Source organism: Pseudomonas sp. KH_046_1 (assembly GCF_057839025.1).
On record NZ_CM174481.1, the window covers coordinates 3217622 to 4128883 of the forward strand.

Consider the following 911262-nt stretch of genomic DNA (forward strand, 5'->3'; position numbering starts at 1 on the left):
GGCAGCCATGGCCAACTGGACCGACGCTGCACAACCCTGGCTCGATGCCGCGCTGACCGGATTCAGCCTGGTGGCGCAGGTCTGGATGGCGCAAAAACGAGTCCAGTGCTGGCCACTATGGATCGCCCTGGATGTGATTTTCGTCGGGCTGTTCATCTATAAGGACCTGTACCTGACCGCCACCCTGTACGGGCTGTTCTCCGTTATCGCCGTGCAGGGCTGGCGCCAATGGCGCGCCGATCCGGCGTTGCGCGCATGAAAGTCCTGGTACTCACAGGCCCGGAATCCAGCGGTAAAAGCTGGCTGGCGGCCGAGTTGCAACAGCGTTTCGGCGGGGTTTGGGTCGACGAGTATGTACGCTGGTTCATCGAGCAGAATCCGCGGGACACCACCTTGGCCGATATTCCGCACATCGCCCGCGGTCAATTGGCATGGGAAGACGAAGCGCGGGCGCAACAACCGTCCTTGCTGATCCTCGACACGCACCTGCTGAGCAATATCCTCTGGAGCCAAACCCTGTTTGGCGACTGCCCCGCCTGGATTGAACAAGCGCTGCTGGCCCGGCATTACGACTTGCACTTGCTGCTGTCGCCGGAACACGTCGACTGGACGGATGATGGCCAGCGTTGCCAGCCCCGATTGAGTGAGCGCCAGGCATTTTTCGAGCAGACCCTGGCCTGGCTTGAGCGCCACGCACAACCGGTTCAAGTACTGCGCGGAGATTGGGCAGAACGCCGACTCCAGGCACTGAACGCCGTGACCCGATTGCTCGGCACCTGACCGGTGTTTGGGGCAATTTCCCCACCACCCCCCCCTGTCCCGGGGGAAAAGTGTCCGATCCTGAAACACCCTTCCTGCCTCAAACCGCCTGTTTCAGCGCCCTTCACCGCTGGATCACCGGATTTGTTAAGTCATTGATACAACGCCGCTGAAACCCTTGTTCCAGAGCGATTTATCCGCAAATAAGGGCTGCCTGCGCAGGGTTTCGTCTCACCTTTGAAACATTCTCGGCAAAGGCTATCCGGACAATATTCATAAGCCATTGAATCAACGAGATATTCAAAAACCGGCACAGCTTTCGCTCTCTCCTTCACAAAGCCAACCAGAGCCAGCCCACATGAGAAGGAAAGAACGTCGTGGGGATACTCGATAAAAAAGCCTTGACGTGCCTGCTGCTGATCGCGAGCGCTGCAGGCGCGGCTTTCAGTTTTGACGTTCAAGCCGAAGGCAACGGTGTCATCGTGCTTGATCGCACCATTCACCCGACGCCCATCGGTCGCAGCGGCGGCAGAGATCCAAACCCGAACACCCTCAACACCAACCCATCGGCCCGCGTCACCGGCGAACTCAGCGACGCCGACATTGCCGGGGTCACCACCGGAACGGCCCTTCGCCACAGCAACGGACAAAGCCTGGGTGGCCTGCAAGGCATCAACGTCGTCACCAATCCCAACGGTATGCCCGGCATGTCCGTCGGCCACGGCGGTGGCAGTGGCAGCGCGATTTCCGGAACCATCAACCGCGCCATGAGCAGCGGCCTCGGTTCACTGGGCAGAATGGCGGGAGGCCAATGAGATGAGTCGATCCCTGCTATTACTTGCCCTGCTCGGCTGCACCAGCGTGATGGCCGACTCGGGCGTCAGTTCGGTGAACAACGCCACCCTCCAGGATTCCGGTACTCAATACCGCGGCAACTTCAACGTCAACCACGCGGCTGGCGATCAACAGCAGCAGGCCAACGTCCGCGCGATCGCCATTGGTACCCAGGCCGATGCTACCACCAGTGTCAGGCAGAGAATCACCACGCCCGCCAATCCGTCGATGGATGCGACGGCCACTATCGGCGGCAACTCTTTCAGTAATGGCAACGGCGTACTGGGCGTCAACCAGGGCGCCGGGGCGAACAACCAGATGGCCAACGCCATGCGCATCAGCATCAGTGCTGCACCGCAAGCCATTGACGATAGTGCCCTTTCTCAACAGAACGTGGCGTTGTTACCGAGCTCGGGAGCAACCGGCACCCCAAACGGCAGTCGCCAGGTCGTGACAAGCGACCAGGCCTTCACCGGCAGCCGGGGAGTGATCCAGGTAAACCAGAGTGCCGGGGTGGGGAACCGAATGGCTAACACCCTGACCATCCGGGTCGCTGACTGACCCCGAAACAGTGCGATTAGGGAAGTACCAACACCTGACCAACTAATGAGCACGGAGAAACACCATGAACCCGACAACTGCTCTCAAACCTCTGGCTTTCGCTCTGGCAGCAGTGATGGCATTTGCAGCACAAGCAGCCAGCCTTGATGATGATCAAGGCAACGGCCAGAGCGATGGCCAGAGCAACAACCAGCAGCCTAATGGCCCGACGCTGGAACAAATTCTGCAGATTACAGCAGGCGCCGGGGCCTCCGTGCTGGACTCGCAGGAAAGTAGTGACAGCAGCGTATTGAATCGGGACACCAAAAACGACGCTAAAGTCGATAACTCCCTGAACAACTCCAACGGCAACATGGGCGCCAACGTCGCAGCCGGTAACGGCAACCAACAAGACAACGCCGCCGCCCTTGCCACGGCTGACGAAAGCTTCATCTTCGGCACCGCGGTCGCCGTCTCCAGCGCGACTCAGAAGAGCACCGGCAACACCGCCAGGAACCACTCCAACACCAACAACACAACACTCAATAACGCTGGCAACAGCGGTTCCGGCAACCTCGGCATCAACGTGACCACCGGCGAGTTCAACCAACAGAAAAACAACCTGGCGATTGCCGTTTCCGGCGGTCGTGTAGCACTAGCGGCGGCGGCGGCCAACCAAAGCACGTCCGGGCTGAACGTCACCAACAACGCCAACCATGACGACAGCACCCAGACTGATTTCGTAGCCGTGGGTGTACTCGGTCTGGCTGGCGTAACCACTCAACAATTGATGACGCCAGAGGGCTGGAAAGCTCCTGTAACCAACAATGCGTCGATAACGGGTTCGATGAACAACTTCTCCGGTAACGGCGGAGCCAACGTATCGTCGGGTGTGGGCAACCAGCAAAACAACTCGCTGTCCATCTCCGCGGGCTGCAAGTCCTGTCTGTAATCTCGATTGCAATGAAAGCCCCGGCGACGGGGCTTTTCCACAGTCCCAAGGCGTATCGATCATGCGTAAGACTGTCCTGTTCGCCCTGCTCTGCCTGTCTGGCCTGACCCAGGCTGCACAGATGCCGGTTGCCGCCCTGCCGGGTGGCGTGCTGGTGTACAAGCACGTACAGAGTTTGCGCGAGCGCAAGTTCAGCGACATCGTCGAACAGAAAACCGATTTCAGCTGCGGCGCCGCCGCGCTGGCAACGATACTGCGCCAGGCCTATTGGCTCGACGTCGATGAGGAGCACATCATCAAAGGCATGCTGGTCACCGCAGACCAGGACCTTGTGCGTACCCAGGGTTTTTCCATGCTGGACATGAAGCGCTACATAGAACGCATCGGCATGCGCGCCCGGGGCTACAGGATCCCGCCGGAAAGACTCGAAGCCGTGACGATTCCGGTGGTGGTGCTGATGGAAATTCGCGGCTACAAGCACTTCGTGGTGTTGCAGCGGGCGGACAAGCACTGGGTCTATATCGGCGACCCGGTACTCGGTCACAAACGCTACTCCCATGATGACTTTGTCAAAGGCTGGAATGGCATTATTTTCGCTATCGTCGGTCCCGGTTACGACAAGACCAATGCGTTACGCAGTCCACCGGAACCGCTGACAGCCAAGAACAAGATGGATAACTTCAACCCGGTCAAAGACGCCGAATTGATGGATTTTGGTTTCATACAGAGCGACTTCTTTTAATCGCCAACAAGATGATAGGGGGCAGGATGCTCCGGGAGCAGCAAATGAAAACCTCGTATTGGGTGGTCGCTGTCTGTCTGGCAGCGAACACTTCAGGTTTTGCTGATGAGTTCAGACCCATCGAAATCAAGGACCAGGAACTGGCCGAGTTGCGTGGCCGATATGTGATGCCGGGGCGGGTCATCAGCTTCGGTGTCGTCATGAGCAGTACCTGGCGCAATGCCAGTGGTGATCTGATCGGGGCCTCCACCTCGATGCAGCTTCAGGCCGCAACGGTCAAGCCCGAGTTCTATGTTTCAACCATCAAGCAATCCGGTCATGGCAGTTCGTCCAGGTCGGGCAGCGGTCACGTGACGGGGGGCGCAGCCCTGAGCACTTCCCGGGGCATAACCCAGGTCACACGGGCCGCAGGCGATGGCAACAGCGCAAACAACAACATCGCCATCAACGTCAAAGAGGCCAGCACGGCCCCTGCACTGGTGCCGAGCCAGGGCCAGGCGCTGATAGCCGGTCAAACCATTACCGGCAGCAATGCCGCAGGCAGTGTCGCCGTTTCCGCGACCAGTGGCGGTGTTCAGATGGCCATTACCGCCAACAACAACCAGGGCACCAGCCTGCAACAGGTCGCCCAAGGCGGGTTGCTGCAAAACACCCGGTTGCTGGGCAGCAGCAATGTGGTCGACAACATGACTCAACTCAACGTAGTGCTCAACAATAATGGCCCGAGTGCGGGTGCATTGGACTGCAACCTCAACCAACTCGCTGCATTACGGACCATGGGCTATTGAACTACGCTGAGTCTGGACCATTGGGCACAAATGGACGGCTTATTCCATGCACCGATCAGTATCACTGCGTGCAGTTGCATGCTTGAGTGCTCTACTCCCGGCGGCGATGTTGCAGGCAGCACCTGACCCGGAACTGGAGGCTCTCAAACAAGAGCTTCTGGAGTTGAAGCAACGATACGAAGTACAGCAAAAAGCCCTGGCGGTGCTCGAACAACGGGTCCGCCAGGTCGAAGAACAGCCCGCTGCGCCCCCTCCCAAACGCTTGGCCAAGTCGCCAGCGGACCTCAAGGGCAATCCAAACGTCGCCACCGGCACCGGTGCCGCGGCGGCTTCAGGGGGCGCAGCCGGGGGCAGCGGCAGCTCTTATGGACAATCGCTGGCCAATGACTCGCAACCGGCGCAAAGCGTTTCGAACCTGTATGACGAGGCCAGCGGGTTCTTCGGCGGTGGCAAGTTCAGCGTCGAAACCGGGATAACCTACTCCCGATACGATACCCGCCAACTTGTCCTCAACGGTTTTCTCGCCCTGGACTCGATCTTCCTGGGCGCCATCAACCTGGACCGGATCAAGGCCGACACCTGGACACTTGACCTCACCGGTCGCTACAACTTCAACAATCGCTGGCAGTTCGACCTGAACGTGCCGGTGGTCTACCGAGAGTCCACATACCAGTCCGGTGGCGGCAATAGTGGCACCGCAAACGTCACCACCGAAGAGACCGTAAAGGAAGACCCGACCATTGGTGACGTCAACTTCGGTATCGCCTACAAATTCCTCGACGAATCGGCCAACACGCCGGATGCTGTGGTGACCTTGCGCGTCAAGGCGCCTACCGGCAAAGACCCGTTCGGCATCAAGCTGGTTCGAGTGGCCGATAACTCCAACCTGGCCGTGCCTGAATCCTTGCCTACCGGTAACGGCGTCTGGTCGATTACGCCGGGGATCTCGCTGGTCAAGACGTTCGATCCGGCCGTGCTGTTCGGCAGCCTGTCCTACACGCACAACCTGGAAGAGTCTTTCGACGACATCAGTTCCAACCCGGCGGTCAAGACACCGGGCAAAGTACGCATCGGCGACAGCTTCCAGATTGGCGCCGGTATTGCGTTCGCCTTGAACGAAAAGATGAGTATGTCGTTCTCGGTCTCCGACCTGGTGCAACGCAAAAGCAAGCTCAAGGAAGATGGCGGAGATTGGCAATCGGTGGTCTCCAGCGATGCCAACGCCGGTTATTTCAACATCGGCATGACCATTGCCGCCACCGACAACCTGACCATCGTCCCCAACCTGTCCATCGGCATGACGGACGATGCCCCGGACTTCCAGTTCAGCCTGAAACTCCCTTACTACTTCTGAGCCGAACAAAAAAACCGCTGCAATTGCAATCTCAACGGGGTTTTGGTTTCCGGCCGGGGTTCAACGAATCTGGTGCTTGTGCAACAACCGGTAGAAGGTCGGTCGCGACACACCCAATACTTTGGCGGCGACACTCAGGTTATCGCTGTGGCGGTTCAATACATCGCACAACGCCTGGCGTTCGGCCCGGGACTTGTATTCTTCGAGGGTGCCCATCGGCGCGGCGATTGTATGCTGACTGATCAACCCCAGATCACGGGCCTCGATCTGCCGGCCTTCGGCCAACACCAACCCGCGACGAACGCGGTTGGCCAGTTCGCGAACATTGCCTGGCCAGTCGTGTTTGCCCATGGCAATCAACGCGTCGTCGCTGAAGCTGCGTGGGCGGCGCCCGGTTTCACGGCTGTAGAAATGGGAGAAGTGGTTGGCCAGCGTCGCCAGATCGCCATGGCGCTCGCGCAGCGGAACGGTCGACACTTGCAGTACGTTCAAGCGGTAATACAAGTCTTCGCGAAAGCGTTTCTTCGCGATGGCCGCTTCAAGGTCGACGTTCGTCGCCGCCAGAACCCGCACATCCACCGCAATCGGCTGACTGCCGCCCACCCGCTCGATGTGTTTTTCCTGGAGGAACCGCAGCAGGTTGGCCTGCAACTCCAGTGGCAGGTCTCCGATCTCGTCGAGAAACAGAGTGCCACCGTTGGCGGCTTCTATCCGTCCGACCTTGCGTTGGTGCGCACCGGTAAATGCGCCTTTCTCATGGCCAAACAGCTCGGACTGGATCAAGTGTTCGGGAATCGCACCGCAATTGATCGCGATAAAGGGTTTGCTGTGACGCTGGGACAGACGGTGCAGGGTTCGTGCGACCAGTTCCTTGCCGGTGCCGCTTTCACCGCGAATCAACACCGGAGATTCGGTCGGAGCCAGTTTGTTCAACAGTTTTCGCAGTTCACGGATAGGTTTGCTGTCGCCCAGCAATTCGTGCTCGGGCTGGTCAACATGGACCGTGCCCTGCCCGCGCAACCGTGCCATGCCAAACGCCCGGCCCAGTGTTACCTGAACCCGGGACACATCGAACGGCAAGGTATGAAAGTCAAAAAACCACTCACAGACGAAGTCGCCGACATTTTGCAGTCGCAGCACTTCCTGATTGAGTACAGCTATCCACTCGGTGCCGCTGCGGCTGATCAACTCTTTGACAGCCTCCGGATGCTCAAGGTGAAAGGGCTGCAAACGTAACAAGCCCACGTCGCAGGTTCGGTCAGCGGCGTTCTCTAGCGTGCAGCTGTCAACGTCCCAACCAATCGCGCGCAATCCAGGGAACAGACGATAGCAATCGTCACAGGGGTCCACCACTAATAAACGTCGTAAGGCAGGCGCATCGCTCATGACTGTTCCTTGGCGCCAAATTTACGAAAATTTATTAAAAACAGTCATTTGGCGGACCTGGCTGTAACATTAGCAAGAATTTGACAGGGGCTTGTACCGTTTGACTATAGCCATGCAATGCAACCAGTTATAAGTTGCGATTATGTTAGTTGCCTAACGACTCTTTCCTTTCATTCAGCTTTCAATGTCAGGCTCATTCTTGAGCCTGTGAAATAAAGTGGAAATTTCTTTTGATTGTGTGTGACCCAAACCCTGGTTGCGGGCATCAGTACAAGTAACCAGCCGAACGGTAAGCCCAACCGTCGGCACATCACTTGATTGGGCATACAGAGAGAAGACCCTATGAACGCCCCGCTGCGTATCAACGAAGCACTTCTGATTGCCGACCGCGCATTTAAACCATTCAAATGCGTGGCCTGGGCTCCACAGGACGGTAATGGCGAACTCAGCCTGACCGTTATCGACCGCACCAGCACCAGCATTGGCCGCAAGCAGATCCCAAGCAGCGCTTATTCCGATCCCGCACAACTCGAATTGCTGCTGGAACAGGCCCGCGCCGAATTGAGCGAGGAAGGTTACACACTGCAATCGTGGTCGATGCCGCACTGATCGTTTTGCGGATTACTCCGGAGTAATCCGCGCCCTCCTCCTGTCTTTAGCTCGCAGGTTTTTTCTGGCCGCGCGCACTAGTTGACACTGTTTAATTCGAACTTTGCATACGCCTGATACTTTGCAGGCTCGCCATTGGTTCGAAAAGACACTGTTGTGGCACACAACGACCCTCCGTCTGTTAGTTCTTACCGTTGCGCATCCTTTCATTCAGGGATTGAATATTGTCCTTACAAGTCGCCACCCAAACTTCTGGACCAGGACGACTCGCAAGGAGATGCGGCGCATGTCTATCCAGTCCGCTTTTGCCTACCCCACCACCCGGAACAACGCCGGGGCCCTCGATACGACGTTTGCCGCCAACGGCAAAACCCAGGTCTATTTCGCCGACAGCCTTTTCAGCCTGGCCAATGGCGTTGCGATCGATGCGCAAGGTCGCTTGCTGGTAGCTGCAAAAGTCGGCATGGCCGATGGCAGCCGCTTTGGCCTGGCCCGCTTGCTGGAGGATGGTTGCGCAGACCTCACGTTCGGCAAACAAGGCAGTGTCATCGGGCAATTCGAGCCGGGGTTCGAAGCCATGGGCACCAAGGTCCTGATCTTGCCCGACGGCAATATCCTGTTGGCCGGCCTGCAATACGAAAACGCACACCGCACGCTCCCGGCCCTGGCATTGCTGGATCAGGACGGTCGCCTGGTTCGAAGCTTTGGCGATAATGGCCGCCGTGTCGTGCGATTGCCTGGCGGTTTGTCCCTGGGCATGCGCGATAAATGGCTCCCTCCCGGTGTGCCGGGCGCTGAAGCCTGCGATGTCGACGTACAACAAGACGGCCGGATCCTGATCCTGGCCAACCATCACTTCGAACTGGCCGATCACGTCGGTATGTTGATACGACTGGATGTCGAAGGCTCGCTGGACTGCTCGTTCAATGACCGCGGCTTCGTGATGGTCAGGCACCTGCTGATGAATACCTGGCTCAGCAGCCTGACGGTACAACGTGATGGCCGAATCCTGGTCGGTGGATCGATCAACTTTCCCGAGGAAGGCTTGCTGGCACGCTATCACCCTGATGGGCGCCTCGACGACCGTTTTGCCGTGGATGGATTCATGACCTTCAAGGCGCAAGGGCATGGCGCCCGGGTCAGCCGGGTGGTCCAGCAAAACGAAGGTGACGTCCTGTGTTTTGGCAGCAGTAGCGAACCAATGCACTGCCTGACATTTAAAATGCACAGCAACGGCCGCCCCGACACTCATTGCAACGGAGGACACCCGCAGCGTCGGGAAATCGGTTACAGCGGATGCCAGTGGACCGCCGCGCAGTTGCAGCCCGATGGCACTGTGCTGACGGCGGGCGCCACCATCGGCGGCGTCGAAGCAGACTTCATTCTCGGGCGATACCTGCCTAACGGCCTTCCCGATCGCCGTTTTGGCAAAGGCAGTGGCTATACACGTACCCGCCTCGGCCCCAGCCTGGATACCGCCACCTGTATCGCCGCGCAAGCCGATGGCAACATCGTCGTTGGAGGCTATTCGCTGCAAGGAAACTACAAGGCGGTCATCGCTCGCTTCCAGGGATAAACACCGGCATTTTTCCTGCGCTTGATCTTCTCGCGCGCTTACGGCAAGTTGCGCGCTTCTCAAGACAAGGAGCAGCCGATGTCCGGTTCAATGGCCCAGGCGTTCGCGCACAACTTTCTCGGGCACTCGCCCCGTTGGTACAAGGCCTGCATCGTCGGCTTTCTCATCCTCAATGCCCTGGTGCTCTGGACCGCAGGCCCGGTGGCTGCCGGCTGGCTACTGGTGCTGGAGTTCATCTTCACCCTGGCCATGGCGCTCAAATGCTATCCGCTGATGCCTGGCGGCCTGCTGATGATTGAAGCCCTGCTGCTGAAGATGACCACGCCCCAGGCACTGTACGACGAGTTGCTGCACAACTTTCCGGTGATCCTGCTGCTGATGTTCATGGTGGCCGGCATCTATTTCATGAAGGACCTGTTGCTGTACCTGTTCTCGCGCCTGCTGCTCGGGGTCCGCTCCAAGGCCCTGCTGGCCCTGATGTTCTGCTTTCTGTCGGCCTTTCTGTCGGCGTTCCTCGATGCCCTGACCGTGACCGCCGTGATCATCAGTGCCGCCGTAGGCTTTTATTCGGTGTATCACCGCGTTGCCTCGGGTAACGATCCGCGTCAGGACAGCGAGTTCAGCGACGACAAACACCTGCCCACCCTGTACCAGGGCGATCTCGAACAGTTCCGCGCCTTTCTGCGCAGCCTGCTGATGCACGGTGCCGTGGGCACCGCGCTGGGCGGCGTTTGTACGCTGGTCGGCGAGCCGCAAAACCTGCTGATCGGCCATGAAATGGGCTGGCACTTCGCCGAGTTCTTTACCCGGGTTGCGCCGGTATCCCTGCCGGTACTGGTTGCCGGGCTGGTGACGTGCGTCCTGCTGGAAAAGCTGCGCTGGTTCGGATACGGCACGCTGCTGCCGGATAACGTCCGTGCGGTGCTGGCCAACTACGCCGCCGAAGACAATGCCGAGCGCACCACGCGCCAACGTGCAGCGCTTCTGGTGCAAGGCTTTGCCGCATTGATTCTGATTGCCGGGCTGGCGTTTCACATCGCCGAAGTGGGTTTGATCGGTTTGATGGTGATCGTGCTGATCACCGCCTTTACCGGCATCACCGACGAACACCGCCTGGGCACCGCGTTCAAGGACGCCATGCCATTCACCTCATTGCTGGTGGTGTTTTTCGCTGTGGTCGCGGTGATTCACGATCAGCAACTGTTTGCCCCGCTGATCCACTGGGTGCTGACGCTTCCGGCAGACCAACAACCGGGCATGCTGTTCATTGCCAACGGCCTGCTGTCCGCCATCAGCGACAACGTGTTCGTGGCAACCATTTACATCACCGAAGTAAAGCGCGCGTTCATCGCGGGGGAGATGACCCGTGAGCATTTCGAAACGCTGGCCATTGCGATCAATACCGGCACCAACCTGCCGAGCGTGGCGACGCCCAACGGCCAGGCGGCGTTTCTGTTCCTGCTGACCTCGGCGATTGCACCGCTGGTGCGCCTGTCTTACGGGCGAATGGTCTGGATGGCATTGCCATACACCGTGGTGATGGGCGTGCTCGGGTGGTATGCGGTGAGCTACTGGCTCTAACACTGCCGACCCTGTGGGAGCGAGCTTGCTCCGGGCGGCGCTCCGACGATAGCGGTCTGTCAGACACAAGGATGTTGAATGTGCCGCCGCCATCGCGAGCAAGCTCGCTCCCACATTATCCGAGGCGGTGCCAGACGCGGCCGTCACGGGTGAGCAATTCTTCGCCGGTCTTGGGGCCGTTTTCCCCGGCGGCATAGCTCTGCACACTGGAGTCCTGCTGCCAGGCATCCAGGAACGGTTGCACCGCGCGCCAGCCGTTTTCGATGTTGTCGGCGCGCTGGAACAGCGTCTGGTCGCCCGTCAGGCAATCGTAGATCAGGGTTTCGTAGCCGGTGGACGGCTGCATCTCAAAGAAGTCCTTGTAGGCAAACCCGAGCTCGATGTTGTCCATTTTCAGTGCCTGACCGGGACGCTTGGCCAGCAAGTCGAACCACATGCCTTCATTCGGCTGGATCTGAATGCGCAAATAGGTCGGCTGCAGCTCATCGACCTCGGTATCGCGGAACTGCGCATAGGGCGCCGGTTTGAAGCAAATCACGATCTCGGTATCACGCACGCTCATGCGCTTGCCGGTACGCAGGTAGAACGGTACGCCGACCCAACGCCAGTTATCGATCATGACCTTGAGGGCCACATAGGTTTCGGTATTGCTGTCGGGGGCGACGTTGTTTTCCTGGCGATAGCCCGGCAGTGCCTTGCCGTCGATCTCACCGGCGGCGTATTGGCCGCGCACCGAGTTGGCGCGGGCCTCCTCGACTGTCCATGGGCGGATCGCGCCAACGACCTTGGCTTTCTCGCCGCGCACCGCATCGGCACCAAATGCGGCGGGCGGTTCCATCGCCACCATCGCCAACAACTGGAACAGGTGATTGGGCACCATGTCCCGCAGCGCGCCGGTGTGCTCATAGAAACTGCCACGGGTTTCCACGCCGACGGTTTCGGCGGCGGTGATCTGCACGTGGTCGATGTAGTGATTGTTCCAGAACGCTTCGAACAGGCTGTTGGAGAAGCGGCTGACCAGGATGTTCTGCACGGTCTCCTTGCCCAGGTAATGGTCGATGCGGTAGATCTGCTTTTCCGTCATCACCTTGAGCAGGCACGCGTTCAAGGCTTCGGCCGTATGCAGGTCGGAGCCGAAGGGCTTTTCGATCACCACCCTTCTGAAAGCCTCGGGGGTTTCTTCCAGCAAGCCGGCCGAGCCGAGGCGGCGCACCACTTCACTGAAGAAACGCGGCGCGGTGGCCAGGTAGAACACCGCATTGCCGGTACCGCTGTCGGCGATTTTTGCCGCCAGCGCTTGATAAGTGCTGTCGTCCAGGAAATCGCCCTGGACGTAGCTGATGCCTTTGGCGAGCTTGGCCCACAGCGCCGGGTCAAGGGCTTGATCGCCCTTGCCGGTCCTGGTGGCCACCTCGTTGCGGATGAAGTCTTCGAGTTTTTTCGCGAAGCCTTCATCGCTGATGGCGTTGTGGTCAACGCCGATGATCCGCAGTCCATTCCCGAGTAAACCGTCACGGCTGAGGTTGTACAGCGCCGGCATCAGCAGGCGCTTGACCAGATCGCCGTGGGCGCCGAACAGGAACAGCGTAGTCGGCGGCGCGGGTTCAGCCTTGGATTTTCTGCGGATCGTGTGGGTCATTTTTTCGAGGTCTCCACATGGCCGCCGAAGCCGAAGCGCTGGGCCGAGAGAACCTTGTCGCCAAAGGTCCCTTGCCCACGCGAGCGGTAGCGAGAGAACAGCGAGTTCGACAGCACCGGCACCGGCACCGCTTGTTCCATGGCGGCTTCGATGGTCCATTGTCCTTCACCGCTGTCGGCCACGGACCCGGAGAAACCGTCAAGCTTCGGATCGCTGGCCAGGGCGTCTGCGGTCAGATCCAGCAACCACGAGGACACCACGCTGCCACGACGCCAGACTTCGGCGATGTCGGCGACGTTCAGGTCGAAACGCTGGTCTTGCGGCAGGCTCTCGCTGTTTTTGGTCTTGAGGATGTCGAAGCCCTCGGCGAAGGCCTGCATCATTCCGTATTCGATGCCGTTGTGGATCATCTTCACGAAGTGCCCGGCGCCGGCGGGACCGGCGTGAATGTAGCCGTGTTCGGCACGCTCGTCGTCGGACTTGCGGTCCTTGGTGCGCGGGATGTCGCCCACGCCCGGGGCCAGGGTTGCGAACAGCGGGTCGAGGCGCTTAACGGTCTCGGCATCGCCGCCGATCATCATGCAGTAACCGCGCTCCAGACCCCAGACGCCGCCGGACGTACCGACGTCGATGTAATGCAGGCCTTTTTCCGACAGGGTCTTCGCCCGACGGATATCGTCCTTATAGAAGGTGTTGCCGCCGTCGATGATGGTGTCGCCGGCTTCGAGCAAGGTGCTCAGGGTGTCGATGGTTTCTTCGGTCGGTGCGCCTGCCGGCAGCATGACCCAGACCGCACGCGGCCTGGCCAGGCCAGCGACCAGCGCTGGCAGATCGGTGACGCCCGTGGAGCCTTCTGTGGCCAGGGCTTCGACAAAGGCGGTATTGCGGTCATAAACAACGGTGGTGTGCCCGTTGAGCATCAGGCGCCGCGCAATATTGCCGCCCATGCGGCCCAGTCCAATAATCCCGAGTTGCATGTGCTGATGCTCCCTACTACAAATAAAAGTGTGTCAAAGGTTATAGCCCAACGCGACTCATGAGGTTAGTCCAGAGCGTTGGCGTGAAGTTTCCGGGCATTGTGCCCGATCCTGATGGATAACGTCGGGAATCAAACCGAAGACACAACGACCATGAAAAATAAAAAAGTTCCCTTTGGGGGTAAAAGAAATCAAAATTGGCGCCGATAGTAGGTCAGCCCCGGATTTCGAGGCGTACCTACAGTTGAGACACGCCATTTGCGAGGTGAGCAATGGGCACAGTACACACCGCACTGCCAGCACAAACCCTTTACGTCACAATCCGTCGCGATGAATTGCGCCAGTTGAAGGACGAACGCGATCAATTGAAACAGGAGCTGGCGCACTTGCGGCTGCTGCTGCAAACCGGTCAGACGCAGCCCCTGGCTGTGACGCAACGCGCTCCACTGGCCTGACACCCCCTCCTTTCAAGCGGGAGCTGATTGCACTGCTTCCGCACCGGCTCACGCCCTGCCACTCCTGGCAACTCACATAATTTTCACAATTGTTACACGACAATTACACGTTTAGGTCGCCCGATTCCGCGCGGCCCTCGTTCGTCGTCCGCGATATCCAAGTCCCGGCGGTGGTAGTGAATTCTCGGCTGGAGCGCTGAATGTCTTTGTTTAAACGCAGCAAAACGACTGCGGCAGGATTTGATTGGGCCGGATTCCTCTGGCTGTTTGTATTCTTCTGGTACTTTTCCGGCATTACCCAACTACTGATCCAGCTGACTGGCACCTCCGGCTTTACCGGATTCCGCCAGGCCTTCGTCATGAGCGCCATCTGGCTGGCGCCGATGTTGCTGTTCCCCCGGCAAACCCGGGTCATGGCCGCCGTGATCGGCGTTGTACTGTGGGCGTGCTCCATGGCGAGCCTGGGATATTTCTTCATTTATCAGCAGGAATTTTCCCAGAGCGTCATCTTCATCATGTTCGAGTCGAACGTGGCTGAAGCCGGCGAGTACATGACCCAGTACTTTGCCTGGTGGATGGTGCCGGCGTTCCTGGCCCACAGCGCTTTTTCCTGGTTCCTGTGGACACGCCTGCGCCCGGTGTACCTGCCCCGTGGCAAGGCGCTGGTCGCGGCAACAGCCCTCCTGTTCGCCGTGGTCGCCTATCCGCTGATCAAGCAGACCCAGCGCACCGGCAGTTTCGCCGCCGGCTTCGAGAAGTTCGAAACCCGCATCGAACCTGCGGTGCCATGGCAAATGGCCGTGGCCTATCACCGTTACCTCGACACCCTGTCCGGAATGCAGGACATGCTGGAAAGCGCCAGTAAGATTCCACCACTGCACAACCTCAAGGACGCCACGGCCAACACGCCTGCGACCCTGGTGCTGGTGATCGGCGAGTCCACCAACCGTCAGCGCATGAGCCTGTACGGCTATCCCCGGGCAACCACGCCGGAACTGGACAAGCTCAAGGATCAACTGGACGTATTCGACAACGTCATCACACCGCGCCCCTACACCATTGAGGCACTGCAGCAGGTCCTGACCTTCGCCGACGAAGAAAACCCGGACCTGTACCTGTCGACACCATCGTTGGTCAGCATGATGAAACAGGCGGGCTACAAGACCTTCTGGATCACCAACCAGCAGACCATGACCAAGCGCAACACCATGCTCACGACCTTCTCCGAACAGGCTGACGAGCAGGTGTACCTGAACAACAACCGCAACCAGAACGCCGCCCAGTACGATGGCGACGTGATCGAGCCGTTCAACAAGGCCCTGGCCGATGCGGCACCGCGCAAACTCATCGTCGTGCATTTGCTTGGCACGCACATGAGCTACCAGTACCGCTACCCGTCGACCTTCGACAAGTTCCAGGACCGTGACGGCGTGCCTGCCGGCATTCGCGATGACCAGTTGCCGACGTACAACAGCTACGACAACGCCGTGCTGTACAACGACTTCGTGGTGTCCAGCCTGATCAAGGACTACGCCAGGACCGACCCGAACGGCTTCCTGCTGTACCTCTCCGACCATGGCGAAGACGTGTTCGATTCCGTGGGCCACAGCACCCTGGGGCGCAACGAGAACAAGCCGACAGCACCGATGTACACCATTCCGTTCATGGCCTGGGCTTCCCCGAAATGGCGAGCAGCCCATGACTGGAACCTCGCAGGCGATCTCTCGCGTCCTTACAGCAGCTCGTACCTGATCCACACCTGGGCCGATCTGGCAGGCTTGAGCTTCGACGAACTCGATCGCAGCAAGAGCCTGGTCAGCGACAGCTTCAAGGCCCGGCCATTGATGATCGGCAACCCCTATGAGCGTAAGCAACGTGCGTTGATCGACTTCAGTCTGATGAAGCCTGAAAGGCCACCCGCGGTCGCTCAGCAGTAATCCTTCCAGGGGCCGCTTCCGGCCCCTTTTTCATGCACCCGTTCCAGTAATGAAGACCGTTGGTGAAGTTAATTCCCATTTAACCGAATCGGCGGATAATGCCATTTCGACACTGCTTCATTGATTCATGGACGAAAGGCATCCGACATCTGTAAGTGGGAGGCAAACCATGAAACGCACCGCAATGATTCTCGCCGGCCTGATGGCTTTGGGCTCAACCAGCGCTTTTGCCGAAGGTGGAGCCGAACGCATGCGCTATTACTACGAAAGCCTGCGACTGGCCCAGCAACAAGCTCTGGGCCACCCTATCCAAAGCACTGAGCTGCGGGTCCCGGACGATCAAACCGCACAAATGACTGAAACCTACAGACCGAAATGATCCATGGCCTCCTGACTGCGGCTCTACAGTCGGAGAAGACTACAGGGCGTCCTGATCGGCGCCCTTTTTTGCCTGTTGAGTCAGAGGCTCTTGGTCCAGAACAGCATTCGACCATGAGCCGGGTCGAACATGCCGGCAGCGAAACCGGCTTTTTCATACGAACCCTGCGCCACGGCATTGCCTTCCAGCACTTCCAGGGTGAGCTTGCAGCAGCCACGTTGACGGGCGATGTCCTCGACCTTTTGCAGCATCTTCTGGCTCAAGCCCAGGCCGCGAAATTTTTTCACCACCGACACATCGTGCACATTGACCAGCGGCCGGCAGGCAAAGGTCGAGAACCCCTCGAAGCAATTGACCAGCCCGGCCGGCTCGCCACCGACAAAGGCCAGCACGCTGAAAGCGTGGGGGCGCCTGGCGAGCTCTGCCGGGAGTTGCGCCAGTACATTGGCTGGCAACGGCTGACCGCCTCCCATCGGGTCCTCGGCGTAGTGGTTCAACACCAGACAAATAGCCTCGGCATGCACCGGATTGGTGTAACTGGCCTGAAGCACAAGAATTTCTGCGGAGTCCATTTCCATCCTCGATCACACATGAAGTAGCCCCCAGCATGTATTTCACGCTGAAGTGCCGGCAGACCATAGCGCGAGCACCGTGGTACCGACAATCGCAACCGCGCAAATTTTTGGCGCTCAAGCGCCCCAGATCAAGGCTTCGGTCCATCCCAGCTCGGCAAAATCCTCGGCGCGCAAGTGCGACTCTCCGGCGCAGAAAAACTCGTCGAGTTGCGGTGGCTGGACCGAGGTGCCGCTGAGCATGGCGTGAACCTGGCCGCGGTGATGGATCTGGTGTTCAAACAAATGGGACAGCAGGCGCAAACGACTGTCGTGTTGCGGGGTGTCGCGGGCGATGGTCACGATTTTGCCGAGGTCGGCGTCGCGCATCTGTTCGCAGTAGGCGATCAGCCGGCGGTCGACGTGGGCCTGTTCGCCAATCAGGTCCGTTGCCGTGAGGCAGGGCTCGTCTTCCTTGAAAAACACCCGGCAATCGGGATGCGGATCGTCGCCGCGCAGTTCGCGCTCCAGGGCGTCCACATAAAACCAGTCACAGGTGAGGATGTGGTTGAGCGTGGCGCGGATCGTCGGGAAGAAGCTGACCCGGGGTGCGCTCAGTTCCTGCGGGCTCAACTGACGCCAGGCCTTGGCCAGTCGGTGATTGGCCCACGCGTTTTGATAGGCCATGGTCAGCAAATGGTGTGACAGGGGCTGATTCATGTTCGCTGCTCCCGATCAAACTTCGGCAAACCGTTGCAGTTGCATTTCCTGCAATCGACTGAGGGTGCGGCGGAACGGGAACTCCAGATAACCCTCGGTGTAAAGCGACGCCATCGGCACCTGCGCCTCAAGGTACAGCGGTACCTTGCGGTCGTAGCACTCGTCGACCAGGGCAATGAACCGTCGCACCCCGTCGTCATGCACCGACAACTGCGGCAACTCGCGATCTCCCGCGTCCACTCGCTCGACACCGTCCTCGGTGCCGCGGGCAATGCGCCCGGCGCGTTTCTGTGCGCTGAGGTTGGGCACGTCACTCAACAGAATAGCGCCGTAGGTATCGCACAGGGCGATGAAATCCATGGCGGCGAAGGGTTGCTCGCACAACGCGGCATAACGGGTCCAGAGCACTGTCGGGCCGGCCTTGATCACCTCAAGGGAACGGTAGCCGACCTGGATCGGCTCGCTCGATACTGACTGGCCGACGCTTAATACCTGAAACACTTCATCCAGCGCGCCGGGTCTGCCGGGCTCGGCCACCCAATAACGTTGCGAAGCGGCCCCCGGATGCAGGCGATGATCTTCCCCGCCATCCACTGCAATCACCTGCATGTGCTGCTTGATCGCCGCGATGGCGGGCATGAAGCGGTCGCGATTGAAGCCGTCGGCGTACAACTGGTCCGGTGGCAGATTGGACGTGCAGACCACCACCACGCCCTGTTCGAACATCACCTGGAACAGCCGCCCGAGAATAATCGCGTCGCCGATGTCGTTGACGAACAACTCATCGAAACACAGAACGCGCACTTCTTCGGCCAGTTCACGGGCCAACGCCTTGAGCGGATCAGCGGTGCCGGTCAGTTGAAACGAGCGCTGGTGCACCCAGCCCATGAAGTGGTGAAAGTGCTGGCGCCGCGCCGGTACTCGCAGGCTTTGGTAGAACTGGTCCATCAACCAGGTCTTGCCCCGCCCCACCGGCCCCCACAGGTACACGCCGGAAATGGGCGCGCGGCCTTCGTGCAGCGCTTCGTGGCATTTTTGCAGGGCCCACACGGCATGTTCCTGGGCCTCGTCCTGGACGAAGCCCTTTTGTTCGATGGCATGCTGCCAGGCGCTTAAGGGGGAATCGATAGTCATGGGCGGCAGTATGCCATTGCGAATGAAAAACGTGACCGGTGATCGGCGGTTTTATGCAGAAAGGAAAAGCGCCTTGACGCATTAGATTACTGGCATCATATTTAATAGATGTTGCTGGTAATCTAATAAGCCTTGTCGCCATCACTCTGGAGTCATCCCATGCATTACAAAGTTTTCGGTCGTAAAACCGGCTTGCGGGTTTCCGAACTGGCGCTGGGCGCCGGTAATTTCGGTACCGGTTGGGGCCATGGCGCCGAGCGTGACGAAGCCAGACGGATTTTTGATGGCTATCTGGAAGCCGGTGGCAATTTCATCGATACCGCCAACGGCTATCAGGGCGGGCAGTCCGAGGCCATGCTCAGCGAATTCATCGCCGCAGAGCGGGATCGCCTGGTCATCGCCACCAAATACACCCTCGGGACTACACCGGCGGCCGGCATTTCCCACACTGGCAACAGCCGCAAGAACATGGTGCGTGCCGTCGAAGAAAGCCTCAAACGGCTGAAGACCGAGCATATCGACCTGTTCTGGGCGCACATGAGCGACGGCGTCACGCCCATGGAAGAGATCCTGCGCGGCTTCGACGACCTGGTCAGTGCCGGCAAGATTCATTACGCCGGGCTGTCGAACTTCCCCGCCTGGCGCATCGCCCGTGCCGACCTGCTGGCCGAGGTACGTGGTTTTGCGCCGATTGCTGCGATCCAGGTCGAGTACAGCCTCGCCGAACGCACCGCTGAGCGTGAGCAACTGCCGATGGCCGAAGCCCTGGGCCTGGCCGCGACCTTGTGGTCGCCGCTGGGTGGCGGCTTCCTCACCGGTAAGTATCGCAACAGTGAAGGCGACAACCGCGCGAACAAGCTCGGCGTGCTGATTCACGCCGAAAAAAGCGCCCGCGAAACCGCCCTGCTCGACACCTTGATCGATGTCGCCGCCGAACTGGACGCCAGCCCGACCCACGTGGCCATCGCCTGGTTGCGGGAAAAGGCCAGGCGCTCGACCACGGCGCTGATCCCGATCCTCGGCTCCCGGACCCGGGAGCAACTGGACGCCACGTTAGGTGCGCTGAATGTGCAGTTGAGTGCTGAGCATTTGGCACGACTGGACGGTGTCAGTGACGTGGCCAAAGGCGTGCCGCACGAATCCATTTCCGGTTCGTCCGCACGGTTCAGCGGTGGTCAGATCCTCGACCTGCCGATCATTCCGGTGGCCTGACACAAATCAAAACTGTAGGAGCGAGCCTGCTCGCGATGAGGCCCTGCCAGTCAACAGAGATGTTGAAGGCAAGACCGCCATCGCGAGCAAGCTCGCTCCCACAGGGTTTGTGTACTACTTATCGACCTTGTGTTTGGCCGCATACAGACACAGCATCTCCATCGCCAGCGTCGCCGCCGCCAGTGACGTGATCTCCGCGCTGTCATAGGCCGGTGCCACTTCCACCACGTCCATGCCCACCAGGTTGATCCCGCGCAGACCACCGAGAATCTCCAGCGCCTGCACCGTGCTCAAGCCGCCGCACACCGGTGTTCCGGTACCCGGAGCGAACGCCGGATCGAGGCAGTCGATGTCGAAGGTCAGGTACACCGGGTTGTCGCCGACCCGCGCGCGAATCGCTTCGACAATCGCCTCGCAGCCACGACGATGCACTTGCCGCGCGTCCAGCACTTGAAAGCCTTGATGATCGTCGTTGGTGGTGCGCAAGCCGATTTGTACCGAGCGCGACGGGTCCACCAGCCCTTCTTTGGCCGCGTGCCAGAACATGGTGCCATGGTCGATGCGCTTGCCCTCTTCGTCCGGCCAGGTGTCGCTGTGGGCGTCGAAGTGGATCAGCGACAGCGCCCCGTGCTTGCGGGCATGGGCCTTGAGCAGCGGATAGGTGATGAAATGGTCGCCGCCAAAAGTCAGCATCGCCGTGCCGGCGTTGAGGATGTGCTCGGCGTGGGCCTCAATCATTTCGGGCGTTGACTGCGGCGAGCCGTAATCGAAATCGCAATCGCCGTAGTCGATGACAGCCAGGTGATCGAACGGATCAAACGTCCACGGCCAGTGCCGTTCCCAGGCGATCCCGGCAGAGGCGGCACGAATGCCCCGTGGTCCGAAGCGTGCGCCGGGGCGGTTGCTGGTGGCGGTGTCGAACGGCACGCCACTGACGGCCACATCAACGCCACGCAGGTCACGACTGTAGCGGCGACGCATGAAACTGGTGATACCGGCGTAGGTACTTTCAGCAGCTGTGCCGTATAGGCTGTCACGGGTAAGGGCTTGATCGTTCTGCATCGGGACGTCCATTTAAGGCTCCTTCTTTATGTCTTATTGGCGGCTACGGAAAGTGGTCCACAAGCGGGTGCGCTGGCGCATGTCCTTGAGGTTCATGCTGCGGTCGGCGTACAGCCGTTCCCGCACGTCAGCCAACGGGTAGATGTCCGGATCGGTGCGCACCGCTTCATCCACCAGCGGCGTGGCGGCCTGGTTGGCGGTAGCGAAGAACAAGGTGTTGGTCAGTGCCGCGACGGACTCGGGGCGCAACATGAACTCGATAAAGGCGCGGGCAGCTTCGGGGTGCGGCGCGTCCTTGGGGATCGCCAGGTTGTCCTGCCACACGAGGGTGCCTTCCCTGGGAATCCGGTAGGCGATTTCATAGGGTTTGTCGGCCTTGCGTGCCTGGTCGGCGGCCATGCTCGCATCGCCGTTGTAGGTCAATGCCAGGCACACGCTGCCATTGGCCAGGTCGCTGATCTGCCGCCCGGTGGCGACGTACAGCACGTTCGGCTGTAGCTGATGCAGCAACGCCTCGGCGGCTGACAGATCCTTCTTGTCCGTGCTGTAGGGATCTTTACCCAGATAATGCAGCGCCAGCCCGATCACCTCCTGGGGCGAGTCGAGAATGGCGATGCCGCAGTCTTTCAACTTGCTCGCGTACTCGGGTTTGAACAGCAGGTCCAGGCTGTTGAGCGGCACGTCCGGCAAGCGCTGCTTGACCGCCTCGACGTTAATGCCCAAACCCAGGGTGCCCCAGGTGTAAGGCACGCCGTAACGGTTGCCTGGATCGACGGCGGCGAGTTTTTCCAGCAAGTCCGGATCGAGGTTGGCGTAACCCTTGAGGCCTTCGTGGGGAATCGGTTTCAACGCCCCCGCCGCAAGACCCCGGGCCAGCACGCTGGAGGACGGCACCACCACGTCATAACCGCTGCCGCCGGTGAGCAACTTGGTCTCCAGTACTTCCGAAGAGTCGAAGGTGTCGTAGCGCACATGGATGCCGGTTTCCTGCTCGAACCGCTGCAGGGTTTCGGGTGCCACGTAATCGGCCCAACTGTACAGATTGACCACCTTGTCTTCGGCTTGGGCCGAGGCGGCCATGGCAAGGAACAGCGCGGGTAAACACAGCTTGAACATGGGAGCCATGACGAACACCTGACCAGAGGAAGTGGATGCAGGATGCGTCGTCGGATACATTGGTAAAATATCAAGTTAATTAACCTGACTTTATGACGGAGTAATGTTTGATGCTCGGCCAACTCCACGATCTGGATCTGCAATTGTTGCGTCTGTTTGTCAGCGTGGTGGAGTGCGGCGGCTTCAGCGCCGCTCAGGGCGAATTGGGATTGAGCCAGTCGAGCATCAGCCAGCAAATGGCCAAACTGGAAACGCGCCTTGGCTATCGGCTATGCAGTCGTGGCAAGGGCGGGTTCCGGATCACGCCCAAGGGCGAACAACTGCTCAGCGCCACCCGTGGATTGTTCCAGTCCATCGAAGCCTTCCGTCATCAATCCAATGGCGTGGCCGGACGCTTGATTGGCGAAGTGCGCCTGGGCCTGTCCGAAGCCCTGGATCAATCGGTGCTGCAACGGGTGGCCGAGGCGATCCGACGCTTCCGTGAACGGGACGAGTCAGTGCGCATCGAACTGATCAGTGCCATGCCCGGTGAAATGGAGCGCCTGCTACTGCAACAGCGGCTGGACCTGGCCATCGGCTATTTCTCGCAAGTGCAAAGCGCGTTTGACTACCGCCAATTGTTCATTGAAACCCAGCATCTGTATTGCGCCCCCGGCCATCCGCTGTTCACCAACCCGAACCCGGACGATCAGGATCTGCAAGCCTGCGACCGGGTCGACCACCCCTATCGCTTCCTGCGCAGTGACGAACCCTTCCAGGGCAAGTTGTGTTCGGCACGCTCCGAACAAGTCGAAGGCACCCTCGCCTTCATCCTTTCCGGCAGGCATGTCGGTTACTTGCCCAGCCACTTCGCTCGTGGCTGGGAAGACAAGGGTTTGCTCAGGGCCGTGCGCCGAGGCGACATGAGTTTTGATGTCGAGTTTCATCTGGCCCGGCACCGGGCACAGGTGGCCGGCGAGGCGCAGAAGGCGTTCGAAGAGGATCTGCTCGCGGCGTTTGCCTGAATTGGCCTTGGTCTACGCTGTAACAATACCGGACACCGACATGCAAAATTGCACAAATAACCTGCACTTATTCGGGTTGTACAAGGCAAATTTGCACTGATACGATCCTTCATCGCTCGCGCGCGAGCATCTCGATAAAGACAATAAAAGCAGGGAGTTAGTGATGACTGCTCAGGTTTCATCGAAGGGGGCGCAGTTCATGGATGCCCTGCAAAACGAAGTGCTGGCCGAGGTTCGCAACCACATTGGTCACCTGACCCTCAACCGCCCCGCCGGCCTCAATGCCCTCACCCTGGACATGGTACGCAACCTGCACCGCCAGCTCGACGCATGGGCCCAGGATCCGCAAGTCCATGCCGTGGTCTTGCGTGGTGCCGGGGAAAAAGCCTTCTGTGCCGGTGGTGACATTCGCTCGCTGCATGACAGCTTCAAAAGCGGCGACACCCTGCATGAAGATTTCTTCGTCGAGGAGTACGCCCTCGACCTCGCGATTCACCACTACCGCAAACCGGTGCTGGCCCTGATGGACGGTTTTGTCCTCGGTGGCGGCATGGGCCTGGTGCAAGGCGCGGACTTGCGCGTGGTCACCGAGAAAAGCCGCCTGGCCATGCCGGAAGTCGGCATCGGCTACTTCCCGGACGTCGGCGGCAGTTACTTCCTGCCGCGCATCCCCGGTGAACTGGGGATTTACCTCGGCGTCAGCGGCGTTCAGATTCGTGCCGCCGATGCGCTGTATTGCGGCCTGGCCGACTGGTACATCGAAAGCGCCAAGCTGGGCACGCTGGACGAAAAACTCGACCAGCTCGAATGGCACGACACGCCACTCAAGGATCTGCAAGGCCTGCTGGCAACACTCGCCAGGCAGCATCTGCCTGATGCGCCACTGGCGACCTTGCGCCCGGCCATCGACCACTTCTTCGCCCAACCCGATGTGCCGAGTATTGTGAAGCAACTGCGTCAGGTAGCGGTTGCCGACAGCCATGAGTGGGCCGTCACCACCGCCGACCTGCTGGAAACCCGCTCGCCGCTGGCCATGGCCGTGACCCTGGAAATGCTCCGTCGCGGACGCGAGCTGCCGCTTGAACAATGTTTCGCCCTTGAGCTGCACCTGGACCGCCAGTGGTTCGAGCGCGGCGACCTGATCGAAGGCGTGCGCGCCTTGCTGATCGACAAAGACAAGACACCGCGCTGGAACCCGCCCACCCTCGAGGCGCTGGACGCCGAACACGTGGCGAGCTTCTTCAGCGAGTTTGACCAGAGCGAGAACTGAGCCATGCACGATATCGAATTGAGCGAAGAGCAAGTCATGATCCGCGACATGGCCCGGGATTTTGCCCGCGGCGAAATCGCGCCCCATGCCCAGGCCTGGGAAAAGGCCGGCTGGATCGATGACGGTCTGGTGGCGAAGATGGGCGAACTGGGCCTGCTGGGCATGGTGGTCCCCGAGGAATGGGGCGGCACCTATGTCGATTACGTGGCCTACGCCCTGGCGGTAGAAGAAATTTCCGCCGGCGACGGTGCTACCGGCGCCTTCATGAGCATCCACAACTCCGTGGGCTGCGGGCCGGTGCTCAACTACGGCAGTGAAGAACAGAAACAGACCTGGCTGGCGGATCTGGCCAGTGGAAAGGTCATCGGCTGCTTCTGCCTGACCGAACCCCAGGCCGGTTCCGAGGCGCACAACCTGCGCACCCGCGCCGAACTGCGCGACGGTCAGTGGGTGATCAACGGCGCCAAGCAGTTCGTCAGCAATGGCAAGCGCGCCAAGCTGGCGATTGTGTTTGCCGTGACCGATCCGGATTTGGGCAAGCGCGGTATCTCGGCGTTCCTGGTACCGACCGACACTGCCGGTTTTATCGTGGATCGCACCGAACACAAGATGGGCATCCGCGCTTCCGACACCTGCGCTGTCACCCTGAACAACTGCACCATCCCCGAAGCCAATCTGCTCGGCGAGCGCGGAAAAGGCCTGGCCATCGCCCTGTCCAACCTCGAAGGCGGCCGCATCGGCATCGCCGCCCAGGCACTGGGCATCGCCCGCGCGGCGTTCGAAGCGGCGCTGGCCTACTCCCGTGATCGTGTGCAGTTCGGCAAAACGATCAATGAACACCAGAGCATCGCCAACCTGCTGGCCGACATGCACATGCAGTTGAACGCCGCGCGACTGATGATCCTGCACGCAGCCCGCCTGCGCACGGCCGGCAAACCCTGCCTGTCGGAGGCGTCACAAGCCAAGCTGTTTGCGTCGGAAATGGCGGAAAAGGTCTGCTCGTCCGCCATTCAGATTCATGGCGGCTATGGGTATCTGGAAGATTATCCGGTGGAGAAGTACTACCGGGATGCGCGGATCACGCAGATCTACGAAGGGTCGAGCGAGATTCAGCGGATGGTGATTGCCCGCGAACTGAAGAACTACCTGGTGTGAAGCCCTGTAGGAGCGAGCTCGCTCGCGATGGAGGTCAACGATGACGCAGGGCACCTGAATCAACCCGTTGCCCTCAGGTTTTTCGCGAGCAGGCTCGCTCCTACAAGGGATCTCATAAACGCTGAGGTCCAATGTGGGAGCGAGCCTGCTCGCGATGAGGCCCGCAAGACCGCTACTTTACTTGCCTTGGAACTCAGCCTCACGCTTGGCAATAAACGCCGCCATCCCTTCCTTCTGATCCTGCGTCGCAAACGCCGCATGGAACACCCGACGCTCGAAGCGCACGCCTTCAGCCAGGCTCACTTCAAAGGCACGGTTGACGCTTTCCTTGACCATCATCGCAATCGGCAGCGACTTCTTGGCGATCAACGCCGCGACTTTCAACGCTTCATCCAGCAGCTCATCGCTCGGTACGATACGCGCCACGATGCCGCAACGCTCCGCTTCCACGGCATCGATCAAGCGGCCGCTCAGGCACATTTCCATGGCCTTGGCCTTGCCCACCGCGCGGGTCAGGCGCTGGGTGCCGCCCATGCCCGGCAGCACGCCGAGATTGATTTCCGGCTGACCGAATCGGGCGTTGTCGCCGGCCAGGATGAAGTCGCACATCAGCGCCAGTTCGCAGCCACCGCCCAAAGCGAAACCGTTGACCGCCGCGATGATCGGCTTGCGGCGGTTGGCCACGCGATCGCTGTCGCTGAACAGGTCGTCGATGTAGATCTGCGGATAGGTCAGCTCGGCCATTTCCTTGATGTCGGCACCGGCGGCGAAGGCTTTTTTCGAACCGGTCAGGACGATGCAGCCGATGTTCGAGTCAGCCTCGAAGCCATCGAGGGCCTGGTTCAGTTCGCTGACGATCTGCGCGTTCAACGCATTCAGCGCTTGTGGACGGTTGAGGGTGATCAGGCCAACGCGGCCGTGGGTTTCCAGCAAAATCGTTTCGTAGTTCAGCTCTTTGTCGCTCACAGGGGGGACTCCTTCTTATAAGTTGCGCGAAATGACCATGCGCTGAATATCGCTGGTGCCTTCGTAGATCTGGCAGACCCGCACGTCGCGGTAGATCCGTTCCAGCGGGAAGTCGTTGAGGTAACCGTAGCCGCCAAGGGTTTGCAGCGCCGAGGAGCATACCTTCTCGGCCATTTCCGAGGCGAACAGTTTGGCCATCGACGCTTCGACCAGCGCTGGCTTGCCGCTGTCGCGCAGGGCGGCGGCGTAATGCACCATTTGCCGCGCCACAGCGATCTGGGTGGCCATGTCCGCCAGGCGGAAGGCCACGGCCTGGTGCTCGATGATCGGCTTGCCGAAGCTCTCGCGCTCACGGGCGTAATCGCGAGCCGCTTCGAAGGCGGCGCGGGCCATGCCCACCGATTGCGAAGCGATGCCGACGCGGCCGCCTTCAAGGTTGGCCAGGGCAATCCTGTAGCCTTCGCCCTCCTCGCCCAAACGGTTGGCCAGCGGCACCTTCACGTCTTCGAAGAGAATCTGGCAGGTGTCGGACGCATGCTGGCCGAGCTTGTCTTCGACCCGCGCAACGGTGTAGCCCGGCGAATCGGTCGGCACGATAAAGGCGCTGATGCCGCGTTTGCCCGCGCTCGGATCGGTCACTGCAAATACGATCACCACCCCGGCATTCTGCCCTGAGGTGATGAACTGCTTGCAGCCGTTGAGCACGTAATGATCGCCTTCCAGGCGCGCACGGGTTTTCAGGCCACTGGCGTCGGAACCGGCCTGGGGCTCGGTCAGGGCGAAAGCGCCGAGCATCGCACCGCTGGCCAGTGGTTTGAGGAAGCGCTCTTTCTGCTCATCCGTGCCGTAGTTGAGGATCGGCACGCAGCCCACGGAGTTGTGCACGCTCATGATGGTCGAGCAGGCGCCATCGCCGGCGGCGATTTCTTCCAGCGCCATGGCGTAGGCCAGGTAACCGGTGTCACATCCGCCCCACTGCTCCGGCACCAGCATGCCGAAAAAGCCCAGTGCGGCCATCTCGCCGATGGCTTCCTTGGGAAAGCGATGCTCGCGGTCCCACTCGGCGGCGAACGGTTTCAGCCGTTCCTGGGCAAAGTCCCGGGCCATGTCGCGGATTTGTTGTTGGTCGTCATTGGGGATCATGGTGAATCCTTGAATCAAGCTAAATGCGAGTCTCTGTGGGAGCGAGCTTGCTCGCGATAGCGGTGGGTCAGATAACAATAAAGTTGACTGACACGGCCTCATCGCGAGCAAGCTCGCTCCCACAGGGATTGGTGTTGGCCTCAGTAGAGGCATTCCACGGCCATGGCCGTCGCTTCACCGCCGCCGATACAAATCGCTGCAACGCCACGTTTCAAGCCTTTCTGGCGCAGGGCCGACAGCAGGGTCACCAGAATTCGCGCACCGGACGCGCCGATCGGGTGCCCGAGGGCGCAAGCACCGCCGTGCACGTTGAGCTTCTCGTGGGGGATTTCCAGATGAGTCATCGCGGCCATGCCGACCACGGCGAAGGCTTCGTTGACTTCCACCAGATCGACGTCATTGAGCGACCAGCCGGTTTTCTTCATCAGTTTCTTGATTGCACCGATTGGCGCCACCGGGAACAGGCCCGGGGTGTCGGCGAACGCGGCGTGGCCATGGATCACCGCCAGTGGCTTCAGGCCTTGCTTCTGTGCCTGCGACTGGCGCATCAGCACCAACGCGGCGGCACCGTCGGAGATCGAACTGGAGTTGGCCGCCGTCACTGTACCGCCTTCGCGGAACGCCGGTTTCAACGAAGCGATCTTGTCCAGCCTGGCTTTTGGCGGCTGCTCGTCATTGCTGATCACCACCTGCTCTTTGCCGACCGTCACGGTTAGCGAGACGATTTCGTCCTTGAAGCTGCCGTCCTTGATCGCCTGCTGCGCGCGAGTGGTCGAGGCAATGGCGAACGCGTCCTGGGCTTCACGGCTGAAGCTGTTGGTTTCGGCGCATTCTTCGGCGAAGGTGCCCATCAGGCGGCCCTTGTCGTAGGCGTCTTCGAGGCCGTCGAGGAACATCGAGTCCTGCACCCGGCCATGGCCCATGCGGTAGCCGGCACGGGCGCGGTCCAGCAGGTAAGGCGCGTTGGACATGCTTTCCATGCCACCGGCGACCACCACGTCGGCACTGCCCGCCACCAGCATGTCATGGGCCAGAATCGCCGCTTCCATGCCGGAACCGCACATCTTGTTCAGGGTGGTGCAGCGGGTCGATTTATCCAGCCCCGCGCCCAGCGCCGCCTGACGCGCAGGGGCCTGGCCAAGGCCTGCCGGCAGTACGCAGCCGAACAACACCTCGTCGACGCTATCACTGGCAACGCCAGCACGTTCGACGGCGGCCTTGATGGCGGCTGCACCGAGTTGCGGCGCGGTCAGGCTTTTCAGCTCGCCCTGGAAACCGCCCATCGGGGTGCGGACGGCGCTGACGATAACAATTGGATCGTTGGACATTGTCATGACAAATCCTCCTTACTTGGCGGCCATGCGCAAGGCACCGTCGAGACGGATCACCTCGCCGTTGAGCATGCTGTTTTCAATAATATGCTTGACCAGCCCGGCATACTCGCCCGGTTTGCCCAAACGCGGCGGGAATGGCACGCCAGCGGCCAGGGAATCGCGGACTTCCTGGGTCATGCCGGCCATCATCGGCGTCTCGAAGATGCCTGGGGCGATCGTCATGACACGGATGCCGAAACGCGCCAGTTCGCGGGCCGCCGGCAAGGTCAGGCTGACAATCGCGCCCTTGGACGCCGAGTAAGCTGCCTGACCGATCTGACCGTCATAGGCCGCGGCAGACGCGGTGTTGATGATCACGCCGCGCTCGCCATCGGCATCCGCTTCGGTCTCGGCAATCGCCGCTGCCGCAAGACGCAGCATGTTGAAGCTGCCGATCAGGTTGACGTTGATCACCTGGCTGAAACTGGCCAGCGCGTGTGGACCATTCTTGCCGAGAATCTTCTCGCCACGCACGATGCCGGCGCAATTGACCAGACCATTGAGGCCGCCAAAGGCCTTGACCGTCGCCTGCACGGCGGCTTCGGCCGCCGCTTCGTTGCTGATGTCCGCCACCACGCTGTGCGCGCCAAGGCGCTGGGCCTGGGCTGCAACGGCTTCGGCGTTCATGTCCACCAGCATCACTTTCGCGCCAGCGGCGACCAGCACCTCGGCGGTGGCGGCACCTAGGCCGGAAGCGCCACCGGTGACGATAAAAATCTTGTTCTCGATCTGCATCATTGTTTCCCTGGATTCAAGCTGGAAGGTTCTTCGCCGCGGCCTCTTGAGCCTTGGCGATTTCCTGGTTGCGCAAGATAAAGCGCTGCAATTTGCCGCTTGGGGTTTTCGGCAATTCGCTGACAAATTCGATTTCACGGGGGTACGAGTGCGCCGCCAGACGCTTGCGCACGTGTTGGCGCAGCTCTTCGGCCAACTCGGGGGCGGCGCGGTATTGCGCGCTGAGCACGACGAACGCTTTGACCAGTTCGGTGCGCTCCGGATCGGGCTTGCCGACCACTGCAGCCTCGACCACGGCCGGGTGTTCGATCAGCGCACTTTCCACGTCGAACGGGCCAACCCGGTAGCCGGAGGTGGTGATCACGTCATCGCTGCGACCGACGAAGCTGATGCTGCCGTCCGGGTTCCACTCGACGGTGTCGCCACTCAGGTAGTAGTTGCCGACAAAGGCCTTGGTCGGCCCGCCTTCATAGCCGGCGAACCAGCACATCGGCGACTGGCTGCGGTCGATGGCCAGGATGCCCGGCTGGCCAACGCCGAGTTCCTTGTACTCGTCGTCCAGCACCACGATGCGGTGTCCCGGCGAGGCAAAACCGGCGGCGCCCATGTGAATCGGGTGCTCAAGGCCGTGGTGGTTGCACAGCACCATGCCCAGTTCGGTCTGCCCGTAGTGGTCGTGGATGACCACGCCGAGGTTGTCGGCGAACCAGCGGATCACTTCCGGGTTCAGCGGCTCGCCGGCACTACTGACGATGCGCAGCTTGCCCTTGATCGATCTGGCGAATTCATCGCCGCCGGCAATCAGCAAACGGTAGGCCGTCGGCGAACCGGTGAGGTTGGTGATCCCGTACTTGTTGATCACCCGGCAGGTGCTTTCGAGGGTGAACGGGCCATCGTAAAAGGTGATCGGGTGTCCCATGGCCATCGGCCCGGTGACACCGAAATAAATACCGTAGGCCCAACCCGGGTCGGCGACGTTCCAAAACGCGTCTTCCGGGCGCAGATCCACCGCATCGCGGGTGTAGCTCTGGAACGCAACGATGGCCTTGAGCGGCACCGAAAGCGCTTTCGACGGGCCGGTGGTGCCCGAGGTGAACATCAGCAGGAACGGATCTTCGCCGGTCAGCAGCACCGGTTCACAGTCGGCGGAATAATTGGCCAGTTCGGCCCAGAAACTGGAATCGCCACGCACCAGGCCCTGCCCTTTGGCGCCGGTGACGGTCACCGTGGTCGGGCAATCGGCGACTTCGGCGAGTTTCGACCGGTTCACTGCATCGGTCACCACCACCTTGGCGCCAGAGCTGCTCAGGCGATGCTCGATGGCCTTGGGGCCGAACGCGGTAAACAGCGGTTGATACACCGCGCCGATGCGCCAGGTGGCGAACACGGTGATCAACAGTTCGATATTGCGTGGCAACAGGCCGGCCACCTTGTCGCCTTTCTTCACGCCCTGGGCCAGCAGGTAGTTGGCGAAACGCGCGGCCTTGTCCTGCAAGTCGGTGAAGGTGTACGTCGCACCGGTGCCGTCGCGTCCTTCCCAGAACAGCGCAATGCGGCCCGGCAAGGCATGCCGGTCACAGCATTCGACACAGGCGTTGAGGGCCGTCAAATCGCCCGCGAGTGCGGCATCGACGGTGTGCTGATAGTTGAACTGAGAAGTAGCAGACAAGTAATCGCGCATTGCCAGAATCCCTCTGTGTTTTTTATTGGGTTGGGGGAACCGTAATCAACAGGGAAATACTCGCTCTGCGCGGGTTACCGGGCAATGGTCAAAGCTATCAAGTTGTCTGACTGCTTTGGCCAAAGCCCGCAGGGTATCAAGCGATGAAGCGCACCCCGGGTTTGGCGCGCTCGTCCACGGTCAGCTCGAACACATCCGGCCGGGCATAGTGGCCGACCACGTCAAAATCGTAGCGGGCACGTACCAGGTCGTCCGTGTCGATTTGCGCGGTGAGCAGCCCGGCGCTGTCGCGCAGAGGTCCTGCGAGGATGTCGCCCATGGGACCGACGATCACGCTGCCGCCGGCGATCAATGGCCGATCTGACGGCCAGTTGGCGATGTCCAGGCCCAAGGCCTGGGGCGATGCCTGGACCTGACAGGCACTGACCACAAAGCAGCGCCCTTCATGAGCGATGTGACGCATGCTGACTTGCCACATCTCCCGCTCGTCCACGGTCGGCGCGCACCACACCTCCACGCCCTTGGCGTACATCGCCGTGCGCAGCAGCGGCATCATGTTTTCCCAGCACACCAGCGCACCGACGCGCCCGACCTGGCTGTCGATCACCGGCAAGGTCGAGCCATCGCCCTTGCCCCAGATCAGCCGTTCGGTGCCGGTGGGCATCAGCTTGCGGTGTTTGGCCAGCAGCCCGGCCTGCGGATCGAAGTACAGCGCGGTGCAGTACAAGGTGCTGCCAGCGCGCTCGATCACGCCGATCACCAGATTGGCTGCGGTGCGTGCGGACAGCGCCGCCAGCGCCTCGGTTTCCGCGCCGGGTACGTCGATGGCATTGGCAAAATAACGGGCAAAGGCTTCGCGCCCTTGCGGCAGGCGATAGCCCAATTGGGTGCCAAAGCCCTCGCCTTTGGGATAACCGCCCAGCAGCGCTTCCGGCATCACCACCAACCCGGCGCCGGATTCGATGATCGCGTTTTCATAGGACAGGATCTGTTCCAGGGTTTCAGCCTTGCCACCGGGCAAGGCGCCGATTTGCAGAGCCGCAACGATTGATTTGGGCATCTCGGAAACTCCATTCGCATCAGGTGTTGCTCATTCTGCGGCGTCAGGCAATCATCAATAAAGACCGATTCACTGCTGAATGATATGAGCCAAATGAATATCACCGACGTCGACCTCAACCTGCTCAAAGTCTTCGAAGCACTGCACGAAGAGTCCAGCGCCAGCCGCGCCGCACTGCGCCTGGGCGTGACGCAATCGGCCGTCAGCGCGGCCTTGCGTCGGTTGCGCGAGGTGTATGGCGATCAGCTGTTCGTGCGCACCGGACGAGGCCTGGCCCCCTCGCTCAAGGCCAACCAGCTCAAACCGGTGGTCAGCGATGCCCTGAACAAATGCCGGCAAAGCCTGGCGATGGTCGATCCGGCCGCGCACCAGTACGAAGGTCGCTCGGTCACTGTGGGAATGTCGGATGATTTTGAAATTGCCTACGGCCGGCGACTGATCGAAGAAATCGGCCGTAGTGCGCCGAAACTGCGACTGATTTTCCGCCAGACCCACACTCAGATCGTCGCCCAGGCGCTGATGGAGCGCAGCATTGACCTGGCGATTACCGCTGGCGGGTTTGCCGAGCGGCTGCTCAGCCGTCAGGTGCTGGGGGAAGGTGGTTATCTGTGCCTGGCGGACCCGTCGAGCCTGGTCGAGGGCCAGCAGAGCATCAGTCTTGAGGAGTTTGTGGCCCGCGAACACATTCTGGTGTCGTCCGGCGGTTTTATCGGGATTACCGACGAAGGCTTGGCGGCGTTGGGGCTGAGTCGGCGGGTGTGCGCCTCGACCACGCATTTTGCCGCGTTGCCGCATTTGCTCAAGGGCAGCCGGGCCGTGGCGACCATTCCGGCCCATGCCGCCCAAAGCATCGCAACGCTCAGCGGGCTGACGCTGCTGCCCTGCCCCTTGGCCTTGCCACGCTACCCGATCGAACTGGGCTGGCGGACCAGCAACCAGCTTGACCCGGTGGTGTTGAAAGTGCGTGAAGCGATTGTCGCGAGTTTCGCGTGACAGCCGATGTTATTTGCTGGCTGCCATCAGGCGATTGACTTCAGAGCGCACCATATTGGCGAATTCCGGTGGTGACATGCCGTCCAGCTCGGCGCGCACCCATTCCGCCCACTTGCCTTTGCGCTTGGCCCGTTCGCCGAACAACCGCGCGGCCTCACCCTTGGCTTTGCCCAGGTTGTTTTGCCAGAGTTCGAACAGACGGGATTTCTCGTCTTCAAGCGCGGCGCGCTCGGCGAGGGGTTTGTCGGCCAGATTGAAGCTCATGGGAATTTCCTGCTGCGTAAAATTGGCGACATCTTACACTGTAGGGCGAAATGTCCTGCGCCGGTTTTTCAGCAAGATGGCCTCCCCGAGCAAAATAGCTGCAACTTTTCCGACGGCGACTGACTCCATTGTTCACTGCCCACTTACCTGCAAGGAGTACTTCAATGGCCCGCAAAACCGCCGCGCAAGCCGCCGAAGATCAAATCAAGGATCAAGCGTTCAGCGAGCTTCAATCGCTGATCGAAGAGTCGGAAAAGCTGCTCAAAAGCAGCGCCTCACTGGTCGGGGAAGAAGCGGAGACCCTTCACGGACAAATCGCCCTGAAACTCCAGCAGGCCAGGGATTCGGTGAGCAGCGTACGTGACCGGACCCTGCCCGCGGTCGAGGCCACTGAAACCTATATCGGCGGGCATCCATGGCAAACCGTGGCGATTTCTGCCGGGTTTGGCCTGGTGGTGGGGTTGTTGTTGGGGCGTCGATAAACACTGAACCCTGTGGGAGCGGGCTTGCTCCCACAGGAGGTTGCGGTGTATCTAAAGGATCACGCCCCCGCCAACTCCCGCAAGTTCGCCAGCGTCCGGGCATCCAGTTCAATGCCATTGACCTGCGACTTCGCGCGCTGATGATGCCGCCGGTCACCCGGCAAACGCTTCAGGCCGACACCGTGCATCTGCCGCACCAGTTCCTGGCTGCGTTCGGCAAAGCTTTGCCCCGCCGCTTTGCCCGGATCGATCACGATAAGCAATTGGCCAGTCCAGGGGGTCTTGGCGCCAGGGTGGTCCTTCCAGTCGAACTCGAAGGAAAAATTGCCGCCGGTCAGTGCCGCCGCAAGCAACTCGACCATCATCGACAACGCCGAGCCCTTGTGCCCGCCAAACGGCAGCAACGCGCCGCCCTCAAGAATCGCCTTCGGGTCTGTGGTCGGCTGGCCGAGGCTGTCCACGCCCATCCCTGCCGGCAAGCGCTCTCCCTCGCGTGCGGCAATTTGCACATCACCATGGGCAATGGCACTGGTGGCCAGGTCGAAGACAATAGGCTCGCCACCGGCTCGCGGGGCAGCAAAGGCAATCGGGTTGGTGCCGAACAGCGGCCGGTCGGCGCCGTGGGGCACCACGCAGGTCATGCTGTTGACCACGCTCAATGCCACGAGGCCTTCATCCGCGAAGGGTTCGACATCCGGCCACAAGGCCGCGAAATGGTGTGAGTTACGGATCGCCAGCACCGCGATGCCGGCACTTCGGGCTTTCTGCACCAGCAGCTCGCGTGCCGCCGCCAGGGCCGGTTGCGCAAAACCGTTATTGGCGTCGACCCGCACAAACCCTGAAGCCACATCTTCGACCACCGGAACGGCCTGGCCATTGACCCAGCCGCTTTGCAGCGTCGAAACATAACCGGGAATGCGGAATACCCCGTGACTGTGCGCGCCGTCGCGCTCGGCACCGGCGCAGTTTTGCGCCAGCACCCGGGCAACCTCGGCCGACGTGCCGTGACGCAGAAAAATCTTCTCCAGCAAAGCGCTCAGCGCTTCGAATGACAGGTGTGACGGGACCGCGGTAGAGGCGTGATCGTGTGGCGCAGACATCTGAAGCTCCAGACTAATTATTGGAGGGAACAACAGCGTACAAAGACCCGCCGATTAACAACGCGCGGCATGCGACCTGTCAACCTTTCGCTCAGGGTCGATGAGGTATATCCCTGTCACGAATGTCCACGCCCCGTGCGTTATCTATTTACCACCTGCGCCAACGCACCGGCTTTTAGTCTCGAAGCTCAATCCACAGGCGCCTTTGAGTGGCACCTTGAACGAGACTCGACGATGTCTACACCAGTAACTCCGCTGTTTTTCCCCGAGGCGCTGACGTCGCGCGGCCTCTGGAAAGAACTTGGCAAAACCCACGGCCTGACGCAAAAGGACTTCGAATGGTTCAGCCAAATCGAACTGGCCACCCAGGCACTGCGTGATGAGCAGACGCCGCCCATGCTGGCGAAGAAAATCCTGCTGAAAATCCAGGGCCTGGAACCCGTGGCGCTGGCTGGCAGCTTTGTGCTGACCGCGACGCCCGAAGACAATGGCATGATTCTCTACACCCCGTACGCCGGAATCAAAAAATTCGCCAACCGTACGGCCCTGACCAAACAACTGGTGACGCAACTCAAGGCGGCCAGCGAAGACGACGACCTGCTGGCCTTCATGGCGCTGTCTCAACGCAAGACCGTGGTGGACGCCGCCGACATCGAACTGGACTTTCAAACCATCGACGGCGACGTGTTCGAAGACCAGCGCGACACCCTCTCCACCCATCAGCAACTCAACGACCAGGCCCTGCTCGACGAATTGAAAGCGCTGCCGTCCCTGACTTCGCTGCTCGACACATTGCTGAGTCAACAGCTGACGGCGTCGTTCCCCGGTCTGGATCAGAGCCGGACCCAAGTGAACTTCTACCAGGCAACAACGCCAGAGAATGCTGACGAAAGCCATGCGGCGCGACGCTGGGTCAACTCCCTGTCCCTGAGTGAGGCCGTCCTCCTGCACTATCGCCATCAGCGTTGGCCAGCCGGGTCTTCCCCTGAGTTTTCCCATCCGAAAAAGTCCCCGGCAAAAACCGACCAGCCACTCTGGGAGGCAGGCGTCACGACGATCTCGCGCCAACTGATCAGCCTGCTGGTCGGGCAGCTCGAAGGTTTCTGGGCTGCGCCGAGCGCCGATGGCGCATCGCGTCGCCAGCTCTTCGGCCAGGCCATCGCCGATCAGGCGCGAGTGCAACTGCTGCTCAAGCGCGAAGCCGGGATCATCACCCCTGAGCAAAGCCAGGATTTGCACGCGTTGATCTCGACGGCTAGCCGGACGAACGAATCAATGACGGTCGAAACCGTGCGCCTGTGGGAGTACCAGGCCAATTATGTGGAGTTGGCCGGCTCACTGATGGTCAGCGCCAGCAATGCGTTTCTCTACACGCCCACCGCAGGCCTGCAGGTGCTCAAGGACTATCAGGACTTGCGCGATACGGTGCTGAGCAAGTTCAGCGCAGCCGGTCACGAGGATGAGTTCTACGGCCTGCTGAGCCTGGAGGAGCGCCAGTGTTTCATTGGTTTTGACCGGCCGAATGTGACCGGCGAAGTGATTTCCGGCGAGATCTTCCCCAAGCTCTTCGACCGGATCATCGGCAAGCAACTGCAGAACCTGGAATATGCCCTGCAAGTGTTCCGTCACAGTGACGGCAGCGTGGACATCCATGCTCTGTTCGACAAGGCGCTGGATATCCGCTCGATGATCAGCGAGCGCCTGCTGATACTGACTACCGACGAACGCTGGAGCACGCGGCCCGTGTTATCCGGCGATCAGCATCCCTCAACTGTGCTGGCCGATACGGCGGAGACTTTCGTCAAGACCTTCAGCGACATCGAAACACAGATCAACGCAGATTTCGCAGCACAACCGGTCGCTTCTCTGGCCTTGCAACGGGTCTATCTGGAAAACATCAAACCCCGCCTGACCCATGCACTGTCCGTTGGCCTGCGTGGCGAAGCCAGCCTGCGGGTACTCGACTCGACGCTGCGGGATGCGGATCGGGACATTGTCGACACGGTATTCAATCCGGACCAGACCGACCGGCTAAACCGTCCGTCCCTCAAGGGCTTCCGACCCGATGCCTACTCATTGACGCTGGAGTGCTCCGGCCAGGAGGATGCCCTGCCTCTGGCCCATTGCCTACTGTTGACCGAGCGTGGCGGACTCGACCCCTCGCATTCCGGCCGGACGATCCTGTGGACACCCGCCGAGGGCCTGGAAGTCTTTGACACCATCAATCGTGCACGGCTGGAACTGAACCGGCGCCTGCTCGAACCGCAACAACGCCTGGCGTTGCTGGAAAACCTGACCCCGACCCAACGCATCTTTCACCAGCGCTACTCATTGGGTCCGCTGCGGCTGATTGAAGGGCCTGCATTGGAGCGGGTCGCGCAATCGTCCATCGAGCACTTTTTGGCTCGCTGCGAACACGTACGCACTTTCGATCTGAGCGACACGAAGAAGAAAAAAGCCCTTAAAACCCTGACCACAACGGTGCTCAACACCAACCTGCGAAGAGCCACGTCGATCGCCCGGGCGATCAGCCAACAGCAGTCCCTGCCCGCCTGGCTGGGAATGGCTCCGCTGCAAGAGCAGCGACTGCACCTTGAACTGCTGGAGCAATACCGCAACAGCGTTGTTGAGGACAAAGACTATTTACACGGGATCAAACCCCTCAAGTCGTATGTGCATGAAACACTGAAATCGTTGCTCGCCAGCCGCTTCCCCGCCACAGCGCTGGACCCTGACAATATTGAAATCACCCCGAACCTGGCCCTGGTCGGCCCCGCCCGGACCCTCACCGAGTTCGCCTTGCACCACGTCAACATTGCGCAAGGCACCGGGTTCAAGGTCGGGTCGGCAACCACTCAATCGCTGCCCCGGGGTCTGGACCAGGCGGCTGTCCGCCAACTGTTGCTGTCATTGGACATTGCGCAGAACTACGCCAAACAGGTCACGGACAGCTTGTCGAATCAAGCGGCCGACGTCGAAAGCAGGGTGTTGCGCTTCGCCAAACAACTGCCCTGGCAACTGCTGCAACACGCCCACGAACTGAAACTGCAGCAGCGACTGTCCGACAGTGCTTTCGATTTGCTTCGGCAAGTATTCGACATGCCGGACGCCATCGCCCGGGCGGCCGTAGAAGGCGCACACGCCATTGCCCGACCACTGGAACTGCTCAAGACAAGCGGTACCTCCGCCGTCAAGGCGCTGGGCCTGTACCTGGTGGGTCCCGGCGAAGGCAAGGCAGGCCCGCAAATCCTCTATGCCCCCTACCACCCCGGTGGCTCACCGTTCGTTGAGTTTGATAATGAGGCCAGCATTGTCTCGGCGCTCAACACACCGGGGCCATTGCAGGACATGTTGCTCCGTCGCCTGCCGGACAGTCAGCAAACCGTGTTTCGCAACCTGTTCAAGTCCACCGTCGGCCAATCGAGCGAAATCACCCTTGCGTCCAACCCCATCGGTGGCAATCTGCTCACCCGTTTGTTCCAGGACAACACCCAACTGCTGACGCAATTGCTCGGCAGCCAGACGCACGCTAGCGGTCAGGCGGACTGGGAGGCCGTTAAACACCTGTTCGGCTCCGGCATCGTGCGCATCTCAGGCCTGCTGCCGGGCAAACTCGCGTATGTGCAGTTTCTCTGGAAGGCCTACAAGGACGCCCTGAATTCGGCCGAAAACCTGCAGGACCATCACTGGGGGAAGGCAATGCGCGACTTTATCGCCGGGGCGGCGCAAATCGTGTCGTTGGGCCGGTTATCGCTTGAAGGATGGGTCGATACCGCTGAGGCAACCGGCGAAGCCGTTGCGCAACCGATTGCCACCCCTGTTATCACGCAACCCTGGTCACAGGTCCGGTCGACAGCACCGCTGCGCACGCGGCTGCAACCGTTCGAAACATCGGTCGAGCTCAAGGACCTGACGAAAAGCAGCACGGACGGCACCTACCTTGAAACAGCCAGCAAGAAATCCTTCGCCTCCATTGCCGGCAAGGTGTACGGCGTGAACAAGATCGGGGCGGTCTGGAAAATAATCAAAGGCGAGGAAGAAGGCCCCGTGTTACAGGCCGCATCCGACAAGCAGCTGGTGATCGACCCGGACACCCATACCGTGCACTTCGGCAAAGCCGTCTCGAAAATGCACAACCAGTTTGCCTATGCCCATGCCGCCTGGGAGGTGCTGAACATCGAGGCCCGGGGGATGGAAGAAATCCGCGCAAAACATCCCGAAAAAGCCCACATGATCGTGCAGGCCATCGACTTGGCGCGCTTTTACGCGTTCAACAGCCTGCACAACCTGGTACAGCTCAGGAAACTCGTCCCGGGCACACGGCTCGATACCTTCCTCAAACACTTCTTTGATGTTGGTCAGGTCGACAAAGCACTGATCGACAAAATCAAACAAGCCATCGTTCCCATCTGCAACGCGCTGGTCGATCCCGATGAAGACTTGATGAACTCGCAACGCTTTATCGTGGGTTCAAACCGGGACCCGAGGAACAACCTCATCGCGTTTGTCCTGGACAAGGATCAACAGCGCAATGTGCATTTCACCGAAAGGTTCTTCGATCAACAGCTCGACTGGTACAAATCCGGTTTAACCCAACCCTTCGATGTCGACGGCCACAGCCAGGCCGCCACGCTGATACACGAGTTCGCTCATATGTTTTCCGAGGCCGTGGACATTGCACCCCTTGAGGCCAGGCGGCCGTTCAGCGATCTGGTTTCGTCGATCACCGCCTATGGCGCAGAAAGGAAACAGACTCAGCTGGACTTCCAGCGAAAAGCCTTGTCGATGGAAACGCCAGAGGAGGAACTGTTCGCACGCTGGAACAATGGGCTGCAATCGTGGATCAGCCTGGATTCGATTGCGGATTCTTACCATATCGGCAAGGCTATCCTGCGGCTGACTGGCAGCAAGACCATGGATAAGGCACGGGAAGCTTTTTTAAACGTGCAGGATTCGAAGTTCCGAATCGACGTCATTTTGCACAATGCAGACTCGATCGCCTTTTTGATCTGCGAAATGGGCCGGCAACTGGACCCGGTACCGGTCGCTACGACCTCTGAAACCTGATCCTGGCGTAATAACGCGCAGATTCCCGGATCTGCGCTGCACAGCGGTGTTTGTTTTGATCTTTTTTTCACGCGCCCTATGGATACTGCTACCCGATAGCAGGTGTTTCAGAGGCCAGACGTTGAAAAAAAATTACCCATTGATGGTTAAATGCCATGACTGATGTTCTCGCAGACTTCCCCCAAGGTTAGAATGCAGGAAATCAGGAAGGGCCAATGACCGACCACACGCTTTCGGAAGCCGAATACGACGCCATCACCGACGCCGCCGCGCATTGGTGCATGCGTCTGCACGCCAATGACTGTACCGAGCAAGAACGCCAGGCGTTCGAGCAATGGCGTGATGCGCATCCGCTCCATGCCTTCGAGTACGAAGCGATGCTGGAGATCTGGGATGTCGCTGGCGACTTACCCCGTCCCGAACCTGTGGTGCCGCTGGTTCGCACCCAACCCGTAAACCCGTGGCGCCGCCTGGCTATTGCAGCGGCGGTGTGCGCCCTGGCAGTGCCTTTGGCCGGTTATGGCGGCTGGCACCTGGGCTGGGTTCCGAACGCGTACCAGCATTTCGAAGCGTCCGACAATGTTCGAACGGTCACCTTGAAGGACGGCAGCCAGGTGGAACTGAACCTGGGCAGCGAGCTGACCTACAGCAACTACAAGGATCAGCGACGAGTCACGCTGGAAAAAGGCGAAGCGTTCTTCTGGGTCAGCCATGACACCCGTCATCCGTTTGTGGTCAAGGCGGCCGAAGGCCGGATTCGCGTGACCGGCACCCAATTCAACGTCTGGATGTATGAAGACCAGGTCAAGGTCAATCTGATCGAGGGTTCGGTACTGGTCAGCAGCAACGCCGACCTGCAAGGCGACGGTTTGCGCCTTGGCCCGGCGATGCAGGCCAGTTATCGCCACGGCGACTTCATCCCCCGCATCAGCCAGACCTATGACAATGACAGCTCGCTGGCCTGGCGCCAGGGCAAGCTGGTGCTCGACGATCTGGCCCTGAGCGATGCGCTGCCCTTGATCAATCGCTACCTGGACAAACCGTTGATGGTGGCTGACCACAGCACCGGCTCGATCCATATCGGCGGCATCTACAACATCAAAGAGATCAACGGCCTGGTGAAGTCCTTGCCGCGGGTCCTGCCGGTCTACCTGACCCGCAACCAGAACGGCAATCTGGTGGTCAACGCAATTCCGCAAAAGTCCCCGAAAAGCTGAAAAGACCGCCACCCTTGCGGGGTGCGGCCTTCAGCGCTCATGCAAAACTCCACTACTTTACTGCGCGGCCACCTTTGCATCCTGCTGACGGATCGTCTGCACCTGATAGTCCGGATCGGACAGGATCTGTTGCTCGGTGAAAGGCAGCACGCTCCATTGCTTCCTGGAGAATGCCTGTGTCTGGTCCCGTGAGTACTTCGAGGCCGGATCGCTGGACAACGAGAACGCCAGCAGCCCTTTGGCCTGCGGTCCGTTTTCGTCGAAGGTCACCACTTGCAGGTAACTCGTGCCGCTGACCACTTCGCGCTTGCCATCGCTGCGTGGGATGCTCTGGATGGCGTTGTAGACACCCAGCGTCCCCGGACCGCCGTGGATCGGTGTCTGTTGTCCGCCGCTGCTGACCACCTGGATATCGCCCCAACGGCTGTCGGGTTTCAGTCCTGATGCCTTGACCAGTTCAGCCGAAGCCAGCATCGCTGCCCGTAGCGCCTTCACCACTTGCGGTTGATCGACTGCCAGTCCACGCGGCGTATGTAGCGGGTCCTGCGGATCGAATGCCACGCGCCATACGTCCGGCACTGGCTCCAACGCCTCCATGACATTCTGGAAGTGCACAAAGCCCAGACCGCTGCTCAGGTTTGCATTGCGGTCCCAGGCCTTGAGGCTGGCGCACAGTGGCGTGAGCGCTTTGGCATCGGCACCGAGATCCGCCGCGCAGAACTGCAGCAGATCCGGCATCACAAGATTCGCCTGATAAACCTGATCGTCCATGACCATGCGCTGCAAGTCCGCTGCCCCGACCTTGCCGGCCTGGGCCAGCGTGTTCAAACGGTCCAGGGCAAAGCGTGAACGCAGCCCCAATGGCTGGCTGTCCTGGCTGATCAATGGCGAATAGCCGGTCAGCGGTTGCGCCGGGTTGGCCATCCATGCCGAGTCGTTGGCGTGCTGGACAAAATCCTTGCGCAGCAATTGCGGCAACTTGTCCGCTGCATAGATACCCTGTTGTGGCGCCTGTGGGTCGATGTCCCAGGCACAGGCGCTATTGGAGCCGTCAAGAATGATCATCTGCAAGCCAACTCGCGGATCGCTGCATTGCGCCAGCTTGTCGACGCTGACGTTGGGCACCACCGAGAGGTTCATGTACAGCGTCTGCCCCTGATCGTCCGCCGCCAGCGTGTTGACCCACGGAATGCCCTGGATCTTGTGCACCGAGGCCTGGAAATCCTTGAGGTTTTCAGCGCGGTTCATCGCGTACCACTGCTGCAGAACGCGGTCGTTATCCAGATTGGCGTCGCGCAGACTGAAGGCGTACTGACGATCCCAATCCAGTTTTCCCGGCCATTGCACCACCGGACCGAATTTCGAACTGTAGACCACATGTGAAATCGCCTGGACCTGCCCGTCCGCCTGCCTGACGTTGACGGTCACAGTCTGCTTGTCCATCGGCAAGGACTGACCGTCGAGCAGGTAACGGGTCGAATCCTTGGGATCGAGTTGCAGGCGATACAGCGTGAAATGCCTGGACGAATCCACTGTGTGGGTCCAGGCCAGATGTTGATTGAAACCGATGTTGATCAGCGGCAGGCCGGGCAACGCCGCGCCCATCACGTCCAGTTTGCCGGGAATGGTCAGGTGCATCTGGTAAAAGCGCATGCCGCCCACCCACGGAAAGTGCGGATTGGCCAGCAACATGCCGCGTCCGTTGAAGGAACGCTCACTCCCGACCGCGACAGCGTTGCTGCCCCGGTCCAGGGCAAAGCGCTGCATCCGCGTGTCGGCCACCTGGAACGCTGGTTGTGCACTCGACGCCTGGGCCGCGGCTTTGGGTGGCGTGGCACCGGCCAGGGCTTCGGCAAACTGGCCGACGCCACCTTCGACCAACAGGCGCCGGGTCAGCTTGACCAGATCCGAGGGGGTGATGTCGCGCACCCAATCGCCCTGGCACTGCGGCGGCAAACCCTGGGCTCGACGCTCGCTCAAGGAGCGGTTATACCCCGCCACATAACCTTCGACCAACTCACGCACTGGCGGGGTCTGGGCCTGCCAGAAACCGGCGACGGCTTGCGGGGTGTTCAGCCAGGTGAAAAATACATCGCTGACCAGATTCTCCCGCTCCTCAACGGAGAACTGATCCGGCCCGAAGTACCGCGAACGCTCACCGTTGACCGTAGTGATCTCGTTGGCCAGCAGGCACAGGTTGTCCTGGGCGTAGGCATAGCCGATGCCGTACCCGAGCCCGCGCTCGTTGTCAGCGCGGATGTGCGGCACGCCGAAACCGGTTCGGCGGATGTCGGCGCTCGTTTGCGCAGGCGCACCACTCGCGCTCGCCGTAAGGCTCAGCCCCAGGCTCAACCCCAGAGTCACACCCGCCAGGCTCAACCTGGTTAACTGGCTGGAAATAATCACACTCGCTCCTGATCGAAAAAACGATGGCCACAGCTGCGCATATCCACGCGCACCGTGCCTCCCTGTAGGGACGAAGCTCACCACGAAAATTTAAGGAATTACTGCGCAACAACCCATGGTCTGACAGGTTGATCACGCGATGGCGACAAATTTTCTACATTCGAACCTTCATGATTCGGGCTGCTCATACGTCTAGTCCTGTAAGAGCGCCCATTTTTTCCTGATCAGGCTCTGAAAAGGAGTTTTGCAATGTACAACTCGCAACTGCCAACGGATGGCAGCAACGCGCCAAAGGGTACTTCCATGGGAGTCGGCGTATTCGAGCCGCGTACCGATCGCCGCCGCAACGAGCGGATAAGGATCCTGCTCAAAAGCTTTGGCCTGCGAACCAGCCTGATCCGCCTGAAAGTCATCGACGCCCTGCTGACGGCCGCCGAAAACGACCGCAGCCTTGGTGTGCGCGGCGTGCACAGCCAATTGCTGGACCTGGATATTCCCCTGTCCTTTCTCAGCGTGCGTGAAGTGCTAAAGCGCTTGTGCAGCGAAGGCGTGATTGTCCTCAATTCCGACAAGAGCTACAGCCTGCATCCACAGGCTGCTGCCATTTTGCGCAACCGATGATCGTATGATCAGGGCTTGACCTTGCGGCGCATCACGCCATTGATGACCACCACGACCACCGCCACGCCAATGGCGATGTACTGGAACAGTTTTTCGCTGATGACGCCGGTGTTCTGCAACCAGGAAAGGCCAAACATGATCCCCAGCACCACCAGGGAGATCAGAATCGAGTATTTCAAACGTTGCGACTGAGTCATTGCGGGTTCCTGAATCTGAAAATGTATCCGGTTTGTATCGACGCCCATGCCAAACGCTTACACTGTTTCGGGGATAAGCGGTTACGAGCGGGGTCTCATGTTACAGCCGATGAAGAGTTTTAGCTTCATTGCGGCGATAACCATGAGGACTTTCAAATGTTGCGTCGAATCACACTGCTGATTCCCCTGCTGGCCATCCTGAGGTACAAGCACTGGCGGCAGAGAACGGTGTGACGGCGAGCCAACTGGCGCTGGCGTGGGTGCTGGCCCAGGGTGATTACCTGATTCCGATTCCGGGTACCAAGCAACGCAAGTACCTGGAAGAAAACGTGGCCGCTCTGGATGTGACGCTAATCGCCGAAGAACTGCACGCGCTGGAAGCGATCTTTCCGGCGAATGCCACCGCAGGCCTGCGTTATCCGGAAGAAGTCATGAAACTGCTCGACCGGTAAGGGCCGCCGGCCCGCTCAATGAACCGGGCGGGCCGGGCAACATGGCCTCAGGCCTCGTCCGAGAGAATACTGCCTGGCCTCACCATGGGGCCGTTGCTCTTGCCGTAAGTTTCCAGGTTTTGCAGCACGTAGATCGCTTTTTTGAACTCGGGAACCAGGTAGTTGGCGTACTTGTTACCCTTCAGATTGTTATTCTGGATGTTCTCCAGTTGCGTGGCGAAATATTCCAGTGCATTGAACTTAGCGTCAGGGTCTTTGATGCCAAACCGGTCGAACTTGTCACCGGCATTGCTCAGCGTGACCGCCGTCACATCACTGATCAGGCCACGTTCTTTCAGAAAGACACTGAGACTGCCCATGGATTTGACTGAAACATTAGTAGGATCAAAACCCTTCATCTGCTTGCGCAATTTCATCTTGTCCATCTTGACTGTATCCAGTTCAACTGGATTGTCGCCCACCAGGTCAAGCATCTGCCTGACCTTGACGCTCTGGGGAACAGGCTTTGATCTGCTGACGGTATCTCGAACCAACAGGCCCGCTTTCGCGGTCCAGGCGCCGGTATATCCGATAGTCATTGAAAACTCCTTGTTTGGCCAAGTTAGGAGGTCAGGAGTATCGGCCGGAGCACTTGAGGTCACCAAACTTTAATTCAGAGCTTTAACAATTTTCGTACAATTAAGATACATACTGTAAAACTTCTTGTTTATTGGGTCTTGGCACATTAAAGAATGGTCCTTCAGACTTTTCTTACATAGCGGCTAGTTGGTTTTAATCAACACCGATACTTACCCTCGGCATTTCAACCTGACGATTTTGTAATGTGCCCCTCATCTACCTGACAGCGATGATCTACCATTATCGAATGGCAGACCTTTGTAGCAATTCGAAACACTCCTTGAATGTCTGACCAATAAAAATGGTCAGAATGCGTTTTTTTGCCCGTTAGCCGAGACGAATCCCATGCGAAACCCTCTGCGTCTGATCGCCCTGAGCGCCCTGTTCATGTCCTCCCTGGCCCAGGCCGCCGACCTCATTCCGATCGAGGTTCATCGCGACGCCAACTGTGGCTGCTGCAAAAAATGGATCACCCATCTGGAGGCCAATGGCTTCAAGGTCGAAGACCACGTCGAAGCCAACATGAGTGAGTTCAAGCAACAGCACGGCGTGCCGCCGCGCCTGGCGTCGTGCCACACCGCGTTGATCAACGGCAAATTCGTTGAAGGTCATGTCCCGGCCGACCAGGTCCTGGCCTTGAGCAAGCGCGACGATCTGTTGGGCGTCGCTGCGCCCGGCATGCCCATGGGTTCGCCCGGCATGGAAATGGACGGCATGAGCGATGCCTATCAGGTCATCGGCCTGAAAAAGGACGGCACTGACGTGGTGGTTGCGGACTACCCCGCCCATTGATGTCCGGCGCGTACCTCGGGCTGTTTTTCGCGGCATTCGGTGCCGCCACGCTGCTGCCGTTGCAATCCGAAGCCGTGCTGGTCGGATTGCTGCTCAGCGACAGGTACTGGCTCTGGGCACTGCTGGCGGTGGCAACGTTTGGCAACGTTCTGGGGTCGCTGCTTAACTGGTGGCTGGGGCGCGGGATCGAGCGGTTCCGCGACCGACGCTGGTTTCCGGTGAGCCCCCGACACCTGGAAAAGGCCCGACTGCATTACCAACGCTACGGCCACTGGTCATTGCTACTCAGTTGGCTGCCGGTGCTCGGCGATCCGCTGACGCTGGTCGCCGGGGTCATGCGCGAGCCGCTGGGGCGCTTCCTGCTGATCGTCACCCTGGCCAAAGGTGCCCGCTACGGCGTGCTGGCCATGGCGACTCTGGGCTGGATGGGTTGAACCATCAAGGGCGGCGGTTGCCTGTGTTTAATGCCGCCCTAATCGAGTCGATCCAGCATCGGCGGATTTTCCATGGAGCTCTCCCATGTCGCGCCCCTTTTCCCGCTGGTTACCTGGCCTGCTGTTGACCGCCACCCTGCCCGTCATAGCCCACGCGGAAGGACCGGAATACGGTCCCGAGTTGCAGGGTTTCGACTACCCCTACACCCTCAAGCACTTCGCCTTTGAATCCCAGGGCCAATCCCTGCAAATGGGTTATATGGATGTCGCCGCCCACGGCAAGGCCAATGGTCGCAGCGTGGTGCTGATGCACGGCAAGAATTTCTGCGGTGCCACCTGGGACAGTTCGATCAAAGCCCTCAGCGACGCCGGCTATCGGGTCATCGCCCCGGACCAGATCGGCTTTTGCACCTCCAGCAAACCGGCGCACTATCAGTACAGTTTCCAGCAACTGGCGACGAACACCCAGCAATTGCTCAAGGCCCTGGGCATCCAGCAAGCCACTCTGCTGGGGCATTCCACCGGCGGCATGCTTGCCACTCGCTATGCCTTGCTATACCCCGAACAGGTCGAGCAACTGGCGCTGGTCAACCCCATCGGCCTGGAAGACTGGAAAGCCCTCGGCGTGCCCTACCGCACGGTTGACCAATGGTACGAGCGCGAACTCAAACTCAGCGCCGACGGTATCCGCAACTATGAACGCAGCACCTATTACGGCGGCCGCTGGAAGCCGGAATTCGATCGCTGGGTCGACATGCTCGCCGGCCTGAACAAAGGCCCGGGGCATACGCAAGTCGCGTGGAACTCGGCGCTGATCTACGACATGATCTTCACCCAACCGGTTTACTACGAATTCCAGAACCTGAAGATGCCGACCCTGCTGTTGATCGGTACGTCCGACACCACCGCCATCGGCAGTGACATCGCCTCCCCCGAGGTCAAGGCGAAGCTCGGGCACTACGACGTCCTTGGCAAGCAAGTGGCCAGGCTGATTCCCCAGTCCACGCTGGTCGAGTTCCCAGGCATGGGCCACGCGCCACAAATGGAAGAACCGGCACAATTCCACCAGGCCCTGCTCGCCTGGCTGAACAAGACCAACCCCGTGCATTGAAGAGGAAAGGCTGATGCCTGTGCAGATTGCAGTGATTGATGATTGGCAGGATGTGGCGCGGGACGTGGTGGACTGGTCGGCGCTGGACAGCGTCGGCCAGGTGAGTTTTCTCCATGACTACCCCTCCGATACCCCATCCCTGGCCGAGCGCCTGGCCGGGTTCGAGGTGATTTGCGTGATGCGCGAGCGCACCCGTTTCGATGAAGACCTGCTGCGCCGGCTGCCGAAACTCAAACTGCTGGTGACCGGCGGCATGCGTAACGCCGCCCTGGACCTGAAAGCCGCCGCCGCGCTGGGCATTTCGGTCAGCGGTACCGACAGCTACAAACACGCCGCGCCGGAACTGACCTGGGCGCTGATCATGGCCGCGACCCGCAACCTGGTGGTCGAAGCCAATGCCCTGCGTGCCGGCCAATGGCAACAAGGCCTGGGTGGCGACCTGCATGGCAAGACACTGGCCATCCTCGGTCTGGGCAGCATCGGCCAGCGAGTCGCACAGTTCGGTCAGGTGTTCGGCATGCGCGTCATCGCCTGGAGTGAAAACCTCACCGCCGAACGTGCGGCGCAGGTCGGTGTGACCTTTGTCGGCAAGCAGGAACTGTTCGAACAGGCCGACGTGCTGTCGGTGCACCTGGTGCTCAGCGAGCGCAGCCGGGGCCTGGTGGACGCGCAAGCACTGGGCTGGATGAAGCCCACGGCGCTGCTGGTGAACACTGCTCGCGGCCCCATTGTCGATGAAGCGGCGCTGATCAAGGCGCTGCAGAAACAACGGCTGGCCGGCGCCGCACTGGACGTCTTCGAGCAAGAGCCGCTGTCCGCCCTGCACCCGTTCCGGACCCTGGACAATGTACTGGCGACGCCCCATGTCGGGTACGTGAGCCAACAGAACTACCAACTGTTTTTCTCGCAAATGATCGAGGACATTCAGGCCTGGTCGGCGGGTACTCCGATTCGTTTGCTGGGTTGATACCCCAATTTGGGAGCGAGCCTGCTCGCGATAGCGGTGTATCAGTCGACATCAACGTTGAATGACACTCCGCTATCGCGAGCAGGCTCGCTCCCACAACGAATAATTGTTCACGCTGCGGTGTTCTCATCACATCAACCTTGCGCTGCATCTGGCGGGGCGCGACCTGATCCAAAACCATGAACCTGTGGAGCAACGCCCATGAATATTCGCTTTGCTGTTTCGATGCCCCCTCTGTTGCTGAGCGTTGCGTTGTCCGGCTCCCTCGCCCTGGCCAACGGAGGCGGTGGGGACGACGACGCGCCCATCAGGCCCAACTGCCCCAAAGGTCAGGTATTCGACAGCAAATCCAAGCGTTGCGTCAGGCAGACCAGCAAACTGGTGCCGGACGAAGACCGCACCAACTATGCCTATCGACTGGCCAAGGACGGGCGTTACGAAGAAGCCCTGGCCCTGCTCGACACGCTGAAACAGCCAAATACCGCAAAAGCGTTGAACTATCGCGGCTACGCCACGCGTAAACTGGGACGTACCGACGAAGGCATCGGCTATTACCTGCAATCGGTGAACCTCGACCCGCAGTACGCGCAAGTCCGCGAATACCTCGGCGAGGCCTATGTGGTCAAAGGCCGGCTGGATCTTGCACAGGAGCAACTGCGGCAGATCGAATCCATCTGTGGCAGCACTCAATGCGAGGAGTACCAGGACCTGGCCGAAGCCATCAAGGGTTCATCGAAAACCTGACAACCCGAGCGGACGGAGGTCGCCATCGCCAGCGATCAGGCAATACGAACGGAACTGAACCAGCATCTGGCGCGTTTATGGCGCTACGGCCTGCTGCTGTCCCGGCAACGGCATGTCGCCGATGACCTGGTGCAAGCCACTTGCGTGCGGGCGCTGGAACGGGCCGGGCAATACGTGGCGGGGACGCGCATGGACCACTGGCTGCTGAGTATTCTGCATTCGATCTGGCTCAACGAAGTCCGCGCCCGGCGGGTGCGCCAGGGTCAGGGCTGCGTGGACGCCGATCAGGCCTTGTCGTTCGATGGTGAGTCCGTGGCCCAGACCCACGTGTTGGCAGCGCAGGTCATCCGCCGCGTCGATGCGTTGCCCGAGACCCAGCGCGAAACGGTGTTTCTCGCCTACGTCGAAGGCTTGTCCTACCGCGAAGTCGCTGAAGTATTGCAAGTGCCCATCGGCACGGTCATGAGTCGCCTGGCCGCCGCGCGGGCGAAACTGGCTGAATACCCACCGTTGCACACGGTGCCCACCCCCAACCGGGGAGAACATTGATGAACGCGATACTCTCGGACGAACAACTGGTGGCTTACCTCGACAACCAACTCGATACCGAGCAGCGCGCGCGTATCGACGCGGCCATCATCGCCGACCCGATGCTCGGCCTGCGCCTGCAATGGCTGGATCGCAGCAGCCTGCCGTTCAAGGACGCCTACGATGAACTGGCCCGGCAGGCGCCGGTGGATCGCCTGCAAGCCATGCTCGCCACGCTGCCCTCACCCGCCCGCCCCGCGCTCAATCGCCGCTGGTTCCTGGCCGCCGCGGCCGGGCTGTTGGCCGGCGGCGTGCTGGCGGACCGTTTGTTCCTCGTCTGGCAAGCGAGCCGGCAGACACACAACTGGCGCGGCCTGGTGGCCGATTACATGGCGCTCTACGTGCCGGAAACCCTGGATCATTTACCCGCTGATGAAGCCGCCCAACGGGCACAACTGCGGACCATCGATGCGCGTCTGGGCCTCAACCTCGTGCCAGCAAAACTGAGCCTGCCTCGTGCCGAGTTCAAGCGTGCGCAAATCCTCGAGTACGACGGCGCGCCCATCGCCCAGATCACCTACCTCGATCCGGCGCACGGCCCCATGGCGCTGTGCGTCACCCGCTCCAACAGCGGCAGCCGCCAATTCGCCCGGGAGCAGCGGCGCGAGCTGAACATCGTGTATTGGGCTGACATGGAACACGCCTGGATGCTGATCGGGCATCAACCGATCGAGGATCTGGAAGCGATGGCGAAGCTGTTGCGCAGTCGCCTGAGTACCTGAGAAACTTTGGCTCAACGCAGGCGCTGCGGCAGCGCCTGCGAAGCGCGTCAGGCCGAAGCCGGTAACCACAAGCGAAACCGTGCTCCGCCCAGCGGCGAGGCTTCCACCGTCAGCGTCCCACCCTGTGCCTCCAGCGCGCGGCGGCTGATCGCCAGTCCCAATCCGAAACCACCCGTGGCGCGGTCGCGACTGCGGTCGAGGCGGTAGAAGGGTTCGAAGATCCGCTCGCGCTCGTCGTCCGGAATGCCGATGCCGTCATCGTCGACCCAGATTTCACAGCCGCCGACATAAACCTGCACACCGATCTGAATACGCTTCTCGCAGTAGCGCATGGCATTGCGCAGCAGGTTTTGCAAGGCGCGGGCGGTGAGGCGCGGGTCCAGGCTGAAACGTTCGAACTGGCCGTGCAGCAGCACGTCGATGACGATTTCCGGGGACTCCATTTCTTCGTCGACGCTGCCAAGAATGCTGTCGATGAATTCATCCAGCGACACCTCGACCTGCTCCGGTAGCCGCGCCGGGTTTTGCAGGCGACTGTAGGACAGCAGCTCCAGCACCAATTCATCGAGTTCACGAATGTGCGCCACCAGGCTTTGCAGGCGCTCGCGGCTGGCCGCCGGCAAGTCGTCGGACAGTGCCAATGCCAAACCGAAATCCAGGCGCGTCAGGGGCGTGCGCAACTCGTGAGACACCGCATTGAGCAAGTCCCGCTGCTGATTGAGCAGGCTCTCGATGTCGCCGGCCATGGTGTCGAACACACTGGCCAGGCTGCCGATGTTGGAACTCGGGGAGATTTGCGTGCGCTCGCCCAAGTGGCCCTTGCCAAAGCGTTCGGCCGCGCCCTTGAGGCGTTCCAGATCACGCCAGTGCGGGCGCAGCCACAGCAACAGGCACGCGAGCATGGTCGCGCCGATCAGGACGTTGATGCTCCAGTACAACAGGTTGACGTCCAGCGGGTCCGGTGGCACGACCATTTGCACCACGGTGCGCTCATTCAGCGGCGCGACCGCCAGTGTGCGCCAGCCCCAGTCGCCCACGCGCACGACGTTCTCGCCGCGGCGCAAGCGCTGCTGCTCATCAGGGGTCAGGCTGCTGTCGTCATTGCTGCTGAGCACGATGTGCAGAGGAGAGAAGTCCTTGTCCATTTCAGCGGCCAGGGTCGGCCACTGTTCGGCCGGGACCGCGTGGAACTGTTTGACGATCAGCGTTTGCAGCCCTCGCGAGTAATCGAGGTTGTAGGTGACAAAGCGCTCCTGGAACACCTTGACCACCAGGTCCGGCACCAGATAGATCGCCGCGCTGAAAGAGACGATGGTCACCAGGTACAAACGAAAGAGGATTCTGAACATCGGCTCAGCATTCCCACTCGGAGCGGCTGAACAGGTAACCCTTGCCCCACACGGTCTTGATCTTGCGCGCCTCGCCGGCATGGTCGTCGAACTTGCGCCGCAGCTTGGAAATCGCCACGTCCACCGAACGGTCGGTGCCATTGAATTCGATGCCGCGCAGGCGTTGCAGGATCTGGTCGCGGCTCAACACTTCGCCGGCATGCCGGGCCAGCACCACCAGCAGGTTGTACTCACCGCTGGACAGCTCCACCAATTGCTCGCGCCAGGTCACGGTGCGTTCGGACAAATCGATGCACAGGTTGCCCATCAGAATGCGGTCGTTGGCGGTCTGCGGCTCGCTGAGGCTGCTGCGGCGCAACAACGTCCGCACCCGGGCCAGCAGCACCCGCGGCTCGCAGGGTTTGGTGACGTAGTCGTCGGCCCCCATTTCCAGGCCCAGGACCTGGTCGTGGCTGTCGTCGCGGGCAGTGAGCATCAGGATCGGCAAGGTCGCCGAATCGGCGCGCAGCAGGCGACAGACTTGCAAGCCGTCGAGACCGGGCAGCATCAGGTCGAGGATCACCAGGTCCGGCGGATTGAGCCGCGCACGTTCGCGCACATGGTCACCGCGACCGATCACGCTGACGGAATAACCGTTGCGTTCCAGGTAGCTGGCTATCAGTTCGGCGAGGGCGGTGTCGTCTTCGACCAGGAGGATGTTGGGCATGGGGTGTTTCCAGAAAGTGCTGTGGCGTCCGCACCGGCCTCTTCGCGAGCAGGCTCGCTCCCACAGGGGACTGCATTTCAACTGTGGGAGCGAGCCTGCTCGCGAAGGCGGCCTGTAAGGCGCAATAGAAATCAAGGACTGAAGGATATACGCCCTCACTCGTCTCTGAGTAAAACCCTTACACAATTTCACACAGCACCAACAAAGCTTCACCGCTACCCTCGCCGTCGCCCAGTAGGATGCTGGGGGTCTTTATTGGGGTATTACATGTCGAATAATCTGCTTGCCAGGCTCAGCCTGATTGCACTGGCGTTGACACTGGGCGCGTGTGACAAGTCCTCGAACGCCGAGGAACAGGCGCCGCTGGCCACGGTTCGCATCGAAACCATCGAAGCGCGGCCACTGACCATCAGCAGCGAACTGAGCGGGCGGATTGCCGCACCGCGCATGGCCGAAGTGCGTGCCCGCGTGGCGGGCGTGGTCTTGCAGCGCACCTTCCGTGAAGGGAGTGACGTGAAACAGGGCGATGTGTTGTTCCGCATCGACCCGGCGCCGTTCAAGGCTGACCTGGACAGCGCCGAAGCGGCGTTGCGCAAGGCAGAAGCCAACGCGTTCCAAGCCAGATTGCAAGAGCAACGCTACGCCCGATTGATCGACGACAAGGCCATCAGCGGCCAGGACTACGACAACGCCCAGGCCAACGCCCGGCAGACCGCCGCCGACGTCGCCGGCAACAAGGCTGCGGTGGAACGTGCCCGGTTGAACCTCGGTTACGCCACCGTCACCGCGCCGATTTCCGGGCGTATCGGTCGCGCGCTGGTCACCGAAGGTGCGCTGGTCGGGCAGAACGAAACCACGCCGCTGGCGCTGATTCAGCAACTGAACCCGATTCATGCCGACCTGACCCAGTCCACCCGCGAACTCAACGAACTGCGCCGCGCCTTCCGTTCCGGCCAGTTGCAGCAGGTCGGCCAGGACCAGGCCAAGGCCACGCTGATTCAGGATGACGGCAGCCTCTACCCGCTGCCGGGCAAAATGCTGTTCAGCGACATCACCGTCGACCCGGGCACCGGCCAGATCATCCTGCGCAGCGAGTTCCCCAACCCCGACCTCGACTTGCTGCCCGGCAGTTTCGTGCGCGTACGCCTGGAACAAGCGGTCAACCAGCAGGGTATCAGCGTGCCGCAACGGGCCATCCAGCGCGACAGCGCCGGCATCGCCCAAGTGCTGCTGCTCGACGCCGAACAGCGGGTCGGGCAGCAACCGGTCGAACTGGGCGCCGTACAGAACGATCGCTGGATCGTCACCGGCGGCCTGAAAGCCGGCGACCGCATCGTCATCGAGGGCCTGCAGCACGCCCGCCCCGGCGAGAAAGTGCAGATCGACGACACCCCTCTTCCCCTTGCCCAGGTAACTGGTCAGTAAGCAGGACGCTTTTTTATGCCGCAGTTCTTTATCGACCGCCCGGTGTTCGCCTGGGTGGTTGCCCTGTTCATCCTGCTGGCCGGTGCGCTGGCCATTCCGCAACTGCCGGTGGCGCAATACCCGGATGTTGCGCCGCCACAAATCGAAATCTACGCCGTGTACCCGGGCGCTTCGGCGCAAACCGTGGACGAGAGCGTGGTCAGTCTGATCGAGGAAGAGCTCAACGGCGCCGATCACCTGTTGTATTTCGAATCCCAGAGCAGCCTGGGCAGCGCCACCGTCAAGGCCACCTTCCAGCCGGGTACCAACCCGGAACTGGCCCAGGTGGATGTGCAGAACCGCCTGAAAGCCGTGGAGTCACGCCTGCCGCAAGCGGTGATCCAGCAGGGTTTGCAGGTGGAGAAAGTCTCCTCCGGCTTCCTGCTGCTGATCACCCTGACCTCCAGCGACGGCAAACTCGACGACGTGGCGCTCAGCGATTACCTGGCGCGCAACGTGATGAACGAGGTCAAGCGTCTGGACGGCGTCGGCAAGGCGCAGCTGTACGGCGCCGAACGGGCGATGCGGATCTGGATCGACCCGCAGAAACTGCTCGCCTTCAACCTGACGCCGGCGGACGTCAACACCGCCATCGTTGCGCAAAACGCCCAGGTGTCGGCGGGCAGCATCGGCGATCTGCCGACCCGCACCACCCAGGAAATCACCGCGACCATTCTGGTCAAGGGTCAGTTGTCGACCCCCGAAGAGTTTGCCGACATCGTCCTCAAGGCCAATCCGGACGGCTCGACCGTGCGCATCAGCGATGTGGCGCGGGTCGAGATCGGTAGCCAGGAATACCAGTTTTCCACACGCCTGAACGGCAAACCGTCCACCGCCGTCGCCGTGCAGCTCTCGCCCGGTGCCAACGCGCTGAACACCGCGACCCTGGTGCGGGCGAAGATGGACGAACTCAAGCGCTATTTCCCGGCGAACGTCGAGTACTCGATCCCGTACGACACCTCGCCTTTCGTCAAGGTTTCGATCACCAAGGTGGTCTACACCCTCTTTGAGGCGATGCTGCTGGTGTTCGCGGTGATGTTCCTGTTCCTGCAGAACATCCGCTACACGCTGATTCCGACCCTGGTGGTGCCGGTGGCATTGATGGGCACTTTTGCGACGATGCTGGCGCTGGGGTTTTCGATCAACGTGCTGACCATGTTCGGCATGGTGCTGGCCATCGGCATTCTGGTGGACGACGCCATCGTGGTGGTGGAAAACGTCGAACGGATCATGGCCACCGAGGGCCTGTCGCCCAAGGAAGCCACGCGCAAGGCCATGCAGCAGATCACCGGGGCCATCATCGGCATCACCCTGGTGCTGGTCGCGGTGTTCATTCCGATGGCGTTCATGCAGGGCTCGGTCGGGGTGATCTACCAGCAGTTCTCGCTGTCGATGGCCACCTCGATCCTGTTCTCGGCCTTCCTCGCCCTGACCTTGACCCCGGCCCTGTGCGCGACGTTGCTCAAGCCGATTGCCAAAGGCGAGCACCACGAAAAGACCGGGTTCTTCGGCTGGTTCAACCGTCGCTTCGAGCAACTGACCGACCGTTATCAGGGCTGGGTTGCCTATGCGTTGAAACGTACCGGGCGCTACCTGCTGATCTACGGCGTGCTGCTGATCGGTCTGGGCCTGGCCTTCAGTCGCCTGCCCTCCTCGTTCCTGCCGGTGGAAGACCAGGGTTACACCATCACCGACATCCAGTTGCCGCCGGGTGCGAGCAAGAATCGCACGGTGCAGGTGGCCGAGCAGGTTGAAGCGCACAACGCCGGTGAGCCGGGCATTCGCGACAGCGTGGTGATTCTCGGGTTCAGCTTCTCCGGTAGCGGGCAGAATGCGGCGCTGGCGTTCAGCACCCTCAAAGACTGGTCCGAGCGCGGCAGCGACGATTCGGCGGCTTCGATTGCCGACCGGGCCAACGTCGCCCTCAGCCAGATCAAGGATGCGGTGACGTTTGCCGTGCTGCCGCCGCCCGTGGATGGCCTGGGTACGTCCAGCGGATTCGAGTTCCGCCTGCAGGATCGCGGTGGTCTCGGCCATGAGAAGTTGATGGAAGCCTGCACCGGGTTACTCGCGGCGGCCGAAAAAAGCCCGATCCTGATGAACGTGCGCGAAAGCGCCCTGGCCGAGGCACCGCAGGTGCAACTGGTGGTCGACCGCAAGCAGGCCAACGCGCTGGGAGTGTCCTTCGCCGACGTCGGCAACGTGCTGTCCACGGCCGTGGGCTCGGCCTACATCAACGACTTCCCCAATCAGGGACGGATGCAGCGCGTCGTGGTGCAGGCCGAGGGCGACCAGCGCAGTCAGGTGGAAGACCTGCTGAAAATCCACGTGCGCAACACCCAAGAAAAAATGGTGCCCTTGTCGGCCTTTGTGCAGGCCAAATGGACTCAGGGCCCGGCGCAGTTGACCCGCTACAACGGCTACCCGGCGATCAGCATTTCCGGTGAGCCGACGCCGGGCCACAGCACCGGTGAGGCCATGGCCGAGATCGAGCGGCTGGTGGCGCAGGGCCCGGCGGGCCTGGGCCAGGAATGGACCGGGTTGTCGTTGCAGGAACGTTTGTCCGGCAGCCAGGCGCCGATCCTTCTGGGGCTGTCGCTGCTGATCGTGTTCCTGTGCCTGGCGGCGTTGTACGAGAGCTGGTCGATCCCGACCTCGGTGCTGCTGGTGGTGCCGCTGGGTGTGCTCGGCGCGGTGCTGGCCGTGACCTTGCGCGGGATGCCCAACGACGTGTTCTTCAAGGTCGGGCTGATCACCATCATCGGCCTGTCGGCGAAGAACGCGATCCTGATCATCGAGTTCGCCAAGAGCCTCTACGACGAAGGCCACGACCTGATCGACGCCACCCTGCAAGCGGCACGCCTGCGGTTGCGGCCGATTGTCATGACCTCCCTGGCGTTCATCCTTGGCGTGGTGCCGCTGGCGATCGCGACCGGCGCCAGTTCGGCGAGCCAGCAGGCCATCGGCACCGGGGTGATCGGCGGGATGATCACGGCGACCTTGGCCGTGGTGTTCGTACCGGTGTTCTTTGTGGTGGTGATGAAACTGGTGCGCAAGCGACATAAAAACACCTGATCAACACCACTGTCCCAATGTGGGAGCGGGCTTGCTCGCGAAGGCTGCTTAACATTCAACGTTGATGTTGGCTGGAAAATCGCTTTCGCGAGCAAGCCCGCTCCCACAAGGGGATCTCGGTGATTTCAAGATTGGGGTCACCTGGGCTAAGGTGATTGCAAAGCCCCGAACCATCGAGCCTCCATGTCCGTCCTGCCCCGCACCCACCCTCGCCTGTCCGCCGCCATCCTGCTGGGCATCGCGGTGGGCATTCTGGTTCCGGCCGATTCGCCCATCAGCAAGATCCTCATCGGCTGGAATGCCGGCGTCTGGATCTACCTGCTGCTGATGGTCTGGCTCACCGTGCGTTCGAAAGCGACCGACGTGAAACGCATCGCCGAAATCGAAGACGAAAACGCCGGGCTGGTGCTGGCGCTGGTGTGTATTGCGGCACTGGCCAGCCTGGCGACGATCACCTTCGAACTGGCCGGCAGCAAAGACCTGGAAACCACCCGCAAGCTTTTGCATTACGGCTTCACTGCGCTGACCGTCATCGGTTCATGGCTGCTGATCGGGGTCATCTTCAGCCTGCATTACGCCCGGCTGTATTACATCTGGGACGGCAAGGAACCGGCGCTGCGCTTTGCCGAAGGGCTGACGACCCCCGACTACTGGGACTTCCTGTACTTCTCGTTCACCATCGGCGTGGCGGTGCAAACCTCGGATGTCGGCGTCGCCACCCGGGGCATGCGCAAGATCGTGCTGGCGCAGTCGTTGATCGGTTTTCTGTTCAACACCGCCATTCTCGGGTTCTCGATCAACATCGCCGCCGGCCTGTTCGGCTGATGACTGCACAAACGTTCTAGGCATAGCCCTCGGTGCGGGCGTTAAATAGTTCGGCAATCCGTCCCACAGGTGCAGCATGACGTCTCACAACTGGATCGACCTGGCCCAGGATGCCGACACCGGCATCGAGACCCTGCGCGCGCATTTCGAGGGCCACGCCTACGACCCGCACTGGCACGACAGTTATCTGGTGGGCGTCACCGAGCAAGGGGTCCAGCAATTCAATTGCAGACGGGCCAGGCACCAGAGCACGCCGGGCAAGGTGTTTCTGCTCGAGCCAGGTGACATCCATGACGGCGAAGCGCCGACCGCCGACGGTTTCACCTACCGCATGCTGTACCTCGACCCGCAGTGGTTGCAGCGCGAACTCGGCGCCATGTTCGATCATGCCCCCGACAACAGCCAGCTGAGCTTCGCCGCCACCCTGGCCAGCGATGTGCGCCTGGCCCAGGCCACCAGCCTGGCGTTTGAAACCCTGCATCGCGGTGAACTGAAGATCGTCCGCCAGACCGCCCTCGACGGTTTGCTCGAGCGCCTGACCAGCCACTTGCACTGGCGCGCCCGCGATGGCCAGGACCCGCGTCTGCCGCGGGTGGCGCAGAAAGCCCGGGAATACCTGCATGCCAACGCGCAATACGACATCGGCCTCGATCAACTGGCGGCCGTTACCGGCGTCGACCGCTTTCGCCTGACCCGCGCGTTCAAGGCTGCCTATGGCATCGCGCCCCACGCGTATCTGGTGCAATTGCGCCTGGCCACGGCTCGGCGGATGCTGGCCCGTGGCGAACAGCCGGCAGCGGTGGCGATGGCGCTGGGCTTTGCCGATCAGAGCCATCTGGGGCGCTGGTTCATGCGCGCCTATGGCCTGACGCCGGCGCTGTACCGCAAACGCTGCTCAAATCTTCCAGACAGGTAAGCCCGCGGATTGTGAAGATCGACTTCACTGATCTTCACCGGAGTTAGCCCGCGATGCTGCCCTCGTTCCCGACGTTACTGCCTTTCCTTCTGTTTGCCTTCGTGGCTTCGATCACCCCCGGCCCGACCAATATTCTAGTGCTGAGCAACAGCGCTCGATACGGGTGGGTCGCGGCTGTGCCGATCATCGTCGGCGCCTGTGCCAGCGCTGCGACCCTTGTGTTGCTGGTGGGCACGGGCATCGGTTCATCATTGACCGCGTGGCCCGCCGTGCAAAGCGTCATGCAATGGGCCGGCGTGGTGTGGCTGAGTTATCTGGCCTGGCAGATTTTCAGCGCCCCGGCGACGGCCATTGCCGCCCGCAACAGCGAAGCGCGCCTCGGATGGATGGGCGCCGCCAACCTGCAACTGGTCAATCCGAAAACCTGGATGATGGCGCTGGCGGTAGTCAGCGTATTCGCCGAGAGTGGCGAGTATCGCGCAGTGCAGGTGGTGTATTTGTCCCTGGTGTTTTTTCTGGTTTCCCTGCCATGTCTCGCGGTCTGGGCGCTGCTCGGCGCCGGTTCAAGCCGCTGGTTGCGCTCACCCCGTGCCATGCAACGCTTCAATCGCTGCATGAGCCTGTTGCTGCTGGGTTCGGCATGGCTGAGCGTGCTGGTCTGACGGCCACTTGTCGGTCATTTTTCGACAATCAACCATCCGGGGGCTTGACGGCGAAATGGCTTTTGGTGTCTCCTGAAACCGGTTTCAGTGCTATCTCACGAAGCACTCGACCTTATAAATCCAATAAGAAGGTTTCAGACCGTGAATGATTTCTCCGCCGCCCAGCGCAGCCGCGTGACCATGCTCGACGTGGCCGAACACGCCAAGGTCTCCAAGGCCAGCGTTTCGCGGTTCATTGGCGATGATCGCGCCCTGCTCTCCGATGCCATTGCCCAGCGCATCGAACAGGCAATTGCCGAGCTCGGCTATCGCCCGAACCAGATGGCCCGCGGTCTGAAACGCGGGCGCACCCGCCTGATCGGCATGCTGGTGGCCGATATCCGCAACCCTTACTCAATTGCCGTGATGCACGGGGTGGAAACCGCCTGCCGTCAGCACGGCTATAGCCTGGTGGTGTGCAACACCGACCGCGACGACGAGCAAGAGCGCCAGCACCTGGCCCTGCTGCGCTCGTACAACATCGAAGGCCTGATTGTGAACACCCTCGGTCATCATCGTGACGAATTGCACGAACTGCACCGGGAAATGCCCCTGGTACTGGTGGATCGCAAGGTGGAGCACCTTGAAAGCGATATGGTCGGGCTGAACAACCCGCAGGCCATCGACATGGCCCTTAATCACCTTGAAGAACGCGGTTATTGCGATGTATTGCTGGTGACTGAGCCGTTTGATGGCACCAGTTCGCGGATTGAGCGGGTCAGCAGCTTCAAGGCGCAAATCGAGCAACGCCCGGCGCTTCGCGGCACGCACATCGAAACCGGCAGCGAACTGACCGCACAATTGAAATCCTTCCTCGACACTCCAGGCCCCGGTCCGAAGGCGCTGTTTTGCGCGAACGGGATTGCGGCGCTAGCCAGCACCCATGCGTTGCGTGAACTCAAGTGCAACCTGTTCGATGACGTGGGCTTGATCGCCCTCGATGACCTGGATTGGTACCCGTTGGTGGGCAGCGGCATTACCGCCCTCGCGCAGCCGACCACCGAGATGGGTGCCAGTGCGTTTGAGTGTCTGCTCAAGCGGTTGCGCGGGGATGACGGGGCGGTGCGGACGCTGGATTTTTCGGCGCGCTTAATTATTAGAGGGTCGACCCTTGGAAATTCTCGGTGAATGTTCCGGCCTCTTCGCGGGCAAGCCCGCTCCCACAGTGGATTTGCAAATACAGGCCCATCGTGGGAGCGAGCCTGCTCGCGAAGAGGCCCCAGTAGCGCTGATATTTTTTTGAACAAAAATGAAACCGGTTTCAGAGGTAGAAAAACAATGAACAAACCAGCCGTTTCCATCAGCCTCTCCAGCTACGGCGCCGACCTAGTGCGTCAACGCGGCCAGGGCAGCTTCATCGAGATTCTCGCCGCCGCCGGCGCCACGCGCATTGAGTGGCGCGAAGAATTACTGACCATCGAGGACCCCGCTCAACTGGCCGATGCCACTCAAGCAGAAGGCCTGCAGAGCGTGTATTCGTCGCCCATGGAGCTATGGCTGGCCGGGCAATCCAGGCCCAATCCCGAACTGATCACGGCCCTGCAACGCGCCCAGGCGTTCGGCGCCAAATGGCTAAAAGTTTCGTTGGGCTATTTCACCGACAACAGCGATCTGCAAACCCTCGCCCGATTGCTGGGCGAAAGCGCCGTGCAGTTGCTGGTGGAAAACGACCAGACCCTGCACGGCGGCCGCATTGAACCCTTCCAGCGCTTTTTCGCGGACGTCGAGCAGCACACGCTGCCGATCAAGATGACCTTCGATATCGGCAACTGGCATTGGCAGGACCAGTCCGCCGCCAGCGCCGCGCGCTTGCTCGGGCGTCACGTCGGTTACGTGCACTGCAAAGCGGTGACCCGTCGCGCCGACGGCAAACTGGTGGCCATCCCACCCGCTGCCAGCGATTTGCAACAGTGGGAACACCTGCTGCGACACATGGCCCAAGGCGTTATGCGGGCCGCGGAATATCCGCTGCAAGGCGATGACCTGGTGCAACTGACCACCGAGCACGTTACCGCCCTCGCCCACCTCGGCCAGTCGCAGCTGGAGAGTGCTCATGTCTGAGATCGATATTCTGTCCTTCGGCGAGACCATGGCGATGTTCGTCGCCGAACAGGCGGGTGACCTGGCCAGCGTCGGCGCATTCCACAAACGCATTGCCGGGGCTGACGGTAACGTCGCCATTGGCCTTTCCCGACTGGGCTTCAACGTGGCATGGCTGAGCCGTGTCGGTGCCGATTCGTTGGGCCGGTTCGTGGTCGACACGTTGGAGAAGGAAGGTCTGGATTGCCGCCACGTCGACATCGACACCGCCCACCCGACCGGTTTTCAGCTCAAGTCACGCAACGATGATGGCAGCGATCCGGTGGTCGAGTACTTCCGCCGTGGTTCGGCGGCCAGCCACCTGTCGCCGCACTCGATCGTGCCCGAATTGCTCAAGGCCCGACACCTGCACGCCACCGGCATTCCCCCGGCGCTGTCGGAGTCGGCGCGGCAGATGTCGTTCGAGTTGATGACCCGCATGCGCGAGGCCGGGCGCAGTGTGTCCTTCGACCCGAACCTGCGCCCGAGCCTGTGGGCCAGCGAACGACAAATGATCACCGAGATCAACCGCCTCGCCGCCCTCGCCCATTGGGTTCTGCCGGGGTTGAGCGAAGGTCGCTTGCTGAGCGGGTTCGAAGACCCGGCCGACATCGCAGCGTTCTACCTTGACCAGGGCGCCGAAGCCGTGGCGATCAAGCTTGGCCCTCACGGGGCTTTTTACCGCACACAGCTTGATCAAGGTTTCGTGGCCGGCGTACCGGTGCAAACAGTGGTCGATACGGTGGGTGCCGGCGATGGTTTTGCCGTCGGCATGATCAGCGCGCTGTTGGAAAACCAAAGCGTTGTCGAGGCCGTGAAACGCGCCAACTGGATTGGCAGCCGTGCGGTGCAGAGCCGGGGGGATATGGAGGGGTTGCCGACCCGCGCCGAAATGGTCAGCGAATTTGAAACCGCCATTCGCGAGCAAGCCCGCTCCCACAGGGGATATGTGTCGAACGTAGATCCAATGTAGGAGCGAGCCTGCTCGCGATGAGGCCAGTAAAGGCACCAAAGATTCAAACCGTTACCTGCTGCGACAAAAACAACAAGCTCAGGAGCACCACCATGAAAACCGCAACGCTCGCCACCCGCCGCTGGTGGTACATCATGCCCATCGTGTTCATCACCTATAGCCTGGCGTATCTGGATCGCGCCAACTATGGGTTCGCCGCCGCGTCCGGCATGGCCGCGGACCTGATGATCACACCAGGCCTGTCGTCGATGCTCGGCGCGCTGTTCTTCCTCGGTTACTTTTTCTTCCAGGTACCCGGCGCGATCTACGCGCAGAAACACAGTGTGAAGAAGCTGATTTTCGTCAGTCTGATCCTCTGGGGCAGCCTGGCGACGTTGACCGGGATTGTCTCCAATGCCTACTGGCTGATCGTCATCCGCTTCATGCTCGGCGTGGTCGAAGCCGCAGTGATGCCGGCGATGCTGATCTACCTGTGCCACTGGTTCACCCGTGCCGAACGTTCGCGGGCCAACACCTTCCTGATCCTCGGCAACCCGGTGACCATGCTGTGGATGTCGGTGGTCTCGGGCTATCTGGTGCAGCATTACAGCTGGCGCTGGATGTTCATCGTCGAAGGCTTGCCAGCGGTGTTGTGGGCATTCATCTGGTGGCGCCTGGCCGATGATCGTCCGTCCCAGGCCAAGTGGCTCAACGACCAGGAAAAACAGGACCTGGAAAGCGCACTGGCCGCCGAACAGGTTGGCATCAAGGCCGTGAAGAACTACGCCGAAGCGTTCCGCTCACCCAAAGTGATCATCCTGGCACTGCAGTTTTTCTGCTGGAGCATTGGCGTGTACGGCTTCGTGTTGTGGTTGCCTTCGATCCTCAAGGCCGGCGCGCAAATGGACATGGTCCAGGCCGGCTGGCTGTCGGCGCTGCCATACCTGGCAGCGGTGATCGGCATGCTGCTGGTGTCCTGGGGTTCGGACAAGTTGCAAAAACGTAAACGTTTCGTCTGGCCGCCACTACTGATTGCCTCGATTGCCTTCTATGGTTCCTACGCCTTGGGTGCCGAACACTTCTGGTGGTCCTACACTCTGCTGGTGATTGCCGGCGCCTGCATGTACGCACCTTACGGACCGTTCTTCGCAATCATTCCGGAGATCCTCCCGGCCAACGTCGCGGGCGGCGCCATGGCGCTGATCAACAGCATGGGCGCCCTCGGTTCCTTTGGCGGCTCCTATCTGGTCGGCTACCTGAACAGTTCCACCGGCTCGCCCGGCGCCTCGTACCTGTTGATGAGCGGCGCACTGATGTTTTCGGTATTGCTGACCATTTGCCTCAAGCCCGGCGCCAGCGATCGGGAGCGGCCCACGGCCACAGTAACGCGCACCGCAACGGCACATTCCTGAATTGAAGTTGAGATCCCGAAGATGAAAAAGCAGGTCGTCCTGTACAAGAAACTCTCGCCGCTGCTGATGGCTCGTCTGCACGAGCAGACCGAAGTGACGCTGATCGAAAACCTTGATGCCCAGGGCCTGGCCAAACTGCGCGATGCCCTGCCCCGCGCCCATGGTTTGCTGGGTGCCAGCCTGAAGCTGGATGCAGAACTGCTCGATCTGGCACCCAACCTTCAAGCCATTGCCAGCGTCTCGGTGGGTGTCGATAACTACGACATCGACTACCTGACCGAGAGGCGCATCCTGCTCAGCAACACGCCGGATGTATTGACAGAAACCACCGCCGACACCGGTTTCGCGCTGATCCTGGCAACGGCCCGGCGCGTAGTGGAATTGGCAAACATGATTCGCGAAGGCAATTGGACCCGCAACATCGGCCCCACGCATTTCGGCAGCGACGTGCACGGTAAAACCCTGGGCATCATTGGCATGGGCCGCATTGGCGAGGCCCTCGCGCAGCGCGGGCATTTCGGGTTTGGCATGCCGGTGATTTATCACAGCCAGTCACCGAAACCGGCGGTGGAACAGCGGTTCAATGCACGCTATCGAAGCCTGCCGGAGCTGTTGCAACAGGCCGATTTCGTTTGCCTGACGTTGCCGCTGACCGCTGAAACCGAAGGGCTGATCGGCGCAGAACAGTTCGCCCTGATGTGCCCCGAGACCATTTTCATCAATATTTCACGGGGCAAGGTAGTGGACGAAGCAGCGCTGATCGAAGCCTTGCGTGCGGGCCAGATTCGCGCGGCGGGGCTGGATGTATTCGAACGCGAGCCGTTGAATCAGGAATCGCCGTTGTTGCAGTTGAACAACGTGGTGGCGACACCGCACATCGGCTCGGCCACCCATGAAACTCGGGAGGCCATGGCCAGATGTGCGGTAGACAACCTGTTGGCGGCGCTGGCGGGTGAACGGCCGGCCAATTTAGTCAACGCTCAAGCGTGGAAGGCTTGAGGGATTAGATGTTTTACAGATAGCTTTCGCGAGCAGGCTCGCTCCCACATTGGAGTGCGTACTCCTGTAGGAGCGAGCTTGCTCCGGGCGGCGTTCCGACGATGGGGCCCGCACATGCAACACAACGACCTCAGGCCCGCCGCACCTCCAGCAAATCCGTCGCACACAAGGCAATCCGCCGGCATGCATCAGCCAGCTTCATCTGATCCACCACCAACCCGATGCGGATATGCCCCGCCGCACTCGGCCCGAAGGCTTCACCGGCCAGTACCGACACGCCATAGTCTTCCAGCAGTCGTTCGGCAAAACGCTGGGCCGACAACCCGGTCTGGCCTACATCGACCATCACGAACATCCCGCCATCCGGGCGAATCGGCCTGAGGCCCGGACACTGGCTCAGACTTGTACACACCAGGTCTCGGCGCTGGCGATACTCTTCGCGCATCGAGGCCACTTCCGGCAAGTCCCGGTCCAGCGCCAACTGCGCAGCGTTCTGCACGAAATCCGGAATGCCGAACAACATGCTCAGCGACAAATTGACCAGGTGCCCGGCCATGGGTTTGGGCCCGATCACCCAACCCACCCGCCAACCGCTCATGGCATGGGACTTGGACAGGCTGTTGATCGTCGCCGTCCGTTCGGCCATACCCGGCAGGCTCGCCGGGCTGATGTGCTCACCCTCGTACAGCAGATCGCTGTAGACCTCATCGCTGATCAGCCACAAATCGTGGCGAATGCACAGCGCCGCCAGCTCCTGCCAGATCGGCAACGACAGACTGGCGCCGGATGGATTGTTCGGACTGTTGAGCAAGATGGCGCGTGTTTTTGCCGTGATCCGTGCCGCGACATCCGCCGGGTCAACGCGAAACCCGTTCTGCGGACACACTGGCACCGGGACCACTGTGGCCGCGCAAGCGCCGATCACGCCCTCATACGTCACATACATCGGCTCGGCGACTATCACTTCATCGCCCGGATCGAGCAGGCATTGCGCCACCGAATACACCGCGCACTGCGCACCCGGAAAGACGATCACATGCTCGTCATCCACCACCTGGCCACTGCGTTGCCGGTGCCGGCGGGCGATGCTGTCGCGCAGCCCTCGACTGCCGCGCACTTCAGGATAGTGCGTATCACCGGCCAACAGGCTGGCAATGGCGGCCTGGACGATGGGTTGCGGCGTATCGAAATCGGGATCGCCAATTGACAGCAGCAGGACGTCGACGCCCTGTTCGCGCAATTGCAGCGCTCGATCGTGAATCTGCCAGGCCGCCGCTCCGTCACCGGCGATTCGTTGGGTCAAGGCTGAATAGCGCATGTCGGTCTCCTGTCGCGCGGGTGCTCCCAGCCACAACCCTATCTCAAATCACGAAGTGCGCCACCATGGCGTTCAAATCCACCGCCAAAACTGCCATCGGGGCTTTTGTGAAAAACCCTCAGCCGCAGCGAACGGCCATCCGCCAGACACGAGCGATATCGGTCGCCCGCTCACGTAGCAAGCGCGGCGCCTCGGCACAGGCCTGGTCCAGGGTCATCGGCCCGCTCGCCAGGGCAAACGCAGCGTCGACACCATGCTCATAAAGCGCCTGATAACCGTCGCCCAGGGTGCCGGCGATGACGATGACCGGCACGCCGTGTTCCCGGGCGACCCGCGCCACACCAAACGGCGTCTTGCCGCGCAGGGTTTGCGCATCGAAACGCCCTTCACCGGTGATCACCAGATCGGCCCCTGAAACGGCGTCGGCCAGGCCCACGAGTTCGGCAACCACCTCGACCCCGGCCTTGAATTGCGCACCGAGGAACGCCTTGGCGGCAAACCCCAGGCCGCCCGCCGCGCCACTGCCCGGCTCGTCGCGCACGTCATTGTTCAAGGCGGTCGCGCAGTTGTCGGCAAAGTGCCCCAGGGCGCGGTCCAGTTGCTCGACCTGCACGGGCGAGGCGCCTTTTTGCGGGCCGAAAATCGCCGAGGCACCGTGGGGGCCGCACAGCGGGTTGTTGACGTCGGCGGCGATGTCGAAGCGTACCTGGGCCAGACGCGGATCAATCTCGCTCAGATCGACGCGGGCCAACTGCGCAAGGGCGAGGCCGCCCGGTGACAGCGTCTGCCCTTGGGCGTCAAGCAATTTCACGCCCAAGGCCTGCATGGCACCCGCGCCGCCGTCATTGGTCGCACTGCCGCCAATCGCCAGGATCACCCGTTGCGCACCGGCATCCAGTGCGGCGCGGATCAATTGCCCGGTACCGAAGGTGCTGCTGATGCACGCATCCCGTTGCGCCACCGGGACCAACTGCAAACCGCTGGCCTCGGCCATTTCGATGATCGCGGTGTGGCTCTGCGGCAACCAGCCCCACGCGGCTTCCACCGTGGCCCCCAGTGGCCCGCGAACCACGGTGCGGCGCTGCTGGCCTTCGCACGCGGCCAGGATCGACTCGACAGTCCCTTCCCCGCCGTCGGCCATCGGGCATTTGATCAGTTGGGCATCAGGCCAGACTTGCGCCAATCCCAATGCAATGGCATCGGCCACGCCTTGAGCGCTGAGGCTGTCCTTGAACGAGTCGGGGGCGATCACGATTTTCATGGGAATTCTCCAGTTCCAATGTCCACATGCTGCCAGTCGCCATGAACAATAACGCCGGGCCGCTGCACAAGCGGTGTTGAGGATTATTGTTCATTTCCACAAAGACTATGGACAGACGCTCCCACAGGGGGATTTTGTCGCTCACGAAATTGAGTCTGACTCGGGCAGCAGTTGCACCCCCAGATACAACGCCAGCATGCCGTCCAGCCGCAACGGATCAACCCCGCTCAGCTCCGCAATCCGCTCCATGCGATAGCGCAGGCTGTTGCGATGGATGCCCAACGCATCGGCGCAGGCCTGGCTCTGGCCGTCGTGTTCGCACCAGCTGCGCAGGGTTGCCAGCAACTGGCCGTTGTTGTCCCTGGCAATGACCTTGCGCAGCGGATTGAGTAATTCGTCGAGGGCGTCGTCGTTGCGGTGGCGCCAGAGCATCACCGGCAGCCGATAGCGGTTCAGCGTCAGCAATCGGGAGCGCGGCAACACCTCGCGCCCGTAGGCCAGCAAGTCACCGACCCGGCGATAGCAGCGACGCAAGCCCGAAAGTCCATCGGCCTGCCCACCCACGGCAATGCGCAGGATGTTCCAGCCCAGGCCGTCGAGTTTGTCCAGCAAGCGCTCGTTCTCGACCGTCTGGCTCGCCGGCCGGCACCAGAGCAACGAGGTCTTGGCCGAGCTCACGCACCAACTGTCGGGGTGACGAGTCGTCAACCAGGCGCTGAGGGCCTCGACGGTTTGCCCTGGCGCGTGCTCCAGGCCCAATTCGAACAGGTATGGCACCCGGGTCATCTGGGGCTTGAGGCCCAGCTGCGCCGCTTCATCGACCAGTCGCGGAGAATCCCCGGCTTCGCTGAGCAACAACGCCAGCAGATCATCGCAGCGCTGGCGCCGCCATTGTTGTTCGGCCTGCTGATTGCGCTGGCCCACCAGCATTTCGGCGGTCATGCGCACCAGTTCGGCGTAAGTGCGCAGTTGCTCGGGTTCGCCGGTGATGCCCAGTACGCCGATCAGGCGCTGGTCGAGCATCAGCGGCAGGTTGATGCCCGGCTGCACACCCTTGAGATGAATCGCCGTCTGCGCATCGATCTCCACCACCCGGCCATTGGCCAGGACCAGTTGCGCGCCTTCATGCCGGGTGTTGACCCGCTCCGGCTCGCCGCTGCCCAGGATCAAGCCCTGGCTGTCCATGACGTTGACGTTGTACGGCAGGATAGCCATCGCCCGGTCGACGATGTCCTGGGCCAGGTCGTGATCGAGTTCGAACATGCAAGTGATCCTTGAAGACGGTGATGGAACGGGTTGTTCACCCGCACAGGCCTTGGTTGCAAACCCTGTGCTCAGGCACAAAGACAGCCACCCTGAGGGTGGTCGAGACTCTCTGGGCGATCAACGTTACCCTTTGCATCGCAAAAAATCATAATAAAGAGAGAGCCGCCATGACACAGAGCGCCGTAGCGTCCGACGCCATCGCTGACGACAAAAACGCCGTCTACAAGCGCATCACCCTGCGCTTGATCCCCTTCATTTTCATCTGCTACCTGTTCAACTACCTCGACCGGGTAAACGTTGGGTTTGCCAAACTGCAGATGCTAGACGCGCTGAAGTTCAGCGAAACCGTGTACGGCCTAGGCGCCGGCATTTTCTTTATCGGCTACGTACTGTGCGGCGTGCCAAGCAACCTGGCGTTGACCAAATTCGGCCCGCGGCGCTGGATCGCGCTGATGATGATCACCTGGGGCACGCTGTCGACCTGTCTGCTGTTCGTCACCACGCCGACCGAGTTCTATACCCTGCGCCTGTTCACCGGCGCGGCCGAAGCCGGGTTCTTCCCGGGTGTTGTGTTGTACCTCTCGCAGTGGTTCCCGACCTTCCGCCGTGGCCGCATCATGGCCTTGTTCATGTCGGCGATCCCGGTCTCCGGCCTGCTCGGCAGTCCGTTCTCCGGCTGGATTCTCAACCACTTCGCCGCAGGTCAAGGCGGCCTCGCTGGCTGGCAGTGGATGTTCCTGCTGCAAGGCATTCCCACCGTCATCCTCGGTGCGCTGGCTTATTTCCTGCTCAGCGACAGCTACGCCAACGCCAAGTGGCTGACCCCGTTCGAGCGCTCGGTGCTGGAAGCCGACCACGCCGAAGATCTGGCGAACAAGCCGAAAACCACGACCGATTCGCTGCTGGCGGTGTTCAAGAACCCGGCGATCTGGGCCTTCGGCCTGATCTACTTCTGCATCCAGAGTGGCGTCTATGCGATCAACTTCTGGCTGCCATCGATCATCAAGAACCTGGGCTTCAGCGATAACCTGGTGATCGGCTGGCTCAGTGCGATTCCGTACCTGCTGGCTGCGGTGTTCATGCTGATGGTCGGCCGTTCGGCGGACCTGCGCCAGGAACGTCGCTGGCATTTGGTGGTGCCGATGTTGATGGGGGCGCTGGGGCTGCTGATTGCGGTGAACTTCGCCGCCAACCCGGCCATCGCGATTCTCGGCCTGACCATCGCCACCATGGGCGCCCTCACCGGCCTGCCGATGTTCTGGCCGGTGCCGACCGCCCTGCTCAGTGCCGGCGCCGCGGCTGGCGGCCTGGCGCTGATCAACTCGATGGGACAGATGGCCGGCTTCCTCAGCCCGTACCTGGTGGGTTGGGTCAAGGACAGCACCGGTTCGACCGATGCGGCGCTGTATCTGCTGGCGGGCGTGATTGTCTGCGGCAGTCTGCTGGCGTTGCGCATGACCCGTACCTTGCGCGCCTAAGCACCGCAGCCCCCTGTGGGAGCGGGCTTGCTCGCGAAGGCGGAGTGTCAGTCAATATAAATGTCGTCTGATACTCCGCCTTCGCGAGCAAGCCCGCTCCCACATTTGATCTGAGTTGTTAGTTAAATCGGTTTGCCCCGCAGAGCGATTCTGGTATCTGATTGAGCCTTTCCCACTGGTAAAAGGATTTGCTCATGAGCTACCGCACGCTGGGTCATTCGGGTCTGCAGGTGTCCACCCTGACCCTGGGCACCATGATGTTCGGCGAACAGACCAGCGCCGAAGATTCCCTGCGAATCATCGACAAGGCCTGGGACCAGGGCATCAATTTCATCGACACCGCCGACGTCTACACCAACGGCCGTTCCGAGGAAATCGTCGGCGAGGCCATCGCCAGCCGCCGCCATGAATGGGTGCTGGCGACCAAGGTCGGCTTCGGTCCCGTGGACGGTGTCCCCAACCGCAGCGGCCTGAACCGCAAGCATCTGTTCAACGGTATAGATGCCAGCCTGACGCGCCTGGGCACCGACTACCTCGACATCTATTACCTGCACCGCGAAGACCACAATACGCCGCTGGAGGTCACGGTATCGGCCATCGGCGACTTGATCCGCCAGGGCAAAACCCGCTATTGGGGTCTGTCCAACTACCGCGGCTGGCGCATCGCCGAAGTCATCCGCGTGGCCGACAAGCTTGGCGTTGACCGGCCGGTGATCAGCCAGCCGCTGTACAACATCGTCAACCGCCAGGCTGAAAGCGAGCAGATCACGGCGGCGCAAAACTACGGTCTGGGCGTGGTGCCCTACAGCCCGCTGGCGCGCGGGGTGCTCAGCGGCAAATACGCGCCGGATGTGAAACCGGACGCCGACAGCCGTGCCGGGCGCCAGGACAAACGCATCCTGGAAACCGAATGGCGCGTCGAGTCCCTGCGCATCGCCCAGCAAATCCAGCGATACACCCAGGAACGCGGTGTGGGCATCGTCGAGTTCGCGATTGCCTGGGTGTTGAACAACAGCGCCGTTACCTCGGCCATTGTCGGGCCGCGTACCGAAGCGCAATGGGACGCCTACACTAAGGCGCAGGCGGTGAAGATCACGGCCGAGGACGAGGCGTTCATCGATTCGCTGGTGACACCGGGACATGCGTCGACACCGGGGTTCAATGATGTGAGCCATTTTGTGTCTGGCCGTAAACCGCGCACTCCCTGAGTCAACACAAAACCCATTGTAGGAGCGAGCCTGCTCGCGATGGCGGTACTACATTCAACAGAGATGTTGGCTGAAAGATCGCTATCGCGAGCAGGCTCGCTCCTACAGTTGGGCCGTGTTGATTGATTGGTCAATATTCGACGCTAAAACCACGTATCCTCCCCCCCGTTTCACCTTCAACCTTGCGAGGACAGCTTGTCTAAAGGTATCGCTCTATCGGTTTCAGCCTCGGTGCTGTTTGCCGTCATGTATTACTACACGTCGCTGCTCTCCCCCTTGAGTGGCGTGGAAATCTTCGGTTGGCGCATGCTGCTGACCGTCCCGTGCATGACCGTGTTCATGGTGGTGTCCGGGGAGTGGAAACGCGTGCTGGAGATCGTTCGGCGCGCCATGGCCAATCCAAAACTGATGGGCGCGCTGATCGCCTCCTCTGCCCTGCTCGGCGTGCAATTGTGGCTGTTCATGTGGGCACCGCTCAACGGCTACAGCCTCGACGTATCACTCGGCTATTTCCTGCTGCCGCTGACCATGGTCTTGACCGGCCGCCTGGCCTACGGCGAACGCCTGTCCTATCTGCAAAAAATCGCCGTGGTGTTCGCCTGCCTGGGCGTGATCAACGAGGTGTATCAGGTCGGTGGTTTTTCCTGGGCGACCTTGCTGGTCTGCATTGGTTATCCGACCTACTTCATCCTGCGCAAACGGCTGGCGGCGGACAACCTCGGCGGGCTATGGCTGGATATGGCATTGACGCTGCCGGTGGCCTTCTGGTTCGTGCAGAGCGGCGCGCAAGGTTTCGGTGTGTTTGACCAGCATCCATGGTTGTCGCTGTTGATCCCGATGCTCGGCGTGATCAGCGCATCGGCACTGGTGATCTACATCATTGCCAGTCGCCTGCTGCCGTTCAGCCTGTTCGGCTTGTTGAGCTACGTCGAACCGGTGTTGCTGCTGGGCGTGGCGTTGCTGCTGGGAGAAAGCATCAAGGCCGGCGAATGGCTGACGTACATCCCGATCTGGATGGCGGTGCTGGTGCTGATGTTTGAAGGGTTCAAGCATCTGGTGCGGCAGCGCAGGCCTTAACCCCACGCAAAACAAATGTGGGAGCGGGCTTGCTCGCGAATAGGGAGTGTCACTCAACATCAATGCTGACTGACACACCGCTTTCGCGAGCAAGCCCGCTCCCACAGTTTTTACAGCGTCAACAGATTAGTCAGTGGACAACACACCACGACGCACCTGGTCACGCTCGATGGATTCGAACAGCGCCTTGAAGTTGCCTTCGCCGAAACCGTCGTCGCCCTTGCGCTGGATGAACTCGAAGAACACCGGCCCCATCAGGGTTTCCGAGAAGATCTGCAGCAGCAGACGCTTGTCGCCCGACTCGGACGAGCCGTCCAGCAAAATGCCCCGTGCCTGCAGTTGGTCCACCGGTTCGCCGTGGTTCGGCAAACGGCCTTCGAGCATTTCGTAGTAGGTTTCCGGCGGCGCGGTCATGAAGCGCATGCCGATGCTTTTCAGGTGGTCCCAGGTCTTGATCAGGTCATCGGACAGGAACGCAACGTGCTGGATGCCCTCGCCGTTGAACTGCATCAGGAACTCTTCGATCTGCCCGGCGCCCTTGGACGATTCTTCGTTCAACGGGATGCGGATCATGCCATCGGGTGCGGTCATGGCCTTGGAGGTCAGGCCGGTGTACTCGCCCTTGATGTCGAAGTAGCGGATTTCGCGGAAGTTGAACAGCTTCTCGTAGAAGTTGGCCCAGTAGGCCATGCGACCGCGATACACGTTGTGGGTCAGGTGATCGATGATCTTCAGGCCGGCACCGACCGGATGGCGGTCCACACCTTCGATGAACACGAAGTCGATGTCATAGATCGAGCTGCCTTCGCCGAAACGGTCGATCAGGTACAGCGGCGCACCGCCGATGCCTTTGATCGCCGGCAGGTTCAGCTCCATCGGGCCGGTTTCGATGTGGATCGGCTGGGCGCCGAGTTCCAGGGCACGCTTGTAGGCCTTTTGCGAATCCTTGACGCGAAACGCCATGCCGCACACCGACGGACCGTGCTCGGCCGCGAAGTACGAGGCCACGCTGTGGGGTTCGTTGTTGAGGATCAGGTTGATCGCGCCCTGGCGATAGAGGTGCACGTCCTTGGAACGGTGGGTCGCCACCTTGGTGAAGCCCATGATCTCGAAGATCGGCTCCAGGGTGTTCGGGGTCGGCGATGCGAGCTCGATGAATTCAAAGCCCATCAGGCCCATTGGGTTTTCGTATAAATCTGCCATGGTCGGCGCCTCATCATTCTTTTATCAATTAACAAAGGTTAGTTGTAAGCAATGCTGAGACCGGTGGGTGGCGCACAGGAGATGCCCCGCACACTGCGGGCGAGAAAGTCACCGTAGATCAGTTGAAACCCGAATATCTTCATTGTCGACCCAAGGCTCTTGCGGGCGAGGCTTCTGCTGCCAGAAGACGATTATTATTGTATGCGTAAACCGATTCTACACAGCGTAAATCAGTTTGTCCGCCTTCTGTATAAAATCCCCTTTTTCCTGGCCCGCGCAAGGGGTTTGTTGCAGAGGAAAATTCCCGCCAGTATCAGCCCGCCACCCAGGCACATGGCCAGCGTCAGCGGCTCATCCAGTAGCAGCGCGCCAAGGATCACCGCTGTCAGCGGGTTCAAGGCAATGAACACCCCGGAACGGGTCGCACCGATTTTGCGGATGCCGTCGTAGTAGCCGATGTAAGCCAGCGCCGAACCCAGTACCCCCAGGTACAAAAGACTCAACCATTGCTGCGCACCCAGATGGGCGATCGCGGTAACACTCACCTCACCGCGCATGATGCAGGCCATCCAGAGCATGACGGTGCCCAGCAGGATCGAATAGGTCACGGTTTGCACCGGTCCCAGGGTGTGGTTCAGCTCTTTGGAGAACAGCGAGTAGACACCCCAGCCGAGGACGCAACCGAAAATCAGCAGATCGCCGAGCCAGGTATCGGCACCGCCGGCCAGTAATTGCGGGTCGCGACTGACGATCACCATGCTCGCGCCCGCCATGCAGATCGCAATGCCGACGACTTTGGCCCGGTTCAAGCGCTCCTTGAACAGCAGCCAGGAGGCCAGGCCGATCACCGCCGGATTCAACGCCACGATCAAGGACGCCCGTGAAGCGTTGATGAAATGCAGGCCATAAAAGAAGCACAGGTTGTAAAAAAAGATCCCGAAAAAGCCAAGCAATAACAACTGCAGCCATTGCCGGACGCTAGGCCGGACCAGCGGTGTCCGCGCCATGCGTATAAACAGCAGCAACGCCACGCTGGCCAGCAGAAACCGCAGGCTGGCCGCCAGTAACGGGCTGAGGCCGCCAGCCAGATAGCGACCGGCAACGAAGGTGCCACCCCACACCATGGTGACCACCGCCAGTTTCAGATACACCGGCAAATCCGAGGGTTTTGACAGGCTTTGCTCGCAGATCGTCATAAGATTCCAGGACCGGATGTCGGAGAGATGACGTATCATTCGACTAATACCCAGTCATCGTAAAATGAGCAAACACTCATGACCCTCACTCAACTGGAGATTTTCTCCCTGGTGGCCGAACTCCACGGCTTCACGGCTGCGGCCAATCGCCTGGGTATTTCCCAATCGGCGGTGTCCCATGCCTTGAAGTCCCTGGAGCTGGAGTTGGGTGTCGAACTGTTGCGCCGGCATCAATCCCAGGTCGAATTGAGCGACATTGGCCAGCAGCTGTTGCTGCGTGCCCGGGCGATGCTCGGCCTGGCCAACACCCTGCGCCAGGAAGCGGCCGATGCGCGGGGCATGAAACGCGGCACGCTGCGTATCGGCTCCTTCGGCCCGACGTCATCGATCAAATTGCTGCCGTTGATACTGCAGCAGTACCGCGCCGCCCATCCCGGCATAGAGGTGCATATCGACGAAGGCCCCGACCGCCAGGTGCTCCAGTGGCTGGAGGAACGACGGATCGACATCGGCTTTGTGGTATTGCCCGAGGAACGTTTCGACACGGTCGCGTTGATCGAAGACCAGATGGTTGCGCTGCTGCCCGCCGCCCACCCGCTGGCGGTTCACGACAGCCTGAGCCTGAAGGACCTGTGCGATTTCCCGTTCGTGCTGACCGAGGCCGGTTCTTCGGAGCTGGTTTTACGCCTGTTCACGGTGGCCCGACTGGCGCCCAACATCCGATATCGCTGCTCGCAGTTGATCAGCACCCTGGATGTCGTCGCTCGTGGCGACGGTGTGACGGTCGTTGCCGAAGGTTCATTGCCCAATCAAATTGACCGCCGCTGTGTGAAAAAACCGCTGTCGCCGGCAGTGTTGCGCCAGGTCGGCCTGGCGGTGCTCGACCGACGCCAGGCATCACCCGCGACGCTGGCCTTCATCAGCCTGGCCGAAAGCCTTGACTTGCGTTGAGCGGCATAACCGCCAACGGCCAACTATCATGGCCCATACCCGAACTCTTCATGGGAGGCGTTTTGCCCTGCCATCATTTGAGAGCCTTACTTCTTCGTGACAGGATTCGCGAATGCCGTTGAAAGCCAAAACCCGTAGTCGCAACACAAGAATTGCTGTGACCCTGATCAGTGGATTGCTCCCGGTGCTGCTGGGGACCGCCATTCTTTATATGCAAGCAGGGCGTGCGCTCAAACAAGACACCGAACAAACTGCCGAAGAAGCGATTCGCCAGTTCGACCTGATGCTCGACAACACCGCTCAGGCCGCTCGTGAACTACTGCCGCTGGCGGGCCAACGTTGCGCTGACGTCAGTCTGGCCCTGCGCGAGCAGGTCACTCGCCGCCCATTCGTGAGCTCAACCAATCTGGTGTGGGACAACAACCTCTATTGCAGCTCTCTGTTCGGCGACTACCAGGAGAAAGTCAACCCCGGTGACTACACCCAGGGCGCCTTATGGCTCATGAGCGGCAATCCGGTAACACCCGACACCGCCTTGCTGGTCTACCGCCTGAGCGAAGGAAAAAAAGGTGCACTGACGACCCTCTATGGTCATCACTTGAGCAATATCCTGCGCTTGATAAGCCGCAAGACTTTGCTATTGCTGCAAGTTGGCCCGGACTGGATATCCGCCGACGGCAAGGTTCACAGGGGCGCTGCGCCTGACCTGCCCGTTGCGCAAAGTCGATTGATCTCCCAGCATTATGCTTTTGCCGTGGAAGCGGGTTTCCCCAAAGGCGAAACCTGGCGATACATGAGCAGCGAATATCCACCGTTGTTCAGCCTGCTGATTTTCTTCGGTGTGATTGCCGGGGCAATTGGTCACTTCCTGCAAAAGCGCTCATCGGCACCCACCCAGGAAATGCAGCGGGCACTGGAAGCTGCAGAGTTCATTCCGTATTTCCAGCCCGTGGTGCATGGCGACAGCAAAAGCTGGTCCGGCGCTGAAGTGCTGATGCGCTGGAAACATCCGAAGGAAGGCTTGGTGCGTCCGGATCTGTTCATTCCGTTTGCCGAGCACTCCGGGCTGATAGTGCCAATGACCCGCTCGCTGATGCGACAAACCGCCGCCCTGCTCGCGCCGCACTCCGCCAGATTCAACAAGCCGTTTCACATTGGTATCAACATCACCGCCAGCCATTGCCAGGACCTGGAGCTGATCAAGGATTGCCGCGAGTTTCTCGATGCGTTTGAACCAGGCTCGATCCATCTGGTACTGGAACTGACCGAGCGCGAACTGATCGAGCCCACGGCCATCACCCTGCAATTGTTCGAGCAACTTCGCGAACTGGGCGTGAAAATCGCCATCGACGACTTCGGCACGGGCCACTCAAGCCTTGGCTACCTGCGGCAGTTCAATGTCGATTTTCTGAAAATCGACCAGAGTTTTGTCGCCATGATCGGCATCGACACACTCTCCAGCCACATACTGGACAGCATCATCGAACTGGCGGTCAAACTCGACCTTGCCCTGGTGGCCGAAGGTGTCGAAACCCGTGAGCAGAGTGATTACCTGAGCGCTCACCGGGTCAACTTCCTGCAAGGTTATCTGTTCGGAAAACCCATGCCCGGCACGGAATTCATTAGTGCATTAAGCAACCATTAACTAGTGGATTTAACCGACAAAAAAACGATTACGCGCACCAATTTGAATCAAAACACTACTGCCGTTACATGAAAAAAAAGACAGGATTTACTCTTGGCCAATTAACTACTACAATTTTACATGCCTGCGCTAAATTGGCAGGTGAGCCACTATCACCGAGTCGCTTCAAGGCTCTTGGCTTATAGCTTTGTTTGCGGTTGGTATCAGCCAAACACACTATTGGAGTAAAGATATTGTCCAGACTCGCTGAATTCCGTGCAGCCGAAAAGGCTCTTCAAGAACAGCTCAAGCAGCTGGAATCCCTGAAGAACGATGCCGGGCTCAAGAAAGAAATCGAATTCGAAGAGAAGCTCCAGGGCTTGATGAAAACCTATGGCAAGAGCCTGCGCGACATCATCGCCATTCTCGACCCTAACCCGGCAAAATCCGGCCTGCAGCAGGCAGCACCTAAAACCCGCCGCGCCCGCGTGGTCAAGGTTTATCAGAACCCGCACACCGGCGAGCTGATTGAAACCAAGGGCGGCAACCACCGCGGCCTGAAAGCCTGGAAAGAACAGTACGGTGCAGCCACCGTTGATTCCTGGCTGCGCGGCTAACTCTCGCGGCGACAAAAAAGCCCTGCTTATGCAGGGCTTTTTCATGGGTTATCTAAATGCCCGGGGCGGACACCCGTCAACTACCTGACTGCCACCAACTTTGCGCTTAATCCATTTGGATATCTAAAATTTTCTTCATGCATCGAAAAAGCACTGTCGCTGACTAAAGTTTCAGACTGTTACGGGCAGCGTCTATTTCATCCTGGCTCGTCTTATAAGCCTCGGCCTGCCCTGCGTAGGAAAGAACATAGGCCTTATCGGCATCCACCGCGGCCACCAATGTTTGAGAAAGCACATGCCTGCCGTTTTGCGTGATGGTGCAGGTTGTTTCCAGCGCGGCCAATCGACTCAACGTAGTCGAATGAATTCGCGTGCAGACACTTTGATACCCGCCCTGAAAGAAGTCTTTTTGAACCGACTTGCGCATCTCCAGCAATACGCCTTCGAGGTTTACCTGGTGATCGCTTTGCACCGGGCTCATGGTCAGTTCCATCACCATGAGCGGCGATCCATTCTGATCATTTTTTACCGCCCGCTGGCGACTGACCCCCGACGCCGATTCAGGCACGACTTCGACCTGCCAGCCTTCCGGCCAGGTCACTACTGGTGCATCGGCGCGGGCAATGCCAGCCAGCGAAAACACGCTTAGCAGGATGAACAGCACGTTACGGAATCGAATCATTGCAATGGGCACTCAAGGATCAAGCCGTAAAGTCTGGGCTCAGGCCGGCTGTCAGGCAATAGCCGACTGTTTGGGTTTGGTGATGTCCGAACCCTTGCGTATCATTGTCGCCATTCGTTAGCCCACATATTTCCCGGAGGGCCCATGAGCCTGCACGAATTGAACACCTTCCCCGGCGTCACCGCCCAACCGGACGCCGCCACGCAGAAATTTGTCTTCAACCACACCATGCTGCGGGTCAAGGACATCACCAAGTCCCTGGACTTCTACACACGCATTCTGGGTTTTACCCTGGTGGAAAAACGCGACTTCCCGGAAGCCGAGTTCAGCCTGTATTTCCTGGCGCTGGTCGACAAAAACCAGATCCCGGCCGATGCCGCGGCGCGCACCGAGTGGATGAAATCGATCCCCGGCATTCTGGAGTTGACCCACAACCATGGCACCGAGAACGATGCGGATTTCGCCTACCACAATGGCAACACCGACCCCCGCGGTTTCGGCCACATCTGCATCTCGGTGCCGGACATCGTCGCCGCCTGCGAACGCTTTGAAGCACTGGGCTGCGATTTCCAGAAACGCTTGAGCGATGGCCGCATGAAGAGCCTGGCATTCATCAAGGACCCGGACGCCTACTGGGTCGAGATCATTCAGCCAGCACCACTGTAAATCAGTATCAAAAGATCGCAGCCTGCGGCAGCTCCTAAGGAGATCGGTGCAGGAGCTGCCGCAGGCTGCGATCTTTTGATCCATAAAAAACCCCATGATCAATCATGGGTTTTTTTGTTTTCAGCGCCAGGATTTATGCCGGTGCAGAAGTGCGGATCAAGTGATCGAAAGCACTCAGCGAAGCCTTGGCGCCCTCGCCCACTGCGATCACGATCTGCTTGTACGGCACGGTGGTCACGTCGCCGGCGGCAAACACACCCGGTACCGACGTTTCACCCCGAGCGTCAACGATGATCTCGCCACGGGGCGACAACTCGATGGTGCCTTTGAGCCAATCGGTGTTGGGCAGCAGACCGATCTGCACAAAGATCCCTTCCAACTCCACACTGCGCAACTCGTCGCTCTGACGATCCTTGTAGCGCAGGCCGTTGACCTTCTGGCCGTCGCCGGTGACCTCGGTGGTTTGCGCACTAGTAATCACGGTAACGTTCGGCAAGCTGTGCAACTTGCGCTGCAATACCGCATCGGCACGCAACTGCACATCGAACTCCAGCAGCGTGACATGGGACACGATACCGGCCAGGTCGATGGCCGCTTCGACGCCGGAGTTGCCGCCACCAATCACCGCCACGCGCTTGCCCTTGAACAACGGACCGTCGCAGTGCGGGCAGTACGCCACGCCTTTGTTGCGGTATTGCTGCTCGCCCGGCACGTTCATTTCACGCCACCGCGCGCCGGTTGCGAGGATCACGGTCTTGGCCTTGAGCTTCGCGCCGCTGGCGAAGTGGACTTCGTGCAACTCACCTTCTTTGCCAGTGATCAATTTGTCTGCACGCTGCAGATTCATGATGTCCACGTCGTACTGCTTGACGTGCTCCTCCAGGGCCACGGCCAGCTTCGGCCCTTCGGTTTCCTGCACCGAGATAAAGTTCTCGATGGCCATGGTATCCAGCACCTGCCCACCAAAACGCTCTGCCGCGATGCCGGTGCGAATACCTTTGCGAGCCGCATAGATCGCCGCCGAAGCACCGGCTGGCCCACCGCCGACCACCAGCACGTCAAAGGCATCCTTGGCGCTGATCTTCTCAGCCTGGCGCTCGATGCCGCTGGTGTCGATTTTGGCAAGGATTTCTTCCAGACCCATGCGCCCCTGGCCGAAGTTAACACCGTTGAGGTAGATGCTTGGGACCGCCATGATCTGGCGTTCATCAACTTCAGCCTGGAACAGCGCGCCGTCGATGGCGACGTGGCGAATGTTCGGGTTCAGTACCGCCATCAGGTTCAGCGCCTGGACCACGTCCGGGCAGTTCTGGCAGGACAGCGAGAAGTAAGTCTCGAAGTTGAACTCGCCCTTGAGCGAGCGGATCTGTTCGATCACTTCGGCACTGGCTTTGGACGGGTGACCGCCGACTTGCAGCAAGGCCAGCACCAAGGACGTGAATTCGTGGCCCATCGGGATGCCGGCGAAACGCAGGCTGATATCGGCTCCCGGACGATTGATCGAGAACGACGGCTTGCGTGCATCATCGCCGTTGTCGAGCAAGGTAATCTGGGTGGAAAGACTGGTAACGTCTTTCAACAGTTCGAGCATTTCCTGGGATTTCGCACCGTCGTCGAGGGAAGCAACGATCTCGATCGGCTGGGTGACCCGTTCCAGGTACGATTTCAACTGGGCTTTAAGATTGGTGTCCAACATACGGGCGATTTCCTTGAATTCTTGAGACAAAAAAACGCCCGAGCGAATCTCGCCCGGGCGTTTTTATTGGGCGGTGCAGCTTGCTTAGAAGGTGCGGAAGTCCGCCCTGATGAAACGCGTCACAGACTTAGATCTTGCCGACCAGGTCCAGGGACGGCGCCAGAGTGGCCTCGCCTTCTTTCCACTTGGCCGGGCAAACCTGACCTGGGTGAGCAGCGACGTACTGGGCAGCCTTGATCTTGCGCAGCAGCTCGGAAGCGTCACGGCCTACACCGCCGTCGTTCAGTTCAACGATCTTGATCTGGCCTTCCGGGTTGATCACGAAGGTGCCGCGGTCAGCCAGGCCTGCTTCTTCGATCAGCACGTCGAAGTTGCGGGAGATGGCGTGAGTCGGGTCGCCAATCATGGTGTACTGGATCTTGCCGATGGCTGGCGAAGTGTTGTGCCAGGCAGCGTGGGCAAAGTGAGTGTCGGTGGAAACGCTGTAGATCTCGACGCCGAGCTTCTGGAACGCGTCGTAGTTGTCGGCCAGGTCTTCCAGTTCGGTCGGGCAGACGAAGGTGAAGTCGGCCGGGTAGAAGAACACCACAGACCACTTGCCTTTGAGGTCAGCGTCCGAGACTTTTACGAAGTCGCCATTTTTGAATGCGTCAGCTTTGAACGGTTTAACTTGGCTGTTGATGATAGGCATCGTTGACTCTCCGTCAGGGGTTAAGAAGTTGATGGAGAGAACTTTACCCACTCGACGGACGGTTGGCTCATTGGCAAACCTGATGCTGCTGATTGGCTTTCGCTATTAGCCAGCTGTATTAATAGAAGAAAACGGTATCTAGGGGGTGTTCTCAATTAGTTTCCCCTCCGCGTTGTGCCTTAAAGCTGGCCAGGCAAGGCGTAGGCCGCTGGGAATGGTTGTTCCCTTTCCAAGGCCTGCAACGCAGCATGGCCAGCTTTAAGGCACAACCCGAAGGGCCGGGCCTGCTGTTGTGCAGGGCTGTGTTGCTCGAAGCTGATTTGGAATGACCAAACTGCGCTTCTCGCGCCTTGCCCTGCACAACAGCAGACCCGGCGCGGAGGGGAAACTAATTGAGAACACCCCCTAGGGTGACACGGGCTTTTCCGTGATACGCGCCATGCCGAGGAACGGACTGGCTTCGATGTAGCGCATGGCTGACTTCATGTCTTTCCAGCCTACATAGCTCATCAGCGACTTCAAATCCCAGCCACTCTGATGCGCCCAGGTGGCAAAACCGCGACGCAAGGAGTGACTGGTGTAAAGCTCGCCGGCGATACCTGCTCGCGCCAACGCCTGACGTAATAACGGAATCACACTGTTGGCGTGCAATCCCTCCTCGCCCAGACGCCCCCAGCGGTCGATGCCACGGAACACCGGCCCCCGCACCAGTGCCGCCTCGGTAATCCAGTCGATATAAGCCTGCACCGGACACAAGCGTTGCAAGGCCGGCGTTTGATAGGTCTTGCCGAGGTTGTCGCGATCACTCTTGCTGCGCGGCAGATAGAGACTGATGCCGGAACCGGCGCTGGCCTGCACGTGTTCCACCTGGAGCCGGCACAACTCATCGCTACGAAAGCCGCGCCAGAAGCCCAGCAGGATCAAGGCCATGTCGCGCCTGGCCCGTAGCAAACCCGCTCGGTCGCCTTCGGCCCTGGCGGTTTGCACTTCTTGCTCCAGACAACTGACCACCTGTTCCAGATGCTGAAGCTGCAAGGGTTCGGCTTGTTTTTCCTGGGCCGGGTGCAGCGCGCGAATGCCCTTGAACACCTTGCGTACCACTGGCGCCTTGGTGGGATCGGCAAAACCCTGGCTGTTGTGCCACTGCGCCAATGCCGACAAACGCAGTTTCAGCGTGTTGATCGACAACACACCGGCATGGGCCACCAGGTAGCGCGCCACGCTGTCGCCAGTGGCCGGCAGAAAACCGCCCCATGTGACTTCGAAGTGCTCGATGGCTGCGCGATAGCTGCGACGGGTGTTGTCGCGCGTCGCCGCCTGTAGGTAACGATCCAGCTCAGACATGGGGGTCAACTCTTGAATTCATACCGCTTTGACGGGTCAAAAACCGGTATTGGGTGTATCACACGGGGTAATACCAGTATATCCCGTGTCAGTTACATTCAGCATTTAACTTTATGAATTGAATGGTACAATGTGTATTTACGTGGTACGTACCACATCATCAAAACCCTGGAGATCTCATGGCACGCGGCGGTGTAAATAAAGCGGTGGTTCAAGCCGCTCGGTTGGCGATCCTCGCTCGCGGCGAAAACCCCAGCATCGATGCCGTACGCATCGAGATGGGCAATACCGGCTCGAAAACCACGATTCATCGATATCTCAAGGAGCTGGATAACCGGAGCGAACCTGCCGAAGCGCCAGCGGAACCGATTGACGACGAACTGATGGCGCTGGTGGCGCGGCTCGCACAAAGACTCAAGGAGCAGGCGCAAGAACCCATCGACCAGGCGCGTACGCAGTACGAGGAACAACGCAAGGCGCTGGATAACCAGCTCGGCGAAGCGCAAGAGGCCAACAGCGAACTGCACCAGCAATACGAATTTCAAAGCCTGGCACTGACTCAGGAATCCGAAGCCCTGCACGAAACCCGCGCCATGCTGCAAACGGAGCAGACCCGAAACGCCGGGTTGAACCAGGCGCTGGCTGATTTCGAACTGCGGTTGAAAGACAAGGACGAGCAGATCCGCTCCCTTGAGGAAAAACACCTGCACACCCGCGACGCGCTGGAGCACTACCGCAATGCGGTCAAGGAACAGCGCGAACAGGAAATGAGTCGCCACGAAGGCCAGGTGCAACAGCTACAGATGGAACTGCGCCAGGCACAACAAAGCGCGCTGGTACGCCAGGATGAAATCACCCAGTTGCACCGCGACAACGAACGCTTGCTGACTGAAAACCGCGGCACGCTGCGCGAGCTGAGCCTGCTGCAAGAACAGCTCAAGCAAAGCAATACCCGCCAGGATCAGTTGCTGGAACAGACCACCCGCGTCGACGGCGAGCGCACCCTCCTCCAGGAACGCCTGCGTGTCGCCCTGCTGGAAAGCCAGGCACTCAAACAGAACGTCGATGAGCAGTCGCAGCTCAACAGGTCATTGGAAATGGATCTGGCCAAGACCCGGGCGGATCTGGAAGAACGCGTACGTCTGGCCGCGACCCTTGCGGCAGCGGCAGACGCAGCGAAGGACAATTAACCAGCGACCGGCGACCGCATGGTGACGAACTCTTCGGCGGCCGTCGGGTGCACCCCGATGGTTTCGTCGAAGTCGCGCTTGGTGGCGCCGGCCTTCAAGGCAATCGCCAGGCCCTGGACGATTTCACCGGCTTCCGGGCCGACCATGTGGCAACCCAGGACCTTGTCGGTCCCGGCGTCCACCACCAGCTTCATCAGCGTGCGCTCCTGGCATTCGGTCAGGGTCAGCTTCATCGGCCGGAAGCGGCTTTCGAAGATCTGCACCTCGTGGCCGGCTTCGCGAGCCTCTTCTTCGGTCAGACCGACAGTGCCGATGTTTGGCAGGCTGAACACCGCCGTCGGGATCATCTTGTAATCCACCGGACGATACTGCTCTGGCTTGAACAGGCGCCGTGCCACCGCCATGCCTTCAGCCAGGGCCACCGGAGTCAGTTGAACACGGCCGATCACATCACCCAGCGCCAGGATCGACGGCTCGGCGGTTTGATACAGCTCATCGACCTCGACGAAGCCTTTCTTGTCGAGTTTGACCCCGGTGTTTTCCAGCCCCAGATTGTCCAGCATCGGACGACGACCCGTGGCGTAGAACACGCAATCGGCATCCAGTTGGCGACCATCCTTGAGCGTGACTTTCAGGCTGCCATCGGCCTGCTTCTCGATGCGCTCGATGTCCGCATTGAATTGCAGGTCCATGCCGCGCTTGGTCAACTCTTCCTGCAAATGCTTGCGCACGGAACCGTCGAAGCCGCGCAGGAACAATTCGCCGCGATACAGCAGCGTGGTCTGCGCACCGAGGCCATGGAAGATCCCGGCGAACTCGACCGCAATGTAGCCACCGCCCACCACCAACACCCGCTTGGGCAGTTCTTTGAGGAAGAACGCCTGGTTGGAACTGATGGCATGCTCGTGCCCCGGAATCTCCGGAATCTGCGGCCAGCCGCCGGTAGCGATCAGGATATTTCTGGCGGTAAAGCGCTCGCCATTGATCTCGACCTGATGCGGGTCGACGATCTTCGCGTGACCTTCATGCAAGGTCACGCCACTGTTGACCAGCAGGTTGCGATAAATGCCATTGAGGCGATTGATCTCGCGGTCCTTGTTGGCGATCAAAGTCGCCCAGTCGAACTGTGCTTCATCCAGACCCCAGCCAAAACCGGAAGCCTGCTCGAAGTCTTCGGCGAAGTGCGCACCGTAGACCAGCAATTTTTTCGGAACGCAGCCGACGTTCACGCAGGTCCCGCCCAGATAACGGCTCTCGGCCACGGCCACTTTCGCACCAAACCCGGCGGCAAACCGCGCAGCCCGCACACCGCCGGAACCGGCACCAATCACATAAAGGTCAAAATCGTAGGCCATTTTCAATCTCCTCGGCAGGCCAACAGCATACCTGCGGACGGCCGCTGAGCAAGCATTGTGCTGAAATGCTCGGGCCGTGCGATGCGCGGCCCAATCTTCGTTTTCGATCAATACCCCTCTGCAGATTGCGTTTTCGATGTCCGCAGAGTGCGCCAAGCAATCAAAATCGCCATGAGTGCCAAGCCGAACGTCACCCACGAAACCAAACCGATTCCACCTTCGAATGCCCTTCCCGCCTGCGCCATCAATTCCCTTGCTTGATCACCCGACAAGTCTGCCGCCACATGATAGGCGCCAGACAGCGTCTCACTCGCCAGCATCATCTGCACTTCGCTCAGGAACCCCGGAAGCTGCAATGCACCGCGATAGTAGGCGGTGACGACACCGCCGAGCACTGTCGTCCCCAAAACCACACCCACTTCATAGGCCGTTTCGCTAATGGCAGACGCGGCGCCCGCCTTTGCCGGTGGTGCGGCTGACAAAATCACATCATTGGACACCGTCGCGATCGCGCCCACGCCAATGTTCAGCAAGGCAAAAGCCACCACTAGAACGGTCAGGCTACTGCCCATGCTGGCGACCAGCAAAAACGCCGCTCCAGCAAACGCCATCAAAATCGGTATCAGCACATGCACCTGTAATCGCTGTGCGACAGGCACGACCGCCATCCCCACTACAATCGCCATGACCTGACCAGGAATCAACGCGAGGCTAGCACTCAAGGGCGACATCTGAAGAACGATCTGCAGGAACTGAGTGGTAAAGAATACGAAGCCGACGAGAAACGCGAGACTCATCAAATTGATCGCGACAGAGCCGCTAAAGGTGCCACTGCGGAACAGAGTCAGGTCCATCAGCGGCACTGGCAGACGTAACTGTCGACGCACAAACATCCAGCCCGCAACTGCGCCTACTGCAAACGCTGTCAGCGTCATCCAGTCGATACCATTACTGGCGCTGTGTTTAATGCCATAAACGATGGCACCAAGGGCAACCATCGATTGCAGGATGCTAAGCGGATCCAGCGGTCCTGAAGCATCTCGCTCGGATTCGGGCAACAACATTGGGCCCAATATCAGCAGCGGAACCAACACGGGCACCGCCAACAGGAAAATCGCCCCCCAACTGAAGAACTCCAGTAATACACCGCCCACCAAAGGACCGAGTGCCGAACCTACTGTCAATGTTGTTGCCCAGATCGCGACTGCCAGTCTGCGTTCTTCTCGGTCCTCGAACACCGAACGTATCAACGCCAACGTTGAGGGCATCAGCATTGCACTGAAAACGCCCATACAAGCTCGCCCGGCAATCAGTTGCGGGGCGGTATCGGAATACGCGGTTAGCACCGACACAATCGCAAAACCCAAGGACCCGACCAGCAACAACTTACGATGACCGACTCGATCGCCCAGACTACCCATCGACACCAGCAATCCAGCCAACACCAGCGAATAAGCATCGATCATCCACAACTGCTCACTAGCACTCGGACGCAGGGCCTCGGCAATCTTTGGCAACGCGAATCCAAGCACCGTATTGTCAATTGTTACCAGCAGTACCGGTAGCATCAGTACGCTTAGAGCCAACCACCGTTTTAGGGTCACACTTCCTGTTAACGCCATTCACGAAACTCCATTTCCTCATAAAACCCCAGCGACTTTAAGCGCGCCCTTGACCCGACATGAGTAATGCCATGCAAACCGGCTCGGGTATATCCCATTTAATACAGACGTTTTTAGCCGCAACAATCATCGGTGCCCCTGCAATTAACAAATCAGGATTTTCTTTCGCAACTCCCACCGATGGATGTCAGGCGATACCTACCTTCTCACTCCCCTGCATACTTGAGCCCGCACAAAAGCAAACGCCCCGAACAAGTCGGGGCGTTTGCCTGGGCCTTCATCTGTTTGTTGTTACACAACCTGAGAAGGGGAATTCAATACAAGCAGCGCAAGCGTTATCAGTACGCCTTACCCGTCTTGTAGAAGTTCTCGAAGCAGAAGTTGGTCGCGTCGATGTAGCCTTCGGCGCCACCGCAGTCGAAACGTTTGCCCTTGAACTTGTAGGCAATCACGCAACCGTCCTGCGCCTGCTTCATCAGGGCGTCAGTGATCTGGATCTCGCCACCTTTGCCTGGGTCGGTTTGTTCGATCAGGCTGAAGATGTCCGGCGTCATGATGTAACGACCGATGATCGCCAGGTTCGACGGGGCATCTTCCGGCTTTGGCTTCTCGACCATGTTGCGCACGCGGTACAGGTCGTCACCAATCAGGTCGCCGGCAATCACACCGTACTTGCTGGTTTCTTGCGGGTCGACTTCCATGATCGCGACGATGGTGCAGCGATACTGCTTGTACAGCTTGACCATCTGCTTCAGTACGCCGTCACCTTCCAGGTTGACGCACAGGTCATCCGCCAACACCACGGCGAACGGCTCGTCGCCGATCAGTGGACGACCGGTCAGGATCGCATGACCCAAACCTTTCATTTCAGTCTGGCGAGTGTAGGAGAACGAGCACTCATCCAACAGGCGGCGGATGCCGACCAGGTATTTCTCCTTGTCGGTGCCCTTGATCTGGTTTTCCAGCTCGTAGCTGATGTCGAAGTGGTCTTCCAGGGCGCGCTTGCCGCGACCGGTGACGATGGAGATTTCGTTCAAGCCAGCGTCCAGTGCTTCTTCAACGCCGTACTGGATCAGTGGCTTGTTCACCACCGGCAGCATTTCTTTGGGCATGGCTTTAGTCGCTGGCAGGAAGCGAGTACCGTAACCGGCTGCTGGGAACAAGCATTTCTTGATCATATAAGTCCTTGTAAGGGCTGTGCGTGTACGAGTTTCGGCGCAGTCTAATCAGGCGGCGTGCACCTTACAATGCCCCCGCGCTGGCTAACCGATGCCAACATAGAGAAATAAACTTGCCGATAGTTCCCTGCGGGAGTGCGCAGGTCACTGCGCAAGCCCTTATGCATAGCAGAGACTTGCGCAATTGCACGACTTAACCGTCCGGAACGAACCACCATACGCCCATCGACACCTGTTGAGTGCGTTTGGCGGTATCATGGCGCGATTGAACCAGACAACGAGGCAAATAGATGTCGGCAGTAAAAAGCGTCAACGGATTCCTGATCAATCAGGAGAAAGACGGTCAATGGTGGGTGGCCAGTGTCGCCGGTGAAAATATCGCCGGACCTTTCCCTTCCGAAGCCTTGGCAATCGAAGTAGCCTCGGTGCTGGAGCTTGAGCACCCGGAACCCAAGCGACGCGGCAAGGACAAGAGCTGATCGACGTCCGATGCGAAAAGCCCTGCCATTGCGCAGGGCTTTTTTTATGAATGCATGCAATAACGTGGCGTTTGGCTATAACCTTTTGCCTGCGACGCTGTCTCAGACATAGCCCACCCCCCTGATGATGATCAAGCCATGAACAAAATTTTGCCTTTGCTAGCGGTATTGGCCCTGAGCGGCTGCGCAACGTCGAAAGAAACCTATCTGGGTAACGGAGAGCAAGGTCTATCGATTGACTGCTCCGGGGAGGCCAATTCCTGGGCTGCGTGCTACGAAAAGGCCGATGCGTCCTGTGCAGGCAGCGGCTACAAGATCGTCGGAACCGATGGCACCCCCTCGCTCAAGGAGAGCGAAAAGACTCTCGGCGCCGACGTCGGTAACTACAAGAGCCGTAACGTCGTGGTGATCTGCAAGTAAGGCGCCGCGCCCTACATGTGGATTTCGGCGAATTTGATTCCGAGCCCGCGCACGGTATCGATCAGATCATCAAGGCGGCTGAAGGACTCGACCTCATCGTTATCATCCACCAGGAAATAGCTGCGCCCGGCACTTTTCTTGAAAAACACGATCCATTCCCCCAGCTCCGCCGGATTCTGAATCACATGGGTGGCAGAGATTAATCCCTCTGCATGGCGCTCCCGGACCTGCTCTCGCTTCATATTCGACTCCAGAAATAACGATGCCGCCAAAGCAAGGCTTTGGCGGCATCGGTGCTGATGGTCGATAGTCTATCAGCCGGAAATGCACTCGTTGGCGGCATTCTGTACATCCTTTGGCCGCACCGGGACATTGGACATGCTCTCGTGCAGCTTGATACTGCTGCCGCCAGAGCGTTCTTCAATGTCAAACACGGCAGACGGCCCCGCGGAAAACTTGAGCGGCACGATCACGCGCAAACCATCCTTGTGCGGCTGGATCTGCAAGGCGCCACGGCTCTCAGCCAGTTTTTCGCTCAGGCATTGTGCGTATTCATGGGGCTTCTTGCCAGAAATCACGTTCATCGTCGGCAAGGACTCGTCGATGTCCGAGACGTTCGCACAACCACTGATCGTCAATGCCATCGGCAACAACCACAAACCCCACTTCATACCAAACCTCCGATAAAGACCCTCGGACAGCGCAACTGCGATTTTTCTCCGAGACAAACTGCTTTATCGCTCATCAAACGTGAAATAAGCGTTTTTAATTGTCAAAGCGGCCGGATAATAAGCCGTTCGGGCTGATAAACTGCGCCAATCGCCCATGCTATCGTTTTGATTTTGTAGAAAAAGCCCTTCTGGAGGCGCCTCATGAAATTTATCCATCAGCGCGAGCACCTCAATGAAGACGACATTGTCGTCATTCAATGCTCCCAAATGTGCAACATCCGTTTGATGAACGACGCCAACTTCCGCAGCTTCAAGAATGGCGGTCGTCACACCTATCACGGCGGTGCATTCGACACGTTTCCGGCCCGCATCACGGCCCCTAGCACCGGCTTCTGGAACATCACGATCGACACCGTCAACCGCCGCGCTATCAGCGTGACGCGCAAACCCACCCTGACGCACTCGATCAAAATCATTCGCCGCTCCAGCACGAAACTGAGCTGATCAGCGAAACCGAAACACAAGACAGGCAGATACAACCGTGGCCCAAACGACCAAGTACGTCATCAAATACAAACTCAACGGTGAGCGCCGCTTCGAGTTTGCCCAGCTTGAAAACGGCACCCCGGAAGAAGCCAAGGCGGCGCTGGATGCCATTCATGGACAGGACGACGTCATCAGCGAAATCAGCGTCAGCAAAGCGCTGTAACACGATCCGGAGCGACAATGGACGTCGCCTCCCGCTCGCAGTTCGACCGCAAGTACCGGAGTGCCAGCTTCGTCCTTGCCTTGCAGACTGGCCACCTCAACAACAAGAGGCCCGGCAATGAGCGAGCAATATCTGGACAGGCTGGACTGGCCCCGGCTGGAACAGCAACTTGATCAGGACGGTTGCGCCGTCATCCCGTCACTGTTGAGCCACAAGGCTTGCGGGCAAGTCAGCGCCTTGTACCCCCGAACCGAGCTGTTTCGCTCCCACGTGGTGATGGCTCGCCACGGGTTCGGCCGAGGCGAGTACAAGTATTTCAGCTACCCGTTGCCGGAACTTGTGGCCCGCTTGCGCGGCGCGCTCTACCCACGACTGGTGCCCATCGCCAATCGCTGGCATGAACAGATGGGCTTGCCGATCCGCTTTCCTGAAACCCTTCCAGCCTTCCTCGAACGCTGTCATGCCGCTGGTCAGAACCGTCCGACCCCCTTGTTGCTGCAATATGGCCCGCAGGACTACAACTGTTTACATCAGGATTTATACGGTGAGCACGTTTTCCCGCTGCAAGTGGCGATCCTGCTGTCAGACCCCGATGAAGACTTCACCGGCGGCGAATTTGTCCTGACTGAACAGCGCCCGCGCATGCAGTCACGCCCAATGGTCATCAGCCTGAAGCAAGGTGACGGGTTGATCTTTGCAGTCAACCAACGGCCGGTCAAAGGGACTCGCGGTTACTACCGCGTGACCCTGCGTCACGGCGTGAGTCGCCTGCACAGCGGCAAACGGCATACCCTTGGAATCATCTTTCACGATGCGTCATGAACCCATGAACCCGCTGACTTTCGATCTGTTTGCCGACACAGAACCCGAGCAACAGCCCAGGCGCGAGCAGATTGGTGAACAGTCCTACGTGCTGAGAGGCTTCGCCCTGCCCTGGCTGGAACGCTTGCTGCCTGCCCTGGAGGCGGTGCTGGTGGCCGCGCCGTTTCGGCAGATGGTCACACCCGGCGGTTTCACCATGTCGGTCGCCCTGAGCAGTTGTGGTCATTTCGGCTGGACCACTGACCGCAGTGGTTATCGGTACACCCGCGACGATCCACAAACCGGTCAGCCCTGGCCAATGATGCCCGAGGTGTTTTTCCAACTGGCACAAGCGGCGGCGCAGGCAGCGGGTTTCGCCGATTTTGCACCGGATTCCTGCCTGATCAACCGCTACATTCCCGGGGCAAAAATGTCATTGCATCAAGACAAAGACGAACATTCCTACGACGCCCCCATCGTTTCGGTATCCCTGGGGTTGCCGGCGATGTTCCTGTTCGGCGGCTTTGCACGTAGCGACAAAAATCAGCGCGTTCCCCTGTTCCATGGTGACATCGTGGTCTGGGGTGGCGTAGATCGCCTGCGTTATCACGGCGTGTTGCCGATCAAGGACGGCCATCATCCGAAGCTGGGCGAGCAACGCATCAACTTCACGTTCCGTACCGCCAGATAAAGACTTCGAATTTGACCGCAAGCACCGGAGTGTGTGGGAATTACCCCATGGTTAATGTGCAGGCAACCCCTCAATGGACGTGACGCCATGACAACCCAATCGACCAAGATCACCATCGAAAACGATCCGCGCTGGGCCGCCGTGGTCGCGCGCGATCCCAAGGCCGACGGGCAGTTTGTCTATGCCGTGAAGACCACTGGCATTTACTGTAATCCCAGCAGCCTCGCGCGTTTGCCAAAGCCGCATAATGTCGAATTCTTCGATAGCGCCGAACAGGCCCGGGCCGCGGGTTATCGTCCGAGCAAACGCGCGACAAAGGATCAGAGCGAACTCGCCGCGCAACATGCCGCCACCGTGGCCGCCGCGTGCCGCCAGATCGAAACTGCCGAAACGCTGCCTGCCCTGGGCGAATTGGCCGAGGCGGCGGGCCTGAGCAGCTTCCACTTCCATCGCGTGTTCAAAGCCGTCACCGGCCTGACGCCCAAGGGCTACGCCGATGCTCATCGTTCACGCAAGTTACGCGAGCGACTGGCGGACGGCGGCTCGGTGACCGATGCCCTGTATGACGCCGGCTTCAACTCCAACAGCCGGTTTTATGAAGCGGCAGACCAACTGCTCGGAATGAAACCCGGGGACTACCGCGCGTCCGGTCAAAACAACGACATTCGTTTTGCCGTCGGACAGTGTTCGCTGGGAGCGATTCTGGTGGCGCAGAGTGAACGCGGGGTCTGCGCGATTCTGCTGGGCGATGATCCGCACCAACTGGTCTGCGATCTGCAAGACAAATTCCGCCGCGCCAACCTGATAGGCGCCGATCATGAATTCGAGCAATTGATTGCCAGGGTCGTCGGCTTTATCGAGGCGCCGGCCATCGGCCTTGATTTGCCGCTGGACGTACGCGGCACGGCGTTTCAGGAGCGTGTCTGGCAAGCGCTGCGGGAGATTCCCGTGGGCAGCACGGCCAGCTACGCCGATGTCGCCCAGCGCATCGGTCAACCAAAAGCCGTTCGCGCCGTGGCTCAGGCCTGCGGTGCGAACAGCCTGGCCGTGGCGATCCCTTGCCATCGCGTGGTGCGCAGCGATGGCAATCTGTCGGGCTATCGCTGGGGTGTCGAGCGCAAACGCCAGTTGCTGGAACGCGAGTCGCAGTGATCAGCGGTTCACATCCACCACTACGCGCCCGCGCAACTGCCCGGCCAGCAAGCGCGGCGCGGCTTCGATGGCTTCACTCAAGCCGATTTCGCGACTGATCAGCGGCAACAGGTTGAAGTCCAGATCCCGGGCCAGGCGACTCCAGGCCTCCAGGCGTTTGGCTTTGGGCTGGGTCACGCTGTTGATGCCGGCCAGGGTCACGCCACGCAAGATGAACGGTGCAACGGATGCCGGAAAGTCCATGCCCTGGGCCAAACCGCAGGCCGCGACGGTGCCATTGGCCTTGGTGCTGGCGCACGCGTTGGCCAGGGTGTGGCTGCCGACCGAGTCGATGACGGCCGCCCAGCGCTCCTTGGCCAACGGCTTGCCCGGCTCGGACAATGTGGCGCGATCAATGATTTCGCCAGCGCCCAGTTGCTTCAGGTAGTCGTGCTCCGAGGTACGTCCGGTGGATGCGACCACCCGGTAGCCGAGCCTGCTCAGCAAGGCGATGGCGAAACTGCCGACGCCACCGTTGGCGCCGGTCACCAGAATTTCGCCCTGCCCGGGCGTCACGCCGTTGTGCTCCAGCGCCAGGATGCACAGCATGGCCGTGTAGCCTGCAGTACCGATGGCCATCGCCTGGGCAGCGGTAAACGCCTTGGGCAGCGGAATCAGCCAGTCACCGTTCAGGCGCGCCTTCTGCGCCAATCCGCCCCAATGCCCTTCGCCCACACCCCAGCCATTGAGCAGTACTGCGTCACCAACCTTGTAGTCCGGATGCCCGCTGACTTCGACGACACCGGCCAGGTCGATACCCGGCACCATCGGGAATTTGCGCACCACCGGACTGCTGCCGGTGATCGCCAGGCCATCCTTGAAGTTCAGCGTGCTGTAGGCAACGCGCACCGTGACATCGCCCTCGGGTAACCGATCGTCCTGGATCTCTTGCAGCGTGGCCCGGTAACCGCTGTCGTCTTTGTCGATCAAAATACCTTTGAACATTACGGCCTCTCAATGGGATCAGTCTGATGGTGGTAGTGCAATTGAAATAGCACATGGCAACGGATCGCCGTACTCGACCTTAAGCCAATCGGGTCGCCAGGTTGACCTGCTGACGGGCCAGAGCGATCCGAAGGACAAAAAACCGACCGCGAGTACGATGCCCGCTCCTTCGGCAATGAACGCTTCAACAGTTTTCACGACTCTTCCCGGTTTATGGATCACTCCTTCCACCGATGCTGAAGAAAATCGGCCCCGCTGAAATGACGACTGGCCTTGCGCCAGTCGTTGCGTTACAAATCCTGCTCTACCGTCCCTGCCCGGATCCAACGTCGGAGAACACAGCACATGAACCAATGGCCAGATACCCGCATTCTTGACCTGCTCGGGATCGAACTGCCGATCATTCAGGGGCCGATGGCCGGTGCCACCAACTCGTCCATGGTGATTGCCACCTGCAATGCCGGCGGGTTGGGCTCGATGCCAGCGGCAATGCTCAGCACGGATCAACTGCGCGAAGAGCTGAAAACCATCCGCCAACACACCCAGCGCCCGATCAACGTCAACTTCTTCTGCCATCAGCCTCCAGCCCCTGACGAGCAACGCGCACAGGACTGGAAAAACCTGCTGCAACCCTACTACCAGGAGCTCGGTATCGACTTCGATGCGCCGACGCCGGTGTCCAACCGGGCGCCGTTCGATAATGCGGCCTGCGAAGTGGTCGAAGCGTTTCGCCCTGAAGTGGTGAGTTTTCACTTTGGCCTACCGGAAAAATCCCTGCTCGACCGGGTCAAGGCCACCGGTGCGAAGGTACTGTCTTCGGCCACCACCGTCGCAGAAGCGGTGTGGCTTGAGCAGCATGGCTGCGATGCAATCATTGCCATGGGCTACGAGGCCGGGGGCCATCGCGGGATGTTTCTCAGCGATGACCTGAGCAGTCAGGTGGGGACTTTCGCCTTGGTGCCCCAAGTCGTCGATGCGGTGAAAGTGCCGGTGATTGCCGCTGGCGGCATCGCTGACGCCCGAGGCGTCGCCGCCGCCTTCATGCTCGGCGCTTCGGCGGTACAGGTGGGTACGGCGTACCTGTTCACGCCTGAAGCCAAGGTCAGCCCGTCCCATCACAAAGCCTTGCGCACCGCCAGGGAAAGCGAGACGGCCGTCACCAACGTGTTCACCGGTCGCCCGGCCCGGGGCATCCTCAATCGGGTGATGCGTGAGCTGGGCCCCATGAGCGCCAAGGCCCCGGCCTTCCCCCTTGCCGGTAGCGCGCTGATGCCGTTGCGGGCCAAAGGTGAAGCGGACTTCAGCAACCTCTGGGCCGGTCAGGCCTTTACCCTCGGGGTCGAATTGACCAGCGAGGCACTGACTCGAAAACTGGCTGAAGAAGGATTAGCGAGGCTGCTAGGTCGTTCCTGAGCATCAGTTTCGTTAAAATTGTATACAATTTCGCGGCGACACATTCCGTTCAAAGGCAATTCGCTATATATTTATGTACATAACGATTTACCCCTGCCGCAATTGCCTTTAACGGAGCCGTCTCATGACCATTCGTGCCTCACGTTTTGCCCCGACCTGCCTGGCGAGCCTTCTCAGCGTATTCGCCTTCGGCTCAGCCCAGGCGGACGAAGTCCAGGTGGCTGTCGCCGCCAACTTCACCGCGCCCATCCAGGCCATCGCCGCTGATTTCGAAAAAGACACCGGGCATAAACTGGTCGCCTCCTTTGGCGCCACCGGCCAGTTCTACACCCAGATCAAAAACGGCGCGCCGTTCGAAGTGTTCCTCTCGGCAGACGACAGCACCCCGAAAAAACTTGAAGCCGAAGGCGACTCCGTCAAGGGTTCGCGCTTCACCTACGCGGTCGGTACCCTGGCGCTGTGGTCGGCCAAGGAAGGTTACGTCGATGCCAAGGGCGATGTACTGAAAAAGAACGCCTATCAGCACCTGTCCGTCGCCAACCCAAAAGCCGCGCCTTATGGCCTGGCGGCGACCCAGGTGTTGGCCAGGGAAGGTCTGACCGACAAGGTCAAGGACAAGATCGTTGAAGGCCAGAACATCACCCAGGCCTACCAGTTCGTCTCCACTGGCAACGCCGAGCTGGGTTTTGTCGCCCTGTCGCAGATCTACAAGGACGGCAAGATCACCAGCGGCTCGGCCTGGATCGTTCCCGCCAGCCTGCACGACCCGATCAAACAGGACGCGGTGATTCTCAACAAGGGCAAGGACAACCCGGCCGCCAAGGCACTGGTTGACTATCTCAAGGGGCCGAAAGCGGCCGCTGTCATCAAGTCCTACGGTTACGAAATCTAAATGTCGCTATCGAGTGCCGATTTTTCCGCCATCTGGCTGACCCTGAAACTGGCGTCCCTGACGACCGTCATCCTGCTGATTGTCGGCACTCCGATTGCGTTATGGCTGTCGCGCACCCGCTCCTGGCTGCGCGGCCCGGTCGGGGCGATTGTTGCCCTGCCCCTGGTGCTGCCACCGACGGTGATTGGTTTCTATCTGTTGCTGGCCCTCGGCCCTCACGGGTTCCTTGGACAGCTCACCCAGTCACTCGGCCTTGGCACCCTCACGTTCAGTTTTGCGGGGCTGGTCATTGGTTCGGTGTTGTATTCGATGCCGTTTGTAGTCCAGCCGCTGCAAAACGCTTTTTCCGCGATTGGCACGCGCCCGCTCGAAGTGGCTGCGACATTACGGGCCAATCCCTGGGACACCTTTTTCAGCGTGACGCTGCCCCTGGCCCGCCCCGGTTTCATTACCGCGGCCATTCTCGGTTTCGCCCACACCGTCGGTGAGTTCGGCGTGGTGCTGATGATCGGCGGCAACATTCCCGAGAAGACCCGCGTGGTCTCGGTGCAGATCTACGATCACGTCGAAGCCATGGAATATGCCCAGGCCCATTGGCTGGCCGGGGCGATGCTGGTGTTCTCGTTTGTCGTCCTGCTGGCGCTGTATTCCAGCCGTAAAACCAAAGCGGGCTGGAGCTGATCGATGATTCAAATGCGTCTGAAACTACGTTATTCAGGCTTCGCCCTGGACGTCGACCTGCAGCTGCCGGGCCGTGGCGTCACGGCACTTTACGGCCACTCCGGCTCGGGCAAGACCACTTGCCTGCGCTGCATCGCCGGCCTGGAACGGGCCGATCAAGGCTTTATCCAGGTCAACGATGAAGTCTGGCAAGACAGCGACAACAGGGTTTTCGTCGCGCCGCACAAACGCGCGCTCGGCTACGTGTTCCAGGAAGCCAGCCTGTTTCCGCATCTGTCGGTGCTGGCCAATCTGGAGTTCGGCCTCAAGCGCATTCCCAAGCCGCAGCGTCGGGTCGACATGGCCCACGCCACTGAGTTGCTGGGCATCGGCCATTTACTGGACCGGCACCCACAACATCTTTCAGGCGGTGAGCGACAGCGCGTCGGCATCGCCCGTGCCTTGCTCACCAGCCCGAAACTGTTGTTGATGGATGAGCCTCTGGCCGCTCTGGATGCCCAACGCAAAAGTGAAATCCTGCCCTATTTGCAACGCCTGCACGACGAACTCGACATCCCGGTGCTGTACGTCAGTCACTCCCAGGATGAGGTTGCGCGGCTGGCCGACCATATCGTATTGCTCAGCAATGGCAGGGCACTGGCCAGCGGCCCGATCGGCCAGACCCTGGCACGCCTCGACTTGCCGCTGGCAATGGGGGATGACGCCGGGGTGGTGATCGAGGGTCGCGTCAGCGCCTATGACGCCGACTATCAATTGCTCAGCCTGCAACTGCCCAACACTACCCTCGACATTCGTGTGCCGCATACGCCACTGGATGTGGGCCAGGCACTGCGCTGCAAGGTCCAGGCGCGGGATGTGAGCCTGAGCCTGGACAATGCCGGGCACAGCAGCATTCTCAATCGCCTGCCGGTCACCGTGGTCAGTGAAATGAACGCCGATAACGCCGCCCATGTGCTGATTCGCCTGGACGCCGCCGGCACGCCACTGCTGGCGCGGATCACGCGTTATTCCCGTGATCAACTGAACGTCCATCCTGGCCAGCCACTCTGGGCGCAAATAAAAGCGGTCGCGGTGCTGGCGTAAATCCGAAGGCACGACTGCACCGGGCAGAGGCCAGCGCCTGAACCGACGAATTGACCTGCCTATTTTTTGCACGATCAGCAATGACTTCTATAGTTGAACTGAACACGAATCCGCTGCGGAGACGCCATGGAAGACATTTTCGTTGTGAAGCGTTGCAACAAGATCATCATCCATGGCCGCCGTGAAGGTGAAGTTGACCACCTGCCACCGGATGCCGCGGTCTGGTACCGCATCGCCGATACCCGCACCCAAGGCTTTATCGGTGATGGTTACGAGGTTGAAGAGGACGCCCTGCGTGTTTGCCGTCAGTTGAACGCTAAATCACAAGTGACAGCCCGACAAAGTTGACGAGCGTCACCATTTTTTAACGGGTCTATACTGAAATAGTTGAAGGATCAGTAACCCTTTCGGCAGAAAGCTCGCCCCAGGCGGGCTTTTTGCTGCCACACCCAGGTTTCTTGAACGGAGGTGTCTCCCATGTCCGAAAAAGAGTCCATCACCACCCTGCTCACCTTGCTGGACTCCCGTCAGGCTCGCTTGGCAGCGGCCTGCAAGGAAATCGCCGACTGGGTCGATCATCAAGGCGGACACCCCACCGCCCTCAGAATTCGTGATCGCCTGAACGACATCGAGAAGGACACGCCGCTGATCCGGCACACGCTGTCGTCTCTCAAACCTGTCGACCGGCCTCTGCCTCGGTTCAGATGATCCGTCACGGATTTGTGGTGCGAGGACAGGCCCGATCCGGGCAGCATGATCGGTGACAGTGACGTCCCCGAACCGTTGGCTGCCTGTTGCATTTCCATCCTTTCTTACAACCCGGCCTGGCGTCGGGATTTTTTGTTGCGCAAAACCAATCGAACGTCCCCGCTCACGTGGAGTCAACCGCTCACACGTCACGAAGGAGACGTTCCAATGGTCACTCATTTCAAAGTCAGCGGGCACCTGGCCTGCGGTCACCACGGCAATAACCTCGTATCGACCCGAGAACTCAATCGGGTGAAGTGCAGAAGTTGCCGAAACACCGACGCCTACAAAGAAGCACGCAAGACCGAACGCAACGCTGCCCGCCGCGCAGCACGCAAAGCCAAAGCCATGCTCACCGCCAATAACTGGCGTTCAGCCTGGACCGAGCGACTGACCGCGATGGCTGGCCTGCAACGACTGCCCCGTGGCTTTGGCGGCCAACCCTTCGTTTAGGGAAACTGAAACAACCGCCAGGCTTTTACTGCGAGTCGATGTTCCTGCGCGTGGGCTCCATGATCTCGCGTAGGGACATGCGCTTGAACGCCTCGACCAGCGCTCGCCCCTCATCGGGTGCACAAGTGACCGCCAACCGCATGGTCGCCTCCCCCAGGTGCCAGATCAAAAACGCGGACTCCTCGACCTGCTGTTCGTCGCAGTCGGGATAGACGCGAAGCATGGCCTGGGACAGCAGCGCTCCGGCAACCCGGCTCTCCCCCAGTTCAAGCTGCAACAACTGCTTGTCGGCTTGCATGCCGGACCAGATGTCACGCATCACCGGTGTCGCCATCACGATCTCGTAATACTGATCGAGCAGCTGCGAATAGGCGGCCTGCAAACCCCGGGCATCCTCGACGGCCTCCATTGCCTCTGCAATGCAACGGCGGCTTTCAGCGTTGTAGCGCTCGGCCAGCGTACGGATCACGGAACTCTTGTCGGGAAAATACTGATATAGGGAACCAATCGAGATCTCGGAGCGCTCGGCTATTTCACTCATCTTGAGTTGGTCGCTGCCCTTGTCCGCGATCAATTGAGTGGCCATCGCCAGAATCCGCTCCTGACGCTCGCGGCTGCGCTGTTGCGTGGGATTACGTCGAACCGCTTGCGCAGCAGGCTGTTCGAGGGTTTCAGAGGGCTTTTTGCGCACGAGCGAATTCCCGGTCAATAACGTGACATGTACTCACCTTAGCATCGCCACTCTCTACGCCCAATAACAGATGCCACACGTCGGGGAATTCGCTTTGGCCGCTTGACGGCAAAACATGAGGATCTATCATCTTTAAAACATGAGCATCACTCACATTAACCGATGGAGATGAACGCAATGAAAACGGCTCAACCAATCACGCTGGTCCTCGGCGCCACCGGCAAAACCGGACGGCGAATCACACAACGACTCGAAGCGGCCGGCCTGCCCGTTCGCCGGGGTTCGCGCGACGCCAATCCACCCTTCGACTGGGAAGATCGATCAACCTGGGACGCCGTGATCGATGGCGTTCATTCAGTCTACATTTCCTTTCAACCTGATCTCGCCGTTCCAGGCGCCCTTGAAAGCATCCAGGCGTTCACCGACCTGGCGGTGAAAAGCGGAGTCCGCAAACTGGTCTTGTTATCCGGGCGCGGCGAAGTTGAAGCGGAACAGGCCGAACGCGTCGTACAGGACTGCGGGATTGACTGGACGATTCTGCGGGCCAGCTGGTTCTGCCAGAATTTCAGCGAGGCACACTTTCTCGAACCCATTGTGCAAGGTGAACTCGCACTCCCCGTCGGCCAGGTCGCCGAGCCCTTTGTCGATGCAGAAGACATCGCCGAGTGTGCCGTCGCGGCACTGACCCAACCCGGACACACTGACCAGCTCTATGAATTGACCGGCCCTCGGGCGTTGACCTTTGCTCAAGCCGTGACCGAAATTGCCCGCGCCACCGGTCGCAATATCGAATTCGTGGCCGTACCGCCGCACGCCTATCGACAGACAATGGAACAGGAACAACTTCCCCCCGAGTTGATCGATCTGGTGTTGTATCTGTTCACGACTGTGCTCGACGGTCGCAACACACCCGTGGCCGATGGCGTGCAGCGGGCACTGGGTCGGCCGGCCCGCGACTTTAGCGACTACGTACAGCGCACTGCCGCTACGGGCATCTGGGGGAATGGCTGTCCGACGTAAAGCAGTGGCGAGAACCTGCTTCGTCGACTAGGGTTTTTGGCGTATCGAACAGCGGCGCCTTTATTGGCAGGAGCCTGATCAAGGAGGTACCCATGTCACCCAATCGTAGTGCTGAACAAACCTACCGCCAGTGGTCCAGCCCGATCCTGTTGGAACTCAAGGAGCGAGAACATCAAATGAACCCGTCAGACCGCCAGGCCTTGGAAAACGTACTGCTGGAAAGAAGGCTGATCGATACCGGCAACCCGGCCGGCAGCGATCGCCGCAAGGCAGACTCGGCATCCTGAAAAGCATCAGGCAACCACGATCAAGATAGAAATAATGGAGCAGAAACAAACAAGGGCTTGCATCAGTTTTCGCTTGCAGGCCCTTGATTTTATGTGGTGCCCGACACTGGAATCGAATCGACACACCCTTGCGGTCAGGAAAAACCACCTGTTTCAAGTGCCAACGTTCGCTCTGTGTCCGACGTTGTTCCAGCTCTCATTAATCTATTTTTGATAATTATTAATTTCCCTACTCCGCTCCTTTGGCTTTGAATGCGCATCGAGGAGGGTCGGCCAAGGTAGGACTTACAGGTGACGCCTTTGACGGATGCTTCGAATGCAGCCAAGCCTGCATTTGAAGAGGCTGACCCTCCTCACCATGTGTACTATTTTGCCCCGCATCTTCACCCAGGAGGTGCGGGGATTTTTTACAGCAATAAGTACAAGTCAGAAGCAAAGCTGGTAAGCGCTGGCAAGTAGCATGTGCTTCAAGCAGGTTAGATACATACCCCCTACTACCCGACCATCAAACTCACTGGCGCTTTGACTTCCTTTACGACAAAGGAGGTGCAAACGTCTTTGACACCTGGAAAACCATTTATATTGTTTCTGGCAAACTCACTAAATTCAGCCAAATCAGTTGCCAAGACCGTTAACTGGTAATCATAAACACCTGAAATGCAGTGGCAGGCTATAACCTGCTCAAAAGAAGTTATCGATTCCTCGAAAGCCTTCATATGGGTAGTATCCTTTTGACCCAGGGATACCTGTACAAAGGCAGTAATAGCGTATCCAAGCATTTCAGTATTAATGCTGGCATGGTAGCCTCGCACCAGACCTATTTCTTCGAGTCTTTTGACCCGTCTCCAGCATGGCGATGCGCTCAGTGATACCAGCTCAGCAAGTTCCGCACTCGACAGCCTTGCATCCCGCTGGAGCGCCGCCAATATGCGGCGATCCGTAGCGTCTATCTTAACCTTTGGTATGATCATTTCAAAAACCCCAAAAATACAGAATATACATTCCATATCCTCTCAATAGAGTAAGGGATCTTAGCATAAGTTTTTTTCAACAAAGCCGTAGTATCTTCCCACCGGTTCGCATACTGCACTGGGCTGGGATCTCGCTGCCTTGAAACGACCCCACAAGGGACTAGTTCTCGATTAAGCAATAATATCAGTTTAAGCCCGAAGCGCGGCAAAGGCTAAACTTGCTCAAAATCCGAAGTCCTGACGTATAATTGACTTCATTCAGTGGCACCCCGAGCCCCCGGGCTAACGTACGAACTGATGGTGAAGCGAACGGCAAAATTTCATTGAAAACTACTTTCTCAATGTTTGCCTGACAGCGTTAATGGGAATAATGGGCGAAAGCCATTTCGATGCCCCCCGTCACAAACCCCCATCAACATTCCCAAGGGGCTGTTTCGTCAAATCCAATGTCGTATTTTTCAATTGCACGAGAGCAGACTTCAGCACTAAGTTTCCCTTCATGCACCAAGGCCCACAGGGCGCTGAGGACTATCTGATGACGGTCGACTTCAAAAAATTTGCGTAAAGCTGCCCGAGTATCGCTGCGACCAAAACCATCGGTACCCAGAACGACATAGTGATCCTCAACATAGGAACCAATAAGTTGCGCAAGCGCGCGCACGTAATCGGTCGCAGCAATGATTGGAGTCCCCTTCGGCAAACACTCCCCCACATGGCTAGTCTTCTGATCGCCTTCAGGATGATGCCGGTTCCAACGTTCTACTCCTCTGGCGTTCCTGGCGAGCTCTGTAAAACTCGTGACACTCCATACCTCGGAATCGACCTGCCAATCTGCGCTCAGGAGTTCTGCTGCCGCCATCACTTCTCGCAAGATGGTTCCTGATCCGAGCAGCCGAACTTTGTTCGATTCCGTTCCACACTTTTGTTCTGAGAAGAGGTACATGCCTTTGATGATGTCTTTCTCAACATCAGTCGGCAGGCTAGGCTGAGCGTAGTTCTCGTTCATAAGGGTGACGTAGTAGAACTCATCAACCTGTTCCTCCAGCATCTGACGCATGCCATGGTCTAGAATTACGGCAAATTCACCAGCGAATGCGGGGTCATAAGCTCTGCAATTTGGCACCAGAGCAGCCATCAAATGGCTACTGCCATCTTGATGCTGCAGACCTTCCCCGCCCAAGGTTGTACGGCCTGCCGTGGCTCCGAGCAGAAAGCCTCTAGCCCTCTGATCAGCTGCCGCCCAAATGAGATCGCCGACTCGCTGAAAACCGAACATTGAGTAATAGATGTAGAACGGCAGCATGGGCAGGCCATGGGTGGCATAGCTGGTTGCCGCTGCCACCCAGGAGCTGATGGCACTCGCTTCGCTGATACCCTCTTCGAGTATTTGACCATCCAGCGCCTCCCGATAGCTCAGAATCGAGCCAATGTCCTCTGGCTCATAATGCTGACCGACGCTGGAATAGATACCGATTTGCTTGAACAGATTCGCCATCCCGAACGTCCGGGCTTCATCTGCCACAATGGGAACCACACGCCGTCCCAAAACAGGATCTTTCAGCAAGCTGCTGAGCATCCTGACAAAAGCCATAGTCGTGGACATTTCCTTGCCTTGCGCTTTAGTGGCAAAGCTTGCATACACATCCAATCCGGGTACCGCGACCACCGGAACATTCGTTTGCCGGCTTGGCGTAAAGCCCCCAAGGCTTTGCCGACGCTCAAGGAGATAGCGAATTTCACGACTATCATCGGCAGGTTTGTAGAACGAGAGAGTCTCAACCTGCTCATCAGTCAAAGGAAGATTGAATCGATTTCTAAAGCCGATAAGCGTTTCGCGATCGAGCTTCTTTTGCTGATGAGTCGTCATTTTCCCTTGGCCGGCTTCGCCCATCCCATAACCTTTTTTGGTCTGGGCAAGAACCACAGTAGGCTGGCCCTTATGAACAGAAGCAGCGTGGTAGGCGGCATAGATCTTCACCATATCGTGGCCGCCACGTTTCAGCCGATCGATTTGTTCGTCTGTGAAACCTTGGGCAAGCTTTGCCAATGCTTCGTTTTGACCAAAGAAATGATCCCTGCTGTAACGTCCGTCTTTCGCCGCAAAAGTCTGGAACTGCCCATCAACGGTTTCCGAAAGGGCCCGCACCAGACTTCCGTCAGTGTCACGGGCGAAAAGCCCATCCCAATCAGACCCCCAAACCAGTTTTATGACGTTCCAGCCAGCCCCGACAAACAATGCTTCCAGCTCGTCGATGATTCGTCCATTGCCTCGCACCGGCCCATCTAACCGCTGAAGATTGCAATTGACTACCCAGATCAGGTTATCCAGACCCTCCCTTGCAGCCAAAGTAAGAGCTGACATACTTTCCGGCTCATCCATCTCACCGTCACCGAAAACGCCCCACACTTTTCGCTCAGATGTGTTTAACAAGCCACGGTTGTGAAGATACCGCATGAATCGGGCCTGGAAGATCGAACTAATTGGGCCGATGCCCATCGATCCCGTCGGAAACTGCCAGAAGTCCGGCATTAACCAAGGGTGTGGATAGCTGGATAAGCCCTGTACCCCGTGGCCAGAAGCGGTGATCTCCTGCCGGTAATGCTGAAGGTTCTCTTCTCCCAGCCGCCCCTCAAGAAAAGCTCGCGCGTAAACGCCTGGTGCCGAATGAGGCTGATAGAAGACCAGGTCGCCACCAAAAGCGTCGCTCCTCGCTCTGAAGAAATGGTTAAAACCAACCTCGAACAAATCAGCCGCACTCGCGTAGCTGGCGATATGACCACCCAAGTCCCCATATGCCTGGTTAGCACGTACGACCATGGCTAGAGCATTCCAGCGAATTATCGATGACAGGCGTTCCTCGATTGCCAAATCGCCTGGGAATGCAGGCTGCTTTGTCACGGGGATGGTGTTGATGTAGGGCGTACCCAGCGTAGGTTTCCAGCCAATGCCGGGATCACGGACGAGACTGACCAGCTCATCGATGATTTCGCGAGCCCTCTCAGGGCCACTATTTTCAATCAAGGAAAGTAGCGCATCACGCCACTCTGCAGACTCCTGCGTGTCGCTTTCGCTGGCGGAAAACTCCAAACTTTCAGGAGTACCGTGCTGGGAACTATTCATGGTTATCTCACCTCACATCAAGAAGTCTAGCCACCATTAGGAATAGTTGACTGTGGCTCCAGCAATAGCCGCGACATCCTGGTCACCCGACCATCAAACATGGGTCAACCAATGAGCGTACTTTTCATTAGTTCCATGTACTGCGCAGAAGTAGACCTCTTGAAGCTGCTGTGTGATCGGGCCTCGCGAGCCCGCGCCAATTGTCCGACCATCGAGCTCACGAATAGGTGTCACTTCAGCAGCGGTACCTGTAAAGAACGCCTCATCGCAGCAATACAGTTCGTCGCGAGTGATCCGTTTCTCCCGAACTTCGAAGCCCAAATCCCGAGCAATTAGCATAACCGAGTCACGGGTTATGCCATCAAGGCAAGACGCCAGATCGGGAGTGTAAATAACCCCGTCTCGAACCATGAAAATATTCTCGCCAGCACCCTCACTCACATAACCCTCGGTATCCAGTAATAGCGCCTCGTCAAATCCGAGCGAAGTAACCTCTCGGTTAGCCAGGATCGAGTTGATGTAATAGCCACAAGCTTTTGCACGCACCATGGAAACGTTGACGTGGTGGCGGGTGAAAGACGATGTTTTTACTCGAATGCCTTTTTCCATGCCCTCCTCCCCCAAGTAAGATCCCATGGGCCATGCAGCGGTGGCGACATGAATTGTGTTGTTTTTTGCTGCGATACTCAGAACATCTGAACCGATCCAAACCAAAGGACGTAGATAGCATGCGTCGTACTTGTTTACTCGAATGACTTCTTCGCACGAGTTACGAACAGTTTCTTCGTCGAACGGAACTTCCAGCTGAAAAATTTTAGCCGAGTTAAAAAGACGATGAATATGCTCTTTCAGACGAAAGATTGCAGGGCCACGCGCAGTTTCGTATGCGCGCACACCCTCGAACACGCCCATGCCATAATGAAGTGTATGGGTCAAAATATGAGTTTTGGCCTCACGCCATTCAACTAACTCGCCATCTTTCCAGATTTTCCCATCACGATCTGACATCGACATTTACAACCTCCGACACAAACAATGAAAACAACAAATACTCATCGATACCACTCGATATTCAATCAGGTATTATCTTTTGAAGTTAAGAGCATCCAGGGCGTCTGTCGCCCCCTTGGTCAACCAACCTGTATCAGAGTGAAGCGCGATAAAGGTCACGCCCTTTTCCCTATACTGGCGGGCTTCCTCCACCGAGGTCGCAAAGATTCCTACTGCTTTGGAATGCTTGCGGGCAGCTGTCAAGACTCTCTCTACCGCTGCCTTGAGATCATCGTGCCCGGTCTGCCCCAGTAGCCCCATGCTTGCAGACAAATCAGCCGTACCAATGAACAGGCAGTCAATGCCCTCGACTTGAGCTATAGAGTCGACGCTCTCTACCCCTTCCACTGACTCGATCAGGACAATGGCACAAGCCTGGTTGTTTGCGGATTTGACATAGTTACTGTCCAGCCCATACGCCCCCGCTCTGACCATTCCAGCGACGCCTCTGACACCACTTTGATCTGGTAGTGGAAATAACATCGATGCCACTGCGGCTTGCGCGTCAGCCGCACCGTTAATGTTCGGGAAGACAATAGTCTGTGCCCCACAATCCATGGCGCGCTTGACCAAAGAAGGATCATTGGCGGTTACTCGCACAGCACCTACGGCTCTTGCCCCATTAAAAGCCGCCGCATCAATGGCTCTAAGTTGAGCAGCAATATCCTGGGTATCATTAGGGCCGTGCTCGGCATCGATGACCAACCAATCAAAACCGCAATGAGCAATCAGTTCAGCGACCGCAGGGCTCGCGAGCGTCAGCCAGCAACCTAAGGTTGGTTTAGCGTTTTTCAAACTGTGCTTGATTGGATTTACAAAGCGCATGGCAGATCTCCTGGCATCGTGATGCGGCGGTAATCGATGGCTCATGTTAGGCAAATACCAGGGGTATTTTTTTCGCATTTTCAATAACAGAAACGACATGCGACAGAACATTCATTCCACTTTTTTGGTATCCGCGAAATCGTCATGCTGATGTCGGTGAATTTCAGTGGAATGCCGCCGAAACGGAACTTCCGCCAAAACTCACATAGACGTTTTCAGTTCACCGACATGCCAGAACCATTGAGTACATCTGGGTTATTTGTAACGACAGAAATCGTTGAATTGAGAGAACTTGGCAGTGAAGGTCAGATCGACGCAGCCGGTCTAGTCGCCCAATACGTCGGGTTAATCACCCATCGGCCACGCTAAAACCACCCACTCCGATCATCTTCCAGTTCCTGGCGGCATTGCTTGAGTTGCGCGCTGTAAATCTCTGACTGCTTTTGCACTTTCTGGGCAACCTGCATCAGCCACGGTTTACTGCGATAGGAATTGCGGCTAAATCCCCCACGCCCCTCGTGGTAAGCCAGGTACTGATTGTAGGTGTCCCATTTGGAGATTCCGAGCTGACGTTGGGTGCCAGTGGTGTACCAACCGATAAACATGATCGCGTCGTCGAAACTGTCACGCGAACCACCGTTGCCCGTATTGTCCTTGTACTCACCCCACACCGGGTCTTGAGCCTGCGCATAACCGTAAGCCGAACTGACTCGCCCCCAGGGGATCACCCAGAGCAGGTAGTCACGAGGCGGCAATGCGTCCGCCACGTAGCTGCTTTCCTGCTTCATGATCGCCATGGCCACATGCAGAGGCGTTCCATATTCACTCTGCATTTGCAGCGAGTCCTCATACCAGTCGGGATACTCACGGTAAATACTGCAGAGATTGCTTTGATCTTTTGGTGGCGTAGTCGTGCAACCTGTCAAAAACATAAACAACAAAGCCAACAGCAAAACTTGTCCTTGTTTCATTCATCATCCTCAAAAATAGGGGCATAAGGTGCCCTCCGTTTACTGCAAGGAGCCAGAGTCAGGCAGGTGCAGGCAAAAACGTCAGAAGACATCTATCTTGACCGCGTCACCCTTAGCACTACATTCGCAAGCGTAACGGGATGAAGGTGACGGCTATCAGCCAGAAGCGGCCTTTCTCGACCCGTTAAATCCACGTCGCCTCAGGGCAAGCAGCCCCTACCAAAAGCGGTCGGTGAAATCGGGTCGCTACTATCTCCATAAATGGGGCATTACACCCACCCAACCGGGCGTTTATCACCTAATTTGAGGAATACTCCCCGCCTTCACCCTTTCCCTCGCTTGAAACACTCAGAAACAGCCTGTTAATTAATTTGAGCTTTTTCTTCGCCCTATTGAAATGGCTCATTAGTTGCACCACCCCGTGGTACCCGCAACAGCTGTCGTCCCGGACATCATGGATGACGGCGGGGCTCGCCAGATTCGGCATGACGCGAGGGGTGAAAAATGAAACGCGTGACACCGCCATGCAACTCCATTGCCTTGCTGCTCAGGTCAAGCCCGCCCTTTGCGATGCTGCTTACCGACCACAAGGCCGCACTGGCCGTTTTTGTTCACCCTGGTGCTGATGTTCCTCGCTTACATCGGCCAGGCACTGAGCATCTGGCCGAACATCATCCCGCCATCCGCCAGCCTGTGGGCGGCGGTATCACCGGCCACCAGTCGGCTGTTCGCCCTGATCAGCACGCCGTACAACCTGCCGGTGATTCTGATGTACGCCTTCTGGGGCTATTACGTGTTCCGCGGAAAAGTGAGAATTGATGATGGCTTCCTCTGATAAATCAATTGCTCGAATCACAAAAAGGCCGATGCCCCTTTATAAGCAGATCGCTCAGTTGGGCCTGATGTTTATCGCGTTGCTGATGATGCTGGCGTTGTCCGCTGCACTGGCGATGGAGTTGACCCTTGGAACGCTCTGACAAGTCCGGTAAAAAAAGCAAACCATCCTCTTGTTGCGCTTGCGCGCAACGCGCCATGCCTGGCGCACAAATAAAAAGCCCCGGCGTTATGCCGAGGCTTGGTGCGATACTTCTTTGTGGCTTCAAGGCTATTAATCACCGGGCTTGGGGCTGGTGCCAGGATTCTTCTTTTCCTCTTCCAGCGCCTTTTCGCGCAAAAACTGCCTCGTTTGCTGCGCCCAATAAAGCGCACCAACAAGGATGCTCGCCTCCTCCCAAGTGGAAAAGATTCCTGCAATCTTCTCCCCTTCATAAACCACCCAAAGCAACTTCGGAGGGTTTGCTGGAATCGTTACTCCCTCAACCCATTTGCTCTTCAGGCTTTGAATTTGAATGACGTCACGCTGCTTTACTTCAATTAAGCCCATTTACGCTACTCCACGACGACAGTCGCTAGCGTAAAGGCTGAAAAAAATCTAAGCAAGAAAAAGCCCAGCTCAATGGCCAGGCTTCTGAAGTCGCCTCTCATAACGCGCAAGATCGACATGATGGGGTTGATTTACGGCCAATTGGCCACCATGGTCAAGCAGCGTCTACGAAGATTTGTTCCTGATCGAATATCTCGGTCGCATGGATCACTGCGGCCTCTTCCAACTGCTCCAAGCGCTTATGGATAAGGCAGGACTATCGAAAGGATCGGCGCAAGGATCGCCAGGGATACCAGCCACCAAGCGATATTCAAACTGCGCTGTAAATCCTTGTCTGCTGGCTCCTTGAACGCCATGCCGTCCCCCCCACGTTAAAGCTGCCTCCCCGCACCGGGCGGCCTTGAGCACAGGCGCCATACCCTCATCCACACGTGGGATTTGCGGCGTCGCGTCCTCCCACATCCCGTTTGCGCATCCAGGTAGTCCGATTCTCCTGCCCCGATTGGGAGTATCGGGCCATGCCCAATCCCCCGGCCGTTCTCCATGATGGCGTTTAGCAATGCAAGGTCAACGGTCAGGCCTCGATGACCGGAACTCCTCAGGAGAACGTCATGGCTATTACGTTGAGCGGCAGCATCACAACTGATGAATCAGGCGGTTTACAGAACGCCACTGCCACACCCGACATCCCAGGCGACAACACCGATAACGACATTACCGTTGCCGCAATCAACGGCACCGACGAAACCAACGACCTCCCGTTGGCGTTCGAGTCCCGATTGTTCGCGCTGTTGGGCGCCGTTACTCCAATGCAGACTGCGCTGAGTGGCTATACCGGCGCCGCTGGCAACACCGGTACCGACCTGATCACCATCACCGGCAGCTACCTCGATCTCGCCTTCACCGATGCCGAGGGCAAAGCGCTCGGCGACCCGACCAATGCCAATGCCGGTACGGACTGGAGCGGTCTCTATACCCTCGATGGCAGGAGAATCTTCCTGTACACGGACTCCACCAACAACAACATCGTCCTGGGCCGCATAGGCGCTGAGGGGGCCACCGACGCGCCCGAGGACGACGTGGCAGATCCGAGCGGCACCATCGTTTTCTCCGCCTATCTGGAACAGACGGCAACCGGCGCCAAGGTCTGGATGACGCAGTTCGCGCCGCTCCAGAACCCGGACACCTCGAACCCCGACGACGTGGTCGACATGACGGACCACCTCTGGGCCACCGCCAGCCAGGATGCCGCCTTCGACTTCGCCGGTGTGCCGTCCGGGCAGAACAAGTTCCTGATGTTCAAAGCCGGCAGCTCTGACGTGGGGCTCGTCGTCACCGGCCTGGATCCGGACAAGATCGTCAATGGCAAGGATGCGGGTGACACCGTCAATACCAGCCAGGGCGGCGGCGCCACGACCATCGGCACCAACAACCAGGGGGTCGACCCTGGCGAAGGGATGATCTTCACCTTCGTGACCAACCCCAACCCGCTCTACACCGTGCCCGGCCTGACGCACGGCGAGGCGATCGTCGAAGATAACATCGACTTTGGCGGACTCTTCGGCGCGACGGGTGCGACCTTTGTCATTGCGCAGCAGACACCGCCCAAGGCGTCCACGGCTATGATCAGCGCCTACACCACGGATTTCGAGGAGACCAGTGGCTACTACGAGGGGCTCCTGGACGCAGACGACAACCTGGCCTACATCACCAGCGTCACGATCCGCGATGGCAACGGCAATATCATCGCCGGTCTCGACGGCGTCACCGCCAACACGACGGTTGGCAATATCACCGTGACGTTCAACCTCAGCAATGGCGGCGCCGATCGCACCGTGACGATTGCTGGCTTCCAGTCCAAGTACTCGATCGAATACACCACCAGCGAACTGCACAACCGCGTGTTGATCGAGAACATCGGAAATGCGAATGCCCAGCTCAACTCCCCCTTCGATATCGGCGGCTTTCTTTTGCCCAATATCGTCGCCGTGCCCCAGGAAATCGGCAGCGCGGTGAACTTCGAGGACGATGGCCCGACAGCCTCGGCGGCGCTCGGTGCTGGCCTGGTCCGGCACGATGAAACAGCGGGCGATGACGCTGATGCCGACGACGTACTCGACCCGCTTGCCGTGTTCGCCGCCGTTGCCACCGTCAGCAGCGACATGACCGCGGCCTACGCCCAGGGCAGCGCCTCGGTGATCGACTCCAGCGCCAGCATCGGCGGCCAGGATGGTCTGGCCAGCACCGTCTACTCACTCAATGTCGCGAGTGCCGGCGTCGACTCCGGCCTGGACACGACGGAAGGCAATAACATCCTGCTGACCAAGGAAGGCGCGCTGGTGGTCGGCCGCATCTCCGGCGGCGCCGATAACGGCGAAGCCGCCTTCGCCGTGGCGATCGACGCCAGCACCGGCGTGCTCAGCGTCGTGCAGTACCACTCGATCAAGCACCCCACCGGCGGCGCCAGCCACGATGAGTCGCTCGCTATCGACAACGCCGCGCTGCTCGCGGTCGCCACCGTCACCGACGGCGATGGCGACACCCACGCCGCCTCGGTCAGCATCGGCGCCCGTGTCGCCTTCCAGGACGATGGCCCGACAGCCTCGGCGGCGCTCGGTGCTGGCCTGGTCCGGCACGATGAAACGACGGGCAATGACGCTGATGCCGACGACCTACTCGGCCCGCTTGCCGTGTTCGCCGCCGTTGCCACTGTCAGCAGCGACATGACCGCGGCCTACGCCCAGGGCAGCGCCTCGGTGATCGACTCCAGCGCCAGCAGCGGCGGCCAGGACGGTCTGGTCAGCACTGCCTACTCGCTCAATGTCGCGAGTGCCGGCGTCGACTCCGGTCTGGACACGACGGAAGGCAATAGCATCCTGTTGACCAAGGAAGGCGCGCTGGTGGTCGGCCGCATCTCCGGCGGCGCCGATAACGGCGAAGCCGCCTTCGCCGTGGCGATCGACGCCATCACCGGCGTGCTCAGCGTCGTGCAGTACCATTCGATCAAGCACCCCACCGGCGGCGCCAGCCACGATGAGTCGCTCGCCATCGACAACGCCGCGCTGCTCGCGGTCGCCACCGTTACCGACGGCGATGGCGACACCCACGCCGCCTCGGTTGGCATCGGCGCCCGTGTCGCCTTCCAGGACGATGGCCCGACAGCCTCGGCGGCGCTCGGTGCTGGCCTGGTCCGGCACGATGAAACGACGGGCAATGACGCTGATGCCGACGACCTACTCGGCCCGCTTGCCGTGTTCGCCGCCGTTGCCACTGTCAGCAGCGACATGACCGCGGCCTACGCCCAGGGCAGCGCCTCGGTGATCGACTCCAGCGCCAGCAGCGGTGGCCAGGATGGCCTGGCCAGCACTGCCTACTCGCTCAATGTCGCCAGTGCCGGCGTCGACTCCGGCCTGGACACGACGGAAGGCAATAGCATCCTGTTGACCAAGGAAGGCGCGCTGGTGGTCGGCCGCATTTCCGGCGGCGCCGATGACGGCGAAGCCGCCTTCGCCGTGGCGATCAACGCCATCACCGGCGTGCTCAGCATCGTGCAGTACCACTCGATCAAGCACCCCACCGGCGGCGCCAGCCACGATGAGTCGCTCGCCATCGACAACGCCGCGCTGCTCGCAGTAGTCACCGTCACCGACGGCGATGGCGACACCCATGCCGCCTCGGTCGGCATCGGCGCCCGTGTCGCCTTCCAGGACGATGGGCCGACAGCAAACGGCACGCCCGTGACAGCGACGGTGGACGAGGACGGCTTGCCCGGCGGGATCGCAGGCGGGACCAACGATGTTAGTGGGGAGGTCGCGTTCGCCTCAGGCAGCATCGACTCGATCTTCCAGTCCGGCGTCGACAATCCGCTGACCTATGGCCTGTCCACGGACACCAGCAATCTGCTGCAGACGCTGACCTCCAAGGGCGGGGCGGTGAAATATGACGTGACCGGCAACACGCTGACGGCCTACGTGGACGTCGGAGCCAGCGACGGCATTTACCAAGCCGATGACCGCGAAGTGTTCACCTTTGCGCTGACCGCGGCGACCGGCGCCTACGTTTTCACGCAGCTCGACCAACTCGACCACCCGAGCCTGAATGGGGTGGCGGGCGACAACACCGAGAACGACCTTGTCCTCCAGCTCGGCACCATCCTGCAGGCTACCGACGCAGATGGCGATACGGTGACGGCCGCAGCCGAAAAGCTGGTGATCACGGTCGATGATGACTCGCCGTTGGTAACGGCCAAGTCGAACCTGGTCTACCGGAACTCCGCCAATCCGACCCCCGGCGGCACTGGCACCTTCGCTTACGACATCGGCGCGGATGATCGACTGGGAACACTCTACAGCGCCTCGAACAGCGACTTGTCCCTGAGCATGACGGGCGTCTCGGTGGGAGCGAACGCCATTACCAACAGGTCGGTAACCTGGTTCTCTGAAACCGACGCCACGGCGGTGTTCAACATCGCCTTTACCTATGTGTCCAACAACCCGAACCAGGGCGCTACCACCAATGCGACCGGTACGCTGACGTTCGACAAGGTGGCCGACACCTACACGCTGAGCCTGACCGACGAGATCGAAAGCTTCAGCATCCTGCGGACGTCGACCGCGCAGGGCTTCACCGGTTATGCGATCGGCGGCACGACGCCGATCAACCAACAGCCGCCGGTCTCGGTGGCCAAGTTGGCAGACGATTTCTTCGTGCAGTTCAGTGGATTCGCCGAAGCGAGCGGTGGAACCGGAGCCAACAACATCAAGGCGGGTGGCGATAACGCCTTCAGCCCTGGTGAGCTGTTCTCTGCGGCGACGTCCTGGGTGAGTGTTTCCGGGACTGCGGCCGGCGTGGCCGGCGACACCATCCAGCAGGGCGAGGTGATGGACCTGGACTTCTTCACCGCCAATCCATTCGGCGACACCAACTTGGCGCCCACCGCCACGAGCAACGGGATCTTCATCAAGTTCGACGGCATCGGCAGCGAGGATCTGGTGCTGGTGTTGAAGCTGGTCGATCCTGACGGATCCAACAATCCGATCACCCGGGCGATCATTGTCGACAGCCAGGACATCATTCTGAAAACCCCCTCCACCACCAACAACAACTTCCATCCAATTGCGAATCCCGCGGCGTACGGGATCACACTGGATCAGAACGACGGCGCGGTGATCCTCGAGCGCAATGACTACAACTTCGGCACCGAGGACTACGTGATCCAGGGCTTGCAGGTACTGGTTTCCACCGAGGGCGTCACCGGCAACGGGTACAACCTAAATGGCAACGTCGGCGTCACCGGGGCAAGCACGGGTGCCACATTGGCATTCGGAAACGAAGATGGTGAAGGCAGCAAGAGCAATCCCGTGGAGGCCGGCGAAGCAGGAACATGGGACGGCGACGTGGTCAAGATCGTCGACATGGGCTTTGTGACCTCGTCGACGCCTGACGCCCGCCTGACCTTCGACGTGACGGTGACGGATTATGACGGAGATTCGACCGCTGCCCAGACCCTGGACGTGACCATCGCTGGCGGCAAGACCTTCACCGGCGGCGCGGGTATGGACACCTTCAGCTTCAAGTCCCTGGATGCCGATACCGACGCGCTGCTGTCCGCAACGACTAGCGTGATCTCCGCCGGCTTCGTCTCCGGCGTCGACAAGCTGGACTTCACGACGGCAGGTTCTGGAGCCAACTACAGCGAAGTGCTGGCACCCGTTGCCAACCTGGCCGGATTCATCTCGGCCGCCGATGGCGCGCTGAACGGCACCACCAACTACTACTTCGGCGTCATTGGAGGCGACGGCTACCTGGCACAGGACGGTGACGGTGTGGGTATCACCAACATCATCCAGTTGGTCGGTGTGACCAACATGGCAAGCACTGACATTGTCTGAATGCTGCTGCAGGTAGACGGCCTGGCTCCCCCAAAGGGGGCCAGGCCGTTTTCATTGGGCGGCTGCGTTCCTGACCGCCGACCAGTTCCACCAGCTCGCGGCGGTGCCGGTGTCAGTGGAAGGGTTCGCCAATCTCGACACCCCCCGTACACGACGGGCCTGGCAGGGCGACCTCGAAGGTTTCTGCGGGTTTATGGGCTCACCGCGGTGGAAGAGTTCTGCGCGGTTACCCGTGTTCATGTATTGGCCTGGCGCGCCCATCTGGAAATGATCGACAGCATGTCAGGCTTTATCACGTGCCCACCGCCCCTAGAGCTCTGGTCTCGTCAGCACCGACCTTATGCGCAAACTCGTAGGGCGTTATGTGCTCTGCCCGGTTGGCGTCCAGGTAGTCGGCCCACCACGTCATCATCAGTCGGCGCTCTTCCAGGTGTTCAGCCTTGTGGATATAGGCCGCGCGCACGCCGTTGCGCTCTTGGTGGCTCATTTGCCGTTCGACCGCGTCACGCGACCTTAGGCCGGACTCGACCAACGCGGAACAGGCCATAGTGCGGAAACCGTGCCCGCAAACCTCTATCTTGGTGTCGTACCCCATACGACGCAGTGACTTGTTTACGGGGTTCTCCGACATTGGCCGCCAGTGGTAGTGATCGCCCGGCAATACCAGATCAAAACGCCCGCTAAGCCGGCGTATCTGCTCCAGTACTTCAAGCACCTGGCGTGACAACAGGACAAGGTGCGGAGTCCCCATCCTGGCTCCTCGGTGCGACCTCTTGACACCCTCGATTGGTGCCCGTTCGCCGGGAATCGCCCACATGCTCCGGGTAAAGTCGGACTCAGACCAGCGGGCAAAGCGCAGCTCACTAGAACGAATGAACACCAGTAAAGCGAGGCTTACAGCAAGACAGGTAAGGAAGAATCAACAGGCAATATACGCGCGACGCGCGATCAACCTCCAGTCGGTCGCCAATGCCGACGCCCTCCCCCGTTTTGTCGTCGCCGGGTGGCGATTGTGACCATCATTGCTCTCCCCGTTTAGGGATGGTGGTTAGGAATGTACGTTTTGAAGAGATGGAAAAATAGTTTGGCCGCAGGGGCCGATACTGCGAACGCTCAAACTTTTGACGCCGCACCTCCCGGCACTTCCTCATGCTCGCCCAAGACGGCTATTTTCCAAAAAACTATGAATTTATGGTTGAAACGGACAGGGACCGGTCGTTGAGACGAAGGCTCCAGACTTTTAACCTACCCTTCCAGTCGATGAAGCGTCGCGGCGGCTTGTGGTGGAATGGTCATGGGCTACTATCATAAAAAAATCGCCGAAGCGGATGGTTGATGTGGTGACTAAGAACAAGAAGCGGCCAGGTCGATAATACAAAAAGTATCAAACACCGCTGTTCGTAAGACACCACTTTGAGAAGAGCAGGTCAATATGGACATTAAAGCCACCTTACTCGGTACCCTCCCGCTGTTGGCCATCTTCGTGATCGCCCTTCTCATCGAGCGCATCAATCCAGCCCAGGTGCAACCACTAAAGTCGGCTGGCTTTAATCTGCTCTACACGCTGTTGTATGCCTTGGCGCAGGCCGCAATTGTTCCGTTTGTCTCCGCTGCCACCGTTGTCGCCGTCAATGCTGCAGGTGGTGGCTGGATCGATCTGCCGAGCACTGGATGGGGGCTACTATTCGGCTTTCTGCTTTATGCTTTCACGCTCGACTTCATGGAGTACCTATTCCATCGTGCGCAGCATCGCTTTCCGGTGATGTGGGCCATGCATTCGTTCCACCACAGCGATACGGCGCTAAACGCAACCACTACCAGCCGGCATCACTGGGCTGAACACGGGATTAAGATGCTGACGATCTACATGCTGGCCGGGGTGATCTTCAAAGCAAATTCCGCCATCGTCGGCCTATACGCGGCCATCAGTTTCTACAACGTGTTCTCCCACATGAATATCCGAATTGGCTTCGGCCGCATGTCGTTCGCTCTGAACTCGCCGCAATATCATCGCATTCACCACTCGGCGCTGCCTGAGCACTACGACTGCAATTTCGCAGGGCTGTTTCCGATCTTCGACGTGCTGTTCGGCACCTACCGTCAGCCGCGCGCGGGGGAGTTTCCACCCACCGGACTCGACGACAAGAAACCGCCGTCCGGCCTGATCGATGCGATCATCTGGCCCGCCCGGGCGAAGTAACACGGATCAGGTGCAGGCGAACACGACGGCGCGCGGTTCGCGGGCGTCCTTAAGGCTGATATCTGGATAGACGCCCAATGACATGCGAGGCTGCTTGCCATACTAGGAAAACCGGAAGTGCCACGACTTCGTGCCATTGGGGGCCACGAACAGCGACAGACCACTGGCATCCGTGAGGGTGAAGCTCTTGTCTGTCGGCCGGCTTGGCCTGTCGAACAGCGGTATCTGTCAGGGGTATTAGTACATCATCAAGTCAGTCGAACTGAGGAAGTGCTGAACAATGTACTAAAAATGTGCGACAGGTGGTGAAAGAGTGCGAAACTCGGCGCAATAAAAAAGCCGCTCAAGGCGGCTATTTATCAGGGTTTCGTGAAGCTTGATGAAACCCTGTGAAACTGAAGATGGTGCCGAAGCCGGGGTCGAACATACCGCCTACAGGCCGCTATTTTACTGGATTTATCTATTATCAATATCAGCATGTATACCTAAACGTATACCTAAAACGGGAAGTACCCTTATCGTCTCCGCCTCCAGCCGGTCGCCTATCGTGCTGCCCCCCCCGTTTTGCCGTCGCCGGGTGTGATCATCATTACTCTCCCCGTTTTGGGATGGAAGAGATGGAAAAATAGTTTGGGCGTGGGGGGCGCCGATACTGCGAACGCTAATACTTTTGACGCAGCACCTCCAGTATTCCCCCAAATTCGCCCAAGACAGCGATTTCCTAAAAAAACTACGAATTAATGATTGAAACGGGCAGAGAACGGTCCATGGGGTCAGCGCTCCAGACTTTTGCTCCCCCCTCCCCCTAATGACTTTATCAAGCAGTCGGCCGCTCACCCGCTTCCAGTCCGTCTGACGCTTGGAGGCGAATAGCAGCGCAGCTCGCACTGAAGTGACTGGTCAGACGGCTCGGCATATGTCTCTATCGAGGGCTGACGTCGTATGCCTACAGGAGCTCACCGTAAGTAATGTTCGATCCGGTCGTAGTGGTCCACTGCTTTTCATAGCGAAGAGTTCGATACCGGGAGGTTGTCCGCATTTTGTCCGCATTGCATGCGGACCGACTTCCGACGGTTGGCTGACTACATTCCGTTTAATGTCTTTTCAATACGCTTTTGGTTCACGGAAATCTAGAAGGCTACAGCGTCGAGACGGTCGACGACCTGATCAGTTTTCTGGGCGCGCCATGATCGAAGTTGGTTGACTAATCGAAACCACCGGAACCCTTGCTCTTCCTTGCTTGTAGGACAATAGCGGGCTACGAGCCAAGCGCCGGACAATGGACTCAGACCACAAGCGAATCGTCCGCAATCTGTCCGCACCCGATATGGACAAAAAGCGGACTAGAGAAGAGATATACAAACACTGCCTAGCGCTTTAAGCACTGCCACGCCAAAGACCAATAGTTAGATTGCTTTGATCTGACCGAAGATGTGGACCTCCAGAAGTACGGCGGGGTGGCAGACCGGTCGCCCGAGTACTAGATTATCTAGCGTGTGCATCCGCCATTGCATTGGACTTGACCAGCACGCATTGCAGATTGATGCCGATATTCACTGGTGAGCTGCCCGATGCTTTTCGGAGTAGTTCAAATTTTAGAGGATGCCACTCTGTAACCAACTCAAGGCCTGCTTCAGCCAGACTCGTCAGATGCATCAACACCTGACCAATGCCATGGTCGAGCAGACCATGGTCTGATTTCCATTTATCGACAAGGACGTTCCATGCGGGATAACCCGAAACTCTCCCCGTTCGCCCAAGTCGATACCGGCTTGACACGCTTTGTCTGTGGCCTGCTCGGCGGGCTGAAGCACTTGGCGCTCTGGATGCTGGGGCTAATCGCCGTCGCCGACTTCTTCGCCCTGATTTTCGAGTATGGCGAAGGGCTGGCCGATATGGCCCTGCATGAATGGGTCTTTATGCTACTGGTGCTGGCGCTGACCTGGCGACACTGTCATTACGCGCGGCACTTCGGTTACGGCTTCTGGCGTGGTTTGGGGCGCTGGCTGACGGCGCAGGGCGTTCTACTCGCCATAGAGCTGGCCGCCCTCGGGGTGATCGTCTGGCCAAGCCTGGAGTTTGCAGGATACGCAAAGGCGCTCGATTCGCTGGACCTTGTCAACAAAGAGGAAGAAATACTGAGTCTGGCCTTCGCACTACTGGCCCTGTACCTGGGTTCACCGACGAAACCACGTATTGCCGAACAGCCCCGACCGGTGACGGAGAACGCACGTCAGGTGCCCAGCACTTCCCCGACTCCAGACAAGGCGGTCAGCCCGTGAAAACCCACACGTCCCTGCTGACCCTAACGCTGCTGAGCCTGCCGATTCAACTCAGTCTGGCCAGCACCGATCCGGCCCGGCTTATCGAGAGCTGTACCGAGCTGGTTAATATCTACGCCAAGCACGACCAACTGCGCTTTGCCGCCGCGCAAACCACCTCGCTTTCCGAAGCCATGCGTGCCGGCTATTGCCGCGGCGTGCTTGACGAGTACCAACGCAACTACCAATGCAAAACCCGTGACTGGCGCGAGCAGGCCAATACCATCGCTAAGGGCGCACATGAACAGCCCGGTGCACAGGATGTCGACCACTTACTGGCAACAGCTTGTGGCTATTGAACAAGGGCTGACCCTGCCACAGGCGGTGGAGCGCCTGTTTGGCATCAAGCCCGCCCACCACAAGGCCCTACGCAACTCGGTGAACACCTTGGTCGAGGCGATGAAGCAGGCCGGGGTGCTCCAGCTAAACAAGGAAGATATCAGCTTCACGGAAGGCGGACGCAAGCGCTGGTCACTACCGCGCAGTGAGCTGGACGGCCTGCATAATGCCATTGTGTTGCATGGTATCTTCGGCGACCCCAAGACGGTGATCCTCCTGTTCACTCAACCGGCGCAACGCCGACAGCACGCCGATTGGGCCGCAAGCCTGCTGCTGGAACGGCAGTCGGTGGCCAGCCTGGGGCTGATCAACAAACAACTTATGGACCTGCTCGGTATGCTCAAATCGGCGGTCGACCTCAAGCTGGAGCGCTTGCCCAACCCTTTCGACAACGCGCTGCCGCAGATGGGCCTGGACGACTATGGCGGCAATCTGCTCAAGGCCATGGCCTGCCAAACAGCCGCGCTGTCGATGGGCGACAGCATGATGGTGCATTACCTCAACGGTGAACTGGAGCAGGCGCACACCCTGGCAGCAACCCTGCAAACCGAGAACACGCTGCTGCTGCAATATCGGCAGATGATCCTGACCACCTATGAGGAGGCAAGGGCCTTCGACGACCTGCTCGACGCCTGGCGATGAAAGGTCTTGGTAGTGGAATCAACAAATAAATACTGGCTCCGTCATCAAACAGGAGCCAACCATGAACACTATCGAACACATCCTCGCGAACTGCCCACACCAGGTCAGTCCATGCCATCAAGGTAAGGCCATCGAAATCGATCAGGCCCTGCAGGCCGGCACTCCCTTCACTGCTCTCGGCGGCAAGCGCGTGCGCTGCCGCAACGGACTGGTGCGTTTCAAGCTCGGCTGCGCCTGGCGCCTGCTCTACATGACCAGCGTGTACGGCTACTCGCCGCAAAGTCTGGTCAGTCGCCAGTGTTTCGAGCGTGAACTGAAGCGAAGGCGGGCTCTCAAGCCCTGATTCCCTTAATTCACTGGAGACACACTCATGACTGCAATTATTGCCCTGAAACAACCTCTGCTCGCCGCCAACGGCCTGGAAATGCAGGTCAGCCAACTGGATTTCCTGCGTCTTAAGCATAAGTACACCGCTTCGTCCGAAGCCGAAATGAGCGCAGAACAATGGGACGCGTCGGAGCTGGAATATCGCCGTTTCCTGACACTCAAGTGCCTGTATCCAACGGTCTCGTTGGTGCCGAGCAAGCAGGTCGATGCTATCTGGCATGCACACATCCTGGACACCCGTGCCTACCGCGAGAACTGCCTCCAGGTGTTCGGTCGCTTCATCGACCACTACCCGTACTTCGGCATCTACGGCCAGGACGACTACCAGGAACTGAAAAGCGCCTTCGCTCACACGGTGGCGCTGTACGAGCAACACTTCGGCGCCTACCCCGAAGGCGGCTGCGAGGCTCAGGCCATGCGCTGCAAGGACCACGCATGTCACGTCCCCACCACTTGCGCCTGCCGAGTCGAAGGTGCCTGCAAGTAAGCGGGCAATTCATAGCCAACCAAACTCTGGAGAAACTCAAGATGAGCAAGAAACCACAAAACCCCAGCCCTCCATCCCCCGCCCCACGCCCGGAAGTCCCCAATCTACCGAGCACGACCGGCAAAAAGTCAGGTGATGGCCGCGGTAACCATCCTCCGAAAAAATCGTAACGCGTTAGTCGAGTGCGGCAGTCCACCTAGCGCGGTCTGCCGCACTCGTCATTTACCCAAACTCCGGCGCCGGACTGTTTGCTATCTGATCACCTAGAGCAAGGCTCGACATTTCGATACCACTAGATGGCAGCGTTTGGCCGACTTCAGTCGGCCCTAAACGACTGATTTGGGTCGAGGCTATGTAAAAACGGTTTAGAGCAGGTTTGACAGTCAGAACCAGAACGAAAATCGCGTTCCCACGCAAATTTCAGGTCCGCTGATACACCAATCATTGGCAGATTTTACGTAGCGACGCAGACTTCAAAACAGTGTCTGCGTTTTTTACACAGCTTGGACCCAAAGCTGACGGTGGCGATAGGCAAAAATCGGTCAAAAGCGGACGTTTATCCGAACCGGATTTCGCCCGCACCGTCAAGCCAGCTTTCTTTTGTATCAGAAAATCAATTAGTTATATTAATTTCAAGCAAGCTGATTGCGGATTCATCCGGCAAATTCTAAGCTGCCAAAAGTGCCCCTCGATTGATTAATGGCCATGGCGATAGGATCGCAATATCATGATTACGAAAATAAAAAGACTAAAAAACTTCGGAATATTCAGAGACTTTAATGGTGGTTCTTTACAGGATTTTGGGAAGCTGAACTTAATTTATGGTTGGAATGGTAGCGGAAAGTCTACACTATCGACACTGTTCGAATCGCTGGAAAAGCGTCGAAACTTGCACGCAGATATCGATCAAACTTGCGAATTCTCAGTAAGCTTAGAAGATGATACTGTAATTAATGAACAGTCCGTTGCTCAGGTGAGCATTCAAGTTCGCACTTTCAATGCAGGCTTCATTAAGGAAAACATTGATTGGAATAACTCTGTAAAAAGCTTGCTTCTAGTTGCCAAAGAAAAGATAGATGAAAGGAAGCAACTGGAAAAACTAAAGTCAGAACAAGAATCTGATTTGGCTAGTATCCTGACAGCTAAAGCGGAATCGACCAAAGCCACGAACGAACTTCAGAAATTCCTGACCGATAGCGCAAAGCGTACCAAGTCTAGCCTTCAAGTTATTGGAACGGAAGACACTCACTACCTTAACTATAATCGCACAAAGCTAGAAAGCTTCATTAGCGCGCACCAGGAAGCAATACGCGACCAAAAATCGATACTTAAGAGTGAAGATTTAGTAGCGTTGGTTATAGCTGCGAAGCCAGAGGCTAGACCGCAAATTCCAAGTATCACGAACAGACTAGATGCAGCCAAGCTTCAGGATGCCAAGCTGCGGCTGGAAGGACTTCTGAAGCAAACTGCCACTAACGTCGTTCTGACGCGGCTGAAAGATAACCCTGACATACAGAGCTGGGTGCAGGCAGGTCTCGCCATTCACAACGAACACGCTTCCGAAGCCTGTGAGTTTTGCGGTTCTGTTCTTGCTCAGACACGAATCGAAGCGATTAACGCTCATTTCAGCGATGAGTACCGCTTGTTCCAAGCTCGCCTTGTTAGTGCAGAACAATGGATAAATCAACAAATAGTTGACATTGGAGAACTCGCTCAGGAAGACCTTTTATATGAGGAAATGCGTGACGATTTCGGGCAAGCTCGAAGCGAGCTTTCTCGGTACGTCTCTACTATCAACAGCGGAATAGAGTCATGGCAGCTTTTGCTGCAGCAGAAAATTTCTGACCAGTTTAAAACCGACTTCACGGTAATGGCCGTCGACGCAGAAGCCTGCAAAGGTTTCGAATCCGCCCTTGCCGAAATGAACGCCACAATTGCGCGTCATAATGCAAAGACTGGAAGTTTCACTAAAGAAACCGGCGCTGCCAAAAAGAAAATCGAACTCCACTATGCAGCTTTGGAGGTCAAAGATTTCGGATATTTTTCAAAAATCAGCAAGCGCGACACTATTGATAAACAGGTCTCGGACATACAACAAAAAACTAATGAACGTCAGCGGAAGATTCAGCAGCTTGAGGCAGCGCTCTCGAACGAAGTACTAGGTGCTGATCAGTTCAATAAACATCTTCACAACTTTCTCGGCAGATCTGACCTATGCCTTCGATTCAATCCCTCGCTATTAGGATATGAAATAATTCGCGGCGCCGAGCAACGCCATGCTAAAAATTTGAGTGAGGGCGAGAAAACTGCGATTGCCTTTATTTATTTCATCACTAAGCTGTCTGAAGGCGCAAATAGCATTGACAAGCTTACTGTAGTAGTAGATGACCCAATCTCAAGCTTCGACTCCAATCATTTATTTCATGCATATTCGTATTTGCGTCATCACTGCGCGCCAGCGCATCAACTTTTTGTGCTGACCCACAACTTCAATTTCTTTAAGCTTGTTAGGGATTGGCTGGAAGGCACTAATGCCAATCGAAGGGCGAAGGGCAAACCGTTAAACTGCTTCTTCTACGTTATTGAAGCCAGTACCCAGTGCCCTCGAATATCCGCTTTAAAAGACGCACCTAAAAGCCTTCATGATTATAGCTCGGAATATCACTACATATTTACCCGATTGCACGCCTACCGAGAAAAATCCGAAATTGATCGCGACGAGGCTTTTTTAACTGCAAATCTCGCGCGGAAGATTTTAGAGTCTTTTTTCAGTTTCAAGTATCCACTACATAAAGGCGACATGTCTGCCTTGTTTCAACAAGCCCTTGCTGAATGCAAGATCACAACGCCGCAAACTAAGGAAAAGATATATCGCTTCATTAACAAATACTCTCATAACGCTGTTATCGAGATTGGGGAAGACTCTACCGAAAATCTCATAGGAGAGAGTCATAACGTCATTTCTGATATTTTCACCTGGATGAGGGAGGTGGATGAGACGCACTATGAACAAATGGTTACCGCAACCGGAAACGTCGTTTCTCCTTTGAATATCGCGATATCCAATGCTATACAACCTGCCCTAGATACTCCGCAGCCTGTTCCCCAGAACTTTTAAAACGATGCCTGCGTTTCTTTGCATGGCCTGGATCGGAAGCGGTCATAGGCCGTATGTCCGCAATCGCCCCATCACTGCCCCTCACCAGGGGCAGATTCACTCCCTTGGCGACAGGTAAAATCGGCCAAAAGCAGACCTTCGAATGAGCCTAGGAAGCTAGGGGCAATTCAGCCATCGTAATCCACGATTCTTTTCCTACTTACTTCGCCGTGTAGGGATAGTGCTTCTTACCCTGCTCTCGCGCAGCTTTTATCAAATCAGCTGTTGACATGTTCTGGCTTTCGGCATTGTTTTGTTTCGCAAACATTACCGCGTAATGCAGCATGTAGGTCGGCATTCTGGCCTTCTCAATTTTACCTCGTTTGTATTCCGCGAGTAGCTTTGCGGCCAGGTCAGTACCTTCGTTGTCTGCGCACTCCTGGATTTTTTCTAGCGATACAGAGTCGTAGTGCCCTGATGCCGCGGGTGCAATGTTTAATTTACCCATGCAACCCAAAGCAATTAGTTCCTGTGATGCGATTAGGTCTTCATGAATGCCCTGATTGTCGTGAAGGTTCGTCACAAGTTTGGATTCCGGCTGTGCCCCTTCAGCCGCAAGCGCGGTGTTTGCAATCGCTGAAAATGCCAGCGCTATTGTAAAAATCTGTTTCATTCACTTTTTCCTGCTAAACAAAGAGTGTTTGGTCGCGGGCTAGCACATCGTCAATTACCACCTAGGGAACTGGCTCGATACGCTTGCCGCCACCGGCAGCTATGGGTCCGTTTTCTGCCTCTCATGACAGGCAAGAATCGGCCAAAAGCATCCAGTCGGATTCGTCTAGGAGATTAGATATGACTCATAACTCGGATTTATCTTGCCAAACTGCTTTATGAAGGCCTTTTCGATCTAGGATATGCATTACTGAAGGACGGTCGATTTCGAACGATGCATCAGCACTAACTTCATCAATTGCTTTATTCAAGAATACAAACATTGTTTCGGCATTATTTTTTTTTGTTGATATGGATTCGACAAATGCTCGCCTTGCAGAACTTTCGAATCGGTCCCTCATGCCGAGAACAACCAATCCTCCTGGCGGGACCTCCTCTTTCTTAGTGAATACTTCAGCTCTGCCATCTCTAATTGCGAACTGGAACCTATATTCATAAAGCTTGTACTCTCCAGACGCAGGGCATTTCATTCCGGCAACGAAGTCAGTACGCATTCGATTTATTTCGGACTGGTCTAACTTATATCTTCTTGCCGATTTTAGTGCCGCATTGATAGAGTGTTCAATCGTTGCGGCTATTACCTCTGCGGTAAGCAGTCCTTGCATGTGATCACGCAAAAACATGTCATAATCCCATTGATCGGTGGAATTATGTTCCAGAGGGTTCGGCTCGCAGCGCTGCAGTATCGTGTATGTTCCCGGCTGATTGTATCCCATGCCAACAAGGCTGATCTTCAAATTTCCCACATGCTCTATTATGAAGTTTAGAACGTGTTGTGCTGTGAGGGTATTCCCAGCAAATGCTAAGGCAAAATCAGTCTCGCTTTCGGTCTGAAAATAGCCTTGAAAAAAGCGATCTTGAAAATACGGTTTCCAAGCTTTTGCCTTTACATAATAAATTTTTCTGAATCCGCCAAGTATTGCCTTGTTGTTTTCTATGTCTGTAATTGCCGAATCTGCCGCAAAGAACAATCCATCAACAAATGTCTCCGTCGCAGATTCTGTAGCTTCAGGCATTTCTTTGTCTTCGCTCTCAGGAACCACTTCATCAGCGCCAAGTATCTCTTTCACGCTTTTGTAGTCCAAGCTCTGCGACATATTGTGGCCGGCGATGATTAAAGTCATTTTTTCCCTGAGCGGTAATGTATATTGAGGATAGTTTAGATGTGTTGTACGTGAATCGTCCTTATTTTTTGACGCTCAATGACTGCTTCTGACTTTGTTCAGCCGGCACTGACCCGCTGCTTCGGGTCGCACGCTGCCCTTCGCGACAGGCACCGATCGGCCAAAAGCAGACGGTCAGCGTGGTTCTGGATTCGCCCGATAGCGAATGCTCACAGCATGCGACCGCATACCCAAACCCATGTACGGCACCTTTGAGGAATGCCTGAACGCCATCTATGCGCGGGGTGGTGTTGACAATCCAATTCCTACCGATGGCAGCTACACCATGGCCGACTACAAGGCCGCACTCGCAGCATCGAAGCCTGAGACGGTGACGATTGTTGCGCTCGCTCCAAATGGTGCCGCTACGAAAAAGCGTGCGGTGAGTGAATACGTCCTGACGTTTCGCACAATCGACGAAGAATGGCGTAGGGTTGATGGATGTCGCGACGGCCAAGAAGCGGTGTTCGCCTACGATCGTAACGAAGCCATGCGCAAGGGGCGTGACATTATCCGTGACAAGGTAGATCGGCTCGGTCCGAAGACAGCGATTAGTGCTTGCCTTGCGGGCTGAAGCGTAAAAAACGCCTGGTTCGCCGGCCCTTCAATGGGAAGGAATTCAAGTGGCCAACAACATCAAAACCGAAGTTCAGGAAAGCGGCATGGCTGAACAAGTCCGAAACGTTGGACTCTCCGACCTGGCGGTCACTTTCGATCTGCCTGCGACGCGCTTCCAGCGAGAGTTGGCGCTCCTGGGCTGGGGCATGATTGTTCAAGAGGCCACCCGTTTGGCGCACGCGAATGAGTTTGAGCGCAACGTTGGACAGCGGAACATCGATCCAACGAGTCTCGATGTGACGCCGACCTGGGCGCATTTCGTACAAGCTGCGAAAGAAGTCCTCCCGCATCTCGCAGCACGAGCGCCCGGCACTCCAACGAGCCCGGCTGACCGGCTGACCGGCTATGTATATGTCTTGTACGATGGGACGACGGGGCTCAGTAAGATCGGGCATACCAAGACGGAGGGCCATCGCCAGCGCGCGCAGATGAGCGGCCATGGGAGCGTGCTAGCCAATGCGGTCAATGCCAAGGTACCCGACTGCCTTGCGGCCGAGGCGAAGTGTCACGAGCATTTTGCCCAGTACCGCACGAACGGTGAGTGGTTCAGTGCGAAACTCGAAGACGTTCTTCATTATATTCATGCGAAGCTGGATTGGCTGGAGATCGACTACGAGAATCAGGCGCGGCTTGTGCAATACATCTTTCACTGCCAATCCGGTGATAGAGAAGAGGCAAGGGCGGCGCTGATGGAGGGGCGAAGAAAACATTCACGCCTCAAGCCCACCAGCAGCGGTCTTGCCTTTAAAGCCAAATGCAATATTTTTGAAGAAACTCCAGAGACTCCATAAGCTTGGATTTCGTAACAAGTCGTTCAATTTCGCTTCGGCCACTATAATCGTGGTTTTGACTGGAGTCGCCAATCGCACCCACGTTGAGTCGACTTCTGCCGGTCACGACTGGCAGATATCGGCCAGGAGAGGACATTCGTCTAAGGGCTTCTCCCGACCGATTCCGTTGAAAAGTCGGTTATGGTTTCCGCCGCTGAAGAGTACGAGTCTGAAATTGAAATCTTTACTTTCGGCAGGAGTTTCCAAATGCAGATTTCACACAGTTGCGTGAAAAAAAAGGAATTTCACCGGTCAATTATCAGGCAGTTTTGGATGATCGACTTTTTAATAGAATCGACAAAAAGCCGCCAGTGAGATACCGCTAAGAAACCGAGGTGGACTTATATGGTTGATCGAAGATTGATCTGGATGCGGCCATGAACTGTTGATGTTGATGTTGATGTTGATGTTGATGTTGATAACCAGCTCGAGATGATAATTTATACCCTGCAACTCCACTTCCTAGCCTACGCCTTAACTAAATCTTGGAGAAAAATATTTTACACAGTTTCTAAACGGCACGTCTCTCATGTATACCTTGCAGCATTGATAGAGCTTGCATTGCATACTGATCCGCAGGCTCTGCTTGCAACCAAAAATTAACCTTCCCAATAAGAGAGTCTATATAAAAAGGCTTCCTTATTTTCTTCTTTGCCAAATGCGACTCATATCCAAACTTCTGAATAAAGTGCAAATCCTTCTTTAACTCCCGCTTAAAACTTCTGGGAACGCCAAGTGACTCGCCAGCAACGGAAAGACCAGTAACAATTTTCTGATTCCTAGCTATTTGAAGCCTGGTTTTTTCAACGTTAGGCTCCAATCCAAAGTCTGATATTATCGCCCCGACGACACCAATTACACTATGAGGTATATACTCACCAGAAAAGGTCAAGTCATCCGCATAGCGCGTATATTCCATATTATAACTTTTAGCAAGATTGGAAAGACGATGATCAAGCCCACGTAACAAGATGTTAGTCAAATATGGACTTGTTGAAGCTCCTTGTACAAGCCGCCCCTTTTTACAACATAGCGAGGCCAAATAAAAAGATACATTGTCGGCATAACCCATCTGATTAAATAGGTTTGCAACCCAATCAATTTTTATTGAAGGAAAGAAATTTTTTATATCCATCTTCAACAGGCATCGCGCATTTAAGTGCGGAGTGGCATTTGTAAAGATAGATCTTCCAGGTACATATCCATGAACACACGAATGCACGGGGATATTTAATAAAATATTTTTATAAATCCAGTCCTGACAAATCAACAGAGAAGGAAAAGGGCTACTTATTTCCCTTAACCCACCCAGCTTTTTTTTAATATGGAAGGTTCTATAAAAAGAAGATGGTGAGTTAACCATTGCGCGGAATCGGGCTTGATCAATCCCTATGAGCCGAGATAGATGCTCGAATTCAAATATGACCGGGACTGAGTTGCCTACGAGAGTCTTAATGTACTCTGCATAAACTTCAATAAGTGGCCCTGAAACACCCCTTTGCCTGAAATAACCAAGCCAGTTTTTCACAATAGTATTATTATTCATAAATACCTGCAGAGGCTACCTTCTGTACTTTAGCAGCTTTGCTTTTGACTTTGTTTACTCCATTCGTAATTTCGCGCAGCGAAATTGCGGATGGAGTGGACTACGTCAAAACGCGAAGCGTTTTGTAAGTATAGTAACTTCAGCACGCTTCACCGCTGGAGTTACTATAACTTGGTTATCGGGAACCTTACCCGGGGAGCGACTACACTCCAACGTACTAGCCTCTGCAGGCAGAAAAATCATACTATATCTCTTTTTACATTGAAAGTTTTTTTGCTCAATAAATCCACATTCGGTATGTAATAATCACCCATAAGCTTCGGACGCAAAAACTCCGAGGGCGCATCACGCCAATCTTTTCTCATTGAAACCAACCTAGGTAACGCCGCTTTTGCATTAATCTCGCCCGCTTCCGACAAGCGCGCCACACCTGATTGCTCAACAATCAGCTCCAATACTAGAAGCCGGGAGTATCTTTCAAGGAAAAAATTTGAGGATAGCTTACTTCTTCGAAAAATTGTAAACGGCTCCAAACTTCCCGCCGAAGCCAGAATTATATATAGTATTTTTAGGTCTGAAAGAGTAAGATCGCGCCTAACCGAATATGGTAAACTCATGCATCCCCCATAGCCCTTATCATTAATACGCAACGATCTTGATTATGCTTGTCAAATGCCCACCAAAATATAGGGAATACGCTATTTGGGGTGTTGCCATCTTGGCGACAATAAGTAGCTTGAGCATCATTATAGCCGAGACTAGGCATTGCTCTGCCTAGATATTCAGTAGAAAGATTGCCCTCAATGGAGCGCATCAAATCCCTATAGCAAGAAGCTTCTTGAATAGAGTAATAGTCATCTATACCTTTCTTTACGAGACTTTGCGCGGTTATGGGGATACCAGCATCTATTACATTTTTAAGACCAATTTCAGTTGAAACTAAAACCTTTACGGAAATGTTATAATCTACAGCCTTGGCGCTTTCAAATTGAGCGCGAATAGATTTAACCTGTGTTATAACAGTCTGCCCCGATCCAACGAACTCATCAACCAATATAATTTGATTATGGCCTGTGCTTTTACCTTTCCTGTAAGCTGCACTAGAGTCATTAACTGCCATATGACGCCGCCACTTCTTCTGCTCTAAAATTGGCTTAAGTGAATATGCAACATGCTGAGAACTATCTACTCCAGAACTAACGCCCAAGGCGGCAATTAAAGTACTGGCCTCGCGAGCAGAGTACTCAGAAACTATTTCCTGAGCCATACCGGTAAGAAGCCGGTAATTTTCTTCTCTACTCACATAGAGAAAACGATTAACAATTTCAGAAACAAGCTTCCTAGATGTATCGCACTGACAGTCAGAATAAAGAACATGCTTAAGCTCTTCAGTCTTATCAGCCAGCCAAGGCTGACTTCTAACCATGTCAAGCATAAAATTGAATTGTTCTTTTTTCATTGCTGAACCATCGGGTACATATCTGATCTTTCTAGCCTTGCCCAAAGCAAACATGATAGCAGCAAAATCAATGGCCACAAGCCATCAACCTTTTCCGAATACCTTTTTCAAGGGCTCAGCCTTGAAACCTATTCATCTCAATTTGGCAATTTATTGGTGTTGTGTTACGACGAAAAGTGGAGGTTTAAGCCTTGGAACGTACACAGCCTTGATCGCCTCTTCCCTAAAATTCGCAGCCCCTTCGAGTGATCGCTTTTGGCCGATTTCTGTCTGTCACCACCATCAGCCTCACGCCCTGAGGAAGTCAGTCAACCAAATTCGAGGTTCTTGAGGAGCGGGTGCCAGCCACCTTTGCTCAGCCGCTTCTCCACTAGAGCCTTGTACTCCTGCGGCTCAGGCGCGTCCTTGCGCTTATGACGGCGCTGATTGCACCGCTGGCAGGCGGCAGCAATATTGGACTGGGTATCTCTTCCGCCATCCTGCCTGGCGACTAGATGCTCGGCTGTGCACTGGAAGTGCCTAGCTTGCCGAAGGGAAAGGCCATGGCGGCGGGCGAAGGCCTCAGGAGTATCGCGCCACATCTGGAAGCCGCAGTAATAGCAGCGACCACCTTGGCGATCGAACGCAGCGAAACGATGTTTGATAACAGATTTATCGGCCATGGCGGCCTCCTGTATGAAAAAGGAAGTCCGCTGCGCCGAAAGGCGAGAAACGGTACCAGTCGAGTCACTCGAACCGGCCCAACATCGCCCCCTTAAGGGAACGACAAGAGCAAATCTACGCCAAAACAAAAGCAGTGATCAAGTAGTCTGGAGGCAACCTGAACTGGTCAAGTATTCCCTGACACCCATGCAGGCGAAATCATCACCAATCAATTGTGTAAAAGTATAAAGCCCGGTAGTTATCCGGGCTAAACGTCACTCTACATTTGCTTCAGGCCACAGCATTCGGGCTTCAGCCAAGGCTTCGGTATGGGTCATCGGCTCAACGATCATTGTGAAGGGGCTGTACCCAGTCACGAGCACTGTCCAGTGACTGCTGCGGGCTTCACCATCGTTGGCCACAACTTCGACCATCAGCTCCAAACGGTGCAACTTGATATAGCGGCGCTCCTCCTGTGTCAGCCTGCTAGATGGTGAGACCCATAAGCGGTTGCCCACCACCTCGGCACTGAACCCACGGTCATGGAGATAGTCGATAACTCCCATCAGAAGGCCTCCGCATCGGATTCATCGAAGGCCATGTCCGGCGAAGTACTGGTGGTGTTGGGGGATAGTTGCCGACTCGAAGTCTTGCAAGTCCCAATGTCCTGCTCGGGGTGATCGTCTGGCAAGACATCAGGACTTGCAGGACATTGCTTCGATAACTTTCTCCCGATGGCCCACTTCACCGTCCCCCCAGATTTACCTAGGGGCTTGCACTCGATGCCTATCTGCCGAAGAGCGGGAGCGGCACGTCGCAGGGCGTCCCCTAGTCCCTTCGCGGAACGCGGCCACGAATCACAGCCAGTTGGACGGTACTGCTCCAGGATAAGCAGAATCTCTTTTACTGATGCGGTCACTCCTTGCGGGCGCGCCTCGACCAGTTCCACTACGGCGGCAGCTACCGGGCTAGCGTCAATGGTGCGAGCCAGACTTTCCTGCCGACTGGAATTGAACTCGTGCAGGAAATCCTCGGGCTCATGTCCCGCTGCGGCGGCGACAGCCATACCTAGGCGAGCGAATTCAACCAGCCGCGGACGCTCGTCAGCGGGGATGTGCATCTGCGGCGCTAACTCCAACGCCTTGGCGAAAATATCCAGCAGCGCCCCCAGCAAACACGGACGCTCGGCTTCGTACTCCCGCCAAAGGTCTGTCACTTCCAGCCGCTCGCTGATAACTGGCGTCTCGATAGTGATCGTTCTGTCCACCAGATCTTGCGCCGTGACTGACGCAGATATGCCATTCAGCACGACGGGGCGCTTCACGCTGATAACACTTTCCTCGGCATCCGAGTACAGCTTGCGCTTGGCAAAGCCGCCTCCGGTTGCCAATACACACATGGCATCCTGAGTTGCTGCGGGCAAGTGCGAGATGTTCTCCAGGCTCACTACCGCACACACACGAGCAGAAATGAATAGGTCCTCCGCCGACTTCGGTGCGCTGCGTAATGGGCAGGAATTCGGATCAATAAGCTGGCGCAGCGCTGTTTGTGTCGTGCTCTTGGCGCTGCCCTGCTCGCCCAGCAGCTCCAGCACTGGATAAGGTGTATCAGGACGCAGGCATTCAATCAGCCAAGCCAAGGCCAGCAGACGGGAGCCGCGCGGGATGTTCGCCACATGCCAAAGTTGCTCGATCGATCCACCTGGAACTGGAGCCGGAATCGGCTGCATGGATTCAGGCCGAACGAACATCGCCTCAGGTGACTCGACGATCTCCCACTTACCTGACCGTATGCGAACCGCTCGGCTACTGCCTGATACAGCCAGGTCGAGAAAATAATCTCCAGCGGCACCAGCAGTGCGTCGGTTTACCTCCTCGCGGTCTCCATGGAATCGACCGAGGCCGGCCAGAGTGCTCAGCGCCTCGCGGGCCGATTGATCTCGGGGTGCTTTTCCGCTGTCGGAGTAAAAACCAGCAACCAGTGCATCTCGGAACTGGAGCGAGGCTAGATCACGCACTTCGCCGGTCGTTCGGTCCTTGGCAAAAACGTCCTTGTTTTGATCGTGGAACAACTCGAAGCGTTGCTCCACGAACTTGACCAGCAGAGAAGCTTGGCTCTGCTTTTCGTCGGCATCATCACCGGGCTCGAAGTGTTCCTCGACTGGCTGCTGATCGTCGTCTTCGAACTGTTGTTTACTGGGAGCGTCCACCATTTTCAGCAGTTGCTCGACGGTGCCACCCGTGTCCAGCCAGTCGGATACGTCGCCCTTCGGCAGCAGCCCTGGAAGGATGAGCACGCGAACTTCGGCCTCTGCCTGACTCAGCGCCCGACAAACCTTGTCGGCGTGTTGATGTCCCGGCTCGTCGTTATCCGCCAGAATCACTACCCGACGGCGTGCGAAGGACTCATTGAGCGCATCAGGCCACTTGCCAGCGCCACCGGCATTGCAGGTTGCGACCAGCCCCAGCGACTCCAGGCGCAACACGTCCTTCTCGCCCTCCACGACAAACACTGGCGTACCCCAAGGTGCGTGCAGCAACTGCGGCAGACGGTAGGGAACCTGACGCACGCCCTTCACCGACCACACCCAGCCGCCTTTTCCATCCGGGCGGCGCTGGCGAAAGTCCTTTGGTTCGTAGCGGACAACTTGATACAGAACGTTGCCGTCTTCGTCGGTGTAGTCATAACGAGCCGACATGCGACGGCTGGCCGGTAGGACATCAGGACTTTCAGGACATGGCGCCGGCCGCTTTTCTTTTAAGCCTTGCTGCTCAAGCCAGCCCATTTGCTCGGCCCAACTTGTGATGCCGGTTTTCCAGGCAATCAAATCCAATACGCCGCCACCGCGCCCGTCTTCGTGCGAGTGCCATACCCCCTTTTCCAGATCGACGGATAAAGAGCCACGCGCTCCGAATCGAAGCTCGGTCGGCTTGCTCATTGCGGGATTTGGCTCGCCAAGAAGGTACCGGGCTACTGGCCCGATCATGGATTTCAGCCAAGCCGATCCCGTCGGCGCATTGGCGCCGTTTTGACTTTTCATGGGTTACACCCCGAGCTGCTTGGCTTTGCGCCAGGACCAGAGAGCAGAAGACTTGGAGGAATCAGCGTGCAGGGCGGCCATTACGCGAAACTTCCAGGACGCTGTAAGCGATGATGAATGGCTCATACTGCATCCCTCGCTTCGATCTTGGCGCGCAGCCATGCATCCACCTCAGCCACGACGTAATACGCAGCAGCCTGGCGGGTGTCGCCGTCTTTGATCGGCTTCGGGAAGGTCGGGTCTTTCTTGCGGAGTTTGTCTAGGCCGGAGCGGGACAGGTCCAGCCATTGACAGAGCGCTGGCTGACGGATAAGAGCTTTCGGGGGAATTGTTACTGGTTGCATTTGAGCGCCTCCGTATCGGTACGGAGCCATTTTTGTTGAACCCCCGATTGCTGTCGCAGTGCTCAAAAGAGATTAGTTAGAGGCTTTTTTTCCACCTTTTTTTACACGTCTGATCAGTTTTTCGATTTCGACAATATCCTCTGGCACCTCGACCCCTGCGGCAACGAGAAGCTCTCGGGCGAGTTCTGCAGCTCTGCGTTTGGTCATCTTCGCTAAGGATGACTGCCGTAGCTTGTCTGCGGTATCAGCCAGCAAAGCATCTCGCTGAAACTTCGGCTTCACGCCACGAATAGTTGGAGCGGCCTCCAACTTCTGCTCGGTAATATCCAACACATCGGACACCACGGTGGCCTTCGCCTCAAGGTCAGAAAGCAAGCCACCGTTGAAAAAGCACCCATGGCTACGCCAGCAGGCCTCGTTAATGAGGCCCTCGACGAAAGGAGAGAAATTGCTTAGCCGCTGTAGCGCTTCACGAAGATTCAGGTGCGCCTGCTGTATTTCGCGAATTTCTTCGTGGCGCGCGGGTCCTTTTTCCGTTTCGCGGGTGACCGCTCTGTAGGACCCAAGCCTTTGCTTTAACCATTCCTGAAGATCGCCGTCGTGATGTTCGGCCATGTCAGCGATAATTGCCTGCGCAGCATCAGACAGGCTTTCATCGACCAAATCACCTGTACCCCACTCGAGTTGATTGTCGAATACTGGAATTGCCTTTGATCGCTTGCCCCTTATTATTGCCATGCTCGTAGCCCCCTCTCCACGCTCACCACATCGGTGTTCCAGTGTGCAAAATCATAGGGCGTGATGTGCTTTTCCCGATTGGCGTCCAAGTAATCGGCCCACCAGGTCATCATCCGTCGGCGCTCTTCCAGGTGCTCAGCCTTATGGATATAGGCAGCGCGCACGCCGTTGCGCTCTTGATGGCTCATTTGCCGTTCAACCGCGTCACGCGACCACAGACCGGACTCGACCAGCGCGGAACAGGCCATAGTGCGAAACCCGTGCCCGCAAACCTCAACCTTGGTGTCGTATCCCATGCGGCGCAGTGACTTGTTTACGGTGTTCTCCGACATTGGCCGCCAGTGGTAGTGATCTCCTGGCAGCACCAGCTCAAAACGACCGCTCAGCCGACGTATCTGTTCCAGCACCTCAAGCGTCTGGCGTGACAACGGGACAAGGTGCGGAGTCCCCATCTTGGCTCCTCGGTGCGACCTCTTGACACCCTCGATTGGTGCCCGTTCGCCGGGAATCGTCCACATGCTCCGGGTAAAGTCAAACTCAGACCAGCGGGCAAAGCGCAGCTCACTAGAACGAATGAACACCAGTAGAGCGAGGCTTACAGCAAGACAGGTAAGCGGTCGTCCGGTGTCAGCCTCGCAGCGTTGCAACAACTCCGGCAACCGCTCAAGGGGCAAGGCCGGGCGGTGTTTGGTCTTGCGGGTGGCAGTCCCCCCCACCAGATCAAGCGCCGGGTTGTATTCGATGAATTCGCGCTGAACGGCGATTCGCATGATTCCGGCGATGCGCTGGCGCAGTCGCCCAACCACATCAAGCGCGCCGCGCTTCTCTACCGCCTTCAGACAGGCCAGCAGGTCGCGGGTTTTCAAGTCGGATACGGGGCGTTTGCCCAGCATGGGGAAAAGATCGACCTCGATCTCTTTCAACACCCTGACCGCGTGATCCTTCGACCATTTTCCGGACATGCTGGCGTGCCATTCCCGGGCCAGCGCCTCAAAGGTGTTCCCCGCCTCATTGGCCGCCTCGATCTTTGCTTGCTTAGCGCTCTCGATGGGGTCTTGGCCATGCGCCAGCAACTCGAGTGCATCGGCTCGACGCGCGCGGGCGGCTTTCAGGGTGAGGGCCGGGTAGTTGCCGAACGTAGCCAGACCGGGTTTACCGCTTGGCTTTTTATACTTGAAGCGCCAGACCTTGGTGCCGGTAGCCCTTACAAGCAAAAAAAGCCCTTGCCCGTCGAACAGGGTGTAGTCCTTTGCGCGGGGCTTGGCGGCCTCGCATTTGGGGTCGGTAAGGGGGGTTACGGTGCGCGCCATAGGTATACGCCTCGATATCGAACCGATATATACCTAAACGTATACCTAAATCTTGGGGCTGTACAGGAACATACGGGGATATTCAGACACAAAAAAACCGGCTACAAGGCCGGTTTCTCTAGGTTTCAGGTGCTTACGGGAACATCTGAAATCATACTATTGGTGCCCGAAGCCGGAATCGAACCGGCACGCCCTTACGAGCGGGGGATTTTAAGTCCCATGCGTCTACCAGTTTCGCCATTCGGGCGGTAGCGCGGTGAAGCGTCCAGGTTTTGCCAAACAACGATCTGGCAGTTCTGACGCTTGTGCAGCAGAGGTGGAAATATATACATCCAGCCCCGGTGAAGCAAGTTTGCAAATGCCCTTTTCAAGACTAAATCTTGCAGGCTATTGCAAATAAAAAAGCTCCGTAAATCATAGATCTACGGAGCTTGTTTATTAGTGGAGGCCGAGGTCGGAATCGAACCGGCGTAGGCGGATTTGCAATCCGCTGCATAACCATTTTGCTACTCGGCCTCAAAACATCTGCTGTCAGTAGCGCGACATCAAATGCGTACAAACTTGGAGCGGGAAACGAGACTCGAACTCGCGACCCCGACCTTGGCAAGGTCGTGCTCTACCAACTGAGCTATTCCCGCGTCTTGGTGTGGCGCATTCTATAGAATCCAGAAGCCCCGTCAACCCTTTGATTCAAAAAAGTTTTATTTCTTTTCAACGTCGGTCTTCAGATGTGGCCAGGCAGCCCGCAGGTACTGGACCATCGACCACAAAGTCAGGCCGGCCGACACCATCAGCAAGGTGTAGCCCAGCAAGACCCAGAAACTGAAATCCTTGGGATTGGCCAGCAGGATCACCAGCGCCAGCATTTGCGCGGCGGTTTTCCATTTGCCCAGGTTCGACACGGCAACGTGGGCACGAGCGCCCAGTTCGGCCATCCATTCGCGCAGTGCCGAGACGACAATCTCGCGACCGATGATCACGGCAGCTGGCAGCGTGAGCCACAGGTTTCCGTGTTCCTGGACCAACAGTACCAATGCAACCGCAACCATCAGCTTGTCGGCAACCGGATCGAGAAAAGCCCCGAACGGTGTGCTTTGTTCCAGACGGCGGGCCAGGTACCCGTCCAGCCAATCGGTGGCTGCAGCGAATGCGAAGACCGAGGCGGAGGCCAGGTAACTCCATTGGTAAGGCAGGTAGAACAGCAAAATGAAGATCGGTATGAGCAGGACGCGTAGAACGGTAATCAGATTAGGGATATTCATCGGCACAACTGGCTACGAGGTGAGGGGGCATTCTACTCGCTGTGCAGATTTGCATAAATCAACTCTGCGAGCTTTTTACTGATCCCGGGGGCTTTGGCAATTTCTTCGATGCTTGCACGAGACAGCTCCTGCAATCCACCAAAATGTTTCAACAAATCACGCCGACGTGTGGGTCCGACGCCGGCGACGCCCTCCAGTGTAGACGTCCGACGGGTTTTTCCACGCCGGGCGCGGTGCCCGGTAATGGCAAACCGGTGGGCTTCGTCGCGAATCTGCTGGATCAAATGCAACGCGGGAGAATCGCCGCGCAACGTGAACTCATGTGCAGCGTCGTTCAGGTACAGGGTTTCGAAACCGGCCTTGCGCGTCGCACCCTTTGCCACGCCCAGCAGAATCAGGTCAGGCACGGCCAATTCATCGAGCACATCGCGGGCCATGGACAACTGACCTTTACCGCCGTCCACCAGCAGGATATCCGGCAGCTTGCCCTCCCCGTCCTTCAGTTTGCTGAAGCGTCGGGTCAACGCCTGATGCATCGCTGCGTAATCATCGCCGGCCGTAACGCCCTCGATGTTGTACCGGCGGTAATCGGCCTTGATCGGGCCTTCGGGGCCGAAGACCACGCAGGACGCCACCGTCGCCTCGCCACTGGAATGACTGATGTCGTAGCACTCAAGTCGTTGAGGAGGCTCATCCAGCTTCAGCACCTCGGCCAGTGCATCGAAGCGTGCCGTAATGTGCTGACGATTCGCCAGGCGCGCACTCAGTGCCTGCTCGGCATTGGTCACCGCCAATTGCTGCCAGCGCGCCCGCGTACCCCGCACGCGATGGCTGATGGTCAGTTCACGACCGCGCAACTCGTCGATGGCGGCGATCAGTGTCGGAAAATCATCGTGGACCACATTGACGATCAGTTCACTTGGCAAGTCGCGTTCAGGACTGCTGATGAAGTACTGGCCAAGAAACGCGGCCATGACTTCAGAAACGTCTTCTTCAATACCGACTTGAGGGAAGAAGTTCTTGCTTCCCAGTACCCGCCCGCCCCGCACACTGATCAAGTGGACACAGGCGCCGCCCGGGTTGACGAGGGCGGCAATCACATCGACGTCCCCGGTCCCGCCTTCCATGCTCTGTTGATCCTGGACCCGGCGCAGTAATGCAATCTGGTCCCGCAACTCGGCTGCTCGTTCGAATTCGAGATTGATCGCCGCTTCTTCCATCCCGGCGGACAACTCGTCAGTCAGCGCATTGCTGCGCCCTTCAAGAAACATCACCGAATGGCGCACATCTTCGGCGTACACCTGAGGTTCCACCAGCCCGACACAGGGCGCCTTGCAGCGCTTGATCTGGTATTGCAAGCATGGACGTGTGCGGTTCTTGTAATAACTGTCTTCGCATTGCCGAACGAAAAACGTCTTTTGCAGCAGGCTCAGACTTTCGCGTATCGCGCCAGCGCTCGGGTAAGGCCCGAAATATTTGCCCTTGGCCTTTTTCGCGCCGCGATGAATGCTCAGGCGCGGAAACTCTCCGTCGGAGAGATAGACGTAGGGGTAGGATTTATCGTCGCGCAGCAGGATGTTATAGGGCGGGCGCCATTCCTTGATCAGCGTCTGCTCAAGCAGCAAGGCTTCGGTTTCGTTGGCGGTGATCGTCGTCTCGACCTGGGCGATACGCGCTACCAGTGCGGCGGTCTTGGGGGCAAGCCCGGTCTTGCGAAAGTAACTCGAGAGGCGACTCTTGAGGTTCTTGGCCTTGCCGACGTAGAGCAATCGCGCTTCGCTGTCGAACATGCGGTACACGCCGGGGCGCCCGCTAACGGTCGACAGAAAGGCGCTCGGATCAAAGGTTTCGGTCATTTTCAGAGGCTGGCGTCGACCATGCCATGACGAACCGCCAACAGCGTCAACTCGACATCACTGCTGATCGAAAGCTTTTCGAAGATGCGGTAACGGTAGGTATTCACGGTTTTCGGGGACAGGCACAACTTGTCGGAAATGATTTGTACTTTCTGGCAGCCGACAATCATCAGCGCGATCTGGATTTCCCGCTCCGACAAGGCATCGAAAGGCGAATCGTTGGTGGGCTGGAAGGACTTGATCGCCAGTTGCTGGGCAATTTGCGGGCTGATGTAGCGTTGCCCGGCGAACACGAGACGGATGGCCTGGACCATTTCCGGCAAACCTGCCCCCTTGGTCAGGTACCCTGCCGCACCGGCTTGCAACAGCCGCGTAGGAAACGGGTCCTCTTCACACACGGTCACCGCGACGACTTTGATATCCGGATGACTTCGCAATAACTTGCGAGTGGCTTCAAGACCGCCGATACCCGGCATCTTGACGTCCATCAACACCACATCGGGCTTCAGCTCACGCGCTTTGAGCAGGGATTCCTCACCCGACTCGGCCTGGCCGACTACTTGCAGGCCATCGATGTCAGCCAGCATTCGTGTAATGCCTGTACGAACGAGATCATGGTCATCGACTACTAGCACCCTAATCAAGCAGACACCTCGCGATATGGTCTTATTGGTTATCAGACACCTTAGCAAAAAGCATCTGGCAGACCTAGCGGAAAGCGTCAGATTAAAAGTTTCAATTCATCTTGAAAGGCTTGTCGCAAGCGAGTTGCAGCAATCCAGGACAGGGATATCCAGCTGCATCCTCAGGAAACATTCGTCCTTGCCCACCACCCTCAATCCCTTGCGCTCGTACAACGCTCGCGCCGGGTTGTTTTCGAAAACCGTCAGGCGCAACGCCGGGCGCCGCTCCTGGCGCGCCAGAGCCAGTACCTGATCGATCGCCCAGGATCCAGCGCCCTGCCCACGAAACGCTTCGACGATATGCAATTCGCGGATATACAAGGCTCTGGCATCACGGCTCAGGCTGACATAACCCAGCACTCTGTCGCCCGAAGCAATCACGCGGTTGTCCCGCCCGGCCCAGGCCACGTCAAATGCTTCGTCCTGCCACAACAGGTCATGCTCAATGTAGTAACGCAGCATGCCCCTACAGGTCAGTTCGCGAGCGAATTCGAGGTCATCCGGTGTTGCCGGACGCCATTGGTGTTCCATCATTGCAGCTCCACGGCGAGGGTCAGGTACGTCCTTGACGATAGGTTTGTTGTTGCGGCGCAAAGTGTGTCACAACCTTGGGGGCACTCAAGCGATAGAAAGTGCCGTCGATGGCCGATAGCATTTTCTGATTGAATCTGCGTACCGGCCTCTAGTAAGCTCGGACCATCCATCGGAGACAGACCATGTTCAACGCCCTCTTACAGCTTCGTACCGCCAGCGCCCTGCGCTCGGTTGCGGCTGCCCGGGTGAACGACGGTTGTACTCCGGTCAGCTTTTATTTTGGGTATTGGTTTAGCCACTGGCGCGCCTGATACCCACACGGCGCCCACTTTAAACGGGTCGCCACCAGAGAATTCTCAACCCCCGGTCGGCCTCCCGACCGGGGGTTTTGTTTTTTAAGCCCCAACACTTTCAGCGACACACCAGACATTCAGAGGATTCAGAACATGAACTACGCCACTTATTACCGTTACGACAGTTTTACCGCCTGGCGATTTACCACCCTCCGCTCGGGACAGCCTGCCGCCTCCGATCGGTCACCCACAGGTGGCAAGCACACACACGCAGCCAATCCGGCCAATTGTCGAACACCCCAGTAGGGCCGAGCGCGCGGGCACGAACCCGCCACCAGCCCAGGAAGCCTTGAATATGAACTCGTCCGTCTCTGCACTGCCGCTGTCCACCTTGAGCCCTGCCAATGAAGCGCTGACCCTGCGTCTGCCCAGCTCATTGCAACTCAAACAGCAATTGCCCCTCAGCAACGCCCTGTCCCGACAAGTCACCGCCCACCGCCAGGCGGTTCGCGCGATCCTCAACGGTGAAGACTCCCGCCTGCTGGTCATCGTCGGCCCATGCTCGATACACGATCCGAAATCAGCCCTCGAATACGCTGGCAACCTTGCCCGCCTCGCCGCCGAAGTCAGCGACGAAATGCTGCTGGTGATGCGCGCCTACGTCGAAAAACCCCGTACCACGGTTGGCTGGAAAGGCCTGGCCTACGACCCGCACCTGGATGGCAGCGATGACATGGCCGCCGGCCTGACGCTGTCCCGCGAACTGATGTGCGAAATGCTCCGACTGGGCCTGCCCGTTGCCACTGAACTGCTGCAACCGATGGCGGCCGGTTACTTCGACGATCTGTTGAGCTGGGTGGCGATTGGCGCCCGGACCACGGAGTCGCAGATCCACCGGGAAATGGCCAGCGGCCTGGGCACGCCAGTCGGTTTCAAGAACGGGACTGATGGCGGTGTCGGTGTCGCCAGTGACGCCATGCGTTCCGCCGCCCATCCCCATCGCCATTTCGGTGTCGATAGCCAGGGACATCCGGCGATCATTCAAACCCCGGGCAATGCGGATACTCACCTGGTATTGCGCGGCGGCCATCGCGGGCCGAACTACGACAGCGCCAGCGTCGCCCAGGTGAACAGCGACCTGACCAGACTGAAGATTCCGGCTCGAATCATGGTCGATTGCAGTCATGCCAACAGCGGAAAAGACCCGTTGCGCCAGCCATCCGTGTTCAAGGATGTACTTGAGCAACGCCTGCAAGGTGATCGCTCACTGATCGGCATGATGATCGAGAGCCATTTGTTCGAGGGCTGCCAGCCGTTGAGTTCGTCATTGCAATACGGTGTGTCGGTGACCGATGGTTGCCTTGGCTGGGCCGGGACAGAACAACTGCTGCTTGAAGCGGCGGATCGGCTACGAGCGTAAAACTACGCCCAATAGCCGGCATCATCCGTCCGCCCTCCGGCCTTCATTCGAATACTGGAGGGTAAATGGCAATCAATGTCCCATCAGGGACTGCACCTGAACCGGCGTCACCCCGGATTGCTGGAGTGTGCCGTCAACGCGCTCGACTGAATAGGAAACACGGATCGTAGAATCTCGATGTTCCCTCCAGAAACTGTAGGGAACGATGAATACCAACGGCTCGCCGGCGGTGTCTCCGGTTATTTCGCGGTCGTCACGGTGATCGAACTTCTCCCCGTCGCATTCCAGGCATATCAGTTCCCCTTTTTCAGCCTTGGCGTTTTCGATGACGACGGTCACGCCATCCTGCGCATCATGCAGATCCACCCAGCCTTCGTCGGCTTCCAACACAGTGGGTGCTGGCAATGGTCCCCGCTCCATCCTGCCAATCATCAGTGTCGTCAGTTCAGAGTAACGAGGACCATGCCCTGCTTGCTTGACGCAATAATCGACGGAAATGGAGGAGCCCAGATTGGGCGCAATGCACTCCGGGCTGACCCAAAACGACAGTTCGCCCCCCACAGCAAAGGACTCGACCTTGAGTGCATCACTGAAACTTCCTTCGACCGAAACACCCGCCCAGGTCAACAACACCCAGTCGCCCGCCGCCATGCGCGCATAGGGTTTGATCGTAACGATCGCCCCTTCTTTCACCCGATCCGGATCAAGTGTTCTACCCACCGCATCGTTCACCGTCGCAGGCAACAGGTCGGAATGCACGTCACCCACACTCAGTTGCAATCGATGGGAATGCACGGACTCGGCAAAACGGCTGCTCGTGAGTGAGTAACTGATTTCGAGTGAACCACCGTCAAGCGCCGCGATGTGTGCGCTACCCACGGCAAAGATCATCTCCTCGCCGACCCGGTCCTCACTGACAAAACGCGCCACCTGATGATTGCTGGCGAGGCCATCGGCATCCAGACCCGCCCAATTCATTAGCAATTTGTCGCCGCAGGTCATGCCTGGATAAGGCTGGACCTTGATGACGGCTTTTTTGTCAGAGGGGTTCAGAACGCCGTTTTGCGCCTGCTCAAGTATGGGAGGTGGTAATGGTTGCTGCGCGAGATTCAAGGTATCGGGTTCATAAACAGTCATTCATTCGCTCCAGTCCTTGGAATAAACACCGAACGGGTGGCCGGCTTTGGATGGCGTCTATTTAATCTCACGGCAAACAGCCGTGATGTCGGTCACTTACTCCGGCTCGCTCGGAAAATCGATACACACGAAGTAGGTCTTTGATCAGCAGCAAGCTGATTGCCGTGAAAAGTCCTCAATCTGTTCCGACTAAGGCCTCAGCCATTCTTGAGTTTTCGCACTTGTTCTATTCCGTTATCCGCAAGCTTCGGCGGACTTTTCATACACCGCGCCAACCTCGAGTGTTTTAGAGTGAAGTGCCATGCAGTCCCAACGAACTTCTGTGCAAAGGTATGAACATGCAAAGGAATGCAAGCACTTGTTACCCAATACTGCTGGTTCACGGCCTTTTCGGCTTCGACAGAATCGGCAAGTTCGAGCTCTTTCACGACATCAGGCAGGCGCTGAGGAACGCCGGAGCAAGGGTGTTCGTTCCCCACTTGTCGGCCATCCACGACAACGAAGCACGCGGTGGCCAATTGCTCGCGCAGATCGAGCGGGTACTGGAAGGAACCGGTGCACGCAAAGTCAACCTCATAGGCCATAGCCAGGGCGCACTGACCGCACGTTATGCCGCAGCGATTGCGCCACACAGTGTGGCGTCGGTGACCTCCGTCAGCGGGCCGAACCATGGCTCGGAGCTGGCCGATTTCCTGCGCAAGGCATTGATACCAGGCTGCCTGCCGGAACAGGTGGCCGAGACGGTGGTGACCCTGTTCGCCGACTTCCTCGCGACATTGAGCGACAATCAGTACCAACCGAAGAACGCCATTGCGGCCCTCAAGGCGCTGACCACCGAAGGCGTAGGCGCATTCAACGACAAATACCCGCAAGGGCTGCCCAGCACCTGGGGTGGCAAGGGGCGCGAACGGGTCAACGGTGTTCGTTACTACTCGTGGAGCGGCGTGCTGCAGTCGAGTGTTCTCGAGGCAGGGCTCAATGCGTTCGATCCGCTCAACGCCTTCTGCCGGGCCCTTTCCGGTTATTTCGTCACCGAAAGCGAGCAGAACGACGGGTTGGTCGGTCGCTTCAGTTCCCATCTGGGCACAGTTATCCGTTCCGACTATGCGCTGGATCATCTGGACACCATTGGCCAACCGACCGGCCAGTTGCGCACAGGTGTCGATCCGATCGAACTGTATGTTGAGCATGCCGAGCGCTTGAGAGACGCCGGACTTTGAGAAACTGCCTGCCGTGGATCCCGCGTGGAACGGAACTTTGAGGAGAAATAGCTCACTGAATCCGGTAGGCTCAGCACTTTATCGAGTATTGAAAGGAGTATTTTTCCATGGCTAAAGCCACTGCCCGTCACATCCTTGTTGCCTCCGAAGCCAAGTGCAACGAACTCAAGGCCCAAATCGAGGCTGGCGCCGATTTCGCCGAAGTTGCCAAGGCAAACTCCACCTGCCCTTCCAGCCGCCAGGGCGGTGATCTGGGTTCGTTCGGTCCGGGCCAGATGGTCAAGGAGTTCGACACCGTGGTCTTCAGCGCACCGCTCAATGTGGTCCAGGGTCCGGTCAAGACCCAGTTCGGTTTCCACCTGCTGGAAGTGACCAGCCGTCAGGACTGATCGACGCTTGAGCTATTCACACAACGGCCCGCCTTTTGGTGGGCCGTTGTGTTTGCGATGCGTAATACGGCTGGCGAGGGACGCGCCGCTAGCGTACAAATTGTCGTTAACGACCACCCGGCTCCAAGGCTGACAATGCGACTGGCTTTCCCTACCTTGTTGTTCACTGCCGTGACCCTGCTGATGGCTGCCGCGGGTGTGAATGCAGCACAGCAACCGGCAATGACCGTGTACGGCGAACCGGCGAAATACCCTGCCGGCTTCAGTCATTTCGCCTACACCAACCCGCAGGCCCCCAAGGGCGGCACGATGCGGCGCTCAGCGATCGAAATCGGTCAGTTCGACCATGTTTTGCCTTACATCGACAAAGGCATCGGCGTCACACAGATCGACGGCTTGCTCTATTCACCACTGGCCCAGCGCTCGCTGGACGAGCCTTACACCGTGTACGGTCTGGTGGCAGAGAAGATGGAGCGCTCCGAGGACGGCCTGTCCCTGCGCTTTTTCCTCAACCCCAAGGCGCGTTTTGCCGATGGCAAACCGATTACCGCCGAGGATGTGCGTTACACCTTCGACCTGCTGATGACCCAGGGCAGCCTGCGTTACCGCACCCAGTTCGCCGACGTCAAAGGCGTCGAAGTGGAATCGCCACTGACCGTGCGCTTTGATTTCAAGAACAACGAAAATCGCACCCTGCCCCTGGATATCGCGACCTTGCCGGTGTTTCCCGAACACTGGTGGAAGAGCCGTGATTTCGCCGGTGGCGGCGGTTATGAAGCGCCGCTGGGCAGCGGTCCCTATAAAGTCGGCAAGATCGATTCGGGGCGCAGCATCACCTTCGAGCGCAACCCCGATTGGTGGGGCAAGGATCTGCCGGTCAGCCGTGGCCTGTACAACTTCGATCATTTCAGCATCGAGTACTTCGGCGATACCGACGTGGCGCGCCAGGTGTTGCGCGGCGGCGCCTTTGACTACAACCGGGAATTTTCCGCCACCGCTTACTCCATCGGCTACGAAAGTCCGGCCCTGAGCGATGGTCGCCTGCAAAAAGCCCACCTCGCCACAGAGGCGCCGCAACCGGCCCAGGGTTTTGTGTTCAATCTGCAAAAGCCCATGTTCCAGGATCGCCGCGTGCGTCAGGCACTGGTGATGCTGTGGGACTTCGAGTGGAGCAACCGGCAGATGATGCGTGACATGTACATCCGCCAGCAGAGCTTTTTTTCCAATACCGATCTCGCGGCCCGGCAACTGCCGGATGCCGGTGAGCTGGCGATTCTCGAACCGCTGCGCGGGCAGGTTCCCGACGAAGTCTTCACCAAGGTGTTCGAGGCACCGAAGACCGACGGCAGCGGCGTGATTCGCGACAAGCAGCTGCAAGCCCTGGACTTGCTCGAACAGGCCGGCTGGAAACCCGATGGCGACCAACTGGTCAATGCCGACGGCGAGCCACTGAGCTTCACCTTCCTGGTCAGTCAGAACGGCATGAACCGCCTGCTGTTGCCCTATAAACGCACGTTGAAACAGATCGGCATCGACCTGAACATCCGCCGTATCGACTCCTCCCAGTACGTCAATCGCCTGATGAGCCGCGACTACGACATGATCGTCACCGGCTACCCGGTCACTACCTCTCCGGGGGGCGAACTGGTCAATTATTTCGGCTCGGCGGCGGCCACCGACCCTGGCTCCAACAACTACATGGTATTGAAGAGCCCGGCGGTGGACACGCTGATCACCGGGCTGATCCGCGCCAATACCCAGGCCGACATGCTGCATTACGCCCATGCCCTGGACCGGGTGCTGCAATGGAATTACTACTGGATTCCCAACTATTACCCGCCGGGCACCTCGACGGTGTGGTGGAACCGCTTCGGCATCCCGAACGTACAGGCTAGCAATGATGAAGCCATCGAAAGCTGGTGGGAAATGAGCACCACGCCATTGACCAACCAACAGATGACGGCCGAGCGTATCAGCCGTGGCAAACCCGGAGGGCCGCACTGATGTGGGCTTACATATTGCGGCGCCTGCTGCTGATCATTCCGACGCTGGTGATCATTCTCCTGGTCAACTTTGTCATCGTCCAGGCCGCGCCGGGCGGGCCGGTCGAACAGGCCATCGCGCACCTGCAAGGCATTGGCGGCGCCGCGGTTGGCGGCGGTTCCGGCGAATCCATGAGCGGCAAGTCCCGGTCCAGCCGCGGGCTCGATCCGCAACTGATCAAGGACATTGAAAAACAGTACGGCTTCGACAAACCGGCACACGAACGCCTCTGGCTGATGCTCACCAGCTATGCGCGCCTGGACTTCGGCAAGAGTTTCTTCCGCGGCGCCACCGTCACCGACCTGATCCTCGAAAAAATGCCCGTGACCATCTCCCTCGGGCTCTGGGCGACGCTGATCACCTATCTGGTATCGATTCCCCTGGGCATCCGCAAGGCCGTGCACCATGGCAGCCAATTCGACATCTGGAGCAGTACCGCGATCATCATCGGCTATGCCATGCCGGCGTTCCTGTTTGCGATGTTCCTGATCGTGGTCTTTGCCGGTGGCACTTCGCTGAACTGGTTTCCGGTTCGCGGGTTGGTCTCGGACAACTTCGAATCGCTGTCGACCCTTGGCAAGGTGGCCGACTACTTCTGGCATCTGGTGTTGCCGGTGACCTCGCTGGTGATCGGCGGCTTCGCCACGCTGACCGTCCTGACCAAGAACTCGTTCCTCAATGAAATCACCCGCCAGTACGTGGTCACTGCCCGTGCCAAGGGTTTGAGTGAACGACGGGTGCTTTATGGACACGTGTTCCGCAACGCCATGCTGCTGGTGGTGTCGGGCATTCCCCAGGCGTTCATCAGTGTGTTTTTTGCCGGCTCCCTGCTGATCGAGGTGATTTTCTCCCTCGACGGCCTGGGCCGCATGAGCTACGAAGCGGCGGTATCCCGGGACTATCCGGTGGTGTTCGGTTCGTTGTTCATCTTCACCCTGTTTGGCCTTCTGATAAAACTGGTCGGCGACCTCTGCTACACCCTGGTCGACCCGCGTATCGACTTCGCCGCGAGGAATGCCTGATGCTCAAGCTTTCACCGCTGGCGCGTCGCCGCTTCGAGCGGTTCAAGAAAAACCGTCGGGGCTGGTGGTCGCTCTGGCTGTTTGTCGGCCTGTTCGCAATGACCCTTTGTGGCGAACTGATCGCCAACGACAAACCGCTGATGGTCAGCTATCAGGGCCAGTGGTACTTCCCGGCCTTCAAGCGCCACACCGAACAGGAATTCGGCGGGCAACTGCCGTTCCAGGCCGATTACCGCAGCGACTACGTGCAGAAGTTGATCAAGGAGGATGGCGGCTGGCTGCTGTTTCCACCGATTCCCTTCAGTGACGACACGCCCAACTATGACCTGAACACACCTGCCCCCAGCCCGCCCTCCAGCGTCAATTGGCTGGGCACCGACGACCAGGCGCGGGACGTTCTGGCCCGGGTGATCTTCGGGGCCCGGGTGTCGATCCTGTTTGCCTTGATGCTGACCTTTGTCAGTGCCCTGATCGGCATCGCCGCCGGGGCCCTGCAAGGCTATTACGGCGGCTGGGTGGACTTGCTCGGCCAGCGTCTGCTGGAGGTGTGGTCCGGGTTGCCGGTGCTGTACCTGCTGATCATCCTGTCGGGCTTCGTCGAGCCGAATTTCTGGTGGCTGCTGGGGATCATGGCGCTGTTTTCATGGCTGGCCCTGGTGGACGTGGTGCGCGCCGAGTTCCTGCGCGGGCGCAACCTGGAATACGTCAAGGCCGCGCGCGCGCTGGGCCTGACCGACCGCAAGGTCATCGTGCGACACATTCTGCCCAACGCCATGAACGCGACCTTGAGCTACTTGCCGTTCATTCTGACCGGGGCGATTTCCACCCTGACGGCACTGGACTTCCTCGGCTTCGGCATGCCTGCGGGCAGCGCTTCCCTGGGCGAACTGATCGGCCAGGGCAAGCAGAACCTGCAAGCGCCGTGGCTGGGGCTGACAGCGTTCTTCACCCTGGCGCTGACTCTTTCTTTACTGGTGTTCATTGGCGAAGCCTTGCGCGACGCCTTTGATCCACGATCTTGATCCACGATCTTGATGCGGATGTTGATATGACCAACCTGATCGAAATCCGTGACCTCAGCGTGGCCTTCAGCGGCCAGACCGTAGTGCGCAATCTGTGCCTGGACATCCACCCCGGCGAATGCCTGGCGCTGGTGGGCGAATCGGGCTCGGGCAAGTCGGTGACGGCCCACTCGATCCTGCAATTGCTGCCGCAAACCGATACCGAGACGACGGGCAGCATCCGCTATCGCGGCCAGGAACTGGTGGGCGTCGATGCCGGCAAGTTGCGCCAACTGCGCGGCAACCGCATCGCGATGATCTTCCAGGAGCCGATGACCTCCCTCAACCCGCTGCACAGCATCGAAAAGCAGATCGGCGAAACGTTGCTGGTGCACAAAGGCCTGGCGGGCAAGGCGGCGCAAGAACGGATCCTCGAATTGCTGCACCTGGTGGGCATCCAGAAACCCGAGGAACGCCTCAAGGCCTATCCCCATCAGCTGTCCGGCGGGCAGCGCCAGCGGGTGATGATCGCCATGGCCCTGGCCTGCGAACCGGAGCTGTTGATTGCCGACGAACCGACCACCGCGCTGGATGTGACGGTGCAGCGCAAGATCCTGCTGCTGCTCAAATCCCTGCAACAGCGGCTGGGCATGTCGCTGCTGCTGATCAGCCACGACCTCAATCTGGTGCGCAGCATCGCCCAGCGCGTGTGCGTGATGAAGGCCGGGGAAATCGTCGAGCAGGCGCCTTGCGAAACTCTCTTCACCGAACCCAAGCACCCTTACAGCTGCGTATTGCTGCACGCCGAACCCGAGGGCGAAGCCTTGCCCCGGGACGAGCGCGAAAACGTACTGGAGGTGGACAACCTGCAGGTGCGGTTTCCCGTCGGTGGTGGCCTGTTCCAACGCAAGACCTGGCTGCGTGCCGTGGATGGAATCAGCCTGAATATTCAACGCGGCAAGACCCTCGGCATCGTCGGCGAGTCCGGTTCGGGCAAATCCACCCTGGGTCAGGCGATCCTGCGCTTGCTCGACTCCGAAGGCGGAATCCGCTTTCAGGGTCAGGCGCTGGACGGTTTGACGCAAAAACAGCTTCGACCGTGGCGCAAGAAGATGCAGGTGGTGTTCCAGGACCCTTTCGGCAGCCTCAGCCCGCGAATGTCGGTCGCGCAGATCATCAGCGAAGGCCTGGAAGTGCACAGCCAGTTGAGCACTGAAGAGTGCAATGCCGAGGTGATCCGGGCACTCAGCGAAGTCGGCCTCGACCCACAAAGTCGCCATCGCTATCCCCACGAGTTCTCCGGTGGCCAGCGTCAACGCATCTCCATCGCCCGGGCGCTGGTGCTGAAACCGGCGCTGATCCTGCTGGACGAGCCGACCTCGGCGCTGGACCGCACGGTGCAGAAACAAGTGGTCGCCCTGCTCCGCCAGCTTCAGGAAAAATACGGTTTGACCTATCTGTTCATCAGCCATGACCTGGCGGTGGTGCGCGCCCTGGCCCACGACATGATCGTGATCAAGGACGGCAAAGTGGTGGAACGCGGTGCCAGTCATGAGGTGTTTGACTCACCGCAGCATCCGTACACCAAGGAGCTGTTGGCGGCGGCGTTGTTGGGGCAGGCATAATCAGGCCGTCAGACCGCATCGCGGCCTTCGCGAGCAAGCCCGCTCCCACAGTTGATCTGTGTCGTACACAAATCCCCTGTGGGAGCGGGCTTGCTCGCGAAGAGGCCGGCACAGACAAAACATAATCAGGATCAGCCCCCATGAACACCACCGAAAGCCTCAAGGACTACCAGCGCGTTCGCTTGCTGGCGATCCGTTCGTTGTTCGAAATCATCGAGCAATCGAGTGAAGGCACGGTGATTGTCGACCGCGATGCCAACATCGTCTGGATGAATGAGCGCTATGCCCGGCGCTTCGGCCTGCAATCGGCCGAAGTCGCGATCGGCAAGCCCTGCGAAAGCGTGATCCCCGGCAGCCTGCTGCGTGAGGTGGTGCGCACCGGCCGGCCGATTTTGCTGGATATGCAAGACACCCCCAAAGAGCCGCTGGTGGTCATGCGCCTGCCGATTCACGACGATGCCGGCGTGGTGATCGGCGCCATCGGGTTCGCCCTGTTCGACGAATTGCGCAGCCTGTCGCCGATGCTCAAGCGCTACATGAGCATGCAGGAAGAACTGGCCTCAACCCGCTCGCTGCTGCGGGCGCGGCAGACCAAATACAACTTCGCCCACTTCATCGGCACCAGCGCCGCCAGCCTGGAAGTCAAACGCCGCGCCCGGCGCAGTGCGAGTACCGAATCGCCGGTATTGCTGCTCGGCGAAACCGGCACCGGCAAGGAGTTGTTGGCCCAGGCGATCCACAATGCCTCGCCCCGCGCGCACAAGGCGTTTGTCAGTATCAACAGCGCGGCGATTCCCGAATCGCTGCTGGAGGCCGAATTCTTCGGCACCGCCCCGGGCGCGTTTACCGGTGCCGACCGCAAGGGCCGCGCCGGCAAATTGCAGATCGCCCAGGGCGGCACGCTGTTCCTCGATGAAATCGGCGACATGCCGCTGCCCCTGCAAAGCAAACTGCTGCGGGTGTTGCAGGAAAAGGAATTCGAGCCGGTGGGCTCCAACGAAGTGATCCAGAGCGATGTGCGGGTGATCGCCGCGACCTCTACGGACCTCGAAGCTGCGATCAAACGCGGTGAATTCCGCGCCGACTTGTACTACCGGCTCAACGTATTGCCGATCCAGGTTCCGCCCCTGCGCGACCGCCTGGATGACGTGCCGGCGCTCAGTGAAGCCATTCTCGAAGAACTGCGCAGCCAGCATGAACTGCACCACGAAGCCCTGGAACTGTTGGGCCAACACGCCTGGCCGGGGAACATCCGGGAGCTGCGCAATGTGCTGGAGCGCGCCGCGTTGCTCAGTGATGACTTGCGCCTGACGACAGCGGATATCCGCGCGGCAATTGGTACATTCACGCCGGTTGAGCGCGTGGCACCCTTGACCATCGAACCGCTTGCCCATGAGACGTTCAGTGCGGCGCGAGAGCGATTTGACCGGCAACTGATCGAAACCACCCTCGCGCAATGCGGGGGCAAGGTGATTGAAGCAGCAGCACGATTGGGGCTTGGACGGTCGACGTTGTACAAGAAGATGGTGGCGCTGGGAATTGTTGAGTCTCAATAAAGAGATATTAATCTCCATTATTAGAAAGCCCTTCGCGAGCAAGCCCGCTCCCACAGGAGGCCTTGCTCTCCTGACCAACTCGGTCAACTGTGGGAGCGGGCTTGCCCGCGAAGAGGCCAGCACTGCCAATGCAAGTCTCAGAATAGAGACAAACCTACTCGACAAGCCCACCAACATGAAAATATATCCTTATATTTCAACAACTTAATCATCTGGCACAAAACTCGCTATACGCCTCTCCTACCAGGCTTCACCCAACAAAAATAACAACCCAGGAGACACACCATGAGTGTGATCATTGCCTTGGCAGCCCTCGCGCTGCTGATGCTGGCTGCCTACCGTGGCTACAGCGTTATCCTTTTTGCCCCGATTGCCGCCCTCGGCGCTGTCCTGCTGACCGACCCGTCTGCCGTCGCCCCCGCTTTCACAGGGGTGTTCATGGAAAAAATGGTCGGCTTCATCAAGCTGTATTTTCCGGTGTTCCTGCTCGGCGCGGTGTTCGGCAAGTTGATCGAACTGTCCGGCTTCTCGCGCTCCATCGTCGCGGCGGCGATTCGCCTGCTCGGCACCCGTCAGGCGATGCTGGTGATCGTGCTGGTCTGCGCCCTGCTGACCTACGGCGGCGTATCGTTGTTTGTGGTGGTGTTCGCGGTCTATCCGTTTGCCGCTGAAATGTTCCGCCAGAGCAACATCCCCAAGCGACTGATCCCGGCGACCATTGCCCTGGGCGCCTTCTCGTTCACCATGGACGCCCTGCCCGGCACGCCACAAATCCAGAACATCATCCCCAGCACCTTCTTCAACACCACCGCTTGGGCCGCGCCGTGGCTGGGTGTGATCGGCACGATCTTCGTGTTCTGCGCCGGCATGCTGTTTCTCCAGCGCCAGCGCAACAAGGCCCAGCGTGCCGGTGAAGGTTATGGTTCGGACCTGCGCAACGAGCCGGAAACCGCCGCCGACCTCAAGCTGCCCAACCCGTGGCTCGCGCTGTCGCCACTGCTGGCGGTGGGCATCATGAACCTGTTGTTCACCCATTGGATTCCGCAGGTATATGGCAAGACCCACAGCCTCGCGCTACCGGGCATGGCCGCGCCGGTGACCACGGAAATCGCCAAGCTCACGGCGATCTGGGCGGTCCAGGCCGCGCTGTTGGTAGGCATCCTCATGGTGCTGGCGTTCGGCTACAAGGCGATCAGCCGCAAGCTGGCCGAAGGCAGTAAAAGTGCGGTCAGCGGTGCGTTGCTGGCGGCGATGAACACCGCCTCGGAATATGGTTTCGGTGCCGTGATCGCGTCCTTGCCCGGCTTTCTGGTGCTGGCCGACTGGCTCAAGAGCATTCCCGACCCACTGGTCAACGAAGCGATTACCGTGACCCTGCTGGCCGGCATCACCGGCTCCGCCTCGGGCGGCATGAGCATCGCGCTGGCGGCGATGTCCGAGCAGTTCATCAGCGCCGCCCATGCGGCGAACATTCCCCTGGAAGTGCTGCACCGGGTCGCCGCGATGGCCAGCGGTGGCATGGACACCCTGCCGCACAACGGCGCGGTGATCACCCTGCTGGCGGTCACCGGGTTGACCCACCGCGAGGCTTACAAAGACATTTTCTGTATTACGCTGATCAAGACCCTGGCGGTCTTCGTGGTGATCGGCACCTTCTACGCCACTGGCATTGTGTGAGGTATTCATGACGACTCTTTCGGGCAAGACCGCACTGGTCACCGGTTCCACCAGCGGCATAGGCCTGGGGATCGCCCTCAGCCTGGCCAAGGCCGGGGCCAACCTGGTCCTCAACGGCTTCGGCGATGCGTCCAGGGTGATTGCCGAGGTAGAACAGTTCGGCGGCAAGGTCGGTCATCACCCGGCCGATGTCAGTGATCCGGCACAAATTGCCGACATGATCGCCTACGCCGAGCGTGAATTCGGCGGCGTCGACATTCTGGTCAACAACGCAGGCATTCAGCACGTGGCAGCGGTGGATGAGTTCCCGGTGGAGCGCTGGGATTCGATCATCGCCATCAACCTGTCATCGGTGTTCCATAGCACCCGTTTGAGCCTGCCGGGCATGCGCACCAAGGGCTGGGGCCGGGTGATCAACATTGCCTCGGTGCATGGTCTGGTCGGTTCGGTGGGCAAGTCCGCCTATGTCGCCGCCAAGCACGGGGTGATCGGCTTGACCAAAGTGGTCGCGCTGGAAACCGCGACCACCCAGGTCACCTGCAACGCGATCTGCCCAGGCTGGGTATTGACGCCGCTGGTGCAAAAGCAGATTGATGATCGTGCCGCCAACGGGGTTGACCCGCAGCAGGCACAACACGATTTGCTCGCTGAAAAGCAGCCGTCGCTGGAGTTCGTGACACCGCCGCAACTGGGTGAACTGGTGCTGTTTTTGTGCAGCGAAGCCGGCAGCCAGGTGCGGGGTGCGGCGTGGAATGTTGATGGTGGGTGGTTGGCGCAGTGATCAGCCGCTAAACCGCGATATCGTTCTTCGCGAGCAAGCCCGCTCCCACAGGGGATTGCATTTCCATGTGGGAGCGGGCTTGCTCGCGAATGGATCTACAGACATAAGAAGAGGCAAACCATGTCCGACATCCTCTGGCAACCCGACGCCAAACGCATTGGCAAGACCCGCATGGAGGCCTTTCGGCGCTTCATCAATCAGCGGCACCACCTCAAGATCGACGACTACCCTGCCCTGCACCAGTGGTCCATCGATCAACGCCCGGACTTCTGGCAGTCCATCGTCGATTTCTTCGACATTCGCTTTCACGAGCAACCCGACGCCGTGCTGCTCGAAGGCCCCCGGATGCCCAGCGCCCAGTGGTTCCCCGGCGCAACGCTGAACTTTGCCGAACACCTGCTACAGCGTCGCGATGATGCGATCGCCGTGATAGCCGTTGGCGAAAACGGTCAGCGTGAACACTTGACCTGGGCCGAACTGGCCGAACAGGTCGCCGGTTTTCAGAATGGCTTGATCGCCGCCGGCGTCGGTATGGGTGACCGGATCGCCGCCTGCATGCCCAACACCTGGCAGACACTGGTGGCCATGCTCGCCACCACCAGCCTTGGCGCCATCTGGTCATGCTCTTCGCCGGACTTCGGCACCCAAGGGGTGGTTGACCGTTTCGGCCAGATCGAACCGAAAGTGCTGGTGACCTGTGCCGGCTATCGCTATGCCGGCAAAGAGATCGACCAGACCGCCAAGGTCAACGAAATCCTCGAGCGCCTGCCGTCGCTGCAACAGTTGATCGTCGTGCCTTACACCCGACCACAGGCGCACATAGAAGAATTCCGCACCCAGGCCAACGTGACGCTGTGGGACGACTTCTACACCCCCGGCGGCGAACCGGATTTCGTCCCGGTGCCCTTCGCCCATCCGCTGTACATCCTCTACTCCAGCGGCACCACCGGCGTGCCCAAGTGCATCATCCACAGCACCGGCGGCGTGTTGCTGCAACACGTCAAGGAACACGGCCTGCATGGCGATCTCGGCCCCGGTGAACGGCTGTTCTACTACACCACCTGCGGCTGGATGATGTGGAACTGGCTGGTGTCGGCGCTGGCGACAGGCAGTTCCGTGGTGCTGTACGACGGCTCACCGTTCCAGCCCGAACCGCAACGCTTGATCGACCTGATCGACGACGAACGCATCAGCGTCTTCGGCACCAGCCCCAAATACCTCGCGACCCTGGAAAGCAGCGGTATCAAGCCGCGTGAAAGTCATGACCTGGGCAGCCTCAAGACGTTGCTCTGCACCGGCTCGGCGCTGTCGCCGCACAGTTACGACTTCGTCTATCGCGACTTCAAGGCCGACGTGTGCCTGGCCTCGATGTCCGGCGGCACCGACATCGTCTCGTGCTTCGTCAACGGCAACCCGATGTCGCCCGTGCGGCGTGGCGAAATCATGGGCAAGAGCCTGGGCATGGCCGTCGAAGTGTGGAACGACGAAGGCCACCCGGTGATCGGTGAAAAAGGCGAACTGGTCTGCACCCGCCATTTCCCTGCGATGCCCATTGGCCTGTGGAACGATCCCGATGGCGAGAAGCTGCGCCAATCCTATTTCAGCCTGTTCCCCGGCGTCTGGGCCCAAGGTGATTACGCCGAACAACTGCCCCATGGCGGGATGATGATCCACGGTCGCTCCGATGCCGTGCTCAACCCCGGCGGCGTGCGCATCGGCACGGCGGAAATCTATCGTCAGGTGGAGAAAGTCCCCCAGGTGCTCGACAGTGTGGCCATCGGTCAGCAGTGGCAGGATGATGTGCGGGTGGTGCTGTTCGTACGCTTGCGCGACGGGCTCGAACTGGACGATGCACTGCAACAGCAGATCCGCGAGACGATTCGCGCCAACACCACGCCGCGTCATGTGCCGGCGAAGATTGTTGCAGTGACGGACATTCCCCGGACCATCAGCGGCAAGGTCGTTGAGTTGGCGGTGCGCAATGTGGTGCATGGGCAGAAGGTGAAAAACACCGATGCGCTGGCCAATCCCGAAGCGCTGGAACAGTACCGAAACAGGCCCGAGCTGATGGATTGAAATGGGATTACCTGTGGGAGCGAGCCTGCTCGCGATGGCGTAGAGTCAGGCGACATTGACGTTGAATGTACCGCCCTCTTCGCGAGCAAGCCCGCTCCCACAGTAACCGCTCAAGCCTTCGAATCAACCTGCGCCTGTCACCTGTGCAAGAATAGACGCCAGCTATAGCGAATTGGCGCAGGACTCCCAGATGAACGCAACACCAACCGCCAGCGATGCCCAGGCCTTGATCGCCCGTATCGACTGGGCAAGCAGTCCGCTGGGCGCTGCCAGCACTTGGCCACAAAGCCTGCGAACCGCCGTGGACATCGTCATTCACTCACCGATGCCGATGCTGCTGCTCTGGGGCCCGCAACTGACGCAAATCTATAACGACGGCTTCGCCCTGCTCGCCGGAAGCAAGCATCCACACGCCTTCGGACAACCGACACACCTGATCTGGCCAGAGTTGCAAGACTTTACCGACCCGATTTACAGCGCCGTCCTGCAAGGTCAGGTGCGAACCTACAGCGAGCAGCGCTTTACCTTGCAACACGGGGACCGGGAATCCGACTTCTGGCTCGACCTGACCTACAGCCCGATCCGCGACGAAAGTGCCGAGGTATCCGGGATCCTGGTCACCGCCATCGAAACCAACGAACGCCGGCGCATCGCCCTCGAACTCGAACAGCGCTCGGCGGCCAGCCTCAAGGCCCAGCGTGAAACCGAGGAACGCCTGCAACTGGCCCTCGCCGCCACCGATGCGGTCGGCACCTGGGACTGGGACATCAGCGAGGACCGTTTCATCGCCGATGCGCATTTTGCCCAGTTGCACGGCATCGACCCGGCCAAGGCCAGTCAATTGCCGATCAGTGAGTACCTGCACGGCGTACACCCCGAAGACCGCGCCCTGATCGCCCGCAGCATCAAGCATTGCATCACCCACGGCAGCGAATACGCCGAGGAATATCGCCTGCTGCAAACCGACGGCCAGATGCGCTGGGTGTTTGCCCGCGGTCGCTGCTACAAGGACCACCATGGCCGGCCGATGCGTTTCCTCGGCGCCGCCCTGGACCTGACCGAACGCAAACACACCGAACAGGCCCTGCGCCAGAGCCAGACCGAGTTGCAACTGATCATCAACGCCATGCCGGTCCTGATCAGCTACGTCGACCGCGAAGAACGCTTCCGCCTGAACAATGCGGCGTACCTCGACTGGTACGGGCTCACGCCGCAAGAGCTTTACGGACGAACCATTCTTGAAGTGCTCGGCGAAGAAGCCTATGCGCTGCGCGCCCCGCACATCACTGAGGCGCTGTCCGGCCGGCCTTGCTGTTTCAGCATCAGCACGCCACACCGCGACGGCAGCATCCGCCAGGCCTTGATGAACTACCTGCCACGCCACGGCGCGGATGGCGCGGTGAACGGTTTCTACATCTTCGTGATCGACGAAACCGAACGCAAAAAAACCGAAGAAGCCCTGCGCAACCTCAACGAAACCCTTGAGGAACGGGTTGCCGCCCGCACCCGCCAACTGGCCGAGGCCAACGAGCGTTTGCAAAACGAGATGTTCGAGCGTGAGCGTGCCGAAGACGCCTTGCGCCATGCGCAGAAAATGGATGCGGTCGGCCAGCTTACCGGTGGCATCGCCCATGACTTCAACAACATGCTTACCGGCATCATTGGCAGCCTCGACCTGATGCAACGCTACATTGCCGACGGCCGCACCGCCGAGATTGGCCGGTTCACCGAAGCGGCCGTGTCCTCGGCCAACCGTGCCGCCGCCCTCACCCATCGCTTGCTGGCGTTCTCCCGGCGTCAGTCGCTCAATCGCAAGCCGCTCAACCCCAACGAGTTGATTCACTCGCTCGAAGACTTGTTCCGTCGTACCAAGGGCGACCACATCGAACTCAAACTGCAACTGGCCGAGAGCACCTGGCGGGTCAGCACCGATGTCAGCCAGCTGGAAAACGCCTTGCTCAACCTGGTGATCAACGCCCGGGACGCCATGCCCGATGGCGGCGAGTTGCAGATCGAAACCGCCAATGTATACCTCGACGGCAGCGACATCACGACCCTGGAACCGGTCAAGGCCGGCGACTACGTGATGATTGCCGTCAGCGACAACGGCACCGGCATGACGCCTTCGGTGCTGGCCAAGGCATTCGACCCGTTCTTCACCACCAAGCCCATCGGCCAGGGCACCGGTCTGGGCTTGTCGATGATTTACGGTTTCGCCCAGCAAACGGGGGGCCACGTCAGCCTGTTCAGCTTGCCCGGACGGGGCACCAGCGTGCGCTTGTACCTGCCGCGCCTGCATTCGACCGAGCAGGAAAAAGTCCTGTCGTCCGTCGTCGGCGAGGCACCGGCGGCGATTGCCGGCGAAACCGTGATGCTGGTCGAAGACGATGCGGCGGTGCGCATGCTGGTACTGGACCTGCTCAAGGAGCTCGGTTACCGCGCCCATGAAGCCGAAGATGCCAAGAGCGCCCTGCCGGTACTGGAGTCGGACGTGCGGGTGGACCTGCTGGTGACCGACGTCGGGTTGCCGGGCATGAACGGCCGCCAACTGGCGGAAATCGCCCGCCAGCATCGTCCCGAACTGAAAGTGCTGTTCATGACCGGTTACGCCGGGATCGCCGCCGAGCGCCAGGGTTTCCTCGAAGAAGGCATGGACATGGTGGCCAAGCCGTTTTCCATCGACCTGCTGGCCAACAAGATTCGCACGATGATCAGTCAACCGGACTGAGTTGAGGCATAATCGCGCGCCCCCGCTGCCACCCACATAGCCACCACCGTTGCAAGGTACCGCCACATGAAAGCTCAAGCCCGCCATATTCTGGTGAAAACCTCGGAAGAAGCCGAGCAGCTCAAACAACGCATCGCCAAGGGTGAAGCGTTCGACGTGCTGGCCAAGAAGTACTCGACCTGCCCATCGGGCAAGCGCGGCGGCGATCTCGGCGAAGTGCGGCCAGGGCAGATGGTCGGCGTGATCGATGCGGTGATCTTCAAGAAACCGCTGCGGGTGGTGCATGGGCCGATCAAGAGCAAGTTCGGGTATCACCTGGTGCAGGTGTTTTACCGGGATTGATGCTGTTGGCTTTCGGGCCTCTTCGCGGGCAAGCCCGCTCCCACAGGGATTTATGAGTTGCAATAGATTGCAGCCACACCGACTACCACTGTGGGAGCGGGCTTGCCCGCGAACCGATGGCGCAGCCAGCGGCCATTCACCGCTTACCTTGGAATCAGCGCCCCCGGCACCTGAATCACCCGGCTCGCCAACCGATGCCCGGCCTCGGCGGCGTCCGCCGGGCTGCCACCCTTGAGCCGCGAAGCCAGATACGCCGCGCTGAACGAATCCCCCGCCGCCGTGGTGTCCACCACCCGCTCGACCTTCTGCGCCGGCACCTCGAATGACTCGCCATCACAACGAATCAGGCACGCTTGGGCGCCGCGCTTGAGCACCACTTCCGGCGTACCGATCTGCTCATACGCGGTAAACACCGCGTCACAATCGGCATAACCAAACAACGCCTGCTCGTCATCCACCGTCAGCAACGCCAGATCAACCTGCGGCAGCACACGACGATACGCCGCCCGGGCGTCCTCGACCGATGCCCACAGCCGTGGCCGGTAGTTGTTGTCAAACACAATCCGCGCATCGCGCTGGCGAGCTTCGATCAGGGTTTCCAGCAATTTTTCCCGGCCTTGCACACCGAGTACCGCCAGGGTGATGCCACTGAAGTACAGCACATCGTAATCCGGCAAAGCAGCGAGGATCGGCGCGGCGGCCGGGGTGGTAAAGCAATCGCGGACTGCCGCTTCGTTGCGCCAGTACAGAAAGCGTCGCTCACCGGCGGCGTCAGTCTGGATGCAATACAAACCCGGCAGGCGTCCGGGCAGACGCTGGACCATGCCGAGCCCGATACTTTCCGCCGCCCAGCTCTGGCACATCGCGTCGCTGAAACTGTCATCGCCCAGGGCGGTGACGTAATCCACGGCGCCGTCCTCTCCCAGTTCCCGGGACAGGTACACCGCCGTATTCAAAGTGTCGCCGCCGAAGCTTTGTTGCAGGCTGCCATCGGCGCGATGCTGCAACTCGATCATGCATTCACCGATCAGGGCGATGCGTGGAGTGTTGGGGCCCAGGGTGTTGATGGTGTTCATTGTTGTGGGATCTCTGGCGATTCTTTGTTGTCTGGGCCGCCGCCTTCGCGAGCAGGATCGCTCCCACAGGAGACCTCATTCCATTGTGGGAGCGAGCCTGCTCGCGAAGGCAGCGCTGCGGTTCCGGACTTAGAAACAGGTTTCCATGGTCTCGATGACGTTCAGTTGCTCGTCCACCAGACAGCCGACACGCCACTTGTCGAACGTCAGGCACGGGTGCGAAGTGCCGAACGAAATGATGTCGCCCACCCGCAGATCAACCCCCGGCGCCACGGTCATGAACGCATGCTGGTCCATCACCGCGGTCACTTTGCAGGCGCTCACATCATCGCCCTTGGCCGGCACCACGCCCGCCTTGTAACGCAGCAACGGCACCGGCAAACCGGCATCGTAGGCCACGTCGCGCTTGCCCAGGGCAATCACCGCAAACCCCGGCTCCGGCAACGACTGCACATGCGCCCACACTTCCAGCGCCGGACGCAGGCCCTCATGCAGGTCGCTGCGACGGTCGAGCACGCAGCACTGCGCCTCCTTGTAGATGCCATGGTCGTGAGCCACGTAACTGCCGGGACGCAGCACGCTGAGGAAACGCCCGGCGGCGTTCTGTGCTTCAAAGGACTCGGCAATCAGGTCATACCAGGCCGACCCCGACGCGGTGATGATCGGCTTGGCAATGGCGAAGGCGCCGCTGTCCTGCAACTGCACCGCCAGGCGCACCAGTGATGCGGCGAAATCGCGAATACCGGTCACGGCGTGATCGCCATGGATCACGCCTTCGTAACCTTCGATCCCGGTCAGGGCCAGCGCCGGTTGCGCGCCGATGGCCTTGGCCAGATCGAGCACTTCCTGCTCGCTGCGGCAACCGCAACGACCGCCGACCACGCCGTATTCAATCATGACGTTCAGGCGCACGCCGCGGGAGGCGAAATAGGCGCCGAGGTCGGCGACGTTGTCCGGGTGATCGACCATGCAATAGAAGTCGAACGTCGGGTCGCTCAACAGGTCGGCGATCAATGCCATGTTTGGCATGCCGACCAACTGGTTGGCCATCAGCACCCGGCGTACACCATGGGCGTAGGCCGCACGGGTTTGCGTGGCGCTGGCCAGGGTGATGCCCCAGGCACCGGCGTCCAGTTGGCGCCGGAACAGCGCCGGGGTCATGCTGGTTTTGCCATGGGGCGCCAGTTCCGCGCCGCTGTCGCTGACGAACGCCTGCATCCAGCGAATGTTGTGTTCCAGCGCCTCGCGGTGCAGTACCAGCGCAGGCAGGCTGACGTCACGCACCAGGCTGGCGCCCATGGGCGCGGTGCCTTTTTCCACGGCGGCAGTATTGGGGGCAGAAGACATGGTCGAACTCCTCGTTCACGCGGCCGCAGGCAGCCGCTGTTATTCGTTGATGCGACGGGCCAGGCTGTTGGCGCTTTCGATCAGCACCCGGCGGTAGTCGTTGTAGTTTTTCTTCGCATCGGCCCGAGGGGCGACGATGCACAGGGTCGCGATGGCCACGCCGCTTGGGTCTTTGACCGGTGCGGCGAAGCAATGGGTAAAGGTGTCGGCGACGCTATCGAAGGAAAAGAAACCATCGATACCGGCCTGACGGATTTCCTTGAGAAACTGCTCCAGTGGCAAGCGTTCGCCATCGGGCAGGATGAAGTCATCGTGGTCGATCAGGTCGACGATTGCCTGGTCGCTCAGGTGCGCCAGCAGCAGGCGCCCGGAGGCGGTCCAGGGGATGGGCGCGTTTTCGCCGATGTCCGAGGAAATGCGGAAATGCCGCTCCCCCTCCTTCATCAGCGCAACGGTGTACTTGCGCCCGTTGAGCAGGCACATCTGCGCCGTTTCATGGGTCTGGCTGACGATTTCCTGCAAGGCGTGATCGGCCTCGCGAGTCAGGTCGAAATGCCGCAGGTGTGCCTGCCCGAGAAAGTACAACTGACGACCGAGGTAGACATGACCGTCCTTGCCCACCGGTTCCAGGATCCGTCGTTCCAGCAGCGAGGCCACCAGTTCGTAGACCGTGGACTTGGGGCTGCCGATGCCGTTGGCGATGTCGTTCGGGCGCAGGGGCTGGCCGACTTCCTTGAGGAAATCGAGGATATCGAACGCCCGGTCCAGACCGCGTGCCCGGCGCTTGATGGTGTCTTCGGTCATTTCAGTGGTTCCCATTCAAAGTCGCCGGGAGTGTACCCAATGTGTTGCGTTGAAAGTCAGGCCGCCATCGCGAGCAGGCTCGCTCCCACATTTGGAATGCATTCCCCTGTAGGAGCGAGCCTGCTCGCGATGAAGTCACCTCGGTTCAAGCCTTTTTCTTGTACGCAATACAGTCGATCTCGACCTTGCAATCGACCATCATGTTCGCCTGCACACAGGCCCGCGCCGGGGCGTGCTCGGGCTTGAAGTACTCGGAAAAGACCTTGTTGAAACTGGTGAAATCCCGCGGATCCTCCAGCCACACGCCAGCACGCACCACATCTTCCAGGCCATAACCGGCCTCCTCCAGAATGCCGATCAGATTCTTCATGGTCTGGTGGGTCTGTTCGACAATGCCGCCAGTAATGATCTCGCCGTCCACCGCCGGCACCTGCCCGGAAACGTGCAGCCAGCCATCGGCTTCAACGGCGCGGGCGAAAGGGCGAGGCTGACCGCCAGCGGCGGTGCTGCCGGTGCCGTAACGAGTAATGCTCATGAGTGTTTCTCCTGATTGAACATTGAAGGATCAAAAACGGGTGCTTTTGAGAAATTCCGCCAGTCGTGGCGACTGCGGGCGTTCGAACAGGTCCTTGGGTGGCCCCTGCTCTTCGATTCGCCCCTGATTCATGAAAACGATCTTGTCCGAGACCTCGAACGCAAAGCGCATTTCGTGGGTCACCAGCAGCATGGTCATGCCGTCTTCGGCCAGGCCCTTGATCACGCTCAACACTTCGCCCACCAGTTCCGGGTCCAGCGCCGAGGTCACTTCGTCGAACAGCATCAGGCTCGGGTTCATCGCAATCGCCCGGGCGATCGCCACGCGCTGCTGCTGACCGCCAGACAACTGACCGGGAAAGTGATCGCGACGCTCCAGCAGGCCAACGCGCTCCAGCCATTTCTCGGCCAGGGCCACGGCCTCGTCCTTGTGCAGCTTCTTGACCTTGAGCAGGCCCAGGGTGACGTTCTGCAATGCAGTCAGGTGCGGGAACAGGTTGAACTGCTGGAACGCCATGCCGGTCATGGCGCGATGGCGGGCAATGACTCTTTCCGGGTGGCGAATGCGTTTGCCGTTGACCTCGTCATAACCGATGGATTCGCCGTCGAGCAGGATCTGCCCGCCCTGGAACTCTTCAAGCATGTTCACGCAGCGCAGCAGCGTGGTCTTGCCCGAACCGCTGGAGCCGATCAGTGTCACCACGTTGCCGCGCTGCATGCTCAGGTCCACGCCCTTGAGTACTTCGAGCTGGTCGTAACGCTTGTGCAGGCCGCGAATGTCCAGCAGCGGTTGGCCGTTTTGTGCATTGGTTTGAGCCTGAGTCATGGCAAAGCCACCCGCTTTTCAATGTGCCGGCCGAGTAACTCGATGCCGTAGTTGATGACGAAGAACAGGAAACCGGCGAACAGGTAAAACTCCAGGGTCATGAACGTCCGGGCAATGATCTGCTGGGTACTGAGCAGCAATTCCGCTACGCCGATCACCGACAACAGGGTCGAGGCCTTGACGATCTCGGTGGACGAGTTGACCCAGGTCGGCAGGATCTGCCGCAATGCCTGGGGCAACAGCACGTAACCGAGGGCCTGGTAGAACGTCAGGCCGATGGCCTTGCTCGCCTCCATCTGCCCGAGCGGCAATGCCTGCAATGCACCGCGCACGATCTCGGCGACATGGGAACCGCAGAACAGCGTCAAACCCAGTGCACCGGCCTGGAACGCGCTGATCTGCCAGCCCAGTGCCGGCGCCATGTAAAAGCACGCCAGCACCAGCACGAACACCGGCGTGCCGCGAATCACATCGACATAAAAACGAAACGGCGCGCGCATCCAGAATTTTCCGTAGGTCAGCACCAGTCCGGTGACGACGCCAACGAGCGTGCCGAGCAGAATCGCCAGCACCGACACCTGGACACTGGTCAGAAAGCCCTGCCACAGCACTTCCCGCGCCACCCACAACTCATGCAACCAACTGGGGGATTCGTACATGGGGGCCTCCTATCGGCGAATCGCCAGACGCTGTTCGAGGTAACGCAGCATCATGGCAATGAGGTAACAGGCCGCCACATAGAGCGCCGTGGTCACCAGCCAGGTTTCAATCACCCGGTAGCTCTCGACATTGATCTTGCGCGCGTAATAGGTCAGCTCCGGTACGGCAATCGCGGCCGCCAGCGAGGTGTCCTTGAACAGCGAAATGAAGTTGTTCGACAGCGCCGGCAATACATTGCGCAGCATCACCGGCACGGTGACGTAGGCCTTGACCTGCCACTCCCCCAGGCCAATGGCCAAACCGGCTTCACGCAGGCCCTTGGGAATGCTCAGCAAGCCGCCGCGGAACACTTCAGTCAGGTACGCCCCGGCATACAGCGACAGGGTGATGATGAACGAGGGGATCTTGTCCAGCCGGATCCCCAGGCTCGGCAACGCAAAGTAGATCAACAGGATCAACACCAGGATCGGCGTGTTACGAATCACCGTGACATACACCGACGCCAGCACCCGCAATGCGCGATGCCTGGACAACAAGGCAAACGCCATCATCAGGCCGATCACGCAGCCGATGGCGATCGACACCAGGGCCAGTTCAAGACCCATACCGAGCCCCACCAGCAAGGTGTCGAAATCGCGCCACACGGCGGCAAAGTTCAACTGATAGTTCATGGTCAGCAGTACCTTGAGCGGGGCGCATTTGGGCGCCCTGCTCTCACGGGATCATTTGAATTCGACGGGGAAACCGATGGCCGGGGTCGGCAGATCCACACCGAACCATTGCTTGAACGACGCCGCGTAAGTCGGGAACTCAACACCGGTCATGGCCTCATGCAGGGTGGTATTGACGAAGTTCAGCCAGTCCTGATCGCCGCGCTTGACCGCGCAGGCATAGGTCTGCGGGCTCCAGGCGTAGGCCGGGCTGCGATAACGACCCGGGTTCTGCACCATCAGGTACTTCACCGAGGACTGGTCGGTGGCCGCCGCGTCGGCGCGGCCGGAGTTCACGGCCTGGTACATCAGGTCCACGCTGTCGTATTGATCGACCTTGGCCTTGGGCAGCGCCTGATGCACCAGTTCTTCGGCATAGACGTTTTGCAGCACCGCCACGGTGAGACTGTCACCGGCGGCTTTCATGTCATCGATTTCCTTGTACTTGCTGTTCGCCGGCAGCAGCAGGCCGACACCTTCACGGTAGTACGGCAGGGTGAACGCCACTTGCTGCGCACGGCTGGCCGTCACGGTGATGAACTGGCAACTGATGTCGACCTTGTCGGTCAGCAGGTTGGGAATCCGCGCATCGGACGACTGCACCACGTACTCAACCTTGGTCGGATCGTTGAACAAACCCTTGGCGATCATGTGCCCGATATCGATATCGAAACCCTGCAACTTGCCATCCGCACCCTGGAAGTGCCACGGCGCGTTGGTGCTGCCGGTGCCTACGATCAGTTTGCCGCGGGCCAGAACGCTATCGAGCTTGCTGTCCGCCGCCTGGGCCACGCCCATGGCAGCAGCAGAGGCTGCAAACAGAAAAACACACGCTGTGAACAAGGAAGGTCGGCGATGCATGGCAAGCACTCCAGGGTGATGTTTATTCCGCTATACCGGAACATGGTATGTAACAACGGAATAGACAGCAGAAAGTGTGCCACAGGATGTGGAGGGAATGTGAGCGAGATTGAAATTTGTTTTGAATCAGGGGGATGCGTAAGGAGAGGAAAAAACGTTACCAAACGCACGGAACCCTGACCGCTACCGTTGGCTACAAAGGGCGGGTATCTGGTTCACAACCGGGCGTTTGGAGGGCCGGTACGCCGATGAACAATCCGTCCTGACCTAGTGCTTGAATGACGTCATCACCCGTTCAGCATTTTCATCGCAGCTCATGCCTTCGGGCTTGGCCTGTATGGTGTCGATCCAGCCCAGCAACTGCGCCTTGCTATGGGCCAGGTGCCGTTGCATCTCTTCGATCTGCTCGATCTTGCGATGCAGGCCGGCCATCAACTCATCGTGCTTGAACGCGCCCGTCACAGTATCCGGCAGCAACTGCTTGAGTTCCTCCAGGCTGAAACCGGCTTGTTGTGCGCACTGGATGAGTTGCAGGGTTTGCAGCGCCTGTTGCGAGTAACGCCGATAACCGTTGGAAGAACGCTCGACCTGGCGGATCAAGCCCTGAGACTCGTAAAAACGGATGCGCGATGCGGTCAACCCGCTCAACTGCGCCAATTCACCAATCTTCATTGCGGCCTCATTTACCTGCTTGACATTAAAGTTAACTTTAAGCTTAGCCTCTGCTCATCACTACGAGGAGTCAAGCATGTCGCCCTTCCAAACATTGAATCTGCCCAACGGCCAGACCATCGGCAATCGCATTGCCAAAGCCGCGATGGAGGAGAATCTCGCCAACACCGATCAGGTGCCCGACCAGGCGCTGTTGCGCCTGTATCAGGCCTGGGCCGAGGGCGAAGCCGGCTTGCTGCTGACCGGCAATGTGATGATCGACCGCCGCGCCATGACCGGCCCCGGCGGTGTAGCGCTGGAAGACGAGCGCCACCTGGAGCGCTTCCGCCAGTGGGCCAGCGTCGGCCGCTCCGGCGGTGCGCATTTCTGGGTGCAGCTCAACCATCCTGGCCGCCAGACCATGGCTAACCTCGGCCAGCAAGCCTTGGCGCCGTCGGCTGTTGCGCTGGATCTGGGCCAGTTCTCGAAGATGTTCGCCGAACCCAAGCCCATGAGCGAGGACGACATCCTGGAGGTGATCCGACGCTTCGCCACCAGTGCTGCACTGGCCGAGAAAGCCGGTTTTACCGGTGTGCAGATCCACGCCGCCCACGGCTACCTGCTCAGCCAGTTCCTTTCGCCGCTCACCAATCGGCGCACCGATCAATGGGGTGGCTCCCTGGAAAATCGCGCGCGCCTGCTGTTGTCCGTCGTCGAGGCGGTTCGCCAAGCGGTGTCGCCGCAATTTTGCGTGTCGGTAAAACTCAACTCAGCGGATTTCCAGCGCGGCGGTTTCGATGCCGATGATGCACGGCAAGTGATCCAGTGGCTGAACGAACAAGCGATCGACCTGCTGGAGCTCTCCGGCGGCAGTTACGAAGCACCGGCCATGCAAGGCGAAGCGCGCGACGGCCGGACCCTGGCACGGGAGGCGTACTTTCTGGAAATGGCCGGTGAACTGGCCAGCGTGGCGCGGATGCCAGTGATGGTGACCGGCGGGATCCGGCGTTTGGCAATCGTCGAACAGGTCCTCGACAGCGGCCTTGCCATGGCCGGCATCGGCACCGCGCTGGCCGTGGAACCGCACCTGGTCAAGCACTGGCGCGAAGGCCAGGACAGCCATCCGCAATTGCCGCCGATCCGCTGGAAGCGCAAGCCCCTGGCGGCGCTGGCGAGCATGGCGGTGGTCAAGTTCCAGCTGCATCGCTTGAGCCGTGGGCGCAAAACCCGACCCAAGGTTTCGGCGTTGTTGGCGTTGATTCTGGATCAGTTGTACATCGCCAGGCGGACCCGACAGTATCGGCAGGCGATGGGCAAGTAATCCGGAATTGATGGTGGCTGACACATCGCCTTCGCGAGCAAGCCCGCTCCCACAGGGGGCATTCGGCGTTCACAGACTTTGTGTTCACCCGGACCAATGTGGGAGCGGGCTTGCTCGCGAAGAGGCCGGCCCAGGCAAAGGAGAATTCAGCCAGGAATCAGCTCGTCAATGTGCCGATACTCCGCCTGCAACTGCGCCGCCAACACCCTGCTGCGCCCAAGCCGGATCGGCCCGCGCTCGATGTCGATCAGCAACCCCGGACACTCCAGTACGGGCAACAGCGGCCAGTCCTTGAGCCGGCCATCGGTCACCAGCAACAACCGCTGCTGCTCCGCCGGAAAACGCTTTTGCCGTGCCGCAAGCCATCGACCCGCTTCGCCCAATGCCGCCGGCAACGGCGTACCGCCACCGGCGCCAAGACCATCGAGCCACTGGCGTAATCCGCTGGAAGCTTTCAATCCCTGCACCTGCCACCTGGGTGCAGCACCGCTGGCCGTGAGCAACGCCAGTCGCGCACGCTGGCGATAGGCATCGTCGAACAACTGCGCCAGCAAGCCCTTGGCATCGCTCAATGCCTGATGACGGCGGGTCGAAGCAGAGGCATCAACGATCACCAGCCACAGTTCATGGGGCGAACGAGTGCGCAGCTGAAACAACAGGTCGTCACGCTGACGTGGCCGGCCATTGAGCAATGTGCCGGGCCAGTTGACCGAGCCGCTGCGTGCTGCATGACGCTTGCCCTGTTTACCGTGGTCCAGCCGCCCGGCTCGGGGTCTGGCATTCGCCCCCGCAACGGAGCGAGGGCGAATGCCTAGGGCTTTTTTGGCCAGCTCGGCACTTCACGTCGTGCGCCGACCGCCAGCGCCTGGGCAGGCAACTCGCCCCACTGGCCCTGCCCTTCGCTCGGGTTGGCGTTTTGCGGCGCAGAGGGTTGCGCAGCCTGGGATGGCTGAGATGCCGGTGCGCAATGCTCGCGGCGACGATGGCGCAAGGCGAATTCGGCAACGGCGTCGATATCGTCCTCGGCGATCGCGTTCGCCCCGCGCCAGGCGGCGTGTGCCCGGGCGGCGCGCAGCCAGACCAGATCGGCGCGCAAACCATCGACGCCGGCGGCAAAGCAGCGTTCGGTGATGTGTTCCAGCGCCTGGTCGTCGAGGGGAATGTTCGGCAGTGCATTGCGTGCGTTCTGGCAACGTTCACGCAGAGACGCCTGCGCGGACTCCCATTCAGCGCAGAAACCTTGCGGATCGCTGTCGAAATCCAGGCGACGGCGGATGATCTGACCGCGCTCGGCCGGCGCGGTGTGGCCACCGAGGGCGACGTTCAAGCCGAAACGGTCAAGCAATTGCGGACGCAGTTCACCCTCTTCCGGGTTCATGGTGCCAATCAGCACGAACTTCGCCGAATGCCGATGGGAAATACCGTCACGCTCCACCAGATTGGTGCCGCTGGCGGCCACATCGAGCAGCAGGTCAACGAGGTGATCGGGCAACAGATTGACCTCGTCGACATAGAGCACGCCTCCGTCAGCCTTGGCCAGTACGCCGGGGGAAAACTGTGCGCGACCTTCGCCCAGCGCCGCGTCGAGATCGAGGGTGCCGACCAGCCGTTCCTCGGTGGCGCCCAGCGGCAAGGTGACGAACTGACCGCTGGCCAGCAGGTCCGCCAGACCGCGGGCCAGGGTCGACTTGGCCATGCCCCGCGGGCCTTCGATCAGGACACCGCCGATTTTCGGGTCGATGGCGGTCAGGTACAGGGCCAGCTTCAAATCGTCGGCGCCGACCACGGCGGAGAGCGGGAAATGCGGGGTGTCGGTCATCTTCAATACTCAGTCCTGGTCGGTGATCTATCTACAAAAATTACAGTCGCCTTTATCCCTGTGGGAGCGAGCCTGCTCGCGATGAGGCCATCACATCCACCATCATCGTTGGCTGACAAATCGCCTTCGCGAGCAGGCTCGCTCCCACAGGGAAGTGATTAGCCGTCTTCTTCTATATCCAGCAACAAATTCTCCAGCGCCTCGCGGTACTCGCCGGGCTCCTTCCACATCCCGCGTTGTTGCGCCTCGAGCATGCGTTCGGTCATGTCGCGCAAGGCATGGGGATTGTGTTCGCGGACAAAATCCCGGGTGTCCGGGTCGAGCAAATAGGCATCGGCCAGCAACGCGTACTGGTGATCGTCGATCAACTGCGTGGTGGCGTCGAAGGCGAACAGGTTGTCGACAGTCGCCGCCATTTCGAACGCGCCTTTGTAGCCGTGACGTTTAACGCCTTCGAGCCACTTCGGATTGGCCGCCCGGGAGCGGATCACCCGGTTCAGCTCTTCCTTCAGGGTACGAATCTTCGGCAGGTCCGGCTGGCTGTGGTCGCCATGATAGCTGGCCGCCGCCTCGCCTTTCAGGCTTTCCACCGCCGCGAGCATACCGCCCTGGAACTGGTAGTAATCGTTGGAGTCGAGCAGATCGTGCTCGCGGTTATCCTGGTTTTGCAGCACCGCCTGTACCTGGCTCAGGCGCTGGCTGAACTGTTCGCGGGCAGTGGTGCCTTCGTCGGAACCGCCGTAAGCGTAGCCGCCCCAGTTGAGGTAGACCTCGGCCAGGTCCTCGCGGCTCTGCCACAGGCGACCGTCGATAGCGCCCTGCACGCCTGCGCCGTAGGCACCGGGTTTGGCCCCGAAAATCCGCCAGCCGGCCTGACGTCGCGCAGCGTCTTCATCGAGCCCTGACTGCAGCAGGGCTGTGCGCTCGGCGCGTACCTTGGCCGCCAACGGATTGAGGTCATCCGGCTCATCGAGGTCGGCCACCGCTTGCACCGCGGCGTCGAACAAGCGAATCAGATTGGCAAAGGCATCACGGAAGAAACCGGACACACGCAAGGTCACATCGACTCGCGGACGGTCGAGCAGGCTCAGCGGCAAAATCTCGAAGTCATCGACCCGCTGGCTGCCGGTCGCCCAGACTGGACGCACACCCATCAGCGCCATGGCCTGGGCGATGTCATCGCCGCCGGTGCGCATGGTCGCGGTGCCCCACACCGACAAACCGAGCTGGCGCAAATGATCGCCGTGGTCTTGCAGGTGCCGTTCGAGAATCAGGTTGGCCGACTGGAAACCGATACGCCACGCCGTGGTGGTCGGCAGGTTGCGCACGTCCACCGAATAGAAGTTGCGACCGGTGGGCAGCACGTCCAGGCGACCACGACTCGGTGCGCCGCTAGGGCCCGCCGGGACGAAGCGACCGCTGAGGGCATCGAGCAATCCGCGCATTTCCGCCGGACCGCAGGCGTCCAGACGTGGGGCGACCACCTCGCGCAGGCTATCGATGATGGCTTGCACCTCGATCCAGTCGGCCCCTTGTGGGAGCGGGCTTGTCTCCGGGTGACGTTCCGACGAAGCGGTTGATCCTTCAACATTTATGTCGATTGACCCACCGCTTTCGCGAGCAAGCCCGCTCCCACAGGGGCTGTTCAACGCGTCCGAAATCAACTGCGCGGCGAACAACTCCAGGCGCTCGCGGGTATCGCCCGCCGTGCGCCAAGTCTCGTCGCTGATAAGCAAAAGTGGTTCGGGACGAGGCCCTGTCCACGGTTCGGCCAGCGCACAATCGAGCGGGTCGAAGCCCAACACGAAGGCCTTGGCCAGTGCCCGCAGCAGACTCGACTGCGCGCCCCGGCCATCGCCCCGTGGAATGCGCAACAACGCCAGCAAGGTGTCGATACGCAAACGCCCGGTGGGCGATTCGCCGAACACATGCAGGCCGTCGCGGATCTGCGACTCTTTCAAGTCGCACAGGTAAGTGTCGAGTCGCGGCAACCAGATCGCCGCGTCGGCATCACTGTCGAGTTGTTCGTCCAGCTGCAGTTCTCGGTCGATGTGGGTGTCACGCACCAGTTGCAGGATATCGCGCTGCAACTCTCGGGCGCGGCGCGGATCGAGCAGCTGCGCTTCGTAATATTCGTCGGCCAACAGTTCGAGGTTGCGCAGCGGGCCGTAGGTTTCGGCGCGGGTCAGCGGTGGCATCAGGTGATCGATGATCACCGCCTGGGTGCGCCGCTTGGCCTGGGCGCCCTCGCCCGGGTCGTTGACGATGAACGGATAGATGTTCGGCAGCGGCCCGAGCAAAGCATCTGGCCAGCAATGTTCCGACAGCCCGACGCCCTTGCCCGGCAGCCATTCGAGGTTGCCATGCTTGCCGACGTGGATCACGCCATGGGCGCCGTAGGTGTTGCGCAGCCAGAAGTAGAACGCCAGATAGCCGTGCGGCGGCACCAGGTCCGGGTCGTGATACACCGCGCTCGGGTCGACCTGATAACCACGGGCCGGCTGAATGCCGACGAAGGTCAGGCCAAAACGCAGGCCGGCGATCATCATCCGTCCGCTGCGACACATCGGATCGCTTTCCGGCGCGCCCCAACGTTCGAGCACCGCTGCGCGGTTGGCTTCGGGCAGGGCGTTGAACATCGCCAGATAGTCATCCATCCCCAGGCTTTGCTGGCACGGACGCAGGTCGAGGGTCTCGAGATCGTTGCTGACGCCACCCAGCAACTGCTGGATCAGCGCGGTGCCGCTGTCCGGCAATTCAGCCGGCAATGGATAACCTTCGGCATGCAGCGCCCGCAGGATATTCAGCGCGGCGGCCGGGGTATCGAGGCCGACGCCGTTGCCGATGCGACCGTCGCGGGTCGGGTAATTGGCGAGAATCAAGGCAATGCGTTTTTCCGCATTGAGCACCCGCGCCAGATCGACCCAGCGCTGCGCCAGTTCGGCAACGAAATCCATGCGTTCCGGTTGTGGCCGGTAGCAGACCACATCCGACTGACTGCGCTCACTGCGCCACGCCAGGTCCTTGAAACTGATCGGGCGGCTGATGATGCGTCCGTCCAGCTCCGGCAAGGCTATGTGCATCGCCAGGTCTCGAGGGCCGAGGCCCTGTTCGCTGGCGCGCCAACCGGGCTCGTTGTCCTGGGCGCAGATCGCCTGGATCACCGGAATATTGCGGCGAAACGGGCGCAGATGCGGTGCTTCAGGACTGGATTGGGCGAAGCCGGTGGTGTTCAGGATCACCGAGACGCTGGCCTCATCCAGCCAGTCCTCGACCACGCAAAGACAACCGGGCTCTTTCAGACTGGCCAGCGCGATCGGCAACGGATTCAACCCCGCGGCCTGCAAGCGTTGGCAAAAAACATCAATGAAAGCCGTGTTCGCCGCTTGCAAATGCGAGCGGTAAAACAACACCGCCGCCACCGGTTGATCGGCGTGCCAGTCGGCCTGCCAGTCGCTCAGTGCGGCCGAATGTTTGTGCGGATGGTAAATCGCCGTGCGTGGCAGGGTTTGCGGCTCGCCCCAGGTGTAATCACGCGCCAGCCAGCGGTTGGCCAGACAGCGGAAGAAATCGAGGGCATTGCCCATGCCGCCCTGGCGCAGAAACTGCCAGAGCCGGTCGCGATCTTCTGCACCGACGGTGCTCAGGTCACTGAGCTCCGGGTCCGGGCGATCATCACCCGGCACCAGAATCACCTGCACGCCGCGCTGCGACAGTTCGACCAGGCGCTCGATGCCGTAACGCCAATAGGCGATGCCACCGTGCAGCGAAATCAGGATCACCCTGGCGTGACGCAGCACTTCATCGACGTACAAGTCGACCGAGGCATGGTTCTGCACCTGCATCGGGTTGGCCAGGCGCACGCTCGGGTAATCGTCGGGCAATTGCTGCGCCGCTTCGGCGAGCAGCGCCAGGCTGGAATCGCCGCTGCACAGGACCACCAACTCGGCGGGGGTTTGTCCAAGGTCGGCAATGTTGTCATCCGACACGAAACCGCCGGGTTGGGTCCTGAGCAGGTGCATGGCTTACACGCTGAGCGCGGCGCGCAATTGCGCTTCGAGAACAGTGGCGTCCAGTTCCTGGCCGATCAGCACCAGGCGGGTGACTCGCGCTTCTTCAGCGCCCCACTGGCGGTCGAAGTGCTTGTCGAAACGCGTGCCCACGCCCTGGATCAGCAGGCGCATCGGCTTGTTGGGGATCGCCGCAAAACCCTTGACCCGCAGGATGCCGTGCTGGACCACCAGTTGGGTCAGCGCGTCCAGCAGCAGGCTTTCGTCGGCTTGCGGCAGTTCGATGGAGATCGAATCGAAGGCGTCGTGATCGTGGTCGTCATGATCGTCGTCGCCATCGTGATGATGGTCGTGGTGGCTGTGACGGCTGTCGATGTGTTCTTCGGAGCCGGCCCCCAGGCCGATCAGCACGTCCAGCGGCAGGCGACCGCTGCTGGCTTCGATGATTTTCACCGCTGGCGGCAATTCCTCGGCGACTTCCAGGCGCACACGGGCCAGGTCCGCCGGGTTGATCAGGTCGGCTTTGTTGAGGATCACCAGGTCGGCGCTGGCCAATTGGTCGGCGAACAGTTCGTGCAGCGGCGATTCGTGGTCCAGGTTCGGGTCGAGCTTGCGCTGGGCGTCGACCTGATCCGGGAACGCGGCGAAGGTGCCGGCGGCCACGGCCGGGCTGTCGACCACGGTGATCACTGCATCCACCGTGCAGGCACTGCGGATTTCCGGCCACTGGAAGGCCTGCACCAGCGGCTTGGGCAGCGCCAGGCCGGACGTTTCGATGAGAATGTGGTCCAGATCGCCGCGACGGGCCACCAGTTCGCGCATCACCGGGAAGAATTCTTCCTGGACGGTGCAGCACAGGCAGCCGTTGGCCAGCTCATAGACACGGCCGTTGGCTTCTTCTTCGGTGCAACCGATGGAGCACTGCTTGAGGATTTCGCCGTCGATGCCCAACTCGCCAAATTCGTTGACGATCACCGCGATGCGGCGACCCTGGGCGTTGTCGAGCATGTGCCGCAGCAGCGTGGTTTTACCCGAGCCGAGAAAGCCGGTAACGATGGTGACGGGGAGTTTGGCCAGTGTTTTCATCGGATGCCCTATGGCTAATGTGGCGGGCATACGGGACGACGACCGGCAACGCGGACACGCGTGCCTGAGAGAGTTCGCCACCGGATCACCCCGCCCGGTTGAAAGTGAGAATCTGTGACGAGGCAGGTCTCCTGGCTGACGGTGTGCCGGCCTTGAGCCTGGCATTCGCTGCGCCTTCCCGCCGGCCTCATGGATTGAGCCTGCAGTGGCGTGGCAACGAACATCACCGTTCACAGTTGCGGGGGCAGCCGCGGCATCGACCGCGTTCCCTTCTTAGCTTCGGCAAACGCCGAAGAACCTCGAAAGCGCAAGGCTACGCATGGTATTGGGGCGGGTCAATGTCTTGTGGTGCCCTCACTGGCCCCATCGCAAGCAAGCTCGCTCCCACAGATGACCGCGTTCCAATGTGGGAGCGAGCTTGCTCGCGATGAAGGCGACTCGGTCTTCAGTTGAGAACCCTTGCCAATTGACGCCAAACCCCCGCCCATGCTCTCCTACACACCTTGTTACGGGTGCCCTTCACAGGGTGAAACGGGAAACCGGTGAATCATGTGCTTTACTCTTAAGCCATGTCAGTCCGGTGCTGCCCCCGCAACGGTAAGCGAGCGAAGCATCAGATCCACTGTGCCATTGCGACATGGGAAGGTGATGTTTTCAGGTTCAGGCCCAAGCCTTTGCCCCTCGTGAGCCCGGAGACCGGCCCGCAACACAAAGTGACCAGTACGGTCACTGAACCAACAAACCCGCGGTGGGCGGGCGCTGTTTGAAACCTTGCGCGCCGGGTCGTGCGGGTTTTTGCATGCGCTCTTATTCCCCGCTGACAGACCAGAGGGAAACGCCATGTCGATCATCAGCAGCGCCGAACACACATCCGCGAGCACCACCTCAACCCTGACCCAACGTCTGACCGTCGCCGTCTGCGCGTCGATCCTGGGCGCTTGCCTTGTGTATTTCGCCGGTTTCTCGCACATCGAAGCGGTGCACAACGCCGCCCACGATACCCGTCACAGCTCCGCGTTCCCGTGCCATTGAGAGCTGTCGACATGATCAAGCGTATTGCGCAAACCGCAGGTTTCACCGGGCTGTTGGCCGCCCTGTTGCTGACCCTGCTGCAAAGCTTCTGGGTCGCTCCGCTGATTTTGCAGGCCGAGACCTACGAAAAAACCGAACCGGCCGCTGTTGAAATGCATGAACACGCCGACGGTGCGATGGCTGCCCATACCCACGATGCACAAGCCTGGGAGCCGGAAGACGGCTGGCAGCGCGTGCTGTCGACCACCGGTGGCAACCTGGTGGTGGCCGTCGGTTTCGCCCTGATGCTGGCCGGCCTGTACACCTTGCGTGCGCCGACCAAAACCTCCCAGGGCCTGCTCTGGGGCCTGGCCGGTTATGCGACGTTCGTGCTCGCGCCGACCCTCGGCCTGCCACCTGAACTGCCAGGCACTGCCGCCGCCGATCTGGCACAACGGCAACTGTGGTGGATCGGTACCGCCGCCTCCACCGCCGTCGGTATCGCGCTGATCGTGTTCAGCCGGCACTGGCTGATGAAAGTCCTCGGTGCGGCGATCCTCGCCGTTCCCCATGTGATTGGCGCACCACAACCGCAAGTGCATTCGATGCTTGCTCCAGAGGCGCTGGAAACCCAGTTCAAAATCGCTTCGCAACTGACCAACGTGGCGTTCTGGCTGGCCTTGGGCCTGATCAGCGCCTGGTTGTTCCGTCGCAAAAGCGATGGCCAATACCACGCATGACTGACGTCAGCACAGCGCCGACCCTGGTGGTCGGCCTGGGCTGCCAGCGAGGCTGCCCTGTCAGCACGTTGCTGGCGCTGCTCGATCAGGCGCTGGAGGCACACCAGATTGCTCGTCATGAAATCAAGGCGCTGGCCAGCATCGATTCGAAGCGCGACGAACCTGCGCTGATCGAACTGGCTCAGCAGCTTGGTCTGGAATTGATGTATTTCAGCAGTGAACAACTGGCCGCTTATGAACCGCAACTCAGTCATCAATCGCAAATAGCGTTTGAACGCACCGGTTGCTACGGCGTGGCGGAAAGCGCCGCACTGGCCCTGGCGGAACAACTGGCCCAGGCCCCGGCAAAACTGCTGATTCCACGGCAAAAATACGCCCAGGCAACACTTGCATTGGCCGGCGCTGCGTAAAAAACCGATAATCCCCGCCTTTGATCATGAACATTCTTCATCTGAAGCCCTGTTCAGCCCCTTTTTTCCCACAGGAACCGACGATGACCGTCTACTTCATTGGCGCAGGTCCCGGCGACCCCGAACTGATTACCGTCAAGGGCCAGCGGCTGATTCGCAGCTGCCCGGTGATCATTTATGCCGGCTCTCTGGTGCCTGCCGCCGTACTGGAAGGTCATTGTGCCGAACAGGTGGTCAACAGCGCCGAACTGCATCTGGAACAGATCATCGACCTGATCAAGAGCGCCCACGCCAAAGGCCAGGATGTGGCCCGGGTGCACTCCGGCGATCCGAGCCTGTATGGCGCCATTGGCGAGCAGATTCGCTATCTGCGCGAGCTGGGCATTGCGTTCGAAATCGTACCTGGCGTGACGGCCACAGCCGCTTGCGCAGCGCTTTTGGGTGCGGAACTTACGCTGCCGGACATTTCGCAAAGCGTCATCCTGACGCGCTACGCCGACAAAACCGCCATGCCACCTGGGGAGGAATTCTCCAGCCTGGCGCAGCACGGCGCGACCATGGCGATTCACTTGGGGGTCAATCACCTGGCGAAGATCGTTGAGGAACTGCTGCCCCATTACGGCGCCGATTGCCCGATTGCGGTGGTTCACCGCGCGAGCTGGCCGGATCAGGATTGGGTGGTGGGAACGCTTGAGGATATTGCCGAAAAAGTTGAAGCCAAGGGCTTTCGCCGTACGGCGTTAATTCTGGTGGGTCGGGTGCTGGGCAGCGATCACTTCAGTGAGTCGTCGCTGTATCGCGCGGGGCATGTGCATCTCTATCGCCCATAAGGCCCCTTCGCGAGCAGGCTCGCTCCCACAGTTGACCGTATTCCAATGTGGGAGCGAGCTTGCTCGCGATGGCGTCGGTCAATTTCACCCATAAAAAAACGGCGCTCACGGGGCGCCGTTTTTTTGTTCGCAGCGAACACCTTAGTAGTAGGCGTTTTCTTTCTGCGTGTGGTCGGTCACGTCGCGAACACCCTTGAGCTCAGGGATGCGCTCAAGCAAAGTACGCTCGATGCCTTCCTTCAGCGTCACGTCGGCCTGGCCGCAGCCCTGGCAACCACCGCCGAACTGCAGGACGGCGATGCCGTCTTCGACCACGTCGATCAGGCTGACCTGACCGCCGTGGCTGGCCAGCCCCGGGTTGATCTCGGTTTGCAGGTAGTAGTTGATGCGCTCGTTGACCGGGCTGTCGGCGTTGACCATCGGTACCTTGGCGTTTGGCGCCTTGATGGTCAGCTGGCCGCCCATGCGGTCGGTGGCGTAGTCGACTACGGCATCGTCCAGGAAGGCTTCGCTGAAGTGGTCGATGTACGCGGTGAAGCTTTTGAGCCCCAGCGCGGTGTCTTCGGGTTTTTCTTCGCCCGGCTTGCAGTAGGCAATGCAGGTTTCGGCGTACTGGGTGCCAGGCTGGGTGATGAAGACGCGGATGCCGATGCCCGGGGTGTTCTGCTTGGAGAGCAGATCAGCCAGGTAATCGTGGGCGGCGTCAGTGATGGTAATAGCGGTCATGGAAACTCCTCGCAGGCTTGGGCGCAGTTTACGCCAATCAACGCGCCGGACAAAGTCCTAGTATTTTTGTCGGGAAAGATTTCGACAAATCCCTCTGTGGGAGCGGGCTTGCTCCCACAGGGGATCAGTGGTGTTTCAGAGGTTCTCGTAGCGGTTCATGTCCAGCACGCCCTCTTCCACCGGATCGTTTTCGTAGATATAGCGGCTCAGATCATGGAAATAAGCCCAGAATTGCGGATGACTGCGGCGTATTCCCCAACGTTCGACGATTTTCTCGAAGCTGTCGGTATCCTTGGCGCTTTCCATCGCATCCACAAACGCCGGCACTTGCCCGGCCGGGATGTTGAACATGAAGTTCGGGTAGCTGCTAAGCACACCCGGGAAAATCGTCAGGGTGTCGAGCCCCGGTTGGTAGCGCAGTGATTCACCGAGCAAGAACGCCACGTTGCTGTGGGCACGGTTACGCAACAGGCTATAGACCTCACGCTTGCCGCTGGTGGTTTCGATACGCAGCAGGGTGGCTTCCGGCAACTGGTCGATGACCTTCAGCCCGGCGGCCGGCCGCGAAGTCAGACGGCTCAGCGCCTGCTCGGCACTTTGCAGGTCCGGGTCGATGTTCGGCCGCGAACAGTAAGCGCCATCGCAGCGATTGATCGGGTCGGGCCTGGCATTGAGGTCGCCGTATCGGGCCAGCAGCTGATTGGCAAAGTCACGCTTGGGATCAGTCGAATTCAGATTCAGCGCGGTCGGCGTGTCGTCGTCGATGGTCTCGTAGTCGAGCCACATCTTGAATTTGCCACTGTTCTGATACCAGTCGTCCAGGTAGTCATCCCGGGAGTCGGCGGGCATCAGGCGCAGGAAGTTCTGCTCGGCGCCGTTGCGGATCAAGTCGAAATACAAGCGCGTCTGGGCCTGGTGGGACAGGTTGCCGAACACATCGAAGTTCACCGCCAGTTGATAGTAGGTGCGCTCCAGCAGCGGATAGTCGAACAGCCATATCGTTTGCGGCACCTCGCCGATCAGGCCTTTGGTCACCGAAGCGCTGTCGAAATGGCGGAAGATACTCAGCAGCGCATTGTCGTTGCCGGCCCACAGGGTCGACCAGCTCGGCACTGGCTCGTCGGCGTAGCTGTCCCGGCGCAAGGCTTCGTACTCATTACGCTTATCGCGGTAGTCGTGCCACAGGCTGAGGACGCTGCCGACATCATCGTTCTGCCCCGGCATCGCCAGCAACGGCGTGGCCTGCCCGCGATAGTTCGGATCGGTGACATACAGGTCGTGCTCGGGCGCCTGGAACAGCGCCCAGAAATTATCGCGGATCACGTCCGTGGCGATCTGACCACGACACACTGGCCCACGGATAAAGGTGCGCACAAAGTACTCGGCGTTATCGAGCATGAACTGATAGCGCGCCTGGGCCGGAATCGCTTCGAAGGTGGCGAACGGATTAGCCCGGCTCTGTGGCCCATAGCCCGGCAACGCATCGACCTGCCAGTTGCCGCTGTAGAACAGGCTCTTGACCCGCGCCAGCTTCGCCGAACTCAGCGGATAGGTGATGTGGGTCTTGTGCACGATCACACCCTGCACCGGCCACAAGCGATAGTAAAACTGCGTGCCCGGATCATCGTTCGGGCGACGGGTGTTGATCAGGTCAATCGGCTGGCCGGTCGGGGTGCGCGAACGCACCCACTGGAAGAAATGCCCAGGCTCGCCATCCTTGAAGTAGAGATGGGCGAGAAACCAGTGCTCGTACAGCCAGCGCCCCACCAGACTTTCCCGGGCGCCCGGCGAATTGAGCAGGTTTTCCCATTGCACCACCTGCAAGGCTTCCCTGGCGCTGGGCGCCAGCGCCTGCTGATCGATCGGCGCGCCGGCCGCCAGCCAGCGTTGCAGCGTCTGGTACTGCTGGTCGGTCAGGCCGGTCACTGCCAGCGGCATACCCTCCTTCGAATGCTTGGCGGCATAACCGTCGAACTCCGCGGGCATGGCACACATGTTTTCCCGATTCAGGCCCAGGACGATGTCTTGCGGCAGCTTCGCATTAGGTTGCAACGGAGTCTTGTGGCCAAGCTCCAGCATCCGCGCCATCAGTGCAGCCTGGCTGCCCTGGGTATCGAGCACCGAATAAAAGCCCTTTTGCTGCCAGGCCTGTTTGCCGGAGGCGTCATAGAACAGTCGGGTCGGCGCCACCGCTTTAGTGCGGTCACCGTCATAAACCGGGACTTTCGTCGCACCACGCGCTGCGCCCTCACCGCTGCCCAGGTTGAGCTGACAGGCGGCGTCATTGCAGGCGTGGCAGGCCACGCACTTTTCAGTGAAGATCGGCTGAATGTCACGGCTGTATGAAATGGCAGAGGAAATCGCCGGACTTTGCGCCAGAGCGCCCCAACTTAAAAACAACAACAATGTGCTGATGACGAAGCGATACGACATGTCCCTGGTCCCGGATCCTGAAAAAACGCCGCGATTCTACCGGTCTGTCATCCTTACCAACATGAACGATATTCATGCAATTTCGAGTCATGCTCCAAAAGCGCACAGGTTTGCTATCATCCCGGCCCTTCGTCATGGCCTTACCGAGTAGTCCAAATGTCCGATCGCAGCGTTCGCCTTCAAGCTCTCAAGCACGCCCTCAAAGAGCGCATCCTGATTCTCGATGGCGGTATGGGCACGATGATCCAGAGCTACAAGCTCGAAGAGCAGGATTACCGTGGCAAACGCTTCGCTGACTGGCCAAGCGATGTCAAAGGCAACAACGATCTGTTGGTACTGACTCGCCCGGACGTGATTGGCGGCATTGAAAAAGCCTACCTGGACGCTGGCGCCGACATTCTGGAAACCAACACCTTCAACGCCACCCAGATTTCCCTGGCCGACTACGGCATGCAAGGCCTGGCGTATGAGTTAAACGTAGAAGGCGCACGCCTGGCGCGCAAGGTCGCCGACGCCAAGACCCTGGAAACCCCGGACAAGCCGCGCTTCGTTGCCGGCGTGCTCGGTCCTACAAGTCGCACCTGCTCGTTGTCCCCGGACGTGAACAACCCCGGCTACCGCAACGTGACCTTCGATGAACTGGTGGAGAACTACACCGAGTCCACCAAGGGTCTGATCGAAGGCGGCGCCGACCTGATCCTGATCGAAACCATTTTCGACACCCTGAACGCCAAGGCCGCGATCTTCGCCGTCCAGGGCGTGTTCGAGGAATTGGGCATTGAATTGCCGATCATGATTTCCGGCACCATCACCGACGCCTCGGGCCGCACCCTGTCGGGCCAGACCACCGAAGCGTTCTGGAACTCCGTGGCCCACGCCAAACCGATTTCCGTCGGCCTGAACTGCGCCCTCGGCGCCAGCGAATTGCGCCCGTACCTCGAAGAGCTGTCGAACAAAGCCAACACCCACGTTTCCGCGCACCCGAACGCCGGCCTGCCGAACGAATTCGGCGAGTACGACGAACTGCCGTCGGAAACCGCCAAGGTCATCGAAGAATTCGCCCAGAGCGGCTTTCTCAACATCGTCGGTGGCTGCTGCGGCACCACACCGGGCCACATCGAAGCCATCGCCAAGGCCGTGGCCGGTTATGCGCCACGCGAGATTCCGGACATCCCGAAGGCCTGCCGCCTCTCGGGCCTTGAGCCGTTCACCATCGATCGCAACTCGCTGTTCGTCAACGTCGGTGAGCGCACCAACATCACCGGTTCCGCCAAGTTCGCCCGCCTGATCCGCGAAGACAACTACACCGAAGCCCTGGAAGTCGCCCTGCAGCAGGTCGAAGCCGGCGCCCAGGTGATCGACATCAACATGGACGAAGGGATGCTCGATTCGAAGAAGGCCATGGTGACCTTCCTCAATCTGATTGCCGGCGAGCCGGACATCTCCCGCGTACCGATCATGATCGACTCCTCCAAGTGGGAAGTGATCGAAGCCGGCCTCAAGTGCATCCAGGGCAAGGGCATCGTCAACTCGATCAGCATGAAAGAAGGCGTCGAGCAGTTCATCCATCACGCCAAACTGTGCAAGCGCTACGGCGCCGCCGTGGTGGTGATGGCCTTCGACGAAGCCGGCCAGGCCGACACCGAAGCGCGCAAGAAGGAAATCTGCAAACGTTCCTACGACATTCTGGTCAACGAAGTGGACTTCCCGCCGGAAGACATCATCTTCGACCCGAACATCTTCGCCGTCGCCACCGGCATCGAAGAACACAACAACTACGCCGTCGATTTCATCAATGCCTGTGCCTACATCCGTGACGAACTGCCGTATGCGCTGACCTCCGGTGGCGTGTCCAACGTGTCGTTCTCGTTCCGTGGCAACAACCCGGTGCGCGAGGCGATCCACTCGGTGTTCCTGCTGTACGCGATCCGTTCCGGCCTGACCATGGGCATCGTCAACGCCGGTCAACTGGAGATCTACGACCAGATCCCGGCAGAACTGCGCGACGCCGTGGAAGACGTGATCCTTAACCGCACCCCGGAAGGCACCGACGCCCTCCTCGCCATTGCCGACAAGTACAAGGGCGACGGCAGCGTCAAGGAAGCCGAGACCGAAGAGTGGCGCAACTGGGACGTCAACAAGCGCCTGGAGCACGCACTGGTCAAGGGCATCACCACCCACATCGTCGAAGACACCGAAGAGTCCCGTCAGTCCTTCGCCCGCCCGATCGAAGTGATCGAAGGCCCGCTGATGTCCGGCATGAACATCGTCGGCGACCTGTTCGGCGCTGGCAAAATGTTCCTGCCGCAGGTGGTGAAATCCGCCCGTGTGATGAAACAGGCCGTGGCGCACCTGATCCCGTTCATTGAACTGGAAAAAGGCGACAAGCCGCAAGCCAAGGGCAAGATCCTGATGGCCACGGTGAAAGGTGACGTGCACGACATCGGCAAGAACATCGTTGGCGTGGTGCTCGGTTGCAACGGCTATGACATCGTCGACCTCGGCGTGATGGTGCCGGCAGAGAAAATCCTCCAGGTAGCCAAGGAACAGAAGTGCGACATTATCGGCCTGTCCGGCCTGATCACCCCGTCGCTGGATGAGATGGTCCACGTCGCCCGCGAAATGCAGCGTCAGGACTTCCACCTGCCGCTGATGATCGGTGGCGCCACCACCTCCAAGGCGCACACGGCGGTGAAGATCGAGCCCAAGTACAGCAACGATGCGGTGATCTACGTCACCGACGCCTCCCGCGCCGTGGGCGTGGCGACGCAGTTGCTGTCCAAGGAGCTCAAGGCCGGTTTCGTCGAGAAAACCCGCCAGGATTACATCGAGGTTCGCGAGCGCACCGCCAACCGCAGCGCCCGCACCGAGCGCCTGAGCTATGGCGCGGCCATCGCCAAGAAACCTCAATTCGACTGGGCGAGTTACACACCGGTCAAACCGACCTTCACCGGTACCCGGGTGCTGGACAACATCGACCTCAACGTCCTGGCCGAGTACATCGACTGGACGCCGTTCTTCATCTCCTGGGACCTGGCCGGCAAGTTCCCGCGCATCCTCCAGGACGAAGTGGTCGGTGAAGCCGCCACCTCGCTCTACAAAGACGCCCGGGAAATGCTCAGCAAACTGATCGACGAGAAGCTGATCAGCGCCCGCGCGGTGTTCGGTTTCTGGCCGGCCAACCAGGTGCATGACGACGACATCGAGCTCTATGGCGATGACGGCAAGCCAATGGCCAAGCTGCATCACCTGCGCCAGCAGATCATCAAGACCGACGGCAAGCCGAACTTCTCCCTGGCCGACTTCGTCGCGCCCAAAGGCAGTGAAGTGACCGACTACGTGGGTGGCTTCATCACCACCGCGGGGATCGGCGCCGAAGAAGTGGCCAAGGCCTACCAGGATGCCGGCGACGACTACAACTCGATCATGGTCAAGGCCCTGGCCGACCGCCTGGCCGAGGCCTGCGCCGAGTGGCTGCACCAGCAGGTGCGTAAAGACTACTGGGGTTATGCCAGGGATGAAGCGCTGGATAACGAGGCACTGATCAAGGAGCAATACAGCGGTATCCGTCCGGCACCGGGCTACCCGGCCTGCCCGGACCACACCGAGAAGGCCCAGCTGTTCGCCCTGCTCGATCCAGAGGCCCAGGAAATGCGCGCAGGCCGCAGCGGCGTGTTCCTCACCGAACACTACGCGATGTTCCCGGCAGCAGCGGTCAGCGGCTGGTACTTCGCTCACCCGCAGGCGCAATACTTTGCCGTGGGCAAGATCGACAAGGACCAGGTGCAGAGCTACACCTCGCGCAAAGGCCAGGAGCTGAGCGTGACCGAACGCTGGCTGGCGCCGAACCTGGGTTACGACAACTAAACTGCTTTGCCGACCACAACATCGTGGTTGGCAAAGGCCCTCTGTAGGAGCGAGCCTGCTCGCGATTGCGGAACATCATTCAACATTGATGTTGAATGATGTTCCGCAATCGCGAGCAAGCTCGCTCCCACATTAGTTGTCCAGCGGCTGATTTAGCTGTTCAAGGCCGATATCCCTGGTTGCGGTTCTTCACCCGCCAGCTCCGAGACTTCCTTGCGGGACAACTCGATCATCTTCGCGTTGCGCGCCGCCGCCAGTTCGAAAAGTTGACTCATGAATGCGGCATCATCGGCGCTCTCACCCCCATCATCTTCCCCTCCCTGACTCTCCATTTCATCGAGCGCCCGAAAGACTTCAGGGTATTTCTCCTTGAGATAACCCACCCAATAGTCGCGCTGGATCAAGTCTTCGAAAAACCCGTCGGACCGTTCCGCATTGACGATTTCCACGCGCGCGTGCGCCAGTTGTTGCCGCGTGACGCCCGAGGCATAAGTCATGTGTTTCGGCTGACCCGGCAGGATCAGGCCGTCATCCCAGCCCTCCGTCAGACCGATTCGATAACCCAGGCGCACCTCGGCCTCATCCTCGCCGGAATGAGCCGCGGCTTTGGTCGCCAGATCATCGATCTTGTCCAGTCGAAACAGCTGCCTGGACAGTTTCAGCAGTGCCTGGCCCTTCACACTCAGACCTCCAGGCGGCATGTCGAGCAAGGCATTGTGGGTGAACACTTTGCTTTCCAGCCCGCTGAACGTGAGGATTCGCCCGTCGACACAGGTGCCATGGGTAGCCGAACTGGCGAACAGGACTTCCCGAAGCTCGCTGTTGCTGGCTGCGGCCTCCATCACTGTCCAGACCCGTCGCGTCAAGTCGGCATTGGCCACCCGGAACTCCTGGGTGTCCTGCAATCGCGATAGCAAATGAAAGAACGCGGCATTGTCCGGCTCGGCCGCCAGTTGATCCCAGATCTGGCTTTTACCGGCCAATTCCTCCGGGGTCAGATTGGTTAACCAAGGGGTCTTTTGCGCGGAATCAGGCTCAACGTCAGGCAGCTCTTCATCCGACTCGATGCTGTCGCTTTGGTCGTGAGCATCATCCAGCGACTCGTCGAGTTCAGTCCGCGAGATCCCCAGCACGGTGTCCCGTGCTCCCGAGTCTCGGTAGGCCCTCAAGCGCTCGAGACTCTCAAGCGCCAGGTTGTTGTCGCTCAGGTCGATGCCGATCATCAAGACGTTGTGATTGCCATCCAGAACCTGCGCCGGAACCGATGTGATGTAGTTACCACTCAGATTCAGGACTCTGAGGTGGGCCGCATCCAGCACGCCCCCCGGCCATTGCGTCAGAATGTTATTGCGCAGATCGAGTGTCACCAACGCTTCGAAAACGTCAATATCGAAGGACTCCAGTTCGTTGTAGCCCAGGTCAAGCCACTTCAGACGCTCCAGATTACTCAATGAGGCAGACACGTGTTCGGCATCGTCCAGTCGGTTCGAAGACAGTTCCAGTCGCTCGAGCGTATCCATGTGCTGGACCGGCTCGGGAATTGCGTCCAGCCCATTACCGTTGAGTTCAAGGATTTTCAACCGTGTAAAGGCATTGAGGAATCCATCGGAACCTTGCCGGGTCAGTTTTACGCTCGTCAGGTTCAACGTGCCGACATGCTCGAACGTTGTCGGCAGCTCCGGCAAATCGCCCAGTTGCAGGCCATTGAGATTCAGCACGGCATCGGCAACACCGTCCGCACCGATCAGCCCCTCGCGCCAGCACTCCAGGATGCGCAAGGCACCCAATCTGCGAATGCTGGACGATGTCATCCAGCCCGTTCCCTGAGTTCCACGGGTAAACAGCCAGCCATTCAACTGGCGTGTAAGCGCGTCAAAGGTCTGTTCCCATCCGGCAAGGCGCTCGTCAATTTGCACGTCGGTTGCCCCACGCTGGCGCATCTGTTCCAGCGCTTGGGAGGCCTGCTCATCGACAAGCGCCGGGTTCAACCGTTGCAGGCGCTTTGTCACGACCCCGGACCCTTCTCCCGACGGGACTTGTGATAGCAATAACAAATGCCGTGCGATCGAAAAGCCGCTCTCGGACGGCGGGAAGGCAAGTGGCACCGGCTCCAGGGCAAACAGTTCCAGGACACCTTCTGGCAGTCCCTTGGACACTTCAATTTTCTGCCAGGCAGCCTTCAGCATTGCTTCCGCTTGCGCAGTCAACGGCGCACCGACGAGATTGGTTTTGAGTAATACCTCACTTTCAAGCACCGCCACCGGTAATTCGCTGACGCGGCTGTCGCGCAAATCCAGCCAGGTCAATTCGGGCAGGTCTTGCGCGCCTGCCGGCCACTCCCGCAGTTCCGTCGAGCGCAGATTCAAAGCCCTGAGGTGAGACATTGCACTGACGTCCAGGGTGTTGAGGGGGTTGCTGCTCAGGTCCAGATGTTCGAGTGTTCGCAACCCTTCGAGACCTTGCTGAACCCCTGAATCGACAACAATCCCGTTACTGGAGAGATCCAGCTGAGTCAATTTTCCGAGATCGTTGGGGCCGATGGGGATTTCGGTCAGGCCGCAACTACGCAAGTCGAGTGTTTGAAGTTCGGAAAACCCGCTGATGAAACCGCGAATCTGTGCTACAGGCGCATTACTCCCCCTCAAATACAGCGTTTTCACCTCTGGAAAAGCACCGGCCGGCAGCTCGGGAAAACTACTCAGTCCCAGATTAGGCAAGTCGAGCACCGAGGCATTGGCTGTTGCGCCGTAACGCTTGAATACGCCGTTGCGCCAGCACGCTCTCAGGGAATTTGCCGCTAATGTCCGACCTGTCACTTCATTGATCGCGGTTGGCAGTTTAAGTGCACGATAGGACCAGTCATTGAGGTTGTGATTGAGTACATGGTGTTGTTCACTCAAGGCTTCGATCGCCCCGTACCTCGCCTCGGCGTCCTGCCACTGCTCGACAAACTGATTGAACAAGGCCTCGTGATTCTCGTTGGAGTCCTCCCCAAGGCGTCTCAACTCACCCTTGCTGTAATCCCTGACCATTTCCTCGAGATCAACAAGGTGTGGGGATTGCCTTTTGGCGTACTCATACGCCGGCCTGAAATTTTCACGAAGGACATTCGACCAGTCCAGCGACAGTCCGGACCAGAGCTTTTCATGTCCGTTGAAAATACCGTCGGGCAAGGTCCTGATCCCGGTGCCCTTGAGGTTCAATCGCTCAAGGCGCGGCAGTTCAAGAACCCCGGCGGGCCATTCAAACATCGCAAGTGCCAGCACATCCAGCCGGCGCAGATTGCGCAATTGGCTGACATCCAGCGCAATCGGCGTGAACCCCGAACAATAGACAGTGAGGTCCTCAAGCCTGGTCAGCGCGCTCAGCCTCGACGGCATGTCGACGGCGTAGGGGGCGGCTGAATACAGGCTCAGATCGGTGAGTTCCGGCATCGTGCCTATGACCTCGGGCACATTGCTGAACTGATTGCCCGTGGCGTTGATCCGCAGTCTTCTCAACCTGGGGAAATTGGTCAACAGCGCATCGGCATTGGCGTCCGTGATGCAACGACCCCGGATGTGCAGATCACGCACATGGGAGAAATCCGCCGACAACGAAGGAAGCGGGTCATCACAGGTCAGGTCAAGCAACGTGAAGCGCGCGTGCTCTGCGGCCAACGGCGAGTTGCGCCAGCTATCCTTGAGACTCTGCGCGACCGAGGCCTTGCCGCCCAACATGCGCTCCAGGGCAGAACCCGACGATGGCTCGCCAACCCAATGATCGAGCGTCGCCTCAAGCGTCTCCCACTCGCGCAGGCGGGCCTGCAACAAACCATAAATCTGCGCATCGGTTTTTCCCGCACGCAGCTGCGCCAGGACAAATCCGTTGGCCTGCTGTTCGGTCAGCGCCGGATAGACATCCCGAACCCGCGTCGCCAGCAAAGGATTGATCCCTTGCCCGCGTCCGCTGGCGTAGTACCCCACCAACCGTTCGTTGACCCGAACCGGAGGCTTGAACGTCGCATGCTTGTCAGTACGTGCCTCCAGGCTCTGTGCCAGCTCGGCACGATGGGCGACGGCATGGTCGATGATTGCCGTGCGCAACTGACTGCCCTGAGCCACATGGGGAACACCCAGCGCCTGGCGCGCCGAGTCGGGCAAGGCGTGCATGATCGACGGGTAAAAATTGTCGCCATTTCGAGGAATGCCATTGAGCTCCTCGCCGCGCTCATCAAACGCCTGGTAAGCCGGTCCTTTCTTGACCACGTATTTGCGCGTGACGGCAGTCTGACTGCCAATGCCATCGATCAGCGGCCCCTCGACGTGACCGTCGCGCACTTCCAGGCGCACGCTGTCGGACCAGCCCGGCAGCTTTTCCAGGGAGTGCAGTGCGAGCCATCGGCTGTCCGCCGACGCCATACGCTCCAGATGCAACCCGGCAAAGGCTCGATTGACGCGCCCTTGTCGTGCATACCAGCGGCTCTCTTCAAGCATGCTCAAGGGAATCCGCCGCGTCGTTTGCCACCGCGCCAGTTCCTCGGCATTGGCATCGAGCAACACCCTGTTGGCAGCGGGCTCACTCAGCCCAGGGCAAGCACGCTGCAGCATCGCCACCGGTCCCTTGACCGCCTCGGTGCTCCCCGGGCCAGCCTCGAACGCCGACAACAACTCAGCCAGCCCGGGAGGCGGAGGCAGGTGATCGAGATGCATCTTGCGCAGGGCATTGTCACGGGTACCGCTGGCATCGGCGATGGTGAGCAGTTGTTCGTCAGTCAGGGCCTCGGTCGCATGGCCCATGCGCCGCAACAGGGTCAGGCGATCCCACTCCAGGGGACGCTCCAGCGTATGGTGCCAGGCACCGTGGCCGTTGTGTTCGAGAATCGGCCGCCAGGCCTCGGCATCGGACGGATGCTTGATGCGCCATTTTTTCAGCGTTGAATCAAAGGTGATCTCATACACCTTGCCCGCCTGGCGGATGTAAGTCCTGCGGTTCGCACGAAACTGTCCCAAGGCATTGGGGACGATGTCATCGCCCAGCTCAACGTTGCACTCATAGGCCTTCAGATCGGGTTTCCACAGCCGTGTCGCGCCATCGGGGCGCTTGATGGCGTCCAGCCCTTCGATCACCGGCTCCGGTGCGACCGGCGCAATCTTGCCGAGCACCTTGCCGGCCCCGGCCATCGCCGCGATCAACGCCAGGTTTTCCGCGACATCGATCAGGTGCGCCTTGGCAGCAACGCGATCACCCTCACTCCATTCGATAACCCCTTCGAACGATTCGTACAGCAATTGCCCGGCCATTACCGTCAGCATGATCTCGCCCAGCACTGGTACGAACATCGACACCATGTTCAAGCCCAGCATGCCGATTTCCAGCAGGTGATTGAGCTTTGCCGCCCGAGCCTTCGCATCGACCTCAGCGGTCGGGACGGCATGGCTGCGCGCATCGGCGATGACCTTGGCGCGGTTTTGCTCGTAGAGATAAGTCCACAGATCGGTGTTGGCGGACCAGATTCCGGCTACGTCTTTACGCGTCGTACCCATTGGGTCGAGGTAAGGATCTTCCACCGGTTCGCGCTTGCCCCGGGTTTCAGGGGGCAGCTCCTTGATACCGACGAACGTGGAGATCGGCGGAATGTACTGGGCGACCTTGATCCAGATGGACTGCATCGGATCGCTCGGAGCGTCCGCCGCCTTGCGGGTGAACTGGCTGAAGTAGTAAGGGCGGTCGGCGTAAGCCACGAACTGACTGAAAAAACGCTGGTGTGCGGTCGGCCTGCCATCGCTTGCAGACCGTGAATTGCCGGCGGTGAACTGGCGCTTGAATTCGTCACGCAACTGCGCCGAAGTGTAACGCTTGAGCGGATGCTCGGGATCATGGGGAATGTAGACGATGAAATCGCTGGTGTAGCGATACTGCTCGCTGATGCTGAACACCACACAGCCGGTCATCCGGCGCTTCATCAGGATGAGATCGCGGAACCAGACCTGTCTGTCGCCCATCCGGGGATGGACTTCCCCGCCAATGACCGAAAGGATCATCGAGTAGTCTTGCGGTTCGATGTCCTTTTTCAACAACGCCAGGTCGGCTGCCGCCCTCATTGCGGTTTTCTGGCTGTCGATGAATTGCTCGCGCAAGTTGGCTTGCGCCCGCGTATCGGCTGGCTGAAAAAAACCGTTCACGCAGGTTTGATACTGCGCTCCGATATCCAGCGTTCGGCACAGCGACAAGAACTGCCTGACCGTCATGCCCAGCGCAACATCCTGGAATATACCGGGGGTAGGCGTTTCGACGACGAACCCTGATCCACGGTGGAAGGCCCCTTCTTCACACTCCGAGGCCTCGAAGTTGTGCAATGCCGCCTGAAGCAAAGATAGCTTCAACACCTCGAAAGACGAGACTTCGATATCCAACGCGCCAACCTCCAGGGGGCGCCGCAGGCACACCCAGGTCTTGTTGACGTCGACTTCGATCGAGAACCTGTCCTTGATAGCCTTGGCCAATATCGGCCCGGCGAATGTTTCGGCATCGTGCAGCGCGGACATTGTCTGGTCCAGCCGGGTCTGCGAGATAAAACTGGCGTTGAAACTTGCCCTCAGTGCCTGCTGTTGCACGCCGGATGCGTGCACATACCAGCCCGGCAGGGGTGTTGCGCTATCTTTGATCGCTGCGCGCCTTAGGGACGTCGCGTTGATCAACCAATCGGGAGTCATGCGCTCAAGCGATTCACTGTGCATGCTGCTTTTTCCTGGCAGCAACCGCTTGGATTCTGAACCTTCAATAGGCGACTCTACCTTCGATGTCGGCGGTGAAGTCCGGGATGAAATGCTCATACTGTCTCTCCTGGTAAATGGAGCGACAGGACACCACCCCAGGCCTGAATACCTGCGGTACATAGTTACCGCACGATCGAAAAGGCGAGACAAACCGTTTCAGGCAGCTACGGCACGAATCGGCAGATTGGCTATGCTGTGTGCACCCACTTTCAGACGAGGGATTTATGGACGATCCGGCCGATAACAAGCCGCCGACCTTCTGGCAAATGCTGCACAGCGTCATGGCGGCGGCGTTCGGGGTGCAGAGCGGGAAGAACCGGGCCCGTGATTTCACTCACGGCAAGCCGAGTCATTTCGTGATTCTCGGGATTCTCTTTACGGCGGTGTTTGCATTGATGCTGTTCGGCATCGTCAAGCTGGTGCTGCTTCTGGCCGGAGTTTGATGCGGCTCAGTGCATCAGGGTTTGCAGGGTGAACGGGTAACGCCAGGATGCGGGACGTCCCTTGGCCGAGAGTTTGTGAAAGTCCACGCCGAAATCCTGCGCCGTGCCCATCGCCAGCAGCCGTTTGGCCTGCGTCCGATCAATCAGCTGCAATAACGGAATCTGTCGGTCACGGCCGCCGTACTGGCTGAAGTCCACGCCTTGATCGTAGTCATGCAATTGCACCAGCGCCCAGCCACCGAGGCTGAAGTGCCCGCCCAGCAAGACACTCAGACGACGGTCCAGCAGTGCCTGCAACGCGGCGGGTGAAGTGTTGATCGCGCCGAACAGCACGCCTTTTCCTGGCACACCTCCGGCTTCGACATACGCCTGCATTACACCGAACGCCATCTCGTCATTCGCGGCCCAGACCAGCGACGTCTGCGGGTAGCGCTTGAACAGCAACCTGGCCTGCTCGCAGGCGCGTTGCCGGGTCCAGCCGCCGTACACCAACTGCCGCAAATGCACTTCGGGGTGCTCGGCCAAGGCACGCCGCAAGCCCTTCTCCCGAAACTGCGAGGACGGAGTGATTTTCAAACCGGAAAAGGCCAGCAATTCGATCGTCTGGCCGGGGGCCACCGGGCCGTGCTGTCGGATCAGTTCCTTGAGCATCAGGTAGCCGCCCTCCTCGTCATTGGGCACCAGGCTGCCGAGCAGATCGGGGTATTTGTCAGGGCGTGCGCCAATCAGGTTCATCTGATCCGGGGTCAGGGCATTGTTGACCATGAACAGCTTCACACCGCTGTCTTTGGCCAGCCGCAGGATTTCGGGGGCGATGTATTGCTCGTTGACGAAGACCAGGTAATCGGGACGATGGTGGCCCTGAAGGGCTTCGCGAGCCTGCTGGATGGTGATTTCGGAGACGCGGTCGGAATACTGGATGCGCAAGTCCATTCCCAGGTCGGTCGCCGCGGCTTGCATGAACTGCGAATAACTCACCCAAAAAGCTTCCGTGGGGGTTCCCGGGTTCAGGAACAGCACTGACGCCGCCTGGGCACAAGGTCCCACGACCATACCCAGCGCCAGTAATACGCCACATAGAAACTTCAACATTGATCGTCCGAGCCCCCGGAAATTCGCCGCGCATTATAGCCAGCGAACCTCCGTAAAACGGCGACTTTTCCGGTTTTTGTCAGACAATCGTCGGAACCGGGCCCGGACGGGGTCGCTTACTGATGACTGACCCAGAAAACCGCCGTCCCCACGACCAGAATGATCAGGAACAAAATTGCCCATGCATCAACGGTGCTATCGCTTTTCCGTGCTTTGGTTGGGTTGCTCATTGCATCGCCTCTTGTCGGTTTTATCGGTGATTGCATAAAGACTCGAGCACAGTAAAGACGACGATTGCCCGCACCACAAACAGGGTCTTTGCAACAACGATTCTCATTAGGCGATTTGGTTCTTTACATATGCTCAAACATCACTTTTACGCATAACTGCAAACTGTTATCTTGCCCCGGCTCCGTAGGGAGTGCGCGGCCGTGCGCGCAGAATTGCCGAGGTTTTATCGGACGCCAGCAAGCCAAAAAACGCCGCTGTTTCCGACCGGCCCAAGCCTGAGAACAGGACTTATATGTACGTATACGACGAATACGATCAGCGGATCATCGAGGACCGCGTCAAGCAGTTCCGTGATCAGACCCGACGCTATCTGGCAGGCGAGCTGAGCGAAGAAGAATTCCGCCCCCTGCGCCTGCAAAATGGCCTTTATATCCAGCGTTTCGCGCCTATGTTGCGAGTCGCCGTGCCTTACGGCCAACTGACTTCGCGCCAGACGCGAATGATGGCCAAAATTGCCCGCGACTACGACAAGGGCTACGCCCACATCAGTACCCGGCAGAACGTGCAGTTCAACTGGCCGGCCGTGGAAGACATTCCGGACATTCTTGCCGAACTGGCCACCGTGCAGATGCACGCGATCCAGACCAGCGGCAACTGCCTGCGCAACGTCACCACCGACCAGTTTGCCGGTGTCGCCGCCGACGAGCTGATCGACCCGCGCCCATGGTGCGAGATCGTCCGCCAGTGGACCACGTTCCACCCGGAATTCGCCTACCTGCCGCGCAAATTCAAGATCGCCGTCAACGGTTCGACTTCCGACCGTGCCGCCATCGAAGTCCATGACATCGGCCTTGAGCCGGTGCACAACGCCGCTGGCGAACTGGGCTTCCGTGTATTGGTCGGCGGCGGCCTGGGCCGTACGCCGGTGGTCGGTGCATTCATCAATGAATTCCTGCCGTGGCAAGACCTGTTGAGCTACCTCGACGCCATCCTGCGGGTCTACAACCGCTATGGCCGTCGCGACAACAAGTACAAGGCGCGGATCAAGATCCTGGTCAAAGCGCTGACGCCTGAAGTCTTCGCGCAGAAAGTCGATGCGGAAATGGAGCACCTTCGCGGTGGCCAGACCACATTGACCGAAGCCGAAGTGCAGCGCGTCGCCAAGCATTTCGTCGACCCGGACTACAACGCCCTGGAAAACCAGGCAGCCGCACTGGCCGAGCTCGACCAGCAACACCCGGGCTTCGCCCGCTGGCGCGTGCGCAACACCCTGGCCCACAAGAAGCCGGGTTATGTGGCCGTGACCTTGTCCCTGAAGCCAACCGGCGTTGCACCGGGCGACATCACCGACAAACAGCTCGACGCCGTGGCCGATCTGGCCGACCGTTACAGCTTCGGTCAACTGCGCACCTCCCACGAGCAGAACATCATCCTGGCCGACGTCGAGCAGGACAAACTGTTCGCCATGTGGGGCGAGCTGCGCGAGCAAGGCTTCGCCACGCCGAACATCGGCCTGCTGACCGACATCATCTGCTGCCCGGGCGGCGATTTCTGCTCCCTGGCCAACGCCAAGTCGATCCCGATCGCCGAATCGATCCAGCGCCGTTTCGACGACCTGGACTACCTGTTCGACATCGGCGAACTGGACCTGAACATCTCCGGCTGCATGAACGCCTGTGGTCACCACCACGTCGGCCACATCGGCATCCTCGGGGTGGACAAGAAAGGCGAAGAGTTCTATCAGGTTTCCCTCGGCGGCAGCGCCAGCCGTGACGCCAGCCTGGGCAAGATCCTCGGCCCGTCCTTTGCCCAGGAAGCCATGCCTGACGTGATCGAAAAGCTGATCGACGTGTACATCGAACAACGTACCGAAGACGAACGCTTCATCGACACCTATCAGCGTATTGGCATCGACCTCTTCAAGGAGCGTGTCTATGCAGCGAATAATTAAGAACAACGAGGTCGTCGACGAGACCTGGCACCTGCTGCCCAAGGATTTCAACATCGACGAGATCAGCAACTGCGACGACCTCATCGTGCCGTTGCAGCTGTGGCGCGAACACAGCCGCATGCTCCTGGCCCGTGACGGCGGCCTGGGCATCTGGCTGGACGCCGATGAAGAAGCCGAGGAGATCGGCGAAGACGTTGCGCAGTTCCAGGTCATCGCCCTGAACTTCCCGGCATTCACCGATGGCCGCAACTACTCCAACGCCCGCCTGCTGCGTGACCGTTACGGTTTCAAGGGCGAATTGCGGGCCATTGGCGACGTGCTGCGTGACCAGTTGTTCTACATGCATCGCTGTGGTTTCGACGCATTCGCCATTCGCGCCGACAAAGACCCGCACGAAGCCCTTGAAGGCCTCAAGGACTTCTCGGTGTCCTATCAGGCAGCTACCGACGAACCGCTACCGCTGTTCCGTCGCCGCTGACCGTCACGCCTTGAACCCCGCCCCGGGGCTCAAGGCGTTTTACCCTGCCCGCTAAATCACCGGATAATCGGCCAGCGGCATCGGCCGCCCCATGGCGACCCAATCGCGGTACAGCCGGACTCGATCCTCCAGCACCACGAACAACCGGAACGGATTCTCCGCATCTGCCATCCGCGTTTCGACGCACTGCCGCAACCAACCCCACAGCTCTTCTGACGTATCCTCCTCGTACAGCAAGCGCCACACGCGTGCCTGCAGCGACCGATAACCGACCTGGAAATCCGCCGTCAGGCTCAATCCATCCATGACCCGGAGCAACGTACTGCCCGATGGCTTGACGGCCAATCGTTGCCAGATCTGTTGCCGGACTTCGCGCACGCTTTCATCGCCCTCCTCCAGCCAGGGCGTCGCACTGCCGTAATCGGCACCCGGCTCACTCAGCCACAGATTGATACCGGTGCGTTCGCGATGATCGACCAGGCGCAACAACGTCTCTTCATCCGTCAGCGGATTACCCCACAGTTTCACCCGGTCCCGGGAGACCGCCTGATTGAGTATCGCGTAGGGAACCCGGCTGATCCGGTTGCCTCGCAAGTCGAGCGAGGTGAGGTACGGCTGATCGGCGATGCCAATCGGGCAATGACTGATCCCGGTGTTTCTCAGGTTCAATACACGCAACTCATTCAACCCCAATACCACGGGCGGGACAGTCAACGGGTTGTCACTCAGGTCCAGCACTTGCAAGCTCACCAGATCACGAAATTGCGAAACCGTGTTCTCCTGAAGCTGAAGAAAAGTTGAACTCAGGTTGAGCGTTGTGAGTCGAGTCATTTGCCGAACCGGTGGAGGCAATACCCCCTCCAGCACATCATCTGCATTGAGCCGACGCAGATCCACGCGTTCCAGGTTCAGGGAGTGCAGATTCGGAAAACTTTCGAGAAAAGCGTTCAGGCTCTCGCGCTCGACCAGGTGCAGGCCGTGCATCGATAGCTCGATGACATCATTGAAGCGCACGTTCATCGTCGGCAGCCGATGGAAGTCCTCGAACCCCAGATCCAGCCTGTAGCCGGAAAACACCTCGCCAGACATCACTCTATTGATCTGGGGCGGGCATTTTTGCCAGATGCTCATCAATTCATCGCCCAGCTCAATTCGCGTTTCACGCTCGTAATCGATCACGGTTTGCAGCAGCTCGACATTGTGCGCCGCCACCTGCTCGGGACTCATGCCCATGGCGTCGTCATCGTCCACCGCGAGAAAATCCACGTCCATGTCATTGACATCCAGCGCGGCCTGGTCAACCCATTGACGCAGATCGGCATGCAACTGCCGCACCTCGAGCGTCAGGCGATCCACCAGCGCCTGGGCCCCGGCACCCGCCGTCAGGAGAAACTCGTCCGCCTGGACATTGGAGAATTCCGGATACAGATCCCTGACCTGCATGCGCATGATTTCGTGAGCCAGCACAGCACCCCGTGGCGTGTTCGGAAAGCCGCCGCCGCGCAATCCCCCGGCTTCGAACGACAACCGCGAATCCATTCGATCCAGGCCGAGCAACAGTTCGGCGCGGGACAAGGCATGCGCGCCAATACGCAAACGCAACTGGCTGGCCGCGTCGGGCGAGCTTAGCGACATCGCCGCGCGCTCCTCCCCTGACATTAGATCGACCAGCGCGACAAACAGATCCGAACCCTCGCCGTCGGTAGCCGCCACCGTGGCATACCGATAGCGATCACCGACCTTGATCAAGCGCCGGCAATCCGCCGAATCGAGCGGGCCGCAACGGTCCAGGACCCGGCCACTGATCGACCCGTCGAGCACTTCGATGCGCAAGCCTTTCGGCCAACGGGGCAGGCGTTCCAGGGAGTGCAACGCCAGGACATCGGTTTCTGGAGCGATGACCGAGCGCAAGTACAGGCCTTCATAGGCCCGGTTGAGTCGTACATGCCGCTGATACTCGCGTGCCTTGTTGTCCAGGCGCTTGAACAGTTGCAGCGCCTCGTCAGCATCGATGGGCCGATCGATGTCGACCCCCGAACGATCGAGGATCTGCTCCACGGCACTTTTCGGCAAATCGGGGTACTCGCGCTGAAACAGGCGAATCCAATCCTGGTCCGAGTGCTGGAGCGCCTGATAGCGGGCGTTGAACAATCCGGCCCGTGTTTGCGGATCGCCGACAGTTTCGAGTTCCTGATCGAGCTTGAAGCGTGTGATGGTGTCGGCAAGCGACGGCGTCGGCGCACGACCGGTCTGCATCAGACGCAGCATATCGTCGTCGACCGTGCTGATCCGCGCGATCTGCGCCAATACCTCATCACTGAAGGCCGCAAGCGGTGCGCAAACGCCACGCATCAACTCCACACGTGTCGACACCGGTGCCGAAACCGACCCGGGTGTGGGCTCGGCCGGCGCTCCGGGATGCGGCTCGTTCCCCGGCTCCCCCGGCTCGTGCAGCGTTCCGGCGATTTTTTCTTCGCCCTTGAGTGCCGCCACCGCACCGATCAACGGAAGCGCATTGAGCAAGCCGAACACCGTACGCGTCACGCCCTCGGAGCGCTGCTCCGGTGTTTTACCGTTGATGGCCTGATCGAGGCCGTAACCGGCGTCGATCAGGCCGGCCAGCACCAGGACGCCCTCGCCTCCCGGAATGAACAATGCCAAAGGCCCCAGCCGGTTGATCCACTGCACAAGCGGTTGCACCACCGCGCTCAGGTTGTCGCGATTGACCTGGGCATCGTCACGGATGGTTTTGACGCTGGCCATGGAGGCCTGCTTCATGGTCAGCACCAGTTGCGCAAACGGGTCGGTGTCGGTCGGCGCACGCTCAAGGTCGACGTAGTCCTGCGGGTCCCAGAAACCGTCGTTGTTGAAAAACCCCGCGTTCTTTTTCAGCCAGTGCTCCTTCGGGTAAACCGCCATGCCCTCCAACGCCGTCAACACGCCCGCATGGAAAGTGCCGTCTTCACGATCGTCCTCGGCAAAATGCGCGACCAGCGCTTGCCGTGTGGCGGCAACCCTGCCTTGGTCCACGATCCATTGGCGCAGGTGCCGCCAGTCGGCGAATTCATGCAAGGGTGAGGAGTTGCCGGGAATATTCAACAAGACCCGGCCGCTGTGACGGTGGCGGTAACACCAAATATCGTCCGATGTGTAGCGATAGATCGTCAGCCGACCTACTTCGATCGGCGCACTGACGCGAGTGGGCGCCTGCACCTGATCGATGGACAACGCACTCCAGGCCTGCTCCGCTGGCAAACCGGCGGCCTGCATGGCCAGGGCCAGGCCTTCCTGACTCAAACTGCCCTCCTGATGTTGCAGGCAGGCGCTCATGATAAAGGCGGCCTTGGCCGAGGTTCTCAGGTCGTAAGGCTGCGCCTGGGCGATTCGCTTGTCGGAGGGCCAGGCGCGATCCAGGTAGGCCTGATAGAGGGTTTGCAAATCCAGCTCCCATACCCACTGCTTGAACGCCGCTGGCCTGAGGGCAATTTGCGTTGCCGGTCCATACACCTGAGGCGTGGTCTGGCGATAGATGCCTTCGTAGGTATGGTGATTGCCATTGCCGTGATCGGCGAATTCATCGACATGCTCCACGATGCGAATGGACGGACCGACATCGGGCGGTGTGTACAAGCCGAATGCGCTTTCGGCGAAGCGCCCGTCACCAACGGTCTGGTAGTTCGCCAGCAACGCCTGCACCAGGGTTTGTGTGTTTGCCACCTGGCCTTGCTCGATACCGTCTTGTGGCGGGTGCCCGCGGTAGCGGTAATCCAGAGTGACCAACAGGGCGGTTTGCGGGTCGATGTCTTGTCCCCATTTTTCCTTGATCAACTGTGCACCGAACTGCTCGGGAGACTGCGGTAAAGCCGCGCTCACCACAGACTTCAGTGTTTCGCGCAGCGACGCAAGATCGGGATGAAGCGGTGTCTGATGGTCATTCATATGCATTCCATGGCAACTATTTTTGGAACACCAACATAACCAGCTGCCGCGTTGCCGAAAGCAGGAACGGTCGCCTGCTGCCTACAGAGATTTCGCCGAGCCGTGGAGGACATCGGGCAAGCATTCGCAGGATCGAGTAGGAGGCGGCTTCACAGCCGCCGTCCTCTCACACCACCGTACGTACGGGTCCGTATACGGCGGTTCAGGTTATGCGGTTAAGCCGTTTTATCGTATCCAGTATTGGGACCAGCCCCAGGCTGTCCCACAGCTTCTTCGGCAGCGCGTGATTCATATGTGACGCTCCCGAATTCCACCATGGCCCGCGCCCGTTGAACGCTGATTTGCAGGCGCGTGCTTCGCTGATCCCCAGACGTATCAGGTTGCGCGCCCTCGTTGGGCGCTGCTTCCATTGACGCCAAATGACACAGCGAAGTTTACGGCGCATCCAGCCATCCAACTCCTCAAGGGGGCGGTTGCTCTGGCTGAGCTTGAAGTAACCCGCCCAACCACGTAACACCGGGTTAATCCGTTCAATGACGCTTGCCATCTTGTGGCCCCGCGCTCCGCGCAGCAGTTCTCTGAGCCGATCGCGCAAGCGATTCAGGCTCATCGTAGCTACTTTCAGCCTCGGCTGTTTATGCAGGCTCATCCCGTAACCCAAGTAATCACACGCCCACGGCCGTGCTACTCGGCTCTTTTCTTGATTCAACGTCAGTTTCAGGCGTTGATTCAGGAAGCGCTCAACCCTGACCAGCACTCGCTCGCCAGCACGACGACTGCGCACATAAATGTTGGCGTCGTCGGCATAGCGTACAAAACGATGGCCCCGCCGTTCCAGTTCGCGGTCGAGTTCATTGAGCAGGATGTTCGACAACAACGGTGAGAGCGGGCCGCCTTGCGGCGTCCCTTCCTGCCGTCGGCTGGCGATCCCGCCCGACATCATTCCCGCTTCGAGATAACGACGGATCAGCATAAGCACACGTTTATCTTCGATTTGACGCTCGATGTAGGCCATCAATACATCGTGGTTGACCCGATCAAAGAACTTCTCCAGATCGAGTTCCACGCACCAGCGGTGGCCCGCCGCCACATGGGCGCGGGCGGTTTCGATGGCTTGATGAGCGCTTCTGCCCGGACGAAAGCCGTAGCTGTAGTCCGAAAACAGCGGATCGAAGATTGGCGTGAGCTGTTGCAGCAGCGCCTGCTGGATCAGGCGATCCACGACGCTGGGGATACCCAGCTGTCTTGTACCGCCTTTGGGTTTGGGGATATCGACGGCGCGTACACCTTGCGGGTGGTATTCGCCGGCCAACAGCCGAGTCTTGAGGATCGGCCAATACTGTTTCACGTAGCCCGCCAGCTGGTCGACCGTCATGCCATCGGCACCCGGTGCGCCCTTGTTGCTGACCACGCGTTGATACGCACGCTTGAGGTTGGCGGGTGCAAGCACCCGCACCATCAGCGTGTCCGGCTCCGCGTTCGTCCACGCCACAGACGCCGTCGATGTTTGCGCCCTGTCAGCCTTCATCCTCGGATACCGTCCAGGACCTGGGGTAACAGTTTTCTCTTGGAGAATATTCTGCGTTTCAACATTCGACGAGACTCTGACGCCTACTGGCGGCATAACCTGTTCGGCCCTTGGTGACGCGGTAATCCGCCACTTACTACGGCCTCAGCTGACTTCTATGGGCTCATCCCGTCGCCTCTCGACGCTCGGTAGCACAGTGGCAAACCCACAGATCTCCCAGGGTAATTCGCGCGACCTTCCTGCTTATGCCTGTCGGATCTACGTCACAGCGTTCCGTGCAAGTATTGGGCTTTGAAGATATTGGCCTTCTTACCCCGCTGCGCCGCCTCTATCCGCTTCCTGTTCGTCAGGCCAGCATTTTGCCTCGGGCTTCCTTCAGATTCGCAGTCGCCCGCGACACCCTTGCCTCTGGCTAACACTTCCCCTTGCCGGGTGTGTAGAGGACTTACACCTCCAAGTCACCAGCGAGGCCACCACAGCCAAGCTGGTTGCGCTTCGCGCAACGCGCCATGCCTGGCGCACCAAAAAAAAGCCGGGACAAATGCCCCGGCTGGATGTTTTGCAGTATCTCCTGGCCCGTTACCAGAAGCGTTGCTGGGTCAAACGGCTCCACCAGCTCAGCAGCACGCGATCGACCGAGCCGCTGGCGGCCATGCCAATGCGCTCTGGCAGGCTTTTGCGTTCGGTGTAATGCAAGTGATAGAGCTCGGACTTGCTGGCGCGCTCGGAGAGGTATTCATCACTGGTCTTGAGTTCGTCGACCAGTTGTTTGTCCAGCGCTGCGACACCGAGCCAGATTTCGCCGGTGGCCACTTCATCGATCGCCAGTTGCGGGCGATAGCGCGACACGAATTTCTTGAACAGTTGATGGGTGATGTCCAGGTCTTGCTGGAACTTCTCCCGCCCCTTCTCGGTGTTTTCGCCAAACACGGTCAGGGTGCGTTTGTATTCACCGGCGGTCAGCACTTCGAAGTCGATGTCGTGCTTTTTCAGCAAGCGATTGACGTTGGGCAACTGCGCCACCACGCCAATCGAGCCGAGAATCGCGAAGGGTGCACTGATGATCTTCTGCCCAATGCACGCCATCATGTAGCCACCACTGGCCGCGACCTTGTCGATGCACACGGTCAAGGGCACGCCGGCCTCACGGATTCGTGCCAGTTGCGAGGAGGCCAGACCGTAGCTGTGAACCATGCCACCGCCGCTTTCCAGGCGCAGCACCACTTCGTCCTTCGGTGTGGCCAGGGTCAGCAAGGCAGTGATTTCGTGGCGCAGGCTTTCGGTGGCCGAAGCCTTGATATCGCCATTGAAATCCAGCACGAACACCCGGGGTTTGGCCTCGGGTTTTTTCTTCTGCTTTTTGTCGGTTTTAGCCTGGGTCTTGCGCAAGGCCTTGAGCTGGTCCTTGTCGAGCAAGGTCTGCTCCAGGCGTTCGCGCAGCTCTTTGTAGAAATCATTGAGCTTGCTGACCTGCAACTGGCCGGACGACTTGCGCCGCCCTTTGCTGCGCAAGGCCGCAAAACTGGCCAGGACCACCAGAATGGCAATCACCAGGGTCACGGTCTTGGCCAGAAATATGGCGTACTCGGAAAAAAACTCCACAGGGACTCCTCAAACGATGCGCGGCTTGAACGCGCGCGGGATACCTCCAGCATACCCATGCGCCGACCTTGCGACCAGCCATGAAACCTCTGGCAGCAGGCCTGTAACGGGCATTTCAAACAAGCGTATGTTTTTTCATTGACAGCACACCGCCATCCTCATAACCTCGCCAAACCTTCAACGTACCGGGAAGACGCGGACGTGGGCAGCATCTATTTGATTCGACATGGCCAGGCCTCCTTCGGTGCAGACGACTACGACGTCCTGTCGCCGACCGGCATTCGTCAGGCAGAAATCCTTGGCCGCCACCTGGCCGAACTCGGGATCAGCTTCGACCGCTGCCTGGCGGGAGATCTGCGCCGCCAGCAGCACACGGCCAACAGCGCGCTGGAACAATTCGCCGCGGTGGGCCTGCCGGTGCCGTTGCTGGAAACCGACTCCGCCTTCAACGAGTTCGACGCCGATGCGGTGATCCGCGCGCTGTTGCCGGCCATGCTGCCGGACGAACCCGAAGCCCTGAACATCCTGCGCAACGCCGCGCAAAACCGCGGTGAGTTCCAGCGTATCTTCGCCCTGATCATCGAGCGCTGGCTGGCCGGCACCTTTGACACACCGGGCCTGGAAAGCTGGCTGGGGTTTGTCGAGCGGGTGCAGGCCGGCTTGCATCGCATCCTCGACCAGGCTGACAACACCCAGAAAATCGCCGTGTTCACATCCGGCGGCACCATCACCGCCCTGCTCCACTTGATTACACAAATGCCTGCCCGGCAGGCCTTTGAATTGAACTGGCAAATCGTCAACACCTCGCTCAACCAGCTTAAGTTTCGTGGTCGCGAGGTGTCCCTGGCTTCCTTCAACGGTCATGCCCACCTGCAACTGTTGAAGGCCCCGGAACTCATCACGTTTCGCTGAGTCCGGACTATTGTGACCCTGGCTGTAATCACCCAGCTCTTATTACCCAAGAAAGGATCGAACCATGACCTCCGTAGCAGACGCCGTACAAGCAATGAAAGCCAAGTTCAACCCAGCCGCTGCTGCCGGTCTGGACCTGGTCTTCGGTTTCCGCATCGACGACACCAAGAACTTCTCGCTGATCGTCAAAGACCAGACCTGCGAGCTGCAGGAAGGCGAGAACCCGGACGCCCAGGTGACCCTGGTGATGGACGGCGAAACCCTGGAAGGCATCGTCGACGGTTCGACTGACGGCATGCAAGCGTTCATGGGCGGCAAACTGCGCGCTGAAGGCGACATGATGCTGGCGATGAAACTGTCCGAACTGTTCCCGTCGTAAGCACCTGGCTCCCGAACTTCGGGAGCGTGCCTGCTGCAATCGAATCCCGCCCTTAGTGGCGGGATTCGTCGTTTTTGCCTGCCCTGTGGCGAGGGGGCTTGTCGGATCGCCGCATCGCCCCGTTCGGCTGCGAAGCAGTCGTCAATCCGAAGCCCTGCTATGTTTGAGCGGGTCTAAAGGGTCGCTTCGCGCCCCAACGGGGGCAAGCCCCCTCGCCACAGGTTCGGTGGTGCTCATACAATATCCGCACTCCCCACACCGGCCACCCCATGGACATCGACCTCGCCCGCACCTTCCTCGAAATCGTCCGCCATGGCAGCCTGGCTGCCGCCGCGGAAAAACTCCATGTCACCCAGACCGCGATCACCGCACGGGTGCAAAAACTCGAGAGCCAGTTGGGCAGCACCCTGTTCGTGCGCAATCGTGCCGGCGCCCGCCTGACGCCCAACGGTGAAGCGTTCGTGGTCTACGCCAATCAGTTGGTGCAAACCTGGGAAGCCGCGCGGCGTGATTTGCCGCTGCCCGAGGGTTATCGCGATGTACTGCACATCGGTGGCGAGGTGAGCCTGTGCAACCCGCTGATGCTCGGCTGGGCCGGCGAAATTCGCAAGAACATCCCCAGCCACGCCCTGCGCATGGAAATCCGCGACGGCGAAAACCTGCTGCGGCAACTGGAGTTGGGCGTTCTGGATGCCGCACTGGTGTATCAGCCCGAGTATTGGCCACGTTTGCAGGTCGAGCAGATACTCGAAGAAAAACTGATTCTCGTGCGCCAGGCCGACAAACCCGATCCTTATGTGTACATCGATTGGGGCGCTGATTTCCGGCGCCAGCACGACGCTGCCCTGCCGGAAAAAGCCAAGGCTGCACTGAGTTTCAATCTCGGTCCGCTGGGCTTGCAGTACCTTCTCGAAAACGGCGGCAGTGGCTACTTTCGCACCCGCGTCGTGCAGAGTTATCTGCAAAGCGGCGCCCTGGAACGGGTGCCCAAGGCACCGGAATTCAACTACCCGACCTATCTGGTCTACTCGCGCGATCGTGACTCGCCGACGCTGCAACACGCCTTCGACCTGCTGCGCAAGGTCATCGACTCCGACGAAGACTGGTCGCAGCGCTGGGATCCGCTGACCTGAGACCGGTTTGCACCGGATCATGGCCGTTGTGTGCTCAAGGTTCGGCCCGTCAAATCACCGGGATCGGCTAATCTGAAAGAGATAACAAAAACGACAGGTGATTGCAGTGAGGCAGACCACCGAAGGATTCCGCAGCCGTTACCGCGCCGACATTCATCCGCTCTACAACCCCTGGCTGCACGGCGCGTTTGTCCTGGTGTTCGGGGCAGTGGCGATCAGCGCTTTCTGGAGCAACGTACATCAGGTGCGGCCAGCAGAATGGCTGGCGGTGCCCGTCACGCTGCTGCTGTTCAACCTCGGCGTGTACATGGTGCATCGCCACCTGGGGCATCATAAAAAGAGCTTCGCCCGGCTGTTTTATGCCCGTCACGCAGTCGACCACCACAGCTTTTTCACCCCCGGCCACATGACCTACGACAGCGCCCGCGACTGGCGGGTGATTCTGTTTCCGGCGTGGCTGATCGTGCTGCACACCCTCGCCGTCGCCCTGCCCCTCTGGTGGCTGCTCAAGCACATCAATACCAACGTCGCCGGATTGGTCGGCGGCCTTCTTGTCCTCGGTTACCTGGCTTATGAAGTGTTTCATGCTTGCGAGCATCTGCCGCCGCGCAACCTGGTCACACGCTTGCCGTGGATCCGCCAGATGCGCCGGCTGCACGAACTGCATCACCGCCGTGAACTGATGCAAGAGCGTAATTTCAACATCGTTTTCCCGCTGATGGACTACCTGTTCGGCACCCTCTATTGGGAGCCGGAACCTGCGCCGCTCAACCCGACGAGAACGCCCATGACCCGCATGCAGCATCAGATTGTCATTGCCGGAAACCCGGTCGAGGTACTTGCCTACGCCAGCACCGTGACCCTTTGGCCGCAATGGCATCCGTCGTCACTGCGCATCGATGGGCCAAAAGGTCCGTTGTATGCCGGCGCACGTTTCGAGGAAGACATCCGAGCCGGCGGGCGTGACGGGCACTTGCGCTGGGAGGTGGCGGAGTACCTGCCCGGGCGGCGCTGGAGCGCTGAGGCCCGGGGTGATCACGGCCTGTCGCTGGTGGTGACCTATGAATGCGATGCCACAGGCGAGGACACCCGCTTCGTCCGCACCCTTGAGTATCAGTTAAGCGGCCTGACGATGCGCATTGCCAACCGGTTGTTGCTCAAACGGCGCATCGATCGGGAATCGGCAGCGTCGATGCTGGCGTTGCGCGACATGGCGCAGAAGTACCTGGCGGCGACAGGGGTGGGCGCGTGAGCAGAACCTTCAAATGTCTGTTGCTGGTCATCGTCGTTATCGGCGCCTTCCTGTTGCTGATGCCGACCAAGGTGCGACCGGTGGCCTGGACACCACAACCTGCGCCGTCCCTCACCAGCGGAATCTACGCCGACAATCAGCGGCTCAAGGGGGTGGAACGCGTCGGTGCCGCCGACATCGACGGGCCGGAAGCCTTGTTGCTGGAAAACGACACGCTCATCACCGGCCTGCACGACGGTCGCCTGATCCGCACGAGCCTGGATGGCAAGACCACCAAACTCCTGGCCGTTACCGGTGGCCGGCCACTGGGCCTGGCCCGGCATCCCAATGGTCTGCTGGTGGTCGCCGATGCCGTCAAAGGCTTGTTGTCCCTCGACGCCCAGGGGCGTCTGGTGGCCTTGACCACAGAGGCCGGCGGCGTTCCCTTCGGTTTTATCGACGATGTGGTTATCGACAAACCTGGTCACTACGCTTATTTCAGCGATGCTTCGAGCCGCTTCGGCTATGGCCACGACGCAGAGGCCGTGATCGAACACGGCGGCGACGGTCGACTGCTGCGCTACGATTTCCAGACCGGCAAGACGTCGGTTGTGCTGGACAAGCTGGAGTTTGCCAACGGCGTGACCCTGGGACCGGACGATGCCTATGTCCTGGTCAATGAAACCGGTGCCTACCGCATCAGCCGTTATTGGCTCAGCGGTCCGAAGGCCGGCACCCACGACCTGTTTATCGACAACCTGCCAGGGCTGCCGGACAACCTGTCGTTCAATGGCCGCGACCGCTTCTGGGTGGCACTCTATGCCCCCCGAAACCCCTTGCTCGACGCCACGGCGGCGCATCCGTTGGTACGCAAGATGATCGTGCGGGCCATGACCATCTTGCCCAAGCCCGTGGAAAAACGCGGATTTGCCCTGGGCCTGGACCTTGAGGGCAAAGTGATCGCCAACCTGCAGGATGGCAGCAGCGACAACTACTCACCGATCACCACGGTGCGCGAGTATGGGGACTGGTTGTATTTCGGTTCGCTGAAAGCGCAGAACATGGTGCGATTGCCTTTGAGCAAGGCATTGCAATGAGCAGTACCACTATCTGAATACACTGAAGACCCAATGTGGGAGCGAGCCTGCTCGCGATGACTGAGGCACATTCAACAACACTGGTGACTGACCCTCCGCTATCGCGAGCAGGCTCGCTCCCACAGGAACAGTGTTCAGTTCACTGGGATATTCGGGCGGGGTCATGAGGCACCTCGTTGAGAGCCGTAACATCGGGCTCTGAGCATTCGAGGTGCCGGTTCTGGTTGCCGTTCCAACTTTCCGGCCACCGGTCGTCGGTGGCAGCACGCTGGGTCAGGATGTCGAGCCCAGTTGCTTGACGATCTTGTCCTTGACCAGCAAACGTACCTCCTTGAGCTTCCTTACGGTGTCATCGTTGGACTTGGCCTCCTCTGCTTTCACCACTTCGGCATCCGCCTGGGAATACTTGTTAAGCAGTGAATCCAGTAACGGATCCTTGGTGCGTTTCTGCTGGATTTCTTCCTTTGAGCGTTTCAGATCCTGATAAAGGTCATGGGGCACCGGCATGGAACACCTCCGTTTGTTGATCGGCAGCGAAACGCGATCAATTGCGTTCACCAACTATCAGAATGGCCTCGGTTTGCCCGTTCTGTCGACCACCTGTCAGACCAGCGGTGTCCGTTCGTCGTCCTGTCGCACAGGCGATAAAACCTTTGCCTGCACCGGCACTTCCACTGGTTTCAGCCGTTAAGCACCATGCGCACCATCTGCCTGAGTGCTTCGGGATTGTAGGGTTTGCTCAACAAGTGAGTGTCGGGGCTGAGCTGGTGATTGCGCGAGATGATGTCGCGGGTATGCCCCGAGGTGAACAGCACGGCCACCGGTGGTTCTTGCACTTTCGCCCAGGCCGCCAGGTCCGAACTCTTGATCAGGCCGGGCATGACCACGTCGGTGAATATCAGGTCCACGGTCACCCTTTCCAGCAACATTTGCATGGCGACATCACCGTTGGTCGCCGTCAGAACTTGATAGCCCTCTTCGCGCAACAACTCCACCGCCGACACCCGCACGGCCTCATTGTCTTCGACCACCAGGATGCGTTCGTGCCCGCCCCTTTGCGGCACAACAGGGCCCGGCGTTTCGCTGGGTGCCGCGCGCAAGGTGCGCGGGAAGTACAACTGCACCCGGGTCCCCTGCCCCACGTCGCTGGCGATTTCGATATGACCGCCACTCTGCTTGACGAAGCCAAACACCATGCTCAGGCCCAATCCGGTGCCCTGCCCGTCGGCCTTGGTGGTAAAGAACGGCTCGAATGCCTGGGCCAGCACCTGCGGCGGCATGCCGACGCCGGTATCCGTCACGGAAACCCGCACATAGTCCCCGGCAGCAATGCCCTTGCCGGCGCAAAACTTACGATCGAGGACGATGTTGTCCGCACAAAGATCAATGGTCCCCTCACCCTGCATGGCGTCCCGGGCATTGATCGCCAGGTTGAGAATGGCGTTTTCCAGTTGATTGCGATCGACAAACACATTCCAGGAATCTTCAGGCGCTGCCATGTGCACCTGAAGGGTTTCCCCCAAGGCACGCTGCAACAGTTCCGCCAGGCCATCGAAAATCTGCCGCAACGTGAAGACCGCGGGCGACAACGGTTGGCGACGGGCGAATGCAAGCAGTTGCGAGGACAGTTTGGCACCGCGCTCGACCGCGGCAATCGACGCCGATACCCGGCGCTGCACATTGGGGTTATTCGGCTCATGGCGTGCCAACAGGTGCAGGTTGCCAGCGATCACCTGCAACAGGTTGTTGAAGTCATGGGCCACACCGCCGGTGAGGCCACCGATGGCTTCGAGTTTCTGTGACTGGCGCAGTTGTTCTTCCGCCGCCAGCCTTGCCTCGACCTCATCGGCCACCCGCTGCTCCAGGTTGCGGGTGAACTTGAGCAGGGATTCTTCGGCGATCTTGCGTTCGTGAATATCGATCAGCACGCCGGGGAAACGAAATGCCTCGCCTTGCTCATCGAATTCGCAGCAACCGCTGGCGAGCACCCAGAAGTAACTGCCGTCGGGGCGCTGGATCCGGTACTCGACGTTGTAGGGTTCGCCAGTCTCGACCGCCAGCGTGGCCCGTTCCTGAACCCAGCTACGGTCGTCCGGATGGATCCGCCCTTCGACGATCTCCTGAGACAGGTTGCCCAAGTCTTGCCCGGGTGGATAAGAGAACGTGCGAGCGAATCGCTCATCACCCGACAGCACGTTGGTCTTGATGTCCCAGACAAAGGAACCGAGCAAGGCACCGGCGTTCAATGCCAGGCGTACCCGCTCGTTATCCGCACGATAAGCGTCTTCAGCCACTTGTCGGCGTTGCTCGGATATCACCCGCTCCGTGGTTTCCACCACCATGGACATGACCCCGGCGGGACGTCCGTCATCGTCAGCCACCGGGCTGTAGTAAAGGTCCATCCAGACATCTTCCGGAACCCCGTCACGCAGCAGCTCCAGTTCTTTGTTGCGATAGGACAAGGTGCCGCCCGCCAGGCAGGTGTCGACCACGTGGCGATTGAATTCGGCGACCTCCGGCCAACCCAGTTCTACAGAGGAGCCGAGCAGATATGGATGACGCCCACCGGCAAACTTCGAATAAGCGTCGTTATAGATCATGTACCCGGACTGGCCCCAGAGCATCACCATCGGCAGCGGAGACGCGAGCATCAACTGCACCGCGCTGCTCAGGCTCCTGGACCATGAATCGAGCGGACCAAGCTCGGTCAGGCTCCAGTCGAACGCACGAATGCGCCCGGCCATTTCGCCGTTCCACCCGGAGCACCCGTGGCTATCCTCTAGAAACTGCATCGGCTGGCTCTATCCCGGTAAGTTGCGCCCGTTTGTTTCGAGCATCCTGCACGCTATTCGTTTCATAGAGGTATAGCTGATTCTGAGGCTTCCTTGTCGAGCCGGGAATCAGTGGCCAGTAGAGATTCCCTGTGGGAGCGGGCTTGCTCGCGAAGGCGGTGTGTCATTCACCACATTCGTCTGCTGATACACCGCTTTCGCGAGCAAGTCGGATCGCCGCACCGCCGCTCCCACTTTTTGATCTTCAGTGTCCAGGAAACTGCAACCTACACCTCAATCAGATGCTTGAGCGGGTTGTAACTGCTTTTCAGCGTGGCCGCGACATCCAGAATGGCCTTCTCGATGCCATTCAAATGCATGCAGGTCAGCTCGATGGCCGCACTCTGGTTCCCCGCCTCGATGTACTCGATCAACCGCAGGTGTTCGTCGTCGCGGCAGACCTCGTGGCTGTCGTCATCCAGCGCTGCGGCATACAACGATGCCCGGGAAATCAGCTTCTGGAACCAGTCGAGCAGCACCGGGTTGTTCAGGCTGCGGGCCAGTTTGATGTGGAACTCGCCGAGCAGGTGAATCAGTCGTTCGTGATCACCGCTCTGATGCGCTTCATCTTCCAGCAGCAAGTGATCGCGCAGGTCCTGGGTCACCGCCGTATCACGACGGCGGCACAGTTCGCTGACGATACCGATCTCGATCAGACGCCGGGTTTCGAACAGCGAACGGATCTCTTCGTCACTGGGCAACGACACCGACGCACCTTTATTGGGCTCGGTGGTGACCAGTCCGTCGGCCTCCAATTGCTTGAGCGCGGCCCGGACAGACGTGCGGCTGACATTGAACAGCTCGGCCAAAGAGGCTTCGCCAAGCTTCATGCCCGGACGCAACGAGCGTTTGCTGATCGCCTCGTAAACCCCTTGGTAGACGCGGTCGACCGTGGTTTCCAGTTTCTTTTCCGTCATTCATCAACTCCTGGCGCCCTGTGCAACCGACCCTGGCGAATGAACAGCCATTGAAAAAGGGGCTTGCACGGGCAGATTAATCCGGGTATTTCTAAATTGCATCCAGATTTTGCATACAATAATTAAAGGAATGCACCATAATGGGTCACCCAACAGCAATCGAAGTGCGAAACGTCTCAAAGCGATATTCCGACGATCCGGGACTGACGCCAGCCCTGGACAACGTCTCGGTCGACATCGCCGACAACGAATTTTTCACCCTGCTCGGCCCTTCCGGCTGCGGCAAAACCACCCTGTTGCGCACCATCGCCGGCTTCGAGCATGTCAGCGACGGTGAGATCCGCCTTGCGGGCGAGCCGGTCAACGATTTGCCGCCGTTCAAACGTCGGGTCAACACGGTGTTCCAGAGTTACGCGTTGTTTCCGCACATGAGTGTTGCGCAGAATATCGCCTTCGGCCTCGAGATGCAGGGCCTTGATCGCAAACTGATCCCGCAGCGTGTCAATGAGATGCTCGCGCTGGTGCAAATGCAGCACCTAGCCAAGCGCAAACCGGCCGAACTGTCCGGCGGCCAACAGCAACGGGTGGCTCTGGCCCGGGCCCTGGCGCCAAAACCCAAAGTGTTGCTGCTCGACGAACCGCTGTCGGCCCTGGACCTCAAGTTGCGCAAGGAAATGCAGGTCGAACTCAAGCGCGTGCAGAAAGAAGCCGGGATCACCTTCATTTTCGTCACCCACGATCAGGAAGAAGCCCTGACCCTGTCCGATCGCATCGCCGTGATGTCCGCCGGCAAGATCCTGCAAATCGGCACGCCCAATGAAATCTACGAGCGTCCGCAGCATCAGTTCGTCGCGCAGTTCATCGGCGACATCAACTTCCTTCCCGGTCATATCAAACGTGGCCAACAGAACGAAAAGCTCTTCGTGCCCAACGGCATGCCCGTGGAAATCCCCTGCCCGGCCCAGGGCTTTGACGGCAGCAAGGTGCAACTGGCGTTCCGCCCCGAGCGCTCGCAACTGGTCGAACCGACACAGCCGCATCACCTGCGCGGCGTGATCGAAGCCGTGCTGTATGTCGGCACGGCCACGCTCTATCAATGCCGCCTGAACAACGACATCAAGGTCATGCTGCGCGAGAACAACGAAGGCCTGAACCACGGGCGGGTGGTGGGCGATCGTGTCGCGGTCAACCTGCCGCCCCACGCCTGCCTGTTGATGGAGGCCTGAGATGAGCGTCAGCAGCACTTCCCCAGCCCTCAACCGTGTGCTGTTGCTCAGCCCGGTGGTCCTGACCCTGCTGGCCCTGATCGCCATTCCGCTGGGCATCATGGGCTACATCAGCCTGTTGCCGCGCAACGTCTATGGCGGCGTCGACTGGCAGGCCGACTGGCAATTGCAAAGCTACGTGCAGCTGTTTTTCCAGGAAGGTTTTGATGGCGAACTGGAGCTCAACTGGGTCTACGCCCAGGCGCTGCTGCGTTCGGTGTTCCAGGCCGGTGGCACCACGGTCCTGTGCTTCCTGTTCGGTTTTCCGGTGGCGTTGTGGATGTCGAGCCTGACACCACGTCGGCGCAACCTGATGGTATTGCTGATCACCATCCCGTTCTGGACCAACCTGCTGATCCGCAACTACGCGTGGCTGATCATCCTGCGCGAACACGGCTGGGTCGCCCAGAGCCTCAACGCGCTGTTCCCCCAGGCCGGTGGCATCACCCTGCTCTACAACGACTTCGCGGTCAGCGTCGGCCTGGTCTACAGCTTCCTGCCATTCATGATTTTGCCGATCTACTCGACCCTGGAAAAACTCGACTGGCGCCTGGTGGAAGCCGCCTACGACCTGGGCGCCAACCGCTGGCACGCATTGCGCCGGATCATCCTGCCGCTGTCGATGCCGGGGGTGATTGCCGGAGCCTTGCTGGTGTTCGTGCCAAGCCTGGGTGCCTTCATTACCCCGGCAATCCTCGGCGGCGGCAAGACCTTGATGATCGGCAACCTGATCCAGCAGCAGTTCGGCACCGCGCGCAACTGGCCGCTGGGCAGCTCGCTGTCGTTCCTGTTGCTGGGAATCATGTTGCTGTCCCTGGTGCTCTACGCCCTCTATAGCCGCAATGCCGCCAAGACCCAACGCCCAGGAGCCCAAGCATGATCGCCCTGCACCTGAAGAAACTGCCGCTGACCCGTGAAGTCAGCCTGTTGATGCTGGCCTATCTGTACCTGCCGATCTTTGTATTGATCGCCTACAGCTTCAACGCCAACCGCTCGGCGACGGTGTGGACCGAGTTCTCATTCGACTGGTATGGACGCATCCTGGCCAACCCGTCGATCCAGACGGCGGCGCTGAACTCGATCATCGTCGCCAGCATCGCCACGGTGTGCGCCACGGCGATTGCCCTGCTCGCGGCGCTGGCGACTTACCGGCCGTTCTACGGGCAGAAAATGGTCGAGGGCGGGATCAACCTGCCGTTGATCCTGCCGGAGATCGTCACCGCCGTGGCCACCCTGCTGCTGTTCATGGCGCTGGGGATCAAGCTAGGTCTGCTGACGGTGATCGTCGCGCACATCGGCTTCTGCATTCCCTTCGCTTACCTGCCGATTCGTGCGCGGCTCAATGACCTGGACAAGAGCCTGCTGGAAGCGGCGAACGACCTGTACGCCAACCCGTGGCAGGTATTTCGCCGGGTGACCTTGCCGCTGCTGTGGCCGGCGGTGCTGTCCGGTTCGGTGCTGGCGTTCGTGGTCAGCCTCGACGATTTCATCATGACCTTCTTCGTCGCCGGCCCCGGCTCGACGACCCTGCCGGTGTACATCTTCTCGGCGATCAAGGCCGGCGTGACACCGGAGATCAATGCGATTTCAACGCTGATGCTGGTGATTTCCATCGTGCTGGTGGTGCTGGCCTTCTGGCTGGGACAGCGCGGCAAACAACAATAAGCCTGGAGACTTCTATATGAGCAAGAAAGTGAAAAGCATGCGTTTCGCCGTTGCCGGCCTGGCCTTGAGTTGCTTCACCGCACTCACTGCGTTCGGCGCCCAGGCCGCCGAGCCCAAGGAACTGTTCTTCTACAACTGGACCGACTACTACCCGGTCGAGCTGTTGGCCAAGTTCGAAAAGGAGACCGGGATCAAGGTCACCATGGACGGCTACGACAGCAACGAAACCCTGCTGGCCAAGCTGCAGGCCGGCGGTGCGGCGTATGACGTGATCGTGCCGTCGCAATCGATCATGCGCACCCTGATCAACCAGGACCTGCTGCTGGAAATCGACGCCTCGGCCCTGCCCAACTTCCAGTACGTCAAACCGGCGTTCCGCGACCCGAGCTTCGACCCGGGCCGCAAGTTCTCGGCACCGTACCTGTGGGGCACTACCGGGTTCTCCTATGACAGCGCCCGAGTGCCCGGCGGCAAGCTCGACGACTCGTGGAAAGAGTTCTTCGAGCCACGCAAGGAACTACAAGGCCAGCTCGCCGCCCTCGACACCTCCAGCAGCGTGATCAACGCCGCCAGTCATTACCTGAATGTCGACGAGTGCAGCGAAAACCCCCAGGACGCCAAGCGCATCCTCGAACTGCTGCAAAAACAGAAACCCTTCCTGAAGATGTACAGCTCGGACAACACCGTCGACCGCATGGCCTCCGGTGAAGTGATCATGATGCAGAACTGGAACGGTTCTACAGCGCGGGCCACCTTGCAGAAGAGCACCATCAAGTACGTGTATCCGAAGGAAGGCCTGGCGATGTTCCAGGACAACTTCGCCGTGCCGAAAAGCGCACCGCACCCCGGCAACGCGAAGACCTTCATCGACTGGATGATGAAACCGGAAAACGCCGCCGCCGTCTCCAACGCCATCGCCTACGACAACGGCATCCAGAGCGACAAGCTGATCGATGCCAAATGGCGAGTGATGGACGCCATCAACATGCCCGACGAATTCGCCTCGCGCCTGCGTCCGGAAAAGGAATGCAGCAACAAGGCGCGGGAGCTGCAGGACCGGATCTGGGCCAAGCTCAAGGGCTGATTGTTCGACTTGAAACCGCGGTGCGGCCATCGCAGGCAAGCCAGCTCCCACAGTGATTTGTGTGGATCACACATTTTGTGAACACCTCGAAACCCTGTGGGAGCGAGCTTGCTCGCGATGAGGCCCGCCCGAACACCGCTGATTAAAAGACCTGAATGAGGTTTGTATGACCCAACCCCGCTGGCTACGCAACGTGCGCCCCTACGGCGCCCCTGCCGAAGACCTGCTGATCGAAAACGGTCGGTTCGCCCAACGCCGCCCGGCCTCGACCACCGAACTGCTGGCTACCGACATCGACGGCCAGAACCAGTTGCTCACCCCCGCCCTGGTGGAAAGCCACGTGCACCTGGACAAAACCCTCTGGGGCCAACCCTGGCGCCCCAACAGCGCCGGCCCGACCCTCAAGGACTACATCGCCAACGAACGGCGCATCCTGCGCGAAGTCACCACACCGATTGCGCAACGGGCCGGTTCCCTGCTGGAAAACTGCATCGCCCGTGGCTCGCTGACCATGCGTTGCCATGTCGACATCGACCCGGAATTCGGCCTGCGGCATGTCGAGGCCATGCAACAACTGCGTGAAGACTACCGCGACCTGATCGACCTGCAACTGGTGGTGTTCCCGCAGACGGGTTTGATCAGTCGCCCCGGCACCGCCGAGCTGATGCGCGAAGCCATGGCCCTGGGCGTGGAGAACGTCGGTGGCCTGGACCCGTGCGGTATCGACAACGACCCCATCGCACAACTGAATTTCGTCTTCAATCTGGCCAGCGAGTTCGATCGTGGCGTCGACATTCACCTGCACGACAAGGGTGAGCTGGGTCTGTGGCAGATCGCTCTGATCGCCGACTACACCGAGCGTTTCAGCCGCCAGGGCCGGGTGATGATCAGCCATGCGTACTGCCTGGGGATGTTGCCGTGGAGCCAGGTCAAACCGGTGGCCGAACGCCTGGCGACGCTGGGTATTTCGCTGATGAGTTCGGCCCCGGCCGATTGTGCGGTGCCGCCGTTCCTGGCCCTGCGCGAAACCGGCGTGAATGTGTGTCTGGGCTCGGACGGCATTCGTGATGCCTGGTCGCCCATGGGCAACGGCGACATGCTGGAGCGGGCGATGCTGCTGGCGTTCCGTTTCGATTTGAACAAGGACGAAGAACTCGCGGCAGCGTTCGAGGCCGCAACCGTCAACGGCGCCCAGGCGCTGGGTTGCGAAGCCAATCGCCTGGAGATCGGCCAGCCCGCAGACTTCCTGTTGATGCCGGTACAAACACTGGGTGAGGCGGTGGTTTCGCGGCCGTTGCGTCAGGTCTATCGCGCGGGCCGGTTGATTGCTGCGGGTGGTCGCTTGCTGGACAGCCGTTTGTGAAGCGCATCGGCTTGCGGGCCAGTTGCGTGGTCGGCTTCGACGGCACCCAGCATGTGCTGTGGCGCGATGGCGAAGTGGTGTTCGCAGGTTCACGCATCGAGTTTGTCGGACGCGGTTATACGGGGCCGGTGGATCAATGGATTGATTACGGCAACACGCTGATCGGCCCCGGCTTCATCGATCTGGATGCCTTGGGCGATCTCGATTCCACGGTGCTGACCCTGGACAACGGCGACGAGCGCGACATGGGCCGGATATGGTCAGCGCAGTATCTGGCGCGTGGATCGCGGGAAAGCTACAGCCCCGAAGAAGAAATCTTCAAATACCGCTACGCCTTCACCCAACTGATTCGCAACGGCATCACCACGGCCATGCCGATCACTTCGATGTATTACCGCGAGTGGGCCGAGACCTACGACGAATTTGCGGCGGTGGCAGGCGTGGCGGCCGAACTGGGGCTGCGCACTTACCTCGGCCCTTGCTACATGAGCGGCATGAGCTACTGGCAGGCCGATGGAACCCTGGCGCACCACTGGGACGAAGGCCGGGGCATGGCCGGGCTCGATGCCGCCGAACGGTTTTTCCGGGATTTCGATGGCGTGAACAACGGCCTGATTCGCGGCGCGCTGCTGCCCGATCGCATCCAGACCTGCACCCCGGCGCTGCTGCAACGCACCGCCGCGCTGAGCCGGGAACTGAGCGCACCGATGCGCTTGCACTGCTGCCAGGGCCTCGGCGAGGTCGCGATGGTCGAGCAACTGCGCGGCACCTCGCCACTGGGCTGGCTGCAGCAGCTTGGGCTTTTGACCCCGCGCAGTCTGCTGCCCCATGGCATCTACACCCGAGGCGATGACGACCTGCAACGCGTGATCGATGGCGGCGCAAGCCTGGTGCATTGCCCGGTGGTGTTCGCCCGGGACGGCGAGGCGCTGAATTCGTTTGGGCGCTATCTGGCCAAGGGCATCAACTTCGCCCTGGGCACCGACACCTGGCCGGCGGACTTGCTGGACAACATGCGCCAGGGCTTGAACATCGCTCGATTGATGGAGGGTGGCAACGAGCTGACCAGCACGCAGGACCTGTACAACGCCGCGACCCTCGGCGGCGCCAAGGCACTGGGCCGCGACGATCTCGGCCGCCTGGCGCCCGGGGCCAAGGCCGACATCACCGTATTCAACCTGCGCGGGATGCACCTGGGACCGCTATTCGATCCGCTGAAAAATCTGGTGCTGGCCGGCCGCGGTGACGACTGCATCGCCAGCTATATCGACGGCCGCTGCGTGATGCAGGACGGCCAGGTCGAGGGCGTCGACTACCCCGCCCTGCAACGCCAGGCCCAACGCCAATTCGAAAAACTGATGCGCAGCCACAGCGACCGGGCCTTTGGCCAACCGGACTGGAAAAGCCTGTTCCAGCCAGCCATCCCGTTCGCCGACGACTACAGCGCCCACACGCCACTGAGCGCGATTGATCCACTCCTCTAGAGATTTCTGCCCATGCAAAGCTTCGACTTCAGCACATTGAGCCCACGGGACAAATACAAGATTCTGATCGGCAGCGTCGTGCCACGGCCGATTGCCCTGGTCACCACCGTCGACGGCGAAGGCCGGATCAACGCCGCGCCGTTCAGCTTCTTCAATGCGCTGTCGGCCGATCCGCCCATCCTCGCCCTGGGCGTGGAAAACTACGGCGATCAAAGCCCCAAGGACACCACACGCAACATTCAGCTCAATCAGGAATTCACCGTGAACATCGTCAGCGATGCGCTGGTGGAAGCCATGAACGTCTGCGCCGTGCCCTTCGCCCCCGGTTTCGATGAACTGACCGCCGCCGGCCTCACCGCCATCCCCGGCACCACGGTCAAATGCCCACGCATCGGCGAAGCCCCGGTGGCGCTGGAGTGCCGGCGGATGATGGCCCTGTCCATCGGCCAATCCCGGGAGATCATCTTTGGTGAAGTGCTGATGGCCCATGTGCGTGACGAACTGATCGATCCAAAAACCCTGTACATCGATCAGTTGGGGCTGGATGCGATCGGACGCATGGGTGGGCATGGCTATGCACGCACGCGGGATTACTTCGACTTGCCGACGCGTTCGTTGCAGGCCTGGACGGATGCGCCGGGGGGTGGGGAGCGGTTTTGGCCGATTGCTAAGTAAACCGCGGCTGCACAAAACCTGTGGGAGCGGGCTTGCCCGCGAAGGCGTCGGCACATTCAATATTAATGTGTCTGATACACCGCTATCGCGAGCAAGCTCGCTCCCACAGGTTTTGCGGTATTAGTGAAAATCCCGGCTACGCACAGTAATGCCATCCAACAACGAACTCAGATCACTCAAACGCCCGGCTATCAGATGCCGCACCTCCCCCTCCTTCTCCCAACGCCCATCGACCTTGAGCAATTGCGAGCCGACCAACACCTGGCGCTGCCGCTCGGCCAGGTCGCGCCAGACCACCACGTTGACGTTGCCGAACTCGTCCTCAAGGGTGACGAAGGTCACGCCGCTGGCGGTGGCCGGGCGTTGTCGGCCGGTGACCAGCCCGGCGATGCTGACCGGCCGCCCGTGCTCGACGTCCAGCAACTCCTTCGAACTGCGACAGCGCCGCGCCTTCAACTCACCGCGCAACAGGGCCAACGGATGCGGCCCGAGGGTGGTGCCGACACTGGCGTAATCGGCTTGCAGGTCCTCGCCCACGGTGGGTCTGGGTAATGACACCGCGTCCTCCTCCTGGCTCGGCAGGCCGGCGAACAACCCCAGCTGCTTTTGTACCCCGGCCACTTCCCAGCGTGCCCGATGCCGGTCGCCGGCCAGGCCACGCAACGCGCCGGCATCGGCCAGTTGCTCCTGAGCGCGGGCATCGAGTCGCGCCCGCTCGCCGAGGTCGGCGATGTCGGCAAACGCGCCTTTGGAGCGTGCTGTCTCGATGCGCCGGGCATCGTCCTCGCGAAAACCCTTGATCATGCGCAGCCCCAAGCGAATCGCCGGTTGCGCACCGGCGATCGGCTCCAGGCTGCAACCCCAGTCACTGGCGCGTACGTCCACCGGGCGAACCTGCAAATGATGACGCCGAGCGTCCTGCAGAATCTGGTCCGGGCTGTAGAACCCCATCGGCCAACTGTTGATCAGCGCACAGGCGAAGGCCGCCGGCTCGTGGCATTTCAACCAGCAACTGGCGTAGGTCAGCAAGGCAAAACTGGCCGCGTGGGACTCGGGAAAACCGTAGCTGCCAAAGCCCTTGATCTGCTCGAAGATCTGCGCGGCGAATTCGGCGGTGTAGCCGTTTTTCTTCATCCCGGCGGCCAGCCGTTCCTTGTGCGGTTCGAGCCCGCCGTGGCGTTTCCAGGCGGCCATGGAGCGGCGTAGCTGGTCGGCCTCGCCGGGGCTGTAGTCGGCGGCGACGATGGCGATCTGCATCACCTGTTCCTGAAACAGCGGCACGCCGAGGGTGCGCTTGAGTACCACTTCCAGCTCCGGTGACGGATAGGCCTCCGGTTCTTCCTTGTTCCGTCGCCGCAGGTACGGATGCACCATGCCGCCCTGGATCGGCCCCGGCCGAACGATGGCGACCTCGATCACCAGATCGTAAAACGTCTTCGGCCTGAGCCTCGGCAGCATCGACATCTGCGCCCGGGACTCGATCTGGAACACGCCGATGGTGTCGGCCCGACCGATCATTTCGTAGGTGGCTGCGTCTTCGGACGGGATGGTCGCCAGGCTCAGGTCCAGGCCCCGGTGCCGACGCAGCAGATCGAAACATCGGCGAATCGCGCTGAGCATGCCCAGCGCCAGGATATCGACCTTGAGCAAACCGACCGCGTCGAGGTCATCCTTGTCCCACTGGATGATGGTGCGCTCGGCCATGGCGGCATTTTCCACCGGCACCAGACTGTCCAGCGGCTGCTCGGAAATCACGAAACCGCCGGGGTGCTGGGACAAATGCCGGGGGAAGCCGATCAACTGCCCCGTCAGGCTCAGCACCCGGTGCAGCACTGGGCTTTCGGGGTCGAACCCGCCCTCGCGCAGACGCTCCACGGGCGGTGTTTCATCGCTCCAGTGACCGCAGCAATCGGCCAGGGCGTTGATCTGGTCCGGCGGCAGACCCAAGGCCTTGGCCACATCGCGCACCGCACCGGCCGCATGGTAAGTGCTGACCACCGCCGTCAATGCGGCCCGGGCCCGACCATAGCGCTGGAACACGTACTGCAAGACTTCTTCGCGGCGTTCATGTTCGAAATCGACATCGATGTCCGGCGGCTCGTTTCGCTCTTTGGACAGAAAACGCTCGAACAGCAACGTGGTGCGATCCGGATCGATTTCGGTGATGCCCAGGGCAAAACACACCGCCGAGTTGGCGGCAGAACCACGCCCCTGACAAAGAATCTGTTGCTGGCGGGCAAAGCGGACGATGTCGTGGACTGTCAGGAAATAGCTTTCATAGCCCAGCTCCGCGATCAGTTGCAGCTCCTTGTCGATCTGCACCAGCACTTCGCTTTTCGGCCCTTTTGGCCAGCGCCACTCGATGCCTTCCTCGGTCAAATGACGCAGCCACGAGGTCGCCGAGTGCCCTTGCGGCACCAGTTCGCGGGGGTACTGGTAACGCAACTGACCAAGATCAAAGGTGCAGCGCCGGGCGATGTTCAGCGTTTCTGCCAGCAAGTCGGGCGGATAAAGCGCCTGCAGCACGTCGAGGCTGCGCAGATGGCGTTCGCCGTTGGGATGCAGGCGCAACCCGGCATCGGCCACCGGCAGGTGATGACGGATCGCGGTCATGGTGTCCTGCAAGGCGCGCCGGCCGCGAGCGTGCATGTGCACATCGCCACTGGCCACGGCCGCAATGCGCAACTCCCTGGCCAGGGTCAGCAGATCGTTCAGGCGCCGGGCATCGTCCTGACCGCAGTGCAACTGCACCGCCAGCCACAGGCGCTCGGCGAAGACCTGTTTGAGCCAGCGGCCCTGTTCAAAGGCATCGACAGCGTCCGGCACCCACAACGCCAGCAATCCCGGCAACGGTTCGCTGAAGTCTTCGCGCAGCACCTGATACTGGCCTTTCTGCGTGCGGCGCCGGGCGCGGGTGATCAATCGGCACAGCGCCTGATAGCCCTCGAGGCTCTCCACCAGCAGCACCAGTTTCGGACCGTTGTCGATGCGTATTTCACTGCCGATGATCAGCGGCAACTCCACGGACTTCGCTGCTTGCCAGGCGCGAACGATGCCCGCCAGGGTGCATTCGTCGGTGATCGCCAGGGCTTGATAACCCTGCTTTTTCGCGCGCTGGAACAGCTCGAGGGCACTGGAGGCACCGCGCTGGAAGCTGAAGTTCGACAGGCAGTGCAATTCGGCATAGTCGCTGCTCATGCGAACCAGCCCTGCAACCACAGCGGGCTGTCCTCACCGACCGCCCGGTAGGCCCAGCCCTGTTGGCCGGCACGGGTTTCGATCAGGTAATAGTCACGGCGTACGTCATCGCCGTCCCACCAGCCGGACTCGATACGCTCCGGCCCCATGAGGATGCGCGCCGAGCCCTGATGCACGGCCAGCGGTTCAGTCAGCAGCCAGCCCGGCCGTTTCACCGCGGCCGGCGCCGCGCAGGGCTGGCTGTCGGCACTGGCCTGCCACGCGCACTCGGGGCGGTGATCGGCCTGGAAGCGCAAGCCATGCACCGCATCATCCCCCAGCCGTGCACGCAGGCGTTCGCGCAGTTGTTCCCAGGGCAAGGACTGCTGCGGGCGATCGTCGAACAGTTCCTGATGCTGGGGCACGAAGGTCGGTAAATCCTCGGCACGCAGGCGAAAGCCGCGCACCGGCGCCTCGACCTGAACCTGCTCCAGCCGCCCCCGGGCCAGTTCGAAGAGCATCGCCGCATCCCGCTCGGCGCTGAGCAGGCCGACCTTGATGAGCGTGTCCGGCAACCCGGCGTGCTCCAGATGCAGGTCGAAACGCTGTACGCCGCTGTCGCGACCGCTGAGGAATGCCGACAGGTCGCCGGTCAACCGGCGCAACGGAAACAGCAAGGCTTGGTGAGACTGCACATCGAAATTGAGCTCGATACGCACATCAAAGCGATCCGGCGGCAGGTAGAACGCCAGCGCCAGCCGCCGCAAACCCGAGAGGGCATCCAGATGCTTGAGCACCTGGGCCTCGAAACGCCGGGCCAGGCTATGCCGGGGCAGCGCCTGCACCTGGCTCAAGGTGCGCAGGCCCATGCGCGACAAGGCCGTGGCGACCGGTGCTTCCAAGCCGATCCGGTCAACGGGCATTTGCCCCAGGTGATGCTGCAAGGCCTGATCGTCCGGGACCACCAGACCGTCATAGGCGTTGGCCAGCACCCGCGCCGCCACCGGGTTGGGCGCGGCCACGATGCGGTGCCGAAACCCCAGTTCGCCGAGCTCACGGCGCAAAAGCGCTTCGAATTGCGGCCAGGCGCCGAACAAGCCGAGGCTGGACTCGATCTCGAACACCACGGCCCGGGGGTAATGCACGCTGACCTGGGAACTGAAGCGATAGGCCCAGGCAGCGAGAAACTGCTGCCAGTGTTCGATTTCAGCGGCGTCGTATTCGGCCGTGACAAAGCCTTTGCTCAAGGCCTGTGCCGCGCTCATGGACTGGCCGGGACGCAAGCCCAGCGCCCGTGCCGCACCGTTGACGGCCTGCAGCACCCGGCGCTGGGCCGGGCCGGTCAGCAGCGCCAGGGGTTCATCGGGATCGGCGCGCTGACGCAGTACTGCGTCCAGCGCCAATTGCGGGAAAAGAATACAGACCCAGCGCATGGCAACCTCAATGCCCCACGGTGAAGGCAATCGGCGCCGAACGGGCCAGGCCGCCGCGGCACTTGAGCACGCGCAGTTGTGCCGGTCGGGCATCGATGGCAATGCGCAGGGCCGCTGGCGAAGGGTTGATCGCTTCACCGAGGGGACGATAGGCGAAGGCCAGGGTCTGGCCGGTTTCCGCCGCCACCTGCAAGCGGCGCAAGGCGCGGTCATCGGCCTTGTGTGGCCAGCACAGCACCGCGCCGCAACTGCCCGAACGCAGGCATTGTTCCGCGGCCCACAGCGCATCGCGCTCGCTGGCCTGAATGATCGACAACTGACGCAGATCGACCCCGGCGCCCTGCCACGCCTGGGGGTACGGCACATAAGGCGGCGCCACCAGCACGATGCGCTCGCCCGCCGCCGACAGCCGTGCCAGGGTCGGCCACACCAGTTGCAACTCGCCCACGCCCTGCCCGGCCAACAGAATTTCCGTCAACGCAGCCTCCGGCCAGCCACCGCTGGGCAATGCGGCGTCCAGCGCGGCATACCCAGTGGGTTGCGGGCTGGCGGCCGGTGGCGCAGGCCGGCCCTTCCAGACCTGGCCGCCATTGAACAGCGTATCCAGCGCAACGACGGCACCCATCAGCCTTGCCTCACCAGGCCACAGAACACGCCTTCGATGGCCAGGTCCTGGTCGGCCTCGACAATGATCGGCTGGTAGGCCGGGTTGCGTGGCAGCAGGCGAACCCCATCGCCGACCCGCTCGAAGCGCTTGATGGTGACTTCGCCGTCGAGTCGCGCCACGACGATCTGGCCATTAACGGCCTCGGGGCTGCGGTGCACACCCACCAGATCGCCGTCGAGAATGCCGTCCTCGATCATCGAATCACCCCGCACCCGCAACATGTAGTCCGGCACCCGCGAGAAGATCGACGGATCGAGCAGCAAGCGACTGTGCACCTCGGCATCGGCACCGATGGGCGCACCGGCCGCCACCCGGCCGAGCACCGGGATGTCCAGCAACTCCGGACGCGGCGGCTGCCCGAGCAGGCGAATGCCCCGGGCCTGATTCGGGTTGACCTCGATAAACCCGGCTTCGGTCAGCGCCAGCACATGCTTGCGCGCCACGCTGCGGGAGGCAAAACCGAACGCCTCGCTGATCTCGGCGAGGCTCGGAGGCTGACCGTGCTCGGCGATGCGATCGCGGATGAAGGTCAGGATGGCGGTACGGCGGGGAGTCAGAGTCGTCATGGAGTACATTTGTACTCTTTTGGCTTTTTCCTGGCAAGGACTTGTAGGAGCTGTCGAGTGAAACGAGGCTGCGATCTCTTGAGACCAGAGCAAAAAGATCGCAGCCTGCGGCAGCTCCTACAGGAGGCCGGTTCAAACGTAACGTCCAGCGCTCCTTACTCGAACAAAACGGGCGATCAAAAAAACAAGGTCTACCGTTCGTCGCCTTTCTAAAAAAATTAGCATTTAAAGAAAATAAAAATTCATAAAAAAGTACGAAACGCACATTTACTCCTACAGAAATATTCTACTTAACATAGCAAGACCATTTCTGCTTACCGAAAACTAAAACACAGTTTCAAAAAGGAATTTCACAGTTCCACGCCAGAAACTAGCCACACTAGAACCGAGCCAAACCACTAAAGCGCCTAACATCACGTAGGGCGCATCTTAAAATCTTATAGGAAAAGTCTTACAACACAAAAAACCTCGCTTGCATCCAACACTAAAATCAACTAATTCTTGCAACACCTCCTAATATCAAGCGACAAACCACACGAGCAAAATGAAAAATAACAAACCTAGAAGACACCATTCAATTAACGAAAGAAAAGAAGCAACGACTCCACCCCCACAGAGAAATCAATCATGCCTAAAAATATTTGGCCCAGAGTTTCTTCCCTTGCATCCATATTTATCAAAGAACAATTAAAAGAACCCATCGCTTTTTTCTGGATCATGATATCACCTTGTGCGATGTTCTATTTTCTTGCAACAACCAGGCAAGACCCCAACTATTTTTCGAGCGACTACATAACTATTTCAGCATGGTTTTATGCCTACATATCTTCAAGTGTCGCATTATTCGGATTCGCCTTTTACATAATAGGAAGAAGGGAAAGCAGATTCACCCGATCATTTATTTACTCCAGGGAATCGAAACTGATTTTTCTTTTATCGCACTTCATTGCCTACTCGTTAATATCGATATCTTATTGCGCAACCTTTTACTTAACGACCAAATTCCCATTTGGAAACTATGCCCTCAATGAATTACTGAATATCGCACTACGCTTTTACATCTGCTTTATCATGTTTTGCACTTTTGGGGCTGCATTTTCATTGCTGCCGATCAACTTTCAGAACTCGAACACTTTGCTTTCCATTTTTTCGTTCTGCATGCTGATTCTCGGTGTAATGAGTGCCAGCAGATCAAACCACATTACCGACGCTTTGAACCTCGCAAATCCACTGACACTTGCAAGCCAGATAATGGAACAAGGCCTTGAATCCAACAAACTCATCACGACAGCAATAATTCTTTTATTTATTTCAGTACTGCACAGAACGTTCAAGCACCTGAGAATCAATCCCGTATGGAGCCGATACTGATGAAAAAATTCACGGCGCAGAGCATTGACTTCTCCTATACAGACAAGCCCCTCTTGACCCAGGCATCTCTTGAGGTTGCTCAAGGCGACATTGTCGGTATTCTGGGGCCCAATGGATCTGGAAAAACAACTTTTTTCGATATCGTCTGTGACCTTAAGAAAACAAAATCCGGCTCCATAAAAAACGACTTCAATCACTTTTTATACCTTTCTCAAATCATCACCACTCCCCCACCATTGCGCATGCGTGACATTTTTAAAATGGTGACCGCGCTGTCATCAAGCGAACCCATGACACAAGATAAAACCTTAAAAAAGCTAAGTGCGTGGAGCCCTGCGATAGTTGATCGATATCAAGACATATGGAACAAAAAATCATCGCTATGCAGCTACGGAGAGACACGTTGGTTCTTTACTCTCTCCCTTCTTTCAATTTCTGCAGACTTCGTGATTCTCGACGAACCTACTGCCGGTGTAGATCCGGAATTTCGTCGCTATATCTGGCAATGCCTTCGCGGCGCCGCCAGGGAGGGCACCGCCATTCTGGTTTCTTCGCATAATGTTGATGAAGTAATTAACCATTGTGATTATTTTTACATGATTAGCCAGCAACGCTTCAATCGCTTTGCCAATGGTAGTGAGTTCATGCATCGGTATGGCGTAAAGACTGTGGACGATGCGTTTATCCGAGCCGTTACTGAACCTGTATTCGCAGCATAAAGCCGGTCGACTGCTCGCGAAAACCGCCAAGGCGCACCGACTCCTCCAACTACATCGCTTTATCGTTCACGTCCATCGCGAGCAGGCTCGCTCCTACAGGGGTGAGTTGTGCCAGGTAGGCCCACGGATAAATCCCCCGCTCATGCCCATCGCTGAAGACCAGTTGCAGGCCATACCCTTGAGAGTGCAACTCGATCACCTGAACCCGCCCATCCACCAACGGCACCATCCCCCGCAACCGAAACGCCCGGCACTGCGAACACGGGCACTGTCGACGCAGTTCTGCATGTTCGAACACCTGTTCGCGACCATCCGGCCAGTTCAGGCGCAGCTGCTGTTTGCTGCGGGAATTGCCAATCGCCAGCGGGTTCATTGCAGTTGGCTCAAGGCAATGCGCACGGCCTTGCGCACTTCAGGGTCGCCGTCGTCTTGCGCGTCCTGCAATGCCGCTATGGCCCGTGGGTCGTTCAATTCGCCCAAGGCCAACGCGGCTTCCTTGCGCAGGTTGCTGATGCGGTGACCAAGGGTGTCGATCAGCGCTTCGAGAGCAGGTACAAAACGCAAGCGACCGAGGCTGCGGGTGGCGCGCAGTCGCACTTGCCAGTAATCGTCTTCCAGGGCGTCGATCAGGGCCGGGCCGGCGTCAAGGTGGCCGACCTTGCCCAGAGTGGTGGCGGCTTCTTCGCGGACTTGCCAGGCATCATCGCGCAAGGCCTGGCGCAGGGCCGGTAGCACTTGTGCGTCAGACGCCAGGCCCAGCGCCCCGGTGGCGGCGCGTCGCACGTCGGTGTCCGGGTCAGCGCTGGCCAGCCGCGCCAGTGCCGGCAAGGCCTCGAGTTGCTTGAGCCAGCCGAGCACGCCCACCGCCTCGCGGCGCACGCTGGCGCTTTCATCAATCAGTGCCCGGGCCGCCGCATCGGCGGCATCGGGGCAACGCAACTCGCGCAACGCCCGGAACGCGGCGATGCGCACGCCGCTGTCGACGTGCCCGGTCCACGGCAGAATGACTCGGCCCGCCGCTTCACTCTTGAGCAGGCTGAGGCTTTGCGCAGCGGCCACCTGCACCGCCGGGGATGGATCCGTCAGGGCCTGGCACAACGCTTCGACCACCGGCTCGTCCTCCCAGGCTTCCAGCAGGCGTGCGGCTTCGGCGCGAACGTCTGCAATCGGGTCTTCGGCCAGTCGATCGATCAACCACAGCAGGCCGTCCGGCTCCTCAAGATCGGCCAACTCGATCAGTGCGATACGGCGCACACCGGGGTCGTCATCGGTCAGGCGCGGTTGCAGGGCAAGGATGTCGTCGTTATCGGTTACATCGAATAGTGAGGTCATAGGGCAAATCGCGGCAGTTTGTTTTCAGGGGGAAGTCCGAGCGGGTTCAGGCGCGGCAGTTGCCGACCGTCTTCGTGCCGCAGGAGTTCGAGGCAATGGCGCTTGAGGTGCGAGAATTCAGGACGGGTCACCAACTCCGTGCTGCGCGGCCGGGGGAAGTCCAGGCGCAGGTCTTCGATGATCCGCCCGGGGCGCGAGCTCATGACCAGCAGGCGATCGGCGAGGAATAGCGCTTCGTCAATGTCATGGGTGACAAACACCACGGTGGTGCGGATGCGCGTCCAGATGTCCAGCAGCAGTTCCTGCATGTTCAATCGGGTCAGGGCATCGAGGGCACCGAAGGGTTCGTCCATCAGCAACAGGCGCGGACGGTTGACCAGCACCCGGGCGATTTCCACCCGTTGCTGCATGCCGCCGGAGAGCTGATCGGGCCAACGCCCGGCAAAGTCTTCGAGGCCCACCAGGGCGAGGATTTCATCCGCCGCTTTGTGCCGTTCGGCCTTGCCGACGCCACGCATTTTCAAGCCAAACGCCACGTTGTCGCGCACCGTGCGCCACGGAAACAGTGTGTGCTGCTGGAACACCATGCCGCGTTGTGGCGATGGACCGGAGACTGCGGCGCCATCGACGTTAAGCGTGCCGGTGCGCGGTTGCAGGTGGCCGGCCAGGGCGCCGAGCAAGGTGGATTTGCCGCAACCGGACGGCCCGAGAATGCACACGAACTGCCCCGGCTCGATCTGGCAGTCGAGGCCCTGCACTGCTTCGAAAGCCTCGTGGCCCTCGCCCAGGCTGATCGACAGCCCGCGAATGTCGATACGCCCTTCCAGGTGTTGAAAAACGCTCATCAGGCTTTTCCTCGTGGTAGATGCCAGGGCGTGAACAGCCCGCCCAGACGCTTGATCAACAGACTGCTGCCCATCCCGAGCACGCCGATCAGCAACATGCCGACCACGATGTCGGCGTAGTTCTGGATGGTGTAGGACTCCCAGGTGTAATAGCCGATGCCGAATTGGCCGGAGATCATTTCCGCCGTCACCAGGCAGAACCACGAGGTGCCCATGCCGATGGCCAGGCCGGTGATGATGCTGGGCGCTGCGCCCGGCAGTACGACCTCCAGCAGGATTGCCCGGCGCCCTGCCCCGAGGCTTTTCGCCGAGGCGATCAGCCGTGGGTCGACGCCTTCGACGCCGTGCACGGTGTTGAGCAAGATCGGGAACAGTGCGCCGGTGAAGGTGATGAACACCATCGACAGCTCCGAGGAGGGAAACATCAGGATCGCCAGGGGAATCCACGCCACCGCCGGGATCGGGCGCAGCACTTCCAGGGGCGGCAGCAGCAGATCTTCGGCCCATTTCGAGCGGCCGATGGCCAGGCCCAGGGCCACGCCGATGATCAGCGCCGCGAGGTAACCGGCGAATACCCGGCCGAGGCTGCTGCCCAGGTGCTGCGCGAGCTTGCCCGAGTCGCCGAGGCCGAGGGCGGCTTCAATGACCGCCACGGGTGTCGGGATGTTGGCGAAGGTCACCAGGCCGAGGTTCCAGTGGTGGCTGGCGGCGAGTTGCCAGAATACGAGGCAGAGCAGCAAGGATGCGGCTCTGGGAATCCAGCGTGAATATGATCGGTACACAATTATTCCTCTCAACCCGAGAATCCTGTGGGAGCGAGCCTGCTCGCGATAGCGGACTGACATTCAACATTGATGTCGACTGACCCACCGCATTCGCGAGCAGGCTCGCTCCCACAGGGGATCAGTGGTGTTCTGGGGATTAGCGAACTGCCACGGCCTGGGCTGTGGCATCGGTAAAGTCAAAGACCTTGCCGCCCTGCGCCGTGGCAAATTGTTGGGCCTGACCTTTGAGCAGGAACGCACTCAGCCGCCCTTTGCCATCGGTGGCAAACCACGCCTGATCCGCCAGCAGCTTGATCCCGCTGTCGCTGGCCTGGGCGTACACCGCGCGGATGTTCTTGCCTTCCTGTTTCAGCGCTGTCAGCGCGGTAAATGCCGACTCCGCCGAGGCGTACTGGCGGACTTTCGGCTCGCCGCGCACCCAGATTTCCGCCACGTGGCTGACGTCGGTGATGGCTTGGCCGTTGGCGGCATCGACGGCTTTGAGCGGCGCCTGCCCGTAACTGGCCAGTTGCGCGCTGTAGTCCAGCTTCGAGGCCTTGAAGGCGGCGCGGATGTATTGGTCGTCGATGAAGGTATTGAGATCGAGACCGCGATCCGCCTTCTTCAATAGCTTGAGGGTATCGATGGCGGTGCCCACGGCCTGACGGTACTCCGGCTTCCAGCTCAGGTCGCGGGTCTGCACACCGAGGGGGCCATGGAACAGGTAATTGACCTCGGCATCGACCCCGGTGACCTTGGCGATCAACTCGCTGTACTTCTCCGGCTCAGCCGCCAACAGTTGGTTGGCTTCGATACTCGCCCGCAGGTAAGCGACGACGATTTCCGGGTACTTCTTCGCATAGGCCTGATCGACCAGCGCACCGTGGAAGGTCGGCGCGTTGGCCTGGGCGCCGTCATAAATCTTGCGGGCGAAACCACGGCTGGGGAACAGTTCGGCGAATGGCACGAAGTCGGCATGGGCATCGATCTTGCCGGCCTGCAACGCGGAGCCGGCGACTTCCGGCGGCTGGGCGATGATGTTCACGTCCTTGAGCGGGTCCCAGCCCTGGGCCGCGACGGCGCGCAGCAGCATGCCATGGGCGGTGGAAGCGAACGGCACGGAAATGGTCTTGCCCTTGAGCTCTGCCAGCGACTGCACGCCCGATGCGCTCGGCACCACGATGCCGTTGCCGCTGCCCTTGATGCTGCCCGACAGCACGCTGATGAACAGGCTGTGCTTGCCCGCCGTTTCGAACGCCACGCCGTTGAATGCGCCGGGGAAGTCGGCCATGGCGCCGAAGTCGAGTTTGCCGGCCACCATCTCGTTGGTCAGGGGGGCGCCGCTGGTGAAGTTTTTCCACTGCACGTCGTATTGGGCGTCTTTGTAGGGGCCATCGTGGGGCAGGTATTTGTCCAGCAGCCCGAGTTCGCGAATCAACAATCCGCCGGCGGCGCAGTTGATCGTGGTGTCCTGGGTGCCGATGGCAATGCGGATGGTTTCGGCCGAAGCCGACAGGGTGAATGAAGCCAGTACCAGACCGGCCAAAGCTGCACGCAACATCATGAGTGTTTCCCCTCGAATCATTTATTGGATGTTCGTCTCCGCCACGATCAGGGCGCGGTGGGAAACGAGGGGTGTTTTGAATCAGGCGTCCGGTGGTGCCGGATGGCGTTTTTGGGTTGTCCTTACTGGCCTCTTCGCGGGCAAGCCCGCTCCCACAGGTTTTTCTGGCGTACACAAGATTTGTGACTGGCCTCGATCCCCTGTGGGAGCGGGCTTGCTCGCGAATGCGTCCGTCCAGTCAATGGAGATGCCAGCTGTGCCGGCCTCTTCGCGAGCAAGTCGAATCGTCGCACCGCCGCTCCCACATGGACAGTGTTTCAGCGCAGCAGGTACGGGATCTCGACTTTCACAGCGCCAGTCGGGCAGTCCTTTTCACAGGGCATGCAATACCAGCATTCATCGAACGCCATGTAGGCCTTTTGCGTGGCCGGGTTGATCGCCAACAGGTCCATCGGGCAAACGTCGACGCACACGGTGCAGCCTTTGTGGGCGATGCATTTGTCCTCGTCGACGGTGACGGGGGCGTTGGAACGGAAGAAGATTTCCTGGGCTTGATAGGCCATTTCACGGTCTCTCTCTTGGGTGATGCTCAGGCGGCATCCGCACCGACCCGCAGCCGGTCGTAGGCCTGCATCTCGTCGGCATCCAGCGGGATGATGTAAGGCTCGACGGCTTTCTTGAAACTGCTCATCAAACCGTTTTCGTCTTTCTTCAGGTGGCAATGGCAGAACCAGTCGCGATCGTTGCGTTGTGGGTGATCGACGCGATGGTGGTAAAGCCCCCAGCGGCTTTCGGCGCGGAACAATGAAGCGCGGGCGGCCATTTCGGCGCAGTCGCGGATCATGCTGACTTCCATGGCGCGCATCAGCTCGTGGGCGTTGTGGGCCTTGATCTGGTCGAGGTCGCGCTGGATGTCGCTGAAGCGTTGCAGGCCGATCTGCATCTTCTTGGTCACTTTCGGCGGTTGCAGGTAGTCGTTGACGAAGCGTCGCAGCTTGTATTCGACCTGGGCCGGTGGCAGACCGTGTAAACGATCCAGCGGTGCATAGACCCGTTGTTTTTCGGTTTCGATCTGCCGAGCATCCAGGGCTGAAAACTCGCGCCCGGCGACAAAATCCGCTGCATTGTTGCCAGCGAACCAGCCGTAGGTGAACGCGCCGAGCATGTAGTTGTGCGGCACGGCGGCCATGTCCCCGGCCGAGTACAAGCCCTTGACCGAGGTCTCGGCCTTCTCGTTGACCCACACCCCCGACGCCGAATGCCCACTGCAAAAACCGATCTCGGAGATGTGCATCTCGACCATCTGAGTGCGGTAGTCGGTGCCGCGATTGGCGTGGAACTGGCCGCGACTCGGACGTTCGTTGCTGTGCAGGATCTCTTCGATGTTCTGGATGGTTTCCTCGGCCAGGTGATCGAGTTTGAGGAACACCGGGCCATTGCCGCTTTCCAGCTCCTGATGGAATTCCCACATCATCTGCCCGCTCCAGTAGTCGCACTCGATGAAGCGTTCACCCTTGTTGTTGGCGGTGTAGCCACCCAAGGGCCCGGTGACGTAGGCGCAAGCCGGGCCGTTGTAATCCTTGATCAGCGGGTTGATCTGGAAGCATTCCAGGTTCGCCAGTTCGGCCCCGGCGTGGTAGGCCATCGAGTAGCCGTCGCCGGCATTGGTCGGGTTTTCGTAGGTACCCATCAGGTAGCCCGAGGACGGTAATCCCAGGCGCCCGGCGGCACCGCAGGCGAGGATCACCGCCTTGGCCTTGATCACATGGAAGTCAGCGGTTCGGCAATCAAAGCCCATCACGCCGTTGACCGCGCCCTCTTCATCCGTCAGCAATCGGGTGCAAACCAGGCGATTGGTGATGCTCACCCGCGCACGCTTCAACTGCCGATAGAGGACTTTCTTGATGTCGTGCCCTTCCGGCATCGGCAACACATAAGCGCCCATGTGGTGGACCTTTTTCACCGCATAGTCGCCGGTTTCGTCCTTCTCGAATTTCACGCCCCAGCGGTCCAGTTGCTCGATAGTCTCGAAGCTGTGGGTGGCATAGGCATACACCGCAGCCTGATTGACGATGCCGTCGTTGGCGATGGTGATTTCCTTGGTGTATTGCTCAGGCGTCGAGTGACCGGGAATGATCGCGTTGTTCAGGCCGTCCATGCCCATGCTGATCGCGCCACTGCGCTTGACGTTGGCCTTGTCAATCAACAACACCCGCAGGTCGCGGTTGCGTTCCTTGGCCTTGATCGCCGCCATGGGGCCGGCGGTGCCGCCACCGATGACGACGATGTCGTATTCCTGCTCCAACGTGCTGCGCGTCATGCCTGCTCCCCTTTTTGCCGGTCGATCCGCAGGCGGTACTGGAAGGCATCGCCACGGTAGTAAAGGTGTTCGAAGTCCAGCGGCCAACCGTCGACATCGTGGGTCAGGCGTTCGATGCGCATGATCGGCGAGCCGGGTTCAACGCTCAGCGCCCGAGTCAGGTCGCTGTCCGCCAATACCGCATCGATGGCCAGGTCGGCATGCCCCAGGGTCAGGCCGCAGTCGTTTTCCAGGATCTGGAAAATGTCGCGGGTGACCAGGTCGGCTTTTTCCAGGCGTTCACCAATGGCCTTGGGCAGGTAAGTGATTTCCAGGGAAATCGGCTCGCGATTGATCAGGCGCACCCGCTTGATCTGCGCCACGACCTCGCCTTCGGCCACCTGCAAACGCTCGGCGACGAGCTTGTCGGCGGCAATGAACTTGAAGCTGCGCAGGCGGTTGATCACCTCGTAGCCACGACCGGTCATGGACTCGGCCAGTCCTTGCAGGGTGCTGACGTTCTGGAAGGTTTTCGGCTTGGCGACGAAGGTACCCTTGCCGTGGATCTTGAAGATCAGCCCTTCCTTTTGCAGGTCGCCCAAAGCCTGGCGCACGGTGATGCGGCTGACCTTGAACAACGCACCAAGCTCGCTTTCGGAAGGCATCTGGCTGTCTTGCGGGTATTCGCCGTCGAGGATGCGAGCGCGCAGCACGTCTCGCAGCTGGGTGTGCAACGGGACGCTGCTCAGGGATAGAACGTTATCGGTCATGGCAGATCACTTGTTATAACGAGTTATGACGTGATCTTAGAGAGGTTATGACAGGCTTGAGAAATACCGAATGCGCATAAGGTTAGATGCGCTGCGCAATCCTGAATGTGGGAGCGAGCCTGCTCGCGAAGGCGTCATGCCAGTGATGCAAATGTTGAATGACACACCGCATTCGCGAGCAGGCTCGCTCCCACAGGGGAATTGTGTGGCCGTAGGGTACTAGTTGCGCTTGAGGATCCGGTCCATCACCCAATCGGTCTTCAGCGCCTGCTCGGCCACGGCCGGGTGCTGCGCCTCGCCACGAATATGCGCATTCATGCCCAATACGTGGTGCCACTGAATGTGTGCGTGATGCTCGATGTTCAGGCTGAGGTGTTCATCGATGTGCAGCTCGACCGGGTGTTCATTGAACACTGCCACAACCGATCATGCCCCAGCACACCAGGTTCATAGCACTCCTTGCGGCTCAGCCGATGCGCAATGCGCGCAGGTCCAGTCGACCGTCCTTGAGCGGCGGGCACCAGTAGTAGCCACCGGTGATCGGACGGCTGATGCGGTACAGACCGTCGGTGATGCCGTCTTCCAGGCCACTCATGCGGCGCAGTTGGGCTTCGAAGGCATCGAGGGAAAAACCGAAGGCCAGGAACATCAGCCCGGCGCGGTCACCTTCGATCCACGGCATCGAGCGGCGCACCACGAAGGCCTCGGGCGCAAAGCTTTCCTGGGCGGTGCGTTTGACGTGGGCGGAAACCGGCGCGTCGTCGATCTCTTCGTTATCGCTCAAACGGCGGCCCATGATGTTGTCTTTTTCATCCGCCGACAGCCCATGGAAACCTTTCAAGTCATGCTGCCACTGCTGGATCGCGGCGAAGCTGCCACCCACCGTGCCGTCCGCGCCCTCACCCACCAGGGCGGCGGCCACGGCGGCTGCGTCGTGGGGGTTCTCGGTGCCGTCTTCGAAGCCGGTCAGGTCATGCCCGGTCATATGGCGGAAGGTTTCGTTCATCTGCACCAGACGCAACGCCGGGGCCACCGCCGCTTCGATAGCGTTGCTGCGGTTTAGCAACTCACCACGGTCTTCACCGTGCAGCCAGCACCAGAGCGCGTGCTGGGTCGACGGATTGTCGACGCCGACGCCAGCCAGTGCAGGGAAAGTGCGCAGGCCTTCGATCTGCCCATCCAGTGCCTTGACCAGGGATTCGCCGAAGCCGACGACAGCCGATTTCCCGTCCACCAGTTGCATCAAGTTATCGAGTGCGACCGGCAATGCTTCGACGGATTCGAGGGCGAAGAACATATGGCGGGCTTGAGGCGGAACGGGGGTGGCGAGAATGCCCGGCTGGTAATGGCTCATATGAACTCCTTGAAAAAGAGCATGGAGTTTAACCGGAGTACGAGGGTTTGTGTGCCGTCAGAGGCCAGTAACCTGTGGCAAAGGGGCTTACCCCCTTCACCACAAAAAGATCAAACCACGCTGGGGCTTTCGTTGCGGAACGCACTCGGGCTCATGCCGGTCCAGCGCTTGAACGCCCGGCGAAAGCTGCGCACGTCGCTGTAGCCGACTTCCTCGGTGATGCGTTCGATGGACATATCCGGGTTGGCCAGCAGGCTCATGGTGCGGGCCTGGCGCACTTGTTCCAGCAGCGTTTCGAAGGTCAGCGCGTGTTCGGTGAGGCGGCGGCGCAAGGTGCGGCTACTCATGTTCAGGTCGCCGGCGATTTTCTCGATGTGGCTGCCTTCGGTCAGGTCCCGGGCAATCGCCCGTTCCACCGCCTGGATCAGGTCCATTTTCTGGTGCACCTGCGCGGCTTCCAGTTCGAGCAGTTTCACGGCCTGACGCAGGGCCAGGGAATGGTGATTGGGCAAGTGAACGCCCAGCCAATGTGCCTCGATCACCATGCGGTTTTGCAGGCAACCGAAACGCACGTCCGCCCCCAGCAGGCGCGAATATTCGCCGAGATAGTCCGGCGCGGCATGCATGAACTCCACGGCCATCGGCTTGAAATCCGCCCCGACCAGCGCCCGGCCGTACACCAACAGGCTGGCGAAAAACTCCTCGACCGCGAACAACTGCACGTCGGCGAACGGCAAGCGGCATTCAACGTCGATAAACACCCGATCCCCCGCCTCCTCCACACTCGACACGACAATGCCGCCAGAGGTGTGTTGATGGCGAATGCCCAGCTCGAAGGCATCGCGCAGGGTCTTGCACAGCGACAACACATGCCCCAACAACCCCAGCGTACCGAGCACATTCTGCGCGCCGACCCACAAGCCCAGCCCCTGATTGGGCAAAGCCTTGAGCGCGCGCTGAATCATCGCCACGGCCTGGCGATAGGAAATGCGCTGCGCCGGGTCCTGCAGGTCTTCAAAGGTAAACCCCAACCCTCGGCACAGGCTCTGTGGGTGGATGCCTTTTTGCTCGGCGACTTCGGCCAGGGTCTGCAGGAGAAACGGCGACACCAGCGCCAGTTCAAAGGTGGGATCGATCACTTTCATTTGCATGGGGCCATACATTCCGGGACGAGCTGCATTCTTATTTTTGTAACAGGCTATGTCGAAGGAAGTTAGCACAGGGTTCAAAGGCTGTCCGCAGAAGTCCCCCTAAATGGCCGCCAATACCCTGCCTTGCAGGGCGCAGACAGCTTATTTCTATGTTGCGGCCCTCGTATGGATGCCGGACAGCCCGCTAACAATAATAATGAGTACACCCATGATCCCGACCCGCACGACACTTCCCCTACTGGTCATTGGCCTGGCCGGCGTCTGCGCCCTGCAACCGGCACTGGCCACCGAGGCCGGCGTGGACAACATCGGCACCGGCACCGACGGCTTTTTCATGTTGCCGCTTTCGCCCGACAGCCTTCCGGACAACATGGTTGCGTTCAACCTCTACTACAACCACTACAAAGCCACGAAGCTGAACATCAGTTCACTCGGCGGCAAGGTGCCGAACGTCGAGATCGAGTCCACGGCGGTCATTCCGCGCCTGGATTACCTCAGCCCGGTGCGCGTGTTTGGCGGCCGGCTGGGTGGCTACATCGCGCAGCCCTGGCTCAAGCAGGAAGTCTCGGTGTTCGGCTTGCAGGACACCCGCGAAGGCATGGGCGACACCACGGTCGCGCCGATCATTCTCTGGGACATGGGCCCAAACCTGACCCTCGGCGCCGCCATCGAAGTCACCGTGCCGACCGGCGAATACAGCGTTGATCGCCTGGCCAACACCAGCAACAACTTCTACACCTACAAACCGCTGTTCTCCTTCACCTGGCTGCCGACGGACAGAACCGAGGTGTCGATGAAGACCACCTACAGTTTCAACGAGAAAAACAAGGACACCGACTACAAGTCGGGGCAGATTTTCCACTTCGACTATTCCGCCAGTTTCAAGATCACCGACGACCTGATGCTCGGGTTGAACGGCTACTACCTCAAGCAAACCACCGACGACAAACAGTTCGGCCACACCGTGCAGTTCAATGGCCAGGACGTGAACGACGGGGTGCGCGGGCAGGTGTTTGCCATTGGCCCGGCGCTGCACTGGACCTTTCTCGAATACGCCAGCGCGGAGCTTCGCTGGGCCAAGGAGTTCGACGTGGAAAACCGGCCTGAAGGGGAAATGCTTTGGGCGAAGGTCAGTATTCCGTATGCGTTTTGACTGAGCTGACGCTATCGCGAGCAGGCTCACTCCTACATTGGAATGCATTCCAAATGTGGGAGTGAGCCTGCTCGCGATAGCGGTCTAACAGACTCAGAATCTTCTTCAGGAATACACCGGCCAGCTATCCACAATCTTCCCACCCCGAACCGCCAGCAAATCCCCGAACTGCAACAACACCGACTCCGTCTGGAACGGCCGCAAGAACACCTGATCCTCAACCGTCAGCCCCACCGCCGCCGACCCATTGACCATTTCCTGGTTCGAGCTGCGGCCATACACACCATTGCTCTGCAACCCCGCTGGCGATTCGAACTGCGCCATCCAGTTACCGCCATAGATGAAATACGTTTCGCGCTGATTGATGTCCCACCAGGAAAACAGCCTGGACTTGTCATCCAGCGCCGGAATATTCACCGCCCCGGTGCTTTTCAACACCGGCGTGGCGATGTAAGCGGCCGGCACATGCTCCACCAGTGACGGCAAATCATAATGAGTGGGCTTGAGCATCGCCGTTCCCACCGACACTTCACTGCTGAGCTGTTCATGTTCATGCATGCGATAGCTCGGGCTGCCGGCCGTATTGAGGGTCAGCCCTTCGCGCCACAAACCGGGGTATTGCTGACGGGTAAAATCGACGCAACGGTTGTAGATCACCATCACCTTGGCGAACAGCTCCTCGGGCGCGCCCAGAATCCCCGGCACGCCCATGCCCACGAACGGGTCGTAACCCATGAACCCGGCGAATTCCAGGTGCTGCGGGTGCTGGCTGATCAGCGTCAGCATCTGCCCGAGTGCGCCAAGGTCGCTGACGCCACCGCGATGCAGCCCGACATCCAGTTCGATGTTCACCCGCAATCGCGTGCCCAGCCCCTGCGCCAGGGCGAGGTATTGCTGCAGGCGTTGCGGCGTATCGAGCAACCATTGCAATTGCTTCGAAGGGTCGAAAGGCCCCTTGTGCAACTGATAGAACAACTCGGCCGAACGCACCGGCAGCGGCTTGCCCAACAGAATGTCGGCCTCGGCAAACTGCACCGCGTCATGATTGAGAAACGGCTGGTGAAACGACATCAGGCGTTGGGTGCCGGCGCGCCGGGCGATGTAGGCCAGCAGTCCCGGCGACGGCAGTGATTTTTCCACCAGGCGCAGGTGTTTTCCGCCGCGCTTGACCGATTGCATCACCACATCGATGTTGTGATCCAGCCGATCAAGGTCGATCAGCATCACCGGTCGCATCGGGCCGTGGTCCTTGAGTTCACGGTTAAGCGTACGGAAGTAATCGCTGTACGGCGCGCCTCGGTCACCCGGCCGCAGCCACGCCCCGCCCCCCACCAACAAGGCGCCGACGCCTGCGCTGCCGAGCAAAAAATTGCGGCGATTGACAGCCATCAGCTCACCCCCAGAATCGATGACAGATGCGCATTGAGAAATTTTCCGCTGGGGTCGAGCGCCTGCCGCACCTGGATGAATTCCTGCCAGCGCGGGTACAGCGGCTGCAGGTTTTTCGCGTTCAGCGTGTGCAACTTGCCCCAGTGGGGCCGACCGTTGTACTTCCAGAAAATCGGCTCGATGGCGGCGAAGAAGTTGTGATGATCCATCTGGTAATGCTGGTGGACCGAGATCGAACAGCTGTCGCGGCCTTCGAACATGCTCAGGGGAATGTCGTCGGCCTTGACGTACCGGTATTCAATTGGAAACCAGGTACGCAGGTCCTTGTCCTGGATCAGTTTGAGGATCTCGCGCAAACAGGCCGGGCCGTATTCGGCCGGCACGGAGTATTCCATTTCGTTGAAACGCACCGTGCGCACGTTGGCGTAGATGTCGAACGAGTCACCCACCCGGTCATCGAAACTGGCCAGGTGGCGCAGGCTGTTGAGCATGGTGCGGCGCAGGTCCGGGAAGTCGCTGGCGTATTTGTCGATCTTCTCGATCAGCGTGACAAACTCGTTGCCGCCCTCCTCATCCGCCGGCACCGGCGGTGTGGCCGGGTCGGTGGTTTCGTTCAGGGCGATCGACAAGGCGTAGTCGGAATGGGTCACCACGAGCATTTCCCAGTGCTGGTTTTCCCGGGTGTTCTTGTCCAGGTCTTCCAGCAACTCTTCGGTCTTGGCGATCCACTGCCGTTCCCGCAAGCGATACGCCGGGCGGTTTTGCAGACGCACTTTGGTTGCCACGCCCAACGCCCCCAGGGACACCCGGGCTGCGCTGAACACTTCAGGATGGCGGCTGGTGTCGCAGTCCAGTACCTCGCCGCTGGCGGTCACCAACTGCATGCCGCAGACGTGCGCCGAATAAGACTGAAAGTGCTTGCCGGTACCGTGGGTCGAGGTCGAGATCGCGCCGGCCAGGGTCTGGTAATCGATGTCAGCCATGTTCTGCAGGGCCTGGCCGATGTCCTTGAGCGGCGTGCCCATGCGTGACATCGGCGTACCGGCAGCGAACTCGGCCTGCAGGGTTTTCGGATCGTGATCGAGCAAGCCCGTGAAATAACTCAGCGACAGCAAAGTGCCATCGGTGGGCACCAGCGCGCTGAAGGAATGCGCCGAGCCCACCGGCCGAATCCTGCCGGGGGCCTGGCGCACCACTTGCGTCAACTCATCCAGGTTCTTGGGCGCCAGTCGCGCCGCCGGCAGGCAACTCTGGCCGCCCGACCAGTTGCGCCAGGGAATCAGGCGTGGCGCGCGCAGCAGCTCGGCCAGTGCTGGCGTTGAGCCGAGCGCGGTAAAGGCGCCAATGACGCTCGCCCGTTGCAACAACTGACGCCGTGTCAGGTCCATCGTCATGAATCGCACCCTGCCGTTCTTGTCATTGGATGGGCTGGCCGGACATAAAGGCAATCAGCGCCAGGAACTGTTCTTGCGAACACTGCATGCACATACCCATCGGCGGCATGCCGTTGTAACCGTTGATCGCGTGGTCGAGCAGCGTGTCGGCGCCCTGCAATACCCGTGGTTGCCAGGCCTTGATGTCGCCGGTCAGCGGCGCCCCGGCCGCCGGGTTGGCGTGGCACAGCTTGCAGCTGTTGTCGTAGACCTGCGCCAGCTCGGCGTCGGCGGGCCTCGCGGCGCCTGCTTCGCTGCGAGTCGGCGGGTTGTTCGGCTCCTCGCCGCAGCCTGCAAGCAACGCCGCAAAGACGCACCCCACCAAGGCCAAACAAAGGCTAGGCTTTTCAGTTAATCGGCTTGCCCGCATGGCTGTTCTCTCATTGGCTGCCCGGCCAGTCGGGCACAGCCTTTTTTGTTGTGATCAAGGAGAGTCAACATTAAGGCACCCCGCGCGGGCGGGTTGAGGGCATTGGGGGCCAACAAGGGGAGCTTCTGAGGCCATGACGCAAGGCCCGATAAGTCCCCGAACACCACGCTGTGCGGAAAAACGCTGAGATGAGTCATGACAAGCGTTGCTGAGGTCTGCTAAAACGATTCATCAGTGCATCAGCCAATCCAGAGGGGTAGCGACATGACCACAGCCAATATTCTCCAGAACCTGTTCCCAAGCCCCGCCGACATCCCGGAAAAGTACCGCCTCGACGGCCAGACCGAGCAGCGTGAGTACCTGGTCGATGGCGAACTGAGAACCTGGAACGGGCCGCTGGCCCAGGTCCGCAGCCCGGTGTACGTGGCAGGCCCGAATGGCGATGAGCAGGTGATCCTCGGCAGCACGCCGCTGCTGGATGCCGACACCGCCTTGACCGCCCTCGACGCCGCAGTCCGCGCCTACGACCGTGGCCAGGGCCTGTGGCCGACCATGCGCGTGGCCGAACGCATCCAGCACGTCGAAACCTTCCTCGGGCGCATGCGCGAGCAGCGCGACGCCGTGGTCAAGTTGCTGATGTGGGAAATCGGCAAGAACCTCAAGGACTCGGAAAAGGAGTTCGACCGCACCTGCGACTACATCGTCGACACCATCAACGCGCTGAAGGAACTCGACCGCCGCTCCAGCCGTTTCGAACTGGAACAGGACACCCTCGGCCAGATCCGTCGCGTGCCGATGGGTGTGGCCCTGTGCATGGGGCCTTACAACTATCCGTTGAACGAAACCTTCACCACGCTGATCCCGGCGCTGATCATGGGCAACACCGTGGTGTTCAAGCCGGCCAAGCTCGGCGTGCTGCTGATTCGCCCGCTGCTGGAGGCCTTCCGCGACAGTTTCCCGACCGGGGTGATCAACGTCATCTACGGCAGTGGTCGCGAGACCGTCAGTGCGCTGATGGCCAGCGGCAAGATCGACATCTTTGCCTTCATTGGCACCAACAAGGCTGCCAGTGACCTGAAAAAACTCCATCCGAGACCCCACCGCTTGCGCGCGGCGCTGGGCCTGGATGCGAAGAACCCGGGCATCGTCCTGCCGGAAGTGGATCTGGACAATGCGGTCAGTGAAGCGGTAACCGGTTCGCTGTCGTTCAATGGCCAGCGCTGCACCGCCCTGAAAATCCTGTTTGTCCACGAAGACGTGGTCGAGTCCTTCATCGACAAATTCAATGCCAGGCTCGCCAACCTCAAACCCGGCATGCCCTGGGAAAGTGGCGTAGCCCTGACACCGCTGCCGGAATCGGGCAAGGTCGACTATCTGCATGCACTGGTGGCGGACGCCGAGAGCAAAGGCGCCAAGGTGGTCAACCCCAACGGCGGCGAGGCTCGTGCGTCGTTCTTCTACCCGGCGGTGCTGTACCCGGTCACGCCACAGATGCGGGTTTATCAGGAAGAACAATTCGGCCCGGTCATCCCCATCGTGCCGTACCGTCATCTGGATACCGTGATCGACTACGTGCTGGAGTCGGACTTCGGCCAGCAATTGAGCATCTTCGGCACCAACCCGGTGGCGGTCGGCCGACTGGTGGACACCTTCGCCAACCAGGTCGGGCGCATCAACCTCAATGCCCAGTGCCAACGCGGCCCGGACACCTACCCCTTCAATGGTCGCAAGAACTCGGCCGAAGGCACCTTGTCGGTACATGACGCACTGCGGGTGTTTTCGATCCGCACCCTGGTGGCCACCAAGTTCCAGGAGACCAACAAGGACCTGATCAGCGAGATCATCAGCGGCCGCAGTTCGAGCTTCCTGACCACCGACTATATCTTCTGAGTCATTGGACAGTCAGGCCATTACCGCCGACGAACATCGCCGGAACATCTGACGCCTCTGGGTGACGCTCAGGGCGTCACCGTGCGCCGGAACTTCAGTGACCAACCTTGTTGCATGCCGGCAGCGGCCAGCAGAATTGCCGCGACACCGATCCATTGCAGCGGCTCCAGACGATGGCCGAAAGCAAACCAGTCGACGAAAATCGCCGCAATCGGGTAGATGAAAGACAGTGCGCCCGTCAGCGCAGTCGGCAGTTTTTGTATCGCACCGTACAGCAACACGTACATCACGCCGGTGTGCACCATGCCCAGCGTCACCAGGCTGGCCCACGCGCTCGGCGCCTGCGGCAATACGGAAAGATTCGCGAATGGCGCGAGCAACAACACGCCAGTGCTGACCTGGATCAGCGCGATCAGGTGCGGTGGCGTGCCCGTCAAACGCTTGATGATCAGCGCGGCAATCGCATAGAGAAACGCCGCACCCAAAGCCAAGGCAATGCCCATCAGGTAATCGCTGCCGCTCTCGCCCTCGCCGCCATGGGCGCTGACAATCGCCAGCATCCCGAGAAACGAAACGCCCAGCCAGGTCAGTTTCTGCGCGGTGATCTTTTCGTTGAGAAACAACGCCGCCAGCCCGACCAGCATGAACGGCTGGACGTTATAGACAGCGGTGCCGATGGCAATCGATGCCCGGGAATAGGACGCGAACAACAGCACCCAGTTGCCGACAATCGCCACACCGCTGAGCACCGCCAGCAGGAACGTGGTGCGGGTCAGAATGCCGGGGCGCAGAAAGCCGAAGGCCGCGCAAATCAGCAGTAAGGTGCCGGCACCGAACAGGCAGCGCCAGAACACCACGTCCAGCACCGGTTGCCCGGACACCAGCACGAACCAGCCGATGGTTCCGGAGATCAGCATGGCGGCCGTCATTTCGAACGAACCGCGGCGTAGGGTTTTGTCCATCATCAGACTCCTGTGTTTGTGGTCAAAGTATGCCAATGCACCCAGGGGCTACTCCAGAGCAAAAAGCAGGCTAAACTCTGGATCTGCCTTTTTTATAAAGGCTGTTTTGAAAAAACGCCTAACAGAGGGTTTCGCCATGACCGATGACATCGACCAGCTGCTGATCACGGCGCTGATGGAAGACTCGCGACGCTCGCTCAAGGCCCTGGCGCAAATCAGCGGCCTGTCCTCACCCAGTGTTGCCGAGCGTCTGCGTCGCCTGGAAGAGCGTGGCGTGCTCAAGGGCTACACCGTTGAAATCGACCCGAAATGCTTTGGCTATCAACTCCAGGCCATCGTGCGTATTCGTCCGCTGCCGGGGCAATTGCAGGAAGTGGAACGGCAAATCATGGCCATTCCCGAATTCACCGAGTGCGACAAGGTGACCGGCGACGACTGTTTCATTGCGCGCCTGCATGTGCGTTCGATGGAACAACTGGACACCCTGCTCGACCGCCTCAACACCCACGCTGAAACCAATACGGCGATCGTCAAGAAAACCCCGGTCAAGCGCCGGTTGCCGCCCATGGCGTGAGTGATATTTGTTTCAGCCTGAAGTAGATTGACGGTTTCCGGCGAAGGATTGACGGCATGAAAACTCAGGCAATGCTACTCGTGGCAATGATGCTGGCGGGTTGCGGCACGATTCAGACGGTTGTGCGCAGTGACGAAGTGGCCGCAAAAAGCCTCAAGGAACAAAAGAGTTATTGCGGCGCGGTACCGCGAATCTACAGCGGCGTGACCTACGATTTCTGCTACCTGAACGCGCCCCTCGAGGACGGTCGGGATGCGCAGGTACATGGCCCAGCCCCCGCTATCGTGCTGCTCGACGTGGTCGTGTCCGGGGCGATGGACACACTGCTGCTGCCCTACACCATCTACCGCCAGCAAGCCGATGGCAGCATCGTCATTGCAGAGTAATCCTGGATTTGTGCACGTAATAAAAAACCCGCCTAGGCGGGTTTTTCAGTTCAAGGCCGAGGATCAGTCATCGCGGCTCATGATGCCGAACAGCTGCAACAGGCTGACGAACAGGTTGTAGATCGATACATACAGGCTGATGGTGGCCATGATGTAGTTACGCTCGCCGCCATGAATGATGGCGCTGGTCTGGAACAGGATGCAGACCGAGGAGAACAGCACGAAACCTGCGCTGATCGCCAGTTGCAGGCCGCTGATCTGGAAGAACAGGCTCGCCAGCGTTGCACCCAGCAGCACGAAGAAACCTGCCGTGATGAAACCGCCGAGGAAGCTCATGTCCTTGCGGGTAATCAGCACATACGCCGACAGACCGCCGAACACCAGCGCCGTCATCGCGAACGCCGAACTGACCACTTCTGCGCCGCCCTGCATACCCAGGTAACGGTTGAGGATCGGACCCAGCAGGAAACCCATGAAACCGGTCAGGGCAAATGCCGACACCAGGCCCCAGGCCGAATCACGGAGTTTGTTGGTGAGGAAGAAAAGACCGTAGAAGCCGATCAGCACCACGAAAATGTTCGGGTAGCCAACATGCATCTGCTGGGCAACGTAGGCTGTCACACCGCTGAAAGCCAGGGTCAGGGCGAGCAAGCCGTATGTGTTGCGCAGGACGCGGCTAACCTCTAGCTGCTCAGCCTGCACGCTGTTATTAACTGCGTAATCCTGTTCGCGCATGGCGACACTCCTGTTGGTTTGAAACGTTCAGTCGCAAAGATCATAACAGACGCTCTGTAACAAGCTATGCAGAGAGTTTGACAGTGTGTTTCATTCAGGTATTATGGCGCCCGCAACGCAAACGGAGGTGTGGCCGAGTGGTTTAAGGCAACGGTCTTGAAAACCGTCGACTGTAACAGGTCCATGAGTTCGAATCCCATCGCCTCCGCCATCTTTATACGAAAAAGCCCTGATTTTTCAGGGCTTTTTCGTTTCTGGGATTTGGCGAAAATCTGACCACACCCAAAGCGTTACAAAACTTTTCGGGTGGCGTTACAAAACTATCCCGTTTTCACTGCCTTCCCGCCCCCTGCCAACCCCCTCGATCACCGTCCGAGAAATCCTGCTGCTACGCTGAAACCTTCACGGAGGATTCACAAATGCCAAACTCAGACCTGCTCCCTTCCCTGCTATTCAAGATCAATGAAAACCAACTCGCCCTTGAGGCTGCCATCCTGGAGCTTTCGAACTGGGTGGAGATGCGCGGATCGGCCGACGTCGCTGACAATGTCCGCGGCGCCCTGGACACGATCGATCGCAATGAGGAGTTCATCAAGATGACACTCGCGGTGCTCATGACACCTGAATGATTTCCCGTCTCCAGCTCTGATCCCCGACGTCATATCTGCTGAGCAAGACCTGTCGCGAGCCGAGTGAAGCGGGCCCAATGATGGATTGGACGCAGCACTTCCCCAACACTCCGGCCAGTTTGGCTAATTCGCTGTAAATTATTGATTTTGTAGCAATTTTTAAGCGACGTGTCATTTCTGCCTGTTATGAACACTGCCACTTCTATGCTTGAGTTTTTCTCGGCTATGCTTCATTTATTTCAATATTCACTTGCACCTTTCGGACTAGTCAAAAAATGATGATGAGGAGAATTGTTACCTCCACAAGTATCAAGGAGCTACCTCTTCACTGGGATCGATATATTTCTTATGTACTGTGCGGCGAACCATTGTACGTAGTAGTGGAGGAAACGTTCGCTTCAATAATAAAACTAGGAGAAGTGAAAAGTGGACATTGAAAATTTGAACCCTGCGCTAGTTTCCGCCTCGCTACCACTAGCAACTATAATCCCTTACTCTGGAAATATTAATGAGCCAAGCCGAAGAGCTCTGGCTAGAGCAGGCTGGCTTGTGTGCGACGGAGGCACAATCAGTCGGATAGCGTATAAAGAACTCTACACTGTTATTGGCGACATACATGGTAGAGGTGATGCATTAACCACATTCAATTTACCTGATTATCGTGGAAGATTTCTTCGCGGAGTAGATATCGGTGCTGGGCGTGATCCAGATGCTGGGTTAAGGATTGCTTGTGCCAGCGGAGGCCTTACTGGAGATGCAGTCGGATCTGTTCAAGCAGACTCCTTTGCCTCTCACTCTCATTCAACTGTCCAAATGATAGGGGATGCAAACATTGATGGCGTCGATAGCACTACCGTTCGTAGTGGAGATCATCATAATGAGGGAAGACAAACAAGTACTGTTGGTGGAAGTGAGACACGTCCAATCAACGCCTATGTATTTTGGCTAATATTAGCCGGAGCCCCAGCAGCAACAGACGCTTAACTTTAGTGCGAGCCTCAGATTATATTGGGCTATTGCAGCCCAATATAATTTTGTAGATAGGGATTCGACCCCCTTCTCGTGGGTTCATGGACCGCTCTAAGCCATTAAAATGGGCATTTTCGGATCGAACCTGAGGCGCAATGCGGCCCATAGCGGCCCTGAGTTTTCCCTAATTTTGCCCTAATTTTGCCCTAAATCTTTTCCGCATCCGTACGCCTGGTTTAGTCATCTTCATCCTCTAAAGCTTCCTTTGACTTTCGTTGGCGCGCTATTGCATCGCGCGCGCCCCGAAGTAGTGCGTCATACAGTTCAAATGCGGGCTCAACACGACTGAGCGACTCAAGCATCCTCACGCAGTGCTGTTCTTGCCGGACATCCTCTGGGAACGGCTCACCAGGCACCCCTCCTCGAACACCAGAATATACTGACGCCTGGATTGATGAGCGAATAGCGTCTAGCGCTTCCTCGCCAATGAGTTCCGCCGCGTTGAGGATGTCACGGATAAACTTGGGGTGATCATAGATAAAGGTCGGCTGACTTTCCCGCAGTATTCTGGCTACGAGTGTGGCATGTGTCTGCGAGCCCGATGACATCCACGCAAGGAGTAGATCAAGCAGTAGCTCGTCATAGTCACCGCAAAGGCCAGCAATTGCGCCGCCAAAACGCACCACCTCCCGAGTATCTGCCGATTCGTTGAGCACCCAGTCAAGTAGCTCTCTTATCAGACGTGGCCCCGCTTCGATACTCATGAGCCTAAGGCAGTTTTCGTTGCGCTCTTTGCTTAGAGGCTCATAAGACCAATCGTTTCGACGTGTCGCCTCAATAATGCGTGCCTTGACCAGAGCAACGACAGCAGAAGGATCCTCTTTGATTGACGATGCGAGGAAGGACTGAACCCAGTAGTCATCAAGTGCCTTTATCACTACAAGCTTACCCAAAAGCTCGCCTCGTCTGCTATCGATGTCGACTTTCGGAATGGGTGTCCCGCCGGCGATCAACATGAACATGTCGTGAGTCGCCGCGGTATTCACTTCAAAATTTGCCGAGCAAATGAGCTCGACTGCCAGAGCTGGATTTTTAGCAGCCACCTGGCGCGCCAGATTAGACGCGGCGAACAGTACGTTCGCATCATTAGACTCAAAGATGCGCCTGAACAGGGCAACCTCTTGTGGAGTGTATGACCGTGACGGTTCAAACCTGGCGTATGCCTCAGCGAGTTGAGCCAATACTTCAGTGGAGCCTTCCGAGCGACCTACATAATCCATCACTAACTCTGAGCACCCCGCTTCAACAGCCACACTCAGAGCCTTGCCTACATTTGGGGCGAGATGACCGACTAGGCCCTCGTTGTTTCTGCGAAGCAATTCGGCGGCAAGACCTGGTACGGAACTGAGTAGATGATTCACGAGCAGGAAGGGAGAGCCGTAGCCATAGGGGGCTACACTCTTAATGTCCTGCAAACAGTCATTCAACTCATCAATCAACCCCCCAGCATCAGGGAACGCAGCCATCAATTCGGTCGTCAGGACTATGCGGTCGCTCTCATGCTCTTCACGGTTAAGCGATTGGCTGAGTCTCCAAGTTTCCGTACCCCAGCCGTCGATAAGCGCCCGCAAGAGTCGAGTCCTCAAGTCTCGGTTTAACAAAGCCATGATGGCGCGCGCATCGCCAGATGTCTCAGGCCCACCGTAAAACGCATGCCAGGAGATGGACTGCGCGAGTCGAACCAACACTGTGGGCGGCAAATATACCTCTCGCAGTACGACTTGAAGTTCCTGCAGGAGGCTCTGATGCTCTCGGTTCCATTCTCGGTCAGTAGAGTCGCCGTGCATCGGACCGCGCAAGGCTAGAGCTATCGTCTGAGCTGCGAGAAACGCTCTTCGAGGTGGGCCTTCCCGCAAATACTTGAGCAGTGCTTTCGTTACCTCATCCCTAACGATTTTTGCCGCCTTCAGGGAAAGCTGGTGACGGGTAATAGTTAAGGTCGAGCGAGAGTAACTCGTCGACTCAATCTCAGTGCCCAGCGCTCCCTCAAGGATGGTGAAAGGTGTGTGAACCGAACTAAGCGAAACAGGCCTTTCCAGGAGCGAAAATGCAAAGCGAATAACTTCGCGCACGTACTCGACCGGCTTGTTCAATTCAAACGTAGCCAATTCCTTGAGGATGCGGATGCCGTGACTCGGCTGCTGATTCAGCGCACGGACATCGCTGCGGCCTGCGGTCCAAAGTAGGGAACATGCTTCTTGGAGGTGATCGTACGTATATGCTGCATTACGCACCATGTTGCACACAGCCGAGCTTTCACCATGCTTTTCGGTGATCAGACGTTTCGCGAAGTCCAGTGCAAACCTGGGCTGGTAGTAGGCAACCGCTTCGACTGCTTCTACATGTGGGTTGTTGTATTTCGTGCCCCAACATAACTTGGGGCTGAGACTGGTCAATAACGCGCTGTCGTCAGTCTTTCCTTCGCGTAAGCGCCAGTCCAGCCGGCCAAGATTAACAAACAAGTTTTTCAGGTGGTCGGCATCTGCGAGATCGAAGACCGATGTAACGAGCTCGTTCGCCTTGCGATCCGCATCAAGATAGTTCGAACGAATGATTTCATCTGCCAACAGATCTGGAGCAAGCCGCGAGCGGACCCCGCGCTTGAATAAAACGCCTGCTTCCCCTAACAACCGCATCAGCCGACTGGCGTCTGGTGCCTCAATCCCTTCGACCGTTGACAAGATATTAAGGAGACCCGGGTCGTCCGGAATTATGGGCTGAAGTAGCGCAATGACCCGCAGCACACCCCTGAGCTTCGAAACATCCTGTCCCGAAACCAAGGTGACCGCGATAACGTCCTGTAGACTGGCCAACACATAGGTTTGAAACTCTTCTGAATTACCCAGCAACGTCATTGAAACATCATCACGCGCGACCAACTGCGCCGCCAAAACTGTGACCAACGGCGTCGTGAACGTGGCACGGGCGATTTCGGCAGCGGCCGCCAGAGGACCATTGCACTCGGCGAGAACCGATTCAGCTAATGCTTGCGCTTCATTTCGCGTCTGCTGATGCAAATCGACAAATTTAACCAACGATCCCGAGAGGCTTACATCAGCTGCTTGAAGGCGAAGTCTTTCCTTTCCATAGGGACGAAGTGATAGAAGCAACCGCGTTCTATTTTCCGGCACAGCCGCGTATCTAAGGAGGATGCCGAGATCTTCGCGTTCGTGAGCATCATCGACCACAAGTAGCGTCACCCCACCGAGGCTGTCGCGCAGTTTGTCCAGATGGTGAGCCTTGACGTCTTCAGTCGGTGACACAAATCGAACCAGCAGGGTGGTGCTCTCAGTTATTTGCTTGGTGACTTCGCGAAGAACACGACTCTTTCCAAACCCTGGCGCCCCGACAAGGCAGGTTAGGAGCACCGACTCATCCTTCACATAGCCCACAACCTGCGAAACCTCTGCGTCACGACCAACAAGTGTCCAAGAGTGGTTGAAGAAGCGGTCGGAAACTAGGAACGGCTTGAAGAAGGTCTCTGCGGTTTGGATCGGTCCAGGTTCATCAACTCCTAATAAATCTAGTCGCTGACCGCTGAAGTAACGGTCGACCAGATCCTGGCGGTCGGACATCGCGAGATCATGAAACTTTCGGGTGATGTCCTCTCGATCCCACAACTCCCAGTCAACATGCACAGTCATTGCATCGCGCGCCCTTGGGCTCGCGACGCTGGACAGCAATAGTACCTTGAGATCCGCGACGTAAGTCTGCTCAGCCACGGCGGTGTGGACCTTTTGGGCGCCAAATTCATTAACTCGCTTGCATTGAAATGAATAGGTCCCGAATGAGCCAGTAGCGACGATGTCGATACCATGTTGCTTATGGCCTGTGCCCCCATAACGATGGACTTTTCCACCAATGGGACGGTATAGGCGGTCCAAAAGGGCCGCGCAGAAGCTTTCAAATGTGTCCGGATGCAGAGCAGAGAGCGGCAGCGGACGGTCGTATGATGTGGCCGTTTCGATGCGAAGATCTGCTTTCACTGTCTTATATCCCGCGGCGACTAGGAGTTCGTTTTCCTTAGCTCCAACTAGCCTCTCCAACGAGGGAATGTCACTCGATCGTGGGCGGGCAACCCCTTTCTCCCAGCGACTCACTGATTGCTGGGTTTTCCCGAGAGCTGTGGCCAGTTCTTGCTGCTTAGGGAAACCCGCCGCTATGCGGAGCCGAGCCAGCAGTTCGCCGAATTCTGCGTAGGGTATCGATTTAGGAGCCGCTTTCATTTTTTTGTACCTATTCATGTACACACAAAAAAGTGTACCACAAAAAAACATCAGTAGCGCACCATCGATACACGCGGGTCATAGAGCGATGCGTTACGTAGAGCCGCAGGAATTACCAGATGCCATTAATGGTGCTTTTGACGTCCGGCTAATACACTGCAGCTCGTCGCCTTAGACTCGCATAGCGAGCGACTTTCCTTCCCAATTCGCGAGGCAATGGTTGGACCCAGCCATGCACAAGGAGCGCTCCGAGTAGATGGTCTTGCTCTAGAGTGAGCCGCCCGAGGCGTTCGAGTGGCTCAAGATCGACCGGGCCATTGGCAATGTTCGGAACCAAGGTCCAGATTTGATACGGCTGGCGGAGGACGCGTCCGAGGGCAATTAACTGTTTTAAGTCGCCACCGGTATTTTCACTTTTCTTCGAGCGCAGACTGCCCCCCGATCCGGATGTTTTCCACCCTTTGCTAATGCGTTATTTCGTTAATTCGTTAATTCGCTAATTCGCTAATTCGCTAATTCGCTAATTCACCACTGAAGCAATATGGTTTCAATATCATTTCAACTTACAACGCCTCGAATCACTTCTATCAAATTCCATAGAATCTATTGCTCCTATACACCCCATAACCCTATGGCAACGTCTGTATACCCCCAGCCCTATGGCAAAGCCTGTATATACATCCTTAGCCCTAGGACATAGTCTGCAGGATGATAAAAGTCAGCACTCTTGACGAACCACACAAATTAAAACTAAGGTGCCATCCACCTAACTATACAAGTAAGGCACCACGGCGAACTCAATACGCTGCTCCTCTAATCACCTCGAGAAAGTCAATGAAATTCATTAGCTCCGCACGCCTGTGCCTAATTCTTGCAATTGAGTTTGTTCGACTGCTTCAGCTTCTCGCAAAAAAAATTCCATGGTGAAAACTAAAACAACCCTCCCAACGCAGAAGGTCGCCAGTTCATGATCACTAGTTCACCGCTCACCTCGGCTTTCCCCTGCCGCTGATTGGTGTTGCTGTAGCGAATATCCAGCGTCTCGAAATGAAAGCCTTCGAACACCCGCCGGATGTCTGGGTGGTCGTTGATACTGACCATCACCCTACCCTTACAGCGACGCATGAAATCGGCCATACGCTCGTAGTTATCAAATGGAAAGTCCACCCCATACCCTGCGGTCTGCCAGTACGGCGGGTCCATGTAGTGAAAGGTATGGGCACGGTCGTAACGTTCGGCGCAGTCTAGCCAAGGCAGATTTTCGACGTAGGTGCCGGACAGGCGTTGCCAGGCGGCCGAAAGGTTTTCCTCGATCCGCAGCAGGTTAATCGATGGAGTTGTGGTGGCGGTCCCGAAGGTCTGCCCAGAGACCTTGCCGGCGAAGGCATGGTGCTGCAGGTAGAAAAATCGGGCGGCGCGCTGGATGTCGGTGAGAGTCTCGACGCGGGTCATCTTCTGCCACTCGAACACTTGCCGCGAGCTGAGCGCCCATTTGAACTGACGCACAAACTCTTCGAGGTGGTTTTGCACCACACGGTACAACGTCACTAGGTCGCCGTTGATGTCGTTGAGGACTTCCACCGGTGCCGCCTGGGGTCGCATGAAGTACAGCGCGGCGCCGCCGGCAAAGACTTCGACGTAGCATTCGTGAGGAGGAAACAGCGGGATGAGGCGATCGGCAAGGCGGCGTTTGCCGCCCATCCAAGGGATGATGGGTGAAGACATAGATAGCAAGACCTTTACTGTATAAATAAACAGGTGCTAGGCTCGCTGTGCTTTGTGCACAGAGCAGGAGCCTTGGCGGGACTTGCAGGGACAATCTGCGGGGACGGTGGCCAGGCTGGATGTTGACGCATCCAGCCTGGCCGCTCCTTTTAATTCGGGGTTAAACCCTCTTTGACCCGGGGCGACTCATACGCCCTGGGCAATCAATCGGCCACGTCGAGCACGACTTTCTGCGGCTTACCGGAGGCCTTGGCCTTGCCCTCCTTGCCACCGTTGCACTCCACCGACACCGTCCATCCGGACGGGGTGAAGGTGTGATCCACCGACTCCACCAGGTATTCACCATCGAGCCCGCGCTTGAAGCCTTGCGCCTCAATCATGATTTCGGCAAACAGGTCGGTCCGCCCAGGCAGATCAAGACGCACCGAGGCGGTGGATCGGTTGAACGCCGCCAGGCGCGCCTTCGCCGCCTCGTCGGCCGCCGTGCGGTCCGGGTAGATATGCCGATCAGTGTGCACCGGCGGCAGGCCCTCGGGCACGTTGGGATTGTCCAGGTGCGAAATCAGCAGTTCGCCGCTGGCCGAGTCCTGGTACTGGGTGCTGACCCCTTGATGCGCGCTCCGGTCGCTCAAGCGAAATTGCCAGCGGGTCACGTCACTGCGCTGCAGGGTGATGACCGCCAAGTTCTTGCCACTGGCGCTCTGCCCGCCCTGTCGCGGCAGGACCAGCAGCTTGCCGTCGGCCACCTTGGCGGTGCAGTCGTGTTTTTTGGCCACCCGGGTGATGAAATTGAAGTCCGACTCATTGAGCTGATCCATGCGCGGCACCCGGGTATCGACCGGACACGACGGCTGCCAGCCATTGCGCGCGGCGACGTCGCCCACAATCTGCGCCAGGCTGACATCCTCCCAACTGCCGCTGCGGGTGGTTTTGCCGCTGCCGCGCATGTCGCTGGCCTTGCCGCTGATCACCAGTGTGTCCGGCGGGCCGGAAACCGCCACCTCATCCACGGTGTAGCGGCCCATGCGCGTCAGGTCGGCGCTGGCATAACCCAGATAGACCTCGATGCTCGCGCCACGCACGGGCAGCGACACCGCCCCGTCGCGATCATCAATGCGCAGCTCGAACGAATCCGAGGCCACGCCGGGCCGATCGGATAGCTGCAGCGAGACCAGTCGATCATTGATCAAAGCCGTGATGTCGGCACCGTCGGCGACGATGCGGAAAAGTGGTTGCATGTCGGCACCTCAGACAAAAAAAGGCCCGCACTCGGCGGGCTGGATAACGGGATCAATCCCACAACGAAATGACGCTGTCAGTCTCGACCACCAGGTCCGGCAGCCTGATAAGCACACCGGCCCGGAACGGCTGTGGCTCATCGGCCAGGCCCTGATTGGCTGCCAGCACCGCCTCGACGCTGCGGTTCAGGTGGCCGTAATAGTGGTGACACAGGGTGTCGAGCAGATCCCCGTCAGCTGTTCTGCAGGTCATCGCCATAGCGGACAAACTCCAATGAAAAGCCCTGCTTGCGCGGGATCGCCCCGGGCAGTAAGGCGCTTTGCTCTTCTTCAATATTGGTCAAACACCAGTTTCCCAACACCTCGCCATAACCGGTGGTCAGGTTCAGTGGCAGCAACTTCGCGCCGATGCTGCGCAGCGTTTCCAGCTGCTTCAGCCCACCTTTGAAACTCGGGTAGATCGCGCCCTTGATGGTGATTTTTTCCTCACCCAGGCCCACCGCCTGTTGCGCCGGGCGTCGGGTCAGGCGTTCCTGCGCGGCCCAGCGAAACGACGTCTGCCGACGCAGTTCGTCGAATGCCGCCGTGTCTAGGTTGAAGTAATACGGCCGCTCATTGGCCTTGAGCGGATAGATGATCAGCAGGTGCGGGAATGGCTTCACCGCCTCGGGAATCGGCGTCATGTCGCCAGCAAACCATTCCGTGGGGAAAATATTGCCCAACGCGGCATTGGCCTTGCCGGCGACCTTATTGAATGCCGCGCCAAACCGGCCGATCTGTTGGGTCAGCGCGGTAAAGTGCTCATCAAACTGGGCCAGCGCGCGCTGGGTCTGGTTGTAGAAGCTGGCGACCTTACCAATCTTGGCCTGCGCCGAGTTGATCGCATCCTGCAGACGCCGGGTCTTGTCGCTCAGGTCCTCGCTGATAAAGGGCAGACCTTCCAGCGCATCGGCCGCCCCACTGATCTCATTGAGCGCGCCATTCATGGGTCCAGTCATGGACTCCAGGTCAGTGCGCCCAGCCTCCCCCGCATCGACCATGTACTTCAGCCCGCCTTGCAGGTGTTCCAGGTAAGTTTTTTCATCCGCCATTTCACGTCCTCAACCCACGTGGGGTGCATCAAACAACTGCCGGGCACGTGCTTCCCGGGCGAAGTCTTCAAACTGACGGCGCAGGTACGGCATCAATTCTTGGACCAACTGTGCCGGGTCTTTCACATCGCCGTGCACCTGAAAAACCGGGGCCGGGGCGAAGGTGAATTGCTGATCGACCTTCGGCCATTCGGGTGTCTTTGTTGCGGTGGTCGACATCAATGCTGCCGCCGTGACCGGCGCGGCGGGGGCGCTGTCCATCGAGCGCACGACCGCGCCAACCCCTTGGCCGGCGGCCATGGGAAAGATGCCAAGCGGCGTTTTCGGCAACACGGCTGGCGTGTCCGGCCCGCCAAACAACGCCTTGCCCATGGTCGCGCCCACATCACCGCCGCCCCATGCCCCGAGCCAGGCACCGATCATTCCGCCCACTGCGGTGCCGAGCAGTGGGATGACCGAACCGATGGCCGCTCCGGCCGCTGCACCCGCCAGTCCACCGGCCAGGCTACCCGCCGCCTCGCCATAGCCTTCGGCCTTTTCATCGCGAGTGGTCGCGTTCTGGTAAGTGTCCAACACCTGAACGCCGGCACCGACCGCCGCCAGCGCACCGCCCACTTTCATGAAGCGGGCACTGCGGGATGCCCGACTTCCGGGACCTTTTCCTTTTCGACCTTGATCGTGATCCAGCCCGTCGTCACCGACGTCATTCGCGTTGGTCACGAACACCCGCTGCACGATGTTGGACCGATCACCGGCCGAACCACGGGCGATGTTCATTAGCCCCCGGCCGATCTTCAGCGCGGCCCAGGCCTTGCCCAACACCAACGCACCGGCAGTGAGTGCCGCCAGGCCCAGCACCGCCTTGGGCGTCTCCTCGGACAAGGCGGTCAAGCCACGGGCCGTCGCACCGATACCGGTGGCCAGTGCATCCGTCGCCGGGCGCAGGGCATCACCAATGGCCCGCAGCGAATCGTTGAACGCCTGACCGGTTTCGGCCCAGCGTTGCGCAGACGTTTCACGGCGCTCGCCCAGGTTCTTGTCGAGAATGTCCTTGCGCGGGCCGTTGGGGTCCGCGGCGCCTTTTTTCAGCTCCGCGTAGAATTTTTTGTTCTGGGTGTACGCCATCAGGGCCGTCTTGACCTGCATGTCGGCAAACAGATCGCCGGTACGCAAAGTGGCAGCCAAGGCATCGGCCATCGCTTGCGCCTTGGCCGGATCGGTCTCCTGGCTGATCTGGGTCAGCCCCTGATTCAACTGCTTGGCCTTTTTCGGATCGGTCTTTTCCACATACCGGCGAGCCAGTTCAAAACTGGCTTCAAAGGTCGACAGGCCCTTGCCAATGGCGGCGTTCATCGAGCCCTGATAGTCGATCCCGGCATCGGCATAACCTTTGACCGTTTCCCCCGAGCCGATTTTCGCAATCCAGTTTTTCAGATTGTTGGCCGCCTCATCGGCACTGCCGGCGCTCTTGATCTGCACCTGCAGCATGGCGCCCAACTGAGTCACCGCGTCCTGACCGGTGATGCCGCTGCTGGCCATCTGCGCCAGCAGTTCCGGAAACCACTTGGCCATGTCGGCGGCCTCGAAGCTGCCTTGCTGGCCCAACAACGCGACCGACGCCAAGGCCTGTTCCATTTTCTGGGGATCGGTGATCTTGGCGTTGTTCTGCATCGCCAGAATCATCTTCGCCGTGTCGGTGCCCGACGCGCCCTGCCCGACTGCAAACTTGGCCGCCGCCGGGGCATACTTCAGCGCTTCGGTTAAATCCATGCCGCCACCGACCAGTTGGTTCACCAGGTCCGCTACCTGGGAGTTGGCCATGCCAGTGTCTTTTGAGGTCTGGACGATGTCCCGCGCGGTGTCCACTTCCTGTTGGGTGTTGGCGGTACCGGACTTGATCGCGATGTCGCGAATGATCGCCTGAAAATCCGCGCTGACCTTGGTCGGCACCGCTGCCAGTGTGGTACCGGCCACCGCAGTGCCGAAACCGCTGCGCAGGCTCTCCCGCCCCTCTTCGACCTGCCCCATGCCTTTGGCTTTGAACTCGGCACTGCGCACCACCTTGCCCAGCGCCAGATACTCCTGACGCAGGCGCCCGACTTCGACACCCTGCTTGCGCAGGCTGTTGGTGTTGGTTTCCAGTTTACGCAGCAATGAGTCGGCATTGGCCGCCCCGCTGTCATGGGCTTTTTTCCATTCATCGCGCAGACGCATGGTCTCGCCGATAACTTTCTGCAAGCCCTTGGCGCGGGTGGTTTGCGCCTCAAGCTTTTTCATTTCGCCGCTGACGTTCTTGAAGGCAGCGCCCAGGGATGAATCCACAGCGCCGCCAATCACCAGCCCGAGCGAGAGTTTGTTCGCCATGCGGAGTACCTCTATGCAACGGGGATGGGCTCAGTCCGTGAGCCACCAGACCATCTCGGAAAACGACAGCCCCTGAATCTCGGCCGCCGAGAAATTCAGCTCGACGGCCAAGCGTTTGGCCAAGGCCTTTTGCAGCCGGGGGTTAAACCCCGTCGTCTGCTCCCAGACGAAAATAAGCGGTCTGCAGACGACGGTAATCACGCATCAGCAGCCCCTCCAGATCGCCACGGCCGATGCTCGCCAGGCTGCAGAACAAGACCATCTCCTGCTCTTCTTCGTTGCTGCCACCCTGCAGGGTGGCGGCGCGCATCTCGCGCACCGTCGGTTCGCGCAGGGTCAGTTTGTCGACCTGAATGCCGTTGGCCTGACTCGGCCGGGACAGGGCCACGGTGGCAATGCCATCACCCAGTTGCAGCCACTTGGGCAGGACGTTGTCTTTCACGTTGCTCATGGTGTTGCTCCTTACATGCCCAGGGCAGACCGCACAGCGGCCAATTGGTCGACGCCGTCAATGACGCGGATCGAGTTGAGGGGATCGATTTCAAACATCACGCTGCCGTCGATTTCCAGCTTGTAATAGGTCACCGCGACGGCGTACTTGAACTCGCCTTTTTCACCCGGTTTCCAGTCCCCCGGATCGACTTCCTTGAGGCTGCCACGCAGGGTGGCGACCACCGACTTGACCGAACCTTTCTGGCCTTTGAAGGCACCGCGGAACGAAGCGTTGAACCCGGTCAGGTCGGCCTGGCCGAAGAACTTCAGCACCTCGCGGCGCACGCCGTTGGTGATAAAGCTGGCTTCGAGCTTTTCGGTGCCCATGTCGATCTCGATCGGCGCGTCCATGCCGCCGGCGCGGTACTCGTCGGTCTTGAGGGTCAACTTGGGCAAGGTCAAGCTCGGCACGTCGCCTTGCAGGCTGATACCGTCGACAAACAGGTTGGTGTTGTAGAGTACTTCCGGAATCATAAAGCGGCCTCCTTAGGCAGCGGTGTCCAGCACTTCAGTGATCCACTGATCGGTCACCTCCACGCGGAAGTTCGGGTTTTCGGCCGGCGGTACGTCGGTGAAACGAATGTTCCAGTACACCTTGCCGTCGCTGAGTTCGCTGGAGGTGTTCAGCTCTTCGTCGGCATACACCTCGAAGTTGATGATCGCGCCCTGATTCTTCAGGTCGCGCATGAACGCCTGCAGCCCTTCGGTCACGTCCTTGACGTAGGTCGCGGTGATCGAGCGGTCGACCGCCCACTTGTGCGCATAGAGGATGGCGTCCATGACGATGTCCAGCGTGCGCACGCGGGTGACGAACTTCCATTTCGGATCGCTGGACAGCGTACGGTTGCCCCACAGGCGATAGCCGTCATCCCGAATGATCGTGGTGATGTTGGCGTTGTTCAGCAGGTTGGCCCGGCAGGAGGCATCGCCGTCGAGAAACTCGATCGGCCGCGTGGTGCCGGTGATGCCGACAAACTCCTTGTTCGACGGCGAGGCCCAGAAGCCGTAGGTGGCATCGGTCCAGGCAAACAGGCCGGCGGTCCAGGCCGACGCCGGTGCATTGACCGTGGCACTGCTGCCGGTGTCCCAGAACTGCACGCCCGGATCGACCATGTAAGCGTGTTTACTGCCGAAGTTGTCGGCATAGGCCATCGCGGCTTCGTCGGTGGTGTTCGGTCCGTCGATGATGGCCATGGCCCGCATCTTGTCGCCCAATGCCACCAACTCAGTGGCCACCGCCAGCGTCGACGAGTACCCCGGAGTCACCAACAACCGTGGCTGGGCGTTGAACTTGCTTTTGCCGTTGAGCAACGCCTGCATGCCGGTACGGGTGCCGTCGGCCCAAACGCCGCCGATGATCGCGGACAGCTGCTCGGCCGGGTCGTCCAACAGCGGCACCCCAACGGCGACAATCACCGCCTTGGAGCGCTTGAAAATGGCCTTGCAGTCCTGGGTGATCGCCGCGTCCGGGCCCCAGGCGGCGACCGCTTCGCTTTCGCGGGTGATCAGCAGCAATTCGTTGGCCGCCGCGGTCGCCGGCGGCGCCACGGTGAAGGTGTTGCACAGGCCGATGATCGACGCGGACGGGGTGGCGATATGCCGGGCGCCGGTGTCCACCAAGGTCACGGTGACGCCGTGAAAAAAACTCATAGAGTGATGCTCCAGAAACGAAAAAGCCCCGCATAAGCGAGGCCGTGGGGATGTGCGGTGACGTGCAGCATGGAAAAGAAAACGCCCCGGCAATGCGGGGCGTCAGGGCGCAGTGCGGGTCGATCCGTCCGGCTTTAACGGCCGTTTATCACTGGCTGGAAAGTCTGGCGAAAGAGGCCAGGCCCGCAGTTCATTGCGGTAGGTGCGCCAGGCGACTTCGGTGTTCAGCGCAGCCGGGTCAGCATCCAGATGCTTGTCGATCTCTCTGCCAGCCCAGTGCAGTTCATTTTCGATCCACGATCGTTCTCGCCGGCTCTGAAGCGCCAGATCGAGCGCGGCATCTAATACCCAGTCGAGACCATCCCAGATATAGGCCGAACTCGGTCGCGGCAAGGTCGTCAGCTCGGCCGGTAACTCACCCGGCATCGAGTGCGTCACCTCGGCACCATCAGTGGTGCGGAAAGCCACACCCCGGAAGTCGGGCACGACACCCCATGCATCCTGCTGCCTAACGACCACCTGTTGTTCCGGAGCTTGTGGTGGTTCATCTAGCGTTGCGCCAGCCGGCAGACCGCAGCCACGGCTCACATAGATTTCGTTCTTTCCGAGGTATTCACCAGTGGTTTCACTGAACGTGTAAACGTCGATCCACCCACTCTCATCAAAAAAGCCATTCACTAAAGTAGTCATCAATACATCCTGCAGATGTAGTTGTAAGCCACGTTGCGCATACGGGTTTCCGTACTCACACGGGCGACAGCCGATGGATTGAAAGTTACAGACATGTTGCCCGTTGTACTGACTCGTGGTGCAGCAGGTATATCACTCGTCATGTAACCAGTAGCCGTAAATACGCCGGTCGCGGTATTCACCAGCAACATCGAATCATCGTCCTGTAGCCTGAGTTCACCCGTCATGTTTTGTAGCGTGTCGAGTTGAAGGCTCAACACGGCGCGCCCATAGTCGGGGTCGATTCCGCGCCCGCCATCCAGACCACGAATCGACTCGGCGCGCATGTCTGGCAGCATTCCAGTGGGATACACGGCTGCCAATGCCGGGTACCACTCGACATTGAACGGCTGCCCCCCCATCAAAACGCATTTGTCGGGTGGCGTAGCGGTTGGCCATGGAAACGGCACGCCGACAGGGACGGCAAAAATGGAAGCAGGATCAAAATTGCTCTGGGTCCAGATATGCCCTAAATCCTGCGCATCAACCTGTACTTTTATTTGACCCGAGGCGTTGTGATAGCCGATGTAGATTTTATTGGCGTCTTGACCCGCCCCCCCGCCTTGCTGCACGGGAGTGAAGCCCAACGCAGGTTGGTACGCGGCAGGGTCAAAGTTACTAGTGTCCCAGCCCGTTACCCACGCACTGAATACGTATCCCTCTGGGGTCTGAACGCCGCCACGAGTAATAGTTGTACCGGTGTTATAGCCGATGATTTGTTGCCAGAGGGTGTCTTGACTGACCGTAACCAGCATGGGGGAGAATTGACCGCCCTCTGGAACGTTCGGGCCGGGGTTCACTCGGTAAATACCCACGGTGGTGACTGTATTTAGATCGGTGCCGTCGGGAAGGACAATCCCCCCGTGACCGATGCCATAAGCACCCGTGAGCAATACACGGCCTGGCGTGTCATCTTGGGGGTAGATTTGTTTAACCAAATTGGTTGAGTCCCAGATGCTTTCCCATTCGCCCCAAACACCGGCAGTCAAGGCCCGGCGGTGTAGGGTGTGGTCGGCATTCCCATAAATCTCCTGGAAGGCGTATTGACCTGGTGTAATCGCCGAGACGCGAACCCAACCCTCATAGATCCCGCCTCCTGGCCCTCCTATGCCATTGCTGATGAAATAGAGGGCCGTCTCCGCGTTCAAGACACCGATGTCAACATCACTGACCGCATAGGCGGGCCCGCCCCAGCCGAACGCTCCGACTTTCATCAGCACATCAGGCGTTTCATCGTGCAGATGGACCTGCACAGCAGCGGTCGCGGCGGTGCCCAGCCCGAGGTTATTCCGAGCCTCGACCACATCCGCAACATCGCCCAGGTTTTCACTCACCGCCAGGGCATCGGTGATGCCGTAGCCGTCTAGGGTGGTCGGGTTGGAGCCAGCGATCACACGCCCAAGGGCATCGACGGTGACACTGCGAAAAGTGCCCACACCGCCCCCACTGCCGCCTGCGATCATTTCAAACTGCAAACCGGTGGTGCCGAGGGTGATCGGCGCGTCGGTGACCAACTGCCAGAGGCTGTCGCCGTTGGTCGTGCCCTGCTCGACGTGGATAAACAACCCCGGTGTCACTTCCAGGCTGTTGTCGGCATCAGCGGCCCGCGTCCAGCCTTCGGCGCTGACGACATAGACACCGTTGTTCTGGGTCTCTGCCTGGGCGGTCACCAGCACGCGATCACCGGCGGCCACGGCCACGTCATCGATGGTCTGCACATTGCTCAGGGTGATGGGAACCGTGGCCGCCACCCGCGCTGACTGTTTGTGATCCAGCTTGGCCAGCGCCTCACTGATAGCCAGGTCGACATATTCACGCGTGGCCAGCACCACCGCCGGGTCAATCTTCAGCACGATGTTCGCCGAGCTGCTGACGATGAAGTTCATCCGCACCACTTGGGTTTTGCCACTGCCCTGGTCCAGCAATGGTTTATAGCTCGGTGCGCAGTTGGCCACCGCCACCAGATCACCGTCGACATCGTACAGGCCGATCTCGCGAATCCACTCACCGCCCACTTCCGGCGGAATGATCTGCTCAGTGATCACCGTGTTGGGATTGGCCGGATCGACGCGGATCTGGTTGATCGGCGCCCGGCGCCATTCGTTGATCAGCTGGGTCTGCAGGCGATCGGGAATCGGGTCGGTGCCGTTGGCATCGCCCAGGCCCATCTCGGTGAACATCCAGTCCAGGCCCATGGCTATGGCATTGGCGTGCTTGGCTTCACCGACTGCCGTGAGAATGGCAAAAAACTGACTGGTTTTATCAATCATAGGGATAAACGTCCAAAGTATCGGTTTCATCGACGCAGAGCGCCGGGCCAAAAGTGCCGGTCACGTCGATGTCTTTCGGGGCCGGCGGGTACACGTCGATCTCTTCACCTTCTTGCACGCACACGGCAATGCCCAGCACCCCCTCGGTCTGCAGGCTGAGCGCCAGGTTGGTCATGTGCCGGCTGACCGGACGGGCGTCGTCGATCAACCACGCCAGTTCCTCGTACAGTTCCTCGGTGATGCCGGCGTCATTCAGGCCGACCTCTAGGGCGAAGGTGCCGGGCACGCCTTCAGGCACGGTGTCGAACCACTCGACCACGTCGATCAGGTAGCCCAAAGGCTCGACCACCCGACGCAGCGCACCGATGGTGCCTTTGCGTGCATGCACGTCGTACGCCGAACGGATTGCCGTGCGCTTGGCCTCCTGCGTCCAGTTGTTGTTCCAGCGATCCACCGACCATGCAGACGCCAGATACGGCAACAGGTGTTCAGGGCAGGTATCGGCGTTGTACAAACTGCGCAGCGGAATCAGTGTGTTTTCATAGTTGGCCGCTTCCACAGCCAACTCCAGCGGCGTGCTGTTGAGCGGCAGCTGAGTACTCATGTCAGGCCCCCAGGATCACGCTGTAGCCCGTGCAGTAGGCTGCCTCGGCCTTGCTCGGTTTGATGTCAGTCCAACCCAGCAGCTCGACACGGGCTATCCCGGGAACGTGCAATTGCGCATCGATCCCCGAGCGCGCCACTTCGAGACCCAGGCGGCGGCGTGGGTTGATCCACTCACTCAGGCGTTTCTGGCTTTCGGCCAGGTAGGCTTCGTTTTCGGGCCCCGGTGCCTGCGGGTACAGCACCGCTTCAATGTGGTAGTCGATGACCACAGCGCTCTGCACCGTGAGGCGGTCGGCCACCGGCCGCACGTCTTCGTCATTGAGATGCAGCCGGACCTCTTCCAGCAGTTCCGACGAGGCCGCGCCGCTGCCTTCCAGGCTGAGCACGGTGACCACCACCACGGCCGGTGACGGACTTTCCGCCGTGGCATCGGCCACCAGGCCCGAGGCGTTGCGCGCGTGCAGGATGTAGCTGTTACGTGGTCCCGCCGTGGTCAGCCCCTCATACGACAGCTGGACCCGCTCGCGCAGGGCATCGTCCTCTTCGAGCACCTGTGGTGTCGGCGGCACCGTGCTCGGATCTCCCGCCTGAATCACCAGGCGTTGCAGGTTGACGTTGGCGGCCAGGTGATCGAGGTCGGCACGCTCAGCATGGGCCAACAGCAAGGCCTTGCCCGCATCGTTGACCCGCGCCCGGTTCTGCAAGGCGCCATACGCGGCCTGCTCGATCAACTTGAGTACCGGGTCACTTTCCAGCTCCGCGCTCCAGTTGTCGCCCATGCTCAGGCGGAAGGCTTCCAGTTTCTCCTGGTAAACCTCCTCAAAGTCGAGGTCCTCCAGCACTTGCGGCGGCGGTAGGGCCGCCAGTTCCATGGTCATGCGGACACCTCCAAAGTCACGTCGCTGCCCAGGTACTGCCCGGTCAGCTCAAATGTGATACGCCCGTCGAGGATGGCCACGGCGCGCACCCGGCCCAGCTTCAGGCGCGGCTCCCAACGCCCCAGCGTGCTGGCCACCTCGGCCTGCACGGCGCTTTTCCAGCCGTCATTGACCGGCAGGTCGACAAAGCGCCGTAGCTTGCTGCCGTACTCCGGGCGCATGCGTCGGCTGCCCAAGGGCGTGGACAAGATGTCCTCGATGGACTGGCGCAGGTGATCGAGGCCGGAAATGAGTTGGCCGGTGCGGCGGTCCAGTCCGATCATCCCGATCATGGGATCAGCCCTCGATCGCGACAAAATCCTTGCGGCCATGCAAATACTCGATCGCGACCGTGTCATCCGAGGCCACCGCGACCTGCCCTTTTTCCACTTTCAAGGTGCGCTCGGCCTCCAGCAGAATCAGCACCCGCGAGGTATACAGCGTGTCGCGAAAGAGGCTAAGCGTGGCCGGCGCGGGCGCCTCACTGGCGGCTGATACTTCCTTGGTTTTGCTTGTCATGGATTTACTCCAGGTATAAAAAACCCGCACGCGGCGGGCTGAAGGTGAATGTTTCACTCAATGCGAGTGGTTGCTGCTGTTGCCCCCGGCGTCCATGATCGTGCCGGCGCCGGTGATGTCGCCGGATACACTCAGCGCACCGTCGATGCTCACCTCACCCGCCAGGGTGATCTGGCTGGCCGTCACCCGGACTTGCTCCGGCGTCACGTCAAGCTGCGAGCCACCGACCGTGATCGTCGCGCTACTGCCGTTGGGCAAATCGATGCTGTAGCTGCCAGCTTGCCAGTCATAAACCAGCGAGCCGCCATCGTCGAAGTACCAGGCCTCGACGTGATCGCGGTTATCCGGGGGTGCCCCGGCGTTGCCATACAGCCCCGGGATAAAGGTGCCCATGGCCGGATCACCGCTCGGGCTGAACAGCGCGCCCTGCTCATTCGGGCTCGGTGCACGCCAATGACGGGCCTTGCCGGCGGCCAGGCTGTGCCAGCGCACCCAGGCACTGACCCAGGTTCCGGCCTTGACCCGCACCCGCCCGGCCATCAGATCTACACCAACCACCACGCAGGGCAGCAGCATGGCGGCGATCATCCGGTCGTGTTCGGCGCTGGCGTATCCCATGCCAGATCCTCCGGTTGAAAGTAGTGATCTTCATTGCCGGTACCGGTGCAGCCATCGACGTTCAGGTACAGAGAACCCGGCGGCTCGACTGGCCATAACCATTCGGTTTCGCCGATCTGGAATATCTGCTTCCACTCAACGATCCACACCACAAATTGCGCCAGCTCCGGCATCGAGTCGTCCGGGAATGCACGCACCTCCTGTACCTCTTCGACAAAGTCCAGACCCCAATACTGCCCGCGCAAAATCTTGCTGATCTCAGCGGCCAGAATGGCGGCCTGCAAGGCCGCTTTGCTGATGGTCGAATCGACCATGATGCACACCTGAAAGCGGCCGCTCAGGGAGGTTTTGCCGCTGCCATTGTCGGCGGCTTCGCCGATTTCCGTCAGGGCGAACAACACCGCTGGTAGACCGACTTCAGCGTTCAGTTCAGGGAACGCCTCGACGCTCACCACCGACGGCAAGCCGGCGCGGAACGTCGCCTCGATCGCGTTGTGTAAGGTCGTCAGCTCATCCATTGTTCAAACTCAGTATGAAAGTGACCATGCCGGCGCCGTCCGGCTCGCGCTTGCTGACCTTGTAGCGACCGCCGCCCTGCTCCGCCGGTAGATCGATGGTAAGAAAGGTGTCTTTCTCGATGCCCACTGCATCCACCACGCGGGCGGTGAAGGTCGGCGCCAGGACGTTATCCGTCACGATGGCATTGCCCAGGCGCACGCTCTTCGATTTGCCGCCAACATCCGCACCGACAAAGGGCGAGAAGAACGCACCGGACAGCGGCAGGCCGTCCGGCTTGATGGCGCGATCGCCGAGGCGACCGACCAACACTGCATCCATCCGGGCCGTGATGTCGCGAAAGCGGCCCAGCGTGGTCACTGGATCAACAACGCTTCGGCAATACCGCCGACCGGAGCACTCATCAGCTTGCCGAATGGCACCAAATCACCGGTGGCCGTGAGCGGATCAATCAGCACGCCTGCTTGCAGAGCCACCTTTTGCCCCTGCAGCAGCGCTGCATCGGCAGGCAGACGCCAGACGCCGTCGAGATGGCCGACCAAGACGTCACCCGCCACGCCACTGGCGATCGGGATGACCACCGTATCAACCAGCACCAACGGCACCCCCGCCGTCGCGCCACCGTCTGGAGCCACAAAAGTCAGCGTGCTGCCGGGACCCGAATAATTCTTTGACATGCGAATTTCTCCTGTACAGAAACAACAAACCCCGCTCGCGGCGGGGGTGCTTAGGGAACTATTCAACCGTTAACGGCTGGCTTTCGCAGGTGGCACCACACCGACTGACTTGTTCAGACCGCGATAATCCAGCGCCGCGACCCCGGCATCGATCCGCACCTTGCTCGTCACGCCATCAATGGTGAAACCCTGCTGCTGCTCCATGTAGGGCTGTTCAACGCCGTCCAGGTAAGCGACTTCGATGGTGTCAGCACCTTGGCGGGCGGCCTCATACCAGGTGACCGGCGAATCATCGTCCAGGCGTGGCTCGGCGATCACCGTGGCGAAATTGCGGATCGGGTTGTCGATGCCAGCATTGGTGTCGACGCCAGGCACCGACGCCGAGCGGATCAGTTGGTTGGTCTTGTCTTCCAGCGCCACCGGCACCAGGACAAACGCCGGGCGAATGTTCAGGGTGCGGGCCTTGCCACCCTCGACCTCGGTTTTCTGCAAGGCCATGGCGGTCTTGGCCTTGCTCAGCGCCTCAATCGACATATTGGCGCCGGTACCGGAGAACAGGTTGTTGCGCTCGACATCGAACAGCGCTTTGCCGTCGCTCATCACCGGCGAATGGATCAGCGTGTCATAGACCAGATCGCCGATGGTGCCGCGCGCGGCCAGACCCATGTTGTAAGGCACCGTGCTCAACTGGTCGAGGTCATCATTGATGATCGCCTGCCGGGTGATGCTGAACATCTCACCGTAGGTTGCCAGGCGGATTTTTTCGCCGCGGTCATTGGTGGTGATGTACTTGTATTCAGCCCCTGGGCGAACTTCGCGCAGGCTCGGAAACGCCCCCATGCCGACCCGGGACGCCACCTTGAAGTCACTCAAGCGGCCCTTTTTGGTCCACAAGTGATAGGTCTCCGGCGCCTCGTCCCAGCCGAGCAGGACCGATTTGGCGGCGCTGTCCACCAGGATGTTGCCGAAGTCGCTGGAGTCATGGGTGAACGCCAAGCCGACCATAGCCATCGGATCAAGGGTGGCCACGAGAATGCCGCGATCATGCAGCGAGGCGCGGGCCAGTTCGCGCAGGCTCATGTGGTTATAGGCGTTGTCTTTCTGGTTTTCCGCCTGACCCAAACGACCGGCCAACGAGGCGCGCACCGAATCGCCAACCAAGTTGCCGTTGCTAATGTGGCCATGGTGGTGAGGTCCACCCGTTGGGGTGGTAGTCGAGCCCAGCGCAACCAGCAGTTTTTCCCGCGCCATCTCGGCCGTACAGCTCAGGTCATTGAGGCAGGTGTTGAGCAGCTCGGTGTGGCTGGTGACCAGCGAGCCACAGAACGCGGCATTGATCGCCGTACGGCGAGCACCGTCCGCCGCCATGACCTGGGCACGCATTTGATCCAGGGTCAGCGCGACCGGCGCCGGATCGACCGCCGGGGCTGGGGTTGGGGTTGGTGCTGGGGTTGGAGCGGAAGCCCGCGGATCGAACAGATTTTTTGCCGAGGTAGGCATATTGGTGAACTCCTGCATTCGTTTTGAAGTGAGTTGAGCAGCCGCCTTGAACGGATCAAGCACCTTGTCAGCGAAACCGGCGGCCACCGCTTCGTTGCCATCCATCCAGGTTTCAGCCTTGAGCAGCACCTGGATGTCCTCGATCGATTTGCCTGACTTGCGCATGTACGCCTGAATCAGCGTGCTCTCGACTTTGTCGAGTAAATCGGCGTACTCGCGCATGGCATCGGCATCACCGACCTGACCACCCCACGGCTTGTGAATCATCATCATTGCGTTGGCCGGCATGTTGATTTCATCGCCGGCCATGGCGACCACGCTGGCCATCGAAGCGGCGAGACCGTCGATGTACACCACGACCCGGGCCGAATGGCCGCGCAGCAGGTTGTACATGGTGGTCCCTTCAAACACGTCACCACCCGGCGAGTGGATGTGCAGGTTGATCTGAGACACATCGCCCATGGCGGCCAGATCGCGGGCGAACTGTTTGGCCGTAATGCCCCACGCGCCAATTTCGTCATACAGCATCACCTCGACCACCCCGCGTTGCAGCGCGGCGCTCAGTGAGTACCAGCTTTCGCCGGGTTTATTCGTCGGGGTTATCGAGGCTCTCGGCCTCATCAACGACAGGTTTTTTTGGCTGTTCATCGGTTTGCGTTTTTCCATAAATCTCGTGATAGAAGTCCGAACTGAAGACCAGTCCCTGCTCCCGGTTGGTTTTGATTTCCGAAGCCCGAGAACGCTTGAGTTCCTGCGGATTGCGCTGCCGCGCCCGCGCCACTTCCGACTCGTCGGCAAAGCCGGCCTCGACCAGGATCTTCCAGGCATTGGCCTCATGGATCGGGTTGATCCAAGGCATCACCGGCCCTTGGTAAATCGCGCCAAACACCGTGTCCGGATCGACGTCGACCGGCACTTGGATCACCCCACTGGCGATCGCCATGTGCAGCCATTCGCGATAGACCGGGCGACTCCAGTAGTCGATAAATTCGTGCTGCAGCAGGTCATAACCCGCCTGCCCCTCGACGAGCTCCTGACGCTGTGCGGAATAGGTGCCGTCGTAACTGCGCGCCACACTGGAGTAGGTGCCCCGGGTGCCGGCGGCCACGGCCTTGAGCTGACCGTTGCGAAAGCCTTCCAGAAAGGGGTTGGGCCGATTACTTTCGATCATGCCGACGTCTTCGCCGGGCAACAGGCCGTCGAACACCATGCCCGGACCGATGGGAATGCTGCGGGCGCTGACGCTCTGACCATTCACGGCAGACGGTGCGGTGTAGTCGTCCGGCGTCCCTTTCTTGATGTACATGGCCAGCGCCGCACTGATGCGGGCGGCGACCCGTTCGCTTTCCTCGTAATCCTTGATGTCCGCCAGGCGGACTAGCACGGCATGTAGCAGCGGCTGCCCGCGGTTCTGACCGATGCGCTTTCGGTGCGCGATGTGAATCATCTGCTCGGCTGGCACACGCTTGGTGGCCAGGGTCAGTTGGTAACCGGCGGCGTGCCCGGGGTGATGCTTGACCAGGTGATAGGCACGGACCCTGCGCCACTGATTGCGCTCGATCCCCTGCACAATGCCCTTGGCTTCATCGTTGTATTCCCACGGTAGATAATCCGGCTCCAACAACTCCAGGGCGAAGGGCACCACGTTCAAATGCTCATAGCTGGGCACTCGCCCCTTGAGCTTCTGCGCCAAGGCTTCGCCATCGCGCAGCCAGGTACGGCACACCTGTCGCTCCATCTGCGGGCGGGACAGCTCGCCGGACGTTTCCGGGTGCAACGACCATTCGGCCCAGCGGGCCTTGATCTGCGCCGCAAACTCCAAGTGCACTTCCCCTGCGTAGCTCAAGGGAAACGGCTCGACCGCGATGCCCATGCCGCCCACCACGCGCTCTTCCAGGCGATCGAACAAACCAGTAACGATGTCGTGGTCTTCGTCCAGCTTGCGGCATTGCTCGCGCAGGGAACGCGCCGAACGCTGCAGCGAGCGGTCCGCGCTGGCGGATTGTTTCTTGGCCTGGTGCGTGCGAGTCATCTGCGCAGCTTCAAAGGCCATGATCTTGTGACGGGCATGCAGACGTTCAGCCACCAGCCCCGGAAACACCGGGGCCAGCACGCGATCCAGCAGGTTCATCGGAATGTCGCCAGGGCGTACGGCGGCTGCCCCGCCGCCGCTGACTGTTGCGCTCGCACCCGGCGCTCCCATTCCAGTCGGCCGGCTCGGATTTCTTCCAGGTCATCCATGATCAGCTTGCGACCGTTAAAGAGGATTTCCTTGCCCTGCAGGATGGCCAGCTCGGCCTCCAGATAGCGGTCCACCATGTCTTGAGCGGTTATAGCCATGCGCCTTGTCCTGTATTAAGCCAGCCACCCGACTCGGCGGGCTGGTCGGGTGAATGTTCAGGCTCTACCTCAGGCACCGACACCGTGGCTGGTATCAGAGCGGCAACGGTGGCCGGGTTGCTTTTTTGCTCGATACTCACCGGCACAGCCCAGATGCCTGACGGCAACTGCTGCGCGAGCAGATCGAGATTCATGCCAAAGCGCTGCTGCGTTATGCGTAACGCCGCCAAGGCGTACACCAGGCAATCGAGCGCTTCGTTTCGTCGCCCGCCGGCGTCCCAGCGCTGGACGCGCTGGTGTTTGACGATCACCCACTTGCGGCGCTCGGCAGTCAGTTGCCGCAACTCGTCTTCGCCGCAAATCATCTCGTTAGCAGGCAGGTGGATACAGCCAGGCACAGGCGCACCCGAACCGTCCGGCTGCATCTTGAGACGGCCATAAATCAGCTCTTTGGCATTGTCGGTACCCACTTCGACCAGATACGCTCGTCCGCCTTTGACCTTGGTTTTCTTACGCGGCCAGGTCGCTATTGGCTTACCGTAGGTCGAGGCACCGAACACGGGGATTACCCACTGTGTGCCGTGCTTGATGCATTCCTCACGCACTTCATCGCAGTAGTGACCACCTTGGTCCCAACACCAACGCTCGACGCCCAAAACCGTGCCATCCGCCCGGGTGAAGGTCTTGTGGATCTCGATGCCGACCTTGGCCCGTAGCTCGATGCTACCCGGGTCACCTTGCAGCACGAACTTATGGACCAGCCACGCTTCCTCACCCGCGCCAAACGCCCAGACCCGGCCTTCATAGCGGTCGTCTTGGGTATCAATACCGCCGAACAGGGCAACCGCTTTGGCCGGCACTTGCGGGTAGATCTCCCGGCGCGCGTGCAGCTGCTGCCATTCCAACTGCTCGCCTTGGTCCTCTTCCCACGCTTCGCCTAGGGTGGTGTTGACGAAGGTTTTGAGCTTGCCCCGATCCTTCTTGATCTTGAGCCACTCGGTGACGACTTCAGCCCAGGTCACAAACTCCGAGTACACCGTCCAGATATGGAAAGTCACCGAGCGCGGCGGCTGTATTGATTCGTCTGCAGCGCTGAACCAGGCCATGCCGTCACGCGTCCAGATACCCGTCCGCTCGCAGATGTAGCGACCGTTGACAGATGCCGCGACCATTTCGTGGTATTCGAAGGTACAGCCATGGCCCGACTCGCACAGGTACCAGGCCTTAGTCACCTGCCCTAGTTCATCCACGGCCCACTTGATACCGAACGGCGTAGCCGGGTCGCCCCACTTCAGATACTGCTCGGTACCGCAGCACGGGCACTTGATGTTGAAACGCAAAAAGTGCGGGGAATCATTGGCCGCCCGCGTGATCTGGCAGCCCTCCCCCGAGGTTTCCTCATTGTCGTCAGCGACAACCACTGTCGTCGGGGTCGATCCGCGTATGGATTTTTTGAACGTGGCACCTTCCAAGCGTTTGTCGCCAAGAATGGTCGGGGCCCCCTCACCCTCGATGTCCGCGTTGAACTTCGACAGCTCGTCATAAATCACTTCATCCGGGCTTTTCTCCCGGTAGTTTTTTGCCGCCGTGCCACCCAGGCACCACAGCATCTTGGCGTTATCGAACCGTTTTTCGTCCAGTGTGTTATCGCGATGCTTGACCCCATACCAAGGCGCCAAGGCGCGCACCACGGGACTGTCACGAATCATCGTTTCGATGTGCCGCTTCATCATGCCGTCAGCGTCGCCATCGGTTGGGCACCAGACGATGACGTTGCGTTTCTTGTGCTGGACCTTGTAGCCCATGTTGGCCACCAGCATTTTGGTGTAGCCAACCCGCGCCGATTTCAGCACGTTGACTTCACGGATCAGGTCGTTGCCCATTGCGTTGAGAATCGCGACCTGAAAAGGCGCTGTCGTCCAATCGCCTTCCTGATAGGACGACTCGGACGACAGATAGAAATGCTCATCGGCCCATTCAACCGCTGTGCGCGGCGGCTCTTTATAGAGGCCGGCGAGTCCCTTGCGGACACCCTCAACCAGCGCCCTCATCCAAGGTGTCGACAAACTCATCAAGCAACTCCGGCAATAGATCAGCCAAGCCGACCGCATCGTTACGCGTCACGGCGACTTCGCGCTGGATCGCCTCAAGGTGACGCACCTCGATGTCGGGACACTTGCGCTTGACCTTCAAATGCACGGTGTCGAGGGTTGACCCGAGCTTTGCGCTCAGACGAGACAATGCGAACAAGCAAAAATCAACCGGTACCAGCCTCTTGGCCTTAACCTTGTTTCGCATTTCCTGAGCGTCCGCCTGCTCAGTTGTTAGTCGCAATTTTTGCTGCGCCTGTTTGTATTCAATGAGCGGATCGAGCGGATCACCGTTGTCGTCGACAGGTTGGTCTTTTGTCACCTGATGCTTGAGTCGGTTATCCAGCACAGACCGGACGTCGTAGAACACGTCGCGGCCGATCTTCGCAACGGGCTGAACGCCCCATTTATCAAAGGCCTGAGTCGTGATACCGAGGCTGGTAGCCATGCGCGACTTGTTGAGCCAATGAGGCTCGCGGGAGATGGTCGGATTGGCCATGGACTAAACAACAACCTCGATTCAAAAATGGGTCATATATAGCGAAGCAGCGGGGCCCGAATTACCCCCTAGCCCCACCCCCCTCGGGAGGACCCGTTAAATTCGTGCCAGGCAAACAAGTCAAGCATTACGGCCAGAAAGTGGCCTTTCTTTGCCTGCGATCACGGCTTCGCGGTGGCCATCGCATCGGCAAATGCACCGCGGAACTCGGCGCTGTAGTTGGCCTTGCAGATGTTGTTCGCGATCTTGAAGAACGGGAAGATCGTGCGGTACATCGGCGCGCTCCGGCTGAAGACAAACATCGGCCTGACGGCATCGCCGAACGCCGTCTCTTTGCGCTCCCACACACCAGCCGTTCCCCCGACAACGCCCGAGAAATAACTCCTGGCATTGCCCTTGCGCTGACTGCGCTTGCTGTTGGAGGCGTTGGCCTGATAGCCACGCGAGGTTTCGGCAGCCCCCAAGCCCGACAAGATCCGAGTCATCGTTCCTCGTGAAACGTTGCCATACTTGTCGAGCACATTGGGATTAGGGATTGCGAACTGGCTGGACTTCATAAAGCCGCGCGCGATCAGGGCTTTTTCAAAGCGCTTATGCGGTCGTGGCCCGCCCCTGACAGTCTGCTGAAGATAGGTATCAGCGGGAATGCCCGAGGTCCAAGAGTCCTTGAAAAAAACTTCGGCCGGCTTACTTTTGGTGGCCATTCTGACAAACAAGCTGTTCATCGTAGTCCGAGTTGGCCGGTCCAGACGCTGCGCCATGACGGTCAGTTCGCCCTTCTTGACCCGCTGGGCCAAGCGGGTCGCGGTCAGGGCAAGCACATGCGGAATGTGCTTTTTCTCCAGCTCCAGCAGCGCCTCGGACACGGGCAGCATGTCGGGTGTGATTTTGATTTTGACCATTTAGTTTTCCGCAATAGCCGAGCCATAGCTGTCTGGCGGCCCGTTGAGCGAGTCATAGCAGGCCATCACTGCTTTACCTCGCTATGAATTACGGGAGTTGATACCAGCTTTCCGGGCCAGAAACTGGGTGTACAAACCGCCGGTTACATCAGCACCGATGACCGCGATTACAATGCCCAGGCCGGCGGCAAGATAAAAGTTGCTCCACAGCGCCATCGCGAGCAGCAGCGTGGCCATACCCAACAGGCCAGACGCAAGAAAACGCAGCGCAACACGCTGGAGGATCTGCCGAAGACCAAGGTCAGAACCTGAGGCTCTCAACATCTCCCCAGACAAACCGGCCATGCTCAACAATACCAACAGCCAAAGTGGCACATCGGCGAGAGCCTGATGCTCTGTGTTCATCTGTAGTCCTCGAATAGGTCCGGCCTCCATGTCACTGTCATCCGCTCGAAGCAAAGAGCCAGGCATAGGGCCGAAAACGAAAAAGCCCCGCTCGATGGCAGGGCTTATAAAAAGGCACAAAAAACCCGACTCAATAGTCGGGCTCTTGAAAGGCGTCTCGCTGCGTTCACAGCAACACACGCTGCTATAAAAGCAGGTCTATTCCGTGCGGAAAAGGTCTTTCCGCGTGTATGAGAAAATGCACTCACTTTGACCACGCGTTTGCATCCCACCTAACCATCGGCTGCATGGAATTCGCTCATCATGCTTTTTCCATCATGGACAGAAAATAACGCATGTCAGTCGTGCGCCTCAGACAGTATTCGGCCACAAGCGGTCATTCAAGCTTGATCGAATCAACGAATGGCTTGGCGAGGAGGTAGTGAAGTTCAAGCCCATTGAAACCGATGCCTAGCCTCAAACGGGCCGGCCTTCAAGATGAAATCTGTGAGTTTGCGATTTTGGATACTCATTGCAGATTCCTCCCGGTTCGATCAATCCGCATCCCTAGTTTCGTGCGCTGCCCAGCGCGGGGTGAACATTGAAGCACAAGTCCTCAGCAGGCTCCCCCTGAAGCAGCACCATCTATTCGGCCCTAGGTTCGGGATACTGGGCTACCTTTTTGTACGGCCTCCGCTTCGGCGTTTTGCACCGCGCATTGAATATAGCCATACAGCTCCACGCAGGCATCGGTATAGGCTTTGAGTGCCTTATCGGCCGCTTCACGGGCGGCGGGCAAGTCTTCGGGAGCGGCCACTTCGCGGACCACCAATGCCTTATACCAAGCCGCTTCGGCTATCTGTACCGGTCGCAGGCCGGGCTTGAGGTGTTCGCTGTCGATCATCGGCATGACGGGGCTCCTTTCAGTTCGTTGTTCGTAACGCGGTGGTACTCGCTTGGCCAAAGTCACGCAGAGCGTACCCCTGTCGAACAGCCTGTCAGTTGTCGGGCCAGATACGGCACACTTTTAGCTGCGCAGCATCGATGTTCAGGCTGGCCCCGATCACTGCGCGTGCTTCGTCTAAAGACAAAAAAATCAGCGGGGCTCTCATCTACTTTTACCGGACTCGTCAGAGCACTGCTCCAAGGGTCAACTCCATCGCCACTACAGCGGACAACGCCAGCATCATCACCAACGCGATAAACATCAGGCTCAACTCAGCGAGCTGCTTATAAAGGGGCATCGGCCGTTTCGTGATTCGAGCAATTGATCTATCAGTGGAAGCCATCACCAATTCTCACTTTTGCGTGGAACACCTAATAGGTCCAGAAGGCGAACATCAGGATCACCGGCAAGATGAACAGCGCGCCGATCAGGGCGAACAGCCGACTGGTGGCAAGTGATGCCGCCGCCCACAGGTTGACGGATGGCGGGATGATGTTCGGCCAGATGCTCAGTGCCGGGCCGATGTAACAGAGGAACTTCAGCACCAGGGTGAACACAAACGGCCATTGCGTATGACGTTGGCGCTGGCAGTTTCGGGTCGAGTTTTTCCGTGCCGAAATCATCCAGCGGTACGGCGTTGACGGTGTTCAGGATAAGGGGCATAGCACAGGGCGGGCTTGACCTGGGCAGCAAGGCGATGGAACTGCATGGTGGTGTCGCGCGTTTCATTTCTCACCCCTCGCGTCATACCGAATCTAGCGAGCCCCGCCGTCTCCATGATGTCCGGGACGACAGCTATTGCGGGTCCCAAGGGGTGGTGCAACTAATGAGCCATCTCAATAGGGCGAGGAAAAAGCTCAAATTAATTAACAAGCTGTTTCCGAGGGTTTCAAGCGAGAGAACGAGTGAGGGGGGAATATTCCTCAAATTTGGTGGTAAACGCCTGGTTGGGTGGGTGTAGTACCCCATTTATGGAGAGAGTAGCGACCCAGTTTCACCGACATCGGCCAGGAACGGACGTTTATAGATACGAGCACTGAACCCAGTGCCTGCTGAGATGCTTGTTCGCAACTAGGCTGGGTTCGCTGATGGATTACGCTGCCGTTGGTCGGCGCCTTGCGCAGCAGTGCGATAGAAAACTATAGGAATAAACTCTCGTGCCGATATCAGTGAGGCAAGACCTGAGCGCGCCTGACCTTGAACCTGAGCGAACGAGCACATTGATGAGTGACAAATCTTTGGAAGAAAAAGCGGCAGTGATGGTCGCCCCACATGAAACGATGGCCAGTATCGGACAGATCACTGCCGGGCGCGATGCCCTGCAACAGCGCCTGGACAAGGCTGATCGCGCGGTTCAGGAGCTTCAGGAGCAACTGGACTTGGCAAAGACGCTGATGACCCGTCTGCTGGCGGCGAGTTTTGCGTCGACCGGCAAATCTTCCGCGCCCCTGACAAACTGGGGGCTAAATGAGATCGACGTTGTCGAACGGGAGATGGCCTGCTATTTGAATCCTACCAATGAGGCGAGTGCCGCTTGATAGGTCGCGCACTGAATGCCTACAGGCCGCGTAGATACTGGCTCCAAGCAGAATGCCGCTGTTGGGTTACCACAGCGGTTACCCATCGCGGTGTACCCAACCTGACTGGGCCTGCATGATCGCAGGCCCTTGGCGTTTCAGGTTAGGGTTACTCATGGGTTACCCCCTCACCAGTGACTGCCGCACCCGTATCAATGGATGCAAGATTCAGTTCGGTTGATTCCGGTCCGCTTGAACGAAGGGTTAGGCCTCATGCTGCAACCTTACTTTGGTGGGACGGACTATCTATATTGGGTCGTTCTCTGCCTGTCGCGACAGGCAGCAATCGGCTAATAGCTTAAGCAGCTTTCCGCATTTCATCGACAGCACAATCGATCCACGCGATCCCGGCTCTCACTAATTCCCGCGTCTTCCCTTCACTTATGCCGTAGTGCTTGCCAACCCGAAGCATGGGCCATTTAGCACCGTAGTAAAGCCAAATAATATCGCCCATTTGTCGGTCACGATGTGAGAGCCGCGCAATCGCGCTATCAATAGCTCCGGCCCATTCATCTGTGATGCAATAGCTCTTGCTCGCCGACACTTGCGGCATCGCCTGACGCATTAGCGCAAAAGTCGGTGAGATATAGGTTGGGACACCGGCCCCATCCATCCGCCACCATCCCCACTGCTCCAGCAGGTATTCGGTATCACCCAAAGGTCGGCCTGCCGGCTTTCGAATCATCATGTTCTCAATCCCCTGTGTAATTTGTGCCGCCGGCACCGCGACGGTTGTTCATTTGGTGATACTCGGCCTGGTCAGATATCGACGATCTCTGCTTGAGCACTTCAATTTCACGCTGAGCCCGCTGCAATTTGAAACTCAACTGGGTGACTAACTCGTCCGAAGAAAGCACCAACCTGCTACCCAAAACAACCCAACCTGAGCCGTTGCATGCAGTACAAATCTGCTCATAAAACACCCCTTCCACTACCGCTTTGCGCTTGCAGATCGAGCAAGGCTCCAGCTCGATCCGCTCCCTCTTAATGCCAAGCCCCTGCCCTTTCTGCATGTTTGAATCCTCTTGTAAGATTAATTTCTGTTTTCGGCTTCAGGCCAACCAGCCCGAGGGGTCCAGGGCAACCGGCTTGCTCACGCGTCTTGCTCCTGTCTTGTCCTGCAATGCATCAAAACCCTGTGCGTCGAGCCAGCCGTGCCACCGTTCCAGAGCGTTGCGCTTTACCATCTCGCCCATTGCCTGAAAGTAAGTGCGCTCCAATTCGGTCAGGGCGTGGTTGAGTAGCAGCTTGCCCACCAGCGAATCGACACCGAGGTTGGCCCAGATGGAAGGCGCGAGTTTGCGCAGGTCGTGACTGGTCCACTCGCCCGCCCCCAACCGGGCAAAAATGGCAAAGGCCTGGCTGCGTGACATCGGGCGCCCCGCACGTGAAGTCGCCGGAAACAGGTACGCCCCGTCGTAACCCTCGGCCCGCTGCTGCGCTCGGTAGCGCTCCAGAAAAGTCACGGCCTGCGTGGTCAACGGCAACAGGTGGTCGCGCTTGGATTTCGTGTCATCGGCCGGGATGAACCATTCCCCCGCGTCCAGGTGGATGTTTTTCCACATGGCCAGACGGGTTTCGGTGATCCGCGTGGCATGGGTCAGCATCAACACCAGCAGCGTCACGGCCGCCGGTTCCGCGTTGAACGCTTCGCCCCATTCGGCCAGCAGGTCCACCACAGCGACGTGTCGCAAGCGCGCTCCCTTGGGCTTGATTTTGGCCTTGGTGAAGTGACTGAACGACACCCCGAGCAGTGGATTCACAGTGATCTTTTTCAGCGTTAAGGCGGCGCCGAACACCACCTTCAGTACGTCCAACACCGACTTGACGTAGGACAGGCTGTACTCGGCCTGCATGTGCCAGACCAAGTGTCGGTCCAAGGTATCGGCATTGAGTTTGCACAAGGGTAAATCACCCAGAGCGGGCAACAACTGGCAGCGGATCGCCGACAACGACGATCCCCGGCGGCTTTTGGACAAACTGTTATCGGTTTTCAAGCGCGCGGCGTACCACTCCAGCACCTGCCCGACCCGCTCCCAGCCATCCACTGTGGCTGCTGCCGTCGGATCGGCCAACAACCGGGCCTGCACTACCGGCAAGCTGTCGAGCATCACCCGCGCAGGCACGTCGGGCCAGTTGGCAGCCTTTTTCCATTTCGCGCCCTTGTCGAAACGCACCAGGTGCCAACTGCCTTTGCTGCGGTCGTGACGATAACGAAACCGCAGCGGGTGCCGCGGATCTTTCAGCTCGGTTATGGTCGGGTCGATGGCATGCTGTTTGATGACCGCATCAGACAGTTTCACCGTCAGGGTTTTCAACGGAGCAGTCATTGGTCATCGCCCCTTTTGCTAAGCAGGTCGACCACTTCAAATGTCGAGGGCCACATCCAAGCGCCGTAGCGCTCGGCCATTGCCTGGTCAACGAACAGCGCCAATGCGTGATCGGGGGTGCTGCCCAAGTCCACCTTGTACGAGCAGCAGAACACGGCAAACCGATAGTTTTCCGGATCCGGAGTAGCCAAGCGGCGATCGAGCATCTCCAAGCTGATCCCCATGCGCTTGCCCATTAACCCCCCTTCAGCAGAGATTGCAGAAGCTTGAATTTGTCGAGTGCTTCAGCATTGGTCTCACGCTCTGCCTCGACGGAAAGAGCCACTTCCTCAATGCGCGCCGCCAGTTTTTTCATGCGCTGTCCGACCTCCTCGGCAAAGCTGATTACCTCACTGGACAGCACCGCCAAAGTATCCAGAGCACTGGCATCGGTTTTCTTGATGGTCATAACGGCCGGCTGAGTTTCTATTGACATGCCCTGCTCTCTCGGGGATTTGGTGGTGATGGCGGTACGCTGGAAGTGACCGTTAACGGGTTCGCGAATGAGACCTGCCTCCTTCAACTCGCCCAGGCCGCGACGGACGGCCGGGAACTGGGCGGCCGTGGCTTCGGCAGCTACCAACGAATTAAAAATATCGTGGGCACTCCAACGCTCCTGAATTGGCACGACCCGGAACACTTTACGGGCGAGCGACGATTGCCCGGCGAGCACGTTTTGTTGCTTGGCGGCGTTCATCAGAAGCCCTCCTTACCACGCTGAGATTCCCACTCGAATGGCACGCCAATGCAGCCGTTTTCGCGAATGCGGTCGACACAGCGCGCACCAATGGCGTCGTTCAATTCGGCGGGAGACAGGTTGCTGACGATGATCGTCGGACGGCATTGCTCGTAACGACCGTTGATGATGCTGAACAGGGTGGCCAGCTCGAACTCGCTCTGCTTGGTCGCGCCGACCTCATCTAGCACCAGCAGGTCCGCGCCGATCACTTCACGCAAGATGTGCGCCTCGGACTCGCCTGAGCGATCATTGAACGTCGCCCGGATCTCGCCGATGAGCGTGCCCACCGTGCGGTAAATCGCCTTGACCATGCATTCGTTGATCAGGTGGTTGGCCGAGGCAATAGCCAGGTGGGTCTTACCGGTGCCGACCTTACCCAACAGCAACATGCAGCGACCTTCCCGGCGATGCTTCGAAAAGTTGTCGACGTAGTCGGTGCACGCATCTAGGGCAATCTGCTGGGCCGGATGCGACACGACGAAATCGGCGAATGTCTTTGCCGCGAAACGCTTCGGAATCCGGGCGCTTGATTGCTGAACTATCCGAAACTGACAGCGCTTGTGCTCGAGCTCTTGCATGTCGCGCTTGTTGCTTGCGCAGATGGGACACCCAGACAGGTTGCCACCCTTGAGGATGACCGCCGAGTATTCACCATGATCGAAGCAGCTCGCTGGCTGACGGCCGATGACGCCGAATTTGCGGTCCATGTGAGCGCCGAAGTTAGAGACGGAAGGTGCCATTGGCGTTCTCCTTGGTGCCGGCCTTGTAATCGCGAGTGTCAAAGCCGGAATGGCGACTGGTCGGAAGTGGCGCGGGGATGACTGCTTTGTCGGGGAAGATCCCCGTCCATCCGTTGCTGATCGAAAGGGCCAGAACGGAATCGGGGGCTGGATGGCTCGCCAAGGCCTTGGCCTGTTGTTCGCAGCTTTTGGCGGTGAGGGGTTTGTGGATTTCCTTGCGGTGCTGGCACCAGTCGCCCCAAACCTCGACGCTGACGTTTTCCGGCTTGGCGGTCAGCGGGTCGAATTTTGACGATTTGCCTGGCGCGTTAGCGCCCTGATTTTCCTGATTACTGGTTACCTGATTGGTACCCTGATTACTGGTACCCTGATTTGTCGGAAATTTTTCCGACCCTCCTCGGATTTTTTTCCGACCCTGTTCGGATATTTTTCCGACCTTGCTCGGAGATTTTTCCGAGGTAGATCGGATTTTTTTCCGACCCTCAAACGCCTCAGAGGCCGGATATTTTTCCGACCCGTCCAACTTGCGATTCCACTCTTTGGCCTTTTCGGTCAAACGAAACAAACTGATGTTGGAAGTGTGGGATAGCTCGATCAGCCCGGCGGTCTCGAGCCCTTTGAGAAGTCGGTACGCTGTATCTGGTTTGTCGGTGAGCAAGGGCAATTCCTCCACGATCTTTGCCTTGCTCAAGGCAAAGAAAATCCCGTTATCGGTCTTGATTGGCCTTGCCCAGCTAGGACACTCGTAGACAAACGAAAACAGCAGCGCTTGCTGGGAGTTCAACCCCCACTCCAATGCTTTCACTTGGTTGATAGCGATGGTGTACTGCATAGCAATCTCACTCCTGCTTGAGGAGTTTGTGAAATAGATGTCCGGTGCATCCGTGGTGATTTCTGGGTACCAACAAAAAGCCCCGAGAAGACCGGATATGAAAATCGGTGGCGCGGTTATGGTCAGGCAGCATTTAACGACACGCGGAGAACCTGCAGCGCGTCAATTGCCTCGAGGATTGCTTTATCGCCTTGGGCCTTTTCGTGCTGACTGATGTGGTTGTCTTCGGCAGCATCGAAGATCAGTCGGCCAACATCTCCGCATTCAGCAGAAAGATGCCCCAGCGCAACCATCAGTGGTTTGGCCGGCGGCTTCTCGCGGGGCACCAGGTCAAAGCAGAACTCGTCGGCCAGCGCAGCAAGTGGCCGCATGTCGCCCGAATGCAGCAACAGCGCGTAAAGGTGTTTAACGTTCATCCAGTGGCCGTCGTCGTCTGGATTCGCTCGCTGAAGCAGGCTTACAGGTGGCATATTCATTAGCGTCGCAAGCTTCTTTGTATCAGCGTCCTTGACTACGTCGTGACAGGCCCTAAAGAAACCTTCCATTCGTAAATCCTCAGATTTTTTTCCGTAGCGATTTGCCAGCAGAATGGTAAAAATTCGTCTCACCGAACGGTTCGAGCGGCTTTAAACTTTCCTTTAGAAAGAACCTGAATTTGGTACTGACGAGACTCCGGGATTGTTTCCCCCCACATCGTCACGGCGCTTGGGTGAATACCTAACGCCACTGCTAATTTTTTCTTGCTGCCGAAATGTTCAGCAACCTCACGCGTATTCATTGCGTATTCCTCGTTCAAGCACGCCGCAATTTCAGCATGCTGAAGTTAAGTCGTCAACGAAGATTTCAGTGCTCTGCATACTTAAATTCAGCTAACTTAATATTGGCGTCATGGACAGACACGAACGTATTGCCCGAGCCATCGCGCTCAGCGGGAAAAAAAAAGGCGAAATCGCTTCCCTATGTGGGGTTGCGAACTCCGCTGTGACTCAGTGGATTTCAGGAGAAAGTAAAAGTCTGCGCCCAGAAAATCTTTATGCGTTAGCTAAGGCGACTGGGTTCCGCGCTGAATGGCTCGCTATCGGTGAAGGCGAAGAAACGGAGCTTTCCGATTCGAACGTGAAGGATATTCGTCAACCGGTAGAGTCGTTTCGATACCCGGTAATCAGCTGGGTCGCCGCTGGTGCATGGGCGGAAGCAATCGAGCCCTTCCCTCCTGGGTTTTCAGATCGATACGAGCTATCGGACTACAACTCAAAGGGCCCGGCTTTCTGGCTTGAGGTGAAGGGCGACTCGATGACATCTCCGGTCGGAACAAGCATTACTGAAGGAACGCTGATCCTGGTAGATACCGAGGCTGACGTTCAGTCCGGAAAACTAGTAGTGGCCAAATTGGCTGACAGTGACCAGGCCACCTTCAAGAAGCTTGTGGATGACGGCGGTCGACGTTACTTAAAGCCCTTGAACCCTGCCTACCCTACAGAGATGTGTGCAGAGAACTGCCGAATCGTCGGAGTCGTGGTTAGGGCGCTACAAAAGCTATAGGACATTGGCAGGCTGTCTTGTCTGCCTTGAGAGAGCCCGCCATGCGCGGGCTTTTTCGTCTTCAGTCCACTCAAGTCTTTAACTTTTCTTAAGTCCGCGGCATGCATTTCCCTGCTTTGAACAAAAACTTTTGCAGCTAGCCGAAATGGACTATCTAAACCCGCCATTTATTTGACACTTTATGGGCGTTTCCAAACGATAAAACTAAGGATCATCGTATGCACCGCCCTCCTCCTTCAAACTCAACTGAGACCTCATTTGAGCTTATACGCCGACGAATCCAACGCCTGATCTCTGCACCGCATGCGCAGAAAACCCAATCCATAGTAATCACCCAGTCAGATGAAGAATCTGCCGATGCGTGGCTGCAAATTCTTCATGAAATTGAAGAAACCGATGGGGTCAGAATGGAGCGACTTGAAAGCGGCGCTGTCAGGATTGGATGGCGGCAGTACTGCGAATCATGAATTGAGCCCGCCACTGAGCGGGCTTTTTGTTAGTCATTCATTTCAGAATACTGAATTATTAGTTCAGCATGCTTGACTCTTTAATTTCAGCTTGCTTAAATTAACTCAAGCCAAAGCGACACAGGCGAGCAGCGAAAGCCGCGCCACTCTTTAACAATCAGCGCAACAAACAACAGACCGCATTGCCTCTACCGGCGACCGGCAAGCAGACAGGCCCGAAAGCCTGCCAACGACAGGAACAACCTGGGCGGCTGCTCGATGGTGAACCCCAGAACCGTGTGAATGACCCGGCAAGCAATGCGCCCCGCCCCTCCGGCGGCAATTGGATGGACAGCATCACTGCTGCACCTTGGTGACAGGGTGCATCGGGATGTAAACCAACTCACGCAAGGAAATGGACAATGCTGATTTTGACTCGTAAAGCAGGCGAAAGCATCAACATAGGCAACGACATCACAATCACCGTGCTGGGTGTGAGCGGCCAACAAGTACGCATCGGGACAAGCGCGCCCAAGGAAGTCGCAGTGCATCGAGAGGAGATCACCCAGCGCATTCAAGCGGGCCTGTCCAAACCCCGGTAATTAATCAACTCGCAGGTAGGCGGAGTGCTGACGAATACACGCAACCTACTCCGAGGGATCAGCTATGCATCCATCATTTATAGAGCGCTTCGATGAACTCGGTGTGCTACTGGAAAAAGCCAAGGCTGCACAAGCCGTGCTATGTGGGCGCCCTGATCGGCAAGAGCCATCCAAACCGGTGCGCTTTCAAGTCAACGGGAAAAGTATCGGCATGTACCAGATTAAAGACCGCACCACCGGCAAGACTCGCGCCTTCCGTGACGACTACAAGGCCGCTCACGAACTCGCCATGCAGTTTGAAGCAAAGGCCAATCGCCAGATTGCGGTGACGCTATGAAAAAGCGAAAGCCCAACAACATGCGTACCCGGATAGAGCGAGCGAGCCGGGCACTGCTCAATGCCAATCACGTCGCGGTGGTCCACATCGACCCCAGCGGACGCCAAGGGATGATCAACAGGAAGAGCTGCAAGAGCATCCCGCCAGGACCACGCATGGCCGAAGCAGTCTGCGACTTCCCCCACCGTTGGACGATCTATCTCAGCGTCCAGTGTCGCGATCAACGAGGGCACCGCTACACTAAATCAGTAGAGGTTGCTCCCCAAGGCAACTATCTGGCCGCGCACCTCGAAGACGTGATCGAGGAAACCTACAAAGACTTGGTCGCCGAGAGCAATCCGAATCATCGGGTCGCTTCGGGCTGGATCGCCATCCCCGCCGAGATATCGCTGACTGAAGAGCAGGCCGCACGGGTGTTCGACGCCGTGGGTGTCTGGAGTCAACAGAGGGCAGCATGAGACGAATAAGCAACCAGGTGCGCCAGCGCCGACGCCAGACATGGCTGGATCTACCAGCCCAAAGAATTGAAGAGACAGGCTATGGCCACGGATATTCAGCGGAACAAGCGCGCCAAGGAGAAAGCCTTGCTGGACCGGATCGGCGCCGAGAAACGGTCGCTAATTGTGTCGAAGGCGCTGGCAGATGCACTCCAAGTGCTGGGCGCGCGCCACGACTTCGAGGAGTGGCAGGAGACGGTGTCAACCTTCATTCTTAACCTAGCAGCGGCTCCCACCGAGGAGTCCGCCCGATTCGCCAACATGTCGCGACACGAAATCACGATCAGCGAAAACGTGTCGCGAAAATTGGAACGGGCATACAGGCACGACGAGTTACGCGGCTGCAGCGATGACACCTGACGGTTATTCAGCATCGACTGGAGTGGGCGCCTCAATCACAGCGTGCATGATTGTGGTGAATATTTGGTAGCTGTAGTGATCATCTTGCGGATATACGAGAACCGATCCATCGCTGCTTAAAATCGCTCCATCACGACGAACGCTAAATCGACCCAATTCCGATTTTGAACCTCCGACCTGGCGCAAGAACAATACAGCTTCTGCCAGCCCAGCTTTATGCAGGGAGATTGGGTTGATCTCGATGGAGAACTGTTTACCCAATACTTCTCCCTCGATGCTGCGCTCCTTCGCAGCTATTGAAGTCATACCTGCGAAATGCTTCATCGACAAATCTTGCCAATGCTCAACGAGGTCGAGCAACTCAGAAGAAGCACGAGCCCAGTCCCCTTTGACTGTGGTGATGTAACTGAGGAAATCGTTTGGGTCTCTTGTGAAATCCATTGCACATGCTCCGATTGAGTCCGTTATCGGACGAATTAAGACCATGCCTTTGTAGACCATTCAACATTATTTCGCTACTACGCTGCGCATCCGGTCACGGAGGGCGGCGCCTGATTGCTGAGATGTGGCTGACAGGTACTGGGCGAGCGCCACAGGTTCAACGAAGGGCAGGAGACTGTGTCAACGCTCCTGATCACCCTCGCTACCGTGCCTGCCGAAGAGTCCGCCTGCTTTGCGACCATGTCGCGATCTGAAATAGTCGTTAAGGAAAAGTGGTCGCGTCAGCTCGAAGAGTTCGCCAGGACGGGTATTGAAGCCTGAAACTTCAGTTACTGCGGGGGCATGGTGTCCAATGCCTGCGCATGAGCAACAATCATCACCTGAAGGGCGTTTGACACATGCGGATGCCCAACCCAGCGGTATGAAGCATTTCCAAGTAAGCCGGCTGCCGCGTTGTCCATCAGGCTTTTGACATCAAGCCCGCTGGCGATGGCCGCTCCAATAATTGCTACAAGCGCTTGCTCAAGTGCAATTTCGCGATCAGTGACCATTTCATCTCCTTGACCCGGCTCCATGCCGGCCCTAGAGATAAATAGCTCACAGGCGATCAAAATGCCACTACACCTTGTCGCATCCGGACACGGAGGGCGGTGCCTGATTGCTGAATTGTGGCTGACAGGTGCTAGGCGAGCGCCACAGGCTCAAGGAATGGCAGGAGACTGTATCAACGCTCCTGATCACCCTTGCAACCGTGCCTGCCGAAGAGTCCGCCCGCTTTGCGAGCATGTGGCAACCTGAAATCGTCGTTAAGGAAAAGTGGTCGCGACAGTTTGAAGAGTCTGCCAAGACCGGTGTCGAAATCTGACGGTCTAGTTATTGCACTGGTGCAGTGCCCACTACTTGACTTGATCATATGCATCAATCATCACTTTAATGGCGTTTGATACATGCGGATGTTCAACCCAGCGGTATGAAGCATCTCCAAGTAAGCCGGCTGTCGCGTTGTCAATCAGGCTTTTTACATCAAGCCCGCTGTCGATGGCCGCTCCAATAATTGCTACAAGCGCCTGCTCAAGTGCAATTTCGCGATCACTGACCATTCCAACTCCTTGAACCGACCCCATGCCGGCCTGAAAGATTAATAGCTCACCCACAATAAAAGTACCACCCCCTGTCGCATCCGGTCACGGAGGGCGGCGCTGGTACCACGGTGGTAGTCGCCATGCAGGAGGGTCGCCGGTCGGTGCCGTGCGAACTCAACCCGGGCTGCGGAACCTGGAACGATTGCATGCGCCGCGACATCGCAGCCCTGATGAACTGCGACACCTTGGCAACGCTCCCTGGCTGGGAGCATTCGAAAGGTGCAGGACTGGAAGTGCTGATCGCCGGCTGCCTCAGCATGACGGTTGTGAAGGCCCATGATCTGGTATCGATGGAGACCATCAACCTCACCTTTTGTCGCAAGTCGATTGACTGACAGGGACCTTTGGAGCCCAGTAATCAGCTGGCTAAACCTGATCAGAAGAGAAACACCATGTCGAAGATAACGGTGATATCCGGTGACTTTCTGGCCGGTGATGCTGAATTTCAATCTGGACTGTTCATTTTAAAATCCGCAGTAAAACCTTCTCTTGAAATAAAGATACCCATTTCAAAACTAGAGACTTTAGAAACAGCAACCGAGGAAATAGTTAATAAGAAAGGGAGCGCTATTCGATGGAGTCTGGCTGGAGCATTGCTTTTAGGTCCGGTTGGACTAGTTGCGGGCTGGTGGCTATGTGATAAAGAAAAGGAAATAACTTTCTACGCAAAATTCAAAGATGGCCGCAGCCTTCTTGCCACAACTGATATCAACACTTACTCCAAACTCTCTGCCTCTCCCCACAAGTAACACCACTTTCCCCTTCAAAGTCAGCCGCTATAGCGGCAAGGACGAAGTCATGCCTGAAGAAATCGTTTTGATCCAGCCAGCCCCTGTCGTCCACGATAAGAATGGCAAGCCCCGGCATAGGACGCCCCATGCCCACAGAAAACCAAACCTGTCGCGCCGACATAGGATGAGCGCACGACGGTGATGAAGCGGGTCATCACCGCCATGCAGCATGCACTTCGCCAGATCGAAGCAAGAACTTCTATCTAATCTGAAGTTACCGACTTTCTAGAACGATTCCGCAGGCTGGTAGATCTCTCTTCTGCATCCCGATGTAGTAAGGAAACGTTGTAATCGTAGGTCGATATCAATGGCACAGGCTCCTCATTCCGGGACATATCAAGCCATCGCCTTGTGCGTTCGATGTCGAAGGATTTCTTCTTGAACTTCATCTTCGCAACAAGGTTCGCTGAAACTCTGAAGTGTCCACAACCAGCTGAGCATTTGATCTCTGACCAGTCTCCAGGCGCTTGAACAATCCTGGCGGCAGCCTGACAGATTAAGCACTTCATATTCGATCTCCATATCAGTGACCCATCAATTGTAGCCGATCACCGGCGAAGGACATCCCCATGCCCACAGAAAACCGATTCACCCGGTTTCACCCGGACCCGCAAGACGCTGATTAGCTTCAGCGCAACTGCCGCCGACTTGGCGCCTTCAACAAACGAACTGCCACCTCCACTCACCCACCTTCTGCCGCCCCCCGCGGCATGGAGCATCACATGGAATCCGAAATTCTTTCGGACGAAGAACTGGCGATTATCACCGGCTACAAGGCCAGGGCTTCCCAGCGACGCTGGCTGATCGACCACCAATGGGTCTTCATCGAAAGCCGAGGCAAGCGCCCGTTGGTTGGTCGGCACTATGTCCGCATGAAGTTGGGCATGGTGTCACCTACCGCTCTCAACCCGCCCTCCACTCCCGCGGCGCCAGCATGGACGCCAGACTTCTCACGAGTGAACTGATATGCGCCCCCGCAATGCCGAAACACGCAACTTACCGCCAAGGATGTATCAGTGGACACGTCCCCGGAAAAGCGGAAAAACCTGGATTGCTTACTACTACTTGGATATGTCGGGAAAGGCGATACCGCTAGGCAAAGACTTGGACAAGGCCAGGGTCAAATGGGCTGAACTCGAAGCCAAGGAGGCGCCTCTTGATCTTCGAACCATGAAGGGCATCTTTGATAGGTATATTCGCGATATTGTCCCCAAAAAAGCAGCACGCACCCAGAAGGACAACCTGTCAGAGATTAAGCAACTGCGACCAATGTTCGACAGCGCACCTATCGATGCCATAACACCTGCAGCAATTGCCGGTTACAGGGATGCACGCTCGGCAAAAGTGCGGGCAAATCGCGAAATCGCCACCCTCTCCCACGTATTCAACATGGCACGAGAATGGGGTCTAACCACAAAGGAAAACCCGTGCCAAGGAGTCCGTAAAAACAAGGAAACCCCGCGCGATTACTACGCAAACGATGCGGTCTGGAAGGCGGTGTACCAGAAGGCAGGTCAAGAGCTGAAAGATGCCATGGACCTGGCTTACCTGACCGGTCAACGGCCAGCGGACGTATTAGTAATGCGCAAGGATGACATCGAGGGAGGATTCCTGATGGTTCAGCAAAACAAAACCAGTAAAAAACTTCGAATACAGACTACCACTGATGGATCTGCAAACAGCCTGGGCTTGCTGATCGCCCAGATCGCCAAGCGTAATGCGCAGCATCTGTCGAGTTATCTGATAGTTAGTCAAAGAGGAAAACGGATGACCGCTACCATGCTGCGTAAGCGATGGGATGAGGCAAGAGAGAAGGCGAAGCAGGCGGCACTTGATAATAGTGACAAGCAATTAGCGAGCCGGATCGCAGAGTTTCAATTCCGAGACATCCGACCTAAAGCAGCATCAGAGATCACGGATATTGGTGAGGCCAGCTTGCTGCTAGGACATACCAAAGGCGACATTACCGAGCGCGTTTACCGTCGTGTCGGCGCCATTGCTAAGCCCTCAAAATAGCCCAAAAAGTGTTACAAAACCCGAATACCACCCCTTGTAAAACGCGGCCTGTAGAGGTGGCAAAAAAAATTCGTATTAGAACGAAAAGGAGCTGCACACCGCAGAATAAAGGGACTTGCATATCGGACTTGAAAACCGTCGACTGTAACAGGTCCATGAGTTCGAATCCCATCGCCTCCGCCATCTTTATACGACAAAGCCCTGATTATTCAGGGCTTTGTCGTTTCTGGGGTTTGGTAAAAAGCCCCAGCCCACACTTCAGCCTACACCCTGGATGGAGTCCTGCTTTTCGAGCAGCGGCCAGTTTTTCGAATGGTCTCTTTGTCCCTACCAAAAACGGTCGGTGAAACAGTCGCTACTCTCTCCATAAATGGGGCACTACACCCACTCAACCGGGCATTTACCACCTAAGTTGAGGAATATTCCCCACTCTCCCCCTACTCCCACCTGTAACATTCAGAAACAAATTGCTAATTAATTTGAACTTTTTCTTCCCACCATGGTAGTGGCCCATTAGTTGCACCACCCCCTGATACCCGCAACAGCTGTCGTCCCGGACATCATGGAGACGGCGGGGCTTGCCAGCTTCGGCATGACGCAAGGGGTGGAAAATGAAACGCGCGACGCTACCATGCAGCTCCATCGCCTTGCTGCGCAGGTCACTGCCCTATGCGATGCTTCTTACCCTAACCACCGTCAATGCCGTACCGCTGGATGATTTCGGCCCGCCACCACCGACGGACCCCTCGGCGTTTAGCACCCCGCCGGCCGATCTCGATGCCGCGGCGGATGCCTTACGGGCCATGCCACCCGTCAACCAGGGCGCCATCGCCCTGCCCAATGGCGTTTTTGGCACCCGCACCACGCCAACGGCCGACAACGTGCTGCCGCCAGCCCTGCAGACATCCTTCAAAATCCCCACCAATGGCAAGCCCAGCCCCTTGTTCGGGGCCCAGCCGTACACTCAGCAACTGCTGCTGTTCGAAGAATTCGGCACGGAAAAACTCGACCCGACACTGCCGGCACCGCCTCTGACCTTCCCGGTTCCGCTCGTCGGCCCGGCGCCCACGCAGGACCCGAACAACATTGCCCGCAGCGGCCCTTCGCCCACGGCGCTGGTAGCCTTCATGCGCCAGCCGGGGCTGTTCCCGTTTCCGTCGCAATTTTCCAACGTGCTGGACCGCAACCCGTGGAAAGCGCAGATCGAAGCCTTCCTCAACCGCCATCCGGTCGGCTCGCCGGCCGAAGGTCGTCCACCAGGAAAAGGCTGGTCGCATCAGCGCTGGAACGAGTTTTACCCACAGGTCGGCTTCAAAACCGCTCAAGCGGGCGCCCAGCTCAACAGCGGCATGCGCGACCGCCGACAGTTGCACAACTACGCCGTCGGTGAGTTCGGGCCTGGCGGGCTCTACAACCAGACCTCGAACACCCCGGTCATTGCGGGCACCACCAAAGGCATAAATGTTCGTTTTCACCCCAACATGCCGATTCAGAACCACAAGGCGCTCTGGACCTTCGACGGCACCTTTCCGCCAAAATTGTTGATGGTGCGGTACGGTCAAGCCGCGCTGATGCGCCACTACAACGCCCTGCCGATCGATCCGTCGGCCAACATGGGATTTGGCCTGCACACCCTCACCACCCACGAACACAACGGCCATTCTCCGGCCGAAAGCGATGGCTTTTCCGGTGCGTTTTTCTTTCCGGGACAGTACTACGACTATCGCTGGCCGATACAACTGGCCGGTTACGACACCATCAACACCAGCGCTCAGGATCCGCGTGCAGCGTTCCCCTGCGCCCCGGGCGAAACCCTGTTCGTCAACGATGCCACTCCGGGCCTGAAGACGTGCAACAACGGCAGCATCAAGATCCGTGGCGACTGGCGCGAAACCATGAGCACCCACTGGTTCCATGACCACATGGTCGATTTCACCGCGCAGAACGTCTACAAGGGCAACGCGGTGATGATGAATTACTACAGCGCCCTGGATCGCGGTAACGAAGCCTTAGAAGACGGCGTCAACCTGCGCCTGCCCAGCGGTTCGGCATTGCCCTGGGGCAACCGCGACTACGATGTGAACCTGATGATTGCCGACAAGGCCTGGGATCAGAACGGCCAGCTGTGGTTCAACCCGTTCAACACCGATGGTTTTCTCGGCGATCAGGTCCTGGTCAACTGGCAGTACCAGCCGCGCCTGAATGTGCGGGCGCGCAGCTATCGCTTCCGCATCCTCAATGGCTCGGTGTCGCGCTACTTCAGGTTCGCGCTGGTGCGTGAAGTCGCCGGTACCGGCGGCGAATTCCCCGGCCCGGCCGGTTCCGGCCTGTCCTATAGCCGCGTGCCGTTCCACTTGATCGCCAACGACGGCAACCTTATGGAATATGCCGTGCCGTTCGACGGCAGCATGGACCTGGAAGGTAACGGCGACATGCAGAACCACAACGCCATCCTGCCGACCATGGGCATCGCCGAGCGTTACGACATCATCGTCAACTTCGCGAAAAACGGGATCAACACCGGCGACAAGCTGTACTTCGTCAACCTGATGGAGCACCACGACGGCAAGGGGCCGGAGGCTACAGTGCTGAGCCTGGCCGATGTCCTGTCCGGGACGTACAAGGCGGTGCTCAAGCTGGGCAGCAAAGGGCTGGAATGGGACGGCGGCGACCCGGCGGTGGGCAAGTTCCTGCAGCTGGTGGTCCAGCCTTATGCTGGCCAGGACGTGAGCATGAACCCCGCCGACTACGAACCCGCCAAACCGGGCAAACCGGCCAGCAAGACCATGATCCCGTTGACCCTCAACCGCGACGATCCGGTGGTGCAGGCCAAGCTCAAGGTGGCGCGGCATCGCGAGTTCATCTTCGGCCGCTCCGACGGCACCGACGAAGCACCCTGGACGATCAAGACCGACGGTGGTCAATTCGGCTTCCCCATGGACCCTCGAATCATCAGCGCCGCCCCGCAACTGGCCAACGGCCCGACCCCTGCCGGGTTCTCCGGCGACGGCACCCTTGAGGTGTGGAAAATCAAGAGCGGCGGCAATGGCTGGAACCACCCGGTGCACGTGCACTTCGAAGAGGGGATCGTCCTCCACCGCGATGGCAACCCGCCGCCGGAATGGGAGAAATGGGCGCGCAAGGACGTCTATCGCATCGGCGATGGCATCGACAGCTCGGTGGATGTGGAAATGGCGATCCGCTTCCGGGAATTCGCCGGGACTTACATGGAGCACTGCCACAACACCCAGCACGAGGACACGTCCATGTTGCTGCGCTGGGATATCGAGCACCCCGGCCAGTTCCAGTTGATGCCAGCTCCCCTGCCCGGCTGGGACGGCGTCACCTACGTCAATTCCTCCGCGTTGCCGACCTTCCGCACTGGCGATACCCGTACCAATAACGAAGGCGATAACCAAAAACCGATCGCCAACCCCGACAGCGCCGTCAGCAACAACGGCCAACCGGTGATCATCAACGTGCTGGCCAACGACACCGACCCTGACGGTAACGTGCCACTTAAAGTGGTGGGCCTGGAGCAACCGGACTCCGGCAAGGGCGTGGTCAGCACCGACGGTCTGCGCGTGACCTACACACCACCGGCCACGGTCCCCGCGCCGTTCACCGCGACCTTTTCCTATAGCGCCAGCGATGCCAAGGACGCGGAGTCGGCACCGGCGACGGTGTCCGTAGCGGTCTCGGCAGCGGTCAACGAGAGCCTGATCGTCACCAGCGCCACCGTCACCGCCCGCAGCAACAGCCGCTGGTATTGGGTCCTGTCCGGCACCACCTCGCGTGGCACGGGCAATACCATCACGGCGACGGCCACGACCACAACCGGTACGGTGAACCTTGGCGCCGCCGTCCTGACGACTACGGCTACAGGCGCGCGCTGGAATATAGCAGTGACGACCGCCGGCAGTGGCCCGTCGCCGAGCCCGACGGCGACCATCAAATCGGCCTTCGGCAAAACCGTGACAGTACCGATAAAGGCGAACTGAGTTAAAACCTGGCTTTAGCAATGAGGGCTTCATTGAGCCCTCTTGCTACAAGCCCCCCCACTTCAGCCCAGACCCTGGATAAACCCCGTGCAACGGGAAACCATCGGCCAGAAGCAGTAGTGACAACGAACCCGTCCATTACGCAACGGTCATAACAGCTGAAGGCAGCGCAAATTCACGAGCGATGCCTGCAATTCACACATTTCAGGGTGCGCCGGATAACCTCAGTGGGTTCGGTTCCTGCATGACACAGGCACTTGCCGCTGTGCTCATCCCCCTGCTCCCTCAGCGGAGTACGCAAATGACTCAATCAATGCGCTTCTTCCTCTCGTTCTTCCTCGCGATTGCAACATTGGCATCGGCTGGATTCCTGAACAATGCCGCAGCGGCCACTGCCGAGGATCTGAATGCCGACGCTCGACAAGCGTTGCAGACGCTCTACAAGACCAATCCATTCTCCGAAACCATCTCGCACCAAGCCAAGGCTGTGCTGGTCTTCCCGAACATCATCAAGGCGGGACTTGTGTTCGGCGGTAGCTATGGCGAAGGCGTTTTAATGAAGGGCACGAAAGTCGAGAACTACTACAACTCCGTCAGCGGCTCATGGGGGCTGCAGGCTGGCGCCCAGTCGTACGGCTATGTGGTTTTCCTGATGACCGATAAAGCCGTGGACTATGTCGCCAAAACCAAGGGCTGGGAAATCGGTGTAGGGCCAACAGTCGTGTTTGTGGATGAAGGGGTTGCGAAGAACCTGTCCAGCTCGACGCTGAAAGACGACGCCTACGCATTCATCTTCGACCAGCAAGGATTAATGGCGGGGGTCAGTATCGAGGGAACGAAGATTTCTCTGATCAAGCGCTGAAGTCACCGTCTGACTGGCCATCGGGAGCGAGATGGCAGCCTGTGCCAACCCGGATGGGTTTTCCCGTTTAGGCTAGGCTGTCCTCACTCCTGGCGCACAGACGCACCTGATGATTGGGAAGCCATCTGGATGAGCAAGGCTGTTTCGACCGTTCATTGATTCAGGTCTAAACATTGAATGAGCGAATCCTGATAATGATTTTCCAGTTTTTTAGGTAGGCCTTAAATGACTTCACAGCTCTTCCAGGTTCACGGCCTCGTGAGTTTTACCCTCGCCATCCTCCTGCTTTTTCTCGGCAAGACCCTCGTCCAGCACAACACCTTTCTGCGTCAATACTGTATCCCCGAATCGGTGGTCGGCGGTTTCGTCTGTGCAGCGGTTACGTCCCTGCTTTACTTCGGCCTGAATATCCAGATCGAGTTCGATCTGCAAGTTCGCGACACCCTGCTGCTCTATTTCTTTGCCGGCATTGGCTTGAAATCGGACATGCGCCAACTGCTCAAGGGTGGGCGCCCGCTGCTGATCCTGCTGTTACTCGCCGCTGTGTTCATTCTGCTGCAGAACTCGCTGGGCATGGGTGTGGCCCAGGCGTTTGGGCTTGATCCCAAGGCGGGCTTGATGGTGGGCTCCATTTCCCTCACAGGTGGGGTGGGCACCACCCTGGCCTGGGCACCGCTCTTCGTCGAAAGACTGGGCATCGGTAACGCCCACGAACTGGGCATCGCCAGCAACACCGTCGGCCTGATTGCCGCGTGTGTCATCGGCGGCCCTATCGCCAACCAGCTGATTCGCCGTTATCAACTGACGCCGTCCAGGGATGCGGAACTGGAAGTCGGCATTCTCGAGCAACAACCGGGCAAGGCGCTGGACTATTACGACGTGCTCTGGGCCTGGATGTGGCTCAATCTGACCCTGATGCTCGGCTATGGACTCAACCTGCTGCTGGTCGATGCCGGCATCACCCTGCCCAAGTTTGTCAGCTGCCTGTTCGCGGGCATCGTCATCCACCACCTCGTTCTGGCCTTTGTCGGTGATCAACGACTGAAAACCTGGAGCGGTGCCAGCCTGGGTCTGTCGCTGATCTCCGATATCTGTCTGGGCATGTTTTTGACCATGGCCCTGATGGGGCTTCAGCTATGGCAGCTCAGCGGCGCGTTGATGTTCATTCTGTGCGCATTGACCCTGCAAATCCTGCTGACGGTCGCCTATACGTATTTCGTGGTCTTCCGCTGTATGGGACGCAATTACGAAGCCAGCGTGATTGCTTCCGGATTCGGCGGGATTGCCCTCGGTTCCACGGCGACGGCCATCGTCAACATGTCGACCGTGACGCAAAAATACGGCGCGGCGCACCAGGCCTTCCTGATCGTGCCGCTGGTGTGCGGCTTTTTCATTGACCTGGTCAATGCCGTGATCATCAGCATGTTCAGTGGTCTATAGCGACCTCACCCCGACTCTCGGACGGCCAGACAGACTGAAGAAAGGAAAGCAGACGAAAGGAGCAGCAGGATCGGTGCCGCAAGGATAGGCTCAGAGAAAGAGTGTGCCCCAGCCCTGATCTGGCCAGGTACGATCTCAAATACGCCTCTTGCTACAGGGGAACCGGAATGACGGGAAAAACTGCGCGCCAATACTCGCCATGGATCCTGCTTTCCCTGCTCGCCATCGACCTGGCACTGACAGCGGGATGTTCAGGCAAAGCCACCACGGCTCACTATTCAGCCCCAAGCACGGGTTCAACCTGCTACGCAAAAGCCCTCCCCACTGTCGGCGAAGGTGGCCTCGCCTGGGCCGACACATTGGACATGGCTCGGCAGAAATCCATGAGTAATTGCATACGTTATGCCGGCCGATCCGGTGGCACGCCAAATACCTGCAAAGTGGTGATGGCGGAATGTAAGCATTGATAGAGCGGTTTTTCATTTCTGCGTCGCTTTTGCCTTTCTGTGCGACAGATCCCACTTCAGGGGCTCCCGTTTCACACGCTCGCGGTGTTAGTTTTGAAAAGTTTCTGATCAAGCGATCAGATATTTCTTACAAACCGCCTGCAAAGGAATGCCCCCAGCAATGGATTTTTCCCTCAAGCACCTGGCTGCGACCACCCTGATGCTCGCCAGCCTTTCGTCGTTCACCACCGCTGCCCACGCCAACATCACTCCGCAACAGAGCGCAATCATCCTCAAGACCTTCAGCGATGCATCGGTCAAGGATTTCAGACAGTTCCTGGGAAGCCTGGCCAAGAGCGATATCGCCAAGACCGACGACCTCGGCCCGGCCATCCGTGCGTTCCTCGACAACAAGACGCTTAGCGCTGAGCAGCAAAACGAAATCCATCGTTTGCTTGGCCTCTATGCCCGGGTGAAATACGGCAGCGCGGCCACCGAAACCTTGAAGGAACTGGTGGCCATTCCTACCGTGAACGTGGACGGCGTGGCCCAGCACGACAACCCCGAATTCCTCAAGATTGCCGAGAAGATCAAGGGCCTGGCCCAGGCGTTCAACCTGAACTTTCGCAACATCGACAACCGCGTCTACGAGATCTCCCTGGAAGGCAGCGGCGATGAAGTCGTGGGCATCCACGCCCATGCCGATGTGGTGCCGGTGACGCCGGAAAACTGGGTGCTGCAGGATGGCACCCGCCTCGACCCGTTCAAGGTCACCCTGATCGGCGATCGCATGTATGGCCGCGGCACCGAGGATGACAAGAACGGCATCGTGGTAGCGCTCTACGCCATGAAGATCATCAAGGAAGAGCAGCTGCCGCTGGCCCGCAACTTCAAACTGCTGGTCGACACCACCGAAGAGACCACGGGCGACGCCATCCCCTACTACTTCGAACGCAACCCCACACCCAACTACAACCTGGCGCTGGATGGCGGCTACCCGGTGGTGATCGCCGAGAAAGGCTACGGCACGGTCATGGCCAGCTTCGCCAAGCGCGCCGCGCAAGGCAAGGGCGCAGAAATCACCTCGATGACCGGCGGCCTGGCCACCAACCAGATTCCGTCGACATCGGTTGCGACTCTGGTGACCGACAAGCCCGCCGAACTGGCCGCCAGCCTGCAAAAGGCCGGCACCGAGTATGCCAAGCGCAATGGCGGCAATTTCGAGGTCGCCGCCAAGGTCGACGGCAAGGACGTCAAACTGACGGTCACCGGTGTATCCGCCCACTCCTCCGAACCCGAGTCCGGCGTCAACCCGGTGGCCAGAATGCTCGACTTCATCAATAGCCTCGACGGCAAGGTCGCGCTCAAGCACAACCAGATCACGGACGCTGCCCGCTACGCCGCCGACAACTGGGGGCTGGACTACCTGGGTGGCAAGTTGGGGGTCGGTTTTGCCGATGCGTTCATGGGCCCGCTGACCACATCCCTGACCTATGTCGGGATGGATGACAAAGCCTTCAAGCTCGCGGTCAACCTGCGCGTACCGAAGGGCAAATCCCCGGAAGTGCTCAAGTCCGAAATCGCCGCAAAGCTGGACGCCTGGAGCAAGAAGACCCGGATCGCACCGGCCTTCGACCTGTCGATTGCCGAACCGATGTACCGCAACCCCGAGGGTGAATGGGTCAAGGCCCTGCTCGCGGTGGCCAGCGAAAACCTCGGTATGGAACACAAGTTCGGCACCTCCGCCGGCGCCACCTCCGTGCATGAACTGCCCAACGGCGTGCAATTCGGCCTGGCCATGCCGGACGTCAAATACACCGGTCACAACGACAACGAGTTCAAGACCACCGAGCAGTTCCTGCTGGACTTGCAGATCGTGACCGAGATGATGGGCCGCATCGGGCAATTGCCGAAACTTTGATCCCCCTTCGGACCCGCCGCCCTGGCGGGTCCATTGCTTTCACTTCCACTCCCAAATCACATGCCGGCCCCTGTAGGAGCGAGCCTGCTCGCGAAAAACCAGAGGACGCCGCGGTAAGTCTGGTTTCCCGCGTCATCGTTGGTCTCCATCGCGAGCAAGCTCGCTCCTACACAGATTGATGAACAAACCTCATGAACCCTTGCCGATTTACCCGTCTAGTGCTCATCCGTTAGCTCGCTTACTGTTTCCCCAGCGGTCCTGTACCCAGCCGATACCACTGACGTGCAGCCTGACCATCAAAAGCGGGAGTTTGGGGTGAAACCACGCCTCCCGTTGTGCGCTCGTTCCTGACGGCCCACGACCTCCGCGGGAAAACCATCATCCCCTTCAACACCCACGGCGGCTGCCTCGAAGTTGGCTAACCCGCCTTTAGGAGCAACATTGATGAATCCCTTGATCGCCCCATTGGTGGCCTTATCCCTCATGGCTGGAGAAACCAGCGCCCAGGCCTCCAACGAGATCCGCATCACCCACGCAGGCTCCCAGCCCTCCGTCAAGGGCGCCGCAGAAAACTTCACGGGCACGGTTCGGGTTGATGGCCTGTCCAAGGGTGATTCCCCTGCCCGCATCGGCGGCGGCACCGTGACCTTCGAACCCGCCGCCCGCACGGCCTGGCATACCCATCCGCTGGGGCAAACGCTGATCGTCACCGCCGGGGTCGGCTATGTGCAGCAAGAGGGCGGCCCACGTCAGGAAATCCGTCCGGGCGACATTGTCTGGATCCCGCCGCAAACACGTCACTGGCATGGCGCGACGGCCACCAACGGAATGACTCATATCGCCATCGCCGAAGCCGAGGACGGCAAGGCTGTCACCTGGGCGGAAAAAGTTTCGGATGCACAGTACGAAGGTCAATCGCCCGCGCAGGGCATGTAGCTGTTTGTTGTAGATCAAACCTCACTCGAACACCGCCTGCCAGGCAGTGATGAGCAATGGATGGAGCCTTCCACGATGACCACTGACACACCGATCGCACATCGCAAGACCGGCCCCCTCCCCGCGCTGATAGCCCTGTGTCTGGGCCTCGGGTTGATGTCGGGTGTTGCCACTCAGAGCGCCGAGGCATCGCAACCCATGACCAGTACACAACCTGCGGCCCAAACACTGTCGACCAGGCAACAGGCCATTCCGCTGATCGCAGCATTCATGGCGACCAGCGACATGCCCCAGCTCAACGCTGCGTTGAACCAAGGCCTGGACGCCGGCCTGACGGTCAGCGAGACCAAGGAAATCCTGGTGCAGCTCTACGCCTATGTCGGCTTCCCCCGCAGCCTCAATGCGTTGAATGAACTGATGACGGTGGTGCAAGCGCGCAAACAACGTGGCATCCAGGATTCGCCTGGAATCGAACCTGGCCATGCCATCCCAACCGGTGAGGCTTTGCTTGCGGCAGGAACGGCCAATCAAACCCGAATTTCGGGTGGGCCGGTCAAAGGGCCGGTGTTCGATTTCGCCCCGGTCATCAACCAGTTCCTGCAAACCCACCTGTTCGGCGACATCTTCGAGCGCGACAACCTCGACTGGCAAAGCCGCGAGCTGGCGACCGTCGGCGCGCTGGCCGCAACGCCGGGTGTGGAGTCGCAGTTGCGCTCGCACATGCGGGCGAGCCTGCGGGTCGGGTTGAGCGTGGAGCAATTGCGCGAAGTCATCGAGGTACTGGCGGAGCACGGCGATGAACAATCCGCCAAACGTGCAGGCACAGCCCTGACACTGGCACTTGCTGCCTCGGGAGGTTGAACATGACGACTGGAAAAAACCTGCTGAACATCACCCTGCTGAGCGTGCTTGCCGCCTGTGCAAGCCATGCCAATGCCGCCGCTCCCTTGATGATTCAGGAGCAAGGCAGCTTTGCCGCCGGCGGGACGATGACCACCGCACCGGGCACGTTCAATCCGCGTAAGCCCATGACGCCAGACGGCCAGACCTACCACGGCGACCATGCCTACACCTTCTACCAGATCCCGGTCGATGCGCGAAAACTGCCCATCGTCATGTGGCACGGCGCCGGTCAGTTTTCCAAGACCTGGGAAACTACAGCCGATGGCCGGGAAGGTTTTCAGAACATCTTTCTGCGTCGCCAGTTCGGCGTGTATCTGATCGACCAGCCCCGTCGTGGCGATGCCGGCCGCAGCATGGTCGAGGCGACCGTCAAGCCTGTCCCGGACGAGCAGCTCTGGTTCAACCAGTTCCGCATCGGCCTGTGGCCCGACTATTTCGAAGGTGTGCAGGTTGCCCGGGACGCGCAAACCCGCGACCAGTTCTTCCGCGCGATGACGCCGAACACCGGGCCGTTCGATATGAACGTGGTCTCCGATGGCGTGTCGGCAGTCTTCGACAAAATCGGCCCCGGCATCCTGTTCACTCACTCGCAGGGTGGCGGACCGGGTTGGTTGACGGCGATCAAGAACAACAAGGTCAAGGCCATCGTGGCTTTCGAGCCGGGAAGCAGCTTCGTCTTCGCGCAGGGTGAAGTCCCCGCGCCGATTCCCAGCGCGTTCGACACGGTGCAAGGCGCAGCGGTGCCGATGGATCAGTTCATGGCGCTCACGCGCATTCCGATCCTGATCCTCTACGGCGACAACATCCCGGAGCAGACCGTCGACCTGCCCGCCCAGGACAGTTGGCGCGCCCGCCTCACGATGGCCCGGCTTTGGCGAGATGCCGTCAACCGGCACGGCGGTGACGTGCGGCTGATCCACTTGCCGGAGATTGGCATCAAGGGCAATACCCACTTCCCCATGTCGGATTTGAACAACGTGCAGATCGCGGACCTGGTGTCCGGGTTCCTGACCGAAAAGCATCTGGATTGACGGCCACAGAGCACTTTTTCAAACGCACCCTTTCAATGCTCCGGAGACATTTATGAGAAACACCATTCTGAAAGCTTCGCTGATGGCCGCCATGGTCGGTATGTCTGCTGGCGAAGCCGGTGCCGCCGACTACAAAAAGAACCCGTTCACCCTGGCTTACGACGGTGCAATCACCAAGAACGAGCCCGGCAAGGTCAACATCCACCCGGTCAGCTACAAGCTCAATGGACTGGACATCGCTGCCAACGTTTACACCCCTGCCAACTACGATGCGAAGAAGGTCTATCCCACGGTGGTGGTGGCGCACCCCAATGGTGGCGTGAAAGAGCAAGTCGCCGGTCTGTATGCCCAGCGCCTGGCTGAACAAGGCTACATCACGATCACCGCCGATGCCGCGTATCAAGGCGCAAGTGGCGGACAACCGCGCAGCATCGACAAGCCGGCGTACCGCATCGAGGATATCCACGGCATGGCGGACTTCATCACGCAGTATGCTGGCGTCGACGGCAAGCGACTGGGCCTGCTCGGCATCTGCGGTGGCGGTGGCTACTCGTTGGCCGCCGCGCAAACCGACAAGCGATTCAAGTCAGTGGCGACCGTGAGCATGTTCAACTCTGGACGGGTGCGTCGCAATGGCTACAACGACTCGCAACTGGACACCATCGAGCAACGCCTGCAACAGGCTTCTGCTGCCCGTGCCCAGGAAGCAGCCGGCGGCGCGGTGCTCTATTCAGGTGATGCCAATCTCACCGACGAGCAAATCGCCAAACTGCCGTTCGAGCTGTATCGCCAGGGTTATGAGTACTACTGGAAGACGCACGCCCACCCTGACTCGACCTTCAAATACACCACGAGCAGCCTGCTGGATCTGATGCGTTTCGACGCCACCAACCAGATCGAACTGATCAATCAGCCATTGCTGATGATCGCCGGCAGCAAGGCCGACAGCCTGTACATGACCCAGGATGCGTTCCCCAAGGCCACCGGTACGAAAGACAAGGAATTGTTCATCATCGACGGCGCAACGCACATCGAAACTTACTGGGTTCCCAAGTATGTGGACGCTGCACTCAGCAAGTTGACGCCGTTCTTCGCCAGAACCCTGTGATGGGCTCGTTGGGGTCGCGCATCCATGCGCAACCTGATTACATGGAATAATCCCGCGCTCCGCATGAGAGGCTCTCATCAATGTCCCGCGCCAACCTCAACGATCTGCAAGCCTTCGTGGTCATTACCCGCGAAGGCAGCTTCACTCGCGCCGCCGCACAGCTGGGCGTCTCGCAGTCCGCCTTGAGCCACACCATGCGCGCGCTCGAAACCAGGCTCGGCGTTCGCCTGTTGACCCGAACCACGCGCAGCGTATCCCCTACCGAGGCTGGTCAACGGCTGTATCAGTCCATGGCGCCGCGCTTCGACGAAATTGAACTTGAACTGGCTGCGGTCAGCGAGTTTCGCGATACCCCGGCAGGTAACGTGCGGATTTCAGCTTCCGAACATGCGGCGAACAACATTCTTTGGCCCAAGCTGTTGAAGGTGCTTCCCGACTACCCGGACATCAAGGTCGAAATCACCGTCGACTATGCCCTCTCCGACATCGTCGCGCAGCGCTACGACGCAGGCGTGCGTCTGGGTGATCAGGTGGCCAAGGACATGATCGCCGTGCCGATCGGGCCAGCATTGCGCATAGCGGTAGTGGGGTCTCCCGAATACTTCAAACAGCGGTCCTTTCCGAAAGAGCCAAGGGATTTGGCCACACATAATTGCATCAATTTGCGCCTGCCCACTCACGGGAGCCTGATGCAATGGGATTTTGAAAAGGACGGTCACGAACTCAAGGCACGTGTCGAAGGACAATGGACGTTCAACAGCAGCGTGCCGATCCTGCGCGCTGCCGTCGCGGGTTGTGGGCTGGGGTTCCTGCCAGAAGATATGGTGTCCAGGGAGCTTGCCGACGGTAGCCTTGTGCGGGTACTCGAAGATTGGTGCCAACCCTTTGCCGGTTACCACCTTTACTACCCCAATCGTCGTGAGCATTCTTCAGCGTTCGGCGTAGTGGTGGACGCGCTGCGTTATAAGCGTTGAGTCGTCCATCGTTAAGGTGCCTGGATGGCACGTTAACGGGGGAACTCCGCACAGCAGGTCCGCCATGGAGGACTGCTTAGGGTTGTGGAATGCGGCCTTTCGCGAGAGGCAGCTATCGGCTGTGGATTCAACCGGTCGATGCAACAGATTGGCTAAATCGTTCCGCAGGTGTTTCGTAGTTTAGTGTTTTCCGAGTGCAACTACCGCAGCCACGCAACTGATTGCCGATAATGCGGTGTTTGTCGGTGCTTCTGCCGTTCGTAACACGCCACCATCTGCCGGCGAACATCCATTGGTGGTGCTATCCCACGGATACAGGGGTAACTGGAGCAACCAGATTTGGCTTGCCAGTTCGTTGGCCCATAAGGGTTACATCGTCGCCGCAATCAATCACCCTGGCACCACGACCCATGACCTCAGCCCTCAAGCAGCTGCGCAGTTATGGCAGCGGCCCGTTGATCTGCGCCGAGCCATTGATAGGGTCACGGCTCAACCTGAAAAATTTGGCCTGGTCGCCAATGGCCGAATTGCAGTAGTGGGCCATTCACTCGGCGGCTTGACCGCCCTGGAGATCGCCGGTGCTCGTTTCGATCCAGACCTCTTCGCCCATGACTGCAAAGCCCACCCGCAGTTATCCGGTTGCACCGTTTACGGACAGATAAACCCCGCAAGCACCTCGGAATCAAAGGCCGCGCTGGCCGCCGATTGGCGCGATAAACGCGTCACTGCTGTGGTTACATTGGACCTGGGCCTTTCACGGGGCCTAACCAATGAAAGCCTGGCCGCGCTGCCTGTACCAGCTCTGGTGATCGCTGCCGGCGTACCGTCGCGCGACCTTCCCGCTGAGTTGGAGTCTGCCAACCTGGCCAAACGCCTGCCTGCGGCGTCAAGCCATTACGTCGAGATCAGCGACGCAAGCCATTTCAGCTTCATGTCGATGTGCAAACCTGGCGCGCAGTCATTGCTTGAAGCAGAAGTACCAGGCGACGGCATCATTTGCCGGGATGGCGATAGCGGTCGCGCTCGTGGGTTGATTCAGCAGCAAATTACATCACTGATCGCAGCGTTTCTGGCGCAATCACCTGGCTACAAAAAAGACAGTTTGTAAACTGATAGTACTGACTTGCCGCGGCTCAACGAAAACGCCGTAGGAGCCCACGCAATCTCTCAGATCGTTGGCCTGGGATGAGAGCTGGGCCGAAAGCGGCCATTCGTGAACGGCTGCTTTCGGCTGAAGCTGACGCTCGCTCCGCATTTGGACAAAGCCGCGACATTGAAGTCAATGTCAGCTCGCCCTGTTAATGCAAAATGCGAGACGATGTACGCGTACACGCGCTTGTCCTAGTCGGACTCCCGCTCTGATCGCAGCGCTGCTGTTATGGTGATGAGATGACGTTCCCCCCCTTACACAATTTTAAAGTGTTTGAGAGCGTGGCCCGCTTGGGCAGTTTGGCGGCAGCAGCGGTTGAGTTGCACGTCACCATCGGCGCTGTGAGCCTGCAAGTCAAAGCGTTGCAGGCCAGCCTTGGTATAGAGCTGTTCGAGAAGCGCGGTCGGCAACTTGTGCTGACCGCCAACGGCCGGCTGCTACAAAAGCATGTAGCGAACGCAATGAGCGAAATCAGCGACGCGGTGGCATCAATGCAGACCGGTTCCGCTGCAGAGCAGGAGGTCGTCGGGATCACCTTGTCCATTCCCCCTGCGGAGGGAGTGGAGTGGCTGAGCACGCCGCTGCTGCGCTTCATGGAGGCGTCGCGCTCGGTGCGGGTGAGCGTGATCACCGCGCCGGGCATGCCGCAAGTAGACTGGCGCCGCGCCGATGTTGCGGTGGTCTACGGCACGCCGCCATGGCCAGGCTTATGGTGGCGGCTGCTGCACGGCATTCGCATGACGCCAGTCTGCAGCCCGCAATACTTGCGAGGACCGAAGGCCATTCGCGAAGTGCCGGACCTGGCACGGCATCGACTGCTCCACGAAGACAATGGCAGCCAGTGGCAGCAATGGCTTGTCGATGTCGGCTTCAGCCGTGGCGGCGACGAGGATATCTACTTCGAAGATTTCGGCATGGTCTTGCAGGCAGCACGGGACGGCTTCGGCGTGGCGCTGAGCGATGAAATCGTCTCAGCCCGCGATCTCGATGAAGGACGATTGGTGTGTCCGCTGCCGATATCGGTGCCAGCAGTGCACAATTACTATGTTGCCTGTTCCGAAGGGACGCGCGAACGCCCGGAAATCCGGGCGTTCATCGACTGGTTACTCTCTACGGCCGGGCAGCCCAATCAATAACCGTAGCCACGACCATCAGTGAACTGGATGTTGGTGAGAATGCTGATGTCTTTCTGCACCTTGTAAAGCTCGGAACTCTTGATCAGTTCCGGATCGCTGAAGGCTTCACCCTTGGCGCGCCCACCCTGGATCAGGACCATCTTGTCGCGGATCGCCTGCACGTCGGCGTATGTCATGGCTGGCACCTTGGTTGGGTCCTCGTCAGCGTGAGCGCCATAGATGACGGTCTGCTCATTGATCACCTTCAGCGTGGCGTCGAGAGAAGCGACGTAGTCCTTCAGGTTCCCCGCCAGCAGCCAGGACGGATAGACGTGGTCCCCGGCCAGCAGGATGTTGTGCGTCTCATCAAAGAGCGCCACTTCGTCCTGCGTGTGACCAGGCACGCTGATCAGGCGCACCTTGAGACCGCCCAGGTCGATAATCTCGTCGGGCTGTATCAGCCGCGCCACCTTGAAGGGCGGCACGACCATATGATCGATGTTGCCCAGGTAAACCGGCTCCGGAAGACGGTAGAAGCCATCCTTCCCCCTGAACTGTCGGGTGAAGGGCGTATCCACCAGGTAGATGCTCTGAAAATTGTGCAAGCCACCAAGGTGATCGAAATGCAGGTGTGAGGGCAGCATCGAGAGCGGCTTGTCCGTGATCTTGCGCGCCAATAGGGTGATGTCTTCTTTCTGGTTCGCGCCCGAATCAAACATCAGAGCCCGATCCGTCCCCACCAACAAGTACGAATAGTTCTTCTGGTAGTAGTTGGGCTCGCCGATGGCGTAGAGGAAGTTCGTTAACTTATGCGCCATAAAGGCCGGGCTTTTCGCCTTGGGGGCTTCTTGTGCCTGGGTGGCGAATGGAGCAGCGAGGATAGTGAAGGAAACCAGGGTCAGGATTTTTACGAGCTTGCGCATGGAATGCGAACCTTTTCTCTTATTGTCAACGGATGGCAGAGCACTGTCTGCCGTGCCTATCTCACTGACTCTGGGTTCGCATATCAATGGATGATTTTTAAAGCAGGACACTTCAGTTCAACTTAAGCGTGCGGCAAACAGTCAGCAACCTTATTAGCTCCCTAAAAGTAAAAGTCGAAGATCCAGGCTTTTCAGTCGACTGATAGCTATTGAGCTACAGAGTCGCCCTCCCGACACCATCCATCATATGAATAATGCATGTGCAAACATGTGATTTCCATAATCACCATGGATTGGAGAGTATTTGCTCATCGAAACCAGTCATCTCCAAAGGGGAATGCCATGTTCAGTAAGGCAGTAGCTCTCGCACTAATCCCGGTGGGTACCGCTTTGCTGGCAGGTGCAGTCCTGCCCTTCCAGGCTGCCAGCAATGCAGCCGTCGGCCGAGCGTTAGGGCACCCGCTCTGGGGGGCGTTAACTTCGCTGTTCGTCAGTGCTGTAGTGGTGGTGATTGCACTGTTAGTCCTGCGGGTATCTGCGCCTGACGTCGGCAAGGCTTTGCAGGGGTCTTGGTGGCTATGGATCGGCGGCATTTTGGGTGCCGTGTATGTAGGCAGCGCAACAGCCATCACTCCCCAGCTAGGGGCTAGCGGATTTCTATTGCTCGTCGTAGCAGGACAAATTTTAGCTTCCGTTCTGGTTGACCATTTCGGGCTAATGGGACTCGCCAACAAACCGATCACTTTCACTCGACTGGCAGGGGTCGTGCTCATCTTCGGTGGTGTGTTGCTGGTTCAGGGCATCGGCACTCCAACGATTGAGAACAGCGCTACCCAAATCAGCAAGTAAGCCGCTTTACCCGTTTTATGCTAACCCGCAACGCAACCGCAACTTTCTGACTCACGATGGGAGAAACAAAGATGAACTTCGTAAAACTTCAGTTCAGCGATGGCCGTTCCGATGTTGAAGGTATCGATAGCGTCAACGCTATCTTGCGCAGCGTAGGTGTGCGCGCCAGCACTGTCTCCATTCCCGACGAAGCCAAGCCAATTCTCAAAGCATCGCTGATTAACGCCATCAGCGAAGAAGATCAAAACAAGCTGCTTTCGATATTCAGTCTCAACCGTGCTGAACTGCTGGAGCAAATCCACCTCGCAGGCCGTACTCCTGAGGTACACCGTGGTGGTTACATGGGTACTCGTGAGGGAGATACAGCACCCTATCCAAAGGTTTACGACATGAAAGCCATGACTCCAGAGATGCGGACATGGGCACTGAATCGCTATGGTCGTCTTCATGTAAACACTTCGGACAACGGCGCGGGCATTGATGAAGTGATGACGGTGGTATCCGGTGGTGCTTTCACCTGGATGTTTGTGCTGCCAGATGGCGTCATTGCGCGCCTGACCGTTCATGAGATCAATCCTGAAGGGCCTGCAGTGCGCCTCAGCTATCCAGGCTTCGGCATGCACGCCGGCTACATGGATCCGCACCAGGGCGTAATTGTTGCTTATGCCCATGGGCCGGAAAGCTTCACCATTCGCTTCGATGAACCCAGCGTGCGTTATGCCGAGTTGCTGGATAGCAATCCCTGGGTCGACTTCTCGGGTGAGGTGCCTCAACTGTTTTCCAAGATCAGCTAAGTCGTCGAACTTGACGCATGCATCGTGGAGAGTACCCCTCCAAAGATTCGAAATCTCGATGGGTACTCAAATCAGTGATTCCGACAGGAGAATCGTTATGCGCAGTTTTTCAATTCAACGTATAGACCATGTTGTTCTGCGGGTGCAGGACATCGAGCACAGCCTGGATTTCTACACATCTGTACTTGGATGTGATGTCAAAAAGCGCCGTGACGACCTTGGCATGATTCATCTGAGCGCAGGTACATCCATGATTGACCTGGTTGATGTGAACGGGCCGATCGGTCGTCAGGGTGGACAGCCGGCGGGTAAGCAAAGACACAACGTCGATCACTTCTGCCTTCGGGTTGAGCCGTTTGATGAACAGGCCATTCTCCGCCACTTGACTGATGCCGGTGTAGTCGCTGAAAAGGCAGTGATGCGCTATGGAGCAGAGGGAACAGGTTTGTCGATTTATCTCAATGACCCTGATGATAATCAAATCGAGTTGAAAGGCCCTGCTCTGCAATCCTGATGAAATTCGCCAGGTAGACAGGCATGTAACTAGCAGGAGCAGAAAGGATGACAATCGAGCCGTTCAACACTGAACGCTGAGCTAGATGTCTACGAGGATATCGAGCTAGTCGTGATGGAGCGCAACTTGCGCAGTTCTAGTTTGACGTCAGCTTGGCTGAGAGCACTTGAAGACTGCTTCCCGCAGCCAACGATGTGCTGCATCACCCTCTTTCCTGGTGTGCCAAGCCTGCTGATAAGCGAATCGGGGGATCTCAATGGGCGGTTCGAATTGCCGTAGCGATTTGTGGTTTCGCATCGGGCCGACCGCGCGGCTCGCAACCGTAAGAATCAAATCGGTACCAGCAAGCACTTCGACTGCAGCGCTCCAGTGTGGCAAAGCTAAGGCAATGTGACGCTTTAAGCCTCGGGCGGCCAACGCCTGCTCGATCTCGTCATTCGCATCAGGGCGAAGCGCGAGCATTACATGCGGGCGAGATAGCCAATCGCTCAGTGAAAGACCGCCCTGCGCGGGCAGTACTTTTTTATCGGCGAGACTGATAAATCCTTCGGAAAAGAGATCTTGAAGCGCAATGGCATCCGGTACGTCGGGAAAGATACCCAGTGCAAGGTCGAGTTCGCCATCCAAAAGTTGAGAAATCATCATTTCTCGACTTGCCTGGCTGATAGCCAAATCAATACCAGGAGCTTCTTGACGAACCTTCTGGGTAAGCCGAGGCAGAAGGATCCGCGCTGCATAGTCCGATAGCGACAATCTGAAACGGCCCTTTGCCGTTGATGGCTCAAATGACGGAGCGCCCAACAGCGAGTTCAAGTTGCCCAAAGCATCCTGAAGCGGCTGAGCCAGAGCCTGTGCCCTCGCCGTTAAAACCATTGATCCGTTTCGCCGTATGAGCAGAGGGTCATCGAAATGGGCTCTGAGCAACGCAAGAGCGTGGCTGACTGCTGGCTGGCTTTTATGCAGCCGGACAGACGCGCGCGTGACGTGTTTCTCGGCCAATAACGCATGAAGCGTTACCAACATGTTGAGGTCAATTCTGCGCAGTTCATCCATTGAATGAATACTCGAGTCGCAAAGCAGTGGTTGTCATCAATTTACCACATGAACAGTCACACCCGCCGAGCGCTGATCGGCATGTTTAACGGAGAACTTTATGCCAGGCAAAACAGCCCTTTATCTTTTTCTGCCCATGCTGACAGCCTTCATGGCGGGCACGCTGATTCCGGTACAGGCCGCTAGCAGTGCAACGCTGGGACGTATGCTCGGCCATCCTTTGTGGGGAGCCGCTGTCGCGCTCAGCACCGGCGTCGTTGCGATATTGGTAGTGGCCATCCTTATGCGCTTACCCGTGCCTAAGTTCCAGAGTGCAGTAGGCGGCCCGTGGTGGATGTGGATCGGTGGTGTGACTGGGGCCGTTTACGTGGCTACTTCCTTAGCGCTACTTCCAAAAGTCGGAGCGAGCGGTTTCCTTCTGTCTGTAATAGCCGGTCAGATGATTGCTGCGATGCTACTCGACCACTTTGGCCTGCTTGGATTGACGGCTAAGCCAGTCAGTTTTGGGCGCTTTTTGGGTGTGGGAATCATGCTGCTTGGCCTCGTCGTAGCACAGTTCAGCAGTCCTGGTGTTTCACAGGCTGTGTCGAAGGACAAAGAAGTGCTGACAGAGCAAGCGTCGAATAGAAATACGTTGAATTAACAAGGATACAAGGGGCATCGCTTGAGTCGACCGGTTGAATCCACAGTCGTTTGCAGCCCTTCGAGACAGGCAGCAATCGGCCCAGAGTGTGTAAAAACGTACGTCAAGGTGCATCACATCCAGCTAGCAAGCTGGGCCAACCGGCGGAACGCTCTGACGAACATAATAATTGTCGAATTCACTGCTTTCGACGAATTGGAAGCCATGGCGGGTATAAAAGCGATTCGAAGCGCTTTCTTTGAGAGCACCAACTTTAATAGGGAGCGCAGCCGCATCCGCCTCTTTGAAAATCTGTGTAAGAACAGCAGAGCCTATCCCTGATCCTTGCGCGCTCGGTCTCACATACAAGTGGTCGAGCAAGAGTTCATTGTGGTGATGCTTGACCACTACAAAACCAACCCTCTCTCCAGATACCTCGATGTAGTGTGTGTTGTGGGCTTCAAAACCGCTAAGAAACCGCTCGCGCGCACGCACTGGATCAAATCGCCCAACACGCTCCAGACTGTCGCGCATAGCCTCAATTCGAATGGCTACAAGATTGTCCAAGTCGCTTTGTTGAGCCAGGACCAAAACGACTGGGGAATTTTGATTGGGTGTGACGGGCATATTTTGCACTCTAACTACCATCCAGAGATGGCCAGTATAGAGAGCCTGATATGTGGTTCCCAGTTCGGCTTCACTGTCGAATACATACGTCCACCTCAAATGCGAATGAAGGGCTGCCTCTCTGTACTATTATTTTTGCGTATTCATTTGCAGGGGAAGCCAGTGAATCGCTTCATTCAAGGTGAACATCGAGGTCAGCCACTGTGAAACCATGCGTTTTACGGTAGTAATTGCCGGTGTCGACAAGATCATCGCAACGCAAGAGAGTGGTTAATGGCATGCTGGCCTCGGTCTGTGATTGAGCAATCTCGAGATCAGTACCCATTTCTCATCCATGGGGCAATAGGACGCCGGGGCAGCAGGAGGCATGTAATGGAACTGAAGTTCAGTCACATCGATGTACTGGTCAAGGATCTCGACGAAGCCTGTGCTTACTACGCACAGATACTTAATGCCAGGATCTCCAAAACGCTCGTCTGGGAACGAGGTGGTCTGCATGTGCGCTACGCGATTGCGCTGATCGGTCAAGAGCGTTTCATGTTGGTACAGCCGTTGGCAGGGAACCTGAGGGAGCTATTGGACGCCTCGGGCGAAGGGATGATTTATCGCCACTGCTATTCGACGCCGGACATCGAGAAGGCCTATGACGAACTGATGGTCGCCGGTGTTCAGCCAGAAGACGAAAACGGAAAGCCAATGGCCCGCGCGAACCTGCAATCCCCGTCCGGGACACGCATTATCTGGTTGCCCAAGCGCTTCGGGCACTTCTCTATCGAAATCCTGGAAGACAAGGCGCTAGAGGCGTTTGTAGAGGCTGCATTTGCCTGAGTGATGTCGCCAAATAGTAGTTAGGCGTATTAGTTGGAGGAGTTGCAATGACAACAATCGATGTGAAATCCCGATTCGAAGCAAAGCTTCTTCGTCCGGCAAAGCCTGGTAATGATACGTCGTGGGCGTTCGTAGTACTGCCAAGAGACGCAAGTGAACAGCTTCCGAGGCGAGGAAGGACGACAGTTGAAGGCACAATCAATGGGCACCAATTCCAGGCAACCCTTGAGCCGGATGGTCAGTTGAGCCATTGGCTGCAGGTAAGTAGAGAGTTACTCGAAGCCGCAGGCGCGGCCGTTGGGGATATCGTTACACTAGAGCTAATCCCTGTGAAAAAGGAACCCGAGCCTGACATCCCGCCAGATTTTCAGGAGGCACTGGCAGCCACTCCTGAGGCTCGTAAAGTTTGGAACAATACGACGACCATCGCACGAGTAGACTGGATACACTGGATTACTTCAGCCAAGCAACTTAAGACGCGCGCAAAACGAATGGGTGATGCCTGCGATATGCTTGCATCCGGCAAGAAGCAGGTTTGCTGTTTCGACCAGTCCGGCTACTACAGTAAGGCCTTCCGTGCACCCGAGGCAGAAAATTTTTAAATGGAACATTCCGTTGAATACGCCTGACAATGCGTTCAAATCGTTCGCGTCGTTCACCGCGACCGGCTAAAGCCGGCCTTTTAGCTTAATTGTTATGAATGTCTGCAAAGGGTCGTTTTCAACCGGTCGCGACAGGCAGTAATCATCCAATCCGCTCGTCCCAGAGAGATCTCGCGGCCCTAGTCCCGAAACCTTCTCGCCCGCTTAAACCTTCCAAGCTATCCCCATCCGTTGCTGCTCTAGCAGATTCCTCAACAAAACAAAATGATTGCGCCTGGCCATTTCATGACCGATTGGTATTCACCGTGAACGCTAAATTTGCATGTGTCGATATCAGACAAGAAGGCGACGCGAACAGGTAACTGAAACGTCGGACAAGCCGGGTAAGGTGGCGCATCTTTTCATCGAAATAACCACATCACGAAGATGGGTTTGATAAGAACTGCAGCGTTTGAAGGGTGCCACTTTCAGGAAGCCCAGCAGGCAACAATGATGATCTGTTGCCCCTATCAATTCGCTTAAATGTCGATCAGCAGAGAAAAAAAAACCAATGATTAGCCCGAACTCCAAGGATTCGAGTGGCCAATTGGCGCAGGGCTTCAAGCCTCGTCACGTAACAATGCTGTCTATCGCCGGGATTATCGGCGCCGGTTTATTCGTTGGCTCAGGACATGCCATTGCAGCTGCTGGCCCAGCAGTCCTACTGGCGTACCTATTCTCAGGCCTGCTCGTCGTTCTGGTCATGCGCATGCTCGGTGAAATGGCGGTGGCCAACCCGGACACTGGCTCGTTCTCCACCTATGCCGACCAGGCTATCGGACGTTGGGCAGGCTTCACCATCGGTTGGCTGTACTGGTGGTTCTGGGTGCTGGTGATTCCCATCGAGGCACTGGCGGCCGGCCATGTGTTGAACCAATGGTTTCCCCAGATCGATGCCTGGCTGTTCGCCCTGGTGTCGATCATTGCGTTGGTGATCACCAATTTGTTCAGTGTCTCCAAGTACGGTGAATTCGAGTTCTGGTTCGCCATGGCCAAGGTGGTGGCGATCATCGGTTTCATCGGCGTGGGTTTTGCCGTGCTGATGGGCTGGGTTCCCGATCGGGAAGTCAGCGGATTGAGCGGACTGATGGCCGAGCATGGCGGATTTGCCCCCAACGGCCTGTCGGCGGTAGTCGGCGCTTTCATCACCATCATGTTCAGCTTCATTGGTACTGAAGCGGTCACCATCGCCGCCGCCGAATCCGACAACCCGTCGCAGAATATTGCCAAAGCCACGCGTTCGGTGATTTGGCGCATAGGCGTGTTCTACCTGTTGTCGATTTTCGTGGTCATCTCCGTGGTGCCCTGGAACGATCCGCTACTGGCCCAGGTAGGTTCCTACCAGCGGGCACTGGAAATCATGAACATTCCCCACGCCAAGTTCATGGTGGACGTGGTGGTGCTGATCGCCGTGGCCAGTTGCATGAATTCCTCGATCTACATTGCCTCGCGCATGCTGTACTCGCTGGGCCGTCGTGGCGATGCGCCGAAGGCGCTGAAGGCGACCTCCTCCGAAGGCGTGCCACGGGCAGCAGTCATCGCCAGTACCGTGCTGGGCGCAGCGATCACCGTGTGGAGCTACTTCATGCCCGCCGGGCTGTTTGACTTCCTGCTGGCCAGCTCCGGCGCGATTGCCTTGCTGGTGTACCTGGCCATTGCAGTGTCGCAGCTGCGCATGCGCCGGATGCTACGTCGGCAGAATGTCGAACTGACCTTTCGTATGTGGCTATTCCCGTGGCTCACATGGCTGGTGATCGCGTTCATTGGCGCAGCGTTGGCGGTCATGATGATCACCCCAGAGCACCGTACCGAAGTGAGCTCGACCATTGGCCTGGCGCTGGCGATTTCCTTTATTGGTCTTGTGACATCGCGTCAGCCTGCGCGGGATGCAAGGGCGACGTCGGTGGGATAAAACCAAGGAGGTACTTGCGCCGAACCTGATACTCCCTATGCCGAGGCTGGGGGGTATTACAAGCTCCTGTGTCTCAGGCCGTAATCGCTCTTTGTGAGGACATGACCACGATGTCATCGAACTCCACCGTGTCCGACGGTACGACTCAATCCGTTGGTTTTCTGCTGTTGGACAAATTCACACTGATTTCCCTGGCGTCCGCAGTAGAGCCACTGCGCATGGCCAATCAGTTGTCGGGGCGAGAGCTATATCGCTGGCATACGTTCAGCCCCGATGGAGAGCCTGTCTGGGCCAGTGACGGTGTGCCGATCACTCCGGATGCTTCGTGGAACAATCCATTAGTGGCGGACACTGTAATCGTGTGCGGTGGTGTTGGAGTCCAGAGCGTGATTACCCGCGAGCACATTACCTGGCTGCAAGCCCTGGCGCGTCAATCCAGACGGTTGGGAGGTGTGTGCACCGGTAGCTGGGCGCTCGCAAAAGCCGGGCTGCTCGATGGCTACGAGTGCAGCGTGCATTGGGAATTTTTGGCCGCCATGCAGGAAGCTTTCCCGCGAGTCAGCATCAGCGCGAGTCTCTTCACCCTCGACCGAAACCGCTTCACAAGCTCCGGGGGAACAGCGCCGCTGGACATGATGTTGCACCTGATCGGTCGCGATCATGGTCGTGAATTATCCGCTGCCATCTCTGAGATGTTTGTTTACGAGCGCATACGCAACGAACAGGACCATCAGCGCGTTCCGCTCAGGCATGTGCTGGGAACTCATCAGCCTAAGCTGCAGGAGATCGTCGCGTTGATGGAGGCCAATCTCGAGGAACCGATCGACCTGGATAACCTTGCAGAATACGTTGATCTGTCACGTCGACAGCTAGAACGACTATTTCAGAAATACCTTCATTGTACGCCGTCACGCTACTACCTAAGGTTACGTCTTATTCGAGCGCGACAACTGCTTAAGCAAACATCATTGTCGATCATAGAGTTGGCGTATGTGTGCGGTTTCGTGTCCACACCACACTTTTCCAAATGCTATCGCGAGTACTTTGGTGTTCCACCAAGCGACGAACGTTCCAGCTCTGAATTGAGTCGCAAACCTGCAACGCTTGCGACTACGCAGCAATCATCGACCAGACCGCTGACAGCGCTCGACCAGGCACGAAACGAATCGACTTTTGCCAGTGTTCGGATGATTGATCGTTCTGACTTGGCGGAATCATGTTGATCGGCCGTCCCTGCCGTCCCCATTCATCCGTAGTGCATGGGTTTACTCAATAAGATCACGCAGGAGATTTGACGTGCACATTGGTGTTCCTCTCGAAACCCAGACCGGTGAAACACGGGTTGCTGCAACCCCGGAAACCATCAAGAAGCTGATCGGCCAGGGCCATAAGGTCACTGTACAAAGCGGCGCCGGTATTAATGCCAGCGTTGTCGACAGTGCCTATGAAGCGGCAGGCGCAAGCATTGGCAGCGCCAACGATGCGTTTGGTGCAGAGCTGATTCTCAAAGTCGTCGCCCCCAGCGACAGTGAGCTCGCACTGATCAAGAGCGGCACCATAGTGGTGGGCATGCTCAATCCGTTCAGCAATGAAACCATCGCCAAAATGGCCGAATGCGGGATTACCGCCTTTGCCCTGGAAGCCGCGCCTCGTACCTCCCGCGCTCAGAGCCTGGACGTACTGTCGTCGCAAGCCAACATCGCCGGTTACAAGGCTGTGTTGCTGGCCGCTCACTACTATCCGCGCTTCATGCCGATGTTGATGACCGCTGCAGGCACCGTGAAAGCGGCGCGCGTGCTAATCCTCGGTGCCGGCGTGGCCGGTTTGCAGGCCATCGCTACCGCGAAACGCCTGGGGGCGGTGATCGAAGCGTCTGACGTGCGTCCTGCGGTAAAAGAGCAGATCGAATCCCTCGGCGCCAAGTTCGTCGACGTGCCTTACGAGACCGACGAAGAGCGTGAATGCGCCGTCGGTGTCGGCGGTTACGCCCGTCCGATGCCGGCCAGCTGGATGCAGCGCCAGGCCGCCGCGGTGCACGAACGCGCCAAGCAGGCTGACATCGTTATCACCACCGCGCTGATTCCCGGCCGCAAGGCACCAACCCTGTTGAGCGCGCAAACCGTGGCCCAGATGAAACCGGGTTCGGTGGTCATCGATCTCGCGGCAGCCCAGGGCGGCAACTGCCCGCTGACCGTGGCCGATCAGGTGGTCGTCGAAAACGGCGTGACCATCGTTGGCCCGACCAACCTGGCCAGTGCCGTGGCGGCTGACGCTTCGGCGCTGTACGCCCGCAACCTGCTGGACTTCATGAAACTGTTGTTCGATAAAGAAGGACAACTGGTGATCAACCTTGAAGACGATATCGTCGCCGCGTGCCTGATGTGCCGCGACGGCCAGATCGTGCGCAAGAACGGCTGAGGATAAAAACAATGGAAGACATGCTGATCTCTGACGGTATCTACAACCTGATCATCTTCGTGCTGGCGATCTATGTCGGGTACCACGTGGTCTGGAACGTGACACCTGCACTGCACACGCCACTGATGGCGGTCACCAACGCCATCTCGGCCATCGTGATCGTCGGTGCCATGCTCGCCGCCGCCCTCACCGTGACCCCGCTGGGCAAGACCATGGGCACCCTGGCCGTGGCCCTGGCCGCGGTCAACGTGTTTGGTGGCTTCCTGGTGACCCGGCGCATGCTGGAAATGTTCAAGAAAAAAGCGGCCAAATCGCCGGCTGCCAAGGCCGAAGCAGTCAAGGCCGAGGTGCAGCAAGCATGAGCATGAACCTGGTTACTTCCCTGTATTTGATCGCCTCGGTCTGCTTCATCCAGGCGCTCAAGGGTCTCTCGCACCCCACCACCTCGCGTCGCGGCAACCTGTTCGGCATGCTCGGCATGGGCCTGGCGATCCTCACCACGGTCGGCCTGATCTACAAGCTCGGTACCGAGCTGGCGCAAGACGGTATCGTCTACGTGATCGTCGGCCTGCTGATCGGCGGCACCGCCGGTTCGATCATGGCCAAACGCGTTGAAATGACCAAGATGCCCGAACTGGTCGCCTTCATGCACAGCATGATCGGCCTGGCAGCGGTGTTCATCGCCGTGGCTGCCGTGGTCGAGCCGCAGTCGCTGGGCATCGTCAAGCAACTCGGTGACGCGATCCCGGCCGGTAACCGCCTGGAACTGTTCCTCGGTGCCGCCATCGGTGCAATCACCTTCTCCGGTTCAGTGATCGCGTTCGGCAAGCTGTCGGGCAAGTACAAGTTCCGCCTGTTCCAGGGTGCACCGGTACAGTTCACTGGCCAGCACAAGCTGAACCTGCTGCTGGGCCTGGCCACCCTGGGCCTGGGCGTGACCTTCATGCTCACCGGTGACTACACCGCTTTCGCCGTGATGCTGGCCCTGGCCTTCGTGCTCGGCGTGCTGATCATCATCCCGATCGGTGGCGCGGACATGCCAGTGGTCGTGTCGATGCTCAACAGCTACTCCGGCTGGGCAGCGGCGGGTATCGGCTTCTCGCTGAACAACTCGATGCTGATCATCGCCGGCTCGCTGGTAGGCTCAAGCGGTGCGATCCTCTCGTACATCATGTGCAAGGCGATGAACCGCTCCTTCTTTAATGTGCTGCTCGGTGGCTTCGGCAATACGGCAGATGCGGCCGGCCCGGCGGGTTCGAAAGAAGCCCGTCCGGTGAAATCCGGTTCGGCCGACGACGCGACCTTCCTGCTGACCAACGCCGACACCGTGATCATCGTGCCGGGCTATGGCCTGGCGGTAGCGCGGGCACAGCATGCGCTGAAGGAACTGACCGAGAAGCTGACCCATCGCGGCGTGACCGTGAAGTATGCGATCCACCCGGTTGCCGGTCGTATGCCCGGCCACATGAACGTGTTGCTGGCCGAGGCCGAAGTGCCTTACGACCAGGTGTTCGAGATGGACGACATCAACTCCGAGTTCGGCCAGGCCGACGTGGTGCTGGTGCTGGGCGCCAACGACGTGGTCAACCCGGCCGCGAAGAACGATCCGAAATCGCCGATTGCCGGCATGCCGATTCTCGAAGCGTTCAAGGCCAAGACCATCATCGTCAACAAGCGCTCGATGGCCAGCGGCTACGCCGGCCTGGACAACGAACTGTTCTACCTGGACAAAACCATGATGGTCTTCGGCGACGCTAAAAAGGTCATCGAAGACATGGTTAAAGCCGTCGAGTAAATCCTGCCTCAGCGCAACACTAAAATGAAGCGCCCCCCTATCCTGCGAACGTTACGCTTTCGCAGGATAGGGGTGAAGATTTATAGACGAACGCTGGCAAAAGTTGACTCGTTACGTGCCTGGCTCAAAGCTGACATCGAACCGGCCAACGGCGAGAGCACCAATGCTGGCGGCAGCGGTATCATCGCCACCTGCTGCGCGGTATTGGAACCGACGCGCTCGTCACGCGGCGGGATACCGAAGTATTCGCGGTAGCACTTGGAGAAGTGCGGCGTGGACACGAAGCCACAGATCGAAGCCACTTCGATGATCGACATCGGCGTTTGCTTGAGCAACTGGCGCGCACGGACCAGACGCAGTTTCAGGTAGTAACGCGACGGCGAGCAGTGCAGGTACTTCTGGAACAGCCGCTCCAGCTGACGACGGGACACGTCGACATACACCGCCAATTCGTCAAGGTCGATCGGTTCTTCAAGGTTGGCCTCCATCAGCGCGACGATTTCCTGCAACTTCGGCTGGTTGGTGCCGAGCATGTGCTTGAGCGGCACGCGCTGGTGATCCTGTTCGTTGCGGATGCGCTCGTAGACAAACATTTCCGAGATCGCGGCGGACAGTTCACGCCCGTGATCACGGCTGATCAGGTGCAGCATCATGTCCAGCGGCGCGGTGCCGCCGGAGCTGGTGAAGCGGTTACGGTCGAGGGTGAACAAACGGGTACTCATTACGATCCGCGGGAAAGCTTCCTGCATCGCCGCCAGGCACTCCCAGTGCACGCTGCAATCGAAACCATCGAGCAGGCCGGCGCAGGCCAGGGCCCAGCTGCCGGTGCACACCGCGCCGAGGCGGCAGGCCTTACGGGCTTGGCTTTGCAACCAGGACACGTGTTCACGGGTAACCGTGCGCTGAATGCCGACGCCACCGCAAACGATGATCGTGTCCATTGGCGGGGCTTTGTGCATGGAGGCGTCAGGGGTGATTTGCAGGCCATCACTGGCCCAGACCTGGCCGCCATCAACGGTGAGGGTGGTCCAGCGATACAGCTCGCGACCGGACAACTGGTTGGCCATCCGCAGCGGTTCTACAGCGGACGCCAGAGAAATCAGCGTGAAATTGTCCAGCAGCAGAAAGCCGATGGATTGAGGCGCACGGTTCTGGGGTTGGGCCCCGGAGTTGAACGACGTCATCGCGGTATCTCCTCACACAAAGCAGGCGAATGGCCTCAGGCAAAGGCTCTTTTTATTCTCCCATCCAAAAGTTGGTGGGTTTGTTCCTATTCAACCTGCAAAGCTCATACCCAATTACATAACTTTGAGTGGATCCAAAAACGACATCACCCAATGTCTCTATGCTGAGGGTTTTCAGGGCGGGAGCCATAAGGAAAACGCTTGAATTTGAGCCTGCGCTCATCAACGTTGTGCACATTCGTAGCACATACGCGAGAGATATCTATAAACGACAACTTATTTGTCACCGACACCCACATGTCGGTTTTTGAATAAAATAATAACCAATGCCCCGATTTGGGCTGACACAAAGGCCGGTTTGTTCAATCTGAACGCAGGCTAAAGCGACCGTCAGCTTCACGCCCTGAGGAAGTCAGTCAACCTAAATCGAGGTTCTTGAGGAGCGCAGAACCCTGATATTGAAATGTTCGAGCTGTTCATTCTCGACGCTAATGGCGTGCCTCGCGGCGAGCTGCTGCAACGTGAGGAATTATTGACCGTTTACCAACGCGGGCGCTCCTTGCCCAGCGCCATGCTCGGCCTGACGCTCAACGGCGATGACGTCGAAGACTCGGGGCTGGCCTGGGATGTGGGCGATATCGATTGCCGCGCCTACCCACTGGAGGGCAGCCTGATGCGTATGCCCACGCGGCCGATCCACCGATTTAATTATCAGGACAGGTTTTCAAGCAACTCCAGCGCCTGATCGAAATCGAAACACTCCGCTTGCCGCACAACCCGAAGCAACTGCTCGGTCATCCGCGGGTCTGAAGCCAGCCCCTGCAGTTTGAGCAAGGCCGTCAGCGCCTGGGTGTCGCTCTCGGCCAGCAGAGACCGGACGTGGGCCAATTGCGCATGCCATTCGCTGCCCGGTGGCGCGCTTGATGAGTCTGTGGACGATGTCGATTCGCCGAGCACCGATAAGCCTTCCAGCACCCGTGTCAGGCAACGCTCGACCTCCACCAGCCGATCGGCCAGGTCCTGCTCCACCCCATCGCCCGCCCCATCGTTCAGACACGCCTGCTCCAGCGCGCCGGCTGCACTCGCCACTTCAACAGCACCGATGTTGCCCGCCGTACCGCGCAAGGTATGGGCCAGCCTGACCGTCGCCGAAGGATCGCCTTGACCTCGGGCAGCCAGGAACTCGGCGCAAAAAGCCTGGTGGCTGGAGCGAAACTTGCGCAGCAAGCGCAGATAGAGCTCGACCTTGCCCATGCAGGTGCCCAGGCCGGCTTTCAAATCAATACCGGGAAGGCTGGCTGGCAGGCTCGCCACTGGCACGGTGGTGAGCGGCGAAACGTCGGCCGACATCGCGCCACGGTCAGCTCGTGGATGTATCCACTTGGCCAACGTGGTGAACATGTCGTCGACGTTCAAGGGTTTGCAGATGTGGTCGTTCATGCCGCAGGCCAGCGCCCGCTCACGGTCCCCCGCCATGGCGTCGGCAGTCATGGCGATCACCGGCAGATTCGCCCAGCGTGGCTGCTCGCGTATCTTGCGGGTCGCGGTATAACCGTCCATCACCGGCATCTGGCAGTCCATCAACACACCATCGAAGTCTGCGTCACGCTGCAGTTGCTCGAGCGCTTGCGCGCCGTGAACGGCCAGGCACAGCTCGATCCCGGCGCTCTCCAGCAGTTCACAGGCCAGCTCGCGGTTCAGCTCATTGTCTTCCACCAACAGCAGTCGCGCGCCACACAGGCTGGCCAGGGCGCTGGCGCTCTGGCCGAATTGCTCACTGACCCGGGTATCGGCCTGGGGGATCTTGCCGAGCACCGAGCCCAGCGCCTCAAGCAAAGTGGACGGCGTCACCGGTTTGGTCAGTACCACCGGCAATTGAATACCGTGCCGACTGGCCTCCTCGCGGGCCTCCTCGCGACCGAACGCAGTGACCATGATCACCGACGGCGTTTGCGCCAGCTTGGCGGCCTGCATCTGCCGCACCGTTTCCACGCCGTCCATGCCAGGCATGCGCCAATCCATCAGCACCAGATCATAGGGCAGCACCTTCGCCTCGGCCTCCACCAGCATGGCCAGTGCGGCCCGGCCACTTTGCGCGACGTCCACCTCCACGCCAAAACTGCGGGCCATGCTGGACAGGATCTCGCGCGCGCTGGCGTTGTCATCGACCACCAACACACGGCTGCCCAGCAATTCGTCGGCGGTCACCATGCGCCGCAAATGGCTGTCGCGCTGCACGCCCAGGCTCACCTCGAAATGAAAGGTGGAACCATGGCCCGGCTCGCTCTCTACCCAAATGTGCCCGCCCATCAATTCCACCAGATGCCGGGAGATGGCCAGGCCCAATCCGGTGCCACCGTACTTGCGGGTGGTGGTGCTATCGGCCTGGCTGAAGGGTTGAAACAGGCGCGAGCATTGTTCGGCGCTCATGCCGATGCCAGTGTCACGTACCCAGAAATGCAGCTGCGCCTGCTCTCCTGCTGCGCCTCGCTGCTCTACACCGAGCACGATCTCGCCCTGCTCGGTGAACTTGGTCGCATTGTTGCCCAGGTTGATCAGAACCTGGCCAAGGCGCAACGGGTCGCCGATCAAGGCGGTCGGCAGCTCGGCATCGGTGCTGAACAGCAATTCCAGGCCTTTGTCCTCGGCTTTCAGGCCAATCATGCTGGCAAAGCCGTCGAGAACGGCCTCAAGGTGGAAGGGAATGTGCTCCAGGTGCATCTTGCCGGCTTCGATCCTGGAGAAGTCGAGGATGTCGTTGATGATCACCAACAGGTATTCCGCCGAGCGATGGACCTTTTCGATGTAGTTGCGCTGGCGGTGGTCGAGTTCGGTGCGCAATGCCAGGTAGCTCATGCCGATGATGGCGTTCATCGGTGTGCGGATCTCGTGGCTCATGGTGGCCAGGAAGTTGCTCTTGGCCCGGGTCGCCTCTTCTGCGGCCTCGCGTGCGCGCTGCACCTCAGCCTCGGCGGTCTTGCGGTCGGTGATATCAAAGTACCAATTGGCCCCCATGCCCCGCTCCCCCAGCGTCATCGTGATGGCCGAAACCAATACGTCGACGCGTTCGCCTCCAGCGCGCTGCAGGGTGGTCTCGAAGTTCAGCACTGGACCTTGCGCTGCCGCTGCGAGAAAGCGCTGGTGTGCCTGCGGGTCGACCCAGAACGGCGCCGTATCCGTGCCTTCGAGTTCAGCCAGACGAGTCCCGAACAAACTGTCGAACTGCGGATTACAGTAGGTCGGGCGGCCATCGACGTCCCTGATCACCATGGCCACCGGGCTGCTGTCGAGTACCGCGCGCAACTGTGCCTCGCTGGCCTTGAGTGCCGCCTGCAGATGACGGCGTTCACTCACGTCGCGCACCGAAGCGCACACGCAGACGCCGCCCCCTTCCAGGCTCGGCAAATGCGACAGGCTGATCTCTGCCGAGAACAGACTTCCGTCTTTGCGCACGCCTTGCAGGTCGTCCAGGTTGGCCCCCATCTGGCGAGTGGCGCCGTGGGCCGTGAAGCCCTTGCGCAGCGCCTCGTGGCGCCCGCGACTGGCCAACGGCACCAAACGATCGATGGACTCGCCGAGCAACTCACCGGCGCTATAGCCGAACAGCTGATCCAGTTGGCGATTGGTGCGCAGGATCTGCCCTTCGGCATCCACCACCAGCATGCCGTCCGGCGCCGCTTCGATAATCCCGCGATACCAGGCCTCGGTGGCACGCAACGCCGATTGCTGGGTTTCCAGTGCCTGCGCCTGCTGCTCCAGTTGCAGCGCCTGTTCCGCCATTTCATTGGCCTGACGCCGGGTTTCTGCCAGCAGGGTCTTGACCGCCTGATTGCGCTCCAGAATCGCCATGGCCGCGGCCAGGCGTGGGGTGGCTTCCTGCAACAGCAACAATTCACGCTCGCCCAATGGCTCCAGGCCAGCCAGTTCGAGCACGCCCAGCAGCCGCTCGCCACGCACAATGGGTTGCAGCAGCAGGCAACGGGCCGGGACCTCGCCAAGCGGTGAGCGCAAACGCCAGTATTGCTCCGGCATCGCCTGAAACTGACGCGGCAGACGATCCACCGCACACTGCCCCAACAGGCCATCGCCGAACATGACTTGTGCCTCGGGTGGCCGCTCGGAATCGGTGGCATAGCGGCCCATCAGCAGCAGTGTACCGGCGTCCTCCTGTGCGCTGTACAGCACCCCCTGGCAGATTCCGTGCAGGCTGGCCATGCATTGCAGGAACACCTGCGCCAGTTCGGCTGGGGTTTCTGCCTGCTGCAGATCGACCTGCAATTGGGCGGTATGCGCCTTGATCCAGCGCTGACGCTCAAGTTGTTGGGACTCGGTCTGCAGTTTGGCGATGGCCCGCGCCAGATCGCCGGTTTCGTTGTTCATGTCGGTGTGGGGAATCGGTTGATCGAGCTGCCCGGCGGCCAAGTGGTCTACCGCCACTCGCACCCGGTTGAGCGGATTGCGGATCGACTGGCTGACGACCCAGGACAACAGCAACGCCAGCGACAAGCCACCGAACAACAGTACGTAAGTCAGCATGGTGCTGTGTTCGGCAAACTCGGCAATGTCCTTGGCCGTGTCGCGAATCGAGGCTTCCTTGATCTGGGCGATCGCGTACAAAAGGCTGTCGGCCTGTTGGGCAAGTTGCTGGAACTCACTGCTATTGAGCAGCAACAACGCCCTACTCTGCTGGCCCTGGTCGATCAATACAAAGGCTTGGTCGCTATAACGCTGCAACTGTTGCTGCAGCAGGTCGAACTCGGAGAGACGCGCCAGATTCTCCGCACGCCTGAGGGTCACTTTGGCGTGGGCCACAGCCTGCTGCAGGCCTTCGCGGATTTCATGCAGTTGCTGCAGGGATTCGACGCGAATCTGCGCGCTGTCGGTGCCCACCGCACGTTGCAGTGCTTGCATCATATGGGGCAATTGCACACGGGCTTCCTGCAAGTGCTCCATGCCGACCAGTTCCTGCAGGTAGAGGTTCTGCATGTCCTGCTTCAGCGATTGCTGGGTGCGCAGGCTTTGCACGCCGAGCACCAGCACCAACAGCAGCAGCGCTGCAAAACCCAGGATCAGTTTGTGACGCAGCGCGAGGCGCTCAAGCAGGGTGCGCAATCCGGCCATGACCTGTCCTCGTGGACCTGATGAAAACACTGATATAGGGCAGTAACGGGTTCACGGAGTCTGGCCGATACGCTCCAGGGCAGCCCGCTGGCCGGCCATGTCCTGTTCGGTATCGGCGAAGCGCTCGGCAATGGTCTGGAACTGTTCAACGCAGACCAGGAAGGCATCGCAGATGTCCGGGTCGAAGTGCGTGCCTCGCCCCTGACGAATAATCTCGACGGCCTGCGCGTGGGGCATCCCCGCTTTATAGACCCGACGGCTGATCAACGCGTCATAGACGTCAGCCACCGCCATCAACCGGGCGCTGACGGGGATGTCGTCACCCGCCAGCCCCTGCGGATACCCACTGCCGTCCCATTTTTCCTGGTGACTGTAGGCAATCTCCTTGGCCAGGCTGAGGAACTCGGCGCGAATGCCGAGTTGATCCTCGGCATGCTGGATGGCGTCGCGTCCCAGCGTTGTATGAGTCTTCATGATCTCGAATTCTTCCTCGGTATAGCGTCCCGGCTTGAGGAGGATATGGTCGGGAATGCCGATCTTGCCGATGTCGTGCAGCGGCGCCGACTTGAACAGCAACGCGATGGTGTCCTCGGTGAGAAAATGACTGAAACGCGGATGATCACGCAGATGCTCGGCCAGCACCTTGATGTAATGCTGGGTCCGCCGGATATGGTTGCCGGTTTCGTTATCGCGAGTCTCGGCCAGTGAAGCCATGGCCTGGATGGCCACATCCTGGATCGCAATCACCTCGCGGGTCCGGCGCTCCACTTCCCGCTCCAGATAGTCGTTGTGATCACGCAGGAAGTCTTGCGCCGCCTTGAGCTTGAGCTGGGTATCCACCCGCGCCAGGACCAGCGCCGGCCTGATCGGTTTGGTGATGTAGTCGACAGCGCCCAGTTCCAGGCCATGGATCTCATCTTCGGTCGCGGCCATGGCCGTCAGAAAGATGATCGGAATATCGCGGGTACGCGGGTCGCGCTTGAGCTGCTGCGCCACTTCATGGCCGGACAGCCCGGGCATCATCACGTCAAGCAGGATCAGGTCCGGGAGTGTGTCGCCCTGTAGTACGCGCAAAGCCTTTTCACCGCTATTGGCGGCCTTGACCCGGTAGCGATCCTTGAGCAGATCAGTCATCAGCATCAGGTTATCGGGCGTGTCATCGACCACCAGGAGGGTTGGTGGACTGTAATGACGCTGTTCGGCACTCATGGCGGGGGGCTCCCTTGCCAGACATGGACCATCCCAAGGCAACACTTCCACTGCCGCCCCAGCGCAGGAAAGCTTAGCTGCTGTTCTCCAGGGCTGCCCGGCGTCGAGCGGCGCAGCCATTGCCCTCATATTGCGGGTCAATAGTCTGTTTGAGGTATTACCCGGCGCGGACCTTGAATGACTATGACGCCAGGGATTTTCGGTCATCCGGATGGACCCGGCAGCACGACCGCTGCTCCATCCATCAACCGCAACGAGGAGTTTGATAGCTATGGAAAAAGTCATCTATCTGCTGTGGCGTGATACTCAAGTCAGTCCTGATACCTTCGCCCATCACCTGCGCAGTGAGGTCGCCGGGCAATTGCAGGCACTCGGTGCCCGTGGTGTGCAATTGAACCTGGCCGATGCCGATGTTCTGCCTGCAGCCGGCCTGCGCCAGGAAAACAACCGGCCATTGCCCGATGGCAGCCTGTCGCTGTGGCTGGACAGTGCCAACGGGCCGGCTCGTCGCCCTTTCGACCACTTGATCAGCGCGGCAACGGCGCGCATGGCCGCCTACCTGGTCTGCGAGTCGGTCGCCATCGCCAATACTCGCTTCCCTGCAACGCCCGGTGAGCGTACCCACGGCTTTGCCCAACTGGCCCTGCTGACCCGCCCTCCACGCCTGACCCCCGAGGCCTGGCTGGACATCTGGCGCAACCATCACACGACGGTGGCCGTGGACACGCAAGCCAACTTCCAGTACGTGCAAAACCTGGTGGTGTCGGCACTGACGCATGGTGCCCCACGGATCGATGCCATAGTCGAGGAATGTTTTCCGCCAGCGGCCATGACCGACCCCATGGCCTTTTTCGATGCGGTGGGCGACGAAGCGAAATTCCAGCGCAACCTGGCCGCGATGATGGACAGCTGCAGCCGCTTCATCGATTTCGACAGGATCGACGTGCTGCCCACCAGCCAGTACTGCCTGTAGGACCGGGAAATCGTCATGCGTGAAGGCCCCTCACGCGAATTCACTGCAATAGCATGCCCGCCGGCGCTAATGATCACTGCGGCCGCAGCCATTAATTCCATCGGTTATTTGAGTGAGGAGCATTCGTTCTATTGAGCTTGGTACAGGTAGCTAATCTACTGAACTTGAGAAGGAGCAACCTTCAGAAAGGCGCAAGCATATGGACGAAAATCTGATCGAAACCGACTACCTGATCATTGGTGCTGGCGCGACGGCCATGGCTTTCGTCGATACGCTACTCAAGGAAACCAATGCACGCGTCATGATGGTGGATCGACACGAGCGACCTGGCGGGCACTGGAATGATGCCTACCCGTTTGTCCGGTTGCACCAGCCCTCGGCCTTCTATGGCGTCAACTCACGGGAACTGGGCAGCGCAACGAAAGACCAGGCACAACTGAACGAGGGCTTGTATGAGCTAGCCTCCGGCGCCGAAGTGGTGAGTTACTTCGACCAGGTGATGAATCAGCAGTTTCTGCCGTCAGGTCGAGTCCGTTACTTCCCCATGTGCAACTACACCGGCGACCGCATTGACGACCACCGCTTTACCTCGCTGGTCAGCGGCGCACACCATCAGGTCCGGGTGCACAAAAAGGTGGTGGACGCCACCCATGCCCAGACGGCAGTTCCCTCGACCCACCCGCCCAGGTACAGGGTGGAACCCGGCGTGGAATGCGTGCCATTGAACGACCTGCCGAAGATCCGGCACCCACACTCTGGCTACGTAGTGGTGGGATCGGGCAAGACCGGGATCGACGCTTGCCTGTGGTGTCTGCAAAACGGTATTGCGCCCGAAAAAATCTGCTGGATCATGCCGAACGACCCGTGGTTGATCGACCGGGCCAACCTGCAACCTGGCCTCGACAGCTTCGAACGAACAATCGGCGGCCTCACGGCACAATTTGAGGCCATCACAACCGCAGACTCGATCCCGGACCTGTTCTCCAGACTTGAGGCGACGGGCCAGCTCCTGCGCATAGACAAGTCAGTGGAACCCACTGCTTACCGCTGCGCCACCGTCACACAGGCGGAATTACGTGAGCTTCGACGCATCGACAACATTGTGCGCCTGGGGCGGGTGCGAGTGATCGAGCCAACGCGCATTGTGCTCGAGCACGGCAGCATCGCCACGAGCCCGGGTGCTCTGCACATTGACTGCAGCGCCAGTGCCATCCCGTCACTGCCTGAAATGAGTGTGTTCGACGGCGGCAAGATTAACCTGTTGATGGTAAGCACCTGCCAACCCTTGTTCAGCGCGGCCTTGATCGCTTATGTGGAAAGCCACCTGGACGATCAAGCGCAAATGAACGCACTTTGCACCATGGTCCCCCCGCCTCACGTCCCCACGGACTGGATCAGAATGTGGGCGGTCTACCTGGGTAACCAACTACGCTGGGGAGAACATGAAGGCCTGGCCCGCTGGATCAGGCAGTCGCGTTTGTACTTTCTGACGGCGGTGGTCAGGGGCTTGCAGGAAACCGACACCGAGAAACTGGCACAGCTGCATCGCCTCTCTGTCAGCAGGCAGCAGGCTGCGGCGAATCTGCCGCGGTTGCTGGGGTCCATCGCTTGAATTGCAGGAAGCACACATGAACGAACCACACCTCGAAATACTCGACATCAACGGCATCCGCATGCAGGTCGCCATTCAGGGCTCAGGTCCGTTGGTCTTGCTATGCCACGGATTCCCGGAGCTGTGGTACTCGTGGCGCCACCAGCTTGCTGCGCTGGCGGCCGCCGGCTATAGAGCGGTCGCGCCCGACATGCGTGGCTATGGCGGCACCGAAGCGCCGGCCGAACCCGACGCCTACACCACACTCCACCTGGTGGGCGACATGGTGGAGTTAGTCAATTCACTCGGCGAACAGCAAGCCGTGATCGTCGGCCATGACTGGGGCGCGCTGGTGGCCTGGAGCGCAGCATTGATGCGGCCCGATCTGTTCCGCGCAGTGGTCGGCATGAGCGTTCCCTTCTCGCCACCGGGGCGCGTGGAGCTCCTGAGCGCGCTGGCCTCGCGGGGTATCAGCGACTTCTACATCCAGTATTTCCAGACGCCGGGTGTGGCCGAGGCCGAGCTGCAAAGGGACGTCGAGTCGTCGATCCGGCGCATCTACTTCAATGGCTCGGGTGACGGGCCCGATGGTCCGGTGTTTGGCCGGCTGCAGCCGGGCCAGGGCTTCCTGGGGGGGATGATCGAGCCCGAAACCCTGCCAGCCTGGCTAAGCCTTGCGGATATTGCCTACTACACCCGCGAATTCACCCGCAGCGGATTTCGCGGCGGCTTGAACTGGTACCGCAACATGACGCGCTCATGGGCACTGCTGGCACCCTGGCGCGGTTGCATTATCCGGCAGCCGTCGATGTTCATTGCCGGGAGACGCGACGCCGTGCTGAAGTTTCCGGGCGCCCCGCAGCAGATCGAAGCCTTTGCGCAGACACTGCCGGGCCTGCACGGGTGTCATATTCTCGAAGGTGCTGGCCACTGGATACAGCGAGAACGCGCGACCGAGGTCAATGAGTTGCTACTGGGCTTCCTGAAAAAACTCTGATCAGGAGGTTCAATTTTTACCCATGGTGGGAGGGCCGGTATGGCACCCCTGAGAACCACACCCGCTAAAGGACGAAACCTGACTGCAGAACTCGTCGCTCGCGTTGAGCGTTTTGAGCCCGATCCCGGACCAGAACCGGGCACGACCGAACACACCGAAGCAGAGTTTGATGCGATGGTGGAGGCACTGTTGTTTGAATACAAACCGCAGGAGCTCTGGATCTTTGCTTATGGCTCACTGATATGGAATCCGGAGTTCGATTTTTTGGAGAGCCGCAGCGCCACCGCCTTCGGCTGGCATCGATCGTTCTGCCTCAAACTGACGCGCTGGCGCGGCACACGCGAGTTGCCAGCCCTGATGTTGGCCCTCGACCGGGGCGGAAGCTGCAATGGGTTGGCATACCGGCTTCCAACGCAAGACCATTTCAAGCAATTGGGACTGTTGATGGTCCGGGAAATAGACGCAAACCCACCGACCAATGTTCCGCGCTGGATTTCGGTTAAAACCGAGTCCGGGATAGTGCGTGCATTAGCTTTTGTCGCAGCACGCTACGGAATGGCCTATGCCGGAAAGTTGCCCATGGAAAAGGTTGCCCATGTATTGGCTCGCGCAGCCGGGCACTGGGGCTCGGCGGCCCAATACCTGTTCCGGACTGTGACAATGCTCGAGGAGCATGGCATTCGGGACCGAAATATGTGGCGGATACAAAGCCTTGTCGCACAGGAAATCGAAGACTCCCTGCTTGCTGTGCAATAGCCAGGTTGGAAGAGCGCATCCCGCGATGCTCGCCCTTTGAGGGTTATCCACCCGACAAAACCTGTAATGGGTCGATTGCGGTCCATTGTGACCGCTTGAATCCACAGCCAGGAGCGGACATCGAGATAGCAAACCTCAAAGGGGCCGCACACTGACGCTGTTGGTTATTTAAGCAGCGACCCCTAGAACTTTTCCCTATTTATCGGTCTATGTGAATAGGCACATCCGCTCGGTAAGCGCGAACTCACCTGCTTCCCGCAGCCAGATGATCACACGTCAAAATGTCAATCAGAGGTTGTCTTCGCTCATGAAATTCCATGACCCACGGATGGTGCTCTTCGGCCTGTTCGCGTTCGCGGCAGTGGGCTCGGCATCAGCAACACAGATGAAGCCCCCAACCCCTGTTTTCGCAACTGAAGTCGCAGTAGTTCAGGTTCCGGTCCACGCTGCCGGCAACCCTTGGCCGACCTTGGTCAGTACCGCCGGCAAGCAGCCAGGGCCGTTGCTTGCCCATGACGACCGATACTGGCATGACGACCGTTGGCACAATCGTAGAGACGATTGGCGCCGAGACGACTGGCGTAGAGATAACTGGCGCAGAGAGCAAGCCCGCCGAGAAGCAGAACGCCGTCGTGATTGGGAGCGCCACCAGGATCGGGCCATGCGGCACCGCTACGAGGACGAGCGCCGCTACTATCGTCGCTAGTGCGACGCTTAGGGATCAATCCGCCTGCAACACGGGCGATGCACCGCCAACTTGCGAAACCAGGACTCAAACCGACCTGAAATGGCAGTGCTCGCCCACCAGGATGTAGACATCAAGCGGAAAACGTCGACGAGGTATGAATCGGAAATTTGTTCAGCGCTTCCCAAGTGAAGCCTTACCGTCCGCTTCAGGTCGTTTTCAGCCCTTCGTGGCAGGCAGAAATCGGCCAGAAGCACTCATTCAATATCGGATTTTGTTTTGCCTGGCCTACTGGGAGCGATTGAGGCTGGTGTGACATTACGCCCCCAGAAGATCTTTTAGTGGAAAACAGCCCCTCGCTCCTCGCCCCTCAGGCCCAATGATAGAATCTTGTTTTGGAAAAGGAGTTTCATCTGTGGAGGCTGGAAAAAAGAGTTGCCCCTATTGCGCGGAAGTCATCATGACTGAAGCCATTTTATGCAAACACTGCCAATCTGACCTCAGACAAAAAATACGCATCCCACCAGGGTGGCCACTGCCGTCAGAAAAGAGAATTGGCCTGGTCAGCAAGATCGTCGCCGGAATCATTATCGCCATTACCTTGTACCTGGCTTTTGGTTTTTATGTCAGCAACACATCGCAAGGCAAGGAAAGAATGCAGGCCCGAGATGCCGCCGAACGATGCCGCGAGGAAGTAGACAGCTACTCCGGCCCAGCAGTCGGGAAAGGCGTAATCGCAGAGGTTTGTCGAAAGCTGGAGGACGAATTCCGCAAGAGTCTGGATCACGCGCTATAGGAAAAGCCGATTACGAAGCCCGCCATTAAGCGGGCTTTTTTGCCTTTTGCATCAGGCAGAAATCGACCAAAAGCAGTCGTTGCACTGTTGCCCTGGCTTCGAATCTTCAGGAGTACTGCAACCGACAAGGAGTAGATGACCGTGCCCCTTAAAACCGCAGGATTTGCCGGCGCCTGAAAACGCATATTGCCAGGCGTTGACTACGTCTGTGAGTTCCTCGTCTGGCTTGTCATTGCTCGAATCAAAAGTACCGTCATGATCCCGTGCAATACGACCACTGGCCACAATAAAGCCCCACTCGACTCCCCTGAGATACCAACGTAGGCGAGATAAAGCGTAGCGGCTGCGTTATAGATCAACATCCCGAGCATTGCTGGTCCGGGCCAGCAGGCGATGGCCAATGCGATGAGGGTGATGCCGGCCAAGGGGACGATGACGCCCGTCAGTTCGATGCCAAGCAGAAGTTGCCCGACCAGCGACGGGACAAGTAAGAGCGCCACACCAGTGGCTGCCTCGATGATCGCGGCGAAAACAAGCAGTCCTTTCATCACATGGGCGCTCCGTCCCGGGCTGTATAGGTGCAAGACTGGACGGCCCTGGGGAATTGGTTAATCCGATTGCTACTAAGCCTTAGTGCTTATCGTGATTAGTCTTGGTGGAAAGTTCCGGTACAGCAGCAATACTCCACTCGGCCGCGAAAACTATTCGCAGCATAGCGTGGGGCAATAAGTCATGAACTTAAGCGTCTGCGAAACGAAAGAATCTCGACTTTCGTTAATCAAACGATGCATTCGCCAGCCGCTATTGCACTTTCTAATCGCCGGTTTTGCACTCTTTGTGCTGTACGGAGGTTTACACCGCTCAACCCTTGATCAAGATCCGCAACGCATCGAAATCACCCCAGAAGTTATTCAGCGGATCGCGATTTCCTGGCTGGCGCGATGGCAACGACCCGCATCGGAGCAACAGTTGCAGGGCCTGATTGAGGAGTATGTGAAAGAGGAAATCCTCTATCGCGAAGCACTGAAACTTGGCCTGGATAAAGACGACACTATTATTCGCCGCCGACTGGCGCAAAAAATGGATTTCCTCGCCGAAGATGTAGCGTCACTTCGCGAGCCGGCACCCGGTGTACTTGAGGCCTGGTACAACCAGCATCAGGACCAATATGCTCCGCCGCCACTTGTGACCTTCCATCATTTGTTTTTCGCCTTGGACAAACGTGGTGCGGATGGGCAAGCGCAGGCTCAGTCCGCACTCAGTGGGCTGTCTGACAAGAACAGTGGTGAAGGCGATGCATTCATGTTTAAAAACGCCTACTCAGAACAATCCCAGGATCAGGTGGCGCGGGTCTTTGGTTCAACGTTCGCCATTTCATTGTTCAAGCACACGCCAGGTAGCTGGGTGGGGCCTGTGGAGTCGGGTTTTGGCTGGCACCTGGTGTGGATTGATGCGCTGGCCAAATCACCTCCTCCGCCCTTCGAAGCAGTGGCCCAGCAGGTCAAGTCCGATTGGTTGTCCGAACAACGCAGCGCATCGAAACGCGCAAATTTCGATGCACTGAAAGCACGCTATGAGGTCGTGCTGATGGTACCTGCTTCCGCCGGTGCGATTGCCGCCACACACAAGGAGCAGCCGTGATGCGGTGTACGGTATGGCTGCTGTTGGTGCTCTGGTTCGTGGGGCTGACGGCCACGGCCCATGAGTCGCGCCCCGCTTACCTGGAACTCAACGAAACGGCCTCCGGGCGCTATGACGTACTCTGGCGCACGCCTGTGCTTTCAGGCATGCGGTTGCCGATTGCGCTCCGGTTTGCCGAAGGTGTGCGTACTGTCGTTGAGCCCGTGGAAAGCGAACTGAACGATTCACTGATCGAGCGTCGGGTCATTGATGCCGGCCCCGCAGGACTGGTCGGGCAACGTATTGCATTCATCGGCCTGCAAGCGAGCATCACCGATGTGCTGGTGCGTGTCTCGCGCCTGGACGGCAGCCTGACGACCACCCTCGTTCACCCTGCGCAACCCTGGATAGAGATCGCGGCCACGCCGGGAACGTTTTCGGTGGCCGGTGCATTTCTGGTTCATGGTATCCAACACATCCTGGTGGGCTTCGATCACCTGCTGTTCGTCTTCGGTCTCCTGCTGCTGGTGGGTAATGGCTGGATGCTGGTGAAGACCATCACCGCATTCACCCTCGCCCATTCCGTCACTCTGGCACTCGCTACACTGGGTGCGGTGCGGCTGCCCGGTCCTCCTGTGGAAGCGACGATTGCGCTGAGCATTCTGTTGCTGGCAGTGGAAATCGCCCGCAAGAACCGTGACGAAACCAGTTTCACCCTCCAGTGGCCATGGGTGGTGGCGTTCTGTTTTGGCTTGTTGCATGGCTTCGGTTTTGCCGGTGCGCTGGCGCAAATCGGTTTACCGCAGCGCGATCTTCCGCTGGCGCTGTTCACCTTCAATGTCGGCGTCGAGATCGGCCAACTGATGTTCGTCGCCGTCGTGTTGAGCCTGCGCGCACTGCTGCTGCGTTGTCGACTGCCACGGCCTGCAGTCCTGTATGCCCGACCGATTGCTTCTTACGGGTTGGGTACGCTGGCTGCCTTATGGTTTTTCGAAAGAGTCTCGAGTTTCTTGTCCTGAGTTGCACCCTGCCATTGCCGTATTCCGGAGACGTGGAATATGAAAAACCCTACACACCTCACCGCGCTAACACTGCTCGGTTGTGCCGTGCTAACTGTCAGCACGCTGGCATTGGCAGAGGGCAACCCGGATCGCGAGGTTTACTTTGGCCAGACGCACTCGCACAGCTCCTGGTCGATTGATGCCTACCTGATCGGCAACCACCAGGTCGATCCCGAGCAGACGTACCAATTCTCACTTGGGATGCCGATCAAGCATCCAATGGGGTTTGAAGTGCAACTCAAGGGTCGCCCGCTGGATTTCCATGGCGTGACTGACCACTCGGAATACGTGGGCGTGATCGCCCTGGCCAACGATCCGAAGTCAGACTTCAGCAAGCTGCCCATCGCGCAAAAGCTGATTGTCAAAACCCCGGAAGATTTCAACCGGGTATTCAAATGGATCGCCGGCAGCTTGAGCCACCCGATCAAGGAGCTGATTGATCCGAAGGTTGCCGGCAATATCTGGCAGCAGAGCATCGCCATCGCCGACAAGTACTACAAGCCCGGCAAGTTCACCACATTTGTCGCCTATGAATGGACCTCAGCCCCCAACAATCAAAACATGCACCGCAATGTGTTTTTCCGCGACTCGAAGAAGGTGCCGGACCTGCCCTTCACGGCCCTCGATTCGGACAAACCGGAGGATTTGTGGGGCTGGATGGACGATCAACGCAAAAAAGGCAACGAGGTGCTGGCGATCTCCCACAATGCGAACCTCAGCAACGGCCTGATGTTTGCGGTGGACGTAGATGACCGTGGCCGCCCCATCGATGCCGCCTGGGCCGAGACGCGGATGCGCAATGAATCCCTCACCGAAATTCACCAGGTAAAGGGCACCTCGGAAACCCACCCCGAACTATCGCCGACAGACGAATTTGCCAATTATGAAATCATGAATTTCCTGCTTGGCATCGACAACAGCACATCGAAACTCAATGGCAGTTACATCAGGCAAGCTTGGCAAAACGGCATGGCTTTGCAGCAAGCTCGTGGATACAACCCTTACAAAATGGGCGTGGTCGGCGCCAGCGACTCGCACAATGGAGTAATTCCTTATTCGCAGAGCTACAACTTCGGCTCCCACGGCTTTACCGACAGCACCCCGGCGGCGCGCCTTTCCGGCAAACAGAACTCAGGCTTGTTGGCCTTGCAAACCAGCACGTCCGGTTTGGCCGGTGTCTGGGCCGAAGAAAACACCCGTGAATCGATCTTCGATGCCATGAAGCGTAAAGAAGTCTATGGCACCAGCGGCGTGCGCATCCCCGTGCGCATGTTTGGTGGCTGGGGCTTCGACAGCAGTTTGTGGAATGAAAAAGACTGGGTGCATGCCGCCTACGCCAAGGGCGTTCCCATGGGCGGCGACTTGCCGGCAAAACAGGGTAAACAGACGCCGTCCTTCGTGGTGTGGGCGGTCAAGGATGTCGACGATGGCAACCTCGACCGAATCCAGATCATCAAGGGCTGGACCAAAAACGGCCAGACCTTCGAGAAGATCTACGACGTCGCCTGGTCCGGTGATCGCCAACTGGACCAGGCCACCGGCAAAATCCCACTGGTGGGCTCCACGGTCGATGTTTCCAAGGCGACTTACACCAATACCATTGGTGCCACCGAGCTGAAAAAAATCTGGGTCGATCCGGATTTCGATCCGGCCCGGCACGCGTTTTACTACGCTCGCGTGCTACAGATTCCGACCCCGCGCTGGAGCACCTATGACGCGGCCAAGCTGCAAGTACCGCCGCCGGCCGACGTCTCGGCCACCGTCCAGGAACGTGCGTGGACTTCGCCGATCTGGTACACGCCGACAGTTGAGGACAGCAAGCTTGTCGCTGCTGGCAAAACCATCGATCAGCTGAAAACCGAAGGAGCCAAAGCGCTCACTAACGAGCAGTTGCAAGCCTATGTGGTGGGCAAAACCATCAAGGTGCGCAATACCGTCACCGGCCAGACGTTCGAGATCGTCTATGGCACCGAAGGCCAACGCCTGGTCACCAGCGTCGATGGCAAGCCGCCTACGCATGGGGAATACCTGAACATGCTGCATGACGGCCAGTTTGGCGTGCCGGCCAACTATGAAATCAAGGACGGGCATCTAGTGACAACACTCGGCGGCACACCCTTCGAGGCCACAGTATTCGAGCAAAACGGCAAATACATGGCGGCTCGCAGCAACGAGTTCGGCTATGTGAATTATGAGGTTGAGGAGGTCAAGTAGCGCCGAAGCCAGCACCGATGTTCTGCATACATCGGTACTGGCAGATTGACGCGAACCGATATTGCCGTAGTTCAGAAAAAAAGCTGTTCGCGAATCGGCCCCAATGTACTTATTCAGACATTGATACTTGAATAGGCGCTGTTACCGAAAGCAGTCATCGATGGTAGTTCGCTTTGGGTCGGATACAGCCCTTCACGACAGGCAGCAATCGGCCAGAAGCCGTCAGTTGACGGAGCAATAACAAATGAGTAGCTATGCTTGTTTTGTTGCCAGACTCTGATAGCAACATCGTGAAAGGAGGCGTTTGAGATGCAACTCATCACGTTGAAAATCGATAAGCCGGATGTGACGAACTTCATTTTGGGTCAGACGCACTTCATCAAGTCCGTCGAGGACATCCACGAAGCGCTGGTGAATGCCGTGCCAGGTATCCAGTTTGGCGTGGCCTTTTGTGAAGCCTCTGGCAAATGCCTGGTGCGATGGTCTGGCACCGATACCTCAATGATTGAACTGGCACAGAAGAATGCGAAAGCCATCGCCGCAGGCCATAGCTTCATCATTTTCCTGGGTGATGGTTTCTATCCGCTGAACGTGTTGAACACCATCAAAATGGTTCCAGAGGTCTGCCGTATTTTTTGTGCAACAGCCAATCCAACCGAAGTGATTCTCGCCGAGACGCAACAAGGGCGAGCAATCCTGGGCGTAGTGGATGGCTTCTGTGCCCAAGACATTGAAGGCGATGAAGACATCCTGTGGCGCAAGAACCTGTTGCGGCAGATTGGCTACAAGCTGTGAATGGCAAAGCGAGCACGCTCGGCCCTGCGTACCCTGCACGGGGTGCTGGCCTGACGCCTGTGCAGGGTGCCCTGCCACCAGGCATCACTCCCTGTCGAGCGCATCGATGATAGGGCATACGGCCCCGCCGCCGCTTGCATCGCATTGCCGCACCAGTCCACCCAGCACCTGCTGCATTGCTGCAAGGTCGGCCATCTTTTGCTCGATCAGGGCCAGTTTGCGCACGGCCAGTGCCCGAGTCTCGCTACAACTGCAGGCCGCATCCAGTGTCAGCAGTGCGCCCACCTCATCCAGCGTGAATCCCAGCGCCTGTGCCCGTTTGATAAAGCGCAGCCGTTTGACCTGCTCCGGTAGATAGCACCGATAACCGACGAGCGGCTTTGGCGGCTCATCCAGCAAGCCGCGTCGCTGGTAATAACGAATAGTCTCGATGTTCACGCCGGCAGCTTCCGCCAACTTGCCGATACTCATTCCTGTCGCCATCACGCGCCCCTTGATTCCGTACCTGGGTACGGAGTGTAGAGTGACTCCAGGTTAGAAACCATCAGGTTCGACGTGCGGAACATGACTTGTGCGGTATGTCCGATCACGGTCAAGAGATCGCTGGAGCAGCTGCCCGACGTGAGTACCGTCAAGGTCGATTTAGCCGAGAGGATGGCCATCGTCACCTATGACCCCGATAAAGCCGATCCCGAGGCGCTGACCAAAGCGACGACGAATGCAGGCTATCCCTCCACCGTGCACAAATGAGGCAGCCATGAGTCCCGTCATCCTCGAATCCGTGCTGACCTGCCCGCATTGCAGCTTCGCCAAGCAGGAGGCCATGCCCACAAATGCCTGTCAGTTTTTCTACGAATGTGACAATTGCAGGACTCTGCTACGCCCAAATCCCGGTGACTGCTGTGTGTTCTGCTCGTTTGGCTCGATGAAGTGCCCGCCGATCCAGGAGCAGCGCGGATGCTGTGGCATTCGCACGAATGTTCCTCCACATGCGGGAAATCCCGTTTTCGGGGGGGAGATTCAGGGTCAGCTTTCGTCTGCAGGAAGTAGCCTGGAACGTAGCGCAAAAGGCCCCAGGCTTGCGGACAAGCGTCTTTCACTCAAATGGCTTGATTATTGCGTTATTGCTCATACGAGCTCCCAACTTACCAGGCACCCATGTAAAAGCAGCGGTTATGGGAGGTGTGTCATGTGGAATCAACCTCTGATGCTTGTGGTGATCTACCTTACGATCACCCTCAGCATCGGCTGGTTGTGGTCCATTGCTGTCCTGTATTGGCTTTGAACCAATGGGAAAAGTGAATCACCACCTGATTTTATAAACACAGATGACCGGCAGCTATGGCCATAAAGCAGACGCCCGATGATTTTTCGCAAAACAGAGCGCCCGCTCACCGCTACGACGCTGAATCGCCCCACCCTTCCAGGACGTTTAATGCATCAGTCGTCGTTGTCGTCGCGATCACGGTAGCGACGGTGATCGCGATCATAGTCACGAGAATCATAGCCACGACGATCATAGTGGCGGCCATAACCTCGATCATCGTCATCCCTTTGGTCGTAACCACGTCGATGATCATGGTCGTGATATCGGCCGTACCTTTCTCCATCATCCCAGTGAGGGCCACAGCCTCCCAACAACAAGAAACTGAAAATGGCCAGGATCGTGATGACTGCGCGATTCATAGGAACGTCCAAAACATCGGGGGTATTGAATGGTTATGGCTGCTGGAAATCTTCATCCGGACAACGTTCAGCCGTAACTGTGACCACTGACTAACTTAATGATTCCGTTGAAAAATACAGACAAGTGATGGTCACACTCGTGAACTAATAACCCTTTGACCTGTCGACCAGATTCAACAAAGACATCCCCTCACTCTCTCTTCGCAGGTTCTCGACTATCACCGCCACACCCCCTTCAATCTGCACATCGCTTCGCGAACGACAGGCTATCGCCATGACAAAACGGCAATGTTCGAAGGAACCAGAAAGCAAACCGACGACTTGATGTGGCCGTCATCGCTTCCAGTCATGAACCCGGCTCGTCGTCCCAATATGCGAAGAAACTGTCCTGCTACGCCCATGGCATCGCGCCCGGGATACCTACTATAGGACCGCCACCCCTGCCCAATCAGCAGGAGGCAGTTACCTATACCGGATGCACATATTGCGCACCGCCGTACAGCACGGATTGGAGACAACAATGACAAAAGTCGCCGCAACCCAAGACGCTCCTTCACCCCTCACCCCCTCGGCACCCGCCATTATCCGGTCGTCAGTGCGCCAGCATTCGATCAAGGTGCAGATTTGCTCCCCCGCCATCGGTGCCGAACTCAGTAACGTCAACCTGGCCGACGCTGCCCAGGATCCCGAACTGATCGCGCAAATCAGGGCGCTGTGGTTGAAGCACAAAGTGCTGTTCTTTCGAGACCAGGACATTACGCCCCTGGAACAACAGCACTTCGCCGCGCAATTCGGCGAACTGGAAGGTCATCCCCTGGCACCGAGCCATCCGGAGGCGGACAAGCTGCTGATGCTGTACCGCAACCTTGACCCGAGCAAGCCCAAGACCTTTGTCGAAAAGGCCAGTCGCGAAAACCTCTGGCACACCGATGTCACCTTCAAGCCGGCTCCGCCTCGCGGCGCGATATTGCGCTGCGAACAGGGTCCTGAATCCGGCGGCGACACCCTGTTCTCCAACATGGTGATGGCTTACGAAAACCTGCCCGATACCATCAAGCAACGGATCGAAGGTCTGTTCGCAAAGCACAGTGCCGAGCACTCCTTTGGTGCCCAGTTGCCCCGAGAAGAACGTCACGCAATGGCCCAGAAGACCCCCGCCGCTGAACACCCGGTGGTGCTTATTCATCCTGAAACAGGCGAAAAGGTGCTGTTCGTCAACTCTGCGTTCACCACCCACTTTTCGAATTTCTTCAACTTCGAGGATATCCGCTACGGCCAGGACTTCATGCCAGAGGCTCATCACCTGATGAACTACCTGACCTCTCAGGCGGCGATTCCGGAGTACCAGGTACGCCTGAAGTGGCGCACCAACACGGTTGCCATGTGGGACAACCTGCAAGTGCAGCACTACGCGGTGGCTGACTACGGCAATGCACCCAGAAAGATGCTGCGCGCGACCCTCGCGGGTACCCCGCTTACCTGATTCGAACAGTCTCCCCAGAGAAACCGGGGCACCCGACCAGCAGAAATTGTCGGGCGGCCTTGGCTGCCGACGAAAAGTCGATCTGAACCGCATCATTGGAGAAATGACATGCTCTATGAACACGTCGACACCGCAGTCATCGATGGCGAATCGCTGCCGTGGATACCCTTTACGCCCTATGCACAAAACGTCCTGCTGAAGTACTTCAAGCTTGACCCGATCCGCGGTGAATGGATCGTCATGATGAAGTCGCCGATCGACATGCAACTGCCCAAGCACCACCACACGGGTACGGTGATGGTCTACACGATCGAAGGTCAGTGGAAATACAAGGAGCATGACTGGATCGCCGGCCCCGGCAGTATCGTGTATGAGACTGCCGGATCGACTCACACGCCTGAAGTCGTCAGCACGGGAGGCACAGACGGATATGTGCTCACGTTGGTTCAGGTTAATGGCGATCTCGCGTTCCTGGACGGCAACGACAACATCGTCGCGCTGGAAAACTGGAAGACCGGGTTGCAACGCTATCTGGCTTATTGCGAGCAGCATGACATCGCGCCGAAAGACCTGACGGCATTCAACTGAGAAACAGTCATTGTCGCGAAAGCGCGAATCGGCGCGAGCACACCAGGGCGCTCGCCCCCCATCGTTAGAACTGCTCGAGAAACGTCAGGAGCAATTCATTGACTTGATCGACGCTTTCTTCCGCGGCGCTATGGCCCACGCCGGGTAGCAATACCTTCTTCTGTAGCCCGGGTAGATAAGTGTCGAGCTGTTCGTAGAGCGCGCGGATTTCGACCGGCTCCAGCGAAGGGTCGGCGGCACCGCCAATGAACATACTCGGCTGGCGAACCAGTGCACCGTCGAGAAACGCGGTGATCTCCCAGTTCCGGTCGCGACAGCGGTAGTAGTTCAAGGCACCGGTAAACCCTGTTCGCGTGTATTGCGCGACGTAGTAGTCAAGTGCCCGCGCGCTCAGCCATGACGGGAACTCGCCCTTCGGCTCAGTGAACGCGTTGAGAATGGGCTCACCAGGCTCGACGAACAGGCGCCAGCGTTCAGCCCCGACAGCGCTGCCGGAGATCGAGTAGAAGACACTGCGCAAGGTCTTGCGCGGATCGCAGGCCAACTCGCGGTCCGGCTTGTCGAGCTGCTGGAAATACAGGTGGTGATACACCCTGCCCTTTGCCATTGCCTGCAAACCTACCGTCGGCTTGACCTTGCCCCGCGGTGGCACCGGCGTATTGAGCATCACCAGGCCACGGAACAGATCCGGCCGCAGCATGACCGCCGCCTGGGCCACCCAGGCGCCCAGGTCGTGCCCGATGATCACCGCGGAAGTTTCGCCCAGCGTCGCCATCAAGCCCACCATGTCGCCGACTGCCTGACTCATGTCATAGGCTTCAATGGCATCGGGTCGATCGGTTTGGCCAAAACCCCGTTGATCGGGGACCACGATTCGATAGCCGGCCTCGGCCAACACGGCGATCTGGTGCCGCCACATGTACCAAAGGTAAGGGAAACCGTGCAGCAGGATGACGAGAGGACCTTGCCCCTCGTCGATGTAATGCATGCGAATGCCGTTGAGTTCGGCAAAGCAGTGGTTGAATGCATCGGGGTCGTCGGCGTCCACCTGCGCCCTTGCCGCGAGCGACTGACCGATACCTGTAGCGGTGCGCGTGTCCATTATCTACCTCCACCTTTGTTGTCATTGTCGACGTGAAGGTAGCCCCGAACGGCTGTCCTGCACTAAGCTTCCCGGGACACAATCTGGTGAAACTGGGACACGAGGCCAAGCATGTATACCTTGACGCGAAGCGCCAGCCTTACCGACTTTGAGCAGGTTGCCCGTTCAGTGGGGCTAGATCCATTTCGCATGCTGCGCATGACCAGGCTACCGGCCAGTGTCCTCGACGATCCGAACATCATGATCAGCAGCGATTCGGTAGGCTGGCTGCTGGAGGAGTCAGCCCGCCTGTCCGGCCATGAGGCCTTCGGACTGCTGCTCGCGGAAACCCGGCAGCTTTCCAACTTTGGCATGCTCGCGCTGCTCATCCGCGAAGAGCCAACGCTTCGCGCAGCCTTGCAATCGTGCTTTCGCTATACGCGCTTGCATAACGCCGGTGTGCAATTGTGGCTCGAGGATGCAGGCGACCTGACCCTGCTGCATGTGGGTGTGAACATGCAGGGCCATCATGGCGTCTGGCGCCAGGCGATTGAACAGGCAACCGGCATAATGCTTCGGACGTTGAGCGTTCTGAGCGGCCATACCTTCCGGCCGGTAAGGGTCAGTTTCACTCACGACCAACCTTCCAGTCTGGAAGTGCACCAGCGCGTGCTGGGATCAACTATCGAGTTTTCCCAGGAATTCAATGCCATCGTTTGCCGCAGGCGCGACCTGGACATGCCTATTCCCACGGCCGACCCCGCGTTGCATCGCGAGGTGAAGCGATCGCTGGACATGCAGTTGGCCAACCTGCGCGACGAACCGGCGCAGCGGGTACGCCAGATCGTCAAGATGCTGCTGCCAAGCGGACTGTGCTCTGTCGATGGCGTGGCCCAGCATCTTGGCATGCACCGACGCACCCTTAACCGACACCTGGCGGCCGAGGGAGAGAGTGTCACGACGATCATCAATGCTGTACGCGCCGAACTCGCCGAAGAGTATCTGGCCAACAGCAAGCGCCGACTGTATGAGGTCGCCGAACTCCTCGGCTTTTCCTCTGCCGGTGACTTTTCACGCTGGTTCCGCACGCGTTTTGGCAAGACACCCTCGGCTTGGGCCGTCTCCTACCGAGCGAGCAAGACGGCATCCGGGCCCCTATCGCCTGAATAAAAAAACAGGTTCATGGGCGACTCAAGCCTGCTGGCCAGCCACTTTGCCTGAACCTCGCACACCCCACGTTTCTGCCCCCGCCATCCCGCCGCCAGCGTCCCAAAACGCGAATATTATGTCCCACAATGCTCCTTGCACTGCTCTCGTGCAGCCTACTATGGGTCAGTGGCCCCTGCTCCATTGATGGGGGCCACAACACCTACCGGATACACGTAGACCGCCCAGGATCCTGGGTCCTTGATGGCTCCAGCGGTTGGTGAATTCGGGTCCAGCAACCAATTCGATGGTGATGCAAAAAATACGATCCTGGATCTGATCGCGCTACTTGCAGTCCTCCACCGGGATCGCCCCGGGAGCAGCGCAAACGCCATCAGAACAGCGCCTGATCGCGCAACACATCTTCAATGGAAATGAAACGTCACCATCGGCCGAGGGAAGTCCTACGCATGCCTACGCTTGTTCGCGCCGCCGTTTTGACCAAATACCTGGAAGTTACCCAGGACATGGGATTCAACCCGCACGACGTCTTGGCAGTCGCAGGCCTGAACAAGGCTCAGCTGCAAGACCCCGAATCCCGCATCCCCATCGATGCCGCCGTGCGTCTGCTGGAAGATTCGGCCACCGCCAGCGGTTGCCAGACCTTCGGCCTGAGCATGGCCGAGTCGCGCCAGTTTTCGGACTTCGGTGTGGTCAGCCTGCTGCTCAGTCATCAACGCACCCTGCGCGAAGCGTTGCAGGTGATGGTGCGCTACCGTCATCTGATGAACGATTCGCTGGCCATCTTCGTTGAAGAGTGCGGCAAGATGGTGATCATTCGTGAAGAGATGGTCACCGAGTCGCCGATGCCCAGTCGCCAGGCCACGGAACTGGCCATTGGCGTGACGTTCAGTCTGTGCTCGGCCCTGCTCGGCTCGCACTGGCGCCCTTACAGCGTCAACTTCATGCACCAGCCGCCGGACAACCTGTACCTGCATCGGCGCGTGTTCGGCTGCAACCTGGAGTTCGGCAGCGAGTTCAATGGCATCGTTTGCCCTGCCGCCAGCCTCGATATGATCAACCTCAATGCCGACCCGACCATGGCCCGTCATGCCCAGAGCTACCTTGACTCGCTGCAAAGCCCCGAGAGCACCTCGACGCTGTTCGAAGTGCGCAAGGCCATCTACCTGCTGTTGCCCATGGGCCGCGCCACCATCGAGCAGATCGCCCAGTCCCAGGGCATGAACGTGCGCACTCTGCAACGTCGCCTCAAGGATCACGGCTGTGCCTTCAGCGACCTGATCAACGATGTGCGCCGCGCCCTGGTACTGCGTTATCTGGAAAACCCGAACCACTCGCTGAGCCACATTGCCGACATGTTCGGCTTCACCATGGCGAGCTCCTTTACCCGCTGGTTCATCAACCAGTTCGGCATGCCGCCGGCGGTGTGGCGCAGCGCGCAGAAACAGCCTGACGTCCCAATATGCGAAGAGTTTGTCCCGCAATGCCCATGACGTCGCTATCGAGCAATCTACCATGGGACCGCAATCGCTCTGCTGATCGGGCCAGAGCGTATGCCGGGCACGCGTACCCCCACTCACCGAACCCGCAAAGACTGGATCAACAATAAAAAGCGCCACCGTGTATCAAGGCACGATTTCACCTGCCCCGCCCACGGTCCGGCCATAAACCATCGAAACGGAGACGCCATGCGAGTCGAACAACTGACCTGTGCCATCGGCGCGGAACTGCTCAACGTGAATCTTGGCGACGCAGTGCGCGATGATGGCTTGTTCAATGAAATTTACGCGGCGCTATTGAAGTTCAAGGTGCTGTTCCTGCGCGACCAGGATCTGGACAAGCTCTCGCGCCGCGATCACGAAGCATTTGCCATGCGCCTCGGCCAGCTTGAAACTCATCCGATGCTCCCCAGCCACCCGGAGGCCCCTGGTCTCGTGCAAATCTACAAGACCCCGGAGAATCCGGCGGATCGCTACGAGAATGCGTGGCACTGCGATGCCACCTGGCGTGAGTCGCCTCCGATGGGCGCTGTACTGCGTTGCATCGAATGCCCACCGACCGGTGGCGACACCATGTGGGCCAACATGGTGCTGGCTTATGACAACCTGCCCATAGATGTGAAGCAGGAAATCGACAGCCTGATCGCCAACCACAGCTTCAATTCCTCCTTCGCCGCCGCCATGCCAAAGGAAAAGCGCCTGGCGATGAAGGCGCATTATCCGGATGCCGAGCATCCGGTGGTGCGTACCCATCCCGAAACGGGCGAGAAGGTGTTGTTCGTCAATGCCTACGCTACGCATTTCGTGAACTACCACAGCCAGGGACGTGTGCGTGTCGGCCAGGACTACAACCAAAAAGGCGTCGACCTGCTGAAGTACCTGATCAGCCAGGCCTACAACCCCGAGTACCAGGTCCGTTGGCGCTGGAAGAAAAACAGCGTGGCAATATGGGACAACCGCTGCACCCAGCACTATGCAGTGATGGACTATCCGCCCTGCCATCGCAAGATGGAGCGCGCGGCCATTATCGGCGACAAACCCTACTGACAAGTAAAACGGCCCGGAGTCCAGAGACGCTGCTGAGCGCCTGCTTCACGCCCTGAGGAAGTCAGTCAACCTGAATCGAGGTTCTTCAGCAGCGGTGACCACGCTTCCTCAAGGCATTCAAATAGGTGGTTTCATCGTAGAGCGTCCTGGTCTGCCAGCACCGATACAGAATCCGAATCCACTTAAACGCGAGTGCGCGTACAGCAGCCTGGTAGGTGCTCCCTTTGGCGCGTTGCTGCCGGTAGAAAGCTCCAGCCCAAAAGGATTTATTGATGGTCTGACCCGTCCATTCCCAACTTCTGCTCTTCACCATACGGCTGACCAGTCCATAGCAAGTGCATCCTCGGCGCTAATGGGCTCGCCTTAGAGCATGGTAAACAATATCCATCGCCCAATTCTGCCTTCATCCATTTTATGCCTCTCTGTAAAGTTCCACTCCCCAACTCTTGGGTTTTACGGCAATGATTGAGGCGAACTGTTCTTGATCAGCTATGGTGAATCGGTACACAACGCACTTGGCAGATCATCCATGAACGCGTATCTCACCCTGTTTTTCGGCATGTTCACCACCCTGCTGGCAATCATCAATCCACTTGAGGCCATTCCAGTTTTCCTAGGTCTGCTGCAAGACAAGGACGTCGCTGAGCAGCGTCATGTGGCACGCAAGGCCTGCCTTTATGCGCTACTACTGATGTTTTTCTTTCTGATTTTCGGCAACCTGCTGCTGCGTTTGTTCGAGGTTCCCCTGAGTATGATTCGGGTAGTCGGCGGGGTGATTCTGATGCGCATCGGCTTCGAGCTTTTTGCCCCGTCGCCCAACAGCAACCTGATTCCAAGCGGTGGCAAAAGTGACCAGGACGTATCCTTCATACCCATGGCCATGCCGATCATGTTCGGCCCCGGTGCCATCGCCACAGTGATTGGCCTGACTAGCACCATTAAGGATTCCGACCGCGCCATACTGTCCTTTGCCGTGATCGCACTGGCGATCTGCGCCACCATGTTCGTCACCTATCTGTCTTTGGCTTACGCCAATACCATCCTCAAAAAGATTGGCCCGCAAGGCATCGACGCCGCGACCCGGATCGTCGGCTTTTTCGTTTCGGCGATGGGTGTAGGCTTGATCTTCCACGGGACGGTAGAGTTTCTTCAGTCGTATGGGGTGTTGCTCAACGGAGTAGCGAAGTAGGACTGCAAAAGCTTTGGGTTTTGCCTTGCTCCGAAAAGCAAGGAGTATCCCGACCACTCCTGACTCAATGGCCCTACAGCGTTGCATTCATTTAGGAAACAACAGCGTAAACGCTACCCGAAATCCCCAGCCCTCGGGTCCATCTTCCGGGCTGTCGGCCCAGTAACGCGGGCCGGCTTGCAGGGTCATGGGTTGATGACCCACTTTGAACAACTGAGTGACGAACAAGTTGATCGGCACTGACCACTCCCGGGTTTGCCAATCGTAGGTGGACTCGGTATTGATACCGAAAGTGGTGTAGGTATGGGTGGTGTAGCTGAAGAAGGGTTGCAGGAACGTCTGGTTGACCTTGTCCTTGTCATCCGGCGGGCTGTTTTCCAGCGACCAGATGTGGTTGGCAAGAATACCGCGGGTCCAGCCGTCATGTTGCTTGAGCGCCACCACTGTAGGGCCCAATCCCCATTGCTCGCTGCTCAGCAGTTCGTCGCTGCCGGTGGGCACCAATATGGCTGGGCCTACTCCCCAGATCCAACCGTTGGCGGTTTCCTTTTTGGGTGAAAAAAAGAAGCTTTGAGTGACGTCTCCCACACCTGATTTATCGGCAACCCCGCCGGGCACCAGGCCATGCTGATCGATGACGGGCAGGATGGTTCGGGAAATCAGATTCCATTCCTCGTTGAGACTGAAAGGGAGCACCGGCTGGATATTAGTGACGCTCTGATAGCCCTCACCGCTGGGGCCGAGTTTTTGGTTCCAGTTGTATTGAATCGGCAAACTGTATAGCGCGGCGACCGGGTTCAGGGATTGTTTGGCTAGCTCTGCCTGGCTATCGGCAGCGACGCCAGATTCAGACCAGACCATCGCTAAGGCAATAAAGCGAGCAAGCTGAAAGCCTTTGTTCATTGCCAGCTCCTTTCTCAGGGGGGAGAGAATTGGACAACTGCATCGCTACTGTAAGGCTGAGGGTTAGCCCTAGCGCAAGTTGAGCGTAGATCAGGTTTTTGAACCGTGTTCAGAAAGAACAGTAGATGCAGCCGGGTAATTACCCGTTAAACTGGAAAACCGCACTAGACTCTACCTGCGCCTTAACTTGTGCATGGTCATGCAGTCAGGGGGAAATGATTCTGTACGCAGTACCTAGGCTAATTACTCGGTGGTCAATGCACCAAGAGTCAATGTGGTTGTGCACTCATCACCCGGTTGCCAACACAATGAAACAACGAGGATTGCTGATATGGACAAGCTATCAGATCGTTTCAAGCTGTCTGTCGTGTTTGCTGCATTATTGTCATTGAGCGGGCTTACCCACGCCGCTCAAACGGAAAAAACCAATATCCTGTTTATCGTCTCCGACGACACTGGCTATGGCGACCTCGGTCCCTACGGCGGTGGGGTCGGTCGAGGCATGCCTACGCCCAGCATCGATCAGTTGGCGGCAGAAGGCGTCACTTTTTACTCTTTCTATGCCCAGCCAAGTTGCACGCCCGGTCGGGCGGCGATGCAAACCGGGCGTATCCCCAACCGCAGCGGCATGACTACCGTAGCCTTCCAGGGTCAGGGTGGTGGCTTGCCCGCCGCCGAATGGACGCTGGCCTCTGTGCTGAAAACTGGTGGCTACGACACCTACTTCACCGGCAAATGGCACTTGGGCGAAGCCGATTACGCACTGCCCAATGCCCAGGGCTATGACGTGATGAAGTACGTCGGCCTCTATCACCTCAATGCCTACACCTACGCGGACCCGACATGGTTCCCCGATATGGATCCGGAAACCCGCGCGATGTTTCAAAAGGTGACCAAAGGCGCGTTGTCCGGCAAGGCCGGTGAAAAACCGATCGAAGAATTCAAGGTCAACGGCCAGTACGTGGACACGCCTGTCGTGGACGGCAAACCTGGCGTGGTCGGTATTCCATTCTTTGATAATTATGTCGAAAAAGCCGCACTGGAGTTTCTCGACACCGCCGCCAAATCGGACAAGCCGTTTTTCATCAACGTCAACTTCATGAAAGTGCACCAACCGAACTTGCCGGCACCGGAATTCATTCATAAGTCCATGTCCAAGTCCAAGTACGCCGACTCTGTTGTCGAACTCGATACCCACATTGGCCGCATCATGGACAAACTTAAGGCGCTCGGCCTGGATAAAAACACCCTGGTGGTTTACACCACTGACAACGGGGCCTGGCAAGATGTTTATCCAGATGCCGGCTACACCCCTTTCCGCGGGACCAAGGGCACAGTGCGTGAGGGCGGAAACCGGGTTCCGGCAATTGCCGTCTGGCCAGACAAGATCAAGCCGGACACGAAAAATCACGAGATTCTCGGCGGCTTGGATTTGATGGCGACGTTCGCGTCTGTTGCCGGTGTAAAGCTGCCCGAGAAAGATCGCGAAGGTCAGCCGATCATCTTCGACAGTTATGACATGACGTCAGTGCTCACTGGCAGTGGCCCTTCGCCGCGTAAGGAGTGGTTCTACTTCACCGAAAACGAATTGTCCCCGGGTGCCGCCCGTGTCGGAAACTATAAGGCCGTGTTCAACCTGCGTGGCGACGACGGTGCCCATACCGGTGGTCTGGCCGTAGACACTAACCTGGGATGGAAAGGCGCACAAAAATATGTGGCCACCGTGCCGCAAGTCTTTGACTTGTGGCAAGACCCGCAAGAGCGCTATGACCTCTTCATGAACAACTTTACTGAGCGCACCTGGACAATGGTGCCGATTTCGATGGCGATCATGAAACTTATGAAAACCTACGTCGATTACCCGCCACGCAAATTGCAAAGCATGGGTTACGACGGGCCGATCGAGCTATCGCAGTACCAGAAATTCCAATACGTGCGTGACACCTTGAAAAAAGAAGGCATCAACCTGCCTTTGCCAGCGGGCAACTGATCAATCAGCTGAAAAATGGCGGCCTCATCAGAGGTCGCCCCTTCAATATGATGTTTGCGAGTAGTGTCATTCTTGAGATCCTTAGCCGTCTCCAACGGCTATATTGGGTCGTTTTCAGCCTGTCGCAACGGGCAGAAACCGGCCAAAAAGCGGACATGCTCTTGTCAACTACGCCCAGCACACTGGCTCTAATTCCCCTGGCGTCGCTCTGGTATGAGGCAAGTCTGCTGTTGATTCACGACTCACCGTCAACAAGTCTCACTCTGTGGCAGTCAGACGGTCCAAGTTTTTGACCGTTTGATGAGCGAACATCAATCGGCATCAGAGGCTGGCCGGACTCGTTGTCCATCAGCACAGAACGCGTCTCCTGCGGCTTGAACAGGAAACGTTCGCCCCACTGCCTCAAACAGACCACAACCGGAAAGATCTCCCGTCCTTTGTCCGTAAGGACGTACTCCTTGTAGGCGCTTCCATCTGACGCCGGTCGAACGTCGAATACCCCGACCTCGACCAACGTTTTCAGTCGCGATGCCAGAATATTCTTGGCCACGCCCAAGCTCTTTTGAAACTCGCTGAATCGGCGAATGTCATCAAAAGCGTCGCGGATGATCATCAGCGACCAGCGATCCCCAATTGCCTCCAGTGTCCTTGCTACCGGGCATTCGCTGCTTTGCGGAAAAGCGTCTTTGACCATCTTTTTGACCTTCCGGAATGTGGATTTGCCAAGTCTGTCCATCAGCCTGGCGCAATGTGGTTGCAATTTAAAACCTGATACAGCAACAATTGAATCTAGTTTTTAATTGAAACCAGTTTAACGCCATGGAGGTGTTCATGACAGCAGATGCCAACTCAGCCACCAAACAGCTCTCCAGGCAGCCTTCGGGATTGCGGCATCCGGATACCGGAGAAAGCAGCAGGACCGACCGGACTGCGGGGCTTTCGCCGTTGCTCACGTTGTTGTTTTCTGTCACCTGCGCGCTTGCAGTAGCCAACGTTTATTTCGCACAACCTTTGCTCGATTCAATGGCTCAGAGCCTGGGTGTGACCTCATCAATGATCGGGGTTGTGGTGACGGCTACTCAGGTTGGTTACGCACTCGGGTTGCTGTTCATCGTCCCGCTGGGCGATTTGGTCAATCGTAAGCGGCTGATTCTGACTCAAGTATTGCTGTCTGCGGTTGCGCTCGCGGCGGTCGGCACAGCACAGCAATGGCTGGCCCTGTTGGGTGCCATGATCGTGTCGGGCTTACTGGCAGTGGTCGTTCAGGTGCTTGTGGCCTATGCCGCCGCACTGGCAACGCCAGCACAACGCGGGCATGCCGTGGGGACGGTAACCAGTGGAGTTGTCCTGGGCATTCTTCTGGCGCGGTTTACCTCGGGCCTGATTGCGGACATCGCGGGCTGGCGCGCCGTTTACTTTGTGTCCTCAGGATTGATGCTGACCCTCGCGGCGGTGCTGTGGAGAGTGGTTCCTGACACCCCGTCGCCGAGGCATCAAGACGGCTACCTGGCGCTCATCAGTTCTCTCTTCAAACTGTTCATCACCGAACGCACCTTGCGCACCAGGGGCCTGCTGGCGCTATTGATCTTTGCCGCTTTTTCCGTGCTGTGGACCGCCATGGTGCTGCCGTTGAGCGCCCCGCCGCTGTCGCTTTCACACACTGCCATCGGCATGTTTGGCCTGGCCGGCGTCGCCGGTGCCCTGGCTGCCAGAAGAGCCGGTCGCTGGGCCGATCAAGGTCTGGGACAACGAGTGACCGGCTTTTCGCTGGGGCTCCTGACGCTGTCCTGGTTGCCCATCACGTTTGCCGAGACTTCCCTGATCGCGCTGGTCTGCGGCGTAGTCCTGCTCGACTTCGCGGTGCAAGCAGTACACGTCACCAACCAGAGCATCATTTTCGCTGCACGCCCCGACGCCCAAAGTCGCATGGTCGGCGCCTACATGTGCTTCTACGCGGTCGGTAGCGCGCTGGGAGCCGCAGCCGCGACTCAGATTTATGCGCTTTGGGGCTGGATGGCAGTCAGCCTGCTGGGTGCCTTGATCAGCGCTGCTGCCCTGGTGCTGTGGTTTCTCACATTTCATCTCTCAACGGTCAATCAAGGAAGATCAACATGAAAGCCAGGCACCTGCTACTCGCCATCTCGATTACTGCCATATGGGGCGTGAATTTCTCGGTTATCAAACTGGGGCTCACCACCGTTGACCCATTCATCCTTGCCGGCATTCGCTTCACGCTATGCGCGCTCCCGGCGATCTTTTTCATTCCGAAACCTGATGTACAGTGGCGCTATATCATCGGTTACGGCCTGGTCTTCGGTATCGGACTTTGGGGCATCGTTAACCTGGGCATCAAGTCCGGTCTTTCCGCAGGCATCGCTTCACTGGTGCTGCAGTTCAGCGCGTTTTTCACCATTGTGTTGGGCTCATGGATATTCAAGGAATCCATTTCCCGCTTTCAGTACGCGGGCATGGGTCTCGCTCTGTGTGGTTTATTGAACATCCTCTCCATCGTTGACGGGACAGTAACAACGGTCGGGTTGATTCTGGTGCTCCTGGGAGCGGTCGCCTGGAGTGCGGCCAACGTAATCAACAAAAAAGCCAAGACCACGCAGGTTTTCGCCTTCCTGGTGTGGTCGAGCGCGTTTTCGCCCATCCCCCTTTTCGCACTTGATTACGCTGTGAACGGCTCGACGGGGTACTACGCACTGGTGAATCAACTCGACTACCGCGCCGTCCTTTCGATCCTGTTCCAGGTATACCCCAATACACTGTTTGGCTACTGGGTGTGGAACTCACTTCTGAAACGATATCCAGTGTCCACCGTCGCGCCATTGTCGTTGTTGGTGCCGGTATTCGGCCTGCTCGGTTCAGTCATGATTTTCAATGAGAGCCTGTCAGTCAACAAAATCGTTGCAGTCGTTCTCATCGTGTCGGGTCTTGGCGTCGGCTTATACGGACAGCGTGTCCTAAGTGCGGTGCTCAAGCGTTCTGACCGATGCCCATCGTGATGTAACAGCACGCGCTGGAGCTATGATTTCTGAGGATTTCATCGCAGGGATCGCCCATGAAGCGCTTTGTCCAAGGTGAACATCGAGGCCAAGGCACCTTACTTCCCGAGAGCCTCGACGACTACGTCAGCGATACCAATCCGATGCGCGTAGTCGACGTCTTTGTCGACGAACTCTACCTGGTCAATCTGGAAGATGATGCGAGTCCGAAAACGGACGGTTGAGTATCCCTTCGGGACGCTGAAGGCAGGGAGGGTCGGATTGAGGGTCACACATAAGTGACTCATGGTCGGTCGCGAGCCCGGCGATGCAGTGACTTTCTTTCGCAGATTCGTTGTTGACTCGATCAGCGAAGCCCCTTCCCTTTGTTTATCGGCGGCGAAAGCCTGAGAGGCATTGGCAATTCACCTTTTTTTGGGGGGGGGCCGCCGAGCGGAATCAGCTCCAAGGGCAAATCTGCGTTGATAGGCTCACCACGGGTAACTACTTGAGGCTCCCGGCCAGGAACTGCTGCAACCGCTCGCTTTGAGGCTGTTCCAGCAGCGTGCCTGGCGCTCCCGACTCCTCCACCCGCCCCTGATGCAGAAACATGACGTGGTTCGACACCTGCCTGGCAAACGCCATTTCGTGGGTGACGACCACCATCGTTCTGCCCTCTTCGGCCAGTTGCTGCATGACCTTGAGCACCTCGCCCACCAGTTCAGGGTCAAGGGCTGAGGTCGGTTCGTCGAACAGCATCACCTCAGGTTCCATGGCCAGCGCACGGGCAATGGCCACCCGCTGTTGCTGACCGCCGGACAAATGCACCGGGTACTGGGCCTCGACTTTTTGTGGCAGCCCCACCTTGGCAAGGTAATGACGGGCCCTTTCCAGCGCCTGCGCCCGACTGATACCGAGCACGCTCATCGGGCACTCGATGATGTTTTCCAGCACGGTCATGTGGCTCCACAAATTGAAGTGCTGAAACACCATCGACAACCGGCTGCGCAGGCTCCGTAACTGCCCGGGGTTAACCACACACAACTCGCCCCTTGAGTTTCTGCGGGTGAGCAACTCTTCGTCATTGACGACAATGCGCCCGGCCGACGGTTGTTCCAGATGGTTGATACAACGCAAGAAGGTACTTTTCCCGGACCCGGAGGAGCCGATGATGCTGATCACATCACCCGCCCTGGCCTTGAGCGAAACCCCTTTCAACACTTCATGGCTGCCGTAGTTTTTATGAACATCTTCAACGATCAATTTATACATTTGAGCAAGTCCGATAGGGGTCAGTGCGTCCGCGGTTTGAGGTAGGCCAGCCAATGCAGTTCGCCGCGTCGAAACAGCCAGATCAGGAAAAAAGCACTGGCGGCGTACAACACCCCGGCAATGCCAAAGGCGGTAAAGGATGCATAGGTCGCCGAGTTGACATCCCGGGCAATCTTCAGCAAATCGGGCACCGTGGCGGTAAAGGCCACCGAAGTGGAATGCAGCATCAGAATCACTTCATTGCTGAAGAACGGCAGTGCTCGGCGCAACGCCGACGGCAGAATGATCCGCCGATAAAGCGTGAACCGGCTCATCCCGTAGGCGCTGGCGGCCTCGATTTCGCCGTGAGCTGTCGCTCTGATGGCGCCGGCGAAAATCTCGGTCATGTAGGCACAGGTATTGAGCCCGAAAGCCAGTACAGTGCAGTTGAAACCGTCACGGAAAAACGCGTTGAGAAAGTCCTGGGACCGCACCACATGCAAGCTGTACACCCCGGTGTAAAAGAACAGCAGCTGGATGTACAACGGGGTGCCACGAAACACGTAGGTGTAACACCAGACCGGTAGGCGCAGCAGCGGGTTGCGGCTGACGCGGGCAATCGACAACGGCACCGCGAGCACAAAACCAATCACCACCGAAAGTATGAGCAGCCACAACGTCACCGCCAACCCGGAAAAATATGGCCCGTCACTCCACAGGTAAGCCTGCCAGTAGTCCTGGAGAATACCGTTCATAACGCAGCCTTCCTGACACCGACCGAGTAGCGGTGCTCCAGCCACAGCAACACACCATTGGAAACCGTGGTAATGGCGAGGTAGATCAGGCCGCCGACCAGCGTGAAATAAAAGAACTGCATCGAGCCCTTGCCCGCATCCTGGGTGGCCTTGACCACATCTGTCAGGCCGATGATCGAGACCAGCGCAGTCGATTTGATCAACACCTGCACGTTGTTGCCAATGCCGGGTAGCGCATGGCGCAACATTTGCGGGAACAGGATTTTGCGAAAGGTCTGCCCGTGGGTCATGCCGTAGGCCCTCGCCGCTTCCATCTGCCCCGCTGGGACTGCCTGGAAGGCGCCGCGAAAAGTCTCGGTAAAGTAGGCCCCGTAAATGAATGCCAGCGTCACGACACCGGCCAGAAACGGGTCGATATCAATTTGGGCAATGCCCAGCCAATCGGTCATCCGGTTGAGCACCATCTGCAGGCTGAAGAACAGCAGCAACATGATCACCAGGTCCGGCATGCTGCGGATCATGGTCGTGTAGGCCGTGGCCAGCGTGCGCAACAAACGATTGGACGATAACCTGGAACTGGCGCCCATCAGCCCGATCAGGACGGCGATCAGCAATGAACAAAGCGCCAGTTTGATGGTAGCCAGGGTGCCCAGCAGAATCTGCGGGCCAAAACCTTCCAGAAGCATCTCACTCTCCTTGTTCTTGTTAGGGTGAGGTGAAGGGGGCAATAGAGCGCTCGAACGAGCGCCCTGTTCAAGCTAACGACGACGCGTTAGTTGGCGCCGTTACCGGGCACCGTTACCGGGCACCGTAGACGTCAAAATCGAAGTACTTGTTGTTGATCCGCGCGTAAGTACCGTTGGCGAGAATGGTTGCCAGGGCTTTGTTCAAGTCTTCGCGCAACGCGACATCCTCCTTGCGCAGACCAAGGCCATCACCGACGCCGAAGAAGCCCGGAGCATCCAGAGTGGCACCGGCAAATTCATAGTCCTTACCCGCCGCGGTCTTCAAGAAGCCGTAACTGGCTTGAATGGAACCCTGCAACGAGGCATCAAGTCGCCCCACGACCAGGTCGGCGTACACCTGGTCCTGATTTTGATAGGAAAGAACGTCCACGCCTTTGGAACCCCAAACCGCTTTGGCGTAGGACTCCTGGGTCGAACCCTGCACTACACCAATGCGCTTGCCCTTGAGCAATTCGAGGGTCGGCTGTAATCCCGATCCACGCTTGGCCACTAACCGTGTCGGTGCATTGGACACCTTGTCGGTAAACGCAATCTGCTCCAGGCGTTTGGGTGTGACGGTCATCGACGACGCCACCGCATCGAACTTGCGCGCCAGCAGTGCCGGGATCATCCCGTCCCAACTGCTTTCCACCCAGACGCATCGGGCTTTCAGTTCGGCGCACAACGCCTCGGCGATGTCGACCCCGAAGCCGGTCAGCGTGCCATCCTGGTTCTTGTATTCCAGCGGTGGATACGTCGGGTCCACCCCCAACTTCAACACTTTGCCAGACCAGTCGGCCGCCCCCGCCAGGCTCGAGGCCGTCAGGAACACCAGGGAAACGGCTGCAATCATCTTGTTCATTTTTATTCCTCTTCAGGCCGCAGATTTTTTACCGGCACAACAGGCGAAAATGCGCCGTCTCAACACAGAAAACGTTCGACCAGCTTGACCCAATAGCTCGCACCCACCGGCAGGCAGCCGTCATTAAAGTCGTAGCCGGGGTTGTGCAGCAGGCACCCGCCTTCTCCCTCACCGTTGCCGATCACCAGATAGCTGCCGGGGCATTTTTCCAGGACAAAAGCAAAGTCCTCGCTGGCCGTGAACGGCCGCAAGTCATCGATCAGGTGTTCCTCTCCCAGCCAGTCGCGGGCGACTTCATGGGCAAATGCTGTCTGTTCGGGATCGTTGATCAACACCGGATGGCAATGCTGGTAATCGATGTGGACCCGGGCGCCAAAACTCTCGGCCTGGCCCTTGACCAATTCAGTGATTCTGACCTCCAGCAAGTGGCGAATCTCGGGGGTCAGGGCGCGTACGCTCAGGCTCAGGTCGGCACTGGACGGGATGACATTCGAGGCACTCCCGGCATGCAGGGAACCCACCGTGATAATCGCCATCTCCTGCGGGTTAACGTTGCGCGAGACGATGCTTTGCAGGGCCATCACGATCGAGGCACCGACCACCACCGGGTCGACGGCTTTGTGCGGCACCGCGCCATGGCCACCGTTGCCGATGATTTTGATGTTCACCGTGTCGGCGGACGCCATGAACGGTCCGCTGTAAAACCCCAAATGCCCGACGGGATAACCCGGCACATTATGCATGGCGAAGATCGCGTCGCACGGAAACCGTTCGAGCAGCCCGTCCTCAAGCATTTTCCTGGCACCACCCAGCCCTTCTTCCGCCGGTTGGAAAATCAGGTGCACGGTGCCATTGAACGCCCGTGTCCGGGCCAGATACTGACCGGCTGCCAGCAGGACTGCTGTATGACCGTCGTGACCGCAGGCATGCATGACACCGTCGAGCCGGCTGGCATAGGGCAAACCGGTGGTTTCCTGTATCGGCAACGCATCCATGTCAGCGCGCAAGCCAATGGACCGACCCTCGCCATTTTTCAGGGTGGCAACGACCCCGGTCTTGCCCACCCCGGTGCTGACCTCAAAGCCCCACCGAGTCAAACACGCTGCAACCAGTTCACTGGTGGCGAATTCTTCAAAACCCAGTTCAGGGTGCGCGTGAATGCTGTGACGTATCGCGATCATTTCATCTTGCATCGCGGCAATACCAGGCAGGACCAGGCCGGCATTCATGGGTGTTCTCCTTCGACAGGGGCTGTGCAGCAGCGAAAGCGCTGTTGGGGTCGATCTTAGGGAACGGACGCTGGGCTGGGGAGGCGCAGTTTGGTTATGATGACAACCATGAGTTGTCACCAGGGTGGGCAGATGAAACTGCATCAATTACAGGCGCTGATTGCCAGCGCCGAAACCGGCAGTATCCGCGCGGCCGCGCGTTCGCTGGAGATTTCCCAGGCCGCTGTGACCAAAGCGCTGCGCGAGTTGGAAACCAGCCAACAGCTACCGCTATTTACCCGAACCGCCAGCGGTCTGAACTTCACCGAATACGGCAAAGTGCTACTGACTCACGCCCGGCTGGTGATCAAGCAACTGGAGCACGCACAGACCGAGCTTGATCACATGCGTGGCAAGGCTCAAGGCCGGCTCTGCGTCGGGATCACCCCATGGGTCGCCCTGACCTTCCTGCCCGAAGTCGTGCTGGCTTTTCGCGAACGTATGCCACAAATCAAGCTGGAACTGTTCGAAAGCCTGATGGCCGTTGCCCAACCGCTGCTGCGCGACGGCAGCATGGACTTCGCGATTGGCCAACTCCATCCCACACAATCGGCCCAGGAATTCGCCTGCGAAACCTTGCTCGATTACCAGACCTCGGTGCTGGTCCGCGAGGGTCACGCCCGACAGCATGCGCGATCGATCCACGAGTTACTGGAAGAAAACTGGACCCTGAACTACGCGCCGGACGGGCACGATGGGCTGATGCAGGAACTGTTCTGGAAACACGGCGCGCAGATTGATGAGAATCGAATCGTGCGTGCTCATTCGCTGGCCATTTTGCAGATGATGGTCGAGCGGGCCGACATGTGCACCTGGGGGCCGTCCATCGTGAGCACAGCTCCGCCATTTCTGGGGCGTGTGGTATCCCTGGGGCTGACCGAGCAGTTCGAGCCCCGACAGCTGAGCATCGTGACGCGCCGCAATGGCGCACTGAGCAATTCGGCGGTCTGCTTCACCGAATGCCTGTTGCAGGTCATTCGACGCCATGCGCGCTCGGCCAAAAAGGAAGACCGCGCGCTGTTTGAAACCTTACGGCTGCGGCTGTGAGGTGACCCTACGGTTTTATGTCTGATACCTCAGGACGTCTTTGGGTCAAACATGGCTGTAGGTACCGCCGCCGAGCGTTCACTTCTGACTGATTTCTGCACGTGGCCAGAGGCGGCTCTCGACCATGTGAAGTCATTAGTAGTTGCCACGTAACCAGCATAAAAAGGGACAGACCACGATTTCAGGTAAATGCCGAGCCGTCGTGATCTGTTCCCTGTTTCCGCGCGGCCGTTTTCTATGTCTGGCACAACTACCCTGACATCGGTGGGCCTATACTTTAACGATCGGCACACTCGATGTGGCATGCAGTCGTGTTTGATGTATGGGAGACGCGTCGAGCGATCGTTCACGCAGGTCACGGCCTGCCTTCGTCGTAGGGAGGAAAACATTCATGGCGCGTAAATACATCGACTGCCGCGAGTTTCCGAGCGATTCCCACTGCTCAATCGCACTGTCCGCAGACTCTGAAAACGAACTGCTCGAGGCCGCCGCGCAGCATGCGGTCAGTGTTCACAAGCACACGGACTCACCAGAACTGCGTGCTCAACTGAAGACGATGTTTCACGACGGAACCCCGCCTGTTGAAGCACCGCGTCCTGCTTAGCACCCAAGGGTTTCAGAGGAGTGAATGTCATCGATAAGCACCTATCAGGCTCATTTCGATGAGCTCCGCAGGCCTGAGGGTAGTTTTTTATGCCTGGCACAATCTGAATGACGAATGAGATCCCCAAGGAGCTACCGATGGCTGCTCCTTGGGGGTGCTTTGGAGAGCTTGTTTAATGTGGCTGCGTGTTCATTCAAGCTAAGTTCAAGCTGATGCCGAGGCTGTGTAAAAACGTTTTAGAACACGTTTGACAGTCGGGGCTGGAACAAAAATCGCGCTCCTACGCAAATTACCAGTCTGCTGATTACACAAGCACCAGGAGATTTTACGTAGCAACGCAGACTTCAAAACGGCGCATGCGTTTTTACACACTCTGGGCCAGTAGCGGACGTCAGCCTTCTCGCTAAGACCGCGAATAAAGTTAACGATCAAATTTATGCGCGGCGGTTCGAATCTGGGCTTTAATGTCCGTGCTTGTATGCAACCACATTAATTTCGACTCCGTAGGAAGGTGGATGCGCCTTACGGCGGGGTCAGGTGCTATGCACTTGTCTGATCAAGGAAGAAACGACATTGAAAATAGCTTTCGGCGCCCTGTTGTTGGCTTGGCTGACGACTATCGCATTTGCTGACGAGAACCCCGTCGGTTTCCAATCTGCCACACTGCCGGATCCGCAAAATAACCGCGCACTGGAGATGGTTGTCTGGTACCCGAGTGCAACGACCGCAGCCACGCAACTAATCGGCGATAATGCGGTGTTTGTCGGTGCTTCTGCCGTTCGTAACGCGCCACCATCTGCCGGCGAACATCCATTGGTGGTGCTATCCCACGGATACAGGGGTAACTGGAGCAACCAGATTTGGCTTGCCAGTTCGTTGGCCCATAAGGGTTACATCGTCGCCGCAATCAATCACCCTGGCACCACGACCCATGACCTCAGCCCTCAAGCAGCTGCGCAGTTATGGCAGCGGCCCGTTGATCTGCGCCGAGCCATTGATAGGGTCACGACTCAACCTGAAAAATTTGGCCTGGTTGCCAATGGCCGAATTGCAGTAGTGGGCCATTCACTCGGCGGCTTGACCGCCCTGGAGATCGCCGGTGCTCGTTTCGATCCCGACCTCTTCGCCCATGACTGCAAAGCCCACCCGCAGTTATCCGGTTGCACCGTTTACGGACAGATAAACCCCGCAAGCACCTCGGAATCAAAGGCCGCGCTGGCCGCCGATTGGCGCGATAAACGCGTCACTGCTGTGGTTACATTGGACCTGGGCCTTTCACGGGGCCTAACCAATGAAAGCCTGGCCGCGCTGCCTGTACCAGCTCTGGTGATCGCTGCCGGCGTACCGTCGCGCGACCTTCCCGCTGAGTTGGAGTCTGCCAACCTGGCCAAACGCCTGCCTGCGGCGTCAAGCCATTACGTCGAGATCAGCGACGCAAGCCATTTCAGCTTCATGTCGATGTGCAAACCTGGCGCGCAGTCATTGCTCGAAGCAGAAGTACCAGGCGATGGCATCATTTGCCGGGATGGCGATAACGGTCGCGCTCGTGGGTTGATTCAGCAGCAAATTACATCACTGATCGCAGCGTTTCTGGCGCAATCACCTGGCTACAAAAAAGACAGTTTGTAAACTGGTAGTACTGACTTGCCGCGGCTCAACGAAAACGCCGTAGGCAGTCAACGGTTCCAGTGCAGTAACAACAGCACCAATACAGCCAGGAATACGGTCTCGCCAATCATCAACAGGATCGGCTTGATGCCGACTGCAGCCAGTTCCTTGAGCTGGGTCTTCATGCCTAGCGCGCTGATGGCAATCACCAGGCACCAGCGCGACAGCTCATTGACCCCGTTCTGGATCAGCGCTGGCACCCAGCCGGTGCTGTTGACGCAGGCGAGGATCAGGAAGCCGACGGCGAACATCGGCAGCAGCGGAGGTCTCTTGCCTGTCGGATCGGCACCCTGCATGCGAGTCACGAGTGCGGCGCAGACAATCACCGGCACAAGCATGGCCACCCGCATCAGTTTCACCACGGTGGCGGTGTCTCCAGTCTCGGTGGACATGCTGTAGCCGGCACCGACTACCTGGGCGACATCATGGATGGTGGCCCCCAGGAACACTCCGGCTTCTTGTGGGGAAAGGGCCGCCCAGTTGGCAATCATCGGATAGAGGATCATCGCCAGGGTGGATAGCGCCGAAACACCGATCACAGTGAACAGGGTTGCACGCTCCTTCTGAGGGTGATTGGGAAGCGCCGCGGCGAGTGCCAACGCAGCCGAAGCTCCACAGATAGCCGTGGCACCGCCAGTGAGCAGGCCGAAGATGCGTTTGAAACCCAGGAACTTGGCCGCGATCACTGAAACCACAATGGTCGCCACCACCACGATCACCACCAGTGCCACTGGCTTCCAGCCCAGAGCGGCGATCTGTTCAAGCGTGATACGCATGCCCAACAGCGCCACGCCGATGCGCAGCACATTGCGCGCCGTGAACTCGATGCCGGCCTTGCACTTACCTTCCCCGGCGAGAAAGTTCACGGACATGCCGAGCAACAGGGCGAAGAGCATCACCGGCGCACCGTAATGCTCGGAAAGGAAGGTCGCCGCGGCGGCAACGATCAGACTGACGACGAGGCCCGGCGCCAGCTCACTTGCGCGACTCTGGACACTGGCAAGCACGATGTTGCTCATGGGATGTATTCCTCGGAAACAATGACAATGAACGTTTGGCTGTCGCTGACTTCAACTGGATAACTGGCGACCCGCAGCCGGGTCGAATTGAGCAAATAGCCGCTGCCCAGATCGAAACGTAAACCGTGGGCACAACATCTGATCATTTGCCCTTCAAGATGCCCGCCGCACAACGAAGCCCCCTGGTGCGGGCAACTGTCATCGATGGCGTACAACTGACCACCGACGTTGAACAATGCAATGCTTAAGTCTTCGTCCACGATCAGGATTCGTTCACCGGGTGCCGGCACCTGCGACGTCGTTATTGCGATCCGCCGACTCATGTCACAGGCCCGGTATTGCACTGGACGCGAACAGCATTCGCTGGTGGCAAATAGAGCACCTGCTCCGGTGATAGGCGAATGCTCACCCCGTTTGCGGGTGGAATTATTTTTGTCGCCATCATGTTTAAGGTTCCTTGTCCTTTCAATCAGAACTGATCGGCTTGCAGCTCGTAGAGGCAGTCGCTGCCGGCCTTGGCCGATGCGCTCAACGAGTGGATACGCGGCAGCAACCGGGCGAAGTAGAAACGCGCGGTGGCCAGTTTGCTGGTGTAGAAATCGTCTTCGGCATCGCCGCTCATGACGGCCTTGGCCATGCGCGCCCACATGTAGGCGTACGCGGTGTAGCCGAACACGTGCAGGTACTCGACCGAGGCCGCGCCGATTTCGTTCGGGTTGTTTTGGGCCCGGTCGAGCAGCCACGCGGTCAGGTCGTCGAGGGTGTCGACGGCGGCGTTCAACGGTTGGGTGAACTCGCCGAGGTCCGCGCCAGCGCTGGCGGTGAATTCGCGGATTTCCGAAGCGAACAGACGGTACAGCGCCCCGCCGCTGCCGACGATCTTGCGTCCCGCCAGGTCCAACGACTGGATGCCGTTGGTGCCTTCGTAGATCTGGGTGATGCGCACATCGCGCACCAGTTGCTCCTGGCCCCATTCGCGGATGTAGCCGTGGCCGCCGAAGACCTGCTGGCCGTGGAGGGTGGTTTCCAGGCCCATGTCGGTGAGGAAGGCCTTGGCCACCGGGGTCAGCAGCGACACCAGGTCCTGCGCGCGCTGGCGTGTCGGGGCGTCGTCGCTGTACTTGGCGATGTCCAGTTGCAGGGCCACGTAGCTGGAGAACGCACGGCCGCCTTCGTTCAAGGCTTTCATGGTCAGCAGCATGCGGCGCACGTCCGGGTGCACGATGATCGGGTCGGCGGCCTTGTCCTTGTGCTGCGCGCCGGTCGGTGCGCGGCTTTGCAGGCGGTCACGGGCGTAGGCGACGGCGTTCTGGTACGAACGCTCGCCCTGCGCCAGGCCCTGGATGCCCACGCCCAGACGCTCATAGTTCATCATGGTGAACATCGCCGCCAGGCCTTTGTTCGGTGCGTCGACGATCCAGCCGGTGGCGCCGTCGAAGTTCATCACGCAGGTGGCGGAGGCCTTGATGCCCATCTTGTGTTCGATGGAGCCGCAGGACAGCGCGTTGTTTTCACCCAGCGAACCGTCGGCGTTGACCAGTACTTTCGGCACCAGGAACAGCGAGATGCCTTTCGGCCCGGCCGGTGCATCGGGCAGGCGCGCCAGTACCAGATGGATGATGTTCTCGGTCAGGTCGTGCTCGCCACCGGTGATGAAAATTTTGCTGCCACTGATGGTGTAGCTGCCATCGGCCTGGGGTTCGGCCTTGGTGCGGATCAGGCCCAGGTCGGTACCGGAATGGGCTTCGGTCAGGCACATCGAACCGGTCCAGGTGCCGGCGTACATGTTCGGCAAGTAAGTGGCTTTCAGTTCTTCGCTGGCGTGGGCCTTGATCGACAGGCAGGCGCCGGCGGTCAACATCGGGTACAGGCCGAACGACAGGCTGGCCGCGTTGACCATCTCTTCGACCTGCGCCGAAATCGCCTTGGGCATGCCCATGCCGCCGTACTGCGGATCACCGCCGACACCCACCCAACCGCCTTCGGCGAAGGCTTGATAGGCCTGGGCAAAACCGTCCGGGGCGGTGACCGCGCCGTCATTCCAGGTGCAGCCCTGTTCGTCGCTGGCGCGGTTCAGTGGCGCAATCACTTCGGCGCTGATCTTGCCGGCCTCTTCGAGGATGGCGGCGGCGGTCTCTTCATCGATCACCTCGGCCAGGCCGGGCAATTGTGCCCAGAGCCGGGACACCTGGAAAACCTCGTTGAGGACGAAGCGCATGTCGCGCAGGGGAGCGTTGTAATCAGACATCTTGGCTTACTCGGAAGTGGTCACGACATGCGGCATGCCGGGACGTTCAGTGGATTCAGTGGTTTCGGTTGCCGCGACAGCACCGGGCTGAGGGGCCCGTTCGCGCAGCAGGAAGTACGAAAGCGCGGGAATGAGGATCAGCGCGCCGAGCATGTTCCACAGGAACATGAAGGTCAGCAGGATGCCCATGTCGGCCTGGAACTTGATCGGTGACCAGACCCAGCACACCACGCCCGCGGCGAGGGTGATGCCCACCAGCCCGACCACGCGGCCGGTGAAGGACACGGCGTTGCGGTAGGCCTCGGACAACGGCAAGCCCTGGCGCTGGAAGTGCAACTGCACGCTGAGCAGGTACAAGGCGTAGTCCACGCCGATGCCCACGCCGAGGGCGATCACCGGCAGGGTCGCGACTTTCACGCCGATGCCCATGGCCACCATCAAGGCTTCGCAGAGGATCGAGGTCAGCACCAGCGGCAACAGCGCCACCAGCGTGGCGCGCCAGCTGCGGAAGGTGATCAGGCAGAACAGCGTCACCGCCGCATACACGTACAGCAGCATGGTGCGGTTGGCTTCGCGCACCACGATGTTGGTCGCGGCTTCAATACCGGCAGTACCGGCGGCGAGCAGGAACTGGCGATCGGCGGTGCTGTTGTCCTTGGCGAACTGCTCGGCAATCGCCACCACCGCGTCCAGGGTTTCGGCCTTGTGGTCCTTGAGGAAGGTGATCACCGGCATCAACGAACAGTCGGTGTTGAACAGCTCCGGCGAGTTGACCGAGGCTTGCTGGGCGGCGTAGTTGAGCACGTCCTGGTTGCGCTGGATGCTGTTGAGCTTGGGGTTGCCTTCGTAGGTGCCGGCGGTGATCTGGCGTACCGCGTTGACCAAGGACGCGGTCGCCTGCACGCCCGGATACTGCTGCAGTTCCCAGGCCAGGCGGTCGGCCAGGACCAGGGTCTTGTAGTTCAGGCAGCCTTCCGGCGCGGTCTTGATCATCACCGCGAACAGGTCGCTGGACAGCGCGTAATGCTGGGTGATGTAGGCGTTGTCGCGGTTGTAGCGCGAGTCGGCGCGCAACTCCGGCGCCCCGCTGTCGAGGTCGCCGATCTTCAGGTTCAGGCTGACCATGAAACCGCCGATGCCCATCAACACCGCAACCAGAACCGCGCCGGTGGCCCACTTGGCGGTGGTGAAGCGATCGAGCGCATCCCACAGTTTGCCGAAGCCTTTGTGCTTTTCGGCGCGGTTGTCGATGTTCAGCGCACGCTCGGCGGCTTTCGCGCCGACACCGACGTAGGACAGCGCCACCGGCATCAGCAGCAACGAGGTGAAGATCAGCACCGCGACACCGATGCTGGCGGTGATCGCCAGGTCCTGGATCACCGGGATGTCGATCAGCATCAGCACGGCGAAACCCACAGCGTCAGCGAGCAACGCGGTGACACCGGCGATGAACAGGCGGCGGAAGGTGTAGCGCGCAGCGATCAGTTTATGGGTGCCACGGGCGATGTCCTGCATGATGCCGTTCATCTTCTGCGCGGCATGGGACACGCCGATGGCGAAGATCAGGAACGGCACCAGCACCGAATACGGATCGATGGCGTAACCGAGCCAGGCGACGATGCCCAGTTGCCAGACCACCGCGATCAGCGAGCAGCCGACCACCAGCAGGGTGCTGCGCACGCAACGGGTGTAGCCGTAGATGATGATCAGCGAAGTGACCACGGCCAGGCCGAAGAACATCATCACCTGGATCAGGCCGTCGATCAGGTCACCCATGAGTTTGGCGAAGCCGATCACCCGGACCTTGTAATGGCCGGTGCCTTCGACCCCGGATTGACGCGCAGCGCTGTCGCCGGCGTATTCGATCTTGTCGCGCAACTGCTCTTCAAGCATCTGCGAGAACGCGTGGTAGTTGATGCGCTGGCCACCGGCGGCGGCTTTGTCCATCAGCGGCACGATCAGCATGGTCGACTTGAAGTCGCTGGCCACCAGGCTGCCCACCAGACCGGCGCGGGAGATGTTCTGGCGCAACTGTTCAATGTCGGAAGGCGAGCCCTGATAACTGTCGGGCATCACCGGGCCACCCTGGAAACCGTCCTCGGTGACTTCGGTCCAGCGCACCGCCGGGCTCCACAGCGACTTCATCCACGCGCGGTCGACGCCTTCGGTGAGGAACAGCTGGTCGTTGACCTGCTTGAGCACGTCGAGGTATTGCGGATCGAAAATATCGCCCTCGGTGTTCTCGACCACCACCCGCACCGAGTTGCCCAGACCGCGCAGCGAGTGGCGGTTTTCCAGGAAGTTCTGGATGTACGGCTGGCTCTGCGGAATCATTTTTTCGAAGCTGGGGCGCAACTCCAGGCGAGTCACGGCCATGAAGCCCAGCACCACGGTGGCGAGCGCCATCAGCAGCATGAACAGCGGGCGGTAGTTGAACACCAGCCGTTCGAGGAGGTTGCCGGAGCGCTGGTCGAAATCCCGCAGCTCGCGGATCACCGGCATGGCGTCTTGTTTGATATTGCCCATGTCTGGGTTCTCGCTCTTAGGGTTCGAGGGCTGGATCGGCGGACAGCGTCCGGGCGCCACGGCTGCCCGCTACCACCAACGCGCCAGCGGCGGACTCGGTGGCACCGGCGACCGGGGTCGGTGCCGGTTGCCGCACCAGATGCAACTGCGCGCCCGTCCCTTGGCTGACCAGCATCTGCCCGCCCTGGGTGAACAGGCGGTAATTGCCACGGGCATCGATCAGGCCGGCGGTGATGCTGACGTGCAGGCCGCTGTCCAGTGCGGTCCAGCGCTGGCCGCCGTCGCTGCTGCGCAGCACGTTGCCGCGCAGACCGTAGATCAGCACTTCGCCAGGCTTGCCGAGCACGCCGAAGAAGCTGCCTTGATAAGGCGTCGGCACGGCATTGAAGCGTTGGGCGCTGTCGTCCCACTTGAGCAGCAGGCCCTGCTCGCCAGCGATGTACAGACCGTCGCCGGTGGAGGCGATGGCGTTGAGGTGGAAACCCTGGGGGTTGTCGGTACGGTCCTGGAATGGCGTCCAGGTCAGGCCACCGTCGTCGGTGCGCAGGATCAGGTTGAACACCCCGACCACGTAGCCGGTCTTGTCGTTGGCGAACCAGACGTCGAGCAGCGGTTTGTCCGCGCCCTGCTCGACTAGCCTCTGGCCCTCGGCGACCAGCAGCGGCCATTGCTCATTGCCCGGTTCGGCGCTGGCCAGCGCCGTGTAATGCTTGACCAGCAAGGCGCCGATCTGACGACCGTCGAGCTGCTTGTGCCAGGTCGCGCCAGCGTCGCTGCTGTGCAGCACCACGCCGTCATTACCCACCGCCCAGCCTTGGGTGGTGGTCGGAAAACTCACCGCCGTGAGGTCGGCACTGGCCGGTACGGCGGCCTGTTGCCAATGCTTGCCCGAATCATCGGAAAACAGAATATGGCCACGCTGGCCGACGGTAATCACCCGCCCACCGGCGCGGGCCATGCCGGACAACGGGCTGCTGATGGCCTGAGTGCTCGGTTTGACCGGCAAATCCAGCACATCAACGAAGCTGGCCGCTTGAACGACGCTGTGTAGCGCCAACAACACGACCAACGCCAGCTGCATGATTTTCTTGTTGTAGGAGCACATGACGCGCCCTCATGGCAAAAAGGCGCCGGTGTGCACGCAAGTGCAACCCCGGCGCAAAAACTGTCCGATCACGAATCAGGCAGCATGGAGAGATAACAAGGCCATTAACGAATACCGGCACCCGCGAGCGACTCCGGCGCCCACTGGGTCTTGCTTAATGCCTCGCTGTACTTGATGCCGCCGTAAGGGCCAGGCAGGCCGACGGCGCTGTAGGTTCCACCAATCAAGTCGTAAACCAGATAGGGCGTGGCATCCGGTACCTGCTGGTCATAACTCTGGCTGAGAAAGGTATAAACGCCGCGGTACAACTGCCCCCTCGCATCGTATTGGTCGGAAGCCAGGGCAACCCAGCTATCTTCGTCGAGGTAAAAGCGGCGCTTGGCGTAGATGTGACGGGCACCAGCCTTGAGAGTCGCCTCGACCACCCAGACCCGATGTTTCTCCCAACGCACGAACTCGGGCGCCAGATAGTTAGGGGCCATCATTGGCTTCATGTCCTTCTGATAAGTCACGCGGTAGGTGTTGTACGGAACGATCATTTCCTGCTTGCCGATCAGCTTCCAGTCATACCGGTCCAGTGCGCCGTTGAAGACGAACGCATCGTCCCAGGTAGCGGCACCAGCGGTGCCCGGGTTGGGTGTGTCGTAAGCCAGGCTTGGCGCCAGCTTCACCCGGCGCTGACCCGGCAGGTATTGCCAGCCACGGCGAGGCTGCTCCAAAGGGTTGACCGCGTCGCGTAGCAGCACAGCCTCGCCGGCACGACGGGCCGGACCGGTGTAGGCCAACTTGATCTGGTAATAGGTGTCGGCGGCCGCAAGCGGTTTGGACAGATCGTCATAGGCGGCGTAGTTGATCTGCGCGCTGCCCGTCGTGGCCAGGCTGGCTACACCCGCGGAGTCGACGTTCCAGTTGTCATACTTACTCTGGATGTTGACGCCCTGATAGCGCAGCAGGTGGTTCCAGATGGCCTCGGCGCCGGACTTGGGGATCGGGAACGGTATGCCTGGCAGAGCATTCTCGATGGCATTGCCACCGTTAGTCGAACGAGCCGCGGTGGCATTTTTTACCGTGTTGTCCAACACGCCCCGAGGCAACGCGGCCGTGCGGTGGGTCGGGAAAACCTCGATGCGGAAGCTGGGATAACGCTTGGCCAACTCGGCGGTCACCGCAGTCAGTTGCCCCTTGTATTGGTCGACGTTCTTGCCATCGATCACCAACAGTGGTTTTTCGTTGGCGAAAGGGTCCGGGCGCATGCTGTCGCCCGTCTTGAAGTTGGCTGGAGGGGTGGTCAGGCCACCCTGATACGCCGGAATGGAACCGTCAGCATTTCCGGCTTTTTCGGCGCCGATCAGCGTCAGTTGGTTACCCAGTTTGGCAGCCTCGGTGGCATCGACGGCGGCGTGGGCGGTCCCCGCGAGAACCAGAGCCATAGAGGTAGCCATGAAGGTGTAGGCAAATTTCATTTGTGTACTCCTGCTTGCCTTGAGCAAGGCGTGGATCAAAAAGTGGTTTTCAGCGTCAGGTAAAGAGCGCCACGATCTTCCGTGGCACCTGCGCCGGAGAACGACGCATATCCGCCGCCAAAGCAGGTGTAACGCTGCGTGCCATCCAGGGCATTAGGGGTTGAGCCATCGGTTGCCCCGTTGTCGCACTTCGTGGCTTCACCAAAGGCGTCGACGTACTTGAGGTCGACGTAATACTGGTTGTAGATCGCCGCGCTGACCCCAACGGCGTAGGTGCCGGTATCTTGCGCACCACCGGCGACCACCGGAGAAACACCGTCGAGACCGAGATTGACCGACAGGGGTGCGCTCAGGTCCACACCGGGAAATACCTGGTACCAGGTCGGCGTGAAGTTGACTGCCAGACCCCAGTTGTCACGGGTAGGTTTGTCGATACCGCGGTAGCTGTCGTCGCCCTTGTAAAGCGCCTTGTTTTTGCTATCGAGGCTAAGCAGATTGCTGTAGTACAACTCGCCCAGCAGGCTGGCCGAATCGAACAGCGGCGTGGCAGCGATCGAGACCAGTCCGTTGATGGTCCAGTGCAGCGTGTCGCCAGTGGCGGCCATGCTGTCACCGTCGCGGGGTGCATCGGTGACTACGCCTGTCGCCGGACTCCGTGGCGGGAGCAGACCAAGACCGGACTGTAACCCAGCAGGACCGGCCGAACTGATGATCGCCGGAATACTGGCCAGCGGCATGTTATGGCGCACGTTCAGATCACTACCGACGCTGACCCCACCAAACTCCTTGGCCAGACTGAGGCCGTAGATGTCGATGTCGTCGGCATAGGCGAATTCATACGAGGTGGTGCTGATCGAATTGCGCAGGCCCGCCACCCCGCCAACACTGGTCAGTCCTCGAGTGTCGAGAATCGCTTGAGGAAGAATGTCGGAGGATTTGCGGTAGTAGGCGCTCACCGTGCCGTCCAGCCATTCGGGTGACCATTTGAGCATCAGTCCCCAATCGCCACGATTGTCGGGGGTGTAGTCATCGCCGCGGCGAACGGTTGTCAGTGTACCGTTCGGGCCGGCCAGTCCCGCACCGCCGGTGTGCCCCAGCAGAAAGGACTGAGCACCGAAGCCCACCAGGTCAGAACCACCGTAGTAAGTACCGGCCTCCGGCAAACGCGCGGCATCCCAATCGAGGAAATATTGCGCGCCCACTGTCAGCTCGGGGTTAATGGTCAACGTGGTGGAAATCTGGTTACGCGGCACGAACAGTTCTTTGGCTTCCGTGCCCGGCGAGGCAGCCAGTTTGGCCAGGTCGAGACCGGACTGGCCATAGCTGATCGAATGCACCGGATTGAGAATGGTCTCGCCCCAGAACACGTTGTGTTGACCCGCTTTGACATTGAGCTGGGACTCGTCGCCCACTTCGGTGTTGTAAAACACGAAGGCATCGAGGACTTCACCCGACGGACCACTGTAGTAACGCTGGGCATAGTTGCTCAGGTGCGGGCTGCCAAAAACGGCTGGCGCACCTGGACGCCCGCCAAACCCTGCGATCGACGAAAAATCGTCGTTGCCGTTGGCAAACGGGTTGGAGTTGGAGCCGGCATTGTCATAGGCCTTGTCGTACCAGCTCGCCGTACTGACACGAAAACCGGTCTTGTTCTGGTAGACCACATCCAGTTCGGACAACAGGTCTACACGGTTGGTGATATTGGTGCCGGCCTTGCGGAAATTGTAGTCACCGTCGTTGTTGTTCGGCGTTCCCAACAGGCGCTTGTCGGCCCCTTCGGTGCGCACGCCGTAGTTGTACTTGACGGTGTTGTCGAAACGGATGGAAAAGTCTTCGTTGCCGGTGTCCAGTTCCATAGCATTTGCCGCTGGAAGGCTGACCGTAAGGATGACCGAAACCAGCAACCGGTGCCGCACGGGCAGGAGGTTGTTACTCTTCATTTTCTGATGTGCCTGTGTGTTTTTGTTTTTGTTTTTTTGTAGGGTGTAAACGGAACCTATCGCTCAGGCGGGCAACCGATAGTCACGGAGCATTTCTCGTAACTTCAGTTTCTGTACCTTGCCCGTAGCGGTGTGTGGCAGTTCATCCACGAAAACCACGTCATCGGGCAGCCACCAGCGCGCGACTTTCTCGGTGAGAAAATCGAGCAACGCTTCGCGACTGGCGGATCGGCCACTCTTCAGCACGACGACCAGCAGCGGACGCTCCTGCCATTTCGGGTGGGCAATACCAATCACCGCAGCTTCCGCAACCGCCGGGTGACCAATGACGGCGTTTTCCAGATCGATCGAGGAGATCCATTCACCGCCGGACTTGATGACATCCTTGGCGCGGTCCGTGATCTGCATGTAGCCGTCCGGGTCGATGGTGGCGATATCGCCGGTATCGAACCAACCGTCGCTGTCGAGGATTGGGCCGCCTTCACCGCGAAAGTAGCCACTGGCGATCCACGGGCCTTTGACCAGCAAATGGCCGAATGCCTTGCCATCACGCGGCAAGCACCTGCCCTCGTCATCGATGATCTTCATCGACACACCATAGGGAGCGCGGCCTTGCTTGCCTTGCAGATCAAGGCGTTGTTCGAGGCTTGCATCGACATGTTTAGGCAGCGGATGGCAGACGGTGCCCACCGGTGACATCTCGGTCATGCCCCAGGCGTGCATGACACGGGCATCGAACTGACGCTCGAAGCATTCGACAACCGCACGCGGTGCAGCAGCGCCACCGATGACCACACGGTCCAGGCGCAGTTCGTCGCGCGGTTGCAGACCGGCCTTTTCAACATGTTGCTGCAGCATCATCCACACGGTCGGTACGCCGAGCGCCATGGTCACGCCTTCATCACGCATCAATTCGTAAAGGCTGGCACCGTCCATGGCGGGCCCCGGCAGTACTAGCCGGGCGCCGGACAAGGCGCCGGCATAGGGCATGCCCCAGGCGTTGACATGGAACATCGGCACCACAATCAACGCCACGTCGTTCGCTGACAGGGAAAAGCCGCTGGGTGTGCAGGACATCATCGAGTGCAGTACGGAGGATCGGTGCGAATACAGCACGCCTTTGGGATTACCCGTGGTACCGGAGGTGTAGCACATCGAGGAGGCGCAGCTTTCATCGAGCGATGGCCAATCGAACTGCGGTAATTGGTCGGCGAGCAGCTCTTCATAACAGCGCAGATTGGCTACCTTGATGTCGGGCATGCTCGCCCGATCGCACAGGGCGATGAAGGCTTTGACCGTCGGCAGTTTCGGCGCCAGTTCTTCCACCAGGGCAGAGAAGCTCAGATCGAAAAACAGGTATTGGTCTTCGCCATGGTTGGCAATGAACTCGATCTGCTCAGGGAATAGCCGCGGATTGATGGTATGCAGGACGGCACCCATACCGGATACCCCGAAGTACAACTCCATGTGCCGGTAACCGTTCCAGGCCAGCGTGCCGATGCGCTCACCCGGCTGCACTCCGAGGGTGGTCAGGGCGTTAGCGATCTGCCCGGCGCGGCGGCCGACGTCAGCATATGTGCAGCGATGGATATTGCCTTCTACAGTGCGCGAAACGATTTCGGCATCCGGGTGGGAAACACAGGCGTGTTCAAGCAGCGAAGAAATCAGTAGCGGTTGGTGTTGCATCAGGCCGAGCATCGACGGTCACCTATTATTGTTGGCATGGTGGTTTGGCTGCGCTCAAGGGCAGCACCGCAGCGGGCTACTGCCCGGGACGGGTTGGAGTGAGGAATCTGTCTTTTATGAAGTACGCTCTGCCTGCTGCAGGCGAGCGAGATCATTGCGGTAATGCCGACTGGCCTGCAGGTAGGCGAAAGCCGCGCCGAAACTGGCCAGAGGCACCAGGGTCATGGCGAATCGCAAGTCGAAGGCGTCAGCCAGCACACCGGTGATGAACGGACCGGGTGCAAGTCCGATGATGTTGTTGGCCAGCACCACGACTGCCAGCGCCGAGGCATGGATCGAGGCACTGGTCACATCGCAGATGGCGGCACCGGAAGGCCCGGCGAAACCGGCACCGATCAGCAGGCCGATACCGATCAGTACCAATTGCAGCGGGGTTGGCGGCAGTACAAACGCCGTCAGCATGATCACCGCCGAGATCAGGGCATAGAGCATCGGGACGCGTAGATTGTTGCGATCATCGCGGCGGCTCAGGCGATCGACCAGCATGCCGCCACCGGTCATGCCGATCCCCGCGACCAGCACCAGCAGGCCGGCGCTGGTCGCTGACTGAGTCATGTCCATGCCGTGGTAACGGTTCAGATAGCTGGGCATCCAGGCAATCACCGAGCCCTGGATAAACATCTGCAGACCCGACCCAAGGTAGGTCCATTGCGAGGTCGGTGTGGTCAGCAGTTTGCGCAGCACGGCCTTCAGCGGCATGCGTGCTACCGGGGTTTGAGTGATAGGCTTGGCAGGCTCGCGAACCACCATCGGGTAGATCACCGCGAGCAACAAGCCCCCCGCGCCCACCGCAATAAATGCCATGCGCCAACCGTAATGTTGCGCCAGCACGCCGCCCAGAACCACGCCGAGCACCGAGCCGAACAACGCGGCGGCGAGAAAGGCGCCAATCACCGTGGAGTGCAAGCGACGCGGAAAAACGCTAAGCAGAATCGCACCACCTGCACTGCCGTAACCCGCCTCTCCCAGACCGACCACGGCGCGGGCCATCAGCATTGCGACAAAGTTGCCACTCAGGCCGCAGGCGATAGTTGCCAGTCCCCAGACGATAGCCATGGCCGTGGCACTTTTCACGCGGCCCCAGCGATCGGCCAGCAGGGACACGGGAAAGGTCATGAGCCCCACGGTAAGTGCAACGGCGCTGACCAGCGCGCCGAGCTGAGTGTCGCTCAAAGCCCATTCAACTTTAAGTGAAGGGAAAACGGCATTGATGACCTGGCGCGACATGTAGTCGGACAACATCAAGCCAAATGTCAGCACGAACACCAGCCAGGCGTAGCCACGCGAGACTCGCGGTGCATCATCCACGGCGATGCCAGTGCTGCTGATGGGAAGAGCCATATCGGGCACTCCAGATTGATTCGCAGACAGCGTGATCAAGGGTTTGCGCACGGCAAGGGCCGCACGAAAGATGTCTGCGGTGGAAACCCACCGCAGATTTCAGCCTGGAGCTAGTTCCACATCAGGTTGCCGCGCTGGCCCGGCTGGCGATTCGGTGCCCAGCCAAGTGCCTTGAGCGTTTCATCGGTGCTGGCGTAGCTTTCGCCGATCTTCATGGTGGCGCGGGCTTCGTCGGCAGTGGCGATGTCACGACCCAGGTGCCGGGCCTGCTGCACACACCATTCAATCTGTTGGACGGAGGTCATACGCTCATAACGCGGGCCGGTCAGACAGTCTTCAATGCCGACTCGTACGTGATGCCCCATAGCAATGGCGATGGCATTGGTGGGGTAAATGGTGCGCATGATCGACTCGTTGGTCAGGACCGCACCATCCGGCACACGGCGGGCAAATTCGACCAAATCGGCAGGATGTCGCCCGGCCAGGCCACCACCAATGCCCACGTAACACAGGTTTAGCGGGCCTTTGTACAAGCCGTTGCGCACAATGTGCTCAACGGTTTCCAGCTGATGGACATGACCCAGCATGAAAAATGGCTGGATGCCGTTTTCACACAAGAGGCGCAAGTTGGTTTCATAGAAGCTCGGACCGGCTTCCAGATGCATGTCACGGAATGCAGCCCACATACCTGGATCAGCCAACGATGTACCTTCAACATCCTGCGCCGTCAGCAGCTCGGTGATGTTCATCTGACTGGTGTTGATGGCGATGGTCACCTGATCCGGCTTGACCTCGAGCAACGCCAGGGCGTGGCGCGAGTCATTGGCGGGCCACTGGGCAATGCAACCTGGCTCAGGCGCGAAGGAAATGGACCCGCCCACCTGCAAAATCATTTTTGGCACTGCTTCGCGCAGGCGATGCAACATCTCGTTGAACATCGACATGCGCTTTGAGCCCTTGCCGTCAGCCTCGCGTACATGCACATGCAACAACGTGGCGCCGGCGTTGTAGCAATCAACAGCCTTCTGCACCTGCTCGTCCATGCTTACCGGAATATCTTGCGGAAAGTCGGACGGCATCCATTCAGGGCCGTAGGGCGCAACAGAGATGATCAGCTTGTCCTGGTTTTCCGGGAACAGCGAGTCATGGGTATAAAACATGGTGGTGACCTCGGAATGCGGTATCGAAAGAAATTCAGTAGGTGGTTTGCATTGGGCCGTTAACGGCCAACTTCTGCGCTTCTTCGATAAGCATTGGGGCGCCCACCGCCATGCTGTGGATGCCCAGCACCGAGGTCAGCTGCAACACCGCGAGCACTTCCTCGATGCTGGCGCCGAGCTCCAGGGCCTTGCGGATGTGGCGACGCACGCCTGGGGCATACAAATGAGTGCAGGAGGCATCGACGGCGATCGAGATCAGTTCGATGGTCTTTGGAGCCAGCACGTCGTTGCGCAAGGGATGCACGGCCATAGCGAGGAATTTCTCGATCCACTCGGCGTCCAGTTCGGCCAACGTGTCCCAGGCGGGATTCCAGTTGCCGGCATCGCGCATGGCATCGCAGGTCGGCGTGAAGGGTTTGGACTGATTCAGAGGCATGGACAGTTCCTTTATTTTTGTTAGTGGTTGAACCCACTCTAAGTTCACTGATTCGATTCGGATTGACCGTACGGGACACGCACTTGACCTTTCGGGACATTCGCGTTGGTCACCGCAACTTGCCTCAGATGTAAGTTCCACCCGAGGCATTGATGATCGACCCGACCAAGTAGCACTCGTCGGAGGCTAGGTGGGACACGAGTGCCGCATACTCCTCGGCCTCTCCTATACGCCCCAGCGGAAGGATTTGGTTGAGTACGTTGAGTTGTTCAGGCGATTGCTGATCGAGGAAATGTTCGAAGGCCGGAGTTCGTACGCCCCCGGGGCAGATGGCATTGACCTGAACATTGGCGCCGGCCACCTCATAGGCCACCGAGCGGGTGAATGCGATCACCGCACCCTTGGTCGCGGAATAATGCGGACTGTGAGCGCTCATGGCGGAAATACCGGCGATGCTCGCGATGTTGATGACCTTGCCGTAGCGCTGCGGCTCCATGCGCTGCAAGGCGGCACGGGTGCAAAAGAACACGCCATCAACGTTCACCGCCCAGAAACGCTTCCACTCGGCATCGTCCATGTTGCGGGTAATTTCCAGCGACTGTCGGCGCACCGGCTGCGTGACCAGTGCGTAATGCCGCTTGCGCCGCTCTTCGTCATGGGGCTTGTCTGGCACCAGGGCTGCGTTGTTGACCAGGATGTGTAGTGCGCCGAAACGCGCGTCGATCTGATCGAACATCGTGATCACTTCGCTGCTCGACGAGACATCGCAACGCAGCGCCAGACATTGCGCGCCGCGCTCTTCGATCTCGGCACGCGTGGCCTCAAGCGCCTTTTCGTTGATGTCGCAAATGACCACGTTGGCGCCTTCGCTGGCCAGGCGCAGAGCAATGGCTCGGCCCAGGCCACCTGCTCCTCCGGTCACCAAGGCAACTCGATTGTGCAATTTCATGGGGTAACACTCCGTCATGGTGGTGACGCAATATCGCCCGGTTGCCGGCACGCAACTTGACTTGACGGGACATCAACCTGCTAATCTGATAAATCGCTGTCCCGGATTGGTAAATCACCCATGAGCGGTCTCGTTCGCAGTGCCAGCTTGACTAATTACGCGGAAATAGCCCGATCGCTGCACGTTGATTATCTGCAGCAATTGCGCCTCGTCAGTCTCGATCCGCGATGCCTGCTTCAACCCGACTTGAAAATCCCCACCGAAGCCGTAGCACAGTTGCTGGAAAGTTCGGCACGTGAGGCCGGTGTGGATGATTTTGGTTTGCGCATGGCGGAAACTCGAAAGCTCTCCAATCTGGGACCTCTGGCACTGCTATGGCGCGACGAGCCGACTATCCGTTCGGCACTGGAAGCGTTCCGCGATTTCCTTTACCTGCACAATCAGGGGCTGGTATTGAATATCGAGGAAAGTGGCGGCGTGGTGGTTTTGCGCATGGAGCAGGTCACGGTGGGCAACCTGCCGGTGCGCCAGGCGATGGAGCTTTCAGTGGCGGTGACTCACCGCTTGCTGAAAACCTTGCTGGGTAACCACTGGCATCCCTCAGTGGTTTGCTTCCGTCACGCGGCGCCGCTCGACGACAGCCGACACCGCCGAGTGTTCGCCACCTCCGTGCAGTTCGATAGCCTGATGGATGGCATCGTCTGTCGTAGTGTCGACCTCGACAAAACCCTGCCCAGCGCCGATCCGGATATGGCCCGTTATGTTCATCAGTACCTGGAAAGTATCCGCGAAGACTCCAGGACTGCTTTGCTTGAGCAGGTGCGTCAGATGATCTGGATGCTGCTGCCCACGGGGCGCTGCTCGGTAGAACAAGTAGCGGGCAACCTGGGCATTGACAGACGGACACTGCATCGAAAGCTGGTACAGGAAGGTGAAACATTTTCCTCACTGTTGGATCAGGTGCGAGCAGAGTTGGCAATGCGCCACTTGGCACATTCCAATCATCCTTTGAGTGAGATAGCCGGCGTCCTGGGTTTTTCCGAGCTCAGTGCCTTCTCCCGTTGGTTCAGTCGGCACTTCGATTGCAGTCCATCGACCTGGAGGGCTCGGCAAACGAACGCAACCCTTGGACATGTGTGTGTGGATTCCCTCTGAATTCTGCACCCTCGCCCGTGCGCTGGCCCTGGCCGCGCTCGAGGCGTCATCGCAGACTATTCTTGATCTGGGTAACCGACCGGTCGCACCGAAGGAGGTCGCTCGTTTATGCACTGTGCCCTTTTCGAAACCCGCCGCGGTTCGATCTGATGCATGAAGGCAAATCGATCCGCGCCGTCATCGAGTTCCGATGAACTACCGGTCTGGGGCACGGCCCCAGGCACTTTTGTCTGCCCCCCTGAAACGGAGACGCCAGCATGAGCACCTTGCAACTTCACCCTGCACTGGACAATGGTATCCAACCCGCCGCCGCGAATTTCACAGGTGGCACCCTGCAATGCCTGTGTGCGACCGACAAGGTCGAGGTCAAGATCGACGCACAAACGCTGTATAACCACGCGTGCGGCTGCAGCAAATGCTGGAAACCACAAAACGCGACATTCGCCGTCATCGCCGTGGTGCCTCGAGATAAGGTCAGCGTCATTGCCCACGGCGAAAAACTGGCGATTGTCGACGAATCCGCCACCATCCAGCGCCACGCCTGCAAGCAGTGTCACGCTCATCTCTTTGGGCGCATCGAGAACAAGAACCATGCGTTTTATGGCCTGGACTTCGTCCACACCGAGCTTTCGCCACAGCGCGGATGGGCTGCGCCGGGATTCGCGGCGTTCGTGTCCTCGATCATCGAAACCGGCACACCGCCAGCGCAAATGAAGGCTATCCGCGAGCGCTTGCGCTCGATCGGCCTGGAACCCTATGACTGCCTGTCCCCGGATTTGATGGACGCACTGGCGACTCATGTCGCCAAACAGAAAGGCCTGCTCCCCGCCGCCTGATTGATCGGTCGCCGCGGTTTCTTTTCCGGACCGCGGCTGCGACTCACCTTTGATGTTGTACGCCCCCGCTTGCCCGCGAAAGCTGCGCCGCGGGCAGGCCAGGCGCCTGCAGGTAACGTGACGACCTGGATCAATACTCCGGTTGAAGCTATACCGAAAGGGTTCAGAGTGGGATGGACCACACGCTCGATTAGCGACTGAGGAGAACTTCGCGGTGTCGAATCAGCTGGTCATACGCAACATGACCCGTCCCGAGCTGGACGAGCTCGTCGATTGGGCTGCCCGTGAGGGTTGGAATCCCGGCCTTCACGATGCCGAGCTGTTCTGGGCTACGGACCCTGCCGCCTTCATCGCGGCGTACCAGGGTAGCGAATTGATCGGCGGCGGTGCCATCACCTCCTACAACGGCGAATTCGGTTTCATGGGTTTTTTCATCGTCCGGCCTGAATATCGCGGTCAAGGTCTGGGCAATACCCTCTGGCATGCACGCCGCGAGCGACTCCTCGCCCGCCTGCACCCAGGCGCGAGCATCGGCATGGACGGCGTCTTCGCGATGCAGGACTACTACGCCAAGGGTGGTTTCGTCTTCTCCCATCGCAACATGCGTTTTCGTGCCAATCTCACCGCCCGCCCGACGACCTCGCAGGTAGACGACCAGGACATCGTTCCGTTGGCCACCTTCCCGTTCGATCAGGTTGTCGATTACGACCGCACCTGCTTCCCCGCCGCGCGCGCAACCTTCCTGAGCGGGTGGATAGCCCAGGCCGATGCACTCGCCGTGGGCTGCCAGCGCGAGGGCAGGCTAAGCGGCTATGGCGTAGCAAGGCGCTGCCGGGAAGGCTACAAGATCGGCCCCTTGTTCGCCGATGACGCCCTGGCAGCCAATGCCCTCTACGCGCGCCTGGCGGAATTTGCCGAGGGCGGCCCGCTGTTTCTCGATGCGCCGGAGAATAACCCCGCCGCGATGGCGCTCGTGCACCAACAGGGCATGATCGAGGTTTTCGGCTGCGCACGCATGTACCTCGGCCCTCCTCCGGCGATCGCGCACGAACGTGTGTTCGGCGTCACGACCTTCGAGCTGGGCTGATGTCCGCTCGCGACCTCGTCGGTTATGGCGGCTGCCCACCCCACCCGCGATGGCCCGGTGAGGCGCGCGTCGCGGTCCAGTTCGTACTCAACATCGAAGAAGGCGCGGAGTCATGCATCCTCAATGGCGATGCACAGTCGGAGGCCTGGCTTCACGAGCTACCGGGCCGCCCGCCGCGCGTGGGGGAACCGGACTTGAGCGTCGAGGGCATGTACGAATACGGATCGCGCGCAGGTGTGTGGCGCATTCTGCAGCTGTTCAGCGCCCGAGGCCTGCCGCTGACCGCCTTCGCCGTCGGCCGGGCACTGGAACTCACCCCGGCGATTGGCCATGCGCTCTGCGCTGCCGGGCATGAGATTGCCGGGCATGGCTACCGTTGGCTGGACTATCGCGACATGCCTGAAGACCAGGAGCGGCGCCATATCCGCCTCACCCTCGACGTGATCGAGCAGATCTGCGGTAAACGCCCCACAGGTTGGTACACAGGAAGGGTCAGCCAGAACACCCGTCGCCTGTTGCATGAGGAAGGTGGGTTTCTCTATAGCTCAGACGCCTACAACGATGATCTGCCCTATTGGCTCCCAGGCTCGCCCGCCCACCTGGTGATCCCTTACACATTGGTCAACAACGACGCCCGCTACCTGCTGCCCAATGGTTTCGCCTGCGGTGAAGACTTCTTCCGGCTGCTCAAGGATGCTTTCGACCTGCTGTGGCAGGAGGGCGCGCAACACCCGAAGATGATGAGCATCGGCCTGCATGGGCGGATCAGTGGCCATCCTGGTCGTGCGATGGCGCTGGCGCGCTTTCTCGATTACGTGCAAGGCCACGACGCGGTGTGGATCTGCCGGCGCGAAGAGATTGCCAGGCACTGGATAGCCCAATTCCCCGCCTGAGTGGTAATTGGTTCGGAGCGGCCTGAGCCACGCTGGCGTATCAATGTGGCTATCCTTCACCAAGGTGTAATCGAGGAAGAAGGTAGCCTGGGGGGATATCCTGGTAACCTTGGGAGCAAGCGTTTAGAAAGGCGCGGCTTCCTTCAACTACTGCTTCGTCTTGCCCTGCCCTGGAAACAACGACTCGAATCGCGGCGTCGCCCGGGCAACGAAACCCTGCCCCTGGCGCATGATGAAATAGGCAGCGAGGTCATGCCGCTCGGCGAAGGCATAGCCTTCCTCCGGGCCGAGCACCATCAACAGCGTAGACAAGCCATCGGCATGCAGCCCCGAAGGGTCGACCACCGTCACTGCCGCCAGCGCGTGCTTCACCGGCCTGCCGACACGTGGATCGAAGGTGTGCGAATAGCGCTGACCACCTTCCTCGAAATAGTTGCGATAATCCCCGGAGGTGGAAACGCTGTAGCCATCCAGTGCAATGGCGCGCGCCACTTGCTGCTCGCTTGCGCCGCTCGGCACCTCCAGGGCGATGCGCCAGGGCGAGCCATCCGGCTTGCGGCCGACCGCCTTGAGTTCGCCGGTGATCTCGACCAGATAGGCCTGGATACCCAGGGCCGAAAGCCTATCGCCGACCCGATCCACCGCATAGCCGGCGACCATGCTGTCGAAATCCAGTTGCGCCGCCACATCCTTGCACAGCTTTTCGCCATCCAGGCGCAAGTGCTGATGCCCTACCCGTGCCCGCTCCCGTGCCAGCGCGCCAGCATCCGGCAAGTGCTCCCCCCGTGACTGCGGACCGAAGCCCCAGAGGTTCATCAATGGTTGCACCGTCAGGTCGAAAGCCCCGCCACTCTCGCGGAACAGAAACTCACCGTACGCCAGCAAGCGATGCATATCTTCCGGCAACGCCTGACAGGCGCCGGCCGGCAGATCGTTGAAGCGGGAAACCACGGAGTCGCCGCGCCAGTTGGAAAACTGCTGGTCGAGCGCCCCGAGTATCGTCTCGACTTCGGCCTTTACTCGCTGCGAGTCGGGCGTCTGCGCGGCGGGTACGTACTGGATCGAAAAAGTGCTCCCCATGGTCGGTCCGGAAACGCGCTCGATCCGTTCGCCACAGCCATACAGCAACGTCAACAACATCACCAGCAGGCTTACGCGCATCAATCACCACCTCTCTGATCCCGGCTGCCCCTTCGCGGCGCGCTTTTTTACCCAAACTGCGGGCACCACTGCTTACAAGAGATTAAAGCTGCATTGCCGGAAATAGCGCCCGGCACGCCCCGCACGTTGGCGCTACCCGCCCCGATCACTGCCTGACCGCTCCCACGCGCCCGCACGGGATGACCAACCGTCCATCAGCAAGCCTGATCAAAAAATGAACAAAGCCTCCATTCGGCACTCTGAGTTCCGCGGGTGATCAATTGTCCCCCTCCCTTTCCGCTCCACGTCCCGGAAGCAAAAAAACCATTATGTGCATTAGTGCACAGGGGTGTTTTTTGCCAAAAAATTGGAGGACAGAAAATGTCTAGCCATTCGTTGCAGAGCGTCGAACGCATGCAGAGCCGCGTCCGCGCCCAGCGTCAGCCGCAACAGAAACCCTTCTGGCGCAGCCTGCTGGCCATCGCCTCACCCTCACAGCGGAGTTGGCACGGAGGCGTCGAGCTCAGGGGCTACAAAGAATTATCCAACGCCACGCCGGTTGCCCCGGTCGCGGTCGAAAACATACAGCTGGCGATTCCGCTCGAGCGGGGTCGCCGTTCTGTCCAGCCTTGCGTGCAGCCGGGACAGCATGTGCGCAAGGGCGAGGTGATCGGTATTGGCGATGACAACACCCCTTGGGTGCATGCCAGCACCTCCGGCATCGTGGAACGGATTGATCTCGCCTTCGCAGCCGACTCGGCCGAGCCGGTCATGGCCGTCATTCTGAACGCCGATGGTCTGGATGAGTGGATCGAACGCCCAGTGCTGGGGCTACCGCAAACGCCCGAGGCGCTGGTCGAACGAGCATTGCAGATGGGCATAGTCGGCCTTGGTGGGGCGGGTTTCCCGACGGCCCTCAAGCTGGCTGGCGCCCAGCAGCCCGATCTTCTGCTGATCAACGGTGCCGAATGCGAGCCCTTCCTTACCTGCGATGACCGTCTCATGCGCGAACGTGCCGAGGCGCTGATCGAGGCCGCCGACTATGTCGCCGCGCTGATGGGAATAACGCTGACCCGATTTGGTATCGAAACCAACAAACCTGAGGCGATGGCTGCGTTACGCGCCGCCACTCGCCGGGCGCGCACCCGGGTCGAAATATGTCCGCTACCGGCGCGTTACCCGGCAGGGGGGCAGCCGTTGATGATCAAGAGCCTTAGTGGCCGCAACCTGGCGCCAGGGACCCTGCCCGCCGATATCGGCGTACTGGCGCTGAATGTCGCGACGCTCTACGCACTGGGCCGGGCCATCTTCCACGGCGAACCACTGGTAAGACGCGTGCTGACGCTGACCGGGAACTGCGAGCGCCCCGGGAATGTCCTGGTGCCAGTGGGTTACCCGGTCAGCGCACTGCGCGCAGTTGCTGGCGCGGCCCCCGAAGGCCAGTTGACCCAGGTCGGCGGGCCGATGATGGGACAGCCGTTACCGGACCCCACTGCCGTCATCAGCAAGACCAGTAGTTGCCTGATATTCGGCGCCGAGCGCTACTTGCCGGCACCTCAGCCCGCAGGCAGTTGCATTCGCTGTACGCGCTGTGTGGATGTCTGCCCGATGTTGCTCAGACCGCTGGATCTCTACGCTGCTGCCGAACGTCTTGACAAGGCCAGCCTGCTGGACCTGCGATTGGATGCCTGTATCGAATGCGGCAGCTGCAGCAGCACCTGCCCAAGCAATCTGCCGCTGCGCGAACGTTTCCGCCAGAGCAAGACGGAGCTACGTGCATGAGCCTGATACTCCGTCCTACCGCGCACCGACAACTGCGCACAATGATGCTGCTGGTCAGCCTGTGTCTCCTGCCGGGTACCGCCCTGTACGCCTGGCAATTTGGCATCGTGGTCTGGTTGCAGACCTTCTGGTGCGTGCTGCTCGCCCTGGGCTTCGAAGCCGGCCTGCTGCGCCTGCGCGGACGTAATGTCCGCGAGGGCTTGAGCGACCTGAGCTGGCTGGTGCTAGGCCTGATACTGGCTCGGGCATTGCCGCTGCTGGTGCCGCTGTGGATGATCGCCCTGGCCAGTTTTGCCGCGCTCGCACTGTGTAAACACGGCAGTGGAGGCCTGGGTCGCAACCGCCTCAACCCCGCCATGGTTGGCTTGGGGATCATCGCTATCTGCTTCTACCAGCAACTGTACCCTGCGCCTTCGAACTATGCCCCCTGGACTCTCACCCTGGACGCCAAGGCGGTTCTTCTACAACAGTTGCAGCTGGCGCCACGCCTTAACCTCGATGCGTTCGCCGGCGCCACTCAGTTGGCCAAGAACCAGTTCACACTGATCACCCCCAATCTGTCGGGGTACGGCTACATTGCCGGCGGTTTGCTACTGGCAGTCCTGCGGGTGATCCGAATCGAGATTCCGCTGGCGATGCTCGCGAGCACAGTATTGCTGTGTATGGCAGCCGGCCATAGCCTACAGGAAAGCCTGTACAGCCTCAGTCTCGGTGGCTATCTCTTCACCGCCTTCTTCATCGCCACCGATCCGGTCACCAGTCCCGATACACGCGCCGGTCGCATCCTGTTCGGCGCGGCCATTGGCGCGCTGACTGAATTGATTCGCGAATTCGGGCTTTATGCCGATGGTCTCTGCTTCGCCGTGCTAGCCGCCAATCTGCTGGTACCGCAGATCGACCGGTTGGTGCTGCGCATACAGCGCCCCGTACATACGAACACCTGACACTGAGAGCGTACGCAGCGAGTAGCCAGCGCCTCTTTTGCGTCAGAGCCTCACCCTCAATGAAGTGGCCAGGCAGCTAAATAGCTGCCCTCGGAAAACACTAGACCAGGAAACACCCGCTGAGCGATTTAGCCAGACTGTTGCATTGACCGGTTGAATCCACAGCCAAAAAGCGATCATTCCAGTTCTGTTTGCGCGAATCCTTGGAATTGGCCAACACGCCCTCATAACAATGGCTATACCCAATATCCCCGTGAGGAAGGACAGACCATGACCAGACAAACCGAAACTGCCATTCTCGCCGGCGGCTGCTTCTGGGGCATGCAGGATCTGCTGCGGCGCTATCCCGGTGTGCTGCGCACTCGGGTCGGGTACACCGGCGGCGATGTGCCGAATGCCACCTACCGCAACCATGGCAACCACGCCGAAGCCATCGAGATCGTCTTCGACCCTGCCGTGATCAGCTACCGGCAGATCCTTGAGTTCTTCTTCCAGATACACGACCCCAGCACGCCAAACCGTCAGGGTAATGACCTGGGCCCCAGCTATCGTTCGGCGATCTACTACCTCAGCGAACAGCAACGCGACATCGCCGAGGACACCGCTGCCGATGTCGATGCTTCACACCTGTGGCCAGGCCGAGTAGTCACCGAAATCGAACCGGCAGGGCCCTTTTGGGAAGCGGAACCGGAGCACCAGGATTACCTCGAACGTATACCGAATGGCTACACATGCCACTTCATCCGCCCGAACTGGAAGCTCCCCAAGCGCGCCTGAGAGTCGCGCTTGTGAGGCGCAGAGGTGACCGCTTCTGGCCGATTTTTGCCTGTCGCCACCGTCAGCTTCGGGTCGACTGCAGCCCTTCGCGACAGGCAACGATCGGCCACTAGCTGACAATCGTATTCACTTTTGTATCACCGCTTGAACTGGCTGGCTGCTATCAGTGCAGTTACGGGTTGCGATATTTTCTCAGGCAGTCGCCGCTGCCTGGTTTGGTCGCCGGCACCCCCGGGCTTGCCGAGCCAGCCCGCCGGCCATACGATTCGACTATTCCTCAGGCGGAGGAGTCATTGTGAAGCCGGTGATGCTCCTGACGCGCATCCTGGCGCCTGCCATCGCTCTGGCGCTGGCATCCGCCGGCCTGCATGCCGACGACCCGTTCGCGCCGTTGCGCGACGCCATGGTGCGGGAGATCGCCAATATGTCGTCCGTCACCCGCGACGAAACCGGCAGGGTCGAGTTTGCCGCGCCGGTGATGGCCGCGATGGCCAAGGTGCCACGCCATAGGTTCGTCCCGCCCGACGAGGTGCCCTACGCCTACGAGAACCGCCCGCTGCCGATCGGCTACGGCCAGACCATCTCCCAGCCCTACATCGTCGCCCTGATGACCGACCTGACGCAGGTCGGGCCCGGCGACGTGGTACTCGAGATCGGCACTGGCTCGGGCTACCAGGCGGCGATCCTCGCCGAACTGGCGCAGGCGGTCTACACGATGGAGATCATCGAGCCGCTGGCAGTGCAGGCCGGGGAGCGCCTGGGCCGGCTGGGATATGCGAAGGTGCAGGCCCGGCTGGGCGATGGCTACCACGGCTGGCCCGAGCACGGGCCTTACGATGCCATCCTCGTCACCGCCGCCGCTAGCCATGTGCCGCCGCCACTGATCGCCCAGCTCAAGGTCGGCGGACGGATGGTAATCCCGGTCGGCGCGCCGTTCATGATCCAGTACCTGCTGCTGATCGAGAAGGCCGGCGATGGCAGTGTGTCCACCCGGCAGGTGCTGCCTGTGCGCTTCGTGCCGCTGGTCGGAGGCGGCTGAGCATGCATTCGCCGCCATTGCTCGCCCTGGCGCTGCTGTCTGCCTCCGCGCTCGGCTATGAGGTGCTGCTGCGACTGCTTTCGATCATCCAGTGGCACCATTTCGCCTACATGATGATCAGCGTCGCGCTGCTCGGCTACGGCGCTGCCGGCACCGCCGTGGCGCTGGCGCGGCCTGTGCTGGCGCCGCGCTTCCACGGCGTGTTCATCGGCGGCGCGGTGCTGTTCGGACTGAGCGCCATCGCCTGCTTCAGCCTGGCCCAGCAGGTTCCGTTCAATCCCCTCGAGATCCTCTGGGACGCGCGGCAGTCGGCGCGCCTGCTGCTGATCTACCTGCTGCTGTTCGTGCCGTTCTTCTGCGCGGCGGTGTGCATCTGCCTGACTTTCACCTGCTTTCAGGAACAGATTCATCGGATCTACGCCTTCGACATTCTCGGCGCCGGCGTGGGCAGCCTGGCGATCGTCGCCGCGCTGTTCGCCCTGACGCCCGTCGATGCGTTGCGGCTGCTGGGCGGCACCGGCATCGCCGCCGGGGCACTGGCCGCCATGGCTTGCACGGGGCATAGGCACTGGCTCGCGCCGTTGCTGCTGGCGGCGGCAGTCGCGGTGCCGGCCGGCGTACCCGAGCGCTGGATCGCCCTGTCGCCCTCCGAGTACAAGGAACTGAGCCAGACGCTGCGTATAAAGGATGCGCGCGCAATCGCCCAGACCTGGAGTCCGCTGGGCCTGCTCACGGTCGTCGACAGCCCGACCATTCCCCTGCGCCACGCGCCGGGCCGGAGCCTCAATGCGACGCAGGAGCCGCCCGCACAACTGGCCATCTTCACCGACGGCGACGGCCTTTCCGTGCTGAACCGCTATGACGGGCGCCGCGAACCGCTCGCCTACCTGGACTATCTGACCTCGGCTCTGCCCTATCACCTGCTGCACCAACCCCGCGTGCTGGTGCTGGGCAGCGGCGCCGGTGCCGATGTGCTGCAGGCGATCTACCACGGCGCCAGCGCGGTGGATGCCATCGAACTGAACCCGCAGGTGATCGATCTGGTCCAGCGCCGCTTCGCCGACTTCTCCGGCAAGCCGTACAGCGCGCCCAACGTCCGCGTGCTGATCGGCGAGGCGCGCGGCCTGGTGGCTTCGCGCGAAGAGCCTTACGACCTGATCCAGATCGCCCTGCTGGACTCCTTCGGCACCGCCTCGGGCGGCCTGCATGCGCTGTCCGAGAACTACCTGTACACGGTGGACGCCTTCGCCGAGTACCTGCACCATCTCGCGCCCGGCGGCCTGTTGGCCATCACCCGCTGGGTCACCCTGCCGCCCCGCGATGTTCCCAGGCTGCTGGCCACCGCGGCCGCGGCCATCGAGCGCGACGGGCAGGCCAGCGCGGCGCGCCGCATTGTCATGATCCGTGGCTGGAAGACCGCGACGCTGCTGGTCAGCAACAGGGATTTTGACGTCTCCGGCATCGCCGTGCTGCGAGAGTTCTGCCGGGCGCGCTCCTTCGACCTGGCCTACTACCCCGGGATGACCGTGGCCGAGGCGAATCGCTACAACCTGCTCGACCGGCCCTGGTTCTTCGAAGCGGCGCAGGCCCTGCTGTCTGGCGAGCGCGCGCAGTTCCTGGCGCGCTACAAGTTCGACGTGCGTCCGACCATGGATGACCGGCCGTATTTCTTCCACTTCTTCAAGTGGCGCTCGCTGCCGGAACTGCTGGCGCTGAAGGCGCAGGGCGGCCTGTCAATGCTGGAGTGGGGCTATCCGGTGCTGATCGCCACGCTGCTGCAGTCCAGCGTGGCTGCCGTGCTGCTGATCCTGGCGCCGCTATGGGTGGTGCGGCGGCGCCAGCGGCGCTCTCGGGATGCGGCGTTGGCCAGGTTCGAACTTCGGGTCGTGTCCTACTTCGCCGCCATCGGCTTCGCCTTCATGTTCGTGGAAATCGCCTTCATCCAGAAGTTCACCCTTTTCCTCAGCCACCCGTTGTATTCGGTGGCGGTAACGCTCAGCGCGTTCCTGATCTTCGCGGGCCTCGGCAGCCGTTACTCCGGCCGGCGGCGGGGGGACATTGGAACGGGTGTGGGGCCCCGTCATCCGCTCGCGCGGCCAGTCCTGGCGATCTGCGTGATCGCCCTGCTCTACCTGATCGCCCTGCCCCGGTTGTTCCAGCTGCTGGCGCCGGTGGGGACCCTCGCCAGGTTCGGCATCTGCGCCGCGCTGGTAGCGCCGCTGGCGTTCGCCATGGGCATGCCGTTTCCGCTCGGACTCGGGCGCGTCTCCGCGCGCGCCGAAGCACTGGTGCCGATCGCCTGGGCCGTCAACGCCAGCGTATCGGTGGTGGCGGCCGTGCTGGCGACCCTGCTGGCGATCCACCTGGGCTTCACCGTAGTGTTGCTGCTGGCGTTGCTGCTGTATCTCGCAGCGGCGGTCATGTTTCCCTGATCGCGGCGGTTCGCAACGAAACGTCAACAGACCCTGGCGAGACGAATGGCCTGTTGGAACGCCACTTGCCGCAGTTCGCACGTCTCGCCGTGTCGATCAGCGAGGGTGACGCTTTTCCTGCTTCGAAGCTGAACATTTGAAAATATGGACGTGTGCGTCATGCCAAAGATGAGAGGTTGCGTGCCGCAAGCAATTGGTTTTGGCCGACGCAGTCGAGTCGTCAGAGGTGGCTTTCATCCCATAGCTGCCGGTGGTGACTGGCAGAAACCAGCCAGGAGCGGAAGCGCGGGAAGTTGCATTGCATTTGAGTATCTACGGATTAACCTCAGTGCATCATTACACCGCGCGCAGGGGGACTTGCCGCCAAGGTGTCATTTCCCAACTGACCTCCATTTCACGTTGGCCAAGGAGTCTTATGAAGACCTTCTTGCTAAGGACAGCCCTGTTCGTTGTTTTATTTTTCTTTGCCTTGCTCTGCCTTCTTGTGTCTCTTTCCTCGTACATATTCTCATTACGATAATGCTCGCCCAGGCTTTGATTGCATTCTTTCTGGGATTGGATATCGGCGCCAGGATGGGGCCAACGGCCAAATGGGTTATGGGTGTTTCAATGACCTTGATTCCCTTGTTTTTGGTATGGGGCTTCTACAACCATCGCGTCGGCGCCTACAACGCGTACATACTCCTTGTGCTTCCCCAATTCCCAAGATCGCTTGAGGGGTTTACATCGAGTCCGGCAACAACCACTATCGCATTAGCTATAAGTATCGTTATCCTGGCTTTTGTTTGGTACGTCCGAGGAAAAATCTTTCCAGACTTCGTCTTCGTCAACCCCAGGAAAATCAAAGGCAAGTACTTCTTTGCGGGCTGATCCATCATGCCGCCGGACCTGCCCGAACGGCTGTCCAGGCCTTTGAGTTCAATCGTTAGCGAAGACTGCTTCGGGTCGAAGTCCGACTTTTAACAAAAAACAAGGCCACAGAATGATCTGGCACCTAACAAGCGTTAGATTCCCATTGTATTAGAAGACAGCCCCTTACGAGTTCATAGCCTGAGATGTTGTTTATCGTCAAGGCCATGGACGATGAGAACTTCGCCTCAGCGGTCAAGGCTACGGGGCGCAAGAAACTGATCATCGCCGGGGTCACCAATGACGTCTGCACGGTCTATCCGGCGCTGAGCCTGGTGCGCGATGGTTATGAAGTACAGGTGGTTGCTGATGGCGGCGGTTCCCCTGGCGTAATGGCGGATGATATCGCCCTGCGCCCGAAGGTGGTCAGTTGGTACAAGTCCTGATGACGGCACTTCAAGTGCTAAATCCTCAGGTGGGCAAGAAGGCTCTCTCCTACTAGTTGTTCGAGGCTACCTCCGGCAGTTGCGGGTGCGAGCCACATTTGAGTCGACCTCTCATCGTCCGCATTGGGTTGAATCCACAGCCGAAAGCGGACGTTCCCAGGCACCTGCGAAGTTATGGCGATTTAGTCTTGGTCCGTGGGAAATCAGTGCTCGCCATTAATCTTTCGTGAACATACTCCTCAAATTGTTCGGCTGGCAGTGGCGGGGAAAACAGGAAGCCCTGGTAGGTCTGGCAGCCATGCTTGACCAGAAAGGTGCGCTGAGCTTCTGTCTCCACACCTTCTGCAATCACCGAAAGCCCCAATATCTGGCTCAGGCTCACAATCGCGCAGGCGATGGCGGCGTCGTTGGGATCAACCAGCACATCTCTGATGAAGGACTGGTCGATCTTGAGTTGATCCAGCGGAAGGCTCTTCAGGTATGACAGTGACGAGTAGCCGGTTCCGAAATCATCCAGCGAAAGGCCTATGCCGATCTTTTTCAACTCGATCATTTTGGCGACAGTACCTTCCATATCCTCTATCAGCAGGCCTTCGGTCAGTTCCAGTTTCAATTTCTTCGGATCGGCCCCCGTGTATTTCAGTACTTGCAGTACCTCCTCGACGAAGTCCGGATGGTGAAACTGGCGGGCGCTGACATTCACAGCCATACCCAGTCGGGCGGTTTCCCAATGCTTTGCCCAGGCAACCAGCTGAGTGCAGGCTGCCTGCAGCGCCCAACGGCCTAACGGCAGAATCAACCCCGTTTCCTCTGCCAATGGAATGAACTCGCCTGGAAACACGACTCCGCGCTCAGGATTCTGCCATCTCATCAGTGCCTCTGCGCCAATGATACGGCCCTCACTATTCACCTGCGGCTGGTAATGAAGAAGGAATTCGTTGTCCTGCAAGCCTTGGCGCAAGTCTACTTCCAGTCTGGCGCGTGCCGTGGCAACCGCCTGCATTTCCGGATCGAAGAAGCGCATGGTATTGCGGCCCGCCGCCTTGGCGCGATACATCGCCAGGTCAGCGCGCTTCATAATATCGTCCACTGTGCTCAGCTGCCCCTGGAACAGCGCAATGCCGAGGCTGGGGGTGCTGTGGTGCTCATATCCATCCAACTGGTAGGAAATGTTCAGAGAGTTGAGAATCTTTTCGCCAATAGCCTTGGCCTGGATAGCTGCTTCTGGAGGATTCTCATTAAGGCCATCCAGCAGGACGACGAATTCGTCTCCGCCCAGGCGAGCCACGGTGTCGCTCTCGCGTATGCAGCCGCAAAGGCGCAGAGCAACTTGCTGCAGCAACATGTCGCCTCTGTCATGCCCCAGCGTGTCGTTCAGTGTCTTGAAGTTATCCAGGTCAATGAGAATTATCGCGCTCGTATGCAGGCTACGGGAGCTGCCCGCCAGCAGATGCTGTAACCGGTCCAACATGAGCCGCCTGTTGGCCAGCCCGGTCAACTGATCGTAGAAGGCCAAACGCTGGACCTCTTGCTCAGCGGTCTTACGGTGGGTGATGTCAGTATTGATCGACAGAACGGATTGCGGCTGGCCATCATCGTCTCGCACCAGGGTTCGATGACTTTCGAGCGTGATGGTGCAGCCATCCCGGCGTCGAAGTGTAACTTCGTCCGCCCAGTCACCCGTTTCTATCAGGCTGTTAGTGGCCGCATTGAAAGCGGCGCTACCCTGGTAGATCAACTCCTGTGCCGATTTGCCGAGCGCCTCTTCCTTTGACAGACCGTAGAGACGCTCGGCACTTTTGTTCCAGTACAGGATGCGGTTATCCATCCCGTGAACGACAATGGCGTCCTGGGCCTTGTCCAGCAGCGATGCTTGCTGGCGGGCCTGTTTCTCGCTTTCGCGCAGCACTGCCAGATAACCTTCCCTTTCGGCTGCTTGCGACTCCATTTCGCGCCTGATCTTGCCCCCGTAGATAACGGCCGCACTGACCATCAGTAGCACGAACACCATGATCGCGTATTCGACCCGGCGCAGTTCTTCGACCGACTCAAGCTCCTCCTCCAGGAGCTTGCTTTGAATCAGGCCAACGCGATCCCGCACGGTACTGAGTGAGGCGAGCAACAGGGCAAACTTCCTGTCCATCGTTGCCATGCGTTTGCCGGCATTATCCGACTGCCCCTCCCTGAAGTAGGAAAAGATCAGCAAGGCCTCGTTCACCATTTCGACCATCGCGGCATCAACTGCACCCACCTCATCCTTCAATGCAAGGGTAAAGGCTTGTACATCTGCACTGTGTTCAGCCTCATTGGCGATCCGTACTTCCAACTGCTTTTTGGCCATTGCCAAATGCTCGTTGAAGGCGCGCAAGGCTTCATTCATGTTCCGCGATTCGGCTTCAACATTATGTGTGTCGAACACATTATTGCCCGGCGCATTGACTGTGGAAGCCAGGCTGCCCAGCGTTGAATAGCTCGACAGCTGTTGGACCCACGACTGGTTTGCCTTGATGGAGCGGTGATAGGTATCGACGATCAGGTGATTCAATAGCACGCTCAGCACAACAACCAGCACGTCGAATCCCGCAAGAAAAAAGTACATGCGGTGCCATTTGGTCGAGCGCGGCTTATTTGAACTGGTAGGTATGGCTTCCTTTGCGGCGCTTTTATTCCTGAAAAAATCCATTTCACAATCTCCAAACATAATCCTTCTAAATTGACCAATAGAAGCGGTATTCGGAAACCAATTAACCTTCTGTGCCGACACCTGAACCTGAGAACACACCGCACGTAGCATTAGCCAAATTTTTTCTCTGTTCGGATTCACGCTGGTTTTCGTGAGCGAAGCTCCCGAGACAAGCAACAGCTACCGAAGCTATACGTCTTAAGTGTCACGCCAACCAACTATTCGACACTAAGCAATGCATTTGGCGATGCTAATTTCATGGTGAAATTTTTTACTCTCGGAAGCAGTCTCTTAACATTTCGGCGATAAAACGAAATCATTTTCATTTATTGTGTCTGACATCATCGTTTCAGGTAACGATTCTCCTCGCTCTCCATTGTAGAACTGAACGTCGGCAATCACTTTTGCCAGATGTTCTGTTCCTTTCAATTTCCTCAGCCTCGCTCTGCGCCTCTGGCGAGCGTGCAGACCAAGGCCTGCATGTCTGGGGTGAGCATATCCCCGTTTTCGCAGTGCCCAGCCGCACCGTAGCGAAAGTCGATTCGATCCTGAGTGATCCCAACAAATCTAGTCCAAACCCTGCGCCTGCAGGTGCAGGGTTTGCTCCATGTCTTCCCGAGTGTCGTTGCGAATTTGCGCCCCTGAACTGGATGCTTCACGCAGAATAGTCGGGTGACATAGGGCACGCTGCGGGTCATTTCCGCGCTGCCTGCCGGACTGCCTGATCAGTTTCGATAGCAGACCAAGCATAGCCGCAAATTTGCCATTATTCTGTTCGCCGACTGCTCCAGGTCGGTAGCAGCCATTCAAACAGTACAACAGGCCCAACGGTCTCAGGATAAGGCTGAATGGGATATCTTGTTGAGCTGTCGATCCGTTCAAAACTCCAGGGAAGTCAATGCTGAGTTCACTTGTATCGAATGGTCAGTCACTAACGGCTGACCGATCGGAACTGATGGCCCCATGGTGGAGCTTTACGAAAACAGCCTTGGCCGCGACCGCCCTATCGTTGGTGCGTGATGGGATGGTCGGATTGGATGCCCCGATCCTTGACCAACCTTTCACGTTGCGCCAGCTACTGCGGCATGAAGCAGGCCTCGCCGATTATGGCGAACTTGCGGATTATCACGCTGCCGTCGCTAACAATGAGGCAGCCTGGTCGGCAGCTGAAATGATGCAACGCCTTGATGGTGCTCGGCTTCGATATAGCCCTGGAACCGGGTGGCGTTACTCGAATGTAGGCTACTTTCTCATAGGCAGGCTTATTGAACGGGTAACTGATCTGGCGCTTGAAGAGGCAGTGAGTCGATGTGCACTGACGCCTTTGGGCCTGTCGAGCGTTCGCTTCGCTAAAACGCGATCAGATTTACAAAATTCCCACCTTGGAAACCCATCAAATTATGACCCCGCCTGGGTATATCACGGCTTGCTGATCGGCCCCATTTCGCAAGCAGCGCTTTTTCTGGATCGACTTCTCGCGGGACACCTCCTCTCCCCGGGCTTGCTCCAGGAAATGCAGACAGCAAAAACATTGGGCGGTCCGATTCCAGGACGCCCATGGATTACCCCGGGCTATGGCCTTGGTTTGATGCAGGGTTCGATTGAAGGCGGCTTTACCCTACGCGGACACACAGGCTGTGGGCCTGGCAGTGTCATCGCCGTTTACCGTATCTGCGATGGCAACGCATCGGCCTGTTGCGCTGGTTTTGAGACGGGCGCCAGTGAAGGCGCCGTCGAAGCCCACGTCGTCCGAAGATTGATGCAAGCCTTACAAGAGGGTGCTGAAGACGCCTAAGTCCTGTTAGGGCCTGCCTGATGATTTTTCGAGTGACCGCTTTGGAAGGCTGCCTTTCGCGAGACAACAATCGGCCAGAAGTGGACACTCAGAAACTCAACCGCGCACCAGGTAGGCCCCTGAGGGAACCCGATATCGCAGCTTCTTGCATTTGCCGGGTGCAGGCTGATGCCCCGGCGGACGATCAGGAAACCAAATTCGGCATTTGCCCGGAGGCGGCATATGACCGCGGGGAATCTCAACCTCGGCGTACGCCCGCTCTGGCTCGACATTAGCCATTTGCAATTTTCCTTCGGGCCCGGCTCTGCCAGCCGTCGGTGCATCCGCAACCCGATCTGTCTGTGCGCTAGCGAAGTTGCCAGCTTCGCGCCCAGTGTCCGGAGTGGATTGCTCAACAACCGCCATTTCCGCTTCGCGGCGCCTTTGGGTCTCCTCTTCCAGCCCCTTCTGTACTGCGACCTGGTCCTCTTTGGCATTGGGTGGGGTACCCGAAGATTGGGCCTGCTGCGCCGCCTGGATCAATTGGAAGTTGCGGTTGCGCAACTCGACGTTGCGACCAACCCGCATGTTCGAGCGCGCCGCCAGGGTTTCAGCCTGCTGGTACTGCCCCTGCTGTAGACGCAACACACCAAGGTAATGCAGCGTCGCGGGATTGTTAGGCTGGATATGCAGGGCACGCTCCAGCGTGGCAGCGGCCTGGTCCAACTGGCCATTCTCATACTGCCGCGAGGCGGTTTCGATCAGGGTGGTTGATGCGCTGTTACTTTGCGAGGGCACTCTTCGCTCGGCAGCAACCGAACAAAGCGACGCGACGGCGCAGAACGCCAGGATGAGACCCGACAGAAAACTCTTGGTTGGCATCAGGGGGCGGACTCGGCTGATCTAGGACGGCGCTGCCGTAAAACAGACCACAGCGCTGCTCGGCATCTGCGATACAGGGCTGCAATAGACCTGGCCAGTACCCTGAAGTTCCCGCTTGGGGTGACGACCATTGGCCTTGACCCAAACTTGTACGGCACTCACACGCTACGACGAACCTAAGCGCTGTCCAACGCCTGCCTGGTCATACGAAACTTGAAAGCACCGTCAGGTACCTGGAAATCGAGGTCGACGATGCTCTTGAAATGGCGGAACAGACGGAAGTCTGACTTCCACTGCGACGGTAGTGGTTAGACCGTCGCTTTGCGGCCAGGCGCGGCCTTTCAGGCAATGTTGGAGATGGCCTGAAGAAGTTGTGGAACTCAGGGAATCGAACGGTAGTCCAGCGGTCCAACACCTGGCAGGACAGCGGGCGCCAGATGCCCAAAGTATCGTCTGCCGACCACCATTGCCTTTGGGAGAACCAATTGTTAACTGTCTTTTTGCGTCAAATTTTCCGGTTAGCGATACCGCTCTTTTCCGTTGGCACTTCATCCGCTGTTTTCGCCTGCCCGCAAGGACAGTACCAAGTCTGCATGGTCGCTTGTTTTTGTGCTCCAGGCTCCAAAGAGGAAACTGGGGAGATTTTCGAAAACATGAACCAAATGGCGGCCTCTGGATTGCAGAATTGGATTGTGCAATCGCGCAACACCGCGGCAACTGACGATATTCGGACAATCCCGCTGAATATCCGAGCCCAGCTCGAACCCTACTATGACATCCAAGTGCTCGATTCGGCTCGCTACAAGGTAGGCGATGATGCAGAGCTGAACGCCGCACACACCATGCTGCAGAATCCCGATGTAAGTGCGGTCACCCTTATGGACATCATCGTCTTTCGCAGTCCCGATGATGCACTTAACAATGTCGCGCTATGGGCGCATGAATTGAAGCACGTGCAGCAGTACCTGCAATGGGGCGTTCGCGAGTTTGCCACTCGCTATACCCGTGATTACACAACCGTTGAGGCGCCTGCCTACGAGATTCAAACCCAGGTAGCCAGAGCGCTAAGAGTCAGCGCGGCCCAGCCAGAGCTTCCTCGAAATCCTTGAGTTCAAAGGGTTGCTTGCAGCCCTTCGCGAAAGGCAGCCACCGCCCGATAAACGTCGTGAACACCTGCCGTGGGCTTGCGTCGCTGACGTATACACAGCGCCCTACAACTCCCCGCCAACGCAAGCGAGAAGCGCGTTGCAGGATGAGTGTCATGGGATTTAGAGAGTCGTTAAATCCGTTGGCAATTTAGGTAAGGAACAACTGTTCTTTTACGACAAGCGAAATGAACTAGCCTGATTCGATGGAGGCGTGTATTCGCCCGTCATTAGGGCATACCTATGAACACAACCACCATAGCGACGGATTATCTGGTTATCGGCGCGGGGGCAACAGCTATGGCCTTCGTCGATACATTGCTCGATGAGTCGGATGCGAGTGTGTTGATGGTGGATCGACATGCTCAACCTGGTGGACATTGGAACGATGCCTACTCGTTCGTCCGCTTGCACCAGCCGTCTGCCTTCTATGGCGTTAACTCCTGCGAGCTGGGCTCCGGCCAAAAAGACGAATCCGAATGGGGCGGTGGCTTATATGAATTGGCCTCAGGCGCCGAGGTTGTCAGTTACTTCGATCAGCTTATGCATCATCGATTCTTGCCGTCAGGTCGGGTGCAATATTTTCCGATGCACAACTACGAAGGTGATCGCAGCAATAATCATCGCATCACATCCTTGGTCACCGGCGAAAGTAACCTTGTCCAGGTGCGCAGGAAGCTGGTGGACGCGACTATTGCACAGACAGCCGTTCCTTCGACCCATCCACCGCATTACCGGATAGAGCCCGGGATACGGTGCCTACCGCTGAACGACTTGCCAAAGATCAGACAGCCTTACTTGCGTTACGTGGTGGTGGGAGGAGGAAAGACCGGCATCGATGCCTGTCTGTGGCTGCTGCAGAATGGCGTGGCACCAGGCAGGATTCAATGGATCGTTCCAAACGACCCCTGGCTGCTTGACCGCGCCAACCTTCAACCCGGCCAGGAGAATGTTGTACGAACAATCGGTAGCCTCGCGAACCAGTTCGAAGCAATAGGTGCTGCAGATTCGATCCCGGACCTATTCCTCAGACTCGAAAGTGTCGGCGAACTGGTGCGCATCGATAAAGCCGTCGAACCCACCGCTTTCCGCGCTGCGACCATTTCACAGGGTGAATTGCGTGCACTACGGCGCATAAGCAATGTAGTGCGTCTGGGGCGGGTTTGCGCGATTGAAGCCAGCCGCATATCCCTCGAAAGGGGCTGCATCGCTGGAGATTCCGACGCCCTTTACGTCGACTGCAGCGCAAGCGCGGTCCCAATTATTCCTGATGGAATCGTGAAAGCATTTGATGGCAATCGCATCAACTTGATGACAGTAAGCAGTTATCAGATCTTGTTCAGTGCCGCAGTAATCGCATACGTGGAAAGTCACTTCGACGATCAGATGCAGATGAATAAACTATGCGCGATTGTCCCACTACCACGCTCACCGGTGGACTGGGTCAGAATGTGGGCCGCTTATCTTGGCAATCAACGGCAATGGAAGAACCACGCGGGGTTGTCCAACTGGCTTGCGCAGTGCCATCTGCACCTTTTGCCGATAGTGATGAGAAGCCTGCAGGAGGGGGATCCTGAAAAGCTGGCAGTGTTGAACCGATTTACTGAAGCCAGAAAGAAAGCCTTGGAAAATATCCCCAGGCTCTTGCAGGCCGTAGCAGGTTCAGCGCAAGAGTCCTGAGCGAATGAATCGGGTCGGTTGTTGCCTGCTCCCGCAGACAGGAACCGGCCAAAAACTGTCAGTCTGTGTCGATGAAATACGTGGGTGATTCCAATTTCAAATGAACACCAGGAAATACCCGGTTTGATCCAGGCTTGAATGAAACCACGCGGGAGAAAAACACCATGTCCCTCGTTACCGGAAATCTATTGGCCCTGGCTTTGGGTGTCTTCTTTTGCACAGCCGTGTGCGGGCAAGGGGTAGCAGACACCGATTCCCCACCGGCAATACTTCCATTGGAATCCGAGACTGCGCCAAAACTCATTGCTTACCCGCCGCTTGCAGAGCCGCTCGCCCGCGGTGTTGTCATTATCCAGTATCGAGCAGAACACGCCAGGATCATGCCGGTATTTGGCAAAGCGGCTGTTGATGTATCACCACGTCTCGGTCACCTCCACGTGACCGTCGACGACTGGAAAGGTACATGGGCGCACACCAGCGAAGACCCGATTATCCTGGTTGGACTGACGCCCGGCACTCACAAGGTTCTTCTTGAAGTGGCCGACCCGACTCACAAAATCCTCACCAGTACGACAGTGAGTTTTATAGTTCCGGAGAAGAAACCAACGGATGGTCCCCAGATTGACGATGATCACGCAGTAAAACCATAACTGTTGAGTGTTCATAGCTAACTGCGGTGGTGTGAGCAGGACAGCACGGGTGGGTTCCATCACCACACGTTTTATTAGTTCAAGCCGCTCCACATCAACCTCGTCCCAGTTCAATGAAGTGAATGCAGTACGGCGCATCATCTGAAAGACCGCCAATTGGCCGTCTCCTGTCCTTCGCGACAGGCAGAAGGCCCCGAACAATCACAGCCCCCTACTTCACCGCGGACGATGCGACCCTGGCTACAGGGGGGAAGGCGCATGTCCAGCTTGTGCTGAATTATCCAGGGCGGGGGGCGGAAAAATTGAGTCCATCAGGCTGATCAGGGCCTGACCCGATAGCTCAGAGCACCCCGGGCACCACCAGGGTCAACCAGGCAACACAGGGTCCCACCAGGGCAACCACCGCGCTGTAGATCAGCAGGCTGCGCAACACTTTTTCTCGCTCCTGCGGGGGGGTATTGGCAACCACCAGCGCACCATTGGTGGAGAACGGGCTGGTGTCGACGATAGTGGTGGAAATGGCGATAGCCGCGACCACGCCGACCGCACTGATGTGGCCCTGGCTCAAGAATGGCACGGCCAGGGGAATGATCACCCCTAGCAACGCCGTGGACGAAGCGAAGGACGAGATAATTGCGGCAGTGAAGCACAGCAGCAAAGCGACCAGCAGCGGTTCACCCAAGCCGGAGATGCCATGGGCGACATAGTCGATGGTACCGATGGTCTGCATCACGCCGATGTAAGTGATGATCCCGGTGATCAGCAGAACAGTCGACCAGCTGACCTTGTCAATGGCCGCCTTCTGCGCCTTAGGCGCGAACATGGCCAGGACTACCGCGACCGTCATGGCCACCAACCCGATATTGAACTTGAACACTAATGCCGAGATCGCCAGGGCCAACAGCCCGACCAGCGTCGACAGCTTGGCCCCGTCCAGGCCGCTGAGGGTCTGTAGCGGCGCACCGGCACCCGTCAGGTCAGTACGATGATAAGCAGGGGACGCCGGCGTACCGCCGTGGCCAAGAATGGCCAGCGATGCACCAGCAGCATGCAACTCGGGACCGGACGGGACCGCCACCAATGACAGGCGAGCGCTACGTAAACCACCGAAGACTACGAATACCACCATGGCAATCCCCAGGTTGAACAGCAGGCTGGCGATGAACAGAGTGAACGGCGCATAAGGCAGCCCTGAGGACGCAACGATCTGATTGGTTATGCCACCGAAAATACTCACAGGGGAGAAACTGCCGCCCTGAGCGCCGTGAATCACCATCAGCCCCATGAGCACCGGGTTGATGCGGTACTGCACGGCGAAGTTGAGAGCAATAGGCGCGAGGATCGCTGCCACCGCAGGGCTCAGCGCACCGAAACCGGTGAGCAGCGCCGCCACCACGAACATCACCCAGGGTATCCAGGCGACATGGCCACGCACCATCAACACTGCCCGTTCGATCAGCCAGTCGATGGTGCCGTTGTTCTGGGCGATGCCGAACAAATAGGTGACACCGACCAACGTCAGGAACAGGTCACTGGGAAAGCCGGCGAAGATGGTCGCCGATGTCATGTCCATTATCACCGAACCGACGATAAAGGCCGCTGCGAACGCCAGCGCGCCCATGTTGATGGGCAACACGCTGGCGATGCCGAAAATGACCACTAGCACTAAAATCGACAGAATTTCATTACTCATTTCAATCTGACTCCCCGCATTCGGACGGTCCCGCAGGTACCGTCCTTGTTGTTATTGTTTCGGGATGTTTAGCAATCGACTCACGTCGGGCCGAGCGTGCCGAAACGAGGACGCGTGGCTTGCCTGCGAAGTCGGTCTTACGAACACAGAAGCTTTCAAATCTGTCGTGCTAATTGCCATTAAATGCTGCTGGCCGGCGCTCGGCAAAGGCTGCCAGTCCTTCGCCAAAGTCAGCACTTTCGCAGGCTTGTCGGCGCAGTTCGGCAATCTGCTCCATCGCCTGCACCGGAATCGGTTGCAGGTCTTCGAGGATACGCAGCTGTTCCTTGACCGCCGCAACGGCCAGCGGCGCTTTGCTGGCGATGCCGTGTGCCAGTTCCAGCGCAGTCGCTTCCAGCACATCAGTGTCGACCAGTCGGTTGACCAGACCAAACCGTTGCGCCCGCTGCGCATCGAGCTTCTGTGCAGTGAAAAACATCTCCTTCAACACATGAATCGGCAAATTGTTGAAGAAGCGCAGCAATCCACTGGTGGTGTACGGCAATCCAATGTTCACTGGCGTCATGGCGAAGCTTGCGCTGTGGTCTGCGACGACCATGTCGCAGCTCATGACCAGATCCACCGCGCCGCCCCACACCGAGCCAGACACCAGGGCAATCACCACGCCGGGATAGGCGCGGATGCGGCGCAATACCTGTTCGAGCGGTTTGCCATAGGCAATCGGGTCGCGGTCGTGTTGCAGTTCGCGGATATCGTGGCCGGCACTCCATACGGATTGGCCGACTTCGCTGCCGAGGATCACCACCGGGATGCGTTGTGACGCCAGGGCGACGAGACTTTCGTCGAGCGCCGTCAGCAGTTGCGCGCTGAGTGCATTGCGGTGTGTGGGGTTGCTGAAGACCAGCCGCGCGATGCGTTCATCGACCCGGTTGACGATCACGGTTGCGGAAGAGGCTGGATTCATTGTGCGGCTCCTGTCGATTGCGCGCCGGTCATGTCATCGGAGTTCTGGAACACTATTTTAGCGGCGAGCAGTGCGTTGATCGATGCAGCGTCGAAACCGGCTTCGCGCAATACTTCGACGGTGTGTTCGCCAAGCAGTGGCGGTGGGCGACTGACAACGCTGTCAGTGGCGCAGAACACCGGGGTCACTACCTGACGCAGTGCACCAAGTGTCGGGTGCGTGAGTGTCTCGGTCAGTTGGCTGTGCAGCACCTGCGGATCGTCGAAGACCTCATCGAGTGTGTTGATCGGGCCGGCGGGTAATCCTGCGTCGACGAACAGCGAGGTCCACTCGCGTTTGCTGCGGGTTTTCAAACGACTTTCCAGAATCTCTCTCAATTCGTCACGACGTTCGACCCTCGCTTCATTGGTGGCGAAGCGCGGATCGTCCGGCAGCTCGGGCAAATCGAGCAGTACGCACAAACGCCCCCACATGGCCGAGGTGATCGGCGCCAGATTGAGCGGGCCATCCTTTGTCTGGAACACGCCGTAAGGTGCAATCACCGAATGGGCGTTGCCGGTGCGGCGCGGCACATCCCCCAGGCTGAGGTAGCGTTGGCCGTGCACACTCAGCAACCCGACGAGACTGCCCAGCAGCGACGTGCTGACATGTTGGCCGCGCCCGGTGCGCTCGCGCTCGAGCAGCGCGGCCAGCACCGCTGTCACCAACCACATGCCCGAAGTCAAATCGCCGATGGCGGTGCCGGTGCGTGTCGGGTCGCCATCGACGAAACCGGTCAGGCTCATCAGCCCCGAGTAGCCTTGGGCGATCTGGTCGAAGCCCGGCCAACTGCTCATCGGCCCGTCGGCGCCAAAGGCGTTAATGCTGCCCATTACCAGTCGCGGATTGCGGGCGCTGAGCACCTCATAACCGAGGCCCATGCTTTCCAGCGTGCCAGGCTTGAAGTTCTCGATGACGACGTCGGCGTCATCGACCAGCTGCCGGATGGTGGTCAACCCTTCGGGATTGCGCAAGTCAATGCACATGCCGCGCTTGTTGCGGTTACACGATAAATAGTAGGTGCTCACGCCCCGGTCGAAGGGGCCCCAGGTGCGGCTCATATCGCCAGTCGGGCCGGACTCGATCTTGATCACATCGGCACCGAGGTCTGCCAGCACCATGGTGCAGAACGGCCCCGACAGTGCGCGACTCAGGTCGACGATTTTCACGCCTTGCAAAGCTTGCATGGGATTCTCCATTGAAGGGTTGAATACGGGCCATTGCGCCAAGGCCTTTGAAGCGCTACTCGCCTTTGACGACCGTTAGCGCTTCGTGTTGTGAGACGAGTCTAGGCGCCGTATCTCATATCCTTCAAATATGATATTTCTCTAAACCCATCGGAAATTCCTATGGCTTAGGAGGGTACACATGGACCTGCGCCAGTTGCGGTATTTCATCAAGGTGGTCGAGTGCGCGAACATCACCCGCGCCAGTGAAACGCTGCATATCGCGCAGCCAGCCATCAGCCAGCAGATGCGCAACCTGGAACAGGACATGGGCATGCAACTGCTCGAGCGCAGCGTGCATGGCGTTGTTCCCACGGCGGCTGGGCAAACGCTTTATCGGCATGCCATCGAACTGCTGCGCCAGGCCGACGGCACCCACGAACTGCTGCGCCAGGACGCCGAATTCCCGCAAGGCAAAGTCTCGGTCGGCATGCCGTCGAGTACGGCGCGCATGCTGGCAATTCCGCTCGCGCGCACGATTCGCAGCCGTTATCCGGGCATCAAGTTGGAATTGATCGATGCTCCGAGCGCCGAACTCGGACGTCTGATCACGGTAGGACGAGTGGCACTGGCGGTGAATGTCGATGCGGTCGAAACCCGGGGCGTGGCTTTCCGGCGGCTGTTAACCGAAACGCTGTACTTGGTGGCGTGGCCGGAATTTGCATTATCGGATGAACCGGTGTCGATTGAGGCATTGGCGAAGATGCCGCTGGTGCTGCCCTGTGCTCCGAACACCATTCGCAGTCGGGTCGAATTTGCATTGCAGGAGGCCGGCCTGAAATGCGAGGTTGAATTCGAAGCCAATTCCACCGACCTGTTGTTCTCAGCCGTCAAGGCACAGCTCGGTGTCACGATCCTGCCGTGGGCCGCGGCCCATGTTGAGCTTGTGCAACACAGGCTCAAGCTGGCCAGGATCGATCATCGACTGTTCAAGCGGGATCTTTCGCTGTGCTGGCATGACACGGTTGTAGAGAGCAATGCCGTGCAGAAGGTCAAGTCGACCATTTTCGAGCTGTTCGAGGAATTCGAGCGGCAGCCGGGGTGGGCAGATGAACTGGTCAAAGGAAAGAACCTCCAAGACTACTGACGGGCTGCTTTGGGTCGACTGCGGCCCTTCGCGACGGGCAGTTATCGGCCATCAGCGGTCATTGAGCCGCTGTTTTTTGTCGGTAGTGCAATCTCAATGCTGACCGCCTGACTTTCAACCAAGTATTTGCCGTCGATAGTTGGCGGGTGTGTTGTTTTGCCATCGACGAAAGGCGCGGACTAAGCTACTGGCACTGCTGAAACCCAGCCTGTCGGCCACTTGTTCCAGGCTCAGGGTAGGGTTGGCCAATAGCACCAGGGCTTGGGCCTCACGAGCCTGATCGAGCAGTTGGCTGAACGTCACGCCTTGTTCGCTGAGGTTTTTGCGCAGCAACGGTGTGCTGATTTCCAGCGCCATGGCGAGTCGCTCCAGATTCGGAGCATCCGTAAACATCTCGGCCAAGCGTGCGCGTAAGGCACTGGGCGGCAGCGGCAAGCCGAGTTGCGCCAGGTATTGCAAAATAGGTTGCTCCAATTGCGCCAACAGATGCGGGTTGGCGCCCGGTAGGACCAGAGTCCGGCTCTTGGCTTTGAACACCATGGCACTGCAAGGGCAGCCAAAGATCACCGGCAGTCCCAGTGCCTGCCAGGGGCCCGGATCTGCGGGGGGGTGTCGTGACAGTTCAAGACGACGCAGCAAGTGCCGCGCCTGAAGGCCAGTCTGGCGTTCGAACAGTCGAATGTAGACCCCCTGATAAAAGCAATCGAGCGCCGCGTCGGTGTGGCGGTGCGGGCCATGCTGACGAATTTCCAGACGCAGGTCGCCGTTGGCTTCGGTGGTCAGTTGGGGGAGTGCGCTGGTGGATAACACGCGAATAATTTGCACGTGGCGCTGTAAGGCTTCACCAAAGGTGGCACTGGTACTGAGTGCCAGGTCGATGCCGTAGAACTGCGCTGGCAACATGTAGCGCGCCACGCGCAGGCCAAAGGCTTCATCGCCGGTCAACTCGACACAGCGAAGCCACAGTGGACTGAGGATCGTGACGTTCAGGCGCAACTCAGTCGCCTGCATTACCGCAGGGTCGATGCCAACCCCGAGCAGCACCGGTTCAGGCTCGATACCGTACTCGCCGCGCAGGGTGTTGGCGATGGCACTAACGACGGTAGCCAGGGTTGTCTGGACCAAGGTTGCTTGGGAAGATGCAAGAGGCTTCATGGCAAGAGAAGGAGTCAAGGTTTATCGCGAAGAATGGCTGTCGGTCGAGGGTTTCGCAAGAACAAAAAAAGCGCCCCAAAGGTTCAGTTCAGGGCGGTTCGAGGGGGCATGGCCCCAAGGGTCGATGAAGGAGCGAAGCAATATCCGTCAGACGCGGCTGACGGCTGGACCGGGCCAGGTCAGTGCAGCAAAGTCACCCGTAGGCTCATAGCCCCGCAGGATCATCAGGAATGGTTTTCCGGCCTCGGTCGGTAACCAGTTGGCGGTTTTCTCCTCACCCGGGTCGCTGGTTTGTAGGTACAGGGTGATCGACCCGTCGGCATCTGCCACCAGGTGCGAACGGTTGCCAACCGAGTAACGGTTCAGGGCATTGGGGATTACCGAATAGCCCTCGTAACGGTACAAATGCAGTGACCAGAAAGCATTAGCCTGCGGCAGCTTGCCGGCAGGGAACGTCACGCGATACTGCGCGTTACCATCGAGCAAATGGCCGGTCGCGTCCTTCTGGTAAATCAGGTAGATCGTTTCGCTGATCGGCAATGCTACGGTGCCAAGTAATGCCATGCTGGCCCGATAGGCGTAGTCGTCGCCGTAAGTACCGATGTGCTTGAGCGGATAAAGCCAACCATTGCTCGACAGGTTGCCCGCCATGTTCTTGGTGGTAGTGATTACTTTCGCACGGCCATCAACTTCAGCCCGCATCAAGCCACGGCGTGCGGGCTCATCCAGTGCGGAGAAATCCGGTGTATTGCTGGTGTCCAGGTCAATCGTCGCGAAGCTTGCGAGCAATCCAGCGTCGCTGTGGGGTGGCGGGCATTCGCGCAACATCAGTTGCAGTGTCTTGAAATCGGCCAGCGGGTCAGTCTGTATGCTCGCAGGTTGGAAGACCTGAGCCGGTGGTGCCTGCCAGCCGGACTGTCCGTGCGCACTTAGTGGGAACAATTCGAATCGCTCCTGCAACGCGATGACCTGTTGCCGGTCGGCATCATCAGCGAAGTACAGGCGCAACAGGCCAAACAGCAACGGCGAAGGTGCGCGATAGACCTTGGCCACTGCGCCAGGCAGCGTGCCTTGCCAGTCGGGGCCGACGAGTGCAATCAATGCACCATCGGTGAATTCACGGTGATTGGGCACGCCGAAGCCCACGCCGAACAGATCGCACAGCTGGATGCTCCAGTAACGCGAAGTGATCGGCGGAATGCGCAGCAACAGCGGCTCTTCACGCAGGTCGCCCCAGAAGTTGGAGTAGAGCGTATCGGTCTGTGGCATGCCCGGCACTGCCGGAGTGACCGTATGGCGACGATGAACGAAGGCGCCATAGCGGTGCTTGATCCCGTTCATCGGGTCGCCTTCCATCATCCGCGTATAGCGCAACCGGGCGAAGTAGATCAGCGGATAGCCGTACACGTACGCGGCCATCCCCAACTGATAGGCCTGTTCTTCACGGTTATTGGCGGCCAGTACCCGGCCACCCGGCAAAATGGCGCTCAACCCGCCGATCAGGCCGGCAGCGGCGAAACCCTTGAGCAGGCGGCGACGCTGCTCGAACAGATCATTCACATCGTTGAAATCTTGCATGTGCTTATCCTTTGAAGCAGAAGCGTGGGCAAACACCGGAACCCGACAGACAGGCTCCGGCAGTCGCTTACTTGCCCAGGCGTTTGAGTTGCGCCGGAGTGAATTCGGCTTTCTCGGTGATGAAGCCGACATCCATTTTTTTCTGTACTTCGTTGGTCATGTAGTTGGTTGCGTAACCGCCGGAAATCAGATCATAGGTCGCTTCCAGGGCGGTGAACGGCAACTCGACGTCGTGTTGCTGAGTCAGGTACGACTCGTAGTTGCGCCACAACTCACCTCGGCTGTCATAGATGTCCGACGCCATGATTTGCCAGGTGTCTTCGTCGATGTAGAAACGTCGCTTGGCGTAGACATGCCTGGCCGAGGGTTTGAGCGTCGCCTCGATCACCCACACGCGGTGTTTTTCGTAGCGCACCAGATCCGGGTTGAGGTAACCGGGCGTAAGCAGATCGGTGTACTTGAGGTCTTTGTTGGCAAGTTGGAAGGCGTTGTAGCCGACCAGCATTTCCTGCTTGCCGATCAGTTTCCAGTCGTAGCGATCCGGCGCGCCGTTATAGCCGTCGACGCTGTCCGACACCACCTGGCCGAAGCTGTAACGGGCGCTGTTGTCATAGGCCACCGTCGGCGCTCGACGAACCCGGCGCTGGCCAGGGATGTACTGCCAAGCCGCACGGGGTTCCGCGATCTGGTTCAGCGGTTCCTGGATCAGCGTCACTTCGCCGGAATATCGCGAAGGCGTCTGGGTCAGCACCCGGGTGAAGTAGAGAAGATTGGCGTCCGGCTCGACGTCGGCGACGTTCTCACGAAAGGCACTCAATGCGTCATACGTCACCACCGTGGAATCGCCACGGGCCTGGACTACGGCAGAGGCAAATTCGCGACGGATCGCGCCGCCTCGAAAACGCGTCATGTGATTCCACAGAACTTCCATTGCCTCGGTTGGCTCCGGAAACGGCACGCCGAACGTGTAGCCATTGAGGCCGTAGCCACCCTCTTCCAGCGATACAGCGCTCAGATTGGTACGGCTTTGATCCTGGTACTTCTGCGGCAAGCGCGCGGTGCGATGCGTCGGGAATACACGCATGCGATAGTCGGGGTAGCGAACAAACATCGCTTGTTGCCCCGAACTCAGCTGTGCCTTGTGCTGCGCAAGGTTGCTCTTGTCGACGGTGTAAAGCGGCTTCTCGCCAGCAAAGGGGTCGGCGTAGTTTCCGGTTGCACTCACGGCGGCGGCGCCGGGTTTCAAGCCACCGCTCCAGGCCGGGATACTGCCATCGGCGTTGGCGCCGCGCTCGGCGCCCATGGTGGTAAGGGCACTGTCCAGACGCACTGCATCGGTCTGTTTGGCTTCCACCGAGCTGAGATAGCATGCCGCCAACAGGGAAAGAACGAAGGGCAATCGGGTTATGGAAGTCGTCATCATCAGAAACTGGCCTTGAGGGTGACCGAAGCGAAATCCCGGTCATCGATGGTTGAAAATTTGTTGGTGCCGAAGAAGTCGTTGTAAGCCAGCTCCAACGAGTAGTTATTGCGATAGTCGAACGTCAGCGCCGCGCCGGCAGCCATCTGGCCTTCCTGGAAGTTTGGGCCATAGCCCTCGACGTCATGACGGAAGTTCAATGATGGAGTGACCACTGTGGCCGGAATCAGGCTCTCGTAGGCCAATGCCGCGCGCAGCCGATAGCCCCAGGAAAAGCCGGTGGTATAGCCATGGGTGTTGCAGAAGTCGGCATTCTTGTCGGCAGCCTGCGACGGGCTCAAACCACCCGCCGAAGGCGTGAAACACGCCGCACCGCTGTTCTGCACCCGACCGAACACACTGGCGCGACCGAGCCGTTCCTCATTGAGATTGATGTCATCGATCCAGTTCGCCCCGGCTTCGGCTGCCCAGGTCAACTTCTGCGCACCGAGCACGTTGCTGACGTTGTTGGTGGCTCCCAGGCTGTACTGCCAGACTTTCTTGCGCGTGTAGCCCTGAACATCGCTGCCCAAGGGCGGCGCCACCCCATCGAAGATCGGTGTGCTGGCACCGGAACCGGCGATGGTCGCCACCACATCGGAAGCGTTGAAGGACAGTGGCTGGTTGGGCCGGTAACTCAATTCGCTGAACACCGCCGTGCTACCGACCACCCCGCTGAGACTGATGCCGAACAGGCGAATGTCTTCCGGGTAGACGGTGTTGTAAGTACCGGTGGGCAGCGTGCCAGCGGCGAGGCTGGTGCGCACGGTGCCGTTCACCAAAGGTGTGCGGCTGTGGTAGTTGGCGTAATAGAAACCCAACTCGGCGTCATTGAGCGAATCAAGAGTCTTGCGCAGAGCCAAGCCATATTGGCCGCCGTCGCTCGGCCAATCCGAGGCACCGCGAGTCTCGTAGGCACGGGCCCGGATCGCCTGTGCAGTGGTCAGGTTGCCTGGCGGATTGACGATGACTTTATTGAACTGGCAGCCTTCCTGGGTATTGTCGCTGACCGAGAAGAAAGTACCGCAGCCATCAAAAACCGAAGGCCGGAAATTGTACTGATAGAAACCTTCGAGGCTCAGGGTGTCTGCCAAGTCGTAACTGAAGCTCAGCATCTCGACCGGTAACTGGCCTTCTTTCAGTTCCACGCCGGGACGGTTGAAGGCCGAGGCGTCCAATGGGTTGATGGCGTTGATGCCGTTTTGCAGGAATAGCGCCTCGCCCCACGACAGCACCTGTTTACCCAATTTCACATTGAGCTGGTGATCGTTGACTTCGAAGTTTTTCCACGCATACAGATCCAGCACCTCGAAACCCTGGAACTTGGCCAGATCCTGCCATCCGCTGTCGTCAAACCGGGTGAAGTCGCCGTTTCCGGTTTCGTAGGCGTGGTCGTACCAATACTTGAAACGCACGAAGGCGCCCTGCCCGCCATCGTTCAAGTCAAACTCGGTGAGCCCCTTGAAGACCTGCGAGATGGTGTCGCCCTTGTCGAAGTTGAGCTTGCCGTCGTCGGCGCTATAGTTGATGCCTTCGCCACGCTTGCCGATAGAACGAGCATCGGCGACCGTTAGTTGATCAGGATCGGCGTTGCGCAAGGCCCAACTGTTGCCCAGGGTCAGCGTGGTGTTGGTGGTCAGGCTCCAGTCGTCATTGACTTGCCAACTGGTGGCCTGGGCCATTGGGCAGGCCAGCGCCGCCAATGCAATACCAGCGACCGAAAAGCCCGGATGCAAGTGGTTGATGCGTCTCGCGCGGGTACGTGGTGGTGCAAGCTGCTTCATGCTCATGTTCACCTGTTTTTGTTTTAGTGGTGAGTACGTAACGACGCGCAAGGTGCTGGCGGTTGGCAATTTCAGCCGTACTATGTCGCGCCGCCGAAGACGCAAAAGGGTTGCGCCGCCGGGACAGCCACGATGGGAGGATTTGCTTGAAGATCGTTAATCATTGGCCGACAAATCGTTTCCCGGCGCATCGAAATAGACCGTCGTTATGTGTCGGCATCATCAACTCGGGGGTGCTGGAACTGGAGGCGCGCGGCGTGGACATGCAGCGCCTGCAAAGCGACTGGGGCGTGAGCCTGGCCAGCCTGCGCCAGCCGCATTTGCGTCTGCCGGCATTTCTGGCTCGCCGGTTCTGGGAAGTGGCGCGCGACCTCAGTGATGATCCGGCCATCGGCCTGGCCGCGGCGCGGCAGAACGATCCCGGGCAAATGCTGGGCCTGGCCTATCTCATGCAACTGATGCCCAGCCGCATGCAATCACTGGACATGTTGGCGCGCTATTGGCCGTTGTGGACCGGACATATGAGCTTGCTCGGCGAAGTAAAGGACGGACTGCTGCACGTGGCCCTGATGCCCGAACATGCCTTGCAGCCGGCAGTAGAAGAACTGGATTTCTGGGGTGCCCTGCAAATCCAGCACCTCAAGGGCTTGCCTGGAACCACCAATGCGGTGCGCGAAATCCATTTTTGCCGTACCCGCCCGGAGAACCCCGAGCCTTGGCTGAAGCTCTTTGCCGGCGAAGTTCGGTTCGATGCCGCACGCAACGAAGTGGTACTGGATATGGCGGCCCTGGGCGAACCACGTCCTGGCGGTAGCCCGGCCATTTGCAAGGCATTGGAGGCCGCTTTGAAAAGCTACGCGGAGCAAACTGCACGGGAGTCAGTGTTCGAAGCCGTGGCCAACGCCGTGCTGGCCGATCTTGCACAGCCTCCGGGTCTTGAGCAAATGGCCGAGCACTTGCACCTCACCTCGCGCACGCTGCATCGCGCGCTTCATCGGGAGGGCTGGACGTTCAATGCCATTGTGGAAATACACCGCCGTTACGTGGCGCATGACCTGCTCTCAAGCGGGAAGCTATCGGTGAGTGAAGTGGCTGAGCAACTGGGGTACCGCGAAGTTTCAAATTTCAGCCGCGCCTTTCGCCGTTGGTACGGTGTAAGCCCTAGTAAATTGCACGAGCACTGACGTTCGAAATAAATCGAACGGTAGTTTCCTTCCTGGTGCTTTTCTTGAGTGTCAGCTATGGGTCGACTTTCGCCCTTCGCCAGTGGCAGAAATCGGCAAATAGCGGCAAATAGCGGCAACCCAAACGACTACTGATCTCTCTATGGAAGTACTCGCTATCCCTTGGGAGGGTATCGACAAATTTATTTTCGTCCCCCATGTACCTTTTAGACTCAGGCCCCGACAAGGTGGCTCAATATCTCCAGAAAACGGGAGTTACCAGTACCAACACAGTCAGGATTTCCAGCCGCCCCAGAAGCATTCCAACGGTCAGTAGCCATTTGGCGGTATCCGGTAATGAAGAGAAATTACCGGCCGGTCCAATGATCGTGCCCAGCCCTGGTCCAACGTTACACACCGCAGTAGCGGCACCGCTCAACGCTGTTGTCCAATCAAGTCCAATGAGAGCCAGGCCCAAGGCGATGGCGGCAATAGTGATGGTGAAGAAAAACGAGAAGGTCAAAAGCGAGCGCAAGATCTCCTCGTCGATGGGATGACCGTTGTATTTCTTCTGAATCACGGCGCGAGGGTGGATCAACTGCTTCAAACTACTGACCAGCAGAGCGGCAGCAACCTGAAAACGGAAGATTTTGAGACCGCCTGCAGTGGAGCCGGAACATCCACCGACAAAGGTCAAATAGAAAAACAGCAAGACAGCGAAGCTGCCCCATAACGTGTAGTCGCCAACCGCAATTCCGGTGGTCGTGACGACCGAGGTCACATTGACTGCCACGATACGAAACGCATCCCACCATCCGTAATCGCTGTGAAAACACAGCCAGGTACCCACAGCCAGCGATGTGACGAGCAAGAACCCAATGAATCCGCGTACCTGGTGATCCTTGATCAGCGCACGCCGATTTCCCCGCAATGTCGCAACGTACAAGGTAAAGGGCAGACTGCCCAGAATCATGATGGCCACCGCCACCCAGTGAATCGCAGGTTGCGCCCAATGCCCAAGTGAGGCGTCCGACGTTGAGAACCCCCCGGTAGAGATCAACGACATTGCGTGGTTGACCGCTTCAAATGGCGTCATTCCAGCAAGCCAGAGCGCCAGAGCTCCGATGCCAGTAAGCCCCAGATAGAGCAGTAGGATGTACTTGGCTGCCACATGGGAACGCGGTGTCACTTTCTCCGACCAGTCTGAGGACTCTGTCTGGAACAGACGCATACCGCCTACTCGCAACAGTGGAAGGATCGCCACAGCCATGCCGATAAAACCGATGCCTCCCAACCAATGCAGCATGGAGCGCCATATCAACAAGCCGGGAGATGAGCTATCCAAACCGGTGAGTACCGTCGAGCCAGTGGTTGTGATGCCAGACATCGTTTCAAAGAATGCGTCGGTGTAGCTGATATCGCTGATGAACACCATTGGCAACGCTGCGAAGGTGCACACGACTACCCAGCTTCCAGTTGTCAGCAGGTACATATCCCTCGGGCGAAGCTGGCCAGTATCCGGGCGCCCCCGCACGATCAACAGCAAGCCACAGAGGAAGGTGATCAAACTCGACCAGAGAAAGGCCGACAGATCGTCGCTACGCTCATAGGCCACCAGCGTGATCATGGGAATAGCCATGCTTACGGCCAGCGTGATCAGAAAAATGCCCAAGATGAAGCCGATAAGCCGAATTGCTGCGAGGGACATAACAGTAGCGTTCCAAATTAGCACCACGCAGTATCGGATGCCCCCCCTAAAGCCCCCGTAAATTTTGCGTAAAACTTCTACGAGCAATCAGTCAGGCTGGGGGCGTCAAAGGGCAGCTTCACGCCCAGAGGAAGTCAGTCAACCAAAATCGAGGTTCTACAGGAGCGGTGAAACACGCTTCCTCAAGGCATTCAAATAGGTGGTTTCATCGTAGCGCGCCCTGAACCTTCAAGCTGCGCGAGATGGCGCGCGATACCGAAATCCTCCTCCGGCTTCCTGCCGACCGCCCCACCTTCCCTCCCTCACGATTGGTGACTGCTACGCTGAAATCTCCACGGAGGATTCGCGATGCCAAATTCTGACCTACTCCCTTCCTTGCTGTTCAAGCTCAACTAAAACCAGCTTGCCCTTGAAGCCGCCATCTTGGAGCTTTCGAACTGGGTCGAGCAGCGCGGATCGGCCGATGTCGCCGACAATGTGCGCGGCGCCCTTGAAGCTATCGACAGGAATGAGGAATTTATCAAGATGACGCTCGCAATGATGATGGCGCCGGAGGGACGGCTATCGGCTGTGGCCAATCGCGTCATAAGCAGCTCGAGAGCGACTCGCAAGCCCCTGAATATCTCGTGGTCTAATTAAACTTTTGATACCCATTTAGGCGAGAATGCTTGCCCAATAGAGGCTCCGGATGAGCGGCCCCGGCTCAGGCCGAGAAAAAACTTAACGTCGTGTCCGGGATTAGTTGACCACTACAGTAAGCACATCCAAAGTATTTTTTGGCTAAAATTAGTAATCGTCAATAGGGCGCTAACTGCTCCACGTCAATAGCAGCCCTTGATGATTGGCTGCTATTGGCAAAAAGGCAGCACAAGCCGACACCGACCTACGGCGAGTGTCAGCAATGGGCCGCAAGATTTACTTCGTGACCACCAGCGCCGGTGGCTGCCAGCTGCCGTCGCCAGCGGGAAGAATCGAAGGCGGTGCGGTCTTCGGCCAGTAGAGGCGCATTACCAGGAAGACCGTGTCGTCAGGCGCGGGCAACCAGTTTGCCTCCTTAGCCTTGCCGGGGGAGTCTTTCTGGATGTACAGCGTCAGTGAACCATCCGTGTTTTTCTTCATCGCCGACAGCATCGGCGAATTGATCAGGTAACGGTTGAGCGGATTCTTGACCAGCAGCTGGCTTTTGCCGTCGTACATGGTCACCGACCAGAAGGCATTGACTGGCGGCAGTTTGCCGGCCGGGAAAGTCAGCGTGTACTTGCCCTTGCTGGTATCCAGCGTCTGGCCGGTGCCGTCGGTGCGCGTGTTGGGATACATCGCCTCGACAGCGTCGTTGCCGTAGAGGCCGCCTTTCGCGGCACCGGCACGCTTCAGCCAGTCGGCCTTGTAGAACGTTTGGTCGCCGAAGTACGCGCCGACGCTCCAGCCGTTGATTATCTTCGTCCCGCTCGCGAGGAACTTGTCGACCTTCTCGTCACCGGCCTTCATCCCGAGCAGGACCACGGCCTTGTGCTCGAGCGAGAGGTCCTTAAATTCGAAGCTGCGACCGGGTCCCACCCCAATGCTCGCCAGCTTGGCCCGGATCTCCCGGTCGTCAGCCGATGGCGGCACATACTCCATCGCGGCCGACAGGTACTCGAAGAAGTTGGCCTTGATGCCTTCCGTCGTAGCCGGCACGAAATCAATCTTCGGCGCAGTGGGCGGCGCGGGTTGATGGAGGAAGGCGGACAGCGGCTGGACCTTGTAGCCCGCTTGCACCTTCTCGACATTCGGCATGTCCTTGGCATTGTAGAGCTGAGTCCGAATGGCGCTCACGGCGAAGGGAGTGGTCGAGGTGAAGACTTTTTTGATACCGGGAGGGGGCGCGCCTTTCCAATCGGGACCGACCACCATGTAGTCGCCCGCTTCGTTGCCGGTGGCACGGCTGCCGATGTAACCGTAGTTGTAAGTGTTGCCGTCGATCATCTGCACCGAGTAGTAACGCCGCTTGTCCACTGCCGGCACCGAGATCACCATCGGCTCCGCGCGCAGGTCCAGCCAGACAAACGAGTACGGGGTGTCGCTGTTCGGAGTGATGATGGCCGTGTCTTGGTAGGTGAAGACGCGGGGCTCGTTCTTGATCTGGTTGAACGGCGCCTTGTATTGCGGGCCACCCTTGTCCACAGCATATTCGTTCATCACGGCGTAGTTCATGACCAGCGGTAAGCCGTAAATAAAGCCTTCCTCGGCGATCGCCTTGGTCTGCTCGAGACTCGGCGCGGGTACGCCCTTGGTCACATCCGTCTTGTCTGCCTGCGTGATCGGATCGTTCTTGCTCGCACACCCCGCAAAAAGCGTTGAACCCACTACGACGAGTGCCGCAGCCATTGTCCAGCCCCGGTTAGACTTCCTGTTCATTTCCACCTCGTTAGTTTTGAGCAAGCTGGCACCGTGAGCGTTCATGGCCACGGTGAAATAATTTGAATGCTTGAAACCCTCCCGACTTTTTTCAGTAGTGCCAGGTCAGGTGGGCGATCAGGGCTTCAATCCAGGTGTTGTCGAACTCGCCTGATACACGATTGCCAGACAAGTTTTTTTGCTGATCGACTGGCGTGCCCCCACCCAGACCGCGACTCACTGAAATTCAGATTTATCTCTTTACTTAGCGACTGAGTAAATTTTGTGGCGAAGCGTCTACTCACATGCTCAGGGAGTGTAGATCACAATAAGCCAGCATCCCCTTGCGCAGCTGAGCAGCTCAGATTCAGTTCCGTAATATTTACGCGCCGCCATTACGGACCATTTGGCTTCGAGAACAGCCAATCGTGATCAGCAGCTAAAAAGCGGATAGTCAGAGATTAACTCTTGAGGTCCGCCAAAGACCGCTATGGGTCGACTGCGGCCCTTCGCGACAGGCAGAAACCGGCCATAAGCGGAGTTTCAAACCGGGCGCTTCCGGCCGTCAAGCGCCAGTGGCTGACCCAGGACCTGGACAGCCGTGTACTGACCTTGCCGAGGAGCGGGCGCAAGGCCATTGCCAGCCGTTTCGGCATTGAGGTTGCCATGCCTGCAAGCTCGAGAACCTTGTATTGCGCGGGTTCGCCAAGCCGCCCCAGGGCGATTTGAGGCTTCTGTCGCGGTAGTTACTTCGAACGACTCTAGCGCATATAGCGTAATGGCAAGTTGCCTTTCTTTGCTTGGTCTATCTTCCTACTCGCCTGACCGAGATGCTTTGCCAAGGTCCTCGCGACCACAAGGCTCAAGGTGGCGCGGCACCACGCCTGCAGGTAAGTGTGTGGGGTCGACATAGGGCACGCCCGACGCTTGCGTCGAAACCTTACAAGGAGTTCTCTCATGGCAATTCCTACCACCAGTTGTGACGTCCAGGTGCAAATCTGGGTCGACGACAATGCAGTGACCAATGGCTCCACCGCGGGGGTCTATCTGGTCGATAACCGTATCTCTGCTGGCACCACCAACGAAGGCACCGCCAACCTGAATACTGCTGCGTCCAAAGGCAGCAATGTCTGCTGGGAGGTGTTCCTGATCAATCCCAAGTCGACCTCGCAGGTCTCCATTGCCGCCTTCGGTAACTCGAACGCCTGGGGCTTCAGTGGCCAGCCGCAAACCGCTTCGGATAACCCGAGCGCGTTTACCGGCACCGTGCAGAACGCAGGTTCCGCGTCCTACCCGGTATCCCTCAATGTACAGGTGGCGGGCGGCTCCGGTATCACCGTGAAGCTCAACCCCAGCGTGACTGTCTCTGCCTAAGGAAGGAGCACGACAATGAGTGGCCAAAAAAATACTGCCCAGGTCTGGGTTGCTGATTCGCAGGTGCTTGCCGGCGTCGCCAATCCGCAAACCGCAATCACCATTGCCATCGATACCTCATATGTACTGGGCACTGGTGGCGGGAACATTTCCACCGGTGTGTACATGTTTGACAATCGTCTGAGCAATGACAGCAGCGGCGAAGGAACGCTGGAACTGCGCACCCACTGCAACATCGGGGACTACATCGGCTTCGAGGTGGTACCGATCGATCAGAACGCTGGCGACACGGTGTCCATCACCGGCTTCCAAATTTCCCAGGGCAGCGTGTTCGGCAGCGATGGCTACCCGATGCAAGTCGGTGCCGCTGGTAACTATTGGGTGGGCCTGGCTCGCAACGCATCATCTCAGACCACCTACCAGATCCAGGTCAAGGTGACCTCTGGAGGACTGCGGCCATCGACACGTTTCATCCAATGGGACCCCTTCATTGGTACGAACTGACTAGCTGAACCAGCGGAAGGAGCGTGGCTCCTTCCGTCCCCTTTCCCTTCCCCTTCCCGGCGATAACCTCTCGGCCAGAACCGGTCATTACCGGAAAACACAGATTGTCCGTCAGCCGACGAAACCTCAGGCCCGCCAGGCCGGATTCTCGATCAATAACGCCATGCCCTGCCCGCCGCCAACACAGGCCGCGGCGACCCCGTAACGCAGATTGTGCTCACGCAGTTGTCGCGCCAGGGTCAGCACCAGACGCAAGCCACTGGCGGCCAAGGGGTGGCCGAGCGCCAACGAACCACCCTGGACGTTCAGACGCGAACAATCCAGCTCCAGTTCCTGGGCCACCGCCAGGACCTGGGCGGCCTGGGCCTCGTTGATTTCGAAGCGGTCGATCTGCTCCAGGCTCAAGCCACTGCGCTGCAACAGCAGGCGAATCGCCGGTGCCGGACCGATGCCCATGAACTCTGGCGCCACCCCGACCACCGCGCTGGCCCGCAGCAAGGCTAGCGGTGTATCCCGACAGGCCGAAGCGCGCCCGACCAGGGCCGCTGCCGCGCCATCGACCACCGCACAACTGTTGCCGGCGGTTTGCACCCCGCCTTCGTGCACGCTGCGCAACCGGGCCAACGCCGCGATTTCTCCGGGCCGTGGGTGGCTGTCTTCACTCACCATGGCGACACCGCGTGACAGGCGGATGCCCCGTGGCTGATAGCCTTGCAGTTCAAACACCTGATGGCCCACGGCAACGATCTCGGGTGCCAGCCAGCCTGCTTGTTGTGCCGCAAACGCCCGCTGATGACTGGCACAGGCGTAGGCGTCCACCGCTTCGCGACTCAGCCCATAACGCCGCGCCAGGTTGTCGGCGGTGGTGATCATGTCCACTCCGGGAGCCGGGTCGTACAACGCTTCCCAGAGAAAATCCTTGAACTGCACTTGCGCGCCAAGGCGGAATCCCCCTCGATGGGTATAGGCCGCAATCGGATTGCGCGACATCGATTCGGTGGCCACGCACAGGGCCAATTGCACGCCGTCATCCAGTTGCCTGGCGGCTTGGCGCAGCAGTTCGAAACCGGTGGCGCAGATGCGCTGCACCCCCAGTGCCGGAACCGATTGCGCCACGCCGCTGTAGAGGCCGATGTGCCGAGGCAGCATGTAGGCATCGAAGCTGGCCTGGGCCATGGAGCCCGCCAGCACGCTGTCGACCGCCAGCGGATCGACTGCCGCGCGAGCCAGTACTTCGCGCCCGACCTTGATGCCCAGGTCGATCGGCGACACCTCGGCCAGCGCCCCACCGAGGTCCACCCAAGGCGTTCGCACCGCATCGAAAATCGCCGCATCGGCAAAGGCCGAGTACTGCCCGCCTGCACTCACGACTTCGCTCACGATTTCGCCCCCGCGCGCAGGATGGCCGGATCGAGTCCGCGATACAGCGCCTCGACCTGCTCCGCGCGCCACTGCAATACCGCACGCTGATTGATCGAGCCCTTGTCGGTGATTTCCCCCCGGTCGATGGACGCCGGCTCATCGAGCAAGGCGATCCATTCCAGGCGACTGGCATTGCCCGTGGCCTCGCGATTGAGTCGCTGCAACCAGCCGGCGAACCACTCGCGCACCGGTGCGCTGGCCAGCACTTCGGTGTCGCTGGCACTGGCCGCCAGCCCTGACAGCCGTCGACATTCAAACATCCGCGCAAAGACCAGCGCGCCCAGGCATTCACGATCAGGTGCGGTCACCACCAGGTCCTGGACATAGGGCGAACCTTCGAGCACCGCACGGCTGCGCAAAGGCCCGACGCTGACAAACACCCCGGATGACAACTTGAAATCTTCGGCGATGCGCCCGTCGAACATCAGCCCCAATTGCGGATCGCGCGGGTCGGCGAGCTTGAGCGCATCACCGGAACAGTAGAAGCCCTGCGGATCGAACGCTTCGAGCGTCTGCTGCGGTGACCGCCAGTAGCCGGGCATGATGTGCGGCCCACGAAAGCGCCCTTCCAGTTTGCCGTCCACCGGCACCAGACGCACCTCGCAACCGGGCGCCGGCAGGCCGACATAACCGGCCATGGACAACGGCCCGGTGGTGAAAGTGCAAGACGGCGAAGCCTCGGTCATGCCGAGCCCGGCCATCATGCGGATACGTTCACCGCAGTGCTGTTCGCTGACGCGGTCGAGACGGTCCCAGACACTTTGCGACAGACCGGCCGCGGCAAAAAAGAACAGGCTGATGCGTTTGAAAAAGATCTCCCGCAGTTCCGCGTCCTGCTCCAGTGCCGAGGCCAGTTCTTCCCAACCCTTGGGCACGGTCAGGTAGGCGGTGGGCGACACTTCCTTGAGGTTACGCAGGGTCTGCGCGAAACCCTGTGCCGTGGGCTTGCCGTCGTCCAGGAAAAAGCTGCCACCGTTGTAGAGCACGATGCCGACGTTATGGCTGCCGCCGAAGGTGTGGTTCCACGGCAGCCAGTCCACCAGCACCGGCGGCTCTTCGCCGAACACCGGAAACGTCTGCAACAGCATCTGTTGGTTAGAGCACAGCATGCGCTGAGTGGTGACCACCGCCTTGGGCAGCCTGGTCGAGCCGGAGGTGAACAGGAACTTGGCGATGCTGCCCGGCCCCGTGCTGGCAAACGCGGCTTCGGCCTCGGCCCCGCCCGGCTGCTCAAGCAGGCTGGCAAAGCTGACCTGACGGCGTCCCGCGATTTCGCCCCGGACGGTAATCATGGGCGTTTCAGCCGGCAGCACCGCCTCGATGGCACGCTGGTAGGCCGCGGAATCACTGACAAACACCAGGCCAGGCTGTAGCAGGTCGCAGACGTGACGCAGTTTGGCGAAATCCTGGGACAGCAGCGAATAGGCCGGCGACACCGGGCAGTAGGGAATGCCCGCATACAGGGCGCCGAACGCCAGTTGCAAATGTTCGATGTCATTGCCCGAGAGCAGCACCAGCGGTTTGTCTGCCGACAGGCCGTAGCTCAACAGGCTTTGGGCGATGGCCCGGACACTGTCGAGCATCTCGGCGTAACTGACCCGACGCCACTCACCGTCGGCCTGGCGGGCGGCGATGAAGGTCTGCTCGGGCCGCACCCGGGCCCAATGCACCAGACGGTCGAGCAGTCGCGGCGGATACTCGGCCAATGGCTCCAGGGAACGCATGTGCAATGCGCCCTGTTGCTCTGTCACCTCGACCGCTGCGCGACCGATGGCCACGTGACGGTAGCGCGGCGCGCTGGCCTCGGTGTGGGGTTGCGATCTGAATTCGGAACTCACGTGCTTGTTCTCCATCAAGGCACGCTACCACCAAGCCGCACGAATGGGCATGGCGGTGGCTGCAGCCTTTTTATTGTTATTTCTGCTGTTCAGATCGGGTAATGCCGTGGTCCATGCTGCAAGGTAACCCAGCGCAACTGGGTGAAATGCTCAATGGACGCCTTGCCGCCAAAGCTGCCGTAGCCGCTGGACTTGACCCCGCCGAAGGGCATTTGCGCTTCGTCGTGCACGGTCGGGCCATTGATATGGCAGATGCCCGACTCGACCCGTTGGGCCAGCGCCAGCGCACGCCCGGTATCGCGGCTGAAGATCGCCGCCGACAAACCGAACTCGGAATCGTTGGCCAGGCGCAGCAACGCTTCATCGCCCTCCCCGCGCAACAACACCGCCACCGGGCCGAAGGATTCCTCGCGATACAGACGCATGCTCTCGTTGACGCCATCAAGCAGGGTCGGCTGCAAAATGCTGCCGTCCAGTTGCCCGCCGACCACCAGCCGTGCACCCTTGGCCAGGGCATCGTCGATCAACCCCTTGATGCGCGTTCCGGCACTGACATCGACCAGCGATCCGAGTACCGAATCCGTCAGCGCCGGATCACCGGCGCGCAGGGTCTCGACCTTGGCCGCCAGCTTGGCGACAAAGGCGTCGGCGACCTTGGCATCGACGATCAGCCGTTCGGTGGACATGCAGATTTGTCCCTGATTGAAGTACGCGCCGAAAGCGGCTGCCTCGACCGCCGCATCCAGGTCGGCATCATCGAGCACCAGCAACGGCGCCTTGCCACCCAGCTCCAGCAAGGCCGGCTTGAGGTGGCGCGCCGAGAGCTCGCCGACAATGCGCCCGACATGGGTCGAGCCGGTGAAGTTGACCCGCCGCACCGCCGGGTTGGCGATCAGCCGCTCGACAATCGCCGCGGCATCCGCCGGGGCATTGCTGATGACATTGACCACGCCATCGCCTAATCCTGCATCCTGCAAGACCTGGCCGATCAGGCGATGCACCGCCGGGCTCAGCTCCGAAGCCTTGAGCACCACGGTATTGCCACACGCCAGCGGCATGGCGATGGCGCGGGTGGCGAGAATCACCGGGGCGTTCCACGGGGCGATGCCCAGCACCACACCGCAGGGTTGACGCAGGGCCATGGCAAAACTGCCCGGCACATCCGAGGGAATCACTTCGCCATTGATCTGGGTGGTCATCGACGCCGCTTCTCGCAGCATGTTGGCCGCCAGCCGCACGTTGAAGCCGTACCAGTTGGCCATGGCCCCGGTTTCGCCAGCCGCGGCAATGAACTCGGCGCTGCGCGCCTGCAACTGCTCGGCGGCCTTGAGCAAACGGCTGCGACGTTCATTGGGCGCCAGGGCGGCCCAGGCGGGAAACGCTGCCTGGGCCGCAGCCACCGCGGCATCGGCATCTTCCAGGGTGGCGGCGGCCACCCGCGATACCACTTCACCGGTCACTGGGTTGCGGCGTTCGAAGGTCCGACCGTCGCGGGCAGGCAGCGACTGGCCGCCAATCAGCAGGGGCACGTCCAGCATGGTGATTCCTCTTTATTGTCTTTATCGGGAATGCATTCGAGCGATGCAGAGCGCCGGGGCGCAGATGCACCCGGCGATCAGTCTCAGCGTTTGTAGGCCTGCAGACCGGGCTTGATGCTCTTGTCGTCGAGGAATTGCTTCATGCCCTGCTCGCGGCCACCTTCGGTGTCGAGCAGGCGCGACTGGTCAAGCTTGGCGTACAGGTAATCCTCGTTCTGCTCCCAGGTCAGCTCGCGGCAGCGCTTGAAGCCATGCTTGGCCGCACGCAGCACCACCGGGTTTTTCTCCAGCAGGTTGCGCGCCAGATCCACGGTGACTTCACGCAGTTGCGCCAGGGGTACGCTTTCGTTGACCAGGCCCATCTCGGCGGCTTTCTGCCCACCGAAGGTCTTGCCGGTCATGATGTAGTACAGCGACTGACGATGGCCCACGGTGTCGGCCATGGCCTTGCTCACCAGGTTGCCCGGCGGGATGCCCCAGTTGATTTCCGAGAGGCCGAAGGTCGCTTCGTCGGCGCAGATCGCCAGGTCACAGGCCACCAGCGGGCTGAAGCCGCCACCGAAACACCAGCCGTTGACCATGGCGATGGTTGGCTTGGTGTACATGCGCAGCAGTTTCCATTGCCATTGCGAGGCTTCGCGGCGGATTTTTTCCTGGAGGATCTCCGGGCCCGCGTCCACTTCGCGGAAGTATTCCTTGAGGTCCATGCCCGCGGTCCAGGCTTCGCCGGCACCGGTCAGCACCAACACGCCCGCCGCCGGATCCTGTTCCAGGGTTTCCAGCACATCGATCATTTCCCGGTTGAGTGTCGGGCTCATGGCATTGCGTTTTTCCGGGCGATTGAGAATGACCCAGGCGATGCCTTCTTCGATCTCGACCTTGACGGTTGTCCAGCGACCTTCGTAGTTACTCATGACGTTGCTCTCTTTTTCTTGGCTTGAAGATGACTGGAAATTAAAGGACCGATATAGTTATGTCAATTAACTATTAATCGAATTAACCATTTTTTATCCGCCCGGAAATATCCTCCGAACCCATCGCCATGAACGGCGGGCATAGCTATCAGCGGCCAACCCCGGCAAACTAGATACGCTTGTTAACCTCCACCTCTTCAGGATTCACCCGCAATGGCCAAGCCTTCTCCCCTCGCCGACCAGAGCGAGTCCCCGTCCGCCACCGCCGAGCAGCAGGCACCGCTGGATTCGGCACTGGACGACCTGATCGGCTACGCGATGCGGCGCGCCCAACTCAAACTGTTCCAGAACCTGATTGGTCGCCTGTCAGCCCACGACCTGCGCCCCGCGCAGTTCTCGGCCCTGGCGATCATCGACCAGAATCCGGGGCTGATGCAGGCCGACCTGGCCCGGGCCCTGGCCATCGAGCCGCCGCAGGTGGTGCCGCTGCTCAATAAGCTGGAAAGCCGCGCGCTGGCGGTGCGGGTGCGCTGCAAGCCGGACAAACGCTCCTACGGAATTTTCCTGAGCAAGACCGGAGAAACCTTGCTCAAGGAGCTCAAGCAGATCGCCGCGCAAAGCGATTTCGACTCCACTTCAGCGCTGACTGGCGGGGAGCGCGAAGAACTGCTGCGCCTGCTGAAGAAGGTTTATCAGGACTGAACGCGAAACGCCGGCACACCCCCGAGGGGTGGCCGGCAAGGAACATCGAGCAACTTGGCGTTACCAGATCGGCAAGGTGTAGAGCACCTGGAACCGGGTCTGGTTTTCATCACGAAACGCCGTACCGCTCGGGAAGTCATTGCGATAGATCGCCTTGCGCGCCAACAGCCCGACGTTTTTCAGCGGGCCGCTCTGAATCACATAACCCAGTTCCATCTGGAATTCGCGCTCCTTGCGGTCCTCGGCGTTGTAGGCGGCCAACTCGATATTGTCGCCGCGCACGTAGCGCAACCTTCCCTTCAAACCGGGCACCCCGGATGCGACGAAGTCGTAGTCATAGATCGCTTGCCAGGTGCGCTCCTTGGCGTTGAGAAAATCCGAAGCCATGGTCTGTTCGCTCATGCCCATCAACTCCGTGCCGGAGATGTAGGGCGTCGCGGTGTCGCCGCTCGAATGCATGTAGCCGAGGCTCACCCGGTGCCCGCCGAAGCGGTAGCCGAACAATGCCGAGAGGTTGCGGTTGTCCACCTCACCCGCTTTGGCGGCGCCATCCTCACGGCTGAAAAAACTGCGCAAGTCGCTGGTGAACACACCGTCGCCAAGCGGCAGGTTGTGCAGCAGCGCCAGGGTGTCCTGTTGGTACAGCTCGGCCACCTCGGCATGGTACGCGCGCAGGCTCAGGTCCTTGTTGACCTGGTAATCACCCCCCAGATAAGCCAGGTGCGAGGTGGTGGCAGCGCCGTTGAAACGCCGGTTCGGCGAGGCGATGGTCATGGCCTGATAGTCCGTGGAATCACGCTTGTTGATGCGATCGATGTAGCCGGTGTTGAGGGTCAGGCCATCGAAATCCCTGGAACTGAGCGTGGTGCCGCGAAAGGTCTGTGGCAGTAGTCGCGACGGGCTGGCAAGGGCAAACGGCAGGAAAATCGAGACATCGCCGCTCTTGATCGTTGTCTGGGCAAACCGCAACTTGGCCGTCGGCGCCAGCCGCGAATAGTCATCCGCCGCGCGCTTGTCGCTGGCCGACACCGGCAACAGCTCAGTGCCGCTGCGATCCGGAGCGGAGTCGAGCTTGACCCCCAGCAGCCCCCGCACGTCCAGACCAAAGCCCACCGTTCCTTCGGTAAACCCCGACTCCATGCCCATGATGAAACCCTGGGCCCACTCCCGCGCGGCAGTCTTGGCGCCGCCGTCCTGGTATTCACGGTCAATGTAGTAATTGCGCAGGGTCAAGTTTGCGTGACTGTCCTCGATAAACCCCTCGGCCCGCAGCTGAGAGGGCAGAACGCTGACGCTTAGCAGTGCCACGACCCACCCTGAATGGATACTGAATACGCAGGAGAGCGACGCTACGGAACCGGTGTTCAAGGGGCGTTTTGGCATGTTCGATGTCCACTTTTTATTGTTGTTCGTGGGTGCCGGACCCGCACGGGACTGCCGGCTTCACGATCAGAGAATGGAAACAGCCAAGGGTCGCCGTCAATCGCAGATGACCGATAATCGAACATTAATATTATTATCTATTTTTACATAAACCTCAGAATGCATTCATAACAATTTGTTTTTAAACGCTTTATTAGTCTTTTTTTGCAGTTTTTAGCACACCATTCTTTTTTTAGTTATCTTTGTTATCTTAATTGCCAGCGGTCACTGACGGCGTAGCCAACGCACGAAGGACTCGACTGCATAACAAAAACAACAATGAGGTTCACCCATGGACAGTCCATCGCGTCGCTCGACGCTGACAATCGCTTTGTGCTTTATCGTTGCGCTGATCGAGGGGTTCGATCTGCAGGCTGCCGGCACCGCTGCCGCGGGATTGCGCCAGAGCTTTGCCCTGGACCCGAAGATGATGGGCTGGGTGTTCAGCGCCGGCATCATCGGCCTGCTGCCGGGTGCATTTTTTGGCGGCTGGGTGGCCGATCGTATCGGCCGCAAGAAAATCCTCGTCGGCGCCGTGCTGCTGTTCGGTGTCTTCTCGCTCTGCACCGCCTATGTCGAGAGCTACTCCAGCCTGCTGCTGGTGCGCTTCATGACCGGCCTGGGCCTGGGTGCCGCCCTGCCCAACCTGATTGCCCTGTGTGCCGAGGCCGTGAGCGAGCGCCATCGCGGCACCGCCATCAGCGTCATGTACTGCGGCGTGCCCCTGGGCGGTGCGCTGGCGGCAGTGGTGGCGATGTTTTCCAGTGAACACTGGCAAACCACCTTTATCATCGGCGGTCTGACGCCCTTGCTGGTGGTGCCGCTGATGGCCCTGCTGCTGCCCGAATCCACGGCCTTCCGCCAACAACACGTCACGACCGCCAGCCCACGGTCGTCCACCGCCCAGGCGCTGTTCGGCGAAGGACGCGCACGCTGCACGCTGGCCTTGTGGTTGAGCTACTTCTTCACCCTGACCGTGATGTACATGCTGCTCAACTGGCTGCCCTCGCTGTTACTGGAGCAGGGTTTCACCAAACCCCAGGCAGGCATGGTGCAGATGCTGTTCAACATAGGCGGCGCCATTGGTTCGCTGCTCGGCGGGGTGATGCTGGACCGCTGCAACGGCCTGAAAGTGGTCCTGTTCGTGTACGCCGGGGTGTTGGCGGCGCTGGCCGGGGTCGGCCTGTCAGTGGGTATCGTGCCGATGGCAATCGCCGGGTTTGCCGTCGGGCTGTTCGTCATGGCCGCACAGCTGGTGCTGTACGCCCTGGCGCCCCCTTCCTACCCGACGTCGGTGCGCGCCACCGGTGTCGGCGCGGCCGTGGCCATCGGCCGGCTCGGTTCGGTGGCAGGTCCCCTGGCCGCCGGCCAGATCCTCGCCGCCGGTGCCGGCACCACTGGCGTGCTGCTGGCAACGTCACCGGGACTGGTGATCGCCGCGCTGTCGATCCTGACCGTGATCGCCCGCACCGGAGCGACCACTGAGTCTCAACCGCAAGCAGCAAACTGAGCGCCGCAACCTGGGTTTGAGGAATGAAAATGCCCGGCAATGTGCCGGGCATTTTTTTATGACCACCAGACCCGCTTCAATCAGTCGAAGTACCCCATGGCTCCAAACCCGCGCTGCAAATCCTCGATCAGCGCCTCGAAACAATCTTTGTAATCCCCCATAGAACCGGTCGCCCGCGCCCGCACCGGCTGGGTACTGGTGCGCTTTATCACGCCCCATGCTGATACGTTTATTTTCACGCGTATTGATTATTGATTTTTATTGTGTCATTTATAGCCTCGCCGATCACAGGACTGATCCACCACGCCAACCCGGATGGCAGGCACCCGTTTCCCCCAAATGCCCTCCAAGGAGTCAACAATATGAACAAGACAGAACTTCTAGGTGCTCTGGCGCTATGCGCTTTCAGCTTCCTGGCACATGCCGACGAAGACAGCCTGCGAATCGGTATCGAAGCCGCCTACCCGCCCTTCTCCTTCAAGACACCAGAAGGCAACGTCAGCGGGTTCGATTACGACATCGGCAACGCCTTGTGCGAAGAAATGCAGGTCAAATGCGAGTGGGTCATTCAGGAGTTCGACGGCATGATCCCGTCGCTCAAAGTGCGCAAGATCGATGCCGTGCTGTCGTCGATGTCGATCACCGAAGACCGGATGAAGTCCGTGGACTTCAGCAAAAAGTACTACCACACACCGGGCAAGTTCGCGATGAAGGCCGGCAACGTGATCAATGACCCTTTGGTGGACCTCAAGGGTAAGAAAGTCGGCGTGCAACGCTCCTCGACCTACGATCGTTTTGCCACCGAGCAACTGGAAAAAGCCGGCGTCGTCGTGGTGCGCTACGGCTCGCAGAATGAGGCTTTCCTCGACCTGGCCTCGGGTCGTCTGGACGCCACCCTCGCCGACATCGTCAACACCGACGAAAGCTTTATCAAGACACCGGCAGGCCAGGGCTTCGCACTCACAGGACCCGACATCAACGACCCGAAGTATTTTGGCCGGGGCGCCGGGATCGCCGTGCGCAAGGGCGACAGTGCCAACGTTGCGCGCCTGAGTGCCGCGATTGACGCCATTCGCGCCAATGGCAAGTACCAGCAAGTGATGGCCAGGTACTTCGCGTTCGATATCTACGGCGAGTAAGCCTTACCCGTGCCCCCCTGACCCAAGACCCGGCGACGGCCCGTTGCAGGCGTCTCCCGGGGCTTGTCTTGCGCGCCTCGCGGCGCTCGCTTGAGGAACTTCATCATGCTTCACGGCTACGGATCGAGCATTCTCGATGGCGCCTGGCTGACCATAAACCTGGCCTTGACGTCCATGTCCCTGGCGATTGCCCTGGGCCTGGTCGGCGCGGCCTTGCGATTGTCACCGCTCAAATGGCTGGCCATGCTCGGGGAAAGCTACACCACCCTGATTCGCGGTATTCCAGACCTGGTGCTGATCCTGCTGATCTTCTACGGAGGCCAGGATCTGGTGAACCGCATTGCCCTGGCGCTCGGTTACACCCGCTATATCGACATCAACCCCTTTATCGCCGGCGTCTGCACCATGGGCTTCATTTTTGGCGCCTACCTCTCGGAAACCTTTCGCGGCGCCTTCATGGCGATCCCCAAGGGACAGGCCGAGGCCGGCGTGGCTTATGGCATGGGCGGTGCGCAGGTGTTCTGGCGAATTCTGGTACCGCAGATGATTCGTTTCGCCATTCCCGGGTTCACCAACAATTGGTTGGTGCTGACCAAATCCACCGCGCTGATCTCGGTGATCGGCCTGCAGGACATGATGTTCAAAGCCAAGAACGCAGCGGATGCCACACACGAGCCATTCACGTTTTTCCTCGCGGTGGCAGCGCTGTACCTGATGCTCACCAGCCTGTCCTTGCTGGTGCTGCGCTATCTGGAAAAACACTACTCGGTCGGCATCAAAGCCGCCGAATTGTGAGGGGAGCCACCCATGATTCTCGACTACAACCTGATCTGGGAAAACCTGCCGCTGTATTTCAATGGCGCCTTGTTGACCCTCAAAGTCCTGCTCATTTCCCTGGCCCTGGGTTTGGTATTGGCGATTCCACTGGCGCTGATGCGGGTGTCGCGATCGCCACTGATCAACTTCCCGGCCTGGCTCTATACCTACGTGATTCGCGGCACGCCGATGCTGGTGCAATTGTTCCTGATCTATTACGGCCTGGCGCAGTTCGAAGCGGTGCGCCAAAGCGTGCTCTGGCCTTACCTCTCCAGCGCCACCTTTTGCGCCTGCCTGGCCTTCGCGATCAACACCAGTGCCTATAGCGCAGAGCTGCTGGCCGGCAGTTTGAAATCCACCAACCATGGCGAGATCGAAGCCGCCAGGGCCATGGGCATGTCACGCCTGACCCTGTACCGCCGCATTCTCATGCCGTCGGCCTTGCGCCGGGCATTGCCGCAGTACAGCAACGAAGTGCTGATGATGCTGCAAACCACCAGCCTGGCCTCCATCGTCACCCTCGTCGACATCACCGGGGCCGCACGCACGGTCAGTTCACGGTTCTATCTGCCATTCGAGGCGTTTATCACCGCCGGGCTTATCTACCTCGCCCTGACCTTCATTCTGGTGCGTCTGTTCAAGTTGGCCGAGCGCCGCTGGCTGGCGTATCTGGCACCGCGCAAGCACTAAGGAGCTGCTATGGAGCACATTCAATACCTGTTGCCGTGGAGTGCCTCGGGCACAGAACGAACGCTGTCACTGTTTCGTTTTGGCAGCGGAGCACGCAAGGCCTACATCCAGGCGTCATTGCATGCCGACGAGTTGCCGGGAATGCGCGTCGCCGTCGAGCTCAAGCGCCGTCTTCTGGAACTGGAAACACAAGGCCGCCTGACCGGGCTGATCGAGTTGGTGCCCATGGCCAATCCGATCGGTATCGCCCAGATGTTCCAGGCCACCCACCAGGGACGCTTCGAGTTCTCCAGCGGCAAGAACTTCAATCGCGACTTCCCGGTGTTGGTCGATGCCGTTGCACCGCTGTTGGAAGGCCGATTGGGCGACGATGCCGACGCCAACATCGCACTCATCCGCCGCGCCATGGGCGATGCCCTCGCCGCCATGCCGGCACCGACCTCGGAACTCGACGGCCTGCGCCGCCTGTTGCTGCAGCATGCCTGTGACGCCGATGTGGTGCTGGACCTGCACTGCGATTTCGAATCGATCATGTTGATGTATGCGATGCCGCAAATCTGGCCACGCTTGCAGTCACTGGCCGCCCGCCTAGGTGCCGGGGTCACGTTACTGGCTGAAGATGCGGGCGGCAGTGCCTTCGACGAAGCCTGCGCCATTGCATGGCTACGCCTGGCCGAGCTGTTTCCCGAAGCCAATATTCCCCTGGCGTGCGCGGCCACCACCATTGAATTGCGTGGCATGGCAGACACCGGGCGCGAGCAATGCCTCGACAGTGCACAAGCCATTCTCGGGTATCTCGCCGAACAAGGCCTGATCAGCGGTGACTGGCCAGCGGCACCGCCGAGCCATTGCCAGGCCATGCCATTCGCCGGCGCGCAGTACGCCTGTGCGCCCCATCCGGGTGTGGTGAGTTTTCTGCAACCGCTGGGCGCGCAGGTCAAGGTCGGCGATCCGCTATTCGAGGTCATCGACCCGTTGACCGACCGCCATAGCGTGGTGAGCGCCAGCACCGACGGCATTCTCTATGCCCGCGAACGACTGCGCTTTGCCCAGCCTGGATTGTGGCTGGCCAAAGTGGCAGGCGTCACCCCCATTCGCCAGGGTCGCTTGCTCAGCGACTGATTCCAGAGAGTTCAAACCATGTACAAACTTGAAGTTCAGGACCTGCATAAAAGCTACGGCGCGCACCAGGTGCTCAAGGGCGTGTCCCTGCAGGCACGGGCCGGTGACGTGATCAGCATCATCGGCTCCAGCGGCTCTGGCAAAAGTACGTTCCTGCGCTGCATCAACCTGCTGGAGCAACCCAATGCGGGCAATATCGTGCTCAATGGCGAACCGCTCAAGCTGGTGGCCAACAAGTCTGGCGGGTTGAAGGCGGCCGAACCCAGGCAGTTGCAACGCATGCGTTCGCAGCTATCGATGGTGTTTCAACACTTCAACCTCTGGTCACACATGAGCGCTCTGGAAAACGTCATGGAAGCCCCGGTGCATGTACTCGGCCTGGGCAAGAAAGAGGCACGGGAAAAGGCCGAGCACTACCTGAACAAAGTCGGCGTGGCGCACCGCATGAACGCCTGGCCGGCGCATATGTCCGGTGGTGAGCAGCAGCGCGTGGCAATTGCCCGCGCGCTGGCGATGGAACCGCAAGTGATGCTGTTCGATGAGCCGACGTCGGCGCTCGACCCCGAACTGGTCGGCGAAGTGCTTAGAGTCATGCAGGATCTGGCGCAGGAAGGCCGCACCATGGTGGTGGTGACTCACGAAATGGGCTTTGCCCGCGAGGTTTCGAACCAACTGGTGTTCCTGCACAAGGGCGTTGTCGAAGAGCGCGGCGACCCGCGTGAAGTGCTGGTCAACCCGCGGTCCGAACGCCTCCAGCAGTTTCTGGCCGGGAGCCTGAAGTAAGACTGCAGCCCACCCATCCACTGCTCGGCGCTGCCCTGACAAGGTTGGCTTCGGATACACTCCAGCCAATCTTGTCAGGGCATCAGGCACAGCCCTTCTCCCACCTTCAGGAAATGTTGAGCTGGATATGCCCACCCCATCGAAAGACACCACTGTCTATGCCGCGCCGGTCATGCGCAAACTCACGGAAATCGTTTCCGAACTGCCGCCGTCTCTGCGCAAGGTGGCGGACTTTATCCTGCGTCACCCGCTCAAGGCCGCGACGCTGACCATCGAGGAGATGGCTCACGAAACATTGACCTCACCCGCCGCCGTCAACCGTCTGGCCAAAGCGCTGGACCTCGGTGGCTACAGCGGCATGAAGGCCGAGCTGGTCGCAACGTTGCAGCAGATGGTGTCGCCGGTCGACAAGCTGCGCAACGAACTTGCCCATCGCCCGGGCGGCGCGTTTGGCCTGCATGAGCAACTCCAGAGCGCCAGCAGCAACCTGGCCACGGCGGCAACCAACAACCACGCCGACACCTTTGAAGCGTTCGTCACTCGCCTGACCACGGCACGCAAAATCTACATCCTGGGCTTTGGAAACAGTGTTTACTTTGCCGGTCTCGCCGCCTCGACCCTGATGCCCTTTTGTGCGGACGCCACCGCCATCAGCATGGAGGGCGGCAACGAAAACGCCGCTTACCGTCTGGCCGCAATCACCGATCAGGACGTGCTGCTGGCCATCGCCCTGCCGCGCTACTCCCTCGACACCCTGCAACTGGCACGCTTCGCCAATGAACGCGGCGCATCGGTGCTGGCAATTACCGACTCACCCGCCTCGCCGCTCACCGGCATTGCCCAGCACACGCTGTTTGCACCTTGCGATCACCCGGTGCTGACCAGTTCCAACATCGCCGTACTGGCCTTGATCGAAGGCCTGGTCGCCGGCGTGATGGCGCGCAATAAAGAAGCGGTCAAACTGGCAACCGAACTGACTGAAAGCGTGATGTCGTACCTGCACATCCCTACCAGCGGTAAACCAGCGAAAAAGTGATTGCGTTGCGGTTTTTCCTGCGAGGGATCAACGCAACTTCAGCGGATCGACCATCTGCGCCGCGATGGCCATGCCTACCAGGTCCGGCAACGTGTTGGCCTGCATGCGTTTCATGACGCGCGCGCGATACAGATCAACGGTTTTTGCGCTCACACCCAGTTGCTCCGCGATTTCGCGAGTGGTGTAACCCTGCACCAGCGGTAACATGACATCGCGCTCGCGCGGGGTCATGCTCAGCAAGCGCGTCTGCAAGGCTTCGTGGCCCTGGTTGCCCGAGCGGTTGGTTGCACAGTTGCTGAGTGCCTGTTGCACGCTGTCCAGCAACAGCTGCTCGTTGTAGGGTTTCTCGATAAAATCATGGGCACCGGCCTTGAACGCGCGCACCACGATCGGCACATCCGCGTGCCCGCTGACGAAGATGATCGGCAGGTCCAGTTGGCGTACGCGCATTTCTTCCTGCACGTTCAACCCGCCCATGCCCGGCATGCGCACGTCCAGCAGCACGCAGGCATCGAGACTTGCATCGCAGGCATCGAGGAACGCGACGCCACTGGTGAACGGCAAGGCCTTGAGGCCGACCGACTCCAATAACCAGACCGTCGATTCGAGCATGCCCTGGTCATCATCGACCACGTACACAACCTGCTCCGTTACACCTGCCATTACCTGATTCCTATTGTTGTTGTTTTGTTGGGCCGGCAAGCGGCAAGCGGCAACACATCAGCAGTCCGACAGGCTGGCGCCGGGCATTCAATTCGCCACCGAAACCTTCGATGATGCTGCGGCTCATGGACAGACCGAGCCCCAGGCCATCGGCCTTGCTGGTGTAGAACGGGGTAAATATCTGTTCCAGTTCCGGCTCGCTGACGCCCGGCCCCTGGTCTCGCACATGGATCTCCACGCAGGCGCCACTGCCCTGCTCCACGGTCATCACGATCAGCGAAGGTAGCCCGGGATGTTGTTCACGGTTGGCGTCGATGGCATTGCGCAACAGATTGAGCAGCACCTGTTCCAGCAACACGCGGTCGGCATAAACGGGCGGCAGATTATCCGGCAGTCGATCCTCGATTGTCACTTGGCAATTACTCGCCTCCCAGGCACACAAACGCACGGCTTCGCGGGCGACGTCGGTCAAGTTCAACGCCTGCATGCGCCGCTGCCCCTTGCGCAAAAAGGAGCGTAACCGCCGGATCACTTCGGAGGCGTGGGTGGCGTGATGGGTAATGCGTTCCAGGCCTTGCGTCACCCTTGCAGCGGCCTGGGGATTGGAATCCAGCGTCTGCAAATAGCGCTGGCTCGCATTCGCATAATTGACCACGGCCGCCAGCGGCTGGTTGATTTCGTGGGCGATCCCCGAGGCCAGTTCACCGAGGGTGACCAACCGCGCGGTGTGTGCCAGTTCGTCCTGATGACGGCGCTGTTGCACTTCCCGCAGCTCGCGCTCGGTCATGTCGCGCGCGACCAATGAGTAATAACGCTCGCCGCCGGCGGAACGGTGCGCCAACAGTACCAGCGACACCGGCACGGACGTACCGCCACCCGGTGGTTGCAAGCGCGCATCGGTGCTCCAGACACCGTCGCGCTCGGCGCTTCGCCAGCCATCGCGTTGCAGGCGCGCAAGGTCGCCGCTGGCGAACAACGCGGCCAGGGCCGGCATGGGTTGTTGCTCATCAATCCCGAGGATGCGGCGCGCGGCTGGATTGAGGTAAGTGACCTGGCCCTCGGGGGCGATGAACAACACCGGATCGATATTGGCCTCGACCACTTCGGCCAGGCGTCGCTTGTTCTCCTCGGCCTGCACTCGGGCGGTAATGTCCCGGGATACGCTGACGACTTCGACCACCGCCCCGGTGTAGGTTTCCCGTATCGCCCGGCTGGCAGTTTCGAACCACAGGTAATGGCCGTCGCGATGGCGGATGCGGTAAGTCATGGTGTGATAGCCATCCTGCTCCAGTGCATCACGCGCGCGCTGCACCAGACCGGCCAGATCCTGGCCATGAAACAGGCCCTGGGCCAATTGCCCGCGCAACTCTTCGGGCCAGTAACCGAGCAAGGTCCAGGAGGCCGGTGACGCATCGATAACGTGCCCATCCGGCGTGTGACGGGAAATCAGGTCGGTGGTGTTTTCGATGATCAGCCGGTACAGCCGCCGTGCGGTGGCCGCTTCACGCTCCGCCAGCACTTGGGTCGTGGCGTCTCGGCAACGGGCGAGCACTCGGTTGTCCTGGGGATCGGGGATGAACGTCCAGATCAGGATCTGCGCTTCAAACTGAGCCTCGACGCCTTCGACGGCGCGTTGCTGGTCCAGGCAGGCACGCACCAGCACCCGATGATTGACCGGTAAAAAACCCAACACATCGGTCAGCGACTTCTCGGCGAGCAGCGCCATCAGTGCCGCGTTGAACTCCAGCGGTCGACCTTGTGCATCGAGCAACAGGCTCGGTTGTGGATCGTGGCCCAGCAGCGGCGAACCCCGCAGCATGCCGTTGACGCTGCTCAGCAGCGTCGTCAGCAAATCCTGCACCCAGCCCAGCCAATCGAGACTCACGCCCTCGCACACTTGCACCAGCAACAACCCCGGCTGCCCAGGCTGCAAGGCCAGATCGAATACCTGGCCATGGCTGATCGCGGCCCGCCGCAACCGGCCGGACAACCAGCAATCGAGTTGACGGACTTGAGCCAGGTCCAGGCGCCCGGCCTCGACCAGATGCTCGAAGAGCAACTGGTCGCTGGCCAGCGCCGGGTCGCCAAGTCCCGGCGGAAAATGCTGGGCGGCGCCCTCATGGCTGTAGATCCGCGCATTGGGCTGCCAACTCAGGTAAACCGCCCGCTGCACCTCGGGGCAATCCTGCAGCGCCCGACACAACGCATCGGCCCGGGCGGCCAGAGACACGCCCTCGCGCTGCAGGCGCAACCAACTGTGCAATCGAACGGGAGTCAGGGTCATTGCGGGTCCACTTCGTCAGGGAAACCAAGCATATACCAGCCTCGGAGGGCTGGCGGCGGAGATTTGGAGTCACAAGAATCAAATATAGTATATGTACTATACACCGTAGGTTGTACTTCCATATTCACAGCAGAATGTTATATAAGGTAATCCGGACTTTGAAGGTGACCTCGGCGAGGTCAACCATAGAGCTAACAATCAGCCATCGAGTACCCGCACATGTCTATCTATGACCAAGGCCTAGGCCCTTCGGCTGTCAACCACATTGCCTTGTCTCCGCTCAGCTTCATCGAGCGCACCGCCAGCACTTATCCGAACCACCCCGCCGTTATCCACGGTTCGATTCGTCGCACCTGGGCGCAGACCTACACCCGTTGCCGACGTCTGGCCTCGGCGCTGGCCGGTCGCGGTATCGGCAAGGACGACACGGTGGCGGTGATGCTGCCCAACATTCCCGAGATGCTTGAAGTGCATTTCGGTGTGCCGATGATCGGCGCCGTGCTCAACCCGCTCAACGTGCGCCTCGATGCCGAGGCGATCGCCTTCATGCTGCAGCATGGCGAGGCCAAGGTGTTGATTACCGACCGCGAGTTCCATGACGTGATCCAGGCGGCGCTTGGCATGCTCGATCACCCGCCTCTGGTGATCGACGTCAATGACCCGGAATACGGTGAAGGTCAGGCCGCGAGCGACCTGGACTACGAAGCGCTGTTGGCCGAAGGCGACCCGGTATTCGACTGGAAATGGCCGGTCGACGAGTGGCAAGCCATTTCGCTGAATTACACGTCAGGCACCACCGGCAATCCCAAGGGCGTGGTCTACCACCATCGCGGCGCTTACCTGAGCGCACTGGGCAACCAGATGACCTGGGCCATAGGCAACCATCCGGTGTACCTCTGGACCCTGCCGATGTTCCATTGCAATGGCTGGTGCTACCCATGGACCATCACCGCCCTGGCGGGTGTGCACGTTTTCCTGCGCCGGGTCGACCCACAGAAAATCCTCACGCTGATCCGCGAGCACCAGGTCACTCACCTGTGCGGTGCGCCGATCGTGCTCAATGCACTGGTGAACATGCCCGAATCAGCGAAAGCGGCCATCGATCACCCGGTCAACGCCCTGGTCGCGGGTGCTGCGCCACCGGCCAAAGTGATCGGTGCCGTCGAAGAGATGGGCATCAAGGTCACTCACGTGTTTGGCCTGACCGAAACCTATGGCCCGGTGACGGTCTGCGCATGGCACACCGAATGGGATGAGTTTTCTCTGGAGGAGCGGGCGCAAATCAAGTCACGACAGGGCGTGCGCTACCCGACCCTGGAAGGCGTGATGGTCGGCGATTGCACAACGCTGGAGCCAACCCCGCGCGACGGCCAGACTATCGGCGAGATCTTCCTGCGCGGCAACACTGTCATGAAGGGCTACCTGAAGAACCCGACCGCCACTGCCGAAGCGTTCGAGGGCGGCTGGTTCCACACCGGTGACCTGGCCGTCTGGCATCCCGACGGTTACGTCGAAATCAAGGACCGGCTCAAGGACATCATCATCTCGGGCGGCGAGAACATCTCCACCATCGAACTCGAAGGCGTGCTCTATCGCCACCCGGGTGTGCTGGAAGCCGCCGTGGTCGCCCGTCCCGATGAGAAATGGGGCGAAACGCCCTGCGCCTTCATAACCTTGAAGGCTGATCACCAGGACGTTCGCGAGGCCGACATCATCAGTTTCTGCCGTGAGCATCTGGCCGGATTCAAGGTACCGCGAACAGTGGTTTTCACGCTCTTGCCGAAGACTTCCACCGGCAAGATCCAGAAGTACGTGTTGCGCGACCGGGCCAAGGCGCTCTAACCCCATCTGACATTGCATCCATCAAGCAGCAGGTGTTTTACCTGCTGCTGCGGGTTCGTGCAGGCCGAATTCGGCAGTGCCCTGCCCCTACACAACGACAACAAAAACAATGTGGAGCTACCGATGATCGACATCCATTCAACCGATACCCAACGTTGCGAACGCATTCGGCGCAATCCGAAATTCCTTCAACTGGTGAGCAGCCGTTCACGCCTGGCCTGGACGTTGAGCGCCGTTGTATTGGGCACCTATTACCTGTTCATGCTGGTGGTGGCGTTTGCCCCGCAGTGGCTGCATGCACCACTGGGCGAACATCGGATGTTGACCTTGGGCATGCCGGTTGGCGCGGCAATCATCGTGTTTTCCTGGTTACTGACCGGTTGGTATGTCTACAGCGCCAATACCCGTTTTGACGCCCTGGGCGCAGCCATTATCGAGGAGAGCAAGTGATGACTCTGTTGCGTAAACTGATCCTCGCCGCTACCGGTCTGCTGCCAGCCTCCATTGCGCTCGCCGCGCCGACGATGGGCGCGGTGGAAAAGCAACCACTGAACCTGAATGCGATCGGCATGTTCTTCGTGTTCGTCCTCGGCACGCTGGCCATCACCTGGTGGGCCGCGCGCCAAACCAAATCCACCTCGGACTTTTACACGGCGGGCGGAGGTATCACCGGGTTTCAGAATGGCCTGGCGATTGCCGGCGACTACATGTCCGCAGCCACCCTGCTGGGGCTTTCCAGCCTGGTATTCGCCAAGGGTTACGATGGTTTCATCTATACCATCGGCTTCTTCGTTGGCTGGCCCATCATTACCTTCCTGATGGCCGAGCGTCTGCGCAACCTCGGGCGCTATACCTTCGCCGACATCGTTTCCTATCGACTGGACCAGAACAAGGTGCGGATCTTCGCAGCCTTCGGCTCGCTGACGGTGGTGTGCTGCTACCTGATCGTGCAGATGGTCGGTGCCGGCCAACTGATCAAATTGCTGTTCGGCCTCGACTACCCGGTTGCGGTGATGATCGTTGGCGCACTGATGCTGATCTACGTGATCTTCGGCGGAATGATCGCCACCACCTGGGTCCAGATCATCAAGGCTGTGCTGTTGCTCGTCGGCGGCACCACCCTCGCGGTCATGGCCATGTCGCAGTTCGGTTTCAGCTATGAAACCCTGGCCGAAAAAGCCGTCAGTGTTCACGCCAGCGGCTGGAACATCATGGGCCCGGGCTCACTGCTCGCCAACCCGATAAACACCGTGTCGATGTCGCTGGGCCTGGTGTTCGGGATTGCCGGGCTGCCGCACATCCTGATGCGCTTCTTCACCGTGCCGAGCGCCAAGGAAGCCCGCAAGTCAGTGTTCTACGCCACCGGTTTCATCGGTTTCTTCTTCCTCGTGGTCTGCACCCTGGGTTTTGTCTCGATGGTGATCATCGGCACCGATCCGCAGTACTACGTCAATGGCGAAGTCGGCGGTGCCTTGATTGGCGGCGGCAACATGGTTGCCATGCACCTGGCCAAAGCTGTCGGTGGCAACCTCTTCTTCGGTTTCCTCGCCGCTGTAGCGTTCGCAACCATCCTTGCGGTGGTGTCCGGTCTGGCGCTGGCCGGTGCTTCGGCGATTTCCCATGACCTCTACGCCACCGTGTACAAGAAAGGCACCGCCAACGAGAAGCAGGAAATGCGCGTGACCCGCATGGCCACTGTGGGCCTGGGCATCATCGCGATTGTGCTGGGCATTGTGTTCGAGAAGATGAACGTCGCCATTCTGGTGGGCCTGACGTTCGGCATCGCCGCGTCGACCAACTTCCCGGTGCTGATCATGGCCATGTACTGGAAAGGCCTGACGACCAAAGGCGCGATCCTCGGCGGTTTTGCCGGACTGATCTGCGCGCTGGCACTGGTGATCCTGTCGCCACCTGTCTGGGTGACCGTACTTGGTCATGCGCAAGCGATCTACCCGTACGACCATCCAGCGCTGTTCTCCATGCCGCTGGCCTTCCTGGTGATCATCGTGGTGTCCAGACTCGACCGCAGTGCGCGCGCCGACAAGGAGCGTGACGCCTACGCCGACCAATTCGTTCGCGCTCAGACCGGCCTCGGCGCTGCCGCCGCTTCCAGCCATTGACTGAAGGGGCACGGCCCGCCTGTGCGGCGCTGTGCCCGCAACACAATCGTCCCAACGAGGTTTACGTTATGCCCGAATTCAAAGCCCCGCTGCGCGACATGCGCTTTGTCCTGCACGAAGTGTTCGACGCCCCGGCCATGTGGGCACGCCTGCCGGCCTTGGCCGACAGCATCGACACCGATACGGCAGACGCCATTCTTGAGGAGGCGGCTAAAGTCACCTCGCACCTGATTGCGCCCCTCAATCGCAGCGGCGACGAAGAAGGCGCGCAGTGGCATGAGGGTCAAGTCACCACCCCCATCGGTTTCAAGCAGGCTTACGCAACCTACATCGAAGGCGGTTGGGTGGGACTGTCCGGCAACCCCGGGTTCGGTGGCATGGGCATGCCGAAAATGCTCGCCGTGCAGTTCGAAGAGATGCTCTACGGCGCCAACTCAAGTTTTGCGCTGTATTCGGCATTGAGTTCCGGTGCCTGCCTGGCGCTGGACGCCCACGCCAGCGACGCCTTGAAAAACCTCTATCTGCCACCGATGTATGAAGGCCGCTGGGCCGGCTCCATGTGCCTCACAGAGGCCCATGCCGGCACCGACCTCGGGCTCATCCGCACCCGTGCCGAACCTGAGGCTGACGGTAGCTACAAGATCACCGGCAGCAAGATTTTCATCACCGGCGGCGACCAGGACCTGACCGAAAACATCGTGCATCTGGTACTGGCCAAACTGCCGAACGCGCCTGCTGGTCCGAAAGGCATTTCGCTGTTTGTCGTACCTAAAGTGTTGGTCAATGCCGACGGCTCCCTCGGCGCTGCCAATGCCGTGAGTTGCGGTTCGATCGAACACAAGATGGGCATCAAGGCCTCGGCCACCTGCGTGATGAACTTCGACGGCGCCAGTGGCTGGCTGGTCGGTGAGGAGAACAAAGGCCTGGCGGCGATGTTCACCATGATGAATTACGAACGACTGTCCATCGGCATTCAGGGCATCGGCTGCGCCGAGGCGTCTTACCAGAGCGCTGTCGCCTACGCTCGCGAACGCCTTCAAAGTCGGGCACCCACCGGTGCCGTGGCCCCGGACAAACTGGCCGACCCGATCATCGTGCACCCGGATGTGCGGCGTATGCTGCTCGGCATGAAAGCCATGACCGAGGGCGGCCGCGCGTTCGCCAGTTATGTCGGGCAACAACTGGATCTGTCGAAGTTTTCCTGCGATGCCTGCGAGCGCGATAGTGCACAAAACCTGGTTGCGCTGCTGACGCCGGTGGCCAAGGCGTTTTTTACCGACACTGGCCTGGAAAGCTGCATCAATGGCCAGCAGGTTTTCGGCGGCCATGGCTACATCCGCGAATGGGGCCAGGAACAATTGGTCCGTGATGTGCGCATTGCACAGATCTACGAAGGCGCCAATGGCATCCAGGCATTGGACCTGCTCGGACGCAAAGTGCTCGCCGATAAAGGCGTCGTGCTTCGCCAATTCACCGGCGAGATTCGCCGTTTTGCCGCTCAGCCCGATGCACCCTATGCCACACAGCTGCTCGATGCCGTGCAGCGGCTGGAGGACATCAGCGACTGGCTACACGACAGTGCCGCAACCAACCGCAACGAAGTCGGCGCAGCCTCGGTGGAGTATTTGCACCTGTTCGGTTACGTCGCCTACGCCTGGCTCTGGGCGCGCATGGCTCAGGTTGCCCGGCAAAAACGCTGTGAAGACGAAGATTTCTACGACGCGAAAATCGCCACCGCCGACTTTTACATCCACCGTTTGCTACCACGCATTTTGAGCCTGGAACAATCCGTTCGGGCCGGCAGTGCCTCGTTGTATGGCCTGAGCGCGGAACAGTTCTGACGATTGGGTCGACGCCGCGTCAAAAACTCCTCTCTTTGGGCGTTGGCGTTTTTTCTCCAGTAACCCTCGCCCCTCTGGCGAGGGCTGCTTCACACCTGCACTGCCCCTGGACATCGAGCCCCAGTCGCCCGGTGACAGACCCATGATTCCAAAAATAAAAACAAAGGAGCTTCACCATGGACCGCAACACCCGCATTCTCGCTACCCGAATCCTGCTCACTGGAGGCGTCATCAGCCTTTCAGCTCCGGCCGCTGCTGACTTCATCAAGGACAGCAAGGCCAGCCTTGAACTGCGCAACTTCTACTTCAACCGTGACTTTCGCCAAACCAATGCCGCGCAATCCAAACAAGAGGAGTGGGCGCAGGGTTTCCTGCTGCGCTATGAATCGGGATACACCGAAGGTTTGATTGGCGTGGGTTTCGATGCCCTGGGCCTTGAGGGAGTCAAGCTCGATTCCAGCCCTGATCGCGCGGGTTCCGGCCTGCTCAAACGCCACAGCAACCCCCGTAATGGTTCCCAGGACGAGTATGGCGAACTTGGCCTTACCGCTAAACTGCGCGCCTCCAAAAGCGCGCTGAAACTCGGCACGCTGATGCCTAAACTGCCGACGATATTGGCCAACGATTCACGGTTGCTGCCACAAACGTTCGAGGGCGGTCAGCTGACGTCGCTGGAGATTGAAGGCCTGACGGTGGATGCCGGACGACTGACGCAGGTCAATCAGCGCGACTCCTCGAATTACGAAGACTTGAGCATCACCCGAACTGGCGCCAAAGGCATCACAACGCAAAATGCCGCCAGCGACACATTCGATTTCGCCAGCCTGAATTACAAATGGACCGGCAATCTCGCTACAGCCTACAGCTATGGGCATCTCGACAACTTCTACAGTCAACACCTGGTCAACCTGACCTACATGTTGCCGGTCACCACGGGCCAGTCGCTGAAGACGGATCTGCGCTTCGCCCGTTCTACGGACGATGGCGGCAGCAATGTGGACAACAATGCGCTCGGTGCGATGTTCACCTATAACCTCGGCGGGCACGCGTTTGGCCTGGGCTATCAAGGCATGAGCGGTGACACTGGTTATGCTTACGTTAACGGCGCCGACGCGTTCCTGGTGAACTTCGTGCAGATCGGCGACTTCGCCAGCAAGGACGAAAAGTCCTGGCAGGTTCGCTACGACTACAACTTCGCGGCCATCGGGGTGCCTGGCCTGACCTTCATGACCCGCTACATCAACGGCGACAACATCGACCTGGGCAATAACCGGCCAGAGGGCAAGGAATGGGAGCGCGATACCGACATCGGTTACGTCGTGCAAAGCGGCCCGCTGAAAAACGTCGGGGTGAAATGGCGCAACGCGACGGTGCGTTCGAGCAACTTTGGCAGCGATCTGGATGAAAACCGTTTGATCGTCAGCTACACCTTACCGATCTGGTAAGCGTTCCGCTCTGCGTCACTATTGCCCGGTACACCGGGGTTATAGCTGAAGGCTGCCTTGCGCAGCTTTCAGTTTTTCTCACTCCCGCCTTCATAGGAGTCGGCTAGCCGCGACGCGGCTCAAGGAGTGCGAAGCGCTTTCAGATGCCTATGCCAAACAGGTTGTCGAGGCTCATGATGAAAACCACTGACAAGTCGGGCGGTGCTTCAACGGCTGTGCCAATCCAGAAGGCGTCAACCGGCAGTGCCTGGCGCACCATGCCTGGCGGCATCTGGGCGCTAGGCTTCGTCTCGATGCTGATGGACATCTCCTCAGAGATGATCCATGCATTGTTGCCGCTCTACATGGTGACAGTACTGGGTACCTCCGTCTTGGCAGTAGGTCTGATCGAAGGAATAGCCGAGGCTACGGCCTCGATCACCAAGGTATTCTCCGGGGCACTCAGTGATCGATTGGGCAAGCGCAAACTGCTTGCGGCGCTGGGCTATGGGTTGGGGGCGCTGTCCAAACCGATCTTTCCTTTGGCAGGCTCGCTGGACTGGCTGACCGGGGCGCGCTTTATCGACCGCATTGGCAAAGGGATTCGCGGCGCCCCGCGTGATGCATTAGTGGCCGACATCACGCCACCTGCGATACGGGGGGCGGCTTTCGGCCTGCGTCAGACTCTGGATACCGTTGGTGCATTCCTGGGACCGTTGCTGGCGATTGGTTTGATGTGGCTGACCGCGAACCACTTCAAGACTGTGTTCTGGGTCGCCGTCATCCCGGCCTTCCTCGCCGTCGCGGTGCTGCTGTTGTTCGTCCATGAGCCCAGACAGGTGCAAGGGACGCAACGGGTGCGTACGCCCTTGAGCCCGCGGGAATTGGCCCGACTGGGCGCCGGCTACTGGTGGGTGGTGGGTGTCGCTGCGGTGTTCACCCTGGCACGCTTCAGCGAAGCCTTTCTGATCCTGCGCGGCCAGGCCGTTGGGCTGGCGCCGATGTGGGCGCCAGCGGTACTTGTCCTCATGGGAGTGGCGTACTCGCTGTCAGCCTATCCCGCCGGGGCGTTGTCCGATCGTGTCAGCCGCGTGACGGTGCTCGGCGCAGGCCTGATATTTCTGATTGCTGCCGATCTAACGCTGGCGTTCGCGCCGGGTATCGCCGGCCTGGTCGTCGGCGTCGTTCTATGGGGGCTGCACATGGGGTTTACCCAAGGGACATTCGCTGCCCTGATCGCCGATTGCGCGCCGGCTGAACTGCGTGGGACGGCATTTGGCATGTTCAATCTGCTGACCGGGTTGGCCTTGCTGTTGGCCAGTGTCATCGCGGGGGCGCTGTGGGATACGGTTGGCTACCAGGCTACCTTCCTGATGGGAGGCGGCTTTGCTGTTCTGACTTTTCTGGGGTTGTGGGTGATCCAGGCGAAAGCTCAGGTTCGATAGCAACGCCCAGTCACTACCGACAGGACGGCAAGTCCGTCTGCCTCTGATCGATTGCAGCCCCTCACGTCCTCATCACCCACCGTGAGAGCCAAATCTTTTCTTCTGAGTAAAGTCGAAGTAACGAGCAGCTCAGTGACAGCACCGGACAAGGCAATTACAATTTGATTAACATCTAGCGACTTGAGCGATTGAATACCCCATGGAAAGCAAGACTGCGCGCCTCACTGTGCTCATTGATCCCGTCAAGAAAAAAGCTTTCGAGGAACTCTGTGCAGCACAAGACCTGACGCCTTCGCAGGTTGTCCGTCAACTGGTTCGTGACTACCTGGACACCCACGGTGCCAGCTATTCGACCAAGAGTAAGCATGCCGCCAGTACCAAGTCATAACCTGACACGGGCAGCAAGCCTCTAACTCTAAATGGTCGACGTACCCTCTGCGAGACTGACCGCTTTAGCCAGCGCGGTGTTGAAGTCGGCGTGGTAATGCTCCGTGCCGATTTCTTGCAAGATACCCACCCTATCGAGCTTGTTGAGCACCTTCGTGTTCGCTTCGCAGAGTTTCACCACGATATTGCGCTTGTGCAGTTGCTGAATGACCTCCTCCAGCACCTGCAAGCCAGTGATATCCATAAATGGTACACGCTTCAAGCGAATAATCAGCAGGTGTGGATCGGTATGGGTCTGTGCCAAGACACGCTCGAAGGTCTCAGCCGCGCCAAAGAACAATGGCCCTTCAATCGTATAAATCAATGTCCCTGGCGGCAGGCGAGCATGGCCATTGGCCCTCAGCTCTTCTTCAAGCTCGTGCTCGACTACCTGTTGCACCTCCACAGAGGAGGCCATGCGGCGCATGAAGTGCAGCATCGCAAGAATGACGCCGATATTCACGGCGATCACCAAGTCACTGAACACCGTGAGGCTGAAAGTGATGAGCAGGATAGCTACGTCTGCGTGTGGAGCCCGCTGGACCATACGCTTGAAATGCTTCAACTCGCTCATGTTGTACGCGACCACGAAAAGAATCGCGGCCAGGGCGCACAGTGGGATGTTTGAGGCCAGAGGTGCCAGAATCAGAATAATAAGCACCAACGTGACCGCGTGCGTAATGCCGGCCAGCGGGCTCGTGCCGCCGTTACGGATATTGGTTGCAGTACGGGCAATGGCTCCGGTAGCCGCAAAGCCGCCAAACAATGGCGTGACCAGGTTAGCCACTCCCTGACCGATCAGCTCCTGATTGGAATCGTGCTTAGTGCCTGCCATGCCATCGGCCACCATTGCGGACAGCAGCGATTCGATCGCTCCAAGCATGGCGATAGTGAACGCCGGACCGATCAAATCGATGACGCGAGACAGCGTGATTTCAGGCAGGCCCAACGCTGGAAGGCCTTGAGGTATGCCACCAAATGCGCTGCCAATCGTGGCTACCCCCTCGAAATGAAAGGTTGACTGTATCGCCGTAGCTACCGCCATTGCGACTAATGGGCCAGGTACCCGTTTGAGTCCGGGAATTCTGGAAGCGGTGATGACCAGGAAAAGACTAAGTACAGCCAGCAGGGTCGTGGCCATATGAAGATCCGGGAGCGCCTGGAGCAAATGCCAGAACTTTTCATGGAAATGCTCTCCACTGATCCTCGGTAAACCGAAAAAGTCTTTCCACTGTCCGACCCAGATAATCACGCCGATGCCTGCGGTGAATCCGACGATCACCGGATCGGGGATAAACTTGATGATTGCGCCGAGCCGGGCCATCCCCAGCAATAACAACATGGCACCCGCCATCATCGTGGCGATTTGCAGACCGTCAACACCATGCTTGGCCGTGACTCCCGCCAGAATCACGATGAACGCACCTGTCGGTCCGGCAATCTGCAAGCGGCTTCCGCCAAAGAGTGAAACCAGCAGACCACCGATGATTGCGGTGTAGATGCCTTGCTCAGGCTTGACGCCAGATGCAATGGCAAACGCCATTGCAAGGGGGAGCGCCACGACCCCGACGATCACGCCAGACACCAAATTGCGCAGCCAATGCTTTCGCCCCAACAACCCCGCCTTCCATGCCTCACCTATCGCAATCATGGCTAGCTCCTCAGTGGATGCATGTGCATAATATTAACATACAGTGATAATTGAAATGCCCTGATCCACTGCTTCGTGCGGCTGGAGATGTTTATAGAGAAAGTTCAGATGGAGCTGGGCGGGCATGCACTGCAAATAGAGAATCTTGAGAGCGCGTGTAGCGTGGTGACTGACATGAATCGTAAAACTGTGAAAAGCAAACACGCCGAAGGCGTGACCTTTGACACCCATGTGATCGCAAACCCGACCAACCCCAAGGAGTGGATCGTGTTTTTCAAGAAGGACGCCGGGAGAAGTTATTTCCTGGTTGATGACAACGAGGAAGTCGAGTCTTTCGGGCATCTGGATGACCTGATCGCCGAGCTTCGAGACTTGGGCCTCAAGACCGCTGAAATCCACTTTTAACCCTTGGATCACGCCCTGGAGACATGATCATGTCAGTAAAAGTCGAGTACCTGTCCAGTCAAGGCGAAGCTCTTTGGTCTGTATGTTCTGGCATCAGGCGAGTTCAGTTTCGGCATGAAAAAAGTGCTCACGACTTTGCTGCCAAGCTCAAGGAGAGAATCGAGGCTCCGCATGTTTACCCTCAACGTGATCCGCCAGCGATAAATTAGCTGCCAGGGGCATGCATGTTTGCGTTCAGCGAAGGCAATATAGTGAGCCGGTGCAACGGCGAACCCTGAGTATTCGTCATCGAGCGCAAGCGCACCTGCAGACGACCAGGTTCGCAAACCCTGAGATCATCTGGAGGTAGTACTTTCATCAGGTCAACAGAACGGAAGCTGTTATGGAAAGTAGCGCAGGCAAACGAATTGTTGTCATTGGCGCAGGCATTGTGGGCGCGTCCTTGGCGTATCACCTGGCTGGCAAAGGCGCGAATGTCATCTTGGTCGAGGCTGAAGATATAGCGTCCGGCGTGACCGGAAGCTCATTCGCATGGATCAACACCTCACATAGCGGGCCCGATCCAATCGCAGAATTGCGTAGCGCCGCCATCCAGGAATACCGCCGCCTCCAAACCGAGCTGCCGGGTCTGAAAGTACGATGGACAGGCTCCCTGTCTTACAGCGCGAACCTTGATAGAGAGCTGCAAGACTCAGGCAACCCGCCTTCGGCAACCCTGGTATCTCGCTCCCGGATACTCGGTCTTGAGCCGAACCTCAAGAATCCCCCTCAACATGCCTTATATGAAGCCGAAGAAGGCGCGCTGGACGCAGTGGAAGCAACTCACGCGTTGATCGCAGGAGCCCGGAATCATGGCGCGAAAGTTCTTACGCATACTAAGGTGCTTGGCTTTTCAACTCAGAACGCAAAGGTGATGGGAGTCGAAACCGTAACGGGCATCATCGATGCAGACATTGTCGTACTGGCAGCGGGGACAGGCATCACGAAGCTGACTGAGAAGTTAAAGATATCCCTGCCAATAGAGGCCTCTGCGGCAATACTCATCCGCTACAAGACACAACCCAACCTCGTGAACACCATCATCTCCAGCCCTCAAATGGAAGTAAGGCAAAGCACCGATGGTACGTTGCTGGCGGCGGAAGATTATTTGGGAGACTCCCTGGAAAACCAGCCAGTAGAGATAGCGCTACGAACTGCCCGGGCCATCCAGAACGAACTCTATGGGATTACTTCCATTGATCCAGAATTGGCTTGTGTCGGACTCAGGCCAATTCCTGTCGATGGTATCCCCATCATCGGCTATCTACCCGATATCGGCGGAGTGTACGTTTGCGCAATGCATCCTGGCGTCACTCTGGCGGCGATTGTGGGCCGTCTTGCCAGCGAGGAAATAGTCGATAACAAGGCATCCTCGGCCCTTGACTCGTGTCGTCCCGACCGATTCTTCCAGACATGAGTTCACTTGTCTTTCTCGCAAGCCCACTTCTCGCGATCAACAGTTTGAGTTCGAAGCTGTACTTTTCCAGGCGAGTCCCTCAGCGTGCCACCAGCGGAATCAAGTCGATTTCGTTCAGTCGTAACAGACTGCTATCGGCCAGGAGCGCCCCTTCTCGACCAGTTAAATCCATGTCGCCTTTCTACCCGGCCGCCTGTGCAGGTTCAGCCTCAGCTCGACGCGCTGGCGGTTAAAGCCCCGGCGACCTTGAACTTCAGCGCCATGTCCTCATTCCCAAGCGGAACAGGCGGCGCCGCTCCTTCGCGTCATCCCGTCTCCCCCTCCCAGTAGTCTGAAACTCCCACCCCGCCTGGGAGTATCGGCCGATGTATATCGCCCGGCGTTTATCCATAGTTGTGGCATGTACCTGAAAAAGGTCCACGGTCCGCTTTGGTGACTGCAATTGCTTCGGAGAACGTCATGGCTACTCACAAAAAAAACTCGTCGCTAACGAACGATCTGCCCCCCCTAAACACTCCGTCACTCACCACTGACCTCAACGACTCAGCGGTGACAACGTCGGTTACGGCCAGCGCTTTGGGCGTCGTGGCGACCGGCGCGGACGTCACGCTGGACGAATCGGCCGGGTTGCAGAACGCCACTGCCACGCCAACCCCTGCGGGGGACGCTGACGACAACGACATTCTGGTGGCGTCCCTGCCCACGAGCTTCGCTGACCGTTTGGCCGGACTTGGGGCAGGTACCGCAACGGGCGCAGCCTTGAGCGGCTATACCGGTGCCGTTGGCAACACCGGCAGCGATGCATTCACCATCACCGCTGCCCCCGGAGCAAACATTACCGATATCAGCTTCACCGACAGTTCAGGCGCACCGCTCGATGGCCAGGACAGCGGACTGGATACCCTCGATGGCACCAGCATCTTTCTCTATACCGACACGAACGACAACAACATCGTTTTGGGTCGAGCCGGGGGCCCGGCCGGCGCGATCGTGTTCGCTGCCTACATTGAAGAAACCGGTTCGCCGGTCACGGGCGGCAAGATCTGGGTCGTGGAATACCAACCACTCAGCCATCCAGATAGTACGAACGCCGATGATTCGCTCAATCTGCTGGATAAGGTTTTCATCGGCACCAGCCAGGACCTGGAATTCAGCCTGGCCAATGCGCCCTCCGGTCAGAACCTGTTCCTGATGTTCACGAAATTGAACCCGGAAACTGAAATTGTCGATGGTGTCGCGCGGATCACGGATCCCACCATCATTGCCACCGGCAAGGACCCCGCAGACCAGTCAAGCGGCGTCAACATAAACACTGGCGACACGATCAATACCAGCCAGGCAGGTGGCCCGACCACCTTCGGCACCAACAATCAGATGATTGTGGAACAAGAGGGCATTCGCTTTTCGTTCGTCACGGGTGCCAGACAGGATGTGACCATTCCCAGCCTGGATCAGAACGAAGCAGATCTTGAATCCAACATCGACTTTACCAACGTCTACAACACGACGTCGGCCAATTTCGACGTTGTTCAATTGCAAAGCGGCAAGAGCGCTATCGTAAAAATCAGCGCATTCAGTACCGCTGCTGAACCTGGCACGGATTTCATCAACGGATACGCGGACGATACGCCGGTTGCAATCACCAATGTGCGCGTCATCAACAATAGCACCGGGCTGGTGATCGAGAATTCAGACGGCTCGGTGAATGATCCCGCCATTTCCATCACCTTTACTCCTGAAGGGGTTGCCACCATCACCGGCGTTAAAGCCGGCTACCAGATTGAATACACCACTACGGCGGATCACAACCGCGTGCTCGTCGAGAACGGGGCGGCCGTCAATGCCAGGGGCAATGATCACGCCGACTTTGATATCGGTGGTTTCACGCTGGTCCAAGCCTCTGTTACGACCACCGAAATCGGCTCCCAGATGATCTTCGACGACGACGGACCGAGCATCAGCCCCACCGGCACGGAGCCGACGCTGACGGTGGACGAGACGGTACTGGCGACCAACGATGCCCAGAGCTTTGCCGCCAACTTCAATTCAGAGTTTGGTGCGGATGGGGCTGGCACGCTGACCTATGCGCTGGGCGTGGTGGCCGGAGCCTCCGGGCTGACCGACACGGCCACGGGCGACGCAGTGAACCTGTCGCTCAACGGCACCGTGGTGGAAGGTCGCACGGCCACGGACAACCTGCTGGTGTTCACGGTCAGCGTGGCCGCCAATGGTGTCGTCACGCTTGACCAGATCCGGGCGGTGGTGCATCCCGATACAACCAATCCTGATGATTCGACGAGCCTGACCTCGGACAACCTGGTGACGCTGACGGCGACCATTACCGATGGGGACGGCGACAGCGCCCCGGCGACGTTGAACATCGGGCACAACCTGGTGTTCAAAGACGACGGACCGAGCATCACTACTACCGGCACGGAGCCGACGCTGACGGTGGACGAGACGGTACTGTTGACCAACGATACCCAGAGCTTTGCCGCCAACTTCAATTCAGAGTTTGGCGCGGATGGGGCTGGCACGCTGACCTATGCGCTGGGCGTGGTGGCCGGGGCTTCCGGGCTAACCGACACGGCCTCGGGCGACGCGGTGAACCTGTCGCTCAACGGCACCGTCGTCGAGGGCCGCACGGCCACGAGCGATCTGCTGGTGTTTACGGTCAGCGTGGCCGCCAATGGTGTCGTCACGCTCGACCAGATCCGCGCCGTGGTGCATTCCAACACAACCAATCCCGATGATTCGACGAGCCTGACCTCGGACAACCTGGTGACGCTGACGGCGACCATTACCGACAAGGAGGGCGACAGCGACCAGGCAACGTTGAACATCGGGCAGAATCTGGTGTTCAAGGACGACGGACCGAGCATCACCACTACCGGCACGGAGCCGACGCTGACGGTGGACGAGACGGTACTGTTGACCAACGATACCCAGAGCTTTGCCGCCAACTTCAATTCAGGGTTTGGTGCTGATGGGGCTGGCACCCTGACCTATGCGCTGGGCGTGGTGGCCGGAGCCTCCGGGCTGACGGACACGGCCTCGGGCCAGGCGGTGAACCTGTCGCTCAATGGCACCGTGGTGGAAGGCCGCACGGCCACGGGCAATCTGCTGGTGTTCACGCTCAGCGTCGCCGCCAATGGCAGCGTCACGCTCGACCAGCTCCGCGCCGTGGTGCATTCCGACCCAGCCAATCCCGATGATTCGACGAGCCTGACCTCGGACAACCTGGTGACGCTGACGGCGACCATTACCGATGGGGACGGCGACAGCGCCCCAGCGACGCTGAACATCGGGCATAACCTGGTGTTCAGGGATGACGGCCCGGCACTCGCGTTCGGCAACCTGATCGGGACCGGGAGCGTCCTGGCGCAATCCGGGTTCTGGAATATGGCGGCGGGAGCCGACGGGCTGGGTGCGGTCGGTCTGGATATCTCGTTGGTCAATAACCAGTTCACCCTCGTCAGGCCAGACAACACGACCACGACCGGGACCGGCACGCTCACCGAGCTGTCGCCATCACCGGATGTCAATGGCGCGTACCAGTTCGCAGGAACCTTGACCGGTGACTTCGACAACAACGCCGCAACGGCGAACACCACCGTCGACTACACGCTGACCGCCTATGCCGATGGTCGCTATGCACTGGATCTGGTGCAAGGCTTCAGTTCGACGATCGTGCTCAGCAGTGCCGACGGCTCGCTCGCGGCCGGCGGCCCGGATCCAGTGCGCACATTGTTGATTCCGCAGACGAGTAACCCGGCTATTCCTTCGGCCTCCGAGGAGATTGTGTTCTTTTCCGCGAAGGCGCTTGCGTCGACTGCGGACATCCTGACCGGCATCGGGCTCGGAGCACCCGACCCCACCGAAGCCGCGCTACAAACCAACCCCCTGCCGTCGTACATCGACCCGAGGGCCATGAACGTCAGCACGTCCGGCATCGGCGTCGCCAATAACGTGTTCCAGGGAGATAACCTGGCGGCAATCAGCGCCGCCGATGAAAGTTTCGTCATCAACCCAGAGAGCCTGTTGACAGCAATGAAGGTCTTCATCGACAACTCCGTGGCGGGTTACAACACGGCGACCGAGGACCTGTACTACAGGATCTACTACGCGGATGGGACGTTTTCGGACCGCGTCGAGGTGAACACCCTGACGCCGGAGGCTGGCGGGCAGGTGTCCTTCCTCGTCGAGAAGGCGGGGGCGTCACTGATCGACGCTGTTCAGCTGACGATGGGCCGTGGCGATATCAAGATCCCGGTGATCCAGTTCATTCAGGAGAGCGAGAGTCTGGCCAGCGATGTCCAGCTGGCGTTCAGCGCGACGCTGACGGACAAGGACGGGGACTCGGCGACGAGTGCGTTTGACGCCAACCTGTTCGCCAACGAACCGGCCAACGCCCCCTTCAACTTCACGCTGGCGGGCACGATCGGTGAACAGGATGCGTTCAACATCGATCTGTCAGTCAATGAGATCCTGTACCAGGTCACCGGCTTCGATGTGGGCGCTGACGTGCAAGACAAGCTGGTGCTCAACGGCGACCCGAACGCCGTTGTCCAATCGATCGACAACACCGGCGCAGACAGCGTCGTGACGGTTGCCGAGTCTGGCGGACAAGCAACGACCATCACCTTGGTCGGGGTCGATCTTCAGAGTACCGACATCTTTTTTGGCAGCGTTTGAGGTTTTGCGCGCGTGAACGGATGCGAGGGTGGCCTAGGAAACCACCCTCGCATTTTTTTTGCGGTTCTGATACGAGATCGGCATGATCGCATCCGCGGTGAACTATCGAGCAGCACTTGGCCATAAGCCGGCCTTCAAGCAAGTCCCAGTCACAGTGACATCGGACGAGCACATTGTCTCTTCGCGTAACGGAGCTTGAACAAAACAAGCGATCGAGTCCATGGCAGCATCTGGCCCATTGCACTCAGGAAACCCTCGCGACAAGTCTGCTTGAATTATTCGGCATATTTGGCATTGGATAATGGGAATCTGCTTAAGGTGTTTCGATCAGCAGCAAAGGTGCTACTTCATCAGATCGAATGGGGTTTATTTAGAGTTTACTTAGCAGAAAATCAACTAGCTCAACCGACTAATCAACTCAGCATCAAGCAGAATAGCCACCATACTCAATCATTCAGTTGCGCGAGCAAAAACGCTCGCCGGAGAGCAACTTGAGCATAACTCCAGGATCTGGGCATCCACTTGGGGTGTGAAACTTGTTCGGGCGGAAAAAGGCGCAGGCAATCAAGGCATTGAGGCGGCGGATGCTATTGCGCTCCCTTTGCCAGTAGCGTAACCGACAAGAAGTAACGCGACTCCTCCGAAGTAAAGTGTACCGGCCGCGTTACAACTTACTCTGTTTAATATAGATGCAATGGAACAACGGCGCCAGTGCCAGAGAGTCATATTGCGTAGTTGCATAAACGATCAGCACTAGTTCCATGCTTTCAATGCCCGCTCGATTCAAGCGTCACAATCGGACTGATTGGGCAAGATTCGACTTTAGCTGTCGACTGCGTGGTGCCGGCAAGTGAACTTTCGGCTAACAGGCGGGCAACGGTTGGCCAGTACGCGTCCACCCCGCTCGAAAGGGTATAGGCCAAGAGTTCCCGCCACCCACAAGAAAACTGTACTCGGCAAAGGAAGACACTCATGCACACCATTCGCAACACGTTGGTGGTAGTGGATTCACAGCAGCCCAGGGATCTGATCTTGAACAGAGCCAAAATGATTGCCGGCGCTACCCGGTCGCACCTGCATCTGCTGGCCTGCGACAAGGGAAACCACCATGGCTCTTACCTGAACGACATTCAAGGCGAACTGACACAGGAAGGTTATAGCGTCAGTACCCAGCAGGCCTGGCACGGAAGCTCACACAAAACCATCATCGCCGCCCAACAGGCGGTGGGATGCGGCTTGGTAATCAAGCAGCACCTACCCCACACATCACTGATCAAAGCCCTTCTCACCCCCGAGGACTGGAAGCTGTTGCGATACTGCCCCAGCCCGGTACTGATCGTAAAAACCGCAAGACCCTGGACCGGTGGCACCATTCTCGCGGCCATTGATGCCGGTAACAGTGATGTGGAACACCGCGTCCTGCATTCCGGCATCGTTAGCCACGGGTACGACATCGCCGCAATGGCCGGCGGCACTCTACACATGATGAGCGCCCACCCCTACCCCCTGCTCTCGGCAGCCAACCCCGTACTCCAGCTCAAGGAAAGCATTCAGGCTCTATATCGCGAACTGTGCAAGACGTTCCAGGCAGAATTCAACATCAGCGACGATCGCCTGCATATCGAGGAAGGCTCAGCCGATGTGCTGATCCCGTACATCGCGCACAAGCTCGAAGCCGCACTCACGGTAATCGGTAGCGTGGCCCGTACCGGGCTGTCCGGCGCATTGATCGGCAACACTGCCGAGATGATTCTGGACACCCTGGACAGTGACGTACTGGTGCTCAAGTCGGACGACATCATCGCCCACCTTGAAGAGCTCGCCGCCCCGCCACCGAGCCCATCGGCCGATACCGCGACATCCTCTTGGCCGTATAGCCACCACAACCATCGACCACATACTTAGGAGCAAGTACTGGCCAACCCGGCCAAGGGCAACTGCCCCTGACCGGGCGGCAGGCGACCCTCGCGGGCTTCGCGGATGATTCCCACCCCCCGTGGGCGCCAGCGCATCGCACCACTGCACGCCATGGATGTAACGCCGATCCAGTTGCGCCCCGGAATCCAGTAGCGACGCAAATCCGGCGACGTCCACTTGCGGTTTCAGCTCGACGAATTCGATCTCGTTGACCACCACGCCTTCGCTATCGAGCGTGGTCTTCAACTGCCGCAGCGCCTGGCTGCCCGGCGCCAGCGGGTAAGCGATGCCACCCGCCATGGCCAGGTGCAGACGCAGGCCGACCGAACTGAAACCCGCGCGCGCCGCCTCTCGTACCAGCGCATCGGGCGTCACTGCGCTTGCTCACTGATCTTTGTTATTGTTCGCCGCGGTGGGTAATGCCGTTGCAGTGAAGATACGATCAGGCGATCAATAGCGCTCATACACAGATCGCTCGAACGACGAGATCGAACGCCAGGGCCTGAACCTGTGCTCGATGCTGAACTTCACCAACGCCAACGAAGCGGTCGCCCTGGTCAAGCAAGGCATGGGGCTGACCATCATCGATGAATTCGTGGCCCAGGAATAATGAATGCCACACCACGAAGGCGGAGCAGCAGATTGAACATCGACACCCGAATCAAATTCCGTCATCTGGTGTGTTTTCTCGAGGTCGCGCGCCAGGGCAGCCTGGCACGTGCCTGCGACAAGTTGGCAATCAGCCAGCCGGCGCTTTCAAAAACCCTCAAGGAACTGGAATCCCTGCTGGCTGCCAGGCTGTTCGAGCGCAGCAAAAAGGGCTCGACACTGACCGAGGCCGGGGTGGCCTTTTTGCGTTATGCGGGGCCGAGCGTGCAATCGCTGCGTGAAGGGGTCAACAGTTTGCGCTCCGGTGTACATGAGCCGATTGCCGTACGGCTCGGCGTGCTCTCCACCGTTGAAAGCCTGTTGGTGCCTGAGGTTGTCTGCCGTTTACACGACCGGCATCCCGCCTTGGCGGTCAGTGTCGTGACCGGGCCGAGCGCCTACCTGTTGTCCCGACTGCGTGTCGGCGAGCTGGACCTGGTGGTTGGCAGAATGACCGATAGCCCATCGATTCACGGGTTGACGTTCGAGCACCTTTACAGCGAGTCCATGACCCTGGTGGTACGTAAAGACCATCCAGTGCTGAGTGATCCACCGGGGCATAAAAACCTCGAAGACTACCCGGTGGTATTGCCGCTGGCGGGGACGACGATCCGCAAATTCGCCGACAGCCTGTTTGTGCAGCACGGGATCACCCCCTCACGCCAACGCCTGGAAACCCTGTCGATTGCCCTGAGCCGGCGCTACCTACAAAGCAGCCAGGCAATCTGGGTCGCGCCGTTTGACGCGGTCAGACAGGACTTGAAGCTAGGTGAGTTGGTGGAACTGGGGATGCGTGAAGCCGGTGGTTCCGTGGGGCTCTGCACAAATCCTGTGTTGCCGGTGACACACGCGGCCCAGTGGTGCGTGGAGGCACTGCGCGAGGTCGGGCAAGAATATCGCGAAGAGAAATATCCATAACCATTTGGACATGCAACAAGTCGGTTTTTTCAATTTTGGGTTGGGTCGCACAAGAGGAAACTGGGTTACGCGTCGCTGCCAACGCAGTGCTTGCCTCTGACCAACCATAACAACAGGAAAAACGACATGTCTGATGCGCATGAAAGCCGCTTCGCCATTCGTGACCGTAATTGGCATCCCAAAGCCCTGACACCTGACTACAAGACTTCAATCCTGCGTTCCCCCCGCCAGGCATTGGTGAGCATTCCCCAGTCTGTCTCGGAAACCAGCGGCCCGGACTTTTCCCATCTGAAGATGGGCCAGCACGATAACGACCTGCTGCTGAATTTCAATCACGGCGGCTTGCCCATCGGCGAACGCATCATCGTCGCGGGTCGGGTTTGTGATCAGTACGGCAAGCCGATCCCACACACTTTGGTGGAAATGTGGCAAGCCAATGCCGGTGGCCGTTACCGGCATAAAAAAGACAGTTACCTGGCGCCTCTTGATCCGAATTTCGGTGGCGTCGGCCGTGCATTGACTGACCGCGATGGCAACTACAGCTTCCGTACGGTCAAGCCCGGTCCCTACCCATGGCGCAACGGTCCCAACGACTGGCGACCTGCGCATATCCATGTCTCCATCAGTGGCCCGTCCATTTCCACGCGCTTGATTACCCAGCTGTATTTCGAAGGCGATCCGTTGATCCCCATGTGCCCGATCGTCAAGTCGATCGCCAATCCGCAAGCGGTACAGAGCTTGATCGCCAGGCTCGATATGAGCATGGCCAATCCTATGGATTGCCTGGCTTATCGCTTTGATATCGTCCTGCGCGGCCAGCGCAAGACCCACTTCGAAAACTGCTGAGGAGGCCTGCACATGCCCGTTCAACTTCTGCCTGAAACCCCGTCGCAAACAGCCGGTCCCTATGTCCATATCGGACTGGCACTGGAAGCGGCCGGCAACCCGCCGCGCGAACAGGAAATCTGGAACGTCATGGCAAAACCTGGCGCGCCAGGTGAGCACATTCTATTGATGGGTCACGTTTATGACGGTACCGGCCACTTGATTCGTGACGCGTTTCTGGAGCTCTGGCAGGCCAATCACGAAGGCCTCTACGACAGCGGTTTCGATCTGGAAAAACCCTTCAACTGTTTTGGTCGTACCGCCACCACAGATGCCGGCGAATGGACGATCGAAACCGTCAAGCCTGGCCTGGTGAAAAATGCCTCGGGTGTGCCCATGGCAGCGCATATCAATGTGTCGCTGTTCGCCCGGGGCATCAACATTCACTTGCAGACGCGACTGTATTTCGACGACGAATCCGAGGCGAATGCAGTGGACCCCGTATTGAATCTGATCGAACAGCCACATCGGCGTGAATCCCTGATTGCCAGGCGCTGCACGGTTGACGGGAAGCTGGCCTACCGCTTCGACATTCACCTTCAAGGCGAAGCGGAAACGGTGTTCTTCGACTTCTGACGATGACAGCCTCCCTCTGCGGGGAGGTTGCTTGAGAGACAGGAACGTTATCTTCCGTTGGGCGACACTTATTCCGTTCTGGTCCGGGAATGCCTGTAAAGGAAAGCAGCCTTCCCCCCACAAAATCCTCAAATAAACAGACGATGTGCCGCGTCGATCACAAAGGTAGCGCCCATGCGCCTGATGGCAACGGTCACTTGAGCCCTGCACCCAAGGTGCAATACAGGCGATGGTCTGCGGCTGGGTGAAAGCGTCGGCATCCTCAGCAAAGAACACACTTTCATACGGCCAGTAGTCAGTGCGCCGACGCATTTCACAATCTTCTCGTAATAAAAACGGGCGCCTTATCGGGCCCGTTTTTTGTTTCGACAAACTTTGTTTCACATTTAAAACAAATTCGTTATTTCCACACGCTCAGCGTTACTTAAAAAAGCACTGCCTGCTCGAAAATCATCGAGCCTCGCACAATCGATGTGCAATTTCGTGCCATATAAGAAACTACGTTTCATATATGAAACGCCATCAAATCTTTGAATTCTTATTAACTCATTGTTTTTAAATGGTTTTCCAACATAAAAACGAATCAGCCAATCTCTGGCATTGTTCATGCACTAAACACCGTATCACCTATAAAACAGACCAGAGACCCTTCCCAATGGCTGTGAAAGAGATGTACGCCGTCACCCCTCAATGGAACAACTCCGCTCCCAAGGAAGACCTGGAGCCCACCGAAATTGAATTTCGCAATGTCGGTAAATGTTTCCCGGCCAAGGGCAAGCCCGAAGCGCCGTTCGCCATTCGCGGGGTCAACTTCAAGATTCGCCGTGGTGAAGTGGTGTCGATCATCGGCCCTTCCGGTTGCGGCAAGAGCACCATCCTCAATATGGGTTCCGGCCTCTATCGTCCGACCGAAGGCGAAGTGTTCGTCGGTGGTGAAGCGGTCACCGGCCCGGTCCGTCAGGTCGCGTTCATGCTGCAAAAAGACCTGTTGATGCCGTGGCGCAGTATTCGCCGCAACGTTGAACTGGGCCTGGAAATACAAGGTGTGGCGGCCGCCAAACGTCAGGCCGTGGCCAAAGATCTGCTCGATCGTTGCCACCTGCAAGGCTTTGCCGACCATTACCCGTTCCAGCTGTCGGGTGGCATGCGCCAGCGTGCTGCCCTGGCCCGCACCTTGGCAATCGACCCGCAAGTGCTGTTCCTCGACGAGCCATTCTCGGCGCTGGATGCGCAGACCAAGATGATCCTGCAACAGGACATGGCGCGGATGCTGTTTGATGAAAAGAAAACCGCACTGTTCATTACCCATGACCTGATCGAAGGCATCGCCATGTCGGATCGGCTGCTGGTCATGAGCGCCCGCCCCGGCACCATCATCGAAGAAATCAACATTGATCTGCCGTTCCGCGACAACCCGCTGGAGCGCCGCAAGCTGCCGGAGATCGGCCCGCTGGTCGGTCGCCTGATGGAGTTGCTGCAAGTCAGTGAAGACACCGAACTGCATTGATCCACGCCCGTGTGGCCATCAACCGATTGAGGAGTACGCATGTTCAAGTCTCTGTTTCAACGCTTCAGCCAGGTTACCGGCATCGCGCTCGGCCTGGGCATCGCTTTCGCCGCTCAGGCGCAGTCGACCGACGTGACTTACCTGTTGCCGGCGCCACCGAACTCGCCGGCGTTCGCCCCATGGATCATCGCGCAGCAGAAGGGCTACTACGCCGCCCGGAACCTGAACATGACTTTCATTGCTGCCAAGGGCGGCGTGGACGTGGCGAAACAGATCGGCGCCGGTAACGCCATGCTCGGCGGCGCCATCGGCGATACCCCGATCGTGGTGCGGGCCAACGGGATTCCAGTGCGCGCCGTCGCGGTGCTCGGTGCTGGCGGCGTGACCATGATTGCCACCAATGCCGCGGAAAACATCAATTCCATCACCGACCTCAAGGGCAAGACCATGACGGTGATGTCCTACTCGGACACCACCTACTACGCCCTGCTCGCCTCGCTGCGCAAAGCCGGCCTGAGCAAGACCGATGTGAACATCCAGGCGGCCGGTCCATCGGGCGTGTGGCAGTTGTTCTCGGCCGAAAAATCCCAGGCGATGGCGGGCGTGCCGGACTGGGTGGTCAACGCCGAGGAAGCCGGGGTGAAGATCAAACTGATCCCGCAGGCACAGATTTTCGAAAGCATGGCCCAGGCGATTCTCGCGTCCGACGACGCCATCGAGCATCACCCGCAGATTGTCCGTGATGTGGTCCAGGCCACCCTGCAAGGCATGAACGACATCATTCAAGACCCCAAAGCCGCAGCGGCCACATTCGCCAAGGCGGTCCCGGCTTATGCCGGCAAGGAAGCGTCGCTGGAGAAGGTCTTCAAGCTCTATGTCGAGCACGTCTACGCCAATCAGTTAGTACCGGGGCGCATCGATCCGGCGCGACTTGAAACGGTCCGCCAGTTCTATGTCAGCGAAGGCATCGTCACCCAGGAGCCAAAGCTCGACGACCTGTACACCAACCAGTTCATCGACACCCAAACAGCCGCGCAATGACGGCCAGTGACAACAAGGTACCGACACGATGAAAAACCTTAATAACTCCATGCTCGGCAGCGTTGCCCTGCTGATCCTGTTCCTGGTGCTCTGGCAATGGGGCCCGGGATTGCTCGGCATGCCCGAATTCGTGATGCCGCAGCTGAGCCGCGTGGCCCAGGAAAGCCTGGTGATGTGGCACACCGGCGGCCTGTTGCAACACACCCTGATCACCGCCTTCGAAATCATTGTCGGCTTTGGCCTGGGTGCCCTGCTCGGCGTGGTGATCGGTGTGTCGCTGGGCCTTTCGCCCGCCGCTGAGGCCATGTTGTCGCCGTACATCCTCGCCCTGCAGATCGCCCCGAAAGTCGCCTTCGCCCCGCTGTTCGTCATGTGGCTGGGCTACACCATTTACCCGAAGATCCTGATCGCCATCCTGATCGTGTTCTTCCCGGTGATGATCAACGTACTGTCGGCAATCCGCACCGTGGACCCGGACATGATCAACCTCGTGCGGACCATGAACGCCAGTCGCTGGCAGATCTTTCGCCTGGTGGAGTTTCCCTCGGCCATGGCCGCGCTGTTCTCCGGCCTGCGCATTGCTTCGACCCTGGCCGTCATCGGTGTCACCGTCGGTGAACTGGTGGGCGGCAATCAGGGCCTGGGCTTCCTGCTGGTCGATGCCGAAGGTCAGGGCAATACCGCAGGCGTGTTCGTGGCCATTGTCATGCTCACGCTGATCGGTGTACTCGCTTACGGCGCAGTGGTCTGGACCGAAAAACGTGTCCTGCACTACATGCCCAAAGCCATGCTGAGCACCCAATGATGACGACCTTCAATCGCTTGCTCGAAGGCCGTCGCGTGCTGGTCACCGGTGGCGCCCGCGGGTTGGGTTACGCCTTTGCCCAGGCCATCGGCCGGGCCGGTGCCCACGTGGTCATCGCCGACATTCTCGCCGAACGTGTGCAGCAATCGGCCGCCGAACTGGTCGCTGAAGGCCTGACCGTGCACGGCGTGACGGTCGACCTGGCGCAACCGGATTCGATCGACGCCTGCATCGCCGAAACCACCCGTTTGCTCGGTGGGCTCGACGGTCTGGTGAACAACGCTTCGATCACCAATTCCGGCGGCAAGACTTGCGAAGAGCTGAGCCTGGACACCTGGGATCAGGTCATGCAAGTCAATGTGCGCGGCACCTGGTTGATGACCAAGGCCTGTCTGCCTGCCCTGCGCGCCAGCGGTCATGGCGCCATTGTCAACCTGGCCTCCGACACCCCGCTGTGGGGTGCGCCGAACCTGCTGGCGTATGTCGCGAGCAAGGGCGCAATCATCGCCATGACCCGCAGCCTGGCCCGCGAACTGGGGACCGACAACATCACGGTCAACGCCATCGCGCCCGGCCTGGTGCTGGTCGAAGCCACGGCTTATGTGCCTGAAGCCCGCCACCGTTTGTACAACGACCAACGGGCCATTCAACGCCCACAACTTCCCGAAGACGTCAGCGGCGCCGTGTTGTTCGCGCTGTCCGACCTCGCCCGCTTCATCACTGGACAAACCTTGCCGGTCAACGGCGGGTTCGTCATGCCTTGATAATGGAGACTGTCATGACCGACCTTTCTGCAAACTTGAATACACAGCACGACACCCCGAAAAGCTGGGAACAGCCCGCCGGCAGCGATCTCGAAAGCTGGATGAAAACCCGTATCGCGCGCTACGAAACCCGCAAGTACGACTGGAGCGCCTTGAAATTCCAGGCCGACTACGACCCGAAATTCCGCCGCGCGCAAATGCGCTACATCGGCACCGGTGGCACCGGCGTGACCTCGGACATGAACACTATCCCGTCGGAGAACTTCACGTTCTCGACCATGGTGATTCCGGCCGGTCACGAAGGCCCGCCGCACCTGCACACCGACGTTGAAGAAGTGTTCTTCGTGCTGCGCGGCAAACTCAAGGTGATCATCGAAAAGGACGGCGAGCGTTTCGAAACCATCCTCACCGACCGCGACGTCATTTCCGTGCCGCCCGGCGTGTACCGCGAAGAGATCAACATCGGCGATGAAGACGCGCTGATGTGCGTGATGCTCGGTGCGAAAAAACCGCTGACCCCGACCTACCCGCCAGAACACCCCCTGGCCTCGATCAAGCGCGGATAAGCCCATGTCACACGCCATCGATAATCTCGCCCCGCGGCTCACCGCCGGTCTCCAGGCTCAATTGGCCCGGGACTTTCCCCAGCGCACGCTGGAGATCGCGGGCGCACGCCAGGCCTTTCGCGAATGCGGAAGCGGTCCTGCCATTGTGTTGTTGCACGGGATTGGCTCGGGCTCGGCGTCGTGGTTAGAGGTGGCGCAGGAGCTTGGCCGCAGCGCCCGGGTGATTGCCTGGGACGCGCCCGGATACGGCGACTCCACGCCGCTCAGAGCCTTGGCCCCCGATGCTTCGGATTATGCCGAACGGCTGCTGCAGATGCTCGACGCGCTAGGCATCCAGCGCTGCGTGCTGGTGGGGCATTCACTCGGGGCAATTACCGCCATCGCTTTCGCCAGTGGCGTGCACCAACAGCGCATCAGCCGCCTGGTGTTGATCAGCCCGGCGCAGGGCTATGGCCATCCATCACGCGCCTTGCAGCGCCAGGAAGTGCGCAATAAACGCCTGCGCGCCCTGGAACAGTTGGGCATTCAACACATGGCCGAGCAGCGCAGTGCCTACATGCTCTCCCCCGCTGCCAGCCCTCAGGCACAGGCCTGGGTGCAGTGGAACATGGCGCGGCTCAAGCCAGAGGGTTATCGCCAGGCCATAGAACTGCTGTGCGGCGAGGATCTGCTGCGCCATGCACCGCTTTCAATGCCTTGCGAAGTGCATTGCGGCGAAGCCGACGGCATCACGGCTCCCGAAAGCTGCCAGACCCTGGCCAAGGCCCTGGGCGGTACTTTCGACCTTATCAAAGATGCCGGGCACGCCAGCCCCATCGAACAACCTTGTGTAGTGGCAGGCCGCCTGGCCTTCGCTATCGAAGAATCCCTGACAGGTGCATCGCTATGAACGATTCAGATCTGCTGAAGGACGCTCAGGACAAATACATCGTGCCAGGTCTGGAACGCGGCCTGCTGCTGCTGTGCGAATTCAGCCGGCGCAATCGCACGCTGACCGCGCCGGAACTGGCCCGACGCCTGTCGCTGCCGCGCTCGACAATCTTTCGTCTGCTGACGACGCTGGAAACCATGGGCTTCGTGACCCGCAGCGGCAATGAATACCGCCTCGGCATGTCGGTGCTGCGCCTGGGCTTCGAGTACCTCGCCTCACTGGAACTGACCGAGCTCGGTCAGCCGCTGCTGGCCCGCTTGTGCGACCGCCTCAACTACCCGAGCAATCTGGTGGTGCGCGACGGCCGCTCGATCGTCTACGTGGCCAAGGTCTCGCCGCCGTCGGTGTTCTCCACCGCGGTGAATGTCGGCACCCGCCTGCCCGCCCACGCCACCGTTCTTGGCCGCATCCTGCTCGAAGACCTGTCGCTGGCCGAATTGCGCGAGCTGTACCCGGAAGATCATCTGGAACAGTTCTCGCCCTGCACGCCGAAAACCGTGATGGAGTTGTTTGACATGGTTCAAGCCGACCGTCAGCGCGGATTTATCAGCGGTGAAGGCTTCTTCGAGTCGGCGATCTCGACCGTCGCCGCCCCGGTGCGCGATCAATCCGGGCAGATCGTCGCGGCGCTGGGCGTGACGATTCCGACCACTCAGATCGTTCACGTCAACTTCAACGAATTGCTCCTGCAAGTACGTCGCAGCGCTGACGAACTGTCGCGGTTGCTCGATTACAACACTGCGACTGGCCACGACGGCCACAACCGCGTAACGGCTCTGATGAGGGATTGAGATGAGTCTCTATCAACTGCAAGACAGCACCGCGATTGTCACCGGTGGTTCTTCGGGAATTGGCCTGGCCTGTGTCGAGCTGTTGCTCGAAGCCGGTGCAGCCGTGGCCTTCTGCGGGCGCGACGAAGATCGCCTGCGCGGCGCCGAAGACAAATTACGTCAGCGCTTTCCCGAGGCGCGATTGCTGGCCCAGGTCTGCAACGTCCTTGACGCCGACTCGGTCAACGCCTTTGCCGCCGCCAGCCTTGCTGCATTGGGGCCGGCCAGCGTGCTGATCAACAACGCCGGACAAGGTCGCGTGTCGACCTTCGCCGAGACCACGGACAGCGCCTGGACCGAAGAACTGAACCTGAAATTTTTCTCGGTCATCAACCCGGTCCGCGCCTTCAAGGCACAGCTGCAAGGTGAAGCGAACGCGGCCATCGTCTGTGTCAATTCGCTGCTGGCCAGCCAGCCGGAACCGCACATGGTCGCCACCTCGGCCGCGCGCGCAGGGGTGATGAACCTGGTGCGCTCGATGGCCACCGAATTTGCCGTCGAAGGCATTCGGGTCAACGGCATCCTCATTGGCCTGGTCGAGTCCGGGCAATGGCGCCGACGTTTCGAAGCCCGCGAAGAGCGGGATCTGGACTGGGCCCAATGGACCGCTCAGCTGGCACAACGCAAACACATTCCCTTGGGACGCCTGGGCCTGCCGATTGAAGCGGCCCGCGCAATCCTGTTTCTGGCCTCGCCTCTGTCGGCTTACACCACAGGCAGCCATATCGATGTTTCTGGAGGCCTGTCCCGCCATGCGTAATGAAAATACTGTCACCGTTGGCGCTGCCATCACCGCGTTTCTCGAGCAATGCGACGTCAAGGCCGCGTTCGGTGTGATCTCGATCCACAACATGCCGATCCTCGATGCGTTCGCCGTGCGCGGCAACATCCGTTTCGTCATGGCCCGCGGTGAAGCCGGCGCCACTAACATGGCCGACGCCTACGCCCGTACCACCGGTGGCCTGGGTGTTTGCCTGACGTCCACCGGCACCGCGGCCGGTAACGCCGCCGGGGCGATGGTCGAAGCGCTGACCGCCGGCACACCGCTGCTGCACATCACCGGGCAAATCGAAACGCCGTATCTGGATCAGGAATTCGCTTACATCCACGAAGCCCGCGACCAGCTGACCATGCTCAAGGCTGTGTCGAAGGCGGCGTTCCGCGTGCGCAGCGTCGAAACCGCACTCAGCACCATGAAGCTGGCCGTGCAGACCGCGTTGACCGCCCCCACCGGGCCAGTCAGCGTTGAAATCCCGATCGACATCCAGTCGACATTCATCCCGATGCCGAGCGACCTGTCGCCGCTGCCGGTTCCCGTTGCCGTGCCCGCACCTGAAGCGCTGGACCTGGTGGCCGAGCGCCTGGCCGCGGCCACCCGTCCCCTGTTGTGGCTCGGCGGCGGCGCGCGGCATGCCGGCCCGCAAGTCAAGCGCCTGCTGGACATGGGCGTCGGCGTGATCACCTCGACACAAGGTCGCGGTGTGGTCAACGAAGACGACGAGCGCTGCCTCGGTGCGTTCTCGCAAAACAAACTGGTCGAGCAATTCCTGCAGAGTTGCGACGCCCTGCTGATCGCAGGCTCCCGACTGCGCAGCAACGAGACGTTCAAATACGCGCTGAAGTTGCCACGCAACACCCTGCGCATCGACGCCAACCCGGCCATCGAAGGTCGCAGCTACAACAGCGAATTGTTCATCTGCGGTGATTCGGCACTGGCGCTGGAAGGCCTGGCGGATCGCCTGGAAGGTCGCCTGCAAATCGACCCGACGTTCCTCGCCGAGCTCAAGCACGTGCGTGAAAAGTCCCGCACGCAACTGATCGCCGACCTCGGCCCGTACTCGGCCATGGTCGAACAGCTGCAAGCGCTCACCGGGCGCAACTTCTCGTGGGTGCGCGACGTCACGCTTTCCAACAGCATCTGGGGCAACCGCCTGCTGACGCTGTTCCACCCGCGTGCCGGTGTGCATGCATTGGGCGGCGGCATTGGCCAGGGATTGTCGATGGGTATTGGCGCGGCGGTTGCGGCAGCGGAAACGGCACCTGAGCGCAAGGTCTTCGCCCTGGCCGGCGACGGCGGTTTCATTCTCAACCTCGGCGAGCTGGCAACGCTGGTGCAAGAGAACGCCAACGTGGTGATTCTGCTGATGAACGATCAGCGCTACGGCGTCATCCGCAACATTCAGGACGCGGTGTACGGCAGTCGCCATTGCTACGTCGACCTGCACACACCGGACTATTCCAAGCTGGCCGAGTCGCTGAACCTGCGCCATGGCCTGGTCACCGACCTGAAGGATTTCGGCAAGGTCGTCGACGGTGCACTCGCGCAGCCGGGACCGTTCCTGCTGGAAGTCGACATGCTCAGTGTCGGCAGCTTCGCCACCCAGTTCGCCGGTCCGCCCAACAGCGAAACCAAAGCGCAAAAAGCCACGGCCTGAGGACTTCGCCATGTTGCATATCACCATGATCGGCTGCGGCGCCATTGGCGTCGGCGTGCTGGAACTGCTGGAGAAAGACCCGCAGTTGTGCGTCGACTACGTCATCGCCTCGGCCGGTTCCGAAGAGCTTGTACGTCAAAGGCTGACCAGTTTCAAGCAACCACCGCAAGTGCTGACGGCGCTACCGGCCGACGCGCGCCCCGACCTGTTGGTCGAGTGCGCCGGTCACAAAGCCATCGAAGAACATGTGTTGCCGGCGTTGGAGCGTGGCATTGCCTGCCTGATCGTCTCGGTCGGCGCGCTGTCCGAAGTCGGCCTGGTAGAGCGTCTGGAAGCGGCAGCCGAACGCGGTCAGACCCGCATCGAATTGCTGCCCGGCGCCATCGGCGGTATCGACGCCTTGTCGGCGGCCAAGGTCGGGGGCCTGGACGCGGTGAACTACACCGGACGCAAACCGGCGCGCGCCTGGAAAAACACCCCGGCTGAACAGGCCTTTGACTTGGACAACCTTACCGAAGCCACGGTGATTTTTCAGGGCAGCGCCCGCGAAGCGGCGCACCTCTACCCGAAAAACGCCAACGTCGCCGCGACCTTGTCGCTGGCCGGTCTCGGCCTGGATCGCACCCATGTGACCCTGATCGCCGACCCACTGAGCGAGGAGAACGTCCACCACTTCGAAGCCCGCGGCGCCTTTGGCGGGTTCGAACTGAGCCTGCGTGGTAAACCGCTGCTGGCCAACCCGAAGACCTCGGCGTTGACCGTTTACAGCGTCGTCCGCGCCTTGGGCAACCACGCCCACGCGATTTCGATTTAGGGGACTGCGATGACTCTCGAACAGACTTTACCGATCTGCATTGCTGGCCAATGGCGGCTGGGGCGTGGTGAACGCTACGCCACGTGCTACCCCGCCACCGGCGAAGCCGTTGCCTGGCTCAACGCCGCCAGTGTCGAAGACGTTGAAGAGGCCGTGCAAGGCGCCCACCAGGCGTTTCTGCACAGCGGCTGGGCGCAGCGCAAACCTCATGAACGCGCCTGCGTGCTGTACCGCATTGCCGAGCTGATCCGTGAGCGCAGCGAAGAACTGGCGCAATTGCAGCGCCAGGACAATGGCAAGCCGATCAACGAAACCCGCGCCCTGGTGGCCAGCGCGGCCGGCACCTTCCAGTTCTTCGCCGCGGCCTGTGAAACCCTCGAAGAAACCATCACGCCGTCCCGTGGTGATTTCGTCAGCATGAGCGTTTACGAGCCGATGGGTGTGATCGCCGCGATTACACCGTGGAACTCACCGATTGCCAGCGAAGCGCAGAAAGTCGCCCCGGCCCTGGCTGCCGGCAATGCGGTGGTCATCAAACCTGCGGAAATCACTCCGCTGATGGCCTTGCAACTGGCGCGCATCTGCGAAGACGCCGGGTTGCCAAAAGGCCTGCTCAGCGTGCTGCCGGGCAAGGGCTCGCTGCTCGGCGATGCGCTGACCCGTCACCCGCTGGTCAAGCGCGTGTCGTTCACCGGCGGTACCAAAACCGGCAAGCACATTGCCCACATCGCCGCCGACAAGATGATGCCGGTGTCACTGGAACTGGGCGGCAAATCGCCGACCATCATCCTCGATGACGCCGACCTCGACCATGCGGTGGCCGGTGTGTTGTACGGCATCTTCAGCTCTTCGGGCGAAGCCTGCATCGCCGGTTCGCGGTTGTTCGTCGCCCGCGCACTGTATGAGCCGTTCATGGCGCGCCTGGTGGCAGCGGCAGCCGAGTTGCGTGTCGGTGATCCGGCGGATGAGCGTACGCAAATGGGCCCGCTGATCAGCGCCGGTCACCGCGAGTCGGTGGAACGCTATGTGGCGCTGGGGCTGGCCGAAGGCGGACGTCTGCTGCTCGGTGGCAAGCGCCCGAGCGGCGGCGTTTACGACCAGGGTTATTACTACCCGCCGACCATCCTCGAAGGTTTGAACAACAGCCAGCAGGTGTGCCAGGAAGAAATCTTCGGCCCGGTGCTGGTGGCCATGCCATTCGACGACGAAGCGCAATTGCTGGAGCAGGCCAACGACAGCCTGTACGCCCTCGCCGCCGGCATCTGGACCGGCGACTACAAGCGCGCCTGGGCCCTGGGTCGAAAAATCCAGGCCGGTACGGTGTGGATCAACACCTACAAGCAGTTCTCGATTTCCACCCCGTTCGGTGGCTGGCGCGACAGTGGCCTGGGCCGTGAAAAAGGGCGCCTGGGCATCCTGCAGTACATGGAACAGAAAAGCCTTTATTGGGGCATGAATGAACAGCCACTGGCCTGGGCCGGTGTGCAACGAGAGGTAGGGTTATGAGCGTTTTAGGCATTGATGAAGTCACCTACGGTGTCGAGGACCTGGACACCAGCGCACGGTTTTTCAGTGACTGGGGCCTGAGCAAAGTCAGCGAACAACCTGACGAGGTGATCTTTGAAACCCTCAACGGCTGCCGCGTGGTGCTCGCCGACATCAATAAGGCTGGCCTGCCGCCGGCCATCGAGCCCGGTTCAACCGTGCGCGAAGTGGTCTGGGGCGTCGAAAGCGACGCCGACCTGAAGCTTTACAGCGAACGAATCGCCAACGATCCGGGCTTCCTCGAAGCGAACGGCCGTATTGGTTGCACCGACCCCAATGGCCTGGCGATCCGTCTGCAGGTGACCCGCAAGCGTGAACTGAACATTGAGTGCAGCGGCCATAACACCTGGCAAACCAAGGGCCGGATCAACAAGGCTGCGCCGGTCTACGAACGCGCAACACCCATCGAGGTCGGGCATGTGGTGTTTTTCGTCAAGGACGTCAACGCCTGCGAAGCCTTCTATCACGAGCGCTTCGGCTTCCAGGCCTCAGACCGCTATCCGGATCGCGGCGCGTTCCTGCGCACCGCTGAAGAAGGCGGTCACCACGATCTGTTCATGCTGCAACTGCCCGCCCCTCGCGCCGGCCTGAACCACGTCGCCTTCACCGTGCGCGATGTGCACGAAGTGTTCGGCGGCGGCATGCACATTTCCCGCAGCGGCTGGGCCACTGAAATCGGCCCGGGGCGGCACCCGGTGTCTTCGGCCTTCTTCTGGTACTTCAAGAACCCGGCCGGCGCGCTGGTCGAGTACTACGCCGACGAAGACCAACTGACCGGCGAATGGGAACCACGCGACTTCGAACCCGGCCCGACAGTCTTCGCCGAATGGGCGATTGCCGGCGGCATCGATGGCAATACCCGGCGCCAGCAAAACGTCGAGGCGCCGCAAGGCAAGTTCCTGACTGACAAACCGAAACCCTGAGCAGGCCACGAGCATGAGCGAATCATTGCTGGTGACCGTGCTGCTCAAGCACGACCAATCGAAAAACCTGGAAGACATTCAGCGGCACATGAAACAGCAGGACTGGTGGGAGCGCTTTCCCCCGCAAGGCGTCGAGGTGATGTCCTGGACCGTGGCCATGGGCCTGGGCCAGATCGTCACCCTGCGTTTGCCGCCGAGCCTGCTGCCGACCCTCAACGTCGAGCTCGAACGCTCGGCCTGGGGCGTGTTCAGCACCGAAGTTTTCCCGACGTATGACTTTATCCCCGTGCGCGAAACGATCCGCGAACGGGTACGCAACGGAGGTCAATGAAATGAGCAATACCGAACCCTACCTGCAGCCCAATCAGGCCCGCAAGCGCCCCAACACCCAGTTCGAAGAGTTGCTGGGCGACTCCATCGAACGCGCCTTCGGCAACGGGGTGACCGAGTTGCCCGACCTGCTCGCGCACCTGAACCTGGCGGGTCCGCCCTGCCCCCTGACCACCGGCGAGTGGACACCGGACGCCTATAAAACCCTGATGGCTCGGCTGGGCGAATGACCCGCCGGAGGTAAATAAGAAATGAACATGAACACAACCGTTGATCCTGTAGAAAACCTCCTGGCAAATGGCTTGAAGAACCTCTGGTTCCCGGTCCTGCCGAGCGACCAACTGGGCGAGAAGCCGGTGTCGATCCGTCGACTGGGCTACAAGATTGCCTTGTGGCGTGACAATGACGGCAGTGTGCATGCCCTCGAAGACCATTGCCCTCATCGCGGCGCACCGTTGTCCCAGGGCCCGGTATTGGGTGATCGTCTGCAATGCCCTTATCACGGCGTCGAAGTGCGCTGCGACGGTACCGTCACCAAGGTTCCCGGCAGCCCCGGTTGCAAACTCGAAGGCAGTCGCCCGACCCGGATGTTCCACACCCGTGAAGCCGCCGGCGCGATCTTTCTCTACAACGCCGCCGAACCTCATGTCGAAAATCCACCGGAACTGGTGCTGCCCGAGCAGCTGACTTCCCCGGAGTGGAGCAGCTTCGTCTGCTACGCCGAGTGGAAAGGCGACTACCGCTACGTCATCGACAACGTCATGGACCCGATGCACGGCACCTACCTGCACAAGATGTCGCACTCCATGAGCGAAGGCGAAGCCACCGCCAAGTTCGTCACCCGCGACACCGACAAAGGTTTCTTCTTCGAGAAGGAAGGCCAGCGCGGGGTGAACTTCGACTGGACCGAATTCATGGACGACAGCTGCCACTGGCTACGCCTGGAAATCCCGTATCCGAAAACCGGTGGCCCGGGCGGCAACTTCACCATCATCGGCAGCTACACGCCGAGCAGCCCGTCCTTGTCGGCGGTGTTCCACTGGCGTTGCCGCCCGCTGACCGGCTGGCAACGCGACACTTGGCGTTTCCTCTACAAGAATCGTCTGGAAGCACGCCACTGGGCGGTGCTGGAACAGGATCGGACGTTGCTCGAATTCATGGAACCAGACGCCAACCAGCGGGAAAACCTCTACCAGCATGACCTCGGTGTGGTGCGCCTGCGTCGCTACCTGAAAAACGCGGCCAAGGCCCAACTCGAGCTGATCGACGCGAAGCAATTGTCATGAACGCAGCGGTGCAACGTGTTCAGGCCGACTCGCTGAACGAGTCGGCCAGCAGCACCTGGTCGAATGCCTTGCTGATCGGCCACGAGGTGGTGATGTCCGGCATGACCGGTCATCCCGCCACTCGCCTTGCCGCTGAATCCGGCGCGCCGCTCGATACCTATGCCCAGACCCTGGTGGTGCTGGGCAAGGTTCGGGCGCTGGTCGAAGCGGCCGGTGGGCATGTTGGCAATATCTACCGGCTCACGGTGTATGTCACCGCCATCGCCGACAAGGACGAAGTGGGTCGCGCGCGTCGCGACTTCTTCGCCGGTCAGGCGCTGTTCCCGACCTCCACGCTGGTCGAAGTGAGCGCGCTGGTGTTTCCCGAACTGCGGGTGGAGATCGAGGCCGGCGCGCGTCTCGATCTCGATTTGCGAACTGTCGAAAAGAGGTGACCGATGTCCATTTCCTCCCCCCTCACCGCGCTTGTGCATACCCTGCGCTACGAAGCCGAAGGCATCATCAGTGTCGAGTTGCGGCCCTACGGCGACACGGTATTCGCCCCGTTCGAAGCCGGTTCGCACATTGATCTGCATCTGCCCAACGGGCTGGTGCGCAGCTACTCGCTACTCAACTCGCCGAGCGATCGAGGCCGCTATGTGGTCGGCATCCTGCGTGATCGCAACAGCCGTGGTGGTTCGGAATATGTGCATGGGCAACTGCGGGTCGGCATGCAACTGCCGATTTCGGCACCGCGCAATAACTTCCAGCTCGACCTGAGCGCCAGGCACAGCGTGCTGGTAGCCGGCGGTATCGGTATCACGCCGATCTACTGCATGTTCCGCCAATTGCTGGCACTGGGAAAATCCGCCGAACTGATCTACTGCGCCCGTTCGCGGCAGGAAGCGGCACTGGTGGAAGAACTCAGCGGCCTGAGCGCCAAGGTGGTTTACCACTTCAATGACGAAAAAGGCATGCCGCCGGACCTGAGCGCCTACCTGGCAGGCCAGCCCGACGACACGCATTTTTATTGCTGCGGTCCGACACCGATGCTCGATGCCTTTGAAAGCACCTGCGAAGGCCTGGGTTATCCCCATGCGCATATCGAGCGTTTCGCCGCGGCTGAACTGCCGCCGTCCGAAGACGCGCAGAGCAGTTACAGCGTCGAGCTGAAAAAGTCCGGCAAGACACTGTCGATCGAACCGGGCCTGAGTTTGCTCGATGTGTTGCTAGAGGCCGGTTGTGACATCGAGTACAGCTGTCGCGAAGGCGTTTGTGGTTCCTGCGAAACGCGGGTGCTGGAGGGTGATGTCGACCACCGTGACGGCGTGCTGACCAAAGCCGAGCGTGCCGCGAATAAATCAATGATGGTGTGTGTATCCGGCTGCAAGAGCCGGCGACTGGTGCTCGACCTGTAACACCTCTATTTCACCCGTTAAACAGGCCGACTTTATGTCGGCCTTTTTTATGCGCATGAAGTTACATCGCACAGTTAACGTGCACTTTGGTTACCCCCGCGACCTCACGTTTCACGGGCAATACAAGGAAATGCGTTTCCTATATAAACAATTGTTTTTACTAGGTTTATTCCTGACTGAAAGTGCAGCCAGCAGTTGGCATAGTTTCTGCTCTATATCTATCAGATTCATATGTCATACGCCGTATTACCTATGAAACAGTAAAAATAAAAACCCACGCCACATAGCAACATTCGAACGTTTCCAGCCATTGCCACTTTAAAGGCAAGCGGAGAAGTGTTGCCGGTCACTTTGTAGCGCTCAACATTGCAGGGGAAGTCAGCATGAAGAATTACGTTATAGGTCTGGGACTGTTGATGAGCAGCTGCCTCAGCTTCGCAGGCGAACCCGGTCCTGCTGCGCCAGAGTCATCGGCCACCGCGAAAAAGCCGTTTCCGCATATCGCCTGGCGTAGCGAGGACGGCCAAAGCAGCCTGGACATCGGCGGCGCCTTGCGCACCAACTATCGCGATGAGCATTGGGATACCACCGAAAACAATGGCCGGTTTCTGTTCGACACCTTCCGTATCGATGTGCAAGCGACTTACAAGAACCTCTACAGTGATGTCGGCTACTGGTTCCAGGACGACGGTAAACGTTCCATCGATCGCGGCTTCGTTGGCTATCGCCTGAACAGCAATTCCAATCTGCAAGTGGGGGCGCCGTTCAAACCGTTCGGGCTGGAACCCTACCCGCAATTCGGCTGGAGCTATCACCTGCCCTTCTTCATGGGTTACGGCGTCAGCGCCGGCACCGGTTTGAAGTACAGCTACAAGGACAAGGACTGGGACCTGCAGCTGGGGTACTTCCCGCGCATGTTGCCTTCCGACATCCGCTACTCGCCGGAGGTCGGCCGTTACGCCGATCTCAAGGACAATGCGATTCCCTTTATCCAGTCGCGCCAGGATAACGAGAAGCACAACCAGCTCAACGCACGCGTCGCGCGGACCTTTGTCAACGATGGCTGGAAAACCGAAGTCGGCGCATCGCTGGCCACTGCCCAGCTCTATAACGCCACCACCAAGGATGACGGCGACTATTGGGCCGGCGGCATCCACGCCATCATCAACGCCGGTCAGTGGACCGTCAGCACCCAAGGCATTCGCTACGAATACGACCCGAAAAACCCGACCGGCGTCAGCGACGATTCAATACTCATGGGCGGCAACGGGCTGACGCCCGCTTACCTGATTGCCGCCAAAGCCACCATTGCTTCGCTGAACGTCAGCTACGACATCCCCACGCCGAAACTGGGGCAGTTGAAGAAAATCAAACTGTACAACGACTACAGCCGCATGATGAAAGACAAGAGCGGTTGGGACGACTCGCAGATGTACACTGTCGGTGCACAGTTCCTCGCGATGCCGATCATGGCGTGGGTCGACCTGACCTGGGCGAAAAACGCCAACCCCTATGGCGGTGCAGAAAATGGCACCGGGTTTACCAATACCAGTTCAACAGGCAGTAATCAGTGGTACTACCGAACAAACATCAATATCGGGTACTACTTTTGATTCACGGGTATTTGCCACTGAAGGGAGTCGATTGCTGCCCTTCCCGACCGGCAGCCATCGGCCCACCGAAGGTCTGCCGGTCAAATGGCCCATGGGGGCGCGGGGATAAACTTTGACTCGATCCATTGTTTGAACGCGACGACCACGGCACCCGGAAATTTGGCCGATGGCCTGACCAGGTAGACCCCACCGGCGGTGTCCAATTGCCAGTCAGGAAGGACATGCAACAGCCTCCCGGCAGCAATATCACGACTCATCAACCAGTCACCTGCCCCCAGTATTCCGGCATCGGCGCGGGCCGCTGCCAGTAATGATTCGCTGTCATTGGCCGTCAGGTTTCCTTTGGGAGAAACCGTCTGCAGCTCATTTCCGCAATGGAGTCTCCACTGGGGAAAAGACGCAAGGCCACTGAAGCGAAGGCAATTGTGCCGGATCAGGTCCTGTGGTGTTTCGGGCATGCCGTGCTGTCTGATGTATGCAGGTGAGGCACACAGTATCCGGCGATGGTCACTCAGTTTTTTGGCGATCAACCGGTTGTCTTCCAGTTCTCCGATTCGGATCGCCGCGTCAAAACCTTCATCGATGATGTCGACCAGACGCTCGCTGTAGTCTGCGAGGATCGAGACATGCGGATGAGCCTTGAGAAACTCCGGCAGCATCGGGCCAAGCCAACGCCTGCCCATGGCTGCCGGCAATGCAAGGCGCAAAGTACCGCGGATTTCGCTGGCGCCCTCGGACGCTTGCTGCTGCGCTTCATTTATCAATTCGATGGCCGAGCGAAGGCGCTGCTCCAGCCTGGCACCTGTTTCAGTAATTCGAACCTGCCGGGTTGAGCGCTCCACGAGCCGAACGCCAAGGCGCTTTTCCATTGCGGCGAGTCGTTTCGAGACGACTGTAGGGTGTCGCTGCAATAGCCGGCCAGCCCCGACAAATGAGCCTTGCGAGGCAACGGCCAGAAACGCAGCGATTTCGTCACTGTACTGATTGTTCAGAACATCAAGATTCATGGTTTTAGAATGATCGCCCCCGATGAACGCCCCGACTCCAGATCCGCATGCGCCAATGCTGCGTCAGCCAGAGAGTAGCTTGCCCGAACCCGAGGTTTGATAATTCCCGCACCTATGGCGGCCAACACATCCTGCGCTCGTTCCTGGTACTCGGAGGCACTCGCCGTATGGGCTGCCAACGAAGGACGTGTGAGGAACAGCGAGCCTTTGGCATTGAGTGTCGACAGCTCCACGGCTGACGGCGCACCTGATGAAGCGCCAAACGATACCATCAGACCTCGTGGTCGCAAGCTATCCAGGGATGCCTGGAAAGAAACACGCCCTATCGGGTCATAGACGACGTCGACCATTTTACCCTCGGTGATTCGAGCGACTTGGGAAGCCAGGCTGTCAGCATCGAACACCAGGACTTCATCGCATCCCGACGCCAGAGCTTTCTCGACACTGGCCTGCTTTGAAACCACGCCGATCACCGTGGCACCCAAATGCTTGGCCCACGGCACCATGATTTCCCCCAACCCTCCAGCCACACCGTAAAGGAGAATGGTTGTGCCGGGCCCTACCGGATAGGTGGCTTTCAAAAGGTACTGTGCAGTGATGCCCTTGAACATGACGGCTGCGGCATCGTCAAATGACAGCGAATCCGGAATTTTGACCACCCGCTCTGCCGGATAAAGCCGGGCCGAAGCATAGGAACCGATAGGGCCGGTGGCATAGGCCACGCGATCCCCTACTCGCACGTTGCTGACACCCGCCCCCACAGCTGCGACACGCCCGGCGCCTTCCAGCCCAAGTCCGGATGGCAACGCAACGGGCACCGCTCCCTTGCGCTGGTTAACGTCGAGAAAGTTGACACCTACCGCCTCTTGCTCAAGCCAGACCTCGCCTTGGCCTGGCGCTTGTTCGCTCATTGTCTCCAGGTTCAGTACTTCAGGGCTGCCGAGCTGGTTGAACCGGATCGCAGATACCATGGTCATTTCTCCTTCAGTCACAAGCCGTTATCAAATGAGTGGCCCCAGTGTGAGAACTGATCTGCTGATGAACAAGACTGGTTGATTGCAGGACATTAATGCACTGAATGCAGCAATATAATTGCTGATAGCACGCATTGCTACGTGGAGCATGCTGGGTTCATGTGATTATGGAGAAAGCCAACGGTTGTCTCCGAGAGTCCGCTATGGGTAGTGGATTCTGGTAACCAGGTGCAGGTGGGTCGGACACTCGCGTAGCAGTCGCCAGTCCACTTCGGTGGTCACCTGCCTGCCACCGCATCGTTGAAACCGGGCCTGCTGCACTGGAGAGCTGTAGTTCGATTACTTGGCGTTATGCCGTGGGGGTCCTGACTTTTATCAACTAATCAGCAGCTATCGTTAACGCACGACTGGTTTTCGATTACTAAACCCCTTGTTGATTCAGCTCAACGATTTTCCGGCTCCCAGGCGTAGAAGTACTCTGATTCACCGCCTCCCTTTTCGCTGGAGATTTGCCATGCTGGCAGTCACGCTGATCAATGCACTGGTGGTCATCATCACCGTAGTGATCCACTATGAATGTCTGTTACGCCTGAATGATTGGCTACCCCGGCTCAAGCTGTGGAGCCGTTTCAGAATCGTAGTTGGAGTATTCGGCGCCCTCCTGGCCCACGCGATAGAGGTCTGGTGCTTTGCGCTGGTCTATTACCTGATGGTGCACTCCGACAGATGGGGCAGTCTGACGGGCAACTTCGACGGTACGCTGATGGACTGCGTTTACTTTTCCTTTACGACGTACACGACGATCGGCTTCGGCGATATTTCGCCTGTGGGCAACCTCAAATACTTGACCGGTCTACAAGCCCTTACCGGGCTGGTGCTCATCACATGGACCGCATCCTTCCTGTTTCTGGAAATGCAGAAGTACTGGAAGCGCAACTAATCCCTTTTCTCACTCGTATCAGCCTCAACTGTCGAACTGACGGTGTGCCATCAAGCCCGGTACAGATTCGATCTAGACCGCCAGAACGCAGCATGGCACCGACCTGCCAACCCAAGGAAAGACTTTTCCAGGTCTCTGCGAAGCGCTTTGGTAAGGTCAGCAAGTGTCAGGCCGCCTCTGTGTAGACACCAGCGATTCGCCACCAATGTTCATGGCCGGTTCAGCATGGACGGCATGCCCCTGCAACCGCATAGCTACGTGCGGCCAGCAGCAAAAGCATCATGCCGTCAGGATAAAGTCCGCCTGATCGATACCTGCACTGTTAACACCGACAAGGCGAATAGAGTCCACTCCGATCCCGATCACCGTGTCCGCCCCGTCAGCCGCAATGCTCACGTTGGCAGCGAACGTTTCGTTGCTGATCCCCAGCCCCCCGATATTGAGCAAGTCCTGCCCTCCGACCGGATCGATATCGAAGCCCTGGATCGAGTCGTTGCCGAAGCCTGCCGCAGCAAACATGAAGGTATCGTTGCCGAGGCCGCCGTTGAGCGTGTCGTCGCCCAGCCCGCCGAAGAACAGATCGTCACCCGCACCGCCGAGCAGAATGTCGTTGGCCAGGCCGCCCAGCATCCTGTGGTTTGCCGCCGCGGCATCGTAGGCCAGCTCACTGCCGCTGCCCTCGGCGTTCGCCTGCAAACCCGCCGCCGCGTATTGGCCATTCAGCGCGACCTGCGTCACATGCGCACCGTCGCTTACGCTCAACATGCCGCCGGTGCCGGTGTCATTCGCTGCATAGGTGATCTGCGTATCGGCACCGAACGCAACATCGCCAAATTCCAGCTTGTCACCCGCGGCAAAACCGCTGACGCTGCCACTGAACGCCGCCGACATATCGAGCTTGAGCGTGCCTGCCGCGCCGCTGTCGAACGTCACATGCTGATCGGAGGCTGCACCGAATTCCAGCATCGCCGAACCGCTGATTGTCGCGCTTCCCGCGCCACTGGCATCTCCGTGGACAGTGATATTGCCATCGTTCGCCCACAGGCTACCGCTGTTGAGGAGCGCACTTTCAATCACCAATCCGCCGCTACCGCTGGCTTGCAGCACACCCGTGTTGGTGACGGCGCTGCTACCGGTATCGATCACCAGCGCATTCGCACCGCTGGCAAGGATCAGGCCCGAGTTGACCAGCATCATCTGCCCCGCCCCCAACTGGCCGGCACCCGAGATGGTGTTGTCGGCATTGGTGAGCACCGTGTCGGCGCTGCCGCCGAAAATCACGTTTTGCGCGTTGTCGGATAGCAGCACCTGGCCGCCACCGGTCAAGGTCGCGCCACGGAACAGAATCTCAAGGTTGGTCGCGCTGCCGGTGGAGCCGAGCTCGATGGTGCCGCTGTTATGGATGCTGCCACCGAACGGCATGATCGCGCCGTCGGCAATGGTGAGGGTACCGGCGTTGTTGGTGATCGGGTCCACATCGAACTGGAAGTTCGCTTCGCTCAGGTTCGCTGCATCGACACCTTTCAGGGTGATCGTCTGGCCGGAGCTTATGCTGACCAGTGCATTGCCATTGGCGTCGTTAGTGATGCTCAAGTCAGCAACACCGGTGACACCCGTGAAGCCGATCATGTCGATCTTGTCTGCCGTGGCATCGAAACTGTAGATCTGATTGTTGCCGATCGGCTGGGCGAAGACGAAGGTGTCGGCACCGGACGAACCGGTCAGGTTGTCGTCAGCGGACAAGGCGAAGATCGGCGTGCCGGGGGCAAAGGCCTCGACGTTATTGAATACATAGGAACTGCCCACACTGCCGTCGGCGTTAGTCCAGGTCATGTTGATGTGGAGTACCGCAGCGCCCGCGAAGCCTTCTGGTGTTGTCACGGTCAATGCTCCGGGATCGCTGGTCTGCACTGTCCAGGTGCCGTCGCCGTTGTTGATTCCGGCGTTTAGAGTCCAATTTGACGGAACGTCGGCAATTGTGACAACAAAGCTATCGCTCAGGCCTGCCGATGGATCAGCAATCGCAAGGTTTATTGCTTCTCCGGACACTCCCGCAGGGTAAGTCAGGCTAATGCTTGTTGCAGCACTAACGTTGCCTGCCGCGTCCATAGCCGTGACAAATAGCGTCTTGGTACCCGTAAACTTGCCAGTCAAATCAATATTGGCGAATTGACCGCCGGTATTGGTCGTTCCGGTCCCAATTTCTGTGTCGCCGGCGCCAAACACGCCATTGCCATTGTCCAGGTAAACCTTAATGAATGAATTAGCTTCGGCGCTCCCTGAAAGCTTATGGTTTGTACCGGAGTTGTTGTAAGTCAGCCCAGTCGGTGACGCTGGCGGCGTTGTATCAATCGGAGTTTCAACAACGTTCTGCACGTTTACCGTAATCGTCTGCGTATCGATTCCGCCACTGGCGTCGGCCACCTGAACATCCACAACGTAGGCGTTGTCGCCATCGGTACCACCGACATCCTGGGCATTCTCGTAATCGGGCGCCGAATTGAACGTCAGCACCCCGCTCGAACTGATCGAGAACTTGCTGAAGTCCGTCCCGGCCGTATTCAGGAGCGAGTAGCTCAGCGTCTGCGCCGGCAGATCAGCATCGGTCGCCACCACCGTCGTAACCGCCGTGGTGTTCTCCGCCACATTGACCGAAGCCGTCGTACCACCACCGTTGGAAGTGATCGTCGGTGAGTCGTTGCTGCCGGCGATATGCACGGTGACCGAAGTGAGGGTGCCGTCGGCACTGCTCACCGCGAAGGTGTCGGTGTAGGTGGTGCCGGCGGCGAACTCGTTGTGGGCGGAGTTGGCGACGTAGGTCCAGGCACCGCCGGTGCCGATGGAGAACTGGCCGTAGCTGCCGGCGGTGTTGGTTTGGGCGACGAAGGTTGCGGCGCTGTCGACGTCGCTGATGGTCAGGGTGCCGGCGGTGGAAATGTCGACGGCGGCATTGGTCTCGGTGAGGTTGGCGATGTCGGCGGACAGCACGGCGGCATCGTTGGTGCCGAGGATATGCACGGTGACCGAAGTGAGGGTGCCGTCCGCACTGCTCACCGCGAAGGTGTCGGTGTAGGTGGTACCGGCGGCGAACTCGTTGTGGGCGGAGTTGGCGACGTAGGTCCAGACACCGCCGGTGCCGATGGAGAACTGGCCGTAGCTGCCGGCGGTGTTGGTTTGGGCGACGAAGGTTGCGGCGCTGTCGACGTCGCTGATGGTCAGGGTGCCGGTGGTGGAAATGTCGACGGCGGCATTGGTCTCGGTGAGGTTGGCGATGTCGGCGGACAGCACGGCGGCATCGTTGGTGCCGAGGATATGCACGGTGACCGAAGTGAGGGTGCCGTCGGCACTGCTCACCGCGAAGGTGTCGGTGTAGGTGGTACCGGCGGCGAACTCGTTGTGGGCGGAATTGGCGACGTAGGTCCAGGCACCGCCGGTGCCGATGGAGAACTGGCCGTAGCTGCCGGCGGTGTTGGTTTGGGCGACGAAGGTTGCGGCGCTGTCGACGTCGCTGATGGTCAGGGTGCCGGCGGTGGAAATGTCGACGGCGGCATTGGTCTCGGTGAGGTTGGCGATGTCGGCGGACAGCACGGCGGCGTCGTTGGTGCCGCTGACGGTGACGGTCACCAGCTGGGTGTCCACGCCCCCCAGGCCGTCGCTGACTTGCACCGTAAACACCTCATCATGACTCTCGCCCGCCTTCAGCGACTGCACCGCACTGGCGACACCATCGGTGCCATTGGCCAAGGTGTAAGTCCATTGGCCGGTGCTGTCGACGGCGATCGAGCCATAGGTGCCTGTTGGCGAGCCATTGATAGTCCATGTCGCCGTGGCGTCGTGATCGATGTCGGCCGAGCTGAACTGGCCATCGACGCTGAGCGCGGTGTCTTCCTGCACCGCGCCGGCCTCGTTGCCGGTCGCGAAGCTGAGCACGGGCGCATCGTTGCTGCCGCTGACGGTGATAGTCACCAGCTGGGTGTCGACACCGCCGAGGCCGTCGCTGACCTGCACCGTAAACACCTCATCATGACTCTCGCCGGCCTTCAGCGACTGCACCGCACTGGCGACACCATCGGTGCCATTGGCCAGCGTGTAAGTCCACTTGCCGGTGTTGTCCACGGCGATCGAGCCGTAGGTGCCGGTTGCCGCGCCATTGATGGTCCAGGTCGCCGTGGCGTCGTGATCGATGTCGGCCGAGCTGAACTGGCCATCCACGCTGAGGGTGGTGTCTTCCTGCACCGCGCCGGCATCATTACCGGTCGCGAAACTGAGCACGGGCGCGTCGTTGGTGCCGGTCAAGGTGATCGTCACTGTCTGCGGTGCCGAAACTGCGTTGCCCGCGCCGCTGTCGTCGGTGGCCACCACGGTGTAGGAGAAGCTGATGGTTTCACCGGCGCTCAGGAAGTCCAGGTTCTCGCTGCTGCTGTAGGTCCAGCCTGCCTGATCGACCGAGAAGCCGGCGACCAGCGCCGCGGCCTGCGCCGCACTGAGGGTGCCGCCACTCCAGACGAGGTCGTTGTTGGCGCTTTGGCTGACCGTCACGACGTCGCTGCTGTCCAGATCGGCAAAGCTCAGCGCCCCGCTGTCGCTCAGCGTGGCCGCGCCGTTGCCTTCGTTCATCGCCCCGGCAGCATCGTCGATGGTCAGCGTCGGCCGGTCGTTGGTCCCGGTCAGGGTGATCGTCACGTCCTTGGTCACCGTCGCCCCGAAGTCGTCGGTCAGCGTCACCGTGAACACTTCGGTCTTGGTCTGGCCCTCGGCCAGGTACTGCGCCGCACTGTTGTTCAGCGTATAGGTCCAGCCCACGCTGCCCGCAGCACCGCCGGTGCTCTCGTCGCTGACATTGGCCACCAGCGTACCCAGCGCACCGGATGGCGCACTCACGCTGGCCACATGTGCGTCATCGGCCAGGTCCACGTCGCCGAAGGCGAAGCTGCCGCTGGCCACCGTGGTGCCGTCTTCGGTCACCGCACCGCTTTCGACCTCTGCCGCCGTCACCGTCGGCGCGTCATTGGTGCCAGTGATGGTGACGGTCACATTCTGCGCGACCGACGAGCCATGACCATCGTTGATGGTGACCAGGTAAGTTTCGGTGACTGTCTGTCCCTGGGCCAGGTACTGCGCCGCCGCATTGCTCAGGTTGTACGTCCATTGCACCGAACCGTTGGCCGCGTTCGCTGCTTCGCTTACCGCCGAGAGTTCGAACGTACCAAGATGAGTAGCGTTGCCCGCTGCCGGCGCGAACGTCGCCGTGTGCGTGTCGCTCAGGTCGATGTCATTGAAGGTAATCGTGCCGCTGGCCGTCAGCGAGTCGGTCGTGCTCGCAGTGGTGTCGGCGTCTTCGGTCACTATGCCGGCCTGCGCGCCGATGCAAATCGTCACACCATCATTCACGCCCGAAAACTGCACTGTCGCGGTGGCCCAACTGAGCGTTCCGTTGCCGAGACGTATCGCATAGGTAAAACTGTCCGTCAGGAGCTCGCCAGTCGCAAGCGCCTGGAGTTGTGCCTTGAAAGCCTCTGAAAAAGTAGCGGCGTCGTAGCCGACCTTACCGTCCGAGGTGATCCAGATCTTTGCACCATTCTCGCTGGTGTCAGTACTCGTCGCCTCAGCCCTCGCCGTATCCTGGGCCAGGAGGTCGGTCGGAGCATAAACCTTGGTGGCAGTAGAAAGACTGTCCGCGTTATCGAGTGACCAGAGTGTCTTCGCGCTGCCGCCGAGGTCATTGGACATGACGTCCCAATACACGACCCCCAACAGATTTTCAGTGGAGGTAAAGACATCTTCCTTCGCCTGCGGCGTGTTGGAAAACGAGGTAACGGTTCCGCCGCTGGTAGTTGTGGTGCTAGCCATGTCTTTCTCCCAAGAATTTCACTCTGAGCAAAAAACCGCTGTGGGCCGCTAACAGCCACAAGCCGATTCCTCCTCAACCCACGAACACTTCACTCCACCGGTACCAGCCGGCTGGCCAGCAGCTTCACGCCCACCCCGACCCTGCCGCCCTGCGGCTCAATGCGCACGATTTGTCCTTGCGCCTTGAACTTCATGGGGCCGCCGGGGGTGTCGAGTTCGATCTCGAAGTCAATCAAGCTACCCACCTGCTGCTCGCTTTCGGTTTCGAAATACAAACCGGAGGCGCTGATGTCACGGGTGACACCGCTGCCCCCGCCGGTCAGTTGCAGCGACAGGGTGACTTGTTCACGGGGCTCAATTCGGTGTGCGTCTTTCATGGCTGCAGTCTAAAAACGACCGCTGTTTTTTACATGAGCGCGCTATCCCTTTTTTTCTGGGAGTCAATCACCCATGAAAACAGTGTTTTACGGGACAAATGTCATGGGAGGGGGTGCCTGAAGCGCTATAGAAAAAAGCTACGGGCTGCAACGATTGCTATCATGATCAGCTAACACAACCCGCCTAAAGAGGCAGCGACCCGCATGCCAATTCAAGTCCAGTTAGTCGCTCTACCGCTCGTGGCCTGGGGCCTTGAGCGTCTGGTGGAAAGCGCTCAACCGAGGTTGATGCTGGCGGGCTCGGCGGCGTCGGTGGCGGAGTACCTGCTTTCACTGCACCCATACGCTCCAGATGTGGTGGTGCTGGACCTGGACAGCGAGGACTGTATCGAGTCACTGGCCGAATTGCACAGCCAGACCAAAGCCAAGATTCTGGTAGTGACAGGGTCGAGCGACGTGGCGCTGCATGACCGTGCGGTGCTGGCGGGCGCACGTGGCGTGGTGGATAAGCGGGAGTCGGCATCCGCCTCGACATTGCTCAAGGCCATAGAAAAAGTGCATGACGGCGAACTCTGGATTGACCGCAATGCGACCAGCCGTATCTTCCTTGAACTGGCGCGCAAGAAAGTCGAGCGCGATATAGACCCGGAGCAGCAAAAAATCGCCAAGCTGACGCGCCGCGAGCAGCAAACCATTGCATCGCTGGCCAGCGACCCCTCAGCCCCTGGCAAGTTGGTGGCCGAGAAACTGCACATCAGCGAGCACACGCTGCGCAACCATTTGACATCGATCTACAGCAAGCTGGGCCTGACGAACCGCGTAGATCTGTACGCCTACGCACACAAGTATGGGCTTTCCACAGGCGACTGAGGACTGTGGCCATACGTGGTTCCACCTTGTCAATAAACAGGTGTTGACTCCTCTGACAGCCTGCTGAAACCAGAGAGGAATTCGTAGGCGTCCGATGAGCCCGTGTCCAATGAGATTTCGGGCGCCCTGTTACAGGCTTTGTAGTGGCTAAATCGTGATAAGCAGGTAAGTCGATCACTCCCAAGCAAGATGGGTGTTGTCCGGACCAGACTCACACATCCCGCAGCCCTGCCATACTGTTCAGCATGACCAGTGCAACTTTCCGCTTCTACGAGGAGCTCAACGATTTCCTGCCGGCCGAACGGCGGCGGCAACCCTTCACCTGCCAGTGCGCGCAAGGGGCGACGGTCAAGCACATGATCGAGGCGCTCGGGGTGCCGCACACCGAGGTCGAACTGGTGCTGCTCAACGGTGAGTCGGTGGGCCTGGAGCGGGTGATCCTCGACAGTGACCGGCTGGCGGTGTATCCCAAGTTCGAAGCGCTGGACATCAGCCCGCTGCTGAAGGTTCGTGCGCAACCTTTACGGGTGCTGCGTTTCGTCGCTGATGCGCACCTTGGCGGGCTGGCCAGCCTGCTGCGCATGAGCGGCTTCGACACCCTCTACGACAATGCCTTCGAGGATGGCGAGATCGCCGAGATCGCAGCGCAGCAAGGACGCATCGTGCTGACCCGCGACCGCGAACTGCTCAAGCGACGAATCATCAGCCACGGCTGTTATGTGCATGCCCTGAAACCGTCGCTGCAGCTGCGCGAATTGTACGAGCGCCTCGATCTGGCGCGTAGCGCACGGCCATTCAGCCTGTGCCTTCATTGCAACCTGCCACTGCACGAGATCAGCCTGGAACTGGCCCGGACGCAGGTGCCGCCACGCATTGGCGCCCTCTATTCACACTTCCTGCGCTGCGACGCCTGCCAACGGGTTTACTGGGAGGGTTCGCACTGGCGTGGCATGTGCGCATTGCTGGCACCGCTGCTGAACCGATAGCCGCCAGCCCTTGGCGGACACAAAATAACAAAATTGCCATGTGCTCCCTTCGTTCCTTCTTGCGTCGCACTGTTCATTGCCCGTTCCCGTACGTCTGGAGTTTCCCCAATGCCCTCGCCTGAATACTTGCCCGCTGCGCTGCTGGGCCTGGCCCTTGTTTGTCCGGCCATGACCGAGGCTCAGGGCCTGGAGCTGGGACAAGTGCTGATTGGCGCCGAGGACCAGAGCGACGAAGACCAGGGGATCGAGGACGCCAGGACCCGGCTGGCTCAGGTACCCGGCGGCACCAACGTGGTCGACATGCGCCGTCCGTTGCAGGGCCGCGTGGCCAGCAATCAGGATGTGCTGGCTTACCAGCCGGGGATCTATGCCCAGTCGTCGGGTAACGAAGGGGTGAAGATCTCGATCCGCGGATCGGGCATCAACCGTGCACCGGGCGCCCATGCCTCGGGGCTGTACACCCTGCTCGACGGCCTGCCGCTGACCGGCCCCGGCGGCACGCCCTATGAATTGCTGGAACCACTGTGGCTCGACCATGTGGAGGTGCTACGCGGCGCCAACGGGTTCGACCGGGGCGCTCTGGCCCTGGGCGGGGCCATCGATTACGTCAGCCATACCGGCTACGACGCGCCGAAGTTGCAGGTACGTTACGCAACGGGCAGTCACGGCTATCAGCAGCGCCAGATCAGCTCCGGGCAAGTGCTCGGCGCCTTCGATTACTACGTGGCCATGACCGACGCCAACGCCGACGGCTACGAGGACCACACGGCCAGCGAGAGCCAGGGAGTCATTGCCAACTTCGGTTATCGCTTCAACGCCAACCTGGAAACACGCTTCTACCTGCGCCACCGCCAGACCGACAACGACCTCGCGGGACGGGTGACCAAGCACTCCATCGAGCATGACCCACGGGCGGCCAACCCTGCCTACGTGGCGCGGGACGACCGCCGCGACGAGCCGGGCAGCACCTTTATCGGCAACAAGACCACCTACTACATCGATGACGATTCGAGCATCCAGACCGGCCTTGTCTACCACGACTATCCCATGGACTTGAGCGAGGGTCCCAACCGCCTGAAGGTGGCATACACCGACGTCAGCGGCACGTTCGACTACAAGCGTCGCGACACGCTCTGGGGGCTGCAAAGCCAAAGCACCCTGGGCCTGCGAGTGACCAAACACCTGCCCAACGCCGGTGCCAGCGAGTTCGTGCGCATCCCCACCGGCAACACCGCCGGTTACGCCCCGGGCACACTGATTCGCAACTTCACCTATCAGGGCTCGGATACGGTCCTGCATGCCGGCAATGACCTGGAGATCGCCGACGACCTGTGGCTGACCACCGGCCTCGCCGCGATCTACACCCGCCGCGAAAGCGATGTCACCTACCCGCAGGAAGGTGGCAAGACCAGTCTGCACGACTGGGACTACGCCCCGCGCGTGGGCCTGCGCTACCAACTGACACCGGACCTGCAGCTGTTCGGCAATCTCAGCCGCTCGGTCGAGGCTCCGCACCCATGGTCGCTGATCTATAGCTCGAACATCCGATCCCCCGCAGGCAGCGGCGTCGCCACGGGCGCCCAGCGCCAACCAATCACGCTGCAAAACCAGACCGCCACTACCCTGGAAATCGGCGGCCGCGGTGACAGCACGCTGGGGCAGTGGAGCCTGGCCTGGTACTACGCCCAAGTGCGCCACGAACTGCTTTCGGTGCTGCCGGACGCCAATGCCACCACGCCCTACGAGCTCAACGCCAGCCCCACCGTGCACCAGGGCGTGGAAGCCAGCCTGCTGAGTCCCCTCTGGTCGCCGGACGATGGCGGCCAATTGAGCCTGCGCCAGAGCTATACCTTCAGTGACTTCCACTACCGCGACGATGAGCGCTTCGGCGACAACCGCCTGCCGGGCCTGCCGATGCACTATTACCAGGGCGAACTGCGCTACGACTGGCCACAAGGCTTTTTCGCCGCGGTCAACACGCAATGGGTGTCCAAGGTCGCGGTCGATTACGCCAACAGCTACTACGCCGATCCCTACGCCATATTCGGCGCCACACTGGGCTACAACGCACCCAAGGGCGACTGGCAGACCTGGCTGGACATGCGCAACCTGACCGACAAGCACTATGCCGCCACGGTCACGCCAGGCTACGACGACAAAGGGCTGGACGCGGCACGATCCACCCCAGGCGAGGGCATGGCGATGTACGTCGGGGTGTCGTGGAGCCTGCTCTGAGGCTGCTTGCCTCACTTCGTAAACGCACACAACCGCGCGCGACGACTAAGCTTTTGTAACGTCACTTCGTCCCTCAAGGAGATATCCATGAGCGCCGCCGCCCTGTCCGAACTCGATGCCGCCCTGCCCGGTCTGACCCGCAAGATCCGCGTGCTGGATGCCCTGTCCTGGCCGGATGGCGTCGAGGAAGACTTCCTGGCGAAATGGCGCGGCGGGCGGGCCGAGTTACCCAAGGGCGAGTTGCAGCCCCGCGACCACAGCGCCGACATCGCCGCCCTGGAAACCTTTATCACCCAGTGCGATGTGGGGCATCCGGCCGGGAATTTCCTCGCCATGACCGCCCGTAGCTATGCCACCGCCGGACACATGCTGGGGGCCATTGGTACTCCCGCCTTTACCCAATATTCGTCAGCGCTGTACCGGCGCCCGGATTTCTATTACACGCGCTTGCAACTGAGCATGCTCGACGCGGCCCGTTTCTTCCTCAAGACCACCGACGCCCTGCTGGGCGGTGCGCGGATTCCACCCTGCCCGGCCGATATCCCGGCCAAGGCGTTCGCCGCCTGGATTCAACCGGAACTGGACCGCTTCTTCGGTGCCGGACAGATCACGGTCGTACTCGATCCGAACTTGGCCGCCAAGGCCATCGCCGGATCGAGCCGCATTCGCCTGCGGGCCAGCGCGCTGTTCTCGGAGCTGGACAAGCATCAGCTGTTGCAACACGAGGCCTTCGTGCATGTCGCCACGGCACAGAACGGCGCGCGCCAGCCCAACCTCACAAGCCTGGGCCTGGGGGCGCCCCGTACGACCCAGACCCAGGAAGGCATTGCCACCCTGGCCGAACTGTTCACCGGCAGCATGGACATCAACCGCCTGCGTCGCCTGGCCCTGCGCGTGCTCGCCGTCCAGCAGGCGCTGGAGGGTGCCGACTTCATCCAGGTGTTCGAAGGTTTTCTGGCGGCCGGGCAGACAGAACAGGAATCCTTCCGCTCAACCCAACGGGTGTTCCGCGGCGCCGACCTGCGGGGTGGTTCGGCGTTCACCAAGGATGCCGCTTACCTGACCGGGTTGCTCGGCGTCCACACCCTGCTGCGTATCGCAATTCGCGATAACCGGCCGGAACTGGTCGGGCATCTGTTTGCAGGGCGTCTCAGCCTGGCTGACACCGTGCGCCTGGCCCCTCTTTTCGAATCCGGCTGGCTCAAGGGGCCGGTCTATCTTCCGGCCTGGGCCAGCGACCTGCGTCTGCTGGCCGCCAACCTCGCCTTCTCGGCGTTCATCGCCCAGATCAAGCTGGATGTGCTGGACCTGAAGGTGTTCATGGCATTCGCCGAAGAGCACGAAAGCGATGCCAGCGCCCAGTGATCGAGGCGCAATTTTTCAGGCCGCCTTGATCCTTCGAATCAACTGCTACCATTAGAAAGCGGTGTCGAGGCCGGGCTCTGTGGCTTGCAAAGTCGGCTTCACCTGCCAGGGATAGATCCACTCATTTCAAGCCTGCCTGACCCCATGGGGGGTGCAATGCACAATCCATTACTTTACGCGTTGTCGGCCGTACTGTTTTTGAGCGGATCTTCGTGCCTGGCACTGGGTTCGGATGGGACCGCCGCCGCACCAGCCCCGGTTCCGGCGCCCGCCGCCGCCCCCGCACCGGCACCGGCACCGGCAAGCGCGGCCACTACAGCGCTCGCCGCCCCGGTGACCAAGGATCCGGTATTTACCCAGGAACAGCTGGATCAGATGCTGGCGCCCATTGCGCTTTACCCGGACCCACTGTTTGCACAGGTACTGATGGCCACCACTTACCCCGGGGAAGTTGGCGAGGCAGTCAGCTGGTCCAAAGCTCACCCGGACGCCAAGGGTGACGATGCGGTCAAACAGGTGGCGAACCAGCCCTGGGATCCGAGCGTGCAGGCACTGGTCGCCTTCCCGCAGGTTCTGGCATTGCTGGGACAGGATCCCGTCTGGGTCCAACGCCTGGGTGATGCCTTCCTGGCGCAGCCCGACGATCTCATGGAAAGCGCGCAACGCTTGCGTCGCCAGGCACAGGCAGCCGGCAATCTGCAGAGCAACCAATACCAGAACGTGACGATCCAGAATGTCGCGGCGCCAGCACCGGCGACCACGACTGCGGCACCGGCTCCAGCCCCTGAAGCGGCCCCGGCCAGCAACTCCACCATCATCATTCAGCCTGCCGATCCGCAAGTGGTGTACGTCCCCACGTATAACCCGACGACCACCTACGGCACCTGGCCCTACCCGGCGTCGCCGCCCGCGTACTATCCACCGCCACCGGCCTATTACCCTGGTCAGGCCCTCATGGCCGGACTCGCGTTTGGTGCCGGTGTGGCGATCATTGGATCGTTGTGGGGTGAATGTGACTGGGGCAATAACGACGTCGACATCGACGTCAATCGCTACAACAACATCAATGCCAACAACCGGATCACCAACAACAAATGGCAGCACAACCCGGTGCACCGCAATGGCGTGCCCTATCGAGACAATGCGAGCCGCGCACAGTACGGCCGCCAACTGAACGGCGCCAGTCAGCGTGAAGCCTATCGCGGGGACAATGCCCAACGCACCCAGGCCCGTGAAAATGCCCGCACCTCAATGGACAGGCACGGTATCGAACGACCTGCCACCAGCAACCGCGAAGCCCGTGATCAAACGCGCAAACTCCAGTCCGGAACTTCGGGCGACAATCGGTTACAGGCCGGTGCAGACAGGCCGAAGGCGGCTGACAGAGGCCAGGGTACCGCCAGAAACACCCGGGAAAATCAGCAGCCCAGGAGAGAGACCCAGCAGGCCAGGAACCAGAGTTCCCAGTTGGATCAGCGCAGAGAAGGCTCCGCGCAGACGCGGCAAGCGACGAATAAACGGCCCACCGCCAGTGCCGGCAGTGCCCGCAACAATGCGTTCGCCGGCGCACGTTCACCGTCCCAGGCCAACGTCCAGGCCAATCGTGGGCGGGCCAGCCAGGCATCCGCCCAACGCCCCAGCGCCTCGCGTTCAGCCGGTCACCAGGTCAGTCGGCCGTCCAATCCACCAGCGCGTCAAAGGGGGGGCCGTCGTTGAAAAACCATCCTCGATTGAAGGGACTCACGGGCTTGCTCCCTCATGTCCTGGCGATAGCCGCCGGCTTGTTGTGGTCGTGCATGGCGACGGCACAGCAGGCCTTTCCAACCCCGGAAAAGGCAGCACAAGCCTTTGTCGAAGCACTGGGCACCGAACACTCCGACCAGGCACGCCTGACCGAGCTGCTGGGCAGCGACTGGCACAGCTACATCCCCCGCGAAGGCGTACAGCGCGAAGATGTGGATGCGTTCTTGCAGCAGTACCGCGAGCAACACCACATTGAAAACACCAGCGACCGCAAGGCCATCCTGGCGGTTGGCAGCAAGAACTGGACACTGCCCATCCCCATGACCAAAGCCGCGGACGGTTGGCGCTTCGACATGAAGGCCGGCAGTGCCGAGATCCGTGCACGTCAAATCGGCCGCAATGAACTTGCCGCGGTGCAATCGGTGCTGGCCTACCACGACGCCCAGATGGACTATGCGTCAGTGGATCGAGACGATGACGGCGCACTCGAGTATGCGCAGAAAATCTTCAGCACCCCCGGCAAGCACGACGGACTCTATTGGGCCGAAGACGACAGCGACCAGATCAGCCCGTTGGGGCCTTCGTTCGGCAAAGCCATTGCCGACGAAGAGTGGCATGGTTACCGCTTCCGCATCCTTCATGGCCAGGGTCCTTCGGCACCGGGCGGTGCCTACAGCTACCTCATCGGTGACAAGATGAGCCGGGGCTTTGCGCTGATCGCCTGGCCGGTGAAATACAACGACACCGGCGTGATGAGTTTCATGATCAGTCATGAAGGACAGGTGTTCGAGAAAGACCTGGGCCCCGGTGGTGAAAAACTGGCGCTGGCAATGAAGCGCTTTGATCCGGATGACAGCTGGAAAGAGGTGGCTGAAGATCAGGAGTAGCAGGCGTGACCTGCTACAAGCCTGCGGAACGGTTGAAAGCAGTTATCTGATCGACAGGACGAATCGGTCTTCGCCCCCCTTGTTGTCGTGACAGGAGGGTTGCTCAAGCTTGAATCCGCACCGATCCAGTACTTTTCTGGAGCCGGCGTTTTCCCTGAAGGCATACGCAACCAGTTGCGCAAGTCCCCAGCGCATCCGTGCCTCCTGGATCAGGTGCCTCAGCGCCAGTGTTGCCAGCCCCTGGCCGCATGCGCGCTGACCGATCCGATAGCCCACCTGCGCGGAACCCGTCAATGAGTCGATGCTTTTCAGATTGGCTCGACCGACGATTCTCTGGCTGGAATCCTCGATGACAAAGGGGTGCCAGGCGCCGATGGCGAAATCGGATAAATAACTTTCGATATGATCGGCGACCCCTTGCAACGAGTAAAAGGAAGGGTCGCGCGCATCGATATGGGATTCGAACCATTCACGGTTCTGGATTTCGAAAGCCAGCAACGCTTGAGCGTCAGTCATTTTCAGCTCGCGTACGCTAAATGATTCCATTCACTACCTCTCCTGTGCCTTGTGCCGAAAAGGCTCGAGTCTATCTCATACCTGAACAACCTGGCCGGGCCGAGGCCTCCCCTTCTCGAGCCCGAGCGGCTTGCACAATACATATGGAAAATCGTATATTCGAATAACCATATGTATCGAGCCACGCCAATGCTCAATCCTGCCGCCGTATTCAAATGTCTGGCTGACGAAACCCGCGCCCGGGCCACTTTGCTCATCACTCGTGAAGGCGAGTTATGCGTGTGTGAGCTGGTCTGCGCCCTGGACGACAGTCAGCCTAAAATTTCCCGCCATCTCGCCCAGCTTCGCGGCTGCGGCCTGCTTCTCGACCGCCGCCAGGGGCAGTGGGTGTATTACCGGCTCAACCCCGATCTGCCCGCGTGGGTTCGCGACGTTCTCGAAACAACGTTGCTGGCAAACGCCGACTGGCTTGCGGGCAACAGCACTCGCCTTGCCGCGATGGGCGACCGTCCGCTCAACACTTCCGCCTGCTGCTGACCCTTCACTCATCGAGACTGTGCATGTTTACTGCGTTTAGCATTTTCCTGCTCACCATGGTGCTGGTCATCTGGCAACCCAAGGGCCTGGGCGTCGGCTGGAGCGCCTCCCTGGGAGCCATCCTGGCACTGCTTGCCGGCGTCGTGACGCTGGACGATATTCCACTGGTGTGGGGCATTGTCTGGAACGCCACCGCGACCTTCATCTCGCTCATCATCATCAGTCTGCTGCTCGATGAGGCCGGGTTTTTCCAGTGGGCGGCGTTGCATGTAGCGCGCTGGGCAAAGGGGGACGGACGGCGCCTGTTCGTATTCACGATACTGCTGGGGGCCGGCGTATCCGCTCTGTTTGCCAATGACGGTGCAGCCCTGATCCTGACCCCCATCGTTGTTTCAATTCTGTTCGCACTGCGTTTTTCGCCAGCGTCTACCCTGGCGTTCGTCATGGCGGCCGGTTTCATTGCCGACACGGCGAGCCTGCCCCTGGTGGTGTCCAACCTGGTCAACATCGTTTCGGCCGACTATTTCGACCTGGGCTTCAGCGAGTACGCCGCCATCATGGTGCCGGTCAACTTCGTTGCCGTGGCGACCACGCTCGTGGTGCTGTACCGGTTTTTCCGGCGTGACATCCCCAGGCACTACTCTCTCGATGACGTGATGGATCCGCGACGCGCCGTGCGTGATCCCCTGACCTTCCGCGTCGGCTGGCTTGTCCTGGCTCTATTGCTGATCGGGCTGTTTGCGCTGGAACCCTTGGGTATTCCAGTCAGTGCAATCGCAGCAGTCTGTGCCGCGATGCTGTTCGCTGTGGCAGCGCGTGGGCATGTGATTTCCACCCGACGGGTGCTGCGTGAGGCGCCTTGGCAGGTCGTGATCTTTTCGCTGGGCATGTACCTGGTGGTGTACGGGCTGAAAAACGCCGGACTGACCACCTACATGACCATGGCCCTGAACCGCATGGCCGAATTCGGCATCTGGGGCGCCGCATTGGGCACTGGCCTGCTCACGGCCTTGCTGTCATCGGGCATGAACAACATGCCCACGGTGCTGGTGGGCGCCCTGTCGATTCAGGCCAGCGACGCCACCGGTGTGGTGCGTGAAGCCATGATCTACGCCAATGTCATCGGTTCCGACCTGGGCCCAAAAATCACCCCCATCGGCAGCCTGGCCACCCTGCTCTGGCTGCATGTACTGGAGCGCAAGGGCATCCGCATTACCTGGGGTTACTACTTCAAGGTCGGCGTGGTCCTGACGCTGCCGATTCTATTCATCACCTTGTCTGCCCTGGCCCTGCGCCTGAGCGTTTAGCCCCTGTGCGACTGCAAAGAGGAGTCACCATGCGCGTTCTGTTTATGTGTACCGCCAATAGCTGTCGCAGCATCCTGTCCGAAGCCATGTTCAACCATCTCGCCCCGCAAGGTTTTGAGGCGATCAGTGCCGGCAGCTTCCCCAAGGGCCAGGTGCTGCCCCGCAGCCTGAGCACGTTGCAAGAAGCCGGCATCGCCATCGACGGCTTGAGCAGCAAAGGCAATGAGGCTTTCGAAGCCAACCCGCCGGACATCGTCATCACGGTCTGCGACAAGGCCGCCGGTGAGGCGTGCCCCGTGTACTTCGGGCCGGCACTGAAAGCTCATTGGGGCCTGGAAGACCCATCGGACATCAAGGGCGATGAAGCGACAGTATCGGCGGCGTTCCACTCAACCCTGGCGCGCATCGAAACGCGCTGCCGGGCATTGCTCGACCTGCCTTTTGCACAACTTGACCGCGATGCGCTGAAGCGAGAACTCGACCGTATCGGCACGCTTTGACCGGAGCTCCCATGACCCATCCCCTGCCCCATCTCGACACGTCACTGACCCAGCCCATCGCCCATGGACGCGACGACCAGCACAAGCCGCGCATCCTGTTGCTATACGGTTCGACTCGTGCGCGGTCGTTCAGTCGCCTGCTGGTCGAGGAAGCGGCCCGGTTGCTCGAACACTTCGGCGCCGAGACACGGATCTTCAATCCATCTGGCCTGCCGCTACCGGACGACGCGCCCTCCGATCACCCGAAAGTCCAGGAACTGCTCGAACTGATGCAATGGTCCGAAGGACAGGTCTGGTGCTCGCCAGAGCGCCACGGTTCCATGTCTGCGGTGTTCAAGGCACAAATCGACTGGGTGCCGTTGGCGTTGGGCGCCGTTCGCCCGACCCAGGGAAAAACCCTCGCGGTCATGCAAGTCTGCGGCGGTTCCCAGTCCTTCAATGTGGTGAATCAGCTTCGTGTGCTGGGGCGCTGGATGCGCATGTTCACCATCCCCAATCAATCCTCCGTGCCAAAGGCTTTTCTGGAGTTTGACGACGCCAATCGCATGAAACCCTCGTCGCTGTACGACAGGGTGGTGGACGTCATGGAGGAACTGGTGAAATTTACCCTGCTGCTACGGGATCGCCCCGATCTGGTTGACCGTTACTCGGAACGCAAAGAGTCTGCAGAGGAACTGACTCAGCGCGTGAATCAGCGGTCGATCTGACTGTAGAAATGTTCCCCCAGGCTCGATAGCCGAAAAAAAGTCGCAAACCCCACGACGTTTCAGGGCTTGCGACTCTTTGCCGATACGTCCCTCAAGCTCCCGGGACGTTTTCTTCGGTATGCCTGCCGTGTTCATTGTCGAACGTGCAGGTTCAGTTCTCTACCTCAACCGCGTCGAAATCCGGTTCGTCCGGAGCATCCGGGGCGTCCGCCATATCCTCTCTGGCGTCCTTCGCCACGGCTTTTGCGGCCTCTCTGGCTGCCTTCGCCTCGGCTTTGGCTGCGTCCCTCGCGGCATCCGCGGTAGCCCGGGCAGCATCCCTCGCGGCATCTGCTTCGGCCTTGGCGGCGTCCCTGGCTGCATCCGCGGTGGCCCGGGCAGCGTCTCTGGCGGCATCTGCTTCGGCGCCAGCTACGCCAGCAGCTTTTGCGGCATCCCGGGCGGCATCTGCTTCAGCCCTGGCGGCGTCCCGGGCTGCATCTGCAGTCGCTTTTGCCGCATCACGGGCTGCATCCGCAGTCGCTCTGGCTGCGTCCCGGGCTGCATTGGCATCAGCCCTGGCCGCGTCCCTGGCTGCATCGGCGGCATCGTTGTCAGCATCGTTGTCAGCATCATGATCAGCGTCGTCAGCGTCGTTGTCATGAGCATTGCCCGGGCCTTTGTTCCCGGCTACACCACCATGGTCAGCATCGCCGCGCCCCGGGCCTCCATGACCGTCGCCGTCATGGCCTGCAGCACCATGATCACCACCCTTTCCTCCATCGCCGCCGTCACCGTGACCGCCACCGCCGTCACCACCGTGACCACCGCCTCCGGAGCCACCGCCACCGCCGCCGCCATCCTTGGCATACACGCTGGAGAAACTACCGATGTAATCGGGCACCAGGACAGTCGATGCCGACAGGACTCCGCCGATGGCCATAGCCAACAAACATTTCTTGAGCAGCATGATGCACCTCCGCATGGAGTTGCGTACTCATCTCCGTATCGAACGCAATGTCCAGTGAGTTCCCGGCCGCCCATTGGAGCAGCCGCCCAACCGGCACGGCCATAAATCTGCAGCATTAACGAGCCACTGCGGTATCCGCACGATCCCTCAGAGCCAGTTGGCATCGTTGCGTGGGAAACAATCCCACATTTTTTTTGGATAAGTGCTTTCAGCCCGAGTTCAAAAAAACAGAATCGGGACTGACACATGGAACGAGTGGTTTTTTCAATGGAATAAACCGGGAGCAGACTTACGCGTCCAGAGAACCGGAGTATTTCAAAGACCCCGTCATGGCACAGGCTTCCCTGCCCGTGCTGGCATTGGACGACTGCTCGTCGATCTGCTTGGCGAGGAAGCTATCGGAGAGCCGCTTGGCCTCCAGGGTTTCGATGTGTTGCATCGACCGGTTGAATCCACAGTCGATTGCAGCCTTTGGCCAACGACAGCTTCACACCTTCGTCACACTCACCAAGCACAATGCGATCAGCCAAAGGGATTTGGCCCAACTACAGAGAGCCCGACCATTGCCGGGCTTTTTTCTGCACTTTCACAAGTTTTTCACCACTCGCAATATAGGGTGCACACAGCTCCTTCGTGATTTTTTAGCCCGCGCTCCCCACGCGGGCTTTTCTTTGCCTGCGATTCGATTACCCAGCACCTTCCACGGTGCGGGCATAGGCAACTGTCGCGATCTCTATCAAGGTCTTGCGCTCTTTCGGATCAATAATTCCTTTCTTCCGAAAATTGTCAGCAAGCCGAAGCAGTTCGTCGTACTGCTGCTGCGCATCCATCTGATCTTCGGGGTTCATCAGTAACTCATGCCAAGCGTAAAACGCCCGTGCCTTCACGTCATCGTACATGACCCTTCTCCCAGGTGTTTTTCGGTAGAAGTCGGAACACTTGAGGGAATTCACCGCATTCGACGTACGGCATCAGGCTTTGCGTTTCTGACTCATACGTCCCATACCGGACGGGTGATTCAGAGTGCAGGGTGGTTCAATTCAACCCGCTCTGATGTTGCCCGGCGAATTGTCTGTGGAACCAGTCCGAGAGCATGGCCTTCTCGGAGTAGAGCCTGTCACTTCTGTTGGCACGCCCCGGACGCTGGAGGTAGAGCTGATCCATGACCCTGGCGTCGGCCTGGCTCACGATCTGGCCGTTTTGTTTGAGCACGTAATGTAGATCGATGCTCGGCCAGGTGATGTCGCGCATGAAGCGCACCTCATAGGCATTAGGCCTCCAAGGTTCATAGCGACCGGCCAGGTCGATGTTGCGTATTTCAATTTGCAGGTGCTGGCCGGGGGGCAGGTACCGCTCGCCAAGCTTCCGGATGTAGCTACGCAGCTCTTTCATGACATAAGGATCGGCACCACGTTCATAGCCCGGACTATCAAGGCTGGCATCGCTGAATTTTTCGGGGTTCTTGAAGACGACTTCGACCGAAGTCGCTGCGGTGGCAAGTGGCACCATCAATAGCGCCAGCAGTGCGATCGAGGTGTAAACGGTAATGGAGCGCATGGCTCACCTCCAAGTGCAGCGCTTTTCAATGCATGCTGCACCGTTTTTAGTTTACGCCTGAGGTGCATGTCAGGGCACAGACATGATCTATCGCGGAGACTGTTAATTGACATCACATCAGCAACTCATGCCAGGCGGAAAACGCCAGTGCCTTCGCGTCCTCGTACATACCCCTTCTCCCAAGTGTTTTACGGTTGAAGTCGGAACACTTGAGGGAATTCACCGCATTAGACGTACGGTATGAAGCACAACCGTGCCGGGCTTTTTGTATCTGCCCCGTCACACCTTCGTCACATCCACAAAGCAAAATGCAAACAGCCAAAGGGATTTGGCCCCTCTACAGAGAGCCCGGCCTGATGCCGGGATTTTTCGTTTTCCAGCCCTCCCGGCGCTTCTCATGGATGGCCTTGATATCCCCTCGTAATACGTCGATGAGCTTGTTGATCATCTGGTCGCCATTGAGCGGGGCAATCGAAATGCCTAGTCCGCAGCACTTTGACGTCGCTTGCGGAACTCGGCGACCTTATGCCGGTTTCCGCATATCGCCATGCTGCACCAGCGCCGTTTGTGCGACTTGGTGCGGTCATAAAACATCAATTGATCGAGCAAAAGCCCGTCACCCGCCGCCACTTCCGTCGCCGAACCGCCAGTATCGGGCCGAGCCGACGCAAGCCAATCGCCAGGTGATCAACGATGCCATCCTGCACCTGGAAGGCACACGTTGGCAGTATGTGGCAGACGTGAGCAACCCCGAACTCATTGCACCCGAGGGTTATTATCTGGACGCGTTTTTGTTGGAGCGGCCTGGTAACAAGGACATCCAGCTCGATCTGTTTTATGACTATCAGAACAACCTGCAACTGTACCCGGCGTTCCAGCAATTCTTCCGAGATACCCAAGTGCCAACGCTGGCGATCTGGGGCAAGGGCGATCCGTTTTTCATTCCGCCAGGTGCCGAGGCCTACAAGCGTGACAACCCGAATGCGGTGGTCGAGTTACTGGATACTGGCCACTTCGCGCTGGAGACCCACGCCGAGCATATTGCTCAGCGAATTGGTGAAGTAGTGGGCAGCCATATCAACTGAGATTTGCACTGTCGACGCGCTGCTTTGTTCGTGCCGACAGTGTCTGTACCCCACGTCTGGTTAGACGACGGGCGCTGCAGTCAGTTTTTTAAACTCACTGATGGGTAACCAGGCAGGCTGCACCGACCGCTGTCGCCCGGCGTAACTGCGACATGACGTTCCCCGCCGTAATTACCGCTGTAGGCGACATTGGGCAGCCGCTCGCGGCCAGCGCCTCTGCGACCCAGGTATTGCAGGTATAAAACAGCGAATAGCTACCCTCGGCCTGGTAGAACCGGCTCTCTCCATACAGGCCAGGCCCGAGCACCGCCAAGGTGCCCGTCGCTGAGTGGGTGAAGGTCCCGGCCACGAACACGAGCAGTCGCCGGTAGCCGTCCTCCGTCACCCGCACCTCGATGACCTCGCTTGCGGCGAAACGCCGCCTGGGGTCCCCGTCAATCTTGACCGCATGCAGCACGGTTGCCGTCGACCCGGACAAGGCTCGCAGGGCGAGGCTCAAGGTGGCCTGTGGGGCTCGGTAAAAGTCCTCGTCACCCCAGCCGAACTCAACGAAGTCGCCGTCGCCGAACTCTTCGGCCAGTGCGGGAAGCACCTGAAGTAGATCGGGGCGCGCAATTGCCAACCCGGTATGCAGGCCATGATTCACTACATAGAAGGACCGCCAATCGCCACCCTCGCCCCTCGGCGGGTCCGACGCGGTAGCGCAGCCGAACAGCGTCAGGATCAGGACCAGCACTACAATGCGCATGCACAAGGGTTTGGAGGCTCGCTAACGAACGTGGAAAACCACGGCAGGGGTGGGTGCTGTATACAAGCATAGAAGCTGGCTCGCACCATCAAGCAGGCATCCATGGGCAATCGCGGCAGGCAGAAATCGGCCATAAGCAGTCAGTGGACAGGCTAGGTGTAACCTGATTGCTGCGTTGCGCCATCGTTGTCGACCAACCGGATTGGGGGCAGTTGCACCATTTTACTTGTGCATAGGTAATTGCCTGAGAAGTCGCAATTCAATCCCGAGCAATCTTGTCATTTGCCAAGGCTTAGGGCAGGGTCGATACCACTGACATCTCTGCCAAAGGAGTCACCCCATGTCAAAGCTATATCCCGGTATCGATCCTGAGGGGCTGGTCGAGTACTCAGTGGTCTACACCGACCGCTCGCTGAACCACATGTCGCAGTCATTTCAAGCCGTGATGAAGAACATTTCCAGGACCCTGAAACAGGTCTACAACGCCCAGGCTGTTGCGGTGGTCCCGGGCAGCGGCACATTCGGCATGGAAGCGGTGGCGCGACAGTTTGCCACCGACCAGCAATGTCTGGTGATACGCAACGGCTGGTTCAGTTATCGCTGGAGCCAGATCCTTGAGATGGGCAACATCCCGGCGGCCACCACGGTGCTGAAAGCCCGACCGGTCGACACTGGTCGCCAGGCTGCCTACGCCCCACCCCCTCTGGATGAAGTGCTGGCAGCCATTCAGGCTTCGAGGCCGCAGATTGTCTTCGCCCCCCACGTTGAAACCTCATCAGGGATTATCCTGCCCGACGAGTACCTGCGGGCCGTCGGCGACGCCGTGCATGCGGTGGGTGGCCTGTTCGTGCTGGACTGCATCGCCTCAGGCACGCTTTGGGTTGATATGCAGAAATGCGCAGTCGACCTGCTGATCAGCGCACCGCAGAAAGGCTGGAGCGCCTCCCCTTGCTGCGCCCTGGTGATGCTCAGTTCTTTGGCCCTCGAGCGCATCGAACAGACGCATAGCAGCAGCTTCGCCTGCGACCTGAAAAAGTGGCTTCAGATCATGCAGGCCTACGAACAGGGCGGACATGCCTACCATGCGACCATGCCCAGCGATTCCCTCGCGCGATTTAACGAAGTGATGAAAGAGACGCAAGCCTACGGTTTCGACAAGGTCCGCGGCGAACAACAGGCTCTGGGTGATCGGGTGCGCGCAATGTTGACCGGCAAAGGCATCAAAAGCGTGGCCGCAGCCGGCTTTCAGGCCCCTGGCGTAGTAGTGAGCTACACCGATGATGCCGACATCAAGAGCGGCAAGAAATTTTCCGACCACGGCCTACAGATCGCCGCCGGAGTGCCGTTGCAATGCGACGAGCCGGCCGACTTCCAGACCTTCCGCATCGGTCTGTTCGGACTCGAAAAGCTGCACAATATCGAGCGCACGGTCAGCACCCTCGAGCAGGCACTGGACGAGGTGATGGTTAACTAAGCCCTCATCTCTTTCACGGGGCGTATGATTGGCGGCTGTATGACTTGGATCGACCCAAAGCAGACTGTGGCGACAGGCAGAAATCGGCCATAAGCAGTCAGTCGCAAATGTCCACGAAACCATGTGCGATTCACTCTGGGGCACACAGGCATTCAGCTTCCCTCCGCCCTCGGTTCCCGACTGGGAGCGCGGCGCCTACAAAGTTGCCATTGTCATTTTTCGTCCATCTTTGTTGACGATTGTGGCCGGCGCTCAGTGCTCTCTTCGGCGTTGGGCGCTTCTGGAAAACTCCCTGGCGTGAACACATGGGTCTGCAGGTCGCTGGCATCGACTTCGGCGACACCATGAACCGAACGGGCCAGACCAATGGCCTGTTCACACTGTCTATGAGTGTTGACGCGGCCGCTTAACCCCACTATGCCCGCATGGGTTTTGACATTGATATGCAGGCTAAGGGTCGGATCGGAAAATGCCAGGGCCGACTTCACCTTGGCGGTAATCCATGCATCGTGAACGGCCATTTCCAGACCATGAGAGTAATGCTGGAAGGAGTGAATTTTCATGGCTGAACCCTCTCTCGCGTAATCAGACGTACTGTCCATCCCATTTGCTGTGCCGCCCTCTGCCTCTCAGGTGAACGCTATGGATACCTGATTCGTTTTGGAGCGCTCGCCACGCAAACATAGACAGAAATTAATTATAGTACGGCCGTTGCCTGCGGTCAGAGCGCTGTCCCCGTGAACGTCCGCCTTGGTCGCTCTGTGCCAGGCGCAACACCTACAGAGCACGCCAAACAGTCCTTATTGCGATCAGCCCTGATCAACCCATAGCTGCCGATCTCGACCGACAGAATCGGTCGAGCGCGGAACCTGATTGCTTTCGTAGGGCGTATTACGCGCCAGCGTTATCCGCCGTGGAGGGGCCGGCGTATTACCTATTCCGGGTTATGCGCCCTACGGTACTAGCGATGGTTGCGATAGCGTTCGGTCAAGGACTGCACGAGGGTGACGTAGGATTGCGTCTCGGCGTAGGGAGGCACCCCGTTGTACTCGACCACGGACGCTTCGCCGGCGTTGTAACCTGCCAACGCCAGTACCTGGTTGCCGTTGAAGCGCTTGAGCAGCCAGGCCAGGTAGCGCACGCCGCCACGAATGTTCTGTCGTGCGTCGAACGGATCGTCCACGGCGAAACGCTCGGCGGTGGCGGGCATCAACTGCATCAGCCCCTGGGCGCCGGCTTCGGAAATGGCGTTGGGGCGAAACGCCGATTCGGCATGTATCACTGCGCGGACCAGCGCCCTGTCGACACCATAATGACCCGAAGCGGCTTCGATCTCTCGCCGATAGGACTGGGTGTCCAGGCGCAGTGAGGTGACCTTGAAATCCTTCGGCGCCATGCACAGATAGCAGCCCTTGATGTAATAGAGCTCAAGGACATCGACCCGTGCGGAGATCCCGACGGGGCGCCGGCTCACATATTGACGAATACCCTTGTGGATGAAGGTGTACACCCGAATCCGCACCGCGCCTGAGTCGTCGTCCCGCACAACCCGTGGCAGGGCCATTGCCTTGGCGCCTCTACCTGCGCCCGCCATGCCATTCAGGCGAGTGCAGCGGGCGCTGGCGATGGCTTGGCTGGTGTAGCTGATGGTTCCGTCCCTGGCTTGGCACTTGAACATGGCGCTGGCGCACAGTGGAGCGACCAGCACGGCCAGCTCGATACAGCCAAGAAGGCTCTTGCGAGCCCATCGCCATGCTCTGGAACTCATCACATCGCTCCGCGCCGCAGGCGCCGATCAGGCCTGGGGCGCCTGGCCCGGGCGCTGCCTTTGGAGGGCCTATTCCGGGTGACCCGCCTTTTGTTCTGATAGTTATACCCTTTGTAACCGGCCTTGGAACTTGCGTTGACGTACGGGCTGCCGGCGCTCCCAGGCGAGGCGCAGGCGTGATGTGTTCCCAGGTTCCCTTGAACCCCGCCGCCGCCACGAACGAATCCCCCGGCCCGAAGGTCTTCGCCACGCCGTCCGCATCAGTCAGGCGCACGGTGCGCACTCGCAACTCGGCTGCTTCCTGCAAAGACCCAGCGGTTCATCGAGTTCATACGCGACCATCTCAACAGTGCTTAATGCCTGACGACTGGATAGGGGGCATCCCGACGCAAACGAATGCCTCCTTCTGGCCGATTGCTGCCTGTCGTAAAGGGTAGCTATCGACCCTATGCGAATATCAATCACGTTTTCAATGCCCGAAGTAAACGAATGTCACAGCTGCTGAATTACCCCACGCACCCCGGACCGTAGTCCAAGCTACGAGTGGATTTGGCAGTGCGAGTCTCCCCCTCCTGAGTCACTCACTCTGTGCGGTAGAACATTGTGAAAGTTCACGCCGGGAAGCCTTATGTGTTTCATGATATTTCATCAAGTCACCGGGGGATGACAGCTTTTCAACCCCTCCTGCCCTGGAACTCCGGAGCTAGCCATGTGGCAGCTGTGGAGGGTTGGCGAATGCTCCAGGGCTCATCAAAACTCGGCTGCATTCGCGATAAACGGTGAGGTCAAAGTGGCGTACTTGTGACCCTTTGGCTTGTCTAATTAGCCCCGATCTGCTGTAACGCAGTACACGCTTACCATCTCCATCAACGGAGGGTAGAACCATGGCTACTATCCCTGGCACCCCAGGTGATGACTTTCTGCTCGGCACTGAGGAAGACGACCAAATAACCGGCCTGGCCGGCAACGACACCGTGTTCGCCCTTGGCGGCAACGACACTCTCGACGGCGGTGACGGCAACGATGACCTCTTCGGCGACCTCGGCAACGACACACTTCTCGCAGGCAACGACAACGACACTCTCAACGGCGGGTTAGGCGCCGATATCCTCACCGGCGGTGCCGGCATCGACAGCTACTTCTGGACCGTGGAAACCGGTAACGAGTCCAGCTCCCTGAGCCAGGACCGCGTCACCGACTTCGAAGGTGCGGGTGTGGTCGGCGGCGACATCCTGCGGCTCTCCAGCTTCCCCAACCGCCTGGTCTTCCAGGGCGCCCACAACGGCGTACCCACTGTGGGAACCAGCCTCGGTTTCGGCAATAACGGCTTCACCGAAGTCTTCTTCGCCCTCGGCGCCGCCAGCACCCTGCTGTTCGCCGACTCCAACGACAACGGCATCTTCGACGCCACTGACTTCGCTGTGCAGCTGGACGGCATCCACAACCTGGTCAGGAGCGACTTCGGCACCACCGCCTTCGTCCTGCGCGGCACTGAAGGCGGCGATGTGATCGATGGCACCAACGATCCCGACACCATCTTCGGGTTGGGCGGCGGCGATGTAATCAACGGCAATGGCGGCAACGACATCATCAATGGCGGCGACGGCAACGACACCCTGAACGGTGACGCGGGCATCGACCGGATCTCCGGCGGCAACGGCAATGACATTATCAATGGTGGCGCCGACCGCGACCTTCTGACCGGCAATGATGGCAACGACATCATCAACGGTGGCGCCGGCAACGACACCACCATGTCCGGCGGCGCTGGCAACGACGTCGTCAATGGCGGCGAAGGCAACGACACCCTCGACGGCGACGACGGCAATGACGTCCTCAACGGCGGCGTGGGCGACGACGACTTCTTCGGCGGCGACGGCAATGACCAGATCTTCGGCGAAGACGGCAACGACGAACTGTTCGCCGGCCCCGGCAGCGACATGCTCAATGGCGGCGCCGGCAACGACCTGATCATGGGTGAAGGTGGCCAGGACAGTCTCACCGGTGGCGCCGGCGACGACGAGTTCGAGTTCTTCACCGGCTTCAACCCCAGCTCGCCCTTCGCCACCTTCGACACCCTGGTCGACTTCCAGGGCGCTGGCGTAGTGGGCGGCGACACCCTGGAACTCAACAATGAGTTCTTCTTCCGCGGCCAGTTCAACGTCAATCCGCAACTGGGCGCCGTACTGGTGGGCGGTGGCAACGGCGTGACCGACCTGTTCTACAGCCTGCGCCCGGGCAATACCTGGCTGATCGCCGACGAAAACGACGACGGTGTGCTCGACAGCCTCGACTTCACCCTGCGCCTGCAGGGCACGCACAACCTGACGGCGGGCGACTTCGGTCGTAACACGATCCTCATCACCGCCGGCACCGAGGGTAATGACGTGCTCACCGGCACCAATGGCGACGATCGCATCTTCGGCCTGGGCGGTAATGACCAGATCTTCGGTCTGGAAGGAGCCGACTTCCTCGACGGCGGCAGCGGTGACGACGTCATCGATAGCGGCCCGGGCTTCGACGAGCTGCTCGGCGGTGCCGGCAACGACACCCTGATCGTCCAGGAATTCGCCAATGCCAGTGGCGGTGATGGCGACGACCAGTTGTTCGGGGGCGACGACCCCTTCGGCTTCCAGTCCAACCTCGACGGTGACGCCGGCAACGACACCTTGACCGCGGGCGCCAGCGGCGCCGTCATGGAAGGCGGCGTAGGCGCCGACGTATTGGTGAGCAGCAGCGTCGACGACTTCATGGTCGGTGACGTCTTCTTCGAGCCGAGCCTCGGTGCGGACAAGTTCCAGTTCGGTGCGGTGTGGGGAGCGGACACCATCTTCGACTTCGAGGACGGCACTGACCTGATCGACCTGAGCACCAGCGGTTTCACCTTCGCGAGTCTCACCGTTGGAGAACAGTTCGGCGAGGCCGTCATAACCGTCACTGGTCAGCCGAATGTGGGAAGCATCACCTTGACTGGCGTCCCACAGGCCGCCATCACCGAGGCGGACTTCGCCTTTACCTGAGTGATCGGCGCATGCTCACGCCGAGTGATGGCGTGAGCATGCCGAGTCGCTCGCGTCTGGGCCTGGGGCCTGGCTGGAGTGCTTTGTGGTAGCAGTGAAACCAGAAGGGGAACCAAGGCGTGCTATCCCATCGCTGGATGCTGAAACGTCAACGTTGCTTTTGCGATCAACTGGCCCGCTCCAAAGCGGAAAACAGACTGACGAATTCCAATGAAAGCTTATGGCGTGGCGCCAGGTGGATCATGGGCACCGACGTTTCATGGGACTCCCGCATTTTGACCGTGCTGCTCAAATAATCCGGTAACACCGGCAAGCCTTCGGCCAGCAACTCGTCGATCAGCATTTGGTGCACGCTGGCACGCGCCACAAACTGGTTGACCACCACACCTTCCACGATCAACGACTCATTATGGTCAGCCTGCAACTCGGCCACTTGCGCGATGACGCTGTAGAGCGCCTGACGAGAAAAGCTGTCGCAATCGAAAGGAATCAGCACGCGGTCGGCGGCGATCAGTGCGCTGAACGTATAGAAATTCAGGGAAGGCGGCGTATCGATATAAATACGTTCGTAATCTTCGGAAAGCTCTACCAACAAGCGACGCAGCTTGTTGATCTTGAATTTTGACTCAAGCTTTGACTGCAGATCAGCAAGCTCGTGGCTGGCCGTGACCAGGTGCAGATTGTCGTAGCGAGTATCAGTGATGGCCACCCGGTTCTTTTTGCTGGCCGGGCCGCTGGATAAGGTTTGCTTGAAGAAATCGGCAATCCCCATGGGGATATCATCGCCGGTCAGTCCTGTCAGGTATTGGGTCGAGTTAGCCTGCGGATCGAGATCCACCAGCAGCGTCCTGTAGCCTTCGGCAGCACTGACAGCCGCGAGATTGCAGGCGATGCTTGATTTGCCAACGCCTCCTTTTTGATTGAACACAACTCGACGCATGAGGGAGGTAACCTGAAAAAGTTCTCCCTCGATCATAGGATTGAAATATTTCAGCAATATTTCTAAGCGACAATTTTGTTTCATTTTTAAGACAGTGGCTGCCATGCGTTGACTGCGTCATCCGACATGCAGTTAACCAGAGGCGTGTCTGTACTTATGGCATTACAAGGAGGTCGACAATGCAATGCTCGCCGGATGAAATACGCCACCAGATCCTGGACGCCGAACCCGTGTTGAAAACACTCGATATCGAGATGGAAGGGATTGAGTTTGATCCGCTGGTGCCTTCAAGCGTCACTGCTGCCTACGCCAAGGTGGATCGGGTGATTGAGCATCTGTTGGCCCGGTTCAAAGCAAACCCCATCCTTGGCCCGTTAACGACAGAGCTGAAGTCCCAGTATTTTGATGGTATTCGAGCGAAGGTAGCGCATGCCAGGAATGGCAAGTAGCTGGGATCTTCGTCGGCAGCGACCGTTTATTTTTCTCTTCGACTGGCCGGTGTTGTTTCCCAAGGGGCACAACACCGGCCATTTGGCGCCTGTCTTACTACATGCTGCGCCCCGAAGTGATTGCGCCTGCTACCAATCTGGCGCTCACCGCCAACGCCAACGCCAACAAAGACGCGAACGCGCTGGTTTCGGCCGAGGTGCAAGACAACCCGAACATCTACCCCTCTGCGCAGGTGATAGCCACGCTGTTCACCCTGCAACCGCAGTCCCATGCGGTCGATCGTGTCCGCACGCGCTCCTGGAGCAATATCAAGAACGGCTACTGAGCCGACATCGGCGCGATGATTCAACCGAGCGCTCCTCTTCACTTCGCGAGCGTATGCTCTAACACAACCTCCAATGGATGGCGCAATTGCAGGTTGGCAAAGCGCTTCACCTGACTGCGACAGGAGTATCCCGTGGCCAGCGCCTCGCTGTTTTTGTTCAGTTTGCCGGACCAGGACTGCTCAAAAATGGTTCGTGAGCGGCCTTGGTTACGTGCTTCATGGCCGAAGGTTCCGGACATGCCGCAGCAGCCGGTCGCCTCAGTCGTCAGCTTGAGCCCGAGCCGGGCAAAAACGGCTTCCCATTGCGAAGTGCTGGCCGGGACATTGGTTTTTTCGGTGCAGTGCGCCAACAAACGGAATGTCCCGGTCGCGGGATGCGGGCTTTCCGGCAACGCATCGGACAACCACTCCTGAGGCAGCAAGACCTTCGGGCAATCGTTGAGCCCTGGTACTTTTTGATATTCCTGGCGATAGACCAGCGTCATCGCCGGGTCCAGTCCCACCAACGGTACACCGCAGTCGGCGAGCGCCTTGAGCTGATTGCCGTTGCGGATCGCCGCCTTGGCGAAGGCGCCGAGAAAACCCTGCACGTGCAAAGGCTTGCCGTTGGCGCTATAGGGCGCCAGAAACACCCGATAACCCAACTGATGCGCCAACTGGATAAAGCTCGCCAGCAACGGCGTTTCGAAGTAACGGGTGAAGGCGTCCTGCACCAACACCACGCTGCGCTCACGTTGTGCCACGGTCAGTTCGCGCAGGGCTGGCACGCTGGCGACCGCGACCTTGCAACGGGTCAACGTGGCCTGCAAGTCATAACGGTGGATCAGCGGGCTGTCGAGCATGCCGACCTGTCGCTCAAGCAGGCGGCTCACCCATTTCGAGCCCATCACCGCGTTGTAAAGACCCGGCGCATACGCCATGTATGGAATGGTGAACTCCAGCGAGCCGATCAGGTAGTCACGCAGCGGTCGTTGATAGCGACCGTGGTACAGCTGCAGAAAACGCGAACGGAATTCCGGGACGTTGACCTTGACCGGGCATTGTCCCGCGCAGGATTTACAGGCCAGGCAGCCCGCCATCGCGTCATAGACTTCATGGGAAAAATCCGCCTCGCCCCGCGAGCGCGCCAGGTTGTTACGCAACCGTGCTGGCAACCCGCGCAACCACGACAACTTGCCGCGGGCTGCTTGCAGTACATCAATATTGGCCGCGCCTTGCAGACGCAACCATTCGCGAATCAACGACGCCCTGCCCTTCGGCGAGTGCTGGCGCTCACGGGTGGCTTTCCACGAGGGACACATCGCATCATTGGGGTCGTAGTTGTAGCAGGCGCCATTACCGTTGCAGTGCATGGCGGTGCCGAAGCTTTGCCAGACGCGCTCGTCGATCTGCCGATCCAGATCTCCGCGCAGCGTCACTTCGTTGACCTTGAGCAAGCCCTGGGCAGCATCCGGCGGCGTACATATCTTCCCGGGGTTGAGCTGATTGTGCGGGTCGAACGCGCCCTTGAGCGATTGCAATGCCGGGTACAACTCGCCAAAAAACCCGGGGACGTATTCCGAACGCAAACCCTTGCCGTGCTCGCCCCATAGCAACCCGCCGTAACGCCGGGTCAACTCGGCCACGGCGTCGGAAATCGGCTTGACCAGCGCGGCCTGGGACGGGTCTTTCATGTCCAGCGCCGGACGCACGTGCAACACACCGGCATCGACGTGACCGAACATGCCGTACGCCAGACCATAGCTGTCCAGCAAGGCACGAAACTCGGCGATGTAGTCGGCCAGTTTCTCCGGCGGCACGGCGGTATCTTCAACGAAAGGCTGCGGGCGAACCTCGCCTTCGACGTTGCCCAAGAGCCCGACCGAGCGTTTGCGCATGACGTACACGCGGGTCACGGCTTCGACGCCTTCTGCCAACGTGTGGCCCAGCCGCTCAATCGTCGAGTCGGCCTGCAGATGCGCCACGAACGACGCCACGCGCGTGTTCACTTGCACCACGTCGTCACCGCTGAACTCCACCAGATTGATGCCCAGCGTCGGGCGCTCGACGTCCGTCGGGAAATACTCGGCGACGCTATGCCAGACGATGTCTTTCATCGCCAGCAGCAACACCCTGGAGTCCACGGTTTCGATGGACAATGGCTTGTGCGCCAGTAACGCATCGGCGTCACGCAGCGCATCCATGAAGCTGCCGTAACGCACGTTCACCAGCACCGAATACCTGGGAATCGGCAGCACGTTGAGCTTGGCTTCGACAATGTGGCCCAATGACCCTTCCGCACCGCACAGCACACTGTTGAGGTTGAAACGCCCTTGCTCGTCGCGCAGGTGCGCCAGGTCGTAACCGGTCAGGCAACGGTTGAGTTTGGGGAATACCGATTCGATCAGATCGGCCTGGGTCTCCTGGATATTGCGCGCCACCCGATACACTTCGCCGATACGGCCGGACTGCGCGCAAGCCGCCTCCAGTTCCGCGTCGGACAGCGGATGGCTGTGCAGGCGCTCACCGCCGAGCAGCACGCTGTGCAATTCCAGTACGTGGTCACGGGTCTTGCCATAGGTGCAACTGCCCTGGCCGCTGGCGTCGGTGTTGATCATGCCGCCGACGGTGGCACGGTTGGACGTCGACAACTCCGGTGCGAAGAACAGCCCGTGAGGTTTGAGCGCGGCATTGAGCTGATCCTTGACCACGCCCGCCTGCACCCGCACCCAGCGCTCGGCGACGTTGATTTCGAGGATGGTGTTCATGTGCCGCGACAGGTCGACCACGATGCCATCGGTCAATGACTGCCCGTTGGTGCCGGTGCCACCACCGCGCGGGGTCAGCTTGATCTGGCGAAAGCGTGGCTCGGCCATCAAGGTCGCGATGCGTGCGATGTCATCTGCATCCAGGGGGAACACCGCCGCTTGCGGCAGCCGCTGGTAAATCGAGTTGTCGGTCGCCAACACGGTGCGGGTGGCGTAGTCAGCGCTGAGCTGGCCGCGAAAGCCGCTGGCACGCAGGGCTTGAAGAAATTCCGGGTACTGTGCCGCGAGTGCAACGGTGGGCAACTGAGCGATCATCGCAGGCTGTTCTCTTGTCGGTCTAATCACGGGAAAACTCAAAACACTTGTCGCCTGAGCATTAATGGGTCAGCCTCAGGTCGTCGGGTACGCCAATGATCCTGCAGGCTGTGGCACCAGACAAACGGATAATCCTGCCGCTATCGATGACTTTTACGAATGAATTACCGTCACCTCACCCCTTCGATGTCGCTGCTGCTGGCCTTTGAAGCCGCTGCCCGTCATGAAAGCTATACCCGTGCCGCGATGGAACTGTCATTGACCCAAAGCGCCGTGAGCCGGCAGGTCCAGGCGCTGGAACAGCAACTGGGCCTGACGCTGTTCCGCCGTGAAGGCCGGCAAGTGCAGTTGACCGATGTCGGTCGTCTTTATCAGCGGGAAATGAGCGAAGCGCTCGGACGCATCCGCAGCGCCACGTTGCAGGCCATGGCTTATCAATCAGGCAGCGGCACCTTGCGCCTGGCCACCTTGCCGACCTTCGGCTCGAAGTGGTTATTGCCGCGCCTGCATGACTTCTACAAAACCCATCCCGGCATGCTGGTGCACATCAATTCCCGGATCGATGCCATCGACTTTGAAACCAGTGGGATCGATGCCGCGATCATGGTCGGCACCGCCGACTTGCCGGGACTGATCAGCCATCGCCTGCACACCGAAGAACTGATGGTGATCATGTCTCCACAAGCGGCCGAGGCCCATGACATCTGGACCCCGGAGCGCATTGGCGGACAGACGCTGCTCAACGTCGCAAACAATGCCAACGTCTGGGGCGAGTGGTTCAGCCACCACGGCCTGCCCCATCGGATGATGCGGTTGGGGCCGAGTTTCGAACTCACCTCGCACTTGATCCAGGCCGTCAGGGCCGGCATCGGCATCGGTCTGGTACCGCGTATCCTGGTGGCCGACGAGCTGGCCAACACCGAACTGATCAGCCTCGATCAGCCCTTTGCCAGCCAGCGCAGTTACTACCTGGCCTATCCGCCGCGCAACGAAATGCTGCCGTCACTCGTCGCGTTTCGTACCTGGTTGCTGGAACAAATCTGACGATTACCGCCCAAGGAACGCGTAGCCGAAACCAACCACCTTGGCGTCTTCGCCGTAGCCGCCCAGGAACGAAACACCGACCGGCAGGTTGCCCTCGATGATGCCTGCCGGAACGGTGATCTCGGGAAATCCCGTGGCCGAGGCAATGTACGACGACGCGTAGGTATCGCCGGACTTGCACACGTAACTGTCATCGCTCACACCGTGCACCACCGAAGCCGGGCAGTTGATGGTCGCGAAGAACAGGCTGTCCACCTTGTTCTTCTTCATGACGTCCATCAGTTGCGCGCGCAACTGTGGAATCTTCCGGGAGAGGATGGAGATGTACTGCGGCGAATCGGTGCTGGTGGCACTCGCTAGCGTTTCCAGTCCGGCCAGGCGTGCCGGGTTCATCCCGTGCGCAGCGTTTTGCGCCTGATTTTGTTTGGCCAGGTCGAGAAACTGCACAAGCGTTCGCGGTTGGTTCGGATTGAGGGTGGCGAGGTAGCGTTCGAATTGCGGCTTGAACTCACCCTCTCCTACTGGCCCGAGCACATCGCTCCATAGGGTTTCAAAGGCTTTGGGCAATTCGATGGAGACGACATGCGCACCGCGCTTGCCGAGGGTTTCCTGCGCCGTTTTAAAGACCGCATCCACCTCCGGATTCGCCCCCTTGAAATTGGTGATCACCCCAATGGTCTTGCCTTGCAGCGAGGAACGGCTCAGTGCCGGTTCGAACTGTATTTTATCTGCAGCAAGGTCGAGGGTCGCCGGATCGCTTTTGTCCTGGCCCTTGATCGCATCGAGCACAATGGCCTGATCCAGCACGCTGTTGGTAATGACGCCGGCGGTATCGAACGCGAGCGACAGCGGAATGATGCCGCTACGACTGATCAGCCCCAGCGAAGGTCGAAAACCCACCGTGCCGGTGACGCTGGCCGGCGCCCGGATCGAGCCGCTCGTGTCCGACCCCAACGCGAAGGGGGCAAACGCCGCCGCCACCGAGGCGGCAGAACCGCTGCTGGAGCCGGAAGCATCCCGCTTGGTGTTCCGCGGATTCAGCGTCTGGCCGCCAAACGAGCTGTAGCCAAACCAGCCAAAGGACGCCGCCAGTTCCGACAGGTTGGCTTTGCCGAGCAGAATGGCTTGCCCGTCGATCAGCTTCTTGACGGTGAAGGCATCCTGGCTTGGCACCGACGAACGCAGCACGAAGGAACCACCGGAGGTGACCATACCAGCGGTGTCAAAGTTGTCCTTCACCACGAATGGAATGCCGGCCAGCGGTGCGTATTTAAAAGTGGGGTTTTTCGCCCGTTCAGCATCCCACTTGCGGGCCTGATCGATCGCCTGTTCATTGATGGTCACCAGTGCATTGATGTTTTGGCCCTGGTGATTGTTCGCCTGAATGTTATTGAGGTAATGCCGGACCAGTTGCTCGGAACTGAGGGTCCCGGCATTCAACGCATGACGCATATCGGCGAGACTCATGCGGTCGATACCGTCATCCGCCTGAGCACTTGCCGCCATTAGCAAAAACGCGCACGCCACGAACTTTTTATTCAACTGCATTTTTATTCTCCGAGTGGGTACAGGCGAACGAAACCGGCTCGCACCTGATAGAGGTGCAAGGGAGTGGATGGGAGGCAGGGAAAAAAGGCCGGGGTTATTCCGCCGGCCTTGGAAAGTTCTTAAGACAATGTCGAAGATCGCAGCCTTCGGCAGTTTCTACAGCAACTTGCTCTTTTGCAGAAATTCCTTGGACACGCTCTCGATGGATTCTCGGCCGACATCGACCCGGGAATTGAGACCCGCGATGGTGTCGTCATCCAGCCTGGACGACAGTGCGTTGAGCAACTCGCCGATCTTTGGATTCGCCTTAAACACTTCAGTGCGAATAACCGGGGTCAGCGCGTAGCTGGGGAAGAAGCCTTTATCGTCTTGCAGCACCACAAAGCCGAAGGCCGGAATCCGCCCATCCGTCGACAGGACCAAGGCCAGATCGACCTGCCCGTCTCGAAGCGCCTGATAGGTCAGCCCGCCGTCCATGCGGACGATGTTCTTGCGCTCAAATTCAAACTTGTATGTCTCTTGCAAGGGACGCAGGCCATCAGGCCGGGAAAAGAATTCAGCATTGGAGGCAAACTTGTAGGACTTGCCTGCTTCGATCTTCTGCGCAAGATCGCTGATCGAGGCGATTCCATCCTTCTCTGCCTCTTCCTTGCGCATGGCAAAGGCGTAGGTGTTATTGGCCTTGGATGGGTTCAGCCAGGTGATGCCTTTCTGCGCATCAAGCTCGCTGATTTTCTTGTACGTTTCGTCAGCGTTGAGCTTGTCCGTGACTTTATTGTAAGTAATCAGCGAAGTGCCGGTGTATTCCCAATACACATCGACCTGACCATTCTCTTGCGCCGCGCGCAATACGGAAGAACCCAGGTCCGGACGTTTATCGACACTGTAGCCATTGGCGCGCAGGAGTTGTGTGGTCATCTCGGCAACCAATTGCTGCTCGGTAAACTTCTTGCCGCCGACCACAATCGTGTTATTGGCAGAAGCACTGCCCACAACACCGCAAACAAGACTCAGGGTAAAGATCAGACTGGCCAGCATTCGATAAATCATCGTGCACCTCATATTATTGGTTTTGTCCATGGTCATCGGATTCACTCGCGCCCGGTCAACCTCAAGCCCCGTGACACTGCAATGTTTTGAATCAAGCCGCAGCCCAGATCGACCGCAATCGCCAACAGCGCGGTCGCCGCGGCACCGGCCAGCATCATGCCGAAGTCATTCAAGTCGATCCCGGTAAAGATCAACTCGCCCAGCCCGCCGCCACCGACCAGGAAGGCCAGCGGAGCGGTACCGACGTTGATCGCCAGCGCCGTGCGGATGCCCGCGAAAATCACGTTCATCGCGTTCGGAATTTCAACTTTCCACAGCGTTTCCCGTGGCGTCATGCCCATGGCCTCGGCCGCTTCGACCAAGTGCTGCGGTACGGCGCGCAAGCCTTCATAGGTGTTGACTGCCACGGGCAACAACGTCGCGACAAACAATCCGATGATGGCCGCGCCGCTACCGACACCAATGAAACTCATGGCCAACGCCAGCAACGCGAGCTTGGGAATCGCCTGCCCTACGTTAAGGACCTGCATGCTGGCCATGGCGTAACGCTGGTTCGCCGGACGGCTCATCCAGACACCCAGCGGCAGCGCGATGACCAGGGCCAGGACCCCACTGACCGCCACGATCTGCAGATGCTGGACCGTCAGGTAGCTGATGTCGCCCCAGTAAAACTGCAGCCCTTCCCACAATCTGATCAGTAAGTCAGACATCTTCAGTGCACCACCGGAGTAATGTTTTCAACAAGTCGTGCCAGGATGTCGGCCTGGTGGACATAGCCGATAAAGCGCCCGTCGCTGTCGTTGCAAAGTGCCCAGTCCTGGCCGCGACCCAGCAATTGCGAAAGCACCTGGCGCAGGTCATCTCCCGGCTTGACGATCAGGTGCGAGTGCGAAACAACAGCGCTGTTGCCGCCAACGATCTGCATGTGTTCCCGTGGCGGAACCTTGCTGGCCACGTCAGCCGCACGCAGCAGACGCAGGCGCTTCATGATCCGGTCGCCACCCATGAAGTTCGCCACGAACTCACTGTTGGGCCGGGCCAGCAGATCATCCGAGCTGCCGAACTGCTGGATTTTTCCGTTATGGAACAGGGCGACGCAGTCCGCCATCTTCACCGCTTCATCGATGTCGTGACTGACAAACAGGACAGTCTTGTTGACGAGGCGCTGGATGCGCATGAACTCGTCCTGGATGACTTCCCGGTTGATCGGGTCGATCGCGCCAAAGGGCTCGTCCATCAGCATCACGGGCGGATCCGCTGCCAGGGCCCGGGCCACGCCTACGCGTTGCTGTTGACCACCGGAAAGTTCACACGGATAGCGCTTGAGAAATTTCGACGGATCCAGCGCGACCACTTCCAGCAACTCCGCGGCGCGCTTTCGGCTTTTGGTTTTGTCCCATCCCAACAGATTGGGAACGACGCAGATGTTTTCCTCAACGGTCATGTTCGGGAACAGGCCGACTTGCTGGATCACATAGCCGATGGAGCGCTTGAGGGTGACGCTGTCCAGTTCGGACGTGTCGCGACCACCGATTCTGATCGTGCCGGAGGTAGGCGTGATCAGTCGGTTGATCATTTTCAGCGTCGTTGTTTTACCGCAGCCCGACGGCCCAAGCAGTACGCAGATCTGCCCCTCTTCAACATTGAATGAGACATCTTCTACTGCAGTGATTGAGCCGAATTGCTTGTTCAGGTTTTCGATCTGGATCACGTCGTAGCTTCCTTCATTCGGCCGGTGGCCACTTTGTTCTTGTTCAAGCCTTTTGGCGTCAGCAGGCGCTGCAAGCCGTACAACGCGTAATCGGCCGCAATGGCGATGACACTGATGACGATCGCGCCGGCCAACAGCTGTCGGGTATCCGATTGCGCGATGCCGCGAATGATCAGGCTGCCCAGGCCGCCGGCGCCGATGTACGCCGCGATGGCTGCGATGCCGATGTTGATGACGGTCGCCATCCTCACGCCCGCCATGATCAGCGGGACCGCAATCGGCAGTTCAACCTTGCGCAATCGTTGCCCGGTCGACATGCCCATCCCGATCGCCGCTTCGCGCAAGGCCGGATCGATGTTGGAGATCGCAGTGGTGGTGTTGCGGATGATGGGCAATTGGGAGTAGAGAAACAGCGCAATGACCGCCGGCACGACGCCGATCCCGTAGCCGATCAGCGACAGGGCCGGAATCATCAGCCCGAACAGCGCGGCGGAGGGAATGGTCATCAGGACCGCAGCGAAGGCCAGGACCCAGCGGCGCGTTCTGGGGTGCTGGGAGATCGCGATCCCGACAGGCACGCCCGTCAGAATCGCCATACCCACCGCAACCGCCACGATGAGCAGGTGCTGCCCGAGTAGCAGACTGATCAGCCCGCCGTTTTCCAGAATGAAACTCAAGGTTTCCATGGTTGTTATGCCTTCTGTACGTCATTGTTGTTTTTATCGGTCGCGCATCTGGAATTGAACGCCGGATCTGTAGGAAACATTACCGCGCTACCGTAGGCACTCTGAGCTTCGAGTTCGACGATTTCTATCAAAAAAACGACGTCACGCGGCAAGCCAACTCGCAATGCAAGGCGCAGGGTCGATTGAGGACGCAAGTATGCGGGATCGCCATATGACCCAGGCTTGCCAGAGCGCACCGCCTGTCGGGCCGAGTCATTAGCTTGCTATGGGATTTTGCAGAGAGGATTGGTTCAGGGGTTTTTCAGGGGATTGGCGTTTGTTGACCCATGCACTCGGTGACTGAAATCAGGAGTGAGCATCATCAAATTTCCGCCGCTCTTCACCGGGCGTACATCCCCAGATACGACGGTAAGCAGCACCCAGATGTGACGCTGAGACGAACCCACAGCTGTAAGCGATGGACGCAATGGGCTGGGTGCTCTCACGCAGCAACCGGCGCGCTTCGTTGAGCCTGAGCTCCAGATAGAATTTCTTCGGCGTCATGCCGAAGTGCTGATGCCACAGCCGTTCGAGTTGACGGTGGGACAAATTGCAACGGTCGGCGATCTCTTCGATGCCGACGATGTTCTCCAGATTGTTCTCCATGAAGGCGATGGCGGCTGTCAGCCTGCGATCGTGAATGCCGAACCGCCACTGGATCGACATCCGCTGATGCTCTTCCGGCGCGCGTATCCTGGCGTGCAGAAATTGCTCGGCGATGCTCGCCGCGAGCTGGTTACCGAAATCAAGCGCGACTTGTGCCAGCATGAGGTCGATGGCCGCCGTTCCCCCGGCACACGTCCAGCGGTTGCCATGGTTGACGTACAGCTCCCTGGTGACTTCGATCGTGGGGAATTCCTCCGAAAACTGGCCGATGGACTCCCAGTGCAAGGTGCAACGCTTGCCTTCCAGTAAGCCTGCGCGTGCGAGGATGAACGTACCGGTGCTCAGTGCGCCGACAGTGATCCCGCGGGACGCTGCGCGCTGCAGGAAGCGCAGCATTTTGGGTGGTTTCTGATGCTCGATGTCCAGGCTCGCCAGGACAAACACGCGATCCAGTTCCGGCGCCTGATCAATCGGCACGGTCTGGATTTCGATACCGCTGCTGGAACTGACCGGTCCGCCCGACTCCGTGAGCAGGGTCCACTCATAAAGCGTTTTGCCGGACAGTCGATTGGCCGCGCGCAAAGGCTCGCTGGCACCCGCCAGGGCCATCATGGAGAACTGAGGGAGAATCAGCAGCCCGATTCGCTTGGTTGTGTGGCTATTCACAGACGTCGCTGACTCACTGGGGGCTGTCATCGCCAGATCCTTTCATGGGGGCAGCCGTTCAAGTGAACAGCCTGGGCCACCCGAGGAAGTGGCTTTGCACCCGCCATGTTAGGGGTTGGGCACGCATTCAGCCAGATTCAATCGTTGAGACAGCGAACCAGCCCTGCCGAAGCGTTACGACAGATCAGAACGACGGGAGCAATACACCCCGCGATGCTGGAAATCGCTGCGAGAGCTCGACGCCCGAGGTCTCGCAGGAGAATGGCGAGCGGATCAGCCGCGCGCGCGGATGGCTTCGTCGATGCTCTGGATCATCGACTTGAACACAGGGCTGTCGACCTGATTCTGCTGGCCATGTTGCATGTGCGAAATGATCAGCGCATTCGGGCCGGCATCGCCGGGATAATTCTGGTGCAGACGCACAGACTCCGACGGCATGTGCAAGGTGTTGTCGGCGCCATGGATGATCAGCGCTGGCGGGAAGCCTTTTGCACCTTCGATGGACTGCTCCGGGTCATACGCCACATAGGACTTGTAGGACTTCGCCGTCACGTAAGTGCAGCCGGGCCAACGGTCCGCGCCGCCCGCTTCGGTGTAGCCGCCCAGTTGCTGATCGACATAAGCCTGGGTCTCAGGATCCAGCGGGTAGTAACCGAGACGGGTCCCATCAGTGCCGGTGTCGAATGGAGGGATCGGCGCGTCATCCGCGAGTTGCTGGATGACTGCGTCAGCCGCAGCCTGATCAGCGCGCAAGGCTTGCAGTTTGCGGATGTTGGTATAGCTCATCGGCACCCAGAAGCGGATCTGTTCACCGCCGGCCGCAGCCAGCTCAGCCACTGCACCGAGGCTTGCCACCGAGCCCATCGCCCACGATGCGACCACCGGCATCTCACCGAAATTCTCGCGCGCCCATTCAATGGCACCGAGCACTTCATCTTTCTGGTCTTCGAGGATGACGCTGGTGATGACCTTGTCACCAGCCTCGAGGGTGTTACGGATGTGCTTGTTGGAAAAAAAGCCTGCCACGTCGTAGGTCATGACGCGATAACCCAGGCCTGCCAGGGCGCGACCGAACAGTTGGCCGTACATCGTGACCCCGCCGGTGAAGCCGGAGTTGAAGATGACCGGTGGCAGTTTTTGCAACGCAGCGTCGAGTTGTTCTGGCTGAAAAACCGTGCCTTTGAGGCTCAGGGTTTCATCGCCATACTTGACGGTGAAGTTGATGTCTTTTGTTGTAATGTTCGTCATTGCTGGTTATCTCGAAGTGGGAGCGTGGGCGTAGATCAACTTACCAATTGGCCAGATGCTCCTCGCAGAAGTTGGCCAACAGGAATTCGGGTTTCTTTGGAAACATGCAGTGCAACGGCATCAACAAAGTTGAAAGCCTTGTCCGGATTAAAGAGGTCGGAATACGGAACTCCCTTGTTGTCAGTTCCAACATGAGGTGCATCCGTTGCTTCCAGAAGAATCTTGTCCGCGCCGACTGCGCAAACAATTTGCGTCACGAAACGAGCTGTTTCCTCGGGATGGACGCAAGTGCGGTAGCCAGGGCCCTTGAACCACACGTTGCCTCGTTCTCTGGCTTCAGTGAGTAGCGCGATGTAAGCCGGCTCGGTGATGTCACGCTCGCTGTGACATGTGCCCAGGTGATCGATAATGACCCGCACATCGCGAGGGATCTGGCGCAATACGCGCAGATTCGTCTCGGCTTCTTTCGCGTAAATGTGCAGGTGCTGGCGCGGTTGCAAGCGACCATAAAACGCCGCCCACTGCCCATCGCTGAATTGCGTATCGGAAACCGTTTCAGGCCTTGCATCGTGCAGAACGATCCGTGCGCCAACCACCTGCGGGTGCGAGAGGCGTTCCTGGGTGGCGTACGCAGGTTCTGCCTTGATCGTCCCCACCAATTTGACGTCCCCATAGCGCAGAGGGTTGGCCGCCTGGAGATGCTTGAGTTCGTCAAATGAAGCAAATACGTTTTCTGAATCCGGCAGAATGCTCAAATGGACGTTATTGAGGAGCGTCGGAGCAATTCCGGCATCGATCAATGTATCCAGATAAGCAGTCAGCGGATGCGGCTCAGGTAATGCATAGGGCAGCGAACCGGCCACTCGGCGCAGGTCTTGCGATGTATAAAAATGAACGTGACTGTCTATTCTTTTGATCAGCGGCAGCATGATTATTGTTTCCTGCTTTTGTGCGAAAACAATAATCGTCGTCAGTGCTTCGTCGCTCCCGCCAACTCGACGTGTAGTATCAAAATTTCGCCATGCGCGATTTTGCGGGCAAGGAGGCGTTGGCAATCAGTGCATGGATGTGAAGAGGCGAACTGACCCTTGGGGTTCTATGTCGCAACGCTGGCAGGACTCTAGAGTCGTGAACATGAAACCCGGAGCGGTCGATGGGTAGGCGGTCTGTCAGATGGATGGCGAAAAATTGATGGATTTCGACCGCTGGTGATGCAGTCAGGGCCCGGCCTCCGGGCCCTGATGCTCAAGCCTGTTTCAAGGCGCCATCGAACGCAGGCGTCAGCCCCGACAACTCCAGCTTGCGGACAAAGTCGCAGAGGCGCTGCTGCTTGTAGGCGTCCACGTCCATGTCACGGTAGTCGTAGAAACCCTGGCCATCGCGCAAGCCATTGCGGCCGTTTTGCATGTTGTCGGCGATCACCTGCGGCGATTCGAAACGCGGTGACAGAGCGCCACTCAAGTAGCGCGAGGCGTAGTACAAAATGTCGCCGCCGCCCCAGTCGATGAACTCAAGCAGGCCCAGCACCGAGAAGCGCAAACCAAAGCCGACGCGTACCGCCGTGTCGATATCTTCTGCGCTGGCCACGCCCTCTTCCACCATCCGTGCCGCTTCGTTCATGACCAATGCCTGGATGCGCGGCACGATGTAGCCAGCCACCGGATTGCACACCACGGGCACCTTGCCGATGCGCTTGAGCAGTTGCAGCAGCCGCTCGACCACCTGCGGGCAGGTCGCTTCGCTGCGGCTGACTTCCACCAGCGGCATCAGGTACGCGGGATTGAGCCAGTGCGCATTCACGAAGCGCGCAGGCGTACTGACCATTTCGCTCAACTCGGTGACCAGGAAAGTCGAGGTGGTGGACGCGATGATCGTCGACGCCGGGACATGCTCGCTGACCCAGGCGAAGGTCTCCTGCTTGACCCCGATGACCTCCGGCACTGCTTCGAACACCAGGTCGCACAGGCGCAATGCCTCTGCGGCCTGGGACCGGGATTGCAGCGTCAACCGGGATATCGCTATGTCCGCCTGCTCCAGCTCAAGCACGCCAAGGCGTACCAGCATCTGCAGTTCGCTGTGGATGTTGTTGCGCACTCGCTCGAAGTAGTCGTGCCGCTCATCCTCGGCGCGATCCTTGATATCGATGAGGGTGACCGGCAGGCCCGCATGGATGAACGCCAGGGCAATGCCCTCGCCCATCCGGCCGGCACCGACCACGCTGACGTGAGGCAGCGCGGCGTTCATCAGTTGTAGCCCTTGGTCAGAAGTTCGGTCATCTGCGCCCGACTCAGCGTGGCCAGACCGAGGTTTTCCAGGGTGCGGCCTTCAGCGTAGAGGTCACGACAGGCGACGACCGAGGCAATGCTCAGCAGGCCCTGCGCCACCGGGGTCGGCACACCGGCCCAGCGGCCGACGGACACCAGGAAGGACAGGCCCAGGCGGGTGTCTTCGAGCATGTAGCGATGCTTCTGCAGGTCGATGTCTTCGCGCCAGTCACCGCTGTCGGTCAGCTTGCCGTGGGCACCGCGACCGTACATCCACTCGTCGCCTTCGCTGGTGTTGTAGTGGTCGGCCAGGGGAAAGTGCGGCGCGCCGTAGGTCAGCGCTTCACGCACGGCCATGCGTTCGGCATCAAGCTGGTTGGTCACGCGGCGGATCGACGGCTGGGTGCCTTCGTTGTGAATGTCCCAGGCCTCGAAATGCTCCAGGGGACCTGCGTTCATCATGATCAGCGGCGGGTGGATGATGGGGCCTGCGTTCATCAGCGCCCCGCTCAGGGCGTCTTCAATCGGCTCGACGCTCGGGTAGGCTTCACGCAGTACCGCAAAAGCATGCCCGGACAGGTTGCTGGGGAATACGCCGGTCGGCAGGCGCGTGGCGTAGCCGCTGATCACCAGGTCGCTGGCGCCGTGTTTACGGACCAGGTACGGCAGCGTGCCGGTTTCAGCGAAGGCGACTTTGCTGTGGTTGCCCGCATCGGCCATGGCCTTGGCGAACACGAAGCTGCCGAAGGTGCCCGGCGGCAGGAACACCACCTGACCGTCGTGCAGGTGCGGCGCAACATGTTTGGCCAGGTCTTCGTGGGAGGTCGAAGGCAGTGGAATGATCACCAGTTGCGCGTCGCCCAACGCTTCGGCGAGGTCGTCGGTTAGCGACAGCTTGTCGCCCGGCTGGTCGCCTTGTTTACAGACAGACAACTGGCGAGTGCCCTGATAGTCCTTGATGGTCAGGCTGCCGATGGCCAGCAGCTCTTTGAGCGCGGCGCAGTCTCGACGCCACAGGCGGGTCTGGTGCCCTTTTTCAGCCATTTCGACAGCAGCGGCGTAACAGCCGTGACCACCACCCAGCACGGTAATATTCATGCAGATACTCCTTTTTGTTAGAGACTCGATCCTATCGAGCCGCACCGCCACAGACTCATCCGATTGCGCAGCCGAATGACGGATTGCGCAGGAGTCTCAATGCTTCTGCCGTCGCAAAGTGTCCGACGGCAGGCAGCCATAGCGTTGTCGATAGGCGCTGGAGAAATGCCCGAAGCTGTTGATGCCATGACGCAACAGGATATCGGTGACGGTTTCGCCGGCCCTGCCCTGCTTGAGCGACTCGTGGATCACCGCCAGGCGCCGGTCGCGGATGTACTCGACCGGCGCCTGCTGGAGGAACTGGTTGAAGCCGTTCTGCAGGGTACGCACCGAGACACCGCACAGCTCGCTCAAGGTCGTCAGGCTGATCGGTTGGTCGAGGTGTTCCTCGATGTAGTCACGGGCCTTTTTCACGTGGTGCGGCAGCGGCGCGCGCGAGTCGATCAACAGATCCGCCGAGTAGTTGTGCGGCAACTGTGTGAGCAGCAGTTGCATCAGGTATTCGGACAGGCCGCTGGCGAGACGCGAACCGTCCACGCCGCTGCCGTAGAGCCGGCAGATGTAGTCCAGGGTGTGATAGAGGCTGACGACGCCGGCGCCCAGGTGGTCGACACTGACATCAAAGATCACCGACTGCCGCAGGCTGCGGCCGAGCAGGCGTTGCAGTTGCGTCTCCAGGGCATCACGGTCGACGCGCAGGATCAGGTTGCGGCACTCGCCATCGGTGACGATGCGGCTTTGCGCGAACGGTGAGGAAACACTCAGGTAGCCCGACTGCATCGCCGCGCTGCGCCGCCCGTGGGCCACTTCGCAATGCCCCTGCAAGGTAATGCGAAACAGGTACTGATCGGCAATGTCGCCGATGGTGATCTCCACCGGCGCGCCATAGCGCAGGTCGAGCAGCGCCGAATCGCCGAAGAATACGCCGTTGAGCCGAGTGTAGATCGGCTCGTCACGCAGCACGTTGAAGCTGTGCGGGCACAGGTATTGGCTGACCTTGTCCTTGATCTCGCGGTAATCGGCCGAGCTGAGCAGGCTGTGCCGTTCCAACAGGTGTACATCATTCAACATCAAGGATTCTCCTGACCTGGAGCACCTCGGCCCCGCTCCCTTTAACAGGAGCGAGGCCGGGGCGCCGATCGTGGACTATGACCAATCAAGCCCGGGTCGGGTGCTCACGGGCATAGCTTTCGCGGAAATGACGGCAACCACGCCATAGCAGAAGTACCGTCAACGCCGACGCACCACAGATCACCAGCGACATCGACGAACCCACCGCCGCGGGCGATCCGAAGTAGCGGTCGGTCAACAGCGCCACCAGCGTGGTGCCCAGGCCCAGGCCCAGCAGATTGCTGATCAGCAGGAACACGGCCGAGACCTGTGCGCGCACCTGGTTCGGCGCAAGGATCTGCATCGCCGCCGTGGACGCCGGCATCGGGAACGAAGCGAAGAACATCGCTGGCACCAACAACGTCACCGACAGCCACAGTTGATCGACTTGAGGGAACAGCACGGCCGGCACCGCCATGCCGAGGGCACCGATGACGCCAGTGCGCATGGCAGCGTCCTGATGACCTTTCTTGGCCAGATAATCGGTGAGCCATCCACCGAACAGCACCCCGGCGGTATTGGCCACCAACAGCACGGTGCCGAGCATGTAGCCCGCCTCCATTGGCGACAGGCCGAACTTGCGGATGTACAGCGCCGGGCTCCAGCTCATCAAGCAGAACAGGGCCATGGCGTAGAACGAAAAGCCCAGGTAATGGCAAGTGAAGGTGGCTCGGTGGCGGCCGAGGAAGCGCAAGCCATCGCTCATCGCGACCTTCTTCGCCCGACCCTGCGCATCGACCTGCAAGCCTTTGCGCGCCGGGTCGCGCACGGTGAGCCAGATCAACAGGCCAACCACGATACCGGGCAGGCCGACAATGAAGAACGCCAGCTGCCAGGCCTTCATCGCACCGAGAAAGGCGACCTCGATAGTGTTCATGTCCTTGAGCATCGCGATCACATAGCCACCCACCAGGAAGGCCAGGCCACCACCGACGAACGAGCCGATCGAGTAGATGCCCACTGCGCGGCCGAGTTTCTCCTTGGGGAACATGTCGCTGAACATCGAGTAGGCCGAGGGCGACAGGGCCGCTTCGCCGACGCCGACGCCAATGCGGGCGAGGAACATGTGCAGGAAGTTCTTGCTCATGCCGCAGGCAGCCGTCGCCAGGCTCCAGAACACGACGCCGACGGCGATGATCTTCGGTCGGGAGAAGCGGTCGGCCAGGTAGGCGATGGGCATGCCCATGAACGCGTAGAACAACGAAAAGGCCAGCCCGTGCAGCAAGCTGAACTGGGTGTCGCTGATCTGCAGGTCGGCTTTGATCGGCTCGATCATCAGCGCCAGGATCTGCCGATCCACAAATGAAAAGATGTAGGCGATCATGCACAGGCCGACCACGTACCACTCGTAAATGTAGGTTTTCTTCTTCTGCTGCTGCAGGACCGCGTTATCGACCTGGATATTCACTAGTGTTTGCTCCTCTTGGAATCCGCTCATGCGCGCAGCGCGCCGGGTGACGGTGCACAGCACACCGACTGGGAAGTTGCGAGGCAGATGTAAAGGACAAAGGGTTCGAACATGGTCAGGCCTCTTATTGTTATGGGGTCAAATCCCGGGTGGACTGGGCTTACCAGAACTTCCAGGTGTAGGTCGTGGCGACACGGAATTCGTTGTAGTCGTAGCCGTACTTCTGTTTCACGTCGATGTTGCGCAGGTCCAGCCCCAGGCCTTGCAGCGCCCCGCTCTGCACCACGTAGCTGAGCCCCAGAAAGCGTTCGCTTTCCTGGTTGTCGCTCAGGTTGTTGCCACGGTCCCAGTTGGTACCCTTGATGTAGCGGGTGTAGAGCTTCAGCCCCGGCACGCCCATCCCGGCAAAGTCATAGCTGTAGCGCGCCCCCCAGGACTTTTCATCCGGGCGGACAAACCCCAGGGACGACCAGTGAACCAGATAAGGTTGTGGGATATAACCGTTCATCGTCGGGAACACGCTGTCACCGAGCATGCGCTGGTAACTGAGGCCAAACATGTGTGCGCCCTTGAGCAAGGTGAACAAGGCACCGTAGGAACGGTTGTCGATTTCACCGTTCAACGCATTGCCATCTTCATTGTTGTTGAAGTAGCGCAAATCGGTTTTAAGTTTGTAGCCATTACCCAGATCAGCCATATGCATCAGGCCAAAATAGTGCTGCTGATAAATATCGTGCAACACGCCATAGAAATAACTGGCTTGCAGGTTCTTGGTGATGTCGTAAGTTGCGCCGCCAAAGTCAAGGCCGTCACTGTCGAGATTATCGGTGGAGCCAAATTTGTACAGTTTCTCGTGGTTGGAAGATTCCCGTGTCGCAGCAGACCAGAAACGGCCGCCGGTCATCGTCAACCCATCGACTTCCTTGGACTCGACCACGGCCCCTTGGTAGATGGTATCCAGTTGCCGACTGGGGTCATCGAATGCCACCGGCAGTTGTGGGCGAAGGTCACCGACCTTCAACTCGGTCTTGCTGTAGCGCATCTTCAAGGTTGCACCGGCGCGACTGTAGTCATCGGCCGTCTGCTGGTCACGGACGCTGTACGGCAGCGAACCGTCGTTGCCCGACGAATCCAGGCGCACGGCGTATTGCGCATCCACATCAAGGCCGATTGCCAAGGCTGTGTCGGTGTAACCGGAAGTAAACTGCGCATCGAAACCCTGAGACCAACTATGCACTTCAGAAACCGGCGCATTGTTATTGGTGTAGTTACGGTGCAAGTAGAAGTTACGCGTGTCCACTTTGAAGTGACTGTCATCAATAACATCGGCATAGGCTGCCAATGGCGAACAGATCATTCCCAACACGCCGGCAATACCGAGCCCACGGCAAGATTGTTTTACCTGATACATCTAACTTCTCCACATCTGTATGTGCTGGGCACTGTATTTATAGGAGCAGATTCGAACTAAAAACTAAAAATGCCGGCAGCCGAACACCGAGCCTTCTTGCGCAGGAAGGCGGATTGCATCAGGGATATAAAGAACGGTGGGTTCGAGCATTGTCAGGCCTATTGTTGTTATGGGGTAAAACGCCAGGCGGGCTCAATGGAACAGTCCGCCAAGACGACGCGCCTCTTGTCTACCCAAGGTAAGTCAACAGGCGCTGCGCCGATATCGAGATGAACAGCATCCGTTGGGGGGAAATCTTCAACCCGGCTAAAGGTTTCCCTTAGTCGGCTCAAAAGCGCAGGGCACACAGTGGGAGACGGCAAGCCTGTATTGCATAAGCCTTCCTTTAACGAGGTCTTGTTGTTGGATGGGCCCTAAACTAGCGATTGCACTGCTTGCCAACCTCCCCGATTGCGCAGGCGATTCTCCAATAGCGCAGCCTGATGCAGACCGCCTGAGCACTGCCGCTGCCGTGCAAGCAGCGTATCGTCAGGGCACAAGCCAACCGCAGCCTGGCGCCCTGACGATCCCGTCAGGCAGCGGCATGAATTACACAGGACAGAATGAGAGCTTGCGGGAACACCCGGGCGGGGTGCTGGTGACATGGGGGTATGGGATATGGGGCGAAAGAGTCCTGCAGAAAGAAAATGCAATCTTTCTCACCCAAGTCGAGAATCTGATCGTTGGTGATCCTCGAAAGCCTGAGTCTCCGGGCTGGCGTAAACAGGCAGCAATCGGCTGGAGCAGACATTCATGATGACCGGGATCAACTGCTGAAACAGACGCTGATCACGGAGGTCTTCATGTCTCTTATTCTGCGAACAAACAAGGCCGCCAGTGCGGCCTTGCCAATTCCTTACATCTCAACCTGTGTACCCAGTTCTATCACCCGATTCAACGGCAACTTGAAGTACTTCAGGTTGCTGTTGGCGTTCTTGAGTAAAAAGGCGAACAGGCTTTCTCGCCAACGGGCCATACCGATGCGCTTGGTCGGGATCACCGTTTCCCGGCTGAGGAAATAGGTGGTGCGCATCGGACTGAAGTCAAGTTCAGTCAAGTGACAGAGACTCAACGCCAAGGGGACATCAGGCTCCTCGATAAAACCAAAGTGCAGACTGACCCGGAAGAACCCTTCGCCATACGCTTCAACCTCAAACCGTCGATCAGCACTCACACGAGGGCTGTCTTCAGACACCACAGTGAGCAACACCACTTGCTCATGCAAAACCTGGTTATGCAGCAGGTTGTGCAGCAGCGCATGCGGAACGGCATCGGCCCTGGCCGTTAGAAACACTGCCGTGCCTTGTACGCGATGAGGAGGTTGCGTACGGATGCTACCGATGAATAGCGGTAGAGGCAGCGCGGTTTCATCCAGCCGTTCAACAATGATCTTGCGGCCCCGTTTCCAGGTGGTCATCAAAATGAACAGGCCAATACCGGCAATCACCGGGAACGCACCGCCCTGGAAAATCTTCGGCGCGTTGGCCGCGAAGTACAGGCTATCGACCAGCAAAAATCCCAGCAACATTGGAATGGCCAACCAGCGCGGAGTTTTCCATAGGAGCAGGACCACCGCCGAGGACAAGATTGTTGTGATCAACATGGTGCCCGTCACCGCGACACCATAGGCGGCGGCCAACGCACTGGACGACTCGAAACCGATGACCAGCAGAACAACACCGACCATCAATGCCCAGTTAACCGTGCCAATGTAAATCTGTCCCTGCTCCTGACTGGAGGTGTGCTGGATGAACATGCGGGGGACATACCCAAGCTGGATGGCCTGGTGAGTCAGGGAAAAAGCACCGGAGATCACCGCTTGAGAAGCGATGATGGTCGCCAGTGTGGAGAGTGCGACCATCGGCAGCAGGGCCCAGCCCGGCGCGAGCAAATAAAACGGATTGCGCACCGCCTCCGGATTTTCCAGGATCAAGGCACCCTGGCCAAAATAATTGAGTACCAGTCCTGGCAACACCAATATGAACCACGCGCGGGCAATGGGCTTGCGACCGAAGTGCCCCATGTCGGCATACAGTGCTTCGGCGCCCGTCAGCGCGAGCACCACTGCACCAAGAATGGCCACACCGATTCCCGGATGAGCGATAAAAAAATGCGCTCCCCAGTATGGATTGAGCGCTTGCAGCACTTCCGGCCGCTGCAAAATCCCGTAGATCCCCAGCGCACCCAGCACGACAAACCACAGCACCATCACTGGGCCGAACAGGATACCGATGCGAGCCGTGCCGTGTTTCTGTATCAAGAACAGCGCCACCAGCACGATCACTGACAAGGGCACAACCCAGTGCCCGATTCCGTCAAACGCCAGCTGTAGCCCTTCAACCGCAGAGAGCACCGAAATAGCCGGGGTAATCATGCTGTCCCCGTAAAAAAGTGCCGCACCGAAGAGGCCAAGCAGAACGAGTATTTTACTCATGTGCGGATAAGGTGTGGCCGCGCGGCGGGCTAACGCCGTCAACGCCATGATGCCACCTTCACCCTGATTGTTGGCACGCAGGATGAACAGCACATACTTGATCGAAACGACCCAAATCAGTGACCAGAAGACCAACGACAGAATACCCAGCACGCCGTCGTGGTTGGCCTGAACGCCGTAGTGGCCAGAAAATACTTCTTTCAGCGTGTAGAGGGGGCTGGTGCCGATGTCCCCGTAAACCACACCGACCGCTGCGACGAGCAAGCCCAGTCCTGACGTTTTGGATTGCGGGTTTTCATGTGCTCCGATTGCTGCTTCACTCAAGGGTCGCTTCTCTCGAATTACGGGGAGGAAGTGCATGCCATCCTTGGGCAAAACGATATGCCCAGGCCACTGAGGCCTCAAGGCGCATGGACGTTCTAGAAATTCGCGGCCAGTATCTTTGAGGGCGGAAACAGCAGTCGTAAAGAAAGCGTAAAAAATTTACGGCAGATATTCGAAACATCAGATCAGATCTGGCGGCTTGGGTCTGTTCGACATTGCCGGACTGACAGACTGAGTCGATTGCAGCCTTGCGCGAGAGGCAGCAATCAGCCAGAAGCGGTCGCTCGCTGTAGGCCTCCCGAACGGGTCATGGAAGGGTTGTGTGAATCACAATCTCACCCAGGGACTCCGCGTGATTAATGATGTAGAGAGTCTGCCGCGGGGTGAGGCAAATCACTCAGCCTCACCAAAAAACCCCGCGAATGCGGGGTTTTCTATTGCTGATTCTTCAATCAGAACTGTGCGGCGTCCAGCAGATACAGTGACTCGCTACCGGACTTCACCGACGCGCTCAACGAGTGAATGCGCGGCAGCAGGCGGGCGAAATAGAAGCGCGCCGTGCCCAGTTTGCTGGCGTAGAAATCGTCCTGCACTTCCTTGCCGAAAGCCGCCTTGGCCATCAGGGCCCACATGTAGGCGTACGCCACGTAGCCGAACACCTGTAGATACTCGACCGCCGCCGCGCCGATTTCGTTCGGATTGCTCTTCGCACGATCCAGCAACCACGCGGTCAGTTCATCGAGGGTGGTCACTGCGTCGTTCAGCGGCTTGGTGAACTCGGCGAGGTCCGTGCTGGCGGTCGCCGTGAAGTGGCGAATCTCGTCGGCGAACAGGTTGTAGAACGCCCCGCCGCTGCCCACGATCTTGCGCCCGACCAGGTCCAGCGCCTGAATGCCGTTGGTGCCTTCGTAGATCTGGGTGATGCGCACGTCACGCACCAGTTGCTCCTGACCCCACTCACGGATGTAACCGTGGCCGCCAAAGACTTGCTGGCCGTGTACGGTGGTTTCCAGGCCGAGGTCGGTCAGAAACGCCTTGGCCACCGGGGTCAGCAACGCCACCAGGTCTTCCGCACGCTTGCGGGTGGTTGCATCTTCGCTGAACTTGGCAGTGTCCAGTTGCATCGCCACGTAGGTGGAGAACGCACGACCACCTTCGTTCGAGGCTTTCATGGTCAGCAGCATGCGACGCACGTCCGGGTGGACGATGATCGGGTCAGCCACTTTGTCCTTGTTCTGCGCGCCGGTTGGCGAACGGCTTTGCAGACGGTCACGGGCGTATTCCACGGCGTTCTGGTACGAGCGCTCGCCAGTGGCCAGGCCCTGGATACCGACACCCAGGCGCTCGTAGTTCATCATGGTGAACATCGCCGCCAGGCCTTTGTTCGGCTCGCCGACCAGGTAACCCACAGCTTCATCGAAGTTCATCACGCAGGTCGCGGACGCCTGGATGCCCATCTTGTGTTCGATCGAACCGCAGCTCAAAGGGTTGCGCGCGCCCAGGCTGCCATCGGCATTGACCATGAACTTCGGCACCAGGAACAGCGAAATGCCTTTCGGACCCGCCGGTGCGTCCGGCAGCTTCGCCAGTACCAGGTGGATGATGTTTTCCGTCAGGTCGTGTTCGCCACCGGTGATGAAGATCTTGGTGCCGCTGACCTTGTAGGAACCGTCGGCCTGAGGCTCGGCCTTGGTACGGATGATCCCCAGGTCGGTACCGGCGTGCGGTTCGGTCAGGCACATGGAACCGGCCCAGACGCCGGCGTACATGTTCGGCAGGTACGCGGCCTTCAATTCTTCGCTGGCGTGAGCGTTGATCGACAGGCAAGCACCGGCGGTCAGCATCGGGTACAGGCCGAACGACAGGCTGGCGGAGTTGACCATTTCTTCGACCTGGGCCGAAACGGCTTTCGGCATGCCCATGCCGCCGTAGGACGGATCGCCACCGACACCGACCCAGCCGCCTCCAGCGTAGGTCTGATAGGCCTGTGGGAAACCTGCCGGCGTGGTGACCGCACCGTCCGCCCAATGGCAACCTTCTTCGTCAGCGGCACGGCTCAGCGGTGCGATGCTTTTGCTGGTGACTTTGCCGGCTTCTTCCAGGATGGCTTCGACCGTTTCTGCATCCACGGTTTCAGCCAGTGCAGGCAGTTCGGCCCAGAGTTTGGCGACCTCGAAAACTTCATTGAGGACGAAGCGCATATCGCGCAGGGGCGCTTTGTAGTCAGCCATGATGGAATTGCTCTCGAATGGTTGGGGCATTGACCACGCCCTGATTGACAGGAACATTCTCTGCGGATTGCGTCATGGGCTCGCTTCGAACAGCTTCCACTGCTGTGGCTCGGTATCTGGGCAAGACATGTCCTGGACTGCAAAGCAGGAAATGCGACAGTGCAGGTATCAGCACCAATGCCCCGACCATGTTCCAGATGAACATGAAGGTCAGCAGGATGCCCATATCGGCCTGAAACTTGATCGGCGACCAGGCCCAGGTGATGACGCCCGCTGCCAGGGTGATCCCCACCAGGGCCACGACCTTGCCGGTGAATGCCACCGAGTTTTTATAGGCCTCGGTCAAGGACAGACCGGCACGTTGCTGGGCGAGTTGAACGCTCAGCAGGTACAACGCGTAATCCACACCAATGCCCACGCCCAGAGCAATCACTGGCAAAGTGGCGACCTTCACGCCCATGCCCAGCCAGACCATCAGGGCCTCGCAGAGGATCGAAGTCAGCATCAAGGGCACCACGGCCACCACCACCGCGCGCCAACTGCGGAAGGTGATGAAGCAGAGCACGGTCACCGCGCCATACACGTAGAACAGCATGGTGCGGTTGGCTTCGCGCACGACGATGTTGGTCGCTGCTTCAATTCCGGCGCTGCCGGCCGCCAGCATGAATTGACGCTCGTCGTTGCTGTGCTCACGGGCGAAGGCATTGGCGACCTTGACCACCTGGTCGAGGGTCTCGGCCTTGTGGTCGGCAAGATAGGCCACCACCGGCATCATCGAGCAGTCGTTGTTGAACAGCTCTGGATTGTTCACCGAGGCCTGTTGCGCGCCGTAATTGAGCACGTCCTGATTGCGCGCGATGGTCAGCATCTTCGGATTACCTTCATAGGAACCCGCCGTGATTTGCCGCACCGCGTTGACCAGCGACACCGTGGTCTGCACCCCCGGCTGTTGTTGCAGCAACCAACCGAGGCGGTCGGCCTCGATCAGGGTTTCGTATTTCAGACAGCCCTCGCTGGCGGTTTTGACCATCACGGCGAACTGGTCGCTGGACAGCGAGTAATTGGCGGTGATGTAGGCGTTGTCACGGTTGTAACGCGAGTCCGCCCGCAGCTCGGGGGCGCCCGGGTCTAGATCCCCGATCTTCAATTGGGTGCTGACCATAAAACCGCCTACCGCCAGCAGGCCCGCCACCACGACTGCACCGGTGGCCCAACGGCGTTCGGTAAAGCGATCGAGGAAACGCCAGAGATTGCCCAGACCCTTGCCGTGCAGTTCCTTGTCTGCCTGGCGCAGGGTACGGGCGGCTGCCTTGTGACTGACTCCGCAATAGGACAGCAGCACCGGCAACAGCACCAGGTTGGTGAAGATCAGTACGGCTACGCCAATGCTGGCGGTGACCGCCAGGTCCTGGATCACTGGAATGTCGATCAGCAACAGCACGGCAAAGCCCACGGCATCGGCCAGCAGCGCGGTGAGGCCGGCGAGGAACAGGCGGCGGAAGGTGTAGCGCGCAGCCACCAGTTGGTGGGTGCCGCGTCCGACGTCCTGCATGATGCCGTTCATCTTCTGGGCGCCATGGGACACGCCGATGGCAAACACCAGGAACGGCACCAGGATCGAGAACGGATCAAGCGCATAACCCAGCAGTGTCACCAGCCCCAACTGCCAGGCCACGGCAATCACCGAACAGAGAATGACCAATGTTGTGCTGCGCACACAGCGGGTGAAGTAGAAAATGATGGCGGTGGCGATCAGCGCGGCGGCGGCGAAATACATCATCACCTGGACCAGGCCATCCAGCAGGTCGCCGACCAGCTTGGCGAAACCAATCACACGGATCTTGATCGGGCCTTTGCCCTCCTCGCCCGCCACGCGAACGCTGCCTGCGAATTCGTACCGGGTTCGCAGTTGTTCTTCCAGAGTCTTCGAGAACTGGTGGTAGTCGATGGCCTCGCCGGTGACCGGGTCTTTCTCCAGCAACGGCACGAAGATCATGCTCGACTTGAAATTGTTGCCGACCAGGCTGCCGACGATACCGGAGCGGGCAATGTTCTGACGCAACTGCTCGACGCCCTTGGCCGAGCCGTCATAGATGTCCGGCATCACCGGCCCACCGCGGAAGCCCTCCTCGGTCACTTCAGTCCAGCGCACCGCCGGGGTCCAGAGCGACTTCATCCAGGCACGATCCACCCCTGGGGTAACGAACAGCGTGTCGTTGACCTGCTTGAGGACCTCGAGGTAGTGCGGATCGTAAATATCGCCTTCGCTGTTCTCAACGACCACACGCACCGCATTGCCAAGCCCACGCAGGGACTGACGGTTGTCCAGGTAGTTTTTGATGAACGGCTGGCTCTGCGGCAGCATCTTTTCGAAGCTGGCGGTGAGTGTCAGTCGAGTGACCGCGAAGTAACCGAGCAGGACGGTCATGACCAGGCAGGTCACCACCACCAGCAACCGATTGTTGAAGATCAACCGTTCGAGCAGGTTGCCGGAGCGTGCATCGAAGCCCCTGAGCTCCCGGACGACCGGCATCGTATCGAGTTGGTAATTAGCCATAACGTTTTTTGTCTCTTTTGTTGTACGGCAGTGGGCTTATTCGAGGGGTAATTGACGCAGGCCACGAGCGCCCGCGAGCACCAGCGATCCGGTACCCGATACCAGTGCGCCGGCCACCGGCGCCAGGCCGCTTTGTGACTGCAGTTTGAAGCTGACACCGTCATCGACGCTCACCAGTACATGGCCAGCCTGGCTCAGCAGAACCATACGTCCATCGACGGTCACCGTACTGGCCGTGATGCTCGCGGGCAGCCCCAAGTCGACCTTGCTCCAGCTGCCCCCCCCATCGACGCTGCGATACGCATTGCCACGCAGGCCAAACACCAGCACGGCACCGGGTTTGCCGGTAATGCCGAAGTAGGTGCCGTTGTACGGTGTGGGGATGGCGTGAAAACGCTCGACCGCCGGGTCGAGTTTGAGCACCAGGCCTTGTTCGCCGACGATGAACAGCTGATTGCCGACCGGACGCAGCGCATAGAGGTTCAACGCACTCGGGTTGTCCGTGCGATCAAGCCACGGCATCCAGGTCAGACCACCGTCGTCGGTGCGGAAAATCAGGTTGAAGGCACCAACGATGTAGCCGACATGATCGTTCTCGAACCAGACATCGAGGAATGGCTTGTCGGCGCCCTCGTCGGCCATGCGCCGGGCTTCGATCAGCCGGGTGGCGAGCACCTCATCGTCCGGCCGCGTGGCGGCCTGTTTTTGGTAATAGGCGAGCAAGGTCGGCCCGACCTCGCGGCCGTCGAACTGGCGACGCCAGGTTTCGCCGGCGTCGCTGCTGTGCAGCACCACGCCGTCGTGCCCCACCGCCCAGCCCTGGGACGGACTGGGGAAATGCACGGCGACCAGATCAGAGCTGACTGGGACCTGAGCCTGTTGCCAATGCCCGCCGGCATCATCGGAATACACAATGTGCCCGCGTTGGCCCACCGCGATCAGGCGCTCCCCGGCCCGGGCCAGCCCGGTGAACATCGACCGGGCAGCCAGTTCACTCGGCTGTGCCGGGGTGTCGAGCACGTCGGCAAACTCGCCGGCGACCACCGGGCGGATAAATGGCACGGCCAAGGCAGCCGCCAACGCCGAAAGCAAAAACCACTTGATCATCGTCATTATTGTTATCTCGAATGCACACCACAGCGCCCTTGTGGGAGCGAGCCTGCTCGCGATGAGGCCAACACATTCAACGCAGAGGTCGACTGTCAGACCGATTCGCGAGCAGGCTCGCTCCCACAGAGGGAACCGGTGTGTCAGCGGATGCCGGTACCGGCCAGTGATTCCGGTGCCCATTGGGCCTTGGAAAGCGGCTCGATGTATTTGATACCGCCGTAAGGACCGTAGAGACCCAGGATCGAGTAGCTGCCGGAAACGAAGTCATAGAACATGTGGTTGTCAGCGTTCGGCGCCTGCACGTCATAGCTGTAGGCCATGTGCGCGAAGGCACCGCGATAGAGCTGACCACGGGCGTCGTACTCGTCGGAGGCCAGGGCGATCCAGCTGTCCTCGTCTAGGTAGAAGGTGCGTTTGTTGTAGATATGCCGCTTGCCAGGTTTCAACGTCGCCTCGACGACCCAGACCCGGTGAAGTTCCCAGCGCGCCAGGTCAGGGTTGATGTGGTTCGGTGTGGTGATGTCGGCCGCTTTCTCGTGATAGTTGAGCTTGTAGGTATTGTAGGGAACGACCATCTCCTTCTTGCCGACCAGCTTGAAGTCGAAGCGGTCCATGGCACCGGCGAACACCCAGGAATCGTCATAGGTCGAGCCACCGGCCGAGCCTGGATTCGGTGTGTCATAGGCAATGTCCGGCGCCAGTTTCACCCGGCGTTGCCCGGGCAAATACTGCCAGGCGCGACGGGGCTGCTTCAATGGGTTGACGGCATCCTGCAACAGGATCGCTTCACCGGCACGACGGGCTGGACCCTGGTAGTAGAACTTGGTCTTGAAGAAGATATCGCTCTCATTGGCCGCCGTGGTACGGGCCGGATCGTACAGCGGATATTCGAGATAGACGTTGCCGGTGGTGGCCAGGCTGGCATGACCGGACGAGTCGACGTTCCACGAGTCGAACTTGGTATTGATGGCATGCCCCTGGTAGCGCAACAGGTGATTCCACATGGCTTCATTGCCATCGTTGGGGATCGGAAACGGCACACCCGGCAGGGCATTCTCCAGGGCTACCCCACCCTCGAGGGATTTGGTGCCGATGGCATTTTTCGCGGTGTTGTCCAGCAGCCGTTGCGGCAAGGCCACGGTACGGTGGGTCGGATAGACATCGACCCGAAACGACGGGAAGCGCTTGAGCAATTCCTGCGTCGAGACGGTCAGCTTGCCCGCAAATTGCGCGGCATTTTTCCCGGTGATTACCACCTTCGGCTTTTCCGCCTCGAAGGGATCGGGACGCATGGAGCTACCCTTCTGAAACGAGGCCGGTGGTGTGGTCAGCCCGCCGGTGTAGGCCGGGATGCTGCCGTCGGCGTTACCCGCCTTCTCGGCGCCGACACCGGTCAGGGTGATACCGAGCTTGGCTGCCTGATCCGGGGATACGGCCGCATGGGCGGCGCCGGCGACGGCCAGCGCCAGGGTGGTGGCCAGTAAAGATTTGACGAATTTCATGGGATGTCTCCTGTTGCGGGGCAACGGTTCGATCAAATAGTCGTTTTGAAGGTGAAGGTGACCATGCCGCGATCCTTGAGCTGGGCCGGTGTACCGCCGAACGCGGTGGTTTGTCCGGGCACGCAGTTGTACTGCCCGTTGGCACCCGGTGCCGCGCCAGCGCCTGGATTGCCAGCACTCCCAGGTGAATCGCAGGTATCGAACGGACCGAAGTTGTCCACGTACTTCAGGTCAAAACGGTACTGGTTGCGCACATCCATGCCGACGCCGACCGAGTAGCTGCCGGAGTCCTCGTTACCGCCGAGCTGGACGGCGGAATTACCATTGAGGCCGACGTTGTAAGTCATCGGCAGGTACATATCGATACCGGGGAACACCTGGTACCAGGTCGGGTTGAAGTTGACGCCAACGATGTAGTTGTCCTTGGTGACCTTGTCGGTACCGTGGTACCAGTCTTCGCCCTTGAACAATTGTTTGTTGTCGGTCACGTCCAGCCAGCGGCTGTAACCGAGTTCGACCAGCAACGAAGCGCTGTCCCAGGCCGGTGTGTCGGCAAAGGTGGTCAGGCCGTTGAGCACTGCGTGCACGGTGTTGCCGCGAGCCACGCCGTTTTCGCCGTTGAAGCTGCCGATGAAACCGGGCACGCCGCGGGCGGCCGCAGCCGGATTGACGGTCGTAGGGACGCTGGCCAGCGGCATGTTTTCGCGGTAGTTCAGGTCGAAACCGACGCTGACCCCGGCGATGCTTTTCGACAGGCTGATGCCATAGATATCGATGTCATCGACGTAGAACTGGTTGTAGCTGCCGGCATTACCCGAGATCAGTTGTGCCGGGCCGACGGCGGTCGGTTGCAGGGCCACGTTGGGCAAGATGTCGGAGGTATTGCGGTAGTAGACGCCGAGCGTGCCGTCCAGCCATTCCGGGCTCCATTTGGCCATCAGACCGAAGTCGCCGTGCTTGTCCGGGGTGAAGGTATGGCCATTGCTCAGGCGCAAAAACTGGTTGGCGCCGAGCGGCCCGGGCGCGCCGAAGAACGGATTGACGCCGCCGATCAGCGACAGGTTATGCCCGCCATTCTGCAGGCCGTCGTTGAAGCCCAGATACGTGCCGGATTCGGGCAGCCGCGCGGCGTCCCAGTCGAGGAAGTACTGTGCACCCAGGGTCAGCTCCGGGCTGACGGTAAAGCTGGTGGACAGCTGGTTACGCGGGATGAACAACTCCTTGGCTTCGGTGCCCGGCACTGCCAGCGCCTTGGAAAGGTCCAGGCCGGATTGGCCGTAACTGTTGCCATGGGCAAAGGCCAGGATACTTTCGCCCCAGTACTGCGTGTGCTTGCCTAGCTTGGCGCTGAGCAGTGACTCATCGCCGATTTCCGTGCTGCCAAAGACGAAGGCATCGAGGATTTCGGCCGACGGGCCGTTGTAGTAGCGATCGACATAACCGCTCACGTGACGGGAGTCCGGCCGACCACTATTGAGCTGATTGGTCGCCGCGTTGTCGCTGCCGACATCGTCGTAGGCATGGTCGTACCAGCTGTTGGCACTGACGCGAAAACCTGCCTTCTCCTTGTAGGTCACATCCAGTTCAGAAAGCACGTCCAGGCGCTGGGACACTGCACTGCCCGATGAGAAGTTGCGGTTACCGTCGTTGTTATTCCATGAATTGGCCAGTTTCGAGTTGGCGCTTTCGACGCGCTGGGCGTAGTTGAACTTGAAGGTGTTGTCGAACCGTACAGCCCAGTCTTCATTTCCCGTGTCGATTTCCACGGCTTGCACGGGCGCGATGCCCAAACCGGTCAGGATCGCTGAAGCCAGAAGTCCTCGACGCAGGTTTGCTTGGCAGTTCTTATTATTGTTGTTCATCTAACGGACTCACCTTTTTCTATGATTCATTCGCCCACGTCGATGCCTTCGGCCCTCACCCTGGCCAGTTCGCAGGCCTGTCGGGCAATCCGGCGAGTCGCGGACTGTCTGCTTTCTGAGGCAGCCTGCGCTGGCAAGACGCCAGAGCAGGCTGTCGTGGTGGCGTGGCTCAGTCGCCGTAGTCGATGCTGCCGTCGAGCTTCGGTGGTATCAGCACCTGCTCCCGCTCCATCGCCTTATCCGGCATGCACAGGGTGGCGCCGCGCAGGGCCTGGGCCATGACTGCCGGATCCATTGGCGGGAACAGGGCCGGGTCCGGTGCCTGTTCGTGCCTCTGCCGGCGCGGGCCCATCGAGCTGAGCAGCTTCTCGAGCCCTGGCGGGTGGAAGGTGACCAGAATCAACATGTCCTCGTCGCCCGTATTGACGAAGCTGTGCCGCACCCAGCGGTCGACGTAGGCCAGCGAGCCCGGCCCTACTTCAAGGCGCTGTTCGTCGACCACCACATAGCCGCTGCCCTTGACCACCAGCAGCACCTCCTCGTTGGCGGTGTGCGCATGGCTGGGTATGAAGCCGCCAGGGGGTAGTACCTGGCCGCCTACAATCATGTAGTTGGAGGGATAGTTCTTCGGACTGAGCTTGAGATAGATATAGCCACCCGGCGGCGGCTGCCAGAAGTCGTCACTCTCGTCCGGTCCGACAACAAGGGCTCCGCCCTTCTTCAGTCCGGCCTCGCGCGCTGGCTCATCGTCAGCCCAGCGTGCAGGGCGCATCAGCTCTTTCCAGTTCGCCGGCGCGTCGAAGGGCTCGGGAGCTGCGTCCCCGGGAGTGCGCGGACGGCCGATGGCGGCATAGGCCTCTTCGAGACCCGGCGGCCACACGGTGAAGAAGATCTTCAGATCTTCCTGTCCGTCGTTGCGCATCCCCATGCTCACGTTGCGCCCACCGGCTACCAGGCTCCCCTGGCTGACGCGCTGCGTCTTGCCGTCGACCGTGGCCTCGCCGCTGCCGGCCATCACGTACCACAACTTGTCGCAGGCACGATGGGCTTGCTGCGGAATCTCACCTCCCGCAGGCAAGACCTGGAAACCGTTGGCGATCATGTTGTTCGGAAACGTCGCCGGCACATACTTCAAAGTGACATAGCCACCCATCGGTTGCGGCATCCACCAGGACTCGCCCTCCTCGTCACCGAGCAGACCGGTCGGCCCTTTGTCCCAACCCAGCTGTCGTACTTCGCTACTCATGGCGTTCTCCAGATCAAGCGGACGGCGGAATGACTGCGATGGCCTGGATCTCCACCAGCAGTTGCGGCAGCACCAGTTCGGCCTGGACCGTGGCGCGCGCCGGTTTATGCTCGCCAAAGCACTCCTGCCAGACCTGATCGAACACCTTGTATTCGGCGAAATTCTTCACATAGACAGTGGCACTGACGACATCGGCCAGGCTGGCGCCGGACTCGGCAAGCACCGCAGCGACGTTGGCGATGGTCTGGCGAGTCTGCTCGGCCATTCCTGCATCGCCGGTCAGTTTGCCCAGCGCATCAACGCCGACCTGGCCGGCGACAAACACCAGGTTGGCGGCCTGGATGCCCTGTGAGTAACCGCCCTGCGGTGGCATCACGGTAGTGGGGTTGATTATTTTCATTTGAGACTCCCATTGAGGCTGAACGCGCATCTGCTTGGCGACGCGATAGAACAAGAATGGAGGCTGGCGAGGGACAGCCCCATCCTTCTGATTGACGATTTTTTTGGGGGGAGACTCATCTATTCGGATGAGTAGATCAGCGGTGCAGTCTGCCGAATCAGTCGAGCAAACCACGCTGGCGAGCCGTCAGGATCGCCTGTATGCGTCCGTTGGCTTCAAGCTTGGAGTAGATATTGCGCAGGTGGGTGGCCACGGTGGCCTCGGAGCGGAACAACTTGCGGGCAATTTCCTTGTTGCTCATGCCGGCAGCGATCATTTCCAGTACTTCCACTTCACGGCAACTGAGTACTCCGCGGTTGGTAGCGGATTCCTCGGCCGAGGAAGGAGATTGCCAATCGACATCCAGTTTGCAGGCACCGCGCAGTTCATCGACAAAGCTGGCAGGCAGATTGCCGGGAGTGACCAGCGCGGCATTGAGCGGCGAAGCCAGGACCCAGGGTTCATCGACGAAGGGCTGCACCAGTCGTTCGACGCCGGCATCGGCCAGCGCCTGCTGCATCTGCGCCACTGCCTCCGTTTCGCACTGCCCAACCCACAGTGCCTGCGCCAGTAGAATACGCAATGTCAGTGCGCGCATCAGACGACGCTCCTGCAGCGCCTGGTCGAGCAATTTCTGCAGTTCCCCGGCAGCACTGCCGTCGCCCTCTGTGATTCGGCAACGCAGCTTGCCGATCTGCGGCGTTTCCACATCGTTGGCGAAAGTATTGAGGAATTGCGCCTTACCCCACTTGGCCTGATCGGCCATTTCCAGGTGGCGACGAGCGGCGGCGCTGTTGCCGGTCAGCAGTGCCAGGCGCGCACGCTCCAACCAGGCGCTGGCAACCACTCGCGGCAGGTTGCGCTGCTCGCCTAACGATTCCAACTCGTTGAGCAGTTCGATGGCGCGTTCCGGCTCTCCATCCATCTGAGCGATGCGTGTCCGCACGCGCATTGAGCTGATCAACACCTCGGGAAAGGCACCTTCCTTGATCAGCGGCATGAAGATGTCCAGCAACTCGCGGCTCGGCGTAAAGGCTCGCACCAGATAATTGGCTTCGGCCAACAATGCCGCGATCGTCGTGTTAGAGGTACAGAAGCGCTCGCCCGGCGGATCCCAGCTCTCCAGCGCGCGCTCAAGGTAGACGATTGTGCTACGCACATCGCCCTGCAGCAGGTCGCAAAACGCCACAATGGTGTCGGAGTAAACAATAGAAGCGAGGCCACCTATCTTCTGCAACGCTGCCTTGGCGGTGACGGCCAGCCGCCGTGCCTCCGGCAGGTGATTATTCAGCAGCAGCAGATAGGCCTCACAGTTACGCAGGGTCCACTTCCAGAACAAGGGCTCCAATTGCGCCTCACAGGCCCGGGCCTGCGCCAGACACTGATCGATTTCGTCCAGGCGATCGGACCAGACGACCTGGAAAGCCTGCAGGGCGAGTACCCGCGCGCTACGCGCGTCGTCCAGAATAGGAGATTGCTCAAGGAATCGCTGTATCAGTGCGCGCGCTTCCTCATGCCGATGCAGGGAGATCAAGGACAACGTAGCCGAAGCATGCAGGGCCGGGTTGCGCACGATCAGGTCCACATGGATCAGCTTGGACCATTGCGCCAGCGTGGTATTGCGCCCGGCAGCCATGAACTCCTCCGCACACTCGTTCATGATGGCCGCCGCCAACTCGTGATTCTGCCCGAGCAAGGCATGCTCGACCGCCCGCGCCCAGTGTCCCTCGCCGCGCAGCCAGCCGGCCGCAACTTCGTGCAGGGGCGCCGGTTCGATATCGCTGCGGCGACTCAACTGCTGACGAAGAAAACCAGAGAACATCTGGTGGAAGCGATACCACTGCTGATGGCTGTCCAACGGGGAGATGAACAGGTTGGAATTAACCAGCCTGCGGATCATTTCCCAACTATTGTGTTGCCCGCTGAGCGCATCGCACAGCTCGACACAAAAGGTCTCAAGAATGCTCGTACGCAGCAGGAAATCCTGAACTTCAGCGGGTTGGTGGACGAACACTTCGTGGGCCAGGTAGTCGGCGTTCTGTTCGACCGAAAGCGAGGCGTCCAGCAATGCCCGTGGGCTTTCCTGACTGCCAATCAGGGCCAGCGCGGCCAGCTGAACGGCCGCCGCCCACCCTTCAGTGCGGTCATGCAGGTACTGCATGTCGACTTCTGCCAGCGTGTCGAGCCGGGCCTGTTGCAGAAAGGTACGGGTTTCTTCGAGGCTGAAACGCAGCTTGCGTGCATCCAGCTCCACTGCCTTGCCATTGGCCCGCAGGCGGTGGATGTCGAGCATCGGCAGTTCACGTGTGCCTACCACCAGGCGCTGCCCCGGTCCGAGCACGGAAAGCAGGCGCGCGAGCAGGCCGAGGATATCGGCGTTGTGGACTTCATGCAGGTCGTCGAGAAACAGGGCAAAGGGCTTGTCGCTGACAGCAATCTGCTCGGTCAACTCCATCGCATCGGCCAGCGGACTGTCCGGCACATCCAATGGAGCATGCTCGGCACCCTGCAGGACACGCGCCATCGCGGCACGCAGGTAGGCGACGAAGCGGCCGAACTCGTCGTCGGCACGCTCAAGCGATAGCCAGCCCGTCGTTACGCCGGTGGCCAGCATCCAGTCATGGATCTGCCCCAACAGGGTGGTCTTGCCAAAGCCAGCCGGTGCCGTGACCAACACCAGACCCGTCGGCAGGGCTGTCAACAGCGGTTCAAACAGGTGCGACCGCGCAACGATACGGCCGGGAGGGTGCGGCGGTTGCAGCTTGGCCATGAACAGGCGCGTGTGCGGCTCTCTTTTCGGGGAGTTGCTGTGTGGACCGGCCACTTGGGACATACACCTCACCATCTTATAAACAACGGCCCGCGTTTAAGCGGGCATCTCGGATCGGGTATCCATCCATCATAGTCGCAATCGCAAGATGACGGATCAGCCGGTGCCCATCGGATTTCGGCGTCAAACTCATTCCGCCAGGGCTTGCACCAGGATCCGGTTCTGCTCCAGGCCTCTGCGCAGATCTTCCAGGCGAAACAGGTCCTCGACGCTGTAGAGTCCCGGCGGCCAAGCGCCTTCAGGCTGATCCAGCAAGGCGCGGACGAAGAGTCCGGTCGATTGCACGGTGGAGTTGTAATCGCCCTCGGCAGAGACGCCATTGGCCACCAGCAACTGCCCATTGTGCAAGAGCGCTATGCGCGAGCGCATCGGCTCGCAAGTAAGTCTGGAAGGCATAGGCTTGAGCCTGACCATCGCCGTCAGCGCGGCTTGAGGAAGGCGTGCCAGCAAGCCCAGCTTATTGAGCAGTCGCAACAGGCCACTAAGCGGCCGTTCTGCCACCGCCAGCCAGGTCTGCACGAGGCGTTTGCCGCTGATTTCGGACGACAGCCAGATCTCGTCGTTATCGCTCAGATCGAAACAGGGACGGACACCACGAGGGGCCGGGAACTTGCGGTTTTGTACGCGAAGCCGTGGTTGCGTAGCCAGCAGGCGGTGAATGTAGCGGCTGCCTGCCAATCCGGCAGAACCGCCGGCAGAAATGATGTAGCCCAGCTCAATGCTGGTGGCTTGCGGGTGTTCCTCCAGCAACTGGCGCGCGACGAGCGCTCCAACGCCGGAGAAACCCGAGTTGAGTACCAGCGTGCCCCGTGCTCCGCTCTCGGCCACCTGTTGCAGATGCCGCCGCGCTGAAGCCCGGATGGTCGCTTGAGACAGCAACACACCACCCTGCCGGAGGATCTCCAGTTCGGCGCGCACCTCAGGATCCTCGATACTGCTGACCACCAGATCCACGCCTTGCAAGGCGGCGCTCAGGCTGCCCGGTACATCGAGGTCCACCCATCGAAAATCCTCGGCCGGCTCACGGCGCCGTCCACCTCGCAATACACGATACCCAGCCGCCTGCAAAGCGCGTGCGGTAAATTGGCCGAGCACGCCTTGGGCGCCGAGCACGAGTATGGTTTTTTCAGTCATGGTCAGTCCTTGGGGTTTCAGGCCGTCTGGCTGTCGGCAAAATGGATTTCGTGGTGGACGGCAAACACACCCAGCGCTTGCAACACGGCGTGTTCAAGCGTGGCGCGCCGGGTCGCCGGTACATCGAGCAGGCTGACCCTGGCCAAGGTGCCATGGCGCGCATCCTGGCCAACCTCGACACAGAATCGGTCGATTCCGGCCACGGGGCCCAGGGCGCGAACCAGGGCATCTTCGGTTTCACGCCAGACCAGGGCTGGCTTGAACGGCTTGCCAACCGCCGTCAGCGGGATTTGCTCGATGATATGGATCGCCTTGGGGATGGCCGCCCTTTCATGGATATGTACGGCGGCATGGGCACTCAGTTCAGCAGCGGATACGGTCTGGTCAGCGCGCAGCTCAACGTAGACAACAGGCAGTTCACCGGCGTATGGATCTGGCCTTCCAACGGCTGCCGCGCCGAGTACTGCCGGGTGCTTGAGCAGAGCCTCCTCGATCACCGCCGGATCGATGTTGTGCCCCCCACGAATGATCAGATCCTTGGCGCGGCCGGTGAGAAAGAAGAAACCACGACCATCACGGCGCGCGAGATCGCCAGTCTTCAGCCAGCCGTCAGTGAGGAACAGGTTGCGATTGGCAACCTCATCAAGGTAACCAGGGAAAACCGTGTCACCACGGATCACCAGTTGACCGACCGTCTCATCCGGACAATCGCCCAAATAATTTCCATCGCTATCCAGATCCACAACCTTGACCTCAACTCCGGGCAGGGCCTTGCCAATGGAGCCGACGAGACGTTCGCCATGAACCGGATTCATGGTGCTGGCACAGGTAGACTCGGTAAGGCCATAACCCTCCAGCAGCCGAACACCCGTGGCCCCCTCGAAGCGTCGCATCAGCTCCGGCGACAGCGGCGCCGCACCACAAATGCCATAGCGCAGCGAGCTGACATCGGCATCACCGATCGGAACCTCCAACAGGCTTGAATAGACGGTCGGCACACCACTGAAAAAATTGATGCTGTAGCGTTCGACCAGCTTCCAGAAGTTGGCGATCACGCCTTTGCCTCGGTAGCCGGCGGCGGTCGGCAGCAGTACCGAACCGCCGATGAGAAAAGGCAACAGTCCAGTGACCATCACACCGTTGACATGGAACAGCGGCAGTCCGCAAAGGAACTTGCCCCCCGTCAACTCCAGCGCGCTGGCCAGCGCTTGCGCCATGGTCATTTCATTGCCGTGGGTATGCCGCGCCACCTTGGGGATGCCGGTGGTACCGCCGGTGTGGAAATAGGCAGCGGTGTCGCTGGCTTTGAAACTGCGGCGCATGAGCAGTTGTGCGCCCGGCTGGCTGGCCAGCGCACGGTCGAAATCGCTGACTGCCACATTGCCCAGCCGCTCGGGGAGCACTGCCGGTGAGGCGCCGTCAGTGAATTGCGTCGGGTCGATGCAAAGAATGTGACGCAGGCTGGGTACCTGACGGGCCATTTCTTCGATCTGCGGCCACAGCGCATTGTCGGGCCCTGGCGCCAGTGTCACCAATACCGTGGCCTGAACCCGCTGCATAATCGAGCCCATATGGGCAGCCTCCAGCATCGGATTGATCGGGTTGGCGATGGCCACGGCCTGCGCGCCCCAATAGGCAAAGTGAAACTGTGGCAGGTTCGGCAGCACGATAGACACGCTGTCGTCACGGCCGATGCCGGCCGTGTGCAACCAGTTGGCAAAGCGGGTGATCTGTTCGAGCAACTCGCGATAACGCCAGGTGAACGACTGGGCAGACGGATCTGCATCGGGAAGAAAACGCAATGCAACCTGCTCGGGCAGGCGAGCGGCGGTGGCGGCGATGAGTTCGTAGGTACTGTTCATGGCAGGTTTTCTCGTACTGAGGCTCAATCCGCAAGGCACTGCTTGAGGAAGTTCTGGATACGCGCGTTGGCACTGGCCGCGAGCGGGATTGGCATGGCATTGAAGGCGTGGATGCCACCGGGGTAGATGGCCAGCTCGGCCTGATTGCCGGCTGCGCTCCAACGGCTGGACATGAACAACGAGTCATCCAGCAGCGGGTCGAGGGTGCCCACGCTGAAAAGCGCCGGTGGCAGGCCCGAGAGATCGGCATAGAGTGGCGAGACATCTGGCGAGTACGGATCCGGCGCCGCAAACCATTCCAGATATTGACGGATGATGGGCGTCGACAGCACCAGGTTGCGTTCACCCCAGTTGCGGGCACCCGGCGTCAGCGCCAGATCGTAACAACCATAAGTCAGATAGGCGGCGCTGTAGGGGGTCAGGCCATGACGGTCGCGCAGGCGCAGCAATGTGGTCACGGCCAGGTACGCGCCGGCCGATTCGCCACCGATCATCAGGCGCTGGGTGCCGAACAATTCCTGACTGTTGGCCACCAGCCACAGCGCGGCGGCTTCGCAGTCATCATTGGCGGCGGGATATGGGTGTTCCGGTGTCAGCCGGTAGCCGACGCTGACCACGGCCATGCCGGTGGATTGGGCAATGGCATCGAGGAGGAAGTCTTGCTGGTCATGGGCGCCCAGCGCCCAGCCGCCGCCATGCAGGTGCAGCAGAACACCCGTCGCCCCCTTCGTCGCGAACACGCGCAATGGCAGCGGCCCGGCCGGACCATCGATAACCTGCTCGCTGCCATTGGGCGACAGGACCACCGGGCCGAGGAAGGAGTTGCCATTGGTGCGGGCGTCGCGTGCTGCCTGGGCAGGAATCTGCAGGATGGTCGGCAGACCACCGAGAATCTGCTCCAGCCTGTCGTTGGCGGCCTGGGTGCTGGCGTCGATGCGGGCCGGATCGAAGACGCGCGAATCGATTGCGAAAGTGCTGCTCTGGCTCATGACAGGTCCTCAAGGAAATACGGATGCTTAGAACACCAGGCCACCCTACCTGGCGGTCCTGGGTCTATAGTGCGAACGGACTGGCGGCACGCCCATACTCAGAATTGACGATTCACAACGGATATATGCGCCTGGTTCAGGCCTGGCAGGCCTCAAAGCTGCCTTGCAGGACGGCGGCATCGATGGCACCCGGCGCTCCGATGGCGACGATCCGGTTGACCGCCGGTTGTCCCTGCCAACTACCACCCAAGGCAATGTCCACACGCTTGCCGACCACCTGCAGAATCACCCGCTGATCGGGTACTTCCCGGCAGTACACCACGCCCTTGCAGCGATAAATCTGACTGGGCAGGCGTGCAGCTGCATGGCGTAGCGCATCCAGCGACAGCGGCTGCGCGCTCTGGAAGCTCCAGGTGCTGAATTGCCGTTCGTGGTGGGGTTCGCAGGCAGCCTCGTGGGCATGCTCGTGGGTGTGAGTGCAATGTGCGTCGCAACTGTGCTCGTGAACCTGCGGCTCACGAACGGCATCCAGCCGCCCCGCTGCCAGGAGGATCGCCAATGGCACGACGCAGCGCGTCGTTTCCAGCAGGCGATAACGGTGGAAGTGTTCGTCCAGCCATCCACGCACCCGGGTCAAGTGAGGGGCGTCGACCAGATCGACCTTGTTCAGCAGCAGCAGATCGGCGAACGCAATCTGACGCAGCTTGAGTTCCATCTGCTCGGGGGCTTCGAACACTTGAGCGGCATCGAGGACACAGGTGATGCTGTCCAGACGAATACGCTCGCGCAAGGCGGGGTTGGCGAAGGTGATCGCGATGCCTGCCGGGTCGGCAACGCCGCTGGCTTCAAGGATCACATATTCGGGCTGCTCCGGGCGCGCCAGCACCTGCTCGATCGCCTGCAACAAGTCGTCGCGCACAGAGCAGCACACGCAACCGTTGGCCAGGCTGACCACGTCACTGTCGACGCCGACGACCAGTTCAGCATCGATATTCAATGCGCCGAAGTCGTTGACCAGCACGGCAATACGCAAACCATGGTCTTCGCTCAACAGACGATTGAGCAGAGTGGTCTTGCCGGCACCCAGAAAACCGGTTAGCACGGTCAGCGGAGTGGCCTTGGCGGTGGTGGAAATGTCGAAGTCTGACATGCGGGGTACCTGGCCCGCCTGCGCGGGCCCGTAGCGGGAGAATGGCAGCCTCAGCCGCCGAAGAAACGCGCTTTCACTTTGCTCCAGGCCATCTGCAGCACGTTGATCGTGAAGTCACGCGGAAAGTTTTTGTAAGGTTCGCGGTACAGCCCCGGCGGCGCCGCCCGGTGGCGGTCAATGTGCTGGTCGCGCACGTACTGCTCCTGGACGTCCTCGATGCGATGGCGCGGATTGGGGAAACGTACCTCAGTGTTGGTCGGCCCCAGGTCGAAGAGCTCGGCGGCTTCACTGGCACTGGGGGTGCGCGGACTGGCCGATTCAGGCAGCGCGGCGCGGCGGGTCCAGATCGCGTCCTTGGTCACGTTGACGACGACCACGTCGGGCGCGCCGAACTGGAACAGCCCTTTCCAATGGCTGCGTATGCCCGCCAACAGTTCTGGCACGATGGCTTCGTCCAGACTCAAGTGGGTGATCATGCCCAGCCGCGGCTTGACCTGATTGATCAGATAGCCCGCCTCATAGTGTGTGGTGTGCGCCATGTCGATCGTGCTGTTTAGCATCACCGGCGGCACACCGAACTTGAGCGAGTTGAGGGTGCCCAGATCGGGCTGCAACTCGGTGACGAACACGTCGACACCGGCGGCATACTTCTCGGTGAGTTTGTCTGGCAGGCCATCCCCCGTCCAGACGAAGGACAGGCCATTCCAGTCCAGCCGGTAGGCCACCGCGCCGTCCTTGGTATGGGAACGACGCCAATGGCGAACAGTGACCCCATCCTGGTCGTAGCAGATGCCATTGTCGTCACGGAAGTCGAACTCGTTGACCTCCACTTCGTACCCATCACCGATGGGGAAGCTATTGAAGCTGTCGGTGTGCCAGTGAGTCATGGCCTGCATGCCGGCGACCATCGCCTTGATACCGTCCTTGTCCGTACGCCCGGAAGGACCGTGTACGCGCAACGGCTTCCAGCGCCCCATCCACGGTGCAAAACAGTAGAGGTACGGCAGGTCCGCGTAATGGTCGACGTGCAGGTGGGTCAGAAAGATGTCGTTGACGGTCTGGAACGGCACCTGCATGGCGAAGATGTTGCGCACGCAGCCGGAGCCGAAATCGAAGAAGAAACGTTTGCCATTGCCCAGCTCGACCATGATGCAAGTGCCCGCCTGGCTACGGGTCGGTGGCATGGGCGTACTGCCGAGGAAGGAAATGCGCATCTCATCCTTGCCCAGCTCTTCGGTACCGGGGAAGTAGTTGTTGTTATTGTTCAGAGACGGTGTGGGACGGTAGTAAGGTGGAAACGTGATGCCCGTGCCTGGGCCGCCCCCATAGGGATTGCCGTCCATGCGGTCTGCCGGGGCATCGACTGCAGCCGTTGGTGGGCTGACGGCGGTATCACCGGCAGGAGTGTTGCGCCCGAGAGCAAAACCGGCAACCCCGGCCATAGCCACGCCGAGCGTCTTCAGTGCATTACGCCGCGAGGGGTGGTTGTCAGCCTGTTCACTGCCCTCAGGCATCTGCTGGTCATTCATCTGTGCAATCTCCCGATCAGTAAGTCTCGAAGTGAACCCGACCCTGCTCACGCAGTTGCTGGCGGACGCTGCTCCAGTCCATCCCATGGTGGCTGCAGATATCGATCAGGGCCTGGACAATGCCCTGCTCCATGCTCTTCAGGCCGCAGACATAGAGGTGACATTCAGGATCGCGAAGCAGGCCGGCGATTTCGTCGCCCTGTGTACGCAGGCAATCCTGGACGTACTCTTTGGGCCTGTCGTTCATCCGCGAGTAAGCCAGGTGCAATTCCAGCCCCGGCACACCAAAGTTCACCAGGTCGTCGTGATAGGCCATTTCCTTGGGGGTCCGACCGCCATAGAACAGAATCAGGCGTCCGCCGGACACCGGCATGCGGTGACGCTGTTCGAGCATGCCGCGCATCGGTGCAATGCCGGTGCCGGTGCAAATCATCAGCAAGTGACTGCCGGCATGATTGGGCATCAGGTAAGTGCCACCGAAGGGGCCAAGCACTTTCACCTGATTGCCCTGAGCGAGGTCGCACAAGTGGTTGGAACCCACTCCCCGCACCGATTGGCCAGTGTGATCCGCGACGACCCGCTTGACCGTCAGTGCGAGATCGTTACCAAGCACCTCGCCGCTGCGGGCACTGGCAATGGAGTAATAGCGCGGCGCATGCGGGCGGCCCTGCTCATCGGTCCCGGGCGGCAGAATGGCAATGTTCTGCCCTTCCAGTACCGGAAAATGCTGGTCGCCAAAGTCGAGTACCAAATGGTGAATATCGCTACCGGTGCCATCGCCGGTCAGTCGACGATTGACGGTAATGGTGGCCAGAGCAGGATTTTCTTGAGTGAACAGTGCCTCGGCAGGCGCCGCGGCAGAGTGCGGTGCAGATGGCTGCAACGCCGCTGCCGGATCGGGGGCGCCGCCAATCACCGCGCCGGTTTCCACCGCCAATTGCGCCGGCAAACTGCTCCAGCCGAACTGATCATCGAGGCTATAGACCTCGCTATCAGGCACCAGACGCCAGCTGTCGATGGCACCCGTCGGGCAGCCCCAGGTGCATTCCAGGCAACCGTTGCACAAGTCGGCCTTGACCACATAGTTGTTGCTGTCGTGGGTGATGGCCTCGATGGGACAACTGGACTCACAGGTATTGCAGCGGGTGCACATGGCCGGATCGATCAGGTGTTGACGGATGTACTGGGCGCTCATGGACATGCCTTTGGGGAAGTTCGATGACCGCCGCATTCTCGTCGCTCGTTCGGGTAGTCCGGCATCCTCCATTCAGATGATTCGGTCACCCGCGCCCGGCGCGTCGGGTCTTGAACAGCCGTCTCACCAAAGTGGGGACCCGGTCCCTACTCCATTTGGATGAGTCTGCGAATATCCGGTTTTTACTCCGACTGAAGGATGGGACGGGTTGGACCGGGGGCAGCAGAGTGTCGGTCGTGAATTCACCCGACGGCCTTCACGCATAGCGCGCCGGGGCAACCAATACCTTTGCTGGAGAATCGAGATGCAAGCGAATGAGAAACCGGGCCGGCACGTAATCATCATCGGCGCAAGCGTCGTAGGGCTGATGACTGCAAAACTGCTGTCGCACCGATTCGAAAAGGTCACCCTGATCGAGCGTGACCCGTTCCCCGATACCCCGGGACCGCGCAAGATGACGCCGCAATCGAACCATTACCACATCCTGCTGCGCGGCGGCCTGCTGATGCTCAACGAGCTGTATCCAGACTTCACCGCGCGCATGCTCGAGCTCGGCTCCACCCCTGTTCGTGTCGGAGTCGATCTGCTTTATCACACGCCTTGGGGCACCGGTTATTCGCAGAGCGGGAGCATTCAGGCCCCTCGTGATCTCGACCAGTTGATCCTCGCTCAGAGCCGCAACCTGCTGGAGTTCAGTATCCGCAAGTTCACCCTGGAGAGCGCGAATATCGTAGCCATGCCAGGTTGCACAGCGACCGCGTTGCAACACGAAAACGGCAGAGTGACCGGGGTGGTGGTGCAGACCTCTGCAGGCACGCAGAGCCTGGACGCCGACCTTGTCGTCGACGCTGGCGGCCGTGGCAGCCGGGCTCCAAAATGGTTGGCCGACCTTGGCTACAGCGCACCACTGGAGACCCATATCGGTTGCGATCTGGCCTACACCACTACCAAGTTCCGCATTCCGGCCGGCATCGCCGACTCACATCAGATCCATGCCTTTTATTCGGTGATCCCGGATACCAAGGGCGCAGCCATGATGCACCACATCGAGAATGACACCTGGCATATCAGCCTCCAGGGGCGCGCTCCCGACTATCCTCCGCAAGACGCAGAAGGCTTCATGGAGTTCGCGCGCAATCTGTACAACCCGGACCTTTACGAGATGCTCAAGCATGCCGAGCGCGTGGACGATCTGTATCACATGCGCTTCCCGTCTGCGGTGCTGCGACACTATGAAAAACTCGAACGCTTCCCGGAGGGCTACCTGGTCATCGGTGATGCCATTTGCAGCGTCAACCCGGTTCATGGCCAGGGCATGAGCGCGCATGCCACCACCCTGCGCGCCCTGAACGAACTGCTCGATGCTCGTACCGCTGCAGGCGGCTCTCTGGATGGCCTTGCTCGCGAGTTCTTCCCTCGGGCAGTCGAGTTGATCAACAACCCCTGGACCCTCGCGGCGATGAGCGATTTCATCATGTATTCGGGTACCCAGGGCGACAAGCCGGCCAATCTGGAGCAGGTCTATCAGTACATGCAGGGGTTGGACATGCTCAGCGTCGAAGACGCCGAAGTGCATGCCCTGCTGGCCGACGTGTACAACCTGGTTCAACCGATCAGTGCACTGTTCGGCAATGACTTGCCAGCAAAGGTACAGGCCAGGCTCCTGGCCATGGCAGACGCCTGATAAGCCACTCCCCCTCACACCTGCCCGCCCTGGCGGACAGGTCGCTAAAGAACAAGAACCCAATGGAGCACGCTGCCATGCTGGGCTTAATGCAAGATCAACCCCTGTTGATTTCCTCGGTCCTGGAACATGCGCTACGGGCGCACCCACAGAGCCAGATCGCCTCGCGCACTGCCGAAGGGTCGATGCATCACTGCAGCTATGCCGATATCGGCCGCCGTGCCAAGCAATTGGCCGATGCCCTGACCACTCTGGAGGTGCAGCCCGGCGACCGGATCGCCACGCTGGCCTGGAATGGCTACCGGCACATGGAACTGTATTTCGGCGTGTCGGGCATGGGCGCAGTCCTGCATACCATCAACCCGCGGCTGTTCCCTGAGCAGATTGAGTTCATCGCCAACCACGCCGAGGATCAGTACCTGTTCTTTGACTTGTCGTTCGCCACGCTGGTCGAGCAACTGGCCCCCCGAATGAAGTCCGTCAAAGCCTTCATCGCCCTGACTGATCGCAGCCGCATGCCGGCCATCGAAGTGCCCAACCTGCTGTGCTACGAGGAACTGATTCAAGAGCAGAGCGAACAGTTTATTTGGCCGGTACTCGATGAACGGGCCGCCTCGTCGTTGTGCTACACCTCGGGTACCACCGGAAATCCGAAAGGGGTTCTGTACTCCCACCGTTCTTCGATCCTGCACTCCCTGGCGTTATGCACCCAGGACGGCTTCGGCCTGTCCTCGGCGGATTCGGCGCTGTTGGTGGTGCCGATGTTCCACGTCAACGCCTGGGGCATGCCTTATGCGGCGGCGATGTGTGGGGCGAAGTTGGTCCTGCCAGGCGCGCAACTCGATGGTCAGAGTCTCTACCAATTGATGGATGACGAAGGGGTCACCCTGGCGCTTGGCGTGCCCACGGTCTGGATGGCCTTGCAGCAATTCGTCGAGGCCCATGCGTTGAACCCGGCGATGGATTTGCAGCTCAACCGGGTGGTGATAGGTGGCGCCGCCGCACCACGGACCGTGGTCGAGACCTTCGAAAGGCGTTTTGATGCACGGGTCCTGCACGCCTGGGGCATGACCGAGATGTCGCCGTTGGGCACCGTCTGCCACCTGCTGCCCAAGCACCGTGATGCAACGCTGGAAGAACGACTTGATTTGCAGGCCAGGCAGGGACGGTCGTTGTTTGGGGTGTCGATGAAAATCGTCGATACCACGGGCGCCGAGCTGCCCCGTGACGGCAAGGCTTCTGGCCACCTGTTGGTCAAGGGACCGTGGATTGCCAGTCAGTACTATCGCGCAGAAGATGGGCCGATGCTCGATGACGCCGGTTGGTTCGATACCGGCGATATCGCCACCATCGACCGGGACAACTACCTGCACATCACTGACCGGGCCAAGGATGTCATCAAATCCGGTGGTGAGTGGATTTCCTCGATCGATCTGGAAAACGCCGCAATCGGACACCCTGCAGTGGCGGAGGCCGCCGTGATCGGTATTCCTCACTCCAAGTGGCAGGAACGGCCTCTGCTGGTCGTCGTCCTGAAAACGGGCAAGACCGCCAGCAAGGAAGAGCTGCTGGGGTTTCTGGAGGCCCATGTAGCGAAATGGTGGTTGCCGGACGATGTGGTCTTCGTTGAGGCGCTGCCGCATACGGCAACCGGCAAGCTGCAAAAAATCAAGCTGCGCGAGCAGTTCCAGGACCACTACGCGGCGCTATCAGGCTCGCCAAAAAAACACACTCAGTCTTGAGCTACCCATTTTTCGCATGCCCGAGAAGCACCTCCAAAACAGCGCTGACAGACAGTAGCCATGTCTGATTCAGTCCTGTGGGATTGAAGTTTTGCAGAGTTTATTGTGCCGTTTCGCAGGAAATTCGGGCACACCCTCGGCCCAGGAAATGCAAGCGGGTCCACGGTCCGGAGTTACTGGCCAAACACCGCACCGAATATCGGTAGTCGATTGCGGCCCTTCCCGACAGGCAACAATCGGCCAAAAGCAGCCGGTGACGATTGGCAAAGCGGGGCCAACAACCGTCTCTTACCCTTGAGTATTTTTTGCCGGGGGCGATCATGAAGCGATTCATCGAAGGTGACGGTACCTGCAAATCGACCGGCACATTCTCGAATGGGTTATTGCCGACAACTCACCAACTACCGCGAAAGCATTCGCGGCAGTTGGTGCTGATTGACAAGCGGAACTGCATCACGCCCATAGGGATAGTTGCCTATCGATTAAAGGTGGAAGGCTTGTGCAAATGGACTCCATTAAAAATGGAGTTCTGTCGATTAGTACCGATAGGTAACCTGCACTGAAACTCCATTCGCACTATTGTCATATTTGGCACTGTATTCCGGTTGAAGACCGGAGGTGTTCGACTGCGTTACTGATACTTTGGAATCCCAGAGATAACCATAAGCAAAGTCTATCGTCAGATCGGCATCCGGCGAATAAGCACCGCCCAGGGTCACGGCCTGGCGATTCCCAACCGGAACGCGCACGCTGCGATCGGCATTCCTGATAGGCGACGGATCATAAGCGTAGCCTGCGCGCAGCAGCCATTGTTGGTTCAATTGATAGGACGCGCCAATTGCGGTGGCCCAAGTGTCACGCCAGTTCATTTCTTCGGTCACACGTCCCAGGCCAGCCGCCTGGCCCAAGGGGGAAAGACCGCTGTTGACTGCCTCGACCTTCTTGATCCGGCTCCAACGTTTCCAGGTGGTCCCCAGGTATCCCGTCCAGCGACTATTGAAATGATGGGTGATGGACGTGTCCACTGATTCGGGCATAGTGAGGTCTATCTTGTTGTCATAGTTTCCATCCAGCGGAATAACGCCCGGGGAGCCGGAAACCTCAGTATGCCCTTCGAGTTCATAGTCCACCTTCGAGTGGTAGTTAATCCCCCAACGGGTAGCCTCGGTAAAGTCAACCAAGATGCCGACGTTGTAGCCAAGTGCCGTGTCATCGCCTTTGATGGTAACCAGAGTGTCCTCGCCGTTGTTCAGGGCGCCGGTGGCCAGGTAATTCTGAAGCTTTGCATTGAAACGGTTTATGGTCGGTCCGCCACCAATGGACACGTAATCATTGATTCGATAGGCAATGGTGGGCTGCAGGGTTATTTCCTTTGTCGTGCTATAGGAACCATGGTAGCGGCCCTGAAAAGAGCCCTCGTAATCATTGATCAGGCCACTCGGTGCATAGAGGCCCAGACCAATCGAAAAACGATCGTCAAGCGGCGTCGACATATAGGCGAAGGGCACGCCCCCCAAAGGTACCGAGTCTCCTTTATTCGTTCCTGAGGCACTGCTCTGCGCATCACTGATGTCGTCGCTCACCGAGATGACCGCGACTCCGCCGGAAATCTCACTACGCTTCAACTTGGTCAGGCCCGCTGGATTTCCAAAGATGGTGCTGGCGTCCAACGCGGAAGACGACCTTCCCGCATAAGCAGTTCCCGCACTGCTTGCACTCTGCTCATTAAGGGCAATGCCATTGGCGCCCGCGGTTGTTGAGGCGGTAAGTATTGCAATGGCGCCGGTAAACTTGATCCAGGCAGCAATTGCTCGCGGAGCGGAGAAATAAGGAATCGCACGGCCATTCAGTTTCATTTTCCACCTCTTTATTATTTTTTTGATTGCACACAGGCAAGGCTTCGCCTTCCTGTGCACTTGTCAGTGCCAGTTGAAGTTGACCGAAGTTGTGCAAAGGCCCTGGCGGAACAACACCACGACATGTTTGTTGGGCTTACGGCGGCAAATTCTGGCTCATTTGAGCCATTCCACTTGAAAGCTGTAGCGACCCAGAAGGCGGGCCAGGTTTTCCTCATCGGCCCCGGCCCGTATGCATGCGACTAGCCCACGACGACCATCCTGCACCACGTCTACCGCAATCTCCTGCAGACACAGGTGCTCCACTTCCTGCTGGACTACCCTGGCAATCTCGCGCTGCTGCAAGGCGGGCTTGAATATCTTGCCCACGGCAGTCAGAGGCAGCGCTTCGAGGATTTCAATGCGCTTGGGAACGGCTGCCCGCTCGCTGATGTGGAGTTGAGCGAACGACTCAAGTTCTTCAGCGTTGCAGGTGTGCCCGGGGCGCAGTTGAACGTAGGCGACCGGCACCTCGCCCGAATAGGCGTCGGGGCTGCCGATCGCAGCGGCCAGGGCGACGGCGGGATGCGCCTGCAGAGCCTCCTCGATTTGCTTGGGATCGATATTGTGGCCGCCGCGGATGATCAATTCTTTCTTGCGTCCGGTCAGCCAGAAGTAACCCTGTGCATCCTGGCGACCCAAGTCGCCCGTATTCAGCCAGCGCTGACCGTCGATATCGATCCAGAGGCCCTGGTTATGACGCTCCTCCAGATAGCCTTCGAAGAGATTCGGACCACTGATCGTGATGAGGCCGGTCTCATCCACATCAGCGTCGCGCAGGTACTCTCCAGAGTCATCGAGCAGGACCGCGCGCATATTCTGGTAGGCAATCCGTATCCCGATGGAGCCGATACGGCGCTCGCCATGGGGTGGATTGATTGAGGAGACGCAGGCGCCCTCAGTAAGACCGTAACCTTCAAGGATCTTTACCCCGGTCCGGCGCTCGAACTCGCGGAAAAGCTCAGCCGGCATGGGTGCGGCGCCACACATTGCAAAGCGAAGACTGGACAGGTCGCGGCCCTGCCATTCATTTTGCAGAAGTGCTGCATAGACAGTTGGCACGCCGGAGAAGAGGTTGATACCGAAGTGCTCGACCATCTCCCAGAATCGCGGGATCACTCCCTCGCCACGATACCCCTGAGGCGTCCCGAGGATCACATGGTCGCCTTGAGTCCAAGGCATCAGTCCAGTCACCAGTTGTCCGTTTACATGAAATAGCGGCAGGCCACAAAAGATAACCTGACCACCACTGCGTGGCTGCAAATGAGCGGACACAGCCCATGCATTGAATACTTCCGAACCATGGGTACGCGCGGCGATCTTGGGGAGCCCGGTGGTGCCGCCAGTACAAATGTAGGAGGAGCAGTCATCCTGGCGGATTTGTCGACCGCTTTTCAGGTGTGTGTGCGGCTGAGTACTCATCAGCGATTGCCAATCGTGGATCGCGATATCGCTGTGTAAGTCTCGCTCCTTCAGTGCCATGGCCTTTAGAGCCCCACGCACAGGTTCGGCGACATAGGGCTCCATGCTGACCCAAACGACAGACCTGACCGTGGGTAGCTGATCCAGCTGCGAAGCCAGTTTGGGCCACAGATCACTGCCCGCAGTCTGCGCAAGCGTTACCACCACGGATACCTTCGCGGCATTCAGCAAGCCAGCCATCTGCCTGGCCTCAAGCAGAGGATTGATCGCCATGACGATGCCCGCCGCCTCCCCGCCCCATATAGTGAAATGGGTTTCCGGCAGGTTGGGCAGGATGAAGGCAAGCACCTCTCCCGGTTTTATGCCCAGGTCATGGAAGGCATTTGCCGCGCGGGTGATCTCCGCGAAGAGCTGGGAGTAGTTCCACTCGTAGGTACGTTTGAAATCGGCGGCATCGGCGAAGAAGCTTAGCGCCGGTGCCTCAGGGAAGTACTCGGCCGCCTGTCGCAGCGCGTCATAAGTGCTGCAAGTCAGGCCTCGCTCCGACAAGGGGACTCGTTCGAGACTTTCGATGTCGTTCAGGGTCTGCACAACCATCAGGCTTCCCCCACGACTCGGTTGCGTTGCACTCCGAGGTCGACCACACCATCGGCGCTACGAATGCGCGCCTCGACCACGTCACCGGCCTTGAGGTACTGCGTCCGGCCTTCTTGCGCCTTGAGGAAAAGCTTCCACTTGGTGGCTTCTGGCAAAAGGGCTGCAATGCGCATTTTGCCAGGAGAAGGGATCGTTAGAGCGCAGCCGGCAGGAGTACCGGTGGCGATCAGGTCTCCAACGTCGAGATCTTGCAAGGCGGAGAGTTCGGTCAGGGTTTCAGCGGGGCCGTAAACCAGGTTGGCCGTGCTGTCATTCTGTCGCACCTGATCGTTGACCGTCAGCTTCAACTGCAGTGCCTTGAGGTAATGCATGTCCTTGGCATCCAGAAGGCAGAGGTACGGGCCGACTGGGCCGAAAGTGCGGTAGCTCTTGCCCTTGTAGAATTGCATCTGGGGAATCTGAATGTCACGCGCCGAGTAGTCATTGACAATGACGACGCCTGCAATGAACTCATGCAGATTGGCGTCGGTGACAGCAACAGCGCCGCTGATCGAGCGCTTCATCACAAGGCCCAGTTCGATCTCGTAGTCAAGGAAGCGCACGTGGCGCGGCTTGATCAGGTCGCTGTCAGCCGCTACCAGGCAACTCGTCGCCTTGGTGAAGATCATGTTGAATTTCTTCGCATCCGGGTCCATGCCCGACTCGATCATGTGCTGACGATAGTTGGCGCCCTGGCAGAGGAACTGCTGGTTACGGGTCACCGGCGACAGCAGCTTTACTTCGCCCTCCTCCAGCTCAGGGCCTTTCAGTTGAGCGAGGTCGTCGATACTGTTCTGGCGAATGAAGTCACCGGTGGTTTCGAAAGTACCTGGGACAACCGTGATACGGCCTTGGCGTAGCACGCCCCAATGGATACCGTTCTCGAATTCAAAACGGACTACGTGTACAGCAGACATTGAAGGCACTCCTGGAGCGGCGTTTGTCCCGAGCTCGGTGGCACGAGAACTGAGGTGTTGTTCTGTGGGTGGGCTGGCGATGCTGTAGATCAACGAACCGCCGACGATCAAAGCGCCGGCTTTGAGCACGTCTCGCCGGCCATACCGAGTCGATTTGCCCGACATGACGGCAGCTCTACCCGAACATCCGCATAAGCGTTATCAACTTGCGAAAGGTTAAGTCCGGGCTGCTTCGCAGGTTACGGATCAGTGCTCGCAGATTGATCAAGCTCATCTTGGGTTTTGTGAAACTCTTGGGCATGCGCTGCCCCCACTGCGCCATTGCCTCGGGACTCACGGGATGTATGCCCGTAGGTTGCCTGGCCGTAAAAATATCCCCATCGCAGTAGTGCTCGTGCTTATCACCCCAAGGGTCTTGCCAGTAATCGAAGATCTGACTGCCCAGGATGTGCCGACCGATTCCCCATGAGTGCTCCCAACCCCGCTCTCGCAGGACCCGTTGCCCCATGCCCACCGCGTCTGCGTCGACAACTTCATAGGCGCTATGGCTGTAGGTCGCCATGAACCCCTGCGCGATCGCGAGCGTATGGTGATCCGCGGGCGTTTCACCGAGATCAAGGCGCATGAAGGCGACTATGGGGGTGCCGTCGGGCAGTACCTGCACATCGCTGGGAATAAACCCGAAATGCTGGGTATACCAGGCACAGGTCGCTTGGTAGTCAGCCACCTCAATTACGATGTGACCAAGTTTGATTACTTCAGGCGGTGCAATCGGTGGACGCTGCGTGGCGTTGATTCGCGATTGCTCTTGCGCCAGATTCCAAGGAAGTGGGGCTCTGTGTGCCAGGGTTTTACTTGGCGTCTGGCCACAAACTGCTTCGACGGTAAACCCTGAAGGATCGGTCAGTCTGAGGTAATGCCCGCCGCCAGGATGTGTCGATGTCTCGATCGATGACGCACCTGGAATTTGCGTCAGCTTTTCCAGATCCTTGAGCGATTGGACTGCCAGCCCGAACCCGACAAAGCATGCATTTTCTGCACGCTGGACACGGTAACAATAGGGAGCCGGTTCAGTGCCGCGCAGATAGAGCGTTTCGGCGTTCTGATGACTGACGGCCAGGCCGAAGTCCGTCAGGAAATGCGCCGCCTCATTCAAGTCGGGCCTTTGAAAGATCAGGTGAGTCAGGCCTTGGGCTTTAACCGTCGGTTGCGGATGCCGGACAGGTTGTTGTGTTGCCAACCGGGGCATTTCATTTTTGTTATTCATTGTTCTTGTTTTCCAGTTTTCAGGGCAAAGCGATCCCCGAACCCCTGAAAATTCCAGGGGTGTTTTTTTTTGAGTCGGTTACAGCGCTCAGTCGAGAGGAGGAAGTGCCGGCAACTCTTTGGTTGCCAGTGCTCTAGCCTCCTCGAGAGGCACACCTAATGCCCGCAGCACTAGTTCCGCTGTGTCAGATCCCGATTCGCGCCACGTTCTGTGCCCTTCCAGAACCAGGAAAATCGAGCCCAGGACGCTGCTCGATATCAACGTCAGTACTGAGAGCAATTGCTCCTGCGCAAACTGGTAGCGCCCATTGGAAAGCCCGCTCAGAAGATCCGTAGTCGCCTGGCTGCTAAACATTTCGCGCAACGAAGAATTGCTCATGGCGAATTTATGGATGAACGCTCCCCACTGTGAGTCTTCGTGCGCTCGACGAATGAAGAACCGAATGCCATTGGCAAGGCGCTGAGCCGGATCGGAGAGGGAATTGAAGCTCTTGTTGACGCGCTCATGCATCTCCCTCGCGAGATGGCTGGCGACCGCCTCGAACAGGCTTTCCATGCTGTCGATGTTGCTATAGACCGTTCCGCGCGCCACGCCTGCCTCTTGTGCGAGGTCGAGAATGTTCACTTGTGAGGTGCCTCTTTCAGCGAACAGGCGAAAGGCAGCTTGATGAATGCGGCGCTGTGTTGGATTCAGGGATTCCACGGTTCTCTCTCCAGGATTACCTCATGAAGCGATTGAACACCTGTGTTCATTTTCCGTCAACCATATTTTTAAGCATGTAGTTTTTTCTGCCTGAAAAACGGCCTTAAGCCAGGTCAATTAAAGTCCTACGTTATTGACACAATTGAACACGCATGTTCAATTGTGTTGTATTTCAGGCTTGCCTTCTCGGCACATCAAGCCCTGCGCGGGCTGGCCAAATTCTCATCAGCTGAAGGACAGAACATGACCGGCTCAAAGCTCTTCAAACCGCTTCGATTACCTAACGGCACGGTGATTCCAAACCGAATCGCCAAGGCTGCCATGGAGGAGAACCTTGCCGATGAGGATCACGCTCCTGGGGAAGCACTGGTCAAGCTCTATCGGCGCTGGGCGGAGGGTGGGGCCGGTCTGATCATCACTGGCAACGTCATGGTTGATCGCCACGCCTTGACCGGACCCGCCGGCGTGGTGCTCGAGGACGATCGCAACCTGGGCAAATTCAGGCTGTGGGCCGATGCTTGCCGCTGTCGCGGAGCTCAAGCCTGGATGCAAATCAATCATCCTGGACGGCAGCTATTGGCTTCAATGGGGCAACCGGCAAGAGGCCCCTCCGCCGTTGCGGTCGAGATCCCCGGCCTCTCAAAAGCTTTTGTGCCACCCAGGGCCTTGAATGAGCAGGAGATCGAGGAACTGATTGAGCGCTATACCCAAGCGGCGGTGTTGGCAGAACGTGCCGGATTCACCGGCGTGGAGATTCATGCAGCACATGGCTACCTGTTCAGCCAATTCCTTTCGCCCTTGACCAACCAGCGTAACGACTGCTGGGGTGGCAGCCTGGAAAATCGTGCGCAAATTCTCCTGCGAACCATCGATGCAATACGTCAGCGAGTAGCACCGATCTTTTGTGTCGCTGTGAAGCTCAATTCCGCCGACTTTCAGCGCGGCGGTTTCGATGCCGAGGATGCGGCTTGCGTGGTGGAAATGCTCAACGCCAGGGCGGTCGACCTGGTCGAGTTGTCGGGTGGCAGCTACGAAAGCCCGGCAATGCAGGGGCAGACCCGCGATGGCAGCCGCTTGGCTCGAGAGGCGTATTTTCTCGAGTTCGCGGAGAAAATAGGAGAAATAGCGCACATGCCGCTGATGGTCACCGGCGGCGTGCGTAGAAAGGAGGTGGCGCAGCGAGTGGTGAGCGGTTCGGTGTCGATGGTGGGGCTTGCCACCGCGCTGGCAATCGAGCCGGCCCTGCCAAGCCAGTGGATGGCAGGTCAGGACACCGAAGTGGAGCCCATCGTCGTCCGCTGGAAGAACAAGGCGCTGGCATCGCTTGCAGTGGCGTCGGTGATCAAGAAGCAGCTCGGCTTGCTGAGTCAAGGGAAACGGACAAAACCCAGGACGTCGCCACTCATGGCATTGATCGGCAATCAGCTGAAGTCTCGTCGCCAGGCGAAGAACTATCGGCAATGGGTTGGCCGGGTTTAGCCGGCCAATGTAGGGGGCGTTCTCAATTAGTTTCCCCGCCGCGTTGTCGCCTTAAAGCGGGCCAGGCAAGGCGCAGGCCGCTGGGAATGGTTGCTCCCTTTCCAAGGCCTGCAACGCAGCCTGGCCCACTTTAAGGCACAACCCGAAGGGCCGGGCCTGCTGTTGTGCAGGGCTGCGTTGCTCGAAGCTTATTTGGAATGACCAAACCACGCTTCTCGCGCCTTGCCCTGCACAACAGCAGACCCGGCGCGGTGTGGAAACTAATTGAGAACGCCCCCTAGGGTAGCGGCTTACCGGCGATTCTCTTGGCTCTGGCAGGTGTTACGCCCAGAGCCTTGAGAATCATCTCGGCGACCCGCTGGTCGTGTTCCGCCACTACACGCCCTTCGACAACCGAGCGCATGGCTCCGGTTGTGCACGATACGACCATGTCCAGGGCGACCCCCTCGTCCTCATAAGCGAGAGTCCCCGCGCGCAGACCTTCACGCAGATCGCCCAGCACATGAGCAGCCAGACGCGAGCGCATGGTCTGATCGGAATGGATGATGCGCAGCAGTGCGTTGGCCCATTGATGGTCATACGCGGCCCGGCATACGAACATACGCACACCAATCGAAAGCCGCTGCGCACCGCAGTGCACGCCCGAACTCAGGGCGGAAATGGCATCGGAGAACTCACTCGCCATGGCGATGCCAACCGCCTCGAGTACTTCGTCGCGCGTTCGAAAATAGTTGTAGATGGTGCCGTTGGACACCGCGGCCTCCGAGGCGACATCGAGCAGCGCAATCTCCCCCACCTCCTTACGTGCGACAAGACGCAATGCCGCATCCACCAGGCCGCGACGGGTGCGTTCACGCTTCTTGTGCCCCCGAGTGAGAGGCTCTTGTTCAGTTGCTTCTGAAGGAAAAGTGGGGGAAGGCATCTTCAGGCTCTTAATCGAGGGGGCTCGTTGATGGTAATCGAAACGCTATCGGCTGTGGCGTCGGCGCTAGCCAACAGGCCCATACAGTCTCGAACGAGACTGCCTGCCTCTACGCCTGGGGCGTGGTGCATGATGATACGGTCGGGGCGAACCGCAACCAGCGTGCCTTTGGCAGCCAGCGGCAGGATGCCATGGTTCAGGTCTTCGATGAAGTCGCAACCGCCACCGGAGCGCTGGCCGCAGGGTCCGATCTGCAAGAAGTGGCCGCCCATTTTGTCCCAGGAAACGACCTGAGCGGCGGTCAGCAGTGACATTGGGTCAACACCGAATCCAACCAGGGTCAGGTTGGCTCCAAGCGCATCGTCGCTCAGTTGGATCTGCTGTTGCATGTTGCGAACCCAGGCTTGGGGAAACAGACCGCCACGAACCAGCTTGTCGCCACGACGATGCTGCACGAACAGCCCCTGTTTGAAGATGTTCTTTGGCTTGATGTCCAGCTGCTCGAAGTACTTTCTGGTAGCGGGAGTCAACGCCAGCGTGCGCATCAGGCCGTGGATGAAGAACGCTGCGACCTTGTTTCTCGGCATCACCAGGCGGCCCATGAGTTTCGCCAGATTGATCATCGCCTGGGCATGGGGGCGACGCTCTACGTCATAGGTATCGAGTATTGCAGGCGCGGCATGGCCGCGAAGGACCCAGGCCAGTTTCCAGGCAAGATTGGCTGCATCGCGCAGTCCCGCTACGAGACCTTGCCCGACAAAAGGGGGGGTGATGTGGGCTGCATCTCCCGCGAGAAAGATGCGTCCCTTGCTGAATCTGTTGCAGCAGCGCGCGTGGAACCGATACACCGCCTTTCGCTCGATTTCCAGCTCTTGCGGATTGATCCATGGCGCGATCAGTCGGGCTATGCTTTCGGGGCTTTCCAGCTCTTCCCGGGATTCGCCCGGGTGTAGCATGAACTCCCAACGCTCCCTTCCGCCGGGAGCGGGCATGTGCGGCGTTGGACGCCGTGGATCACAGATAAACTCAACGTGATCGATGGCTGACTTATGCCGGTTCCTGGCATCGACAATCAGCCAATCCTCACCATAGGTCTGTCCTTCGAATTCCTGGCCAATCAGTGCCCTGACCCTGGAGCTTGCGCCATCCACACCTACCAGGTATTGGGCGCGAACGGGATACGTCTGGCCATCATCGCCCCGTACGGTGGCGACGACACAATCTGATTCCTCGACCAGGTTCTCGAGCTCGAATCCTCCCAGGCTGGTCACTGTCTTCAGCCGGGAAACCTGGCTGCGCATCGCGTGTTCGAGGTCGGGTTGATAGAAAGTCACCAGTTTGGGATGGCCGTCGATGCACCCCGCGGTATTGGCCCGACCGAATTGCCCGAGGACCGGGGAGTGCATCCTCACTTCAGGGATAGCGATCTTCTCGAAAGCGTCTTCCGACAATCCGGCGAGTTGCAGGATGCGCAGCGCCTCGTTATCCAGAGCAATGGCGCGGGGCATCAACAGGACCTCATGGGTCTTGTCCAATACCAGTGTCTTTACCCCATAGCGGCCGAGCAGCGCCGCGATTGTCGCCCCTACCGGACCGTTACCGACGACCAGCACATCGACGGCGGTGGGAGGCAGTTCGGTACCTTTCTTGTTGTTGTTCATCTCGAGCCCTTGTTGTGATTGAAGTCGTGAGACGTGGAGATCTCATCGTCAGGCAAGGTGAAGGTAAGTAAAATTGAGGAATATTTCAATATTGATATTCTTGTCATTATTTTTGCAGGATCATTACCGCACCGTGATGAGGCCATGTGAGCTATGCCGAGGGCCAGTTTCCGACCGGTGAGGCTTGGCTTCCGAGCCGATCAGCGTTGTTATTGGAGTGACCACGTGCCATGCCTCACGAGGGCACACCCATGTTTTAGACTTCAGGAATCCAACGTGGCGCGTCCGCAGTCCCATCCGAACCCGGTCCAGCTCTGTTTCGTCGATTTCGAGCTCGACGAGGCCAACGCGTGCTTGTTACGTAACGGAGAAACCGTGCCGTTGGCGCCAACGCCCTTCACCCTGCTGTGTGCACTTGCACGCCAACCCGGATCGCTGGTGACCAAGGATGCCTTGCTTGATGCCGTGTGGGGGCATCGGTTCGTCAGCGATTCAGTGCTGAAGACGGCCATCAGTGATCTGCGCAAGGTGCTGGGCGACGACTCCAGGCAGCCCCGCTTCATTGAGACGGTGTCGCGACGCGGCTATCGCTTCATCGCCACGCCCTCCCCTGCACCTTCGATGCCGCCTGAATCCGCGGCGGTGCCGTCGGTCGGCGTGCATCCATCACCGCCGTTCATTGGTCGCATCGACAAGCTCTCAAGGCTGCATCGGGCATGGGAACGGGCTGACGGCGGGCAACGTGCAGTGCTCTGGCTTGCCGGAGAACCGGGGATTGGCAAGACCACGTTGATCGAGCATTTCCTCGCCAGCCTTGGCGGCATTGCCTGCGCACGCGGCCATTGCGTGGAGCACTACGGCACCGGCGAGCCGTACCTGCCGGTGTTGGAGGCGCTGGCCGATCTGTGCCGCAGCGACCCTGCCCTGCCGACGCTGATGCGCGCCGTGGCGCCGACTTGGTTGCTGCAACTGCCGTGGCTGAGCACTGCGCAAGAGCGAGACGCGTTGCGGCGCGAGCTTGCCGGCATCGGTCCGGATCGCATGTTGCGGGAAATGGGTGAACTGCTGGACCGCTACACCGAGCAGCGACCGCTGTTGCTGATAACCGAAGACCTGCACTGGAGCGATCGGGCGACGGTCCAGCTCATCGACTATGTGGCGCGGCGACGCAGCCGCACTCGGCTTATGTGGCTGGCGAGCTTCCGCGTCGCCGAGGTGGTGGCGCTCGATCACCCGCTCAACTCGTTGCGCCACGAACTGCGCCTGCAACGTCTGTGCGAGGAAGTGGTGCTCGATCCTTTCTCGGAAACCGAGGTCGCTGACTTTGTTGCGCTGCGTTCGGCCTCTCTGGCCCGCGATGAAGCCTTCGTGCGTGCCCTGCATGAGCGCACCGACGGTGTGCCGCTGTTCGTGTCGTCAGTCATCAGCGAAGTGATGGACACCACGGACGACGACGCCACCATCGAGGCCCGGCTGGCGGGGATGGCGGTTCCCGAGAACCTCGCGGCCATCATTGATCACTACATCACCAGGCTCGGCCCGGAGCAGCATGCGCTGCTCTCGGCGGCAGCGGTATGCGGAGTCGAATTCCGGGTTGAGACGGTTTCGCTGGCCCTCGAACGCGACCTCGCTTCTGTGGCCCAGACCTGCGAGGAACTGGTACGCGAGCAGGTGTGGCTCACGCGGTCGCGGGCCGCCGAACCTGAGGAGACGGTGGAGCTACCCTACTCGTTTCGGCATGCCCTCTTCCGTCAGGTACTGTACGACCGCACGCCGCGCTCATTGCGCACCCACCTCCATCGCCAGGTTGGCACTGCCCTCGAACGTGAGCGCATGGCCGGCGTGCCGGTTGCTGCCTCGGAGCTGGCGACGCACTTCGACCGGGCTCGGCAGCCGATGATCGCGCTGCGCTATTACGCCGAGGCCGCAGAAGCCGCGCTGCTGCACTTCAGCCCGGCCTTGTGCATCGGTCTCACTGAGCGCGCATTGGTCCTGCTGCGCCAAGCGCCAGAAGGGATGGAGCGCGATGCACTCGAAATTACCCTGGCCACACTGCAGGGGGTGTCGGCTTTCCACACGTTCGGTGTCGGCAGCGAAGCCAGGAACGCGTTCGAACGCGCGTACACGCTGCTAGCGAATGTACCCGGGCATCCAATGCGCGGTCGCCTGCTGCACGGATTCGGCTATCTGCTCGGTCTGCGCGGCGACTATGCGCTGGCGCTGGAGGTGGCGGAACGCGCCGAAGCCCTCTCGTGCGAGGCGAACGATCCAGTGCTCATGCTGGTGGCGTGCATCGTGCAGGGCGAGGTGCACCATCTCCAAGGTCGCACGCAGACAACCCGCCGTTGGCTAGAGCGCGCCCTCGCGATCGCCGAGCCGCTGGACATCGGGACGAACGAGATCTTTGCGGTCGACCCTCAGGTCATGCTGCACGGTATGCTGGCCATAGAACTCGTGCGTTCTGGCCTGGTTGAGCAAGGCCGGGCCCACATGCAGCGGGCGCGGACCCGCGCGCAAGTGCTTCGCCAGCCTATGACGTGGCTGGTCGCTGCCTGGCAGGAGGTGCTGATCGAGGTGCGGCTGGGGAACCATCAGCGTGTAGCCGCTCTGGCTGACGACATGCAAAAGTTGGTCGATGAATACTCGCTCGCATTGGGGCGAACGGCTTGTCGCTGGTGGCGCGGCTGGGCCGACGCGCGCAACGGTGCACCGCGCGACGGCTACCGTCGCATCCGTGAGGCCTATGAAGAACACACCGGGCTCGGAATGCGCTCCGGTGCCAGCGAGGTGCTCGGCTACGCCACCGAGTCGCTGCTGCTCGCAGGTGATTGCAACGCAGCGCAAGTCGAGCTGCAGGAAGCATTTCGGGTGGGCGAGGAACTGGGCGAGCGCGTATACCTGCCACAGCTATTGCTGCTGGAGGCAGCGATCTCGCGAGCACAGGGTCAGCCCGACGCCGGCATCGCTGCGGTGCGGCGCGCGGTTGCAGAAGCTCGCGCCCAGGAAGCACCGTGGCTGGAGCTGCAAGCGCTGGTCGAACTGTGCGCGCACCCTGACGCTACGGCCGAGGACCAAAAGGCATTGGCCACGCTGGTTGACCAGTCACCCGAAACTGACGGAACCGAGCTGGCGAAACGTGCGCGCTCGCTGATTCACACTGCCAAGCCGGCTTGAAGCGACGTGATTTCTCTGCGGTAAGGGTTACTGTCCAGACCGAAGTCTGACCTTTCGCTTACGACTCGCCCCAGGGAACCGCTTACGCTGTCGTCGAACTTTCCTGCCCCCTGGCCTGCGATGATCCTGAACCCTGAATCCAAATACCCGAGCCGCCGCTCGTACGTAGTGAAGCTGCGTAGCGACGCCGCGCCGGGGGCCCTGGTGGGCCGCCTCGAAAACCTGGTCACCGGACGACAGCGCGAGTTTTCGTCAGCCGAAGAGCTGCTGGAGTCGATTGCCTCGGACCTCGCGTTGGCAGCCGGCGAGCACACGGCCGATGCCGACGGCGAGTGACGTCTCCCACATGAATGTGCGCTCGATATGGCGACCGAACGGCGACGCTTCGCTGACGACTTCGTGCACGCCGGGCCATACGCTGATGCCATCTCGAATCCACACGAGTCCAATGCGATGCCGCGACTTCCAGTTTCCTTTCCACTCCCCCTTCACACCGCTCGGACAACCTTGAAACGGGCCGAGCGCCCGGCCGGGCTCGCCGTTGCGGCCGCCCTTGCCACTTCGATCGCCCTCGCCCTGGCCGGTTGCTCCACGCCGGTCGTCAAGCCGTCGGTCGACCTGCCGAGCAACTTCGCTGCGAGCACGGCCTCTGAGATGGAACCCGAGGCGGCGTGGTGGGAGGTCTACCACGACCCGATGCTGACGGATTTGGTGCGCCGAGCCGCGCGTGAGAACCGCGACGTCAAGATTGCCGCCGAGCGCTTGCGTGCCGCGCGTGCCGGAGAAACCGTCAGCCAGTCCTGGCTGCTCCCGAGCGTCGGCGCATCCGTCTCCGGCAGTGACCGCAGCAGCGGTTACAACTCGACCACGAAACAGGGTTATCCGGATACCAGGACCACCAGCGTGGGCCTGGACGTCTCGTGGGAACTCGACCTGAGCGGCCGCCTGCGCGCCGGTGCAGCGGCGGCTGACGCCGATGCGCTGGCCGCGGAACACAGCATGCGCGGCGTACGCCTGCTGGTGATGAGCGACGTCGTCAGCAACTACTTCACACTGGTCGGTGCGCAACGCCAGGTCGCGACGCTTCGTGCAATCTCAGCGATGCAGGACGAGACGCTGCGCCTGGTGACCGCACGTCAACAGGTGGGGCTGGCATCCGCCTTCGACGTCGAACGCGCGCAGACCGACGCCTTGTCGGCGCGGGCGCAGATTCCGCCGCTGGAAACCCAAGTGGCGGTGGCACGTCACCGTATCGCCGTGCTAACCGCAGATCAGTCTTTCAACACCAAAAACATCCAGCCTTCAAGCGGTGATTTGATCGACGTGCCCGAGGCCAAGCCCGGCCAGCCCGCCGAGTTGCTGCAACGCCGACCTGACGTACTGGCGCTGATGGCACAACTCGACGCCGCCAATGCTCGTCGCCAGCAAGCGAAAGCCGAGTGGTTCCCGCAACTCTTTCTCGGCGCGTCCTTCGGCCGCCAGGGTCTCAACCTGAACGGTGCCGATCTCGGCGTTGCGCGCTTCACCAACGTCGCGGGCCTGCTGGCGATGCCGCTCTTCAACGCCGGGCGCACGCAAGCGATCAACGAAGCGGCCGCAAGTGCTCAACAAGAGGCGCTGCTGCGCGCGGAAGACGGCATCGTACGGGCGCTCGAGGATGTGGAAAACGCCCTCGTCACGCTTGCGCAGGAACGCCGCCGCTCGGGGTCGCTGCAATTGGCCGCCGCGTCCGCGGAGGCTGCGCAGAACCGCGCCCAGTCGCTGTATAACCGCGGGCAAATCGACCTGTTGCCACTGCTGGATTCGCAGCGGGCGCGCCTGGCGGCACGCCTGAATTCCAACGAAAGCAACACCCGCCTGCTGCTCGATAGCGTGCAGCTCTACAAGGCACTGGGCGGGGGCTGGCAGGTGTTCGAACAACCCTCCAACCCAACCGCAACCGCCAAAGCCGACCGGCCACCACTTTCCTAAGAATCTGTCGTTTTCCAAAGAGGAACCGTCTTGAAGAATTCCCTTACTGCGGCCGGCGTTTTGGCCGTCGCCGCCATGCTTTGCGCATGCAGTCCGGATCAGCCGTCCGTGCAGGCACCACGACCGGTACGCACCGTTGAAATCAGCTACGACAATGCTCGCGACATCAGCCGATACGTGGGCACCGTGCAATCGCGGCATGAAGTCGACCAAGCCTTCCGCGTGGGCGGCAAGGTCGCTCAGCGCAAGGTCGAGGTAGGCCAGTTCGTGCGCGAAGGCGACATACTGGCTGTGCTGGATGATAGCGACTACCGCCTCGCCGAGGAAGCGTCGCGACAACAGTGGACGGTTGCCGTCGAGCAGACGCGTCAGGCCGACTCGGACCGCCAGCGCCTGACCGACCTGAAGGCTGACGGTTCGGTCAGTGCGGCCGACGCCGAGCGCGCGCATACCAATGCCCAAACCGCGCATGCAACCGCCGAGGCCGAGGCGCGAAAGCTCGAACTCGCGCGTAACCGGCTCAAGTACACCATGCTGCGCGCCTCGCGTAGCGGCGTCGTCACGGCGGTGCGCTTTGAGGCCGGGCAGGTCATACCGGAGGGGCAACCGGTTGTCGCGATCGCGAACCCGGATGAAGCCGAGATCGTCATCGACGTGCCCGAGGATCAGCTAGCCGTCTTCAAGGACGCGCGTTTCAAGGCCTCGCTGGCCAGTGCGCCGAACGAGATCTTCGATGTCAAGCTGCGCGAGCTGTCGCCACAGGCTGCAGCGCAGACGCGCACCTATCGCGCGCGGCTCAAGCCGTTGCAGACGCTGCCGCTGGGCGCCACCGCCACGGTGATGGCCGAGCGAGTCATGACAAGTGTCTCTGTGGCGGCAGTGCCAGCCACTGCATTGACGCAGAGCGGCGGCCAGCCGGCGCTGTGGGTCGTCACGCCTGAGGGCAAGAATCCGGTAGGCATCGTCGAACTGGAGCGTGTGGCAGTTTGGGGCTACCGTAGCGACGAGGTGCTCGTCTCCGGGCCGCAGGCCGGCGCATTGGTCGTTACCGCCGGGATCCAGAAAATGACGTCCGGATTGAAGGTCGCGCTTCCTGGCGCGGCGATTGTTGACGCAAACACCACGCAGCAGGCAGCCCGATGAACAACTTCAACCTCACCGACTGGGCGCTGCGCCATCGCGCCATCGTCCTGTTCATGCTCCTCATTGTCGCGGTGGCCGGTGCCTTCAGTTTCACCAGGCTCGGTCAACTCGAGGATCCGAACTTTTCCGTGCCCTCCATGACCGCCATGGTCATCTGGCCGGGCGCCACCGCCCAGCAGTTGCAGGACCAGGTCCTCAACCGCATGGAGAAGAAATTCGAGCAGATCGACAACTTCGAGAAAGTGGTCACCTACGCACGGCAAGGCTACGCAGGCATGACGCTCACCGTGCGCGGCGGCACCTCCAAGGCTGACCAGCGCGAGGCCTGGTACCAGGCGCGCAAGAAACTCAACGACCTGAGCCTCGAGATGCCTGACGGCGTGATCGGCCCGATCCTGAACGACGAGTACGGCGACGTGTACGGCCTCATGTACGCGGTCAAGGGTGACGGCGTCGGCCACGCCGACCTGTCGGACGCGGCCGAGGACATCAAGCGCCAGATGCTGAAGGTGCCGATGGTCAAGAAGATCGATCTCATCGGCAAGCAGGCCAAGCGTGTCTATGTCGAGTTCTCGCACGAGCGCCTGGCAGCGCTGGGCATTACACCGCTGGCCATCGCCGAAAGCCTCAAGAGCCAGAACGCGATGTTGCCCGCAGGCCAGATCGACACCCGCGGCGACCGCGTCATGGTGCGCGTGAGTGGCCAATTCTCCAGCGAAGAGGCTATCCGCAACGTACCCATCTCTGCGGGCGGCCGGCTGATCAAGCTCGGCGACATCGCGACCGTTGCACGTGGCTTCGAGGATCCGCCGACCTACACGGTGCGCCACAACGGCCAGCCAGTGCTGATGCTCGGAATCACAATGACCAGCGACGGCAACATCGTGGACCTTGGCAAGGCGATGGACACGGCAGTCGCCAGGATCCAGTCGGAACTTGCGCACGGCGTGGAGCTGGAGCTCGTGGCCGACCAACCCACCACGGTGAAGGATGCTATTCACGACTTCGGGCGCGCGCTGGCCGAGGCGCTGATCATTGTGATCGCGGTGAGCCTGGCCAGCCTGGGCTGGCGCGCCGGCCTCGTGGTCGCGACCACGGTGCCGCTGGTGCTGGGCGGCGTGGCGCTGGTGATGCTGGCGATGGGCTGGAACCTCGAGCGCATCTCGCTCGGCTCGCTGATTATCGCGTTGGGACTGCTGGTGGATGACGCCATCATCGCCATCGAGATGATGGTGGCGAAGATGGAAACCGGCATGGACCGCGTGAAGGCAGCCGCGTTCTCCTATCAGTCCACCGCCATGCCGCGCCTGACCGGCGCACTCATCACCGTCGTGGGCTTCCTGCCGATCGGCCTCTCGCAGTCCACCACCGGCGAGTACGCGGGTGGCATTTTCTGGATCGTCGGCGCCGCGGTGCTGTTCTCGTGGATCTGCTCCGGCATCTTCACGCCGTACCTGGCGGTCAAGATGCTGCCCAACGACTTGGGCAAGCACCTGCATGGTGATCCGTACGACACGAAGTTCTACCGCAGACTGCGCCGCCTGATCGACGCCGCTATCGAGCGCCGCTGGGTGGTCATCGGTGCGACGTTTGGCGCCCTGGTGCTTGCTCTGGCCTGTATCAAGCTAGTACCGCAGCAATTCTTCCCCAACAGTTCGCGTCCTGAACTGGTCATTGACCTGCGCGTCAAGGAAGGCGCCTCGTTCGCCGCGACGACCGAGCAGGTCAAGCGCATGGAGGAGATCCTGGCGAAGGACGAGGACGTGCGTTTCTATACCGCCTACACCGGCGCCGGCGCACCGCGCTTCTATCTCTCGCTCAACCCCGAGCTGCCGAATCCGGGATTCGCCCAATTCGTTGTAATGACCAAGGACCTGGATGCACGTGAACGGGTACGTGAGAGGCTGGTGACCTCGGCTGACCAACAATTCCCGCAGGCGTGGGTGCGCGTGACCCGCCTCGAGTTGGGGCCGCCTGTCGGCTACCCGGTGCAGTTCCGCGTCGTAGGTCCCGATACCCAGGTGGTGCGCCAGATTGCCCGCGACGTGGAGAAGGTGGTTGGGGCCAACCCTAAGGTGCGCGACCTCCAGCTCGACTGGAACGACCCGGTGCGCACGCTGAAAGTGGAGCTCGATCAGGACAAGGCGAGCGCGCTTGGCCTCACGCCGGCCGACGTGTCGCTGGCGACCCAGACCGTGCTGAACGGCGCAACCCTGTCGCAGCTGCGTGAGCGCGAGGACCTGATCGACATCGTGGCCCGTGCCGTGCCTGAGGAGCGCTTGAGCCTCGACACACTCAAAGACATCAATCTCTACACGCGACATGGCACGGTGGTGCCGCTGTCGCAAGTCGCACAGGTGCGCTCTGAACTGGAAGAGCCAGTGCTGTGGCGCCGTAACCGCGATATGGCGATCACGGTGCGTGCCGATGTGAGGGATGGCGAACAAGGTGTATCGGTGACGCAGGAAATCCAGCCATTGCTCAAGGATATCGAAGCGAAGCTACCGTCGGGCTACCGCATCGACGTGGGCGGTGCGGTGGAGGAAAGTGACAAGGCGAACAAGGCGCTGCTCGCGGTGGCCCCGTTGATGTTAATCACCATCCTGCTGTTACTCATGCTGCAACTGCAGAACTTCTCCCGCATGTGGATGGTGGTGCTGACCGCGCCGCTGGGCCTGATCGGCGTGGTGCCGGCACTGCTGGTGTTCCAGTCGCCACTGGGTTTCGTCGCGATACTGGGCATCATCGCACTGGGTGGCATGATCATGCGCAACGCAGTGATCCTGATCGATCAGGTACAGATCGAGATCGCCGAAGGGCGCGACCCGTGGAATGCTGTTCTGGATGCTGCCATTCACCGGGCTCGTCCGGTGATGCTGACGGCGCTGGCCACCGTCCTCGCCATGATCCCGCTAACGCGCAGTGTGTTCTGGGGGCCGATGGCAATAGCGATCATGGGCGGCCTGACCGTGGCGACGCTGCTGACGATTTTCTTCGTCCCGGCGTTGTACGCCGCGTGGTTCAAGGTGGGTCGCCAGACGGCCGCTGGCATCCAACAGGTGATGGGGGACGCCGCGCTCGCTTCTGAGGGATGAGTGCCGTGGCACTGTGCTCCCGACCTCACCGCTATTGGAAAGGTTTGCTCAGTGCCGTTTCTGAAAACAACCGAGGTCTCTGCTTCATCTGCAACACTCCTTCTGCTTACACAGAATTTAGTTGTGTTGCATCGACCGGTTGAATCCACAGCCAAAAGCGGACGGTCGACCGCTTACTTTTCTCGATGGCTATTGCAAAGGCTCGATTGCAGCGCTCCGGGTACCGGCGAACGCACTCGTGCCAAGCCAGCGCCACAGGTTTTCCGCATCCTGCACAGCGCCGTCTACACGCAGCTCTCGCGACTGAAGAACCTCCCTTGGTGTGCGGTCGCCGGTCCACACCTCGGTCAACGCGCGCACGCTAGAGTCCACGACGAGCGTGAGTTCGCGTCCGGGGTCGTCGCGGCACAGATCTGCCACACCATGTTCGACCACAAGCCACCACTCTTGCTCGCCGGACCGCGCGTCGCGGAACTTGAAGTGGATGACCACCGACCGGGACGGGAACATCTCGATGCGCGCGAACCGGCGCACGTCCCACATGAGCAGGCCCGCGTCGAGTTCGTTATCGCGAAGGCGACTGCCGATCCAGCGCGCGCCCCAATGGCCTAGCGCCATTATGATGGGACGCAAATCCTCGCCTGCTTCGGTCAGGCTGTACTCCCAGACCTTGCCTGCGGCTGTGCGATGTACGACACCAATATCTTCCAAGTGGCGCAGCCGCTGTGCCAGCAAGCTGGTGGACATCCGTGGTACGCCACGGTGCAGCTCATTGAAGCGCTTACTGCCGCATAGCAGCTCGCGCACGACCAAAGGCGTCCAGCGCTCGCACAGTGCCTCAGCACCGCGCGCGACCGTGCAAAACTGACCGTAGCTTTCATCCATCGCCTGTACTCCGCAACTACAACGCTTCAGATTCTGAACTAGCCTCGCGACTTCGCCACGTGCACGCTCAAACCTGCGAAAGCCACCGTCCCAGGAGAACGCCATGACCAAGATAGCCATCATTCAGCGGCCGCCAGTGCTGCTCGATCGCAGCGCGACGATCGCCCGGGCCGTGCAATCGGTCGCTGAGGCCGCGGCGGCGGGAGCCTCGCTGATCGTTTTGCCCGAACAGTTCATTCCAGGTTACCCGTCATGGATCTGGCGGCTGGCGGCGGGAAGGGACGGGGCTTTAATGGGCCAGTTGCATGCGCGGCTGCTGGCCAACGCCGTCGATATTGCGAACGGTGACCTGAGCGAATTGTGCGAGGCCGCCAGAGTTCACGCCGTGACGATCGTGTGCGGCATCAATGAATGCGACCGGCGCCATGGCGGCGGCACGCTCTACAACAGCGTAGTCGTTATCGGCGCGAACGGCGAAGTGCTCAACCGACACCGCAAGCTGATGCCAACGAACCCCGAGCGCATGGTCCATGGTTTCGGTGATGCGTCAGGGTTACGCACGGTCGACACACCCGTCGGCCGTGTTGGCACACTCATCTGTTGGGAAAGCTACATGCCGCTGGCACGCTATTCACTGTATGCCCAAGGGGTGGAGATCTACATCGCACCCACGTATGACAGTGGCGATGGCTGGATCAGCACGATGCGCCACATTGCACTCGAAGGCCGTTGCTGGGTGCTCGGCAGCGGCACCTTGCTGCGCGGCAGCGATATCCCCGATGACTTTCCGGCTCGCATGCAACTGTTTCCCGATCCTCAAGAATGGATCAACGACGGCGACTCGGTGGTGGTCAACCCTCAAGGCCGGATTACAGCCGGTCCATTACACCGAGAGGCAGGCATTCTGTATGCGGACATCGACGTCTCACTCGTGGCGCCAGCGCGGCGGACGCTCGACGTCACCGGGCACTATGCGCGCCCTGACATTTTCGAGCTGCAGGTGCGACGCACGCCGGCGACAGCGGTGCGCTACATTGACGGGTGAAGCTAACCAACGCGCAGGCGATCCATCCCAACTTCGGCGGTATGCGTAACAACTGATGAAGGAGTCATTCCATGAGCATTCAAAGGTCTTACAAAGGCAGTTGTTTTTGTGGCGCAGTCGAGTTCACCGTCAGCGGTGAGCCGGCCGCAATGGGCTATTGCCATTGCGAGTCGTGTCGACATTGGTCAGCAGCACCGGTCAATGCCTTCACGCTGTGGAAACCCGAGGCGGTGCAAGTGACTCGGGGGGCTGACAACATTGGCACCTACAACAAGACACCGCAGAGTTATCGCAAATGGTGCAAGAGTTGCGGCGGTCATATCTTCACCGAACACCCAGGGATGGGGCTCATCGACGTATATGCCGCAGTCATCCCGGATCTCGCGTATTCGCCAGGCGTTCACGTCCACTATCAGGAAACCGTACTGCGCATCAAAGACGGGTTACCCAAGCTGAAGGATGTCCCCAGCGAATTAGGGGGATCGGGCGTCAGCGTGGACGAATAGCGCTGGCACGGTAGCGTGTGGCGCTCCTCAAGAGTCTTGATTCTGGTTGACTGACTTCCACAGGGCGTGAAGCGGCCGGTGGCGCCAGGCAATAAACGGCCAGAAACAGTCATTGAGTAGCGTCTACGAAACATGCGTCGACTCAACGAAAGCCTTGTTCTAGAGCCTTTGTTTAATTTTGAAGCACATTAAAAGTGCGCTACTCTCCGCCGTTCCAAACGCATAAGGACGCTGCAGATGAATGTCAAAATTGAAACAAATGAACAAGGAAGCGGTTGCAAAGTCTGGCTTGACGACTCCCCTGTATCGTTCAAGAACCTGGAAGATGCCCAAACATATGTCGCGCAACTGCAAGAGCGGATTGAGGCTGCATCCAGCTCATTTGCTTCAGGGCCAAATGCCCCTGACAGAGCTTGATTATCGTTGAACTGCATGTGCCACTGCGCGCAGCGGCTTGTTTTCGAAGCAGTGCGCGCTCCGTACCGCGCTTGAATCAACAACACCCCGAGTATCAATCCGCAACCTGATCGAACCCGGGGCGACGCATCGTCAGGTTCCGGGCATTGCCCAGGCATCGACCTGACTGGACTTCACCGCCCCGGTACGACCTTCAGGCTATAGCTTGGGCTGCGCACTCAGCGCCGTGACCGCCCTGGTTTTCCTGAAGAAAATACCGTAGACAATCGACAGCACCAGCAGGAACGGCACACCGAACACCAGGGTCATCTTGAAGGCTTCAGTGAAGTAGGTAGTGATCATCACCGCCCCCATCAATACCAGCCCCAACAATGTGCTGTAGGGAAACAGGCGCATGCGGAACGACAGTTTGCGGTTGCCATTGCGTTCGTGAAAACGACGGAAACAGTAGTGCGTGAGGAAGATCATGAACCAGGTAAAGATCGCGCCGAACATCGAGATCGCCATCATCAGGGTGAACGAACTTTCCGGGTACAGGATGTTGAGCAAGGTCGCCAGGGCGATCCCCGAGCTGGAGAGCAACAGCGCGTTCAGCGGGATCCCGGTCTTGCTCAACACCCCCATGGATTTTGGCGCGTAGCCGGCACGGGACAGGCTGAACATCATGCGTGTGGTGATGTACAACTGGCTGTTCATCGCTGACAACGCCGCGATCAGGATCACGAAATTCATCACGCCGGTGGCGCCGGGAATGCCGATGGCTTGCATCACCGTAACGAACGGACTCTGGGCATGGCCCGCCTGGACCCAAGGCACGATCGCCAGCATCAACGCCAGGGTCAGCAGGTAGAACACCACCAGGCGCACGATAGTCCCGCGAAAGGCTTTCTTGACCGCTTGTTCCGGGTCTTTTGCCTCACCGGCAGCCACCGCGATCATCTCCACGCTCAGGTAGCTGAAGATCGACACGATCACCGCGATCCACATCCCTTGCAGACCATTGGGGAAGAAGCCGCCGTGAGCGGTGTAATTGTGCACACCGTATTGCGGATTGCCGGAACCGAACACCACATACACCGCCAGGATGATGAAGCCGACAATCGCGCCGATCTTGATGGTCGAGAACCAGTACTCGAAGGTGCCGAAAGTCTTCACGCTGATGGCATTGAGCACGATCAACACGCTGGAGAACGAGACGATCCATATCCACTCCGGCACGTTGGCAAACCAGTACTTCATGTACATCGCCACCGCCGTCACTTCCGTGCCGACCGCGAGCACAATCGCCGCCCAGTAGGCATAACGCACCAGGAACCCGGCCAGCGGGCTGACATAAAATTCGGCATAGGCACCGAACGAACCCGAGGTCGAATGGGCCACGGTCATTTCCGCCAGGCAGCCCATCAGCAGCAAGGTGATGATTGCGCCGATGGCATAGCTGAGCAACACACTCGGCCCGGCATAGCCGATGGCATAGGCGCTGCCCATGAACAGCCCGGTGCCGATTGCACCGCCAATGGCGATCATGCTCATCTGCCCCGACGTCAGCTGACGCCGCAGGCCGTGTTCACGGTTGGATATCGTTTCGAAACCGGCGTTATCGGTCATTTTTATGTCCTCTGGATTTTGTCTTTCTTGAAGAGCACGTCGTGGATTTAACGGTGGGGATCAGCCACGCACAGCAGGACACGGATCAGAAAATACTCAGTGGATACTCGATGATCACCCGGACTTCGTTGTTGTCCGTGGTGTCGGCGCGGGCGACCTGGGCGGTGGAACGCACACTGGCCTGACGCACGCGTATTGAAAGATCCCGGGCCTTGCCCGACTGCACGACATAGCGCGCCTCGATGTCGCGCTCCCAGCGCTTGCCATCATCGCCGTAACGTCCATAGGCGCCATTGGGACCGCCGTCGTAATGGCTGTCATCGATGTGGTCACCACTGACGTACCGCGACATGAAGCTCAGGCCCGGCACACCGAAAGGCGCCATGTCCAGGTCATAACGCAGTTGCCAGGAGCGTTCGTTGGGGGCGTTGAAATCGAGGACCTGAATCGAGTTGGCGAGGAAAATCGAGGTACCCGGTTGCTGATCGAACCCCAGGTAATCGAACGGCTCGTCGCCATCGACCCGCTGATACGCCAGGGTCAACCGATGGGCACCGAACTTGTACGCGGAGGACAGCGACCAGGTGGTGTTGTCGATCTTGCCGGCCAGGCTCTGGCCGCTGTCGTTGGTGCGATAGAGATTGAAATCCAGGTTCAGCGACTGACCTTCACCAAGGGCATAGGTGTAGTTGGTATTGGCGTAGTACTGGCGCCAGATGTCAGTGAACTGCGAACCGTACAGGCTGACACTCAGTTGATCGCTCAGGGCGTAACTGCCGCCCAGATAATCGACGCTGCGGGTTTCAACGCCGGCGTACAGCGCTTTGAGCGCGCCATTGGCGTTGGTCGAATTACTGTCGTTGCCGGCGGTGAAGTGACCGATGTCCAGTTGCAATGCCTTGAGTTCATTGCTGGTCAGCTGAAAGCCGGTGGCAACACTGGTGAACAGTCGCGCATTGCCGGTGCCGAACACCGGATTGAGCGGGGTCAGGTTGCCGTACTTGAGTTCGGTCTGCGAAATCCGTGCCTTCACCGCACCACCCGCTTCGGAGTACTCGTCCTCAGGGCGGCCATCGGAATCGACCGGCAGCAAACCCGTGCCCGTGCGTCCCTTGCCACTGTCGAGCTTGAGGCCCAACTGCGCATAGGCATCGACCCCGAACCCCACCGCTCCCTGGGTGTAGCCGGAGCGGTAATCGAGCATGATCCCGTGGGCCCACTCGTCCCGATAGTTCTGCCCGCCCGGGTTGTTGAGGTTATTGCGGTAGAAATAGAAGTTACGGTTGGTCAGGGTCAGGCTACTGTCTTCGACAAATCCGTTGTCAGAGGCGGCACAGGCCATTTGGCCAAGGCAACTGGAGATGGCGAGCGGCAAGGCAGGCCAGAGGGACGGTTTCATTCTGCGTGCTCCTTATTATTGTGATTGCAGAACTGGTGGTTGGGCGAGCGAAGCCCTGCCGCGGGGAAAATCCCGCAGCAGGACACGGACGCCGCAGGGTTCAGGTCACGCTGTGGCGAACCTGGAATTGCGCTTGCGACCAGGTGTTCTGATCAAGAATCTCGCCGAGGATCTGTACTGCATCCCAGACTTCGGTGAAGGTCGTGTACAGCGGGGTGAAACCGAAACGCATGATGCGCGGCTCGCGGTAGTCACCAATCACGCCCCGCTCGATCAGGGCCTGGATCACTGCATAACCTTGCGGGTGTTCGAAGCTGACGTGGCTGCCTCGTTTGCCGTGCTCACGCGGCGTGATCAACTTCAGTTCGTGAGCCGCGCAACGCTGCTCGACCAATTCGATGAACAAGTCCGTCAGGGCCAGGGATTTGCGGCGCAAGCTGGCCATGTCGGTCTGGGCGAACACATCCAGGCCGCACTCGACCATCGCCAACGAGGTAATCGGTTGGGTGCCGCACAGGTACCGCGCGATACCGCTGCTCGGCTCGTAATGCGACTCCATGGCGAACTGCCGTGAATGGCCGAACCAGCCGGACAACGGCTGCGGCACCAGATCGCACAACTGCGGCGAAACCCAGACAAAGGCCTGCGAACCCGGCCCGCCGTTGAGGTACTTGTAGGTGCAGCCGATGGCGTAGTCGGCACCCGCCTGATGCAGGTCGACCGGCACCGCGCCCGCGGAATGGGCCAGGTCCCAGATGGCCAGCGTGCCACACTCGTGGCTCAGCGCGGTCAGGGCCTGCATGTCGTGCATGTAGCCGGTCTTGTAATTGACGTGGGTGAGCATGACCACCGCCGTGTCCTGGTCGATCGCTTGCGGCAACGCTTCAGGACTGTCGACCAAGCGCAGGGTGTAACCCTGTTGCAGCATCTGCGCGAGGCCTTCGGCGATGTACAGGTCGGTGGGGAAATTGCTCGATTCGCTGACGATCACTCGCCGCTGCGGCGACCTTGTAGCCTGTACGCGCAAGGCAGCGCTCAGCACTTTGAACAGGTTGATCGAGGTGGTATCAGTCACCACGACCTCACCCTCCCCCGCGCCGATCAGTCCGGCCAGGCGATTGCCCAAACGCTCGGACAGCTCGCGCCAGCCTGCGCTGTTCCAGCTGCGGATCAAGCCATTGCCCCATTCCTCGGCGACCACCGCTTGCGCCCGCGCCAATGCAGCGACCGGCCGCGCGCCCAGGGAATTGCCATCGAGATAGATAATCCCTTCGGGGAGCGCAAATTGCTGGCGCAGGGGCGCCAGCGTGTCCTGGGCATCAAGCGCCAGACAATCGTTTCTTGTCGTCATCGGGTGTCCTGTTTTTTGTTATGCGACGCCATCCGGGCAGGTTGCATCAGCCGGTTCAGGCGCCCTGATTCAAGGCCATTCGCTTGCCTTTCGATGGAGAGATAATGAACGAACCTTTGAAGAATTTTCGTGCAAAGTAACCGGCCGTGTAGTAGTTATTTCGCAGAATATTCGAATCAAACCAAAATAAACGCGGATTTATTCAAACCATGAATCTTGACTCGACAGACCTGAGAATCCTGCATCAATTGCAACAGGATGGCCGTATCAGCAATCAGGAATTGGCGGAGAAAGTCGCCTTGTCACCCTCGGCTTGCCTGCGCCGTTTACGCCTGCTGGAAAGCGAAGGAATCATCACCGGCTATCGCGCGGTGCTGAATGCCGAGCGGCTGGGCATTGAGCTGGAAGCCATCGTTCATGTGTCGCTGCGACAGGACGTCGAGGACTGGCACGAGACCTTCATCAAGAAGGTTCAGCAGTGGCCGGAGGTGGTCACCGCGTATGTCATCACCGGGGCGAGCAACTATGTGCTGCGGGTCCAGGCCCGCAACCTCAAGCACTTCTCGGATTTCATCGTCAATCACCTCAATCGCACCGCCGGCGTCACCGATATACGTTCGGAAATCGTCCTGCAAAAAATCAAGGAGCGCGAGCAATTGCTGGATCTGGTGGTGCGCAAGTAAGGCCGGGGTGGCCCTTCAAAGTCCCTGCTGGCGCCAGGCTTCGTTGCGCTGCAAGGTGGTGCTCGGGATTTCGTCGAACAGCTTGCGGTACTCGGTGGAAAAACGGCCCAGGTGCATGAAGCCCCAGCCCATGGCGATCCCGGAAATACTGCGTGCCGTGCTCGAGGATCTCCTGGCGCACGGCGTTCAAGCGATACTTTTTCAGGTAGGCCATCGGCGACAGGGCGCAGTACTTCTTGAATGCGTCGAACAACTTGAAGCGCGAAACGCCACACCGCTCACCCGAAGGGAGCGCCGGAACCGGGCGCCCGGTTCCGGCGTCCACTTCGGATTTGTTGAATGGGTTACACGCGTTGTGAGGTACTCAACGGCCGCAAAATCGCCCTGACCGGACTGGCGTCCAGATGAGCGAACCGCAGCGGCAAGGCGATCAATTCATAATCCCCTTCCGGAACCTCATCCAGCACGATGCCTTCAAGAATCGCCATGTGATGACGGGCTACGGCGCCGTGGGAATCCATGGTCCTGGATTGCTGCGGGTCCAGCGACGGCGTATCGATGCCGATCAAGCGCACGCCAAGGCTCGCCAACAGGTCGATGGTTTCCTTGGCAACGGCTGTGAAATTCGAATCCCAGGTCGTCAGCGGTGCCTGTCGATAGGTGCGCAGCAGCACACGCTCGGGCACATCGTGCAAACGCCCTTCCAGTTGCCCCGGCTGCACCAACTCACCGCTGTCCAGACAATGCAAAACGCGGCAAGGCCCGATATAGACATCCAACCCGACATCGCCAATCGCCGCGCCGTCAGCGCTGTAGTGCAGCGGCGCATCGACGTGGGCGCCGGTATGCGGCGACAGGGTGATGCGTCCGACATTCACCGGACACTCGGGACCGTAGGTCCAGACACGCTCCTCCCGGAAAGGCGTGTCACCCGGCCAGGTCGGTGTTTCGCTACTCAAGGGTGGACTGATGTCCCACAACGCTGTGTTTTTTGTCATCGCAATGCTCACCGTGGTTTCCGGGTGAAATGATACGAGCGACAGCCGTGAAGATTCGTGCAAAAACCCCAGGTAACCGTGCGGGCTTTCGCACAAACCACCATGGATGGGCTGGATTGCGGCAGGAAATTTCAACGCATGTCGCTTGTGGGTCATTGCACCTGCGACGTAAATCCTCTGTCAGCGATAATGCTGGCTTAACGCAGGTACGGTGATATCGCCTGAATCAGGGCCTTCGGCAGGCTGTGAGAACGTTCATCCAATTGTAAGAGCCCATTTCAGCCACTACACTCCAGCCCATGAAACGCTACCTGCGGTTTTGCATCATCTTCATGATCAGCTTGACGCTTCCTCTCAGCGGGATGGCGGGCGTTCAGGCACCGACAGAACCTTGCCCGATGAAGACGATGGGCATGGCGATGATGGACGACATGGGGATGGACTGCTGCAACGATATGAAAAGCCCTTCCGAGCATGGCAAACCCTGCAAGCCGGGCCAGGAATGCAAGACGGGCGGCATGCTGCAAGTCTCGATCCTCAAGCCTCCTGTAACCGTGTTCAGCCCCGTAGTGGTTTCCTTCTTCAGTGATTCCCTGCCCGTACAAACCCCGTCCGGGGTATGGCGACCGCCTCGCGTTTGATTCCTGTCCAACATTGAGCCTCATTCCGCATTAGCGGGATGGACTGGCTGCGCGCATGTCTTTTGACGCGTGCAGTGGATGATCACAGGAATCGTAAACATGAACTCCAAGTGCTATTGCACAGGTTGGTCCTTGGTGGCCGGTCTGGCGGCAAGCGTACTGGCATTGCCGAGCTTCGCTGCCGCATTGACACTCGATGAAGCGTTGCGGCTGGCTGAAAACAATGCACCGTCGCTGACCGCACAAGATGCCAAAATTCAGGCTGCCAGCAGTGCGGCTATTCCAGCGGGTGAATTACCTGACCCCAAGTTGCTGGCAGGTGTGCAGAACTACCCCATCGGCGGCCCGGATCGCTGGAGCATCGACCAGGACTTCATGACCATGCAAATGGTCGGGGTCAGGCAAGAGATGCCCAACAGTGACAAGCGCAAAGCGCGTATTGAGGTCGCCGATGCGGCCGTTGATCGAGCTGCGGCAGAGCGTCGGGTCGAACGCCTGAAGGTACGCCAGTCCACGGCGTTGGCCTGGATCAGCAGCTACTCGGTCGAGCGCAAAGATGCGCTGTTCCAGGATTTCTACAAAGAAAACCGCCTGCTGACCGACACCGTCCGGGCGCAAATTGCCGGTGGCCGCGCTCAACCCGCCGATGCGGTGACGCCCAAGCAAGAAGCGGCTCGACTGGCGGAGCAACAGGACGATCTGGTTCTCCAGAGAGCGCAGGCCCGAGCGGCCCTCAAACGCTGGATTGGCTCCGCCGCCAACGACAAGCCTGTGGGCACCTTGCCGGAGTGGCCTGTCGATCCCTCAAGCTACGCCCATAAACTGCAACACCACCCCGAGTTGGCAGCGTTCGCGCCGATGACCCGTGAAGCGCAAGCCCAGGTTCGTGAAGCCGTGTCGCAGAAGCAGTCGGACTGGAGCTGGGAACTGGATTACCAGCGCCGTGGCCGTGAGTTTGGCGACATGGTCAGTGTGCAATTTTCCTGGGATCTACCGCTGTTTCCTGACTCTCGTCAAAATCCAAAAATCGCAGCCAAACAGGCTGAACTCAGTCAGCTTGAGGCTGAGCGCGTTGCCCTGTCACGCGAGCACACTCAGCAACTGGAAAACGAACTGGCTGACTATGAGCGCCTGAATCGTGCGGTAAGCCGCAACCAGGAAAACCTGTTGCCGCTGGCCAGGGAAAAGGTCGAACTCAGCATGGCCAGCTACCGTGCCGGCAAAAGCGATTTAAACGCCGTTGTTGCCGCCCGACGTGAACTCATCGAAGCCCGACTCAAACAGATCGACGTGGAAGAACAGCGAGCACTGACCAGTGCGCGTCTGTTTTTTGCTTATGGGGAGTCCGGCCAATGATCCTTGAAAAATGGAACGGGGCATTGCTGGTTGGCATCTCGCTGGCATTGGGTGTTGCCGGTGGCTACTGGTTCGCTCCCCAACGCATGAGCGGAGTACCCAGTACCGCCCCGCAGCAGAGCCTCAATTCACCGGACGAACGCAAGGCTCTGTATTGGTACGACCCCATGTACCCGCAGCAAAAGTTCGATAAGCCGGGCAAGTCACCTTTCATGGACATGCAACTGATCCCCCAGTACGCCAGCGGCACAGGGGACCGTGCGAGCGTCAGTATCGATCCGGGCCTGACCCAGAATCTCGGTCTGCGTTTTGCGACTGTCACTCGTGGAAATTTTGAGTCCAGCCTCGACGTGACCGGTGTCCTGGCGTTCAACGAACGTGATGTCGCCGTGATTCAGGCGCGCACCCCGGGCTTTGTGGAGCGGGTCTATGCCCATGCACCCGGTGATGTGCTCAAAGCCAACGCGGCCTTGGCGGATATCCTGGTGCCGGAGTGGGCGGCCGCCCAGACAGAGTTTCTTGCCCTCAAGCGCAACGGTGATGCCGACCTGTTGGCTGCGGCCCGCCAGCGACTGAGGCTCACAGGGATGCCGGCAGCGCTGAACACTCAGGTAGAGCGCAGTGGCAAAGTCCAGCCGAACCTGACCCTCACCAGCCCCATCAGCGGCGTGCTGCAAGAGTTGAACGTACGTGCGGGTATGACCGTGGCGACTGGCGATACTCTGGCACGCGTCAATGGATTGAGCAGTGTCTGGCTCGCTGTGGCCGTTCCGGAATCGGAAGCCGGATCTATTACCGTGGGGCAGGCAGTTGAAGCGCGCCTGCCAGCCTTTCCAGGGGCAACGCTCAGTGGCAAGGTCAGCGCGATTTTGCCTGAAACCAATCCGGACAGTCGCACGCTTCGCGTGCGGGTGGAACTGCCCAATCCGGACGGGAGCCTGAGACCAGGTTTGACGGCGCAGGTCCGCCTGAATCGTACATCTGGGCAAAGTGTATTGTGGGTGCCGAGCGAAGCGGTGATTCGCACTGGCCGACGTGCCCTGGTGATGCTCGCCGAAGACGCCGGCCGCTACCGCCCGGTAGAGGTGCAACCCGGGCAGGAAAGCGATGGCAAGACGGCGATTTTGAAAGGTCTGGAAGAAGGCCAGAAGGTGGTTACGTCTGGCCAGTTCCTCCTCGATTCCGAAGCCAGTCTCAAGGGCATTGTTGCTCGCACGAAGGAAGAGTCGCCACCCAGTGGAGCAGCCGCCAGTTTGCATGAGGCGGATGGGCAGATCGTCGAGATCAACGACAAAGACGTCACGCTCGCCCACGGTCCTTTCAAGACGCTGGGCATGCCTGGCATGACGATGACTTTCCCTCTCGCCAGTCCGGCGCTGATGCAGGGCCTCAAGGCGGGTGACAAGGTTCGGGTCGCGGTGAGCCAGACCGACGATGGCTTGCGTGTCGAGCGCCTGGATAAATCGGGGGGCCAGCCATGATTGCTGCCCTGATTCGTTGGTCGGTGGCCAACCGATTCCTGGTGCTACTGGCGACGCTGTTCGTCACGGCTTGGGGTATCTGGTCGGTGCAGAGCACGCCCATCGATGCGCTGCCAGACCTATCCGATGTGCAGGTGATTATCCGCACCCCTTATGCAGGACAAGCACCGCAGATTGTCGAGAACCAGGTGACCTATCCGTTGGCCACCACCATGCTCTCGGTGCCGGGCGCCAAGACCGTGCGTGGTTATTCCTTCTTCGGTGACAGCTTTGTCTACGTGCTGTTTGAAGACGGCACTGACTTGTATTGGGCTCGCTCGCGGGTGTTGGAGTACCTGAGCCAAGTACAGAGTCGGTTGCCGGCCAGCGCCAAGCCGGCGCTGGGGCCGGATGCGACGGGAGTGGGCTGGATCTATCAATACGCACTGGTGGATCGCAGTGGTGGACACGACCTGGCGCAACTGCGCGCGCTTCAGGACTGGTTTCTCAAGTTCGAACTCAAGACGCTGCCCAACGTCGCAGAGGTAGCGACGGTCGGCGGAATGGTCAAGCAATACCAGGTGCAGCTTGACCCGCTGAAACTGGCCAGCCTCGGCATCACTCAAGCCGAGGTGACCGAGGCTATCGGCAAGGCTAACCAGGAAACCGGAGGCGCGGTGCTGGAGATGGCAGAGACCGAGTTCATCGTGCGGGCTTCCGGTTACTTGAAGACACTCAATGACTTTCGGGCGATTCCACTCAAGTTGGGTGCGGGTGGTGTGCCGGTGACCCTTGGCGATGTCGCCACGATTCAACTGGGACCGGAAATGCGCCGTGGCATCACCGAACTCGACGGCGAAGGCGAGACGGTCGGTGGCGTGGTGATTTTGCGCAGTGGCAAGAACGCTCGCCAGACCATCGCAGCGGTCAAGACCAAACTCGACGAACTGAAAAGCAGTCTGCCGGCCGGGGTGGAAATCGTCACCACCTACGACCGCAGCAAGCTGATCGACCGCGCGGTGGAAAACCTCAGCCACAAACTGATCGAAGAATTCATCGTCGTCGCGTTGGTCTGCGGGATCTTTCTCTGGCACTTGCGCTCATCACTGGTGGCGATCATTTCGCTGCCGGTGGGGGTGCTGATTGCCTTCATCGTCATGCGCTACCAAGGCATCAACGCCAACATCATGTCCTTGGGCGGGATCGCCATCGCCATCGGCGCCATGGTCGATGCCGCCGTGGTGATGATCGAGAATGCCCACAAGAAGATTGAGGCCTGGCACGTGGCCAATCCAGGGGAGGAACTGAAGGGTGAGCGTCATTGGCATGTCATGACCGAAGCAGCGGCAGAGGTAGGCCCGGCGCTTTTCTTCTGTTTGCTGATCATCACCCTGTCGTTCATTCCGGTGTTCACGCTGGAGGCTCAGGAAGGACGACTGGTCGGCCCATTGGCTTTCACCAAGACCTACGCCATGGCCGCAGCGGCGGGATTGTCAGTGACCCTGGTGCCGGTGCTGATGGGCTACTGGATTCGGGGGCGAATTCCCAGTGAACAACAGAACCCGTTGAACCGGTGGTTGATCCGGATCTATCAGCCGGCTCTGGACGCGGTCTTGCGTCGACCAAAGATCACGTTGCTGGTGGCGCTATTGGTTTTCGTCAGTGCGCTATGGCCAATGTCGCGCTTGGGTGGCGAGTTTCTCCCCCCGCTGGACGAGGGCGACCTGCTCTATATGCCTTCTGCCTTGCCGGGATTGTCTGCGCAGAAAGCCGCGCAACTACTGCAACAGACTGACCGCCTGATCAAGACCGTGCCAGAAGTTGAACACGTCTTCGGTAAAGCTGGTCGTGCCGAAACCGCCACCGATCCCGCACCGCTGGAAATGTTCGAAACCACCATCCAGTTCAAACCACATGAGCAATGGCGTCCAGGCATGACCCAGGAAAAGTTGGTGGAAGAACTGGATCGAGTGGTACGAGTCCCTGGGCTTACGAATATCTGGATACCACCGATTCGCAACCGTATCGACATGCTGGCGACGGGTATAAAGAGCCCGATCGGCGTGAAGGTTGCCGGCACCAATCTGGCGGAAATCGATGCGGTCACCCAGGCGGTCGAGCGAGTGGCCAAGGATGTACCCGGTGTCAGTTCGGCCCTGGCCGAGCGGCTGACTGGCGGCCGCTATATCGATGTCGATATCGACCGCAAGGCCACCGCCCGCTATGGGCTGAACATCGCCGATGTGCAGTCCATCGTGGCCGGTGCCATCGGTGGTGAAAACGTCGGCGAGACCATTGAAGGTCTCGCGCGTTTCCCGATCAACGTACGTTACCCACGGGAGTGGCGCGACTCGCTCGGCGCCCTGGAGCAATTGCCGATCTACACCCCTCTGGGGAGCCAGATCACCCTTGGCACTGTGGCGAAGGTCAAGGTCAACGACGGTCCGCCGATGCTCAAAAGCGAGAATGCAAGGCCTTCAGGCTGGGTGTACATCGATGTGCGCGGCAGGGACATTGCTTCTGTGGTTGCCGATCTGCGTCGGATCGTCAATGAGCAGGTCAGGTTGCAGCCCGGTATGAGCCTGAGCTACTCAGGACAGTTCGAGTTTCTCGAAAGAGCCAACGCACGGCTCAAACTGGTGGTGCCTGCCACGCTGCTGATCATCTTCGTGTTGCTCTACCTGACTTTTGCCCGATTCGATGAGGCCCTGCTGATCATGGCCACTCTGCCATTCGCACTGACTGGGGGGGCATGGTTTCTCTACCTGTTGGGCTTCAACCTGTCGGTCGCCACCGGGGTCGGTTTCATAGCCTTGGCCGGTGTTTCTGCCGAGTTCGGCGTGATTATGTTGCTCTACCTGAAAAACGCCTGGACCGAACGTGAAGACCTCGGTGACCGCACTGAACGCGGGCTGGTGGCGGCGATTCGTGAAGGCGCTGTGCAGCGCGTTCGACCCAAGGCCATGACCGTTGCCGTGATCATTGCCGGTCTGCTGCCCATTCTGTTGGGCAGCGGAACCGGTAGTGAGGTGATGAGCCGTATCGCCGCGCCCATGGTCGGCGGCATGATCACGGCACCCTTGCTGTCCCTGTTTGTCATTCCGGCAGCCTATCGATTGATGCGCCGCCGGCACCTCCTGCCTGTACCCACCACACCTCAAGGAAAAGTCGTATGAAACTCACCCTGACTGCAGTCGCAAGCACCGTATTCGCGCTATCACTTTCTGCCCACGCGCAGGACATGCCAGGCATGAAAATGGACGGCATGGAAGGCATGCAGATGAAGCAGGAAACAAAACAGGCTCCGGTATCCAATGCCGAAGGTACGATCAAGGCTATCGATACTACGAAGCATACGGTGACGATCTCCCACGGCGCCGTTCCCGCCCTGCAATGGCCGCCGATGACGATGGCCTTTTCGGTGACGCAAGATCAGTTGTCGGGGTTGATGCCTGGAGACCGGGTATCGTTTTCCTTCCGGCTAGAGGGTAACAGCGCCTCGATTGTGTCCATTAAAAAGTAAATTCCGGTGGTGGAAGTGTCCGGCACATTTTGTCGTGTCGGACATAACCCATTAAATCCGCTGGTTCGGGAAAAACGGAGGGTTCCGGGTTTTGTGAACGGCTGGCAATTGCTTACCCTTCCAGTTCCGCTTCTTCTTCCGTCATCCTCGTCAGTGTTTCAGACCTGCGACAGACGTCGAAAAAAAGTCGCAAACCCCGCGACTATTCAGGGCTTGCGACTCGTTGCCGATACGTCCTTCAAACTCCCTGGACGTCATCGACGGGTAGGCCTGCCGTGTTCATTGCCGAACGTGCGGGCCTAGTTCTGCACCTCAACCGTGTCGAAATCCGGCGCGTCTGGGGCGTCTGGCGCATCCGGTGCATCCGGGGCGTCCGCCACATCCTCTCTGGCCGCTCTCGCCTCAGCTTTGGCAGCGTCTCTGACTGCGTTCGCTTCGGCTTTGGCGGCGTCCCTGGCGGCATCTGCGTCTGCCTTCGCGGCATCCCTGGCTGCATCCGCAGCGGCCCGGGCAGCGTCTCTGGCTGCATCTGCCTCTGCGCGCGGTACGCCAGCAGCTCTTGCGGCATCCCGGATTGCATCCGCCTCAGCTCTGGCGACGTCCCGGGCTGTATCTGCTGCGGCTTTTGCCGCATCCCGGGCCGCATCTGCATCAGCCTTGGCCGCGTCTCTGGCTACATCAGCGTCATTTCTGGCAACGCCTCTGTCTTCCGCGGCTTCCCTGGCAGCGTCATCGGCGTCTTCTGCGGCTTCCCTTGCAGCGTCACCAACGTCTTCTGCGGCTTCCCTTGCAGCGTCACCAACGTCTTCTGCGGCTTCCCTTGCAGCGTCATCGGCGTCTTCTGCGGCTTCCCTGGCGGCATCTGCGGCGTTATCCGCGTCGTTGTCATCGTCGTTGTCACGCGCGTCTTTGTCTTTTGCTTTGCCTGGGCCTCTATTCCCGACCATACCACCATGGTCATCGTCGTTGTCATGCGCATTGCCCGGGCCTTTGTTCCCGGCTACACCACCATGGTCAGCGTCGCCGCGCCCAGGGCCTCCATTACCGTCACCACCATGGCCTGCTGCACCATGACCGCCACCGCCGTCACCACCGTGACCGCCGCCTCCTGAGCCTCCACTACCGGAGCCACCACCTCCACTACCGGAGCCACCACCTCCACTACCGGAGCCACCGCCTCCACTGCCGCCGTGGCCACCTCCGCCGTCACCACCACCTCCGGAACCGCCGCCACCGCCGTGACCACCACCTCCGGAGCCACCGCCACCACCGTGACCACCGCCTCCGGAGCCACCGCCACCACCGTTACCACCACCTCCGGAGCCGCCGCCACCGCCACCGCCGTGACCTCCACCGCCTCCGCCGCTACCACCACCGCCGCTGCCGCCATCTTTGGCATACACGCTGGAGAAACTACCGATGTAATCGGGCACCAGGACAGTCGATGCCGACAGGACCCCGCCTATTGCCAGAGCCAACAAACATTTCTTGAGCAGCATGATGCACCTCCTCTTGGAGTTGCGTTGTCACCTCCGTATTGAACGCAATGTCCAGTGAGTTCGCGGCCGCCCATTGGAGCGGCCAGCCAACCGGCACGGCCATAAATCTGCAGCAATAACGAGCCACCGCGGTTTCCGTACGATCCCTCAGAGCCAGCTAGCATTTTAGCGTGGGAAATATTCCCACATATTCAGATTAGCCCTATCAGCCCAAGTGTCAACGACCAAATATCAGGCAACGGCCGGGTATCAGAAACCGTGGCCAAGCAACAGTCCAGCCTCGCTATCCGGGCTGGCGTCGGAAAACCCCTTGACGGCATACAACTGAATCTTCCAGTTCTGATTGAGCTTGTGCGTGAGAAAGAGGGTGAGTTCCTTGATCTGGTCGCCCGTGGAAACGACCTTCTGTCGCCAGTCGTAGGACACGCCCGCCGTGGTGCGCGCGAACACCGGCATGGCGAAGCCCAGGCCGGCGAATATCGGGTTGTCGAAGTCGGAGCCCGACGGGTCGCCGAACTTTTTCCAGCCCAGGGTCGCAAACCCGGTCACAGGGCCGAAGGCTTTGGCGACATCGACCTGGGCGGAATAGTCGGTTTTGCCGGTGCCCAGACACTCGTCTTCGTCGGCGGTGGGCAACTTGACCTTGCCGATCAGGTCCACGAACAGCCCGCCAACGCTGCCGTCAAGCACGGCATAGCCAGCACCGGCGACGGTGTCGCCCAAACCGCTTTCCACTTTGCCGCAGCCGCCGGGCAACGGCTCGCCGTCAGGGCCGACCGAAGGATTGGTGATGCGCAGCCAAGGCACGGTGAGCTTGTAGGTCATGGGACCGGTTTCGTATCTGCCCACCAGCGGGACGTACCAGGTTTCGGAAGTCGTACCGGTGCCATAGTCGCCCCGCGAGTAGTCGGCTCCGATCGAGGTCGTGAAGGTATCGGCCAAGACCGGCAAGGCCAGGCTGGCAAGCCAACCGACGAGCAGGATGCGCTTGGGGTCCATGTTCACCTCGTCTCTGGCGTCATCGAAGTTCACACGCAGGTTTTGTTGCGTGACTTACCCAGCCTAGTTACTTATGACGCAAGTGCATCATGGCTGCACTGCTTAACCCGACTTGCCAGAGCGATCGACTTTTTCAACCGGCTCAACCTTCTCGACTTTTTCCACTTTTTCCACTTTTTCTACCTTCTCGACTTTTTCTGGCCGATCAATCTTCTCTACCTTCTCTGGCCGATCAACTTTCTCGACTTTCTCCGGACGTTCGACCTTTTCGACTTTCTGGACCTTCTCTACCCTCTCCACTTTCTCGACTTTCTCGACTTTGCCGGATTGCTCCACCTTCTCGATACGCTCTGACTTGCCGGACTTGTCCACGTCCACGTCCACGCGTTCTATCCTGTCGCCACCGCCATGACTGTCACTGCCCCCCTGGCGAGTATCGTTGACAGCACTGCCTTCGCTCTCGGAGCGGCCGCTCCTGTCACTGCCCGAGTTACCCGAATCCCCCGAACTGCCAGTGTTGCCGGAGCTGCCGGAGCTGCTGGGGCCGCTCGAATCGCTCGAGTTGCCCGAGCCACTTGAGTCGTCGGTGTCTTGCTCGCTGGTGCCGAGTCGTCCGTGCCGGTTGCTGGCTGGTGAATCGGAGCGCTCGCGGGGCAATTCGATACGCGTTGCCTGCACGTCCCGCGCGCCGGTGAACACGCCGTTGATCCGCACACGTCGATCCAGCGTCAGCTGCGAAGCCTGCACACCGACAAACACAGTGTCGCGCGCCAGCGTCACATTAAAGCCGCCCACCACCAAATGGCGGTCCTGCCGGCCCTGTACCAGGCCCTCGATCACCGCATTGTGTGCCCGGCCAATGAAAGGCAGGCTCGGGTCGGGGCGGCTTTGGCTCACGTCCAGCTCGCGACCGGACCAGTGGCCGCGCACCAGCATTTCCTGCGCCGCACCTGAGTGATTGCTGAGTTTGAGCCCCTGGAGATAGCCGCTGCGATCCACCGAGCCGATGGCACTGGCCTCCTTGAGGCCGGGCGCCCGGTCGATGCGACTGGCCACCACTTCGCCACGAGCATCGCGCAGCCCGCTGACCCGTACGGGATCACCCGGACGCAGACCGGCAGCGACCTGGGCACCGTTGGCCAGGCGTACTGGTTGCCCCATGACGCGCATGGGCATGGAATCGCGCGGCAGGGCTGTCAAAGGGCCTTCGTAGGCGTGCAGGATAGAAATGCGCCCGGCTTCCAGCCCTCGCCGGGAGTTGAACGCTTCCACGGCAACCACTTGGCCTACCGCCAGGCGGGTACTGGAGCTGGCAATGCCGTTCTCGCTGACAGGAACGTTGTTGTTGAAGTGCACTTCCACGCCATTGACACAGATCGAGGCAAACCCGGTGATGGTGCCGACAATCCCGGTGCCACCGATTCCTCCGTTATCGTCGCTGATACCCGTGCCACCCACTCCACCTGCAACGGCACCGGTGCCGCCAATGCCGCCAGGGCGTTTTTTCAGCGGTGCGCCGGTACCACCGACTCCACCGTTGTCGGTGTCGATGCCGGTACCGCCCATGCCGCCAGGCGCTGCGCCCGTGCCGCCGGTGCCTCCCGGCGCCTGAATGACCGGCACTTCGCTGGTGCCCGCGTCATTCTGGCTGACACAGGCCGGGGCGGCTTGCAACACAATCGGAAGCGCGAGGCCCAGAACGAGGGCGACTGCACGAATCAGGCGCAATTTGACGGTCATGGTTCAGGGGCTTTTGGCGAATGGGTATCGGTAGCTTCAGTGTAGAAGTACAAGCCGACCGTGATGCGTTGGCGTGGTTCAAGGCTGGGCAGGTCCCGGAATTCCAGTTCGGCGGCGAGTCGGTTGAAGCTCAACAGGGCCTGCATTCCCTCGCTGGCCACGGCCTCGCGCAACGCCTCGACGCTCATCGGGGCCAGTGCGTCATAGTGCACGCTGCGTTCAAAAAAGGCCGGGGCTTCGCTGCTCAGATTGTGTACCGCAGCGCAGGCATGATCGTGCAGGTTATGCCCCAGGTAAGCGGTTTTCTCATCGAAGCCCTTTTGTGGCACGAAGGCCTGGGCTTCAAGGTGAACACGCTCTTGTTCGTCAAGGCGCACGACCCCCAGGCGCAGCCACTCGTCCAATACCACCCGCGCCCTGATATCCGTACTGACCTGCGCCACCAAGGCGTCAAAGGAGCGGTCGCCGCCGACACTGGCCAATCGAGGCAGTGGCAGTGGCTGGCCGGCGTCGTTGCAAAAGGGCGCCTTGGCCCAGGCGTTGACCAGTTGCGCACCGAACGTGATGTTTTCCGGAAGCGTGGAAGCAGCCAGGTCGCTGGTATTGCGCAAGCGCCGTACATCCTTGCGATGCACGCCGGTGAGCAGGCTGATGCGGCTGTCGGTCGGTGCCTTCTCGCCCAAGCGGAACTCACGGTCCGCCACTTCGACGAAAACCTCCTTGAGCAGGTCGGCAAACACCAGGTAGGTGACGCCTTTGCGCAGCATCAGGCGCACCAGCGGCTGCATGACATGCCGCAAGGCTTTGAGGAGCGAAGTAGGCAGCGTGGACGATTGCATTCAGCGAATTCCTGGGTAGACAACCCCAGTATAGCTGCGTGGGAAATAATCCCATGAATTTCCCGCGAGCAGTGCCAACGCAATACGCGTTGCAATCCCTGAACAGCACGGGAGCAATCCGTCAGACTTACAGCTTCGCCTGAATTTTATGCGCGGGAATTTTTCCCGCGCAATGAAGTTAGTTCGGGTTTACAGATGTGAAATACAGTCTGTTGATCGCTACCCCGGTACCGAGGATTTTTGCGCATCGACACTGCCTGCCCTGCTGGCGACTGCCAGTGCCACGCAACAAGCCAGTAACGAGAATGCGGCGAATGCGCCCATCACATGCAGATAAGGCAACACGTGATTCCAGGCTCGAGCCACCCCCAGGAAAGCGGCGAATAGCCAACCGCTCATGGAAAGCGCACCCAACAAGGCGAGCCGCGTGCGGCCTGCGCTGCGCAGTGCGACGAATGGAGCCTTTTGCAGCAGCGGGAAGCCGACTCGATGCAAGAGTGCACCGTTGAGGCTCAGCAGCGCGACGACCGTCACCTTGGCCCAGAGTTTCTGATTGAGCAGATACGCGTCGCCTTCATTGAGATAACCCTGTAGCACCAGCAACAGTCCGCTTGCCCAAAGGGCCAGCAGGGCAAGGCTGACAATCTTCTGGGTTTCATCGAGGTATTCAAGCCTCGCCTGGTCCAGTATTTCCTTGCGCCAACTCCAAAGCTTGTGATCCGCCTGCAACACCCTCCCCAGGGCAATACACGTAGCGAGCAGATGACCGTACACGAGAAGCATTTTGAGCATTGCCTTGACCTTATTATTGTTTTGGCGCTGCGTTCCCTGCTTCGCTGAAGTGAAAACGAATGATACAAATTTGCAATTGCACTTTCAAGATTAACATTCGCTAACATTCGCTGGTACAGACCGCCATACGACTTTCGTCGCACATGGAAACGACTATCTTTCAGGGAACGGTCTCAAGGGGATCGCAGACTTCCCTACTCAAACTCTTGAACCAGGACCAACCAGGAGAACAGCATGCGCACACTGACCGTTGCCGCGTTCGTAAGTCTGGACGGCGTCATGCAGGCGCCCGGCGGGCCTGAGGAGGATTGCAGTGGCGGATTCCGCTTCGGTGGCTGGATCGTGCCCTACGCCGACAAAACCACCGGCCAGGCCGTCCAGGACCTGTTCTCGCAGCCATTCGAGTTGCTGCTGGGACGTCGTACCTACGACATCTTCGCCGCCTATTGGCCGCACATTCAGGCCGACTCAACCCACCACACCATCGCTGACCTGTTCAACGCCGTCCCCAAACATGTGGCCACCCATCGCGCCGACTCGCTGGCCTGGCACAACAGTCACGCGCTGGAGGGCAACCTGGTCGACACGATCAGCGCACTCAAGCGCCAGGACGGTCCTCAGCTACTGACCCAGGGCAGCGGCGACCTGGTGCGGCAACTGCTTGCCGCCGGCCTGGTGGACGAGTTGCGGCTGATGATTCACCCCATCCTGCTGGGGCGCGGCAAGCGCCTGTTCGACGACAACGCACAGGCGTCGGCCTTTACCCTGGTGAATTCGATCAGCTCACCCGGGGGTGTGCTGATCGCCCGCTACATCCGCAGCGGCGAGGTGCGCACAGGTTCGTTCGAGGGCGTCAGGCAGCGATAGATTACAAAACCCTTGATTTGACCAGGATCTGCGCACCAAGGATCGAAAAGTCATCGCGGTCGATTGCACGGAGCAACTCAATCACAGACTGCCAAGGACCGCGTGGCGCTTACAAAAAAGCCCACTGACCGGAGCGGGTTCAGTGGGCTTTTCGCATCAGGCTGATACTGCCTCACTGTTGCAGGATAAAAGTCGCCAGGCTTTTCAGGTCGTCCGCGCTCAACTGCGCGAACGGTGGCATGGGCACATCCCCCCATTTGCCGCTGCCGCCGTGCTGGATGCTGGCCATCAACCGGTCCATGGCCTGCGGGTCCTTGGCATACTTGGCCGCCACATCGCGGTAGGCCGGGCCTACCACCTTGTGATCGATCGCGTGGCAGGACAGGCAGGCGTTGTTCTGCAGCAAGGCCTTGGCGTCGACTTTTGCCACAGCCACCGCCGGGGGCTGGGCCGCCGGGGCGTTCGAGGCAGCCTGAACATCGGCATCATTGGCCTTCGCACTGCCGTAGGTCACCGCCAGGTAAGCGCCGATCACACTCACATCCTGATCGCTGATCGGAGCGCCGTACACGTGCTGCATCTTGCCCGCTTCGGCGGTCCACTGCGCCAGGCTCAGGCCAGGCGGCTGGAAGCTGATGTAATCGGCCGAATGGCAGATGGAACACTTCTGCTGCGCCAAAGCGTAGCCAGGCATCGTGCTGGGCTTGAACGCAGCCGTTTCAGGCGGCAGCGTGATGGACAGAGGCGCGGCGCCAGCCAGGGTGGTGAGAAAAACCGGAGCCGCGCAGAGCAAGGCGGTCATGCATTTCACAAGTTTCATGCAGCCCTCCTCAGGCGACAGTGACGTGGGTGGTTTCGACGACGTGGCGGCGGTAGCCAGCAGGGTTCCAGTCGGCTTGCGGCGGTTGTGTCTCGCCGGCACTGTTGCTGGCTCGCACCATCAACTGCGTGGCGCCCTTGCTGGTAAAGCTGATCGGCAGTGTCCACTCACGGAAGGAGTAACGGCCAAGGTCCTGCCCGAGCGTGGTTTCGCGCCAGGTTTTTCCGCCGTCGATCGACACTTCCACCTTGTTGACCCCAACGCCCCCGTCGAACGCGATGCCTTTGAGCTCCAGGCTTTTGTTCAGCGGCACTACATCGCCGTGTTTAACGCTGGTGATGAAACTGCGCACCGGCAATTTGGAAATCGGCAGGGTTTTCGCCGCCGTGGTGCCGGGGGCAATGCACAAGCAATCGTTATCCGGAACCCGGTACCCCTTGGCCATGAAGAAACCGTCGAAGGTATGGTCGACGACTTCGATCTCACTCAGGTGCTTGACCCAGTACGTGCCGAAATAGCCTGGCACCACCAGGCGAATCGGGTAACCGTTGAGAAATGGCAGGTCGGTGCCATTCATCGACCAGGCGATCATCGGCTCACCGTCCATGGCATGGCTGATGTCCAGCGCCTTGATGTACTCCGGCGTGCTCGGCAGCACGGGTTTATCCAGCCCACGGAAGGTCACTTGCCGGGCCTCGGCTTTTACCCCCGCCTTTTCCAGCACCGCCTTGAGCGGTATCCCCACCCAGCGCGCATTGCCCATGGAGCCATTGCCCAACTGAGCACCGAACACGCGGGGCATCGAGAAGCCACGGCTGTTGCCCGAACATTGATTCACGGCCACCACTTCAACCGGTTCGGCAAGGGCCTTGAGCTCGGCGAGGGAAAGCGACAGCGGCGTGTCGACCGAGCCCTTGATCGTCAGGCGGTAGCTGTCCGGATCGATGCTGGTCGGGAAATTGGCCAGGTGGTAACGCACGAAAAAGGCGTCATTGGGCGTGATCGGCCCTTCGTTGAAGACAGGGAACGGCGTCTCCAGATGCGGCGGCCGCGTGGTCACCAGGGTCAACGGGCGTTTCTGCGGGTATTGCACCAATGGTCGTGGGCCCGCCGCAAAAGTCACTTCCTCGGCAGCCTCACCAGCCGCCCCGGTTCCGTCGGCTGCCCTGGCCAGGCTTGCCAGCGGCGAGGCCGCCAAAGCCAGAGTGAAAGCATCGCGTAGAACCCGCCGGCGGGTCGGTTTGCTGTTGTCTACAAAACTGAACTTCATTCTGCGCTCTCTATGATTGTTTTATTGAGATGCAACTGACTGTAGGAGCAAGCTTGCTCGCGATGGTCGTTAACGAAAACGCGTGCTTACTGACTAAACGTAGCGCACTTGAGTCCATCGTCGGAACGCCGCCCGGAGCACGCTCGCTCCTACAAATTCCCGCCAGGGCGGAGAGGTATCAGGTCTACGGTTTCGCCTTACCGAGGTCGGTAAACAAACCAGTATCCTCAGGGCCAAACTGTCTGCTTCTCATTGAGCGTCAGCGACTTGACAATTGATGACAGAACCCCCTGTCAAGGCCGGCGTAGACACTCCGGGTTCAAGGCGTTGCCTGTGCCATCACCCACAAAAAAACCCACTGACCGTCGCCGGTTCAGTGGGCTTTTTCCCATCAGGCTAATAACCGCCCTCGCCTGCTACTGCGGATCTACCTGATCCAGCACGCGGTTCACCGATAGCTCCGCCAAGGCAATCATCTGTTGAATCCCCAATGCCAAATTGCATTTAGGGCCGGTGAGAATAAACGCCAGTTCACTGGCCATGACACTGGCCGAGGCAAGGGTTTCACAGGCATGAACCAGGAGGGTTTCGTTGTTGACGTTGGGGGCAATGGTGAAGATGGGGTTGGGACGGCGGTCCGCCCCGGCCGGTTTGCGGGACACGAACTCAGCATCGAACTTTGACGAGCTTGGGGTTGCTGATGAATCAGCGTTTTCGTTGAGCATTTGGAACTCCAATGGATTGGGCTCCTATGAAAATCGGGCTACCACACCCGTTCGCTGAATTGGCAGCGACGGGCGAAGGTTAGCGAGGTGGGTTGTGCAGTGCAAGCCCCATGGGATATGGAAAAACTTGAGACTAATTACCGCTTTCAAACCAACAAAAAGTCCTCAAAAGCCGGGCGGGACGCTGCATATGTACAGTAGTGCTCAGCGTTCATCTGGTCACTTCGATACCAAAAAAGATGCTGTAAACCGAGCTTGCTCAACGGGCATGATCCGTATGCTTACCTGAAGGATGTTTTAGCGCGCCTGCCGACGCAGCGGGCGAGTAAGATTACCGAGCTGCTGCCGCATAACTGGCCACCCGCCTGACAACGTAAACCGGGATGTACGGATACTCACGTTGAAACTCCACATGGAAGACTTGGAATGACTCGAATTATTGAAATCCTGATGTACACCTTAAAGCCAGGATCGGGATTGGATTTTCATCGAATAATGCAGAATGTAAGTGTTCCGCTTCACCTGGAAGCTGGCATAGATGTCGTTTCTTATGGCGGCTCATTGCATGATTGTGACAGCTATCACCTGATTCGCGCCTATGAAAGCGAGAGCCATCGCCAAGCATCTCAAGATATTTTTTACGCAAGCGCTGCCTGGAAACAGGGCCCGCGAGCAGACATTATCAGCCTCATTGAAGTCAGTACAACGACAGTTATGGCGCTCACTCAAGACGTAATTGATGCCTTCAGAGCTTCTAGAGCCGAAGCTCGATCCGCGTAGCTGACATCGACAAAGGCAGACCCCGTAGCCTTAAATGCGGGGATCAGGAAGATGTGTTGGCCGGACGGTTACTTTTTTCGAAACGGTTTTACCATATGACTTCAGTTTGCAGCCCGGAATCCAGCAATAGGTGATCTGAGAACACTTACACTGTAAGTGACGACACCGATGCCTGAAAGCAAAGGCATCGGTGTCTCTTGCCTGCTCTGGCAGTCCGTCGGGGGTCAACTCATCTCTGGAACGAGATGACTCATGAACGTCAGGTTTTCAATAGCGTACATATACTCAGAGAATCTCGGATCTCCATCGTTGAACGCCTTTGCCACTTTTTGTGCGTTCTCAAGACTGTCCCACATTGCCAGGTCCGCGAAGATTCGGTCGTCGCTCATAGGGCAGTACGCGTGGTACTCAATCAAACCCGGAAAAGTCTTTAACGTTTCACGAAGCCTCGCGCGGAGTACAGGCACTTGCGCAACGCATTCCGGTTTGACCTTGAAAATGGCTAATTCGAGTACATGAGATGAGCGCTGCATAGGGATGACCTGCTTGTGTTAGGAAGTCCCAATTATCAGTAGCTCATACTGACAGCGTAGTGTCAGTAGTGGTGATCGCTTTCCACTGGCTTGCCTGGTGCTTCATATACGCCTGGAGATCAAGGGCAGGATTGTCGGGTGATGGTTGTTGGGCAATAACGATGGAGGCTATGCGATCGACCCGAAAATCGCGGTAAGCCGCCCTGGTACTACACCAGCTTCCAACCGTCCACTTTCCTCCCCAGTAGAAAAGGCCAAGGGGGGAAATGAGGCGTTGCGAAACCGCACCGTCCAAGCTGGTATAAGTTATCTTCAGCGCCTGAGTGTTTTCGATGGCATTTCGAAGGGTTGCCAAATGACCACGTGTCGAGGAAGGTGTTGTTCCAAGTGCCCTGATTTTTGCTGCGCTGGGGTCAACCTTGTGATGGACTATGGACGCTGAGATTTTACTCAACAACATCCTCGCAGCAGCACTTAGATCGTTATCGGCGGAAGCGGAAAGCATTTCCATCCCGAGCATCAATGCATCCAGTTCGAGCCTGTTCAACGTTAACGGCGGCATCTCAAAATCGGCATCCAAGGCATACCCCACGCCGGCGGTACCATAGATTGGGATTCCACTGAAGGAAAGGTCGTCGATGTATCGATAGATTGAGCGAACGGAAACGCCAATTCGGCTAGCCAGTCGTTCAGCAGAGATTGGCTGATGGACACGAATCAGATTTACCAATTGAAATAAGCGATCCGCTTTACGCACCAGGTGTGCTCAACTGAGAGTCCTTTGCAAGCTCAATGGCCGCGTTAATGGCGGCCCGAGCTTGGGGGCTATTCTTCCAGCAAGTCGACCCCACTGCTGCCGATGCCTGAGCCAGGATGTCACAAGCATTCGCTTTGCTGAGCACAGCTAGCGAGTCAATGCCCATCTGCTCAAGGCGAGCGATAACGGCCGGCCCTACGCCCTTCAGGGCCAACAAGGCATTATGTTCCGTCAGTGGAAATGGCATCCGTAAACTCCTGTTATCGGCCAATGAAGCAACAGGAGTTTGCCCGACAGGTGAGGGCATCTCAATAGATGGACTCCATCGCCCTGAGCGCAGGCATCAGGAAGGTGAGTTCGGCGGTCGCGGTAGGGACGGCAGTTACCTGCCGTCCCTACCGCGACCAAACATAATGCCGATCATGCCTCCAGAATCATTTTCCAGCCCACAAAAAAACCCACTGACCGTCGCCGGTTCAGTGGGCTTTTTTTGATCCGGTCTCTAATTACAGAGCCATATCACTCGCAGCACTAGCCTTCGGAGCCTTCGCATCCGTATCGACAGTCACAGGCTTCACAGCCGGCGCGATCACCGCTGGTGGCGGAGTCAGTTCCAGCACCTTGGCGGTGTAGGCCCACTCTTCAGCGACTTTCTCAGGGCTGGCGTTCAGCTGAGTGCCGTAGCTCGGCACGATCTGGTGCAGTTTTGCCTGCCACTCAGGGGTCGCGACTTTGTCCTTGAACACTTTCTGCAGCACGGTCAGCATGATCGGTGCGGCGGTCGAAGCGCCTGGGGAGGCGCCCAGCAGCCCGGCGATGCTGCCGTCTTGCGAAGCGACGATCTCGGTACCCAGTTTCAGCACGCCACCGGCGGCTTCGTCACGCTTGATGATCTGCACGCGCTGGCCGGCTTGCCACAGGCGCCAGTCTTCAGCCTTGGCGTTCGGGAAGTATTCCTTCAGGGCGTTCATGCGGTCTTCATCCGACAGCATAAGCTGGCCTGCCAGGTACTCAACCAGCGGGTATTCCTTGATGCCGACCTTGGTCATTGGCCACACGTTGTGCGTGGTCGTGGTGGTCAGCAGGTCCAGGTACGAACCTTCTTTCAGGAACTTGGTGCTGAAGGTCGCGAACGGGCCAAACAGGATCACGCGCTTGCCATCCAGCACGCGGGTGTCCAGGTGCGGAACCGACATCGGCGGAGCGCCAACGGAGGCTTTGCCGTAGGCCTTGGCCAGGTGTTGCTCGGCGATGGTCGGGTTCTCGGTCACCAGGAACGAGCCGCCTACCGGGAAGCCTGCGTATTCCCTGGCTTCAGGAATGCCGGACTTCTGCAGCAGGTGCAGGGCACCGCCGCCAGCGCCGATGAACACGAACTTGGCGTCGGTTTCGGTCTTGCTGCCGTCTTTCAGGTTCTTGTAGCTGACACGCCAGCTGCCGTCTTCGTTCTTGGTGATGTCCTGTACTTCGCTGGACAGCTTCAAGTCGAACTTCGGCGTGGTTTGCAGGTGCGCAACGAACTGACGCGTGATTTCGCCGAAGTTCACGTCGGTGCCGAGCGGGCTCCAGGTGGCCGCGATTTTCTGGTTCGGGTCACGCCCTTCCATCATCAGCGGCACCCACTGCTTGATCACAGCCGGGTCTTCGGAGTACTGCATGCCGGCGAACAGCGGGCTCGCCTGCAGGGCTTCGTAGCGTTTTTTCAGGAACTTGATGTTGTCATCGCCCCACACGAAACTCATGTGCGGGGTGGAGTTGATGAACGAACGCGGGTTCTTCAGCACGCCTTGCTGAACCTGCCAGGCCCAGAACTGACGGGAGATCTGGAACGCTTCGTTGATTTCAACGGCCTTCGGGATCGAAACCTTGCCGTTCTCGTCTTCCGGGGTGTAGTTCAGCTCGGCCAAGGCGGAATGACCGGTACCGGCGTTGTTCCAGCCGTTGGAGCTTTCCTGGGCGACGCCGTCGAGGCGCTCGATCATTTGCATCGAGGTGCCAGGTTCCAGCTCATTGAGCCACACACCCAGGGTCGCGCTCATGATGCCGCCGCCGATCAGCAGCACATCGACTTTCTTGGCCTCTTCCGCGTGGACGGCAGACATCCCCATGGACAAAGCCAGCCCTAGCAGGGCCGTGTTCACTTTCTTAAACATCTGTAGCACCTATGATAAAACGCCATCCGCCCTTCCATCCTCACGCGCACAGCCCCATGTTTCACGGCAGTCACGGGTGCGGCACTCAAGGATTGCAGGGTGGGCACACAAGGCCGATGAACCGCATCGACCCCACTTTAATGTCCCTTCTGAACTGACTTTTTATCTTTATTGGCTTCAGCTACTTGAGCGACAGTGATTCCGTCGGCACGTCTCAAGGACACGCAAACTGAATTGATCAAACCAAGTTGTCGCCAAGAATATCACGACAAGGCTTACCCGCGCGTCTGTTCCCGACCGGTTAGTCCGGGTCCGGGCGCCCGGCCTTCTATACTCATCCTGTTTTTCTCCATGAGTGCGTGAGGAACAGCCATAAGCGATAGGAGCAGTCATGAGTGACAAAGACGATCTGCGCAAGTACTCCTCTCAAGTGATCGATGGCGTGGAGGCCGCACCGGCACGCGCCATGTTGCGGGCCGTGGGCTTTACCGATGCAGACTTCACCAAGCCGCAGATCGGCATCGCCTCGACCTGGGCCATGGTCACGCCCTGCAACATGCACATCGACAAGCTGGCGCTCGAAGCTGAAAAAGGTGCGAACGCCGCCGGTGCCAAGGGCGTGATCTTCAACACCATCACCATTTCCGACGGCATCGCCAACGGCACCGAAGGCATGAAGTATTCGCTGGTGTCCCGCGAGGTGATCGCCGACTCCATCGAAGTGGTCACCGGTTGTGAGGGTTTCGACGGCCTGGTGACCATCGGCGGCTGCGACAAGAACATGCCGGGCTGCCTGATCGGCATGGCGCGGCTGAATCGCCCGTCGATCTTTGTCTATGGTGGCACCATCCAGCCGGGCGCCGGCCACACCGACATCATTTCCGTGTTCGAGGCCGTGGGCCAGCACGCGCGGGGCGATATCAGCGAGATCCAGGTCAAGCAGATCGAAGAAGTGGCGATTCCCGGCCCCGGTTCCTGTGGCGGCATGTACACCGCCAACACCATGGCCTCGGCCATCGAAGCGTTGGGCATGAGCCTGCCCGGCTCCAGCTCTCAGGAGGCCATTGGCGGCGACAAGGCCTCGGACAGTTTCCGCGCCGGCCAGCAGGTGATGGAGCTGCTCAAGCTCGACCTCAAGCCCCGCGACATCATGACCCGCAAAGCCTTCGAGAACGCCATTCGCGTGGTGATCGCCCTCGCCGGCTCGACCAACGCCGTGCTGCATCTGCTGGCCATGGCCAATGCGGTGGACGTCGAGCTGACCCTGGATGACTTCGTCGAGCTGGGCAAGGTTTCCCCGGTGGTCGCCGACCTGCGCCCCAGCGGTAAATACATGATGAGCGAGCTGGTGGCCATCGGCGGCATTCAACCGCTGATGAAGCGCATGCTCGATGCCGGCATGCTGCACGGCGATGTGCTGACCGTCACCGGCCAGACCCTGGCGGAAAACCTCGCCAGCGTGCCCGACTACCCGGCCGGCCAGGACGTGATCCGGCCTTTCGACCAGCCGATCAAAAAGGACTCTCACCTGGTCATTCTGCGTGGCAACCTCTCGCCCACCGGCGCCGTGGCCAAGATCACCGGCAAGGAAGGTCTGCGCTTCGAAGGCACGGCCCGGGTCTATCACGGCGAAGAAGGCGCTCTGGCCGGCATTCTCAATGGCGAAGTGCAGCCCGGCGAAGTGATCGTGATCCGCTACGAAGGGCCCAAGGGCGGGCCGGGCATGCGCGAAATGCTCTCGCCGACCTCGGCGGTCATGGGCAAGGGCCTCGGCAAGGAGGTGGCGCTGATCACCGACGGGCGTTTTTCCGGTGGCTCCCATGGTTTCGTGGTCGGGCATATCACGCCGGAAGCCTTTGAAGGCGGGCCCATTGCGCTGGTGGAGAATGGCGACAGGATCATCATCGATGCAGAAACCCGGCAGATCACGGTGGATGTCTCCGATGCGGTGCTGGCCGAGCGCAAGTCGCGCTGGGTGCGGCCGCCATCCAAATATACGCGCGGGGTGTTGGCCAAGTATGCGAAGACCGTATCCAGTGCTTCGGAGGGGGCTGTGACGGATAAGTACCTGTAAGGTTTGAGTCTGGCGCTGTTTGGTCTAATGCCATCGCGAGCAGGCTCGCTCCCACAGTTGATCTCCATATGCCGAAGATCCCCTGTGGGAGCGAGCCTGCTCGCGAAGGCGGCCTGTCAGGCAACCTCTACCTCAAAGCCTGAACCGATCACCTTGCAGTCGTCACCAGTTGCTTTTGCGCCATGCCGCGCAGGGACACCAGCAACAGGCTGGCAAACGCACCGACCACCGCGATGGCCATGTCCTTTTGCGAATCCCAAGGATCGTTTTGCGCGCCGACGAAGGCCTTCGCCGTGTCTTTGCCCAGGAAAGCACCGCCGATCCACTCCACCAGTTCATATACGGCGGATGTCGACAGCATGATGTTCAGGGTCACGAAAAACAGCCAGAACCCGCGCAACGGCGTCAGCCGCCACAGCACTTCACGAACCGGATAAACCAGCAGCAGCCCGTAGCTCAGATGCACCAGTCGGTCGTAGTGATTGCGGTGTGTACCTGCCACCCGGTCGAAACTGAAGCCCAACCACGCCGAAAACCAATGATCGTAAGGCACCCGGGAATAGGTGTAATGGGCACCCAGTTCATGCACGCACAGAAACGCAAACACCAGCGTGATAGACGTCGCCGACAAGCGGAACCGACGAGATACCGCCACCAAAGTCCCCACCAGCAACAGCACCAGCAGGTTTTCCAGCGCCCAGTCCACCCGGCTGCGAGGAGAAAAACCCGACACCACGACAATCAGCACGAACACCAAGAGCAACGTCAGGTCGAGCCGTAAACGCGGGTCAGGCTGCATGGCGCAATACCTCGAAGTCGGGACATCGCCCTTTTAACTTCGAGGCAAGGGTGCCAGGCAAGTTCGCTTTTTTCCTCTGATGCATGCTAAGTTGTACGATGACTGACGAATTATCGTCCAGTCATCGCGCTACTCCTACAACAACAAGGAAACACCCATGAAAAAAGCAAAAGTGCTGATCGGTTTTCTGTGCCTGTTCAGCGGCTACGTCGCCGCCACCCCGGCTGCCACGGACAAGGACGTGGCCCAGGCGGTCGACCATCTGACCCAGGCCATGCTGCACAAGGACATCCCGGAACTGAACGCCTTGACCGCCGAGAACCTGACCTACGGGCATTCCAGCGGCAAGATCCAGGACAAGAAGGCCTTCATCGCCGACATCGAAACCGGCAAAAGCGCGTTCAAGACCCTGGAGATGCAGAACCAGACCATAACCGTCTCCGGCGATGTCGCGCTGGTCCGTCACCACTTCTCGGCGCAAGCGCTCAAAGGCACTGAAGTGGTGCCGACGGAAATCGAAAACCTCCAGATCTGGCAAAAGCAGGAAGGCAAATGGTTGCTGGTGGGACGGCAGGCGTTCAAGTTCTGATGAGTTCGTAAGCCACCAACATAACCTGTAGGAGCGAGCCTGCTCGCGATGGACGTAAATGCACCGCGTTTATTCAGGTAACACGCGTAATCGTTAGCAACCATCGCGAGCAGGCTCGCTCCTACAGGGGTTTTCGGGTGAATCAACTACCTTTCCACTCCCTGGGACTGAGCCCGGTTTTACGCCGAAACGCCCGGGCCAGCGCCGAGGGGCTTTCGTAACCGACTTCCTCGGCGATCAACGCAATCGGCCGACCCTCGCGCAGGCGTTTCTGCGCCAGGCTGATGCGCCAGCTCACCAGGTAATCCACCGGCGTCTGCCCGACCACCCGGCGAAAGTGCTCGGCGAAACTGGCCCGCGACATATTGGCGGCGACCGAGAGTTCGGCCACGCTCCAGGCCTTGGCCGGGGTTTCGTGCATCAGGCTCAGGGGCCGCGCCAGGCGCACATCGGCAAGGCCGGCCATCATGCCCGGCTGCTGGCCGGTGGTGCTCAGGATGTGCCGCAGCAACAGAATCACCAGCAGCTCGAACAGGCGATCCATCACCGCTTCGCGTCCGCACGTACCGTCAAACGCCTCGTTGAACAGCCATTCCAGAGTCCCGGCCAGGGTCGGGATTTCATCGAGCTTGAGCACCAGGTAATCCGGCAGCGCCGCCGCCAGGGCATTGCCCGCACCGCCGTCGAAATCCAGGGTCGCGCACACCAGTTGCGTGCCGGACGCTTCAGACGCGAACAGGCGATGACGATAGGGCCGGGGGAAAAAGATCAGGCTCGGCTCGGACAGTTGCAGGTCCGGCTGATCGCCCATCTTGAGCCGCAACTCGCCCGCCTGAAGCAAGTGCAAATGACCGCTGGTCTGTTGGCCATCGTAGGCGGCGGTGCCGCAAAAAGTACCGCTATGGAAAGTGCCGGCATTGACGCCGAAGTGTGTGAGCAACGTGGACAAACGATCCATGACAGGGCTCCCGAAGGCTATTCTGGACGATCTGTCGCATATCATCGACGATTTGCACCCATTACGCCAGACACACGCCCTAACATCAGCTCCGTTCCCAGCGCATACCGCGCTTCACACCACGGAGTATCACCATGACCCGCATTGCCCCGATCAGCCTGGAACACGCCACCGACGCCACCCGCCCGCTGCTGGAAGCCGTGCAGAAAAAAGTCGGCTTTGTGCCCAATACCTTCAAAGTCCTGGCTCACGCCCCAGCGGTGCTGGCCGCGTACCTGCAAAACTCGGCAGCGTTGGGCAAAACGTCCCTGAGCGCCACGGAAAAGGAAGCGGTGTCCCTCGCCACTTCGCAGGTCAACGGCTGCGACTACTGCCTGGCCGCTCACACACTGTTCGCCAGCAAGACCGGACTGTCGAAGCAGGACATCCTCAGCGCACGACACGGCGAGTTAAACGCCTTCGCCACCCTCGCCCGCCAGATCACCGAAAGCCGTGGGCACCTGACCGTCGAACAGATCGCCGCTGCCCGTGCCGCCGGCATCGACGACAGCAAAATCATCGAGGTGATCGCCCATGTGGCTTCGCAGACCTTGACCAACTACCTGAACAATACAGCGCTGACCGATATCGACTTCCCGGCCATCGATGCCTGAATGACTGGATTGACGGAGGACCCACCATGAACACCGTGACCCTATACACAACCGACACCTGCCCTTACTGCCGCAACGCAAAAGCCTTGCTGGCGAGCAAAGGCGCGGTGATGCAAGAGATCAATATCGAACGCGAGCCCGGAAAAATGCAGGAAATGCTCAACCGCAGTGGTCGACGCAGCGTGCCGCAGATCTTCATCGGCGACACGCACATCGGCGGCTTCGACGACCTGGCCAAACTGGATCGTCAGGGGGGGTTGATGTCGATGCTGGCCTGAACCGGTCAGGTATTGGTTTACCCCCTGGTCCACAGCCGCGTGCTCAACCGCGCGATGGCTGCGGGCAAGTCCTCGACGGCGAACAGCTTGTCCATGACGTTTTTCGGCGGATAGATCGCCAGGTCCTGCTTCACCGCCGGGTCGACGTAGGCATCCGCCACACTGTTGGGGTTGGCGTAATGGATGCTGTTGCTGATGTTGGCAGTCACCTTCGGCTCCAGCAGGTAGTTCATGTAGGCGTAGCCGTTTTTCTCATGCGGCACGTTCTTGGGCATGACCACCATGTCCATCCATAAGGTGGAACCTTCGTCCTGGATCGAGTAGGCAATTTCGATCCCGTTTTTGGCTTCCCTAGCGCTGGCGGCGGCCTGCACGATGTCGCCGTTGAAACCGATCACCGCGAAAACGTTACCGTTGGCCAGGTCGCCCACAGCATCCTCGAACAGTTGCGGACACTCGAAGACCGGCTCGCGCCGCAAAAACGCCCGTTCCGCATTCGCATGCACGTGTCGTTGACGGTGCGCTGGCTGCTGCCCAAGCTGAGTGATTTCTACCGGCACCACCCGGATGTATCCCTGGCAATCGAAACCGTGGCCACCGAAGTGGTCGAGCCGGCCAGTGACAGCGACGCCTACATTCTCTATCTGCCCGAGCCGGCTACGGCGCCCAATTGCCTGACCCTGTTCGAAGAGGCGTTGGTGCCGGTGTATGGGCCAGGGCTGGGCACCCCGACCCGGCCATTGGCTTCACTGGAGGATCTGTCGGGGTTCGCCTTGCTGCACCGCTCTTCCGATCAACATGACTGGCAGGTCTGGCTGTCATTCCATGGCGGCAAGTCGCTGCATGACTATCGGCACATCCCTTTCAACCTCGACGAACTGGCGCTCGATGCCGCCGCCCGGGGCCTTGGCGTGGCGATGTCCGACATGACCCTGGCGGGAGAGTCGATTCAACGGGGCGAACTGGTGATTCCGTTCGGTGAGCCGTTGAAGATCCGGGGGATTTACTCGCTGTGCCTGCAACCTTCGGCGGCATCGCATCCGGCGTGCGCGCCGGTGATGCAATGGTTTGCCGCGCAAGCTGCAAGCAAGCCCCCCTGCTGCGGCGAGCTTGCTCCGGGCGGCGTTCCGACGTTGCGGTGTGATCAGACAACAGTTTGATGTTGAAGCGGCCGACCCTTTCGCTCTCCACCCACAAACCGTACTTAATACAGCTGAACCTTCATTCACGACTCCTGTGCTAAAAGTTACCGCTTAATAAAACACCATTAAAAACCCTATACATTTATAACACACTTATTACTTCCAATCGTATTTTTACCCCCACTAGACATGACCATTAAATATATCGAATCGATTAATCGAAGATTCTAATCAGTCTTTTAAATACAATCCACCCACACAAAACCCTACAACACACACCACAACGAAACATCAAACCCGATGAGAACTTGTACCACAAGGAGCACTGACATGCACCGAAACATTTTTCGACTTTCAACCACACTACTAACAATATATTTTTTTCTATTTTCTGATTCATCAAAAGCCGAAGATGGCTGGATTGGTTATACATGGAGAACCCCACCCCAACCCGATATTATATCCGCCTGCCGGGCAGTAGCAGAAATAGTATATTCACCACCTTCTTGGCCTCACCCACAGGAAGATGTCAAGAAAGAAACCATCCGCATCACGAATATTCGATACCAATTTGTTAACCCTGTAATGGCTTACTGCTCAATACAGCTACGAAGCCCATTCTTTCCGTACGACTTCTATCCGCGGCAAATAACCGTATATAGGTACGGCGTGCAATGCGTTGCTGGAAAGTCATTTAATCCAGGGACAGGTGCATGCGACGCAATGACTGGAGAGATCGATAGAAAACAGCTAGGCATTCCACCATTTCAAAGTTGCGATTCAAATACTTTCACTGGAAACCCGATAAACTACGCAACAGGAAATAAAATTCAGGTCGAGCATGATTACACTGCCTCAAGCGGCTCACCATTGACCCTGGAGAGACATTACAACAGCAAAGAAGGTATTTGGAGACACTCATATTCCCAGCGCCTGTTTATAACTTCTGACAAAGTAGTCATGAGGCAAAATGATGGCAGACAGATCCACTTCACTCGCTCAGGCGATGTGACGACCCCAGAATCAACAGAGCTAGGGCACCTGACTCTACTCGAAAACGGAAATTGGTTTGAGTCAACTTGGACCTATACGTCCTCCAACAATGAAAAATTAGTATTTGATTATCAGGGAAAGCTAATTTCAAAAAACAACTCCCTCGGCCAGAAGGTGATGATCAGCTACTCAGGGGATGCAGTAACCTTGACAGACGAGTACGGAAAATACTTGATATTAAAAGAATACGGGCTAGGCCAGCCCCTTTCTGTAGAGAACCAAGACGTGAAAATTACCTACTCCTATAATGATCATGGACAGTTAAGCTCTGTCAGCATCAAATATCAGGGCGACGAAACCACAGAACACAGGACCTACTTATATGAGGTCAGTACGAACTCAAATCTCCTCACGGGCATAGTGGATGAAAGAGGGGTACGCTTTGCAACTTGGAACTATGACGAGCAGGGCCGTGCCATATCAAGCGAACATGCCAATGAAGCCTATAAAAAAACCATCACATATAACATTGATGGATCGACTTCCGTCACCAACGAACTCGGAAGAACAACAACTTACAAATTCGAAACCATTCAAGGCGTTAAGAGAGTAACATCCATTATTGGCCAGCCATCAAGCAGTTGCCCACTTAGCAATTCAATTTTTGCCTACAATGACCGCGGCCAGATTTCCGAGAGAACCGATGCATTAGGGAATGTTACTGTCTTTCATTACAATAATATAGGATTAGAGGTAAGTCGCACTGAAGCCAGTGGCACACCACTCGCCCGAACAACCATTACCGAATGGGACTCTTCACGCCATTTAAAAACAAAGGTAATCGAACCCAATCAAATCAAGCTTTACACCTACGACGACAACGGAAGACTCTCAAGTAAACGGGTCACCTCAAACTGAGCTTCCTGATTTTAGAAGGATCTAATCATGTCATTTCCTGCGTCCTGCCTCGGCACTCTTTCCGTGTTGCTGGCTTGCACATCGGTAACAATGCGTGCGTCTGCTGATAGTACGATTAACTACACCTACACGGCCTTTGGTCAAGTCGCCAGCATCGATGGGCCGCGAATCGACGTGCCCGACGTCACGCAATATACTTATGATACTCAAGGTAATTTGAACACAATTATCAACGCTCTTGGTCAAGTCGTCGCTCTATCCAATTTTGATAGCCAGGGACGGCCGCAAACAGTTACTGATCCCAATGGGGTTGTAACTACCTTTACGTATACCCGGCAAGGCTGGCTGGCATCCAGCAGTACGGCTGGCTCTACCACTCAATATGTTTACAACGCAGTCGGCGACCTCATTCGAATCACCACTCCAGATGGCAGCTTTCTAGCTTATACCTATGACGATGCTCGTCGCCTGACAGGTGTAACCAATGCCTTGGGGGAGAGCCGGAGCTATACCCTTGATGCAATGGGTAATCGCACGGTAGAGCAAATCAGGGATGCCAGCGGTGCTCTGACGCATCAACAGCAACGTACCTATGATAAACTGGGGCGCTTGTTGACTCATGTCGGAGCTAGCGGCCAAACGACTCGATATGCCTATGACCTCAACAACCAGTTGACCCAACACACCGATGCCCGCAGTAACGCCACCAGTCTGGCATTTGACGCCTTGGGTCGAGTCACTCAAGTGACGGATCCACTCGGTGGAATCAGTGCGCTGACTCACAATACGGACGACAAACTCACCCGGTTCGTGGATCCGCGCAGAGTAACGACGCAGTACGTCTATGACAATCATGGTCGGGTCATACAGGTGCAAAGCCCGGATAGTGGCACTTCATCCTTTACCTACGACAACAGCGGAAACCTCACGCAGAAAACCGACGCTCGAGGTGTGATCAGCACGTACCAATACGACGCGCTGAACCGCCTGGTCGCCCAGCACTATCCGTCAAACCCAGCGCTGGACGTGCTATACACTTACGATCAAAGTACCGCTGATAACAAAGGAATAGGGCGTCTTACCAGCATTCAGGATGCCAGCGGCACAGTCTCTTACAAATACGACGGACGCGGACTGCTCATCGCACAGGAGAGTATCCTGAACCTGAACGAGATCAACGTGAGCATCCCTCAGAGCTTCACCTATGACAGTATTGGACGGCTGACAAACCATAACTACTCTGACGGAATCGCACTGAACTACGCTCATGATGCCGTGGGTCAAGTCAGTGCGGTAAGTGCTGTTTTTATGGGTAAAACATTCTCTATCGCCAGCAATATCGGTTATGCCCCCTTCGGCCCAGTGTCGCAACTGACGTGGGGGAATGGCATGTCGTTGACCCGCACTTACGATCAGGACTACCAACTCACCACCCAAAGCGCCGGCACGTGGCAGAATCAATACAGACATGATGCGGCAGGCAATATAATCGACCAAAAAAACAACCTCTGGGGATCGGTGCAATATCAATATGATGCTCTTAACCGCCTGACGCGGGAGCAGACAACTAACACCCATAAGGACTATTTCCTGGATGCTGGGGGCAATCGCACCCTCCGCACCACAACCGATCTCGGAACCGGCAACATCATCGAGTCTCAGTACACTACCGTGGCTGCGGATAGTAACCAACTCGAGACAGTTAACGGGCTTGCACTCTCCTATGATGCCACTGGTAGTGTGCAACAACACAGCAATGGATTGAGTTACACCTACGACGACAGCGGACGGATGAATGCGGTTTATCAAGAAGGGGCGCAAAAAGTGGCGTCCTATGCTTATAACGCACAAGGTCAAAGAAGCATTCAAATCAATTATGATCCTCTGAGCGGTGCAATCATTAGCGGTAGCGTCTACCTCTACGGAGTGGCGGGAGAAATGATCGGACAGATGGATTACAATCCTATTGGTCAACGAACGCTGGCCTACTATTGGATCTGGCTTAAGGGCATGCCCATTGCACAACTTAAGCTAACTTACAAACAAGGCTCTTATGCTGACAGCGAACTGGTCTACCTTCACTCGGATCACTTGAATACACCACGACTGGCAAGTACAGATCGAGTGGTGTGGAGTTGGGCGAGTGATGCGTACGGCGATGCGGCGCCGAATGAGGATGTAGACGGAGACGGAGTTATCACCCGCATTCCATTGCGATTCCCTGGTCAGTTTTATGACGCGCAAACACAGCTCAATTACAACTATTTTCGCGACTATGATCCGAAGACAGGGCGGTATATCGAAAGTGATTCGATAGGATTGAAGGGTGGATTGAATACGTATGGATACGTGCTGGATAACCCCATTAACTTTATAGATCCATTAGGACTGGCACCCATCTTCTCTGGGGCAGGAGGTATGACCGGCTCTCAGCTAGCTCAATATGCTCAATCCCAGGCAGCAATAAACTCTTCGTCAACCCAAGCAGCAATTCTTGGCCAAGTCTCAGCTCCTGTTATTTACACAGCTGGAGCAATAGGTGCGGTAGGTGACTTTGGAGGCAACTACCAAGCTATGCGATACGCTAATACTATTGGAGCAGACAAGTACTTCCATTGCAAAGCTAATTGCGAAGCAGGTCAGCGCGGGCCAGGTGGCTCTGACATGGCGTGTATTATAAGTGATGCCAGAGAGTGGGCGGACCAAAACTTGAAGGGCGACCCTGCTTCAGCTTCTGCCGCGGATCAAATAGCAAACGGTTATGGAAGAACACGAGGATTTTATAACTCAACACAAAGCTGTAGCGTACTATGTACTATTTTTAGGCCAGCGGGATTAGACAACAGGTATTAAAAATGAAAAAAATTATACTGTTTTTTTTGTTAACAACCCAAATCGGCTGCGAACAGATTAAAATAGATAAGTGCTTGGACAATGGCGGCCGCTGGAACTATGAAAAAAGCCAGTGCGAGTATAAATAATATAGCCATCACTAATTTCCACATTATCTAGTTCTCCGTACTTGCTAGCGGGTACCGACTCTCCCCTCAGCACCGGCCTTGCGCCGGTGCTTTCTTGCCAACACGATTACGGCGCCCCCAGGTTGTAACAGTCATCAAAATCACCTCCTCAAACTAGAGCGTCTCCGGCAACTAGATTGACAATACAGTTCTATTACAACCGAGGCCCCATATTAGTAAATACGCTCACACATTAGTTGCATTTAACTGAGAGACATTCGATGCCATTAATCATCCTCATGCAACTTGATGCCGCGTTTATGCAGCACATGGGGCACCACCAGCACCAGCAGTGTCAGGGCGAGGAAGAACGCCGAGATCGGTTGCGTGAGGAACACCGTCCAGTCCCCTTCGCTGATGGACAAGGCGTTGCGCAGTTGTTTCTCGGCCATCGGCCCCAGCAGCATGCCGACGATCACCGGGGCGACGGGGAAGTCGAACCGGCGCATCAGCACCCCGCCCCAGCCAATCGCCAACATCAGGATCAGGTCGAAGGATGAGTGGCGCATGCCGTACACGCCGATGGTAGCGAAGACCAGGATGCCGGCGTTCAGGTACGGCCGGGGGATTTGCAGCAGTTTGACCCACAGCCCCACCAGCGGCAGGTTCAACACCAGCAGAATCGCGTTGCCGATGTACAGCGAGGCCACCAGCGTCCAGACCAGTTCGGCGGAGGTTTCGAACAGCATCGGCCCCGGTTGCAGGTTGTAGTTCTGGAACGCCGCCAACAGGATTGCCGCGGTGGCGGACGTCGGGATGCCCAGGGTCAGCAACGGAACCAGCGATCCGGTCGCGCTGGCGTTGTTGGCCGCTTCCGGGCCGGCCACGCCTTCGATGGCGCCTTCGCCCTTGTTGGCGGAAAACTCCTTGGGGTACTTGCTGAGTTTGCGTTCGGTGGAATAGGACAGGAAGGTTGGAATCTCGGCGCCACCGGCCGGAATCGAGCCAAACGGAAAACCGATCAGCGTGCCCCGAAGCCACGCGGGCACCGAGCGTTTCCAGTCGGCACGGGTCATCCACAACGAGGTCAGGCGATGCCGTCCTTCGCTTGATTCCTTTTGATAGAGCAGGCTGTACAAGGCTTCGCCCACCGCGAACAATCCAACCGCCACCAGCACCACTTCGATGCCGTCCACCAGTTCCGGCACGCCGAGGGTGTAGCGGGCAATGCCCGAGGTCGAGTCCAGGCCGATCAAGCCGATGGTCAGCCCGACGCCCAGCGAGGCAAACCCGCGCAGCATCGAAGCGCCGAGCACCGCCGACACGGTGGTGAACGACAGCACCAGGATCGCGAAATATTCGGTCGGACCGAAATTCAGGGCCAGCCTGGCCACGATGGGCGCAAACAGCGTAAGCAAAATCGTGGCGAAGGTGCCGGCGACGAACGAGCCGATCGCCGCCGTCGCCAGCGCAGGTCCGGCCCGGCCGTTGCGCGCCATCAGGTTGCCTTCCAGCGCCGTGACCATCGACGAAGACTCACCGGGCGTGTTGAGCAGGATCGAAGTGGTGGAGCCACCGAACTGCGCGCCGTAATAGATACCGGCGAACATGATCAGCGCGCCAGTGGGGTCGACCTTGGCGGTGATCGGCAACAGCAGGGCCACCGTCAGCGCCGGACCGATCCCCGGCAGCACGCCGATGGCGGTGCCGAGCAGGCAGCCGATGAACCCCCACATCAGATTGATCGGTGTCAGCGCCGCGGCAAAACCCATCGCCAGACTTGAAAGAATGTCCACGGTGTCGATCTCCTTTCAAAGCCAGATGTTGATCAGCGACGGCAGGGAAACCCCGAGCCCGGCGTTGAACAGCCAGTAGATCGGCAGGGTCAAGGCAATGCCGATAGCCAGGTCCCGCACGGGATGACGGCTACCGAAACCCCGCGCCGAACATACAAATAGCAACCCGGCGGCCAGCACAAACCCGATCAGGTTGATCAGCACCGCCACCCCGACAAGCCCCGCCGTCACCCAGGCCGCACCGGTTTTTCCACCGGGCACCGTGGCGGAGTCGTTATCCAGCTCGCGAAAGCCGCCACTGACGGCCTGATACCCCAGCAGCAGCCCCACTGCACCCAGAAACGCCGCCACGACATAGGGATAGACGTATGCCGGGAGGATCACGAAGCCCATTTCGGGCGGGAAACGGTAGGCGCCAATCGCCAATACAACGCTGATGGCGATCAGGCCGATGCCGACCGCCAATTGCGTCGGCACCACTGCGCGCTGTGTGGCCATGTCAAAGCAACCCGACCTTGACCAGCATGGCGCGCAACCGCACGTGTTCTTCCTCGACGAATTTGCCGAAGTCATCGCCGGTCAGCACGCTGGGCGTCCAGGCATTGGCCTGGATATTGTCCTGCCAGACCTTGCTGTTGGTGGCAGCCACGACCGCGTCGATCACCTCTTTACGCTGTTGCGGGGTGAGGCCCGAAGCACCGTAAACACCGCGCCAGTTGCCGATCGTCACGTCATAGCCGCTCTCCTTGAGGGTAGGTGCATCAATGCCGGGAACCCGCTCCGGCGCGCCGATGCCCAGGACACGGAACTGACCGGTCTTGATGTATTGGCCCAGCTCGGCGTAACCGCCGGTGATCACCTTGAGCTGGCCACCCAGCGCCTGGGCAACCACCTCGCCGCCGCCACCAAAGGCCACGTAGTTGACCTTGTTGACCGGCACGTCCAGCTTGCCGGCCAGCTCGGCGATGCCGATGTGATCCACCGAGCCCTTGGAGCCACCGCCCCAGGTGATGCTCGTTGGCTTGGCCTTGAAGGCCTTGATCAGGTCATCGAGGGTCTTGAATTCAGATTCCTTGCGCACAGCGATCACGTTGTATTCGGTGAACAGCCGGGCAATGGGCGTCACATCCTTCAGGCTGATCTGCGGTTTGTTCTGTTCGATGCCCGCGACCATGATCGCGCCGACCACCAGCAATGCGTTCGGGTCACCCTTGGTGCTGTTGGCAAATTGCGCCAGCCCCAGGGTCCCGCCCGCCCCGCCCTTGTTCTCGAAGGTCACGGACTTGGCCGTATTGGCCTCGACCATGGCCTTGCCCAGCACCCGGGCGGTCTGGTCGTAACCACCGCCCACGGAGCCCGGGGCCATGAATTTCACGGTATCCAGCGCGAAGGCCGGTGCGACAAGCACGGCAGCGGTCAAACCGGCGGCCATGCAGCGACTGAAACGACGGATCAAAGCGGACATGGGCATCTCCTGATTGCATTGTTTTTATGGGTGCCGCTTGCCCATCGAGATGTGCGATGAACAGGGGCCTGCAAACAAGCTTAGGCCATGGATCCGTGGGTTGATCTGTTTTGCTGAAACCTCCCGCCAATGGCGCCGCAAGCCCCCTGTGGGAGCCCCTTGTGGGAGCGAGCCTGCTCGCGATGACGGAGTGTCAGTCGACATTTTCGATGTCTGACACACCGCTATCACGAGCAGGCTCGCTCCCACAGGGACCTGGGTGCTCCTGCCATCCATTCATTACAACTTTGTCATCAAGCTGTTGGTCGGCTGTCCGGATCACTTCGTTAGCCTGAAATCACTGTCAGGCCAACCACCGGCAGTCACCCTGCCCTTGTAGAGAGAGATTCGTCATGAAAATGTTGATCGCGGGTTTTGCCGCCCTGCTCGCCACCGGTTCGGCGTTTGCCGCCACCCAGTCCACCTCGCCGGTCATCCACGACAAGGTCGGCTTTTATGTCCCGGTAGATGTTGCCAAGGTCCTGTCCATGACCGACCTCAACGGCAAGTGCGGCATCGTTCCGGCGCAGTTCAACTACCTCGACCACCAAGGTCGCGAGCACCAGCTGGACTATCAGGTCCAGGGCGTGGGTTGCCTTGGTGAGAACTGAGCGGATGCCTGTATTCACCGCCGACCGGGCTACACTTTCGCCATTGGCTCGCCCCTGTAGCCCGACCGGATCAGGCAGGTTTGCATGAACATCCTCGTTGTCGAAGACGAACCCAAGGCCGGCAATTACCTGCTCAACGGCCTGCAGGAACTCGGATACACCGTGAACCTGGCGCGGGACGGCGTCGATGGCTTGCACCTGGCCCTGGAACACGACTTCGACGTGATCGTGCTGGACGTCATGATGCCGAAGATGGATGGCTGGGAAGTCCTGCGCCGCTTGCGCAGGGAAGCCGATACACCGGTGCTGTTCCTCACCGCCCGGGATGACATCGCCGACCGCATCAAAGGCCTCGAACTGGGCGCCGACGATTACCTGATCAAGCCGTTTTCCTTCGCCGAACTGGTGGCACGCCTGCGCACCCTGACCCGGCGCGGTCCTACCCGGGAAGAAGAACACCTGCACGTCGACGACCTGCAGATCGACGTACTCAAGCGCCGCGTCAGCCGCGCCGGCAACCGCATCACCCTGACCAACAAGGAGTTCGCCCTGCTGCACCTGTTCGCCACGCATCAGGGCGAAGTGCTGTCACGCTCGATGATCGCCTCGCGGGTCTGGGACATGAACTTCGACAGCGACACCAATGTCGTCGATGTCGCGGTGCGCCGCCTGCGCCTGAAAATCGATGATCCGTTCCCGCTCAAGTTGATCCACAGCGTGCGCGGCATCGGCTACCGCTTCGACACTCAACCCTGAATGCAACCATGAATGTGATGACGCCGCTGCAATCCGCCTCCCGCCTCAGCCACTCCCTGACCCTGCGCCTGGCGCTGGTGTTCGCCCTGCTGGCGTTTGTCTCGCTGGCGCTGCTGGGCGTGGCGCTGTACCGCGACCTGGAGCGCGAGCTGATCCATCGCGACGACATTGCCCTGATCACCCGCATCGACCAGTTGCGCACCTTCCTCAATGACAGCAATACCCTGGACCTGATCAAGGCCAAGCCGGCGCTGTTCCAGAACATGATGGGCAACCGCGAGGCCCTGCTGACCATCGGCACCCCTGGCCAGCCGCCGTTGTTGGTGGTCAACCCGGGCAATCTGACGATGCCGGCGCTGACCCCGGTGGCCATGGATCATCGGCTGACCTTGAGCGACGTGCAGCATTTGCCCAACGTCAACGGCGTGCCGTTTTCCGCCCTGGCGGCGACCATCGATTCCGGTGACCTGGGTAGCCTGCAAGTGGTGACCGGGCGCCTGATGACCGAACGCACCGCCGTGCTCGCCGACTACCGGCTCAATGTGTACCTGTTCGCCAGCGTCGCGGCGATCCTGCTGGCGCTGTCCGGTTATGTGCTGGTGCATCGCGGCCTGTTGCCGGTGCGGCGCCTGGCCCGCCACACCCAGAGCATCGACGTCGGCAACCTCAACGAACGCCTCGACAGCCAGGGCGCGCCGCTGGAACTGCTGCCAATGATAGACGCCTTCAACGCCATGCTCGACCGGCTGGACAAAGGCTTCATCCAGCTGGGCCAGGTATCGACCGACATGGCCCACGAACTGCGCACGCCGATCAACAACCTGCTGGGGGAAACCCAGGTGGCCTTGCAGCAGAACCGCAGCACCGACGCCTATCAGCAGCTGTTGGCCTCGAATGTCGAAGAGCTCGAGCGCCTGGCGCGCATGCTCGACAACATGCTGTTCCTGGCCCGCACCGATCCGCGCAGTGCCCTGCGCCAGCGTCAGGAACTGGATGCCGCCGACGAAATGCAACGCATGGCCGATTATTTCGAAGGCCCGGCGACCGACGTTGGCATCTGCATCGATGCCCGGGGCAGCGGCTTGATCTGGGCTGAGCCGATGCTGCTGCGCCGCGCATTGGCCAACCTGTGCGCCAACGCTATCAAGTACGGCGCGCCGCATTCCGAGCTGTGTATCCACGCCAGCCCGACCGCCGACGGCATCCAGGTGCAAGTGCGCAACCACGGCCCGACCATCCCGGCCCGGCATCTGCCACGGTTGTTCGAACGCTTCTACCGGGTCGACGAGTCCCGCGAACGCTCGGCCCAATCCAATGGCCTGGGACTGTCGATCGTGGCGACGATCATGCAACTGCACAACGGTGCCTGCCACGTCAGCAGTGCCGACGGCGTCACCTGCTTCGAACTGTTTTTCCCGGCGCGACAACAGCATGAGTAGCGCCCAGGCGAAAACCACCCGCGGCACTTGCGACAAAACAATGCTCTCGGGTGCGTGTCTTGACCTAACCTCATTGGCTATGTGACTAACAACCCGTCGAGCTCGCCGATGCGCAATGTCTTGAAGTCAATGATCTACGTCGCCTTCGCGGTTCTGGCGGCAAGCCCGGGATCGCTGTTGGCGGGGGACATGGCCGACGCTCCTGCTCCTGCTATTGCCCCCGCTCCCGCTCCCGCAGCCCCGATCATCAGCATCTCCGACGGCGAATTGCTGGGGGTGCAAAACCAGCTCAACAGCCTCAAGCAGCAGGTTTCCCAGGCCACCAATCACACCCAGCTGGAAAACTCACAGGACCAGATGCAAGTACTGATTCAGGAGATTGAACGCCTGTCCACATCACTGCTGCCTGGACAGGCGCAATTGCAGGCGCAACTGAACGTGCTGGGGCCAGTACCGCTCGACGAGAACGCACAGGTGACGACTGCCATTACCAGCCAACGAGACACCCTCAGCGAGCAAAAAAACAAGATCGACAGCCAACTCAAAACCCTGGCCGCGCTTAAAACAAGTGCCGCCGAGTTGATCACCCAGATTGCCAGCATTCGGCGCAGTCTGTTGGAAGCAGAGGTGACCCAGCAGACCAGCAGCATCCTGAACCCAGGCTTCTGGTCGCCATTGTTCGATCTTCCGATCGAGGACCGCCAACGTTTCAGCGCCCTCATCGAGCAGCTCGAGGCCACGCACCGGGCCGCCTGGCAACCCGGACAACGCGCGATCACGGCCGCCCTGCTGTTGCTGGCCCTGGTCATATGGACCGTGGGTCGAAACCTCGCCGGCCGGGTCCTGGCGTGGCTGTGCTTTCATCGAATGCCTGCAGGCCGGCTGCGGCGCAGCTCCCTTGCGCTGGCGTCGGTGATGGCGACGCTGCTGACCGCCGGCATCGCCCTGCAACTGCTGCATTTTGCCGGGACCCGGCAACTGCCCTACCCCCCCCAACTGGACGACCTGGCGCAATATCTGGAAAAGCTGGCCTATACCTGCGTGCTGATCACCGGGCTGAGTCGCGCGCTGCTGTCGACCAAACATCCTTCATGGCGCCTGCCCGATATTGCCGATCGGGTGGCGCTGGCGATGGAGCCCTATCCGCGGTTGCTGGCCAGCCTGCTGCTGGTGCTGGTAACCCTGGTACAAATGAGCAATGTCACCGGCATGAGCGCCGAAGTGGTGTTGTTCGGTCGGGGCATCGTGGCCTTGGTCGTGGCACTGGTGATCGGTGCGCTGCTGTTGCGCGTCAACAAGACTCGCCGCGACCTGATAGCGGCCGGGGAAAACCCCGAAGGCGTCACCACCTTCGCCGGTCTGATTTACACCTTCACCGGCGCGGCCGTGGTGGTGTCCCTGTTCGCCCTGCTGATCGGCTACGTGACGATGGCCCGGTTCATCACCTATGAACTGGTCTGGATATTCATCATCTTCGCCGGCTTCTACCTGCTCGCACAGGTCTACCAGGACACCTGCGACTACGTTTTTTCACCCCGGCAACCCACCGGCAAGGCGATCAAACAACTGCTGGGCATCGGCAATCCACGTCTGGAGCAGATTTGCACCGTAATGTCCGGGGCTGGCCGCGCCATCCTGATGCTGATCGGCGTCATTGCCCTGTTTGTCGGCGGCGTGGGGACGACGCTCGGGCAACTGGTCACCGGTACCGTGGCCATTCTCGGTGGTGAAGGGCTGCGCAAGCTGAACATCGTCCCGGACAATTTGATGCATGCCCTCCTGACACTGATGATCGGTGTCTACCTGATACGCACGCTGCGCCGCTGGCTGGATAACGAGTTCCTGCCGAAAACCGAGATGGCCCCGGGCATGTGCGCCTCGTTGAGCACCCTGTTTGCCAACATCGGCTACGTGTCCGTCGTCCTGCTCACACTGGCGTCGCTGGGGATCAAGTGGACCAACCTGGCCTGGATCGTCAGTGCCCTGTCAGTGGGTATCGGCTTCGGCCTTCAGGAGATTGTGAAGAATTTCATCTCCGGCCTGATCCTGCTCACCGAGCGTCCGGTGAAGGTCGGCGACCTGATCAGCATCAGCGGGGTCGAAGGCGACATTCGCCGGATCAACGTACGGGCCACGGAAATCCAACTGGCCGACCGCTCGATCATGATCGTGCCCAACTCTCACCTGATTTCGCAGAACCTGCGCAACGTCACCCTCGGCGGCAGCGCCCAGGGCGTGGTGATACTCGAACTGATGTTCCCGCTGAACATCGATCCGGAGCTGGTGCAAAACCTGCTGATGGACACCTACACCGAGCATGAATCCATTCTGGATAAACCAGCGCCGTTTTTGCGCTTCAGTCAGCTGAAACCTGAAGGCATCACATTGACCATCACCGGTTATGTCGGCAGCCCACGAACGGTCGGCGCGATCAAAAGCGAGCTGCTGTTTGAAATTCTCAAGCGGCTGGGTGCTGCCGGGATTGAACTGGCGAGATCGCCTGCCGCGTGATGTTCGATCACGCGGCAGGCGGTCGCTCGATCAATGCGCGATACACACCGACTTGAGCTCGGTGTAAGCCTCGATCACCGCACGCCCGAACTCGCGTCCCATGCCCGATTGCTTGACGCCACCGAACGGCATCGCCGGGTCGAGCAGCACGTGGGCGTTGACCCAGACCGTACCGGCTTCGATGCGCGGCACCAGGTTCATGGCTTTGCCTAGGTCGTTGGTCCACAGGCTGGCGGCCAGGCCGTAGCGGTTGTCGTTGGCCAGTTCGATCACGGCGTCTTCGTCGTCGAACGGCATCACGCCCAGCACCGGGCCGAACACTTCTTCGCGGGCCACGGCCATGCTGTGGTCGATGTCCGCCAGGATGGTCGGCTGCACGAAGAAACCGTCGCCTTCCAGCAGCTCGCCGCCAGTCACCACCCGCGCACCTTGCTGGCGGGCCAGTTCGATGTGCTTGAGTACGCTTTGCTGTTGCTTGCGCGACACCAGCGGGTTGATCGCTGCATCACAGTTCATGCCGGCGCCAATCGGCATCGAGGAGACGGCGGCGGCCAAGGCTTCGACGAATTGGTCGTGGATCGAGCGGTGCACGTAGAAGCGCGAGGCTGCGGCGCAGACCTGGCCGTTGTTCAGCAATCCGCCGAGGATCGCGCCTTGCACGGCTTTTTCGATGTCGGCATCGGCGAGCACGATCATCGGGTTCTTGCCGCCCAGTTCCAGGGAGAAGCGCGTCATGTTTTCCATGCATGCCACGCCGACGCTCTTGCCCACGGCGGTGGAACCGGTGAACGACACTTTGCTCACCAACGGATGCGCGGTCAGCACGCCGCCAACGGAAGCGCCGCCACCGGTGACCACGTTGAATACGCCGGCCGGGATGCCGGCTTCCAGCGCCAGTTCAGCCAGGCGCATGGCAGTCAGCGGGGTTTCCATGGCCGGTTTGATGATCACCGTGCAACCGGTAGCCAGGGCCGGCATCAGCTTCCAGGCGGCGATCAGCAGCGGGAAGTTCCACGGCACGATGCCGACCACCACGCCCACCGGCTCGCGCTTGGTGAACGCGGTGAACTTCGCGCCCGCTGGCAGCGGAATCGACACATCGAAGGTCTGGCCTTCGATCTTGGTCGCCCAGCCGGACATGTAGCGCATGAATTCCACGGTGGCGTTGAGGTCCAGCGCACGGGCCATGTTGATCGACTTGCCCTGGCTCAGGGTTTCCAGTTGGGCCAGTTCTTCGGCGTGTTCTTCGACCAGGCGAGTGAAGTTCAGCAGGATGCGTTCACGATCGGCCGGGCGCAGGCTCGACCACACACCGGACTTGAACGCCTTGTGCGACGACTGCACGGCGCGCTCGACGAGTTCAAGCGGCGCATCCAGGGTTTCGCACAGGGTTTGCCCGGTGGCCGGGTTGACCACGGCGATGCTGTCGCCCTCGGCAAGCACCCACTGGCCATCAATGAAGCAGCCGTGGCGACGCTCAAGGAATGCAGCAACCTGGGGCAGGATTTCAACGTTGCTCATAATTCACCTTTCATTCAGACGAGTTGTTCAGGCGCAGATCCGGCCTGATCAGTGTTGTTCTTTGAGGAAGCAAGCGACCGCCTGGCGGTCGTCGGCGGAAGCCAGGCCCATGTAGGGCATGTAGGTGCCCGGCACGAAGGCCTGGGGCTGGGTGATCAATTGGGTGATGTTCTCGGCTTGCCAGTCGACGTCCTTGTCGCGCATGGCCTGGGAGTAGCTGAAGCCCGCCAGCGAGCCGGACTTGCGCCCATACACACCGAACAGGTTCGGCCCCATCATGCCGGTCGTGCCCTTGGTCACCGCGTGGCAGACGCTGCACTCGGTGGCAAACACTTCGGCACCACGGCGCGTGTCCGGGGCGCACTCGGCGGCGGACACCGCCTGGACCAGGGTGAAGGACAACAAACCGATCAGGGGCAAACGCAGCGAAGTGAACATAGGAAAACGACCTTGAAAATCCACGCGCCCGCCAGCAAGCGAACGCCAACACTAAAAATGCCGAGGCAACGGTGCTTCGGCAGGTTGGTAGGGATTGTCGGTGGTCGCCGGCACGCAGGTTTTGCCCTGCGTGCCAGTTGTGTTGGCCGGGCTGCCAAACCGGGCAATCTGGCATGCACAACCAACTAATTGGCAAACAGGGAAAAGGGCAAACGAAAGTCGCGCCTTAGTATCCGGACAGACCGCAAACCTGCGCTCAAGAACAAGAACGGATGCCACACCATGCTCAAGTCCCCCTTGCTTCGTCTCTCGACGCTCGCGCTGATGATCAGTGCCGGCAATGCCGGTGCCTATGAACTCTATGCCGATGACGACAGCCACCTGAACGCTACCCTCGAAGCCGTATTCGGCATTTTCCACAGCCAGGAAAACTACGCCCTGTCCGGTCGCCTGAGTGAAGGCAGCTCGTCGTGGCGCGAGGGCTACATCAAATACGGCTTGAGCTTCGATCAAGGCCTGGGCGGTGTGGGTACCGCGTACGGCGCGGGGAACATGCTCAGCTCCGGCACCTGGGGCGATGGCGATGCCGCCGGCTTCTCCGATGGTTCGGAGCGCACCACCAAGTTCGAAGACGCCTACCTCGGCTGGCGCTCGGCCGATCTGTTCGGCGCGTTGGGCAGTGACGGCGTCGACCTGTCCTTCGGTCGTCAGAACATTGTGGTCGGCGACGGGTTCCTGATCGACGGCGATGCGCTTAACATGGGCAAGGGCCTGGCCGACGGCGAATTCAACCGTGGCGGCGCCTACTATCTGGCAGCACGCAAAGCCTTCGACGAAACCGCCGTATTGCGTCTGGGCGGCAAGGAAGGCTGGCGCAGCGACCTGATGTGGCTCAAATCCGACAACCGCGCCCAGGCCAAGACCGAAATGTACGTCGGCACCCTGGAGCACGTGGCCGAGGCCGGCACGGTCGGCCTGACCTACATCAAGACCACCGATATCGATGAACAGTACGCCTCGCCGATCCAGCTCGAACGCGACGGCATGAAGACCTACAGCCTGCGTGCGGCGGGCAACGCCGGGGTGAAAGACCTGTTCCTGTCCGGTGAATACGCCAAGCAGGACAAGCCTCACACCACCACCGAAGACGCCTGGTACCTGGAAGCGGGCTGGACCTTCTCCGACGCGGTCTGGACGCCTAGCGCCAGCTACCGCTACAGCCGCTTCTCGGAAGGCTACGACACCCTGTTCTACGGTTTCAGCCGTGGCTACGGCACCTGGTTCCAGGGTGAAGTGGCGGGCAACTACGCCGGGCCGTTCAACAGCAACTCGCGCATCCAGAACGTCACGTTGAAAGTCTCGCCGCTGGAGAACCTCACCGTCGGCGCGATGTACTTCAACTTCGACACCATCGACCGCAACCTGGGCAACACCGATGGCCACGAAGTCGACCTGTACGCCGAATGGCACGTCAACGACCACCTGACCGTGATGCCACTGGTGGGCATCTACCAACCGGACAAGAGCGCCGAAGACGGTGGTACCCAACTGGGTAACAACGACAGGAACGTCTACGCCCAGGTGGTGTTCGCCACCGGTTTCTGATCTCAGCCGAGGGCAACGGCGTTGTCGTTGCCCACGTGGAAGTTGAATCAGTTGGTGGGAAGCTTTCGTAGCTGAGATTTGCAGTGCCTGATACACCGCCTTCGCGAGCAAGTCGGATCGCCGCACCGCCGCTCCCACAGGTTCAGCGGTTGTACGCAGAATCTGCGAACGACACAAAACCAGTGTGGGAGCGGGCTTGCTCCGGGCGGCGATCCGACGAAGGCAGTATGTCAGTCGCCACAGAAGCAACCGGAAAAATGCTATTGATCGTTAATGGATGCACCCGGTGTGGTCGGAGCTGCCGCAAGTGGTGATCTTTTGCTATTGCCTTCAACCAGCAGCGGCAACTCAACCCCAAACCGCCCCGCTACCTCCTTGCGCCCCAACGCCGTCAACGCCAGCGCCCGACTGTCCAGATCCTGGGTCACCCACTTGCGCTTGAGCGCCGCTTGCAGCAACGCCGCGCCCAGCGACCCGCCCAGATGTGGCCGGCGCATGCTCCAGTCCAGGCACGGACAGGCAAAGCGGCGGCGCAAGGTGCTCAAGTCCTGTACCTCGATCCCGAGTCCTTGAAACATTGCCGTACCGCTGTCGCTCAAGCGATAGGCCTGTTCGTCGGTTTCCTCAAGCCAGCCCGCTTCAAGCATCCGGTCATGCAACAGCACGGCCAGGGTTCCCGCCATGTGGTCGTAGCAGGTGCGGGCAAATTGCAGGCGATCCGGGGTCCGCGCCTGGAACCTCGGCGCTGTGTTCTGGCCGATCACCATCAGTGCCTCCAGGGCCTGGGCCACGCGTTTGTCCGCCAGGCTGTAATAGCGGTGACGCCCCTGGACGTGCAGCCGCACCAGCGCCAGTTCCTTGAGTTTGGCCAGGTGGGCACTGGCGGTCGACGCGCTGACTTCGGCCACCGCCGCCAGTTCGGTGCTGGTGCGGGCGTGGCCGTCCATCAGCGAACAGAGGATTTTCGTCCGCGCAGGCTCAGCGATGGCTGCCGCCACCTGCGAGACGCCGATGTCGTGTTGTTCTGCGCTCATATTTCGCTCCCGGACGAATCAATGCCCTTTCGGACTGGAGATAGTAGCAACACTTTCCAACAACAAAAGGCTGTGACCCATGGACCCGATCATCGCTGCGACCCATGCCGATCCTTATTCCTACTACGCACAACTGCGTGCCAACGGTGGGCTGGCTTTTCATCCAGGGCTGAACCTGTGGGTGGCCAGCAGCGCCCGGGCGGTGGCCGCCGTGCTGGCGCATCCCGATTGCCACGTTCGACCGGCGCAGGAGCCAGTTCCCAGGACGATCGCCGACGGCATGGCCGGCCAGGTGTTCGGCCAATTGATGCGCATGAATGAAGGTGAACGCCAGCGTTGCCCACGGTCGGCGATTGCGCCAGGGCTGGAGTTGATCGATGCGCGGGAAATCGAGGCCCTGGTCAGCGCCCGATTGATGACCGCGGATGCCGCTGGCCTTTACAACGCCATGTTTCGTGGGCCGGTGTGCGTGGTGGCGGCGTTGCTGGGGTTCACCCCGGCCCAGGGCCGCGCCATCAGCGAGCTGACGGCGGACTTCGTCGCCTGCCTGTCGCCCTTGAGTGACGCGGCACAATTGACCGCCGCCCACGCTGCCGCCGAGCAATTGAGCGGTTACTGCATCGAATTGCTCGATGATCCGCACAACCACAGCCAATTGCTTGCAGGTATCGGCCAGCGCTTCGCCTGCGGCGCACCGCAAACCCTGATCGCCAACTTGATCGGCCTGTTCTCCCAGACCTTCGAGGCCACTGCCGGGCTGATCGGCAACGCCGTGCTGGCTTTGATTCAACACCCGTCGTTGCGCAGCGAATCAACCCCTGTCGAAGACCTGCTGGCCGAAGTGCAGCGCTTCGACCCACCGGTACAGAACACCCGTCGCTTCGTCGTCGCCCCCTGCGAGATTGACGGCGTGAGGCTGAACGCCGCAGACGTGATCCTCGTGCTGCTGGCCTCGGCCAATCGCGACCCGCAGCTCAACGACAACCCCGACACCTTCCTGCTCGACCGCCCGAACCGGCGCAGCTTCACCTTTGGTGCAGGGCGTCATCAATGTCCGGGGCAACGCCTGGCGTTGAGCATTGCCGGCGCCACGCTCAAGCAGTTTCTGGCAATGGGGCCGGCACTGGAGCAGCTGAAATGGCAATACCGCCCATCCACGAATGGACGGATTGCGCTGTTCCGTGATTGAGCGAAAGCCGCTCAAGCCGTGCGGTATTCGACGGTCAGGTGAGACAGTTCATGGACCGGCGCCAGGCGTTCGCGAATGGTGTCGGCACTGACATTGGCCGCGGCCACAACGCTGACAATCGCGGCCCGCGCCTGGGGGCCGACCTGCCAGACATGCAGATCGCTGATACGCACATCGTCCGATGACTCCAGCAGCTCACGGATTTCATCGGCAACCTGTGTATCCGTGACATCGAGCAACACCGCAGCGCTGTCACGCATCAATCCAACGGCCCATTTCGCGATCACGATAGCGCCCACGATGCCCATCACCGGGTCCAGCCACACCCACCCCAGATAGCTCCCGGCCAGCAATGCGGCAATCGCCAGCACCGAGGTCAAGGCATCGGCCAGCACATGGACATAAGCCGAGCGCAGGTTATTGTCGTGATGGTGATGATGGCCGTGGTCATGGCTGTGTCCGTGATCGTGGCCATGATGACCGTGGCCGCCCGCCAACAAAAAGGCACTGACGATGTTCACCGCCAGCCCCACCACCGCAATCACCGTTGCTTCGGTGAATGCCACCGTCGTTGGCTGAAACAGGCGATAAACGGATTCAGCGGCAATGCCGATCGCCACCAGCCCCAGCACCATGGCCGAGGCAAAACCGGCGAGATCCCCGACCTTGCCGGTGCCGAAGCTGTAACGCGCGTTATTGGCATTGCGCCGTGCGAACCCATAGGCCGCCGCCGCGATACCCAAGGCCCCGGCATGGGTGGCCATGTGAAAACCATCGGCCAGCAGCGCCATGGAACCGGTGATGTAACCGGCAGCAATTTCACCAATCATCATCACGAACGTCAGCGCCACCACCCATAAGGTGCGTCGGGCGTTTTCATCATGGGATGCGCCGAGAAATACATGATCGTGAGCGAAACGCGAAGCCTGGGGTGTCTGTTTCATGGGATTCAGGCCTCTACTTGGCGTAACGACGGATGGCCAGCAACAAGTCTTCCACGCCCTGGGCGCGCTCTTCATCGCTCAGGCCTGGATGGGCCACGTGCTCGCGGGCATGGGCGTCGATGAACTGCTCCAGCAGACCATTGACCGCGCCCCGGATGGCGGCGACCAGGTGCAGGGTCTTGGCGCAATCGGCATCGGACTCAAGCGCTCGCTCCACCGCTTCCACCTGCCCGGCAATCCGTCTCACCCGCTTGATCAAGTCATCCTTGTGTTCGTGAATGTGCGACATACCTATACCCCCTACCCCTATATAGCGCATATGTTCGCCGATAGAGCGGAGCCTGGCAAGGCACAACCCGATGACAGGTCGGCCTGACATCGATTTTCGTCAGCCAGTCGGCCACTAAAGGTCTGGGCTCAACACCCCAACTGCCCGACCCGCTCTGCATCCGGCCAGAACAACGCCGCCTGCCCCACCCGCCCACCGTGTTGATCGATCAGCGTCCACACCTTGCCTTCATGAATCATGAAGGCATTACCCTGCCGATCCACCCGATAGCCACTGTAACCGTGAGCAATGCCATGGGCCGTGACCTGCTCCAGCAGGGTCTGGCGCACGGCGCGGTCCAGTGGCGAGGCGCTGAAGCGTGACGGCATGCCCAGAAATTCCGGGCGCGGGTAATTGAAGCAGGCCAGCGCCTGTTCATTGGCGTAGAAGAACAGGGGGTCGTCTTCAGTACCGTGGGCCAGCAAGCTGTAGGGCGCGTGGGCGTGCAGCCAGTGCAGGCGTTCAAGCCCGGTCAGCGACTGCGGGGCTGGCAGGGGTTCACCGGTCCAGTGCCGATAAGACTCGTCCAGCAGTTCGATGGCCGTGGCGTATTCGTTGATTGGTGACATAGGCCTCCCGGGCAACCGCGGTCAATCATCCCGCGTCAGCACTTCCAGCAATTCAATTTCGAAGATCAGGTTCGAATTCGGCGTGATCTTGCCCATGGTGCGTTCGCCATAGGCCAGGTGCGCCGGCACCAGCAACTTGCGCTTGCCACCGACCTGCATGCCGATGATGCTCTGGTCCCAGCCCTTGATAACCCGCCCGGTGCCGATCACGCACTGGAAGGGTTTGCCACGGCTGTAGGAAGAATCGAATTCGCTGCCATCCTCCAGCCAGCCACGGTACTGGGTGGTGATCAGTGCGCCTTTGATGGCGGCTTTTCCGTCACCCACCTGTAGATCGATTACCTGAAGCTCGTCATTCATTGATTTCACTCGTATGCTCTCTCGCCCTCAAGGGCCTGACGGGCGCCGTTTTCCCAGATTTGCCCTCGATTGGCAACCATTGCCACCTCCCGCGCGACGTTTAAAGCTGTTTGCTGAACTAAAATAATCAACAATTACCCGTACGGTTCACCGCCCTGATGGCCATCCCCGAATGATCCTGCTCTGGACCAGCGTCATCCTTGGTTCAACGACGCTCAGCCTGATCGTCGCGCTGGTCTGGCGCGAACGCTCGCTGCAAAAGCGACTGGCGGAATATCGCGCGATCATCAACAACCTGCCCGAAAGCCAGAGCATCCACCAGGATGGCGACGCCGAACGCTTCAAACGCAGCCAGTACTTTGCCCGCATCGGCACCTGGGATTGGGATGTCGACACCGACCGGTTGTATTGGTCAGATGCCATTTTCGGCATGTTCGGCTTCAAGATCGGCGAAGTGACGCCCTCTTACGCCCTGTTCTGCTCCTGCGTGCATCCGGATGATCGGCCCAGAGTTCGGGCCGGCGAACTGCGTTGCCTGGAAACCGGCGAAAACCATGACGAGGAATACCGCGTGGTCTGGCCCGACGGAACGATCCGCTGGCTGCGCGAAACCGGCAACGTGGTCAAGAATGACCACGACGAAACGGTCAAGATGATGGGCGTGGTACGCGACATCACCGAAGAAAAGGCCTCGGCCAACTACCTCAAGCACCTGGCCCATTACGACCCGTTGACCGGCCTGCCCAATCGCCTGGTGCTCGAAGAGCGCCTGTCTGAAGCGCTGGAGCTAGCGCGCACCAGTGCCACGCGGGTGGCGTTGGTGTTTGTCGACCTCAATGGTTTCAAGGCCATCAACGACCGCTATGGTCATGCGGCCGGCGACCGCGTGCTGGTCACGACCGCCACGCGGCTCAAGCGCATTCTGCGCGGCACCGACACCGTCGCCCGGATCGGCGGCGACGAATTCGTGGTCATCCTCCAGGGCCTGCCCCAGGGCAAAAGCCTGCAAGACGAAGCGCGCACCATCTGCCAGAAAATCCTCGTCGAACTCTCCCCGCCCGTCACCATCGGCAACGACCAGCGCCACATCGGCACCAGCCTCGGCGTCGCCGTGTTCCCCGATCATGCGCCGAGCATTGACCGCCTACTGCACATTGCCGACCTGGCGATGTATGAGGCCAAGCGCAGCGGGAACAATCAGTATCGGCTGGGCACCGAGAGCGTGGTGCGGGCACACAGCGAATAGCGCTTCGGGCGGCACAACTGCATGGATGTAACTGAAGCCCACGGTAGATCTTCAGCGAGCCCAGCCTTTATCCTTGACGCCCCCGCTGTCCCGAGTTCTGGAGTTTCGCCCATGCCCCATGAAGGCAACCTGCTACAAGCCGCTGTCGTATTTCTGATGGCGGCCGTGCTCATCGTTCCCTTGGCCAAGCGCCTGCAACTGGGGGCGGTTCTGGGTTATCTGTTTGCCGGGGTGATCATCGGCCCGTCGGTGCTGGGCCTGATCGACAATCCGCAAAGCGTCGCGAACATTTCCGAACTCGGCGTGGTGTTGCTGCTGTTCATCATCGGCCTGGAGCTGTCGCCGCGACGCCTGTGGGTGATGCGCAAATCAGTGTTCGGCGTGGGTCTGGCGCAAGTGTTGCTCACTGGCACGGTGATTGGCGTGGTGGCGCTGTGGCTGTTTGGCCAGCCGTTGAACACCGCGATCGTCCTCGGCCTGGGCCTGGCGCTGTCGTCCACGGCGTTCGGCCTGCAAAGCCTGGCTGAACGCAAGGAACTGACCAGCCCCCACGGGCGGCTGGCGTTCGCGATCCTGTTGTTTCAGGACATCGCCGCGATCCCCTTGATCGCCATGGTGCCGTTGCTTGCCGGTGGCGATCACAGCACCAGCGCCAGCGAAAACCTGAACCACGGCCTGCAAGTGTTGGCCAGCATCGCCGTGGTGGTGATCGGCGGGCGTTATCTGCTGCGGCCGGTGTTTCGCGTGGTGACCAAAACTGCGCTGCCAGAAGTCTCCACCGCCACGGCGTTGCTGGTGGTGATCGGCACGGCATGGCTGATGGAGTTGGTCGGCATTTCCATGGCCTTGGGCGCCTTCCTCGCCGGCCTGCTGCTGGCGGACTCCGAGTATCGCCATGAACTGGAAGCCCAGATCGAACCGTTCAAGGGCCTGTTGCTCGGGCTGTTTTTCATCAGCGTCGGCATGGGCGCGAACCTGAGCCTGTTGCTGAGCATGCCGGTGGCGGTGTTGGGCCTGACCTTGCTGCTGATCGCGATCAAACTGCCGCTGCTGTTCCTGGTCGGTCGCCTGGCCGGGGGCTTGAAAAAGGTCAGTGCGATCCGCCTGGGCATCGTGTTGGCGGCCGGTGGTGAGTTTGCCTTTGTGGTGTTCAAGATCGGCCGCGACCACGGGCTGTTCGCCACCGAACTGTATGACTTGCTGGTGCTGACCATCACCCTGTCCATGGCCGTGACGCCGCTGTTGCTGCTGCTTTGCGCACGTTTGGTCAGCCCGAAGGTGCAACCGGTGGAAGTGCCAGAGAAGTTCCGCGAAATCGACGCCGACGCGCCACGGGTGGTGATCGCCGGCATGGGTCGCATGGGCCAGATCGTTGCGCGGATTCTGCGCGCACAGAACATCAAGTTCGTGGCCCTCGACACCTCGGTGGAAACCATCGAACTGTCCCGCAGCTTTGGTGGCGTACCAGTGTTCTACGGCGACCCGATGCGCCCGGAAATCCTCAACGCGGCCAAGGTCGGGGAAGCCGAGTATTTCGTGATCGCCACCGACGACCCGGACACCAACATCAAGACCGCCGAACTGGTGCGCAAGCTCTACCCACACATGAAAATCATCGCCCGTGCCCGTAACCGCCAGCACGTACATCGACTGATGGACGTCGGCGCCCACGCCGTGCGCGAAACCTATTATTCGAGCCTGGAAATGAGCCGGCAAACCCTCATCGGCCTGGGATTGACCCAGGCCCAGGCGGATGCACGGATCAAACGCTTCAAGCAGCACGACGAAGAGGTGCTTGAAGCCCAGCATGCGGTGTATGACGACGCCGTGAAAGTGATGCAGACGGCGCAGGAAGCGCGGGTTGAACTGGGCAGGTTGTTCGAGTCGGATCAACTGCAGGAGCAAGCGGGCACCAAATGAGGTGAATTTGAGGGACCCTTCGCGAGCAGGCTCGCTCCTACATTGGATCTTTGTCGCTTACACGCTTTTCTGTGGGAGCGAGCCTGCTCGCGATGAACGATGACGCGGTGTGATGGATCAACAACAATTGCCAGGGAACCACCATGACTGACCAACAATCTCCGGCCCTCAAGGAAATCTTCAACACCGAGCGCCTCCAGCACATCGCCAGCGAAATGACCGCGGTCTATCCGCCATTCGAGGCCTGGCGCTTCCTGAAACTGGCCCAGTCCGGCCTGGCAGACCTCAGCGTCATGCAGCGCATGGCCCGGGTCAGCGAGTGCCTGCACGCCGTGCTGCCCCTGGACTACGAGGGGTCGCTGCAGGTGCTGCGCGCCCTCGCCCCGCGCCTGAACAGCGGCTTCGTCAGCATGTGCCTGCCGCACTACGTCGCCAGCTACGGCGCCCATGCGTTCGAACACTCGATGGACGCGCTGAAGTACTTCACTGCATTTGGCTCTTCGGAATTCGCAATCCGTCACTTTCTGCGCAGTGACCTCGAGCGCTCGCTCAAGCTGATGCATGCCTGGTCGCTGGACGACAACGAGCATGTGCGGCGCCTGGCCAGCGAAGGATGCCGGCCACGCCTGCCCTGGTCATTCCGGCTGGAGACCATCCAGGCCGATCCGACACTGGCCGCGAACATCCTCGACAACCTCAAGGCCGACACGAGCCTGTACGTGCGCAAATCCGTGGCCAACCACCTCAACGACATCACCAAGGATCATCCCGACTGGGTACTCGGCCTGATCGAAGGCTGGTCGCTGGACAACCGGCACACCGCATGGATCGCCAGACACGCCCTGCGCAGCCTGATCAAACAGGGCAACCAGCGGGCACTGGCGATTATCGGCGCAGGCGGCAAACCTGAAGTCGAGATCGTTGATGTGAAAGTCGAACCGCCGGTGATTGGCCTGGGAGAAAAGATCACCCTGTCGTTTGCCGTCAGGTCCACCGTTCAAAGCAGCCAGCGCCTGGTGATCGACTACGCCATCGATTACGTCAAGGCCAACGGCAGCACCTCGGCGAAGGTGTTCAAGCTCAAGGCGCTGACGCTGCCGGGCAACGCTGTCGAAGCCGTCAGTCGCGGCCAGCAGATCAAGGAACTCACCACCCGCCGGCATTATGCGGGGCGCCATGCGGTGCATATCATGGTTAATGGCGAACGGTTGGCCAGTACGGCGTTCGAGATTGTTGGTTAAACCATTAGATCAATTGTGAATCTACCGACGCCTTCGCGAGCAAGCCCGCTCCCACAGGGATCTGCAGCGCTACACAGTCGGTGTGAACAGCACAAAAACCTGTGGGAGCGGGCTTGCCCGCGAAGGCGTCCGTTCAGGCACCCTGAGCAACAGCCCCCAACAACAACCCCTGCTCCCGCTCACACAACCCCACCACATAATCCCACAACACCCGCAACCGCACCGATTTGTGCAGCTCCCGGCGGGTGCTGATCCAGTAGCTGCGCTGGATGCTTTCGTCCGGGAGCAATGGCACCAGACCGGGATCGGCACTGGCCATGTAGCACGGCAACACGGCAATCCCCAGGCCCGAGCGGGCCGCCTGTTGCTGGGCGATCACGCTGGTGCTGTGAAACACCACCCGCGGGGTGCGGCAGAAGCTGTTGAGGAACATCAGTTCCTGGCTGAACAGCAGGTCGTCGACATAGCCAATCCAGGCATGCCGCCCCAGGTCCTCGCGACTGCGCAACGGCGGTGAGCGATCGAGATAGTCCTGGCTGGCATAGAGTGCCAGGCGATAGTCGGTGAGTTTGCGGGTGACCAGCATATCGGCGGCCGGGCGTTCGAGGTGGATGCTGATTTCCGCCTCGCGGTTGAGGATGCTGACAAAACGCGGCACCGCCACCAGTTCCACCTCCAGCCCCGGATAGCGCTCGAACAAACCGTTCATGCGACTGGCGAGGAACATGATGCCCAGTCCTTCCGTCACCCCGACGCGGATCTTGCCCAGCGGCGCGGTGGACTGGGTGATTTCCTCCTGGGCCAGCAGCGCCACGTTCTCCATCGCCTCGGCGTGTTTAAGCAACGCCTCGCCCGCCGGGGTCATCTCGTAACCCTGGGCATGCTGGACGAACAACGCCGTACCGAGGCTCTTTTCGATGGCCTCGATGTGCCGCGCCACGGTGGCATGGGTGGTGTTCAAGCGCCGGGCAGCCGTGAGCAAACGCCCGCTGCGCTGCAATTCGAGAAAAAACCGCAGGTCATTCCAGTCGAACATGAAGCGTCCTTGTTTGTAGCCGTTCGGGATGCTGTTTAAAAACGCACAGCGGCTGCGCAAAAACTAACATTCTTTTGACGAAAGCTAACAACTAGGATGACAGACAACAAGAACAACAACGCGAGGTCAGGGATGCAGACTTCCCTTGATGAATACGATTACATCGTGGTCGGGGCCGGGCCGGCCGGATGTCTGCTGGCCAATCGACTATCGGCCAATCCGCAACATCGCGTGTTGCTGCTCGAGGCCGGTGGCCGCGACAACTATGCGTGGATTCACATCCCCGTGGGTTACCTGTTCTGCATCGGCAACCCGCGCACCGACTGGTGCTTCAAGACCGAAGCGCAACCGGGCCTGCAAGGTCGCGCCCTGAGCTACCCGCGCGGTAAGGTGCTGGGTGGCTGCTCCTCGATCAACGGCATGATCTACATGCGCGGCCAGGCCGGCGACTACGACCGCTGGGCCGCCGACGGCAACCCTGGCTGGAGCTGGCAAGACGTGTTGCCGCTGTTCAAGCAGAGTGAAAACCACTTTGCCGGCGCCGCCGAATTTCACGGCGCCGCGGGCGAATGGCGGGTCGAACGCCAGCGCCTGTCATGGCCTATTCTCGATGCGTTCCGCAGTGCCGCCGAACAAAGCGGCATTGCCAGCATCGATGACTTCAACCAGGGCGACAACGAAGGTTGCGGCTATTTCCAGGTCAATCAGAAGGCCGGCATCCGCTGGAACGCGTCCAAGGCCTTTCTCAAACCCATTCGTCAGCGTCCCAATCTCACCGTGCTGACCGCTGTCGAAGTCGACCGCGTGCTGCTGGACAATGGTCGCGCATCGGCGATCAGCGCCCGCTGGCAAGGCCAGGCGAAAACCTTCAAGGCGCGCAAGGAAATCGTCCTGTGTGCCGGCTCCGTCGGTTCGCCCAGCATCCTGCAACGCTCCGGCATCGGCCCGCGTCCACTGCTGGAGCGGCTGGGCATTGGCGTCGTCCATGAGCTACCCGGCGTCGGTGGCAACCTGCAGGATCACCTGCAACTGCGGCTGATCTACAAGCTGGAAAATGCCCGCACCCTGAACCAGATTGCCGGCAGCCTGTGGGGCAAGATGGGCATGGGTCTGCGCTACCTGTATGACCGCAGTGGCCCGCTGTCCATGGCGCCGAGCCAGTTGGGCGCCTTTGCCCGCTCGGGGCCGGAGCAGACTTCAGCCAACCTCGAATACCACGTGCAACCGCTGTCGCTGGAGCGCTTTGGCGAACCGCTGCATGCGTTCCCGGCGTTCACCGCATCGGTCTGCGATCTGCGTCCGCAAAGCCGCGGCCGGGTGGAAATTCGCTCCGCCGATCCACAAGAAGCCCCGCTGATCCAACCCAATTACCTGAGCCATCCGGAGGATTTGCGGGTCGCCGCCGACGCCATTCGCCTGACCCGGCGCATCGTCGCCGCCCCGGCCCTGCGCGCCTTCAATCCGGTGGAATACCTGCCCGGCGACAGCCTGCAAAGCGAAGAACAGCTGCACGAAGCCGCCGCGCGGATCGGCACCACGATTTTCCATCCAGTGGGCACCTGCCGCATGGGCAATGACGTCGACGCCGTGGTCGATGCGCAACTCAAGGTCCATGGCATCCCCGGCCTGCGCATTGCCGATGCCTCGATCATGCCGCGCATCACCTCGGGCAACACCTGCTCGCCAACGCTGATGATTGCCGAGAAGGCTGCGCAGATGATCCTGGCCCCATCTGTAAACACCAACCCTGTGGGAGCGGGCTTGCTCGCGAAGACGTCGTGTCATTCAACATCAATGTGAATGATCCACCGCTTTCGCGAGCAAGCCCGCTCCCACAGGAACTTCATTAGCTTCACGGACACTGAGCATTACCCCTGAAATGGAACACGCAACACCAGTGGAACAACAAAAACAATCACTGTGAGGGATACCGGTATGTCAGAAAACGTTCAAACCCTGGAAGCCGTGCGTAGCGCGGGCACCAGCCAGGAAACCCAGAAAGTCATCTTCGCTTCGTCCCTCGGGACGGTCTTCGAGTGGTATGACTTTTTCCTCTACGGCGCCCTCGCGGCGGTGATCAGCAAGCAGTTCTTCGCCGGGGTCAACGACACCACGGCGTTTATCTTTGCCCTTATGGCCTTCGCCGCCGGCTTCATCGTCCGGCCGTTCGGCGCGCTGGTGTTCGGGCGGTTGGGGGACATGATCGGGCGCAAGTACACCTTCCTCGCCACCATCGTCCTCATGGGCCTGGCGACGTTCTGCGTCGGATTGCTGCCGACCTACGCCAGCATCGGCATCGCCGCGCCGATCATCCTGGTGGTACTGCGCATGCTCCAGGGCCTGGCCCTGGGCGGTGAATACGGCGGCGCCGCGACCTATGTCGCCGAGCACGCGCCCGTCGGCAAGCGGGGCTTCCACACCAGCTGGATTCAGTCCACCGCGACCCTTGGCCTGCTGCTCTCGTTGCTGGTGGTGCTGGGTTGCCGCTACTTCACCGGCGATCAGTTCGAAGTCTGGGGCTGGCGCATTCCGTTCCTGTTTTCCATCGTGCTGCTGGGCATCTCGACCTGGATTCGCATGAGCCTGCACGAGTCGCCGGCCTTCGTGAAAATGAAAGAAGAAGGCAAGCTGTGCAAACAGCCGATTCGCGACTCCTTCGGCAAATGGGAAAACCTCAAGGTGGTGTTGATCGCCCTGTTCAGCATCAATGCCGGGCAAGCGGTGACCTTCTACGCCGCGCAATTCTATGTGCTGTTCTTCCTCACCCAGTTCCTGAAAATGGACCCAGCGGTGGCCAACGGTCTGCTGATTGTCAGCGTGACCATTGGCGCGCCTTTCTTCATCTTCTTTGGCTGGCTGTCGGACAAGGTCGGACGCAAACCGGTGCTGATGATCGGCCTGCTGCTGGCCACCGCGCTGTACTTCCCGATCTTCAAGACCCTGGCCCACTACGCCAACCCGGCCATCGACCAGGCCAGTCGCCAGGCACCGATCACCGTGATGGCCGACCCGGCCACCTGCACCTTCCAGTTCGACCCGGTGGGCAAGGCGAAATTCGACAGCCCGTGCGACAAGGTCAAGACCTTCCTGGTCAAGCAGGGCCTGCCCTACCAGAGCGCAGCGGCCCCGGCCGGCAGTGACGTGCAGGTCAGCGTCGGTGACATGAAGATCGATGGTTTCGACGAAGCCGCCTTGCGCGGTGCCGTGACCCTCGCCGGTTACCCGAAACAGGCGGACATGCAGCAGATCAACAAGCCGATGATCGTGGCGCTGATCGTCGCGCTGATCATCATCTCCGCGATGTGCTACGGCCCGCTGGCGGCGTTGATGGTCGAACTGTTCCCGACCCGCATCCGCTACACCTCGATGTCCCTGCCCTACCACATCGGCAACGGCTGGTTCGGCGGTTTCCTGCCAACCGTGTCGTTCGCGTTGGTGGTGTACACCGGGGACATCTTCTACGGGCTGTGGTATCCGGTGGTGATCACCGGGGTGAGCCTGGTGGTGGGGATGATTTGTCTGCGTGAGACGCGCAACGTGGATCTCGACAAGAACTGAGGTTATGCCTGCCGACGAGGGAGCAGGCTCCCTCGTCGCACCGATCAACCCCGATCAGACCTCGGCATCAAGCAACTCGAACTTCACTTGATCCGGGTAGAACGCCAGGTATCCACGGATTTGTTCCACCGACACCTTGGGGTCTTCGTAACTCCACACCGCGTTGGCGCTTTCATGCCCCGGCACCTGCAGGCTGAAATAGCTGGCATCGCCCTTGTAGGGGCAATAGCTGGTGTGGTCGGTGCGGGCGAAATACTTCTCGTCGATGTCCTCTCGCGGCACGTAGTACACCGGCGGGTAATTGGCCTCCAGCAACACCAGGGCCCGTGCCGAGGCGGCTACTTGAATACCGTGAAATTTCACCAGCAGACAGCCAGGCTGCTCGGCGATGGTGATGACAGGGCTAGGACCGGAGCTTTTCATGGAAAACGTTCCTCATGACGGTGATGGACCTGCAAATCGATGATGTGGGAGCGTGGCTTGCCCGCGATGGGCTGCGCAGCAGCCCCAAAACCTGAGACCTCGGTTTATCAGGTATAACCCAAGTTTTATCCTCGCGACGGCTTCGCAGCCGAACGGGAGCGACACACAAAGCTGTACATCCATACAGATAAAGATTGCTCCATCGCCCATCAAGCGCCATTCTGTGCACCCTTGGCACATTGATCGACGATGGTGGTTATGCGGCTGTACCTCTGTGAAAAACCTTCCCAGGCCAAAGACATTGCGGCAGTCCTCGGCGCCCGGCGCCGGGGCGATGGCTGCTGGCTGGGAACGGACGTCACGGTGACCTGGTGCATCGGCCACCTGCTGGAAACCGCACCGCCGGATGCCTACGACGCGCGCTACAAGCGCTGGGTGCTGGCCGACCTGCCGATCATTCCCGAAAAATGGAAAATGACCGTCAAGCCGCGCACCGCCAGCCAGTACAAGGCGGTCAAGCGCCTGCTCGGCGAAGCGTCCGAACTGATCATCGCCACGGACGCCGACCGCGAGGGCGAGATGATCGCCCGGGAACTGGTGGAGCATTGCCGCTATCGTGGTCCGATCCGCCGCCTCTGGTTGTCGGCGCTGGACGATGCGTCCATCCGCAAGGCCCTCGCGGCCCTCAAACCGGGGAACGAGACCTTCAGCCTCTATCACTCGGCCCTGGGGCGTTCCCGGGCCGACTGGCTGATCGGCATGAACATGAGTCGGCTGTTCACCCTGCTGGGGCGCCAGTCTGGCTATCAAGGCGTGTTGCCGGTCGGCCGGGTGCAAACGCCGACCTTGCGCCTGGTGGTGGATCGCGATCGCAGCATCGCCGACTTTGTGCCCGTCCCCTATTGGGCCATCGACGTGCAGCTGCTGCACAACGGCACCGCGTTCACTGCGCAATGGCGCGCGGCATCGGAGCTTTGCGACGATCAGGACCGCTGCCTGAATCAGGCATTGGCACAACAGGCGGCCGCCGCCATGAGTGGCGCGGCCAGTGCGCGGGTGATCAAACTGCGCACCGAACGGATGCGCGAAGTGGCCCCGCTGCCGTTCGACCTGGGCACCCTGCAGGAGGTCTGCTCGAAGAAGCTCGGCCTCGGCGCCCAGGAAACCCTCGACATCGCCCAGGCGCTGTACGAAACCCACAAGGTCATTACCTATCCGCGCAGTGATTGCGGCTACTTGCCCCTGAGTCAGCACAGCGAGGCACCGGCCATTCTGGCGGCGTTGCGCCAGGCCGATCCAGCGTTGAACGTCTTGCACGATCACCTTGATCCGCAACGGCGCTCACGGGCCTGGAACGATGCCAAGGTCAGCGCGCACCACGGCATCATCCCCACCGCCGCGGCGAAGAATCTCGACAAGCTGGCGGGCAAACAGCGTGCGGTCTACACCCTGATCCGCGCGCGATACCTGGCGCAGTTCCTGCCCAATCACGAATACGACCGCACCCAGGCCGACTTCGACTGCGCCGGCGAGGCCCTGCGCGCTGTCGGAAAGCAGATCATCGAGCCGGGCTGGAAGCGCGCCCTGCCCGAAGCACTGGCTCCGGCCAAGGGGCGCGAAGCCCCGGCGCCGCAGACTCTGCCCAACCTGGCCGAAGGCATCGATTGCGCAGTGGCCGGCGTGCAATTCAAGGACCTGTGGACGCAACCGCCAAAGCCGTTCACGGAAGGCGATTTGATCAAAGCCATGAAGAATGTCGCCAAACTGGTGCAAGACCCGCTGCTCAAGCAAAAACTCAAGGACACCACGGGCATCGGCACCGAAGCGACCCGCGCGTCGATCATCCAGGGCCTGCTCGATCGTGGTTATCTGGTCAAGAACGGCAAGGCCCTGGCCGCCACGCCGGCCGCATTCAGCCTGATCGACGCAGTACCGCGGGCCATCGCCGATCCGGGCACCACGGCGATCTGGGAACAGGCCCTGGACATGGTGCAAAGCGGGGAAATGAGCCTGGAAGAGTTCGTCACCAAACAGGCGGCGTGGATGAGCAAACAGGTCAGTCGCTGTGCCGGGCTGAGCCTGACCATCAGCGGCCCACCTCCCGGTGGCTCCGCCGCGGCACCCTGGAAGAAAAAACGCAAGAGCACCCCACGCAAACCAGCAAGCGGCACCAAGCGCAGGGCAAAGCCGGCAAGCAAAACCTGAACCCGGCACCGAACCCTGTGGGCAACCATAATGAACGGTGTCCCTGCCCCGGCGTAACTGGAGCCAACCCGCATGCCTTCGATAGAACTGCACGCCGCCGAACGCGATGAACTGGAAACCATCGAGAACCTGATGCAGTTCTACACCTACGACTTCAGCGAATGGTTGCCGCTGAAACTGGGCGAATACGGGTTCTTCAACATCCTGCCCATGCCCGACTACTGGCGAAACCCGGCCACCCGGCCATTCCTGATCAAGGTCGACGGTGAACTGGCGGGCTTCGTGACCGTGGATAACCAGGTCCATCTACCCGGTGCCGACTACAACATCGGCTATCTGTTTGTCAGCCGACGCTTCCGTGGCCAGGGTGTCGCGCGATTTGTCGTTTCCACCCTCTTGAGTCAATTCCCCGGTCAATGGCAGATTTTCCACATCGAGGCGAACCGGCCGGCACGCCTGTTCTGGGCCGCCGTGATGCCGGGGCTCAACGTTGGCGGGCTCACCTTGCGTCAGCAGGTGGTTGACCGTTATCCCTGCACTTTTTACCGCTTTGAGTGTCCGCCTTTGTCGTCCTGACCGACACAACCTCGCCCCCCGCGCTAATTCCCAACAGCTTTGTCCGACAATATGTAGTGACTGAAAATATTCACTACAAAACCGTTGACGCCTCCGGTTTGCCCTTGCATGATGCAGACGTCTCCCCGATCGGGAGTACAGGCAACACGTTTGAGCAAGCTCGTCTGACCGCCGAGCTGTTTTTCCCGGATACACGCTGCCCACAAGGCAGATTGAAGAAGCTGACCTGGCCTGAACGTCCAGTACAAGGGCGAGAAGACTTGGCGAGCAATCCTCATGATGCTTGTGGCCGACCCTGAAAACGTCGGCAGTGGCCTTAAGGTTTTCGCCGCTTCTCTTCGTTGTGACGCTATTGCGTAGCAGTTATTCAACACGACTACATGCAACAGACGCAGGACCCCGCCCGATAAGGCGGTCGAACGCTGACGTCCTGGTTTCGGTGCCAGGGATCAACTAACCGATGGGCTACCTGTATTAGCGAACCAACTTTGAAAGATCACCAATTGGTCAAGGGGCTTTATGATGAATCTGAACAATCAACCAACTATCGATGAACTGGCTCGTATCTTCGCTGCAAAGAAAGACAGCCACGACAACCATATTCTCTGGATCAGCAAGTGTGGCCAGGTTCATATCGACTGCCTGTCGCCGCACGCCCATGAAGCAGAGTTCGACCAGAACAACCAGAACCTGCTGGCCCGACTGAAGATGTACCGTCGCGGCCAGGGCTATGTCGGCAAGAAAGCCGCAGCCGACAAGGACTTCATCGGTAATGTTCTGCAAACCCTGAAACAGGCCTGGGCCTCGATGCAGAATCAGAACGAAGTTCGGGTGATTGACCGGTTCTACTGATTGAAATGAGTCATTAATGACTTATTGATAAACAAGGCCTGCTCCCGATAAGGAGCAGGTCTTTTTTATGCCGGAACGAAAACCAGATGTGGGAGCGAGCCTGCTCCCACAAGGTTCAGCGTTTGACGCCCAGATCGACCTGGGTCATGCGACTGCGAATGGTGAACACGCCATCACCGGAGAGAATCGCACTGCGAGCAAACAGGCGCCCGCTCTCCCAGTTCGAAAGCCCCAGTTCCGGCTTGTTCAGCGCGTACTGGCCGTCGACCCAACGGGTGATGCCGTTGCCGACAAAAGGCGCGTTGACCGCGTTGTAGAAACGCTCCTGGGCCTCGGCACTTTCACTGATCAAGGACACCGTGAATTGCGGGCTGTAGCGATTGAACAAGGCAATGGCACCGTCCAGGTTGTCGACGATTTTCAGGCTGACTTCCGGGGTTTCTTCCCACTCCCACTCACGGCCCAATTGGTCTTCCGGCAACGGCTCGGCCTGCGCCTCGCTCTGATAGCCTTCGGCGCGGTACACCTGCACCGTTGCCGCCAGCCAGTCCTGCGGCAGGTACGACTCGCTGCCTTCGACGATGTGCAGCTTGCAACCCTGGCCCCTTGCGGTGCCGGCCTGCTTGAGTGCGTCGAGGAACAGCGGCACCAGTTCAGCGGCGCGGTCGCGATGTATCAGGCAGACGTTCAGGGTGTTGCAGACTTTGCGGTCCAGGGAGTTGCGCACCACGGCGGCAAAGCGCGGGGCGTCGGCATCGGCGTTGGCGATCAGCCACGCGCCACCGGTGCCGTGCAGGCTGACCGCCGTGCCGGCCTGCTGGGCGATGCTGCCCAACTGGCTGACGGCGCGCCCCGAACCACGGGCAACCGCTAATGACAGACGCCGGTCAGCGAACATCGCCCAACCGGCGGCGTGGTTGACACTTTCCACCAGCGACACGGCACCGGCCGGCAAGCCGGCGTCGCTCAGTGCAGGGTTCAGTGCGTGGGCGACGATCGCCTGGGCGGTGCCCAACGCATCACTGCCGATGCGCAGCACGGCGGTGTTGCCGGTGCGCAATACACCGGCCGCGTCGGCAAACACATTCGGTCGGCCTTCGAAGACGAACGCGACGATGCCCAGGGGCGAGACCACTTGCTCGACTTTCCAGCCATCGTGCTCGACGCAACTGATCACCTTACCACGGCTGGCCGCTGCATCACGCCACGCGCGCAGGCCGCCGATCATGTCGCGACGCATGCGCTCATCGGCCAGCAACCGGGTGGTCGAGCGACCGCGCGCCTTGGCCCGTTCGATGTCGGCCAGGTTGGCGGCTTCGATCAAGGCCCAGCACTCCGGGGTTTCCAGGCGTTGGGCAAACAGGTCGAAGAAGGCGCTGATCGCCTGATCAGACACCGCCGACAGCGCGGTGAATGCCGCCTGGGCGCGCTCGATCGCAACGTTGGCCGCTTGCTGGTCCGCCACGGGGATCAACAGCAACTCACCACTGACCTGCTCCACCAGCAGGTGGTCACCGGGCTGGAAGCGTTGCGCCAGTTCGGGGCTGACGACCGTGACACGATTACCGGCGAAAGGGATTGGCGTGCCAGCGACTAGACGTTCGAGCGCGAGGGACATGAAGCGGTTCACCATGCAGTGGGCGGCCGGAAAATGTATAGCAATTTCCCTGTGGGAGCGAGCCTGCTCGCGAAGAGGCCATTCCATCCAGCATCAATAGCGCCTGACACTCCGCCATCGTCGGATCGCCGCCCGGAGCAGGTTCGCTCTCACAGGGGTGCCGGTTACGTATCTCAATGTATACAACCCCGCCCCAGACACACCCCGAACTCAAAACCCCGCCACAACGACACACCGCAGATACACCCCATTGATGAAATACGCCTGTCGATTGGCCACGCCGATCAAAGCGCTCAACTCACGGGGCATGCCGTTGCCCCGCCGCCCTGACCTGAAAGAGAGCAACGTCCATGAGCACCTCCATTTCTTCGGCCGTCAAAGGCCTGCACCTGAACCTCGACCGTGTCGGCGACTGGGTTGCCCCCCTGGCGCTGCGGGTGTTCCTCGCCTGGGAATTCCTCGAATCCGGCCTGGAAAAATTCAACGGCGAGAACTGGTTCGCCGATATCCAGACGCGCTTCCCGTTTCCGTTCGTCCACCTTCCAGCGACGCTGAACTGGGAACTGTCGATGTGGGCCGAACTGATCTTCGCCTTGACTCTGCTGGTGGGCCTGGGCACACGTTTTTCGGCGCTGAGCCTGATGGTGGTGACCCTCGTCGCAACCGCCGCCGTCCACTGGCCCGCCGACTGGCACAGCCTCAGTGAACTCGCCCAAGGCTATGCCATCAGCAACAAGGGTTACGGCAACTTCAAGCTGCCCTTGATCTACCTTGTAGCCCTCACGCCGCTGCTGCTGTCGGGTGCCGGCAAGTTCAGCATCGATGCGCTGCTGGCGCGTTTCATCTGGCGGCGCTGAAACGAAAGCTGCAATGCGGACAAACAAAAAGGGGACTTCCATGAAGTCCCCTGTTTTTTTTGCCCGGAACTAACCCATCACTTCCTCCAGCCCGGTCTGTTCGGCCAACTTCGGATGCGCGCTGCGTTCATGCACATGGGATTGCGGGGTGCGGTCGATCAGCAGGCTCAGCAGTTCCGGGCGGCTGTAGTGGCCGCGGGAATCCATCATGCGTTTGCGCTTGTCGATCAGGCCCATGTCGAGATCAGCGATCACCTCGCCCTCACCTTCCTGCAACGAACCCAGGACCGTGCCATCCGGGCTGATGATCGCGGTATAGCAACCGCCGGAAATCGGGCCGATGGCGCAACCGGTGTTCGCCATGATTTGCGCCTGTTGCTCTGGGTACAGCCACGCCGTGGAGTTCACCACAAAGCACGCGGCCTCCAGGGCATGCTGGCGAATGCTGACTTCCATTTGCGAGGCGAACAACGGACCTGCAAACGACCCCGGGTACATCGCCGCATGGATCTGTTCGCCATCGGCCATCAAGGCATAACGGGCCAGCGGGTTGAAATGCTCCCAGCAGGCCAGTTGCCCGATGCGCCCTACCGCGCTGTCGACGGCACGCAGACCGGAGCCGTCGCCCATGCCCCAGATCATGCGCTCGTGGTAGGTCGGGGAAATCTTGCGGCGACGCTGGATCAGCGAGCCGTCGGCATCGAACAGCAACTGCGTGTTGTACAGCGTGCCGCCATCGCGCTCGTTGACGCCGATGGACACGACCATGCCCGCTTGCCTGGCCGCAGCGCCGATGGCATCGGTGGCGGCCGAAGGCACGGTGACCGCCTGGTCCAGCAGCTTGAGGTGTTCGGCGGCCATTTGGAAAGGCGACTGCACGTAGGAAAAGTACGGGTAGTACGGCACGACGGTTTCCGGGAACACGGCGAATTGCACGCCCTGTTCGCCGAGTTCGAGAATCTTCTGCACCACTTTGTCGACGGTGCCTTCACGGCTGTAAAGAACAGGGCTGATTTGTACGGCGGCGGCTTTGACGAGGGTCATGGCGGTGATCTCATTGAGGGATACGTTTCAACGAGATCAAGATTACGCTTATAATAAAAAGGCTTGAATGTCGTATACACCACCTTTCAGGACATCACGATTCAGCCCCGACTGGCACGCTGAATCACCTGCGGCGGCTGCCCGAACGCCCGAATAAAAGCGCGACGCATACGCTCCCGATCCCCAAAACCAGTGTCCGTCGCCACCACATCGATGGAGTGCCGTCCGGTTTCCATCATCAACCGGGCCGACTCGACCCGCAGGTTTTCGATGGCCTTGGCCGGAGACTGGCCGGTTTCGGCATGAAACACCCGGCTGAATTGCCGAGGGCTGAGATTGGCCGCGCTGGCCAGCTCCTCCACCGACAGCGCCGACTTGAGATTCTGCTTGGCGTAGTTCAGCGCGGCCTGTATCCGGTCGGTCTTGGGTGCCAGTTCCAGCATCACCGAAAACTGCGACTGCCCGCCGGAACGCCGGTGGTACACCACCAATTGCCGCGCGACCTTGCGTGCAATGTCGGCACCCAGGTCCTTCTCCACCAGCGCCAAAGCCAGGTCCACGCACGCGCTCATGCCCGCCGCCGTCCACAGGTGGCCATCGTTGATGAAGATCCGGTCTTCCTCGACTTTCACGTTCGGGTACGCCTTGCGAAAGGCCGGCACATGCGCCCAGTGGGTGGTCGCCCGCCGACCATCGAGCAAACCGGCCTCCGCCAAGGCAATCGCCCCCGTGCAAATCGAGCCCAGACGCCGGGTGCCGAGACTGGCGCGGCGCAGAAACTCCAGCATGCCCGGCGTGGTCGGGCGGATCAGGTTGTCGCCCAGGACCAGCAGCGTATCGAACCCGCGCTGGTCGAACGCTTCGGTCTGCACAGCAAAACCGGCGGACGTTTGCACCAGGCCACCCGGCTCGGACAGCAAGGCAATGCGGTACAACGGCTCGTCACCGGCACTGTTGGCCAACTCAAAGGCGGCACACATGGCCAGGCCCAGAACCTGGAAACCGGGGTACACAATGAGTCCGATCTGGTGCATGGCGATATGACCCTAAACGTGGCATGCCTGAAGTTCAGGCCAGAAGACCTGTACTCTAACCCGAACAGCAGGCACCGGACATCAGGGTGGAGCACCTCGCGCATTGGCGGATGGCGATGGATAATCAAGAGGTTTCCATCTCACCGAGGAATTGAAGGATGTCACTGACTCTGTATTTCCATCCGCTCTCGTCGTTCTGCCACAAAGCACTGATCGCTCTGTATGAACTGGAAATCGAATTTGAAAAAAGGGTCATCGACCTGGGCAACGAGGCTGACCGGGCCGAACTTCAAGCGCTGTGGCCGATCGGCAAGTTTCCGGTGCTGCGCGATCACGCCCGGCAAAAGAATGTGCCGGAGTCGAGTGTGATCATTGAGTACCTGGACCGGCTCCATCCCGGCCAGGCGCATCTGATTCCGGACGATTGGGAAACCGCGCTGGAAGTCCGTCTGTGGGATCGTTTTTTCGACCTGCATGTCCAGGTGCCCATGCAGAAGATCGTCAGTGACCGCCTGAATGCCGCCCATGGCGACCTGACCCGCGAACGCGCCGCGCTGATGACGGCGTACGGCATGCTTGAACATCAGCTGACGGCAAGAACCTGGGTGGCCAGCCCGGCGTTCAGCATGGCCGATTGCGCCGCCGCCCCGGCGCTGTTCTACGCCAGCACCCTCGTAGCCTTTCCCGACGATCATCGCCACTTGAGTGCTTATTTCGACAGGCTGACCCAAAGGCCCTCGGTCAAGCGGGTGATCGACGAGGCCAGGCCGTATTTTTCCTGGTATCCGTTTGCCGAGGCCATCCCGGAGCGCTTTCGGTAGTGGCACCAGCACGACTGGGGAACGGGAGGCAAAAAACCAGCGAATCGACGAATAATAACCGCCGGTCGAGTGTTATCTGATTACGCAGGAATAAAAAAATGGCAGGGGCGGCTGGATTCGAACCAACGCATGGCAGGATCAAAACCTGCTGCCTTACCGCTTGGCGACGCCCCTGTATCTGTTGCGATGAGTGCCAGGCACTCGCTTTCTTGAGTGGCAACAGGACCTGTTGCCTGCTTGCGTGACGGGCTCCCTGAGGGCCGCTGCAAGAGTGGGCGCAAATTTACCAACATTTTCTTCGTCTGGGAAGCCCAAACAAAAAAAATTGTTCATTAAAACAGGCGCTTAGTGTTGAGCCGAATCTCGGGGTGCTATCGGCGCACATTCAGCCCGAACAGCTCTGCTACGCTTTTCTTTACTCGAATTGAATCGGGAATCGTTTATGCAACACCCTTCCCTTGCCATTTGAGGGCGCCAAAAGTGAAAGGCAAATTAATGGGGGCCGCTGCAACCCTTCTGGTACTCGGGACCGCGATTTATGGGTTGAACACCTGGGAACACATCCAGAGCCAGCGACAGGAAGCGGTCTGCAAGGCCGCCCGGGAGCATCTCAATCGCCTGGAAACCCAGACGCGAGCGTTGGCCTCCGGGTTGACGGTCGAAGCCTATGCCGAAGCCGAAAAAGCCGAGGCCGGCCAGTTGGTTTTAGCGCTCGATACGGCCAAAAATGAAGCCGAGGTCGATGCCGTCATCGACAAGCACGCCGCTGCCATCGAGGCGCAGATAACGGCCGAGGACGCTGAGGTCCAGTCCCGAGGCGAACAACCCTTCCTCGGTCAGGAACTGAAAAAGCAACGCATTCCCACCGACGTCAAACAGGAATTCAAACGAGCTGAAAAGGCCGTCGCCGACACCTGCGGATAGTGTCGACCGCCAGCTCCAGGTTTGCCACCAGCGTCTAGACTTCAGTAAAAGCAGGTTTCAAGCAGACTCCGCGTTTAGAACAAGAATCCTGTAAAAAACGAGGGAGTCTCGACTTTGAAAATATCAGCCCTCTGTGCCATCGCGAGCCTGCTGGTATCGACCGCGGTGTCCGCCACCGGCGTCATTCCTGTCCTGGAAATGGACTTCACACGCTCCGCAATGGAAACCCTGAAAAAACTCGGCATCGACGATGCGTGCATCATCGGCGCTTCGAGCGCCTCTGCGTTCACCTATTGCCGGGAAGGATCGACGACGCTCTGGAAGTATCAGGCACTGGATCTGGAACAAATGGCGGCCAGACACAGTGATGCACAGCGGCCCTCGACGGTCTACCAGCCCATTTCTGTCGTGGAGTTCGAGAGCGCTATCTGTGAAGAAGAGATGAACGAATCCGCCGCTGGAAAGCCGGCAACCATACGTTGGCTGATCCTCGGCCTGTTGGCCATTTCCCTGCTGATCGGCTTGCATTACACCTATAGGGCCATGCTGCAGCGCCGCCATGACGCCGCCGCGTACACGCAACCCCAGGAGCAGGCGTCGAGCGAAGCCCTGCCGCCATTCCAGGCAACCGCACGAATAAAAGCCGTGGCGGCGATTGGTCTGGCTGTTGCCGTGGCATTCGCTTACTTCAACTACACAGGGTATTGAACAACAGGTGAGCGCGCCGTTGCGGCGCGCTCACCGGTCACTCAGTGCGGTGCGCGCGGGATGGTCTTGAGCAGGTCTTCGGGGCTGATGTGACCGACCACGCTGCCCGGTTGTGGCAGGTTGAGGATGTGGCCTTTCATCTTGCCAATGATGTGCATTTCACAAGGCTTGCAGTCGAACTTCAGCGTCAGCACTTCATCGCCGTGGATCAATTGCATCGGCGCGACCTTGGTGCGTACACCGGTCACGCCCTTGGCCTGTTTCGGGCACAGGTTGAAGGAGAAACGCAGGCAGTGCTTGGTGATCATCACCGGCACCTCGCCGGTTTCCTCGTGGGCCTCGTAGGCCGCGTCGATCAGCTTGACGCCGTGGCGGTGATAGAAGTCCCGGGCCTTCTGGTTGTAGACGTTGGCCAGGAACGACAGGTGCGACTCCGGGTACACCGGCGGCGGCGTGGTTTCGGCCTTGCGGCTGCCACGCGGGTGGGCGGCGATCCGCGCTTCGGTCAAGGCCTCGATCACTTCACGGCGCAAGGCCTTGAGCTGCGAGTTCGGGATGAAGTACGCCTGCGGCGCGTCCAGCTTGATGTCGATGGCGTGGTACTGCGTGGTACCCAGTTGGCCGAGCAGATCCTGCAACTGCTCCAGCGCCTGTTCCGGCTTGTTGGCGGCGCCGAACGGGCCAGCCAGGGTGACGCTGGCGCCGATACCCTCTTCACTGGTAGCGGTCAGCTCCAGCTGGTCTTCACGCAGGCGAGCGACCCAGCTCAGTGCGATGCGACGCTCGGCGGAGGTCTTTTGCAGCGCCTGTTGCCAGTTGTGATCGAGATTGCGATTCAGCGGATGGTTGGGGCGTAGCTTGTACATCCCTTCCGGCATCTCGTTGGGCTCGACGCGATAGCGATAACGCTTCTCGCCGTCCTCCTCGAATTCGCCTTTGGGTTCGGCGATGTTGGCGCGGAAACCCACCACTTCACGCTTGACCAGCACGTTGAGGCCGTCGCCGTTGGACAGCGGCTCGTGCGTCACGACCTGCATGTCACGTTTGGCGACTTTCTCGACCACACCCACCGGCAGACCGGTGAAGGTCGGCGAGTCAAAGGCGCCGATATCGATCTTGCGGTCAGTGACGAAGTAATCGGTGCTGCCACGGTGGAAGGTTTTTTCCGGGTCGGGCAGGAAGAAGTGCGCGGTGCGGCCGCTGGAGGCACGGGCCAGGTCCGGGCGGTCTTCGAGTACGGCGTCGAGGCGCTGGCGGTAGTAGGCGGTGATGTTTTTCACATAACCCATGTCCTTGTAGCGACCTTCGATCTTGAACGAACGCACGCCGGCCTCGACCAGAGCGCGGATGTTGGCGCTCTGGTTGTTGTCCTTCATCGACAGCAGGTGCTTTTCGTAAGCGATCACCCCACCCTTTTCGTCCTTGAGGGTGTACGGCAGGCGGCAGGCCTGGGAGCAGTCGCCACGGTTGGCGCTGCGCCCGGTTTGCGCGTGGGAAATGTTGCACTGACCGGAAAACGCCACGCACAACGCGCCATGGATAAAGAACTCGATGGCCGCGTCGGTTTCGTCGGCGATGGCGCGGATCTCCTGGAGATTCAACTCGCGGGCCAGCACCAGTTGCGAGAAACCGGCCTGATCGAGGAACTTCGCCCGCTCCAGGGTGCGGATGTCGGTCTGGGTACTGGCGTGCAGTTCGATCGGCGGAATGTCCAGCTCCATCACCCCCAGGTCCTGGACGATCAGCGCATCGACGCCAGCGTCGTACAACTGGTGGATCAGCTTGCGGGCCGGCTCCAGTTCGTTGTCGTGCAGGATGGTATTGATGGTGGTGAACACCCGGGCGTGGTAGCGACGGGCGAATTCCACCAATTGGGCGATATCGCTCACTTCGTTGCAGGCGTTGTGGCGGGCGCCGAAGCTTGGGCCACCGATGTAAATGGCATCGGCGCCATGCAGGATGGCCTCGCGGGCGATGGCGACATCGCGGGCAGGGCTGAGCAATTCCAGGTGATGTTTGGGCAAAGACATAATTTTTTTAGTCGGGCTTGTCACGATCGAGGCGTGCATTGTAGCGGCGAAACGCCTGACCGGCACCCGTATGCTGCCGGGTGGCGTTTCGGGTAGGCCTGGCGTGCCTCAACCTCTGTGGGAGCGGGCTTGCTCGCGAAAGCGCTGGGTCAGTCAATACTTGTGCAAGCTGACACTCCGCCTTCGCGAGCAAGCCCGCTCCCACAAGGTTTTGTGTGGCTGCAATTACGCCTTGGCAGCCATAGCCGTGACTTCCACGCGCATGCCTTCAACCGCCAACGAGGCAACCCCGACAGCGGCGCGCACCGGCCATGGCTTGGCGAAGTAGCGTTTGTAGACTTCGTTGAACGCGGCGCGGTCGGCCATGTCGGTGAGGTAGATGGTCAGGTGCATCACGCGGTCCATGGAACTGCCGGCGCGCTCCAGTGCGACTTTCAACGCTTGCAGAGTGCATTCGCTTTGCAGGGTGATGTCGCCCAGTTCCAGGCTGCCGTCGGCGCGGGTGGGGATCTGGGTGGAGACCAGCACACCGCCGAAACCGACGACGTCGGAGGAAATCGAATCCGCATCGGGATCGGGGATAAAGGTCAGGTCGTGGTTTGCCATGAGGACTCTCTTGCTTGAAATGATGAGGCTGGCGCCTTTTGCGCGGCCAGTTTACAGGGCCGTTGGCGGCGCGTCGCTAATCCAGCCCGGACGGCTGCTCGTGACCCGTGGCCTGGCGGTACTGGCGCGGGGTGAAACCGGTCAAGGCCTTGAACTGCCGGGTGAACGCACTGTGGTCGGTGTAGCCGCATTGCAGGGCGACCTCGGTGATCGGCAGATCGGTGTGGAGCAGTCGATGGGCGTGCTCCAGACGCACCTTCTGGATCATTTGCCGTGGCGTCAAATGGAACACGCGCTTGCAGTAGCGTTCCAGTTGCGCCACTGAAATCCCGGCGATGCGCGTCAACTCGCCCAGGGTGACGCGCCGGTTGAAATGCGCGCGAATGTGCTCGTCCACTGCCGCCAGGCGCTGGTACGCCGGGTGCGTGTCGCTGGCCGATTGCAGGTCGACCGAAATACCCGCCAGACCGATGATTTCATTGCGGCGGTTATACAAGGGTCGCTTATGGGTCAGGCACCAGCCCGGCTCGCGGCTGCCGTACAGATGCAGTTCCAGCTGGTCTTCCAGCACCAGACCCTGCTCCAGCACTCGCCGGTCCTGTTCGGTGTAACCGGGCCCCAATTGCTCGGGAAACACCTCGGCGCTGGTTTTCCCCAGCAGCGGTTTCAGCTGCTTCAAACCACAGCGTTGCACCAGCGTGCGGTTGGCCATGACATAACGCGCCTGCACATCCTTGATGAAGATCGCCGCATTCGGAATGACGTCGAGCATGGGCAGCAACAGCGCGACACCTGCCAGCAGTTGCTCGATGGATTCGGGGCGGTTCGAGTCGTCGCCCTGGCACAACAGCGCAAACGCATCCTGAGTCATCTACCTGTTTCTCCCAATGATCGGCATCTGCCCATTGTGCTGATTTCGTCATCGACACCCAAGCAAAACATCAATCGCGAGCAAGCCGCCAAGTTCACTCTATGGCCACCGCCCTCCTCGGCAAAACCGACCGGGGCGTCTTGAAGTGCACACCTGCCTATCCAATAACTCACAAGAAGGCGATGCCATGTCAGGCCAAGGCAAGTTCAAAAAACAACTTTCGTTGATAGACCTTACGTTTATCGGACTGGGGGCCATCTTCGGCTCCGGCTGGTTGTTCGCAGCCAGTCACGTGTCCGCCATTGCGGGACCGGCGGGGATCTTTTCCTGGCTGCTGGGCGGTTTTGCGGTACTGCTTTTGGGCATCGTCTACTGTGAACTCGGCGCCGCATTGCCCCGAGCCGGCGGTGTGATTCGCTACCCGGTTTACTCCCACGGCCCGCTGCTGGGCTACCTGATGGGCTTCATCACGCTGATCGCGTTTTCCAGCCTGGTGGCCATCGAGGTGGTTGCCGCGCGCCAGTATGCCGCTGCATGGTTTCCCGCATTGACCCAGGCCGGTTCCAGCAATCCAACGGCGCTTGGCTGGCTGGTGCAGTTCGGCCTGCTGTGCCTGTTCTTCATGCTCAATTACTACAGCGTGAAAACCTTCGCCAAGGCCAACAACCTGATCAGCCTGTTCAAGTTCATCGTGCCGTTGCTGGTGATCGGCGTGCTGTTCACCTTCTTCAAACCGGAGAACTTCCAGTCCCAGGGCTTCATGCCTTTCGGGCTGTCAGGTGTCGAGATGGCGGTGTCCGCCGGCGGCATCATCTTCGCCTACCTGGGGTTGACGCCGATCATCTCGGTGGCCAGCGAAGTGAAGAATCCGCAACGCACCATCCCGATTGCACTGATCCTCTCCGTACTGCTCTCCACTGCCATCTATGTGTTGTTGCAAGTGGCGTTCCTCGGCGGCGTGCCCACCGAAATGCTCGCCAACGGTTGGGCCGGCGTCGCCAAGGAGCTGGCCCTGCCATACCGCGACATCGCCCTGGCATTGGGTGTTGGCTGGTTGGCTTATCTGGTGGTGGCCGACGCGGTGATCTCCCCCAGCGGTTGCGGCAACATCTACATGAACGCCACCCCGCGGGTGATCTACGGCTGGGCGCAGACCGGCACCTTCTTCAAGGTCTTCACCCGCATTGACGAAAAGTCCGGCATCCCGCGTCCGGCGCTGTGGCTGACCTTCGCCCTGTCGGTGTTCTGGACCCTGCCCTTCCCTTCGTGGGAAGCCCTGATCAACGTGGTCTCCGCCGCGCTGGTATTGAGCTACGCCGTCGCCCCGGTGTCGGTGGCTGCCCTGCGCCGCAATGCGCCGGACATGCCGCGCCCGTTCAAGGTCAAGCGCATGGGTGTCCTCGGCCCGGTGTCGTTCATCATCGCCGCGCTGATCGTCTACTGGTCGGGCTGGAGCACGGTGTCCTGGCTGCTCGGCCTGCAAATCCTGATGTTTGTGGTGTACCTGCTGTGCGGTCGCTTCGTGCCGACCCAACACCTGAGCCTGGCCCAGCAAGTGCGCTCTTCGGCATGGCTGATCGGCTTCTACGCCGTGACCATCGTGCTGTCCTGGCTCGGCAGCTTCGGCGGCATGGGCGTACTGACCCATCCTTTCGACACCGTGGTCGTGGCGGCCTGCGCGATGGGCATCTACTACTGGGGCGCAGCCACCGGCGTGCCGGCGCATCTGGTTCGCCTGGAAGAAGAGGACGGTGAAAGCGAAGCCGATCCTGTTCACAGCGGCACTACCACAGGCCAGCGTCCGATCGGTGTGTCCGCCCAGACCTCTCGCTGAAATTCAGGCCGGCAAAGCCTGCGTGTTCCTCTAATGGAAAGGTTTATGAAAAAAGTACATGTCATTGATTCCCACACCGGCGGCGAACCGACTCGCCTGGTGATGTCGGGCCTGCCCCAGTTGTCCGGCCGGACCATGGCCGATAAGCGCGATGCATTGCGCGAGCAGCATGACCAATGGCGTCGCGCCTGCCTGCTGGAGCCCCGTGGCAACGATGTGCTGGTGGGTGCGCTGTACTGCGAACCGGTGTCGCCGGATGCCACCTGCGGCGTGATCTTCTTCAACAACGCCGGCTACCTCGGCATGTGCGGTCACGGCACCATCGGCCTGGTCAACTCGCTGCATTACCTGGGGCATATCCAGCCCGGCGAGCACAAGATCGATACGCCGGTCGGCCCGGTCAGCGCCACGTTGCACGAGGACGGCAACGTCACCCTGCGCAACGTGCCCGCCTACCGCTACCGCCAACAGGTGCCGGTCGAAGTGCCGGGGCATGGCCGCGTGTACGGCGACATCGCCTGGGGCGGCAACTGGTTTTTCCTGGTGTCCGATCACGGTCAGGCGTTGCACATGGACAACGTCGAGTTCCTCACCGAATACACCTGGGCAATGCTCAAGGCCCTTGAAGCCCAGGGCATACACGGCGAAGACGGCGCGCTGATCGACCACATCGAACTGTTCGCCGACGACGACCACGCCGACAGCCGCAACTTTGTCATGTGCCCCGGCAAGGCCTACGACCGCTCGCCCTGCGGGACTGGCACCAGCGCAAAACTGGCATGCCTGGCAGCCGATGGAAAACTGGCCGCCGGTGAACGCTGGGTCCAGGCCAGCATCACCGCCAGCCAGTTCGTCGGCAGCTATGAATGGGAAGGCGAACGCATCATCCCTTTCATCACTGGCCGCGCCTGCATGACCGCCGACAGCACCTTGCTGATCGACGAACAGGACCCCTTTGCGTGGGGCATTTGAGCCCCACGCCTCTTCTCTCAATCGATCTGAATGAATGCTTCAAGGAGTATCAACAAAATGAGCGACAACATCTTCACTGGCTGCATCCCTGCACTGATGACCCCATGCACCGCCGAGCGCAAGCCGGACTTCGACGCACTGGTGGCCAAGGGTCGCGAACTGATCGACATCGGCATGAGCGCGGTGGTGTATTGCGGCTCCATGGGCGACTGGCCGCTGCTGACCGAAGCCGAACGTCAGGAAGGCGTGGCGCGCCTGGTGGCCGCCGGCGTTCCGACCATCGTCGGCACCGGTGCCGTCAACAGCCGCGAAGCGGTGTCCCATGCGGCACACGCGGCCAAAGTCGGCGCCCATGGCTTGATGGTCATTCCTCGTGTGCTGTCTCGCGGCGCTTCGGCCACCGCGCAAAAAGCCCACTTCGCCGCGATCCTCCAGGCCGCTCCAGGCCTGCCGGCGGTGATCTACAACAGCCCTTACTACGGCTTCGCCACCCGCGCCGACCTGTTCTTCGAACTGCGCCGCGAGTACCCGAACCTGATCGGCTTCAAGGAGTTCGGCGGTGCCGCCGACCTGCGCTACGCCGCCGAACACATCACTTCCAAGGACGATGACGTGACCCTGATGGTCGGTGTCGACACCCAGGTGGTTCATGGTTTCGTCAACTGCAACGCCACCGGCGCCATCACCGGCATCGGCAACGCACTGCCGCGCGAAGTGTTGCGCCTGGTGGCCTTGAGCAAACAAGCGGCCAAGGGCGATGTCAAGGCGCGTCGCCAGGCACGGGAGCTGGAATCGGCACTGGCGGTGCTGTCGTCCTTCGATGAGGGCTGCGACCTGGTGCTCTATTACAAGCACCTGATGGTGCTCAATGGCGACAAGGAATACACCCTGCACTTCAACGAGACCGATGCGCTCAGCGATGCCCAGCGTCGTTATGCCGAGAACCAGTACGCGCTGTTCCGCCAGTGGTACGAGCAGTGGTCGGCCGAGCAGAACTTCGCCTGACATCCAGCCTGTACAGCGGCGTGCCAATGCGCGCCGCCTTTATTTTCGCCCACGGCGGTACGGCGTTTTTTCGCAAACGCCTCCCCTCTTTTTTTCAGGAACGACCATGACTCTGACAGGCAACATGTTGATCGGCCAGCAGGCCATCGCCGGCAATCGCGAAGCGATCCGCGGCATCGATCCCGCTACTGATCTACCCCTTGAACCGGTCTATCACGGTGGCAGCGGCGAACAGGTCGAACAGGCCTGCGCTCTGGCCTGGAGTGCCCTGGACAGCTATCGCGCGACGTCCCTGGAGGCCCGCGCCGAATTCCTCGAAACCATCGCCAGCGAAATCGAAGCCCTCGGTGATGAGTTGATCGACCGCGCTGTGGCCGAGACCGGCCTGCCGCGCCCGCGTATCCAGGGTGAACGGGGCCGCACTTGCCAGCAGCTGCGCACCTTTGCCCGCACCGTCCGCGCAGGCGAATGGCTCGATGTACGGGTCGACTCCGCGCAGCCGGAGCGTCAGCCCCTGCCTCGCCCGGACCTGCGTCAGCGTCAGGTGCCGCTCGGCCCAGTGGCGGTGTTCGGCGCCAGCAACTTTCCCCTGGCCTTCTCCGTCGCCGGCGGTGACACCGCGTCGGCACTGGCCGCCGGTTGCCCGGTGATCGTCAAGGCCCATGGCGCACACCCCGGCACCAGTGAGCTGGTGGGCCGGGCGCTGGCCCGTGCGGTCAAACTTTGCGGATTGCACGAAGGCGTGTTTTCGCTGTTGTTCGGCTCCGGCCGCGAAGTGGGCATCGCCCTTGTCACTGATCCGCGCATCAAGGCCGTGGGTTTCACCGGCTCGCGCAGCGGCGGCATTGCCTTGTGCAACGCGGCCCAGGCACGCCCCGAGCCGATCCCGGTGTATGCGGAAATGAGCTCGATCAACCCGGTCTTGCTGTTCCCGGCAGCATTGCAATCGCGAGCCGAAACCCTGGCGCAAGGCTTCGTCGCTTCCCTCACCCAGGGCGCTGGCCAGTTCTGCACCAATCCGGGTCTGGTGATTGCCCGCCGAGGCCCGGACCTTGAACGCTTCATCCAAACCGCTGCGCAACTGCTACGCCGCAGCCCGGCGCAGACCATGCTCACCCCCGGAATTTTCAAGGCCTACGAGGCAGGCGTCGGCGCGCTGGCCGAGCATGCCCACGCGCAATCGGTGGCGGTCGGCCTGAGGGGCGAAACCCCGAACCAGTGCCAGGCTCACCTGTTCGTCACCCAGGCCAGTGAGTTTCTCGCCGACCCAACGTTACAGGCAGAAATGTTCGGCGCCGCGTCGCTGATCGTGCAATGCGCCAGCGACGAGCAAATCCGTCAGGTCATCGAACACCTCGAAGGCCAGTTGACCGCCACCCTGCACCTGGACGATGCCGACGTGGAGAGCGCCAGGGCCTTGCTGCCGATACTGGAGCGCAAGGCCGGGCGCCTGTTGGTCAATGGCTGGCCGACCGGGGTCGAGGTGTGCGATGCCATGGTCCATGGCGGCCCGTTCCCGGCGACGTCCGATGCGCGCACCACCTCGGTCGGCACCGCCGCCATCCTGCGTTTCCTGCGCCCGGTCTGCTACCAGGACGTCCCGGACGCCCTGTTGCCGGCCGCGCTCAAGCACGACAATCCATTACAGTTGCGTCGCCTGCTCGACGGCCAGAGAGAAGCCTAGGCCATGTCCAACGACTCCCTTTTCAACAGCCCACACGCCGCGGCGGACGTTGCCGTGATCGGTGCCGGAATCATCGGCGTCGCCTGCGCTCTGCGCCTGGCGCGCCAGGGCCGGCGGGTGGTGGTCATCGATCAACAGGAGCCCGGCCGTGGCGCCTCGTTCGGCAACGCCGGGCACCTGGCCACCGAGCAGGTGTTCCCCATCGCCGACCTGTCCATCCTCAAACGCCTGCCCGCCATGCTCATAGACCCGATGGGCCCGCTGCGCCTGGACTGGAAATACATGCCCCGAGCCCTGCCCTGGTTCATGCGCCTGTTGCTCAACCTGCGACCGGCGCCGTTCCAGCGCACCGTGGCCGGCATCCGCGCCCTCAACGAAAGCAGCCTGGGTGCCTGGCAGCGCTTGCTGGAAACCATAGAGCGCCCCGGGTTGCTCAAGGAAGACGGCTCGTTGCTGGTGTTCGAGCGCCCCGACTCGCAACAGGCCATCGAAGCGCTACAGACCCGCATGCGCCAGCAGCAAGTGCCGGTGGATTTCTGGCAGGCCAAGGCGGTACGGGATGCGGCGCCGCAACTCAGCGAGCAGATCCAGGGCGGCTTGTTCTTTCCGCGCACCGGGCATTTTCTCGATCCCTTCCGGGTCGTTGGCGAACTGGTTCACGCCGCTAAAAGCAGCGGCGTGCAGTTCCTCAAGCAGCGGGTCGAGGGCGGGCAATTGAATGAACACGGCGTGTCGTTGATCACCGATCAAGGCCGCATGAGCAGTCGCCAAGTGCTGGTTGCCTGCGGCGCCCATTCAGCAAAACTCACCGCCGCGCTGACCGGCAAGAAGGTGCCCCTGGACACCGAGCGCGGCTATCACCTGATGCTGCCCCACGAGCACGAACGCTTGCCGTTTGCCGTCACCTCTCTGGAGCGCAAGTTCATCATGACGCCGATGGCTGATGGGCTGCGCCTGGCCGGCACCGTCGAATTCGCCGGTCTCGACTGCCCACCGACCATGGAGCGCGCCTGGCAGTTGCACCGCCTGAGCAAAGGCCTGTTCAAACGCGACCTGAGTGCCGAAGCCGCCACGCCGTGGATGGGTTTCCGCCCGTCCTTGCCCGACTCCCTGCCGATCATCGACCGGGTGTGCGACGGCAAAGTCCTGCTCGCCTTCGGCCATCAGCATCTGGGGTTGACTCAGGCGGCGGTCACGGCGGAAATGATTGCGCAGATGGCCTCGCCTTTGACCGACGCCCAGCCTCAAGGCCTGCCGGCGACTGCGCCGTACCGGCTGGATCGTTTCTGAGGCCCCGGTCAAGCCGAGCCCTCGTCATTGCAAGGGCGAGAACTTCGCGGGCAGGTAGATCGTCGAGCGCATGTCGCGCAGTTGCGGGCCGGAGTTTTCCGGCGGCCAGACACCGTCGGCGACCGCCTGAGTGCGCACTTGCAGGCGTTGTTCCAGAGTGGTCCACGGCCAGATATGCAGATAGCGCGGCAGTGCGCCGTCGGTGGCGTAGAACGCTGCGTACACAGGCGAATACTGTTCGGTGGTTCGCGCCTCGATGGCTTTGCTCCAGCCGTCGAGGGTGGGCTGCAAGCCGCTGCTGACCAGGTCGTAGACGCGCAGTTCGTAGAATGGACCGTGCCGGCCCGCGCTCAAGGGTTCGAGGAAGGGAAACAACGTGTAGTTTTCGATGCGCAGATCGGTGATCCATTCGTTGATGCCAAACGCCCCGCCCCCCAGCAGAAAACGCTCGCGCTCCGCTTGCCTCAGGTGTTCGTCGGCGTAGCCACGCAGCACGGCAATCTGATTCAACTGACCGATCTCCGAAGCCCAGCAGCCCATCAACACCCCGCCGACTTGCGGATTCGCCAACTCAGCCTCGATGCGTACCAGCGCATCGGCCACCGTGCGCACTCGCACGGTAAAAGTGATCAGTTCAAAAAAACGCATAGCGACTCCGGCGAACGGCTTTCAAAGCCCACAGCCTATGACACCCCCCGTGTGCAGAGTATTGAGGCAATCACCATCGCTGACGGTAATTGCCGCAGGAAGCTAGGTAGTTTCTTTATTGGGATTGAAAGCGAAGCATCAGCCACCGGCCGTTATCGGCTCAGCCGATTCAAACCTGCGAATTATCGATTTGTGCAGCAGTCCGTGGACCGCGAGCATGGCGTCACTTCCAACAAAAAAAACAAGGACCCGCCATGACCGCCCGATTTCACAATCCAGTGGATACCCGTTTCGGCTGGGGCAGCCTGCAAGAGCTTGCCGCCATCACCGAACACCAGAACGTTGCCGTCGTGACCTTTCCCGAAGCCCGTGGCCTGGGGCTGGTGGATCGCCTTCAAGCGCTGCTGGGCGAACGCTTGGTCTACGTGATCGAAGATGTCCAGCCCAATCCCGATGTCGCGCAACTGCGCTCGACCTATGAACGTTTCTGGCAAGAGGCCGGCGATTGCCATGTCGTGATTGCCGTCGGTGGCGGCAGTGCCATAGACACCGCCAAGGCACTGATTGTCGGCACCGAGTCCGGCCGCTTCGATGAGCTACTGGCATTGCTGGCAAGCGGCAAACCCTTCGTTCCGGTTCGCAGTAAACAACTGATCGCTGCCCCGACTACGGCAGGCACCGGCAGTGAAGTCACGCCTTGGGCGACGATCTGGGACGCTGCCAACCACAAAAAGTATTCCCTACACCTGGACTGTACCTGGCCAAGCGTCGCCATCATCGATCCGCAATTGATGCTCACGGTGCCGGCCAGCGTCACTGTTTCCACCGGGCTGGACGCCCTGTCACACGCACTGGAGTCGATCTGGAACATCAACGCCAATCCGCTTTCCGACACCTTCGCCATCTCTGCCATCGAGGACATCCTCGAATGCCTGCCGTTGCTGCGGCGTGACCTGTCCAGCCAGGAACTGCGTTCACGGATGGCCCTCGCCGCACTCAAGGCCGGCATGGCATTCTCCAACACCAAGACCGCGCTGGCCCACTCCATTTCCTATGAGATGACCTTGCACTACGGCCTGCCCCACGGCATTGCCTGCTCCTTCACCTTGCCACTGGTGTTGGGCCTTGCCTGGGGCCACGACGAAACTCGCGACAAGACCCTGCAACGGGTTTTCGGGCCAGACCTGGATAAAGCCCAGGCCCGTTTGCGCGCCTTCCTGCACAGCCTGGAAGTGAAAACCGAGTTCGCCGACTACGGCGTAACGGCCGAAGAGGCCCAAACCATGATCGATTTCGCCCTGCAGGGCGCACGCGGCAAGAACTTCATCGGCTCACGAGCGGCCTAGGGCTCGCCAGCCCCCAAAGACACTACACTGCCAGCGGCGTAACGAGCCGCGACGATTTCCTGCTGCACCTGAAAAAGAGTGCACCCTGCGATGCAATTCGCAGGGACCGAACAAGAATAAGGAAAAGATCATGAATCGTGCCCAAACCATGCCAGGTCTCGCCGTACACACCGCATCGTTTCGCGTCGCCCAGTGGCGGATGCTGCTGGCAGCCATGTTTTGCTATCTGTTTTTCTACACCGGACGCCAGACCTTCGGTTTCGCCATCCCGGGTATCCAGGCCGAATTCGGCCTGAGCAAGGAAACCCTCGGCTGGGTTTCGGCCGCCATGCTCTGGGCCTACGCCATTGGCCAGGCCATCAACGGCAACCTCGCCGACAAATTCGGTGGCCGGCGCATCATGACCCTGGGCGCCGTACTGTCCTGCGGCGCCAACTGGGTGACCAGTTTCGCCAGCGGTTTCGCCGGGCTGATCCTGCCCTGGGGGATCAATGGCTACTTCCAGGCATTGGGCTGGGCACCGGGCAGTCGGCTGATCTCCAACTGGTGGAGCGCGGGCGAACGCGGCAAGGTCTACGGCTTCTATGTGTTCGCGGCCGGCTGCGCGTCAGTGCTTTCCTACGTGACCTCGATCGTCGTGCTGGAAGTGATGCAACTGGAGTGGCGCTGGATCTTCCGCCTGCCCGTGTTGCTCATGCTGGCGGGCGGCATCATCTTCTACCTGGTGGCCCGCGAGCGTCCGCAAGACCTGGGTTTCGAGCCGCCTGCCGACACCGGTGTGGCCAACGCCGAGGACAAAAGCCATGAAGTGGCCCAGGGCGAAGTCGAAACTTCCGCGCAGCGTTACAAAGCTGTTCTGAAAAACTTTCGCCTGATCATCGCTGCCGTATCCCTCGGGTTTCAGAACGCTGCCCGCTATGGCTTGATCGTCTGGGTGCCGGTGCACTTCCTGGGCGCCAACTGGAAGACCGGCGACAGCATGATCGATCCGAAGTGGATCACCGTGGCCCTTCCGGTCGGCATGGCCATCGGCGCGCTGAGCAACGGCTGGATCTCGGACAAGCTGTTCGGCTCCAAACGCTACCTGGCGATCATGCTCTATATGTTCCTCGGCGCGGCGACCAGTATGTGGATGTGGACCCTTGCCCCCCACAGCGCAACCGGCCTTGTGGCGTTGTTCCTCTGCGGTTTCTTCGTGTACGGCCCCGCTTCCAGCTTCTGGGCGCTGTGCCCGGACCTGGTGGGCGCCAAGCGCGCCGGCACCGCGACCGGTGTGATGAACTTCTCGTCCTACCTGTTCGCCGGCCTGGCGGAACCGCTGATCGGCAGTATGCTCGACAGTACCGGCAACACCTCGCTGATCTTCATCGTGGTCACCGCTGCCTGTCTCTGCAGCGCGTCGGTGGCGCTGTTCATCAGGCGTTGATGGCCCGGCCGGACAGATTGAATCAATGGCAGCGGCTCAGGAACAGGATCGTCTATGTACCAGTACCACAAGTGGCTACGTTCATTTCATGCGGTGGCCAAGACCGGCAGTTTCACCCTCGCCGCCGAGTATTTGAGCGTCGGCCAGCCCACGGTCAGTGAGCAGGTCAACGCCCTGGAGAAGAAGTTTTCCGTGGAACTGTTCCATCGCCGCGGCCGCTTTATCGAAATGAGTGCCGCCGGGCACCAGCTCTACGCGATCACCCAGGGCCTGTTCGGCCAGGAGGATGAAGCCGTGCAATTGCTGCAAAGTTTCAAGCAACGCAAGACCGGCATGCTGCGCCTGGGTGCAGTGTCGCCGCCGATTGCCATGAACCTGACCTACGAGCTGATGCAACGGCATCCGGACATCGAGCTGGAAACCTCGTTCTCCCCGGAAAAAGAGACCCTGGATCGCCTGTTCAACTTCGATATCGATGTGGCGATCCTGGCCCTGTCGGAATTCGACCAACGCTTTGACACGCAGCTTTACCGGCGCTACCCGATCATCGCCGTGGTGCGTGACGACCATCCCTGGGCCCGGCAGAAAGAAGTGCATGTCGAGCAGATCAGCGAGGAGAAATGGGTGCTGCGGGAAAAAAGCTCCCGCACTCGTCAACTGGTGGAGGAAAGCTGCAAGCAGCTGGGCGTCGCGCTGAACTGCGTCATGCAGTTGAACAGCCGCGAGGCCATCGTGCATGCCATCGCCAAGGGCATCGGCATCGGTTTCGTCTCGGCCGTCGAGTACGCCGAAACCCCGGGCACCAAACCGATCACCTTCGTCAATCACCCGTTTTCCATCGACTACCACCTGTGCTGCCTGGGCATTCGCCGAAACCGGCCAATGATCGCGGAGCTGTTCGACTCGAGCCCAACGCCGGCCACCTGATTTCGTCTCACCCTTGAGCAATCCATAGGCCTACTTCCTGGCGACAGGAGGGACGGCCTGCCCACAACAAAAAATGGAGAAATACCATGAACTACCAACAACCGACCCAACTGCAAGCCGTGGTCCTGGACTGGGCCGGCACCGTCGTCGATTTCGGCTCCTTCGCCCCCACGCAGATTTTCGTCGAAGCCTTCGCCGAGTTCGGCGTCGCGGTTTCGCTGGAAGAAGCGCGGGGCCCAATGGGCATGGGCAAGTGGGATCACATCCGCACCCTGTGCAATCAACCGCAGATCGCCGAACGCTACCGTGCGGTGTTTGACCGCCTGCCGACCGATGACGATGTCACCGCATTGTACGAACGGTTCATGCCACTGCAGATCGAGAAAATCGCCCTGCATTCGGCCCTGATTCCCGGCGCGCTGAACACCATCGATGCCTTGCGCGACAAGGGCCTGAAAATCGGTTCCTGTTCCGGTTACCCGGCCGTGGTCATGGAAAAAGTGGTCGAACTGGCGCGACACAATGGCTACGTGGCGGACCATGTGGTGGCCACCGACGAGGTGCCGAACGGCCGCCCCTACCCGGCCCAGGCCTTGGCCAACGTGATTGCCCTGGGGATCAGCGACGTCGCCGCCTGCGTCAAGGTCGACGACACCTGGCCCGGCATTCTCGAAGGCCGGGCCGCCGGGATGTGGACGGTCGCGCTGACCTGTTCCGGCAATGCCCTGGGCTTGACCTACGAGCAATACAAGGCCCTGCCCTCCGACAGGCTGGACAGTGAGCGGGCGCGCATCGTCAGGATGTTCGAAGGCTCCCGCCCGCACTACCTGATCGACACCATCGTCGATCTGCCGGCGGTCATCGAAGACATCAATGCGCGACTGGCGCGAGGTGAAACGCCGCAAGGATCCTGAGCTGATTCAGGCGTCAAGCGGCCGTCCCACGGGCGGCCGCCTCACTTGAAAAAATCACTCGGCGTCTTGCCGAACTGCTTCTTGAACATGGTCGTGAACGCGCTGGGGCTGTCGTATCCCAGCTCCCCGGCGATGTCGATGATCTTCTCCCCGACGGCTATTCGTTCCAGCGCCAGCAGCAATCGCGCTTGCTGGCGCCATTGGCCGAAGGTCATGCCGGTTTCCTTGCGGAACCTGCGCTGGATGGTTTTGGCGTCGAGGTTCAAGCGGGCGCTCCAGTCCGACAGCGTCGAGCCATCCCCGGGATCACGCTGCAACGCGCTACAAATCAGGTTGATACGTTGATCGGCGGGCTGCGGCAGGTTCAGCGGCAAGGTCGGCAGGATCGTCAGTTCATCCAGGATCAGCCGCAGTACGCGGGCCTCCCGTGAGTTCGGTTCTTCGCTGAATTCGAAATCAACCGAGACTTTGATCAGCTCACTCAGGAGTGCAGAAACGCTCACAGCCCGAGGTTCGGCGGGCAGTCCGACGCTCGCGTCAGGGCGCACAAAAACGCTGCGCATCTTGATCGCCCCCACACAGCGAATCGAGTGCACTTCCCCACTCGGCATCCAGATTCCACGGCTCGGCGGAACGGTCCATTGGCTGCTTGCGGCGTGCACCACCATCACACCTTCGATGGCATAGATCAGTTGATGCTTCTCGTGGGAGTGCGGCTGGATAAACCAGTTTTCCGGGTAATCGGTCGCGCTGCTGCGAACGTCCCAGTCGCCTTGGTCGATGTCCGCGAGAAATTTATCCAGTGGTTTGATCATGACGCCCTTTTTGCGATGGTCGATGCCCGATCTGCGCGAGACGGGCGTTTTCAAGGCCCATAGGATAACGCCGAACCCTGAAATTGGCTGCTTCGCAGTTCGCGTTTATCCGGAAGATCGCCCATGTCGACCACCACCCTCAGTTCACCCTCATCCACCGCTTCGATGGCCAGCCAGGCCAGCCCCTTGGTCATGCGCGTCATCGGCGCCTGCGCGCTGGCGCACCTGATCAACGACCTGATCCAGGCCGTGCTGCCGTCGATCTACCCGATGCTCAAGGCCAGCTATGGTCTGAGCTTCACCCAGGTCGGCCTGATCACCCTGACCTTCCAGCTCACCGCCTCACTGCTACAACCGTGGATCGGCTTCTACACCGACCGTCATCCCAAACCGTGGCTGTTGCCGGCCGGCATGGTCTGCACCCTCATCGGTATTCTGATGCTGTCGATGGTCGGCAGCTTCCCGGCCATTCTCGTGGCCTCGGCGCTGGTGGGGGTTGGCTCGTCGACCTTTCACCCGGAGACCTCGCGGGTTGCGCGGCTGGCCTCGGGTGGTCGCTACGGCCTGGCGCAGTCGACCTTTCAGGTCGGTGGCAATGCCGGTAGTGCCTTCGGCCCTTTGCTGGCCGCCGCGATCATCATTCCCTATGGCCAGGGCAACGTCGCCTGGTTCGGCCTGTTCGCGGTGTTCGCCATCCTCGTGCAATACGGCCTGAGCCGCTGGTACCGCAATCACCTGAACCTGTTCAAGCTCAAGCAAGGCAGCAAGGCCATCCACGGCCTGTCGAAACGGCGGGTGACATTCGCCCTGGTGGTGTTGGCGTTGCTGGTGTTCTCCAAGTACTTCTACATGGCCAGCTTCACCAGTTACTTCACCTTCTACCTGATCGAGAAATTCGACCTGTCGGTGGCCAGTTCGCAGCTGTACCTGTTCCTGTTTCTTGGCGCTGTCGCAGCGGGCACGTTCTTTGGTGGCCCGATCGGCGACCGGATCGGCCGCAAGCGGGTGATCTGGTTTTCCATCCTCGGCGCCGCGCCCTTCACCCTCGCCCTACCCTACGTCGACCTGTTCTGGACGGGCGTGCTGAGCATGATCATCGGCTTCATCCTCGCCTCGGCGTTCTCGGCCATCGTGGTCTTCGCCCAGGAACTGGTGCCCGGTAACGTCGGCATGATCGCCGGGGTGTTCTTCGGCCTGATGTTCGGTTTCGGCGGGATTGGTGCAGCGCTGCTGGGGCACCTGGCGGATATTCATGGCATCGAATATGTCTACACGTTGTGTTCGTTCCTGCCGTTGCTGGGAATTCTGACCATACTGTTGCCGTCTACTGGACAACGCTCGTCGGGAGCGTGAATAGCCATCAGGAGGACCCCCTCATGAAAATCGTAGTCACCAGCGTGCTCGTCGATGATCAGGCCAAGGCGCTTGCCTTCTACCGGGATGTGCTCGGTTTTGAACTCAAGCACGACATCCCCATGGGCGAACATCGCTGGCTGACGCTGACCTCTCCCGGCGATCCCGGTGGTGTCGAACTGTTGCTGGAGCCCAATGCCCACTGCGCGGCTAAGACATTCCAGAGCGCGATCAAGCAGGACGGCATTCCCTGCACCTTTTTCGGTGTCGAAGACGTGCAAGCCGAATATGCCCGGCTCAGCGCCGCCGGCGTGCAATTCACCCGCCTGCCGACGGTGATGGGACCGGTCACCCTCGCGGTACTGGACGACACCTGCGGCAATCTCATCCAGATCGTCCAGCACAACTCAACCGCCTGATCATTTCTGCTACCAACCCTGTAGCACTCGGTAACACCCGGCCCCAATGCAGTGCGTCTTTTAAACGCCTTGCCGTGCGCCACCCCGCTCCACACGGGGGCCACCCGCCATGGCGTACTTTGTGCATCCACAGGCCATCCTCTTCTGCCTGTAGCCGCCATGCGCCCCAAGGAACTGAAACTCTGGACCACCGGAGTCGCCCACCTGCTCGACCTGCCTGCCGGGCATGGGCGACTGTCGGGGTTGAGCCATTGGCTTCGGCAAATCTGCCCGGTCGATCATTTCGTGTTGTTCGTCTACGAAGGCAATCACCGGCCACTGGCGTTGTTCGATACGTTCTCGGCGGACAAGCGGGCGGTGTATGTCGACGACTATCAATGCGGGCCTTACCTGCTCGATCCGTTCTACCTGGCTTGTACACGCGGGCAGGCGCCGGGGTTGTGGCGTTTGCGCCAGTTCGCCCCCGACCACTTCTACCTCGGCGAGTACTTCCTGACCTATTACCAGCAAACCGGACTGGCCGAGGAAGTGGCGTTCTTCGTCGACCTCGGCGGTGGTGCCACGGCGGTGTTGTCGTTGATGCGCTCCAGCGCCAGCTGTGCGTTCAGCCGGGATGAAATGCAATTGGTCGAGTGTGCGCAAACAGTGGTCGAACAGGTCATCAATGAAGCCTGGCGCTTGCGTCAGGCTCAGGAGCCGCGACCGGCGCAGGACCTGGACTTCAAGATCCGCGAAGCCTTCGACCAGTTCGGCGCGCATATCCTCACCGGCCGCGAGCAGGAAATCGTTCAACTGTTGCTGCGCGGTCACTCAAGTGCCTCGGTGGCTGAGCAACTGAACATCAGTCCCGGCACGGTGAAGATTCACCGCAAGAACATCTACGCCAAGCTGGGGATTGGCAGCCAGTCGGAATTGCTGGGGTTGTTTATTCGGGAGTTGACGGAGGATCCGTTGCAGGCGCCCGGTTTCAAGCTGCAAGCCTGATACCTGTCGGTTAACAGAAACCCCCTGTGGGAGCGGGCTTGCTCGCGAAAGCGTTTTTTCGGCCAACATATAAGTTGCCTGACACACCGCCTTCGCGAGCAAGCCCGCTCCCACAGGTCTGTCGATGATCCGGAGATTGTGGTCAGGGCGGATCAAGCTGATCCAGCGCCCGGTTCACCGCCAGTTCCCCCAGCATGATCACCTGCGCAATCCCCAACAGCGCATTGCGGCTCGTCCCCTCCAGATGATCCACCAGATCGTTGGCCATGACATTGGCCGACGCCAGCGATTCACAGGCATGCACCAGCAAGGTCTCGACATTGAGTTCGGGATTGACGATTAACATGGAACTGGGCTTGCGCGGCGTCGCCATGATGTTGGGGCCGAGGTTGAGATCGAGGCTTTCGTACGGAGATGCCGGATCAGTGTCCGGGGGATTGGGTGTGACTTTGAACATGAATGAAACTCCTCGCATCGTAAAAAGGAGCCATCACACTCACGCTACCAAACGAAGGGTGGTGGCCATAACGCAGGTTGGTAGACCGGGATGCAAGGAGACCGGCGCGCCCGAAAGCGCCCTGTGTATGGCCACCATAAAGCAGCGTAGAAAACGCTGCCAATGATGACGCTTTGCACCTCGCATACCGGGCTACCAAACCCGATCACTGATGTTTTCCAGTGACCGGCAAACGATAAGACCCGACCCCAAGGCGCACAAGCCGGCGGATTCTGGCGTACCTGTAGGCAACGACGCAAGGCGTTGTAGCTTGCGGGAAGTAACGCTGACAGCGCTTAAACATACGTGTCTCAGCCTTGAATTTACGCGGCTTGCCCACGTTGAAATTCCTAGGACCGAAGAGGAAATATCTGACGTATTTTTAAGGTTGGCGGCCGGAAGCGTGAGGTTTAACTTGGCCGCTCTGATCAGGGATAGCAATTTCTCGCCCGATACGGGCGTTCTTGCAGGCATTTAGGGTGAATCGATTACATGCGCGAGACAAGGGTCGACAAAGGCAATTACCCGGCTAGCGACATTTGGCGCTATGATCGCGTCAAATGTCGCATGGAGGTAACCGGTATGCCCGCCGTCAAAAATGAAGTCGTAGGGACAGAGACAAAGCGTGTCGCCCGCAAGCCTGTTGAGGTGCTGCTACATGGCCGTAGTGGCGATACGCGCATGTTGATTATCCGATACACACAGGAAGGCTTTGATCTGAGCGACGTCAGGGACATGATTTCCATATCCGGCCTATACATGGAGCACGACCTTGTTCAGCGCATTACCGGGAAATCCCTCAGAACCGTGCAGCGCTTGGCAAAGGAGACCCAGCCGGTTCGGCTGAACCAGCAGCAAAGCACTGTCGCCTTTCAGTACGCACAGGTACTCGAACACGCCATCAATGTATTTGGCGATCAGCAGTTGGCTGAGGACTGGCTGAAGAAACCCTGCAAGTACCTGGAGGGTCATATTCCGCTGGAACTGATCGACAACTCGCTGGGTTTCCAGGTGGTAGAGGACTACCTGACCCGAATTGAACACGGGGTTTATCAATGAATCCTTTACCTTGGGATGGGAAGTGGCACGCCTGGCGTCTGGACCGTGCGGTTTTCAAGGACACATGGGATAGCGGCATTGGTGCGCAACTATCCGGTGGCCGATGGAACCCTCCCGGCCGCCGGGTTATTTACGCTTCGGCCGACCCGGCTACGGCGATTTTAGAGGTCGCCACCCACGCAGGCTTCGATACGCTCGACAGGGTGCCTTATGTGCTGACGTGTTTCGAAGTGCTGGATTCGAATGTCATCAAAGTTGTTCAACCTGAAGATGTACCGAACCCTAACTGGCTAATCCCATCTGAACTTTCGCCCAATCAACAGCATTTCGCTGATGAGCTACTGGCCGAACACCCGTTCGTGCTTATCCCGTCCGCAGTTACCCGCCACTCTTGGAACCTACTCGTTAGCTGTGATTTGGCGGCGGATCAATTCAAGCTTGTTTCGCAGGAGCGTTTTGGACTGGATATCCGCTTACTGAAATGAATGAGAATGTCGAACTTGCCCACCAGAACCTCAAATGCAGCCTGTCGCGTGTGATCTCTACGCTGCACACCTACTGAACACCTGCTCCACCCCCCTCCTATCCCCCAAGGGATATATACACCGTAAAACCCCGATTGCTAGTTTGGCCCCCGACGCACTGATTCATCACTGCAAGGGAGCCCGCCTCGTGAACAACACCGCGCCAAGCGATATCGAATTCTGCAATGTGGTCAAACGCTATGGCGAGGTGCAGGCCGTCAGCGGTCTGGATTTCGCGGTGCGGCGTGGCTCGTTTCATTCCTTTCTCGGCGGCTCGGGCTGTGGCAAGACCACCACCCTGCGCATGATCGCCGGCTTCGAGCAGCCCACCAGCGGCGAGGTTCGTCTGGCCGGCAAAAGCGTGGCCGGTGTGCCGGCGTTCGAGCGGCCGGTGAACATGGTGTTCCAGCATTACGCGTTGTTCCCGCATTTGACCGTGGCGCAGAACATTGCCTACGGCCTGCGTTATCGCAATCCACGCCCGGACAAAAAACAGCAATTGCGCATGGCCGATGAGGCGCTGGAGATGGTGCGCCTGAGCGGCTTTGGCCAGCGCAAGCCGAGTGAGTTGTCAGGCGGCCAGCAACAGCGCGTCGCCCTCGCCCGCGCCTTGGTCAACAAGCCGACGGTGTTGCTGCTCGACGAGCCACTGGCCGCGCTGGACCGCAAGCTGCGCAAGGAGATGCAGTCGGAACTGCTGCGTTTGCAGCGCGAGGTCGGCATCACTTTCGTGCTGGTCACCCACGACCAGGAAGAAGCCTTGTCGATGAGCGACAGCATCAGCGTGATGCACAACGGTTCGATCATCCAGACCGCCACCCCGGAACAACTCTACGAAGCGCCGGCCAGTCGCTACGTCGCTGACTTCATCGGCGAGTCCAACCTGTTCGACGGCACCGTGCGCCAGCTCAACGGCAATTCGGTGGTGCTGCGCACCGAGCAAGGGCTGGAACTGACCAGCCCGCTCACCCCCACCGGCAAGGGCCTGAGCGCCAACGCCGCCGGTTGCATCGCGGTGCGTCCGGAGTTGATCAGCATCGCCAGCGCCAACGCCGAGATGAACCGCGAGGTGAAGCTGCAAGGCTGCGTCGAGGACCGCATTTACCTGGGCAATTCCACCGAATACCGCGTGCGCACCCAGGCCTTCGGCGTGGTCTGCGTGCGGGTGCCGCGCCAGCAGGACCACGGCGCCAATGCATTCGAACACGGCGCGCCAGTGCGCGTCGGCTGGGATCACGCCAATGGGTTGGCCATGGCGTTGTAAATCATCGATTCGTTTCATCAACCGGATGTGGAGCGTGCTATGGACCAGAAGACTTTTATAAAAACCCTGCGCAGCTGGCAGAACGGCTCGATCAGCCGCCGCGAGTTTCTTGGCCGCACCGGCCTTGGAATCGCCGCCGCCGTGGTCGCGACCAACATGCCCGGCCTGCTGACCACCAGCGCCGAGGCTGCCGAGCAGACCAAGCTGGGTGATCGCCTGTCGCTGGCGACCTGGCCGAACTACCACAGCCAGGAAAACCTCGACACCTTCGGCAAGTCCACCGGCGCCCGGGTGTCGATGAGTGTGTTCGGCTCCAACGAAGAAATGCTCGCCAAACTGCAGGCCGGCGGCAGTGGCTGGGACGTGCTGGTGCCGACCAACTACACCATCAGCACCTACGTCGGCCTGGGGCTGATCGAGCCGCTGGACCTGTCGCGCATTCCCAACTTCGACGCCTCGGCGTTCCAGCAGAAGTTCATGGCCCAAGGCACGGTGGACGGCAAGGTCTACGCGGTGCCGAAAAACTGGGGCACCACCGGCATGCTCTACGACGCCGGCAAGCTGAAAAACGGTCCCGCCAGCTGGAAAGAATTCTGGGCCGCCGCCCAAGGCTCGGCCAGTGGCCGCACGATCGTTCACGACTATCAGTTGACCGCCATCGGCAACGCCCTGAAAAGCTTCGGCTACAGCTTCAATTCCCTGGACCCGAAAGAACTGGCCGACGCGGAAAAACTGCTGATCGAGGTCAAGCCGCACCTGTTCGCGATCAACTCCGACATCCAGCCATCGATGCGCAGCGGCGATGCCTGGCTAGCGATGTCCTGGACCGGCGACGCCTCGCAACTGCACCGCGACAACGCGCAAATGCAGTTCGAACTGGGCAAGGAAGGTGGCGAGCTGTGGAGCGACTTCTTCGCGATTCCCAAAAGCTCGGAGCACAAAGACGCCGCCTACGCCTTTATCAACTACCTGCTCGATCCGCAGCACAACAAGCTGGAAGTGCTGAGCCACGGCTACCCGAGCGGCGACAAGCGTGTCGACGCGCTGCTGCCGGTGGCGATGCTCGACGATCCGATCATGTACCCGGCCGCCGAGGCCTTGAGCCCGCTGGAGTTCGGTGCCGCCGCGACGCTGACCAGCCCGGCGCGCGCCGAACTGATGGCGCGTTTCAAGTCCGCCTGATCGCTTGACCATGGCCAATGAGGAGTCACCCATGAATGCCGCCGCCCACCCGCAAACGGTGCAGCCGGGCCATGCCCTGTCGGTCGAGGTTCGCCAACGGCGCAGCCTCGGCCGACGCATCACCCTGCTGATGCTCTTGCCTTCGACCCTGTGGTTCCTGCTGCTGTTGTTGATGCCGCTGGTGATCATCCTGGTCTTCAGTTTCGGCGAGCGCAGCGCCGTGGGCGGTTACGCCGGTGGCTTCATCCTGGCCAACTACCTGAATCTCGGGTCTCGCGGCGCAGCGTTCAGCAACACGCTGATGCTCGCGCCGCTGGGCACCCTGGTGTGCCTGGTGGCGGCTTATCCATTGGCGTACTTCCTTGCGGTCAAGGTCACGAGGAACCGTTCGCTGTTGCTGACCCTGGTGATCGTGCCGTTCTGGACCAGTTTCCTGATCCGCACCTACGCGTGGATTTTCATCCTCAGCGGCAAAGGCATTCCGGCGCTGCTGGCCAGCCTGGGGCTTGAGGATGTGCGATTGATCAACACGCCGTGGGCGGTGTTGATCGGCATCGTCTACGGCTACCTGCCGCTGATGGTGTTCCCGATCTACGTCAGCCTGGAAAAACTCGACAAGCGCCTGCTCGAAGCCTCGGCGGACCTCGGCGCCAGCGCCTTCGAAAGCTTCCGTCGGATCACCCTGCCGCTGTCCGCGCCGGGGATCATCACCGGGGTAATGCTGGTGTTCATCCTGTTGATGGGCGAGTTCCTGATCCCGGCCATTCTCGGTGGCGGCAAGGTGTTCTTTGTCGGCAATGCGCTGGTCGACCTGTTCCTGCAATCACGCAACTGGCCGTTCGGCAGTGCGCTGGCCATGACGCTGGTGGCGATGATGCTGTTGATCATAGGCGTGTACTTGAAACTGGTGGCGCGCTACGGCGGCCGCCCTGCCGACGGAGACCTGTGACATGTGGCTGCGCAGCTATTCGACCTCGCTGTACCTGTTTCTCTACGCGCCGATTGCCCTGATCGTGCTGTTCAGCTTCAACGCCGGGCGCAGTGGCCTGGCGTTCCAGTGCTGCTCGGTGCAATGGTTCGGCACCGCATTCGGCAACCCGTTCATCATGGAAGCCCTGGGCAACAGCGCACTGATCGCCTTCAGTTCGGCAGTGATTGCCACGCTGTTCGGCACCCTCGCGGTGTTCGGCTTGCAGCGCTGCGGCACCAAAGTGCGCTTGCTGTTCGACGCACTGACCTACTGCGCGATCATCGTGCCCGGCATTGTCATCGGCATCTCGACACTGATCGCCTTCATCAGCCTGTTCGACCTGATCAACCCGCTGCTGGCGAGCTGGCTGCCGACAGTGCCGAAGCTGAATATGGGCTTCTTTACGGTGATCGCCGCGCATTCGCTGTTCACCATGGCCCTGGTGATGGTGATCGTGCGCAGTCGCGTCGATTCCCTGGACAAGGCCTTGCTCGAAGCGTCGGCGGACCTGTATGCGCCACCGATGGACACCTTCTGGCGAGTGACCCTGCCGCAGATCAGTCCGGCGATCATGGCTGGGTTCCTGCTGGCCTTCACCTTCAGCTTCGACGATTTCATCATCGCGTTCTTCGTCGCCGGCTCTGAAACGACGTTGCCGATCTACATCTTTTCCTCCATCCGCCGTGGCGTGACACCAGAGATCAACGCGATTTCCACGGTGATCATCTGCGTGTCGCTGGCCCTGCTGTTCACTTCCCGCCATCTGCAAAACCGCCGCACCGGCGTCAAGGAGTCGCACCATGCGTGATCAGCTCTACATCAACGGCGAATGGGTCAGCCCGGACCTGGGCGGTTATCTGGACGTGATCGATCCGGCCACCGAACAGGTCTTCCACCGGGTGGCCGCGGGCACTGAAGAGGATGTCGACCATGCCGTGCGTGCGGCCCGTCGTGCCTTCGACAATGGCTGGGGCCAGACCAGCGGCACCGAACGTGCGCAGTGGCTGGAAGCGCTGGCCGATGAACTGGAAAGTGGCCAGCAGGCGCTAGCGGAACTGGAAGTGCGCGACAACGGCAAACCCTTGCCCGAAGCGCAGTGGGACATTGGCGATGCGATTGGTTGCTTCCGTTACTACGCCGGGTTGGCCCGCGAACTGGACTCGCAACAAGACCAGCCACTGGCCTTGCCGGACGAGCGTTTCCGCTGCCGCATCCGCCACGAGCCGATTGGCGTGGCCGGGCAGATCATTCCCTGGAACTACCCGCTGCTGATGGCCGCGTGGAAGGTCGCGCCAGCTTTAGCCGCTGGGGCCACGGTGGTATTGAAACCGTCCGAGCTGACACCGCTGACCGCCCTGGAACTGGCAGCTGCCGCCGATCGTATCGGCTTGCCCGCCGGGGTGTTGAACCTGGTCACCGGCCTCGGCGCCGACGCCGGCAGCCCGCTCACCGAGCACCCGGGGGTGGACAAACTGGCCTTCACCGGCAGCGTACCCACCGGGGCGAAAATCATGTCGGCGGCGGCGCGGGACATCAAGAACATCAGCCTGGAACTGGGGGGCAAGTCTGCCTTCATCGTGTTTGATGACGCCGATGTCGAAGCCGCTGTGGAGTGGATTCTGTTCGGGATTTTCTGGAACCAGGGCCAGGTGTGCAGCGCCACATCACGTCTGCTGGTGCAAGAAAGCATCGCCCCGCGCCTGATCGAACGTCTGGTCGAAGAAACCCGCAAGATCAGCATTGGCCCCGGCATGCAGCCCGGCGTGCTACTCGGGCCGCTGGTCAGCCAGGGCCAGTACGACAAGGTGCTCGGTTTCATCGACCAGGGCCTGGCCAGCGGCGCCCGTTTGCTCACCGGCGGACGGCGACCGGCACACCTGGCCGAGGGGTATTTCATTGAACCGGCGATCTTCGACGAGCCGGGACACAGCAGCATTTTGTGGCGCGAAGAAGTGTTCGGCCCGGTGCTGTGTATCAAGCGCTTCAAGACCGAAGAACAAGCGCTGCAAATGGCCAACGCCAGCCGCTTCGGCTTGGCTGCCGCCGTGATGAGCGCCGACTTGCAGCGCACCGCCCGGGTCGCCAACCAGCTGCGTGCAGGGATCGTCTGGGTCAACTGCTCGCAACCGACCTTCGTCGAAGCGCCCTGGGGCGGGATGAAACACAGCGGCATCGGCCGGGAACTGGGGCAATGGGGGTTGCACAATTACCTGGAGGTCAAGCAGGTGACCGAGTACGTCAGTGAGCAGCCTTGGGGGTGGTACTTGAAGTAAGCAGGTCAACTGTGGCCGGCCGGGGAATTAGCGTTCACTGAAGATCAAAATTTTGGGAGCGAGCTTGCTCGCGAAAGCGGTGGGTCAGTCGACATCTCTGTTGGATGTGCCAGCCTCTTCGCGAGCAAGTCGGATCGCCGCACCGCCGCTCCCACAGGGATTGTGGCCAGCCGTGGGATTGGTGGTCACTGAAGATCAAAATTGTGGGAGCGGGCTTGCTCGCGATAGCGCTGGGTCAGCCAATACCTCTGTTGGATGTGCCGGACTCTTCGCGGGCAAGCCCGCTCCCACAGGGATTGTGGCCTGTCGCGGGATTGGTGGTCACTGAAGATCAAAATTGTGGGAGCGAGCCTGCTCGCGAAAGCGCTGGGTCAGGCAATATCTCTGTTGGATGTGCCGGCCTCTTCGCGAGCAGGCTCGCTCCCACAGGGGTTGTGGCTGGCGTGGGATTGGTGGTCACTGAAGATCAAAATTGTGGGAGCGGGCTTGCTCGCGATAGCGGTGGGTCAGGCAATATCTCTATTGAATGTGCCGGCCTCTTCGCGAGCAGGCTCGCTCCCACAGGGATTGTGGCCGGCCGCGGGATTGGCATTCACTGACGATCAAACTGTGGGAGCAGGCTTGTGACAAGGGGTAATCAACGCGTAACTTGAATGACCTGCCCTTCAAGACACGCCGGAGTTGATCCATGCGCATCGCCTTGCTGTCCGACATGCACCTGTCCGTCAACGCGATCCCTTTTCCCGCTGTGGATGCCGATATCGTCGTGCTCGCCGGGGACATCGCCCGGCCGGCCAAGGCCATCGAGTGGGCCAGAGCCTGCCCGGTTCCACTGTTGTATGTGGCGGGCAATCACGAGTTCTATGGCAGTGACCTGGTCTCCACCTACGAGCAATTGAACAGCCTGTCGCAAGGTACGCAGATCCACGTACTGGAGCGTTCGGAGTACGTCCACGAAGGCGTGCGTTTTCTCGGCTGCACCTTATGGTCTGACTATCGCCTGCTCGACAGCCCGGAGGATCGGGCGCTGGGCATTGATCTGGCGACCCAACTGATCCGTGACTTCAGCCACATCAGGATTGCCCCCGACTTTCCGGACCTGTTCACACCAGCCATTTCCCAGTTGGTGTTTCTGCAGACAGTCGCCTGGCTGCAAGACTGCTTCACCCGCGACAGCAACACGCCCACGGTGGTGGTCTCGCATTTCGCCCCGACACGGTCGAGCATCAGCCCGACGTTTGCCGGTTCGCCGATCAACTCAAGCTTTGTTTCGGACCTCGAAGCGCGGATCAAAGACTGGCAGCCGGCACTGTGGCTGCATGGCCATACTCATGGCAGCTTCGATTATCGGGTGGGCAACACCCGGGTGGTCTGCAACCCCCGGGGCTATGCCAAGAATGGCATCAATGAAAATCCTGATTTCGATGATGCCTTCGTGATTGATCTGGATTTCTGAGGTAACGCTCGGGTCAGCAGCACCGCGTGTTGCACTTGCCCCGGCCAAAACGCGCTTCCTGACGTTCGCGGAAGAACATCTCATAACTCATGACAGGCTCGTCCGGACGGTTGCGGGCCATTTGCGCCACGTAGTTGTCGTACTCGGGAACACCCACCATCAATCGGGCACTCTGGCTGAACAATCTAGCGACCTGCTGCAGTTTGCGGAACATGGCTGATCTCTCTGTGAGTGTGGGACCTGGCCCCATGAAACCGCGCTGATGTATCTGCAATGTGTCCACTTCGGGCGCCTTTGTATGTTCAAGTATCCAGTCTCGCACCCGATGGAACGCCGGCAACCCGCTACACTTTCCTCGCTCCGCCGCGGCACCGAAGCGGCCAAGACCCCTGACTTCTGATCTGGAGGTATCCCATGAGCGACAGCAGCGAACTCACCACCTTTACCGGCTGGGCCGCCACCGCAGCGGGCGCGCCACTGGAACGCTACAGCTACGATCCCGGTCCGTTGGCCAGCGATGAGGTGGAAGTCGCCGTGGAATATTGCGGCGTCTGCCACTCCGACCAGTCGCTGATCGACAACGATTGGGGCATCAGCCGCTACCCGTTCATCCCCGGCCATGAGGTGGTCGGTCGTATCGTGCGCCTGGGCGACCAGGTTCGGGGCCTGGAAATGGGGCAACGGGTGGGCATCGGTTGGTACAAGGGCAGTTGCATGCATTGCACCTCGTGCATCGAAGGCTCGCATAACCTGTGTCGCACCGTGCAACCGACCATCATCGGCAGCAACGGCGGCTTTGCCGACCGCATTCGCGCGCACTGGGCCTGGGCCCTGCCGATCCCGGCCGGGCTCGATCCGGCGATGGCCGGGCCGTTGTTCTGTGCCGGCTCGACCGTGTTCAACCCGCTGCTGGAATTCGGCATCAAGCCCACCGACCGGGCGGGCGTGGTGGGCATCGGCGGCCTCGGTCACCTGGCGCTGCGCTTCCTCAACGCCTGGGGCTGCGAAGTCACGGCGTTCACCTCATCGCTGAGCAAGCAGGACGAAGCCAAGCGCCTGGGCGCGCACAAGGTGGTCGCCTCGACCGATACCGATGCGCTCAATGCCATTGCCGGCACCCTGGACTTTCTCCTGGTCACCGCCAACGCCAACCTCGACTGGAGCGCCATGCTCGCCACCCTGCGCGGCAAGGGTCGCCTGCACTTTGTCGGCGTCGTGCCCGATGCCATCCCCATGCACGTGTTCGAGCTGATTCCCCAGCAAAAAACCATGTCCGCCTCACCAGTCGGCTCCCCGGCCAACACCGCGACCATGCTGGAGTTCTGCGCACGCCACCAGATTGTGCCGCAGGTGGAGATGTTTCCCATGAGCCGGATCAACGAGGCCATCGATCATTTGCGCAGTGGCAAGGCGCGCTACCGCGTGGTGCTGGACGCCAGTCAGTGACAGGCGACGAACGAAGAGAAAGGGCCGCTTGTTCAAGCGGCCCTTTTTTTGCCCTCAGGGATTGGCCACTTGCAGCGGCGGCGCTGGCATGTGCGGGTCATTCCAGGTGAACCGATAGGCTTTGCCGGCCTCTTGCGGCAGACATTTGCCGTTGTCGGCAGCCGCGCCCACGATCGACCAGTTCGCCCGGGCGTTTTCCCCCAGCTCACGGGCCGCTTCGGGATTGAAGCACTGGTTCAGCACGTCATCGGGCACCAAAGCGTAGGCCTTGGGGTGCTCGCGCAGATACAGCGCGGCCTTTTCGATGGTCGAATTGTCCATGCCGAAATGCACGATCGGTTGCCGGGCGAACAACCAGTGCCCCTCCTCCCAGTTCACCAGCACCAGATCGGCGCCCTGGGTCATGGTCGCCGCCTGGGTCATGAGCACCTGATCAACGTTGGTGCCGTCCTTGAGCGGTTCGATGAAACCACGGGCGAACCACAACGCGAACCAGGTCGCCACCAGTGCCGGGAACACCCGACGCAAAAGCGGGTGGCGTTTGAACCAGCGCTTGAGCAGCCACGGGATCAACGGCGCGGCGACCAGCACCAGCCCAGGCAGCGCCGGGTAGATGTACAACTTGCGCTTGCCCGTGCTGATGCAGAAAAACAGTACCACCAGCAGCACCCAACCGAGCAATACCAACACCCGGCCATCGCGTTTTTGTAGCTGACGGCGCCAGGCCGGCACCAGCCATGGCAGTACCAGCACCAACGGCAGCCAGTACTGCGGAATCACCTTGGTGAAGAAATACCAGAACGGTTCGCGGTGATGCCACGCGGCGGCATAGCGGCCTGCGGTCTGACGCAGGAGGATCTCCCGCACATAGGCAATTTCGTCTGCGCTGCCATTGAAGAGAATGGACAAGGCCAGGGGCAACAGCCAGATCGCAATCGCCGCGAGCATCACTGCAAACCCCAGCAACCACTTGCGCGCCTCGCCGGGCATCGCCACCACACCGGGCCAGCCTTTGCGCACCCCATAGGCGTATGGAATCAGCAACAGCGCCGGCAGAAAACCCACGCCTTTGGTGATCACGCCAATGCCCATGGCCGCACAGCCCGCGTAGAACCAGCGCCACGCAGGTCCCAGCAGCAGGTGCCGCGCAAGACCGTACAGCCCCAGGGAGGTGAACAGAATCAGAAAGCTGTCGATCTGACCGGTGCGCAGGATGCTGTAGGTCTGGTACGTCGCCAGGTACAACAACGCAGCGTTGCGCCCGGTACGCTGGGTCCACAGGCGACGGCCCAGGTCATAGACCATCGCCGTGACCGTCACCGCCGAAAACAGTCCCGGGATATAAAGCGCGATGTTGGGCTTGCCGGTCAGCCAGGTGAAGAACGCCACCGTCCACATGAAAATCGGTGGCTTGTCGCCGTAGATCTCGGCGGCGCGGTGCGGGATCAGCCAGGAACCGTTCTGCAGCATCTCCAGCGCGACACCGAGGAAGCGCTCCTCGTCCACATTCTGCGCCTGACGCAGCCCCATTCCCGCGCCGATCAGCAACAGGGCAAGCAGCATCAGGCCCAGGCACTCGACCCTGGGCGACAACGTTCTACGCATTGCTTATTCCTTTACGCTTCTGCTTTTGGCAATCAATTGCAGGTTGCGAAAATAGACGAGGGAGCCAAAGGCCTGCCCGACGATGAACACCGGGTCCTGGCGGTAAATGGCGTAGGCGAGCAACAAGGTGCTGCCGACGATGCTCAGGTACCAGAAGTTGGTCGGGATCACGCTGCGTTTCTTGTACTCGCTGTACAACCACTGCAAGACAAACCGCCCGGTAAAGGCAGCCTGCCCGGCAAAGCCGACCAGCAGCCACAGGGTTTCACGGGTCAGAATCATCCTTCGAGCTCCTGGGCCTGGGTGTTCAGGCGCGTGCGTTTGATCAGCCACCAGACACCGATCAGGTCAAGAATGCCGACCAGCGCGCGGTCGAGATTGCCGTATTTCGACACCCCGGCCGTGCGCGGCCGGTGGTTGACCGGGTGCACGATCATGCGCCCGTTATGGCGCTGGATCAGCGCCGGAATGTAGCGATGCATGTGGTCGAAGTACGGCAGGCGCAAGAACGCCGCGCGCTCGATCAGCTTCAGGCCGCAACCGGTGTCCGGGGTGGCATCCTTGAGCAGACGCCGACGCAGATTGTTGGCGAAGCGCGAGGCGTAGCGTTTGCTCGCGGTGTCGCGGCGATTGACCCGATGCCCGGCCACCAGTTGCACATCGACCTTGCCCGGTTCGCCGCGCACCAGTGCGAGCATGCCGGGAATGTCCGCCGGGTCGTTCTGGCCGTCGCCATCGAGGGTCGCCAGCCACAGCCCGCGAGCCTCCCGTGCGGCGTGGTACAGCGAGGTGCTCTGCCCCAGCGACCGCTCGTGATGCAGGATGCGCAGAGTGTTCAAGCCGTTTTGGCGAATCTGACGCAGTTCCTGCAGAGTCGCGTCGGTGCTGCCATCGTCGACCACGATGATTTCGTAAGCCTCGTCGGCCAGCGCCACGCGAATTTCCTCAAGCAATGGCTTGAGGTTGTTTGATTCGTTCTTGGCGGGAATCAGTACGGATACAAAAATGTCTTGGCTCATGAGGACTCTCTCGCCCTTTTTGATTTTTCGAGATCAGAGGCGAATGCTTCAAATCCGGTAGAACTGCCGATACCACTTCACAAATGCTCTTACGCCGGTTTCCAGGGTCACCTGCGGGCTGAAACCCACCCACTCGGCCAGTGCCGAGACATCGGCCCAGGTCTTGACCACGTCACCGGCCTGCATCGGCAGGTAGTTGCGCCGGGCCTGCAGGTCCAGGGCTGATTCCAGGCACTCGACGAAATCCAGCAACGCCACCGGCATGCCGCGACCGATATTGAAGAGCCGGTTGACCCCGGCGACAGAGCCTTCCGGCACCGGAGGCCTTGGGCGCAGTCGGGCGATCCCTTCGACAATGTCGTCGACATAGGTGAAGTCGCGGGACATCTGCCCCTGGTTGTAAATGTCGATGGGCAGGCCTTTGAGGATGGCGTCGGTGAACTTGAACAGCGCCATGTCCGGTCGGCCCCACGGGCCATAGACGGTGAAAAAGCGCAGGCCACTGGCTTTCAGGCCATACAGGTGGCAGTAACTTTCAGCCAGCAGTTCATTGGCGCGCTTGCTGGCGGCGTACAGTGAAACGGGATGTTCGACAGGGTCCTCGACACTGAACGGCAGCTTGCTGTTGGCGCCGTACACCGAGCTGCTCGAGGCGTAGATCAGATGCTCGGGGCGATGGTGCCGACAGGCTTCGAGCACATTGAGGAAACCCACCAGGTTCGATTGCCCATAGATATCCGGATTGTCCAGCGAGTAGCGCACCCCGGCCTGGGCGGCCAGGTGCACCACCTCGGTAAAAGCGTGCTCCTGAAACAGGCTGATCAGGGCCGGTTTGTCGACGATGTCCATTTTCCGGAAACGAAAACCCGGCAAAGTCTCCAGCACCTTGAGGCGTGCCTGCTTGAGTTCCACGTCGTAGTAGTCGTTGAGGTTGTCGATACCGACGACCTCCTGACCCTCGCGGCACAAGCGCTGGACCGTATGAAAGCCGATGAAACCGGCCGCACCGGTGACCAGGACGGTCATGGGAAACGCGCCGGCGACTGCGTCGCAATCGACGCGAGGTTACTGCTCCGGACCCTCGTCAACTTCATGTGTAGTCCCTGCTTATGGCGTCATTCGCGCACGGTTGCGTTATGAAGCTTATAAAACAGACACATTTCAGTTTGGATAACGCCTCGCACTACCTCGGAAAAATAAAATATCTGGCGGAAAACACCGCGGCTATCTGGCCGATCCGCCATGGGGTTTGTAAAACCGAAACAAGCCGATATCCACGGTCCAGATGTATTCCCTGGCCCAATCCGGCTTGACGGTACGATCATGGAAATACAGGGCACCCTGGGTGCGATCCGGCAGCTCCTTGTTCAGGGCCTTGCGCGCGATTTCCTTGGCCATCGCGTAAGGCACCTCTTCCTGGACCGAATCGGATTTGCCGTCACACCACCAGGAAAACTCGCAGCTCTTGGTCTCCGAACCTTGCTTGACCACTTTGCACACCGTGTCTGGAAAGCCCTCGTGACCCAGGCGATTCATGACCACATTGGCCACCGCCTCCATGTCGGCGGCGTCCTTGCCCCTGGCTTCCCAGTAAATGGACCGGGCCAGGCAGGTGATCGCATCGTCCAGCGGCGCGGCGCCCGCCGGGTCGACGGCCTGGACTTCGGACGGGGTAATCGCTTCAGCCTTGGGCGCCGGTGCGGGGCTTTTATTCTCGGCGGCTTTCTGTTCCAGCACCTCGGCCTTGTTCTCGGCCGCTTGCTGTTTTTGCGCTTGATCCGCAGCGGACACCGGGCCGGCAAGCAACGTCAAGGCGAGGCAAGTGGCGATCCAGTCGAAGCGCATGGTCGGTGTCACTCGGTGAGTGGTTCAATTGAGTCTAGTAGTGAAATGATTTCGCCCACCCCACTACACTCTGGATAAATCCGTTGTCTTGGATGGGCCAACTTCGCGCATCATGGGCGCAATCTGCTCAAGGGGGATTTTCATGGGTTTCATTTCATCCGCAATGCGTTTGGCCGGTGTGTCACTGGGCCTGGTATTCGCCGCTAACGCCGTGGCGGCCGACGAAGCGCAATTGGTCGAATCGATCAACGTTTACCGCAGCCAACTGCAGCGCTGCGCCGGCCAGGTTTCATCGGAGCTTCCGCCGCTGTCGGCCGACCCGCGCCTGGTGCTGACCGCCCCAAGCATCGGCAATCTGCAGCAGGCCATGGCCACTGCCGGTTATCCCATGAAGAATGTGCAGGCCATCAGCCTGTCCGGGCCTCGCGATGCGGCGTCGGCGATGAAAGCGATCCAGGAGAGTTTTTGCCAGATCGTTCTTGACCCGCAATTCGTCGATGTCGGCGTCAGCCGCCAGGACAATCAGTGGCGCATCGTCGTGGCGCGGCCACTGCTGAGTTCACGCCTGGGCGACTGGCAGACCGAGGGCCAGAAGCTGCTCATCGAACTCAACGCAGCACGGGCCAAGCCGCGTCAGTGCGGCACCCAGTCTTTCAATGCGACCGCGCCGCTGGCCTGGAACGCCACGCTGGCCACCGCCGCCGAAACCCACTCGCGCTCCATGGCCAACAACAACTTCTTCGACCACAAGGACCGCGACGGCCGCACCCCGGGTGACCGCGCGGAACTGGCAGGCTACAACTTCCAGCAGATCGGCGAAAACATCGCCGCCGGGCAAGACAGCGTACGCAAGGTGGTCGAAGGCTGGCTGACCAGCCCCGGTCATTGCGCCAACCTGATGAACCCTCAGTTCAACGAATTGGGCGCGGCCTATGCGAATGATCCGAAGAGCGATGCGGGGATTTACTGGACGGCGGTGTTTGGGACTCAGTGAGTGCCATAGCCCCCGAAGCGATTGCATTGGGGGCTGTTTGTGGTCAACGAGCACGTCGAAGAGCGGAGTAACTTTACAAAAAGAAAGATCCTTCTGAAGGAAATTTCTGAAATATGAAAAACCACACATGAAGTCTTGAAATTTCAAAGCTCAATAAATATACCTACCCCTTACGACACCATTTCGAATAACAATTTCGACTTCAAAGAAAGGGCCCTATGAAAAACGCAATTTCACCTACAAGAAATGAGAACTTTTCTGACTGGTATCAACAAGTGATTATACAGTCGGAAATGGCTGAGAACTCTCCAGTTCGAGGCTGCATGGTTATCCGTCCTTGGGGGTATGGCATATGGGAGCAGATTCAACGAGAACTTGATAAAAAAATCAAAGACACAGGACATTCAAACGCATATTTTCCACTTTTGATTCCGTTATCCTTTCTTCAGAAAGAAGCCGAGCATGTTGAAGGCTTTGCCAAAGAGTGCGCAGTTGTTACCCATCACCGTCTCGAAAAATCAACGGATGGAGCGCTTACTCCCGCAGAAACACTAGAAGAACCGTTGATCATCAGGCCCACCAGTGAAACGGTCATCGGTGCATCCTTTTCACGATGGGTACAAAGCTATCGGGATCTGCCTTTGCTTATCAATCAATGGGCGAACGTACTGCGCTGGGAAATGCGTCCTCGGATTTTCCTGCGCTCATCGGAGTTCCTATGGCAGGAAGGTCACACCGTTCACGCAACTCATGATGAGGCCTTGGTCGAAACGCTAAAGATGTTGGATATCTATGAGCGCTTTACTACCGAGCACCTGGCCATACCAGTAATCAAGGGCGAAAAGTGCTCTTGGGAACGTTTTCCGGGCGCCGTCAGCACCTACACCATTGAAGCGATGATGCAAGACGGCAAGGCCCTGCAAGCAGGTACTTCTCATTTTTTAGGCCAGAACTTCGCACAGAGTTCAGACATCCGCTTCGTGAACAAAGAAGGGATAAAAGAACTGGCATGGACCACGTCTTGGGGGGTATCCACGCGATTGATCGGCGCGATGATAATGGCCCATGGTGACGATGACGGGCTAGTACTCCCGCCCCTCGTGGCACCGACGCAGGTCGTTATTATCCCGATCGTGCGCAACGAACAGAATGCAGATGCCATTCATGACTACTGCAAAAAACTGCAAAAGCAGATTTGCCGGAAAAAACTGAAGGGGCAAAACCTTCGGGCCAGTGTTGATTGGCGGGACATGAACAGTGGCGAAAAAAAGTGGTACCACATCAAGCGTGGCGTCCCTGTCCGGATCGAGATTGGCATAAAGGAACTGGAGCAAAATGTGGTGTCCTACTCCTGTCGAAACAACTGCAAAAACCTTCTGAAACTTGACACTGAAGATTTCCTTAATAACATCTCGAAAACACTGACCACCCTTCAAAAATACATGTTAGAGGCGGCACAGAAGAAATTGTCCGACAACACCACAACGGTCACTACTCTGGACGAATTCAAAAAGCGCTTCAAACAGAACGCAAAACTTAACGCTTTTGTTCTCGCCCCCTTCAGCGAAGACAAAAAAGTTGAACAAGCCATCGGAGAGCTTGGAGTAACCGTTCGCTGTATTCCGCTAAAACAACCTGGAATCTCCGCAACCTGTTTATTCACCAGCCGAAAAACGAACACGTGGGCACTTTACGCAAAGTCATATTGATCCCTGATCACCTACAGCCCCGCTATTGCGGGGCTGTATTGTTTCCAGAGAAGCCAACTTTCCGCCTGCGTTGTAAAAAATCACACCGCTATCAACCAAAAGCCCAGAGCCCTGTGAGTAGACTCGGGGGTGATCGCTTTGCCTAAGAGCCCGGCTTGCCGGCGATAGCGGCCGCAAGTGCCTCATCGCAGTTCGAGCTTGCTCGCAAAAAACGTCAGAACAACGCGATCATCCAGACAGCGCGTTATCGTTGACGTCCATCGCGAGCAAGCTTCGCTCCTACAGTGAAACGAGTTCGTTTACGATCAGGCCAGCTGTAAGGCTGCCTCGCTTTGGCTTTGGCTTTGGCTTTTGATCTTCTTGCCCCATCGAGAGGCCGAGCGCAGGTTCTGCGCAGTGGGCAACCCGGCATGGATGCCGGGTTAGCCGCCGCCGGCCATGGATGGCCGATGGCGGCGGGCCCACGGAGCAGGACCGGAGTGAGGGAATGCCGAGCCTTGGCGAGGCACCGAACGTCAGGGGCAAGAGCCCTTGGTTACTTGGGGCTCTTCCAAGTGACCCGCCGTAAGGGCGGAACCGTTAGTGGCCATTACCGCAAAAATGGATGTTCACCCAATCCAATCCATACATACATACGCCTCAAAGTGAACTGGAACCCTTTAATGACTTGCCATCAGTGGCTACTCATCCCGGCCGCCTGCATCAACATCCGCAACGCCCCCGCCACCACACCCAAGGCAACCACGCTGCCCAGCCAGATCACCACCAGCCATCCCAGGCGCTTGTACCAGCGTGCGGGTGCCGTTTGATTCGTATCAATGGTAGCCATCGCCAATCCTCACTTTGCCGCGGAACACGTAGTAGCTCCAGACCGTGTACATCAGGATGATCGGCAGGATGAACAGTGCACCGATCAGGATGAACAACTGGCTGGTCGGTGGTGACGCCGCAGCCCACAGGCTGATCGACGGCGGCACGATGTTCGGCCAGATGCTGAACGCCAGGCCGATGTAACCGAGAAACACCAGCATCAGGGTGAAGGCGAACGGCCAATGGGTGTGGCGTTGGCGCAGGGTCTTGAGCAAGCCGAACATCGCCAGCAAGGCCAGCACCGCCAGGCCACCGAACACCGCCAGGTGCGCATGGGCAAACCAGCGGGTGGCGATGTCCGGATGCAGGATCGGCGTCCACACGCAGATCACGCCGATCACCGCCAACAACAGCCAGGCCAGGGGCCGGGTGAACAGGCGCATACGCGATTCGAGCATGCCTTCGGTCTTGACCAGCAGCCAGGTGCTGCCGAGCAGCGCGTAGGCGACGATCAGACCGACTCCGCAGAACAGCGGAAAGGGTGCCAGCCAGTCCAGCGAACCACCGGCGAACTGGCGGTCGACCACCGGGATGCCGGCAATGTACGCACCGATCACCACGCCCTGGGAGAAGGTCGCCAGCAGCGAACCGCCGATGAACGCCATGTCCCAGATGTGACGTTTTTCAGGGCTGGCCTTGAAACGGAACTCGAACGCCACACCGCGAAAGATCAAGCCGCACAACATCAGGATCAGCGGCAGGTACAACGCTTCCAGAATCACCGAATAGGCCAGCGGGAATACGCCATACAGCGCCGCGCCGCCCAGCACCAGCCAGGTCTCGTTGCCGTCCCAGACCGGTGCCACGGTGTTCATCATCACATCGCGTTCCTTCGCATCCGGGATCAGCGGAAACAGAATGCCCAACCCCAGGTCGAAGCCGTCCATGATCACGTACATCATCACGCCGAAGGCGATGATCACGCCCCAGATCAGCGATAAATCGATACCTTGAATACCCATGACTCAACTCCCTTCCTTCAATTGACGCGGGCGTCGGTTTCGAGGATTTCAGCGTCGGCGGACAGCGGCCGGCGCGGTGTGATGACCTGATCGGAATGCCCGTCGGCGGCATGCCCGTGATGGGGCTGCGGCCCTTTGCCGACCAGTTTCATCATGTAGCCGATGCCCACCGTGAACACCGAGAAATAGATCACCACGAACAGCGCCAGCGAGATGCTCAACTGCGCGACACTGTGATTCGACGCGGCATCGGCGGTACGCAGCAGGCCATACACCACCCACGGCTGGCGCCCGACTTCGGTAGTGATCCACCCGGCCAGCATGGCGATCAGGCCACTTGGCCCCATCCACAACATCAGGCGCAGGAACCAGCGATTGCGGTAGATGGCGCCGCTGCGACGCAGGGCCAGGCCAAGCACGCCGGCCAGCACCATCAACATGCCGAGCCCGGCCATGACGCGGAAACTCCAGAAAACCACCGTCGCATTGGGGCGGTCCTCTTTAGGGAAGCTCTTGAGCGCCGGGATCTGCTTGTCGAGGCTGTGGGTCAGGATCAGGCTGCCCAGGTACGGAATTTCGATGGCGTATCGGGTTTTCTCGGCCTGCATGTCGGGGATGCCGAACAGCACCAGCGGCGTGGCTTCGCTGCCGTTGTTTTCCCAGTGCCCTTCGATGGCCGCGATTTTCGCCGGTTGATGTTCCAGGGTGTTCAAGCCGTGGGCGTCACCGACCACTGCCTGGATCGGGCAGACGATCAAGGCCATCCACAACGCCATCGACAGCATCTTGCGCACTTGCTTGGTGTCGTTGCCGCGCAGCAGGTGCCACGCCGCCGACGAGCCGACAAAGAACGCCGTGGCCACGAACGCGGCAATCGCCATGTGCGCCAGGCGGTACGGAAACGACGGGTTGAACACGATGGCCAGCCAGTCCAGCGGCATCACCCGACCGTCGACGATCTCGAAGCCCTGGGGCGTTTGCATCCAGCTGTTGGACGCAAGAATCCAGAAGGTCGAAATCAGCGTGCCGATGGCGACCATGACCGTCGAGAAGAAGTGCAGACCGCGCCCTACCCGGTTCCAGCCGAACAGCATGACCCCGAGGAAACCGGCCTCGAGGAAGAACGCCGTGAGCACCTCATAGGTCAGCAACGGCCCGGTGATGCTGCCGGCGAAGTCGGAGAAACGGCTCCAGTTGGTGCCGAACTCGTAGGCCATGACCAGCCCCGAGACCACGCCCATGCCGAAGTTGACGGCGAAGATCTTCGACCAGAAATGGTAGAGATCGCGGTAGTTGTCGTTGTGGGTCTTCAGCCAAAGCCCTTCGAGCACCGCCAGGAAACTGGCCAGCCCGATGGTGATGGCGGGAAAGATGATATGGAACGAAACCGTGAACGCGAATTGCATGCGCGCCAGGTCCAGTGCCTCCAGGTTAAACATGTCGATATCCTCATCGCGGCTGAAAAACGGCGGCACACGTCCGGGCCACCGTCAGGCCGGGGGGCCTGCAGCCAACACAAGTCGAAAGGGTTACGCGGGCGGCATCGGGCCGCCCCCGGTGTCAGGCGGCGGAAGTCGAAATCAGGTTGCTGGCCTTCGCCTGTTCCAGCCGGATGGCGATGAACTTGGAAGTCGGGGTGAAGGTGCGGTCACCGTAACTTTCCAGTGGCACCAACGGGTTGGTCTCCGGGTAGTACGCCGCCGCCTGACCGGCCGGAATGTCGTAGGCGATCAGGGTAAAACCGCTGACCCGACGCTCGCGTTCGTCGTCCCACAGCGCCACCAGGTCGACCTTCTGCCCCGGCTCGAAACCCAGCCGGCGAATGTCCTGCTCGTTGGCGAACACCACGTCGCGCATGCCGTACACCCCACGATAACGGTCATCCAGGCCGTACAGCGTGGTGTTGTACTGATCGTGGGAGCGCATGGTCTGCAGGATCAGGTGCGGCTTGACCGCCAGGTTGCGCACGCCCTCGCTGATCAGGTGCTCCGGCAACACGCTCGGGGTGAATTGGGCTTTACCGCTGGCGGTTTTCCAGATGCGTTTTGCCGCGTCGTTGGGCATGTGGAAACCGCCCGGATGCAGCAAGCGCCGGTTGAAATCCTCGAAGCCGGGAATGGTGTCGGCAATCATGTTGCGGATGCGGCCGTAGTCGCCGATGGCCCAGTTCCAGTCGATCGGGTGCTTGCCCAGGGTCGCGGCGGCGATGCCGGCAATGATCGCAGGCTCGGAGCGCAGGTGTTTCGACTTCGGTTTCAGTTGGCCGTGGGAGATGTGGATCATGCTGAAGGTGTCTTCCACGGTGACGCCTTGCGGCCCTTCGGCCTGGATGTCGATATCGGTGCGACCCAGACACGGCAGGATCAGCGCTTCACGACCGGTGACCAGATGGCTGCGGTTGAGCTTGGTAGCGATGTGCACGGTGAGGTCGCATTTGCGCAACGCGGCGTGGGTGCGCGGCGTGTCGGGGGTGGCCTGGGCGAAGTTGCCGCCCAGGGCGATAAACACTTTCGAACGTCCCTGCTCCATCGCGCCGATCGCCATCACGGTGTTGTGGCCATGCTCACGCGGCGGCTTGAAGGAGAAGCGCTTTTCCAGGGCATTGAGCAGCTCGGTGGGTGCCAGCTCGTTGATGCCCATGGTGCGGTCGCCCTGCACGTTACTGTGACCACGCACCGGCGACAGCCCCGCGCCGGGACGGCCGACGTTGCCGCGCAGCAGCATCAGGTTGATGACTTCCTGCAGCGTCGGCACCGAGTGCGTGTGCTGGGTCAGGCCCATCGCCCAGCACATGATCACCCGCTTGGACCGGGCGTACATGCGGGCGGCGAGTTCGATGTCAGCCAAAGTCATGCCCGACTGCTGCTCGATGTGCTCCCAACTGGTGGCGTCGACTTCCCCCAGGTAGGTGCCCATTCCCGAGGTGTGTTCGGCGATGAACGCGTGGTCGAACACCGGCTCGCTGCCGTTGACCTGTGCTTCGCGCTCCCACTGCAGCAGGAACTTGACCATGCCGCGCATCACCGCCATGTCACCGCCCAGTGCCGGGCGGAAGTACGCGGTGTTGGTGGGCTCGGAGCCGTTCAGCAGCATTTCGATCGGGTGCTGTGGATGCTGGAAGCGCTCCAGTCCGCGCTCCTTGAGCGGGTTGATGCAGATCACCTGTGCGCCGCGCTTGACCGCTTCACGCAAGGGTTCGAGCATCCGCGGGTGGTTGGTGCCGGGGTTCTGGCCGATGACGAAGATCGCATCGGCATGCTCCAGGTCGTCAAACACCACGGTGCCTTTACCCACGCCGAGGCTTTCGATCATGCTCACCGCGCTGGCTTCGTGGCACATGTTGGAGCAGTCCGGGAAGTTGTTGGTGCCGTAGGCGCGGACAAACAGTTGATAGAGATAGGCGGCCTCGTTGCTGGCCCGGCCCGATGTATAAAACTCGGCTTGATCCGGCGATTCCAGAGCATTGAGGTGCCGGGCGATCGTCGCGAACGCTTCGTCCCAGGTGGTTTCAACGTAGCGGTCGGTGGCCGCGTCATAACGCATCGGGTGGGTCAGGCGGCCCTGATACTCCAGCCAGTAATCGCTCTGCTCGGCCAGCGCCGAGACGCTGTATTTGTTGAAGAAGGCCGGGTCGACCAAACGGCCCGTGGCTTCCCAGTTAACCGCCTTGGCGCCGTTCTCGCAGAACTTGACCATGCCGTTTTCCGGCGACTCGCCCCAGGCGCAACCAGGGCAGTCGAACCCGCCGTTCTGGTTGGTCTTGAGCATGGCGCGAATGTTCTTCAGCGCGTTTTCACTGCCCAGCCAGTTCTTGGTAACAGCGATCAGCGCGCCCCAACCAGCGGCGGCACCTTTATAGGGTTTGTATCGGTCGACTTGAGACATGGTACTTCTCCGTGACAATGCACACAGGCTTCGACCTGATTCAGGTCATTGTTCGATTTGACGGAGAAAGCATATGAATGGCGTTTAATTATTGTCTAATCGCTATTTATGACCACATTATCGAAACGCTCTATCACGGTTTTTATTCCTTTATTTTCAAAGACTTGAATTCCGTTAAATCGATTAAAACGACGAAATAAAGTTCATCATAGATGCGATCGATCACCCGGTTATTAATAGTGATTGGACGCCCGCTGAAGTTGCTCTTAGCCTGCGCTCAACAAGTCCGTCATTAACGGAATTCGTAACTGTAGGAGCGAGCTTGCTCGCGATGGCCCCAAGGGCACCGCGTTAACCAGAAAGCGCGCGTAATCGTTAACGACCATCGCGAGCAAGCTCGCTCCTACAGATTTTTCGGTGCCAGGAGAGGAAGTCATGTCAGAACGAGTCCTGATCGATGGGTTTGCAAGACGCGTGGACTATCTGCGGATGTCGGTCACCGACCGCTGCGATTTCCGTTGCGTCTATTGCATGGCCGAGGACATGCAGTTTCTGCCGCGCCAACGGGTGCTGACGCTGGAAGAGATTTATCAACTGGCCGAAAGCTTCGTCGCACTGGGCACCCGCAAGATCCGCCTGACCGGTGGCGAGCCGCTGATCCGTCCGGGTGTAGTGCAACTGTGCGAGAAGATCGCCGCCCTGCCCGGCCTGCGTGAACTGTGCATGACCACCAACGGTTCGCAGCTGGCCAGACTGGCCGAGCCGTTGTTCGAGGCCGGGGTCAAGCGTCTCAACATCAGCCTCGACTGCCTGGACCCGCAACGTTTTCGCGAACTGACCCGCACCGGTGATCTGGCGCAGGTCATCAAAGGCATTGACGCGGCCAACCAGGCAGGATTTCGCAACACCAAGCTCAATTGCGTGGTGATGAAAGGCCGCAACGACCATGAGATCAATGATCTGGTGAGCTTTGCCATCGACCGTAATCTCGACATCTCCTTCATTGAGGAAATGCCGCTGGGCACCATCCACGAGCACAGCCGCGCCGAATCGTTTTTCGCAAGCAGCCAGGTCCGCGAACGCATCGCCGAACGCTACACTTTGATTGATTCCGCCGAGTCGACCCAGGGTCCGTCGCGCTACTGGCGCCTGGCCGAGGCGCCGCAGATTCGCCTGGGGTTCATCTCGCCCCACAGCCACAACTTTTGCGGCACCTGCAATCGGGTGCGCCTGACCGTGGAAGGACGTCTGCTGCTGTGCCTGGGCAATGAGCACTCGGTGGATCTCAAGGCTGTCCTGCGCAGCCACCCCGGACAGCCCGAGCGCCTGGAAAAAGCCATTATCGAGGCGATGAAACTCAAGCCTTATCGACACAACTTCGAAGTGAACGATGATGTCCAGGTTGTTCGCTTCATGAACATGACGGGCGGCTGAAACCCATGATCGTGAGACCCAAACCAAACCTGATCGGCGTTTTGACGTCCCTCAAGGGTTCGATTGCCAAACGTATCGCCTGGCGCAGCCTGATGGTAACGCTGCTCGCCTCGGCCATCGTGCTCATCGAAACCTTGCACCCCAGCTACTTTTCCAAGGTCAGCGCCACGCCTTTCACGCTGCTGGGTTTGTCGTTGTCGATCTTCATGAGCTTTCGCAACAACGCCTGCTACGACCGCTGGTATGAAGCGCGCAAGGCCTGGGGCGATGTGATCGTGGAGATCCGATCGATGATTCGCGAAACCCTGGTGATCAAGGACACTGCTGAACGCCACACGATCCTCAGCAACCTGTGCGGCTTTGCCCATGCCCTCAACGCGCGCCTGCGCCAGGAAAACGAAATGGCCGCCAGCGGTGACTGGCTGCACCCGATGCCCAAGGGCAACACCACGGACATCAGCGGGCAGATACTGATGCAGGTCGGTCAACAGTGCTCGGCACTCAACGAGTCCGGGGCGATCAACGACTGGCGCTACACGCTCATGGCCAACCACCTGGCCAGCCTGACCCATGCCCAGGCCGTCTGTGAACGGATCAAGAACACCCCGCTACCGTTCCCTTACACCCTGTTGCTGCACCGCACCATTTACCTGTTCTGCATCCTCTTGCCGTTTGCCATGGCCGAACCCCTGGGTTGGCTGACACCGATTTTCACCGCAATTGTCAGCTACACCTTTTTCGGCCTGGATGCGATTGCCGATGAGCTGGAAGACCCCTTCGGCCGCGATGAAAACGACCTGCCCACCGACGCCATCGTGCGCAACATCGAGCGTGATGTGCTGGCTGCCTTGGGTGTGACGGAACTGCCGCCACAACTGGAGCCGGTGGATTTTGTGTTGAACTGAGACTCAGGAAATACACAAAAACTGAGGGAACGAGCCTGCTCGCGAAGGCTGTGTGTTGGGCGGCGTGTTTTTTGCTGGTGTACATATCCATTTCTGCGGTAACGGCCTCTTAGGGTTCCGCCCTTATGGCGGGTTACTTGGAAAAGCGGAACGCCGCCCGGCCCCAAGTAACCAAGGGCTCTTGCCCCTGACGTTCGGCCTCACGAGGGGGCAAGAAGATCAAAAGCAAAAGCAAAAGCAAAAGCAAAAGCAAAAGCGAGACGGCCTACCGGCCGGCCTGATCACGGGGTTCGTTCGCCTGCGATGCAACTGGTCGGCTGGCAGGCCGCCATCGCGAGCAGGTCGGATCGCCGCACCGTCGCCCCCCACAGAAGAGCAAAGGCAGAGCAGCCCACACCGCGCCGCTTCTCACCACTCATCAGGCCGAGCGTTAGCTCGCCTGCAGCTTTTGATCTTGATCCACCCGCCCCCTCGGGAGGCTGAGTGGAGGTGTTCATCCGGGGACTGGCGCGCAGCGCCGTTCGACGCAGTCGAACTCATTGCATGTAGGTCGAAGCGAAGCCGACCGGAGGGCAATGCCCCCGGATGAATACCGCAGCGAAGGAACCCCGAGCCTAAGCGAGGGGCCGTACGTAAGGGGCGAGACCTTTGGTTCCTTTGGGCTGGGCCGGCACTCCGGCGTTTGCCAAAGGGACTCGCCGTAAGGGCGAAACCATAAGCCGCCATTACCGCAGCAACGGATATGTACTCAGTCAAAAAACCGTTTTTCAGAGCGGTACCACCCCCTCGACAATAATGACCTCAGCCAAAGCCACCCCTTCACGGTACCCACGCGCCTCCTGATACAACGCCGAGTGATAGCAAGCCACCGCCTGCTCATAGGAATCAAACTCGATCACCACACTGCGCTGCGGCGTCGACCGGCCTTCCATCGCCTCGCTACGCCCACCCCGCGCCAGAATCCGACCGCCATACAGAGCAAACGCCTTCGGCGCCCGCTGAGTGTATTGACTGTATTGATCGGGGTCGGTGACATCCACATGAGCAATCCAGTACGCCTTCATAGTGACCTCCCGGTTAATTTTGTATTATGGTATACCAAATTACCCATCCAACAAACACCGAGACTCCAGCATGGCCTTCAACAGCATCGAAGAAATCATCGAAGATTACCGCCTCGGCAAAATGGTCCTGCTGGTCGACGATGAAGACCGGGAAAACGAAGGCGACCTGTTGCTCGCCGCCGACTGCTGCACACCCGAGGCGATCAGCTTCATGGCCCGTGAAGCCCGGGGCCTGATCTGCCTGACCCTGACCGACGAGCACTGCAAGCGCCTGGGCCTGGAGCAGATGGTGCCGAGCAACGGCAGCGTGTTCAGCACCGCCTTCACCGTGTCCATCGAGGCCGCCGTCGGTGTCACCACCGGTATCTCCGCTGCTGATCGTGCATGCACCGTCGCCGCCGCCGTCGCCGCCAACGCCGGCCCCGCCGACATCGTGCAACCGGGCCATATCTTCCCGCTGCGCGCCCGCGAAGGCGGCGTGCTGACCCGCGCCGGCCATACCGAAGCCGGCTGCGACCTGGCGCGCCTGGCCGGCCATACCCCGGCCTCGGTGATCGTCGAAGTGATGAACGACGACGGCACCATGGCCCGCCGCCCGGACCTGGAAGTGTTCGCGCGCAAGCACGGGATCAAGATCGGCACCATCGCCGACCTGATCCACTATCGCCTGAGCACCGAACACACCATCGTGCGTATCGGTGAGCGTGACCTGCCGACCGTGCATGGCACCTTTCGTCTGATCACCTTTGAGGATCGCATCGAAGGCGGTGTCCACATGGCCATGGTCATGGGCGATCTGCGCCGCGAGCAACCGACACTGGTGCGCGTGCATGTGATCGATCCGTTGCGCGACCTGGTCGGTGCCGAGTACAGCGGGCCGACCAACTGGACCTTGTGGGCCGCCTTGCAGCGTGTCGCCGCCGAAGGCCACGGCGTGGTGGTGGTGCTGGCCAATCACGAATCCTCCCAAGCATTGCTCGAACGCGTGCCGCAATTGACCCAGCCGCCCCGGCAGTTCAGCCGTTCGCAGTCACGGATTTATTCGGAAGTGGGCACCGGTGCGCAGATCCTGCAGAACCTGGGTGTCGGCAAGCTGCGCCACCTCGGCCCGCCGCTGAAATATGCGGGCTTGACCGGGTATGACCTGGAGGTGGTGGAGAGTATTCCATTCACCGAGTGATGCCTGGTTTAGCGCATTCCCCTGTGGGAGCGGGCTTGCTCGCGAAAGCGGTGCCTCAGACAACATAAGTGTCGACTGATACTCCCCCTTCGCGAGCAAGCCCGCTCCCACAGGGGAATGCGTCGACACTGAAAAATCCACTTTCGGCTGATAGCCGGTACGGCAAAGTGCTTGCACAAAGTTTGGAATACCATAATATGATATTCCATAGACCGGACAGTCAGAGCTGACTCGACGGACCTGTTGCTCCCGATAGGCGGGCACTCGAAAGCCCCGCTCATAAACACAACAATGAGGGCGTGAAAATGGTGTTGAACAAACGTGCGACCGCGGTTCTTTTTGCGGGACTGCTGAGCGTGACCAGCCAGGCACTGATGGCGGCTGAAAGCGTCAACTTCGTGAGTTGGGGCGGCAGCACCCAGGATGCGCAAAAGCAGGCCTGGGCCGATCCGTTCAGCAAGGCCAGCGGCATCACCGTGGTGCAGGATGGTCCGACCGACTACGGCAAGCTCAAGGCCATGGTCGAGAGTGGCAACGTGCAGTGGGACGTGGTCGACGTCGAAGCCGACTTCGCCCTGCGCGCCGCCGCCGAAGGCTTGCTCGAACCCCTCGATTTCAAAGTCATTGAACGCGACAAGATCGACCCGCGCTTCGTCAGCGACCACGGTGTCGGCTCGTTCTTCTTCTCCTTCGTCCTCGGCTACAACGAAGGCAAGCTCGGTGCCAACAAGCCCCAAGACTGGTCCGCGCTGTTCGACACCAAGACCTACCCCGGCAAACGCGCCCTGTACAAATGGCCAAGCCCTGGCGTGCTGGAACTGGCGCTGCTGGCCGATGGTGTAGCGGCGGACAAGCTCTACCCGCTGGACCTGGACCGCGCGTTCAAAAAACTCGACACCATCAAGAAAGACATCGTCTGGTGGGGCGGCGGCGCGCAGTCGCAGCAGCTGCTGGCCTCCGGTGAAGCGAGCATGGGCCAGTTCTGGAACGGCCGGATTCATGCCCTGCAAGAAGACGGCGCCCCGGTCGGCGTAAGCTGGAAGCAGAACCTGGTCATGGCCGACATCCTGGTCATTCCCAAGGGTTCGAAAAACAAGGACGCGGCGATGAAGTTCCTGGCCAACGCCAGCAGTGCCAAGGGCCAGGCGGACTTCTCCAACCTGACCGCCTACGCCCCGGTCAACGTCGACAGCGTGGCACGCCTGGACTCGACGCTGGCGCCGAACCTGCCGACCGCTTACGCAAAGGATCAGATCACTCTTGATTTCGCGTACTGGGCCAAGAACGGTCCGGCCATCGCGACACGGTGGAACGAATGGCTGGTCAAATGAAAATGGCGGTAACCGCATCCCGTCCATCCACGTCAGTCGGGAGCGCCCCTGGCGCTGCCGGCAAGGCAGCTGCGATGACGCAATCGCCGAGCCTGGCCCAGCGCTGGCGTGGCGCGAGCAACCTGGTGCCCGCCCTGCTGTTTCTCGGCCTGTTCTTTCTCGCGCCGTTGATTGGCCTGCTGCTGCGCGGCGTGCTGGAACCGGTGCCGGGCCTGGGTAACTACGAACAGCTGTTCGCCAACTCGGCCTATGCGCGGGTGTTGCTCAACACTTTCTCGGTGGCCGGACTGGTGACCCTGTTCAGTCTGTTGCTGGGCTTCCCGCTGGCCTGGGCGATCACCCTGGTGCCCCGTGGCTGGGGTCGCTGGATCCTGAACATCGTGCTGCTGTCGATGTGGACCAGCCTGCTCGCCCGCACCTACTCCTGGCTTGTGTTGCTGCAAGCCTCCGGGGTGATCAACAAGGCGTTGATGGCCATGGGCATCATCGATCAACCGCTGGAGATGGTGCACAACCTCACCGGCGTGGTGATCGGCATGAGCTACATCATGATCCCGTTCATCGTGCTGCCGTTGCAGGCGACCATGCAGGCCATCGACCCGATGATCCTGCAGGCCGGCTCGATCTGCGGCGCCAGCCCCTGGACCAACTTCTTCCGGGTGTTCCTGCCGCTGTGCCGGCCGGGGCTGTTCTCCGGCGGCCTGATGGTGTTCGTGATGTCCCTCGGTTACTACGTGACCCCGGCCCTGCTGGGCGGTGCGCAAAACATGATGCTGCCCGAGTTCATCATTCAGCAGGTGCAGTCGTTCCTCAACTGGGGCCTGGCCAGCGCCGGCGCCGCGTTGCTGATCGTGATCACGCTGGTGTTGTTCTACTTCTACCTGAAGCTTCAACCGGAATCCCCGGTTGGCGCCAGCAACGCGAGGTAAGCCGTCATGCTCCTGACCCCCAATGCCATGAGCCGGCGCATGCGCTTCGGCCTGTACGCCACCACTGGGCTGATCGGTCTGTTCCTGCTGCTACCGATCGTGTTCATCGTGCTGCTGTCGTTCGGATCGTCGCAATGGCTGGTGTTCCCGCCTCCGGGCTGGACGCTGAAATGGTACGGCCAGTTCTTCTCCAATGCCGACTGGATGAACGCCGCCATGGCCAGTCTCAAGGTCGCGGTGCTGACTACGTTCTTCGCCGTCGCTTTGGGCCTGCCCACCGCGTTCGCCCTGGTGCGTGGCCGCTTCCCCGGCCGGGAAATGCTCTACGGCCTGTTCACCCTGCCGATGATCGTGCCGCTGGTGATCATCGCGGTGGCGGTGTACGCGCTGTTCCTGAAACTGGGTTACACCGGGACCATGTTCGCCTTCGTGGTCAGCCACGTCATCGTCGCGTTGCCGTTCACCATCATCTCGATCATCAATTCGCTGAAGCTGTTCGACCAGTCGATCGAGGATGCCGCTGTAATCTGCGGCGCCTCGCGCCTGCAAGCGGTGTTCAAGGTGACCTTCCCGGCGATCCGTCCGGGCATGGTGGCCGGCGCCCTCTTCGCCTTCCTTGTCTCGTGGGATGAAGTGGTGCTGAGCGTGATGATGGCCAGCCCGACCCTGCAAACCCTTCCCGTGAAAATGTGGACCACCCTGCGCCAGGACCTGACGCCCGTGATCGCCGTCGCCTCGACGCTGCTGATCGGCCTCTCGGTATTGGTCATGGTGATCGCCGCCGCTCTGCGCCGGCGCAACGAAATCAGCGCTTGAGCGCCAGGAGTACGACATGAGTGCAGTGATCAAAGATTCCGCGCAGCAAAATGACAAACCCCTGGTCAGCCTGCGTAACCTGAACAAGCACTACGGCGACTTTGCCGCCGTGGACAACATCTCGCTGGACATCAAGGACGGCGAATTCCTCACCTTCCTCGGCTCCAGCGGCTCGGGCAAAAGCACCACCCTGTCGATGCTCGCCGGCTTCGAAACCCCGAGCAGCGGCGAGATCCTGGTCAACGGCCAGTCGCTGGTCAACGTGCCGCCGCACAAACGCGACATCGGCATGGTGTTCCAGCGCTACTCGCTGTTCCCGCACCTGTCGGTACGCGACAACATCGCCTTTCCGCTGGCCATCCGCAAACTGGCCGCCGCCGAGCGCGAGCGCCGGGTCGATGCGATGCTCAAACTGGTGCAGCTTGAGCAATTTGCCCATCGCCGCCCTTCGCAACTCTCCGGTGGCCAGCAGCAACGGGTCGCCATTGCCCGGGCGCTGGTCTATGAGCCGCGCATCCTGCTGATGGACGAACCCCTCGGTGCACTGGACAAGAAACTGCGTGAAGACTTGCAGGATGAACTGCGTCAGCTGCATCGACGCCTGGGCATCACCATCGTCTACGTGACCCACGATCAGGAAGAAGCCATGCGTTTGTCCCAGCGCATCGCGATTTTCAGTCACGGCAAGATCGTCGGCCTCGGCAGTGGTTATGACCTGTACCAGAATCCGCCGAACGCCTTTGTCGCCTCGTTCCTCGGCAACTCGAACTTCCTCAAGCTCAAGGCCCAGGGTAATGCGGTGGCGACCTTCGAAGGGCAGCCACTGTCGATCCGACTCACCGCCGGCCTGCAAACCGACCAGGACGTGCTGCTGATGGTGCGTCCGGAAAAAGCCCTGGCCCTGAGCAATGAACAAGCCCTTGCCGAACCGCTGGCCGCCGGCTGGAACGAAGTCTCGGCCAAGGTCGTGGAAGTGCTGTTTCTCGGCGAAAGCCAGACCTGCAGCGTGGTCACCGCTGGCGGCACCTCGATGACGGTCAAGGCGCTGTCCGCCGCCGGCATGCCGCTCAAGGCCGGCGACCCGGTGCGGGTGCGCTGGGCCACCGCCGATGCCTGCGTCTACACCGAATGGGCCGAAAGCGACCTGAACAAGGCCGCCGGCGCTCACTGATCCATTGGCCTGCGCGCGCAGGCCACTATAATGAGTCACCCTCGGGCCACCACAACGTCGGGTTGTGGTGGCCTTTTTTCTGTCACCTGTAAGATAAATTGGACAACGGATTCCTAAAATCCCGGTTTAATGCTAAATAGTGCTCAGTATTTTTAACACCCGACCCTGTCGTGCCACACAGTGCAACGAGAATAACGATATGAAAGTCCATTTCGAGAAAAGTGAAGTGTTTGGGACCCTCCACCTGCAAGCGGCGGTGGCAACATGATCGAAGTTACCGAAGTTTCCATTGCCGAACTGCGCGCCGCGCTCGAATCCGGCCAGACCACCTCGGTTGAACTGGTCCAGGCTTATCTCGCGCGGATCGACGCCTATGACGGCCCCGAAACCCCCACCGCCCTGAACGCGGTCGTGGTGCGCAACCCCGAGGCGCTCGCCGAAGCGCAGGCGTCCGACGCCCGTCGCGCCAAGGGCCAGACGCTGGGCGCGCTGGACGGTATCCCTTACACCGCCAAGGACAGCTATCTGGTCAAGGGCCTCACCGCCGCTTCCGGCAGCCCGGCCTTCAAGGACCTGGTCGCCTATCGCGACGCGTTCACCATCGAGCGCCTGCGCGCCGCCGGGGCGATCTGCCTGGGCAAGACCAACATGCCGCCGATGGCCAACGGCGGGATGCAGCGCGGCGTCTACGGCCGCGCCGAGAGCCCGTACAACGCCGACTACCTCACCGCCCCATTCGCCTCCGGTTCGTCGAACGGCGCGGGTACTGCCACTGCCGCCAGTTTCGCCGCATTCGGTTTGGCGGAAGAAACCTGGTCGAGCGGCCGTGGACCGGCCTCGAACAATGGCTTGTGCGCCTACACGCCTTCGCGCGGCGTGATCTCGGTGCGCGGCAACTGGCCGTTGACCCCGACCATGGACGTGGTCGTGCCGTTCGCCCGGACCATGGCCGACCTGCTCGAAGTGCTCGACGTGGTAGTGGCCGATGACCCGGACACCCGTGGCGACCTGTGGCGCCTGCAACCCTGGGTGCCGATCCCGAGCTCGTCCTTGGTGCGCCCCAAATCCTACGCGGCGCTGGCCGCCAACAGCGAGGCGCTCAAAGGCAAGAAGTTCGGCATTCCACGCATGTACATCAACGCCGACCCTGAAGCCGGCACCTCCGAAGCGCCGGGCATCGGTGGCCCGACCGGCCAGCGCATCAACACCCGTCCTTCGGTGATCGGACTCTGGGAACAAGCGCGCAAGGCCCTCGAAGCCGCGGGCGCCGAAGTGCTCGAAGTGGACTTCCCACTGGTCTCCAATTGCGAGGGTGATCGCCCTGGCGCGCCGACCGTGTTCAATCGCGGCATCGTCTCCAAGGAATTTCTGCACCACGAATTGTGGGACCTGACGGCTTGGGCCTTCGATGACTTCCTGCAAGCCAACGGCGATCCGAAACTGAATCGTCTGGTCGATGTCGATGGCCCGCAGATCTTCCCTCACGACCCGGGCACCCTGCCCAACCGCGAGGGTGACCTGGTTGCCGGCATGGACGAATACGTGCGCATGGCCGAGCGTGGCATCACCCCGTGGAACCAGATCAGCACGATGCCGGACGGCCTGCGCGGACTGGAAAAGACCCGCAAGATCGATCTGGAAGACTGGATGGATCGCCTGGGCCTCGACGCGGTGCTGTTCCCGACGGTCGCCGATGTGGGGCCGGCGAATGCCGATGTCGATCCGCAATCGGCGGATATCGCCTGGAGCAACGGCGTATGGGTCGCCAACGGCAACCTCGCCATCCGCCACCTGGGCGTGCCAACGGTCACCGTGCCGATGGGCGTGATGCCGGACATCGGCATGCCGGTCGGCCTGACGTTTGCCGGTCGCGCCTATGACGACTCCTCGCTGCTGCACCTGGCATCGGCGTTCGAGTCGACCGGCAACAAACGCATGATCCCGCCGCGTACTCCGCCGCTGCGGTAAAAGATCGGGCGAACTGTAGGAGCGAGCTCGCTCGCGATGGTCGTTAACGATAACGCGTGTTTACTGGCTAAACTCTGCGCTCTTGAGTCCATCGCGAGCAAGCTCGCTCCTACAGACCCCCGGCCTCCTGCCATACATCCCGTCGACGCCAGGCATCAGGCCTGGCGTTCTATACTCAAACAGCTCACTTCCCCGTTTCATGCAATCAGTCGACACCCGTGCCATACGGCTGACGGGTCGAGGAGACGAACATGAAATATCGTTTTTTATCAGGCATTGCCATTGTCGTCGCAGCGACGGTGTTGATGCCCCAAGCCTGGGCGGATGACGCGCAGGCAGTGGCAGAAGAAGACTGCGATCATATGGGAGCTGGCAAGGTTGCTGCCGACAGCTCTGACCATATGGGCGCCAAACAGCTGGCCGCCGATGGCTCGGACCACCTCAACGCCAGCCGGCTGCCCTACTCATCCCGCGTTGGCGTGGGTTCGGATCGCGTCGCCTCCGATCTCATGTCCGGCAGCTATTCCGACCAGTTCAACGATCCGGTCAGTTTCTAGCTCCAAACGACAGCGCCCGGATGCATCAAGGATCGACCTGGGCCATCAGTTCCGAAATCGACTCAGGCCGCTTGGCATAACGCTGCGCCAGCACCGCACAGACCATCAGCTGGATCTGGTGGAACAGCATCAGCGGCAAGATCAGCAAGCCAATGGTGCTACCGGCAAACAGCACCTGCGCCATCGGCACGCCGGTCGCCAGGCTTTTCTTCGAGCCGCAGAACAGAATGGTGATGCGGTCTTCCTGATTGAAGCCAAAGGCCTTGCCCAATACAGTCGCGGCCACCAGCACCAGCGCCAGAACGATGCAGCAGACCAGCACCAGCCCGACCAGATCCAGCAACGGAATCTGCTGCCACAGGCCCTCGATCACCGCCTCGCTGAACGCGCCGTAGACCACCAGCAAAATCGAACCCTGATCGACGAACTTCAGCCAGCTCTTGTTGCGCACCACCCAGTTACCGATCCAGCGCCGCGCGATTTGCCCGGCAATGAACGGCAGCAGCAACTGCACGCTGATCTTGAGGATGGCGTCGAGGGTCGAAGAGCCTTCGCCGTGGACATTGAGCAACAGGGTCACCAGCAACGGCGTGAGGAAAATCCCGAACAGGCTCGACGCCGCCGCGCTGCAAATCGCCGCCGGGATGTTGCCCCGTGCCAGCGAAGTAAAGGCAATCGCCGACTGCACCGTGGCGGGCAGCGCGCAGAGGTAAAGCATGCCCATGTACAGGTCATTGCCGATCAGCGGCGACAGCAGCGGCTTGAGCGCCAGGCCAAGCAACGGGAACAGCACGAAGGTCAGGCTGAACACCAGTAGATGCAGGCGCCAGTGCCCGGCACCGGCAATGATCGATTCGCGGGACAGCTTGGCGCCATGCAGGAAAAACAGCAGCGCGATGGCGATGTTGGTCAGCCAGCCAAAACCGACCGCGACCTGGCCGCTGGCGGGCAGCAGGCTGGCGAGCGTCACTACGCCGATCAGGGTCAGGGTGAAGTTGTCGGGTAACAGACGGGGGCGAGTCATGGGGTTGATCATCCGGGGGTTGCCAGTACGTGAAAGCGACTCTAACGTGACTGGGAATTACCGACTAACGCCGATGAGCCAGCTGATGCCGCCTAAAGGACATGACAAGAGTGTTCGACGCAATATTCCCGGGCTGTCCAGCCTGCCACGACCGCTCTATGGCCGTACCGAATCGCTGCCCAATCGCGCCCTGACCCGGCGCCACAGCCACCCGTGGGTGCAGCTTTCCTATGCGATTGCGGGCGTGCTCGAAATACAGACCGGCGTCGGCCGTTTCGTCGCCCCGCCGGAGCGTGCGGTGTGGATTCCGGCGGGCATGCCGCACCGGGTGTTCAGCTCGCCGCGCACGGAAATGCGCAGCCTGTACATCGATTGCAGCGTTTCGACGTGGGCGCCGCCGGGCTGTCATGTGTTGGGGGTCAGCGATTTGTTGCGCGAGTTGATCCGTGCCTTCAGTCAGGTTCCGGTGGAATACGATCAGGACGGTCCGCACGGCCGGTTGGCCCAGGTGATTCTGGATCAATTGGCGGAGGCGCCACAGATCGATTTGATGCTGCCCCTGCCCCAGGACAGCCGATTGCGGCAAATCGCCCAAAGCCTGGAGTCGCACCCGGAGCAACAGACCACCCTCAGTCACTGGAGCAACCAATTCGGCGTCACCGAGAAAACCCTCAGTCGCCTGTTCCTGCGCGACACCGGCCTGACCTTTCGCGCCTGGCGCCAGCGTTTGCGCCTGCTCGGCGCCCTGACGCCACTGGAACAGGGCGAGCGAGTGACCGACGTCGCGTTGGCCTGTGGCTACGACTCGACGTCGGCGTTTATCGCTGCCTTCCGCCAGCAGTTCGGCGAAACACCGGGGGAGTTTTTTCGCTAGCCGCACACAGAACTAACTGTGGGAGCGGGCTTGCTCGCGAAAGCGCTGGATCAGTCGACACCTGCATTGACTGACACTCCGCCTTCGCGAGCAAGCCCGCTCCCACAGGGCCATGTGGTGTACACAAAATCTGTGCCCCACAGAGATCTCACTCAATTCCTCGGGGTTACTGATCGGACTTGATGCTGGTCCAGACCCGGGTACGCACCCGCTCAAGCTTTTGCGGCAATGGCTGCACGACGTACAGCGTCTTCAATGCCTCGCTGGTCGGTGTCAGGTTCGGGTTGCCGGTGATGTCCTTGTTGATCAGCGCCAGCGAGTCCTTGTTGGCATTCGGGTAACCGAGGAAGTCGCTGATCGGCGCGATGACTTTCGGGTCCAGCAGGTTGTTGAGGAATTCGTGGGCCTCGGCGACGTTCTTCGCGCTTTTCGGGATGGCGAAGGTGTCGAACCAGATCGGCGCGCCTTCTTTCGGCAGGCGCCAGTCGACGACCACGCCGTTGCCCGCCTCTTTGGCACGATTGCCGAATTGATAGAAGCTGCCGGAGTAACCGATGGCCACGCAGATATCGCCGTTGGCGATGTCGGTCATGTACTTGGCGGAGTTGAAGTAGGTGACGTAAGGGCGAACCTTGAGCATCAATGCCTTGGCTTTTTCGTAGTCATCGGGGTTCTGGCTGTTCGGGTCCAGCCCCAGGTAATGCAGGGCCAGCGGCAGGATCTCCGACGGCGAGTCGAGCATGGCAACGCCACAGGCCTTGAGCTTCTCCATGTTCTCGGGCTTGAACACCAGGTCCCAGCTGTCCACTGGCGCATTCTCGCCCAGCGCCGCCTTGACCTTGGCCGGGTTGAAGCCGATCAGCACGGTGCCGTACATGTAGGGCACGCCGTACTGGTTGCCCGGGTCGTTCTTGTCCAGCAACTTGAGCAAGGCCGGGTCCTGGTGCGACCAGTTCGGCAACCTGGACTTGTCGAGTTTCTGGAACACGCCCGCCTTGATCTGGGTTTCGATGAACTGGTTCGAGGGCACCACCAGGTCGTAGCCCGAGTTGCCGGTCAGCAGCTTGGCTTCCAGGGACTCGTTGGTGTCGAAGGTGTCCCAGGTCACCTTGATCCCGGTGTCCTTGGCGAAATCCTTGGGCACGGACGGCAGGATGTAGTCCGCCCAGTTGTACACCCGCAATTCGCGCTGTTCGGCGTGCGCCGCGCTGGTCAGCAACGACAGTCCGCAAACGGTGGCGCCCAGTATGCGTTTCATTGAGTCCATGGATCGTTTCCCCAAGTGTGGCGTGAGTTCTCTGATTCTTGCTGACGGCGTGGCCGGTTCACAGCGCGAGACAGGCCAAAAGGGGATCGAAAAGGCCAATATAACTGTCCGCTTTGATCAGCGATGTACGGCAATCAATCGCCGGTTAGTCCAAACTGCCGATGCCCGCGCAGCCTGTTTGCTGCTGATTACGCATTACACCAATAACAAGATCGCGAGGCTTCGATGCGTGCTCCACTCCTGCTTGCCCTGCCCCTGCTCGGCCTGCTCAGTGCCTGTTCCGAACCCTATGACCCACAGCCGTTGGCCAGCGCCGGACATGCCACAGCATTGATCGGCAGCGCCGCTGTCGCCCGACCGTTGAGCGGCGCCATACCCGCCAACCCCTTCATGGCCAGCAACGGCAGCAGCTACATGCATGCCGATGGTTACAGCTCCGACTCGCACCCCGGCCCCGGTCCATTGGGCGGCGACATGCAAGTGAGCAGCCGTGACGGCAGTCGCAAGCCCGGCGGCATGTGCCCGATTCATACCTTCGATCAGCAGGGTCGCCTGGTGGTGTTGTGCGCCAACCTGATGCAGTTCGAACTGCAACTGCTCGAACCACGCACTCTCGAACTGCTGGCCCGCTACCCGCTGCCGCCGCGTCCGTCGACTTTCCACGCGCTGATCACCCTGGACCCGGACAAGATCATGGCCGACACCTCCGGCGCCTATTTCTATGTCGACGAACAGAATCGTGTGGTCATCGCCGATGCCGAGCAGCACATCCAGCGCGTCGTGCATCGTCAGGATCAATCCGGTGCGTGGTCGTTCGAGGAGGTCGACAACTGGGACCTGAGCGACAAGGTTCCCCACGATTGCGTGCGGCCCACCAGCTGGTTCCCCAAAGGTGAATGCGATCCCATCACCGGGGTCATGCCCGATCACCAGGGCTTGATCTGGTGGATCACCCGACGCGGCCGCATCGGCACCCTGAACCCCGACACCGGCAAGGTCCAGGGCATCCAATTGGCCAACGAAGAAATCCAGAACGGCATGTCGGTGGCGGCCGATGGCGTCTATCTGGTGTCCGACCACGCCATGTACCGCTTCGCCGCCGATGCCGATGGCAAGCCCGTGCAAGGCTGGCGCGAAGTCTACGACCGTGGCACCGGGCGCAAGGTCGGTGCGATCAATCAGGGCAGCGGCACGACCCCGACCCTGCTCGGCGAGCGCTACGTCACCATCACCGACAACAGCGACGGGCGCATCAACCTGCTGGTCTACCGTCGCGAACAGGATTACGCCGGCAATCGCCTGATCTGCAAGTTGCCGGTGTTCGACAACAATGCCTCGGCCACCGACAACTCGGCCATCGGCTGGGGGCGCTCGATCATCCTCGAGAACAACGCCGGCTACACCAGCGCCTTCGCGCAGAAGGACTGGCCGGCCGTGCACGGCGGCATCAGCCGCATCGACATCCGCACCGATGAGTCGGGCTGCGACCGGATCTGGGAATCGAAGGAGCGTTCGCCTTCGGTGGTCCCCAAACTCTCGGTGAGCAACGGCCTGCTGTACTTCTACACCTTCGAGCCGCAGCCCGACGGCGAGAACGCCTGGTACCTGATGGCGCTGGATTTCGACAGCGGCCAGACCCGGTTCAAGGCGCTGAGCGGGGTCGGCCAGGCCTTCGACAACAACTGGTCGCCGATCACCCTGGCGCCGGATGGCACGGCCTATGTCGGGACTTTCGGTGGGTTGGTTGCGCTTTGGGACAAGGGGGTTAGTGCAACAACCGGGCAAACACACGTGAGTGCAAACGAAGGCCAACCCTGAAAATCGTTTTTTGTGGGAGCGGGCTTGCTCGCGAAGAGGCCGGCACATTCAACATCGATGTGACCAGACATACCGCCTTCGCGAGCAAGCCCGCTCCCACAGGTTTCAGTGATTGAACGCAAAATCAGCGAACCACCCAAATCATTGTGGGAGCGAGCCTGCTCGCGAAGAGGCCGGCACATTCGACATCGATGTCGCCTGACACTCCGCCTTCGCGAGCAAGCCCGCTCCCACAGGGGATGTGTGTGATTACAACAACGACAAGGTGTAATTGATGATGACCCGGTTCTGATCCACGTTGCGCCCGGCATCGGTATTGGACTTGGCGTTACGCAGTGTGAAACCCACCCCCTTGAACGTGCCCGACTGCAACACGTAGTCCAGGGTCATGTCGCGCTCCCACTCGGACTGGTCACTGGCGTTTTGCGCCTTGATGTCCGTGCCCTTCAGATACACGATCGAGGCTTTCAGGCCCGGCACGCCCAAGGGCGCGAAGTCGTAGGTGTATTGCCCGAAATTGGTCTGTTCGCCGGCCCGGGCAAAGTTCTGGATCATCTTGTCGGTGGGCAGGTAGACACTGCCGCCGCCCGCCCCCTTGTCCACCAGGCTGCCCTGGTTGGGCTGGACGAAGTTGCTGCCATCGCCCACCCGTTGATGCCCCACCGACACCGCGTGCCCACTGTGGGTGTAGGTGACCATCGCAGCCCAGGTGCTGTTGTCGATTTCACCGTCGTTGTCGTCGGTGTAGCCCGACACCCGATAACCTTGCGCGCGGCCGGAAGCAGAGCTGTTGGCACCGCTCGACGTGGTGCGGAAGTAGCGCAGGTCGGTGGTCAGTGAGCTTGCGCTGTCGATGGGCAAAATGTGCGTCAGGCCGAGGAAGTTCTGGTTGTAGAAGTCTTCCAGCTGCGCGAAGTAATACTGGGTCTTCAGGTTCCTGGTGAGGTTGTAGTCACCGCCGGCGTAGTAGAACTTGTTGCTGTCCTGCGTGCTGCCGGCGACCGACAGGCCTGTGCGGTCCGTCGAGGCGCGCCCTACCGCGTGCTCCAGCACACCGCCGGTCAACGTCAGGCCATCGATGTCGTTCGAGGTGACCTGCGCGCCGGTAAACGATTGCGGCAACACACGCGCATCGTTCGCCAGAAGGATCGGCAATTTCGGCAGCAAGGTGCCGTAGCGAAGTTCAGTCCTGGCCAGGCGCATTTTCGCCGTAGGGCCGAAGCTGCTCCAGGCGGCGGCCGCGCCGTCGCCGTCAGTGGGAATCATACCGCTGCCGACGTGGCGCCCCGCTCCGCTGTCCAGCGTGATGCCGAGCAATGCCTGGGCATCGAGCCCGAACCCCAGCGCGCCCTGCGTAAACCCGGACTCATAGCGCAACACGAACCCCTGGGCCGCCTCTTCGGTTTTCGAAGGGGCCGCGCTGCCATCGCGATTGTCACTGTTGAAGTACAGGGTGCGCATCGAGAGGCTGGCCTTGCTGTCTTCCAGAAATCCATGGCCTGCGGTATCGGCAGCCTGGGCGCACACCGAACTGGTGGCCAGCAGGACTGCGGTGGGAATCGCTCGTTTGAACATAGGGTGCTCCTGGGTGTTTCTTATCGTTATTTGAAGGTTTCACCGCCAGACAGGACCCGATTGCCGCCCACGCAACAGCGCTCAACACGGGCGCGAAAACAGGCGCGCTCGATGAGTGACATGAGTCATCGGACGTTCGAGGTGAGGGTTGACTGGTTGGCTTGTGAAACTCTTAAAACATTTCGAGAGGCTATTATCAAACGCGCTGAAAGTAGTTTTCGTTGAGGGACAAGGCTTGTCGCACAGGGGTATGGACGATCACTGTTTTTGCATATCGTGCGGCGGATTTTCATCATACTGACATCATCGGCAGTGTTCGGTAGCTGCTTGTGTGTCCCTACAAGAGCAATGACCCATGAACGATCAGCTACAGCTCTACGGCGCTAATACCGGCAACAGTCTGCGGGCAGCGATTGCTCTTGAAGAGGCCGGCATTGCTTACACGGCACGCAGGCTCGACCTGTATGCACAGGAGCATCGTGGGCCGGCCTTCCTGGCGCTTAACCCGGCCGGGAAAGTCCCGACCCTGATCGATTTCGGGAAAACGCCGGCGCTGATCATCAACCAGTCCAACGCCATCATCCAGTACGCCGATTCCAAGGCGCCTGGACGGCTGGCACCGGCGCAGCCGGGACCGGAGCGTATCCGGGTGATTGACCGCTATTTCTTTTTCGTGACCGATGTCATCGCTCCCAGCCATGCCGCATTTTTTCTGCACCAGGCGGGGCAGGACAAGGCGGCGGCGATCATCGATCTGCGGGTGATCGAGCAACTGACCTACGCGGAAAGTTTTCTGACTGCCGAGTTCATGGCTGGCGAGCAGTTCTCCATGGCCGACATTTCGGCGTTCACCATTGCCACAGCGTTCCGTGATCGACTGGACTGGAAGGAACTTGCGCAACTTTCGCGCTGGTTCGACACGGTCGAAGCCAGGCCGGCGGTACAACGCGGTCTGAATGCGTTCAAGCATTCCTGAGCGGTTGCCGAAAACAAAAATGCCCGGCGACGGGCCGGGCATTTTTCAGACGAACACCAAACCCTTTTGCCTCAGTCGGTATAGCCGAACTTCACAGAACGGCTTTCCTGCGCCTGGCTGCGCGTAGCGAGGCAGTAATACAACGGACATGTCACCACCAGCCCCACCAGCCATGACAGGTCCGCGCCGTCTACCAGATTGGCGTAGGGCCCGACATACAGCGACGTATTGGCGAACGGCAACTGCACGATGATGCCGATGAAGTAGGCGATGATCGCGTGCAGGTTGAAGCGCCCATAGATGCCGCCGTCAGCCTGGAATATCGAGGCGATGTCATAGCGACGGCGCTTGATCAGGTAAAAGTCGATCAGGTTGATCGAGGCCCACGGCACCAGCACCAGCAACAGCGCCAGAATCAGGCCGATGAACTGCGAAATGAAGTTCGCCGAAGCGCCCAGCGCCACCACACAGCAACCCGCCAGCACGATGCTCGACAACACCACGCGCACCTTGATGCTCGGCGTCCATTGGCTGGCGAAGGTCTGGATCGAGGTGATGATCGACAGCACCGCGCCATACAGATTCAAGGCGTTGTGGCTGATGATGTTGAGCAGGAACAACACCATCAGGATCGGCCCCAGCCAACCGGTGGACTGCTTGACCGCCGCCATCGCCTCGGTGCCTTCCGGGGTCGCCAGGACCGCTACGGCGCCAAAAGTGAACGACAGGATCGTGCCCAGGGTCGCCCCCAGGTAGGTGGCGAAGAATGGTCGAGTAATGCCGATGTCCACCGGCAAGTAGCGCGAGTAGTCCGACACATACGGCGAGAAGCTGATTTGCCAGATGATGCCCAGCGAGACCGTGGCCAGCCAGCCGGACAGGTTGAACGCTCCGCGAGTGAAGAAGTCCGCCGGCAAGTCATGGGCGAAGATGTAGAGGAAACCGGCGAGCAAGGCGCTGCCCATCACCCAGGTGCCGATGCGGTTGAGGGTATGGATGAAGCGGTAGCCAATCACGCCGATGGCGGTGGCGCTGAGGGCGCCGATGAGAATGCTGGCCGGCACCGGAACCGACGGCGCAATGCCGACAATCGATTTGCCCGCCAGCACGATGTTGGAAATGAAGAAACCGACGTAGATCAACGCCGCGAAGAACACGATCAGCAGCGCGCCATAGCGGCCAAACTGACCACGGCTCTGCACCATCTGCGGGATGCCCATGCACGGCCCCTGGGCCGACGCCAGCGCAATCACCACGCCGCCGACCATGTGCCCGAGGGCAATCGCCAGCAGGCCCCAGAACAGATTGAGGTGGAACACCTGGACCACCATGGCGCCGGTGACGATGGGCAGTGGCGCAATGTTGGTGCTGAACCACAGGGTGAAAAGATCGCGGGCCTTCCCGTGGCGCTCTGCGAGTGGAACGTAGTCGACCGTATGGTTCTCGATCAACGGATCTTGCCGGGACATCTGGGACATGTGCATGAACTCGAGTTTGTCTGTTCTTATCTTTGTATGAAGCCAAACCGGGGGGACTCTCTGGCCGCCCCTCAGATGCAAACCATATTATGGTATTCCAAACTTTAAACAAGACTGATCTGGTCTTTGAACAAGCATCTGAGCCGGCATCCTGCCTGATTCACGTCAGCGCTGGCTAGCTGAAAGCCCCGCAATCATTGGGTTTCCGACGGAATTTGTACGTTTATCGGTTCACCTAAAAAGACCTTGCAATAGATGTATTACGGTATACCATCAGACCTACAAATACATAAAAACGCGTCACACCACCCGAGGACCGTCCAATGATCGATGCCGCCATCTACAAACAAGTCATGGGTTCGTTCCCGTCCGGAGTGACCGTGATCACCACCCTGGATGACGACGGGCAAATCGTCGGCCTGACCGCCAGCGCCTTCAGCTCGCTGTCGATGGACCCGGCCCTGGTGCTGTTCTGCCCCAACTACAGCTCCGATTCCTACCCGGTCCTGATCAAGAACAAACGTTTTGCCATCCACGTGCTGTCCGGCGGCCAGCAAAACGAAGCCTATGCCTTCGCGCGCAAGGGCAAGGACAAGGCCCAGGGGATCGAGTGGACGCTGAGCGAGCTGGGCAACCCGATTCTGGCCAACGCCACGGCGGTCATCGAATGTGAACTGTGGCGCGAATATGAAGGCGGTGACCACGCCATCATGGTCGGCGCGGTGAAAAACCTGATCGTGCCACAGCAGAACAGCGGGCCACTGGTGTACTGCCACGGCAAGATGGGCGCCCTGCCCGTTCTGGCCTGATCTCCGGTATTGCTCCCACAGGTTGCTCACTGACCAGAGAGAAACATTTGCACAGGTTTCGTATTATGGTATACCAACTAACAACAGGCCCGCGATCGACCGGCCGACAACAATAGATCCGAGGTAAGCGTCATGAAGTTTTCCCTGTTCGTACACATGGAACGTTGGGACGAAAGCGTCAGCCACCGTCAGTTGTTCGAAGAACTGACCGAACTGACCCTGATGGCCGAAGCCGGTGGTTTCAGCACCGTGTGGATCGGCGAACACCACTCCATGGAGTACACCATCTCGCCAAGCCCGATGCCGCTGCTGGCTTATCTGGCGGGCAAGACCACCACCATCCACCTCGGCGCCGGCACCATCATCGCGCCGTTCTGGCATCCGCTGCGGGTGGCCGGTGAATGCGCGTTACTCGACGTGATCAGCAACGGACGCATGGAAGTCGGCCTGGCCCGTGGTGCCTACCAGATCGAGTTCGACCGCATGGCCGGCGGCATGCCGGCGTCCTCCGGCGGCCAGGCGTTGCGGGAAATGGTGCCGGTGGTGCGGGCATTGTGGAACGGCGACTACGCCCATGACGGCGACATCTGGAAATTCCCGACGTCCACCAGCGTGCCCAAGCCGATCCAGCAACCGAACCCGCCGATGTGGATCGCCGCCCGCGACCCGGACTCGCACAACTTCGCCGTGGCCAACGGCTGCAACGTCATGGTCACGCCGCTGATGAAAGGCGACGAGGAAGTCCTCGACCTGAAGAACAAATTCCAGGCCGCGCTGGATAACAACCCGGGCGTGCCGCGCCCGCAACTGATGGTGCTGCGTCACACCCACGTGCACACCGCCGACGATCCGCAGGGTTGGGAAGTCGGGGCCAAGGCGATCTCGAAGTTCTACCGCACCTTCGATGCCTGGTTCGGCAACAAAACCACCCCGGTCAACGGCTTCCTCGCGCCGAGCCCGGAAGAGAAATTCGCCGGTCGCCCTGAGTTCGAACTGGAAAGCCTGCACAAGACCGCCATGATCGGCACCCCGGAAGAAATCATTCCGCGCATCAAGTACTACCAGGAACTGGGGGTCGACGAATTCAGCTTCTGGTGCGATAACAGCCTGCCCCATGCGGAGAAGAAAAAATCCCTGGAGCTGTTCATCAAGCACGTGGTGCCAGCGTTCCGGTAGGAGCGAGCTCGCTCGCGATGGACGCCAACGATAACGCGCGCCATCTGAATGACCGCGTTGCCCAGAAGTTTTTCGCGAGCAAGCTCGCTCCTACAGGGGTCGATTCCAATGATGACTGGTCGTCTCCCACCACTCGCCCTTCCCTCCGGCGCCGCGCGGGCTTACCTGCGCGGTGAATGGACCGCTTCGCACCTGCATTTCAAGCGCCTGCGCGCCAGCGTTTCGGCCAAGCAGAACGGCTTCTGGCAAATAGTTCACTGAGCCCACCCGAACAGCCAATCACGCACCCCGCGTCCCGCCATTGCATGGCGCGTACGGTGCATCGTGTTTCGCCTTTGATCAGGTTTGCCCAATGAACAATAACAACGCGCTGTTGATCATCGACATGCAGCAGGAGGACGGCTTCGTCCTGGAAAACTTCGACAGGGTGGTCGCCCATACCGCCGCCCTGCTCGATACCGTCCGCCGTCAGCGGATGCCTGTCATCTATACCCGCCACATCAATCAGGCCGACGGCAGTGACCTGCCCCACGGCGAACCACTGGCCGCCGACGGTGGCCCCGGCAGTTACCGCGCCGGCACCCGGCAAGTGGAAATCATCGAGTCGCTGACGCCACAGCCCGGTGAATTGATCATCGACAAGGGCCGTTACAGTGCCTTTCACCGCACCGACCTCGACGCCCGACTCAGGGCAATGGAGGTCGACACGCTGATCGTCTGTGGCGTGTTGACCGACGTCTGCGTGCTGACCAGCGTGTTCGATGCCTTCGCCCTGGGCTATTGCGTGCGTCTGGTCAGCGATGCCTGCACCACGACCACCGAGGCCGGGCATTACTCGGCCCTGCTGATCATGGCCAACTGGGTCTACTCGCTGGAAATCCTCACCACGACCGAGTGCCGGCGCGCCCTGCAACAACTCGATTACATCAGCCTGATCCCCGAGCGGCCGGACCTGTTCGCCCACCAGCCCCATGAGCTGCAAAGCACCATCGCCCGTCTGCAATCCCGTCTCGCCCGGACTCAGGAGTGATCGCCATGCAAGTCGAAAAAAGAAGCATCGATTTCATCCCCGAGACCGAACGTCACGGCAAGCCGGGCTCGCTGTTCTACATCTGGTTCGGCGCCAACATGAACATCACCACCATCGCCTCCGGCGTATTGCCGGTGGTGATGGGGCTCAACCTGTTCTGGAGTGCGCTGGCGATCATCATCGGCTCGTTGCTGGGGGCGATTTTCATGGCCTCCCACTCGGCCCAGGGACCGAAGCTGGGCATTCCGCAAATGATCCAGAGCCGGGCGCAATTCGGCGTGTTGGGGGCGGTGTTGCCACTGCTGTTCGTGATGCTGATTTACCTGGGCTTCTTCGTCAGCAACACCTTGCTCGCGGCCCAGGCGCTGGAGTCCGTCAGCCCGCTGCCGATGTCCGGCAATATCTACCTGATTGGCGCGTTGTGCTTCGTCGTCGCGCTCTATGGCTATCGATTGATTCACCGCTTGCAGAAGCTGCTGTCGATACTGTCGCTGGTGGTGTTCGCCGCCGCCACGGTGCTCGCCTTGCAGTTGCCGATCCCGGCCGAACAATGGCTGCCAACCGGCTTCTCGTTATCGAAGTTCCTGGTGGCGGTGAGCATCGCCGTGACCTGGCAACTGTCCTACGCGCCTTACGTCGCCGACTATTCGCGCTACTTGCCGAGCAGCACACCGACCGCACAGGTGTTCTGGTACAGCTACGCCGGCACGGTCAGCGGTGGCGCGTGGATGATGATTCTCGGGGCGATCCTGAGCGTCGGCATCGGCGACTTCTCCAGCAACGTCGGCAGGCATGTCGCCGGTCTGTTCGGCGCTGGCGCGGTGCTGCTGTTCGCCTTCATCGTCTACGGCCAGGTGTCGATCAACGTGTTCAACCTGTACGGCGCGTTCATGTCGACCATCACCGTGATCGAACCTTTCGCCCGACTCAAGGTGACCCCGCGGGTGCGCGGTGTGTTTATGCTGCTGATCAGCCTGGTGGCCACGGCCCTGTGCACCATCAGTCAGGACGACTTCATCACCTTCTTCCTCAACTTCATCTTCTTCATGAGCTACTTCCTGATCCCGTGGACGGCGATCAATCTGGTGGACTACTACTGCCTGCGCAAAGGCCAGTACCGGATTGACGACATCTTCGACCTGAACGGGATCTACGGGCGCATCAACCGGATTGCCTGCGGCAGTTTCCTGCTGGCGATTGCCCTGGAAATTCCGTTCATGAACACCACGCTGTACGTCGGCCCGGTGGCTACGGCGCTGGATGGGGTGGATCTGGCGTGGATCGTCGGGTTGCTGGTGCCGGCGTTGAGTTATTACTGGCTGATGAGGCTCGGCAAGCGAGCGCCGATGATGGAGTCAGCGGCCGACTAAATTTCAGGCAAAAAAAATCCCAGGCAGCTGATGGACGCCTGGGATTTAAAAATGCATAAACCGTGGTGGTGAACGCGGCGCGGATATTACGGAATATTTCGGCCTGTAACAAGATATTTTTATTCACTACCTAGTTACTAATCCTTCTAAGCCCTTCAATATCCACATGTTTTTTAAGGGAGACTAGAGGAACCAGCGATACTCCCGCGCGCTGATGTCATGCAGAAATGCCAGATGATCCTGACGCTTGTTTTCGCAGTAGACGTCCACGAACTCCGCCCCCAAGCCTTCGCGCAACGATGCATGATTTTGCATGGACTGCACCGCTTCGAGCATTTCCAGCGGAAAATCGATGCCACTGCCGCGGTCTTCGTTGAGCGGTGCAATCGGCTCGCGCTCCCCCTCCAGGCCTTGCTCCAGCCCTACCAGAATCGCCGCCAACGCCAAATAAGGGTTGGCATCGGCGCCCGCCAGGCGATGTTCGATGCGCAGGTTCTTGATGTCCGACTCTGGAATACGCAAGCAGGCATCGCGATCCTCGAAGCCCCAACTGGCGCGGGACGCAACGTTCACCGTGCCGCTCAAGCGGCGCATGGCGTTGTGGTTCGGGGCAAAGATCGGCATGCAGTGCGGCAGCACATCCAGGCAACCGGCCACCGCATGGCGCAGCGCCCGCTGGCCGTTCGCCGCCAGCAGGTTGTTGCCGGCCTGGTCATACAGGCTGACATGCACATGCATGCCGCTGCCGGGGTGCTGCAAGTAAGGTTTGGCCATGAAGCTGGCGCGGTAGTTGTGCTTGAGCGCCACGCCCCGGGTGCTGCGGCAGAACAGGGCCGCCCAGTCGGCGGCGCGCAGGCCGTCATCGCAATGGCCGAAGTTGATTTCGAACTGGCCCGGGCCGAGTTCGGCGGTGATCACCGTGGCATCGACGCCCTGCGCTCGCGCCGTCTCGACCATTTCATCGAGCACTGGGGCGAAGCGCGACAAGCGCTCGATGTGCATGTTCGGCTGATCATCGGCATCGCCGGTCAACTCATCACGGGGGAACTGCGGCAAGCCGTCCTTCAAGCGGCTGTCGAACAGGTAGAACTCCAGCTCGAAGGCCACCACCGGGAAAATGCCCTTGCGCTTGAGTCGGTCCAGCACCTGCGCCAGCACTTCACGAGGTTCGAATTCGATGGGTTTTTCCGTGCCGTCGGAGGTGATCAGCATCTGGCCCAAGGGCTGTTTTTCCCAGCTCACCAACTTCAAGGTGCCGGGCACCAAACGGCGCAGCGCATCCGGGTCACCATCGTTGAAGCAGTAATCACCGATCTTGAACAGTCCGCCCTGGGTGCCGAGCAGCACGCAGTTCTGCGGCAGCTTCAGTGCACTGCCGGCAGCGACTTTTTCCAGCATCTCGATCGGGTAGCGCTTGCCGTAGAAATGCCCCGGAATGTCCAGGGAGATCAGGTCGACGTAACGCACTTCGGGGTTGGTGTGGCGGAAGTTGCGAACCTCGGCCAGCAGTTCAGAGCACACAGCATCCATCGTTTTGTTCCTTGTTGTTATCAGGTGTAAACCCAAAGCACACGGGTCAGTTGGTCGGACAGGTTGCCGTAGCGGCAGTGCGCATGGCTGGCCAGTTGAAAGCTGTCTCCGGGATGCAGGGTCACCGGTTCGTTGTCGTCGAGCCACAGGGTCAACTGCCCTTCCAGGACGTAACCGCCCTGCTCGGAGCTGTCCTTCATGTGTCGGTCACCGCTGCTGGCGCCGGGTTCGAGCTGGCTTTCGAGCATCGAAAAGGACGCGCGCATTTTTGGCGAGACGAGGATGTCGGTGATGCCGTCGGCGTAGTACAGCGTGCGCCGCTCATCCGGGCGGGTGACCCAGGACAGGGCCATGGGTTTGGGCAGGCTGTAGAAATAGGTGGTTGGCACGCCGAGGGTTTCGCTGATGGCGGTCAAATCCGCCACCGTCGGGCGCGACAGGCCCCGCTCGACCTGGGACAGAAAACCCACGGAGCGACCGATTTTGTCCGCCAGTTCCTTCAGGGTGTACTTTTTGTGTTTGCGCAGGTCCTGGATCAGGATCGCCAGCGCCGAGATTTCTTCTTGCATGTCCATCTAGAGGCTTCCAGAAAGTGTCGCTTCAAATGCTGTCGCGCAGTCGATACCAGGCCTTGCCGATGGCTTCCAGCGGCGCGGCCAGGTATTTGCCGCCGGGAAAACGGCTGTTGTTCAGGCCCTGGTACAGGGACAGTTCGTCGGGCTGACCGAGTACCGCGTCGGACACCGCCCGGGCCGCGGCCAGTGTCGGCAGTACGCCATGCCCGGAATACCCCTGCATCCAGTACAGATCGCCACGGCGGCCGATATCCGGCGTGCGCTTGAGGGTCAGGTCGATGTGGCCGCCCCAGGCGAACTCCAGATCGACGCCGGTGAGTTGCGGGAACACGCGCTCCAGGAACGGCCGGGTCGCGGCGGCGATGTCCTTGGGCATGCCGCCCAGGTAAGTGCAACCGCCGCCGAACAACAGGCGGTTATCCGGGGTGCGGCGGAAATAATCGAGTACGAACTGGTTGTCGGTCACGCACACGTTGCTCGGCAGCAGCGCGGTGGCTTGCTCCTCGGTGAGCGGCGCGGTCGCGACCTGATACGTGCCGACCGGCAACACGCAACTGGCCAGTTGCGGGTCGAGCCGATCGAGGTAAGCGTTGCACGCCAGCACCAGCACATCGGCGCGAATACGACCGCGCTCGGTGGTCACCACAAACCCGTCGCCCTCCTCGCCATAGCTCAGCGCCTTGCTTAGCTCATGGATGCGGCCACCGGCACGCTCGATCGCGTCCGCAAGGCCGAGGGCCAGTTTCAGCGGGTTCAAATGCCCGCCTTCGGGATCGAACAGGCCGGCCTGATAGCGCTCGCTGGCAACCCACTGCGGCAAATCGCTGCGCTCGATAAATTGCAGTTTGTCGTGGCCCCACTTGTGGCTGGCCTCGTGTTGCCATTCGGTCAGCAGGCCTACCCGACGGGGCATCACCGAGGTCCAGAGATGGCCGGCGCGGTAGTCGCAATCGAACTCATGGCGGCCGGGCAAGTCACGCAACTCGCGCGCGGCCCAGCGCATGCCGTCCCACAGTCGCCGTGCCCGTTCGTAACCCAGCGCCGCTTCCAGCGGTGGCATGTCGCACGACCAGCCGAGAATCGCCTGCCCGCCATTACGCCCGGACGCGGCCCAGGCCACCCGGCTGGCTTCGAGCAAGGTCACGCGCTTGCCGGCCAGCGCCAGGCGCAAAGCTGTGTGCAATCCACTGAAACCGGCCCCGATGATCAGCACTTCGGTGTCTTGCTCACCTTCCAGTGCGGCTCGATCGACCAGACGATCGGCGCAGGTATGGGCGTAGTAACTGGCGACATGCCGGGTGGATTGCTGAAACATACGGCCTCGTGAAATTTTGTATTTTTAATTTCATGAAAAAATACACGGTAAATTTCATACAGGCAAATGGCACGCAAAAAAAATCCCGCCCAAGCGGACTTGGGCGGGAGGTTTAATCAGACGCGTCAGCGAACGAATCAGGCAATCGGGATCAACGGATCCGCTGCGGCCCACGCGGTGTCGCGGTTCGCCGCTGGCGGGTAGATCCATTGGGTGTTGATCTGGGTTTTCAGCGACTTGGCCTCCTCCTTGACCAACTTGACCTGACGATCCCAACCCTCGGTGTACACCGCGCCCCAGGCCCCCAAGTCCAGGCAGGTCACGTATTTCGGCTGGCTGTACGGCGTCGGGTCCACACCGAGGATCTGTGCCGCCACGTTATTGCCGGCGTGGCGCCCCAGGACAATGGCGTGCTGGCAGGTCATCAAGGCGTGGTTGCCGATCTCGTCACTGGCCGCGTAGGCGACGTCGCCGGTGGCGAAGATGTCGTCCTGGCCAATGACTTTCAGGTGCGCGTCGACATGCAGACGCCCCAGGTGATCGCGTTCGGCCGGAATCTGCTCGGTCAGGGAGCTGGCGCGAACGCCGGTGGTCCAGACCACGGTGTTGGCATCGATACGAGTACCGTCGGACAGGGTCACGCCGTTGGCATCGACTGACACAACCGAGGCTTTCAAGTGCCATTCCACGCCGGTTGCCAGGCTGGCCTCGACGATCGATTCGGCGATTTCCTCACCCATCGAGCCGCCAATCTTGTCGCCACGGTCGACGATGATCACATTGATGTCGGCACGGTCGCCGAGGATGGCCCGCAGGCGGCTCGGCATTTCAGTCGCCGTTTCGATCCCGGTGAAACCGCCACCGGCCACCACAACCGTGTCGCGCGCCTTGCTTTCGGGCTGGCTGGCCAGCGCCTTGAGGTGGTTTTCCAGACGCACGGCCTGTTCGATCTGATCGACGTCGAAGGCATGTTCGGCCACGCCCGGCGTGTTCGGCGAAGCCAGGCGGCTGCCGGTGGCCAGAACGAGTTTGTCGTAGCTGCAGACTTGTCGGGCACCTGCGGCATCGACATAGCCGACCTGTTTTTGCCCGACGTCGATGGTCTGCACCGCGCCCTTGACGAACTTGACCCCTACGGCATCAAACAGGTCGCCAATCGGCGCGGCCAACTGGTGGGCGTTCGGCTCGTAGAAGCGCGGACGCACACGCAGCTCGGCCTGAGGAGCCAGCACGGTCACTTCAACGTCGTTGTGGCCGTGAATGTCGAACAGGCGCGTGGCACTCAAAGCGGTCCACATGCCACCGAAACCTGCGCCGATTACCAGAATGTGCTGCTTCATTTTTGACTCCTGGGGGAATAACCAAGTGTTGAAAATCTTTGAGGGCGTTACGGACTGCCGCCAGGTTGTACCCGGATAAGCGTCTGCCACTGCGATCGAACAACTACGACTGTATTGATCCTAGTTAAATCCTGCAACAGGTTTTTACCGAGTGTGACCATCGAAAACCCTGATCCATGACCTGAACACCCCGTATTCAGCGCACCACAGGAGCGTTCACTGTCATGAAAAAAAGATTGAGTGAGGAGGGATTCGTTGCCTTGCTTGCTTTCGGCTGCTAGAATTTGCGACTAATTCAGTCGGAGATTTGCATGTCTCTTTACAGCGCGGGTGTCGAATACGGCATCCACTGCCTGCTTTTTCTGGTGGGTAACGGTGGCGACTCGCGCGAAGCGAGCGTTCGCGACCTTGCCGATCTGCAAGGTGTCCCCCAGGACTACCTGGCGAAAATCTTCACCAAGTTGGCCAAGGCCAATCTGGTGGTCGCCACCGAAGGCATGCGCGGTGGCTTCAAGCTGGCCCGGCCCGCTGACGAAATCACCTTGCTGGATATCGTCAACGCCATCGATGGCCGCAAGTCGATTTTCGATTGTCGGGAGATCCGTGGCCGTTGCGCAGTGTTTGACGGCACCCCACCTGAGTGGGCATTGGACGGACTGTGCGCGATCAATGGCGCGATGATGGTTGCGCAAAAACGCATGGAAGAGGCACTTGCCCAACAAACCATCCTCGACATCGCCAGGAAATTCGGGCGCAAGGCCCCGCCAGAATTTGGCGTCAAAGTTGAAAGCTGGATGAATGAGCGTCGGGAACGTAAAAGCGCCGCCCAGACCAGCGAGCAAATCATCCCGACGACCAACCTTTCGGACTGATCCACACAAAAAAAAACCGGATGCGCGCCAGGCATCCGGTTTTTTCTCAATTGAGTCGAAAAACGGTCGGTGACCGATTTTCACCCTCTCGCGCTTACAAACAGTCGCGCACGATTTTGCGCAGGTCGCCGGACTTGGCCCAAGGTGGCCCCTGATACAGCGAAACCCGGCTGCCGTCCTTGTACTTCACGATATCCACCACTTCGTCGGCTGTGATTACGCTGGGCGCGGTGATGCGAAATCCGTTGGATATCGAAACCTGGGTCGTATTCGATACTTCCTTTTGCCAGGCAGGCAACACGCACGCCGCATACTCTTTTGGCGTCTTCTCGCTGTGCTTGCTGACATTCGGCTCGCCCGGTACCAACGACGCCGGCAACGAGCACCCGCCCAGCAATGCCAACACGACTCCCCCCATCAACATCCGCATGCTGTTTCCTTTAATTCGAAATAAGAAAATGTAGCTCGCCGTCGTCCCTACAGCCATCCCCAACGATTCGGCGACTTTCATTGATATCACTTCGCCCGGTTAGTCCCTTGCGTTCAGATAAAGTAGGACAGCGTACTTTCATGTTCGCATTTATTTTCCCGACCAAAGAAAACCCCGCTGAATCAGACGAACATAACATCCGGCCCGGTAAACAGGTCTAAAATTTCGGTGTGCAGAGTTCAGGAGATCATCATGTGGCTTAACGAATCGGAACAGGAACTTCGGCGTGATCTGCAAGGGCTTGCGTCAGATTTGCGCTGGTCGGCCGTGGAGCTGTTGCGCATCGAGCAGCAATTGCGTCTGCTCGGGAACGACGTCGACGCGCAAGCCGTTCAGAAACTGTGTTCTTTGTTTCAGGGTGATGAAGCAAAACTGTCCGGCTACGCCGAGGAAGTGAAAGCCAAGGTCATTAGCCGCAACAAGGCTCAATAGCAGGAGCGCTGCCATGAACAGGCCTCTATTTACGTTGGTCGTCGCACTGACCGCGTTGGCAGGCTGCAGCACCAACTCGATCTACCAGGACCAGCCGCTGGTCGCGAAAGTCGATACCGGCATGACCCAGGAGCAAGTCCGGCAAATCGGCGGCCAGCCCCTGGCGGTCACCAACCGGACTGTCGTACCCGGTACGTGCTTTGACTACAAACTGACTCAGTCCGGCCATCAACAAGCGTTCAATGTCAGCTTTGACGGCCGAGGCATGGTCGACCACAAAAGCTTCATGACCTGCGCGCAGTGGAGCCACACGCAACAAAAGGCCCGGGAGCCCTCCCGCCCCAGCGGAGGTGGCGGCTATTAGCGCCCTTAAGGATTTTGTAGGAGCGAGCTTGCTCGCGATGGACTCAAGTGCGCCGGGTTTAGCCAGGAAACACGCGTTATCGTTAGCGACCATCGCGAGCAAGCTCGCTCCTACAGGCTTCATTTTGTTTGATGGCTGCCCGCAGACCTGCCAGCACGCGCCCTGTAGCCGGGCAGCGAAGCGGCAAACGCCAGTGCTTCTTCTCGACTGGCAAACGAGCCCAGCCGGTCGCCTTGGGTGCACACCCGCCAGGGGCCGTGGTTCACGCTGAGTACGTCGTAACCGTTCATGTGCATTTTGTTCAGCATCGGAACGCTCATAGTCACCTCCTCTTGGGCAGTGATCTCAGGTTGACTTGCTTACCTTACACCCACCCTTGTCCAAAATACCGACCAGATGTCGCCATGGAAATTCCTTCTGGTTGCACTTTTCATCACATTGGCACCTCAAATTACTCAGATAGCAGCACAATCGCGGCCCTCGCCCGAATGCTGCACGTCCATACCTGTTCCATGACAACGGCCATCGGGTAATCCATGAAAGTACGCGCAACGATCATCTTCGAGCAGGACAGGCATGTACTGCTGGTACGCAAGCCAGGAGGACGCTGGACGCTGCCCGGCGGCAAGCTCGAACGGGGTGAAAGCGCAGCCGATGCCGCCGTTCGCGAGCTGCTGGAAGAAACCGGGTTGCGGGTCGACGAGTTGATGTACGTGCTGGAGCTGGAATCGGACGGCACCCGACACCACGTATTCGAGGTGTCGGTGCTGAACCTGGAGCAATTGCGACCGCTGAACGAAATCACCGATTGCATCTGGCACCCGCTGGATGCACTACACAACCTGAACATCAGCGACACCATGCGCAGTATTGTCAGCACCTTTGTGCGCCGCTTGTAGGCCCTAGCCGTTGGCCAACGCCGTCGCCGCCCTGTCGATCAATGCCGCCACTTCGGCGGGCATCGACGCCAATGACGCATGGCTGGCGTTCAAGGTCAGAATCTCCCGGGCGTTGAGCCGCGCAGCCATCCATTGCTGGTTCTGTGGCGCGATCATCCGGTCTGCGGTCGAGATCTGATACCACGATGGCTTTTTCTTCCAGGCCACCGTGCCAATGGTGTCGCCGAAGGTACTCGCCAGCGGCGCTTTCTGGGTGAGGCCCATGACCATCCCTTCGGTCGCCGGCAGGTCCTGACAGAAGCTCTCGTGGTAGAGCTCGGGCTTGACCCACAGGTAACCGTCGCTGTCGGGAGCCAGGTTGGCCGCCGCCGCTGGCAAATGCCGTTGCGTGATGCCGCCGGGGCTTTCACCGGCGTCAGGCGCAAATGCGGCGATGTACACCAGCCCGGCCACATTCGGCATATCCCCCGCTTCAGTGATGACCGCGCCGCCATAGGAATGCCCCACCAGCAGCACCGGACCGGGCACCTGGGCGACCATCTTGCGCGTACGCTCGGCATCCTCGGCCAAGGACGTCAGCGGCAACTCGACGGCACGAATATTCGTGTCACCCCGGCTGAGCAATTTGACGATGACCTTGTTCCAGTGGGCGGCACCGCCCCAGAAACCATGGACCAGCACGATCGTGGGTTTGTCACTCATCACCATGACTCCGTTTGCGGATGGGGTTGTCTGTCGCTCGCCTCAGCCCTGATCGCCACCGCCCACGGGCATGACCATGCCGGTGATATAGGACGCATCGTCGCTGGCCAGAAACAGAATAGCCCCCGCCTGCTCATCCAGGGTGCCGTAGCGTTTCATCAAACTGCTGTCGAGGGTCTGGTCGACGATCTGCTGGTACCAGAGTTTTTCCTGCTCACTCTGCTCGGCACCGTTGCGGGGTATGCGTCGCGGCGGTGCTTCGGTGCCGCCAGGCGCCGTCGCGTTGACCCGCACGCCGCGACCGGCGGTTTCGAACGCCAGACAAGCGGTCAAGGCATTGACCCCACCCTTGGCCGCACCGTAGGGCACGCGGTTGAGGCTGCGGGTGGCGATGGAGGATACGTTGACGATCGCACCACTGCCCTGCTCCAGCATGAACGGCAGCGCGGCATGGCAACACCACAAGGTCGGGAACAGCGAACGGCGAACCTCGGCCTCGATCTGCGACGCCTCGTAGTGCTCGAACGGCTTGGCCCAGATCGTCCCGCCGACGTTATTGACCAGCACATCGAGACGACCGAAGCGCTCGACGGCGGTTTGCATCACCCGACTGCATTCCTCGTATTGCTCAAGGTCGGCGGTCAGGGCCAATACCTGGGTGGTCGAGGCCAGCTGCTGTTGAACTTCGAACACCAGGTCGGAGCGATCCACCAGGACCAGCTTCGCCCCTTCGGCGGCCATACGCTCGGCCACCCGCCGACCGATGCCTTGGGCAGCGCCGGTGATCAGAGCGACTTTGTCTTGAAATCTGTTCATGTGTACCTCATGACGAAAATTGGCATCCCGGACGAAACAAGGCCTGTGGGAGCGAGCTTGCTCGCGATGAGGCCGGAACATTCAGCATTGATGTTGCCTGGCAGGACGCCATCGCGAGCAAGCTCGCTCCCACATTGGATCTGCGTCGTGCGCAGAGTCTGCGGTTGCTCCCACATTGGATTGGCTCAGGCCGCGCTGGCGGCGAATTTCTCAAAGTAGAAGTTGGCAGGCGCGATGCCTTGTTCGCGAATGAACTGGCTGACCGCTTCGACCATCGGCGGCGGGCCGCACAGGTAGACGTCGACGTCGCCATCGTTCAAATGCCTGGGCTCGATGTGCTGGGTCACATAGCCCTTGAGCGGGTGCTGGCTCTCGGGGCTGGCGACGCAGGCGCTGAAGGTGAAGTTGGGGATGCGCGCGGCAAAGGCTTCGAGGCGGTCGATTTCCACCAGGTCGAAATCGTGGGTCACCCCGTAGATCAGATGCAGCGGGTGATCGCTGCCCTGCTCGGCGATCTTCTCCAGCATCGCGGTGAACGGCGCCAGCCCGGTGCCACCGGCCAGCAGCAACAGCGGCCGACGGATATCCCGCAGGTAGAAGCTGCCCAGAGGACCTGCCAGACTCATGCAGTCGCCGGCCTTGGCCATGCCGGTCAGGAAGCTGCTCATCAGGCCGCCGGGCACGTTGCGGATCAGGAAACTGACCTCGCCGTCGCGCTGCAACGAGCTGAACGAATAGGCACGGGTCTGCTCGCTGCCGGGAATCCCCAGGTTCACGTACTGCCCCGGCAGAAACGCCAGCTTGCTCAGGGCATCGCCCTTGATCGACAGCGCGATGGTGCTGTCGGACAACTGGCGCACGGCGCTGATGGTCGCATCGTAGCTGGCCTGCCGGGTTCGGCAGACCTCGGAGGACGTCGGTACGCGCACCACGCAATCGCTCTGGGCGCGCATCTGGCAGGTCAGGACAAAGCCTTGCTCGGCCTCTTCAGGACTGAGGGCGTCTTCGATGTACTCCTCGCCCAGATCGTAGGTGCCGGCTTCGGCAAAACACTTGCAGGTACCACAAGCGCCGTCGCGGCAGTCCAGCGGGATGTTGATGCCCTGGCGGTACGCGGCATCGGCCACGGTTTCGCCGGCGTTGGCGTCGATGAACCGGGTGACGCCGTCTTCAAAATTGAACGCAATGGAATGGGTCATGACGGCAGTCTCACAGGTGGTAAACATCGATGACCTGGCGAACGTAGTCGTTCTTCAGGATCACTTTCTTGGCCTTGATGAGCGGGTTTTCACCGCGCACGTCGAGGGTGTAGAAACTGCTGCCGAAATAGCTGTCGACGGTCTTGTAGCGAAAACTCAGGGTGTGCCAGTTGAAGCGCACCTTGCACAGTCCGTCGGCCTGTTCGAGCAGCTCGATGTTGCTGATGTTGTGGGAGGTGCGGGTGTCCGGCACGCTGGCGCTGGAGCGCTCGGTCTTGATGCGGAAGATGCGGTCTTCCAGGCCCGTGCGGTTGCCGTACCAGATCAGCGAGATTTCCCGCTGTGGGTCTTCGGTCAGTTCGTCGTTGTCGTCCCAGGACGGCATCCAGTACGTCGCGTCAGGGGCGTACAGCTCCAGCCATTCGTCCCACTGCCGGTCATCGAGGTAGCGTGCTTCGCGATAGAGGAAATCGCGCACCGCTTCATAGGAAATGGTCATAACACGTCCTCCACGGCGATCAGCTTTGACTGCTCGGCCGCCAGGGCCTTGAGCATGGTCTGCTGCCAATACTTGTGCTGCAGCACGAACAGGCCCTCATCTTCGGTGCGCACGCCGCTGAGCAGCGGGTGCAGGTCGATCTCTTTGGCGGCTTCGTCTGCACCTTCGATCCAGTGCTCGGCGCCCCGGGACATGTCGTTCCAGGTGGTGACGCTGCCCTGATAGCTGGTCTGGCAGGAGCGGAACTCTTCCAGGTCGTCCGGCGTGGCCATGCCGCTGACGTTGAAGAAATCCTCGTACTGGCGAATCCGGCTCGAACGGGCGTGATCGCTTTCGCCTTTGGGGGCGATGCAGTAGATGGTGATTTCCGTGCGGTTGACCGAGATCGGCCGGGCGATGCGGATCTGCGAGCTGAACTGGTCCATCAGGTACACGTTCGGGTACAGGCACAGGTTGCGCGAGTTCTCGATCATCCAGTCGGCGCGGGCCTTGCCGAAGTCTTGCGCCAGCTCATCGCGACGCTCGTACAGCGGACGGTCCTCGGGGTTTGCCCAACGGGTCCAGAGCAGCATGTGGCCCTTGTCGAAGGAATAGAAACCACCGCCTTGCTTGGCCCAGCTGCCGGCGCTCATGGTCGGGTTGGCGTCACCGGCTTCACGCTGCTTGCGCTGGTTCTGGGTGGCCGCGTAGTTCCAGTGCACGGAGCTGACGTGGTAGCCGTCGGCGCCGTTTTCCGCAGTGAGTTTCCAGTTGCCTTCGTAGATGTAGCTGGAGGAGCCACGCAGCACTTCCAGGCCATCGGCGGACTGGTCGACGATCATGTCGATGATCTTCGCCGACTCGCCCAGGTGCTCGACCAGTGGCAGCACATCGGCCTTGAGGCTGCCGAACAGGAAGCCGCGATAGGACTCGAAACGCGCGACTTTGGTCAGGTCGTGGGAGCCTTCACAGTTGAAGCTCGACGGGTAGCCGGCGTTGGCCGGATCCTTGACCTTGAGCAGCTTGCCGGAGTTGTTGAAGGTCCAGCCGTGGAACGGGCAGGTGTAGGAGCTCTTGTTGCCGGACTTGTGCCGGCACAGGGTCGCGCCACGGTGGCTGCAGGCATTGATGAAGGCGTTGAGTACGCCGTCCTTGTTGCGCGCGATGAAGATCGACTGACGCCCCATGGTGGTGGTGTAGAAATCATTGATGTTGGGGATCTGGCTTTCGTGGGCCAGGTAGAGCCAGTTGCCCTCGAAGATGTGTTCCATCTCCAGGTCGAACAACCGGGGGTCGGTGAACATCTCGCGTTTGCAGCGATAGAGGCCCTGCTCGGGATCGTCTTCAAGCAGGGAATGCAAATATTCGGGTCGCAGGGTCATGGCCGCCGCCTCCATTGTTATTGTTCAGGCAGGGGTCATGCTAGGACGGGGCGATGGGGCGGAATATCCGCGGGGTGCAGACCTTTATCCGTTTTGTGCAGTCACTGGCGGCGTGTCAGGCGCCATCGATGGTGAATGTGCCGGCCCCATCGCGAGCAAGCTCGCTCCCACAGGGGTGAAGCAATCCAATGAGGGAGCGAGCTTGCTCGCGATGGGGCCAGACCAGACAACAAAAAACCTGAAGGTCTCAGTGCCGACGCTTGAGGGTATCGGACGGCAATTCGCCGAACTGCTTGCGGTAGCTGTCGGAGAACCGGCCCAGGTGCAGGAAGCCGTAATCCATCGCCACTTCGGTGACGTTGCGCACGTTACAGGTCGGGTCGCTGAGGCAGGCGTTGATGCGTTCCAGGCGTTTCTGGCGCAGGTAGTTTTTCGGCGTAAGGCCGGCATTGCGCTCGAACAGTCCGTACAGCGAGCGCAAGCTCATGTGCGCCTGGCGTGCCAGCGCTTCGCTGTCGATGTCCTGCTTGAGGTTATTGGCGATGTAATCGGCAATCGCCTCGAACGTGGCCGTCTGCGAGCCCAGTTCGAGGCGGCAGACATTGGTCTTCATCAGGCTGAGCATCTTGCTGACGATGATCTGCGTGTAATGCTCCTGCACCCTGGGGATTTGCTCGGTGGATTCGGCCTCCTGGCAGATCATCGCCAGCAAGTTGACGAAGCCTTCCAGTTCATTGAGCTGATAACGGTTTTCCAGAAATCGCACGCCCTGCCCCGGATAGCGCCAGCGCTGCTCATCGCAGACCGATTCAAACAAGCGGGTCGGGACTTTGAGGATGAATTTTTCGCAATCGGCGGAATACGTCAGGTCCACCGGATCGTCGGGGTTGATCAGCAGCAATTCGCCGGGAGCGAAGTAATGTTCCTGGCCGTGTCCACGCCACAGGCAATTGCCGCGCAGCAACACTTGCAGGTGATAGATGCTGTCCAGCGCACCGGACGTCACCCGCACACTGGCACCGTAGCTGATGCGGCACAGGTCGAGGCTGGCGAACTTGCGATGATCGAGACTGGCCAACGGGCTGCCGGCACGGGGCATGAGAATGCAGTGGTTACCGACGTGCTGATTGACGTAGCCCGACACCGCATAAGGGTCGGCATGGTCGAATACTCTGCTGCGCTGACTCAACAGTTGAGCTTGCATCATCGGGTCACTCTCATTGTTGTTATAGGTTGCGTCGGATCATTCCAGAACAGTGCTCGCATCAATGTGTTATCGCAAGACCTTGTGGGAGCGAGCTTGCTCGCGATGACGGAGTGCCAGTCAACATGGATGTTGAATGTAAAACCGCTATCGCGAGCAAGCTCGCTCCCACAGAGTGGTGATCCCACAGGGTCGTGCTATCAGTCCTCGAGTGCGCGAACCCGCTCGTGGCGCTGCTGTTCTTCAGGCTGGGCAGACGACTGCAGGGTGAAATCGAATTCGATTTCGGCAAAGCGACCGCTCACACCATGGGCCGCCGCGCGCTGCTGATCGTCGCTGAAGGTGATCTTGGCGATCAGCTCGTCGCGGGTGGCGTAGGCGAAATCGTCATGCAGATACTTCTCGCCATCCAGGTTGATCTGGGTGGTCAGGTGGCGATGGTCCGGAGCAGAGATGAAGAAGTGCACGTGCGCCGGACGCTGGCCATGACGGCCCAGTTGATCGAGCAGTTGCTGGGTCGGACCGTCCGGTGGGCAGCCATAGCCCGACGGCACGATGCTGCGAAAACGGTAGCGGCCTTCGGCGTCGGTAACGATGCGGCGACGCAGGTTGAATTCCGACTGAGTGGTATCGAAGTACGAGTAAGTACCGCCAGTGTTGGCGTGCCAGACGTCCACCACAGCACCGGCCAGGGGCTCGCCAGCGGTGTTGAACACGCGGCCTTGCATGAACAGAGTCACACCCGGATCGACGCCGTCGTCCAGACGCGCTTCGCCATGCGACAGCGGCGCACCCGCCACGTACAGCGGGCCTTCGATGGTGCGTGGGGTGCCGCCGGACTTGCCGGCCTGCTCATCCTCTGCATCCATCAGCAGGTCGAGGTAATGCTCCAGACCGAGACCGGCCACCACCAGCCCGGCTTCCTGGCGCGCACCCAGCACGTTGAGGTAGTTGACGGCTTTCCAGAACTCTTCCGGGGTCACGGCCAGGTCTTCGATGATGTTCACCGAATCACGCAGGATGCGGTAGACCAATGCCTTGGTCCGTGGGTCGCCGGCGTCGTTGAGCAGGCCGCTGGCCTCTTCGAGAAATTTCTGGACTTCGGCAGTGTGGGAAATCTTGACGTTCATTCTGGGTTCCTCATCTTGTAATTATTAGCGTAGCGCGCTGAACAGGCTGGGCTCAGCGGTCATCGTCACGGATGGAAGAAGGATGCCGGCACATCGCGTCGATCTCGATGGCCATGTACGGAAACAGTGGCAATTGCATCAGCAGGTCATGCAGTTCCTGAACGCTGTCGACATCGAACACGCTGTAGTTGGCGTAGTGTCCGGCGATGCGCCACAGGTGGCGCCACTTGCCCTGCTCTTGCAGACGCTGGGCCAGGGCTTTTTCGTCAGCCTTGAGTTTGGCGGCTGCCTCCGGGTTCATGTCGACCGGCAGGTTCACGGTCATTTTTACGTGGAACAGCATAATGCTCTCCTCAGGCTTGATGAATGGTCTTGTCGCGGCGGAAGAACGCCAGGCGCTCTTCATCCAGGCTCAGGCCCAGACCCGGGGTGTTCGGCACGTGCAGTTCAAAATCGCGGTACACCAGCGGTTCGCTGAGAATGTCTTCGGTCAGCAGCAACGGGCCGAACAGTTCGGTGTCCCACGCCAGTTTGTTCAGGGTGACGAAGGCATGGGCCGAGGCCATGGTGCCCAGGCCACCTTCAAGCATGGTGCCGCCGTACAGGGCGATGCCGGCCGCTTCGGCGATCGAGGCGGTGCGCAATACAGCGCGTGGGCCGCCGTTCTTGGCGATCTTCAGGGCGAACACCGACGCCGCGCCTTCGCGGGCCAGGTTAAACGCATCTTCCACGCATTCGATGGATTCGTCGGCCATGATCGGCGCCGGGCTCATGGCGTTGAGGCGAGCCATGCCGGCGCGGTTGTTGCGCGAGATGGGCTGTTCGATCAGGTCGATGCCATTGGTGCCGAGGATCCGGCAGGCCCGTAGCGCCACCGCTTCGTCCCAGGCCTGATTGACGTCGACCCGCACGCTGGCGCGGTCACCCAGGGCTTTCTTGATCGCAATCACGTGGGCCAGGTCGCGGTTGACCTCACCGGCGCCGATTTTCAGTTTGAAGATGCGGTGGCGGCGCAGGTCGAGCATTTTTTCCGCTTCGGCGATGTCTTTCTCGGTGTCGCCGCTGGCCAGAGTCCAGGCCACGGGCAACGCATCGCGAACGCGGCCGCCGAGCAATTCGCTGACCGGCAGGCCGAGGCGTTTGCCCAGGGCATCGAGCAGTGCGGTTTCGATACCGGATTTGGCGAAGGTGTTGCCGCGAATGCTGCGCTCCAGGCGCAACATGGCAGCGTTGACGTTATTGCTGTCCTGGCCGATCAACAGCGGCGCGAAGTGCGTGTCGATGTTGGTCTTGATGCTGTCCGGGCTTTCATTGCCGTAGGCCAGGCCACCGATGGTGGTGGATTCGCCGATGCCTTCGATGCCGTCTGCGCAACGCACGCGGATGATCACCAGGGTCTGGTTCTGCATGGTGTGCATCGCCAGCTTGTGCGGGCGGATGGTCGGCAGATCGACGATGATCGTCTCGATCGACTCAATGGCTGTTGCAAGCATTTCGATACCCGTCAGGTTCTTGAAGTTCTGGAATCGATTCTCGTACGGCTTTTTTCGCGATGCCAATATAGAATTGGTCTGACTTGATACCTTAAAGGTATGCAACCGATTGACGTCTGGAGGCTCCATGGAACTGCGTCACCTGCGTTATTTCCAGGTATTGGCTCAAACCCTCAACTTCACCCGCGCGGCCGAGTTGCTGCACATCGCCCAGCCGCCCTTGAGCCGGCAGATCCAGCAACTGGAGGACGAACTGGGGGTGATGCTGCTGGAGCGCGGCCGACCGTTGAAGCTGACCGATGCCGGGCGGTTTTTCCATGAACACTCCACCGCCCTGCTCGAACAACTGAACAAGGTCTGCGACAACACCCGGCGTATCGGGTTGGGTGAGAAAACCTGGCTGGGGATCGGCTTTGCGCCATCGACACTGTATGGCGTGCTGCCGGAACTGATCCGGCGGTTACGCAGTGGCGAGCCGCTGGAGCTGGAGCTGGGGCTTTCGGAGATGACCACCCTGCAACAGGTGCAGGCGTTGAAGGCCGGGCGCATCGACATCGGTTTCGGCCGGATCCGTATCGACGACCCGGCCATTGTCCAGACCGTGCTCACCGAAGACCGCCTGGTCGCCGCCCTGCCCGCCGGGCATCCGTTGCTCGCCGGTCCCATCAGCCTGCGGGAACTGGCCAAGGAACCCTTTGTGCTGTACCCCGGCAATCCACGGCCGAGTTACGCCGACCATGTGATTGCCCTGTTCGAGTCCTACGGCGTGCGCATCCACGTCGCGCAATGGACCAACGAGCTGCAAACGGCGATCGGTCTGGTGGGGGCAGGCATCGGGGTCACGCTGGTGCCGGCCTCGGTGCAGTTGCTGCACCGCGACGACATCGGCTTCACCCCGCTGCTGGAGGACAACGCCACCTCGCCGATCATTCTCAGCCGACGGGTGGGCGATGTGTCGCCGGGGTTGAACCATTGTTTGCGGATGATAGATGAGCTGCTGCCACCGGCAGCGTAAAGCGATGATCAGCCGGCAAAGGCCCGGCACCCTGCCTTCATCTCGGTACGCAACTCGCGGACAAAACGTCTAATGGGCGTTCCCGCCCCAGATCCAGTTCCAGAACCCCGGCAACTCGACCGGCTGCGAATCGTCGCGCACGGTTCGCGCCATGGCCGCGCGCTGCAACGCGAACTGATCGTCGTAAAACGGCTTGTCGGCGGTTTTCACCCCGGTCTCCCGGGCGCTGTCGAGCAAAATCTGCAGGTATTCGCGGGTATGCCGGGCGGTATAGCGGTTGAGGTCGTGGAAGGTCACCACCACCGGAATCACGCCATCGACCACCGGCAATTCGCCGCGGGCAATGCGCTCGCGAACTTCAGACATCGAGCGCAACATGTGCGACCGGCGCCGGGGGCTGGCGTTGAAGCCCCAGATCTTGCCGTCGTTGGCGCTCAAGTCGGTGAGCAGCACGTGCAGGCCATGCTGCTGATAGGCGGCGAAGGTGCGTTTGTCGTAGTTCCAGAATGGCGGGCGCAACAGGGTTGGCGAAGCGCCGGTAATCGCGGCGATGTCGGCGCTGCCATCGATGAGGGCCTGCTCCAACTCTGGCGGGTCAAGGGAGCGATGATTGGTGTGCCGGGGTGTCGCCGTGTGAAAGCCCAGGACATGTCCTTCGGCGTGTTCACGACGCATGATGTCCCGGCCCAACTCGCTGCCACCGGCGCGCGGAGCGCGGGTTTGCACGAAGAACACCGCTTTGATGTCCGGTTGCAGCGGGTTTAGCGCCAGGCTCTCAAGCACCGTGACGGTCGGATTCCACCAACTCGATGCGCTGGGGCCGTCATCGAACGTCAGCAGAAACCGGATAGGCGGTTGCGCCTGCAAACGCTGTTCGGTTTGCGGAGTCATTTCAATGGGCGCTGCGATACAACCCAGCAGACCCACTACCAGGGCGCACACCGTTAAACACTTGAACAATCGTTTCATCTTTTGCCTTGGGCCAGACCATCACGGTCGATACTTCAATGGGCAAGGATCCTTCGCCCGCTCATCCGTCGTCGGCCCGCATCGAGACGGCGGGCCGAGGTTGGATAGGGTACACAGGGTTTGGTTCCGGTGCTTGCCAGGCCCGTTTCGCCGCGAGCAACTAAACTCAAAGCTTCGGTCAGAGCGTCTTAACCGGAGTGTCAGGCCATGTGCGGACGACTGTCGCAATACCGTGGAATCCACGACTTCGTGGCGGTGCTGAGCATCCCCGACGCGCTGATCAACCACGTCGGCAACGAACCCCTGGCGCACTATAACGCCGCGCCCACCACGCAACTCGCCCTGTTGCACCTGGAGAATGAGCGGCTGCACGCCGACGCCGTGCGCTGGGGTTGGCGACCGCACTGGGCGACGGATCGCACGGAGCCGGTCAATGCCCGGGTCGAGAAAGTCGCCCACGGCCCGTACTTCCGGGCGATCTGGCCCCATCGTGCGATCTGCCCGATTGATAACTGGTTCGAATGGGTCGACGCCGGTGACGGCAACAAACAACCGTGGTTGATCCGGCGACGGAACCGGGCACCGGTTTTCTGCGCGGCCATCGGCCAGTACCCCATCGGCGGAGCCCCTCACAGGGAGCACGACGGTTTCGTCATCCTGACGGCCGACAGCGCAGGCGGCCTGCTTGACGTGCATGACCGGCGACCGGTGGTGTTCTCCCCCGAGCTGGCGCGGGAATGGCTGGACCCGGCCACGCCCAAGGAACGAGCCGAGGAAATGGCGCTATCCCAGGGCGAAGTCAGTGAGGTATTTGAGTGGTACAAGGTCGACAAGGCCATTGGCAATGTCAGGAACCAGGGCGCCGCGCTGATTAAAGAAATTCCCTGAACCTGTCAATAACGACAAAGCTCCACTCAATGGCGCAATGTTGTTCACTTAAGCGAAGTGATTCGTTGTAGGAGCGAGCTTGCTCGCGATGGATTCAAGAGCGCCGCGTTTAGCCAGTAAACACGCGTTATCGTTAACGACCATCGCGAGCAAGCTCGCTCCTACAATGGCGGGGCTTTGTTGTATTCGCGTGCCGGTCAGAACTTGCGGTCAGGCTCTGACAGTTCCTTACCGTCGTCAGGATGCTTCCAGTCCGGTACCGAACGCTTCTGCTGCTCAATCTCTTCCTCCGTGGGTTCGTCCTCGTCTTCTTCCAGGTCCGGTTGCTTGGGTTCATTGGCCATGTTCACCTCGCTTCCTGAAGGGATCGGTCATCAACTTAAGCTTAGATCAGTTCCCCTGCCCCGCTCAGAGCCACCAGCGCAGCAAAAAGAAGAATCCCATGCTCAACAGCATGCTGAGCAACGTATTGCGCGTGTAAAGCACCAGAGCGACCGCCACCAGCGAGCTGATCAGATAGGGATTGTCCCAGTGCAGATTCAGCTGTTTGTCCGGCATGAACACAATCGGCCCGCAGATGGCGGTCAACATGCCCGGTACGGCAAACCCGAGGAACTGCCGGGCATTGCTGCTCAAGCGTAGCGGCAGTCGCGGCTCCAGAAAAACATAGCGGTTGAGGAACACCAACAGGCCCATTCCGATAATCACTGCCCAGACCATCATGTGCGTCCACCGTAGAATTTATTGCAGACAAACCCGGCGGTCATGCCCGCCAGCCCCGACAGCACCAGCGCCGAGCCCCATTGCCAGTAGCTGAACAGCACCGAGCAGAACAGCGACACCGCCACGCACACCACGGTCGGCACGTTGCGCACCACCGGCGTGATCAGGGCGATGAAGGTCGCCGCGATGGAGAAATCCAGGCCCAGGTGTTCAAGGCCGGGAATGCTGCTGCCAAGCACAATGCCCGCCAGGGTGAACAGGTTCCAGGCGATGTAGAACGTCAGGCCCACGCCCAGGGCGTACCAGCGGTTGAACTGCTGTTTGTCGTGCTGGCTGGTCAGGGCGAACAACTCATCGGTGAGCAAGAACCCCAGCCCTGCACGCCAGCGCCCCGGCAATGGCGAAATCACCGAGCGCATGCTCATCCCGTAGAGCAAATGCTGGGAAGTCAGCAGCAGCGTAGTCAGCAGGATCGAAAAAATTCCGGCACCACCCTTGAGCATGCCGATGGCCACCAGTTGCGCCGCACCGGCAAACACAATGCTCGACAGGCCCTGGCCTTGCAGGGGCGTGAGGTTGGCTTCGATAGCCATGGAACCGGCCAGCAAGCCCCAGGGCGCAGTGGCCAGGGACAACGGCATGATCGCCGCTGCGCCGCGCAAAAAGGCACTGCGTGGCATGGTTGAGTTGGACATAACGTTCTACAGACAGGGAAAGACCCCAGACTTTGCCAGCAGTCGCGGCCGAAGGCTTGAACAATCTTGCTCACTCATACGACAACGTGCCATTCATCGGCTGCCCGCTTGATTCGCCAAAGTGCTAGCAACATGATTGCGCTGCATTTTCATCGAGGCAGGCCCTTCATGAGTTCAGTCGAAACAGACAGCGACGTTTATAAAACCCTGCTTGAGTCAACCCGGGCTATTCCCTGGCGCATCGACTGGAAAACCATGACGTTCAGCTACATCGGGCCACAGATCGAAGAGCTGTTGGGCTGGAAACAGGACAGTTGGGCCTCGGTCAACGACTGGGTCGAGCGCATGCACCCCGATGACCGCGACTACGTGATGGACTTCTGCGTCTCGCAGTCGCGCGCCGGTATCGATCACGAGGCCGACTATCGCGCACTCACCGAAAGCGGCGAGTACGTGTGGATCCGCGATGTAGTGCATGTGGTGCGCAAGAACGGTGAAATCGAGGCGCTGGTGGGTTTCATGTTCGATATCAGCGAGCGCAAGAAAACCGAAGAGCACTTGATCCGCCTGCAAAAGCAGCTTGAAGAGTATTCCTTCCAGGACGGCCTGACCGGCATCGCCAACCGGCGCATGTTCGACACCGTGCTGGAGCGCGAGTGGAACCACGCCCAACGCACCGGTTTGCCATTGTCGGTGCTGGTGCTGGATATCGACTACTTCAAGCAATACAACGACCATTACGGCCACATCAAGGGCGACGAATGCCTGCGCCGCGTCGCGCAGACCTTGTCCCTGGCGGCGAACCGGCCACGGGATTTCATTGCGCGGATCGGCGGTGAAGAGTTTGTCTGGCTGCTGCCGGAAACCGATGCCGAGTCCGCGCGGATGGTGGCGCACAAGTGCCTGCACCTGATTCGCCAGCAGCAGATCCCCCATGAGTTCTCCAGGGTGTCGAACCTGCTGAGCGTCAGCCTCGGTGTCGGTACCACCGCCGTTTCACCGCATGCCACGGCGCTGGAATTCGTCGAACAGGTCGATCAGTTGCTCTACAAGGCCAAGCACAATGGCCGGATGCGCGCCGAGTTCGCTGATTTTCGTGATTGACAAACGGCGCGCCGGCTTTTAAAACTGGGCGCCTCACTCAGGGTGTAAGCAAGTATGTCCGCAACCTTCAATCTCGACTTTTCCGTCATTGGCTTGATTGCCAAGGCGCAAGGTTGCGTTGCGCACGCCCTCAAATCGAAGAAACAGTCGCTCATGTGACCGGGGCGCGCTGTCCCGTCAGATGAGCTGACAGGACATTGAGCGCGACGGACCACCCTCCCCTTGCTTACTCTCCTTTTACGCTCCTGACGGTGACGAAATCGGTCAACCATCAGGAGAAAGTGCATGTCAGCGTTTCAAGGTATCTGGGTTCCACTGGTCACACCCTTCCACAACGGCGCCATCGATTTCGTCGGCCTGCGCCGGCTGGTCAGCCATCTGCTGGAAAAAGGTGTCGACGGTCTCATCGTTTGCGGCACCACCGGCGAACCGGCGGCGATGGGCAAGCATGAGCAACTTGCGGTGCTGGACGCGGTGCTGGAGCTGGTACCGGCGCAACGGGTGGTCATGGGCCTGGCCGGTAACAACCTGACCGAGTTGTTGCAGTTCCAGAGCGAGATCCTCAAGCGCCCGGTGGCTGGCCTGCTGGTGCCGGCGCCGTATTACATCCGCCCGTCCCAGGCCGGCCTCGAAGCGTTTTTCCGCACGGTCGCCGATGCCTCCAGCGTTCCGCTGATTCTCTACGACATCCCTTACCGTACCGGCGTGGCCTTCGAACAGGCGACCCTGCTCAACATCGTCGCCCACGAGCGGATCGTCGCCATCAAGGATTGCGGCGGTAATTTTTCGAACACCCTCGCCTTGCTCAATAGCGGCCAGGTCGACGTGCTGTGTGGCGAAGACAACCAGATCTTCAATGCCCTGTGCCTTGGCGCCAAAGGCGCGATTGCCGCGTCGGCGCATGTCCATCCCGAACTGTTCGTGCAGTTGCACCGGCAGATCCGCGACAACCAATTGGCTGAAGGCCGCGCCACGTTTTTCCGTTTGCTGCCGCTGATCAACAGCCTGTTCCTGGAGCCCAACCCGGCCCCGGTGAAAACCGCGCTGGCCCTGGAAGGTCTGATCGGTGACGAACTGCGCGCACCGATGCAACGCAGCAGTGAATCGATGACCGAGCGTTTGAAAGGCGTGCTCGGCGCATTGGGCCGCGACAATCGATAGAGCGTCCGCCGCCGGCCCGAGTACCATGAAGCGATTCGTTCAGCCTTCAGGGGCATCCACATGCTGTACCGAATCGCCGCCGATGGGCTGATGCTGTTTCATTTGCTGTTCATTGTGTTTGTGTTGTTCGGCGGTTTGCTGGTGCTCAAATGGCGCCACCTGATCTGGTGGCATCCGCCGGCCGCCGTCTGGGGTGTGGCAGTGGAGTTGTTCCACCTGCCCTGCCCGCTGACCGACTGGGAAAACCGCATGCGCCATGGGGCCGGGCAAACCGGCTATGGCGGTGGATTCATCGAGCATTACGTTTGGCCGGTGATTTACCCGGCGGGTCTGACACCCAGCATTCAGTTGGGATTGGGCGGCGTGGTGTTGGTGATCAACCTGCTGGTCTATCTTCGATTGTTCAAGCGATGGGCCGCCTGAATTCTCACCCCCCTGACGGTCGCGCCCTGGGCTGGTGGCTGGTTCAGGGAACGGACCGGCTTGTCTGACGCCGGGCGTTCAGTTGGCAATCACACTCATGTTCCGCCCACCGGCCTTGGCCACGTACAGCGCCTTGTCTGCCGCACCGATCAGGTCCTCGGGGCGGACCTGGGAAGCGGTATTGCAGGCACACACGCCGACGCTGACGGTCACGGTGCCTTCCGGGCTGTCACTGTGGGCAATGTCGGCCTGTAGCACCGCGCGGCGGATTTTCTCCGCCACCAGAAATGCCCCCACGTAGTCGGTGCCGGGCAGCACCACGGCGAACTCTTCACCGCCATAACGGGCGGCCAGGCCACCGGGGCGCTTGATATTGTCCGTGATGATCGCACTGACCTTGCGCAAACACTCATCACCGGCCAGGTGGCCGTAGCGGTCGTTGAACGGCTTGAAATGATCGACATCGATCATCAGCAGTGCCAACTCGGTCTGGCTGCGCCGGGCACGTCCCATTTCGGCATCGATGAAAGCGTCGAGCTGACGCCGGTTGGCCAGCCCCGTCAGCGCGTCCTTGAGGGCCAGGCCTTCGAGGTTGCGATTGACCTCCAGGAGCTTGTCCTGGGTGTCCAGCAACTCGACCTGCACCAGGTTCTGCTGCTTCATCAGATTGATTAGCCGAACCCCCAGTACCCCGAGAAAACCCAGCAACAGCGTGACAATGCCAGCGCTGAGCGCCGTCTCCTTGCGCCAGCTGCCGAGCACTTCATCCTTGTTCAACGCGGTAAAAACGATCAGCGGATAACCCTCGACCCGGCGATACCCTATCACCCGCTCGACACCGTCGATGATCGACCTGATCGTGGCCGTACCCGCGTCGCCCTTGGGCAACAACTGGGTGAACAACGGGCTCTTGGCGAGGCTGGTGCCGATGTCCGCCTCCTTGAAGGGTCTGCGAATGACAACGGTGGCATTGTCGGCGATCAGGTTGATCACGCCGTTACTGCCCATGTCGATGCTGTCGTAGAGCTGCAGGAAATGACTGAGGTAGATCGACGCCAGCGCCACCCCGGCAAAGCTGCCGTCGGGATGATTGACCCGGCGCGAAACCGTCATGATCCATTCACCGCTCGAACGGCTCTTGATCGACGGCCCGATGTGCGGCCCACGGCTGGGGTTATCGCGATGGAAGATGAAGTATTCGCGGTCGGAATTGTTGACGCCGGTTTGCCCGGCGCCATTGGAATTGGCGATCCAGTGCCCTTTTTCGTCGAAAACAAATACACCATGGAGCTGGCTCAACTCACTGCGCTGGGCGTTGAGCAACAGCGGCAACCGGGATTTATCCACGCCGTCGTGTTCCAGACGATCGACCAGGGTGAACAGCAGCGTGTCGGCCTGTTTGATCGTTGCCTGCGCTTGCGATGCCAGGGTCTGCGCAAGGTTGGACATCGCCACTTCCTTGTCATGCAGGTAGTACTGGCGCGAGCTCCAGGCTTCCCAGATCACGATCGCCGTCATCGACAGGCACACCGCGATCAGCAGGATCACCGCCGAGCGAACCTTGAGCCGGGTCACGGCTGGCCGGAGCATTTCAATATGATCGTTGATCGACGGATGTCCCATGGTGCTCCCTGAGTGTCTATGACCGGACGAGTCTTCCTGATCGCCGCTGTTGCTCACTATGCCTGATCCAGGCTCGCGATGATGTTAGCGCGACGCCTGCTTTACCGCCTCCAGCCACGCTGGATCCAGCCGCGTCTGTTCGGTATCGATCCCCAGCGCTTGCATTCGTTCCTTGTGCTGATCCATTTCGCGGATCAACTGGCCATGGTCGCTGGAGTTGCCATCGAGCTGATGCATCTGGTTCAACCCCAAATGGTAGAAACGCAACAGCTTCATGGCAACCGGATCACCCTTTTCCACGGCCGCCGTTACATGATGCATGACATTGGTGATGCCCATCAGGCTGCGCTTGAGTTGCCAACTATAGACCGCTGGCGCCATCCATTCCTGGCGCCAGAACACCTTGCGCATCAGCGCCGCCATCGCCAGCACCGCAACAAACACGCCACCGATGTTGAAGCGCAGATTGTCGCCCCCCGGCGTGCCGAACAGAGCCACCGCCGCCGTGGACAGCACCATCGCCAGCGCCAGAAAGATCAGGGCAATGATGACCGTGCTGCGCCGTGTCTGTTGCCGGTAGGTGTCGGCGTTCATCGGCTGGATTTCGAACATTGCGTCGGGTTTCCTAAGCTTCAATGGTAAAAAGGGGTCTGAGGCAAAAAGACAGCGGGCCATTATCGCCTCTGCGCGGGATTTAGCTATGCTGGGGCTCCTTTTCATCTTTTCATCGTCAAGCGGGGGGGAAATGGCGAGACCGCGCAGTTCGTGCCATCTTCTTTCATGAATACACATTATTCGGATGCCATTCGTGGTTGCTGTGTGAATGACATCGTTTTAAGGATCATTGAATGACCCAACGCCAAGTAATCAACGCCTCCGTCAGTCCCAAAGGCAGCCTGGAAACGCTCTCACAACGGGAAGTCCAGCAATTGAGCGAAGCCGGTTCCGGCAGCACCTACACCCTCTTCCGCCAGTGCGCCCTGGCCATCCTCAACACCGGCGCCCATGTCGACAACGCCAAGACTATCCTTGAAGCCTATAAGGATTTTGAAATCCGCATTCACCAGCAGGACCGCGGCGTACGCCTGGAACTGCTGAACGCCCCGGCCGACGCCTTCGTCGACGGCGAAATGATCGCCAGCACCCGGGAAATGCTGTTCAGCGCCCTGCGCGACATCGTCTACACCGAAAACGAACTCGACAGCCAACGCATCGATTTGAGCAGCTCCCAGGGCATCAGCGACTACGTCTTCCACCTGCTGCGCAACGCCCGCACCCTGCGCCCCGGCGTCGAACCGAAGATCGTGGTGTGCTGGGGCGGGCACTCGATCAACACCGAAGAATACAAATACACCAAGAAAGTCGGCCACGAACTGGGCCTGCGCAGCCTGGACATCTGCACCGGTTGCGGCCCCGGCGTGATGAAAGGCCCGATGAAAGGTGCGACCATCGCCCACGCCAAGCAACGCATCCACGGCGGCCGCTACCTGGGCCTGACCGAACCCGGAATCATCGCCGCCGAAGCGCCGAACCCGATCGTCAACGAACTGGTGATCCTGCCGGACATCGAAAAACGCCTGGAAGCCTTCGTCCGCGTCGGCCACGGCATCATCATCTTCCCGGGCGGCGCCGGTACGGCCGAAGAGTTCCTGTACCTGCTGGGCATCCTGATGCACCCCGACAATAAAGGCCTGCCCTTCCCGGTCGTCCTCACCGGGCCGAAACATGCCGCGCCGTACCTTGAACAACTGGACGCGTTCGTCGGTGCGACCCTGGGCGAAACCGCCAAGCAGCACTACCAGATCATCATCGATGACCCGGCCGAAGTGGCGCGGCAGATGACCCAGGGCCTCAAAGCGGTCAAGCAGTTCCGCCGCGAGCGCAACGATGCCTTCCACTTCAACTGGCTGCTGAAAATCGACGAAGGCTTCCAGCGCCCGTTCGACCCGACCCACGAAAACATGGCCAACCTGAAACTGAGCCTCGACCTGCCGTCCCACGAACTGGCGGCCAACCTGCGCCGCGCGTTCTCCGGCATCGTCGCCGGCAACGTCAAGGACAAGGGCATTCGCCTGATCGAAGAACACGGGCCGTACCAGATCCGTGGCGACGCGGCGATCATGCAACCGCTGGACCTGCTGCTCAAAGCCTTCGTCGCCCAGCACCGCATGAAACTGCCGGGCGGCGCGGCGTATGTGCCGTGTTATCGAGTGGTGGCATAACCTTTTCGGTGTAATAACGCCGACATGAGCTTCACCGTCGCGAGCCGCAGTGAAAGCTGCGGTTCGCGGCACTCTATGGAAAGAAAAAAATGCGCCAACGCAATTCCGCCAGACTGCTGGTGATCAATCCCTCGCAACAGGTTCTGCTGTTTCACTTCCAACACAAAAACGATGCCCTCGCCGGCCAAAGCCATTGGGCGACACCCGGTGGGGGGCTTGAGCAGGGTGAATCCTTTGAGGTTGCGGCGGTTCGTGAACTGTTTGAAGAAACCGGACTGAATGTCGCTGCCGTGGGAGCCAGCGTTGCAGAGCGGCGTTTTCCGATGATGTTGCCCAGTGGTGAAACGGTGCTGTCGGTTGAACGGTATTTTGTGGTTCATACCGACAGTGAACGCTTGTCCCGTGAAGGGTGGACAGCTAACGAAGTCCGGGTAATGGCGGACCATAAATGGTGGTCCGTAGCCGAGCTGCGAGAGACCCGAGAAACAGTGTGGCCGGAACAGTTGATCACGATGCTGGAAAACGCCTGAAGGGCGTACACAAATCCTGTGGCGAGGAAACAAGCTCCATCGCCACATTGGTGGTGTGAACCAAAGGATTATCATTGGTTGTAAGGCCGCCATCGCGAGCAAGTCGGATCGCCGCACCGCCGCTCCCACAGAAGAGCAAAAGCAGGTCAGAGTACACCTTCGCTCTTCACCACTCATCAGGCCGAGCGTTAGCTCGCCTGCAGCTCTTGATCTTGATCTACCCGCCCCCTCGGCAGGCTGAGTGGAGGCGTTCATCCGGGGGGAGGCGCGCAGCGCCGTTCGGCGCAGCCGAACACATCGAGAGGAGGTCGCGCGAAGCCGACCGGAGGCGATGCCCCCGGATGAATGCCGGAGCGAAGGAACCCCGAGCCTTAGCGAGGGGCCGTACGTTCGGGGCGAGCGTTTTTTGGGTTACTTTTTTTAGGCGCTTGTAAAAAAAGTGACTCGCCGTAAGGGCGAAACCATAAGCCGCCGTTACCTAAATAACGGATATGCACTCAACCAAGACTACAAACCAAGACGAAACTGCTTTGGAGTAATCCCAAACTGCTTACGAAACGCCCGAATAAAATTACTCGGCTGCCGATACCCCAACCGCTCGGCAATCCGCTCAATCGGCTGATCCCCCGCCGTCAACCAATGCCGCGCCAACTCCAGACTGTCACTGCGAGTATGTTGCGTCGCCGTAGTCTGCCAATGCCGCAACATGCTCTGATGCAAAAACCCATTAGCCCCAAGCAGAGGCTCATCGAGGCTAGCCGCTGGCAGGCTCAAACACGGATGTGAACCCTCCAGCACCTCGATACCAACACTACGCAACCACTGCCCGGCAGCCTGTTGCGGCGTCAGGTGGACCGCGACGAACACCTCGGCCGGCGCTCGCCCCAAACGCCGGGCAATGTTACGCACCAACGTCAGGGTCGCCGCATCGAGGCCGAAAAAATGCGGCTGCCGGTCAACACTGCGCAAATGCAAACGAGCCAGCTCGTCACCCTCCTCCAGTTCCGCTACCACGTAGTTGGTCACCCGCGGCAGGAAATCAGTGAAACACGCCAGGCTCGCGCGCAAGGTCGCGGCGGAGTCCAGCAGAATGTTCAACCCCCGCAACGTGGTGGTCGCCATGCCATTGACCAATTCGCAGCCAAACGCCACCCCCGCGCCCGCACGTTCGCATTCACTCCACAGGCGTTCAACCAGGTGCACGGGCACATGCAGGTCCTGCCCTTCGAGCAACGACAGGCAGATGCCGGCCCGTTGCAACAGCTGGTCCTGACACAGGCCGGACTGCCGGGCATGGCTGAGAATGGTGCGGGTGAAGGCGCTGGAAATAAACAGTTGGCTAGTCATGGCAGGTTACGGCGAGAAGACAGGCGTGTACTTATGCCAGCCTCTATGCTATCGATCCAATGCATTAAAAGTATCCGCCGAATGCAGGAGACGCATGATGGATCTACGACAACTCCGCCACCTTGTCGCCCTGGCCGATTACCGCAACTTCGGCCGTGCCGCCGAGGCGATCAACCTCAGCCAACCCGCCTTCAGTCGCAGCATCCAGACCCTGGAGCGCGACCTCGACTGCGCGTTGGTAGAACGCAGCAGCCGCGAATTCCGCCTGACCGGGCAGGGTGAACTGGTGCTGCAACATGCCCGGCGCCTGCTCGCCGGCAGCCAGGCCCTGCACAACGAACTGACGCAATACAACGGCCTGACTGGTGGCGAGTTGCACTTCGGTTGCGGCCCGTACCCCGCCCAGGTGCTGGTGCCCGAGGCGCTGGCGGAGTTCATCCAGGCTCATCCGGCGATCCGCATCAGTTTCCACCAGGGTGACTGGGAGCAACTGGCGGTCTGGCTTCGCGAACAGCAGATCGAATTCCTCGTGGCCGACGCGCGGTACTTCACCGGCGACCCGCAATATCAGGTGCAACTGCTGCGCCCTCGACGTGGGCGGTTCTTTTGCCGTATCGGTCATCCCTTGGTGCAGCAGCAGAACCTGTCCCTGCGCGTCCTGCTCGACTACGCGGTGGTCGGCACGCGAATACCGCCGATGATCCGCAAGATCCTCGCCGACGTGCAGGGCGAAGCGGACTTCAACCCGAGCGTGGAATGCGCGCAATTCGATGCGATCCGCCGCGTGGTGATGCGCTCCGACGCGGTGGGCATCGCCACCGTGGAGGCCTTGGCCGAACTGGTCGACCAGGGTCTGATCCGGCTGCTGGAATTTACCGACGTGCCCAAGGAAGACCCCGGCCTGCTGTTGCACTACGGCATCGTCAGCCGTGCCGGCCACTCCCTGACACCGGCCGCGCTGGCGATGGTCGATGCGGTGCTGACGGTTGACCGGCGCTTGCTGGCGTCGAATTAGTCGAGCAACCAATGCCCCCTGTGGGAGCGAGCTTGCTCGCGATGGGGCCGTGTCAGTCGACATCGTTTTGAATGACACACCGCTATCGCGAGCAAGCTCGCTCCCACAGGGTTTGGCGTTGCTGTCTCCACATCATGCACGCCGCGCCAGCGCCTGCAATGCCCGGGGCTCACCAAGGGCGCGCAGCAGGCAGTGCATCGCCTCCTCGCGGCTGCGCTCGAAGCGATAGCGCGACTCGATGTACAGCGCCAGTTTCAGCTCCACGGGTTCGTCCAGGGGCAGCGGCACGTGTTGCAAGCCCAGCACACTGGCGACCCGGCTTGGCAGGCTGATGCCGAACGGCTGGCGGTCGGCGATGAGCTTTGCGGCCAGGGTGCTTTGGGTGCTCATCGCCACATTCCGGCGCAGGCCTTTCAAGCCAAGCTGCAAGTCCACCGGACTGAGTCCGTCGCGGCGGCTGGATACCTGAATCTGTGGCTGCTCCAGATAGTCCTGCAGAGTCCGCGGCGGTTCCTTGAGTGCCGCGCCATAGGCAAATACGTAATGGTCGGCGGGCAATACCTGTTTGTGCAGGCCGGCAAGCCCGGCCAGAGGCTGGTCGAGGTCGATCAGGATATCCAGCTTGCCGCTGGCCAGGTCCTGCAAGGCGTCGCGGCGCCGGGGCTGGAAGTACCGCACCTGCCAATCGGCGTGGGGCGATTCGAGCAAGGCATCGAGCAACACCGGTTGCAGGCAATCCAGACAACTGATGCGCAGCAGCGGATTGCTCTGCCGCGCGGCGGGAATCATGCGCAAGCCATCGCGCAACGACTCGAGCGCGGCGCGCACGTAGTCGGCCAGACGATGGGCGACCAGTGTCGGCGTCACCCCCAGGCGACTCTTGATGAACAGCGGGTCGCCGCACAGTTCGCGCAGGCGACGCAACGCATTGCTCATGGCCGGTTGCGACAGGCACATCACCTCGGCCGCACGGGTGACGCTGCGCTGCTGGTAAATCGCATCGAAGGCGAGCAACAGGTTCAAATCGAGCTGGCGTAAATCAAGCATGGTCTTGCTCCGGCAAATCGCTTAACGTCGGGCAGCCTAACCAGTGTTCCGGAACAAGCTGTGAGCCCTACATGACAAAAAGCGATCAGCCACTGCACGACCGATCGATACCCAATGCGTTCTACGCGCCGACCCTGTTGCCGGCCATCGAAGAGTTGCTGGCCCGCGGTGTGGACCGGGGCAGCATCGAAGGCCTGTTTCGTCGCAGCCTGTTCGAGTTGCGCACGCCATTCATGCGTATTCCGCTGTTCATATCGCGGCGCTTCTGGGCGTTTGCCCTGGAACAGACCGGCGACCCGCTGATCGGCCTGGCGGCTGGCCGGCGTTTCGTTTCCACCGCCACCAACGGCCTGACGTACCTGTTCGACGTGGCCGCCTCACTGGACAGCGCCTGCCAGTATTTCGTGCGCTTCTTTCCGTTTTTCAACGGGCACTTCCAGGCGCAGATCGTGCGCGGCGACGACAGCGTCGAATTGCGTCTGCTCGACCGCGGCAGCGTGAAAACCAACGCGGCTACCACCGATTACATCCTCATCAGCCTGTGCAGCATGTTGCGGCGCAAATTCCTCGCCAGCGGCCTGGAGCGTGATCCGGTTCTGAGCGTCGGGCTGGCCGGTGCCTGCACGGCCAACCCGCAGGAACATCAACAAGCCTTTCGCGCAGCGGTGCAATGGGGGCAGGCGCAGCACTCGATCCGCCTCGATCCACAGCTGTTCGTCATCCCGTTGACGCCGGGCAATCATGAACTGGAACACACGCTGGTCGAGCTGCTGGAGCAGACCCGACGCAACAGCGAACCGACCTTGCTGGAGCAAGTCTGCGACCATTTGATCGGCGACCTCGCCGAGGCCAACTGGCAGCAATTCTGCACCACCCAGCATTTGCTCGAGCGCACCGCCGCGCGACGCTTGAAGGCGTTGGGCTGGAGTTTTTCAGAGTTGCTCGACGAATACCGCCGCTACCGGGCCGAAGACTTTTTGCAGGGGACAGACCTGGAGCTGGTGGAGATTTCCGACCGCCTGGGCTACAGCGATGTGCAAAGCTTCAACCGTGCATGCCTGCGGTGGCTGGGGTGCGCACCGGGCTCCTGGCGAACCCGGCAAGGTCGATAAAAAACCACGCAATTTGCTATGACTCGACAGGCACTTGACCAATAGCTTGTTGGACATTTTTTAACACCAGCATTGCGCCATCCGTGCGTAAAAACTGTCGGAGACTGTTAAAAAACGTCATTAATCCGGTGACTCAAACCTGACACACTCAAGCAGCTACAACCCTTGTACATCAAGGCTTACGACCGCTTGTCGCTTTCTTGAGATTTTCGCCAAACAGCCCAAGTCGGGGGAGAAGCCCAATGGTGGTGCGACTTTGATGGCAATGGCCCCAACTTTGGGGGGTGTCTTGCCAATTTAACACGCCGGTTTGCTGACACGGTTTGCCGAGGCTGGTCTATACCCCTTTTGACAGTCTTGTTTTGCAACTCTCCACTGTCTACGAGGCACGCTAATATGGACGTGAGCGTATTTGGTACGGGCTATGTTGGCCTGATTCAAGCAGCGGCACTGGCCGATGTCGGACATCGTGTCCTGTGTGTCGACATCGATCCGAACAAGATCCGGCAACTGCAACAGGCCGTGCCACCGATCAGTGAGCCGGGGCTTTCCGGCACCCTTGAAGAAAACATCAAGGCCGGTCGCCTGCTCTTCACCACCCAGGCCAGCGATGCGGTAGAGCACGCCGAGCTGATCTTCATCGCCGTCGGTACGCCCGCCGACGAAGACGGTTCGGCCGACCTCAGCCATGTGCTGAACGTGGCCCGGCAGATTGCCGGTTTCATGGAGGCCGACCGCACCCTGATCATCAAGTCCACGGTGCCGGTTGGCACGGCGGACCAGGTCAGTGCCACCGCCATTGAAGAGTTGCAGCGCCGCGGCAAAGGTTCGTTGAAGGTACGGGTGGTGTCCAACCCGGAGTTTCTCAAGGAAGGCAGTGCCCTGGCCGATTGCATGCGCCCGGACCGGATCATCGTCGGCACCGGTGACGATGAAGCCCGCAGCCAGATCAGCGAGCTCTACGCACCGTTCTGCCGCAATCACGACAAATTGATGTTCATGGACAACCGCAGCGCCGAGCTGACCAAGTACGCGGCGAACGCGATGCTGGCCACGCGCATCAGTTTCATGAACGAACTGGCCAACCTCACCGAGTTGCTGGGAGCAGATATCGAAGCCGTGCGCAAAGGCATCGGTTCGGACCCGCGCATCGGTTACCACTTCATCTACCCCGGTTGCGGCTTCGGCGGTTCCTGCTTCCCCAAGGACCTGCGCGCTCTGCTGCACACCGCCGAACACGCCGGAATGCCCCTGAAGTTGCTGCGCAGCGTGACCGACGTCAACGATCACCAGCGGCATATCCTGTTCAGCAAACTCAAGGCGCAATTTCCTGGGGGACTGGCCGGCCAGTCCATCGCCGTGTGGGGCCTGGCGTTCAAACCCAACACCGATGACATGCGCGAAGCACCGAGCCGTTACCTGATGGAGGCACTCTGGGCCGAAGGTGCGAGCGTGCACGCCTACGACCCGGAAGCCATGTCCGAATGCCGGCGCATTTACGGCTACCGCGACGACCTGCATCTGTGCGCCACCCGCGATGACACACTCGAAGACGCCGATGCCCTGGTGATCTGCACCGAGTGGAAGAACTTCCGCGTGGTCGACTTCGACAGTCTGGCGAACAAACTGCGAAAACGGGTGATCGTGGACGGGCGCAACCTGTACAGCCCGGAACAGGTGGCGGCCGCCGGCCTGCACTACAGCAGCATTGGCTTGCGCCACATCGTGCCCGAGGCCGTCCATCCATGAAGATTCTCGTCACCGGTGCGGCCGGTTTTATTGGTGCCCATTGCGTGCTGCGACTGTTGCGCGATGGACACCAGGTATTGGGCCTCGACAACTTCAACAGCTACTACGACCCGCAACTCAAGCACGATCGCGTGCGTTGGGTACAGGAGCAGGCACGCCCTTTCCCGCTCTCAACGGTTGACCTGGCCGATACACCGGCCATCGAGGCACTGTTTGCCAGGGAACAACCGGAGGTCGTGATCCACCTCGCGGCCCAGGCCGGGGTGCGTTACTCCCTGGAAAATCCCCGAGCCTACCTGGACAGCAACTTGAGCGGCTTCCTGAACATCCTCGAAAGCTGCCGCAACCACCCGGTCAAGCATTTGATCTACGCCTCGTCCAGTTCGGTGTATGGCGCCAACCAGCACACTCCGTACTCGGTGCAGGATGGTGTCGATCATCCGCTGTCGCTGTACGCCGCGACCAAGAAATCCAACGAACTGATGGCCCACAGCTACAGCCACCTGTTCGGTATTCCCTGCACCGGGCTGCGCTTCTTCACAGTGTACGGCCCCTGGGGACGGCCTGACATGTCGCCGATCCAGTTCGCCCGGGCTATCGCCGAAGAACGACCACTGAAGCTGTTCAACTACGGCGAGCACCAGCGGGACTTCACCTACATCGACGACATTATCGAGAGCATCACGCGTCTGATCGACCGCCCACCGCAAGCCAATGAGCAATGGGACCGCGAACAACCGGACCCGGCCACGAGCATGGCGCCCTGGCGGATTTTCAACATCGGCGGCCAGCACCCGGTAGAGCTCAAGGACTATCTGGCGTTGCTGGAAAAACACATGGGGCAAAAAGCCCGGGTCGAACTGCTGCCCCTGCAACCCGGCGATGTCCTCAACACCTGCGCCGATGCCAGCGAGCTGGCCCGCGCTACCGATTTCCAGCCGCGTATCGAGCTGGACGAGGGACTGGGGCGCTTCGTTGCCTGGTTCCGCACTTACTACTGACTGCGTCGCCCATGCCGCACACGGCTGAACTCTGCGGAGAATTTATGTCTGAACACGAAAAAAGCGTGCCACTTAGCAATATGCGCAGGGACAAGCGCATGGACCCCGAGCAACGCAAGCGCATGGATGCCGCGATCCACATGCAGGGTTGTGGCTGGATAACCGGTCGCGAAGGTGGCCGGCCGTGGACCCTGTCGCGCACCAACCGCGTCCTGGCCGGCTTCGGCGCACTGCTGATCCTGGTGCTGATTTCGCCGGTGCTGCTGGGGCTGGCGCTGGCCATCAAACTCACCAGCCCGGGGCCGGTGATGTTCGTGCAGAAGCGCACCGGTTACCGCGGCCGCCTGTTCGGCATGTACAAATTCCGCACCATGGTCGTCAACGCCGAGGAGCTCAAGGAGTCCTTGCGGCACCTGAACAAGCACGGCGCCGACGCCATCGATTTCAAGATCGACAAGGACCCGCGCATCACCGGTATCGGCGGTTTCCTGCGGCGCACCAGTCTCGACGAGTTGCCGAACCTGTTCAACGTGGTGACCGGCGACATGCGCCTGGTAGGCCCCAGGCCGACTTCGTTCAACGCCTACCGCTACAAGGACAAGCACCTCGTGCGCCTTAGCATCTACCCCGGCATGACCGGCCTGTGGCAAATCTCCGGGCGCAGCAATATCGATTTCGACCAGCGCGTTGAGCTGGATCTGGCCTACATCGCCCAGCAGAGCCTGCTGCTTGATTTGAAGATTCTGCTGAAAACCCCTTTCAAGGTGTTCAGCGGCCACGGAGCAAGTTAAATGGACGGTTCAACGGCTAAAAGCCTCAGCATTGCCAGCCCGAGCGAGTCCAACCTGACATCGACCGTACTCGACCAGAACCTGCGGATCCTTTTACTGACCGCCGCCAACCCCGGTGCGGGCACCACCACCAGCGCCCTGGCGCTGGCCAGTCAACTGGCGAAGATGAGCAGCGGCCTGGTACTGCTGGTGGATGCCAGCCAGTCGGCGACCAACCTCACGCAACAGTTGGGGCTGAGCAAGGAACGGGGGTTTCGCGACTTGTTGTTCAACACCCAGAGCCCACCTTTGTTGCAGGACTGCGTGGTGGACGTCTCCAGCCTGCCCTTTCACGTTCTGCCATTCGGCCGCTACTTCCGTGGCAACGAACACCTGACACCCGAACTCCTGAGCCCGCTGCTCGATCAACTCGGCATCCGCTACCGCTTCGTGGTGATCGATGGCGACGCGGTGTATTCGGCCTCCGACACCCTGGTCATCAGCACGCAGGTGGACGGCGTGGTCCTGGTCGTGCGCGCGGAAGACACCCGCTGGGAAGTGGCCCAGGCCGCGGTCCAGCGCCTGAGCCAGGCGGGAGCGAAGCTGGTCGGCAGCGTGTTCAACCGACGCAAGTACTACATGCCCGAATGGCTGTACAAAAACCTGTGAGGAATCAGACAAGGATGACGCCATGAACGCCAAGATGCTTGTCCTGCTGTTGCTGCCCCTTGCAGGTTGCTCCAGCACTTCCTCCGACGAATCACAAAGCATGCCGGTGCAAATCCTCACGGCTCCACCGGCCAACGCCCAGGCCACCGACGTACCCAAGGTCGAGCAGACCCTGCGCCCACAGGATGTGCTGGACGTGATCTTCCACATCAGCACCAGTGGCTCGGCCGCCTATCGCGTGCAGTCCGGGGACACGATCGCGCTGAACTTCACCGCCGCCAGCCAGTTCAACGGCAACCAGTTGGTGCTGCCCGATGGCACCATCGAACTGCCGGGAGCCCACACCACGGTGAAAATCGAGGGCCTGACCCGCGATGAAGCACGGGACGCGATTCAGCGCGCCTACGATCGCAAACAGCTGTTCCAGCCCAACCGCAATCAGCTGTCAGTGATGGTGGTGAGCCCGCTGGCCAATGAATGGAACCTCAAGTCCGTGCTCAACCACCCCGCCACCGGCATGAGCCGGGAAATCACCGTGGGCACCGACGGCTACGCCAGCTTCCCGGAAATCGGTGCCGTAGCGCTGCAAGGCATGACCCTCAACCAACTGGAGGCCTACCTGAATAAACGCTATGCCACCCTGCCGGGGCGAATGACCGTGGACGTGCTGCTCAAGTCCACCGCCGGCAACGAAATCTATGTACTGGGTGAAGTCGGCCAGCCGGGCGCCTATCCGATCCGCCGCCCGGTGTCGGTGCTCGAAGCCCTGACCATTGCCCGCGGTTCCAACGCCAAGGCACGCCTGGACTCGGTGATGATCATGCGGCGCAACGGCAACCAGGTGGTCGCGCATCGTTACGACGTGGAAAAAGCCTTGTCCGGCGACGCCACCCAGATCGCCTACCTGCAAGCGGACGACATGCTGTACGTGCCCAAGACCAAACTGGCCAGCGCCGGTGAGCTCGCGCGGCAACTGGCAGACGTCGTGTTGTTCCAGGGCATGGGCCTCAGCTTCAGCTACCGCGTCGACAACAAAGACGACGGCAGCAACTAACTCTCAGGTACCCACATGAATCCAAAGGAAAACTACCTGCATGAGTTCTTCAGGATCTTCTTCGCCAACAGGCAGTTGGTGAAGCGAGTCTTCCTGATCTTTGCCGTGATCGCCGTGGTCTTGCCGCTGTTGCTCAAGCAGAGTTTCGATATCACCGCCCAGGTGATCGTGCAGTCCAAGAAAATCTCCCAGGGGGATGCCACCAGCACCCTCACTCAGGAAAACGCTTCCTTCATCCCGCCGTCGCTGGCCGACATGGAGACCGAGAGCAATATCCTGCGTTCGCCGGCCTTGATCCGCCAGACCATCAGCGAGTTGCGCGAAAAGGGTGAGTACACGCTACCCGTGAGCGCCTTCAACAAACTGCTGGTGCAGCCGCTCAAACGGTTTGTCACCAATCCCGTTCGCGAACACGTGGTCAACCCGGTTCGCAGCCTGCTCGGGTTGCAGACCGATCCGGTACGCGACACCCTGCTCGATGCCCTCACGCAGCAAGCGTCCAATGCCCTCAAGGTGGAAACCTTGCCGGGTTCCAACGTGATCTCGATCGTCTACAGCTTCCCTGACCCGGCCCAGGGCACCCGATTCGTCGCCGCCCTGCTGCAAAACTACCTGGTCATCCGCCAGGAAATGCAATCGATCGACCTGCCGCAGAGCTTCTACGAGACCAAGAAATTGCAGTACCAGGTGCGTCTCGATGGCCTGGAAGCCAATCGCCTGGCCTTGCTCGAAAGCATCGGTTCGTCCGATCCCAAGGAAGAAATCACGTTCCGCCTCAACGCGATCAACACCGAGGAGCAGGCGCTCAACCTGTATCAGGACCGGCTGCTGCAAAGCCAGCGCTGGCTCGATTACCTGAAAACCAGCCTGGCGACCGCCAACAACGCCAGATTCAACGACTACACCTTCCCCTACACCTTCACCACCACGGTCGACAGCGTCGCTTTCGAAGACCGCGAGATCAAGCAACTGGGTGAGCAACTGACGACCCTGGTCAGCCGCTACATGGACGACCTGGCGGTCTTTCAGCCCGGCAGTGAGCCGATGCAAAGGGCCCGCGAGCAAATCATCCGGGCCCGTGGGCAATTCCTGAAGATTGTCAGCAACCGGATTCAGGAGCGCACCAGCGACCTGGCGACGATCAGCTCGGTCATCGACCAGAAAACCGCGCGCATTGCCGAGTTCAAGAATCGCATCCATCAGTTGCAGGAAACCCGCAGCAAGCTGCGGCAGATGGACACCGAAATCAACGCGCTGCACAAGGCGTTCGGCACCTATGCCCAGCGCTTCGCCGAAAGCAGCACCGCGCGCGCGCTGGACAACGACCTGTCCAACGCACGGGTACTCAGCCCGCCGTTCGAGCCGACCGAAGCGGCGTTCCCCAAGCCGATGCTGATCATTCCGTTCGGCCTGTTCACCGGTTTGCTGCTGGCGATTGCCCTGGTCTATGTGCGTGAGTTCTTCGACCACCGCTTCAAGCACCCTGCGCAAATCACCCATGAACTGGGCTTGCCGGTGCTGCTGGTGATCAACGATCAAAGCACCCTGCCGAACAATCCGCACAAGAACTGGAGCGTACCGGCCCTCTTGCATTGGGTGCGCAATTGAACGCACCCCTCGGCACCGCCCACGACCTGCCGATCATTCATATGCTCAGCAGCGGCGGCTTCTATGGCGCCGAGCGGATGCTGTTGGATCATTGCCTGGCGACGCCGGGGCAGCACCAGGTGCTGTTTCTCGATGCACCGCCAGAACTGATCACGCGTTTTCGCCAGGCCGGTGTCGATTGCCTCGGCTGTGCAGGCTTGGGCGCATTGCTTGGGCATTTGCGCCAGCGACGGGACCAGCGGCCACTGATCAATACGCACAACTTCAAGGGCCTGTTGTTCGGCTGGTTCGGCGCCACGCTGTTGCGCCTGCCACTGGTGATCACCCAGCACGGCTTCACCCCGCGCAGTCGCAAGCAGAAGTTCTACACCTGGCTGAGCCTGCAACTGTGCCGCACGGCCTCGGTGAACCGGGTGGTGTGTGTCGCCGAAAGCATTGCAGCGCTGCACCGCCAGGCCAATGTGCGCACGGACAAGTTGCAGGTGATCCCCAACGGCCTGCCGGCGGCCCAGGACTTGCCGCCGCACAGTGGTGAGCGTCAACGCTGGCTGGCCGGTTACGTCGGGCGCCTGAGTAGCGAAAAAGGCCCTGACCTGTTTCTCGATGCGCTGATCCCGTTGTGTCAGCAGTACCCGCAACTGGACGCGGTGATGCTCGGCGACGGGCCGGAGCGCGAAAGTCTGCAGACGCGCATAGACGAAGCGGGATTGCAGACGCGTATCACGCTGCCGGGCTACCAGACCGACATGCGCGCCTGGTGGCGACAACTCGATGCGTTGGTGATCAGCTCGCGCACCGAAGGCACGCCCATGATTCTGCTCGAAGCGATGCAGGCCGGGGTGCCGGTGGTGGCCTTCGGTGTCGGCGGGATTCCCGATGTCTTGCAGGACCGCCACAACGGCCTGCTCGCCGCGCCCACCGACAGCACCGCCCTCGCCCGCCAGATCGGCGCACTGCTGGGTGACCCGGCCCTGGCCGGCGAGTTGATCGAGAACGCAAAACGTACGCAACGGGATCGCTACGACCTCAAGGTCCTGGCCGAACGCTGGTCGCAGGTTTACATCCGCACTGCACGGGAGGCACGCGCGTGATTGTTCCGCTCTCGATCGTCAGTTTGCTCGGCCTGGTCTGCCTCGGATTGCTGGCCAGCCCTTATCCGTATCTGGCGCCGGGAGCGGTGCTGGGCCTGGTGGGTGTCGCGGTGCTGTACCGCAAGCCTGCCTGGGGCCTGCTGGGGATTGTCGCCATCCTGCCTTTCGAGGGTCTGTTCAAGGACAACGCGTTATCAGGCTCCAAGTTCCTCGGGGCTTCGCTGGCGCTGATCCTGATGCTGCAACTGGCGATTCACCAACTGTCAGCCGAGCGCCTGCGCAGCAATATCTGGCGTTTCCTGGTCGGGTTCATGGTGCTGTACCTGCTCAGCCTGTTGAACACCGACGACATGGGCTTCTCCCTGGGCCACCTGCGCGAATTGAGCGTCGGCCTGATTCTGTTTGTCATCACCCTGCTGGTCGGGCGTGAGTTGAACCTCGACCTGTTCGCCAAACTGGTTGCCATCAGTGTCGCGGTGACCTGCGCCATGGCGATGTTCTCTGCCAAATACCAGGACGACGGCCGTGCGTCCGGGATGCTCAATGACCCGAACGACTTTGCCCTGATGATCGCCTTCGCCGTGCCCATGGCGCTGTTGCTGGTGGTCCGCAGCCCGAACCGGTTGCACCGGTTGTTCTGGGGGGCCTGTGCCCTCGTGCTGCTGGCCGGCATGACCAAGACTGAATCCCGTTCGGGGCTGGTGGTGTTGCTCCTCAGCCTGTTGATCGGCACGTGGCACTATCGCGCGCAGTTACCACATATTCGTCCACGCCACCTGGGCTTTGCCATGCTCGGCCTGACGATTGTGATTACGCTTGGGCTCTATGCGATGCCGGCCAGTTACGTGGCGCGCATCCAGTCGCTGAGCATCCTCAGCTCCGGGGCCAAGAGTCAGGACGCGTCCCTGGGCCGTCGCGCCTCCTACATTGTGGTCGGCAGCGCCATGATCGCCGAGAACCCCTTGCTCGGCACCGGCCCCGGCACGTTCCCGCTGCACTACGCCACCACCGGTTATGCCAAGACCTTTTCCGTCAGCGGCAAGACCGACGACCTGTACCGCCGCGCCCACAACACCTACCTGGAGATCTTCAGTGAACTGGGGATTCCCGCCGGCCTGATGTTCGTCGGCATGCTGGCCCTGGGGTTGTACAACCTGATTCGCGCCCGCCGGGCCTGGCTGTTGCGAGGAGACGGGCATCAGGCCGATCTGATGACCCACCTGGGCATGAGCTTTCTGTCGTTGACGTTGTTCCTGATGTTCCTCAGCGCGCCGAACCATAAGTACCTGTGGATCATGCTCGCGTTGACCAGCGTGCTGCGCACGAAAGCCGAAGAAGCCCCGTCGACGGAGGTCAGGGCATGAACCGCATCAGCATCATCATCCCGATGTACAACGAGGCCCGGCACATCGGCCGGACCCTGCAAGCGGCACGACATGCCGCCGAGGCGGCCAACGTCGAATGCGAGTTGATCGTGGTCGACAACGGCTCCGACGACCAGGGCCCGGACATTGCCCGGCAGTTCGGCGCCCAGGTGCTGGTCCTGCCCGGCCTGCTCATCGGTGCATTGCGTAATCGCGGAGCGGAGATCGCCAGCGGTGAATGGCTGGCCTTTATCGATGCCGACGTCGAGATGCCCGAGAACTGGCTCAAGCTGTTGTTCGACCTCGAGTCCAGCGGCCAGGCCGATGTCATCGGCCTGGACCTGCACACCCCGGCCGAAGCGCCGTGGTACGCCGACGCCTGGCAGCGCCGCACCTTGCGCCCCGATACGCAGCCGCTGCATGTCGCGCAATGGCTGCCCACTTGCAACCTGCTGATGCGCCGTCGCTGGTTCGACAAGGTCGGTGGTTTCAATGAACAACTGCGCACCGGCGAGGACAAGGAACTGACCATGCGCCTGGTCGACGCCGGTGCCAAGCTGCGCTCGGTCAACCAAAGCGTGGCGCTGCATTGGGGCTACGAATGCAGTTGGCGGGAATGGATGGGCAAGGAATTATGGCGCCAGGGCAGTCATCTGCAGCTGCTGCGCACCCATGGCCCGAGCCTGCGCTTGCTGCGCTTTCCACTGCTGTCGATAGCCGCCTGGGTGATCGATTTCATGGCCATTTCCGCCCTGTTCGACGGTTTCCCCCATCATTCGCTGTTGATGCTGCTGCTGACCGTCCTGCCCGCCCTGGCACTGAGCCTGCGTCAGAGTGCCAGGCACCGCGACCCGCTCCTGACCCTGCAACTCTGGGGCCTGCACTGGGTGCGCCTGCACCTGGCGGGCGCCGGGTTCATCCTCAGCCTTTGTCATTGGAATGCCAGGAGGCCCGCCCGTGGCTGAATTCATTTTCTGGTTGTGCCTGTTGCTACCGGTTTACGCCTACCTCGGTTATCCACTGTTATTGACATTGCTGGCACCGTTTTACCCGGCGCCGCGCCATGGACCGGCACAACCGATGGACGTGAGCATCGTGATTGCCGCGCACAACGAAGCGCGGCATATCGAAGAAAAACTGCGCACCGTGCTGGCCCAGGATTATCAGGCCCGCTCGCTGCACATCATCCTCGCCAGTGACGGCTCGACCGACGACACCGTGGCCTGTGCACACAAGGTCAATGACCCGCGCATTACCGTGCTCGACCTGCCCCGCCAGGGCAAGGCGGCGACGCTCAATGCCGCGGTCGCGATCAGCAGCGGTGCGATCCTGGTGTTCACCGACGCCGACAACCAATGGTCCACCGACACCCTCGGCCATTTGCTCGCGCCGCTCAACGACCCGCAGGTCGGTGGTTGCGCCGGGCATATGGTGATCCCGGTGACCGGCAAGGGCTTGAGCGTAGGCGACAGCCTGTATCGGCATTACGAAGGCTGGCTGCGCTACGTGGAAAATCGCACCGGCTGCATGGTCTCCGCCGATGGCGCATTGCTCGCCCTGCGCCGCGAGTTGTTCCAGAGCGTGCCAGCGGAGGTCAACGATGATTTCTTTATCAGCACCTGCGCGCCGGTGGCATTCAAGCGGATTGTCTACGTGCCCCAGGCCCGGGTGATCGACCAGGGTGTGGACGAAGCCGACAAGCAATTCCGTCGCCGCCAGCGGGTCACAGTGGGTGGTTTGCAAAGCCTGGCCCAGCGCCGGGAGCTGCTTAATCCGCTGACCCATGGCCCGTATGCGATTGCCTTGATCAGCCACAAGCTGATCCGGCGGTTGGCGCCGATCCTGTTGCTGCCGTTGCTGCTGAGCAATTTCTGGCTGTGGGAAGACCACGGCTTTTATCGCCTGAGCCTGATCGCACAACTGCTCGGTTACACGATGGCCATTGCCGGCCTGCTGGATTCGCAACACCGCTTGCCCAAACCCTTTCGCCTGGCCGCGTTCCTCCTGGTGACCCTTGCCGGGATGAGCATCGGCCTGTGGCAGTTCCTGCGCGGTCAGCGTTACGCCCAGTGGAACCCCGAGCAAAATCGATGAGAGGCGCGTGCCGTGGCGATCAAACAACTGTTAAAACGCACCAGTGGCTGGCTGTACCTCAACTCCCCGGTCGGGCGCAATCAACTGCACGGCGCCGGGGTGATCCTGATGCTGCACCGGGTGCTGGCCAGCGACCAGGCCGCCGAACTGCCCCATCGCAATGAACTGTGCGTCGGGCCAAAGGCGTTCGAACATCTGCTGGTGTGGTTGAAAAAACACTTCGACTGCGTACCGCTGATGGACATTCTGCAACCGGCTGCGCGCTCGGAGCGGCCGAAAGTGGCGCTGACCTTCGACGACGGCTGGCGCGACAACGCGGTGAACGCGTTCCCGCTGCTGCAAAAACACCAGGTGCCGGCGAGCATCTTTCTGTCCACCGATTTCATTGGCAGCCGCCAGCGCTTCTGGTGGGAAAGCATCGGCGAAACACTGTGGAACAGCCATGGCGAACAGGCACGCCGGCACCTGATCGAATGCCAACAGCAACTTGGGCGCCCGTTGCCGCCACTGTGCGATGACCCGGATCCGCAACGCCGCAGCCTGGCGTTGCTGAACTTTTTGCAGAGTCTGAAAACCCTGTCGCCGCTGGACCTCAATCGCCTGACCGACGCCTGCCCGCAAGAGTCGTTGCCCCAGGCGCTGGACTGGCAGCAAGTGCGCCACCTGGAAGCGTCCGGCCTGGTGCGCTTCGGCCCCCACGGTGCCAGTCACGCCATCCTCACCGGTCTCGACGATCAACGCCTGGATGAAGAACTGAGCCGCAGTCGCGAGGCACTGCTCCACGGCTGCAACCAGCCGCTGCCGGTTTACTGCTACCCCAATGGCGACAACGATGCGCGGGTGCGCCAACAGGTGGCCAGGCATGACTTCCCGTTTGCCCTGGGCACCGGCACCGGCATTTATCGAGGAACCGAAGATCCACTGGCCCTGCCACGCTTCGGCGTCAGCCAGCGTACCGCGCGCAATCCCGGGTTGCTGTCCTGGCGCATCTACCGTGGGGCGCGTCCATGAGCCGCAACAACTACCTCAGGCACCTGGCCCTGAGCATGGGCACCAAACTGGCGATGATCGCCCTGCGCTTGCTGCGTAACGTGTTGCTGGCGCGGATTTTAGGCCCCAGCGAACGGGGCTTGTTTGCCTTGCTCAGCGCCCTGCCCGACCTGATCAGCGCTGCCACCAGCGGCGGCTTGAATTCAGCGGTGGGCTACCAGGCGGCCAAGCAGCGACCGATGGGCTTGCTGCTCAGCCAGGTGCTGCTGTTCGGTTGTCTACCGGCGGCGTTGCTGACCTTGCTGGTGGTGGCGCTGACCCGCGAGTTCGGCAGTGAACTGGACATCACCACGCAATTGGGCCTGCTCGCCTGGCTGTTGCTGCTGGCGGTGCCGCTGACCGTGCTCAAAAGCGGTTTGCTGACCCTGCACAACGCCTCGGGCGGCGTGGTCGCCTTCAATGCCTTGCGCCTGATCGAGTCGCTGGCGCCGCTGCTGGTGTTCCTTGCCCTGTTCTGGATGTGGAAAAGCGCGGCCCTGGAAGCGGCGCTGATCAGTTGGCTGACGGGGATCAGCCTGGTGGTGCTGGCCGGTTGGGTGTGGCTCAAGCGCGAGCATCCGCTGAGCCTGCAATGGGACCGCGCCAGTCAGAACGAACTGCTGCGCTACGGCGTTCGCAGTCATCCAGACCTGCTGTTCCAGCAAGTGATTCTGCGCTCCGACTACCTGTTCATCGGCGCCCTGCTCGGCACCACGGCGCTGGGTCACTACGCCATGGCCAGCGCGGCCGCCGAGTTGCTGCTGATCGTTCCGGAAGCAGTGACCACGCCGCTGATGAAGCGTCTGCTGCAACAGGAAGAAGGCATCGAAAAAGTCACGCCTCTGGCCTTGCGCTTGACCGCTACGGTGATGCTCGGCGCTTGCCTGACCATGGCAGTGGTCGGTGAATGGTTGATCGTGACGCTGTTTGGCGAGGCCTATCAGCCTGCCTATCCTGCGTTGCTGGCGCTGCTGCCAGGCCTGTTGGGTCTGTGCTACATGAGCATTCTGCGCCTGGACCTGCTGGGCAAAAACCGGCCCGGCACGATTTCGTTGTTGATGGGCCTCAGCGCCCTGCTCAACCTGGCGCTCAATGTGCTGCTGATCCCGACCTACGGCATCGTCGGCGCAGCAGCGGCGTCCTCTATCGCGTACCTGGCCGTGACCCTGGCGCTGTTGGTGGTGTATTGCCGGTTGAGCCACGTGCCGGTCTGGCAAACGCTCATCGTCCTGCCCGGCGACATCGCGCCGATGCTGCTGATGCTGCAACGGAAATCGGCATGAAACGCCTGTTATTGCTGGTGAGTCTCGGCCTCGGGCTGAGCGCCGAAGCCGCAACCATGCGTTGGGCTGATATCCGCGACGGCAGCCTGTACCTGCAAACGGACCGCCCCGACACCCTGACCGTGCTCTGGGCCCCGGTGTGGCAGGCTGAAGCCAACGAAGAACACCTGTACTTGCTCGACGGCCAGGGCAAACTCCAGAGCGAACGACTGATTGCCGCCAATGAGCCCCGCGGTAGTCAACGCTGGACCCTGGCGCCGGGCGCCGCCAGTTATCGACTGGAAATTCCTGGCTACAGCTTCCGCCGTTATACGGTTGAGCACGACGACCACACCGTCGCACTGTTCGCCCCGGCCAAGGTGCATTTCAGCGCCGAGCCCCGGGACGGTGACCAGTTGTATTTCAAAGTCGCGGCCGGTGAGCACGCGGTGCTGGCCGGTAAATTCCACGGCGGCGTCGGCGCGTTGCAAGCGCAGCGCGTGAGTGACGGCCAACAACTTTCGTTGTCTCTAAAGCCTTATCCCGCCTATTGGCAGTTCGACAAAGTCGAGTTGCCGGTTGCAACCACCGATCAAGTCTGGCGCCTGCACCTGCGCGGTAGCGGCAAGGTCGCATTCTGGCTCGACGGCACGGCCAACCTGTTCGCCCAGAACCCGCAACAGCTCAAACCCTTGCGCGAAGACGAAGGCCAGACCCGGCTGACGCTGCACAACGACGTGCTCGGCAAGACCCCGAACCTGGGTATCGCCCTGCCCTATGCGCGACTGCCGGATTCCAGTTTCGCCGTGCTCGATGCCCTGCAACCACAGGCCGGAACCTATTACAGCCTGGTCGACATCATGGCGACGCGGCCGCATTACGAAGACGTGTTCCGCCGGCTGTATCAGGATCGCTTGGGCATCACTCAGGACATCACCCTGCTGGCCGGCCGTCAGCGCCGGGCCGACCTGCGCGCCGACACCACCAGCAACGCCGGCCTCGACGCCTGGCTCGCCGCCACACGCGCACTTGGCGGCAAGGGCACGCACTACATCGGCTTTGCCGACGAACCGAACCTCAACTACCCGGACTACGCCAGCTACCAGCGCCTCTTCAACAGCATGGCCTGGCAAGTGCGCAGCAACCCGGACAACGCCAAAGCCGGCGTACGCATCGCCATGCCGGCCAGCTCCCGGTTCGTCAATGGCCCGTTCGTCGACCATGCCGCCGACAAGCGCGGCATCGACTGGGCCCGACGCTTGCTGGCCGAGTCCGGCGACAAGATCGATGCGCTGGCGTGGCACGAATGGATGGTCCGCGACCTGCTGGCGACCCGCGTCTACCGCGATAGCGTACGCAAAGCGGCAGAGCTGGTGGGGCTCGATGCCCAGGGACGACCGCGCAAAGCCTTGTTGCTGGACCAGACCAACATGTCCAGCGGGGCCAGCCTCAGCCCTTACGATCAGGAAACCCACTACGCCTCGTTATGGTGGGCCTCGGTCATCATCAATGCTTCCCAGGACGGCTTGCTCGACATGCTCGGCTGGTTCCAGGCCGCCGACGAACCTGAGTATCCCAAGGGCATGTTGCGCATGCTCGGCGAGGGTGAATTCGAGCTCAAGCCCGTAGGCCTGGCGCAGCAATTTATCCGCCAGCATTGGCTACACGATGTCATGCGCCTGGAGAACGACGCCTTCGAGGTTGACGTGCTGGCCATGTCTGCCGGGCAACAACGCAGCCTGCTGGGCGTCAACAAAGGCTCACGCTTGCAGCGTGTGAGCCTGGCCGGTGCGCAATGTCCATTGACCCAGGGATCATTGCGCTATTTCGGCGCCGACAACCGCAGTCGCGACGCATCCTTCAAATGCCTGGAGGGTCGCATCAGCTTCGATTTACCAGGAGAAACCCTGTTTGCCCTCAGCTGGAGCACCTCATGAACGTCATTGATTTTTTACCGCGTGGACGATTCGTCGCGCATTGAGTCACTCCACTCACGGCCAACACCGTCAGGAGTCAAAAACATGAATGCTCTGAAAAAACTCAGCGATCACATCAAGCAAAAAGGCCTGCGCGCCACCGTCGGCAAGTTGTGGAAACACTACGTATTTTTCCACGAAGAACTGTTGTGGATGGAGCGCGATCTGGCGAGCCCGGTACCGCCACACAAGCTGCGGCCCTATACACCGCTGCGACTGGAAACCATCACCCCACAAAATGCCGTGGCGTTCGCCAAACACTTCGGCGATCGCGTGGGCACCATGGCCGAGTTGGCGTCCGAAGGGTATACCGGGCATATGTATCTGGATGAAAACGGCGATACCGTGGCCTTTATCTGGGGCAGCACACGCGATTATTTCGACCGTCATTACTACGGCTGCATGTTCCCGGTGAAGCCAGGTGAGTTCTTCGAGTTCGCTCTCGAACAGATTCCTGCCTACCGGGGCACCACGCTGTCGGTCGATTTCCAGCTGAACCTGTGGAAAGCCATGGCTGATCAGGGCTGCAACAAAGTGGTGGATATCTGCGAGTCCCACAACATTCCCGCGCTCAAGCTGCACATGCGCATGGGGTATCGCGAGCAGGGACGGATCATGAACATCTACCACCTGTTCGGCTGGCGCTTCTTCCGCGAAACCCGCTACAGCGGTTCACGCCTGGATGCCTTGCGCAAACCGGCACCCTCTCCTGTTCCAGCCGAGGCGAGCTGACCCTATGTCTGCACGATTCGAATGGCGCACTTCGCTGTGCACCGACGACTTTCCGATTGCGGCTTATGAATCGTTGCGCCAGCGCGTAACGGACCACACGCCGTTCAACACCCTGGCCTGGCTATACGCCTCGGAACTGGCACTCAAACCCGGCGAGCAGTTGCACGTGCTGCTTGGCTGGCAGGGTGAAGAACTAACGCTGTGCCTACCGTTGGTGGCGTCCGTGGAGCGCTTTGCGCGTTTGCCGTTTCGGGTCCTGCATCATTTGGGCTACCCCCTCACCGACCGCCTCGCACTGCTGACGAGGCTGGAAGGCGACAATTTATGCAAGGCGCTGGCGCAGATCCGTCAACGCCTGCCCCATGCCGTGCTGCAACTCAACGAACTGGTCGGTTCCACGGCGCAGGCCTTGGCACCGTGGCAGGCACTGAGTTCGACCGCCGAACAACGCCTCAGCTGTCGGGTGCCGGTGCACCTGATCAGCGAGGCCGACCATCAGGAAGTCTCCGGCGACCCGCGCTACAAACTGCGCCGGGCGCGCAAACGCATCGCCGCGTGTGGTGCCCAGGTGCGGCGGATTACCCCCGACTCCCTGACCATGGGGCCGCTGTTGCAGGAAATCAGTGAAGTCGAAGCGGTGAGCTGGAAAGGCGATGAAGGGGTCGGGATTTTTTCCGATGCGCGCCATCGCCAGTGGATGGACCGCGCCTTCACCGCCCTGGCGGCCCGAGGCCTGGTGCGCGTGGTGTTGCTGGAACTGGAGGGGCGCTGCATCAGCTATCGCCTCGGCTTGCTGGAGCAGGGCCGACTGTACGACTACAATCTGGCGTTCCTGCCGCAATATGCCGACTTGGGCAGCGGCCGGGTGCTGCTCGAAGAGTGGATTCGCTGGGGCCTGGAAGACAACTGGCTGTGGATCGATGCGTCGCGGGTCAGCCTGGAAAACTCCAGCCATCAACTGCACGAACGCATGACCGGGCAACTGGAACACTGGCGCTGGAGTTTTTACTCCTGGCGCCCCAGCGGTCTGCTGCTGGGGCTGGCCTTGCGGGTCTGGCAACGCTTCAAACCCCGATTGCAGCAATGGCGCGCCCGGCGCGCGGCGGCCGCAGTCGCCACCCCGGCGCCCGTCGCGGCACCTGCGGTCAAAGCGCCTGCGCCTACGAAAAATCTCAAGGAGGGTGAACATGCCTCGGCAAGTGATAGTCAACGCTGACGATTTCGGCCTCAGTGCCTGCGAAAACGCGGTGATCCTGGGCGCGTTCCAGGCCGGGCTCATCAGCTCCGCCACCGCCATGGCCAACATGCCGGCGTTCGAAGCGGCTTGCGTCCTGGCCCGGCATCCGTTGCTCGAAGGCCGCATTGGCCTGCACTTCAACCTGACCTATGGCCGGCCGTTGAGCCAGAGCATTGTGCAGCGTCCGACGTTTTGCGACGGTGCCGGCGTGTTCGACCTCAACCTGCCCCGCACCCGCCTCTGGCTCGGGCGCCGTGATCGCCACGCCGTGCTCGAAGAACTCGAAGCCCAGTGGCAGCGCTGCCTGGACAACGGCCTGCGCCCCAGCCACCTGGACTCCCATCAACACGTGCACAACATCTGGCCGATCGGCGAGATCGTCGCGCGCTTCGCCGCCCGCCAGGGGGTGCCGGTGCGTCTGGCGCGCAACCTGGGGCAAAACCTCAGCCTGCCCAAGCGCGTGTTCAAGGACCTGCTCAACCGTCGCCTGAGCAACCTGGCCGGTGCCACCGCCGACTACGTGTGCACCCCGGTGGATCTGCGCAACGCCGAGCCACCGCCCGACGGACTGCTGGAAATCGTCGCCCACCCGAACCAGCTCGGCGCCGACTTCGGCGATGCCTACCTGGAACCGGGAGAGTCCTTGAGTGCTTTGCTGGAGCAGCGTTTGCCGGGTGTGCCTCGGGTGGCCTATACCGCAGCGGGCGAAGCTGCGCCTCACCGCGCACAGGGCGTTCTGGAGTAATCCGCAATCCCTGTGGGAGCGGGCTTGCTCGCGATGGCTTTGTGTCAGGCGCATTTGTTTTGATGGTGTACATATCCGTTTCTGCGGTAACGGCCACTTAGGGTTCCGCCCTTACGGCGGGTCACTTGGAAAAGCCCCAAGTAACCAAGGGCTCTTGCCCCTTACGTTCGGTGCCTCGCCAAGGCTCGGCATGCCCTCGCTCCGGTCCTGCTCCGTGGGCCCGCCGCCATCGGCCATCCATGGCCGGCGGCGGCTAACCCGGCATCCATGCCGGGTTGCCCACTGCACAGAACCTCCACTCGGCCTCTCGAGGGGGCAAGAAGATCAAAAGCCAAAGCCAAAGCGAGGCGGCCTACCGGCCGGCCTGATCGCGGGGTTCGTTTGTCTGTGATGTACCTGGTCGACTGGCAGGCCGCTATCGTCGGAACGCCGCCCGGACCAAACTCGCTCCCACAGGTACTCAGTACATCTGAAAGATTTCGATCGGCTGGCAGGCCGTCTTCGCGGGCAAGCCCGCTCCCACAGGTACTCAGTACATCTGCAAGATTTCGGTCGGCTGGCAGGCCGCCATCGCGAGCTCGCTCCTACAGCAGAGCAAATACAGAGCCGCGTACACCACTGCTCTTCACCACTCATCAGGCCGAGCGTTAGCTCGCCTGCAGCTCTTGATCTTGATCCACCCGCCCCCTCGGCAGGCTGAGTGGAGGCGTTCATCCGGGGGTGGGCGCGTAGCGCCGTTCGGCGAAGCCGAACACATCGAGAGGAGGTCGAGCGAAGCCGACCGGAGGCGATGCCCCCGGATGAATGCCGCAGCGAAGGAACCCCGAGCCTTAGCGAGGGGCCGTACGTTCGGGGCGAGACCTTTTGGTTCCTTTTGGGGCGTCTGCCAAAAGGGACTCGCCGTAAGGGCGAAACCATAAGCCGCCGTTACCAAAAAACCGGATATGTACACCATCAACAAAAAACAGGTCGGCTGTCAGGCCGCCTTCGCGACCCTGCTCGCGAAGGCGTCAGTCCGAGCTACACATCCCTCAGCTCTTCACCACCACCCACGTAAAACACAACGGCAACTGCGCCACCTGCTGTTGATAGCGGTCATAGAGCTCTTCACGGTTGGAGTGCGGGTACTCCTTGAAGTGACGGATCTGCAGCCCGGCGGCAATGGCGGCGCTGAAGAGGTCGCCCAGGGTGTGGACGAACCAGTAGGACGCCGCCGACGGCTGCTCAACCTTGCCTTCGTAGACGATCGGTTCGTGCTGCACGAACGGTTCGCGACGGAAGTATGAACTGGCCAGACGAAAAGGATCGGTTGCCTCGGGGTCGAACATTTCCAGGAACGGGTGGGTTTCATACACCACCAGCGCCCCACCCGGCTTCAGCGTACGCGCCACATGGCGGAAGAATTCACCGATGTCCGGCATCCAGTTCAAGACGCCGATGGTGATCAGCGCCAGGTCAAAGCGCTCCTGCAGTCCGGCCGGCAAGTGGTGAATGTCCGCTTCGATGAATTGCGGCGCATGGGGCGAGCGGGACGCCAGTTCCCGTGCCTGCCCGAGAAATGCTTCAGACTGGTCGACGCCCACCACGCTGAGCGCACCCAAGGCAAACAGCGACAGACTTTCGCGGCCGTTGTTGCAGCCCAGTTGCACCACGTCCTTGCCGTCGACACCCGTCTGGGTCAGCAAAGCGGTCAGTGTGTCGTCCAGGCAGGAAAACTCCGCGTATTCCACGCCCTTCAACAAGGCTTGCCATTCGCTGGAGTCTTTGTGGTGACGGGCGGAGTCATTCCACGCCTCGCGGTTGCTGGCGATGGCTTGTTCTTTTGTCGGCAGTTCCATTGCATGCTCCAGGGTCCGGGTCGTCGATTTGACCGGCCGGAGTCTAGATCAACCTCATCCTGGCAGGTGTTGCGAACTTGTAATCCGCGCAGCGTCGACGGCTGTCCACGGTGGCAGCTATAGTTAATAACCTTGGGGGGAATGTGGTTAAACCGATTTAGCAGGTGTTGCCATGAAAAAGACCGACCTGACGTTTTTGCTTGCCCTCTGCCTTGGCGCGCCCGCTGTCGCCCACGCCGACGACATGCCCACCACCAACTACAGCAGCGAATTCAACTATTACGGCGCCGACCAACCCTTCGCGCACCCCGTACCACCGTCCATGAACATCGTGCCGCCGGGTTCGTACATACCGACCGCGCCCGGGGAATTCATTCCGGTTTCAAGCGAGCACGTGTTTTCCGACTCACGCCTGCCGACAGTGGCCGACGCCACGGTCCGGGTGTTTATCCGCTCCTACGATCCGGAGCGTGGCGTGTACGTGAACCAGGAAGTTGAGAACCCCGGCTGCATGCAGTCCTGTCTGAGTCAAGGCCCGGTGTTGCAGTGAGCACTAGGGGGCGTTCTCAATTGGTTTCCCTACCGCGCCGGGTCTGCTGTTGTGCAGGGCAAGGCGCGAGAAGCGCAGTTTGGTCATTCCAAATCAGCTTCGAGCAACACAGCCCTGCACAACAGCAGACCCGGCCCTTCGGGTTGTGCCTTAAAGCTGGCCATGCTGCGTTGCAGGCCTTGGAAAGGGAACAACCATTCCCCGCGGCCTACGCCTTGCCTGGCCAGCTTTAAGGCGACAACGCGGTGGGGAAACTAATTGAGAACACCCCCTACCACTGGCGTTTGTCCGGGCGGGCGAGGCCGAGCTTTTCGATCCGGTAGCGCAACATGTCACGGCTCAGACCCAGCAGGCGTGCCGATTTGGTGACGTTCCAGTCGGTTTTGTCGAGCATCTTGCGCACCATGTCGCGCTCCACTTCCGGCAGGTTCATGGACTCGCTGCCGTTGTAGGACGGACGCGGCTCACTGGAATGTGGCGGCTCGTGATGAAACATCGGTGGCTCATCCACCAGGCTCAGGCAGACGTTCAACTGATGGGCGGCGATGGTGTCGCTTTGCGCCAGCAACACGGTTTGCTCCAGCATGTTGCGCAGTTCGCGCACGTTGCCCGGCCAGCTGTAGCTGAGCAGCAAATCTTCGGCCTGGTCGCTGAAATGCAGGTTCGGCTTGCCATAGCGTTTGCCATGCAGCCCCAGGAAGTGCCGGGCCAGCAGCAGGATATCGGCGCCACGGGCATACAGGCGCGGCACCTTGATGGAAATGATGCGCAGGCGGAAAAACAGGTCGCGGCGGAATTTGCCTTGCTGGACCATTTGTTCGAGGTTGCAGTTGGTGGCGCTGATCACCCGCAGATTGACCTTGCGCTCCTTCACCGAACCAACCCGGCGAATGGTCCGGTCTTCCAGCAGCTTCAGCAGCTTGGCTTGCAGCAGCAGGTCCATTTCACCGACTTCATCGAGGAACAGCGTGCCGCCATCGGCCGCTTCCACCAGCCCCATGCGACGATCCTTGGCGTCGGTGAAGGCGCCCTTCTCGTGGCCGAACAGTTCCGACTCCACCAGATTGGACGGGATCGAAGCACAGTTGAATTCAATGAACGGGCCTTTGGCGCGCGGGCCGTCGAAGTGCAAGGCCCGGGCCACCAGTTCCTTGCCGGTGCCCGTCTCGCCTTCCACCAGCACCGGCGGCAAATCGCTGTTGACCATGCGCCGTTCGGCGTCGAGCAATTGGGTGATGGTGCCCTTGAGGTACGCCATCGGTGCCGACTCGCCAATCAGTGCCTGCACCCCCGACTTCTGGGCTTCGCGCTCTTGGTAAAACGACAGCGTGCGCTCCATGCGGTCGGTGGCCAGGGCCTTGTCCAACAACTGCTTGAGCTCTGGCAGGGCCACCGGTTTGGTGACGTAGTGAAAGGCCCCCTCTTTCATCGCCGCCACGGCGTCTTCAACGTTGCCGTAACCGGTCATCATGATCACTTTCAGATCCGGCGCGCTGATGCGCAGCTTCTGGATCAGGTCGTGACCACTCATGCCCGGCAACGAGTTGTCGGTCAGTACCACGTCAGGAGCGAAAGAACCCAATTGCTCCAGTGCATCTTCGGCCGAGTGGCAAACGGTCACCTCGAAGCCCTTGCGCTCCAGGTAAGTCTGAATATTCTCGGCGAGAATTTCGTCATCCTCGACCAGCAGAATGCTGTGCTCCATATGCCCCTCCCGTTGCCACTTTGAAATTGAGACAAACGCGGGTTCCTTCCTGCTCCCGACTGGTCAGTTCGACCGAGCCGTCAAACCGTTCCATAATTCTTTTGACCAGGGCCAGGCCCACGCCCAACCCACCTTGCTTGGTGGTGAAGAACGGCTTGAAGACCATTTGTTGCTGTTGTTTGGACATGCCCTTGCCAGTGTCGGTCAGGGTCATGCTCAAGTCGCCGGGCACCGAGGAATCGATCTCGATCGTCAGCACGCCACCCTTGGGCATGGCTTCCAGTGCATTGGCAAACAGGCTATTGAGTATTTGCGTGAGCAGCACCTGTTGGCTGACGATCGGCGGCACGCTGACAGGAGAGAAACGCACTTCGACGTCCGAACGTTTGATCAGGGACTCGAAGGCACTCAAGGTGTCTTCGAGGGCCAGCACCAGGTCGACCGTTTCACAGTCGTCATTCATCGGCCGCAACGACACCAGCAATTCACGGACCCAGCGCGACATGCGGTCGACCTGACTGATGATGTCGCCAATGTTTTTCTGTGCGGTCTGGCTGGCGATGCCCTGGGCCAGTTCGGCGCTGGAACGGATATTGGCCAGCGGGTTGCGCAAGCTGTGGGCGACCGCCGAAGACATCTCGCCAAGGGCGACAAAGGTCTCGTTGGCGATCAGTTGTTTCTGCTGGCTCTGCAACAGCGTCGCCGCGCGTCGTACGATCCAGAACAGCCCCAGGTAAATGGCCGCCCCGCCGATCAGCGTGGCCAGCCAGATCGCCTTGAAGCCACGCTGGATGCGTTCCACCAGATCCAGCGGCTCTTTATAGATTTCCACCATGGCAATCACTTTGCTTCTGTCGGCGTTGAACATCGGAATGTAGTTCTCGACGAACAAATACTCCGGTTCGCGCAGCAAGCGTTGCTCGGGACGCTCCTCATCGATTTCGTGGTAGCTGGTGGACACCGGCGATTTCATTTCGAAGGATTCGTCCAGCTCATCGTCGCCCTCGATGCGCACGCCGATCAACTCGGGGTTGGTCGACCAGACCACGGTGCGGTCCAGGGCGTACACCGTCGCCAGCAGGATGTCCGGCAGATGCTCCACATGGTCGAGAAACTCAACGCGCGCGGCGGCCCGGGATGCCGGGTTGACGTCGGGGTAGGCATCGTCCATGCGCGGGTCGAGCATTTCGCCCATGGTTCGGCCCGGGGCAATGCCGGCATGCCGGATTTCAGCCTCGCCAATGGACTGGATGAACTGCGCGGTCAGCATCGAATCGCGCTCGATGCTTTCGTCGACCACAAAGCGCGTGGAGATGTAACCCAGCCCCAGCGCCACCACAGCGATGATCAGAAAGCTCGCCAGGGAAAACCAGCGCAGTAAATTGAACTGCGGCCGCCAACTCTTGCGTTGTGCTGCCGGAGCCTGCGGCGCAGCTACTTTTTGTTGTTCTAGTATCTGCATGGCGGTGTCCTGGATACTTGAAATCGAGCCTGTTCAGCCGCTTTCTGGATCAGTGTAGGTGGCATTGATAGCCATTGACTGGCCAACGTAATTTTTTTGACGCTATTGCACCTTGGGCATGTCGGGTTGCGCGACCGAATGATGATGCTCAGGCTCCTCGTTACCACTGGCCACTGGCACCACCGGCGGATGCTGGCGATCGGTTTCTTCTTGCAGGAAATCGATGATGGACTGGACGGAACGCTCATCCAGCCGCAGGTTAGGCATCGAGATCCTGTTGTAGCGCTCGAACAGTTCCATCGCAATCGGGTCCTTTTCCGCGAGCATGCGGTCAGGTTCGCGGATCCAGCGGTTGAGCCAGGCCGGATCGCGCTGATAGGTCACGCCGATCAGGTCCGGGCCGATGCTGTGCAGGCCGATGCCCTGCCCGTCCAGCGGACCGAGGCTGTGGCAAGACGCGCAGCGGGTGCGAAACAGCTCTTCGCCATTACTCGGCGGGCGGATTTCCGGTGCGTTGACGTAGCTTTCTTCCACACTGGGCTGTTTCCAGTTGTGCAAGGTATTGGCCAACTGGTCGGCCAGAATCCACGGATTTTCGAACGGCGAGGCTTTCATCCAGCGGCCCGTTGCCTGGTTGCCGACGATCAGGCTCAGGTTGTGGTCCTTGTTGCGCCCGTTATCGACGCCTTCGATGAACAGCCCCAGTTTTTTGCGCAGGTCGGTGACGTCGGCGAATTCCCCGGTGAGGAATTTCCACCCGGGCCCGACCTGGAAGCGTTGCGCATAGGCCTTGAGCACCTCGGGGGTATCACTCAAGGGGTCGATGCTGATGGAGTAGAAGAAGATGTCCTTGCCGACCCGATCCCCCAGCAGTTTCTGCACCTGGCGCAGGCGCGCGGTTTCCAGGGGGCAGGAGTCGCTGCACGAGGTGAAGATGAAGTTGATCACCACCACCTTGTCTTTGATCAAATCATCGAAAAAACGCAGCTGCTGTCCGTCCTGGTCGGTCAGCAGGGTGTTGGGGAAATAGTTGCCACCCCACGGGGTGGCGTCTTCAACGACAGCGGGCTCGGAAGTGGCTGCAGGAGCAGGTGCGGGCGTCGACGTCGGCTGGCTGGCAACCAGCAGCTGGCTGGCCAGCAAACCGGTCACCAGCATCAGCACCAGGTGCATGCCCAAGGCTCGTGCGCGTGGCGAATGCAGCTCTTTTTTTTCCATCACCAGCCGCCTCGATGTCGTGAAGGGGGGTAATGGTGGTTTGCAAGGACCTCGCCAATCATGTGTTTTTTTTATAAAAAAGTACTAACACTCAACAAAACAATGATTTATCACAATCAATGGGCGATGACCGTGGAAAGGACCGGGGATTGAACCCCCGATATTGGGGGTAGTTCATCCCCGTTTTCAGGGGACCAGATTAAACGACAGGCGAACAGTGGTGCCCTCGCCTTCACGGCTATCCAGGGTCACCGCACCGCCAAAACGCTCCATGATCCGCTTGACCAGCACCAGCCCGACTCCCAGCCCGCCCTGCTTGGTGGTGAAGAACGGCCGGAAGGCCATGGTGCGCTGTTCCTCGCTCATGCCTTTGCCGGTATCGCTCACCCTCACGCTGACGCGCTGGGCATCGCGCGACTCGATCTGGATGGTCAGCGTACCGCCGCCGTCCATGGCTTCCACCGCATTGGACAGCAGGCTGTTGAGGATCTGGGTCAGTTGCACGTGCTGGCTCAGGACCATGGGCGTCTGGTCCGGCTCGAACACCACGTTGATCCTGGCCTTGCTGATCTGATGCTCGTAAGCCATCAGGCTGTCATGCAGGGCCGCCACCAGGTTCACCGGTTCCGCCTCGTCATTGAGCGGTCGCAGGGACTGGAGCAACTCCCGTACCCATGTCGACATGCGATCGACCTGACCAATGATGTCGTTGATGTGCCTATGCGCCGGACCGCTGTCGAACTCTATCGCCAGCTCGGCGCTTGAACGGATGTTCGCCAACGGATTGCGCAGACTGTGGGCGACCGCCGAGGACACCTCCCCCAGCGCCACAAAGGTTTCGTTGGTGATCAATTGCTTCTGCTGCGTCGCCAGCAGGATTGCCGCCCGCCGCACGATCCAGTACAGGCCCAGGTAAATCAGACCGCCGCCCAGGGCGGTCGCCAGCCAGATCAGCACCAGGCCGCGCTCCATGCGGTTGATCAGGTCCTTCGGCTCCTTGTAAATCTCGACCATCGCCGTGACGGTGCTGCCATCGGCGTCGAACAGGGGAATGTAGTTTTCGATGAAGGTGTATTTGGGTGGCTCCAGGAACTTCTGCTCCATGCGGGATTTGTCTACATCGTGGTAACTGGTCGACACGGAAATTTTCGAATTGAATGCCCGGTCGAGGTCTTCATCGCCATGGATCGTGATGCCCATCAAGGCCGGGTTGGTCGACCAGATCACCATGCGGTCGGGGGCATAGATGTTGGCCAGGATCACGTCCGGCAAATTTTCGATATGGTCGAGGAAATCATCACGGGCACTGGCACGGGACAGCGGGTCGACGTCAGGAAAGTCTTTGTCTTTTCGTGGGTCGAGCAACTCGCCCATGGTCCGGACTTTGGGAATCGACACATGGCGCACTTCGGTCGAGGCAATCGACTGGATGAATTGTGAGGTCAATAGCGCATCGCGCTGCACGCTTTCGGTAATCACGAACCGCGAGGACACCGCCCCCAGCGCCACCGCCACCGTACCGATCACTAGCATGCTGATCAGTGAAAACCAGCGCAGCAGATCGAACGGCTCCTTGCGCGTGTTCAAGCGAACTTCGCTTTCGGTCGCAAGTACTTTGGCGATTGTGTTCATGGACACGGTTCCCGGAAACCCCCTATAGGTTTATAGCCCACGCATGGCTGTTTGCCCGGTGTACTACGATCCCCTCCCGCCCCGCGCACCCTATCCACCCCCAAAGCTGGGGAAAGCCGCCCGCGTCCCAGCCTCCCAGGCTGTCACCCGCGACTGCGCCATCGCCCTTACTCCGGGCTTCCCACGGGCGTTTTCGCTGATTGGTATGGAAGTTGCCGAACACCCTGCCAACTGCCCCATGCCCAAGGGACAGGTACTTCGATAGAGGGAATACTCATGCACCCTTTACTGTGCAAAACCGCGTCCGCCCTGATTGTGACCGCTCTAGCCCAAGGCATTGCCCACGCAGCGCTGTTTGCCGCAGACCCCGGACCCTACCTGCCAGCCAATGGCAATTTCGCCGCCTGGTATCAAGATACCCACGGCCGAACCCTTGACCTGTGTTTATCCAAGGCTGTCAGTTCCAGGGTTGCCAGCACGCCGGGCGCCCCGACTTACATGTGCTCGTTGATCCCGAACCCCGGTATTTTCGACGACACTCAACCGTTGGTCTTCCCGACCAATTTCCCCGACGAAGCGTTCTGGGCCACGGGCGAAACCACCATCGTCGATGCCGCCCGAGGCATCGACCTGACCTATGTCTCGGCGGTTGAGGCAGCCTTCAGTAGCGGCGATCCGCTGGAGGGCGACCAGATCAGCTTCGCCCGTATCCGTATTCGCATCGACGTGCCCACCGCCGGCACTTATGTCATCACCCACCCCTACGGCGTCGAAGTGTTCAACGTCGACACTCCCGGCCGGCGGGCGATCAACATGACCCGGGACATCGGCATCGGTGCGCCAAAAACCTACGACGGCGCGCTCAAGGGTGACGTCGGGCCGTTCCTGCGCAGCGTCAATGGACCCTACACCGAGACCAACCCGAGCACTGGCCAGGCCGAACAATTCGTTGGCGATCCGAATCTCACCGAAGCCGTCACCGGCAGCCCGTTCAACACCAACTACGTGCGCCTCGAAGGCCCCAATGGCCTGGACTTGCGCACCAACCTCTTCGCCGTATCCGGCAAGTTGTCGACGGTGGTCCGGCCGACCCCGGTGATCGCCGAGCGCAGCACCTACTCGCGACAGCCCGGCACCAGCGCCCCGGTGGCCCAGCAGGACGTGTTCGTGCTGGCCCCGCCACCACCGGCCAGCGTGACCCTGGACAGCAACAACCCGGTGCTGAACTTCACCGAAGCGAACACCACTGGCCACTGGTATGCGCAGTCGCCGAACAATCCGACGCTGCCGAGCACCTTGCAGGTGACCGCCGACAACCACCTGGCCATCACCAGCAGCACGCCGACCACCTTGCCCATGCAGCTGACCGACCTGGTGACGATCTCACGCGCCGAGTACAGCCTGAGCACCGGGCAAATCACCATCGTGGCCTCGACCAGCGATGAAACATCGCCACCGGTACTCACCGCCACCTCCGGCACCGGTATCGCCATCGGCGCCTTGAGTGGTGACAGCGCGGTGAAAAGCCTGGCCACCGGGATCTCGCCGATTCCGCCAGCCCAGGTTCGTGTGTCGTCGTCCAATGGCGGCAGCGATACCGAAGAAGTGGTCATCGTGCAATGAACGCCCACATGCCCAGATCCTCATCAGGAGGCATCATGAACAAATGGCCACGCCTGGCGCTCAACGCCCTGGGACTGACGCTATCGCTGTCCGACAGTGCCTTCGCGCAACTCGCCGCCGTCGATCCCGGCCCTTACACCTTTGCCACCGGGAAATTCCCGATCTGGTATCAGGACAACAATCAACTGTCGATGGAGCTGTGCCAGTCACGCGCCGCCAGCTCGCGGGTCGCTGCCAGTGTGCCACCGGCCTACATGTGCACCCTGCTGCCGACACCTGGCGTTTTCGACGACACCCAGCCGATGGTGTTCCCGGATAACTGGCCAGACGAAGCCTTCTGGTTCCTTGCCGAGACCAGCATCCCCAACAACACCGCCGGCTATGGCATGGACGCTTATGTCGCCGGGATCGAAGCTGCATTTGCTGGCGGCAACCCGCTCGACGGCGACCAGATCAGCTTCGCGCGGATTCGTATGCGGGTGAACATTCCCACAGCCGGGACCTACACCATTACCCACCCCTATGGCGTGGAAACGGTCAACGTCACCACCCCCGGCCGTCGTGCAATCAACATCACCCGGGACGTCGGCGTCGGTGCGCCGGGGGTTTTCAGCGGTGCAGTCAATGGGGCGATCGGTCCGTTCCTGCGCAGCGTCAACGGCCCCTACACCGAAGTGAACCCGGACACCGGCGCCGTCGAAACCTTCGTCGGCGACCCGAACCTCACCGAAGCCGTGACCGGCAGCCCCAACAACACTAACTTCGTGCGCATCCAGGGCCCGGCCGGGACTATCCAGACCAACCTCTTCACCCTGTCCGGCAAGGTGCTCGACAACCGCGTGCAAACCGCGGTGGACATGAGCCGTGCCACCTACCGCCGCGTAGCCGGCACTGGCGGCAACAACACACAGGTCGAAGTGTTTGCCAAAGCCGCCACCGGTTCGACCCTGTGCTTTCGCGAAAGCATCGCCCTGGTCCCCGGCCCGCCTGTGTCACCTTGCCAGACCAACATGCTGAGCGATAACAACGGCGTGTTCTTCGCCCAGCATCTGCTGGCCAATGGAACCGTGCCGCCGGTCGTGGTGGTCACCGCCACCAACCCGGCCGGGACCACCCGCCCGACCGCGGTGTCGAGCAAGCTCTCGGACGTGGTGAAAATCCAGACCGCCCGTTATAGCTGGAGCAACCACAGCCTGCTGATCGAGGCCACTTCCACAGACGAGGTGGTGGTGCCGGACATGGTCGCCCAGGGTTACGGACGGCTGTCGAAAACCGGCACCCTGCAACACCTGACGGTGGCTGACCTGACCCAACCCCCTGCAACCGTTACAGTCAAATCCGCCGCCGGCGGCAATGACACCGAGCCGGTCATAGTCGTCGGCACTGCACCGGACACCGGGGCGAACCAGGCACCGATCTCCGTCGCCGATACCGGCGGCACCAGCTTCGGCGTGCCGATCACCCTCAACCTGCTGGCCAATGACAGGGACCCGGACGGCAATACGCCGCTGAGCATTACGGCGCTGACCCAACCGGCCACCGAGCAGGGCTCCGTGGCATTGAGCGGCACCACGGCGGTGGTCTACACCCCTCCCGCTGTCGTCAACGCGCCGCTGACCACGACGTTCACCTACAAGGCCCAAGACGTCAAAGGCCTGGCCTCGACGACAGCGGCAACCGTGACCATTACCGTGGCGCCTAACCGGCCTCCGGTGGCAGTCGCCGATGCCGTCACGACACTGGGTGTGGCGATTCCAATCAACGTGCTGGCCAACGACAGCGACCCGGAAGGCAATGTTCCACTCGCGGTCGCCAGCTTCACTCAACCACCGGCAGATCGCGGCACCGTCAGCAGCAACGGCACGGTGCTCACCTATACCCCACCGGCCACCATCACCACGGCCTTCACCACGACCTTCACCTACATCGCCCGGGACAGCTTCGGCGCCCAGTCGACGTCGCCGGCCACGGTCACGGTGCAGGTCTCGCCACGACCTGCTGCGGAAACCTTCGCAGTGACCACCGCAACGGTGAGCGCCCGTTCCAATAACCGCTTCACCTGGAACTTTGCCGGCACCTCATCGGTGACCACCGGCAACACCATCACCATCAAGGTCACCACGCCGACCGGACTGGTCACCCTGGGCACCACCACCGTACCGGGGAACGGTCGCTGGCGGTTGACAGTGAACAACACCACCACGGTCGTACCGTCGGCGAACCCGACCGCCACGATCACCTCGTCCCAAGGCTCCGTGCGGACGGTGCCGGTGATCGCCAACTGAGCCCCGCGCCCCATTAGCCACGTTGGTTGATGGGGCCGGCTTGAGCCCTATGGAAAACCGCGGCCTCGGGTGGGGGGCCGCGGTTTTTTGCCGGGTTTGTTCGTCTGTGAGAGTTGAGTCGGTTGACAGGCCGTCATCGCGAGCAAGCTCGCTCCCACAGGGGACGTGGTTGTACACGGATTTTGCGCTCGACACTGCTCCCACAGAAGAGCAAAAGCAGATCGGCGTACACCCACGCTTCTAACCACTCATCAGGCCGAGCGTTAGCTCGCCTGCAGCTTTTGATCTTGATCCACCCGCCCCCTCGGCAGGCTGAGTGGAGGTGTTCATCCGGGGATGGGCGCGCAGCGCCGTTCGGCGCAGCCGAACACATCGAGAGGAGGTCGAGCGAAGCCGACCGGAGGCGATGCCCCCGGATGAATGCCGGAGCGAAGGAACCCCGAGCCTTAGCGAGGGGCCGTACGTTCGGGGCGAGCGTTTTTTGGGTTACTTTTTTAGGGCTTGTAAAAAAAGTGACTCGCCGTAAGGGCGAAACCACCAGCCGCCGTTACCGCAGCAACGGATATGTACTCATACCCACAACCTGATCGACGAGTCCCGTCAGCCGCCCGGCCAACGCCTTGGCCTGGCTAGCCACGTCGGTGACGGCGGTACTTTCCCACCACATACCGCGCAAAGGCGGCCCCATGGCAAACAGACGGCGGGCGGGCAGCCCCTCGGCGTTCAGGACCGCACCATCGACCTCTGCCGCGATGCCCAAGGCCAACGGCCCCGGCCGGACCAGGCCTCGGGCGAGCAATTGCCGGGGCAACGGCCGCGCAACCCGGCGCCAGTCGTATTCGATACCGCTGGAGTTGATCAGGGCGGCACCGCTGACCACACAGCTGTGCGCTTCGCCGCGCCGTCGAAGGCGAATACTCACCTCGCCATTCAGCGAAGGCTCAAGGCCCTGGTAAGAGGCCGCGTGAATACGTAACCGCCCTTCTTTATATAAGCGCTCCACCAGTTCGGCACTCAAGGGTGGCGAGCGGTGGTGATGGCTTTCCCACCACGGCCGCACATGCCGCACAAACTGCCGACGCTGCATATCCGTCGCCTGATGCCACAAGCGACCAATGTGCGCCCGCACCGTATCCAGCGGCGCCTGCCAGTCGACGCCCTGAGCGATAGCGTCCCGGCAGTGCCGACGCAGTTCACGCATCAACTGGCGAGGTGTGCGGATGCCCTGATCCTCGGCGAGAAAATCCACCCAGGCCGGTGGCTGGCGCCGCACATGGGGCAGCAGGCCATGACGGGAAAACACTTCGATCGGGCCGCGATGCCCGGCCTGTTCCAGGGACACCACGGCGTCGACCATGGTCAGGCCCGAGCCGATGATCATGACCGTCGATTGCGGATCGAGCCGCTGCATGGCCGCCACGTCCCACGGATCGAGGGCCGCCGCATTCAAGCCACTGGACCGGGTTTGTGGCGTGCGCGCGGCGGGAAACATCCCGGTGGCCAGCACCGCAAAAGCGCCCTGCAAGCATCGGCCATCGCTCAAGGTCAACCGCACGACGTCGGCATCGGTTTGCAAATCGACCACTTCGGCCTGCACATGCTCGACCGTCGAACCGTTCAAAGCGCCCACCGCCTGCGCTTCGGCCAGGCGCTGCCGGGCGTACAGGCCGAAAATCCCGCGAGGCGGAAACAGCTCGCTGATCGGCACGTGCTGCTGATCCGATTCCGGCCAGCCGCCAGCCTCGATGTACCCGGTCAACCATTGGGTCAGGTCGTCGGCGTTGTCCGGGTCGACACTCATCCGCGCCGCATTGCCGTTGAGCGTATGGCCCAGTTCCACCGCGCTGTAGGCTTCGCCCCGCCCCAACTCGGCCCTGGGCTCGATCACCAGCACCCGGCGCCGGCCCGGCAAACGCATCAACTGCGCCGCCAGCAGCGCGCCACTGAGGCCGCCACCGACAATCAGGATGTCGGCGTCATTGGTCAAGGTCTGGCCCATCGTACTCTCCCTGTTCAGATCACCACATTGCGCACAAACCGCGCCGCCACCGCCCCATCGTTGCGATAACAGTGCGGCTGATTGCTGGCGAACATGAAAAATTCACCCGCGCCGATATGCTGCGGCTGGTCGCCGAGCATAACGGTCAGGCAACCTTCGAAGACATAAATCTGCTCGCTCCAGCCATCGGCGTCCGGCTCCGACGGATACACCTCGCCCGGTTGCAGGCACCATTCCCACTGTTCGACTTCGCGGCTGGCCTGGGCTTTGGAGAGCAACACCGCTTTACTGCCGGGGATCGTGCCGGTCCAGGCCAGCTCATTGATACGGCTGGGATCGCGGGCGTCGGGCGCCTGGATCAAGTCACTGAAGGCGACGTCGAGGGCTTCGGCCACGCGGTCGAGGGTGGTCAGGCTGACGTTCTTTTCCCCGGCCTCGATCGCCACCAGCATTCGGCGGCTGACACCGGACTTTTCGGCTAGCGCGGTCTGGCTCAGGTCGGCGGCATGGCGCAAGCGACGGACGTTTTGACTGACGTGCTGGAGGACCGAAGCCCGTTGGGTAGAATCTTTGTGCACTATATTGCTCACTGAGTGGGGTTGGGCAGTATACTGCGCAACATTCGGCGCATTGTGCGTCCCCCTCCAGTAGCGTGCAAGGTCATGACGTCGGTGAACTCCCCAAAGGCTTCCTCCCGTTTTACAAGGTTCAGCAAGGCCGAATGCGTGCTGGTACTGATCACGATGGTCTGGGGCGGTACCTTCCTGCTGGTACAGCATGCGATGACCGTCAGCGGCCCGATGTTTTTCGTCGGCCTGCGCTTTGCCGCCGCCGCGAGCATCGTCGCCCTGTTTTCCTGGCGTCACCTGCGCGACCTGACCCTGTTCGAACTCAAGGCCGGGGCGTTTATCGGCGTGGCCATCATGCTCGGCTACGGTTTGCAGACGGTCGGGTTGCAGAGCATTCCCAGCAGCCAATCGGCATTCATTACCGCGCTGTACGTCCCGTTTGTGCCGTTGTTGCAATGGCTGGTGCTGGGGCGGCGTCCGGGGTTGATGCCCAGCATCGGCATCATGCTGGCCTTTACCGGGTTGATGCTGTTGTCCGGGCCGTCCGGTGCCTCGTTCAACTTCAGCCCCGGTGAAATCGCCACCTTGATCAGCGCCGTGGCCATTGCGGCCGAGATCATCCTGATCAGCACCTATGCCGGCCAGGTCGATGTGCGCCGGGTGACGACGGTGCAACTGGCAGTCACTTCGGTGCTGTCGTTCCTGATGGTGGTGCCGACCAACGAGGCGATTCCGGACTTTTCCTGGTTGCTGCTGTGCAGCGCGCTGGGCCTGGGGGCGGCGAGTGCGGCGATTCAGGTGGCGATGAACTGGGCGCAGAAAAGCGTTTCACCGACCCGCGCCACGCTGATCTATGCCGGCGAACCGGTATGGGCCGGGATTGTCGGGCGCATTGCCGGGGAACGCTTGCCGGCGATTGCCCTGGTCGGGGCCGGGTTGATTGTAGCGGCGGTGATCGTCAGTGAGTTGAAGACCAAGGGTAAGGGTGCGGTGGTTGAGGAAGAGCTGGAGCAGGAAACTCAGTGATAAACCGCAAACTCTGCATTTCCAGATAGGCCGCCATCGCGAGCAAGCTCGCTCCCACAGTGTTATGTATTGCGCACAAAACTGTATGTACACCTCAAAACCTGTGGGAGCGAGCTTGCTCGCGATGGCGTCAGTACAGGCGAAAACCCTCTACCAGAAACAATGTGAATCAGGGCTTTTCCGTCTACCGTGTAGGATTCTGCGACAGCTTGGCGTTTGGTGATCCGGGAGCTGGCACGTATGATGCTTCACAAACTTCCGCAGATTAGAAGCCTATGTCCCTGATAGTTCTACTGCTTCTGCCTTTCATAGGCAGCTGTTTGGCGGCCGTGTTGCCGCACAATGCCCGTAACGCCGAATCCCTGCTGGCTGGCCTGATCGCCCTGATTGGCACCCTTCAGGTCGCCTTCCTGTACCCGCAGATCGCCGATGGCGGCGTCATTCGCGAAGAGTTTTCATGGCTGCCCAGCCTGGGCCTGAACTTCGTCCTGCGCATGGACGGTTTCGCCTGGCTGTTCTCCATGCTGGTGTTGGGCATCGGCACCCTGGTTTCGCTGTACGCCCGCTACTACATGTCGCCGAACGATCCAGTGCCGCGATTCTTCGCGTTTTTCCTGGCCTTCATGGGCGCCATGCTCGGGCTGGTGATTTCCGGCAACCTGATCCAGATCGTGTTTTTCTGGGAACTGACCAGCCTCTTCTCGTTCCTGTTGATCGGCTACTGGCACCATCGCGCCGATGCCCGGCGCGGTGCCTACATGGCGCTGATGGTGACCGGTGCGGGCGGTTTGTGCCTGCTGGCGGGGGTCATGCTGCTCGGCCATGTGGTCGGCAGCTATGACCTGGACAAGGTCCTGGCCGCCGGCGACCTGATTCGCGCCCATGCCCTCTACCCGATCCTGTTGCCCCTGATCCTGATCGGCGCCCTGAGCAAAAGTGCGCAATTTCCCTTTCACTTCTGGCTACCCCACGCCATGGCCGCGCCGACGCCCGTGTCGGCGTATTTGCACTCGGCGACCATGGTCAAGGCCGGGGTCTTCCTGCTTGCGCGGCTATGGCCTTCGCTGTCGGGCAGTGAAGAATGGTTCTACATCGTCAGCGGCGCCGGCGCCTGCACCCTGTTGCTCGGGGCGTACTGCGCGATGTTCCAGAACGACCTCAAGGGATTGCTGGCCTACTCGACCATCAGCCACCTCGGCCTGATCACTCTGTTGCTCGGTTTGAACAGCCCGCTGGCCGCCGTCGCCGCGGTATTCCACATCCTCAACCACGCGACGTTCAAGGCCTCGTTGTTCATGGCCGCCGGCATCATCGACCACGAAAGCGGCACCCGCGATATCCGTAAACTCAGCGGCCTGTACAAGCTGATGCCGTTCACCGCCACCCTGGCCATGGTCGCCAGCGCCTCGATGGCCGGCGTGCCGTTGCTCAACGGTTTTCTCTCCAAAGAGATGTTCTTCGCCGAAACCGTGTTCATCAATGCCACGCGCTGGGTCGAACTGAGCCTGCCGATCGTGGCAACGATTGCCGGTACCTTCAGCGTGGCTTACTCCCTGCGTTTCACCGTGGATGTGTTCTTCGGCCCGCCCGCGACCGACTTGCCCCACACGCCCCACGAGCCACCGCGCTGGATGCGCGCGCCGGTGGAATTGCTGGTGTTCACTTGCCTGCTGGTGGGGATCTTCCCGGCCCAGATAGTCGGCCCGCTGCTCGCTGCCGCGGCGCAACCGGTGGTCGGCGGCACGCTGCCCGAATACAGCCTGGCCATCTGGCACGGCCTGAACGCGCCGATGATCATGAGCCTGATCGCCTTGTCCTGCGGCTCCGTGCTTTACCTGCTGCTGCGCAATCAGTTCAAGCGCGGGCGCTTCGACCGTCCGCCCGTCATCGGGCGCCTGGACGGCAAGCACTTGTTCGAATACGCGCTGATCGCCATCATGCGCCTGGCCCGCCGCCTGGAACCGCGGATTGGCACCAAACGCCTGCAAATGCAGTTGTTCCTGGTGGTGCTCGCCGCCGTGCTGGCGGGGTTGATCCCCATGTTGCACAGCAGCCTTCACTGGGGTGACCGGCCGAAAATCCCCGGATCGATCGTGTTCGTCACCCTGTGGTTGCTGGCCATCGCCTGCGCCCTTGGCGCGGCCTATCAGGCCAAGTATCACCGGCTCGCGGCCCTGACCATGGTCAGCGTCTGCGGCCTGATGACCTGCGTCACCTTCGTCTGGTTTTCCGCGCCGGACCTGGCCCTGACGCAACTGGCGGTTGAAGTGGTGACCACGGTGCTGATCCTGCTGGGCCTGCGCTGGCTGCCACGACGGATCGAGGAGGTCTCGCCGTTGCCGGGCAGCCTGCGTCGGGCGCGGGTACGGCGGATCCGCGACTTGCTGCTGTCGACCGCGGTCGGTGTCGGCATGGCGTTGCTGGCCTACGCCATGCTGACGCGCCAAACCCCCAACGACATTTCCTCGTTCTACCTCAGCCGCGCCTTGCCCGAAGGTGGTGGCAGCAACGTGGTCAACGTGATGCTGGTGGACTTCCGTGGTTTCGACACCCTTGGTGAAATCACCGTGCTGGTGGCCGTGGCCCTGACCGTGTTCGCTCTGCTGCGTCGTTTCCGCCCGCCGAAAGAAAGCCTGCAACTGCCGGCCCAGCAACGCTTGCTCGCGCCGGATGTGGTCACCGACCTGGTCAACCCGCGTCACGCCAGCGACACCGCGCTCGGTTTCATGATGGTGCCGGCGGTGCTGGTGCGCCTGCTGTTGCCGGTGGCGCTGGTGGTGTCGTTCTACCTGTTCATGCGCGGGCACAATCAACCGGGTGGCGGTTTTGTCGCCGGGCTGGTGATGTCGGTGGCGTTCATCCTGCAATACATGGTCGCCGGCACGCAGTGGGTCGAGGCGCAAATGAGCCTGCGGCCACTGCGCTGGATGGGCACCGGACTGATGATTGCCACGGCCACGGGCCTGGGCGCGATGGTCGTCGGCTATCCGTTCCTGACCACCCACACCTGGCATTTCTCATTGCCGCTGCTGGGTGACATTCACCTGGCCAGCGCGCTGTTCTTCGACATCGGCGTGTACGGCGTGGTGGTCGGCTCGACCCTGTTGATCCTCACCGCCCTCGCCCACCAATCGGTGCGCGGCCACAAAACCGCCGCCCAGCCCAGATCCGTTGCCGCCAAAGGAGCCGTCTGATGGAAGAAGTCATCGCAATCGCCATCGGCGTACTGGCCGCGTCCGGCGTCTGGCTGATCCTGCGCCCTCGGACATTCCAGGTGGTCATGGGCCTGTGCCTGCTGTCCTACGGCGTCAATCTGTTCATCTTCAGCATGGGCAGCCTGTTCATCGGCAAGGAGCCGATCATCAAGGACGGCGTGCCGCAGGACCTGTTGCACTACACCGACCCGTTGCCACAAGCCTTGGTGCTGACCGCGATCGTCATCAGCTTCGCCATGACCGCGCTGTTCCTGGTGGTGCTGCTGGCTTCCCGGGGCCTGACCGGCACCGACCATGTGGATGGCCGGGAGCCCAAAGAATGATGGCGATGACTCACCTGATCGTCGCGCCCATCCTGCTGCCGCTGCTGACCGCCGCGATCATGTTGATGCTCGGCGAGAAGCACCGGCCGCTCAAGGCGAAGATCAATCTGTTCTCCAGCCTGCTCGGGCTGGGCATTGCCGTGGCATTGTTGCAATGGACACAAGCCACCGGCGTACCCGGCTCCATCGGTGTGTACCTGCCGGGCAACTGGCAAGTGCCGTTCGGCCTGGTGCTGGTGGTCGATCGGCTGTCGGCGCTGATGCTGGTGCTGACCGGCATCATCGGCGTCAGTGCACTGCTGTTTGCCATGGCACGCTGGGACGGCGCCGGATCGAGTTTTCACGCGCTGTTCCAGATCCAGATGATGGGCCTTTACGGCGCGTTCCTCACCGCTGACCTGTTCAACCTGTTCGTGTTCTTCGAGGTGCTGCTGGCCGCGTCCTACGGGTTGATGCTCCACGGCTCGGGCCGGGCGCGGGTGTCGTCGGGGCTGCATTACATCTCGATCAACCTGTTGGCCTCGTCGCTGTTCCTGATTGGCGCGGCGCTGATCTATGGGGTCACCGGCACGCTGAACATGGCCGACCTGGCGGTTAAAATCCCGCTGGTGTCCGAAGCCGATCGCGGCTTGCTACACGCCGGTGCGGGGATCCTGGCCGTCGCGTTCCTGGCCAAGGCCGGCATGTGGCCGCTGAACTTCTGGCTGGTGCCGGCCTATTCCTCGGCCAGCGCACCAGTGGCGGCGATGTTCGCGATCATGACCAAGGTCGGCGTGTACACCTTGCTGCGCCTGTGGACGCTGCTGTTCTCCGCCCAGGCCGGGGCATCGGCGTTCTTTGGCGGCGACTGGCTGATCTATGGCGGTATGGCGACCATCGTCTGCGCCGCCATGGCGATCCTCGCCGCGCAACGCCTGGAGCGCATGGCCAGCCTGAGCATTCTGGTGTCGGCGGGCATTCTGTTGTCGACCATCGGTTTCGCCCAGCCGAACCTGGTCGGCGCGGCGCTTTTCTATTTGTTCAGCTCGACCCTGGCGCTGAGCGCACTGTTCCTGCTGGCCGAACTGATCGAGCGCTCGCGCTCGGCCAACGAAATCCTGCTCGAAGATGAAACCGAATTGCTGCCGCGACCACTGGAATCCCTGCATCCGCCCAAAGGCACCAATCTCGACGACGACCAGAAAGCCGTGGTCGGCCAGGTGATTCCCTGGACCATGGCGTTTCTTGGCCTGAGTTTCATCGCCTGCGCCTTGCTGATCATCGGCATGCCGCCGCTCTCCGGGTTTATCGGCAAACTCGGGCTGATCGATGCCCTGCTCAACCCCTTGGGTCTGGGCAACAGCGGCGACACAGCGGTTTCCAACGCCGCGTGGTGCCTGTTGGTGTTGTTGATTGTGTCAGGGCTGGCGTCGCTGATCGCGTTCTCGCGCTTGGGAGTCCAGCGCTTCTGGACGCCAGCGGAACGACCATCTCCCCTGCTGCGACGCCTGGAATGCGTGCCGATCTTCGCCCTGCTGGGCTTGAGCATTGCGCTGACCTTCAAGGCCGATCCGCTGCTGCGCTACACCCAGGCCGCTGCCGATGCCTTGTACAACCCGCAGCAATACGTAATGGCGGTGCTCGACACACGCGTCGTACCGAACCCGTCGGCCGTAGCGGCCCCGCAGGAGGTGCAGCCATGAAGCGCCTGTTTCCGGCACCCTTGCTGTCGCTGGCCCTGTGGTTGCTGTGGTTGCTGCTGAACCTGTCGATCAGCCCCGGCAACCTGCTGCTGGGCGCCGCGCTGGGGTTCTGTGCGCCACTGATGATGCGCAGGCTGCGTCCGCTGCCAGTGCGCATCCGTCGCCCTTGGGTGATCCTGCGCCTGGTCCTGCTGGTCGGGCGCGATGTGCTGGTGTCCAACCTCGCCGTGGCCTGGAGCGTGCTCAATGCCGGTCGCCGCCCGCCCCGCTCGCAATTCATCAAGGTGCCGCTGGACCTGCGTGACGCCAACGGCCTGGCCGCGCTGTCGATGATCACCACGGTGGTGCCCGGTACGGTCTGGTCGGAGCTGGCGCTGGATCGCAGCATCCTGCTGTTGCACGTCTTCGACCTGGACGACGAGGCGCTGTTCATCCAGCACTTCAAGGCGACCTACGAACGTCCGTTGATGGAGATCTTCGAATGAGCCCGTTGCTGTCGAACGCGATCCTGCTGAGCCTGTTTTTCTTTTCCCTGGCGATGATCCTGACCCTGCTGCGTCTGTTCAAGGGGCCGTCGGCCCAGGACCGGGTTCTGGCGCTGGACTATCTGTACATCGTCGCGATGCTGATGATGTTGGCGCTGGGCATTCGCTATGCCAGTGACACCTACTTCGAGGCGGCGCTGCTGATCGCCCTGTTCGGTTTCGTCGGCTCGTTCGCCCTGGCGAAATTCCTGCTGCGTGGCGAGGTGATCGAATGAATACGCCATTGTCGTTGTGGGTGGAGATCCCGGTGGCGATCCTGCTGGTGCTCGGCAGCCTGTTTGCATTGATCGGCGCCACGGGCCTGCTGCGCATGAAGGACTACTTCCAGCGCATGCACCCACCGGCCCTGGCCTCGACGCTCGGGACCTGGTGCGTGGCGCTGGCTTCGATCATCTATTTTTCGGCGCTCAAGTCCGCGCCGGTATTGCACGCCTGGCTGATTCCGATCCTGCTGGCGATTACCGTGCCGGTGACGACCCTGCTGCTGGCCCGGGCGGCGCTGTTTCGCAAACGCATGGCCGGGGATGATGTGCCGGCTGAAGTGAGCAGCCGGCGGAGTGAGAGCGGTAGTTAAACCAAAGTTTTGTATTGACTGGACTGGCCTCTTCGCGAGCAAGCTCGCTCCCACAGGGTCAGTGTCGTATACAAGTTCCGAATTAAACACTTAACCCTGTGGGAGCGGGCTTGCCCGCGAAGAGGCCAGTATTGTCACTACAGAAACGTCGCTTAATCAGACCCAGGCCACCGCCAACAACCCCGCCCCCAGCACCACACACAACGGCGAGTAAACCCAGGTGTCGAGCCGGGCAAATTTAGAGCCTTTGACCTCTTTGAAAAAACCCACCAACTCCGAATCGCCAATGGCCCGGGCAAACAGCAAAATCGCGATCGCGCTGATCACCCACTGCAACGACCAGTGATGCAAGGGTGGCAGGCACCAACCCACCCGCAAGCACACCAGCACCGCAATCAACAGCAACACTCCGGCCACCACCAGCGTGATCCAGCCTCGTGGCTTGAACGCCGGTCGCAGTTGCGCGCTGCCCTCCTGCGGTACTTGCGGGACCACCGCCACCGCCGCCCACTCACCACCCAACGCCCAATACACATGCACCAGACTGATCACTGCGAAGATCGTCACCAGCCATTGAGCCAACAACAGGGTCATGGTTCAGAGATCCTTGAAAGGGATATGAACCGAACATTGTAGGAGCTACCGCAGGCTGCGATGTTTTGATTTTGCTTTTTTATGACAAAGATCAAAAGATCCCGACCTGCGGCAGCGCCTACAGGGCAGCGGAGACTTTATCCGCCACGTCCTTGGGCAACCACGCCCGCCAGACGTCCGGATGAGCCTTCATGAACGCCTGCGCTGCCTGACGCGGTGGCGTATGTTTCTCGCTCATTTCGGCCAGTGCTTTGTTCAGGGGACCGATCGGAAAGTCGACTTTGGCGAAGAACTCGGCAATCTGCGGATATTGCTTCTGGAAGGGAGTGGACACACCGATCGACAACTTGGAGGCCAGGGAACGGGTCGGCTGTGGATTGGGGTTGTCGGCGTCGGTCAAGGTCTTCCAGGCTTCGGCGTCGAACGGCGGCTCTTCGAGTTGGATCAACTTGAAGCGGCCGAGCAACGGCGTGGGTGACCAGTAGTAAAACAGCACCGGCTTGCCACGATGAATTGACGAACTGATCTCTGCGTCCAGTGCCGCGCCCGAACCGCTGCGGAAGTTCACGTAGCTGTCGTCCAGCCCATACGCCTTGAGCTTCTGCTTGTTGACCACTTCCGAGGTCCAGCCAATGGGGCTGTTGAGGAAACGTCCCTTGGTCGGGGCTTCCGGGTCCTTGAACACGTCTTTGTAACGCGGCAGGTCGCTGACGCTGCGCAGGTCCGGCGCCAGCGCCTTGATGCCCTTGGCCGGGTCGCCCTTGATCACATATTCCGGCACCCACCAGCCTTCGGTAGCGCCCTTGACCGTGTCGCCGAGGCTGACGACCTTGCCTTCGGCTTCCGCCTTGACCCACACCGGGCTGCGACCGGCCCACTCTTCGCCAATGACCTGGATGTCATTGTTGGCCAGCGCGGTTTCCAGGGTGATGGTGGTGCCCGGCAAGGTGTCGGTCGGCAGCCCGTAGCCCTTCTCGACAATGATGCGCAAGACGTCGGTGATCAGGCTGCCGCTTTCCCAGTTCAGGTCGGCGAAGTGGATCGGCGTCTGGGCGGCAAACACCGGGGCGGGTGTCGCCAGCAAAGCGAAAGTGGCCAGGACCGCAGCCAGCAACCGTCGAAATCCGTTCATGCTTTTGCACCTCGTGCTGTTCACAGCAATAGCAGGATGGCCTGGCAGTAGACCGCGAAGCCTCTGAATACTCAGTCCACTGACTGTAGTAGAGGTTCCTGCTTTCGAGGTGCGTGGGTCAGTTTTCGCAGGTTTCCTGCAAACGCATCAGCTCTCGTCTGACCATGCTGGCGTATTCCGCCGGTTGCAGTTGGTAAAGCTGTGACGCCACCCAATTCAGCCAGGCTCCCTGCAGAATGGTCTTCTGCCCGAACAACCGCAGCGCTTCGTCTTGAGCGCTGGCCAGGTTCTGTTCGTGGAAGTCGGCGCGGGTCAGGGTCATCACTCGCTGGCCTTGAAGGTCACCAGTTCGCCCTTGCGCCACTTGGCCGCCTTGGCGGTCACGGCTTTGAGGGTTTTGGTCAGGCCTTCCTGCAACTGTTGATGGGCGGCGAACACCATCACCACGCTATGACCTTCCTTGAACACGATCCCCTGACCGTCAGCCGTGGTCACGAAGGCGTAATCGCCAATGCCGTAAACCGTCAGCTTGATGTCGCGGAACTTGATGTCCAGCTTGCCGCCTTCGCGGCTGGGCAGCACGGACGCGCTGAAATGATCGCCGACCTTGAGTTTGAGTCCGGGTTTGTCGTCCACCACCAAGGCTGATTCGGTGTCGATTTCGGCAATGTAAATGCCTTCAGCGTTCTGTTCAGTGAGGTAAACGAAACGTGACTGAAACTGCTTGACCAGCTTTGCGCGCAAATCACCCAGCACGAACAAAGCATGCATATCGAGATTACTTACTGCCAAGGAAACATCCCCACATCTGAAAAATGGTGCCGTGCGCGAAAAATAAACGCACAGCCAAAAAAGCGGCAATGCCGAAGGTGTCGCCAAAGAACCCGGATTGAAGTCCTGAATGAGCAGTGCACTCATTCATCACGAAGCTTGAGAAGACTACTGGAGCGTCACTCGCGTCGTCCTGCCTGGCGTTCGTCACAGGCTGAAGGAAAACGCCCTCCCTGCTGCCAGAAAATCATGGACTATCAACTTCGGGGAAAAATCTCATCAAGAAAAAATCTTTTCCTACATATCGTCCGCAAAAAATTGCTTTAGATAAACATCATTCACCCACCAGTGGGGGTGATTCTAGAGCAGCGATGCTCTTGGAGACTAGCCAAAACGACGTACATACGTCGGTAAACAATGAAAAGGACTTCATATGTGCACGCTGACTCACTTTGCTTATCCCGTGGTGCCTGACTCGGAAACAACGCCGATCCCGCACCCGATACGGTTTCGCCACCATGAACCGCTTCCCGATGTCCCGGCCCGCCCGCGATTTCAGGTGGTGATGGCGGGCATTGCCTTCTTTCATATCAAGGATATTTCGACAGGCTGCGTAAGAGGTTTCCGAGCTGATCATAACGAAGCCTGTGCCCTCGCCCGGTTTCTGGAATCACATTGTTGACATGCCCGTCGTGCTCATTTCCATCGACATTTCGTCTGCCCGCCGACTTATCTCAGCCGTCGACGGGCAACTACTGCCATACTGCCCGCCAAATAAAACGGACCCGCAGAAAATCGGGTTGCGTTGACAACAACAATGTATTTCCAGGGGAAGTCGGCAACGTGACGGAATTTGATATCGGCGAGTTTTTTATCCGGGGTGAAGCCAGAGAAGTCGAGGGTGAATTCCAGGCCGTGATTGTCATGCGGGCCAAACCACCGCTGAAGACCGTGACGTATCACCAGGTCGAAAAGGATCGCTGGTTCAAAACCCCGGATGTCGCCGCCATTGCGGCCCAGGAATCGGCCCGGGAACTGAAGGCCGCAGTCGATGCGGGGGCATTGAAAGCCTGATGGTCGGGTTGGCGGTCTATGCTCATGGTTGCACTTGAACATCGCGATCGAACTCCGCCCGTGCGGTGCCCTCGAAATCAGGACACCGCGCTTCGCTTCTCGAACCGACTGATGACCTGCAAGGAGATGAAGATGGAATCACCGACCCATGACTTGAAAGGCCTGTTCGACCAGCTCGGCCTGGACTCCAGCCAGAAAGCGATCGACGACTTCATTGCCGGCCATTCCCTGCCTGACGACAAGAAACTCATCGACGCCAAGTTCTGGTCACCGCAACAGGCCGGCTTCCTCAAGGAACAACTGCGCGAAGACGCCGACTGGGCGCGGGTGGTCGACGACCTGAACCTGCGCATGCACCAGACCCACTGACAACCTCAATGCAGGCTGCCAGGACTTTCGGCGCTCAATTGCGCCACCCAGACAGCCTTGCACTCCTCCGCTTCATCGCGACTGGAGAACGCCGTACCCCGGCGCTCGCCATTGAGCAACACCACCCAGCAGACCCTGCGCCCCATGGATCGCAAATTGGCGGGTACACCGCTGCCGATCATGACCGCGACATCAACTTTGCCTTGCATGCTGACCTCTCGAAATTCATTAGCAACCTAATTAGTAGGTATGCTAATCAGTTTTCCGACGAGGAAACAGCAAAACCCTGCACAGGTTCATTGCAGGATTCGTAACAATCGTCCTGCAGCCCGGGCTTTCTAGCGCGGCTTTTCCGGTTTGTAGCCCAGGCGCAAACCGCCCCAATGCCGACCCTTGAGCATGATCGGCACCGAAAGATCGTGCATCAACTCGCCGGTGTCGCGTGTATAGGTTTGCAGCAGCACGGCCTTCTGATGGCTGCCACAGCGGATCCCGGTGCGGTCAGCGAACTTGCGCTTGGTTCGGTTCTGCAATGCATCGATCTGCGCGTCCCCCGTCAGCGGCTGGCTGAACGCCTTGTTATGGGTCGGCACATAACCCTGCTGGGTGCAGGCGATGGCGAACACCAATCCTTCGTGGCGCGGTAACAACGGCTCTTGAATCGTTGGCAACACCTGATCGGTGTAGCGGTCGAAACGCGTCTGGTACTTGGTCGGGCTGGTATTGGGGATGGCCTGGTAATTGCGGTCGAACAGATCCTCGAGACTGATTCGACCGGCATCGATATCCGCCTCAAACCGCGCGGCAATCTGCCTCGCGGCTTCCCGGGCCAGGTCATAAATCCGCTGGTGATAGTCATCCAGCCCCACCTCGGCAAGACGCTCGCTGATGGTTTCGGCCTGCCCTTCCATTTGCACCGCCGCCTGGGCCAGGCGCTGAGTCTGCTGGTCGCTGACCGCCAGATCGCTGCGCATCTGTTCGATGGAGTGAAACAGGCTGTCGAGTTGTTCGCGGTTGGTGTCTGCCCCTTGGGCGATTGCTCCGACCTGGGACTCGACGCTGGCCGCCAGTCGGGCAATGTTTTCCAGGTGCTGCCCCGTGCGCTCTACCTGCTCGACGCCGGAGTCAAGGTCGCTGGACAGTTGCCGGATCTGCTCCACTACCTGCGCCGTGCGTTGCTGGATGTCGGCCACCATTTCGCCCACTTCGTCCGTGGCGGTCGCCGTGCGTGCAGCAAGCCCGCGAACTTCGTCGGCCACCACGGCAAAGCCGCGACCGTGCTCCCCCGCCCGCGCCGCTTCTATCGCTGCGTTCAACGCCAGCAGGTTGGTCTGGCTGGCGATGGACTGAATCACCAGGGTCACTCGCTGGATATCATCGCTGCGCAGGCTCAAGGCTTCGATCAGTTCACGGCTGTTGCTGGCGCGCTGGCTGAGCTGATGCATGCGCGCAATGGACTCGATCAATTCCGTACGCCCGACCACTCCGCTTTGATGAGCCTCGCTGGCGGCACAGAGCGCCTGGCGACTGAGCGTCGAGGTGGCCTGTTCGGTGGTGATCATGACTTCGGCATTGCTGACGATCTGTGCTGCCGCCGTGAGCTGCGATTGCAGTTTGTCCGCCAGTTGCCGAACCGAAAACGCCACACCGGCGGCCGACAGTGCGTTATGGCTGGTGGTGCAGGAAAGATCGCGAGTCAACTCGCCGATGGCATCGGGGTTGGCGGGGGCAGCAGCCTCCAGGGTCGAGCGCGAACGCAGGCGAGGCAGCCAGATAATCAATACGGCCAGGGGCAGGCCAAGGTAGAGCGACCAGTCGCCCAGTGTCATGCCACTTAACAACAGCATCAGGGCGATGCTTTGCAGCGTTGGCGTCAGCCAGCGGTTGTTCGGCAACAGCACGGGTGCGGGCACTGCCGCAACCAGAGACCCGTCTCTCGTCATCATCGTCACCCCGGAAAGCTTCTAATTGTTGTCTTCGCATTAAACGCCACCATAAAGCCATTATCCATGAGCCTTTAGTCGCGAATGTTGCAGCAGATCAATAGAGGAACCGGGAAATCGAAGACGGCAGAAAACAAAGATCGCAGCCTGCGGCAGCGCCCTACTTCAATTGCGTAGGAACTGCCGCAGGCTGCGATCTTTTCAAGGCAGCCCGGATCAAAGGGGCTGCCCCGCAGAATCAGGCCTGACGCTGGTGCTTGTCGATTTGCTCGTGACGTTCCTGAGCTTCGATGCAGTACTTGGTGGTCGGGCTGATCAGCAGGCGCTTGAGGCCAATCGCTTCGCCGCTGTCGTCGCACCAGCCGAAGCTGTCTTCCTTGATGCGCTCAAGGGCTTGTTCCAACTGAGGCAGCATGCGCTGGTCGCGATCGATCGCGTTCACCAGCCAGGTGCGCTCTTCTTCGACCGAAGCCGCGTCTGCCGGATCGGCCGGGGTGTCCAGGCTTTCGATGGCGATGCGGTTCTGTTCGATGCGCTCATGGGTTTCGACTTTCATGTTCTGCAACAGCTCGGAGAAAAAAGCATGTTGCTCGGCATTCATGTAGTCATCCGCCGGCATGGCCAGCAACTTGTCCTTTGTCATTGATATCTCTATAAAAAAACGTGCATTAAGGCGAATAAGGGAGCGTTCCGGCAGACCTGGGCAGGCCATCGGAAAGGCGCCGTTTGTTCCAAGCGCCACCCGGCACTCAATTTACGAGGGGCGGCAGTCTACGGCCGACTTGAGGCCTCAGCAACTGAAAAGACTGCGAATTTGTCCGACAAAGCCCTGAAAATGGTCTAAGGCAGGCTTTGAGGCGGTAATCGGAGTGCGTTTATAGCAAGAAATTCAATCGAGCGGCTGTATATAGAAGACAAACGGCTGGCACCGGGCATTATTCACGGTCATTTGCAGGGCTGCGAACCTCAGCTAAGGTTGTCCCTCCCGAAATGGCCATATAAAGGAAAGGACCATGAAGCTGATCGGTATGCTGGACTCGCCCTATGTCAGGCGCGCCGCCATTTCTGCCAAATGCCTGGGAATCGCGCTGGAACACCGATCGGTCTCGGTGTTCCGCCACTTCGAACAATTCCGGCAGATCAACCCGGTGGTCAAGGCGCCCACCCTGGTGCTGGATGACGGTGAGGTGTTGATGGACTCGACACTGATCATCGACTACCTGGAAATCCTGGCCGATACCAGCCTGATGCCTGTCGAACCGAGTCAGCGCCTGCGCGCGTTGCGCCTGATTGGCCTGGCGCTGGCCGCCAGCGAAAAATCCGTGCAGCTTTACTACGAGCGCAACCTGCGGCCGGCGGAGATTCAATTCGAACCCTGGGTGCAGCGGGTCGAAGGACAGCTGACGGCAGCCTATTCGGCGCTGGAGCGGGAGCTGGAAAAGCAGCCGCTGAAGACTGACGGTTCGATTGCGCAGGACGGCATTACCCTCGCCGTAGCCTGGAGTTTTACCAATCTGGTAGTACCGGACCAGGTGAGTGCGGCGCAGTTTCCGCGGATCGCGGCATTCACGGCGTATGCCGAGGGGCTTGAGGTGTTTGTCAGTACGCCGATTGACTGACAGATTCGTTTTTCCTGATCTGCCGCTATCGCGAGCTAGATGAAAGTTAATTTATTAAGTCGCGGGCAATTCTTGGCAAAATGCTCGTAACTTCGTAATGAACTGCTTATCAGGCCAGCCCTATGACCCGCATCTTGACCATCGAAGACGACGCCGTGACCGCCCGGGAGATTGTCGCCGAACTGAGTAGCCACGGCCTCGACGTCGACTGGGTCGACAATGGCCGCGAAGGGCTGGAGCGCGCGGTCAGCGGCAACTATGACCTGATCACCCTCGACCGCATGTTGCCCGAGCTCGATGGCCTGGCGATTGTCACCACCCTGCGGACCATGGGCGTGGCCACGCCGATCCTGATGATCAGCGCCCTGTCCGACGTCGATGAGCGAGTGCGTGGCTTGCGCGCTGGCGGCGACGACTACCTGACCAAACCCTTCGCCACCGATGAAATGGCCGCCCGGGTCGAAGTCCTGCTGCGCCGGCAGAACACCGTGACCGCCCAGGCCACCACGCTGCGGGTGGCGGATCTGGAGCTGAACCTGATCAGCCACGAAGCCAGCCGCGACGGTCAACTGCTGACACTGTTGCCCACCGAGTACAAACTGCTGGAATTCCTGATGCGCAATACCGGGCAAATCCTCTCGCGGATGATGATTTTCGAAGAAGTCTGGGGTTACCACTTCGACCCCGGCACCAACCTGATCGACGTACACATTGGCCGTCTGCGCAAGAAGATCGACCCGCCTGGCAATGTCCCTCTGATTCGGACCGTGCGAGGCTCGGGTTATGTCATTGCCGAACCCGTCTAAAGGCTGGCGCTCTTCCAGCAGCCGTCTGCTGGCGCTCTACAGTTCGCTGTTCGTGATCTGGAGCGGGATCCTCATGGGGGTCATGTACTACGAGGTTTCCGCTTACCTGGACAACCTGGCCAAGCATTCGCTGATGCAACGCCAGCACCTGTTTTCGCGTTTTTCCGGCGAACAACTGGTGGACGCCCTCGCCGTCAGCATGACCTTCGACATCCGCGGCATCGACGCCTACGGCCTGTTCGATGCCCAACACCGTTACCTCAGTGGTGCCCTGCGCTACATTCCGGACGGCTTGCCGCTCGATGGCAAGATCCACATGCTGCGCGACTGCGATGCCTCCGACGACAGCGACGACCAGAGGCTGCCCGCCGACAGTTGCGACGCCGTGGCGACCCGCACCCTCGATGGCCGCTGGCTGGTGCTGGTGCGCGACAACGGTTCGCTGTTCGCCGTGACCCGGATCATCCTTCACGCCTTGTTCTGGGGTGTGACCCTGACCATCGTACCGGGCATCGTCGGCTGGACTTTGCTGCGGCGCCGGCCGTTGCGGCGCATTCGCGGGATTCAGGCCAGTGCCGAGGCCATCGTCGCCGGCGACTTGAGCCGGCGCTTGCCACTGTCCAATCGGCGTGACGAACTGGACATGCTCGCCGCCATCGTCAACGCCATGCTCGAACGCATCGAGCGCTTGATGAACGAGGTCAAGGGCGTGTGCGATAACATCGCCCATGACCTGCGCACGCCCCTGACCCGTCTGCGCGCGCAGCTTTACCGCATGCAGCAACAAGCCGGCGAAGGCTCGCCGCAGGCCATGCAACTGGACCTGGTGCTGGCCGAAGCCGACACACTGATGGCGCGTTTTCGTGGCTTGCTGCGGATCTCCGAACTGGAAGACCGCCAGCGTCGCTCCGGCTTCGTGCAAGTGGACCCGGTGGCGTTGTTGCAAGAGCTGCATGAGTTCTACCTGCCCCTGGCGGAAGACGACGATCTGGTGTTCCAGCTGCACCTGCCCGCGTCGTTGCCACCCCTCCATGGCGACCGGGCACTGCTGTTCGAAGCGGTGGCGAACCTGCTCAGCAACTCGATCAAATTCACCCCGCCCGGCGGCGCGGTGATCTTGCGCGGGGTCAATGATGGCGGGCACACGCGGATCGAAGTGCTTGACTCCGGCCCGGGCATTCCCGAGGCGGAACGTGAAGCGGTGTTCCAGCGCTTCTATCGCGCCGAGGCGGGCAATCATAAAAGCGGCTTCGGGCTGGGGCTGTCCATCGTCGCGGCGATTGTCAGCCTGCACGGGTTTACGCTGGAGGTGGGCAACAGCGAACTGGGTGGTGCGCGGTTGGTGCTCGATTGTAGGGAGAGTTTGATACCGCAGGCCTGATAAAAATCTGCCTGAACTGACACAAAACCTGTGGGAGCGAGCTTGCTCGCGATGACGGTGTATCAGGTAAAAATGTATCGCCTGACACTCCGCTATCGCGAGCAAGCTCGCTCCCACAGGGATTGGTGGTGTTTTCCGCTGGGTGAATCAGGTCGGGTAATTGGCCCGCAATGCCTCAAGCCCACCCTGATAGATGCCGTTAAACAACGCCTCTACCTCCTCGTTGCTCACACCCACCGGCTCGAACCTTCCGGACCAGGTCACCCGCGCGCCCTCGCCTTGCGCTTGAACCTTGATCGTCGCCAGATAATCAGTCGCCGGAAACGGTGCCTGCAAAATCGAGTAGCTGTAGGTTTGGCTCGCGTTGTCGAACGCTTGCAGGCGTTCGATCACCACGGCGCCGTCCGCCGTTTGCAGGCTGCGCACGCGCCCGCCTTCGCTCAGTTCGCTCTTGGGAATGAACGGCAGCCAGTCCGGCAGCGAGTTGAAACCGCCAATCAATTGCCAGACCTGATCGGCCGAAGCCGGGATGTCGATGAAGGCTGATGCAGTTGCCATGAAATACTCTCTCCAATCAATAAGGTTCAGATGGCCAGGCTGTCGACGACACCGCCGTCGACCCGCAAGGCAGCACCGGTGGTGGCCGAGGATAACGGCGAAGCGATGTAGGCCACCAGATTGGCAACCTCCTCGACATCCGCCACGCGCTGGATGATCGACGTCGGCCGGGCCTTGCGCACGAACGCATCGGCTTCATCCCGGGCGCTGCGCCCGGATTCAGCCGTGGCGTCCTTGAGCATGTCTTCCAGGCCATCGGTAAAGGTCGGGCCGGGCAATATCGCGTTGACCGTCACGCCGGTGCCGGCCAGGCGTTTGGCCAGGCCATGGGACACGGCCAGGTTGGCACTTTTGGTCACGCCATAGTTGATCATGTCCGCCGGTGTCGCCACGCCGGATTCCGAAGACAGGAAAATCACCCGCCCCCAGCCCTGCTTGACCATCTGCGGTGTGTAATGCCGGGACAGGCGCACGCCGGAGATCACGTTGACCTCGTAGAAGCGCGTCCACTCACTGTCCGGGGCGTCGAAGAAATCCACCGTGTTGAATATCCCGAGATTGTTCACCAGGATGTCCGCCCGAGGTTCGGCCGCGAACAATCTTTCGGCGCCTTCGGCGGTGCCGAGGTCGGCGGTCACGCCGCGCAATTGCGCGCCGGGTACGCGTTGGCGAATGCTCGCCAGCGCCTGTTCGACCTTGGCCGTGTCGCGGCCGATCACCACCACCGTGGCGCCCGCCTCGGCCAGTGCCTGGCTGATGCCCAGGCCGATGCCAGCGGTGCTACCGCTGACGATTGCGAGTTTTCCGCTCAAATCGATTTTCATGCTCAAGCTCCAATGAGGGGCAAGGGTGCGCGCTCGGAAACCAGCTTCGCCTCACGCATCGCCTGCCAGTATGCAGCGGGAATTACCGCCGACAACGCGGCCACATCTTCGGCGATCCGATCCGGGCGACTGGAGCCCGGAATCACCGCCGCCACTGCCGGGTTCGCCAACGAAAATTGCAATGCAGCGGCTTTGACGTCGACACCATGGGCCGCCGCAATGCGTTTGATCTGCTCGACCTTGCTGATGATCGCCGGGCTGGCCTTCTGGTACTCGAAGTGTGCGCCGCCGGCGAGGATGCCCGAGCTGTACGGGCCGCCGACCACAATCTCGACGTTCTGCGCCAGGGCGGCGTCCATCAAACGTTGCAAGGCGCGGTCATGGTCGAGAAGAGTGTAGCGACCCGCCAGCAGAAAACCGTCCGGCTGCGCTTCGCTCAGATCGAGGGTCAGTTCGCACGGTTCGACCTTGTTCACGCCAAGCCCCCAGCCCTTGATCACGCCCTCTTCGCGCAAACGCGTCAGCACTTTGAAGGCACCGGTACGGGCCTGGTTGAAGTACTCCAGCCACTGATCGCCGTAGAAATCCTGGGCGATATCGTGCACCCAGACGATGTCCAGGCGATCGGTTTGCAGGCGCTTGAGGCTGTCCTCGATCGAACGCATCGTTGCATCGGCGCTGTAGTCGTTGACGATCCTGTTCGGCCGGCCGTGCTCGAACACCCCGCTCTTCTCGCCCAGGTCACGGGCGGCGGCGTCTTCGACTTCATCGAGGATCACCCGGCCGACCTTGCTGCTCAGTACATAGTCGTCACGGTTGTAGCGCGACAGTGCGGCGCCAAGGCGAATCTCCGACAGACCCGAGCCGTAGAACGGCGCGGTATCGAAGTAGCGCACACCGGCATCCCAGGCGGCATGGACAGTCGCTTGCGCTTCTTCTTCCGGGATGGCGCGGAACATGTTGCCCAACGGCGCGGTACCGAAACCCAGCGCGCCGGGCAGTTTGTCTTTCAAGCTCATGGATGATTCCTCGTCAGTAGTCAGGGGTCAGTGATGACCGTTGAGCAGATGCTAGATTGCGATGATCGGACCGTCCAAGACATAATATGCAGCACTTGAGTCCCTACAGGTCTGACATGATCGACATCCGCCAATTGCGCTACTTCGTCGCTGTCGCCGAGGAAGAACACGTCGGGCGCGCCGCCGAACGCCTGCACATTTCCCAGTCCCCCCTGAGCCGGCAGATCGCCCAGCTCGAAGAGCGCCTGGGCCTGAGCCTGTTCGAGCGCAGCCAGCAACGCATCCGCCTGACCCGCGACGGCCAGACGTTCCTCGCCGAAACCCGCGCCCTGTTGACCCACGCCAATCGACTGGAATCCCTTGGCAAGCGTCTGGGGCGTGGCGAAGAAGGCGGCCTGTGCATTGGCTACATCGAAAATGCCATGCACGCCGGCGTGCTGCCCAATGCCTTGCGCGTGCTGCGGGTCGACCGGCCGAACGTACACGTGGCGCTGTACAACCTCAGCTCGGCCGAACAACTCGAAGGCTTGCGCCAGCGAAGCCTGGATATTGCCCTGGTGAGCGAACCACCGACCGATGACGACCCGGACCTGCTGGGTTTTCAGGTGCTGGACGATCCGATGCTGCTGGCCCTGCCCGAGCACCATCCGCTGGCGCAGCAAACTGTGCTGACCCCGGCCGACCTCGCCGACCAGGAATGGATCGGCGTGCAGCACCGACAGAACGCCAGCTGCCACGACGACTTCGTCAGCGCCTGCATCCGCGCCGGCTTCACCCCGGATATCCGCATGCAAGCCACCGAACCCTTCACCGCACTGGGTCTGGTCGCGTCGGGGCTGGGCATCGCGATGATCCAGAAAGGTCTGAGCCGCAATGCCCCGCCGGGTGTGGTGCTGCGGGAAGTGCCGTGGATTTCCTTCACCACGCCATTGTGGGCGGCGTGGCACCGGATCAACCTGCGGCCGCTGGTGGAGACGTTCAGGAAGGTGCTGACGGAGCCTGAATCCACCACCTGAAACGGCTCCCACAGTTGATGGGGGTCGTTCGCAGCATTTGTGCCCGCTGAAAACCCGGAGTGGGAGCGGGCTTGCTCGCGAAAGCGGTGTGTCAGGTAACGTTGATGTCGACTGACACTCCCTCTTCGCGAGCAAGCCCGCTCCCACAGTTGATGGGGGTCGTACGCAGCATTTGTGCTCACAGAAAATCCAGTGTGGGAGCGAGCTTGCTCGCGATGGCGGTGCCTGTTTAAAGCACATGTTTAACGGCTGTCAGCGTAACTTGATGAAAGCTACAGCGCCTTGCGTCATTGCCTACGGGTACGCCAGAATCCGCCGGCTTACGCGCCTTGGGTCCGGGCTTTATCGTTAGCCGGTCGCTGAAAAACAGCGATCGGGTTTGGTAGCCCGGACTAATTAGGCGCATAGCGCACCGTTTGCAGACCTTTCGGGTCTCTGTTTTATGGTGGCCATGCGCAGGGCTCTCTCGGGAGCGCCGGGTTCCTAATTACCGGTCTACCAACCCGCGTATGGCCGCCACCCCTCGTTTGGTAGCGAGGGCTGAAGGCTCCTTAATTTCAATTAGGAGTTCTATCGATGATCAAACCAACACCCAACCCGCCAGAAACCGATCCAGCCTCCCCCTACGAAAGCCCCGATTCCAGGCAATTCCACGAAGCCGCCGAACGCGCCCTCAATCACTACTTGAACCCCGCCGCCAACATCATGGCCACGCCCCACAAACCCTCCACCATGTTCACCATCAACCCCGACATCGACACCGAGACCCTGTTGGCCCACGCCTGCGAATCACTGGCCTCGGCCAATGTGATGACCAACGATCTGGCGGGTTTTCTGGTGGGCTCGCATCGCAACACACTGCTGGGCATTGCACAGGTCATCATGCTGGGTGAGTTGGCGGTGAACCGGGCGCTGGATCGACTTGATCCGCCTGAGTAAAGCGCCGAACGTGTGGGAGCGAGCTTGCTCGCGATGGCGGCAGCACATCCAACATCGATGTGACTGACCCACCGCTATCGCGAGCAAGCTCGCTCCCACAGGTAATCCGCGAATTCTAGATTCCACAGGGTTTGCTGCTTTACTGAAAAGACCCCAATCCCCCAGCGAGCCACCCCCATGAACCGCAACGACCTGCGCCGCGTGGACATGAACCTGCTGGTGATTTTTGAAACCCTGATGTTCGAGAAGAACCTGACCCGGGCCGGGGAGAAGCTATTCCTCGGCCAGCCCGCCGTCAGTGCGTCGCTGGCCAAGTTGCGCGATCTGTTCGACGACCCGTTGCTGGTGCGCAACGGTCGAACCCTGGAGCCGACCCCGCGGGCATTGCAGATTCTCAAGGAATTGCAGCCGGCGATGGACACCATTTCCGGGGCGGTCAGCCGGGCCAAGGATTTCGAGCCGTCCACCAGCCGCGAAGTGTTTCGCATCGGCTTGTCCGACGACGCCGAGTTCGGGTTGTTTCCGCCGCTGCTCAAGCAGATTCGCGAAGAAGCGCAGAATGTTGTGGTGGTGGTGCGCCGGGTGAATTTCCTGCTGATGTCGTCGATGCTGGCCAGCGGCGAGATTTCCGTCGGTATCAGCTACACCACGGAATTGCCGGCCAACGCCAAGCGCAAGAAATTGCGCGACTTGAGTGTGAAGATCCTGCGCGGCGATGATCGCCCAGGCCCGCTGACCCTGGATGAGTTCTGCGAACGCCCTCACGCGCTGGTGTCGTTTTCCGGGGATCTGAGCGGTGCCATCGACAATGACCTGGCCCGGATCGGTCGTTCGCGCCGGGTGGTGCTGGCGGTGCCACAGTTCGCGGGGCTGCGGGCCTTGCTGTCGGGTACTGACATGCTCGCCACCGTGCCGGATTACGCGGCCAGTGCGTTGATCGAAGGCAGCAGCCAGCTACGGGCGGACGATGCACCGTTTGATATCAACCTGTCCGAACTGTCGATGGTCTGGAACGGGGTCAACGATAACGATCCGGCAGAACGCTGGTTGCGCTCGAAAATTGTACAGCACATGGCGGCGCCACTATCGGGGCATTGAGCGACTGCAGGACCACCGGCTCGGACTCGCGCAAATACACCGGCATGTCGGTCACCGGTGGCATGGCCGGAATCTCGAAGTACATCTGCACCACCCAGCCACGGTGATAGCTGGCGTGGTTGACCACGTGCATCAGCATCGCGCCGGCGCTCATGGTGCCGCTTTCGCCTGAGACAAAGGTGAATTCCAGGAGCTTGTCCAGGGAGGCATCGGTTTGCCGGGCGCTCCAGTCGCAGTACCAGCGATCGATGGCTTTTTGCGCCATGCGCAGTTCGGACAGGTCGGCATGTAGCAGGTCGTGTGAGGTCTTGAAGCCATGCCCCCGGCCTTCGAGGTGCGCCTGCCAGATGCAATCCACCACGTACACGTGATTGAGGGTGCCGATCATGTTTTTGAACACCGACACCCGTTCTTTTTTGACTTCGCCCGGAGGGAGCGCCGCGAGGCTGTCAAAGAGGCGCTGATTAGCCCAGCGTTTGTAATCGGCCAGCAGGCAGGCAGTGCGTACGGTGATCATCAGAGTTCTCCGATGGCAGTAAGCGCACCCCCTAGCATAGACCCGATGCCCGCAATGCAGCGCGAGCTCTGATCATCGGTCATTCAGGCGTTTCACCACGCGCTCGGCGAGCGCCAGGCAACCGGTCAGCACCGGTGATTCGATGCCGAACAGGTTCACCAGCCCCGCCATGCCATGTATGGACTGATCGGCGTTGTCGGCAATAAAGCGAAAACGCTCCACGGAACTCTTGGTGATCGCCGCGCATCCTAAACTATGTGGTACTTACCTTATGCTTCATGCTGTCGGAGGACACCGTCATGCGCCGGATGTTTATCATTTCTTCCCTGGTACTTTGTTTACCTTTCGGCTCGGCTCTGGCCGATGTGGATGCGGGTGACGTCGCCACTTCCGCCGGGGTTTCCGCCTCGCTGTACTCGACGTTCAAAGACGACAAACTCATGATTCCCGCTCGGGATGACGCCTCCAGCTTCGTTGCCAGTGACGGTGCGATTCGTGGTGCTTACCTGGAGGCGGTATTGAAAAAAGTCCGTCAGGACAATCCCGCCCTCAACAACGCAAGCGACGAAGACCTGGCCCGCGCCATTCTCGTCCAGGAAGGCGTTGCCACCGATCACTGAAGATCGTCATCGCCAGCGGTGGGGCTTGTGACACCGGGATAGCGTTTCCAGCCCTACCTGGCGTGCGCGCCAGTGGACAAGCGTGCCCACCCGGCCACGAGTTGCGCGTTGATACTCACCCCACCGCATACCACGATCACCACGTCATGGACGTCGGCAATCGCCGGGTGATCCAGGTAGGCAAGCGCCAATGAAACGCCGCACGCCGGCTCGACCAACTGCCGTAAATCATTGGCGTAACGCACCACGCCCATGATCGCCTCATCATCACGGAGCACCACACACTCATGGGGAAAATCGCCGATGTGCCTGACCGGCCAGGCGGCCACTTGTGCGGCGCCCAGGGACGTGGCGACCGTGTCGATTTTCGCCAGTTTGACCGGATGCCCGACCGCCACCGCCGCGGCGAACGACGCCGCGCCTTCGGTTTCGCAGGCAATGATGCGGCAATCAGTGCGCCGATGACGGATCAGCCCGGTGAGCAACCCTGCCAGCAAGCCACCGCCGCCAACCGAGGTCACCAGCGCATCGACTTGCGGGCAGTCTTCAAGGATTTCATCGACCATTGTGCTGTGCCCTTCCCACAACAGCGGGTGGTCGAAGGCCGGCACGAATTCGCTGTGTGGGTCCTGGGCGAGTTCCATTGCCCGTTGATTGGCTTCGTCCCAGACCTTGCCGTGCACGATCACTTCGGCGCCGGTCTTGCTGATCCGCGCCCGGGTGCTTTGCGGGGTCGTATGCGGCACCACGATGCATGCCTTGAGCCCCAGGCGGGCAGCGGCCATGGCCGTGGCCAGCCCCGCGTTCCCGGCGGAGGGACAGACCACTTCGCGCTTGCCCTGCTCCGCCGCCCGGCTGCACAGCAACCCCATGCCGCGTAACTTGAACGAGCCGCTGGGTTGCAGGTTTTCCAGTTTCAGCCAGATACGGCGGGTTGGGGTCGAGAGGCCAGGGTGCAGGATCAAAGGCGTGCGGATGTGAAGCATATAGGCTCCTGTTTCACGCCACAGGCTCGTCGAACGCGTCAACGAGCCAGCGGTGAACGGTCCTCTCATGCAAGTTTAGTTCACCCGGCCTCGGGGTGACCTCTCAGCGATAACGCGGCGCCGCCACGCAATTGCCAAACAACCCGGACAGCGTCTTGCGCTGGGCTTCGTAACGGTCCCACTGGCTGCCATCGTGCAGCCCCGGAATGGTCACCACTTCGCCGGCCGCCAGGCCAGCGAGCGCGGCATCGACCATGTCTTCGGCGGACATCACGATTTCCTTCGGCAGGTTTTCCACCGGGTTGCCGGCCTCGCTCCAGAAATCGGTGGCGGTCGCCCCCGGCAACACCGCCTGGATGCGTATGCCCTTGTCCGCCAGTTCATGCTGCATCGACTGGCTCAGGCTCAAGACGAACGCCTTGGTCCCGCCGTACACGCCGTTGAGGATTTCCGGGGCGATGGCGACGATGGACGCGATGTTGATCACGGTGCCGGTGCCCCGGGCGACAAAGCCCGGTACGACGGCATAGGCCAGGCGCATCAACGCCGTCACGTTGAGGTCGATCATCGCTTCCATGTCGTCCACGGGACTTGCCAGCAGCGGCATGACGCCACCGACCCCGGCGTTGTTGACCAACAGGGTGATGCTGGCGTCGCTGCGCAGGATCTGTTCGACCCGCAGCGAATCCGCCTTGTTCGTCAGATCGGCGGCCACCACCTCCACGGTGCGCCCGGTTTCGTCGCTCAAATGACTGGCCAGGGCATTGAGCTTGCCCTGGCTGCGGGCCACCAGAATCAGGTCGTAACCCTGCCGGGCCAGGCGGTCGGCATACACCGCGCCAATGCCCGAAGAAGCGCCGGTGATCAGTGCAGTGCCTTTGGATGAAAGCGCCATGGTGCAATTCCTCTACGGTGAGGCGAGAGATTCGCCGGGTGCTGACCGTTATAAAGGGACTTACGAATGTCTCAAATGACGTTTAAAGTACGTTTTTCGGACATAACCGTTTGAGGACAGGTCCATGATCAGCGTCGCGTTCGTGGTTTTCGAGGGTTTCCAGTCCATGGCGCTGGCCGCCATGCCGGTATTCGAATACGCCAATTTCAGTGCGGCAGAGGCGCTGTATGACGTGCGCGTGCTGTCGGAAAACGGTCACAACCTGCGGGCATCCGGCGGCTTGAGCGTCGGCACCGAGGCATTCGACGGGCGCGTGTTCGACACGGTGATCGTGGTCGGCGGCGACTCCATCGTCGAACAGGCGCCCGAGGCCGTGCTGGATTACCTGCGGGCCAGCATCAACACTGCACGCCGTACGGCGTCGATCTGCTCCGGGGCGTTCGTCATGGCCCAGGCCGGTTTGCTCGACGGACGGCGGGCCACCACCCACTGGGCCTACGCCCGGGAACTGCAGGCGCGGTTTCCGGCGATCAAGGTCGAGGTCGATCGCATCTATGTGATCGACGGTTCGATCTGGACCTCCGCCGGCATGACGGCGGGTATCGACCTGGCACTGGCCATGGTGGAAAAGGACCACGGCGCCGAGTTGGCCCGGGCCGTGGCGCAAAAACTGGTGATGTACCACCGCCGCGCGGGCGGCCAGTCGCAGCACTCGGCGCTGCTGGAGCTGGATCCGAAATCCGATCGGATTCAAACCGTGCTTGGCTACGCCCGGGAACACCTGGCCCAGCCCCTTTCGGTGGAGCAACTGGCACAAGTGGCCAACCTCAGCCCCCGGCAATTCAGCCGGGCGTTTCGCGCCGAAACCGGTCAATCACCGGCCAAGGCCATCGAAAACCTGCGCCTGGAAGCGGCGCGACAGATGCTCGAACGCGGACGCCTGACCCTCGACCAGATCGCCCTGGAAACCGGGTTCACCGACCGCCGACGCATGCGCGAAACCTTCCTGCGGGTGTTCGGGCAACCGCCACAGGTGATTCGGCGCAATGCTCGAGCAGAGGTGCCTTGATCGCGCCCTCGCCCGGCTTGGGAACCATCGGAATCTACACTGAACCTGACGGAGGTTACTTTTGGAGGCACCATGAAAATCTCGGCCAAACTGGCGTTTTTCGCCGTCGTCAGCACCCTCGCCTACCTCGCCCTGGCGATCTGGGGACTGGGTGGTTTCGCGGCTTACTTCAGCCACGGTGCACTGGTCGTCATTGCCCTGGCCACCCTGATCATGGCCGTCGTATCACTGTTCACCGAAGTCAACCTGAGTTCGGGGGAACGCGAAGACCGGGCCAATCGCTGGGTCATTCCGGCTTTCGGCGTGATCGGCTTACTGAGCGGCTTTCTGCCGGCCTATACCGACCGCATCGATTTCTGGACTTTTGGCGGTGAGGGCGTGCGCTGGCTCGGCGCACTGTTGTTCATCGGCGGCGGCGCGCTGCGGTTGTGGCCGGTGTTTGTGCTGGGCAAGCGCTTCAGCGGGCTGGTGGCCATTCAGCCGGGGCATCGACTGGTCACCGAGGGCATTTACCGCAACCTGCGCAACCCCAGTTATCTGGGGATGATGGTCATCGGCATGGGCTGGGCACTGGCCTTTCGTTCGGGTGTCGGGCTGATACTGGTGGCGCTGACGCTGATCCCGCTGATCGCGCGCATTCACGCGGAAGAGGCCTTGCTGAGGGCGCAGTTCGGCAGCGAATACGAGGCCTATTGCGCCCGCAGTTGGCGGCTGATCCCAGGACTTTACTGAATACAACCCTATCCCCTGTGGGAGCGAGCCTGCTCGCGAAAGCGGTGTGTCAGCCAACATTAATAGCCACTGACACGACGTCTTCGCGAGCAGACGAACGTCGCCCGGCTCTTCCCACATTAGATTTTGTGCAGGCCAAGGAGCCCATCGGCGTGCACGCGAACACCCATAAGCTCATAGTCGGCCAACGTCGCATGCGGCGTCTCTACAGGCTGCTCATGAGTCGCCGTGACAATCATCAAGTCCGCCCCCGCCGCCTCGGCCGCCAGAATTCCCACCGTGGCATCTTCAAAAACCAGGCACTGCCCAGGCTCGACACCCAGGCGCCGGGCTGCGAGGCGGTAACCCGCGGGGTCCGGTTTGCCGGCAGTCACATCCTCGGCGGTGATCATGACGGCAGGCTCGGCAATCCCCGCCGCCGCCATCCGCCGCAACGCCAGTTCCCGCGGGGCGGAAGTGACGATGGCCCATTGGCCGGCCGGCAAGGACCGCAAGAATTTCGCCGCGCCAGCCACTTCCAATACCCCGTCGACGTCGACGATTTCCGCTTCGGTAATCCACGCGGCTTCAGCTTCGGCGTCCACCCCGGGCAAGCCCAGGCGCCTGATGGTGTCGATGGCGCGGGCACCGTGGATGGTCGGCAGGAAGCTGTCGACATCGACACCATGGCGCACGGCCCAGGTGGTCCAGACCCGCTCGGCGGCGGCAATGGACGTCAGGACAGTGCCGTCCATGTCGAACAGAAAGGCACGGTAAGTCGAGTTGAATACAGAGTGATCGGACAAGGAAAAGAACCTCGCAGGTGCCAGACGGATTTGCCCGGCAATGTAGCATCTGCGCGCAGCTCAGTTGAGTCGTTTGGATTTAAAGGTCTGGCCCACGCAATCGAGCAGCCCGCCAATCATCCAGGGTTTCTTGATGAACGAGACCGGGTGCCGCACACCTGCGCTTTCAGGGGTTTCGAAACCGGACATGATCATGATCGGCTTGTCCGGCCAGCGATCGCCGAACTGGTTGGCCAGGTCCGCGCCATTGAGCGTGCCGGGCATGGTGATGTCTGTCAGCAACATGCCCACCTCTGGTGCATGCTGTTCCAGATAGATCGCTGCTGCGTCCGCACTGATGTGCGGCTCGACGACAAAACCCTCCTCCTGAAGAATCTCACAGAGAAACTCCAGGATCAGCGGGTCATCCTCAACCACCAGAATCAACCCGCCAGGAAGATCCCCTCCCGCCGTCGGTACTCGACTCATGACCGTGCCGCTCCCTGATTGCCTCAATGATTTCGCGGGCTCTGATCCGCTACCTAAAAGGTATGAGCAGCGGACTCGGCGGAAATTCATTTTTGATGCAACCAGGTGACGGGTATCAAGCATGCTGATCAATTTTGCCCATCAGGCGGCACGCTGTCCCTAAAGCCCTGCGGAAAAAACCTGTGGGAGCGAGCCTGCTCGCGAATGCGGTAATTCAGCCAACATCGATAGCGACTGACACTACGTCTTCGCGAGCAGGCTCGCTCCCACATGGACCGCGGTGGTTGGACTTACTGCGACATTTCGCTTTTTTTCATCGCATCCTTGGACATCGCGTCTTTTTTCATCGCGTCCTTGGACATTGCATCCTTGGACATGCTGTCTTTGGACATGGCGTCCTTGGACATCGAATCGGTTTTCTTCATCGCATCCTTGGACATGGCATCCTTGGACATCGAATCCTTGCTCATGCTGTCATTGCTCATGCTGTCATTGCTCATGCTGCCGTTGTCAACAGCAGTAGCGGCGAACACAGAGGCAGCACCAACGGCCAGGCACATGGACAGAACAACAGTGGTCAACTTTTTCATGATGAAACTCCTTGGAGCGTGGGTTGTGGAGGTGTGAAACGGCCAGGCCCCCATCAGCTGCCACCGAACCAGTTGTAGCCCTGGTCTTCCCAGTAGCCGCCGCTGTAGGTGTTGCTGACGAAAATCGCCTGAATGTGTTTGGGATTCTTGTAGCCAAGCTTGGTGGGCATGCGCAGCTTCATCGGGAAGCCGTATTCGCGCGGCAGCACCGCGCCGTCATAAGTCAGCGTCAGCAGGGTCTGCGCATGCAGCGCGGTGGCCATGTCGATGCTGGTGTAGTAGTCGTCGGCGCACTTGAAACCGACGTATTTGGCGTCGGTATCGGCGCCGATGCGCTTGAGGAAATCGCTGAAGCGCACGCCGCCCCAACGCCCGATCGCGCTCCAGCCTTCGACGCAAATGTGCCGGGTGACCTGCTCGGTCTGGGCCATGGCGCGCAGCTCTTCGAGGCGCCAGCTGCGCTTGTCGGCGACCAGGCCGGTGACTTCCAGGCGATAGCCCTCCTCCTCCACCGTCGGTGCTTCGTCGATGCCGTAGAAGGCATTGAAGGGAAACGGCCGGGTGATCATCGATTCGGGATAGGTCGGCGCCATCGCGTTGGGGTCGAACAGCCAGCCTTGCACCCGGTCATTGAAGCGCGACATGGACGACAGCGCAGTCTCGACGCTTTCGTTGTCGGTGACACTGCAACCGGACAACATCGCCACGCCACCGAGGGTCAGGCCACGCAACAGGAACGAGCGGCGCGAGCGGTCTTCGATCTGTGGCGCGAGGATCTTGCGGGCGTCGGTGAGGATCGACGCCTCGTCCAACCCGGGTACCTGAATGCGCTTTTTCATACCTGCTCCTTGCGGCCGACAATCATGGCCAACAGCGTTTTCGGCACCAGCGCCACCATCAGCAGATGTACCGCCACAAAGGCCACCAGCAATGCCATCGCGAAGAAATGCACGCGGCGTGCGCCCTCGTAACCGAACAGCAATTCACGCAGCAGTGGAAACTGCACCGACTTCCACAACACCAGCCCGGAGAGCACCAGCAGGAGGATGTCGACCATCACGAACAGGTATGCAAAACGCTGCACCTGGTTGTAATGACTGAGATCGGCGTGCCCGAGTTTTCCGCGCAAGGCGGCCCACAGGTCATGCAGCACACCTTTGGGCGAAACCGGGAAGAAACGCCGCTTCAGGCGTCCGCTGAACAGGTTGAAGGCCAGGTAGATCAGGCCGTTGATCGCCAGGAACCACATCGCCGCGAAATGCCATTGCAGCGCGCCTGCCAGCCAGCCGCCGAGGGTGATCGAATTGGGAAAACTGAAATCGTAGATCGGCGAGGCGTTGTAGATGCGCCAGCCGCTGGTGACCATCACCAGCACTGCCAGGGCGTTGAGCCAATGGGTCAGGCGTAGCCAGCATGGATGTGTGGACCTGGGTGAAGCAGTGTTCTGCGACATGTCCGGCTCCCGGTTGTTGTTGTTCGTTGGAGCCGAGTATGGGAGCCGGAAGATCGCCAAATCCTCACGTAAAGTTAAATTAAACGTGATAACTGCCTGGTAACTGCTGACCAAAGAACCTGTGGGAGAACCTGTGGGAGCGAGCTTGCTCGCGATGGCGTAGTGTCAGGCGATACAACTGCTGAATGACCCACCGCTATCGCGAGCAAGCTCGCTCCCACAGTGTTTTGTGTGGCCCGGCAAAGACTCAGTTATGTTTAAATGCCGCCCCCCACAAATGACCGACCCGACCCGATGAACCCTGAAGCCCTCGCCACCCTCAACCAGCACCTGCTGACCGCCCTGGCGGCCGCCCCCGCCGAAACCCGCCGCCTGTTCCACGGCCGTGGCCGCTGCTGGCCGGGGCTGGAGCAAGTGACCGTGGACTGGTTGCAGGGCGTGGTGCTGGTAGCGCTGTTCAAGGAGCCGGAAGCGGCGCAGATGGAAGACCTGAAGCAGGTGCTGATGGCGATCACCCAGTCTGAGCAGTGGGCAAAATCCGGTGCCCACACGCTGCTGTTGCAACATCGCTACCTGCTGCAAAGCACCACCGAGTGGCTGCTGGGCGAAGTCATAGAGGAAATGACCATTACCGAAGGCGGGTTGAAGTATCGAGTGGACCTGGGCCGCAAGCAAAACACAGGGCTGTTCCTCGACATGCGCTACGGCCGCGATTGGGTCCGCGCCAATGCCGGGGGCAAACGGGTGCTGAACCTGTTCGCCTACACCTGTGGTTTCTCGGTGGCGGCCATCGAAGGCGGCGCGACGCATGTGGTCAACCTCGACATGTCCAGCCCCGCCCTGAGCCGTGGCCGCGACAACCACCGGCTCAACGGCCACGACCTGAGCAACGTGACCTTTCTCGGCCACGACCTGTTCAAGTCCTGGGGCAAAGTGATCGGCAAGGGGCCTTACGACCTGGTGATCATCGATCCGCCGTCGTTCCAGAAAGGCAGCTTTTTGCTGACCAAGGACTACCAGCGTGTGCTGCGCCGGTTGCCGGAATTGCTCGGCCCTGAAGGTACGGTGTTGGCCTGCATGAACGACCCGGCGTTTGGTGCCGATTTCCTGATTGATGGCGTAACTCGTGAGGCGCCGAGCCTGAAGTTTGTGCAGCGGCTGGAGAATCCGCCGGAGTTTCCGGATGCTGATGTGGAGTGTGGGTTGAAGGCGCTTGTGTTCCAGTTGGAGAGATAACGAGGGATGTCGCTTTATAGATATGCGCCACCCGCTCAGCGCCAACCCGCTCCACACGGCACCTCCGCAGTTGGATAGACTCAACTTCTTAGCAAGCCATAGAGGAGTTGGCTATCTGCAACTCTGGTCTGATTTAACCGGTGCAAGCTTATTGCAGCAAATGTAATGCTGTCCGAATTTTCGGATGCCATTCTCGCTCTAAGATTCGGAGAAACATTAAAAAACGAGACTGCATCTTCTAAATTTCCTTTAAACTCAATACCAGGATGCATTTTTGACACATATTCTCCAACCGCGAAAATAAAGTCTCGATGATCACTCGTAAACGCCTTGAGGTACTGCATAGTCAACCCTCCATTCATGATAACTTCGGATATACCCTGCTGCGGAACTTCATACTGTTGGACCGGGCTATTCAGCGCCCATTGCGCATGATGATTCAAATAAAAATGATCTACGGCGTTCGGCCCAACAGTTACCATCCCACTCGCTCTATTTAAATGCAAAAGCTCATGACCTAATACCGCTCCAAGTGAAATGCCCCCAACAGGATTTAAATTTATAGCGATTCGACCATAAAAGTCCCCCGCATGAACCATGGCATTAGTATTTTCACTGCTCCCACTAAAACCAAGAAACTTTCCACGACCACGCGGACCGTGGTATTCCCTGGCCAGCCCTTCTCCTCGCCTCATAGAGTCCAAGACCTTACTCATTACTGAGCTGTATCCTGGACTGAAGTAGCTTTGCAAAATATTTGTATTTTCCATATAGCCTAAGTGCACCGAATTTTGCGCACCCGAAAAAAAATTCATCGCCTCGAGAATCTCTGACCTAATGTAGGTCGATTGTGCTGATGAAAACTGATGAAGGCCACGCGCGACAATTACAGAACCACTCGGAATAATTTCGCGTTCAATCTGATCGTTTTCACCAGGATAATATCTTCCATCTACATCGCTAACACTGACACCCTTGTTTGAAACGAAACAAAAAATATTTAGCCCATTTACGGGACCCGCTGGATCCGGACAAATCCAGCGCTGCAACCACGGTGCGTAATACCGATACCCGTAGTAATACAGCCCGGTCGCATCTCGCTCTTTACCCGAGTAGCGGATGGTTTTGTACTGCGCCACCAGCGCACTTTTCCCCGCCCAGCACGCCGTGCCGCCAGAGGGGTAATAGTGTTCTTGGGTCAACACACCGGCTTCGTCATCCAGTTCCAGGGTGCTGGAGCCGAGGTGATCGCTGAGGCTGTAGCGCCATTGATCGTCATGAGCACCTTGGGGCCAGTGCAGCGCCCGCACGGTGCTGCGCCCGGCTTCGAGGCTGATGACGTGATGCTCTTCGCCATCGGCCTGGCGGTGGATTTCCAGCCCCGGGAGGTAACGGACTTCGCTGCGCAGGGTGCGGCCGCTGCTGTGGGCGAATCCCGCTTTGCGCAAGCGGTGGCCGGGGCGGTCGTAGCGGTAGCATTCGTAGTCGTCAGGCTCGGTTTCGCGGTTGACCAACGTCACGCGGCTCAATTGATTGCGGCTGTCCCAGAGCATGGCTTGCCCGCGCTGCAGTTCCTGTTGATTGCCACCGGTATCGAAACCCGAGGCGATATCGGGCTCACCCGGCAGCGAGCCGTCGTCGCGTTGCGCGAGGCTACGGTTGCTTCGTGTCGAGGTGAACATCGAAAACCCGGGCGCATCGCTGTGCTGGCGGGTGATCAAATTCCCACCCCGGTCGTACTCGAAGCGTTGGATGTAATTGCGCCGCTGGCTGGGGTCCAGCGGCGTGGGCAGCAGTGTCGGCAGGGCCGGGCCATGACTCGGCTGGCTGACCTCCCAGCCCTGGGCTTCGACCAGTTGATACAGGCTGTCGTAGCGGTAGCGATTGATCGGCTCGATGCGCTGGTTGTTGAAATGGGTGACGGCTTGAGACTGATCGTGCAGCTCGACGATATTGCCCACCGGGTCGTAGACGTAGTTCAGGTCCTGCAAGGGAGACTGACTCCCGACTGCCGCTACCAGCCGGATCAGCCGGCCGTCATCGGCAGCGTATTCGACGTGGGTCAGCACCCCATTGCCAGCGGTTTCGCGTTCGACCTGATCCTGGGCGTTGTAGCGGATGTTCCTGACCAGGCATTGCGGCGTGCTCCCTTCGCCGGCCATTTGCAGCCAGACCTCACTCAACTTGCCCGCCACGTCGTAACCAAAGGTGCGAACGTTGCCCATGGCATCGGTTTGTTCCTGAAGCTCGCCGGTGGGGTTGAAGATGTGGCGAGTGATGAATGATTGGGCTTCCAGACACGCCTCGCGGTCATCGATATCCAAGGGCCAATCAGGTGTTTCGAGGTCGGCGAGGAAGCGTCGATCTTCTACCAGCACGGCACCGGCAAGCCCATAGACGGGAAAGATTTGAGTACCCGCCGGATCGTCATGACGGATCATCTGTCCGCACTGGTTGTGTTCGGCGAATGCAGGACTGCAATCACCGTAGCTCAAGCGCTCCACCACACGAGGTCGTTCCCCCGCGCCCTGTTCCGTGACGGTGATCGGTCGCTGTTGTTCGTCGAACTCGGTGTGACGCTGACTGCCTCGTGCATCCCAGAATGAACAGCGCGAACCCGCCTGATCCAGCACACTCAACTGCCACCCGGCATCGACGCTGTCCATCAACAACGGTTGCCCACTCAAGCCGTAGACCGTGGTCAGGTTCGGCTTCGGCGCCGTGCCCCACAACCGCGGGTCCCACGACTCGACCAAACGGCCTGCCGCGTCGAAGCGTTGCCGGGTGATGCGTGGATCAATCAGCGGGCTGTCGGGATGGCGGCAATAGCCGACGCTGCGAACCGCCAAGGTGCGCGGGTCCATGACCGAGAGCGTTGGTGTCGCGGCGTGGTGGTGAGCGTTCACGGCATTGACGGTCCTTCGCTTTGACTGAGGACAGACTGGGCCTATTTTCGCCGGACCGAAACTGTAAGAAGTTACAGGTCTGCGCCTGCGAAATGGCCATCGTCGGAACGCCGCCCGGAGCAAGCTCGCTCCCACAATGAATCGCGCCGAATGGATATCCGTGGGTTGTCAGCCAGATCATGTTGACGGTGGTTGTGTTGCTGGTGGCGGTGATTCAGTTGGGTGGGGATCGGTTGGCGCTGGGGTTGAACAAGCGCTGACGAGCTGAAAATCACCGTGCTTTTGTGGCGAGGGAGCTTGCTCCCGCTGGGCTGCGAAGCGGCCCCAGACCATTCAATGCGCAGTGTCAGTGAAATACTGGTGTCAGATTTTACGATTGCTGCGCAATCGAGCGGGAGCAAGCTCCCTCGCCACAGGTGATCACCGCCCCTGACAGGGAAGTTTTCGTACAGGAAAATCAGCGGTTTTGCAGGCCCGTTCCCTTTCTTTTGCAGGACATTTCCTAGATCATTTCGCTCGCTTGCGCCTGCCATTTTCCGTGGCTAGTCTCGGTCCGTCACTGCTCATCAGTGATCGGGTTTAGTAGCCCGGAACAATAGGCGCATAGCGATTCCATGCTCATGTCCGGCAAATTTTGCCGCATGCAGAATATGGTGGCTGTGCGTGGGGCACCTTCGGGTGCACCGGTTTTTCCTATTGACCGGCCTACTAACCTGCGTACAGCCGCCACCCAATCGTTTAGTAGGCGATAAGTGATGGCTCCCATGCAGCAATAGGAGCAACACACATGGAAAGATCCGTTCCCGATCCGCTTCCCGAAAATCCCGCCAACGAAACCGTCACCGACGATTTGCTCAGAGATCGTTCCGCGCTCTACCGAGCCATTGATTTCCACCTCACCGGCAAGCAACCCGCAGCGCCCGATGAAATGCGCTTCTACAACGTCAGCAAAGACGTGAGTTTTGAAGACACCCAACTCTATGTTGCCGACCTGTTGCGCTGTGCTTCAGTCACGGCGTACCAGTGCGGCGATCAACTCAAGGGCGCTGACCGGGCCTTGGTGTTTTCGATCTGGCATTTGCTGGAGATTGCCAAGGCGATGGTTGACCGGTCCATTGAATGTCTGGGGATGAAGCAGGACTGACATTACTCGAGTGTGGGGCAGCCCTGATCGTTTCCACACTCGCTGTTTAATCACATTCGTCTTTATGCTCAGAAATTGGTAGAACTCAACTTCTGAGCAAGCTATGGAAGACCTGATCGATGGCGTGATCCGTGAGGCACCGAACTTGCGGTTCGAGCAGCGGCTGGAGAACCCACCGGAGTTTCCGGATGCGGAGTGTGGGTTGAAGGTATTGGTGTTCAAACTGGGTAGATAACATGATTGTTCGCATCACGGATCAACGTCACCTTCTCACCGCTTACCAAACAGTTTTTGTAAAATCGAAGGCTTCCTGGGATCTCTACGGGCCGGTGAAGGTGGCGCGGTAGCCAAAGCTCTGTTGGCTCCTCCAAGTCTATTCAAAGGTTCAGTTTTACTTGATTCAACTTTCCTGGATTCGGATTTTTTGCTATAGATTTGTTGGGCCGTCAATCCTGTAGCGTCCATCTCAAAAATGATATTCATCCCTTCGCTATCGGCCCAACGTTCTTTGGCTGCTTCCCAAACATCTTGCTCTTTTAGATACCCGATCAAACCAGTGAAATCACGCCTAAATTTCTTTACGAGGTCCGAATATTTCTCGGGGGAATCAATGAAACTCAAGCGCAGCGCTGAATCAAAAGTCGAACTTTCAGGGGCCGGGACATAGCTCACTGACTGTTGTTGCGGAGCGACCTCACGAATCATCGCCTCGACGTCGATCGATGACACGGGCTTGTAGTGCCCGGAAAAATTGGTGATAACGAATCTTGACGAGTCCTGCTCGTCAACCTTCAACACCCCGGCAAACTCTGGCAGGCCCATCTCGGGTTGTATGCCCATATGCTGAAAGTACATATTTACAAAAAGACGAAGCTTACGGTCCTGGTCGCGAAACAGGGCAACCGCGTGCCCGAATGAACCAGGTGTCCACTCGGAACTTTCCCCCTCGATTACTTCCAGTCCTCGGCCATAAACGGGTCCGACACTCACGAAAGTGCTTTTGTGCTCATCCCAAACCAGCTCTTCGAACCACCCTGTTCCAATACTTTTGGCCAAGGGGTTAACGATATCGGTGATAAAAATGTCCACCGGGACTTTTATCGTGCCTTGCCAGTCGTAGAAGCTGACGGGTTTGTTTCCAACCATTTGAAAGACATTGAGACCATCTGCACTCCCTGCAGGATCGGGACAAATCCAGCGCTGCAACCACGGCGCGTAATACCGGTAGCCATAGTAGTAAAGCCCGGTCGCATCCCGCTCCTTGCCCGAGTAGCGGATGGTCTTGTACTGCGCCACCAAGGCACTTTTCCCCGTCCAGCACGCCGTGCCGCCAAAGGGGTAATAGTGTTCCTGGGTCAGCATGCCCGCCTCGTCATCCAGTTCTAGGGTGCTGGAACCGAGGTGATCGCTGAGGCTGTAGCGCCATTGATCGTCATGAGCACCTTGGGGCCAGTGCAGCGCCCGCACGTTGCTGCGCCCGGCTTCGACGCTGATGACGTGATGCTCTTCGCCATCGGCCTGGCGGTGAATTTCCAGACCGGGGAGGTAACGCACTTCCGTGAGCAGGGTGCGGCCGCTGCGGTGGGTGAATCCCGTTTTGCGCAAGCGATGGCCAGGGCGATCGTAGCCATAGCATTCGTAGTCGTCAGGCTCGGTTTCGCGCTTGACCAACGTCACGCGGCTCAATTGATTGCGGCTGTCCCAGAGCATGGCTTGCCCGCGTTGCAGTTCCCGTTGATTGCCACCGGCATCGAAACCCAAGGCGACTTCGGGCTCGCCGGGCAGTGAGCCGTCGTCGCGTTGCGCGAGGCTACGGTTGCTTCGTGCCGAGGTGAACATCGAGAAGCCGGGTGCATCGCTGTGCTGGCGGCTGATCAGGTTGCCGCCCCGGTCGTACTCGAAGCGTTGGGTGTAATTGCGCCGCTGGTTGGGGTCCAGCGGTGTGGGTAGCAGTGTCGGCAGGGCCGGGCCATGACTCGGCTGGCTGACCTCCCAGCCTTGGACTTCGACCAGTTGATACAGGCTGTCGTAGCGGTAGCGATTGATCGGGTCGATGCGCTGGTTGTTGAAATGGGTGACGGCTTGGGACTCGTCGTGCAGCTCGACGATGTTGCCCGCCGGGTCGTAGACGTAGTTCAGGTCCTGCAAGGGCTTCTGGTTTCCGACTGCCGCTACCAGCCGGATCAGCCGGCCGTCATCGGCAGCGTATTCGACGTGGGTCAGCACCCCATTGCCGGCGGTTTCGCGTTCGACCTGATCCTGGGCGTTGTAGCGAATGTCGTGGACCAAGGATTGCGGCTGCTTGCTCTCACCGGCCATTTGCAGCCCGACCTCACTCGGTTTGCCCGCCACGTCGTAACCAAAGGTGCGAACGTTGCCGATGGCATCGGTTTGTTCCTGAAGCTCGCCGGTGGGGTTGACGATGTGGCGAGTGATGAATGATTGGGCTTCCAGACACGCCTCGCGGTCATCGATATCCAAGGGCCAATCAGGTGTTTCGAGGTCAGCGAGGAAGCGTCGATCTTCTACCAGCAAGGCACCGGCAAGCCCATAGACGGGAAAGATTTGAGTACCCGCCGGATGGTCATGACGGATCATCTGTCCGCACTGGTTGTGTTCGGCGAATGCAGGACTGCAATCACCGTAGCTCAAGCGCTCCACCACACGAGGTCGTTCCCCCGCGGCCTGTTCCGTGACGGTGACGAGCCGCTGTTGTTCGTCGAACTCGGTGTGACGCTGACTGCCTCGTGCATCCCAGAACGAAAGAGGTAACCCAACCTGGTCCAGCACACTCAACTGCCAACCGGCATCGACGCTGTCCATCAACAACGGTTGCCCACTCAAGCCGTAGACCGTGGTCAGGTTCGGCTTCGGCGCCGTGCCCCACAACCGCGGATCCCACGACTCGACCAACCGCCCTGCCGCGTCGAAACTTTGCCGGGTGGTGCGCGGGTCAATCTCCGGGCTGTCGGGATGACGGCAATAGCCGATGCTGCGAACCGTCAGGGTGCGTGGATCGATGACCGACAGCGTTGGTGTCGCGGCGTGGTGGTGAGTGTTCACGGCATTGACGGTCCTTCGCTCTGACTGAGGACAGACTGAGCCTTTTTTCGCCGGACCGAAACTGTAAGAAGTTACAGGTCTGCGCCTGTGACATCGCCATGGTGGGCAAAGCTTTTTCCATTCAAGCGGATGAGATGCAGGGCTGTCGATTCAACGCGGCTGCAACACCAGCGCAAACAACTCGCCATGCCCGTTCACGTTGAGCTTGTGATAGAGGTTGCGCCGATGCACTTTCACCGTTTCCGGGGAGATGCCCAATTGCTGGGCGATGGCCTTGCTGGAAAAACCCTGGAGAATCAGGCGCGCGGTTTCGATTTCCCGCAGGGTCAGGCGTGCGTCGAAGCGATCAAGCAAAGTCGCCAGGTCGCCCGCCGGTGGTTCGGCGACCGGCCCTTCCGGCGGCAGCAAATCCAGGTGTCGGCGCATCGCCGCCAGCACCCAGTCACGCACGCACAGCAGGCGGCCCTGTTCCTCCAGACTGAAGCGCGTCGAACGCCCCAGGGACAGGCCGAGCACGGCGCCATCGACGTTGACCATGAACTGCAACTCGTCCCCACCGACCACGGTGCTGAAGTAACTCAGGTAGTACTCACTGTGCTGGAACTGGTCGGGGGCCACCGAGTCAAGACTGTGCAAGCCGTCGGCGATGCCCGCGCAAGCGGCTTGGTAGAACGGATCGAGCAGGTACATGCCAGCGCTGTAGTCCGCCAGTTCTTCATGTTCTTCGGTGCTGCTCTTGGCATCGAAGTCAATCAGCAGGCGCGGCACATGGCCCGGGCGCATCAGCGCTACCAAAGCGTTGTCCAGCGGCACCAGCAAACGCAAGGTATCCACCAGCGCACGCCAGAAACTGTCCCGCCCCACCGCCGTGAAGACCCGCGCCAGCCCCTGGTGCACCGGCAACTCTTTCAACAACGCGTCCACGCACTACCCCTTTTGAGTAACCCATGATGGGAATGGGTGAAGGCCACCCCGGTCGATACGCTGCAAACTCCTGATTACCACCGGCCGCAACAGGCCAGGAGTGCCGCATCATGAGTCGTCACCGCTTGTATTTCAATCTGGGGTTTGGCGCCTGCCTGGCGGTGTCGCTGTCGGCTTTTGCGGTCGAAGCCCCGACGGTGCACGTGTACAACTGGTACGACTACATCGGCCCCACCACCTTGCAGGACTTCAAGCGTGACACCGGGATTGCGCCGGTCTACGACACCTTCGACAGTGCCGAAGTGCTCGAGGGCAAATTGCTCACCAGCCGTAGCGGCTACGACGTGGTGGTGGCCAGCAACTTCAGTTTGCCCACGCTGATCAAGGCCGGTGCCCTCGCCCCCCTGCCCCGTGCGCAGATGCCGGACTTCAAGAACATGGACAGCGAACTGCTGGCGAAACTGGCCAACAACGATCCGGGCAACCAGTACGCCGTGCCCTACCTGTGGGGCACCAACGGCATTGGCTACAACATCGACAAAGTCCGCGCAGCGCTGGGCGACAAGGCACCGGTGGATTCCTGGGACCTGGTGTTCAAGGAAGAGAACCTGGCCAGGCTCAGCGAATGCGGCGTAGCCATGCTCGACTCGCCGTCGGAGATGCTGCCGGTCGCCCTGCACTACCTCGGCCTGCCGCCCAACAGCACCAACCCCGAGGACTACAAGAAGGCCGAAGCGCTGCTGCTCAAGTTGCGCCCGCACATTGCCTACTTCAACTCGTCGAAGTTCATCAGCGACCTGTCCAACGGCAACATCTGCGTGGCGGTGGGCTGGTCCGGCGCGATGCTCGAAGCCAGGAACACCGCCGAGCAGGCCGGCAACGGCGTGAAGATCGCCTACAGCTTGCCCAAGGAAGGCGCGCCGGTGTGGTTCGACACGCTGGTGCTGCTCAAGGATGCACCGCACCCGGAACAAGGGATGGCCTTCATCGACTACCTGATGCGCCCTGAAGTCATCGCCCCGGTCAGTGACCACCTCAACTATCCCAATGGCAACCGTAGCGCGACCACACTGGTGGCCGAAGCGACCCGCAGCAACCCGGCCGTTTATCCACCCGCCGAAGCCATGGCGACCTTGTTCACCCTCCAGCCCCTGCCGCCCGCTACCGAGCGCGTGCGCACGCGGATCTGGAGCAAGGTCAAAAACGGTCAGTGAATCCAGTTCTGTTCTGTGGCGAGGGAGCTTGCTCCCGCTTGAGTGCGCACCACTCACAAAATCGACGTATTAACTGAGATCTTGGGGCTGCTGCGCAACCCAGCGGGAGCAAGCTCCCTCGCCACAGGATCGAGTTGGCCTGCAAATTTTCTGGAATGAATTAACGATGAGAAAACCCATGAAACCACGCGCCCGTGACCTGAACATCCCGATCGGCCAACTGCAACCCGGCCCGCTCAATGCCATCACCGACGTCCCCGGCGTACGGGTTGGCCACAGCGATGTACGAGGACGCACCGCCAATGGCCGCGACATCCTCACCGGCGTCACCGTCATCGAACCGCGCGCCGGTTCCACCAGTCAGCAACCCTGCTTTGCCGGTGTGCATGTGCTCAACGGCAATGGCGATGCCACGGGGCTGGAGTGGATACGCGAAGCCGGCTTGCTGACCAGCCCCATCGCCTTCACCAACACCCACAGCCTGGGCGTGGTGCGCGACGCGCTGATCGTGCTCGACCGCGAACAGCAACCCGATGACGGGCGCCTCTACTGGAACATGCCGGTGGTGCTGGAAACCTTCGACGGTCTGCTCAACGACATCAACGGTTTTCACGTGAAGCCTGAACACGTGGCCCAGGCCGTGCATTCGGCGACGGGCGGCCCGGTGGCCGAAGGCAATGTCGGCGGTGGCAGCGGCATGATCTGCCACGAATTCAAGGGCGGTATTGGCACCGCCTCGCGCCGCTTGAGCAGCGCCCAGGGCGGCTGGACGGTGGGGGCGATCGTCCAGGCCAACCACGGCATTCGTAATGAATTGCGCGTCGATGGCTACCCGGTCGGGCGCTACATGGAACAGGTCGACTCGCCATTCCTCAAGGCCTCGCTACCCCATCCGGGCATGGGGTCGATCGTGGTCTGCCTGGCCACCGATGCGCCGTTGCTGCCACACCAGTGCACCCGCCTGGCCCAGCGCGCCAGCCTCGGCCTAGCCCGCACCGGCGGCGGTAATGAAGACCACAGCGGCGACATCTTCATCGCCTTCGCCACCGGTAACGATCACGTGCCACCGGCTGCCTACGAGACCAAGAAAGCGCCGACCACCCACAACCTGAGCATGGTCAACAACGACCACATCAGCGAGCTGTTCCTGGCCGCCACCGAAGCCGTGGAAGAAGCCATCATCAATGCCCTGCTCGCCGCCGAAACGGCCGAAGGCAACGGGCATGGGGTGCAGGGGCTGGATGCCGAGACCTTGCTCAAGGCGTTGCGCCGCGCCGACTGGCCGGGGGATGCGACTAGCGGTACTTGAGTGAAACACTAGGTCTTTTTAGGATGAACTTACGCAGTCGCTTGCCTGTGCAAGCCGCTGCGTAGGTGGTGAGTGCACTGAACCCCTATCAAGCTCACCGCTTGTTTCACGCGCATCTTGAGCCTCACGGCTCCACTTCCTCCCCATCAAGAGCTTTGAGGCTCTTTTTTTACCTCCGAAAACCAACACTGTTCATTGTGGGAGCGAGCCTGCTCGCGAAAGCGGATTATCAGTCGACATCAATGTTGAATGGTAAATAGCCTTCGCGAGCAGGCTCGCTCCCACAGGGGGGAAAGTCATTGTGCTTCGCCGGTGCACAGCGACCGCCACGCCGCCTGCGCCAGCATGTCCCGGTACGCCTTCGGGCTGCCCTTGACCCGGCCCGACAACCAGGCTCGGCAGTAACTGTCTGCCTGGCCGACGATCAGCGACGGGATCAGCTCCGCCGGCAAACTCCCCAGTTCATTACCCTGTGCCCCCAGCCATTCCAGCAACTGCCTGTTGCGCGCCTTGTTGCGGGTGGCGAGTTCGTCCTTGAACGGCCCCTTGGTGACGGCAAACCGCGCGTGATACTGGAACCGCGCCCACTCCGGCTGGCTATCGACCCAATCCACATAACTGTGCACCAGCGCATGCACCCCCGCTTGAGTGGTTTTGGCCTCAGCCAGGTAGCTGTCGCGCAAGCGGGCCTGATCATCGAGGGCGGTAAAAAACAGCGCCGCCACCAGGCCTTCCTTGTTGCCGAAATGGTGATAGATCGCGCCGACACTGGTATCGCATTCGGCGCGGATCATTTCGATGGTGGTGGCCTCGATCCCCTGTTCGTTGAACAGGCCCAGGGCCTTTCTGAAGATGTCGCGCTTGAGTTCGGCGCGTCGTCCGGGGTAGCAGCGTTCGAGCAGATCGGCGGTTTCCATGCGCAAAGACAGTCCGGAAAAGTCATCGGTAGGGCTGGCGGTGGCCAGCGAACAAGTGGCGCTAGGTTGACAGATTTCCCTTCGACAGAATACTGTTCCGTTACAGAATATTATTCTGTTAAAGAATATTATTCTGCAAACTGTCATCCTCAAGAGGCATCAAAATGAGTCAGTTCCTCAGCATGTTCAGCAGCGCAGGCCCGCAAGCGTTCAGCAAAATGGCCTGCCAGGTGGCGCCCTACTTCTCCACCATCAACCCGTTGGTCAAGGATTTGCGCAAAGGCAGCGCCACCGTGCACGTGCCGTTTGCCCGGGAGATCACCAATCATTTGGGTACGGTGCATGCGATTGCGATGTGCAACGCCGCCGAACTGGCCGCCGGAATGATGACCGACGTTTCCATTCCCGCCGGCGCACGCTGGATCCCCAAAGGCATGACCGTGGAATACCTGGCCAAGGCCAAGAGCGATGTGACGGCGGTGGCCGAGGGGAATGCGGTGGACTGGACCACCGAAGGCGACAAGGTCGTGCCGGTGGACATTCACGATGCCGAGGGCAAGAAGGTGTTCACGGCGCGGATCACCATGAATGTGAAGCTGGCTTAAGCGCTGACCGCAATTGAATGTGGGAGCGGGCTTGCTCGCGAAAGCGGTGGTTCAGTCAACATTGATGTTGAATGTGATGGCGCCTTCGCGAGCAAGCCCGCTCCCACAGGGGAAATGTGGTGATTGGGAGAGTTCGGTCAGACCAGGCGCAATCGAGGTCCGCCAGCGGGTACGGCATCCTCTCCGAGCCGCCCCCGCACAAACTCTTGGGCCTTGCGCGTCAACTGGTCCAGATGTCGGTCGCGCTGTTTTTCCGCGTCGGTCATGGCCCGCTTGCCATGCTTTTGCAAAAGATAGGTGTGAATCTGCCGCACCTCCAGCGAGCTGTAGATCGACGCCACATCCAGCAGCGCCATCAAGCCATCGGTGGCGTGGTCGCGGGTGTTCATCAATACCTGGGTCGCACGCACGCCCACCACCTCAAAGCCCATCGCCTCGAAATACGGCACCTTGGCCACCGCGCAGGTCAGTTCGGCATGGGGGTAACGGCCGACCATTTCGCGCAGCATCCGCCGGGCCACGCCCTGGCGCCGATACTCGGCGTGCACCGCCATGTACGCCACACCGCAGGCCTCCGGGTCGTCCTGCACCGGCAGGTACAGCACAAAGCCAGTCACCTTTTGCGGGTCGTCTTCGTCCGTGGCGACGATCAACTCCACGGCAATGCCTTTTTCACCGTTCAGCGCCTCCAGATACAGGTGCACCTCATAGCCGATCGCGTATTGATAGAGGTTGTACAGCAGGTTGCTGGGCGGGATCGCGACCATGCTGATGTCGGTCAGGTTGTCGACCACCATCTGCAGGATCTGGCTATTGATGTGCTCGGGGCACGGGGTCTTGAAATGGCTGATCAGGGGCATTGCGGTGACAGGCTCCGGGGGCGAGGGCCGCCTATCATAGCGCGCCTGGCACCAGCGGTCCGAAGAGTGATGGACAGACATCCCCCGTTGATGGGCCATGCGCATCGCCGACGTTTGCGTTATTGCTGGAGGCGTTGCATTTTCGAGGCTGACAACAGTGAGTCAGGCACACTTTGTGCTGGATGAAATGGACGCTATCGCGAGCAGGCTCGCTCCCACAGGGGACTGCGGTTTTGCCCACTCCTCGATCTTCTGTGGGAGCTCGCCTGCTCGCGATAGCGTCCACCATCACACCGGTCCGTGGTGTGAGTGGGGGAGGAATGGGTGGGTGAAAGCCCCCAACTTTGAGGATTCCCACCCACAGCGCCACTACGACTAAAGTCCAAACCGCCAGCCTTTTGATATCAAACAACTTTTCGTCTCCCACGTTTTTTCCCCACGATTGGCGCACCTCTTGCACTGAGCGAATGGCGAACGTCAGCCACACCGGCGCGCCCCGAGGGGAACAACATGATAAAAATGCCAGACCTCAAATCGCTCGGCTTTTTCAACAAACCGGGCATCGCCGCTGTGATGCTGATCAACGTCAGCCTCGGTACCGTCAACGCCGTACCGCTGGATGATTTCGGCCCGCCACCGCCGACGGACCCCTCGGCGTTTACCAACCCGCCGGCCGACCCCAAGGCCGCGGTGGATGCCATAGAGGCCATGCCACCCGCCAACACGGGTGCCTACGCCCTGCCCAATGGCGTGTTTGGCACCCGCACCACGCCAACGACCGACAACGTGCTGCCGCCAGCCCTGCAGACATCCTTCAAAATCCCCACCAACGGCAAGCCCAGCCCATTGTTCGGGGCCCAGCCGTACACTCAGCAACTGCTGCTGTTCGAAGAATTCGGCACGGAAAAACTCGACCCGACACTGCCGGCACCGCCCCTGACCTTCCCGGTTCCGCTCGTCGGCCCGGCACCCACCCAGGACCCGAACAACATCGCCCGCAGCGGTCCTTCGGCCGCGGCGCTGGAAGCCTTCATGCGCCAGCCGGGGCTGTACCCGTTTCCGTCGCAGTTTTCCAACGTGCTGGACCGCAACCCATGGAAAGCGCAGATCGAAGCCTTCCTCAACCGCCATCCGGTCGGCTCACCGGCCGAAGGTCGTCCGCCAGGAAAAGGCTGGTCGCACCAGCGCTGGAACGAGTTTTACCCACAGGTCGCCTTCAAGACCGCTCAAGCGGGCGCCAAGCTCAACGGCGGCATGCGCGACCGCCGGCAGTTGCACAACTACGCCGTCGGTGAGTTCGGGCCTGGCGGACTCTACAACCAGACCTCGGACAACCCGATCATTGCGGGCACTACCAAAGGTATCGACACCCGCTTTCACCCCAACATGCCGATTCAGAACCACAAGGCGCTCTGGACCTTCGACGGCACCTTTCCGCCAAAACTGCTGATGGTGCGGTACGGCCAACCCGTGCTGATGCGGCACTACAACGCCCTGCCGATCGATCCGTCGGCCAACATGGGTTTCGGTCTGCACACCCTCAGCACCCACGAACACAACGGCCACTCCCCGGCCGAAAGCGACGGCTATGCCAATGCGTTTTTCTTTCCGGGGCAGTACTACGACTATCGCTGGCCGATCCAGTTGGCCGGTTACGACACCATCAACACCAGCGCTCAGGATCCGCGCGCGGCGTTCCCCTGCGCCCCGGGCGAAACCCTGTATGTCAACGATGCCACTCCGGGCCTGAAGACGTGCAACAACGGCACCATCAAGATCCGTGGCGACTGGCGCGAAACCATGAGCACCCACTGGTTCCACGACCACATGCTCGATTTCACCGCGCAGAACGTCTACAAGGGCAACGCGACGATGATGAACTACTACAGCGCCCTGGATCGTGGCAACGAAGCGCTGCAAGACGGCGTCAACCTGCGCCTGCCCAGCGGTTCGGCGTTGCCCTGGGGCAACCGCGACTACGATGTGAACCTGATGGTGGCCGACAAGGCCTGGGACACCACTGGTCAGCTATGGTTTAACCCGTTCAACACCGACGGTTTTCTCGGCGATCAGATCCTGGTCAACTGGCAGTACCAGCCACGCCTGAATGTGCGCGCGCGCAGCTATCGCTTCCGTATTCTCAATGGCTCGGTGTCACGTTTCTTCAGGATCGCGCTGGTGCGTGAAATCGTTGGCACCGGCGGCGAATTCCCCGGCCCGACAGGCTCCGGCCTGTCCTATACCCGCGTGCCGTTCCACTTGATCGCCAACGACGGCAACCTCATGGAACACGCCGTGCCGTTCGACGGCAGCATGGACCTGGACGCCGACGGCGATGTGCAGGACCACAACGCCATCCTTCCCAGCCAGGGCATCGCCGAGCGTTTCGACATCATCGTCAACTTCTCGAAACACGGGATCAGCACCGGCGACAAGCTGTACTTCGTCAACCTGATGGAGCACCACGACGGCAAGGGTCCGGAAAGTCTGCCGCTGAGCCTGGCCGACGTCCTGTCCGGCAAGTACAAGGCGGTGCTCAAACTGGGCAGCAAAGGGCTGGAATGGGACGCCGGCGACCCGGCGGTGGGCAAGTTCATGCAGATGGTGGTCCAGCCTTATGCTGGCCAGGACGTGAGCATGAACCCCGCCGACTACGAACCCGCCAAACCGGGCAAGGCGGCGGGTAAAACCATGATTGCGCTGACCCTCAACCGTGACGACCCGACGGTGCAGGCCACGCTCAAGGCGGCGCGGCATCGCGAGTTCACTTTCGGCCGCTCCGACGGCACCGACGAAGAACCCTGGACGATCAAGTCCGACGGTGGGTTCGGCTTCCAGATGGACCCTCGAATCATCAGCGCCGCTCCGCAACTGGCCACCGGCCCGACCCCTGCCGGGTTCTCCGGCGACGGCACCCTGGAAGTGTGGAAAATCAGGAACGGCGGCAACGGCTGGAGCCACCCGGTGCACGTGCACTTCGAAGAAGGCATCGTTCTCAACCGCGACGGCAAGGCGCCGCCGGAATGGGAAAAATGGGCGCGCAAGGACGTCTATATCATCGGCCAGGGCATCGACAGTTCGGTGGACGTGGACATAGCGATCCGCTTCCGCGAGTTCGCCGGGACCTACATGGAGCACTGCCACAACACCCAGCACGAGGACACCTCGATGCTGCTGCGCTGGGATGTCGAGCACCCCGGCCAGTTCCAGTTGATGCCAACGCCCCTGCCTGGCTGGGACGGCGTCACCTACGTCAATTCCGCCGCGCTGCCGACTTTCCGCACTGGCGATGAACGTGTCGAGGACCTCGATAACCAAAAACCGATCGCCAACGCCGATAGCGCCATCAGTAACACCGGCCAACCGGTGACCATCAACGTGCTGGCCAACGACAGCGACCCCGACGGTAACGTGCCACTCAAAGTGGTGGGGCTGGAGCAACCGGACTCCGGCAAGGGCGTGGTCAGCACCGATGGCCTGCGCGTGACCTACACACCACCGGCCACGGTCCCCGCGCCGTTCACCGCGACCTTTACCTATAGGGCCAGCGATGCCAAGGACGCGGAGTCGGCACCGGCGACGGTGTCCGTAGCGGTCTCGGCAGCGGTCAACGAGAGCCTGATCGTTACCAGCGCTACCGTCACCGCCCGCAGTAACAGCCGCTGGTATTGGGTCCTGTCCGGCACCACCTCCCGTGGCGCGGGCAATACCATCACAGCGACTGCCACCACCACGACCGGTACGGTGAACCTTGGCGCCGCCGTCCTGACGCTTACGCCTACAGGCGCGCGCTGGAATATAGCAGTGACGACCGCCGGCAGTGGCCCGTCGCCGAGCCCGACGGCGACCATCAAATCGGCCTTCGGCAAAACCGTGACGGTGCCGATAAAGGCGAACTAGAGCGGATTGATCGACGCCCGGTCCATGCAATGTGGATCGGGCGTTTTTCATTTGTGCAGCGTACTCAGATTTTGCATTCACCAAAGATCAAATGTGGGAGCGAGCCTGCTCGCGAAAGCGGAGTGTCAGGCGACATCTCTACGACAGGTTCGCCGCCTTCGCGAGCAGGCTCGCTCCCACAACAGGAATGTCGTTGACCGGAAGTTAACGTTCGGCCCAACTCACCGCTGCGGCGCCACCATCCGGAAGCGGATATTGATCTCGTTGGACACCACACTGTCCGCCCACTCGCCCTCGCCGATCTTGAAGTCGTCACGCTTGAGCACCAGTTGGCCCTCGAAGATGCCGATGGCGCTCTCCGATTTGAGCAGCACCGGCACACTCACTTCCCGAGTGAGTCCCCGCAGGGAAAGCTTGCCGGTGATGGTGTAGCGGTTATTGCCCAGGGCCTTGATGGACGTCGACTCGAAGGTCGCCACCGGATAAGTCGCGGTGTCGAACCACGCCGGTTTTTGCAGCTCGGTGTTGGCGTCGTTGTTGCCGGCGTCGATGCTTTTCAGGTCGATGGTCAGCGCGGCATGGGCGGCGCCGGGGTTATCGGTGTCGAAGTCCAGTTTGGCCTTGAACTTGCCAAAGGTGCCGAAGGCTTTCGAACCCATCTGCACATAGGTGAAACTCAAGGTGCTGGCCCTGGCGTTCACATCCTTGTATTCCACGGCTTCAGCAAACGGCACCGGGCCGAACACAAGCGTGCCGGCCAGAGCGACACAACGCGCGGATCGAAGGTTCATGGCACTCTCCGGGAGGGCTCCCGTCTTGAGTTGGCGTGCCGCACAGGTCGGGTGGCACCCAATGGACTAAAGCAAACAACCGGCGTTTATTCCACCTCACCCGTTGATTTGCGACCGCCTGCCGCTGGCCGTCCGCACTACCCGCACTCCCCGCGTTGCCACCCCCGCTGCAACAGCTCGATCACCTCGGCATCCGAGGTCTGGGAAAAATCCATGTACCAATGGCCAATTGACATGAACCACTCGGGTATCAGCGGGCAGATCAACTCATCCACCTCACTGCGCAGCGCCTGCACCGTTTCGATCGGCGCCACCGGCACCGCCACCACGATGCGCGATGGCCCCTGCACCCGCAGCGCCTTAATCGCCGCCATCATCGAAGCACCGGTGGCCAGGCCGTCGTCGATCAGGATCACCACCTGATCCTTGAGCTGCACCGCCGGCCGAGTGCCGCGGTAGACCTGCTCGCGGCGCAGCAGCTCGCGGCTTTCCCGTTCGACCACGGCGTCGAATGCAGCCTTATCGATCGGATGCACCCGCAGCGCCTCTTCATTACGAATCTGGATACCGCCACTGGCAATCGCGCCCATGGCGTACTCCGGGTGGGACGGCACGCCGAGCTTGCGCACCAGCATCAGGTCCAGGCGAACCTTCAGCGCCGTGGCCACTTCATAAGCCACCGGCACGCCGCCACGGGGCAAGGCCAGAACGATGACATCAGAGCGATTGGCGTAAGGCAGCAACGGCTCAATCAAACGCCGCCCGGCCGCTGGCCGGTCTTGCAGGATGGAATGGGACAAGGGGCTCATTTGAAAACCTCCCCAGGCGATCGCGCCTGTCGGTGAGTCCTGCTCCCACTGATAAAGTGCCTGATTTTCAGTGTGCACAAGACTACAAACACCACCGTCCCTGTGGGAGCGGCGATGCAGCGATCCGACTTGCCCGCGAAAGCGCAAGCACAGTCAACATCTACACCACTGAACCACCACAATCGCGAACAGGCAATCAAAAAACCAACTACACCAATCGCTCAATCTTCTGATGCTGCCACACCACTTTGTAATACAGCGTCTGCAACGCCAGCATCCCCAGATACGCCACCGGAAACGCCATCCATACCCCTTGCAGCCCGTACTTCGCATCCAGCAGATACGCCGCTGGCAACTGAATCCCGACCACGCAGACAATGGAAATCGCCACCGGCACCATCACCGTGCCGCTGGCGCGCATGATGCCGCCGATGATCGCCTGGAAGCCGAACACCAACAGGCTCCAAAGCATGATGTGCAACAGGTGCTGGGCCATGGTCCGCGTCGCTTCTTCGGTGAGGAACGATGCCAGCAACCAGTGCGACAGCAAATACCCCAGCACCACCAGACCACCGGTCAGGCACACGTTGATCATCAACCCCGTGCGCAAAATCGGCCCCATGCGCTCGATGCGCCCGGCCCCGATCGCCTGCGCTCCGAGGATCGACGCGGTAATCGCAATCGACAGCGCCGGGAACTGCACGTAATTGACGATCTGCGTCACCGCGCCATACGCCGCCGTCGCCTGGGAACCGTGCTGGTTCACCAGCGCCAGAATCACCAGCTCCGACAGCGACAACACCACCATCTGCAATCCGGTGGGCAAACCGATGCGCAGCACCTTGCCGAGAATCGCCATGTCCAGCTTCATCGCCGCAAAGAACTCGCGGTCCGGCGCCAGCGGATGGCCCTTGCCAAGCAAGCGCCACGCCAGCAGCCCCATCGCCACCAGGTTACCCACCAGCCCGGCAACCGCCGCACTCTGAATCCCCATCGGCGCAAAACCCAACCACCCGCGAATCAATGCCGGCGTCAGCGCCAGCCCCACGCAGGTCGACACCACCAGCGCCAGCAACGGCGACAACGTATCACTGACCCCGCGCAGCAACTGCGTGAACAACACAAACACCAACAGCGACGGCATGATCCACAACATCACATGGGCATACGCCACCGCATCGTCCAGCACATCCGCCGGCGTCCCCAACCCCACCAACGCCGACCGCGCAAACACACTCCCCACCACCGCCGCCACCAACCCGATCAACACCCCCAACAACAACGTCGCCCCGGCAATCGCCTTCACCAGATGCGTCTCCCGCGCCCCCCACGCCTGCCCGATCAACACCCCCGCGCCGGCGCCAAGGCCGATGACCAGGGCGATGAAGAAAAACACGATGGGGAACATTCCCGACACCGCCGCCAGGGCCTGGGTGCCGAGCATCTGGCCGATGTAGATGCTGTTGACCGTGCCGGACATGGATTGCAGGAAGTTCGACAGTACCATCGGGGCGAGGAAAAGGAGGTAGGTTTTCCAGAGGGCGCGTTGGGGCTTGGGGGTTTGCATTCGGGAAGATCCATTTCGACGGCGTGAGCGAAGATTAAGGATAGCGTGGGAGGCTGAATCCAAGGGGCCGTGAACATCTCAGGTCTGTGTTTATATTTCCAGCGACGTGAGGTGAAAGGTCTGAAGTTTCATCGTCGCGGGTCCTACATGAAGCTCGGAATGTCTCACCTTCCCGCGCTGATCCCGTGCGGCTTATAGTCGGTGCCGTCGCCCAGAATGGCGATTCGGGTTTGGCGACCTGACAATAGAGAATGACCAACTGACGGCCTTGAGCCCATCAAACAGAGATCATTCAATATGAATCGATATATGCCCCTCACCGGAATTGATCTGGTTCCGGCTTCCCTGCTCATCGACACCCAAGCCCCACTCGACGTTCTGCAAGCCATGGCCGACTACCGAATTCGGACAGTCACGCAGGTGCTGGAAAACATCGCCTACCGATCCGAACTTGGTTGCGACACCGTGGTGCTGGAGGACTTTTCCAAGTTGCTGGTCATTCCGTTGCGAGATGGGTGTGATTTGATGGATGTGATTGGGCGGCGGTTACGGGCGCAGGCTGCGGAGTAGCAATATGCCCGTAACAAAGAGAAGAGCCGCTGCGACAGCGGCTCAACCTGGGAAACCTTCGATGATTTAAACGACCGGACAAGGGAACCGGACGACCACGAAATGATGGCTACTGCCACCGTTCTCTGACACCTGCGTTCAGGCACTTGGTGCTGTCAATCAAAGGTATATTTGCCTTCGAGCATGAATGCCGGTTCTCTCCAGTTGGGCCCTCTCACAACTCCGCCCCCACTATATTTGATAAAACCGGCATCACACATTTTGTGGACAAGGTTCAATAGCCCTATGTTGTTCTCCACATGCGCCCAGTTAGCCCGATTATAAAGGCCATCAAGCTGAGGAAAGGAAATACCTAATTGATTTTTGGTTACAAATAGAATTACCTCTTCAGGTTTCTCGTTAAGCACGATGGTTGCAATGACGCTCATTATTTTATCCCTCCAAGTTCCTTGTACTCTCGTTCCCTTTGCTTTTCATCCGCTTCTAAAGCATCAGGCGTATAGAGCAATTCAAAAGCATCTTTGACTTTGTAGTCCTCCGGCGTCGCGGCGTGAGTGTTGTTCCAAACAACACCGTCATCCGAGTTTACACCGTCAGCTACACCTAATGCTCTGTAACGTTCGAGCTCTCTGATTTCATGAGTATAGAAGCGTTTGTCCACATCTGTGATGACCAATTCACCCAGCAGAATTTTTTTCAAGCGATCAATCATGATGGCATTGGCATCCGAAGATCTGAAACGTCCCGTATGTAATTTGACCAGGTCAATACCCGTTTGGGTCACAGCAGCACTTGTCCAATCGAGATCGAGGATTGGGCCTCCAGCTTTGGCGGGATTGAAAAGTCGACCGCTGTATTTTCCCCTTGTGGTTGCTCCTTCATAAGGACTATTAAAAACAACGTAGATTGGCGGTAGACCGCTTTCAATCGGAAAGCAGTAAATGCAATCCCTGAAATCAGGCAACTCGACCGCGGGTAAGGTTTCAGGCTGCACAAGCAATGGCGACAGCGTAACTCCAGTGTATGTCGGTACTTGCGCAGGTCGGGCAGGCGAAGTTGTCGAACCGTTTCCCAAGTGAATAATTGGAAAACTGAGGATAATGGGCGGTGTATCGTTTGACGTGAAACTGTAGCTGCTGGTCGTTGGATCGAATGCCAATGCTCGTACTGGCACTTTTTCCGAGACGCTCCCTCCAGCCGGGGTTGCAACGAGTGTGTATTGGTTAAGGTCGCCATAAATCCGATAAGGAAGGTCAATGGTTCCTTCGGCAGCGGCGATTTCATTCAGGTTTGACGGCAGCTTTGGTAAAAAAGTGGTACCGGGTAGTTTGAGAGCTGTTTGAGGAAAGCGTTCGCCGTTAGCAAGAGCAGGTGAATAGAACAAGGCTCCGATCCCAACAGCAGTGGCCCGACTGATTAGTGCTTCCCCCAACCCTGCCAATAACCTAATGCCTCCCTGGATTCGCGCCCCGAAGGTCCAACCGTCGGCGAAATGGATGGCAATGGCACCCGCCACGGTTCCTGCCTCTTCGCCATGACCAATGGGCAACCTGTAGGTGTAGGCGACTTCGCCCCTTGCCAAGGCGCGATGGATTTCAGCGTCTGCAGTTGCGGAAGCGTCCTCCAAAATGCGAACGGCCTCGATAAGGATTCGTTTAACGTAGGCGGCAGTTAGCGACAACAGGAACTCTTCATAAAAACTTAGTCGTACTTCATCATCTCTTTCTGACTCCACATCACTTGCAAAAAACTCGGCAATTGTTTCCCTGTCTAGCGACAATGCGTCCACGCCAATATGCAATATTGCATCGTGCCAACTTCCGTGCATTGTGACCCTTTGCAAAAGCTCAACGATGATCACTTTCTTTTTTAAGGCAGCTTCCAGCGCATTTAACTCTTGGGAGTCAATGCCTGCGGCTATGCGTTTCTCTAGATAATCTCGAATATTCGGTGCACCACCCGAAAAAACATTCGTTATCTGATCGTGCGCCGAAAGAAATATCGCCACTAATTGTTGGTATTCGTTTCTGGTTTTTTTGACGCCCTCAATACTATGCGGCGTAGTAACCGCCGGGACATTCCCATCCCAAAACAAAATGCTATCGAAGCCTGAAGGAAAAACTGAGACTTGCGCAGCTTGAACCGGCAGAGACCCAGACGTTATTGAAGGTGAATAATGAGTAACTGGTTTTTGCATATAGCACTCCATGCAACAATATTAATTCCATTAAATAGACAGAACAAAAGTTATGCCGCAACAACATAGCAATTTCAATACTTCAATATTTACTGCATGCATCGCGCGAAAAATAGCATTAGGCCCAAACAACCTCTGCGGCTTCCAGCAAAATCCTCACCGTTGGCCATTCCGTTGCACGATGGTTGTGACTTGATAGATGTGATTGGGCGGCGGTTACGGGCGCAGGATTCTGAGTAAAGGAAAACGGGCATCAAAGGTGCCCGTTTTTTGTCTGACGAGAAAAGTGGTTTACTTGTTCTGAGGCTCGATCCTGGCGAAGCGCGCCAGGCTTTATCTTCTTTCCGTCGGTTTGACGCCTGGATGCCTTATGGAGATGAACCGTACAAAGCAGTTTGTCTGTGGATCAACTCAACACAACAACCCTCTTGAGCGCCTCATCCATGTGCTGGAGGCATCCCTCGAATTGATATCGCTTCCTGAGAATGATTTCTGCTGGTCTTTTTGGGTTGACAGCGATGAAGCAAAAGCAGAACTGGAGGGGTTGATCAAATCGCTTAAAGCCGGGGTGCTGCCCGCAAGAACCCACTTTGCTGTACTTTTTGCGCCAACAGGTCCGCTGCAAGAGCTCAGTCTCAGCAGTGGGTGGGCGGAAACCTTTTTGAAAATCGCCAGTAAATATGACGAGATAGAGGCACGGTTGTGGTGAGGGAATGATGCTGGCTTGGCGAATGCCAGAGTCGAAATACCAAGCACTTCCAATGATGGCTTTGGATCGTTTTCAGCACTTCGGGGCAGGCAAAAATCGGCCAGAAACAGCCTGTCATGACCGGCAGAGAACGGCCAGAAGCGGTCACTCACAGCAGATGTCGATATCAGCCTTGTTCGATAAAGGATAAGAATCCAGTTTAGCTTTTGACGTTTGCCCACTCTTTAAACAGCTCTGGAAAGCCGACACCGGCGAAGTCATCGCCTAACCTGCGAGCTGGGCCCGTTCAGATTCATCCAGGTGCTCTAGCAGCACCGCTATCGTTGCATCCCGCAGCTTGATTGCCTCTATCCAGCCCGGTCCCTGCGCCAACAGCGGGGGGCAGACAATGACGTGGATTGCACCGTGGCGCGGGAACCACTGTCCGTCGCGCAGCACCCTGCGCGTACCGCGGATTGCGACCGGCAGCAGCGGCACGCCGACACGCGCGGCGAGCACGAAGGCGCCCATGTGGAAGGTGCGCAAGCCTGGCTCCCGGGTAAAGGTCCCCTCGGGGAAGAACACCAGTGGCTGGCCAGCCTGTAGCGCCTCGGCCAGGGGCTCGGTGTCTGCGGCGCTGCGCTGCAGGTCGAAGCGTTCGACGAAACGGGCGCCGAGCTTGCGTAGAAACAGGCCGGCAATCCGCTGGTCAGCCAGTTCGCGCTTGGCAACGAAGCTGAACTGCGGCGGCAGGGCTGCGCAGAGAATGATGCCGTCGAGGTAGCTGGCATGGTTTACGGCCAGCACGCTCACCCTTGACTCTGGCAGGCGCTCCAGCCCCGTGACGCTGAACGGCACCCCCGCCAGGCGCACGAACAGCCGTGCGGCTGCGCGGGTAAAGCTGCGGCACCAACGCTGGCGCGGCAGGAGCGCGACGCCCAGCCAGGTCAGCGGTGTGACCAGCCAGAACAGCAGCCAGATGTAAGCGGCATACAGCGCGGCACGGCAGCTCCGCCAGCTGCGGCCGAAATGCCCGCGTACGGCCTGCAGCACCAGGCGCAGTATCTGGTGCCACACAGCGAGGTGCGGCCGATCCACTTCGCCTCGCTCATACAGTTCGCGGCTGGCAGCACGGCGAATCTTGCCGCTGGAGGTCTTCAGTACGCTATGCGGTGGCGCCAGAACGATGTCGTCAGGTGGCACACCGGTGAGGTCGACCACGATGCGATTGACTTCCTGCTGCAGGCGTTGCCGCGCGGCAGCTTCCTTCTCGTAGCTTTCTGCCAACACCACCAGGCGCTCGGTGCCGGTGGCCGGGTCAGGACTGCCGAACACCGCGATGCAGCCTTTGCGCAGACCGGGCAAATTGCCGACCGCCGCTTCGACATCATAGGGGTAGATGTTGCGCCCGGCACGGATGATCAGGTCCTTGGCGCGGCCGGTCAGGTAGACCTCACCACCGGCCATGTAGGCGAAGTCGAGCGAGTCGAACCAGCCATCGCGCAGCACCCGGCGGGTCTCTTCGAGGTTACGGTAGTAGCCACCGGTGGTGGACGGCCCGCTGAATTGCAGGTGACCTTCGCTGCGTTCGGGGAGTTCGACCCCGCGGCCATCGACGATGCGAATCTGATGGCCCGGCAGCGGCCGGCCGCTGGAGACGAAGCGTAGCGTCGCGCTGGCGTCCGCTTCGGCGGGCAGTGCATTGCCGCGGGCCTGGAACGCTTCGCGCTGAACCCTGTCGATCAGCGGCCCTCGGTTCAGGGGAGGAAAGGCCACGCCCAGCGTGGCCTCGGCCAACCCATAGACCGGCGCCAGCGCTGTGGGCGCCAAGCCATAGCGAACGAATCGTTCGGTGAAGCGTTGCAAGGTATCCGGGCTGACCGGCTCGGCACCGTTGAAGGCCACGCGCCAACTGCTCAGGTCCAGACCTTCGAGGTCGCCGTCAGCGAGTTTGCTCAGGCACAGTTCGTAGGCGAAGTTGGGCGCCGCCGACAACGTGCCGCGGAAGCGGTCGATAGCCCATAACCAGCGTGCCGGCCGCGCAAGGAAAGCCAGCGGCGACATCAGCACCAGGCTGTAGCCGTAATACAGGCTGCCCAGCCAGGCACCGATCAGGCCCATGTCGTGGTACATGGGCAACCAGCTGACGAACACGTCCTGTGGCCCCACGTTCAGAGCCCCACCCATGGCGCGCAGATTGGCCAGCAGACTGGCGTGGCTGACCATCACGCCCTTGGGCTGTCCAGTGCTGCCCGAGGTGTACTGCAGGAAGGCGAGGTCATCCGGTTGCCGCGCGGGTGTGATGCACTCGCCCCCCTCACCGGTCAACTCGGCCACGGTGGCAATGCGAGTCAGACTCGGAACCTGCGGCTGGAGCAGTCGGGCGAGCAGCTTCGCTTGCGTCACGGTAATCAGCACTTTGACTTCGGCGTTGCGCAGGATGCCAGCCTGGCGGCGCAGATGATCCTCAATCTGCGACAGGCGCAGCGGTGGGTAGATGGGCACCGGCACACCGCCGGCCAACAGCGTTCCAAAAAAGCCATGGAGAAAGTCGCGCCCGGTGGGCAGCATCAAGGCCACGGTCTGACCCGCCTGCAAGCCACTGCGTTGCAGTCCTGCGGCAACGGCCAGAGCGTCCTGGTGCAAGGCGCCATAGCTGATGTCCTCCGGCTGCTCACTTTCATCCAGCAGGCGCACATGGGGATGTTGCGGCTGATGGCGCACATGCCATTCCAGCACTTCGATCAAGGTCCGCGCGGCGTCAGGAGCCTGCCCCGTTGCTGTCGGGGCCTCGCTGGCATCGCTGGAGGACAACGGGCGTACCGCCTCGGCACCCTGTCTGCGGTGTAGCACGCGCAGTACATCGCCGGGGGTGTCCGCCGAGGCGAACAGGGTTTCCGGTAAGCGCACAGCGAATTCGTGCTCGATACGTGACCACAACTCGACCCGGGCCAGGCTGTCTACGCCCAGGTCCCGGTCGAGCACGCTGTGCAAGGTGACTTGCAAACCTTCTGCCGCCTGCGGCCGCAACTCGACCACGGTGCGCTGGACAATTTCGAGCAATTTTTCCGCGTCCCCATCGGAATGGGGAACGGCACGGGTTTCTGGAGGCGGACGAGACATCGGCGGCCCCTCATGACAGGACACTCTGTGTGTAGATCCTTGCCAATTGCCATTATGCGCCTATGACGGCGACTGGGAATGCCATCAGCGATTGCAGAGCTCCCAGGATGTGTAGGAGCGAGCTTGCTCGCGATGGACTCCAGGGCGGCGCGTTTATTCAGAAAACCCGCGTTATCGTTAACGTCCATCGCTAGCAATTGAGCGTCGACCGACTGCTCCTACTGGTATTAGGGCTAGGCTCTTAAGGACCCAGCGCATACAGAGACATCGCCATGCCAGCCAGCCTTGCCCCCGGAGTGACACGTCGAGAAATCTGGGCTTGGGCGATGTTCGATTTCGCCAACTCCGGCTACACGACGGTGGTGATCACTGCCGTGTTCAATGCCTACTTCGTCGCGGTGGTCGCCAAGGGCGAAGCCTGGGGTACGCTGGCCTGGACCAGCGCCACCGCTCTGTCCTATGCCCTGATCATCCTGACCGCGCCGCTGATCGGCGCCTATGCCGACGCCTTCGCCTGCAAGAAGCGCCTGCTGCTGTTCAGCACGGTCGGTTGCGTCGCCTTCACCTCTGGACTCGCGCTGGCCGGACCGGGGGAGCTCGGTGTCGCGATCCTTTTCATCGTGCTATCGAACTTCTGTTTCGGCAGCGGCGAGAACCTGATCGCCGCCTTCTTGCCCCAACTCGCCCGAGCAGATGCCTTGGGCAAGGTGTCCGGTTGGGGCTGGGGGTTCGGCTACATCGGCGGCCTGGTCAGCCTGGGCGCCTGTCTGGCCTTCGTCAGTTGGGCTCAGGCGCAGGGCCAGACTGCGGCGCAGTTCGTGCCGGTGTGCATGCTGATCACCGCGGCCTTGTTCGCTGTAGCCAGCGTGCCGACCTTCCTGTTCCTGCGCGAACGCAGCCAGTCGCAGCCCGGGCGCGGCGACACGCCTATTGCGCAAGCGGCGCTAGCGCGCTTCGCGCAGACGCTGCGCGAAGCCGAGCGCTATCGCGACCTGCTGCGCTTCCTTGCCTGCACCGTCTGCTACCAGGCCGGTATCTCGGCGGTGATCGCCCTGGCTGCCATCTATGCCAATCAGGTCATGGGCTTCAGTACCCAGGACACGCTGCTGCTGATCTTCGTGGTGAATATCACGGCCTCCATCGGTGCCGTGCTGTTCGGTTGGCTGCAGGATCGCCTCGGCCATCGCGCCACGCTGGCGCTGACCCTGGTGGGCTGGCTCGGCATGGTCGGTCTGGTCTGGTTCGCGCGCGGCCCCGAGCTATTCTGGCTGGCGGCCAACCTCGCCGGTCTGTGCATGGGCGCCAGCCAATCGGCTGGCCGCGCGATAGTCGGACTGCTGGCGCCGCCGACGCGCCTGGCGGAGTTCTTCGGCCTCTGGGGGCTGGCGGTCAAACTGTCGGCAATCCTCGGCCCCATGACTTACGGCCTGACCAGTTGGCTGTCCGGTGGCGATCACCGCCTGGCGATGCTGATCACCGGCAGTTATTTCGTAGTCGGCCTGCTGATCCTGGCCGGCGTCGACCTCAAGCGCGGGCGGCAGGCAGCTATCAGCCATACCGAGAGTCTCGCAAAGTGAAAGGGACGATCCCTATCGGGCCAGCTTTCGCCTGGTGCAGTCAATTGGCGTTGTCTGACAGGACCTATGGCTGCCACTCATCGTCAGATCGTTGACGTTTTGAGTTTGGGTGCGCGCAATGTCTACCCTAAAATGATCGTCCAGAGAATACGCCACATGACCGAGATCATCATGCTCGCCGGTGACTTCCCACAGTGCAACGGGGAATATCATCTGGGTACCATCACGCTCAAAACGACCTTCAAACCACGACAGGGAAAAAAGAGTTTTTCCGTCTCGGAATTCAAAGATCTAACGGTCCAGAGCACGGAATCCAACAAGAATATAAAGGCCGCCATCGGCCTGGGCATTGCGGGCGCGATGTTGTTGGGGCCGGTCGGTGCCATCGCCGGCTATCTGCTCGCGGGCCACAGCACGGAAGTGACCTTCATGGCCACCCTTAAGGACGGTGGCAAGCTCTTGGCGGCAACCGATGGCGATACCTACCGGGATATCTCGGCACGCGCGCTCAAAAAAAACCGCCCCAGTCGCTGAGCCGTTCTTTGCGAGTCATTTAACAGCGAATCAATTTACTGATCCGCTGTCCCCGTAACGGCGAAAATGTTGCAGGGCACTTTATATAGAACATGCTCCGTCGTACTGCCCACCCATTTGCCCAGCCCCTTGCGATGCGCATTTCCCATGACGATCACATCGGCCCGGTGATGCGCTGCGAAGTCGGCCAGCGCTTTGCCAGGCGGCCCTTCAACGAAGTGTTGTCGCTCATTGGGCACGCCGTAGTGGTCGGCCAGTGCGATAAATGACTTTTGCAGTGACTTGCGCACATCGCTGCTGAAGCCCAGCATCGTCACTGCACCAGCACCTGCGTCGGATATATGTGTCTGCGATAGATCGTAGGCATGCAGCAGATGAAGCTCCGCGCTGCATTGCATCGACAATCCGTTCGCCACCTGGATGATGCGGTCGTTGATGCCAGTGATCTGAGTCTCGGGGTGTGACGGATCGACTGCCGCCACTACCACTCGCGGAAGTGGGCACCTGACTTCGCTGACCAGATGCACAGCCACCGGACATTCGCGCAACAGGTGCCAATCCAGAGGCGTAATGAAAACGCGTTTGAGCGCTGACTCGTGTTGCACGTCCTTGATAACCAGATCCGGCTGCATTTCTGCCACATGCTGAAGTATTTCTTGCAGCGCGGTTCGCGTAACAAGCACTTCGGTACTCACCTTGACCCCGCGCCCGCGGATCAGATCGGCCTCATCCTTCAGCCACTTTTCGTTCTCTTGCTGACAGGCCTCACGAAAACGCGCACCGGCGCTCATCAAGCCCAAGAGGTTGGAGTCTTCGATAAACACCGTGATGTGCAGCGCAGCGCCAGTGGCTTCGGCAATGGCGACAGCTCGCTCCAACGCCGGGGTGTGACGCATGGCAGGACCGACTATCAGTAAGAGTCGTTGATATTGGCTCATGTAACACCTCCAAACGTTCCGGGATATCTAGCTCCCCCAGCGCTCTCGCCTGTCACACCACCGACGATTTACTATCGCCTCAACTGTCTGGATCGACACTATCAATATACGCCTGGATTCGATCAATTCCCCACTTCACCGGGTCGAGTTTTTCAACAGCGGCGACACCGTAAACACATTTACTTACAAATACATCATTTGCAAAAAACCGGTCTTGCAACTATAGGTGATAAGTTATGGCCCTCGATCGGGCCAAGAGATGCCTAGCCTCAAATGCGCATCAAACTACCTAGTATTCCTGCCCTCGGTGTTTATCTCGCACTGTTTTGCCTCTTTGTGACCGCTTGGTTACTCAATCCTGCCCACACGCATTCGTCCTTTGCGATGAATCCAGTGAAGGCTGTGACCGACCAAGTGGCCAGGCCCATTTATACCAGCCGTTTCGCCTCGTCCGGGCTGGTGGACTTCGTGCACTCCTCGGCCGTAACAGCCTTGCCTGACGGTAGCTTGATGACAGCCTGGTTTGCTGGCTCTCGCGAAGGCGCAGCCGATGTGCAGGTGCGTTCCGCCCGCTTCGACGCGAAAACCGGCGAATGGGGTGCTGAACAGGTATTGGCGACTCGGAGTTCGACCCAACAGGGCACCCAAAGATACATCCGCAAGCTGGGCAATCCGGTGATTGCACTGGCACCGGATAAACGCCTGTGGTTGTTCTACGTATCAGTGTCCATGGGCGGCTGGGCCGGCAGTGCAGTCAACGTGATGGTTTCCGACGACCTTGGTGAACATTGGTCCGCTCCGCGCCAACTGATCACGTCCCCCTTTCTGAACATCAGCACCCTGGTCCGGTCCGCCCCCGTGTTTCATGCCGACGGTTCCATCGGTTTACCGGTCTACCACGAGTTTCTGGGCAAGTTTGCCGAATACCTCTACTTGAGCGCAGACGGTGATGTGATCGACAAATACCGCATCAGCCACGGCAAGAACTCATTGCAACCCACGGTGGTACCGCTGGATGGGCAGCGCGGCATCGCCTTGTTGCGATATGCCGGCAACACCCACCACCGTGTTCTGGCGACCCGCACTGAAGATGCCGGACAAACCTGGAGTGAACCTTATCCGCTCGAGCCATCGAATCCCAATTCCTCGCTGGCGGCCGTCGCAACCCCCGAGCACGGGTTGCTGGTAGCGCTCAATGACCTGCAAGAGGGGCGCTTCAAGCTGAGCCTCTATGGTACCGACGAAAAAATGGACGATTGGCGCTCGTTGCGTGACCTGGACAAATCACCAGATCCGGAAGGAGAGCCGTTTTCACCCCTGGCCTACAAGAAAATCATAGGCAAGGAGTTCCGCGGTTCCAGTGGAGCGCTCCGCCAGCCGCTGGAGGCGCAATTCCTGAACAATCTCGACACGCGTGTGTGTAACCCCCGAGGCTGCGAGTTTGAATATGAATATCCATATTTCATCCGCAGCCCGGACGGCATGTATCACCTGGTTTATTCCTGGAACAACACTTTCATCAAGCACGTTGCTTTCAACGATGCGTGGCTGTCCGAGCGACTCAAATGATTAACCTTTGGCAAGCCCATGTCAGCTTCGCGATGATCATCTTCCTCGTGCTGCCGTCTTTCGGTTTAAACAGGAACTGGCGTATCGCTCTGCTTGCCGCCTTGCTGGCCGCCGGCTTCATACCGCTGGACGGGTTGTCGTTGGCCACGTATTTGCGCAGCCACATCGATGACCTTGCGATCACGTCACTGGTGTTCATGGCATGGGGCTGTTTACGTCGGCTGGGCGTCCTGCCGCCTGCGCGGCAGGGTAAAACCTGCATTTTGATCATGTTCGCCCTGTTGGCCCTGGTGCTGTACCCGGCAACCCTTGGTCTGAGCGATCTGGATCCTTATCGGCTTGGATACAGCCCGCGCCCGATGTTGATTTTCTTCGCACTGCTCACACTGGGCCTGTTTTACCTGCGCAACAGCCTGGCCGTCGTGATGCTGGCCAGCGCGACCCTGGCCTTCATCACCGGGATAAAACCTTCGCAAAACTATTGGGATTACCTGATTGATCCGCTACTGGGTCTGTTTTGCTGCGCGGCACTTCTGATGCTTTTCACACGCTGGACGTATGGTTACCTGAACAAACGACTCAGCTCAGTGCGTTACGTATCCAGATCCGCTTGAGTTTCAACGACATATTTAACAGGGGAACTTGGATGGGTTGGCTGCAATCGAGACGTTTGCACTATTGGCTAGGCGCGACAGCGATTCTGTTTGCGTTGTTTGCCCTGCTACGGGTGATGTTCTTTTTCGGCTATTCCGGTTTCGACGCTAATGCCCTGACCAACGACGAGGCCGTACGGGAAACCCTTGGCATCGGTTTCCGTTTCGATTTGCGCCTGGCCATCCTGGTGATGCTGCCGCTGGCCTTGCTGGCCTGGATTCCTCGCTGGAACCTCACCACAAGCCGCTTGCTGCGCTGGATCGCACGCCTGTATATCTTCGCGTCCCTGGGTGCCCTGCTGCTGATCTACATCATCGATTTCGGGCATTACGCTTACCTGGGCGTGAGGATCAACGCCACGGTATTGCGCTTCATCGAGGATGCACAAATATCCCGTGACATGGTCTGGCAGACCTACCCGGTCATCTGGATTTCTCTGGGTTGGCTGGCAACGGTAGCGTTGACGACACTGGCCCTGGTGCGCCTGGAACGCGTGACGCTGGACCGCCCTCGCAAACCGATTCACCCGCTCTCCGCCACATGGGGCGGTGCGTTGATGGTCATTGCGGTATTGCTGGGCATCCTGGGCCGTGTCGAGAACATGAACCTGGAAAACCCGGTGCCATTGCGCTGGAGCGATGCCTTCTTCTCGGGCAATAACCAGACTGCCGCACTGGGGCTCAACCCGGTGTTATTCCTCTATGACACGCTCAAGGTCGGCCAGTCGCGCTATGACGAAGCGCAGGTGCGCGAGCACTATTCAGTCATGGCCAACTACCTGGGCGTTGACCAGCCCGATCCGCAAACTCTCAATTTTGTTCGCCACCAGGCACCACAACCCTACAAAGTACCGGGATCACGACCGCCGAACGTGATGTTCGTCATGCTTGAATCCCTGGGCACCAGTGCCGTCGGGGCTTACGGCAACCCGATCAATCCGACCCCCAATATCGATCGCCTGGCCACGCAGAGCTGGTTCTTCGAGCACTTCTATGTGCCGGTGACGGGCACCGCAAAAACCGTATGGGCCAGCATTAGCGGGGTCCCTGACGTGACGCGTCAGGAGACTGCGACGCGTAACCCGCTGATCACCCGGCAGAACTCCCTGGTCAATGCCTTCACCGGCTACGAGAAGATCTACACCATCGGCGGCAACTCCGGCTGGGCCAATATGAATGCCTTGATTCGGCAAAGCATCGACGGCGTTCGCTTGTACGAAGAGCGGGACTGGAAATCCCCGGTGGTGGATGTCTGGGGCATTTCCGATCTGGACCTGTTCAAGGAAACCGACCAGCTCCTGCAGGCGCTGCCCAAGGACAAACCGTTCTTTGCGTATGTACAGACTGCCGGCAACCATCGTCCCTTCACCATTCCCAAGACCAATGATGGATTCGAGGTCAAGCACCCTACCCTCGAGGAAGTCCAGGCCGCAGGATCGCGCAGTGTCGAGCAATACAACGCCGTGCGCCTGCTGGACTTCAACATCGGCCGCTTGATGGAAATCGCCAAGGCTGGCGGCTACTACGACAACACCATTTTTGTGCTGTTTGGCGACCATAACACCCGTATCGCGCAGATCCCTTTCCTGGCCCCGGCCTATGAGCAACTGGGCCTGGAAAGCAATGCGGTGCCGATGATCATCCACGCCCCGGGCTTGCTCGGGACACGCAAGGTCCAGGAGGCGGTTGGCCTGGTGGACTTGCTGCCAACCGTGGCGGGCATGGCCGGTCTTGAGTTCCGCAACAGCGGCATGGGTCGTGATATCCAGCAGCCGGCGCCCGAGGGTGAACGCGTGGTACCGCTGGTATTGCGTGAGGGAACGTTCCCGCTGATTGCCGGCGTGACTCAACATTACATGGTGCAAATGGAGCACGACGGCAGCTCGCCAACGCTCCACGACCTTGCCTCGAAGACGCCCCTGGACAACGTGGCCGAGCAAAACCCTGAAGAGTTCAAACGCCTGGTGCAGTTGACCCGCGCCATGCATGAAACCTCAAGGTTGATGCTGTACCAGAACGTGCGAGAGTAACTGCCGGCGCCAGCGAGCCCGCGTCTATGGTGCAGATAGACGCGGCCCGGTACACCATCCCCTTTTCCCCGCCAACGTATTTTGAAGGCAAGAGCACTTGCTTACTCAGTTGCAGCCGTTGATTTGACCCTGATCGGCATCGCTCACAACGCACTCCCCAAGTGCCAAACGAAGCAGCCCACAGTCAATTAGCTAAACTTCATCAGTAAAGCACTTCGCGAAACCCTGAAATTCAGGAGGCGAGCAATGAGCAAACAACCTCAACCCCAAAGCCGCTCCAACCCCCAGCCCAGATCCCGTCCGGTCGTGCCAAACCTGCCCGGCAAAACCGGCAAGAAGTCCGGTGACTTGCGCGGCAACTATCCGCCGAAGAAGTCGTAATGACCCCGGGGGTACGACAGGCTTTGCAATGGAGTCTGTCGTCCCCCCCCCGCCAATTCAGCATTACTCGCCTCTATATCGGACATTGTTTTCCACAAGCGACGTCGTACCTGCCAAGATTGATGGCTAATAGCTACACTCTCCACGATTTCTCCATTACACCTCAACCATGCCGGCAACAGATTTGCCTCAATGGCTTAAGCGATAAAAGTCCTGTGGCGAGGGCGTTTGCTCCCTCGCCACAGGGTCGGTGTCAGGCTTTTCTTCCGGTATCAGTCCTAGCCCGGTTTTTTCCCGGTTCGAATACATGGAGTAAGCGTACATGCCCTTCCCCCCTCGTTCCCTCGACCATTACCGCAAAGCCGACCGCATCATGCCGGGCCTGATCTGGCTGATGTTCGTCTTCGCAATGGGCCTGGCGTTCTGGTACGACACGTTCAAGCAGGCGCTGCTGGTGGGCGGTGATATCAGTGTGTTGTTGACACTGTTGTATCGCGCCATCGGCGGGTCGCGGTGGATGCGTTGGGGCGGACGTTTCATCAGTAATGCAGCCGTGGGTGCGGCGTTTATTCCCAATGGGAAAACGGCGGGTAACCCGCAGGCCAGGCAAGTTGCAGACGCTACTTGAGGGCGCCACAGCGAAGCAATTGACCACGAGCGCCTCATAGGCGCTCGATTTGTATTCGCTGGCGATTGGCTCTTCAGAGTCCTGGTTTTTTTTCAAATAAAATTGTGAAATAAAATGTGAAGGTAGCTCAGTTAAAAATCCCCACAAACACACATAAAACCCAACAAAATAAGGCTTGTTAAACGATTATCTATGTGAAATAAAATGTGAAGACAATTCTGACGATACGAACTGCCATGTCCTTAATCACATCGAAATCCTGGCTAGACCCGGTTCTCCCGGAGTCGTTGCCCCCATCGATCATTGATCTTGCAGATGCGTTGCCCAGAAAGACCCAGTTTTTAGCCGGGCGACTATCGCCTGAAACCGCCACACGACTCGGCCGTCTCCTGCAAATCACCAATACGTACTACTCGAACCTGATCGAAGGGCAATACACCGAGCCTGCCGATATGCAGAAAGCACAAACGGCGCCGATCAAAGATCGTAAACAGCTCAAAAGCCTGGCGGTTGAACAGATGGCGGTACAAGCCTTGTTTGAGCGGACGTTGCGCCAGCGGGGCCCCTTTACCTGGGGCGACATGTTCTCACCCGAGTTCGTGAGCGCTGCGCATTACCGGCTTTTTCGCGGAGCCAGTGACGCAGAACGTACGTTGTCAGATGGCTCAATAATGCAGCCCGGCATACTTCGGTCGGTCACGGGTCAAAACGTGATCGTCGGCAATCATGATGCGCCGGACGCTTCAGCTGTCGAGGCGATGCTGCGACACCTTCAGTCAGGGTTTGGCCGGCAGACGGACCCTCGCCGCCAGCTGATTTCTTCGCTTGCCTACCACCATAGGCTCGCCTGGGTTCACCCCTTTACCGACGGGAATGGTCAGGTTGCACGGTTGATCACCCATTTGCAGTTGGTACATCTGGGGCTGGAGCCAACCCTCTGGTCACTGTCACGTGGCCTTGCACGACGGCATCAGGATTACTACAGCGCCCTGACCATGGCCGACCGCGCACGAGAAGGTGATTTGGACGGACGGGCTCAACTGTCCCAGCGACGTTATTTCGAATTCATTGAGTTCATGCTGCAGGTTTGTCACGACCAGGTCGACTACATGATTGCCGCGGTGGACCCATCCCGACTGCGTGAGCGCGTAATACGCGCGTTTCGCTACAACGAGAGACTTCTACAGCAAGGTATCCGTCCGGAAAGTGCACCTGCGATCATCGCGTTAATCACCCAAGGCAGCTTGCCACGCAATGAAATCAAGACGTTCACCGGCCTGACGCCGCGCCCGGCAATCGACGAGTTATCCAGGCTTGTAAAAGTCGGCCTGGTAGAAAGCCGAACGCCAAAATCCAGAGTCGTGACCCCCGGCCTGCCCGCCTGGTTTGCCCAGGATGTTTTTCCAGACCTGCATCGACGGTTTCAGTAGCACATAGCCTCAGCAAGATCGCTGCCCTATTGCATTGGCACGCCAGGCCCACCTGTCGCACCAACATTGCTCTATAGACTCAATAAATCTACATTTGAATCTATAGATGCAAACCAAGGACACGAACATGGCCGTCCCCGCCCAATCCTTCAGCAAAAACCAATGCGTCACTGGTCTGCGCGCCGCCGTGAGCATTCTGGAAAAGTGGAAAGCCACCAGCGAGCAGGCCTGTCGCATCCTGCGTATTTCCCGCAGCACCTATACCCGCGCCCGTCAGCGTGACCCGGATTGGGCAGTGGCGCTGGATGCGGATCAGATGCAGCGCATCAGCTTCGTGCTGAACATTCACGCGACGTTGCGGCTGGTGCTCGACAACCCGGACAACGTGTACGGCTTTGCCTCGATGGCCAATGACAACGAGTTTTTCAACGGGCGTTCGCCGCTGGAGATCATGGCCCAGGGCGACATGATTTCGCTGTATGAAACCTTCCGCCGTATCGACATGCTGCGGGGTGCGCAATGGTGATGGCGAGTGAGCTGGCGGTGTTTGCCGGTCAGTCGTTGCAGGCTTATCGCCTGGTCAATTCGAAGTTTCCGCCCATTGCGTTGTTTGATGATGTGGCGGATGCGGATGAATTCGAGGTGTTGTTCGAGATTCAGGCACTGACCAATCCGCGGTTGAAGAATGAGGTGGGTCAGCTTGAGTTGATTGCGCGCAGCGAGATTCCGTTCGGTATTGCGGGTTGCTCCTACGCCATTGCGCCGTTTACCCACGTCAACCCGGCGGGGTCGCGTTTCAGTGACGGGCGTTTTGGGGTGTTGTACCTGGCGGATTCGATGGAAGCGGCGCTGGCCGAGGTGCGGCATCACCAGGCGCTGTATTGGTCGAGGGTGCCGAGCCTGAACTATGAGCGCTTTGTGTTTCGTGGGTTGGCTTGTGCTTTTGGCGATGGAGGGATGATGGATGCCGCGGCCCTGCCGATGAGCGATCCGGTGTATGCGCCGGACGACTACAGCCATTCCCGTGTGCTGGGGCGCGCGGTGCGCGATGCCGGTTGCCCTGGGTTGCGTTATCACTCGGTGCGGATGCCGGGCAGTCATTGCTGGGCGTTGATGACGCCGAGGCCGGTTTCGTCGATTGTGCAGACGGCGCATTACGAGATGGTCTGGAATGGGCAGATCACGAGTGTGAGCCAGATAAACGAAGCCTGATTGCCTCGCCACAGAAAGAGGTACTTATACAGGCGCTGTTCGATCCATTGACCGCATCGATAGTCACCATCATTTCAATGAAGTTCTCTTAAAAAATCCCCGGCGTAACATCTGCTCCATACCCACTCATAAGCACCCCGGAGCACACCATCATGAAACGCCAAACCCTCCTCAGCATCGCTTTCTCGGTTTTCGCAGTTAACGCTTTCGCCGCAAACTCTGCTCAACCTGTGGTCGCTGAAGGCGGCTCGGATCGTCTGATTGAAAGCCGTGTGGCCGAAGGTGGTTCGGATCGCCTGCTGGAAAAACGCGTCGCCGAAGGCGGCTCCGACAAACTGCTGCAGAATCGAATCGCTGAAGGCGGCTCCGACAAACTCCTGCAAAACCGCGTCGCCGAAGGCGGCTCTGACAAACTCCTGCAAAACCGCGTCGCTGAAGGCGGTGCGGATCGACTGATCGAAAGCCGCGCTGTCTGAATGCAGTGCTTTATCGCAACACTCAACGAAAAGCCCGGCCTCAACAGCCGGGCTTTTTTGTGCACATAAAATAATTCAATCGGAACTACTTCAGTGCCTTTTTATTCACATTAGAAAGTTACATTTACTCGACAAACGGTAGCACTTTTTCACTACAAACTGTCATTTATTACAGTTGTCACACCCCCCTTTTTGCTCCCTAATGAATCTGTCATCTAAGGAGGGGAGTTGCTCCACTCCATGCGATAAATTGAATCAATTAAATCCTCTCTTTGGAGTGCTCACCATGAATGAACTTCAAAACAATTCGTTTCGCAAGGCCAAACTCGAAAACGATATATCCCGCACGCGCAGCGTCGAACTCTTGCCTGCGCCGTTAGTGATGGAAATGGATGGACGTACCCACATTCTTTATGAAGGCGAGATCGAAGAGTCGGGGGCGATTACTCGACTGGCGGTCTATCCGGACATGGCGTGCGGCGACCGCATAGTGCTGACCTGGAAGAACACTGTAACCGAGAGGGATTTCTCAGCCGAGCTGAAAGTCAGCGATCCAGCTTCTTTCCTCGACATTAGAGTGCCGAAGAGCTTTGTGTGCGATTACATCGATAATCTCGAAAGATTTCAGGTCACATATGAAGTCTTCCCCGCCGCTGGTGGCCCCCCACGGCATTCAGAATCTACCGACGTCAATTCCGTCAAGTTAGCGGGATCTTTGATCCCTGCCCCAAAGGCGCCCGAAGCTAAAGATGGAAATCTGAACTCGCAGCATGATTACCCCGATGGATTGACCATTCACCTCCCTGCCAGGTTTACAATTAACTGTACCTGGACGAGCTACGGTCGTGATGGCAGAGTCCTCTATTTTGAGATATGGTCCCCGCAAGATGCTCCCACTACAGTCGTCGTGCCTGCGATACTGAACTTCATAGAGGCAGGCGGAGAAGTTCGTGTCAGCACTTTTAGCGACAATCCGGAAGGCTATATTTCCGACTCGGTGCCTCTGGTTCTGAAGGTGTTGTAACGCTCGTCTTCGACAGAAGTAGACAAGCAACTGAAGTCCGACGCCTGCGTAACCCTCTTCAGCATCGCTTTCTCGGTTTTCGCAGTTAACGTCTTTGTCGCAACTCAACGAAAAGCCCGGCCTCGACAATAGTGCCGTTCACTTAAGGACGAACACTGTACCTGTGGCGAGGGAGCTTGCTCCCGCTGGGGCGCGAAGCGGCCCCAAAATGGGACTGCTGAGCAGTCCAACGGGAGCAAGCTCCCTCGCCACAGGTTACTGATTGCTCGCTCTATCTCTTAAATGAACAGCATTACGGCCTCGACAGCCGGGTTTTTTCGTGCTGGTTATCCGTCGTTAATGTGCTTTCGCGTGTCGCGAGAGGCCAATCTTGATGCCAACCAGGATGGGCGCGGCAAAGACGAACAGCAGGGCCACGGCGAAGAACGCCGTATCGAAGGCTATCACCGTGGCCTGACCTGACACCGCCTTGCCCAGCAGGCTCGTGGCCGCCCGGCCAGCGGCCACCTGATCCATGCCCTTCCCCGCCAGCATCGCGGTTGTGGTCATCAGCCGTTCGATGAGCGCGTTTCCTCCCGGGGTGACGTTGGCGCCGAGGACCACGCCATTGCTGACAACCTGATGGTCGATCAAGGTCTGTAGCCCCGCGACGCCCATCAAGCCACCCAGTTGCCGCCCCGTATTGAACAGGCCGATGCCGCTGGCCAGCTTGCGGCTGTTGAGGTGGCTAAAGGCGATCAGCGTGATCGACAGAAACAGGAAGCCAAGGCCCAGGCCGCGCAACAGGATGGCCGCCATCATGTCGTCGCTGCCGCTTTCACTGGTGGAGCCGGACAGCATCCACATCGCCGCCATGATCAGCAGGATGCCAAAGGGCACGGTCGCCACCGGCGGCACGCGGCGCACGGTGAACATCCAGGCGGCGATGAGCAGCGAACCGGCAAAAAAACCGCCACTGGGCAACAGGAGCAGACCGGCATCGGTCGGTGTGAACGCAAGTACCGACAGGGCAAACGCCGGAATCAGGTACGCACTGCCGAACAGCGCGGCACCGGCGACGAAGCTGACGCAAAAGGCAAAGGTGAAATCGCTTGTTTTGAACAGGCTGAAATCGAGCAGCCCCTGGCCGTTGGCCAAAACCTGTTGGCCGAGAAAGGCCAGCAGCGCGGCGCCGCCGATCACCGTCATCACTAGAATGCGCGGTTCCTCGAACCAGTCCCAGCGGCTGCCCTGGCTGAGCACATAGGTGAAGCAGAACAGCGCGGCACCGATCAGTGCACAGCCGAGCCAGTCAAACGGACGTTGCCGGACCTTGGCGGGCATGGGGTGATCGGCGATGAGCAAGAAGCCGATCGCCGCCAGGGCCAGTGGCACCACGCTGAAGAAAATCCAGGTCCAGGACTGGCTGTCGATCAACCACCCTTGAAGGGCTGGTGCGAGGGTACCGGGCGCGACCACGGAGCCCATGGCGAACAGAGCTTGCAGGATCGGCTGAACGGCGCGTGGATAGCTGCGAAAAATGATTGCCTGGCCCGCCACCAGTAAAGTGCCGCCGGCGAAGCCTTGCAGGATGCGCAGTGCGATCAGCAGCTCCAGCCGGGCGGTAACGGCAGCCATGCAGCACGCCAGGCCCATGACCAGGATGGCGCCGATGAGCACGTTGCGCGCAGAAAACCGCTGCATCAACCAAGGGGCGGTCATGAACCCGATCAGCTTGAGCGCGATGTAGCCGACGTCCAGCCAGGCGAACTCGTCAGGCGTGGCATAGGTGTCGCCGATGATGTCGCCGCGGCCGAGGGCCAGCACGGTGCTGGCGATCGCTTCCGTCAACGTCGCCAGCACGATGCCCACCATGAGCAGGACGCCGGTCCTGGTTCTGATGCTGCTCGGCGTGGCGCTGGCAAGGGTGTTCATGAGCCGGCCCCTTGCGCAACTTCCACCCGCGCGGACAGGCCCGGCACGATGCGCCCCGGCAGCGGATTTTGGGCCAAGCGGATCTTCACCGGCACGCGCTGCACGACACGCACAAAGTTCCCGGTGGCATTGTCGGGCGGCAGCAGGCTGAACGCCGAGCCACTGCCCGGTGCAAAGCTGTCGACCACGCCCTCGAGTGCCGCATCGGGGTAGCCATCGACCGTGACGCGCACGGGCTGACCGGGGCGGATATGTTCGAGCTGGGTCTCCTTGAAGTTCGCCACCACCCACACATCGTTGACCGGCACGATATCGAGCAGGGAGACGCCCGGCGTGACGAAACGGCCGAGGCGAACCTGACGGTTACCGACCACGCCATCCACTGGTGCGTGCACCACGGTGTGATCGAGATCGATCCGGGCGAGATCCCGCGCGGCCTGTGCTTGCGTCACGGCGGCCACTGCAGCCTCGCGCTCGGCCACAAACACCGCAATGCGTTGCTGTTGCGCCTCGACCGTTGCCGAAGCGGCCGAAACCGAGGCCACGGCTCTGGATTGCGCCGTGCCGGTTTCATCGACCAGGGCCTGGCTCACCGCATTGCTGACGATCAGTTTACGGCTGCGGTCGTGGGTCTTGGCCGCCAGGCTCATGTCGGCGGTGGCCGAGCGCCTTTGTGCTTCGGCCTGCCTGATCAGCGCATGCTGAAGCCGGATCTGCGCATCGACATGGGTCAGGCGCGCCTGGGCGGCGCTGACATTGGCCTCGGCTTGCGCAAGTTTGGCGCGATAGTCGCGGTCATCGATACGAAACAGCACATCACCGGCACGCACGGTCTGGTTGTCCCGGGCCTCGACCGCCGTGACATAGCCGGCCACCTTGGCGGCGAGCGAGGTGACATCCCCGCGGACATAGGCGTTGTCGGTCGAGGTCACGCCACTTGAAAACGCCATGGCTCCCCAAACCGCCACGACCATCAAGGCCGCGACGCACAGCAACAGGCCAATGGTCTTGCGCTTGCTTCGCCGCACCACGACCACAGGCGTTGCGCCGCTTGCGCTGGTGGCAATGGCGGCCTTGTCCAGGAGCGAGTTCATTTTTTCATTTCCTGTTCAGTGCCAAGAACTGACTCAGCCACTGGGCGACAGGGTCTGCCGCCCGGCTGCCGAGCCTTCATGAGCGCGTTGCCCGGCTCACTTCTTGAGAGGTGTTACGAGTACCTTTTCGTCGGTGTCGAGGACGAACACCGCCAACAGGCGTGCAGGTTGAGTGTCGCTGGCGTTGGCGCTGACCAGGTGCACGGAACCCGGCTCCTCTACGAAGTTTTCACCAACGTTGTAGATCTTTTCCGGTTCGCCTTTGACCTCGATGCGAAACGAGCCCTCCAGCACCGTTGCATAGATGAAGGCCGTTTTCGGATGGGTGTGGGCCGGCGACGCGGCACCCGGCCCATACTCGACGACCACGCCCCTCATGCTCTTGCCAGGGATGTTGGGGATGGGACGGTCGAACACCACCGTCACCTTGCCGTGGGGCGGCTCGGCGGCCGATGCGGCGCTGATCGAGAGCGCGGCGAAGACAGCGGCCATTAGCAATCGGGTAACCATGGGATTTCTCCTGGATTGGTAGGGAAATGTGAGGGTGCGATCCGTTACTGCGCCGTCGACCGGGCCAGCCAGTCGTCGAAGCGGATCGCCCCCAGGCGTGCGTTCTTGCCGGTGACCAGCGATTGATCGTTGAGCACGGCGCCGAAGTAGCGCGCGTGCACGTCCGGCACGACCTTGCGGTTGTCCTGGGTCGCCCGCAGATAACGCCTGGCCAGTTCGTCGATCGGCATGGTTTCCGGGCCGCCGACTTCAACGGTGCCATTGAGCGGTGCAGCCAGTACGACATCGGCCAACGCCGCCACCACGTCGTCGGACGCTATCGGCTGGATCAGCGCCGGCGAAGCATGAATTTCCTCGCCAACGGCGAACGACTGGACAATGCCGCCAGCAAACTCGGAGAACTGCGTGGCACGCACAATGGTGTAGGGAACGCTGGATGCCTTGATAAGGGCCTCCTGCGCGACCTTGGCCCGGAAATAGCCGGTATCGGGAAGCCGTTCGCTGCCGACAATCGACAGGGCAACGTGATGACGAACCCCGGCGGCGGCTTCGGCGGCCAGCAGGTTACGGCTCGACGTTTCAAAGAAATCGAGAACGGTCTGGTCCTCCCACGACGGCGCGTTCGCCACGTCGACCACCACATCAGCACCATCCATCGCTTCGGCCAGGCCTTCGCGGGTGATGCTGTTCACGCCCGAGCTGGGGCTGGCGGCGAGCGCTTCATGGCCGCGCTCGCGCAGGGTGTTCACAAGTTTCGATCCAATGAGGCCGGAGCCTCCGATGACGACGATCTTCATGGCTTTTCTCCACTTGTCGACTGCAACCATTGCGTCGGTGTAGAGAGATTGCCTGCGTGCACCAGGCAAGTCCTTGCGCCGGGCTTGGGTTTGCCTTGGCGTGTGCTTGGATTTATGTCCAAAGCCGATGGTGTTCGTCCAGCCGCCCTTGCCGCAGACGGTGCAGCAGGTGTCGAGCTGCCGTATCATCTGCCTCAGTTACCAACCGCCAGCCGCCTGGGACACGGAGTTGAAGGCGCTTCGCCAGGGGATGCTCAACTTGCCATTCACGTTTGAAGACTACGTACTCGATCAGGAGCGCCGGGAGCTGACCCTGCGCGGGCAGGTCGTGGCCGTCGGACCGCAGGTCTTCGACCTGTTGCTGCTGTTCGTCAACAATCCCGATCGCGTCGTCGGCAAGGACGAATTGCTCAAAGCAGTGTGGGGCGACCGGATCGTTTCGGAGTCGACGATCACCAGCCACATCAATGCGGTACGCAAGGCCATCGGTGATACCGGTGAGGAGCAGCGTCTGGTGCGCACCGTCGCCCGCAAGGGCTACCGTTTCGTTGGCCAGATCAACGGCGCCATGACCGGGGAAGCGCGACAGCCTGATATCGATGAACGCGCGAGCGCTGCCCCGAAACCAACCCCCTCCTCTACGCTCGTCCTGCCGGACAAACCCTCGATCACCGTCCTGCCGTTCCAGAACCTGAGCGGCGATCCGGAGCAGGAGTATTTCGCCGATGGCGTCGTGGAGGACATCATCGCCGCCCTGTCGCGTATTCGCTGGCTGTTCGTCATCGCGCGCAATTCCAGTTTTACCTACAAGGGCCGGATAGTGGACGCCCAAGGCGTCGGCCAGGAGCTGGGCGTTCGCTACGTGCTCGAAGGCAGCGTGCGCAAGTGCGGGAACAGGCTGCGCATTACCGGGCAACTGATCGATGCGACGAGCGGGACGCACATCTGGGCGGAGCGCTTCGAAGGCCTGCTCGACGACATCTTCGAGCTGCAGGACCAAATCACCGAAAGCGTCGTCGGTGCCATCGCGCCGCAACTGGAACGGGCAGAAATCGAACGCGCCAAACGCAAGCCAACGGAAAGCCTGGACGCCTACGACTACTACCTGCGGGCCATGGCAAAACTGCACAGCGGCAGCCGGGAAGCCATCGAGCAGGCGCTGCCGATGTTCTACCAGGCCATCGAACTCGATGCCGAATTTGCTTCGGCCTATGGCATGGCCGCCTGGTGCCACTTCTGGCGCAAGCTCAATGGCTGGATGACCGATCGACCAGCAGAAATTGCCGAGGGCATACGGCTGGCGCGTCTGGCGGTGTCCCTCGGCCGCGACGATGCCGTCGCGTTGACCCGGGGCGGACATGCGCTTGCTCATCTCGCCGGCGAGGTCGACGCCGGCATTGCACTGCTCGACAGGGCGCGCCTGCTCAATCCCAACCTCGCCCCCGCCTGGTTCCTGGGCGGTATCCTGCGGGCGCTGCACGGTGAAACAGACGCCGCCATCGAAAACTTGAACCATGCCGTTCGCTTGAGTCCGCTGGATCCGGAAATGTTCAGGATGCAGGTCGGGATGGCGCTCGCGCATTTCTTCGCCGGGCACTTCGATGCCGCTGCGGACTGGGCGGAAAAGGCGCTGGGCAACTTGCCCAGTCTGCTGGTCGCAGCGGCATTGGTGGCGGCCAGTCATGCGCTCGGCGGTCGAATGGAAAAAGCCAATCTGGCGATGCAGCGTCTGCAAAAGCTGGACCCCTCCTTGCGTCTGTGCACCCTCAAGGACTGGTTGCCCATTCAACGGCCTGAGGACTTCGCCCGCTTCGTCGATGGACTGCGGCGGGCGGGGTTGCCGGAGTAAAGGCGACCCACCTTACCCTGTAGGAGCGAGCCTGCTCGCGAAGGTCGTCAACGATGACGCGGGTTTTCTGATTAAACGCGGTGTCTTCAAGTCCATCGTCGGAACGCCGCCCGGAGCAAGCTCGCTCCTACAAGGTAGGCTAAGCTTTGATCAACTCGTTGCTCACGATGCTCGGTTCTGCAGGTTTTGGGTTTTTCTGGAGAGCGTCTGCAACAGCTATCCCAGACTGGCCCAAACCTTTCACGCAGGATTGCCGTGATGACCGAGCCCCTCCTCAGCTTTGATGCACTCAAGCGCGCCGCGGCTGCCGGCGAAATCGATACCGTGCTGGTCTGCATGGTCGACATGCAGGGACGCCTGGTCGGCAAGCGCTTCCAGGTCGAGTTTTTCATCGACAGCGGCCACGAAGAAACCCACTGCTGCAACTACCTGCTGGCCGATGACATTGACATGGAACCGGTGCCGGGTTACGCCGCGGCCAGTTGGAGCAAGGGTTACGGCGATTTCGTGCTCAAGCCCGACATGTCCACCCTGCGGCGCGTGCCCTGGCTTGAATGCACGGCGCTGGTGCTGTGCGACGTGCTCGATCATCACCATCGCCAGGACCTGCCCCACAGCCCGCGGGCGATTCTGAAAAAGCAGGTCGAGCGCCTGCGCGAGCGTGGTTATACCGGCATGTTTGCCTCGGAACTCGAGTTCTATCTGTTCGATGAGAGCTACGAGGCGATCCACCGGCGCAACTATCACAAACCGAAAACCGCCGGCCATTACATCGAGGACTACAACATCCTGCAGACCACCCGCGAAGAGCCGGTGCTGCGGGCGATCCGCAAGCACTTGCAGGCCTCGGGCATTCCCGTGGAAAACTCCAAGGGTGAATGGGGCCCTGGGCAGGAAGAGATCAACATCCGCTACGCCGACGCCATGACCATGGCCGACCACCACGTCATCATCAAGCACGCCTGCAAAGAGATCGCGCAGTTGCAGGGCAAGGCGATCACCTTCATGGCCAAGTGGCGCTACGACGCCGCCGGCTCCAGCAGCCATATCCATAATTCGTTGTGGGACAAGAACGCCAAAAAGCCGCTGTTCTTCGACGCGAAAGCCGAGTTCGGCATGTCGAAACTGATGCGGGCCTGGGTCGCCGGGCAGCTCAAGTACGCCAACGACATCACCTGTTTTCTCGCGCCCTATATCAACTCCTACAAGCGCTTCCAGGCCGGCACTTTTGCGCCGACGCGGGCGGTCTGGAGCCGCGACAATCGCACCGCCGGCTTTCGCCTGTGTGCCGAAGGCAGCAAGGCCATCCGCATCGAATGCCGCATCGGCGGTGCCGACCTCAACCCCTATCTGGCCTTCGCCGCGCTGATCGCGGCAGGCCTGGCGGGTATCGACGAGAAGCTCGATCTCGCGCCGCCATTCGAAGGCGACGCCTATCTCGACGAGCATTTGCCGGAAGTGTCCAAGACCCTGCGCGAGGCAAGCGCCGCCCTCAAGGCCTCAAGCATGTTGCGCGAGGCATTCGGTGATGAGGTAGTCGACCATTACGTGCACACCGCCGAGTGGGAGCAGAAGGAGTACGACCGGCGAATCACCGACTGGGAATTGCAGCGCGGTTTCGAGCGCTACTGAGAACATCATGACTGCGAAGGTGCAACTGATCTCCCCGGTCGATGGCCGGGTGTACGTCGAACGCGATCTTGCCGATGCGGCGCAGATCGAGCAGGCGCTGACGGCGGCTGCCAGCGCACAGGCGTCATGGCAACGCCGCTCACTGAGCGAACGCGCGGCGTTTTGCAGCGCCGCGGTGGACGCGATGCTGTCGATGCAGGCGGACATCGTGCCGGAGCTGGCCTGGCAAATGGGCCGCCCGGTGCGTTACGGCGCCGGCGAACTGCGCGGTTTTGCCGAACGCGCCCGGCACATGATCGCTATCGCACCGCAGGCCCTGGCCGCTATAGAGCCGGAGCCCAAGGCGGGTTTCCGGCGCTTTATCAAACGCGAGCCGCTGGGCACGGTGCTGGTGGTCGCTCCGTGGAATTACCCTTATCTGACGGCGGTGAACACGATCATCCCGGCGCTGATGGCCGGCAACAGTGTGATCCTCAAACATGCATCACAAACCCTGCTGGTGGGCGAGCGTTTCGCCGAGGCCATGCATCGCGCAAAACTGCCCGAGGGGTTGTTCCAGAATCTGCTGCTCGACCATGTGTCGACCGGGGCGATCATTGCTGACGGGCGCGTGCAGCAAGTGAACTTCACCGGTTCCGTGGAGGCTGGCAAAGTCATGGAAAGCGCCGCCAGCGGACAATTTCTCGGCATGGGCCTGGAGCTCGGCGGAAAAGACCCGGCCTATGTCCGGGCAGACGCCAACCTTGAGCATGCGGTGGAAAATCTGGTGGACGGCAGTTTCTTCAATTCCGGGCAGAGTTGCTGCGCCGTGGAACGCATCTACGTCGACCAGAAAATCTACCCGGTGTTTGTCGAGCGCTTCGCCGAACTGACCCGCCAGTATGTGCTGGGCAACCCGTTGGACGAAGCCACCACCCTCGGTCCGCTGGTGACGCCGGGCGCCGCATTCTTCGTTCGTGGCCAGATCGCCGAAGCGCTGGCCCAGGGCGCGACAGCGCTGATCGATTCGAAGTCCTTTGCCGCCGACGTGCCGGGCAGCGCCTATCTGGCACCGCAAGTGCTGGTGGACGTGAACCATCAGATGTCGGTCATGCGCGACGAAAGCTTTGGCCCGGTGGTCGGCATCATGTCGGTGGCCAGCGATGAAGAAGCCATCGCCTTGATGAACGACAGTGAGTTCGGGCTCAGCGCTTCCATCTGGACCCAGGACCTCGCCGCGGCTGAACGCCTGGGCAACGAGATCGCCACCGGCACGGTTTTCATGAACCGCTGCGACTACCTGGACCCGGCACTGGCCTGGACCGGCGTGAAGAACAGCGGGCGCGGCGTCACTCTGTCGCCATTGGGCTACGAACACCTGACCCGGGCCAAATCCTTTCATCTGCGTCACGAGGTGTAGACCATGAACCTGACAGGAAACTGGAACTACCCCACGAGCGTTCGTTTCGGTGTCGGGCGCATTGCCGAGTTGGCCGAGGTCTGTCGCAGCCAGGGTATCCAGCGCCCCTTGCTGGTGACCGACAGCGGCCTGGCGCGCGCGCCGATCACCACGGCGGCACTCGACGCATTGCGCGCCGCCGGTCTTGGCGTGGCGCTGTTTTGTGACCTCAAGCCCAACCCGGTGGAAGCCAACCTGGCCGGCGGACTCGACACCTGGCGTGCCGGCCAGCACGACGGCGTGATCGCGTTCGGTGGCGGCAGTGGCCTGGACATGGGCAAGCTCATTGCCTTCATGAGCGGTCAGACCCGCCCGGTCTGGGATTTCGAAGACATCGGCGACTACTGGACCCGCGCCGACGACAGCCGCATCGCCCCGGTCATTGCCGTGCCGACCACGGCGGGAACCGGTTCCGAAGTCGGGCGTGCGGCGGTGATCATCGACGAGCGCACCCACACCAAACGCATCATCTTCCACCCGAAAATGATGCCCCGCGTGGTGATCAGCGACCCGGCCCTCACCGTCGGCATGCCGGCGAAAATCACCGCTGGCACTGGCATGGACGCTTTATCCCATTGCCTGGAAGCGTATTGCGCCCCCGGCTTTCACCCCCTGGCCGATGGCATTGCCGTGGAAGGCATGCGCCTGGTGGCCAACTCACTGGTGAAGGCGGTACACACCCCGTCGGACCTTGAGGCCCGCGCGCAAATGCTCGCAGCGGCGGCCATGGGCGCCACGGCATTCCAGAAAGGCCTGGGCGGGATGCATGCGCTCTCCCATCCGGTGGGCGCGCTGTACGACACCCATCACGGCATGACCAACGCCACCTTCATGCCCTATGTCCTGCAGTTCAATCGCTCGGCCATCGAGGAGCGCATCACCCGCCTGGCGGCGTACCTGCGCCTGCCCTCGCCGGGGTTCGACAGTTTCCTGGCCTTCGTCCTCAAGCTGCGCAAGGACATCGGTGTGCCCCATACCCTGTTTGAACTGGGCGTGGATGATCGGCAGGCCGACCTGATCGCGGACATGGCGATTGTCGACCCCTCCGCCGGCGGCAACCCGCTGCCATTGACCCGGGACGGCGTGGCAAAGATTTTCGACGCGGCGTTTCACGGCCGTCTGTAGGAGCGAGCCTGCTCGCGATGAACGCCAACGATGACGCGGGGAGCCTGACACCCCGCGTCATCCTCAAGTCCATCGCGAGCAGGCCCGCTCCTACAGAAAACCAAGGTCGAGCCTACGGCGGCTCAGTTCGACCTGTCCAAAACCTGAAGGGGCACACATCATGAACCCAGCAAGCCAGCCGGGCACCGAAACGCACGACGATGACGTCAAGGTGCTGCACAGCATGGGCTATGCCCAGCAACTCTCACGACGAATGGGGGTTTTCTCCAACTTCGCCATTTCCTTTTCGATCATCTGCATCCTCTCGGGCGGCATCAACTCACTGGCCCAGGGCACCTCGGGCGCGGGGGGAATATCCATCGGCATCGGCTGGCCGATCGGCTGCCTGATCTCCGGGGTATTCGCCATGGCCATGGCGCAGATCTCCTCGGCCTACCCCACCGCTGGCGGCCTGTACCACTGGGGCTCGATCCTCGGTAACCGGTTCACTGGCTGGCTGACCGCGTGGTTCAACCTGCTGGGGCTGGTCACGGTGCTGGGCGCGATCAACGTCGGCACCTATTATTTCTTTTTCGGTGCCTTCGGACCGGCACTGGGCATGGAGGACACGACCACGGTCCGGGTGATTTTCCTGGTGTTCCTCACCGGCCTGCAGGCCTTGTGCAACCACTTGGGCATCGGCCTGACGGCCAAGCTCACTGACTTCTCCGGCTACCTGATCTTCGCCACGGCGCTGGCCCTGACCGCCGTCTGCCTGATATCGGCACCCAGCTATGAGTTCGCGCGGCTGTGGACCTTCAGCAACTATTCCGGCGAAGTGGGCGGCGGCGTCTGGCCGCAGGTCTCCAACGGCTGGGTGTTCATGCTCGGGCTGCTGTTGCCGATCTACACCATCACCGGCTATGACGCCTCTGCGCACACCTCCGAGGAAACCCGCAATGCGGCCATGTCGGTGCCGCGCGGCATGGTCATGTCGGTGGTCTGGTCGTTGCTGTTCGGCTGGCTGATGCTCAGCGCGTTCGTGCTGATGCTGCCGAACATGGACGAGGCGGCCAAGCAAGGCTGGAACGTGTTTTTCTGGGCCATGAACACCCAGGTCGACCCGACATTGAAACTCGTGCTTTTCGTGGCGATCTTCATCTCGCAGGTGCTCTGCGGGCTGGCCACCGTCACCTCGGTTTCACGGATGATCTTCGCGTTCTCCCGGGACGGTGGCCTGCCCTGCTCAAAAGCGCTGTCCTCGGTCTCATCGACCCATCGCAGCCCGGTGGCGGCGATCTGGACCGGTGCCACCCTCGCGGTGTTGTTCGTCTGGGGATCGTCGGTGATCTCGATCGGGACAACGCCGGTCTATACCATCGTGGTGTCCTGCACGGTGATCTTCCTGTTCTTCTCCTTCGCCATTCCCATCGCGCTCGGCCTGTTTACCTTTGGTACGTCGAAGTGGCCGACCATGGGACCGTGGAACATGGGGCGTTTCTGGTACTCGGTGTTCGCCATTCTCTCGATCCTGTCGATGCTCATCATTTTCATCATCGGCATCCAGCCACCGAACGATTGGGCGCTGTACATCACCATCGGTTTCCTGGTGCTGACGGCCATCGTCTGGTTCGGCTTTGAAGCCCGGCGCTTCCAGGGGCCACCGGTGGGCGACATGATCGTCAAGCGCCAGGCTGAAATTGCCGCGGCGGAGGCGGCGTTGGACCGAAAATAGAGCAAGCAATGAGTAACCTGTAGGAGCGAGCCTGCTCGCGATGGTCGTTAACGATAACGCGTGTTTACTGGCTAAACGCGGCGCTCTCAAGTCCATCGCGAGCAGGCTCGCTCCTACAGAGTCCAGGCCGCATCTGCCAGGCTTTTTTGCATGGCGATGATTTATCCTGTGCCTCCGATTTCACCCCGGAGACACCTGTGCCCGCCCTCACCGCCCGCGAGGTTTACCAGCCGTTGCGCGATGCCGCCCAGGGCATTTGCACCTTCCAGCGAATCGACGACGCCTGCGAGTCTGGCCATGTACGGGTCGACATCGACGGCTGGCGCCTGACGCTGGAAGTCGACGCCGGCCACTTGCGCCACTGCCTGCACGGCCAAAGCCCCGATGGCCGTGAATATGTGTTCGACAACGGGCAACGCTTCGGCACCGACCCGGTGAGTTTGCTCAGTACCTGGGAGCTGGCGCAGATTGAACGGTTGCTGGCCTGAATCCTTCGCAACCTGTCGTTCCCTGGTCGCACTTGTGATAAACAAGCCGGAGTGATTTTTGCGTCCAAGGAGGTTCTGCCCATGCCCCGTTCCCCACGCCTGCCGCACCGGCTGGCCTGCGCCCTGCTCGGTTTGTTCGCTGGCGGTGCCCAGGCCGGCACGACGCCCCCGGCGCCCGATGCCTTGCAGCCCTTGCTGGCGACGATGAATGAGCGGTTGTACATCAGCGAACTGGTGGCGCTGACCAAGTGGGACAGCGGCAAACCGGTCCAGGACAACACCCGGGAAGCGCAAGTCATCGCCAACGCCCGCGCGCAAGCCACCCAGCGCCAGCTCGACCCCGACGATGTCGCCGACCTGATCGCCGCCCAGATCGAAGCCAGCAAACTGGTGCAATACGGCCGAATCGCACAATGGCAAGCGGCGCACAAGGCACCGGACACGCCACGGCCGGACCTGGGCAACGACATCCGGCCCAAGCTCGACACCCTGCAAAACCTGCTGCTCACGCAGTACGCCGCGTTCCTGCCCTATCGCACTGACCCGAACTGCCCGCAATGGCTGGCCACCGAACGCTCCGCGCTGATCAAGGATTACCTGCATGGCCAGGCGATGATTCGTGCGACCGGGGAGTTGTGTGTTGTGGGTCGATGACAGAGAAGTGATCCAGACGAAGAGCCCGGCCCAATCTGCCGGGCATTTTCTTGGGTCGGCCTCATCAATGTAAAACACCCTTTACATTCGAGAAATCTCCGGCGAGTATGTAAAGGGACTTTTACATCAGGAGGATGCAATGAAGCGCTACTACATCGAAATGGGCGTCGCGATTACGCTGTACACCGTACTGTTGCTGGTGTCGGTGATCTTGCTTGAAGACCAGCAAGAAATGGCCATGGCGCTGAAGATCATCATCACACTATTGCCTGTGATTCCTGCAGGGCTGATGTGTTGGGCGGTGGTGCGCAATATGCGGGCGCTGGACGAAATGCATTTGCGTATTCAGTACGAAGCTCTCGGTTTTGCCTTTGCCGCTTCGGCATTGCTGACCTTCACCTACGGTTTTCTGGAGAATGTCGGCTTCCCGCACGTGTCCTGGGTCTGTGTGTGGCCAGTGATGGGCCTGATGTGGATGATCGGGCTCAGACTTGCCAAGCGGCGCTATCAATGAAAAACCGTCTCAAGGAACTGCGTGCCGAACGCAAGTGGTCTCAGGTCGATCTAGCGGCGTTGCTGAATGTTTCGCGGCAGACTATCAATGCCATCGAAAATGGCCGCTATGATCCCAGCCTACCCTTGGCGTTTCAGATTGCCCGGGCATTTGCGCTACCTATCGAGAGCATTTTCGATGATGAGTTCGCTGGGTAATCTCCCTCTTCAATCAGGCGCCTGTCCATGAGCCACACTGAAACCCTCGCTAAAATCTTCCTCGGCCCGGTGTTGCTGGCGCAAGGTCTCTACACCAGGCGGGTGACGCCCAAGTTGCCGGAGGCCGAGGGCGAGCGTCAGGGCGAGGTCGGCAGCGGCGATGTTTTGCGGTTGTTGATAGTCGGCGACAGTGCCGCTGCAGGGGTGGGTGCGGCGACTCAAGGTGAGGCCCTCAGCGGTCGGCTGGTGGAGCGCCTGGCCGATGATTACCAGGTGGCGTGGAAACTCTGGGCGCGCTCGGGTCTGGACTCGCAAGGGTTGCTGGAGCTGCTCGAACAGCACGCCCCCGAGCCGTTCGATGTGGCGCTGTTGTCGATTGGCGTCAACGATGTCACCAGCTCACTCACCCTGGATCAATGGATCGCTCGGCAACAGCGTTTGATGGCGCTGCTGTGTGACAAGTTCGCGGTGAGGCAGATTGTGGTGTCGCCGCTACCGCCGATGCATTTGTTCCCCGCATTACCGCAACCATTGCGCTGGTTTCTGGGTTTCAGGGCGCGGCGTTTCAATGCACATTTGGCAGATCTGGCCGCACGCCTGGATCAATGTACGATGCTGACTACCCCGCTGCGCCCGGACCGGGCCTGATGGCCAGCGATGGTTTTCATCCGGGGCCGATGCTCTACCGTCAATGGGCCGACGACGCCGCAAGGGTTATCGACCAACGCTTTCGCAGCACAAAAATAAAAAACAGGAGTTGAAGATGTCCGAGCTGAACCTGAACCACAACGTCGCAGCGTCCCTGAAGCAGTGGCACGCGATGATCGACAACCGCGACTTGAGCGGCTTGCCAGAACTGCTCGATCCGCAGGCGGTGTTCCGTTCGCCGATGGCGCATACGCCGTATCCGGGGGCGCCGGTGGTGTCGATGATCCTCAACACGGTCATCAACGTGTTCGAGGATTTCGCCTATCACCGCGAGTTGGCGACGGCGGATGGCTTGAACGTGATCCTCGAATTCAGTGCCAGGGTCGGCGGGAAAGAGCTGAAGGGCATCGACATGATCCGCTTCAACGAACAGGGCAAGATTGTCGAGTTTGAAGTGATGGTGCGGCCGTTGAGTGGCTTGCAGGCATTGGGTGAGGAAATGGGGCGGCGCCTCGGGGCTTACCTGAAGGCCAGCAAGGCCTGACTTATCTGACTCACCAAAAATCCCTGTGGGAGCGAGCCTGCTCGCGATAGCGGAGTGTCAGTAAATATTTTGTTCACTGACCCACCGCCATCGCGAGCAGGCTCGCTCCTACAGGTCCGGTGTTCCAACTCAGATCATGTGTAACCGTTAAACCATCGGCTGATGACTGGTCACGCAGTGAATCCCGCCACCACCGGCGGAGATCGCGTCGATGTCGAGCTGCACCACCTTGCGGTCCGGGTAGAGTTCGGACAGCAGGTCGAAGGCTTTGGCATCGGCTTCTTCATCGCCAAACTGCGGTGCGATGATCGCGCCATTGATCACGAAGTAGTTGATGTAGCCGGCGGCGAAGTCCTGATTGTCTTTGCTGAACCGGCTGTTGCGCGGGTTGAGCGGCGGCGACACGGTATGCACCTGCAACTTGCGGCCATCGGCATCCGTGGCGTTTTCCAGGATCTGCAGATGGGCGCGAGTGACCTTGTAGTCGTAGGACTCGGGGTCATTGTCGAGGTTGGCGATGACCACGCCGGGCTTGACGAAGCGCGCATAGAAGTCGACGTGGGCGTCGGTGATGTCCTTGCCCTTGATGCCCGGCAGCCAGATGATTTTGCGCAAGCCCAGCCGTTGTTTCAGTTCCTCTTCGACCTCGGCCTTGGTCCAGTCGGGATTGCGATTGCGGTTGATCCAGCTGCTTTCGGTCATGATCCCGGTGCCGTGGCCGTCCACTTCGATGCCACCGCCCTCGCCCACCAGTTCGCTGCGCAGATAATCCGCCTTGGCGTTTTCGGCGACCTGGGCGGCCAATTGCGCATCGTCCTCATGCTGCTGTTTGTTGCCCCAGCCGTTGAAGTTGAAGTCCACGGCGCCGAAGCCGCCATTGCCATCGACAACAAAATTGGCGCCGATGTCGCGCATCCAGATGTCGTCCAGTTCGGTGATCACGAAGGTGGTGTTGTGGCTGCCGCATTTGGCTTCGGCCAGGCGCCGTTCGCTCTGGCGACAGAACACGGTGACCGGCTCGTATTCGGCAATGCTGCGGGCGATCCGGCCAAGGGCATCTTGCACGTGGGGCGTGAAGTCCTCCCAGATCGCGGCCTGTGCGCCGAAGGCGATGAAAGCTCGCTGGTGTTTGTCCCCTTCATCGGGCATGTACCACTTGCCGTTGCCGGCCGCTCGCACCGGCAGGCAGGCAAAACCCAATCCCATGGACGCCACCGCGCCCATTCCGGCGGCGACCGATACCTGCTTGATGAATGTTCGACGTGTCGGCATGTGTTTTCCTGAAATCGATGTTTGGCCGGCCCTAGGGCCGGCCGGTGATCATTTGACTGTAGCGGTCTTGAATTTGGTCCAGGTGCGCATGCGTGCCCGCATGTCGGACTGGGGTATGTCCTTGCCGGGAATCAGCCGCCCGTAGGTGGCTTCGTCGAGGTAGATGTCCGGGTTGTTGCGCATCGCAGCATCGACGTCCGGGCGAGCCTTGGCGTTGGAGGTCGGGTAGCCGGTGAAGTTGCTGATGGCCGCCATGTTCTGCGGGCGCATCACGAAGTTGATGAAGGCGTAGGCGTACTCCGGGTGCCGGGCGTCAACAGGAATGGCCATGGTGTCCATCCACACCGTGGTGCCTTCCCGGGGAATGCGGTAGTGGAAGGTGCTTTTCTTGCCGGCACTGTCCGACGTGCGTTGCGCCTGGGTCATGTCGCCGCTGTAGCCGAGGGACATGCACAGATTGCCGTTGACCAGGTCGGTCACCGGTTGCGACTGGAACTTGCGAATGTACGGCCGCAATTTCATCAGCAAGTCACTGGCCGCCGCCAGGTCCGCCGGTTTGGCGCTGCGCGGGTCGCGGCCGAGGTAGTTAAGCACCACCGCCAGCACTTCGTCCGGCGAGTCGATCATCGAGATGCCGCAGTCGGCGAATTTCGCCGCCAGTTCCGGCTTGAACAGCATGTCCAGGCTATTGACCGGCGCATCTGGTGCACGCTGGGCAATCTGCTCGGCGTTGTAGGTCAGGCCGATGGTGCCCCAGGTATACGGGACCGTGGCCTGGCGCGACTGCTCATAGTGCGAGCGCAGTTTCTGCAACCCCGGCTCGACGTCGTTCAGGGCGATGATTCTGGACTGATCCAGCGGTTGCAGGCTGCCGGCGCGCATCAGGCGTTCGGCCACGGTGTCGCCGGGGAAGATCAGGTCGTAGCCACTGCCGCCGGCGAGCATCTTGGCTTCCAAGGTTTCACTGCCGTCCATCACGTCGTAGATCACCTTGATCCCGCTTTCGGCGGTGAACTTGCTCAGGGTGTCTTCGGCAAAATAATCGGCCCAGTTGTATAGCCGCAGGGTTTTCTCTTCGGCGTGCAACGCAGGCACCGCACAGCCCAGCGCCAGCCCCATGGCCAGGCACAATTTGTTGATCGTGTTCATGTCACACCCCTTGGGTTGCCCAGCGTGAGTGGATCTGACGACCGTCCTGGGTCAACAAGGCGCCGTACATGTCCGGACGGCGGTCGCGGTAGATACCCCAGGTCAGGCGGTCTTCGCGCATGGCCGCGAGATCCAGGCTGTGGACCAGCACGCCGGTACTGTCGCGGTCGGCTTCGGCGAGCAACTTGCCCTTGTGATTGCAGATGAACGACGAGCCGTAGAAGTTCATTTGCAGGGTCGGGTCGGTGGTCGCCGCTTCCCGGCCGACCCGGTTGGCCGCCACCACCGGCAGCAGGTTGGCGGCGGCGTGGCCACGCATGGTCATTTGCCAGTGATCGCGGGAATCGAGCGTGGCGCAGCCCGGCTCCGAGCCTATGGCAGTCGGGAACAGCAGCACTTCGGCGCCCATCAAGGCCAGGCAGCGGGCGGTTTCGGGGAACCACTGGTCCCAGCAGATGCCCAGGCCGATGCGCCCGAACGCGGTGTCCCAGACCCGGAAACCGCTGTCGCCGGGGCTAAAGTATTCCTTCTCCTGATAGCCGATGGCGTTGGGGATGTGGGTCTTGCGGTACACGCCCAACAGGCGCCCGTCGGCGTCGGCCACGCTCAACGAATTGAAGTAGGCGTTGCCGGCTTTCTCGTACCAGCTCAACGGCAGCACCACGCCCAACTCTTTGGCCAATGCGGCAAAGCGCTGGAGCACGTGGCTGTCGCGATACTCCTCGGCCAGCGCCAGGTGTTTGTGGTGCTGCTCGATGCAGAAATACGGCGTGGCGAACAGCTCCTGCAACAGGATGACCTGCGCGCCCTTGGCCGCTGCCTCGCGGACCAGTTGCTCGGCCTGGTCGAGGTTGTGTTTCAGGTCCCAGGTGCAGGGCATCTGGGTGGTGGCGATAGTCAACAGTGTCATGGCATCAACCCCGCACCGGCCAGGCCGGCTGTTGCTGGGTGATGCAATGCACACCGCCGCCGCCATGGGCCAGATGGTTGATCCGCACCGGCACCACTTCACGTCCGGGGAATGCCTGCGCCAGCACTTCGGCCGCAACCTTGTCGGCATCGATGCCATAGGCCGGCATGATGATCGCGCCGTTGGCGATGTAGAAGTTGGTGTAGGAAGCGCAGAACACTTCGGCCTCGGTGTCCACCGCGTCGCTGGCTTCATAGAGCTCGATCAGCTCGAACTGGCGGCCCTGGGCATCGGTGGCCAGTTCAAGAGCGCGACGGTTTTCCCGGGCGACTGCGGCGTACACAGAGTTCTGGTCGTGGATAGCGTCCACCAGCAACACGCCGGGGCGGGCAAAGGCGCACACGCCGTCGACGTGGCCGTCGGTCATGTCGCCGGTCACGTAGTCTGGGTCGCCCGGCAGCCAGATGGTTTTCTTCACGCCCAGCAGGCGGGTGAAGATCTCTTCGATCTCGGCCTTGGTCACGCCCGGGTTGCGATTGGGGTTGAGCAACACCGACTCGGTGGTGATCAGCGTGCCCTCGCCGTCCACGTGAATCGCGCCGCCCTCGTTGCTCAGTGCCGTGCCGAAACACTCCAGCCCCAAATGATTGAGCGCGCGGCGGGCCAGGCTTTCGTCCAGATCGTGGGCCGACTTGCCGCCCCAGGCGTTGAAGCGCCAGCTCACACCGGCCAGGCCTTGCTGCGGGTGGCAAACGAAGCTCGGGCCGGAGTCACGGCACCAACTGTCGTTGATCGCCAGTTCGATCAACTCGATGTTCGGCCCGCACAAGGCCTTGGCACTGGCGACGGCCGAAGGATCGACCACCAGCTTCACCGGTTCGAATCGGGCGATGGCATTGGCCACCCGGGCGAAGTCTTCTTGTACCTGTGGCAGTGTCACCCGCCAGCCTGACTCCCACAGGGTCTTGTTGTGCGGCCAGACCATCCAGGTGGCGGCGTGGGTGACCCATTCGGCCGGCATCGTCCAAGCGCTGTTTTGAATTACGTTCTGCTGCATGACAAGCACCTCTGAGTTAAGTCATTGTGTTCAATGAAAACGGCCTTGGCGGTCTTGGCATGCATGCTACGGCTGGTAAAACGGGTAAACAAACGATGGATTTTGCAGACAACTGATTAGAGGAACTTATTGATATGCTCAAACACTGGCCGCCCCTGAGCACCCTGCGCGGCTTCGAAGCCGCCGCCCGGCTGGGCAGTTTTCACAAGGCCGCCGATGAGTTGCACCTCACCCAATCGGCGATCAGCCAGCAGATCCGCAGCCTTGAGGCGTACCTGGAACAACCGCTGTTCCATCGCAGCGGGCGCAGCGTCAGCCTGACCGATGCCGGTCATGATCTGCTGAGCACCACCCAGGCGTTGTTGCAACAACTGGCGGTGGGCATTCGCCGGTTGGGGCAATACCAGAAACCCAATCAACTGGTGCTCAACACCACCCCGGCGTTCGCCCGGCACTGGTTGTTGCCGCGTCTGGGGGATTTCCGTCGCCAGCATCCGCAGGTCGACCTGTGGATTTTCAGCACCGATGAGGTACCAGACATGGCCAGCCAGACCATCGACCTGGCGGTGCGCGACGACATCGGTTCCCAGGCCGAATGCAGTTTCAAGGTACTGCACGCCGACCGCCTCTACCCGGCGTGTCACCCGAGCCTGTTGGCCGTGCCGGTGGAACAGCGCACCACCCTGCATGGCGAGCGGGAAATGGACTGGAGCCACTGGGCGGTGGAATCGGGTATTGATGTGGGGCAGATGGATCAGGGGCTGAACTTTTCCGATCCGGGTTTGCTGCTGGACGCAGCGTGCACCGGGCTGGGCATTGCGCTGGTGAGCCAGTTGCTGAGTCGGCAGGCGCGGGCCACCGGGCTGTTGCAGCCGATGGTGGAGCAAACCATCCGCGGCCCGAACTGGGCGCTACTGACCCACCGTGACAGCGAAAACATCGCGATGGCGCGGGCCTTCACCGAGTGGCTGGTCGACAATCTGGCGACCGACCCGCAGGCCACAGTGTGATTACCGCGCCGGGAAGGTTTGCAGGTAGGCCAGCAGGTCTTCGATTTTTTCCGGGTCGCTGAGGCCCCAGAAAATCATGCGGGTGCCGGGCACGACTTTCTTCGGCGCTTCGAGGTAGGCGATCAGGGTTTCGCGGTCCCATACCAGGTTGGCTGACATCATTGCATCGGAATACACGTAGTCCGTGGTGACGGCGGAGTGGCGACCGATCACGCCATTGAGCTGCGGGCCAAAGAAGGCACGAGCCGATTCACCGATCTGATGGCAGCCGCTGCAGAGGCGCTTGAACACTTTCTCCCCGGCCTGGACATCGCCCGCCGCAAAGGCAGGCGCGCTGAACAGGCCTGCGGTGAGTAGCGAAGCGAGGGTCAGGGCGGCGATTTTTTTCATGTTCCGTTTCCAGTCTGCGAGTGCTCGCTATTGGAACATGACAGCTGAGGATATCCAAAACGGTCAGGTGGACACCGCCCCCTGTGGGAGCGAGCTTGCTCGCGATAGCGATCTGTCAGGCACCTTTGATGTCGACTGACACTCCCTCATCGTCGGAACGCCGCCCGGAGCAAGCTCGCTCCCACAGGGGGTCTGTGTACTGGCTTATTTTTTGGTTCGGGAGGTATTGAGCTCAATGGCCGCCTGAATCAATGCCTTCAGTGCCTTTTCATCGATCAGCCCACCCTCGCGAATATCGATGGCACGCCGGGTATTGCCTTCAAGGCTTGCATTGAACAGCTTCGACGGATCATCCAGTGAAGCCCCCTTGGCGAAGGTCATCTTCACCACCTGCTTGTAAGTCTCGCCGGTGCAAATGATGCCGGCATGGGACCACACCGGCACACCCCACTTCCACTCTTCAATCACTTCGGGGTCGGCCTGGCGGATGATCTGGCGGACGCGGGCCAGGGTTTCGCCGCGCCAGTCGGCCAGTTCCCGGATTCGTTCGTCGATCAGCGCCGAGGCTTCGTTTGAGTCAACCTTGTCCGTTTTCATCACCGTTTCGACCCTCATCATGATGGTTGTGACCGATGAGGGTAGACGCTGCTCGAAGGTTTTCAGGAATCGCTGACTGACGGCACCTGGGGCACGGGGCGGGTTTTCACGGTGACGAACATTTTGATGCGGTCGCCGATTTCCTGGAGGGTATGGCGGAACGGGTCGTGTCTTTCGCTGGTGGTCGGGTCTTCGAAGCTCCAGACCATCACTTCAGCGGTAAACGGCATGCGTAAGGCCTCTTCGGAGGACTTGTCGCACAGGGTGATGACGTAGTCGAACGCCTGGCCTTCGAAATCCTCGAGGGACTTGCTGCGCAAGCCGCTGGCATCGACACCGATGTGATCGAGGGATTCGAACGTGCGCGGGTCGATCTCGCTGGCCTCGAGCCCGGCACTGAAGGCCTGGAAATCGGCAGGATCGATGTGGCGCAACAAGGCTTCGGCCATGGGTGAGCGGACATCATTTCGGGCGCAGACGAACAGCACGCGACGGGGGTCGGTCATGGTTTACCTCTGCTGGCTGGGTTTTAGTGTTTGCTCATCAATCCATGCAGCACGCCGAACCGCAAACCCGGTTCTGACGCAATCATATGCGTGATCCCGAACACCTTGAACGCGGCCAGCATCACCACCAGGCCGCCGGGCAAGATGCTCAGGCGATGGGTGGGCAAACCGGCCAGCTTGAGGTGTTTCACATGTTTGACCTCCAGCAGGCGCAACGACAGGCGCAACAGGCCTCCGTAGGTGATGCCGCTTTGGCCATCATCATTGAGGCCATTGGCCTTGAGCACCTTGGCCAGCATCCGCGCCGTCCCGGAGGAGCCGACCGCCTGTTGCCAGCCCATGGCGCGGTAACGCCGGGCAATGCGTTCGAATTGCACGGTGGCCGCGCGTTCGGCCTCCAGCAGCGCTTCGGCCACGATCCGCCCGCCGTGGAAGTAACGCGCACCGAAAGTGCCGCTGCCGATGGCAATGCTCTCGGTGACCAGCAGCTGGTCGCCACGGCCGATGATCATCTCCGTGGAGCCACCGCCGATATCCACCACCAGCCGCGTGGTTTGCGCCGGCAAGGTGTGGGCCACGCCGGCGTAGACCAGTTGCGCCTCTTCGTGACCGGAAATGACGTCGATGCGAAAGCCCAGGTGGCGTTCGGCACTGGCCAGGAACAACGGCGCGTTGTCCGCTTCGCGTACCGCGCTGGTGGCCACCGCCCGCACGCGCCCGGCCTCGAAACCGCGCAGTTTTTTGCCGAATCGCGCCAGCGCCTGCCAGCCCCGGTCCAGCGCCAACTCATCGAGTGCCCCGCCCTGCAGGCCTTCGGCCAAACGCACTGGTTCACGCAGGGTTTTCACTTCCTGGATGACCATCTGCTGGTTCCGTCTCACCGACTGGCCAATCATCAGGCGAAACGCATTGGAGCCCAGGTCGATGGCGGCAAACAGCGGGGCGTCTTTCATAGGGGGTTCCTTGCACATTCATCTGCCGGCGGACTGGCGGCCGTCGGGCACTCAAGACGGATTGCGAGGATCTTGCCATTGCTTCGATGACACCCAGATGACAGCGCCGGGAGATCTGACCCACACCACTATTAGTTGGCAGTCAGCGAACTACCGGCATCCTGATGAATGGCCATCAAGCCGTCATCGAATCGTCATGAAGCGGGCGGCATAATCAAGTCATTCAATGCGTGCTTTAACTTTCTGCTGCCAGTCCCGGCAGCTTTTTTTTTGCCTGAAATTCTGCTTACAGACACTCCTGCGCCGCACGCTCGAACGTCGACGGCACGAAGGTCGAAGCCAATAGCTTGCGCTCGTACAGGAACACCTTGCCGCCGTTCGAGGCTTTATAGGTTTCCAGCACATTGTCCGCCGCCACTTTGCTCGGGATGACGATGCGGTAGCTGCGCTGGGTCTGCGACACCGTTGGGTTGAGCGCATCGTGCTGCAACTTCGGCACCACGCAATGGGTGTACTCCTCGGGCGACTTGCTGGTCTGCAAGGTCATGGTCGGATTGTTCGGCGTGGCACAACCGGCCAGCAGCAGCGAGGCGAAGGCCAGGCTCGGGACAAAAACAGTGCGCATGAATCAGGTCCTGAATAGAAATCCACGGTGGATCGGGTTGCCCGCCGCTCAATGGACGTCGGGCTGATTAATTTGTTGTTGCGGTCAATCCGGCGGTTACCAGCGCCTTCAACGACGCATCGAACTGTTTCAGCGCGGTCAGTTGCAGGTCGCGTTGCTGTTCGATTTGCGCGGCAATCTCGGGCGCGGCCTTGTCATGCACCCACACCGACGGCAGTTGTTTTTCCACCGCGCCTTCGGCCTTGCCGATGTACTGCAGGTTGGCGTCGTAGAACCGCGCGGCGAAACGCGCCTCGACCCGGTCGTTACGCTGGGTCAGCAGTTGGTTGTGGGTATCGAGCATCACCACCACATCCGGATGGGCCTGCACCAGCGCATCGAGGTTGTCGTAGACCGTCACCGACACAAAGGTGTGGTGCAGCGAACCCATCAGCCAGTCGATGGCCAGGTCCGGGTCGGAACTGTTGACGAACGCCTGGCGAATCCGCGCGTCCAGTGCGTTCTTCGCACCGTTGACGGCCACCGAGTGGTATTGCTCAAGGTATTGCAGGTTTTCCACGGTGTTTTCGCTGTACAACACCCCGACCGTCTGCCCGTATTGCAGCCCGCCCTGGCTAGCGGTGATGGGCGACAGATGGCAGGTGCGTGCGTCTTCGGCAAAGGCCGATGCGGTGGATGCAACACTGCCCAGCAACAGGGCAATCACAGCCAGTCGGGTCAAGATCTTCATCGCGCAGGTTCCTTGAGCAGCGTGTTCAATGCCGGCGATTTTCCGCCTTTGCACAAAAAACAGAACTTGCGATTCTTGATGGTGACTATTGACTGAACCAATAGTGCAGCGGCGCCAGCGCATGCCTCTGCCGCAAACTTACCGGTCAATGTCGAACAAGCGGCTGTGCCGGGCGCCCACGGTTGATTACAGTGGCGACTGCCCTCAGAACCTGATCAAGGAACGAAACAATGGTGACCTGCTACCTGAAATACGTGCTCGATCCCTACCAGCTCGAAGCGTTCGAGCACTACGGCAAGTTGTGGATTCCCCTGGTGGAAAAATTCGGCGGCCAGCACCACGGCTACTTTTTGCCCTCGGAGGGCGCCAACAATATCGCCCTGGCGCTGTTCACCTTCCCCAGCCTGGCCACGTACGAGCATTACCGGCAGCAATCGATGAACGATCCTGAGTGCATCGCCGCGTTCAAGTACGCCGAAGAGAGGAAATTCATCCTCAGCTACGAGCGTTCATTCATGCGGCCGGTGTTTGGCGAACAGGATCGCTGAGTCAGTCTTTTTTCAGATCCAGGCAGTAGGTGTAGTAACCGGGGTCGCGCACCCAGCCCAGGGATTCATACAGGCGCTGGGCAGTGAGGTTGTCGGTGGCGGTTTCCAGGGTCATGCCTTTGCCGCCGGCCAGCTTCGCAAAATCCCGGGCGGTGTTCATCAGCAAGGTGCCGACGCCTTTGCCCCGGGCGGCAGGCGTGGTGAACAGATCACCGAGCAGCCAGGTGCGATGGGCATCGATCGAGGAAAAGGTCGGGAACAGCTGGACGAAGCCGAGGTTTTCGCCGTCGGTGTCCTGGGCAAGAAATATCACCGATTCATCCCGGGCGAGTCGTTCGGCGATGAAGGCGCGCGATTGCGAGAGGTTCGACGGCTGCTTGTAGAACATCCGGTAGGCGTCAAACAACGGGGCGATCTGGTCGATGTGCGATGCGTCGGCGCGCAGGGCCTGAATAGCCATGAGGGTGCTCCATTGGGGTCTCAAGGAATTACAGACTAGCAATGGCAGCTGAACAGCGAGGTAAAATTTTCTAAAAGCACCGAGATCCCTGTGGGAGCGAGCTTGCTCGCGATAGCGGTATTTCATTCAACATTGAAGTCGACTGATCCACCGCCATCGCGAGCAAGCTCGCTCCCACATTAGATTTCCACATTGGATTGTGGATTGCCGTCAGACGCGCACGTTACGCCCTGGCAAGGAGGTGCGCTGGCTACTCTCCCAGCCTTCGACCAGACCCACCGGCACATCCGCTGACGGCAACATCTGTGCGCCACGCACCAGATCGGAAGCCCGTTCAGCGAGCATGATGGTCGGCGCATTGAGGTTGCCGTTCGGCTCGGTCGGGAACACCGACGAATCGATCACCCGCAGACCGGCGATGCCACGCACGCGCAACTCGGAATCGACCACCGCCATGTCGTCCTCGCCCATGCGGCACGAACCGCATGGATGGTAGGTGCTTTCCAGGTTGTCGCGCACGAAGGCGTCGAGGTCTTCATCACTGGTCACCTGGGCGCCCGGGGCGATTTCGCCATCGCGGAAGCGGTCCATGGCTTTCTGGCCGATGATCTCGCGGGTCAGGCGAATACAGCGGCGGAAGCCTTCGCGGTCCTCTTCCCGCTCCAGATAGTTGAAGCGGATTTCCGGATGCTCGTACGGGTCGGCCGAGCGTACTCGCACATAGCCGCGACTTTTCGGCTTGTTCGGCCCGGTCAGCACCATGAAGCCATGGCCCTTGATCGGCTTGTTGCCGTCGTAGCGCATCGCTGCCGGCAGGAAGTGGAACTGGATGTCCGGCCAGCGCAGGCCCTTCTCGGAGCGGATGAAACCACCGGCCTCGAAGTGGTTGGTGGCGCCCAGGCCGTCCTTGAACAGCAGCCAGCGCAGACCGATCATCAGCTTGCTCAGCGGGTCCATCTTGTTGTTGAGGGTCACCGGCTCCTTGCAGCCGAACTGGATGTACACCTCGGCGTGATCCTGCAGGTTCTCCCCTACTCCCGGCAGGTCATGGCGTACGCCGATCCCGGCCTTGCGCAGGACGTCCGCCGGGCCGATGCCCGAGCGTTGCAGCAGGTGCGGCGAGCCGATCGGCCCGGACGAGATCAGCACTTCGCGGTTGCAATACACCTGGTGGGTCTGACCACCGTGGTCATACATGACCCCCACCGCCCGTTTGCCTTCAAGAATGATCTGGCGCGTCATCGCATGGGTGATCACCGTCAGGTTCGGACGGCCCATGGCCGGGCGCAGATAGGCGTTGGCCGTGGAGCAGCGCACGCCGTTCTTCACGGTCATGTGCATGGCGCCGAAACCTTCCTGCATGTAGCCGTTGCAGTCTTCGGTCTTGATGTAGCCCGCTTCCGCGCCGGCTTCGACCCAGGCACCGTACAGCGGGTTTTTCATGTGGTTGCCGTTGGTGGTGTGCAGCGGCCCGGTCTGCCCGCGATAGCTGTCGCCACCCGACTCATAGCTCTCGGCACGCTTGAAGTACGGCAGGCAGTTGCGATAGCCCCAGCCTTCGGCACCCAGGGATTCCCACTCGTCAAAGTCCAGCGCGTGACCACGGATGTACACCAGGCCGTTGATCGACGACGAACCGCCCAGCACCTTGCCCCGTGGGCAGTGAATGCGTCGGCCGTTGAGGTGGGTCTCCGGCTCGGTTTCGTAGCGCCAGTTGTACTTCTTGGTGTTCATCGGGATCGAGAATGCGCTCGGCATCTGGATCACTACGCTCTTGTCACTGCCGCCGAATTCCAGGACCAGCACCGAGGTGGCCGGGTCTTCGCTCAGGCGGTTGGCCAACACACAACCCGCCGAGCCTGCGCCAATGATGATGTAGTCGTATTTTTGCGTAGCCATGGTCATCTCCCGACCGTCGATTCAGTGAATACCGGCAGTGGCTGCTGTTTGTGGGTCAGCGTGTCGCCAGTGGTGTATTGCGGGGAGTTTTTCTCGATCTGCTGGATCACTGCCTCTTCGCGCTTGAGGTCGATCGAGCGGCTCAGCCAGTAGTACGCCACGCCCGACACGATCAGCCCGACCAGCCAGGCGATGTCGATGCTGCCCAGCGCCTTGGCGAGCGGGCCGACATACACCTCGCGCTGTTCAACGCCGTCGTAGATGTAGAAGAACGGGATCATCGAGATAAAACCGATGGCATAGGCGGCGATGCCGCGCAGTCCCCAGCTGCCGTAGATGTTGCCGTGGGGCATGAAGAAGTGCGGGATGGCGTAGCGGCCCTTGCGCACGAAGAAGTAGTCGGTGAGGTTGACCGAGGTCCAGGGCACCAGGAAGTACAGCATCACCACCAGGTAGATCCCCAGCACCGACAAGCCTTTGCCGGAACTCTGGATGCTCAGGGCCACGCCCAGTTGCAGCAGGATCACGAAGCCGATGGCCAGGATGCGTGCCTTGCGCGTTGGTTCGATGTGCTTGATCGAGTCGACGCAGGTCAGCGTGGTCAGCTTGGCGCTGTAGATGTTCATCGCGATCACCGGCAGGAACGCCAGGATGGTGACCACCACCACTGCCGTGCCCACCAGCGGCGACACGGTGTTGCCGACTTGCCCGAGGGCCACCAGCACGTCAGTGGTGTGCAGGTGATCGGCCAGCCAGCCACCCACGGAGATCATCCACGCACCGGACAGCGACGCCCCGAGGAACACCACGGCGATCAGCTTGCCGCTGGAGGTGTTTTTCGGCAGGTAGCGCGAATAGTCCGACACATAAGGCGCATAGGCGATGTTGTAGCTGGCGGCCGCCGCAAACTGCGCGATGAAACCGGTCCAGTTGAAACCCAGCGGCTCCCGGGCCACTTCGCCTTCCGCGAGTGCCGGCAGCACCGCATCCGGCACCCAGCCCATCACCACCGCCACGGTCACCAGGCCATACAGTGGCAGCGACAGGTACAACGCCCATTTGAAGCTGCGGTGCATCCAGTCATGGCCGAGAATCGCCAGCACCGCCGCCGGTATGGTCACCGCCACCGCGATCACCGCCGGGTTGAACCCGAACAGCGTATGCAGCCCTTGCATCATCAGCACCAGGTTGACGATGTTGAAGCCGGCGAACACGAACAGCGTTGCGAGCAGTACCAGGATCACCCCGCGATAGCCGAACTGTGCACGGGACTGGATCATTTGCGGCAGGCCGAGGTGCGGGCCCTGGGAGCCGTGGAACGCCATGAACAGTGTGCCGAACATGATGCCCAGCGTGCCGGCCAGCGTGGTCCACAGCGCGGTCAGGCCGACGCTTGGGCCGACGAAGCCGATGGTCATGGTGAAGAAGGTGAAATTGCCGAGGAACCAGAACGGGCCCTGACTGGCCAGCTTGTCGGTGCGCTCGTTTTCGGGGATGAAGTCAATCGAATGCCCCTCGACGACGGATTTTTCGTCGAGGCTGGACACGCTCGTGGCGGACTTGGCGTTAGTGTTCATGATGGACTCTTATTGTTGGAAGATCATGACGAGATAACCGCGTTCTTTCGGGTGAACGACTCCCCTGTGGCGAGGGCCACAGGTCCAGTGATACCCGTGCCTACCTGGCGTTGTTGCAGATGCCTTATTGAAAGATGCAAAACCTGTGGGAGCGAGCTTGCTCGCGATAGCGGAGGGTCAGGCAACACAGATGTTGAATGTGCAACCGTCATCGCGAGCAAGCTCGCTCCCACAGGGATTGCATTGTTCCTTGTCTTAACTGATCAGCATCAGCTTGGCAGTGTGATCCACACCGCCTTGGTTTCGAGCAGGTAGTCGAGCTGCTCGGCGCCCAGGTCCTTGCCGAATCCGGACTGTTTGTAGCCACCGAACGGCATCGACGGGTCGAGGGTGCCGTGGGCGTTGACGTAGACCGAACCTGCTTTCAAGCGTGGAATCAGGCTGTGCACCTTGCCCAGGTCGTTGGAATACAGTGCCGCCGCCAGGCCGTAGGGCGAGTCGTTGGCCAGGGCCAGCGCGTCTTCTTCATCGTCGAACGGTGCGGTGACCAGCACCGGGCCGAAGATCTCTTCCTGGACAATGCGCATGTCATTGCGGCAATTGGCGAAGATGGTCGGCTCGACGAAAAAGCCAGGGCCATCGATCGGTTGACCGCCGTAGACCAGTTCGGCGCCTTCAGCCTTGCCCGTTTCGATGTACTCGGTCACACGCTGCTTTTGCAGGGCCGAAACCAGCGGACCGATGAAGCAGTCAGGATCCAGGCCCGGGGCGATTTTCAGGGTGCGCGTATAGGCGATCAGTTCACGCAGGAATTCGTCGTAGACACTGCTATGAATATAGGCCCGTGTACCGGCGTCGCATACCTGCCCGGAGTTGAAAAACACGCCATTGGCGACCGCTTGGGCGGCGGCCGGGATGTCGGCGTCGGCGCAGACGATGACCGGTGATTTACCACCGAGTTCGAGGGTCAGGCGCTTCATGTCATCCAGCGCTGCGCGGCCGACAGTCTGGCCGACCGGGGTCGAGCCGGTGAAGGTCAGTTTGTCGATGCCCGGGTGGGTGGCCATGGCCGCACCGACCACGCTGCCGCGCCCGGTGACGATGTTGATCACGCCGTCAGGGATGCCCGCTTCCTGCACCAGTTCAGCGAAACGCAGGGCCGACAGCGAAGTCAGTTCGGCGGGCTTGACCACCACGGTGCAACCGGTGGCCAGCGCCGCGCCGAGCTTCCAGGCCATGGTTTGCAGCGGGAAGTTCCACGGCACGATGGCGCCGACTACGCCCACCGCTTCCTTGCGGGTATAGGCCAGGTAATTGCCCGGCAGCGAAGGTTCGACGGTACGGCCGTGCAGCTTGGTGGCCCAGCCGGCGAAGTAACGCAGGGTATCCACGGTGCCCTGGATGTCCACGTCCTTGGCGAAGGCAACCGATTTGCCCATGTCGATGGATTCGATTTCCGCCAGCTCCGCGGCGTTCTGCTCGATCAGGTCGGCCAGGCGCTGCATCATGCGCTCGCGTTCGGCCGGTTTGGCCTGGCGCCAGGCGCCGCCGTCGAACTGGGCGCGGGCGGCTTGCACGGCGCGGTCGAGGTCATCGGTGGTGCCCATGGGAATGCGGGTGATCAGGCCTTCGGTCGAAGGTTCGATCACATCGGAGGTCTGGCCATCGCTGGCTTCGACCCAGGCGCCGCCGATGAACATTTTCTGGACCTTGCCGAGGAAGGTCTGGGTGGCTTCGCTGACGCCGAATTTTTGCAGGTAACTTTTGACGATCGTGTCCATTTTTATTCTCTCTGCCCGGCAGTCAGAGCCTGCCGGGTCACTGGTTTCGATGATCAGGCTGATGCGGTTTCGCTCTCGGCGGCCGCCCGCACCTTGCCACGCTCGTGGAAGATGAAACCGATGCTGTTGAGCAGCAGTTGCGCGGCCAGGATCGAGGTCATGCCGGTCGGGTCGTAGACCGGTGCCACTTCCACCAGGTCCATGCCGACGATGTTGCCTTTGCTGCGCTTGGCCAGGGCCTGGATGATTTCCAGCACTTCGTAGTAGAGGAAGCCGCCGTGGCTCGGGGTGCCGGTACCGGGGGCGATGGACGGGTCGAAACCGTCGATGTCGATGGTGATGTAGTAGTTGATGTTCTGCGGGATCAGCGCCAAAACACCTTCGACGCCAAGGCGACGCACGTCACGCACCGAGAGGATTTTCGAACCGGCTTCATGGGCCGCTTCGTAGTCATCGCGGTTGGACGACGACACGTTGCGGATGCCCATCTGGGTCATGCCGACGATGTGGTTCATTTCCGAAGCACGGCGCAGCGGGTTGCCGTGGCCGTAGCGAACACCGTGGCGTTCGTCGACGAAATCCAGGTGCGCATCGAAGTGAATGATGTGGATCGGGCCGCGGCCTTCGAAGGCCTTGATCACTGGTGCGTGCACCGAGTGGTCGCCACCGAGTACCACCGGCATCACGCCGGCGTCGAGGATCTTGCGTACGGCGTATTCGGTGTTCTTGTTGCTGGTGGCCATGTCGGTGTGGACGATGTCGGCATCACCGACGTCGACCATGCGCACGTCCGATGCAGTGAGGTACATCACGTCATCTTCGTGGTCGTAGGCGCCAGCGTGGCCGAAGGAAAACAGCGTCGATGCTTCGCGAATCCCGCGTGGTCCGAAGCGTGCGCCGGAGCGCCACTGGGTGCCCATGTCGTTGGGCACGCCGAGCACCGCGACGTCGGCATCCAGTGCATCCCAATCGGTGCACACCGGGGATTTGCCAAAGGTGCAATGACCCACGAATGGCAGGTTCAGGCGACCGGATTCATAACCGTTGTTCGACATTTCTAGCCTCTCCACTTCTTGTTATCGGCTTGACGGACTGCAAGGCGACCGCCGTTGGAAAGACTATGGGCGCAGGTTTTCGTGGAAAAAATGCTAAACATCAGATACTCATATCGGTATTCCCGATGCATCCCCATGCCGGAGGTCCAAGATGATCCAGCTGCACGATGTCGACCTGAAACTGCTCAGGGTGTTTGCCACGATTGTCCGCTGCGGCGGCTTCTCCGCCGCGCAGGCGGCGCTCAATGCCGGGCAGTCGACCATCAGCGAACAGATGACCCACCTGGAAACCCGCCTCGGGGTCAAACTCTGCCAGCGCGGGCGCAGCGGCTTTCGCCTGACCGAACAAGGCGTAGCGATTCATGAAGCCACCCAGCGCCTGCTGTCGGCGGTGGAAAACTTCTGCATGGACGCCGACGTGCTCAAGCAGCACATCAGCGGCAAGCTCAACCTGGGGATCATCGACACCACGATCACCGACCCCGACTCGCCGATCCCGCGCACCACCCAGCGCTTCGTTTCACGGGGCCATGACGTGCACCTGAACGTGTACGTCGGCACCCCGGCGGAACTCGAAGAGCGGGTGCTCGACGGTCGCCTGCACCTGGCCATCGGGCACTTTCCGATCCATGTGCCTGGGTTACTGCAATCACCGCTGTACCAGGAAGCCCTGGGCTTGTATTGCGGGCGGCGTCACCCGTTGTACGGCAGCCACGCCGAAGGTGAGGAGCTGCTCGAAGAAGTCGCTGCCGGGCGGATCGTCGTGCGCGGCTACATGCAGCAATACGACCTCGAACACCTGGGCGTGAGCAAGGCGGCCGCCACCGTGGACAACATCGAAGCCACGGCGATCCTGATCATTTCCGGCGCCTACCTGGGTTTTCTGCCTGAGCACTTCGCCGCCCAATGGGTCAAGAGCGGCGAGATGCACCAACTCGCGCCGGCTAGCCTGCGCCTGAAGTCGCCGTTCGACGTGATCACCCGACGCGGCACGGCACCGCCACCGATCCTCCAGGCGTTCCTCGAGGACCTGGCCGCCAGCACCCGTAAAACCGGCAAGCCGTGATGTGACACTCGCCAAATTCAAATTTTGCCGGGCATACTGATTCGGTTCGCCAACCTTGCAGGCCCGTCATGCGTATCCACGTCACCTTCATCGACCGCGTCGGCATCACCCAGGAAGTGCTGGCCCTGCTCGGTGGTCGCAGTTTCAACCTGGACGCCGTGGAGATGGTGCCGCCGAACGTCTACATCGATGCGCCGACCCTCGGCGCCGAGGTGCTGGAGGAGTTGCGCGAGGCGCTTTTCGACGTGCGCGGCGTTCAAGCGGTGACCATGGTCGACATCCTTCCGGGACAACGCCGGCGCCTGCAACTGGACGCGTTGTTGGCAGCCAGTTCCGACCCGGTGCTGGCGGTGGATGACCGCGGCCATGTACTGCTGGCCAACCCGGCGCTGATCGCCCTCTGCGGCCGCGAACCGGCTGGTGAATCGCTGACCGCACTGTTCGACGATGCCGATTTGCAACGCACCTTGATCGCTCAGCATTTCCGCCTGCCGATGCACGAGGTCAGCCTCGGCGGCCAGACGTTGCTGCTCGACGCGATGCCGATCACCGACGCTGGCGCCCTGCTCACCCTGTATCAACCCAATCGCATTGGCGAACGCCTGTCGGCGCTGCACCATGACCATGCCGAAGGTTTCGATGCGCTGCTCGGCGAATCGCCGCCGATCCGTGCGCTGAAGGCGCGTGCGCAACGGGTAGCGGCCCTTGATGCGCCGCTCTTGATCCAGGGTGAAACCGGCACCGGCAAGGAGCTGGTGGCCCGCGCCTGCCATGCCATCAGCCCACGGCACGATGCGCCGTTTCTGGCGTTGAACTGCGCGGCACTGCCGGAGAGCCTGGCCGAAAGCGAGCTGTTCGGCTACGCCCCCGGCGCCTTCACCGGCGCGCAACGGGGCGGCAAGCTCGGCCTGCTGGAACTGGCCGACCAGGGCACGGTGTTCCTCGATGAAGTGGGGGAAATGTCGCCCTATCTGCAAGCCAAGTTGCTGCGGTTCCTGAGCGATGGTTGCTTCCGTCGGGTCGGTGGCGACAAAGAGGTCCGGGTCAATGTGCGGGTGCTCAGTGCGACCCACCGCGACCTGGAAAAAATGGTCGCCGAAGGACGGTTTCGCGAAGACCTGTTCTACCGCCTCAACGTGCTCAACCTGCAAGTGCCGCCGCTGCGCGAACGCGGTCACGACATCCTGCTGATGGCCAATCACTTCATGCAACAGGCCTGCGCGCAGATCCAGCGACCGCCGTGTCGTTTGGCACCGAGCACCTTCAGCGCCCTGCTCGGCAACCGCTGGCCGGGCAACGTGCGGCAACTGCAAAACGTGATTTTCCGGGCGGCGGCGATTTGCGAAAACCCGCTGGTGGACATCGACGACCTGGACATTGCGCGCACGGCGGTAGAGCGGCAAAACGACGGCGAAGTCGGCAGCCTGGAAGAAGCGGTTGGCGACTTTGAGAAGAACCTGCTGGAACAGCTGTATCGCAGCTATCCGTCCAGCCGGTTGCTGGCGGCGCGGTTGCAGACGTCCCATAGCGCCATCGCGATTCGGTTGCGCAAATACGGGATTCCCGCAAAGCCCTGAGTGATCTGTCGGAACACATTGTCACCGACAACACATTCCCCTGTGGGAGCGAGCTTGCTCGCGATGAGGCCGTGTCAGTCGATATCAATTTTGCCTGTCACACCGCAATCGCGAGCAAGCTCGCTCCCACAGGGGATCAGTGGTGTTGCTGAATTTTTCGTCTGCAAATCGATACAGCGTAGCGAAATCAAGACAAAACCCTTCCCACCCGCATTTACGGCGTCTGCGCCCACAGCCCTGCTTGTCTGTATTGATTTTAATACGGATGGAATCTCTCGCACTTAATAAAATCACATCAAGCCATTGATTTAAAACAACTAATCAACCTTGGCACCGCCCTTGCTATCACTCCTGCAACCCCGCTCGTCGCCCCGCCACGAGCCTTAAAACAATAAGGAGTTGATATGAGCCAATTGCGTTTTACCGTCGATCACGAATGGTTGCGCCTCGAGAGCAATGGCCTGGTCACCGTCGGCATCACGGCGTTTGCCCAGCAAGCGCTGGGGGATGTGGTGTTCGTTCAGGTGCCTGAACTGGGCGCCTTCGATGCAGGCGCTGAAGTGTCGGTGCTGGAATCGGTGAAAGCCGCCAGCAGTATCGGCATGCCGCTGGATGGTGAAGTGGTCGAGATCAACGCGACGCTGGAGAGCACCCCGGAACTGGTCAACGAAGACCCATTGGGCGAAGGCTGGTTCTTTCGCTTCAAACCGGTCGATGCCCTGGCGTTGAGCGATCTACTGGATCAAGACGCCTATGAACGCCTGACCGCAGAACACGCCGACGCTTGAAGCCCAACCCTTCCACACAAGGACCACACTATGTTCAGCAAGCACGACCAGATCAAAGGCTATGACGACGAACTGCTGGCGGCGATGAACGCCGAGGATGCGCGGCAGGAACACCATATCGAACTGATCGCCTCGGAAAACTACACCAGCCAGCGGGTGATGGAGGCACAAGGCAGCGGCCTGACCAACAAGTACGCCGAAGGGTATCCGGGCAAGCGTTACTACGGCGGCTGCGAGCACGTCGATGTGGTCGAGCAACTGGCCATCGACCGCGCCAAGCAACTGTTCGGCGCCGACTATGCCAACGTCCAGCCGCACTCCGGCAGCCAGGCCAACGCGGCGGTTTATCTGGCGTTGCTGCAAGCCGGCGACACCGTGCTGGGCATGAGCCTGGCCCACGGCGGTCACCTGACCCACGGCGCCAAGGTGAGTTTTTCCGGCAAGCTGTACAACGCCGTGCAGTACGGCATTGACACCACCACGGGCCTGATCGACTACGACGAAGTCGAACGCCTGGCGGTCGAGCACAAGCCGAAGATGATCATCGCCGGGTTCTCCGCTTACTCCAAAACCCTGGACTTCCCGCGCTTCCGCCAGATCGCCGATAAGGTCGGCGCGTACTTCTTCGTCGACATGGCCCACGTCGCCGGGCTGGTAGCCACCGGTCTGTACCCGAACCCGCTGCCCTACGCTGACGTGGTGACCACCACCACCCACAAGACCCTGCGCGGTCCACGTGGCGGTTTGATCCTGGCCAAGGCCAATCCTGAACTTGAGAAAAAGCTCAACGCCGCGGTGTTCCCTGGTGGTCAGGGTGGGCCGTTGATGCACGTGATCGCTGCCAAGGCCGTGTGTTTCAAGGAAGCGCTGGAGCCAGCGTTCAAGACTTATCAGGCGCAAGTGATCCGCAACGCCCAGGCCATGGCGCAGGTCTTCATTGAGCGCGGTTATGACGTGGTGTCCGGCGGTACCGACAACCATCTGTTTCTGGTCAGCCTGATCCGCCAGGGCCTGACCGGCAAGGACGCCGACGCCGCCCTCGGTCGCGCCGGCATCACCGTGAACAAGAACGCCGTGCCCAACGATCCGCAATCGCCGTTCGTGACCTCCGGTTTGCGCATCGGCACGCCGGCGATCACCAGTCGTGGCTTCAAGGAAGCGCAGAGCATTGCGTTGGCGGGCTGGATTTGCGACATCCTCGATCATCTGGGCGATGCCGATATCGAGGCCAATGTTGCACGGCAGGCTGCAGCGCTTTGTGCCGATTTCCCGGTCTACCGCGACTGAACAAACACGACAAAACCATATGGAAAAAACCCTGTGGGAGCGAGCTTGCTCGCGATGGGGCCATTACATTCAGCATTGATGTTGAATGAAAGTCCGCCATCGCGAGCAAGCTCGCTCCCACAGGGTCTCCCACAGGTTCAGTACCCTGCTGCACAAGGAAAGCATCATGAATGCCATTGTCGAATCGACCGGCAAGAGCCCGGCGAAAGTAGAGGTCGGCACCAAACTGCGCGGCGCGGAAAAGGTCGCGCGGATCCCGGTGAAGATCATTCCCACGGATGAATTCCCGCGCAAACCCGACTGGATTCGCGTGCGCATGCCGATCTCTCCCGAGGTCGACCGGATCAAGCAACTGCTGCGCAAGCACAAGCTGCACAGTGTCTGCGAAGAAGCCTCGTGCCCGAACCTCGGTGAATGTTTCTCCGGTGGCACCGCGACCTTCATGATCATGGGCGACATCTGCACCCGTCGCTGTCCGTTCTGCGATGTCGGCCATGGCCGGCCCAAGCCGCTGGACGCCAACGAGCCGATGAACCTGGCCGTGGCCATCGCCGAGCTGCGCCTGAAGTACGTGGTGATCACCTCGGTGGACCGCGACGACTTGCGCGACGGCGGCGCCCAACACTTTGTCGATTGCCTGCGCGAGATCCGCAAGCTGTCGCCCGGCATTCAATTGGAAACCCTGGTGCCGGATTATCGCGGGCGCATGGACGTCGCGTTGGCAATCACTGCCAATGAGCCACCGGATGTGTTCAACCACAACCTGGAAACCGTACCGCGCCTGTACAAGGCCGCGAGGCCGGGTTCGGACTTCGAGTGGTCGCTGGACCTGCTGCAGAAATTCAAGCAGTCGGTGCCCCATGTGCCGACCAAATCCGGCCTGATGCTGGGCCTTGGCGAAACCGACGAGGAAGTCATCGAAGTCATGCAGCGCATGCGCGAGCACGACATCGACATGCTGACCCTCGGCCAATACCTGCAACCCTCGCGCAGTCACTTGCCGGTGCAGCGCTTCGTGCATCCGGACACCTTTGCCTGGTTCGCCGAGGAAGGCATGCGCATGGGCTTCAAGAACGTGGCGTCCGGGCCGCTGGTGCGTTCGTCCTATCACGCCGATCAACAACTTCATGGAGGTACAGCCGGTTTCAAGCCATGATGAGGTGACTGGTCATGCATGGAGCCGCTCCCGATGTTTCGTTCACCCTGTCTATTGTTGCTGTGCCTGAGTCTTGCCACGCCGTGCATGGCCGACGAGTCGAAACCCGGGCACATGGTGTATGTGCGCAGCGTCGACCCGGGCATCGAGCAGGACATCCGCTACGCCAGCGCGCACAACTTCACCGGACACCCGCTCGACGGCTACCAGGCGGCGGAGTGCCTGCTGTCGGAGGACGCTGCAAAGGCATTAGCCCGAGTGCAAAGCTCACTGAAAGCCGAAGGCTACGGCTTGAAAGTATTCGACTGTTATCGCCCGACCCGCGCAGTGGCGGACATGGGCCGCTTCGCCACCGAACCCGGCGACCCGCTCAAGACCGAGTTCTATCCTCGGGTCGACAAGCAGGATTTCTGGCGCCTGGGTTACGTGGCCCGGGTGTCCAATCATTCCCGGGGCAACACCGTAGACCTGACGATGACCGGCCCCGACGCCCTGCCCGCCGACACCTGGTCGCCTTCAGTCACGCCTGTGGATTGCACCGCCCCGTACGGCCAGCGCTGGCGCGACGGCGCGCTCGACATGGGCACCGGTTTCGATTGCTTCGATGAGCGGGCCCACACTGACTCGGCGCTGATCAACGCCACGGCCAAAGCCCATCGCCAGCGACTGACCAGTGCCATGACCAAGGAAGGTTTTGTGGGTTATTCGGCCGAGTGGTGGCACTTCACGTACAGCGGGAATCCGCAGAAGCCAGACGTCATGGATTTCCCCATCACGCCGCTTGCACCATGAACATTCTGCTCAAGACCCTGTTGGTGGGATTTTTTCCGCTGGCCGCAATGGCCCAGGGACTCGACGGCAGCGACCAACTGATCGTTGTCACCAGTAAAGGCTGGGATGACATCCAGGGTACTGCCCAGCGCTATGAACGGCACGGGCAGACCTTGCAGAAATTCGAAGCGCCCTTTGCAGTGGTGCTCGGCAAGAACGGCATGGGCTGGGGCAAGGGGCTGCTCGATATCGGGCAACCTGAAGGACCGGTCAAACAGGAAGGCGATGGCAAGGCACCGGCCGGAATGTTCAAGCTGGGCACGGCGTTTGGCTATGAGCCTTCGGCCGACACCCGCCTGCCCTATCTGTCGCTGACGCCGACCATCGAATGCGTGGATGACAGCCAGTCCACGCGTTACAACGAACTGGTCGACGGAGCAGTCGTCGAAAAAGGCTGGAGCAGCTCCGAACGGATGCGCCGCTCGGATGAGCTGTACCACCAAGGCATCGTCATCCAGCACAACACCCCGGCCTCTCCCGCTGCCGGCTCGTGCATTTTCTTCCACATCTGGCGCGGCCCTGCGGCGCCGACCCGTGGCTGTACGGCCATGGACCCGGCGAATATCGCGCGGTTGTTCGACTGGCTGGACCCGGGCAAATCCCCGGTGCTGGTGCAACTGCCTGAAGTGCAGTACGAGCAGTTGCGTGAGCACTGGAAACTGCCTGAGCTTTGATCAATCAAGAACAACACCAAACCTGTGGCGAGGGAGCTTGCTCCCGCTGGGGCGCGACGCGGCCCCAAAAGATGGGACTGCTGTGCAGTCCAGCGGGAGCAAGCTCCCTCGCCACAAAAGCTGGTATTAACCCCGCTCAACCACCACAGCACTCATCGACGGCTTGGCCAGCGCGTAATAGATCACACCCGGCACCAGCAGCCCGACGATCCATGAAATATCCACGCCGCCCAGTTGCGCAACCATCGGCCCGGAGTAGAAATGGGTGTCGACAAAGGGCAACTGGATCAACACGCCGATCACATAGACGCTGATCCCCAGCACGTTCCAGCGACCGTAGCGCCCATTCGGGTCGGACAATGCAGGAATGTCGTAACGCTCCTTGTTGATGAAGTAGTAATCCACCAGGTTGATCGCGCTCCACGGGGTGAAGAACGTCAGCAAAAACAGGATGAAGTACTTGAACGAGTTGAGGAACGAGTACTGCCCCAGCAATGCCAGCGCGGTGGACGCCGCGACGATCAGCAGCACAAACAGCATGCGCTGGCGGGCGGTGATTTCCAGGCGACGACGGAAGCCACTGATGATGGTGGCGATGCACATGAAACTGCCGTAGGCGTTGAGAGTGGACACCGTGACCTTGCCGAACACAATGCTCAGGTACAGCAAGGACGCGATCACACCGCTACTGCCCAGGCCGACAATGGTCGCCACTTCGTGTCCACGGAAATTCGCCCCGGCCAGTGCGGCGGCGAACACCCCCAGCACCATCGAAGTCTGGGCCCCCAGCACTGTGCCGAGGCCCACGGCGGTGAAGGTTTTCCACGATGACGTCTTGCTCGGCAGGTAGCGCGAGTAGTCCGCCACGTAGGGGCCGAAGGCGATCTGCCAGGACGCCGAGAGCGACACCGCCAGCAGGAAGGTGCTCCAGCCAAAATGACGATTGTCGAGCAGCAGGCCGATGTCGTTGAGGGTCATCAACCGGGTGAACAGGTAGGCGAAGGCGATGATGCCCAGCACGCTGGTCACCCGCCCGACCAGGTGAATCACCCGATAGCCGAAGATCGTCAGGAACGCGATGCACGCTGCGAAAATCAGGATGCCGGCACTGTCGCTGACACTGATCAGCTGCGCGATTGCCTGCCCCGATAACACCGCGCCGGTGGCGCTGAAACCCAGGTACATCAGACACACCAGGACAATCGGGATCGCCGCGCCATACACCCCGAACTGCACTCGGCTGGAGATCATCTGCGGTAAGCCGAGCTTCGGCCCTTGCGCTGCGTGCAGCGCCACCACGGCACCGCCGAGCACTTGCCCGATCAGCAAGCCGATCAGCGACCAGAACACATCGCCGCCCAGCACCACGGCCAGGGCGCCGGTGACGATGGCGGTGATTTGCAGGTTGGCGCCGAGCCACAGGGTGAACTGGCTGTAGAGACTGCCGTGTCGCTCAGCCTCGGGAATGAAATCGATCGAGCGGGTCTCGATCAGGGGACTGCGTTGCGCACTCATGACGGTGTTTCCTTTGTGGAACTGTTTTTGTTGTCAGGGACGGAATTTAAAAGGTCTTGGTTGCGCTGGCTACAACTGTCGCCGAACAGAGGTCGTCATAGCCGTACCAACTGCTGCACTCGCTTTTCGACAGGTCGGTGTCGACGTAGCTCAGCCCCCAGGTGACGCCGACGAAGTCGCGGGTCAACTTGGCTTCCCACTCGTAGTAAGACTCACGGCTATCGCCATTGGCGGACCAGAACGCGGGGTCATTCACATCGTTGCGCCCAAAGCGCAGGTCCAGGCCGACTTCGGCCGGCAAATCGATTTTGTAGCCCAGGTAGGTGTAAAGGGTGTCCTGGTCCTCGCCGAAAAAGTTCGGCGTGTCCTTGGAGTAAAAAGCACCCAGCTTCACGCCGTACAGGTCGAGGACGGCGTACGCCTCGCTGAGGTTGAATTCGGAGTTTTTCGGGTAGTCGTACTTGATGTAGCCCAGGTCCAGACTGATGGCGTCCGTGGCCTGCCAGTAGTAACCGGCGTAGTACTCACGTTCCTGGCGGGTGTCGAAGCCGCCGCCGAAATCCACGTTGGAGGTCCAGGCGCCGATGTACAGGCCGCTGCTGTGCAGCAACGTTGCGCCGCCCTGCACTGCCGGATCGCCCAGGGTCTGCGAGATGCCCCGGGTGCGGTAGTCGCTGACGACGCCCAGGGTCATCTCCAGGCTGAAATCATCGTTGAGTGTCAGGGCCTGGCTGGTCAGGGGGATCAATGCCAGTGTCGCGAGGGTCAATGCTGAAAGTGCGTTCATACAGTTCTCTTGTTGTTATGGCGTACGGGGAATTTCAGGCATGGCGATGCCAGGCCCCTCGCGCTACGAGGGGCTGGCCGTTTGTTGCGGGTGCTGGGTGTACGCAGGTCAGGACGCGGGAGCGTAGACCTGCTTGCCGGCGAAGAAGGTGTTGAGGACTTTGGTTTCGAACAGGTCGTCATCGCTGACCTTGAACACGTCGCGGTCGAGGATGATCAGGTCGGCCTGCTTGCCCGGTGCCAGCGAACCGATCTGCTGATCCAGGCGCAGGGTTTTCGCCGCGTTGATGGTGTAGGCGTAGAACATGGTCTGGCGGTCGATGCTTTCCTTGGCATTGAGTACGCCCAACGGACCTTTGCGCGTGCTGGCCTGGGCAATGGCGTTGAACGGGTTGGCGCTCGACACCGGCCAGTCGCTGCCACCGGCAATCGTCGCGCCGGCGTTATGCAGGGACCGCGCGGGATACTGGTAACCGTAGGCAAAGGCGCTGATGTAAGGCTTGACCAGTTCGACGGTGTAAGACTCGCCGGTGGCCCACAGCAGTTGCATCGAGGCGATCACGCCCAGTTCCTTGAAGCGTGGAAACTCCTTGGGATTGACCAGTTGCAGGTGCGCGACGCTGTGGGGTACGGGCGTCGGGCTGAGCTTGCGCGCATACGCCACGCCATTGAGCGCTTCACGCACCGCGCGGTCGCCGACGGCGTGCATGTGCACGATCCAGCCGCGTTTCTCCGCCGCCACCACCAGTTCGCCAAAGTGCGCCGGGTCGGTCAGCAGTTGACCGTCCTTGTGGCTGTTCTTGTACGGCACGACGACCGCCGCCGTTTGTCCCGGGAACTCGAGAATACCGTCGACAAATATCTTCACGCCGGGGAACGTCAGGTTAGGCACGCCCTCGAACTGCTTCATCACCGTGGCGATCACTTCCAGGTCGGCAGGTTTGCTCTTCGGATTGGTGACCATCAACGCAGCGACGTGGGCACTGAGTTCGCCGCTCTGCGCCAGCTCCTTGTACAGCGGCAGCACGCCGACACTTTCCGCGGTGGCATGGAAATCGAACAGCGAATCTTCACTGCCGCCGTTCGCCGCCGCGTCCATCCAGGCGGTGACGCCGAATTGATTGTTGATCTTCACCGCCTCGCGAGCGGCCTTGAGCATGGCCTCCGGGCTCGGCGCCGGAATACCGTTGCGCACCACGTCCCAGCGGGATTCGGCAAAGTAGCCGTTAGGGGTGAAGTCCGCTTCATGGCCGACGAAGCTGCGCTCTTTCTCCGGCAGGCTCTTGACCAGTGCCGCGTCGATGTTCAGCCGCTTGAGCATCGCGTTGTTGGCCCAACCGGTGTGCCCGTCGATGCCGCTGAAGACGATGGGCTGATCGGCCCAGCGTCCCTGGTTGAACACCTTGCCGAGCTCACGGCTCTTCTCCCAGTAGGCCGAACTGACCCCGGCCACGCTGATCACATCGCCGGACCGGGCACGCCCGGCCTTGTCTTCTTCGATCAACCATTGCTCCAGTTCCGGCAAGGGTTTGACCTCGTCCAGCAGGTTGGCCTTCATGCTGTCGAAAGCACCCGAGACCGGGTGGCTGTGGGTGTCGATCATGCCCGGCATCAACACTTTACCCGCCAGGTCGATGCGCTGGGTCTTGGCATCGGCCAGGGCATTGATTTCGGCATCGCTGCCCACTTTCAGAATCTTGCCGTCTTGCACCGCAACAGCCTGCACCAGTGCCTGACCGGGTTCGGCGGTAAAGACTTTGCCGTTGAACAACACCAGGTCAGCGGCGGCCATGGCCTGCACCGACGATAGGGCCAGCGCGGCGGCCAACAGGTTTGGAATCAATCGCATCGGAACGCTCTCTAGTTTTTATGGGGCGGATCGGGAAGTAACCGCTTGGGAAACCACGTGCGGCGCAAGCCCCAGGAACGGCGCCTTGGCCCACACGACCTTGCCGCCGACCAGCGTCAGCAGCACGTCATTGCGGCCCAGTTCCTCCTCGGGCACCTGCATGAAGTTCTTGTCGAGCACGATCAGGTCAGCGAACTTGCCGACTTCGACCGACCCCAGCACCGCGTCCAGCTTCAACTGCTCGGCGGAACTAAGGGTGATGCTGCGCAGCGCTTCGGCTCGCGACAGCGCCGGATCGGCATTGAGTCGCCCGGCATACTTCGGCCCATAGCTGTGCGGATTGGTCGGGTCGCCGGCACGGGTGACGCCGACTTTCAACGCCAGGAATTCATCCAGCGGATCGACCGGCCAATCACTGCCAAACGCCACGCGGCCGCCGGCATGGGCGATGCTGCCTGAGGGTTCCATGCGCTCGAATCGCTCGGCGCCAAGGTGATCACTGGTGCCGTCGACCGTGGACGGTGCCTGCTGCGCCCACTGGAACGACATGGTGGCCGTGACGTCCAGAGCCTTGAAACGCGAATAGTCGGCAGGGTCGACAGACTCGGCGTGCGCGATGGCCGGGCGGAAGTCTTGACCGGGCAGTTGCTTGCGCACATAGGCGACGCTGTCCAGTGCATCGCGCACCGCACGCTCGCCGGTGGCGTGCAGGTGCGGATCGAAACCGGCCTTCACCGCTTGCAGCAACAACGGATTGAGCACTTGCGGTGGGAAGTACAGTTCGCCCAGGTTCTTGCCCGGCGTCCACTTCGGCGCCTTGTCGGTGCCGCTGTTGTGCAGGTACGGGGTCAACATGGCGCCGGTGTCCGCCGGGGCATTAATGATGCCGTCCATGAACAGTTTGACGTGGCGCATGTTCACGCCCGGCGCGACATGCACTTCGCCCTGGTCGTAGGTGCTGGCCAAGACCTTGGCCTCGGCGATGGTTTTTACCGGGTCGGCGGCAGCGGCGGCCGGGTCCAGCTTGATCGCCAGCAAGGCCCGGGCGGTCAGTTCGCCGGACTTTTGCAGGCTGGTGAAGGCTTTGCCGTTTTCCGGGCCGGACAGCGCATCCATGAAACTGGTGATGCCTTGCTGGCGCATGGCGTCGAGGGCTGCGCGAACCTGATTGAGTTTTTCCGCGTCGGTGGCAGGCGGCACCACGGCGGCCAACGATTCGGCGGCGCCGTCTTCACAGATGCCGTTCGGGTTGCCGGCGCTGTCGCGTCGGTATTTGCCGTCTTCGGGGTCGGCGGTGTTCTTGTTGATGCCGGCCAGTTCCAGGCCGCGAGAGTTGGTCAGCACGGTGTGGAAGTCGGTGGAGCGCACCTGGATCGGACGCTTGGTCTTGAGCACGTCCAGGGTCGATTTGTCGGCGTCGCCGTCGAGCCCGGTCATGCCCATGCGGTCCCAGCTGCCGACTTCCAGCCACACGTCCGGGCCCTTGTCCTTGTCGGCATCGAGGCAGGCCTGGATGCTCGTCTGAAACTGCGCGCGGGTCATGGTCTGGTATTTCAGGTCGCACAAGGTCATGGCGCGACCGCCATCCCCCGGGTGCATGTGCGCATCGACGAAGCCCGGCATCAGCATGCGTCCGGCCAGGTCGATCAGTTGTGTTTGCTTGCCGATGTAGGCGTCGACCCCGGCATCGCTGCCGACATAGACGATCTTGCCGCCCGAAATGGCAATGGCCTGTTGCACGGAATTCTGGCCATCGACGGTGTAGACGTAGCCATTGCGCATGACCGTGTCAGCGGGTGTCGCCGCCAACGCCATGCCGGAAAATGCCGTCGTCGCCGCGACGGCGACAAAAAGCCTGGAAAGTCTCAAATGCCTCACCCCTGTTCTTATTGTTTTGAAGCGGTCCGAGGCGACTGCGCCAGCCCCTGATAGACAGGGCCTACCCTATAGGGCGCAGCGTTCGAATGGACCTCTGCAAATGAGGAGGGGTAAGGCAAATAATTGAAACGGCTGGGATTAATCCCGGCGCACGGACTCCGCCAGCGCACCCGGCGAACGCAGGGCCGAACCCAGCTCCACCTTGCTTTTCACACCCAACTGCAAGTAGCAATTGCGCAGGTAGGTGCGTACGGTCGCGGGGCTCAAGGCGAGCATTTTGGCGATTTCCTTGTAGGAGTGGCCGGCGGCGAACAGCATCGCTGCCGTGCGTTCCCGTGGCGCCAGGCCGTCCCCGCCCGACGGAGCTTCCAGGGACAGGATGACGTGTCCGGCGTTGGGGCTCAGGGTCAGGGCGCAGCGGCCCAGGCGGATCACGCAGGGCGCCTTCGACAGTTGCGCGATCACCTCGCCCGGCAGCATTGAACCGCTCCAGCCGGGTAATTCCCGTTGAATGGCAGTGCACAACCTGGCGCCCACATACAACAGGCTGCCGTCCATGCGCGCGACGCCAAAATCACTCGCGCCGTTTTCGCTGTCGAAGCGAATCATGTCCTGCACCTGGAACCGCCACAGCTGGAACAGGTGATCGCAGAATGCCGAAAACAGCTCGGCTTCGTTCTCCTCGAACGCCTGTTCATCCTGGCCACGGTAGAGACAGACGAAAAACATCAAGCCGCTTTCGGGCAGCTCATAGGTGATGCTCATCAAGTGGTAGAGATCGTAGCGCCGGGCGAAATCGTTGACCGCCTCGCACGGGTCGTTGAAACCGTTGTCGCGCACCACCTCACCGGGACGATTGAGCGTGGCGTGGGAGAACTGATCGTTTGCCGCCACCGGATGCCATTCGGCGGCAAAGGATTCGGGGAGATTGATGCTGCCGTGCATCCAGCTCTGAGGGGGAACATCAGGACCTGGGGTCGACATCTCGCCCCACCAGGCAGACGCGAAGGGCACCAGTTGACCGAATGCCTGCAGGCCATCGGCGATGAATCGCGACGCCCCGCTTTCCCGCGCCAACCGGCCAAGGTGCAGTACGCAATGATTGAACGCCTTGAGCGTGACCATCGTCGCGTCACCGTCGACTTTATTTCCCTCCCCCATCATTGCGATCCCGTTCACTGCATGGCTTTTCGTTTCGACGATGCCATGGCCCGTGATGGGCGTCCAGCACGCAATGACATCATCGGTTACAAAGTGCTGTGCAGCCCATACAGCTGCGGCCTGCGGTCCTGATGCAGGTCGTTGCGCGCACTGATGCGCTTGTTGCGCGCCTCGGCGAGGTTCAGAGTCGCCAGCAGGATTTGCTCGCCGCCCTGCTCCGCCGGCCCGGCCAACGGGTAGCCGTCGGCGTCGACGATGACCGAACCCTGGACCCAGCCGACCCCGCGTTCATGGCCATAGCGATCACAGGCGGCGATGAACATGCGGTTGACCGAGGCATTGGCCTGCACCCGCAGCACTTCGGCCGGGCGCTCGGTTTGCGGCCGCGGACCGTCAGGCCAGTTGACCGGCGCACACAGCAGATCGGCCCCGGCCAGCGCCGGAAGACGCACCCACTCGGGGAATTCCAGGTCGTAGCAAATCAGCATGCCCAGCCGCCCATGCAGCGTTTCGACCACCGGCGGTGGCGCATCGCCGGCCGTGAAAATGTCCTTCTCGGCATCCCACAGATGCGCCTTGCGGTACACCGCGCGCAGGCCATTGGCGTCGATCATCGCCGCGCTGTTGGCCAGTTCGTCACCGGGCAGGCGCTCGCAGAATCCGCCGACGATCACCAGGTTCAGCTCACGGGCCAGGGCCTGCCAAAGCTGCAATATCGGGCCATCAGTGGTTTCCGCCAGCGACAGCGCCTCAAAGCGGTCGGCAAACAGATAGCCGCTCTGCACCAACTCTGGCAGCACCACCACTTGCGCACCCTGTAAGGCTGCCTGGCGAATCGCCCGTTCGGTGAGCGTGCGGTTGTGGGCCAGGTCGCCTATTTTCGGTGCCAGTTGGCAGCAGGCGACCACGGTATTTTTTACGCTGTTCAACGCCCTGCCTCCGCAGATGAATGGGTCATGGCGACGATGTCGCTCTCGCTCAGAGCGTCGATCACCCGGCGTTCGGCGGCCAGATCAATCGATCGGCTGAGCAGGTAGTAGGTCAGCCCCGACACCACCAGGCCCACCAGCCAGGCGATGTCCACGCCTTCCAGCACTCGCGCCAGCGGGCCGACGAAGACCTCTTTGCCGGCGGCGGCATCGTAGATGTAGAAGAACGGCACCATCGCGGCGAAGCCGATCAGGTACGAGACGATGCCGCGAAATTGCCAGGCGCCGTAGATGCCCTTCGGCGTGAAGAAATGCGGGATCGCGTAGCGGCCCTTGCGCACGAAGAAGTAGTCCACCAGGTTGACGGCGGTCCACGGCACGAGGAAGTACAGCAACAGCACCAGGAAGGTGTTCAACAGCGCGATGCCGTCACCTTTGATCGACAGCACGCAGGTCAACACAATGACGCTGATCACACTGATCGACAGCACACGGGCGCGGGGTGTTGGGGTGATTTTCCTGATCGAGTCGACGCCGGTCAGCAGCGTCAGCATGGCGCTGTAGGTGTTGAGCGCGATGATCGGCAGGAAGCCCGCCACCGAGACGATCACCAGCAGATTGCCCAGCCCCGGCACCATCGAGGAGCCGACCTGGTTCAACGCCACCAGCGCATCCGCTGCTTTGAGCTCCTGGGCCAGCCAGGCGCCGAGGCCGATCATCCAGCTGCCGGACAACGAGGCGCCGATGAACACCGCCGCGATCAGTTTCGCCCGGCTGGTGTTTTTCGGCAGGTAACGGGAATAGTCAGACACGTAGGGTGCATAGGAAATGTTGTAGCTGGCACCGATGGCGAACAGCGTGGCGAAGGCCACCCAGTTGAAGCCCAGGTCGGTCGCCGGCGTGACGCCTTCCTGGCCCGCGCCGAACATCAGGGCGATGGTCACCAGTGCGTACAGCGGCAAGGTCGCCAGCAAGGCCCACTTGAAGGCCTTGTGCATCAGGTCGTGGCCGTAGATCGACAACAGCGCGCCGATCAGCACCACGGCCACGGCGACGATAGTCGGGTCGATGCCGAACACATGCTCAAGGCCGTTCATGATCAGCGAGATGTTCACCACGTTGAAACCGACGAACACAAACATCGTCGCCATCAACGCCAGGATCACCCCGCGATAGCCGAACTGGGCGCGGGACTGGATCATCTGCGGCAGGCCCATTTCCGGGCCCTGGGAGCCGTGGAACGCCATGAAGATAGTGCCGAACATGATGCCCAGGGCACCGGCGAGCATGGTCCACAGCGCGGACAAGCCGAGGCTCGGGCCGACAAAGCCGATGGAGATGGTAAAGAAGTGGAAATTGCCCAGGAACCAGAATGGACCCTGGCTGCTGAGTTTGGCGTGACGTTCGTTTTCCGGGATGTAGTCGATGGAGTGGCCTTCGATGGCCAACCCGCCGCTCGCCTCGGCGGCGTGCGCAGACACTGGGGAACCTGACATACGATTGTTCCTATGCTGTTGTTTGTTGTTTTTGTGGGTACAGCGCTCGCTACGACGTCCAGTTCAGGTGAAACTCCATAAAAAGCTGACGATGACGCTGGTTTCACGGCAATGTAGGGCGTGAGTCCGGGCAGTAAAATATCGCAGGCACACTGTTCACATAGATCGGTATCTATGTAAGCGAGAATCGGGAGCCCCCATGCTGGGAACTGTAACGGAGCTGGATCTGCGCCTGATCCGGGTATTTCTGACCGTCGTCGAAGCGGGCGGCATCTCGGCGGCGCAAACCGCCCTCAACACCACGCAACCCACGATCAGCGCGCAGCTGGCGACGCTGGAAGCCAGGGTCGGTTTCCGTCTGTGCGAACGCGGGCGCGGCGGGTTTTCGGTAACGCCCAAAGGCACTCAGTTCATCGACGCGGCCCGACGCTTGCTGGCGGCGGCCGAAGGTTTCCGGGTCGAGGTGCAGCACATCAACCGAAAAGTCTCGGGCAGCATCAACATCGGCCTGCTGGGGCAAATCGACCCGGTAGCGAACAGGAAAATCGGCCAGGCCATTGCCCGTTTGCGGGCGCGGCACGAGGGGCTGTATTTCCATTTCACTGAACTGTCGTCGTCGCTGCTGGAAGAAAAAATCATCAACGGCCATATCGACCTGGCCATCGGTTACTTCTGGCATCGTTTGCCCAGCATCGATTATTTCCCGCTGTTCCCGGAAACCCAGATTGCCTATTGCGCGCCCTCGCATCCGCTGTTCGGCCAGGTCGGCGCACTGACTCGCGAAGATGTCAGCGGGTTCGACTGGGTCTGGCCGAGCCATCCGCTGCCGGAAATGCCGGCCCCCACGTCCATTGAGCGCCTGACCGTGCTCACCGACAGCATGGACGGCGCGGCCTTGCTGATCCTGTCCGGCCAGCACTTGGGATTTCTGCCGCAGCACTACGCGACCCGCCATGAACAGCTGGGGCAGTTACACCCGCTGAACCCGGACCTGTTGCGCTATGAGGTCAGCTTTCACGCGGCGGTGCGGCATTCGGCGCGGCAGCGGGATCTGGTGAGCGCGTTCCTGAATGAGCTGATCGAGATTTTCGGAGCGGTGTAAGTCCAGTGGGTGCGGTGGGTCAGTCAACGCCGATGCTGGCAGTAATGATGCCTTCGCGAGCAGGCTCGCTCCCACAGGGGTTAGTGGGTGTACGCAACATCTGCGAACAACCGGGATTACTGTGGGAGCGAGCCTGCTCGCGAAGGCGGTGGGTCAGTCAACATCAATGTTGAATGTGCTGGTGTCATCGCGGGCAAGCCCGCTCCTATGGGGGGATGTGGTGGTTTCAGAAGTGGATGTCCTTGGCCGGTATTACATCGATCCGCGCCACGGAACCGGTGAGGTGCGCCAGGTCCTTGTTGTGCTCGGCGATGATGTCTTCTGCGGTCAGGTTGCCGTTGTCGACGGTGGAATGGGCATCGCCCGCCAGCACCACGTCGTAGCCCAGTTTCAGCGCCTGGCGCACGGTGGCGTTGACGCAGTAATCGGTCTGCAGGCCGCAGATGACCAGGCTTTCGAAGTCCTCCTTCGGCAACAGTTTTTGCAGATTGGTCTGGTAGAACGAATCCCCGGTGGTCTTGCGCACGCGGTGGTCCTTGGGCGAGGTTTCCAGCCCTTCTGCCAGTTGCCAGCCGGCAGCCTCATGCGCCAGCGGGCTGCCCGCTTCTTCGTGCTGGATCAGCACCACGGGCACTCCCGCCTTGCGCGCCCGGGCAGACAGGTCATTGATGGTGTTGATGACCCGTCCAATCTCGTAGCACTCGTATTCACCGGAACACAAAGCCTGTTGGACGTCGATGATTAACAACGCAGTGGTCATGATTTCCTTCCTTGATTTGTCGATGGATCAGGGGACGAACATAAGCCCGTCCCCCTCCGGACACAACCCTCAATAACCCAGCGACAACCCGGTGTTACGCCGTGGGTCGTTCGCCCCGTAGAAACGGTTCTTGCCGACCGGCTTGCCACCCAGGGATGGCGCGCCGACCAGGATCGCCGCCAGGTGGTTGGCATCCTGTGGACCGGCGAACTTGTGGCCCCAGCTTTCGAGGATTTTCACCGTGTCCGGGCTGGTGGTGAAGGCTTCCAGGTTGGTTTCCTCCGGCAGCCACTGTTGGTGGAAACGCGGTGCATCCACCGCTTCCTGGATGTTCATGCCGTAGTCGATCACGTTGAGCATGGTCAGCAAGGTCGCGGTGATGATGCGGCTGCCGCCCGGCGTGCCGACCACCATCACCACTTTGCCATCCTTGGTGACAATGGTCGGGCTCATGGACGACAGCGGCGCCTTGCCGGGCGCGATGGCGTTGGCCTCGCCCTGCACCAGGCCGTACATGTTCGGTACGCCGATTTTCGAGGTGAAGTCGTCCATTTCATCGTTGAGGATGACCCCGGTCTTGCTCGCCATCACGCCGGCACCGAACCAGTCGTTGAGGGTGTAGGTCACCGACACCGCGTTGCCCCACTTGTCGACGATGGAGTAATGGGTGGTGTTGCTGCCTTCATGGGGCGCTACACCGGGCTTGAGTTCACTGGATATCGCGGCTTTTTGTGGCTTGATCGCTTCGCGCAGCTTGGTCGCGTAGTTTTTATCCAGCAGGTGGGCAATCGGGTTCTTCACGAAATCCG

809 protein-coding genes, 5 tRNA genes, 23 pseudogenes and 2 riboswitches (2 of these 839 only partly in view) are annotated in these 911262 nt (G+C 59.8%); of the genes and pseudogenes, 439 read left to right on the forward strand and 398 right to left on the reverse strand.

What is annotated here, in order from left to right; genetic code table 11:
• From pnuC to fapF, 8 genes are all read left to right on the forward strand, one after another.
• On the forward strand, positions 1-259 hold the final stretch of the coding sequence (gene pnuC, locus AC3IT9_RS14830) for a nicotinamide riboside transporter PnuC (protein WP_489270212.1). The gene continues 305 nt to the left of window position 1, outside the view; the window shows 259 of its 564 coding nt (coding positions 306-564); the start codon falls outside the window, past its left edge; its stop codon occupies positions 257-259.
• Entirely contained in the window at positions 256-780 is a 525-nt protein-coding gene (locus AC3IT9_RS14835) for an AAA family ATPase (RefSeq protein WP_489270214.1), read from the forward strand. Before pnuC ends, AC3IT9_RS14835 begins: the two co-directional genes overlap by 4 nt.
• A gap of 356 nt (positions 781-1136) precedes the next feature.
• On the forward strand, positions 1137-1574 hold the full coding sequence (gene fapA, locus AC3IT9_RS14840) for a hypothetical protein (protein WP_150757068.1): 438 nt from the start codon (positions 1137-1139) through the stop codon (positions 1572-1574).
• A 1-nt stretch (position 1575) separates the two neighbouring features.
• Positions 1576-2154: a fibril amyloid subunit FapB gene (gene fapB, locus AC3IT9_RS14845; RefSeq protein ID WP_489270215.1), complete on the forward strand. Its 579-nt coding sequence runs from the start codon at positions 1576-1578 to the stop codon at positions 2152-2154.
• Between the two features lie 64 nt (positions 2155-2218).
• Entirely contained in the window at positions 2219-3085 is an 867-nt protein-coding gene (locus AC3IT9_RS14850; protein WP_489270216.1) for a heme utilization protein, read from the forward strand.
• Positions 3086-3146: 61 nt separating this feature from the next.
• A complete protein-coding gene (locus tag AC3IT9_RS14855; RefSeq protein ID WP_150723755.1) occupies positions 3147-3827 on the forward strand; it encodes a C39 family peptidase in 681 nt (226 codons plus the stop codon).
• Positions 3828-3853: 26 nt separating this feature from the next.
• Complete coding sequence (gene fapE, locus AC3IT9_RS14860) at positions 3854-4615, forward strand: fibril amyloid subunit FapE (protein WP_150757065.1); 762 nt, start codon at positions 3854-3856, stop codon at positions 4613-4615.
• A 46-nt stretch (positions 4616-4661) separates the two neighbouring features.
• Positions 4662-5969 carry a fibril amyloid transporter FapF gene (fapF, locus tag AC3IT9_RS14865; RefSeq protein WP_151213578.1) on the forward strand — a complete coding sequence of 436 codons (1308 nt, stop codon included), beginning with the start codon at positions 4662-4664 and terminating at the stop codon, positions 5967-5969.
• Between the two features lie 60 nt (positions 5970-6029).
• Here fapF and AC3IT9_RS14870 read toward each other — a convergent pair whose 3' ends face one another.
• Positions 6030-7355, reverse strand: a complete 1326-nt coding sequence (locus AC3IT9_RS14870) for a sigma-54 dependent transcriptional regulator (protein WP_150723752.1) — start codon at positions 7353-7355, stop codon at positions 6030-6032.
• A gap of 342 nt (positions 7356-7697) precedes the next feature.
• Here AC3IT9_RS14870 and AC3IT9_RS14875 point away from each other — a divergent pair, with 342 nt between their 5' ends.
• From AC3IT9_RS14875 to nhaB, 3 genes are all read left to right on the forward strand, one after another.
• Complete coding sequence (locus AC3IT9_RS14875; RefSeq protein WP_007970062.1) at positions 7698-7964, forward strand: hypothetical protein; 267 nt, start codon at positions 7698-7700, stop codon at positions 7962-7964.
• Between the two features lie 286 nt (positions 7965-8250).
• A complete protein-coding gene (locus tag AC3IT9_RS14880) occupies positions 8251-9540 on the forward strand; it encodes an NHL repeat-containing protein (protein WP_150757063.1) in 1290 nt (429 codons plus the stop codon).
• A 78-nt stretch (positions 9541-9618) separates the two neighbouring features.
• A complete protein-coding gene (gene nhaB / locus AC3IT9_RS14885; RefSeq protein WP_150753578.1) occupies positions 9619-11121 on the forward strand; it encodes a sodium/proton antiporter NhaB in 1503 nt (500 codons plus the stop codon).
• A 115-nt stretch (positions 11122-11236) separates the two neighbouring features.
• On the opposite strand, the gene zwf is transcribed toward nhaB, so the two are convergent.
• Together zwf and gnd are read right to left on the reverse strand one after the other, a co-directional pair.
• Complete coding sequence (gene zwf, locus AC3IT9_RS14890) at positions 11237-12760, reverse strand: glucose-6-phosphate dehydrogenase (protein ID WP_150757061.1); 1524 nt, start codon at positions 12758-12760, stop codon at positions 11237-11239.
• Positions 12757-13737 (reverse strand): phosphogluconate dehydrogenase (NAD(+)-dependent, decarboxylating), encoded by a 981-nt coding sequence (gene gnd / locus AC3IT9_RS14895; protein WP_489270217.1) that lies wholly within the window; start codon positions 13735-13737, stop codon positions 12757-12759. Before gnd ends, zwf begins: the two co-directional genes overlap by 4 nt.
• A gap of 272 nt (positions 13738-14009) precedes the next feature.
• Between gnd and AC3IT9_RS14900 the strand changes: the two genes are divergently transcribed.
• From AC3IT9_RS14900 to AC3IT9_RS14910, 3 genes are all read left to right on the forward strand, one after another.
• Entirely contained in the window at positions 14010-14192 is a 183-nt protein-coding gene (locus AC3IT9_RS14900; protein ID WP_046042083.1) for a DUF6026 family protein, read from the forward strand.
• 200 nt (positions 14193-14392) lie between these two features.
• Positions 14393-16129: a phosphoethanolamine transferase CptA gene (locus AC3IT9_RS14905; protein ID WP_489270218.1), complete on the forward strand. Its 1737-nt coding sequence runs from the start codon at positions 14393-14395 to the stop codon at positions 16127-16129.
• A gap of 169 nt (positions 16130-16298) precedes the next feature.
• Positions 16299-16508, forward strand: a complete 210-nt coding sequence (locus AC3IT9_RS14910; RefSeq protein ID WP_150723746.1) for a hypothetical protein — start codon at positions 16299-16301, stop codon at positions 16506-16508.
• A gap of 80 nt (positions 16509-16588) precedes the next feature.
• On the opposite strand, the gene AC3IT9_RS14915 is transcribed toward AC3IT9_RS14910, so the two are convergent.
• The 3 genes from AC3IT9_RS14915 to zapE all read right to left on the reverse strand — a co-directional run bounded on the left by AC3IT9_RS14915 (position 16589) and on the right by zapE (position 18913).
• On the reverse strand, positions 16589-17080 hold the full coding sequence (locus AC3IT9_RS14915; RefSeq protein WP_150723745.1) for a GNAT family N-acetyltransferase: 492 nt from the start codon (positions 17078-17080) through the stop codon (positions 16589-16591).
• A gap of 117 nt (positions 17081-17197) precedes the next feature.
• Positions 17198-17779 carry a DinB family protein gene (locus AC3IT9_RS14920; protein WP_489270219.1) on the reverse strand — a complete coding sequence of 194 codons (582 nt, stop codon included), beginning with the start codon at positions 17777-17779 and terminating at the stop codon, positions 17198-17200.
• A gap of 15 nt (positions 17780-17794) precedes the next feature.
• A complete protein-coding gene (gene zapE / locus AC3IT9_RS14925) occupies positions 17795-18913 on the reverse strand; it encodes a cell division protein ZapE (RefSeq protein ID WP_150723743.1) in 1119 nt (372 codons plus the stop codon).
• Positions 18914-19072: 159 nt separating this feature from the next.
• Here zapE and AC3IT9_RS14930 point away from each other — a divergent pair, with 159 nt between their 5' ends.
• Positions 19073-20125, forward strand: a complete 1053-nt coding sequence (locus AC3IT9_RS14930; protein WP_150753573.1) for an aldo/keto reductase — start codon at positions 19073-19075, stop codon at positions 20123-20125.
• 114 nt (positions 20126-20239) lie between these two features.
• Here AC3IT9_RS14930 and speB (AC3IT9_RS14935) read toward each other — a convergent pair whose 3' ends face one another.
• A complete protein-coding gene (gene speB, locus AC3IT9_RS14935) occupies positions 20240-21199 on the reverse strand; it encodes an agmatinase (RefSeq protein WP_489270220.1) in 960 nt (319 codons plus the stop codon).
• 21 nt (positions 21200-21220) lie between these two features.
• A complete protein-coding gene (locus AC3IT9_RS14940) occupies positions 21221-22312 on the reverse strand; it encodes a polyamine ABC transporter substrate-binding protein (RefSeq protein WP_150723740.1) in 1092 nt (363 codons plus the stop codon).
• Positions 22313-22413: 101 nt separating this feature from the next.
• On the opposite strand from AC3IT9_RS14940, the gene AC3IT9_RS14945 reads away from it, so the two are divergent.
• The 3 genes from AC3IT9_RS14945 to AC3IT9_RS14955 all read left to right on the forward strand — a co-directional run bounded on the left by AC3IT9_RS14945 (position 22414) and on the right by AC3IT9_RS14955 (position 25732).
• Positions 22414-23307, forward strand: coding sequence for a LysR family transcriptional regulator (locus tag AC3IT9_RS14945; RefSeq protein WP_150757054.1), 894 nt, complete (start codon positions 22414-22416; stop codon positions 23305-23307).
• Between the two features lie 163 nt (positions 23308-23470).
• A complete protein-coding gene (locus AC3IT9_RS14950; RefSeq protein WP_150753570.1) occupies positions 23471-24577 on the forward strand; it encodes an enoyl-CoA hydratase/isomerase family protein in 1107 nt (368 codons plus the stop codon).
• Positions 24578-24580: 3 nt separating this feature from the next.
• Positions 24581-25732: an acyl-CoA dehydrogenase family protein gene (locus AC3IT9_RS14955; RefSeq protein ID WP_007970104.1), complete on the forward strand. Its 1152-nt coding sequence runs from the start codon at positions 24581-24583 to the stop codon at positions 25730-25732.
• Positions 25733-25909: 177 nt separating this feature from the next.
• On the opposite strand, the gene AC3IT9_RS14960 is transcribed toward AC3IT9_RS14955, so the two are convergent.
• The 6 genes from AC3IT9_RS14960 to AC3IT9_RS14985 all read right to left on the reverse strand — a co-directional run bounded on the left by AC3IT9_RS14960 (position 25910) and on the right by AC3IT9_RS14985 (position 32690).
• Positions 25910-26683, reverse strand: a complete 774-nt coding sequence (locus tag AC3IT9_RS14960; protein WP_056724587.1) for an enoyl-CoA hydratase — start codon at positions 26681-26683, stop codon at positions 25910-25912.
• Positions 26684-26713: 30 nt separating this feature from the next.
• Positions 26714-27841: an acyl-CoA dehydrogenase gene (locus AC3IT9_RS14965; RefSeq protein ID WP_223444604.1), complete on the reverse strand. Its 1128-nt coding sequence runs from the start codon at positions 27839-27841 to the stop codon at positions 26714-26716.
• Between the two features lie 140 nt (positions 27842-27981).
• The gene (locus AC3IT9_RS14970) at positions 27982-29175 is read right to left on the reverse strand and encodes an acetyl-CoA C-acyltransferase (RefSeq protein ID WP_489270222.1); all 1194 of its coding nucleotides are present in this window, start codon (positions 29173-29175) and stop codon (positions 27982-27984) included.
• Positions 29176-29187: 12 nt separating this feature from the next.
• A complete protein-coding gene (locus AC3IT9_RS14975) occupies positions 29188-29949 on the reverse strand; it encodes an SDR family NAD(P)-dependent oxidoreductase (RefSeq protein WP_150753566.1) in 762 nt (253 codons plus the stop codon).
• 16 nt (positions 29950-29965) lie between these two features.
• Positions 29966-31630 carry an AMP-binding protein gene (locus AC3IT9_RS14980; RefSeq protein WP_150753565.1) on the reverse strand — a complete coding sequence of 555 codons (1665 nt, stop codon included), beginning with the start codon at positions 31628-31630 and terminating at the stop codon, positions 29966-29968.
• A 136-nt stretch (positions 31631-31766) separates the two neighbouring features.
• Complete coding sequence (locus tag AC3IT9_RS14985) at positions 31767-32690, reverse strand: carbon-nitrogen hydrolase family protein (RefSeq protein ID WP_150753564.1); 924 nt, start codon at positions 32688-32690, stop codon at positions 31767-31769.
• Between the two features lie 84 nt (positions 32691-32774).
• Here AC3IT9_RS14985 and AC3IT9_RS14990 point away from each other — a divergent pair, with 84 nt between their 5' ends.
• Complete coding sequence (locus tag AC3IT9_RS14990; protein ID WP_489270223.1) at positions 32775-33683, forward strand: LysR family transcriptional regulator; 909 nt, start codon at positions 32775-32777, stop codon at positions 33681-33683.
• Between the two features lie 9 nt (positions 33684-33692).
• On the opposite strand, the gene AC3IT9_RS14995 is transcribed toward AC3IT9_RS14990, so the two are convergent.
• A complete protein-coding gene (locus AC3IT9_RS14995) occupies positions 33693-33947 on the reverse strand; it encodes a hypothetical protein (protein ID WP_160385467.1) in 255 nt (84 codons plus the stop codon).
• 164 nt (positions 33948-34111) lie between these two features.
• On the opposite strand from AC3IT9_RS14995, the gene AC3IT9_RS15000 reads away from it, so the two are divergent.
• Positions 34112-34429, forward strand: a complete 318-nt coding sequence (locus AC3IT9_RS15000) for an ElaB/YgaM/YqjD family protein (protein ID WP_150723731.1) — start codon at positions 34112-34114, stop codon at positions 34427-34429.
• A 59-nt stretch (positions 34430-34488) separates the two neighbouring features.
• On the opposite strand, the gene AC3IT9_RS15005 is transcribed toward AC3IT9_RS15000, so the two are convergent.
• Positions 34489-35529, reverse strand: coding sequence for an Ldh family oxidoreductase (locus AC3IT9_RS15005; protein WP_489270224.1), 1041 nt, complete (start codon positions 35527-35529; stop codon positions 34489-34491).
• Between the two features lie 234 nt (positions 35530-35763).
• Here AC3IT9_RS15005 and AC3IT9_RS15010 point away from each other — a divergent pair, with 234 nt between their 5' ends.
• Together AC3IT9_RS15010 and AC3IT9_RS15015 are read left to right on the forward strand one after the other, a co-directional pair.
• Entirely contained in the window at positions 35764-40596 is a 4833-nt protein-coding gene (locus tag AC3IT9_RS15010) for a dermonecrotic toxin domain-containing protein (RefSeq protein WP_489270225.1), read from the forward strand.
• A gap of 215 nt (positions 40597-40811) precedes the next feature.
• Complete coding sequence (locus AC3IT9_RS15015) at positions 40812-41813, forward strand: FecR family protein (RefSeq protein ID WP_489270226.1); 1002 nt, start codon at positions 40812-40814, stop codon at positions 41811-41813.
• Between the two features lie 57 nt (positions 41814-41870).
• On the opposite strand, the gene pvdQ is transcribed toward AC3IT9_RS15015, so the two are convergent.
• A complete protein-coding gene (gene pvdQ / locus AC3IT9_RS15020) occupies positions 41871-44219 on the reverse strand; it encodes a bifunctional acylase PvdQ (RefSeq protein ID WP_489270227.1) in 2349 nt (782 codons plus the stop codon).
• A 249-nt stretch (positions 44220-44468) separates the two neighbouring features.
• On the opposite strand from pvdQ, the gene AC3IT9_RS15025 reads away from it, so the two are divergent.
• Complete coding sequence (locus AC3IT9_RS15025; protein WP_489270228.1) at positions 44469-44840, forward strand: fe2+ zn2+ uptake regulation protein; 372 nt, start codon at positions 44469-44471, stop codon at positions 44838-44840.
• A gap of 8 nt (positions 44841-44848) precedes the next feature.
• On the opposite strand, the gene AC3IT9_RS15030 is transcribed toward AC3IT9_RS15025, so the two are convergent.
• Entirely contained in the window at positions 44849-45037 is a 189-nt protein-coding gene (locus AC3IT9_RS15030) for a hypothetical protein (RefSeq protein WP_056724563.1), read from the reverse strand.
• A gap of 200 nt (positions 45038-45237) precedes the next feature.
• On the opposite strand from AC3IT9_RS15030, the pseudogene AC3IT9_RS15035 reads away from it, so the two are divergent.
• A pseudogene (locus tag AC3IT9_RS15035) lies at positions 45238-45489 on the forward strand (aldo/keto reductase); the annotation flags it as partial.
• A 47-nt stretch (positions 45490-45536) separates the two neighbouring features.
• Here AC3IT9_RS15035 and AC3IT9_RS15040 read toward each other — a convergent pair.
• A complete protein-coding gene (locus tag AC3IT9_RS15040) occupies positions 45537-46067 on the reverse strand; it encodes a hypothetical protein (RefSeq protein WP_150723725.1) in 531 nt (176 codons plus the stop codon).
• 385 nt (positions 46068-46452) lie between these two features.
• On the opposite strand from AC3IT9_RS15040, the gene AC3IT9_RS15045 reads away from it, so the two are divergent.
• The 7 genes from AC3IT9_RS15045 (at position 46453) to AC3IT9_RS15075 (ending at position 51465) form a co-directional block, all read left to right on the forward strand.
• A complete protein-coding gene (locus AC3IT9_RS15045) occupies positions 46453-46899 on the forward strand; it encodes a DUF411 domain-containing protein (protein ID WP_150753558.1) in 447 nt (148 codons plus the stop codon).
• A complete protein-coding gene (locus AC3IT9_RS15050; protein WP_150753557.1) occupies positions 46899-47333 on the forward strand; it encodes a YqaA family protein in 435 nt (144 codons plus the stop codon). The genes AC3IT9_RS15045 and AC3IT9_RS15050 overlap by 1 nt, the downstream gene beginning before the upstream one ends.
• 85 nt (positions 47334-47418) lie before the next feature.
• On the forward strand, positions 47419-48444 hold the full coding sequence (locus tag AC3IT9_RS15055; RefSeq protein ID WP_489270230.1) for an alpha/beta fold hydrolase: 1026 nt from the start codon (positions 47419-47421) through the stop codon (positions 48442-48444).
• A 13-nt stretch (positions 48445-48457) separates the two neighbouring features.
• A complete protein-coding gene (locus AC3IT9_RS15060; protein WP_489270231.1) occupies positions 48458-49411 on the forward strand; it encodes a D-2-hydroxyacid dehydrogenase family protein in 954 nt (317 codons plus the stop codon).
• Between the two features lie 201 nt (positions 49412-49612).
• A complete protein-coding gene (locus AC3IT9_RS15065) occupies positions 49613-50155 on the forward strand; it encodes a tetratricopeptide repeat protein (protein WP_489270233.1) in 543 nt (180 codons plus the stop codon).
• Between the two features lie 66 nt (positions 50156-50221).
• Complete coding sequence (locus AC3IT9_RS15070) at positions 50222-50704, forward strand: RNA polymerase sigma factor (protein WP_489273519.1); 483 nt, start codon at positions 50222-50224, stop codon at positions 50702-50704.
• Positions 50704-51465, forward strand: coding sequence for an anti-sigma factor (locus AC3IT9_RS15075; protein WP_489270234.1), 762 nt, complete (start codon positions 50704-50706; stop codon positions 51463-51465). Before AC3IT9_RS15070 ends, AC3IT9_RS15075 begins: the two co-directional genes overlap by 1 nt.
• A gap of 47 nt (positions 51466-51512) precedes the next feature.
• On the opposite strand, the gene AC3IT9_RS15080 is transcribed toward AC3IT9_RS15075, so the two are convergent.
• Positions 51513-52814 (reverse strand): ATP-binding protein, encoded by a 1302-nt coding sequence (locus AC3IT9_RS15080; protein WP_489270235.1) that lies wholly within the window; start codon positions 52812-52814, stop codon positions 51513-51515.
• 4 nt (positions 52815-52818) lie between these two features.
• On the reverse strand, positions 52819-53520 hold the full coding sequence (locus AC3IT9_RS15085) for a response regulator (RefSeq protein ID WP_007985461.1): 702 nt from the start codon (positions 53518-53520) through the stop codon (positions 52819-52821).
• A 267-nt stretch (positions 53521-53787) separates the two neighbouring features.
• On the opposite strand from AC3IT9_RS15085, the gene AC3IT9_RS15090 reads away from it, so the two are divergent.
• From AC3IT9_RS15090 to AC3IT9_RS15135, 10 genes are all read left to right on the forward strand, one after another.
• Positions 53788-54945: an efflux RND transporter periplasmic adaptor subunit gene (locus tag AC3IT9_RS15090; RefSeq protein WP_151213594.1), complete on the forward strand. Its 1158-nt coding sequence runs from the start codon at positions 53788-53790 to the stop codon at positions 54943-54945.
• A 15-nt stretch (positions 54946-54960) separates the two neighbouring features.
• Positions 54961-58059 (forward strand): multidrug efflux RND transporter permease subunit, encoded by a 3099-nt coding sequence (locus tag AC3IT9_RS15095; RefSeq protein ID WP_489270237.1) that lies wholly within the window; start codon positions 54961-54963, stop codon positions 58057-58059.
• Between the two features lie 183 nt (positions 58060-58242).
• Positions 58243-58884: a DUF1345 domain-containing protein gene (locus AC3IT9_RS15100; RefSeq protein WP_489270238.1), complete on the forward strand. Its 642-nt coding sequence runs from the start codon at positions 58243-58245 to the stop codon at positions 58882-58884.
• A gap of 76 nt (positions 58885-58960) precedes the next feature.
• A complete protein-coding gene (locus tag AC3IT9_RS15105) occupies positions 58961-59800 on the forward strand; it encodes an AraC family transcriptional regulator (RefSeq protein WP_489270239.1) in 840 nt (279 codons plus the stop codon).
• Positions 59801-59853: 53 nt separating this feature from the next.
• A complete protein-coding gene (locus AC3IT9_RS15110) occupies positions 59854-60462 on the forward strand; it encodes a LysE family translocator (protein ID WP_489270240.1) in 609 nt (202 codons plus the stop codon).
• Between the two features lie 141 nt (positions 60463-60603).
• Positions 60604-61629 carry a LacI family DNA-binding transcriptional regulator gene (locus AC3IT9_RS15115; protein WP_489270241.1) on the forward strand — a complete coding sequence of 342 codons (1026 nt, stop codon included), beginning with the start codon at positions 60604-60606 and terminating at the stop codon, positions 61627-61629.
• A gap of 150 nt (positions 61630-61779) precedes the next feature.
• Positions 61780-62562 carry a sugar phosphate isomerase/epimerase family protein gene (locus AC3IT9_RS15120; protein ID WP_489270242.1) on the forward strand — a complete coding sequence of 261 codons (783 nt, stop codon included), beginning with the start codon at positions 61780-61782 and terminating at the stop codon, positions 62560-62562.
• Complete coding sequence (locus AC3IT9_RS15125; protein WP_489270243.1) at positions 62555-63553, forward strand: sugar kinase; 999 nt, start codon at positions 62555-62557, stop codon at positions 63551-63553. The genes AC3IT9_RS15120 and AC3IT9_RS15125 overlap by 8 nt, the downstream gene beginning before the upstream one ends.
• A 92-nt stretch (positions 63554-63645) precedes the next feature.
• Positions 63646-64944, forward strand: coding sequence for an MFS transporter (locus tag AC3IT9_RS15130; protein ID WP_095053644.1), 1299 nt, complete (start codon positions 63646-63648; stop codon positions 64942-64944).
• A gap of 21 nt (positions 64945-64965) precedes the next feature.
• Positions 64966-65943, forward strand: a complete 978-nt coding sequence (locus AC3IT9_RS15135; protein ID WP_150723707.1) for a 2-hydroxyacid dehydrogenase — start codon at positions 64966-64968, stop codon at positions 65941-65943.
• Positions 65944-66073: 130 nt separating this feature from the next.
• On the opposite strand, the gene AC3IT9_RS15140 is transcribed toward AC3IT9_RS15135, so the two are convergent.
• The 3 genes from AC3IT9_RS15140 to AC3IT9_RS15150 form a co-directional block, all read right to left on the reverse strand.
• Positions 66074-67261 (reverse strand): pyridoxal phosphate-dependent aminotransferase, encoded by a 1188-nt coding sequence (locus AC3IT9_RS15140; protein WP_423504428.1) that lies wholly within the window; start codon positions 67259-67261, stop codon positions 66074-66076.
• 118 nt (positions 67262-67379) lie between these two features.
• Positions 67380-68522, reverse strand: a complete 1143-nt coding sequence (locus AC3IT9_RS15145) for a glycerate kinase (RefSeq protein ID WP_489270244.1) — start codon at positions 68520-68522, stop codon at positions 67380-67382.
• Between the two features lie 141 nt (positions 68523-68663).
• Positions 68664-69785 carry a sugar diacid recognition domain-containing protein gene (locus AC3IT9_RS15150; protein WP_150723704.1) on the reverse strand — a complete coding sequence of 374 codons (1122 nt, stop codon included), beginning with the start codon at positions 69783-69785 and terminating at the stop codon, positions 68664-68666.
• Positions 69786-69955: 170 nt separating this feature from the next.
• Here AC3IT9_RS15150 and AC3IT9_RS15155 point away from each other — a divergent pair, with 170 nt between their 5' ends.
• The 3 genes from AC3IT9_RS15155 to rarD all read left to right on the forward strand — a co-directional run bounded on the left by AC3IT9_RS15155 (position 69956) and on the right by rarD (position 73551).
• Positions 69956-71266: an MFS transporter gene (locus AC3IT9_RS15155; RefSeq protein ID WP_150723703.1), complete on the forward strand. Its 1311-nt coding sequence runs from the start codon at positions 69956-69958 to the stop codon at positions 71264-71266.
• 194 nt (positions 71267-71460) lie between these two features.
• Complete coding sequence (locus tag AC3IT9_RS15160) at positions 71461-72474, forward strand: aldo/keto reductase (RefSeq protein ID WP_489270245.1); 1014 nt, start codon at positions 71461-71463, stop codon at positions 72472-72474.
• Positions 72475-72669: 195 nt separating this feature from the next.
• Positions 72670-73551, forward strand: a complete 882-nt coding sequence (rarD, locus tag AC3IT9_RS15165) for an EamA family transporter RarD (protein ID WP_489270246.1) — start codon at positions 72670-72672, stop codon at positions 73549-73551.
• A 126-nt stretch (positions 73552-73677) separates the two neighbouring features.
• Here rarD and hppD read toward each other — a convergent pair whose 3' ends face one another.
• Both hppD and AC3IT9_RS15175 read right to left on the reverse strand, forming a co-directional pair.
• Positions 73678-74754 carry a 4-hydroxyphenylpyruvate dioxygenase gene (gene hppD / locus AC3IT9_RS15170; RefSeq protein ID WP_057714671.1) on the reverse strand — a complete coding sequence of 359 codons (1077 nt, stop codon included), beginning with the start codon at positions 74752-74754 and terminating at the stop codon, positions 73678-73680.
• A 230-nt stretch (positions 74755-74984) separates the two neighbouring features.
• Positions 74985-75950, reverse strand: coding sequence for a DMT family transporter (locus AC3IT9_RS15175; protein ID WP_489270247.1), 966 nt, complete (start codon positions 75948-75950; stop codon positions 74985-74987).
• 78 nt (positions 75951-76028) lie between these two features.
• Here AC3IT9_RS15175 and AC3IT9_RS15180 point away from each other — a divergent pair, with 78 nt between their 5' ends.
• From AC3IT9_RS15180 to AC3IT9_RS15190, 3 genes are all read left to right on the forward strand, one after another.
• Positions 76029-76901 (forward strand): LysR family transcriptional regulator, encoded by an 873-nt coding sequence (locus tag AC3IT9_RS15180; protein ID WP_489270248.1) that lies wholly within the window; start codon positions 76029-76031, stop codon positions 76899-76901.
• Positions 76902-77013: 112 nt separating this feature from the next.
• The gene (locus AC3IT9_RS15185; protein WP_489270249.1) at positions 77014-78546 is read left to right on the forward strand and encodes an EAL domain-containing protein; all 1533 of its coding nucleotides are present in this window, start codon (positions 77014-77016) and stop codon (positions 78544-78546) included.
• A gap of 233 nt (positions 78547-78779) precedes the next feature.
• Complete coding sequence (locus AC3IT9_RS15190) at positions 78780-79142, forward strand: histone-like nucleoid-structuring protein, MvaT/MvaU family (RefSeq protein WP_008065377.1); 363 nt, start codon at positions 78780-78782, stop codon at positions 79140-79142.
• A gap of 163 nt (positions 79143-79305) precedes the next feature.
• Here the strand turns inward: AC3IT9_RS15190 and AC3IT9_RS15195 are convergent, their stop codons facing one another.
• Positions 79306-79824 (reverse strand): DUF4946 domain-containing protein, encoded by a 519-nt coding sequence (locus AC3IT9_RS15195; RefSeq protein WP_150753533.1) that lies wholly within the window; start codon positions 79822-79824, stop codon positions 79306-79308.
• Between the two features lie 144 nt (positions 79825-79968).
• On the opposite strand from AC3IT9_RS15195, the gene gloA reads away from it, so the two are divergent.
• On the forward strand, positions 79969-80490 hold the full coding sequence (gene gloA, locus AC3IT9_RS15200) for a lactoylglutathione lyase (protein ID WP_090455458.1): 522 nt from the start codon (positions 79969-79971) through the stop codon (positions 80488-80490).
• Between the two features lie 133 nt (positions 80491-80623).
• Here the strand turns inward: gloA and ahpF are convergent, their stop codons facing one another.
• From ahpF to AC3IT9_RS15215, 3 genes are all read right to left on the reverse strand, one after another.
• Positions 80624-82186: an alkyl hydroperoxide reductase subunit F gene (gene ahpF, locus AC3IT9_RS15205; RefSeq protein WP_489270250.1), complete on the reverse strand. Its 1563-nt coding sequence runs from the start codon at positions 82184-82186 to the stop codon at positions 80624-80626.
• Between the two features lie 127 nt (positions 82187-82313).
• Positions 82314-82877, reverse strand: a complete 564-nt coding sequence (gene ahpC / locus AC3IT9_RS15210; protein ID WP_007975937.1) for an alkyl hydroperoxide reductase subunit C — start codon at positions 82875-82877, stop codon at positions 82314-82316.
• A gap of 405 nt (positions 82878-83282) precedes the next feature.
• Positions 83283-84221: a site-specific integrase gene (locus tag AC3IT9_RS15215; RefSeq protein ID WP_489270251.1), complete on the reverse strand. Its 939-nt coding sequence runs from the start codon at positions 84219-84221 to the stop codon at positions 83283-83285.
• Positions 84222-84400: 179 nt separating this feature from the next.
• Here AC3IT9_RS15215 and AC3IT9_RS15220 point away from each other — a divergent pair, with 179 nt between their 5' ends.
• Positions 84401-85411, forward strand: a complete 1011-nt coding sequence (locus AC3IT9_RS15220; protein WP_150753529.1) for a DNA-binding protein — start codon at positions 84401-84403, stop codon at positions 85409-85411.
• On the opposite strand, the gene gorA is transcribed toward AC3IT9_RS15220, so the two are convergent.
• The 3 genes from gorA to galU form a co-directional block, all read right to left on the reverse strand.
• Positions 85408-86766, reverse strand: a complete 1359-nt coding sequence (gorA, locus tag AC3IT9_RS15225) for a glutathione-disulfide reductase (RefSeq protein ID WP_489270253.1) — start codon at positions 86764-86766, stop codon at positions 85408-85410. The two genes, AC3IT9_RS15220 and gorA, sit on opposite strands and share 4 nt — an antisense overlap.
• 107 nt (positions 86767-86873) lie before the next feature.
• The gene (locus tag AC3IT9_RS15230; protein ID WP_489270254.1) at positions 86874-88388 is read right to left on the reverse strand and encodes an MFS transporter; all 1515 of its coding nucleotides are present in this window, start codon (positions 88386-88388) and stop codon (positions 86874-86876) included.
• 338 nt (positions 88389-88726) lie between these two features.
• The gene (galU, locus tag AC3IT9_RS15235; RefSeq protein ID WP_093220174.1) at positions 88727-89566 is read right to left on the reverse strand and encodes a UTP--glucose-1-phosphate uridylyltransferase GalU; all 840 of its coding nucleotides are present in this window, start codon (positions 89564-89566) and stop codon (positions 88727-88729) included.
• A gap of 290 nt (positions 89567-89856) precedes the next feature.
• On the opposite strand from galU, the gene AC3IT9_RS15240 reads away from it, so the two are divergent.
• Both AC3IT9_RS15240 and AC3IT9_RS15245 read left to right on the forward strand, forming a co-directional pair.
• The gene (locus AC3IT9_RS15240) at positions 89857-90045 is read left to right on the forward strand and encodes a hypothetical protein (RefSeq protein WP_007985505.1); all 189 of its coding nucleotides are present in this window, start codon (positions 89857-89859) and stop codon (positions 90043-90045) included.
• Between the two features lie 138 nt (positions 90046-90183).
• Positions 90184-90465: a hypothetical protein gene (locus AC3IT9_RS15245; RefSeq protein ID WP_150723686.1), complete on the forward strand. Its 282-nt coding sequence runs from the start codon at positions 90184-90186 to the stop codon at positions 90463-90465.
• An 11-nt stretch (positions 90466-90476) separates the two neighbouring features.
• Here AC3IT9_RS15245 and AC3IT9_RS15250 read toward each other — a convergent pair whose 3' ends face one another.
• Positions 90477-90707: a hypothetical protein gene (locus AC3IT9_RS15250; RefSeq protein WP_008053025.1), complete on the reverse strand. Its 231-nt coding sequence runs from the start codon at positions 90705-90707 to the stop codon at positions 90477-90479.
• A 72-nt stretch (positions 90708-90779) separates the two neighbouring features.
• The gene (locus AC3IT9_RS15255) at positions 90780-91136 is read right to left on the reverse strand and encodes a hypothetical protein (protein WP_150723685.1); all 357 of its coding nucleotides are present in this window, start codon (positions 91134-91136) and stop codon (positions 90780-90782) included.
• A 201-nt stretch (positions 91137-91337) separates the two neighbouring features.
• Between AC3IT9_RS15255 and AC3IT9_RS15260 the strand changes: the two genes are divergently transcribed.
• The 5 genes from AC3IT9_RS15260 (at position 91338) to ada (ending at position 94489) form a co-directional block, all read left to right on the forward strand.
• Complete coding sequence (locus AC3IT9_RS15260; protein ID WP_007912251.1) at positions 91338-91640, forward strand: DUF1883 domain-containing protein; 303 nt, start codon at positions 91338-91340, stop codon at positions 91638-91640.
• Positions 91641-91677: 37 nt separating this feature from the next.
• Positions 91678-91845, forward strand: coding sequence for a hypothetical protein (locus tag AC3IT9_RS15265; RefSeq protein WP_191624874.1), 168 nt, complete (start codon positions 91678-91680; stop codon positions 91843-91845).
• Between the two features lie 117 nt (positions 91846-91962).
• Entirely contained in the window at positions 91963-92667 is a 705-nt protein-coding gene (locus AC3IT9_RS15270; RefSeq protein ID WP_489270256.1) for a 2OG-Fe(II) oxygenase, read from the forward strand.
• Positions 92657-93337 carry a DNA oxidative demethylase AlkB gene (alkB, locus tag AC3IT9_RS15275; RefSeq protein ID WP_150723683.1) on the forward strand — a complete coding sequence of 227 codons (681 nt, stop codon included), beginning with the start codon at positions 92657-92659 and terminating at the stop codon, positions 93335-93337. Before AC3IT9_RS15270 ends, alkB begins: the two co-directional genes overlap by 11 nt.
• A gap of 87 nt (positions 93338-93424) precedes the next feature.
• On the forward strand, positions 93425-94489 hold the full coding sequence (gene ada, locus AC3IT9_RS15280; RefSeq protein WP_150753521.1) for a bifunctional DNA-binding transcriptional regulator/O6-methylguanine-DNA methyltransferase Ada: 1065 nt from the start codon (positions 93425-93427) through the stop codon (positions 94487-94489).
• Here the strand turns inward: ada and acuI are convergent, their stop codons facing one another.
• A complete protein-coding gene (gene acuI, locus AC3IT9_RS15285) occupies positions 94490-95473 on the reverse strand; it encodes an acrylyl-CoA reductase (NADPH) (protein WP_150723681.1) in 984 nt (327 codons plus the stop codon). It abuts the gene before it with no gap.
• A 345-nt stretch (positions 95474-95818) separates the two neighbouring features.
• On the opposite strand from acuI, the gene AC3IT9_RS15290 reads away from it, so the two are divergent.
• From AC3IT9_RS15290 to AC3IT9_RS15320, 7 genes are all read left to right on the forward strand, one after another.
• Complete coding sequence (locus tag AC3IT9_RS15290; protein ID WP_489270257.1) at positions 95819-96886, forward strand: NAD(P)H-dependent flavin oxidoreductase; 1068 nt, start codon at positions 95819-95821, stop codon at positions 96884-96886.
• 124 nt (positions 96887-97010) lie between these two features.
• Positions 97011-97778, forward strand: coding sequence for a molybdate ABC transporter substrate-binding protein (gene modA / locus AC3IT9_RS15295; RefSeq protein WP_150753518.1), 768 nt, complete (start codon positions 97011-97013; stop codon positions 97776-97778).
• Positions 97779-98459 carry a molybdate ABC transporter permease subunit gene (modB, locus tag AC3IT9_RS15300; RefSeq protein WP_046038408.1) on the forward strand — a complete coding sequence of 227 codons (681 nt, stop codon included), beginning with the start codon at positions 97779-97781 and terminating at the stop codon, positions 98457-98459.
• 3 nt (positions 98460-98462) lie between these two features.
• Positions 98463-99542 carry a molybdenum ABC transporter ATP-binding protein gene (modC, locus tag AC3IT9_RS15305; RefSeq protein ID WP_150753516.1) on the forward strand — a complete coding sequence of 360 codons (1080 nt, stop codon included), beginning with the start codon at positions 98463-98465 and terminating at the stop codon, positions 99540-99542.
• Between the two features lie 126 nt (positions 99543-99668).
• Positions 99669-99890 carry a hypothetical protein gene (locus AC3IT9_RS15310; RefSeq protein WP_150723676.1) on the forward strand — a complete coding sequence of 74 codons (222 nt, stop codon included), beginning with the start codon at positions 99669-99671 and terminating at the stop codon, positions 99888-99890.
• A gap of 129 nt (positions 99891-100019) precedes the next feature.
• Entirely contained in the window at positions 100020-100250 is a 231-nt protein-coding gene (locus tag AC3IT9_RS15315) for a hypothetical protein (protein ID WP_057714650.1), read from the forward strand.
• A gap of 207 nt (positions 100251-100457) precedes the next feature.
• Positions 100458-100742: a hypothetical protein gene (locus AC3IT9_RS15320; RefSeq protein WP_150723675.1), complete on the forward strand. Its 285-nt coding sequence runs from the start codon at positions 100458-100460 to the stop codon at positions 100740-100742.
• Positions 100743-100767: 25 nt separating this feature from the next.
• On the opposite strand, the gene AC3IT9_RS15325 is transcribed toward AC3IT9_RS15320, so the two are convergent.
• Positions 100768-101433: a TetR/AcrR family transcriptional regulator gene (locus AC3IT9_RS15325; protein ID WP_489270258.1), complete on the reverse strand. Its 666-nt coding sequence runs from the start codon at positions 101431-101433 to the stop codon at positions 100768-100770.
• A gap of 177 nt (positions 101434-101610) precedes the next feature.
• Between AC3IT9_RS15325 and AC3IT9_RS15330 the strand changes: the two genes are divergently transcribed.
• Positions 101611-102453 carry an NmrA family NAD(P)-binding protein gene (locus AC3IT9_RS15330; RefSeq protein ID WP_489270259.1) on the forward strand — a complete coding sequence of 281 codons (843 nt, stop codon included), beginning with the start codon at positions 101611-101613 and terminating at the stop codon, positions 102451-102453.
• A gap of 92 nt (positions 102454-102545) precedes the next feature.
• Positions 102546-102740, forward strand: coding sequence for a hypothetical protein (locus tag AC3IT9_RS15335; RefSeq protein ID WP_489270260.1), 195 nt, complete (start codon positions 102546-102548; stop codon positions 102738-102740).
• Between the two features lie 494 nt (positions 102741-103234).
• On the opposite strand, the gene AC3IT9_RS15340 is transcribed toward AC3IT9_RS15335, so the two are convergent.
• The 6 genes from AC3IT9_RS15340 to AC3IT9_RS15365 form a co-directional block, all read right to left on the reverse strand.
• A complete protein-coding gene (locus tag AC3IT9_RS15340; protein ID WP_489270261.1) occupies positions 103235-103747 on the reverse strand; it encodes an Lrp/AsnC family transcriptional regulator in 513 nt (170 codons plus the stop codon).
• 148 nt (positions 103748-103895) lie between these two features.
• Positions 103896-104027: an E3 binding domain-containing protein gene (locus AC3IT9_RS15345; protein ID WP_489270262.1), complete on the reverse strand. Its 132-nt coding sequence runs from the start codon at positions 104025-104027 to the stop codon at positions 103896-103898.
• 96 nt (positions 104028-104123) lie between these two features.
• Positions 104124-106832: an alpha-ketoglutarate dehydrogenase gene (gene mdeB, locus AC3IT9_RS15350; protein ID WP_489270263.1), complete on the reverse strand. Its 2709-nt coding sequence runs from the start codon at positions 106830-106832 to the stop codon at positions 104124-104126.
• Between the two features lie 93 nt (positions 106833-106925).
• Entirely contained in the window at positions 106926-107846 is a 921-nt protein-coding gene (locus tag AC3IT9_RS15355) for a branched-chain amino acid transaminase (protein WP_489270264.1), read from the reverse strand.
• 69 nt (positions 107847-107915) lie between these two features.
• The gene (locus AC3IT9_RS15360; RefSeq protein ID WP_489270265.1) at positions 107916-108707 is read right to left on the reverse strand and encodes an HpcH/HpaI aldolase family protein; all 792 of its coding nucleotides are present in this window, start codon (positions 108705-108707) and stop codon (positions 107916-107918) included.
• 365 nt (positions 108708-109072) lie between these two features.
• Positions 109073-109678 (reverse strand): transglycosylase SLT domain-containing protein, encoded by a 606-nt coding sequence (locus tag AC3IT9_RS15365; RefSeq protein WP_150753511.1) that lies wholly within the window; start codon positions 109676-109678, stop codon positions 109073-109075.
• 595 nt (positions 109679-110273) lie between these two features.
• Here AC3IT9_RS15365 and AC3IT9_RS15370 point away from each other — a divergent pair.
• Positions 110274-110513 (forward strand): annotated as a pseudogene (locus AC3IT9_RS15370) (cytochrome d ubiquinol oxidase subunit II); the annotation flags it as partial.
• A gap of 273 nt (positions 110514-110786) precedes the next feature.
• On the opposite strand, the gene AC3IT9_RS15375 reads toward AC3IT9_RS15370, so the two are convergent.
• Positions 110787-111062 (reverse strand): hypothetical protein, encoded by a 276-nt coding sequence (locus tag AC3IT9_RS15375; RefSeq protein ID WP_489270267.1) that lies wholly within the window; start codon positions 111060-111062, stop codon positions 110787-110789.
• A gap of 611 nt (positions 111063-111673) precedes the next feature.
• On the opposite strand from AC3IT9_RS15375, the gene AC3IT9_RS15380 reads away from it, so the two are divergent.
• Positions 111674-116953 carry a DUF5801 repeats-in-toxin domain-containing protein gene (locus AC3IT9_RS15380; RefSeq protein WP_489270268.1) on the forward strand — a complete coding sequence of 1760 codons (5280 nt, stop codon included), beginning with the start codon at positions 111674-111676 and terminating at the stop codon, positions 116951-116953.
• Between the two features lie 292 nt (positions 116954-117245).
• Here the strand turns inward: AC3IT9_RS15380 and AC3IT9_RS15385 are convergent.
• A pseudogene (locus AC3IT9_RS15385) lies at positions 117246-117866 on the reverse strand (tyrosine-type recombinase/integrase); the annotation flags it as partial.
• 519 nt (positions 117867-118385) lie between these two features.
• On the opposite strand from AC3IT9_RS15385, the gene AC3IT9_RS15390 reads away from it, so the two are divergent.
• Positions 118386-119153 (forward strand): sterol desaturase family protein, encoded by a 768-nt coding sequence (locus tag AC3IT9_RS15390; protein WP_489270269.1) that lies wholly within the window; start codon positions 118386-118388, stop codon positions 119151-119153.
• 30 nt (positions 119154-119183) lie between these two features.
• On the opposite strand, the pseudogene AC3IT9_RS15395 reads toward AC3IT9_RS15390, so the two are convergent.
• A pseudogene (locus tag AC3IT9_RS15395) lies at positions 119184-119391 on the reverse strand (Arm DNA-binding domain-containing protein); the annotation flags it as partial.
• Between the two features lie 1486 nt (positions 119392-120877).
• Here AC3IT9_RS15395 and AC3IT9_RS15400 point away from each other — a divergent pair.
• The 6 genes from AC3IT9_RS15400 (at position 120878) to AC3IT9_RS15425 (ending at position 126447) form a co-directional block, all read left to right on the forward strand.
• On the forward strand, positions 120878-121435 hold the full coding sequence (locus AC3IT9_RS15400; RefSeq protein WP_489270270.1) for a hypothetical protein: 558 nt from the start codon (positions 120878-120880) through the stop codon (positions 121433-121435).
• Positions 121432-121773: a hypothetical protein gene (locus tag AC3IT9_RS15405; RefSeq protein WP_489270271.1), complete on the forward strand. Its 342-nt coding sequence runs from the start codon at positions 121432-121434 to the stop codon at positions 121771-121773. Before AC3IT9_RS15400 ends, AC3IT9_RS15405 begins: the two co-directional genes overlap by 4 nt.
• Positions 121736-122455, forward strand: a complete 720-nt coding sequence (locus AC3IT9_RS15410; RefSeq protein ID WP_489270272.1) for a hypothetical protein — start codon at positions 121736-121738, stop codon at positions 122453-122455. The genes AC3IT9_RS15405 and AC3IT9_RS15410 overlap by 38 nt, the downstream gene beginning before the upstream one ends.
• 61 nt (positions 122456-122516) lie before the next feature.
• A complete protein-coding gene (locus AC3IT9_RS15415) occupies positions 122517-122798 on the forward strand; it encodes a ParE family toxin-like protein (protein WP_489270273.1) in 282 nt (93 codons plus the stop codon).
• Between the two features lie 27 nt (positions 122799-122825).
• Positions 122826-123329, forward strand: coding sequence for a glycine-rich domain-containing protein (locus AC3IT9_RS15420; protein ID WP_489270274.1), 504 nt, complete (start codon positions 122826-122828; stop codon positions 123327-123329).
• 727 nt (positions 123330-124056) lie between these two features.
• Positions 124057-126447 (forward strand): AAA family ATPase, encoded by a 2391-nt coding sequence (locus AC3IT9_RS15425; protein ID WP_489270275.1) that lies wholly within the window; start codon positions 124057-124059, stop codon positions 126445-126447.
• A 199-nt stretch (positions 126448-126646) separates the two neighbouring features.
• Here the strand turns inward: AC3IT9_RS15425 and AC3IT9_RS15430 are convergent, their stop codons facing one another.
• On the reverse strand, positions 126647-127099 hold the full coding sequence (locus AC3IT9_RS15430; RefSeq protein ID WP_489270276.1) for a hypothetical protein: 453 nt from the start codon (positions 127097-127099) through the stop codon (positions 126647-126649).
• A gap of 184 nt (positions 127100-127283) precedes the next feature.
• A complete protein-coding gene (locus AC3IT9_RS15435; protein ID WP_489270277.1) occupies positions 127284-128282 on the reverse strand; it encodes a hypothetical protein in 999 nt (332 codons plus the stop codon).
• 238 nt (positions 128283-128520) lie between these two features.
• On the opposite strand from AC3IT9_RS15435, the gene AC3IT9_RS15440 reads away from it, so the two are divergent.
• Together AC3IT9_RS15440 and AC3IT9_RS15445 are read left to right on the forward strand one after the other, a co-directional pair.
• On the forward strand, positions 128521-128895 hold the full coding sequence (locus tag AC3IT9_RS15440) for a hypothetical protein (protein ID WP_489270278.1): 375 nt from the start codon (positions 128521-128523) through the stop codon (positions 128893-128895).
• A 49-nt stretch (positions 128896-128944) separates the two neighbouring features.
• A complete protein-coding gene (locus tag AC3IT9_RS15445) occupies positions 128945-129730 on the forward strand; it encodes a GIY-YIG nuclease family protein (RefSeq protein WP_489270279.1) in 786 nt (261 codons plus the stop codon).
• A gap of 550 nt (positions 129731-130280) precedes the next feature.
• Here AC3IT9_RS15445 and AC3IT9_RS15450 read toward each other — a convergent pair.
• The 16 genes from AC3IT9_RS15450 to AC3IT9_RS15525 all read right to left on the reverse strand — a co-directional run bounded on the left by AC3IT9_RS15450 (position 130281) and on the right by AC3IT9_RS15525 (position 143180).
• Positions 130281-131315: a reverse transcriptase family protein gene (locus AC3IT9_RS15450; protein ID WP_489270280.1), complete on the reverse strand. Its 1035-nt coding sequence runs from the start codon at positions 131313-131315 to the stop codon at positions 130281-130283.
• Between the two features lie 239 nt (positions 131316-131554).
• Positions 131555-131932: a hypothetical protein gene (locus AC3IT9_RS15455; RefSeq protein WP_489270281.1), complete on the reverse strand. Its 378-nt coding sequence runs from the start codon at positions 131930-131932 to the stop codon at positions 131555-131557.
• Positions 131929-132852: a phosphoribosyltransferase-like protein gene (locus AC3IT9_RS15460; RefSeq protein ID WP_489270282.1), complete on the reverse strand. Its 924-nt coding sequence runs from the start codon at positions 132850-132852 to the stop codon at positions 131929-131931. The genes AC3IT9_RS15455 and AC3IT9_RS15460 overlap by 4 nt, the downstream gene beginning before the upstream one ends.
• Positions 132853-133082: 230 nt before the next feature.
• Positions 133083-133436, reverse strand: coding sequence for an HNH endonuclease (locus AC3IT9_RS15465; protein ID WP_489270283.1), 354 nt, complete (start codon positions 133434-133436; stop codon positions 133083-133085).
• Between the two features lie 255 nt (positions 133437-133691).
• On the reverse strand, positions 133692-133982 hold the full coding sequence (locus AC3IT9_RS15470) for a hypothetical protein (RefSeq protein WP_489270284.1): 291 nt from the start codon (positions 133980-133982) through the stop codon (positions 133692-133694).
• Positions 133982-136456 carry a toprim domain-containing protein gene (locus AC3IT9_RS15475; protein WP_489270285.1) on the reverse strand — a complete coding sequence of 825 codons (2475 nt, stop codon included), beginning with the start codon at positions 136454-136456 and terminating at the stop codon, positions 133982-133984. The genes AC3IT9_RS15470 and AC3IT9_RS15475 overlap by 1 nt, the downstream gene beginning before the upstream one ends.
• A gap of 122 nt (positions 136457-136578) precedes the next feature.
• Entirely contained in the window at positions 136579-136800 is a 222-nt protein-coding gene (locus AC3IT9_RS15480) for a helix-turn-helix transcriptional regulator (protein WP_007899974.1), read from the reverse strand.
• Positions 136801-136872: 72 nt separating this feature from the next.
• On the reverse strand, positions 136873-137538 hold the full coding sequence (locus AC3IT9_RS15485) for a hypothetical protein (protein ID WP_489270286.1): 666 nt from the start codon (positions 137536-137538) through the stop codon (positions 136873-136875).
• The gene (locus AC3IT9_RS15490) at positions 137529-138848 is read right to left on the reverse strand and encodes a tyrosine-type recombinase/integrase (protein WP_489270287.1); all 1320 of its coding nucleotides are present in this window, start codon (positions 138846-138848) and stop codon (positions 137529-137531) included. Before AC3IT9_RS15490 ends, AC3IT9_RS15485 begins: the two co-directional genes overlap by 10 nt.
• Positions 138849-139008: 160 nt before the next feature.
• Positions 139009-139095: transfer RNA gene (locus tag AC3IT9_RS15495), tRNA-Leu, on the reverse strand.
• A 195-nt stretch (positions 139096-139290) separates the two neighbouring features.
• Positions 139291-139364, reverse strand: a tRNA-Cys gene (locus tag AC3IT9_RS15500).
• A 46-nt stretch (positions 139365-139410) separates the two neighbouring features.
• Positions 139411-139486, reverse strand: a tRNA-Gly gene (locus AC3IT9_RS15505).
• A gap of 63 nt (positions 139487-139549) precedes the next feature.
• The gene (pgsA, locus tag AC3IT9_RS15510; RefSeq protein WP_007992985.1) at positions 139550-140110 is read right to left on the reverse strand and encodes a CDP-diacylglycerol--glycerol-3-phosphate 3-phosphatidyltransferase; all 561 of its coding nucleotides are present in this window, start codon (positions 140108-140110) and stop codon (positions 139550-139552) included.
• 32 nt (positions 140111-140142) lie between these two features.
• Positions 140143-141966: an excinuclease ABC subunit UvrC gene (gene uvrC / locus AC3IT9_RS15515; RefSeq protein ID WP_353740831.1), complete on the reverse strand. Its 1824-nt coding sequence runs from the start codon at positions 141964-141966 to the stop codon at positions 140143-140145.
• 2 nt (positions 141967-141968) lie between these two features.
• Complete coding sequence (gene gacA, locus AC3IT9_RS15520; RefSeq protein WP_008015884.1) at positions 141969-142610, reverse strand: response regulator transcription factor GacA; 642 nt, start codon at positions 142608-142610, stop codon at positions 141969-141971.
• A 96-nt stretch (positions 142611-142706) separates the two neighbouring features.
• Entirely contained in the window at positions 142707-143180 is a 474-nt protein-coding gene (locus AC3IT9_RS15525) for a GNAT family N-acetyltransferase (RefSeq protein ID WP_489273520.1), read from the reverse strand.
• Between the two features lie 651 nt (positions 143181-143831).
• Here AC3IT9_RS15525 and AC3IT9_RS15530 point away from each other — a divergent pair.
• Positions 143832-144896: a 3-deoxy-7-phosphoheptulonate synthase gene (locus tag AC3IT9_RS15530; protein ID WP_489270288.1), complete on the forward strand. Its 1065-nt coding sequence runs from the start codon at positions 143832-143834 to the stop codon at positions 144894-144896.
• A gap of 72 nt (positions 144897-144968) precedes the next feature.
• On the opposite strand, the gene AC3IT9_RS15535 is transcribed toward AC3IT9_RS15530, so the two are convergent.
• Positions 144969-146033, reverse strand: a complete 1065-nt coding sequence (locus tag AC3IT9_RS15535) for a hypothetical protein (RefSeq protein WP_489270289.1) — start codon at positions 146031-146033, stop codon at positions 144969-144971.
• A gap of 338 nt (positions 146034-146371) precedes the next feature.
• On the opposite strand from AC3IT9_RS15535, the gene AC3IT9_RS15540 reads away from it, so the two are divergent.
• The 12 genes from AC3IT9_RS15540 to AC3IT9_RS15595 all read left to right on the forward strand — a co-directional run bounded on the left by AC3IT9_RS15540 (position 146372) and on the right by AC3IT9_RS15595 (position 162493).
• Entirely contained in the window at positions 146372-147253 is an 882-nt protein-coding gene (locus AC3IT9_RS15540) for an esterase/lipase family protein (protein WP_489270290.1), read from the forward strand.
• 107 nt (positions 147254-147360) lie between these two features.
• On the forward strand, positions 147361-147642 hold the full coding sequence (locus tag AC3IT9_RS15545) for a peptidylprolyl isomerase (protein ID WP_008051985.1): 282 nt from the start codon (positions 147361-147363) through the stop codon (positions 147640-147642).
• Between the two features lie 135 nt (positions 147643-147777).
• Positions 147778-149646, forward strand: coding sequence for an extracellular solute-binding protein (locus tag AC3IT9_RS15550; RefSeq protein ID WP_489270291.1), 1869 nt, complete (start codon positions 147778-147780; stop codon positions 149644-149646).
• Positions 149646-150707 carry a microcin C ABC transporter permease YejB gene (locus tag AC3IT9_RS15555; protein ID WP_150756932.1) on the forward strand — a complete coding sequence of 354 codons (1062 nt, stop codon included), beginning with the start codon at positions 149646-149648 and terminating at the stop codon, positions 150705-150707. Before AC3IT9_RS15550 ends, AC3IT9_RS15555 begins: the two co-directional genes overlap by 1 nt.
• Entirely contained in the window at positions 150707-151729 is a 1023-nt protein-coding gene (locus AC3IT9_RS15560; protein ID WP_489270292.1) for an ABC transporter permease, read from the forward strand. Before AC3IT9_RS15555 ends, AC3IT9_RS15560 begins: the two co-directional genes overlap by 1 nt.
• A 26-nt stretch (positions 151730-151755) precedes the next feature.
• Positions 151756-153333 carry an ABC transporter ATP-binding protein gene (locus tag AC3IT9_RS15565; RefSeq protein ID WP_489270293.1) on the forward strand — a complete coding sequence of 526 codons (1578 nt, stop codon included), beginning with the start codon at positions 151756-151758 and terminating at the stop codon, positions 153331-153333.
• Between the two features lie 140 nt (positions 153334-153473).
• Positions 153474-154889: a sigma-54 interaction domain-containing protein gene (locus tag AC3IT9_RS15570; protein ID WP_489270294.1), complete on the forward strand. Its 1416-nt coding sequence runs from the start codon at positions 153474-153476 to the stop codon at positions 154887-154889.
• 285 nt (positions 154890-155174) lie between these two features.
• Positions 155175-156566, forward strand: coding sequence for a GntP family permease (locus AC3IT9_RS15575; protein WP_150756929.1), 1392 nt, complete (start codon positions 155175-155177; stop codon positions 156564-156566).
• Positions 156567-156573: 7 nt separating this feature from the next.
• The gene (gene hbdH, locus AC3IT9_RS15580; protein WP_489270295.1) at positions 156574-157347 is read left to right on the forward strand and encodes a 3-hydroxybutyrate dehydrogenase; all 774 of its coding nucleotides are present in this window, start codon (positions 156574-156576) and stop codon (positions 157345-157347) included.
• Between the two features lie 120 nt (positions 157348-157467).
• A complete protein-coding gene (locus AC3IT9_RS15585) occupies positions 157468-159423 on the forward strand; it encodes an acetoacetate--CoA ligase (RefSeq protein WP_489270296.1) in 1956 nt (651 codons plus the stop codon).
• A 190-nt stretch (positions 159424-159613) separates the two neighbouring features.
• Positions 159614-162151 (forward strand): PAS domain-containing hybrid sensor histidine kinase/response regulator, encoded by a 2538-nt coding sequence (locus tag AC3IT9_RS15590; protein ID WP_489270297.1) that lies wholly within the window; start codon positions 159614-159616, stop codon positions 162149-162151.
• A gap of 66 nt (positions 162152-162217) precedes the next feature.
• Positions 162218-162493, forward strand: a complete 276-nt coding sequence (locus tag AC3IT9_RS15595) for a peptidylprolyl isomerase (protein ID WP_007898282.1) — start codon at positions 162218-162220, stop codon at positions 162491-162493.
• A gap of 143 nt (positions 162494-162636) precedes the next feature.
• On the opposite strand, the gene AC3IT9_RS15600 is transcribed toward AC3IT9_RS15595, so the two are convergent.
• From AC3IT9_RS15600 to AC3IT9_RS15640, 9 genes are all read right to left on the reverse strand, one after another.
• Complete coding sequence (locus tag AC3IT9_RS15600) at positions 162637-163569, reverse strand: sugar kinase (protein WP_489270298.1); 933 nt, start codon at positions 163567-163569, stop codon at positions 162637-162639.
• Positions 163570-163698: 129 nt separating this feature from the next.
• Positions 163699-164916: an amino acid deaminase gene (locus AC3IT9_RS15605; RefSeq protein WP_489270299.1), complete on the reverse strand. Its 1218-nt coding sequence runs from the start codon at positions 164914-164916 to the stop codon at positions 163699-163701.
• Positions 164917-164955: 39 nt separating this feature from the next.
• Entirely contained in the window at positions 164956-165720 is a 765-nt protein-coding gene (locus AC3IT9_RS15610) for an IclR family transcriptional regulator (protein WP_150724294.1), read from the reverse strand.
• A 145-nt stretch (positions 165721-165865) separates the two neighbouring features.
• Positions 165866-166255, reverse strand: a complete 390-nt coding sequence (locus tag AC3IT9_RS15615) for a RidA family protein (protein ID WP_150723638.1) — start codon at positions 166253-166255, stop codon at positions 165866-165868.
• A gap of 30 nt (positions 166256-166285) precedes the next feature.
• Positions 166286-167080 (reverse strand): amino acid ABC transporter ATP-binding protein, encoded by a 795-nt coding sequence (locus AC3IT9_RS15620; RefSeq protein ID WP_489270300.1) that lies wholly within the window; start codon positions 167078-167080, stop codon positions 166286-166288.
• Positions 167077-167739, reverse strand: coding sequence for an amino acid ABC transporter permease (locus AC3IT9_RS15625; RefSeq protein WP_150723636.1), 663 nt, complete (start codon positions 167737-167739; stop codon positions 167077-167079). Before AC3IT9_RS15625 ends, AC3IT9_RS15620 begins: the two co-directional genes overlap by 4 nt.
• Before the next feature lie 9 nt (positions 167740-167748).
• Positions 167749-168411, reverse strand: a complete 663-nt coding sequence (locus AC3IT9_RS15630) for an amino acid ABC transporter permease (protein ID WP_150756924.1) — start codon at positions 168409-168411, stop codon at positions 167749-167751.
• A gap of 51 nt (positions 168412-168462) precedes the next feature.
• Positions 168463-169311 carry a transporter substrate-binding protein gene (locus tag AC3IT9_RS15635; RefSeq protein ID WP_489270301.1) on the reverse strand — a complete coding sequence of 283 codons (849 nt, stop codon included), beginning with the start codon at positions 169309-169311 and terminating at the stop codon, positions 168463-168465.
• Between the two features lie 267 nt (positions 169312-169578).
• Positions 169579-169983 (reverse strand): MerR family transcriptional regulator, encoded by a 405-nt coding sequence (locus AC3IT9_RS15640; protein WP_489270302.1) that lies wholly within the window; start codon positions 169981-169983, stop codon positions 169579-169581.
• Between the two features lie 76 nt (positions 169984-170059).
• Here AC3IT9_RS15640 and AC3IT9_RS15645 point away from each other — a divergent pair, with 76 nt between their 5' ends.
• Positions 170060-171283 (forward strand): NADH:flavin oxidoreductase/NADH oxidase family protein, encoded by a 1224-nt coding sequence (locus AC3IT9_RS15645; protein WP_489270303.1) that lies wholly within the window; start codon positions 170060-170062, stop codon positions 171281-171283.
• A gap of 146 nt (positions 171284-171429) precedes the next feature.
• On the opposite strand, the gene AC3IT9_RS15650 is transcribed toward AC3IT9_RS15645, so the two are convergent.
• From AC3IT9_RS15650 to cobW, 4 genes are all read right to left on the reverse strand, one after another.
• Positions 171430-171975, reverse strand: a complete 546-nt coding sequence (locus AC3IT9_RS15650; RefSeq protein ID WP_489270304.1) for a vWA domain-containing protein — start codon at positions 171973-171975, stop codon at positions 171430-171432.
• Positions 171976-172094: 119 nt separating this feature from the next.
• On the reverse strand, positions 172095-173102 hold the full coding sequence (locus AC3IT9_RS15655; protein WP_423504513.1) for a magnesium chelatase ATPase subunit I: 1008 nt from the start codon (positions 173100-173102) through the stop codon (positions 172095-172097).
• Between the two features lie 158 nt (positions 173103-173260).
• The gene (gene cobN / locus AC3IT9_RS15660) at positions 173261-177124 is read right to left on the reverse strand and encodes a cobaltochelatase subunit CobN (protein ID WP_489270305.1); all 3864 of its coding nucleotides are present in this window, start codon (positions 177122-177124) and stop codon (positions 173261-173263) included.
• Positions 177125-177127: 3 nt separating this feature from the next.
• Positions 177128-178198, reverse strand: coding sequence for a cobalamin biosynthesis protein CobW (cobW, locus tag AC3IT9_RS15665; protein ID WP_150753465.1), 1071 nt, complete (start codon positions 178196-178198; stop codon positions 177128-177130).
• 104 nt (positions 178199-178302) lie between these two features.
• A riboswitch (cobalamin riboswitch) is annotated at positions 178303-178515 on the reverse strand.
• Between the two features lie 176 nt (positions 178516-178691).
• Positions 178692-178917: riboswitch (cobalamin riboswitch) on the forward strand.
• A gap of 121 nt (positions 178918-179038) precedes the next feature.
• Between cobW and AC3IT9_RS15670 the strand changes: the two genes are divergently transcribed.
• The 4 genes from AC3IT9_RS15670 to cobM all read left to right on the forward strand — a co-directional run bounded on the left by AC3IT9_RS15670 (position 179039) and on the right by cobM (position 181189).
• Entirely contained in the window at positions 179039-179230 is a 192-nt protein-coding gene (locus AC3IT9_RS15670) for a CbtB domain-containing protein (protein ID WP_150755732.1), read from the forward strand.
• Between the two features lie 11 nt (positions 179231-179241).
• Entirely contained in the window at positions 179242-179949 is a 708-nt protein-coding gene (locus AC3IT9_RS15675) for a CbtA family protein (protein ID WP_489270307.1), read from the forward strand.
• Positions 179946-180359, forward strand: coding sequence for a cobalamin biosynthesis protein (locus AC3IT9_RS15680; protein WP_102671349.1), 414 nt, complete (start codon positions 179946-179948; stop codon positions 180357-180359). Before AC3IT9_RS15675 ends, AC3IT9_RS15680 begins: the two co-directional genes overlap by 4 nt.
• Positions 180360-180442: 83 nt before the next feature.
• Positions 180443-181189, forward strand: a complete 747-nt coding sequence (gene cobM / locus AC3IT9_RS15685; protein ID WP_489270308.1) for a precorrin-4 C(11)-methyltransferase — start codon at positions 180443-180445, stop codon at positions 181187-181189.
• Positions 181190-181330: 141 nt separating this feature from the next.
• On the opposite strand, the gene nfuA is transcribed toward cobM, so the two are convergent.
• Entirely contained in the window at positions 181331-181915 is a 585-nt protein-coding gene (gene nfuA / locus AC3IT9_RS15690) for a Fe-S biogenesis protein NfuA (protein ID WP_007912592.1), read from the reverse strand.
• Between the two features lie 135 nt (positions 181916-182050).
• Positions 182051-184348 carry a fatty acid cis/trans isomerase gene (locus AC3IT9_RS15695; protein WP_489270309.1) on the reverse strand — a complete coding sequence of 766 codons (2298 nt, stop codon included), beginning with the start codon at positions 184346-184348 and terminating at the stop codon, positions 182051-182053.
• A gap of 156 nt (positions 184349-184504) precedes the next feature.
• Here AC3IT9_RS15695 and metH point away from each other — a divergent pair, with 156 nt between their 5' ends.
• Positions 184505-188215 carry a methionine synthase gene (gene metH, locus AC3IT9_RS15700; RefSeq protein ID WP_150723623.1) on the forward strand — a complete coding sequence of 1237 codons (3711 nt, stop codon included), beginning with the start codon at positions 184505-184507 and terminating at the stop codon, positions 188213-188215.
• Positions 188216-188367: 152 nt separating this feature from the next.
• Here the strand turns inward: metH and AC3IT9_RS15705 are convergent, their stop codons facing one another.
• Entirely contained in the window at positions 188368-194934 is a 6567-nt protein-coding gene (locus AC3IT9_RS15705) for an NEL-type E3 ubiquitin ligase domain-containing protein (RefSeq protein ID WP_489270310.1), read from the reverse strand.
• Positions 194935-195197: 263 nt separating this feature from the next.
• Between AC3IT9_RS15705 and AC3IT9_RS15710 the strand changes: the two genes are divergently transcribed.
• Positions 195198-195416, forward strand: coding sequence for a DUF2970 domain-containing protein (locus tag AC3IT9_RS15710; RefSeq protein ID WP_150755737.1), 219 nt, complete (start codon positions 195198-195200; stop codon positions 195414-195416).
• Between the two features lie 6 nt (positions 195417-195422).
• Here AC3IT9_RS15710 and AC3IT9_RS15715 read toward each other — a convergent pair whose 3' ends face one another.
• Positions 195423-196508 (reverse strand): ABC transporter substrate-binding protein, encoded by a 1086-nt coding sequence (locus tag AC3IT9_RS15715; protein ID WP_489270312.1) that lies wholly within the window; start codon positions 196506-196508, stop codon positions 195423-195425.
• A gap of 523 nt (positions 196509-197031) precedes the next feature.
• On the opposite strand from AC3IT9_RS15715, the gene AC3IT9_RS15720 reads away from it, so the two are divergent.
• Both AC3IT9_RS15720 and AC3IT9_RS15725 read left to right on the forward strand, forming a co-directional pair.
• Positions 197032-198690 (forward strand): nitrite/sulfite reductase, encoded by a 1659-nt coding sequence (locus tag AC3IT9_RS15720; RefSeq protein ID WP_489270313.1) that lies wholly within the window; start codon positions 197032-197034, stop codon positions 198688-198690.
• On the forward strand, positions 198674-199168 hold the full coding sequence (locus AC3IT9_RS15725; RefSeq protein ID WP_150723618.1) for a DUF934 domain-containing protein: 495 nt from the start codon (positions 198674-198676) through the stop codon (positions 199166-199168). The genes AC3IT9_RS15720 and AC3IT9_RS15725 overlap by 17 nt, the downstream gene beginning before the upstream one ends.
• Positions 199169-199219: 51 nt before the next feature.
• Here AC3IT9_RS15725 and AC3IT9_RS15730 read toward each other — a convergent pair whose 3' ends face one another.
• From AC3IT9_RS15730 to sohB, 3 genes are all read right to left on the reverse strand, one after another.
• Positions 199220-203107 (reverse strand): dermonecrotic toxin domain-containing protein, encoded by a 3888-nt coding sequence (locus AC3IT9_RS15730; RefSeq protein WP_489270314.1) that lies wholly within the window; start codon positions 203105-203107, stop codon positions 199220-199222.
• A gap of 202 nt (positions 203108-203309) precedes the next feature.
• Positions 203310-204731 (reverse strand): group II intron reverse transcriptase/maturase, encoded by a 1422-nt coding sequence (gene ltrA / locus AC3IT9_RS15735; RefSeq protein WP_151213490.1) that lies wholly within the window; start codon positions 204729-204731, stop codon positions 203310-203312.
• A gap of 483 nt (positions 204732-205214) precedes the next feature.
• Positions 205215-206237, reverse strand: a complete 1023-nt coding sequence (gene sohB / locus AC3IT9_RS15740; RefSeq protein ID WP_489270315.1) for a protease SohB — start codon at positions 206235-206237, stop codon at positions 205215-205217.
• 201 nt (positions 206238-206438) lie between these two features.
• Here sohB and AC3IT9_RS15745 point away from each other — a divergent pair, with 201 nt between their 5' ends.
• The 5 genes from AC3IT9_RS15745 (at position 206439) to AC3IT9_RS15765 (ending at position 210989) form a co-directional block, all read left to right on the forward strand.
• Positions 206439-207149 (forward strand): histidine phosphatase family protein, encoded by a 711-nt coding sequence (locus AC3IT9_RS15745; RefSeq protein WP_150755740.1) that lies wholly within the window; start codon positions 206439-206441, stop codon positions 207147-207149.
• Positions 207150-207213: 64 nt separating this feature from the next.
• Complete coding sequence (locus tag AC3IT9_RS15750; protein ID WP_015094878.1) at positions 207214-207528, forward strand: SCP2 sterol-binding domain-containing protein; 315 nt, start codon at positions 207214-207216, stop codon at positions 207526-207528.
• A gap of 269 nt (positions 207529-207797) precedes the next feature.
• A complete protein-coding gene (locus AC3IT9_RS15755; protein WP_423504800.1) occupies positions 207798-208661 on the forward strand; it encodes a LysR family transcriptional regulator in 864 nt (287 codons plus the stop codon).
• 106 nt (positions 208662-208767) lie between these two features.
• Positions 208768-209913, forward strand: coding sequence for a sterol desaturase/SRPBCC family protein (locus AC3IT9_RS15760; RefSeq protein ID WP_489270316.1), 1146 nt, complete (start codon positions 208768-208770; stop codon positions 209911-209913).
• The gene (locus AC3IT9_RS15765) at positions 209910-210989 is read left to right on the forward strand and encodes an SMP-30/gluconolactonase/LRE family protein (protein WP_150723612.1); all 1080 of its coding nucleotides are present in this window, start codon (positions 209910-209912) and stop codon (positions 210987-210989) included. The genes AC3IT9_RS15760 and AC3IT9_RS15765 overlap by 4 nt, the downstream gene beginning before the upstream one ends.
• A 273-nt stretch (positions 210990-211262) precedes the next feature.
• On the opposite strand, the gene AC3IT9_RS15770 is transcribed toward AC3IT9_RS15765, so the two are convergent.
• From AC3IT9_RS15770 to AC3IT9_RS15780, 3 genes are all read right to left on the reverse strand, one after another.
• Positions 211263-211496, reverse strand: coding sequence for a hypothetical protein (locus AC3IT9_RS15770; RefSeq protein WP_150723611.1), 234 nt, complete (start codon positions 211494-211496; stop codon positions 211263-211265).
• 173 nt (positions 211497-211669) lie between these two features.
• Complete coding sequence (locus AC3IT9_RS15775) at positions 211670-213781, reverse strand: hybrid sensor histidine kinase/response regulator (protein WP_353740849.1); 2112 nt, start codon at positions 213779-213781, stop codon at positions 211670-211672.
• Between the two features lie 266 nt (positions 213782-214047).
• Positions 214048-214737 (reverse strand): GntR family transcriptional regulator, encoded by a 690-nt coding sequence (locus AC3IT9_RS15780; protein WP_150755745.1) that lies wholly within the window; start codon positions 214735-214737, stop codon positions 214048-214050.
• Positions 214738-214877: 140 nt separating this feature from the next.
• Here AC3IT9_RS15780 and AC3IT9_RS15785 point away from each other — a divergent pair, with 140 nt between their 5' ends.
• The 7 genes from AC3IT9_RS15785 (at position 214878) to AC3IT9_RS15815 (ending at position 222273) form a co-directional block, all read left to right on the forward strand.
• Complete coding sequence (locus AC3IT9_RS15785; protein WP_489270317.1) at positions 214878-215963, forward strand: ABC transporter ATP-binding protein; 1086 nt, start codon at positions 214878-214880, stop codon at positions 215961-215963.
• A gap of 1 nt (position 215964) precedes the next feature.
• Positions 215965-216882, forward strand: a complete 918-nt coding sequence (locus AC3IT9_RS15790) for an ABC transporter permease (RefSeq protein WP_489270318.1) — start codon at positions 215965-215967, stop codon at positions 216880-216882.
• A complete protein-coding gene (locus AC3IT9_RS15795; RefSeq protein ID WP_057714357.1) occupies positions 216879-217667 on the forward strand; it encodes an ABC transporter permease in 789 nt (262 codons plus the stop codon). The genes AC3IT9_RS15790 and AC3IT9_RS15795 overlap by 4 nt, the downstream gene beginning before the upstream one ends.
• A 16-nt stretch (positions 217668-217683) precedes the next feature.
• On the forward strand, positions 217684-218751 hold the full coding sequence (locus tag AC3IT9_RS15800) for an extracellular solute-binding protein (RefSeq protein ID WP_489270319.1): 1068 nt from the start codon (positions 217684-217686) through the stop codon (positions 218749-218751).
• 166 nt (positions 218752-218917) lie between these two features.
• Positions 218918-220114: an amidohydrolase family protein gene (locus AC3IT9_RS15805; protein ID WP_489270320.1), complete on the forward strand. Its 1197-nt coding sequence runs from the start codon at positions 218918-218920 to the stop codon at positions 220112-220114.
• Entirely contained in the window at positions 220111-221598 is a 1488-nt protein-coding gene (locus tag AC3IT9_RS15810; RefSeq protein ID WP_489270321.1) for an amidohydrolase family protein, read from the forward strand. Before AC3IT9_RS15805 ends, AC3IT9_RS15810 begins: the two co-directional genes overlap by 4 nt.
• Before the next feature lie 12 nt (positions 221599-221610).
• On the forward strand, positions 221611-222273 hold the full coding sequence (locus AC3IT9_RS15815) for a flavin reductase family protein (RefSeq protein ID WP_150723605.1): 663 nt from the start codon (positions 221611-221613) through the stop codon (positions 222271-222273).
• Between the two features lie 120 nt (positions 222274-222393).
• Here the strand turns inward: AC3IT9_RS15815 and AC3IT9_RS15820 are convergent, their stop codons facing one another.
• The 5 genes from AC3IT9_RS15820 to AC3IT9_RS15840 form a co-directional block, all read right to left on the reverse strand.
• On the reverse strand, positions 222394-225492 hold the full coding sequence (locus tag AC3IT9_RS15820; protein WP_489270322.1) for an error-prone DNA polymerase: 3099 nt from the start codon (positions 225490-225492) through the stop codon (positions 222394-222396).
• Entirely contained in the window at positions 225468-226883 is a 1416-nt protein-coding gene (locus AC3IT9_RS15825; RefSeq protein ID WP_489270323.1) for a Y-family DNA polymerase, read from the reverse strand. Before AC3IT9_RS15825 ends, AC3IT9_RS15820 begins: the two co-directional genes overlap by 25 nt.
• A gap of 7 nt (positions 226884-226890) precedes the next feature.
• The gene (gene imuA, locus AC3IT9_RS15830) at positions 226891-227508 is read right to left on the reverse strand and encodes a translesion DNA synthesis-associated protein ImuA (protein WP_489270324.1); all 618 of its coding nucleotides are present in this window, start codon (positions 227506-227508) and stop codon (positions 226891-226893) included.
• Positions 227508-228125 (reverse strand): transcriptional repressor LexA, encoded by a 618-nt coding sequence (lexA, locus tag AC3IT9_RS15835; protein ID WP_423504786.1) that lies wholly within the window; start codon positions 228123-228125, stop codon positions 227508-227510. The genes imuA and lexA overlap by 1 nt, the downstream gene beginning before the upstream one ends.
• 569 nt (positions 228126-228694) lie before the next feature.
• A complete protein-coding gene (locus tag AC3IT9_RS15840) occupies positions 228695-228835 on the reverse strand; it encodes a hypothetical protein (protein WP_489270325.1) in 141 nt (46 codons plus the stop codon).
• Between the two features lie 651 nt (positions 228836-229486).
• Here AC3IT9_RS15840 and AC3IT9_RS15845 point away from each other — a divergent pair.
• A complete protein-coding gene (locus AC3IT9_RS15845; protein WP_489270326.1) occupies positions 229487-230206 on the forward strand; it encodes an AAA family ATPase in 720 nt (239 codons plus the stop codon).
• Between the two features lie 49 nt (positions 230207-230255).
• On the opposite strand, the gene AC3IT9_RS15850 is transcribed toward AC3IT9_RS15845, so the two are convergent.
• From AC3IT9_RS15850 to AC3IT9_RS15900, 11 genes and pseudogenes are all read right to left on the reverse strand, one after another.
• Positions 230256-230579 carry a DUF971 domain-containing protein gene (locus tag AC3IT9_RS15850; protein ID WP_489270327.1) on the reverse strand — a complete coding sequence of 108 codons (324 nt, stop codon included), beginning with the start codon at positions 230577-230579 and terminating at the stop codon, positions 230256-230258.
• Positions 230576-231538: a HEAT repeat domain-containing protein gene (locus AC3IT9_RS15855; RefSeq protein WP_150755757.1), complete on the reverse strand. Its 963-nt coding sequence runs from the start codon at positions 231536-231538 to the stop codon at positions 230576-230578. The genes AC3IT9_RS15850 and AC3IT9_RS15855 overlap by 4 nt, the downstream gene beginning before the upstream one ends.
• On the reverse strand, positions 231535-232383 hold the full coding sequence (locus AC3IT9_RS15860; protein ID WP_489270328.1) for an ABC transporter ATP-binding protein: 849 nt from the start codon (positions 232381-232383) through the stop codon (positions 231535-231537). The genes AC3IT9_RS15855 and AC3IT9_RS15860 overlap by 4 nt, the downstream gene beginning before the upstream one ends.
• Complete coding sequence (locus AC3IT9_RS15865) at positions 232383-233165, reverse strand: ABC transporter permease (RefSeq protein WP_489270329.1); 783 nt, start codon at positions 233163-233165, stop codon at positions 232383-232385. Before AC3IT9_RS15865 ends, AC3IT9_RS15860 begins: the two co-directional genes overlap by 1 nt.
• A 139-nt stretch (positions 233166-233304) precedes the next feature.
• A complete protein-coding gene (locus AC3IT9_RS15870) occupies positions 233305-234711 on the reverse strand; it encodes an ABC transporter substrate-binding protein (protein WP_489270330.1) in 1407 nt (468 codons plus the stop codon).
• Between the two features lie 317 nt (positions 234712-235028).
• Entirely contained in the window at positions 235029-235274 is a 246-nt protein-coding gene (locus AC3IT9_RS15875; protein WP_008050632.1) for a 4Fe-4S dicluster domain-containing protein, read from the reverse strand.
• Positions 235275-235300: 26 nt separating this feature from the next.
• Positions 235301-237031 (reverse strand): fumarate reductase/succinate dehydrogenase flavoprotein subunit, encoded by a 1731-nt coding sequence (locus AC3IT9_RS15880; protein WP_150723595.1) that lies wholly within the window; start codon positions 237029-237031, stop codon positions 235301-235303.
• Complete coding sequence (locus AC3IT9_RS15885; RefSeq protein ID WP_150723594.1) at positions 237028-237780, reverse strand: GntR family transcriptional regulator; 753 nt, start codon at positions 237778-237780, stop codon at positions 237028-237030. The genes AC3IT9_RS15880 and AC3IT9_RS15885 overlap by 4 nt, the downstream gene beginning before the upstream one ends.
• 219 nt (positions 237781-237999) lie before the next feature.
• Positions 238000-238197, reverse strand: a pseudogene (locus AC3IT9_RS15890) (gfo/Idh/MocA family oxidoreductase); the annotation flags it as partial.
• Between the two features lie 49 nt (positions 238198-238246).
• Positions 238247-239134, reverse strand: a complete 888-nt coding sequence (locus AC3IT9_RS15895; protein WP_489270332.1) for a Dyp-type peroxidase — start codon at positions 239132-239134, stop codon at positions 238247-238249.
• Between the two features lie 110 nt (positions 239135-239244).
• Positions 239245-240285, reverse strand: coding sequence for an AraC family transcriptional regulator (locus AC3IT9_RS15900; RefSeq protein ID WP_150755764.1), 1041 nt, complete (start codon positions 240283-240285; stop codon positions 239245-239247).
• A 208-nt stretch (positions 240286-240493) separates the two neighbouring features.
• Between AC3IT9_RS15900 and AC3IT9_RS15905 the strand changes: the two genes are divergently transcribed.
• On the forward strand, positions 240494-241438 hold the full coding sequence (locus AC3IT9_RS15905; protein ID WP_150756895.1) for a SphA family protein: 945 nt from the start codon (positions 240494-240496) through the stop codon (positions 241436-241438).
• Positions 241439-241543: 105 nt separating this feature from the next.
• On the opposite strand, the gene AC3IT9_RS15910 is transcribed toward AC3IT9_RS15905, so the two are convergent.
• The 3 genes from AC3IT9_RS15910 to AC3IT9_RS15920 all read right to left on the reverse strand — a co-directional run bounded on the left by AC3IT9_RS15910 (position 241544) and on the right by AC3IT9_RS15920 (position 244630).
• Positions 241544-242752, reverse strand: a complete 1209-nt coding sequence (locus tag AC3IT9_RS15910) for a DSD1 family PLP-dependent enzyme (protein WP_489273521.1) — start codon at positions 242750-242752, stop codon at positions 241544-241546.
• Between the two features lie 74 nt (positions 242753-242826).
• Positions 242827-244221, reverse strand: coding sequence for a D-arabinono-1,4-lactone oxidase (locus AC3IT9_RS15915; RefSeq protein ID WP_489270334.1), 1395 nt, complete (start codon positions 244219-244221; stop codon positions 242827-242829).
• A gap of 22 nt (positions 244222-244243) precedes the next feature.
• Entirely contained in the window at positions 244244-244630 is a 387-nt protein-coding gene (locus AC3IT9_RS15920; RefSeq protein ID WP_489270335.1) for a c-type cytochrome, read from the reverse strand.
• A 264-nt stretch (positions 244631-244894) separates the two neighbouring features.
• Between AC3IT9_RS15920 and AC3IT9_RS15925 the strand changes: the two genes are divergently transcribed.
• Positions 244895-246520, forward strand: coding sequence for an NADP-dependent glyceraldehyde-3-phosphate dehydrogenase (locus AC3IT9_RS15925; RefSeq protein WP_489270336.1), 1626 nt, complete (start codon positions 244895-244897; stop codon positions 246518-246520).
• 68 nt (positions 246521-246588) lie between these two features.
• On the opposite strand, the gene AC3IT9_RS15930 is transcribed toward AC3IT9_RS15925, so the two are convergent.
• A complete protein-coding gene (locus AC3IT9_RS15930; protein WP_489270337.1) occupies positions 246589-247482 on the reverse strand; it encodes a DMT family transporter in 894 nt (297 codons plus the stop codon).
• A 136-nt stretch (positions 247483-247618) separates the two neighbouring features.
• Between AC3IT9_RS15930 and AC3IT9_RS15935 the strand changes: the two genes are divergently transcribed.
• Both AC3IT9_RS15935 and AC3IT9_RS15940 read left to right on the forward strand, forming a co-directional pair.
• The gene (locus AC3IT9_RS15935) at positions 247619-248056 is read left to right on the forward strand and encodes an Lrp/AsnC family transcriptional regulator (protein ID WP_046038550.1); all 438 of its coding nucleotides are present in this window, start codon (positions 247619-247621) and stop codon (positions 248054-248056) included.
• A gap of 56 nt (positions 248057-248112) precedes the next feature.
• Positions 248113-248442: a YceK/YidQ family lipoprotein gene (locus AC3IT9_RS15940; protein WP_150723587.1), complete on the forward strand. Its 330-nt coding sequence runs from the start codon at positions 248113-248115 to the stop codon at positions 248440-248442.
• 63 nt (positions 248443-248505) lie between these two features.
• Here the strand turns inward: AC3IT9_RS15940 and AC3IT9_RS15945 are convergent, their stop codons facing one another.
• Complete coding sequence (locus tag AC3IT9_RS15945; protein WP_057714309.1) at positions 248506-249177, reverse strand: Bax inhibitor-1/YccA family protein; 672 nt, start codon at positions 249175-249177, stop codon at positions 248506-248508.
• 123 nt (positions 249178-249300) lie between these two features.
• Here AC3IT9_RS15945 and AC3IT9_RS15950 point away from each other — a divergent pair.
• The 3 genes from AC3IT9_RS15950 to AC3IT9_RS15960 all read left to right on the forward strand — a co-directional run bounded on the left by AC3IT9_RS15950 (position 249301) and on the right by AC3IT9_RS15960 (position 250790).
• Positions 249301-249388: transfer RNA gene (locus tag AC3IT9_RS15950), tRNA-Ser, on the forward strand.
• Between the two features lie 208 nt (positions 249389-249596).
• On the forward strand, positions 249597-249806 hold the full coding sequence (locus AC3IT9_RS15955) for a hypothetical protein (RefSeq protein ID WP_489270338.1): 210 nt from the start codon (positions 249597-249599) through the stop codon (positions 249804-249806).
• A gap of 426 nt (positions 249807-250232) precedes the next feature.
• On the forward strand, positions 250233-250790 hold the full coding sequence (locus tag AC3IT9_RS15960) for a phage tail protein (RefSeq protein WP_489270339.1): 558 nt from the start codon (positions 250233-250235) through the stop codon (positions 250788-250790).
• 221 nt (positions 250791-251011) lie between these two features.
• On the opposite strand, the gene AC3IT9_RS15965 is transcribed toward AC3IT9_RS15960, so the two are convergent.
• From AC3IT9_RS15965 to AC3IT9_RS16100, 28 genes and pseudogenes are all read right to left on the reverse strand, one after another.
• Complete coding sequence (locus AC3IT9_RS15965; protein ID WP_489270340.1) at positions 251012-255061, reverse strand: helix-turn-helix domain-containing protein; 4050 nt, start codon at positions 255059-255061, stop codon at positions 251012-251014.
• Positions 255062-255991: 930 nt separating this feature from the next.
• Positions 255992-256786, reverse strand: a complete 795-nt coding sequence (locus AC3IT9_RS15970; RefSeq protein WP_489270341.1) for a DNA adenine methylase — start codon at positions 256784-256786, stop codon at positions 255992-255994.
• Positions 256787-256989: 203 nt separating this feature from the next.
• Positions 256990-258024 carry a phage late control D family protein gene (locus tag AC3IT9_RS15975; protein WP_489270342.1) on the reverse strand — a complete coding sequence of 345 codons (1035 nt, stop codon included), beginning with the start codon at positions 258022-258024 and terminating at the stop codon, positions 256990-256992.
• A 52-nt stretch (positions 258025-258076) separates the two neighbouring features.
• The gene (locus tag AC3IT9_RS15980; protein ID WP_108217354.1) at positions 258077-258283 is read right to left on the reverse strand and encodes a tail protein X; all 207 of its coding nucleotides are present in this window, start codon (positions 258281-258283) and stop codon (positions 258077-258079) included.
• Positions 258258-259115, reverse strand: a complete 858-nt coding sequence (locus AC3IT9_RS15985; RefSeq protein ID WP_489270343.1) for a phage tail protein — start codon at positions 259113-259115, stop codon at positions 258258-258260. The genes AC3IT9_RS15980 and AC3IT9_RS15985 overlap by 26 nt, the downstream gene beginning before the upstream one ends.
• A gap of 9 nt (positions 259116-259124) precedes the next feature.
• A complete protein-coding gene (locus AC3IT9_RS15990) occupies positions 259125-261479 on the reverse strand; it encodes a phage tail tape measure protein (RefSeq protein WP_489270344.1) in 2355 nt (784 codons plus the stop codon).
• Between the two features lie 142 nt (positions 261480-261621).
• Positions 261622-261930, reverse strand: coding sequence for a phage tail assembly protein (locus AC3IT9_RS15995; protein WP_151213731.1), 309 nt, complete (start codon positions 261928-261930; stop codon positions 261622-261624).
• Positions 261931-261941: 11 nt separating this feature from the next.
• On the reverse strand, positions 261942-262445 hold the full coding sequence (locus tag AC3IT9_RS16000; RefSeq protein ID WP_489270345.1) for a phage major tail tube protein: 504 nt from the start codon (positions 262443-262445) through the stop codon (positions 261942-261944).
• Positions 262446-262457: 12 nt separating this feature from the next.
• The gene (locus tag AC3IT9_RS16005) at positions 262458-263621 is read right to left on the reverse strand and encodes a phage tail sheath subtilisin-like domain-containing protein (protein WP_489270346.1); all 1164 of its coding nucleotides are present in this window, start codon (positions 263619-263621) and stop codon (positions 262458-262460) included.
• A gap of 102 nt (positions 263622-263723) precedes the next feature.
• The gene (locus tag AC3IT9_RS16010) at positions 263724-264311 is read right to left on the reverse strand and encodes a hypothetical protein (protein ID WP_489270347.1); all 588 of its coding nucleotides are present in this window, start codon (positions 264309-264311) and stop codon (positions 263724-263726) included.
• Complete coding sequence (locus AC3IT9_RS16015; protein ID WP_489270348.1) at positions 264311-266620, reverse strand: phage tail-collar fiber domain-containing protein; 2310 nt, start codon at positions 266618-266620, stop codon at positions 264311-264313. The genes AC3IT9_RS16010 and AC3IT9_RS16015 overlap by 1 nt, the downstream gene beginning before the upstream one ends.
• Entirely contained in the window at positions 266613-267224 is a 612-nt protein-coding gene (locus AC3IT9_RS16020) for a phage tail protein I (protein ID WP_154859743.1), read from the reverse strand. The genes AC3IT9_RS16015 and AC3IT9_RS16020 overlap by 8 nt, the downstream gene beginning before the upstream one ends.
• A gap of 1 nt (position 267225) precedes the next feature.
• Positions 267226-268104, reverse strand: a complete 879-nt coding sequence (locus AC3IT9_RS16025; RefSeq protein WP_489270349.1) for a baseplate assembly protein — start codon at positions 268102-268104, stop codon at positions 267226-267228.
• A complete protein-coding gene (locus AC3IT9_RS16030; RefSeq protein WP_043302559.1) occupies positions 268101-268427 on the reverse strand; it encodes a GPW/gp25 family protein in 327 nt (108 codons plus the stop codon). The genes AC3IT9_RS16025 and AC3IT9_RS16030 overlap by 4 nt, the downstream gene beginning before the upstream one ends.
• A 13-nt stretch (positions 268428-268440) precedes the next feature.
• Positions 268441-268662 (reverse strand): hypothetical protein, encoded by a 222-nt coding sequence (locus AC3IT9_RS16035; RefSeq protein WP_489270350.1) that lies wholly within the window; start codon positions 268660-268662, stop codon positions 268441-268443.
• A 57-nt stretch (positions 268663-268719) separates the two neighbouring features.
• Positions 268720-269280, reverse strand: a complete 561-nt coding sequence (locus AC3IT9_RS16040) for a phage baseplate assembly protein V (RefSeq protein WP_489270351.1) — start codon at positions 269278-269280, stop codon at positions 268720-268722.
• The gene (locus AC3IT9_RS16045; RefSeq protein WP_489270352.1) at positions 269247-269798 is read right to left on the reverse strand and encodes a hypothetical protein; all 552 of its coding nucleotides are present in this window, start codon (positions 269796-269798) and stop codon (positions 269247-269249) included. Before AC3IT9_RS16045 ends, AC3IT9_RS16040 begins: the two co-directional genes overlap by 34 nt.
• Complete coding sequence (locus AC3IT9_RS16050; protein WP_489270353.1) at positions 269791-270156, reverse strand: head-tail joining protein; 366 nt, start codon at positions 270154-270156, stop codon at positions 269791-269793. The genes AC3IT9_RS16045 and AC3IT9_RS16050 overlap by 8 nt, the downstream gene beginning before the upstream one ends.
• Positions 270153-270473: a capsid cement protein gene (locus AC3IT9_RS16055; protein ID WP_489270354.1), complete on the reverse strand. Its 321-nt coding sequence runs from the start codon at positions 270471-270473 to the stop codon at positions 270153-270155. Before AC3IT9_RS16055 ends, AC3IT9_RS16050 begins: the two co-directional genes overlap by 4 nt.
• A 69-nt stretch (positions 270474-270542) precedes the next feature.
• Positions 270543-272621: a ClpP-like prohead protease/major capsid protein fusion protein gene (locus AC3IT9_RS16060; RefSeq protein ID WP_489270355.1), complete on the reverse strand. Its 2079-nt coding sequence runs from the start codon at positions 272619-272621 to the stop codon at positions 270543-270545.
• Positions 272560-274104, reverse strand: coding sequence for a phage portal protein (locus tag AC3IT9_RS16065; RefSeq protein ID WP_353740887.1), 1545 nt, complete (start codon positions 274102-274104; stop codon positions 272560-272562). The genes AC3IT9_RS16060 and AC3IT9_RS16065 overlap by 62 nt, the downstream gene beginning before the upstream one ends.
• A complete protein-coding gene (locus AC3IT9_RS16070; RefSeq protein ID WP_056724288.1) occupies positions 274101-274313 on the reverse strand; it encodes a DUF6148 family protein in 213 nt (70 codons plus the stop codon). The genes AC3IT9_RS16065 and AC3IT9_RS16070 overlap by 4 nt, the downstream gene beginning before the upstream one ends.
• A complete protein-coding gene (locus AC3IT9_RS16075; RefSeq protein ID WP_489270357.1) occupies positions 274304-276385 on the reverse strand; it encodes a phage terminase large subunit family protein in 2082 nt (693 codons plus the stop codon). The genes AC3IT9_RS16070 and AC3IT9_RS16075 overlap by 10 nt, the downstream gene beginning before the upstream one ends.
• Entirely contained in the window at positions 276348-276902 is a 555-nt protein-coding gene (locus AC3IT9_RS16080) for a terminase small subunit (protein WP_223530629.1), read from the reverse strand. The genes AC3IT9_RS16075 and AC3IT9_RS16080 overlap by 38 nt, the downstream gene beginning before the upstream one ends.
• A gap of 161 nt (positions 276903-277063) precedes the next feature.
• A complete protein-coding gene (locus AC3IT9_RS16085; protein WP_151213747.1) occupies positions 277064-277804 on the reverse strand; it encodes a hypothetical protein in 741 nt (246 codons plus the stop codon).
• A gap of 81 nt (positions 277805-277885) precedes the next feature.
• The gene (locus AC3IT9_RS16090) at positions 277886-278209 is read right to left on the reverse strand and encodes a phage holin family protein (RefSeq protein ID WP_151213748.1); all 324 of its coding nucleotides are present in this window, start codon (positions 278207-278209) and stop codon (positions 277886-277888) included.
• 634 nt (positions 278210-278843) lie between these two features.
• A complete protein-coding gene (locus tag AC3IT9_RS16095) occupies positions 278844-279098 on the reverse strand; it encodes a hypothetical protein (RefSeq protein ID WP_151213749.1) in 255 nt (84 codons plus the stop codon).
• A 407-nt stretch (positions 279099-279505) separates the two neighbouring features.
• Positions 279506-279718, reverse strand: a pseudogene (locus tag AC3IT9_RS16100) (cytochrome d ubiquinol oxidase subunit II); the annotation flags it as partial.
• A 639-nt stretch (positions 279719-280357) separates the two neighbouring features.
• On the opposite strand from AC3IT9_RS16100, the gene AC3IT9_RS16105 reads away from it, so the two are divergent.
• Positions 280358-280672, forward strand: coding sequence for a hypothetical protein (locus AC3IT9_RS16105; protein WP_489270358.1), 315 nt, complete (start codon positions 280358-280360; stop codon positions 280670-280672).
• A gap of 337 nt (positions 280673-281009) precedes the next feature.
• On the opposite strand, the gene AC3IT9_RS16110 is transcribed toward AC3IT9_RS16105, so the two are convergent.
• From AC3IT9_RS16110 to AC3IT9_RS16150, 9 genes are all read right to left on the reverse strand, one after another.
• Positions 281010-281399 carry an antiterminator Q family protein gene (locus tag AC3IT9_RS16110; protein ID WP_178082417.1) on the reverse strand — a complete coding sequence of 130 codons (390 nt, stop codon included), beginning with the start codon at positions 281397-281399 and terminating at the stop codon, positions 281010-281012.
• A gap of 4 nt (positions 281400-281403) precedes the next feature.
• Positions 281404-281724 (reverse strand): hypothetical protein, encoded by a 321-nt coding sequence (locus tag AC3IT9_RS16115; RefSeq protein WP_151213751.1) that lies wholly within the window; start codon positions 281722-281724, stop codon positions 281404-281406.
• Between the two features lie 39 nt (positions 281725-281763).
• Positions 281764-283041 carry a tyrosine-type recombinase/integrase gene (locus AC3IT9_RS16120; protein WP_150755800.1) on the reverse strand — a complete coding sequence of 426 codons (1278 nt, stop codon included), beginning with the start codon at positions 283039-283041 and terminating at the stop codon, positions 281764-281766.
• Positions 283038-283247, reverse strand: a complete 210-nt coding sequence (locus tag AC3IT9_RS16125) for a hypothetical protein (protein ID WP_150755820.1) — start codon at positions 283245-283247, stop codon at positions 283038-283040. Before AC3IT9_RS16125 ends, AC3IT9_RS16120 begins: the two co-directional genes overlap by 4 nt.
• 29 nt (positions 283248-283276) lie before the next feature.
• The gene (locus tag AC3IT9_RS16130) at positions 283277-283777 is read right to left on the reverse strand and encodes a hypothetical protein (protein ID WP_489270359.1); all 501 of its coding nucleotides are present in this window, start codon (positions 283775-283777) and stop codon (positions 283277-283279) included.
• Positions 283777-284559: an ATP-binding protein gene (locus tag AC3IT9_RS16135; RefSeq protein WP_489270360.1), complete on the reverse strand. Its 783-nt coding sequence runs from the start codon at positions 284557-284559 to the stop codon at positions 283777-283779. The genes AC3IT9_RS16130 and AC3IT9_RS16135 overlap by 1 nt, the downstream gene beginning before the upstream one ends.
• Positions 284540-285391 carry a hypothetical protein gene (locus AC3IT9_RS16140; protein WP_224794525.1) on the reverse strand — a complete coding sequence of 284 codons (852 nt, stop codon included), beginning with the start codon at positions 285389-285391 and terminating at the stop codon, positions 284540-284542. Before AC3IT9_RS16140 ends, AC3IT9_RS16135 begins: the two co-directional genes overlap by 20 nt.
• Positions 285392-285513: 122 nt before the next feature.
• Positions 285514-285936, reverse strand: coding sequence for a phage regulatory CII family protein (locus AC3IT9_RS16145; protein WP_150755803.1), 423 nt, complete (start codon positions 285934-285936; stop codon positions 285514-285516).
• 59 nt (positions 285937-285995) lie between these two features.
• Complete coding sequence (locus tag AC3IT9_RS16150; RefSeq protein ID WP_150755804.1) at positions 285996-286169, reverse strand: Cro/CI family transcriptional regulator; 174 nt, start codon at positions 286167-286169, stop codon at positions 285996-285998.
• Positions 286170-286279: 110 nt separating this feature from the next.
• Between AC3IT9_RS16150 and AC3IT9_RS16155 the strand changes: the two genes are divergently transcribed.
• The 6 genes from AC3IT9_RS16155 (at position 286280) to AC3IT9_RS16180 (ending at position 289175) form a co-directional block, all read left to right on the forward strand.
• Positions 286280-286933, forward strand: a complete 654-nt coding sequence (locus tag AC3IT9_RS16155; protein WP_150755805.1) for a LexA family protein — start codon at positions 286280-286282, stop codon at positions 286931-286933.
• 218 nt (positions 286934-287151) lie between these two features.
• Positions 287152-287400 (forward strand): DUF1654 domain-containing protein, encoded by a 249-nt coding sequence (locus AC3IT9_RS16160; RefSeq protein WP_150755806.1) that lies wholly within the window; start codon positions 287152-287154, stop codon positions 287398-287400.
• 401 nt (positions 287401-287801) lie between these two features.
• The gene (gene csrA / locus AC3IT9_RS16165; protein WP_150755807.1) at positions 287802-287981 is read left to right on the forward strand and encodes a carbon storage regulator CsrA; all 180 of its coding nucleotides are present in this window, start codon (positions 287802-287804) and stop codon (positions 287979-287981) included.
• Positions 287982-288045: 64 nt separating this feature from the next.
• The gene (locus tag AC3IT9_RS16170) at positions 288046-288318 is read left to right on the forward strand and encodes a hypothetical protein (protein ID WP_489270361.1); all 273 of its coding nucleotides are present in this window, start codon (positions 288046-288048) and stop codon (positions 288316-288318) included.
• Positions 288315-288776, forward strand: coding sequence for a hypothetical protein (locus AC3IT9_RS16175; protein WP_151213761.1), 462 nt, complete (start codon positions 288315-288317; stop codon positions 288774-288776). The genes AC3IT9_RS16170 and AC3IT9_RS16175 overlap by 4 nt, the downstream gene beginning before the upstream one ends.
• 81 nt (positions 288777-288857) lie before the next feature.
• Positions 288858-289175 carry a hypothetical protein gene (locus AC3IT9_RS16180; protein WP_151213762.1) on the forward strand — a complete coding sequence of 106 codons (318 nt, stop codon included), beginning with the start codon at positions 288858-288860 and terminating at the stop codon, positions 289173-289175.
• 3 nt (positions 289176-289178) lie between these two features.
• Here the strand turns inward: AC3IT9_RS16180 and AC3IT9_RS16185 are convergent, their stop codons facing one another.
• The 3 genes from AC3IT9_RS16185 to AC3IT9_RS16195 form a co-directional block, all read right to left on the reverse strand.
• Positions 289179-289616: a hypothetical protein gene (locus AC3IT9_RS16185; protein ID WP_151213763.1), complete on the reverse strand. Its 438-nt coding sequence runs from the start codon at positions 289614-289616 to the stop codon at positions 289179-289181.
• Positions 289617-289945: 329 nt separating this feature from the next.
• A complete protein-coding gene (locus AC3IT9_RS16190) occupies positions 289946-290167 on the reverse strand; it encodes a hypothetical protein (protein ID WP_150755812.1) in 222 nt (73 codons plus the stop codon).
• A 345-nt stretch (positions 290168-290512) separates the two neighbouring features.
• Positions 290513-290716 carry a hypothetical protein gene (locus AC3IT9_RS16195; protein ID WP_150755814.1) on the reverse strand — a complete coding sequence of 68 codons (204 nt, stop codon included), beginning with the start codon at positions 290714-290716 and terminating at the stop codon, positions 290513-290515.
• Between the two features lie 122 nt (positions 290717-290838).
• Here AC3IT9_RS16195 and AC3IT9_RS16200 point away from each other — a divergent pair, with 122 nt between their 5' ends.
• From AC3IT9_RS16200 to AC3IT9_RS16280, 17 genes and pseudogenes are all read left to right on the forward strand, one after another.
• Positions 290839-291093: a DUF4406 domain-containing protein gene (locus AC3IT9_RS16200; protein ID WP_151213764.1), complete on the forward strand. Its 255-nt coding sequence runs from the start codon at positions 290839-290841 to the stop codon at positions 291091-291093.
• Between the two features lie 57 nt (positions 291094-291150).
• The gene (locus AC3IT9_RS16205) at positions 291151-291507 is read left to right on the forward strand and encodes a hypothetical protein (protein WP_151213765.1); all 357 of its coding nucleotides are present in this window, start codon (positions 291151-291153) and stop codon (positions 291505-291507) included.
• A gap of 764 nt (positions 291508-292271) precedes the next feature.
• Positions 292272-292514 carry a DUF4224 domain-containing protein gene (locus tag AC3IT9_RS16210; protein WP_150756586.1) on the forward strand — a complete coding sequence of 81 codons (243 nt, stop codon included), beginning with the start codon at positions 292272-292274 and terminating at the stop codon, positions 292512-292514.
• A gap of 1 nt (position 292515) precedes the next feature.
• The gene (locus AC3IT9_RS16215; protein ID WP_150756587.1) at positions 292516-293565 is read left to right on the forward strand and encodes a tyrosine-type recombinase/integrase; all 1050 of its coding nucleotides are present in this window, start codon (positions 292516-292518) and stop codon (positions 293563-293565) included.
• 674 nt (positions 293566-294239) lie between these two features.
• Positions 294240-297566 carry an Ig-like domain-containing protein gene (locus AC3IT9_RS16220; protein WP_489273522.1) on the forward strand — a complete coding sequence of 1109 codons (3327 nt, stop codon included), beginning with the start codon at positions 294240-294242 and terminating at the stop codon, positions 297564-297566.
• Between the two features lie 301 nt (positions 297567-297867).
• Complete coding sequence (locus AC3IT9_RS16225) at positions 297868-298428, forward strand: lipid-binding SYLF domain-containing protein (RefSeq protein WP_150723586.1); 561 nt, start codon at positions 297868-297870, stop codon at positions 298426-298428.
• Between the two features lie 225 nt (positions 298429-298653).
• Complete coding sequence (gene gltS / locus AC3IT9_RS16230) at positions 298654-299868, forward strand: sodium/glutamate symporter (RefSeq protein ID WP_489270362.1); 1215 nt, start codon at positions 298654-298656, stop codon at positions 299866-299868.
• Positions 299869-300035: 167 nt separating this feature from the next.
• The gene (locus AC3IT9_RS16235) at positions 300036-300335 is read left to right on the forward strand and encodes a hypothetical protein (protein ID WP_489270363.1); all 300 of its coding nucleotides are present in this window, start codon (positions 300036-300038) and stop codon (positions 300333-300335) included.
• 160 nt (positions 300336-300495) lie between these two features.
• On the forward strand, positions 300496-302235 hold the full coding sequence (locus tag AC3IT9_RS16240; protein ID WP_489270365.1) for a dipeptidase: 1740 nt from the start codon (positions 300496-300498) through the stop codon (positions 302233-302235).
• 308 nt (positions 302236-302543) lie between these two features.
• Positions 302544-302639: pseudogene (locus AC3IT9_RS16245) on the forward strand (flavodoxin); the annotation flags it as partial.
• Positions 302640-302679: 40 nt separating this feature from the next.
• Positions 302680-303171, forward strand: coding sequence for a (R)-mandelonitrile lyase (locus AC3IT9_RS16250; protein WP_489273523.1), 492 nt, complete (start codon positions 302680-302682; stop codon positions 303169-303171).
• Positions 303172-303246: 75 nt separating this feature from the next.
• Positions 303247-304032: a carboxymuconolactone decarboxylase family protein gene (locus AC3IT9_RS16255; RefSeq protein WP_150756593.1), complete on the forward strand. Its 786-nt coding sequence runs from the start codon at positions 303247-303249 to the stop codon at positions 304030-304032.
• A gap of 2 nt (positions 304033-304034) precedes the next feature.
• The gene (locus AC3IT9_RS16260; RefSeq protein ID WP_489270366.1) at positions 304035-305105 is read left to right on the forward strand and encodes an alpha/beta hydrolase; all 1071 of its coding nucleotides are present in this window, start codon (positions 304035-304037) and stop codon (positions 305103-305105) included.
• 52 nt (positions 305106-305157) lie between these two features.
• The gene (locus tag AC3IT9_RS16265) at positions 305158-306213 is read left to right on the forward strand and encodes an alpha/beta hydrolase (RefSeq protein ID WP_489270367.1); all 1056 of its coding nucleotides are present in this window, start codon (positions 305158-305160) and stop codon (positions 306211-306213) included.
• Between the two features lie 80 nt (positions 306214-306293).
• Positions 306294-307187 (forward strand): LysR family transcriptional regulator, encoded by an 894-nt coding sequence (locus AC3IT9_RS16270; protein ID WP_150756596.1) that lies wholly within the window; start codon positions 306294-306296, stop codon positions 307185-307187.
• A 187-nt stretch (positions 307188-307374) separates the two neighbouring features.
• Positions 307375-308295 (forward strand): annotated as a pseudogene (locus AC3IT9_RS16275) (alpha/beta hydrolase family protein); the annotation flags it as partial.
• A 281-nt stretch (positions 308296-308576) separates the two neighbouring features.
• Entirely contained in the window at positions 308577-309473 is an 897-nt protein-coding gene (locus AC3IT9_RS16280; protein ID WP_489270368.1) for a LysR substrate-binding domain-containing protein, read from the forward strand.
• Here AC3IT9_RS16280 and AC3IT9_RS16285 read toward each other — a convergent pair.
• Positions 309467-310375, reverse strand: coding sequence for an MBL fold metallo-hydrolase (locus AC3IT9_RS16285; RefSeq protein ID WP_489270370.1), 909 nt, complete (start codon positions 310373-310375; stop codon positions 309467-309469). The genes AC3IT9_RS16280 and AC3IT9_RS16285 overlap by 7 nt on opposite strands.
• Before the next feature lie 342 nt (positions 310376-310717).
• Here AC3IT9_RS16285 and AC3IT9_RS16290 point away from each other — a divergent pair, with 342 nt between their 5' ends.
• The 3 genes from AC3IT9_RS16290 to AC3IT9_RS16300 all read left to right on the forward strand — a co-directional run bounded on the left by AC3IT9_RS16290 (position 310718) and on the right by AC3IT9_RS16300 (position 312532).
• Positions 310718-311224 (forward strand): DMT family transporter, encoded by a 507-nt coding sequence (locus AC3IT9_RS16290; RefSeq protein WP_489270371.1) that lies wholly within the window; start codon positions 310718-310720, stop codon positions 311222-311224.
• A gap of 71 nt (positions 311225-311295) precedes the next feature.
• Positions 311296-312018 carry a hypothetical protein gene (locus tag AC3IT9_RS16295; protein WP_489270372.1) on the forward strand — a complete coding sequence of 241 codons (723 nt, stop codon included), beginning with the start codon at positions 311296-311298 and terminating at the stop codon, positions 312016-312018.
• 97 nt (positions 312019-312115) lie between these two features.
• Positions 312116-312532 carry a VOC family protein gene (locus tag AC3IT9_RS16300; protein WP_489270373.1) on the forward strand — a complete coding sequence of 139 codons (417 nt, stop codon included), beginning with the start codon at positions 312116-312118 and terminating at the stop codon, positions 312530-312532.
• A 147-nt stretch (positions 312533-312679) separates the two neighbouring features.
• Here AC3IT9_RS16300 and AC3IT9_RS16305 read toward each other — a convergent pair whose 3' ends face one another.
• Positions 312680-313585 (reverse strand): LysR family transcriptional regulator, encoded by a 906-nt coding sequence (locus AC3IT9_RS16305; RefSeq protein ID WP_489270374.1) that lies wholly within the window; start codon positions 313583-313585, stop codon positions 312680-312682.
• A gap of 100 nt (positions 313586-313685) precedes the next feature.
• Between AC3IT9_RS16305 and AC3IT9_RS16310 the strand changes: the two genes are divergently transcribed.
• Positions 313686-314228 carry a DMT family transporter gene (locus AC3IT9_RS16310; RefSeq protein ID WP_489270375.1) on the forward strand — a complete coding sequence of 181 codons (543 nt, stop codon included), beginning with the start codon at positions 313686-313688 and terminating at the stop codon, positions 314226-314228.
• Positions 314229-314351: 123 nt separating this feature from the next.
• Here the strand turns inward: AC3IT9_RS16310 and AC3IT9_RS16315 are convergent, their stop codons facing one another.
• Both AC3IT9_RS16315 and AC3IT9_RS16320 read right to left on the reverse strand, forming a co-directional pair.
• Positions 314352-314834 (reverse strand): GNAT family N-acetyltransferase, encoded by a 483-nt coding sequence (locus AC3IT9_RS16315; RefSeq protein WP_150723577.1) that lies wholly within the window; start codon positions 314832-314834, stop codon positions 314352-314354.
• Between the two features lie 172 nt (positions 314835-315006).
• Entirely contained in the window at positions 315007-315159 is a 153-nt protein-coding gene (locus AC3IT9_RS16320) for a hypothetical protein (protein WP_191627987.1), read from the reverse strand.
• A 47-nt stretch (positions 315160-315206) separates the two neighbouring features.
• Here AC3IT9_RS16320 and AC3IT9_RS16325 point away from each other — a divergent pair, with 47 nt between their 5' ends.
• The 7 genes from AC3IT9_RS16325 (at position 315207) to AC3IT9_RS16355 (ending at position 322428) form a co-directional block, all read left to right on the forward strand.
• Positions 315207-315662: a VOC family protein gene (locus tag AC3IT9_RS16325; protein ID WP_150723576.1), complete on the forward strand. Its 456-nt coding sequence runs from the start codon at positions 315207-315209 to the stop codon at positions 315660-315662.
• Between the two features lie 47 nt (positions 315663-315709).
• Positions 315710-316264, forward strand: coding sequence for a YdeI/OmpD-associated family protein (locus tag AC3IT9_RS16330; protein ID WP_150723575.1), 555 nt, complete (start codon positions 315710-315712; stop codon positions 316262-316264).
• A gap of 550 nt (positions 316265-316814) precedes the next feature.
• The gene (gabP, locus tag AC3IT9_RS16335; protein WP_150723574.1) at positions 316815-318215 is read left to right on the forward strand and encodes a GABA permease; all 1401 of its coding nucleotides are present in this window, start codon (positions 316815-316817) and stop codon (positions 318213-318215) included.
• A 110-nt stretch (positions 318216-318325) separates the two neighbouring features.
• A complete protein-coding gene (gbdR, locus tag AC3IT9_RS16340; protein ID WP_489270376.1) occupies positions 318326-319438 on the forward strand; it encodes a choline metabolism transcriptional regulator GbdR in 1113 nt (370 codons plus the stop codon).
• 73 nt (positions 319439-319511) lie between these two features.
• Positions 319512-320633 (forward strand): Re/Si-specific NAD(P)(+) transhydrogenase subunit alpha, encoded by a 1122-nt coding sequence (locus AC3IT9_RS16345; protein ID WP_353741809.1) that lies wholly within the window; start codon positions 319512-319514, stop codon positions 320631-320633.
• Positions 320634-320644: 11 nt separating this feature from the next.
• Positions 320645-320995, forward strand: a complete 351-nt coding sequence (locus AC3IT9_RS16350; protein WP_489270377.1) for an NAD(P) transhydrogenase subunit alpha part 2 — start codon at positions 320645-320647, stop codon at positions 320993-320995.
• Positions 320992-322428, forward strand: a complete 1437-nt coding sequence (locus AC3IT9_RS16355; protein WP_489270378.1) for an NAD(P)(+) transhydrogenase (Re/Si-specific) subunit beta — start codon at positions 320992-320994, stop codon at positions 322426-322428. Before AC3IT9_RS16350 ends, AC3IT9_RS16355 begins: the two co-directional genes overlap by 4 nt.
• 80 nt (positions 322429-322508) lie before the next feature.
• On the opposite strand, the gene gbdR (AC3IT9_RS16360) is transcribed toward AC3IT9_RS16355, so the two are convergent.
• Entirely contained in the window at positions 322509-323612 is a 1104-nt protein-coding gene (gene gbdR, locus AC3IT9_RS16360) for a choline metabolism transcriptional regulator GbdR (protein ID WP_150754866.1), read from the reverse strand.
• A gap of 463 nt (positions 323613-324075) precedes the next feature.
• Between gbdR (AC3IT9_RS16360) and AC3IT9_RS16365 the strand changes: the two are divergent.
• Positions 324076-324309, forward strand: a pseudogene (locus AC3IT9_RS16365) (glutamine synthetase family protein); the annotation flags it as partial.
• Positions 324310-324323: 14 nt separating this feature from the next.
• On the opposite strand, the gene AC3IT9_RS16370 reads toward AC3IT9_RS16365, so the two are convergent.
• Together AC3IT9_RS16370 and AC3IT9_RS16375 are read right to left on the reverse strand one after the other, a co-directional pair.
• Positions 324324-328733, reverse strand: a complete 4410-nt coding sequence (locus tag AC3IT9_RS16370) for a response regulator (RefSeq protein ID WP_489270380.1) — start codon at positions 328731-328733, stop codon at positions 324324-324326.
• A 51-nt stretch (positions 328734-328784) separates the two neighbouring features.
• Positions 328785-329942 carry a response regulator gene (locus tag AC3IT9_RS16375; RefSeq protein ID WP_353740909.1) on the reverse strand — a complete coding sequence of 386 codons (1158 nt, stop codon included), beginning with the start codon at positions 329940-329942 and terminating at the stop codon, positions 328785-328787.
• Between the two features lie 271 nt (positions 329943-330213).
• Here AC3IT9_RS16375 and AC3IT9_RS16380 point away from each other — a divergent pair, with 271 nt between their 5' ends.
• The 6 genes from AC3IT9_RS16380 (at position 330214) to AC3IT9_RS16405 (ending at position 335740) form a co-directional block, all read left to right on the forward strand.
• Positions 330214-330915: an EthD domain-containing protein gene (locus AC3IT9_RS16380; protein WP_489270381.1), complete on the forward strand. Its 702-nt coding sequence runs from the start codon at positions 330214-330216 to the stop codon at positions 330913-330915.
• Between the two features lie 199 nt (positions 330916-331114).
• Positions 331115-332527 carry an NAD(P)-binding protein gene (locus tag AC3IT9_RS16385; RefSeq protein WP_489270383.1) on the forward strand — a complete coding sequence of 471 codons (1413 nt, stop codon included), beginning with the start codon at positions 331115-331117 and terminating at the stop codon, positions 332525-332527.
• Positions 332528-332543: 16 nt separating this feature from the next.
• Positions 332544-333503: an alpha/beta fold hydrolase gene (locus tag AC3IT9_RS16390; RefSeq protein WP_489270384.1), complete on the forward strand. Its 960-nt coding sequence runs from the start codon at positions 332544-332546 to the stop codon at positions 333501-333503.
• Between the two features lie 39 nt (positions 333504-333542).
• Positions 333543-334259, forward strand: coding sequence for a gamma-glutamylcyclotransferase (locus AC3IT9_RS16395; RefSeq protein ID WP_489270385.1), 717 nt, complete (start codon positions 333543-333545; stop codon positions 334257-334259).
• 307 nt (positions 334260-334566) lie between these two features.
• Positions 334567-334965, forward strand: coding sequence for a hypothetical protein (locus tag AC3IT9_RS16400; protein WP_489270386.1), 399 nt, complete (start codon positions 334567-334569; stop codon positions 334963-334965).
• A 439-nt stretch (positions 334966-335404) separates the two neighbouring features.
• Complete coding sequence (locus tag AC3IT9_RS16405) at positions 335405-335740, forward strand: hypothetical protein (RefSeq protein ID WP_223446778.1); 336 nt, start codon at positions 335405-335407, stop codon at positions 335738-335740.
• 200 nt (positions 335741-335940) lie between these two features.
• On the opposite strand, the gene AC3IT9_RS16410 is transcribed toward AC3IT9_RS16405, so the two are convergent.
• The gene (locus AC3IT9_RS16410; RefSeq protein ID WP_353740913.1) at positions 335941-336288 is read right to left on the reverse strand and encodes a hypothetical protein; all 348 of its coding nucleotides are present in this window, start codon (positions 336286-336288) and stop codon (positions 335941-335943) included.
• A gap of 184 nt (positions 336289-336472) precedes the next feature.
• Between AC3IT9_RS16410 and AC3IT9_RS16415 the strand changes: the two genes are divergently transcribed.
• The 4 genes from AC3IT9_RS16415 (at position 336473) to AC3IT9_RS16430 (ending at position 341430) form a co-directional block, all read left to right on the forward strand.
• Positions 336473-337381 carry a peptidyl-prolyl cis-trans isomerase gene (locus AC3IT9_RS16415; RefSeq protein WP_150759612.1) on the forward strand — a complete coding sequence of 303 codons (909 nt, stop codon included), beginning with the start codon at positions 336473-336475 and terminating at the stop codon, positions 337379-337381.
• On the forward strand, positions 337381-338379 hold the full coding sequence (locus tag AC3IT9_RS16420; RefSeq protein WP_489270387.1) for a HupE/UreJ family protein: 999 nt from the start codon (positions 337381-337383) through the stop codon (positions 338377-338379). The genes AC3IT9_RS16415 and AC3IT9_RS16420 overlap by 1 nt, the downstream gene beginning before the upstream one ends.
• A gap of 39 nt (positions 338380-338418) precedes the next feature.
• Positions 338419-340635, forward strand: a complete 2217-nt coding sequence (locus AC3IT9_RS16425) for a DUF3604 domain-containing protein (RefSeq protein ID WP_489270388.1) — start codon at positions 338419-338421, stop codon at positions 340633-340635.
• 309 nt (positions 340636-340944) lie between these two features.
• A complete protein-coding gene (locus AC3IT9_RS16430; RefSeq protein WP_150725658.1) occupies positions 340945-341430 on the forward strand; it encodes an adenosine-specific kinase in 486 nt (161 codons plus the stop codon).
• A gap of 84 nt (positions 341431-341514) precedes the next feature.
• Here AC3IT9_RS16430 and merR read toward each other — a convergent pair whose 3' ends face one another.
• Positions 341515-341913, reverse strand: coding sequence for a mercury resistance transcriptional regulator MerR (merR, locus tag AC3IT9_RS16435; RefSeq protein WP_150754873.1), 399 nt, complete (start codon positions 341911-341913; stop codon positions 341515-341517).
• A 72-nt stretch (positions 341914-341985) separates the two neighbouring features.
• Between merR and AC3IT9_RS16440 the strand changes: the two genes are divergently transcribed.
• Together AC3IT9_RS16440 and AC3IT9_RS16445 are read left to right on the forward strand one after the other, a co-directional pair.
• The gene (locus AC3IT9_RS16440) at positions 341986-342180 is read left to right on the forward strand and encodes a heavy-metal-associated domain-containing protein (RefSeq protein WP_224789164.1); all 195 of its coding nucleotides are present in this window, start codon (positions 341986-341988) and stop codon (positions 342178-342180) included.
• A 7-nt stretch (positions 342181-342187) separates the two neighbouring features.
• A complete protein-coding gene (locus AC3IT9_RS16445) occupies positions 342188-342715 on the forward strand; it encodes a GDCCVxC domain-containing (seleno)protein (RefSeq protein ID WP_489270389.1) in 528 nt (175 codons plus the stop codon).
• A 155-nt stretch (positions 342716-342870) separates the two neighbouring features.
• On the opposite strand, the gene AC3IT9_RS16450 is transcribed toward AC3IT9_RS16445, so the two are convergent.
• Positions 342871-343116 carry a hypothetical protein gene (locus AC3IT9_RS16450; RefSeq protein WP_150725655.1) on the reverse strand — a complete coding sequence of 82 codons (246 nt, stop codon included), beginning with the start codon at positions 343114-343116 and terminating at the stop codon, positions 342871-342873.
• A 610-nt stretch (positions 343117-343726) separates the two neighbouring features.
• Here AC3IT9_RS16450 and AC3IT9_RS16455 point away from each other — a divergent pair.
• Both AC3IT9_RS16455 and AC3IT9_RS16460 read left to right on the forward strand, forming a co-directional pair.
• On the forward strand, positions 343727-344599 hold the full coding sequence (locus tag AC3IT9_RS16455; RefSeq protein WP_224789167.1) for a TauD/TfdA dioxygenase family protein: 873 nt from the start codon (positions 343727-343729) through the stop codon (positions 344597-344599).
• Between the two features lie 108 nt (positions 344600-344707).
• A complete protein-coding gene (locus AC3IT9_RS16460) occupies positions 344708-345187 on the forward strand; it encodes a 2,4'-dihydroxyacetophenone dioxygenase family protein (RefSeq protein ID WP_150754878.1) in 480 nt (159 codons plus the stop codon).
• A gap of 64 nt (positions 345188-345251) precedes the next feature.
• On the opposite strand, the gene AC3IT9_RS16465 is transcribed toward AC3IT9_RS16460, so the two are convergent.
• On the reverse strand, positions 345252-346289 hold the full coding sequence (locus tag AC3IT9_RS16465; protein WP_489270390.1) for an alpha/beta fold hydrolase: 1038 nt from the start codon (positions 346287-346289) through the stop codon (positions 345252-345254).
• Between the two features lie 111 nt (positions 346290-346400).
• Here AC3IT9_RS16465 and AC3IT9_RS16470 point away from each other — a divergent pair, with 111 nt between their 5' ends.
• The 3 genes from AC3IT9_RS16470 (at position 346401) to AC3IT9_RS16480 (ending at position 349981) form a co-directional block, all read left to right on the forward strand.
• Entirely contained in the window at positions 346401-347438 is a 1038-nt protein-coding gene (locus AC3IT9_RS16470) for an AraC family transcriptional regulator (RefSeq protein ID WP_489270391.1), read from the forward strand.
• A 446-nt stretch (positions 347439-347884) separates the two neighbouring features.
• Complete coding sequence (locus tag AC3IT9_RS16475) at positions 347885-348928, forward strand: AraC family transcriptional regulator (RefSeq protein WP_489270392.1); 1044 nt, start codon at positions 347885-347887, stop codon at positions 348926-348928.
• A 195-nt stretch (positions 348929-349123) separates the two neighbouring features.
• A complete protein-coding gene (locus tag AC3IT9_RS16480) occupies positions 349124-349981 on the forward strand; it encodes a TauD/TfdA dioxygenase family protein (RefSeq protein ID WP_150754881.1) in 858 nt (285 codons plus the stop codon).
• Positions 349982-350066: 85 nt separating this feature from the next.
• Here AC3IT9_RS16480 and AC3IT9_RS16485 read toward each other — a convergent pair.
• Positions 350067-350246: pseudogene (locus AC3IT9_RS16485) on the reverse strand (IS110 family transposase); the annotation flags it as partial.
• 264 nt (positions 350247-350510) lie between these two features.
• Here AC3IT9_RS16485 and AC3IT9_RS16490 point away from each other — a divergent pair.
• Entirely contained in the window at positions 350511-351170 is a 660-nt protein-coding gene (locus AC3IT9_RS16490; RefSeq protein WP_150754882.1) for a MarC family protein, read from the forward strand.
• 87 nt (positions 351171-351257) lie between these two features.
• On the opposite strand, the gene AC3IT9_RS16495 is transcribed toward AC3IT9_RS16490, so the two are convergent.
• Positions 351258-352073: a transporter gene (locus tag AC3IT9_RS16495; RefSeq protein WP_423505613.1), complete on the reverse strand. Its 816-nt coding sequence runs from the start codon at positions 352071-352073 to the stop codon at positions 351258-351260.
• Between the two features lie 331 nt (positions 352074-352404).
• Here AC3IT9_RS16495 and AC3IT9_RS16500 point away from each other — a divergent pair, with 331 nt between their 5' ends.
• Positions 352405-354063 (forward strand): arylsulfatase, encoded by a 1659-nt coding sequence (locus AC3IT9_RS16500; RefSeq protein WP_489273524.1) that lies wholly within the window; start codon positions 352405-352407, stop codon positions 354061-354063.
• 235 nt (positions 354064-354298) lie between these two features.
• Here AC3IT9_RS16500 and AC3IT9_RS16505 read toward each other — a convergent pair whose 3' ends face one another.
• Positions 354299-354757 (reverse strand): winged helix-turn-helix transcriptional regulator, encoded by a 459-nt coding sequence (locus AC3IT9_RS16505; RefSeq protein WP_353740924.1) that lies wholly within the window; start codon positions 354755-354757, stop codon positions 354299-354301.
• Positions 354758-354894: 137 nt separating this feature from the next.
• On the opposite strand from AC3IT9_RS16505, the gene AC3IT9_RS16510 reads away from it, so the two are divergent.
• The 3 genes and pseudogenes from AC3IT9_RS16510 to AC3IT9_RS16520 all read left to right on the forward strand — a co-directional run.
• The gene (locus AC3IT9_RS16510) at positions 354895-356178 is read left to right on the forward strand and encodes an MFS transporter (RefSeq protein ID WP_489270393.1); all 1284 of its coding nucleotides are present in this window, start codon (positions 354895-354897) and stop codon (positions 356176-356178) included.
• The gene (locus AC3IT9_RS16515) at positions 356175-357071 is read left to right on the forward strand and encodes an EamA family transporter (protein WP_489270394.1); all 897 of its coding nucleotides are present in this window, start codon (positions 356175-356177) and stop codon (positions 357069-357071) included. The genes AC3IT9_RS16510 and AC3IT9_RS16515 overlap by 4 nt, the downstream gene beginning before the upstream one ends.
• A gap of 56 nt (positions 357072-357127) precedes the next feature.
• A pseudogene (locus AC3IT9_RS16520) lies at positions 357128-357262 on the forward strand (hypothetical protein); the annotation flags it as partial.
• 292 nt (positions 357263-357554) lie between these two features.
• Here AC3IT9_RS16520 and AC3IT9_RS16525 read toward each other — a convergent pair.
• From AC3IT9_RS16525 to AC3IT9_RS16545, 5 genes are all read right to left on the reverse strand, one after another.
• On the reverse strand, positions 357555-358322 hold the full coding sequence (locus AC3IT9_RS16525; RefSeq protein ID WP_151215151.1) for an ABC transporter ATP-binding protein: 768 nt from the start codon (positions 358320-358322) through the stop codon (positions 357555-357557).
• A 20-nt stretch (positions 358323-358342) separates the two neighbouring features.
• Positions 358343-359056 carry an ABC transporter permease gene (locus tag AC3IT9_RS16530; protein WP_353740926.1) on the reverse strand — a complete coding sequence of 238 codons (714 nt, stop codon included), beginning with the start codon at positions 359054-359056 and terminating at the stop codon, positions 358343-358345.
• Positions 359053-359742, reverse strand: a complete 690-nt coding sequence (locus AC3IT9_RS16535; RefSeq protein ID WP_423505608.1) for an ABC transporter permease — start codon at positions 359740-359742, stop codon at positions 359053-359055. Before AC3IT9_RS16535 ends, AC3IT9_RS16530 begins: the two co-directional genes overlap by 4 nt.
• Positions 359743-359854: 112 nt before the next feature.
• Entirely contained in the window at positions 359855-360643 is a 789-nt protein-coding gene (locus tag AC3IT9_RS16540; RefSeq protein WP_150754888.1) for an ABC transporter substrate-binding protein, read from the reverse strand.
• Between the two features lie 59 nt (positions 360644-360702).
• Positions 360703-361872 carry a M20 aminoacylase family protein gene (locus AC3IT9_RS16545; RefSeq protein ID WP_489270395.1) on the reverse strand — a complete coding sequence of 390 codons (1170 nt, stop codon included), beginning with the start codon at positions 361870-361872 and terminating at the stop codon, positions 360703-360705.
• A gap of 96 nt (positions 361873-361968) precedes the next feature.
• Between AC3IT9_RS16545 and AC3IT9_RS16550 the strand changes: the two genes are divergently transcribed.
• From AC3IT9_RS16550 to AC3IT9_RS16560, 3 genes are all read left to right on the forward strand, one after another.
• Positions 361969-362958: a LysR substrate-binding domain-containing protein gene (locus AC3IT9_RS16550; protein WP_489270397.1), complete on the forward strand. Its 990-nt coding sequence runs from the start codon at positions 361969-361971 to the stop codon at positions 362956-362958.
• 391 nt (positions 362959-363349) lie between these two features.
• Positions 363350-363562, forward strand: a complete 213-nt coding sequence (locus tag AC3IT9_RS16555) for a DUF1059 domain-containing protein (RefSeq protein WP_008001113.1) — start codon at positions 363350-363352, stop codon at positions 363560-363562.
• Between the two features lie 573 nt (positions 363563-364135).
• Positions 364136-365191: an alpha/beta hydrolase family protein gene (locus tag AC3IT9_RS16560; RefSeq protein WP_489270398.1), complete on the forward strand. Its 1056-nt coding sequence runs from the start codon at positions 364136-364138 to the stop codon at positions 365189-365191.
• Positions 365192-365238: 47 nt separating this feature from the next.
• Here the strand turns inward: AC3IT9_RS16560 and AC3IT9_RS16565 are convergent, their stop codons facing one another.
• The 12 genes from AC3IT9_RS16565 to AC3IT9_RS16620 form a co-directional block, all read right to left on the reverse strand.
• Positions 365239-366249 carry a YeiH family protein gene (locus AC3IT9_RS16565; protein ID WP_489270399.1) on the reverse strand — a complete coding sequence of 337 codons (1011 nt, stop codon included), beginning with the start codon at positions 366247-366249 and terminating at the stop codon, positions 365239-365241.
• Positions 366246-366572 (reverse strand): Rieske (2Fe-2S) protein, encoded by a 327-nt coding sequence (locus tag AC3IT9_RS16570; protein ID WP_150754893.1) that lies wholly within the window; start codon positions 366570-366572, stop codon positions 366246-366248. Before AC3IT9_RS16570 ends, AC3IT9_RS16565 begins: the two co-directional genes overlap by 4 nt.
• A gap of 146 nt (positions 366573-366718) precedes the next feature.
• Positions 366719-368497, reverse strand: a complete 1779-nt coding sequence (locus tag AC3IT9_RS16575; protein ID WP_489270400.1) for an acyl-CoA dehydrogenase C-terminal domain-containing protein — start codon at positions 368495-368497, stop codon at positions 366719-366721.
• A 6-nt stretch (positions 368498-368503) separates the two neighbouring features.
• Entirely contained in the window at positions 368504-371023 is a 2520-nt protein-coding gene (locus tag AC3IT9_RS16580; RefSeq protein ID WP_489270401.1) for an efflux RND transporter permease subunit, read from the reverse strand.
• Between the two features lie 16 nt (positions 371024-371039).
• On the reverse strand, positions 371040-372128 hold the full coding sequence (locus AC3IT9_RS16585) for a WD40/YVTN/BNR-like repeat-containing protein (RefSeq protein WP_489270402.1): 1089 nt from the start codon (positions 372126-372128) through the stop codon (positions 371040-371042).
• A 104-nt stretch (positions 372129-372232) separates the two neighbouring features.
• Positions 372233-373591, reverse strand: a complete 1359-nt coding sequence (locus AC3IT9_RS16590; protein ID WP_150753250.1) for a DUF1329 domain-containing protein — start codon at positions 373589-373591, stop codon at positions 372233-372235.
• A gap of 35 nt (positions 373592-373626) precedes the next feature.
• The gene (locus AC3IT9_RS16595) at positions 373627-375531 is read right to left on the reverse strand and encodes a DUF1302 domain-containing protein (RefSeq protein ID WP_489270403.1); all 1905 of its coding nucleotides are present in this window, start codon (positions 375529-375531) and stop codon (positions 373627-373629) included.
• Between the two features lie 63 nt (positions 375532-375594).
• The gene (locus tag AC3IT9_RS16600; RefSeq protein ID WP_489270404.1) at positions 375595-377229 is read right to left on the reverse strand and encodes a 3-(methylthio)propionyl-CoA ligase; all 1635 of its coding nucleotides are present in this window, start codon (positions 377227-377229) and stop codon (positions 375595-375597) included.
• Positions 377230-377331: 102 nt separating this feature from the next.
• Entirely contained in the window at positions 377332-378618 is a 1287-nt protein-coding gene (locus tag AC3IT9_RS16605; protein ID WP_458369526.1) for an MFS transporter, read from the reverse strand.
• A 110-nt stretch (positions 378619-378728) separates the two neighbouring features.
• Positions 378729-379778 carry a beta-keto acid cleavage family enzyme gene (locus tag AC3IT9_RS16610; RefSeq protein ID WP_150725625.1) on the reverse strand — a complete coding sequence of 350 codons (1050 nt, stop codon included), beginning with the start codon at positions 379776-379778 and terminating at the stop codon, positions 378729-378731.
• Between the two features lie 34 nt (positions 379779-379812).
• Positions 379813-380214: a carboxymuconolactone decarboxylase family protein gene (locus AC3IT9_RS16615; RefSeq protein WP_219098065.1), complete on the reverse strand. Its 402-nt coding sequence runs from the start codon at positions 380212-380214 to the stop codon at positions 379813-379815.
• 124 nt (positions 380215-380338) lie between these two features.
• Positions 380339-381163 (reverse strand): SDR family NAD(P)-dependent oxidoreductase, encoded by an 825-nt coding sequence (locus AC3IT9_RS16620; RefSeq protein WP_150725624.1) that lies wholly within the window; start codon positions 381161-381163, stop codon positions 380339-380341.
• Between the two features lie 120 nt (positions 381164-381283).
• Here AC3IT9_RS16620 and AC3IT9_RS16625 point away from each other — a divergent pair, with 120 nt between their 5' ends.
• The 4 genes from AC3IT9_RS16625 to puuE all read left to right on the forward strand — a co-directional run bounded on the left by AC3IT9_RS16625 (position 381284) and on the right by puuE (position 385134).
• On the forward strand, positions 381284-382318 hold the full coding sequence (locus tag AC3IT9_RS16625) for an AraC family transcriptional regulator (RefSeq protein ID WP_489270406.1): 1035 nt from the start codon (positions 381284-381286) through the stop codon (positions 382316-382318).
• A 257-nt stretch (positions 382319-382575) separates the two neighbouring features.
• Positions 382576-383154: an S-(hydroxymethyl)glutathione synthase gene (gene gfa, locus AC3IT9_RS16630; protein ID WP_150725622.1), complete on the forward strand. Its 579-nt coding sequence runs from the start codon at positions 382576-382578 to the stop codon at positions 383152-383154.
• A 214-nt stretch (positions 383155-383368) separates the two neighbouring features.
• Positions 383369-384241, forward strand: a complete 873-nt coding sequence (locus tag AC3IT9_RS16635) for a GNAT family N-acetyltransferase (protein WP_489270407.1) — start codon at positions 383369-383371, stop codon at positions 384239-384241.
• Entirely contained in the window at positions 384241-385134 is an 894-nt protein-coding gene (gene puuE / locus AC3IT9_RS16640) for an allantoinase PuuE (protein ID WP_489270408.1), read from the forward strand. The genes AC3IT9_RS16635 and puuE overlap by 1 nt, the downstream gene beginning before the upstream one ends.
• Before the next feature lie 147 nt (positions 385135-385281).
• Here the strand turns inward: puuE and AC3IT9_RS16645 are convergent, their stop codons facing one another.
• A complete protein-coding gene (locus AC3IT9_RS16645) occupies positions 385282-386295 on the reverse strand; it encodes an FAD:protein FMN transferase (protein WP_489270409.1) in 1014 nt (337 codons plus the stop codon).
• 360 nt (positions 386296-386655) lie between these two features.
• Here AC3IT9_RS16645 and rsxC point away from each other — a divergent pair, with 360 nt between their 5' ends.
• From rsxC to AC3IT9_RS16680, 7 genes and pseudogenes are all read left to right on the forward strand, one after another.
• Positions 386656-388056, forward strand: a complete 1401-nt coding sequence (rsxC, locus tag AC3IT9_RS16650) for an electron transport complex subunit RsxC (protein ID WP_489270410.1) — start codon at positions 386656-386658, stop codon at positions 388054-388056.
• Positions 388053-389000, forward strand: a complete 948-nt coding sequence (locus tag AC3IT9_RS16655) for an RnfABCDGE type electron transport complex subunit D (protein WP_150758797.1) — start codon at positions 388053-388055, stop codon at positions 388998-389000. Before rsxC ends, AC3IT9_RS16655 begins: the two co-directional genes overlap by 4 nt.
• 270 nt (positions 389001-389270) lie before the next feature.
• Entirely contained in the window at positions 389271-389777 is a 507-nt protein-coding gene (gene msrA / locus AC3IT9_RS16660; RefSeq protein WP_150725610.1) for a peptide-methionine (S)-S-oxide reductase MsrA, read from the forward strand.
• Positions 389778-390072: 295 nt separating this feature from the next.
• Complete coding sequence (locus tag AC3IT9_RS16665; protein WP_489270411.1) at positions 390073-390816, forward strand: protein-L-isoaspartate(D-aspartate) O-methyltransferase; 744 nt, start codon at positions 390073-390075, stop codon at positions 390814-390816.
• A gap of 2 nt (positions 390817-390818) precedes the next feature.
• Positions 390819-393248 carry a spermine/spermidine synthase domain-containing protein gene (locus tag AC3IT9_RS16670; RefSeq protein ID WP_489270412.1) on the forward strand — a complete coding sequence of 810 codons (2430 nt, stop codon included), beginning with the start codon at positions 390819-390821 and terminating at the stop codon, positions 393246-393248.
• A 180-nt stretch (positions 393249-393428) separates the two neighbouring features.
• Positions 393429-394118 (forward strand): hypothetical protein, encoded by a 690-nt coding sequence (locus AC3IT9_RS16675; RefSeq protein WP_489270413.1) that lies wholly within the window; start codon positions 393429-393431, stop codon positions 394116-394118.
• A 188-nt stretch (positions 394119-394306) separates the two neighbouring features.
• Positions 394307-394599: pseudogene (locus AC3IT9_RS16680) on the forward strand (isochorismatase family protein); the annotation flags it as partial.
• Between the two features lie 116 nt (positions 394600-394715).
• On the opposite strand, the gene AC3IT9_RS16685 reads toward AC3IT9_RS16680, so the two are convergent.
• Entirely contained in the window at positions 394716-397226 is a 2511-nt protein-coding gene (locus tag AC3IT9_RS16685; protein WP_489270414.1) for a putative bifunctional diguanylate cyclase/phosphodiesterase, read from the reverse strand.
• Between the two features lie 898 nt (positions 397227-398124).
• Between AC3IT9_RS16685 and AC3IT9_RS16690 the strand changes: the two genes are divergently transcribed.
• Positions 398125-399021 carry a serine hydrolase domain-containing protein gene (locus AC3IT9_RS16690; protein ID WP_489270415.1) on the forward strand — a complete coding sequence of 299 codons (897 nt, stop codon included), beginning with the start codon at positions 398125-398127 and terminating at the stop codon, positions 399019-399021.
• Between the two features lie 96 nt (positions 399022-399117).
• Here AC3IT9_RS16690 and AC3IT9_RS16695 read toward each other — a convergent pair whose 3' ends face one another.
• Positions 399118-399882, reverse strand: a complete 765-nt coding sequence (locus AC3IT9_RS16695; protein ID WP_489270416.1) for a tetratricopeptide repeat protein — start codon at positions 399880-399882, stop codon at positions 399118-399120.
• A 120-nt stretch (positions 399883-400002) separates the two neighbouring features.
• Between AC3IT9_RS16695 and AC3IT9_RS16700 the strand changes: the two are divergent.
• The 4 genes and pseudogenes from AC3IT9_RS16700 to AC3IT9_RS16715 all read left to right on the forward strand — a co-directional run.
• Positions 400003-400169, forward strand: a pseudogene (locus AC3IT9_RS16700) (tyrosine-type recombinase/integrase); the annotation flags it as partial.
• Positions 400170-400319: 150 nt separating this feature from the next.
• Positions 400320-400991, forward strand: a complete 672-nt coding sequence (locus AC3IT9_RS16705) for an eCIS core domain-containing protein (protein ID WP_489270417.1) — start codon at positions 400320-400322, stop codon at positions 400989-400991.
• Between the two features lie 279 nt (positions 400992-401270).
• Complete coding sequence (locus AC3IT9_RS16710; protein ID WP_489270418.1) at positions 401271-402707, forward strand: NAD(P)-binding protein; 1437 nt, start codon at positions 401271-401273, stop codon at positions 402705-402707.
• 164 nt (positions 402708-402871) lie between these two features.
• Positions 402872-403357: a DUF6130 family protein gene (locus tag AC3IT9_RS16715; RefSeq protein WP_489270419.1), complete on the forward strand. Its 486-nt coding sequence runs from the start codon at positions 402872-402874 to the stop codon at positions 403355-403357.
• A 340-nt stretch (positions 403358-403697) separates the two neighbouring features.
• Here AC3IT9_RS16715 and AC3IT9_RS16720 read toward each other — a convergent pair whose 3' ends face one another.
• From AC3IT9_RS16720 to AC3IT9_RS16730, 3 genes are all read right to left on the reverse strand, one after another.
• On the reverse strand, positions 403698-405050 hold the full coding sequence (locus AC3IT9_RS16720) for an SLC13 family permease (protein WP_150725603.1): 1353 nt from the start codon (positions 405048-405050) through the stop codon (positions 403698-403700).
• A gap of 169 nt (positions 405051-405219) precedes the next feature.
• A complete protein-coding gene (scpB, locus tag AC3IT9_RS16725) occupies positions 405220-406014 on the reverse strand; it encodes a methylmalonyl-CoA decarboxylase (protein ID WP_151214306.1) in 795 nt (264 codons plus the stop codon).
• Complete coding sequence (locus AC3IT9_RS16730; protein ID WP_489270420.1) at positions 406011-407240, reverse strand: CaiB/BaiF CoA transferase family protein; 1230 nt, start codon at positions 407238-407240, stop codon at positions 406011-406013. Before AC3IT9_RS16730 ends, scpB begins: the two co-directional genes overlap by 4 nt.
• Positions 407241-407421: 181 nt before the next feature.
• On the opposite strand from AC3IT9_RS16730, the gene AC3IT9_RS16735 reads away from it, so the two are divergent.
• Positions 407422-408366: a LysR substrate-binding domain-containing protein gene (locus AC3IT9_RS16735; RefSeq protein WP_150725600.1), complete on the forward strand. Its 945-nt coding sequence runs from the start codon at positions 407422-407424 to the stop codon at positions 408364-408366.
• A gap of 114 nt (positions 408367-408480) precedes the next feature.
• On the opposite strand, the gene AC3IT9_RS16740 is transcribed toward AC3IT9_RS16735, so the two are convergent.
• From AC3IT9_RS16740 to AC3IT9_RS16755, 4 genes are all read right to left on the reverse strand, one after another.
• Entirely contained in the window at positions 408481-409491 is a 1011-nt protein-coding gene (locus AC3IT9_RS16740; protein ID WP_489270421.1) for an AraC family transcriptional regulator, read from the reverse strand.
• Between the two features lie 177 nt (positions 409492-409668).
• The gene (locus tag AC3IT9_RS16745) at positions 409669-411099 is read right to left on the reverse strand and encodes a DUF1254 domain-containing protein (protein WP_489270423.1); all 1431 of its coding nucleotides are present in this window, start codon (positions 411097-411099) and stop codon (positions 409669-409671) included.
• A 67-nt stretch (positions 411100-411166) separates the two neighbouring features.
• Complete coding sequence (locus AC3IT9_RS16750; protein WP_489273525.1) at positions 411167-412519, reverse strand: DUF1329 domain-containing protein; 1353 nt, start codon at positions 412517-412519, stop codon at positions 411167-411169.
• 2 nt (positions 412520-412521) lie between these two features.
• Positions 412522-414342 carry a DUF1302 domain-containing protein gene (locus tag AC3IT9_RS16755; protein ID WP_150758784.1) on the reverse strand — a complete coding sequence of 607 codons (1821 nt, stop codon included), beginning with the start codon at positions 414340-414342 and terminating at the stop codon, positions 412522-412524.
• 146 nt (positions 414343-414488) lie between these two features.
• On the opposite strand from AC3IT9_RS16755, the gene AC3IT9_RS16760 reads away from it, so the two are divergent.
• On the forward strand, positions 414489-415526 hold the full coding sequence (locus tag AC3IT9_RS16760) for a helix-turn-helix transcriptional regulator (protein ID WP_150758783.1): 1038 nt from the start codon (positions 414489-414491) through the stop codon (positions 415524-415526).
• Positions 415527-415758: 232 nt separating this feature from the next.
• On the opposite strand, the gene AC3IT9_RS16765 is transcribed toward AC3IT9_RS16760, so the two are convergent.
• Complete coding sequence (locus AC3IT9_RS16765; protein ID WP_150758782.1) at positions 415759-417213, reverse strand: TrkH family potassium uptake protein; 1455 nt, start codon at positions 417211-417213, stop codon at positions 415759-415761.
• A gap of 348 nt (positions 417214-417561) precedes the next feature.
• Between AC3IT9_RS16765 and AC3IT9_RS16770 the strand changes: the two are divergent.
• Positions 417562-417768 (forward strand): annotated as a pseudogene (locus tag AC3IT9_RS16770) (hypothetical protein); the annotation flags it as partial.
• Positions 417769-418128: 360 nt separating this feature from the next.
• Here the strand turns inward: AC3IT9_RS16770 and AC3IT9_RS16775 are convergent.
• A complete protein-coding gene (locus AC3IT9_RS16775) occupies positions 418129-419580 on the reverse strand; it encodes a DUF1254 domain-containing protein (protein WP_489270424.1) in 1452 nt (483 codons plus the stop codon).
• Between the two features lie 966 nt (positions 419581-420546).
• Between AC3IT9_RS16775 and AC3IT9_RS16780 the strand changes: the two genes are divergently transcribed.
• On the forward strand, positions 420547-420963 hold the full coding sequence (locus AC3IT9_RS16780) for a DUF8788 domain-containing protein (RefSeq protein ID WP_150758780.1): 417 nt from the start codon (positions 420547-420549) through the stop codon (positions 420961-420963).
• 15 nt (positions 420964-420978) lie between these two features.
• The gene (locus AC3IT9_RS16785) at positions 420979-421467 is read left to right on the forward strand and encodes a DUF8788 domain-containing protein (RefSeq protein ID WP_223448009.1); all 489 of its coding nucleotides are present in this window, start codon (positions 420979-420981) and stop codon (positions 421465-421467) included.
• Between the two features lie 126 nt (positions 421468-421593).
• Here AC3IT9_RS16785 and AC3IT9_RS16790 read toward each other — a convergent pair whose 3' ends face one another.
• The 4 genes from AC3IT9_RS16790 to AC3IT9_RS16805 form a co-directional block, all read right to left on the reverse strand.
• On the reverse strand, positions 421594-422835 hold the full coding sequence (locus tag AC3IT9_RS16790; RefSeq protein ID WP_489273526.1) for a thiolase family protein: 1242 nt from the start codon (positions 422833-422835) through the stop codon (positions 421594-421596).
• Between the two features lie 8 nt (positions 422836-422843).
• Positions 422844-424727 carry a feruloyl-CoA synthase gene (locus tag AC3IT9_RS16795; protein WP_489270425.1) on the reverse strand — a complete coding sequence of 628 codons (1884 nt, stop codon included), beginning with the start codon at positions 424725-424727 and terminating at the stop codon, positions 422844-422846.
• A gap of 89 nt (positions 424728-424816) precedes the next feature.
• Positions 424817-426265: an aldehyde dehydrogenase gene (locus AC3IT9_RS16800; RefSeq protein ID WP_489270426.1), complete on the reverse strand. Its 1449-nt coding sequence runs from the start codon at positions 426263-426265 to the stop codon at positions 424817-424819.
• Positions 426266-426348: 83 nt separating this feature from the next.
• Positions 426349-427179, reverse strand: a complete 831-nt coding sequence (locus tag AC3IT9_RS16805) for a p-hydroxycinnamoyl CoA hydratase/lyase (RefSeq protein WP_046038330.1) — start codon at positions 427177-427179, stop codon at positions 426349-426351.
• A 213-nt stretch (positions 427180-427392) separates the two neighbouring features.
• Between AC3IT9_RS16805 and AC3IT9_RS16810 the strand changes: the two genes are divergently transcribed.
• A complete protein-coding gene (locus AC3IT9_RS16810; RefSeq protein WP_489270428.1) occupies positions 427393-427881 on the forward strand; it encodes a MarR family winged helix-turn-helix transcriptional regulator in 489 nt (162 codons plus the stop codon).
• Positions 427882-427941: 60 nt separating this feature from the next.
• Here the strand turns inward: AC3IT9_RS16810 and AC3IT9_RS16815 are convergent, their stop codons facing one another.
• Positions 427942-429264, reverse strand: a complete 1323-nt coding sequence (locus AC3IT9_RS16815) for an OprD family porin (protein ID WP_489270429.1) — start codon at positions 429262-429264, stop codon at positions 427942-427944.
• A gap of 331 nt (positions 429265-429595) precedes the next feature.
• On the opposite strand from AC3IT9_RS16815, the gene mhpT reads away from it, so the two are divergent.
• The 7 genes from mhpT to AC3IT9_RS16850 all read left to right on the forward strand — a co-directional run bounded on the left by mhpT (position 429596) and on the right by AC3IT9_RS16850 (position 436399).
• Entirely contained in the window at positions 429596-430813 is a 1218-nt protein-coding gene (mhpT, locus tag AC3IT9_RS16820; protein ID WP_489270430.1) for a 3-(3-hydroxy-phenyl)propionate transporter MhpT, read from the forward strand.
• A gap of 362 nt (positions 430814-431175) precedes the next feature.
• Positions 431176-431952 (forward strand): ABC transporter substrate-binding protein, encoded by a 777-nt coding sequence (locus AC3IT9_RS16825; RefSeq protein ID WP_150725574.1) that lies wholly within the window; start codon positions 431176-431178, stop codon positions 431950-431952.
• Between the two features lie 105 nt (positions 431953-432057).
• Positions 432058-432747 (forward strand): ABC transporter permease, encoded by a 690-nt coding sequence (locus AC3IT9_RS16830; RefSeq protein ID WP_458371214.1) that lies wholly within the window; start codon positions 432058-432060, stop codon positions 432745-432747.
• 12 nt (positions 432748-432759) lie between these two features.
• Entirely contained in the window at positions 432760-433458 is a 699-nt protein-coding gene (locus AC3IT9_RS16835) for an ABC transporter permease (protein WP_008046412.1), read from the forward strand.
• A gap of 9 nt (positions 433459-433467) precedes the next feature.
• Positions 433468-434580 (forward strand): succinylglutamate desuccinylase/aspartoacylase family protein, encoded by a 1113-nt coding sequence (locus tag AC3IT9_RS16840; protein ID WP_489270431.1) that lies wholly within the window; start codon positions 433468-433470, stop codon positions 434578-434580.
• Positions 434581-434598: 18 nt separating this feature from the next.
• Positions 434599-435363, forward strand: coding sequence for an ABC transporter ATP-binding protein (locus AC3IT9_RS16845; RefSeq protein WP_489270432.1), 765 nt, complete (start codon positions 434599-434601; stop codon positions 435361-435363).
• A gap of 127 nt (positions 435364-435490) precedes the next feature.
• Complete coding sequence (locus AC3IT9_RS16850) at positions 435491-436399, forward strand: MurR/RpiR family transcriptional regulator (RefSeq protein ID WP_151214319.1); 909 nt, start codon at positions 435491-435493, stop codon at positions 436397-436399.
• 27 nt (positions 436400-436426) lie between these two features.
• On the opposite strand, the gene AC3IT9_RS16855 is transcribed toward AC3IT9_RS16850, so the two are convergent.
• Positions 436427-437062 carry a response regulator transcription factor gene (locus AC3IT9_RS16855; protein ID WP_489270434.1) on the reverse strand — a complete coding sequence of 212 codons (636 nt, stop codon included), beginning with the start codon at positions 437060-437062 and terminating at the stop codon, positions 436427-436429.
• Between the two features lie 10 nt (positions 437063-437072).
• Entirely contained in the window at positions 437073-439346 is a 2274-nt protein-coding gene (locus tag AC3IT9_RS16860; protein ID WP_489270435.1) for a PAS domain-containing sensor histidine kinase, read from the reverse strand.
• Between the two features lie 219 nt (positions 439347-439565).
• On the opposite strand from AC3IT9_RS16860, the gene AC3IT9_RS16865 reads away from it, so the two are divergent.
• The 7 genes from AC3IT9_RS16865 to AC3IT9_RS16895 all read left to right on the forward strand — a co-directional run bounded on the left by AC3IT9_RS16865 (position 439566) and on the right by AC3IT9_RS16895 (position 448406).
• Positions 439566-441188: an acyl-CoA synthetase gene (locus tag AC3IT9_RS16865; RefSeq protein ID WP_489270437.1), complete on the forward strand. Its 1623-nt coding sequence runs from the start codon at positions 439566-439568 to the stop codon at positions 441186-441188.
• 123 nt (positions 441189-441311) lie between these two features.
• A complete protein-coding gene (locus AC3IT9_RS16870) occupies positions 441312-441638 on the forward strand; it encodes a DUF485 domain-containing protein (RefSeq protein ID WP_108217678.1) in 327 nt (108 codons plus the stop codon).
• Positions 441638-443308: a cation acetate symporter gene (locus AC3IT9_RS16875; protein WP_151214320.1), complete on the forward strand. Its 1671-nt coding sequence runs from the start codon at positions 441638-441640 to the stop codon at positions 443306-443308. The genes AC3IT9_RS16870 and AC3IT9_RS16875 overlap by 1 nt, the downstream gene beginning before the upstream one ends.
• Positions 443309-443376: 68 nt before the next feature.
• Positions 443377-445149 (forward strand): acyl-CoA dehydrogenase C-terminal domain-containing protein, encoded by a 1773-nt coding sequence (locus AC3IT9_RS16880; RefSeq protein WP_489270439.1) that lies wholly within the window; start codon positions 443377-443379, stop codon positions 445147-445149.
• A 176-nt stretch (positions 445150-445325) separates the two neighbouring features.
• A complete protein-coding gene (locus AC3IT9_RS16885) occupies positions 445326-446594 on the forward strand; it encodes an OprD family porin (protein WP_489270440.1) in 1269 nt (422 codons plus the stop codon).
• Between the two features lie 176 nt (positions 446595-446770).
• A complete protein-coding gene (locus tag AC3IT9_RS16890) occupies positions 446771-448018 on the forward strand; it encodes an MFS transporter (RefSeq protein ID WP_489270441.1) in 1248 nt (415 codons plus the stop codon).
• Positions 448019-448217: 199 nt separating this feature from the next.
• On the forward strand, positions 448218-448406 hold the full coding sequence (locus AC3IT9_RS16895) for a CopG family transcriptional regulator (protein ID WP_489270442.1): 189 nt from the start codon (positions 448218-448220) through the stop codon (positions 448404-448406).
• Between the two features lie 27 nt (positions 448407-448433).
• On the opposite strand, the gene AC3IT9_RS16900 is transcribed toward AC3IT9_RS16895, so the two are convergent.
• The gene (locus tag AC3IT9_RS16900) at positions 448434-450095 is read right to left on the reverse strand and encodes a SulP family inorganic anion transporter (protein WP_489270443.1); all 1662 of its coding nucleotides are present in this window, start codon (positions 450093-450095) and stop codon (positions 448434-448436) included.
• 174 nt (positions 450096-450269) lie between these two features.
• Between AC3IT9_RS16900 and AC3IT9_RS16905 the strand changes: the two genes are divergently transcribed.
• From AC3IT9_RS16905 to AC3IT9_RS16920, 4 genes are all read left to right on the forward strand, one after another.
• Positions 450270-450500, forward strand: a complete 231-nt coding sequence (locus AC3IT9_RS16905) for a hypothetical protein (protein ID WP_046043128.1) — start codon at positions 450270-450272, stop codon at positions 450498-450500.
• A 382-nt stretch (positions 450501-450882) separates the two neighbouring features.
• Positions 450883-451956, forward strand: a complete 1074-nt coding sequence (locus AC3IT9_RS16910) for an NAD(P)/FAD-dependent oxidoreductase (protein WP_489270444.1) — start codon at positions 450883-450885, stop codon at positions 451954-451956.
• 459 nt (positions 451957-452415) lie between these two features.
• The gene (locus tag AC3IT9_RS16915) at positions 452416-456651 is read left to right on the forward strand and encodes a DUF5801 repeats-in-toxin domain-containing protein (RefSeq protein WP_489270445.1); all 4236 of its coding nucleotides are present in this window, start codon (positions 452416-452418) and stop codon (positions 456649-456651) included.
• 972 nt (positions 456652-457623) lie between these two features.
• The gene (locus AC3IT9_RS16920) at positions 457624-458556 is read left to right on the forward strand and encodes a universal stress protein (protein ID WP_150756342.1); all 933 of its coding nucleotides are present in this window, start codon (positions 457624-457626) and stop codon (positions 458554-458556) included.
• On the opposite strand, the gene AC3IT9_RS16925 is transcribed toward AC3IT9_RS16920, so the two are convergent.
• Positions 458553-458729 (reverse strand): hypothetical protein, encoded by a 177-nt coding sequence (locus AC3IT9_RS16925; RefSeq protein ID WP_191629437.1) that lies wholly within the window; start codon positions 458727-458729, stop codon positions 458553-458555. The genes AC3IT9_RS16920 and AC3IT9_RS16925 overlap by 4 nt on opposite strands.
• Before the next feature lie 16 nt (positions 458730-458745).
• Here AC3IT9_RS16925 and AC3IT9_RS16930 point away from each other — a divergent pair, with 16 nt between their 5' ends.
• From AC3IT9_RS16930 to pcaG, 5 genes and pseudogenes are all read left to right on the forward strand, one after another.
• Complete coding sequence (locus AC3IT9_RS16930) at positions 458746-458988, forward strand: hypothetical protein (protein WP_150756343.1); 243 nt, start codon at positions 458746-458748, stop codon at positions 458986-458988.
• A gap of 61 nt (positions 458989-459049) precedes the next feature.
• Positions 459050-459175: pseudogene (locus AC3IT9_RS16935) on the forward strand (LysR family transcriptional regulator); the annotation flags it as partial.
• A gap of 35 nt (positions 459176-459210) precedes the next feature.
• Entirely contained in the window at positions 459211-460134 is a 924-nt protein-coding gene (gene pcaQ, locus AC3IT9_RS16940; RefSeq protein WP_423505111.1) for a pca operon transcription factor PcaQ, read from the forward strand.
• A 126-nt stretch (positions 460135-460260) separates the two neighbouring features.
• A complete protein-coding gene (gene pcaH / locus AC3IT9_RS16945) occupies positions 460261-460980 on the forward strand; it encodes a protocatechuate 3,4-dioxygenase subunit beta (protein WP_489270446.1) in 720 nt (239 codons plus the stop codon).
• 12 nt (positions 460981-460992) lie between these two features.
• Entirely contained in the window at positions 460993-461595 is a 603-nt protein-coding gene (pcaG, locus tag AC3IT9_RS16950; RefSeq protein WP_150758761.1) for a protocatechuate 3,4-dioxygenase subunit alpha, read from the forward strand.
• A 386-nt stretch (positions 461596-461981) separates the two neighbouring features.
• Here the strand turns inward: pcaG and AC3IT9_RS16955 are convergent, their stop codons facing one another.
• Complete coding sequence (locus AC3IT9_RS16955) at positions 461982-462203, reverse strand: hypothetical protein (RefSeq protein ID WP_150758760.1); 222 nt, start codon at positions 462201-462203, stop codon at positions 461982-461984.
• Between the two features lie 62 nt (positions 462204-462265).
• Here AC3IT9_RS16955 and AC3IT9_RS16960 point away from each other — a divergent pair, with 62 nt between their 5' ends.
• The 18 genes from AC3IT9_RS16960 to AC3IT9_RS17045 all read left to right on the forward strand — a co-directional run bounded on the left by AC3IT9_RS16960 (position 462266) and on the right by AC3IT9_RS17045 (position 478382).
• A complete protein-coding gene (locus AC3IT9_RS16960; RefSeq protein WP_224789134.1) occupies positions 462266-463102 on the forward strand; it encodes an ABC transporter ATP-binding protein in 837 nt (278 codons plus the stop codon).
• A 39-nt stretch (positions 463103-463141) separates the two neighbouring features.
• Complete coding sequence (locus AC3IT9_RS16965; protein ID WP_489270447.1) at positions 463142-464143, forward strand: ABC transporter substrate-binding protein; 1002 nt, start codon at positions 463142-463144, stop codon at positions 464141-464143.
• 28 nt (positions 464144-464171) lie between these two features.
• Positions 464172-464948 carry an ABC transporter permease gene (locus AC3IT9_RS16970; protein ID WP_150725552.1) on the forward strand — a complete coding sequence of 259 codons (777 nt, stop codon included), beginning with the start codon at positions 464172-464174 and terminating at the stop codon, positions 464946-464948.
• A complete protein-coding gene (locus AC3IT9_RS16975) occupies positions 464945-465712 on the forward strand; it encodes an SDR family oxidoreductase (RefSeq protein ID WP_150725551.1) in 768 nt (255 codons plus the stop codon). The genes AC3IT9_RS16970 and AC3IT9_RS16975 overlap by 4 nt, the downstream gene beginning before the upstream one ends.
• A 14-nt stretch (positions 465713-465726) precedes the next feature.
• Positions 465727-466278 (forward strand): cupin domain-containing protein, encoded by a 552-nt coding sequence (locus AC3IT9_RS16980; protein ID WP_150756349.1) that lies wholly within the window; start codon positions 465727-465729, stop codon positions 466276-466278.
• A 4-nt stretch (positions 466279-466282) separates the two neighbouring features.
• Entirely contained in the window at positions 466283-467167 is an 885-nt protein-coding gene (locus tag AC3IT9_RS16985; RefSeq protein WP_150725549.1) for an alpha/beta fold hydrolase, read from the forward strand.
• Entirely contained in the window at positions 467164-468000 is an 837-nt protein-coding gene (locus tag AC3IT9_RS16990) for an IclR family transcriptional regulator (RefSeq protein ID WP_150725548.1), read from the forward strand. The genes AC3IT9_RS16985 and AC3IT9_RS16990 overlap by 4 nt, the downstream gene beginning before the upstream one ends.
• A gap of 1 nt (position 468001) precedes the next feature.
• Positions 468002-468799, forward strand: a complete 798-nt coding sequence (locus tag AC3IT9_RS16995) for an SDR family oxidoreductase (protein ID WP_458371204.1) — start codon at positions 468002-468004, stop codon at positions 468797-468799.
• Positions 468792-470474: a thiamine pyrophosphate-binding protein gene (locus tag AC3IT9_RS17000; protein ID WP_489270448.1), complete on the forward strand. Its 1683-nt coding sequence runs from the start codon at positions 468792-468794 to the stop codon at positions 470472-470474. The genes AC3IT9_RS16995 and AC3IT9_RS17000 overlap by 8 nt, the downstream gene beginning before the upstream one ends.
• Before the next feature lie 10 nt (positions 470475-470484).
• The gene (locus tag AC3IT9_RS17005; RefSeq protein WP_150725545.1) at positions 470485-471288 is read left to right on the forward strand and encodes an aspartate dehydrogenase; all 804 of its coding nucleotides are present in this window, start codon (positions 470485-470487) and stop codon (positions 471286-471288) included.
• A 9-nt stretch (positions 471289-471297) separates the two neighbouring features.
• The gene (locus tag AC3IT9_RS17010) at positions 471298-472794 is read left to right on the forward strand and encodes an aldehyde dehydrogenase (protein WP_151214328.1); all 1497 of its coding nucleotides are present in this window, start codon (positions 471298-471300) and stop codon (positions 472792-472794) included.
• A complete protein-coding gene (locus AC3IT9_RS17015; protein WP_489270449.1) occupies positions 472791-473756 on the forward strand; it encodes a VOC family protein in 966 nt (321 codons plus the stop codon). Before AC3IT9_RS17010 ends, AC3IT9_RS17015 begins: the two co-directional genes overlap by 4 nt.
• Before the next feature lie 13 nt (positions 473757-473769).
• Positions 473770-474087 (forward strand): hypothetical protein, encoded by a 318-nt coding sequence (locus AC3IT9_RS17020; protein WP_150725542.1) that lies wholly within the window; start codon positions 473770-473772, stop codon positions 474085-474087.
• A gap of 1 nt (position 474088) precedes the next feature.
• Positions 474089-474316, forward strand: coding sequence for a recombinase-like helix-turn-helix domain-containing protein (locus tag AC3IT9_RS17025; RefSeq protein WP_150725541.1), 228 nt, complete (start codon positions 474089-474091; stop codon positions 474314-474316).
• Positions 474317-474337: 21 nt separating this feature from the next.
• Positions 474338-475372, forward strand: coding sequence for a Rieske 2Fe-2S domain-containing protein (locus tag AC3IT9_RS17030; protein WP_489270450.1), 1035 nt, complete (start codon positions 474338-474340; stop codon positions 475370-475372).
• Positions 475369-475806, forward strand: coding sequence for a RidA family protein (locus AC3IT9_RS17035; RefSeq protein WP_150758757.1), 438 nt, complete (start codon positions 475369-475371; stop codon positions 475804-475806). The genes AC3IT9_RS17030 and AC3IT9_RS17035 overlap by 4 nt, the downstream gene beginning before the upstream one ends.
• Positions 475807-475809: 3 nt before the next feature.
• Positions 475810-476769 carry a PDR/VanB family oxidoreductase gene (locus AC3IT9_RS17040; protein ID WP_150725538.1) on the forward strand — a complete coding sequence of 320 codons (960 nt, stop codon included), beginning with the start codon at positions 475810-475812 and terminating at the stop codon, positions 476767-476769.
• Positions 476770-477152: 383 nt separating this feature from the next.
• Positions 477153-478382, forward strand: coding sequence for a hypothetical protein (locus AC3IT9_RS17045; RefSeq protein ID WP_150756357.1), 1230 nt, complete (start codon positions 477153-477155; stop codon positions 478380-478382).
• 80 nt (positions 478383-478462) lie between these two features.
• Here AC3IT9_RS17045 and AC3IT9_RS17050 read toward each other — a convergent pair whose 3' ends face one another.
• Both AC3IT9_RS17050 and AC3IT9_RS17055 read right to left on the reverse strand, forming a co-directional pair.
• Positions 478463-479389 (reverse strand): LysR family transcriptional regulator, encoded by a 927-nt coding sequence (locus AC3IT9_RS17050; RefSeq protein WP_489270451.1) that lies wholly within the window; start codon positions 479387-479389, stop codon positions 478463-478465.
• A complete protein-coding gene (locus tag AC3IT9_RS17055; RefSeq protein ID WP_150725535.1) occupies positions 479386-480360 on the reverse strand; it encodes a quinone oxidoreductase family protein in 975 nt (324 codons plus the stop codon). The genes AC3IT9_RS17050 and AC3IT9_RS17055 overlap by 4 nt, the downstream gene beginning before the upstream one ends.
• Before the next feature lie 517 nt (positions 480361-480877).
• Here AC3IT9_RS17055 and AC3IT9_RS17060 point away from each other — a divergent pair.
• On the forward strand, positions 480878-481303 hold the full coding sequence (locus AC3IT9_RS17060; RefSeq protein ID WP_150758754.1) for a potassium channel family protein: 426 nt from the start codon (positions 480878-480880) through the stop codon (positions 481301-481303).
• Positions 481304-481582: 279 nt separating this feature from the next.
• Here AC3IT9_RS17060 and AC3IT9_RS17065 read toward each other — a convergent pair whose 3' ends face one another.
• Positions 481583-487153 carry a beta strand repeat-containing protein gene (locus AC3IT9_RS17065; protein WP_489270452.1) on the reverse strand — a complete coding sequence of 1857 codons (5571 nt, stop codon included), beginning with the start codon at positions 487151-487153 and terminating at the stop codon, positions 481583-481585.
• Between the two features lie 89 nt (positions 487154-487242).
• On the reverse strand, positions 487243-487530 hold the full coding sequence (locus AC3IT9_RS17070) for a PilZ domain-containing protein (RefSeq protein WP_150725532.1): 288 nt from the start codon (positions 487528-487530) through the stop codon (positions 487243-487245).
• A 204-nt stretch (positions 487531-487734) separates the two neighbouring features.
• On the opposite strand from AC3IT9_RS17070, the gene AC3IT9_RS17075 reads away from it, so the two are divergent.
• From AC3IT9_RS17075 to AC3IT9_RS17100, 6 genes are all read left to right on the forward strand, one after another.
• The gene (locus AC3IT9_RS17075; protein WP_353740967.1) at positions 487735-488400 is read left to right on the forward strand and encodes a LuxR C-terminal-related transcriptional regulator; all 666 of its coding nucleotides are present in this window, start codon (positions 487735-487737) and stop codon (positions 488398-488400) included.
• 245 nt (positions 488401-488645) lie between these two features.
• Positions 488646-489386, forward strand: coding sequence for a Mut7-C RNAse domain-containing protein (locus AC3IT9_RS17080; RefSeq protein WP_150758750.1), 741 nt, complete (start codon positions 488646-488648; stop codon positions 489384-489386).
• A 108-nt stretch (positions 489387-489494) separates the two neighbouring features.
• Positions 489495-491621, forward strand: a complete 2127-nt coding sequence (locus AC3IT9_RS17085) for a TonB-dependent receptor family protein (protein WP_489270454.1) — start codon at positions 489495-489497, stop codon at positions 491619-491621.
• A gap of 87 nt (positions 491622-491708) precedes the next feature.
• Positions 491709-492986, forward strand: coding sequence for a tyrosine/phenylalanine carboxypeptidase domain-containing protein (locus AC3IT9_RS17090; RefSeq protein ID WP_489270455.1), 1278 nt, complete (start codon positions 491709-491711; stop codon positions 492984-492986).
• A gap of 156 nt (positions 492987-493142) precedes the next feature.
• The gene (locus AC3IT9_RS17095; RefSeq protein ID WP_489270456.1) at positions 493143-494702 is read left to right on the forward strand and encodes a DUF3300 domain-containing protein; all 1560 of its coding nucleotides are present in this window, start codon (positions 493143-493145) and stop codon (positions 494700-494702) included.
• An 80-nt stretch (positions 494703-494782) separates the two neighbouring features.
• Positions 494783-495616 (forward strand): DUF2950 domain-containing protein, encoded by an 834-nt coding sequence (locus AC3IT9_RS17100; protein ID WP_151214424.1) that lies wholly within the window; start codon positions 494783-494785, stop codon positions 495614-495616.
• A gap of 42 nt (positions 495617-495658) precedes the next feature.
• On the opposite strand, the gene AC3IT9_RS17105 is transcribed toward AC3IT9_RS17100, so the two are convergent.
• Positions 495659-496162: a GNAT family N-acetyltransferase gene (locus AC3IT9_RS17105; protein ID WP_489270457.1), complete on the reverse strand. Its 504-nt coding sequence runs from the start codon at positions 496160-496162 to the stop codon at positions 495659-495661.
• Positions 496163-496321: 159 nt separating this feature from the next.
• Between AC3IT9_RS17105 and AC3IT9_RS17110 the strand changes: the two genes are divergently transcribed.
• The 4 genes from AC3IT9_RS17110 to arsH are packed head-to-tail and all read left to right on the forward strand — an operon-like array spanning position 496322 to position 499183.
• Complete coding sequence (locus AC3IT9_RS17110; RefSeq protein ID WP_150725526.1) at positions 496322-496669, forward strand: metalloregulator ArsR/SmtB family transcription factor; 348 nt, start codon at positions 496322-496324, stop codon at positions 496667-496669.
• Positions 496670-496692: 23 nt separating this feature from the next.
• Positions 496693-497976: an arsenic transporter gene (locus AC3IT9_RS17115; protein WP_489270458.1), complete on the forward strand. Its 1284-nt coding sequence runs from the start codon at positions 496693-496695 to the stop codon at positions 497974-497976.
• Between the two features lie 29 nt (positions 497977-498005).
• Positions 498006-498476 (forward strand): arsenate reductase ArsC, encoded by a 471-nt coding sequence (locus tag AC3IT9_RS17120; protein WP_150756654.1) that lies wholly within the window; start codon positions 498006-498008, stop codon positions 498474-498476.
• 11 nt (positions 498477-498487) lie between these two features.
• Positions 498488-499183: an arsenical resistance protein ArsH gene (gene arsH, locus AC3IT9_RS17125; protein ID WP_150725523.1), complete on the forward strand. Its 696-nt coding sequence runs from the start codon at positions 498488-498490 to the stop codon at positions 499181-499183.
• A gap of 151 nt (positions 499184-499334) precedes the next feature.
• On the opposite strand, the gene AC3IT9_RS17130 is transcribed toward arsH, so the two are convergent.
• The 4 genes from AC3IT9_RS17130 to AC3IT9_RS17145 form a co-directional block, all read right to left on the reverse strand.
• On the reverse strand, positions 499335-500105 hold the full coding sequence (locus AC3IT9_RS17130) for a hypothetical protein (RefSeq protein ID WP_489273527.1): 771 nt from the start codon (positions 500103-500105) through the stop codon (positions 499335-499337).
• 316 nt (positions 500106-500421) lie between these two features.
• Positions 500422-500571 carry a hypothetical protein gene (locus AC3IT9_RS17135; RefSeq protein ID WP_489270459.1) on the reverse strand — a complete coding sequence of 50 codons (150 nt, stop codon included), beginning with the start codon at positions 500569-500571 and terminating at the stop codon, positions 500422-500424.
• Between the two features lie 247 nt (positions 500572-500818).
• Positions 500819-501031, reverse strand: coding sequence for a hypothetical protein (locus tag AC3IT9_RS17140; protein WP_150725521.1), 213 nt, complete (start codon positions 501029-501031; stop codon positions 500819-500821).
• A 136-nt stretch (positions 501032-501167) separates the two neighbouring features.
• Positions 501168-501689, reverse strand: coding sequence for a DUF3016 domain-containing protein (locus AC3IT9_RS17145; protein ID WP_489270460.1), 522 nt, complete (start codon positions 501687-501689; stop codon positions 501168-501170).
• Between the two features lie 308 nt (positions 501690-501997).
• Here AC3IT9_RS17145 and AC3IT9_RS17150 point away from each other — a divergent pair, with 308 nt between their 5' ends.
• Positions 501998-502774: an alpha/beta fold hydrolase gene (locus tag AC3IT9_RS17150; protein WP_489270461.1), complete on the forward strand. Its 777-nt coding sequence runs from the start codon at positions 501998-502000 to the stop codon at positions 502772-502774.
• A gap of 94 nt (positions 502775-502868) precedes the next feature.
• Here the strand turns inward: AC3IT9_RS17150 and AC3IT9_RS17155 are convergent, their stop codons facing one another.
• A complete protein-coding gene (locus tag AC3IT9_RS17155) occupies positions 502869-503522 on the reverse strand; it encodes a DUF2459 domain-containing protein (protein ID WP_489270462.1) in 654 nt (217 codons plus the stop codon).
• 340 nt (positions 503523-503862) lie between these two features.
• On the opposite strand from AC3IT9_RS17155, the gene AC3IT9_RS17160 reads away from it, so the two are divergent.
• A complete protein-coding gene (locus AC3IT9_RS17160) occupies positions 503863-504996 on the forward strand; it encodes an aminotransferase class V-fold PLP-dependent enzyme (protein ID WP_489270464.1) in 1134 nt (377 codons plus the stop codon).
• 212 nt (positions 504997-505208) lie between these two features.
• On the opposite strand, the gene AC3IT9_RS17165 is transcribed toward AC3IT9_RS17160, so the two are convergent.
• Both AC3IT9_RS17165 and AC3IT9_RS17170 read right to left on the reverse strand, forming a co-directional pair.
• Positions 505209-505559 carry a BON domain-containing protein gene (locus AC3IT9_RS17165; RefSeq protein WP_489270465.1) on the reverse strand — a complete coding sequence of 117 codons (351 nt, stop codon included), beginning with the start codon at positions 505557-505559 and terminating at the stop codon, positions 505209-505211.
• Between the two features lie 398 nt (positions 505560-505957).
• A complete protein-coding gene (locus AC3IT9_RS17170; protein ID WP_489270466.1) occupies positions 505958-506764 on the reverse strand; it encodes a lytic transglycosylase domain-containing protein in 807 nt (268 codons plus the stop codon).
• An 884-nt stretch (positions 506765-507648) separates the two neighbouring features.
• On the opposite strand from AC3IT9_RS17170, the gene AC3IT9_RS17175 reads away from it, so the two are divergent.
• On the forward strand, positions 507649-509784 hold the full coding sequence (locus AC3IT9_RS17175; protein ID WP_489270467.1) for a calcium-binding protein: 2136 nt from the start codon (positions 507649-507651) through the stop codon (positions 509782-509784).
• A 166-nt stretch (positions 509785-509950) separates the two neighbouring features.
• On the opposite strand, the gene AC3IT9_RS17180 is transcribed toward AC3IT9_RS17175, so the two are convergent.
• Positions 509951-510724 (reverse strand): ParA family protein, encoded by a 774-nt coding sequence (locus AC3IT9_RS17180; RefSeq protein ID WP_423504269.1) that lies wholly within the window; start codon positions 510722-510724, stop codon positions 509951-509953.
• Between the two features lie 179 nt (positions 510725-510903).
• On the opposite strand from AC3IT9_RS17180, the gene AC3IT9_RS17185 reads away from it, so the two are divergent.
• Together AC3IT9_RS17185 and AC3IT9_RS17190 are read left to right on the forward strand one after the other, a co-directional pair.
• Positions 510904-511173 carry a hypothetical protein gene (locus AC3IT9_RS17185; protein ID WP_150725514.1) on the forward strand — a complete coding sequence of 90 codons (270 nt, stop codon included), beginning with the start codon at positions 510904-510906 and terminating at the stop codon, positions 511171-511173.
• 101 nt (positions 511174-511274) lie between these two features.
• Positions 511275-511499, forward strand: a complete 225-nt coding sequence (locus AC3IT9_RS17190) for a hypothetical protein (protein WP_489270468.1) — start codon at positions 511275-511277, stop codon at positions 511497-511499.
• A 38-nt stretch (positions 511500-511537) separates the two neighbouring features.
• On the opposite strand, the gene ydiJ is transcribed toward AC3IT9_RS17190, so the two are convergent.
• Positions 511538-514561, reverse strand: coding sequence for a D-2-hydroxyglutarate dehydrogenase YdiJ (ydiJ, locus tag AC3IT9_RS17195; protein WP_489270469.1), 3024 nt, complete (start codon positions 514559-514561; stop codon positions 511538-511540).
• A 159-nt stretch (positions 514562-514720) separates the two neighbouring features.
• On the opposite strand from ydiJ, the gene AC3IT9_RS17200 reads away from it, so the two are divergent.
• Entirely contained in the window at positions 514721-515605 is an 885-nt protein-coding gene (locus tag AC3IT9_RS17200; RefSeq protein WP_489270470.1) for a LysR substrate-binding domain-containing protein, read from the forward strand.
• 3 nt (positions 515606-515608) lie between these two features.
• Here the strand turns inward: AC3IT9_RS17200 and AC3IT9_RS17205 are convergent, their stop codons facing one another.
• The 28 genes from AC3IT9_RS17205 to boxA form a co-directional block, all read right to left on the reverse strand.
• Entirely contained in the window at positions 515609-517153 is a 1545-nt protein-coding gene (locus AC3IT9_RS17205; RefSeq protein ID WP_489270471.1) for an amidase family protein, read from the reverse strand.
• Between the two features lie 156 nt (positions 517154-517309).
• Positions 517310-518203, reverse strand: a complete 894-nt coding sequence (locus tag AC3IT9_RS17210) for a glycine betaine ABC transporter substrate-binding protein (RefSeq protein WP_150725675.1) — start codon at positions 518201-518203, stop codon at positions 517310-517312.
• Between the two features lie 41 nt (positions 518204-518244).
• Entirely contained in the window at positions 518245-518913 is a 669-nt protein-coding gene (locus tag AC3IT9_RS17215; RefSeq protein ID WP_150754095.1) for an ABC transporter permease, read from the reverse strand.
• Positions 518914-518915: 2 nt separating this feature from the next.
• Entirely contained in the window at positions 518916-519914 is a 999-nt protein-coding gene (locus AC3IT9_RS17220) for an ABC transporter ATP-binding protein (RefSeq protein WP_489270473.1), read from the reverse strand.
• Positions 519911-520600, reverse strand: coding sequence for an ABC transporter permease (locus tag AC3IT9_RS17225; protein ID WP_150725507.1), 690 nt, complete (start codon positions 520598-520600; stop codon positions 519911-519913). The genes AC3IT9_RS17220 and AC3IT9_RS17225 overlap by 4 nt, the downstream gene beginning before the upstream one ends.
• A gap of 345 nt (positions 520601-520945) precedes the next feature.
• Positions 520946-521827: a GlxA family transcriptional regulator gene (locus tag AC3IT9_RS17230; RefSeq protein ID WP_489270475.1), complete on the reverse strand. Its 882-nt coding sequence runs from the start codon at positions 521825-521827 to the stop codon at positions 520946-520948.
• A gap of 357 nt (positions 521828-522184) precedes the next feature.
• On the reverse strand, positions 522185-523159 hold the full coding sequence (locus AC3IT9_RS17235; RefSeq protein WP_151214351.1) for a dienelactone hydrolase family protein: 975 nt from the start codon (positions 523157-523159) through the stop codon (positions 522185-522187).
• 35 nt (positions 523160-523194) lie between these two features.
• On the reverse strand, positions 523195-524088 hold the full coding sequence (locus tag AC3IT9_RS17240; protein WP_489270477.1) for an amidohydrolase family protein: 894 nt from the start codon (positions 524086-524088) through the stop codon (positions 523195-523197).
• Positions 524089-524404: 316 nt separating this feature from the next.
• Positions 524405-525403, reverse strand: coding sequence for a 3-hydroxybutyryl-CoA dehydrogenase (locus tag AC3IT9_RS17245; protein ID WP_489270478.1), 999 nt, complete (start codon positions 525401-525403; stop codon positions 524405-524407).
• Complete coding sequence (locus tag AC3IT9_RS17250) at positions 525403-526521, reverse strand: NAD/NADP-dependent octopine/nopaline dehydrogenase family protein (RefSeq protein ID WP_150725502.1); 1119 nt, start codon at positions 526519-526521, stop codon at positions 525403-525405. The genes AC3IT9_RS17245 and AC3IT9_RS17250 overlap by 1 nt, the downstream gene beginning before the upstream one ends.
• Before the next feature lie 96 nt (positions 526522-526617).
• Positions 526618-527592, reverse strand: a complete 975-nt coding sequence (locus AC3IT9_RS17255; RefSeq protein WP_150758735.1) for an AraC family transcriptional regulator — start codon at positions 527590-527592, stop codon at positions 526618-526620.
• 85 nt (positions 527593-527677) lie between these two features.
• The gene (locus AC3IT9_RS17260) at positions 527678-529039 is read right to left on the reverse strand and encodes a spinster family MFS transporter (protein ID WP_489270479.1); all 1362 of its coding nucleotides are present in this window, start codon (positions 529037-529039) and stop codon (positions 527678-527680) included.
• A gap of 160 nt (positions 529040-529199) precedes the next feature.
• Positions 529200-530450, reverse strand: a complete 1251-nt coding sequence (locus AC3IT9_RS17265; RefSeq protein WP_150758734.1) for an OprD family outer membrane porin — start codon at positions 530448-530450, stop codon at positions 529200-529202.
• Between the two features lie 895 nt (positions 530451-531345).
• Complete coding sequence (locus AC3IT9_RS17270; RefSeq protein WP_489270480.1) at positions 531346-533247, reverse strand: potassium transporter Kup; 1902 nt, start codon at positions 533245-533247, stop codon at positions 531346-531348.
• 452 nt (positions 533248-533699) lie between these two features.
• Positions 533700-535478 (reverse strand): acyl-CoA dehydrogenase C-terminal domain-containing protein, encoded by a 1779-nt coding sequence (locus AC3IT9_RS17275; protein ID WP_489270481.1) that lies wholly within the window; start codon positions 535476-535478, stop codon positions 533700-533702.
• Positions 535471-538035, reverse strand: coding sequence for an efflux RND transporter permease subunit (locus tag AC3IT9_RS17280; protein ID WP_489270482.1), 2565 nt, complete (start codon positions 538033-538035; stop codon positions 535471-535473). Before AC3IT9_RS17280 ends, AC3IT9_RS17275 begins: the two co-directional genes overlap by 8 nt.
• A gap of 36 nt (positions 538036-538071) precedes the next feature.
• Positions 538072-539148, reverse strand: a complete 1077-nt coding sequence (locus AC3IT9_RS17285; RefSeq protein ID WP_489270483.1) for a WD40/YVTN/BNR-like repeat-containing protein — start codon at positions 539146-539148, stop codon at positions 538072-538074.
• Positions 539149-539285: 137 nt separating this feature from the next.
• Positions 539286-540647 carry a DUF1329 domain-containing protein gene (locus AC3IT9_RS17290; RefSeq protein ID WP_150756081.1) on the reverse strand — a complete coding sequence of 454 codons (1362 nt, stop codon included), beginning with the start codon at positions 540645-540647 and terminating at the stop codon, positions 539286-539288.
• Between the two features lie 32 nt (positions 540648-540679).
• Positions 540680-542509: a DUF1302 domain-containing protein gene (locus AC3IT9_RS17295; RefSeq protein ID WP_489270484.1), complete on the reverse strand. Its 1830-nt coding sequence runs from the start codon at positions 542507-542509 to the stop codon at positions 540680-540682.
• A 169-nt stretch (positions 542510-542678) separates the two neighbouring features.
• Positions 542679-543755 carry a cupin domain-containing protein gene (locus AC3IT9_RS17300; protein WP_489270485.1) on the reverse strand — a complete coding sequence of 359 codons (1077 nt, stop codon included), beginning with the start codon at positions 543753-543755 and terminating at the stop codon, positions 542679-542681.
• 13 nt (positions 543756-543768) lie between these two features.
• Positions 543769-544155, reverse strand: a complete 387-nt coding sequence (locus AC3IT9_RS17305; RefSeq protein WP_489270486.1) for a RidA family protein — start codon at positions 544153-544155, stop codon at positions 543769-543771.
• A gap of 157 nt (positions 544156-544312) precedes the next feature.
• Positions 544313-547027 (reverse strand): winged helix-turn-helix domain-containing protein, encoded by a 2715-nt coding sequence (locus AC3IT9_RS17310; RefSeq protein WP_489270487.1) that lies wholly within the window; start codon positions 547025-547027, stop codon positions 544313-544315.
• Positions 547028-547153: 126 nt separating this feature from the next.
• A complete protein-coding gene (locus AC3IT9_RS17315) occupies positions 547154-548158 on the reverse strand; it encodes an NAD-dependent epimerase/dehydratase family protein (protein WP_489270488.1) in 1005 nt (334 codons plus the stop codon).
• Between the two features lie 17 nt (positions 548159-548175).
• Positions 548176-550020: an acyl-CoA synthetase gene (locus AC3IT9_RS17320; RefSeq protein WP_489270489.1), complete on the reverse strand. Its 1845-nt coding sequence runs from the start codon at positions 550018-550020 to the stop codon at positions 548176-548178.
• 23 nt (positions 550021-550043) lie between these two features.
• On the reverse strand, positions 550044-551009 hold the full coding sequence (locus AC3IT9_RS17325; RefSeq protein ID WP_489270491.1) for an alpha/beta hydrolase: 966 nt from the start codon (positions 551007-551009) through the stop codon (positions 550044-550046).
• Between the two features lie 136 nt (positions 551010-551145).
• Positions 551146-552159 (reverse strand): CobW family GTP-binding protein, encoded by a 1014-nt coding sequence (locus AC3IT9_RS17330; RefSeq protein WP_489270492.1) that lies wholly within the window; start codon positions 552157-552159, stop codon positions 551146-551148.
• A gap of 50 nt (positions 552160-552209) precedes the next feature.
• Positions 552210-553688 carry a guanitoxin biosynthesis MBL fold metallo-hydrolase GntH gene (gene gntH / locus AC3IT9_RS17335; protein WP_489270493.1) on the reverse strand — a complete coding sequence of 493 codons (1479 nt, stop codon included), beginning with the start codon at positions 553686-553688 and terminating at the stop codon, positions 552210-552212.
• Between the two features lie 16 nt (positions 553689-553704).
• Entirely contained in the window at positions 553705-554919 is a 1215-nt protein-coding gene (gene boxA / locus AC3IT9_RS17340) for a benzoyl-CoA 2,3-epoxidase subunit BoxA (protein ID WP_489270494.1), read from the reverse strand.
• Positions 554920-555187: 268 nt separating this feature from the next.
• On the opposite strand from boxA, the gene AC3IT9_RS17345 reads away from it, so the two are divergent.
• Both AC3IT9_RS17345 and AC3IT9_RS17350 read left to right on the forward strand, forming a co-directional pair.
• The gene (locus AC3IT9_RS17345) at positions 555188-556567 is read left to right on the forward strand and encodes an NAD(P)/FAD-dependent oxidoreductase (protein WP_489270495.1); all 1380 of its coding nucleotides are present in this window, start codon (positions 555188-555190) and stop codon (positions 556565-556567) included.
• A 77-nt stretch (positions 556568-556644) separates the two neighbouring features.
• Positions 556645-558309 carry a 3-(methylthio)propionyl-CoA ligase gene (locus tag AC3IT9_RS17350; protein WP_489270496.1) on the forward strand — a complete coding sequence of 555 codons (1665 nt, stop codon included), beginning with the start codon at positions 556645-556647 and terminating at the stop codon, positions 558307-558309.
• A 536-nt stretch (positions 558310-558845) separates the two neighbouring features.
• Here AC3IT9_RS17350 and AC3IT9_RS17355 read toward each other — a convergent pair.
• The 5 genes from AC3IT9_RS17355 to AC3IT9_RS17375 all read right to left on the reverse strand — a co-directional run bounded on the left by AC3IT9_RS17355 (position 558846) and on the right by AC3IT9_RS17375 (position 565148).
• Positions 558846-560165, reverse strand: a complete 1320-nt coding sequence (locus tag AC3IT9_RS17355; protein WP_489270497.1) for an outer membrane protein transport protein — start codon at positions 560163-560165, stop codon at positions 558846-558848.
• 156 nt (positions 560166-560321) lie between these two features.
• A complete protein-coding gene (locus AC3IT9_RS17360) occupies positions 560322-562223 on the reverse strand; it encodes an acyl-CoA synthetase (RefSeq protein WP_489270498.1) in 1902 nt (633 codons plus the stop codon).
• Positions 562223-563179 (reverse strand): fumarylacetoacetate hydrolase family protein, encoded by a 957-nt coding sequence (locus AC3IT9_RS17365; protein ID WP_150725496.1) that lies wholly within the window; start codon positions 563177-563179, stop codon positions 562223-562225. Before AC3IT9_RS17365 ends, AC3IT9_RS17360 begins: the two co-directional genes overlap by 1 nt.
• A gap of 175 nt (positions 563180-563354) precedes the next feature.
• Positions 563355-564446 carry a VOC family protein gene (locus tag AC3IT9_RS17370; protein WP_489270499.1) on the reverse strand — a complete coding sequence of 364 codons (1092 nt, stop codon included), beginning with the start codon at positions 564444-564446 and terminating at the stop codon, positions 563355-563357.
• An 87-nt stretch (positions 564447-564533) separates the two neighbouring features.
• Positions 564534-565148 (reverse strand): TetR/AcrR family transcriptional regulator, encoded by a 615-nt coding sequence (locus AC3IT9_RS17375; RefSeq protein WP_150756094.1) that lies wholly within the window; start codon positions 565146-565148, stop codon positions 564534-564536.
• 243 nt (positions 565149-565391) lie between these two features.
• Between AC3IT9_RS17375 and AC3IT9_RS17380 the strand changes: the two genes are divergently transcribed.
• Positions 565392-566627, forward strand: coding sequence for an NADH:flavin oxidoreductase/NADH oxidase family protein (locus tag AC3IT9_RS17380; RefSeq protein ID WP_489270500.1), 1236 nt, complete (start codon positions 565392-565394; stop codon positions 566625-566627).
• Between the two features lie 277 nt (positions 566628-566904).
• Here AC3IT9_RS17380 and AC3IT9_RS17385 read toward each other — a convergent pair whose 3' ends face one another.
• Together AC3IT9_RS17385 and mhpA are read right to left on the reverse strand one after the other, a co-directional pair.
• Positions 566905-567549 (reverse strand): TetR/AcrR family transcriptional regulator, encoded by a 645-nt coding sequence (locus AC3IT9_RS17385; protein ID WP_489270501.1) that lies wholly within the window; start codon positions 567547-567549, stop codon positions 566905-566907.
• A 2-nt stretch (positions 567550-567551) separates the two neighbouring features.
• Positions 567552-569210: a bifunctional 3-(3-hydroxy-phenyl)propionate/3-hydroxycinnamic acid hydroxylase MhpA gene (mhpA, locus tag AC3IT9_RS17390; RefSeq protein WP_489270502.1), complete on the reverse strand. Its 1659-nt coding sequence runs from the start codon at positions 569208-569210 to the stop codon at positions 567552-567554.
• A gap of 276 nt (positions 569211-569486) precedes the next feature.
• Here mhpA and AC3IT9_RS17395 point away from each other — a divergent pair, with 276 nt between their 5' ends.
• The 5 genes from AC3IT9_RS17395 to AC3IT9_RS17415 all read left to right on the forward strand — a co-directional run bounded on the left by AC3IT9_RS17395 (position 569487) and on the right by AC3IT9_RS17415 (position 578593).
• A complete protein-coding gene (locus AC3IT9_RS17395) occupies positions 569487-572384 on the forward strand; it encodes an AAA family ATPase (RefSeq protein ID WP_489270503.1) in 2898 nt (965 codons plus the stop codon).
• Positions 572385-572504: 120 nt separating this feature from the next.
• On the forward strand, positions 572505-572720 hold the full coding sequence (locus AC3IT9_RS17400; protein ID WP_150756142.1) for a hypothetical protein: 216 nt from the start codon (positions 572505-572507) through the stop codon (positions 572718-572720).
• A gap of 117 nt (positions 572721-572837) precedes the next feature.
• Positions 572838-574355, forward strand: a complete 1518-nt coding sequence (locus AC3IT9_RS17405) for an efflux transporter outer membrane subunit (protein WP_489273528.1) — start codon at positions 572838-572840, stop codon at positions 574353-574355.
• A gap of 30 nt (positions 574356-574385) precedes the next feature.
• The gene (locus AC3IT9_RS17410; protein WP_489270504.1) at positions 574386-575498 is read left to right on the forward strand and encodes an efflux RND transporter periplasmic adaptor subunit; all 1113 of its coding nucleotides are present in this window, start codon (positions 574386-574388) and stop codon (positions 575496-575498) included.
• Positions 575495-578593, forward strand: a complete 3099-nt coding sequence (locus AC3IT9_RS17415; RefSeq protein ID WP_489270505.1) for an efflux RND transporter permease subunit — start codon at positions 575495-575497, stop codon at positions 578591-578593. The genes AC3IT9_RS17410 and AC3IT9_RS17415 overlap by 4 nt, the downstream gene beginning before the upstream one ends.
• Positions 578594-578782: 189 nt before the next feature.
• Here AC3IT9_RS17415 and AC3IT9_RS17420 read toward each other — a convergent pair whose 3' ends face one another.
• Positions 578783-579478 carry a winged helix-turn-helix transcriptional regulator gene (locus tag AC3IT9_RS17420; protein WP_489270506.1) on the reverse strand — a complete coding sequence of 232 codons (696 nt, stop codon included), beginning with the start codon at positions 579476-579478 and terminating at the stop codon, positions 578783-578785.
• 103 nt (positions 579479-579581) lie between these two features.
• On the opposite strand from AC3IT9_RS17420, the gene AC3IT9_RS17425 reads away from it, so the two are divergent.
• The 3 genes from AC3IT9_RS17425 (at position 579582) to AC3IT9_RS17435 (ending at position 581446) form a co-directional block, all read left to right on the forward strand.
• Positions 579582-580523 carry a carbon-nitrogen hydrolase family protein gene (locus AC3IT9_RS17425; protein WP_150725486.1) on the forward strand — a complete coding sequence of 314 codons (942 nt, stop codon included), beginning with the start codon at positions 579582-579584 and terminating at the stop codon, positions 580521-580523.
• A 71-nt stretch (positions 580524-580594) separates the two neighbouring features.
• Positions 580595-581029, forward strand: coding sequence for a GFA family protein (locus AC3IT9_RS17430; RefSeq protein WP_150725485.1), 435 nt, complete (start codon positions 580595-580597; stop codon positions 581027-581029).
• 237 nt (positions 581030-581266) lie between these two features.
• Positions 581267-581446, forward strand: coding sequence for a hypothetical protein (locus AC3IT9_RS17435; protein WP_150725484.1), 180 nt, complete (start codon positions 581267-581269; stop codon positions 581444-581446).
• Positions 581447-581644: 198 nt separating this feature from the next.
• On the opposite strand, the gene AC3IT9_RS17440 is transcribed toward AC3IT9_RS17435, so the two are convergent.
• The 3 genes from AC3IT9_RS17440 to kynU all read right to left on the reverse strand — a co-directional run bounded on the left by AC3IT9_RS17440 (position 581645) and on the right by kynU (position 585804).
• Positions 581645-583054 (reverse strand): amino acid permease, encoded by a 1410-nt coding sequence (locus AC3IT9_RS17440; protein ID WP_150725483.1) that lies wholly within the window; start codon positions 583052-583054, stop codon positions 581645-581647.
• 85 nt (positions 583055-583139) lie between these two features.
• Positions 583140-584453: an OprD family porin gene (locus tag AC3IT9_RS17445; protein WP_150725482.1), complete on the reverse strand. Its 1314-nt coding sequence runs from the start codon at positions 584451-584453 to the stop codon at positions 583140-583142.
• A gap of 100 nt (positions 584454-584553) precedes the next feature.
• Positions 584554-585804, reverse strand: coding sequence for a kynureninase (gene kynU / locus AC3IT9_RS17450; protein WP_489270507.1), 1251 nt, complete (start codon positions 585802-585804; stop codon positions 584554-584556).
• 209 nt (positions 585805-586013) lie between these two features.
• Between kynU and AC3IT9_RS17455 the strand changes: the two genes are divergently transcribed.
• A complete protein-coding gene (locus tag AC3IT9_RS17455; protein WP_007971266.1) occupies positions 586014-586487 on the forward strand; it encodes an Lrp/AsnC family transcriptional regulator in 474 nt (157 codons plus the stop codon).
• Positions 586488-586502: 15 nt separating this feature from the next.
• On the opposite strand, the pseudogene AC3IT9_RS17460 reads toward AC3IT9_RS17455, so the two are convergent.
• Together AC3IT9_RS17460 and kynB are read right to left on the reverse strand one after the other, a co-directional pair.
• Positions 586503-586758 (reverse strand): annotated as a pseudogene (locus AC3IT9_RS17460) (helix-turn-helix domain-containing protein); the annotation flags it as partial.
• A gap of 73 nt (positions 586759-586831) precedes the next feature.
• Positions 586832-587485, reverse strand: coding sequence for an arylformamidase (gene kynB / locus AC3IT9_RS17465; protein ID WP_489270508.1), 654 nt, complete (start codon positions 587483-587485; stop codon positions 586832-586834).
• Positions 587486-587784: 299 nt separating this feature from the next.
• Between kynB and AC3IT9_RS17470 the strand changes: the two genes are divergently transcribed.
• From AC3IT9_RS17470 to AC3IT9_RS17495, 6 genes are all read left to right on the forward strand, one after another.
• Complete coding sequence (locus AC3IT9_RS17470; protein WP_150756107.1) at positions 587785-588126, forward strand: hypothetical protein; 342 nt, start codon at positions 587785-587787, stop codon at positions 588124-588126.
• A gap of 99 nt (positions 588127-588225) precedes the next feature.
• Positions 588226-589482, forward strand: a complete 1257-nt coding sequence (locus AC3IT9_RS17475) for a TolC family protein (RefSeq protein WP_489270509.1) — start codon at positions 588226-588228, stop codon at positions 589480-589482.
• On the forward strand, positions 589479-590963 hold the full coding sequence (locus tag AC3IT9_RS17480) for an efflux RND transporter periplasmic adaptor subunit (RefSeq protein ID WP_489270511.1): 1485 nt from the start codon (positions 589479-589481) through the stop codon (positions 590961-590963). Before AC3IT9_RS17475 ends, AC3IT9_RS17480 begins: the two co-directional genes overlap by 4 nt.
• The gene (locus AC3IT9_RS17485) at positions 590960-594118 is read left to right on the forward strand and encodes an efflux RND transporter permease subunit (RefSeq protein ID WP_489270512.1); all 3159 of its coding nucleotides are present in this window, start codon (positions 590960-590962) and stop codon (positions 594116-594118) included. The genes AC3IT9_RS17480 and AC3IT9_RS17485 overlap by 4 nt, the downstream gene beginning before the upstream one ends.
• Positions 594115-594465, forward strand: coding sequence for a copper-binding protein (locus AC3IT9_RS17490; protein WP_150725475.1), 351 nt, complete (start codon positions 594115-594117; stop codon positions 594463-594465). The genes AC3IT9_RS17485 and AC3IT9_RS17490 overlap by 4 nt, the downstream gene beginning before the upstream one ends.
• Positions 594466-594740: 275 nt before the next feature.
• Positions 594741-595577, forward strand: a complete 837-nt coding sequence (locus AC3IT9_RS17495) for a hypothetical protein (RefSeq protein ID WP_489273546.1) — start codon at positions 594741-594743, stop codon at positions 595575-595577.
• Here AC3IT9_RS17495 and AC3IT9_RS17500 read toward each other — a convergent pair.
• The 5 genes from AC3IT9_RS17500 to AC3IT9_RS17520 form a co-directional block, all read right to left on the reverse strand.
• A complete protein-coding gene (locus tag AC3IT9_RS17500) occupies positions 595466-595864 on the reverse strand; it encodes a hypothetical protein (protein ID WP_489273547.1) in 399 nt (132 codons plus the stop codon). The two genes, AC3IT9_RS17495 and AC3IT9_RS17500, sit on opposite strands and share 112 nt — an antisense overlap.
• Before the next feature lie 349 nt (positions 595865-596213).
• A complete protein-coding gene (locus AC3IT9_RS17505) occupies positions 596214-596963 on the reverse strand; it encodes a hypothetical protein (RefSeq protein ID WP_150758726.1) in 750 nt (249 codons plus the stop codon).
• 102 nt (positions 596964-597065) lie between these two features.
• On the reverse strand, positions 597066-598703 hold the full coding sequence (locus AC3IT9_RS17510) for a DUF5666 domain-containing protein (protein ID WP_489270513.1): 1638 nt from the start codon (positions 598701-598703) through the stop codon (positions 597066-597068).
• Positions 598700-599542: a DUF6502 family protein gene (locus AC3IT9_RS17515; protein ID WP_150758724.1), complete on the reverse strand. Its 843-nt coding sequence runs from the start codon at positions 599540-599542 to the stop codon at positions 598700-598702. Before AC3IT9_RS17515 ends, AC3IT9_RS17510 begins: the two co-directional genes overlap by 4 nt.
• 219 nt (positions 599543-599761) lie before the next feature.
• Complete coding sequence (locus AC3IT9_RS17520; RefSeq protein WP_150758723.1) at positions 599762-600334, reverse strand: DUF2214 family protein; 573 nt, start codon at positions 600332-600334, stop codon at positions 599762-599764.
• Positions 600335-600568: 234 nt separating this feature from the next.
• On the opposite strand from AC3IT9_RS17520, the gene AC3IT9_RS17525 reads away from it, so the two are divergent.
• A complete protein-coding gene (locus AC3IT9_RS17525) occupies positions 600569-601201 on the forward strand; it encodes a dihydrofolate reductase family protein (RefSeq protein WP_489270514.1) in 633 nt (210 codons plus the stop codon).
• A 172-nt stretch (positions 601202-601373) separates the two neighbouring features.
• Here AC3IT9_RS17525 and sorB read toward each other — a convergent pair whose 3' ends face one another.
• From sorB to AC3IT9_RS17540, 3 genes are all read right to left on the reverse strand, one after another.
• On the reverse strand, positions 601374-602021 hold the full coding sequence (sorB, locus tag AC3IT9_RS17530) for a SorB family sulfite dehydrogenase c-type cytochrome subunit (protein WP_489270515.1): 648 nt from the start codon (positions 602019-602021) through the stop codon (positions 601374-601376).
• Between the two features lie 10 nt (positions 602022-602031).
• Positions 602032-603291: a SorA family sulfite dehydrogenase catalytic subunit gene (gene sorA / locus AC3IT9_RS17535; protein ID WP_489270516.1), complete on the reverse strand. Its 1260-nt coding sequence runs from the start codon at positions 603289-603291 to the stop codon at positions 602032-602034.
• A 416-nt stretch (positions 603292-603707) separates the two neighbouring features.
• Positions 603708-604016 (reverse strand): DUF6124 family protein, encoded by a 309-nt coding sequence (locus AC3IT9_RS17540; RefSeq protein ID WP_151214408.1) that lies wholly within the window; start codon positions 604014-604016, stop codon positions 603708-603710.
• 210 nt (positions 604017-604226) lie between these two features.
• Here AC3IT9_RS17540 and AC3IT9_RS17545 point away from each other — a divergent pair.
• A pseudogene (locus tag AC3IT9_RS17545) lies at positions 604227-604385 on the forward strand (transposase domain-containing protein); the annotation flags it as partial.
• Positions 604386-604442: 57 nt separating this feature from the next.
• Entirely contained in the window at positions 604443-604796 is a 354-nt protein-coding gene (locus AC3IT9_RS17550) for an NIPSNAP family protein (protein WP_150725466.1), read from the forward strand.
• A gap of 224 nt (positions 604797-605020) precedes the next feature.
• Here the strand turns inward: AC3IT9_RS17550 and AC3IT9_RS17555 are convergent, their stop codons facing one another.
• The 4 genes from AC3IT9_RS17555 to mqo form a co-directional block, all read right to left on the reverse strand.
• On the reverse strand, positions 605021-605329 hold the full coding sequence (locus tag AC3IT9_RS17555; protein ID WP_150758718.1) for an antibiotic biosynthesis monooxygenase family protein: 309 nt from the start codon (positions 605327-605329) through the stop codon (positions 605021-605023).
• A 43-nt stretch (positions 605330-605372) separates the two neighbouring features.
• Positions 605373-606086, reverse strand: a complete 714-nt coding sequence (locus AC3IT9_RS17560; protein ID WP_150758717.1) for a helix-turn-helix transcriptional regulator — start codon at positions 606084-606086, stop codon at positions 605373-605375.
• On the reverse strand, positions 606079-606333 hold the full coding sequence (locus AC3IT9_RS17565; RefSeq protein ID WP_026331705.1) for a hypothetical protein: 255 nt from the start codon (positions 606331-606333) through the stop codon (positions 606079-606081). Before AC3IT9_RS17565 ends, AC3IT9_RS17560 begins: the two co-directional genes overlap by 8 nt.
• 259 nt (positions 606334-606592) lie before the next feature.
• Positions 606593-608239 carry a malate dehydrogenase (quinone) gene (gene mqo / locus AC3IT9_RS17570; protein ID WP_489270517.1) on the reverse strand — a complete coding sequence of 549 codons (1647 nt, stop codon included), beginning with the start codon at positions 608237-608239 and terminating at the stop codon, positions 606593-606595.
• Positions 608240-608630: 391 nt separating this feature from the next.
• On the opposite strand from mqo, the gene ilvD reads away from it, so the two are divergent.
• Positions 608631-610313 carry a dihydroxy-acid dehydratase gene (ilvD, locus tag AC3IT9_RS17575; RefSeq protein ID WP_489270518.1) on the forward strand — a complete coding sequence of 561 codons (1683 nt, stop codon included), beginning with the start codon at positions 608631-608633 and terminating at the stop codon, positions 610311-610313.
• 148 nt (positions 610314-610461) lie between these two features.
• On the opposite strand, the gene AC3IT9_RS17580 is transcribed toward ilvD, so the two are convergent.
• Complete coding sequence (locus AC3IT9_RS17580; RefSeq protein WP_489270519.1) at positions 610462-611112, reverse strand: DUF2238 domain-containing protein; 651 nt, start codon at positions 611110-611112, stop codon at positions 610462-610464.
• A gap of 157 nt (positions 611113-611269) precedes the next feature.
• On the opposite strand from AC3IT9_RS17580, the gene AC3IT9_RS17585 reads away from it, so the two are divergent.
• Positions 611270-611701: a nuclear transport factor 2 family protein gene (locus AC3IT9_RS17585; protein ID WP_489270520.1), complete on the forward strand. Its 432-nt coding sequence runs from the start codon at positions 611270-611272 to the stop codon at positions 611699-611701.
• A gap of 142 nt (positions 611702-611843) precedes the next feature.
• Here the strand turns inward: AC3IT9_RS17585 and AC3IT9_RS17590 are convergent, their stop codons facing one another.
• Positions 611844-612659, reverse strand: a complete 816-nt coding sequence (locus AC3IT9_RS17590) for a cupin domain-containing protein (RefSeq protein WP_489270521.1) — start codon at positions 612657-612659, stop codon at positions 611844-611846.
• A gap of 134 nt (positions 612660-612793) precedes the next feature.
• Between AC3IT9_RS17590 and AC3IT9_RS17595 the strand changes: the two genes are divergently transcribed.
• Together AC3IT9_RS17595 and grxC are read left to right on the forward strand one after the other, a co-directional pair.
• Entirely contained in the window at positions 612794-613312 is a 519-nt protein-coding gene (locus AC3IT9_RS17595; protein ID WP_150756126.1) for a carboxymuconolactone decarboxylase family protein, read from the forward strand.
• 26 nt (positions 613313-613338) lie between these two features.
• Complete coding sequence (gene grxC, locus AC3IT9_RS17600; protein WP_150725458.1) at positions 613339-613590, forward strand: glutaredoxin 3; 252 nt, start codon at positions 613339-613341, stop codon at positions 613588-613590.
• Between the two features lie 17 nt (positions 613591-613607).
• On the opposite strand, the pseudogene AC3IT9_RS17605 reads toward grxC, so the two are convergent.
• Positions 613608-614018, reverse strand: a pseudogene (locus AC3IT9_RS17605) (extracellular solute-binding protein); the annotation flags it as partial.
• On the opposite strand from AC3IT9_RS17605, the pseudogene AC3IT9_RS17610 reads away from it, so the two are divergent.
• The 3 genes and pseudogenes from AC3IT9_RS17610 to AC3IT9_RS17620 all read left to right on the forward strand — a co-directional run.
• Positions 614016-614750: pseudogene (locus AC3IT9_RS17610) on the forward strand (LysR substrate-binding domain-containing protein); the annotation flags it as partial. The pseudogenes AC3IT9_RS17605 and AC3IT9_RS17610 sit on opposite strands and share 3 nt — an antisense overlap.
• 312 nt (positions 614751-615062) lie before the next feature.
• The gene (locus AC3IT9_RS17615) at positions 615063-616643 is read left to right on the forward strand and encodes a DUF6531 domain-containing protein (RefSeq protein ID WP_489270522.1); all 1581 of its coding nucleotides are present in this window, start codon (positions 615063-615065) and stop codon (positions 616641-616643) included.
• A gap of 27 nt (positions 616644-616670) precedes the next feature.
• Positions 616671-619496: an RHS repeat-associated core domain-containing protein gene (locus AC3IT9_RS17620; protein WP_489270523.1), complete on the forward strand. Its 2826-nt coding sequence runs from the start codon at positions 616671-616673 to the stop codon at positions 619494-619496.
• Between the two features lie 394 nt (positions 619497-619890).
• Here AC3IT9_RS17620 and AC3IT9_RS17625 read toward each other — a convergent pair whose 3' ends face one another.
• The 3 genes from AC3IT9_RS17625 to AC3IT9_RS17635 are packed head-to-tail and all read right to left on the reverse strand — an operon-like array spanning position 619891 to position 622864.
• On the reverse strand, positions 619891-621399 hold the full coding sequence (locus AC3IT9_RS17625; RefSeq protein WP_150725457.1) for a tripartite tricarboxylate transporter permease: 1509 nt from the start codon (positions 621397-621399) through the stop codon (positions 619891-619893).
• A gap of 15 nt (positions 621400-621414) precedes the next feature.
• On the reverse strand, positions 621415-621897 hold the full coding sequence (locus AC3IT9_RS17630; protein ID WP_489270524.1) for a tripartite tricarboxylate transporter TctB family protein: 483 nt from the start codon (positions 621895-621897) through the stop codon (positions 621415-621417).
• A gap of 1 nt (position 621898) precedes the next feature.
• Positions 621899-622864: a Bug family tripartite tricarboxylate transporter substrate binding protein gene (locus AC3IT9_RS17635; protein ID WP_489270525.1), complete on the reverse strand. Its 966-nt coding sequence runs from the start codon at positions 622862-622864 to the stop codon at positions 621899-621901.
• Positions 622865-623256: 392 nt separating this feature from the next.
• Here AC3IT9_RS17635 and AC3IT9_RS17640 point away from each other — a divergent pair, with 392 nt between their 5' ends.
• The 4 genes from AC3IT9_RS17640 (at position 623257) to AC3IT9_RS17655 (ending at position 628220) form a co-directional block, all read left to right on the forward strand.
• Entirely contained in the window at positions 623257-623514 is a 258-nt protein-coding gene (locus AC3IT9_RS17640) for a DUF2790 domain-containing protein (protein WP_150758710.1), read from the forward strand.
• Between the two features lie 84 nt (positions 623515-623598).
• The gene (locus AC3IT9_RS17645; protein ID WP_489270526.1) at positions 623599-624270 is read left to right on the forward strand and encodes a heavy metal response regulator transcription factor; all 672 of its coding nucleotides are present in this window, start codon (positions 623599-623601) and stop codon (positions 624268-624270) included.
• An 8-nt stretch (positions 624271-624278) separates the two neighbouring features.
• Positions 624279-625709 (forward strand): heavy metal sensor histidine kinase, encoded by a 1431-nt coding sequence (locus AC3IT9_RS17650; protein WP_150725451.1) that lies wholly within the window; start codon positions 624279-624281, stop codon positions 625707-625709.
• Positions 625710-625817: 108 nt separating this feature from the next.
• A complete protein-coding gene (locus AC3IT9_RS17655; RefSeq protein WP_489270527.1) occupies positions 625818-628220 on the forward strand; it encodes a DUF3772 domain-containing protein in 2403 nt (800 codons plus the stop codon).
• Between the two features lie 30 nt (positions 628221-628250).
• Here the strand turns inward: AC3IT9_RS17655 and AC3IT9_RS17660 are convergent, their stop codons facing one another.
• Positions 628251-629741 carry an aldehyde dehydrogenase family protein gene (locus AC3IT9_RS17660; RefSeq protein WP_489270528.1) on the reverse strand — a complete coding sequence of 497 codons (1491 nt, stop codon included), beginning with the start codon at positions 629739-629741 and terminating at the stop codon, positions 628251-628253.
• A gap of 48 nt (positions 629742-629789) precedes the next feature.
• The gene (locus AC3IT9_RS17665) at positions 629790-630179 is read right to left on the reverse strand and encodes a c-type cytochrome (protein WP_150725448.1); all 390 of its coding nucleotides are present in this window, start codon (positions 630177-630179) and stop codon (positions 629790-629792) included.
• 282 nt (positions 630180-630461) lie between these two features.
• Between AC3IT9_RS17665 and AC3IT9_RS17670 the strand changes: the two genes are divergently transcribed.
• Entirely contained in the window at positions 630462-631784 is a 1323-nt protein-coding gene (locus AC3IT9_RS17670; RefSeq protein WP_489270529.1) for an alginate export family protein, read from the forward strand.
• A 260-nt stretch (positions 631785-632044) separates the two neighbouring features.
• Here the strand turns inward: AC3IT9_RS17670 and AC3IT9_RS17675 are convergent, their stop codons facing one another.
• Positions 632045-632818, reverse strand: coding sequence for an ArsR/SmtB family transcription factor (locus AC3IT9_RS17675; protein WP_489270530.1), 774 nt, complete (start codon positions 632816-632818; stop codon positions 632045-632047).
• Between the two features lie 79 nt (positions 632819-632897).
• Here AC3IT9_RS17675 and AC3IT9_RS17680 point away from each other — a divergent pair, with 79 nt between their 5' ends.
• The gene (locus AC3IT9_RS17680; RefSeq protein ID WP_489270531.1) at positions 632898-634007 is read left to right on the forward strand and encodes a cytochrome P450; all 1110 of its coding nucleotides are present in this window, start codon (positions 632898-632900) and stop codon (positions 634005-634007) included.
• A gap of 11 nt (positions 634008-634018) precedes the next feature.
• Here the strand turns inward: AC3IT9_RS17680 and dmeF are convergent, their stop codons facing one another.
• The 4 genes from dmeF to AC3IT9_RS17700 form a co-directional block, all read right to left on the reverse strand.
• Positions 634019-634951, reverse strand: a complete 933-nt coding sequence (gene dmeF / locus AC3IT9_RS17685; RefSeq protein ID WP_150754639.1) for a CDF family Co(II)/Ni(II) efflux transporter DmeF — start codon at positions 634949-634951, stop codon at positions 634019-634021.
• Between the two features lie 13 nt (positions 634952-634964).
• Entirely contained in the window at positions 634965-635240 is a 276-nt protein-coding gene (locus AC3IT9_RS17690) for a metal/formaldehyde-sensitive transcriptional repressor (protein WP_108215964.1), read from the reverse strand.
• A 128-nt stretch (positions 635241-635368) separates the two neighbouring features.
• Positions 635369-635848 (reverse strand): MEKHLA domain-containing protein, encoded by a 480-nt coding sequence (locus tag AC3IT9_RS17695; RefSeq protein ID WP_489270532.1) that lies wholly within the window; start codon positions 635846-635848, stop codon positions 635369-635371.
• A gap of 21 nt (positions 635849-635869) precedes the next feature.
• Complete coding sequence (locus AC3IT9_RS17700; RefSeq protein WP_489270533.1) at positions 635870-636208, reverse strand: FKBP-type peptidyl-prolyl cis-trans isomerase; 339 nt, start codon at positions 636206-636208, stop codon at positions 635870-635872.
• Between the two features lie 172 nt (positions 636209-636380).
• Here AC3IT9_RS17700 and AC3IT9_RS17705 point away from each other — a divergent pair, with 172 nt between their 5' ends.
• The 3 genes from AC3IT9_RS17705 (at position 636381) to AC3IT9_RS17715 (ending at position 640615) form a co-directional block, all read left to right on the forward strand.
• Positions 636381-637454, forward strand: coding sequence for a diguanylate cyclase domain-containing protein (locus AC3IT9_RS17705; protein WP_489270534.1), 1074 nt, complete (start codon positions 636381-636383; stop codon positions 637452-637454).
• Between the two features lie 111 nt (positions 637455-637565).
• On the forward strand, positions 637566-639374 hold the full coding sequence (locus tag AC3IT9_RS17710; protein ID WP_150754635.1) for a monovalent cation:proton antiporter-2 (CPA2) family protein: 1809 nt from the start codon (positions 637566-637568) through the stop codon (positions 639372-639374).
• Between the two features lie 143 nt (positions 639375-639517).
• Positions 639518-640615 carry a DNA alkylation repair protein gene (locus tag AC3IT9_RS17715; protein ID WP_489270535.1) on the forward strand — a complete coding sequence of 366 codons (1098 nt, stop codon included), beginning with the start codon at positions 639518-639520 and terminating at the stop codon, positions 640613-640615.
• A 133-nt stretch (positions 640616-640748) separates the two neighbouring features.
• On the opposite strand, the gene AC3IT9_RS17720 is transcribed toward AC3IT9_RS17715, so the two are convergent.
• Positions 640749-641651, reverse strand: a complete 903-nt coding sequence (locus tag AC3IT9_RS17720; RefSeq protein WP_489270537.1) for a LysR family transcriptional regulator — start codon at positions 641649-641651, stop codon at positions 640749-640751.
• 132 nt (positions 641652-641783) lie between these two features.
• Here AC3IT9_RS17720 and AC3IT9_RS17725 point away from each other — a divergent pair, with 132 nt between their 5' ends.
• Entirely contained in the window at positions 641784-643451 is a 1668-nt protein-coding gene (locus AC3IT9_RS17725) for a GMC family oxidoreductase (RefSeq protein ID WP_489270538.1), read from the forward strand.
• Positions 643452-643586: 135 nt separating this feature from the next.
• A complete protein-coding gene (locus AC3IT9_RS17730) occupies positions 643587-645209 on the forward strand; it encodes an MFS transporter (RefSeq protein ID WP_150724157.1) in 1623 nt (540 codons plus the stop codon).
• A gap of 54 nt (positions 645210-645263) precedes the next feature.
• Here AC3IT9_RS17730 and AC3IT9_RS17735 read toward each other — a convergent pair whose 3' ends face one another.
• A complete protein-coding gene (locus tag AC3IT9_RS17735) occupies positions 645264-645632 on the reverse strand; it encodes a DUF427 domain-containing protein (protein ID WP_057715236.1) in 369 nt (122 codons plus the stop codon).
• 258 nt (positions 645633-645890) lie between these two features.
• Between AC3IT9_RS17735 and AC3IT9_RS17740 the strand changes: the two genes are divergently transcribed.
• From AC3IT9_RS17740 to AC3IT9_RS17750, 3 genes are all read left to right on the forward strand, one after another.
• Entirely contained in the window at positions 645891-647837 is a 1947-nt protein-coding gene (locus AC3IT9_RS17740) for a DNA topoisomerase III (RefSeq protein WP_489270539.1), read from the forward strand.
• Between the two features lie 72 nt (positions 647838-647909).
• Positions 647910-648413, forward strand: a complete 504-nt coding sequence (locus tag AC3IT9_RS17745; RefSeq protein ID WP_150724159.1) for a GNAT family N-acetyltransferase — start codon at positions 647910-647912, stop codon at positions 648411-648413.
• 522 nt (positions 648414-648935) lie between these two features.
• The gene (locus tag AC3IT9_RS17750; protein ID WP_032829393.1) at positions 648936-649265 is read left to right on the forward strand and encodes a hypothetical protein; all 330 of its coding nucleotides are present in this window, start codon (positions 648936-648938) and stop codon (positions 649263-649265) included.
• A 115-nt stretch (positions 649266-649380) separates the two neighbouring features.
• On the opposite strand, the gene AC3IT9_RS17755 is transcribed toward AC3IT9_RS17750, so the two are convergent.
• Entirely contained in the window at positions 649381-650883 is a 1503-nt protein-coding gene (locus AC3IT9_RS17755; RefSeq protein ID WP_489270540.1) for an aldehyde dehydrogenase family protein, read from the reverse strand.
• A gap of 350 nt (positions 650884-651233) precedes the next feature.
• On the opposite strand from AC3IT9_RS17755, the gene AC3IT9_RS17760 reads away from it, so the two are divergent.
• The gene (locus tag AC3IT9_RS17760) at positions 651234-651740 is read left to right on the forward strand and encodes an HvfX family Cu-binding RiPP maturation protein (RefSeq protein ID WP_489270541.1); all 507 of its coding nucleotides are present in this window, start codon (positions 651234-651236) and stop codon (positions 651738-651740) included.
• Between the two features lie 69 nt (positions 651741-651809).
• On the opposite strand, the gene AC3IT9_RS17765 is transcribed toward AC3IT9_RS17760, so the two are convergent.
• Positions 651810-652784, reverse strand: coding sequence for a nitrilase-related carbon-nitrogen hydrolase (locus AC3IT9_RS17765; protein ID WP_151214861.1), 975 nt, complete (start codon positions 652782-652784; stop codon positions 651810-651812).
• A 101-nt stretch (positions 652785-652885) separates the two neighbouring features.
• Positions 652886-653818: a GlxA family transcriptional regulator gene (locus AC3IT9_RS17770; protein ID WP_150754627.1), complete on the reverse strand. Its 933-nt coding sequence runs from the start codon at positions 653816-653818 to the stop codon at positions 652886-652888.
• 158 nt (positions 653819-653976) lie between these two features.
• Between AC3IT9_RS17770 and AC3IT9_RS17775 the strand changes: the two genes are divergently transcribed.
• Positions 653977-654639 (forward strand): glutathione S-transferase family protein, encoded by a 663-nt coding sequence (locus AC3IT9_RS17775; RefSeq protein ID WP_489270542.1) that lies wholly within the window; start codon positions 653977-653979, stop codon positions 654637-654639.
• A 99-nt stretch (positions 654640-654738) separates the two neighbouring features.
• Here AC3IT9_RS17775 and AC3IT9_RS17780 read toward each other — a convergent pair.
• A tRNA-Gln gene (locus tag AC3IT9_RS17780) sits at positions 654739-654813 on the reverse strand.
• A gap of 321 nt (positions 654814-655134) precedes the next feature.
• Between AC3IT9_RS17780 and AC3IT9_RS17785 the strand changes: the two genes are divergently transcribed.
• Together AC3IT9_RS17785 and AC3IT9_RS17790 are read left to right on the forward strand one after the other, a co-directional pair.
• Positions 655135-655563 (forward strand): hypothetical protein, encoded by a 429-nt coding sequence (locus AC3IT9_RS17785; RefSeq protein ID WP_150724323.1) that lies wholly within the window; start codon positions 655135-655137, stop codon positions 655561-655563.
• Positions 655564-655677: 114 nt separating this feature from the next.
• Positions 655678-656271, forward strand: coding sequence for a hypothetical protein (locus tag AC3IT9_RS17790; protein ID WP_489270543.1), 594 nt, complete (start codon positions 655678-655680; stop codon positions 656269-656271).
• 41 nt (positions 656272-656312) lie between these two features.
• Here AC3IT9_RS17790 and AC3IT9_RS17795 read toward each other — a convergent pair whose 3' ends face one another.
• From AC3IT9_RS17795 to AC3IT9_RS17805, 3 genes are all read right to left on the reverse strand, one after another.
• Positions 656313-658301, reverse strand: a complete 1989-nt coding sequence (locus tag AC3IT9_RS17795; RefSeq protein ID WP_489270544.1) for a peptidase U32 family protein — start codon at positions 658299-658301, stop codon at positions 656313-656315.
• Positions 658302-658526: 225 nt separating this feature from the next.
• Positions 658527-658907 (reverse strand): RidA family protein, encoded by a 381-nt coding sequence (locus AC3IT9_RS17800; protein WP_489270545.1) that lies wholly within the window; start codon positions 658905-658907, stop codon positions 658527-658529.
• Positions 658908-658983: 76 nt separating this feature from the next.
• The gene (locus AC3IT9_RS17805; RefSeq protein WP_489270546.1) at positions 658984-659778 is read right to left on the reverse strand and encodes a PAS domain-containing protein; all 795 of its coding nucleotides are present in this window, start codon (positions 659776-659778) and stop codon (positions 658984-658986) included.
• 187 nt (positions 659779-659965) lie between these two features.
• On the opposite strand from AC3IT9_RS17805, the gene AC3IT9_RS17810 reads away from it, so the two are divergent.
• From AC3IT9_RS17810 to AC3IT9_RS17830, 5 genes are all read left to right on the forward strand, one after another.
• Positions 659966-661612, forward strand: coding sequence for an APC family permease (locus AC3IT9_RS17810; protein WP_489270547.1), 1647 nt, complete (start codon positions 659966-659968; stop codon positions 661610-661612).
• Positions 661613-661657: 45 nt separating this feature from the next.
• Complete coding sequence (locus tag AC3IT9_RS17815; RefSeq protein ID WP_150754624.1) at positions 661658-662584, forward strand: 4-hydroxyproline epimerase; 927 nt, start codon at positions 661658-661660, stop codon at positions 662582-662584.
• Positions 662585-662641: 57 nt separating this feature from the next.
• Complete coding sequence (locus AC3IT9_RS17820) at positions 662642-663589, forward strand: dihydrodipicolinate synthase family protein (RefSeq protein WP_150724171.1); 948 nt, start codon at positions 662642-662644, stop codon at positions 663587-663589.
• A gap of 106 nt (positions 663590-663695) precedes the next feature.
• Entirely contained in the window at positions 663696-665273 is a 1578-nt protein-coding gene (locus AC3IT9_RS17825) for an aldehyde dehydrogenase (NADP(+)) (RefSeq protein WP_489270548.1), read from the forward strand.
• Between the two features lie 3 nt (positions 665274-665276).
• On the forward strand, positions 665277-666563 hold the full coding sequence (locus tag AC3IT9_RS17830) for an NAD(P)/FAD-dependent oxidoreductase (RefSeq protein WP_489270549.1): 1287 nt from the start codon (positions 665277-665279) through the stop codon (positions 666561-666563).
• A gap of 24 nt (positions 666564-666587) precedes the next feature.
• On the opposite strand, the gene AC3IT9_RS17835 is transcribed toward AC3IT9_RS17830, so the two are convergent.
• Positions 666588-667211, reverse strand: a complete 624-nt coding sequence (locus tag AC3IT9_RS17835; RefSeq protein WP_489270550.1) for an NIPSNAP family protein — start codon at positions 667209-667211, stop codon at positions 666588-666590.
• A 254-nt stretch (positions 667212-667465) separates the two neighbouring features.
• Between AC3IT9_RS17835 and psrA the strand changes: the two genes are divergently transcribed.
• The 4 genes from psrA (at position 667466) to phnX (ending at position 671824) form a co-directional block, all read left to right on the forward strand.
• Positions 667466-668557, forward strand: coding sequence for an iron-containing alcohol dehydrogenase PsrA (gene psrA / locus AC3IT9_RS17840; protein ID WP_489270551.1), 1092 nt, complete (start codon positions 667466-667468; stop codon positions 668555-668557).
• 130 nt (positions 668558-668687) lie between these two features.
• Positions 668688-669983 (forward strand): MFS transporter, encoded by a 1296-nt coding sequence (locus AC3IT9_RS17845; protein WP_150754619.1) that lies wholly within the window; start codon positions 668688-668690, stop codon positions 669981-669983.
• 54 nt (positions 669984-670037) lie between these two features.
• Complete coding sequence (locus tag AC3IT9_RS17850; protein ID WP_489270552.1) at positions 670038-670910, forward strand: LysR substrate-binding domain-containing protein; 873 nt, start codon at positions 670038-670040, stop codon at positions 670908-670910.
• A gap of 86 nt (positions 670911-670996) precedes the next feature.
• Positions 670997-671824: a phosphonoacetaldehyde hydrolase gene (gene phnX / locus AC3IT9_RS17855; RefSeq protein ID WP_102675516.1), complete on the forward strand. Its 828-nt coding sequence runs from the start codon at positions 670997-670999 to the stop codon at positions 671822-671824.
• A 41-nt stretch (positions 671825-671865) separates the two neighbouring features.
• Here the strand turns inward: phnX and AC3IT9_RS17860 are convergent, their stop codons facing one another.
• Positions 671866-672639, reverse strand: a complete 774-nt coding sequence (locus AC3IT9_RS17860) for an AraC family transcriptional regulator (protein ID WP_489270553.1) — start codon at positions 672637-672639, stop codon at positions 671866-671868.
• 123 nt (positions 672640-672762) lie between these two features.
• On the opposite strand from AC3IT9_RS17860, the gene AC3IT9_RS17865 reads away from it, so the two are divergent.
• From AC3IT9_RS17865 to AC3IT9_RS17875, 3 genes are all read left to right on the forward strand, one after another.
• Positions 672763-673992, forward strand: a complete 1230-nt coding sequence (locus tag AC3IT9_RS17865) for an MFS transporter (RefSeq protein ID WP_489270554.1) — start codon at positions 672763-672765, stop codon at positions 673990-673992.
• Positions 673993-674015: 23 nt separating this feature from the next.
• Positions 674016-674411 (forward strand): VOC family protein, encoded by a 396-nt coding sequence (locus AC3IT9_RS17870; protein ID WP_353742735.1) that lies wholly within the window; start codon positions 674016-674018, stop codon positions 674409-674411.
• Between the two features lie 159 nt (positions 674412-674570).
• The gene (locus AC3IT9_RS17875) at positions 674571-675395 is read left to right on the forward strand and encodes a response regulator transcription factor (protein WP_489270555.1); all 825 of its coding nucleotides are present in this window, start codon (positions 674571-674573) and stop codon (positions 675393-675395) included.
• 142 nt (positions 675396-675537) lie between these two features.
• Here AC3IT9_RS17875 and AC3IT9_RS17880 read toward each other — a convergent pair whose 3' ends face one another.
• Entirely contained in the window at positions 675538-675852 is a 315-nt protein-coding gene (locus tag AC3IT9_RS17880) for a DUF6124 family protein (RefSeq protein ID WP_489270556.1), read from the reverse strand.
• A gap of 621 nt (positions 675853-676473) precedes the next feature.
• Here AC3IT9_RS17880 and AC3IT9_RS17885 point away from each other — a divergent pair.
• The 8 genes from AC3IT9_RS17885 to AC3IT9_RS17920 all read left to right on the forward strand — a co-directional run bounded on the left by AC3IT9_RS17885 (position 676474) and on the right by AC3IT9_RS17920 (position 684619).
• Entirely contained in the window at positions 676474-676950 is a 477-nt protein-coding gene (locus AC3IT9_RS17885; protein WP_150754612.1) for an Xre family toxin-antitoxin system antitoxin, read from the forward strand.
• Entirely contained in the window at positions 676947-677435 is a 489-nt protein-coding gene (locus AC3IT9_RS17890) for an RES family NAD+ phosphorylase (protein WP_489270557.1), read from the forward strand. Before AC3IT9_RS17885 ends, AC3IT9_RS17890 begins: the two co-directional genes overlap by 4 nt.
• Positions 677436-677622: 187 nt before the next feature.
• Positions 677623-678738 (forward strand): ABC transporter ATP-binding protein, encoded by a 1116-nt coding sequence (locus AC3IT9_RS17895; protein WP_489270558.1) that lies wholly within the window; start codon positions 677623-677625, stop codon positions 678736-678738.
• Positions 678739-678777: 39 nt separating this feature from the next.
• On the forward strand, positions 678778-679920 hold the full coding sequence (locus tag AC3IT9_RS17900; RefSeq protein WP_489270560.1) for an ABC transporter substrate-binding protein: 1143 nt from the start codon (positions 678778-678780) through the stop codon (positions 679918-679920).
• A 31-nt stretch (positions 679921-679951) separates the two neighbouring features.
• Positions 679952-680869, forward strand: a complete 918-nt coding sequence (locus tag AC3IT9_RS17905) for an ABC transporter permease (protein WP_489270561.1) — start codon at positions 679952-679954, stop codon at positions 680867-680869.
• 1 nt (position 680870) lies between these two features.
• Positions 680871-681698 (forward strand): ABC transporter permease, encoded by an 828-nt coding sequence (locus tag AC3IT9_RS17910; RefSeq protein ID WP_150754607.1) that lies wholly within the window; start codon positions 680871-680873, stop codon positions 681696-681698.
• A complete protein-coding gene (locus AC3IT9_RS17915; RefSeq protein ID WP_489270563.1) occupies positions 681691-683163 on the forward strand; it encodes an aldehyde dehydrogenase family protein in 1473 nt (490 codons plus the stop codon). Before AC3IT9_RS17910 ends, AC3IT9_RS17915 begins: the two co-directional genes overlap by 8 nt.
• A 688-nt stretch (positions 683164-683851) precedes the next feature.
• Positions 683852-684619, forward strand: a complete 768-nt coding sequence (locus AC3IT9_RS17920; RefSeq protein ID WP_150724195.1) for a metallophosphoesterase — start codon at positions 683852-683854, stop codon at positions 684617-684619.
• Positions 684620-684632: 13 nt separating this feature from the next.
• On the opposite strand, the gene AC3IT9_RS17925 is transcribed toward AC3IT9_RS17920, so the two are convergent.
• Positions 684633-684833, reverse strand: a complete 201-nt coding sequence (locus AC3IT9_RS17925) for a YbdD/YjiX family protein (protein WP_150759445.1) — start codon at positions 684831-684833, stop codon at positions 684633-684635.
• Positions 684834-685033: 200 nt separating this feature from the next.
• Between AC3IT9_RS17925 and ahr the strand changes: the two genes are divergently transcribed.
• Positions 685034-686065: an NADPH-dependent aldehyde reductase Ahr gene (gene ahr, locus AC3IT9_RS17930; protein WP_150759446.1), complete on the forward strand. Its 1032-nt coding sequence runs from the start codon at positions 685034-685036 to the stop codon at positions 686063-686065.
• 54 nt (positions 686066-686119) lie between these two features.
• Here ahr and AC3IT9_RS17935 read toward each other — a convergent pair whose 3' ends face one another.
• The 5 genes from AC3IT9_RS17935 to AC3IT9_RS17955 form a co-directional block, all read right to left on the reverse strand.
• Positions 686120-687670 (reverse strand): ArnT family glycosyltransferase, encoded by a 1551-nt coding sequence (locus tag AC3IT9_RS17935; RefSeq protein ID WP_489270565.1) that lies wholly within the window; start codon positions 687668-687670, stop codon positions 686120-686122.
• A 3-nt stretch (positions 687671-687673) separates the two neighbouring features.
• On the reverse strand, positions 687674-687952 hold the full coding sequence (locus tag AC3IT9_RS17940; RefSeq protein WP_150754601.1) for a lipid-A-disaccharide synthase N-terminal domain-containing protein: 279 nt from the start codon (positions 687950-687952) through the stop codon (positions 687674-687676).
• Positions 687949-688689: a glycosyltransferase family 2 protein gene (locus tag AC3IT9_RS17945; RefSeq protein ID WP_423503787.1), complete on the reverse strand. Its 741-nt coding sequence runs from the start codon at positions 688687-688689 to the stop codon at positions 687949-687951. Before AC3IT9_RS17945 ends, AC3IT9_RS17940 begins: the two co-directional genes overlap by 4 nt.
• Before the next feature lie 48 nt (positions 688690-688737).
• On the reverse strand, positions 688738-689715 hold the full coding sequence (locus AC3IT9_RS17950; protein WP_489270566.1) for an NAD-dependent epimerase: 978 nt from the start codon (positions 689713-689715) through the stop codon (positions 688738-688740).
• Positions 689716-689913: 198 nt separating this feature from the next.
• Positions 689914-690534: a cell wall hydrolase gene (locus AC3IT9_RS17955; protein ID WP_150724202.1), complete on the reverse strand. Its 621-nt coding sequence runs from the start codon at positions 690532-690534 to the stop codon at positions 689914-689916.
• Positions 690535-690676: 142 nt separating this feature from the next.
• On the opposite strand from AC3IT9_RS17955, the gene AC3IT9_RS17960 reads away from it, so the two are divergent.
• Positions 690677-691528, forward strand: a complete 852-nt coding sequence (locus tag AC3IT9_RS17960) for a CAP domain-containing protein (protein WP_489270567.1) — start codon at positions 690677-690679, stop codon at positions 691526-691528.
• 218 nt (positions 691529-691746) lie between these two features.
• Positions 691747-693237, forward strand: a complete 1491-nt coding sequence (gene proS / locus AC3IT9_RS17965) for a proline--tRNA ligase (RefSeq protein ID WP_489270568.1) — start codon at positions 691747-691749, stop codon at positions 693235-693237.
• A 673-nt stretch (positions 693238-693910) separates the two neighbouring features.
• Here proS and AC3IT9_RS17970 read toward each other — a convergent pair.
• The 4 genes from AC3IT9_RS17970 to AC3IT9_RS17985 form a co-directional block, all read right to left on the reverse strand.
• A complete protein-coding gene (locus AC3IT9_RS17970) occupies positions 693911-694066 on the reverse strand; it encodes a DUF2474 domain-containing protein (RefSeq protein WP_489270569.1) in 156 nt (51 codons plus the stop codon).
• A complete protein-coding gene (gene cydB / locus AC3IT9_RS17975) occupies positions 694053-695069 on the reverse strand; it encodes a cytochrome d ubiquinol oxidase subunit II (protein WP_489270570.1) in 1017 nt (338 codons plus the stop codon). The genes AC3IT9_RS17970 and cydB overlap by 14 nt, the downstream gene beginning before the upstream one ends.
• A 17-nt stretch (positions 695070-695086) precedes the next feature.
• Positions 695087-696508: a cytochrome ubiquinol oxidase subunit I gene (locus tag AC3IT9_RS17980; RefSeq protein ID WP_489270571.1), complete on the reverse strand. Its 1422-nt coding sequence runs from the start codon at positions 696506-696508 to the stop codon at positions 695087-695089.
• 121 nt (positions 696509-696629) lie between these two features.
• Positions 696630-698954: an FdhF/YdeP family oxidoreductase gene (locus tag AC3IT9_RS17985; RefSeq protein ID WP_489270572.1), complete on the reverse strand. Its 2325-nt coding sequence runs from the start codon at positions 698952-698954 to the stop codon at positions 696630-696632.
• A 435-nt stretch (positions 698955-699389) separates the two neighbouring features.
• Between AC3IT9_RS17985 and moaA the strand changes: the two genes are divergently transcribed.
• Complete coding sequence (moaA, locus tag AC3IT9_RS17990; RefSeq protein ID WP_489270573.1) at positions 699390-700388, forward strand: GTP 3',8-cyclase MoaA; 999 nt, start codon at positions 699390-699392, stop codon at positions 700386-700388.
• Positions 700389-700393: 5 nt separating this feature from the next.
• On the forward strand, positions 700394-701293 hold the full coding sequence (locus AC3IT9_RS17995; protein ID WP_489270574.1) for a bestrophin family protein: 900 nt from the start codon (positions 700394-700396) through the stop codon (positions 701291-701293).
• 767 nt (positions 701294-702060) lie between these two features.
• On the opposite strand, the gene AC3IT9_RS18000 is transcribed toward AC3IT9_RS17995, so the two are convergent.
• Positions 702061-702357, reverse strand: a complete 297-nt coding sequence (locus tag AC3IT9_RS18000) for a DUF1330 domain-containing protein (RefSeq protein WP_489270575.1) — start codon at positions 702355-702357, stop codon at positions 702061-702063.
• Between the two features lie 70 nt (positions 702358-702427).
• Here AC3IT9_RS18000 and ribBA point away from each other — a divergent pair, with 70 nt between their 5' ends.
• The 7 genes from ribBA (at position 702428) to AC3IT9_RS18035 (ending at position 710309) form a co-directional block, all read left to right on the forward strand.
• Positions 702428-703537: a bifunctional 3,4-dihydroxy-2-butanone-4-phosphate synthase/GTP cyclohydrolase II gene (gene ribBA, locus AC3IT9_RS18005; RefSeq protein WP_150754589.1), complete on the forward strand. Its 1110-nt coding sequence runs from the start codon at positions 702428-702430 to the stop codon at positions 703535-703537.
• Between the two features lie 305 nt (positions 703538-703842).
• Positions 703843-704868 (forward strand): ABC transporter substrate-binding protein, encoded by a 1026-nt coding sequence (locus AC3IT9_RS18010; protein WP_150754588.1) that lies wholly within the window; start codon positions 703843-703845, stop codon positions 704866-704868.
• Positions 704865-705797: an ABC transporter permease gene (locus AC3IT9_RS18015; protein WP_150754714.1), complete on the forward strand. Its 933-nt coding sequence runs from the start codon at positions 704865-704867 to the stop codon at positions 705795-705797. Before AC3IT9_RS18010 ends, AC3IT9_RS18015 begins: the two co-directional genes overlap by 4 nt.
• Before the next feature lie 6 nt (positions 705798-705803).
• Complete coding sequence (locus AC3IT9_RS18020; protein ID WP_007976227.1) at positions 705804-706613, forward strand: ABC transporter permease; 810 nt, start codon at positions 705804-705806, stop codon at positions 706611-706613.
• A gap of 16 nt (positions 706614-706629) precedes the next feature.
• Positions 706630-707784 carry an ABC transporter ATP-binding protein gene (locus AC3IT9_RS18025; protein WP_489270576.1) on the forward strand — a complete coding sequence of 385 codons (1155 nt, stop codon included), beginning with the start codon at positions 706630-706632 and terminating at the stop codon, positions 707782-707784.
• A 264-nt stretch (positions 707785-708048) separates the two neighbouring features.
• Positions 708049-709752, forward strand: a complete 1704-nt coding sequence (locus tag AC3IT9_RS18030; protein ID WP_489270577.1) for an amidase — start codon at positions 708049-708051, stop codon at positions 709750-709752.
• A 251-nt stretch (positions 709753-710003) separates the two neighbouring features.
• Positions 710004-710309, forward strand: coding sequence for a hypothetical protein (locus tag AC3IT9_RS18035; protein WP_489270578.1), 306 nt, complete (start codon positions 710004-710006; stop codon positions 710307-710309).
• Between the two features lie 25 nt (positions 710310-710334).
• On the opposite strand, the gene AC3IT9_RS18040 is transcribed toward AC3IT9_RS18035, so the two are convergent.
• Positions 710335-711333 carry a bile acid:sodium symporter family protein gene (locus tag AC3IT9_RS18040; RefSeq protein ID WP_489270579.1) on the reverse strand — a complete coding sequence of 333 codons (999 nt, stop codon included), beginning with the start codon at positions 711331-711333 and terminating at the stop codon, positions 710335-710337.
• Between the two features lie 85 nt (positions 711334-711418).
• On the opposite strand from AC3IT9_RS18040, the gene AC3IT9_RS18045 reads away from it, so the two are divergent.
• A complete protein-coding gene (locus AC3IT9_RS18045) occupies positions 711419-712207 on the forward strand; it encodes an AraC family transcriptional regulator (RefSeq protein WP_489270581.1) in 789 nt (262 codons plus the stop codon).
• A gap of 166 nt (positions 712208-712373) precedes the next feature.
• Here AC3IT9_RS18045 and AC3IT9_RS18050 read toward each other — a convergent pair whose 3' ends face one another.
• Positions 712374-713474 (reverse strand): polyamine ABC transporter substrate-binding protein, encoded by a 1101-nt coding sequence (locus tag AC3IT9_RS18050; protein WP_489270582.1) that lies wholly within the window; start codon positions 713472-713474, stop codon positions 712374-712376.
• A gap of 225 nt (positions 713475-713699) precedes the next feature.
• Between AC3IT9_RS18050 and AC3IT9_RS18055 the strand changes: the two genes are divergently transcribed.
• A complete protein-coding gene (locus AC3IT9_RS18055) occupies positions 713700-715292 on the forward strand; it encodes a PQQ-binding-like beta-propeller repeat protein (RefSeq protein WP_489270583.1) in 1593 nt (530 codons plus the stop codon).
• 249 nt (positions 715293-715541) lie between these two features.
• Here the strand turns inward: AC3IT9_RS18055 and AC3IT9_RS18060 are convergent, their stop codons facing one another.
• Positions 715542-716867 carry an OprD family porin gene (locus AC3IT9_RS18060; protein ID WP_489270585.1) on the reverse strand — a complete coding sequence of 442 codons (1326 nt, stop codon included), beginning with the start codon at positions 716865-716867 and terminating at the stop codon, positions 715542-715544.
• A 355-nt stretch (positions 716868-717222) separates the two neighbouring features.
• Between AC3IT9_RS18060 and AC3IT9_RS18065 the strand changes: the two genes are divergently transcribed.
• The gene (locus tag AC3IT9_RS18065; protein ID WP_489270586.1) at positions 717223-717843 is read left to right on the forward strand and encodes a glutathione S-transferase family protein; all 621 of its coding nucleotides are present in this window, start codon (positions 717223-717225) and stop codon (positions 717841-717843) included.
• Between the two features lie 71 nt (positions 717844-717914).
• Here the strand turns inward: AC3IT9_RS18065 and AC3IT9_RS18070 are convergent, their stop codons facing one another.
• A complete protein-coding gene (locus AC3IT9_RS18070) occupies positions 717915-719321 on the reverse strand; it encodes a purine-cytosine permease family protein (protein ID WP_489270587.1) in 1407 nt (468 codons plus the stop codon).
• A gap of 323 nt (positions 719322-719644) precedes the next feature.
• Here AC3IT9_RS18070 and AC3IT9_RS18075 point away from each other — a divergent pair, with 323 nt between their 5' ends.
• The 5 genes from AC3IT9_RS18075 (at position 719645) to AC3IT9_RS18095 (ending at position 723706) form a co-directional block, all read left to right on the forward strand.
• Positions 719645-720130, forward strand: a complete 486-nt coding sequence (locus AC3IT9_RS18075) for a flavin reductase family protein (RefSeq protein WP_489270588.1) — start codon at positions 719645-719647, stop codon at positions 720128-720130.
• A 132-nt stretch (positions 720131-720262) separates the two neighbouring features.
• On the forward strand, positions 720263-721306 hold the full coding sequence (locus tag AC3IT9_RS18080) for an LLM class flavin-dependent oxidoreductase (protein ID WP_489270590.1): 1044 nt from the start codon (positions 720263-720265) through the stop codon (positions 721304-721306).
• A gap of 111 nt (positions 721307-721417) precedes the next feature.
• Positions 721418-721567 (forward strand): hypothetical protein, encoded by a 150-nt coding sequence (locus AC3IT9_RS18085; protein WP_477753882.1) that lies wholly within the window; start codon positions 721418-721420, stop codon positions 721565-721567.
• Between the two features lie 91 nt (positions 721568-721658).
• The gene (locus AC3IT9_RS18090; protein ID WP_489270591.1) at positions 721659-722336 is read left to right on the forward strand and encodes a cysteine hydrolase family protein; all 678 of its coding nucleotides are present in this window, start codon (positions 721659-721661) and stop codon (positions 722334-722336) included.
• 5 nt (positions 722337-722341) lie between these two features.
• Positions 722342-723706: a purine-cytosine permease family protein gene (locus tag AC3IT9_RS18095; RefSeq protein WP_489270592.1), complete on the forward strand. Its 1365-nt coding sequence runs from the start codon at positions 722342-722344 to the stop codon at positions 723704-723706.
• 183 nt (positions 723707-723889) lie between these two features.
• Here the strand turns inward: AC3IT9_RS18095 and AC3IT9_RS18100 are convergent, their stop codons facing one another.
• The 4 genes from AC3IT9_RS18100 to AC3IT9_RS18115 form a co-directional block, all read right to left on the reverse strand.
• A complete protein-coding gene (locus AC3IT9_RS18100) occupies positions 723890-725236 on the reverse strand; it encodes a glutamine synthetase family protein (RefSeq protein WP_423505645.1) in 1347 nt (448 codons plus the stop codon).
• A gap of 20 nt (positions 725237-725256) precedes the next feature.
• Positions 725257-725811: a helix-turn-helix domain-containing protein gene (locus tag AC3IT9_RS18105; protein WP_007976194.1), complete on the reverse strand. Its 555-nt coding sequence runs from the start codon at positions 725809-725811 to the stop codon at positions 725257-725259.
• A gap of 25 nt (positions 725812-725836) precedes the next feature.
• A complete protein-coding gene (locus AC3IT9_RS18110) occupies positions 725837-727126 on the reverse strand; it encodes an NAD(P)/FAD-dependent oxidoreductase (RefSeq protein WP_489270593.1) in 1290 nt (429 codons plus the stop codon).
• A gap of 137 nt (positions 727127-727263) precedes the next feature.
• Positions 727264-728466, reverse strand: a complete 1203-nt coding sequence (locus AC3IT9_RS18115) for an NAD(P)/FAD-dependent oxidoreductase (protein WP_489270594.1) — start codon at positions 728464-728466, stop codon at positions 727264-727266.
• A gap of 311 nt (positions 728467-728777) precedes the next feature.
• Between AC3IT9_RS18115 and AC3IT9_RS18120 the strand changes: the two genes are divergently transcribed.
• Positions 728778-729338, forward strand: a complete 561-nt coding sequence (locus tag AC3IT9_RS18120; protein WP_489270596.1) for an RrF2 family transcriptional regulator — start codon at positions 728778-728780, stop codon at positions 729336-729338.
• Between the two features lie 94 nt (positions 729339-729432).
• Here AC3IT9_RS18120 and AC3IT9_RS18125 read toward each other — a convergent pair whose 3' ends face one another.
• A complete protein-coding gene (locus AC3IT9_RS18125; protein WP_150754713.1) occupies positions 729433-729768 on the reverse strand; it encodes a hypothetical protein in 336 nt (111 codons plus the stop codon).
• A gap of 252 nt (positions 729769-730020) precedes the next feature.
• Between AC3IT9_RS18125 and AC3IT9_RS18130 the strand changes: the two genes are divergently transcribed.
• Both AC3IT9_RS18130 and osmE read left to right on the forward strand, forming a co-directional pair.
• Positions 730021-730260 (forward strand): hypothetical protein, encoded by a 240-nt coding sequence (locus AC3IT9_RS18130; RefSeq protein WP_150724234.1) that lies wholly within the window; start codon positions 730021-730023, stop codon positions 730258-730260.
• Positions 730261-730273: 13 nt separating this feature from the next.
• Positions 730274-730624, forward strand: a complete 351-nt coding sequence (osmE, locus tag AC3IT9_RS18135) for an osmotically-inducible lipoprotein OsmE (RefSeq protein WP_150724235.1) — start codon at positions 730274-730276, stop codon at positions 730622-730624.
• Positions 730625-730743: 119 nt separating this feature from the next.
• On the opposite strand, the gene AC3IT9_RS18140 is transcribed toward osmE, so the two are convergent.
• A complete protein-coding gene (locus tag AC3IT9_RS18140; protein WP_150724236.1) occupies positions 730744-730944 on the reverse strand; it encodes an SPOR domain-containing protein in 201 nt (66 codons plus the stop codon).
• 216 nt (positions 730945-731160) lie between these two features.
• Between AC3IT9_RS18140 and AC3IT9_RS18145 the strand changes: the two genes are divergently transcribed.
• Entirely contained in the window at positions 731161-731523 is a 363-nt protein-coding gene (locus tag AC3IT9_RS18145; RefSeq protein ID WP_150724237.1) for an NUDIX hydrolase, read from the forward strand.
• A 3-nt stretch (positions 731524-731526) separates the two neighbouring features.
• On the opposite strand, the gene AC3IT9_RS18150 is transcribed toward AC3IT9_RS18145, so the two are convergent.
• From AC3IT9_RS18150 to AC3IT9_RS18190, 9 genes are all read right to left on the reverse strand, one after another.
• Positions 731527-732225, reverse strand: a complete 699-nt coding sequence (locus AC3IT9_RS18150; RefSeq protein WP_489270597.1) for an alpha/beta hydrolase — start codon at positions 732223-732225, stop codon at positions 731527-731529.
• Between the two features lie 42 nt (positions 732226-732267).
• On the reverse strand, positions 732268-733041 hold the full coding sequence (locus tag AC3IT9_RS18155) for a 1,6-dihydroxycyclohexa-2,4-diene-1-carboxylate dehydrogenase (RefSeq protein WP_489270598.1): 774 nt from the start codon (positions 733039-733041) through the stop codon (positions 732268-732270).
• 185 nt (positions 733042-733226) lie between these two features.
• Positions 733227-734240 (reverse strand): benzoate 1,2-dioxygenase electron transfer component BenC, encoded by a 1014-nt coding sequence (gene benC, locus AC3IT9_RS18160; RefSeq protein WP_489270599.1) that lies wholly within the window; start codon positions 734238-734240, stop codon positions 733227-733229.
• A gap of 10 nt (positions 734241-734250) precedes the next feature.
• Positions 734251-734739: a benzoate 1,2-dioxygenase small subunit gene (gene benB / locus AC3IT9_RS18165; protein WP_489270600.1), complete on the reverse strand. Its 489-nt coding sequence runs from the start codon at positions 734737-734739 to the stop codon at positions 734251-734253.
• Positions 734736-736100, reverse strand: a complete 1365-nt coding sequence (benA, locus tag AC3IT9_RS18170) for a benzoate 1,2-dioxygenase large subunit (protein WP_489270601.1) — start codon at positions 736098-736100, stop codon at positions 734736-734738. The genes benB and benA overlap by 4 nt, the downstream gene beginning before the upstream one ends.
• Positions 736101-736347: 247 nt before the next feature.
• The gene (locus AC3IT9_RS18175; RefSeq protein WP_150724243.1) at positions 736348-737307 is read right to left on the reverse strand and encodes an AraC family transcriptional regulator; all 960 of its coding nucleotides are present in this window, start codon (positions 737305-737307) and stop codon (positions 736348-736350) included.
• 197 nt (positions 737308-737504) lie between these two features.
• Positions 737505-738434: a catechol 1,2-dioxygenase gene (gene catA / locus AC3IT9_RS18180; protein ID WP_150724244.1), complete on the reverse strand. Its 930-nt coding sequence runs from the start codon at positions 738432-738434 to the stop codon at positions 737505-737507.
• Positions 738435-738486: 52 nt separating this feature from the next.
• Positions 738487-738777 carry a muconolactone Delta-isomerase gene (catC, locus tag AC3IT9_RS18185; RefSeq protein ID WP_008053771.1) on the reverse strand — a complete coding sequence of 97 codons (291 nt, stop codon included), beginning with the start codon at positions 738775-738777 and terminating at the stop codon, positions 738487-738489.
• A gap of 10 nt (positions 738778-738787) precedes the next feature.
• Positions 738788-739927 (reverse strand): muconate cycloisomerase family protein, encoded by a 1140-nt coding sequence (locus AC3IT9_RS18190; protein ID WP_056723540.1) that lies wholly within the window; start codon positions 739925-739927, stop codon positions 738788-738790.
• A 127-nt stretch (positions 739928-740054) separates the two neighbouring features.
• Between AC3IT9_RS18190 and AC3IT9_RS18195 the strand changes: the two genes are divergently transcribed.
• Complete coding sequence (locus AC3IT9_RS18195) at positions 740055-740942, forward strand: LysR family transcriptional regulator (protein WP_108218023.1); 888 nt, start codon at positions 740055-740057, stop codon at positions 740940-740942.
• A 69-nt stretch (positions 740943-741011) separates the two neighbouring features.
• Here AC3IT9_RS18195 and AC3IT9_RS18200 read toward each other — a convergent pair whose 3' ends face one another.
• A complete protein-coding gene (locus AC3IT9_RS18200; RefSeq protein WP_489270602.1) occupies positions 741012-741911 on the reverse strand; it encodes a polysaccharide deacetylase family protein in 900 nt (299 codons plus the stop codon).
• Positions 741912-742118: 207 nt separating this feature from the next.
• On the opposite strand from AC3IT9_RS18200, the gene AC3IT9_RS18205 reads away from it, so the two are divergent.
• Positions 742119-742799, forward strand: a complete 681-nt coding sequence (locus tag AC3IT9_RS18205) for an SOS response-associated peptidase family protein (protein WP_489270603.1) — start codon at positions 742119-742121, stop codon at positions 742797-742799.
• A 197-nt stretch (positions 742800-742996) separates the two neighbouring features.
• On the opposite strand, the gene AC3IT9_RS18210 is transcribed toward AC3IT9_RS18205, so the two are convergent.
• The 3 genes from AC3IT9_RS18210 to AC3IT9_RS18220 form a co-directional block, all read right to left on the reverse strand.
• Entirely contained in the window at positions 742997-743143 is a 147-nt protein-coding gene (locus AC3IT9_RS18210) for a hypothetical protein (RefSeq protein WP_008051909.1), read from the reverse strand.
• 64 nt (positions 743144-743207) lie between these two features.
• The gene (locus AC3IT9_RS18215) at positions 743208-743519 is read right to left on the reverse strand and encodes an AzlD domain-containing protein (RefSeq protein WP_191625010.1); all 312 of its coding nucleotides are present in this window, start codon (positions 743517-743519) and stop codon (positions 743208-743210) included.
• Complete coding sequence (locus AC3IT9_RS18220) at positions 743519-744217, reverse strand: AzlC family ABC transporter permease (RefSeq protein ID WP_223444469.1); 699 nt, start codon at positions 744215-744217, stop codon at positions 743519-743521. Before AC3IT9_RS18220 ends, AC3IT9_RS18215 begins: the two co-directional genes overlap by 1 nt.
• Before the next feature lie 168 nt (positions 744218-744385).
• Here AC3IT9_RS18220 and AC3IT9_RS18225 point away from each other — a divergent pair, with 168 nt between their 5' ends.
• The 3 genes from AC3IT9_RS18225 to AC3IT9_RS18235 all read left to right on the forward strand — a co-directional run bounded on the left by AC3IT9_RS18225 (position 744386) and on the right by AC3IT9_RS18235 (position 746905).
• Positions 744386-745321: a GGDEF domain-containing protein gene (locus AC3IT9_RS18225; protein WP_489270604.1), complete on the forward strand. Its 936-nt coding sequence runs from the start codon at positions 744386-744388 to the stop codon at positions 745319-745321.
• 285 nt (positions 745322-745606) lie between these two features.
• The gene (gene dapA, locus AC3IT9_RS18230; RefSeq protein WP_353742709.1) at positions 745607-746482 is read left to right on the forward strand and encodes a 4-hydroxy-tetrahydrodipicolinate synthase; all 876 of its coding nucleotides are present in this window, start codon (positions 745607-745609) and stop codon (positions 746480-746482) included.
• A gap of 60 nt (positions 746483-746542) precedes the next feature.
• Complete coding sequence (locus tag AC3IT9_RS18235; protein WP_150756514.1) at positions 746543-746905, forward strand: DUF2784 domain-containing protein; 363 nt, start codon at positions 746543-746545, stop codon at positions 746903-746905.
• Between the two features lie 78 nt (positions 746906-746983).
• On the opposite strand, the gene AC3IT9_RS18240 is transcribed toward AC3IT9_RS18235, so the two are convergent.
• Positions 746984-748528, reverse strand: a complete 1545-nt coding sequence (locus AC3IT9_RS18240) for a sensor domain-containing diguanylate cyclase (protein ID WP_489270605.1) — start codon at positions 748526-748528, stop codon at positions 746984-746986.
• Positions 748529-748612: 84 nt separating this feature from the next.
• The gene (locus AC3IT9_RS18245) at positions 748613-749140 is read right to left on the reverse strand and encodes a DUF3087 domain-containing protein (protein ID WP_191625008.1); all 528 of its coding nucleotides are present in this window, start codon (positions 749138-749140) and stop codon (positions 748613-748615) included.
• Between the two features lie 236 nt (positions 749141-749376).
• Here AC3IT9_RS18245 and ppnN point away from each other — a divergent pair, with 236 nt between their 5' ends.
• Together ppnN and AC3IT9_RS18255 are read left to right on the forward strand one after the other, a co-directional pair.
• Positions 749377-750750: a nucleotide 5'-monophosphate nucleosidase PpnN gene (ppnN, locus tag AC3IT9_RS18250; protein WP_150724253.1), complete on the forward strand. Its 1374-nt coding sequence runs from the start codon at positions 749377-749379 to the stop codon at positions 750748-750750.
• Between the two features lie 89 nt (positions 750751-750839).
• A complete protein-coding gene (locus AC3IT9_RS18255; RefSeq protein WP_423505570.1) occupies positions 750840-751280 on the forward strand; it encodes an NUDIX hydrolase in 441 nt (146 codons plus the stop codon).
• A 507-nt stretch (positions 751281-751787) separates the two neighbouring features.
• On the opposite strand, the gene AC3IT9_RS18260 is transcribed toward AC3IT9_RS18255, so the two are convergent.
• Positions 751788-752627, reverse strand: coding sequence for an AraC family transcriptional regulator (locus AC3IT9_RS18260; protein WP_489270606.1), 840 nt, complete (start codon positions 752625-752627; stop codon positions 751788-751790).
• A gap of 97 nt (positions 752628-752724) precedes the next feature.
• Between AC3IT9_RS18260 and AC3IT9_RS18265 the strand changes: the two genes are divergently transcribed.
• Positions 752725-753642 carry a LysR family transcriptional regulator gene (locus tag AC3IT9_RS18265; protein WP_489270607.1) on the forward strand — a complete coding sequence of 306 codons (918 nt, stop codon included), beginning with the start codon at positions 752725-752727 and terminating at the stop codon, positions 753640-753642.
• Positions 753643-753774: 132 nt separating this feature from the next.
• On the opposite strand, the gene AC3IT9_RS18270 is transcribed toward AC3IT9_RS18265, so the two are convergent.
• The gene (locus AC3IT9_RS18270) at positions 753775-754689 is read right to left on the reverse strand and encodes a LysR family transcriptional regulator (RefSeq protein WP_489270608.1); all 915 of its coding nucleotides are present in this window, start codon (positions 754687-754689) and stop codon (positions 753775-753777) included.
• Positions 754690-754760: 71 nt separating this feature from the next.
• Between AC3IT9_RS18270 and AC3IT9_RS18275 the strand changes: the two genes are divergently transcribed.
• The 17 genes from AC3IT9_RS18275 (at position 754761) to AC3IT9_RS18355 (ending at position 774182) form a co-directional block, all read left to right on the forward strand.
• Positions 754761-755801, forward strand: a complete 1041-nt coding sequence (locus AC3IT9_RS18275) for an AraC family transcriptional regulator ligand-binding domain-containing protein (RefSeq protein ID WP_489270609.1) — start codon at positions 754761-754763, stop codon at positions 755799-755801.
• 396 nt (positions 755802-756197) lie between these two features.
• Positions 756198-757550, forward strand: a complete 1353-nt coding sequence (locus AC3IT9_RS18280) for a UDP-glucose dehydrogenase family protein (RefSeq protein ID WP_489270611.1) — start codon at positions 756198-756200, stop codon at positions 757548-757550.
• Positions 757547-758551, forward strand: coding sequence for an NAD-dependent epimerase (locus AC3IT9_RS18285; protein ID WP_353741125.1), 1005 nt, complete (start codon positions 757547-757549; stop codon positions 758549-758551). The genes AC3IT9_RS18280 and AC3IT9_RS18285 overlap by 4 nt, the downstream gene beginning before the upstream one ends.
• A 44-nt stretch (positions 758552-758595) precedes the next feature.
• A complete protein-coding gene (locus AC3IT9_RS18290; RefSeq protein ID WP_489270612.1) occupies positions 758596-759342 on the forward strand; it encodes a sugar transferase in 747 nt (248 codons plus the stop codon).
• Positions 759343-759990 carry a CpsD/CapB family tyrosine-protein kinase gene (locus AC3IT9_RS18295; RefSeq protein ID WP_489270613.1) on the forward strand — a complete coding sequence of 216 codons (648 nt, stop codon included), beginning with the start codon at positions 759343-759345 and terminating at the stop codon, positions 759988-759990.
• 22 nt (positions 759991-760012) lie between these two features.
• A complete protein-coding gene (locus AC3IT9_RS18300; protein ID WP_489270614.1) occupies positions 760013-761044 on the forward strand; it encodes a polysaccharide biosynthesis/export family protein in 1032 nt (343 codons plus the stop codon).
• 15 nt (positions 761045-761059) lie between these two features.
• Positions 761060-762652, forward strand: a complete 1593-nt coding sequence (locus AC3IT9_RS18305) for a GumC family protein (RefSeq protein ID WP_489270615.1) — start codon at positions 761060-761062, stop codon at positions 762650-762652.
• Entirely contained in the window at positions 762649-763743 is a 1095-nt protein-coding gene (locus tag AC3IT9_RS18310) for a glycosyltransferase family 4 protein (protein WP_191633613.1), read from the forward strand. Before AC3IT9_RS18305 ends, AC3IT9_RS18310 begins: the two co-directional genes overlap by 4 nt.
• Positions 763740-765107, forward strand: a complete 1368-nt coding sequence (locus AC3IT9_RS18315; protein ID WP_423505428.1) for an O-antigen ligase family protein — start codon at positions 763740-763742, stop codon at positions 765105-765107. The genes AC3IT9_RS18310 and AC3IT9_RS18315 overlap by 4 nt, the downstream gene beginning before the upstream one ends.
• Complete coding sequence (locus AC3IT9_RS18320; RefSeq protein ID WP_353741129.1) at positions 765104-766072, forward strand: glycosyltransferase; 969 nt, start codon at positions 765104-765106, stop codon at positions 766070-766072. The genes AC3IT9_RS18315 and AC3IT9_RS18320 overlap by 4 nt, the downstream gene beginning before the upstream one ends.
• Complete coding sequence (locus AC3IT9_RS18325) at positions 766065-767201, forward strand: glycosyltransferase (protein WP_489270616.1); 1137 nt, start codon at positions 766065-766067, stop codon at positions 767199-767201. Before AC3IT9_RS18320 ends, AC3IT9_RS18325 begins: the two co-directional genes overlap by 8 nt.
• A 12-nt stretch (positions 767202-767213) precedes the next feature.
• Positions 767214-768212 carry a polysaccharide deacetylase family protein gene (locus AC3IT9_RS18330; RefSeq protein ID WP_489270618.1) on the forward strand — a complete coding sequence of 333 codons (999 nt, stop codon included), beginning with the start codon at positions 767214-767216 and terminating at the stop codon, positions 768210-768212.
• Positions 768209-769513, forward strand: coding sequence for a lipopolysaccharide biosynthesis protein (locus tag AC3IT9_RS18335; RefSeq protein WP_489270619.1), 1305 nt, complete (start codon positions 768209-768211; stop codon positions 769511-769513). The genes AC3IT9_RS18330 and AC3IT9_RS18335 overlap by 4 nt, the downstream gene beginning before the upstream one ends.
• A complete protein-coding gene (locus tag AC3IT9_RS18340) occupies positions 769510-771429 on the forward strand; it encodes a hypothetical protein (protein WP_489270620.1) in 1920 nt (639 codons plus the stop codon). The genes AC3IT9_RS18335 and AC3IT9_RS18340 overlap by 4 nt, the downstream gene beginning before the upstream one ends.
• Positions 771430-771513: 84 nt before the next feature.
• Positions 771514-772200: an N-acetyltransferase gene (locus tag AC3IT9_RS18345; protein ID WP_489270621.1), complete on the forward strand. Its 687-nt coding sequence runs from the start codon at positions 771514-771516 to the stop codon at positions 772198-772200.
• Between the two features lie 4 nt (positions 772201-772204).
• Entirely contained in the window at positions 772205-773416 is a 1212-nt protein-coding gene (locus tag AC3IT9_RS18350) for a GNAT family N-acetyltransferase (RefSeq protein WP_489270622.1), read from the forward strand.
• Positions 773388-774182 carry a ChbG/HpnK family deacetylase gene (locus AC3IT9_RS18355; RefSeq protein ID WP_489270623.1) on the forward strand — a complete coding sequence of 265 codons (795 nt, stop codon included), beginning with the start codon at positions 773388-773390 and terminating at the stop codon, positions 774180-774182. The genes AC3IT9_RS18350 and AC3IT9_RS18355 overlap by 29 nt, the downstream gene beginning before the upstream one ends.
• Before the next feature lie 1031 nt (positions 774183-775213).
• Here the strand turns inward: AC3IT9_RS18355 and AC3IT9_RS18360 are convergent.
• Positions 775214-776020, reverse strand: coding sequence for a class I SAM-dependent methyltransferase (locus tag AC3IT9_RS18360; protein WP_489270624.1), 807 nt, complete (start codon positions 776018-776020; stop codon positions 775214-775216).
• Positions 776021-776192: 172 nt separating this feature from the next.
• Between AC3IT9_RS18360 and AC3IT9_RS18365 the strand changes: the two genes are divergently transcribed.
• On the forward strand, positions 776193-776570 hold the full coding sequence (locus AC3IT9_RS18365; RefSeq protein WP_489270625.1) for a hypothetical protein: 378 nt from the start codon (positions 776193-776195) through the stop codon (positions 776568-776570).
• 271 nt (positions 776571-776841) lie between these two features.
• On the opposite strand, the gene AC3IT9_RS18370 is transcribed toward AC3IT9_RS18365, so the two are convergent.
• The 4 genes from AC3IT9_RS18370 to AC3IT9_RS18385 form a co-directional block, all read right to left on the reverse strand.
• The gene (locus tag AC3IT9_RS18370) at positions 776842-778275 is read right to left on the reverse strand and encodes a sigma-54-dependent transcriptional regulator (protein WP_489270627.1); all 1434 of its coding nucleotides are present in this window, start codon (positions 778273-778275) and stop codon (positions 776842-776844) included.
• Positions 778244-779737 carry a sensor histidine kinase gene (locus AC3IT9_RS18375; protein WP_150728399.1) on the reverse strand — a complete coding sequence of 498 codons (1494 nt, stop codon included), beginning with the start codon at positions 779735-779737 and terminating at the stop codon, positions 778244-778246. Before AC3IT9_RS18375 ends, AC3IT9_RS18370 begins: the two co-directional genes overlap by 32 nt.
• Positions 779738-779839: 102 nt before the next feature.
• Positions 779840-780955, reverse strand: coding sequence for an SCO family protein (locus AC3IT9_RS18380; protein ID WP_489270628.1), 1116 nt, complete (start codon positions 780953-780955; stop codon positions 779840-779842).
• A 186-nt stretch (positions 780956-781141) separates the two neighbouring features.
• Positions 781142-782587, reverse strand: a complete 1446-nt coding sequence (locus tag AC3IT9_RS18385) for a sensor histidine kinase (RefSeq protein WP_489270629.1) — start codon at positions 782585-782587, stop codon at positions 781142-781144.
• 276 nt (positions 782588-782863) lie between these two features.
• Between AC3IT9_RS18385 and AC3IT9_RS18390 the strand changes: the two genes are divergently transcribed.
• Together AC3IT9_RS18390 and AC3IT9_RS18395 are read left to right on the forward strand one after the other, a co-directional pair.
• Entirely contained in the window at positions 782864-784210 is a 1347-nt protein-coding gene (locus AC3IT9_RS18390; protein ID WP_489270630.1) for a hypothetical protein, read from the forward strand.
• Positions 784211-784245: 35 nt separating this feature from the next.
• A complete protein-coding gene (locus AC3IT9_RS18395; protein WP_489270631.1) occupies positions 784246-786495 on the forward strand; it encodes an Ig-like domain-containing protein in 2250 nt (749 codons plus the stop codon).
• 547 nt (positions 786496-787042) lie between these two features.
• On the opposite strand, the gene AC3IT9_RS18400 is transcribed toward AC3IT9_RS18395, so the two are convergent.
• Together AC3IT9_RS18400 and AC3IT9_RS18405 are read right to left on the reverse strand one after the other, a co-directional pair.
• A complete protein-coding gene (locus tag AC3IT9_RS18400) occupies positions 787043-788494 on the reverse strand; it encodes an FAD/NAD(P)-binding protein (protein WP_489270633.1) in 1452 nt (483 codons plus the stop codon).
• Positions 788495-788508: 14 nt separating this feature from the next.
• Positions 788509-789072 (reverse strand): helix-turn-helix domain-containing protein, encoded by a 564-nt coding sequence (locus AC3IT9_RS18405; protein WP_150756601.1) that lies wholly within the window; start codon positions 789070-789072, stop codon positions 788509-788511.
• 84 nt (positions 789073-789156) lie between these two features.
• Here AC3IT9_RS18405 and AC3IT9_RS18410 point away from each other — a divergent pair, with 84 nt between their 5' ends.
• The 7 genes from AC3IT9_RS18410 to AC3IT9_RS18440 all read left to right on the forward strand — a co-directional run bounded on the left by AC3IT9_RS18410 (position 789157) and on the right by AC3IT9_RS18440 (position 796428).
• Positions 789157-790089 (forward strand): DMT family transporter, encoded by a 933-nt coding sequence (locus AC3IT9_RS18410; protein ID WP_489270634.1) that lies wholly within the window; start codon positions 789157-789159, stop codon positions 790087-790089.
• A 275-nt stretch (positions 790090-790364) separates the two neighbouring features.
• Positions 790365-793283: a monovalent cation/H+ antiporter subunit A gene (locus AC3IT9_RS18415; protein ID WP_489270635.1), complete on the forward strand. Its 2919-nt coding sequence runs from the start codon at positions 790365-790367 to the stop codon at positions 793281-793283.
• Positions 793283-793627 carry a Na+/H+ antiporter subunit C gene (locus tag AC3IT9_RS18420; RefSeq protein WP_007986256.1) on the forward strand — a complete coding sequence of 115 codons (345 nt, stop codon included), beginning with the start codon at positions 793283-793285 and terminating at the stop codon, positions 793625-793627. Before AC3IT9_RS18415 ends, AC3IT9_RS18420 begins: the two co-directional genes overlap by 1 nt.
• Positions 793624-795309 carry a monovalent cation/H+ antiporter subunit D gene (locus tag AC3IT9_RS18425; RefSeq protein WP_489270636.1) on the forward strand — a complete coding sequence of 562 codons (1686 nt, stop codon included), beginning with the start codon at positions 793624-793626 and terminating at the stop codon, positions 795307-795309. Before AC3IT9_RS18420 ends, AC3IT9_RS18425 begins: the two co-directional genes overlap by 4 nt.
• The gene (locus tag AC3IT9_RS18430; protein ID WP_095945850.1) at positions 795306-795794 is read left to right on the forward strand and encodes a Na+/H+ antiporter subunit E; all 489 of its coding nucleotides are present in this window, start codon (positions 795306-795308) and stop codon (positions 795792-795794) included. The genes AC3IT9_RS18425 and AC3IT9_RS18430 overlap by 4 nt, the downstream gene beginning before the upstream one ends.
• A complete protein-coding gene (locus tag AC3IT9_RS18435) occupies positions 795791-796069 on the forward strand; it encodes a K+/H+ antiporter subunit F (protein ID WP_151215032.1) in 279 nt (92 codons plus the stop codon). The genes AC3IT9_RS18430 and AC3IT9_RS18435 overlap by 4 nt, the downstream gene beginning before the upstream one ends.
• Positions 796066-796428 (forward strand): Na+/H+ antiporter subunit G, encoded by a 363-nt coding sequence (locus tag AC3IT9_RS18440; RefSeq protein ID WP_150756604.1) that lies wholly within the window; start codon positions 796066-796068, stop codon positions 796426-796428. Before AC3IT9_RS18435 ends, AC3IT9_RS18440 begins: the two co-directional genes overlap by 4 nt.
• Positions 796429-796584: 156 nt before the next feature.
• On the opposite strand, the gene AC3IT9_RS18445 is transcribed toward AC3IT9_RS18440, so the two are convergent.
• The 4 genes from AC3IT9_RS18445 to AC3IT9_RS18460 all read right to left on the reverse strand — a co-directional run bounded on the left by AC3IT9_RS18445 (position 796585) and on the right by AC3IT9_RS18460 (position 798946).
• Positions 796585-797022 carry a DUF3995 domain-containing protein gene (locus AC3IT9_RS18445; protein ID WP_489270639.1) on the reverse strand — a complete coding sequence of 146 codons (438 nt, stop codon included), beginning with the start codon at positions 797020-797022 and terminating at the stop codon, positions 796585-796587.
• Between the two features lie 118 nt (positions 797023-797140).
• Complete coding sequence (locus AC3IT9_RS18450; RefSeq protein ID WP_489270640.1) at positions 797141-798154, reverse strand: ABC transporter substrate-binding protein; 1014 nt, start codon at positions 798152-798154, stop codon at positions 797141-797143.
• Positions 798155-798272: 118 nt separating this feature from the next.
• A complete protein-coding gene (locus AC3IT9_RS18455) occupies positions 798273-798476 on the reverse strand; it encodes a hypothetical protein (protein ID WP_150726047.1) in 204 nt (67 codons plus the stop codon).
• Positions 798476-798946 (reverse strand): hypothetical protein, encoded by a 471-nt coding sequence (locus AC3IT9_RS18460; RefSeq protein ID WP_150726046.1) that lies wholly within the window; start codon positions 798944-798946, stop codon positions 798476-798478. The genes AC3IT9_RS18455 and AC3IT9_RS18460 overlap by 1 nt, the downstream gene beginning before the upstream one ends.
• A gap of 412 nt (positions 798947-799358) precedes the next feature.
• On the opposite strand from AC3IT9_RS18460, the gene AC3IT9_RS18465 reads away from it, so the two are divergent.
• From AC3IT9_RS18465 to AC3IT9_RS18475, 3 genes are all read left to right on the forward strand, one after another.
• On the forward strand, positions 799359-799607 hold the full coding sequence (locus tag AC3IT9_RS18465) for a hypothetical protein (protein ID WP_489270641.1): 249 nt from the start codon (positions 799359-799361) through the stop codon (positions 799605-799607).
• 161 nt (positions 799608-799768) lie between these two features.
• On the forward strand, positions 799769-799999 hold the full coding sequence (locus tag AC3IT9_RS18470; protein WP_007973761.1) for a hypothetical protein: 231 nt from the start codon (positions 799769-799771) through the stop codon (positions 799997-799999).
• Positions 800000-800131: 132 nt separating this feature from the next.
• Complete coding sequence (locus tag AC3IT9_RS18475; RefSeq protein WP_489270642.1) at positions 800132-800368, forward strand: DUF2789 domain-containing protein; 237 nt, start codon at positions 800132-800134, stop codon at positions 800366-800368.
• A 5-nt stretch (positions 800369-800373) separates the two neighbouring features.
• Here the strand turns inward: AC3IT9_RS18475 and AC3IT9_RS18480 are convergent, their stop codons facing one another.
• The 3 genes from AC3IT9_RS18480 to AC3IT9_RS18490 form a co-directional block, all read right to left on the reverse strand.
• Positions 800374-800577 (reverse strand): hypothetical protein, encoded by a 204-nt coding sequence (locus tag AC3IT9_RS18480; RefSeq protein WP_489270643.1) that lies wholly within the window; start codon positions 800575-800577, stop codon positions 800374-800376.
• A gap of 129 nt (positions 800578-800706) precedes the next feature.
• Positions 800707-802314 (reverse strand): methyl-accepting chemotaxis protein, encoded by a 1608-nt coding sequence (locus tag AC3IT9_RS18485; RefSeq protein ID WP_489270644.1) that lies wholly within the window; start codon positions 802312-802314, stop codon positions 800707-800709.
• Positions 802315-802549: 235 nt separating this feature from the next.
• Entirely contained in the window at positions 802550-802954 is a 405-nt protein-coding gene (locus tag AC3IT9_RS18490) for a TraR/DksA family transcriptional regulator (protein ID WP_007907888.1), read from the reverse strand.
• A 370-nt stretch (positions 802955-803324) separates the two neighbouring features.
• Between AC3IT9_RS18490 and AC3IT9_RS18495 the strand changes: the two genes are divergently transcribed.
• The 3 genes from AC3IT9_RS18495 (at position 803325) to AC3IT9_RS18505 (ending at position 806117) form a co-directional block, all read left to right on the forward strand.
• Positions 803325-803930 carry a glutathione S-transferase gene (locus AC3IT9_RS18495; protein ID WP_489270645.1) on the forward strand — a complete coding sequence of 202 codons (606 nt, stop codon included), beginning with the start codon at positions 803325-803327 and terminating at the stop codon, positions 803928-803930.
• A gap of 122 nt (positions 803931-804052) precedes the next feature.
• Positions 804053-804736 (forward strand): response regulator transcription factor, encoded by a 684-nt coding sequence (locus AC3IT9_RS18500; RefSeq protein WP_020796732.1) that lies wholly within the window; start codon positions 804053-804055, stop codon positions 804734-804736.
• On the forward strand, positions 804714-806117 hold the full coding sequence (locus AC3IT9_RS18505; RefSeq protein ID WP_489270647.1) for a sensor histidine kinase: 1404 nt from the start codon (positions 804714-804716) through the stop codon (positions 806115-806117). The genes AC3IT9_RS18500 and AC3IT9_RS18505 overlap by 23 nt, the downstream gene beginning before the upstream one ends.
• 147 nt (positions 806118-806264) lie before the next feature.
• Here AC3IT9_RS18505 and AC3IT9_RS18510 read toward each other — a convergent pair whose 3' ends face one another.
• Genes AC3IT9_RS18510 through AC3IT9_RS18520 form a run of 3 tightly spaced genes read right to left on the reverse strand, consistent with a single transcriptional unit; the run spans position 806265 to position 808518 of the window.
• Complete coding sequence (locus AC3IT9_RS18510; protein WP_489270648.1) at positions 806265-806675, reverse strand: SRPBCC family protein; 411 nt, start codon at positions 806673-806675, stop codon at positions 806265-806267.
• 26 nt (positions 806676-806701) lie between these two features.
• Positions 806702-807499, reverse strand: a complete 798-nt coding sequence (locus tag AC3IT9_RS18515; protein ID WP_150726040.1) for an SDR family NAD(P)-dependent oxidoreductase — start codon at positions 807497-807499, stop codon at positions 806702-806704.
• A gap of 2 nt (positions 807500-807501) precedes the next feature.
• Positions 807502-808518 (reverse strand): aldo/keto reductase, encoded by a 1017-nt coding sequence (locus AC3IT9_RS18520; RefSeq protein ID WP_489270649.1) that lies wholly within the window; start codon positions 808516-808518, stop codon positions 807502-807504.
• A gap of 116 nt (positions 808519-808634) precedes the next feature.
• Between AC3IT9_RS18520 and AC3IT9_RS18525 the strand changes: the two genes are divergently transcribed.
• From AC3IT9_RS18525 to AC3IT9_RS18535, 3 genes are all read left to right on the forward strand, one after another.
• Positions 808635-809534, forward strand: coding sequence for a LysR substrate-binding domain-containing protein (locus tag AC3IT9_RS18525; protein WP_489270651.1), 900 nt, complete (start codon positions 808635-808637; stop codon positions 809532-809534).
• Positions 809535-810110: 576 nt separating this feature from the next.
• Entirely contained in the window at positions 810111-810473 is a 363-nt protein-coding gene (locus AC3IT9_RS18530; protein WP_489270652.1) for a DUF6124 family protein, read from the forward strand.
• A gap of 177 nt (positions 810474-810650) precedes the next feature.
• On the forward strand, positions 810651-811571 hold the full coding sequence (locus tag AC3IT9_RS18535) for a LysR family transcriptional regulator (RefSeq protein ID WP_489270653.1): 921 nt from the start codon (positions 810651-810653) through the stop codon (positions 811569-811571).
• On the opposite strand, the gene AC3IT9_RS18540 is transcribed toward AC3IT9_RS18535, so the two are convergent.
• Together AC3IT9_RS18540 and AC3IT9_RS18545 are read right to left on the reverse strand one after the other, a co-directional pair.
• Positions 811492-812088 (reverse strand): DinB family protein, encoded by a 597-nt coding sequence (locus AC3IT9_RS18540; RefSeq protein ID WP_150756555.1) that lies wholly within the window; start codon positions 812086-812088, stop codon positions 811492-811494. The genes AC3IT9_RS18535 and AC3IT9_RS18540 overlap by 80 nt on opposite strands.
• Before the next feature lie 72 nt (positions 812089-812160).
• Positions 812161-812265 (reverse strand): annotated as a pseudogene (locus AC3IT9_RS18545) (hypothetical protein); the annotation flags it as partial.
• A 122-nt stretch (positions 812266-812387) separates the two neighbouring features.
• Here AC3IT9_RS18545 and AC3IT9_RS18550 point away from each other — a divergent pair.
• The gene (locus AC3IT9_RS18550) at positions 812388-812708 is read left to right on the forward strand and encodes a DUF2388 domain-containing protein (protein ID WP_150756556.1); all 321 of its coding nucleotides are present in this window, start codon (positions 812388-812390) and stop codon (positions 812706-812708) included.
• 53 nt (positions 812709-812761) lie between these two features.
• Here AC3IT9_RS18550 and AC3IT9_RS18555 read toward each other — a convergent pair whose 3' ends face one another.
• Positions 812762-813694: a pyridoxal-phosphate dependent enzyme gene (locus AC3IT9_RS18555; protein WP_489270655.1), complete on the reverse strand. Its 933-nt coding sequence runs from the start codon at positions 813692-813694 to the stop codon at positions 812762-812764.
• A 103-nt stretch (positions 813695-813797) separates the two neighbouring features.
• Positions 813798-814589, reverse strand: a complete 792-nt coding sequence (locus AC3IT9_RS18560; protein WP_150756558.1) for an SDR family NAD(P)-dependent oxidoreductase — start codon at positions 814587-814589, stop codon at positions 813798-813800.
• A 124-nt stretch (positions 814590-814713) separates the two neighbouring features.
• Here AC3IT9_RS18560 and AC3IT9_RS18565 point away from each other — a divergent pair, with 124 nt between their 5' ends.
• Positions 814714-815658, forward strand: coding sequence for a GlxA family transcriptional regulator (locus tag AC3IT9_RS18565; RefSeq protein ID WP_423503933.1), 945 nt, complete (start codon positions 814714-814716; stop codon positions 815656-815658).
• A gap of 72 nt (positions 815659-815730) precedes the next feature.
• Positions 815731-816390: a methyltransferase family protein gene (locus AC3IT9_RS18570; RefSeq protein ID WP_489270656.1), complete on the forward strand. Its 660-nt coding sequence runs from the start codon at positions 815731-815733 to the stop codon at positions 816388-816390.
• Between the two features lie 119 nt (positions 816391-816509).
• Here AC3IT9_RS18570 and AC3IT9_RS18575 read toward each other — a convergent pair whose 3' ends face one another.
• From AC3IT9_RS18575 to AC3IT9_RS18595, 5 genes are all read right to left on the reverse strand, one after another.
• The gene (locus AC3IT9_RS18575) at positions 816510-817175 is read right to left on the reverse strand and encodes an HAD-IA family hydrolase (protein WP_489270657.1); all 666 of its coding nucleotides are present in this window, start codon (positions 817173-817175) and stop codon (positions 816510-816512) included.
• A gap of 60 nt (positions 817176-817235) precedes the next feature.
• Positions 817236-817643 (reverse strand): response regulator, encoded by a 408-nt coding sequence (locus AC3IT9_RS18580; RefSeq protein WP_489270659.1) that lies wholly within the window; start codon positions 817641-817643, stop codon positions 817236-817238.
• 290 nt (positions 817644-817933) lie between these two features.
• Positions 817934-818233 carry a pentapeptide MXKDX repeat protein gene (locus AC3IT9_RS18585; RefSeq protein ID WP_489270660.1) on the reverse strand — a complete coding sequence of 100 codons (300 nt, stop codon included), beginning with the start codon at positions 818231-818233 and terminating at the stop codon, positions 817934-817936.
• 53 nt (positions 818234-818286) lie between these two features.
• The gene (locus tag AC3IT9_RS18590; RefSeq protein WP_489270661.1) at positions 818287-819072 is read right to left on the reverse strand and encodes a molybdopterin-dependent oxidoreductase; all 786 of its coding nucleotides are present in this window, start codon (positions 819070-819072) and stop codon (positions 818287-818289) included.
• On the reverse strand, positions 819069-819686 hold the full coding sequence (locus tag AC3IT9_RS18595; RefSeq protein ID WP_489270662.1) for a cytochrome b/b6 domain-containing protein: 618 nt from the start codon (positions 819684-819686) through the stop codon (positions 819069-819071). The genes AC3IT9_RS18590 and AC3IT9_RS18595 overlap by 4 nt, the downstream gene beginning before the upstream one ends.
• Before the next feature lie 294 nt (positions 819687-819980).
• On the opposite strand from AC3IT9_RS18595, the gene AC3IT9_RS18600 reads away from it, so the two are divergent.
• Entirely contained in the window at positions 819981-820922 is a 942-nt protein-coding gene (locus AC3IT9_RS18600) for a class I SAM-dependent methyltransferase (RefSeq protein WP_489270663.1), read from the forward strand.
• A gap of 80 nt (positions 820923-821002) precedes the next feature.
• Here the strand turns inward: AC3IT9_RS18600 and AC3IT9_RS18605 are convergent, their stop codons facing one another.
• Positions 821003-823828 (reverse strand): RHS repeat domain-containing protein, encoded by a 2826-nt coding sequence (locus AC3IT9_RS18605; RefSeq protein ID WP_489270665.1) that lies wholly within the window; start codon positions 823826-823828, stop codon positions 821003-821005.
• Positions 823829-823998: 170 nt separating this feature from the next.
• On the opposite strand from AC3IT9_RS18605, the pseudogene AC3IT9_RS18610 reads away from it, so the two are divergent.
• The 3 genes and pseudogenes from AC3IT9_RS18610 to AC3IT9_RS18620 all read left to right on the forward strand — a co-directional run.
• Positions 823999-824088, forward strand: a pseudogene (locus tag AC3IT9_RS18610) (ABC transporter permease); the annotation flags it as partial.
• Between the two features lie 527 nt (positions 824089-824615).
• Positions 824616-824972, forward strand: a complete 357-nt coding sequence (locus tag AC3IT9_RS18615; protein ID WP_489270666.1) for a DUF6124 family protein — start codon at positions 824616-824618, stop codon at positions 824970-824972.
• Between the two features lie 112 nt (positions 824973-825084).
• Positions 825085-825207: pseudogene (locus tag AC3IT9_RS18620) on the forward strand (class I SAM-dependent methyltransferase); the annotation flags it as partial.
• 35 nt (positions 825208-825242) lie between these two features.
• Here AC3IT9_RS18620 and AC3IT9_RS18625 read toward each other — a convergent pair.
• Entirely contained in the window at positions 825243-828035 is a 2793-nt protein-coding gene (locus AC3IT9_RS18625) for an RHS repeat domain-containing protein (RefSeq protein WP_489270667.1), read from the reverse strand.
• Positions 828036-828185: 150 nt separating this feature from the next.
• A complete protein-coding gene (locus AC3IT9_RS18630) occupies positions 828186-828959 on the reverse strand; it encodes a helix-turn-helix transcriptional regulator (RefSeq protein ID WP_423503950.1) in 774 nt (257 codons plus the stop codon).
• Positions 828960-829069: 110 nt separating this feature from the next.
• Between AC3IT9_RS18630 and AC3IT9_RS18635 the strand changes: the two genes are divergently transcribed.
• A complete protein-coding gene (locus tag AC3IT9_RS18635; RefSeq protein ID WP_150726021.1) occupies positions 829070-830173 on the forward strand; it encodes an extracellular solute-binding protein in 1104 nt (367 codons plus the stop codon).
• A 178-nt stretch (positions 830174-830351) separates the two neighbouring features.
• A complete protein-coding gene (locus tag AC3IT9_RS18640; protein ID WP_489270668.1) occupies positions 830352-831482 on the forward strand; it encodes a DmpA family aminopeptidase in 1131 nt (376 codons plus the stop codon).
• A gap of 296 nt (positions 831483-831778) precedes the next feature.
• Here AC3IT9_RS18640 and AC3IT9_RS18645 read toward each other — a convergent pair whose 3' ends face one another.
• Positions 831779-832399, reverse strand: coding sequence for a TetR/AcrR family transcriptional regulator (locus tag AC3IT9_RS18645; RefSeq protein WP_489270669.1), 621 nt, complete (start codon positions 832397-832399; stop codon positions 831779-831781).
• 164 nt (positions 832400-832563) lie between these two features.
• Here AC3IT9_RS18645 and AC3IT9_RS18650 point away from each other — a divergent pair, with 164 nt between their 5' ends.
• Positions 832564-833004, forward strand: a complete 441-nt coding sequence (locus AC3IT9_RS18650) for a hotdog fold domain-containing protein (RefSeq protein WP_150726018.1) — start codon at positions 832564-832566, stop codon at positions 833002-833004.
• Between the two features lie 137 nt (positions 833005-833141).
• Here AC3IT9_RS18650 and AC3IT9_RS18655 read toward each other — a convergent pair whose 3' ends face one another.
• Positions 833142-833864 carry a GNAT family N-acetyltransferase gene (locus tag AC3IT9_RS18655; RefSeq protein ID WP_489270670.1) on the reverse strand — a complete coding sequence of 241 codons (723 nt, stop codon included), beginning with the start codon at positions 833862-833864 and terminating at the stop codon, positions 833142-833144.
• A 510-nt stretch (positions 833865-834374) separates the two neighbouring features.
• Between AC3IT9_RS18655 and AC3IT9_RS18660 the strand changes: the two genes are divergently transcribed.
• Positions 834375-837764: an Ig-like domain-containing protein gene (locus AC3IT9_RS18660; protein ID WP_489270671.1), complete on the forward strand. Its 3390-nt coding sequence runs from the start codon at positions 834375-834377 to the stop codon at positions 837762-837764.
• A gap of 221 nt (positions 837765-837985) precedes the next feature.
• Here the strand turns inward: AC3IT9_RS18660 and AC3IT9_RS18665 are convergent, their stop codons facing one another.
• From AC3IT9_RS18665 to AC3IT9_RS18675, 3 genes are all read right to left on the reverse strand, one after another.
• Positions 837986-838555: a YceI family protein gene (locus AC3IT9_RS18665; protein ID WP_489270672.1), complete on the reverse strand. Its 570-nt coding sequence runs from the start codon at positions 838553-838555 to the stop codon at positions 837986-837988.
• 137 nt (positions 838556-838692) lie between these two features.
• Positions 838693-839364, reverse strand: a complete 672-nt coding sequence (locus AC3IT9_RS18670; protein WP_489270673.1) for a phosphoribosyltransferase — start codon at positions 839362-839364, stop codon at positions 838693-838695.
• A 208-nt stretch (positions 839365-839572) separates the two neighbouring features.
• Positions 839573-840931, reverse strand: a complete 1359-nt coding sequence (locus AC3IT9_RS18675; RefSeq protein ID WP_489270674.1) for an MATE family efflux transporter — start codon at positions 840929-840931, stop codon at positions 839573-839575.
• 297 nt (positions 840932-841228) lie between these two features.
• Here AC3IT9_RS18675 and AC3IT9_RS18680 point away from each other — a divergent pair, with 297 nt between their 5' ends.
• A complete protein-coding gene (locus AC3IT9_RS18680) occupies positions 841229-841501 on the forward strand; it encodes a hypothetical protein (RefSeq protein WP_095946406.1) in 273 nt (90 codons plus the stop codon).
• Positions 841502-841656: 155 nt separating this feature from the next.
• On the opposite strand, the gene AC3IT9_RS18685 is transcribed toward AC3IT9_RS18680, so the two are convergent.
• Together AC3IT9_RS18685 and AC3IT9_RS18690 are read right to left on the reverse strand one after the other, a co-directional pair.
• On the reverse strand, positions 841657-841929 hold the full coding sequence (locus AC3IT9_RS18685; protein WP_102685608.1) for a hypothetical protein: 273 nt from the start codon (positions 841927-841929) through the stop codon (positions 841657-841659).
• Positions 841929-843698 (reverse strand): S-type pyocin domain-containing protein, encoded by a 1770-nt coding sequence (locus tag AC3IT9_RS18690; RefSeq protein WP_489270676.1) that lies wholly within the window; start codon positions 843696-843698, stop codon positions 841929-841931. Before AC3IT9_RS18690 ends, AC3IT9_RS18685 begins: the two co-directional genes overlap by 1 nt.
• Positions 843699-844068: 370 nt before the next feature.
• On the opposite strand from AC3IT9_RS18690, the gene AC3IT9_RS18695 reads away from it, so the two are divergent.
• Positions 844069-844407, forward strand: coding sequence for a hypothetical protein (locus AC3IT9_RS18695; protein WP_489270677.1), 339 nt, complete (start codon positions 844069-844071; stop codon positions 844405-844407).
• 264 nt (positions 844408-844671) lie between these two features.
• Here AC3IT9_RS18695 and AC3IT9_RS18700 read toward each other — a convergent pair whose 3' ends face one another.
• Positions 844672-847509 (reverse strand): AMP-binding protein, encoded by a 2838-nt coding sequence (locus AC3IT9_RS18700; RefSeq protein WP_489270678.1) that lies wholly within the window; start codon positions 847507-847509, stop codon positions 844672-844674.
• Positions 847510-847781: 272 nt separating this feature from the next.
• On the opposite strand from AC3IT9_RS18700, the gene AC3IT9_RS18705 reads away from it, so the two are divergent.
• A complete protein-coding gene (locus AC3IT9_RS18705) occupies positions 847782-849086 on the forward strand; it encodes an MFS transporter (RefSeq protein WP_489270679.1) in 1305 nt (434 codons plus the stop codon).
• Positions 849087-849242: 156 nt separating this feature from the next.
• Entirely contained in the window at positions 849243-849620 is a 378-nt protein-coding gene (locus tag AC3IT9_RS18710; protein ID WP_150726011.1) for a hypothetical protein, read from the forward strand.
• Between the two features lie 35 nt (positions 849621-849655).
• On the opposite strand, the gene AC3IT9_RS18715 is transcribed toward AC3IT9_RS18710, so the two are convergent.
• On the reverse strand, positions 849656-850558 hold the full coding sequence (locus AC3IT9_RS18715) for a universal stress protein (RefSeq protein WP_151215056.1): 903 nt from the start codon (positions 850556-850558) through the stop codon (positions 849656-849658).
• A 273-nt stretch (positions 850559-850831) separates the two neighbouring features.
• On the opposite strand from AC3IT9_RS18715, the gene AC3IT9_RS18720 reads away from it, so the two are divergent.
• From AC3IT9_RS18720 to AC3IT9_RS18765, 10 genes and pseudogenes are all read left to right on the forward strand, one after another.
• Positions 850832-852127: a sialidase family protein gene (locus AC3IT9_RS18720; RefSeq protein ID WP_489270680.1), complete on the forward strand. Its 1296-nt coding sequence runs from the start codon at positions 850832-850834 to the stop codon at positions 852125-852127.
• Positions 852124-852741 carry a hypothetical protein gene (locus tag AC3IT9_RS18725; RefSeq protein ID WP_489270681.1) on the forward strand — a complete coding sequence of 206 codons (618 nt, stop codon included), beginning with the start codon at positions 852124-852126 and terminating at the stop codon, positions 852739-852741. The genes AC3IT9_RS18720 and AC3IT9_RS18725 overlap by 4 nt, the downstream gene beginning before the upstream one ends.
• Before the next feature lie 32 nt (positions 852742-852773).
• Positions 852774-854810: an LTA synthase family protein gene (locus tag AC3IT9_RS18730; RefSeq protein WP_489270682.1), complete on the forward strand. Its 2037-nt coding sequence runs from the start codon at positions 852774-852776 to the stop codon at positions 854808-854810.
• Between the two features lie 246 nt (positions 854811-855056).
• On the forward strand, positions 855057-855191 hold the full coding sequence (locus tag AC3IT9_RS18735; RefSeq protein ID WP_257605575.1) for a hypothetical protein: 135 nt from the start codon (positions 855057-855059) through the stop codon (positions 855189-855191).
• 322 nt (positions 855192-855513) lie between these two features.
• Positions 855514-855714 (forward strand): annotated as a pseudogene (locus tag AC3IT9_RS18740) (methyl-accepting chemotaxis protein); the annotation flags it as partial.
• A gap of 341 nt (positions 855715-856055) precedes the next feature.
• A complete protein-coding gene (locus AC3IT9_RS18745) occupies positions 856056-857249 on the forward strand; it encodes a Fic family protein (RefSeq protein ID WP_489270683.1) in 1194 nt (397 codons plus the stop codon).
• 127 nt (positions 857250-857376) lie between these two features.
• On the forward strand, positions 857377-857775 hold the full coding sequence (locus tag AC3IT9_RS18750) for an antitoxin Xre-like helix-turn-helix domain-containing protein (RefSeq protein ID WP_489270684.1): 399 nt from the start codon (positions 857377-857379) through the stop codon (positions 857773-857775).
• A complete protein-coding gene (locus tag AC3IT9_RS18755; RefSeq protein ID WP_489270685.1) occupies positions 857769-858461 on the forward strand; it encodes an RES family NAD+ phosphorylase in 693 nt (230 codons plus the stop codon). Before AC3IT9_RS18750 ends, AC3IT9_RS18755 begins: the two co-directional genes overlap by 7 nt.
• A 152-nt stretch (positions 858462-858613) precedes the next feature.
• Positions 858614-858937: a hypothetical protein gene (locus tag AC3IT9_RS18760; RefSeq protein ID WP_489270686.1), complete on the forward strand. Its 324-nt coding sequence runs from the start codon at positions 858614-858616 to the stop codon at positions 858935-858937.
• A gap of 286 nt (positions 858938-859223) precedes the next feature.
• Positions 859224-859961: a hypothetical protein gene (locus AC3IT9_RS18765; RefSeq protein WP_489270687.1), complete on the forward strand. Its 738-nt coding sequence runs from the start codon at positions 859224-859226 to the stop codon at positions 859959-859961.
• 336 nt (positions 859962-860297) lie between these two features.
• On the opposite strand, the gene AC3IT9_RS18770 is transcribed toward AC3IT9_RS18765, so the two are convergent.
• From AC3IT9_RS18770 to AC3IT9_RS18785, 4 genes are all read right to left on the reverse strand, one after another.
• Positions 860298-861875 carry a DHA2 family efflux MFS transporter permease subunit gene (locus AC3IT9_RS18770; RefSeq protein WP_489270688.1) on the reverse strand — a complete coding sequence of 526 codons (1578 nt, stop codon included), beginning with the start codon at positions 861873-861875 and terminating at the stop codon, positions 860298-860300.
• On the reverse strand, positions 861872-862969 hold the full coding sequence (locus AC3IT9_RS18775) for an HlyD family secretion protein (protein ID WP_489270689.1): 1098 nt from the start codon (positions 862967-862969) through the stop codon (positions 861872-861874). Before AC3IT9_RS18775 ends, AC3IT9_RS18770 begins: the two co-directional genes overlap by 4 nt.
• A gap of 96 nt (positions 862970-863065) precedes the next feature.
• Complete coding sequence (locus tag AC3IT9_RS18780) at positions 863066-863479, reverse strand: cupin domain-containing protein (RefSeq protein ID WP_150726000.1); 414 nt, start codon at positions 863477-863479, stop codon at positions 863066-863068.
• 44 nt (positions 863480-863523) lie between these two features.
• Positions 863524-864276, reverse strand: coding sequence for an SDR family oxidoreductase (locus AC3IT9_RS18785; protein ID WP_489270690.1), 753 nt, complete (start codon positions 864274-864276; stop codon positions 863524-863526).
• Between the two features lie 259 nt (positions 864277-864535).
• Between AC3IT9_RS18785 and AC3IT9_RS18790 the strand changes: the two genes are divergently transcribed.
• The 11 genes from AC3IT9_RS18790 to AC3IT9_RS18840 all read left to right on the forward strand — a co-directional run bounded on the left by AC3IT9_RS18790 (position 864536) and on the right by AC3IT9_RS18840 (position 875079).
• Positions 864536-866125 (forward strand): winged helix-turn-helix domain-containing tetratricopeptide repeat protein, encoded by a 1590-nt coding sequence (locus AC3IT9_RS18790; RefSeq protein WP_489273529.1) that lies wholly within the window; start codon positions 864536-864538, stop codon positions 866123-866125.
• A gap of 258 nt (positions 866126-866383) precedes the next feature.
• Entirely contained in the window at positions 866384-867757 is a 1374-nt protein-coding gene (locus AC3IT9_RS18795; RefSeq protein ID WP_150725998.1) for a glutamine synthetase family protein, read from the forward strand.
• 7 nt (positions 867758-867764) lie between these two features.
• Entirely contained in the window at positions 867765-869156 is a 1392-nt protein-coding gene (locus AC3IT9_RS18800) for an aldehyde dehydrogenase family protein (protein ID WP_489270691.1), read from the forward strand.
• A gap of 3 nt (positions 869157-869159) precedes the next feature.
• A complete protein-coding gene (locus tag AC3IT9_RS18805; protein WP_489270693.1) occupies positions 869160-870320 on the forward strand; it encodes an iron-containing alcohol dehydrogenase in 1161 nt (386 codons plus the stop codon).
• A gap of 160 nt (positions 870321-870480) precedes the next feature.
• Positions 870481-872034 carry an amino acid permease gene (locus tag AC3IT9_RS18810; protein WP_489270694.1) on the forward strand — a complete coding sequence of 518 codons (1554 nt, stop codon included), beginning with the start codon at positions 870481-870483 and terminating at the stop codon, positions 872032-872034.
• A gap of 197 nt (positions 872035-872231) precedes the next feature.
• Positions 872232-872522 carry a DUF7693 family protein gene (locus tag AC3IT9_RS18815; protein WP_489270695.1) on the forward strand — a complete coding sequence of 97 codons (291 nt, stop codon included), beginning with the start codon at positions 872232-872234 and terminating at the stop codon, positions 872520-872522.
• Between the two features lie 81 nt (positions 872523-872603).
• Positions 872604-873176: a chorismate mutase gene (locus AC3IT9_RS18820; RefSeq protein ID WP_489270696.1), complete on the forward strand. Its 573-nt coding sequence runs from the start codon at positions 872604-872606 to the stop codon at positions 873174-873176.
• A gap of 139 nt (positions 873177-873315) precedes the next feature.
• Positions 873316-873690: a hypothetical protein gene (locus tag AC3IT9_RS18825; protein ID WP_150753120.1), complete on the forward strand. Its 375-nt coding sequence runs from the start codon at positions 873316-873318 to the stop codon at positions 873688-873690.
• A complete protein-coding gene (locus AC3IT9_RS18830; RefSeq protein ID WP_007988375.1) occupies positions 873687-873887 on the forward strand; it encodes a helix-turn-helix transcriptional regulator in 201 nt (66 codons plus the stop codon). The genes AC3IT9_RS18825 and AC3IT9_RS18830 overlap by 4 nt, the downstream gene beginning before the upstream one ends.
• Positions 873888-873914: 27 nt before the next feature.
• Entirely contained in the window at positions 873915-874535 is a 621-nt protein-coding gene (locus AC3IT9_RS18835) for an SGNH/GDSL hydrolase family protein (protein ID WP_489270697.1), read from the forward strand.
• 115 nt (positions 874536-874650) lie between these two features.
• Complete coding sequence (locus AC3IT9_RS18840) at positions 874651-875079, forward strand: nuclear transport factor 2 family protein (RefSeq protein ID WP_489270698.1); 429 nt, start codon at positions 874651-874653, stop codon at positions 875077-875079.
• Positions 875080-875226: 147 nt separating this feature from the next.
• On the opposite strand, the gene AC3IT9_RS18845 is transcribed toward AC3IT9_RS18840, so the two are convergent.
• Genes AC3IT9_RS18845 through AC3IT9_RS18860 form a run of 4 tightly spaced genes read right to left on the reverse strand, consistent with a single transcriptional unit; the run spans position 875227 to position 879467 of the window.
• Complete coding sequence (locus AC3IT9_RS18845) at positions 875227-876351, reverse strand: agmatine deiminase family protein (protein WP_489270699.1); 1125 nt, start codon at positions 876349-876351, stop codon at positions 875227-875229.
• Between the two features lie 48 nt (positions 876352-876399).
• A complete protein-coding gene (locus AC3IT9_RS18850) occupies positions 876400-877500 on the reverse strand; it encodes an extracellular solute-binding protein (RefSeq protein WP_489270700.1) in 1101 nt (366 codons plus the stop codon).
• A gap of 1 nt (position 877501) precedes the next feature.
• A complete protein-coding gene (gene aguB / locus AC3IT9_RS18855) occupies positions 877502-878410 on the reverse strand; it encodes an N-carbamoylputrescine amidase (protein WP_150753125.1) in 909 nt (302 codons plus the stop codon).
• A 4-nt stretch (positions 878411-878414) separates the two neighbouring features.
• Positions 878415-879467, reverse strand: a complete 1053-nt coding sequence (locus tag AC3IT9_RS18860) for an agmatine deiminase family protein (protein ID WP_489270701.1) — start codon at positions 879465-879467, stop codon at positions 878415-878417.
• A 134-nt stretch (positions 879468-879601) separates the two neighbouring features.
• Here AC3IT9_RS18860 and AC3IT9_RS18865 point away from each other — a divergent pair, with 134 nt between their 5' ends.
• Positions 879602-880477: a LysR substrate-binding domain-containing protein gene (locus AC3IT9_RS18865; RefSeq protein WP_489270703.1), complete on the forward strand. Its 876-nt coding sequence runs from the start codon at positions 879602-879604 to the stop codon at positions 880475-880477.
• Here AC3IT9_RS18865 and AC3IT9_RS18870 read toward each other — a convergent pair whose 3' ends face one another.
• The 6 genes from AC3IT9_RS18870 to AC3IT9_RS18895 all read right to left on the reverse strand — a co-directional run bounded on the left by AC3IT9_RS18870 (position 880478) and on the right by AC3IT9_RS18895 (position 884278).
• A complete protein-coding gene (locus AC3IT9_RS18870) occupies positions 880478-880867 on the reverse strand; it encodes a c-type cytochrome (protein ID WP_489270704.1) in 390 nt (129 codons plus the stop codon).
• A gap of 204 nt (positions 880868-881071) precedes the next feature.
• Positions 881072-881464 carry a DUF1801 domain-containing protein gene (locus tag AC3IT9_RS18875; protein ID WP_489270705.1) on the reverse strand — a complete coding sequence of 131 codons (393 nt, stop codon included), beginning with the start codon at positions 881462-881464 and terminating at the stop codon, positions 881072-881074.
• Between the two features lie 62 nt (positions 881465-881526).
• A complete protein-coding gene (locus AC3IT9_RS18880) occupies positions 881527-881970 on the reverse strand; it encodes an arsenate reductase ArsC (protein ID WP_489270706.1) in 444 nt (147 codons plus the stop codon).
• 23 nt (positions 881971-881993) lie between these two features.
• The gene (locus AC3IT9_RS18885; protein ID WP_489270707.1) at positions 881994-882923 is read right to left on the reverse strand and encodes a Ppx/GppA phosphatase family protein; all 930 of its coding nucleotides are present in this window, start codon (positions 882921-882923) and stop codon (positions 881994-881996) included.
• Positions 882924-883209: 286 nt separating this feature from the next.
• Positions 883210-883548, reverse strand: a complete 339-nt coding sequence (locus AC3IT9_RS18890; RefSeq protein WP_489270708.1) for a hypothetical protein — start codon at positions 883546-883548, stop codon at positions 883210-883212.
• 67 nt (positions 883549-883615) lie between these two features.
• Complete coding sequence (locus AC3IT9_RS18895) at positions 883616-884278, reverse strand: ATPase (RefSeq protein ID WP_489270709.1); 663 nt, start codon at positions 884276-884278, stop codon at positions 883616-883618.
• 230 nt (positions 884279-884508) lie between these two features.
• Here AC3IT9_RS18895 and AC3IT9_RS18900 point away from each other — a divergent pair, with 230 nt between their 5' ends.
• On the forward strand, positions 884509-884826 hold the full coding sequence (locus AC3IT9_RS18900) for an NIPSNAP family protein (RefSeq protein WP_150753132.1): 318 nt from the start codon (positions 884509-884511) through the stop codon (positions 884824-884826).
• Position 884827: 1 nt separating this feature from the next.
• On the opposite strand, the gene AC3IT9_RS18905 is transcribed toward AC3IT9_RS18900, so the two are convergent.
• The 5 genes from AC3IT9_RS18905 to speB (AC3IT9_RS18925) form a co-directional block, all read right to left on the reverse strand.
• On the reverse strand, positions 884828-885286 hold the full coding sequence (locus AC3IT9_RS18905) for a GNAT family N-acetyltransferase (RefSeq protein WP_489270710.1): 459 nt from the start codon (positions 885284-885286) through the stop codon (positions 884828-884830).
• Between the two features lie 210 nt (positions 885287-885496).
• A complete protein-coding gene (gene betA / locus AC3IT9_RS18910) occupies positions 885497-887185 on the reverse strand; it encodes a choline dehydrogenase (protein WP_056723862.1) in 1689 nt (562 codons plus the stop codon).
• 2 nt (positions 887186-887187) lie between these two features.
• Positions 887188-888762: a purine-cytosine permease family protein gene (locus AC3IT9_RS18915; RefSeq protein ID WP_150753134.1), complete on the reverse strand. Its 1575-nt coding sequence runs from the start codon at positions 888760-888762 to the stop codon at positions 887188-887190.
• A gap of 269 nt (positions 888763-889031) precedes the next feature.
• On the reverse strand, positions 889032-890543 hold the full coding sequence (locus AC3IT9_RS18920) for an aldehyde dehydrogenase family protein (RefSeq protein ID WP_150758906.1): 1512 nt from the start codon (positions 890541-890543) through the stop codon (positions 889032-889034).
• A 53-nt stretch (positions 890544-890596) separates the two neighbouring features.
• Positions 890597-891598 (reverse strand): agmatinase, encoded by a 1002-nt coding sequence (gene speB / locus AC3IT9_RS18925; RefSeq protein ID WP_057714206.1) that lies wholly within the window; start codon positions 891596-891598, stop codon positions 890597-890599.
• A 151-nt stretch (positions 891599-891749) separates the two neighbouring features.
• Here speB (AC3IT9_RS18925) and AC3IT9_RS18930 point away from each other — a divergent pair, with 151 nt between their 5' ends.
• The 7 genes from AC3IT9_RS18930 (at position 891750) to AC3IT9_RS18960 (ending at position 898977) form a co-directional block, all read left to right on the forward strand.
• Positions 891750-892664, forward strand: coding sequence for a LysR family transcriptional regulator (locus AC3IT9_RS18930; protein ID WP_150725973.1), 915 nt, complete (start codon positions 891750-891752; stop codon positions 892662-892664).
• 68 nt (positions 892665-892732) lie between these two features.
• A complete protein-coding gene (locus AC3IT9_RS18935; protein ID WP_150671676.1) occupies positions 892733-894241 on the forward strand; it encodes a sigma-54-dependent transcriptional regulator in 1509 nt (502 codons plus the stop codon).
• A 404-nt stretch (positions 894242-894645) separates the two neighbouring features.
• Positions 894646-895029 carry a glycine cleavage system protein GcvH gene (gene gcvH, locus AC3IT9_RS18940; RefSeq protein WP_150725972.1) on the forward strand — a complete coding sequence of 128 codons (384 nt, stop codon included), beginning with the start codon at positions 894646-894648 and terminating at the stop codon, positions 895027-895029.
• Positions 895030-895059: 30 nt separating this feature from the next.
• Complete coding sequence (gene glyA, locus AC3IT9_RS18945) at positions 895060-896316, forward strand: serine hydroxymethyltransferase (protein WP_150725971.1); 1257 nt, start codon at positions 895060-895062, stop codon at positions 896314-896316.
• 166 nt (positions 896317-896482) lie between these two features.
• Complete coding sequence (gene lipA, locus AC3IT9_RS18950) at positions 896483-897472, forward strand: lipoyl synthase (RefSeq protein WP_489270711.1); 990 nt, start codon at positions 896483-896485, stop codon at positions 897470-897472.
• Positions 897473-897505: 33 nt separating this feature from the next.
• The gene (locus tag AC3IT9_RS18955; RefSeq protein ID WP_489270712.1) at positions 897506-898264 is read left to right on the forward strand and encodes a M15 family metallopeptidase; all 759 of its coding nucleotides are present in this window, start codon (positions 897506-897508) and stop codon (positions 898262-898264) included.
• Positions 898261-898977 (forward strand): L,D-transpeptidase family protein, encoded by a 717-nt coding sequence (locus AC3IT9_RS18960; protein WP_489270713.1) that lies wholly within the window; start codon positions 898261-898263, stop codon positions 898975-898977. The genes AC3IT9_RS18955 and AC3IT9_RS18960 overlap by 4 nt, the downstream gene beginning before the upstream one ends.
• Positions 898978-899103: 126 nt before the next feature.
• Here the strand turns inward: AC3IT9_RS18960 and AC3IT9_RS18965 are convergent, their stop codons facing one another.
• The 7 genes from AC3IT9_RS18965 to AC3IT9_RS18995 all read right to left on the reverse strand — a co-directional run bounded on the left by AC3IT9_RS18965 (position 899104) and on the right by AC3IT9_RS18995 (position 908591).
• Positions 899104-900492 (reverse strand): purine-cytosine permease family protein, encoded by a 1389-nt coding sequence (locus AC3IT9_RS18965; RefSeq protein ID WP_150755599.1) that lies wholly within the window; start codon positions 900490-900492, stop codon positions 899104-899106.
• Between the two features lie 46 nt (positions 900493-900538).
• Positions 900539-901279, reverse strand: coding sequence for a TorF family putative porin (locus AC3IT9_RS18970; RefSeq protein WP_489270714.1), 741 nt, complete (start codon positions 901277-901279; stop codon positions 900539-900541).
• 108 nt (positions 901280-901387) lie between these two features.
• On the reverse strand, positions 901388-903127 hold the full coding sequence (locus AC3IT9_RS18975; protein WP_150725965.1) for an amidohydrolase: 1740 nt from the start codon (positions 903125-903127) through the stop codon (positions 901388-901390).
• Between the two features lie 18 nt (positions 903128-903145).
• Complete coding sequence (locus AC3IT9_RS18980; RefSeq protein ID WP_489273530.1) at positions 903146-904942, reverse strand: amidohydrolase; 1797 nt, start codon at positions 904940-904942, stop codon at positions 903146-903148.
• Between the two features lie 201 nt (positions 904943-905143).
• Positions 905144-906166, reverse strand: a complete 1023-nt coding sequence (locus AC3IT9_RS18985; protein WP_489270715.1) for a helix-turn-helix transcriptional regulator — start codon at positions 906164-906166, stop codon at positions 905144-905146.
• A gap of 86 nt (positions 906167-906252) precedes the next feature.
• Positions 906253-907095, reverse strand: coding sequence for a nitrilase family protein (locus AC3IT9_RS18990; protein ID WP_489270716.1), 843 nt, complete (start codon positions 907093-907095; stop codon positions 906253-906255).
• Complete coding sequence (locus AC3IT9_RS18995; RefSeq protein ID WP_151214432.1) at positions 907092-908591, reverse strand: purine-cytosine permease family protein; 1500 nt, start codon at positions 908589-908591, stop codon at positions 907092-907094. The genes AC3IT9_RS18990 and AC3IT9_RS18995 overlap by 4 nt, the downstream gene beginning before the upstream one ends.
• A 199-nt stretch (positions 908592-908790) precedes the next feature.
• Between AC3IT9_RS18995 and AC3IT9_RS19000 the strand changes: the two genes are divergently transcribed.
• The gene (locus AC3IT9_RS19000; RefSeq protein ID WP_150725961.1) at positions 908791-909693 is read left to right on the forward strand and encodes a LysR family transcriptional regulator; all 903 of its coding nucleotides are present in this window, start codon (positions 908791-908793) and stop codon (positions 909691-909693) included.
• Between the two features lie 226 nt (positions 909694-909919).
• Here the strand turns inward: AC3IT9_RS19000 and AC3IT9_RS19005 are convergent, their stop codons facing one another.
• Together AC3IT9_RS19005 and ggt are read right to left on the reverse strand one after the other, a co-directional pair.
• The gene (locus AC3IT9_RS19005) at positions 909920-910453 is read right to left on the reverse strand and encodes a cysteine hydrolase family protein (protein ID WP_489270717.1); all 534 of its coding nucleotides are present in this window, start codon (positions 910451-910453) and stop codon (positions 909920-909922) included.
• A 69-nt stretch (positions 910454-910522) separates the two neighbouring features.
• On the reverse strand, positions 910523-911262 hold the 3' end of the coding sequence (ggt, locus tag AC3IT9_RS19010) for a gamma-glutamyltransferase (RefSeq protein ID WP_489270718.1). It continues 988 nt past the right edge of the window; the window shows 740 of its 1728 coding nt (coding positions 989-1728); the start codon falls outside the window, past its right edge; its stop codon occupies positions 910523-910525.

What these genes read in the sequence shown, in the direction of transcription:
- AC3IT9_RS16625 (WP_489270406.1), top strand. Translation starts at nt 381,284, where the DNA reads ATGAGCGGTCTCGTTCGCAGTGCCAGCTTGACTAATTACGCGGAAATA.
- AC3IT9_RS14850 (WP_489270216.1), top strand. Translation starts at nt 2,219, where the DNA reads ATGAACCCGACAACTGCTCTCAAACCTCTGGCTTTCGCTCTGGCAGCA.
- AC3IT9_RS15415 (WP_489270273.1), top strand. Translation starts at nt 122,517, where the DNA reads ATGAACACTATCGAACACATCCTCGCGAACTGCCCACACCAGGTCAGT.
- AC3IT9_RS17910 (WP_150754607.1), top strand. Translation starts at nt 680,871, where the DNA reads ATGTGGCTGCGCAGCTATTCGACCTCGCTGTACCTGTTTCTCTACGCG.
- AC3IT9_RS18415 (WP_489270635.1), top strand. Translation starts at nt 790,365, where the DNA reads ATGTCCCTGATAGTTCTACTGCTTCTGCCTTTCATAGGCAGCTGTTTG.
- hbdH (WP_489270295.1), top strand. Translation starts at nt 156,574, where the DNA reads ATGACGACTCTTTCGGGCAAGACCGCACTGGTCACCGGTTCCACCAGC.
- mqo (WP_489270517.1), bottom strand. Translation starts at nt 608,239, where the DNA reads ATGTTTAAGAAAGTGAACACGGCCCTGCTAGGGCTGGCTTTGTCCATG.
- AC3IT9_RS19005 (WP_489270717.1), bottom strand. Translation starts at nt 910,453, where the DNA reads ATGACCACTGCGTTGTTAATCATCGACGTCCAACAGGCTTTGTGTTCC.
- AC3IT9_RS17185 (WP_150725514.1), top strand. Translation starts at nt 510,904, where the DNA reads ATGCAATGCTCGCCGGATGAAATACGCCACCAGATCCTGGACGCCGAA.
- AC3IT9_RS16695 (WP_489270416.1), bottom strand. Translation starts at nt 399,882, where the DNA reads ATGCCAACCAAGAGTTTTCTGTCGGGTCTCATCCTGGCGTTCTGCGCC.
- AC3IT9_RS15640 (WP_489270302.1), bottom strand. Translation starts at nt 169,983, where the DNA reads ATGAAGATTGGTGAATTGGCGCAGTTGAGCGGGTTGACCGCATCGCGC.
- modA (WP_150753518.1), top strand. Translation starts at nt 97,011, where the DNA reads ATGACCATTCGTGCCTCACGTTTTGCCCCGACCTGCCTGGCGAGCCTT.
- AC3IT9_RS14880 (WP_150757063.1), top strand. Translation starts at nt 8,251, where the DNA reads ATGTCTATCCAGTCCGCTTTTGCCTACCCCACCACCCGGAACAACGCC.
- AC3IT9_RS18210 (WP_008051909.1), bottom strand. Translation starts at nt 743,143, where the DNA reads ATGGCCAATGAACCCAAGCAACCGGACCTGGAAGAAGACGAGGACGAA.
- AC3IT9_RS17415 (WP_489270505.1), top strand. Translation starts at nt 575,495, where the DNA reads ATGAACAACTTCAACCTCACCGACTGGGCGCTGCGCCATCGCGCCATC.
- AC3IT9_RS18215 (WP_191625010.1), bottom strand. Translation starts at nt 743,519, where the DNA reads ATGGTCTGGGCAGTGATTATCGGAATGGGCCTGTTGGTGTTCCTCAAC.
- AC3IT9_RS16460 (WP_150754878.1), top strand. Translation starts at nt 344,708, where the DNA reads ATGCTCTATGAACACGTCGACACCGCAGTCATCGATGGCGAATCGCTG.
- AC3IT9_RS15535 (WP_489270289.1), bottom strand. Translation starts at nt 146,033, where the DNA reads ATGACTGTTTATGAACCCGATACCTTGAATCTCGCGCAGCAACCATTA.
- AC3IT9_RS17745 (WP_150724159.1), top strand. Translation starts at nt 647,910, where the DNA reads ATGCCTTCGATAGAACTGCACGCCGCCGAACGCGATGAACTGGAAACC.
- AC3IT9_RS15845 (WP_489270326.1), top strand. Translation starts at nt 229,487, where the DNA reads ATGAAAAAATTCACGGCGCAGAGCATTGACTTCTCCTATACAGACAAG.
- AC3IT9_RS18085 (WP_477753882.1), top strand. Translation starts at nt 721,418, where the DNA reads ATGACTGGTCGTCTCCCACCACTCGCCCTTCCCTCCGGCGCCGCGCGG.
- AC3IT9_RS18120 (WP_489270596.1), top strand. Translation starts at nt 728,778, where the DNA reads ATGTCTCTTTACAGCGCGGGTGTCGAATACGGCATCCACTGCCTGCTT.
- AC3IT9_RS15945 (WP_057714309.1), bottom strand. Translation starts at nt 249,177, where the DNA reads ATGCGCGAACAGGATTACGCAGTTAATAACAGCGTGCAGGCTGAGCAG.
- AC3IT9_RS16420 (WP_489270387.1), top strand. Translation starts at nt 337,381, where the DNA reads ATGCGGTGTACGGTATGGCTGCTGTTGGTGCTCTGGTTCGTGGGGCTG.
- AC3IT9_RS16855 (WP_489270434.1), bottom strand. Translation starts at nt 437,062, where the DNA reads ATGGCAGGTGTAACGGAGCAGGTTGTGTACGTGGTCGATGATGACCAG.
- AC3IT9_RS18175 (WP_150724243.1), bottom strand. Translation starts at nt 737,307, where the DNA reads ATGATGCAAGCTCAACTGTTGAGTCAGCGCAGCAGAGTATTCGACCAT.
- AC3IT9_RS18850 (WP_489270700.1), bottom strand. Translation starts at nt 877,500, where the DNA reads ATGAACACGATCAACAAATTGTGCCTGGCCATGGGGCTGGCGCTGGGC.
- AC3IT9_RS15605 (WP_489270299.1), bottom strand. Translation starts at nt 164,916, where the DNA reads ATGTCTTCTGCCCCCAATACTGCCGCCGTGGAAAAAGGCACCGCGCCC.
- AC3IT9_RS16575 (WP_489270400.1), bottom strand. Translation starts at nt 368,497, where the DNA reads ATGTCTGATTACAACGCTCCCCTGCGCGACATGCGCTTCGTCCTCAAC.
- ppnN (WP_150724253.1), top strand. Translation starts at nt 749,377, where the DNA reads ATGACCCAACGCCAAGTAATCAACGCCTCCGTCAGTCCCAAAGGCAGC.
- AC3IT9_RS18825 (WP_150753120.1), top strand. Translation starts at nt 873,316, where the DNA reads ATGAAGCGCTACTACATCGAAATGGGCGTCGCGATTACGCTGTACACC.
- AC3IT9_RS15680 (WP_102671349.1), top strand. Translation starts at nt 179,946, where the DNA reads ATGACTGACGTCAGCACAGCGCCGACCCTGGTGGTCGGCCTGGGCTGC.
- pgsA (WP_007992985.1), bottom strand. Translation starts at nt 140,110, where the DNA reads ATGAATATCCCTAATCTGATTACCGTTCTACGCGTCCTGCTCATACCG.
- AC3IT9_RS18525 (WP_489270651.1), top strand. Translation starts at nt 808,635, where the DNA reads ATGATCGACATCCGCCAATTGCGCTACTTCGTCGCTGTCGCCGAGGAA.
- AC3IT9_RS15785 (WP_489270317.1), top strand. Translation starts at nt 214,878, where the DNA reads ATGGGTCACCCAACAGCAATCGAAGTGCGAAACGTCTCAAAGCGATAT.
- AC3IT9_RS18900 (WP_150753132.1), top strand. Translation starts at nt 884,509, where the DNA reads ATGGTGACCTGCTACCTGAAATACGTGCTCGATCCCTACCAGCTCGAA.
- AC3IT9_RS17400 (WP_150756142.1), top strand. Translation starts at nt 572,505, where the DNA reads ATGATCCTGAACCCTGAATCCAAATACCCGAGCCGCCGCTCGTACGTA.
- rsxC (WP_489270410.1), top strand. Translation starts at nt 386,656, where the DNA reads ATGTCTAGCCATTCGTTGCAGAGCGTCGAACGCATGCAGAGCCGCGTC.
- AC3IT9_RS16395 (WP_489270385.1), top strand. Translation starts at nt 333,543, where the DNA reads ATGGCACCCCTGAGAACCACACCCGCTAAAGGACGAAACCTGACTGCA.
- sorA (WP_489270516.1), bottom strand. Translation starts at nt 603,291, where the DNA reads ATGAAGTTCAGTTTTGTAGACAACAGCAAACCGACCCGCCGGCGGGTT.
- AC3IT9_RS17620 (WP_489270523.1), top strand. Translation starts at nt 616,671, where the DNA reads ATGTCATTTCCTGCGTCCTGCCTCGGCACTCTTTCCGTGTTGCTGGCT.
- hppD (WP_057714671.1), bottom strand. Translation starts at nt 74,754, where the DNA reads ATGGCAGATTTATACGAAAACCCAATGGGCCTGATGGGCTTTGAATTC.
- AC3IT9_RS18995 (WP_151214432.1), bottom strand. Translation starts at nt 908,591, where the DNA reads ATGTCAGGTTCCCCAGTGTCTGCGCACGCCGCCGAGGCGAGCGGCGGG.
- AC3IT9_RS15715 (WP_489270312.1), bottom strand. Translation starts at nt 196,508, where the DNA reads ATGTTGAAGTTTCTATGTGGCGTATTACTGGCGCTGGGTATGGTCGTG.
- AC3IT9_RS16170 (WP_489270361.1), top strand. Translation starts at nt 288,046, where the DNA reads ATGCATCCATCATTTATAGAGCGCTTCGATGAACTCGGTGTGCTACTG.
- AC3IT9_RS18070 (WP_489270587.1), bottom strand. Translation starts at nt 719,321, where the DNA reads ATGTCCCAGATGTCCCGGCAAGATCCGTTGATCGAGAACCATACGGTC.
- AC3IT9_RS17695 (WP_489270532.1), bottom strand. Translation starts at nt 635,848, where the DNA reads ATGTCACCAATCAACGAATACGCCACGGCCATCGAACTGCTGGACGAG.
- AC3IT9_RS16470 (WP_489270391.1), top strand. Translation starts at nt 346,401, where the DNA reads ATGTATACCTTGACGCGAAGCGCCAGCCTTACCGACTTTGAGCAGGTT.
- AC3IT9_RS16605 (WP_458369526.1), bottom strand. Translation starts at nt 378,618, where the DNA reads ATGGCTCTTCCCATCAGCAGCACTGGCATCGCCGTGGATGATGCACCG.
- AC3IT9_RS15105 (WP_489270239.1), top strand. Translation starts at nt 58,961, where the DNA reads ATGACGTCTCACAACTGGATCGACCTGGCCCAGGATGCCGACACCGGC.
- AC3IT9_RS17015 (WP_489270449.1), top strand. Translation starts at nt 472,791, where the DNA reads ATGAGCGTTTTAGGCATTGATGAAGTCACCTACGGTGTCGAGGACCTG.
- AC3IT9_RS18340 (WP_489270620.1), top strand. Translation starts at nt 769,510, where the DNA reads ATGAAACGCCTGTTATTGCTGGTGAGTCTCGGCCTCGGGCTGAGCGCC.
- AC3IT9_RS15245 (WP_150723686.1), top strand. Translation starts at nt 90,184, where the DNA reads ATGAACAAAATTTTGCCTTTGCTAGCGGTATTGGCCCTGAGCGGCTGC.
- AC3IT9_RS18280 (WP_489270611.1), top strand. Translation starts at nt 756,198, where the DNA reads ATGGACGTGAGCGTATTTGGTACGGGCTATGTTGGCCTGATTCAAGCA.
- AC3IT9_RS16505 (WP_353740924.1), bottom strand. Translation starts at nt 354,757, where the DNA reads ATGGTCAAAGACGCTTTTCCGCAAAGCAGCGAATGCCCGGTAGCAAGG.
- AC3IT9_RS17960 (WP_489270567.1), top strand. Translation starts at nt 690,677, where the DNA reads ATGGGTTTCATTTCATCCGCAATGCGTTTGGCCGGTGTGTCACTGGGC.
- AC3IT9_RS14975 (WP_150753566.1), bottom strand. Translation starts at nt 29,949, where the DNA reads ATGCAGATCGAGAACAAGATTTTTATCGTCACCGGTGGCGCTTCCGGC.
- AC3IT9_RS15625 (WP_150723636.1), bottom strand. Translation starts at nt 167,739, where the DNA reads ATGTACGAATCCCCCAGTTGGTTGCATGAGTTGTGGGTGGCGCGGGAA.
- AC3IT9_RS14965 (WP_223444604.1), bottom strand. Translation starts at nt 27,841, where the DNA reads ATGATCCCCAATGACGACCAACAACAAATCCGCGACATGGCCCGGGAC.
- AC3IT9_RS18255 (WP_423505570.1), top strand. Translation starts at nt 750,840, where the DNA reads ATGCGCCAACGCAATTCCGCCAGACTGCTGGTGATCAATCCCTCGCAA.
- AC3IT9_RS17050 (WP_489270451.1), bottom strand. Translation starts at nt 479,389, where the DNA reads ATGAATCTTGATGTTCTGAACAATCAGTACAGTGACGAAATCGCTGCG.
- AC3IT9_RS16490 (WP_150754882.1), top strand. Translation starts at nt 350,511, where the DNA reads ATGAACGCGTATCTCACCCTGTTTTTCGGCATGTTCACCACCCTGCTG.
- AC3IT9_RS15150 (WP_150723704.1), bottom strand. Translation starts at nt 69,785, where the DNA reads ATGTTCGAACTCGATCACGACCTGGCCCAGGACATCGTCGACCGGGCG.
- AC3IT9_RS18570 (WP_489270656.1), top strand. Translation starts at nt 815,731, where the DNA reads ATGAAAATCTCGGCCAAACTGGCGTTTTTCGCCGTCGTCAGCACCCTC.
- lipA (WP_489270711.1), top strand. Translation starts at nt 896,483, where the DNA reads ATGAATGCCATTGTCGAATCGACCGGCAAGAGCCCGGCGAAAGTAGAG.
- AC3IT9_RS15050 (WP_150753557.1), top strand. Translation starts at nt 46,899, where the DNA reads ATGTCCGGCGCGTACCTCGGGCTGTTTTTCGCGGCATTCGGTGCCGCC.
- AC3IT9_RS18560 (WP_150756558.1), bottom strand. Translation starts at nt 814,589, where the DNA reads ATGGCGCTTTCATCCAAAGGCACTGCACTGATCACCGGCGCTTCTTCG.
- AC3IT9_RS16350 (WP_489270377.1), top strand. Translation starts at nt 320,645, where the DNA reads ATGGAAGACATGCTGATCTCTGACGGTATCTACAACCTGATCATCTTC.
- AC3IT9_RS18355 (WP_489270623.1), top strand. Translation starts at nt 773,388, where the DNA reads ATGCCTCGGCAAGTGATAGTCAACGCTGACGATTTCGGCCTCAGTGCC.
- AC3IT9_RS16125 (WP_150755820.1), bottom strand. Translation starts at nt 283,247, where the DNA reads ATGCTCGATCGCCGCTTGGCTACTCCGGATCCGGAAAACTATCGGTTT.
- AC3IT9_RS18810 (WP_489270694.1), top strand. Translation starts at nt 870,481, where the DNA reads ATGAACCCAGCAAGCCAGCCGGGCACCGAAACGCACGACGATGACGTC.
- AC3IT9_RS18750 (WP_489270684.1), top strand. Translation starts at nt 857,377, where the DNA reads ATGGCCGTCCCCGCCCAATCCTTCAGCAAAAACCAATGCGTCACTGGT.
- AC3IT9_RS16130 (WP_489270359.1), bottom strand. Translation starts at nt 283,777, where the DNA reads ATGAACGCCGCCAAGCAACAAAACGTGCTCGCCGGGCAATCGTCGCTC.
- AC3IT9_RS16670 (WP_489270412.1), top strand. Translation starts at nt 390,819, where the DNA reads ATGCATTCGCCGCCATTGCTCGCCCTGGCGCTGCTGTCTGCCTCCGCG.
- dmeF (WP_150754639.1), bottom strand. Translation starts at nt 634,951, where the DNA reads ATGAAACAGACACCCCAGGCTTCGCGTTTCGCTCACGATCATGTATTT.
- AC3IT9_RS15800 (WP_489270319.1), top strand. Translation starts at nt 217,684, where the DNA reads ATGAGCAAGAAAGTGAAAAGCATGCGTTTCGCCGTTGCCGGCCTGGCC.
- AC3IT9_RS18645 (WP_489270669.1), bottom strand. Translation starts at nt 832,399, where the DNA reads ATGGAAACCGCCGATCTGCTCGAACGCTGCTACCCCGGACGACGCGCC.
- cobW (WP_150753465.1), bottom strand. Translation starts at nt 178,198, where the DNA reads ATGAAAACACTGGCCAAACTCCCCGTCACCATCGTTACCGGCTTTCTC.
- AC3IT9_RS17055 (WP_150725535.1), bottom strand. Translation starts at nt 480,360, where the DNA reads ATGGTATCTGCGATCCGGTTCAACCAGCTCGGCAGCCCTGAAGTACTG.
- AC3IT9_RS15970 (WP_489270341.1), bottom strand. Translation starts at nt 256,786, where the DNA reads ATGTCTTCACCCATCATCCCTTGGATGGGCGGCAAACGCCGCCTTGCC.
- AC3IT9_RS18915 (WP_150753134.1), bottom strand. Translation starts at nt 888,762, where the DNA reads ATGAACACTAACGCCAAGTCCGCCACGAGCGTGTCCAGCCTCGACGAA.
- AC3IT9_RS17315 (WP_489270488.1), bottom strand. Translation starts at nt 548,158, where the DNA reads ATGACTGAAAAAACCATACTCGTGCTCGGCGCCCAAGGCGTGCTCGGC.
- AC3IT9_RS16220 (WP_489273522.1), top strand. Translation starts at nt 294,240, where the DNA reads ATGCTTCTTACCCTAACCACCGTCAATGCCGTACCGCTGGATGATTTC.
- AC3IT9_RS15675 (WP_489270307.1), top strand. Translation starts at nt 179,242, where the DNA reads ATGATCAAGCGTATTGCGCAAACCGCAGGTTTCACCGGGCTGTTGGCC.
- AC3IT9_RS16265 (WP_489270367.1), top strand. Translation starts at nt 305,158, where the DNA reads ATGAGAAACACCATTCTGAAAGCTTCGCTGATGGCCGCCATGGTCGGT.
- AC3IT9_RS17455 (WP_007971266.1), top strand. Translation starts at nt 586,014, where the DNA reads ATGAATCTTGACTCGACAGACCTGAGAATCCTGCATCAATTGCAACAG.
- AC3IT9_RS17815 (WP_150754624.1), top strand. Translation starts at nt 661,658, where the DNA reads ATGAAAAAAGTACATGTCATTGATTCCCACACCGGCGGCGAACCGACT.
- AC3IT9_RS15980 (WP_108217354.1), bottom strand. Translation starts at nt 258,283, where the DNA reads ATGGCGATGACCTGCAGAACAGCTGACGGGGATCTGCTCGACACCCTG.
- AC3IT9_RS18780 (WP_150726000.1), bottom strand. Translation starts at nt 863,479, where the DNA reads ATGGTTACCCGATTGCTAATGGCCGCTGTCTTCGCCGCGCTCTCGATC.
- AC3IT9_RS16900 (WP_489270443.1), bottom strand. Translation starts at nt 450,095, where the DNA reads ATGATTGCGATAGGTGAGGCATGGAAGGCGGGGTTGTTGGGGCGAAAG.
- AC3IT9_RS18430 (WP_095945850.1), top strand. Translation starts at nt 795,306, where the DNA reads ATGAAGCGCCTGTTTCCGGCACCCTTGCTGTCGCTGGCCCTGTGGTTG.
- benB (WP_489270600.1), bottom strand. Translation starts at nt 734,739, where the DNA reads ATGACCATTTCCTATGAAGCGGTGCGCGATTTCCTCTATCGCGAAGCA.
- AC3IT9_RS17900 (WP_489270560.1), top strand. Translation starts at nt 678,778, where the DNA reads ATGGACCAGAAGACTTTTATAAAAACCCTGCGCAGCTGGCAGAACGGC.
- AC3IT9_RS15600 (WP_489270298.1), bottom strand. Translation starts at nt 163,569, where the DNA reads ATGAACACCATCAACACCCTGGGCCCCAACACTCCACGCATCGCCCTG.
- AC3IT9_RS14920 (WP_489270219.1), bottom strand. Translation starts at nt 17,779, where the DNA reads ATGAATCAGCCCCTGTCACACCATTTGCTGACCATGGCCTATCAAAAC.
- AC3IT9_RS18055 (WP_489270583.1), top strand. Translation starts at nt 713,700, where the DNA reads ATGCGTGCTCCACTCCTGCTTGCCCTGCCCCTGCTCGGCCTGCTCAGT.
- AC3IT9_RS17360 (WP_489270498.1), bottom strand. Translation starts at nt 562,223, where the DNA reads ATGGTTGTGCAGACCCTGAACGACATCGAAAGTCTCGAACGAGTCCCC.
- AC3IT9_RS16290 (WP_489270371.1), top strand. Translation starts at nt 310,718, where the DNA reads ATGTTCAGTAAGGCAGTAGCTCTCGCACTAATCCCGGTGGGTACCGCT.
- AC3IT9_RS17420 (WP_489270506.1), bottom strand. Translation starts at nt 579,478, where the DNA reads ATGGATGAAAGCTACGGTCAGTTTTGCACGGTCGCGCGCGGTGCTGAG.
- AC3IT9_RS17205 (WP_489270471.1), bottom strand. Translation starts at nt 517,153, where the DNA reads ATGCAGTTGAATAAAAAGTTCGTGGCGTGCGCGTTTTTGCTAATGGCG.
- AC3IT9_RS16010 (WP_489270347.1), bottom strand. Translation starts at nt 264,311, where the DNA reads ATGACTACTTTAGTGAATGGCTTTTTTGATGAGAGTGGGTGGATCGAC.
- AC3IT9_RS18235 (WP_150756514.1), top strand. Translation starts at nt 746,543, where the DNA reads ATGCTGTACCGAATCGCCGCCGATGGGCTGATGCTGTTTCATTTGCTG.
- AC3IT9_RS17710 (WP_150754635.1), top strand. Translation starts at nt 637,566, where the DNA reads ATGCCCCATGAAGGCAACCTGCTACAAGCCGCTGTCGTATTTCTGATG.
- AC3IT9_RS17820 (WP_150724171.1), top strand. Translation starts at nt 662,642, where the DNA reads ATGAGCGACAACATCTTCACTGGCTGCATCCCTGCACTGATGACCCCA.
- AC3IT9_RS15410 (WP_489270272.1), top strand. Translation starts at nt 121,736, where the DNA reads ATGTCGACCACTTACTGGCAACAGCTTGTGGCTATTGAACAAGGGCTG.
- AC3IT9_RS18985 (WP_489270715.1), bottom strand. Translation starts at nt 906,166, where the DNA reads ATGGGGGAGGGAAATAAAGTCGACGGTGACGCGACGATGGTCACGCTC.
- AC3IT9_RS18980 (WP_489273530.1), bottom strand. Translation starts at nt 904,942, where the DNA reads ATGGCGTTGGCGGCGACACCCGCTGACACGGTCATGCGCAATGGCTAC.
- AC3IT9_RS17135 (WP_489270459.1), bottom strand. Translation starts at nt 500,571, where the DNA reads ATGCAACACATCGAAACCCTGGAGGCCAAGCGGCTCTCCGATAGCTTC.
- AC3IT9_RS16405 (WP_223446778.1), top strand. Translation starts at nt 335,405, where the DNA reads ATGACTGAAGCCATTTTATGCAAACACTGCCAATCTGACCTCAGACAA.
- AC3IT9_RS16785 (WP_223448009.1), top strand. Translation starts at nt 420,979, where the DNA reads ATGAGTGGCCAAAAAAATACTGCCCAGGTCTGGGTTGCTGATTCGCAG.
- AC3IT9_RS17555 (WP_150758718.1), bottom strand. Translation starts at nt 605,329, where the DNA reads ATGCAGCGCTCATCTCATGTACTCGAATTAGCCATTTTCAAGGTCAAA.
- AC3IT9_RS16870 (WP_108217678.1), top strand. Translation starts at nt 441,312, where the DNA reads ATGATCGACATCCATTCAACCGATACCCAACGTTGCGAACGCATTCGG.
- AC3IT9_RS17065 (WP_489270452.1), bottom strand. Translation starts at nt 487,153, where the DNA reads ATGGCTAGCACCACAACTACCAGCGGCGGAACCGTTACCTCGTTTTCC.
- AC3IT9_RS17115 (WP_489270458.1), top strand. Translation starts at nt 496,693, where the DNA reads ATGTTTACTGCGTTTAGCATTTTCCTGCTCACCATGGTGCTGGTCATC.
- AC3IT9_RS16135 (WP_489270360.1), bottom strand. Translation starts at nt 284,559, where the DNA reads ATGGCACCTTCCGTCTCTAACTTCGGCGCTCACATGGACCGCAAATTC.
- AC3IT9_RS16910 (WP_489270444.1), top strand. Translation starts at nt 450,883, where the DNA reads ATGGAAAGTAGCGCAGGCAAACGAATTGTTGTCATTGGCGCAGGCATT.
- AC3IT9_RS15875 (WP_008050632.1), bottom strand. Translation starts at nt 235,274, where the DNA reads ATGGCCTATCAAGCCCAGGAAATCTTCTTCCGTTCCAACGCCCCCGTC.
- AC3IT9_RS16745 (WP_489270423.1), bottom strand. Translation starts at nt 411,099, where the DNA reads ATGCAAGATTTCAACGATGTGAATGATCTGTTCGAGCAGCGTCGCCGC.
- AC3IT9_RS18595 (WP_489270662.1), bottom strand. Translation starts at nt 819,686, where the DNA reads ATGTCGCAGAACACTGCTTCACCCAGGTCCACACATCCATGCTGGCTA.
- AC3IT9_RS15770 (WP_150723611.1), bottom strand. Translation starts at nt 211,496, where the DNA reads ATGCCGGTGCCCCATGACCTTTATCAGGATCTGAAACGCTCAAAGGAA.
- kynU (WP_489270507.1), bottom strand. Translation starts at nt 585,804, where the DNA reads ATGACGACAAGAAACGATTGTCTGGCGCTTGATGCCCAGGACACGCTG.
- AC3IT9_RS16390 (WP_489270384.1), top strand. Translation starts at nt 332,544, where the DNA reads ATGAACGAACCACACCTCGAAATACTCGACATCAACGGCATCCGCATG.
- AC3IT9_RS18010 (WP_150754588.1), top strand. Translation starts at nt 703,843, where the DNA reads ATGGTGTTGAACAAACGTGCGACCGCGGTTCTTTTTGCGGGACTGCTG.
- AC3IT9_RS17005 (WP_150725545.1), top strand. Translation starts at nt 470,485, where the DNA reads ATGTTGCATATCACCATGATCGGCTGCGGCGCCATTGGCGTCGGCGTG.
- AC3IT9_RS18615 (WP_489270666.1), top strand. Translation starts at nt 824,616, where the DNA reads ATGGAAAGATCCGTTCCCGATCCGCTTCCCGAAAATCCCGCCAACGAA.
- AC3IT9_RS17985 (WP_489270572.1), bottom strand. Translation starts at nt 698,954, where the DNA reads ATGTCTCAAGTCGACCGATACAAACCCTATAAAGGTGCCGCCGCTGGT.
- AC3IT9_RS17740 (WP_489270539.1), top strand. Translation starts at nt 645,891, where the DNA reads ATGCGGCTGTACCTCTGTGAAAAACCTTCCCAGGCCAAAGACATTGCG.
- AC3IT9_RS17875 (WP_489270555.1), top strand. Translation starts at nt 674,571, where the DNA reads ATGCGCCCCAAGGAACTGAAACTCTGGACCACCGGAGTCGCCCACCTG.
- zapE (WP_150723743.1), bottom strand. Translation starts at nt 18,913, where the DNA reads ATGACTATCGATTCCCCCTTAAGCGCCTGGCAGCATGCCATCGAACAA.
- AC3IT9_RS16985 (WP_150725549.1), top strand. Translation starts at nt 466,283, where the DNA reads ATGTCACACGCCATCGATAATCTCGCCCCGCGGCTCACCGCCGGTCTC.
- AC3IT9_RS15855 (WP_150755757.1), bottom strand. Translation starts at nt 231,538, where the DNA reads ATGACCTCACTATTCGATGTAACCGATAACGACGACATCCTTGCCCTG.
- AC3IT9_RS15240 (WP_007985505.1), top strand. Translation starts at nt 89,857, where the DNA reads ATGTCGGCAGTAAAAAGCGTCAACGGATTCCTGATCAATCAGGAGAAA.
- AC3IT9_RS16825 (WP_150725574.1), top strand. Translation starts at nt 431,176, where the DNA reads ATGAACAAGACAGAACTTCTAGGTGCTCTGGCGCTATGCGCTTTCAGC.
- AC3IT9_RS15085 (WP_007985461.1), bottom strand. Translation starts at nt 53,520, where the DNA reads ATGCCCAACATCCTCCTGGTCGAAGACGACACCGCCCTCGCCGAACTG.
- AC3IT9_RS18555 (WP_489270655.1), bottom strand. Translation starts at nt 813,694, where the DNA reads ATGCTTCACATCCGCACGCCTTTGATCCTGCACCCTGGCCTCTCGACC.
- AC3IT9_RS17250 (WP_150725502.1), bottom strand. Translation starts at nt 526,521, where the DNA reads ATGAATATTACCGTGCTGGGTGGTGGTCACGGCTGTTACGCCGCTGCT.
- AC3IT9_RS15860 (WP_489270328.1), bottom strand. Translation starts at nt 232,383, where the DNA reads ATGAGCGTTTTTCAACACCTGGAAGGGCGTATCGACATTCGCGGGCTG.
- AC3IT9_RS15720 (WP_489270313.1), top strand. Translation starts at nt 197,032, where the DNA reads ATGTACGTATACGACGAATACGATCAGCGGATCATCGAGGACCGCGTC.
- AC3IT9_RS16180 (WP_151213762.1), top strand. Translation starts at nt 288,858, where the DNA reads ATGGCCACGGATATTCAGCGGAACAAGCGCGCCAAGGAGAAAGCCTTG.
- AC3IT9_RS15355 (WP_489270264.1), bottom strand. Translation starts at nt 107,846, where the DNA reads ATGTCGATGTCAGATCGTGATGGGAAAATCTGGAAAGATGGCGAGTTA.
- AC3IT9_RS18680 (WP_095946406.1), top strand. Translation starts at nt 841,229, where the DNA reads ATGAATCGATATATGCCCCTCACCGGAATTGATCTGGTTCCGGCTTCC.
- AC3IT9_RS17750 (WP_032829393.1), top strand. Translation starts at nt 648,936, where the DNA reads ATGAATCTGAACAATCAACCAACTATCGATGAACTGGCTCGTATCTTC.
- AC3IT9_RS15255 (WP_150723685.1), bottom strand. Translation starts at nt 91,136, where the DNA reads ATGAAGTGGGGTTTGTGGTTGTTGCCGATGGCATTGACGATCAGTGGT.
- AC3IT9_RS17765 (WP_151214861.1), bottom strand. Translation starts at nt 652,784, where the DNA reads ATGACCCTCGTCAAAGCCGCCGCCGTACAAATCAGCCCTGTTCTTTAC.
- AC3IT9_RS16645 (WP_489270409.1), bottom strand. Translation starts at nt 386,295, where the DNA reads ATGCGCGTAAGCCTGCTGGTGATGTTGTTGACGTTGCTGTATGGCTGT.
- ahpF (WP_489270250.1), bottom strand. Translation starts at nt 82,186, where the DNA reads ATGTTGGACACCAATCTTAAAGCCCAGTTGAAATCGTACCTGGAACGG.
- AC3IT9_RS18735 (WP_257605575.1), top strand. Translation starts at nt 855,057, where the DNA reads ATGAGCAAACAACCTCAACCCCAAAGCCGCTCCAACCCCCAGCCCAGA.
- AC3IT9_RS15230 (WP_489270254.1), bottom strand. Translation starts at nt 88,388, where the DNA reads ATGGCGTTAACAGGAAGTGTGACCCTAAAACGGTGGTTGGCTCTAAGC.
- AC3IT9_RS16055 (WP_489270354.1), bottom strand. Translation starts at nt 270,473, where the DNA reads ATGTCAAAGAATTATTCGGGTCCCGGCAGCACGCTGACTTTTGTGGCT.
- AC3IT9_RS18955 (WP_489270712.1), top strand. Translation starts at nt 897,506, where the DNA reads ATGTTTCGTTCACCCTGTCTATTGTTGCTGTGCCTGAGTCTTGCCACG.
- AC3IT9_RS18715 (WP_151215056.1), bottom strand. Translation starts at nt 850,558, where the DNA reads ATGAGCCAATATCAACGACTCTTACTGATAGTCGGTCCTGCCATGCGT.
- AC3IT9_RS15340 (WP_489270261.1), bottom strand. Translation starts at nt 103,747, where the DNA reads ATGGAATGTATATTCTGTATTTTTGGGGTTTTTGAAATGATCATACCA.
- AC3IT9_RS16705 (WP_489270417.1), top strand. Translation starts at nt 400,320, where the DNA reads ATGCCCAAAGTATCGTCTGCCGACCACCATTGCCTTTGGGAGAACCAA.
- AC3IT9_RS16755 (WP_150758784.1), bottom strand. Translation starts at nt 414,342, where the DNA reads ATGAAGCAGCTTGCACCACCACGTACCCGCGCGAGACGCATCAACCAC.
- AC3IT9_RS17770 (WP_150754627.1), bottom strand. Translation starts at nt 653,818, where the DNA reads ATGCACCAGATCGGACTCATTGTGTACCCCGGTTTCCAGGTTCTGGGC.
- AC3IT9_RS18125 (WP_150754713.1), bottom strand. Translation starts at nt 729,768, where the DNA reads ATGCGGATGTTGATGGGGGGAGTCGTGTTGGCATTGCTGGGCGGGTGC.
- AC3IT9_RS17655 (WP_489270527.1), top strand. Translation starts at nt 625,818, where the DNA reads ATGCGCAATGTCTTGAAGTCAATGATCTACGTCGCCTTCGCGGTTCTG.
- AC3IT9_RS18275 (WP_489270609.1), top strand. Translation starts at nt 754,761, where the DNA reads ATGACAAAAAGCGATCAGCCACTGCACGACCGATCGATACCCAATGCG.
- AC3IT9_RS17490 (WP_150725475.1), top strand. Translation starts at nt 594,115, where the DNA reads ATGAAACTCACCCTGACTGCAGTCGCAAGCACCGTATTCGCGCTATCA.
- AC3IT9_RS16730 (WP_489270420.1), bottom strand. Translation starts at nt 407,240, where the DNA reads ATGCAAGCTTTGCAAGGCGTGAAAATCGTCGACCTGAGTCGCGCACTG.
- AC3IT9_RS17030 (WP_489270450.1), top strand. Translation starts at nt 474,338, where the DNA reads ATGAACATGAACACAACCGTTGATCCTGTAGAAAACCTCCTGGCAAAT.
- AC3IT9_RS14910 (WP_150723746.1), top strand. Translation starts at nt 16,299, where the DNA reads ATGAAACGCACCGCAATGATTCTCGCCGGCCTGATGGCTTTGGGCTCA.
- AC3IT9_RS17800 (WP_489270545.1), bottom strand. Translation starts at nt 658,907, where the DNA reads ATGGCAAACCACGACCTGACCTTTATCCCCGATCCCGATGCGGATTCG.
- AC3IT9_RS18565 (WP_423503933.1), top strand. Translation starts at nt 814,714, where the DNA reads ATGATCAGCGTCGCGTTCGTGGTTTTCGAGGGTTTCCAGTCCATGGCG.
- AC3IT9_RS18395 (WP_489270631.1), top strand. Translation starts at nt 784,246, where the DNA reads ATGAACAAATGGCCACGCCTGGCGCTCAACGCCCTGGGACTGACGCTA.
- AC3IT9_RS14995 (WP_160385467.1), bottom strand. Translation starts at nt 33,947, where the DNA reads ATGAGCTTCAATCTGGCCGACAAACCCCTCGCCGAGCGCGCCGCGCTT.
- AC3IT9_RS15850 (WP_489270327.1), bottom strand. Translation starts at nt 230,579, where the DNA reads ATGAACCCGCTGGCGATTGGCAATTCCCGCAGCAAACAGCAGCTGCGC.
- AC3IT9_RS17950 (WP_489270566.1), bottom strand. Translation starts at nt 689,715, where the DNA reads ATGACCGTCCTGGTCACCGGTGCGGCCGGTTTCATCGGCTTTCATACG.
- AC3IT9_RS16240 (WP_489270365.1), top strand. Translation starts at nt 300,496, where the DNA reads ATGGATTTTTCCCTCAAGCACCTGGCTGCGACCACCCTGATGCTCGCC.
- AC3IT9_RS16035 (WP_489270350.1), bottom strand. Translation starts at nt 268,662, where the DNA reads ATGACAAGCAAAACCAAGGAAGTATCAGCCGCCAGTGAGGCGCCCGCG.
- AC3IT9_RS17175 (WP_489270467.1), top strand. Translation starts at nt 507,649, where the DNA reads ATGGCTACTATCCCTGGCACCCCAGGTGATGACTTTCTGCTCGGCACT.
- AC3IT9_RS16110 (WP_178082417.1), bottom strand. Translation starts at nt 281,399, where the DNA reads ATGATGATTCGAAAGCCGGCAGGCCGACCTTTGGGTGATACCGAATAC.
- ydiJ (WP_489270469.1), bottom strand. Translation starts at nt 514,561, where the DNA reads ATGATCGCTCAGTTGCCCACCGTTGCACTCGCGGCACAGTACCCGGAA.
- AC3IT9_RS18320 (WP_353741129.1), top strand. Translation starts at nt 765,104, where the DNA reads ATGAACCGCATCAGCATCATCATCCCGATGTACAACGAGGCCCGGCAC.
- AC3IT9_RS14870 (WP_150723752.1), bottom strand. Translation starts at nt 7,355, where the DNA reads ATGAGCGATGCGCCTGCCTTACGACGTTTATTAGTGGTGGACCCCTGT.
- AC3IT9_RS15000 (WP_150723731.1), top strand. Translation starts at nt 34,112, where the DNA reads ATGGCCCGCAAAACCGCCGCGCAAGCCGCCGAAGATCAAATCAAGGAT.
- AC3IT9_RS15090 (WP_151213594.1), top strand. Translation starts at nt 53,788, where the DNA reads ATGTCGAATAATCTGCTTGCCAGGCTCAGCCTGATTGCACTGGCGTTG.
- AC3IT9_RS15480 (WP_007899974.1), bottom strand. Translation starts at nt 136,800, where the DNA reads ATGCAACCAGTAACAATTCCCCCGAAAGCTCTTATCCGTCAGCCAGCG.
- nfuA (WP_007912592.1), bottom strand. Translation starts at nt 181,915, where the DNA reads ATGACCGCTATTACCATCACTGACGCCGCCCACGATTACCTGGCTGAT.
- AC3IT9_RS17660 (WP_489270528.1), bottom strand. Translation starts at nt 629,741, where the DNA reads ATGAGCAACGTTGAAATCCTGCCCCAGGTTGCTGCATTCCTTGAGCGT.
- AC3IT9_RS18690 (WP_489270676.1), bottom strand. Translation starts at nt 843,698, where the DNA reads ATGCAAAAACCAGTTACTCATTATTCACCTTCAATAACGTCTGGGTCT.
- gfa (WP_150725622.1), top strand. Translation starts at nt 382,576, where the DNA reads ATGAGCACCTTGCAACTTCACCCTGCACTGGACAATGGTATCCAACCC.
- AC3IT9_RS17690 (WP_108215964.1), bottom strand. Translation starts at nt 635,240, where the DNA reads ATGTCGCACATTCACGAACACAAGGATGACTTGATCAAGCGGGTGAGA.
- AC3IT9_RS15620 (WP_489270300.1), bottom strand. Translation starts at nt 167,080, where the DNA reads ATGACTCAGGCTCAAACCAATGCACAAAACGGCCAACCGCTGCTGGAC.
- AC3IT9_RS18725 (WP_489270681.1), top strand. Translation starts at nt 852,124, where the DNA reads ATGATTAACCTTTGGCAAGCCCATGTCAGCTTCGCGATGATCATCTTC.
- AC3IT9_RS15880 (WP_150723595.1), bottom strand. Translation starts at nt 237,031, where the DNA reads ATGACGCGCAGCACGTTGGAGCAGGAATACGACATCGTCGTCATCGGT.
- AC3IT9_RS18920 (WP_150758906.1), bottom strand. Translation starts at nt 890,543, where the DNA reads ATGGACACGATCGTCAAAAGTTACCTGCAAAAATTCGGCGTCAGCGAA.
- AC3IT9_RS16030 (WP_043302559.1), bottom strand. Translation starts at nt 268,427, where the DNA reads ATGATCGGACTGGACCGCCGCACCGGCCAACTCATTTCCGGCCTCGAT.
- AC3IT9_RS15990 (WP_489270344.1), bottom strand. Translation starts at nt 261,479, where the DNA reads ATGGCGAACAAACTCTCGCTCGGGCTGGTGATTGGCGGCGCTGTGGAT.
- AC3IT9_RS17210 (WP_150725675.1), bottom strand. Translation starts at nt 518,203, where the DNA reads ATGATTTATCGAATGCTGGCCAGTCTGATCTTTACCCTGAGTCTTGTT.
- AC3IT9_RS17830 (WP_489270549.1), top strand. Translation starts at nt 665,277, where the DNA reads ATGTCCAACGACTCCCTTTTCAACAGCCCACACGCCGCGGCGGACGTT.
- AC3IT9_RS16860 (WP_489270435.1), bottom strand. Translation starts at nt 439,346, where the DNA reads ATGACCCTGACTCCCGTTCGATTGCACAGTTGGTTGCGCCTGCAGCGC.
- AC3IT9_RS17945 (WP_423503787.1), bottom strand. Translation starts at nt 688,689, where the DNA reads ATGAGCCAAGACATTTTTGTATCCGTACTGATTCCCGCCAAGAACGAA.
- AC3IT9_RS16610 (WP_150725625.1), bottom strand. Translation starts at nt 379,778, where the DNA reads ATGTTTTATACCCATGACTCGCTGTTCCCGGAAAACCAGGACAAGCTG.
- AC3IT9_RS15975 (WP_489270342.1), bottom strand. Translation starts at nt 258,024, where the DNA reads ATGCAACCACTTTTCCGCATCGTCGCCGACGGTGCCGACATCACGGCT.
- AC3IT9_RS15710 (WP_150755737.1), top strand. Translation starts at nt 195,198, where the DNA reads ATGGACGATCCGGCCGATAACAAGCCGCCGACCTTCTGGCAAATGCTG.
- AC3IT9_RS18000 (WP_489270575.1), bottom strand. Translation starts at nt 702,357, where the DNA reads ATGAAGGCGTACTGGATTGCTCATGTGGATGTCACCGACCCCGATCAA.
- AC3IT9_RS17190 (WP_489270468.1), top strand. Translation starts at nt 511,275, where the DNA reads ATGCTGCGCCCCGAAGTGATTGCGCCTGCTACCAATCTGGCGCTCACC.
- AC3IT9_RS18445 (WP_489270639.1), bottom strand. Translation starts at nt 797,022, where the DNA reads ATGACCCTGTTGTTGGCTCAATGGCTGGTGACGATCTTCGCAGTGATC.
- AC3IT9_RS16330 (WP_150723575.1), top strand. Translation starts at nt 315,710, where the DNA reads ATGACAACAATCGATGTGAAATCCCGATTCGAAGCAAAGCTTCTTCGT.
- AC3IT9_RS15155 (WP_150723703.1), top strand. Translation starts at nt 69,956, where the DNA reads ATGACACAGAGCGCCGTAGCGTCCGACGCCATCGCTGACGACAAAAAC.
- AC3IT9_RS15805 (WP_489270320.1), top strand. Translation starts at nt 218,918, where the DNA reads ATGACCCAACCCCGCTGGCTACGCAACGTGCGCCCCTACGGCGCCCCT.
- AC3IT9_RS17880 (WP_489270556.1), bottom strand. Translation starts at nt 675,852, where the DNA reads ATGTTCAAAGTCACACCCAATCCCCCGGACACTGATCCGGCATCTCCG.
- AC3IT9_RS18370 (WP_489270627.1), bottom strand. Translation starts at nt 778,275, where the DNA reads ATGGAGCACAGCATTCTGCTGGTCGAGGATGACGAAATTCTCGCCGAG.
- AC3IT9_RS18875 (WP_489270705.1), bottom strand. Translation starts at nt 881,464, where the DNA reads ATGAAAACGGACAAGGTTGACTCAAACGAAGCCTCGGCGCTGATCGAC.
- AC3IT9_RS18655 (WP_489270670.1), bottom strand. Translation starts at nt 833,864, where the DNA reads ATGCCCCTGATCAGCCATTTCAAGACCCCGTGCCCCGAGCACATCAAT.
- AC3IT9_RS16620 (WP_150725624.1), bottom strand. Translation starts at nt 381,163, where the DNA reads ATGAAATTGCACAATCGAGTTGCCTTGGTGACCGGAGGAGCAGGTGGC.
- AC3IT9_RS15780 (WP_150755745.1), bottom strand. Translation starts at nt 214,737, where the DNA reads ATGACGGAAAAGAAACTGGAAACCACGGTCGACCGCGTCTACCAAGGG.
- boxA (WP_489270494.1), bottom strand. Translation starts at nt 554,919, where the DNA reads ATGCGGCGGTCATCGAACTTCCCCAAAGGCATGTCCATGAGCGCCCAG.
- AC3IT9_RS15060 (WP_489270231.1), top strand. Translation starts at nt 48,458, where the DNA reads ATGCCTGTGCAGATTGCAGTGATTGATGATTGGCAGGATGTGGCGCGG.
- AC3IT9_RS18455 (WP_150726047.1), bottom strand. Translation starts at nt 798,476, where the DNA reads ATGACCCTGACCCGCGCCGACTTCCACGAACAGAACCTGGCCAGCGCT.
- AC3IT9_RS15485 (WP_489270286.1), bottom strand. Translation starts at nt 137,538, where the DNA reads ATGGCAATAATAAGGGGCAAGCGATCAAAGGCAATTCCAGTATTCGAC.
- AC3IT9_RS18730 (WP_489270682.1), top strand. Translation starts at nt 852,774, where the DNA reads ATGGGTTGGCTGCAATCGAGACGTTTGCACTATTGGCTAGGCGCGACA.
- AC3IT9_RS16685 (WP_489270414.1), bottom strand. Translation starts at nt 397,226, where the DNA reads ATGGATTTTTTCAGGAATAAAAGCGCCGCAAAGGAAGCCATACCTACC.
- fapB (WP_489270215.1), top strand. Translation starts at nt 1,576, where the DNA reads ATGAGTCGATCCCTGCTATTACTTGCCCTGCTCGGCTGCACCAGCGTG.
- AC3IT9_RS16095 (WP_151213749.1), bottom strand. Translation starts at nt 279,098, where the DNA reads ATGCCGATGATCGACAGCGAACACCTCAAGCCCGGCCTGCGACCGGTA.
- AC3IT9_RS18075 (WP_489270588.1), top strand. Translation starts at nt 719,645, where the DNA reads ATGATCGATGCCGCCATCTACAAACAAGTCATGGGTTCGTTCCCGTCC.
- acuI (WP_150723681.1), bottom strand. Translation starts at nt 95,473, where the DNA reads ATGTTCAAAGGTATTTTGATCGACAAAGACGACAGCGGTTACCGGGCC.
- AC3IT9_RS16150 (WP_150755804.1), bottom strand. Translation starts at nt 286,169, where the DNA reads ATGAATACGCGTGAGGTTGCTGAACATTTCGGCAGCAAGAAAAAATTA.
- AC3IT9_RS16320 (WP_191627987.1), bottom strand. Translation starts at nt 315,159, where the DNA reads ATGGGTACTGATCTCGAGATTGCTCAATCACAGACCGAGGCCAGCATG.
- AC3IT9_RS17635 (WP_489270525.1), bottom strand. Translation starts at nt 622,864, where the DNA reads ATGTCCGCTTTGATCCGTCGTTTCAGTCGCTGCATGGCCGCCGGTTTG.
- AC3IT9_RS18880 (WP_489270706.1), bottom strand. Translation starts at nt 881,970, where the DNA reads ATGACCGACCCCCGTCGCGTGCTGTTCGTCTGCGCCCGAAATGATGTC.
- AC3IT9_RS16530 (WP_353740926.1), bottom strand. Translation starts at nt 359,056, where the DNA reads ATGAACGGTATTCTCCAGGACTACTGGCAGGCTTACCTGTGGAGTGAC.
- AC3IT9_RS17525 (WP_489270514.1), top strand. Translation starts at nt 600,569, where the DNA reads ATGCGCACACTGACCGTTGCCGCGTTCGTAAGTCTGGACGGCGTCATG.
- AC3IT9_RS16880 (WP_489270439.1), top strand. Translation starts at nt 443,377, where the DNA reads ATGCCCGAATTCAAAGCCCCGCTGCGCGACATGCGCTTTGTCCTGCAC.
- imuA (WP_489270324.1), bottom strand. Translation starts at nt 227,508, where the DNA reads ATGGGTGCCGTCGTTGCGCTGGATACGCTGTTCAATGGCGGCCAGGTC.
- AC3IT9_RS18105 (WP_007976194.1), bottom strand. Translation starts at nt 725,811, where the DNA reads ATGGACATGCAAGAAGAAATCTCGGCGCTGGCGATCCTGATCCAGGAC.
- AC3IT9_RS16120 (WP_150755800.1), bottom strand. Translation starts at nt 283,041, where the DNA reads ATGACTGCTCCGTTGAAAACCCTGACGGTGAAACTGTCTGATGCGGTC.
- AC3IT9_RS15065 (WP_489270233.1), top strand. Translation starts at nt 49,613, where the DNA reads ATGAATATTCGCTTTGCTGTTTCGATGCCCCCTCTGTTGCTGAGCGTT.
- AC3IT9_RS18335 (WP_489270619.1), top strand. Translation starts at nt 768,209, where the DNA reads ATGAGCCGCAACAACTACCTCAGGCACCTGGCCCTGAGCATGGGCACC.
- AC3IT9_RS17680 (WP_489270531.1), top strand. Translation starts at nt 632,898, where the DNA reads ATGGACCCGATCATCGCTGCGACCCATGCCGATCCTTATTCCTACTAC.
- AC3IT9_RS18665 (WP_489270672.1), bottom strand. Translation starts at nt 838,555, where the DNA reads ATGAACCTTCGATCCGCGCGTTGTGTCGCTCTGGCCGGCACGCTTGTG.
- AC3IT9_RS15540 (WP_489270290.1), top strand. Translation starts at nt 146,372, where the DNA reads ATGCAAAGGAATGCAAGCACTTGTTACCCAATACTGCTGGTTCACGGC.
- AC3IT9_RS18035 (WP_489270578.1), top strand. Translation starts at nt 710,004, where the DNA reads ATGAAATATCGTTTTTTATCAGGCATTGCCATTGTCGTCGCAGCGACG.
- AC3IT9_RS17345 (WP_489270495.1), top strand. Translation starts at nt 555,188, where the DNA reads ATGCAAGCGAATGAGAAACCGGGCCGGCACGTAATCATCATCGGCGCA.
- AC3IT9_RS18265 (WP_489270607.1), top strand. Translation starts at nt 752,725, where the DNA reads ATGGATCTACGACAACTCCGCCACCTTGTCGCCCTGGCCGATTACCGC.
- AC3IT9_RS17540 (WP_151214408.1), bottom strand. Translation starts at nt 604,016, where the DNA reads ATGCTCAACGAAAACGCTGATTCATCAGCAACCCCAAGCTCGTCAAAG.
- AC3IT9_RS17510 (WP_489270513.1), bottom strand. Translation starts at nt 598,703, where the DNA reads ATGACCGTCAAATTGCGCCTGATTCGTGCAGTCGCCCTCGTTCTGGGC.
- ltrA (WP_151213490.1), bottom strand. Translation starts at nt 204,731, where the DNA reads ATGCCGCCAGTAGGCGTCAGAGTCTCGTCGAATGTTGAAACGCAGAAT.
- AC3IT9_RS16375 (WP_353740909.1), bottom strand. Translation starts at nt 329,942, where the DNA reads ATGAGTGCCGAACAGCGTCATTACAGTCCACCAACCCTCCTGGTGGTC.
- AC3IT9_RS18695 (WP_489270677.1), top strand. Translation starts at nt 844,069, where the DNA reads ATGGAGATGAACCGTACAAAGCAGTTTGTCTGTGGATCAACTCAACAC.
- AC3IT9_RS16075 (WP_489270357.1), bottom strand. Translation starts at nt 276,385, where the DNA reads ATGAGTTTGTCGACACCTTGGATGAGGGCGCTGGTTGAGGGTGTCCGC.
- AC3IT9_RS17505 (WP_150758726.1), bottom strand. Translation starts at nt 596,963, where the DNA reads ATGGACCCCAAGCGCATCCTGCTCGTCGGTTGGCTTGCCAGCCTGGCC.
- AC3IT9_RS16955 (WP_150758760.1), bottom strand. Translation starts at nt 462,203, where the DNA reads ATGAACAATGCCAGAGATTGGCTGATTCGTTTTTATGTTGGAAAACCA.
- AC3IT9_RS18935 (WP_150671676.1), top strand. Translation starts at nt 892,733, where the DNA reads ATGCGTATCCACGTCACCTTCATCGACCGCGTCGGCATCACCCAGGAA.
- AC3IT9_RS15815 (WP_150723605.1), top strand. Translation starts at nt 221,611, where the DNA reads ATGCAAAGCTTCGACTTCAGCACATTGAGCCCACGGGACAAATACAAG.
- gbdR (WP_489270376.1), top strand. Translation starts at nt 318,326, where the DNA reads ATGTCATCGAACTCCACCGTGTCCGACGGTACGACTCAATCCGTTGGT.
- AC3IT9_RS18845 (WP_489270699.1), bottom strand. Translation starts at nt 876,351, where the DNA reads ATGCCGACACGTCGAACATTCATCAAGCAGGTATCGGTCGCCGCCGGA.
- AC3IT9_RS16710 (WP_489270418.1), top strand. Translation starts at nt 401,271, where the DNA reads ATGAACACAACCACCATAGCGACGGATTATCTGGTTATCGGCGCGGGG.
- AC3IT9_RS17320 (WP_489270489.1), bottom strand. Translation starts at nt 550,020, where the DNA reads ATGAACAGTACCTACGAACTCATCGCCGCCACCGCCGCTCGCCTGCCC.
- AC3IT9_RS15575 (WP_150756929.1), top strand. Translation starts at nt 155,175, where the DNA reads ATGAGTGTGATCATTGCCTTGGCAGCCCTCGCGCTGCTGATGCTGGCT.
- AC3IT9_RS18270 (WP_489270608.1), bottom strand. Translation starts at nt 754,689, where the DNA reads ATGCTTGATTTACGCCAGCTCGATTTGAACCTGTTGCTCGCCTTCGAT.
- AC3IT9_RS18870 (WP_489270704.1), bottom strand. Translation starts at nt 880,867, where the DNA reads ATGAAAAAAATCGCCGCCCTGACCCTCGCTTCGCTACTCACCGCAGGC.
- AC3IT9_RS17225 (WP_150725507.1), bottom strand. Translation starts at nt 520,600, where the DNA reads ATGGAAACCTTGAGTTTCATTCTGGAAAACGGCGGGCTGATCAGTCTG.
- AC3IT9_RS15215 (WP_489270251.1), bottom strand. Translation starts at nt 84,221, where the DNA reads ATGTCTGAGCTGGATCGTTACCTACAGGCGGCGACGCGCGACAACACC.
- cobM (WP_489270308.1), top strand. Translation starts at nt 180,443, where the DNA reads ATGACCGTCTACTTCATTGGCGCAGGTCCCGGCGACCCCGAACTGATT.
- AC3IT9_RS17290 (WP_150756081.1), bottom strand. Translation starts at nt 540,647, where the DNA reads ATGAAATTCGTCAAATCTTTACTGGCCACCACCCTGGCGCTGGCCGTC.
- AC3IT9_RS18820 (WP_489270696.1), top strand. Translation starts at nt 872,604, where the DNA reads ATGCCCCGTTCCCCACGCCTGCCGCACCGGCTGGCCTGCGCCCTGCTC.
- AC3IT9_RS16805 (WP_046038330.1), bottom strand. Translation starts at nt 427,179, where the DNA reads ATGAGTAACTACGAAGGTCGCTGGACAACCGTCAAGGTCGAGATCGAA.
- AC3IT9_RS14955 (WP_007970104.1), top strand. Translation starts at nt 24,581, where the DNA reads ATGCACGATATCGAATTGAGCGAAGAGCAAGTCATGATCCGCGACATG.
- AC3IT9_RS16830 (WP_458371214.1), top strand. Translation starts at nt 432,058, where the DNA reads ATGCTTCACGGCTACGGATCGAGCATTCTCGATGGCGCCTGGCTGACC.
- AC3IT9_RS14990 (WP_489270223.1), top strand. Translation starts at nt 32,775, where the DNA reads ATGAGCCAAATGAATATCACCGACGTCGACCTCAACCTGCTCAAAGTC.
- AC3IT9_RS17795 (WP_489270544.1), bottom strand. Translation starts at nt 658,301, where the DNA reads ATGTCTTTGCCCAAACATCACCTGGAATTGCTCAGCCCTGCCCGCGAT.
- AC3IT9_RS17365 (WP_150725496.1), bottom strand. Translation starts at nt 563,179, where the DNA reads ATGTCTGCTGTACACGTAGTCCGTTTTGAATTCGAGAACGGTATCCAT.
- puuE (WP_489270408.1), top strand. Translation starts at nt 384,241, where the DNA reads ATGTCCGCTCGCGACCTCGTCGGTTATGGCGGCTGCCCACCCCACCCG.
- AC3IT9_RS17090 (WP_489270455.1), top strand. Translation starts at nt 491,709, where the DNA reads ATGAGCGCCGCCGCCCTGTCCGAACTCGATGCCGCCCTGCCCGGTCTG.
- AC3IT9_RS17565 (WP_026331705.1), bottom strand. Translation starts at nt 606,333, where the DNA reads ATGCCATTTCCACTGACGGAACATAATGCCTTGTTGGCCCTGAAGGGC.
- AC3IT9_RS18110 (WP_489270593.1), bottom strand. Translation starts at nt 727,126, where the DNA reads ATGTTTCAGCAATCCACCCGGCATGTCGCCAGTTACTACGCCCATACC.
- AC3IT9_RS17215 (WP_150754095.1), bottom strand. Translation starts at nt 518,913, where the DNA reads ATGTCTGACTTACTGATCAGATTGTGGGAAGGGCTGCAGTTTTACTGG.
- AC3IT9_RS18930 (WP_150725973.1), top strand. Translation starts at nt 891,750, where the DNA reads ATGATCCAGCTGCACGATGTCGACCTGAAACTGCTCAGGGTGTTTGCC.
- AC3IT9_RS18030 (WP_489270577.1), top strand. Translation starts at nt 708,049, where the DNA reads ATGATCGAAGTTACCGAAGTTTCCATTGCCGAACTGCGCGCCGCGCTC.
- AC3IT9_RS16315 (WP_150723577.1), bottom strand. Translation starts at nt 314,834, where the DNA reads ATGCCCGTCACACCCAATCAAAATTCCCCAGTCGTTTTGGTCCTGGCT.
- AC3IT9_RS15375 (WP_489270267.1), bottom strand. Translation starts at nt 111,062, where the DNA reads ATGGGCTTAATTGAAGTAAAGCAGCGTGACGTCATTCAAATTCAAAGC.
- AC3IT9_RS16960 (WP_224789134.1), top strand. Translation starts at nt 462,266, where the DNA reads ATGTACGCCGTCACCCCTCAATGGAACAACTCCGCTCCCAAGGAAGAC.
- AC3IT9_RS18705 (WP_489270679.1), top strand. Translation starts at nt 847,782, where the DNA reads ATGCCAGCCAGCCTTGCCCCCGGAGTGACACGTCGAGAAATCTGGGCT.
- AC3IT9_RS15135 (WP_150723707.1), top strand. Translation starts at nt 64,966, where the DNA reads ATGAAAAAGCAGGTCGTCCTGTACAAGAAACTCTCGCCGCTGCTGATG.
- AC3IT9_RS17440 (WP_150725483.1), bottom strand. Translation starts at nt 583,054, where the DNA reads ATGACCGATAACGCCGGTTTCGAAACGATATCCAACCGTGAACACGGC.
- AC3IT9_RS15985 (WP_489270343.1), bottom strand. Translation starts at nt 259,115, where the DNA reads ATGGCGGATGAAAAAACTTACCTGGAACACCTGCAAGGCGGGCTGAAG.
- AC3IT9_RS17650 (WP_150725451.1), top strand. Translation starts at nt 624,279, where the DNA reads ATGAATGTGATGACGCCGCTGCAATCCGCCTCCCGCCTCAGCCACTCC.
- AC3IT9_RS18960 (WP_489270713.1), top strand. Translation starts at nt 898,261, where the DNA reads ATGAACATTCTGCTCAAGACCCTGTTGGTGGGATTTTTTCCGCTGGCC.
- phnX (WP_102675516.1), top strand. Translation starts at nt 670,997, where the DNA reads ATGAACTACCAACAACCGACCCAACTGCAAGCCGTGGTCCTGGACTGG.
- AC3IT9_RS18190 (WP_056723540.1), bottom strand. Translation starts at nt 739,927, where the DNA reads ATGCTTGCAACAGCCATTGAGTCGATCGAGACGATCATCGTCGATCTG.
- AC3IT9_RS16085 (WP_151213747.1), bottom strand. Translation starts at nt 277,804, where the DNA reads ATGGTCAAAATCAAAATCACACCCGACATGCTGCCCGTGTCCGAGGCG.
- AC3IT9_RS17920 (WP_150724195.1), top strand. Translation starts at nt 683,852, where the DNA reads ATGCGCATCGCCTTGCTGTCCGACATGCACCTGTCCGTCAACGCGATC.
- AC3IT9_RS18440 (WP_150756604.1), top strand. Translation starts at nt 796,066, where the DNA reads ATGAATACGCCATTGTCGTTGTGGGTGGAGATCCCGGTGGCGATCCTG.
- AC3IT9_RS17630 (WP_489270524.1), bottom strand. Translation starts at nt 621,897, where the DNA reads ATGGCCACACAGCGCGCAGTGGTGCCGACGCAATTGGCGGTCGGCATC.
- AC3IT9_RS16025 (WP_489270349.1), bottom strand. Translation starts at nt 268,104, where the DNA reads ATGACCATGGAACTGGCGGCCCTACCGCCGCCGCAAGTGCTGGAGGAC.
- AC3IT9_RS16970 (WP_150725552.1), top strand. Translation starts at nt 464,172, where the DNA reads ATGAAAAACCTTAATAACTCCATGCTCGGCAGCGTTGCCCTGCTGATC.
- AC3IT9_RS18835 (WP_489270697.1), top strand. Translation starts at nt 873,915, where the DNA reads ATGAGCCACACTGAAACCCTCGCTAAAATCTTCCTCGGCCCGGTGTTG.
- AC3IT9_RS16145 (WP_150755803.1), bottom strand. Translation starts at nt 285,936, where the DNA reads ATGGAAGGTTTCTTTAGGGCCTGTCACGACGTAGTCAAGGACGCTGAT.
- AC3IT9_RS17380 (WP_489270500.1), top strand. Translation starts at nt 565,392, where the DNA reads ATGACCGGCTCAAAGCTCTTCAAACCGCTTCGATTACCTAACGGCACG.
- AC3IT9_RS18435 (WP_151215032.1), top strand. Translation starts at nt 795,791, where the DNA reads ATGAGCCCGTTGCTGTCGAACGCGATCCTGCTGAGCCTGTTTTTCTTT.
- AC3IT9_RS18045 (WP_489270581.1), top strand. Translation starts at nt 711,419, where the DNA reads ATGCCGCCTAAAGGACATGACAAGAGTGTTCGACGCAATATTCCCGGG.
- AC3IT9_RS17180 (WP_423504269.1), bottom strand. Translation starts at nt 510,724, where the DNA reads ATGCGTCGAGTTGTGTTCAATCAAAAAGGAGGCGTTGGCAAATCAAGC.
- AC3IT9_RS17890 (WP_489270557.1), top strand. Translation starts at nt 676,947, where the DNA reads ATGAATCCTTTACCTTGGGATGGGAAGTGGCACGCCTGGCGTCTGGAC.
- AC3IT9_RS18510 (WP_489270648.1), bottom strand. Translation starts at nt 806,675, where the DNA reads ATGGCAACTGCATCAGCCTTCATCGACATCCCGGCTTCGGCCGATCAG.
- AC3IT9_RS18420 (WP_007986256.1), top strand. Translation starts at nt 793,283, where the DNA reads ATGGAAGAAGTCATCGCAATCGCCATCGGCGTACTGGCCGCGTCCGGC.
- AC3IT9_RS17515 (WP_150758724.1), bottom strand. Translation starts at nt 599,542, where the DNA reads ATGCAATCGTCCACGCTGCCTACTTCGCTCCTCAAAGCCTTGCGGCAT.
- AC3IT9_RS15555 (WP_150756932.1), top strand. Translation starts at nt 149,646, where the DNA reads ATGTGGGCTTACATATTGCGGCGCCTGCTGCTGATCATTCCGACGCTG.
- AC3IT9_RS17300 (WP_489270485.1), bottom strand. Translation starts at nt 543,755, where the DNA reads ATGAGTAGCGAAGTACGACAGCTGGGTTGGGACAAAGGGCCGACCGGT.
- AC3IT9_RS17825 (WP_489270548.1), top strand. Translation starts at nt 663,696, where the DNA reads ATGACTCTGACAGGCAACATGTTGATCGGCCAGCAGGCCATCGCCGGC.
- AC3IT9_RS16215 (WP_150756587.1), top strand. Translation starts at nt 292,516, where the DNA reads ATGCGCCCCCGCAATGCCGAAACACGCAACTTACCGCCAAGGATGTAT.
- AC3IT9_RS17035 (WP_150758757.1), top strand. Translation starts at nt 475,369, where the DNA reads ATGAACGCAGCGGTGCAACGTGTTCAGGCCGACTCGCTGAACGAGTCG.
- AC3IT9_RS16155 (WP_150755805.1), top strand. Translation starts at nt 286,280, where the DNA reads ATGGACAGACACGAACGTATTGCCCGAGCCATCGCGCTCAGCGGGAAA.
- AC3IT9_RS15475 (WP_489270285.1), bottom strand. Translation starts at nt 136,456, where the DNA reads ATGAAAAGTCAAAACGGCGCCAATGCGCCGACGGGATCGGCTTGGCTG.
- AC3IT9_RS18495 (WP_489270645.1), top strand. Translation starts at nt 803,325, where the DNA reads ATGAAGCTGATCGGTATGCTGGACTCGCCCTATGTCAGGCGCGCCGCC.
- AC3IT9_RS17755 (WP_489270540.1), bottom strand. Translation starts at nt 650,883, where the DNA reads ATGTCCCTCGCGCTCGAACGTCTAGTCGCTGGCACGCCAATCCCTTTC.
- AC3IT9_RS18145 (WP_150724237.1), top strand. Translation starts at nt 731,161, where the DNA reads ATGAAAGTACGCGCAACGATCATCTTCGAGCAGGACAGGCATGTACTG.
- AC3IT9_RS15450 (WP_489270280.1), bottom strand. Translation starts at nt 131,315, where the DNA reads ATGAATAATAATACTATTGTGAAAAACTGGCTTGGTTATTTCAGGCAA.
- ahpC (WP_007975937.1), bottom strand. Translation starts at nt 82,877, where the DNA reads ATGCCTATCATCAACAGCCAAGTTAAACCGTTCAAAGCTGACGCATTC.
- AC3IT9_RS17020 (WP_150725542.1), top strand. Translation starts at nt 473,770, where the DNA reads ATGAGCGAATCATTGCTGGTGACCGTGCTGCTCAAGCACGACCAATCG.
- AC3IT9_RS16690 (WP_489270415.1), top strand. Translation starts at nt 398,125, where the DNA reads ATGCTGAGTTCACTTGTATCGAATGGTCAGTCACTAACGGCTGACCGA.
- AC3IT9_RS16225 (WP_150723586.1), top strand. Translation starts at nt 297,868, where the DNA reads ATGACTCAATCAATGCGCTTCTTCCTCTCGTTCTTCCTCGCGATTGCA.
- AC3IT9_RS18115 (WP_489270594.1), bottom strand. Translation starts at nt 728,466, where the DNA reads ATGAAGCAGCACATTCTGGTAATCGGCGCAGGTTTCGGTGGCATGTGG.
- AC3IT9_RS15900 (WP_150755764.1), bottom strand. Translation starts at nt 240,285, where the DNA reads ATGCAAATGAAAGTGATCGATCCCACCTTTGAACTGGCGCTGGTGTCG.
- AC3IT9_RS17080 (WP_150758750.1), top strand. Translation starts at nt 488,646, where the DNA reads ATGACCAGTGCAACTTTCCGCTTCTACGAGGAGCTCAACGATTTCCTG.
- AC3IT9_RS17295 (WP_489270484.1), bottom strand. Translation starts at nt 542,509, where the DNA reads ATGAACAACAATAATAAGAACTGCCAAGCAAACCTGCGTCGAGGACTT.
- AC3IT9_RS16185 (WP_151213763.1), bottom strand. Translation starts at nt 289,616, where the DNA reads ATGGATTTCACAAGAGACCCAAACGATTTCCTCAGTTACATCACCACA.
- AC3IT9_RS17730 (WP_150724157.1), top strand. Translation starts at nt 643,587, where the DNA reads ATGTCAGAAAACGTTCAAACCCTGGAAGCCGTGCGTAGCGCGGGCACC.
- AC3IT9_RS15160 (WP_489270245.1), top strand. Translation starts at nt 71,461, where the DNA reads ATGAGCTACCGCACGCTGGGTCATTCGGGTCTGCAGGTGTCCACCCTG.
- AC3IT9_RS15615 (WP_150723638.1), bottom strand. Translation starts at nt 166,255, where the DNA reads ATGAGCATTACTCGTTACGGCACCGGCAGCACCGCCGCTGGCGGTCAG.
- AC3IT9_RS17130 (WP_489273527.1), bottom strand. Translation starts at nt 500,105, where the DNA reads ATGGCCATCGGCGGAGTCCTGTCGGCATCGACTGTCCTGGTGCCCGAT.
- AC3IT9_RS18065 (WP_489270586.1), top strand. Translation starts at nt 717,223, where the DNA reads ATGAACGATCAGCTACAGCTCTACGGCGCTAATACCGGCAACAGTCTG.
- AC3IT9_RS15610 (WP_150724294.1), bottom strand. Translation starts at nt 165,720, where the DNA reads ATGACCGAAGACACCATCAAGCGCCGGGCACGCGGTCTGGACCGGGCG.
- scpB (WP_151214306.1), bottom strand. Translation starts at nt 406,014, where the DNA reads ATGAATCCAGCCTCTTCCGCAACCGTGATCGTCAACCGGGTCGATGAA.
- AC3IT9_RS15630 (WP_150756924.1), bottom strand. Translation starts at nt 168,411, where the DNA reads ATGAACTATCAGTTGAACTTTGCCGCCGTGTGGCGCGATTTCGACACC.
- AC3IT9_RS17935 (WP_489270565.1), bottom strand. Translation starts at nt 687,670, where the DNA reads ATGCGTAGAACGTTGTCGCCCAGGGTCGAGTGCCTGGGCCTGATGCTG.
- AC3IT9_RS17885 (WP_150754612.1), top strand. Translation starts at nt 676,474, where the DNA reads ATGCCCGCCGTCAAAAATGAAGTCGTAGGGACAGAGACAAAGCGTGTC.
- AC3IT9_RS17425 (WP_150725486.1), top strand. Translation starts at nt 579,582, where the DNA reads ATGACCAAGATAGCCATCATTCAGCGGCCGCCAGTGCTGCTCGATCGC.
- AC3IT9_RS17785 (WP_150724323.1), top strand. Translation starts at nt 655,135, where the DNA reads ATGGGGGCCGCTGCAACCCTTCTGGTACTCGGGACCGCGATTTATGGG.
- AC3IT9_RS17145 (WP_489270460.1), bottom strand. Translation starts at nt 501,689, where the DNA reads ATGCGCTCCATTACCGTTTACACCTCGATCGCACTGCTGGCGCTATTG.
- AC3IT9_RS16920 (WP_150756342.1), top strand. Translation starts at nt 457,624, where the DNA reads ATGCACACCATTCGCAACACGTTGGTGGTAGTGGATTCACAGCAGCCC.
- AC3IT9_RS16655 (WP_150758797.1), top strand. Translation starts at nt 388,053, where the DNA reads ATGAGCCTGATACTCCGTCCTACCGCGCACCGACAACTGCGCACAATG.
- AC3IT9_RS15655 (WP_423504513.1), bottom strand. Translation starts at nt 173,102, where the DNA reads ATGACCGACACCCCGCATTTCCCGCTCTCCGCCGTGGTCGGCGCCGAC.
- AC3IT9_RS18805 (WP_489270693.1), top strand. Translation starts at nt 869,160, where the DNA reads ATGAACCTGACAGGAAACTGGAACTACCCCACGAGCGTTCGTTTCGGT.
- AC3IT9_RS17760 (WP_489270541.1), top strand. Translation starts at nt 651,234, where the DNA reads ATGAGCACCTCCATTTCTTCGGCCGTCAAAGGCCTGCACCTGAACCTC.
- AC3IT9_RS16235 (WP_489270363.1), top strand. Translation starts at nt 300,036, where the DNA reads ATGACGGGAAAAACTGCGCGCCAATACTCGCCATGGATCCTGCTTTCC.
- AC3IT9_RS15645 (WP_489270303.1), top strand. Translation starts at nt 170,060, where the DNA reads ATGTCGCCCTTCCAAACATTGAATCTGCCCAACGGCCAGACCATCGGC.
- AC3IT9_RS17155 (WP_489270462.1), bottom strand. Translation starts at nt 503,522, where the DNA reads ATGCGCATTGTAGTGCTGGTCCTGATCCTGACGCTGTTCGGCTGCGCT.
- AC3IT9_RS16415 (WP_150759612.1), top strand. Translation starts at nt 336,473, where the DNA reads ATGAACTTAAGCGTCTGCGAAACGAAAGAATCTCGACTTTCGTTAATC.
- AC3IT9_RS16410 (WP_353740913.1), bottom strand. Translation starts at nt 336,288, where the DNA reads ATGAAAGGACTGCTTGTTTTCGCCGCGATCATCGAGGCAGCCACTGGT.
- AC3IT9_RS15695 (WP_489270309.1), bottom strand. Translation starts at nt 184,348, where the DNA reads ATGTCGTATCGCTTCGTCATCAGCACATTGTTGTTGTTTTTAAGTTGG.
- AC3IT9_RS15260 (WP_007912251.1), top strand. Translation starts at nt 91,338, where the DNA reads ATGAAATTTATCCATCAGCGCGAGCACCTCAATGAAGACGACATTGTC.
- AC3IT9_RS17715 (WP_489270535.1), top strand. Translation starts at nt 639,518, where the DNA reads ATGACTGACCAACAATCTCCGGCCCTCAAGGAAATCTTCAACACCGAG.
- AC3IT9_RS18475 (WP_489270642.1), top strand. Translation starts at nt 800,132, where the DNA reads ATGGAATCACCGACCCATGACTTGAAAGGCCTGTTCGACCAGCTCGGC.
- AC3IT9_RS18905 (WP_489270710.1), bottom strand. Translation starts at nt 885,286, where the DNA reads ATGGCTATTCAGGCCCTGCGCGCCGACGCATCGCACATCGACCAGATC.
- AC3IT9_RS15005 (WP_489270224.1), bottom strand. Translation starts at nt 35,529, where the DNA reads ATGTCTGCGCCACACGATCACGCCTCTACCGCGGTCCCGTCACACCTG.
- AC3IT9_RS15195 (WP_150753533.1), bottom strand. Translation starts at nt 79,824, where the DNA reads ATGATTCGATTCCGTAACGTGCTGTTCATCCTGCTAAGCGTGTTTTCG.
- AC3IT9_RS16595 (WP_489270403.1), bottom strand. Translation starts at nt 375,531, where the DNA reads ATGAAGAGTAACAACCTCCTGCCCGTGCGGCACCGGTTGCTGGTTTCG.
- AC3IT9_RS18635 (WP_150726021.1), top strand. Translation starts at nt 829,070, where the DNA reads ATGAGTCGTCACCGCTTGTATTTCAATCTGGGGTTTGGCGCCTGCCTG.
- AC3IT9_RS17060 (WP_150758754.1), top strand. Translation starts at nt 480,878, where the DNA reads ATGCTGGCAGTCACGCTGATCAATGCACTGGTGGTCATCATCACCGTA.
- proS (WP_489270568.1), top strand. Translation starts at nt 691,747, where the DNA reads ATGAAAAACGCAATTTCACCTACAAGAAATGAGAACTTTTCTGACTGG.
- AC3IT9_RS17970 (WP_489270569.1), bottom strand. Translation starts at nt 694,066, where the DNA reads ATGGCTACCATTGATACGAATCAAACGGCACCCGCACGCTGGTACAAG.
- AC3IT9_RS18050 (WP_489270582.1), bottom strand. Translation starts at nt 713,474, where the DNA reads ATGGACTCAATGAAACGCATACTGGGCGCCACCGTTTGCGGACTGTCG.
- AC3IT9_RS16450 (WP_150725655.1), bottom strand. Translation starts at nt 343,116, where the DNA reads ATGAATCGCGCAGTCATCACGATCCTGGCCATTTTCAGTTTCTTGTTG.
- AC3IT9_RS16015 (WP_489270348.1), bottom strand. Translation starts at nt 266,620, where the DNA reads ATGATTGATAAAACCAGTCAGTTTTTTGCCATTCTCACGGCAGTCGGT.
- AC3IT9_RS17435 (WP_150725484.1), top strand. Translation starts at nt 581,267, where the DNA reads ATGAATGTCAAAATTGAAACAAATGAACAAGGAAGCGGTTGCAAAGTC.
- benA (WP_489270601.1), bottom strand. Translation starts at nt 736,100, where the DNA reads ATGACCCTGCGACCCGAATATTTGCATTCCCTGCTTGAAGACGATCCC.
- AC3IT9_RS16210 (WP_150756586.1), top strand. Translation starts at nt 292,272, where the DNA reads ATGGAATCCGAAATTCTTTCGGACGAAGAACTGGCGATTATCACCGGC.
- AC3IT9_RS16480 (WP_150754881.1), top strand. Translation starts at nt 349,124, where the DNA reads ATGCGAGTCGAACAACTGACCTGTGCCATCGGCGCGGAACTGCTCAAC.
- AC3IT9_RS15110 (WP_489270240.1), top strand. Translation starts at nt 59,854, where the DNA reads ATGCTGCCCTCGTTCCCGACGTTACTGCCTTTCCTTCTGTTTGCCTTC.
- AC3IT9_RS18895 (WP_489270709.1), bottom strand. Translation starts at nt 884,278, where the DNA reads ATGAAGATCTTGACCCGACTGGCTGTGATTGCCCTGTTGCTGGGCAGT.
- AC3IT9_RS16885 (WP_489270440.1), top strand. Translation starts at nt 445,326, where the DNA reads ATGGACCGCAACACCCGCATTCTCGCTACCCGAATCCTGCTCACTGGA.
- AC3IT9_RS18260 (WP_489270606.1), bottom strand. Translation starts at nt 752,627, where the DNA reads ATGACTAGCCAACTGTTTATTTCCAGCGCCTTCACCCGCACCATTCTC.
- AC3IT9_RS15585 (WP_489270296.1), top strand. Translation starts at nt 157,468, where the DNA reads ATGTCCGACATCCTCTGGCAACCCGACGCCAAACGCATTGGCAAGACC.
- AC3IT9_RS18600 (WP_489270663.1), top strand. Translation starts at nt 819,981, where the DNA reads ATGAACCCTGAAGCCCTCGCCACCCTCAACCAGCACCTGCTGACCGCC.
- AC3IT9_RS17775 (WP_489270542.1), top strand. Translation starts at nt 653,977, where the DNA reads ATGTCACTGACTCTGTATTTCCATCCGCTCTCGTCGTTCTGCCACAAA.
- AC3IT9_RS15465 (WP_489270283.1), bottom strand. Translation starts at nt 133,436, where the DNA reads ATGGCCGATAAATCTGTTATCAAACATCGTTTCGCTGCGTTCGATCGC.
- modB (WP_046038408.1), top strand. Translation starts at nt 97,779, where the DNA reads ATGTCGCTATCGAGTGCCGATTTTTCCGCCATCTGGCTGACCCTGAAA.
- gabP (WP_150723574.1), top strand. Translation starts at nt 316,815, where the DNA reads ATGATTAGCCCGAACTCCAAGGATTCGAGTGGCCAATTGGCGCAGGGC.
- AC3IT9_RS16020 (WP_154859743.1), bottom strand. Translation starts at nt 267,224, where the DNA reads ATGAGTACTCAGCTGCCGCTCAACAGCACGCCGCTGGAGTTGGCTGTG.
- AC3IT9_RS16515 (WP_489270394.1), top strand. Translation starts at nt 356,175, where the DNA reads ATGAAAGCCAGGCACCTGCTACTCGCCATCTCGATTACTGCCATATGG.
- AC3IT9_RS17025 (WP_150725541.1), top strand. Translation starts at nt 474,089, where the DNA reads ATGAGCAATACCGAACCCTACCTGCAGCCCAATCAGGCCCGCAAGCGC.
- AC3IT9_RS16140 (WP_224794525.1), bottom strand. Translation starts at nt 285,391, where the DNA reads ATGCAGTACACCATCGCTATCAACCAAGTGAAAGCATTGGAGTGGGGG.
- AC3IT9_RS16090 (WP_151213748.1), bottom strand. Translation starts at nt 278,209, where the DNA reads ATGAACACAGAGCATCAGGCTCTCGCCGATGTGCCACTTTGGCTGTTG.
- AC3IT9_RS17330 (WP_489270492.1), bottom strand. Translation starts at nt 552,159, where the DNA reads ATGTCAGACTTCGACATTTCCACCACCGCCAAGGCCACTCCGCTGACC.
- AC3IT9_RS18020 (WP_007976227.1), top strand. Translation starts at nt 705,804, where the DNA reads ATGCTCCTGACCCCCAATGCCATGAGCCGGCGCATGCGCTTCGGCCTG.
- AC3IT9_RS17940 (WP_150754601.1), bottom strand. Translation starts at nt 687,952, where the DNA reads ATGATTCTGACCCGTGAAACCCTGTGGCTGCTGGTCGGCTTTGCCGGG.
- AC3IT9_RS17105 (WP_489270457.1), bottom strand. Translation starts at nt 496,162, where the DNA reads ATGGAATCATTTAGCGTACGCGAGCTGAAAATGACTGACGCTCAAGCG.
- AC3IT9_RS16865 (WP_489270437.1), top strand. Translation starts at nt 439,566, where the DNA reads ATGTCTATCTATGACCAAGGCCTAGGCCCTTCGGCTGTCAACCACATT.
- AC3IT9_RS18410 (WP_489270634.1), top strand. Translation starts at nt 789,157, where the DNA reads ATGACGTCGGTGAACTCCCCAAAGGCTTCCTCCCGTTTTACAAGGTTC.
- AC3IT9_RS18100 (WP_423505645.1), bottom strand. Translation starts at nt 725,236, where the DNA reads ATGGATGCTGTGTGCTCTGAACTGCTGGCCGAGGTTCGCAACTTCCGC.
- AC3IT9_RS16040 (WP_489270351.1), bottom strand. Translation starts at nt 269,280, where the DNA reads ATGGGATACGCCAGCGCCGAACACGACCGGATGATCGCCGCCATGCTG.
- AC3IT9_RS15995 (WP_151213731.1), bottom strand. Translation starts at nt 261,930, where the DNA reads ATGAGCAACGTGAAAGACAACGTCCTGCCCAAGTGGCTGCAACTGGGT.
- AC3IT9_RS17095 (WP_489270456.1), top strand. Translation starts at nt 493,143, where the DNA reads ATGCACAATCCATTACTTTACGCGTTGTCGGCCGTACTGTTTTTGAGC.
- AC3IT9_RS15425 (WP_489270275.1), top strand. Translation starts at nt 124,057, where the DNA reads ATGATTACGAAAATAAAAAGACTAAAAAACTTCGGAATATTCAGAGAC.
- AC3IT9_RS17485 (WP_489270512.1), top strand. Translation starts at nt 590,960, where the DNA reads ATGATTGCTGCCCTGATTCGTTGGTCGGTGGCCAACCGATTCCTGGTG.
- AC3IT9_RS17865 (WP_489270554.1), top strand. Translation starts at nt 672,763, where the DNA reads ATGTCGACCACCACCCTCAGTTCACCCTCATCCACCGCTTCGATGGCC.
- AC3IT9_RS15790 (WP_489270318.1), top strand. Translation starts at nt 215,965, where the DNA reads ATGAGCGTCAGCAGCACTTCCCCAGCCCTCAACCGTGTGCTGTTGCTC.
- AC3IT9_RS16525 (WP_151215151.1), bottom strand. Translation starts at nt 358,322, where the DNA reads ATGTATAAATTGATCGTTGAAGATGTTCATAAAAACTACGGCAGCCAT.
- AC3IT9_RS18685 (WP_102685608.1), bottom strand. Translation starts at nt 841,929, where the DNA reads ATGAGCGTCATTGCAACCATCGTGCTTAACGAGAAACCTGAAGAGGTA.
- AC3IT9_RS16840 (WP_489270431.1), top strand. Translation starts at nt 433,468, where the DNA reads ATGGAGCACATTCAATACCTGTTGCCGTGGAGTGCCTCGGGCACAGAA.
- AC3IT9_RS16385 (WP_489270383.1), top strand. Translation starts at nt 331,115, where the DNA reads ATGGACGAAAATCTGATCGAAACCGACTACCTGATCATTGGTGCTGGC.
- merR (WP_150754873.1), bottom strand. Translation starts at nt 341,913, where the DNA reads ATGGCGACAGGAATGAGTATCGGCAAGTTGGCGGAAGCTGCCGGCGTG.
- AC3IT9_RS17995 (WP_489270574.1), top strand. Translation starts at nt 700,394, where the DNA reads ATGATCGTGAGACCCAAACCAAACCTGATCGGCGTTTTGACGTCCCTC.
- AC3IT9_RS17590 (WP_489270521.1), bottom strand. Translation starts at nt 612,659, where the DNA reads ATGGATCGTTTGTCCACGTTGCTCACACACTTCGGCGTCAATGCCGGC.
- AC3IT9_RS17165 (WP_489270465.1), bottom strand. Translation starts at nt 505,559, where the DNA reads ATGAAAATTCACTCCTTCCAGCATTACTCTCATGGTCTGGAAATGGCC.
- AC3IT9_RS16535 (WP_423505608.1), bottom strand. Translation starts at nt 359,742, where the DNA reads ATGCTTCTGGAAGGTTTTGGCCCGCAGATTCTGCTGGGCACCCTGGCT.
- AC3IT9_RS18450 (WP_489270640.1), bottom strand. Translation starts at nt 798,154, where the DNA reads ATGAACGGATTTCGACGGTTGCTGGCTGCGGTCCTGGCCACTTTCGCT.
- pcaG (WP_150758761.1), top strand. Translation starts at nt 460,993, where the DNA reads ATGCCCGTTCAACTTCTGCCTGAAACCCCGTCGCAAACAGCCGGTCCC.
- gcvH (WP_150725972.1), top strand. Translation starts at nt 894,646, where the DNA reads ATGAGCCAATTGCGTTTTACCGTCGATCACGAATGGTTGCGCCTCGAG.
- AC3IT9_RS17905 (WP_489270561.1), top strand. Translation starts at nt 679,952, where the DNA reads ATGAATGCCGCCGCCCACCCGCAAACGGTGCAGCCGGGCCATGCCCTG.
- betA (WP_056723862.1), bottom strand. Translation starts at nt 887,185, where the DNA reads ATGGCTACGCAAAAATACGACTACATCATCATTGGCGCAGGCTCGGCG.
- benC (WP_489270599.1), bottom strand. Translation starts at nt 734,240, where the DNA reads ATGACCCATTCCATTGCGTTCAATTTTGAAGACGGCGTCACCCGGTTC.
- AC3IT9_RS15935 (WP_046038550.1), top strand. Translation starts at nt 247,619, where the DNA reads ATGACCGATGACATCGACCAGCTGCTGATCACGGCGCTGATGGAAGAC.
- AC3IT9_RS17355 (WP_489270497.1), bottom strand. Translation starts at nt 560,165, where the DNA reads ATGAAACTGAATGGCCGTGCGATTCCTTATTTCTCCGCTCCGCGAGCA.
- AC3IT9_RS19000 (WP_150725961.1), top strand. Translation starts at nt 908,791, where the DNA reads ATGCTGGGAACTGTAACGGAGCTGGATCTGCGCCTGATCCGGGTATTT.
- AC3IT9_RS16765 (WP_150758782.1), bottom strand. Translation starts at nt 417,213, where the DNA reads ATGTCCCTCGCAGCAATTCGGCTTATCGGCTTCATCTTGGGCATTTTT.
- lexA (WP_423504786.1), bottom strand. Translation starts at nt 228,125, where the DNA reads ATGTACTCCATGACGACTCTGACTCCCCGCCGTACCGCCATCCTGACC.
- AC3IT9_RS18245 (WP_191625008.1), bottom strand. Translation starts at nt 749,140, where the DNA reads ATGTTCGAAATCCAGCCGATGAACGCCGACACCTACCGGCAACAGACA.
- dapA (WP_353742709.1), top strand. Translation starts at nt 745,607, where the DNA reads ATGTCAGCGTTTCAAGGTATCTGGGTTCCACTGGTCACACCCTTCCAC.
- AC3IT9_RS15145 (WP_489270244.1), bottom strand. Translation starts at nt 68,522, where the DNA reads ATGAAAATCGTGATCGCCCCCGACTCGTTCAAGGACAGCCTCAGCGCT.
- AC3IT9_RS16355 (WP_489270378.1), top strand. Translation starts at nt 320,992, where the DNA reads ATGAGCATGAACCTGGTTACTTCCCTGTATTTGATCGCCTCGGTCTGC.
- AC3IT9_RS14900 (WP_046042083.1), top strand. Translation starts at nt 14,010, where the DNA reads ATGGGCACAGTACACACCGCACTGCCAGCACAAACCCTTTACGTCACA.
- AC3IT9_RS17385 (WP_489270501.1), bottom strand. Translation starts at nt 567,549, where the DNA reads ATGCCTTCCCCCACTTTTCCTTCAGAAGCAACTGAACAAGAGCCTCTC.
- AC3IT9_RS18500 (WP_020796732.1), top strand. Translation starts at nt 804,053, where the DNA reads ATGACCCGCATCTTGACCATCGAAGACGACGCCGTGACCGCCCGGGAG.
- AC3IT9_RS15775 (WP_353740849.1), bottom strand. Translation starts at nt 213,781, where the DNA reads ATGCAGTTTCTAGAGGATAGCCACGGGTGCTCCGGGTGGAACGGCGAA.
- AC3IT9_RS16295 (WP_489270372.1), top strand. Translation starts at nt 311,296, where the DNA reads ATGAACTTCGTAAAACTTCAGTTCAGCGATGGCCGTTCCGATGTTGAA.
- AC3IT9_RS18515 (WP_150726040.1), bottom strand. Translation starts at nt 807,499, where the DNA reads ATGAAAATCGATTTGAGCGGAAAACTCGCAATCGTCAGCGGTAGCACC.
- AC3IT9_RS15920 (WP_489270335.1), bottom strand. Translation starts at nt 244,630, where the DNA reads ATGCGGGCAAGCCGATTAACTGAAAAGCCTAGCCTTTGTTTGGCCTTG.
- AC3IT9_RS15310 (WP_150723676.1), top strand. Translation starts at nt 99,669, where the DNA reads ATGGAAGACATTTTCGTTGTGAAGCGTTGCAACAAGATCATCATCCAT.
- AC3IT9_RS17735 (WP_057715236.1), bottom strand. Translation starts at nt 645,632, where the DNA reads ATGAAAAGCTCCGGTCCTAGCCCTGTCATCACCATCGCCGAGCAGCCT.
- AC3IT9_RS16780 (WP_150758780.1), top strand. Translation starts at nt 420,547, where the DNA reads ATGGCAATTCCTACCACCAGTTGTGACGTCCAGGTGCAAATCTGGGTC.
- AC3IT9_RS17615 (WP_489270522.1), top strand. Translation starts at nt 615,063, where the DNA reads ATGCACCGAAACATTTTTCGACTTTCAACCACACTACTAACAATATAT.
- AC3IT9_RS15435 (WP_489270277.1), bottom strand. Translation starts at nt 128,282, where the DNA reads ATGACTTTAATCATCGCCGGCCACAATATGTCGCAGAGCTTGGACTAC.
- AC3IT9_RS17805 (WP_489270546.1), bottom strand. Translation starts at nt 659,778, where the DNA reads ATGACTCAGGATGCGTTTGCGCTGTTGTGCCAGGGCGACGACTCGAAC.
- AC3IT9_RS17550 (WP_150725466.1), top strand. Translation starts at nt 604,443, where the DNA reads ATGACTCGAATTATTGAAATCCTGATGTACACCTTAAAGCCAGGATCG.
- AC3IT9_RS17285 (WP_489270483.1), bottom strand. Translation starts at nt 539,148, where the DNA reads ATGACGATGATCAAGTGGTTTTTGCTTTCGGCGTTGGCGGCTGCCTTG.
- AC3IT9_RS17100 (WP_151214424.1), top strand. Translation starts at nt 494,783, where the DNA reads ATGGCGACGGCACAGCAGGCCTTTCCAACCCCGGAAAAGGCAGCACAA.
- AC3IT9_RS17305 (WP_489270486.1), bottom strand. Translation starts at nt 544,155, where the DNA reads ATGAAAATAATCAACCCCACTACCGTGATGCCACCGCAGGGCGGTTAC.
- AC3IT9_RS16995 (WP_458371204.1), top strand. Translation starts at nt 468,002, where the DNA reads ATGAGTCTCTATCAACTGCAAGACAGCACCGCGATTGTCACCGGTGGT.
- AC3IT9_RS18520 (WP_489270649.1), bottom strand. Translation starts at nt 808,518, where the DNA reads ATGAGCTTGAAAGACAAACTGCCCGGCGCGCTGGGTTTCGGTACCGCG.
- AC3IT9_RS16370 (WP_489270380.1), bottom strand. Translation starts at nt 328,733, where the DNA reads ATGGCCGGATTGCGCACCCTGCTTGAGCGCCTCGCGCTGCGTCACAAA.
- AC3IT9_RS18865 (WP_489270703.1), top strand. Translation starts at nt 879,602, where the DNA reads ATGCTCAAACACTGGCCGCCCCTGAGCACCCTGCGCGGCTTCGAAGCC.
- AC3IT9_RS17265 (WP_150758734.1), bottom strand. Translation starts at nt 530,450, where the DNA reads ATGTATCAGGTAAAACAATCTTGCCGTGGGCTCGGTATTGCCGGCGTG.
- AC3IT9_RS18150 (WP_489270597.1), bottom strand. Translation starts at nt 732,225, where the DNA reads ATGAGTGACAAACCCACGATCGTGCTGGTCCATGGTTTCTGGGGCGGT.
- AC3IT9_RS16895 (WP_489270442.1), top strand. Translation starts at nt 448,218, where the DNA reads ATGGAAAGCAAGACTGCGCGCCTCACTGTGCTCATTGATCCCGTCAAG.
- AC3IT9_RS17500 (WP_489273547.1), bottom strand. Translation starts at nt 595,864, where the DNA reads ATGCCAAAGATGGCGGCAGCGGCGGTGGTGGTAGCGGCGGAGGCGGTG.
- AC3IT9_RS18095 (WP_489270592.1), top strand. Translation starts at nt 722,342, where the DNA reads ATGCAAGTCGAAAAAAGAAGCATCGATTTCATCCCCGAGACCGAACGT.
- AC3IT9_RS17170 (WP_489270466.1), bottom strand. Translation starts at nt 506,764, where the DNA reads ATGAGTTCCAGAGCATGGCGATGGGCTCGCAAGAGCCTTCTTGGCTGT.
- AC3IT9_RS15045 (WP_150753558.1), top strand. Translation starts at nt 46,453, where the DNA reads ATGCGAAACCCTCTGCGTCTGATCGCCCTGAGCGCCCTGTTCATGTCC.
- AC3IT9_RS18400 (WP_489270633.1), bottom strand. Translation starts at nt 788,494, where the DNA reads ATGGGCCAGACCTTGACCAATGACGCCGACATCCTGATTGTCGGTGGC.
- AC3IT9_RS15330 (WP_489270259.1), top strand. Translation starts at nt 101,611, where the DNA reads ATGAAAACGGCTCAACCAATCACGCTGGTCCTCGGCGCCACCGGCAAA.
- AC3IT9_RS15320 (WP_150723675.1), top strand. Translation starts at nt 100,458, where the DNA reads ATGGTCACTCATTTCAAAGTCAGCGGGCACCTGGCCTGCGGTCACCAC.
- AC3IT9_RS15530 (WP_489270288.1), top strand. Translation starts at nt 143,832, where the DNA reads ATGAACTCGTCCGTCTCTGCACTGCCGCTGTCCACCTTGAGCCCTGCC.
- modC (WP_150753516.1), top strand. Translation starts at nt 98,463, where the DNA reads ATGATTCAAATGCGTCTGAAACTACGTTATTCAGGCTTCGCCCTGGAC.
- AC3IT9_RS15140 (WP_423504428.1), bottom strand. Translation starts at nt 67,261, where the DNA reads ATGCGCTATTCAGCCTTGACCCAACGAATCGCCGGTGACGGAGCGGCG.
- alkB (WP_150723683.1), top strand. Translation starts at nt 92,657, where the DNA reads ATGCGTCATGAACCCATGAACCCGCTGACTTTCGATCTGTTTGCCGAC.
- AC3IT9_RS18660 (WP_489270671.1), top strand. Translation starts at nt 834,375, where the DNA reads ATGATAAAAATGCCAGACCTCAAATCGCTCGGCTTTTTCAACAAACCG.
- AC3IT9_RS16380 (WP_489270381.1), top strand. Translation starts at nt 330,214, where the DNA reads ATGGAAAAAGTCATCTATCTGCTGTGGCGTGATACTCAAGTCAGTCCT.
- moaA (WP_489270573.1), top strand. Translation starts at nt 699,390, where the DNA reads ATGTCAGAACGAGTCCTGATCGATGGGTTTGCAAGACGCGTGGACTAT.
- AC3IT9_RS14930 (WP_150753573.1), top strand. Translation starts at nt 19,073, where the DNA reads ATGCATTACAAAGTTTTCGGTCGTAAAACCGGCTTGCGGGTTTCCGAA.
- AC3IT9_RS15595 (WP_007898282.1), top strand. Translation starts at nt 162,218, where the DNA reads ATGAAAGCTCAAGCCCGCCATATTCTGGTGAAAACCTCGGAAGAAGCC.
- AC3IT9_RS18860 (WP_489270701.1), bottom strand. Translation starts at nt 879,467, where the DNA reads ATGCAGCAGAACGTAATTCAAAACAGCGCTTGGACGATGCCGGCCGAA.
- AC3IT9_RS18580 (WP_489270659.1), bottom strand. Translation starts at nt 817,643, where the DNA reads ATGAGTCGAGTACCGACGGCGGGAGGGGATCTTCCTGGCGGGTTGATT.
- AC3IT9_RS16115 (WP_151213751.1), bottom strand. Translation starts at nt 281,724, where the DNA reads ATGCAGAAAGGGCAGGGGCTTGGCATTAAGAGGGAGCGGATCGAGCTG.
- AC3IT9_RS18300 (WP_489270614.1), top strand. Translation starts at nt 760,013, where the DNA reads ATGAACGCCAAGATGCTTGTCCTGCTGTTGCTGCCCCTTGCAGGTTGC.
- AC3IT9_RS18015 (WP_150754714.1), top strand. Translation starts at nt 704,865, where the DNA reads ATGAAAATGGCGGTAACCGCATCCCGTCCATCCACGTCAGTCGGGAGC.
- AC3IT9_RS18240 (WP_489270605.1), bottom strand. Translation starts at nt 748,528, where the DNA reads ATGGGACATCCGTCGATCAACGATCATATTGAAATGCTCCGGCCAGCC.
- AC3IT9_RS17235 (WP_151214351.1), bottom strand. Translation starts at nt 523,159, where the DNA reads ATGACGAACATTACAACAAAAGACATCAACTTCACCGTCAAGTATGGC.
- AC3IT9_RS15725 (WP_150723618.1), top strand. Translation starts at nt 198,674, where the DNA reads ATGCAGCGAATAATTAAGAACAACGAGGTCGTCGACGAGACCTGGCAC.
- AC3IT9_RS15185 (WP_489270249.1), top strand. Translation starts at nt 77,014, where the DNA reads ATGCCGTTGAAAGCCAAAACCCGTAGTCGCAACACAAGAATTGCTGTG.
- AC3IT9_RS17720 (WP_489270537.1), bottom strand. Translation starts at nt 641,651, where the DNA reads ATGTTCGACTGGAATGACCTGCGGTTTTTTCTCGAATTGCAGCGCAGC.
- mhpT (WP_489270430.1), top strand. Translation starts at nt 429,596, where the DNA reads ATGGACAGTCCATCGCGTCGCTCGACGCTGACAATCGCTTTGTGCTTT.
- AC3IT9_RS18885 (WP_489270707.1), bottom strand. Translation starts at nt 882,923, where the DNA reads ATGAAAGACGCCCCGCTGTTTGCCGCCATCGACCTGGGCTCCAATGCG.
- zwf (WP_150757061.1), bottom strand. Translation starts at nt 12,760, where the DNA reads ATGACCCACACGATCCGCAGAAAATCCAAGGCTGAACCCGCGCCGCCG.
- AC3IT9_RS15905 (WP_150756895.1), top strand. Translation starts at nt 240,494, where the DNA reads ATGATCCCGACCCGCACGACACTTCCCCTACTGGTCATTGGCCTGGCC.
- AC3IT9_RS18290 (WP_489270612.1), top strand. Translation starts at nt 758,596, where the DNA reads ATGTCTGAACACGAAAAAAGCGTGCCACTTAGCAATATGCGCAGGGAC.
- AC3IT9_RS14905 (WP_489270218.1), top strand. Translation starts at nt 14,393, where the DNA reads ATGTCTTTGTTTAAACGCAGCAAAACGACTGCGGCAGGATTTGATTGG.
- AC3IT9_RS17475 (WP_489270509.1), top strand. Translation starts at nt 588,226, where the DNA reads ATGAACTCCAAGTGCTATTGCACAGGTTGGTCCTTGGTGGCCGGTCTG.
- AC3IT9_RS15915 (WP_489270334.1), bottom strand. Translation starts at nt 244,221, where the DNA reads ATGACGATGGACCTGACACGGCGTCAGTTGTTGCAACGGGCGAGCGTC.
- AC3IT9_RS17280 (WP_489270482.1), bottom strand. Translation starts at nt 538,035, where the DNA reads ATGGCTAATTACCAACTCGATACGATGCCGGTCGTCCGGGAGCTCAGG.
- AC3IT9_RS16845 (WP_489270432.1), top strand. Translation starts at nt 434,599, where the DNA reads ATGTACAAACTTGAAGTTCAGGACCTGCATAAAAGCTACGGCGCGCAC.
- AC3IT9_RS15570 (WP_489270294.1), top strand. Translation starts at nt 153,474, where the DNA reads ATGAACACCACCGAAAGCCTCAAGGACTACCAGCGCGTTCGCTTGCTG.
- AC3IT9_RS16255 (WP_150756593.1), top strand. Translation starts at nt 303,247, where the DNA reads ATGACCACTGACACACCGATCGCACATCGCAAGACCGGCCCCCTCCCC.
- AC3IT9_RS18590 (WP_489270661.1), bottom strand. Translation starts at nt 819,072, where the DNA reads ATGAAAAAGCGCATTCAGGTACCCGGGTTGGACGAGGCGTCGATCCTC.
- AC3IT9_RS16160 (WP_150755806.1), top strand. Translation starts at nt 287,152, where the DNA reads ATGCACCGCCCTCCTCCTTCAAACTCAACTGAGACCTCATTTGAGCTT.
- AC3IT9_RS16305 (WP_489270374.1), bottom strand. Translation starts at nt 313,585, where the DNA reads ATGGATGAACTGCGCAGAATTGACCTCAACATGTTGGTAACGCTTCAT.
- AC3IT9_RS18830 (WP_007988375.1), top strand. Translation starts at nt 873,687, where the DNA reads ATGAAAAACCGTCTCAAGGAACTGCGTGCCGAACGCAAGTGGTCTCAG.
- AC3IT9_RS18650 (WP_150726018.1), top strand. Translation starts at nt 832,564, where the DNA reads ATGAGTCAGTTCCTCAGCATGTTCAGCAGCGCAGGCCCGCAAGCGTTC.
- AC3IT9_RS16060 (WP_489270355.1), bottom strand. Translation starts at nt 272,621, where the DNA reads ATGAACAGCCAAAAAAACCTGTCGTTGATGAGGCCGAGAGCCTCGATA.
- gbdR (WP_150754866.1), bottom strand. Translation starts at nt 323,612, where the DNA reads ATGACGTCGTTCAACTCCGGGGCCCAACCCCAGAACCGTGCGCCTCAA.
- AC3IT9_RS18390 (WP_489270630.1), top strand. Translation starts at nt 782,864, where the DNA reads ATGCACCCTTTACTGTGCAAAACCGCGTCCGCCCTGATTGTGACCGCT.
- AC3IT9_RS15400 (WP_489270270.1), top strand. Translation starts at nt 120,878, where the DNA reads ATGCGGGATAACCCGAAACTCTCCCCGTTCGCCCAAGTCGATACCGGC.
- AC3IT9_RS15885 (WP_150723594.1), bottom strand. Translation starts at nt 237,780, where the DNA reads ATGACCGATAACGTTCTATCCCTGAGCAGCGTCCCGTTGCACACCCAG.
- AC3IT9_RS18025 (WP_489270576.1), top strand. Translation starts at nt 706,630, where the DNA reads ATGAGTGCAGTGATCAAAGATTCCGCGCAGCAAAATGACAAACCCCTG.
- AC3IT9_RS18295 (WP_489270613.1), top strand. Translation starts at nt 759,343, where the DNA reads ATGGACGGTTCAACGGCTAAAAGCCTCAGCATTGCCAGCCCGAGCGAG.
- AC3IT9_RS17670 (WP_489270529.1), top strand. Translation starts at nt 630,462, where the DNA reads ATGCTCAAGTCCCCCTTGCTTCGTCTCTCGACGCTCGCGCTGATGATC.
- AC3IT9_RS15180 (WP_489270248.1), top strand. Translation starts at nt 76,029, where the DNA reads ATGACCCTCACTCAACTGGAGATTTTCTCCCTGGTGGCCGAACTCCAC.
- AC3IT9_RS16105 (WP_489270358.1), top strand. Translation starts at nt 280,358, where the DNA reads ATGAGTGACAAATCTTTGGAAGAAAAAGCGGCAGTGATGGTCGCCCCA.
- AC3IT9_RS18760 (WP_489270686.1), top strand. Translation starts at nt 858,614, where the DNA reads ATGAAACGCCAAACCCTCCTCAGCATCGCTTTCTCGGTTTTCGCAGTT.
- AC3IT9_RS17245 (WP_489270478.1), bottom strand. Translation starts at nt 525,403, where the DNA reads ATGAACGCCGCGCTGCCTCACGTCAGCGTGGTCGGTGCCGGCCGGATG.
- AC3IT9_RS17645 (WP_489270526.1), top strand. Translation starts at nt 623,599, where the DNA reads ATGAACATCCTCGTTGTCGAAGACGAACCCAAGGCCGGCAATTACCTG.
- AC3IT9_RS17310 (WP_489270487.1), bottom strand. Translation starts at nt 547,027, where the DNA reads ATGTCCCAAGTGGCCGGTCCACACAGCAACTCCCCGAAAAGAGAGCCG.
- AC3IT9_RS15025 (WP_489270228.1), top strand. Translation starts at nt 44,469, where the DNA reads ATGTACAACTCGCAACTGCCAACGGATGGCAGCAACGCGCCAAAGGGT.
- AC3IT9_RS14855 (WP_150723755.1), top strand. Translation starts at nt 3,147, where the DNA reads ATGCGTAAGACTGTCCTGTTCGCCCTGCTCTGCCTGTCTGGCCTGACC.
- metH (WP_150723623.1), top strand. Translation starts at nt 184,505, where the DNA reads ATGTCCGATCGCAGCGTTCGCCTTCAAGCTCTCAAGCACGCCCTCAAA.
- AC3IT9_RS16465 (WP_489270390.1), bottom strand. Translation starts at nt 346,289, where the DNA reads ATGGACACGCGCACCGCTACAGGTATCGGTCAGTCGCTCGCGGCAAGG.
- AC3IT9_RS15560 (WP_489270292.1), top strand. Translation starts at nt 150,707, where the DNA reads ATGCTCAAGCTTTCACCGCTGGCGCGTCGCCGCTTCGAGCGGTTCAAG.
- AC3IT9_RS18480 (WP_489270643.1), bottom strand. Translation starts at nt 800,577, where the DNA reads ATGCAAGGCAAAGTTGATGTCGCGGTCATGATCGGCAGCGGTGTACCC.
- AC3IT9_RS15730 (WP_489270314.1), bottom strand. Translation starts at nt 203,107, where the DNA reads ATGAATGACCATCAGACACCGCTTCATCCCGATCTTGCGTCGCTGCGC.
- AC3IT9_RS15525 (WP_489273520.1), bottom strand. Translation starts at nt 143,180, where the DNA reads ATGGAACACCAATGGCGTCCGGCAACACCGGATGACCTCGAATTCGCT.
- AC3IT9_RS17405 (WP_489273528.1), top strand. Translation starts at nt 572,838, where the DNA reads ATGCCGCGACTTCCAGTTTCCTTTCCACTCCCCCTTCACACCGCTCGG.
- arsH (WP_150725523.1), top strand. Translation starts at nt 498,488, where the DNA reads ATGACCCATCCCCTGCCCCATCTCGACACGTCACTGACCCAGCCCATC.
- AC3IT9_RS15130 (WP_095053644.1), top strand. Translation starts at nt 63,646, where the DNA reads ATGAAAACCGCAACGCTCGCCACCCGCCGCTGGTGGTACATCATGCCC.
- AC3IT9_RS18360 (WP_489270624.1), bottom strand. Translation starts at nt 776,020, where the DNA reads ATGGAACTGCCGACAAAAGAACAAGCCATCGCCAGCAACCGCGAGGCG.
- AC3IT9_RS16580 (WP_489270401.1), bottom strand. Translation starts at nt 371,023, where the DNA reads ATGGGCAATATCAAACAAGACGCCATGCCGGTGATCCGCGAGCTGCGG.
- AC3IT9_RS16280 (WP_489270368.1), top strand. Translation starts at nt 308,577, where the DNA reads ATGACGTTCCCCCCCTTACACAATTTTAAAGTGTTTGAGAGCGTGGCC.
- AC3IT9_RS15940 (WP_150723587.1), top strand. Translation starts at nt 248,113, where the DNA reads ATGAAAACTCAGGCAATGCTACTCGTGGCAATGATGCTGGCGGGTTGC.
- AC3IT9_RS18755 (WP_489270685.1), top strand. Translation starts at nt 857,769, where the DNA reads ATGGTGATGGCGAGTGAGCTGGCGGTGTTTGCCGGTCAGTCGTTGCAG.
- AC3IT9_RS18365 (WP_489270625.1), top strand. Translation starts at nt 776,193, where the DNA reads ATGAAAAAGACCGACCTGACGTTTTTGCTTGCCCTCTGCCTTGGCGCG.
- AC3IT9_RS17430 (WP_150725485.1), top strand. Translation starts at nt 580,595, where the DNA reads ATGAGCATTCAAAGGTCTTACAAAGGCAGTTGTTTTTGTGGCGCAGTC.
- AC3IT9_RS14950 (WP_150753570.1), top strand. Translation starts at nt 23,471, where the DNA reads ATGACTGCTCAGGTTTCATCGAAGGGGGCGCAGTTCATGGATGCCCTG.
- gltS (WP_489270362.1), top strand. Translation starts at nt 298,654, where the DNA reads ATGACTTCACAGCTCTTCCAGGTTCACGGCCTCGTGAGTTTTACCCTC.
- AC3IT9_RS18490 (WP_007907888.1), bottom strand. Translation starts at nt 802,954, where the DNA reads ATGACAAAGGACAAGTTGCTGGCCATGCCGGCGGATGACTACATGAAT.
- AC3IT9_RS17595 (WP_150756126.1), top strand. Translation starts at nt 612,794, where the DNA reads ATGACCCGCATTGCCCCGATCAGCCTGGAACACGCCACCGACGCCACC.
- AC3IT9_RS17725 (WP_489270538.1), top strand. Translation starts at nt 641,784, where the DNA reads ATGCAGACTTCCCTTGATGAATACGATTACATCGTGGTCGGGGCCGGG.
- AC3IT9_RS17470 (WP_150756107.1), top strand. Translation starts at nt 587,785, where the DNA reads ATGAAACGCTACCTGCGGTTTTGCATCATCTTCATGATCAGCTTGACG.
- AC3IT9_RS16975 (WP_150725551.1), top strand. Translation starts at nt 464,945, where the DNA reads ATGATGACGACCTTCAATCGCTTGCTCGAAGGCCGTCGCGTGCTGGTC.
- AC3IT9_RS15750 (WP_015094878.1), top strand. Translation starts at nt 207,214, where the DNA reads ATGACCTCCGTAGCAGACGCCGTACAAGCAATGAAAGCCAAGTTCAAC.
- AC3IT9_RS16965 (WP_489270447.1), top strand. Translation starts at nt 463,142, where the DNA reads ATGTTCAAGTCTCTGTTTCAACGCTTCAGCCAGGTTACCGGCATCGCG.
- AC3IT9_RS15490 (WP_489270287.1), bottom strand. Translation starts at nt 138,848, where the DNA reads ATGGCGCGCACCGTAACCCCCCTTACCGACCCCAAATGCGAGGCCGCC.
- csrA (WP_150755807.1), top strand. Translation starts at nt 287,802, where the DNA reads ATGCTGATTTTGACTCGTAAAGCAGGCGAAAGCATCAACATAGGCAAC.
- AC3IT9_RS18305 (WP_489270615.1), top strand. Translation starts at nt 761,060, where the DNA reads ATGAATCCAAAGGAAAACTACCTGCATGAGTTCTTCAGGATCTTCTTC.
- AC3IT9_RS17010 (WP_151214328.1), top strand. Translation starts at nt 471,298, where the DNA reads ATGACTCTCGAACAGACTTTACCGATCTGCATTGCTGGCCAATGGCGG.
- AC3IT9_RS15705 (WP_489270310.1), bottom strand. Translation starts at nt 194,934, where the DNA reads ATGCACAGTGAATCGCTTGAGCGCATGACTCCCGATTGGTTGATCAAC.
- AC3IT9_RS18425 (WP_489270636.1), top strand. Translation starts at nt 793,624, where the DNA reads ATGATGGCGATGACTCACCTGATCGTCGCGCCCATCCTGCTGCCGCTG.
- AC3IT9_RS15550 (WP_489270291.1), top strand. Translation starts at nt 147,778, where the DNA reads ATGCGACTGGCTTTCCCTACCTTGTTGTTCACTGCCGTGACCCTGCTG.
- AC3IT9_RS18800 (WP_489270691.1), top strand. Translation starts at nt 867,765, where the DNA reads ATGACTGCGAAGGTGCAACTGATCTCCCCGGTCGATGGCCGGGTGTAC.
- AC3IT9_RS16325 (WP_150723576.1), top strand. Translation starts at nt 315,207, where the DNA reads ATGGAACTGAAGTTCAGTCACATCGATGTACTGGTCAAGGATCTCGAC.
- AC3IT9_RS16815 (WP_489270429.1), bottom strand. Translation starts at nt 429,264, where the DNA reads ATGCCAAAACGCCCCTTGAACACCGGTTCCGTAGCGTCGCTCTCCTGC.
- AC3IT9_RS17070 (WP_150725532.1), bottom strand. Translation starts at nt 487,530, where the DNA reads ATGAAAGACGCACACCGAATTGAGCCCCGTGAACAAGTCACCCTGTCG.
- AC3IT9_RS18140 (WP_150724236.1), bottom strand. Translation starts at nt 730,944, where the DNA reads ATGAGCGTTCCGATGCTGAACAAAATGCACATGAACGGTTACGACGTA.
- AC3IT9_RS14985 (WP_150753564.1), bottom strand. Translation starts at nt 32,690, where the DNA reads ATGCCCAAATCAATCGTTGCGGCTCTGCAAATCGGCGCCTTGCCCGGT.
- AC3IT9_RS17955 (WP_150724202.1), bottom strand. Translation starts at nt 690,534, where the DNA reads ATGCGCTTCGACTGGATCGCCACTTGCCTCGCCTTGACGTTGCTTGCC.
- AC3IT9_RS15930 (WP_489270337.1), bottom strand. Translation starts at nt 247,482, where the DNA reads ATGGACAAAACCCTACGCCGCGGTTCGTTCGAAATGACGGCCGCCATG.
- AC3IT9_RS15955 (WP_489270338.1), top strand. Translation starts at nt 249,597, where the DNA reads ATGCCAAACTCAGACCTGCTCCCTTCCCTGCTATTCAAGATCAATGAA.
- AC3IT9_RS15290 (WP_489270257.1), top strand. Translation starts at nt 95,819, where the DNA reads ATGAACCAATGGCCAGATACCCGCATTCTTGACCTGCTCGGGATCGAA.
- AC3IT9_RS16720 (WP_150725603.1), bottom strand. Translation starts at nt 405,050, where the DNA reads ATGAGTAATGAAATTCTGTCGATTTTAGTGCTAGTGGTCATTTTCGGC.
- AC3IT9_RS16260 (WP_489270366.1), top strand. Translation starts at nt 304,035, where the DNA reads ATGACGACTGGAAAAAACCTGCTGAACATCACCCTGCTGAGCGTGCTT.
- speB (WP_057714206.1), bottom strand. Translation starts at nt 891,598, where the DNA reads ATGTCGAACAACGGTTATGAATCCGGTCGCCTGAACCTGCCATTCGTG.
- AC3IT9_RS17925 (WP_150759445.1), bottom strand. Translation starts at nt 684,833, where the DNA reads ATGTTCCGCAAACTGCAGCAGGTCGCTAGATTGTTCAGCCAGAGTGCC.
- AC3IT9_RS18775 (WP_489270689.1), bottom strand. Translation starts at nt 862,969, where the DNA reads ATGAACTCGCTCCTGGACAAGGCCGCCATTGCCACCAGCGCAAGCGGC.
- AC3IT9_RS15420 (WP_489270274.1), top strand. Translation starts at nt 122,826, where the DNA reads ATGACTGCAATTATTGCCCTGAAACAACCTCTGCTCGCCGCCAACGGC.
- AC3IT9_RS16175 (WP_151213761.1), top strand. Translation starts at nt 288,315, where the DNA reads ATGAAAAAGCGAAAGCCCAACAACATGCGTACCCGGATAGAGCGAGCG.
- AC3IT9_RS17240 (WP_489270477.1), bottom strand. Translation starts at nt 524,088, where the DNA reads ATGCTGCCGCTGATCAAAAGAATAGACAGTCACGTTCATTTTTATACA.
- AC3IT9_RS16300 (WP_489270373.1), top strand. Translation starts at nt 312,116, where the DNA reads ATGCGCAGTTTTTCAATTCAACGTATAGACCATGTTGTTCTGCGGGTG.
- AC3IT9_RS17045 (WP_150756357.1), top strand. Translation starts at nt 477,153, where the DNA reads ATGAAGAATTACGTTATAGGTCTGGGACTGTTGATGAGCAGCTGCCTC.
- AC3IT9_RS16570 (WP_150754893.1), bottom strand. Translation starts at nt 366,572, where the DNA reads ATGAGTCGGCGGATCGCAATAACGACGTCGCAGGTGCCGGCACCCGGT.
- ilvD (WP_489270518.1), top strand. Translation starts at nt 608,631, where the DNA reads ATGAGTGACAAAGACGATCTGCGCAAGTACTCCTCTCAAGTGATCGAT.
- AC3IT9_RS15175 (WP_489270247.1), bottom strand. Translation starts at nt 75,950, where the DNA reads ATGACGATCTGCGAGCAAAGCCTGTCAAAACCCTCGGATTTGCCGGTG.
- AC3IT9_RS16310 (WP_489270375.1), top strand. Translation starts at nt 313,686, where the DNA reads ATGCCAGGCAAAACAGCCCTTTATCTTTTTCTGCCCATGCTGACAGCC.
- AC3IT9_RS17200 (WP_489270470.1), top strand. Translation starts at nt 514,721, where the DNA reads ATGAATTACCGTCACCTCACCCCTTCGATGTCGCTGCTGCTGGCCTTT.
- AC3IT9_RS16500 (WP_489273524.1), top strand. Translation starts at nt 352,405, where the DNA reads ATGGACAAGCTATCAGATCGTTTCAAGCTGTCTGTCGTGTTTGCTGCA.
- AC3IT9_RS17835 (WP_489270550.1), bottom strand. Translation starts at nt 667,211, where the DNA reads ATGCGTTTTTTTGAACTGATCACTTTTACCGTGCGAGTGCGCACGGTG.
- AC3IT9_RS16615 (WP_219098065.1), bottom strand. Translation starts at nt 380,214, where the DNA reads ATGCCTCTGAATCAGTCCAAACCCTTCACGCCGACCTGCGATGCCATG.
- osmE (WP_150724235.1), top strand. Translation starts at nt 730,274, where the DNA reads ATGAACAGGCCTCTATTTACGTTGGTCGTCGCACTGACCGCGTTGGCA.
- AC3IT9_RS16200 (WP_151213764.1), top strand. Translation starts at nt 290,839, where the DNA reads ATGCAGGAGGGTCGCCGGTCGGTGCCGTGCGAACTCAACCCGGGCTGC.
- AC3IT9_RS16600 (WP_489270404.1), bottom strand. Translation starts at nt 377,229, where the DNA reads ATGCTCGGCCTGATGCAACACCAACCGCTACTGATTTCTTCGCTGCTT.
- AC3IT9_RS17640 (WP_150758710.1), top strand. Translation starts at nt 623,257, where the DNA reads ATGAAAATGTTGATCGCGGGTTTTGCCGCCCTGCTCGCCACCGGTTCG.
- AC3IT9_RS15055 (WP_489270230.1), top strand. Translation starts at nt 47,419, where the DNA reads ATGTCGCGCCCCTTTTCCCGCTGGTTACCTGGCCTGCTGTTGACCGCC.
- AC3IT9_RS17665 (WP_150725448.1), bottom strand. Translation starts at nt 630,179, where the DNA reads ATGTTCACTTCGCTGCGTTTGCCCCTGATCGGTTTGTTGTCCTTCACC.
- AC3IT9_RS18720 (WP_489270680.1), top strand. Translation starts at nt 850,832, where the DNA reads ATGCGCATCAAACTACCTAGTATTCCTGCCCTCGGTGTTTATCTCGCA.
- ribBA (WP_150754589.1), top strand. Translation starts at nt 702,428, where the DNA reads ATGGCCTTCAACAGCATCGAAGAAATCATCGAAGATTACCGCCTCGGC.
- AC3IT9_RS18345 (WP_489270621.1), top strand. Translation starts at nt 771,514, where the DNA reads ATGAATGCTCTGAAAAAACTCAGCGATCACATCAAGCAAAAAGGCCTG.
- AC3IT9_RS15965 (WP_489270340.1), bottom strand. Translation starts at nt 255,061, where the DNA reads ATGAAAGCGGCTCCTAAATCGATACCCTACGCAGAATTCGGCGAACTG.
- AC3IT9_RS16750 (WP_489273525.1), bottom strand. Translation starts at nt 412,519, where the DNA reads ATGACGACTTCCATAACCCGATTGCCCTTCGTTCTTTCCCTGTTGGCG.
- AC3IT9_RS15360 (WP_489270265.1), bottom strand. Translation starts at nt 108,707, where the DNA reads ATGCGCTTTGTAAATCCAATCAAGCACAGTTTGAAAAACGCTAAACCA.
- AC3IT9_RS15380 (WP_489270268.1), top strand. Translation starts at nt 111,674, where the DNA reads ATGGCTATTACGTTGAGCGGCAGCATCACAACTGATGAATCAGGCGGT.
- AC3IT9_RS17580 (WP_489270519.1), bottom strand. Translation starts at nt 611,112, where the DNA reads ATGCAGCCTGACCCGCGTTTACGGCTCGACCTGACGTTGCTCTTGGTG.
- ada (WP_150753521.1), top strand. Translation starts at nt 93,425, where the DNA reads ATGACAACCCAATCGACCAAGATCACCATCGAAAACGATCCGCGCTGG.
- AC3IT9_RS15040 (WP_150723725.1), bottom strand. Translation starts at nt 46,067, where the DNA reads ATGACTATCGGATATACCGGCGCCTGGACCGCGAAAGCGGGCCTGTTG.
- AC3IT9_RS18205 (WP_489270603.1), top strand. Translation starts at nt 742,119, where the DNA reads ATGTGCGGACGACTGTCGCAATACCGTGGAATCCACGACTTCGTGGCG.
- AC3IT9_RS17980 (WP_489270571.1), bottom strand. Translation starts at nt 696,508, where the DNA reads ATGTTTAACCTGGAGGCACTGGACCTGGCGCGCATGCAATTCGCGTTC.
- AC3IT9_RS17370 (WP_489270499.1), bottom strand. Translation starts at nt 564,446, where the DNA reads ATGAATAACAAAAATGAAATGCCCCGGTTGGCAACACAACAACCTGTC.
- AC3IT9_RS15755 (WP_423504800.1), top strand. Translation starts at nt 207,798, where the DNA reads ATGGACATCGACCTCGCCCGCACCTTCCTCGAAATCGTCCGCCATGGC.
- AC3IT9_RS16545 (WP_489270395.1), bottom strand. Translation starts at nt 361,872, where the DNA reads ATGAATGCCGGCCTGGTCCTGCCTGGTATTGCCGCGATGCAAGATGAA.
- AC3IT9_RS15470 (WP_489270284.1), bottom strand. Translation starts at nt 133,982, where the DNA reads ATGGGAGTTATCGACTATCTCCATGACCGTGGGTTCAGTGCCGAGGTG.
- AC3IT9_RS16080 (WP_223530629.1), bottom strand. Translation starts at nt 276,902, where the DNA reads ATGGCCAATCCGACCATCTCCCGCGAGCCTCATTGGCTCAACAAGTCG.
- AC3IT9_RS15270 (WP_489270256.1), top strand. Translation starts at nt 91,963, where the DNA reads ATGAGCGAGCAATATCTGGACAGGCTGGACTGGCCCCGGCTGGAACAG.
- AC3IT9_RS15455 (WP_489270281.1), bottom strand. Translation starts at nt 131,932, where the DNA reads ATGAGTTTACCATATTCGGTTAGGCGCGATCTTACTCTTTCAGACCTA.
- AC3IT9_RS15390 (WP_489270269.1), top strand. Translation starts at nt 118,386, where the DNA reads ATGGACATTAAAGCCACCTTACTCGGTACCCTCCCGCTGTTGGCCATC.
- AC3IT9_RS15075 (WP_489270234.1), top strand. Translation starts at nt 50,704, where the DNA reads ATGAACGCGATACTCTCGGACGAACAACTGGTGGCTTACCTCGACAAC.
- AC3IT9_RS18640 (WP_489270668.1), top strand. Translation starts at nt 830,352, where the DNA reads ATGAAACCACGCGCCCGTGACCTGAACATCCCGATCGGCCAACTGCAA.
- AC3IT9_RS15825 (WP_489270323.1), bottom strand. Translation starts at nt 226,883, where the DNA reads ATGCGCTGGGTCTGTATTCTTTTCCCGCAATTGGCGCTGGACGCAGTA.
- AC3IT9_RS17160 (WP_489270464.1), top strand. Translation starts at nt 503,863, where the DNA reads ATGTCAAAGCTATATCCCGGTATCGATCCTGAGGGGCTGGTCGAGTAC.
- AC3IT9_RS15565 (WP_489270293.1), top strand. Translation starts at nt 151,756, where the DNA reads ATGACCAACCTGATCGAAATCCGTGACCTCAGCGTGGCCTTCAGCGGC.
- AC3IT9_RS14940 (WP_150723740.1), bottom strand. Translation starts at nt 22,312, where the DNA reads ATGGCTCCCATGTTCAAGCTGTGTTTACCCGCGCTGTTCCTTGCCATG.
- AC3IT9_RS16565 (WP_489270399.1), bottom strand. Translation starts at nt 366,249, where the DNA reads ATGAGCAACATCGTGCTTGCCAGTGTCCAGAGTCGCGCAAGTGAGCTG.
- AC3IT9_RS16980 (WP_150756349.1), top strand. Translation starts at nt 465,727, where the DNA reads ATGACCGACCTTTCTGCAAACTTGAATACACAGCACGACACCCCGAAA.
- AC3IT9_RS17325 (WP_489270491.1), bottom strand. Translation starts at nt 551,009, where the DNA reads ATGAGCCAGAGCAGCACTTTCGCAATCGATTCGCGCGTCTTCGATCCG.
- AC3IT9_RS17350 (WP_489270496.1), top strand. Translation starts at nt 556,645, where the DNA reads ATGCTGGGCTTAATGCAAGATCAACCCCTGTTGATTTCCTCGGTCCTG.
- glyA (WP_150725971.1), top strand. Translation starts at nt 895,060, where the DNA reads ATGTTCAGCAAGCACGACCAGATCAAAGGCTATGACGACGAACTGCTG.
- AC3IT9_RS17275 (WP_489270481.1), bottom strand. Translation starts at nt 535,478, where the DNA reads ATGGCTGACTACAAAGCGCCCCTGCGCGATATGCGCTTCGTCCTCAAT.
- AC3IT9_RS17585 (WP_489270520.1), top strand. Translation starts at nt 611,270, where the DNA reads ATGAAAAAAGCAAAAGTGCTGATCGGTTTTCTGTGCCTGTTCAGCGGC.
- AC3IT9_RS16400 (WP_489270386.1), top strand. Translation starts at nt 334,567, where the DNA reads ATGAAATTCCATGACCCACGGATGGTGCTCTTCGGCCTGTTCGCGTTC.
- AC3IT9_RS17110 (WP_150725526.1), top strand. Translation starts at nt 496,322, where the DNA reads ATGCTCAATCCTGCCGCCGTATTCAAATGTCTGGCTGACGAAACCCGC.
- AC3IT9_RS15080 (WP_489270235.1), bottom strand. Translation starts at nt 52,814, where the DNA reads ATGTTCAGAATCCTCTTTCGTTTGTACCTGGTGACCATCGTCTCTTTC.
- catA (WP_150724244.1), bottom strand. Translation starts at nt 738,434, where the DNA reads ATGAACGTCAAGATTTCCCACACTGCCGAAGTCCAGAAATTTCTCGAA.
- speB (WP_489270220.1), bottom strand. Translation starts at nt 21,199, where the DNA reads ATGGACGTCCCGATGCAGAACGATCAAGCCCTTACCCGTGACAGCCTA.
- AC3IT9_RS18670 (WP_489270673.1), bottom strand. Translation starts at nt 839,364, where the DNA reads ATGAGCCCCTTGTCCCATTCCATCCTGCAAGACCGGCCAGCGGCCGGG.
- psrA (WP_489270551.1), top strand. Translation starts at nt 667,466, where the DNA reads ATGACCGCCCGATTTCACAATCCAGTGGATACCCGTTTCGGCTGGGGC.
- AC3IT9_RS18530 (WP_489270652.1), top strand. Translation starts at nt 810,111, where the DNA reads ATGATCAAACCAACACCCAACCCGCCAGAAACCGATCCAGCCTCCCCC.
- AC3IT9_RS17255 (WP_150758735.1), bottom strand. Translation starts at nt 527,592, where the DNA reads ATGTTGAATGATGTACACCTGTTGGAACGGCACAGCCTGCTCAGCTCG.
- AC3IT9_RS16195 (WP_150755814.1), bottom strand. Translation starts at nt 290,716, where the DNA reads ATGGTCAGTGATCGCGAAATTGCACTTGAGCAGGCGCTTGTAGCAATT.
- AC3IT9_RS18550 (WP_150756556.1), top strand. Translation starts at nt 812,388, where the DNA reads ATGCGCCGGATGTTTATCATTTCTTCCCTGGTACTTTGTTTACCTTTC.
- AC3IT9_RS14835 (WP_489270214.1), top strand. Translation starts at nt 256, where the DNA reads ATGAAAGTCCTGGTACTCACAGGCCCGGAATCCAGCGGTAAAAGCTGG.
- msrA (WP_150725610.1), top strand. Translation starts at nt 389,271, where the DNA reads ATGACCAGACAAACCGAAACTGCCATTCTCGCCGGCGGCTGCTTCTGG.
- AC3IT9_RS18200 (WP_489270602.1), bottom strand. Translation starts at nt 741,911, where the DNA reads ATGAAACGATTGTTCAAGTGTTTAACGGTGTGCGCCCTGGTAGTGGGT.
- AC3IT9_RS15590 (WP_489270297.1), top strand. Translation starts at nt 159,614, where the DNA reads ATGAACGCAACACCAACCGCCAGCGATGCCCAGGCCTTGATCGCCCGT.
- fapF (WP_151213578.1), top strand. Translation starts at nt 4,662, where the DNA reads ATGCACCGATCAGTATCACTGCGTGCAGTTGCATGCTTGAGTGCTCTA.
- AC3IT9_RS15895 (WP_489270332.1), bottom strand. Translation starts at nt 239,134, where the DNA reads ATGAGCCATTACCAGCCGGGCATTCTCGCCACCCCCGTTCCGCCTCAA.
- AC3IT9_RS14970 (WP_489270222.1), bottom strand. Translation starts at nt 29,175, where the DNA reads ATGACAATGTCCAACGATCCAATTGTTATCGTCAGCGCCGTCCGCACC.
- AC3IT9_RS18795 (WP_150725998.1), top strand. Translation starts at nt 866,384, where the DNA reads ATGACCGAGCCCCTCCTCAGCTTTGATGCACTCAAGCGCGCCGCGGCT.
- ahr (WP_150759446.1), top strand. Translation starts at nt 685,034, where the DNA reads ATGAGCGACAGCAGCGAACTCACCACCTTTACCGGCTGGGCCGCCACC.
- AC3IT9_RS18710 (WP_150726011.1), top strand. Translation starts at nt 849,243, where the DNA reads ATGACCGAGATCATCATGCTCGCCGGTGACTTCCCACAGTGCAACGGG.
- AC3IT9_RS16190 (WP_150755812.1), bottom strand. Translation starts at nt 290,167, where the DNA reads ATGGTCACTGATCGCGAAATTGCACTTGAGCAAGCGCTTGTAGCAATT.
- AC3IT9_RS18965 (WP_150755599.1), bottom strand. Translation starts at nt 900,492, where the DNA reads ATGAGTGCGCAACGCAGTCCCCTGATCGAGACCCGCTCGATCGATTTC.
- AC3IT9_RS18465 (WP_489270641.1), top strand. Translation starts at nt 799,359, where the DNA reads ATGTGCACGCTGACTCACTTTGCTTATCCCGTGGTGCCTGACTCGGAA.
- AC3IT9_RS16495 (WP_423505613.1), bottom strand. Translation starts at nt 352,073, where the DNA reads ATGAACAAAGGCTTTCAGCTTGCTCGCTTTATTGCCTTAGCGATGGTC.
- AC3IT9_RS18225 (WP_489270604.1), top strand. Translation starts at nt 744,386, where the DNA reads ATGAGTTCAGTCGAAACAGACAGCGACGTTTATAAAACCCTGCTTGAG.
- AC3IT9_RS17520 (WP_150758723.1), bottom strand. Translation starts at nt 600,334, where the DNA reads ATGCTCAAAATGCTTCTCGTGTACGGTCATCTGCTCGCTACGTGTATT.
- AC3IT9_RS17860 (WP_489270553.1), bottom strand. Translation starts at nt 672,639, where the DNA reads ATGATCAAACCACTGGATAAATTTCTCGCGGACATCGACCAAGGCGAC.
- AC3IT9_RS18765 (WP_489270687.1), top strand. Translation starts at nt 859,224, where the DNA reads ATGAATGAACTTCAAAACAATTCGTTTCGCAAGGCCAAACTCGAAAAC.
- AC3IT9_RS16810 (WP_489270428.1), top strand. Translation starts at nt 427,393, where the DNA reads ATGGCCAAGCCTTCTCCCCTCGCCGACCAGAGCGAGTCCCCGTCCGCC.
- AC3IT9_RS18080 (WP_489270590.1), top strand. Translation starts at nt 720,263, where the DNA reads ATGAAGTTTTCCCTGTTCGTACACATGGAACGTTGGGACGAAAGCGTC.
- AC3IT9_RS17480 (WP_489270511.1), top strand. Translation starts at nt 589,479, where the DNA reads ATGATCCTTGAAAAATGGAACGGGGCATTGCTGGTTGGCATCTCGCTG.
- AC3IT9_RS16585 (WP_489270402.1), bottom strand. Translation starts at nt 372,128, where the DNA reads ATGTGCTCCTACAACAAGAAAATCATGCAGCTGGCGTTGGTCGTGTTG.
- AC3IT9_RS18220 (WP_223444469.1), bottom strand. Translation starts at nt 744,217, where the DNA reads ATGTCCAACTCAACCATGCCACGCAGTGCCTTTTTGCGCGGCGCAGCG.
- AC3IT9_RS14945 (WP_150757054.1), top strand. Translation starts at nt 22,414, where the DNA reads ATGCTCGGCCAACTCCACGATCTGGATCTGCAATTGTTGCGTCTGTTT.
- AC3IT9_RS16065 (WP_353740887.1), bottom strand. Translation starts at nt 274,104, where the DNA reads ATGAACCTGCTGGATCGCGTGCTGGCCCCGGTGTTTCCGGGGCTGGTG.
- AC3IT9_RS16430 (WP_150725658.1), top strand. Translation starts at nt 340,945, where the DNA reads ATGCAACTCATCACGTTGAAAATCGATAAGCCGGATGTGACGAACTTC.
- AC3IT9_RS16205 (WP_151213765.1), top strand. Translation starts at nt 291,151, where the DNA reads ATGTCGAAGATAACGGTGATATCCGGTGACTTTCTGGCCGGTGATGCT.
- nhaB (WP_150753578.1), top strand. Translation starts at nt 9,619, where the DNA reads ATGTCCGGTTCAATGGCCCAGGCGTTCGCGCACAACTTTCTCGGGCAC.
- AC3IT9_RS16835 (WP_008046412.1), top strand. Translation starts at nt 432,760, where the DNA reads ATGATTCTCGACTACAACCTGATCTGGGAAAACCTGCCGCTGTATTTC.
- AC3IT9_RS18540 (WP_150756555.1), bottom strand. Translation starts at nt 812,088, where the DNA reads ATGATCACCGTACGCACTGCCTGCCTGCTGGCCGATTACAAACGCTGG.
- AC3IT9_RS15010 (WP_489270225.1), top strand. Translation starts at nt 35,764, where the DNA reads ATGTCTACACCAGTAACTCCGCTGTTTTTCCCCGAGGCGCTGACGTCG.
- AC3IT9_RS18385 (WP_489270629.1), bottom strand. Translation starts at nt 782,587, where the DNA reads ATGAACACAATCGCCAAAGTACTTGCGACCGAAAGCGAAGTTCGCTTG.
- AC3IT9_RS15670 (WP_150755732.1), top strand. Translation starts at nt 179,039, where the DNA reads ATGTCGATCATCAGCAGCGCCGAACACACATCCGCGAGCACCACCTCA.
- AC3IT9_RS16715 (WP_489270419.1), top strand. Translation starts at nt 402,872, where the DNA reads ATGTCCCTCGTTACCGGAAATCTATTGGCCCTGGCTTTGGGTGTCTTC.
- AC3IT9_RS18585 (WP_489270660.1), bottom strand. Translation starts at nt 818,233, where the DNA reads ATGAAAAAGTTGACCACTGTTGTTCTGTCCATGTGCCTGGCCGTTGGT.
- AC3IT9_RS15220 (WP_150753529.1), top strand. Translation starts at nt 84,401, where the DNA reads ATGGCACGCGGCGGTGTAAATAAAGCGGTGGTTCAAGCCGCTCGGTTG.
- AC3IT9_RS17445 (WP_150725482.1), bottom strand. Translation starts at nt 584,453, where the DNA reads ATGAAACCGTCCCTCTGGCCTGCCTTGCCGCTCGCCATCTCCAGTTGC.
- AC3IT9_RS18770 (WP_489270688.1), bottom strand. Translation starts at nt 861,875, where the DNA reads ATGAACACCCTTGCCAGCGCCACGCCGAGCAGCATCAGAACCAGGACC.
- AC3IT9_RS17700 (WP_489270533.1), bottom strand. Translation starts at nt 636,208, where the DNA reads ATGAATGACGAGCTTCAGGTAATCGATCTACAGGTGGGTGACGGAAAA.
- gloA (WP_090455458.1), top strand. Translation starts at nt 79,969, where the DNA reads ATGAGCCTGCACGAATTGAACACCTTCCCCGGCGTCACCGCCCAACCG.
- AC3IT9_RS17705 (WP_489270534.1), top strand. Translation starts at nt 636,381, where the DNA reads ATGATCCTGCTCTGGACCAGCGTCATCCTTGGTTCAACGACGCTCAGC.
- AC3IT9_RS15925 (WP_489270336.1), top strand. Translation starts at nt 244,895, where the DNA reads ATGACCACAGCCAATATTCTCCAGAACCTGTTCCCAAGCCCCGCCGAC.
- AC3IT9_RS15635 (WP_489270301.1), bottom strand. Translation starts at nt 169,311, where the DNA reads ATGCATCGCCGACCTTCCTTGTTCACAGCGTGTGTTTTTCTGTTTGCA.
- gntH (WP_489270493.1), bottom strand. Translation starts at nt 553,688, where the DNA reads ATGAATGACCAGCAGATGCCTGAGGGCAGTGAACAGGCTGACAACCAC.
- AC3IT9_RS15030 (WP_056724563.1), bottom strand. Translation starts at nt 45,037, where the DNA reads ATGACTCAGTCGCAACGTTTGAAATACTCGATTCTGATCTCCCTGGTG.
- uvrC (WP_353740831.1), bottom strand. Translation starts at nt 141,966, where the DNA reads ATGACCGAAACCTTTGATCCGAGCGCCTTTCTGTCGACCGTTAGCGGG.
- mdeB (WP_489270263.1), bottom strand. Translation starts at nt 106,832, where the DNA reads ATGAATAGTTCCCAGCACGGTACTCCTGAAAGTTTGGAGTTTTCCGCC.
- AC3IT9_RS16070 (WP_056724288.1), bottom strand. Translation starts at nt 274,313, where the DNA reads ATGGCTATAACCGCTCAAGACATGGTGGACCGCTATCTGGAGGCCGAG.
- grxC (WP_150725458.1), top strand. Translation starts at nt 613,339, where the DNA reads ATGAACACCGTGACCCTATACACAACCGACACCTGCCCTTACTGCCGC.
- gorA (WP_489270253.1), bottom strand. Translation starts at nt 86,766, where the DNA reads ATGGCCTACGATTTTGACCTTTATGTGATTGGTGCCGGTTCCGGCGGT.
- AC3IT9_RS15125 (WP_489270243.1), top strand. Translation starts at nt 62,555, where the DNA reads ATGTCTGAGATCGATATTCTGTCCTTCGGCGAGACCATGGCGATGTTC.
- AC3IT9_RS16270 (WP_150756596.1), top strand. Translation starts at nt 306,294, where the DNA reads ATGTCCCGCGCCAACCTCAACGATCTGCAAGCCTTCGTGGTCATTACC.
- AC3IT9_RS18505 (WP_489270647.1), top strand. Translation starts at nt 804,714, where the DNA reads ATGTCATTGCCGAACCCGTCTAAAGGCTGGCGCTCTTCCAGCAGCCGT.
- AC3IT9_RS15120 (WP_489270242.1), top strand. Translation starts at nt 61,780, where the DNA reads ATGAACAAACCAGCCGTTTCCATCAGCCTCTCCAGCTACGGCGCCGAC.
- AC3IT9_RS16735 (WP_150725600.1), top strand. Translation starts at nt 407,422, where the DNA reads ATGGACCTGCGCCAGTTGCGGTATTTCATCAAGGTGGTCGAGTGCGCG.
- AC3IT9_RS16775 (WP_489270424.1), bottom strand. Translation starts at nt 419,580, where the DNA reads ATGGCTGCGGCACTCGTCGTAGTGGGTTCAACGCTTTTTGCGGGGTGT.
- AC3IT9_RS18380 (WP_489270628.1), bottom strand. Translation starts at nt 780,955, where the DNA reads ATGGAAAAAAAAGAGCTGCATTCGCCACGCGCACGAGCCTTGGGCATG.
- AC3IT9_RS17915 (WP_489270563.1), top strand. Translation starts at nt 681,691, where the DNA reads ATGCGTGATCAGCTCTACATCAACGGCGAATGGGTCAGCCCGGACCTG.
- AC3IT9_RS18090 (WP_489270591.1), top strand. Translation starts at nt 721,659, where the DNA reads ATGAACAATAACAACGCGCTGTTGATCATCGACATGCAGCAGGAGGAC.
- AC3IT9_RS15335 (WP_489270260.1), top strand. Translation starts at nt 102,546, where the DNA reads ATGTCACCCAATCGTAGTGCTGAACAAACCTACCGCCAGTGGTCCAGC.
- AC3IT9_RS15440 (WP_489270278.1), top strand. Translation starts at nt 128,521, where the DNA reads ATGTACGGCACCTTTGAGGAATGCCTGAACGCCATCTATGCGCGGGGT.
- aguB (WP_150753125.1), bottom strand. Translation starts at nt 878,410, where the DNA reads ATGACACTGTTGACTATCGCCACCACCCAGATGCCCTGCACCTGGGAC.
- AC3IT9_RS18745 (WP_489270683.1), top strand. Translation starts at nt 856,056, where the DNA reads ATGTCCTTAATCACATCGAAATCCTGGCTAGACCCGGTTCTCCCGGAG.
- AC3IT9_RS15315 (WP_057714650.1), top strand. Translation starts at nt 100,020, where the DNA reads ATGTCCGAAAAAGAGTCCATCACCACCCTGCTCACCTTGCTGGACTCC.
- AC3IT9_RS17675 (WP_489270530.1), bottom strand. Translation starts at nt 632,818, where the DNA reads ATGAGCGCAGAACAACACGACATCGGCGTCTCGCAGGTGGCGGCAGCC.
- AC3IT9_RS16445 (WP_489270389.1), top strand. Translation starts at nt 342,188, where the DNA reads ATGAGTCCCGTCATCCTCGAATCCGTGCTGACCTGCCCGCATTGCAGC.
- AC3IT9_RS17000 (WP_489270448.1), top strand. Translation starts at nt 468,792, where the DNA reads ATGCGTAATGAAAATACTGTCACCGTTGGCGCTGCCATCACCGCGTTT.
- AC3IT9_RS16915 (WP_489270445.1), top strand. Translation starts at nt 452,416, where the DNA reads ATGGCTACTCACAAAAAAAACTCGTCGCTAACGAACGATCTGCCCCCC.
- AC3IT9_RS16475 (WP_489270392.1), top strand. Translation starts at nt 347,885, where the DNA reads ATGCCTACGCTTGTTCGCGCCGCCGTTTTGACCAAATACCTGGAAGTT.
- AC3IT9_RS18040 (WP_489270579.1), bottom strand. Translation starts at nt 711,333, where the DNA reads ATGACTCGCCCCCGTCTGTTACCCGACAACTTCACCCTGACCCTGATC.
- AC3IT9_RS15840 (WP_489270325.1), bottom strand. Translation starts at nt 228,835, where the DNA reads ATGATCCAGAAAAAAGCGATGGGTTCTTTTAATTGTTCTTTGATAAAT.
- gnd (WP_489270217.1), bottom strand. Translation starts at nt 13,737, where the DNA reads ATGCAACTCGGGATTATTGGACTGGGCCGCATGGGCGGCAATATTGCG.
- AC3IT9_RS15795 (WP_057714357.1), top strand. Translation starts at nt 216,879, where the DNA reads ATGATCGCCCTGCACCTGAAGAAACTGCCGCTGACCCGTGAAGTCAGC.
- AC3IT9_RS15545 (WP_008051985.1), top strand. Translation starts at nt 147,361, where the DNA reads ATGGCTAAAGCCACTGCCCGTCACATCCTTGTTGCCTCCGAAGCCAAG.
- AC3IT9_RS15015 (WP_489270226.1), top strand. Translation starts at nt 40,812, where the DNA reads ATGACCGACCACACGCTTTCGGAAGCCGAATACGACGCCATCACCGAC.
- AC3IT9_RS18840 (WP_489270698.1), top strand. Translation starts at nt 874,651, where the DNA reads ATGTCCGAGCTGAACCTGAACCACAACGTCGCAGCGTCCCTGAAGCAG.
- AC3IT9_RS15100 (WP_489270238.1), top strand. Translation starts at nt 58,243, where the DNA reads ATGTCCGTCCTGCCCCGCACCCACCCTCGCCTGTCCGCCGCCATCCTG.
- AC3IT9_RS15870 (WP_489270330.1), bottom strand. Translation starts at nt 234,711, where the DNA reads ATGATGTTGCGTGCAGCTTTGGCCGGTCTGGTACTGGCTTCATTCACC.
- AC3IT9_RS16990 (WP_150725548.1), top strand. Translation starts at nt 467,164, where the DNA reads ATGAACGATTCAGATCTGCTGAAGGACGCTCAGGACAAATACATCGTG.
- AC3IT9_RS17845 (WP_150754619.1), top strand. Translation starts at nt 668,688, where the DNA reads ATGAATCGTGCCCAAACCATGCCAGGTCTCGCCGTACACACCGCATCG.
- AC3IT9_RS18970 (WP_489270714.1), bottom strand. Translation starts at nt 901,279, where the DNA reads ATGAACGCACTTTCAGCATTGACCCTCGCGACACTGGCATTGATCCCC.
- AC3IT9_RS16590 (WP_150753250.1), bottom strand. Translation starts at nt 373,591, where the DNA reads ATGAAATTTGCCTACACCTTCATGGCTACCTCTATGGCTCTGGTTCTC.
- AC3IT9_RS16510 (WP_489270393.1), top strand. Translation starts at nt 354,895, where the DNA reads ATGACAGCAGATGCCAACTCAGCCACCAAACAGCTCTCCAGGCAGCCT.
- AC3IT9_RS18375 (WP_150728399.1), bottom strand. Translation starts at nt 779,737, where the DNA reads ATGCAGATACTAGAACAACAAAAAGTAGCTGCGCCGCAGGCTCCGGCA.
- galU (WP_093220174.1), bottom strand. Translation starts at nt 89,566, where the DNA reads ATGATCAAGAAATGCTTGTTCCCAGCAGCCGGTTACGGTACTCGCTTC.
- AC3IT9_RS16425 (WP_489270388.1), top strand. Translation starts at nt 338,419, where the DNA reads ATGAAAAACCCTACACACCTCACCGCGCTAACACTGCTCGGTTGTGCC.
- AC3IT9_RS18350 (WP_489270622.1), top strand. Translation starts at nt 772,205, where the DNA reads ATGTCTGCACGATTCGAATGGCGCACTTCGCTGTGCACCGACGACTTT.
- AC3IT9_RS16850 (WP_151214319.1), top strand. Translation starts at nt 435,491, where the DNA reads ATGCCCACCCCATCGAAAGACACCACTGTCTATGCCGCGCCGGTCATG.
- AC3IT9_RS16905 (WP_046043128.1), top strand. Translation starts at nt 450,270, where the DNA reads ATGAATCGTAAAACTGTGAAAAGCAAACACGCCGAAGGCGTGACCTTT.
- AC3IT9_RS16250 (WP_489273523.1), top strand. Translation starts at nt 302,680, where the DNA reads ATGAATCCCTTGATCGCCCCATTGGTGGCCTTATCCCTCATGGCTGGA.
- AC3IT9_RS17040 (WP_150725538.1), top strand. Translation starts at nt 475,810, where the DNA reads ATGTCCATTTCCTCCCCCCTCACCGCGCTTGTGCATACCCTGCGCTAC.
- pcaH (WP_489270446.1), top strand. Translation starts at nt 460,261, where the DNA reads ATGTCTGATGCGCATGAAAGCCGCTTCGCCATTCGTGACCGTAATTGG.
- AC3IT9_RS17810 (WP_489270547.1), top strand. Translation starts at nt 659,966, where the DNA reads ATGTCAGGCCAAGGCAAGTTCAAAAAACAACTTTCGTTGATAGACCTT.
- AC3IT9_RS18060 (WP_489270585.1), bottom strand. Translation starts at nt 716,867, where the DNA reads ATGTTCAAACGAGCGATTCCCACCGCAGTCCTGCTGGCCACCAGTTCG.
- fapE (WP_150757065.1), top strand. Translation starts at nt 3,854, where the DNA reads ATGCTCCGGGAGCAGCAAATGAAAACCTCGTATTGGGTGGTCGCTGTC.
- AC3IT9_RS18485 (WP_489270644.1), bottom strand. Translation starts at nt 802,314, where the DNA reads ATGATGACGAGAGACGGGTCTCTGGTTGCGGCAGTGCCCGCACCCGTG.
- AC3IT9_RS16890 (WP_489270441.1), top strand. Translation starts at nt 446,771, where the DNA reads ATGAAAACCACTGACAAGTCGGGCGGTGCTTCAACGGCTGTGCCAATC.
- mhpA (WP_489270502.1), bottom strand. Translation starts at nt 569,210, where the DNA reads ATGAACAACAACAAGAAAGGTACCGAACTGCCTCCCACCGCCGTCGAT.
- AC3IT9_RS16285 (WP_489270370.1), bottom strand. Translation starts at nt 310,375, where the DNA reads ATGCGCAAGCTCGTAAAAATCCTGACCCTGGTTTCCTTCACTATCCTC.
- AC3IT9_RS14875 (WP_007970062.1), top strand. Translation starts at nt 7,698, where the DNA reads ATGAACGCCCCGCTGCGTATCAACGAAGCACTTCTGATTGCCGACCGC.
- AC3IT9_RS18130 (WP_150724234.1), top strand. Translation starts at nt 730,021, where the DNA reads ATGTGGCTTAACGAATCGGAACAGGAACTTCGGCGTGATCTGCAAGGG.
- AC3IT9_RS14980 (WP_150753565.1), bottom strand. Translation starts at nt 31,630, where the DNA reads ATGCGCGATTACTTGTCTGCTACTTCTCAGTTCAACTATCAGCACACC.
- AC3IT9_RS17140 (WP_150725521.1), bottom strand. Translation starts at nt 501,031, where the DNA reads ATGTACGATGACGTGAAGGCACGGGCGTTTTACGCTTGGCATGAGTTA.
- cobN (WP_489270305.1), bottom strand. Translation starts at nt 177,124, where the DNA reads ATGCACCTGCTCAGGACCCAACCCGGCGGTTTCGTGTCGGATGACAAC.
- AC3IT9_RS16555 (WP_008001113.1), top strand. Translation starts at nt 363,350, where the DNA reads ATGGCGCGTAAATACATCGACTGCCGCGAGTTTCCGAGCGATTCCCAC.
- AC3IT9_RS15430 (WP_489270276.1), bottom strand. Translation starts at nt 127,099, where the DNA reads ATGAAACAGATTTTTACAATAGCGCTGGCATTTTCAGCGATTGCAAAC.
- AC3IT9_RS14915 (WP_150723745.1), bottom strand. Translation starts at nt 17,080, where the DNA reads ATGGACTCCGCAGAAATTCTTGTGCTTCAGGCCAGTTACACCAATCCG.
- AC3IT9_RS15365 (WP_150753511.1), bottom strand. Translation starts at nt 109,678, where the DNA reads ATGAAACAAGGACAAGTTTTGCTGTTGGCTTTGTTGTTTATGTTTTTG.
- AC3IT9_RS18155 (WP_489270598.1), bottom strand. Translation starts at nt 733,041, where the DNA reads ATGAACAGATTTCAAGACAAAGTCGCTCTGATCACCGGCGCTGCCCAA.
- cydB (WP_489270570.1), bottom strand. Translation starts at nt 695,069, where the DNA reads ATGGGTATTCAAGGTATCGATTTATCGCTGATCTGGGGCGTGATCATC.
- AC3IT9_RS15250 (WP_008053025.1), bottom strand. Translation starts at nt 90,707, where the DNA reads ATGAAGCGAGAGCAGGTCCGGGAGCGCCATGCAGAGGGATTAATCTCT.
- AC3IT9_RS18700 (WP_489270678.1), bottom strand. Translation starts at nt 847,509, where the DNA reads ATGTCTCGTCCGCCTCCAGAAACCCGTGCCGTTCCCCATTCCGATGGG.
- AC3IT9_RS16550 (WP_489270397.1), top strand. Translation starts at nt 361,969, where the DNA reads ATGATGACAACCATGAGTTGTCACCAGGGTGGGCAGATGAAACTGCAT.
- AC3IT9_RS17085 (WP_489270454.1), top strand. Translation starts at nt 489,495, where the DNA reads ATGCCCTCGCCTGAATACTTGCCCGCTGCGCTGCTGGGCCTGGCCCTT.
- AC3IT9_RS18195 (WP_108218023.1), top strand. Translation starts at nt 740,055, where the DNA reads ATGGAACTGCGTCACCTGCGTTATTTCCAGGTATTGGCTCAAACCCTC.
- AC3IT9_RS17870 (WP_353742735.1), top strand. Translation starts at nt 674,016, where the DNA reads ATGAAAATCGTAGTCACCAGCGTGCTCGTCGATGATCAGGCCAAGGCG.
- sorB (WP_489270515.1), bottom strand. Translation starts at nt 602,021, where the DNA reads ATGAAACTTGTGAAATGCATGACCGCCTTGCTCTGCGCGGCTCCGGTT.
- AC3IT9_RS17075 (WP_353740967.1), top strand. Translation starts at nt 487,735, where the DNA reads ATGCCAATTCAAGTCCAGTTAGTCGCTCTACCGCTCGTGGCCTGGGGC.
- kynB (WP_489270508.1), bottom strand. Translation starts at nt 587,485, where the DNA reads ATGACAAAAAACACAGCGTTGTGGGACATCAGTCCACCCTTGAGTAGC.
- AC3IT9_RS17120 (WP_150756654.1), top strand. Translation starts at nt 498,006, where the DNA reads ATGCGCGTTCTGTTTATGTGTACCGCCAATAGCTGTCGCAGCATCCTG.
- AC3IT9_RS15095 (WP_489270237.1), top strand. Translation starts at nt 54,961, where the DNA reads ATGCCGCAGTTCTTTATCGACCGCCCGGTGTTCGCCTGGGTGGTTGCC.
- AC3IT9_RS18535 (WP_489270653.1), top strand. Translation starts at nt 810,651, where the DNA reads ATGAACCGCAACGACCTGCGCCGCGTGGACATGAACCTGCTGGTGATT.
- AC3IT9_RS16045 (WP_489270352.1), bottom strand. Translation starts at nt 269,798, where the DNA reads ATGGATGAGCTGACGACCTTACACAACGCGATCGAGGCGACGTTCCGC.
- AC3IT9_RS18890 (WP_489270708.1), bottom strand. Translation starts at nt 883,548, where the DNA reads ATGCGCACTGTTTTTGTCCCGAGCCTGGCCTTCGCCTCGCTGCTGCTG.
- AC3IT9_RS16005 (WP_489270346.1), bottom strand. Translation starts at nt 263,621, where the DNA reads ATGAGTTTTTTTCACGGCGTCACCGTGACCTTGGTGGACACCGGCGCC.
- AC3IT9_RS16875 (WP_151214320.1), top strand. Translation starts at nt 441,638, where the DNA reads ATGACTCTGTTGCGTAAACTGATCCTCGCCGCTACCGGTCTGCTGCCA.
- AC3IT9_RS18975 (WP_150725965.1), bottom strand. Translation starts at nt 903,127, where the DNA reads ATGCGATTGATTCCAAACCTGTTGGCCGCCGCGCTGGCCCTATCGTCG.
- AC3IT9_RS16540 (WP_150754888.1), bottom strand. Translation starts at nt 360,643, where the DNA reads ATGAACAAGATGATTGCAGCCGTTTCCCTGGTGTTCCTGACGGCCTCG.
- AC3IT9_RS18675 (WP_489270674.1), bottom strand. Translation starts at nt 840,931, where the DNA reads ATGCAAACCCCCAAGCCCCAACGCGCCCTCTGGAAAACCTACCTCCTT.
- AC3IT9_RS17150 (WP_489270461.1), top strand. Translation starts at nt 501,998, where the DNA reads ATGCAAACAGCCAAAGGGATTTGGCCCCTCTACAGAGAGCCCGGCCTG.
- catC (WP_008053771.1), bottom strand. Translation starts at nt 738,777, where the DNA reads ATGCTGTTCCACGTAAAAATGACCGTGAACCTGCCGGTCGACATGAAC.
- AC3IT9_RS18785 (WP_489270690.1), bottom strand. Translation starts at nt 864,276, where the DNA reads ATGAAGATCGTCGTCATCGGAGGCTCCGGCCTCATTGGATCGAAACTT.
- AC3IT9_RS16000 (WP_489270345.1), bottom strand. Translation starts at nt 262,445, where the DNA reads ATGATTCCGGAAGTACTCTACAACACCAACCTGTTTGTCGACGGTATC.
- AC3IT9_RS18285 (WP_353741125.1), top strand. Translation starts at nt 757,547, where the DNA reads ATGAAGATTCTCGTCACCGGTGCGGCCGGTTTTATTGGTGCCCATTGC.
- AC3IT9_RS16800 (WP_489270426.1), bottom strand. Translation starts at nt 426,265, where the DNA reads ATGCTGGACGTGCCCCTGCTGATTGGCGGCCAGTCGCTGCCTGCCCGC.
- AC3IT9_RS17850 (WP_489270552.1), top strand. Translation starts at nt 670,038, where the DNA reads ATGTACCAGTACCACAAGTGGCTACGTTCATTTCATGCGGTGGCCAAG.